834 protein-coding genes, 21 tRNA genes and 17 pseudogenes (2 of these 872 only partly in view) are annotated in these 901,786 nt (G+C 62.6%); 402 read left to right on the plus strand and 470 right to left on the minus strand.

The features are described from left to right. The 3 genes in view from D6Z43_RS06000 to glgB are tightly spaced (at most 16 nt apart) and all read left to right on the plus strand, a layout consistent with a single transcriptional unit that may run on beyond the window. Nucleotides 1-1,883, plus strand: partial view of an alpha-1,4-glucan--maltose-1-phosphate maltosyltransferase gene (locus D6Z43_RS06000; protein ID WP_120651078.1) — the 3' portion only. The gene continues 103 nt to the left of window position 1, outside the view; 1,883 of the gene's 1,986 nt are visible here — the last part of the coding sequence; its start codon lies off the left edge, out of view; it ends in the stop codon at nucleotides 1,881-1,883. 16 nt (nucleotides 1,884-1,899) lie between these two features. Next, on the plus strand, nucleotides 1,900-5,205 hold the full coding sequence (treS, locus tag D6Z43_RS06005) for a maltose alpha-D-glucosyltransferase (RefSeq protein WP_120651079.1): 3,306 nt from the start codon (nucleotides 1,900-1,902) through the stop codon (nucleotides 5,203-5,205). Next, on the plus strand, nucleotides 5,202-7,364 hold the full coding sequence (gene glgB, locus D6Z43_RS06010; protein WP_120651080.1) for a 1,4-alpha-glucan branching protein GlgB: 2,163 nt from the start codon (nucleotides 5,202-5,204) through the stop codon (nucleotides 7,362-7,364). Before treS ends, glgB begins: the two co-directional genes overlap by 4 nt. Nucleotides 7,365-7,395: 31 nt before the next feature. Here glgB and D6Z43_RS06015 read toward each other — a convergent pair whose 3' ends face one another. Next, nucleotides 7,396-7,809, minus strand: a complete 414-nt coding sequence (locus D6Z43_RS06015; RefSeq protein WP_120651081.1) for a CBS domain-containing protein — start codon at nucleotides 7,807-7,809, stop codon at nucleotides 7,396-7,398. A 195-nt stretch (nucleotides 7,810-8,004) separates the two neighbouring features. On the opposite strand from D6Z43_RS06015, the gene D6Z43_RS06020 reads away from it, so the two are divergent. Continuing rightward, nucleotides 8,005-8,454: a PA2169 family four-helix-bundle protein gene (locus tag D6Z43_RS06020; protein ID WP_120651082.1), complete on the plus strand. Its 450-nt coding sequence runs from the start codon at nucleotides 8,005-8,007 to the stop codon at nucleotides 8,452-8,454. A gap of 132 nt (nucleotides 8,455-8,586) precedes the next feature. Here D6Z43_RS06020 and D6Z43_RS06025 read toward each other — a convergent pair whose 3' ends face one another. Genes D6Z43_RS06025 through D6Z43_RS06035 form a run of 3 tightly spaced genes read right to left on the minus strand, consistent with a single transcriptional unit; the run spans nucleotide 8,587 to nucleotide 10,869 of the window. Continuing rightward, complete coding sequence (locus tag D6Z43_RS06025) at nucleotides 8,587-9,357, minus strand: S9 family peptidase (RefSeq protein WP_120651083.1); 771 nt, start codon at nucleotides 9,355-9,357, stop codon at nucleotides 8,587-8,589. After that, a complete protein-coding gene (locus D6Z43_RS06030; RefSeq protein WP_120651084.1) occupies nucleotides 9,344-10,441 on the minus strand; it encodes a DUF3182 family protein in 1,098 nt (365 codons plus the stop codon). The genes D6Z43_RS06025 and D6Z43_RS06030 overlap by 14 nt, the downstream gene beginning before the upstream one ends. Beyond that, nucleotides 10,441-10,869 carry a hypothetical protein gene (locus D6Z43_RS06035; RefSeq protein WP_120651085.1) on the minus strand — a complete coding sequence of 143 codons (429 nt, stop codon included), beginning with the start codon at nucleotides 10,867-10,869 and terminating at the stop codon, nucleotides 10,441-10,443. The genes D6Z43_RS06030 and D6Z43_RS06035 overlap by 1 nt, the downstream gene beginning before the upstream one ends. Before the next feature lie 165 nt (nucleotides 10,870-11,034). On the opposite strand from D6Z43_RS06035, the gene D6Z43_RS27800 reads away from it, so the two are divergent. Then, on the plus strand, nucleotides 11,035-11,364 hold the full coding sequence (locus D6Z43_RS27800; RefSeq protein WP_162945813.1) for a DUF2513 domain-containing protein: 330 nt from the start codon (nucleotides 11,035-11,037) through the stop codon (nucleotides 11,362-11,364). Nucleotides 11,365-11,392: 28 nt separating this feature from the next. Then, nucleotides 11,393-13,861 (plus strand): glycogen/starch/alpha-glucan phosphorylase, encoded by a 2,469-nt coding sequence (locus D6Z43_RS06045; protein WP_120651086.1) that lies wholly within the window; start codon nucleotides 11,393-11,395, stop codon nucleotides 13,859-13,861. 6 nt (nucleotides 13,862-13,867) lie between these two features. On the opposite strand, the gene D6Z43_RS06050 is transcribed toward D6Z43_RS06045, so the two are convergent. Next, the gene (locus D6Z43_RS06050) at nucleotides 13,868-14,503 is read right to left on the minus strand and encodes an NAD(P)H-binding protein (RefSeq protein ID WP_120651087.1); all 636 of its coding nucleotides are present in this window, start codon (nucleotides 14,501-14,503) and stop codon (nucleotides 13,868-13,870) included. Further along, nucleotides 14,500-14,724, minus strand: coding sequence for a hypothetical protein (locus D6Z43_RS06055; RefSeq protein WP_120651088.1), 225 nt, complete (start codon nucleotides 14,722-14,724; stop codon nucleotides 14,500-14,502). The genes D6Z43_RS06050 and D6Z43_RS06055 overlap by 4 nt, the downstream gene beginning before the upstream one ends. A 171-nt stretch (nucleotides 14,725-14,895) precedes the next feature. On the opposite strand from D6Z43_RS06055, the gene D6Z43_RS28545 reads away from it, so the two are divergent. Together D6Z43_RS28545 and D6Z43_RS06060 are read left to right on the plus strand one after the other, a co-directional pair. Beyond that, the gene (locus D6Z43_RS28545; RefSeq protein WP_305955705.1) at nucleotides 14,896-15,045 is read left to right on the plus strand and encodes a PSPA7_2676 family Cys-rich small protein; all 150 of its coding nucleotides are present in this window, start codon (nucleotides 14,896-14,898) and stop codon (nucleotides 15,043-15,045) included. A 75-nt stretch (nucleotides 15,046-15,120) separates the two neighbouring features. Further along, the gene (locus tag D6Z43_RS06060) at nucleotides 15,121-15,978 is read left to right on the plus strand and encodes a Ku protein (protein ID WP_120651089.1); all 858 of its coding nucleotides are present in this window, start codon (nucleotides 15,121-15,123) and stop codon (nucleotides 15,976-15,978) included. Nucleotides 15,979-16,007: 29 nt separating this feature from the next. On the opposite strand, the pseudogene D6Z43_RS06065 reads toward D6Z43_RS06060, so the two are convergent. The 11 genes and pseudogenes from D6Z43_RS06065 to glgA form a co-directional block, all read right to left on the minus strand. Further along, a pseudogene (locus tag D6Z43_RS06065) lies at nucleotides 16,008-16,999 on the minus strand (lysylphosphatidylglycerol synthase domain-containing protein). Then, nucleotides 16,999-18,201: a cardiolipin synthase ClsB gene (gene clsB, locus D6Z43_RS06070; RefSeq protein ID WP_120651090.1), complete on the minus strand. Its 1,203-nt coding sequence runs from the start codon at nucleotides 18,199-18,201 to the stop codon at nucleotides 16,999-17,001. Before clsB ends, D6Z43_RS06065 begins: the two are co-directional and overlap by 1 nt. Continuing rightward, on the minus strand, nucleotides 18,198-18,986 hold the full coding sequence (locus D6Z43_RS06075) for an endonuclease/exonuclease/phosphatase family protein (RefSeq protein ID WP_120651091.1): 789 nt from the start codon (nucleotides 18,984-18,986) through the stop codon (nucleotides 18,198-18,200). The genes clsB and D6Z43_RS06075 overlap by 4 nt, the downstream gene beginning before the upstream one ends. After that, nucleotides 18,983-19,900 carry a DUF72 domain-containing protein gene (locus tag D6Z43_RS06080; RefSeq protein ID WP_120651092.1) on the minus strand — a complete coding sequence of 306 codons (918 nt, stop codon included), beginning with the start codon at nucleotides 19,898-19,900 and terminating at the stop codon, nucleotides 18,983-18,985. The genes D6Z43_RS06075 and D6Z43_RS06080 overlap by 4 nt, the downstream gene beginning before the upstream one ends. 152 nt (nucleotides 19,901-20,052) lie before the next feature. Continuing rightward, nucleotides 20,053-21,318: pseudogene (locus D6Z43_RS06085) on the minus strand (zinc-dependent alcohol dehydrogenase); the annotation flags it as partial. A gap of 117 nt (nucleotides 21,319-21,435) precedes the next feature. Further along, a complete protein-coding gene (glgX, locus tag D6Z43_RS06090) occupies nucleotides 21,436-23,595 on the minus strand; it encodes a glycogen debranching protein GlgX (protein ID WP_120651094.1) in 2,160 nt (719 codons plus the stop codon). Between the two features lie 19 nt (nucleotides 23,596-23,614). Further along, nucleotides 23,615-23,875 carry a DUF2934 domain-containing protein gene (locus D6Z43_RS28685; RefSeq protein WP_120651095.1) on the minus strand — a complete coding sequence of 87 codons (261 nt, stop codon included), beginning with the start codon at nucleotides 23,873-23,875 and terminating at the stop codon, nucleotides 23,615-23,617. Next, nucleotides 23,872-26,670 (minus strand): malto-oligosyltrehalose synthase, encoded by a 2,799-nt coding sequence (locus D6Z43_RS06100; RefSeq protein WP_120651096.1) that lies wholly within the window; start codon nucleotides 26,668-26,670, stop codon nucleotides 23,872-23,874. The genes D6Z43_RS28685 and D6Z43_RS06100 overlap by 4 nt, the downstream gene beginning before the upstream one ends. Beyond that, nucleotides 26,663-28,735, minus strand: coding sequence for a 4-alpha-glucanotransferase (gene malQ / locus D6Z43_RS06105; protein WP_120651097.1), 2,073 nt, complete (start codon nucleotides 28,733-28,735; stop codon nucleotides 26,663-26,665). The genes D6Z43_RS06100 and malQ overlap by 8 nt, the downstream gene beginning before the upstream one ends. Beyond that, the gene (gene treZ / locus D6Z43_RS06110; protein ID WP_120651098.1) at nucleotides 28,735-30,495 is read right to left on the minus strand and encodes a malto-oligosyltrehalose trehalohydrolase; all 1,761 of its coding nucleotides are present in this window, start codon (nucleotides 30,493-30,495) and stop codon (nucleotides 28,735-28,737) included. Before treZ ends, malQ begins: the two co-directional genes overlap by 1 nt. Next, nucleotides 30,489-32,030: a glycogen synthase GlgA gene (gene glgA / locus D6Z43_RS06115; protein ID WP_120651099.1), complete on the minus strand. Its 1,542-nt coding sequence runs from the start codon at nucleotides 32,028-32,030 to the stop codon at nucleotides 30,489-30,491. Before glgA ends, treZ begins: the two co-directional genes overlap by 7 nt. A 409-nt stretch (nucleotides 32,031-32,439) precedes the next feature. On the opposite strand from glgA, the gene D6Z43_RS06120 reads away from it, so the two are divergent. Beyond that, nucleotides 32,440-32,772 carry a four-helix bundle copper-binding protein gene (locus D6Z43_RS06120; protein ID WP_120651100.1) on the plus strand — a complete coding sequence of 111 codons (333 nt, stop codon included), beginning with the start codon at nucleotides 32,440-32,442 and terminating at the stop codon, nucleotides 32,770-32,772. A 176-nt stretch (nucleotides 32,773-32,948) separates the two neighbouring features. On the opposite strand, the gene D6Z43_RS28085 is transcribed toward D6Z43_RS06120, so the two are convergent. Continuing rightward, nucleotides 32,949-33,221 carry a hypothetical protein gene (locus D6Z43_RS28085; RefSeq protein WP_178083599.1) on the minus strand — a complete coding sequence of 91 codons (273 nt, stop codon included), beginning with the start codon at nucleotides 33,219-33,221 and terminating at the stop codon, nucleotides 32,949-32,951. 383 nt (nucleotides 33,222-33,604) lie between these two features. Here D6Z43_RS28085 and D6Z43_RS06130 point away from each other — a divergent pair, with 383 nt between their 5' ends. Beyond that, entirely contained in the window at nucleotides 33,605-33,955 is a 351-nt protein-coding gene (locus tag D6Z43_RS06130) for a DUF3509 domain-containing protein (protein WP_120651101.1), read from the plus strand. A gap of 64 nt (nucleotides 33,956-34,019) precedes the next feature. Here the strand turns inward: D6Z43_RS06130 and D6Z43_RS06135 are convergent, their stop codons facing one another. From D6Z43_RS06135 to D6Z43_RS06145, 3 genes are read right to left on the minus strand one after another with little or no spacing between them, the layout of a single operon-like run. Further along, nucleotides 34,020-34,199 carry a hypothetical protein gene (locus D6Z43_RS06135; protein ID WP_120651102.1) on the minus strand — a complete coding sequence of 60 codons (180 nt, stop codon included), beginning with the start codon at nucleotides 34,197-34,199 and terminating at the stop codon, nucleotides 34,020-34,022. An 18-nt stretch (nucleotides 34,200-34,217) separates the two neighbouring features. Continuing rightward, nucleotides 34,218-34,574 carry a four-helix bundle copper-binding protein gene (locus D6Z43_RS06140; protein ID WP_120651103.1) on the minus strand — a complete coding sequence of 119 codons (357 nt, stop codon included), beginning with the start codon at nucleotides 34,572-34,574 and terminating at the stop codon, nucleotides 34,218-34,220. Nucleotides 34,575-34,617: 43 nt separating this feature from the next. Then, a complete protein-coding gene (locus D6Z43_RS06145; protein ID WP_120651104.1) occupies nucleotides 34,618-35,133 on the minus strand; it encodes a DUF4142 domain-containing protein in 516 nt (171 codons plus the stop codon). A gap of 318 nt (nucleotides 35,134-35,451) precedes the next feature. Here D6Z43_RS06145 and D6Z43_RS06150 point away from each other — a divergent pair. From D6Z43_RS06150 to D6Z43_RS06170, 5 genes and pseudogenes are all read left to right on the plus strand, one after another. Further along, nucleotides 35,452-35,562 (plus strand): annotated as a pseudogene (locus D6Z43_RS06150) (NAD(P)-dependent oxidoreductase); the annotation flags it as partial. Nucleotides 35,563-35,915: 353 nt separating this feature from the next. Then, a complete protein-coding gene (locus D6Z43_RS06155) occupies nucleotides 35,916-36,095 on the plus strand; it encodes a general stress protein (RefSeq protein WP_120651105.1) in 180 nt (59 codons plus the stop codon). A 211-nt stretch (nucleotides 36,096-36,306) separates the two neighbouring features. Beyond that, nucleotides 36,307-36,774, plus strand: a complete 468-nt coding sequence (locus tag D6Z43_RS06160) for a hemerythrin domain-containing protein (protein WP_120651106.1) — start codon at nucleotides 36,307-36,309, stop codon at nucleotides 36,772-36,774. A gap of 321 nt (nucleotides 36,775-37,095) precedes the next feature. Then, nucleotides 37,096-37,752 (plus strand): DsbA family oxidoreductase, encoded by a 657-nt coding sequence (locus D6Z43_RS06165; protein WP_120651107.1) that lies wholly within the window; start codon nucleotides 37,096-37,098, stop codon nucleotides 37,750-37,752. A 41-nt stretch (nucleotides 37,753-37,793) separates the two neighbouring features. Beyond that, on the plus strand, nucleotides 37,794-38,504 hold the full coding sequence (locus tag D6Z43_RS06170) for an SDR family NAD(P)-dependent oxidoreductase (RefSeq protein WP_120651108.1): 711 nt from the start codon (nucleotides 37,794-37,796) through the stop codon (nucleotides 38,502-38,504). Nucleotides 38,505-38,551: 47 nt separating this feature from the next. Here the strand turns inward: D6Z43_RS06170 and D6Z43_RS06175 are convergent, their stop codons facing one another. Continuing rightward, nucleotides 38,552-39,505 (minus strand): RnfABCDGE type electron transport complex subunit D, encoded by a 954-nt coding sequence (locus tag D6Z43_RS06175; protein ID WP_120651109.1) that lies wholly within the window; start codon nucleotides 39,503-39,505, stop codon nucleotides 38,552-38,554. Then, nucleotides 39,502-40,902, minus strand: coding sequence for an electron transport complex subunit RsxC (rsxC, locus tag D6Z43_RS06180; protein ID WP_120651110.1), 1,401 nt, complete (start codon nucleotides 40,900-40,902; stop codon nucleotides 39,502-39,504). Before rsxC ends, D6Z43_RS06175 begins: the two co-directional genes overlap by 4 nt. Before the next feature lie 486 nt (nucleotides 40,903-41,388). Here rsxC and D6Z43_RS06185 point away from each other — a divergent pair, with 486 nt between their 5' ends. Next, nucleotides 41,389-42,399 (plus strand): FAD:protein FMN transferase, encoded by a 1,011-nt coding sequence (locus D6Z43_RS06185; protein WP_120651111.1) that lies wholly within the window; start codon nucleotides 41,389-41,391, stop codon nucleotides 42,397-42,399. Nucleotides 42,400-42,531: 132 nt separating this feature from the next. On the opposite strand, the gene D6Z43_RS06190 is transcribed toward D6Z43_RS06185, so the two are convergent. Together D6Z43_RS06190 and D6Z43_RS06195 are read right to left on the minus strand one after the other, a co-directional pair. Next, on the minus strand, nucleotides 42,532-43,785 hold the full coding sequence (locus tag D6Z43_RS06190) for a HAMP domain-containing sensor histidine kinase (protein WP_120651112.1): 1,254 nt from the start codon (nucleotides 43,783-43,785) through the stop codon (nucleotides 42,532-42,534). Between the two features lie 229 nt (nucleotides 43,786-44,014). Beyond that, nucleotides 44,015-46,081 (minus strand): multicopper oxidase family protein, encoded by a 2,067-nt coding sequence (locus tag D6Z43_RS06195; RefSeq protein ID WP_120651113.1) that lies wholly within the window; start codon nucleotides 46,079-46,081, stop codon nucleotides 44,015-44,017. Between the two features lie 584 nt (nucleotides 46,082-46,665). Here D6Z43_RS06195 and D6Z43_RS06200 point away from each other — a divergent pair. The 3 genes from D6Z43_RS06200 to D6Z43_RS06210 all read left to right on the plus strand — a co-directional run bounded on the left by D6Z43_RS06200 (nucleotide 46,666) and on the right by D6Z43_RS06210 (nucleotide 48,355). Then, nucleotides 46,666-47,073: a hypothetical protein gene (locus D6Z43_RS06200; RefSeq protein WP_120651114.1), complete on the plus strand. Its 408-nt coding sequence runs from the start codon at nucleotides 46,666-46,668 to the stop codon at nucleotides 47,071-47,073. A gap of 83 nt (nucleotides 47,074-47,156) precedes the next feature. Beyond that, nucleotides 47,157-47,516 carry a hypothetical protein gene (locus D6Z43_RS06205; protein ID WP_120651115.1) on the plus strand — a complete coding sequence of 120 codons (360 nt, stop codon included), beginning with the start codon at nucleotides 47,157-47,159 and terminating at the stop codon, nucleotides 47,514-47,516. Further along, the gene (locus D6Z43_RS06210; protein WP_120651116.1) at nucleotides 47,513-48,355 is read left to right on the plus strand and encodes an oxidoreductase; all 843 of its coding nucleotides are present in this window, start codon (nucleotides 47,513-47,515) and stop codon (nucleotides 48,353-48,355) included. The genes D6Z43_RS06205 and D6Z43_RS06210 overlap by 4 nt, the downstream gene beginning before the upstream one ends. A 242-nt stretch (nucleotides 48,356-48,597) precedes the next feature. Here D6Z43_RS06210 and fnr read toward each other — a convergent pair whose 3' ends face one another. Beyond that, a complete protein-coding gene (gene fnr / locus D6Z43_RS06215; protein ID WP_120651117.1) occupies nucleotides 48,598-49,350 on the minus strand; it encodes a fumarate/nitrate reduction transcriptional regulator Fnr in 753 nt (250 codons plus the stop codon). 333 nt (nucleotides 49,351-49,683) lie between these two features. Here fnr and D6Z43_RS06220 point away from each other — a divergent pair, with 333 nt between their 5' ends. The 4 genes from D6Z43_RS06220 to D6Z43_RS06230 all read left to right on the plus strand — a co-directional run bounded on the left by D6Z43_RS06220 (nucleotide 49,684) and on the right by D6Z43_RS06230 (nucleotide 53,339). Continuing rightward, on the plus strand, nucleotides 49,684-50,601 hold the full coding sequence (locus tag D6Z43_RS06220; protein ID WP_120651118.1) for a universal stress protein: 918 nt from the start codon (nucleotides 49,684-49,686) through the stop codon (nucleotides 50,599-50,601). Nucleotides 50,602-50,725: 124 nt separating this feature from the next. Next, nucleotides 50,726-50,932 (plus strand): hypothetical protein, encoded by a 207-nt coding sequence (locus D6Z43_RS27805; protein ID WP_162945814.1) that lies wholly within the window; start codon nucleotides 50,726-50,728, stop codon nucleotides 50,930-50,932. Between the two features lie 34 nt (nucleotides 50,933-50,966). Continuing rightward, nucleotides 50,967-51,695: a phosphoribosyltransferase gene (locus D6Z43_RS06225; protein ID WP_120651119.1), complete on the plus strand. Its 729-nt coding sequence runs from the start codon at nucleotides 50,967-50,969 to the stop codon at nucleotides 51,693-51,695. 279 nt (nucleotides 51,696-51,974) lie between these two features. Continuing rightward, complete coding sequence (locus D6Z43_RS06230) at nucleotides 51,975-53,339, plus strand: MBL fold metallo-hydrolase RNA specificity domain-containing protein (protein WP_120651120.1); 1,365 nt, start codon at nucleotides 51,975-51,977, stop codon at nucleotides 53,337-53,339. Between the two features lie 333 nt (nucleotides 53,340-53,672). On the opposite strand, the gene D6Z43_RS06235 is transcribed toward D6Z43_RS06230, so the two are convergent. The 3 genes from D6Z43_RS06235 to D6Z43_RS06245 form a co-directional block, all read right to left on the minus strand. Beyond that, complete coding sequence (locus D6Z43_RS06235; protein WP_120651121.1) at nucleotides 53,673-54,098, minus strand: potassium channel family protein; 426 nt, start codon at nucleotides 54,096-54,098, stop codon at nucleotides 53,673-53,675. 514 nt (nucleotides 54,099-54,612) lie between these two features. Beyond that, nucleotides 54,613-55,542, minus strand: coding sequence for a MurR/RpiR family transcriptional regulator (locus tag D6Z43_RS06240; protein WP_120651122.1), 930 nt, complete (start codon nucleotides 55,540-55,542; stop codon nucleotides 54,613-54,615). A 158-nt stretch (nucleotides 55,543-55,700) separates the two neighbouring features. Then, nucleotides 55,701-56,474: an ABC transporter substrate-binding protein gene (locus D6Z43_RS06245; protein WP_120651123.1), complete on the minus strand. Its 774-nt coding sequence runs from the start codon at nucleotides 56,472-56,474 to the stop codon at nucleotides 55,701-55,703. A 382-nt stretch (nucleotides 56,475-56,856) separates the two neighbouring features. On the opposite strand from D6Z43_RS06245, the gene D6Z43_RS06250 reads away from it, so the two are divergent. The 7 genes from D6Z43_RS06250 to D6Z43_RS06280 all read left to right on the plus strand — a co-directional run bounded on the left by D6Z43_RS06250 (nucleotide 56,857) and on the right by D6Z43_RS06280 (nucleotide 62,531). Next, nucleotides 56,857-58,623, plus strand: a complete 1,767-nt coding sequence (locus tag D6Z43_RS06250) for a cyanophycinase (RefSeq protein WP_256660955.1) — start codon at nucleotides 56,857-56,859, stop codon at nucleotides 58,621-58,623. 82 nt (nucleotides 58,624-58,705) lie between these two features. Further along, nucleotides 58,706-59,035: a hypothetical protein gene (locus D6Z43_RS06255; RefSeq protein ID WP_162945815.1), complete on the plus strand. Its 330-nt coding sequence runs from the start codon at nucleotides 58,706-58,708 to the stop codon at nucleotides 59,033-59,035. A gap of 227 nt (nucleotides 59,036-59,262) precedes the next feature. Next, complete coding sequence (locus tag D6Z43_RS06260; RefSeq protein WP_174235601.1) at nucleotides 59,263-59,820, plus strand: chalcone isomerase family protein; 558 nt, start codon at nucleotides 59,263-59,265, stop codon at nucleotides 59,818-59,820. 47 nt (nucleotides 59,821-59,867) lie between these two features. After that, nucleotides 59,868-60,023, plus strand: coding sequence for a DUF3833 family protein (locus D6Z43_RS06265; RefSeq protein ID WP_256661023.1), 156 nt, complete (start codon nucleotides 59,868-59,870; stop codon nucleotides 60,021-60,023). Between the two features lie 3 nt (nucleotides 60,024-60,026). Continuing rightward, entirely contained in the window at nucleotides 60,027-60,728 is a 702-nt protein-coding gene (locus D6Z43_RS06270; RefSeq protein WP_120651127.1) for an SDR family oxidoreductase, read from the plus strand. A gap of 85 nt (nucleotides 60,729-60,813) precedes the next feature. Beyond that, a complete protein-coding gene (locus D6Z43_RS06275; RefSeq protein WP_120651128.1) occupies nucleotides 60,814-62,355 on the plus strand; it encodes a cryptochrome/photolyase family protein in 1,542 nt (513 codons plus the stop codon). Then, on the plus strand, nucleotides 62,352-62,531 hold the full coding sequence (locus D6Z43_RS06280; RefSeq protein WP_120651129.1) for a DUF2256 domain-containing protein: 180 nt from the start codon (nucleotides 62,352-62,354) through the stop codon (nucleotides 62,529-62,531). Before D6Z43_RS06275 ends, D6Z43_RS06280 begins: the two co-directional genes overlap by 4 nt. Here the strand turns inward: D6Z43_RS06280 and D6Z43_RS06285 are convergent. The 7 genes from D6Z43_RS06285 to D6Z43_RS06315 form a co-directional block, all read right to left on the minus strand. Further along, a complete protein-coding gene (locus tag D6Z43_RS06285) occupies nucleotides 62,472-62,960 on the minus strand; it encodes a DUF2878 domain-containing protein (protein WP_120651130.1) in 489 nt (162 codons plus the stop codon). The two genes, D6Z43_RS06280 and D6Z43_RS06285, sit on opposite strands and share 60 nt — an antisense overlap. 8 nt (nucleotides 62,961-62,968) lie before the next feature. Continuing rightward, complete coding sequence (locus D6Z43_RS06290; RefSeq protein WP_120651131.1) at nucleotides 62,969-64,231, minus strand: cyclopropane-fatty-acyl-phospholipid synthase family protein; 1,263 nt, start codon at nucleotides 64,229-64,231, stop codon at nucleotides 62,969-62,971. Next, the gene (locus D6Z43_RS06295; protein ID WP_120651132.1) at nucleotides 64,206-65,018 is read right to left on the minus strand and encodes a DUF1365 domain-containing protein; all 813 of its coding nucleotides are present in this window, start codon (nucleotides 65,016-65,018) and stop codon (nucleotides 64,206-64,208) included. Before D6Z43_RS06295 ends, D6Z43_RS06290 begins: the two co-directional genes overlap by 26 nt. Continuing rightward, complete coding sequence (locus D6Z43_RS06300; RefSeq protein WP_120651133.1) at nucleotides 65,015-66,262, minus strand: NAD(P)/FAD-dependent oxidoreductase; 1,248 nt, start codon at nucleotides 66,260-66,262, stop codon at nucleotides 65,015-65,017. Before D6Z43_RS06300 ends, D6Z43_RS06295 begins: the two co-directional genes overlap by 4 nt. A gap of 3 nt (nucleotides 66,263-66,265) precedes the next feature. After that, nucleotides 66,266-67,021 carry an SDR family oxidoreductase gene (locus tag D6Z43_RS06305; RefSeq protein ID WP_120651134.1) on the minus strand — a complete coding sequence of 252 codons (756 nt, stop codon included), beginning with the start codon at nucleotides 67,019-67,021 and terminating at the stop codon, nucleotides 66,266-66,268. After that, nucleotides 67,018-67,440 carry a nuclear transport factor 2 family protein gene (locus tag D6Z43_RS06310; RefSeq protein ID WP_120651135.1) on the minus strand — a complete coding sequence of 141 codons (423 nt, stop codon included), beginning with the start codon at nucleotides 67,438-67,440 and terminating at the stop codon, nucleotides 67,018-67,020. The genes D6Z43_RS06305 and D6Z43_RS06310 overlap by 4 nt, the downstream gene beginning before the upstream one ends. A 923-nt stretch (nucleotides 67,441-68,363) precedes the next feature. Further along, nucleotides 68,364-68,510, minus strand: coding sequence for a lmo0937 family membrane protein (locus tag D6Z43_RS06315; RefSeq protein WP_120651136.1), 147 nt, complete (start codon nucleotides 68,508-68,510; stop codon nucleotides 68,364-68,366). A 200-nt stretch (nucleotides 68,511-68,710) separates the two neighbouring features. Between D6Z43_RS06315 and D6Z43_RS06320 the strand changes: the two genes are divergently transcribed. Further along, nucleotides 68,711-69,052, plus strand: a complete 342-nt coding sequence (locus D6Z43_RS06320) for a hypothetical protein (protein WP_120651137.1) — start codon at nucleotides 68,711-68,713, stop codon at nucleotides 69,050-69,052. A gap of 139 nt (nucleotides 69,053-69,191) precedes the next feature. On the opposite strand, the gene D6Z43_RS06325 is transcribed toward D6Z43_RS06320, so the two are convergent. Next, complete coding sequence (locus D6Z43_RS06325; RefSeq protein ID WP_120655200.1) at nucleotides 69,192-69,512, minus strand: BON domain-containing protein; 321 nt, start codon at nucleotides 69,510-69,512, stop codon at nucleotides 69,192-69,194. 224 nt (nucleotides 69,513-69,736) lie between these two features. Further along, nucleotides 69,737-69,856, minus strand: a complete 120-nt coding sequence (locus tag D6Z43_RS06330) for a BON domain-containing protein (protein WP_256660956.1) — start codon at nucleotides 69,854-69,856, stop codon at nucleotides 69,737-69,739. Nucleotides 69,857-69,880: 24 nt separating this feature from the next. On the opposite strand from D6Z43_RS06330, the pseudogene D6Z43_RS28280 reads away from it, so the two are divergent. Then, nucleotides 69,881-70,207: pseudogene (locus D6Z43_RS28280) on the plus strand (alkyl sulfatase C-terminal domain-containing protein); the annotation flags it as partial. A gap of 84 nt (nucleotides 70,208-70,291) precedes the next feature. Here D6Z43_RS28280 and D6Z43_RS06345 read toward each other — a convergent pair. Both D6Z43_RS06345 and D6Z43_RS06350 read right to left on the minus strand, forming a co-directional pair. After that, the gene (locus D6Z43_RS06345) at nucleotides 70,292-70,966 is read right to left on the minus strand and encodes a nitroreductase (RefSeq protein WP_120651140.1); all 675 of its coding nucleotides are present in this window, start codon (nucleotides 70,964-70,966) and stop codon (nucleotides 70,292-70,294) included. Nucleotides 70,967-71,016: 50 nt separating this feature from the next. Further along, on the minus strand, nucleotides 71,017-71,715 hold the full coding sequence (locus D6Z43_RS06350; RefSeq protein ID WP_120651141.1) for a helix-turn-helix transcriptional regulator: 699 nt from the start codon (nucleotides 71,713-71,715) through the stop codon (nucleotides 71,017-71,019). Between the two features lie 74 nt (nucleotides 71,716-71,789). On the opposite strand from D6Z43_RS06350, the gene D6Z43_RS06355 reads away from it, so the two are divergent. The 5 genes from D6Z43_RS06355 (at nucleotide 71,790) to D6Z43_RS06375 (ending at nucleotide 78,429) form a co-directional block, all read left to right on the plus strand. Continuing rightward, entirely contained in the window at nucleotides 71,790-73,040 is a 1,251-nt protein-coding gene (locus tag D6Z43_RS06355) for an MFS transporter (RefSeq protein WP_120651142.1), read from the plus strand. 759 nt (nucleotides 73,041-73,799) lie between these two features. Next, nucleotides 73,800-75,056: an OprD family porin gene (locus D6Z43_RS06360; RefSeq protein WP_120651143.1), complete on the plus strand. Its 1,257-nt coding sequence runs from the start codon at nucleotides 73,800-73,802 to the stop codon at nucleotides 75,054-75,056. A gap of 225 nt (nucleotides 75,057-75,281) precedes the next feature. Then, nucleotides 75,282-75,845 carry a GNAT family N-acetyltransferase gene (locus D6Z43_RS06365; protein WP_120651144.1) on the plus strand — a complete coding sequence of 188 codons (564 nt, stop codon included), beginning with the start codon at nucleotides 75,282-75,284 and terminating at the stop codon, nucleotides 75,843-75,845. A gap of 175 nt (nucleotides 75,846-76,020) precedes the next feature. Further along, complete coding sequence (gene nhaA / locus D6Z43_RS06370; RefSeq protein ID WP_174235575.1) at nucleotides 76,021-77,370, plus strand: Na+/H+ antiporter NhaA; 1,350 nt, start codon at nucleotides 76,021-76,023, stop codon at nucleotides 77,368-77,370. Nucleotides 77,371-77,583: 213 nt separating this feature from the next. Further along, complete coding sequence (locus D6Z43_RS06375) at nucleotides 77,584-78,429, plus strand: alpha/beta fold hydrolase (RefSeq protein ID WP_120651145.1); 846 nt, start codon at nucleotides 77,584-77,586, stop codon at nucleotides 78,427-78,429. A 19-nt stretch (nucleotides 78,430-78,448) separates the two neighbouring features. Here D6Z43_RS06375 and D6Z43_RS06380 read toward each other — a convergent pair whose 3' ends face one another. Next, complete coding sequence (locus tag D6Z43_RS06380; protein WP_120651146.1) at nucleotides 78,449-78,925, minus strand: Lrp/AsnC family transcriptional regulator; 477 nt, start codon at nucleotides 78,923-78,925, stop codon at nucleotides 78,449-78,451. Nucleotides 78,926-79,067: 142 nt separating this feature from the next. Here D6Z43_RS06380 and D6Z43_RS06385 point away from each other — a divergent pair, with 142 nt between their 5' ends. Together D6Z43_RS06385 and D6Z43_RS06390 are read left to right on the plus strand one after the other, a co-directional pair. Beyond that, nucleotides 79,068-80,315, plus strand: coding sequence for a Zn-dependent hydrolase (locus D6Z43_RS06385; protein WP_120651147.1), 1,248 nt, complete (start codon nucleotides 79,068-79,070; stop codon nucleotides 80,313-80,315). Between the two features lie 34 nt (nucleotides 80,316-80,349). After that, complete coding sequence (locus tag D6Z43_RS06390) at nucleotides 80,350-81,570, plus strand: diaminopropionate ammonia-lyase (protein ID WP_120651148.1); 1,221 nt, start codon at nucleotides 80,350-80,352, stop codon at nucleotides 81,568-81,570. A 9-nt stretch (nucleotides 81,571-81,579) separates the two neighbouring features. On the opposite strand, the gene D6Z43_RS06395 is transcribed toward D6Z43_RS06390, so the two are convergent. Next, nucleotides 81,580-82,191, minus strand: coding sequence for a TetR/AcrR family transcriptional regulator (locus tag D6Z43_RS06395; protein WP_120651149.1), 612 nt, complete (start codon nucleotides 82,189-82,191; stop codon nucleotides 81,580-81,582). A gap of 108 nt (nucleotides 82,192-82,299) precedes the next feature. Between D6Z43_RS06395 and D6Z43_RS06400 the strand changes: the two genes are divergently transcribed. Further along, nucleotides 82,300-82,914, plus strand: coding sequence for an NAD(P)H-dependent oxidoreductase (locus D6Z43_RS06400; RefSeq protein ID WP_120651150.1), 615 nt, complete (start codon nucleotides 82,300-82,302; stop codon nucleotides 82,912-82,914). A gap of 13 nt (nucleotides 82,915-82,927) precedes the next feature. Here D6Z43_RS06400 and D6Z43_RS06405 read toward each other — a convergent pair whose 3' ends face one another. Then, on the minus strand, nucleotides 82,928-83,707 hold the full coding sequence (locus tag D6Z43_RS06405) for a CHAD domain-containing protein (protein ID WP_120651151.1): 780 nt from the start codon (nucleotides 83,705-83,707) through the stop codon (nucleotides 82,928-82,930). Nucleotides 83,708-83,858: 151 nt separating this feature from the next. On the opposite strand from D6Z43_RS06405, the gene D6Z43_RS06410 reads away from it, so the two are divergent. After that, nucleotides 83,859-84,275 (plus strand): PaaI family thioesterase, encoded by a 417-nt coding sequence (locus D6Z43_RS06410; RefSeq protein WP_120651152.1) that lies wholly within the window; start codon nucleotides 83,859-83,861, stop codon nucleotides 84,273-84,275. A 172-nt stretch (nucleotides 84,276-84,447) separates the two neighbouring features. Beyond that, nucleotides 84,448-86,451, plus strand: coding sequence for a U32 family peptidase (locus D6Z43_RS06415; RefSeq protein WP_120655202.1), 2,004 nt, complete (start codon nucleotides 84,448-84,450; stop codon nucleotides 86,449-86,451). Between the two features lie 165 nt (nucleotides 86,452-86,616). Here D6Z43_RS06415 and D6Z43_RS06420 read toward each other — a convergent pair whose 3' ends face one another. The 6 genes from D6Z43_RS06420 to D6Z43_RS06440 all read right to left on the minus strand — a co-directional run bounded on the left by D6Z43_RS06420 (nucleotide 86,617) and on the right by D6Z43_RS06440 (nucleotide 91,643). Further along, a complete protein-coding gene (locus D6Z43_RS06420; protein WP_120651153.1) occupies nucleotides 86,617-87,285 on the minus strand; it encodes a TIGR04211 family SH3 domain-containing protein in 669 nt (222 codons plus the stop codon). A 9-nt stretch (nucleotides 87,286-87,294) separates the two neighbouring features. Continuing rightward, entirely contained in the window at nucleotides 87,295-87,423 is a 129-nt protein-coding gene (locus D6Z43_RS28285; RefSeq protein ID WP_256660958.1) for a hypothetical protein, read from the minus strand. 177 nt (nucleotides 87,424-87,600) lie between these two features. After that, nucleotides 87,601-88,254, minus strand: a complete 654-nt coding sequence (gene nfsB / locus D6Z43_RS06425) for an oxygen-insensitive NAD(P)H nitroreductase (RefSeq protein WP_120651154.1) — start codon at nucleotides 88,252-88,254, stop codon at nucleotides 87,601-87,603. Nucleotides 88,255-88,419: 165 nt separating this feature from the next. Beyond that, nucleotides 88,420-89,172 (minus strand): hypothetical protein, encoded by a 753-nt coding sequence (locus tag D6Z43_RS06430; RefSeq protein ID WP_120651155.1) that lies wholly within the window; start codon nucleotides 89,170-89,172, stop codon nucleotides 88,420-88,422. Between the two features lie 138 nt (nucleotides 89,173-89,310). Then, a complete protein-coding gene (locus D6Z43_RS06435) occupies nucleotides 89,311-90,792 on the minus strand; it encodes a DUF5666 domain-containing protein (RefSeq protein WP_162945816.1) in 1,482 nt (493 codons plus the stop codon). Further along, on the minus strand, nucleotides 90,789-91,643 hold the full coding sequence (locus D6Z43_RS06440) for a DUF6502 family protein (RefSeq protein WP_120651156.1): 855 nt from the start codon (nucleotides 91,641-91,643) through the stop codon (nucleotides 90,789-90,791). The genes D6Z43_RS06435 and D6Z43_RS06440 overlap by 4 nt, the downstream gene beginning before the upstream one ends. 230 nt (nucleotides 91,644-91,873) lie before the next feature. Between D6Z43_RS06440 and D6Z43_RS28690 the strand changes: the two genes are divergently transcribed. The 4 genes from D6Z43_RS28690 to D6Z43_RS06460 all read left to right on the plus strand — a co-directional run bounded on the left by D6Z43_RS28690 (nucleotide 91,874) and on the right by D6Z43_RS06460 (nucleotide 93,591). Beyond that, entirely contained in the window at nucleotides 91,874-92,134 is a 261-nt protein-coding gene (locus D6Z43_RS28690) for a hypothetical protein (protein ID WP_120651157.1), read from the plus strand. A gap of 6 nt (nucleotides 92,135-92,140) precedes the next feature. Continuing rightward, entirely contained in the window at nucleotides 92,141-92,398 is a 258-nt protein-coding gene (locus D6Z43_RS28695; RefSeq protein WP_178083594.1) for a hypothetical protein, read from the plus strand. 485 nt (nucleotides 92,399-92,883) lie between these two features. Beyond that, the gene (locus D6Z43_RS28295; RefSeq protein WP_256660960.1) at nucleotides 92,884-93,012 is read left to right on the plus strand and encodes a hypothetical protein; all 129 of its coding nucleotides are present in this window, start codon (nucleotides 92,884-92,886) and stop codon (nucleotides 93,010-93,012) included. Nucleotides 93,013-93,147: 135 nt separating this feature from the next. Continuing rightward, nucleotides 93,148-93,591, plus strand: a complete 444-nt coding sequence (locus D6Z43_RS06460) for a hypothetical protein (RefSeq protein WP_120651158.1) — start codon at nucleotides 93,148-93,150, stop codon at nucleotides 93,589-93,591. Between the two features lie 99 nt (nucleotides 93,592-93,690). Here D6Z43_RS06460 and katG read toward each other — a convergent pair whose 3' ends face one another. Both katG and D6Z43_RS06470 read right to left on the minus strand, forming a co-directional pair. Beyond that, complete coding sequence (gene katG / locus D6Z43_RS06465; protein ID WP_120651159.1) at nucleotides 93,691-95,892, minus strand: catalase/peroxidase HPI; 2,202 nt, start codon at nucleotides 95,890-95,892, stop codon at nucleotides 93,691-93,693. Nucleotides 95,893-96,230: 338 nt separating this feature from the next. Then, nucleotides 96,231-97,565: an acetamidase/formamidase family protein gene (locus tag D6Z43_RS06470; RefSeq protein WP_120651160.1), complete on the minus strand. Its 1,335-nt coding sequence runs from the start codon at nucleotides 97,563-97,565 to the stop codon at nucleotides 96,231-96,233. A 318-nt stretch (nucleotides 97,566-97,883) separates the two neighbouring features. On the opposite strand from D6Z43_RS06470, the gene D6Z43_RS06475 reads away from it, so the two are divergent. Next, entirely contained in the window at nucleotides 97,884-98,300 is a 417-nt protein-coding gene (locus D6Z43_RS06475) for an organic hydroperoxide resistance protein (protein WP_120651161.1), read from the plus strand. 39 nt (nucleotides 98,301-98,339) lie between these two features. Here the strand turns inward: D6Z43_RS06475 and D6Z43_RS06480 are convergent, their stop codons facing one another. Next, nucleotides 98,340-99,260 carry a LysR family transcriptional regulator gene (locus D6Z43_RS06480; protein ID WP_120651162.1) on the minus strand — a complete coding sequence of 307 codons (921 nt, stop codon included), beginning with the start codon at nucleotides 99,258-99,260 and terminating at the stop codon, nucleotides 98,340-98,342. A 175-nt stretch (nucleotides 99,261-99,435) separates the two neighbouring features. Here D6Z43_RS06480 and D6Z43_RS06485 point away from each other — a divergent pair, with 175 nt between their 5' ends. Both D6Z43_RS06485 and D6Z43_RS06490 read left to right on the plus strand, forming a co-directional pair. Continuing rightward, the gene (locus D6Z43_RS06485) at nucleotides 99,436-99,642 is read left to right on the plus strand and encodes a 4-oxalocrotonate tautomerase family protein (RefSeq protein WP_077521251.1); all 207 of its coding nucleotides are present in this window, start codon (nucleotides 99,436-99,438) and stop codon (nucleotides 99,640-99,642) included. A gap of 94 nt (nucleotides 99,643-99,736) precedes the next feature. Further along, on the plus strand, nucleotides 99,737-100,765 hold the full coding sequence (locus tag D6Z43_RS06490) for a D-cysteine desulfhydrase family protein (RefSeq protein WP_120651163.1): 1,029 nt from the start codon (nucleotides 99,737-99,739) through the stop codon (nucleotides 100,763-100,765). Nucleotides 100,766-100,897: 132 nt separating this feature from the next. Here the strand turns inward: D6Z43_RS06490 and D6Z43_RS06495 are convergent, their stop codons facing one another. After that, nucleotides 100,898-101,110, minus strand: coding sequence for a hypothetical protein (locus tag D6Z43_RS06495; protein WP_120651164.1), 213 nt, complete (start codon nucleotides 101,108-101,110; stop codon nucleotides 100,898-100,900). A gap of 359 nt (nucleotides 101,111-101,469) precedes the next feature. Between D6Z43_RS06495 and D6Z43_RS06500 the strand changes: the two genes are divergently transcribed. Further along, entirely contained in the window at nucleotides 101,470-102,201 is a 732-nt protein-coding gene (locus tag D6Z43_RS06500) for an SDR family NAD(P)-dependent oxidoreductase (RefSeq protein WP_120651165.1), read from the plus strand. A gap of 202 nt (nucleotides 102,202-102,403) precedes the next feature. Here the strand turns inward: D6Z43_RS06500 and ampC are convergent, their stop codons facing one another. The 3 genes from ampC to D6Z43_RS06515 form a co-directional block, all read right to left on the minus strand. Further along, a complete protein-coding gene (gene ampC, locus D6Z43_RS06505; protein ID WP_120651166.1) occupies nucleotides 102,404-103,573 on the minus strand; it encodes a class C beta-lactamase in 1,170 nt (389 codons plus the stop codon). A 121-nt stretch (nucleotides 103,574-103,694) separates the two neighbouring features. Next, the gene (locus D6Z43_RS06510) at nucleotides 103,695-104,918 is read right to left on the minus strand and encodes a cytochrome c biogenesis protein DipZ (RefSeq protein ID WP_120651167.1); all 1,224 of its coding nucleotides are present in this window, start codon (nucleotides 104,916-104,918) and stop codon (nucleotides 103,695-103,697) included. An 82-nt stretch (nucleotides 104,919-105,000) separates the two neighbouring features. Then, on the minus strand, nucleotides 105,001-105,267 hold the full coding sequence (locus D6Z43_RS06515) for a DUF2790 domain-containing protein (protein WP_120651168.1): 267 nt from the start codon (nucleotides 105,265-105,267) through the stop codon (nucleotides 105,001-105,003). 277 nt (nucleotides 105,268-105,544) lie between these two features. Here D6Z43_RS06515 and D6Z43_RS06525 point away from each other — a divergent pair, with 277 nt between their 5' ends. The 3 genes from D6Z43_RS06525 to D6Z43_RS06535 all read left to right on the plus strand — a co-directional run bounded on the left by D6Z43_RS06525 (nucleotide 105,545) and on the right by D6Z43_RS06535 (nucleotide 108,220). Next, nucleotides 105,545-106,285 (plus strand): response regulator, encoded by a 741-nt coding sequence (locus D6Z43_RS06525; RefSeq protein WP_120651170.1) that lies wholly within the window; start codon nucleotides 105,545-105,547, stop codon nucleotides 106,283-106,285. Beyond that, nucleotides 106,285-107,592 carry a HAMP domain-containing sensor histidine kinase gene (locus D6Z43_RS06530; protein WP_120651171.1) on the plus strand — a complete coding sequence of 436 codons (1,308 nt, stop codon included), beginning with the start codon at nucleotides 106,285-106,287 and terminating at the stop codon, nucleotides 107,590-107,592. The genes D6Z43_RS06525 and D6Z43_RS06530 overlap by 1 nt, the downstream gene beginning before the upstream one ends. Nucleotides 107,593-107,719: 127 nt before the next feature. After that, complete coding sequence (locus D6Z43_RS06535) at nucleotides 107,720-108,220, plus strand: DoxX family protein (protein WP_120651172.1); 501 nt, start codon at nucleotides 107,720-107,722, stop codon at nucleotides 108,218-108,220. Between the two features lie 339 nt (nucleotides 108,221-108,559). Here D6Z43_RS06535 and D6Z43_RS06540 read toward each other — a convergent pair whose 3' ends face one another. The 5 genes from D6Z43_RS06540 to D6Z43_RS06560 all read right to left on the minus strand — a co-directional run bounded on the left by D6Z43_RS06540 (nucleotide 108,560) and on the right by D6Z43_RS06560 (nucleotide 111,855). Next, nucleotides 108,560-108,982, minus strand: a complete 423-nt coding sequence (locus D6Z43_RS06540; protein ID WP_120651173.1) for an organic hydroperoxide resistance protein — start codon at nucleotides 108,980-108,982, stop codon at nucleotides 108,560-108,562. A 60-nt stretch (nucleotides 108,983-109,042) separates the two neighbouring features. Next, entirely contained in the window at nucleotides 109,043-109,789 is a 747-nt protein-coding gene (locus tag D6Z43_RS06545) for a DUF2063 domain-containing protein (protein ID WP_120651174.1), read from the minus strand. Beyond that, nucleotides 109,782-110,630 carry a DUF692 domain-containing protein gene (locus tag D6Z43_RS06550; protein ID WP_120651175.1) on the minus strand — a complete coding sequence of 283 codons (849 nt, stop codon included), beginning with the start codon at nucleotides 110,628-110,630 and terminating at the stop codon, nucleotides 109,782-109,784. Before D6Z43_RS06550 ends, D6Z43_RS06545 begins: the two co-directional genes overlap by 8 nt. Before the next feature lie 68 nt (nucleotides 110,631-110,698). Beyond that, nucleotides 110,699-111,220 carry a hypothetical protein gene (locus tag D6Z43_RS06555; protein WP_120651176.1) on the minus strand — a complete coding sequence of 174 codons (522 nt, stop codon included), beginning with the start codon at nucleotides 111,218-111,220 and terminating at the stop codon, nucleotides 110,699-110,701. A gap of 218 nt (nucleotides 111,221-111,438) precedes the next feature. Continuing rightward, nucleotides 111,439-111,855: a MerR family transcriptional regulator gene (locus D6Z43_RS06560; protein WP_120651177.1), complete on the minus strand. Its 417-nt coding sequence runs from the start codon at nucleotides 111,853-111,855 to the stop codon at nucleotides 111,439-111,441. Between the two features lie 75 nt (nucleotides 111,856-111,930). On the opposite strand from D6Z43_RS06560, the gene D6Z43_RS06565 reads away from it, so the two are divergent. Continuing rightward, the gene (locus D6Z43_RS06565) at nucleotides 111,931-113,160 is read left to right on the plus strand and encodes an NADH:flavin oxidoreductase/NADH oxidase family protein (protein ID WP_120651178.1); all 1,230 of its coding nucleotides are present in this window, start codon (nucleotides 111,931-111,933) and stop codon (nucleotides 113,158-113,160) included. A 51-nt stretch (nucleotides 113,161-113,211) separates the two neighbouring features. Here D6Z43_RS06565 and D6Z43_RS06570 read toward each other — a convergent pair whose 3' ends face one another. From D6Z43_RS06570 to D6Z43_RS06585, 4 genes are all read right to left on the minus strand, one after another. Continuing rightward, entirely contained in the window at nucleotides 113,212-113,640 is a 429-nt protein-coding gene (locus tag D6Z43_RS06570) for a nuclear transport factor 2 family protein (RefSeq protein ID WP_120651179.1), read from the minus strand. Nucleotides 113,641-113,801: 161 nt separating this feature from the next. After that, nucleotides 113,802-114,302: a GNAT family N-acetyltransferase gene (locus tag D6Z43_RS06575; RefSeq protein ID WP_120651180.1), complete on the minus strand. Its 501-nt coding sequence runs from the start codon at nucleotides 114,300-114,302 to the stop codon at nucleotides 113,802-113,804. A 224-nt stretch (nucleotides 114,303-114,526) separates the two neighbouring features. Next, entirely contained in the window at nucleotides 114,527-114,943 is a 417-nt protein-coding gene (locus tag D6Z43_RS06580) for a cupin domain-containing protein (RefSeq protein WP_120651181.1), read from the minus strand. A gap of 176 nt (nucleotides 114,944-115,119) precedes the next feature. Continuing rightward, entirely contained in the window at nucleotides 115,120-115,941 is an 822-nt protein-coding gene (locus D6Z43_RS06585; RefSeq protein WP_174235576.1) for an AraC family transcriptional regulator, read from the minus strand. Nucleotides 115,942-116,072: 131 nt separating this feature from the next. Here D6Z43_RS06585 and grxC point away from each other — a divergent pair, with 131 nt between their 5' ends. After that, nucleotides 116,073-116,324, plus strand: coding sequence for a glutaredoxin 3 (grxC, locus tag D6Z43_RS06590; protein ID WP_120651183.1), 252 nt, complete (start codon nucleotides 116,073-116,075; stop codon nucleotides 116,322-116,324). Nucleotides 116,325-116,378: 54 nt separating this feature from the next. Here grxC and D6Z43_RS06595 read toward each other — a convergent pair whose 3' ends face one another. Continuing rightward, a complete protein-coding gene (locus tag D6Z43_RS06595; RefSeq protein ID WP_120651184.1) occupies nucleotides 116,379-116,720 on the minus strand; it encodes a hypothetical protein in 342 nt (113 codons plus the stop codon). 263 nt (nucleotides 116,721-116,983) lie between these two features. On the opposite strand from D6Z43_RS06595, the gene D6Z43_RS06600 reads away from it, so the two are divergent. Further along, the gene (locus D6Z43_RS06600; RefSeq protein ID WP_120651185.1) at nucleotides 116,984-117,538 is read left to right on the plus strand and encodes a magnesium transporter; all 555 of its coding nucleotides are present in this window, start codon (nucleotides 116,984-116,986) and stop codon (nucleotides 117,536-117,538) included. Between the two features lie 332 nt (nucleotides 117,539-117,870). Here D6Z43_RS06600 and D6Z43_RS06605 read toward each other — a convergent pair whose 3' ends face one another. From D6Z43_RS06605 to D6Z43_RS06625, 5 genes are read right to left on the minus strand one after another with little or no spacing between them, the layout of a single operon-like run. Then, nucleotides 117,871-118,188 carry a cytochrome C oxidase subunit IV family protein gene (locus tag D6Z43_RS06605; protein ID WP_120651186.1) on the minus strand — a complete coding sequence of 106 codons (318 nt, stop codon included), beginning with the start codon at nucleotides 118,186-118,188 and terminating at the stop codon, nucleotides 117,871-117,873. 17 nt (nucleotides 118,189-118,205) lie between these two features. Next, nucleotides 118,206-118,883: a heme-copper oxidase subunit III family protein gene (locus tag D6Z43_RS06610; protein WP_120651187.1), complete on the minus strand. Its 678-nt coding sequence runs from the start codon at nucleotides 118,881-118,883 to the stop codon at nucleotides 118,206-118,208. 4 nt (nucleotides 118,884-118,887) lie between these two features. Then, the gene (locus D6Z43_RS06615; protein ID WP_120651188.1) at nucleotides 118,888-119,574 is read right to left on the minus strand and encodes a cytochrome c oxidase subunit 3; all 687 of its coding nucleotides are present in this window, start codon (nucleotides 119,572-119,574) and stop codon (nucleotides 118,888-118,890) included. Continuing rightward, on the minus strand, nucleotides 119,571-121,346 hold the full coding sequence (gene ctaD, locus D6Z43_RS06620; protein ID WP_120651189.1) for a cytochrome c oxidase subunit I: 1,776 nt from the start codon (nucleotides 121,344-121,346) through the stop codon (nucleotides 119,571-119,573). Before ctaD ends, D6Z43_RS06615 begins: the two co-directional genes overlap by 4 nt. 36 nt (nucleotides 121,347-121,382) lie before the next feature. Then, the gene (locus tag D6Z43_RS06625) at nucleotides 121,383-122,837 is read right to left on the minus strand and encodes a cytochrome c oxidase subunit II (RefSeq protein ID WP_120651190.1); all 1,455 of its coding nucleotides are present in this window, start codon (nucleotides 122,835-122,837) and stop codon (nucleotides 121,383-121,385) included. Between the two features lie 322 nt (nucleotides 122,838-123,159). Between D6Z43_RS06625 and D6Z43_RS06630 the strand changes: the two genes are divergently transcribed. The 3 genes from D6Z43_RS06630 (at nucleotide 123,160) to D6Z43_RS06640 (ending at nucleotide 125,395) form a co-directional block, all read left to right on the plus strand. Further along, entirely contained in the window at nucleotides 123,160-123,723 is a 564-nt protein-coding gene (locus D6Z43_RS06630; protein WP_120655204.1) for a TetR/AcrR family transcriptional regulator, read from the plus strand. Between the two features lie 58 nt (nucleotides 123,724-123,781). Beyond that, nucleotides 123,782-124,261 carry a nuclear transport factor 2 family protein gene (locus D6Z43_RS06635; RefSeq protein ID WP_120651191.1) on the plus strand — a complete coding sequence of 160 codons (480 nt, stop codon included), beginning with the start codon at nucleotides 123,782-123,784 and terminating at the stop codon, nucleotides 124,259-124,261. Between the two features lie 234 nt (nucleotides 124,262-124,495). After that, nucleotides 124,496-125,395 carry a bestrophin family protein gene (locus D6Z43_RS06640; protein ID WP_120651192.1) on the plus strand — a complete coding sequence of 300 codons (900 nt, stop codon included), beginning with the start codon at nucleotides 124,496-124,498 and terminating at the stop codon, nucleotides 125,393-125,395. Between the two features lie 6 nt (nucleotides 125,396-125,401). On the opposite strand, the gene D6Z43_RS06645 is transcribed toward D6Z43_RS06640, so the two are convergent. Further along, a complete protein-coding gene (locus D6Z43_RS06645; RefSeq protein WP_120651193.1) occupies nucleotides 125,402-126,295 on the minus strand; it encodes a hypothetical protein in 894 nt (297 codons plus the stop codon). 226 nt (nucleotides 126,296-126,521) lie between these two features. On the opposite strand from D6Z43_RS06645, the gene D6Z43_RS06650 reads away from it, so the two are divergent. Beyond that, the gene (locus tag D6Z43_RS06650) at nucleotides 126,522-127,307 is read left to right on the plus strand and encodes an SDR family oxidoreductase (protein ID WP_120651194.1); all 786 of its coding nucleotides are present in this window, start codon (nucleotides 126,522-126,524) and stop codon (nucleotides 127,305-127,307) included. A 78-nt stretch (nucleotides 127,308-127,385) separates the two neighbouring features. Here D6Z43_RS06650 and D6Z43_RS06655 read toward each other — a convergent pair whose 3' ends face one another. From D6Z43_RS06655 to D6Z43_RS06665, 3 genes are all read right to left on the minus strand, one after another. Further along, on the minus strand, nucleotides 127,386-127,796 hold the full coding sequence (locus tag D6Z43_RS06655) for an SRPBCC family protein (RefSeq protein ID WP_120651195.1): 411 nt from the start codon (nucleotides 127,794-127,796) through the stop codon (nucleotides 127,386-127,388). An 87-nt stretch (nucleotides 127,797-127,883) separates the two neighbouring features. Continuing rightward, nucleotides 127,884-128,894, minus strand: coding sequence for an aldo/keto reductase (locus tag D6Z43_RS06660; RefSeq protein WP_120651196.1), 1,011 nt, complete (start codon nucleotides 128,892-128,894; stop codon nucleotides 127,884-127,886). 214 nt (nucleotides 128,895-129,108) lie between these two features. Further along, on the minus strand, nucleotides 129,109-130,413 hold the full coding sequence (locus tag D6Z43_RS06665) for an MFS transporter (RefSeq protein ID WP_120651197.1): 1,305 nt from the start codon (nucleotides 130,411-130,413) through the stop codon (nucleotides 129,109-129,111). 480 nt (nucleotides 130,414-130,893) lie between these two features. Here D6Z43_RS06665 and D6Z43_RS06670 point away from each other — a divergent pair, with 480 nt between their 5' ends. Further along, complete coding sequence (locus D6Z43_RS06670; RefSeq protein WP_120651198.1) at nucleotides 130,894-132,057, plus strand: iron-containing alcohol dehydrogenase; 1,164 nt, start codon at nucleotides 130,894-130,896, stop codon at nucleotides 132,055-132,057. Between the two features lie 36 nt (nucleotides 132,058-132,093). Beyond that, the gene (locus D6Z43_RS06675) at nucleotides 132,094-132,408 is read left to right on the plus strand and encodes an NIPSNAP family protein (RefSeq protein WP_120651199.1); all 315 of its coding nucleotides are present in this window, start codon (nucleotides 132,094-132,096) and stop codon (nucleotides 132,406-132,408) included. 42 nt (nucleotides 132,409-132,450) lie between these two features. Here the strand turns inward: D6Z43_RS06675 and D6Z43_RS06680 are convergent, their stop codons facing one another. Next, complete coding sequence (locus tag D6Z43_RS06680; RefSeq protein WP_120651200.1) at nucleotides 132,451-133,374, minus strand: LysR family transcriptional regulator; 924 nt, start codon at nucleotides 133,372-133,374, stop codon at nucleotides 132,451-132,453. A 372-nt stretch (nucleotides 133,375-133,746) separates the two neighbouring features. After that, the gene (locus tag D6Z43_RS06685) at nucleotides 133,747-134,643 is read right to left on the minus strand and encodes a LysR substrate-binding domain-containing protein (RefSeq protein ID WP_120651201.1); all 897 of its coding nucleotides are present in this window, start codon (nucleotides 134,641-134,643) and stop codon (nucleotides 133,747-133,749) included. A 131-nt stretch (nucleotides 134,644-134,774) separates the two neighbouring features. Between D6Z43_RS06685 and D6Z43_RS06690 the strand changes: the two genes are divergently transcribed. Both D6Z43_RS06690 and D6Z43_RS06695 read left to right on the plus strand, forming a co-directional pair. Further along, nucleotides 134,775-135,566 carry an SDR family NAD(P)-dependent oxidoreductase gene (locus D6Z43_RS06690; RefSeq protein ID WP_120651202.1) on the plus strand — a complete coding sequence of 264 codons (792 nt, stop codon included), beginning with the start codon at nucleotides 134,775-134,777 and terminating at the stop codon, nucleotides 135,564-135,566. 76 nt (nucleotides 135,567-135,642) lie between these two features. Next, nucleotides 135,643-136,332: an alpha/beta hydrolase gene (locus D6Z43_RS06695; protein ID WP_120651203.1), complete on the plus strand. Its 690-nt coding sequence runs from the start codon at nucleotides 135,643-135,645 to the stop codon at nucleotides 136,330-136,332. 7 nt (nucleotides 136,333-136,339) lie between these two features. On the opposite strand, the gene D6Z43_RS06700 is transcribed toward D6Z43_RS06695, so the two are convergent. Then, nucleotides 136,340-137,140 carry a lipase family protein gene (locus D6Z43_RS06700; protein ID WP_120651204.1) on the minus strand — a complete coding sequence of 267 codons (801 nt, stop codon included), beginning with the start codon at nucleotides 137,138-137,140 and terminating at the stop codon, nucleotides 136,340-136,342. Nucleotides 137,141-137,307: 167 nt separating this feature from the next. Here D6Z43_RS06700 and D6Z43_RS06705 point away from each other — a divergent pair, with 167 nt between their 5' ends. Continuing rightward, on the plus strand, nucleotides 137,308-138,207 hold the full coding sequence (locus tag D6Z43_RS06705) for a LysR family transcriptional regulator (RefSeq protein ID WP_120651205.1): 900 nt from the start codon (nucleotides 137,308-137,310) through the stop codon (nucleotides 138,205-138,207). A gap of 193 nt (nucleotides 138,208-138,400) precedes the next feature. Here the strand turns inward: D6Z43_RS06705 and D6Z43_RS06710 are convergent, their stop codons facing one another. After that, on the minus strand, nucleotides 138,401-139,747 hold the full coding sequence (locus D6Z43_RS06710; RefSeq protein WP_120651206.1) for an MFS transporter: 1,347 nt from the start codon (nucleotides 139,745-139,747) through the stop codon (nucleotides 138,401-138,403). Between the two features lie 318 nt (nucleotides 139,748-140,065). On the opposite strand from D6Z43_RS06710, the gene D6Z43_RS06715 reads away from it, so the two are divergent. Then, on the plus strand, nucleotides 140,066-141,502 hold the full coding sequence (locus tag D6Z43_RS06715) for an aldehyde dehydrogenase (protein WP_120651207.1): 1,437 nt from the start codon (nucleotides 140,066-140,068) through the stop codon (nucleotides 141,500-141,502). Between the two features lie 177 nt (nucleotides 141,503-141,679). Here the strand turns inward: D6Z43_RS06715 and D6Z43_RS06720 are convergent, their stop codons facing one another. Beyond that, nucleotides 141,680-142,960 carry an OprD family porin gene (locus D6Z43_RS06720; protein ID WP_120651208.1) on the minus strand — a complete coding sequence of 427 codons (1,281 nt, stop codon included), beginning with the start codon at nucleotides 142,958-142,960 and terminating at the stop codon, nucleotides 141,680-141,682. Nucleotides 142,961-143,124: 164 nt separating this feature from the next. On the opposite strand from D6Z43_RS06720, the gene gcvA reads away from it, so the two are divergent. Both gcvA and D6Z43_RS06730 read left to right on the plus strand, forming a co-directional pair. Further along, on the plus strand, nucleotides 143,125-144,030 hold the full coding sequence (gene gcvA / locus D6Z43_RS06725; protein ID WP_120651209.1) for a transcriptional regulator GcvA: 906 nt from the start codon (nucleotides 143,125-143,127) through the stop codon (nucleotides 144,028-144,030). A gap of 120 nt (nucleotides 144,031-144,150) precedes the next feature. Further along, nucleotides 144,151-145,056: an NAD(P)-dependent oxidoreductase gene (locus D6Z43_RS06730; RefSeq protein WP_120651210.1), complete on the plus strand. Its 906-nt coding sequence runs from the start codon at nucleotides 144,151-144,153 to the stop codon at nucleotides 145,054-145,056. Nucleotides 145,057-145,686: 630 nt separating this feature from the next. On the opposite strand, the gene D6Z43_RS06735 is transcribed toward D6Z43_RS06730, so the two are convergent. The 8 genes from D6Z43_RS06735 to D6Z43_RS06770 form a co-directional block, all read right to left on the minus strand. Continuing rightward, a complete protein-coding gene (locus D6Z43_RS06735) occupies nucleotides 145,687-146,883 on the minus strand; it encodes a CaiB/BaiF CoA-transferase family protein (protein WP_120651211.1) in 1,197 nt (398 codons plus the stop codon). Beyond that, entirely contained in the window at nucleotides 146,873-147,268 is a 396-nt protein-coding gene (locus D6Z43_RS06740; protein WP_120651212.1) for a PaaI family thioesterase, read from the minus strand. The genes D6Z43_RS06735 and D6Z43_RS06740 overlap by 11 nt, the downstream gene beginning before the upstream one ends. An 18-nt stretch (nucleotides 147,269-147,286) precedes the next feature. Then, nucleotides 147,287-148,093, minus strand: coding sequence for an enoyl-CoA hydratase/isomerase family protein (locus D6Z43_RS06745; RefSeq protein ID WP_120651213.1), 807 nt, complete (start codon nucleotides 148,091-148,093; stop codon nucleotides 147,287-147,289). Nucleotides 148,094-148,103: 10 nt separating this feature from the next. Continuing rightward, nucleotides 148,104-148,868 (minus strand): SDR family NAD(P)-dependent oxidoreductase, encoded by a 765-nt coding sequence (locus tag D6Z43_RS06750; protein ID WP_120651214.1) that lies wholly within the window; start codon nucleotides 148,866-148,868, stop codon nucleotides 148,104-148,106. Nucleotide 148,869: 1 nt separating this feature from the next. Then, on the minus strand, nucleotides 148,870-150,015 hold the full coding sequence (locus D6Z43_RS06755) for a thiolase family protein (RefSeq protein ID WP_120651215.1): 1,146 nt from the start codon (nucleotides 150,013-150,015) through the stop codon (nucleotides 148,870-148,872). Next, nucleotides 150,012-150,368 (minus strand): Zn-ribbon domain-containing OB-fold protein, encoded by a 357-nt coding sequence (locus D6Z43_RS06760; protein ID WP_120651216.1) that lies wholly within the window; start codon nucleotides 150,366-150,368, stop codon nucleotides 150,012-150,014. Before D6Z43_RS06760 ends, D6Z43_RS06755 begins: the two co-directional genes overlap by 4 nt. Before the next feature lie 245 nt (nucleotides 150,369-150,613). Beyond that, the gene (locus D6Z43_RS06765; RefSeq protein ID WP_120651217.1) at nucleotides 150,614-152,773 is read right to left on the minus strand and encodes a xanthine dehydrogenase family protein molybdopterin-binding subunit; all 2,160 of its coding nucleotides are present in this window, start codon (nucleotides 152,771-152,773) and stop codon (nucleotides 150,614-150,616) included. Next, a complete protein-coding gene (locus D6Z43_RS06770; RefSeq protein ID WP_120651218.1) occupies nucleotides 152,770-153,252 on the minus strand; it encodes a (2Fe-2S)-binding protein in 483 nt (160 codons plus the stop codon). Before D6Z43_RS06770 ends, D6Z43_RS06765 begins: the two co-directional genes overlap by 4 nt. A 401-nt stretch (nucleotides 153,253-153,653) precedes the next feature. Between D6Z43_RS06770 and D6Z43_RS06775 the strand changes: the two genes are divergently transcribed. From D6Z43_RS06775 to D6Z43_RS06795, 5 genes are all read left to right on the plus strand, one after another. After that, nucleotides 153,654-155,597 carry an alkaline phosphatase D family protein gene (locus D6Z43_RS06775; protein ID WP_120651219.1) on the plus strand — a complete coding sequence of 648 codons (1,944 nt, stop codon included), beginning with the start codon at nucleotides 153,654-153,656 and terminating at the stop codon, nucleotides 155,595-155,597. 32 nt (nucleotides 155,598-155,629) lie between these two features. Continuing rightward, nucleotides 155,630-156,049: a group II truncated hemoglobin gene (locus tag D6Z43_RS06780; RefSeq protein WP_120651220.1), complete on the plus strand. Its 420-nt coding sequence runs from the start codon at nucleotides 155,630-155,632 to the stop codon at nucleotides 156,047-156,049. Between the two features lie 196 nt (nucleotides 156,050-156,245). Continuing rightward, nucleotides 156,246-156,674 carry a MarR family winged helix-turn-helix transcriptional regulator gene (locus D6Z43_RS06785; protein WP_120651221.1) on the plus strand — a complete coding sequence of 143 codons (429 nt, stop codon included), beginning with the start codon at nucleotides 156,246-156,248 and terminating at the stop codon, nucleotides 156,672-156,674. Between the two features lie 22 nt (nucleotides 156,675-156,696). Continuing rightward, nucleotides 156,697-157,770 (plus strand): HlyD family secretion protein, encoded by a 1,074-nt coding sequence (locus D6Z43_RS06790; RefSeq protein WP_120651222.1) that lies wholly within the window; start codon nucleotides 156,697-156,699, stop codon nucleotides 157,768-157,770. 5 nt (nucleotides 157,771-157,775) lie between these two features. After that, nucleotides 157,776-159,317 carry a DHA2 family efflux MFS transporter permease subunit gene (locus D6Z43_RS06795; protein ID WP_120651223.1) on the plus strand — a complete coding sequence of 514 codons (1,542 nt, stop codon included), beginning with the start codon at nucleotides 157,776-157,778 and terminating at the stop codon, nucleotides 159,315-159,317. A gap of 4 nt (nucleotides 159,318-159,321) precedes the next feature. Here the strand turns inward: D6Z43_RS06795 and D6Z43_RS06800 are convergent, their stop codons facing one another. Next, nucleotides 159,322-160,293 (minus strand): AraC family transcriptional regulator, encoded by a 972-nt coding sequence (locus tag D6Z43_RS06800; RefSeq protein WP_120651224.1) that lies wholly within the window; start codon nucleotides 160,291-160,293, stop codon nucleotides 159,322-159,324. Nucleotides 160,294-160,517: 224 nt separating this feature from the next. Between D6Z43_RS06800 and D6Z43_RS06805 the strand changes: the two genes are divergently transcribed. After that, nucleotides 160,518-160,790 carry a DUF4242 domain-containing protein gene (locus D6Z43_RS06805; RefSeq protein ID WP_120651225.1) on the plus strand — a complete coding sequence of 91 codons (273 nt, stop codon included), beginning with the start codon at nucleotides 160,518-160,520 and terminating at the stop codon, nucleotides 160,788-160,790. 8 nt (nucleotides 160,791-160,798) lie between these two features. Then, a complete protein-coding gene (locus D6Z43_RS06810; RefSeq protein WP_120651226.1) occupies nucleotides 160,799-161,611 on the plus strand; it encodes a class I SAM-dependent methyltransferase in 813 nt (270 codons plus the stop codon). A 374-nt stretch (nucleotides 161,612-161,985) separates the two neighbouring features. On the opposite strand, the gene D6Z43_RS06820 is transcribed toward D6Z43_RS06810, so the two are convergent. Continuing rightward, the gene (locus tag D6Z43_RS06820; RefSeq protein ID WP_120655205.1) at nucleotides 161,986-162,786 is read right to left on the minus strand and encodes an aminoglycoside phosphotransferase family protein; all 801 of its coding nucleotides are present in this window, start codon (nucleotides 162,784-162,786) and stop codon (nucleotides 161,986-161,988) included. Nucleotides 162,787-162,980: 194 nt separating this feature from the next. Here D6Z43_RS06820 and aroQ point away from each other — a divergent pair, with 194 nt between their 5' ends. Both aroQ and D6Z43_RS06830 read left to right on the plus strand, forming a co-directional pair. Beyond that, nucleotides 162,981-163,424 carry a type II 3-dehydroquinate dehydratase gene (gene aroQ, locus D6Z43_RS06825; RefSeq protein ID WP_120651228.1) on the plus strand — a complete coding sequence of 148 codons (444 nt, stop codon included), beginning with the start codon at nucleotides 162,981-162,983 and terminating at the stop codon, nucleotides 163,422-163,424. Nucleotides 163,425-163,429: 5 nt separating this feature from the next. Continuing rightward, a complete protein-coding gene (locus tag D6Z43_RS06830) occupies nucleotides 163,430-164,287 on the plus strand; it encodes a shikimate dehydrogenase (protein ID WP_120651229.1) in 858 nt (285 codons plus the stop codon). A gap of 152 nt (nucleotides 164,288-164,439) precedes the next feature. On the opposite strand, the gene D6Z43_RS06835 is transcribed toward D6Z43_RS06830, so the two are convergent. Beyond that, entirely contained in the window at nucleotides 164,440-165,210 is a 771-nt protein-coding gene (locus tag D6Z43_RS06835; protein WP_120651230.1) for an IclR family transcriptional regulator C-terminal domain-containing protein, read from the minus strand. Nucleotides 165,211-165,451: 241 nt separating this feature from the next. On the opposite strand from D6Z43_RS06835, the gene D6Z43_RS06840 reads away from it, so the two are divergent. The 4 genes from D6Z43_RS06840 to D6Z43_RS06855 are packed head-to-tail and all read left to right on the plus strand — an operon-like array spanning nucleotide 165,452 to nucleotide 170,057. Then, a complete protein-coding gene (locus tag D6Z43_RS06840; protein WP_120651231.1) occupies nucleotides 165,452-166,261 on the plus strand; it encodes a shikimate dehydrogenase in 810 nt (269 codons plus the stop codon). 10 nt (nucleotides 166,262-166,271) lie between these two features. Further along, the gene (locus tag D6Z43_RS06845) at nucleotides 166,272-167,990 is read left to right on the plus strand and encodes an FAD-binding protein (protein WP_120651232.1); all 1,719 of its coding nucleotides are present in this window, start codon (nucleotides 166,272-166,274) and stop codon (nucleotides 167,988-167,990) included. Nucleotides 167,991-168,000: 10 nt separating this feature from the next. Continuing rightward, nucleotides 168,001-168,321 (plus strand): NIPSNAP family protein, encoded by a 321-nt coding sequence (locus D6Z43_RS06850; protein WP_120651233.1) that lies wholly within the window; start codon nucleotides 168,001-168,003, stop codon nucleotides 168,319-168,321. 5 nt (nucleotides 168,322-168,326) lie between these two features. Then, nucleotides 168,327-170,057: an FAD-dependent oxidoreductase gene (locus D6Z43_RS06855; protein ID WP_371924351.1), complete on the plus strand. Its 1,731-nt coding sequence runs from the start codon at nucleotides 168,327-168,329 to the stop codon at nucleotides 170,055-170,057. On the opposite strand, the gene D6Z43_RS06860 is transcribed toward D6Z43_RS06855, so the two are convergent. Then, the gene (locus D6Z43_RS06860) at nucleotides 169,999-170,667 is read right to left on the minus strand and encodes a TetR/AcrR family transcriptional regulator (protein WP_120651235.1); all 669 of its coding nucleotides are present in this window, start codon (nucleotides 170,665-170,667) and stop codon (nucleotides 169,999-170,001) included. The two genes, D6Z43_RS06855 and D6Z43_RS06860, sit on opposite strands and share 59 nt — an antisense overlap. 96 nt (nucleotides 170,668-170,763) lie before the next feature. Next, a complete protein-coding gene (quiC, locus tag D6Z43_RS06865; RefSeq protein WP_120651236.1) occupies nucleotides 170,764-172,674 on the minus strand; it encodes a 3-dehydroshikimate dehydratase QuiC in 1,911 nt (636 codons plus the stop codon). A 641-nt stretch (nucleotides 172,675-173,315) separates the two neighbouring features. On the opposite strand from quiC, the gene D6Z43_RS06870 reads away from it, so the two are divergent. From D6Z43_RS06870 to D6Z43_RS28305, 3 genes and pseudogenes are all read left to right on the plus strand, one after another. Next, a complete protein-coding gene (locus D6Z43_RS06870; RefSeq protein WP_120651237.1) occupies nucleotides 173,316-174,692 on the plus strand; it encodes an MFS transporter in 1,377 nt (458 codons plus the stop codon). Nucleotides 174,693-174,785: 93 nt separating this feature from the next. Continuing rightward, nucleotides 174,786-175,382: pseudogene (locus D6Z43_RS28300) on the plus strand (HAMP domain-containing protein); the annotation flags it as partial. Nucleotides 175,383-175,462: 80 nt separating this feature from the next. Next, nucleotides 175,463-175,651, plus strand: a complete 189-nt coding sequence (locus tag D6Z43_RS28305; RefSeq protein ID WP_120651238.1) for a hypothetical protein — start codon at nucleotides 175,463-175,465, stop codon at nucleotides 175,649-175,651. Between the two features lie 100 nt (nucleotides 175,652-175,751). On the opposite strand, the gene D6Z43_RS06885 is transcribed toward D6Z43_RS28305, so the two are convergent. The 3 genes from D6Z43_RS06885 to D6Z43_RS06895 form a co-directional block, all read right to left on the minus strand. Next, nucleotides 175,752-176,630 (minus strand): DMT family transporter, encoded by an 879-nt coding sequence (locus D6Z43_RS06885; RefSeq protein WP_120651239.1) that lies wholly within the window; start codon nucleotides 176,628-176,630, stop codon nucleotides 175,752-175,754. 53 nt (nucleotides 176,631-176,683) lie between these two features. Beyond that, a complete protein-coding gene (locus D6Z43_RS06890) occupies nucleotides 176,684-177,499 on the minus strand; it encodes a sugar phosphate isomerase/epimerase (protein WP_120655206.1) in 816 nt (271 codons plus the stop codon). Between the two features lie 238 nt (nucleotides 177,500-177,737). Continuing rightward, nucleotides 177,738-178,514 (minus strand): IclR family transcriptional regulator, encoded by a 777-nt coding sequence (locus tag D6Z43_RS06895; RefSeq protein WP_120651240.1) that lies wholly within the window; start codon nucleotides 178,512-178,514, stop codon nucleotides 177,738-177,740. Nucleotides 178,515-178,791: 277 nt separating this feature from the next. Between D6Z43_RS06895 and D6Z43_RS27810 the strand changes: the two genes are divergently transcribed. The 4 genes from D6Z43_RS27810 (at nucleotide 178,792) to D6Z43_RS06910 (ending at nucleotide 183,095) form a co-directional block, all read left to right on the plus strand. Then, nucleotides 178,792-178,962, plus strand: a complete 171-nt coding sequence (locus D6Z43_RS27810) for a hypothetical protein (protein WP_153922472.1) — start codon at nucleotides 178,792-178,794, stop codon at nucleotides 178,960-178,962. Between the two features lie 96 nt (nucleotides 178,963-179,058). Further along, complete coding sequence (locus D6Z43_RS06900) at nucleotides 179,059-180,327, plus strand: OprD family porin (RefSeq protein ID WP_120651241.1); 1,269 nt, start codon at nucleotides 179,059-179,061, stop codon at nucleotides 180,325-180,327. Between the two features lie 192 nt (nucleotides 180,328-180,519). Beyond that, the gene (locus D6Z43_RS06905) at nucleotides 180,520-182,238 is read left to right on the plus strand and encodes an FAD-dependent oxidoreductase (RefSeq protein WP_120651242.1); all 1,719 of its coding nucleotides are present in this window, start codon (nucleotides 180,520-180,522) and stop codon (nucleotides 182,236-182,238) included. A gap of 32 nt (nucleotides 182,239-182,270) precedes the next feature. After that, entirely contained in the window at nucleotides 182,271-183,095 is an 825-nt protein-coding gene (locus D6Z43_RS06910; RefSeq protein WP_120651243.1) for an aldo/keto reductase, read from the plus strand. Nucleotides 183,096-183,315: 220 nt separating this feature from the next. Here the strand turns inward: D6Z43_RS06910 and pcaC are convergent, their stop codons facing one another. From pcaC to D6Z43_RS06950, 8 genes are all read right to left on the minus strand, one after another. Beyond that, nucleotides 183,316-183,711 (minus strand): 4-carboxymuconolactone decarboxylase, encoded by a 396-nt coding sequence (pcaC, locus tag D6Z43_RS06915; protein ID WP_120651244.1) that lies wholly within the window; start codon nucleotides 183,709-183,711, stop codon nucleotides 183,316-183,318. Between the two features lie 86 nt (nucleotides 183,712-183,797). After that, complete coding sequence (gene pcaD, locus D6Z43_RS06920; protein WP_120651245.1) at nucleotides 183,798-184,586, minus strand: 3-oxoadipate enol-lactonase; 789 nt, start codon at nucleotides 184,584-184,586, stop codon at nucleotides 183,798-183,800. Nucleotides 184,587-184,595: 9 nt separating this feature from the next. Next, nucleotides 184,596-185,957: a 3-carboxy-cis,cis-muconate cycloisomerase gene (locus tag D6Z43_RS06925; protein WP_120651246.1), complete on the minus strand. Its 1,362-nt coding sequence runs from the start codon at nucleotides 185,955-185,957 to the stop codon at nucleotides 184,596-184,598. A gap of 223 nt (nucleotides 185,958-186,180) precedes the next feature. After that, nucleotides 186,181-187,386 carry a 3-oxoadipyl-CoA thiolase gene (gene pcaF / locus D6Z43_RS06930; protein WP_120651247.1) on the minus strand — a complete coding sequence of 402 codons (1,206 nt, stop codon included), beginning with the start codon at nucleotides 187,384-187,386 and terminating at the stop codon, nucleotides 186,181-186,183. Beyond that, a complete protein-coding gene (locus D6Z43_RS06935; protein ID WP_120651248.1) occupies nucleotides 187,383-188,165 on the minus strand; it encodes a CoA-transferase subunit beta in 783 nt (260 codons plus the stop codon). The genes pcaF (D6Z43_RS06930) and D6Z43_RS06935 overlap by 4 nt, the downstream gene beginning before the upstream one ends. Continuing rightward, nucleotides 188,165-189,013 (minus strand): CoA transferase subunit A, encoded by an 849-nt coding sequence (locus D6Z43_RS06940; RefSeq protein WP_120651249.1) that lies wholly within the window; start codon nucleotides 189,011-189,013, stop codon nucleotides 188,165-188,167. The genes D6Z43_RS06935 and D6Z43_RS06940 overlap by 1 nt, the downstream gene beginning before the upstream one ends. Nucleotides 189,014-189,168: 155 nt before the next feature. Then, the gene (locus D6Z43_RS06945; RefSeq protein WP_120651250.1) at nucleotides 189,169-189,669 is read right to left on the minus strand and encodes a VOC family protein; all 501 of its coding nucleotides are present in this window, start codon (nucleotides 189,667-189,669) and stop codon (nucleotides 189,169-189,171) included. Between the two features lie 119 nt (nucleotides 189,670-189,788). Next, nucleotides 189,789-190,838 carry a nitronate monooxygenase family protein gene (locus D6Z43_RS06950; RefSeq protein ID WP_120651251.1) on the minus strand — a complete coding sequence of 350 codons (1,050 nt, stop codon included), beginning with the start codon at nucleotides 190,836-190,838 and terminating at the stop codon, nucleotides 189,789-189,791. Between the two features lie 94 nt (nucleotides 190,839-190,932). Here D6Z43_RS06950 and D6Z43_RS06955 point away from each other — a divergent pair, with 94 nt between their 5' ends. Beyond that, the gene (locus tag D6Z43_RS06955) at nucleotides 190,933-191,796 is read left to right on the plus strand and encodes a LysR substrate-binding domain-containing protein (protein WP_120655207.1); all 864 of its coding nucleotides are present in this window, start codon (nucleotides 190,933-190,935) and stop codon (nucleotides 191,794-191,796) included. Between the two features lie 24 nt (nucleotides 191,797-191,820). On the opposite strand, the gene D6Z43_RS06960 is transcribed toward D6Z43_RS06955, so the two are convergent. The 6 genes from D6Z43_RS06960 to gorA form a co-directional block, all read right to left on the minus strand. Then, nucleotides 191,821-192,270: a GFA family protein gene (locus D6Z43_RS06960; protein WP_120651252.1), complete on the minus strand. Its 450-nt coding sequence runs from the start codon at nucleotides 192,268-192,270 to the stop codon at nucleotides 191,821-191,823. A 172-nt stretch (nucleotides 192,271-192,442) separates the two neighbouring features. Continuing rightward, nucleotides 192,443-193,612 carry an iron-containing alcohol dehydrogenase gene (locus D6Z43_RS06965; RefSeq protein WP_120651253.1) on the minus strand — a complete coding sequence of 390 codons (1,170 nt, stop codon included), beginning with the start codon at nucleotides 193,610-193,612 and terminating at the stop codon, nucleotides 192,443-192,445. 8 nt (nucleotides 193,613-193,620) lie between these two features. Beyond that, on the minus strand, nucleotides 193,621-195,012 hold the full coding sequence (locus D6Z43_RS06970; protein WP_120651254.1) for an aldehyde dehydrogenase family protein: 1,392 nt from the start codon (nucleotides 195,010-195,012) through the stop codon (nucleotides 193,621-193,623). A 45-nt stretch (nucleotides 195,013-195,057) separates the two neighbouring features. Then, nucleotides 195,058-195,864 carry a dienelactone hydrolase family protein gene (locus D6Z43_RS06975; RefSeq protein WP_120651255.1) on the minus strand — a complete coding sequence of 269 codons (807 nt, stop codon included), beginning with the start codon at nucleotides 195,862-195,864 and terminating at the stop codon, nucleotides 195,058-195,060. Nucleotides 195,865-196,081: 217 nt separating this feature from the next. Beyond that, nucleotides 196,082-196,705, minus strand: a complete 624-nt coding sequence (locus D6Z43_RS06980; RefSeq protein ID WP_120651256.1) for a trimeric intracellular cation channel family protein — start codon at nucleotides 196,703-196,705, stop codon at nucleotides 196,082-196,084. A 6-nt stretch (nucleotides 196,706-196,711) separates the two neighbouring features. Further along, the gene (gene gorA, locus D6Z43_RS06985) at nucleotides 196,712-198,070 is read right to left on the minus strand and encodes a glutathione-disulfide reductase (RefSeq protein WP_120651257.1); all 1,359 of its coding nucleotides are present in this window, start codon (nucleotides 198,068-198,070) and stop codon (nucleotides 196,712-196,714) included. 94 nt (nucleotides 198,071-198,164) lie between these two features. On the opposite strand from gorA, the gene D6Z43_RS06990 reads away from it, so the two are divergent. After that, on the plus strand, nucleotides 198,165-198,587 hold the full coding sequence (locus D6Z43_RS06990; protein ID WP_120651258.1) for a VOC family protein: 423 nt from the start codon (nucleotides 198,165-198,167) through the stop codon (nucleotides 198,585-198,587). A gap of 209 nt (nucleotides 198,588-198,796) precedes the next feature. Here the strand turns inward: D6Z43_RS06990 and galU are convergent, their stop codons facing one another. The 12 genes and pseudogenes from galU to D6Z43_RS07050 form a co-directional block, all read right to left on the minus strand. Next, nucleotides 198,797-199,636 carry a UTP--glucose-1-phosphate uridylyltransferase GalU gene (gene galU, locus D6Z43_RS06995; RefSeq protein ID WP_028628025.1) on the minus strand — a complete coding sequence of 280 codons (840 nt, stop codon included), beginning with the start codon at nucleotides 199,634-199,636 and terminating at the stop codon, nucleotides 198,797-198,799. Between the two features lie 47 nt (nucleotides 199,637-199,683). Beyond that, nucleotides 199,684-199,884: pseudogene (locus D6Z43_RS07000) on the minus strand (UDP binding domain-containing protein); the annotation flags it as partial. A gap of 1 nt (nucleotide 199,885) precedes the next feature. Next, the gene (locus D6Z43_RS28700) at nucleotides 199,886-200,014 is read right to left on the minus strand and encodes an NAD-binding protein (protein WP_120651259.1); all 129 of its coding nucleotides are present in this window, start codon (nucleotides 200,012-200,014) and stop codon (nucleotides 199,886-199,888) included. Between the two features lie 104 nt (nucleotides 200,015-200,118). Further along, nucleotides 200,119-200,403: a hypothetical protein gene (locus D6Z43_RS07010; protein ID WP_120651260.1), complete on the minus strand. Its 285-nt coding sequence runs from the start codon at nucleotides 200,401-200,403 to the stop codon at nucleotides 200,119-200,121. A gap of 604 nt (nucleotides 200,404-201,007) precedes the next feature. Next, a tRNA-Leu gene (locus D6Z43_RS07015) sits at nucleotides 201,008-201,093 on the minus strand. 188 nt (nucleotides 201,094-201,281) lie between these two features. Continuing rightward, nucleotides 201,282-201,355 (minus strand) — tRNA-Cys (locus D6Z43_RS07020). Between the two features lie 41 nt (nucleotides 201,356-201,396). After that, nucleotides 201,397-201,472 (minus strand) — tRNA-Gly (locus tag D6Z43_RS07025). Between the two features lie 69 nt (nucleotides 201,473-201,541). Further along, complete coding sequence (gene pgsA / locus D6Z43_RS07030; protein WP_120651261.1) at nucleotides 201,542-202,102, minus strand: CDP-diacylglycerol--glycerol-3-phosphate 3-phosphatidyltransferase; 561 nt, start codon at nucleotides 202,100-202,102, stop codon at nucleotides 201,542-201,544. A 32-nt stretch (nucleotides 202,103-202,134) separates the two neighbouring features. Continuing rightward, complete coding sequence (gene uvrC, locus D6Z43_RS07035) at nucleotides 202,135-203,958, minus strand: excinuclease ABC subunit UvrC (RefSeq protein WP_120651262.1); 1,824 nt, start codon at nucleotides 203,956-203,958, stop codon at nucleotides 202,135-202,137. 1 nt (nucleotide 203,959) lies between these two features. Further along, nucleotides 203,960-204,604, minus strand: a complete 645-nt coding sequence (gene uvrY / locus D6Z43_RS07040; RefSeq protein WP_120651263.1) for a UvrY/SirA/GacA family response regulator transcription factor — start codon at nucleotides 204,602-204,604, stop codon at nucleotides 203,960-203,962. Between the two features lie 290 nt (nucleotides 204,605-204,894). Next, complete coding sequence (locus tag D6Z43_RS07045) at nucleotides 204,895-205,521, minus strand: SCO family protein (protein ID WP_120651264.1); 627 nt, start codon at nucleotides 205,519-205,521, stop codon at nucleotides 204,895-204,897. 39 nt (nucleotides 205,522-205,560) lie between these two features. Next, the gene (locus D6Z43_RS07050) at nucleotides 205,561-207,354 is read right to left on the minus strand and encodes a multicopper oxidase family protein (protein ID WP_371924352.1); all 1,794 of its coding nucleotides are present in this window, start codon (nucleotides 207,352-207,354) and stop codon (nucleotides 205,561-205,563) included. Nucleotides 207,355-207,834: 480 nt separating this feature from the next. Between D6Z43_RS07050 and D6Z43_RS27815 the strand changes: the two genes are divergently transcribed. After that, complete coding sequence (locus tag D6Z43_RS27815; protein WP_153922494.1) at nucleotides 207,835-208,035, plus strand: hypothetical protein; 201 nt, start codon at nucleotides 207,835-207,837, stop codon at nucleotides 208,033-208,035. A gap of 172 nt (nucleotides 208,036-208,207) precedes the next feature. Here D6Z43_RS27815 and D6Z43_RS07060 read toward each other — a convergent pair whose 3' ends face one another. From D6Z43_RS07060 to D6Z43_RS07070, 3 genes are all read right to left on the minus strand, one after another. Continuing rightward, complete coding sequence (locus D6Z43_RS07060; RefSeq protein ID WP_120651266.1) at nucleotides 208,208-208,549, minus strand: YciI family protein; 342 nt, start codon at nucleotides 208,547-208,549, stop codon at nucleotides 208,208-208,210. 90 nt (nucleotides 208,550-208,639) lie between these two features. Then, nucleotides 208,640-209,569 (minus strand): malate dehydrogenase, encoded by a 930-nt coding sequence (locus tag D6Z43_RS07065; protein ID WP_120655209.1) that lies wholly within the window; start codon nucleotides 209,567-209,569, stop codon nucleotides 208,640-208,642. Nucleotides 209,570-210,039: 470 nt separating this feature from the next. Next, nucleotides 210,040-210,129, minus strand: a tRNA-Ser gene (locus tag D6Z43_RS07070). A gap of 126 nt (nucleotides 210,130-210,255) precedes the next feature. On the opposite strand from D6Z43_RS07070, the gene D6Z43_RS07075 reads away from it, so the two are divergent. The 7 genes from D6Z43_RS07075 (at nucleotide 210,256) to D6Z43_RS07105 (ending at nucleotide 214,502) form a co-directional block, all read left to right on the plus strand. After that, nucleotides 210,256-210,924 carry a Bax inhibitor-1/YccA family protein gene (locus D6Z43_RS07075; RefSeq protein WP_120651267.1) on the plus strand — a complete coding sequence of 223 codons (669 nt, stop codon included), beginning with the start codon at nucleotides 210,256-210,258 and terminating at the stop codon, nucleotides 210,922-210,924. 114 nt (nucleotides 210,925-211,038) lie between these two features. After that, nucleotides 211,039-211,431: a sulfurtransferase complex subunit TusD gene (gene tusD / locus D6Z43_RS07080; RefSeq protein ID WP_120651268.1), complete on the plus strand. Its 393-nt coding sequence runs from the start codon at nucleotides 211,039-211,041 to the stop codon at nucleotides 211,429-211,431. A gap of 1 nt (nucleotide 211,432) precedes the next feature. Further along, a complete protein-coding gene (gene tusC, locus D6Z43_RS07085; RefSeq protein ID WP_120651269.1) occupies nucleotides 211,433-211,789 on the plus strand; it encodes a sulfurtransferase complex subunit TusC in 357 nt (118 codons plus the stop codon). Beyond that, nucleotides 211,789-212,091, plus strand: coding sequence for a sulfurtransferase complex subunit TusB (tusB, locus tag D6Z43_RS07090; protein ID WP_120651270.1), 303 nt, complete (start codon nucleotides 211,789-211,791; stop codon nucleotides 212,089-212,091). The genes tusC and tusB overlap by 1 nt, the downstream gene beginning before the upstream one ends. Then, entirely contained in the window at nucleotides 212,088-212,423 is a 336-nt protein-coding gene (locus tag D6Z43_RS07095; protein WP_120651271.1) for a TusE/DsrC/DsvC family sulfur relay protein, read from the plus strand. Before tusB ends, D6Z43_RS07095 begins: the two co-directional genes overlap by 4 nt. Next, nucleotides 212,420-213,403, plus strand: a complete 984-nt coding sequence (locus D6Z43_RS07100; protein WP_120651272.1) for a glycosyl transferase family protein — start codon at nucleotides 212,420-212,422, stop codon at nucleotides 213,401-213,403. Before D6Z43_RS07095 ends, D6Z43_RS07100 begins: the two co-directional genes overlap by 4 nt. Nucleotides 213,404-213,488: 85 nt before the next feature. Then, entirely contained in the window at nucleotides 213,489-214,502 is a 1,014-nt protein-coding gene (locus tag D6Z43_RS07105) for a glutathione S-transferase family protein (RefSeq protein ID WP_120651273.1), read from the plus strand. Here the strand turns inward: D6Z43_RS07105 and cysG are convergent. From cysG to ftsK, 6 genes are all read right to left on the minus strand, one after another. Continuing rightward, the gene (cysG, locus tag D6Z43_RS07110) at nucleotides 214,487-215,881 is read right to left on the minus strand and encodes a siroheme synthase CysG (protein ID WP_120651274.1); all 1,395 of its coding nucleotides are present in this window, start codon (nucleotides 215,879-215,881) and stop codon (nucleotides 214,487-214,489) included. The two genes, D6Z43_RS07105 and cysG, sit on opposite strands and share 16 nt — an antisense overlap. 122 nt (nucleotides 215,882-216,003) lie before the next feature. Then, a complete protein-coding gene (gene serS, locus D6Z43_RS07115; RefSeq protein WP_120651275.1) occupies nucleotides 216,004-217,284 on the minus strand; it encodes a serine--tRNA ligase in 1,281 nt (426 codons plus the stop codon). 16 nt (nucleotides 217,285-217,300) lie between these two features. Further along, the gene (crcB, locus tag D6Z43_RS07120; protein ID WP_120651276.1) at nucleotides 217,301-217,675 is read right to left on the minus strand and encodes a fluoride efflux transporter CrcB; all 375 of its coding nucleotides are present in this window, start codon (nucleotides 217,673-217,675) and stop codon (nucleotides 217,301-217,303) included. Then, nucleotides 217,672-218,997 (minus strand): replication-associated recombination protein A, encoded by a 1,326-nt coding sequence (locus D6Z43_RS07125; protein WP_120651277.1) that lies wholly within the window; start codon nucleotides 218,995-218,997, stop codon nucleotides 217,672-217,674. Before D6Z43_RS07125 ends, crcB begins: the two co-directional genes overlap by 4 nt. Before the next feature lie 12 nt (nucleotides 218,998-219,009). Then, the gene (lolA, locus tag D6Z43_RS07130; protein WP_120651278.1) at nucleotides 219,010-219,636 is read right to left on the minus strand and encodes an outer membrane lipoprotein chaperone LolA; all 627 of its coding nucleotides are present in this window, start codon (nucleotides 219,634-219,636) and stop codon (nucleotides 219,010-219,012) included. Between the two features lie 29 nt (nucleotides 219,637-219,665). Then, entirely contained in the window at nucleotides 219,666-222,074 is a 2,409-nt protein-coding gene (gene ftsK / locus D6Z43_RS07135; protein WP_120651279.1) for a DNA translocase FtsK, read from the minus strand. 266 nt (nucleotides 222,075-222,340) lie between these two features. Between ftsK and trxB the strand changes: the two genes are divergently transcribed. The 4 genes from trxB (at nucleotide 222,341) to infA (ending at nucleotide 225,091) form a co-directional block, all read left to right on the plus strand. Continuing rightward, nucleotides 222,341-223,291 carry a thioredoxin-disulfide reductase gene (gene trxB / locus D6Z43_RS07140; protein ID WP_120651280.1) on the plus strand — a complete coding sequence of 317 codons (951 nt, stop codon included), beginning with the start codon at nucleotides 222,341-222,343 and terminating at the stop codon, nucleotides 223,289-223,291. A gap of 37 nt (nucleotides 223,292-223,328) precedes the next feature. After that, nucleotides 223,329-224,009 (plus strand): leucyl/phenylalanyl-tRNA--protein transferase, encoded by a 681-nt coding sequence (gene aat, locus D6Z43_RS07145; RefSeq protein ID WP_120651281.1) that lies wholly within the window; start codon nucleotides 223,329-223,331, stop codon nucleotides 224,007-224,009. 54 nt (nucleotides 224,010-224,063) lie between these two features. Then, nucleotides 224,064-224,771 carry an arginyltransferase gene (locus D6Z43_RS07150; protein ID WP_120655210.1) on the plus strand — a complete coding sequence of 236 codons (708 nt, stop codon included), beginning with the start codon at nucleotides 224,064-224,066 and terminating at the stop codon, nucleotides 224,769-224,771. 101 nt (nucleotides 224,772-224,872) lie between these two features. Then, nucleotides 224,873-225,091, plus strand: a complete 219-nt coding sequence (gene infA, locus D6Z43_RS07155; protein ID WP_016492441.1) for a translation initiation factor IF-1 — start codon at nucleotides 224,873-224,875, stop codon at nucleotides 225,089-225,091. A 53-nt stretch (nucleotides 225,092-225,144) separates the two neighbouring features. Here infA and clpA read toward each other — a convergent pair whose 3' ends face one another. Both clpA and clpS read right to left on the minus strand, forming a co-directional pair. Further along, nucleotides 225,145-227,415, minus strand: coding sequence for an ATP-dependent Clp protease ATP-binding subunit ClpA (gene clpA / locus D6Z43_RS07160; protein WP_120651282.1), 2,271 nt, complete (start codon nucleotides 227,413-227,415; stop codon nucleotides 225,145-225,147). Nucleotides 227,416-227,443: 28 nt separating this feature from the next. Further along, on the minus strand, nucleotides 227,444-227,806 hold the full coding sequence (gene clpS / locus D6Z43_RS07165) for an ATP-dependent Clp protease adapter ClpS (protein WP_120655211.1): 363 nt from the start codon (nucleotides 227,804-227,806) through the stop codon (nucleotides 227,444-227,446). 230 nt (nucleotides 227,807-228,036) lie between these two features. Between clpS and cspD the strand changes: the two genes are divergently transcribed. Next, nucleotides 228,037-228,300 (plus strand): cold shock domain-containing protein CspD, encoded by a 264-nt coding sequence (cspD, locus tag D6Z43_RS07170; RefSeq protein WP_120651283.1) that lies wholly within the window; start codon nucleotides 228,037-228,039, stop codon nucleotides 228,298-228,300. Nucleotides 228,301-228,367: 67 nt separating this feature from the next. On the opposite strand, the gene icd is transcribed toward cspD, so the two are convergent. Next, complete coding sequence (gene icd, locus D6Z43_RS07175; RefSeq protein WP_120651284.1) at nucleotides 228,368-229,624, minus strand: NADP-dependent isocitrate dehydrogenase; 1,257 nt, start codon at nucleotides 229,622-229,624, stop codon at nucleotides 228,368-228,370. 356 nt (nucleotides 229,625-229,980) lie between these two features. Here icd and D6Z43_RS07180 point away from each other — a divergent pair, with 356 nt between their 5' ends. From D6Z43_RS07180 to nuoN, 25 genes are all read left to right on the plus strand, one after another. Then, complete coding sequence (locus D6Z43_RS07180) at nucleotides 229,981-232,209, plus strand: NADP-dependent isocitrate dehydrogenase (protein ID WP_120651285.1); 2,229 nt, start codon at nucleotides 229,981-229,983, stop codon at nucleotides 232,207-232,209. Between the two features lie 100 nt (nucleotides 232,210-232,309). Further along, nucleotides 232,310-232,753 carry an NUDIX hydrolase gene (locus D6Z43_RS07185; RefSeq protein ID WP_120651286.1) on the plus strand — a complete coding sequence of 148 codons (444 nt, stop codon included), beginning with the start codon at nucleotides 232,310-232,312 and terminating at the stop codon, nucleotides 232,751-232,753. Nucleotides 232,754-232,890: 137 nt separating this feature from the next. After that, nucleotides 232,891-234,009, plus strand: coding sequence for a tRNA 2-thiouridine(34) synthase MnmA (gene mnmA / locus D6Z43_RS07190; protein ID WP_120651287.1), 1,119 nt, complete (start codon nucleotides 232,891-232,893; stop codon nucleotides 234,007-234,009). After that, entirely contained in the window at nucleotides 234,006-234,626 is a 621-nt protein-coding gene (hflD, locus tag D6Z43_RS07195) for a high frequency lysogenization protein HflD (protein ID WP_120651288.1), read from the plus strand. The genes mnmA and hflD overlap by 4 nt, the downstream gene beginning before the upstream one ends. 108 nt (nucleotides 234,627-234,734) lie before the next feature. Beyond that, nucleotides 234,735-236,105: an adenylosuccinate lyase gene (purB, locus tag D6Z43_RS07200; protein ID WP_120651289.1), complete on the plus strand. Its 1,371-nt coding sequence runs from the start codon at nucleotides 234,735-234,737 to the stop codon at nucleotides 236,103-236,105. A gap of 60 nt (nucleotides 236,106-236,165) precedes the next feature. Beyond that, entirely contained in the window at nucleotides 236,166-237,332 is a 1,167-nt protein-coding gene (locus D6Z43_RS07205; protein WP_120651290.1) for a cupin domain-containing protein, read from the plus strand. Then, on the plus strand, nucleotides 237,325-237,750 hold the full coding sequence (locus tag D6Z43_RS07210) for a GNAT family N-acetyltransferase (RefSeq protein ID WP_028628738.1): 426 nt from the start codon (nucleotides 237,325-237,327) through the stop codon (nucleotides 237,748-237,750). The genes D6Z43_RS07205 and D6Z43_RS07210 overlap by 8 nt, the downstream gene beginning before the upstream one ends. Nucleotides 237,751-237,758: 8 nt before the next feature. Continuing rightward, nucleotides 237,759-238,388, plus strand: a complete 630-nt coding sequence (locus D6Z43_RS07215) for a histone acetyltransferase HPA2 (RefSeq protein ID WP_120651291.1) — start codon at nucleotides 237,759-237,761, stop codon at nucleotides 238,386-238,388. After that, nucleotides 238,385-239,194 carry a secretin N-terminal domain-containing protein gene (locus D6Z43_RS07220; protein ID WP_120651292.1) on the plus strand — a complete coding sequence of 270 codons (810 nt, stop codon included), beginning with the start codon at nucleotides 238,385-238,387 and terminating at the stop codon, nucleotides 239,192-239,194. Before D6Z43_RS07215 ends, D6Z43_RS07220 begins: the two co-directional genes overlap by 4 nt. 511 nt (nucleotides 239,195-239,705) lie before the next feature. Next, complete coding sequence (locus D6Z43_RS07225; RefSeq protein ID WP_120651293.1) at nucleotides 239,706-241,301, plus strand: isocitrate lyase; 1,596 nt, start codon at nucleotides 239,706-239,708, stop codon at nucleotides 241,299-241,301. A 206-nt stretch (nucleotides 241,302-241,507) separates the two neighbouring features. Then, the gene (locus D6Z43_RS07230; protein WP_120651294.1) at nucleotides 241,508-242,107 is read left to right on the plus strand and encodes a murein L,D-transpeptidase catalytic domain-containing protein; all 600 of its coding nucleotides are present in this window, start codon (nucleotides 241,508-241,510) and stop codon (nucleotides 242,105-242,107) included. Nucleotides 242,108-242,217: 110 nt separating this feature from the next. Continuing rightward, nucleotides 242,218-244,212, plus strand: a complete 1,995-nt coding sequence (locus D6Z43_RS07235; RefSeq protein ID WP_120651295.1) for a PhoX family phosphatase — start codon at nucleotides 242,218-242,220, stop codon at nucleotides 244,210-244,212. Nucleotides 244,213-244,701: 489 nt separating this feature from the next. Then, nucleotides 244,702-245,115 carry an NADH-quinone oxidoreductase subunit A gene (locus D6Z43_RS07240; protein WP_077524433.1) on the plus strand — a complete coding sequence of 138 codons (414 nt, stop codon included), beginning with the start codon at nucleotides 244,702-244,704 and terminating at the stop codon, nucleotides 245,113-245,115. Between the two features lie 10 nt (nucleotides 245,116-245,125). Then, nucleotides 245,126-245,803 (plus strand): NADH-quinone oxidoreductase subunit B family protein, encoded by a 678-nt coding sequence (locus tag D6Z43_RS07245; RefSeq protein WP_077524434.1) that lies wholly within the window; start codon nucleotides 245,126-245,128, stop codon nucleotides 245,801-245,803. A gap of 62 nt (nucleotides 245,804-245,865) precedes the next feature. Beyond that, nucleotides 245,866-247,647 (plus strand): NADH-quinone oxidoreductase subunit C/D, encoded by a 1,782-nt coding sequence (gene nuoC / locus D6Z43_RS07250; RefSeq protein WP_120651296.1) that lies wholly within the window; start codon nucleotides 245,866-245,868, stop codon nucleotides 247,645-247,647. Next, nucleotides 247,644-248,144 (plus strand): NADH-quinone oxidoreductase subunit NuoE, encoded by a 501-nt coding sequence (gene nuoE, locus D6Z43_RS07255; protein WP_120651297.1) that lies wholly within the window; start codon nucleotides 247,644-247,646, stop codon nucleotides 248,142-248,144. The genes nuoC and nuoE overlap by 4 nt, the downstream gene beginning before the upstream one ends. Beyond that, nucleotides 248,141-249,487 carry an NADH-quinone oxidoreductase subunit NuoF gene (nuoF, locus tag D6Z43_RS07260; protein WP_120651298.1) on the plus strand — a complete coding sequence of 449 codons (1,347 nt, stop codon included), beginning with the start codon at nucleotides 248,141-248,143 and terminating at the stop codon, nucleotides 249,485-249,487. The genes nuoE and nuoF overlap by 4 nt, the downstream gene beginning before the upstream one ends. Nucleotides 249,488-249,587: 100 nt before the next feature. After that, nucleotides 249,588-252,296 (plus strand): NADH-quinone oxidoreductase subunit NuoG, encoded by a 2,709-nt coding sequence (gene nuoG, locus D6Z43_RS07265; protein WP_120651299.1) that lies wholly within the window; start codon nucleotides 249,588-249,590, stop codon nucleotides 252,294-252,296. Beyond that, on the plus strand, nucleotides 252,293-253,285 hold the full coding sequence (gene nuoH / locus D6Z43_RS07270; RefSeq protein WP_120651300.1) for an NADH-quinone oxidoreductase subunit NuoH: 993 nt from the start codon (nucleotides 252,293-252,295) through the stop codon (nucleotides 253,283-253,285). Before nuoG ends, nuoH begins: the two co-directional genes overlap by 4 nt. 11 nt (nucleotides 253,286-253,296) lie before the next feature. Continuing rightward, a complete protein-coding gene (gene nuoI, locus D6Z43_RS07275; protein WP_028628751.1) occupies nucleotides 253,297-253,845 on the plus strand; it encodes an NADH-quinone oxidoreductase subunit NuoI in 549 nt (182 codons plus the stop codon). Nucleotides 253,846-253,855: 10 nt separating this feature from the next. Further along, entirely contained in the window at nucleotides 253,856-254,356 is a 501-nt protein-coding gene (nuoJ, locus tag D6Z43_RS07280; protein ID WP_120651301.1) for an NADH-quinone oxidoreductase subunit J, read from the plus strand. Between the two features lie 3 nt (nucleotides 254,357-254,359). Next, entirely contained in the window at nucleotides 254,360-254,668 is a 309-nt protein-coding gene (gene nuoK, locus D6Z43_RS07285; protein ID WP_028628753.1) for an NADH-quinone oxidoreductase subunit NuoK, read from the plus strand. Next, nucleotides 254,665-256,512 carry an NADH-quinone oxidoreductase subunit L gene (gene nuoL / locus D6Z43_RS07290; RefSeq protein ID WP_120651302.1) on the plus strand — a complete coding sequence of 616 codons (1,848 nt, stop codon included), beginning with the start codon at nucleotides 254,665-254,667 and terminating at the stop codon, nucleotides 256,510-256,512. The genes nuoK and nuoL overlap by 4 nt, the downstream gene beginning before the upstream one ends. A gap of 25 nt (nucleotides 256,513-256,537) precedes the next feature. Continuing rightward, complete coding sequence (gene nuoM, locus D6Z43_RS07295) at nucleotides 256,538-258,064, plus strand: NADH-quinone oxidoreductase subunit M (RefSeq protein ID WP_120651303.1); 1,527 nt, start codon at nucleotides 256,538-256,540, stop codon at nucleotides 258,062-258,064. Nucleotides 258,065-258,071: 7 nt separating this feature from the next. Continuing rightward, entirely contained in the window at nucleotides 258,072-259,535 is a 1,464-nt protein-coding gene (gene nuoN, locus D6Z43_RS07300) for an NADH-quinone oxidoreductase subunit NuoN (RefSeq protein WP_120651304.1), read from the plus strand. A gap of 68 nt (nucleotides 259,536-259,603) precedes the next feature. Here nuoN and D6Z43_RS07305 read toward each other — a convergent pair whose 3' ends face one another. The 4 genes and pseudogenes from D6Z43_RS07305 to D6Z43_RS07315 form a co-directional block, all read right to left on the minus strand. Continuing rightward, nucleotides 259,604-260,650 carry an AI-2E family transporter gene (locus tag D6Z43_RS07305; RefSeq protein WP_120651305.1) on the minus strand — a complete coding sequence of 349 codons (1,047 nt, stop codon included), beginning with the start codon at nucleotides 260,648-260,650 and terminating at the stop codon, nucleotides 259,604-259,606. Between the two features lie 286 nt (nucleotides 260,651-260,936). Further along, complete coding sequence (locus D6Z43_RS28705; protein ID WP_371924406.1) at nucleotides 260,937-261,758, minus strand: methyl-accepting chemotaxis protein; 822 nt, start codon at nucleotides 261,756-261,758, stop codon at nucleotides 260,937-260,939. A 36-nt stretch (nucleotides 261,759-261,794) separates the two neighbouring features. Further along, nucleotides 261,795-262,619 (minus strand): annotated as a pseudogene (locus D6Z43_RS28710) (cache domain-containing protein); the annotation flags it as partial. Between the two features lie 124 nt (nucleotides 262,620-262,743). After that, nucleotides 262,744-264,063, minus strand: a complete 1,320-nt coding sequence (locus D6Z43_RS07315; RefSeq protein WP_120651307.1) for a Na+/H+ antiporter family protein — start codon at nucleotides 264,061-264,063, stop codon at nucleotides 262,744-262,746. 242 nt (nucleotides 264,064-264,305) lie between these two features. On the opposite strand from D6Z43_RS07315, the gene D6Z43_RS07320 reads away from it, so the two are divergent. From D6Z43_RS07320 to D6Z43_RS07325, 3 genes are all read left to right on the plus strand, one after another. Beyond that, entirely contained in the window at nucleotides 264,306-265,841 is a 1,536-nt protein-coding gene (locus tag D6Z43_RS07320; protein ID WP_371924353.1) for a methyl-accepting chemotaxis protein, read from the plus strand. Nucleotides 265,842-265,894: 53 nt separating this feature from the next. Continuing rightward, nucleotides 265,895-266,449: a methyl-accepting chemotaxis protein gene (locus D6Z43_RS28715; RefSeq protein WP_371924407.1), complete on the plus strand. Its 555-nt coding sequence runs from the start codon at nucleotides 265,895-265,897 to the stop codon at nucleotides 266,447-266,449. Between the two features lie 374 nt (nucleotides 266,450-266,823). After that, nucleotides 266,824-267,420: an NADPH-dependent FMN reductase gene (locus D6Z43_RS07325; protein ID WP_120651308.1), complete on the plus strand. Its 597-nt coding sequence runs from the start codon at nucleotides 266,824-266,826 to the stop codon at nucleotides 267,418-267,420. A gap of 93 nt (nucleotides 267,421-267,513) precedes the next feature. On the opposite strand, the gene D6Z43_RS07330 is transcribed toward D6Z43_RS07325, so the two are convergent. Continuing rightward, nucleotides 267,514-268,800: a sigma-54-dependent transcriptional regulator gene (locus tag D6Z43_RS07330; RefSeq protein ID WP_371924408.1), complete on the minus strand. Its 1,287-nt coding sequence runs from the start codon at nucleotides 268,798-268,800 to the stop codon at nucleotides 267,514-267,516. Nucleotides 268,801-269,023: 223 nt separating this feature from the next. Here D6Z43_RS07330 and D6Z43_RS07335 point away from each other — a divergent pair, with 223 nt between their 5' ends. The 9 genes and pseudogenes from D6Z43_RS07335 (at nucleotide 269,024) to D6Z43_RS07370 (ending at nucleotide 279,339) form a co-directional block, all read left to right on the plus strand. Beyond that, a complete protein-coding gene (locus D6Z43_RS07335; RefSeq protein WP_120651310.1) occupies nucleotides 269,024-270,127 on the plus strand; it encodes a GNAT family N-acetyltransferase/peptidase C39 family protein in 1,104 nt (367 codons plus the stop codon). 84 nt (nucleotides 270,128-270,211) lie between these two features. Beyond that, nucleotides 270,212-272,086, plus strand: coding sequence for a di-heme-cytochrome C peroxidase (locus tag D6Z43_RS07340; protein WP_120651311.1), 1,875 nt, complete (start codon nucleotides 270,212-270,214; stop codon nucleotides 272,084-272,086). 40 nt (nucleotides 272,087-272,126) lie between these two features. Next, on the plus strand, nucleotides 272,127-273,278 hold the full coding sequence (locus D6Z43_RS07345) for a catalase family protein (RefSeq protein ID WP_120651312.1): 1,152 nt from the start codon (nucleotides 272,127-272,129) through the stop codon (nucleotides 273,276-273,278). Nucleotides 273,279-273,560: 282 nt separating this feature from the next. Further along, nucleotides 273,561-274,520 carry a homocysteine S-methyltransferase family protein gene (locus D6Z43_RS07350; protein ID WP_120651313.1) on the plus strand — a complete coding sequence of 320 codons (960 nt, stop codon included), beginning with the start codon at nucleotides 273,561-273,563 and terminating at the stop codon, nucleotides 274,518-274,520. Nucleotides 274,521-274,740: 220 nt separating this feature from the next. Further along, a complete protein-coding gene (locus D6Z43_RS07355) occupies nucleotides 274,741-276,123 on the plus strand; it encodes a nodulation protein NfeD (protein ID WP_120651314.1) in 1,383 nt (460 codons plus the stop codon). 3 nt (nucleotides 276,124-276,126) lie between these two features. Further along, nucleotides 276,127-276,897, plus strand: coding sequence for a slipin family protein (locus D6Z43_RS07360; RefSeq protein WP_120651315.1), 771 nt, complete (start codon nucleotides 276,127-276,129; stop codon nucleotides 276,895-276,897). A 132-nt stretch (nucleotides 276,898-277,029) separates the two neighbouring features. Continuing rightward, nucleotides 277,030-278,151 (plus strand): alanine dehydrogenase, encoded by a 1,122-nt coding sequence (gene ald, locus D6Z43_RS07365; protein WP_120651316.1) that lies wholly within the window; start codon nucleotides 277,030-277,032, stop codon nucleotides 278,149-278,151. Nucleotides 278,152-278,251: 100 nt separating this feature from the next. Continuing rightward, nucleotides 278,252-278,344: pseudogene (locus tag D6Z43_RS28720) on the plus strand (hypothetical protein); the annotation flags it as partial. A gap of 149 nt (nucleotides 278,345-278,493) precedes the next feature. Beyond that, on the plus strand, nucleotides 278,494-279,339 hold the full coding sequence (locus D6Z43_RS07370) for an EamA family transporter (protein WP_120651317.1): 846 nt from the start codon (nucleotides 278,494-278,496) through the stop codon (nucleotides 279,337-279,339). Here D6Z43_RS07370 and D6Z43_RS07375 read toward each other — a convergent pair. Then, nucleotides 279,336-279,677, minus strand: coding sequence for an I78 family peptidase inhibitor (locus tag D6Z43_RS07375; protein WP_120651318.1), 342 nt, complete (start codon nucleotides 279,675-279,677; stop codon nucleotides 279,336-279,338). The two genes, D6Z43_RS07370 and D6Z43_RS07375, sit on opposite strands and share 4 nt — an antisense overlap. 171 nt (nucleotides 279,678-279,848) lie before the next feature. On the opposite strand from D6Z43_RS07375, the gene D6Z43_RS07380 reads away from it, so the two are divergent. The 3 genes from D6Z43_RS07380 to D6Z43_RS07390 all read left to right on the plus strand — a co-directional run bounded on the left by D6Z43_RS07380 (nucleotide 279,849) and on the right by D6Z43_RS07390 (nucleotide 283,802). After that, nucleotides 279,849-280,730, plus strand: a complete 882-nt coding sequence (locus D6Z43_RS07380; protein WP_120651319.1) for an RluA family pseudouridine synthase — start codon at nucleotides 279,849-279,851, stop codon at nucleotides 280,728-280,730. Nucleotides 280,731-280,878: 148 nt separating this feature from the next. Next, nucleotides 280,879-282,279, plus strand: a complete 1,401-nt coding sequence (gene lpdA / locus D6Z43_RS07385; protein ID WP_120651320.1) for a dihydrolipoyl dehydrogenase — start codon at nucleotides 280,879-280,881, stop codon at nucleotides 282,277-282,279. Nucleotides 282,280-282,581: 302 nt separating this feature from the next. Beyond that, complete coding sequence (locus D6Z43_RS07390; RefSeq protein WP_120651321.1) at nucleotides 282,582-283,802, plus strand: c-type cytochrome; 1,221 nt, start codon at nucleotides 282,582-282,584, stop codon at nucleotides 283,800-283,802. A 242-nt stretch (nucleotides 283,803-284,044) separates the two neighbouring features. Here D6Z43_RS07390 and D6Z43_RS07395 read toward each other — a convergent pair whose 3' ends face one another. Together D6Z43_RS07395 and D6Z43_RS07400 are read right to left on the minus strand one after the other, a co-directional pair. After that, complete coding sequence (locus D6Z43_RS07395; RefSeq protein WP_120651322.1) at nucleotides 284,045-284,788, minus strand: anti-sigma factor; 744 nt, start codon at nucleotides 284,786-284,788, stop codon at nucleotides 284,045-284,047. Next, nucleotides 284,785-285,291 carry a sigma-70 family RNA polymerase sigma factor gene (locus tag D6Z43_RS07400; RefSeq protein WP_120651323.1) on the minus strand — a complete coding sequence of 169 codons (507 nt, stop codon included), beginning with the start codon at nucleotides 285,289-285,291 and terminating at the stop codon, nucleotides 284,785-284,787. Before D6Z43_RS07400 ends, D6Z43_RS07395 begins: the two co-directional genes overlap by 4 nt. Before the next feature lie 139 nt (nucleotides 285,292-285,430). On the opposite strand from D6Z43_RS07400, the gene D6Z43_RS07405 reads away from it, so the two are divergent. The 4 genes from D6Z43_RS07405 to D6Z43_RS07420 all read left to right on the plus strand — a co-directional run bounded on the left by D6Z43_RS07405 (nucleotide 285,431) and on the right by D6Z43_RS07420 (nucleotide 287,807). Next, nucleotides 285,431-286,489: a catalase family peroxidase gene (locus D6Z43_RS07405; RefSeq protein ID WP_120651324.1), complete on the plus strand. Its 1,059-nt coding sequence runs from the start codon at nucleotides 285,431-285,433 to the stop codon at nucleotides 286,487-286,489. Continuing rightward, nucleotides 286,486-287,046, plus strand: a complete 561-nt coding sequence (locus D6Z43_RS07410) for a cytochrome b (RefSeq protein WP_120651325.1) — start codon at nucleotides 286,486-286,488, stop codon at nucleotides 287,044-287,046. The genes D6Z43_RS07405 and D6Z43_RS07410 overlap by 4 nt, the downstream gene beginning before the upstream one ends. 45 nt (nucleotides 287,047-287,091) lie before the next feature. Further along, nucleotides 287,092-287,349 (plus strand): DUF2790 domain-containing protein, encoded by a 258-nt coding sequence (locus D6Z43_RS07415; protein WP_120651326.1) that lies wholly within the window; start codon nucleotides 287,092-287,094, stop codon nucleotides 287,347-287,349. A gap of 137 nt (nucleotides 287,350-287,486) precedes the next feature. Then, entirely contained in the window at nucleotides 287,487-287,807 is a 321-nt protein-coding gene (locus tag D6Z43_RS07420; RefSeq protein ID WP_120651327.1) for a hypothetical protein, read from the plus strand. 1 nt (nucleotide 287,808) lies between these two features. Here the strand turns inward: D6Z43_RS07420 and D6Z43_RS07425 are convergent, their stop codons facing one another. Further along, nucleotides 287,809-288,795, minus strand: coding sequence for a magnesium transporter CorA family protein (locus D6Z43_RS07425; protein WP_120651328.1), 987 nt, complete (start codon nucleotides 288,793-288,795; stop codon nucleotides 287,809-287,811). A 128-nt stretch (nucleotides 288,796-288,923) separates the two neighbouring features. Here D6Z43_RS07425 and D6Z43_RS07430 point away from each other — a divergent pair, with 128 nt between their 5' ends. Then, nucleotides 288,924-290,024, plus strand: coding sequence for a 2OG-Fe(II) oxygenase (locus tag D6Z43_RS07430; RefSeq protein ID WP_120651329.1), 1,101 nt, complete (start codon nucleotides 288,924-288,926; stop codon nucleotides 290,022-290,024). A 57-nt stretch (nucleotides 290,025-290,081) separates the two neighbouring features. Then, the gene (locus tag D6Z43_RS07435; RefSeq protein ID WP_120651330.1) at nucleotides 290,082-290,411 is read left to right on the plus strand and encodes a DUF5629 family protein; all 330 of its coding nucleotides are present in this window, start codon (nucleotides 290,082-290,084) and stop codon (nucleotides 290,409-290,411) included. Between the two features lie 95 nt (nucleotides 290,412-290,506). On the opposite strand, the gene D6Z43_RS07440 is transcribed toward D6Z43_RS07435, so the two are convergent. Then, the gene (locus D6Z43_RS07440) at nucleotides 290,507-291,097 is read right to left on the minus strand and encodes a helix-turn-helix domain-containing protein (protein ID WP_256660967.1); all 591 of its coding nucleotides are present in this window, start codon (nucleotides 291,095-291,097) and stop codon (nucleotides 290,507-290,509) included. A 58-nt stretch (nucleotides 291,098-291,155) separates the two neighbouring features. Between D6Z43_RS07440 and rhtA the strand changes: the two genes are divergently transcribed. Both rhtA and epsC read left to right on the plus strand, forming a co-directional pair. Then, nucleotides 291,156-292,049, plus strand: a complete 894-nt coding sequence (rhtA, locus tag D6Z43_RS07445) for a threonine/homoserine exporter RhtA (protein ID WP_120651332.1) — start codon at nucleotides 291,156-291,158, stop codon at nucleotides 292,047-292,049. 91 nt (nucleotides 292,050-292,140) lie between these two features. Next, entirely contained in the window at nucleotides 292,141-293,082 is a 942-nt protein-coding gene (gene epsC, locus D6Z43_RS07450; RefSeq protein ID WP_120651333.1) for a serine O-acetyltransferase EpsC, read from the plus strand. A 173-nt stretch (nucleotides 293,083-293,255) separates the two neighbouring features. Here epsC and D6Z43_RS07455 read toward each other — a convergent pair whose 3' ends face one another. Together D6Z43_RS07455 and D6Z43_RS07460 are read right to left on the minus strand one after the other, a co-directional pair. Then, on the minus strand, nucleotides 293,256-294,386 hold the full coding sequence (locus D6Z43_RS07455) for a M14-type cytosolic carboxypeptidase (RefSeq protein ID WP_120651334.1): 1,131 nt from the start codon (nucleotides 294,384-294,386) through the stop codon (nucleotides 293,256-293,258). A 104-nt stretch (nucleotides 294,387-294,490) separates the two neighbouring features. Next, a complete protein-coding gene (locus D6Z43_RS07460) occupies nucleotides 294,491-295,150 on the minus strand; it encodes a YceH family protein (RefSeq protein WP_120651335.1) in 660 nt (219 codons plus the stop codon). 443 nt (nucleotides 295,151-295,593) lie between these two features. On the opposite strand from D6Z43_RS07460, the gene D6Z43_RS07465 reads away from it, so the two are divergent. Further along, the gene (locus tag D6Z43_RS07465; protein ID WP_120651336.1) at nucleotides 295,594-296,109 is read left to right on the plus strand and encodes a hypothetical protein; all 516 of its coding nucleotides are present in this window, start codon (nucleotides 295,594-295,596) and stop codon (nucleotides 296,107-296,109) included. Between the two features lie 178 nt (nucleotides 296,110-296,287). Here D6Z43_RS07465 and D6Z43_RS07470 read toward each other — a convergent pair whose 3' ends face one another. Both D6Z43_RS07470 and D6Z43_RS27825 read right to left on the minus strand, forming a co-directional pair. Then, complete coding sequence (locus tag D6Z43_RS07470) at nucleotides 296,288-296,578, minus strand: hypothetical protein (RefSeq protein ID WP_120651337.1); 291 nt, start codon at nucleotides 296,576-296,578, stop codon at nucleotides 296,288-296,290. A gap of 83 nt (nucleotides 296,579-296,661) precedes the next feature. Continuing rightward, nucleotides 296,662-297,171 (minus strand): hypothetical protein, encoded by a 510-nt coding sequence (locus tag D6Z43_RS27825; RefSeq protein ID WP_153922107.1) that lies wholly within the window; start codon nucleotides 297,169-297,171, stop codon nucleotides 296,662-296,664. Here D6Z43_RS27825 and D6Z43_RS07480 point away from each other — a divergent pair. Then, nucleotides 297,164-297,394, plus strand: coding sequence for a DUF2789 domain-containing protein (locus tag D6Z43_RS07480; RefSeq protein WP_120651339.1), 231 nt, complete (start codon nucleotides 297,164-297,166; stop codon nucleotides 297,392-297,394). The two genes, D6Z43_RS27825 and D6Z43_RS07480, sit on opposite strands and share 8 nt — an antisense overlap. A gap of 50 nt (nucleotides 297,395-297,444) precedes the next feature. Here the strand turns inward: D6Z43_RS07480 and D6Z43_RS07485 are convergent, their stop codons facing one another. After that, nucleotides 297,445-298,188: an SDR family oxidoreductase gene (locus D6Z43_RS07485; protein ID WP_120651340.1), complete on the minus strand. Its 744-nt coding sequence runs from the start codon at nucleotides 298,186-298,188 to the stop codon at nucleotides 297,445-297,447. Between the two features lie 127 nt (nucleotides 298,189-298,315). On the opposite strand from D6Z43_RS07485, the gene D6Z43_RS07490 reads away from it, so the two are divergent. Both D6Z43_RS07490 and ptrC read left to right on the plus strand, forming a co-directional pair. Beyond that, a complete protein-coding gene (locus tag D6Z43_RS07490; RefSeq protein WP_120651341.1) occupies nucleotides 298,316-299,227 on the plus strand; it encodes a LysR family transcriptional regulator in 912 nt (303 codons plus the stop codon). Between the two features lie 238 nt (nucleotides 299,228-299,465). Further along, a complete protein-coding gene (gene ptrC / locus D6Z43_RS07495) occupies nucleotides 299,466-299,660 on the plus strand; it encodes a type III secretion system co-regulatory protein PtrC (RefSeq protein WP_120651342.1) in 195 nt (64 codons plus the stop codon). A gap of 1 nt (nucleotide 299,661) precedes the next feature. Here the strand turns inward: ptrC and D6Z43_RS07500 are convergent, their stop codons facing one another. The 4 genes from D6Z43_RS07500 to D6Z43_RS07515 all read right to left on the minus strand — a co-directional run bounded on the left by D6Z43_RS07500 (nucleotide 299,662) and on the right by D6Z43_RS07515 (nucleotide 304,632). Further along, nucleotides 299,662-301,905 (minus strand): xanthine dehydrogenase family protein molybdopterin-binding subunit, encoded by a 2,244-nt coding sequence (locus D6Z43_RS07500; protein WP_120651343.1) that lies wholly within the window; start codon nucleotides 301,903-301,905, stop codon nucleotides 299,662-299,664. A gap of 11 nt (nucleotides 301,906-301,916) precedes the next feature. Further along, entirely contained in the window at nucleotides 301,917-302,375 is a 459-nt protein-coding gene (locus D6Z43_RS07505; RefSeq protein ID WP_120651344.1) for a (2Fe-2S)-binding protein, read from the minus strand. 106 nt (nucleotides 302,376-302,481) lie between these two features. After that, complete coding sequence (locus tag D6Z43_RS07510; RefSeq protein ID WP_120651345.1) at nucleotides 302,482-303,411, minus strand: AraC family transcriptional regulator; 930 nt, start codon at nucleotides 303,409-303,411, stop codon at nucleotides 302,482-302,484. 198 nt (nucleotides 303,412-303,609) lie between these two features. Beyond that, nucleotides 303,610-304,632: a zinc-dependent alcohol dehydrogenase family protein gene (locus D6Z43_RS07515; RefSeq protein WP_120651346.1), complete on the minus strand. Its 1,023-nt coding sequence runs from the start codon at nucleotides 304,630-304,632 to the stop codon at nucleotides 303,610-303,612. Nucleotides 304,633-304,794: 162 nt separating this feature from the next. Between D6Z43_RS07515 and D6Z43_RS07520 the strand changes: the two genes are divergently transcribed. The 6 genes from D6Z43_RS07520 to D6Z43_RS07545 all read left to right on the plus strand — a co-directional run bounded on the left by D6Z43_RS07520 (nucleotide 304,795) and on the right by D6Z43_RS07545 (nucleotide 312,978). After that, on the plus strand, nucleotides 304,795-305,712 hold the full coding sequence (locus tag D6Z43_RS07520) for a LysR substrate-binding domain-containing protein (protein WP_120651347.1): 918 nt from the start codon (nucleotides 304,795-304,797) through the stop codon (nucleotides 305,710-305,712). Nucleotides 305,713-306,107: 395 nt separating this feature from the next. Continuing rightward, nucleotides 306,108-307,349, plus strand: a complete 1,242-nt coding sequence (mexE, locus tag D6Z43_RS07525) for a multidrug efflux RND transporter periplasmic adaptor subunit MexE (protein ID WP_120651348.1) — start codon at nucleotides 306,108-306,110, stop codon at nucleotides 307,347-307,349. 11 nt (nucleotides 307,350-307,360) lie between these two features. Beyond that, on the plus strand, nucleotides 307,361-310,549 hold the full coding sequence (locus D6Z43_RS07530) for an efflux RND transporter permease subunit (protein ID WP_120651349.1): 3,189 nt from the start codon (nucleotides 307,361-307,363) through the stop codon (nucleotides 310,547-310,549). Further along, nucleotides 310,546-311,940 (plus strand): efflux transporter outer membrane subunit, encoded by a 1,395-nt coding sequence (locus D6Z43_RS07535; protein WP_120651350.1) that lies wholly within the window; start codon nucleotides 310,546-310,548, stop codon nucleotides 311,938-311,940. Before D6Z43_RS07530 ends, D6Z43_RS07535 begins: the two co-directional genes overlap by 4 nt. A gap of 208 nt (nucleotides 311,941-312,148) precedes the next feature. Further along, nucleotides 312,149-312,340, plus strand: a complete 192-nt coding sequence (locus tag D6Z43_RS07540) for a hypothetical protein (protein WP_120651351.1) — start codon at nucleotides 312,149-312,151, stop codon at nucleotides 312,338-312,340. A 182-nt stretch (nucleotides 312,341-312,522) separates the two neighbouring features. Continuing rightward, a complete protein-coding gene (locus D6Z43_RS07545) occupies nucleotides 312,523-312,978 on the plus strand; it encodes a hypothetical protein (protein ID WP_120651352.1) in 456 nt (151 codons plus the stop codon). Between the two features lie 22 nt (nucleotides 312,979-313,000). Here D6Z43_RS07545 and D6Z43_RS07550 read toward each other — a convergent pair whose 3' ends face one another. Beyond that, nucleotides 313,001-313,348 (minus strand): DUF3509 domain-containing protein, encoded by a 348-nt coding sequence (locus tag D6Z43_RS07550; RefSeq protein WP_120651353.1) that lies wholly within the window; start codon nucleotides 313,346-313,348, stop codon nucleotides 313,001-313,003. 293 nt (nucleotides 313,349-313,641) lie between these two features. On the opposite strand from D6Z43_RS07550, the gene D6Z43_RS07555 reads away from it, so the two are divergent. The 3 genes from D6Z43_RS07555 (at nucleotide 313,642) to D6Z43_RS07565 (ending at nucleotide 315,837) form a co-directional block, all read left to right on the plus strand. Next, complete coding sequence (locus D6Z43_RS07555) at nucleotides 313,642-313,983, plus strand: FKBP-type peptidyl-prolyl cis-trans isomerase (protein ID WP_120651354.1); 342 nt, start codon at nucleotides 313,642-313,644, stop codon at nucleotides 313,981-313,983. A 363-nt stretch (nucleotides 313,984-314,346) separates the two neighbouring features. Then, nucleotides 314,347-315,006: a glutathione S-transferase family protein gene (locus tag D6Z43_RS07560; protein WP_120651355.1), complete on the plus strand. Its 660-nt coding sequence runs from the start codon at nucleotides 314,347-314,349 to the stop codon at nucleotides 315,004-315,006. Nucleotides 315,007-315,132: 126 nt separating this feature from the next. Next, the gene (locus D6Z43_RS07565; protein WP_120651356.1) at nucleotides 315,133-315,837 is read left to right on the plus strand and encodes a glutathione S-transferase N-terminal domain-containing protein; all 705 of its coding nucleotides are present in this window, start codon (nucleotides 315,133-315,135) and stop codon (nucleotides 315,835-315,837) included. Between the two features lie 169 nt (nucleotides 315,838-316,006). Here D6Z43_RS07565 and D6Z43_RS07570 read toward each other — a convergent pair whose 3' ends face one another. After that, nucleotides 316,007-316,585, minus strand: coding sequence for a DUF4157 domain-containing protein (locus tag D6Z43_RS07570; protein WP_120651357.1), 579 nt, complete (start codon nucleotides 316,583-316,585; stop codon nucleotides 316,007-316,009). A 335-nt stretch (nucleotides 316,586-316,920) separates the two neighbouring features. On the opposite strand from D6Z43_RS07570, the gene D6Z43_RS07575 reads away from it, so the two are divergent. The 7 genes from D6Z43_RS07575 to D6Z43_RS07605 all read left to right on the plus strand — a co-directional run bounded on the left by D6Z43_RS07575 (nucleotide 316,921) and on the right by D6Z43_RS07605 (nucleotide 325,741). Beyond that, on the plus strand, nucleotides 316,921-318,351 hold the full coding sequence (locus D6Z43_RS07575) for a mechanosensitive ion channel family protein (protein ID WP_120651358.1): 1,431 nt from the start codon (nucleotides 316,921-316,923) through the stop codon (nucleotides 318,349-318,351). 94 nt (nucleotides 318,352-318,445) lie between these two features. After that, complete coding sequence (locus D6Z43_RS07580; protein ID WP_120651359.1) at nucleotides 318,446-319,078, plus strand: hypothetical protein; 633 nt, start codon at nucleotides 318,446-318,448, stop codon at nucleotides 319,076-319,078. A gap of 22 nt (nucleotides 319,079-319,100) precedes the next feature. After that, nucleotides 319,101-319,712 carry a metalloregulator ArsR/SmtB family transcription factor gene (locus D6Z43_RS07585; protein ID WP_120651360.1) on the plus strand — a complete coding sequence of 204 codons (612 nt, stop codon included), beginning with the start codon at nucleotides 319,101-319,103 and terminating at the stop codon, nucleotides 319,710-319,712. A gap of 202 nt (nucleotides 319,713-319,914) precedes the next feature. Continuing rightward, nucleotides 319,915-321,492: a malate:quinone oxidoreductase gene (locus D6Z43_RS07590; RefSeq protein WP_120651361.1), complete on the plus strand. Its 1,578-nt coding sequence runs from the start codon at nucleotides 319,915-319,917 to the stop codon at nucleotides 321,490-321,492. A 241-nt stretch (nucleotides 321,493-321,733) separates the two neighbouring features. Further along, the gene (locus D6Z43_RS07595; RefSeq protein WP_120651362.1) at nucleotides 321,734-323,377 is read left to right on the plus strand and encodes a phosphoethanolamine transferase; all 1,644 of its coding nucleotides are present in this window, start codon (nucleotides 321,734-321,736) and stop codon (nucleotides 323,375-323,377) included. Nucleotides 323,378-323,386: 9 nt separating this feature from the next. After that, nucleotides 323,387-324,661 (plus strand): HAMP domain-containing sensor histidine kinase, encoded by a 1,275-nt coding sequence (locus tag D6Z43_RS07600; protein ID WP_120651363.1) that lies wholly within the window; start codon nucleotides 323,387-323,389, stop codon nucleotides 324,659-324,661. Nucleotides 324,662-324,796: 135 nt separating this feature from the next. Then, nucleotides 324,797-325,741, plus strand: coding sequence for a hypothetical protein (locus tag D6Z43_RS07605; protein WP_120651364.1), 945 nt, complete (start codon nucleotides 324,797-324,799; stop codon nucleotides 325,739-325,741). Between the two features lie 151 nt (nucleotides 325,742-325,892). Here D6Z43_RS07605 and D6Z43_RS07610 read toward each other — a convergent pair whose 3' ends face one another. Beyond that, entirely contained in the window at nucleotides 325,893-326,624 is a 732-nt protein-coding gene (locus tag D6Z43_RS07610; protein WP_120651365.1) for a phosphatase PAP2 family protein, read from the minus strand. A 117-nt stretch (nucleotides 326,625-326,741) separates the two neighbouring features. Here D6Z43_RS07610 and D6Z43_RS07615 point away from each other — a divergent pair, with 117 nt between their 5' ends. From D6Z43_RS07615 to D6Z43_RS07645, 7 genes are all read left to right on the plus strand, one after another. Further along, on the plus strand, nucleotides 326,742-327,425 hold the full coding sequence (locus D6Z43_RS07615; protein ID WP_120651366.1) for a response regulator transcription factor: 684 nt from the start codon (nucleotides 326,742-326,744) through the stop codon (nucleotides 327,423-327,425). A gap of 101 nt (nucleotides 327,426-327,526) precedes the next feature. Then, nucleotides 327,527-328,705, plus strand: a complete 1,179-nt coding sequence (locus D6Z43_RS07620) for an MFS transporter (RefSeq protein ID WP_120651367.1) — start codon at nucleotides 327,527-327,529, stop codon at nucleotides 328,703-328,705. 106 nt (nucleotides 328,706-328,811) lie between these two features. Beyond that, nucleotides 328,812-329,321 carry a sterol desaturase family protein gene (locus tag D6Z43_RS07625; RefSeq protein WP_218569237.1) on the plus strand — a complete coding sequence of 170 codons (510 nt, stop codon included), beginning with the start codon at nucleotides 328,812-328,814 and terminating at the stop codon, nucleotides 329,319-329,321. A 506-nt stretch (nucleotides 329,322-329,827) separates the two neighbouring features. Next, entirely contained in the window at nucleotides 329,828-331,150 is a 1,323-nt protein-coding gene (locus tag D6Z43_RS07630; protein WP_120651368.1) for an amino acid permease, read from the plus strand. Then, nucleotides 331,143-332,423 (plus strand): aspartate aminotransferase family protein, encoded by a 1,281-nt coding sequence (locus D6Z43_RS07635; protein ID WP_120651369.1) that lies wholly within the window; start codon nucleotides 331,143-331,145, stop codon nucleotides 332,421-332,423. Before D6Z43_RS07630 ends, D6Z43_RS07635 begins: the two co-directional genes overlap by 8 nt. Nucleotides 332,424-332,433: 10 nt before the next feature. Then, entirely contained in the window at nucleotides 332,434-333,453 is a 1,020-nt protein-coding gene (locus D6Z43_RS07640) for a phosphotransferase enzyme family protein (RefSeq protein WP_120651370.1), read from the plus strand. 123 nt (nucleotides 333,454-333,576) lie between these two features. Further along, a complete protein-coding gene (locus D6Z43_RS07645) occupies nucleotides 333,577-334,530 on the plus strand; it encodes a helix-turn-helix domain-containing protein (protein ID WP_120651371.1) in 954 nt (317 codons plus the stop codon). Nucleotides 334,531-334,550: 20 nt separating this feature from the next. On the opposite strand, the gene D6Z43_RS07650 is transcribed toward D6Z43_RS07645, so the two are convergent. The 6 genes from D6Z43_RS07650 to D6Z43_RS07675 all read right to left on the minus strand — a co-directional run bounded on the left by D6Z43_RS07650 (nucleotide 334,551) and on the right by D6Z43_RS07675 (nucleotide 338,757). Then, nucleotides 334,551-334,766: a DUF3820 family protein gene (locus D6Z43_RS07650; protein WP_120655213.1), complete on the minus strand. Its 216-nt coding sequence runs from the start codon at nucleotides 334,764-334,766 to the stop codon at nucleotides 334,551-334,553. A 49-nt stretch (nucleotides 334,767-334,815) separates the two neighbouring features. Next, a complete protein-coding gene (locus tag D6Z43_RS07655; RefSeq protein ID WP_120651372.1) occupies nucleotides 334,816-335,142 on the minus strand; it encodes a DUF190 domain-containing protein in 327 nt (108 codons plus the stop codon). Nucleotides 335,143-335,298: 156 nt separating this feature from the next. Then, nucleotides 335,299-336,042 carry a glucose 1-dehydrogenase gene (locus tag D6Z43_RS07660; RefSeq protein WP_120651373.1) on the minus strand — a complete coding sequence of 248 codons (744 nt, stop codon included), beginning with the start codon at nucleotides 336,040-336,042 and terminating at the stop codon, nucleotides 335,299-335,301. A 389-nt stretch (nucleotides 336,043-336,431) separates the two neighbouring features. Beyond that, nucleotides 336,432-337,628, minus strand: coding sequence for a CynX/NimT family MFS transporter (locus tag D6Z43_RS07665; protein WP_120651374.1), 1,197 nt, complete (start codon nucleotides 337,626-337,628; stop codon nucleotides 336,432-336,434). Next, nucleotides 337,615-338,076, minus strand: a complete 462-nt coding sequence (locus D6Z43_RS07670) for a nucleoside deaminase (RefSeq protein WP_120651375.1) — start codon at nucleotides 338,074-338,076, stop codon at nucleotides 337,615-337,617. Before D6Z43_RS07670 ends, D6Z43_RS07665 begins: the two co-directional genes overlap by 14 nt. Before the next feature lie 15 nt (nucleotides 338,077-338,091). Beyond that, on the minus strand, nucleotides 338,092-338,757 hold the full coding sequence (locus D6Z43_RS07675; protein WP_120651376.1) for an ankyrin repeat domain-containing protein: 666 nt from the start codon (nucleotides 338,755-338,757) through the stop codon (nucleotides 338,092-338,094). Between the two features lie 104 nt (nucleotides 338,758-338,861). Here D6Z43_RS07675 and D6Z43_RS07680 point away from each other — a divergent pair, with 104 nt between their 5' ends. Continuing rightward, nucleotides 338,862-339,731, plus strand: coding sequence for a LysR substrate-binding domain-containing protein (locus tag D6Z43_RS07680; protein ID WP_120651377.1), 870 nt, complete (start codon nucleotides 338,862-338,864; stop codon nucleotides 339,729-339,731). 59 nt (nucleotides 339,732-339,790) lie between these two features. On the opposite strand, the gene D6Z43_RS07685 is transcribed toward D6Z43_RS07680, so the two are convergent. From D6Z43_RS07685 to D6Z43_RS07700, 4 genes are all read right to left on the minus strand, one after another. Further along, complete coding sequence (locus D6Z43_RS07685) at nucleotides 339,791-341,290, minus strand: efflux transporter outer membrane subunit (protein WP_120651378.1); 1,500 nt, start codon at nucleotides 341,288-341,290, stop codon at nucleotides 339,791-339,793. Further along, nucleotides 341,287-344,394, minus strand: coding sequence for a multidrug efflux RND transporter permease subunit (locus tag D6Z43_RS07690; protein ID WP_120651379.1), 3,108 nt, complete (start codon nucleotides 344,392-344,394; stop codon nucleotides 341,287-341,289). The genes D6Z43_RS07685 and D6Z43_RS07690 overlap by 4 nt, the downstream gene beginning before the upstream one ends. A gap of 73 nt (nucleotides 344,395-344,467) precedes the next feature. Next, the gene (locus D6Z43_RS07695; protein WP_120651380.1) at nucleotides 344,468-347,560 is read right to left on the minus strand and encodes an MdtB/MuxB family multidrug efflux RND transporter permease subunit; all 3,093 of its coding nucleotides are present in this window, start codon (nucleotides 347,558-347,560) and stop codon (nucleotides 344,468-344,470) included. Next, nucleotides 347,557-348,825 carry an MdtA/MuxA family multidrug efflux RND transporter periplasmic adaptor subunit gene (locus D6Z43_RS07700; protein WP_120651381.1) on the minus strand — a complete coding sequence of 423 codons (1,269 nt, stop codon included), beginning with the start codon at nucleotides 348,823-348,825 and terminating at the stop codon, nucleotides 347,557-347,559. Before D6Z43_RS07700 ends, D6Z43_RS07695 begins: the two co-directional genes overlap by 4 nt. Nucleotides 348,826-348,994: 169 nt before the next feature. Between D6Z43_RS07700 and D6Z43_RS07705 the strand changes: the two genes are divergently transcribed. Beyond that, nucleotides 348,995-350,428: a TldD/PmbA family protein gene (locus tag D6Z43_RS07705; protein ID WP_120651382.1), complete on the plus strand. Its 1,434-nt coding sequence runs from the start codon at nucleotides 348,995-348,997 to the stop codon at nucleotides 350,426-350,428. After that, on the plus strand, nucleotides 350,428-351,756 hold the full coding sequence (locus tag D6Z43_RS07710; protein WP_120651383.1) for a TldD/PmbA family protein: 1,329 nt from the start codon (nucleotides 350,428-350,430) through the stop codon (nucleotides 351,754-351,756). The genes D6Z43_RS07705 and D6Z43_RS07710 overlap by 1 nt, the downstream gene beginning before the upstream one ends. Nucleotides 351,757-351,876: 120 nt before the next feature. Here the strand turns inward: D6Z43_RS07710 and tpx are convergent, their stop codons facing one another. The 4 genes from tpx to D6Z43_RS07730 form a co-directional block, all read right to left on the minus strand. Further along, nucleotides 351,877-352,374, minus strand: a complete 498-nt coding sequence (gene tpx / locus D6Z43_RS07715) for a thiol peroxidase (protein WP_120651384.1) — start codon at nucleotides 352,372-352,374, stop codon at nucleotides 351,877-351,879. A 247-nt stretch (nucleotides 352,375-352,621) separates the two neighbouring features. Further along, nucleotides 352,622-356,269 carry a translocation/assembly module TamB domain-containing protein gene (locus D6Z43_RS07720; RefSeq protein ID WP_120651385.1) on the minus strand — a complete coding sequence of 1,216 codons (3,648 nt, stop codon included), beginning with the start codon at nucleotides 356,267-356,269 and terminating at the stop codon, nucleotides 352,622-352,624. Continuing rightward, nucleotides 356,266-357,996 (minus strand): autotransporter assembly complex family protein, encoded by a 1,731-nt coding sequence (locus D6Z43_RS07725; protein WP_120651386.1) that lies wholly within the window; start codon nucleotides 357,994-357,996, stop codon nucleotides 356,266-356,268. Before D6Z43_RS07725 ends, D6Z43_RS07720 begins: the two co-directional genes overlap by 4 nt. A gap of 49 nt (nucleotides 357,997-358,045) precedes the next feature. Then, entirely contained in the window at nucleotides 358,046-358,699 is a 654-nt protein-coding gene (locus D6Z43_RS07730; protein ID WP_120651387.1) for an N-acetyltransferase, read from the minus strand. Nucleotides 358,700-358,833: 134 nt separating this feature from the next. On the opposite strand from D6Z43_RS07730, the gene xthA reads away from it, so the two are divergent. Continuing rightward, nucleotides 358,834-359,646: an exodeoxyribonuclease III gene (xthA, locus tag D6Z43_RS07735; protein ID WP_120651388.1), complete on the plus strand. Its 813-nt coding sequence runs from the start codon at nucleotides 358,834-358,836 to the stop codon at nucleotides 359,644-359,646. Nucleotides 359,647-359,740: 94 nt separating this feature from the next. On the opposite strand, the gene D6Z43_RS07740 is transcribed toward xthA, so the two are convergent. Next, nucleotides 359,741-360,070: a DUF1508 domain-containing protein gene (locus D6Z43_RS07740; protein ID WP_120651389.1), complete on the minus strand. Its 330-nt coding sequence runs from the start codon at nucleotides 360,068-360,070 to the stop codon at nucleotides 359,741-359,743. 275 nt (nucleotides 360,071-360,345) lie between these two features. Here D6Z43_RS07740 and D6Z43_RS07745 point away from each other — a divergent pair, with 275 nt between their 5' ends. Beyond that, nucleotides 360,346-361,713: a substrate-binding domain-containing protein gene (locus tag D6Z43_RS07745; RefSeq protein ID WP_120651390.1), complete on the plus strand. Its 1,368-nt coding sequence runs from the start codon at nucleotides 360,346-360,348 to the stop codon at nucleotides 361,711-361,713. 126 nt (nucleotides 361,714-361,839) lie between these two features. Here the strand turns inward: D6Z43_RS07745 and D6Z43_RS07750 are convergent, their stop codons facing one another. After that, nucleotides 361,840-364,080 carry a TonB-dependent siderophore receptor gene (locus D6Z43_RS07750; RefSeq protein ID WP_256660969.1) on the minus strand — a complete coding sequence of 747 codons (2,241 nt, stop codon included), beginning with the start codon at nucleotides 364,078-364,080 and terminating at the stop codon, nucleotides 361,840-361,842. A 350-nt stretch (nucleotides 364,081-364,430) separates the two neighbouring features. Here D6Z43_RS07750 and D6Z43_RS07755 point away from each other — a divergent pair, with 350 nt between their 5' ends. Both D6Z43_RS07755 and D6Z43_RS27830 read left to right on the plus strand, forming a co-directional pair. Then, entirely contained in the window at nucleotides 364,431-365,441 is a 1,011-nt protein-coding gene (locus D6Z43_RS07755) for a TerC family protein (RefSeq protein ID WP_120651391.1), read from the plus strand. Then, entirely contained in the window at nucleotides 365,434-365,610 is a 177-nt protein-coding gene (locus D6Z43_RS27830; RefSeq protein ID WP_162945817.1) for a hypothetical protein, read from the plus strand. Before D6Z43_RS07755 ends, D6Z43_RS27830 begins: the two co-directional genes overlap by 8 nt. A 74-nt stretch (nucleotides 365,611-365,684) precedes the next feature. Here the strand turns inward: D6Z43_RS27830 and D6Z43_RS07760 are convergent, their stop codons facing one another. Continuing rightward, nucleotides 365,685-366,914, minus strand: a complete 1,230-nt coding sequence (locus tag D6Z43_RS07760; RefSeq protein WP_120651392.1) for an acyl-CoA dehydrogenase — start codon at nucleotides 366,912-366,914, stop codon at nucleotides 365,685-365,687. 152 nt (nucleotides 366,915-367,066) lie between these two features. Here D6Z43_RS07760 and D6Z43_RS07765 point away from each other — a divergent pair, with 152 nt between their 5' ends. Continuing rightward, nucleotides 367,067-367,990 carry a LysR family transcriptional regulator gene (locus D6Z43_RS07765; RefSeq protein ID WP_120651393.1) on the plus strand — a complete coding sequence of 308 codons (924 nt, stop codon included), beginning with the start codon at nucleotides 367,067-367,069 and terminating at the stop codon, nucleotides 367,988-367,990. 125 nt (nucleotides 367,991-368,115) lie between these two features. Here D6Z43_RS07765 and D6Z43_RS07770 read toward each other — a convergent pair whose 3' ends face one another. The 13 genes and pseudogenes from D6Z43_RS07770 to peaA form a co-directional block, all read right to left on the minus strand. Then, nucleotides 368,116-368,886: an enoyl-CoA hydratase-related protein gene (locus tag D6Z43_RS07770; RefSeq protein ID WP_120651394.1), complete on the minus strand. Its 771-nt coding sequence runs from the start codon at nucleotides 368,884-368,886 to the stop codon at nucleotides 368,116-368,118. A gap of 128 nt (nucleotides 368,887-369,014) precedes the next feature. Further along, a complete protein-coding gene (locus D6Z43_RS07775) occupies nucleotides 369,015-370,142 on the minus strand; it encodes an acyl-CoA dehydrogenase family protein (RefSeq protein ID WP_120651395.1) in 1,128 nt (375 codons plus the stop codon). Nucleotides 370,143-370,153: 11 nt separating this feature from the next. After that, nucleotides 370,154-371,341, minus strand: a complete 1,188-nt coding sequence (locus D6Z43_RS07780) for an acetyl-CoA C-acyltransferase (protein ID WP_120651396.1) — start codon at nucleotides 371,339-371,341, stop codon at nucleotides 370,154-370,156. Nucleotides 371,342-371,351: 10 nt separating this feature from the next. Then, a complete protein-coding gene (locus D6Z43_RS07785) occupies nucleotides 371,352-372,119 on the minus strand; it encodes a 3-hydroxyacyl-CoA dehydrogenase (RefSeq protein WP_120651397.1) in 768 nt (255 codons plus the stop codon). A 19-nt stretch (nucleotides 372,120-372,138) separates the two neighbouring features. Next, nucleotides 372,139-373,758 (minus strand): acyl-CoA synthetase, encoded by a 1,620-nt coding sequence (locus D6Z43_RS07790; RefSeq protein WP_120651398.1) that lies wholly within the window; start codon nucleotides 373,756-373,758, stop codon nucleotides 372,139-372,141. A 282-nt stretch (nucleotides 373,759-374,040) separates the two neighbouring features. Beyond that, a complete protein-coding gene (locus D6Z43_RS28725) occupies nucleotides 374,041-374,796 on the minus strand; it encodes a methyl-accepting chemotaxis protein (protein ID WP_371924409.1) in 756 nt (251 codons plus the stop codon). Between the two features lie 102 nt (nucleotides 374,797-374,898). Then, nucleotides 374,899-376,182, minus strand: a pseudogene (locus D6Z43_RS28730) (HAMP domain-containing protein); the annotation flags it as partial. Between the two features lie 79 nt (nucleotides 376,183-376,261). Further along, the gene (locus D6Z43_RS07800) at nucleotides 376,262-377,290 is read right to left on the minus strand and encodes an AraC family transcriptional regulator (RefSeq protein WP_120651400.1); all 1,029 of its coding nucleotides are present in this window, start codon (nucleotides 377,288-377,290) and stop codon (nucleotides 376,262-376,264) included. Between the two features lie 177 nt (nucleotides 377,291-377,467). Continuing rightward, nucleotides 377,468-379,168: an AMP-binding protein gene (locus tag D6Z43_RS07805; protein ID WP_120651401.1), complete on the minus strand. Its 1,701-nt coding sequence runs from the start codon at nucleotides 379,166-379,168 to the stop codon at nucleotides 377,468-377,470. Nucleotides 379,169-379,477: 309 nt separating this feature from the next. After that, nucleotides 379,478-380,602 carry a quinohemoprotein amine dehydrogenase subunit beta gene (gene peaD, locus D6Z43_RS07810; RefSeq protein WP_120655215.1) on the minus strand — a complete coding sequence of 375 codons (1,125 nt, stop codon included), beginning with the start codon at nucleotides 380,600-380,602 and terminating at the stop codon, nucleotides 379,478-379,480. A 29-nt stretch (nucleotides 380,603-380,631) separates the two neighbouring features. Continuing rightward, nucleotides 380,632-380,955, minus strand: coding sequence for a quinohemoprotein amine dehydrogenase subunit gamma (gene qhpC / locus D6Z43_RS07815; protein ID WP_028627367.1), 324 nt, complete (start codon nucleotides 380,953-380,955; stop codon nucleotides 380,632-380,634). A 1-nt stretch (nucleotide 380,956) separates the two neighbouring features. Beyond that, entirely contained in the window at nucleotides 380,957-382,387 is a 1,431-nt protein-coding gene (gene peaB / locus D6Z43_RS07820; RefSeq protein ID WP_120651402.1) for a quinohemoprotein amine dehydrogenase maturation protein, read from the minus strand. A gap of 73 nt (nucleotides 382,388-382,460) precedes the next feature. Then, nucleotides 382,461-384,026 carry a quinohemoprotein amine dehydrogenase subunit alpha gene (gene peaA / locus D6Z43_RS07825; protein WP_120651403.1) on the minus strand — a complete coding sequence of 522 codons (1,566 nt, stop codon included), beginning with the start codon at nucleotides 384,024-384,026 and terminating at the stop codon, nucleotides 382,461-382,463. A 409-nt stretch (nucleotides 384,027-384,435) separates the two neighbouring features. Here peaA and D6Z43_RS07830 point away from each other — a divergent pair, with 409 nt between their 5' ends. Further along, complete coding sequence (locus D6Z43_RS07830) at nucleotides 384,436-385,929, plus strand: aldehyde dehydrogenase (protein WP_120651404.1); 1,494 nt, start codon at nucleotides 384,436-384,438, stop codon at nucleotides 385,927-385,929. Nucleotides 385,930-386,204: 275 nt separating this feature from the next. Next, complete coding sequence (locus D6Z43_RS07835) at nucleotides 386,205-386,549, plus strand: hypothetical protein (protein WP_120651405.1); 345 nt, start codon at nucleotides 386,205-386,207, stop codon at nucleotides 386,547-386,549. A gap of 45 nt (nucleotides 386,550-386,594) precedes the next feature. Here D6Z43_RS07835 and D6Z43_RS07840 read toward each other — a convergent pair whose 3' ends face one another. The 8 genes from D6Z43_RS07840 to paaN form a co-directional block, all read right to left on the minus strand. Next, nucleotides 386,595-388,145: an amino acid permease gene (locus D6Z43_RS07840; RefSeq protein ID WP_120655216.1), complete on the minus strand. Its 1,551-nt coding sequence runs from the start codon at nucleotides 388,143-388,145 to the stop codon at nucleotides 386,595-386,597. A gap of 161 nt (nucleotides 388,146-388,306) precedes the next feature. Then, on the minus strand, nucleotides 388,307-389,680 hold the full coding sequence (locus D6Z43_RS07845; RefSeq protein WP_120651406.1) for a glutamine synthetase family protein: 1,374 nt from the start codon (nucleotides 389,678-389,680) through the stop codon (nucleotides 388,307-388,309). Between the two features lie 315 nt (nucleotides 389,681-389,995). Further along, the gene (locus tag D6Z43_RS07850) at nucleotides 389,996-391,486 is read right to left on the minus strand and encodes an aldehyde dehydrogenase (protein WP_120651407.1); all 1,491 of its coding nucleotides are present in this window, start codon (nucleotides 391,484-391,486) and stop codon (nucleotides 389,996-389,998) included. Between the two features lie 44 nt (nucleotides 391,487-391,530). Then, nucleotides 391,531-391,923, minus strand: a complete 393-nt coding sequence (locus D6Z43_RS07855; RefSeq protein ID WP_120651408.1) for a cytochrome c family protein — start codon at nucleotides 391,921-391,923, stop codon at nucleotides 391,531-391,533. Between the two features lie 447 nt (nucleotides 391,924-392,370). Beyond that, nucleotides 392,371-393,291 (minus strand): transcriptional regulator FeaR, encoded by a 921-nt coding sequence (gene feaR, locus D6Z43_RS07860; protein WP_120651409.1) that lies wholly within the window; start codon nucleotides 393,289-393,291, stop codon nucleotides 392,371-392,373. Nucleotides 393,292-393,386: 95 nt separating this feature from the next. Continuing rightward, nucleotides 393,387-394,310, minus strand: a complete 924-nt coding sequence (paaX, locus tag D6Z43_RS07865; RefSeq protein WP_120655217.1) for a phenylacetic acid degradation operon negative regulatory protein PaaX — start codon at nucleotides 394,308-394,310, stop codon at nucleotides 393,387-393,389. Between the two features lie 91 nt (nucleotides 394,311-394,401). Beyond that, nucleotides 394,402-395,001 carry a phenylacetic acid degradation protein PaaY gene (paaY, locus tag D6Z43_RS07870; RefSeq protein ID WP_120651410.1) on the minus strand — a complete coding sequence of 200 codons (600 nt, stop codon included), beginning with the start codon at nucleotides 394,999-395,001 and terminating at the stop codon, nucleotides 394,402-394,404. Between the two features lie 25 nt (nucleotides 395,002-395,026). Then, nucleotides 395,027-396,712 (minus strand): phenylacetic acid degradation protein PaaN, encoded by a 1,686-nt coding sequence (paaN, locus tag D6Z43_RS07875; RefSeq protein WP_120651411.1) that lies wholly within the window; start codon nucleotides 396,710-396,712, stop codon nucleotides 395,027-395,029. Between the two features lie 409 nt (nucleotides 396,713-397,121). Between paaN and paaF the strand changes: the two genes are divergently transcribed. The 7 genes from paaF to D6Z43_RS07910 all read left to right on the plus strand — a co-directional run bounded on the left by paaF (nucleotide 397,122) and on the right by D6Z43_RS07910 (nucleotide 403,915). After that, entirely contained in the window at nucleotides 397,122-397,895 is a 774-nt protein-coding gene (paaF, locus tag D6Z43_RS07880; protein WP_120651412.1) for a 2,3-dehydroadipyl-CoA hydratase PaaF, read from the plus strand. A 44-nt stretch (nucleotides 397,896-397,939) separates the two neighbouring features. Next, entirely contained in the window at nucleotides 397,940-398,731 is a 792-nt protein-coding gene (gene paaG, locus D6Z43_RS07885) for a 2-(1,2-epoxy-1,2-dihydrophenyl)acetyl-CoA isomerase PaaG (RefSeq protein WP_120651413.1), read from the plus strand. Nucleotides 398,732-398,735: 4 nt separating this feature from the next. After that, entirely contained in the window at nucleotides 398,736-400,253 is a 1,518-nt protein-coding gene (paaH, locus tag D6Z43_RS07890) for a 3-hydroxyacyl-CoA dehydrogenase PaaH (RefSeq protein WP_120651414.1), read from the plus strand. After that, nucleotides 400,246-400,695 (plus strand): hydroxyphenylacetyl-CoA thioesterase PaaI, encoded by a 450-nt coding sequence (gene paaI / locus D6Z43_RS07895; RefSeq protein ID WP_120651415.1) that lies wholly within the window; start codon nucleotides 400,246-400,248, stop codon nucleotides 400,693-400,695. Before paaH ends, paaI begins: the two co-directional genes overlap by 8 nt. After that, complete coding sequence (gene pcaF, locus D6Z43_RS07900; protein ID WP_120651416.1) at nucleotides 400,688-401,893, plus strand: 3-oxoadipyl-CoA thiolase; 1,206 nt, start codon at nucleotides 400,688-400,690, stop codon at nucleotides 401,891-401,893. Before paaI ends, pcaF (D6Z43_RS07900) begins: the two co-directional genes overlap by 8 nt. Nucleotides 401,894-401,991: 98 nt before the next feature. Next, nucleotides 401,992-403,302 carry a phenylacetate--CoA ligase PaaK gene (gene paaK, locus D6Z43_RS07905; protein ID WP_120651417.1) on the plus strand — a complete coding sequence of 437 codons (1,311 nt, stop codon included), beginning with the start codon at nucleotides 401,992-401,994 and terminating at the stop codon, nucleotides 403,300-403,302. Between the two features lie 259 nt (nucleotides 403,303-403,561). Continuing rightward, on the plus strand, nucleotides 403,562-403,915 hold the full coding sequence (locus tag D6Z43_RS07910) for a DUF1428 domain-containing protein (RefSeq protein WP_120651418.1): 354 nt from the start codon (nucleotides 403,562-403,564) through the stop codon (nucleotides 403,913-403,915). A gap of 207 nt (nucleotides 403,916-404,122) precedes the next feature. Here D6Z43_RS07910 and tssA read toward each other — a convergent pair whose 3' ends face one another. From tssA to D6Z43_RS07935, 5 genes are all read right to left on the minus strand, one after another. Then, entirely contained in the window at nucleotides 404,123-405,199 is a 1,077-nt protein-coding gene (tssA, locus tag D6Z43_RS07915) for a type VI secretion system protein TssA (RefSeq protein ID WP_120651419.1), read from the minus strand. Beyond that, the gene (locus D6Z43_RS07920) at nucleotides 405,196-409,017 is read right to left on the minus strand and encodes a type VI secretion protein IcmF/TssM N-terminal domain-containing protein (protein ID WP_120651420.1); all 3,822 of its coding nucleotides are present in this window, start codon (nucleotides 409,015-409,017) and stop codon (nucleotides 405,196-405,198) included. The genes tssA and D6Z43_RS07920 overlap by 4 nt, the downstream gene beginning before the upstream one ends. Then, nucleotides 409,014-409,784, minus strand: a complete 771-nt coding sequence (locus D6Z43_RS07925; protein ID WP_120651421.1) for a DotU family type IV/VI secretion system protein — start codon at nucleotides 409,782-409,784, stop codon at nucleotides 409,014-409,016. Before D6Z43_RS07925 ends, D6Z43_RS07920 begins: the two co-directional genes overlap by 4 nt. An 18-nt stretch (nucleotides 409,785-409,802) precedes the next feature. Next, nucleotides 409,803-411,137, minus strand: a complete 1,335-nt coding sequence (tssK, locus tag D6Z43_RS07930) for a type VI secretion system baseplate subunit TssK (RefSeq protein ID WP_120651422.1) — start codon at nucleotides 411,135-411,137, stop codon at nucleotides 409,803-409,805. A gap of 65 nt (nucleotides 411,138-411,202) precedes the next feature. Further along, on the minus strand, nucleotides 411,203-411,676 hold the full coding sequence (locus D6Z43_RS07935; protein WP_120651423.1) for a type VI secretion protein: 474 nt from the start codon (nucleotides 411,674-411,676) through the stop codon (nucleotides 411,203-411,205). Between the two features lie 206 nt (nucleotides 411,677-411,882). On the opposite strand from D6Z43_RS07935, the gene tssB reads away from it, so the two are divergent. From tssB to D6Z43_RS07995, 12 genes are all read left to right on the plus strand, one after another. After that, nucleotides 411,883-412,431 (plus strand): type VI secretion system contractile sheath small subunit, encoded by a 549-nt coding sequence (gene tssB / locus D6Z43_RS07940; protein WP_120655218.1) that lies wholly within the window; start codon nucleotides 411,883-411,885, stop codon nucleotides 412,429-412,431. 31 nt (nucleotides 412,432-412,462) lie between these two features. Next, nucleotides 412,463-413,941, plus strand: coding sequence for a type VI secretion system contractile sheath large subunit (gene tssC / locus D6Z43_RS07945; protein ID WP_120651424.1), 1,479 nt, complete (start codon nucleotides 412,463-412,465; stop codon nucleotides 413,939-413,941). A 79-nt stretch (nucleotides 413,942-414,020) separates the two neighbouring features. Next, complete coding sequence (locus D6Z43_RS07950; protein ID WP_120651425.1) at nucleotides 414,021-414,518, plus strand: Hcp family type VI secretion system effector; 498 nt, start codon at nucleotides 414,021-414,023, stop codon at nucleotides 414,516-414,518. Nucleotides 414,519-414,530: 12 nt separating this feature from the next. Next, nucleotides 414,531-414,971 (plus strand): type VI secretion system baseplate subunit TssE, encoded by a 441-nt coding sequence (gene tssE / locus D6Z43_RS07955; RefSeq protein WP_120651426.1) that lies wholly within the window; start codon nucleotides 414,531-414,533, stop codon nucleotides 414,969-414,971. Next, on the plus strand, nucleotides 414,955-416,754 hold the full coding sequence (gene tssF / locus D6Z43_RS07960) for a type VI secretion system baseplate subunit TssF (RefSeq protein ID WP_120651427.1): 1,800 nt from the start codon (nucleotides 414,955-414,957) through the stop codon (nucleotides 416,752-416,754). The genes tssE and tssF overlap by 17 nt, the downstream gene beginning before the upstream one ends. Next, complete coding sequence (tssG, locus tag D6Z43_RS07965; RefSeq protein WP_120651428.1) at nucleotides 416,718-417,734, plus strand: type VI secretion system baseplate subunit TssG; 1,017 nt, start codon at nucleotides 416,718-416,720, stop codon at nucleotides 417,732-417,734. Before tssF ends, tssG begins: the two co-directional genes overlap by 37 nt. 2 nt (nucleotides 417,735-417,736) lie before the next feature. After that, nucleotides 417,737-420,283, plus strand: coding sequence for a type VI secretion system ATPase TssH (tssH, locus tag D6Z43_RS07970; protein ID WP_120651429.1), 2,547 nt, complete (start codon nucleotides 417,737-417,739; stop codon nucleotides 420,281-420,283). A 329-nt stretch (nucleotides 420,284-420,612) separates the two neighbouring features. Then, nucleotides 420,613-420,795: a hypothetical protein gene (locus D6Z43_RS07975; protein WP_120651430.1), complete on the plus strand. Its 183-nt coding sequence runs from the start codon at nucleotides 420,613-420,615 to the stop codon at nucleotides 420,793-420,795. A gap of 68 nt (nucleotides 420,796-420,863) precedes the next feature. Beyond that, a complete protein-coding gene (locus D6Z43_RS07980) occupies nucleotides 420,864-421,325 on the plus strand; it encodes a hypothetical protein (RefSeq protein WP_120651431.1) in 462 nt (153 codons plus the stop codon). Nucleotides 421,326-421,360: 35 nt separating this feature from the next. Then, nucleotides 421,361-422,191, plus strand: coding sequence for an endonuclease/exonuclease/phosphatase family protein (locus D6Z43_RS07985; RefSeq protein WP_120651432.1), 831 nt, complete (start codon nucleotides 421,361-421,363; stop codon nucleotides 422,189-422,191). Between the two features lie 18 nt (nucleotides 422,192-422,209). Then, nucleotides 422,210-424,192 (plus strand): type VI secretion system tip protein VgrG, encoded by a 1,983-nt coding sequence (gene tssI / locus D6Z43_RS07990; RefSeq protein WP_120651433.1) that lies wholly within the window; start codon nucleotides 422,210-422,212, stop codon nucleotides 424,190-424,192. A 2-nt stretch (nucleotides 424,193-424,194) separates the two neighbouring features. Continuing rightward, nucleotides 424,195-424,740 carry a toxin-antitoxin system YwqK family antitoxin gene (locus D6Z43_RS07995; RefSeq protein ID WP_120651434.1) on the plus strand — a complete coding sequence of 182 codons (546 nt, stop codon included), beginning with the start codon at nucleotides 424,195-424,197 and terminating at the stop codon, nucleotides 424,738-424,740. Between the two features lie 430 nt (nucleotides 424,741-425,170). Here D6Z43_RS07995 and D6Z43_RS08000 read toward each other — a convergent pair whose 3' ends face one another. Continuing rightward, nucleotides 425,171-425,566, minus strand: coding sequence for a DUF4280 domain-containing protein (locus tag D6Z43_RS08000; RefSeq protein ID WP_120651435.1), 396 nt, complete (start codon nucleotides 425,564-425,566; stop codon nucleotides 425,171-425,173). 413 nt (nucleotides 425,567-425,979) lie between these two features. On the opposite strand from D6Z43_RS08000, the gene paaA reads away from it, so the two are divergent. The 13 genes and pseudogenes from paaA to D6Z43_RS08065 all read left to right on the plus strand — a co-directional run bounded on the left by paaA (nucleotide 425,980) and on the right by D6Z43_RS08065 (nucleotide 440,497). Further along, nucleotides 425,980-426,972: a 1,2-phenylacetyl-CoA epoxidase subunit PaaA gene (gene paaA / locus D6Z43_RS08005; protein WP_120651436.1), complete on the plus strand. Its 993-nt coding sequence runs from the start codon at nucleotides 425,980-425,982 to the stop codon at nucleotides 426,970-426,972. Nucleotides 426,973-426,994: 22 nt separating this feature from the next. Beyond that, nucleotides 426,995-427,276: a 1,2-phenylacetyl-CoA epoxidase subunit PaaB gene (gene paaB / locus D6Z43_RS08010; protein ID WP_016493150.1), complete on the plus strand. Its 282-nt coding sequence runs from the start codon at nucleotides 426,995-426,997 to the stop codon at nucleotides 427,274-427,276. A gap of 10 nt (nucleotides 427,277-427,286) precedes the next feature. Continuing rightward, a complete protein-coding gene (paaC, locus tag D6Z43_RS08015; protein WP_120651437.1) occupies nucleotides 427,287-428,048 on the plus strand; it encodes a 1,2-phenylacetyl-CoA epoxidase subunit PaaC in 762 nt (253 codons plus the stop codon). Then, nucleotides 428,035-428,568 (plus strand): 1,2-phenylacetyl-CoA epoxidase subunit PaaD, encoded by a 534-nt coding sequence (gene paaD, locus D6Z43_RS08020; RefSeq protein WP_120651438.1) that lies wholly within the window; start codon nucleotides 428,035-428,037, stop codon nucleotides 428,566-428,568. Before paaC ends, paaD begins: the two co-directional genes overlap by 14 nt. 26 nt (nucleotides 428,569-428,594) lie before the next feature. Next, the gene (gene paaE / locus D6Z43_RS08025; protein ID WP_120651439.1) at nucleotides 428,595-429,671 is read left to right on the plus strand and encodes a 1,2-phenylacetyl-CoA epoxidase subunit PaaE; all 1,077 of its coding nucleotides are present in this window, start codon (nucleotides 428,595-428,597) and stop codon (nucleotides 429,669-429,671) included. Nucleotides 429,672-429,849: 178 nt separating this feature from the next. Beyond that, nucleotides 429,850-430,158 carry a DUF485 domain-containing protein gene (locus D6Z43_RS08030; RefSeq protein WP_120651440.1) on the plus strand — a complete coding sequence of 103 codons (309 nt, stop codon included), beginning with the start codon at nucleotides 429,850-429,852 and terminating at the stop codon, nucleotides 430,156-430,158. Beyond that, nucleotides 430,155-431,801 (plus strand): cation acetate symporter, encoded by a 1,647-nt coding sequence (locus D6Z43_RS08035; protein ID WP_120651441.1) that lies wholly within the window; start codon nucleotides 430,155-430,157, stop codon nucleotides 431,799-431,801. Before D6Z43_RS08030 ends, D6Z43_RS08035 begins: the two co-directional genes overlap by 4 nt. A gap of 33 nt (nucleotides 431,802-431,834) precedes the next feature. Then, nucleotides 431,835-433,070 carry an OprD family porin gene (locus D6Z43_RS08040; RefSeq protein WP_120651442.1) on the plus strand — a complete coding sequence of 412 codons (1,236 nt, stop codon included), beginning with the start codon at nucleotides 431,835-431,837 and terminating at the stop codon, nucleotides 433,068-433,070. A 122-nt stretch (nucleotides 433,071-433,192) separates the two neighbouring features. Further along, nucleotides 433,193-435,253 carry a phenylacetic acid degradation bifunctional protein PaaZ gene (gene paaZ / locus D6Z43_RS08045; protein WP_120651443.1) on the plus strand — a complete coding sequence of 687 codons (2,061 nt, stop codon included), beginning with the start codon at nucleotides 433,193-433,195 and terminating at the stop codon, nucleotides 435,251-435,253. A 316-nt stretch (nucleotides 435,254-435,569) separates the two neighbouring features. Further along, complete coding sequence (locus D6Z43_RS08050; protein WP_120651444.1) at nucleotides 435,570-436,895, plus strand: hypothetical protein; 1,326 nt, start codon at nucleotides 435,570-435,572, stop codon at nucleotides 436,893-436,895. Nucleotides 436,896-437,086: 191 nt separating this feature from the next. Then, a pseudogene (locus tag D6Z43_RS28735) lies at nucleotides 437,087-438,229 on the plus strand (HAMP domain-containing protein); the annotation flags it as partial. Nucleotides 438,230-438,559: 330 nt separating this feature from the next. Beyond that, nucleotides 438,560-439,087, plus strand: a pseudogene (locus D6Z43_RS28740) (methyl-accepting chemotaxis protein); the annotation flags it as partial. A 180-nt stretch (nucleotides 439,088-439,267) separates the two neighbouring features. Continuing rightward, nucleotides 439,268-440,497 (plus strand): DUF3422 domain-containing protein, encoded by a 1,230-nt coding sequence (locus D6Z43_RS08065; RefSeq protein ID WP_120651447.1) that lies wholly within the window; start codon nucleotides 439,268-439,270, stop codon nucleotides 440,495-440,497. 464 nt (nucleotides 440,498-440,961) lie between these two features. Here D6Z43_RS08065 and D6Z43_RS08070 read toward each other — a convergent pair whose 3' ends face one another. Further along, on the minus strand, nucleotides 440,962-441,672 hold the full coding sequence (locus D6Z43_RS08070) for a lipoate--protein ligase family protein (RefSeq protein ID WP_120651448.1): 711 nt from the start codon (nucleotides 441,670-441,672) through the stop codon (nucleotides 440,962-440,964). A gap of 322 nt (nucleotides 441,673-441,994) precedes the next feature. Between D6Z43_RS08070 and D6Z43_RS08075 the strand changes: the two genes are divergently transcribed. After that, nucleotides 441,995-443,869, plus strand: a complete 1,875-nt coding sequence (locus tag D6Z43_RS08075; RefSeq protein ID WP_120651449.1) for a multicopper oxidase family protein — start codon at nucleotides 441,995-441,997, stop codon at nucleotides 443,867-443,869. 37 nt (nucleotides 443,870-443,906) lie between these two features. Further along, the gene (locus tag D6Z43_RS08080; RefSeq protein ID WP_120651450.1) at nucleotides 443,907-444,575 is read left to right on the plus strand and encodes an SCO family protein; all 669 of its coding nucleotides are present in this window, start codon (nucleotides 443,907-443,909) and stop codon (nucleotides 444,573-444,575) included. A gap of 140 nt (nucleotides 444,576-444,715) precedes the next feature. On the opposite strand, the gene D6Z43_RS08085 is transcribed toward D6Z43_RS08080, so the two are convergent. From D6Z43_RS08085 to D6Z43_RS08120, 8 genes are all read right to left on the minus strand, one after another. Continuing rightward, entirely contained in the window at nucleotides 444,716-445,465 is a 750-nt protein-coding gene (locus D6Z43_RS08085; protein WP_120651451.1) for a class I SAM-dependent methyltransferase, read from the minus strand. A gap of 188 nt (nucleotides 445,466-445,653) precedes the next feature. Next, the gene (locus D6Z43_RS08090; protein ID WP_120651452.1) at nucleotides 445,654-446,811 is read right to left on the minus strand and encodes a MalM family protein; all 1,158 of its coding nucleotides are present in this window, start codon (nucleotides 446,809-446,811) and stop codon (nucleotides 445,654-445,656) included. Beyond that, nucleotides 446,811-448,403, minus strand: coding sequence for an outer membrane protein transport protein (locus D6Z43_RS08095; protein ID WP_120651453.1), 1,593 nt, complete (start codon nucleotides 448,401-448,403; stop codon nucleotides 446,811-446,813). The genes D6Z43_RS08090 and D6Z43_RS08095 overlap by 1 nt, the downstream gene beginning before the upstream one ends. Before the next feature lie 18 nt (nucleotides 448,404-448,421). After that, nucleotides 448,422-449,426: a transporter gene (locus D6Z43_RS08100; protein WP_174235577.1), complete on the minus strand. Its 1,005-nt coding sequence runs from the start codon at nucleotides 449,424-449,426 to the stop codon at nucleotides 448,422-448,424. A gap of 37 nt (nucleotides 449,427-449,463) precedes the next feature. Beyond that, nucleotides 449,464-450,225 (minus strand): C39 family peptidase, encoded by a 762-nt coding sequence (locus tag D6Z43_RS08105; protein ID WP_077526270.1) that lies wholly within the window; start codon nucleotides 450,223-450,225, stop codon nucleotides 449,464-449,466. A gap of 89 nt (nucleotides 450,226-450,314) precedes the next feature. Further along, the gene (locus D6Z43_RS08110; protein WP_120651455.1) at nucleotides 450,315-450,767 is read right to left on the minus strand and encodes a DUF6160 family protein; all 453 of its coding nucleotides are present in this window, start codon (nucleotides 450,765-450,767) and stop codon (nucleotides 450,315-450,317) included. 231 nt (nucleotides 450,768-450,998) lie between these two features. After that, nucleotides 450,999-453,710, minus strand: coding sequence for a LuxR C-terminal-related transcriptional regulator (locus D6Z43_RS08115; protein ID WP_120651456.1), 2,712 nt, complete (start codon nucleotides 453,708-453,710; stop codon nucleotides 450,999-451,001). Next, nucleotides 453,707-456,421, minus strand: a complete 2,715-nt coding sequence (locus D6Z43_RS08120; protein WP_256660971.1) for a LuxR C-terminal-related transcriptional regulator — start codon at nucleotides 456,419-456,421, stop codon at nucleotides 453,707-453,709. Before D6Z43_RS08120 ends, D6Z43_RS08115 begins: the two co-directional genes overlap by 4 nt. 165 nt (nucleotides 456,422-456,586) lie before the next feature. Here D6Z43_RS08120 and pabB point away from each other — a divergent pair, with 165 nt between their 5' ends. Next, the gene (pabB, locus tag D6Z43_RS08125; RefSeq protein ID WP_120651458.1) at nucleotides 456,587-457,936 is read left to right on the plus strand and encodes an aminodeoxychorismate synthase component I; all 1,350 of its coding nucleotides are present in this window, start codon (nucleotides 456,587-456,589) and stop codon (nucleotides 457,934-457,936) included. 132 nt (nucleotides 457,937-458,068) lie between these two features. Here pabB and thrH read toward each other — a convergent pair whose 3' ends face one another. Continuing rightward, nucleotides 458,069-458,686: a bifunctional phosphoserine phosphatase/homoserine phosphotransferase ThrH gene (gene thrH / locus D6Z43_RS08130; RefSeq protein WP_120651459.1), complete on the minus strand. Its 618-nt coding sequence runs from the start codon at nucleotides 458,684-458,686 to the stop codon at nucleotides 458,069-458,071. A gap of 192 nt (nucleotides 458,687-458,878) precedes the next feature. Here thrH and D6Z43_RS08135 point away from each other — a divergent pair, with 192 nt between their 5' ends. Together D6Z43_RS08135 and D6Z43_RS08140 are read left to right on the plus strand one after the other, a co-directional pair. Further along, entirely contained in the window at nucleotides 458,879-459,613 is a 735-nt protein-coding gene (locus D6Z43_RS08135; protein WP_120651460.1) for a phosphoadenylyl-sulfate reductase, read from the plus strand. A gap of 3 nt (nucleotides 459,614-459,616) precedes the next feature. Continuing rightward, on the plus strand, nucleotides 459,617-459,907 hold the full coding sequence (locus D6Z43_RS08140; RefSeq protein WP_120651461.1) for a hypothetical protein: 291 nt from the start codon (nucleotides 459,617-459,619) through the stop codon (nucleotides 459,905-459,907). Nucleotides 459,908-460,077: 170 nt separating this feature from the next. On the opposite strand, the gene cysB is transcribed toward D6Z43_RS08140, so the two are convergent. The 5 genes from cysB to D6Z43_RS08165 form a co-directional block, all read right to left on the minus strand. Continuing rightward, on the minus strand, nucleotides 460,078-461,052 hold the full coding sequence (gene cysB / locus D6Z43_RS08145) for an HTH-type transcriptional regulator CysB (RefSeq protein WP_120651462.1): 975 nt from the start codon (nucleotides 461,050-461,052) through the stop codon (nucleotides 460,078-460,080). 119 nt (nucleotides 461,053-461,171) lie between these two features. Beyond that, nucleotides 461,172-461,672: a universal stress protein gene (locus D6Z43_RS08150; protein ID WP_120651463.1), complete on the minus strand. Its 501-nt coding sequence runs from the start codon at nucleotides 461,670-461,672 to the stop codon at nucleotides 461,172-461,174. 178 nt (nucleotides 461,673-461,850) lie between these two features. Continuing rightward, entirely contained in the window at nucleotides 461,851-462,756 is a 906-nt protein-coding gene (locus D6Z43_RS08155) for a 5'-nucleotidase (RefSeq protein WP_120651464.1), read from the minus strand. 14 nt (nucleotides 462,757-462,770) lie between these two features. Next, entirely contained in the window at nucleotides 462,771-463,724 is a 954-nt protein-coding gene (locus tag D6Z43_RS08160; protein WP_120651465.1) for a putative 2-dehydropantoate 2-reductase, read from the minus strand. Then, complete coding sequence (locus D6Z43_RS08165) at nucleotides 463,725-464,111, minus strand: co-chaperone YbbN (RefSeq protein ID WP_120651466.1); 387 nt, start codon at nucleotides 464,109-464,111, stop codon at nucleotides 463,725-463,727. Between D6Z43_RS08165 and D6Z43_RS08170 the strand changes: the two genes are divergently transcribed. Together D6Z43_RS08170 and D6Z43_RS08175 are read left to right on the plus strand one after the other, a co-directional pair. Beyond that, entirely contained in the window at nucleotides 464,110-464,520 is a 411-nt protein-coding gene (locus D6Z43_RS08170; RefSeq protein ID WP_120651467.1) for a PilZ domain-containing protein, read from the plus strand. The genes D6Z43_RS08165 and D6Z43_RS08170 overlap by 2 nt on opposite strands. Before the next feature lie 168 nt (nucleotides 464,521-464,688). Continuing rightward, nucleotides 464,689-465,762: a 3-deoxy-7-phosphoheptulonate synthase gene (locus tag D6Z43_RS08175; protein ID WP_120651468.1), complete on the plus strand. Its 1,074-nt coding sequence runs from the start codon at nucleotides 464,689-464,691 to the stop codon at nucleotides 465,760-465,762. Between the two features lie 59 nt (nucleotides 465,763-465,821). Here D6Z43_RS08175 and D6Z43_RS08180 read toward each other — a convergent pair whose 3' ends face one another. Both D6Z43_RS08180 and D6Z43_RS08185 read right to left on the minus strand, forming a co-directional pair. Further along, the gene (locus tag D6Z43_RS08180) at nucleotides 465,822-466,106 is read right to left on the minus strand and encodes a GNAT family N-acetyltransferase (RefSeq protein ID WP_120651469.1); all 285 of its coding nucleotides are present in this window, start codon (nucleotides 466,104-466,106) and stop codon (nucleotides 465,822-465,824) included. 18 nt (nucleotides 466,107-466,124) lie between these two features. Continuing rightward, on the minus strand, nucleotides 466,125-467,399 hold the full coding sequence (locus tag D6Z43_RS08185; protein WP_120651470.1) for a hypothetical protein: 1,275 nt from the start codon (nucleotides 467,397-467,399) through the stop codon (nucleotides 466,125-466,127). Nucleotides 467,400-467,852: 453 nt separating this feature from the next. On the opposite strand from D6Z43_RS08185, the gene oprI reads away from it, so the two are divergent. After that, the gene (oprI, locus tag D6Z43_RS08190; RefSeq protein ID WP_003448337.1) at nucleotides 467,853-468,104 is read left to right on the plus strand and encodes an outer membrane lipoprotei OprI; all 252 of its coding nucleotides are present in this window, start codon (nucleotides 467,853-467,855) and stop codon (nucleotides 468,102-468,104) included. A gap of 175 nt (nucleotides 468,105-468,279) precedes the next feature. On the opposite strand, the gene D6Z43_RS08195 is transcribed toward oprI, so the two are convergent. The 3 genes from D6Z43_RS08195 to D6Z43_RS08205 form a co-directional block, all read right to left on the minus strand. Beyond that, a complete protein-coding gene (locus tag D6Z43_RS08195) occupies nucleotides 468,280-469,242 on the minus strand; it encodes a L,D-transpeptidase family protein (RefSeq protein ID WP_120651471.1) in 963 nt (320 codons plus the stop codon). Between the two features lie 73 nt (nucleotides 469,243-469,315). Further along, a complete protein-coding gene (locus D6Z43_RS08200; RefSeq protein WP_120651472.1) occupies nucleotides 469,316-469,597 on the minus strand; it encodes a hypothetical protein in 282 nt (93 codons plus the stop codon). Between the two features lie 56 nt (nucleotides 469,598-469,653). Next, nucleotides 469,654-470,259 (minus strand): arylesterase, encoded by a 606-nt coding sequence (locus D6Z43_RS08205; protein ID WP_120651473.1) that lies wholly within the window; start codon nucleotides 470,257-470,259, stop codon nucleotides 469,654-469,656. A gap of 10 nt (nucleotides 470,260-470,269) precedes the next feature. Here D6Z43_RS08205 and D6Z43_RS08210 point away from each other — a divergent pair, with 10 nt between their 5' ends. Genes D6Z43_RS08210 through greB form a run of 3 tightly spaced genes read left to right on the plus strand, consistent with a single transcriptional unit; the run spans nucleotide 470,270 to nucleotide 473,989 of the window. Beyond that, on the plus strand, nucleotides 470,270-470,953 hold the full coding sequence (locus D6Z43_RS08210; RefSeq protein ID WP_120651474.1) for an ABC transporter ATP-binding protein: 684 nt from the start codon (nucleotides 470,270-470,272) through the stop codon (nucleotides 470,951-470,953). Then, nucleotides 470,953-473,457 (plus strand): ABC transporter permease, encoded by a 2,505-nt coding sequence (locus tag D6Z43_RS08215; protein WP_120651475.1) that lies wholly within the window; start codon nucleotides 470,953-470,955, stop codon nucleotides 473,455-473,457. Before D6Z43_RS08210 ends, D6Z43_RS08215 begins: the two co-directional genes overlap by 1 nt. 34 nt (nucleotides 473,458-473,491) lie before the next feature. Next, a complete protein-coding gene (gene greB, locus D6Z43_RS08220; RefSeq protein ID WP_120651476.1) occupies nucleotides 473,492-473,989 on the plus strand; it encodes a transcription elongation factor GreB in 498 nt (165 codons plus the stop codon). A gap of 29 nt (nucleotides 473,990-474,018) precedes the next feature. Here the strand turns inward: greB and D6Z43_RS08225 are convergent, their stop codons facing one another. After that, nucleotides 474,019-474,327: a class I SAM-dependent methyltransferase gene (locus D6Z43_RS08225; RefSeq protein ID WP_120651477.1), complete on the minus strand. Its 309-nt coding sequence runs from the start codon at nucleotides 474,325-474,327 to the stop codon at nucleotides 474,019-474,021. Between the two features lie 196 nt (nucleotides 474,328-474,523). On the opposite strand from D6Z43_RS08225, the gene thpR reads away from it, so the two are divergent. From thpR to D6Z43_RS08240, 3 genes are all read left to right on the plus strand, one after another. Further along, the gene (thpR, locus tag D6Z43_RS08230; RefSeq protein WP_120651478.1) at nucleotides 474,524-475,054 is read left to right on the plus strand and encodes an RNA 2',3'-cyclic phosphodiesterase; all 531 of its coding nucleotides are present in this window, start codon (nucleotides 474,524-474,526) and stop codon (nucleotides 475,052-475,054) included. A 210-nt stretch (nucleotides 475,055-475,264) separates the two neighbouring features. After that, the gene (locus D6Z43_RS08235) at nucleotides 475,265-476,209 is read left to right on the plus strand and encodes a triacylglycerol lipase (protein WP_120651479.1); all 945 of its coding nucleotides are present in this window, start codon (nucleotides 475,265-475,267) and stop codon (nucleotides 476,207-476,209) included. 55 nt (nucleotides 476,210-476,264) lie between these two features. Continuing rightward, nucleotides 476,265-477,296, plus strand: coding sequence for a lipase secretion chaperone (locus tag D6Z43_RS08240; RefSeq protein WP_120651480.1), 1,032 nt, complete (start codon nucleotides 476,265-476,267; stop codon nucleotides 477,294-477,296). A 53-nt stretch (nucleotides 477,297-477,349) separates the two neighbouring features. Here the strand turns inward: D6Z43_RS08240 and D6Z43_RS08245 are convergent, their stop codons facing one another. Together D6Z43_RS08245 and D6Z43_RS08250 are read right to left on the minus strand one after the other, a co-directional pair. Then, on the minus strand, nucleotides 477,350-477,784 hold the full coding sequence (locus D6Z43_RS08245; protein ID WP_120651481.1) for a DoxX family protein: 435 nt from the start codon (nucleotides 477,782-477,784) through the stop codon (nucleotides 477,350-477,352). A gap of 101 nt (nucleotides 477,785-477,885) precedes the next feature. Continuing rightward, nucleotides 477,886-479,304, minus strand: a complete 1,419-nt coding sequence (locus D6Z43_RS08250; protein ID WP_120651482.1) for a transglycosylase SLT domain-containing protein — start codon at nucleotides 479,302-479,304, stop codon at nucleotides 477,886-477,888. Nucleotides 479,305-479,536: 232 nt separating this feature from the next. Between D6Z43_RS08250 and D6Z43_RS08255 the strand changes: the two genes are divergently transcribed. The 3 genes from D6Z43_RS08255 to D6Z43_RS08265 all read left to right on the plus strand — a co-directional run bounded on the left by D6Z43_RS08255 (nucleotide 479,537) and on the right by D6Z43_RS08265 (nucleotide 482,387). Further along, nucleotides 479,537-480,343 carry a TatD family hydrolase gene (locus D6Z43_RS08255; protein ID WP_120651483.1) on the plus strand — a complete coding sequence of 269 codons (807 nt, stop codon included), beginning with the start codon at nucleotides 479,537-479,539 and terminating at the stop codon, nucleotides 480,341-480,343. A 106-nt stretch (nucleotides 480,344-480,449) separates the two neighbouring features. Then, nucleotides 480,450-481,931 (plus strand): methyl-accepting chemotaxis protein, encoded by a 1,482-nt coding sequence (locus D6Z43_RS08260; protein WP_120651484.1) that lies wholly within the window; start codon nucleotides 480,450-480,452, stop codon nucleotides 481,929-481,931. A 96-nt stretch (nucleotides 481,932-482,027) separates the two neighbouring features. Continuing rightward, nucleotides 482,028-482,387: an Mpo1-like protein gene (locus D6Z43_RS08265; protein ID WP_120651485.1), complete on the plus strand. Its 360-nt coding sequence runs from the start codon at nucleotides 482,028-482,030 to the stop codon at nucleotides 482,385-482,387. A 199-nt stretch (nucleotides 482,388-482,586) separates the two neighbouring features. Here D6Z43_RS08265 and D6Z43_RS08270 read toward each other — a convergent pair whose 3' ends face one another. From D6Z43_RS08270 to D6Z43_RS08295, 6 genes are all read right to left on the minus strand, one after another. After that, on the minus strand, nucleotides 482,587-483,387 hold the full coding sequence (locus D6Z43_RS08270) for an acyl-CoA thioesterase II (protein ID WP_120651486.1): 801 nt from the start codon (nucleotides 483,385-483,387) through the stop codon (nucleotides 482,587-482,589). A 117-nt stretch (nucleotides 483,388-483,504) separates the two neighbouring features. Beyond that, nucleotides 483,505-484,266, minus strand: a complete 762-nt coding sequence (locus D6Z43_RS08275) for a CHAD domain-containing protein (protein WP_120651487.1) — start codon at nucleotides 484,264-484,266, stop codon at nucleotides 483,505-483,507. A 56-nt stretch (nucleotides 484,267-484,322) separates the two neighbouring features. Further along, on the minus strand, nucleotides 484,323-486,311 hold the full coding sequence (locus tag D6Z43_RS08280) for a DUF3488 and DUF4129 domain-containing transglutaminase family protein (protein WP_120651488.1): 1,989 nt from the start codon (nucleotides 486,309-486,311) through the stop codon (nucleotides 484,323-484,325). Further along, a complete protein-coding gene (locus tag D6Z43_RS08285) occupies nucleotides 486,308-487,255 on the minus strand; it encodes a DUF58 domain-containing protein (protein ID WP_120651489.1) in 948 nt (315 codons plus the stop codon). Before D6Z43_RS08285 ends, D6Z43_RS08280 begins: the two co-directional genes overlap by 4 nt. After that, a complete protein-coding gene (locus D6Z43_RS08290; protein ID WP_120651490.1) occupies nucleotides 487,255-488,172 on the minus strand; it encodes a MoxR family ATPase in 918 nt (305 codons plus the stop codon). The genes D6Z43_RS08285 and D6Z43_RS08290 overlap by 1 nt, the downstream gene beginning before the upstream one ends. 87 nt (nucleotides 488,173-488,259) lie before the next feature. Beyond that, complete coding sequence (locus tag D6Z43_RS08295) at nucleotides 488,260-488,922, minus strand: transglutaminase family protein (protein ID WP_120651491.1); 663 nt, start codon at nucleotides 488,920-488,922, stop codon at nucleotides 488,260-488,262. A 152-nt stretch (nucleotides 488,923-489,074) separates the two neighbouring features. Between D6Z43_RS08295 and D6Z43_RS08300 the strand changes: the two genes are divergently transcribed. The 7 genes from D6Z43_RS08300 to D6Z43_RS27835 all read left to right on the plus strand — a co-directional run bounded on the left by D6Z43_RS08300 (nucleotide 489,075) and on the right by D6Z43_RS27835 (nucleotide 497,512). Further along, nucleotides 489,075-491,522 carry an acyl-CoA dehydrogenase gene (locus tag D6Z43_RS08300; protein ID WP_120651492.1) on the plus strand — a complete coding sequence of 816 codons (2,448 nt, stop codon included), beginning with the start codon at nucleotides 489,075-489,077 and terminating at the stop codon, nucleotides 491,520-491,522. 72 nt (nucleotides 491,523-491,594) lie between these two features. Then, nucleotides 491,595-492,005, plus strand: a complete 411-nt coding sequence (locus D6Z43_RS08305) for a PA2817 family protein (protein WP_120651493.1) — start codon at nucleotides 491,595-491,597, stop codon at nucleotides 492,003-492,005. A gap of 157 nt (nucleotides 492,006-492,162) precedes the next feature. After that, on the plus strand, nucleotides 492,163-492,681 hold the full coding sequence (locus tag D6Z43_RS08310; protein ID WP_120651494.1) for an RNA polymerase sigma factor: 519 nt from the start codon (nucleotides 492,163-492,165) through the stop codon (nucleotides 492,679-492,681). Beyond that, entirely contained in the window at nucleotides 492,678-493,637 is a 960-nt protein-coding gene (locus tag D6Z43_RS08315) for a FecR domain-containing protein (protein WP_120651495.1), read from the plus strand. Before D6Z43_RS08310 ends, D6Z43_RS08315 begins: the two co-directional genes overlap by 4 nt. Nucleotides 493,638-493,786: 149 nt before the next feature. Next, on the plus strand, nucleotides 493,787-496,165 hold the full coding sequence (locus tag D6Z43_RS08320) for a TonB-dependent siderophore receptor (protein WP_120651496.1): 2,379 nt from the start codon (nucleotides 493,787-493,789) through the stop codon (nucleotides 496,163-496,165). 46 nt (nucleotides 496,166-496,211) lie between these two features. Then, complete coding sequence (locus D6Z43_RS08325; RefSeq protein ID WP_120651497.1) at nucleotides 496,212-497,342, plus strand: PepSY domain-containing protein; 1,131 nt, start codon at nucleotides 496,212-496,214, stop codon at nucleotides 497,340-497,342. Further along, nucleotides 497,339-497,512 carry a hypothetical protein gene (locus tag D6Z43_RS27835; RefSeq protein WP_162945818.1) on the plus strand — a complete coding sequence of 58 codons (174 nt, stop codon included), beginning with the start codon at nucleotides 497,339-497,341 and terminating at the stop codon, nucleotides 497,510-497,512. The genes D6Z43_RS08325 and D6Z43_RS27835 overlap by 4 nt, the downstream gene beginning before the upstream one ends. Before the next feature lie 109 nt (nucleotides 497,513-497,621). Here the strand turns inward: D6Z43_RS27835 and D6Z43_RS08330 are convergent, their stop codons facing one another. Beyond that, entirely contained in the window at nucleotides 497,622-497,810 is a 189-nt protein-coding gene (locus D6Z43_RS08330; RefSeq protein ID WP_120651498.1) for a hypothetical protein, read from the minus strand. Between the two features lie 274 nt (nucleotides 497,811-498,084). Next, entirely contained in the window at nucleotides 498,085-499,008 is a 924-nt protein-coding gene (locus tag D6Z43_RS08335) for a LysR family transcriptional regulator (RefSeq protein ID WP_120651499.1), read from the minus strand. Nucleotides 499,009-499,096: 88 nt separating this feature from the next. Here D6Z43_RS08335 and D6Z43_RS08340 point away from each other — a divergent pair, with 88 nt between their 5' ends. Continuing rightward, nucleotides 499,097-500,236, plus strand: a complete 1,140-nt coding sequence (locus D6Z43_RS08340) for an SRPBCC family protein (RefSeq protein WP_120651500.1) — start codon at nucleotides 499,097-499,099, stop codon at nucleotides 500,234-500,236. Between the two features lie 54 nt (nucleotides 500,237-500,290). Here D6Z43_RS08340 and D6Z43_RS08345 read toward each other — a convergent pair. From D6Z43_RS08345 to D6Z43_RS08365, 5 genes are all read right to left on the minus strand, one after another. Next, a tRNA-Gly gene (locus tag D6Z43_RS08345) sits at nucleotides 500,291-500,366 on the minus strand. A 13-nt stretch (nucleotides 500,367-500,379) separates the two neighbouring features. Then, a tRNA-Glu gene (locus D6Z43_RS08350) sits at nucleotides 500,380-500,455 on the minus strand. 6 nt (nucleotides 500,456-500,461) lie between these two features. Further along, nucleotides 500,462-500,537, minus strand: a tRNA-Gly gene (locus tag D6Z43_RS08355). A gap of 88 nt (nucleotides 500,538-500,625) precedes the next feature. After that, nucleotides 500,626-500,701 (minus strand) — tRNA-Gly (locus tag D6Z43_RS08360). 5 nt (nucleotides 500,702-500,706) lie between these two features. After that, nucleotides 500,707-500,782 (minus strand) — tRNA-Glu (locus D6Z43_RS08365). A gap of 229 nt (nucleotides 500,783-501,011) precedes the next feature. Between D6Z43_RS08365 and D6Z43_RS08370 the strand changes: the two genes are divergently transcribed. Next, the gene (locus D6Z43_RS08370) at nucleotides 501,012-501,782 is read left to right on the plus strand and encodes a hypothetical protein (protein WP_120651501.1); all 771 of its coding nucleotides are present in this window, start codon (nucleotides 501,012-501,014) and stop codon (nucleotides 501,780-501,782) included. Between the two features lie 23 nt (nucleotides 501,783-501,805). After that, nucleotides 501,806-502,468 (plus strand): glutathione S-transferase family protein, encoded by a 663-nt coding sequence (locus D6Z43_RS08375; RefSeq protein WP_120651502.1) that lies wholly within the window; start codon nucleotides 501,806-501,808, stop codon nucleotides 502,466-502,468. Between the two features lie 64 nt (nucleotides 502,469-502,532). On the opposite strand, the gene D6Z43_RS08380 is transcribed toward D6Z43_RS08375, so the two are convergent. Next, nucleotides 502,533-503,015: a GAF domain-containing protein gene (locus D6Z43_RS08380; RefSeq protein WP_120651503.1), complete on the minus strand. Its 483-nt coding sequence runs from the start codon at nucleotides 503,013-503,015 to the stop codon at nucleotides 502,533-502,535. Then, a complete protein-coding gene (locus tag D6Z43_RS08385) occupies nucleotides 503,012-503,902 on the minus strand; it encodes an ATP-binding protein (RefSeq protein ID WP_120651504.1) in 891 nt (296 codons plus the stop codon). The genes D6Z43_RS08380 and D6Z43_RS08385 overlap by 4 nt, the downstream gene beginning before the upstream one ends. Nucleotides 503,903-503,958: 56 nt before the next feature. On the opposite strand from D6Z43_RS08385, the gene D6Z43_RS08390 reads away from it, so the two are divergent. After that, on the plus strand, nucleotides 503,959-506,328 hold the full coding sequence (locus D6Z43_RS08390; protein ID WP_256660972.1) for a response regulator: 2,370 nt from the start codon (nucleotides 503,959-503,961) through the stop codon (nucleotides 506,326-506,328). On the opposite strand, the gene D6Z43_RS08395 is transcribed toward D6Z43_RS08390, so the two are convergent. The 3 genes from D6Z43_RS08395 to msrB form a co-directional block, all read right to left on the minus strand. Further along, the gene (locus D6Z43_RS08395) at nucleotides 506,309-506,776 is read right to left on the minus strand and encodes a MarR family winged helix-turn-helix transcriptional regulator (protein ID WP_120651505.1); all 468 of its coding nucleotides are present in this window, start codon (nucleotides 506,774-506,776) and stop codon (nucleotides 506,309-506,311) included. The genes D6Z43_RS08390 and D6Z43_RS08395 overlap by 20 nt on opposite strands. Further along, entirely contained in the window at nucleotides 506,773-507,258 is a 486-nt protein-coding gene (locus D6Z43_RS08400) for a glutathione peroxidase (RefSeq protein ID WP_120651506.1), read from the minus strand. The genes D6Z43_RS08395 and D6Z43_RS08400 overlap by 4 nt, the downstream gene beginning before the upstream one ends. A gap of 115 nt (nucleotides 507,259-507,373) precedes the next feature. After that, nucleotides 507,374-507,766 carry a peptide-methionine (R)-S-oxide reductase MsrB gene (gene msrB / locus D6Z43_RS08405; RefSeq protein WP_120651507.1) on the minus strand — a complete coding sequence of 131 codons (393 nt, stop codon included), beginning with the start codon at nucleotides 507,764-507,766 and terminating at the stop codon, nucleotides 507,374-507,376. A 174-nt stretch (nucleotides 507,767-507,940) separates the two neighbouring features. Here msrB and D6Z43_RS08410 point away from each other — a divergent pair, with 174 nt between their 5' ends. From D6Z43_RS08410 to htpX, 3 genes are all read left to right on the plus strand, one after another. Further along, nucleotides 507,941-509,152: a pyridoxal phosphate-dependent aminotransferase gene (locus D6Z43_RS08410; RefSeq protein ID WP_120651508.1), complete on the plus strand. Its 1,212-nt coding sequence runs from the start codon at nucleotides 507,941-507,943 to the stop codon at nucleotides 509,150-509,152. A 6-nt stretch (nucleotides 509,153-509,158) separates the two neighbouring features. Further along, a complete protein-coding gene (locus D6Z43_RS08415; RefSeq protein ID WP_120651509.1) occupies nucleotides 509,159-509,611 on the plus strand; it encodes a hypothetical protein in 453 nt (150 codons plus the stop codon). Nucleotides 509,612-509,698: 87 nt separating this feature from the next. Then, the gene (gene htpX, locus D6Z43_RS08420) at nucleotides 509,699-510,571 is read left to right on the plus strand and encodes a protease HtpX (protein ID WP_120651510.1); all 873 of its coding nucleotides are present in this window, start codon (nucleotides 509,699-509,701) and stop codon (nucleotides 510,569-510,571) included. A 133-nt stretch (nucleotides 510,572-510,704) separates the two neighbouring features. On the opposite strand, the gene D6Z43_RS08425 is transcribed toward htpX, so the two are convergent. Beyond that, entirely contained in the window at nucleotides 510,705-511,361 is a 657-nt protein-coding gene (locus D6Z43_RS08425) for a thiopurine S-methyltransferase (RefSeq protein ID WP_120651511.1), read from the minus strand. 99 nt (nucleotides 511,362-511,460) lie between these two features. Between D6Z43_RS08425 and D6Z43_RS08430 the strand changes: the two genes are divergently transcribed. Beyond that, nucleotides 511,461-512,228 carry a class III extradiol ring-cleavage dioxygenase gene (locus tag D6Z43_RS08430; protein WP_120651512.1) on the plus strand — a complete coding sequence of 256 codons (768 nt, stop codon included), beginning with the start codon at nucleotides 511,461-511,463 and terminating at the stop codon, nucleotides 512,226-512,228. A gap of 116 nt (nucleotides 512,229-512,344) precedes the next feature. On the opposite strand, the gene D6Z43_RS08435 is transcribed toward D6Z43_RS08430, so the two are convergent. After that, nucleotides 512,345-514,021, minus strand: coding sequence for a DEAD/DEAH box helicase (locus D6Z43_RS08435; RefSeq protein ID WP_120651513.1), 1,677 nt, complete (start codon nucleotides 514,019-514,021; stop codon nucleotides 512,345-512,347). A 370-nt stretch (nucleotides 514,022-514,391) separates the two neighbouring features. On the opposite strand from D6Z43_RS08435, the gene D6Z43_RS08440 reads away from it, so the two are divergent. Next, a complete protein-coding gene (locus tag D6Z43_RS08440) occupies nucleotides 514,392-515,183 on the plus strand; it encodes a crotonase/enoyl-CoA hydratase family protein (protein ID WP_120651514.1) in 792 nt (263 codons plus the stop codon). 98 nt (nucleotides 515,184-515,281) lie between these two features. Here D6Z43_RS08440 and D6Z43_RS08445 read toward each other — a convergent pair whose 3' ends face one another. Next, nucleotides 515,282-516,028: a spermidine synthase gene (locus D6Z43_RS08445; protein ID WP_120651515.1), complete on the minus strand. Its 747-nt coding sequence runs from the start codon at nucleotides 516,026-516,028 to the stop codon at nucleotides 515,282-515,284. Nucleotides 516,029-516,194: 166 nt separating this feature from the next. On the opposite strand from D6Z43_RS08445, the gene D6Z43_RS08450 reads away from it, so the two are divergent. The 4 genes from D6Z43_RS08450 to D6Z43_RS08465 all read left to right on the plus strand — a co-directional run bounded on the left by D6Z43_RS08450 (nucleotide 516,195) and on the right by D6Z43_RS08465 (nucleotide 520,462). Next, entirely contained in the window at nucleotides 516,195-517,529 is a 1,335-nt protein-coding gene (locus tag D6Z43_RS08450) for an NAD(P)/FAD-dependent oxidoreductase (protein WP_120651516.1), read from the plus strand. Between the two features lie 14 nt (nucleotides 517,530-517,543). Then, on the plus strand, nucleotides 517,544-518,326 hold the full coding sequence (locus D6Z43_RS08455; RefSeq protein ID WP_120651517.1) for an SDR family oxidoreductase: 783 nt from the start codon (nucleotides 517,544-517,546) through the stop codon (nucleotides 518,324-518,326). Next, nucleotides 518,326-519,048, plus strand: coding sequence for a sulfite exporter TauE/SafE family protein (locus D6Z43_RS08460; RefSeq protein ID WP_120651518.1), 723 nt, complete (start codon nucleotides 518,326-518,328; stop codon nucleotides 519,046-519,048). The genes D6Z43_RS08455 and D6Z43_RS08460 overlap by 1 nt, the downstream gene beginning before the upstream one ends. 64 nt (nucleotides 519,049-519,112) lie before the next feature. Continuing rightward, nucleotides 519,113-520,462, plus strand: coding sequence for a class II 3-deoxy-7-phosphoheptulonate synthase (locus D6Z43_RS08465; protein WP_120651519.1), 1,350 nt, complete (start codon nucleotides 519,113-519,115; stop codon nucleotides 520,460-520,462). A 102-nt stretch (nucleotides 520,463-520,564) separates the two neighbouring features. Here the strand turns inward: D6Z43_RS08465 and D6Z43_RS08470 are convergent, their stop codons facing one another. The 3 genes from D6Z43_RS08470 to D6Z43_RS08480 form a co-directional block, all read right to left on the minus strand. Further along, on the minus strand, nucleotides 520,565-521,782 hold the full coding sequence (locus tag D6Z43_RS08470) for a winged helix-turn-helix domain-containing protein (RefSeq protein WP_120651520.1): 1,218 nt from the start codon (nucleotides 521,780-521,782) through the stop codon (nucleotides 520,565-520,567). A 41-nt stretch (nucleotides 521,783-521,823) separates the two neighbouring features. After that, a complete protein-coding gene (locus tag D6Z43_RS08475) occupies nucleotides 521,824-522,324 on the minus strand; it encodes a DUF3291 domain-containing protein (RefSeq protein ID WP_120651521.1) in 501 nt (166 codons plus the stop codon). A gap of 70 nt (nucleotides 522,325-522,394) precedes the next feature. Continuing rightward, complete coding sequence (locus D6Z43_RS08480; RefSeq protein ID WP_120651522.1) at nucleotides 522,395-522,628, minus strand: DUF1127 domain-containing protein; 234 nt, start codon at nucleotides 522,626-522,628, stop codon at nucleotides 522,395-522,397. Between the two features lie 97 nt (nucleotides 522,629-522,725). Between D6Z43_RS08480 and D6Z43_RS08485 the strand changes: the two genes are divergently transcribed. Beyond that, nucleotides 522,726-523,577, plus strand: a complete 852-nt coding sequence (locus tag D6Z43_RS08485) for a LysR substrate-binding domain-containing protein (protein ID WP_120651523.1) — start codon at nucleotides 522,726-522,728, stop codon at nucleotides 523,575-523,577. Nucleotides 523,578-523,583: 6 nt separating this feature from the next. On the opposite strand, the gene D6Z43_RS08490 is transcribed toward D6Z43_RS08485, so the two are convergent. Beyond that, on the minus strand, nucleotides 523,584-524,336 hold the full coding sequence (locus D6Z43_RS08490; RefSeq protein ID WP_120651524.1) for a sulfite exporter TauE/SafE family protein: 753 nt from the start codon (nucleotides 524,334-524,336) through the stop codon (nucleotides 523,584-523,586). A gap of 101 nt (nucleotides 524,337-524,437) precedes the next feature. On the opposite strand from D6Z43_RS08490, the gene D6Z43_RS08495 reads away from it, so the two are divergent. Beyond that, nucleotides 524,438-525,391 carry a LysR family transcriptional regulator gene (locus tag D6Z43_RS08495; protein WP_120651525.1) on the plus strand — a complete coding sequence of 318 codons (954 nt, stop codon included), beginning with the start codon at nucleotides 524,438-524,440 and terminating at the stop codon, nucleotides 525,389-525,391. Here D6Z43_RS08495 and D6Z43_RS08500 read toward each other — a convergent pair whose 3' ends face one another. Beyond that, on the minus strand, nucleotides 525,392-525,901 hold the full coding sequence (locus tag D6Z43_RS08500; protein WP_120651526.1) for an RDD family protein: 510 nt from the start codon (nucleotides 525,899-525,901) through the stop codon (nucleotides 525,392-525,394). 138 nt (nucleotides 525,902-526,039) lie between these two features. Between D6Z43_RS08500 and D6Z43_RS08505 the strand changes: the two genes are divergently transcribed. Both D6Z43_RS08505 and D6Z43_RS08510 read left to right on the plus strand, forming a co-directional pair. Then, the gene (locus D6Z43_RS08505; protein ID WP_120651527.1) at nucleotides 526,040-526,486 is read left to right on the plus strand and encodes a MarR family winged helix-turn-helix transcriptional regulator; all 447 of its coding nucleotides are present in this window, start codon (nucleotides 526,040-526,042) and stop codon (nucleotides 526,484-526,486) included. Between the two features lie 152 nt (nucleotides 526,487-526,638). Next, the gene (locus tag D6Z43_RS08510) at nucleotides 526,639-527,658 is read left to right on the plus strand and encodes an alpha/beta hydrolase (RefSeq protein ID WP_120651528.1); all 1,020 of its coding nucleotides are present in this window, start codon (nucleotides 526,639-526,641) and stop codon (nucleotides 527,656-527,658) included. A 60-nt stretch (nucleotides 527,659-527,718) separates the two neighbouring features. Here the strand turns inward: D6Z43_RS08510 and efp are convergent, their stop codons facing one another. From efp to D6Z43_RS08525, 3 genes are all read right to left on the minus strand, one after another. Further along, nucleotides 527,719-528,285: an elongation factor P gene (efp, locus tag D6Z43_RS08515; protein ID WP_120651529.1), complete on the minus strand. Its 567-nt coding sequence runs from the start codon at nucleotides 528,283-528,285 to the stop codon at nucleotides 527,719-527,721. Nucleotides 528,286-528,328: 43 nt separating this feature from the next. Beyond that, nucleotides 528,329-529,459 carry an elongation factor P maturation arginine rhamnosyltransferase EarP gene (gene earP / locus D6Z43_RS08520; protein WP_256661029.1) on the minus strand — a complete coding sequence of 377 codons (1,131 nt, stop codon included), beginning with the start codon at nucleotides 529,457-529,459 and terminating at the stop codon, nucleotides 528,329-528,331. A gap of 121 nt (nucleotides 529,460-529,580) precedes the next feature. Further along, nucleotides 529,581-529,790, minus strand: a complete 210-nt coding sequence (locus D6Z43_RS08525) for a hypothetical protein (RefSeq protein ID WP_120651531.1) — start codon at nucleotides 529,788-529,790, stop codon at nucleotides 529,581-529,583. 269 nt (nucleotides 529,791-530,059) lie between these two features. Here D6Z43_RS08525 and D6Z43_RS28745 point away from each other — a divergent pair. The 5 genes and pseudogenes from D6Z43_RS28745 to D6Z43_RS08540 form a co-directional block, all read left to right on the plus strand. Beyond that, a pseudogene (locus D6Z43_RS28745) lies at nucleotides 530,060-531,163 on the plus strand (methyl-accepting chemotaxis protein); the annotation flags it as partial. 144 nt (nucleotides 531,164-531,307) lie between these two features. Beyond that, nucleotides 531,308-532,024: a methyl-accepting chemotaxis protein gene (locus D6Z43_RS28750; protein WP_371924410.1), complete on the plus strand. Its 717-nt coding sequence runs from the start codon at nucleotides 531,308-531,310 to the stop codon at nucleotides 532,022-532,024. Between the two features lie 346 nt (nucleotides 532,025-532,370). Beyond that, on the plus strand, nucleotides 532,371-532,745 hold the full coding sequence (locus D6Z43_RS08535; protein WP_120651533.1) for a helix-turn-helix domain-containing protein: 375 nt from the start codon (nucleotides 532,371-532,373) through the stop codon (nucleotides 532,743-532,745). 73 nt (nucleotides 532,746-532,818) lie between these two features. After that, nucleotides 532,819-532,983, plus strand: a complete 165-nt coding sequence (locus D6Z43_RS27840; RefSeq protein ID WP_153920229.1) for a hypothetical protein — start codon at nucleotides 532,819-532,821, stop codon at nucleotides 532,981-532,983. 104 nt (nucleotides 532,984-533,087) lie between these two features. Then, entirely contained in the window at nucleotides 533,088-533,753 is a 666-nt protein-coding gene (locus D6Z43_RS08540) for a DUF882 domain-containing protein (RefSeq protein ID WP_120651534.1), read from the plus strand. 2 nt (nucleotides 533,754-533,755) lie between these two features. Here the strand turns inward: D6Z43_RS08540 and D6Z43_RS08545 are convergent, their stop codons facing one another. From D6Z43_RS08545 to D6Z43_RS08555, 3 genes are all read right to left on the minus strand, one after another. After that, complete coding sequence (locus D6Z43_RS08545) at nucleotides 533,756-533,959, minus strand: hypothetical protein (protein WP_120651535.1); 204 nt, start codon at nucleotides 533,957-533,959, stop codon at nucleotides 533,756-533,758. Nucleotides 533,960-534,058: 99 nt separating this feature from the next. Then, complete coding sequence (locus D6Z43_RS08550) at nucleotides 534,059-534,304, minus strand: hypothetical protein (RefSeq protein ID WP_120651536.1); 246 nt, start codon at nucleotides 534,302-534,304, stop codon at nucleotides 534,059-534,061. Nucleotides 534,305-534,457: 153 nt separating this feature from the next. After that, nucleotides 534,458-534,667: a cold-shock protein gene (locus tag D6Z43_RS08555; protein ID WP_120651537.1), complete on the minus strand. Its 210-nt coding sequence runs from the start codon at nucleotides 534,665-534,667 to the stop codon at nucleotides 534,458-534,460. Nucleotides 534,668-534,966: 299 nt separating this feature from the next. Here D6Z43_RS08555 and D6Z43_RS27845 point away from each other — a divergent pair, with 299 nt between their 5' ends. Next, nucleotides 534,967-535,137 carry a hypothetical protein gene (locus tag D6Z43_RS27845; protein WP_162945819.1) on the plus strand — a complete coding sequence of 57 codons (171 nt, stop codon included), beginning with the start codon at nucleotides 534,967-534,969 and terminating at the stop codon, nucleotides 535,135-535,137. Between the two features lie 75 nt (nucleotides 535,138-535,212). On the opposite strand, the gene D6Z43_RS08560 is transcribed toward D6Z43_RS27845, so the two are convergent. Continuing rightward, nucleotides 535,213-536,121 carry a LysR substrate-binding domain-containing protein gene (locus D6Z43_RS08560; RefSeq protein ID WP_120651538.1) on the minus strand — a complete coding sequence of 303 codons (909 nt, stop codon included), beginning with the start codon at nucleotides 536,119-536,121 and terminating at the stop codon, nucleotides 535,213-535,215. Between the two features lie 313 nt (nucleotides 536,122-536,434). Between D6Z43_RS08560 and D6Z43_RS08565 the strand changes: the two genes are divergently transcribed. The 7 genes from D6Z43_RS08565 to D6Z43_RS08595 all read left to right on the plus strand — a co-directional run bounded on the left by D6Z43_RS08565 (nucleotide 536,435) and on the right by D6Z43_RS08595 (nucleotide 544,386). Beyond that, nucleotides 536,435-536,872, plus strand: coding sequence for a MarR family winged helix-turn-helix transcriptional regulator (locus D6Z43_RS08565; protein WP_120655220.1), 438 nt, complete (start codon nucleotides 536,435-536,437; stop codon nucleotides 536,870-536,872). Beyond that, nucleotides 536,869-538,938: an FUSC family protein gene (locus tag D6Z43_RS08570; RefSeq protein ID WP_120655221.1), complete on the plus strand. Its 2,070-nt coding sequence runs from the start codon at nucleotides 536,869-536,871 to the stop codon at nucleotides 538,936-538,938. The genes D6Z43_RS08565 and D6Z43_RS08570 overlap by 4 nt, the downstream gene beginning before the upstream one ends. Continuing rightward, nucleotides 538,935-539,147 (plus strand): DUF1656 domain-containing protein, encoded by a 213-nt coding sequence (locus tag D6Z43_RS08575; protein WP_077523383.1) that lies wholly within the window; start codon nucleotides 538,935-538,937, stop codon nucleotides 539,145-539,147. The genes D6Z43_RS08570 and D6Z43_RS08575 overlap by 4 nt, the downstream gene beginning before the upstream one ends. Further along, nucleotides 539,144-540,022: an efflux RND transporter periplasmic adaptor subunit gene (locus tag D6Z43_RS08580; RefSeq protein ID WP_120651539.1), complete on the plus strand. Its 879-nt coding sequence runs from the start codon at nucleotides 539,144-539,146 to the stop codon at nucleotides 540,020-540,022. The genes D6Z43_RS08575 and D6Z43_RS08580 overlap by 4 nt, the downstream gene beginning before the upstream one ends. Beyond that, entirely contained in the window at nucleotides 540,019-541,464 is a 1,446-nt protein-coding gene (locus D6Z43_RS08585; RefSeq protein WP_120651540.1) for an efflux transporter outer membrane subunit, read from the plus strand. Before D6Z43_RS08580 ends, D6Z43_RS08585 begins: the two co-directional genes overlap by 4 nt. A 254-nt stretch (nucleotides 541,465-541,718) precedes the next feature. Continuing rightward, nucleotides 541,719-542,567 (plus strand): 3-hydroxybutyryl-CoA dehydrogenase, encoded by an 849-nt coding sequence (locus D6Z43_RS08590; RefSeq protein ID WP_120651541.1) that lies wholly within the window; start codon nucleotides 541,719-541,721, stop codon nucleotides 542,565-542,567. 22 nt (nucleotides 542,568-542,589) lie between these two features. Beyond that, nucleotides 542,590-544,386 carry an acyl-CoA dehydrogenase C-terminal domain-containing protein gene (locus D6Z43_RS08595; RefSeq protein ID WP_120651542.1) on the plus strand — a complete coding sequence of 599 codons (1,797 nt, stop codon included), beginning with the start codon at nucleotides 542,590-542,592 and terminating at the stop codon, nucleotides 544,384-544,386. Nucleotides 544,387-544,691: 305 nt separating this feature from the next. Here the strand turns inward: D6Z43_RS08595 and D6Z43_RS28310 are convergent, their stop codons facing one another. The 3 genes and pseudogenes from D6Z43_RS28310 to D6Z43_RS08605 form a co-directional block, all read right to left on the minus strand. Further along, complete coding sequence (locus D6Z43_RS28310; RefSeq protein ID WP_305955725.1) at nucleotides 544,692-545,330, minus strand: DUF1214 domain-containing protein; 639 nt, start codon at nucleotides 545,328-545,330, stop codon at nucleotides 544,692-544,694. A gap of 219 nt (nucleotides 545,331-545,549) precedes the next feature. Beyond that, nucleotides 545,550-545,681: pseudogene (locus tag D6Z43_RS28315) on the minus strand (DUF1254 domain-containing protein); the annotation flags it as partial. Between the two features lie 55 nt (nucleotides 545,682-545,736). Continuing rightward, nucleotides 545,737-546,390 (minus strand): annotated as a pseudogene (locus D6Z43_RS08605) (phage portal protein); the annotation flags it as partial. Between the two features lie 222 nt (nucleotides 546,391-546,612). Between D6Z43_RS08605 and D6Z43_RS08610 the strand changes: the two are divergent. From D6Z43_RS08610 to D6Z43_RS08620, 3 genes are all read left to right on the plus strand, one after another. Beyond that, a complete protein-coding gene (locus D6Z43_RS08610) occupies nucleotides 546,613-547,935 on the plus strand; it encodes a hypothetical protein (protein WP_162945820.1) in 1,323 nt (440 codons plus the stop codon). 159 nt (nucleotides 547,936-548,094) lie between these two features. Continuing rightward, the gene (locus tag D6Z43_RS08615) at nucleotides 548,095-548,391 is read left to right on the plus strand and encodes a type II toxin-antitoxin system MqsR family toxin (protein ID WP_120651544.1); all 297 of its coding nucleotides are present in this window, start codon (nucleotides 548,095-548,097) and stop codon (nucleotides 548,389-548,391) included. Nucleotides 548,392-548,393: 2 nt separating this feature from the next. Continuing rightward, nucleotides 548,394-548,798 (plus strand): type II TA system antitoxin MqsA family protein, encoded by a 405-nt coding sequence (locus tag D6Z43_RS08620; RefSeq protein WP_120651545.1) that lies wholly within the window; start codon nucleotides 548,394-548,396, stop codon nucleotides 548,796-548,798. A gap of 241 nt (nucleotides 548,799-549,039) precedes the next feature. On the opposite strand, the gene D6Z43_RS08625 is transcribed toward D6Z43_RS08620, so the two are convergent. Then, nucleotides 549,040-549,129 (minus strand) — tRNA-Ser (locus tag D6Z43_RS08625). 269 nt (nucleotides 549,130-549,398) lie between these two features. On the opposite strand from D6Z43_RS08625, the gene D6Z43_RS08630 reads away from it, so the two are divergent. Then, a complete protein-coding gene (locus tag D6Z43_RS08630; RefSeq protein WP_120651546.1) occupies nucleotides 549,399-550,088 on the plus strand; it encodes a crotonase/enoyl-CoA hydratase family protein in 690 nt (229 codons plus the stop codon). A 41-nt stretch (nucleotides 550,089-550,129) separates the two neighbouring features. Further along, nucleotides 550,130-550,543, plus strand: coding sequence for a hypothetical protein (locus tag D6Z43_RS28555; protein WP_162945821.1), 414 nt, complete (start codon nucleotides 550,130-550,132; stop codon nucleotides 550,541-550,543). 162 nt (nucleotides 550,544-550,705) lie between these two features. Here the strand turns inward: D6Z43_RS28555 and D6Z43_RS08635 are convergent, their stop codons facing one another. Continuing rightward, nucleotides 550,706-551,563 carry an alpha/beta fold hydrolase gene (locus tag D6Z43_RS08635; protein ID WP_120651547.1) on the minus strand — a complete coding sequence of 286 codons (858 nt, stop codon included), beginning with the start codon at nucleotides 551,561-551,563 and terminating at the stop codon, nucleotides 550,706-550,708. A 157-nt stretch (nucleotides 551,564-551,720) separates the two neighbouring features. Here D6Z43_RS08635 and D6Z43_RS08640 point away from each other — a divergent pair, with 157 nt between their 5' ends. Next, nucleotides 551,721-552,692, plus strand: a complete 972-nt coding sequence (locus D6Z43_RS08640) for a magnesium and cobalt transport protein CorA (protein WP_120651548.1) — start codon at nucleotides 551,721-551,723, stop codon at nucleotides 552,690-552,692. A 79-nt stretch (nucleotides 552,693-552,771) separates the two neighbouring features. Here the strand turns inward: D6Z43_RS08640 and D6Z43_RS08645 are convergent, their stop codons facing one another. Then, on the minus strand, nucleotides 552,772-553,491 hold the full coding sequence (locus D6Z43_RS08645; protein WP_120651549.1) for an amidotransferase: 720 nt from the start codon (nucleotides 553,489-553,491) through the stop codon (nucleotides 552,772-552,774). Between the two features lie 340 nt (nucleotides 553,492-553,831). Between D6Z43_RS08645 and D6Z43_RS08650 the strand changes: the two genes are divergently transcribed. The 3 genes from D6Z43_RS08650 to D6Z43_RS08660 all read left to right on the plus strand — a co-directional run bounded on the left by D6Z43_RS08650 (nucleotide 553,832) and on the right by D6Z43_RS08660 (nucleotide 554,778). Beyond that, nucleotides 553,832-554,056: a hypothetical protein gene (locus tag D6Z43_RS08650; RefSeq protein ID WP_120651550.1), complete on the plus strand. Its 225-nt coding sequence runs from the start codon at nucleotides 553,832-553,834 to the stop codon at nucleotides 554,054-554,056. 22 nt (nucleotides 554,057-554,078) lie between these two features. Beyond that, nucleotides 554,079-554,339, plus strand: coding sequence for a hypothetical protein (locus D6Z43_RS08655; RefSeq protein ID WP_120651551.1), 261 nt, complete (start codon nucleotides 554,079-554,081; stop codon nucleotides 554,337-554,339). 67 nt (nucleotides 554,340-554,406) lie between these two features. Continuing rightward, the gene (locus tag D6Z43_RS08660; RefSeq protein WP_120651552.1) at nucleotides 554,407-554,778 is read left to right on the plus strand and encodes a glutathione S-transferase N-terminal domain-containing protein; all 372 of its coding nucleotides are present in this window, start codon (nucleotides 554,407-554,409) and stop codon (nucleotides 554,776-554,778) included. A 63-nt stretch (nucleotides 554,779-554,841) separates the two neighbouring features. Here D6Z43_RS08660 and D6Z43_RS08665 read toward each other — a convergent pair whose 3' ends face one another. From D6Z43_RS08665 to D6Z43_RS08675, 3 genes are all read right to left on the minus strand, one after another. Beyond that, on the minus strand, nucleotides 554,842-556,986 hold the full coding sequence (locus D6Z43_RS08665) for a 3-hydroxyacyl-CoA dehydrogenase NAD-binding domain-containing protein (protein ID WP_120651553.1): 2,145 nt from the start codon (nucleotides 556,984-556,986) through the stop codon (nucleotides 554,842-554,844). 100 nt (nucleotides 556,987-557,086) lie between these two features. Beyond that, the gene (locus tag D6Z43_RS08670; protein ID WP_120651554.1) at nucleotides 557,087-558,292 is read right to left on the minus strand and encodes an acetyl-CoA C-acetyltransferase; all 1,206 of its coding nucleotides are present in this window, start codon (nucleotides 558,290-558,292) and stop codon (nucleotides 557,087-557,089) included. A 599-nt stretch (nucleotides 558,293-558,891) separates the two neighbouring features. Continuing rightward, the gene (locus D6Z43_RS08675) at nucleotides 558,892-559,779 is read right to left on the minus strand and encodes an AEC family transporter (RefSeq protein WP_120651555.1); all 888 of its coding nucleotides are present in this window, start codon (nucleotides 559,777-559,779) and stop codon (nucleotides 558,892-558,894) included. Between the two features lie 146 nt (nucleotides 559,780-559,925). Between D6Z43_RS08675 and D6Z43_RS08680 the strand changes: the two genes are divergently transcribed. After that, nucleotides 559,926-560,282, plus strand: a complete 357-nt coding sequence (locus D6Z43_RS08680; RefSeq protein ID WP_120651556.1) for a rhodanese-like domain-containing protein — start codon at nucleotides 559,926-559,928, stop codon at nucleotides 560,280-560,282. 3 nt (nucleotides 560,283-560,285) lie between these two features. Beyond that, on the plus strand, nucleotides 560,286-561,083 hold the full coding sequence (locus D6Z43_RS08685) for a cytochrome c (protein ID WP_120651557.1): 798 nt from the start codon (nucleotides 560,286-560,288) through the stop codon (nucleotides 561,081-561,083). A 209-nt stretch (nucleotides 561,084-561,292) separates the two neighbouring features. Here the strand turns inward: D6Z43_RS08685 and D6Z43_RS08690 are convergent, their stop codons facing one another. From D6Z43_RS08690 to D6Z43_RS08705, 4 genes are all read right to left on the minus strand, one after another. Beyond that, entirely contained in the window at nucleotides 561,293-562,024 is a 732-nt protein-coding gene (locus D6Z43_RS08690; RefSeq protein ID WP_120651558.1) for a proteasome-type protease, read from the minus strand. A 105-nt stretch (nucleotides 562,025-562,129) separates the two neighbouring features. Continuing rightward, entirely contained in the window at nucleotides 562,130-562,924 is a 795-nt protein-coding gene (locus D6Z43_RS08695; RefSeq protein WP_120651559.1) for a transglutaminase family protein, read from the minus strand. Beyond that, the gene (locus D6Z43_RS08700; RefSeq protein WP_120651560.1) at nucleotides 562,921-563,871 is read right to left on the minus strand and encodes an alpha-E domain-containing protein; all 951 of its coding nucleotides are present in this window, start codon (nucleotides 563,869-563,871) and stop codon (nucleotides 562,921-562,923) included. Before D6Z43_RS08700 ends, D6Z43_RS08695 begins: the two co-directional genes overlap by 4 nt. Before the next feature lie 2 nt (nucleotides 563,872-563,873). Continuing rightward, nucleotides 563,874-565,283 carry a circularly permuted type 2 ATP-grasp protein gene (locus tag D6Z43_RS08705; protein WP_120651561.1) on the minus strand — a complete coding sequence of 470 codons (1,410 nt, stop codon included), beginning with the start codon at nucleotides 565,281-565,283 and terminating at the stop codon, nucleotides 563,874-563,876. A 438-nt stretch (nucleotides 565,284-565,721) separates the two neighbouring features. Here D6Z43_RS08705 and D6Z43_RS08710 point away from each other — a divergent pair, with 438 nt between their 5' ends. The 6 genes from D6Z43_RS08710 (at nucleotide 565,722) to D6Z43_RS08735 (ending at nucleotide 572,191) form a co-directional block, all read left to right on the plus strand. Next, a complete protein-coding gene (locus tag D6Z43_RS08710; RefSeq protein WP_120651562.1) occupies nucleotides 565,722-566,273 on the plus strand; it encodes a peroxiredoxin in 552 nt (183 codons plus the stop codon). Nucleotides 566,274-566,540: 267 nt separating this feature from the next. Further along, nucleotides 566,541-567,692, plus strand: coding sequence for a putative ABC transporter substrate-binding protein YdcS (gene ydcS, locus D6Z43_RS08715; protein WP_120651563.1), 1,152 nt, complete (start codon nucleotides 566,541-566,543; stop codon nucleotides 567,690-567,692). 254 nt (nucleotides 567,693-567,946) lie between these two features. Next, entirely contained in the window at nucleotides 567,947-568,957 is a 1,011-nt protein-coding gene (locus tag D6Z43_RS08720) for an ABC transporter ATP-binding protein (protein WP_120651564.1), read from the plus strand. 3 nt (nucleotides 568,958-568,960) lie between these two features. Next, a complete protein-coding gene (locus D6Z43_RS08725; protein WP_120651565.1) occupies nucleotides 568,961-569,899 on the plus strand; it encodes an ABC transporter permease in 939 nt (312 codons plus the stop codon). Further along, nucleotides 569,889-570,695: an ABC transporter permease gene (locus tag D6Z43_RS08730; RefSeq protein WP_120651566.1), complete on the plus strand. Its 807-nt coding sequence runs from the start codon at nucleotides 569,889-569,891 to the stop codon at nucleotides 570,693-570,695. Before D6Z43_RS08725 ends, D6Z43_RS08730 begins: the two co-directional genes overlap by 11 nt. Nucleotides 570,696-570,766: 71 nt before the next feature. Then, on the plus strand, nucleotides 570,767-572,191 hold the full coding sequence (locus D6Z43_RS08735) for a gamma-aminobutyraldehyde dehydrogenase (RefSeq protein ID WP_120651567.1): 1,425 nt from the start codon (nucleotides 570,767-570,769) through the stop codon (nucleotides 572,189-572,191). Between the two features lie 126 nt (nucleotides 572,192-572,317). On the opposite strand, the gene D6Z43_RS08740 is transcribed toward D6Z43_RS08735, so the two are convergent. The 6 genes from D6Z43_RS08740 to D6Z43_RS08765 form a co-directional block, all read right to left on the minus strand. Then, a complete protein-coding gene (locus D6Z43_RS08740) occupies nucleotides 572,318-573,025 on the minus strand; it encodes a type 1 glutamine amidotransferase (protein ID WP_120651568.1) in 708 nt (235 codons plus the stop codon). 171 nt (nucleotides 573,026-573,196) lie between these two features. Beyond that, nucleotides 573,197-573,538: a ribonuclease E inhibitor RraB gene (locus D6Z43_RS08745; RefSeq protein WP_120651569.1), complete on the minus strand. Its 342-nt coding sequence runs from the start codon at nucleotides 573,536-573,538 to the stop codon at nucleotides 573,197-573,199. 486 nt (nucleotides 573,539-574,024) lie between these two features. Further along, nucleotides 574,025-574,786 carry an SDR family oxidoreductase gene (locus tag D6Z43_RS08750; protein WP_120651570.1) on the minus strand — a complete coding sequence of 254 codons (762 nt, stop codon included), beginning with the start codon at nucleotides 574,784-574,786 and terminating at the stop codon, nucleotides 574,025-574,027. A gap of 1 nt (nucleotide 574,787) precedes the next feature. After that, on the minus strand, nucleotides 574,788-575,726 hold the full coding sequence (locus tag D6Z43_RS08755) for an alpha/beta hydrolase (protein ID WP_120651571.1): 939 nt from the start codon (nucleotides 575,724-575,726) through the stop codon (nucleotides 574,788-574,790). Then, nucleotides 575,710-577,179, minus strand: coding sequence for an NAD(P)/FAD-dependent oxidoreductase (locus tag D6Z43_RS08760; protein ID WP_120651572.1), 1,470 nt, complete (start codon nucleotides 577,177-577,179; stop codon nucleotides 575,710-575,712). Before D6Z43_RS08760 ends, D6Z43_RS08755 begins: the two co-directional genes overlap by 17 nt. A 160-nt stretch (nucleotides 577,180-577,339) precedes the next feature. Further along, on the minus strand, nucleotides 577,340-577,618 hold the full coding sequence (locus tag D6Z43_RS08765; protein WP_120651573.1) for a hypothetical protein: 279 nt from the start codon (nucleotides 577,616-577,618) through the stop codon (nucleotides 577,340-577,342). A gap of 151 nt (nucleotides 577,619-577,769) precedes the next feature. On the opposite strand from D6Z43_RS08765, the gene D6Z43_RS08770 reads away from it, so the two are divergent. Further along, the gene (locus D6Z43_RS08770; RefSeq protein ID WP_120651574.1) at nucleotides 577,770-578,795 is read left to right on the plus strand and encodes a patatin-like phospholipase family protein; all 1,026 of its coding nucleotides are present in this window, start codon (nucleotides 577,770-577,772) and stop codon (nucleotides 578,793-578,795) included. A gap of 77 nt (nucleotides 578,796-578,872) precedes the next feature. Here D6Z43_RS08770 and glsB read toward each other — a convergent pair whose 3' ends face one another. The 7 genes from glsB to kdpF all read right to left on the minus strand — a co-directional run bounded on the left by glsB (nucleotide 578,873) and on the right by kdpF (nucleotide 587,870). After that, nucleotides 578,873-579,781 (minus strand): glutaminase B, encoded by a 909-nt coding sequence (gene glsB, locus D6Z43_RS08775; RefSeq protein WP_120651575.1) that lies wholly within the window; start codon nucleotides 579,779-579,781, stop codon nucleotides 578,873-578,875. An 87-nt stretch (nucleotides 579,782-579,868) separates the two neighbouring features. Beyond that, entirely contained in the window at nucleotides 579,869-580,561 is a 693-nt protein-coding gene (locus D6Z43_RS08780; RefSeq protein WP_120651576.1) for a response regulator, read from the minus strand. 163 nt (nucleotides 580,562-580,724) lie between these two features. Next, nucleotides 580,725-583,373, minus strand: a complete 2,649-nt coding sequence (locus D6Z43_RS08785) for a sensor histidine kinase KdpD (RefSeq protein WP_120651577.1) — start codon at nucleotides 583,371-583,373, stop codon at nucleotides 580,725-580,727. After that, the gene (gene kdpC / locus D6Z43_RS08790) at nucleotides 583,370-583,921 is read right to left on the minus strand and encodes a potassium-transporting ATPase subunit KdpC (RefSeq protein WP_120651578.1); all 552 of its coding nucleotides are present in this window, start codon (nucleotides 583,919-583,921) and stop codon (nucleotides 583,370-583,372) included. The genes D6Z43_RS08785 and kdpC overlap by 4 nt, the downstream gene beginning before the upstream one ends. Before the next feature lie 87 nt (nucleotides 583,922-584,008). Further along, nucleotides 584,009-586,060, minus strand: a complete 2,052-nt coding sequence (gene kdpB / locus D6Z43_RS08795; RefSeq protein ID WP_120651579.1) for a potassium-transporting ATPase subunit KdpB — start codon at nucleotides 586,058-586,060, stop codon at nucleotides 584,009-584,011. Nucleotides 586,061-586,071: 11 nt separating this feature from the next. Further along, nucleotides 586,072-587,772, minus strand: coding sequence for a potassium-transporting ATPase subunit KdpA (kdpA, locus tag D6Z43_RS08800; protein ID WP_120651580.1), 1,701 nt, complete (start codon nucleotides 587,770-587,772; stop codon nucleotides 586,072-586,074). 8 nt (nucleotides 587,773-587,780) lie between these two features. Then, entirely contained in the window at nucleotides 587,781-587,870 is a 90-nt protein-coding gene (gene kdpF, locus D6Z43_RS08805) for a K(+)-transporting ATPase subunit F (protein WP_036996920.1), read from the minus strand. 440 nt (nucleotides 587,871-588,310) lie between these two features. On the opposite strand from kdpF, the pseudogene D6Z43_RS28050 reads away from it, so the two are divergent. From D6Z43_RS28050 to D6Z43_RS08825, 3 genes and pseudogenes are all read left to right on the plus strand, one after another. Next, nucleotides 588,311-589,067 (plus strand): annotated as a pseudogene (locus D6Z43_RS28050) (ATP-binding protein). Between the two features lie 155 nt (nucleotides 589,068-589,222). Then, the gene (locus tag D6Z43_RS08820; RefSeq protein ID WP_120651582.1) at nucleotides 589,223-589,462 is read left to right on the plus strand and encodes a hypothetical protein; all 240 of its coding nucleotides are present in this window, start codon (nucleotides 589,223-589,225) and stop codon (nucleotides 589,460-589,462) included. A gap of 305 nt (nucleotides 589,463-589,767) precedes the next feature. Then, nucleotides 589,768-590,946, plus strand: a complete 1,179-nt coding sequence (locus D6Z43_RS08825; protein WP_120651583.1) for a GGDEF domain-containing protein — start codon at nucleotides 589,768-589,770, stop codon at nucleotides 590,944-590,946. Between the two features lie 42 nt (nucleotides 590,947-590,988). Here D6Z43_RS08825 and D6Z43_RS08830 read toward each other — a convergent pair whose 3' ends face one another. The 11 genes from D6Z43_RS08830 to D6Z43_RS08880 form a co-directional block, all read right to left on the minus strand. After that, the gene (locus tag D6Z43_RS08830) at nucleotides 590,989-592,074 is read right to left on the minus strand and encodes an AI-2E family transporter (RefSeq protein ID WP_120651584.1); all 1,086 of its coding nucleotides are present in this window, start codon (nucleotides 592,072-592,074) and stop codon (nucleotides 590,989-590,991) included. An 89-nt stretch (nucleotides 592,075-592,163) separates the two neighbouring features. Next, on the minus strand, nucleotides 592,164-592,973 hold the full coding sequence (locus D6Z43_RS08835) for a DUF4892 domain-containing protein (protein WP_120651585.1): 810 nt from the start codon (nucleotides 592,971-592,973) through the stop codon (nucleotides 592,164-592,166). A gap of 162 nt (nucleotides 592,974-593,135) precedes the next feature. Beyond that, nucleotides 593,136-593,999, minus strand: a complete 864-nt coding sequence (locus tag D6Z43_RS08840; protein ID WP_120651586.1) for an alpha/beta fold hydrolase — start codon at nucleotides 593,997-593,999, stop codon at nucleotides 593,136-593,138. Beyond that, on the minus strand, nucleotides 593,996-594,799 hold the full coding sequence (locus D6Z43_RS08845; protein WP_120651587.1) for an alpha/beta fold hydrolase: 804 nt from the start codon (nucleotides 594,797-594,799) through the stop codon (nucleotides 593,996-593,998). The genes D6Z43_RS08840 and D6Z43_RS08845 overlap by 4 nt, the downstream gene beginning before the upstream one ends. Before the next feature lie 84 nt (nucleotides 594,800-594,883). Next, nucleotides 594,884-595,531, minus strand: a complete 648-nt coding sequence (locus D6Z43_RS08850; protein WP_120651588.1) for a LysE family translocator — start codon at nucleotides 595,529-595,531, stop codon at nucleotides 594,884-594,886. Between the two features lie 45 nt (nucleotides 595,532-595,576). Then, entirely contained in the window at nucleotides 595,577-596,380 is an 804-nt protein-coding gene (locus D6Z43_RS08855; RefSeq protein WP_120651589.1) for an AraC family transcriptional regulator, read from the minus strand. A 272-nt stretch (nucleotides 596,381-596,652) separates the two neighbouring features. Further along, nucleotides 596,653-597,099 (minus strand): hotdog fold thioesterase, encoded by a 447-nt coding sequence (locus D6Z43_RS08860; protein WP_120651590.1) that lies wholly within the window; start codon nucleotides 597,097-597,099, stop codon nucleotides 596,653-596,655. A 49-nt stretch (nucleotides 597,100-597,148) separates the two neighbouring features. Then, nucleotides 597,149-598,816 carry an AMP-binding protein gene (locus D6Z43_RS08865; RefSeq protein ID WP_120651591.1) on the minus strand — a complete coding sequence of 556 codons (1,668 nt, stop codon included), beginning with the start codon at nucleotides 598,814-598,816 and terminating at the stop codon, nucleotides 597,149-597,151. Nucleotides 598,817-598,920: 104 nt separating this feature from the next. Then, nucleotides 598,921-599,385: a phosphohistidine phosphatase SixA gene (sixA, locus tag D6Z43_RS08870; RefSeq protein WP_120651592.1), complete on the minus strand. Its 465-nt coding sequence runs from the start codon at nucleotides 599,383-599,385 to the stop codon at nucleotides 598,921-598,923. After that, nucleotides 599,382-599,729, minus strand: a complete 348-nt coding sequence (locus D6Z43_RS08875) for a DUF4389 domain-containing protein (RefSeq protein WP_120651593.1) — start codon at nucleotides 599,727-599,729, stop codon at nucleotides 599,382-599,384. Before D6Z43_RS08875 ends, sixA begins: the two co-directional genes overlap by 4 nt. A 38-nt stretch (nucleotides 599,730-599,767) precedes the next feature. Beyond that, nucleotides 599,768-600,790, minus strand: a complete 1,023-nt coding sequence (locus D6Z43_RS08880; protein ID WP_120651594.1) for an NAD(P)H-dependent glycerol-3-phosphate dehydrogenase — start codon at nucleotides 600,788-600,790, stop codon at nucleotides 599,768-599,770. Nucleotides 600,791-601,115: 325 nt separating this feature from the next. On the opposite strand from D6Z43_RS08880, the gene D6Z43_RS08885 reads away from it, so the two are divergent. From D6Z43_RS08885 to D6Z43_RS27855, 4 genes are all read left to right on the plus strand, one after another. Next, a complete protein-coding gene (locus tag D6Z43_RS08885; protein WP_120651595.1) occupies nucleotides 601,116-603,023 on the plus strand; it encodes an ATP-binding protein in 1,908 nt (635 codons plus the stop codon). 259 nt (nucleotides 603,024-603,282) lie between these two features. Further along, complete coding sequence (gene fabA, locus D6Z43_RS08890) at nucleotides 603,283-603,798, plus strand: 3-hydroxyacyl-[acyl-carrier-protein] dehydratase FabA (protein ID WP_003456128.1); 516 nt, start codon at nucleotides 603,283-603,285, stop codon at nucleotides 603,796-603,798. An 11-nt stretch (nucleotides 603,799-603,809) separates the two neighbouring features. Next, on the plus strand, nucleotides 603,810-605,027 hold the full coding sequence (gene fabB, locus D6Z43_RS08895) for a beta-ketoacyl-ACP synthase I (RefSeq protein WP_120651596.1): 1,218 nt from the start codon (nucleotides 603,810-603,812) through the stop codon (nucleotides 605,025-605,027). 121 nt (nucleotides 605,028-605,148) lie between these two features. Then, nucleotides 605,149-605,322 carry a hypothetical protein gene (locus D6Z43_RS27855; RefSeq protein WP_153921144.1) on the plus strand — a complete coding sequence of 58 codons (174 nt, stop codon included), beginning with the start codon at nucleotides 605,149-605,151 and terminating at the stop codon, nucleotides 605,320-605,322. A 49-nt stretch (nucleotides 605,323-605,371) separates the two neighbouring features. Here D6Z43_RS27855 and mddA read toward each other — a convergent pair whose 3' ends face one another. The 6 genes and pseudogenes from mddA to D6Z43_RS08920 all read right to left on the minus strand — a co-directional run bounded on the left by mddA (nucleotide 605,372) and on the right by D6Z43_RS08920 (nucleotide 611,472). Further along, on the minus strand, nucleotides 605,372-606,145 hold the full coding sequence (mddA, locus tag D6Z43_RS08900) for a methanethiol S-methyltransferase (protein ID WP_120651597.1): 774 nt from the start codon (nucleotides 606,143-606,145) through the stop codon (nucleotides 605,372-605,374). 94 nt (nucleotides 606,146-606,239) lie between these two features. Then, a complete protein-coding gene (locus tag D6Z43_RS08905) occupies nucleotides 606,240-609,062 on the minus strand; it encodes a PAS domain S-box protein (RefSeq protein ID WP_120651598.1) in 2,823 nt (940 codons plus the stop codon). Between the two features lie 122 nt (nucleotides 609,063-609,184). Further along, nucleotides 609,185-609,484: a winged helix-turn-helix domain-containing protein gene (locus tag D6Z43_RS28755; protein WP_371924412.1), complete on the minus strand. Its 300-nt coding sequence runs from the start codon at nucleotides 609,482-609,484 to the stop codon at nucleotides 609,185-609,187. 87 nt (nucleotides 609,485-609,571) lie between these two features. Then, nucleotides 609,572-609,904: pseudogene (locus tag D6Z43_RS28760) on the minus strand (response regulator); the annotation flags it as partial. A 65-nt stretch (nucleotides 609,905-609,969) separates the two neighbouring features. Then, nucleotides 609,970-610,434 carry a DUF3859 domain-containing protein gene (locus D6Z43_RS08915; RefSeq protein ID WP_120651600.1) on the minus strand — a complete coding sequence of 155 codons (465 nt, stop codon included), beginning with the start codon at nucleotides 610,432-610,434 and terminating at the stop codon, nucleotides 609,970-609,972. 63 nt (nucleotides 610,435-610,497) lie between these two features. Next, nucleotides 610,498-611,472 carry an amidohydrolase family protein gene (locus D6Z43_RS08920; RefSeq protein ID WP_256661031.1) on the minus strand — a complete coding sequence of 325 codons (975 nt, stop codon included), beginning with the start codon at nucleotides 611,470-611,472 and terminating at the stop codon, nucleotides 610,498-610,500. A 188-nt stretch (nucleotides 611,473-611,660) separates the two neighbouring features. Here D6Z43_RS08920 and D6Z43_RS08925 point away from each other — a divergent pair, with 188 nt between their 5' ends. Both D6Z43_RS08925 and D6Z43_RS08930 read left to right on the plus strand, forming a co-directional pair. Beyond that, nucleotides 611,661-612,080 carry an OsmC family protein gene (locus tag D6Z43_RS08925; protein WP_120651602.1) on the plus strand — a complete coding sequence of 140 codons (420 nt, stop codon included), beginning with the start codon at nucleotides 611,661-611,663 and terminating at the stop codon, nucleotides 612,078-612,080. A gap of 20 nt (nucleotides 612,081-612,100) precedes the next feature. Next, entirely contained in the window at nucleotides 612,101-612,961 is an 861-nt protein-coding gene (locus tag D6Z43_RS08930) for a pirin family protein (RefSeq protein ID WP_174235578.1), read from the plus strand. Between the two features lie 33 nt (nucleotides 612,962-612,994). On the opposite strand, the gene D6Z43_RS08935 is transcribed toward D6Z43_RS08930, so the two are convergent. The 6 genes from D6Z43_RS08935 to D6Z43_RS08960 form a co-directional block, all read right to left on the minus strand. Beyond that, nucleotides 612,995-613,720, minus strand: coding sequence for a dienelactone hydrolase family protein (locus D6Z43_RS08935; RefSeq protein WP_120651603.1), 726 nt, complete (start codon nucleotides 613,718-613,720; stop codon nucleotides 612,995-612,997). 3 nt (nucleotides 613,721-613,723) lie between these two features. Continuing rightward, the gene (locus tag D6Z43_RS08940) at nucleotides 613,724-614,512 is read right to left on the minus strand and encodes a dienelactone hydrolase family protein (protein WP_120651604.1); all 789 of its coding nucleotides are present in this window, start codon (nucleotides 614,510-614,512) and stop codon (nucleotides 613,724-613,726) included. Nucleotides 614,513-614,772: 260 nt separating this feature from the next. Next, nucleotides 614,773-616,671: a molecular chaperone HtpG gene (gene htpG, locus D6Z43_RS08945; RefSeq protein WP_120651605.1), complete on the minus strand. Its 1,899-nt coding sequence runs from the start codon at nucleotides 616,669-616,671 to the stop codon at nucleotides 614,773-614,775. 207 nt (nucleotides 616,672-616,878) lie between these two features. Continuing rightward, nucleotides 616,879-618,126, minus strand: coding sequence for an MFS transporter (locus tag D6Z43_RS08950; protein WP_120651606.1), 1,248 nt, complete (start codon nucleotides 618,124-618,126; stop codon nucleotides 616,879-616,881). A 40-nt stretch (nucleotides 618,127-618,166) separates the two neighbouring features. Further along, a complete protein-coding gene (locus D6Z43_RS08955) occupies nucleotides 618,167-618,610 on the minus strand; it encodes a PaaI family thioesterase (RefSeq protein WP_120651607.1) in 444 nt (147 codons plus the stop codon). Further along, nucleotides 618,607-619,062 (minus strand): PaaI family thioesterase, encoded by a 456-nt coding sequence (locus tag D6Z43_RS08960; protein WP_120651608.1) that lies wholly within the window; start codon nucleotides 619,060-619,062, stop codon nucleotides 618,607-618,609. The genes D6Z43_RS08955 and D6Z43_RS08960 overlap by 4 nt, the downstream gene beginning before the upstream one ends. 171 nt (nucleotides 619,063-619,233) lie before the next feature. Here D6Z43_RS08960 and D6Z43_RS08965 point away from each other — a divergent pair, with 171 nt between their 5' ends. Then, nucleotides 619,234-619,461 carry a hypothetical protein gene (locus tag D6Z43_RS08965; RefSeq protein WP_120655224.1) on the plus strand — a complete coding sequence of 76 codons (228 nt, stop codon included), beginning with the start codon at nucleotides 619,234-619,236 and terminating at the stop codon, nucleotides 619,459-619,461. 61 nt (nucleotides 619,462-619,522) lie between these two features. Here the strand turns inward: D6Z43_RS08965 and D6Z43_RS08970 are convergent, their stop codons facing one another. The 12 genes from D6Z43_RS08970 to sdhC all read right to left on the minus strand — a co-directional run bounded on the left by D6Z43_RS08970 (nucleotide 619,523) and on the right by sdhC (nucleotide 633,891). After that, nucleotides 619,523-619,912, minus strand: coding sequence for an MAPEG family protein (locus D6Z43_RS08970; protein WP_120651609.1), 390 nt, complete (start codon nucleotides 619,910-619,912; stop codon nucleotides 619,523-619,525). Beyond that, nucleotides 619,909-620,643, minus strand: a complete 735-nt coding sequence (locus D6Z43_RS08975; protein ID WP_120651610.1) for a DUF599 domain-containing protein — start codon at nucleotides 620,641-620,643, stop codon at nucleotides 619,909-619,911. The genes D6Z43_RS08970 and D6Z43_RS08975 overlap by 4 nt, the downstream gene beginning before the upstream one ends. A gap of 271 nt (nucleotides 620,644-620,914) precedes the next feature. Continuing rightward, nucleotides 620,915-622,228, minus strand: coding sequence for a branched-chain amino acid transport system II carrier protein (gene brnQ, locus D6Z43_RS08980; protein WP_120651611.1), 1,314 nt, complete (start codon nucleotides 622,226-622,228; stop codon nucleotides 620,915-620,917). Nucleotides 622,229-622,533: 305 nt separating this feature from the next. Beyond that, complete coding sequence (gene sucD / locus D6Z43_RS08985; protein ID WP_028629428.1) at nucleotides 622,534-623,421, minus strand: succinate--CoA ligase subunit alpha; 888 nt, start codon at nucleotides 623,419-623,421, stop codon at nucleotides 622,534-622,536. Next, the gene (gene sucC, locus D6Z43_RS08990) at nucleotides 623,421-624,590 is read right to left on the minus strand and encodes an ADP-forming succinate--CoA ligase subunit beta (RefSeq protein ID WP_120651612.1); all 1,170 of its coding nucleotides are present in this window, start codon (nucleotides 624,588-624,590) and stop codon (nucleotides 623,421-623,423) included. Before sucC ends, sucD begins: the two co-directional genes overlap by 1 nt. Nucleotides 624,591-624,793: 203 nt before the next feature. Next, on the minus strand, nucleotides 624,794-626,230 hold the full coding sequence (gene lpdA, locus D6Z43_RS08995; RefSeq protein WP_120651613.1) for a dihydrolipoyl dehydrogenase: 1,437 nt from the start codon (nucleotides 626,228-626,230) through the stop codon (nucleotides 624,794-624,796). 69 nt (nucleotides 626,231-626,299) lie between these two features. After that, nucleotides 626,300-627,529, minus strand: coding sequence for a 2-oxoglutarate dehydrogenase complex dihydrolipoyllysine-residue succinyltransferase (odhB, locus tag D6Z43_RS09000; RefSeq protein WP_120651614.1), 1,230 nt, complete (start codon nucleotides 627,527-627,529; stop codon nucleotides 626,300-626,302). Nucleotides 627,530-627,573: 44 nt separating this feature from the next. Further along, entirely contained in the window at nucleotides 627,574-630,405 is a 2,832-nt protein-coding gene (locus D6Z43_RS09005) for a 2-oxoglutarate dehydrogenase E1 component (RefSeq protein WP_120651615.1), read from the minus strand. 245 nt (nucleotides 630,406-630,650) lie between these two features. Further along, the gene (locus D6Z43_RS09010; RefSeq protein WP_120651616.1) at nucleotides 630,651-631,367 is read right to left on the minus strand and encodes a succinate dehydrogenase iron-sulfur subunit; all 717 of its coding nucleotides are present in this window, start codon (nucleotides 631,365-631,367) and stop codon (nucleotides 630,651-630,653) included. An 11-nt stretch (nucleotides 631,368-631,378) separates the two neighbouring features. Next, the gene (gene sdhA, locus D6Z43_RS09015) at nucleotides 631,379-633,151 is read right to left on the minus strand and encodes a succinate dehydrogenase flavoprotein subunit (RefSeq protein ID WP_120651617.1); all 1,773 of its coding nucleotides are present in this window, start codon (nucleotides 633,149-633,151) and stop codon (nucleotides 631,379-631,381) included. 3 nt (nucleotides 633,152-633,154) lie between these two features. Then, nucleotides 633,155-633,523, minus strand: coding sequence for a succinate dehydrogenase, hydrophobic membrane anchor protein (gene sdhD, locus D6Z43_RS09020; protein ID WP_069083276.1), 369 nt, complete (start codon nucleotides 633,521-633,523; stop codon nucleotides 633,155-633,157). After that, nucleotides 633,517-633,891, minus strand: a complete 375-nt coding sequence (sdhC, locus tag D6Z43_RS09025; protein WP_120651618.1) for a succinate dehydrogenase, cytochrome b556 subunit — start codon at nucleotides 633,889-633,891, stop codon at nucleotides 633,517-633,519. The genes sdhD and sdhC overlap by 7 nt, the downstream gene beginning before the upstream one ends. Nucleotides 633,892-634,253: 362 nt before the next feature. Here sdhC and gltA point away from each other — a divergent pair, with 362 nt between their 5' ends. Continuing rightward, nucleotides 634,254-635,540 carry a citrate synthase gene (gene gltA, locus D6Z43_RS09030; RefSeq protein ID WP_120651619.1) on the plus strand — a complete coding sequence of 429 codons (1,287 nt, stop codon included), beginning with the start codon at nucleotides 634,254-634,256 and terminating at the stop codon, nucleotides 635,538-635,540. Nucleotides 635,541-635,606: 66 nt separating this feature from the next. Here the strand turns inward: gltA and D6Z43_RS09035 are convergent, their stop codons facing one another. The 3 genes from D6Z43_RS09035 to D6Z43_RS09045 are packed head-to-tail and all read right to left on the minus strand — an operon-like array spanning nucleotide 635,607 to nucleotide 637,393. Next, complete coding sequence (locus D6Z43_RS09035; RefSeq protein ID WP_120651620.1) at nucleotides 635,607-636,209, minus strand: START domain-containing protein; 603 nt, start codon at nucleotides 636,207-636,209, stop codon at nucleotides 635,607-635,609. A gap of 47 nt (nucleotides 636,210-636,256) precedes the next feature. Next, nucleotides 636,257-636,514, minus strand: a complete 258-nt coding sequence (locus tag D6Z43_RS09040; protein ID WP_120651621.1) for a YkgJ family cysteine cluster protein — start codon at nucleotides 636,512-636,514, stop codon at nucleotides 636,257-636,259. Nucleotides 636,515-636,559: 45 nt separating this feature from the next. Beyond that, complete coding sequence (locus D6Z43_RS09045; protein ID WP_120651622.1) at nucleotides 636,560-637,393, minus strand: hypothetical protein; 834 nt, start codon at nucleotides 637,391-637,393, stop codon at nucleotides 636,560-636,562. 71 nt (nucleotides 637,394-637,464) lie between these two features. Between D6Z43_RS09045 and D6Z43_RS09050 the strand changes: the two genes are divergently transcribed. Then, nucleotides 637,465-637,806: a DMT family protein gene (locus D6Z43_RS09050; RefSeq protein ID WP_077525320.1), complete on the plus strand. Its 342-nt coding sequence runs from the start codon at nucleotides 637,465-637,467 to the stop codon at nucleotides 637,804-637,806. Nucleotides 637,807-637,933: 127 nt separating this feature from the next. Here D6Z43_RS09050 and D6Z43_RS09055 read toward each other — a convergent pair whose 3' ends face one another. After that, on the minus strand, nucleotides 637,934-638,806 hold the full coding sequence (locus D6Z43_RS09055) for an NAD(P)-dependent oxidoreductase (protein WP_120651623.1): 873 nt from the start codon (nucleotides 638,804-638,806) through the stop codon (nucleotides 637,934-637,936). Nucleotides 638,807-638,922: 116 nt separating this feature from the next. Here D6Z43_RS09055 and D6Z43_RS09060 point away from each other — a divergent pair, with 116 nt between their 5' ends. Together D6Z43_RS09060 and D6Z43_RS09065 are read left to right on the plus strand one after the other, a co-directional pair. After that, a complete protein-coding gene (locus D6Z43_RS09060; RefSeq protein ID WP_120651624.1) occupies nucleotides 638,923-639,465 on the plus strand; it encodes an exonuclease domain-containing protein in 543 nt (180 codons plus the stop codon). A 78-nt stretch (nucleotides 639,466-639,543) separates the two neighbouring features. Next, entirely contained in the window at nucleotides 639,544-639,825 is a 282-nt protein-coding gene (locus D6Z43_RS09065) for a pyrimidine/purine nucleoside phosphorylase (protein WP_120651625.1), read from the plus strand. A 78-nt stretch (nucleotides 639,826-639,903) separates the two neighbouring features. Here D6Z43_RS09065 and murB read toward each other — a convergent pair whose 3' ends face one another. The 8 genes from murB to D6Z43_RS09105 form a co-directional block, all read right to left on the minus strand. Next, complete coding sequence (gene murB, locus D6Z43_RS09070) at nucleotides 639,904-640,923, minus strand: UDP-N-acetylmuramate dehydrogenase (protein ID WP_120651626.1); 1,020 nt, start codon at nucleotides 640,921-640,923, stop codon at nucleotides 639,904-639,906. Continuing rightward, nucleotides 640,920-641,384, minus strand: a complete 465-nt coding sequence (locus tag D6Z43_RS09075) for a low molecular weight protein-tyrosine-phosphatase (RefSeq protein ID WP_120651627.1) — start codon at nucleotides 641,382-641,384, stop codon at nucleotides 640,920-640,922. Before D6Z43_RS09075 ends, murB begins: the two co-directional genes overlap by 4 nt. Further along, nucleotides 641,384-642,148 carry a 3-deoxy-manno-octulosonate cytidylyltransferase gene (gene kdsB, locus D6Z43_RS09080; protein WP_120651628.1) on the minus strand — a complete coding sequence of 255 codons (765 nt, stop codon included), beginning with the start codon at nucleotides 642,146-642,148 and terminating at the stop codon, nucleotides 641,384-641,386. The genes D6Z43_RS09075 and kdsB overlap by 1 nt, the downstream gene beginning before the upstream one ends. After that, nucleotides 642,145-642,330 (minus strand): Trm112 family protein, encoded by a 186-nt coding sequence (locus D6Z43_RS09085; protein WP_077525327.1) that lies wholly within the window; start codon nucleotides 642,328-642,330, stop codon nucleotides 642,145-642,147. The genes kdsB and D6Z43_RS09085 overlap by 4 nt, the downstream gene beginning before the upstream one ends. Nucleotides 642,331-642,370: 40 nt before the next feature. Continuing rightward, the gene (gene lpxK, locus D6Z43_RS09090; protein ID WP_120651629.1) at nucleotides 642,371-643,375 is read right to left on the minus strand and encodes a tetraacyldisaccharide 4'-kinase; all 1,005 of its coding nucleotides are present in this window, start codon (nucleotides 643,373-643,375) and stop codon (nucleotides 642,371-642,373) included. Then, nucleotides 643,375-643,821: a biopolymer transporter ExbD gene (locus D6Z43_RS09095; RefSeq protein ID WP_120651630.1), complete on the minus strand. Its 447-nt coding sequence runs from the start codon at nucleotides 643,819-643,821 to the stop codon at nucleotides 643,375-643,377. The genes lpxK and D6Z43_RS09095 overlap by 1 nt, the downstream gene beginning before the upstream one ends. Further along, complete coding sequence (locus D6Z43_RS09100; protein WP_120651631.1) at nucleotides 643,818-644,453, minus strand: MotA/TolQ/ExbB proton channel family protein; 636 nt, start codon at nucleotides 644,451-644,453, stop codon at nucleotides 643,818-643,820. Before D6Z43_RS09100 ends, D6Z43_RS09095 begins: the two co-directional genes overlap by 4 nt. A gap of 72 nt (nucleotides 644,454-644,525) precedes the next feature. Beyond that, nucleotides 644,526-646,751, minus strand: coding sequence for a DNA internalization-related competence protein ComEC/Rec2 (locus D6Z43_RS09105; RefSeq protein ID WP_162945891.1), 2,226 nt, complete (start codon nucleotides 646,749-646,751; stop codon nucleotides 644,526-644,528). 173 nt (nucleotides 646,752-646,924) lie between these two features. On the opposite strand from D6Z43_RS09105, the gene D6Z43_RS09110 reads away from it, so the two are divergent. Continuing rightward, entirely contained in the window at nucleotides 646,925-647,452 is a 528-nt protein-coding gene (locus D6Z43_RS09110; RefSeq protein WP_120651633.1) for a DUF2062 domain-containing protein, read from the plus strand. 50 nt (nucleotides 647,453-647,502) lie between these two features. Here the strand turns inward: D6Z43_RS09110 and D6Z43_RS09115 are convergent, their stop codons facing one another. The 3 genes from D6Z43_RS09115 to D6Z43_RS09125 are packed head-to-tail and all read right to left on the minus strand — an operon-like array spanning nucleotide 647,503 to nucleotide 650,675. Beyond that, nucleotides 647,503-648,747 (minus strand): lipoprotein-releasing ABC transporter permease subunit, encoded by a 1,245-nt coding sequence (locus D6Z43_RS09115; protein WP_120651634.1) that lies wholly within the window; start codon nucleotides 648,745-648,747, stop codon nucleotides 647,503-647,505. A 1-nt stretch (nucleotide 648,748) separates the two neighbouring features. Further along, nucleotides 648,749-649,432 (minus strand): lipoprotein-releasing ABC transporter ATP-binding protein LolD, encoded by a 684-nt coding sequence (gene lolD / locus D6Z43_RS09120; RefSeq protein WP_120651635.1) that lies wholly within the window; start codon nucleotides 649,430-649,432, stop codon nucleotides 648,749-648,751. Next, the gene (locus D6Z43_RS09125; RefSeq protein WP_120651636.1) at nucleotides 649,425-650,675 is read right to left on the minus strand and encodes a lipoprotein-releasing ABC transporter permease subunit; all 1,251 of its coding nucleotides are present in this window, start codon (nucleotides 650,673-650,675) and stop codon (nucleotides 649,425-649,427) included. The genes lolD and D6Z43_RS09125 overlap by 8 nt, the downstream gene beginning before the upstream one ends. 166 nt (nucleotides 650,676-650,841) lie before the next feature. Here D6Z43_RS09125 and D6Z43_RS09130 point away from each other — a divergent pair, with 166 nt between their 5' ends. From D6Z43_RS09130 to D6Z43_RS09140, 3 genes are read left to right on the plus strand one after another with little or no spacing between them, the layout of a single operon-like run. After that, nucleotides 650,842-651,426: a PilZ domain-containing protein gene (locus tag D6Z43_RS09130; protein WP_120651637.1), complete on the plus strand. Its 585-nt coding sequence runs from the start codon at nucleotides 650,842-650,844 to the stop codon at nucleotides 651,424-651,426. Nucleotides 651,427-651,435: 9 nt separating this feature from the next. Next, nucleotides 651,436-651,726 (plus strand): phosphodiesterase, encoded by a 291-nt coding sequence (locus tag D6Z43_RS09135; RefSeq protein ID WP_120651638.1) that lies wholly within the window; start codon nucleotides 651,436-651,438, stop codon nucleotides 651,724-651,726. 2 nt (nucleotides 651,727-651,728) lie between these two features. Then, the gene (locus tag D6Z43_RS09140) at nucleotides 651,729-652,451 is read left to right on the plus strand and encodes a glycerophosphodiester phosphodiesterase (RefSeq protein ID WP_120651639.1); all 723 of its coding nucleotides are present in this window, start codon (nucleotides 651,729-651,731) and stop codon (nucleotides 652,449-652,451) included. A gap of 328 nt (nucleotides 652,452-652,779) precedes the next feature. Here the strand turns inward: D6Z43_RS09140 and sthA are convergent, their stop codons facing one another. From sthA to D6Z43_RS09195, 11 genes are all read right to left on the minus strand, one after another. Beyond that, on the minus strand, nucleotides 652,780-654,174 hold the full coding sequence (sthA, locus tag D6Z43_RS09145) for a Si-specific NAD(P)(+) transhydrogenase (RefSeq protein WP_120651640.1): 1,395 nt from the start codon (nucleotides 654,172-654,174) through the stop codon (nucleotides 652,780-652,782). Nucleotides 654,175-654,324: 150 nt separating this feature from the next. Further along, on the minus strand, nucleotides 654,325-654,552 hold the full coding sequence (nqrM, locus tag D6Z43_RS09150; protein WP_120651641.1) for a (Na+)-NQR maturation NqrM: 228 nt from the start codon (nucleotides 654,550-654,552) through the stop codon (nucleotides 654,325-654,327). Then, complete coding sequence (locus D6Z43_RS09155; RefSeq protein ID WP_256660975.1) at nucleotides 654,549-655,571, minus strand: FAD:protein FMN transferase; 1,023 nt, start codon at nucleotides 655,569-655,571, stop codon at nucleotides 654,549-654,551. Before D6Z43_RS09155 ends, nqrM begins: the two co-directional genes overlap by 4 nt. Beyond that, nucleotides 655,555-656,781, minus strand: coding sequence for an NADH:ubiquinone reductase (Na(+)-transporting) subunit F (gene nqrF / locus D6Z43_RS09160; RefSeq protein WP_120651642.1), 1,227 nt, complete (start codon nucleotides 656,779-656,781; stop codon nucleotides 655,555-655,557). Before nqrF ends, D6Z43_RS09155 begins: the two co-directional genes overlap by 17 nt. 9 nt (nucleotides 656,782-656,790) lie before the next feature. Further along, on the minus strand, nucleotides 656,791-657,399 hold the full coding sequence (gene nqrE / locus D6Z43_RS09165) for an NADH:ubiquinone reductase (Na(+)-transporting) subunit E (protein WP_069083249.1): 609 nt from the start codon (nucleotides 657,397-657,399) through the stop codon (nucleotides 656,791-656,793). After that, nucleotides 657,399-658,073 (minus strand): NADH:ubiquinone reductase (Na(+)-transporting) subunit D, encoded by a 675-nt coding sequence (locus D6Z43_RS09170; protein ID WP_174235579.1) that lies wholly within the window; start codon nucleotides 658,071-658,073, stop codon nucleotides 657,399-657,401. Before D6Z43_RS09170 ends, nqrE begins: the two co-directional genes overlap by 1 nt. Continuing rightward, nucleotides 658,070-658,858, minus strand: a complete 789-nt coding sequence (locus D6Z43_RS09175; RefSeq protein ID WP_120651644.1) for a Na(+)-translocating NADH-quinone reductase subunit C — start codon at nucleotides 658,856-658,858, stop codon at nucleotides 658,070-658,072. Before D6Z43_RS09175 ends, D6Z43_RS09170 begins: the two co-directional genes overlap by 4 nt. After that, on the minus strand, nucleotides 658,851-660,062 hold the full coding sequence (locus tag D6Z43_RS09180) for an NADH:ubiquinone reductase (Na(+)-transporting) subunit B (protein WP_120651645.1): 1,212 nt from the start codon (nucleotides 660,060-660,062) through the stop codon (nucleotides 658,851-658,853). The genes D6Z43_RS09175 and D6Z43_RS09180 overlap by 8 nt, the downstream gene beginning before the upstream one ends. A gap of 1 nt (nucleotide 660,063) precedes the next feature. After that, nucleotides 660,064-661,401, minus strand: coding sequence for a Na(+)-translocating NADH-quinone reductase subunit A (locus tag D6Z43_RS09185; protein ID WP_120651646.1), 1,338 nt, complete (start codon nucleotides 661,399-661,401; stop codon nucleotides 660,064-660,066). 323 nt (nucleotides 661,402-661,724) lie between these two features. Then, nucleotides 661,725-663,122, minus strand: a complete 1,398-nt coding sequence (locus tag D6Z43_RS09190) for an amino acid permease (RefSeq protein ID WP_120651647.1) — start codon at nucleotides 663,120-663,122, stop codon at nucleotides 661,725-661,727. A 93-nt stretch (nucleotides 663,123-663,215) separates the two neighbouring features. After that, entirely contained in the window at nucleotides 663,216-664,682 is a 1,467-nt protein-coding gene (locus tag D6Z43_RS09195; protein ID WP_120655226.1) for a glyceraldehyde-3-phosphate dehydrogenase, read from the minus strand. 135 nt (nucleotides 664,683-664,817) lie between these two features. Here D6Z43_RS09195 and mfd point away from each other — a divergent pair, with 135 nt between their 5' ends. Genes mfd through D6Z43_RS09210 form a run of 3 tightly spaced genes read left to right on the plus strand, consistent with a single transcriptional unit; the run spans nucleotide 664,818 to nucleotide 671,452 of the window. After that, nucleotides 664,818-668,258 (plus strand): transcription-repair coupling factor, encoded by a 3,441-nt coding sequence (gene mfd, locus D6Z43_RS09200; protein ID WP_120651648.1) that lies wholly within the window; start codon nucleotides 664,818-664,820, stop codon nucleotides 668,256-668,258. Between the two features lie 35 nt (nucleotides 668,259-668,293). Beyond that, nucleotides 668,294-668,815, plus strand: coding sequence for a CsiV family protein (locus D6Z43_RS09205; protein ID WP_120651649.1), 522 nt, complete (start codon nucleotides 668,294-668,296; stop codon nucleotides 668,813-668,815). Nucleotides 668,816-668,821: 6 nt separating this feature from the next. Further along, nucleotides 668,822-671,452 (plus strand): DEAD/DEAH box helicase, encoded by a 2,631-nt coding sequence (locus D6Z43_RS09210; protein ID WP_174235580.1) that lies wholly within the window; start codon nucleotides 668,822-668,824, stop codon nucleotides 671,450-671,452. Between the two features lie 55 nt (nucleotides 671,453-671,507). Here the strand turns inward: D6Z43_RS09210 and D6Z43_RS09215 are convergent, their stop codons facing one another. From D6Z43_RS09215 to D6Z43_RS09230, 4 genes are read right to left on the minus strand one after another with little or no spacing between them, the layout of a single operon-like run. After that, nucleotides 671,508-672,245 (minus strand): S-methyl-5'-thioinosine phosphorylase, encoded by a 738-nt coding sequence (locus D6Z43_RS09215; RefSeq protein ID WP_120651650.1) that lies wholly within the window; start codon nucleotides 672,243-672,245, stop codon nucleotides 671,508-671,510. A 9-nt stretch (nucleotides 672,246-672,254) separates the two neighbouring features. Further along, complete coding sequence (nagZ, locus tag D6Z43_RS09220; protein WP_120651651.1) at nucleotides 672,255-673,253, minus strand: beta-N-acetylhexosaminidase; 999 nt, start codon at nucleotides 673,251-673,253, stop codon at nucleotides 672,255-672,257. Nucleotides 673,254-673,262: 9 nt separating this feature from the next. Further along, entirely contained in the window at nucleotides 673,263-673,787 is a 525-nt protein-coding gene (locus tag D6Z43_RS09225; RefSeq protein WP_120651652.1) for a L,D-transpeptidase, read from the minus strand. Between the two features lie 44 nt (nucleotides 673,788-673,831). Further along, a complete protein-coding gene (locus D6Z43_RS09230) occupies nucleotides 673,832-674,539 on the minus strand; it encodes a TetR/AcrR family transcriptional regulator (protein ID WP_120651653.1) in 708 nt (235 codons plus the stop codon). 226 nt (nucleotides 674,540-674,765) lie between these two features. Here D6Z43_RS09230 and lexA point away from each other — a divergent pair, with 226 nt between their 5' ends. Both lexA and sulA read left to right on the plus strand, forming a co-directional pair. Beyond that, nucleotides 674,766-675,377: a transcriptional repressor LexA gene (gene lexA, locus D6Z43_RS09235; RefSeq protein WP_120651654.1), complete on the plus strand. Its 612-nt coding sequence runs from the start codon at nucleotides 674,766-674,768 to the stop codon at nucleotides 675,375-675,377. A gap of 10 nt (nucleotides 675,378-675,387) precedes the next feature. Beyond that, nucleotides 675,388-675,861 carry an SOS-induced cell division inhibitor SulA gene (gene sulA / locus D6Z43_RS09240; protein ID WP_120651655.1) on the plus strand — a complete coding sequence of 158 codons (474 nt, stop codon included), beginning with the start codon at nucleotides 675,388-675,390 and terminating at the stop codon, nucleotides 675,859-675,861. An 82-nt stretch (nucleotides 675,862-675,943) separates the two neighbouring features. On the opposite strand, the gene D6Z43_RS09245 is transcribed toward sulA, so the two are convergent. The 6 genes from D6Z43_RS09245 to fadB all read right to left on the minus strand — a co-directional run bounded on the left by D6Z43_RS09245 (nucleotide 675,944) and on the right by fadB (nucleotide 683,299). Beyond that, on the minus strand, nucleotides 675,944-676,177 hold the full coding sequence (locus D6Z43_RS09245) for a hypothetical protein (protein ID WP_077525348.1): 234 nt from the start codon (nucleotides 676,175-676,177) through the stop codon (nucleotides 675,944-675,946). Between the two features lie 71 nt (nucleotides 676,178-676,248). Then, the gene (locus D6Z43_RS09250; RefSeq protein WP_120651656.1) at nucleotides 676,249-676,767 is read right to left on the minus strand and encodes a DUF6586 family protein; all 519 of its coding nucleotides are present in this window, start codon (nucleotides 676,765-676,767) and stop codon (nucleotides 676,249-676,251) included. A gap of 66 nt (nucleotides 676,768-676,833) precedes the next feature. Then, nucleotides 676,834-679,440, minus strand: a complete 2,607-nt coding sequence (topA, locus tag D6Z43_RS09255; RefSeq protein WP_120651657.1) for a type I DNA topoisomerase — start codon at nucleotides 679,438-679,440, stop codon at nucleotides 676,834-676,836. A 117-nt stretch (nucleotides 679,441-679,557) separates the two neighbouring features. Next, the gene (locus D6Z43_RS09260) at nucleotides 679,558-679,794 is read right to left on the minus strand and encodes a DUF1653 domain-containing protein (protein WP_120651658.1); all 237 of its coding nucleotides are present in this window, start codon (nucleotides 679,792-679,794) and stop codon (nucleotides 679,558-679,560) included. A 162-nt stretch (nucleotides 679,795-679,956) separates the two neighbouring features. After that, nucleotides 679,957-681,132, minus strand: coding sequence for an acetyl-CoA C-acyltransferase FadA (gene fadA / locus D6Z43_RS09265; RefSeq protein ID WP_120651659.1), 1,176 nt, complete (start codon nucleotides 681,130-681,132; stop codon nucleotides 679,957-679,959). A 19-nt stretch (nucleotides 681,133-681,151) separates the two neighbouring features. Beyond that, the gene (gene fadB / locus D6Z43_RS09270; RefSeq protein ID WP_120651660.1) at nucleotides 681,152-683,299 is read right to left on the minus strand and encodes a fatty acid oxidation complex subunit alpha FadB; all 2,148 of its coding nucleotides are present in this window, start codon (nucleotides 683,297-683,299) and stop codon (nucleotides 681,152-681,154) included. A 470-nt stretch (nucleotides 683,300-683,769) separates the two neighbouring features. Here fadB and D6Z43_RS09275 point away from each other — a divergent pair, with 470 nt between their 5' ends. After that, nucleotides 683,770-684,576, plus strand: a complete 807-nt coding sequence (locus tag D6Z43_RS09275; protein ID WP_120651661.1) for a hypothetical protein — start codon at nucleotides 683,770-683,772, stop codon at nucleotides 684,574-684,576. Between the two features lie 42 nt (nucleotides 684,577-684,618). Here the strand turns inward: D6Z43_RS09275 and D6Z43_RS09280 are convergent, their stop codons facing one another. Next, nucleotides 684,619-685,053, minus strand: a complete 435-nt coding sequence (locus D6Z43_RS09280; protein ID WP_120651662.1) for a hypothetical protein — start codon at nucleotides 685,051-685,053, stop codon at nucleotides 684,619-684,621. A gap of 85 nt (nucleotides 685,054-685,138) precedes the next feature. Between D6Z43_RS09280 and D6Z43_RS09285 the strand changes: the two genes are divergently transcribed. Next, on the plus strand, nucleotides 685,139-685,579 hold the full coding sequence (locus D6Z43_RS09285; RefSeq protein WP_077525355.1) for a universal stress protein: 441 nt from the start codon (nucleotides 685,139-685,141) through the stop codon (nucleotides 685,577-685,579). A 27-nt stretch (nucleotides 685,580-685,606) separates the two neighbouring features. On the opposite strand, the gene D6Z43_RS09290 is transcribed toward D6Z43_RS09285, so the two are convergent. Both D6Z43_RS09290 and D6Z43_RS09295 read right to left on the minus strand, forming a co-directional pair. Next, on the minus strand, nucleotides 685,607-686,293 hold the full coding sequence (locus D6Z43_RS09290; protein WP_120651663.1) for a hypothetical protein: 687 nt from the start codon (nucleotides 686,291-686,293) through the stop codon (nucleotides 685,607-685,609). Nucleotides 686,294-686,313: 20 nt separating this feature from the next. Then, the gene (locus tag D6Z43_RS09295) at nucleotides 686,314-688,227 is read right to left on the minus strand and encodes an ATP-binding cassette domain-containing protein (RefSeq protein WP_120651664.1); all 1,914 of its coding nucleotides are present in this window, start codon (nucleotides 688,225-688,227) and stop codon (nucleotides 686,314-686,316) included. 184 nt (nucleotides 688,228-688,411) lie between these two features. Between D6Z43_RS09295 and D6Z43_RS09300 the strand changes: the two genes are divergently transcribed. Next, nucleotides 688,412-690,346 carry a transglycosylase SLT domain-containing protein gene (locus D6Z43_RS09300; RefSeq protein ID WP_120651665.1) on the plus strand — a complete coding sequence of 645 codons (1,935 nt, stop codon included), beginning with the start codon at nucleotides 688,412-688,414 and terminating at the stop codon, nucleotides 690,344-690,346. 52 nt (nucleotides 690,347-690,398) lie between these two features. Here the strand turns inward: D6Z43_RS09300 and D6Z43_RS09305 are convergent, their stop codons facing one another. The 3 genes from D6Z43_RS09305 to yegS all read right to left on the minus strand — a co-directional run bounded on the left by D6Z43_RS09305 (nucleotide 690,399) and on the right by yegS (nucleotide 693,230). Further along, nucleotides 690,399-691,202, minus strand: coding sequence for an MOSC domain-containing protein (locus D6Z43_RS09305; RefSeq protein ID WP_120651666.1), 804 nt, complete (start codon nucleotides 691,200-691,202; stop codon nucleotides 690,399-690,401). Between the two features lie 68 nt (nucleotides 691,203-691,270). Beyond that, a complete protein-coding gene (locus D6Z43_RS09310) occupies nucleotides 691,271-692,197 on the minus strand; it encodes a chemotaxis protein CheV (protein WP_120651667.1) in 927 nt (308 codons plus the stop codon). Between the two features lie 133 nt (nucleotides 692,198-692,330). Further along, entirely contained in the window at nucleotides 692,331-693,230 is a 900-nt protein-coding gene (gene yegS, locus D6Z43_RS09315; protein WP_120651668.1) for a lipid kinase YegS, read from the minus strand. Between the two features lie 207 nt (nucleotides 693,231-693,437). Here yegS and D6Z43_RS09320 point away from each other — a divergent pair, with 207 nt between their 5' ends. Next, nucleotides 693,438-694,136, plus strand: coding sequence for a pirin family protein (locus D6Z43_RS09320; RefSeq protein ID WP_120651669.1), 699 nt, complete (start codon nucleotides 693,438-693,440; stop codon nucleotides 694,134-694,136). A 119-nt stretch (nucleotides 694,137-694,255) separates the two neighbouring features. Here the strand turns inward: D6Z43_RS09320 and D6Z43_RS09325 are convergent, their stop codons facing one another. Genes D6Z43_RS09325 through D6Z43_RS09335 form a run of 3 tightly spaced genes read right to left on the minus strand, consistent with a single transcriptional unit; the run spans nucleotide 694,256 to nucleotide 699,006 of the window. Beyond that, a complete protein-coding gene (locus D6Z43_RS09325) occupies nucleotides 694,256-695,815 on the minus strand; it encodes an FGGY-family carbohydrate kinase (RefSeq protein ID WP_120651670.1) in 1,560 nt (519 codons plus the stop codon). An 18-nt stretch (nucleotides 695,816-695,833) separates the two neighbouring features. Beyond that, a complete protein-coding gene (locus D6Z43_RS09330; RefSeq protein ID WP_120651671.1) occupies nucleotides 695,834-697,408 on the minus strand; it encodes a glycerol-3-phosphate dehydrogenase/oxidase in 1,575 nt (524 codons plus the stop codon). Between the two features lie 2 nt (nucleotides 697,409-697,410). Further along, complete coding sequence (locus tag D6Z43_RS09335) at nucleotides 697,411-699,006, minus strand: FAD-binding oxidoreductase (RefSeq protein ID WP_120651672.1); 1,596 nt, start codon at nucleotides 699,004-699,006, stop codon at nucleotides 697,411-697,413. A gap of 126 nt (nucleotides 699,007-699,132) precedes the next feature. On the opposite strand from D6Z43_RS09335, the gene D6Z43_RS09340 reads away from it, so the two are divergent. Next, nucleotides 699,133-700,155, plus strand: coding sequence for an AraC family transcriptional regulator (locus D6Z43_RS09340; protein WP_120651673.1), 1,023 nt, complete (start codon nucleotides 699,133-699,135; stop codon nucleotides 700,153-700,155). Between the two features lie 48 nt (nucleotides 700,156-700,203). Here the strand turns inward: D6Z43_RS09340 and glp are convergent, their stop codons facing one another. Together glp and moaB are read right to left on the minus strand one after the other, a co-directional pair. After that, nucleotides 700,204-701,418, minus strand: coding sequence for a gephyrin-like molybdotransferase Glp (glp, locus tag D6Z43_RS09345; protein WP_120651674.1), 1,215 nt, complete (start codon nucleotides 701,416-701,418; stop codon nucleotides 700,204-700,206). After that, entirely contained in the window at nucleotides 701,415-701,954 is a 540-nt protein-coding gene (gene moaB, locus D6Z43_RS09350; RefSeq protein WP_120651675.1) for a molybdenum cofactor biosynthesis protein B, read from the minus strand. The genes glp and moaB overlap by 4 nt, the downstream gene beginning before the upstream one ends. A 67-nt stretch (nucleotides 701,955-702,021) precedes the next feature. On the opposite strand from moaB, the gene mobA reads away from it, so the two are divergent. From mobA to D6Z43_RS28325, 19 genes and pseudogenes are all read left to right on the plus strand, one after another. Beyond that, nucleotides 702,022-702,609 (plus strand): molybdenum cofactor guanylyltransferase MobA, encoded by a 588-nt coding sequence (gene mobA / locus D6Z43_RS09355; protein ID WP_120651676.1) that lies wholly within the window; start codon nucleotides 702,022-702,024, stop codon nucleotides 702,607-702,609. A gap of 78 nt (nucleotides 702,610-702,687) precedes the next feature. Beyond that, entirely contained in the window at nucleotides 702,688-702,909 is a 222-nt protein-coding gene (locus D6Z43_RS09360) for a YgdI/YgdR family lipoprotein (protein WP_120651677.1), read from the plus strand. A gap of 163 nt (nucleotides 702,910-703,072) precedes the next feature. Then, a tRNA-Pro gene (locus D6Z43_RS09365) sits at nucleotides 703,073-703,149 on the plus strand. Nucleotides 703,150-703,315: 166 nt separating this feature from the next. Then, nucleotides 703,316-704,548, plus strand: coding sequence for a tyrosine-type recombinase/integrase (locus tag D6Z43_RS09370; RefSeq protein WP_120651678.1), 1,233 nt, complete (start codon nucleotides 703,316-703,318; stop codon nucleotides 704,546-704,548). Between the two features lie 420 nt (nucleotides 704,549-704,968). Further along, nucleotides 704,969-706,177 carry an N-6 DNA methylase gene (locus D6Z43_RS09375; protein ID WP_120651679.1) on the plus strand — a complete coding sequence of 403 codons (1,209 nt, stop codon included), beginning with the start codon at nucleotides 704,969-704,971 and terminating at the stop codon, nucleotides 706,175-706,177. Nucleotides 706,178-706,360: 183 nt separating this feature from the next. Beyond that, nucleotides 706,361-707,902, plus strand: a complete 1,542-nt coding sequence (locus tag D6Z43_RS27860) for a zinc ribbon domain-containing protein (protein ID WP_162945822.1) — start codon at nucleotides 706,361-706,363, stop codon at nucleotides 707,900-707,902. Between the two features lie 59 nt (nucleotides 707,903-707,961). Further along, nucleotides 707,962-708,795, plus strand: a complete 834-nt coding sequence (locus D6Z43_RS09380) for a hypothetical protein (RefSeq protein ID WP_162945823.1) — start codon at nucleotides 707,962-707,964, stop codon at nucleotides 708,793-708,795. Between the two features lie 389 nt (nucleotides 708,796-709,184). After that, nucleotides 709,185-709,751 (plus strand): hypothetical protein, encoded by a 567-nt coding sequence (locus D6Z43_RS09385; RefSeq protein WP_120651681.1) that lies wholly within the window; start codon nucleotides 709,185-709,187, stop codon nucleotides 709,749-709,751. A gap of 373 nt (nucleotides 709,752-710,124) precedes the next feature. Next, on the plus strand, nucleotides 710,125-710,433 hold the full coding sequence (locus D6Z43_RS09390) for an ogr/Delta-like zinc finger family protein (protein WP_120651682.1): 309 nt from the start codon (nucleotides 710,125-710,127) through the stop codon (nucleotides 710,431-710,433). Then, nucleotides 710,426-710,674, plus strand: coding sequence for an AlpA family transcriptional regulator (locus D6Z43_RS09395; protein WP_120651683.1), 249 nt, complete (start codon nucleotides 710,426-710,428; stop codon nucleotides 710,672-710,674). Before D6Z43_RS09390 ends, D6Z43_RS09395 begins: the two co-directional genes overlap by 8 nt. Continuing rightward, nucleotides 710,671-710,961, plus strand: coding sequence for an AlpA family transcriptional regulator (locus D6Z43_RS09400; RefSeq protein WP_120651684.1), 291 nt, complete (start codon nucleotides 710,671-710,673; stop codon nucleotides 710,959-710,961). Before D6Z43_RS09395 ends, D6Z43_RS09400 begins: the two co-directional genes overlap by 4 nt. Continuing rightward, nucleotides 710,958-711,206 (plus strand): hypothetical protein, encoded by a 249-nt coding sequence (locus D6Z43_RS09405; protein WP_120651685.1) that lies wholly within the window; start codon nucleotides 710,958-710,960, stop codon nucleotides 711,204-711,206. Before D6Z43_RS09400 ends, D6Z43_RS09405 begins: the two co-directional genes overlap by 4 nt. A gap of 505 nt (nucleotides 711,207-711,711) precedes the next feature. Further along, entirely contained in the window at nucleotides 711,712-711,891 is a 180-nt protein-coding gene (locus D6Z43_RS09410; protein WP_120651686.1) for a hypothetical protein, read from the plus strand. Between the two features lie 71 nt (nucleotides 711,892-711,962). After that, nucleotides 711,963-712,214 carry a hypothetical protein gene (locus tag D6Z43_RS09415; protein WP_120651687.1) on the plus strand — a complete coding sequence of 84 codons (252 nt, stop codon included), beginning with the start codon at nucleotides 711,963-711,965 and terminating at the stop codon, nucleotides 712,212-712,214. Beyond that, nucleotides 712,207-712,482, plus strand: a complete 276-nt coding sequence (locus tag D6Z43_RS09420) for a hypothetical protein (protein ID WP_120651688.1) — start codon at nucleotides 712,207-712,209, stop codon at nucleotides 712,480-712,482. Before D6Z43_RS09415 ends, D6Z43_RS09420 begins: the two co-directional genes overlap by 8 nt. After that, the gene (locus D6Z43_RS09425) at nucleotides 712,479-713,480 is read left to right on the plus strand and encodes a toprim domain-containing protein (RefSeq protein ID WP_120651689.1); all 1,002 of its coding nucleotides are present in this window, start codon (nucleotides 712,479-712,481) and stop codon (nucleotides 713,478-713,480) included. The genes D6Z43_RS09420 and D6Z43_RS09425 overlap by 4 nt, the downstream gene beginning before the upstream one ends. A gap of 2 nt (nucleotides 713,481-713,482) precedes the next feature. Further along, on the plus strand, nucleotides 713,483-715,276 hold the full coding sequence (locus D6Z43_RS09430; RefSeq protein ID WP_120651690.1) for a DUF927 domain-containing protein: 1,794 nt from the start codon (nucleotides 713,483-713,485) through the stop codon (nucleotides 715,274-715,276). Nucleotides 715,277-715,700: 424 nt separating this feature from the next. Then, nucleotides 715,701-716,483, plus strand: a complete 783-nt coding sequence (locus tag D6Z43_RS09435; protein ID WP_120651691.1) for a hypothetical protein — start codon at nucleotides 715,701-715,703, stop codon at nucleotides 716,481-716,483. 501 nt (nucleotides 716,484-716,984) lie between these two features. Beyond that, nucleotides 716,985-717,316 (plus strand): annotated as a pseudogene (locus tag D6Z43_RS28325) (hypothetical protein). Nucleotides 717,317-717,319: 3 nt separating this feature from the next. On the opposite strand, the gene D6Z43_RS09445 reads toward D6Z43_RS28325, so the two are convergent. The 3 genes from D6Z43_RS09445 to D6Z43_RS09455 form a co-directional block, all read right to left on the minus strand. Further along, a complete protein-coding gene (locus D6Z43_RS09445) occupies nucleotides 717,320-717,556 on the minus strand; it encodes a glutaredoxin family protein (protein ID WP_120651692.1) in 237 nt (78 codons plus the stop codon). Between the two features lie 46 nt (nucleotides 717,557-717,602). Further along, nucleotides 717,603-718,754: a DUF5610 domain-containing protein gene (locus D6Z43_RS09450; RefSeq protein WP_120651693.1), complete on the minus strand. Its 1,152-nt coding sequence runs from the start codon at nucleotides 718,752-718,754 to the stop codon at nucleotides 717,603-717,605. A gap of 84 nt (nucleotides 718,755-718,838) precedes the next feature. Next, a complete protein-coding gene (locus tag D6Z43_RS09455; protein ID WP_120651694.1) occupies nucleotides 718,839-719,396 on the minus strand; it encodes a TetR/AcrR family transcriptional regulator in 558 nt (185 codons plus the stop codon). Between the two features lie 155 nt (nucleotides 719,397-719,551). Here D6Z43_RS09455 and D6Z43_RS09460 point away from each other — a divergent pair, with 155 nt between their 5' ends. From D6Z43_RS09460 to D6Z43_RS09470, 3 genes are all read left to right on the plus strand, one after another. Next, a complete protein-coding gene (locus tag D6Z43_RS09460; protein WP_120651695.1) occupies nucleotides 719,552-720,166 on the plus strand; it encodes a glutathione S-transferase family protein in 615 nt (204 codons plus the stop codon). Between the two features lie 90 nt (nucleotides 720,167-720,256). After that, nucleotides 720,257-721,123 carry an MBL fold metallo-hydrolase gene (locus D6Z43_RS09465; protein WP_120651696.1) on the plus strand — a complete coding sequence of 289 codons (867 nt, stop codon included), beginning with the start codon at nucleotides 720,257-720,259 and terminating at the stop codon, nucleotides 721,121-721,123. 107 nt (nucleotides 721,124-721,230) lie between these two features. Continuing rightward, nucleotides 721,231-722,499: an OprD family porin gene (locus D6Z43_RS09470; RefSeq protein WP_120651697.1), complete on the plus strand. Its 1,269-nt coding sequence runs from the start codon at nucleotides 721,231-721,233 to the stop codon at nucleotides 722,497-722,499. A 171-nt stretch (nucleotides 722,500-722,670) separates the two neighbouring features. Here the strand turns inward: D6Z43_RS09470 and D6Z43_RS09475 are convergent, their stop codons facing one another. Then, nucleotides 722,671-723,879: an ammonium transporter gene (locus D6Z43_RS09475; protein ID WP_120651698.1), complete on the minus strand. Its 1,209-nt coding sequence runs from the start codon at nucleotides 723,877-723,879 to the stop codon at nucleotides 722,671-722,673. Between the two features lie 356 nt (nucleotides 723,880-724,235). Here D6Z43_RS09475 and D6Z43_RS09480 point away from each other — a divergent pair, with 356 nt between their 5' ends. The 6 genes from D6Z43_RS09480 (at nucleotide 724,236) to D6Z43_RS09505 (ending at nucleotide 729,034) form a co-directional block, all read left to right on the plus strand. Next, on the plus strand, nucleotides 724,236-724,550 hold the full coding sequence (locus tag D6Z43_RS09480) for a YqjD family protein (RefSeq protein WP_120651699.1): 315 nt from the start codon (nucleotides 724,236-724,238) through the stop codon (nucleotides 724,548-724,550). Between the two features lie 2 nt (nucleotides 724,551-724,552). Beyond that, complete coding sequence (locus tag D6Z43_RS09485) at nucleotides 724,553-724,942, plus strand: phage holin family protein (protein WP_120651700.1); 390 nt, start codon at nucleotides 724,553-724,555, stop codon at nucleotides 724,940-724,942. Beyond that, nucleotides 724,939-725,256 (plus strand): hypothetical protein, encoded by a 318-nt coding sequence (locus D6Z43_RS09490; RefSeq protein ID WP_120651701.1) that lies wholly within the window; start codon nucleotides 724,939-724,941, stop codon nucleotides 725,254-725,256. Before D6Z43_RS09485 ends, D6Z43_RS09490 begins: the two co-directional genes overlap by 4 nt. 120 nt (nucleotides 725,257-725,376) lie before the next feature. Further along, a complete protein-coding gene (locus D6Z43_RS09495) occupies nucleotides 725,377-726,549 on the plus strand; it encodes an EAL domain-containing protein (RefSeq protein ID WP_120651702.1) in 1,173 nt (390 codons plus the stop codon). A 61-nt stretch (nucleotides 726,550-726,610) separates the two neighbouring features. Continuing rightward, nucleotides 726,611-727,942, plus strand: a complete 1,332-nt coding sequence (locus tag D6Z43_RS09500) for a deoxyguanosinetriphosphate triphosphohydrolase (protein WP_120651703.1) — start codon at nucleotides 726,611-726,613, stop codon at nucleotides 727,940-727,942. 24 nt (nucleotides 727,943-727,966) lie between these two features. Further along, nucleotides 727,967-729,034, plus strand: a complete 1,068-nt coding sequence (locus D6Z43_RS09505; RefSeq protein ID WP_120651704.1) for an FUSC family protein — start codon at nucleotides 727,967-727,969, stop codon at nucleotides 729,032-729,034. A gap of 9 nt (nucleotides 729,035-729,043) precedes the next feature. Here D6Z43_RS09505 and D6Z43_RS09510 read toward each other — a convergent pair whose 3' ends face one another. Together D6Z43_RS09510 and D6Z43_RS09515 are read right to left on the minus strand one after the other, a co-directional pair. Further along, nucleotides 729,044-732,661 carry a transporter substrate-binding domain-containing protein gene (locus D6Z43_RS09510; protein ID WP_120651705.1) on the minus strand — a complete coding sequence of 1,206 codons (3,618 nt, stop codon included), beginning with the start codon at nucleotides 732,659-732,661 and terminating at the stop codon, nucleotides 729,044-729,046. Between the two features lie 7 nt (nucleotides 732,662-732,668). Next, nucleotides 732,669-733,283, minus strand: a complete 615-nt coding sequence (locus tag D6Z43_RS09515) for a response regulator transcription factor (RefSeq protein ID WP_178123561.1) — start codon at nucleotides 733,281-733,283, stop codon at nucleotides 732,669-732,671. A 414-nt stretch (nucleotides 733,284-733,697) separates the two neighbouring features. Here D6Z43_RS09515 and D6Z43_RS09520 point away from each other — a divergent pair, with 414 nt between their 5' ends. Continuing rightward, complete coding sequence (locus tag D6Z43_RS09520; protein WP_120651706.1) at nucleotides 733,698-736,652, plus strand: HD domain-containing phosphohydrolase; 2,955 nt, start codon at nucleotides 733,698-733,700, stop codon at nucleotides 736,650-736,652. Nucleotides 736,653-736,819: 167 nt separating this feature from the next. Here the strand turns inward: D6Z43_RS09520 and D6Z43_RS09525 are convergent, their stop codons facing one another. After that, nucleotides 736,820-737,161 carry a YggL family protein gene (locus D6Z43_RS09525; protein WP_120651707.1) on the minus strand — a complete coding sequence of 114 codons (342 nt, stop codon included), beginning with the start codon at nucleotides 737,159-737,161 and terminating at the stop codon, nucleotides 736,820-736,822. 224 nt (nucleotides 737,162-737,385) lie between these two features. On the opposite strand from D6Z43_RS09525, the gene dacB reads away from it, so the two are divergent. Continuing rightward, nucleotides 737,386-738,843 carry a D-alanyl-D-alanine carboxypeptidase/D-alanyl-D-alanine-endopeptidase gene (gene dacB, locus D6Z43_RS09530; RefSeq protein WP_120651708.1) on the plus strand — a complete coding sequence of 486 codons (1,458 nt, stop codon included), beginning with the start codon at nucleotides 737,386-737,388 and terminating at the stop codon, nucleotides 738,841-738,843. A gap of 35 nt (nucleotides 738,844-738,878) precedes the next feature. On the opposite strand, the gene D6Z43_RS09535 is transcribed toward dacB, so the two are convergent. Both D6Z43_RS09535 and rlmKL read right to left on the minus strand, forming a co-directional pair. After that, nucleotides 738,879-741,656 (minus strand): diguanylate cyclase, encoded by a 2,778-nt coding sequence (locus D6Z43_RS09535; protein WP_120651709.1) that lies wholly within the window; start codon nucleotides 741,654-741,656, stop codon nucleotides 738,879-738,881. A 373-nt stretch (nucleotides 741,657-742,029) separates the two neighbouring features. Beyond that, entirely contained in the window at nucleotides 742,030-744,207 is a 2,178-nt protein-coding gene (rlmKL, locus tag D6Z43_RS09540) for a bifunctional 23S rRNA (guanine(2069)-N(7))-methyltransferase RlmK/23S rRNA (guanine(2445)-N(2))-methyltransferase RlmL (RefSeq protein ID WP_120651710.1), read from the minus strand. 435 nt (nucleotides 744,208-744,642) lie between these two features. Between rlmKL and rmf the strand changes: the two genes are divergently transcribed. Further along, nucleotides 744,643-744,858 carry a ribosome modulation factor gene (gene rmf / locus D6Z43_RS09545; protein ID WP_120651711.1) on the plus strand — a complete coding sequence of 72 codons (216 nt, stop codon included), beginning with the start codon at nucleotides 744,643-744,645 and terminating at the stop codon, nucleotides 744,856-744,858. A 92-nt stretch (nucleotides 744,859-744,950) separates the two neighbouring features. Here the strand turns inward: rmf and D6Z43_RS09550 are convergent, their stop codons facing one another. Together D6Z43_RS09550 and D6Z43_RS09555 are read right to left on the minus strand one after the other, a co-directional pair. Then, nucleotides 744,951-745,976, minus strand: a complete 1,026-nt coding sequence (locus D6Z43_RS09550) for a quinone-dependent dihydroorotate dehydrogenase (protein WP_120651712.1) — start codon at nucleotides 745,974-745,976, stop codon at nucleotides 744,951-744,953. Between the two features lie 57 nt (nucleotides 745,977-746,033). Beyond that, entirely contained in the window at nucleotides 746,034-746,255 is a 222-nt protein-coding gene (locus D6Z43_RS09555; RefSeq protein ID WP_120651713.1) for a DUF2835 domain-containing protein, read from the minus strand. Nucleotides 746,256-746,402: 147 nt separating this feature from the next. On the opposite strand from D6Z43_RS09555, the gene D6Z43_RS09560 reads away from it, so the two are divergent. Further along, on the plus strand, nucleotides 746,403-747,272 hold the full coding sequence (locus D6Z43_RS09560) for a DUF6685 family protein (protein WP_120651714.1): 870 nt from the start codon (nucleotides 746,403-746,405) through the stop codon (nucleotides 747,270-747,272). Nucleotides 747,273-747,623: 351 nt separating this feature from the next. On the opposite strand, the gene D6Z43_RS09565 is transcribed toward D6Z43_RS09560, so the two are convergent. Both D6Z43_RS09565 and D6Z43_RS09570 read right to left on the minus strand, forming a co-directional pair. Then, on the minus strand, nucleotides 747,624-747,938 hold the full coding sequence (locus tag D6Z43_RS09565; RefSeq protein WP_120651715.1) for a cupin domain-containing protein: 315 nt from the start codon (nucleotides 747,936-747,938) through the stop codon (nucleotides 747,624-747,626). A gap of 261 nt (nucleotides 747,939-748,199) precedes the next feature. Continuing rightward, nucleotides 748,200-753,062: an NAD-glutamate dehydrogenase gene (locus D6Z43_RS09570; protein WP_120651716.1), complete on the minus strand. Its 4,863-nt coding sequence runs from the start codon at nucleotides 753,060-753,062 to the stop codon at nucleotides 748,200-748,202. 408 nt (nucleotides 753,063-753,470) lie between these two features. On the opposite strand from D6Z43_RS09570, the gene D6Z43_RS09575 reads away from it, so the two are divergent. The 6 genes from D6Z43_RS09575 (at nucleotide 753,471) to D6Z43_RS09600 (ending at nucleotide 760,298) form a co-directional block, all read left to right on the plus strand. Continuing rightward, nucleotides 753,471-754,430 (plus strand): MoxR family ATPase, encoded by a 960-nt coding sequence (locus D6Z43_RS09575; protein WP_120651717.1) that lies wholly within the window; start codon nucleotides 753,471-753,473, stop codon nucleotides 754,428-754,430. Between the two features lie 122 nt (nucleotides 754,431-754,552). Further along, entirely contained in the window at nucleotides 754,553-755,431 is an 879-nt protein-coding gene (locus D6Z43_RS09580) for a DUF58 domain-containing protein (RefSeq protein ID WP_120655229.1), read from the plus strand. Then, nucleotides 755,428-755,919 (plus strand): DUF4381 domain-containing protein, encoded by a 492-nt coding sequence (locus D6Z43_RS09585; RefSeq protein WP_120651718.1) that lies wholly within the window; start codon nucleotides 755,428-755,430, stop codon nucleotides 755,917-755,919. Before D6Z43_RS09580 ends, D6Z43_RS09585 begins: the two co-directional genes overlap by 4 nt. After that, nucleotides 755,912-756,931, plus strand: coding sequence for a VWA domain-containing protein (locus D6Z43_RS09590; protein WP_120651719.1), 1,020 nt, complete (start codon nucleotides 755,912-755,914; stop codon nucleotides 756,929-756,931). Before D6Z43_RS09585 ends, D6Z43_RS09590 begins: the two co-directional genes overlap by 8 nt. Further along, a complete protein-coding gene (locus tag D6Z43_RS09595) occupies nucleotides 756,928-758,649 on the plus strand; it encodes a VWA domain-containing protein (protein WP_120651720.1) in 1,722 nt (573 codons plus the stop codon). The genes D6Z43_RS09590 and D6Z43_RS09595 overlap by 4 nt, the downstream gene beginning before the upstream one ends. Next, entirely contained in the window at nucleotides 758,649-760,298 is a 1,650-nt protein-coding gene (locus tag D6Z43_RS09600) for a BatD family protein (protein WP_120651721.1), read from the plus strand. Before D6Z43_RS09595 ends, D6Z43_RS09600 begins: the two co-directional genes overlap by 1 nt. A 382-nt stretch (nucleotides 760,299-760,680) precedes the next feature. Here D6Z43_RS09600 and D6Z43_RS09605 read toward each other — a convergent pair whose 3' ends face one another. From D6Z43_RS09605 to D6Z43_RS09650, 10 genes are all read right to left on the minus strand, one after another. After that, nucleotides 760,681-763,056, minus strand: a complete 2,376-nt coding sequence (locus D6Z43_RS09605) for an RND family transporter (RefSeq protein WP_120651722.1) — start codon at nucleotides 763,054-763,056, stop codon at nucleotides 760,681-760,683. 18 nt (nucleotides 763,057-763,074) lie between these two features. Next, complete coding sequence (locus D6Z43_RS09610; RefSeq protein ID WP_371924364.1) at nucleotides 763,075-764,163, minus strand: WD40/YVTN/BNR-like repeat-containing protein; 1,089 nt, start codon at nucleotides 764,161-764,163, stop codon at nucleotides 763,075-763,077. A gap of 361 nt (nucleotides 764,164-764,524) precedes the next feature. Next, nucleotides 764,525-765,892, minus strand: coding sequence for a DUF1329 domain-containing protein (locus D6Z43_RS09615; protein WP_120651723.1), 1,368 nt, complete (start codon nucleotides 765,890-765,892; stop codon nucleotides 764,525-764,527). A 63-nt stretch (nucleotides 765,893-765,955) separates the two neighbouring features. Further along, a complete protein-coding gene (locus tag D6Z43_RS09620; protein WP_120651724.1) occupies nucleotides 765,956-767,992 on the minus strand; it encodes a DUF1302 domain-containing protein in 2,037 nt (678 codons plus the stop codon). A 520-nt stretch (nucleotides 767,993-768,512) separates the two neighbouring features. Then, nucleotides 768,513-771,170 (minus strand): aminopeptidase N, encoded by a 2,658-nt coding sequence (gene pepN, locus D6Z43_RS09625; RefSeq protein WP_120651725.1) that lies wholly within the window; start codon nucleotides 771,168-771,170, stop codon nucleotides 768,513-768,515. Nucleotides 771,171-771,275: 105 nt separating this feature from the next. Beyond that, the gene (locus D6Z43_RS09630; protein WP_178083602.1) at nucleotides 771,276-772,106 is read right to left on the minus strand and encodes a DUF2797 domain-containing protein; all 831 of its coding nucleotides are present in this window, start codon (nucleotides 772,104-772,106) and stop codon (nucleotides 771,276-771,278) included. Continuing rightward, nucleotides 772,106-772,366 (minus strand): YeaC family protein, encoded by a 261-nt coding sequence (locus D6Z43_RS09635; RefSeq protein ID WP_120651726.1) that lies wholly within the window; start codon nucleotides 772,364-772,366, stop codon nucleotides 772,106-772,108. Before D6Z43_RS09635 ends, D6Z43_RS09630 begins: the two co-directional genes overlap by 1 nt. Before the next feature lie 36 nt (nucleotides 772,367-772,402). After that, nucleotides 772,403-773,269: a rhomboid family intramembrane serine protease gene (locus D6Z43_RS09640; RefSeq protein WP_120651727.1), complete on the minus strand. Its 867-nt coding sequence runs from the start codon at nucleotides 773,267-773,269 to the stop codon at nucleotides 772,403-772,405. Beyond that, on the minus strand, nucleotides 773,256-774,239 hold the full coding sequence (locus tag D6Z43_RS09645) for a metallophosphoesterase (RefSeq protein WP_120651728.1): 984 nt from the start codon (nucleotides 774,237-774,239) through the stop codon (nucleotides 773,256-773,258). The genes D6Z43_RS09640 and D6Z43_RS09645 overlap by 14 nt, the downstream gene beginning before the upstream one ends. Next, nucleotides 774,239-775,126 (minus strand): NAD(+) kinase, encoded by an 888-nt coding sequence (locus D6Z43_RS09650; protein ID WP_044875010.1) that lies wholly within the window; start codon nucleotides 775,124-775,126, stop codon nucleotides 774,239-774,241. The genes D6Z43_RS09645 and D6Z43_RS09650 overlap by 1 nt, the downstream gene beginning before the upstream one ends. A gap of 93 nt (nucleotides 775,127-775,219) precedes the next feature. Between D6Z43_RS09650 and D6Z43_RS09655 the strand changes: the two genes are divergently transcribed. Next, complete coding sequence (locus D6Z43_RS09655; protein ID WP_120655232.1) at nucleotides 775,220-776,161, plus strand: DUF1853 family protein; 942 nt, start codon at nucleotides 775,220-775,222, stop codon at nucleotides 776,159-776,161. Between the two features lie 89 nt (nucleotides 776,162-776,250). On the opposite strand, the gene D6Z43_RS09660 is transcribed toward D6Z43_RS09655, so the two are convergent. From D6Z43_RS09660 to D6Z43_RS09685, 6 genes are all read right to left on the minus strand, one after another. Next, a complete protein-coding gene (locus tag D6Z43_RS09660) occupies nucleotides 776,251-778,521 on the minus strand; it encodes an Ig-like domain-containing protein (RefSeq protein WP_120651729.1) in 2,271 nt (756 codons plus the stop codon). Nucleotides 778,522-778,552: 31 nt separating this feature from the next. Next, the gene (locus D6Z43_RS09665) at nucleotides 778,553-779,851 is read right to left on the minus strand and encodes a hypothetical protein (protein ID WP_120651730.1); all 1,299 of its coding nucleotides are present in this window, start codon (nucleotides 779,849-779,851) and stop codon (nucleotides 778,553-778,555) included. Between the two features lie 473 nt (nucleotides 779,852-780,324). Next, nucleotides 780,325-781,431, minus strand: a complete 1,107-nt coding sequence (locus D6Z43_RS09670) for a cyclic nucleotide-binding domain-containing protein (protein WP_120651731.1) — start codon at nucleotides 781,429-781,431, stop codon at nucleotides 780,325-780,327. 4 nt (nucleotides 781,432-781,435) lie between these two features. Then, nucleotides 781,436-782,401 (minus strand): 1-aminocyclopropane-1-carboxylate deaminase/D-cysteine desulfhydrase, encoded by a 966-nt coding sequence (locus tag D6Z43_RS09675; RefSeq protein ID WP_162945893.1) that lies wholly within the window; start codon nucleotides 782,399-782,401, stop codon nucleotides 781,436-781,438. Between the two features lie 69 nt (nucleotides 782,402-782,470). Further along, nucleotides 782,471-783,841 (minus strand): chromosome partitioning protein ParA, encoded by a 1,371-nt coding sequence (locus tag D6Z43_RS09680; protein WP_120651733.1) that lies wholly within the window; start codon nucleotides 783,839-783,841, stop codon nucleotides 782,471-782,473. 382 nt (nucleotides 783,842-784,223) lie between these two features. Next, nucleotides 784,224-786,260: an NADPH-dependent 2,4-dienoyl-CoA reductase gene (locus D6Z43_RS09685; protein WP_120651734.1), complete on the minus strand. Its 2,037-nt coding sequence runs from the start codon at nucleotides 786,258-786,260 to the stop codon at nucleotides 784,224-784,226. Nucleotides 786,261-786,463: 203 nt separating this feature from the next. Here D6Z43_RS09685 and D6Z43_RS09690 point away from each other — a divergent pair, with 203 nt between their 5' ends. After that, the gene (locus tag D6Z43_RS09690; RefSeq protein WP_120651735.1) at nucleotides 786,464-787,396 is read left to right on the plus strand and encodes a hydrolase; all 933 of its coding nucleotides are present in this window, start codon (nucleotides 786,464-786,466) and stop codon (nucleotides 787,394-787,396) included. Next, a complete protein-coding gene (locus D6Z43_RS09695) occupies nucleotides 787,393-788,430 on the plus strand; it encodes an AraC family transcriptional regulator (protein WP_120651736.1) in 1,038 nt (345 codons plus the stop codon). The genes D6Z43_RS09690 and D6Z43_RS09695 overlap by 4 nt, the downstream gene beginning before the upstream one ends. On the opposite strand, the gene D6Z43_RS28330 is transcribed toward D6Z43_RS09695, so the two are convergent. The 13 genes from D6Z43_RS28330 to gspE all read right to left on the minus strand — a co-directional run bounded on the left by D6Z43_RS28330 (nucleotide 788,431) and on the right by gspE (nucleotide 796,661). Then, entirely contained in the window at nucleotides 788,431-788,556 is a 126-nt protein-coding gene (locus D6Z43_RS28330; protein WP_256660978.1) for a hypothetical protein, read from the minus strand. 157 nt (nucleotides 788,557-788,713) lie between these two features. Further along, nucleotides 788,714-788,790: transfer RNA gene (locus D6Z43_RS09700), tRNA-Asp, on the minus strand. A 102-nt stretch (nucleotides 788,791-788,892) separates the two neighbouring features. After that, a tRNA-Asp gene (locus D6Z43_RS09705) sits at nucleotides 788,893-788,969 on the minus strand. Between the two features lie 35 nt (nucleotides 788,970-789,004). Next, nucleotides 789,005-789,080: transfer RNA gene (locus tag D6Z43_RS09710), tRNA-Val, on the minus strand. A gap of 149 nt (nucleotides 789,081-789,229) precedes the next feature. After that, nucleotides 789,230-789,748 carry a type II secretion system protein M gene (locus D6Z43_RS09715; RefSeq protein ID WP_120651737.1) on the minus strand — a complete coding sequence of 173 codons (519 nt, stop codon included), beginning with the start codon at nucleotides 789,746-789,748 and terminating at the stop codon, nucleotides 789,230-789,232. 2 nt (nucleotides 789,749-789,750) lie between these two features. After that, nucleotides 789,751-790,893, minus strand: a complete 1,143-nt coding sequence (gspL, locus tag D6Z43_RS09720; protein WP_120651738.1) for a type II secretion system protein GspL — start codon at nucleotides 790,891-790,893, stop codon at nucleotides 789,751-789,753. Beyond that, nucleotides 790,890-791,861 carry a type II secretion system minor pseudopilin GspK gene (gene gspK, locus D6Z43_RS09725; RefSeq protein ID WP_120651739.1) on the minus strand — a complete coding sequence of 324 codons (972 nt, stop codon included), beginning with the start codon at nucleotides 791,859-791,861 and terminating at the stop codon, nucleotides 790,890-790,892. The genes gspL and gspK overlap by 4 nt, the downstream gene beginning before the upstream one ends. Continuing rightward, nucleotides 791,858-792,562 (minus strand): type II secretion system minor pseudopilin GspJ, encoded by a 705-nt coding sequence (gene gspJ / locus D6Z43_RS09730; RefSeq protein ID WP_120651740.1) that lies wholly within the window; start codon nucleotides 792,560-792,562, stop codon nucleotides 791,858-791,860. The genes gspK and gspJ overlap by 4 nt, the downstream gene beginning before the upstream one ends. After that, the gene (gene gspI, locus D6Z43_RS09735) at nucleotides 792,559-792,948 is read right to left on the minus strand and encodes a type II secretion system minor pseudopilin GspI (RefSeq protein ID WP_120651741.1); all 390 of its coding nucleotides are present in this window, start codon (nucleotides 792,946-792,948) and stop codon (nucleotides 792,559-792,561) included. The genes gspJ and gspI overlap by 4 nt, the downstream gene beginning before the upstream one ends. Next, nucleotides 792,945-793,490 carry a type II secretion system minor pseudopilin GspH gene (gene gspH / locus D6Z43_RS09740; protein ID WP_162945825.1) on the minus strand — a complete coding sequence of 182 codons (546 nt, stop codon included), beginning with the start codon at nucleotides 793,488-793,490 and terminating at the stop codon, nucleotides 792,945-792,947. The genes gspI and gspH overlap by 4 nt, the downstream gene beginning before the upstream one ends. 32 nt (nucleotides 793,491-793,522) lie before the next feature. Further along, nucleotides 793,523-793,909 carry a type II secretion system major pseudopilin GspG gene (gene gspG, locus D6Z43_RS09745; RefSeq protein ID WP_256661032.1) on the minus strand — a complete coding sequence of 129 codons (387 nt, stop codon included), beginning with the start codon at nucleotides 793,907-793,909 and terminating at the stop codon, nucleotides 793,523-793,525. Nucleotides 793,910-793,958: 49 nt separating this feature from the next. Continuing rightward, nucleotides 793,959-795,173, minus strand: coding sequence for a GspF family T2SS innner membrane protein variant XcpS (gene xcpS, locus D6Z43_RS09750; RefSeq protein ID WP_120651744.1), 1,215 nt, complete (start codon nucleotides 795,171-795,173; stop codon nucleotides 793,959-793,961). Beyond that, on the minus strand, nucleotides 795,174-796,661 hold the full coding sequence (gene gspE / locus D6Z43_RS09755) for a type II secretion system ATPase GspE (protein ID WP_120651745.1): 1,488 nt from the start codon (nucleotides 796,659-796,661) through the stop codon (nucleotides 795,174-795,176). A 261-nt stretch (nucleotides 796,662-796,922) separates the two neighbouring features. Here gspE and D6Z43_RS09760 point away from each other — a divergent pair, with 261 nt between their 5' ends. Continuing rightward, nucleotides 796,923-797,567, plus strand: a complete 645-nt coding sequence (locus D6Z43_RS09760) for a type II secretion system protein N (protein ID WP_120651746.1) — start codon at nucleotides 796,923-796,925, stop codon at nucleotides 797,565-797,567. Between the two features lie 4 nt (nucleotides 797,568-797,571). After that, nucleotides 797,572-799,533 carry a type II secretion system secretin GspD gene (gspD, locus tag D6Z43_RS09765; RefSeq protein WP_120651747.1) on the plus strand — a complete coding sequence of 654 codons (1,962 nt, stop codon included), beginning with the start codon at nucleotides 797,572-797,574 and terminating at the stop codon, nucleotides 799,531-799,533. A 118-nt stretch (nucleotides 799,534-799,651) separates the two neighbouring features. On the opposite strand, the gene D6Z43_RS09770 is transcribed toward gspD, so the two are convergent. The 14 genes from D6Z43_RS09770 to D6Z43_RS09830 all read right to left on the minus strand — a co-directional run bounded on the left by D6Z43_RS09770 (nucleotide 799,652) and on the right by D6Z43_RS09830 (nucleotide 811,083). Beyond that, the gene (locus D6Z43_RS09770; protein WP_256660980.1) at nucleotides 799,652-800,416 is read right to left on the minus strand and encodes an SDR family oxidoreductase; all 765 of its coding nucleotides are present in this window, start codon (nucleotides 800,414-800,416) and stop codon (nucleotides 799,652-799,654) included. A gap of 11 nt (nucleotides 800,417-800,427) precedes the next feature. Beyond that, nucleotides 800,428-801,639 (minus strand): O-succinylhomoserine sulfhydrylase, encoded by a 1,212-nt coding sequence (locus D6Z43_RS09775; RefSeq protein WP_120651749.1) that lies wholly within the window; start codon nucleotides 801,637-801,639, stop codon nucleotides 800,428-800,430. Nucleotides 801,640-801,714: 75 nt separating this feature from the next. Continuing rightward, a complete protein-coding gene (gene purF, locus D6Z43_RS09780; RefSeq protein WP_120651750.1) occupies nucleotides 801,715-803,220 on the minus strand; it encodes an amidophosphoribosyltransferase in 1,506 nt (501 codons plus the stop codon). 89 nt (nucleotides 803,221-803,309) lie between these two features. Then, nucleotides 803,310-803,822 carry a CvpA family protein gene (locus D6Z43_RS09785; RefSeq protein WP_077525450.1) on the minus strand — a complete coding sequence of 171 codons (513 nt, stop codon included), beginning with the start codon at nucleotides 803,820-803,822 and terminating at the stop codon, nucleotides 803,310-803,312. Between the two features lie 95 nt (nucleotides 803,823-803,917). Then, complete coding sequence (locus tag D6Z43_RS09790; RefSeq protein WP_120651751.1) at nucleotides 803,918-804,592, minus strand: SPOR domain-containing protein; 675 nt, start codon at nucleotides 804,590-804,592, stop codon at nucleotides 803,918-803,920. A 5-nt stretch (nucleotides 804,593-804,597) separates the two neighbouring features. Next, nucleotides 804,598-805,884: a bifunctional tetrahydrofolate synthase/dihydrofolate synthase gene (folC, locus tag D6Z43_RS09795; RefSeq protein WP_120651752.1), complete on the minus strand. Its 1,287-nt coding sequence runs from the start codon at nucleotides 805,882-805,884 to the stop codon at nucleotides 804,598-804,600. Next, nucleotides 805,881-806,753 (minus strand): acetyl-CoA carboxylase, carboxyltransferase subunit beta, encoded by an 873-nt coding sequence (gene accD, locus D6Z43_RS09800; RefSeq protein WP_120651753.1) that lies wholly within the window; start codon nucleotides 806,751-806,753, stop codon nucleotides 805,881-805,883. Before accD ends, folC begins: the two co-directional genes overlap by 4 nt. A gap of 37 nt (nucleotides 806,754-806,790) precedes the next feature. Then, nucleotides 806,791-807,054: a hypothetical protein gene (locus D6Z43_RS09805; RefSeq protein WP_120651754.1), complete on the minus strand. Its 264-nt coding sequence runs from the start codon at nucleotides 807,052-807,054 to the stop codon at nucleotides 806,791-806,793. Nucleotide 807,055: 1 nt separating this feature from the next. Beyond that, a complete protein-coding gene (locus D6Z43_RS09810; protein ID WP_120651755.1) occupies nucleotides 807,056-807,673 on the minus strand; it encodes a phosphoribosylanthranilate isomerase in 618 nt (205 codons plus the stop codon). A gap of 56 nt (nucleotides 807,674-807,729) precedes the next feature. Beyond that, nucleotides 807,730-808,587 carry a tRNA pseudouridine(38-40) synthase TruA gene (truA, locus tag D6Z43_RS09815; protein WP_371924365.1) on the minus strand — a complete coding sequence of 286 codons (858 nt, stop codon included), beginning with the start codon at nucleotides 808,585-808,587 and terminating at the stop codon, nucleotides 807,730-807,732. Between the two features lie 782 nt (nucleotides 808,588-809,369). Beyond that, entirely contained in the window at nucleotides 809,370-809,498 is a 129-nt protein-coding gene (locus D6Z43_RS28335; protein ID WP_256660981.1) for a hypothetical protein, read from the minus strand. A 10-nt stretch (nucleotides 809,499-809,508) separates the two neighbouring features. Continuing rightward, nucleotides 809,509-809,790: a hypothetical protein gene (locus D6Z43_RS09820; protein ID WP_120651756.1), complete on the minus strand. Its 282-nt coding sequence runs from the start codon at nucleotides 809,788-809,790 to the stop codon at nucleotides 809,509-809,511. A 559-nt stretch (nucleotides 809,791-810,349) separates the two neighbouring features. Further along, a complete protein-coding gene (locus tag D6Z43_RS09825; protein ID WP_120651757.1) occupies nucleotides 810,350-810,760 on the minus strand; it encodes a DUF2514 family protein in 411 nt (136 codons plus the stop codon). 29 nt (nucleotides 810,761-810,789) lie between these two features. After that, a complete protein-coding gene (locus D6Z43_RS09830) occupies nucleotides 810,790-811,083 on the minus strand; it encodes a hypothetical protein (RefSeq protein WP_120651758.1) in 294 nt (97 codons plus the stop codon). Between the two features lie 177 nt (nucleotides 811,084-811,260). Between D6Z43_RS09830 and D6Z43_RS09835 the strand changes: the two genes are divergently transcribed. The 4 genes from D6Z43_RS09835 to D6Z43_RS09855 all read left to right on the plus strand — a co-directional run bounded on the left by D6Z43_RS09835 (nucleotide 811,261) and on the right by D6Z43_RS09855 (nucleotide 814,591). Further along, nucleotides 811,261-812,349, plus strand: coding sequence for a site-specific DNA-methyltransferase (locus tag D6Z43_RS09835; RefSeq protein WP_120651759.1), 1,089 nt, complete (start codon nucleotides 811,261-811,263; stop codon nucleotides 812,347-812,349). Nucleotides 812,350-812,643: 294 nt separating this feature from the next. Then, nucleotides 812,644-813,870 (plus strand): DNA cytosine methyltransferase, encoded by a 1,227-nt coding sequence (locus D6Z43_RS09845; RefSeq protein ID WP_305955714.1) that lies wholly within the window; start codon nucleotides 812,644-812,646, stop codon nucleotides 813,868-813,870. A 54-nt stretch (nucleotides 813,871-813,924) separates the two neighbouring features. Next, entirely contained in the window at nucleotides 813,925-814,212 is a 288-nt protein-coding gene (locus D6Z43_RS09850; protein ID WP_120651761.1) for a hypothetical protein, read from the plus strand. A gap of 127 nt (nucleotides 814,213-814,339) precedes the next feature. Continuing rightward, a complete protein-coding gene (locus tag D6Z43_RS09855) occupies nucleotides 814,340-814,591 on the plus strand; it encodes a hypothetical protein (protein ID WP_162945826.1) in 252 nt (83 codons plus the stop codon). Between the two features lie 17 nt (nucleotides 814,592-814,608). On the opposite strand, the gene D6Z43_RS09860 is transcribed toward D6Z43_RS09855, so the two are convergent. Both D6Z43_RS09860 and D6Z43_RS27865 read right to left on the minus strand, forming a co-directional pair. Continuing rightward, the gene (locus D6Z43_RS09860) at nucleotides 814,609-815,169 is read right to left on the minus strand and encodes a hypothetical protein (protein ID WP_162945827.1); all 561 of its coding nucleotides are present in this window, start codon (nucleotides 815,167-815,169) and stop codon (nucleotides 814,609-814,611) included. A gap of 57 nt (nucleotides 815,170-815,226) precedes the next feature. Next, nucleotides 815,227-815,742 carry a DUF2971 domain-containing protein gene (locus D6Z43_RS27865; RefSeq protein WP_162945828.1) on the minus strand — a complete coding sequence of 172 codons (516 nt, stop codon included), beginning with the start codon at nucleotides 815,740-815,742 and terminating at the stop codon, nucleotides 815,227-815,229. 393 nt (nucleotides 815,743-816,135) lie between these two features. On the opposite strand from D6Z43_RS27865, the gene D6Z43_RS09870 reads away from it, so the two are divergent. The 11 genes from D6Z43_RS09870 (at nucleotide 816,136) to D6Z43_RS09920 (ending at nucleotide 820,297) form a co-directional block, all read left to right on the plus strand. Then, nucleotides 816,136-816,330: a hypothetical protein gene (locus tag D6Z43_RS09870; RefSeq protein ID WP_120651765.1), complete on the plus strand. Its 195-nt coding sequence runs from the start codon at nucleotides 816,136-816,138 to the stop codon at nucleotides 816,328-816,330. A 136-nt stretch (nucleotides 816,331-816,466) separates the two neighbouring features. After that, nucleotides 816,467-816,826 (plus strand): DUF551 domain-containing protein, encoded by a 360-nt coding sequence (locus D6Z43_RS09875; protein ID WP_120651766.1) that lies wholly within the window; start codon nucleotides 816,467-816,469, stop codon nucleotides 816,824-816,826. Beyond that, complete coding sequence (locus D6Z43_RS09880; protein ID WP_120651767.1) at nucleotides 816,823-817,152, plus strand: DUF4406 domain-containing protein; 330 nt, start codon at nucleotides 816,823-816,825, stop codon at nucleotides 817,150-817,152. Before D6Z43_RS09875 ends, D6Z43_RS09880 begins: the two co-directional genes overlap by 4 nt. Then, nucleotides 817,149-817,511 (plus strand): DUF4031 domain-containing protein, encoded by a 363-nt coding sequence (locus D6Z43_RS09885; RefSeq protein ID WP_120651768.1) that lies wholly within the window; start codon nucleotides 817,149-817,151, stop codon nucleotides 817,509-817,511. Before D6Z43_RS09880 ends, D6Z43_RS09885 begins: the two co-directional genes overlap by 4 nt. Continuing rightward, on the plus strand, nucleotides 817,508-817,708 hold the full coding sequence (locus D6Z43_RS09890; protein WP_120651769.1) for a hypothetical protein: 201 nt from the start codon (nucleotides 817,508-817,510) through the stop codon (nucleotides 817,706-817,708). The genes D6Z43_RS09885 and D6Z43_RS09890 overlap by 4 nt, the downstream gene beginning before the upstream one ends. Next, nucleotides 817,701-818,117, plus strand: a complete 417-nt coding sequence (locus tag D6Z43_RS09895) for a hypothetical protein (protein ID WP_256660982.1) — start codon at nucleotides 817,701-817,703, stop codon at nucleotides 818,115-818,117. Before D6Z43_RS09890 ends, D6Z43_RS09895 begins: the two co-directional genes overlap by 8 nt. Beyond that, nucleotides 818,114-818,296 carry a hypothetical protein gene (locus tag D6Z43_RS09900; protein ID WP_120651771.1) on the plus strand — a complete coding sequence of 61 codons (183 nt, stop codon included), beginning with the start codon at nucleotides 818,114-818,116 and terminating at the stop codon, nucleotides 818,294-818,296. Before D6Z43_RS09895 ends, D6Z43_RS09900 begins: the two co-directional genes overlap by 4 nt. Continuing rightward, a complete protein-coding gene (locus D6Z43_RS28105; protein ID WP_178083603.1) occupies nucleotides 818,289-818,690 on the plus strand; it encodes a hypothetical protein in 402 nt (133 codons plus the stop codon). The genes D6Z43_RS09900 and D6Z43_RS28105 overlap by 8 nt, the downstream gene beginning before the upstream one ends. A gap of 57 nt (nucleotides 818,691-818,747) precedes the next feature. After that, complete coding sequence (locus D6Z43_RS09910; protein ID WP_120651772.1) at nucleotides 818,748-818,978, plus strand: hypothetical protein; 231 nt, start codon at nucleotides 818,748-818,750, stop codon at nucleotides 818,976-818,978. A 33-nt stretch (nucleotides 818,979-819,011) separates the two neighbouring features. Then, nucleotides 819,012-819,248 (plus strand): DUF4224 domain-containing protein, encoded by a 237-nt coding sequence (locus tag D6Z43_RS09915; protein ID WP_120651773.1) that lies wholly within the window; start codon nucleotides 819,012-819,014, stop codon nucleotides 819,246-819,248. 2 nt (nucleotides 819,249-819,250) lie between these two features. Then, on the plus strand, nucleotides 819,251-820,297 hold the full coding sequence (locus D6Z43_RS09920; RefSeq protein WP_120651774.1) for a tyrosine-type recombinase/integrase: 1,047 nt from the start codon (nucleotides 819,251-819,253) through the stop codon (nucleotides 820,295-820,297). A gap of 130 nt (nucleotides 820,298-820,427) precedes the next feature. Here D6Z43_RS09920 and D6Z43_RS09925 read toward each other — a convergent pair whose 3' ends face one another. The 7 genes from D6Z43_RS09925 to leuC form a co-directional block, all read right to left on the minus strand. After that, entirely contained in the window at nucleotides 820,428-823,412 is a 2,985-nt protein-coding gene (locus tag D6Z43_RS09925; RefSeq protein ID WP_120651775.1) for a FimV/HubP family polar landmark protein, read from the minus strand. 142 nt (nucleotides 823,413-823,554) lie between these two features. Continuing rightward, nucleotides 823,555-824,583 (minus strand): aspartate-semialdehyde dehydrogenase, encoded by a 1,029-nt coding sequence (locus D6Z43_RS09930; protein WP_120651776.1) that lies wholly within the window; start codon nucleotides 824,581-824,583, stop codon nucleotides 823,555-823,557. 110 nt (nucleotides 824,584-824,693) lie between these two features. Continuing rightward, a complete protein-coding gene (gene asd / locus D6Z43_RS09935) occupies nucleotides 824,694-825,806 on the minus strand; it encodes an aspartate-semialdehyde dehydrogenase (RefSeq protein WP_120651777.1) in 1,113 nt (370 codons plus the stop codon). A gap of 57 nt (nucleotides 825,807-825,863) precedes the next feature. After that, nucleotides 825,864-826,946, minus strand: coding sequence for a 3-isopropylmalate dehydrogenase (leuB, locus tag D6Z43_RS09940; protein WP_120651778.1), 1,083 nt, complete (start codon nucleotides 826,944-826,946; stop codon nucleotides 825,864-825,866). A 42-nt stretch (nucleotides 826,947-826,988) separates the two neighbouring features. Next, nucleotides 826,989-827,753 carry a class I SAM-dependent methyltransferase gene (locus tag D6Z43_RS09945; protein ID WP_120651779.1) on the minus strand — a complete coding sequence of 255 codons (765 nt, stop codon included), beginning with the start codon at nucleotides 827,751-827,753 and terminating at the stop codon, nucleotides 826,989-826,991. 16 nt (nucleotides 827,754-827,769) lie between these two features. Next, a complete protein-coding gene (gene leuD, locus D6Z43_RS09950) occupies nucleotides 827,770-828,414 on the minus strand; it encodes a 3-isopropylmalate dehydratase small subunit (RefSeq protein WP_120651780.1) in 645 nt (214 codons plus the stop codon). 15 nt (nucleotides 828,415-828,429) lie between these two features. Continuing rightward, on the minus strand, nucleotides 828,430-829,854 hold the full coding sequence (gene leuC / locus D6Z43_RS09955; protein ID WP_120651781.1) for a 3-isopropylmalate dehydratase large subunit: 1,425 nt from the start codon (nucleotides 829,852-829,854) through the stop codon (nucleotides 828,430-828,432). 171 nt (nucleotides 829,855-830,025) lie between these two features. Between leuC and D6Z43_RS09960 the strand changes: the two genes are divergently transcribed. Next, nucleotides 830,026-830,913, plus strand: coding sequence for a LysR family transcriptional regulator (locus D6Z43_RS09960; RefSeq protein WP_077525439.1), 888 nt, complete (start codon nucleotides 830,026-830,028; stop codon nucleotides 830,911-830,913). Between the two features lie 113 nt (nucleotides 830,914-831,026). Continuing rightward, the gene (locus tag D6Z43_RS09965; RefSeq protein ID WP_120651782.1) at nucleotides 831,027-834,707 is read left to right on the plus strand and encodes a PAS domain S-box protein; all 3,681 of its coding nucleotides are present in this window, start codon (nucleotides 831,027-831,029) and stop codon (nucleotides 834,705-834,707) included. A 61-nt stretch (nucleotides 834,708-834,768) separates the two neighbouring features. Here D6Z43_RS09965 and D6Z43_RS09970 read toward each other — a convergent pair whose 3' ends face one another. After that, nucleotides 834,769-835,215, minus strand: a complete 447-nt coding sequence (locus tag D6Z43_RS09970) for an Hsp20 family protein (protein ID WP_120651783.1) — start codon at nucleotides 835,213-835,215, stop codon at nucleotides 834,769-834,771. A gap of 112 nt (nucleotides 835,216-835,327) precedes the next feature. On the opposite strand from D6Z43_RS09970, the gene D6Z43_RS09975 reads away from it, so the two are divergent. Beyond that, nucleotides 835,328-836,074: an SDR family oxidoreductase gene (locus D6Z43_RS09975; protein WP_120651784.1), complete on the plus strand. Its 747-nt coding sequence runs from the start codon at nucleotides 835,328-835,330 to the stop codon at nucleotides 836,072-836,074. Between the two features lie 3 nt (nucleotides 836,075-836,077). On the opposite strand, the gene D6Z43_RS09980 is transcribed toward D6Z43_RS09975, so the two are convergent. Further along, on the minus strand, nucleotides 836,078-837,052 hold the full coding sequence (locus tag D6Z43_RS09980; protein WP_120651785.1) for a tRNA-dihydrouridine synthase: 975 nt from the start codon (nucleotides 837,050-837,052) through the stop codon (nucleotides 836,078-836,080). Between the two features lie 126 nt (nucleotides 837,053-837,178). On the opposite strand from D6Z43_RS09980, the gene D6Z43_RS09985 reads away from it, so the two are divergent. Beyond that, nucleotides 837,179-837,571 carry a hypothetical protein gene (locus D6Z43_RS09985; RefSeq protein ID WP_120651786.1) on the plus strand — a complete coding sequence of 131 codons (393 nt, stop codon included), beginning with the start codon at nucleotides 837,179-837,181 and terminating at the stop codon, nucleotides 837,569-837,571. Between the two features lie 3 nt (nucleotides 837,572-837,574). On the opposite strand, the gene D6Z43_RS09990 is transcribed toward D6Z43_RS09985, so the two are convergent. The 12 genes from D6Z43_RS09990 to D6Z43_RS10045 all read right to left on the minus strand — a co-directional run bounded on the left by D6Z43_RS09990 (nucleotide 837,575) and on the right by D6Z43_RS10045 (nucleotide 843,614). Beyond that, nucleotides 837,575-838,024 carry a thioesterase family protein gene (locus D6Z43_RS09990; RefSeq protein WP_120651787.1) on the minus strand — a complete coding sequence of 150 codons (450 nt, stop codon included), beginning with the start codon at nucleotides 838,022-838,024 and terminating at the stop codon, nucleotides 837,575-837,577. Next, nucleotides 838,021-838,671 carry a bifunctional 4-hydroxy-2-oxoglutarate aldolase/2-dehydro-3-deoxy-phosphogluconate aldolase gene (locus D6Z43_RS09995; protein ID WP_120651788.1) on the minus strand — a complete coding sequence of 217 codons (651 nt, stop codon included), beginning with the start codon at nucleotides 838,669-838,671 and terminating at the stop codon, nucleotides 838,021-838,023. The genes D6Z43_RS09990 and D6Z43_RS09995 overlap by 4 nt, the downstream gene beginning before the upstream one ends. A gap of 104 nt (nucleotides 838,672-838,775) precedes the next feature. Further along, nucleotides 838,776-839,618 (minus strand): alpha/beta hydrolase, encoded by an 843-nt coding sequence (locus D6Z43_RS10000; protein ID WP_120651789.1) that lies wholly within the window; start codon nucleotides 839,616-839,618, stop codon nucleotides 838,776-838,778. Between the two features lie 11 nt (nucleotides 839,619-839,629). After that, complete coding sequence (locus tag D6Z43_RS10005) at nucleotides 839,630-840,169, minus strand: TetR/AcrR family transcriptional regulator (RefSeq protein WP_120651790.1); 540 nt, start codon at nucleotides 840,167-840,169, stop codon at nucleotides 839,630-839,632. Nucleotides 840,170-840,334: 165 nt separating this feature from the next. Further along, nucleotides 840,335-840,410 (minus strand) — tRNA-Glu (locus tag D6Z43_RS10010). Nucleotides 840,411-840,473: 63 nt separating this feature from the next. Continuing rightward, nucleotides 840,474-840,549 (minus strand) — tRNA-Ala (locus D6Z43_RS10015). A gap of 42 nt (nucleotides 840,550-840,591) precedes the next feature. Next, nucleotides 840,592-840,667 (minus strand) — tRNA-Glu (locus D6Z43_RS10020). Between the two features lie 63 nt (nucleotides 840,668-840,730). Next, nucleotides 840,731-840,806 (minus strand) — tRNA-Ala (locus D6Z43_RS10025). Nucleotides 840,807-840,848: 42 nt separating this feature from the next. Then, nucleotides 840,849-840,924 (minus strand) — tRNA-Glu (locus D6Z43_RS10030). Nucleotides 840,925-840,963: 39 nt separating this feature from the next. After that, nucleotides 840,964-841,039 (minus strand) — tRNA-Ala (locus D6Z43_RS10035). Between the two features lie 146 nt (nucleotides 841,040-841,185). After that, complete coding sequence (gene gltX, locus D6Z43_RS10040) at nucleotides 841,186-842,667, minus strand: glutamate--tRNA ligase (protein WP_120651791.1); 1,482 nt, start codon at nucleotides 842,665-842,667, stop codon at nucleotides 841,186-841,188. Between the two features lie 26 nt (nucleotides 842,668-842,693). Continuing rightward, nucleotides 842,694-843,614, minus strand: a complete 921-nt coding sequence (locus tag D6Z43_RS10045; protein WP_120651792.1) for a LysR family transcriptional regulator — start codon at nucleotides 843,612-843,614, stop codon at nucleotides 842,694-842,696. A 107-nt stretch (nucleotides 843,615-843,721) separates the two neighbouring features. Here D6Z43_RS10045 and D6Z43_RS10050 point away from each other — a divergent pair, with 107 nt between their 5' ends. From D6Z43_RS10050 to D6Z43_RS10060, 3 genes are read left to right on the plus strand one after another with little or no spacing between them, the layout of a single operon-like run. After that, nucleotides 843,722-844,768, plus strand: coding sequence for an HlyD family secretion protein (locus D6Z43_RS10050; RefSeq protein ID WP_120651793.1), 1,047 nt, complete (start codon nucleotides 843,722-843,724; stop codon nucleotides 844,766-844,768). A gap of 49 nt (nucleotides 844,769-844,817) precedes the next feature. Beyond that, entirely contained in the window at nucleotides 844,818-846,317 is a 1,500-nt protein-coding gene (locus tag D6Z43_RS10055; RefSeq protein ID WP_162945894.1) for an MDR family MFS transporter, read from the plus strand. Between the two features lie 41 nt (nucleotides 846,318-846,358). Continuing rightward, on the plus strand, nucleotides 846,359-847,258 hold the full coding sequence (locus tag D6Z43_RS10060; protein ID WP_120651795.1) for an EamA family transporter: 900 nt from the start codon (nucleotides 846,359-846,361) through the stop codon (nucleotides 847,256-847,258). Nucleotides 847,259-847,297: 39 nt separating this feature from the next. Here the strand turns inward: D6Z43_RS10060 and uvrB are convergent, their stop codons facing one another. Beyond that, entirely contained in the window at nucleotides 847,298-849,313 is a 2,016-nt protein-coding gene (gene uvrB / locus D6Z43_RS10065) for an excinuclease ABC subunit UvrB (RefSeq protein ID WP_120651796.1), read from the minus strand. A gap of 183 nt (nucleotides 849,314-849,496) precedes the next feature. On the opposite strand from uvrB, the gene D6Z43_RS10070 reads away from it, so the two are divergent. Both D6Z43_RS10070 and D6Z43_RS10075 read left to right on the plus strand, forming a co-directional pair. Then, entirely contained in the window at nucleotides 849,497-850,693 is a 1,197-nt protein-coding gene (locus D6Z43_RS10070) for an amino acid aminotransferase (protein ID WP_120651797.1), read from the plus strand. A 69-nt stretch (nucleotides 850,694-850,762) separates the two neighbouring features. Further along, nucleotides 850,763-850,838: transfer RNA gene (locus D6Z43_RS10075), tRNA-Asn, on the plus strand. A gap of 229 nt (nucleotides 850,839-851,067) precedes the next feature. On the opposite strand, the gene D6Z43_RS10080 is transcribed toward D6Z43_RS10075, so the two are convergent. The 19 genes from D6Z43_RS10080 to D6Z43_RS10170 all read right to left on the minus strand — a co-directional run bounded on the left by D6Z43_RS10080 (nucleotide 851,068) and on the right by D6Z43_RS10170 (nucleotide 872,303). After that, on the minus strand, nucleotides 851,068-851,388 hold the full coding sequence (locus D6Z43_RS10080; protein ID WP_120651798.1) for a ComEA family DNA-binding protein: 321 nt from the start codon (nucleotides 851,386-851,388) through the stop codon (nucleotides 851,068-851,070). Nucleotides 851,389-851,451: 63 nt separating this feature from the next. Continuing rightward, entirely contained in the window at nucleotides 851,452-853,464 is a 2,013-nt protein-coding gene (locus tag D6Z43_RS10085; protein ID WP_120651799.1) for a nucleoside-diphosphate sugar epimerase/dehydratase, read from the minus strand. 175 nt (nucleotides 853,465-853,639) lie between these two features. Beyond that, a complete protein-coding gene (locus D6Z43_RS10090) occupies nucleotides 853,640-854,650 on the minus strand; it encodes a glycosyltransferase family 4 protein (protein WP_120651800.1) in 1,011 nt (336 codons plus the stop codon). Beyond that, nucleotides 854,647-855,609, minus strand: a complete 963-nt coding sequence (locus D6Z43_RS10095; protein ID WP_120651801.1) for an SDR family oxidoreductase — start codon at nucleotides 855,607-855,609, stop codon at nucleotides 854,647-854,649. Before D6Z43_RS10095 ends, D6Z43_RS10090 begins: the two co-directional genes overlap by 4 nt. Before the next feature lie 18 nt (nucleotides 855,610-855,627). After that, nucleotides 855,628-856,755, minus strand: a complete 1,128-nt coding sequence (gene wecB / locus D6Z43_RS10100; protein ID WP_120651802.1) for a non-hydrolyzing UDP-N-acetylglucosamine 2-epimerase — start codon at nucleotides 856,753-856,755, stop codon at nucleotides 855,628-855,630. Beyond that, nucleotides 856,748-857,758 carry a polysaccharide biosynthesis protein gene (locus D6Z43_RS10105; RefSeq protein WP_120651803.1) on the minus strand — a complete coding sequence of 337 codons (1,011 nt, stop codon included), beginning with the start codon at nucleotides 857,756-857,758 and terminating at the stop codon, nucleotides 856,748-856,750. Before D6Z43_RS10105 ends, wecB begins: the two co-directional genes overlap by 8 nt. A 15-nt stretch (nucleotides 857,759-857,773) precedes the next feature. After that, complete coding sequence (locus D6Z43_RS10110) at nucleotides 857,774-858,631, minus strand: SDR family oxidoreductase (RefSeq protein ID WP_120651804.1); 858 nt, start codon at nucleotides 858,629-858,631, stop codon at nucleotides 857,774-857,776. A 6-nt stretch (nucleotides 858,632-858,637) separates the two neighbouring features. Continuing rightward, complete coding sequence (locus D6Z43_RS10115; RefSeq protein WP_120651805.1) at nucleotides 858,638-859,867, minus strand: glycosyltransferase family 4 protein; 1,230 nt, start codon at nucleotides 859,865-859,867, stop codon at nucleotides 858,638-858,640. 150 nt (nucleotides 859,868-860,017) lie between these two features. Next, complete coding sequence (locus tag D6Z43_RS10120) at nucleotides 860,018-861,130, minus strand: glycosyltransferase (protein WP_256661033.1); 1,113 nt, start codon at nucleotides 861,128-861,130, stop codon at nucleotides 860,018-860,020. 14 nt (nucleotides 861,131-861,144) lie between these two features. Next, nucleotides 861,145-862,641, minus strand: a complete 1,497-nt coding sequence (locus tag D6Z43_RS10125; protein ID WP_120651807.1) for a hypothetical protein — start codon at nucleotides 862,639-862,641, stop codon at nucleotides 861,145-861,147. Next, nucleotides 862,638-863,831, minus strand: a complete 1,194-nt coding sequence (locus D6Z43_RS10130) for an O-antigen ligase (RefSeq protein WP_120651808.1) — start codon at nucleotides 863,829-863,831, stop codon at nucleotides 862,638-862,640. Before D6Z43_RS10130 ends, D6Z43_RS10125 begins: the two co-directional genes overlap by 4 nt. A gap of 8 nt (nucleotides 863,832-863,839) precedes the next feature. Continuing rightward, nucleotides 863,840-865,015, minus strand: coding sequence for a glycosyltransferase (locus tag D6Z43_RS10135; RefSeq protein WP_120651809.1), 1,176 nt, complete (start codon nucleotides 865,013-865,015; stop codon nucleotides 863,840-863,842). Beyond that, nucleotides 865,015-865,995 (minus strand): Wzz/FepE/Etk N-terminal domain-containing protein, encoded by a 981-nt coding sequence (locus D6Z43_RS10140; RefSeq protein WP_162945829.1) that lies wholly within the window; start codon nucleotides 865,993-865,995, stop codon nucleotides 865,015-865,017. The genes D6Z43_RS10135 and D6Z43_RS10140 overlap by 1 nt, the downstream gene beginning before the upstream one ends. Before the next feature lie 238 nt (nucleotides 865,996-866,233). Next, complete coding sequence (gene ihfB / locus D6Z43_RS10145) at nucleotides 866,234-866,518, minus strand: integration host factor subunit beta (RefSeq protein ID WP_120651811.1); 285 nt, start codon at nucleotides 866,516-866,518, stop codon at nucleotides 866,234-866,236. 149 nt (nucleotides 866,519-866,667) lie between these two features. Next, nucleotides 866,668-868,347, minus strand: coding sequence for a 30S ribosomal protein S1 (gene rpsA / locus D6Z43_RS10150; protein ID WP_077525291.1), 1,680 nt, complete (start codon nucleotides 868,345-868,347; stop codon nucleotides 866,668-866,670). Nucleotides 868,348-868,628: 281 nt separating this feature from the next. Further along, the gene (gene argE, locus D6Z43_RS10155) at nucleotides 868,629-869,801 is read right to left on the minus strand and encodes an acetylornithine deacetylase (protein ID WP_120651812.1); all 1,173 of its coding nucleotides are present in this window, start codon (nucleotides 869,799-869,801) and stop codon (nucleotides 868,629-868,631) included. Continuing rightward, nucleotides 869,794-870,471, minus strand: coding sequence for a DUF1028 domain-containing protein (locus D6Z43_RS10160; protein WP_120651813.1), 678 nt, complete (start codon nucleotides 870,469-870,471; stop codon nucleotides 869,794-869,796). Before D6Z43_RS10160 ends, argE begins: the two co-directional genes overlap by 8 nt. Nucleotides 870,472-870,482: 11 nt before the next feature. After that, the gene (locus tag D6Z43_RS10165) at nucleotides 870,483-870,914 is read right to left on the minus strand and encodes a RidA family protein (protein WP_077525271.1); all 432 of its coding nucleotides are present in this window, start codon (nucleotides 870,912-870,914) and stop codon (nucleotides 870,483-870,485) included. A gap of 72 nt (nucleotides 870,915-870,986) precedes the next feature. Then, nucleotides 870,987-872,303, minus strand: a complete 1,317-nt coding sequence (locus D6Z43_RS10170) for an NAD(P)/FAD-dependent oxidoreductase (RefSeq protein WP_120651814.1) — start codon at nucleotides 872,301-872,303, stop codon at nucleotides 870,987-870,989. A 364-nt stretch (nucleotides 872,304-872,667) separates the two neighbouring features. Between D6Z43_RS10170 and D6Z43_RS10175 the strand changes: the two genes are divergently transcribed. Both D6Z43_RS10175 and D6Z43_RS10180 read left to right on the plus strand, forming a co-directional pair. Further along, nucleotides 872,668-874,299: a VRR-NUC domain-containing protein gene (locus D6Z43_RS10175; RefSeq protein ID WP_120651815.1), complete on the plus strand. Its 1,632-nt coding sequence runs from the start codon at nucleotides 872,668-872,670 to the stop codon at nucleotides 874,297-874,299. A gap of 1 nt (nucleotide 874,300) precedes the next feature. Next, on the plus strand, nucleotides 874,301-876,553 hold the full coding sequence (locus tag D6Z43_RS10180) for an ATP-dependent DNA helicase (protein WP_120651816.1): 2,253 nt from the start codon (nucleotides 874,301-874,303) through the stop codon (nucleotides 876,551-876,553). Nucleotides 876,554-876,662: 109 nt separating this feature from the next. Here D6Z43_RS10180 and D6Z43_RS10185 read toward each other — a convergent pair whose 3' ends face one another. Continuing rightward, nucleotides 876,663-877,352 carry an endonuclease gene (locus tag D6Z43_RS10185; RefSeq protein WP_371924370.1) on the minus strand — a complete coding sequence of 230 codons (690 nt, stop codon included), beginning with the start codon at nucleotides 877,350-877,352 and terminating at the stop codon, nucleotides 876,663-876,665. A gap of 290 nt (nucleotides 877,353-877,642) precedes the next feature. Here D6Z43_RS10185 and D6Z43_RS10190 point away from each other — a divergent pair, with 290 nt between their 5' ends. Further along, nucleotides 877,643-877,954, plus strand: coding sequence for a transcriptional regulator (locus D6Z43_RS10190; RefSeq protein WP_120651817.1), 312 nt, complete (start codon nucleotides 877,643-877,645; stop codon nucleotides 877,952-877,954). 7 nt (nucleotides 877,955-877,961) lie between these two features. Here D6Z43_RS10190 and D6Z43_RS10195 read toward each other — a convergent pair whose 3' ends face one another. After that, complete coding sequence (locus D6Z43_RS10195) at nucleotides 877,962-878,843, minus strand: DMT family transporter (RefSeq protein WP_120651818.1); 882 nt, start codon at nucleotides 878,841-878,843, stop codon at nucleotides 877,962-877,964. A gap of 293 nt (nucleotides 878,844-879,136) precedes the next feature. On the opposite strand from D6Z43_RS10195, the gene D6Z43_RS10200 reads away from it, so the two are divergent. From D6Z43_RS10200 to putA, 10 genes are all read left to right on the plus strand, one after another. Then, nucleotides 879,137-880,270, plus strand: a complete 1,134-nt coding sequence (locus D6Z43_RS10200; protein WP_120651819.1) for a PAS domain-containing protein — start codon at nucleotides 879,137-879,139, stop codon at nucleotides 880,268-880,270. Further along, nucleotides 880,267-881,721 (plus strand): sigma-54-dependent Fis family transcriptional regulator, encoded by a 1,455-nt coding sequence (locus tag D6Z43_RS10205; protein ID WP_120651820.1) that lies wholly within the window; start codon nucleotides 880,267-880,269, stop codon nucleotides 881,719-881,721. Before D6Z43_RS10200 ends, D6Z43_RS10205 begins: the two co-directional genes overlap by 4 nt. A gap of 256 nt (nucleotides 881,722-881,977) precedes the next feature. Further along, nucleotides 881,978-882,580: a dimethylamine monooxygenase subunit DmmA family protein gene (locus D6Z43_RS10210; RefSeq protein ID WP_120651821.1), complete on the plus strand. Its 603-nt coding sequence runs from the start codon at nucleotides 881,978-881,980 to the stop codon at nucleotides 882,578-882,580. Further along, nucleotides 882,577-883,545, plus strand: coding sequence for a PDR/VanB family oxidoreductase (locus D6Z43_RS10215; RefSeq protein ID WP_120651822.1), 969 nt, complete (start codon nucleotides 882,577-882,579; stop codon nucleotides 883,543-883,545). Before D6Z43_RS10210 ends, D6Z43_RS10215 begins: the two co-directional genes overlap by 4 nt. A 13-nt stretch (nucleotides 883,546-883,558) precedes the next feature. Then, complete coding sequence (locus tag D6Z43_RS10220) at nucleotides 883,559-884,599, plus strand: DUF3445 domain-containing protein (RefSeq protein ID WP_120651823.1); 1,041 nt, start codon at nucleotides 883,559-883,561, stop codon at nucleotides 884,597-884,599. 108 nt (nucleotides 884,600-884,707) lie between these two features. Continuing rightward, on the plus strand, nucleotides 884,708-886,234 hold the full coding sequence (locus D6Z43_RS10225; RefSeq protein ID WP_120651824.1) for an APC family permease: 1,527 nt from the start codon (nucleotides 884,708-884,710) through the stop codon (nucleotides 886,232-886,234). A gap of 80 nt (nucleotides 886,235-886,314) precedes the next feature. Then, nucleotides 886,315-887,739 carry a gamma-aminobutyraldehyde dehydrogenase gene (locus D6Z43_RS10230; protein ID WP_120651825.1) on the plus strand — a complete coding sequence of 475 codons (1,425 nt, stop codon included), beginning with the start codon at nucleotides 886,315-886,317 and terminating at the stop codon, nucleotides 887,737-887,739. A gap of 534 nt (nucleotides 887,740-888,273) precedes the next feature. After that, on the plus strand, nucleotides 888,274-889,404 hold the full coding sequence (locus D6Z43_RS10235) for a thiolase family protein (protein ID WP_120651826.1): 1,131 nt from the start codon (nucleotides 888,274-888,276) through the stop codon (nucleotides 889,402-889,404). A 105-nt stretch (nucleotides 889,405-889,509) separates the two neighbouring features. Beyond that, nucleotides 889,510-890,079, plus strand: coding sequence for a TetR/AcrR family transcriptional regulator (locus tag D6Z43_RS10240; protein WP_120651827.1), 570 nt, complete (start codon nucleotides 889,510-889,512; stop codon nucleotides 890,077-890,079). Between the two features lie 309 nt (nucleotides 890,080-890,388). Further along, nucleotides 890,389-894,366 (plus strand): trifunctional transcriptional regulator/proline dehydrogenase/L-glutamate gamma-semialdehyde dehydrogenase, encoded by a 3,978-nt coding sequence (gene putA, locus D6Z43_RS10245; RefSeq protein WP_120651828.1) that lies wholly within the window; start codon nucleotides 890,389-890,391, stop codon nucleotides 894,364-894,366. Between the two features lie 260 nt (nucleotides 894,367-894,626). On the opposite strand, the gene D6Z43_RS10250 is transcribed toward putA, so the two are convergent. From D6Z43_RS10250 to dnaX, 5 genes are all read right to left on the minus strand, one after another. After that, on the minus strand, nucleotides 894,627-895,160 hold the full coding sequence (locus D6Z43_RS10250; RefSeq protein WP_120651829.1) for a PaaI family thioesterase: 534 nt from the start codon (nucleotides 895,158-895,160) through the stop codon (nucleotides 894,627-894,629). 98 nt (nucleotides 895,161-895,258) lie between these two features. Next, nucleotides 895,259-896,407 (minus strand): acyl-CoA dehydrogenase family protein, encoded by a 1,149-nt coding sequence (locus D6Z43_RS10255; RefSeq protein ID WP_120651830.1) that lies wholly within the window; start codon nucleotides 896,405-896,407, stop codon nucleotides 895,259-895,261. Nucleotides 896,408-896,515: 108 nt separating this feature from the next. Beyond that, nucleotides 896,516-897,115: a recombination mediator RecR gene (gene recR, locus D6Z43_RS10260; RefSeq protein WP_120651831.1), complete on the minus strand. Its 600-nt coding sequence runs from the start codon at nucleotides 897,113-897,115 to the stop codon at nucleotides 896,516-896,518. Nucleotides 897,116-897,299: 184 nt separating this feature from the next. Next, the gene (locus tag D6Z43_RS10265) at nucleotides 897,300-897,626 is read right to left on the minus strand and encodes a YbaB/EbfC family nucleoid-associated protein (RefSeq protein WP_009619439.1); all 327 of its coding nucleotides are present in this window, start codon (nucleotides 897,624-897,626) and stop codon (nucleotides 897,300-897,302) included. Nucleotides 897,627-897,637: 11 nt separating this feature from the next. Further along, complete coding sequence (gene dnaX / locus D6Z43_RS10270; RefSeq protein WP_120651832.1) at nucleotides 897,638-899,782, minus strand: DNA polymerase III subunit gamma/tau; 2,145 nt, start codon at nucleotides 899,780-899,782, stop codon at nucleotides 897,638-897,640. A 142-nt stretch (nucleotides 899,783-899,924) separates the two neighbouring features. Between dnaX and D6Z43_RS10275 the strand changes: the two genes are divergently transcribed. Together D6Z43_RS10275 and D6Z43_RS10280 are read left to right on the plus strand one after the other, a co-directional pair. Continuing rightward, nucleotides 899,925-900,653, plus strand: coding sequence for an ABC transporter substrate-binding protein (locus D6Z43_RS10275; protein ID WP_120651833.1), 729 nt, complete (start codon nucleotides 899,925-899,927; stop codon nucleotides 900,651-900,653). A gap of 274 nt (nucleotides 900,654-900,927) precedes the next feature. Beyond that, nucleotides 900,928-901,786, plus strand: partial view of a site-specific integrase gene (locus tag D6Z43_RS10280; protein WP_120651834.1) — the 5' portion only. The gene runs 542 nt beyond the window's last position; the window shows 859 of its 1,401 coding nt (coding positions 1-859); the start codon lies at nucleotides 900,928-900,930; the stop codon falls past the right edge of the window.

Genomic DNA, 901,786 nt, shown 5'->3' on the forward strand with positions numbered 1-901,786 from the left:
CAGCCAAATGCATTTGCGGCCAGACCCTGGAAGTCCGGGCGGTCATCTTCGCCGACGGCCATGACCAGTTGGCGGCGGACCTGCTCTGGAAAATGGCGGGACACTCCGACTGGCGACGCGTGTCGATGGAGCCTCTCGGCAACGATCATTGGGCCGCCCTGTTGATGCCCGAGGCGGAAGGACGCCTGGAGTTCGCCATCGAAGCGTGGCAGGACGTTTATGCGAGCTTTCGTTACGAATTGACGAAGAAGTATGGGGCTGGCGTCCCGGTGTCGCTGGAACTGGCCGAAGGTGCAGCGCTGGTCCGACGGATTGCCGGCGAGGCTCCAGCGCACATGACAAGGGAACTCGGCCAACTCCTGGCACGACTCGATGGCTGCCGGGGAATCCAGGACCAGGTGGCACTGTTCATCGAAACTGAGATAGGCGCGCTGATGCGACGCGCCGAGCACCGTCCTCATCTCCTGCGCAGCCCCACGTACCCCGTGGAAGTGGAACGGCGCCTCGCCCTGTTCGGCAGCTGGTATGAGCTCTTTCCCCGCTCTGAAAGCAATGACCCAACGCGTCACGGTACCTTCGCTGATGTCTGTCGGCGCCTGCCGGACATCGCCGGGATGGGTTTCGACGTGCTCTATTTCCCACCCATCCATCCCATTGGCCGGACCCATCGCAAAGGCCCCAACAACAGCCTGCATGCCGGGCCGGACGATCCCGGCAGCCCCTACGCCATCGGTAGCGAAGAGGGCGGCCATGATGCCGTCCATCCCAAACTGGGCAGCCTCGTGGATTTCCGCATGCTGGTTGATACGGCTCATGCGCACGGCCTGGAGGTGGCCCTGGACTTCGCCATCCAGTGCTCCCCCGACCACCCGTGGCTCCGGCAGCATCCGGGCTGGTTCAGCTGGCGACCGGACGGCACCATTCGCCACGCGGAGAATCCGCCGAAGAAGTACGAGGACATCGTCAATGTCGACTTCTACGCCGAGCCGGCCATCCCCGGCCTGTGGCTGGCGTTGCGGGACGTCGTGCTCGGTTGGGTGGAGCAGGGCGTCAGCCTGTTTCGCGTCGATAACCCGCACACCAAGCCACTGCCATTCTGGGAATGGCTGATCGCCGAAGTGCGGCAGCGGCATCCGCAGGTGATCTTCCTCTCCGAAGCCTTTACCCGGCCGGCCATGATGGCGCGGCTGGGAAAACTCGGCTTCAGCCAGAGCTACACCTATTTCACCTGGCGCAATACCAAGGCCGAATTGCAGAAGTACTTCACTGAGCTGAACCAGCCGCCCTGGCGGGATTGTTACCGTCCCAACTTTTTCGTGAATACGCCGGACATCAACCCGTTCTTCCTGCAGCACGCAGGCCGCGCCGGCTTTCTCATCCGCGCCGCCCTGGCGACCATGGGCTCCGGGCTCTGGGGTATGTACGCGGGCTTCGAGCTGTGCGAATCGGCGCCCGTGCCCGGCAAGGAGGAATACCTGAACTCAGAGAAGTACCAGCTGCGCGCGCGGGACTACGACGCTCCCGGCAACATTCGCGCGGAGATCACGCAACTGAACATGATCCGCCGCGACAATCCCGCCCTGCAGACCCATCTGGGCTTCAAGGCCTACAACGCGTGGAACGACCAGATCCTCTACTTCGGCAAGCGCACCGATGACTTGTCGAACTTCATCCTGATTGCCATCAGCCTCGATCCGCAGCAGCCACAGGAAGCGCATTTCGAGCTCCCCTTGTGGGAGTTCGGACTACCGGACGACGCCGACTTGGAAGGCGAGGACCTCATGAGCGGCCACCGCTGGACATGGCACGGCAAGGTGCAATGGATGCGCATCGACCCCTCGCACCTGCCATTCGGTATCTGGCGTGTCCGTCCGGTCCGTTGAGAACAGGAGTATGCCCATGGCCAAGCGCAGTGGAAGGTTCGTTTTCCTGAATGACCCGCACTGGTACAAGGACGCGATCATCTACCAAGTCCATGTGAAGTCTTTTTACGACGCCAACAACGACGGTGTCGGTGATTTCGCCGGGCTGATCGAGAAGCTGGATTACATCGCCGAACTCGGCGTCAACACCATCTGGTTGCTGCCGTTCTACCCCTCGCCTAGGCGCGACGACGGCTACGACATCGCCATGTACCGGGGGGTGCACGCGGACTACGGCACCCTTGCCGATGCCCGACGCTTCATCGACGAGGCCCATCGTCGGGGGCTGCGGGTGATTACCGAGCTGGTCATCAACCACACCTCGGACCAGCACCCTTGGTTCCAGCGGGCACGCCACGCCAGGAAGGGCTCCCGGGTACGGGACTATTACGTCTGGTCGGATACGGACGACAAGTACTCCGGCACCCGGATCATCTTCATCGACACCGAGAAATCGAACTGGAGCTGGGACCCGGTGGCCGGCCAATACTTCTGGCATCGTTTCTATTCCCACCAGCCCGATCTGAACTTCGACAATCCGCGCGTGCTGAGCGCGGTGCTGAAGGTCATGCGCTTCTGGCTGGACATGGGGGTGGACGGACTGCGCCTGGACGCGATCCCGTACCTGATCGAGCGCGACGGCACCAGCAGCGAGAACCTGTCGGAGACCCACGCCGTGCTCAAGCGCATCCGTGCCGAGCTGGATGCGCGCTACCAGGATCGGATGCTGCTGGCTGAAGCCAACCAGTGGCCGGAAGACACGCGTCCGTACTTCGGCGAGGACGACGAATGCCACATGGCCTTCCACTTTCCGCTGATGCCGCGCATGTACATGGCCATCGCCCAGGAGGACCGCTTCCCAATCACCGACATCCTGCGCCAGACGCCGGAGATTCCGCCGAACTGCCAGTGGGCGATATTCCTGCGTAATCACGATGAACTCACCCTGGAAATGGTCACCGATGACGAGCGCGACTACCTCTGGGACTACTACGCGGGAGACCGGCGGGCGCGACTTAACCTGGGTATCCGTCGTCGCCTGGCGCCACTGGTGGAGCGCGACCGTCGTCGCGTGGAATTGCTGAACAGTCTGCTGTTGTCCATGCCCGGGACACCGACGCTGTATTACGGCGACGAGATCGGAATGGGCGACAACATCTTCCTCGGAGACAGGGACGGCGTGCGCACGCCGATGCAGTGGTCGATCGACCGCAATGGCGGGTTCTCCCGTGCGAATCCCGCCAGCCTGGTCCTTCCGCCGATCATGGACCCGCTGTATGGCTACCAGACCATCAATGTCGAAGCGCAGGCCCATGATCCTCATTCGCTGCTCAACTGGATGCGCCGCATGCTCAATGTGCGCAAGCAGCAGAAGGCTTTCGGCCGGGGCAGCGTGAAAATGCTCTCGCCGAGCAACCGGCGCATCCTTGCCTACCTGCGCGAATATCGCGATGGCGACGGGCGCGACGAGAGCATCCTCTGCGTGGCCAACCTCTCCAGTGCCGCCCAGGCCGTCGAATTGGAGCTGGCCGACTATGACGGCCGCGTGCCGGTGGAAATGGTCGGCGGCGCCTCATTTCCACCCATCGGCCAGCTCACCTACCTCCTGACACTACCGCCCTACGGCTTCTACTGGTTCTACCTGGCCGATGCCTCGCAGATGCCCAGCTGGCACAAGAAGCCAGTCGAGCGGATGCCGGAACTGCAGACCCTGGTCCTGCTGCGGCAGATCGACGAAATCATCCAGATCAAGGCGCGCCAGACCCTGGAGTTCGAGGCACTTCCGCTTTACCTACCCAAGCGCCGCTGGTTCGGGGGAGGTAAAGTCGCGGCAGGCAGCGTGCACCTGCTCTATGCGATGCCGCTCGACGAGGGGCCGGACGCTCCGGTGATCGCGGAAATCGAGGTCCACGGCGCCCATGGTCCCGAGTGCTACCAGTTGCCGCTCGCCGTGGTACCTGAGCGCGCCAGCGGCAGCGACCTCCCGCAACAGCTCGCCCTGGCGCGGATACGTCGAGGACGCAAGGTCGAGCTGCTGACCGATGCATTCTCGCTGCCGGGCTTCAGCCTCGACATCCTGCGCCACCTGCGTGCTGGCTCGGTGCTGCGCGGTGCGGATGGCGAACTGCAGTTCCTCCCCGAAGACGCGTTGGCCGACTTCGATCCGGGCCCGCACCCCGAGGTGAAACTGATCACCGCGGAACAATCCAACAGTTCCGCGCTGATCGGTGGCCGGTTGTTGCTCAAACTGCTGCGTCGTGGCTTCCCCGGTGTGCACCCGGAAGTCGAGATGGGACGCTTCCTCACCCATCACGGCTTCAACCACGTCGCGCCTTTCCTGGGCGAGGTGTTGCGCGTGGACGAGGATGGCCAGCCGCATACGCTGATGGTCTTGCAGCGCTATCTGGACAACCAGGGCGATGCCTGGACCTGGACGCTGAACAACCTTGATCGGGCCATACGCGATTGCATGGCTGGTGGGGAGGCGGACAGCGACCAGGGTGCCCTGGCGGAGCTTCGGGTATTCGCCGGTACCCTGGGCAAGCGCATCGGCGAAATGCACGCGGTGTTGGCGCGGCCCACCGAGGATCCCGATTTCGGATACCAGCCGAGCGACGAAGGCGACAGCTCCACGTGGGCCACCCGCATCAGCGCACAGCTGCGCGAGGCTTTGAGCGCCCTGGCCCATGTCGAGGAACGGCTGGGTTCGGACGATGTCGGCTCTTTGCGGTGGCTGCGCGCCGAGGAAGAGCGCCTGCTGATGGTCATCGGCCGCCTGGCGACCCTGGCTGCCGGAGGCATCCGGATTCGCGTGCATGGCGATCTGCACCTGGGTCAGGTGCTGGTGGTGCAGGGTGATGCCTACATCATCGACTTCGAGGGTGAGCCCAACCGGCCCTTGGCTGAGCGACGCCAACGCCATAGCCCAATGAAGGATGTGGCCGGCATGCTCAGGTCGTTCGACTACGCGGCGGCAGTGGCCCGGCGCAAGGTCTGCGGTGCCGACAGCACCGTCGAAGCGCGGGATGCGTGCACCACGGTCATCGCCCGCTATCGGGCCAATGCGCGCACTGCCTTCCTCGATGCCTATCGGCTCGCTGCCCGGTGCTTGCCCCATGAATGGCACGGCCGGGAAGGCGAGGGCGCTGCCCTGGCGCTGTTCAGCCTGGAAAAGGTCGCCTATGAAATTCTCTACGAACGCGGTCACCGCCCGGACTGGATCGACGTGCCCCTGCACGGGCTGCTGGAACTGGCGCGCCACCTGCTGGGACACCGCACATGATCGATGAAGCGCTGCAACGCCTGCGCCGGGCGGAAGAAGGGGACCCCTTCAGCTATCTCGGCCCTCATATCGAGGCCGACGGCGTAGGGGTACGGGCATGGTTGCCGGGCGCAGAGTCGGTGGAGCTGCTGGATGCCGTCGACCAGAGCCCGCTCGGTACGATGGTCAGGGCCGACCCGGAGGGGCTGTTCGAGGGGTTGATGGCGGAGCCGCGCAAGTACCTGCTACGCATCCAGTGGCCCGATGCCGAGCAGATTACTGAAGACCCGTATGCGTTCGGCCCGCTGCTCGGAGACCTCGATCTCTACCTGTTTGCCCAGGGCAACCACCACGAACTCGGCAGTTGCCTTGGGGCGCAGGTCATGAAACAGGACGGGATACCCGGCGTGCGCTTCGCCGTGTGGGCGCCTAATGCGCGACGGGTTTCGGTGGTAGGTGATTTCAACGCCTGGGATGGTCGCCGGCACCCCATGCGCAGGCGCTATCCGGCCGGAATCTGGGAAATCTTCATTCCGCGCCTGGAGCCTGGTGAGCGCTACAAGTACGAACTCCTCGGTGCCGAAGGGCTTCTGCCCTTGAAGGCCGATCCGGTTGGGTTGGCCGGCGAGCCGCCGCCCGCGACCAGTTCCCGCGTGACTGGTGCGCTGGCATTCGAATGGCAGGACCAGGAATGGATGGACCGGCGCAAGGTCGCCCAGCAGCCAGGCCAGCCGTTGGCCATCTACGAACTGCATGCTGGTTCCTGGCAATGGATCGAAGAGCGTCCACCGAGCTGGGCGGAACTTGCCGATCGCCTGATTCCCTACATCCTGGAAGTGGGCTTCACCCATATCGAGTTGATGCCGATCATGGAGCACCCCTTCGGCGGCTCCTGGGGCTACCAGCCGCTCTCGCTATTCGCGCCCACCGCACGTCTGGGCAGCCCGGAGGATTTCGCCGCTTTCGTCGATGCCTGCCACCGTGGGGGAATAGGGGTGATCCTTGACTGGGTTCCGGCGCACTTTCCCGCCGATGAACATGGGCTGGCCCGGTTCGACGGGACGGCACTGTACGAATACCAGCACCCGTTCGAAGGCTTCCACCAGGATTGGGACACACTGATCTACAACCTCGGCCGCAGCGAGGTGCATGGCTTCATGCTGGCCTCGGCGCTGCACTGGCTACGTGTCTATCACGTCGACGGCCTGCGGGTGGACGCGGTAGCCTCGATGCTCTACCGGGACTACTCGCGCAAGGAAGGCGAGTGGATTCCCAACCGCCACGGAGGGCGTGAGAACCTCGAAGCCATCGAGTTCCTCCGTCATCTCAACGGGGTGGTGCGCAGCGAGGTGCCAGGCGCCCTGGTCATAGCCGAGGAGTCCACCGCCTGGCCGGGCGTCAGCCACCCCGCAGCGGAGGGCGGGCTGGGGTTCTCCTACAAATGGAACATGGGCTGGATGCACGACAGCCTGGCCTACATCCAGAAAGAGCCGGTCCACCGCAAGCACCATCACCATCAGGTGACGTTCGGCCTGCTCTACGCCTTCTCGGAGCACTTCATCCTGCCGATCTCCCACGACGAGGTGGTGCATGGCAAGGGATCGTTGCTGGGGCGGATGCCTGGGGACCGGTGGCAGCAGTTTGCCAACCTGCGCCTGTATCTCGCGTTCATGTGGACCCATCCAGGCAAGAAGTTGCTGTTCATGGGCTGCGAATTCGGCCAATGGCGGGAGTGGAACCATGACCAACAGTTGGACTGGTACCTGCTGCGTTACCCGGAGCATGCCGCCGTCCGCGACCTGGTGCAGACGCTCAACACCCTTTACCGGCAGGAGCCACCGCTCCATCAGCGCGACGGACGCGCCGACGGTTTCCAGTGGTTGATCGGCGACGACTCCCACAACAGCGTCTACGCCTGGTTGCGCCATGGCGAAAACGGTAAACCGCTGCTGGTGGTGCACAATTTCACCCCCGAGCCACGCAACGCCTACCGCATCGGCGTACCCAGGGCCGGACTCTGGCAATTGCTGTTGAACACCGATGAGGAACGCTTCAGCGGCTCGGGCGCGGGTACCTCGGGAGCCCTCGACAGTGAGCCGGTGATTGCCCATGGCGAGGCCCAGTCGCTGCTGCTGGACCTCCCGCCACTGGGTACGTTGATCTTCCGGCCTGCGCGCTGAAAAGAACCGTAGATCGGACTCGAGCGCCCCGTCAGTGAGCGCGAGCGACGCCTTGGAGTACCGTGGCGCTGGCGTGCTCACTGCGACTGGCGACGATATTGCCGAGTGACACCACACCCACAAGGCGCTTTTCGCGATTGAGCACGGGGAGCCGGCGCAGCTGGATCTGCGCCATGTTGGCGGCGACGTGCTGGACGTCTTCGTCTTCGAAGCAGTAGCGCACATCGCCGCTCATGATCTGACGCACCGGCGTTTCCCCGCCAAGCCCCGCTGCTACGCCGCGCAGGGCGATATCCCGATCGGTAACCATGCCGACCAGCCTATCGCCTTCGTGCACCAGGATCGCGCCGCTGTCGATGCTCTCCATGAGTGAAGCGACTTCCCGCAGGCTTCGCTCCGGCGTAGTGGTCTGAACGTTTCGCGTCATGACTTCGCTGATTTTCATCTCGGTTATTCCTTTCAATGCGAAGGCCCCGGCTGGGGCCCCTGAAACAGTCGACTGGCCTGGCTCGTGGTCGTTCAGGTTGTTTCATCGGTACCGGCCATCAGTGAACTCGAACGCCGCTTGGAGAGTGCCTGTCACCTGTAAGTGCGACACGAAGCCACGAGCGAGCCGGGACGTCCGGCATGGGAGGCAGTCATGATCGATCGACACGAAACGGCCAAGGTCCTCAACGGACTCGTACAGACCTGCAAGGATGGAGAAGAGGGTTTTCGCACCTGCGCCAAGGCGGTCCTGAGCCCACCGTTGCAGGAACTCTTCGAGGCCCGCGCCGAAGAATGCGCGGCGTCGGCAGAGAAACTGCAGAGTCTGGTTATGGAGCTGGGTGACACGCCCGAGGATGACACCAGCATTGGCGGCGACATGCACCGCCACTGGATCGATTTCAAGGCGCTCGTCACCGGGCAGAACGAGAAGGCCATCCTCGATGAGTGCGAGCGGGGCGAGGACGCCGCGATGGAAGACTATCAGAAGGCCCTGGATCAACCCTTGCCACCCGCGATACGCGAGATCGTCCAGGTGCAGTACGCCGGCGTGATACGCAATCATGGACAGATCCGTGCGTTGCGCGAAAGTGGGCGAATCTGAGCTGATCATCTGGACTCGGGAAACCATGCGGAGCGATACCCATGCGGAGATGCGGATGGGTATCGAAAACTTCACCTATCCTGCGTTGCTGTGGCCAGTTCCGTGGCCTGGCTCGACCCTATGCGTCCTGCGCTAGGAGTAGCGCGCCGAATGATGGGGATAGCTACCCACCCGCGCGCCGATGACCATCTCGCTGAACCAGTTGGTGAGGATTCCCGTGTAGGCCTGCTGGTCGCAGTCCTGGCTAAGGGCATGGTCCGCGCCATCCAGAATCCTGTGGGTCAGGGAGTGGGCTCGCTCGAACGCCGCGCGATAGCTCATCAGGGTGGTGTGCGGCACGAAGGTGTCGTGCTCGGACTCCACCAGCAGGACATCTCCGGTAAACCCCGCACAGGCCTTCAGCGCGAGGTTGTCCACCGGATTCCAGGGAATGTTGCGGTACCGCGCCAGACGCCCGGCGTCCAGCATATGCTTCGGTAAATCCCACTCATCGTCCCAGTACAGCGCGGGCACCCGCAGGGCCAACCATTTCACCGGCCGCAACGTGGAGAGAAAGGTCGCGAGGTAGCCGCCGTAGCTGCTGCCTATCACCGCGATGGCCTCGGCGTCGATCGCCGGATGGGTCGCCAGTCGGTCGTAGGCAGCCACGATGTCTTCGAGGTTGTGCCGCCGGGTGACGCTTTCCTTCGCGGCGATGGTCTTCTCGTGGCCGCGAAGGTCGAAGGTCAGGCATACGCAGCCCAGACCAGCAATGCCACGGGCGCGGGCCAGGTCCCGCTGTTGGCTGCCGCCCCAGCCATGCACGAAGAGAACGCCCGGGACTCTGGTCTCGGGCGCCAGGAGCGTTCCGGCTATGGCTTCGTTGTCCACAACGATTTCCACCTGTTCGCTATGTGCTGTCATGAGGTTCCACCTTGACGTACTTGGAGAGTTTGCCGAGGCCCGGCTCCATCCCCTGAAAGAGTGGAATCGAGCCGGAAGGAGCCGTTGCGTCGCCATAGATTTCATGCGTCGAGGCACAGATGCTCGTCAACGTCGGATCAGCGGCAAAAGCTTCCAGGGCGAACACTTCTGCCGCGCTCGCACCGCCTGCGCGCCAGGATTGCTCCAGGACGCCGGAGCGCTGTTGGCCGAGGGCGTCCAGCCCCCTTGCGATGTCGTAGTTGCGGCGTGAGGCGAACATCTCCGGATAGCTGTCGAAAGCAGCCTTCTCGTAGATGCGCGCCTGTTCGATGGCAAGGCGTGTCGTGGCCGGGATATCGAGTTTGATCAGGTCCGCGTAGTCGCCCCTCACCAACGTCAGCTGCGAGCCGCCGTACACGCTGTCACCATCGTTGTCGCGGGTCAGCTGCTGAGTGCCGAAGTAGCTGACGACCAGGCCGGCAGCCTGTACCTGGCCGACACTGAAAGTCTCCGGCTGGTCCAGATCCTCTTCCAGCACCAGTCCCCAGGTTCCGATCTCTTCCAGGTCCTGTTCGTCCAGCGCTTGGCCGAGGTCGTGCTGGTTCCAGATCACTTGCTGGCCCCGACCGGCTTTGCCCCGTACCGGTTTCAGGCGCAGCGGGCCATGTTCCAGCATGGCTTCACCGGCACGCCGGGCGTCGGCCAGGTCGAATACCGTGTAGCCGTGCAGGACTGCCTTGGCCGCTTGCTCGGCAAAGCGTTCCGACCAGCCTGGCGGTACTCGCGCCGGCAGTTTGAACAGCGGATGGGTGATGGCCTTTGTGGCTGTGAAGGGGTGTGGCACAAGACCGCCGAAGAAATCCTCCGGCCCGTTTATGCCTAGTCCTTTGCCGCTGCCGATCAGGGTTTCATCGGGAATCAGGTAGTAACGTCCACGGTCATGGCGCAGTGGATCGTAACGGCCGAGAAACGGGCATCCCAGCAGTTCCCCAAGTTTCTCTCCAAGCACCCGGTGTACCGCCAGTTCGTGTTCCAGGAAGCGTTCGCCGACCTGCAGCAACAGTACTCCGTCGTGATTCTTCATCACTGCTCCCGCCACGTGCCGCCGCTGTTTTCACAGTCGGCACGGGCCTGACCCAGATTGGCGACGCTGTAAAAGTTGGTGACCACCTTGGCGTCATTGGGAATGGCCGGTCGTGCCTGGCTTTCGGTCTCCGCTGTGGACCGGTAGTTTGCCAGCGATTCCTGGGTGAGGGCCGCCACGCATTGGCCCTGGGTATCGTCGGCGCACCTTTCCACCTTGCGCTTCTGGCTGCTGAGCATTTCCTTGCTTTCATTGCTGCAGGACCAGTCGATCGCCGATTCGGGCATGCCGGTGAACTCGTAGCAGGTTTCCATCTCGACTTCTGGCACTGCGGCACTGGAAGAACGGGTCATGACATGGCAGGCATCGGCCAGGGCCGGACCGGCGCCGAGGAGGCAAAGCAGCGGTATCAGGGGGGCGATGCGCATGGTCGATCTCCGGGGAGCTGTTCACTGGTTCTGAACGGGCGGGCTTGCGGAGAGTTCAGGGCGATTGATCAACGGGCGCCATCGGGGCGAGAAAGTCTGAACTCGTCGGCGCTCCCGTGGACTCATCTTGAAGGGGCCATCACCGGCGACGAGGAGCAACCAGCCATGAAGCGGAACTGGGATCTGATCAGGGAGTTGCTGCTGGAAATCGAGGCCATGGAGCCGGGCCATCTCGCTTCTCTCCACTGCACCGATGGGTGCAGCTTGGAGGAAGCCGACTATCACCTTCATCTCCTCGAACAGGCAGGCCTGGTGGAGTGCAAGGAGCAACACCAATGGAACGGCGAATCCGGGCGCGTAGCCAGTTCGCTGACCCTGCAGGGGCATGACCTGCTCGACAGCATTCGCGACCAGGATACCTGGAACGCGAAGAAAACCATGCTGCTGCAACGACTTGGCGCTATCTCCTACGAATCGCTACGCAAGGTCTTCTGAAACCCATTGCATCTGACGAGAGGCGGTCATGGCCGAGCAGCCTAACTCCGCCGATGCAGTCCAGGCGTTCAAGGACAGCATCCTGGCGAAACTCAAGTACGCGGTTGGCAAGTCCCCGGAAAACGCTTTCGACCATGACTGGTTCGAGGCGCTGGCCCTGGCCACGCGTGACAACTTGATCGACCAGTGGGAAGAGGCCTCCAGCCAGGTCGACCGGCAGGACCAGAAGCGAATCTATTACCTGTCTCTGGAGTTCCTCATCGGCCGTCTGCTGATGGATAACCTGAGCAATCTGGGGCTGCTGGAAGTGGCTCGCCAGGCGATGGCAGAGCTGAACGTCGATCTTGACCGCATCCGTGAAGTGGAACCTGACGCGGCGCTCGGCAATGGTGGCCTGGGCCGCCTTGCGGCGTGTTTCATGGAAAGCATGGCGACCCTGCAGCTGGCCGCGCACGGGTACGGCATTCGCTACGAGCACGGACTTTTTCGTCAAGCGATCATTGACGGCTGGCAGGCGGAACAGACGGAGACCTGGCTGGACTTCGGCAATCCCTGGGAGTTCGAGCGACCGGAGGTGGCCTATAGCATCGGCTTCGGCGGCAGTGTCTTCACCCATCTGGAGGAGGGCGGCAACAGCCGGCAGATCTGGCAACCCCACGAGACCATACGCGCCATTGCCTATGACACCCCGGTGATCGGCTGGCGCCGCTCTGCGGTCAACACCCTGCGCCTGTGGCGGGCGCGCGCCGAGGAAGACCTGCAACTGGAACGGTTCAATGCCGGTGACCATATCGGTGCGGTGGTTGACGTGGTGCGCGCCGAGGCCATCTCCCTCGTACTCTATCCCGCGGATATCACCGAAGCCGGCCAGGAATTGCGGCTGCGCCAGGAGTTCTTCTTCGTTTCGGCGTCGCTCCAGGATCTGCTGCGGCGGCATATGGACCAGTACGGCGATGTGCACAATCTGCCGGAGAAGGTAGCCATCCAGCTCAACGATACCCATCCGGCCATTGCCGTCGCCGAACTCATGCGCCAGTTGGTGGACCTGTACGCAGTGGAGTGGGGCAAGGCGTGGGAACTGACGGTGGCGACCTTGGCCTACACCAACCACACGTTATTGCCCGAGGCACTGGAATCGTGGCCGGTCGCCCTGATGGAGCGCCTGTTGCCCCGTCACCTGCAGATCATCTACCTGATCAATGCCTTGCATATCGACGCGTTGCGGGCGAAGGACATCCATGACTTCGAACTGCTGCGCTCGGTGTCGCTGATCGAAGAGGAACACGGACGGCGGGTACGCATGGGCAATCTGGCCTTCCTTGGCGCCCATAGCGTCAACGGTGTGTCGGCGCTGCACACCGGCCTGATGCAGGAGACTGTTTTCCGCCACCTGCACCGACTGTACCCCGATCGGGTGAACAACAAGACCAACGGGGTAACCTTCCGCCGCTGGCTCTTCCAGATCAATCCGCAGCTGACGCGGTTGCTGGTAGAGACCCTGGGGGAGGGCGTGCTGGATTCGCCGGAAACCATCCTGCAGAAGCTCGAACCCTTTGCCGAAAAGCAGGATTTTCGCAAGCAGTTCTGTCTCCGCCGCCAGCACAACAAGGAAGCACTCGCGCACCTGATCCGCCAGCGGCTGGGTATTGCCGTGGATACCCAGGCCATCTTCGATGTACAGGTCAAACGCATCCACGAGTACAAGCGCCAGCTCCTCAACCTGCTGCATACCGTCGCGCTCTATCAGGCGATCCGCAACGACCCGGCCACCGACTGGGCGCCACGCGTGAAGATTTTTGCGGGCAAGGCGGCCGCCAGTTACCAGCAAGCCAAGATGATCATTAAGCTGGCCAACGACATCAGTCGCACCATCAATGACGATCCCACGGTGCGCGGGCTGCTGAAGGTGGTGTTCATCCCCAACTACAACGTCAGTCTGGCCGAAGCGATCATTCCGGCGGCCGACCTTTCCGAGCAGATTTCCACTGCCGGCCTGGAAGCCTCCGGGACCAGCAACATGAAGTTCGCCCTCAACGGTGCGTTGACCATTGGCACCCTGGATGGTGCCAACGTCGAGATGTGCGAGCGGATCGGCGCGGAAAACATGTTCATCTTCGGGATGACTGCGCAGCAGGTCGAGCAGCGGCGCATGGGCGGCCTGGCCAGTGAACTGGCGGTAGGCCGTTCCGAACGCCTCCGCGCGTCGCTGGACGCCGTACGCTCAGGGGTGTTTTCACCGGAAGACAGAGGGCGTTACCAGGGCATGGTTGACGCGCTGATCCGCGAGGACCGTTTCATGGTCTGCGAGGATTTCGATGCCTACTGGAATGCCCAGAGACAGGTCGACAGATGCTGGCAGAACAGCTCCCGCTGGTGGCGCTCCGCTGTTCTCAACACGGCGCGCACGGGCTGGTTTTCCTCCGACCGCACCATCCGCGAATACGCCACCGATATCTGGGGCATACACGTTCCGTCATCGCGACCCGGTGAGCCCTGAGTCTGTTCAGTCACCGCCATCGACAGAGATGCGTTGATGCAGGTGGTTGCACAGCATCAGCTCGTCCAGCACCGCCATTGCGAAGCGTTGCAGGGCCAGCACCGATTGAGCCTTGTTCTCCGCCGGGACACGTATGAAGTCATCGAACTCGAGGTCGCAGTCGAAACCTTCCGGTGCTTCCACCAGGGTCCACTCCAGCCCGCTGTCCAGCAAGCGGCGTTGCAGGTACTCCGCCGCCGGCGCAGGGCAGGAAGGCGACTGTTCGAGCCATTTGAGCGGATCTATCACGATGAGCCGCTGCACCCCCGCGATACGCAGGCCATCGATCAGGGCGCTGACGGCGGAATAGACCTGCGGGAAATCATGGCCACTGCCGTCCTGCGCCGTGAGCGGCGGACCGGAAGCGCAAGGCATGCCGATCACCGCACTCTTGCCTACTACCGTCCGGCTCACGCTGAGGGCGTCATGGGCATTGCCCGTCAGAGTACGCAGACCAGGGCGTGCGCTAATCGCATTGAGATCGCTGATCACGGCGCCGACTTCATACTGGCGATGCAGTGCCTCCGCCATCAGCGCATAGCCCAGGGCGCTCTGTGCGCCGTAGAGGGCCAGCTTTACCGCCGGGGTTTCGAGGTTTTTCATGGCTGCAGGTTATGGGCAGGTGTAGGCCCACCCATCTTCGGATGGCTGATCCGGGTCACCTGTACGTCTGTGAAGGCCTCGGGCGAAGAGGAAGTATGGATGGAGCCCAGGTAATAACGGGCCTGGTCCGGAGTCATCGCTTCGGCGTCCGACTCAACCTCGACGCTGCGGGGTTGGTTGTCGAGGATGTAGCTGATGAGGAATAGCGTCTTCGTAGACATGTCCGTGGCGCTCTCTTTCGCTTGATGTATTGGAGGTAGACTCCCGGCGCGCCTGCAGGGGTTCCCCCTATCCGTCGGACGGTGACGCACCTGTCGATGACATGAGCCGACAAGCAACCCTGATTGTCCAAAGGTCAAGCACGACTCTCGCGAAATGCGAGGGAGGCTGTGATGACTTTCATCTGCTTCTTCCGAGGGTGTGCATGGATGCGGGAGACGCCGATCCGGCTCGGCAATGAGGACGTGGCACAGCAACGCTGCAGCCGCTGCGGCAGTAACCGCTACGTCAGGGCAACCGTCACCCCGGGGCCTGGCAGGTAGTCCGGCGGATTCCTGCAACTTTCGCGGGGTCGGGTCGGTCGCTCGAGTGTAGGCCACCGCGAAGGGGACACTTCAATGGCACGCGCAATCTGGAAAGGCGCCATCAGTTTCGGACTCGTGCACATCCCGGTTGCCCTGGTTTCCGCGAGCGAATCCAGCGGTATCGACTTCGACTGGCTCGACAAGCGCAGCATGGAGCCGGTCGGCTACAAGCGGGTGAACAAGGTCACTGGCCAGGAGATGAAGAGCCAGGACATCATCAAGGGCGTGGAGTATGGCGATGGCCACTATGTGATCCTGAGCGAGGACGAAATCCGCCAGGCGCATCCGGAGTCGACCCAGACCATCGACATATTCGCCTTCGTCGAGGCCGCGCAGATTCCCTTGCAGAACATCGAAGCGCCGTACTACCTCAGCCCCGACAAACGTGGCGGCAAGGTCTATGCCCTCCTGCGCGAAGCCCTTGAAGCTTCGGGCAAGGTCGCTCTCGCGGAGGTGGTGCTGCGCACACGCCAACATCTGGCAGCGCTGATGCCGGTGGAGAAAGCGCTGGTACTGGTGATGCTCCGTTGGCCCGCTGAAGTACGTGGTTTGGACGTGCTCGACCTGGGCACCGATGTAACCAGCCCGAAATTGTCCAAGGCCGAGATGCAAATGGCCAGCCGCCTTATCCAGGACATGACCGCAGACTGGGAGCCGGATTCCTACGTGGACAGTTTCAGCGCGAAGGTGATGGAGTTGGTGGAGCAGAAGGCCAAGGCGGGCAGGATCGAACGCGTCGAGCAGCCGGGCGAGGAAACCGCCGGCCGTAGCGCAGAGATCATCGACCTCACCGAACTGCTGCGTCGCAGCCTGGGTGGCAAGGCGACCCGGAGTGAAAGAAACGCCAAGGAAAGCGAAGAGGCCCCACGCCCGCGCAAGACCCGAAAATGAGCCGCGCCAGGAATACCGGCAGGGCGCATTCAACCCGTGGAAGATTTTTCTGGCCGGACCTTGTGCTTATGCTGCAGGCGGATGGTCTTGGCGCGCTTTTCCAGGACCAGATAGGTAACTGCCGCCACCAGCAGGGGTACCAGGAAATACAGGGTGCGATAGCCGAGCAGGGCCGCTACCAGCCCGCCCTGGCTGACCTGGTCATGCAGCAGGGCGAGGAAAACCGTTTCCAGTACCCCCGAGGCCGGCGGGAATATGGGTGATGACGCCGGCCACGCAGCTGATCAGCAGGATGCCGAGAATGGAGGGGTAATAGGTGCCGTGTCCGTGGGGCAGCAGCCAGAAGATCAGCGAAGCCATCAGTGTCCAGTTGGTCGCGCCAAGCCAGACCTGTATCAGCGCCAGACGCAGCGAGGGCAGGGTGATCTGGTGGTCCCGCCAGGACCAGGTACGTCGCTTGGGCATAGCCGCAGGCATACAGATAGAGGCCGACCAGCACCAATAGCAGCAGGCCGATCAATTGCAGGCCCGTCACACCCAGGCTCCAGTTGGCCGGGAGTTTCACCAGGCGCAGGGAGAAGATCACGCCCGCCAGGGCCATGTAGCCGATCCAGTTGGTAACGATGCCGAGGCTGATGATCCGCGTGACGGTGCCGGTATCCAGGCCGATGCGTTTGTAGAGTCGATAGCGCAGTGCCACGCCACCGACCCAGGTCGTGAAGTTGAGGTTGAACGCGTAGCAGACGAACGCTACCGGGAGCACCTGGCGCGCGGGCAGGTGGTGTTCGGTGTAGGCCCGCCCGATGAGGTCGAAAATGCTGAACACCATGTAGCTGGAGAAGGCCAGCGCGCCGCCTACCAGCAGCGTGGTCAAGCTGAAGGCTTGCAGCGATTGTTTCACTTCGTTCCAGTCGACGTTCCGCGCCACGAGGTAAAGCAGGACCGGCATCAACAGTATGAAGAACACGGTCAGCAGCCGCGTACCCCATTTCATCCACGGTTTCCTGGTGGACTCGCTCATCAGGTCTTGCCCTCGTCCAAATGGGGCTCTTCATCCTTGGCCGGATGCTGGGACTCGAGGTTGGGTCGGTGGGCGGGGAACCAGCCGGCGATGGCGGGGAAACGCCGGATGAAGTGGAAGCAGAGGAAAATCAACGGTGCCCGCCACCAGTAGCCACGGACCATGCGTTCCAGGCTGATGCTCTTGCAGTGCTCGGTAGCCAACTGTTCCAGGTGGCGGTGCAGGTACTGGTTGAACGCCCGGTCGCGCACGAACAGATTGGCTTCCAGGTTCAGCGCCAGGCTCAGAGGATCGAGATTGCTGGAGCCCACCGTCGACCATTCCTCGTCCACCAGGGCGACCTTGCCGTGCAATGGTCGCTTGCAGTATTCGTAGATGGTTACGCCTTCGCGCAGCAGGTACTTGTAGAGCAGTCGTGAGAAAACCTGGGCCCAAAGCATGTCCGGTTGCCCCTGCAGGATGAGCTGCACCTTGACGCCACGGCGGGCCGCATTGCGCAGTTCGCGCAGCAGGCGATAGCCGGGAAAGAAGTAGGCGTTGGCCACCACCACACGCGAGCGTGCGCCGCGGAAGGCCGCCAGGTACTGCTGCTCGATATCCGTGGTATGGCGATTGTTGTCGCGCTCGACCAACAGGATTCGCGCTTGGCCGGTAGTGCGAGCGGGAGTACGGATTTCACTGGGCTCGTCGAGTACCTGCGAGAGCAAGCGCAAGCTGGATCGGCGCAGGTCGGCGACCACCGGGCCGCTGACTTCCACGGCGTAGTCCTGCTTGGCCATGGGGCCGAAGTCCGCCAGGTGGTCGGCGGAGTAATTGATGCCGCCGACGAAGGCCATTTCTCCATCGATCACGACGATCTTGCGATGCAGCCGACGGAACAGGTTGGTGCGCATGCCTAACAGGCGGGGACTGGGGTCGAAGGCATGCACTCGGACGCCAGCGGAGGTCATGCTGGCGATGAACTCTTCGCCCAGGTCCGCCGTGCCGTAGCCGTCGAACGCCAGCTCGACCCTCACGCCACGCTGAGCCGCTTCGATAAGCACTTCCCGAAGCTCGTGGCCGACCTTGTCCTCGAAGATGATGAAGGTCTCGACCAGGACTTCCCGCGTCGCCGCGCGGATGCACTCGAAAACACGAGGGAAATACTCCTCGCCATTGATCAGCAGTTCGATGCGGTTTCCATCACGCCATTGCCGTTTCACAGGTGCACCTCCGTTGCCAGCGGTGCGTGGTCGGATAAGTGCGACCAGGGCCGGGTTGCGAGCACCATGGGCTCATGACACGTGGCATTGCGGACGTAGATTCGGTCCAGGCAGAGCAGCGGGAATCGCGCGGGAAAACTCTTGGCCGGAGCTCCATAGGCCCAACCGAAAGCTTCCACCAGGCCGTGCTCCGCCAACACCGCATCCGCCCGCAGCCGCCAGTCGTTGAAGTCCCCTGCGACTATGGTCGGGGCAGCAGGATTGAGGCTGCTTAAAAGTTCCGCGAGCAGCCTGATCTGTAGCTTGCGGTGGGATTCGCGCAACCCGAGGTGAACGCAGATGGCGTGCACTTCACGGTGTCCCGGCACGTCCAGGATGCAATGGAGCAGGCCGCGCTGCTCATTGCCATGCACCGTCACGTCGAGGTTCTCGCGCTCGATGATGGAGAACTTTGAAAGCAGGGCATTGCCGTGGTGGCCGTGCGGGTAGACCGAATTGCGCCCGTAGGCGAACTGCGGCCAGATGCTGTCGGCGAGGAACTCGTACTGCGACGTCGGCGGCCAGTCATGGTAGCGCCGGGCATGGCGATCATGGCTGCCGAGCACCTCCTGCAGGAACACCAGGTCGGCATCCGTGGCGCGTACGGCATCTCGCAACTCGGGGAGTATGAAGCGCCGATTGAAGGCATTGAACCCCTTGTGCATGTTGATTGTGAGCACCTTGAGGCGATGCACTGCGGTGATCCTGTCGATGACGATCTCAGGCATGGGAATGGTCGTGGTCACGGTGGGATTCCTTGCAATACACCAGGCTGGGTTTCCAGGTCCCTGGTCAGGTCCAGGCGTTCGAGCAGGCGGCGAGCATCGAAAGGCGCGCGCACCTTCTGGTCGTTATCGAAGTAGCAATAGATGTCCCGCGACTTGCGCAGCCGGGTTCCGTGCTCATCCACTACAAAGGCATCACCAGGTTGCAGACCAGCGCTCCAGGTGCGAATACGCGTCTCCCAGCGCGCCAGGGCCTGCTCGGTATAGCCGCTTGCGTAGAGCGCCTTGTCGCCGTGCAGACGCAGGTAGACGAAGTCGCTGGTCAGGTCCTCCAGATAAGGCCACTTGCCGGCGGTGTCTGCGATGACCAGGGCGACCTTGTGATCGCGCAACATTTGCACGAAGGCATCGCAGGCGAAGCTCTCGTTGCGAATCTCAACGGCATGGCGCAGCGTGCCGCGAGCGGATGCCTCCTGATAGCCGACCTTCTTCAGGCGATCACTGCAATGGCTGGCGCAATCCAGCGCGGCATGAGTGGTGCCGGGTAGCAGGTCGAGGAAGCGGCCGAACGTGCCGGCTTCGAACGCCATGCTGGGCGGGAATTGCCAGAGGATGGGCCCCAGTTTTTCTCCCAACTGCAGCAGCCCCGAGGCGAAAGAGTTGGCCAGGGGCTTCTCGACGTCCTTGAGCTTGAGGGTGTGGGTGATGTAGCGCGGCGCTTTGACCGCGAAGATGAAATCCTTCGGTGCGTCATCCCGCCAGTTGGCGTAGCGTGCCGGATTTTGCAGGGCGTAGAAGGACCCGTTGATCTCGAGGCTGTTCACCGCCCGCGAGGCGAAGGCCAGTTCGCGGTCCTGGGGCAGGCCATCGGGATAGAAAATCCCCCGCCAGGGCGCGTAGCGCCATCCGGAGATGCCAATGCGTATCTCGCCCACAGCCTTGTGCCTCAGCTACTGGTTTTCTTTGGCTTGGGACCTGCCGGCAGGGTGGCTGACTCGGTTTTTTCCTGCCGCTGGTCCGAGTCCTCGGCATCGTTGCGCTTGCTGGCCGGCGGCTTTGGCGCGCCGGGCAGGGTCGCCACCTTGTCCGGTTTGCCGGCAGCGCTCAATTCGTGAACGACTTGCTCGGTTCCTTCCCCAGCCTTGCTGACCGCAGCCTTCTGTGGCTGCAGCTCTACCTTGATCCAGCCGCTATCGCGGCGGTCGAACGCCTTGAAGGCTTCGATGGCGTCTCCCATCGGCTTGATCTGGGTAAGCACCTTGGCCGGATCGATACGGCCGGCCTGGATCATTTCGATCAGGATCGGGATATAGCGCCGGTGGTGACAGTTGCCCATGTTGATGGTCAGGTTCTTGTTCATAGCTCCTCCGATGGGAAAACGGCGTGCTTGTTGCGGATACACGCCAATGATGCCGAGGGTTCCGGCCTTGGCCAGGGCCTCCACCGCCCAGCGCAGGGACTGGCTGGGCGCAGTGCCCGGGTGCCAGTTGTCGCCATCGGGGTGTGAATGAGGGGTGACTTCGGCCATTTCCTGGTGGAACTCGGACACGGTCGTGGAATCGCAGTGGGCGGGGCATTCGGCATCCACGCCCACCGCATCGATGGCGCGGTCCACCCCGATGCCGTGGGTGAGGCGGCGCAGCGTCTTGACCGGGTCTTCCAGGTCGAAGTTGATGATCTCCGCGCCTTGCTGGCGCGCCATCCGCAGGCGATCGTCGTGTTTGTCGATGGCGAACACGCGAGAGGCACCGAGTAATTTGGCACTGGCGATGGCGAATTGACCTACCGGGCCGCAACCGAACACGGCCACGGTGTCGCCTGGCGTGACTTCCGCCAGCTCGGCACCGAAATACCCGGTGGGGAAAATGTCGGAAAGGAGGATCGCCTGATCATCGCTGATGCCGGTGGGCAGCTTGACCAGACCGATATTGGCGTGGGGGATGCGTGCCATCTCGGCCTGCAGGCCCTGGAAGGGGCCACTGCTGGCAGGGCCGCCGTAGAAGGCCGTGCCGGCTTCCTTGCCGTTAGGGTTGGCGTCGTCGCATTGGGCGTAGTAGCCCGCGCGGCAATAGGAACAGTTGCCGCAGGCGATGGTTGACGGGACGACAACGCGATCGCCGATTTCCAGGTTGCGGACGTCCGTGCCTAGCGCCTCGATGATCCCGACGCCTTCATGCCCGAGGATGGTGCCCTTGACCATGCCGCTCACGGTCCCACGAACGAAGTGCAGATCGGTACCGCAGATCGCCGAAGCTGTGAGCCGGATGATCGCGTCGGTCGGCTCCAGGAGCACCGGGTCCGGGACTTCGTCGAGGCGGATATCGCCCACGTCGTGAAAAACCACGGCTTTCATTGGTCGGCTCCTCCGGCTGTCGGATCGCTGGCGGATCGCCAGGCCATCCGAATCAGCCCTTTCTGTTCCGACTTGGCCTCACCCCGAGGGTTCAGGCTATTTATGGCGAGGTGCCGGTCAGCCCTGAGGAGTCAGCGGGACCAGCTCGAACAGCGCAAGCGAGCGCCCGGTGACCTCGAATGGCTCATCGAACGGGAGTTCGCCCTGGCTTCGCAGGGCGGGACTGTCGGTGTCCACAAGGCAGTGCCAGCCCGAACCACCGGTTACTTCGGGAAGCTTGAAGCTCACCGATTCGTGATGGGCGTTGACCACCAGCAGCACCGTGGCGTCAGCGCCGCTGCGACGTATGCCGGTCGGCTGGGCCCGACCATCCAGGAGCATGCCCATGCAACGGGTGTTCTCGTCGTGCCAGTGCTCTTCGGCCATTTCTCCACCATCGGGAGCCAACCAGGTGACGTCCTTCACACCTAGCGCCTCGTTGTAATGACCGACCAGGAAACGCCAGCGACGCATGATCGGATAGGCTCGCCGGAGGCTCGCCAGGCGGCGGGTGAACTCCAGCAGGTCGCGGCCTTCCTCATCCAGCGTCCAGTCGACCCAGCCAATCTCGTTGTCCTGGCAGTAGGCATTGTTGTTGCCGTGCTGCGTGCGGCTGAACTCGTCACCGGCGAGCAGCATGGGCGTGCCTTGGGAGAACATCAGGGTGGCGAGCAGGTTGCGCATCTGTCGCGTTCGCAGGGCGCGGATTTGCGGGTCATGGGTCGGGCCTTCGCAGCCGTGGTTCCAGGACAGATTGTGGTCGCTGCCATCCTGGTTGTCTTCGCCGTTGGCCTCGTTGTGCTTGTGGTCGTAGGACACCAGGTCGCGCAGGGTGAAGCCGTCATGGGCGGTGATGAAGTTCACCGAGGCGAAGGGGCGCCGACCACGCTGGTTGAACAGATCGCCGGAGGCCGTGAGACGCTTGGCCAGGGTGGCGGCCTCTCCGCCGTCGCCGCGCCAGAAAGCACGCACCGTGTCGCGGAATCGGTCGTTCCATTCGGCCCAACCGGGTGGGAAGCCGCCGACCTGGTATCCACCGGGGCCGCAATCCCATGGCTCGGCGATGAGTTTCAGGCGGCTCAGCACAGGGTCCTGGCGGCAAGCGACGAGAAAGCCGTGACGCTCCTCATAGCCATGGGAATGGCGGGCGAGGATGGTGGCGAGGTCGAATCGGAAGCCGTCGACGTGCATCTCGGTCGCCCAGTAGCGCAGTGAGTCGGTGACCATCTGCAGTACGCAGGGATGACTGAGGTCGAGGGTGTTCCCGGTTCCGGAATCATTGATGTAGTGACGCCGATCACCGGGCATCAGCCGATAGTAAGTGGCGTTGTCGATGCCGCGCATGGAAAGGGTCGGACCCAGCTCGTTGCCTTCGGCGGTGTGGTTGTAGACGACGTCGAGGATCAACTCCAGGCCGGCATCGTGGAGATGGGCCACCATCTCCTTGAACTCGTTGATCTTGCCGCTGGCGAGGTAGCCGGGATGGGGAGCGAAGAAGCCGATGCTGTTGTAGCCCCAGTAATTGCTCATGCCTTTTTCCAGCAGGTGCTTGTCGTCGAAGAAGGCATGCACCGGGAGGAGCTCCACGGCGGAAACGCCCAGGGAACGGATGTGCTGGATCAGCTCGGCATTCATCAATCCGGCAAAGCTGCCGCGAAGGTGATCGGGTACTGCCGGGTGGCGCATGCTGATTCCCCGCAGGTGCGTTTCGTAGATCAGCGTGCTGTCCCAGGGAATGCGCCGGTGCTGCTGATCGCCCCAGGTGAACGCGCGGTCAATGACTTTGCACTTCGGCACGAAGGCGGCACTGTCGCGGGTGTCGAAGCTGAGATCGGCGTCGGGCGAGCCGATCACATAACCGAACAGCGCCTCGGACCAGCACAGTCGTCCGACCAGCTGTTTGGCATAGGGATCGATCAGCAGTTTGTTCGGGTTGAACCTGTGCCCGACGTCCGGTTCGTAGGGACCGTGCACGCGAAAGCCATAGATCTGGCCGGGATGGGCGTCGGGCAAGTAGCCATGCCAGATTTCGTCCGTGTACTCGGGCAACTCGATGCGTTCCAGCTCGGTTTCGCCCTTGGCATCGAACAGGCAGAGCTCGACTCGCGTTGCGTGGGCCGAGAAAATCGAGAAATTGACGCCCAGTCCGTCCCAGTTCGCGCCCAATGGAAACGGGTGGCCTTCGCTGATACGCGAGCGCTGTTGGACTTCTGGGGCGCGTTGGCGCTGCCGGGTCATGTTGCCTACCTGGACGCTCTCAAGCGTTCGGCTCCGACGGTGTGCTCACTGGACTTGCCTTGGAAACCCTGGCTTTGCCCGGATGGGTCTCATCCAGTGGGACCGGACAGGGCCTGGTAATCCGTCGTGGGCCGGCGGTGGGTGCGGCGGAATGCGCTGCCACCGTTTCGGCCAGGATGCAGGCCAACTCCCAGTGACGCGTCGCCTGGCCTTGAGGGCAACCTTCGGACTCCCAGATCTGGTACGCAAGTTCACGGATACGTGCTTCATTTCTGCTCATGGCTCGGGCTCCCGATTCGATGGCGTGATCAGCAGGAGGTTGACGGGGAAGTCCGCCAACAGCTCGGCAACTTCCAGGCAGCCCTGCCGGGGAACGAGGTCACGGCTGGAGAAAGCGCCGCTCAGCCGCCCGGCACGAAGCACACGGGGCAACCTGACGCGGGTGTCTCCCCAGCGCGGTGGCGGCACCTGTGGCAAGGGACCATCCAGAAGAGGCGCTGCCAGGCGCGGCACCACGACCACCAACCCGTACAGGTCATGCCAGCGCGCAAAGGCCAGAACCCGTGCGGCCTGGGGGCCTTCGACCTGCAATGGCTCGTAGCTGCCCTGGCTGAACAGGCGCGGTTGTTTATGTCGCAGGTTAAGGACGGTCGCTACCAACCGCTGCTTGATGTGGCCGTCCTCCCAGCCGTGCAGCAGCTCTTGCGGAGCCTCCCGGCTGGCGAGAGCAGCCACGCGCGCAGCGAAGTCCACGTCCTGACGGTTGTCCGGGTCCACCAGGCTGAAGTCCCAGAATTCGGTGCCCTGATAGAGATCCGGCACCCCGGGAGTAGTCATCCGCAGCAGGCATTGAACCAGGCTGTTGAGTGCGCCGGCGGGCGCAAGCTCGGCAACCGCGGCGGCCAGTTCTTCGCGCAGTGGCTTTGCTTCGGGACTTTCCAGCACCCGGGCGAGAAAGATACGACAGGCCGCTTCGTAGGCTTGGTTCGGAGCGCTCCAGTTACTGCGCAGCCGGGCCTCGCGCAGGGATTTTTCCTGCCAGCGCTGCAAGCGCTCGAGGTACCTGCCGATACCGCCGACATCGTCCAGGGACAGGTCGGGAGGCCAACTGCCGAGCAGGCACTGATACAGCACCAGTTCGTCGGCCGGCGCGATGGTCTCGTCTAGGTCGGCGATCAGGCGCAGTGGATCGGCCAGACGCCGCCAGCGCTGTATCCCCTCGAGAAACCAGCTGGAACGTTCGCTCAGCACAGCCAAGCGAGCGCGGCAGTCCTCGCCGCGTTTGTGGTCATGGGTGGCGGTGGCCAGCAGGCTGGCAGGAAACAGGGCGGCGCGTTCCAGGCAATCGTCGTGGAACTCTGTCATGGGCGCGCTGAAGCGCTCGGAGTCGAACCCCACATCGTTGCGCGAGAGCAATACCGCGGAGCGGTAGCCGGCGGTGTCTTCCACGGCCTTGGCTGCGGTCGGCGAGGTCAATTGCTGGAAACGCTGCAACACCTGGCGCCGCAAACGACGTGCGGGGCCAGGTGGGAGATCGCGCAGGGGCTCGGCGCCGAGCCAGCGGTCGAGGGAATCGAGCAATGGCCATTCGGCCGCGGCCAGGTTCGCCCGGGCACCTTCCAGGGCTTGCTGGAATAGGGCCTGGTCCTGCTCCGAGCGCCCACAGGGACCGGCGTAGGTGCGGTAGACCGGAAAATGCACTAACAGCTCCAGCAGCGCACGACGAATGGCTCCCAGCGTCAGGTCACGGCTCACCAGGTTGCCTCGCGCTATCTGCACGAGTCCCTGAGCGACCGTCTCCACGTCGCCCGCCAGGGAGCTCGTGAGCAGAAGGCGCCGTGCCTCCTGCGCTTCCGCGAGGAAGTTTCCGCTGCGACCGCTGAGGGAGCTCCAGAGTGCTCCCAGGCGCGCTTCGCCGAGCGGGTCGTGCTGCAGTAGGGAAACCTGGTTCATGAAGTCGTAGCCGGTGGTCCCGTCCACGGCCCAGTCGCGGGGCAGGCGCTCGCCGTGGCCGAGGATCTTCTCCACGTAGATGGGGAACGGGGCGGTTCGGGGGCGGGCATCCAGCAGGCGGTTCACCCGTCGGCGCAGGCGTCGGCAATAGCCACGGGGATTGGCCAGGCCATCCACGTGGTCGATGCGCAGTCCGTCCACCAGTCCGCGTTCGATCAGCTCGAAGAGCTTGGCGTGGGTGGCTTCGAACACCTCGGCACGTTCCACCCGCAGGCCGCCAAGTTCATTGATGTCGAAGAAGCGCCGCCAGTTGATATCGTCGGCTGCGGTTCGCCAGCTTGCCAGTCGATAGGGCTGTCGTTCCAGCAACGCGTGTAGGCGCTGCATGGCGGCATCGTTGTCGCTGCTGTACCCAGTCATCCCGCGGGTCAGTGCTTCCTTGCGGGCAGGCTCGGCGAGCAGCCGCGCGAGTCCTTCTTTCAAAGCCAACGCAGGGGCGCGAGGGGAGGGAAGGTCGGCCAGGCGGTCGAACTCCTGCGCCAGGGCGGAAAGATCAGGGTCCCCGCTGCTGCGCAGCAGCTCGCCCCAGGTGGGCGGCGACAGGGGAAAGCGATGTTCGAAATGCCGGACCGTAAAACCGCCAAGGCTGCTGTCGTAGCCCAGGTGCAACTCGCCAGCGGCCAGCACCTCGCCGTAGTCGTTGGCCAGGAAGGGCGCGAGTAGCTGGCCATCCAGCAGCGGGTCCGTTGAATGCCAGTGGATATCGAAGAAGTTCGCATAGGGGCTCTCCTGACCCCACTCCAGAACATCCAGCCACCAGGGATTGCTGTCGCCGCCCACCGCCATGTGGTTCGGTACGAGATCGAGGATCAGTCCCATGCGTCGATGGCGCAGGGCATCCACCAGCCGCTCCAGGGCGACCTCGCCACCGAGTTCGGGGTTGATGGTCGTCGGGTCCACCACGTCGTAGCCATGACTGGACCCGGAACGGGCCGTGAACAGCGGTGAGCAATACAGATGACTGATGCCCAGTTCGGCAAAGTAGGGCACCAGGGGAACGGCGGCGTCGAGGGTGAAGCCGCGATGGAATTGCAAGCGCAGGGTGGCGCGCAGTTCATTCATCTGGCACCTCCCGCCGCATGTCGCGGCCTTCCGTGAGACAAGCCAGATGGCGGCGCGACGTCGGTAGCTCGATCAGTTCGGCCGCCGTCGTCGGCCAGCGGCGACGCCAGTTCGGATGCGCATCACCCGGTCCCGGCAGGTTGGCCTGTTCGGACTCTCCCAGCAGGTCCTCCAGCGGCAACAGGACTAGCGGCGCGGGCGTTTCGGCGACATAGCCGATGCAACCCTGCACGCAGCGCTCACGGCTGTCTTCATGAGGAGAGAGATGCCCCTCCAGTCGCAACGCCGCCGTCAGCGCCCGGCATTCTCGCTCGCGAATCTCCCGGCTATGGCGGGCCGTTTCGGCATCGCAATGGCCGGCTTTCAGGCGCCAATCGATGTCCTTGCCCTGGAACCAGCCGTTCAAGGTCGGCAGGTCATGGGTGCTGGTGGTCGCCAGGGCATCTTGCGGCCAGTCGCAGGGCGGAATGAACTCACCGTCACGCTGCTCGAACAACAGCACACGCATACCCAGCACGTTGCGGCGGGCGAGTTCTTCCCGCAGCCCGTCGGGAACGGTGCCGAGGTCTTCACCTATCACCAGGCCCTGGCTACGCCAGGCCTCCAGGCTGATGAGGCGCAGGAGGTCATGGAAGGGAAAGCGCAGGTAGGCCCCTTGCTCTGGGCGGGCGCCTTCGGGAATCACCCAGAGACGCTGCAGGCCCATGACATGGTCGATGCGGACACCACCGGAGCAGCCGAGGCTGGCACGGAGCATCTGGATGAACGCCTGGTAACCGTTTTCTTTCAGCCCCAGCGGTGAAAACGCCCAGACTCCCCAGTTCTGGCCGGAACGATTGAGGATGTCCGGCGGTGCGCCCACCCGGATGGTAGCCAGCAGTTGGTCCTGGCAGGCCCAGGCCTGGCTACCCGAGCAATCCGCGCCCACAGCGAGATCGGCGATCAACCCGATGCCCATGCCGGCGCCGACAGCGGCCATCTGTGCTCGTTCAAGACCGCGTACTACCAGCCATTGGGCGAAGGCGTGAAACTCCACTTCGCGGGCATGCTCGAGGGCGAAGCGCTGGACGGCGGCGTGGGCAGGATTGCGCAAATGCTCGGGCCAGCAGCGCCAGTCGCCGGGAGCGCCATTGGCGAGCATGTGTCCGTGCAGTGCTTCGAACCGGCAGTGCAGGAGCAAGGCGTCCCCACTCGTTTCACAGAAGCGCTCGAAGTCCTGGCGCAACACCCCCTGTTCTTCATCGAACTGCCGGTAGAGCTGGCGCAGGACTGCCATCCGTGCGGTGGAAAGCGCAGGCCAGTCAAGCAGGGGCAAGGCTTCCAGGCGGGCGTACTCGGCGCCAAGGCGGGTGGCCGCCAGCGCACGCTGCAGTTCGGCATCGCCAAGTACGTGGGCCGGGGCAGCATGCAACACATTGAAGTGCAGGCGACTAGAGGGAGAGTACGGGCTGTACTGGGCACCGTTCGCGCTGAACATCGCGTGCACGGGGCTGATGGCCAGCGCGTCGGCGCCATGGCGGGCAGCGCTGCGGGCCAGGTCCTCCACAGCGCTGGTATCGCCGAGGCCGCCGTCACCGGGCCGGCGCAGTGCATAAAATTGTGCGGCCAAGCCCCAGGCCTGCGCATGGCCCAGCAGCTCGCGGACGCTTGGGCAAGCTGGTGGAGCGACTGCGAGACAGAGCTCGCTGTCGCCGACGCGCAACTGGTGATATCCGCAGGCATCGGGAGCCAGCAGGCGGCAGTCCGCATCGAGACGTCCCTCGTACAGCCGTCCATCGTCCAGATGCAACTGGTAGGCATGGCCAGGGCGATGAGATCCGGCCAGGGACAGCAGATCGCCCTGGTCCAGCACGATCAGTGGGCCGAGGCGGGTGGCCTGCTCGTGTTCGCGTGCTTCGACCAGGCCGCCGGCGATCTGCTGGGGAGACTGAGCCGCATAACCCATGGCTTCCAGGAGCGCCCGCTGGACCTCAGGGCTGACTCGCTGAGGCTGGCCGTCAGCGTCCATCCAGTCGAGCTGCAAACCTACAGCGCTGGCCAGTGCCGCCAGTTGCACGTCGCTCATCACGCTGGTTCCAGCAACGCCAAGGCGCTGCGCGGCGGCATCCGGCACTCGGCCAGGTCCGCGCCTTCAATACGATGGGCAAAGAGAATCTCCGCGTTGCTGCCGGCAGGCTCCATGGGCGCGGGAGATTCCCCGAGGTTGATCAGGATATCCAGGCGAGCGCCGTCACCCATGCGCCATGCCGCGCTTACCGCGTGCGAGCCCAGGACGCCGGACTCCAGCGCATGGCTGCCAGGCAGGCGCGGAATGATGCGGGCATGTCGCAGGCTGATCAGGCTGCGGTATAACGCCAGGCATTCCCGGTGCCGCAGTTGGTTGACCAGATCGAGGTCCGGCAGGCAGCGGTTGAAGGTCCGTGCGGCATTGGGGTCGGGGATGTTCTCCCGCAATACCGCGTCGCTGAAGTGCGGGAACGTCGCGAACTCGTTGCGCCGGCCCTCGCGCACCGCCGCCCCCAGCGCTGGCGGATGGTCGGTGAAGTAGAGGAATGGTTGCGTCGAACCCCATTCCTCGCCCATGAACAGCAGCGGAATCATCGGTGAAAGCAGCAACAGCACAGTGGCCGCCTTCAGGGCATCCAGGTCTGCCAGCGCGGGCAAACGTTCGCCATAGGCGCGATTACCCACCTGGTCGTGGTTCTGCAGGAACAACACGAAGGCGCCGGGGCGTAGATGGACGCTGGGTTCGCCGCGGGGGAAACCATGGCGGTCTGACTGCCCCTGGTAGGCGAAGCCTTCCGCCAGACAGGTGGCCAACTTGAGGGCAGGGGCTTCGGCGAAGTCCTCGTAGTAGCCGTGATGTTCACCGGTGAGCAGGACGTGCAGCGCGTTGTGGGCATCGTCGTTCCACTGGGCGTCGTAGCCCCGTTCCAGCAGACTGGCCTCATTGGCTTCGTTCTCCAGCACGAGATGCAGGTGACGTTTTCTCGATGCGCTGGCGCGCACACGGTCAGCCAGTTCCAACATGAACGCGATGTCGCGGATGGCATGTACCGCATCGATGCGCAATCCATCCATGCGATAGTCCTGGAGCCACATCAACGCGTTCTCGATGAAGAATTCGCGAACCTCGCGCTTACGGAAGTCAATGGCGTCGCCCCAGGGCGTCTGACGGTCGCGGCGGAAAAAGTCCGCAGCGTAGTGCCCCAGGTAATTACCTTCCGGGCCGAAGTGGTTGTAGACCACGTCCACCAGCACCATCAGTCCCAGCTCGTGCGCCCGGTCCACCAAGCTGCGCAGCTCGTCCGGCGTTCCGTAGGAAGAGTCGGGGGCAAAAGGCAGTACGCCGTCGTAGCCCCAGTTGCGCTTTCCCGGAAATTCCCCCAGGGGCATTAGCTCCACCGCCGTGACGCCCAGCGCCAGCAGAGTCGGCAGGTAGGCTTCCACTTCGGCGAAGCCTCCCAGCAGCCCGACATGCAGCTCATAGATCACTGCTTCGTGCCAGGGGCGTCCGGGCCAATCTTTCACGCGCCACGAATAAGTCGCGGGATCAACCACCATGCTGAATCCGTGGACATCCCCGGCCTGGCGACGCGAAGCCGGGTCCGGCACACGGCGTTCACCGTCCACGATGTAGCGGTAGCTGGTTCCCGCAGAACACTCCACTTCGCCACCAAACCAGCCGCCTGGCTCTTCCGCCAGCGGGTGCAGGGCCCCGTCCATCAATTCCACGGCAACGCTGCGGCAATCCGGCGCCCAGAGCGAGAAGCGCGTGGTATGTGGGCCGATCAGCCTGGCGCCATGCAAAGGGGCTGTCAGCACTCTGCTTTCCCCGCGACGGCAGGGCCGTCGACCAGCCGCTGGTATAGCTCGTCATAGGCCCAGATCGTGCGTTCCCAGTAGAGGGGTGAATCCATGGCGTGGGTACGCATGGCATCCAGCAATTCGGGACGTTCGTATACCGCCAGGGCCCGGTCGATGGCATCCAGGTAGCTGTCCACCGAAGCGTCGTCGAAGTGGAACCCAGTGACACCGTCCTCGATGGTGTCCGCCAGCCCACCGGTTCGACGGGCGATGGGCAGGGAACCGAAGCATTGGGCATACATCTGACTCAGGCCGCAGGGCTCGAAGCGCGACGGCATGAGCAGGAAGTCGCTGCCGGCAAACATGCGCCGTGCCACGGTTTCATCGAAGCCGATGCTCACGCCGATGCGGCCGGGATGGCGTTCGCCCAGGTCCACCATCGCCTGTTCCAGCTCCGGTTCGCCCTGGCCGATCACGACAATGCTGCCACCGGCCTCGACTATGTGCCCGGCCACTTCGCGAGTCAGGTCGATGCCTTTCTGCTGCACCAGGCGGGAAATCACGGCGAACAGCGGCCCCTCGTGGATGTCCAAGTCGAAGCGTTCCCGGACATGGCGGGCATTGGCCTCCTTTCCTTGCCAGCGACCGGCGCTGAAGCCCTGTACGAGGTGCGGGTCACTGCGCGGCTCCCAGCTTTCATCGATGCCGTTGAGGATTCCGCTCAATCGGCCGTCATTGACCTTGGCCTGCAGCATGCCCTCCAGTCCGCAGCCGAATAGGGGTGTGGTGATTTCCTGGGCGTAGGTTTCGCTGACGGTGGTCACATGGCTCGAGTAGGCGATGCCGGCCTTGAGGAAGGACAGCTTGCCGTAGAACTCGAGAGCCTCGGAGGTGAGCGCCGCGGCCGGGATACCAAGCTCTGCGCTGCTGTGGAGGCCGCAAAGGCCCTGGTAGGCGAGGTTGTGGATGGTGAATACGCAGGGCGTACGCAAGCCGCGCCAGACCATGTAGGCGGGCGCAAGTGCGCCCGGCCAGTCATTGGCATGGACAAGTTCCGGACACCAGTTGATGCCGGCCGTCCCGGCGGCGATCTCTGCTGCCGCGAGGCCTAGGCGGGCGAAGCGGATGTGGTTGTCCGGCCAGTCGTTGCCGTGGCCATCGCCGTACGGCGTGCCCTCTCGCTCGTAGAGTTCGGGACAGATCAGCACATAGACGATGAGCCCGTCGGGCAGGTCCATCCGCCCAATGCCACATGGCGGCAGGGCGGCCAGCCCGTTCACTTGGCCGACGACGCGAATGGGATGGCCGCTTTCCAGCACCTGTCGATATCCCGGCAGCAGCACGCGGATGTCGTGATGGACCGAAAGTGCTTTCGGCAGCGCTGACGAGACATCTCCCAGACCGCCGACTTTTACCAGGTCGGCCAGTTCCGGCGTAACGAACAGGATGCGTTTCTTGGACGCTTTCAGACTTCCCAGGTGCAGCTCGGCCTTGGGCCTCGGTTCGATGGTAGTGGCTTCACCAACGTGGGCCGTGGCAACGGCAGTTCCCATAATGTGCTCCGAATCGTCATGGTCCATGGTTGGCGATCCCCTGGTTCGACAACCCTTCTGCCGAACCCGGTGGACGCGCACGTCTGCTTCCCTGTGCCCGGGCTTGAACCGTCTGTGGTTCGCGGTGGCCCCGTACTCGGGCCCCACACTTTTTCCTGACTGGCGGGATTCCCTTTAGGTTCGACTTATTTCTCAGCCGGGCTCCGTTCAGGGGAAAACCTGAACTTTGCCTGCCGGGGGTCTTCCATGGGTCATGGGTAAGCCTTTCAGAGGGAGGACGAAACCATGCGTGCGATTGGCGCGATGCTGCGCTTCGACGGCCAACCCCGCGACGTTCGCGATGCCGCCGTCCGAGAGACGTTGCTCAACCTGCCGTACTACTACGAACGGCTGCGCCGGAGCTGATGCCATGGACTCCCGTCGCGAAGCATGCAGCCGTTGCATCGTCGCCTGTTCCCTGTGCATTACCCGTTTCCTGCTCGTGGAGGACGGGGCCGGACGCGGGGCCATCCGGCGTTGCCGCGAGCTGTGCGGCGAATGCATGGAGACTTGTCGGCAGATGCTCGTGCTGATGGAACAGGAGAGCCGTTACGTGGCCAGTTACGGCACCTTCTGCGCCGCAATGTGCCGGCTCTGCGCGGGGGAGTGCGCGCGTCACGAAATGGCCGAATGCCAGGAATGTCGGAAAGCCTGTGAGGCTTTGGCGCGGATGGTCGACCGGCAATCGGTGGACGTGCATTGATCTCGGAACTCGCCAAGACGCATCCGCTGAGAGCTTTCCTTGAACCAGCAAGTTAAGTGGCAGTCAGCATTCCTGATCCCCCAACCAGGTACGGAGCTGACGTCCATGATCAAGATTCGCCGACGCATCCTCTGCCTTTTCCCGCCGGACATCCGGCGGGTAGAGGAGGGTACGCATCACTTCGGTCGTGGCGCTTGTAACCCGCGCCGTGGACAGGCGAGATTGCCCGCCCTGGCCTCGGCCGCGGTCCGCATGACTGCCTGGGCGACAATGCGTACTTCTTGTTGCAGGGCCAGATCGTTGTCCAGCTCTTCGTGGCTGGTCGCATAGGGTTTGAAGTAGCCAATGTAGGGCTCGAGCCGAGCGTGGATTCCCGCATCCACGAAGCCCATCCAGTCGAGCCAGTCGGAGAGTGCTCGACGCGCCTCCCTGGTAGCTCTCCCGGGCAATGGCTTCGATCCGTTGCAATGCGTCCCGTTCGGCAAAATACGCCAGTCGGCGAAGGATTCCTGGAAGCGCTGGCGGAAGATTTCTCGTGAAGCATTTCCCGTTGCCTGGCCCTTGCGTGGTTGAGTGCCCCGATCACCTCGTGGAATCCGGAGTGGCTCCTACTCCGAATCCCATCCGCAGCCCGGGGTTCAACCTTGCAAATGGCGAGACAGACGGCTCATGCAGGATGCAAGGAACTGTGGCGGCGATCATGCAAATCGCAATTGGCGAGAGGTCATCGGTGAGGGCGGGACTGCCGTTCCAGCGCGAATGTTTCCATTTGTGGGCCAGGCACGACTAATGCTGGATGAAGGAACCGCGCCACCAGACAGGGAGCTCCCAAATGAATTTTTTGAATCTATTCACCGAAGCCTTTTCACAGTTCCAGGTGGACCTCAAGTCCCGACCCGACGGAACGCTGCTGCTCGTGCTGACAGACGAAACCGGGCATCCCTTGCGCAAGGCCATCAGCGGCCGCGCGCTGCATGACGAGGACTGCGCGCGCGGGATAATTCGGGAGCTACAACGCGAGATGAAGCTTGCCAGCGGCGAGGCTATCTGGCACGCGCGCGGCATCGATTGGGTGTCTCGGGAACTGCCGACCTATTACGGCGGTGGGCTACACATGACCGCAGCGAAAACCCTGGTGGCCCGCCGCAAGCTGGAACACTCGCGGCATATCGCTACGAACTGATCACACTGATCCGCCCGTCTTGCTGCACGGCCAGCCGATCAACCCCACTCCGAATCCGCTGTGCTCAGCCGTGTGCGCGACGCTCCTTGTCGCTGTCCGGGATGCGCGGGTCGGGATCTTCGCGTGGGGGACTATCGGGTATCACCCCTGGAGGTTCTTCCCGCTCGATCTGGGAGCCGGGGTCTTCGTTTCCCGGATCGTCGATAAGGGGCTGTTCGGGAATCGGCCGTTCTTCGGTACCCATGGCGTTTCTCCTCGGGTGTCAGGGAAGCGGTGCGGCGCCGTGCCAGTCTGCCATGAGTTCGCATTCCTCGGCGCAGAGCTGGCAGGCCCTGGCGCACTCCTGGCAATGGTTGTTGCCATGAACCGCGCACTCCTCGCCGCAGTCGATGCAGACGACCAGGCACACGTGGCACATGGCCGATGCGTATTCGCTCTCGCGAATCATCAGTGAGGCACAGGAGTGACAGATATCGGCGCAATCACGGCACAGCTGAATACAGCGGGTGAGGGTGGCCGCACGTTCTTCGCTGAGACAGGCCGCCATGCAGCTTTCACATGCGGTGGCGCAGCTGCTGCAGGCGGCGATGCAACTCTGGAAGCGGTGCTCCTCGTTCATGGCTGGGCCTCCAATGGAAGCGTACTCGGACAAAGCGTCCGACCTACTCACGGGCACCCACGTCGACGGCGAGGCTCTGCACCATCTTCAGGTGCTCTTCCAGCTTGGGCAGCATCCTGGAGGCAAAGTCGCGGATGGTTTCGTCTTCGGAATTGGCTGCAGTGTGGAAGAGTTCAACGGCGGCCTTGTGCGCTTCGATCTGGTTGTTGGCATAGGCCTTGTCGAAGGATGCGTCACCGCGCATTTGCAGAATTTTCGCCTTGGCCTGTTCAGTCAGGCTGGGAGCTTCGGATATCTTCAGGTCCTGCTTGCTCGCCAGGGCCTGGAGTTGTTCGTTGGCTGCCGAGTGGTCGTCGACCATCATCCGCGCGAATGTCTTGACCTCCTCACTAGTGCCTTTTTGCAGCGCCAGCTTGCCGGACTCGACTTCGGCGAGGCTGGCGGCTGATGCCTGACCAACGAAGTCTTGTGGGCTGATCTCATCCTTGGCCTGCACCGAAGGAGCAAGCGCCAGCACTGCGCACAACACGACTATCAGGTGTTTGAGCGAATGAGTCATGGTGAGATCCTCAATTCGTGAAGGTCACGCTCGGTAGAAGAGGAGGGCACGAGGGAAGTTCAAGAAAGTTTGCGGGCCCTGCGCGCGAAGGCAGTTCGAACCTAAGCGCGCTGCCGTCCTCACAACCCCAGGCCCCCCCGGTGGCCGAGCCCTCCTGGGCGGTAAGCCGGTCCCGCCGAGGGCTCGCCAACCCGCGCTCTACCGGAGGTAACCTACCTGGCCTTAAAAAACCTTCCGCCGCAGCACCAGGACCGCCAACCGGGACTGGAGTCCGACATGCAGCCAGCCCCGCAGTACTTGTCGGCAGCCTATTGCGCCGGGCAGCCTTCCGCAGTAGCACCGGCCTATGTCTACCTGGCCAGCAGCGACTCCTCTTGCAAGAACGGACAGGTGCTGCGCGTGAATGGCGGCACGGTAGTCAATGGTTGAACAGGTAGAGGTCGCCCCCGCGCTCAGACCGTTTTCGCATGGCACAGGGATTCCTTTCATTAGCTCCCGCCATATGCTGGCCAATTGGTCAGAAATAGAAACGACCGTTTTGATTCTCCGGACGCCCTTGCGATGTCAAGGACTTGCGCGGGCTTCGGCACGAGCAAGGAAAGGAAAGCGAACATTCAACCCCGGCATTCTGATGGCGAACTGATGCTGGAATGCCCGGCGGGTCTGCAATGTCCTGCAGGGCCAGGAGCGAAATGAAACTGAACGTTTGAGCGACGGGTCGGTTCGGACTAGGGGAATGCCACGCGCATTCTCTTCACCCCAACCATCCGGAGATAACGACCATGAACGAACAAAAAGGCGGTAAAGGCAGCTTCACCGAGGATCGTGACCGCGCATCCGAAGCAGGAAGAAAAGGCGGCCAGCAAGATGGCGGCAACATCAAGAAAGAGCCGGAACGTACCCCTGCTGATACCGGTCGCAAAGGCGGCCAGCAAGGCGGTGGCGGCGGACGCAACAACTGATCACCGTCGCTTTGATCGAAGCGGCGGCCAATGCTGCCGCTTCAATGTTCCACCCTCGCGTCAATGCTCGTCCGGGATCAATCGTCAGCTCATTCCAAGGCACCCGCCTCAGCACCGCCTTTCGCCCATTAACTCGAACTCCCCGTCGGGGCACCGGTCAGCAACATATCTGCCCACTGGTGGATGACCGTCGAATAGCCAGGAGAAGGACATGAATGCGATCACACTGTTGAAACAGGACCATGCAGTGGTCAGGCAATTGCTGGAGAAGCTCAGCGCCACCACCGAACGCGGTGTGAAGACGCGGATGGAGCTGCTGAACCGGATCAGCGGCGAGCTTGCTGTGCACACCGAAATCGAGGAACGGATCTTCTATCCGGCTTATGTGAAAGCAGGTGGCAAGGAAGAACAGAAGATGTTCTACGAAGCCATGGAAGAACATCGCACCGTGGACAGCCTGGTGCTGCCCGACCTGCTGAAAACGCCGGCCGACTCCGTGCAATTCTCCGGCCGGATCAAGGTGCTCAAGGAATTGCTGGAGCACCACCTCCAGGAAGAAGAGCAGGACATGTTTCCCAACGCGGCAAAGTTGCTGAAGAAGTCCGAGCTGGAAGAGCTGGGCAAGCACATGGAAAACCGCAAGCGCGAGCTGAAGCAGTCCCTCGACCACGCGGCATGAGGCCATGGACCTGCTGCCATTGCGGCGGCAGGCTGCGCTGCGCACCGAACGGAAACCGCTGAAGTGCGAGGCACTGAACCGCCTAATCTGTTGGCACTTAGCGAGCTCAAATGAAGTTTCCCTCAGTCGAGAACCACACCGACTCGTTACATCACGTCACTAATGATGTTCAAAACCCCGTCTTTATCCCCCTGAGTCAGCGCCCTAAATTCGCCTCCAACACCTGCCCATCATGCCGATGGGAGGTCGCAGGAGAGCTGTCATGCCGTTTTTCAACGTGACCACCACTGAATACCGCAAAAAAACTGCGGAGGCTCAGTCATGACTCCGTACGTGAACATCGAGTTCGTTTCCGACGTGGTGTGCCCCTGGTGCGCTCTAGGCGCAGCGGCGCTAGACCAGGCCATCGAGAATCTGGCCGGCGAAGTGCTGGTCGAACTGACATTCAAGCCGTTCGAGTTGAATCCGGATATGCCGCCCGAAGGCGAGCCTGCGACCAGGCACATGATGCGCAAGTATGGGCGTAGCGCCGAAGAAGTTGCCGCAAGAAACGAAATGGTGATCGCCCGTGGCCAGGCCATCGGATTCCAGTTCGACCTGGAGAAGCGCAGCCACTTCTACAACACCTTCGATGCCCATCGGCTGTTGTTCTGGGCGTGGCAGGAAGGGCGGCAAATCGATCTCAAGAAAGTCCTGCTTCGCGCCTACTTCACCGACGGCCAGAACCCGAGTGATCAGGAGACATTGGTGCATCTGGCGGCCGAAGCGGGGCTCGATGCGGTGCGTGCGAGAGAGGTGCTGGCAACCGGGGCGTTTGCCAGCGAGGTGCGTGAGCTTGAAGCGTTCTGCCAAGTTCGTGGCATCAGTTCGGTACCGGCCTTGATCCTCAACGGCCGCCACCTGGTGTCCGGTTCGCAGTCCGTCGAGTACTACGAGCAAGTCCTGCGGCAAATGGCGCGGACCCCAGCCGAAGCCTGATCAACCGTTCTTCCCAACCCCCGTGTACCTGGAGGTTCATCATGAGCAATGCAAGAAAAGTCGTTGTTGTCACAGGCGCATCCCAAGGCATCGGTGCGGCTGTGGTCAAAGCCTTCCGCGATCTCGATTACCGGATTGTCGCCACGTCGCGTTCGATCAAGCCATCCAGCGACCCGGATATCCTCACCGTGGCGGGTGACATCGCCGACCCTGCGACCGCCGAGCGAGTGATCGGTGAAGGTATCGCGCGCTTTGGCCGTATCGACACCCTGGTGAACAACGCCGGAATCTTCGTCGCCAAACCCTTTACCGACTACTCCCGCGAAGACTACGCCGCTGTACTGGGGGTGAACCTCGGTGGTTTCTTCTACATTTCCCAGCTCGCGATCACCGAGATGGAGAAACAGGGCAGCGGCCACGTCGTCAGCATCACCACGAGCCTGGTCGACCACGCCATCGAAGGTGTGCCGTCGGTACTGGCGTCGTTGACCAAAGGAGGCATCAACGCGGCGACCAGGTCCCTGGCCATCGAATACGCCAAGCGCGGTATCCGTGTGAACGCGGTCTCTCCCGGCATCATCAAGACCCCGATGCACGGCGAGGAAACCCATGAGGCGCTGGGCCGGCTGCACCCGGTCGGACACATGGGCGAGACCAGCGATATCGTCCAGGCCGTCGTCTATCTGGACAACGCCGGTTTCGTCACCGGTGAAATCCTGCACGTCGATGGTGGTCAGAGCGCCGGACACTGATACTTGCGCGCAGCGCCGTCGAACGCTTCCGACGGCGCTGCGCGCATTCAGTTCCAGGTTTTCGCTGTGTACCAGGGGCGCTGTATGCGCAGCACCAACCGGTCGATCTGCGGCACCAGCAGGTTGGCGGCCAGCACAGCGAAGCAGAGACCATCGGCATAGAGCCCAAATTCGCGAATCAATTCAGTCAGGGCGCCAATGGCCAGGCCGAAGAGTATGCGACCACCACGTGTGTCGGGACTGGTGACCGGATCGGTCGCGATGAAAAAGGCGGTGAACAGATAGCCACCGAGGCTGAGGCTGTACAGGCTTTCCAGTGGACTATGACCCGCGGCCAGGCACAGCAATACCGTGCTGGTGAGCATCGCCAATGGAATCTCGATTCGGATCACCCGCAGGACAGCCAGTATCAAACCACCGGCAATATAGCCATAGCCCGACAGGTTGGGGGTGATCGGCGTGAACTGGTTCTTGGCCAACTGGGTGGCGCCGGCGAACGCATCGAGGTCAAGGCGTGGCACCAGCTGCAACTGTTGTAGAAGAACCGCCTTGGCATCCAGGGTGAGGGTCCAGGGGGCATAGTTCGATGGAGCGGGGTACAACTGCTGGTAGAAGCAGATCGCGATGATCCCCAAGCCGACCATGGCGGGGTTGAGTCGGTTGCGACCAAGGCCACCACTGCCGTGTTTACACAATGCGAGAGCGGCAAAACTGGCCAGGGCGATCATCCACAACGGCACCAGCAGCGGCAATGCCCGAGCCAGGATCAGACCTAGCACCAGCCAGCTCAGGTCGCTCAAACCCTCGCGTACATTGCGTCCGCGCAGGCGCAGCAGGCCGGCTTCGAAGACCATGGCGAGCAGTACGCACCAGAAGGTCTGCATCCACACCACGACGCCAAATTGCCAGGCGTACAAGGCGGAGCCCGGCAGGAGACACAAGCTGACCAGCAGCATCACCGTGCGGAGTCGGTACGGGGTGGGACCGCTGATCAGGCTCATGAACGCAGCTCCGTCTTGCTCTGGCGGAAACGTTCGCGCAGCGGCAGGTTGCTCGGACAGGTGCTGCTGCAGCTGCCGCATTCGATGCAGGCATACAAACGCAGTTCTTGCAGGCTGGCCTTGTCATGGCGTTCGGCGGCAGCGTAAAGATCCAGCGGTCTGAGGGACATCGGGCAGACATCCACACAGCGCGTACAGCGAATGCAGCTGCCTGCGGGTTGGGGGGCCGGAAGGTAGCGCTCGGCGCCGAATATCAGGCAGCTACTGGTCTTGCTGATGACGGCAGTAGGGTCCGGTAGCGGCTGTCCCATCATCGGCCCACCAACCTGTGTCAACTGGCCTTCGGGGGACGCACCAGCAATCGCGCGCAATGCGCTGACCGGGTAGCCCACCGGCACCATGACATTCCCGGTTCGCTCGCAGGCGCCGGTCAGCGTCAGCACGCGTGATATCAGTGGTTCGACGTGGAAGACGGCCTGTCCCAGGGCATAGAGCGTCGCGACATTCAGCGCCAGCACTCCGATATCGGCGGGCAGGGTCCCTGGCGCGAGGTTGCGGCCACTGAGGCTCTTGATCATCAACGGCTGCCCCCCGGCCGGATAACGCTCGGGCAGCGGGCATATTTCGATTCGGGTGCGCGCCTGGCGCGAGGCTGCGCGCAACGCGGCCATCGCCTCAGGTTTGTTGGTTTCGATACCGAAACGGGTGAGTGCTATTCCCAGCAGAGCGGCGAGATAGTCAGCGGCCTCGATCAGTGCCTCGGCACGTTCGCGCATGAGACGGTCATCGCAGGTCAGGAAGGGTTCGCATTCGGCACCGTTGATCAGCAGCAGGTCGGGGTGCTGAGCGCCGGCCAGCTTGAGGGCGGTCGGGAAACCCGCTCCACCAAGGCCAACAATGCCCATCTGCATTGCCCGTTCGACCAACGCCTCGGGGGTTTGTGGCAGCCCCAGCACTGGGCGTTCGATCCACTCATCCAGGCCATCAGCATTCAGAACGACAGCCATGACCGGTTCGGCCGAGTCGGCCGCGTACGCCAAACCAATCCGTTCCACGACGCCGGAGGTGCTGGCATGCACCCAAGGGGTGTTGTCATCGCCGATACCGATAACCTGGCCCTTGCGCACATGCTGTCCCGGCTGGACGCAAGGCTCTACACATCGACGACCCCGTTCAAGCGGGATCGCCAGTTGTATGTTTTCGATTGCGACCGGCGCAATCGGGTTGGCGTTGGATAATTGCTTGTAGCCTTTGAGCTTGATCCCACCATGCCAACTGCGCTGTGAGGGGTAGGCAATGGCCAACAGGCGGCGCCAGAAGGGCTTCTGTTGCGGCTGACGCTGAGCGCGGGCGTGGTTCTGCATGCGCTCGACGCCATGCGACGAAGGGTTAGACATTCACTGTCCTCCAATTTTTATTCGGCAAAAAACTCCCCTGCGCACTAATGCACAAAATGTTTTTTTGCTTCCTGGAAGTTGAGCGAAAAGCGAGGGCGACGCCTGATAACTCTCGGGACTCAGAGCGCCGAAAAAATGCTTTGTTCGGTTTTTGATCAAAATGACTGATGAACGGTAGGCCAATTGCCACACTTCGAGGCATCGCATCCAACGCCTGCGCAGTGCTCCCAGGCCCTGGCACGGGTAATCCGCACTGGTCAGAGCCTACCTTCGACCGTCATGCGCAAGACCCAGCGACTTGACCTAGCGCGGGCGCGTGGAAGCCATGTCGGGTCTTGAGTGAGCCGGATTGAGCCAACTTGTGGGACATGCTGGGGCCATTTCCGGCAATGCAGCTTTACTCTCTGGTAAGCCGTTAGTGCCGGCAGTTTGGGTAGGTTTCCACGCGCCCGCGAAGCGCGGCCGGGGTCGCAGAGGTATCGATAGATGCGCGCAAGCCTGCTGGTGATGCTTTTGACATTGCTGTTTGGCTGCGGTGAACGGATCGAGCGCGTCTCCGGACCGACCATGGGGAGCACCTATTCGATCCAGTACGTGCCCACCGAGCAGACACCCGACTTGCAGCGAATAAAGACCGAAGTCGAGGCGATACTCGGGGCGCTCGATCAGCAGTTCTCCATCTGGCGCGGCGACTCCGTGGTTTCCCGCTTCAACGATCTGCCGGCCGGTGCCTGTCAGGCGTTGCCCGAAGATATGCATCGCTTGCTGACTTACGGCGAGTTTCTGTTCCGCGAGAGTGGCGGGGCTTTTGACCTGACGGTGCTGCCTCTGATGAATCTCTGGGGCTTCGGCCCGCAGTCACGGGGGGTGACGGTACCGGATGCAACCGCGCTGGCACGGGAGCAGGCACGAGTGGGGCTCCAGCACTTGCGCCTGGATGGTGAAAAGCTGTGCAAGGAAGTAGCGGCGCAACTGGATTTCGACAGCATGGTCGCCGGCTATGCGGTGGATCGGGTCGGCGACAAGCTTTCGGCCCTGGGTGTCCAGGCGTACCTGGTCGAGATCACCGGCGAACTCAAGGCGATCGGCCGCAAGCCGAATGGCTCGTCCTGGCTCATCGCCCTGGAGGTGCCCAGCGGCGAGCACGAGCAACAAATGGAGCGCGTCATTGCGCTGGATGGCTACGCCGTTTCCACCTCCGGCGATTACCGCAACTATTTCGAGGAAGGTGGCCAGCGTTATTCGCATACCTTCGATCCACGCGTCGGCAGACCCGTGAAGCATGCGCTGGCGGCAGTGACGGTAGTCGACCCTTCGGCGCTGCATGCCGATGGCTTGTCTACCGTGCTGATGGTGCTCGGCCCGGAGGAGGGCTATGCCTTCGCCGAGCGACATGACCTCGCTGCCTATTTCATCATGCGCAAGGGGCAGGGCTTCGCTGCCCGAGCGACGCCTCGATTCGAGTCGTTGTTTCCAGGGCAAGTCAAGAAACAGTAGTTGAAGGAAAGCCAGCCTCCAGGTCGACCAAGCGCCAGGGTAGGGGAGTCCGGCTCTTCCCTGGACTGGGAGGTCATGGTCGACAGCGGCCCCTTGTGATGGATCAGAGTCGCCGGACGTGTGCCCGAGCTGTCAACCTGCGCACGCCATCGGCAACACTTGGCTGCGCTTAAGGTCGAACGCCAGGAAGTATCGGCTAACTTCCGCCGACGCGGATGTGTAGTGCACCGACCATCCCAGGTGGTCGGCCACGCGCTTGACGATAGACAAGCTCAAACCAGTCGCGTCGAGGTCAGGGGGAAGTCGATCGGCCGTATGTTTCTCAATGGCATCAGGGCCTCCCGTTCCACGGCCCTCAATCACGATGCCACTGGAATTCAGCCGGACCGTTATTACGCCTTTTCTAGTATGCAAGCTGGCATTACGTAGAAGGTGGCTTACCGCGATGGCAACCAGCTCCGGAATGGCGGGGACCATCACGTCTTCACTCGAGATAAACTCGATCGCCAAGGACTTTCCCTGCAGCAGTTGGCAGCGTTGCAGTTCCTGCTCAATCAGCGGACGCAAGGCTACACGGAATGGGTGAGCATTCTCCGGCACCCGCGCCAGCTCCAACAAGGCGCTCATCTGTTGGGAGATGTCCGCAGCGTTATGCCGAATACGCTCGGTCATGGTCAGCAGTTTGGGATAGTCCTTCAAACGCCGCGCCAAAACTTCTGCGGCGCCGAGCAAGATCGTCAGCGGATTGCGCAATTCATGACTGACGTCGGCTGTGAACCAACGCTCGCGCTGGAGGGCTCGGCTAAGTTGATTAGTACGATCCTCGATTGCACGGGCCAATACGCCGATCTCGTCGGCTGCATCGAGCCCGGGAAGCTTTTCCTCTCGCTGCTCATCCTGAACTGCAGAGGCCAGCTCGGTCAGGGGCAGAATCACCCGGCTTGCGCTGGCCCGTCCAACTAGTAGTGCCAATACGAGGCCGCCAAGAAACGCCAGGCTCAAGGCAATGTAGGTACGGTCTTCAATTGCTTCGAAGTCGCTTTGGTCATCCACTACGGCGTAGCGCTGGCCGTCCGCCTCGCCAATCAATACGTGCAACGTCCGACCACTCAGACGCAATTCATGCGTCCCAGGGCCCAATCCCTGCAATGTCTTAGGCAACTGCTGGCCGACGAAGAAACTCAGGTCGCTCGTCTGCAGCTGCGTTGTGCTGCTTAAGCCTGAAGTCCAGAGTTCGGATACACGAACCAGACGCTTATCGATCAGTTGCTTCTCGATCTCCTCGATCACGAAGAAAGCCGAGCCGGCGAACACTCCACCGATGATCGCCGCTAACAGCACAAAGGCGGCGACCATGCGGCCACGTATCGAATTATGGTTCTTCATCGGCTGCCACCAAGCAACGACCCGTTATGGTTGTGTTGGAAATTTTAGGCTGGGCGGCGGAGACACTGAGTGGCGAGCATGCGCCAAGCGACGCAGAGCTACCCCCGCAGGATCAACGGTCGCTGGCGAGACCGCTTGCTTCGATTGCTCCAGGTTCCCTGCGTCCGAAGGTCCATCGACAGTCGCAGGGATGGCTGGGGTCTGCGGGATCGTCCAGCTACCGACTCGTTCAACCCACCTGGAATATCCGCATCATCTCGTGGTCCTCATGCGAGAGGATGTGGCAGTGCCATACATATTGTCCCGACTTGTTGAAGTGGGCTTTTATCCTGACCATCTGGCCCGTGGGATTGCCGGACTCGGGCTCCGGGTTTCCCGGCAACGCCATGACCATGTCCCTGGGGGCCGCCTCGAAGTACTCCGTTCCGACGGGCGCGGGGGAGAAATTCCCGACGAAGGAAATTTCTGGGGCCTCGCCGGTCATGCCGTCGTGCTGATGGGTCATCTGCGAACCTGTGACCTGGTACTCGAATACCTGGCGGTCGAGGATCTCGAAGTTCACCAGATGCAGGTGGACCGGGTGGGCGTCGGCGGTGAAGTTGTAAATCTCCCATATCTCCGTGGTGTCGACGCCGGGCGTCTCGGTGGTCGGCTGGAACCACGCGTAAGCGGTGGCGACGTTTGTGGTGTTGAGGTTGCCATCCTTGACAGTGCCCAGCAGAGGCTGGAGTCGCCCGAATTGATCCATGCCCTCGAAGAGCGCGACCCTGCGGGTCGAGGCATCGCCGGATACGCCCGCATAGCTGGGAAGGCTTTCGGGGCTGAAGTTGTCGGGCACGGCGGACTTCGGCTTGACCACATCGAAGGCCATGATGCGGTCGGTTTGGCGATCGTCGAACAGGTCTTCCGGGGCAAGGTCTTCACCGAAAGCACCGCCAAACGGCGTATCACCCCCGAGGTTTTTCATGATGACGCGGCTACCGGCGGGGACTTGAGAGAAGTCGATGACGACGTCGTAGCGTCCGCCTGGCTCGAATACCAGGGTGTCAGTCTGGCGCGGCGTGCCAAGTCCCTGGTCGCTGCCGATGACCCAGAAGGGCAGCGGTGCGCCAGCGCTCGAGTGCTTGGGATCCGTGACGAGCGGAGCGACGGCCACGAACTGGAGCACCATGAACCGCGAGTCGCAGGCATTCACCAGGCGCACGCGATAGTGACGCGGCTCGACATTGGCCTTGGGCCAGATCTTGCCGTTGACGACGATGTGATCGCCGAAGAACTCGGCCAGCGCGGTCGGGCCACCGTTGGGGAAGAGGTCGGGAGGAAGGATCGCGCCTTCGCCGGTGATGAAGTCGGCGTAGGCGGGATCGCCAGGAAAGGCCGGATAGAACAACGCGCCCTTCTCGGTGAACATCCGGTCCTGGATGAGATAGGCCAGCTCGTAAGGATAGGCGGGTAAGTTCAGTGGGTTGCCCGCCAGCCCGGTATCGAACTCGTCGCGGACGAAGTACTGACCTGCGAGGCCGGCATAGACGTTGAGCCGGGTAATGCCCAGGGCGTGGTCGTGATACCAGAGGTGGTTGGCTGGCACACCGTTGTTGTAGCGGAAGCGGTCCGTGAAGCCGCCATCAACGAAGTCCCACTGAGGCCCCCTGACCTTGGCATAGGGGCTGTAGAAGAACTCGGGATTTCCGTCGAACTGGAAATCGCTGTTCCCGCCATGGAGGTGAGTGCTGATCGGTACCCCATTCTCCCTGATGCTGAAATTCCGGTAGTCCACGCCGTTGGCCGAGTGCTCACCGTGCAGCGAGTAGCACCAGTGCAAGTTGGTGTCGAGGGGAAGGAGGTGCTGCCTGCTCAACAGTTCGTTCCGCCAGCGCACGATGGTTTCGTCGGCTCCGCCGGCCGAACTGCTGACAACCTGGATGGTCTGGCCCGGCCAGCTCACGGTCTTGTTGCCGTAGCCCCAGACTCGGGTCCACAGCCTCTTCTGGTTCTTCGGGTTGATAAGCCCTGTCTGTTGCTCGGTTTCACTCAGGCGAATGTTGAAATTCGGGAGTTTGCTTGGATGGCCGTCGCTGTTGAGGTCCTTGAACAGGAAAGCCGGGTCCAGCGCGTTGGGTGCAAGCTCGACGAACTTCGGCTGCAGTGCCGGATCACTCAATGAACCGACATTCGAAAGGAGCGCGACCGCCTGGGCCTGGCGTAGAAAGGGATGGCTGGGAAGCAGGTAGGCGCCTGCGGCGAACGCACTGTACTGCAGGAGCTGGCGTCTCGTGAACATGTCGAATTCCCCCATGCAAGGGACGAGAGACTGGTAGGGCCCTTATCCGCAATCAGCTGGAGGAAGGGTTGATCTCTTGTGCGACCTGCACGGATGGTTCGAATTGATCTAAATCAATCGTCGAAGTTGCAGGATGCAATTGCGCGCATGAGCGGTGCTGCTAGGGGAACGACCGGTATCGGGAGACAGATATGTGCAGCGGCAGGGGGAGGCAGGCCAATACGGTGACTCGGACCTGATGGGAGCGGAGTAGCGAGTGCGGCAAGCCCTTGAGTGACGAACGCCAGACTGTTCAGCAGTTCGCTAAGTGGTATGTCAGTCAACTCGACCGGGGCGCTGTGACTGCAGGACCGTCCCAGTCAAGCGGCCGTTCCGAACCCCTTGTTTGATATGGATCAGTACAAGCAATGTTTTACGCGGCAACTTGAAAACGAACGCTTCAGCGCCAAGGCAACTCCAAGGCTCGGATAGCAACCACTTTCTACCGGTCAGGTCGCTGTTCACTTGAGCGACTAAACGGTAATTGGAGTTTCCAGCTGCCCTGTCCGGTTACGCCCTCACGGCGCGTCCGGGAAGTCCATCACTATTCGGAGATCGCCATGAATACGCATTCCAAGTCGCTGATCGCTGCGCTTCTTATCTGCACCCCACTGATCGTCCTGGCCGCTGAAGAGCCCGCCCCGCAGCAACCGCCTGGTGCACCTGCGCAAGCTGATAGTCCGTCACTGCCCATGCACGATCAGGCCATGGCCGACCAGATGCGAAAAATGCAGGCTGCCCACGACAAGATCGCCATTGCCAAAACCCCGGCCGAACGCCAGGTGGCCATGCAGGAAGGCATGGTGGCGATGAAAGAGGGCATGGCCATGATGCAGATGAACTGCAAAGGCAAGGGCATGCACATGGGTATGAACGGGAATAATGATGCGGGTATGGGAATGATGGACATGATGATGAAGATGATGGATCAGCAGTCGCACATGATGAAAATGCCGATGGGCCAGTGACGCAGGACTTGCAGGGCTCGAAACGCTCCGTGGGTTAGCCTCGGTCGGCGAGGCGCCCACTGGCAAGAGCGTAGGGAGGGGAGATGGGTACATTCAGGATGGAAAACCCCGAAGTACTGCGATCCCAGTTGGAAGATGGGCGGCAGCAATATGCGGCCAGTCTGGGCGAACTGGGCGAGGTGCGCTGGCAACAACTCGATGCGCAGGATAAGTGCGAGCGGGTCTGCGACTCCTACCTCGCCTGGGGCTTCCCGCTGGAAGCGGGTAGCCAGAGTCCCTGCCCCCCAAGTCGGCGAGTGCAGCACCTTTGGTTGCACAACTCCGGTAGCGACGTCAAAGCTCGATTTGATAGCGATGGGTGCGTCGGCCGCGTTCGCAGCAGTGAGCCAGAAGCGCGTGGCGTGGGCGCGCGACAGCTGTTGCGTCGGATCACCAGGCCATGAAAATCCCGGCACCCCGGACGCTGTGGCTATCCGGCTCCCAGTCGGATGGCGAAGGCGCGCGAGTATTCGATTTTGTCATCGAACAGCCAATGGATTGCGACCGGGATGTCATTCCCGGGCAATTTTTCATGCTCAGTGTTCCCGGGCTGGGGGAAGCGCCATTCAGTTACCTCGATTTGCCTGACGTGGCAGGCAATTTTCAAGCGCTGATTCATCGTCGCGGAATTCTGACGTCGGCACTTTTTGCGCAGGCGCCCGGGGCGATACTGGGTTATCGCGGGCCCTATGGGAAAGGCTGGCCACTGCTTATCGGCCGACACAAAGTGCTGGCCGTCGCCGCCGATTGTGGGCTCATTCACCTGACCACGTTCATCAAAGAGGCCCGTGACTGGCATCTTCCAGTCAATCTGAACCTGCTGCATGTCACCGACGGTCACCAATCCCGGACCCTGAGTGCTGCACAGGAAGGCTGGAAAGAGTACTTCCAGGTAATGGCAACCTCTGGCGAAGACGTATCGGCATTGCGGCTTCATGGGGCGCCGCTTCTGCAAATGGGGCGAGTGCTCGACAGCGAACGGCCAGACACGGTGCTTTGCTCCGGCCCCGAAGCGTTCATGCGAACACTGGCGCGAATGTGCACGACCAAGGGAATCCAACCAAACAATATCTGGCTGTTTGTCGAGCGTCGCATGCCATGCGGGATTGGCCTGTGCGGACACTGCCATTTCGGCACGTCCCACGTTTGCGTGGATGGCCCGGTCTACCGTTACGACCATTATCGACACCAGATTGAAATCTGCGAGCCACATGCATCCTCGTGGGGGTACTGGTACTCCTGAAGTGCATCCAGTGGCTGGAGCATCCGGTGGCGACGGCCAAAATCACACCACTGGAATGGCGGCTGCTGCGCGCTCGATGCCACTGCACCGGCTCAGCACGGGAGAGCTTCGGCTTCCACGCAAAGTGGCCTCAGTTGTGGATCTGTCGCGAACTGATGCAGGGAGCACTGCCCTGAGCGAACATATCGTTTCAGTCGCCGAGTACGCCCGCCTGTGGCTTGAGTCGGCGATCACTGCCGTCGCTAGAGGTGGCCTGCGTTGGGGGGTTGGTTCTGCTGGCACAGTGCCTGGATATCAAGCAGGCGCAGTTCGCGGCCGGAGGTATCAATCAGGTTCAGGTCACGAAAGCGGGTAAACAGGCGACTGACCGTCTCTGTGGTCATGCCCAGGTAGTTGCCGATTTCGCTGCGGCTCATGGGCAGGACGAAGTTCGATGCAGATAGCCCGCGTTTACTGTAACGGGCCGAGAGATTGAGCAGGAAGGCCGCCAGGCGCTGCTCTGCGCTTTCCCGCGTGTGGCACTGGCGTTCATGATCGGCCTGGATCTCCCGGCTCATGCTGTGAAGCAGCTGTTTGCGCAGCCCTGGAATCAGGCCGGACAGCTCTTCGAGCTGATGCAATGGAATGGCACACACCATCGAGGTGTCCAGGGCAACAGAATAACTGGGGTAACTGTCCTCACCGATGGCGTCGAGGCCAATCAGCTCGCCCGGTAAATGGAAGCCGGTGATCTGATCGACACCGTCCGGACTTAGCAGGTAAGTCTTGATCGCGCCGGAGCGCAAGGCGTACAGGTTCTGTACCGGGTCGCCTGCGCGAATCAAGTACTCGTGCTTACGTAGCGGTCGGCTGCGCTTGATAATTCCCTCAAGGCGGCTGATTTCCGCCTCGTGAAGGCTGTCCGGAAGGCACAAGTGGCTTAGCGAGCAATCATGGCAGGTAACGTGCGCTGGCCGCGGCGATGACACGGGCCTGCTGAGCGGATTGTCTGCCATCGGATATACCTTTCTGGTGCCAGACAATTAAGTCTAGGAGAGCGATTTCCTGTGGGATCGGCAGCTCGTCGGAATAGTTACATGTGGGCCGATGCAAGCATTTGCTCGCAGTAACGCCCTGTCAGCTTTGGTTTTTTCTGAATGATTGGCGCCTTCGTAAGCTTCGTCGCCAAAGGTTGTCGATGGGGACCTGCCGACGCCGACAAAATTGACGGACATCAATTCGCTCGTTCTTCCCTGTCGCAGGATGCACTTAGCCTTGGGTCTCGAGATGGCTGTAGACCAAGCAGGGAATCCAAACCAGATGAAGTATCGGTCAGGCGGAGGTGGGCCATGAGCCAAATGCGAAGAATTCTGCTGGTCGGCCATGCAGAGCAACGTCAATCCGCGGCGTTCCAGAGAGCGGTATCGCTCGCGATGGCTAGCGGTGCTGCGCTCCATATTTCGGTTCTGGTCGAGCCCTTCATGACCTTTCCATTATTGGCAATTGAACTCAGGGAGCAGATACGCCAAAGCGTGCTCAACGAGCAGCGTCGACGCTGGGGAAAGGAAATCGAAATCCTCAGAGATAAAGGCATCCACGCCACTTGCTCTGTGGTCTGGGCCGAGAACCTGCATGAGGAGATCATTCGCCACGTGCAAGAGATCCAGCCGGATATGCTGGTGAAGGACATTCAACGCGAGCCAGTGCTCAAACGTGCATTCGTAACGCCTCTGGACTGGCACCTGTTGCGCGAATGCCCTGTGCCGCTCCATCTGGTGAATGACGCCCGCCATCCGAGGCTACAGGTGGTCGTGGCAGCGGTCGACCCGACCGATCCCGAGGCCCAGTACTCCGGCCTCAACGATCAGATCATCACGGCCGGCGCCGGCCTGGCCACGCAATGCGGCGCCGAGTTCCAACTGCTGTATGTGTACAACAACATTCCGGCCTACATGACAGGTTCCGGCGAAACGGTTGCTGGCTGGGCGGACGTTGTCGAGGAGTTGCGTAGCGCGTTGCATCAGTCCTTCGTCGACCTGGCCGAACGGCATGGCGTCCCAGCGGAGCGACGTCACTTCATAGTTGGTCAACCGGTCACGGGAATCACCAAGTTCGCAGAAGAAACACAAGCCGATGTCGTGGTCATGGGGCGCATTCACCGAAAGGTCCTGGACAAGTTTATCGGCAGCACGACCGAAACCGTCCTCTATCGGCTTTCCGGGAGCGTCCTGGCCATCCGGCCCAAAGACAGCGACGCAGAAACCTGATTCGGGAATGCCGAGGCTTTCCCTGGCTGTAATGACTACAAGACAGTTCAGAGTGCGTCCCATCCCGAGAAGGAAGTCCGCACCAATTGAATATGAAGATGGAAACCACGAGGAGCCCAGCATTATGGCAATTTCAAACAAAAGTGCTTCCGCGCCCGATGACAAGCCAAATGAGATAAAGCGCTCTTCAACTGGTCGCTGGTTCAAAGCCCTGGCCGAACGCCTGAATCTGCTCTTCTTCCAACTGATTCGCACGCCTGACACGTCGGGCTCTGCGGCACTGGAAACCCAATCCGGCCGAAAAGCTACGAAGAAGCGCAGATCGATTTAGAACCAGCAACCAGGGACGTTTCGAAGGCAGCCAGATGAAATTCTCCGGTTCGATGCATATCCCAATTCACGACCGTCTGGCCGCTGGCCAGGCGCTCGTGCCAATGTTGATCCCATACAGGCATCGATCTGACGCCATTGTTCTCGCCCTTCCACGTGGCGGCGTTCCGGTGGCCTACGAGATCGCGACAGCCTTGGAATTGCGCCTGGATCTAATGCCGGTGCGCAAGCTGGGACTTCCTTTCCATGACGAACTGGCCATGGGTGCCATCGCCAGCGGAGGTGTGCGCGTTCTCAATCGTGATGTGGTGAAGATACACGGCGTAGATGAAGCCACGTTGGATGAAGTTGCGCAGCGAGAGCTACAAGAGTTGCAACGTCGGGAGCGGATCTATCGCGGCGATCATCCCTTGCCGGACCTGCGTAACCAGCAGGTGATTCTGGTGGATGACGGGCTGGCTACTGGCGCCACCATGCGGGCGGCTGTACGAGCAGTGCGCAGCCAAGGGGCGGCACGAATTGTCATCGCCGTACCCGTGGCGCCAAACGACACGATTGCCGAATTGCGAAACGAGGTGGACGAAGTGGTCTGCCCCTTCACGCCCGACTGGTTCACGGCGATTGGTCGCTGGTATGTGGATTTCGCGCAGATCACGGATCGAGAGGTGATCGATCTGCTGCAACGCGCGTGGCAACGCAAGCAGCAAGGGTCAACTGAGCCCTGGGAGGTGACCGAGGCTCCGACCTCAACATCTGGTCATTGACCCGCCGGATGTGCAGCTAGTCGGAGACTTCCTGCTACCGACGCGAGCAAAGGATCTTGTGGTGTTCGTGCATGACCTGTCTGTGCTCGGGCAAAACGCGTTGGCTAGCGAACTACAACTGGAAGTTATTCCCGCGGCTACGCACCTGTTCGAGGCGCACCTGAGTGAACCGATGCAATGGGGCGCCCAGTGCCGGACGTGTGCGCTGAAGCCGCAGGACTGCTAAACCCTTTGATCATGATCCATCGACTTTTGGGCCACGCCCGAGGGGAGAACTCGATGCGACTGACATTCCTGGGAGCTGCCGGCACCGTGACTGGCAGCAAATACCTCGTCGAGGACGAGCATAGGCGTGTGCTGATCGATTGCGGATTGTTTCAGGGGTACAAGCAACTGCGCCTGCGCAACTGGGACCCGTTCCCAGTGTCGTTCGAAGACCTGGGCGCAATTGTTCTCACCCACGCTCATCTCGACCACAGCGGTTACTTGCCGGTACTGGTGCGGGAGGGGTATCGGGGACCTGTTTATGCGACGCCAGCCACGTGCGAGCTCGCTCGTATCCTGCTCCTGGACAGCGGCCGGCTCCAGGAGGAGGAGGCCGAATACGCCAACCGGCGGGGCTATTCCAAACACCATCCGGCGAAACCGCTCTATACCGAGGCGGATGCCGAGCGCGCAATCAAGTTGTTTCACCCCATAGAACTGCACCATCCGCAGAGCATCATGCCCGGAATGCGCTTGTTGCTGCGTTCTGCCGGACACATTCTGGGAGCGGCGACCGTGGAGCTGGAGGTCGACGGCGTCAAGCTGGTGTGTTCCGGCGATCTGGGACGGTTGCATGACCCGCTCATGCCGGCACCTGAAACCATCGACCAGACTGACTACCTGCTCGTGGAGTCGACCTATGGTGATCGCAAGCACCCGCCAGAGTCTGTCGAGACGCGACTGGCAGATGTCATCAATCGAACCGCGATGCGCCAAGGAATCACGCTGGTCCCGTCCTTTGCAGTGGGTCGAGCACAGCTGCTGATGTACCACCTGTATAGGCTCAAGGAGCAGAAGCTCATCCCTGATTTGCCGATCTATCTCAACAGCCCAATGGCGACCGATGCCACCACGCTCTACCACCGATTCCGCAGCGAGCACCGGCTGACCGCTAGGGAGTGCGAGGAAACCTGCAAGGTGGCTCAAACCGTGCGGTCTGTGGAAGACTCCAAGGCGCTGGACGAATTGCGCAAGCCTGCGGTGATCATTGCCGCGAGCGGTATGGCGACCGGTGGGCGTGTGCTGTATCACCTCAAGTCCCTGGCACCCAATCCGCGTAACACTTTGCTGTTCTCAGGGTTCCAGGCCGGTGGCACGCGGGGCTCGCTGATTATCAGTGGTGCCGAGACCGTGCGCATACATGGTCAGGAGGTACCGATTCGGGCCGAAGTCGTGCAAATGGAAAATCTCTCCGCGCATGCTGACGCGGACGAAATCATGCAGTGGCTACGGGGATTCAAAGTTCCGCCCAAGCACACCTATGTGGTGCATGGTGAGCCCATGGCGGCAGACGTTTTACGACGACGGATCAGCGTTGAGCTGGGCTGGTCGGTCTCGGTGCCGGAACATCGGGACCAGGTAGTGCTCAAGAAAGAGTGAGGACCGGGGCTTGCGCCACCTGCATGGCCATCGATACGAGTCTTGCGTGGTATAGACATGCAGTAGTGTAAAGGCGGGAGTGGGCGTCTTTTTGCCAAGGGGAGGGCGCCAGGATCGGCCGCATGTGGGTACCTGACCGGTTTGCTCGCCAGGCTGAGCTTTCAAGACAAACAACAAACCTGGAGCAGCATGTGGAGCCGAGTGTGTAGGACCACCTATCCTCGGTCTATTCGTTCCTGGAGAACGAGGGCCAATCCGTGCAATTTATCAAGAAGCCTATACACGCTGACCCAAGGTATCTCCAGCCAGAAACCCTGCGGGATGATAGATCGCTTAATTGGATTTCCAGTATTTCTGCATTTCAATAAACAGGAAAGATGCTGTCCAAGTAATAAGAACAAGGCCAGTTAGCGCCTCAAGACCTGTCAGGTACCTCAGACTTCCAACAGGTTCGATGTCACCGAATCCTATGGTTGTGAATGTCGTGAACGAGAAATAAACACAATCCAGAAGGCTGCCGTCGAAACGCCCTGTCAAGGTGCCCCAGCCCTCGGCCCGAATCATCAGGAAATAGGAAATTGCGAATATCCATACTTCGACGGCATGCGCAACGAGGGCTCCTAGTACTCCAAATATTATCCTTGACCTATGCCATATCTTGAGTTTTGGCATGAGAAGATTCAGGCGGAGAAGGAACTCGTAATGAATTATCACAGCCATCAATACCACTAGAATATTAACCAATATTGCCAAGGTCATTATTGTTTACCGGCCACCAAGTTTGATGGCTTCTGATGACGTCTGGGGCCGGACGTCCGGCTAGCAAAAACATCAGCAGGTCAAGCCACTTCGCCATTGAAAATAACATTGCGAGGTATGGTCTGTCCCAGAACTGCTGAACTGGAAGTTAAGCGCTATTGCTCGAATAGCGCAGCTCAAATTCCAACGGGCTTAGATATCCCTGCGTCGAGTGGCGACATCGCCCAACCGACGACGGCGCGTGAATTGAGATTGAGGACGACGGCTGTAAACAACCAGCCTTGCACAGCCTGCACGTAGGCCATGTCAGAAATCCAGTGCCGATTGGCGCGATCCGAGACGAACTGGCGCTCAAAGTGATTCTGGGCAATGGGTAGATCGTGACGACTGCTGGATACCAGTCGCCAGCCTCGTTCGCGATCCCAAAGACTGAGAGTCTGACCATGAACAAGGCCGAGCCGGTAAAGGGCTTCGGCCCAGGCTCTTCATCCGCAACGCATCAGCAACGCCTGAATTAATTCTCCGATTTCCGACGCGCTTTGGAGTTGCGCGTCTGGTCACGTGGAACGTGCAGGTACGACATGACGCTTTCGGTAAGCTCAGCTGCCAACTTCACCGCTTCTTTGTTACGTGTCATCACGGCGGAGACCAGGCTTTCGATTACGGCCAGCGCGGCCGCGTTCGAGCTGATCAGGACGGGGTGCTCGGCGGGCGCGAACAGCACATGCTCGGCGAGTTGCACCAGTGGGGAGGCCGGAGAGTCGGTGATGGCCAACACGCCGGCTCCACGTTCGTTGGCGAAGCGCGCGAGTTGGATGGTATCGAGGGAGTAACGGGGAAGAGAGATCGCCAACAACACATCGTGCTGAGTGATGGCCGCCAGTCTGTAGGCGGCATTCTCGTTGCCGCCCTCCATGCTAATGGCTGTCGCATCGGGGCAATAGGGCATCAGGTTGGCCGCTGCAATACCGGCCATGTAAGCACTGTTGCCAAAACCCAGGATAAAGATGCGGCGGGCCTTGCTGAGTCGCTCGACGAAGGCGTCGAACGCCGCCGGGCTGTTGCTGCTGACGGCCGCACGTAGGTTGCCCTCCGCAGCCTGCATTTGCTCATGCAGGCCGAAGGAACCGTCTGGGCGCTGGGCCATTTCCTGGCGCAGCTTGTCCACCGGCGAAACCAGGTCTTGCAGTGTGCTGACCAGGGCTGTTTTGAGTGCGCTGTAGCCACTGAGCTTCAAGGCGCGAGCCAGCCGATTGACTGCTGCGGCCGAAGTCGACGTCTCCTGTGCGAGCTCTTCAATGGTAAGTGTCGCGGCCTTGAGCGGATGTCGCAGGATGAAGTCAGCGACCTTTCGCAACGAGGGCGGTAAATCGGGGGAGGCCGATGCCAGCTTGCGCATGACAGGTGAGGTATAGACAGACAGGTCTCGCGGCGCTCGGGTCATGACGTTGAGAGGGTCCTTATGGCCAGGAGCGCCAGTTTATGTGATCGCTGTGTGAGTGTGGAAACCGCTTTGACGCAATCGGCAGTGTCCACCGCGCTTCAACCAGAAGTCATGTAGCAGTGAGGTACCCGGGCTGAACGGGTACCCCGGGCCTGCATCTATTGACCGTAAATGTCGTAGCGGAAGTACTTGCTCTGGATTTCCTGATACTTGCCATTGGCGCGCAAGGTTGCGATTGCATTGCTGAATTTCTCGGCGGTAGCCGTATCTCCCTTGCGCACGGCGATGCCTGCGCCATTGCCGAAGTACTTGGGATCGTTGAAATCCGGACCGACCAATGCGAAACCCTTGCCGCTATCGGTCTTGAGGAAGCTCTCGCTGATGTTCACCACGTCCGCCAGGGTTGCGTCAATGCGGCCGGAGACCAGGTCAAGGAATGCCTCGTTCTGCGAGCCGTAACGCACCACCTCAATCCCGGCCGCAGCAAACTTGTCGCTGGCGTAGCGGTCGTAGGTCGATGCGCGCTGCACCCCGACGCGTTTGCCCTTTAAGTCCTTGAGTGGGTCACTTACATTCGCTCCCTCCTTCATCACCAACTTGCCAGGCGTGTGGTAGTACTTCTTGGTGAAATCGACCGACTTCAGGCGGTCTGGGGTGATCGACATCGACGACAGCACGGCATCGACCTTTCGAACCTTGAGAGAGGGAATCAGGCCATCGAAGGACTGCTCGATCCACTCGCATTTCACCTGCATCTCCGCACACAAGGCATTGCCAATGTCGTAATCGAAGCCGCTCAAACGTCCGTCCTCGGTCTTGTAGGCGAAGGGTGGGTACGCGGCTTCGATCCCTATCCGCAGGGAGTCCTGTGCCTGGGAGAGCGTGGCGCAAGCAGAAAGCGCCAAGGCGCCAAGTAGAGCGATCTTGTTCAATTTATTACTCCAGTTCATGTGGTGGTGACCTGGACGGAATCCCTTGTATGCCGGCCAGGAAGTGTTTGCGCGGCGTCCAGTTTTTCCGTCACAGAGATGCTGACGACAGGTCATGAGTGCAACGTGACGCTTCATCAAAGCTACTTGCTGATATTTTGTGTGTCAATTTTGCCGGAGGGTGATTGATCTTTTCTCATCCCTGGCGTGCACGCTGGGATGGCGCTATGCCTCGTCAAAGGTGGCAATACCGGAAGCATGTCGCTCAGCGCATTGACACAGATAATTTCATATGAGTGTTTACACGAAATTGAATGCGTCATAGAGTTTTCGGCGGGATGTGCTCCCAGGGTATCCATCAGAACAAGAGCAAGAAGAGATGAGAATGCGGACCAAACCTGGCGCCTTGATTGCTGCGCTTCTGTTAGCTGGACATTGCGCGTCGCCCCTTGCCGAGGGCCACTTGATAGCTGTGGGGGGCATGCTCAGGGCGAGCAACGTTCAGGTTTACGAGAAGTTCATCGAGCTGGCGGGGGCTCGCGACCAATCTCGGATTGTCATTTTTCCCACCGCCAGCGGCAGCTTGAGCTCAAGTAAGCGCTTTCAAAGCGAGTTGCAGGCGCTTGGCGTGCCAATCGAACGAATCAGCATCATCGGCATCGACAAGCAGAACTACCAGAGCACGATGAATGATCCGGCAGTGCTCGAGCCACTTTCGAAAGCCACTGCCGTCTGGTTCGTTGGCGGTGATCAGGCTCGAATCGCTAGGGCGTTGTACAACAGCGATGGCAGTGAATCGAAGACACTTCAGGCAGTGAGAGCCGTTTTCGACAGGGGAGGTGTGGTGGCTGGCACCAGTGCAGGCGCAAGTGTCCTGGGCGAGACCATGCCGACTGCTTATGGCGTTGTAATGGATACTCTGGATTTTGGCGTCGCGGAGCAGGCCGACCAGCGTGGCACCGCGTTACTGAAGGGTGCAGGGCTGTTCAAGTCCGGGATCATTGACCAGCACTTTGACCAGATTGAAGAGACCAGTTCCGGTCGTGCAGCACGCATGGCCAGCTACCTGATTGGCCAGAAGGTCACTCGAGGCTTTGGCATAGACACCAACACCGCTGTCTGGGTGCAGCCAGGTGGCCGATTGCAAGTGATCGGAGAAGGTTACTTGACGGTCATGGACGCCAGTCAGGCGCGCAAACAGTTCGGGATATACGGCACTCGTCTTTCTGGCGTGCAGTTGGCGATGCTGGGAGCCGGGGACAGCTACGACACCCGCAGCGGCAAAGTGATGCCGGCCGAAGGCAAATCGGAAATCGCAGCTGGCCAGGAGTACCTGAACGGCAATCAGCTCATTACTGACCTTTCCGCAGTTTCCGCCATCTCCCGCGCGGTGCTTTACGGGCTCGCGGATAACACCGCAACCCATCAGTTCGGGCTGATGACTCGCTATAACCCATCAGGTGGTTATCACTACGGCTATCGATTCAAATTCAGTGAAGGGGAAGGCTTCAAGGCACACAGCCGCATCCAGGACTCTTTGACCAGTTACACGGTACAGAATGTTGGTTTGGAGATCGAACCGGTAGATGCCAACCTTCGCGACCCGGCCTACAGCAGCCCGCGGGATGCAACGGCGAGTCGCTGGCCGAACGCAGTTCGTGCCGTCAACTTCCGTGGTCTGATGGTCAGCAACTCCGAGAATCGCTTTGAACCCAAGCGAGCCATGTCGCGCTTCGAGCTGGCCAATGCCTTGCAGATGACGCTGGCAGCGGAGCCGGCGCTGGAGAAGCTGCCAACATTTGAAGATGTGCCTTATGGCCATCCTTTGCGAGAGCCCATCGAGGTTGCCGTTTCCAATGGCTGGATGGCCGCCGACAAGCGTTTTGACGGTGAACGCGAAGTGACGCGTGCCGAGTGGGCCGTAGCCTGCAAGGCGCTGGTTGAAGGGTTCTCCAAGTCCCGCCTGCAGCAACGCGCCGATTTGAAGGACCTGGGCGGAATCGAACCTGATGCAGCAGAGGCTGCCTCGTTGCTGGTCGGTGAAGGCTGGATGACATCCAGCAACGGCTTGCTTCAGCCGCAGAAGCCTGTGTCTCGAGAAGAGGTTGCGCTCACCCTTGCCCGCCTGATCGGTCTCGAACAGGTTCTCTAACCCCCAAACTCATTAATCACCTCACCCTGCAGCGGCAGGGTGAGGCAAGTGTCATGCGCCTTTTGGAAAGTGAGTGGAGATCATGGCCATGCAACTGACGCCCCTCGAACTGTTTGCCCTGGACAAGCTTTTGGACGATCAAGAGTCGGTCGTGCTCGCGCTCCAATGTGCCCGGGTCAAGGTCCTGGAACGGGTTGAAACACCGGACGGCTTCTACTCCGTGATCGAGTTGGAGCAGCCACCGAGCGGCTTTGGTCGATTGGTAGAGCGGGAGTGGCGATTCCGCATCAGAAACAAGAGCGCCGGCGGCTACTTCGTTTGCTGGCCCGATGGCGAATCCAATCTGTGTCTGGAGGCCGTTCTCGGCAAGGGAATGCCGGTGGCGATGCTTACGCCGGAGCTTCTGGTCTAGAGCGCCGTGCATGCAGCTCAACGCTCGAATCCCAATGCCACCGTAGCCTGGGCTTCAGCCACGATAAGATCCTTGCGAGCGGTCCTTTCAATGGGCACGGCAATGTCTGGTGGTCCACGAGCTGAAAATCTATTGATTGTGAAGCCGGATAGTGAAATTAGTTGTACAAATCACTTTTATGTACAACTATTTCGACGTGTCGTAATTTCTGGCAGGGGAGTCGCAAGGTGGCACTCGGCTGGCTGCTCAAACGCGGGGGTCACAAGGTCAGTTCCCTGGCCTTGGTGCTTTTGCTGGACGCGACAGCGGTGCTGGCGGACTGGCGTGAAGACCTGCCTGGTGCGCGCGCTGTCGGCACGGGCCAGTTCAAGTGGTTCGGCTTTTCAATCTACGAAGCGAGACTCTGGAGCCCAAGCGCCAGGCCAACGCTGGACAACTCCTTCGCCCTGGAACTGACCTACCGGCGTGAGATCAAGCGTGGCGACCTGGTGGAGGTCAGTCTGGAAGAAATGCGCAGGTTAGGTGATGGAAGGTTCCATGAGGATCGCTTGGCGCATTGGGCGCGCGAAATGCACGAAGCCTTTGTCGATGTAGCCCCCGGCCAAAGCATCACGGGCCTGTACTTGCCGGGCCGGGGATGCCGCTTCTATGTGGATGGGCAATTGAGACGAGAGGTGGCCGATCCGGATTTCGCCCGTGCTTTTTTTGCAATCTGGCTGGACCCGCGCACTCGCAATCCCGAACTGCGACGCCAACTGCTGGGGCTTGAGGTCGCCGCCGAATGAGTCTCTTGCTCGATGCATGGCGAAGGCATTCCCGTCTGATTCCGCCGATGGACGTGCCGACGTTCGAGTTGAGCGTCGACGACTGGATGTACCTCGTTGACAAGGTCACCCCGATCAACCGCTCAAACGTATGCAGGCTCGGGATGGAACTGGGCCGAGTGACCTTGTTGCTCTGCCGACAGCCAGGCGGGCAGGGGGGATGAGAGATGCTCAGTCTTCAGTCGATGGATGATGGTTACCGGGCCCTCGTCATTGGTTCGAGCGGGGCACTCGGGACTGCCTTCTGTGAGCTGCTGCGAGACGACCCACGATGCAGCGCGGTCCACCAACTGGGGCGCGCAAGCACGCCCAAGCTCGATCTGGAAGACCCACCGAGTATCGCACGAGCTGCCGCCGAGCTTTCAGAAGAGGGACCGTACCAGTTGATCCTGCATTCAGCCGGCCTGCTGCACCGTCCGGGCTTGCGGCCGGAAAAATCCCTGGCCGCTCTTGAGGCCGACGCGTTGCAGGCCGTGTTCCAGGTCAATGCGCTCGGACCGGCGCTGGTGCTGCGCCACTTCCTGCCGTTGCTGCATGCGCGGGGAAAGATGGCGCTGCTTTCGGCGAAGGTGGGGAGCATCGGCGACAATCGCCTGGGCGGCTGGTACGCCTACCGTGCGTCAAAGGCTGCATTGAACATGCTGGTGAAGACTGCCGCCATCGAGTTGGTCCGCATCCAGCCCCAGGCGTGCCTGTTCAGTCTTCATCCGGGTACGGTGATTTCCAGACTGTCCGAGCCCTTTCGAGGCGCGGCGCTGGCACGCCCGGCGCAACAGGCGGCAGCTGATCTGCTCAGCCTTATCGACCGCCTTGGACCTGCCGAGAGCGGCGGGTTCTATGCCTACGACGGCGAGCGTCTGCCTTGGTAACCGTGGAAGACGCATGAATCTTAAAGCGCTAGAGGGGTGTGATGGCCGCCGGCTGAGACCTGGTCCTGCAGCAGGCGATCTGCGCATGCCGCTGTCTGCTCGCCGTATAGGCCTCGTGCTTGGTGACCAGCTGTCATTCGACCTGAGCCTGTTCGACGCCCTGGATCCCCGGCAGGACGCAGTGCTGATGGCCGAGGTAGACACCGAAGCGCGTTACGTAGCTCACCATCCACAGAAGATCGCGCTGATCTTCAGCGCCATGCGGCACTTCGCCGAAACGCTGTTCCAGCGTGGTTGGCGGGTGATTTACGTACGTCTGGACGATGACGGCAACAGCGGCAGCCTGCCCGGGGAATTGCATCGTTGGATGGAGATTCTGGGGGCCAAGGAGGCACATGTCACCGAGTGCGGTGAGTGGCGCCTGGAGCAGGCGCTCAAAGACTGCCGAGTGCCTTTGACTTGGCACCCTGACCGCCGTTTCCTGTGCTCCCGAGAGGCGTTCGCGCGCTGGGCAGGAGACCGTGAGCACTTGCGGATGGAGCATTTCTACCGCGGGATGCGCAAACGCACCGGCCTACTGCTTGAGCCAGACGGCAGTCCGCTGGGAGGAGCCTGGAATCTCGATGCGGAGAATCGCAAGGCGCTGCCGCGTGGCCTCCGTGGCCCGATCCCCATGCGCTTCCAACCCGATGCCATCACCGGAGAAGTGCTGACGCTGGTCCGTGCAAGATTCAGCGACCATTACGGCAGTCTGGAGCCCTTCGACTACCCTGTGACCCACGCCGACGCACATGTTCTGTGGCAGCACTTTCTCGACTTCTCCCTGGCCGCCTTCGGCGATTACCAGGACGCCATGGCCACCGGCGAGCCCTTTCTGTTCCACGCGAGAATCAGCGCTGCGCTGAACATCGGCTTGCTCGATGTACGCCAACTGTGTGCGGATGTGGAAAGCGCCTACCGACGAAAGCAAGTGCCGCTGAATGCCGCCGAGGGGTTCATCCGCCAACTGATTGGCTGGCGCGAGTACGTGCGTGGCATCTATTGGCTGCGCATGCCCGAATACGCCGCACTCAACGCATTCGGCAATCACCGCCCATTGCCGGAGTTCTACTGGACTGGCGCCACTGAGATGCGCTGCATGGCCCAGACGATTGGCCAAACCCTTGATCTGGGTTACGCCCATCACATCCAGCGGCTCATGGTGACCGGCAACTTTGCGCTGCTCGCTGGCATAGCCCCCAAGGCCATCTGCGAGTGGTACCTGGCGGTCTACCTGGATGCCTTCGACTGGGTTGAGCTACCGAACACCTTGGGCATGGTGATGCACGCCGACAACGGGTACCTTGGCTCCAAGCCATATTGCGCCAGCGGCCGCTACATCCAGCGAATGTCAGACTACTGCAAGGAATGCCGCTATCGGGTTGATGAGGCAACGGGGCCGCAAGCTTGTCCATTTAATGCGCTGTATTGGCATTTCCTGATGCGTCATCGCGATTCCCTGGGGGGAAATCCACGGTTGGCCATGGTTTATCGCAATCTGCTGAACATGACTGAAGCGCGCCGTGAGGCAATCTGGTCGCGCGGCGAGGAACTGCTGGCGCGGTTGGACGCCGGAGACTCCCTGTGAAGAAGACTGAGCTTCCCAGCAAGGTATGCCCGGTCTGCGATCGCCCGTTCTTATGGCGCAAGCGTTGGCGGCGATGTTGGGATGAAGTCCGCTACTGCTCGGAGCGCTGCCGTCGTTTAGCGCGTCCCCGACAGGCGAAATGCCAGAGGCATCCAGATCACCCAGAGCGGCGCTAGCACCAGTACCGTGCCAGCTACGCCCATGGGTAGTGAAACCTCAGCCAATGGCGCGCCTGCGCAGTAGGCCAGCGGACCACCGATCCCTCCGAGGAGCATTCCTCGCCAGGCGGGCCGCGATGCCCAGGCCAGGCTGTGTCTTAGGCCGCAGGCAAAAACCAGCCAGAGCATGACGAGCCAGATCGGAAGAGGGGAGTGGCCGAAGTCGAATACACCCACTACGCCAAGCACCGTGTCCATCGCGCAGCCACCCAGGGCGACCCGCAACAATGCACCGGCCTCCAACTGGGGGTGGGGGCACAGCGCCAAGTGCAAGAGCAGCCCGACGGCGACCGCGAACAGCAACCAGGATGCCTGGGCGCCGAGCACGCAGCCCCACCAGCCCAGCTGCAGCCAAAGCGCGTTGCCCATCAGCCAGGCCCGGCCCATGGCTCGGCCTACAGTCGCTCCAGCAGGGGAGCGCTGCGAGAGGCCGGGCCTGCCCAGAGCAACTGGGCAACGCCAATGGCGCGTTCTTCGAAACCACCTTCGCAGTAGCACAGGTAGAACTCCCAGAGGCGCTGGAAGGCCTCGTCATAGCCGAGCTCCAGCAAGGCGTGGCGCGACTGCCGGAGGTTGTCGTGCCAGAGTCTCAGAGTACGTGCGTAATGCGCTCCGAAGTCTTCCATGTGCAACAGGTTGAGCTGAGTTTCGGCGCTGGCCGTCTGCAGCATGCTGGTTAGCGAGGGCAGGGCGCCGCCAGGGAAGATGTAGCGCTGGATGAAGTCCACCGAACGACGGGCCAGTTCGTAGCGCTGGTCACGAATGGTGATGGCTTGCAGCAGCATCAGTCCGTCGTCCTTGAGCAACTCGGCACAACGACGGAAGTATTCAGGTAGGTAGCGGTGGCCGACCGCTTCGATCATCTCGATGGATACCAGTTTGTCATAGCGCCCTTCGATATCGCGGTAGTCCTTGCGCAACACGCAGATACGCTGTTGCAGACCCTGAGCCTCGACGCGCCGCATGGTGTGTGCAAACTGCTCCTCCGACAAGGTGGTGGTGGTCACCCGGCAGCCATGATGGCTGGCCGCATATAGTGCCAGGCTGCCCCAGCCAGTTCCGATCTCCAGCAAGTGGTCGCCTGGGCGCAGGTCGAGCTTGCGGCAAATGCGCTCGAGCTTGTTCAACTGAGCCTTTTCCAGGCTCTGCTCGGGGCTTTCGAACATGGCCGAGGAGTACATCATGGTGGGATCGAGCAAGTGTTCGAACAGCGCGTTGCCCAGGTCATAGTGCGCCATGATGTTGCGGCGTGAACCACTTCGACTGTTGCGATTGAGCCAGTGCATTAGGCGCAGCAACGGCCGGCCCAGCCGCGCCAAGCCACTCTCCATGGCGTCGAGCACGGCCAGGTTGGCGACGAACAGGCGGGTTACTGCTGCTAGATCGGGGCTTCGCCAGTAACCCAGGATGTAAGCCTCGCCGGCGCCGATCGAGCCGTTGCTGGCAACCAGGCCCCAGACCGCCTCATCCAGGACCTCTATCTGGGCTTGCAGCGAACTGGTTGGATCGCCGAAACCCAATTGCCCACCGCGAAACTGTATACGCAGGTGGCCATGGCGCAGGCGGCGCAGTTGGGCGAGGACGGCCTGCTTGAAGAGGCTGCCTGCGAATGGGCGCAGGTTGCCGGCTTTGCTAGCGCTCAGAGTCGGATCGGACATGCGTTAAGTCCTCATTAGCGGATTGGCCGACGCTCAGGTGGCGATCACTCGCTTGATGATCGTGCAAGGGGGTGCCTTTGAGCAGTAGTTGCAGGGCCTGCCAGTAGATGGCGGTCAGGGTGCGCAGAGACATCCAGGGAAAGGCCAGCACATGGCGGCGCAGCCCCTTGGAGTCCAGTGCCTGGCGCTCCAAGTTGAGGCACGCCTCAAACAGTTTTTTCCCATCACGCCAGTTCTCCATGTGCACGCGAAGGTGCGGGCCCTCGACCAGGAAACGCATGCGGTAATCCATGTCTCGCGGCAGGAAGGGCGAGACGTGGAAGGCCTTGGCAACCCTGAACTCGTGCGCCCCTTCGGCGTGAACTGGCAGCACGTAGTGGTGGCGTTCGCGCCAGGGCGTATTGCGTACCTCGCAGACGATCACCGCCAGGTAGCCGATGTCGTCGTGGCAGAAGTAGAAGCTCACCGGATTGAACGACAGGCCCCAGTTGCGCGGCTGCGTCAGTAAATGGATGGCGCCCCGAGGGGCTTCGCCCAGCGCGTCGCGCAGCAATGCCCGCACAGCGTCCGCCAGTGAAAGGCCCGTGCTAGTCCAGGCTGGGAGGTAGTCGCACTCGCGCCAGCAGAGTGGCGCCAGTAGCCGCGGGCGCAGTAGGCGAGACATGCTTAGCACCTGCTCTTGCTCTGCAAGATCCAGGTAGAGCATGCCGATGGGATAGCGAAAGCTGTGCAGGTAGGGCGCGAAGCGCCGATGGCTGACCCAACCATGATAGAGGCCACTGTTCACAACATTTCACCGAAGTGGGCGGCGACCTTGAGTGCGCTTACGACGCCATCTTCGTGGAAGCCACTGCCCCAGTACGCGCCGCAGTAATAGCTGTGCTGATGACCTTGCAGGTTTTGCTGGCAGGCTTGAGCGGTAATCGCGGCCTGGGTGTACTGGGGGTGCGCATACTCGAAGCGTGCGAGCACCTGGGACGGGTCGACTGCCGCGCCCTGGTTCAAGCTGACACAGAAGGTCACCGGGGCGTCGAGGCCTTGCAGGATATTCATGTTGTACGTCAGCGTCGCCGGCGAATCCGGTGGGCCACCTAGCCGATAGTTCCAACTGGCCCAAGCTTTGCGTCGCTGCGGCAACAGACTCTCGTCTGTGTGCAGGACCACCTCATTGCAGGCGTACGTCAAGGCGCCAAGCACCTTTCGCTCATACTGGGTTGGGGTCTCCAGTAGGGACAAGGCCTGATCGCTATGGCAGGCGAACACCACCTTGTCGAAGCGCTCCCATCCCACCGCACTCAGCAACCGCACACCATCGACGTCCCGGCCGACTCGTTTCACCGGACAGCTGACTCGCAGACGCGTTCGGAAACGGGCGCACAGCGGCTCGATGTAGCTGCGTGAACCGCCCTCGATCACTCGCCATTGCGGGCGTTCGCTAATCGAAAGCAAACCGTGGTTATGGAAGAAACGCACAAAGAACTGCAGCGGGAAATCAAGCATCTGTGTCCGTGACATCGACCAGATGGCCGAGCCCATGGGAATGATGTAGTGCTCGATGAAGCGATGTCCGTAGCCGCGTATGCGCAAGTACTCGCCAAGCGGGGTCTGAGGAGTGACGCGTCTTTCGTGCACACAGCCAGGAGCCTCGCGGTTGAAGCGCAGGATGTCATGAAGCATCTTCCAGAAGGCCGGCGATAACAGATTGCGTCGTTGCACGAACAAGCTGGCCAGATCGCGGCCGTTGTACTCAAGGTCACTGGCCGGATCATGCACCGAGAAACTCATCTCGGTAGGCCGTGAGGCCACTCGCAGTTGCTGTAGCAGACGGATGAAATTCGGGTATGTCCAGTCGTTGAACACAATGAAGCCGGTGTCCACCGAGTAGCTTCGGTCCTGCCATTGGACATCGACGGTATGAGTGTGGCCGCCAATCCAGTCGCTGGCCTCAAACACCGTTACTTCATGGCGGCGCGAAAGCAAGTGCGCGCAAGTGAGGCCGGATATGCCACTGCCAATGATCGCGATGCGCACGTTTCAGTCCATTCGTTGTGGACGTGCCAGACGTCGGCCCAGAGCCAGGCGCCAGCGCGCTGGAAGGCTGCCAAGCAGGCGAATGGCAAGAATGAAGGGGAGGGGAAAGGCGATCTCGAGGGGGCGTTTCCGCAGGTGAGTAGCAATGTGTCTGGCTGCTCGCTGTGCTGACCAGCACATGGGCATGGGAAAGTCGTTGCGGCGAGTGAGTGGGGTGTCGACGAAGCCAGGGCTGACCAGGGTCACGTCGATGCCTTCTGCGGCAAGGTCGATACGCAACGACTCGATCAGATAGCGCAGGGCCGCCTTGGACGCGCCATAGGCCTCTGCACGCGGAAGCGCCAGCCAGGTTACCGCGCTGCAAACGACAGCGAGATGAGGGCGCTCGCCACGGCGAAGCAGTGGCAATGCCACCTGTACGCAGTGGCTGGTTCCGAACAGGTTGGTGCGAACCACACGCTCCACCAGTTCAGCGTCGAAATACCCGGGCTCCAGATACTCGCAGGTGCCAGCATTGAGGATCACCAGGTCGAGGCCACCCCAGGAGTCCTTGATGTGCTGGCCCATGTCCATAACCTGTTGCCGCTCGTTGATATCGGCCGTTACGAGCAGAACCTGGTTGGGGAAACGTGCAGCCAGTGCCTGCAGGGGCTTAATCTGGCGGGCACTCAAGGCCAACTGATGGCCCTCTTCAAGCAGGATTTCCGCCAGTGCTGCGCCAATACCGCTGCTGGCCCCTGTTAGCCAGACACGACTCATGCCAGCCTCCCTTTGAGCCTGACAATCAGCCGTCCCAGCAATGGCAGATGTTCGTAGATCAGAGCCCCAGCGTCGAAAAAATCGTGGTGCAGATAAACCCGCTCGCGCCAATGCAGGTAGCTGCAGCCGTCCAGCTGGATGATTTCACCTCTGGCTAAACGTGGGTGACGAAAACACAGGGTCCAACGAAGGTAGCCTCGACCGGGACCGACTTCATCGAATCCGTGGAAATCGTAATGTAGGTCCTCGACACTGGCGTACATCTGCCCGAAGTAGCGTCGAAGCGCGGGAAGGCCGTTCAAGCGGTGTAGAGGATCACGGAACTGCACATCCGGGGCGTACAACTTATCCAGATTGCCCAGGCTATTGGAATCCAACGAAGAGAACGATTGGGCAAAGCCTCGCAGGAAGTCAGGCATTCTGGCGCCTCGAATATTTGTACAAAGCGATTTTTCGTACAACTTTCCAGGAGCCTAACGCGAAAACTGTACAAGTCAACGTGGCTTGTAGAAGTTTTGTGTTGCCGATTCTTCAGGAGCGAGCTGTGGACCACCAGGTAGCTCGAAGTAAAGCTGAAGGCGCCGAGGGGAAATCTGTCAGAAGCACTACCATCGCCTTCGGTCGCTTGGAGCGGTGCGTGCGTTCTGCAGGCTGGTAACGGTGGGATGATTTAACCGTGTAGCGGAGGTGTTGAATCTGGAGAAGACCAGCAACTCCGGCCAGACGCAGGGGTTGGAATCGTTGCTGGGTTTGAAGTCGCTGCACCGGGCCACGCGGCGCGTAATACCGATCACTAATGCTGCCACCAGCTTGATCTGGGCATAGAGGAAGCACGAGCACGGGTAGAGGTACGGCAGCACCGTCTTGGAAAAGCAGCGGGACTCGCTAGCCGGCGGCGAAACGGCGCTGAAATAGCTTCACGGAGAAGACCTCTTGCAGGGCATCGCCATGAGCAATCTTGGCGTGGTCCGTTTGCAGGGCTGGAAGCCGAAAGGGGATCTGTCGAATCAGAACCTTAACGCCGTCATGAACACTTATGGCATAACACGTGATTTACCATAATATAGATTATGCGAATCCTTAGGTAAGAACCACGACGGCGGTTGACGTGGTTGGTGAGGACAGTTTTGAACGAGCGCAGCTGGGTTCCAACAGGAATCCTGGCGTTCAGGATCTCTTGCGCCTCGCCTGACAGCACGCTTTCACTTTTCTGACACGAAGCTCACCAACATCCTATCCCTGGGCAGTTGCTAAAGAATGAGTTCAATTGCCATGGCGAACTGCTGGTGCTGATGTGCCGGCCTTAGGTATGTCTAGGCCCCTGGCGGTGGCGGACGCCTCGTCAGAATCGCCGGCCTTGTCGCATCAGGAACACCAGGCCAGCCAGCGCCCCAAGCAACAGGATGTGGATGAAACCTCCCAGCGTGTAGGAAGTGATTAGCCCTAGCGCCCACAGGGCTATCAGTAAAATCACAAATGCACCGACCATGAACGCACCTCCATGGGCTACCGGGTAGCCGTAGCGACAAGGTCCAGTCTGGCGGCACTGACCCCGGGTGGTCTGTGCGTCGACGTACGTATGCTGTCGCGATGGCTAAGTTGGCCAGCGCACCGACCCTTCGGGTGATGGCTGCCACCCTACTCTTCCCTGCCAATCCCGGCCGGGTATCAGCCCAAGGGGGCAGAGCCATGAGTACCTTGACCATCGAAGGCTGGTGCAAGACTAGCACTGGACAGCCGTCCACCCCGGTGGAGGACATCCAGTTCTACTTGACTGGAAACGACCATCTACGCCTGGAACAGGCCGAGGAATATCTGCAGAAGAGCCATCTGTCCGAAGTCATGGTCGATGTCGATATGGCGACCCTGGACCTCAGCATGCCGCAGGAATACAGTCCGCTTTCCGATTGCCAGCTGCGCGTCTATCTGGACTCGGACAGCAACCGCGGCCACTTCCATCTGGTCGGCCATCGGGCCAGCGACGGCAGCCTGATCTATACCAACTCCGTCCTGATTGCCCAGATGACCTAGTCGCGAATCCCGAGCGCTTCATTCATCCGCGCCGCCTACTACCAGCCTGCCAGGCCTGCGGGAGCCAACGGCTTGTGAGCTCCACGGAAGTTGCCGGCAAAAGGCCCTTCGATGGAAGGGCCTTTTTTTCATTCGGCACTTACTGAGCCGACTTGTGCTGTAGGTCGTTCTTCACCTGGCGGACACCATCTACGGCCGCGGCGACCTGCACCGCTTTGTCGATCTGCCACTGGGAGTCGACGAAGCCCGTCAATTGCACGGTGCCGTTGAACGTCTTGACCTTGATGTCGAACGAGTTCACGTCGTTTTCCATCAACAACGCGGATTTTACCCTAGTGGTGAGGGCAATGTCGGAGAGGACTTCGCTGCTGCTCTGCTCGTGTTCGGGAAGCGCGCATCCTCCAATGAAGGGGAGACCAGCGGCGACCGTTGCCGCGATCAACAGTGTTTTCAGGTCCATGGTGATTTCCTTGAGGCGGCTCTGCGCGAGGGTGCGTATCGCCAGCTTGATATCGGGGGGTGCGCGGGTCTGTGCGACTTCGCACTGAGCAGCGGGGGTGCCATCGCAACCGGAGCGAACGCACCCTGAGGAGTCGGCAATTGAAAGGACCACCGGCAGGCGCCACCTGCCGGCGAGAGGCGTCAGCGAGCCACTTCCCTGGGGGGCAGGCTGGCGACCGGTCATCAATAGCAAAGGTCGGTGGACTGGAAGCTCTTCACGCCTCGCACGTTCTGCGCCAGTTCGATCGCCAGGTCACGTTCAGCACCATTGTCGACGATGCCGCTCAGGGTAACGATGCCCATCGCCAGACGCCCGGCGATACTCTTGTGCGCCTGACTGCAGGCATTGTCGGCGGCTCGACTAAGTCCGACCTCGGCCGCTCGATGACGCCAAGCCAGTTCTTCGACTATCTCGCGGTTCGCCTGGACAGCGACAAGGCCCGGGGACGCGGCATGGTCCTCAACTGGGTTTTCGAGGACGTCGGGCAGTCCTAGGGACTAATCCAGCGTAATGGAGTGCTGACCCATCGCAACTCCAAACCGAATCCGCAGACCAACCTCACCGTGAAACTGACCAAGTCCACGCTGGACAGGATCAGCATGGGCCAACTGGATTTCCCCACCGCAATCAAGCAGGGGGACATCAAGCTGAAGGGGGACGCACAGCAGGAGTGCGCTTGCTTACAAGCGCACCACTCCCGCGTGACTACTCAGAGCACCTCGAAGCGCCTCCGTGATTCAGTCGAAGCCCCGCAACTGCACGAATTCCTCCACAGGCGCACGATCCGAGCGCAAGCCATTCACCGCCGCCGAGCGGTCCGCATGACCCAGCGCCATGCCGCAATAGACCAGCTCGTTCTCCGGCAGCTCGAAATGCCGATGCAGGCTCTCGCGCACCATCCCCCAGGCTTCCTGCATGCAGGTCGCCAGGCCGCGCTCTTCGGCCAGCAGTGCCAGTGACTGCATGAACATGCCCAGGTGCGCCCACTGGCCATGGCCCATCGAACGGTCAATGACGAAGAACACACCGACCGGCGCGCCGAAGAACTGGTAATTGCGTGAGAGATTGCGCAGCCGCGCGGACTTGTCTTCGCGGGGGATGCCGAGCAGCGCATACATGTCTTCGCCTACCTTGTAGCGTCGTGAGCGATACGGCTCGCTGAGTCTTTCCGGGTAGATGGGATGGTCACCCGCCTCGCCCTTCGGATTTTTCAGCAGGGTTTCCACGGCAAGTTTCTCCAGGGCGAGTTTTTCTTCGCCGCTGACAGCTATGACTTTCCATGGCTGCAAATTGCCTCCCGAGGGCGACCAGCGTGCGGCCTCGAGCAAGTCGAGCATCGTTTGCGCGTCGACCGGTTCTGCGGTGAAGGCGCGGACAGATATACGTTTCTTCAGCAACTCGGCAACCAACATGGGCGTACTTCTCCTGCATGGAATGGTGTTCGTTTCATGGAGCTGACGCGTCAGCGGCGGGCAAGCGCCATGCCGAAGCTCTTCGAGAGGCTGGAGACACCTTTGGGCGTTACGCTCAGGGCGCGGGAGTCCAGGTGACGGGTAACCCAGCCGCGCTTGAGCATCAGGTCAAGCAAGGCAGCTCCCAGCGCACCGCCGACATGCGGCGTACGCTCGCTCCAGTCCATGCACGGATAGGCCAGGCGTCTGCGCTGACGCTGCACTTCGGCCAGGTCAATCCCCAGTCGCCCAAGGGCCTGGGTGCCGGCGTCAGTGATGCGGTAATCCTTGTCTTGGCTTTCGATCCAGTTCGCTGCCAGCAAGGCATCGTGCAGTTGCACGGCGACCTCACCTGCGCAGTGGTCGTAGCAGGTACGCGCCTGACGCAGCACGGACGGCGTCGATGGCCGGAAGGCCGCTGCGGGCACTCCCGCCAGCGACAGTAAACTCTCCAGCGTCTGAGCGACCTGACGACTCGCCAGCTGGTAGTAGCGGTGCCGGCCCTGTACGTGAAGCACGACCAGTCCTTGCTCCAGCAGGCGGGTGAAATGGCCGCTGGCAGTGGAGGCACCTATGTCGGCGACAGCGGCCAGTTCGGTCGCCGTCCGCGCATGGCCGTCGAGGAGACTGCAAAGCATCCGTGAGCGGGCGGGGTCAGCGATGGCGCCGGCCAGCGCGGCGAGATGGTTGTCGGCGGTATCTGCATCCATGATTCGGCGCTCCCCGAAGTGTCGGTTGTCGACGTCATCATAATCGGGCTCGAACCCTATGGAGAGAGCTCGCCATGTCCTCACCCTTTTTTGGCAGAAAAGTCGTGTTAGCGGCCTTCATGACGGCCCTGTTCGGCTGGGGCGTAGGCTTTTATGGTCCCCCGGTTTTCCTCTATGCAGTGACCCAGCGCACGGGTTGGCCGGTACCGCTATGCTCCGCCGCCGTCACCCTGCACTTCCTCGCTGGCACCCTCGTAGTGGTCAACCTCCCCCACCTCTATAAACGCTTCGGTATCCCGCGTATCAGCCTGCTTGGGAGTTTCCTGCTCTGTGCCGGCGTCTGTGGCTGGGCTGTTGCCCGCGAGCCGTGGCAGCTGTTCATTGCGGCGATGCTCAGCGGTTTCGGTTGGGTGACCATGGGCGCTGCGGCGATCAACGCCATGATTGCGCCCTGGTTCATCAGCGGCAGGCCTTCGGCACTGTCGATGGCCTACAACGGCGCCAGCATTGGCGGTGTCGTGTTCTCATCCGGCTGGGTATTCCTGATCAATCACCTCGGCTTCCCCCAGGCTGCCCTGGTGGTGAGCGTGCTGACACTTACCCTGGTCGGTTTCCTTGCGTGGAAGGTCTACGGCGTACATCCGGAGCACCTCGGTCAGCATCCGGACGGTGCCAAAGTGGATCCGAGCGAAGCGACGCCAGCGCAAACCGCAGCCGAGCCATTGCTATGGCGCAATCGGCGCTTTCTCACACTGGCCTCAAGCATGGCCCTGGGACTGTTTGCGCAGATCGGCCTGATTGCCCACATGTTCCTGTTGCTGACACCACTGCTAAGCGACACGCAGGCGGGATTCGCCATGGGGCTTGCGACCTTGAGCGCCATCGCCGGGCGCGTTCTGGTGGGACGCCATATGTCGGCCAGCGCTGATCGGCGCATCGTCGCCTGCGCCAGTTACGGCAGTCAGTTGCTGGGGTGCCTGCTGTTGATGGCGATGCATGCCTGGCCGGGCTTCATCTGGATAGGGATCGTCCTGTTCGGGGCCGGCATCGGTAATGCCACTTCCCTGCCCCCTTTGATTGCCCAGGCCGAATTTCCGCGTCACCTGACCCAGCGCGTAGTTTCTCTGATCGTGGCCATATCCCAAGGAGCTTATGCGTTCGCCCCTGCCCTATTCGGCCTGATGAAATCGCTGACCTTGGGGTGGCTGCCCTTCGGCCTAGCCGCCGGGCTGCAGGTTGCGGCAATGCTGCTCCTGATGCTGGGCCGCAGGGCACCTGGTTCGATGCAGGACTCGTCCAGGCCGCCACGGCCAATATGCTGTTGACCTGCAACTTTCAAATATCAGGTGAATAAAAAAAGGCCGCCTGGATAAGGCGGCCATTAAATAAAACCAAAGGATTGATGAAGTGGAGGAGTCGATCGCAATTCCTGAGGGAAGACCGGAAAGTGCCATCGACCAAAATCTTCATCGGGGGCAAGTGTACGCATTTTGCCGTCCATCCCAAATCAAATACGTTGATAGAAACTATTGATATCGATTCATGGGCTTCACTTCCTCCAACTGCTAATCGGCCAGGCAATTATTGCACTTGACATCCTCATGAAATTGCCTGCCGATTCACGCGCAGGCGTCTAGTACGGCACGCGCCTGCCATTGTCAATAATCCATAGGTATCTTCATGAATTGCATGGAGTCATTCATATTCACTTCATGTAATTAATTTTATGCAACAAAAAAAGCCACCTCCGAAGAGGTGGCTGAATCAGAGAGTAAGTTGATGGAACCTCTGTTGATTCACGGGGCGAATCGACAGCTCCATGTTCCGTCCAGCACAGGATACTGACCGGTGAAATTGATAAATATTAATCCCATCAATATTCGAAATTGATGATTACAGTTTTTTGAATGATGCAAGACGTGATAACTCTCTGCGCGCATCGCGTCGGCAAAGCCGGCAATCACAACGATAACCAATGGATTTTCCTATCGGCACCGGCGGGCCTCGCTGCTCCCGGTCATCGGTAGTTTCTTGAATTCCTGCCTTTCCCAAGACCAACAAAACCACCATCAGGAGCACCCGTGATGCAACTCAATCCCCTGAGCGCTCTGGCGCTGGCGGTTTCCGCCGCCCTCGCCGTTCCCGCCATGGCCAGTGAGCAATCCGAATCCAAGGGATTCGTCGAAGACGCCAGCGCCACCCTGCTGCTGCGCAACGCGTACTTCAACCGGGACTACAAGGACCACACCAACGACGCCAAGACCTGGGGCCAAGGCTTCATTGGCACCTTCGAATCGGGCTTCACCCAGGGCACCATCGGCTTCGGTGTCGACGCCTACGGTCTGCTCGGCGTGAAACTGGACAGTGGTCGCGGCCGCAACTACAGCGCCTTCTTCGACACCGACAGCGATGGCCATCCGGTGGACGACCTCTCCGAAGCCGGTGCGGCGGTGAAACTGCGCTTCTCCAACACCGTGCTCAAGTACGGCAACCAGTTCCCGTCCCTGCCGGTTCTGGCCTATGACGACAGCCGCCTGCTGCCCCAGGCCTTCACCGGTACCCTGCTCACCAGCAAGGAGATCGAAGGCCTGGAACTGAATGTCGGCCGCTTCACCGGCGACAGCCCCATGGGCGACCCGGCGCGCGACCCCAACCGTCTGAAGAGCATCGACGTGTTTGGCGGCAGCTACACCGTCACCGACGACCTGAGCGTGAGCCTCTACCACTCCGACGTGGAGGACCAGTTCAAGAAGTACTACGCCAACGTGAACTACAACATCCCGTTCAACGAGCAGCAGGCGCTGAACTTCGACTTCAACATCTACCGCACCAAATACGACGACGGCTCCGATGCCGCGCTGGCCTTTGGTGGCGACGGCCAGGACGACAAGAACACCCTGTGGAGCCTCGCAGCCAAGTACAGCATCGGCGCCCATGCTTTCATCCTCGCTCATCAGCGCAACACTGGCGACACCGGCTATGCCTACGACTTCGGCGACGGTGGCAGCACCATCTACGTGGCCAACTCCTACTACTCGGACTTCAACCTGGAAGACGAGCAGTCCTGGCAGGTCAGCTACGAGCTGGACTTCGGCGGCTATGGCATCCCCGGCCTGACCTATAAGTTCGCTTACGTGCGCGGCACCGACATCGTTGCCGGTGGCGAAAACGACGGCACCGAGCGCGAGCTGTTCAACCAGTTCAAGTACGTGGTGCAGGACGGTCCGGCCAAGGACCTGTCGTTCAAGCTGCGCAACTCGATTTACCGCGCCGACAACCAAGTGGGCCCGGACCTCAACGAAGTCCGCGCATTCATCGAATACCCCATCAGCATCCTCTGATGCCCCGGTCGTGCCGGTTATCCGGCGCGACTCCCCTTCCCGAAAACGCTCCAAACCAGAGACGTCCTCCGCACTTCCCGTGCTCCCTGCAAAGCGCTACGAAGAATCGGAGTGTGCGTCTCGTCGATTGTTTCTTAACCATCCCGATTCGCTTGATCTCAATCAATCGCACACGGCCGATTCGGCGTAGAAAAAAGACAGGTTTTCAATACGGAGTACGTAGCCATGTCTCTGCAATCGTGCGCGCATTCTCACGCAGCCCATGCCGGCGACCTTGTCCAGGATCATTGGATCGAGACGCTGGAGGACGGCAGCCATGTCCTCATCCGCCCGTTGCGCCCGGAAGATCGCGAGCGCGAAGCCGAATTCATCCGCGACCTTTCCCCGGAAACACGCCACTTCCGTTTCCTGTGTGCGATCAGGGAAGCCAGCAGCGACCTGCTCGATCACCTGATGGAGGTCGATTACCAACGCAAGATGGCCTACGTCGCCCTGGTGCATCGGGCCGGCAAACTGATCGAAGTCGGAATCAGCCGTTATGCCGCTTCCAACGACCAAGCCCAATGCGAGTGCGTGGTGACCATCGCCGACGGCTGGCAAGACCTGGGCCTGGACAAGATCCTGATGCGCCACCTGATCGACGCCGCTCGCGACAACGGTTTCAAGCGAATGTATTCGATTGACGCCGCGACGAATGTCCGGATGCAACGTCTTGCCCGTGCAATGGGTTTCGCCTGCAAACGCGACCCGCAGGATGCCGCGCAGCTGATCCATAGCCTGGCGCTTTGAGCGAAGGGCTTCACGCCTTTCGGGATACCCCGAGCCTCATGCTCGGCTAAATGGGTGCTGGTCAAAACAAAAAAGGCACGGTAGTTTACGCGCCGGGTGTCTGGATGCGCTTCTGCGCCAGACAGGTTTCATGTGCTGGTCGGGCCGCCGCACAAGCTGCTGAGTATTAGCGACCATGAACCAAGCCCCTTCCCGAAAGGCGCTGCCGGCTGTGCAGCGTATTGCCGACAAGGCATTCTCCGCGTTCGAAAAATTCCTCCATATCGAAGCCGTCAGTGGCATCGTCCTGCTGATCGCCGCGGCGGCTGCGCTGACCTGGGCCAACTCCCCCTACGCCAGCAGCTACGAGCATTTGTGGCACATGCCGCTGTCCATTGGCATCGGTGACTTCGTTATCTCGAACTCGCTGCACTTCTGGATCAACGATGCGTTGATGACGGTCTTCTTCCTCGTCGTGGGCATGGAAATCCGCCGGGAAATCCATGAAGGCGCGCTGGCCAACTTCAAGCTCGCCACCCTGCCCATGGTCGCTGCGTTCGGTGGCGTCCTGGTCCCCGCCCTGGTGTACCTCGCATTCAACAGCGCCGATGGATTGCGCCAGGGCTGGGCAGTACCAACGGCCACGGACATCGCATTTGCAGTCGGCGTCCTGGCGCTTCTGGGACGTTCGGTGCCAGCTTCGGTGCGGGTCTTCCTGCTGGCGCTGGCGATCATCGACGACATCGTCGCCGTGCTGATCATCGCGCTGTTCTATTCGGGCGGACTCGACCCACTCGGCTTCGCCATTGCCGCTGCCGGTATCCTGCTGGTGCTTGGCCTGCAACGCATCGGCATTGGTTCGGCCTACGCTTATCTGCTGCCCGGCGCGCTGCTCTGGTTCGGCCTGCTGAAGACCGGCGCCCACCCGACGCTGGCGGGCGTCGTGCTCGGTCTGATGACCCCGGTTCGCCCGGTCAAGGTCATGGACCCGCCCCTGCAGTTGGCTTCGCGAGCCATCAATGAATTTGCCGCGCGCGAACAAGCGCCCAATGGTGGTGCCGAGCTGATGGAGTTCATCAAGCAGCTTCGTCAGGCGCAGCGGGAGCTCCTGCCTCCGGTAACGCGCGTGCAGATGGCCCTGCATCCCTGGGTCGCCTACCTGGTCATGCCACTGTTCGCCCTCGCCAACGCCGGCGTGAGTCTGGCGGGTGTGAACCTTGACCAGGGCGGTTCGCTGGCAGTGCTCTCAGGAGTCGCGCTGGCACTGGTGCTGGGCAAACCACTCGGCGTTCTGTGCAGCAGCTGGCTGATGGTGCGCATGGGCTGGTGCAGCTTGCCACCGGGTATGACCTGGTCGTGGATGGTGCTGATCGGCTGTCTGGCCGGCATTGGTTTCACCATGTCGATCTTCATTGCCAATCTTGCCTTCAACCAACCCGACCTGCTGAGCGCTGCCAAGCTGGGTGTACTGGTGGCCTCGGTTGTCGCCGGGGTGGTCGGACTGCTCTACGGGCGCTTGCTGGTAAAGCGTGCAAGGCGAGCCTGACTACCCTGCAAACTGCCATGGCCACCAATCCGATTGGCGGCCATGGCCTTGAACCGCCGCATCCATTCGCCTGAACTACCCTGCATGGATGCCATCATTGCTTCGCATGCACGGGGCCATGCCCCTCCTCCTTCGCGCTGCGGTTGCGGACCGCTATGACGGTATCAGTGTGATTCATCATCCTGCCGCCCAACGCCTCGAGGGAGCGACGCCATGCCGAACGTCCAATCCGCCAGCCAGGTACCCAACCAGTTCGTCGAATGCAGTGGCCGTCGCCTGGCCTACCGAGTGATCGGCGATGGCATGCCAATGGTGCTGTGCCTGCGTTTTCGCGGTGTGATGGACTCCTGGGACCCGGCATTCCTCGATGAGCTCACGGCACAGGGCTTCAAGGTGTATATCTTCGATTACAGCGGCCTGGGGCTGTCCGACGGTACACCCACCTATGACCCGGCATCGCTGGCACGTGACACCATCGAGCTGATCACCACACTGGGACTAGGCAAGGTCGTGCTCGGCGGCTGGTCGCTCGGCGGAATCGCCGCACAGGTGGCCATGCTGCAAGCACCACAGCTCGTCAGCCACCTCGTGCTGCTTGGCACCACACCGCCCGGTCAACTGGTGAAGACTGGCGAGCCGCTGTTCTATGAGCTGGCGCGCCGGGAGAACGACTTCGAGGATTTTGTTCACCTGTTCTTCGAACCGACCTCGCCTGCCAGTCGCGAAGAAGCCCTGCGCTCCGCCGAACGTATCGCCTCGCGCAAGGAGGGCCGATGCCCCGAGGTACCGCACGAATGGGCTGGCCAGCAACTGGGAGAGGGGCCGCGCAACCCGATGTTTCCGCTACAGCCCGCTCTGGATGCACTGCGTACCACCCGTATTCCGGTGATGCACCTCGGCGGCGACCACGACATCGTATTCCCGGTCGAGAATTGGCATGCACTGAGCCGCACCCTGCCAACCCTACATCTCGTCACCCTGCCGAGTACCGGCCACGGGCCGCACCTGCAGTATCCTAGGGCCAGCGCCAGGCACATTGCCGCCTTCGTTTTCGACTGAACGGCACTGCCAAGGGACGTCAGGAATCCGCGTCGATATCGACGGGAACCTCCAGCCCTACCTTCACATTGCTCATGGACACCAGCGTACGGAAGCGCTTGACGTTGTTGCTCTCGAAGAAGAGCTGCCGGGTCAGGTCGGTGTATTGCTCCATGCTCCTGACCGCGAGGACCAGCACGAAGTCGAACTCGCCTGCCACGTAGTAGCACTGCTGCACCTGCGGACAGGCGAGGAAGCTGCGTTTCATCGCATCCAGCAGGTCGAGCCGTTCGCTCTCGACTTCTACTTCCGTGATTACGGTCAGCTGGTGCCCCAATTGCTGCGGGTCCACCAGGGCCACCGTCCTGCGAATCACGCCTTCCTCGTTGAGGCGCTTGAGCCGACGATTGACAGCGGCAGCCGAGAGATTGACCCGGTCGCCCAGCTCCGCCTGGGACAATCCGGCGTCCTGCTGGACTTCCTTGAGCAGCTTGAGATCGAAGGCATCCAGATTCATGGGCAGGGCTCGATTGAGAGTTGATCGAAACGGGGCTTTCTCGAAATAGAAATGCGCAAAGTACCTGTAATCAGAGAAAAAAGTGCGTACCCGAGCAATATTATTACGCCATCGACTGATTTGCTTTCCCGGAGCCTGCCTGATGAGTCTTCCTTCCGATGCGCAACCGTTGCAGCTCGACGGTGAAACCCTGCTCAAGCAGATTCGTAGCCTGGGCGAGATCGGCATCGAGCCTGGCCGGGAGGGCCGCACCCGAATCGCGCTGACTGATGCCGATAAAGCCGGCCGTGACCGGTTGCGGCAATGGATGGACGCGCTGGGCCTGAACGTGCGGACAGACCGCATAGGCAACATCTTCGGTACCCTGGGCGCGGATGGCGATCAGCAAGCGCCGCTGATGATCGGCTCACACATCGACAGCGTGGCTGACGCCGGCGAACTGGATGGCTGTTACGGCGTGCTCGCCGGGCTGGCCGTGGTGCGGGCGTTTCGCGACGCCGCCACGACACCAACCCGCCCGATCACGGTTGCCGCCTTTACCAATGAAGAAGGTGTGCGCTACCAGCCGGACATGATGGGCTCGCTGGTACACGCAGGCGGTCTGGATATTGAAGTCGCGCTGGATACGCTGGGCACCGACGGCACCCGCCTGGGCGATGAACTGGATCGCATTGGTTACGCCGGCGACCTCTCGCCCGGCGCGCTGGCACCTCACGAGTACCTGGAACTGCATATAGAGCAGGGGCCGATTCTGGAAGCCGAAGGTATCCAGATTGGCGTGGTCGAGAACCTTCAGGGCATTTCCTGGCAGCAGATCACCATCAAGGGCAGCGCCAACCATGCCGGTACGACGCCCATGCACCTGCGCCGGGACGCGGGTTGGGTGGCCAGCAGCGTGATCAGCGAACTACGCGAGATAGCAGTCGACGGCACCCTGGCAACGGCCGGCTGCCTGCGCTTGGAACCGAACCTGATCAACGTCATTCCGCGCAAGGCGGTCTTCACGGTGGATCTGCGTCATCCCGATGAATCGCACCTTCGCGTTGCCGAACAGAAGCTGGCGGCTTTGCTGGCACGCATGGCTGACGAAGAAGGCGTCGAGGTCTGGAGCGAGCAATTAGTGCGATTCCAGCCGGTGACCTTCAATGCGGAGCTGGCCGCTGCCATCGAATCCTCGGCCAACCGTCTGGGACTCAGCCACAGGCGCATGACCTCCGGCGCAGGCCATGATGCGCAGATGATCGCGCGCATCGCGCCGGCGGCGATGATCTTCGTGCCCAGTCAGGGTGGCATCAGTCACAACCCTCGCGAGCACACCAGTGACGATCTGCTGCTGGCCGGCGCGCAGGTCCTGCTCGATGTGGTGCAACAGCGGCTTGCCCAGGCCTGACCACCCTTCCCTGTCTTAGTTTCCGGAGTCCACGATGCTGATCGCCAACCCCAAATGCACTCGCCGCGCCTATCCCGACGACTTGCGCGCCATCATGAGCGTGACCCAGGCCACCGAGAGCCGCACCTTGCTTTCCAGCTGGAGCCGCTTCGAGCGCGCGGTCACGCCCTTGTGGCAACTGCCTGACCTTGCGCGTGATCTGGGTGTCGGCCAGGTGCTGCTCAAGGACGAAGCGGTGCGTTCGGCGTTGGGCAGCTTCAAGGTCCTGGGAGCACCCGTTGCACTCGTGCGTCTCATCCTGCGGCGTTTCCCCGATATGGTTTTGGAGCCCCGGGCCTTGCTCGCGGGAAATTTTGCCGAGTCTCTGGCCGAGTTCACGGTGATCAGCGCCACCGACGGCAACCATGGCCGAGCCCTCGCGGCTGCGGCACAAAGCGTTGGTTGCCGCTGCGTGATCGTCCTCCACGCGCATGTCAATACTGAGCGGGAGCAGGCCATCGCAGCCTACGGCGCACGCATTATCCGCATTGACGGCAACTACGACGATTCGGTGCACGAAGCGGCCAGGCTGGCAGCCACAAATGGCTGGACCGTGGTGTCCGACACCTCCTACGAGGGCTACACAGAAATACCCCGCGATGTGATGCAGGGCTACGCGATCATTGCCGCGGAAGCGCTGGAAGCATTGGCGCCGCAGCAGGCCGGATGCCCGTTCAGCCATGTATTTCTACAAGGCGGTGTTGGCGGCCTCGCGGCCGGGATTGCCAGCTACCTCTGGGAGCGTTACGACGCCGCGCGACCAACCATGATCGTCGTCGAGCCAACACAAGCCGATTGCCTCTACCAGAGTGCCCTGACCGGAAAGGCAACCCGGGCCAGCGGCTCGGTGGACTCGGTGATGGCCGGGCTGGCTTGCGGTGAAACATCTCCTTTGGCCTGGCAGTTCCTGGAAGGCTGCATCGACCATTTCATGACTGTGGAAGACGCCGAGGCCGTAGCGGCGATGCGCGTCCTGGCCAAGGGAAGCGAACGTGACCTGCCGCTTGTGGCAGGCGAGTCTGCAGTGGCCGGGCTTGCTGGTCTCAGGCAGCTGATGGGCACTCCCCAGGCTGCTGAACTTGGGCTCGACCGCCAGTCACGCGTCCTGCTGATCAGCACCGAAGGGGCCACCGCGCCGGCGCTCTATGCCGAGCTGGTAGGCGAGCCCGCCAGCGCGGTTCTGGCGCGCCAGGAACAATGGTTGCAGGTGCAGTGACGCACTGTCTCAACTACGCCGGGCGTTGCGCTCGACCATGGCCACGATGGTTGCGCGGAGTTCATCCCGCGCCTCCTGCGGCGTGATCTCTCCGGTTGCAGCGGCATGGGACAGTGCCTCCGCCGCACCCAACATGACACGCAACCCGGCCGGGCTAATGCCCCCCTCGCCCGCGAAGGGCGCCAGCGCAGCCCGACACTTTTCCAGGAACACCGACTCGTACTCGCACTTGATGGACTCAAGCTCGGGTGAAGCAGCCAGGGACGCGATCACCCCCGGAATCTCACGCCCCTGGGACAGTACGCATTCGACATAGGACGAGGCGATCACCGCAGCCCTACCCTCCAGCGTCGTCTCGCTGGCCTCCAGCGCCGCATCCATCAGCGCCGTCTGGCGTGTATCGAACTCCACGTACAACGCCGCAAGCAGCCCTCCCCGAGTCTTGAAGTGGCCATAGACCACGGGCTTGGTGACGCCCGCCTGCTCGGCCAATCGGCCCAGGGAAAGCGCATCGGTGCCCTCCTCCCGGACCATCTGCCAAGCGACATCCAGCAGCTGCCGCTGCCGCTCTTCCCGGGATAAACGACGGCGCGGACGCGCCTCTTCATCGAGTGTTGACATGGCTAACCTACCAAACGTAAGTTACCAATCGTAACTTACCAAAAGTAACTTGGCGCACAGGATATCGGGCGCCAGTCTCAGCCGCAATCCACCCGCAGGAGCCCTGCCATGCACGCCCTGATTGTCGTCGCCCACCATGATCCCCGTTCGCTCACCCACAGCCTCGCTGCACAGGTTGCCGATGGACTGAAGCACTCCGGCCATGACTCGGAGATCGCCAACCTTGCCGCGGAGGGCTTCGATCCGCGGTTCAACTTCGCGGATCACGCCGTCCACCGCCACCAAGTGGCACCCCCAGCCGACGTCGCAGCCGAGCAGGCCCGTATCGACCGTTCAGATGCGCTGGTGCTTGTCTTCCCGGTTTACTGGTGGTCGATGCCCGGCGTGCTCAAGGGTTGGATCGATCGTGTCTTTGCCAACGGATGGGCCTTCGAGTACAGCCTGGATGGCGGGCTGAAGAAGAAGCTGCGCCACCTCAAGGTCCATCTGATCGGTGTGGCGGGTGCCGATGCGGGCACCTTCGAACGCCACGGCTATAGCGAAGCGATGAAAACGCAGATCGATCACGGCATCTTCGATTACTGCGGCGCGACGGTACTGACCTCTGCGGTGTATTTCGAGTCGGAATCCAATGACCCGGCGCCCTACCTGGAAGCGGCTCGATCCATCGGACTGAAACTGTTCGAGACCGCTGCCAGGCCCGAGTTGATTGAAGCAGTCTGAACCGGCGGACACCCTATGCAGCCGAATGGGATTCCTCTTCCAGGCATTCTGCCAGGATGGAAAGCTCAACTTCGGCTGCACTCAACTCGGCAGCTCCGGCGATTTCCCAACGATCCTTGAGTACCAGCAGGTCCGCCTCCTGATCGGCTTTCAGGCACCACTGGAAGTGGTCGTGCCAATCGCCCAAGGCGGACTGCACGGCCTTCAGCGCCGTAACCGCGTCATGCCCGATTGGGGAGAGTTTGGGGTAAGCCTCATGGGCATAACGCATGCGTTTGACCAGGAGGCGCAAGGCGTGGCGATCGAATGCCGGATCGGCAAGGGATTCGCGTAGACGTTGCAACTGCCGTTGCAGGCGAATCTTCACCCGTTCGCGAAGGTTGTCGAGCTCACCATTGAGCTCTGCCTCGCGCATCCGTGCTGGCCAGGCATCCAGCACCGCCATGAAACGCTGCAGCGTGGCGCTGCGTTCGATGATGGCGTAGTGGGACTCCAGCAGGTGCCTGCGACGCTCCGCCTGATCAACGAAGCCCTGCCGCTGGAGTTCAACGATCAGCACTTCGAGGTCGCGCACCGGAGTCGTCAGCCGGCCGACGTCAGCGGCTGCCGCATCCAACTCCTTGGGCGCTGCCAGACGACGCATGGGGCGCAGCAGGCTGCGCAATTTACGCAGATGGATTCGCAGGTCATGTAGCGCTTCTTCATCCGTCCGGCAGGCAAGTCGCGCATATGCGTGATGAAGCCCGACTTCCAGTCCCAATACATGAGCGATCACCGAATCGATGAATGACATCCTGGCTACTCTTCGAGACAAGGTCCGAGGAGCGAGCTGTCGAACATGAGAATGATGTTGCACCAGGTAAAATTTCGATTCTGGCCCGGCATGGACAGGGTCGGCGGGGATGTGGCAGCGTCCGGGCGATATGTAGCCAGGAGCGTTCGACATGATCGGCAAGACGGAAGCGATAGCGCGATTCATCCAGCAGGAATTCCCCCAGACCCGCGTCGTGGTCGACGAAGTGTGGGATCGCAGCGCGCGTGTTTCGCAGGAGGTCGATGAGTCCGACCTGCGGCCCGGCGGCACCGTTTCCGGCCCCACCCTGATGGCACTTGCCGATGTGGCGCTCTACGTCGCCCTACTGGGCGAGATCGGCATCGTTCCCCTGGCCGTCACCACCAGCCTCACCATCAACTTCCTGCGCAAGCCCGAAGCGCGCAAACGCATCATTGGCGAGTGCCGGTTGATGAAGGTCGGCAAGACCCTGGCAGTGGGCGAGGTTTCGCTCTTTTCGGAAGGTCTGGAGGAGCCGGTGGCCCATGTCGTGGGTACCTACTCCATCCCGCCAGCCTCGACGCGCTGAAGGCTCCGGCTACGGAACCGCCAGTTACAACCGTTAGCGCCCTTCTCCGGTGGCCCTGGGCATCCTGTTGTGCCGCCGGACGAAGCCGTCCACCATCCGGCACTCCATGGATGCTCAGGTGGCGCATGCCCGCTACAATGCGCCACCCGCACCCGTGCCGGACGTGATTGCCATGCCCTTACCCAAAAACCAATTAGAACTGCTCAGCCCCGCCCGTGATGTGAACATCGCCCGTGAGGCCATCCTGCATGGCGCCGACGCCGTGTACATCGGCGGCCCAAGCTTCGGCGCCCGCCATAACGCCTGCAACGAAGTGGCGGATATCGCCAAACTGGTGGAGTTCGCCCACCACTTCCATGTGCGCGTATTCGTCACCATCAACACCATCCTCCACGACGACGAGCTGGAGCCGGCGCGCAAGCTGATCCACGAGCTTTACGACGCGGGCGTCGATGCGCTGATCGTGCAGGACATGGGCGTGCTCGAACTGGACATCCCGCCCATCGAGCTGCACGCCAGCACCCAGACCGATATCCGCACCCTGGAGCGAGCGAAGTTCCTCGACCAGGCCGGTTTCTCCCAACTGGTGCTCGCCCGCGAACTGAACCTCAAGCAGATCCGTGCCATCGCCGATGAAACCGATGCAGCTATCGAGTTCTTCATCCATGGCGCGCTCTGCGTCGCCTTCTCCGGTCAGTGCAACATCTCCCACGCCCAGACCGGACGCAGCGCCAACCGGGGCGACTGCTCCCAGGCTTGCCGCCTGCCCTACACCCTGAAGGATGATCAGGGCCGCGTGGTGGCCTTCGAGAAGCACCTCCTGTCGATGAAAGACAATAACCAGAGCGCCAACCTGAGTGCCCTGGTGGACGCCGGAGTGCGCTCCTTCAAGATCGAAGGCCGCTACAAGGATGCGAGCTACGTCAAGAACATCACTGCGTACTACCGCCAGCGCCTCGACGGCATCCTCGCCGAGCGTCCCGATCTGGCCCGTGCCTCCAGCGGCCGTACTGATCACTTCTTCGTACCGGACCCGGACAAGACCTTCCACCGCGGCAGCACCGACTATTTTGTCACCGAGCGCAAGATCGACATCGGCGCCTTCGACACGCCGACCTTCACCGGTTTGCTGGTTGGCCAGGTGGAGAAAGTCGGCAAGCGCGACCTCATTGCCGTGACCCATGAGCCGCTGTCCAACGGCGACGGTCTCAATGTGCTGGTCAAACGTGAGGTCGTGGGCTTCCGGGCTAACATCGCCGAACTGAAGGGGGAGTTCGAGGAAGAAGGCGAAAAGCGCTGGCGCTACCGCGTCGAGCCCAATGAAATGCCGGCCGCCCTGTCCCGGCTGCGCCCCAATCACCCGCTCAGCCGCAACCTGGACCACAACTGGCAACAGGCGCTGCTGAAGACCTCGGCGGAACGCCGGGTTGGCGTCGACTGGAAGGCCAGTCTGCGCGAAGACGGCCTCGAGCTGACCGCCACCAGCGAGGAAGGCGTCAGCGCCCATGTCAGGCTGGACGGTCCGTTCGGGGCGGCTAACAAACCCGAGCAGGCCCTGGAGCAGCTGCATGACCTGCTGGGCCAGTTGGGTACCACCAGCTATCACGCCCAGCGCATCGAACTGGATGCGCCCCAGGCCTATTTCATCCCCGCGTCCCAGCTCAAGGCCCTGCGCCGCGAGGCGATCGAGGCACTGACCGAGGCCCGTGTAGCCGCCCACCCCCACGGCAGCCGCAAGGCCGTCAGCGTGCCGCCGCCGGTGTATCCAGAGGCGCACCTGTCGTTCCTGTACAACGTCTACAACCAGAAGGCGCGCGACTTCTACCATCGCTACGGTGTGCAGTTGATCGATGCGGCCTACGAGGCGCACGAAGAAGCTGGCGAAGTCCCGGTGATGATCACCAAGCACTGCTTGCGCTTCTCGTTCAACCTGTGCCCGAAACAGGCCAAGGGCGTGACCGGTGTACGCACCAAGGTGGCGCCGATGCAACTGGTCCACGGGGATGAAGTGCTGACCCTGAAATTCGACTGCAAGCCCTGCGAAATGCACGTGGTGGGCAAGATGAAGGGCCACATCCTCGACCTGCCGCAACCGGGTAGCGCAGCGAGCAATGTCGTGGGCCAGATCACCCCGGACGACCTGCTCAAGACCATCCGCCATCGCGGGCCGCACTGAGTTCTGGCACCCGCTTTCAGGGAGGGCCGCGCCATGGATAACACCACTGGCCGGCCTTACCGCCGACGTGGGCTAGCCGTGCATCTGCTGCGAAGCTGAATCTGGCGCCGCCCCGCTAGCCCCGACGCATTATGCAGACAGGGCCGCCGAGGCGGTTTCAGCTCATCACACCCACTGATCGTTGCGCTTGCGCCGCACGCGCAGGAAGGTCGGCAGGATCAGCCCGGCCAGGAGACCTGCACCGGCGATGCTGCCGCCGTAGACCATGTAGCGCATCAGCACTTGCTTGTTCTCGTCGCCCAACTGCGCCTGTGCATCACGCAGTTCAGAGCGGGCCTGGGTCAGCTCGGCATCCAGCGCCGAGCGCGCGGCCTGCAACTCGTCGATGAGCTTCTTGCGTGCATCCAGTGTCTCCTGCATGCCCTGTACACGGGACTTCCACGAATCATCGATGCCGGCGAGCTGCGCGCTGAGCTCGCTCACTTTCTGCTCAAGCTGCGGCAGACGCTCGACCTGGCCGGGCACTTCCTGCAGGTCGCGGCTGGGAATCCACACACTGCTGCCATTCTCACCACGAACCTGGCTGTAGTCGCCCTGGGTCGTGAGCAGCTCGACCTTCTGCCCGGAGGTCAGCGTACCCACGATGCGATATCCGTCAGTCGGACCACTACGAACATAGGTCGTCAGGCTATCGCTCACCCAGCGCGTGTTGCCAGCGGGCTCCTCGGCCTGGGCCGGTGCCCCGGACATCAGCAGGCCACCCAGCATGAGGGCGCCGAGGGCACGGGACTGGAGCGGGGAAACACGGGCGTGGAAATGACGGGACAGGGTCATGGGCAATCTTCACATGGCGATGGGACAAAACCCGGCAAAACGGGCACGTAAAAAGCCGGCCGGGCAGATTGCTCCAGAGAGGTAAGCGATCAGGATGGAACGGAAGGCAGCGCAGTCGCTCAGGTAGCGAAAGGCCATGCAATCCACCCCGTGGGCCGACAGCAGACAGACAGCGTGCGAACGGATTGAGTTCACTCGTGGGAAGGATGTGGGATGGACGGTCCGTCCATGCGCTCCGGCCCCTTGCCTGAATTGCGGGAACTCACGGAAGGTGCAGCGCCCCGGGAAACGGGGCACTGTGGGATATAAAGGGTTTCAGAGGGTGGTGATGACGCGTTCAGATGGCAGACGCGATTTGGGCAGTGCGGCGTTGAAGTCCTTCTCGCTGCGGTGACCCAGCGCCACCAGCACCACGCTGGTGTAACCCTGCTCGCGAAGGCCCAGCTCGGTATCCAGCGATTGCACATCGAAGCCTTCCATCGGCGTGGCATCCACGCCAACAGCGGCGGCGCCGAGCAGCAGCGTGCCCAGGGCCAGGTAGGCTTGCTTCTCCATCCAGTGCTGCAGGTCCTTGCGCTCGAAACGGTGCAGGTTCACGTAGGTCTGCCGCGTGCGTAGCTGGCCGGCACGAGCTTCGTCGTCACGGAAGCGGCCGTCGTCCTGCTCCTGCTGGAGTACCTGCGCCAGATGGGCATCGGTCATGTCTGTGCGGGCACAGATGAGGATCACGTGTGAAGCATCCAGCACCTTGGGCTGGTTGTACGCATAGGGTCCCTGGGTACCTTTGGCCATGCGGGCCTTGCCTTCCGCGCTGCCGGCGACGATGAAGTGCCAGGGCTGGGAGTTGACCGACGACGGCGCCTGGCGGAGCAGCGCCAGCAGCTCGTCGATGGTCGACTGGGTGATGCGCCGGGCCGGATCGTATGCCTTGGTGGTATAGCGCTGGCTGGCGAGGGAAGCGGGATTCATGGTTGCACTCCGGTTATCAGTGACGGTATGGGCACGGAGTGTGACGAGGATGTACAACCACAAACAGCCGCGGGAGGACGAAGGACTTTCAAAGGAAACACGAAAATGGCCAAATTCAGTGTGGTTATTTTCGCGTCATTAACGACTGCCAAACCGCGCGAGCAATCAGAACCTGTGACTCAACATCACCCCACCGCCGGAGTCCGGACTGGCATCGGAAAAGCCTGCCAGCGCGTACACCTGGACCTTCCATTGGGCGTCGAGTCTCTGGGTCAGGAACAGGGTGAACTCCTGGATTTCATCGCCATCGGAAGTCACTTTCTGTCGCCAGTCATAGGCAGCGCCAATGGAAGTCGCCGGCGCCACGCGCGTGACCAGGCCCAGCGAGGCGAAGATCGGGTCGCGAAAGTCGGTGTCCGACGGATCGCCGAACTTCTTCCAGCCCAGCGTGGCGAAGCCACTGAAACCGCCGAAACCCTGCGTCAGGTCCACCTGTGCCGAATAGTCGGTCTCGCCCGTGCCGAGGCAATGATCCTCATCGGCCGTCGGTAGCTTCACCTTGCCGATCAGGTCCAGCAGCAGGCTGCCCCCGTCACTGCCATCCAGCAACGCATAGTCGGCGCTGGCCACCGTGTCGCCGAGGCCACTTTCTTCGCTGCCGCAGTCGCCTGCCAAGGGTTCTCCATCCGGCCCCACGGCGGGATTGGTGATATGCAGGTAAGGGATGGTCAGCTTGTAGATCATCGGGCCGGTTTCATACTTGCCGACCACCGGGACATACCAGGTTTCACTGACGGTCGGGGTTCCGTACTTTCCTCGTGAGTAATCGAGCCCCGACGTAATCGTGAAATCATCCGCCAGGGCCGGCGCCGCGAGGAAGACCAACAGGATCGGGGAAATCACGCGCGTAGGTGCCATGCTTACCTCGTTGCGCTCAAGACGTCGGAATCCACACTTGGCACCCCAACTGACCGGGGAACACCTTCCCCAGATTAGCTTTCCTTTCGGATTCCGCTCTCGCGCACCGCCCGGCACCAGCAGCGCGGGACGACAGGGCTAGTGGGGACCGGACCGGTCCACTCGCTCCACCTCTTCCGGGCGCTCCACCGTCTCTGGACGTTCGACCTTCTCAACCCTTTCGGGCTTCTCAACGCGCTCCACACGTTCGATCTTTTCCACGCGCTCCGGTTTATCAACCTGCTCGGGGCGCTCGATCTTCTCGATCCGCTCGATTCGCTCGACGCGCACGCCATTCTCGAAAATCTCGATCCGCTCGCGGGTTTCCACGCGGTCAGCAGACTCGCGCGTTTCTATCCGTTCCCGGCGTTCCAGTTCGCCAGATGCCGACTCTACCTCCCGCTCTATCCTTTCTCGCGTCTCGCCTCCACCGTCGCGGCCGCTGGATTCAGTCCTCACCCGCTCCACCGAATCATGGCCGCCGCTTCCGGAGTTCCCGCTCTCGTGTCGTTCCGACTCCGCCGAGCCGGAACCCGACCCGCTGTGATCCGAGCCGCGGCGAATGGAGCCGTCGGGGTTGTCGCGGACGAATTCGACCCGCTCGGCATGGATGCTCCGCCCTGCCCTGATCACCCCGGCAACGCGTACGCGCTGGTCGACCGCCAGCTCATTTGAACGCCCGCCGGCGAATGAAGTGCCATGCCCCAGTTGCACAGTGAATCCGCCCAACTCGACACGGTCCCCCTGCTGCTTGTGCACCAGCCCTTCCACGAGGACATTGCGTACGCGTCCCTCGAACGGCAGCCCCGGATCGACCCGACTCTGGACGACATCCAGCTGGCGGCCGTTCCAGTTGCCTCGTACAAGCACCTCTGTTTTGGGTGCCAGCCGTTTGTTGCTCAGCGCCAGCCCCTGTAGTTCACCTGGCCGCTCGATGGCACCGATCGCGCTTGCCTGGGCGAGCTTCGGTGCCCGATCGATCCGGCTGGCCACGACTTCGCCAACGGAATTACGCAGTCCGCTGACCCGCACCGCATCGCCTACTCGCAGCCCTGCCGTCACACGCGCCCCGTCGGCAATGCGTACCGGCTGCCCCATCACCCGCAAGGGAATGCTGCCCGAGGCGACCTCGGTTACCGGACCCTCGTAGGCATGGAGGATGGCAATACTCCGGGCCACCAGCCCTCTTGCCGATCGGTGGGCTTCCACTGCAACCACCTGACCGATCGCCAGTTGCTTGCTGCTGGCCGGCAGCCCGTTTTCGCTGAGCGACACCTTGGCGTCGTAGTGGACTTCCACGCCATTGACGCAGATGGAGCCAAAGCCGGTGATGGTTCCCACGATGCCGGTCCCGCCGATGCCGCCGTCATCGACGGGGGCCCCTGTGCCACCGATCCCGCCATGCTCCGCGGGTGCGACTGGTGCCCCAGTGCCGCCTATTCCGCCGGTGGCAACAGCGCCTGTGCCGCCCATTCCCCCCGGATCGAGGCACACGGGTGCCGCCACCGCCACGGGAGCAACGAACAGCAGCGTCCCGCCCAGCAATGCCAGGGCGCACAGGAGACGTAAGGCGATTCTCATGATGAGCGGCCTGTTTTCGGCCTGGAGGCGTCCGGTGGATTGCCTTCAGTGTAGAAATAGAGGCCGATGGTGATTCGCTGCCGCGCCTCGGGCTCCGGCACGTCCCTTTCTTCCAGTTCCGAGGCCAGCTGGTTGAACCCGATCAGCACTTGCATGCCTTCAGTGCTGACCGCCTGGCGCAGCTGCTGGACCGCGGCGGACGACAAGCTGTCGTAGTGGACACTCCGCTCGAAGAAGGGCTCCCCCCCTTCGGTAAGGTTGTGCACGGCCGCGCAAGCATGGTCATGCAGGTTGTGACGGAAATAGACGGCCTTCTCATCGAACCCGCGCTGCGGAATGAAGGCCATGGTTTCCAGGTGCACACAGTCCTGCCCGTCTATCCGCACAATGCCCAGGCGCAGCCACTCGTCCAGCACAACGCGGGCGCGGATATCCTTGCTGACTGTCGCGACCAGTCCATCGAACGAGCATTCACCGCCGCTGCTGGCGAGTCGCGCCAAAGGCAATGGTCGGCCGCGCTGCTTGCAGAACGGTGCATTGTTCAGCCAGACGCTGACCAGGTGGGCACCGAGGGAGATATTCTCCGGTAGATGGTTTTTCTCCTCGGCCGCCCCGCTGCGCAAGCGTCTGACATCCTTGCGATGGACGCCGGTGAGCAGGCTGATCCTGCTGTCGCTAGGCGGTTTGTCATCCAGCCGGAATTCACGCTCGGCCACGTCGACGAAAATTTCCTTGAGCATTTCGGCGAAGCAGTTGTAGGTGACCCCTTTCCTCAGCATCAGCCTCACCAGCGGGCGCATCACGTGCTGTAGCGCCGGCAACAGCGAGGGCGGGAAAGCGGGTAATTGCATTCAAGGCGCTCCTGTCGAAATGAATACAAATGAACGCGCGGGCAGACGTCCCGGCAGCCTGCCCTGAACGTCTCCCGCTATTGTCGACGGCGTTGATCGTCGCCCCCGATCCTTCAGGCAATCACATCCGTCACCCTGGTCAGGCCGGCTACACAAGTCCCTATGCCACTCCGAGTCTTGTATAGCAGTGGCCTGGCCGCTCAGGCACCGCCGCGATCATCGCCGACGTCATGGTCAGGCCCATCGTCTGCGCCTTGGCCCACGCCATGTGCTTCGCCCAGATCGTGATCGGGACCGTCATCCGCCCCCCGTCCCACACCGTGCGCTTCGCCGACATCGTGATCAGCACCATCGTCGGCACCATGGCCTACGCCATGTGCTTCGCCAACATCGTGATTCGCACCATGGTCGTTGCCACGACCGCTGTGCGCACTGCCCGGTCCACTGTTGCCACCCTGACCACCGGCGTCGCCGTCGCCGCTGTGACCTGACCCGCTGTGACCACCGCCATCCCCGCCGTGGCCACTCCCACCACTTCCACCACCGCCGCCATGACCACCACCGCCGCCGCCATGACCACCACCGCCACCGCCGTGACCACCACCGCCACCGCCATGACCACCACCGCCACCGCCATGACCACCACCACCGCCGCCACTGCCACCGCCACCGCCACCACTGCCACCGCCACCACCGCCAGTTCCTCCATCTTTTGCATAAGCGCTGGAGAAGCCGCCGATGTAGTCAGGGACTAGAACGGTCGAAGCCGATAGAACGCCGCCAATGGCGAGCGCCAGCAAACACTTCTTGAGCAGCATGATGAACCTCCGAACGGAGTTGCGTAGTCATCTCCCTATCGAACGCAAGAAATGGAAATTGGGTTACCGCTTCCTTAGAGCCACTGACCAACCAGCTCGACCTCCGCATACGACCTTGTAGTCAATTTCAGAATTCGCATGAAGCGTGTCAGCCGGTTTGTATTTTGTTGTGGGATTTTTTCCCACACCTTGAGGCTAGTCCCGGTCGCCCGAGTGTCAACGACCGATCATCCGGAGTTCTGCTCATTGTCAAGGGCTGCATTTGTAGGAGCGAGCTTGCTCGCGAAACTCCCGAGCCTGCCCATTCGCAAGCAAGCTCGCTCCTACATATTCGGTCTGCGCAGAATCCATGCTTCCAGACTGCGCTAGCGGCCAGGCCCGCCATACTTGGCAGCAACGCCCTCCTCGCCTGGAAGCCGGACATGAAGCCTCGGTCCCTCATCAAGTTCGTTCTGGTCGTTGCCGTGTGTGTCTACGCGGCGGTCTTTTTCGCCTATTGGGCGGCGTTCAAGGGGCTGCCCCTTTCACAGCACCAGGACATCTGGGGGTAATTCGGCGGCTACATCGGCGGTCTGCTGACTCCAGCGCTGTCCTTCCTGGCACTGATCGCCCTGCTCTTCACCATCGTGCAGAACCAGACGGAGCGGGAGGGAACCCGCAAGGAAGCCGCTCGCAGTGCAAGCGCCTTGGCGCAGCAGGTCGAACACTTCGAGCGCAAGGAAAAGGTGGATGAGCTGGTACGGCTGTCAGAGCAGCTGCATGGGGACATTGGCAAAGTGATGTCGATCGAACTCACGGTGACCGTGCCCAAGGCGGGCGCTATAGAGCCTGTCGCAATCACTGAGAGCATCGGTCACCTGCTCTCGGGCCGTTCGACGAATGAGCTGCTGTTCATCCCCATGGTCATGCAGCAGGGCAGCTTCAGCCATTACTTCCATCTGATGGCGGGCTGGATAGATGCGCCGACCGAGTACATGCAGCAGTACACGAGTCTGACCCGCAGCAAAATCCTGCCGCGGTTCTATGCATTGAGATACACACCCTCGGCGCGATTCCTGGAGGGCTTTCATTACGTCCATGGCAGCGTGGTCGAATACCTGGAGAGCACCCTGCCGGAGAACGCCCGCTGAAGTAATGTGCCCCTGAAATGCCACGCCGCCGACAGGGATGCCCTGTCGGCGGCGTGGGTCAGGGAAGTGACGAGGCAGGCCTGTAAGGACCTGCCTTACTCACCCTTGCTTCAGGTCGTAGCGGTCCGCATTCATCACCTTGGTCCAGGCGGCGACGAAGTCGCGCACGAAAGCCTGTGGCGAGTCGGAACTGCCGTAGATTTCCGCGATCGCCCGGAGCTGGGCATTGGAGCCGAAGATGAGGTCCACCACAGTGGCGGTCCACTTGGGTGCGCCGCTGTTGCGGTCACGACCTTCCAGCACAGTCGGATCGGACGCGGACCTTTCCCATTTGGTACGCATGTCCAGCAGGTTCACGAAGAAATCGTTGGTCAACGTTTCCGGACGCTTGGTGAAAACACCGTGCTGGGACTTGCCGAAGTTGGCGCCCAGTACGCGCAGGCCGCCAACCAGCACAGTCATTTCCGGAGCGCTGAGCCTCAGCAGTTGGGCCTTATCCACGAGCATTTCCGCCGTCGAACCTTCGTAGCCTTTCTTGGCGTAATTGCGGAAGCCGTCGGCGAGCGGCTCCAAGGGCGCGAAGGACTCCACATCGGTCTGCTCCTGCGAGGCATCGGTGCGGCCGGGCGCGAAAGGCACGGTCACATCAACACCGGCTTTCTTCGCCGCGGTTTCGATACCCACGCCACCGGCCAGCACGATCAGGTCGGCGAGCGAGACTTTCTTACCGGAGGCATTGAAGTCCTTCTGGATACCTTCCAGGGCAGCAATTACCTTGGCCGCTTCAGCCGGCTGGTTGACCTCCCAGTCCTTCTGCGGAGCCAGGCGCAGGCGAGCACCATTGGCACCGCCGCGCTTGTCGCTGCCGCGGAAGCAGGATGCGGCAGCCCAGGCGGCGCCGACCAGTTCGGAAACCGATAGGCCGGTCCCAGCGATCTTCGCCTTCAGGGTGGCAATGTCCTGTTCATTCACCAGTGGATGGTCGACAGCTGGAACCGGGTCCTGCCAGATCAGCTCCTCCTGCGGCACCAGCGGACCGAGGTAACGGCTGCGTGGCCCCATGTCGCGGTGGGTCAGCTTGAACCAGGCGCGGGCGAAGGCATCTGCCAACTCCTGTGGGTTGTCCTTGTAGCGGCGAGAGATTTTTTCGTAGACAGGGTCCATGCGCATCGCCATGTCAGCGGTGGTCATCATGGGCGCATGGCGCTTGCTGGGATCGTGGGCATCCGGCACGAGGCCGTCTCCCGTTGTCCCTTGGGGTTTCCACTGGTAGGCGCCAGCCGGGCTCTTGGTCAGCTCCCATTCGAAACCGAACAGCGTTTCCAGATAACTGTTGTCCCATTGGGTCGGTGTCGGCGTCCAGGCGCCTTCCAGGCCACTGGTGATGGTGTCGCTACCCATGCCGGTTCCGAGGGCGTTCTTCCAGCCAAAGCCCATGTCGGTGATATCGCCGGCCTCCGGTTCAACACCGACGTTCGCTGCATCGCCAGCGCCGTGGCACTTACCGAATGTGTGACCACCGACGGTGAGGGCCACGGTTTCCTCGTCGTTCATTGCCATGCGGGCAAAGGTCTCACGGACGTCGCGGCCAGAGCCCAGCGGGTCCGGATTTCCGTCCGGACCTTGCGGGTTCACGTAGATCAGGCCCATCTGCACGGCAGCCAGCGGATTTTCGAGTTGCCTGTCCCCGGTGTAGCGACTGTTGGGTTTGTCGCTGGTCGCCAGCCACTCATGCTCGGCACCCCAGTAGACGTCGTCCTCGGGTTCCCAGACATCCACGCGCCCTCCGGCGAAGCCGAAGGTCTTGAATCCCATGGATTCCAGCGCAACGTTGCCGGTCAGGATCAACAGATCGCCCCATGACAGCTTGTTGCCGTACTTCTGCTTGATCGGCCACAACAGGCGGCGCGCCTTGTCGAGGTTGCCGTTGTCCGGCCAGCTGTTGAGCGGTGCGAAACGCTGGTTGCCTGTGCCCGCGCCGCCGCGGCCATCGGCGATGCGATAGGTGCCGGCAGCGTGCCAGGCCATGCGGATGAACAGCGGGCCGTAATGGCCGTAGTCAGCGGGCCACCAGTCCTGCGAGTCGGTCATCAGGGCGTGCAGGTCCTTGATGACGGCATCGAGGTCGAGGGTCTTGAATGCTTCGGCATAGTTGAATTCCGCCCCCAGGGGGTTGGACGCTGCCGAGTGCTGATGAAGGATCTTGAGATTAAGTTGGTTGGGCCACCACTGCGCATTCGATGGCATAACACCCGCGATCACATTTTTCCCTGAGAACGGGCACTTTGCTTCGCTAGACATGCTTATCTCCTCTCATTTTGTCTTCAGCCAACCACTCTATTCAGCTTGGAATCCAGGTACCGACCCAGCCAATAGGTTTTGGAAATGGCATTGATAGTAGACAAGGAATGTGAAACCCATATTGGAGGAGCCCGCTGGCGCAAGGCCCGCGGCGCTGGCGGTGAAGGGATATCCCACGGGATATCAAGGGTTTCCAGGGCTTAGCACGGGGAGTGCTGGGGGCGATCGGCAAGATAATGAAACGATCTTTCAGCCATAGTCGAATTCAATCGTCTGGCCCGTCAAAAGGCTCGCAGGAAAGGGGCAGCCAACCTGCGAGCCGCGACGCGGGTACAGGGTCAGTCGATCTGGTACTTCTCCCGCACCAGATGGCCGATGCCCATCCGGTCGAGCACGTCCATCGGGCACAGCAAGGTCACGCGAACCGTACCGGGCAAGCGACTGATCTCGATGGAGCCGGTAATGGTGGCGCGATTGAGCACCTCGTCGTAGGGCAACCCGGTGGCCGCTGCGGCGCGCTCCAAGCCGTTTTCGGTGGCGGCGTTCAGGTTCTTGCCACTGCCGATGAAGGTAATCGGGCCGTTGCGTTCGACTTCGTGCTGACCCCAACGCGCACCCAGATCCTGGACCTTGCGGCGCTGCTCGGCGGTCATCGGCCGAGCCATGGGTGGCAAGTCATCGAGGTTCTGCAGGAGAATCGGGCCTTCCAGCGTCAGGTTCTTGATCACCTCAACCGTCAGCTCGGTTTCCCCTGATACGTCCGTCGCGTGTCCGGCGATCTCGCCATTACCTTGCTGGGCATGCATGTCGCCCATGTAGACGCCGGCCCCCGGCACCTTTACCGGGCAGATCAGGATGCAGCCCTCGCGCACTGAATTGGTGTCCATGTGGCCATCGGTCTTGGCCGCATGCAGTTCTTCTTCGCTCAGGCCGTAACGATGAGGCGCCCCGACCAGGTACTGGCCGAAATCGGCGCAGTTGTGCGAGTCGGGAATGTCACGGGACGGCGTGGTGCCGATGTTTCCAAGGAACGGCCGCATGTGGGCCGCCACGCCGGGCATGTCAGCGCGGGCCAGCGAGAGGATCGAATGCTGCTCGGCGAGCGCCGGCAAGGCGGACATCTGCGAGGCATCGCCGGCCAGGCCGTTGGCCACCTCCTGGTTGACGGTCAGGCTGACCTGGTTCTCCTGGTCCAACACGATCACGTAGCCGTGGCCGAAGCGGAAGGCGCTGACCTCCGCACCGCAGTTATTGCAGCGGATCGCGTCCTCTCCTATGCCTTCGACATGGCTGGCCGGATGTTCGGTGCCGCACTTCGCGCAGAATTTCGAGACGAAGGGGTCGCCGTGGTAGCGGCCCTCGACGAACTTCATCACCCCGGACGAGGTGGCCAGCGAAGTCACCCGCATCCGGATGATCTTCAGCGCCACTGCATCGCCCACTTCGGCCCCCTCGATCGCAACGGGTTGCGTCACTTCATGGCCGCCCTGGAATGCCGGGGTGATCATAGGTCCCCAACAGCCTGGAGGCGTGCCGGTGATCAGGGTGCCGCCATTCGCCAGTGGCCCCAGCATGGGCAGGCTGGGCCCGACGATGCCGTTGGTGTAGGTGCGGACATTGAGTCGGTCGACGGCCGGCTGGTTGGATTTCGTATCAGGCAGGCTTCTGGTCATTGGGTACCCCATCGATGGTAATCAGCGTAGGTCCGGTGCCTCGTCAATCAGCAAGACGTTGGTGCGCCCGGGAACGATGAGTAGATCGCGCATCTGTGTCGGGGATGTATTGAACGGACCAGGGAATGACATGCGGATGTAACGCCGCGGCATCCATACACAGGCAGATACACAGGCCTGGGGCCACAGGGGAAACGCCACGACCACTAGGCCGGAAGTTCCCGGTCGGAGGTGCTGGCGGACTAGTCTTATCCCCGTCCGACCAGCTCGAACGTGATTGAAAAGCAGTCCCCAGCACACTTCGCGGAGGGCTCCATCATGACCAAGATCGAAAAAGTCCTGTACACGGCCAAGGTCCACACCACCGGTGGGCGCGACGGTGCATCCGTCAGCTCCGACAAGCGCCTGGACATCAAGCACTCTTCCCCTGGCGGCCCCGGAAATGGCACCAACCCGGAGCAATTGTTCGCCGCAGGCTGGTCGGCCTGCTTCATCGGAGCCATTGGCGTGGTGGCCAGCAGAATGAAGGTCGCCGTCCCGAAAGATGTGGCCGTCGATGCAGAAGTCGACCTTGGCACCGCCGGCAATGACTACTTCATCCAGGCGCGACTGAATGTCAGCCTGCCCGGAATGGATCGCGAGACCGCTCAGGCCGTGGTCGACGCCGCTCACCAGACATGCCCCTACTCCAAGGCCACGCGAGGCAACATACACGCCGAGGTCAAACTGGTCTGAACTCGCTTGCGCGCCCCTCCGGGAGGCGGGGCGCCCTGCTCACACCTTCCACTCCCGCTTGCACTCCATCAGGAAATCGACGAAGGCACGCAGACGCAGCGGTACATGCCTCCCATGGGGGTACAACAAGGTGTAGGGGCGGGAGCGTCCACCAAACTCCTGGAGCACCTCTACCAGCGAGCCCTCCTCCAGATCCTGTTCGACGATGAAGCGATAGGTCTGGAACAACCCGGCGCCGTGCCTGGCCAGGGTCACCCCGCCCAGCACGTCATCCGAGCAACAGTAATTGCCGCTGGCGAAGATCTCCCGCTCCTTCCCGTTCTCGGTAAACAGCCAGGAGATACGCCGCCCGCTACTCGGCAGTTCGAACTGAATGCAGTCATGCTGTTGGAGATCATCCAGGCTGGTAGGGGTTCCCACGCGGGCGAGATATTCCGGTGTAGCGATCACGACCAGTCGGGAATCTTCGAGATGTCGGGCGATCAACGTCGAGTCTGGCTGGGCGCGCACGCGGATCGCCAGGTCGTAGCCTTCCGCGACGAAATCGATATTGCGGTTGCTCAAGTGGATGTCGATCGTCACGCCGGGATGACGTTCGCGAAAGCGCGACAACAGCGGAAGGATGCGGTAGTGGCCATAAGTGGTGGGAATGCTGATGCGAAGTTCGCCGGTGGGCTCGAGCTGCTTGCCCATCACCTCGCGCTCGGCCTCAACCAGCTGGGTCAGGGCCTGCCGACACTGCTCGAAGTAGGTTCGACCGCTTTCCGTGAGACGGATGCTGCGCGTGGTGCGCACGAACAGACGCGTCCCCAGGCGCTCTTCGAGACGCGATATCGATCGGCTCACGGCGGCCGGAGTGACTCCCGCCGAGAGCGCCGCAGCCGTGAAACTCCCCGCCTCCGCGGCAAGACAAAAGAGCTCGATACTGCCCAGCTGGATGTCATCGAAATGGCGTTTCACGATTCATTACACCGCGTATCAAGTGAAGTATCCGAGCCTACATTTATCCGTCCAAGCGGCACAAATATAGTTCTGTCCATCAACCCCGCCGATGTGGAGCCAGGCCGATGAAAGCCGCTGTCTTCAACGTCCTGCTGCCTTGGTGTCACTGAAGCAAGCCTCAAAGGAGCTCAACATGCCATTCGTAAGCGTTCGTATCACCCGTGACGGCGTTACCCGGGAACAGAAGGCCCAGGTCATCGCCGAGATCACCGACACTCTGCAGCGCGTGCTTGGCAAGCGCCCGGACCTCACCCATATCGTCATTGAGGAAGTGGATACCGATAACTGGGGCTACGCCGGCATCACCACCACCGAGTACCGCAAGAATCAGCCTGGATGACCTTCCCGTTCCATCCCCACCCGGCATCCGCCGGGTGGGCATAAGTACCGTCGCCACACAGGCGGCGACATCCGACACGAAAGGAGCAGCCTGCATGTCGAACGATCTCAGCAATCTGGATGCGGCCCTTGCACGCTATCCCAGGGTGGCGCTGCTGGAAGGCAAGACGCCTATCCAGCGTCTTTCACGCCTTAGCGCCCTTCCAGAGCTGAACGGCTGCAACCTCTATGTGAAGCGCGATGACCTGACCGGCCTGGGCGGCGGCGGCAACAAGCTGCGCAAGCTGGAGTTCCTGCTTGGCGAAGCACTGGCCGAGGGTGCCGACACCCTGGTTACCTGGGGCGGTCTGCAATCCAACCATGCACGCCTCACCGCGGCGGTCGCGGCCCGCCAGGGTCTCGCCTGCGAATTGATCCTGGTCCCGTCCGCCGTGCGTACGGATGACGATTTCCGCCACAGCGGCAACCTCATCCTCGATGGATTGTTCGGTGCGAACATCCACCGTCTGCCAGATGGCGCCAATCCCGACGTTTACGCCGCCGAGCTGCAGGACCGGCTCAGGCAGCAAGGACGTAACCCCTTCTTCATGCCTCTGGGCGGCTCCAGCCCCAGAGGCAGTCTGGGCTATGCAGCCTGTGCGCTCGAGATCCTTCGCCAGGCGATGGACCTTGGGCTTGAGTTTGGGCAAATCATCGTTCCAAACGGCAGCAGCGGCACCCACTCCGGGCTGCTGGCGGGCACCACACTGACGCGTACCTCCACGCTGGTTACCGGCTACACCGTGCTCGGCACTGCGGAACAAGCGCTCGCAGCGACCGTCGACAAGACCCGTCAGGTCCTGCAGCTCCTCGCTCCATCGGCAGAACTGGATGAAGGCTCAGTCCGGGTCGATGGCAGCCAGCGCGGCGATGCCTACGGCGCACCTACCGACGCGATGCTGGAAGCCACTCGACTCCTGGCCTCCCACGAAGGATTGCTGGTCGACCCGGTGTATGGCGGCAAGGCATTTGCCGGACTGCTGGCCTCGGTCCGCCGGGGCGATTTCCCGGCGGGCAGCAACCTGCTTTTCGTCATGACCGGCGGCCTGCCGGGAATCTTCGCCTACCGCTCGGCCTACGCGTGATCGATTGCGGCCGGGGAAGCACCCCCGGTTTTCCTCCGGCTGCCCCCTCCCCGAGCGCAATGCTCGATACCATTCAGGCGAATCGGCACTCAGTCGTTTGGTGCTATCGGCGGCTACTCCCCCTGCCTGCCCTCAGCTCTGCGCGTGCAGAGCTGAGACTTCCAGCGGTTCGCTTGTCGAGTCATCCCGGCCCGACTCCGGCAATGCCTTCCGGCTGCCGAGCGGAGTCAGTTGAAAACAGACGCCGCTCGAATTGCGGTGGTTTTCGGTAGCGGCGTTGGTGTGTACGGCTACGCCGGCCAGGGAAAAGGCTATGGAAGTCAGGAAGCTTTTCAGGGTTTTCATCGATTTCATCCCGCAAAGGTCATAGACATCAGGCATGACCACCTGCAAGGCCCTCGCCCGCGATAGTCGGGCCCAGTCTCGATGTTGCCGATACCCCGCGTGTGTCGCCTGATGGTTGCTTTGCATCCTCATGTAGCCGCAAGGCGTCGGGATACAAGACCGTACAAATCGATCCGCTGATGTCATTCCCAGGTCGTGCCAAGCGCTCAATCACACCAGATTGATTACATCAGGTATCAACTGAAACAAGGCGAAGCTGATTTATCAACTTAAAGCGCATGAATATAGTCCTCCTCACCAGCGGCGAACCTCCCGGATCCGCTGCAACAAGCCCCAACTATTTCTGCGAGGAACACACCATGAGCAAGAAAACAGCAATCATCACCGGCGCATCCAGCGGCATCGGCCTGGGCCTGGCCAAGGCCTTCATCGACAACGGCTACAACGTCGTCGGTACTGCCCGTTCCATCGACCGCCTGCAGGAAGCCGCCGCCAGCCTGGGCAATCCGACCAGCTTCGTTGGTGTTGCCGGTGACGTTGCCGATCCGGCCACCGCCCGCAAGGCCTTCGCCGCGGCAATCGAAGCCTTCGGCAGCGTCGAAGTGCTGATCAACAATGCCGGCTTCTTCCTCCCGAAACCCTTTGTCGACTACACCCCGGAAGACCTGGAAAGCCTGCTGGATACCAACCTCAAGGGTGTGGTCTACACCTCGCAGGTAGCCGCTGCGCACATGCAGCAACAAGGCGGCGGACACATCGTGAATATCTCCGCGGCAGTTGCCCTGCAGCCGAACATCAACGTACCAGCGGCGCTGCCGGTGTTGATCAAGGGTGGCGTCAACCAACTGACCCGTGCCCTGGCCCTGGAACTGTCACCGCACAACATCCAGGTGAACGCCGTGGCCCCCGGCATCATCGATACCCCGATGCATGACCCGGCTGCCCGCGACTTCCTCAATAACCTGGCGCCTTCCGGTCGTGTCGGCACCGTTCAGGAAATCGCCGATGCCGTGCTCTACCTGGCCAAGGCCGATTTCACCACCGGCGTCGTGCTGGCCGTGGACGGCGGCATGAGCACTGGCAAGTGGTAATCGCTTGAAGGCATGAAAAAGGGAGGCTTCGGCCTCCCTTTTTCAATTGTGCGTGCTTGTTTGCTCTGGGGCGAATTGATTCGAAGGCAAAAAGCCATGCCCTTGGGGCGTGATCATGAGTCACCAGGCTATGGCCTGGGACGACCTCGCGAATAGGGTGCGGCACGCATCGATGCCATGCCGACGATGGCAATTCCACGGTCTACGGATGCGCCTCCAGCTCACCGAGAATGCGGTAGGCCAGCTTCACCCGCTCTTCGTTCGGATAATTCTTGTTGGCCAACAGCACGATGCCGAGCTTCTTCTCCGGCACGAAGGCCACATAGGCGCCGAAGCCATTGGTCGAGCCGGTCTTGTTGACCCAGACCGCCTGTTGCGGCGCCAGAGACGGCGTGATGGTCGTGACGGCATGACTTTCAAGGGCCATCCGGCTGGCATTGCCTTCCAGCAGCGTTTGCAAGGCAACCGGGTAGCTGTACTGCTCCCAGATCAGGTCCTGGGTCATGGCGCCCAGTTTGAAATAGCCGGTTCGGGTGGCGTCGATCGCCCGCTGCAAGGACGCATCCAACGCTGTCAGGCCCAGGTTGGCTTCGACGAAATGAAGCAGGTCCTTGCTGCTCGTCTTCACCCCATAGGCTTCCGCCGCCAACATCGCCGGATTCACACGCACCGGAGCATCTTCCTTGTCGTAGCCCTGGGCGTAGTTCGGCATCGCGCTGGCAGGAACGTCTATCCAGGTGTTGCCCATGCCGAGTTTCGGCAACAGGTCGCGCTCCATCGCCTGGACATAGGTCACACCCAGGCTCCTGGCGGCAACCACCCCCAACAGTCCGATGCTCGGGTTGGCGTAGGTTCGGTAGGTCCCCGGGGCGAACTGCGGCTGCCAGGCGTTGTAGTAGTCCATCAACTGGCTTTCATTGCGGACGTCGTCGGGCAGTTGCAGCGGAAAGCCGCCAGCGGTATGGGTGGCGAGATTGAGCAGCGTCACCTGGTCCAGCCGGCTGCCCTTGAGCTCCGGCAGGTAGCGGCTCGGACTGTCGGTGAGCGACAGCTTGCCTTGGGTTGCGGCATAGCTGGCGAGCGTCACGGTCAGGGTCTTGCTGATGGAACCGACCTCAAACAGCGTGTCGCCAGTGACGGCCTGCCGGGAGGCCTTCGATGCCACGCCGTAGTTGTAGAAGCGCCGCTCGCCCTGGGCGATGACGCCGATGGCCAGGCCTGGAATACCGTACTGCTGCATCACCTGGCGGGCGGCTTGCTCCACGTTGGCGGCGATAGCGTCCGGTCCGTCCGCTGCCATCGCCTGGCCGCCGAGCGAGGCCGCAAGGGCTAGCGTGAAAATCTGTGCGCGGCACATTCCTGTCAGGCGCATCGAAGTCGTCCTTCGGTCATGGAGGGGGGAAGAACCTACCATCTCGAGCAGATCCGTCCAAAAAACCTTCATCACCGGGTGTTGCGCGGCGCCTCCATGAGCCGCGCACGTCCGGAGGGGATCAGCTCGCGGCCTTGCCCGCTTCCGCCCGCTCCTGCAGGAGCTTCTGGATGATCGCTTCCTGCTCTTCGTAGTCACCCTCCCCGATGTGCAAGTGACGTACCCGTCCGTTGGCGTCGATGAAGTAATGCGCCGGCCAATACTGGTTGGTGAACGCGTTCCAGATGCGGTACTGGTTGTCGACGGCCACCGGGTGCTTGACGCCCAGGCGCTTGATTGCCTCGCGTACGTTGTCGATTTTTCGCTCGAAGGCGTATTCGGGTGTGTGCACACCAATCACCACCAGTCCTTTGTCGGCGTACCGCGCAGCCCACTGGTTCACATAGGGGAGGCTGTTCCGGCAGTTGATGCAGTCGAAGGTCCAGAAGTCCACCAGCACCACCTTGCCGAGCAGTTGTTCGTTGCCGAGCGGCGGGCCGTTGAGCCACTGGGTCGCGCCTTGCAGCGACGGCATAGCTCCCAGGTCCGGCAGTTGTTCAATGCTGTCGGCGCGGGCGCTGCCCACCAGGCTTTCCAGCAGGACTGGCACGCCATCGATCACCTTGCGCTCGAGCTCGGCCGCAAGCCGGGAGGACCCCGCTCCGGACAGTTGGTCGCTGGTGCCACTGGCAATGCCGACCACTGCCAGCAAAGCCACTGCACCGGCGCCGCGACGCAGCCACTCCACGGCGCCCAGCGACAGCTTCGCCCTTTGGAACACCCCACGCCCGAGGAAGATCAGCGCTCCCATCGCCAGGGCGCCGCCGAGGCCGTAGCTGAGCAGCAGCAGGCTGGTGGAGGCACTGGGGCCGTTGAGCATGGCACCGGACAGGATCAGGCCCAGGATAGGCCCGGCGCAGGGTGCCCAGAGCAGGCCTGCGGCAAAGCCCATCAGCCAGGCCGAAAGCGCCGGTGGCAGGCGACGGGCATCGCCTTGCAGCCGGTCACCCAACCAGAGCCAGGGGCGCGATAGCCAGGTGCCGACTCGCGAGGAAAGCAGGGCAGCCGCCGACGCCGCCAGCAACACCAGGGCGACGTAGCGTCCCCATTGGCTGGCGTCGATGACCCATTCACTGGAAACCACCGCCAGACTGGCCAGTACGGCAAAACCGGAGGCCAGGCCAGCCAGCGTCAGCAAGGGCGACCAGGCGGGACCGCCGGCGCGGGAAAACAGTAACGGCAGGACAGGAAGTACGCAGGGGCTGAACAGGGTCAGCACCCCGCCTAGAAAGGCAATGAGCAGCATAGGCACCTCAGTGGCATTGGCTCCCGGCAGTCACCGGGCTGGCGACCCGCGTCGTCTCCGGCGCAGGATCTGGAGTCATGTGTCAGTTTTCATTGCTGCAGGCATCGGAGTGCTTGCGGTACTCCAGGCTGTGCAGCCGACCCTTGGAGTCCAGGTAATCCATGCGTGCATCGACCACCTGGCAGAGAACGGATGGCGCCTCGCGCAGCGACACTACTTTGTTGATATCCAGATGCGTGCCGTAGCGATAAGGCTCCGGTGTGACACTCTCGGCGGCCTGCGCCGCAAGGCTGACGACGTTGAAAGTGGCTGCCAGCAAAAAGGCGGTGCCCAGGGATGCGAGTTTCATGCTGATCTCCCGACCAATTGAGAAAGGGGCGCAGATGCAAGGGGGCATCCGCTGGGTACCAATTTCATCGGTGGGAGGTATCGCCGATGTGTCCGGTGCGGACCGGGATTGCGCTGTCAGGTATCAGCGAGGGCTGCGGATACACGGTGATACGCAGGGCCATTGTGCAATCACAGGTATCAGCGCGGCGCTGGATACAGTGGAATACAAAGGCTTGCGGGCAATCGCCGGAAGGCCCGATACACTGGGCATCGAATAGCCATAGCGAGGTTTTTTCATGGACCATGTCGACCACATCCTGGTCGTTGACGACGACCGGGAAATCCGCGAGCTCGTCGGCAACTACCTGAAGAAGAACGGCCTGCGAGTCAGTCTGGCGGCCGATGGCCGGCAGATGCGCGCCTTCCTCGAGGCCAATACCGTCGACCTGATCGTCCTCGACATCATGATGCCCGGCGATGACGGCCTGCGCCTGTGCCGTGAGCTGCGCGTGGGCAAGCACAAGGCGACGCCGGTGTTGATGCTGACGGCGCGCAACGAGGAAACCGATCGCATCATCGGCCTGGAAATGGGCGCCGACGATTACCTGACCAAGCCCTTCTCGGCCCGTGAGCTGCTGGCACGGATCAATGCCGTGATCCGCCGCACGCGCATGCTGCCGCCGAACCTGCAGATCAGCGAGAGCAGCCGATTGATCGGCTTCGGCAAATGGCGCCTGGATACCACTGCGCGCCACCTGCTGGATGATGAGGGCACGCTTGTAGCCCTGAGCGGCGCCGAGTATCGGCTGCTGCGCGTCTTCCTCGATCATCCGCAGCGGGTGCTCAGCCGTGAGCAACTGCTCAACCTCACCCAGGGCCGCGAGGCGGACGTGTTCGACCGTTCCATCGACCTGCTGGTAAGCCGCCTGCGCCAACGCCTGCAGGACGACGCTCGCGAATCCGCCTATATCAAGACGGTACGCAGCGAAGGCTATGTCTTCTCGCTGCCCGTGCAACTGATCGAGCCGACGACGTGATGCCCCTGCCCCGCTGGCCAAGCACCCTGGCCGCACGCCTGGCGCTGATATTCCTCACCGGGCTGGTTCTGGCCTACGGGTTGTCTTTCGCCTCGCAGTTCTACGAGCGCTACCAGACCGGGCGCAACGTGATGCTCGGCAACCTGGAGCATGACGTGAGCACCGCCGTGGCACTGATCGACCGTTTGCCGGCGGAAGAGCGCGCCACCTGGTTGTCGCTTCTGGAGCGACGCAACTACCGCTATCGGCTCGACGAGGGTACGCCGGGCGTGCCCATGGACATGACCCAGGCCCACATGGCCGCAACCTCCATCGAACGGGCTATCGGCCAGCACTATCGGCTGCGCTTCGAGAACATTCCCGGTCCGGCCCCTCACTTCCAGGCGCACCTGACCTTGAGCGATGGACGCCCACTGACGGTGGATGTCACGCCCAGCCCCATTCCAGTGGCCCAGTGGTTGCCGGTGGTGCTGATCCTGCAACTGGCCGTGTTACTGCTCTGCACCTGGCTGGCGGTGCGCATGGCAATCCGCCCACTGGCTCGCCTCGCCCAGGCCGTCGACCATCTGGACCCGGACGCTCCCGGTCCGGAGCTCGACGAACGCGGTCCGCAGGAAGTGTCCTATGCCGCCCGCGCCTTCAATGCATTGCAGGGGCGCATCGGTGCATACCTGAAAGAACGCATGCAATTGCTAGCGGCCATTTCCCACGATCTGCAGACGCCCATCACACGGATGAAGCTGCGCGTGGAACAGATGGACCCTTCCCCGGAGCGGGAAAAACTATGGAGCGACCTGAACGAAATGCAGCACCTGGTGCGTGAAGGCGTTGCCTACGCACGCAGCATGGATGGGGCAAGCGAAGCGTTGTGCCGGGTCGACCTCGATGCCTTCCTCGACAGCCTCGTGTGCGACTACCAGGACAGCGGCCAGGCCGTCACCCTCGACGGTTCCAGCGGTCTTCTGCTGGAAACCCGCCCCCATGCCTTCCGCAGGGTGCTCAGCAACCTGATCGACAACGCCCTCAAGTTCGGCGGCAGTGCCCAGCTGGAAGTGCGACGAGATGCGCAAGGCAAGGTTCAGGTGCTGGTGAACGACAACGGACCGGGCATTGCCGAAGAGGAACTGCAAGAGGTCTTCAAACCGTTCTATCGCGTGGAAAGCTCGCGCAACCGCACGACGGGAGGAACTGGCCTCGGGCTAGCCATCGCCCAGCAACTGAGCCAGGCGCTGGGCGCACACCTGAGCCTGGCCAACCGTGACGGCGGTGGCCTCTGCGCCCGACTGGAGCTCGGCGCCGCCGATTGAGTCCACGTACAGAGCGATACACGACGGGCCACGGCTGACACATCCGGGACAATCACCTTCTTCAACATGGGCACACGAGCAGCGCCGGCACTCCCGCCGGCCCCGTGCAGGCCAACGGAGCCCACCCATGAGCAGCATTGCAACCTCCCCGTTCAAGTTCGTTTTCAACCAGCTCGACCGGGTCGGCGCCTGGAGCGCCGATCTGCCACTGCGCCTGTTCCTCGCCTGGGAGTTCTTCGAATCCGGCCTGGAAAAATGGAATGGGCAGAACTGGTTCGTGGATATCCAGTCCGCCTTCCCCTTCCCTTTCAACCTGCTGCCGCCCGAGGCGAGCTGGCAGATCTCGATGTGGGCCGAGTTGATCGCCCCTGTGCTCCTGCTGCTCGGTCTGGGCACACGCTTCGCCACCCTGGTGCTGATGGTGCTGACCGTGGTCGCCATTGCCGCGGTGCACTGGCCGGAACATTGGTCGAGCCTCTCGGAGCTCGCCCAGGGCTATTCCATCAGTAACAAGGGCTACGGCAACTACAAGCTGCCGCTTATCTATCTGATAGCGGCCATGCCGCTGCTGCTGAAAGGCTCTGGACGCTTCAGCCTCGATGCTTTGCTGTTCCGCCGACAGGCCTGAACCCCACTCGAAATGAAAAGCCCGCCTTATGTGCGGGCTTTTTCGTGTCTGCAACGCGATGGGATTCGTTGTTTTTGTGGGGAGCGAATTCATTCGCGAGCAGGACGCAGTGCCCGCTCGAACCCGGACCATCCCTCACCCCAGCCCTCTCCCGGAGGGAGAGGGAGCTGTCCGTGCCTTGGTTGAGCCCAACACCAACCCTGTAGGGGCGAATTCATTCGCCAAGCAGGACGCAGTCCTGCCGTAGGTTGGTCCGAGGAACGAGGCCCAACATCGCAACTGCAATAAAAAAGCCCGCGCACCTCTCGGGAACGCGGGCTTTGGCCTGGCCGTAATTGATCAGGGAATATCGAAGGTGACCTCGATATTGTCGCGAGTGGCCTTGGAGTACGGGCAGAGCTGGTGCGCCATCTCGACCAGTCGAGCCTTGTCTTCGCTCGCCAGGCCCGGCAGTTCCACCCGCAGCTTCGCCGCCAGGGCAAAGCCACCGTCAGCGGTATTGCCCAGGGCGATGTCGGCGACCACCGCCACGTCGTCCGGCAAGCGGATTTGCAGGCTCTGGCCGGCTCGGCGCAAGGCACCAATGAAGCAGGCCGACCAGCCAACGCCGAGAAGTTGCTCCGGATTGGTTCCCGGTCGCCCCGAGTTGGGCGCGCTCAGGCGCACGTTCAGTTCGCCGTCGGAGGATTCGCCGCGCCCATCGCGGCCACCGGTGGTGCGTGTCTGGGCGGTATAGAGAGTGCTTTCCAGTATTGCGGTCATCAGAGTGTTTCCTTGATGCAGGGAAGGATGTGCCGGCTGGCGCCGGCATTTGTCTGCGCCTCAGATGCGAGTGCCGGGCACTACGCCCTGGGCGCGCAGGTTTTCCAGCAAGGCAATGCCCTGCGGCAGGATGGCCTCGCTGTCCACGCCTATGGCTTCGGCCAGGGTCTGCAGATGCTCCCGGCCGGAGCAGTCACGCTGCTGCAGGGATACGAGCAGCGCGTGGGCCAGGGGCGCCAGGCGCGAGAAGTGGACTTTCTTGTCGACACCACGCCGCGCCAGCAACAGGGTCGGCTGACCGGGGATGTCTTGCGGCATGAAGTTGGGAGAGATCTCGCTCACGGGCCATTGATAGGCCAGCGGCCAGGCGAGGTTCGACAGCACGGGAACGCCGTCGAGCAGGTTTCCCGCCGGGTCGTGGTCCTGCTCACCGCTGCCGCTGAGGAGCAGCGCGGCCTCTACCCATTCGTAATGGGCCAGTTCCGGCAACCAGGCAGGCAGCTCGAGCTCATCGGCGCCGCCCTCCTCCAGAAAGCTGACGAACTCCCCGGAGATTTCAGTGAACAGGGGCGTCTGGCAGCGGTAATCGGCAAAGAAGGTTTCCACCAGGGTCTGCCAGCGCTGGGGGCCGAGGCTGGCGCGAATGACCGGAAAGCAACCCGCGAGCAGCGACTCCACATTGCCGAAGAACAACCGGCGGTACACGGCCAGGCGGCGCGGTTCGATCCCCGACGGCGGTGCGTTGTTCTGCGGGTCGCGTACATGGCGCGCCATGCTCATAAGCTGTTCATGCAGGACTTCATGCACGGCGCACCTCCGGCCACGAGATGACTGCCTGTTGGCGCGCCCGAATCTGCCCGACCTCACCCAACAGCTCCGCCAGCGGCGGGAAGTTGAAGTCACGCTCCAGCAAGGTCGGCAGCGCACCAAAGCGCTGGTAGGCCTGCTCCAGCAAGGACCAGACGCCTCTCTTCACGGTCGCGCCATGGGTGTCGATCTTCAGATCCGGCGCTTCGTCGTAGTGACCCGCCACATGCATGTAGACGACCCGCTCTGCCGGCAGAGCGGCCATGTACTCGGTGGCGTCGTAACCGTGGTTTATCGAGTTGACGAAGAGATTGTTGACGTCCAGAAGCAGGTCGCAGTCGGCCTCCTCCAGTACCGCGCGGAGGAAGTCGATCTCCTGCAATGCCTGGTAGGGCGCGGCGTAGTAGGAAATGTTCTCCACGGCGATGCGTCGCTCCAGGGAATCCTGGGCCTGACGGATGCGCGCGGCGACGTGGCGTACCGATTCGTCGGTAAAGGGCAGTGGCAGCAGGTCGTAGAGTTGACCGTCGTCCGAGCAGTAACTCAGGTGCTCACTGAAGAAGGCCACGTTGTGATCGTCGAGGAACTCGCGGATGCCTCGAAGCAGCTCGCGATCCAGTGGTGCCGGGCCGCCCAGGGACAATGAGAGGCCATGGCAGGCCAGCGGGAAGCGCTCGGCCAGCCGGGCCAGGGCGTCGCCATGCTGGCCGCCGACATTGATCCAGTTATCCGGCGTGCACTCGAGGAAATCCACGGCACCGGCATCCATCGCCAGTAGTTCCGGCAACAGGGCACGGCGCAAGCCCAGGCCTGCGCCCTGGGGGAAGGAAGCGATGTTCATGGGCGTTCTCCCGAAGTTGAGGAACCTCCCCGGCGTCAGGCGCCGGGAGGGTTAATCAAGGCAGAGGATCAGCTCTTGGCCTTGCTCATCTTGGTGAACAGTTCGGTGGGGACTTTCTTGCCGTTGGAGAGGTACTGGTTGCTGCGGAACTTGTAGACCTCGCCCTCGGACAGGAAACCGTCCTTGTTGGTGTCCATTGCGGCGAATTCGCCACTGCCGTTCGGTGCTACAGCCAGAAGCTCCTTCAGCGAAACGAGGCCGTCGTCGTCGGTGTCGGTGCGAGCGAAGGAGGCATCGCCACATTTGCCCTCGCCACATTTGCCTTCGGCAGCCTTGGCGGCGCCTGCTTCCGCGCCACCGCATTTGCCTTCACCGCACTTACCCTCGGCGGCCTTGCTTCCAGTGGTTTCAGCACCACCACACTTGCCTTCACCGCATTTACCTTCGGCGGCCTTGTCGGCGGCGGCGAGCATGTAGCCCTGGGGCAGTGCCTCAACGGCAAATGCTGACGAGGCCATGTTCATGCCACCGGCCAGGGCGACAGCGATCAGGCCAATACGGGTCTTGTTCGAGAACTGGGTACGGGACATGGAGTTTCTCCGGATACATTGGCGCGATCAGTCGCGCGGGGCGTGCCACAAGGGCATTGGAACCCTGGAGCGAGGCGCCGAGGCTGACCTCGTTCGGGTTTGGCTATTTCGCCTCAGCCATGTATCCGCGACGTATCCGGAGAAAAAGCATTTGTAAGCGACTCGTCGTGGAAGAGGCCCGGATACATTGAGATACGTCCGGACCCCGCTTCAGGCTTTCACGTCACCCGTTGCGGGTCGTTCCAGCCTTCGATGAACCGTCTGGCGTTGTCGACGCAACTCACGCCTTCGGGCTTTTCCCTGATGTGCCGGATAAGGTCCTGCAAGCTGGCCTTGCTCTGGGCCAGCCTGCGTTCCATCGCTTCGATATCCTCGATTTTCTTGTGCAGCGCTTCCACCAGTTCTCCCTGCTTCCAGTCGCCCAGATCGACCGGGATCAGCCCACGTATTTCATCCAGCGAGAATCCCGCCGCCTGAGCCCCAGTGATGATCTCCAGGATCAGCAACGCCTCGGGCGGGTATTCGCGATAGCCGTTGGCCTTGCGCGCCACAGTCGTGAGCAACCCCTTGGATTCGTAGAAACGAATCCGCGATGCGGCAAGACCGCTGTGCCTGGAAAGATCGCCGATTTTCATGGTTAGCTCCGACCCGCTTGACATTAAAGTTAACTTTAAACGTAGCATCCTGGCTCCGCAAAGGAGGAGCTATCGATGAGCCTGTTCGAACCGCTTGCACTGCCCAACGGCACCCGGATCCCCAACCGTCTGGCCAAGGCGGCCATGGAAGAAAACATGGCCGACGGCGACCATGCCCCCTCCGAAGCGCTGCTGCGCCTCTATCAGCATTGGGCCGATGGCGGCGCCGGGCTGATCATCACCGGCAATGTGATGGTGGATGGCCGCGCCATGACCGGACCGGGCGGCGTGGTGCTGGAAACCGACAACCACCTCGAGCGCTTCCAGCGCTGGGCCGAGGTCGCCCGCTCTCGCGGCGCACAGGTCTGGATGCAGATAAACCATCCGGGTCGACAGACACCGGCTGCCCTGGGCCAGCCGACCCTGGCTCCGTCCGCCGTGCCCCTGGATCTGGGCAAGTTTTCCAACCAGTTCCGTGTGCCTCGGGAAATGTCCGAAGCGGATATCGAGGAGGTGCGCCAGCGCTTCGTCAATGCCGCTCAACTGGCTGAACGCAGCGGCTTCAACGGCGTTCAGATTCACGCCGCGCATGGTTACCTGCTGAGCCAGTTCCTCTCGCCGATCAGCAACAAGCGTCAGGATCGCTGGGGCGGCGCCGTGGAGAATCGCGCGCGCCTGCTGGTCGAGATTGTCCGGGGCGTTCGTAGCGCGGTTTCGCCAGGCTTCGTGGTGTCGGTGAAACTGAATTCGGCGGACTTCCAGCGCGGAGGCTTCAGCCCGGAAGATGCGCGCAGTGTGGTCGCCATGCTCAACGAACTGCAGGTGGACCTTGTCGAGCTATCCGGTGGCAGCTACGAGGCCCCGGCCATGCAGGGGCAGGCCCGCGATGGTCGCACCCTCGCCCGAGAGGCCTACTTCCTGGAATTCGCCGAAAGCATCACCGCGGTTGCGCGAATGCCGCTGATGGTCACCGGCGGTATCCGGCGTCGCGCCGTGGCCGAGAAAGTCATCCAGAGCGGCATCGCACTGGCGGGGATGGCCACCGCACTGTCGATCAATCCGAATCTTCCGCGGGAATGGTCGAACGGTGGCGACGACGCCCCTGCCCTGCGCCCCATCACCTGGAAGAACAAGACCCTCGGCGCCATGGCGAACATGGCCGTGGTCAAGTACCAGTTGCAGCGGCTGAGCAAGGGTCGCGTCACGCGACCTGAGGTTTCTCCGCTACTCGCCTTGCTGGGGCAACAGGTTTCGACCTCGGCGCGGACGCGGCGCTATCGCCGCTGGATCGCCGGGCGGAACTGACCGAACGCGCGGGCCATGGGTATTCCATGGCCCATGCTACGCAGTGCGCTGTCAGGCCTTGGCTGCCGCAAGGTAGCCACCCAGGCGTCGGCCCATCTCTTCGCCAAGCGCTTGCAAGCCGCTCATGGGGCGGACCATCACCTCGAAATCGACGATCTTGCCCTGCTCGTCGAAGCGGATCATGTCGATGCCTTTCAGGTTACGGCCATCGACGTGCGCGCTGAACTCCAGCACCACATTGAGTCCATCGGCGGTGGCCAGTTGACGGTGGTAGGTGAAGTCGTTGAACACCTTGAGCACGGTATTGAGGATGGTCGAGACCACCATCGGCCCCGGATAAGGTGTGTGCGCCATGGGCGAGCGAAATACCACGTTCTCCGCCAGCAACTCCGGCAGCGCGGAGAGATCCTGCCGCTCGACCATCTCATGCCAGCGTTGCAGCGAGGCGGCGGCCTGGGGATGCAGGTTCAATTCGGACATCGTCACTTCCTCTCGATTGTTCTTCTTCTGGAAGCCCGGCAGGCGCGAGGCAATGCGTCTGGCAGGCAGGGCGAAGAAGGACGATACGGCCCGAAAATACCAGGTTCAATGATCGAAAATGACAGGATTATGATCCAGCCGAACAACCTGCAACGCGCGGTTCAGTGAGTCACCCGCGTCACCAGGTAGCTCAACAATTGCGGTTCGTCATCTGGAGCGATCTCGTGCACCGTTCGCGCAAGCTCGCCCAGCACGGTTCGCCAGAACGCCAGGGCGCTTTCGTCCTGCCGGTAGAAGCGCACCAGCCAGTCGTTAGTCCCGCTCGTCAGGACCTGCGTGGCCACGGCGCGGCCTACACCCAGGCGCCGGTACTTCTTGAGGATGAACAGGTCCGCCAATTCGAGGGCATCGATTCCGGGTAGTTCGCTCCGCTCGATCAGCAGGAATCCGGCGATGAATCCGTCAACCAGGATCAGGTGGGCGCTCCACAGGGGCTCCTGCCAGTACCGCGCCAGGTGTTCCTCATGGATGTAGAAGCGGCCGTCGACATCCACGTCTTCCTGTTCCCAGTCCGAGGACTCGTAGGCGTAAAACTGATACAGGTTTCGGATCAGCTCCATGTGCTCAACGGCGGTTTCGACCAGCTCGACGGCGCCGCTCATGGCCACTCACCGTGGCAGGGTTTCAGATGGGATAGAAAGGCTTGAATCGACGGCATGGACAGCTCGGTGCAAGGAAAAAAGCGGCGCGTATTCTTGCAGAAGTCGAGGTGTGTTTGTGTAGGAGCAAGCTTGCTCGCGAACAGTTCCGAGCACGACCCTTCGCGAGCAAGCTCGCTCCTACAAATGCAAGTGTGTTCAGCCATTCTTCCTTCTAGCCGCCCCAGTTACTCCTCCAGCTTCAGGAGCGGTTGGCCTTTCTTCACGATATAGGTCGCCAGTTCCGATGCCTTGTCCTTTCCGACGTTCGTCGCGACATGGGCCGTGCCGGCGGGAATGAACAGGGACTCGCCCGCCTTGAGGATGACGTTTGGACGGCCTTCCAGCTGGTACTCGAAGGTGCCGGAAATCACATGGGCAACTTCCGCGCCCGGATGGGAATGTCGAGGTGACGCGACGCCTGGCTCGAAGTCCACCAGAACCTGGATGGCTTCGTATCCGGGAACTTCCAGATCGTGGCGCGTGAGGTCCGTACGGTGGATGCCGTTCTGCCAACTGGCCTGGGGTTTTGCGTCATGTGCCTGGGCAAAACCAGCGATTGCCATCAGTGCCGCAGCGGTGGTGAGGGTTCGAATGTTCAGCATGGCAGTAGCCTCGGGGAGACAGGTTGGGGTGGCTTCACCCTATCCCCGGCATCTGCCGACGATGTGTCAGGACCCGGAGGGTTCTGCAAGCGCATGTATATGGCCGCGCGACTGACACACGCACATACAAAGCACCGACGGCTGCCAGGTCGAGATGGAAAATCGCCTGACTGCGCTCAAGCCAGCCGCTGTACCCACTCCCTCGGGCTGGCACCCACCTTGCGGCGGAAGGCCCTGGCCAGGGCGGATGGGCTCTCGTAGCCCACTTCATCGGCGATCAGCGCAATGGGCCGTCCTTCCCGGAGGCGCTTCTGGGCCAGACTCACACGCCAGCTCACCAGGTAATCCGCCGGGGTCATGCCCACCACCTCGCGGAACTGCGCGGCGAAGCTGGCACGGGACATGTTGGCGGCCAGCGCGAGATCGGCCACCGACCAGGGTTTGGCGGGAGCGTCGTGCATCAGGGTCATCGCCTTGGACAACCGAGGATTCGCCAGGCCCGCCAGCATGCCGCCGGAAAGCTGATTGCTGGCCATCAGGTGGCGCAGGAGCTGGATGACCATCAGTTCGAAGAGGCGGTCGAGCACGGCTTCACGCCCGCAATCGTCGCCAAAGGCCTCGCTGAACAGCCAGTCGATGGCACCAGCGATGCTCGGCACCGCGGACAGGGGCAACAACAGGTACTCCGGAAGCGCCCGCGATAACGGATTGTCGACCCCGCCATCGAACTCGATGGTGGCGCACACCAGTTCGGCGCCGTCTTCGTCGCTGGCGCTCACGCGGTGCGCCAGCGGGCGTCCCATCAGCATCAGGCTCGGCTCGTCGATCACCACACCTTCTCCATGGCTCGAACCCAGCGTCACCCGCCCGGCGCGCAGCAAGTGCACATAGCCGCGCGGCACGTCGCCCGGATAGGCCGCAACACCACAAAAGCCACCGCTGTAGAAGGTCGAGGCATGCAGGCTGAAGTTGCTCAGTAGGGACGACAGTCTGTCCACGTGTTTCACCCTCAGATTTAGACGATCTGCCGCATAAATTGGACTATTTGAACCCACTTTGACAGGCAGCTCCATAGCATTCATTGCAGGCTTGAACGCTGAGCCCTATCCCAATCCGATGGAGAACCACCATGAGCCAGGTGACCATGTACACCACCGGTTACTGCCCCTACTGCAGGAACGCCAAGGCCCTGCTGGCGCGCCGGGGCGTTACCGCGACCGAGATCGATGTCGAGTCCGACCCGCGTTTGCGGGCAGAGATGCTGGAAAGGACCGGACGTCGAACGGTGCCGCAGATCTTCATTGGCGAGCGCCATGTGGGCGGATTCGATGACCTGGCGGCGCTGGAGCGCCAGGGAGAACTGGCTGCCTTGCTCGCTTGAACGACAACCGCGCAGGTGGCTCGATGCCACCCGCGCGATCGGTCTTGCTGCTTGTCAGCCCAACTGATCGATCATCACCGTGTTGGTGTACACCAGGCTTCCGTCGCTCTCGCGGTGGCCCACGAGGTGGAACAAACCGCGGTCGTCGTCCTTGCTGAGAAAGACGCGGAACTGCAGATCCGAGAGCGAACCGCACTCGCTGGGCGTGACCAGTTCCATGTGCTCCATTTCAGCATCGATCATCACTTCGGGCTCATGGGTTTTCTGCAGGCGCTCTTCCGCTTCCTCAAGCAGCAGATGGTCAGCGTCGTTGACGTGAAAGTGCAGATCTCCCATCGGAATGGACCTTTCCACGCCCTGGGGTTTGCACCAGCTCTTGATGGTCAATGTATTCATCTAGCAACCCTCCTGACTTGTGCGTTGCCACGCCAGCTGTTCAATCAGCAGTTTAGACAAGCCCGATCGTCGAGAAGCGTCAGTCATCGCCCGATGCCGCGCGCCACAAGGGTTACAGGCGTTCGACAGGAAATCCGGATGCTATAATTTTCAAGTGAAAGAACCCTGAATTTTCAACCAGGGCTCATTGATAACCATCGGGAATAAATCCATCGATTGCGGGAGGCGAACGACCACTTCGAACCATAATCCGGAGGTGAGTCATGAACAGGCACTACTACATCAGCAACAACCTCGATGATCTGGAAACCCTCGAGTCCGAGCTCGAGGCCAATGGCATCAATACCGAACAGATCCATGTGCTGAGCGACAAGGATGCCGATGTCGAACAGCATCATCTCCATGATGTGAATTCCTTCATGAAGCAGGATGTCGTCCACTCCGGCGAGATTGGCGCTGCGATTGGCGTGCCTCTGGCAGCGCTGGTGTTGCTAGGTGCCTGGCTTGCGGGCTGGACTGATACGCCGGCGGGCTGGGTCCCCTTCGTATTCCTTGCGGTGGTCGTACTCGGTTTCTGCATCTGGGAAGGCGGTTTCTTCGGTATCCAGGTACCCAACGCTCACTTCCGCAATCTGAAGGAGAAGGTCCGGGAAGGTGAACATATCTTCTTCGTCGACGTGGACCCGGATCAGGAATCCGTACTCGACCGAGTCATCAATCACCATCCGCAGCTGCGCCTGGCCGGCACAGGTTCCGCATCGCCACACTGGATAGTTTCCTGGCTGCATCGCTGGCATCAGTTCAAACGGACCATCTAGGGCGCCCTCTCCCCCTCTCTCTCTGCGGGGAGAGGGGGGTATGCCGAAGGATTCATTCGCGGAACTGGGCCTCACCGCGAATCGTTGGGTTTCGCTTCGCTCTACCACAACCTACAAAGCAGGTCGTGCCGTTGTAGGGCGAATTCATTCGCCAAGCAGGACGTAGTCCTGCAGTAGGTTGGTACGAGGAACGAAGCCCAGCATTGCAGGGCTGGTGGATAGAAGCAGCGCTATCCAACCTGCGCGCCATAGAAAGGCTCGGCGTCGTAAGTATCCCCTCGGTGCGCATCGCGCACCCTGCTTCTGGGCCAGAGATTTCGGCTCAACGAGCACTACTGCCCCAGGAACGTTCCCCGCGTGAGGAACACGTAATCCGCCTCGGCAGCCATCAACCCCACCAGTACCAGCAGGCACAAGGGTGGCACCAGGATGGCGTAGACCAGCGCCAGGCGTTCCCATGCCATGTGCATGAAGATCGAGACGATCAGCCCCGCCTTCAACAGCATCAGGATGAGGATCATCGACCAACGGAAGACGCCGACGAAGTGGAAGTAGTCCACCAGGTAGGACAGGGTGCTGAGGATGAACAGCAGCCCCCATATCTTTAGGTACAGGCTGATCGGATGTTGTTGACCCTGTGCGTGCGCCATCTCATTTCTCCCCTGCTCTACCACAGGTAGAAGAACGCGAAGATGAAGACCCAGACCAGATCCACGAAGTGCCAGTAGAGGCCGGCGATCTCGACGATCTGGTAGTTCCCGCGTTGCTCGTAGTCCCCACGCAGCACCTTGAATGCCACGGTACAGAGATAGATGACACCCACCGACACGTGCAGCCCGTGGAAGCCGGTGATCATGAAGAAGCTGGCGCCGAACTGCGCCGCACCCATGGGGTTGCCCCAGGGCCGCACCCCTTCGGAAATGAGCTTGCTCCACTCGAACGCCTGCATGCCGACGAAGGTGGCGCCACAGGCAGCGGTGGCCAGCATCAAGGCAGCGCAACGTACCCGCTCGTGGCGATAGGCGAAGTTCACCGCCATTGCCATGGTGCCGCTGCTGCTGATCAGCACAAAGGTCATGATGGCGATAAGGATCAGGGGAATGCTCGCACCACCGATGGTCAGGGCGAAGACTTCGCTCGGATTGGGCCAGGTGGCGGTCGTGCTCATGCGCACCGACATGTAGCCAGTCAGGAAGCAGGTGAAGATGAAGGTGTCGCTGAGCAGGAAGATCCACATCATCGCCTTGCCCCAGGGCACCTGCTTGAAGGCATCGCGATCCGAGGACCAATCGCTGGCTATGGCGCGCCAGGTACTGGGGGCCGGGCTCTCCCTTGAACTGGCCATGGCTTCACCTCAGCCCGCAGAAGGCCGCTATGGCCTGGTAGATTTCCGGGGAACTGGTGAGCAACGCGAAAAGCACCAGCCACAACCCCAGCAGGTAGTGCCAGTAGAAGGCGCACAACGCCATGCCGGTCCGCAGCCGATCACTCGGACCTGCGCGCATGCGAACGCCAACCATCGCCCAGGCCACCAATCCGCCGGCCAGGTGCACGCCGTGCAGGCCGGTCAGGAGATAGAAGAAGCTGTTGGCCGGGTTGCCCGAGACCAGGTAACCCCAGGCAGTGAACTGCTGCCAGACCCAGAGCTGGCCAACGAGAAAGGCCACGGCAAAGACGCCCCCCAGCAGGAAGGCCAGGGCCGCAGTGCTTGCCTGGCTGCGCTCCCCCGCCACCTTGGCCCATTGCAGGCAACCGCTGCCGAGTGCCAGCAGAGCCGTATTCACCCAGAGCATCCAGGGATGGGCCAACGGCGCCAGTGGATAGGTCAGCGGGCGCCAGTCCGACACTTGGGAACGCGTGATGAAGGCCAACAGGAACAGCAGGAACAGCGCAGTCACCACGCCGAGGAACACCGCCAGGCCAACCTTTGCGGTCCGGTCACGATCCTGGATCGGCGCCTCGGGTCCGGGGCTGTCGCCTGGTCTCCAGCCGCCGGGTTCGCCATCTTCAGCGTGTTTCCAGAGCTGCGTACTCATGGCCGTTTCTCCACTGGTGCCGGATTGCCGTTCGCTTCGCGCATGCGCTGCAGCTCTTCTTCCGAAACGGTTTGCGGGACGAAGTCCTGCTCCACACCTGGAACGCTGTAGTCATAAGCCCAGCGGTGCACCACAGGGAGTTTCTCCCGCCAGTTGCCATGCACGGGCGGCGTATCCGGGGTCTGCCATTCGAGGCTCGCGGCCTTCCATGGATTACCACCCGCCGGCCGTCCCTTGAAGGTGCTCCAAGCCAGGTTGATCAGGAACAGCAACTGCGCCACGCCCACGATCAGCGCCGCCACGGTGATGAAGGCATTCAACTGCTGGGCCGAATGCGGGATGAACTCGTAGTTCGGGTATGCGTAGTAACGGCGCGGCATGCCGAGGAACCCGAGATAGTGCATGGGGAAATAGATGGCATAGGTACCGAGGAAAGTGATCCAGAAATGCAGCTTGCCGAGCGTGTCGTTGAGCATCCGCCCGGTGACTTTCGGGAACCAGTGGTAGATCGAACCAAACACCACAAGTATTGGTGCCACGCCCATGACCATGTGGAAGTGCGCCACCACGAAATAGGTGTCCGAGAGCGGGATGTCGACGATCACGTTGCCGAGGAACAGTCCGGTCAGGCCGCCCACCAGGAAGGTGACGATGAAGGCCAGGGCGAAGAGCATCGGCACCGTCAGGTGGATGTCCCCATGCCAGAGGGTCAGGGTCCAGTTGTAGACCTTGAGGGCGGTAGGCACGGCGATCACCAGGGTGGTGACGGCGAAGAAAAAGCCGAAGTACGGATTCATCCCGCTGACGTACATGTGGTGGGCCCAGACCACGAAGCTCAGCACGCCGATGGCAACGATGGCCCAGACCATCATGCGGTAGCCGAAGATGTTCTTCCGCGCGTGTGTGCTGATCAGGTCCGAAACCAGGCCGAAGGCCGGCAGCGCGACGATGTACACCTCTGGGTGGCCGAAGAACCAGAACAGGTGCTGGAAGAGGATCGGGCTGCCGCCCTGGTGGTCCAGTTGCTGCCCCATGGAAATCAGCGCCGGCATGAAGAAACTGGTACCCAGCAGACGGTCGAAGAGCATCATCACCGCGCTGACGAACAGCGCCGGGAAGGCCAGCAGCGCCAGGATCGACGCCATGAAGATGCCCCACACCGAGAGCGGCATGCGGAACAGTGTCATGCCGTGGGTACGTGCCTGCAGCACGGTGGTGACATAGTTCAGGCCGCCCATGGTGGCGGCAACGATGAAGATCGCCAGGGATACCAGCATCAGCACGATGCCCCACTCCATGCCCGGCGTACCCTGGGTTATGGCCTGGGGTGGATAGAGTGTCCAGCCCGCCCCGGTCGGGCCGCCCGGAACGAAGAAGCTGGCCAGCAGGACCAGTACCGAGAGCAGGTAGAACCAGTAGCTGAGCATGTTGACGTAGGGAAAGACCATGTCCCGCGCGCCCACCATCAGCGGGATGAGGTAATTGCCGAAGCCGCCGAGGAAGAGTGCCGTCAGCAGGTAGATCACCATGATCATCCCGTGCATGGTCATGGCCTGGTAGTAAGTGCTCGGGTCCATGAATTCCAGGCTGCCGGGGAAGCCGATCTGCATGCGCATGAGCCCAGACAGCACCAGGGCGATCAGGCCCACGAAAATCGCGGTCAGGGAATACTGGACGGCAATGACCTTGTGGTCCTGGCTCCAGATGTAGCGCGTGAAGAAGCTCGTCGGCTCGTGTAGCGCCTCGGCTTCGGCATGCTCGACGTGGGCCATTGCAAGCCCTCCGTAACGCAACGGGTCCGTCCGGTTCTACGGCGCCTGTTCCTGCTTCGCGGCGTCGGGATTGGCCCTGGACTTGATGAACGCGATGATCGCTTCCAGTTCAGGGTCGCTCGGGGTGAAGGCCGGCATCACCGGCGGATACCCCTTGACCACGGCCACCGCGGGCTGGAGCACCGACGCCTTGAGGTAGGCCTCATCCACTTTTACCTGGCTACCATCGGCCAGGGTTTCGGTCTTGCCGTAGAGCCCTTGCCATCCGGGTCCCACGCCCTGGCTGCCATCGATGGTATGGCAGGCCAGGCAACCGAGGGACTCGGCCAGTTGCCGGCCCTGCTCTGTTGCATCGCTTGCTGCTCCCGGAGCGTTCTGCTGCTGTTGACCGGCGGCGCTCAGCGACTGGATGAACGCGATCAGGGCGGCCAGCTCATCCTGGTTGAAAGTATAGGGCACCATCACTGGCGGATAGCCTTGCACCAGGCGGGCCTTGGGATCGAGGATGGACTCCTTCAGGTAGGCGTCGTCCACCTTCGCGCTGCTGCCGTCCACCAGTTTTTCGTCGCGGCCGTACAGATCCTTCCAACCCGGTCCGAGACTGGCACTGCCGTCCTGGCTGTGGCAGGCGCGGCAACCGTGGGATTCCGCCAACTGGCGGCCCTTCTCGATCAGGCTGCCTGGGCTTGGCTTGCTGGCAGTGGTCAGGGTCTGGGCGAAGGTGGGCTGGGCGGCCAGCCACTGGTCGAAGGCCGCGACCGGCTCGACGAACATCATCCCGCGCATGTTGAAGTGCCCTACCCCACAGAACTCCGCGCAGAGGATCTCGTACTTGCCGGCCACCGTAGGGGTGAACCAGAAGTGCGACACCATGCCGGGGACCATGTCCATCTTTCCGCGTATCTGCGGGATATAGAAATTGTGCAGCACGTCCTTCGAGCGCAGCAGGACCTTCACCGGACGGTCCAGTGGCAGGCGCACCTCGTTGTTCTTGATCAGCACGTCGTCCTGGCCAAGCGGGTCCTGCGGGTCCAGCCCCAGCGGGTTGCCGGCATTGACCCACTTCACGTCAGCGCGGCCGAGCTGGCCATCCTGGCCGGGAAAACGGAAAGCCCACTGCCATTGCTGGGCGATCACCTCGAGCGGGTAGGCATCCTTGGGCACCTGGACGAAGTCGCTGTACACCACCAGCCCCGGCGCGAGCATGCCCATGATGCCGATGGACGTGACGATGGTGAGCCACCACTCCAGCTTGCGGCTCTCTGGCTCGTACTTCGCACGCCGGCCTTCGCGGTGACGGAAGCGGATGATCGCCACCGCCATGAAGCCGACGATGGCGACGAAGAACACGCCGGTGATGAGCAGCGTGATGAGCAGCGTGGTGTCGATGGAACCCCAGTTGGAGGCAGCCGGGGTCAGGTGCCAGGGCGCCAGGAGGTGGAACAGCACGGACGCGACAACGATGATGATCAGGATGATTGCTATCGCCATGTTCCCGTCGCCTCGTTCCTGATGCTCGTGCGCGGTCGTGCGTGCGACGGTCATCGGCTGTACAGCAGAATCACATTCTGGCTTCCGGCATGACCGGATGCTCGGCCTCTGTTCCCCCAGTGGCAGATTTCGTGGCAAGTATAGTCGCTGGTTGCAGGCTGCCCTGCTCCCCACAAACGCCGATCCCGCGCGGCACGGAATTACACTTCGGCAGCGATGGATGAAGCCGAGAACTCATGGCTTTCATCCACCGGAAGACCGTTCATACCTTTTTTAGAAAAGAGGCTTGCTCGTGGAGAACGATCGTTCTACCATCTTTCACATGGACAGCAAATCAACTACCGATGTCAAAGATAAACTTCTCGAAACCGCCGAAGACCTGATTTACAGAAACGGTATCAATGCCACTGGCATGGACCTTCTGGTCAAGACTTCCGGGGTTGCGCGCAAGAGTATCTACAAATACTTCGGAACCAAGGACGAATTGGTAGCAGAGGTATTGAGGCAGCGTGACGAGCGCTGGATGAACTGGTTCAGAAACGAGGTCGAAAAGGCCGAGACGCCCGAAGCGCAGCTGCTGCAGATATTCAGCGTGCTCAAGGGCTGGTTCGAGTCGGACGGCTTCAGGGGCTGCGCCTTCATCAATACCGCAGGTGAAACGGGTGACCCTCAAGACCCCGTTCGCCTGGTTGCCAAAGAGCACAAAGAAAAGTTGCTCGGTTTCGTACTGGGGATTTGCCAGCAATATGGAGCCGTCGACGCGGACGCCCTGGCCAGGCAGTTTCTAGTCCTGATCGACGGCGCCATTACCGTTGCCCATGTACTCGGTGATAACAACTCGGCAGACAACGCACGGCAAGTTGCGCAAACGCTTCTGGGTAAATAGGAAGTCATCGTTCGGGCAACTTCAAACTTTGAACCTCTATTTGTATTGGAGACTTTCCATGTCCTCTAACGCTGAAGTTCGTCCGCCGCTTCCCCCTTTCACCCGCGAGTCGGCCATTCTCAAAGTCCGCCTGGCCGAGGATGGCTGGAACAGCCGCGATCCGGAGAAGGTCTCGCTGGCGTACACCCTGGATACCAAGTGGCGCAACCGCGCCGAATTCGCCTTCAACCGCGCCGACGCCAAGGCCTTCCTCACTCGCAAATGGGCCAAGGAACACGAGTACCGCCTGATCAAGGAACTCTGGGCCCACTCCGACACCCGCATTGCCGTGCGCTATGCCTACGAGTGGCATGACGATTCCGGAAACTGGTTCCGTTCCTACGGCAACGAGAACTGGGAGTTCGACGAGAACGGGCTGATGTTCAACCGCTACGCCTGCATCAACGACCTGCCGATCAAGGAGTCCGAGCGTAAGTTCCGCTGGCCCCTGGGCCGTCGCCCTGACGATCACCCGGGACTGTCCGAACTGGGGCTGTGACCGCAATCCCGGACTGGGATTTCCCGTTCGCAAGCCTATGTCCCCAATGCGTGGCGCCGAAGGTGCGCCACGTTCTTTCATCGACCCTATCTATGCAGCCCCCCACTCAAACAGCCACCCCACAGCAACATCGATAGACCGCACTGATTGATCGGTCATCATCAGCGATTGGACGTAAGGGCTGGCACCGCCTTAGCTTTCGCCACACGTACTTCACTGGTGCCCGGTACTCCGATGATCGTCCGCCCGAAACCCAACCTGCTCGACATCCTCACCACCCTCAAGGGCTCGATCGCGCGCCACATCGCGCTGCGCACAGTGATGATCACCCTGCTCGCCTGCCTCATCGTCGTAGTCGAAAACCTGCATCCCGACTGGTTCATCAAGGTCAACGCCATGCCCTTCACCCTGCTGGGGCTGTCGTTGTCGATCTTCATGAGCTTTCGCAACAACGCCTGTTATGACCGCTGGTGGGAGGCGCGCAAGGCATGGGGCCAGGTCATCATCGAAGTTCGCTCGTTCATCCGGCAGAGCGTGACCATTCCCGATGCAGCACTGCGCGAGACGCTGCTGCGCGAGCTTTGTGGTTTCGCCCATGCCCTCAACGCCCGGTTACGGGACGAGGACGAACGGCAGGCGGCACGTCCCTGGCTGAGCGGCCCCTCCGAAGCCTACGGCCTCAATCCAAGCGACGGCATCCTGCGGCATATCGGCAGCGAATGCGCCCGACTGGCCAGTCGCGGCGAGATCAACGAATGGCGCTACACCCTGCTTGAAGCCCGGCTGACTGGTCTTGGCACGGCGCAAGCCACCTGCGAACGGATCAAGGGCACGCCCCTGCCCTTCCCCTACACCCTCTTGCTGCACCGCACGAGCTACATCTTCTGCCTGCTGCTGCCCTTTGCCATGGCTGGGCCCCTGGGCTGGCTGGCACCCATCATCACCATCTTCGTTGCCTACACCTTCTTCGGCCTGGATGCCATCGGCGACCAGCTCGAAGACCCCTTCGGCCGTGACGAAAATGACCTGGCGACCGACGCCATGGTGCGCACCCTGGAGCGGGAGATTCTCGATGCCCTGGGCCAGCGTGAGCTGCCGCCGGCACCGACGCCGCAGGACTACGTCCTCACCTGACGACGGTCAGGGCGCCACATAGGGCTCGATGAACCGGCAACCGAGCAACTCATCCAGGCGCTTGCCATCGCTCAGGCGACGAAACAGCCCCGGCGTCATCCAGGGGGCATATCCATCCACATTGGGCGCACCGAGTCCGGCCTCCAGGTCCGGGATCAGCAGCGTGCGGGTCTCGAAGGAAATCCTCGTGAGTCCGCTGCTGTTGCCCACTCCGGCATGGGCATGGGCACCCGAGAAGGCAATCAGCTCCCCCGGCTCCAGCAAAACCGGCGCACCTTCTTCCGGCAGTTGTTCGAGCAGATGGGGAATCGCCTCATCCGCATCCACCGAATTGCGTCCGTTGCTATGGGAACGCTGAAGAATTGCCTGCATGTCGAACTCCGCACTGGTGTTGGGCAGCGACTGACGCCACAGACGCGGATAGATCGCAAAGGTTCGCTCGGCCGAAATCGGGTAGATCGGCGCCCACCAGTTGGTCTGGCCGTAGAGGTTCGAGCCCCAGGTGTCCCGGTGGAACGCGATCGTTGCCGTGGTGCGTGAGCGCGGAGCGACTTCACCGGGTTGCTGATGTGGCTGGAAGCGCAAATGCAGCCGATCGCAGGCAAGATGCTCGACCTCGAAGCCCAGCCCCTCCAGCAGATCGCGCCAGAGCGTTTGCACCTCCGTCGAACGGATGAACTCCTGCTGGCACTGCGCAAAGCATTGGGTTTGCCGAGCGTGGGAAAGATGCAGATGGATGTGCTCCGGGCGGTGGGGATACAGGCGCGCCTCCAGCAGGTCGCGAGAGAGGGCCACCAACTGCTCCATGGCGGCCTGCCCGCTGAAGCGGAGAATGTCTCCGGCGTAAATGCGCGACTGGAATCCGCGCGGCTCGAAAGGCGTCGCGAGCGAGCTGTACATGATCGAAGGATTTCCTGGGTGGCTGGAACCCGACTCTAGGAATCAGCCGCGCCCGGCAACAGCGGCAGAAGGCTGCACAAAATACAGATCAGCCCGGCGCGGCTGATTAAACTCCTCACGGCACCTTCACACCTGTAGCGTTGTCGCGGATTTCTGGCGGTACCGATGCCGCCATTGCGTTTACTGAACCTATGACTTCGCTGAATCCACTTCGAGGAGAGATGACATGGACCTGGGAATCACAGGGCGCTGGGCAATCGTCTGCGCCGCCAGCAAGGGGCTCGGCAAGGGTTGCGCGGCAGCCCTGGCTCGCGAAGGCGTCAACCTGGTAATCAACGCCCGTGGCCAGGACGCGCTGGAGGCCGCAGCCAAAGAACTGCGGACTCAAAATCCGGGGATCGAAGTACGCAGCGTAGCTGGCGACGTCGCCCTGCCCGAGGTGCGCCAGGCTCTGCTCGATGCCTGTCCGCAGGTGGACATACTGGTGAACAACGCGGGTGGACCACCCCCTGGCGACTTCCGTGACTGGAGCCGCGAAGACTGGCTGAAGGCGCTTGACGCCAACATGCTCGCCCCCATCGAGTTGATCAAGGCAACCGTGGACGACATGGCGGCGCGCGGCTTCGGTCGCGTGGTCAACATCACGTCCGGGGCGGTGAAGGCCCCAATCGATGTACTCGGCCTGTCCAATGGCGCTCGCAGCGGGCTGACCGGCTTCATCGCCGGCCTGGCGCGCCAACAGAGGTTGGCCGGGTGCAATGTGACGCTGAACAACCTGCTGCCCGGCGCCTTCGATACCGAGCGCCTGCAGAAGACCCTGAAGGCCTCAGCCAATGGCGCCAACAGCCTGGAGGAAGTCGCGGAGAGACGTCGCCGCGCCATTCCAGCCGGACGCTTCGGAAGCCCGGAAGAATTCGGCGCCTTCTGCGCGTTCATTTGCAGCGTTCATGGCGGCTACCTCACCGGCCAGAACCTGCTGCTCGACGGCGGTGCCTATCCGGGCACCTTCTAAGCGTTCCCGACCGACAATCGCCGACGACAAGAAAAGGCACCCTGTAGAGGGTGCCTGATAGCAGAACCTGGAAAGTGATCAACCTTCTAGGGTTTGCTTCAACGCTGCGAGTCCCCCCTTGTAGATCTCTTCGAACATCGCTTCGGCTTCCGCCTCACTGATGCCATCGGGCGTGAAGGAACCGAACCACTCGACTTTGCTGCCATGGCCATTGGCGAGTACACGCAAGGTGGCCTGGTAATCGCGAACCGGAGCTGGGCCCTGGAGGATGGTGTAGGTGTAGCTGCGTTCACTTTCGCTGAAAGCCAGCAGGCGTTCGATGATGGTCTTGCCTTCGATGCTCTGCAGCGTGCGGATGCGACCACCTTCGCTCAGAGCGCTCTTGGGAATGTACGGCAGCCAGTCAGGCAGTGAATCGAAGCCACCAATCAGTTGCCAGACCTGGTCGGCGCTGACGTGAAGGTCTATGGAGGCGTAGGCGTTGCTCATGGACTTATCTCCCGGGGCGCTGGCCCCTGAAATCGATCGAGAATTTTTGGAGCCAGGCCCGGCTGACCGCAGGGCCTGGCGAGGTGCTTAGTTGGCAGGTACCGGTGCCTGGGCCGCGATCAGGCCCTGCTCGCGCAGCGCTTGCCAGAAGGCCGCCGGAATCGAGGCCGACAGGGCGGCATGATCCTCATTGGCGTGCAGCACCCGGGTGGAACCAGGAATCACCGCCACCACAGCAGGGTTTGCCAAGGCAAATTGCAGGGCGGCTGCCTTGATGTCGACACCATGATGCTGCGCCACGTGGCGGATGCGTTCGAGCTTGGCCAGAACCGGAGCCTGCGCCTTCTGGTACTCGAAATGCTCACCACCGGCAGTCACGCCGGAGCTGTAAGGGCCACCGACCACGATCCCGACGCCTTGCGCAGCCGCCGCCGGCATCACCCGTTGCAGTGCACGCTCGTGATCCAGCAACGAATAGCGACCGGCAAGGAGGAAGCCATCGGGTTGCGGCTCTTCGAGGTCGAGAGTGAGTTCGATGGGTTCGACACGGTTAACACCCAGGCCCCAGGCTTTGATCACACCCTCTTCCCGCAATCGGGTCAGGACTCGGAAGGCACCTTTGCGCGCAGTCTCGAAGCGCTCGAGCCACTCATCGCCGTAGAAGTCCTGGGCGATGTCATGGATCCAGACGATATCCAGGCGGTCTGTCTGCAGGCGCTTGAGGCTTCCTTCGATGGCACGCAGGGTGCCATCGGCTGTGTAGTCGTTGACGATGCGGTTCTTGTTGCCGTGCTCGAACAGCCCGCTCTTTTCACCCAGTTCGCGGCTGGACGGGTCCTCCAGTTCGTCGAGGATGATGCGGCCAACCTTGCTGCTCAGCACATATTGATCACGCGGGCGACCGGCCAGGGCGGCGCCCAGGCGGGATTCGGAGAGGCCGGCGCCGTAAAACGGTGCCGTGTCGAAGTAGCGCACACCGTTGTTCCAGGCAGCATCGACGGTGGCCTTGACCTCTTCCTCGGTCACTGCGCGGAACATGTTGCCCAGCGGAGCAGTACCGAAGCCAAGGGGATGAGTGATCAGAGACTTGAGGTTCATGGGGCTTCTCCTGATTCAGTGGTTGAAGGAGTCGGTTCGTTCTCCTGTGGGCTCATCCTATGGGCAGCCACATGAGACCGTCCAAGTCATAATTCGACACAGCTGAGACCTGCGAGGTCTTTCGCCTTCAGAAAGCGACTGCGCGGCGCCGTTATCCGGACGGGCCGTGCAGCCAAGGCATGAAACGGAGTCAGGAACCCGGACGCGCGCCCGTTCAGGTGCGCTCCCGGTAGTCGATCAAGCTGGAGAAGAGCGCCAGCAGCGCCGCCATCACCACGAAGAAGATCAGGGCGAGGAAGTAGGAGCCACTGAACTCCACGATAAGACCGATCAGGATGGGCACTACAACACCGGCCATGTTTCCACAGAAGTTCATGGTGCCGGCCAGCACGCCGGTTTTCGCCGGGCCGCCGATGATCGCGGGCAGGCACCAGTACATGCCGCACCACCGGATGAAGAACATCGCCACACAGAGCAGACCGATCACCAGCGGCGCGCTCGAAACGTAAGCCGCCCCCAGGATGCAGGCAGCTGCCACCAGGGCCGAGCCGCTGAACATGCTGCGCATCACCAGGTTCGGCGAGGCACCAGCGGACTTCCAGCGATCGCCGATCCAGCCGCCGATCAGCTCACCCACGAAGCCGCACATGAAGATCAGGAACGTCGCGCCACCCATCGCCGAGATGTCCAGGCCGTGGGCCTTGTGCAGGTAGCTCGGCATCCAGGTCAGCAGCCCGTAGAAGACGCTGAGAACACAGCTGTATCCCGCGAACATGGCGAGAATGGAGCGATCCTTGAGCAACACGCGCAGGGGTGGGTTGTGTTCACGACGCCCACGCTGGGCATTGGCGTTGGCCGAAGTGATGTGCTCCAGCTCGGCCTCGTTGACGCCAGCATGCTCGCTCGGATGATTGCGGATGTACTTCCACGCCAGGACCCCGGCGAGGACGGTGCCGACGCCTGCCACCACAAAGGCCATCCGCCAGGAGCCCAGCCAGGCGATCAGTCCGGAAATGATGATGGCGCCCAGGGCGCTTCCCAACGGCGCGCCGCCATCCACCAGGACTGCACCTCGACCGCGCTCGTTCGGGGTTAGCCAGGCGCCATTGAGCTTGGCGCCCGCCGGCATGATCGGTGATTCGGCAACGCCCAGGCCGATACGCGTGGCCAGTAGCACCAGCCAGTTATGCGACGCCGCGCCCAGGGCCTGGAACAGCCCCCAGGCAACGGTAGCGACGCCGATGATCCCGCGGGTCTGGTAGCGGTCCAGCAGCAGGCCGCCGGGAATCTGCATCAACGCATAGGACCAGAAGAATGCGCTTAGCAGCAGACCTTCCATGGCCGGCGAGAGATTGAACTCAGGAGCAATCAGCGGCAGGGCCACCGACAACGACGCCCGGTCGATGTAGTTGATGGCAGTGAGCAGCAGCATGATCAGGAAGATGCGCCAGCGCACGTTGGTGGGCCGGAGTGCATCCACCGCTTGCACGGAAATCGCTTCAGGGGACGGTGTTTTCATGGTTCGTCTCATTCTTGTGATTGTCGGGTCGAGAAAGGTCACACCAGCCCACTGGAACGGAGTGGCTAGTCAGCGCGAAAGAGGAATGGAGGAGTGGGCGGAAGAACTTTTTAATTCACAAATCCGTCCCTGCCTAATGAGACTTCATGATTGGGAGATAACCGATCCTGATCATCTTCCAGAACAATCTGAATCCCCCGTAAAGCAACGAAGACAACTCACGGCGGATAACTTTCGGTTATCTGCAGATCAGCTCTTTTCATTTGGAAGTGCGGGCACGGATTTGTAGCTTCCATCTCGAAGTTGCCCTTCCCCAACCCACAACACTCAACCAACAAAAAAGGGAAAAACCATGAGTGCAGAGCGCCTTTCACCCGCCCTTCATCTGCTGCCGGTTTCGCTGGCCTGATCCGAACCTTTCGTACCTGACGTCGCCGGCACGGCTCACCCCTGCCCTGGCGGATTGCTCACGAGGCTGCCATGAACCATTTCCAGTTCTACTTCCCCACTATCCTGAAATCCGGCAACGGCCTGGCCCACAAGGCTGGCCAACTGCTCAAGCCCTACCTGCGCGAAAAGCTGCTGGTCATTACCGATGAAGGCCTGATCAAGTCAGGTGTTCTCGAAGGTTTCTTCCAATCCCTGGTCGACGCACAGATCCCCTACGAGGTGTTTTCCGGCGTCGAGCCCAACCCTAGTACCGAGGTGCTCGACCAGGCCGTGGCCTTCCTCCGGGAGAACGGTTGCGACGCAGTGATAGGTGTCGGCGGAGGCAGCAGCATCGACACCGCCAAGGGTGTTGCAGCCATGGCCACCAACAGCGGCAACATCCTGGACTACGAGGGCTATGACCGTCTCCCGAACGTCCCCCTGCCGATCTTCGCTATCCCGACCACGTCCGGTACCGGCAGCGAATGCACTGCATCCACGGTATTTACCAACAAGCAGACGCTGTTCAAGACGGTCATCATCAGCCCGCTGCTGTTTCCCAAGCTGGCGATACTCGACGCTGAACTGACCTGGAAGCTGCCGCCGGCCATTACCGCCGCAACCGGCATGGATGCGCTGACCCACGCCATCGAATCCTACGTCTCCAAGCAGGCCAACCCGGTCAGTCAGGCCCTGGCGATCCAGGCAATCCGCATGATCAGCAGCAGCCTGCGCAAGGCCTACTTCGTTGGCAACGACAGCGAGGCCCGGGAAAGCATGCTGCTGGGCTCCTTCCTCGCTGGCGTCGCCTTCGCCCAGTCGAAGCTGGGCAATGTGCATGCGATTTCCCACACCTTCGGCGGCGTCTTCAACATTCCCCATGGCATTGCCAACGCCACGCTGCTGCCCTACGTGATCGGCTTCAACCTGCCGGCCTGTCCGGAGAAGTTCCGCGACATCGCCATCGCCATGGGCCAGGACACCAGCGGCCTCGACGACCTGGCTGCCGCGCGCAAGGTGGTGGATTTCGTGGTGGAGCTGAATGCCGCCCTGGGTATACCGGACAACATCAAGGACCTGGGCGTAAACCTGGACTTCTTGCCGCAGATGATCAGCGACTCCATGCGCAGCGGCAACGTACTGGTCAACCCGCGCCTCACCACCGCCGCAGACATCGAATCCATCATCACCCGCGCCTACCACGGCACTCACTGAGTGCCGCGGACCGGCACAACCCGAGGACCCCTGATCATGTTTTATGAAATGCGTACCTACACCATCCAGATCGGCAAGATGAAGGAGTATCTGCAGCACTTCGAGGCCGAAGGCTTGCCGGTGATCTCCCGCTACACCCGGCTGGTGGGCTGGTGGTACACCGAGATCGGCGAGCTGAACCAGGTAGTGCACATCTGGGCCTACGAGAGCCTGGACGACCGCATCAAGAAGCGCGCCGCGCTATACGAAGACCAGGACTGGCTGACCCGATTCGTGCCCAAGGCCTTCCCGATGCTGATAAAGCAGGAGTCCAAGCTGCTGATGCCGGCGGCCTTCTCACCCATCCGCTAGTTTCTGGAGTGCGCCGGGCGCCGCGCGCTACGCGTGGCGCCCTCAGCGACAGGCCAGTAGCTCGTCCACCAGCAAACGCGCAGCCGGCGACAGCTCGGTTCCGGTGCGGCTGACCGCGCCGAAAGGCTCGACCAGTGCGCGCAGGCAAACCGGCAATTGCACGAGCATGCCGAAGCCTTTGGCAAACTCGGCCACCTCCCGCGGAATCACCGCTACGAGGTTCGGGTCTTCTTGCAGCAGCATCATGGTGGCGAAGGTCGACGAGGTTTCCAGCGGGTAACGCGGTACCTCGAGGCCCGCCTCACTGAGCTCACGTTCCAGGGCCTGGCGCATCGGCGTATTCACCGGGTAGACGATCCAGCGGTAGTTGCTGAGCTCCTTGATATCCAGTTGGCCAGCGCCCGCAAGTGGGTGATTGCGGGTGGCGACCACCGACAACGGTTCATCGCTGAGGGCCACGCTCTGGTAGGCACTGGCTCTCTGGCTGACGCCGGTGCGGCAGATCGCGATATCCAGGCGCCCCTCGTCGAGCAGCCCGAGCAGACTGGCACTGGTGTTTTCCACCACCTCCACCGACAGCGTCGGCTGCCTCTGTCGCAGTCGGCTCAGTGCCCGGCTCAGCAGGGGCACCGCCCCCATGATCACGCCCACGGAAAGCCGACCGCCCTCGCCTTGCATAATGCCCATCACCTCTTCCCGCAGATGTGACAGGTCGCTGTAGATCAGCCGCGCATAGCGCGTGATGCAACGCCCGACGTCGTTGGGCACCAGCCCCTTGGGTTGCCGCTCGAACAGCGGCATGCCGAGGATGGATTCGATCTCCCGCAGGACCTTGGTCGCCCCCGGCTGGGAAATCGCCATCTCTTCGGCCGCCTTGTGCAGCGAGCCATGGTTGTCCAGTTCAATTAGCAATCGCAGCTGTTTCAGGCGAAGCCGGGCGGCGATGTTTTCCAGGGACGGGAACATGGTGGATTTCTCGGGGGAAAGGCAAGAATTATAACTAACAGAGTCAGGCGATCTTTGCTTTCACTGAAATACATAATTGCCAAAAGATCACGAACCTGACAACTCGCAAGTCGACCTGGCTTGACCGATAACAAAGCATGATCAGGTAATCCAACTTTTTCATTAGGCGGCTGAAAAGCAACTCGCTAGAGTCGACACGCAACAACTCTTTTATGTACCGAAGATGAAGATGCTCCGCACCGAAGTTCCTTCAATGTCTTCTTCGTTTGAAAAGTGCCACCTGACAACTGACCGCTCCCTGATCGCCGATGAATTGGCGAGCCCAGGCCCGACGCACTAGGCTGATTCGGGATGAGGCCGCGCACGTCGGAATCAGGCGCGCGTACCTGCTAGCACCATTTCGCGGAAGTCGCCGACGATCGGCCGCAGATCGACTCGGTGCCAGGCAGCCCAGAGTTCGATGTCCTGGTTCAGCCAGGGCAGTTCACGCAGTACGACGTTCTCGTTGCCTTCACCTTTGATGCTCTGCTGTATCAGCGCCAGTCCCAGGCCCGCGGACACCAGCCCCAGGGCACTGAGTGGTTCGGCCGCTGCCAGCCTGATCTGCGGAGTGAAGCCGGCTTCTACGCAGCTGGCGAGGAAGCTCTCGCGTTTGTGCTGCAGCAGGTTGCTCTCGACCATGATCCAGTCCTGCCCGTGCAGGTCCGCGGGCTCAATGCTGGCCTTTCCCGCCAAGGGGTGCTGGGCCGGGAGTGCGAGATGCAGCGGGTCTCTGAACACCGACGCGGCGAGCAGTTCCGGGTCGTCGGCTGCTGGCGGCTCGCAAACCAGGGCGATATCCAGGCTACGTTGGCGCAGCCCTTCGAACTGCTCCTGCACAGAAAGGTTGTACAGCGCGATGTGGATGCCGGGACGCTGCTCACGCACCGTACGCAGCGCCTCAGGCAACACACCGCCGTGGATGGCATGGCTGACGTAACCAATGCACAGGCCGCCCTCCTCGCCTCGCCCCAGTCGTCGCCCGAGGGATTCCAGGCGCTCGGCGTGCTTGAGCAGCGCCTTGGTTTCATGGAGGAAAGTCCTGCCATCGCGGGTCAGGCGCAACCGCTGCTGGCTGCGTTCGAACAGTTGCAAGCCGAGGCGGTCCTCCAACTGCGCGATCTGGCGGCTCAAGGGGGACTGGGAAATATGCAGGTGTTCTGCCGCGCGGCCGACGTGTTCGACTTCGGCGACCGCGACGAAATAGCGAAGTTGTCTGAGATCCAGCACATGACCTCCGAGGACTTAAGTATGACGAATCAGGACGTGGACGGTCTTATACGCCGATTCTAGGATGCCGCCCAGACCCCATTGATCACCGGTAGCCAACAGCGCTGCCTACCCTTCAGAGGACCCGAAACATGAAAATCGACCTGAGCGGCAAGACTGCCATCATCAGCGGCTCCACCGGCGGCATCGGCCTGGGCATCGCCCGCGGCCTGGCAATGGCGAACGCCGACGTTGTAATCGTCGGCCGTACCGCGGCAGCGGTAGACGAGGCGGTTGCTGGCATCACGGCCAGCGGCGGCAAGGCACGCGGAGTGGTGGCCGACCTGGGAACCGCCGCAGGCGCCGAGGTGCTGTTCGCCGCCGAATCCAGCGCCGACATCCTGGTCAACAACCTGGGGATCTACAACGAAGTGGACTTCTTCGAGACCGATGACGAAGAGTGGACCCGCTTTTACGAGATCAACGTGCTCTCAGGGGTGCGCCTGGCGCGTCACTACATTCCCACGATGGTAGAGCGGAAATGGGGCCGGGTGATTTTCCTGTCGTCCGAGTCCGGAATCGCCATTCCCGCCAACATGATCAATTACGGCGTTACCAAGAGCGCCAACCTGGCCGTTTCCCACGGCCTGGCCAAGCGCCTTGCCGGCACCGGGGTCACGGTCAATGCGATCCTTCCCGGCCCTACCTTCACCGAGGGCGTGGCCACGATGGTCGCCGACGCCATGCGTGAATCCGGACGCAGCGCACGGGAAGAAGTGGACGCTTTCGTCCGCAGGGCGCGTCCCAGCTCCATCATCCAGCGCGCTGCCGAGGTAGAGGAAGTTGCCAACCTGGTGACATACGTGGCATCACCGCTGTCCTCGGCAACCACCGGCGCCGCCCTGCGTGTGGACGGCGGTGTAGTGGACAGCCTGGCAATCTGACGGCTGGAACAGGTGCCAGGGTGACCAGCGGCTAGGCTTTGCAGGTGCTGCACCCGCTGAGTCGATGGAGAAGGTCATGCCTGCCAAGCCCAATATCCTGCTGGTCCACGGCGCCTGGGGCGATGCCTCGCACTGGCGCTACCTCATTCCCCTGCTGCTGGATGCCGGGTACTCGGTCAGTGCGGTACAGAATCCCCTGACCGCCCTGGCTGACGACGTGGCGCGCACCCGCAAGCTCGCCGAGTCCCTTGGCGGGCCCACCTTGCTGGTCGGGCACTCCTACGGTGGAGCGGTCATCTCCGGCGCCGGCCATGCAGCCAATGTCGTGGGGCTGGTGTTCGTCGCCGCCTTCGCGCCGGATGAGGGCGACAGCCTGGGTGGCATCTTCGCCCGCGCCGAACCACCGCAAGGTGCCGGCGGCATCCGTCCGGATCAGGAAGGTTTTCTCTGGTTGGCGGGCGACAGCTTCCACGCCAATTTCTGCGCCGACCTTCCCGAGCGGGACGCCCAGGTCATGTCGGTCACGCAGAAACCCATTGCCGCGCGCTGCTTCGAAGACAAGGCCGGAGCGCCGGCCTGGCGTGGTAAACCCAGTTGGTATCAGGTGTCATCCGGCGATCAGATGATCCCGCCTGCCACCCAGGCCTGGATGGCCGAGCGCATCCAGGCCCGGAAGACCATCACCCTGGATGCCAGCCACGCATCGCTGGCATCGCGCCCCAGGGAGATATTCGGGTTGATCGAAGAAGCGGTGAAAGCGCTGTAGCCGCCCCTCACCCATTCATCGGCGCATCGGGATTGTTGATCGCATAGAGGTAACAGTCCGCCATGCTGTGGTCACCCGCGAAGCTGCTGTAGCTGGCGGTAAAGGTCACGGCCAGGCCGAGGTGCTGGTAGACCCAGGAGTCGGTCACGCCCGGCGGGACTTCCGGAACCAGATCGCTGTCGTTCACCACACGGTAGGTGGGGATGTTCAGGCCGTTGTAGTAGGCGGCGAAATTCGGGTCGACCACGCGCGGGCTGGCGAAGTTGTAGTGCTGCAGCGGCTGGTCCGGCCATTGGGTATGCAGGTCGAGCACCGCCAGGCTGGACAGCGCGCTTCCCAGGCTGTGGCCGCAAACCCAGAGGTCGCCACCCGGTTTCAGGCCGTCCAATGCTTGCAGGGCCTGATCGCGCAGGGAGGTGTATAGCTTGAGGAAGCCCGCATGCACCTGGCCTATGCCCGACTGCCAGGGGTATTCGCTCTGCGTGACGTCCAGGTCATCCACCCAGTCCTGGGCCGATTCGGTACCACGAAACACCAGGTACACCGCACCGCTGGGGTCACTGACGGCAAAGCCGAAGGGCTCGGACTCGTTGATGTACTTCAGTTCGCTGAGGATGCTCCAGACCGGCGCAGAAAAACTCCAGCCACTCATGCTCGGGGGCTGCCAATTGAAATCGGAAGGTTTGCGCGGCTTGTCCTGCTTCAGCCATTGCTCGTACTGGTCGTAGGCCGCTTCCACCAGGTTGGCGCATTGCAGCGCCTGGGTCAGGGAAAACGCAGCGGGAAAATACATGGGAAGACTGGGCATGGTGGCCTCCTTGCCAATGAGTTGTGGGGTTCCACTCTAGACCAAGGCTGCCTTGCGTACAGCGGTATCCGTCCGTATTTCGATTTCGCGTTGCGTTCACTTGTGGGCGGTTTTACTCCTGTGTGAATCCCAATAAGCTCGCTTGAGTTAATGAGCAGGACTCACCAATGAAACCCGTATCCGCCGCTGATCTGAACATCTTCCTGAGCATCGCCGCCCACCTCAGTTTCAGCCGCGCGGCCGTCGAACTCGGGCTCTCGCCTTCGGCCCTCAGCCATGCCCTGCGCGCCCTGGAAGAACGCCTCGGGGTGCGCCTGTTCAACCGCACTACTCGCAGCGTGGCGCTCACCGAAGCAGGCGAACGCCTGTACGCCCGCATCAAGCCGGCCTTTCGCGATATCGACGACGCCCTGGAAGACCTCAACCAGTTCCGCGACTCGCCTTCCGGCACCCTGCGCATCAATGCCGGCCGCGCCGCCGCACAGTTGGTGCTGCTGCCGCTGGCCAGCCGTTTTCTCGAGGCGTACCCGGATGTGAACCTGGAAATCTCCGCCGACGATGCGCTGGTGGATGTCGTATCCGCGGGGTACGACGCGGGCGTGCGCTTCGGCGAACGCCTGGAGGCCGATATGGTTTCCCTGCCCATCGGGCCCTATATGCGCTCGGTGGTGGTGGCGACACCCAGCTTCTTCGAGCGTCATCCCGTGCCACGGAAACCCCAGGACCTCCACGGGCTACCCTGCATCCGCCATCGCTTTCCCAGCGGCAACTTCTACCGCTGGGAGTTCGAACGCGGGGGCATGCAACTGGAAATCGAAGTGGACGGTCCCCTCACCCTGGGTGACGTGGGCCTCATGGTCGGTCCGGCACTGCAGGGCGTCGGGCTGGCTTACGTATTCGAGGAAATGGTGGCCGACCATGTCGCCGAAGGGCAGCTGGTGCAGGTACTGGAAGACTGGTGCCCCTTCTACCCCGGCCTGCACCTCTACTACCCCAGCCGGCGCCAGGTGCCGGCGGTGCTCAAGGCCTTCATCGAGTTCGCGCGGGCGGCAAGGCAGGAACCTTGACCCCAGGGCCGGTGCGCGTGGCGCACACCGAAAAGCAAAGGCCGAACCCATTGGGCCCGGCCTTCACCTTTATCCAGTTCGCATCGCTTCCGAAGCAGGTGCGCGTGGCGTACGCTACGTCCAGCACCCAGCCTCTCCGGTAGGGTGCGCCGTGCGAACCACGAACGTACCCACCAGGCTCAGCCTTCTATTATCAGCGCAGCGGCTGCCCCTTCATCTCCGGCATGCGGATGTAGACCACCAGGCTCACCAGGCTCACCGCTACCAGGTAGATCCAGAACAGGTGGCCGTAACCGGCGCCCGAGATGGCGGTCATGATGTACGGCGAGGTGCCACCGAACAGGGTGACCGACAGTGCGTAGGGCAAGGCGATGCCAGTGACCCGCACCTCAGCCGGGAACTGCTCGGCCATGGTCACGGCGGAAGCCGCGCCGAAACCGGTCATGATCACCATGGAAATGGTCTGCAACAGGGCAACTTCCGCCAGGCTGATGCCCTGGTAGAGCAGGCCAAAGCTCGGCCAGGCCCAGAGGATCGACGCGGCGGCGAAGGCGATCAGCATCGGCCGGCGACCAATGCGGTCTGCCAGCATCCCGGCCAGCGGCAGCAACAGCAGCGACACGCCCACGGCGATCACGCCGGCCAGTAGCGTCTCGCGGATCGGCATGCCGGTCACCAGATGGACCTGCGAGGGGTAGCTCACCATCCACACGTAATTGAGCAGGTTGCCCGCCATGGCCACGCCGATCACCCGCAGCACGTCCTTGCGGTGTTTGGTGAAGATGTCGCGGATCGGACGCTTCTCGACGGCAGCCTTGGCCACGCGGGACTTGAACACTTCGGTTTCCTTCACCGACAACCGAATCCACAGGGTCAGCACACCCATCAGTGCGGCAATGACGAACGCCACGCGCCAGCCCCAGTCTTCCAGGGCCGTGTCGCTACCCACCGAGGCCAGCACGACACCGAGCAGGAAGGAAACCAGCGTGCCGGCGTTGATCGCGAACCACTGCCAGGAGCCCGCAAAGGCGCGGCGATTGGACGGCGCGGATTCGATGAGGAATGCCGAAGCGGAACCGAATTCACCTCCGGCAGAGAAGCCCTGGGTCAGGCGTGCCAGCACCAGGATGATCGGCGCGGCGATGCCGATGCTTTCGTAGTTCGGGCAGACGCCGATTACCAGCGAGGCCACCGACATCAGCAGGATCGACAGGGTCAGGCCCTTCTTGCGGCCGTAGCGGTCGGCGAACACGCCGAGCACCGCGCCGCCAATGGGTCGCATGAGGAAACCTACGGCGAACACCGCCAGCACCGAGAGCAGCGCGGTCAGGCTGTTGCCGGCCGGGAAGAATTGCTTGGCGAGGATGGATGAGAAGGTGGCGTAGATCACCCAGTCGGTGTACTCGACTATGGTGCCCAGGGTTGCCGCCACGATGGCTTTCTTCTCGGTCCGGGTCAGTTTTCGGCCCTCGGAGGCCGTGGCAGTGGCTGGGCCGGTTTCAGGCATGAGACCACCAATCGCACTATTGTCGTTATTCATTGCATCGCTCCCGTGAGCACACTTTTTGTTGTTGATCGCCCGAAGGCGTTCTCTTCTGGTTAGCGAGCAAGATGCAGCGACACGCGGGGCTGGTGAAGCGAGATTTCCGCCCTGTTCGCTTGAGTTTAATTCAACTTAAGGAGTAGGCATGACGGCCAGTGCAGGCCATTGGACGCTTGATTTTTTTTCAAGCGACGGCAGCTGAAAATTCCTTTGAAGGCACAGCGTCGAATGCCCAACCTGCCCCCAACGCCCGGGTCGACGAACAAGAACTGCACCCACTCATGATCCGGGCCTTGAACTGAGGAGACTCGAAGCATGTTCCTGAAAGTTGAGAGCTACATCGGCGGACGCTGCCTGGCGCCGGCCGGTGGTCGCTACGTCGACAAGTTCGACCCGCGCACCGGCGAGAAGCTGGGCGAGGTCGCCAACAGCGGTCCCGAGGAAGTGGAACTCGCTATCCAATCCGCCCAGGAAGCGCTGCCCGCCTGGCGCGACATGCGCCCCTCCGAGCGCGGTCGCATCCTGGTGGAGCTGGCGCGCATCGTTCGCCGCAGCGAGGACCGCCTTGGCAAGCTGGAGAGCGCCGAAACCGGCAAGCCCGGTCGCGAAATGGCCACGCTGATGGACCTCACCGCGCAGTACTTCGAGTTCTATGCCGGCCTGGTCAATGTCATGGACGGCGAAGTGATCAACCAGGGCCCGAACTACCACGTCTATACCCGCCGCGATCCGTTCGGCGTGATCGGCGCCATCCTGCCCTGGAACGCCCCTCTGCATCAGGCCGCACGGGCCATCGCTCCGGCGCTGGCCACCGGCAACACCGTGGTCGCCAAACCCTCCGAGCACACCTCCGCGTCCCTGGTGGAACTGGCGCGCATCGCCGTGGAGGAAGCCGGCCTGCCTGCCGGCGTGTTCAACGTGATCGTCGGCAAGGGCAGCGTCATCGGCCCGGTGATGGCGCGCCATCCACTGATGCGCAAGATCTCCTTCACCGGCGGCATCACCGCAGGCCAGGAACTCGGCCGAATCGCCGCCGAACGCATCCTGCCGCTGACCCTGGAACTGGGTGGCAAGTCGGCCAATATCGTCTTCGATGACGCCGACCTCGACGCCGCCGCCAAGGGCGCCACCAGCGCTTTCACCTGGAACAGTGGCCAGTGGTGCTGCGCTGGTACCCGCCTGCTGGTGCAGGAAAACGTCCACGACCGCTTCGTCGAGAAGCTGGTGGCCGAGGTCGCGGCACTGCGTGTCGGCCCGGACTTCGACTCCACCTCCGGCCCCATCACCACCAAGGCGCAGTTCGAGAAGATCCAGAGCTACTTCGAGGTCGCCGCGCGTGAGGGCCTGAAGCCGGCCATCGGCGGCAAGGTGGCCAGCGGCGCGAACCTGGGCAATGGCTGGTACATCGAGCCCACCGTCTACACCGGCGTGACCAACGACATGACCCTGGCCAGGGAAGAAATCTTCGGCCCCATCCTCTGCGTCATTCCCTTCAAGGACGAGGCCGACGCCCTGCGCATCGCCAATGACAGCGAGTTCGGCCTGGGCGCCGGTATCTGGAGTCGCGATATCGGCCGCGTCCACCGCGTCGCCGCGGGTCTTGAGGCTGGCCGTATCGTGGTCAACGAATACAGCGGTGGTTTCGTCCAGACCCCCTGCGGCGGGTTCAAGCAAAGCGGCTATGGCCGCGAGCAAGGCATCGACGCCCTCTCCCACTACACCCAGTTGAAGTCGGTGATCATTCGGCTTTGAAGCCAACCCCACCGCAAAACAAAACCCCGCCTGGTGCGGGGTTTTGTTTGTGCTTGGGAACCGGGGTGCTTCTATGCCTCTCAAGGGGTGGATAGCGCTCTTCTCATCCACCACCGATGCCCAACTGAACCGCAAATGGCGGAAGTAAAGAGCGACTTCCACCCTTGCGATCTGTCCTCACCAGATCGGCAAGGTGTAGGTCACGATCAAGCGGTTCTCATCGATATCCGGCCCGAAGTTGCTGCGTACCGTCGCATTGCGCCACTTGAGGCCGAGGTTCTTCAGCGGTCCGCCCTGCACTACGTAGGCGATGTCGGTGTCCCGTTCCCATTCCTTGCCCTCGTCCACGCGGTTGGCAACGTCTACCCCATCGCCGGAAAGGTAGCGCGTCATGAAGGTCAGCCCAGGTACGCCCAGCGAGGTGAAGTCGAAGTCATAGCGGGCCTGCCAGGAGCGTTCGTCCTCGTTGCCGAAGTCGTTGACCTGCACCAGATTCACCAGGTAGCCGTCGGCACCGCTGACGTAGGCAAAGCCGGTGTCACCGGACATGCGCTGATAGCCGAGCCCAAGGGCATGGGGGCCACGCTTGTAGGTGAACATCGCCCCAAGCGCGCGGTTGTCGACGTTGCTGTCGCCGTCGTCCTGGCTCTGCGCCCAACGCAGGTCCGACTTGATGGAGCCGGCCCCGCCCAGGTCCAGCAGATGGCCAAGGGTGAAGTAGTGCTGGCGGTAGATGCCGTCCAGTGCGCCGTAGTGATAGGAAGTGGTCAGGGCTGGCGTCCATTTGTAAGTGGCACCAGCGAAGTCCAGTGCATCGCTGGTCTTGTGGCGGCCCAGGACAATGTTCCGCGCCCCGCCGTTGAACACCTGCATCTCCTCGTTATCGGACGAATTGCGCAGGTTCACCCGGTCGATACGGCCGAGGTCCAGGTTCAGATCCTGGACTTGCGCACTGCTCAACCACGCCCCCCGGAAGGTCTGTGGCAACAGACGGCTGTCATTGGAAAGGGCAATGGGCAGCTTGGGCTGCAGGGTGCCAACCTTCAGCAAGCTGCTGGAAACGCGCACCTTGGCGGTCAGCCCCAGTTCGCCGTACTCGTCCTGGGCACGATTGGGCTTTTCGCGATCGGATTGCAGCAGGCCGGTGCCAGTGCGGTCCGGGCTGGAATCGAGCTTCACCCCCAGCAAGCCGAGCGCATCGACGCCAACACCGACCGGGCCTTCAGTAAAGCCCGATTCATAACGCAGCAGGAATCCCTGGGCCCACTCCTCGGCCTTGCTTTGCGGGGCTCCGTCCTGGCGGAAATCACGGTTGAAGTAGAAGTTGCGCAATTCCAGGCTGGCCTTGGAATCCTTGATGAAATCGGCGCTGGCGGTGCCGTTGGCACCCAGGGTCAGGCCGAAGAGCGCGAACAGGGTCTGCGGACCAATGCGATTGGCCCGGTTGGGAGTGGTCATGGAGCGGCTCTCTTTTGTTGTTGTGGTACGTCCGGGGCCGATGCTAGGAACCTGCCGGAGGCCGCGACAAACGATTAAAACAGGCCTTTCGCTTGAGATTTACTCAATCAGAACTAGAGTAAGATTCCGCGCCTTTTCACCTGTCACACAAGAAGATCCGGAAGATGGACAGACTGCCGCCACTCAATGCCGTACGGGCCTTCGAGGCCGTCGCCCGGCACCTCAGCATTACCCTTGCCGCCGACGAACTGAACGTCACTCCCGGCGCCGTCTCACGGCAGATCCGCGCACTGGAGGAGTACATGGAGCAGCCGTTGTTCCTACGTGGGCATCGGCAGATCACCCTCACCCCGGCTGGCGAGCAGTACTTCAAGGCGGTAGCACGGATCATCGAAGAGCTGCGCAGCGCCACCCGCAAACTCAAGCGCCCGGCCAAGCGCCGGCAGATCAAGGTGCGCGCCTATACCACCTTCGCCATGCAATGGCTGATTCCAAGGCTCGCCAGCTTCCACCAGGAGAACCCCAAGATCGAGGTGCTGCTCACTGCCTCCCTGGACCCGGTGGACTTCCACAAGGAAGACCTGGATGCCGCCATCCGCCTCGGTAACGGCGACTGGCCCAACTGCAACTGCCATGTGCTCAGCGACAACATCCTCGCCCCGGTGTGCAGTCCCGCGCTGCTCGACATCGGCCCCGGCCTGGAGGAACCAGCCGACGTGGCCGAATACACCATGCTCCACTCCATCGCCCGCCCGGACGACTGGAGCCACTGGCTGCAAGCCACCGGCGTGGGCAGCGCGGTGGATGCGCGGGCCGGCATGACCTACCAGAGCTCATCGATGGCCTATGCAGCGGCCGCCGGCGGCCAGGGCATCGCCATCGCCCAGTTGTTCCTGGTGGAGAAGGAACTACGCGAAGGCACCCTGGTGCGACCGTTCCCGCAGACCGTGGACATGGGCGCGTACACCTATTACCTGCTCACCCCCAGACACCGGCCGGAAAGCGAGGACATGACCACCTTCCGCCTCTGGTTGCTGGAGCAGGCACGCCAGACCCGCCAGGCCGCTTGAGTTTTCCTCAACGCTTCCAGGCTCAAAAGTGCTTTGTCCGCGTCGCTTGCGGCTTCCTAGGATGGTTCCCCTTCACCCGAGCACGGCTGAAGACCCGTCCGTTGAACTGGAGCGACAATAATGAACGAGAGCATCGGTTTCATCGGCCTTGGCGCCATGGGCCAGAGAATGGCGCGACACCTGCTGGACCACGGCTTCGGCCTGGAAATCTGCGACAGCAACCCACAAGCCCTCGAGCCCCTGCTGCAACGCGGCGCACGTAGTCACGCCTCGCCTCGAGCCGTGGCCGATGCCGCGCAAGTGGTGCTGGTCTGCGTGCCGACGCCGGAGATAGTCGAGCAGGTGGTACTGGGTGAGAACGGTGTCATCCATGGCGAGACCGTACGCGTGCTGGTGGACCACTCAACCACCGGCCCGAGTGTCGCCCGCCGCCTCGACCAGGCGCTGAAGGCACGCGGTATAGCGACCCTGGACGCTCCTCTGGCCGGCGGCGTCGCCGGAGCCGAAGCCGGCACCCTGTCGGTGATGGTGGGAGGACCTGGGGAAGCCTACGGGCGTTGCCAACCGGTTTTCGCCGCGTTCGGCCGCAAGGTGGTTCACCTTGGCGACACGCCCGGCCTGGGCCAGAGCCTCAAGCTGGTGAACAACATGATCGTCGGCGCGACCCTGGTGGCTACCAGCGAGGCGCTGCTGTTCGGCATCAAGGCCGGCCTCGAGCCAGGACAGATGCTGGACATCCTCAATGCCAGCACGGCGCGCAGCTACACCAGCGAACAGATCCTCGCCGGTACCGTGCTCAAGCGCGAATTCGACTTCGGCTTCCGCCTCGACCTGATGCGCAAGGACATCCGCCTGTTCCTGGCCGAGGCCGAAGGCACCGGGACGCCGGCACTGACCTGCGCGGTGGTCAAGCAGCTCTTCGACCAGGCCATCAACAGCGGCGAGCCGACCCGTGACATGACCCACGTGGTGCGAGTGCTGGAAGACCTGGCCGGGGCAAGGATCGCATCCACGCCGCCCTTGTAGGAGCGAGCTTGCTCGCGAAGCTATTGAGCCAATCTTTCGCGAGCAAGCTCGCTCCTACACAAAGCCCGATGGCGACGAATCCCGGCGCATAGGCTGGGATTCCTTCACTGCACAACGTTGGGCGGGGCGTAGGAGCGAGCTCTGCTCGCGAAAAAGAAACCAGCACCGGAACCATCGCCTTGCGTACTCCATCGATCCACCAACGAGGGGTGGCTGGGGCGCCGGATGGTGGATGCGAAGAGCGGCATCCAGCCCACGCAAATGGAGCCCGGCTTTTCGCGAGCAAGCTCGCTCCTACACAAAGCCCGAAAACGACGAATCCCGGCGGGTTGGCCGGGATTCCTTCACTGCACAACGTGGGGCGGGCGTAGGAGCGAGCTCTGCTCGCGAAAAAGAAACCAGCACCGGAACCATCGCCTTGCGTACTCCATCGATCCACCAACGAGGGGTGGCTGGGGCGCCGGATGGTGGATGCGAAGAGCGGCATCCAGCCCACGCAAATGGAGCCCGGCCTTTCGCGAGTAAGCTCGCTCCTACACAAAGCCCGATTGCGACGAATCCCGGCGGGTTGGCCGGGATTCTTCTTTGCTCAGGCTTCGCCCTCTACCATTGCGACTGCATGAAGCTTTCCTACGCCGCGATCACTGCCCCGCTCGCAGTCACCTCCTCTACTTCCAGTTCGCTGAAGCCCATTTCCACCAGCAACTCGCGGGAATGCTCGCCCTTGTCTGGTGCCGGTCTGTATGGCTGCTGCGCCGCCTCGGCGCTGTTCACCGGGAAGCCTGGCACCCGCAGCTCGCCGTGCCTGGGGTGCTCGATGGTGGCGAGCATGCCGTTGCTGGCCAGTTGCGGGTGTTCCAGCAGATCGCTGTAGTCGGCCACCCTGGCGCAGAGGATGTCCGCCTCGCGCAGGCGCTCCAGCCAGTGGGCAGTGCTACGAGTACGGAAGACCCCATTGAGGGCCTCCTGCATCTCGGCCCGATGCACCACACGCTGGGCAGAGGTGACGAAGCGCGGATCACTCGACCATTGCGGGTTGCCGAGCACGGTGCACAGTCGCTCCCAGCGATTGCCGTTGTAGGCCGCCACCATCAGCCAGCCATCCTCGGTCTGGAATGCCTCGTTTGGCGCCGAATAGGGCGCGGCACTGCCAATGGGGGTCGGCAGTTCGCCGTCACGCAGGTAGCTGCTGATGGACGACTGCTGCAACGCCAGCGCCGAATTCATCAGGCTCACGTCCAGGTGGCCGCCCTGCCCGTCCCGATGCCGGGCCTGGAGTTTGGCGAGGATGGCCATGCACGCCATGTAACCAGTCACCACATCGACCACAGGTGCCTGCACCTTGCAGGGCGGCGCGCCGGGGGTGCCGATCAGGCTCATCAGGCCGGAGTCCGCCTGGAGGATGCCATCCACTCCGGCACGGTCCGCATAGGGGCCTTGCTGGCCATAGGCGGAAATGGAGCAGTAGACCAGGGCCGGATTGATCGCTTGCGCCGCTTCGAAACCCAGGCCAAGCCGGGCCATCACGCCGGGGCGCATGCTTTCGATCAGCACATCGGCTTCTTCCAGCAGGCGCTTGGCGACAGCCAAACCCTGTGGGTTCTTCAGGTCCAGGCAGAGCCCCTGCTTGCCCCGATTGAAGCCGTGGTACAGCGCGCTGGAATCACCAACCCAGGCAGGCCCGAGGGTGCGGCCAAGATCGCCTTCGGGCGGCTCGACCTTGATCACCCGTGCTCCCATGTCTGCCAGCAGCATGGTGCAGGTGGGACCGGCAGCGATCTGGGTGAAATCCAGCACCGTCAGCCCTTGCAAGGCATTACGCAACATGGCGGCGCTCTCCCTGCTTGAAGGTTCCCTGGGCGGTGGCCAGCAACTCGCCTTCCAGCGTCTCCAGCGACGCCTCGGCGAAGTAGAGGCTGCGGCCGCTGCGATTGACCTTGCCCCGCGCGATGACGGTTCCACTGCGGGCCGCCTTCAGGTAGGCGATGTTCAGCATCACCGTCACGCCGTGAATCTCTTCCTCGTCCTCGGCGGTGTGCAGCCCGGCGTAGCCGCAGGCGGCATCGAGCAAGGTGGCGACCAGCCCACCGTGCAGCATGCCCTGTCGGTTCAGGTGCCGCGCCTCGATGGGCATACGGAACTCGGCGGCGCCTGCGGCCCAATGGACCAGTTCGACGCCAAGACTCTGCAGGAACGGATTGCGCAATTGCATGGTGATCCTCCCCGGCGCCTAGCGCCCCTTGTACTGCGGCGGACGTTTCTCGGCGAACGCCGCGCGCCCTTCCAGGCGGTCTTCGGTGTCGCGCAAAACGCCCCAGTAGAGTTCGGTCAGGCGCTGGGCGTCGGCATCGGACAGATGCGCGGTCTGCCGCGCCAGTGACTGCAGGGCCTGGATCGCCAGCGGCGCCGCCACGGCGATCCGCTCACCCAGTTCCAGGGCACGCTGCAACAGTGCCTCAGGTGTTTGAACCAGCTCCGAGACCAGCCCGATATCCAGTGCCTTGGCCGCATCGATGCGCTGGCCGGTCAGGGCCATCTGCATGGCATGGGCCTGGGGGACCGCCTTGAGCAGACGATGCAGGCCGGACACCGCCGGTATGGAGCCCACCACCGCTTCCGGCAGGCCAAAGCTGGCATTGCCCGAAGCGATGCGCAGGTCGCATTGCAGCGCCAGCTCGAGGCCGCCACCGAGGCAGTGGCCGTTGATGGCGGCGATCAGTGGCTTGCGCAGGTCGAGGTCAGACAGATCCATCAGGCGGATGTACAGCCCGTCGTCGGCCGCCAATTCCTTGTCGAGGAACAGGGCCTCGGCATAGGACGCGTGGGATACGCGGGTGCTCTTCAGGTCAGCGCCGACGCAGAAGGCACGATCCCCCGCGCCGGTGATGATCGCGGCGCGGATATCGCGGTTGTCGCGGACGTCCACCAGGTGGCCACGCAGGGCGCGCAGGGAGTCGATGTCCAGGGCGTTGAGGGCTCCCGGGCGATCGAGGCGGATGACCGCGACAGCACCCTGGATTTCCATGTGTACGGGCATGGCGACCTCCTCAGACACTGGCCGACGACAGGCTGCGCCCGCCGCAGACGTAGAGCGTCTGGCCGGTGACGTAGGAACTGGCTGGGTCGAGGAAGAATTCCACCGCATTGGCGATGTCATCCGGCGAACCGATACGCTTCACCGGCACGGTATCTTTCAGGCGCGCCTGCACCTCCGGCTCGAAGGCCTGGAACAGCGGCGTGTCGACGATGCCGGGCGCAATGGTGTTGACGGTGATGCCCTTGGCGGCGAACTCGATGGCCAGGCTGCGGGTCAGGCTCACCACACCGCCCTTGGCGGCGGAATAGTTGGCCTGGCCGAAGCCACCCAGCCATGCCCGCGAAGACAGGTTGACGATGCGCCCGAAGCCCGCGTCCAGCATCAGCGGCAACGCCGCCCGGCAGCAGAGGAACTGCGCCCGCAGGTTGGTATCCACCACCAGGTCCCAGTCGTCCTCGGTCATCTTCAGGAAGCGCTTGTCGCGCACCACGCCGGCGTTGTTCACCAGGAAATCCAGGCGCCCGGATACTTCCCGGATCTGCGCGAAGGCGCCCTCGACGTCCGCTCCCTGGGTGAGGTCCAGCGCGATGCCGTGGGCGTCGCACCCTTCGTCCTGCAGCAGCTTGACGGCGTCCAGCAGGACAGGTGCATCGCGATCCAGCAGGTAGACGGTGACGCCCTGGCGCGCGAGGCGGGTGGCGATGCCGAGGCCAATGCCGCGAGCAGCGCCGGTTACGGCTGCCACCTGCCCTTCATGGAAACGTTGTGCAGTCATCTCACACCCCCAGTACGTGAACGGAGGACGCGGCATGGTCCACGCCAGCGATGCCGCCACCGGTGCACTGGGCAACGCCAATGCGCGGGTTATCGGCCTGGCGGCCGGTGGCACGGCCCTGCAACTGCCACATCAGCTCGACCATCTGCGCCACGCCGGTGGCACCCAACGGGTGCCCCTTGGCGAGCAGGCCGCCACTGGGGTTCACCGGCACCCGGCCGCCGAGCGCGGTAGCACCGGAATGCAGCAGCGCGACCGCTTCGCCGTGGGGCGCGAGCCCCAAGGCTTCGTAGTAGAGGAGCTCGGCGATGGTGAAGGCGTCGTGCAGCTCAACCACGCCCACGTCGCGCGGATCGACGCCAGCCTGCTCGTAGGCCTGGCGAGCAGCGCGAGCAGTGATTTCTGCGTCGAGGATGTCGTCACGAGCACCCTCGCGCAGGCCGGATACGACGATGGAGCCGAGCACGCGCACGTCCCTGGCATGGGGGCCCGGCTTGTTGCCGAGCACCAGGGCGGCGGCGCCGTCCACCTGGGACGGGCAGCACTGCAACAGCGTCAGCGGGTCGGCGATCATGCGCGAGCCCAGCACCTCCTCCAGGGTTACTCCGGTGCGCTGCTGGGCGTACTCATTGAGGGAGCCGTGATGGCGATTCTTCACCGCCACACGGGCGAGGTCGGCTGGGCTGGCGCCGCGCTCGTGGATGAAGCGGGTGGCGCGCATGGCGTAGACCGCCGGCAGCACCATGCCGGCCTTGGCATAGAGGTCGGTCTTCTCGTCGTTGCGCTGCAGCGGAATGGTGCCGCCACCCAACTGGGTCAGTTGTTCGATGCCAAACACCAGCACGCGCTCGTACTGCCCGGCCAGCAGCGCATGACGTGCCAGGTGCACGGCGGTGGCACCGCTGGCGCAGGCGTTCTCGACGTTGTAGACGGGGATGCCGTCCAGGCCGAGATCGCGCAGGATCACCTGGCCGAGGATCATGCCGCCAAGGACGTTGGCGCAGTAGATCGCCTGGATGTCTTTCAGCGCGAGGCCCGAATCAGCGACGGCCTTGATGATCGCCTGCTGGGCCAGCTCTGGCGCCATCACGCCCTGGTGGCGGCCGAAGCGGGTCATGGCACCGCCCATTACATGCATCTGGCTCATTGGCGGGCCTCCACGGATTCGAACACATAGCCATAGGTTTCATCGGGCAGGATGCGGTAGCTGGCACCGATCACCGGACGCTCGCCGCCGGTGATACGGCCGAACAGGCGCATCGGCCCTTCGAGGTCCAGGTAGCCCAGGGCGAATGGCTCCAGGCCGCTCTTGGGGCCCGGATGGATGATGGTGAAGCTGTACAGCTCACCTTCGCCGGCCAGCGTCTCGGTGCGGTACTGGTTGGCCAGCGGCGAATGGCCGGGCAGCGCAGGGAATACCAGTTCGCCAGTGGCGATGTGGCGGGAGCCAAGCAGGCGTGAGGGGCTGGCGTCTCCCCAGAGGGATGGCAGTGGGTTCATGTCGACCTCCTGTTGTTTTCAGCCGCGTGAACGGCTCTGGACTGAGGCTATGGTCGACATCGGGCGGGAGCCCGACAAACGATATAAAGACCGCGACTGGTTGAGTTTTTTGCAAGCCAGGAGACGAACTAACGAGAAGCACAGGCTGAGTGCTACGAAGCCCAACGACCCGATTTGGGGTTGTTGGGCTTCGTTACCTGCCAGATACCTTTACCTCTGCGGTGGGCTGACGCTTACCTGCCCCGTCAGGCCGGTTTCAACTGCGCCGGATCGACGGGCAGGGTGCGCAGGCGCTTACCGGTGGCGGCAAAGATGGCATTGACCACCGCCGGGGCGATGACCACGGTGGACACCTCACCCAGGCCACCCGGCGACTCGCCACTGTTGATGATGTGGGTCTCGATGGGCGGCACCTCGTTGAGGCGCAGCAGGCGGTAGCTGTCGAAGTTGCCTTGCTCCACCCGGCCGTCCTTGAAGGTGATGTTGCCGAACAGCACCGCCGTCAGGCCGAAGACCGTGCCGCCCTGGATCTGCGCGACCACGGTGTCCGGGTTGATGGGAATGCCGCAGTCCACCACGCAGATGACCTTGTTCACGGTCACCATTCCGTTGGCATCCACGCTGACTTCCGCAACCTGCGCGGCATAGGTGCCGAAGCAGTAGGTCAGCGCGACGCCACGGCCTTTGCCGGCCGGTAGCGGCGAATCCCAGGCGGATTTCTCCCTCAGGGTTTCCAGCACCTTCACCGCACGCGGATGTTTCTCCAGCAACGGGTAGCGGTACGTGAACGGATCGATCTTGCTCATTACCGCCAGCTCGTCGAGGAAGCCTTCCACCATGAAGCAGTTCTGGGTGTGGCCAACACCGCGCCAGAAAGCCGGGGTAATGCCCTTGGGTGGTTCGTGGCGCACGTAGTGCACCGCAAGGTTAGGGAAGCCGTAGGGGCCACAGGCATCGCGCGCGGCATCGCCATCTATACCGTTCTTGAATAGGCCCGGCGCCCAGCGCGCGATGATGGACCCGCCGGTGACCTTGTGGCTCCAGGCAATGGGATGCCCCTGCTCATCGAGGCCAGCGGACAGGTGGTTGTAGTGGAAAGGCCGCAGGCTACTGTGGCGAATGTCTTCCTCGCGGGAGTAGATGACCTTCACCGGGTAGTCCACCTGCTTGGCGACTTCCACCGCATGGCCGACGAAGTCCGTTTCCAGTCGCCGACCGAAACCGCCGCCCAGCAGCTGGTTATGTACCTGCACAGACTCTTCGGGCAGGCCGGTAAGCTGCGCCGCCAGCGTCTTGGCCCGCGCCGGCACCTGAATGCCCAGCCAGAGGTCGCAACCATCCTTGCGCACGTGTGCCGTGCAGTTGACCGGCTCCATGCAGGCATGGGCGAGGAACGGTACCTGGTAAACCACCTCGACCTTCTTCGTCGCCTTGGCCATGGCAGCCGGCACGTCTCCTTCGGCGCGCACTTTCACGCCTTCGGCCTTTGAGGCTTCGGCGATGTTCTTAAGCATATCGGCGCTGGAAACCTTGCCATTCTCGCCTTCATTCCACTTGATCTGCAGCGCCGCCAAGCCCTTGCGTGCCGCACCCGTGTGGTCGGCGATCACTGCCACCGCATCCTTGGTACGCACCACTTTGTGCACGCCCTTGACCGCCATGGCAGGGGCGTCGTCCACCTCGGCCAGGGTGCCGCCGATGATCGGGCAGATGGTGATCGCGGCAACCTTCACCCCCTCGGGGCGGGCATCGATGCCGAACATGGCCCTGCCCGTGACTTTGGCGGGACCATCTGTGCGTTTGGCAGGGGTACCAATCAGCTTGAACTGCGCCGGGTCCTTGAGCGGTACCTCACCAGGAACCGGCAGCTTGGCGGCAGCGTCTGCCAATTCCCCGTAGCCGAGCTTGCGACCGCTGTCCGGGTGGACCACGACGCCGTTCTCGACCTTGCAACTCCCTGCCGGCACCGACCACTGCTGCGCGGCTGCTGTCACCAGCAGGGTGCGCGCAGTGGCGCCGGCCTGGCGCAGGGGTATCCAGTTGGCGGGTATCGAAGTCGAGCCGCCGGTAACCTGGAAACCCAGCATGGGGTTGGCGTAGCGCTTGTCGTCGGCCGGAGCGTGTTCGATCACGACCTGATCGAGCGACACCTCCAGCTCCTCGGCAATCAGCGCGGGCATCGAGGTGTAGGTGCCCTGCCCCATTTCCACCGGCTGGATGATGAACGTCACCTTGCCGCTGCGATCGATGCGAATGTAGGCGTTGGGGCTGAAGTCTCCATCGGCGGCCTCGGCAAACCCCATCAACCCCGGCAGCGTGAAACTGATCAGCAGGCCACCACCTGCAGCGGCGCTGGCCTTGAGAAATCCCCGGCGGCTGAGGCCAGGCAGGAAGAGATCGTTCATGCTGCGCCCTCCCCTTTGGCAGGTTGTGCCTGGGCCGCAACCTTGATGGCTTCGCGGATGCGCAGATAGGTTCCGCAGCGACAGATGTTCCCGGACATCGCGCCATCGATTTCCGCGTCGCCGGGATTGGGGTTGGTCGCCAGCAGCGCGCTCGCCGACATGATCTGTCCCGACTGGCAGTAGCCGCACTGCACCACTTCCTTGGCCAGCCATGCCTCCTGTATACGCTTGCCGGCGTCGGTTGCGCCGATGCCTTCGATGGTGGTGATTTCCGCACCGACCATACTGCTGACCGGCATCACGCAGGAGCGTACTGCCGCACCATTCATGTGTACGGTGCACGCCCCACACAGGGCCATTCCGCAGCCGAACTTGGTTCCAGTCATGCCCAGCACGTCGCGCAGTACCCAGAGCAGCGGCGTATCGGGATCGACATCGACGCTGTGCTCAGCGCCATTGATCTTCAGGGTGAGGGCCATATCGCCTCCCGTTGGTTTTCATCAGGACAGGTGCCCGTCTGCGCGGGCATGCGCGGTTCGCCAGGGCGATACCGCGGCCCCGGAAGTAAAGGCAGGGAAAAGGGATGGATCAGGGCGCGCCTGAATGGGCTTCGGGGGGCGTGCCTGGGAAGACGAATGTCATTCGGCCAACAAGCGGTACCTGAAGCATGGTTGCCTCCGTGGGCAGGCCGTTCCATCAGGGCTGGGCGGCTGGCGGCTCCGTGACGCCAGCGGGAATGATTCGAGGATGCTAGAAGTCCTGGCAGAAACTGCCAATTGATTTAAACGCACTACTCGCCTGAGTTTTTTTCAAGCCGTTTCGGAGCCCGCCGTCACTCGCGGTATCCTGTTGCGCCCCCTCGTCCAGGCCCGTCAAACCGATGTCCGCAGTCTCCCTCCAGGCAAATCTCCCCATCGTCCTCGCCGGCCCCATGCTGCGCCGCATCGAAGCCCGTCGGCTGGTGTTCTGGCTGGTCGGTTCGCGCAGGCTCTCGCCGGTGCTGAGATTATCCGTGGACGGTGGCGTCGAGTATCCGCTGGGCGAAGACTGCTGCCGGGTGATTCCTTTCGGCCGTCATGCCTTCCTGCACCTGATCGACCTGCGACTGGAAATCTCCCTGCCCCTCGACCAGCAGATCGACTACGACCTTCTGATCGACGACGACGGCATCGGCCATTGGGCGCCGCACCTGGTCCATGAGCACGCAACAACGCCGAGCTTCGTCCTGCGATCGCGTATCGACCAGTTGCTTCACGGCTCTTGCCGCAAGCCGCACTTCCCGGCCAACGACGGCCTGCTCTGCGCCGACCGCCTGCTGGCAGCCGACCCGAAACCCGAGCAGCGCCCCGCCCTGCTGATGCTCAGCGGGGACCAGGTCTATACCGATGATGTGGCCGGTCCGATGCTGCGCGCCATCCATCAACTGATCGCGCGGCTTGGCCTGTTCGACGAGAGGCTGGAGGGGGCGATCGTCAGCGACAGCGCGGCGTTGTACGGCCATGCCGCCTGCTACTACCACCGGGCGGACCTGTTGCCCGCGCTGGAGAGCAACGAAACCCTGCGCGAACGTTTCTTCGGCGGCGCGCGCAAGCCCATCTTCACCAGCGCTAATGCGGAAAATCATCTGGTGACCCTGGCCGAAGTCATGGCCATGTACCTGCTGGTCTGGTCGCCGGTGCCCTGGGAACTTGTGGAACCGCAGATGCCCCCGCTGGACGCCGGGAAAATCGATCGCTATCGCCTGGAAGAAACCCGACTGGTCGATTTCCGCGCTGGGCTGCCGGGCGTCGCGAGGGTGTTTGCCCACCTGCCGACCCTGATGATCTTCGACGACCATGACATCACCGACGACTGGAACCTGTCTGCACAGTGGGAGCTGACCGCCTACGGCCACCCCTTCTCCAAGCGCATCATCGGCAATGCGCTGGTTGCCTACATGCTGTGTCAAGGCTGGGGCAACGACCCCAGGGCGTTCAGCGAGGTGCTGGACAAGGCCGAGGCACTGGCCGCCACCGCCGCCGACGACAATCATCTCGACAGCACGGCGTTGGACGGGCTGATCGACCGCCTGATCACCTTCAACCACTGGCAGTACGTGATGCCCACGACACCGGCGCTGGTGGTATTGGACACCCGGACCCGCCGCTGGCGCAGCGAGATCGACCTCCAGCGCCCATCCGGCCTGCTGGACTGGGAGGCCCTGTGCGAACTGCAACAGGAACTGCTGGATCATCCATCGGCGATCATCGTCTCCCCGGCGCCGGTCTTCGGGGTCAAGTTGATCGAGACGGTCCAGCGGGTCTTCAGCGCCTTCGGCCAACCACTGCTGGTGGATGCGGAAAACTGGATGGCCCACCGTGGCGCGGCCCAGGTGATCCTGAATATCTTCCGCCACTCGCGCACACCGGGGTCCTACGTGATCCTGTCCGGCGACGTGCATTACTCCTTCGTCTATGAAGTGCTGATCCGCCATCGCCAGCAAGGCCCGAAGATCTGGCAGATCACCAGCAGCGGCATCAAGAACGAGTTTCCAAGGCGCTTGCTGGATGTATTCGACCGCCTCAACCGCTGGCTCTACTCGCCGCGTTCTCCGTTGAACTGGTTCACCAAGCGGCGCCCGATGAAGGTGATGCCGCGCACGCCGGAACACAGCAAGGCCGGCGAACGGCTGTGGAACTCCGCAGGTCTCGGCCAGGTGTTCTTCGATACCGAGGGGCGGCCTTCGCGCATCTTCCAGCTCAACGCCAATGGCACCGAACCCACCGAGTTCCTCGAACAACGAGACGACCAACCGGACGGACTTCCCGTGGCGCGGCGGGTATGATGCCGACCCGGATTTCCTGACGGCTACCCACCATGAGCAACACTCCCCTCTTCGGCAACGGCGATGCTTCCTACCAGGCCGCTGGTGGCATCGACGGCCTGCGACGCCTGGTGGACGACTTCTACCGGCTGATGGACGAGCTGCCGGAAGCCGCCGACCTGCGTCGCCTGCACCCGGATAGTCTGGAGCAATCCCGCGACAAGCTGGCCTGTTTCCTCAGCGGCTGGCTGGGCGGCCCGAAGCTCTTCAGCGAGAAATACGGGTCCATTTCGATACCCTCCTTCCACGCCCAGTGGCCCATCGACGAATCCCTCAGCGGCGCCTGGCTGGGCTGCATGGAGCGGGCCATCGCCCAGCAGCCCTTCTCGCCCGAGTTCGCCGAGTACCTGCTTGCACAGCTGAAGGTGCCGGCCCACCGAGTGGTGCAGGCGAGCCGCGCAAGGCACGGCTGAATCCCGCCTCGAAATCTTCTTGAAAGCGAATTCATTCGCGATGCAGTCCGAAGGGCTGCCAGAGGGACCGGGTTGCTTCGCGTCCATTCGCGAATGAATTCGCTCACACAGTTCAATCGCAGCGCTCATCGCGATTTTGACGGCGCCTGGCTCGCACCCATATAGTAAGCACCGCTTATTATATGGACCCCACATCATGCCCCGCCTCGAAGAGAGCATCGGCTTCCTCCTGGCCGATGCTTCCCGCCTGATGCGCCGCTCCTTCGAGCAGCACATCACTGGCAGCAGCCTCACCCTTGCCCAAGCCCGCGCCCTGGCACATGTCGCGCGCAACGAAGGTTGTCGCCAGGTCGAGCTGGCCGACCAGTTGGAGGTCAAACCCATCACCCTTGCCCGCCTGCTGGATCAACTGGAGCAAGCCGAACTGGTGGAACGACGCCCCGACCCGGACGACCGCCGCGCCTATCGGTTGTATCTGCGCCCGCGGGCCGACAAGGCCCTGGACGACATCCGCACCGCGGGTGCGGCGATGCTCGCCGTGGCGCTGGATGGCTTCAGCGAAGCCGAAACGGCCGCGCTCTCCAGCGCCCTGCGCAAGATGCGCAGCAACCTTTCTTCCCGTTGATTTCCAAAGGAAGCGCAACGCCATGAACACCCACACGGTCATCGTTCCCGAACAGGACGCAGCGGCCGCCACCAACTCCCGCGGCAAACGCCTGTTGCTGATGGGCGTCGCCCCTGTTCTTGCCGTAGGCCTGGGACTGGCCGCCTATCTCCACGGTGGACGCTTTGTCGAAACCGACAACGCCTATGCCAAGGCTGACAAGGTGCCGATCAGCGCCGATGTATCCGGCACCATCACCGAGGTGCTGACCCGCGAGAACGATAGGGTGAGTGCCGGGCAGCTGCTATTCCGTATCGACCCGGCAAGCTTCCGCATCGCCGTTGCCCGGGCCGAGGCGCGCCTGGCACAGGTACGTACCGACCTCGCCGCGCTGAAAGCCAGCTACCAGGAAAAATCCTCCGAACTGGCCCTGGCCCGTACCCGTCACGCCTACGCCGAGAAAGACCTGCAGCGCCAGGCGAACCTCGCGCAGAAAGGCTATCTCTCCCCGGCAAGGCTCGACGAATCGCGCCAGGCCACCCAGATCGCCGCGCAAGAAATCGACGCCCGCGAGCACGATCTAAAGCGCATCGCCGAGAACCTCGGCGGCAGCCCGGCACTGCCGGTGGAGCAACACCCGAGCTACCTCAGCGCCCAGGCCGAGCTGGAACAGGCGCGCCTGGACCTGCAACGCTCCGAAGTGCGCGCGTCGCTCGCCGGGAGCATCAGCAAGGTGCCGCAACCTGGCCAGTACATCAGTGCCGGCAATACCGCCATGACCCTGGTGGTGGATGACAATCTCTGGGTGGAAGCCAACTTCCCCGAGAAGGACCTGACCTACGTGCGCCCCGGCCAACCGGTCGATGTGCGCTTCGACATCTACCCGGACGCCACCTGGCACGGCGAAGTGGAAAGCCTGAGTCCGGCCACCGGTTCGGAGTTCTCGGTACTGCCAGCGCAGAACGCCACCGGCAACTGGGTGAAGGTGGCGCAGCGGGTACCCGTGCGCATCCACCTGCGACCCGACGCCCAGCAGCCACCGCTACGCGCCGGCCTCAGTGCGGTGGTGGAGATCGATACCGGCCACCACCGCAGCCTCGCCAGCCTGCTGCCCTGATCACCATGAAGGCGACCCACTCCCGCGACGCCGGTTCGCACCGCTGGCTGATCACTCTCTCAGTGATGCTGGCCACCATCATGCAGGCGCTGGACACCACCATCGCCAACGTCGCCCTGCCGCATATGCAGGGCAGCATGGGCACGACCCAGGACCAGATCAGCTGGGTGCTGACGTCTTACATCGTTGCTGCTGCCATCTGCATGCCGCTGACCGGTTTCATCGCCGCACGCTTCGGCCGCAAGCGGCTGTTCATGTGGTCCATCGTCGGTTTCACCATTGCGTCGATGCTCTGTGGCGCGGCCCAGAGCCTGGAGCAGATCGTCCTGTTCCGTCTGCTCCAGGGCGTGTTCGGCGCCAGCCTGGTGCCGCTGTCCCAGGCCGTCCTGCTCGACACCTACCCGACCGAGCAACACGGTTCGGCCATGGCCATCTGGGGCGTGGGGGTGATGGTCGGTCCCATCCTCGGACCCAGCCTCGGCGGCTGGCTCACCGAGTACTACAACTGGCGCTGGGTGTTCTACATCAACCTGCCCTTCGGCCTGCTGGCCTGGTTCGGCCTGACCGCCTTTCTCAAGGAGACCCCGATCGAGCGGGAGCGCCGTTTCGACCTGCTCGGATTCGCGCTGCTCGCCCTGGCCATCGGCGCCCTGCAACTGATGCTGGACCGGGGGGAATCCCAGGACTGGTTCCACAGCCCTGAAATCCTCATCGAGGCGGTGCTGGCGGGACTTGGGCTCTATCTATTCGTCGTCCATGTACTGACCCACCGCGAACCATTCATCGACCCGGCGATGTTCCGCGATCGCAACCTCAGCATCGGCCTGATGTTCATCTTCATGGTGGGCATCATGCTGTTCGCCACCATGACCCTACTGCCGCCATTCATGCAGAACCTCATGGGCTATCCGGTGCTGGATGTCGGCAACCTGATCGCGCCGCGTGGCCTGGGTACCATGGCCGCGATGATGCTGGTGGGTCGGTTGATCAGCCGTTTCGACCCACGTGGAATGATCGGACTGGGCCTGTTGCTCACCGCCCTGTCACTGTGGGAAATGACCCAGTTCACCGCTGAAGTCAGCAGTTTCGCCATCGTCCGAAGCGGCCTGGTCCAGGGCTTCGGGTTGGGCCTGATCTTCGTGCCGCTGTCGACCCTGACCTTCTCCACCCTGGCGCCGCGCTACCGCAACGAGGGCACCGCGCTGTTCAGTCTGATGCGCAATGTCGGCAGCGGTATCGGCATCTCCCTGGTGATCAGCTATCTCGCCCAGCGCACGCAGATCAACCACGCCGCCTTCAGCGACTTCATGACGCCTTTCAACCAGGCCCTGACCCAGGCGACCGAAAGTGGCGCCATCGACCTGTCCAGCCCAGCCGGGTTGGTGGCGCTGAATATGGAAGTGACTCGCCAGGCATCCATCCTCGCGTACCTGCAGGACTTCCGCCTGATGATGTTCATCACCCTCGCCTCCTTGCCCTTGCTCCTGCTTCTGCGCAAGCCGCCGATAACATCCGGCCCGCCGGACACTCACGCGGTCATGGAGTGATCTCCTAACCCGTCGCCACGCCCCTGGCCCGGTTTCGCCGCCAGGCGGCCGGCGGCGCACCGAATTCCCGGCGAAAGGCACGGCTGAAGGCTGTGTCGGTCTGGTAGCCGACATCCTCGGCGATACGCGCCAGCGGGGCGTTGCTGCGGCTGAGGAGATTGGCGGCCAGGAGCATGCGCCACTGGGTCAGGTACTGCATGGGTGAGCTGCCCACCAATAGCTGGAAGCGTTCGGCAAGCACTGAGCGCGACGTGCCGGCGGTACGTGCCAGTTCCTCCAGGGTCCAGGCCTGGGCCGGGCATTGGTGCAAGGCCGTCAGTGCCGATCCGACTATCCGGTCCCCCAGTCCCGCCAGCCAGCCGGTACGTCCAGCGGCCTGCTCGTTCATGTACAGGCGCAGGACTTCGATGAACAGCACTTCGGCCAGCTTGGCCAGCACACCCTCGCCGCCTGGACGGGGCGATTTGGCTTCCGTCAGCGCGTAGCGTACCGACGCTTCCAGCCAGGGCCCGGCGCTGGAGTCACGCACGTTGACGCGCACCAACGAGGGCAGCCCGGCCAGCAGGATGTCCGCCAGCCTTGCATCGCAGGCCAGGTAGCCGCAGACCAGTCGCGTGATCGCCCCACCGCCGCCATAAGCCAATTGCCGAGGGCGACGCGCCAGCACTTCGTCCAGCCTTCCCCCCTTGGCCGGCGGCAAGCCGGGTTGGGAGGTCATGCGATGGGCATCGCCCTTGGGAAACAGCACCACGTCACCTGCCGAGAGACGGACAGGCTGTTCCTGGCCGATTTCGACAAAGCACTCACCTTCGGTGATCAGGTGGAAGATCACCACGCGTTCGGCGCCCGGTTCCAAAAGCGGAGCAACCGTATCGGCACGGGGTGACTGGTAGCACCAGGGCGCGCTGAACCGTGCATTGATGAAGATGGCGCCGACCAGATGGACGACGCGCAGCGTTTCCGACAGAGCGTCCATCAGCCCTCACCTCCAGCCGCAGTTCTGAAATTCTGGTCGGTCGCGGGAACACGCAGCGTTTCGTCGGATAAATGGCTCTGTGCGGACGATCAAGCAGACCTTGCCGACGCTCGGACAGGACTGTGTCCCATTTGAGGCGGATAGTTTTGCCAGCACGTCCTTGCTGCCCGTTGTACCCAAGGCGTGTCTGCAACACCCAAAAAACCAAGAAAACAGAGGTCCCCATGCCCAAGTTCCTCATAGAAAGAGAGATACCGGAAGCTGGAAAACTCACGGAACGAGACCTCAAAGCCATATCGCAGAAGTCCTGCCGGGTACTCAAAGAAATCGGACCAGAGGTGCAGTGGGTCCAGAGCTACGTCACCGACGACAAGCTGTACTGCGTCTACATCGCCAACGACGAGGGACTTATCCGCGAACACGCCCAGCGTGGCGGATTCCCCGTCAGCCGCATCTCCCGCATCAGCTCGACCATCGATCCGACCACAGCCGAATGAGCCCCGAAATGACTTCTGCAATTGATCTGAATGCACTGAAGAGCAAGCAAATGGCCTCATGGGCCAGCGGCGACTACGCCGTCATCGGAACCACCCTGCAGCTGGTCGGCGAACTGCTCGCCGAAGCCTGCGACCTGCGCCACGGCGAGACCGTACTGGACGTTGCGGCCGGCAATGGCAATGCCACTCTGGCAGCCGCGCGCCGAGGCGGCCGGGTGACCTCCACCGACTATGTGGCGGCCCTTCTGGAACGCGGCGAGGAGCGTGCCCGCGCCGAGCGGCTGGAGGTGAACTTCCAGGCCGCCGATGCCGAGAACCTGCCCTTTCCTGACGCCAGCTTCGACGTGGTGCTGTCCACCTTCGGGGTGATGTTCACCCCCGACCAGACCAAGGCGGCTTCCGAGTTGGCAAGGGTCTGTCGTCCCGGTGGGCGCATCGGTCTGGCCAACTGGACGCCGGACGGTTTCATCGGCCAGGTGTTCAAGACACTGGGGCGCCACCTGCCGCCTCCACCCGGTGTGCAGCCACCCTCGCTCTGGGGCGTGGAGAGCCACCTGCGTGAGCTGTTCGACCACAGCGCCCGCGAGATTTCGGTAGCGCGGCGGTTGTTCAACTTCCGCTACCAGTCGGCAGCCCATTTCCTGGAAGTCTTCCGGACCTGGTACGGCCCGGTGCACAAGGCCTTCGCCGCCCTCCCCGCCGATGGCGCCGAAGCTCTGGAGCGTGACCTGACCGAGCTGCTCGAGCGCTACAACCGCGCCGGGCCGGATTCGCTGATCGTGCCCAGCGAATACGTGGAGGTGGTGATCACTCGCCGTTGACGTGTAAGCCACTTGTAGCCCGGGTGAAATCCGGGCTACAAGCGTCGGCTTCCAGCTACGCCGCAACCTCAGTCTGAAGTCCGAGCTGACCCAGCTCGACATCCAAAGCCGGCTGTTTTCCACTCTGCCCCCCGGCCCGCTGCGCAAGTTGGACGATGGGTTGGACCGGCAAGCGCTGTTCCAGTCTCGGCCGGAGGCCAGCCGGCGGCTCCTGGCCATCAACGCAGCCCCGTCGTACCCGGGGCGCTGCCCAGGAAATCCAGGACATGCTGGAGCGGCGCCAAGGCTAGGGATGCTGCGCATCCTTTCGCAATTGAAATCGCGCCTACAGGAGGGCGTGCTTCTTGTGGGAGATTCATTCGCGAAGTACGCGTTCAACCGCCGAGCGCCTCGACAGCCAGCCGCGCCACACGCATGTCGGACTCTGCAGATTCGGCATCGCCGTCCTCCAGAAACCAGGCTGCTGAGAGCCCCGCATAGGCCAGCACCCAGCGCAACAGCCGCTGCCGGCCCAGGCTTGACGCCTCGGCGATTACCTCGATCTGGCGAGCGAAGCGTGCAGGCTGTACGACGGTGGCCAGCTCGGGGTTGCAGATCAGGTTCGCGTAGTCGTAGCCGCGATCACCGATGACCCGCTTCGGATCGATGGCCAGCCAACCACGCTCACCGAAATCGAGCACGTTCTCGTGATGGATATCGCCGTGCAGCACCACCACATCACGCTGTGAACCCAGCAGTTCACGGGCAACGCCGGCCGCTTCGCCGAACAGCCCGCCCTGTCGCCGCGCTGCCGGCCACAGTGAGCGGAACCACTCTTCCAAAGTGACCAGCTCCGGTGCGGAAGCGGGTCTTGGCGCATGTAGTCGCGCGATGGTCGCGCAAGCAATGCGACTGGCCTCGTCGTCACAACCGCCCAGGGCCATGCGCATCAACGATCCGGGGCCGGTGGCCCGCTCCATCAACAGGGCATCGCTCTCGAGCCGATATACCCGCGCCGCGCCGTCGCCATCCCACCAGCGCATCACCTGTGCGCCGACTTTTTCTTCGCTGTCCCGCGCGACTTTCAGCATCGCCGGCAATCCATCAAAGCGCACGGGTAACAGGTCGCTGCCGGGCGTATGGATGGGTTCGCCGTCGGGAGTCAGGTTCCATTCAGTCAGGTATGGCTCGAACACGGCCTTGTGCTCCTTGCAGGTGGTCGTAAGTTCCAGCGCTTCAGGCTGGGACAAAGAGAGTAGCCGTATTCCCGTCCGATAACCGCACGAAACACGCTACGGAAAATTGACGGAATTAACTGGTTAGTACATTTTCATTTGCATCTTTCCCCGGCTCGCTGCCGGGCCAGAACAACAATGGAGATACCGCTGTAATGACCCGCACTGTCCTGGTTCTCAACGGCCCGAACCTCAACATGCTCGGTACCCGTGAGCCCGCCACCTACGGCCATGAAACCCTCGCCGACATCGCCGCCCAGTGCAGCCGCACGGCAGCCGGGCTGGGTTTCGAGGTGGACTTCCGCCAGACCAACCACGAAGGCGAACTGATCGACTGGATCCACCAGTCTCGGGGCCGTTGCGCCGGCATCGTCATCAATCCCGCAGCCTGGACCCACACCTCGGTCGCCCTGCGCGATGCCCTGGTGGCCAGCGAACTGCCGGTGATCGAGGTACACCTCTCCAACGTGCACAAGCGCGAGGAGTTCCGTCACCACTCCTTCGTTTCCGCCATCGCCGTCGGTGTGATCTGCGGTCTCGGCAGCCAGGGATACTCCCTGGCACTCCAGCACTTCGGCCAACTGTTCTCCAAGGGTTGAGCATCATGTCCCAGCACAATCAATCGGTCCTCGCCGGCCTCATCGGCGCAGGTATCCAGGCCTCCCGCACCCCAGCCATGCACGAGCATGAAGGCGACGCCCAGGGCATCCGCTACCTGTATCGCCTGATCGACCTGGATCAGCTAAAACTGGACATCAGCGCCCTCCCCGACCTGCTCGATGCCGCCCAGCGCATGGGCTACACCGGCCTGAACATTACCTTCCCCTGCAAACAGGCGATCATCCCCCTGCTGGATGAGCTCTCTCCCGAGGCCGCGGGTATCGGCGCGGTGAACACCGTGGTCCTGAAGGATGGCAAGCGTGTCGGCCACAACACCGACTGCCTGGGATTCGGCGAAGGTTTCCGCCGTGGCCTGCCGGATGTGGCGCGCCGCCAAGTGGTACAGATGGGCGCGGGTGGTGCGGGTTCCGCGGTGGCTCATGCCCTGCTTGCCGAAGGTGTCGAACGCCTGACCCTGTTCGAGGTGGACGTCGTCCGTGGCCAGGCCCTGGTCGACAGCCTCAACCAGCATTTCGGCGCCGGCCGCGCGGCCCTCGGCACGGACCTGGCCAATGCCATGGCCGAGGCAGACGGCCTGGTCAACACCACCCCCATCGGCATGGCCAAGCTGCCGGGCACCCCGGTTCCGGCAGAACTGCTGCGCCCCGAGCTGTGGGTAGCGGAGATCATCTATTTCCCGCTGGAAACCGAATTGCTGCGCGATGCCCGCGCCATCGGTTGCCGCACCCTGGATGGCGGCACCATGGCGGTATTCCAGGCCGTAAAAGCCTTCGAGCTTATTAGCGGCCGTGGCGCGGATGCCGACCGGATGATGGCGCACTTCGCCAGCATGAACGCCTGATCCATCCTCCTGTAGGGTGCGCACGGTGCACCCTACGAACTCAACCCTCCACCGCCCTGGTGGTGGGCGTGAACAGCGATATCCATGTCGTCTGTTCTCTGTGGGAGCGAATTCACTCGCGAATGAACTCGCCCCCACAACGCCCGTAATCTTCAATCCAGCACTGGCTTCAGCAGTGCCTGCGCCTCGTACAGAGGTGTCAGATATCGCTGGCGCATCTCGTCGCCACTCATGCGTGACGCGTGGGTGGTAATGGTGAGGCTGGCCTTCAGCTCACCCTTGCGATTGGTCAGCGGCACCCCCAGCACGCACATACCCGCCTCGTACTCCTGGTCCACCACGGCGTAGCCCTGGGCAGCGACTTTGCTCAGCTCCGCCTTGAGCTCGTCCATACCGGTACGGGTGAAGGGCGTCAGTTGGCGCAGCGCGACTCGTGCGAAGTACGCCTCCAGTTCCCCTGCAGAAAACGATGCCAGCCAGATACGCCCGCTTGCCGTGCAGTACATGGGCATGCGCGATCCGGGACGAATCGACAGGGAGGCGATGTGGCTGTACCGGCTCCGGACGATATGCACGATATCGTCGCCATCGCGCAGCCCCACGGAAACGTGCTCCTGAGTAGTCCGTGCCACCTGTTCGACGATAGGCCGCAGCATGCGCGGCAGCTGCGCTGAATCCACATAGGCCTGGCCTACGCGCAGGGCCTTGGCGGTCAACCAATAATGGCGACCATCGGTTTCGGCGAAGCCGTCATGCACCAGAGTCAGCAGGAAACGCCGCGCGGCGCTGGAAGTCAGCCCGGACATTGCCGCCGCTTCCGGCACACTGAGACGCGGATGATCGGCACTGAACAGCTGCATCAGCGCCAGGCCCTTCTGCAGCCCGGCGATCAGGTCCCGCTGGTGTATGACCGGCACCTTCATGCCCACTCTCCTGTCCGCTTGATATGCCTTTGCGCAGGGTGCGCCGTGCGCACCGTAACCCCGCTTGGAAGCTGCAGTGCGCGCAGCGCACCCTGCAAGGAAACCAGTCAGCTGATTTCGCCTGTCGGCGCGATTATCGCAGCGTCACTGCGATAAACAACCGAAACGCCCTTCTGTTTCATTGGCCGCTCCCTGGGCGCTGGCAATACTGCCGGCACAACAACAAGCCCAGGAGATCAGCATGATTCGTGGTTCGACCGAACTGGTGGCCATCATCGGCAGCCCCATCGCTCAAGTGAAATCGCCGGAAAACTTCAACGCCTGGTTCACCGAGAACGACCAGGACCTGGCGATGATCGCCGTAGATATGACGGAGCAGAACCTGGCCGCTTTCATCCAGTCCCTGCGTGGCTGGAAGAACCTGCGAGGTTGCGTCGTCACCGTGCCTTATAAACAGGTCCTGGCCAGTCAACTCGACCAGCTCAGCCCTCGTGCGGCTGCCCTGGGCTCGGTAAACGTGATCCGTCGCGAAGCCGATGGGCGCCTGCTGGGCGACAACGTCGATGGCGAAGGCTTTCTCAAGGCCGCTCGCGCCCACGGTTTCCAGCCAGCCGGGCAACGCGTTCTGGTAGTGGGCTCCGGTGGTGTCGGCGCCGCCATCGCCTACTCGTTGTGCGAAGGAAGCGTGCGCCAACTGGTGATCGCCGACCTCGACCAACCCCGCGCTGAGGCGCTGGCAAAGCACTTGCGCGATGCGTTTCCGCAAATCGTGATCGGCAACCGCTACGACAACCTTGAAGCCTTCGACCTGGTGGCCAATGCCACGCCCGTGGGCATGGGCGGCACCGGCGAAATGCCCCTGCCCGGCATGTTGCTGGAAACCCTATCCCCTACCGCCCTGGTGGCGGATGTGGTGACCAGCCCGGTGGTTACACCGCTGCTGGAGCTGGCCCGCAGGCTCGGCTGCCGAATCCAGACCGGCCCGGAAATGGCGCGCGCGCAAATGGGCAACCTGGGCGCGCACATGGGCGTGATGCCCCAGGACGCCTGAGGAGGCCGCCATGAACACTGCCGTGAAAACTCCTCCCGCCGAGAATCTGGCGGGCACCTGGGACCTGGTGGTGCTGGGCAGCGGCGCAGCTGCCTTTGCAGCGGCAACGACTGCAGCCTGCAAGGGACTCAGCGTGCTGATGCTGGAAAAGACGCCCCAGTTCGGCGGCACCTCGGCCATTTCCGGTGGCGCCGTATGGATCTTCGACAGCGACCAGGCCCGCGCTGCGGGAGTGCAAGACAGCGCCGCGGCCATTCGGACCTACCTGAAGCAGACCATCGGAAGCGGCTATCGGCCGGAACTGGTGGACGCCTTCATCAGCCACGGCCGCGAAGCACTGCGTTTTCTTGAGCACAACACCGAACTGGCCTACGCCCTGCGCCCCTTCTCGCCGGACTACTACCCGCTGGAAGACGGCGCTACGGACCGTGGACGCGCCCTGGAAATGGTGGAGTACGACGGCCGCCGCCTGGGAGCGCACTTCAAGGACCTGCGTCGCCCGCCGGAAGGCATGTTGCTGTTCGGTGGCATGATGGTGAACCGCATCGATATCCAGCACTTCCTCAGTTTCCGCCGTTCGCCCCGATCCCTCTGGCATTGCCTGAAGTTGCTGGCCCGCTACGGCCTGGACAGACTCGGTCATGACCGTGGCACCCGCTTGACCGTAGGCAACGCGATGATCGCGCGGCTGGCCACCACGGCCTTCGAAAAGGGCGTGGAGCTCTGGCTGCGAAGCAGCGCCGAGTCGCTGGTGATCGAATCAGGCCGGGTGGTTGGCGTTCGTCTGCTCAAGGATGGCCGTCCGGTCGAAGTACGCTCCCGAGGCGGCGTGGTCTGCGCCATGGGAGGCTTCGCAGCCGGTGAACTGGCCGCCCGCTTTCGCCCGGCAACCGGCACCGAGCACCTGAGCATGTCCCCAGCCGGCAACGACGGCGCGGCGCTTCGTCTGGGAGAACAGGTGAATGCCGCTACCGGCGCGGACATGGCCTCCAGCTTCTTCTGGGCACCGGTATCGCGGTTGCGCCGGCCGAACGGTGAGCTGGAGCGGTTCCCACACCTGGTCACCGACCGCGCCAAGCCCGGGATCATCGCGGTGAACGACAAGGGGCAGCGCTTCACCAACGAAGCGGACTCCTACCACAGCTTCGTCCAGGCCATGCACCAGGAAGGCCTGGCGACCTGCTGGCTGATCTGCGATTCACAGGCCATGAGCCGCTACGGCATGGGCCTGGCCCGACCGAGTCCGGTGAACAACGGCGCCCTGGAGAAAGCCGGCTACCTGTTCCGGGCCGACTCGCCTGAAGCCCTTGCCCGCTCAATCGGCGTCGACCCGCAGGGCTTGGCCGCGACACTCGCGCGGTACAACGAGGACGCCCGCACCGGCCAGGATCGTCAGTTCGGCAAGGGTGCCAGCAGCTACAACCAGTCCCTCGGCGACCCGCACCACGCGCCCAACCCCTGCCTGGCGCCGCTGACCCGCGCGCCCTGGTACGCCGTGCGCGTGCATACCGGCGACCTCGGTTCGGCGCGCGGTCTGGTCACCGACGCCAACGCCAATGTGCTGAACCATCAGGGCAACCCCATCGCAGGCCTCTACGCCGCCGGTAACGACATGAACTCGATCATGGACGGCACCTACCCGGGCCCCGGCATCACCCTCGGCCCGGGCCTGACCTTCGGCTACCTCGCCGCCCGCCATATCGCCGAACACCTGAAATCCACAGTCTGAGGACAACGCCATGTACTACGAACTGCGTACCTACACCATCAAACCCACCAAGCTGGCCGACTGGCTGGCGCTCTACCGCAGCCATTGCCTGGAACTGCAGACCGAGCATCTGGGCAAATTGGTCGGCTTCTTCACCACCGAGTTCGGCGAAGCCAACCAGGTGGTGCACATCTGGGCCTACGAGAGCCTGGACGAGCGTATCGAGCGCCGGGCGAAGATGGCCGCCGACCCGCGCTGGGCCGAGTTCGGCAGACTGAACAAGGAGCTGGATGCCGTGGTGCATCTGGACTCGCGCCTGATGCGCCCCACCGGTTTTTCGCCGCTGCAATGAACACCATGACCGAACGCCACTGCGATGTGCTGGTGATCGGCTCCGGCGCCTCGGGACTCGCGGCGGCGGTTACCGCCGCCCATCATGGACTGGACGTGCTGGTGGCAGAGAAGACCCACCAGTTTGGGGGCACCAGCGCCTGGTCCGGGGGCTGGTTGTGGATTCCATGCAACCCATTGGCCAAGGCAGAAGGCGCGGACGACAGCGCGCAGGCCGTCGAAAGCTACCTGCGTGCGGAACTGGGCAGCGAAGAACTGGACGAACGCCAGCTGGCATTTCTCCAGCACGGCCCGGAGATGGTCGAGTTCTTCCAACGCAGTACCCAGGTCCAGTTCTATTCCGGCAGCCGCATGCCGGACATGCACGATTCCCCCGGCGCGGTGCGCGGTGGCCGCTCCCTCTGCGCCCTGCCCTATGACGGTCGCCTACTGGGCCCGTGGCTGGATGCACTGCGTCCACCACTGGACCTGATCAGCCCGGGCGGCATGGGCATCGCGGGCGGCGCGGACCTTGCGCACTTCCTCAACGCCGGCCGCTCTCCGCGTTCCGCCCTCTATGTCGCCGGTCGGCTATTCCGGCATTGGCGCGATTGCCTGCTGCACGGCCGGGGGCTGCATCTGGTCAATGGCAACGCCCTGGTGGCGCGCCTGCTACGCAGCGCCCTCGACCTGGGCGTCCACCTGGAAACAGGGGCTGCCGCCATGCGCCTGCTGTGGGCTGGGCAACGGGTCGCTGGAGCGGAGCTGGAACTGGAGGGGCGCCGGGTGAACGTGATGGCGCGTCGAGGCGTGGTACTGGCGTGCGGTGGTTTTCCTCACGACCGCCAGCGTATCGGCCGGCTGTTTGGCCACGAGCACCTGTCCGCCGCACCGGCAACCAATACCGGCGATGGCCTGCGTCTGGGTGAAAGCATGGGTGCCCGGGCCACAGACCAACTGGCCAGCCCGGCTGCCTGGACGCCAGTGTCGCGTGTACCACGCAAGGACGGCAGCATCAGTGGCTTCCCGCACCTGATGGAGCGGGCCAAACCGGGCTTCATCGCCGTTCGCAATGATGGCCGGCGCTTCACCAACGAAGCCGACTCCTACCACGACTTCATGAACGCTTTGTTCCGCGCAACGCCAGCCGGAGAAGAACCTGCGGCATGGTTGATTTGCGACCAGCGCGCGCAGCGCCGTTACGGTATCGGCTGCGCTCGGCCTTTCCCCTTCCCCATCGGCCACCATGTGCGCAGCGGCTACCTGAAGAAGGCCGCCAGCCTCATCGAACTGGCGAAGCTCTGCGGCATCGACGGGGAACAACTGCAAGCGACGGTGGCAGCATTCAATGCCAACGCCGCTCACGGGGTGGACCCGGAATTCCAACGCGGCGCCTCCGCCTACAACCAGGCCCAGGGTGAACCGCTGCATGGGCCCAACCCATCATTGGGCGCGCTGGAGAAAGGTCCGTTCCATGCCGTGAAGCTGGTGCCCGGTAGTCTCGGCACCTTCGCCGGCCTGCTCACCGATGCCTCGGCGCGGGCGCTGGACGACCAGGGATCGATCATCCCCGGTCTCTATGCGGTGGGTAACGACATGGCAAGCGTGATGGGCGGGCATTATCCCAGCGGTGGAATCACCCTGGGGCCGGGAATGACCTTCGGCTACCTGGCGGGACTTTCCCTCGCGGGAGAGCCGGTCACGCCTGCAGGTAGCGCAGAACCGACTCGCAGATCATCTCCTTGTGCCGCGCCTTGACCTCGTCGTCCGCCAGCTCGATCTGGAAGATCTGGCCGAAGGTGTTGCGGTTGGAGACCCGGTAGAAGCAGAAGGAACTGATCAGCAGATGCAGGTCCAGGGGCTGGATGCCAGGACGGAACAGCCCTTCGGCCTGGCCGCGCTGAAGGATTTCACCCATGGCGTCGAGGATGTTGGTGCTCATGGAGCGAATGGCGTTGGACTGTTTGACGTACTCGCCGTAGTGGATGTTCTCGATGGAAACGATGCGGACGAAATCGACATTGCGGTCGTGGTGGTCGAAGGTGAACTCCACCAGCCGGCGGATAGCCTCGCGCGGTTCGAGCTCGGCCAGGTGAAGCTTGCCTTCAGTGCGACGGATGTCGCCGTAGAGCTTCTCCAGTACCTCGACATAGAGCTGCTCCTTGCTGCCGAAGTAGTAGTAGATCATCCGTTTGGAGGTGTGCATGCGCTCGGCAATGGCGTCGACCCGAGCGCCGGAAAGGCCCTGTTGGACGAACTCGGCGATGGCCGCCTGGAGGATGTTCTCGCGGGTTTTCTCCGGGTTGTTCTTGCGCCCTTTGCGAGGGGCCTCTACGGGCAGTTCTGGGAGTTCGGCAGTTGTTGTCATCTTGGGCTCACGGCCAGCGGAAACTGGGTGGATTATGGGCTTGGCAGCTGCCGTAAGGAAGCCTGGTGCCTAGCTCGCACCAGGCTTGCGTGCGGTCTACAGCTTGGCCTTGGCGATGGCACCGCTGCGCGCCTTGGCCATCGCTGCCAGACGCACCGCAACGTTGGCCGCGCCGTAGCCGGCGTAGCCGTTCTTGCGCTGCAGGATCTCGAAGAAGAAACGCCCCTCGAACGGCTCGGTATAGACGTGGAACAACTCGCCACCCTGGGCATCACGGTCGTAGAGCACGTTGTAGTAGGCCAGTTCGCTGAGGAACTCGTCGTCGAAATCGAAACGCGCCGCCAGGTCGTCGTAGTAGTTCAGCGGGATGTCCAGCAGCGGCACCCCGGCATCCTTGGCACGGCTCACCTCGGCGAAGATGTCCTCGCAAGAGAAGGCGATGTGGTGGGCGCCCGAGCCGCCGTAGCTGGACAACGCGTGGGAGATCGCGGTGTTGCGGTTTTCCGAAATGTTCAGCGGCAGGCGCACACTGCTGCAGCGACTGCGGATGGCGCGGCTTTTCACCAGACCGTAGGGGTCCGGAAGCACCACTTCGTCGTCGGCTTCGAAGTCCAGCACGCTCTTGTAGAACAGTACCCAGCTGTCCAGGCCGTCGGCCGGCAGCGCCAGGGCCATATGGTCGATACGGTCGAGTTGGCCGGTCTGGCTGGCGCCCGCGTCGAGGACGAAGTCGCTGTCATAGATGGTCTGGCCGGCCTGGGCCTGTTCCACCAGGTAGATCAGGCTGCCGTCCGGCGCGCGCACGGCCGGAATCTCGCGCTCGTTCGGCCCTACCAGGCCACGGAATGGCTGCCCCTTGAACTCGCGGGCGCGTTCCAGCGCACTGCCGCTGTCCTTCACTCGCAGGGCAGTGGCGCACAACGATGGGCCGTGGGCCTCGAAGTAGCCGTGGGCAAAGGAATAGGGTTCGGCATTGAGCACGATGTTGATGTCGCCCTGGCGCAACAGGCTCACGGCCTTGGAGCGATGCTTGCCAGCGCGGGCAAAGCCCAGGCGCTCCAGCCAGTTGGCAAGCTTGGCGCCCTGGGACTCGTCAACGGCGAATTCGAGAAACTCCACGCCGTCGTAGCGGCTGGCCGGCGGCGGCGAGAAGAGGACATCCAGATTGGCGGCTGGAGTCGGATCCTTGGCCAGCAGCTTGCGGGTCTTCTCTTCGAGGTAAAGCAGGGAGCGCAGGCCATCGGCGGCATTGGCGCGCGGCGGCGCGGCGCGGAAGCCGTCGTTGAAGATTTCCAGCGACAGCGGGCCGGTGTAGCCGCTGCGAATGATGGGGGCGAGGAATCCCGCCAGGTCGAACTCGCCCTGGCCGGGGAAGCAGCGGAAGTGTCGGCTCCACTCCAGCACGTCCATGGCCAGCTGCGGTGCGTCAGCCATCTGCACGAAGAAGATCTTGTCGCCTGGAATTTCGGCGATACCACTCGGGTCGCCCTTGATCGACAGGGTGTGGAAGCTGTCCAGCAGCACGCCGAGGGCCGGATGATCAGCCTGGCGCACCAGGCTCCAGACTTGCTGCCAGCTGTTCACATGGCGGCCCCAGGCCAGTGCCTCGTAGCCGATACGCAGATTGCGTGCGCCGGCACGTTCAGCCAGCAGGCGCAGATCGTCGACGAGGATTTCCTCATCGGGCAGGGAGTCGGCCTGGACGTTGCTGCACACCAGCACCAGGTCAGTACCCAGCTCCTGCATCAGGTCGAACTTGCGTTCGGCACGGTCGAGGTTTTTCTGCAGACGGTCGCGGCGACAACCTTCGAAATCACGGAACGGCTGGAACAGGGTGATGGCGATGCCGAGATCAGCGCACATCTGGCGGATTTCGCGCGGGCTGCCGGCGTAGTACAGGAGGTCGTTTTCGAAGATCTCGACGCCGTCGAAACCGGCGGCGGCAATGGCCTCGAGTTTTTCCGGCAGGGTACCGCTCAGGGAGACGGTGGCAATGGAACGCTGCATGCTTCAGCTCCTTGTGGGTGGGCGCCGCAGTTAGCTGTACGAGCCAATTCATTCGCCAAGCAGGCCGGAGACCTGCCGCCGGTACCTGGGGTCGATTCGCGACCCTTTGGTGAATGAATTCGCCCCTACAAGGAAATGCAAAAACCCTTGTTTTCGTAGCTGGATTGATTATTCGCGCGTAAAGTCAGCCCAGCAATTCAATATGTACGAACCAGTTAGTTTTGTGTTCGATCATCGAACAAAAGGCCGGTTATCGAATTGACGCTTTTTCGATCACTGCGCAACATGAACCCCATGTTGCAGGCAACCCACCGGGTGGCATCACTGCCAGCCCAGCCACCCGGAAGACCCTGCGATTGCAACCAGGCACTACGACATAACAATTTCAAGAAACGGGTAACAGCTCATGCTTACTACCAGCTACCTGATCGAAATCCCCTCCTCCAGCCGGCTTGCCACGGCATCCAGATCGAGTGCGACATCCACGTCGCCACTCTGAACTGACTCCCTGACAGAACTCGGACGGCGATAACCGGCCCGCTCCCGACGAGCACCGAAACGCCTGCGTGCACGCGTTCCAGCCTGGCCCCGAGCCATAGGAACGTGAGTCCGGCTACCTAACAAAAACAACGGAGACATCGATGGCTACCACCTCCAGCTCCCAAGCCAAGAAAGCAACCGCCAGCGGATGGATAGGCTCCGCCCTGGAGTATTACGACTTCTTCATCTATGCCCAGGCGGCGGCACTGATCTTCCCCCAGATATTCTTCCCCAACACCGATCCGAAAATGGCCATCATCGCCTCGCTGGCCACCTACGGCGTCGGCTACCTGGCCCGTCCGGTAGGCGCCTTCGTGCTGGGGCACTGGGGTGACACCCGCGGCCGAAAGAACGTACTGCTGCTGTGCATGTTCCTGATGGGTATTTCCACCATGGCCGTCGGCCTGCTACCGACCTACCACGACATCGGCATGCTCGCGCCGGTGCTGCTGGTGGTGCTGCGCCTGATCCAGGGCTTCGCGGTGGCCGGTGAGATTTCCGGCGCCAGTTCGATGATCCTCGAACATGCGCCATTCGGACGACGCGGCTATTTCGCCAGCTTCACCCTGCAGGGCGTCCAGGCCGGCCAGGTGATGGCTGCCGCCGTATTCCTCCCGCTGGCCTACTTCATGCCGAGCGAAGCCTTCAACGAGTGGGGCTGGCGGATTCCGTTCCTGCTGAGCGCTTTCGTCCTGGTGGCCGGCTTCATCATCCGTCGCGAAGTCCACGAGACCCCGGCCTTCGTCAATGAAGAGAACCAGCAGAAAGTCGCCAAGTCGCCGGTTACCGAAGCCTTCCGCCACAGCTGGAAGTGCATGGTGCTGGTGATGTTCATGGCCCTGATGAACGTGATCCCGGTCGTGGCCACCATCTTCGGTGCGGCCTATGCGGTGCAGCCGGCCTATGGCATCGGCTTCGACAAGAGCGTCTACCTGTGGATTCCGGTGGTGGGCAACATCGTCGCCGTGCTGGTGATTCCCTTCGTTGGCAACCTCTCCGACAAGATCGGCCGTCGCCCGACCATGATCGCCGGCTGCCTGGGCTCGGGTGCGCTTGCCTTCGTCTACCTCTACGCCATCAGCATCCAGAGCGTGCCCCTGGCCTTCGCCACCTCGATCCTGATGTGGGGCATGGTCTACCAGGGCTACAACGCCGTGTTCCCGAGCTTCTTCCCTGAGCTGTTCCAGACCCGCTACCGCGTGTCGGCCATGGCCATCGCCCAGAACATCGGCACCATGCTCACCGCCATGCTCCCGGCCCTGTTCGCCGCCGTCGCCCCGCCCGGCTCGGACAACATTCCGGTAGTGGTTGGCACCCTCGCCTTCCTCATCACCTGCGTGTGCGCCCTGGCCGCCTACGTGGCACCGGAAACCCATCGCCTGGCCATGGAAGACCTCGGCAACCCGGATGCCAAGCCGATGGACAAGCGGCAATACGAGTCCAGCCGCGAAAGCAGCATGCGTGCCGTCAGCCACTGATAGCGCCAATCGCCAACACAATGAAGGCCCCTTTCGGGGCCTTCGTTCTTTCTACCGGCCCGATTCCGAAGGCTCATGACAATGGAGATGAGCATGGCATTCCTTCGCCTCAGCATCGCCCGCCGCGCACTGCTCAGCTTCGGTCTGATCGCCTTGCTGGTGCTTCTGCAGGGCCTGTTCGCCCTGCAGAAGGTCGCGCAGGTTCGCGCCACCGGCCAGCACACCGAGAATGTTTCGCTGCCACAGTGGCCGAGTACCGACAGGTACTGGATCAATACGAGCAACTCTCCGCCGCCAACCGCACCGACGATATAGGGTTGCTGCTCAACGGCCGGATACAGGCACTCACCACCCGTACAGGTGATCAATTCGCAGAACTAGCGCATTGCCGAGGGAGACCTCAGTCGCGCGGTGCCGATCCGTAACCAGGACGAAACCCGTCGTCTGTTGGCCGCCCTGGCGGGCATGCAGCAGGGGCTGCGCGACACGCTCGAGCTGATCGCCGGTTAATCGCGCCAGTTGGCCAGCGCCGCAGAGCGGATGAGCCACGGCACCGAGAAAAACACAGGCCGCCAGTTGCAGCAGCACGACGAAATCCAGCTGGCCGCCACCACCGTTACCGAAATGACGACCGCCGTCGAGGAAGTAGCGCGCAACGCGGTATCCACTTCCGACGCCACCCGCGAATCGGCCTCCGATCTCGCGCTACCGGCCCAGCCTGCGCAGCTACCCGAAGCAGTTGCCGGATATCGACTACGACCGGCGACCGAGTGCTCAAGGTTGGACGCGTCGGCCAGGTCTGCTTGCAGGGCCGCAGCCTGTTTGTCGGGGGTGGATTGGCGGGCGAGCGGGTGGCCCTCCGCCCGACGGCGACGGCGACGGCGACGGATGGCGTGTTCAAGGTGGTACTCATCCACAAGATCGTGCGCAAGATTGATCTCAGGCAGCGTATGCCATGACCATACAGCCGTTACCCATGTCTCCCGGCTGAACACACGGCACATCCTGCGGCTTGCGCCCCTCTCCCTTTGGGAGAGGGGCTGGGAACTTGCAGCGGACTCAACCCTTGCGCTGCATCCACGCCGCACCCAATCCGCTCAGACAGATGATGGCGATGCCCACCAGGCTGGTCGTATCGGGTGTATGGGAGAAGATCAGGAAGCCCAGCATGCCGGCGAAGACGATCTGGCAGTAACCGAACGGTGCCAGCAAGGCCGGTGCCGCTACGCGGAAAGCCTGGGTCAGCAACAGGTGCGCGGTCATCCCCGCGCCACCCAGCGCGAGCATCAGCAAGCCATGCCCCAGGCTCGGCACCTGCCAGAAGAACGGCACCAGCGCGCTCATTACCAGGGTGTTGCACAGGCCGGCGAAGAAGTTGCTGGTGGTCGGGCTATCGTGGGCGGCCACCTTGCGTGTGAGGACCTGGTAGAAGCAGAACCCCAGCGCCGAACAGAATGGAAACAGGATGGCCGGCGTGAACAGCTCGCCATCGGGATGCACCACCACCAGCACGCCGACGAATCCCATTACCACCGCCCCCCATTGGCCAACGGTAACCTTCTCCTTTAGCAGCGGCACCGACAGCGCGGTGACCAGCACCGGTGCAAGGAAGTTGACCGCCGTCGCCTCGGCCAGGGGTATGTATTGCAGCCCGGCAGTGAACAGCAGGCTGGTGCTGAGCAGGCTCAACGCGCGCAATACCTGCAACACCGGGCGCCTGGTCCGCAGCACGCGCAGGCCAGCCTGGGGCAGGAAGATTCCGGCCATCAGCAGCGTGTGCACCAGGTAGCGAGCCCAGACGACCATGACGACCGGATAAAGGCCACCGAGGAACTTGGACAGGGCGTCGTGCCCGGCAAAGAGGAAAGTGGCCAGCACCACCAGCAGGATGCCCCGCAGCGGTTGGTTGGCTCCGGATAGAGGGGCAATCGTGCTCATGGGTTGCTCAAGAAAAGAACGCGACCCAGCCCGGCCGCGCGAAGGGTTAAATCTCAAAGGTGTTCGTGTAGCGCCCGCGCCTTGTCCAACGCCATCTGTGCACGCGCCTGGGCGCTGACGCCCTGCTCCATCAGCTGGCGCGTGGGGATTTCCAGGCTGAGGGGAATATCCGCCGGCAAGGTCCGCAGCAAGCCGATCAGGTCACTGTCTCCATCGCCAGGGAAACGACGCTCGTTGCGCGCCTGGCGGAGGATCTCGTCCATGTCGTCCGGACGCGGACCCGCTACGTCGCAGAGCTGGGCATAGCGCAAACGTGCAGGCGCCACCCTGGCCAAGTCTTCAAGGCGTGAGGCCGAGCGGTTGAAGTGGAAGGCATCCACCAGCACCGCACCGTTGTCCCGGCCAGCCGCCTCGACGATACGCAGGGCCTGGGCGAGGTCGCGTGCGTCAGTCCAGGGCATGAACTCCAGGCTCGGATGAATCCCAAAGCGCGCAGCCAGGTCACAGAAGGCGGCGAAGTTGTCGGTCAGGCGCGCCTCGTCACCATCGTTCCCGGCTACCAGGACTTCTGTAGCGCCGAACTCAGCCCCCGCGGCGAGTACCGGTTCAAAGTCGGCCACGCGGGTTTCCGCCTTGAGCCGAAGGATCTCGATGTCCATCACTTGCACGCCTGCATCACGCAGGCGATCTCGGGTCTGACGGCGCAACCCCGCATCGGCCACTAGCGGGAAGTGGTACTCCTCGGGTGTGGCCGGCACCAGCCGCAGACCGACATGGCTGTAGCCGGTACGGGCGGCCACTTCCACCATTTCAGGCGGCGACAGTTCGAGGACGGTGAGTGCGGCGAGGGAGAAAACTCGGTCAGTCATGTTCTTCTCGGAATCCAGTTCCACAATTTGACTTGCGTTATTTAGAACCTCGTTCCAAATAATCTCAAGAAAAAATTCGACCGACTGACGAAAGCAGGATTCGCGAAGATTTTGGGGTGGTGCACGAAACTGGCAGGGGCGATTTCAATCGCCAAGCAGCCCAACGGGCTGCCCTGCTGAACGAGACAGGGCAGCTGCGCCGCCCCTGGCGAATGAATTCGCCCCTACAGTGATGCGATCAGACGAAAAATTCCGACGCCTGACTTGCTGCGGTGAGCTCTTCCACCGCTGCCAGGAGCAGCGGCGCGACCTCATGCATACGCGCTTCCGGCAGGCGCGCCGTGGGGCCGGCGACGCTGAGCACACCGATGGGCCTGGCGCTACGCGGATCGCGCACGACCGCAGCCAGGGCCGACATGCCCACCGAGGAGCTTTCCACCACCCAGGCATAACCATGCTCACGCGCCAGGCGCAGGCGCTCCAGCAACTCGATGTTGGAGCGCGGAGCATTGGGGCCGAAATCCTTTGCATCGGCCACGCCCTGGCGTTCCACCAGTACCAATGCTTCGGCATCGCTCAGGCTGGCCAGCCAGGCATGGCCGGAGGCTGTGTAGAACAGCGGCGCATCGCGGCCCATATCAGGGTCATAACGCAGGCCGGAACGCGCGCCCTGGGACTTGACGATCCAGGTCAGGCGGTCGCCATCGATCACCCCCAGGCGCACCAGCTCACCGGTTTCCTGGGCCAGGCGGTCGAGGATTGGCTGGACGATATCCGCACCGCTGCTGGCCAGGTAACGGAACGCCATGGCCACCAGCCGGGTGGACAGCTGATAGCGACTGTTCTCCTGGTTCTGACGCACATAACCGAGGCGGATCAGCTCGGCCAGCATGCGGTGGGTCGCACTCTTGGGAATCTGCAACTCGTCGGCAAGGGTCTGCATCGGCAGGCCGCGCGGGTCGCTGGTGAGGCGTTCGAGCAGGTTGAAGGCGCGTTCTATCTGGCTACCGGCCATGGGGCGTGGATCCTCAGGAATGTCCGCCGATTCTAGAAGACATCGCCTCATTTACGAAACCTGGAACCGCGGCACGGGATTCCCACATATCGACACCATAAATGTACGGAATGGTTAGTTTTCGTTCGATGATCGAACGAAAGCGCTTTCAGCCGATTGAACGCAAGGCTGGCGGATTTCACTATCGGTCCCATGTGCGAGGCGTTGCCGCAACCAGCCTGCGATCTCAGCGACGCCTCGCCTCTTACCGACATAAATACAAGAAAGGTCGACCACAATGCTCCAGCCGCATACCCAGAATGCCTCGTCGCCCATTTCCGGGCCGTCCTTCGATTGCGCTTCGCCTTTCGCCTCCGTTGCCCTGGTCCAGCTGGCCAGCGGTGAAGGTCTGGGCGATCGACTGCAACGCTGCTTCGCACGCCTGATCGAGCGCCGCAAAGCCCGCTGACGCCGCCGCAATGCCAACCCTGAGCTGTATTCGCGCAAGCGCCGCGAAGGGGCTTTTGCGCACCCGAAAACAACAATCACAGAGGCAAGAACGAGCATGAATTCCACCCGCCGCCAGGCCCAATCCTTTGTCCCATGCATCCTCGCCGCAGCCGTTACCCTGGCCGCGCTACCCGCCATGGCTGCCGATGAACATGGCTTCGTGGAGGACGCCACGGCCACGCTGAACCTGCGCAACTACTACATCAACCGCAATTTCGTGAACCCGACCTACCCGCAAGGCAAGGCCGAGGAATGGACGCAAAGCTTCATCCTCGATGCCAAGTCCGGGTTCACCGACGGGCCGGTGGGTTTCGGCGTCGACATGCTCGGCCTGCTTTCGGTAAAACTCGACGGCGGCAAGGGTACCCGCGGCACCCAACTGCTGCCGGTGCATGACGATGGTCGCCCCGCCGATGACTTCGGCCGCCTGGCGGTGGCCGGCAAGATGCGCGTGTCGAAGACCGAGCTGAAGGTCGGCGAGTGGATGCCGGTGCTGCCGATCCTGCGTTCCGACGACGGCCGATCCCTGCCGCAAACTTTCCAGGGTGGCCAGGTGACCTCCCAGGAGATCGACGGCCTGACCCTCTACGGCGGTCAGTTCCGCCAGAACAGCCCGCGCAACGACGCGAGCCTGGAAGACATGTCCATGAACGGCCGCGCCGCCTTCACCTCGGACCGCTTCAACTTCGCCGGCGGCGAATACACCTTCAACGAGAAACGCACCCTGGTCGGTCTGTGGTACGCCGAGCTGGAAGACATCTACCAGCAGCAGTACCTGCAGGTGCTGCACAGCCAGCCGGTGGGCGACTGGACCCTGGGCGCCAACCTCGGCTACTTCAACGGCAAGGAGAACGGCAATGCCCTGGCTGGCGACCTCGACAACCGCACCTGGTCCGCCCTGCTTTCTGCCAAGTACGGCGGCAACACCTTCTACGTCGGCCTGCAAAAAGTGAGCGGCGACGATGCCTGGATGCGCGTCAACGGCACCAGCGGTGGCACCCTCGCCAACGACAGCTACAACTCCAGCTATGACAACGCCAAGGAGAAATCCTGGCAGGTCCGCCACGACTACAACTTCGCCGCCGTCGGTATCCCCGGCCTGACCCTGATGAACCGCTACATCAGCGGCGACAACGTGCATGTCGGCACCGTCACAGACGGTAAGGAATGGGGGCGTGAGACCGAACTGGGCTACACCGTGCAGAGCGGTGCATTCAAGGCGCTCAACGTGCGCTGGCGCAACGCGAGCATCCGACGCGACTTCAGTAACAACGAGTTCGACGAGAACCGTCTGATCATCAGCTATCCGCTGTCGATTCTCTGATCCTTTGGTAAGCGTGCTTTGACTCCCTCAGCCCGCCATCTGGCGGGCTTTTTTATGGATTGCGATTCCCGCTCTAGTGGCACATCCGATTTCCGTTCGCTGACCGGCCACTTGCGTAGCCCCGGGCTTGGTCCCTGAAAAGAGCAATCTTAGAATACGGAACACAGTTCCAGTATTTGAGGTTAATTTGAAATGCGTGCCACAAGCCCTGCTCCAAACCGCCTCGATTGCGATCTGCTGGTCATTGGCTCAGGCGCCGCAGGCCTTGCCGCCGCCGTCACCGCCGCCCATCACGGCCAGAAAGTGATTCTCGTGGAGAAGGAACCTGTGTTCGGCGGCGCCACCGCGTGGTCCGGCGGCTGGATGTGGGTACCACGCAATCCGTTGGCCCGGCGCGCGGGAATCGAAGAGGACATCGAGCAGCCACGCACCTACCTGCGCAACGAACTGGGCGAGCACTTCCGACCGGAACTGGTGGACGCCTTCCTCGAAGCCTGCCCGGAAATGGTCGGTTTCTTCGAGCAGCACACCGCGCTGCAATTCGTCGACGGCAACGGGATTCCAGACATGCACGGGGATACTCCCGGAGCCGCCAGCGGAGGCCATCAGGTCATCGCCGCTCCCTATGACGCCCGAGAAGTCGGCAACCTGTTGCCACGCCTGCGCAGGACCATGCGCGAAACATCCTTCCTGGGCATGCCGATCATGGCGGGCACCGACCTGGCCGCATTCCTCGGGATGACCCGCTCGCTGCGCGCTTTCGCTCATGTGACGCGGCGCTTCCTCACTCACCTCTATCACCTGGCCCGTTACGGCCGAGCCATGCACCTGGTGAACGGCGTGGCGCTGGTTGCTCGCCTGGCCAGGTCCGCCAACGACCTTGGCGTGCAACTGATGGAGTCGGCACCTGCGCGCCGACTGATAGTTGAAGACGGCAGCGTTCGCGGTGCGGTGGTCGAACGCCATGGCCTCGAGGTCTTCATCCGCGCCGGGGCCGTGGTGCTGGCGGCGGGCGGCTTCCCCAACGACCCGGTACGCCGCAAGGCCATGTTCCCCCGCGATACCAGTGGCCATGACAACCTTGCCCTGCCCCCGCAATCCTGCTCCGGCGACGGCCTGCGTCTGGGTGAGTCCGCCGGTGGAGTGGTTGCCGACGACCTGCGCTCCCCCGTGGCCTGGGCGCCGGTATCCAGGGTGCCCTACCCCAACGGCACCTTCGGCCACTTTCCCCACATCATCGATCGCGGCAAACCCGGCATCATCGGCGTGCTCAAAAACGGCAAGCGGTTCGTCAACGAAGCTGGCGGCTACTACGACTATGTCGATGCCATGAACAAGGCTGTTGCGGAGGACGAGGAGAGCTGTTCCTGGCTGATCTGCGACCATCGGTTCCAGCGCCGCTACGGACTGGGCTTCGCCCGCCCCGCGCCACTGCCGCTCTGGCCGCACTTGCGCAATGGCTACCTCAAGCGCGGCAGGACCCTGGTCGAACTGGCGCAGACCTGTGGCATCGACCCGGCAGGACTGACCACCAGCGTGGCCGCTTTCAACCACCATGCCCGCCGAGGCGAGGACCCGGAGTTCGGGCGCGGCAGCACCGCCTTCAACCGTCGCAGCGGCGACGCCATGCACCAGGGCCCCAACCCCTGCGTGGCACCGATCGAGCACGGCCCTTTCTATGCAGTGAAGGTCCAGCCCGGCTGCTTTGGCACCTTCGCCGGCCTGCGCACCGATGGCCAGGCTCGGGTGCTGGATGAGAACGGTCAGACGATTCCAGGGCTCTATGCAGCAGGCACCGACATGGCCAGCGTGCTGGGCGGGCATTACCCGTCAGGCGGAATCAACCTGGGCCCGGCCATGACCTTCGGCTACATCGCTGGCCTTCATGCCGCGGGCGCCACCATTCAATGAGAAAGCCTCAACCCACGAACAAGGAGTCATCCATGCGGAACATCACCACTGCCCAAGGATTGAACATGCCCCAACTCGGCCTCGGTACCTGGCCCATGACGGGCGAGGAATGCACCCGTGCCGTGCGCCAGGCTCTGGAGCTGGGCTACCGCCACATCGACACCGCGCCCGCGTATGAGAACGAGGCAGCCGTCGGGGAGGCCCTGCGTCTGAGCGATGTACCCCGCGAGTCCATCCATCTGACCACCAAGGTCTGGTGGGACAAGTTGCAGCCGGCCGCCATGCGTCAGTCGCTGGAGGACAGCCTGCGTGCCCTGGGTACCGAGCAGGTGGACCTGTTCCTGATCCACTGGCCGGCCAAGGACTGGGATTTGCGGCGCAGCATCGAAACCCTGGTGGCCCTGCGCGATGAAGGCAAGGCACGCTGCATCGGCGTTGCCAACTTCCCCCTGGGCCTACTGCGCCAAGTGGTGGATGACCTTGGCGCACCGCTGTCAGCCATCCAGGTGGAGTACCACGTGATGCTCGACCAGCAGTGCCTGCTGGACTATGCCCGCAGCAAAGGCCTGGCATTGACCGCCTATACCCCGCTCGCGCGCGGCCTGGCGGCGGACCAGGCCTCGATTCGGCAGATCGCCGAAAAACACGGCGTCCTTCCCAGCCAGGTGGCACTGAAGTGGCTGCTGGAACAGGAAGGCGTCGCCGCCATTCCGAAGGCTTCCAGCATTGCGAATCAGCAGTCGAACCTGGATGCCCTCAAGGTGCAGCTCGACGATGAGGACCGCGCCCTGATCGCTGCCCTGCCGAAGGACACGCGCGTCGTAAGCCCTGACTTCGCGCCGGAGTGGGATACCTGATAGCGGGCCGCGTAGGGGCAACCGCATCGCCCTCGGCGAATGAATTCGCCCCTACAACGTAACGACCGGAGCGCTCTATTTGTGGGAGCGGTTTCAACCGCGATGCAGGCCGAAGGGCTGCCGTCAGTTCGCGAATGAATTCGCTCCCCAGACGCATTGATGCCCAATAAAAAACGCCGCCCGGATGCGTGGTCCGGGCGGCGTTTTCGTCTCGCGCAGATCAGCCTTGCAGCGATTCCACGCCCAGCTCATCCCACACGGCTTCAGCCAGGTGGAAGGTGGCATTGGCTGCGGGGATGCCGCAGTAGATGGCGCTCTGCATGATCACTTCCTTGATCTCGTCGCGGGTCACGCCATTGTTCTTCGCAGCGCGCAGGTGGAGCTTCAGCTCACCCTCGCGATTCATGCCGATGAGCATGGCGATAGTGACCAGACTGCGGGTGTGGCGCGGCAGGCCGGGGCGGGTCCAGATATCGCCCCAGGCATGGCGGGTGATCATTTCCTGGAACTCTTCGTTGAACGGCGTGAGGCTCTGCAGGCTGCGGTCCACGTGGGCGTCACCCAGCACCGCGCGGCGCACCTTCATGCCAGCTTCGTAACGTTCTTTCTCGTCCATCTTTACGTCCTCGAATGTGGACCGTAGGAGCGAGCTCTGCTCGCGAATAACGCTTTCGCGAGCAGAGCTCGCTCCTACATCAATTGTCAGGCAGCAAGGAAAGCCAGCACGCGCTGGCTGAACGCATCACCAGCCTGCACGTTCGACAGGTGGGCTGCATGGAACTCCACCAGCTCGGCGCCGGTGATGCGCTCTTGCATGAAGCGGCCGTGCTCGGTGGTGGTCACCGGGTCGCCACTGCCACAGACGATCAGAGTCGGCGCACTAATGCTGCCAAGCTGCTCGCGGTAGTCGGCATCACGTACGGCGGCGCAGTTGGCGGCGTAACCCTCAGGCGAGGTTTGCGCCAGCATGCCGACAATGGGTTCGACCTTGGCAGGCTGCGCCTCGGCGAAATCCGGGGTAAACCAGCGGGAAATCGAAGCATCGCGCAGATCACGCATGGCCTGGGCGCCGCCAGAAAGGACTGTGTCGATGCGCGGGTTCCAGACTTCCGGGCTGCCGATCTTGGCGGCCGTGTTGCACAGCACCAGGCGCTCGATGCGCTCGGGAGCATTGATAGCCAGCCACTGGCCGATCAGGCCGCCCATGGACAAGCCACAGAAATACGCTTTCTCGATATCCAGGGAATCCAGCAGGTCGAGCACATCACGGCCCAGTTGCTCGATGCTGTAGGGACCTTCGCTGACCAGGGACTTGCCGTGGCCACGGGTGTCGTAGCGCAGCACCTGGAAGTGCTCGGTGAAGGCCGGGATCTGGACATCCCACATGTGCAGGTCGGTGCCCAGGGAGTTGGACAGCACCAGCACCGGCGCACCGGCCGGGCCTTCGAGGAGGTAATTCAGGTCGCCATCGGCGAGACGTACGGCAGGCATGCAAATCTCCTAGCGCGAAAATGCGTTGTGTTCGGCCAGAGCGCGGTCCACCCAGCGGCGGGCCTGGCCAAGGTAATGGGCCGGGTCGAGCAGGCGGTCCAGCTCGGCGGCAGAAAGTTGTGCGCTGATTTCGGCATTGGCGCCGAGTACAGCACGTAGATGAGCGCCCTCCTTCACAGCCTGGCGGCAGCACTGCTCCACCAGGTGATGAGCAGCGTCGCGACCGATGCGCTGGGCCAGGGCAATGCTCACGGCTTCGGCCAGCACCAGGCCCTGCGTCAGGTCGAGGTTGCGGCGCATGCGTGCGGCATCCACTTCCAGGCCAGGCACCACCAGCAACGCTTGCTGCAGGGCACCGGAAACCAGGCAGCAGAGTTCGGGCAGTGTTTCCCATTCGGCATGCCACAGACCGAGACTGCGCTCGTGCTCCTGGGGCATGGCGGCGAACATTGTGGACACCAGGCCCGGTGCGCGCGTAGCGGCGCCGATCAGCACGGCGGCACTCACTGGATTGCGCTTGTGCGGCATGGTGGACGAACCGCCCTTGCCCGGCGCGGAGGGTTCGAAGACTTCGCCTGCTTCGGTCTGCATCAGCAGGCTGAGGTCACGGCCCAGCTTTCCCAGGCTGCCGGCGATCAGTCCGAGCAGGCTGGCGAACTCCACCAGGCGATCACGCTGGGTGTGCCAAGGCTGGTCGGGCAGGTTCAGGTCCAGCTCGCGGGCCAGGGCCTCGGCAACAGGCCAGGCCTGCTCGCCCAGGGCGGCGAGACTGCCGGACGCACCGCCGAACTGCAGGCAGAACAAACGCGGCTTGAGTTCAGCCAGGCGTTGACGATGACGGGTTACCGCACCCAGCACGCCAGCCAGCTTCATGCCGAGGGTGACGGGAGTGGCCTGCTGCAGCCATGTACGGCCGGCCAGCGGGGTGTCGGCGAAGCGTTCAGCCTGCACGGCCAGGGCCTGGGCCAGGCCGGCAAGGTCCTGCTCCAGCAGCTCGGCGGCGGCGCGCAATTGCAGCACCAGGCCGCTGTCCATGGCGTCCTGGCTGGTAGCCCCCAGGTGCACGAAGCGTTCGGCTTCCGTGCTTTGGGCGGCCACGCGCTTGCCCAGCGCCTTGACCAGAGGGATGGCGGAGTTGCCAGCCGTGGTGATAGCCAGGGCCAGTGCAGAGTAGTCGTAGAGTTCGGCGCTGCAGGCCGCCTCGATGGGCGCCACAGAGTCGCCGGGGATCAGGCCGACGCTCGCCTCGGCGCGCGCCAATGCGGCCTCGAAGTCCAGCATGCCCTGCACGCGTCCCCGGTCGGAGAACACCGCACGCATGGCGGGCTGGGTGAAATAGGCGTCGAAGAGTTGGTTGCTCGGGCTGTTCAAGCCGGTGCTCCGGAAATCGGGATGGTGTTTCGTTTTATAGCAGCCGGCCCCGAGAGGCCAGTGATTGCCGTGCGAGGTGGGCTGAAGCCCACCTTACAGGCATTCACAGGCGTAGCGAGCGCAGGCAGGTCGGGGGCGACCAGCGCGCAGCAACCGGAATGTACTTCTGTACATGAGGATTGCGAGCACTGCCCAACCCCGAGATGGCAAGCGCTGTAGCCTGTCAGACCCGCTCGATGGCCAGGGCGAGGCCTTGGCCCACCCCCACACACATGGTCGCCAGGCCCAGCTTGCCGCCGGATTTCTCCAGCTGGTGCAGGGCGGTCTGGACCAGACGCGCACCGCTGGCACCCAGAGGGTGGCCGAGGGCGATGGCGCCGCCGTTGGGGTTGACCTTCTCGCTGTCGTCGGCGATGCCGAGTTCACGCATGACGGCCAGGCCCTGTGCGGCGAAGGCTTCGTTCAGTTCGATCACATCGAAGTCGCCGATGGCCAGGTTAAGGCGCTCCATCAGCTTGCGCACGGCGGGAACCGGGCCGATGCCCATGACGCGCGGCGCTACGCCAGCGCTGGCCATGCCGAGCACTTTCGCGCGCGGGGTCAGGCCGTGCTTCTTCACCGCCTCAGCGGAAGCCAGGATCAGCGCCACGGCACCGTCGTTCACGCCCGAGGCGTTGCCGGCGGTGACAGTCTTGCCTTCGCCATTGACCGGCTTCAGCTTGGCCAGGGCTTCGAGGGTGGTGTCCGGACGCAGGTGCTCGTCCTGGTCGACTACCGTTTCGCTCTTCTTGCCCTTGATTACCACCGGGACGATCTCTTCGGCGAAGAAGCCTGCAGCCTGGGCGCGACCGGCGCGCTGCTGGCTACGTACAGAGAACAGGTCCTGGTCTTCACGGGAGACCTGGTAGTCATCGGCCACGTTGTCCGCGGTTTGCGGCATGGCATCGACGCCGTACTGGGCCTTCATCAGCGGGTTGATGAAGCGCCAGCCGATGGTGGTGTCTTCGATCTTCTGGGTGCGACCGAAGGCGCTGTCGGCCTTGCCCATCACATAAGGTGCACGGGACATGGATTCCACGCCGCCAGCGATGGCCAGTTCCATCTCACCCGAGGCGATGGCGCGGAAGGCGGTGCCCACGGCGTCCATGCCCGAGGCGCACAGGCGATTCAGGGTCACACCCGGCACGCTGTCCGGCAGGCCGGCCAGCAGAAGCGCCATGCGCGCCACGTTACGGTTGTCTTCGCCGGCCTGGTTGGCGCAGCCGAGGAACACCTCATCCAGCAGATCCCATTTCACTTGGGGGTTGCGCTCCACCAGGGCCTTGATCGGGATGGCAGCCAGATCGTCGGCGCGTACCGGCGCCAGCGAGCCGCCGAAGCGGCCGATGGGCGTGCGAATGGCGTCGCAGATGTAGACCTCGCGACTCATTCCTCACCGCCTTGCTGGCCGTGGGCAGCAGCGGTGCGAGCTTCCAGGGCGCGCAGTGCGGTCAGCTCGGTTTCGTTGGGGGCCAGGGTCTCGGAAACGTCGGCGGCGAAGCGAATGGCCCAGCCGGTGTTCTCGATGACCTGCTCGCGGGTCACGCCCGGGTGCAGCGAGGTGACGATGAATTCGTTGGTACCGGCTTCCGGCTCCATGATGCAGAGGTCGGTAATCAGCGCCACCGGACCTTTGCCGGGCAGGCCCAGCTGCTTGCGGTGGTCACCGCCTTCACCGTGGCCGACGGAGGTGATGAAGGCCAGCTTATCGACGAAAGTGCGGTGGGACTGCTTGAGGATGATCAGCACTTCCTTGGCGGAACCGGCAATCTCCGGAGCACCGCCGGCGCCCGGCAGACGCACTTTCGGGCTGTTGTAGTCGCCGATCACGGTGGTGTTGATGTTACCGAAGCGGTCGACCTGGGCGGCGCCGAGGAAACCGACGTCGATGCGGCCGCCTTGCAGCCAGTAACGGAAGATTTCACCGGTGGGCACTACGGTGTCAGCGGTTTCGGCCAGCTCGCCGTCACCGATGGACAGCGGCAGCACGGTCGGCTTGGCGCCGATGGGGCCGGACTCATAGATCAGCACCACGTCCGGGGACGAGGTCAGGCGCGCCAGGTTGGCGGCCTTGGACGGCAGGCCAATGCCAACAAAGCAGACGGCGCCATTCTTCAGGCGGCGGGCAGCCGCCACGGTCATCATTTCATTGGTGGTATAGGCGCTCATCACTTGGCCTCCGCAATCTTGGCTTGGAACTCGGCGAAATCGGCAGTGCCACGGATGTACTCATCGATCCAGGCAGTGAAGGTTTCGCGGTTGCGGGCGATCGGGTCCCAGGCCTGGTAGAAGCGGTTGTCGCGCTCGTAGTAACCGTGGGCGTAGGACGGATGGGCACCACCAGGCACATGGCAAACAGCGGTCAGGGCCCAGGTGGGCAGGACGCAGGCGTTCATCGGCGCGTTCAGGTCGTCGACAATTTCTTCGACGGTGACGATGCAACGCTTGGCTGCAAGGGCCGCCTCCTTCTGCACGCCGAGGATGCCCCAGAGCAGCACGTTGCCCTTGCGGTCGGCCTTCTGCGCATGGATCACAGTCACGTCCGGACGAACCGACGGGACCGCCGCCAGTTGCTCACCGGTGAACGGGCACTGGATGAACTTGATGTTCGGGTTGACCTTCGGCAGGTCGGAACCGGCATACGCACGCAGCACGGCGAACGGCAGGCCAGAGGCACCGGCCACATAGGAGTTGGCCAGGTCGGCGTGGCTGTGTTCGTCGATCTCCAGGGCATTCGGCCACTGCTTCTCTACGGCGTCACGCAGGCGGTGTAGCGAGCCCACGCCGGGGTTGCCGCCCCAGGAGAAGGTCAGCTTGCGGGTGCAGCCGGCGCCGATCAGCAGGTCATAGACCAGGTCAGGGGTCATGCGCACCACGTGCAGGTCTTTCTTGCCCTGGCGGATGATTTCGTGGGAAGCGGCAGTAGGAATCAGGTGGGTGAAGCCCTCGAGGGCTACCTTGTCGCCGTCGTTGATGAAACGCTCGACGGCTTCGCGGAGGGAAATGATTTCAGCCATGGTCGATCTCGTGTTGTTATCCAGGGCGTTTAGGGCGCCGGGTGAGGAAAAAGTACTCCCCGTCCCCACCCTGGACAATCCGATAATCGACTATTCGTGCGGTTATCGAACGGATGTGTATGTTGCTACCGAATCCGTTCCCGGCCGCAGCGACCTCAACCGTCGAAAGCCTTTTTCAATGCCGCGATATCCAGTTTCTTCATCTGCATCATCGCTGCGAAGGCACGCTGCGAAGGCGCCGACAGCGAGTCCTCGAGCATTTCAAGCATGGCGATGGGCACCACCTGCCAGGACAGACCGAAGCGGTCCTTGAGCCAGCCGCACTGCTGGGCATTCGGGTCACCACCGGCGGAAAGCCGGTCCCAGTAGTAGTCCAGTTCTTCCTGGTCATCGCAGTGGATCTGAAAGGACACAGCCTCATTGAAGGTGAATACCGGGCCGCCATTCAGAGCAGTGAAGCGCTGGCCGTCCAGTTCGAAGTCCACGGTGAGTACAGACCCCGGCTCCCTGCCATGGACATCCCTGCCCGCCTCGCCATAACGACTGATGGTCGCGATCTTCGAATTGGGAAAGATGCCGATGTAGAAGTTGGCGGCAGCCTCAGCCTGGTCGTCGAACCACAGGCACGGGACGATGGTGTGAATCCGCTTGCTCATGATGCACCTCCTGCTGGGGTGGGATGACGATAGACGATCATCCCCTGGTCGATCGGCGAGCTGTCGGATAGACAGACCCGCCCCGCAGCCGACCGACGGGTACCAGGACGAAGCCTGCCTCAGCCGTGCATCTCCTCAACCAACACCTTCACCAACTCCGCAGCCGGCATCTCCCGCGCCAGCGGTGCGCCCTGCCCGGCCCACTGAACGGCGAAATCGTTGCAGCCCCTGGTGCTGGCCGCGGCATGCAGGGCCTTGGCGGCATCGTAGGTATTCGGATAGTCCGGCAGGGCCGGAGCATCCGGGGTATCGAGGTCCGTCCAGAGACGATTGACCATGCCACGGGCCGGGCGACCGGAAATGGCGGCGGTAATGCGCGTCTGGCGGGCGCGATCACTCTTCAGCGCAGCGCGATACGCGGCGTTGGCTGCGGACTCGGGACATGGCACGAAGGCAGTGCCCAACTGCGCCCCCTGAGCCCCCAGTGCCATGACGGCGCGGATGCCCTGCCCGTCCATGATGCCGCCGGCGGCGATTACCGGCAGCCGGGAGTGGCGAGCAATGAGCCGCACAAGCGCCAGGGTGCCTATTCCGTCATCACCTTTTTCCGGCTCGAACACACCACGATGGCCGCCCGCCTCCACACCTTGGGCGACTATGGCATCGACCCCGGCCGCCTCTACCAGGCGCGCCTCTTCCAGGCTGGTGGCGCTGGCCAGCAAGCGGATGCCTGCACCCTTCAGCGCGTCGATCCAGTCCTGCGGCGGTAGTCCGAAGTGGAAGCTGACCACGGCCGGGCGCTCGTCGAGCAATAGCTGCGCCATCTCGGGGTCGCCAAGGAAGCTCTTGTAGATCTCGCGAATACCCGCCGGCGGTTCGGCGTCGAACTCGCTGAACAAAGGCCGCAGGTGTTCCAGCCAGGCTGCCTCACGCTGGGCATCGGATACGGCCGGACGGTGGCAGAACAGGTTGACGTTGAAGGGCCTGCTGGTCAGGGCACGGGTTTCCACGAACATGGCGCGGGCCTGGGCCGGGGTGCTGGCACCGATACCGATGGAGCCCAGTGCGCCGGCATTGGAAACGGCGGCGGCCAGGGCCGGGGTGGAAACGCCCACCATGGGGGCCTGGATGATGGGATGCTCGATGCCGAGCAGATGAGCAATGGACATGGCGCAGCGACTCCTTGGCATGTGAAAACCTGGCCAATCTATCTTAAATGGAGAATAATTTTAAGCATTCATTCTCGTATAGAGATCAATGGCCATGGATCTATCCAGCCTGGAGATATTCCGCGCGGTTGCCCTGGAATGCAGCGTCACCCGTGCCGCGCAGCGATTGCAGCGGGCGCAGTCCAACGTCACCACGCGAATCCGTCAGTTGGAGGAAGAGCTGGGCACCGCGCTGTTCCTCCGCGATGGCAAGCGCATGACCCTGACTGATCGGGGCCAGGCCTTCCTCGATTACAGCGAGCGGCTGCTGGCCCTGGCTGATGAAGCGCGCCAGGCCATGCACCCGCTGCAACCTGCCGGTCGCCTGCGCCTGGGCACCATGGAGAGCACTGCTGCCAGTCGCCTGCCCGTGCCACTCGCGGACTTCCACGGTCAATGCCCCGACGTGGAGCTGGAGGTGAGTACTGGCACCAGTCAGGCGCTGGTGGAAGGCGTTCAGGCACGCCGCCTCGATTGCGCCCTGGTGGCCTGGCCCAGGGAAGAGGAGGAAGTTGCCGCGATGGGGCTGGAAGCGCAGCCGGTTTTCCTGGAGGAGTTGCTGCTGGTCTTGCCAGCCGGCCACCCGCCGGTAGAAGGACCATCCGATGTGCGGGTGCGGGGGCTAGCGGGATTCGCCGAGGGCTGCACGTATCGGCAGATCGCCGAGAACTGGTTGTCCGGCGAAAGCCGCCCACTGCCAAAGGTGCAGCAGGTGGGCTCCTACCACGCCATCCTCGCCTGCGTGTCGGCTGGCTCCTGCGTCGGCATCCTGCCGCGCTCGGTGCTGGAGTTGCAGCGCGAACCTCCGCTACTACGACAATTTCCCCTCATGCAGGTAGAAACCCTGCTGGTCTGGCGCCAGGGCTATTCCACGGCCGCCTTCGAGGCATTTCGCCGGGTACTGTCCAGCATCGACTGAACGCGTGCTGCCGTGGCCCGAGAATCAGGACTCCACGGGGGCGCCACTGTCTCCCCAGCCCTGGTGGCGCGGCAGGCCATCGTCCGGCAGGGTCAGGAGCGGATGCTTGGAGCGCACGAACACGTAGCGGTCCGGTTTGCCGCCAGGGTCGGCGTCGCGGTCCAGCGTCGGTATGTGCACCAGTTCGAAGTCGGGAAAGCTGTCCACGTGCAGGTACATGTGGCAACCGCATTCGGAACAGAAGTAACGGTGGCAGGTGGACTTGGAGTGATAGCACTTCAGCTTGTCGGCATTGTCGGTAATCCGGAAGGCGCTGCGGTCCACAACCGCAATGATCGCCATGGCGCCACCGCAGATGTCGGTGCAGTCGGTGCACAGGCAGTAATGCACCTCCGCGGGCCTGGCGGTGTATTCGTAACGCACCGGGTTGTTGTCGCACCGGCAGCCACCGACCGCCCTGAATGACTCGGTCATGTCAGTTCTCCCATCGAGGTTGAATCCGCACGGCGCCGCACCGTGCCGGCGTGCACCGGCGAGGGTCTGGTTCGTGAACGTGGGGAGAACGCCGGAAGTGTGTCCCGGAGCGGGCCTGGGCCCGCGTGGGCACGGATCAGTTGGACCTCACCGCTGCATTGATCAGATTAGTTCAGAGCCGACCGTGCAGCGCCTTCTCGAAGATCCGACTGTACGCCTGGGCGTCGTACTGGACCGGATTGGTTCCGGCGGACGGATCGACCTCGGCCATGCGCCCGACCTGCTCCACTCGCTTATCGTCGATGCCGATTTCACTCAGGCTATGGGGGATGTCCAGTTCGCTGCGCAGATCCACCACCCAGTCGAGCACACCGGCAAAACCTGCCTTGGGCAGGCCGAGGTAACGCGCAAGCCTTGCCATGGCCCCTTCGATGTGGGTTCGGTTAGCCTGCAGCACGTAAGGCATCAGTACGGCATTGAGCAAGCCGTGATGGGCGTCGTACAGCGCGCCGAGGGGATGGGCCAGGGCATGCATGGCGCCAAGGCCGCGCTGGAATGCAGTGGCGCCCATGCTTGAAGCCACCAGCATCTGCAGCCGCGCCTCGACATCGCTCCCCCGCGAGGTCGCCCGTGGCAGATAGTCCTTGACCAGGCGCATGCCTTCCAGGGCGATACCGGCGGCCATTGGGTGATAGAGCGGTGAGCAGTAGGCTTCCAGGCTGTGGGACAGGGCATCCATGCCAGTCGCTGCAGTGATATGAGGCGGCAGTCCAACGGTGAGTTCGGGGTCGAGGATGACGATGGCCGGCAGCATCCGGGCATGGAAGATGATCCGCTTGATATGCGCCTGGTCGTCGGTGATGACCGCCGCACGGCCAACTTCGGAGCCGGTACCGGCCGTGGTCGGCACGGCAACCACCGGGGCCATGCCGGCCACGTTGACGCGCGAGGCGTTGTCGCCGATGTCCTCGTAGTCCCAGAGCGGGCGATCCTGCCCCACCATCAGGGCAATGGCCTTGCCCGCATCCAGCGCCGAGCCACCGCCGAACGCGATCACCCCGTCATGGCGCCCAGCCTTGAACGCAGCTACGCCATCCATCACGTTCGGCCCGGTAGGGTTGCCCTTGATCTGATGGAACAGCCCGGCCGTGAGGCCCGCATCGCGACATTGGCGCAAGGCCGAGTCGATCATCGGCAGCGCTGCAAGCCCCGGGTCGGTGACCAGCAGCGGCGCCTGCATACCGAGCTCCCGGCAAGCGGCGCTCAACTCCTTGATGCGACCGACACCGACTCGCACCGACGTCGGGTAGTTCCAGTTCATGCGGAAGTGGCTCGGGTCCATGGCGCGCCTCACAGGCTGTTCTTGAAATGGAAGGACTTCGGCCGGGTCAGGTGTTCGTAGCCCACCCGCGACAGGGTGCAGCCGCGCCCGGATTGCTTGACGCCGGTCCAGGCCAGGGCCGGGTCCAGGTAGTCGCAGCGGTTGAGGAAGACAGTCCCCGCCTCGACCCGGTCGGCCAGTTCCAGGGCAGCGGCTTCATCCTTGCTGAAGATTGCGGCGGTCAGGCCATAAGGGCTGTCGTTCATCAGCGCCAGTGCCTCGTCGTCGTCGCGCACTTTCTGGATGCCCACCACCGGACCGAAGGATTCCTCGTTCATCACCCGCATGCCATGGTGGACGTCAGTGAGCACCTGCGGTGCCAGGTAGGCGCTGCCGGGCTGGTCCAGGGCAAACGCGGCCGGATCGAGATGGGCTCTCGCACCCTGCCCCACTGCCTCGCGTATCTGGGCCCGGACGAACTCCGCCGCTTCGCTGCGCACCAGCGGCCCCAGGGTGGTTTCCGGGTCGTCGGAGCGGCCCAGCCGATATTGCCCCACCAGCTCAACGGCCTGCTCGACGAAGGCATCGTAGAGATCGGTATGCACGTAGATGCGCTCGATGCCACAGCAAGACTGCCCGGAATTGAAGAAAGCGCCGTCGATGGCGGTCTCCACGGCGTGGCCGAGATCTGCGTCCGCGCGCACGTAGGCTGGGTCCTTGCCACCCAATTCCAGACCGCAACTGATGAAGCGCCCGGCCGCCGCCCGTTCGACCATGGCACCGCCCTCCACCGAGCCGGTGAAGGCCACGTGGCGAACCGGCTCGGCCTGGATCAGTTGCTCCGTGTCACTGTGAGTCAGGTGAAGGTATTGCAGCACGCCCTCCGGCAGGCCAGCTTCGGCGAATGCCTCGGTCATGCGTTCGGCACAGAGCGGTGTTTGCGCGGAGTGCTTGAGCAGCACGCAATTGCCCGCCAGCAAGGCCGGGACCACTGCGTTCACGGCCGTCAGGTAGGGGTAATTCCAGGGCGCGATGACCAGCGCCAGCCCCAGCGGCTCGCGGCGGATCAACCGGGTGAAGCCAGGTTTGTCCGGCAGGCGGATATCGGCCAAAGCCTCTTCTGCGATATCAGCCATGTAGGCGGCGCGCTCAACGAAGCCACGGATTTCCCCCGGCGCGTAGCGGATTGGCCGCCCCATCATCCAGCAAAGCTCTTCGGCCAGCTGTGCCTCACGGGCAGCGAACGCAGCAATGGCACGGCGAGTGATCGCAACCCGTTCGGCCGCTGGCGTGCCCTTCCAGGTATCACGCGCGAACTCGGCCAGCTCCAGCGCCGCCGCGATCTCTGTCGATGAGGCCCAGGGGCGCTCGACGTAGATCGAACCATCAATGGGTGAGCGGGTCTGCAGCATCTTGCTCATGGGACAGCTCCCTTGGTTGCCTACCTTTCAATCCTAGCCAACGCACTACTGGCCAAGGGTTTCCTTGAACAACGCCTGCATGTCGGCCCAGGAGTTCTCGTCAGCCACCTCGTTGTAGCCGAGATCCGGACCTTTCTCGCTGCCATGCCCGGCATGGCTCAGGCGGTCGGCATCGGGATTGGTGAAGCTGTGCTTGGCCTTCGGCTGGATCACCACACGGTAGTCCGCCTTGGCGTTATCGAACTCTTCCTTGAACGTCGTGACCGAGGCCATGGGCACCAGGGTGTCATTCTCGCCATGCTCCACCAGCACCTTGGCCTTGACCGCGCCCGGTTTGGCGGCTGACGTGGCGGCCAGTACACCGTGAAAACTGACTACAGCGGCCAGCGGCACGCCTTCGCGTGCCATATCCAGCACCACCTTGCCGCCAAAGCAGTAGCCGATGGCGGCCAGCTTGTCGGGATCGGTCTGCGGCTGGGCCTTGAGCAGGTCGAGGCCTGTCAGGAAGCGTGCCTTGGCCGCCGGCGCACTGGCCAGGGCGGCCTGCATGAAGGCCTGGGCATCGGCCGGATGCTCTGTGTTCTTGCCATCGCCATACATATCAATGGCCAGGGCGCTGTAGCCGAGCGCAGCGAGATCACGGGCGCGGCGCTTGGCATAGTCGTTCAGCCCCCACCATTCGTGGACCACGATCACCCCGGGCCGTTTACCGACGACGGCATCGTCATAGGCGTAGTAGCCAACCAGGGACGTGCCATCCGGGCCCTTGTAGGGAATTTCACTGGTTTTGATTTCGGCCTGGACGAGGCTGGCGCCGAGGAGCAGCGCAAACAGGAGCGCAATTCTGGACATGCAGTTTTCCTCCAATCTGAAGTGGTGAGAAACAACTGCATCCAGTGTCGCGGGTTTGTCGGATTTCGCCAGCGTTCCCTGAAAGGATCCGTGTTGAATGCGAATTGTGGAAGGGTATCTCGAGTCGTGCCACGGGCTTGCAGGAGCGAGGGCGACGCCAAGTTCTTGCTCGCGAAAACTCCGGCACGATCTTCGCGAGCAAGCTCGCTCCTACACGTCAGTCTCGGTCGAGCAGATGGAAACGCGGCAACCGAAGCTTCCAGTGGATGGCCGCCAGACGAATCAGCAGAACCACCAGCATGGCCGCCGCGGTCACCAGCCACCCCGGCAGCGCCACCTCGCGCAGACCAAGGAAGACGAGGGAGCCGGCGATGCAGGCGATTGCATAGATCTCCTTCTGGAAGATCAGCGGCACCTCATTGCAGATGATGTCCCGCAGTACGCCACCGCCCACACCGGTAATCACCCCCATGATCACCGCCGTGCCTGGCTGCAGGTTGTGCTGCAGGGCGACCTCGGTGCCATACACGGTGAAAACCGCGAGGCCGAAGGCGTCTGCAATCAGCAATCCGGCTTCGTTGATCGGTTGCGTCAGGCGCACCCAGATAACCGTACCCAGCGCGGCCAGGGACGCCACCAGGATGTAGGTATCGTCACGAATCCAGCTCACCGGGTGGTTGCCGAGGATAACGTCCCGCAAGGTGCCGCCACCCAGAGCAGTGATGATGGCGATAACCAGCACACCGAAAAGGTCCATGGACTTGCGCCCCGCCATCAGGGCACCGGTAATGGCGAAGACCGCTACGCCGAACAGGTCGGACAGATAGAAGAGTTGCTCCATTCGGCGTCAGGCGCCGACCGGTGAACGCATGGTGACGAACTCTTCGGCGGCAGTCGGGTGCACACCGATGGTTTCGTCGAAGATGCGCTTGGTAGCGCCTGCCTTCAGCGCAACGGCCAGGCCTTGGACGATCTCGCCCGCCTCCGGACCGACCATGTGGCAACCGAGAACACGATCGGTCTCGGCATCCACCACCAACTTCATCAGCGTGCGCTCCTGGTTCTCCGTCAGGGTCAGCTTCATGGGCCGGAAGCGGCTCTCGAAGACCTTGACCTTGTGGCCCTTGGTGCGTGCCTGCTGCTCGGTCAGGCCGACAGTGCCGATATTGGGCAGGCTGAACACGGCGGTGGGAATGTGTTCGTAGTCCACCGGGCGGTATTCCTCGGGCCTGAACAGGCGACGGGCCACGGCCATGCCTTCGGCCAGCGCGACCGGAGTGAGCTGCACGCGGCCGATCACATCACCCAGGGCCAGAATGGAGGGCTCGGCGGTCTGGAACTCGTCATCCACCTTGATGAAGCCACGCGAGTCGAGTTCGACGCAGGTGTTCTCCAGGCCCAGGTTGTCGAGCATCGGGCGCCGGCCGGTGGCATAGAAGACACAATCGGTCTCCAGGTGGCGGCCGTCCTTCAGCGTCGCAAGCAGGCTGCCGTCAGGCTGCCGCTCGATGCGGGCGATGTCAGAATTGAATTGCAGGTTCATCCCCTTCCTGCCCAGCTCATCGCGCAGGTGGTTGCGCACGCTATCGTCGAAGCCACGCAGGAAGAGTTCGCCGCGATAGAGCAAGGATGTCTGCGCACCCATGCCGTGGAAAATCGATGCGAACTCGACGGCGATATAGCCACCGCCTACCACCAGTACGCGCTTGGGCAGTCGTTCGAGGAAGAAGGCTTCGTTGGAGCTGATGGCCAGTTCGCGGCCGGGAATGTCCGGGATCTGCGGCCAGCCGCCGGTTGCGACCAGAATGTTCTTTGCTGTGCATCGCTGGCCAGCCACCTCTACGGTGTGAGGGTCCACCAGCTTGGCGTGACCTTCCAGCAAGGTGACACCACTGTTGACCAGCAGGTTTCGATAGATGCCATTGAGGCGGTGGATCTCGCGATTCTTGTTGGTGATCAGGGTCTGCCAGTCGAAGTCGGCCTCATCGAGGTTCCAGCCGAATCCCTTGGCCTGCTCGAAGTCCTCGGCGAAATGTGCACCGTAGACCAGCAGCTTCTTCGGCACGCAGCCGACGTTGACGCAAGTGCCGCCGAGATAACGGCTCTCGGCTATGGCAACGCGGGCCCCGAAGCCTGCGGCGAAACGGGCGGCACGCACACCGCCGGAACCGGCACCTATGACGAAGAGGTCGAAGTCGTAAGCCATGGCAAATCTCCAGAAACAAGCCGCCAGCATACCGGAAGATCTGTCTCTGACCAGTTGCCGGGCCTATTCTTGAAGCATCAAAAAGGAGGTTTCCATGCGCCCCACTCTCACCCATGTGGCCCTGCATGTACCGGAGCTGGAAGCCTGCATTCGCTTCTATGCGGACTTCTGCGGAATGCGCGTGATCCACGAGCGCGCAGGCAAGGGTTCGAAGATCGTCTGGATGGCCGAACCCGGCAAGGAACACCAGTTCATCTTCGTGATAATGCCCGGCGGCCAGGACCGCCATCTCGCCGCTGACGACTACAGCCACTTCGGTTTCGCGGTAGACAGCCGGGAACGGGTCGACGCCATCGCCGTCCAGGCCGAAGCCGCCGGCTGCTTGATCTGGCCCCCTCGCGACGAGCCCTATCCCGTTGGCTACTACTGCGGCCTGCGCGACCCGGCGGGCAACTATGTGGAGTTCAGCTACGGCCAGCCATTGGGACCGGGATCGGAGGCCTTGCCGATTCCCTAGAGTGCGCTGTGGGCAACGTTCACGACCCTTGTGAGGGCGTTTTCAATCGCCATGCGGACTGCAGGTTCATCCTTCAACTGCCGAGGGGCAGCTGCGCTGCCCTAGGCGAGTGAATTCGCCCCCACAGGAAAACCGATCCCGGTATTGGCGTCCTGCGCCCGAAATGAAAAAGGCCGCCCGAAGGCGGCCTTTTCGTTGGCATGGCCCGATCAGTAGGCCTTGCCAGTCTTGTACAGATTCTCGAAGCAGTAGTTGGTAGCTTCGATGTAGCCTTCCGCACCACCGCAGTCGAAACGCTTGCCCTTGAACTTGTAGGCCAGCACGCAACCGTCCTGGGCCTGTTTCATCAGGGCGTCGGTGATCTGGATTTCACCACCCTTGCCCGGCTCGGTCTGCTCGATGAGATCGAAGATGTCCGGGGTCAGGATGTAGCGGCCAATGATTGCCAGGTTGGACGGGGCGTCTTCCGGCTTGGGCTTCTCCACCATGCTGTTCACACGGAAGATATCGTCACGGATCATCTCGCCGGCGATCACGCCGTACTTGGAGGTTTCCTCGCGCGGCACTTCCTGGATGGCGACGATGGAGCAGCGGAACTGGTTGTACAGCTTGACCATCTGCGTCAGTACGCCGTCACCTTCCAGGTTAAGGCAGAGGTCGTCGGCCAGGACCACGGCGAAGGGTTCGTCACCGATCAGCGGACGACCGCTGAGAATGGCGTGACCCAGGCCTTTCATTTCAACCTGGCGGGTGTAGGAGAAGCTGCATTCATCGATCAGGCGACGGATGCCGACCAGGTACTTCTCCTTGTCGGTGCCCTTGATCTGGTGTTCCAGCTCATAGCTGATGTCGAAATGGTCTTCGAGGGCGCGCTTGCCACGACCAGTCACGATGGAGATTTCGCTCAGGCCAGCGTCCAGGGCCTCTTCAACGCCGTACTGGATCAGCGGTTTGTTCACCACTGGCAGCATTTCCTTGGGCATCGCCTTGGTGGCCGGCAGGAATCGGGTACCGTAACCGGCGGCGGGGAACAGGCATTTCTTGATCATTTCGATCCTTTGGGGTGGGTGTTATGGCGAATTGCCGCGCAGTCTAATCAGGCGGCACTCGCCTTACAATGCCCGCTTGCGGGCCGTCCTATGCCGCGATAGAGGAACCCCGCTTCGACCAGTTGCGCCGGCTCGTAGAGATTGCGTCCATCAAAGATCACGGGCATGCGCATAAGACCACGAATTCGCTCGAAGTTCGCTTGGCGGAACTGCTTCCACTCGGTGACCAGCACCAACGCATCGACACCTTCAGCGGCAGGAAAGGCGCGCCAAGCGGAACGGGTCTCGCTCCACGCAACTGACCTGGTTGCCCATCTCGGCAAAACAGGTTGCCGTCACCAAGCCCACATAACCCGCACCCATCACGCATAGCCGCATGGATAGCCCTCCACCTGTGATAGGCGGATTCCATCCAAGGCCGATGGCAAGGCCGTGACGACGATGTGACAGAACGGAGAAACGGTCCTTATAGGACCGTCTGTTCAGGATTCCTGGGGAAGTTCGTTCAGTTCAAGTTCCACCAGGGTTTCATTGCCCTCATGGACCATCGGCACGCCACTGTAACTGGCCAGTGCCTCCCAATGCTGATCCAGCCCGGCACCGATGGCAGCAAGATGGTCGATCATGCGCCTTCCTGCGCTCTTTACCGCAGGGTCCTCGCTACGCATCATCTCGAACGACATTTCGCTCATTGCTGCCGTGAGATGGGTGAGGCTGCGGGTAGTCAGGCTGAGCAAACGCACAAGGTGCTGCTCTTTCGATTCCATTCGATTCCTCTCTTGCGCCTGATCCATTCAGGTTCGCCTAAAGCTAGCCGAATTTGCGCCACTGATTCGCCATGAAGGCGTTGCGCAGCTTCAGCCTTAGTCCGCTCGTGGGTTCAAAGGTTCTGCATTGCCGTAGATGAGCCCTCATCCACGGCATGTCAGGCGATCATAAACCAAGGAGTTGCGGTGCAGATATCGCCAGACACGAACAGGCCCGCACGTGGCGGGCCTGGAATTCGTAGTAGGTGGCCGGCGCTGGTTTCCGGCTTGCAAGGTTTATCAGGCATCCCACAGAAGCCAGTAGCTCTTCTGCTTCACACGGCGTAAGGGCTGGATCTCATCGGGGAGATCTTTCTAACCGTGTACCCTTCGGAACGCGCCCCACGTTTCCTCGCTATCCGCTTGCGCATCAGTCTGCGTATCCACCTACTGATATTGAATCTAGCAAAGCCCCTTGCTTCCGGCAGCGCCTTTTTAGACCGATTTCTTTCGGCACAAGAATGGTCTGGAACCGAACGGACTCAACATCCGATTCTCGCTCGCAGGAATATTCAGGCAAGCGCAGATTCCACTTGAATAAGACGGAGAAAGTGACTGATTTTATTGGTGCCCGGAGCGGGACTCGAACCCGCAAGCCCAAAGGGCGAAGCATTTTAAGTGCTCTGCGTATACCGATTTCGCCATCCGGGCAGGAGGGGGATTGGTGCAGGGCGCTGATTTAAGCCCAAATAAAATTTCGAATCAATCACTTAGGCGTCGAACGCCCGTCTTGGGGACGACTAATTCCCCGACCCCGGTGCCTGGCCCCGAAAATACCGCAACTTTTTTAAGCGCATGAAAAAAGCCCCGTAGACTTTTGATCTACGGGGCTTTTTAGATGGAGGCCGAAGTCGGAATCGAACCGGCGTACACGGATTTGCAATCCGCTGCATGACCACTCTGCCATCCGGCCTGAACGATGTCGCCGCTAGCGGCGGCGTCATCGCGTGAAACTGGAGCGGGAAACGAGACTCGAACTCGCGACCCCGACCTTGGCAAGGTCGTGCTCTACCAACTGAGCTATTCCCGCTTTGTCGTGTTGACGGGCGCCATTCTATAGATTCATTAACAGCCGTCAACCCCTTGATTCAAAAAACTTTTATTTTTCCTTCGGGTCGGTGCTGAGGTGCGGCAATGCGGCCAGCAGGTAGTGCAGCATGGACCAAAGCGTGAGTGCCGCAGCAAGGATCAGCAGGAAATACCCAACGCCCACCCAGAAGTTGAGCAGCGGCGGATTGGCCAGCAGGATGACCAGCGCCACCATCTGCGCCGCGGTCTTCCATTTGCCCAGATTGGATACCGCCACATGAGCGCGCGCGCCCAGTTCCGCCATCCATTCACGTAAGGCCGAAACCACGATCTCGCGACCGATAATGGTAGCCGCAGGCAGGGTCAACCAGAGGTTGTGGTGTTCTTCCACCAGCAACACCAGCGCCACTGCCACCATCAGCTTGTCCGCCACAGGATCGAGGAAGGCGCCAAAAGGCGTGCTTTGTTGCCAGCGACGGGCCAGGTAGCCGTCGAACCAGTCGGTGACCGCGGCAATGGCGAAGACTGCACTGGCTGCCAGATAGCTCCAGGAGAACGGCAGATAGAAAAGCAGGATGAAGACGGGGATGAGCAGTACGCGCAGAACGGTGAGGAGGTTAGGAATATTCATCGTTACGGCTGGTTCTGAAGGAAGGCCGCATTCTACTCGCTGTGCAGTGCGGCATAAATCGACTCAGCAAGCTTTTTGCTGATACCTGGCGCCTTGGCGATCTCCTCGATGCTTGCTCGACTGAGTTCCTGCAGCCCACCGAAGTGCTTGAGCAGCTCCCGGCGACGCTTGGGCCCTACCCCGGCCACATCTTCCAGGCTCGAGGTACGTCGCGCCTTGCCTCGCCGGGCGCGGTGACCGGTGATGGCGAAACGGTGCGCCTCGTCGCGAATCTGCTGGATCAGGTGCAATGCGGGAGAGTCCGCCGGCAGGGTGAACTCGTGCGCGGCATCGTTCAGGTAGAGCGTTTCAAACCCGGGCTTGCGGGTGACACCCTTGGCGACGCCAAGCAGGATCAGCTCCGGCACAGCCAGCTCCTTCAACACTTCCTGGGCCATGGCCAACTGCCCCTTGCCGCCATCCACCAGCAGGATATCGGGCAGCTTGCCCTCCCCGTCCTTGAGTTTGCCGAAGCGGCGCGAAAGGGCCTGATGCATAGCTGCGTAGTCGTCGCCAGCGGTGACACCCTCGATGTTGTAGCGTCGGTAGTCCGACTTCAGTGCGCCTTCGGGACCGAATACGACGCACGATGCAACAGTGGCCTCGCCGCTGGAATGGCTGATGTCGTAGCACTCCAGGCGCTGTGGCGCTTCGTCCAGTCCAAGGGCCTCGGCGAGAGCCTCGAAGCGTGCAGCCGTGTGTTGCCGGTTGGCCAGCCGCGCAGACAGTGCCTGCTCCGCATTGGTAACTGCAAGCTGCTGCCAGCGCGCACGCGTGCCACGCACCCGGTGACTGATATCCAGTTCCCGGCCACGCAACTCAGCCAGCGCTGCGACCAGTGTCGGGAAGTCTTCATGGGTCGTATTGACGATGAGCTCGCCTGGTAGATCCCGCTCCTGATTGCCGAGGTAGTACTGGGCGATGAAGGCCACCAGGACATCTGCAGACTCCTCCTCGATGCCCACCTGGGGGAAGAAATTCTTGCTGCCCAGCACACGACCACCTCGAACGCTGATCAAGTGGACACAAGCGCCACCTGGCGTGGCGATCGCGGCAACCACGTCGATGTCGCCCGTACCGCCTTCCATGCTCTGCTGATCTTGCACCCGACGCAGGATGGCTACCTGGTCGCGAAGCTCTGCCGCTCGTTCGAAGTCGAGCCGCTGCGCCGCCTCTTCCATTCCGGTAGATAGCTCCTGGGATAGCGCATTGCTACGTCCTTCCAGGAACATGATCGAGTGCCGCACGTCCTCGGCATACTCCGCCGGGTCCACCAGCGCCACGCAAGGCGCCTTGCAGCGTTTGATCTGGTACTGCAGGCAAGGTCGAGTGCGGTTCTTGTAGTAGCTGTCTTCGCACTGGCGAACCAGGAAAGCCTTCTGCAGGAGGTTGAGGCATTCGCGGATGGCACCGGCGCTGGGATAGGGGCCAAAGTAGCGGCCCTTCTTCTTTTTCGCTCCGCGGTGGATGCTCAGCCTCGGAAAATCGCCATCGCTCAGATGCACATACGGATAGGACTTATCGTCCCGCAGCAGGATGTTGTAGGGCGGCCGCCATTCCTTTATCAGCGTCTGTTCAAGCAACAGCGCCTCTGTCTCGTTGGCGGTAATGGTCGTCTCGACCTGAACGATCCGCGCCACCAAGGCCGCGGTCTTGGGCGCCAGCCCGGTCTTGCGGAAATAGCTGGCAAGGCGCTTCTTCAGGTTCTTCGCCTTGCCCACATAAAGCAGCTCGCCGCCAGCATCGAGCATCCGGTAAACACCCGGACGACCACTACAGGCGGCAAGGAAAGCACTTGCGTCGAAGGAATCGGACATCTTAGCTGACGGCGTCTACCATGCCGTGGCGAACAGCCAGCAACGCCAACTCCACATCGCTGGAAATTGAAAGCTTGTCGAAGATCCGATAACGGTAGGTATTCACCGTCTTCGGCGACAGGCAGAGCTTGTCCGAAATACTCTGCACCTTCTGGCAGTTGGCGATCATGAGAGCGATCTGAATCTCGCGCTCTGATAGCAGATCGAAAGGCGAACCACTGGCCTGGGGCTGGAAGGACTTGAGCGCCAATTGCTGCGCGATCTGCGGGCTGATGAACCGATGCCCTGCGAAGACCTGGCGAATCGCCTGGATCATTTCTTCCAAGGCTGCGCCCTTCGTCAGGTAACCGGCCGCCCCCGCCTGCAGCAAACGGGTCGGAAAGGGGTCTTCCTCACAGGCGGTCACCGCGACCACCTTTATATCCGTATGACTGCGCAGAAGCTTGCGAGTCGCTTCGAGACCGCCGATGCCTGGCATCTTGACGTCCATCAGGACGACATCGGGCTTGAGCTCCCGTGCTTTCTTGAGTGCTTCCTCGCCACTATCGGCCTGTCCTACCACTTGCAGGCCGTCAATATCGGCCAGCATGCGGGTAATCCCCATTCTCACTAGATCGTGGTCATCGACCACCAGCACCCTAATCAAGCGACACCTCGCAGTGCATCGCGCGCTGCCTGGGCAGCAAGCTTGTTCAAATGAGGCTCACATTAGCAAATGACCAGAGAATGACCTAGCGCCAGATGCAACGCACGTCAAAGGAGTAGCGCCAATTTCTCAACCGAGAAGAACCGGACAGAGGTCTAATCAAATACAGAAGGCGAGAAAAAACCATTTATTTACAATGGATTAGGTAACACTCATGAAGTAGATGACAAGGAAAAGCTTGCAACAAATGCGAGGGCGCCCCTGTAAAGCCAGGGACACCCTCGAACAAGTCAGTAGGTCGCACCCCATGCGCGATCAACGTGGTTCAGCGTGGCAAAGATGTGCTGCGGCCCGGTCAGGGCAGGCGCCATTGTCCAGCGCTCGTAACTGTCATTCCCCATACGGACAAGGCCAGTATGGCTGGTCAGATCGCGATCGACCTCCGGATCCACGTCATAGAAACCCAGACTGAAACGGATGGCCTCGATGTCTTCTGGATCCCCGGTAAGGAACTCCCAACCCTGACCGATGTGGTACTTCTCGACATAAGCCTTGAGCACATCGGGCGTATCCAGCAACGGCTGCAGGGTAATGGAGTGCATGAACACACTCCGCCCTGCGCGGTCGCCCAGCAGTTGCTGGAACTGGCGCAGGTTCGCCGTCATGGTCGGGCATTTGCCCGTGCACTGTGTGTACATCATGTTGAAAGTAACGACCTTCCCACGGATGAGGTCGTCGTAGAACCTCACCTTGCGGCCCTCATGCGTGTAAAGCGTGACATTGGGAAATGCAACGGCCCCGGCTCCCTTTGCGTAAGCGGTTTCGACCAATTCACCGCCTCCGCGAGTGGCAGCCCATCCGGCCAGCAAGGCAGCCGCACCACCCATTCCAGCCAGCATCTTTCTTCGCGTGTTCATGATGATTCCTCCCACCTCGAAGTTGCCCTGCAATCGGCTTCAGACGATGTCCCAGCGCAGCATCATGGCGTGATCTTCGTGGATCAGGTTGTGGCAATGCATCGGGAACTTGCCCTTGTAGTCGCGGAAGCGCAGGAACACGCGCAACGTGGTGAAAGGCTCGACCACAAAGACATCCTTGCGCCCTCGTTCGTGGGCCGGAATGGGCACACTGACGCCCTTGACGATCTTCTGCAGGATTCGTCCTTCTTCGAAGTGAATATGAATGGGATGGCTCCAGCCGTCGTTGACGTTGGAGAGTTCCCAGATCTCATAACCGCCCTTGGGTATCTGTGCCCGCGGACTGTTCACATCGACGAACTTGCCGTTGATTGCCCACATGCCCTTGTCGCGCTCGAAGATCCAGCGCCGCACCGGTGCTGAGCTGATCTCCGCCTGGGTGATCAGAGGCAGGGGTCGCAAGGAAGCTGGAACCCGACTCAAATCCTGGGCCGGCGGGTAACGGTCAACGATGATCTTGAGCACCCGGTCGCCAGGCTCCTTGATGTCCTTCGGTAGCCGGGTTTCTATCTGACGCATGCGGTTAACCAAATACAACTGGGTCCCGATCACGTACTTCGAGAAATCAACCACTATGTCCGCGCGCTCGGCCACGCCCAGGGTCACGTTGGTCTGATTCAGCAACGGAGCCGGGAACAAGTTGCCGTCATTGGAGATGTGAGTGAATTTCTGCATCACATTGGTCGGCGACACCAGGGCGAAGTTGTAGTAGCGACTCGGCCCAGTGTTAAGCAGACGGAAACGATACTTGCGCGCCGCTACTCGCAGTACAGGCTCGATTCGTCCATTCACCGCGACCTTGTCGCCCAGCACCCCTTCGGGGTTCACCTGGTCGTAGAACAGCCTTCCGCTCGCATCGAAACGCCGATCGTTAAAGTTCAGCGGGTAGTCGTACGGATGGCTCGGTAAACGTAGAGCATTGGGATTGGGATCGGCCTCATTTCCAGAATCCAACTCATCGAATATGTAGTAGAACCCCGCCAGCCCGAGGTAGAGGTTGGGAGCTGTGAAGTCCAGCGTGTGGTCGTGATAGAAGAGCGTGCCAAGCGCCTCGGTGGGGTCCCCAACCAGATCCTGTCGTGCCTCGAACCCCGCCTTCACGTTCGAGTACAGGTGATCCTTGAATCTGCCGTTGGCCGAAAGCGTCGGACCATGCTTGGTGGGGCTGTAGTAGTCACCCGGGAAACCATCGCTTTCCGACCCACAATGCAGATTGTGCAAGTGAGTTGAGATTTCCGGCGTACCGAAGCCCACATGATTCTGCGGCAACTTGTTATGGATACGGCAGATCAGGGGGCGCCCATAGCGCGCAAAGAAGGTAGCGCTGGGCATGGTCTTATCTGGATTACTGTTGGCCTGATAACCCCAGATCCGCTGGGGCGGATAGGAAGGGCTGTAGACCCAGTCATTTCGCTCCGTGGCACTGATCTCGTAGAGCAACGCACCCGGCCCGAACTGCGCCCAGCGCTGGTGGGGATTGCGCCCCGCTTCGCCCGCAGCAACGTTGGCAACCTCAGTTGGGGGCGGGCTCAGGGACGATACTGTGCCCACCGGGTTGACCTGCATGGGCAGTTCATGGGCCCAGGGAACGGTGGGCGGGCTTGGCGGGAACACGGGTGGCACGGTTTCAGCCCGCGCTTTCATACCTGTCATTAGCAGTGGCGCCGCCATCGTCGCTGCCGTCAGTTTCAGGAAATTCCTTCTCCCCTCGCCGTCGGGCTGTTCCTCAGACCGACCTGTTGCGTGCTCGCAGTCAGGGCGTTTCATGACCATCTCCAGTTGCTGGCCCTCGACACCGGACGGACGCCTTGTGGCGTCTCTAGAGGAACTGCACCAGTGAAGGTTTGGGCTGTTTGAGCTTTTGCTCGTTTCTGTTTAGCGCCGCAGAACGTCAATAACCTGACTAAAGTGCAAATGTTTCAAAATGTAAATGCTAGCGGTCATCAAATTGACGCGCCTGTCTGTAAGTGGCGAAAAGCCCGAGATAGAGCACCTGAACAGGGATTGAAGACGGAGGGGAATGCTGCCACTCAGGGATGAGCGGTCAAAGGCTTACGCTGAAGTGCTGTGATGTAACGAAATCGAGAAACCTGGCGGTGGGCAATGGGCCAGGAGATCGGCAAATGACGAATGCTTGGCGACATGAAAGCGACCTGGACCTCTGAAATGATCGGTATCGAGATCCAGGTTGCGAGTTCGATAAGGTCCAGCTATCAAAAATGCTCCACTTCTACCTACACAAGGAGTTCCACCATGAGTGCACGCTTCTCGGTGAAAAGGGTTCCAAATGTCCAGGCCAGAGGGATCAGAAATAGTGAAGCGCTCGGAGGAACAGCGCTGGATTGCTGCTGGTACCGGATTATCGACCGGGCCACCGGCGACTATGTCGGTGGCAAGCATCAGGAAGAGGCCATGGCGGTGGGCGAATGCCAGAGGCTGAACAGCAGGACTTGAAGTGCCTGAAACGACACTGGGGGCCCCTCTTTCGAGGCGACCCCCATTACCTTCTGTCTCCAGAATGCTCTCAAAACACTGAATCGCCCCTAGACGGACAGTAACGCCTGAGTTGAGCCGCGCCGCGAAGCGACGTCGGCCTGAATGATTTGTTAGGCCGCACCGACCACCGTCAGGACTCCGGGTCGAACCCGAAGACGCGCAACTCCTGATCGCAGCGGCAGGCCCTTGCAATACGCGCGGCCCATGCGACGGCTTCCTCGCGCGAGGGCAGTTCGAGCACGGTGAATCCGCCGTTAAGCGGGGGCGCCCACGGGTAGCCGCCATCGGTGACCGCGCCGTCAGCTGAGACGAGCGCGGGCGGCACGTCTTCGTCGATGCAGCCTCCGAAGACGTAGACGCCGGCAGCCTTCGCCTCGTCGATCACAGCGCGCGCGTGGCGGCCCACCACCTCCAACTCACTTTTGGGCACGACCATCGCCGCACTGGGGAAGGAGATCAGATATTTGGCCATGGTGTTCTTTCTGTTGGTAATGATGGCGGTCGTGATGCGTATGTGCGGCCTAACTATTAGTAGGCGACACGCCCTCCTCACATACGCTGCTCACAAAGCCTTCATCTCAGCGATATCACGCACCACCTGATCGGCAGAGTGGTCGAACATCGCCTGCTCCTGCGTATCCAGAGGTAACTCGATCACCCGCACAAGCCCCGCCTCTGCCAGCACACAGGGGACCCCCATGGCAATGCCTGTTCGCCCGTACTCGCCCTCGAGAATCGCGACCGCCGGCAAAATGCGGTTTCGCCCATTGGCGATAGCGTCCACCATCTGTGCAATTGCCACGCCCGGAGCATCGCAGGCGCTCCCCACCTTCTTCAACCCCAGAATCTCGCCGCCGCCCTGACGCGTGCGCTCCACAATCCGCTCTATTTGCTGACTGGTCAGGAAGTGAGACAGTGGCACCGAACCGACCGCACAGTATCGCATCAGCGGCACCATGCTATCGCCATGCCCTCCCAGCACCAGCGCCGTGATATCCCGAGCAGAAAACCCTGTCTCCTCGGCAATGAAACACTTCATGCGCGCTGTATCCAGCACCCCTGCCTGGCCAAACACCCTGTCGCGTCCCAGCCCACTGAGACTCCAAGCCCGATAGGTCAGCACATCGACCGGGTTCGACACCACCAACACCGTCGCCGCCGGAGCATGACGATTAATATCCAGCATGATGCCGTCGAGAATTGGCAGATTGATGCTCAATACATCCTGGCGCGACTGACCAGGCTTGCGGGGCACACCCGCCGTAATCACCACTAGGTCAGAGTCCTGCAGCAACTCGGCATTGGACCCGCCGTAAACCCGAGTATCGGAACCTGACTCAACTGCCGCCTGCCAGACGTCGAGCGCCTTGCCCTGTGCCAACTCACCCTGCACATCAATCAACATCAACTCACGACAGAACTCTTCCCGGGCGATGATCTGAGCGGCCGCCTCACCCACCATACCGACACCCACGATTGATAGCTTTTTCACCTCACACCTCCCGGCGGCGCGCTCCATCAGCAACACGCCCAGCCTTGCAGAGAAGTATTGCCCGCAGATGCCAAAAGACCACCCGAAGGTGGCCGAGGCCGTCGCTAATGGGTAGAAGCTGAATCGGGATCCTGGGGTGGGGTTCTACCCCGTCACCCAGTACGCCCTGGAAAAACGCAAGATCGATCAGAAGTACGCCGCCAACTGATCCGCACCAGCCTTGTTGATCGCCACCTCTCTTGCGAGGAATAACCTGGCAGCATCGACGAGGCACTTCAGGAAAGCCTGGAGAACCAAGCGGATTGGCGTAGTTGAAAGCGTGTGAAGCGCGGCCACGGTTCCGCTAGCTACAGATACAAAAAGGGGGCCTCTAGAGGCCCCCTTTTTTTGAGCTATATTCCCATTTTGTTCCCAAAATGTCCCTTTCAGGGATTTTTCAGGAAAAACTCTTTGAAAATCAGCTAATTAGATGGCGGAGGCGGTGAGATTCGAACTCACGGAAGAGTCTCCCCTTCGGCGGTTTTCAAGACCGCTGCCTTAAACCACTCGGCCACACCTCCACTTGCGCGGGGCGCCATACTACCGGAACGCAACACGCTGTCAAACTCTTGCAATCGGCGCCTTCCACGCCTCTGTTAATATCCAGCACTGACCAAGGTCACGGAAAACAAATCGGGAGTGTCGCGATGAACGAACAGAATTATGCCCTCAACCCTGCGCAGGCTGAGCAGCTTGAAGTCAGCCGCGTGCTGCGCAACACGTACGGGCTGCTGGCCCTGACGCTTGCGTTCAGCGGCCTGGTCGCCTACGCGGCGCAACAGATGCGCGTGCCTTACCCCAGCTTCTTTGTGGTACTGATTGGTTTCTACGGTCTTTTCTTCCTTACCGTGAAACTACGTAACTCCGCCTGGGGCCTGGTATCCACTTTCGCCTTGACCGGCTTCATGGGCTACACGCTGGGCCCCATCCTCAACATGTACCTCGGGATGCCCAACGGCGGTGAAGTGGTGAGTTCGGCCTTCGCCATGACCGCGCTGGTGTTCTTCGGTCTGTCCGCCTACGTGCTGACCACTCGCAAGGACATGAGCTTCCTCGGTGGCTTCATCACTGCCGGTTTCTTCGTCCTGATCGGCGCCATGCTGGCAAGCTTCTTCTTCAATATCAGCGGCCTGCAGTTGGCAATCAGCGCCGGCTTCGTGGTTTTCTCGTCGGTCTGCATCCTGTTCCAGACCAGCGCGATCATCCACGGCGGCGAACGCAACTACATCATGGCCACCATCAGCCTGTACGTGTCCATCTACAACCTGTTCATCAGCTTGCTGCAACTGGTTGGCGTACTTAGCAGCAACGATTGATCGCCAGCCATCTCCTCGGACTAGCCCGCTTCGGCGGGCTTTTTTCTGTCCGGGCGGGTAAAAGGGCGCGTCTGGCCGTATCATTCCAGCAGTTTTCCATTCGCCCGAGCGACCATGAAATTCGCCATCGCCCTGTTCGCCCCGCCCCATGCGCCCTCCTCCCGTCGCGCCCTCCGCTTCGCCGAGGCCTGCCTTGCCGGGGGCCATGAAATCGTCCGGTTGTTCTTCTACCAGGAAGGCGTGCACAGTGCCTCCGCCAACGCCATCGCCCCCCAGGATGAGCCGAACCTCGCCGCCGAGTGGAGCGCCTTCGTACACAAGCACCAGTTGGATGGCGTCGTCTGCATTGCTGCAGCGCTCCGTCGAGGCGTGCTGAACTCAGAAGAAGCGCAACGTTATGAACGCCCCGCAGCCAACCTGGCAGAAGGCTGGGAGCTTTCCGGACTGGGGCAGCTGCATGAAGCAGCGCAAATGGCCGATCGACTGGTCAGCTTCGGAGGCAACTGAGATGAAATCCATGCTCATCATCAGCCGCCAAGCCCCGTGGAGTGGTCCCGGAGCGCGCGAAGCCCTGGATATAGCTCTCGCCGGCGGCGCGTTCGACCTGCCACTTGGCCTGCTGTTCCTCGATGATGGGGTGTTCCAGCTTGCTCCTAATCAGCAGCCGACGACACTCCAACAGAAGGACCTTACTGCCAACCTCCAGGCCCTGCCGCTGTTCGGTGTCGAGTCGCTCTTCGTCTCCGCACGCAGCCTGCAGGAGCGCGGCCTGGACGGCACCGACCTGAACCTGGCAGTGGAAATCCTAGACGATAGCGCCCTGACTTCCCTTATCGACCGTTATGACCAGGTGCTCACACTCTGATGGCCACCCTGCACGTTCTCTCCCACTCTCCCTTTTCCGATAGCCGCCTCGGAAGCTGCCTGCACCTGCTGGGTCCCAATGATGGCCTGCTACTAAGTGGCGACGCCGTCTACGCACTGCAACCTGGCAGCCTGACCCGCCAGGCGCTGGATCTGATGCCTGACTCGATTGCCCTGCACGCTCTTGCGGAAGACCTGCAAGCCCGCGCCCTCGCCGCCCTTCCGGCGCGCCTGAACACCGTGGACTATCCGGCATTCGTCGAGCTCTGCTGCCGCTATGACAAGGTGAACAGCTGGCTATGAGCGAATTAGTGATAGACGGGCGCAGCATCCCGCTAGACAAAGACGGCTACCTTCAGGAGCTGAGCGACTGGAGCCCGGCCGTTGCCAATGCGCTGGCCGATCTAGAGGAGCTGGCCCTGCAACCGGAACACTGGGAGATTCTCGATTTGCTTCGCGGTTTCTATGCCGAGTTCCAGCTGTCACCAGCGAACCGCCCGCTGGTCAAGTACGTAGCTCAGAAACTGGGGCCGGAAAAGGGTAACAGCCTGCACCTGAATCGCCTGTTCAAAGGCGCTCCTGCCAAGCTTGCCGCCAAGCTGGCGGGACTTCCAAAGCCGACCAACTGCCTATGAATCTTGTCACCCCAACGGAACACCCATTTGCCCAGTTCGTGCGCATCCTCGGAAAAGGCAAGCGCGGCGCCCGCAACATGACTCGCGAGGAAGCCTGCGAAGCCATGGGTATGCTCCTCGACGGCAACGTGGAAGACACGCAGCTCGGTGCCTTCCTCATGCTCCTGCGGCACAAGGAAGAGAATGCCGAAGAACTGGCCGGCTTCACCGAAGCCTTCCGCCAACGCAATCAGGCACCACGGATCGAGGTGGACCTGGACTGGCCTAGCTACGCCGGCAAGAAACGTCATCTACCCTGGTACCTGCTGGCGGCCAAGGCGCTGGCCGATAGCGGCATACGCATCGTCCTGCACGGCGGTGGTGCTCATACCGCCGGCCGCATGTATAGCGAGCAATTGCTGGATCTTCTGGACATTCCGCTTTGCCGGGATTGGGATCAGGTCGCCGGAGCCCTCGATGAACGCCATCTGGCTTTCATTCCCCTGGGGGCATGGGCGCCGCAGTTGCAGCGAATGATCGATCTGCGCAACACCCTTGGCCTGCGGTCTCCCATCCACTCCCTGGCACGCATCCTCAACCCGCTCAATGCCCGCTGCGGTCTGCAGAGTATCTTCCATCCTGGCTACCAGGCGGAGCACCGCGAAGCGAGCCGTCTACTCAGCGATCACGCCATTGTGATCAAGGGAGAAGGCGGCGAGATCGAGGTCAACCCCGATACCGCTTGCCACCTCTATGGCACGCACGATGGCCAGTCCTGGGATGAGGAGTGGCCGGCGCTATCTCCCTTACGGCACGTGAAGCCAGAAAGCCTGGATCCCGGCCATCTGGTCGCGGTCTGGCACGGCAAGAGCGGTGATGACTACGGCCTTCTGGCAATACGCTCCACCATGGCCCTCGCCCTGCGCGGTATGGGCATGAAACGAGCAGAGGCCTTCGAAGAAGCAGATAGAATCTGGGCCGAGCGCAAGATATCAATTTAGTCGATATCAAATCCCATCATTTTGCGCTTTTCCATCGATCGCTTCTCGATAGACTGGAATCCGAACCCAAATTCGGAGACCATTCATGGGCCTGTTGATCGATGGAAAATGGCATGACAAGTGGTACGACACCGCCAAGGACGGACGATTTCAGCGCGAAAGCGCACGCAGGCGTAACTGGATCACTGCTGATGGATCGCCAGGTCCGTCAGGCCTAGGCGGGTTCCCTGCCGAATCCGGTCGCTATCACCTCTATGTATCCCTGGCCTGCCCCTGGGCGCATCGCACTCTGATCCTCCGCAAGCTCAAGGGCCTGGAATCGCTGATCGACGTATCAGTGGTCAGTTGGCTGATGCTAGAGCAGGGCTGGACGTTCGACCCGCGTTACGGCTCAACCGGTGACAAGCTGGACGGATTCGACTACCTGCATCAGCGCTACACACAGGACAGCTCCGACTACAGCGGCCGGGTCACAGTGCCGCTACTCTGGGACAAAAAGACCGGGCGCATCGTCAGCAACGAATCCTCCGAGATCATCCGGATGTTCAACAGCGCCTTCGACCATCTCACCGGCAATACTCTGGATTTCTATCCGCAAGCGCTGCGCAACGAGATCGACGCACTCAACGAGCGCATCTACCCAGCGATCAACAACGGTGTGTATCGCGCAGGCTTCGCCACGACACAAGCCGCCTATGAAGAAGCCTTCCACGCACTGTTCGATGAGCTGGACCAGTTGGATGCACTTCTGGAATCGCGACGTTATCTGGCAGGAGAGCGGATCACCGAAGCGGACTGGCGACTCTTCACCACTCTGGTCCGCTTCGACGCCGTTTACCACGGACACTTCAAGTGCAACCTGCGACGCCTTGAAGATTACCCCAACCTCTCAGGATGGCTGCGCGAGCTGTACCAGTGGCCGGCCGTTGCCGATACGGTGAACTTCACGCATATCAAGCACCACTATTACGCCAGCCATCGCACCATCAATCCCACGGGTGTAGTGCCGTTGGGCCCGACACAGGACTTCACGCGCCCACACGGACGGGGGCACCTGAAAGCGCTCCCTGTGGCGCACAAGGCTCAGACTCCGGCCTGAGCCCCTTCGAACCAGGCCAGTTTATCGCGCAGGGTCACTACTTCACCCACGATGACCAGGGTGGGCGCGTGGACCTCATGCTCAGCCACTAGCTGCGGCAGGTTGGCCAGGGTTCCAGTGAAAACACGCTGGCGGCTGGTGGTGCCTTGCTGCACCAGAGCTGCCGGAGTGTCGCCAGCGCGACCATGCGCAATGAGTTGCTCGCAAATCAGCGGAAGACCCACCAGCCCCATGTAGAACACCAGAGTCTGGCCCGGAGAGACCAGATCTGCCCATGGCAGATCGCAGCTTCCGTCTTTCAGGTGACCGGTAACGAAACGCACCGATTGTGCATAGTCGCGGTGGGTGAGTGGGATGCCTGCATAGGCGGCGCAGCCGGACGCAGCGGTTATGCCTGGAACGACCTGGAACGGAATCCCTTCGGCCGCCAGTTCTTCGATCTCCTCGCCTCCGCGACCAAAGATGAAGGGGTCACCACCTTTCAGGCGCAATACCCGCTTGCCCAGCTTGGCCTGCTCGATCAACAGGCGATTGATTTCGTCCTGAGGCAGCGCATGGTCGGCACGACGCTTGCCGACGTAGATGCGCTCCGCATCACGACGGCAGAGTTCGATGATCGGCGCGGCAACCAGGCGGTCGTAAAGTACAACGTCAGCCTGCTGCATCAGGCGCAAGGCACGGAAGGTCAGCAAGTCCGGATCGCCCGGCCCGGCACCTACCAGATAAACCTCACCCAAAGCCTTGGGTGCACCGCCAGCCACTCGCTCGGCCAGCAGACGCTCGGCTTCGGCGCCTTGCCCGGCCAGCATGCGCTCGGCCACTGGCCCCTGAAAGACCTCTTCCCAGAACACACGCCGCTGCTGCACATCAGGGAGAAGGGCTTTCACCTGGTCACGGAACTTCTTCGCCAGGCCAGCCAGTTGGCCATAGGCAGAAGGGATCCAGGTCTCGATCTTCGCCCGAATCAATCGCGCCAGGACGGGAGCGTCGCCAGCACTTGATACGGCAACGATCAGCGGAGAGCGATCGACTATAGCGGGAAAGATCACACTGCAAAGTTTGGGAGCGTCCACCACGTTGACCGGAATTCCACGTGCCTGGGCCTGGACCGATACTTCAGCGTTCAACGCCTTGTCATCGCTGGCAGCCACAACCAGGACACAAGCGTGCAAGTCAGCTTCCTGATAGCCGCGCAGATACGACTCGCCGGCGCTCTGGACCACCATCTCCAACAACTGTGCATCGACTTCCGGCGCAACTACTCGCAACCGGGCGCCCGCATCGGCGAGCAGACGCGCCTTGCGCAGGGCCACCTCACCCCCACCGACCACGAGCACATTGCGCCCTTGAAGATTGTGGAACAGCGGGAGGAAATCCATAGCAGTGCCTTTTAGCAGTAACGGTTGGAGGTAGCGCTTGAACGGTCACCGCCCGCATGCAGCCAGGCTACGACGCGGGCGGTGAGGCCTTGCATTTCCCCCGCTGATACAGGGGATGGCAATCAGCCGATGAATTCGATGCCGCCCATGTAAGGCTTCAGAACTTCGGGTACGCGGATGCTACCGTCGGCCTGCTGATAATTCTCGAGAACGGCAACAAGCGTGCGCCCCACGGCAAGGCCAGAGCCATTCAGGGTATGCACCAGCTCGGGTTTGCCAGTTTCCGAATTGCGGTAGCGTGCCTGCATGCGGCGAGCCTGGAAATCACCGCAGTTGGAGCAGGATGAAATCTCGCGGTACTTGTCCTGGCTAGGCACCCAGACTTCGAGGTCGTAAGTCTTGGTGGCGCTGAAGCCCATGTCGCCGGTGCACAGGGCCAGAACGCGGTAAGGCAGCTCGAGCAGCTGCAGTACACGCTCGGCGTTGGCGGTCATGCCTTCCAGGGCCTCGAAGGACTTGGATGGCTCGACGATCTGCACCATCTCGACCTTGTCGAACTGGTGCTGGCGGATCATGCCGCGCGTATCGCGACCCGAGGCACCGGCCTCGCTGCGGAAGCACGGAGTATGAGCAACGAACTTGATCGGCAGTTGCTTGGCGTCGACGATCTCACCCGCAACGATATTGGTCAGGGAAACTTCTGCGGTCGGAATCAGGTAGAAGTCAGCCTCGTTCTCGCGGGAGATCTTGAACAGGTCCTCCTCGAACTTGGGCAATTGGCCGGTGCCCTGCAAGGCCGGGGCCTGGACCAGATACGGCGTGTAAGCTTCTTCGTAGCCGTGGTCAGTTACATGCAGATTGATCATGAACTGCGCCAGGGCACGGTGCAGGCGGGCAATGGGACCACGCAGCAGGGCGAAACGGGCGCCGGAGAGCTTGGCGGCGGTTTCGAAATCCAGCCAGCCGTGCTGCTCGCCAAGGGCAACGTGGTCCTTGACGCCGAAGTCGAAGCTGCGCGGGGTGCCCCAGCGACGCACTTCAACGTTACCTTCTTCATCCTCGCCTACCGGTACGGACTCGTGGGGCAGGTTCGGAATGTTCAGCAGCAGGTTGTCGAGCTCGACCTGGATGCTTTCCAGCTCGCGCTTACCCTCTTCAAGCTCATTGCCCATCCGATCGACTTCGGCTAGTAGGGGCGTGATGTCTTCGCCGCGCTGCTTGGCCTGTCCAATGGATTTGGAACGGGCGTTACGCTCGGCCTGCAGCTGCTCAGTGCGGACCTGCACGGACTTGCGCTGGTTCTCCAGCGCTTCCAGGCGCGCTACGTCAAGTTCAAAACCGCGGGTGGCAAGGCGTTCCGCGATTTCCCGGGGCTGGGTGCGGACCAGTTTGGCGTCGAGCATGTCAGGTTCTCGTCTCTCAGATTTTCGTCAGTATCAGGCCGGCCCAAGTGGCGAGCAGGCCGCCCAACACGCTCAGCAGCCCATAGCCTAGGGCCAGTGGCAGCTGGCCGCTTTCAAGCAGGCGCAGCGTGTCGAGTGAAAAGGATGAAAAAGTCGTCAGGCCACCCAGGAATCCCACCATGAGCCCGGCGCGGATTTCCACCGGAATTTCGGGCCGCAGGAGGAACAGGCCATACAGATAGCCAATTAGCAGGCAACCAACGATGTTGACCGCAAGGGTACCGGCGTAGAAGTAGCGTGGCCAGTAGGCAGTAATCAGATTGCCTGTGGCGAATCGCAGCAAGGTACCCGCCACACCGCCAGCGGATACCGCCAGGATCAGTCCGATCATGACTTTCTCCGCTTCCAGGGGCTGTTGCGGTCGAGGCTCTTCAGGTGTTGCAGCTTGTCACGGATCTTCAGCTCAAGGCCACGCGGTACTGGTTGATAGTATGAGCGTGGCTCGAGTTGTTCGGGGAAGTAGTCCTCCCCAGCCGCATAAGCATCCGGCTCGTCATGGGCGTAACGGTACTCCTCGCCATAGCCCAACTGCTTCATCAGTTTGGTCGGCGCGTTACGCAGGTGGAGCGGCACCTCCAGAGAACCGTTCTCGGCGGCATCACGCATGGCGGCCTTGAAGGCCATGTAGACCGCATTGCTCTTCGGTGCACAGGCCAGATACGTAACTGCCTGTGCTACGGCCAGTTCACCTTCAGGGCTTCCCAGCCTTTCCTGCACATCCCAGGCTGACAGGCAAAGACTCAACGCGCGCGGGTCGGCATTGCCGATGTCCTCGCTGGCCATTCGCACGACACGACGAGCGAGATAAAGCGGATCGCAACCGCCATCAAGCATTCGCGCATACCAGTACAGCGCCGCATCCGGGTCGGACCCACGCACCGACTTGTGCAAGGCCGAAATCTGGTCGTAGAACGCCTCGCCGCCCTTGTCGAAGCGCCGACGACTATCCCCCAGGAGATTCTGCAACAGTTCGACGCCGATCTCGCCACCGTCCTCGGCAAGATCGGCAGCGTTCTCCAACAGGTTGAGCAGTCGGCGACCATCGCCATCGGCCGCAGACATCAGAATGGCGAAACTCTGGTCCGGCAAGCTCAGTTTGCGCTTGCCAAGCCCCTTCTCTTCGCTCAGCGCACGCGCTACCAGCTTGCGCAGGGCGGCTTCATCGAGACTCTTCAGCACATAAACGCGCGCACGCGAAAGCAATGCATTGTTGAGTTCAAAAGAAGGGTTCTCGGTGGTTGCACCGATGAAAATCAGGGTGCCGTCTTCCACATAAGGCAGGAAGGCGTCCTGTTGGGACTTGTTGAAGCGATGCACCTCATCCACGAAGAGAATGGTGCGGCGGCCATATTGCGCGGCCTGCTGCTTGGCCATTTCTACCGACTGGCGAATCTCCTTCACCCCTGAAAGCACAGCGGAGATGGTTTCGAAGTGAGCATCGGTAACTTGGGCCAGCAGTTTGGCAAGGGTCGTCTTGCCGACCCCCGGTGGGCCCCAGAAGATCATCGAGTGCAGCGCACCTTGCTCCAGAGCCTCACGCAGGGGTTTGCCGGGTGCCAACAGGTGCTCCTGGCCGACATATTCGTCCAGGTTGGCGGCACGCAAGCGCGCAGCCAGCGGTTGGGCGATGGGTTCGGAGCGGAAAAGGTCCATGGGCGTTGCAGCTTATTCCTGGATGACGTCGGCGCCTTCCGGGATATTGAAGTTGAACTGCGCGGTATCGATCGCCTGGTTCATCTTGACCCCGAGGAAGAGGATGTTGGTGCGCTGGCCGACGCTGTCGATCAGTTGCATGTCGTTGATCACACCGTTACGGAACGACAGGCGCAGGGTGTCGAACAGGGTGTCCTTGGCCTTGGGCTTGAGAATGAAGTCCACCACGTCGCCGCCTTCCTTGTGGGTGATCTCGAAGTTCTCGCTGATCTTCGATACGTCACCCGACAACAGCAGGGCCGGAGTGTGGGTCAGGCGTTGATCCAGGGTCTGGATGGTCACCTGTTGCAGATCCGGGTCGTAGAGCCAGACTTTCTCGCCGTTGGAGACCAGCAGTTGCTCCATTGGGGCATCGGTATGCCAGCGGAACAGGCCCGGACGCTTTAGCGAGAGCTCACCAGAGGTTTCTTGCAATTGAGTGCCGGAACCATCGAGGGTCAGCTGGGAAAATCGACCAGTAATGGTCTGCGCCTTGTTCAGCATTTCTGTCAGGCGGCTGATGGCCGCCTTGTCGTCAGCCTGGGCAGTCAGAGCAGACAGGCCGAGTACAGCAACCATGAGCATGCGGATCAGTCGCATGGAATTCCTCGTCAAAAATCCGTTTCGGATTAGTCTCGCACCGGTGACGGCGCGATAACTTCGCGCGAACCGTTGCCGTTCATGGGGCTCACAACCCCAGCCATTTCCATCGCCTCGATCATGCGCGCGGCGCGGTTGTAGCCAATCTTCAGCTTGCGCTGTACTGCGGAGATCGAAGCGCGGCGGCTTTCGGTCACAAAGCGTACCGCCTCGTCATAGAGCGGGTCGTCTTCGCTGCCCTCGCTACCGCCTTCACCTCCCTCGCCACCGGAGAAGCTGCCAGCGCCCTCTTCCGCGCCTGCAAGGATGTCTTCGATGTAGTCCGGTGCGCCGCGCAACTTCCAGGCTTCCACCACACGATGCACTTCGTCGTCAGAAACGAACGCGCCGTGGACGCGGATCGGCAAGCCAGTCCCTGGCGGTAGGTAAAGCATGTCGCCATGGCCAAGCAGTTGCTCCGCTCCGCCCTGATCGAGGATGGTGCGGGAGTCGATCTTGCTGGACACCTGGAAGGCCATGCGGGTCGGGATGTTGGCCTTGATCAGGCCTGTAATCACGTCAACCGAAGGACGCTGAGTCGCGAGTATCAGATGGATACCAGCCGCACGGGCCTTCTGGGCGATACGGGCAATCAGTTCTTCCACTTTCTTGCCGACGATCATCATCATGTCTGCGAATTCGTCGACGACCACCACGATGGTCGGCAGCGTCTTCAGCAGAGGCGCTTCGTCTTCCATGCTTTCGCGACGATAGAGCGGATCAGTCAGCGGGGTACCAGCTTCCTCGGCATCTTTAACCTTACGGTTGAAACCGGCGAGGTTCCGTACACCCATGGCCGCCATCAGCTTGTAGCGCCGCTCCATCTCGGCAACGCTCCAGCGCAGGGCGTTGGCCGCCTCCTTCATGTCAGTGACCACCGGACACAGCAGATGAGGAATACCTTCGTAGATGGAGAGTTCCAGCATCTTCGGGTCGATCATGATCATCCGCGCCTGCTCGGGCGTGGACTTGAACAGGATCGACAGGATCATGGCGTTCACACCGACCGACTTACCGGAACCGGTGGTACCGGCGACCAGCAGGTGGGGCATCTTGGCGAGATCGGTAATGATCGGCTTACCGCCAATGTCGTGCCCCAGGGCAAGGGTGACGGGCGACTTGGCCTCGTCGTACTCGGACGAGGAAAGCACTTCGGAGAAACGCACGATCTGGCGGTCTTCGTTGGGAATCTCGATACCGACGGTCGTCTTGCCGGGAATCACTTCCACCACGCGAACGCTGATTACTGCCAGGGAGCGGGCCAGGTCCTTCGCCAGGTTGGAAATCCGGCTGACTTTCACACCTGCGGCAGGTTGAATCTCGAAGCGAGTGATCACCGGGCCGGGGTGCACGGATTCCACGATCACTTCAACGCCGAATTCCTTCAGCTTGATCTCCAAAAGGCGCGACATGGCCTCCAGGGATTCCGGAGAGAAGCTCTTCTGCTTCTTCTCGGCAACATCGAGGATGGAAATAGGCGGCAAGGTGCCTTCGACAGCGGTATCGACAAACAACGGCGCCTGTTTTTCCTTCTGCACGCGCTTACTCGGTTCCGCGGGTTTGGGCGGCGGCGGCGGAGTAATGACCGGCGCCGGGCGCTTCTCGCGTTCAGTCATGTGCTTGGTCAAGGCCTCTTCGCGCTCGATCAGACGCTCCTTGACCTTGGCCTGTTCGCGACGGTCCGGCACTACCGGTGCAGCGACTTCGTTCACGCGCACATCCACTTCACGCAGCTTGGCTACAAGTTGCTTGCGCTCGAGGCGCGCACTCCACCAGCGATTCACGGCGTTCTGAATGAGTTCGAAGAGATCGAGGGTGATCTTGCCGGTCAGATCCATGACCTTGAACCAGGAAAGGTCGGTAAACACCGTCAGACCGAAGAGGAAGAGTGCAAAGAACAGCAAGGTGCTGCCCTGCACGTTGAGTGCATTGACTGCCAGATGGCTGAGGCTCTCGCCCAAGGCACCGCCGGCAGACGCTGGAAGCCCGGCATGGTCCTGGAAATGGATATCGGCCAGTGCTGCACCAGAAAGCACGAGGAAGACCAGGCCGATCAGGCGCCATGAAAACAGCCAGCCGCTCCAATCGATGGGTTCGTGGCGATGGCGGAAGACTTGCAGGGTCTTGATCGCCAGCAGCAGCGGGAAGACATAGGCAAAGTAGCCCAAGGCCATGAACAGGATGTCGGCGAACCAGGCACCCAGGCGGCCGGCCGCATTCTGCACTTGCTCGACGTTGCTGGTGTGGGTCCAGCCCGGATCAGAGGAGTCGTAGGTGAGCAATGCCATCCACAGATAGAGGCAGACCGCCCCCAGCGCGATCAACGCACCTTCCTTGAGGCGATAATGCAATTGCTGGCGCCAGACAGGAATCTGGGCTCTGGTCGTGGAATTCTTCAAAACGCGTCTTTTCCTGCGCCCATGGCGCGTTCAAGAGTCGGTCGAGGGTGAAAAACTGCAAGGCACAGTGCCATTACGAGCTCCAACCCATTCGGAACGCGGCCCATTGTACGGATTTGCCTGCGCGACGCCATGTGGGAACTGATTGTCGCCCCAGCGTTTTGGCGACGTCTCGCGCTTCGGTGTAGCATAGCCGCCAACAATTTGCGCAATGCTCAATTGGAGCATGCATTCTCTTTCGTGACAAAGACTTATGGAGCCTTTTTATGAGCGAAGTCAAGCATTCCCGATTGATCGTACTGGGCTCCGGCCCGGCGGGCTACACCGCGGCCGTCTATGCCGCTCGCGCCAACCTCAAGCCTGTTGTGATCACGGGCATCCAGCCCGGCGGCCAACTGACCACCACAACTGAAGTGGACAACTGGCCAGGCGACGTCGAAGGCCTCACCGGCCCGGCACTGATGGAGCGCATGCAGAAGCATGCCGAGCGCTTCGATACCGAGATTGTCTACGACCACATTCACACCGCCGAGTTGCAGAAGCGCCCCTTCATCCTCAAGGGCGACAGCGGCACCTACAGCTGCGACGCCTTGATCCTGGCGACTGGCGCCTCCGCCCAGTACCTCGGCTTGCCCTCTGAGGAAGCCTTCGCCGGCAAGGGCGTCTCCGCCTGCGCGACCTGCGACGGCTTTTTCTATCGCAACCAGGTGGTTTGCGTTATTGGCGGCGGCAATACCGCGGTCGAGGAAGCCCTATACCTGGCCAACATCGCCAAGGAAGTCCACCTGATCCACCGCCGCGACAAGCTGCGCTCGGAAAAGATTCTTCAGGACAAGCTGTTCGAGAAGGCTGCAAACGGCAACGTACGCCTGCACTGGAACCACACTCTGGACGAAGTCCTGGGTGACAATACCGGCGTAACCGGTGTGCGCCTGAAAAACACCGCCGACGGCACCACCAAGGAGCTTTCCCTGGCAGGTGTCTTCATCGCCATTGGTCACAAGCCGAACACCGACCTATTCAAGGGCCAGCTGGAAATGCGCGACGGCTACCTGATCGTCCAGGGCGGCCTCGAAGGCAATGCCACCGCCACCAGCATCCCTGGGGTGTTCGCTGCCGGCGACGTGGCTGACCACGTCTACCGCCAGGCCATCACTTCCGCCGGCTCGGGCTGCATGGCCGCGCTGGACGCCGAAAAGTTCCTCGACGACAACTGACAGGAAAGGCGGGCTCCGGCCCGCCCTCCCCTCCCCCATGCTTACCTGGCTACAACGCGACTCCCTCGAGTTCCCGCCGCTCGGCCGAGCGATGCGCGAACCAAATGGCCTGCTGGCAGCCGGCGGCGATCTCTCGCCAGAGCGCCTGATCCAGGCCTACCGCCATGGATGCTTCCCCTGGTACCAGGATGGCCAGCCCATCCTCTGGTGGTCTCCCGACCCACGCACAGTGCTGCAGCCGCAGGAAATCCACATTTCCCGCAGCCTATCGAAGCTGCTACGCCAGGGACGCTTTCGCGTGACGTTCGACCAGGCGTTTCAATCCGTCATAGAAGGCTGTGCCGGCCCACGGAATTACACCGACGGCACCTGGATCACCCCGGCAATGCAGGCGGCCTACACAGAACTGCACCGCCGCAACGTCGCGCACTCGGTGGAGGTCTGGAAAGACGATGAACTTGTCGGCGGCCTCTATGGCCTAGCGATCGGCAAGCTGTTTTTTGGCGAGTCCATGTTCAGTCGGACAGACAACGCGTCAAAAGTCGGTTTCGCCACACTGGTGCAGCATCTGAATCAATGGGGCTTTGTGCTGATCGACTGCCAGATGCCCACCCAACACCTGCAGAGCTTTGGCGCCCGCACGATCAGCCGCGAGAAGTTTACCCGCTACCTGCAGCTCTACCTCGACCAACCGAACGCCGCAGACTGGATCGCCTAGGCGAGCCCCGCAGCCTGACATACACTTGCTGAAGGGATTTCCCGGGGGTTGATCATGACCGAGCTGGCTCGTCTCAAGTTTTACGCCACTCAGCCGCATCCATGCAGCTACCTGCCCGAGGAGCAGGCCACCACCCTGTTCCTCGACCCCAGCCAGCCCATGGACGTGGACGTCTATGCCGACCTATCGGAAATGGGCTTCCGCCGCAGCGGCGACCACCTCTATCGCCCGCATTGCCAGCGCTGCAATGCCTGCGTACCCGCACGCATCCCCGCCGACCAGTTCATCCCCAGCCGCCAACAGAAGCGCATCCTCAAGCGTAACGGCGACCTGACCGTAACCGCAGTGCGCCCATCCTTCACCGAGGAGTACTACGCGCTTTACGTCCGGTACATCGAGCAGCGCCACTCCGATGGCGACATGTATCCACCCAGCCGGGACCAATTTTCCACCTTCCTGGTCCGCGACCTGCCCTTTTCACGCTTCTACGAATTCCGCCTCAAGGACGAGCTCAAGGCCGTGGCGGTGACGGACGTGCTGCCAAACGGACTTTCCGCGGTCTACACCTTCTACGATCCCGATGAGGAGAGACGCAGCCTTGGCCGCTACGCCATTCTCTGGCAGATAGGCGAAAGCGCTCGCCTTGGCCTACAGGCCGTGTATCTCGGCTACTGGATCAAGAACTGCAGGAAGATGAACTACAAGACCCAGTACCGCCCGATCGAACTCTTCGTCAATCAGCGCTGGGTGACGCTCAGCTGAAGCCCTTGGCGAGCAGTGCTATTTTCGGGCACAATGCACGCCGTTTTTGCCCGCCGCACTTTGTGGTCGGGCCCATCTCTGAATACCGAGGGCTTTACTGCATGTCGAAAGAAGACAGCTTCGAAATGGAAGGCACTGTCATCGACACCCTGCCCAACACCATGTTCCGTGTGGAGTTGGAAAATGGGCACGTCGTCACCGCGCACATTTCCGGCAAGATGCGCAAGAATTACATCCGCATCCTCACCGGCGATAAGGTTCGCGTCGAGCTGACGCCGTACGATCTGAGCAAAGGCCGCATCACCTACCGCGCCCGCTGATCAGAAAGTCATGAAAAAGCCCGGCAATTGCCGGGCTTTTTTGTGGATGACCGTCAGGCCATCTCTGCAGTTGTCTCGAACTCGAAGCTGAGCTCTTCGTCCTTGACGTCGACATGCACCAAACCGCCGTGCTCGGCCAGTTCACCAAAGAGGATCTCTTCGGCCAGAGGCCGCTTGATCTTGTCCTGGATCAAACGCGCCATGGGACGCGCGCCCATCTGGGCATCGTAGCCACGCTCGGCCAGCCAGCCACGCGCCTCGTCGCTGACCACCAACTGCACGCGCTTGTCTTCCAGTTGCGCCTGAAGTTCGGTGAGGAACTTGTCCACGACATTCTTGATGACTTCGTGGCTCAGGCGACCAAACTGGATGATAGTGTCCAGACGGTTGCGGAATTCCGGCGTGAAGCTCTTGCGAATGACCTCCATGGCGTCCGAGGAGTGATCCTGCAGGGTGAAGCCAATGGAGGCGCGTGCAGCAGTTTCGGCGCCGGCGTTGGTGGTCATGATCAGGATCACGTTGCGGAAATCCGCCTTGCGTCCGTTATTGTCAGTCAGGGTGCCGTGATCCATCACCTGCAGCAGCAGATTGAAGACTTCCGGATGGGCCTTCTCGATTTCGTCCAGCAGCAGTACGCAGTGCGGCATCTTGGTGATGGCCTCGGTCAGCAAGCCGCCCTGGTCGAAACCAACATAGCCCGGAGGCGCACCAATCAGACGCGAAACAGTGTGCCGCTCCATGTACTCGGACATGTCGAAGCGAAGCAACTCGATACCCATCGCCTTTGCCAGCTGCCGGGCAACTTCAGTCTTGCCGACCCCAGTGGGACCAGCAAAGAGGAAGGAGCCCACAGGCTTGTCCGGAGATTTGAGGCCGGCACGGGACAGCTTGATCGCAGTGGACAGGGAGTCGATGGCGGCGTCCTGACCAAACACGGTCAGCTTCAGGTCGCGCTCCAGATTACGCAGCAGTTCCTTGTCGGAACTGGTGACGTGTTTTGGAGGAATCCGTGCGATCTTGGCAACGATGTCTTCGACCTGCGCCACTTCAATGCGCTTGGCACGCTTCTCCTCCGGCTGTAGCCGCTGGTATGCACCCGCCTCATCGATCACATCGATCGCCTTGTCGGGCATATGCCGATCATTGATGTAACGCGCCGCCAGCTCAGCAGCAGCACGCAACGCCTCGTCGCTGTACTCGATATGGTGATGCTGCTCGAAACGCGCCTTGAGCCCCCTGAGGATGCCTACGGTGTCTTCGACGGAAGGCTCAGTCACATCGACTTTCTGGAAGCGCCGAGCGAGAGCCCGATCCTTCTCGAAGATGCCACGGAACTCCTGGAAGGTAGTGGAGCCGATGCAGCGGATCTCACCCGACGAAAGCAGGGGCTTGAGCAAGTTGGATGCATCCATCACACCACCCGAGGCAGCTCCAGCCCCAATGATGGTGTGGATCTCATCGATGAAAAGAATGGCATGGGGGCGCTTGCGCAGTTCGTTGAGCAGCGCCTTGAAGCGCTTCTCGAAGTCGCCGCGATACTTGGTTCCCGCCAGCAGTGCACCTAGATCCAGGGAGTAGACCACGCTGTCAGCCAGCAGATCAGGCACCTGATTGTCGACGATACGCTTCGCCAGCCCCTCGGCGATGGCGGTCTTGCCGACACCAGCCTCACCGACCAGCAGCGGGTTGTTCTTGCGACGACGCGCCAGAATCTGTGCGACGCGCTCGACTTCATTCTCACGCCCCACCAACGGATCGATACGCCCCATCCGCGCCAGTTCGTTCAGGTTGCTGGCATAGGCATCGAGGGGATGACCCGAGGCGGCGGCCTCACCACCCTCCTCGTCCTGCATTTCCTGGTCGTGATCGTGCTGCTCCCCGTGCCCTGGCACTTTAGAAATACCGTGGGCGATGTAGTTGACGACATCGATACGAGCCACACTCTGCTGTTTCAGCAGGAATACAGCCTGGCTCTCCTGCTCACTGAAGATCGCAACCAGCACGTTAGCACCGGTCACTTCGCGCTTGCCGGAACTTTGCACGTGGAACACCGCGCGCTGCAGAACGCGCTGGAAGCCGAGCGTTGGCTGGGTTTCACGATCTTCGTCGTGCTGAGGAATCAGCGGGGTGGTGGAGTCAATGAACTCCTGCAGGTCGTGCCGCAGCTTGTCCATATTCGCGCCGCATGCACGCAGTACTGTTGCAGCAGCTTCGTTGTCCAGCAGGGCGAGCAACAGGTGCTCGACCGTCATGAATTCGTGACGCTTGGCGCGGGCCTCCTTGAAGGCAAGATTGAGGGTGACTTCGAGCTCGCGGTTCAACATGGCTTCACCTCATACCCAAGGGGCGGCATTAACCGTCCTTCTCGATCTCACAGAGCAGCGGATGCTGGCTCTCTCTCGCATATTGATTGACCTGCATGGCCTTGGTTTCGGCTATGTCACGCGTAAACACGCCGCAAACCGCCCGACCTTCCGTATGCACGGTCAGCATGATCTTGGTGGCGAGTTCCCGGTTCATACCGAAGAACGTTTCGAGCACCTCGACCACGAAATCCATTGGGGTGTAGTCATCGTTAAACATGACCACCTTATACATAGGTGGCGCCTGCAGGGCTGGCTTGGCTTCCTGCACCGCCAGGCCCGTGGAGTCGTCCTCATGATGCTGCGGACTGTCCTGATTGAATGTTAGTCGAATCTGGCTGCTTGCATGCATGCTGGAATTAAAGGTCATAGGTGAGTGAAAAACGGCCGCTGGAAAGACTTTGATCCGTTTCTCAGGCGATGCCGGGAACGCCTTGACTAACGGCAAAACGGTGTTACAACCAGTGGATACCCGTCTTCGGGTATCAGGGGTTCCACGTGCGTGGCCAAGGCGGCCCTAAGGGCGTGGAGTCGAAGTGGATGATACTCCAGTGATGGAGTCCTTTGCAGAGGGATATCAGCATGCTTAGCGGTAAGGTCAAGTGGTTCAACAACGCCAAAGGCTATGGATTTATCCTTGCCGAAGGCCGAGATGAGGACCTGTTCGCCCACTATTCGGCCATCCAGATGGACGGCTACAAGACGCTAAAGGCTGGACAGCCGGTAAGCTTCGATATCATCCAGGGCCCGAAAGGCCTGCATGCCGTGAACATTCGTCCGGTCACGGCCACCACCGAAGCGCCTGCCGCAATCAGCCACCCCCAGGGCAGCACGGTAGAAGTTTAAGCCCTCGAAATATTTGGGCAAAAAAAGGCCGGTCAGTTGACCGGCCTTTTTGTTTCCGCCTTCAGGCTCACATGTGGGCGATGATGGCGTCACCGAACTCGGAGCAGGACAGCAACTTGGCGCCATCCATCAGGCGCTCGAAGTCGTAGGTAACGGTCTTCGCCGCGATGGCCCCATTGGTGCCTTCGATGATCAGGTCAGCCGCTTCGGTCCAGCCCATGTGGCGCAGCATCATCTCCGCAGAAAGGATGACCGAGCCCGGATTGACCTTGTCCTGACCAGCGTACTTCGGCGCAGTGCCGTGAGTGGCCTCGAACATGGCGACGGTGTCGGACAGGTTGGCGCCAGGGGCGATACCGATACCGCCCACCTCTGCGGCCAGCGCGTCCGAGAGGTAGTCACCGTTCAGGTTCAGGGTGGCGATGACGTCGTACTCGGCCGGACGCAGGAGGATCTGCTGAAGCATGGCATCAGCGATCACATCCTTGACCACCACGTTCTTGCCGGTGCGAGGATTCTTGAACTGCATCCACGGGCCGCCATCCAGCAACTCGGCACCGAACTCGTCACGCGCGACTTCGTAGCCCCATTCCTTGAAGGCACCTTCGGTGAACTTCATGATGTTGCCCTTGTGAACGATGGTCACGGAGCTGCGATCATTGTCCACGGCGTATTGCAGAGCCTTGCGTACCAGTCGCTTGGTGCCGTCCTGGGAAACCGGCTTGATGCCGATGCCGCAGTTCTCTGTGAAACGGATTTTCTTGACGCCCATTTCCTCGGTGAGGAACTTGATGACCTTCTCGGCTTCGGGACTACCGGCCTTCCATTCGACACCTGCGTAGATGTCTTCGGAGTTCTCACGGAAGATCACCATGTCAACGTCGCCGGGCTTCTTCACCGGACTGGGAACGCCCTCGAACCAGCGAACCGGGCGCTGGCAAACGTAGAGATCAAGCTCCTGGCGCAGAGCCACGTTGAGCGAGCGGATGCCACCACCGACAGGCGTGGTCAGCGGCCCCTTGATGGAGACGACGTAGTCGCGAACGGCTTCCAGGGTCTCTTTCGGCAGCCAGGTGTCCTGGTCGTATACCTGAGTGGCCTTCTCACCGGCATATACCTCCATCCACGAGATCTTGCGGGCGCCGCTGTAGGCCTTGGCGACCGCAGCATCCACCACCTTGATCATGACAGGACTGATATCAACGCCAATGCCGTCACCCTCGATGAAAGGAATGATCGGGTTGTTCGGTACATTCAGGGACATATCTGCATTGACGGTGATTTTGTCACCGACTGCCGGCACCTGGATCTTTTGGTATCCCATGCTGAGCTCCGTTTGTGGTTGAGAACGCTCTTGCAGCTCGTGAGCCTACTCCAGTTGGGCGGTCATCGACCATATCTTCCTTAGTCGAAAACAGCCCCTCGCGTCAGCCCGCCTAAAGGAGTGGTATACTGCGCGCCGTGACTTGACAGTCATCGAGGGCGAGCAGTCTGGGACCAGACTCACTGTCCTCGCAGCGGCCCAACCACCACCATGGCAAAGCCGTACAACGCTCTACTGGCGCTTCATTACCCCCGCGGCAAATCTCGACACAGCTCAACTTCGACATTGAGCGAATGTGCCTACCAATGCGCTTCGAGACTCTGTGCGCGCCCAGAAAAGAAGAGAGTTAAACGTTAATGTCCAACCGTCCGAAGATTACATACACCTTCACCGACGAAGCCCCTGCGCTCGCCACCTACTCGCTCCTCCCGATCGTCAAAGCCTTCGCCGCCTCGGCCGGCATCGACGTCGAAACCCGCGACATCTCTCTCGCGGGACGAATCCTGGCCTCCTTCGCTGACAAGCTTTCAGCCGACAAGCGCATCGAAGACGATCTGGCCTACCTGGCAGTCCTGGCCACTTCGCCGGACGCCAACATCGTAAAACTTCCGAACATCAGCGCCTCGGTGCCGCAGCTCAAAGGCGCGATCGCCGAACTGCAGGCGCTGGGCTACACCATCCCGGACTTCCCGGAAGATCCGCAGACCGACGACGAAAAAGACACACGCGCCCGCTATGCCAAAGTCCTGGGCAGCGCCGTGAACCCGGTCCTGCGCGAAGGCAACTCCGACCGCCGCGCTCCCGCCGCCGTCAAGGCATACGCCCGGAAGCACCCGCACTCCATGGGCAAATGGAGCATGGCCTCCCGCTCCCACGCCGACTACATGCGTGGCGGCGACTTCTTCTCCAGCGAGCAGTCCATCACCATGGCCAAGGCCGGTGACGTACGCATCGAATTCGTCGGCAAAGACGGCAAGGTCGAAGTCAAGAAGCAGCTCTCCCTGCAGGACGGCGAAGTCCTCGACAGCATGTTCATGAGCTGCAAGAAACTGCGCACCTTCTTCGAGCAGACCCTGCAGGACTGCAAGGAAAGCGGAGTAATGTGGTCCCTGCACGTCAAGGCGACCATGATGAAGGTCTCCCACCCGATCGTGTTCGGCCACGCAGTCAGCGTTTACTACAAGGACGTGTTCGACAAGTACGGCGAGCTGTTCAAGGAACTGGGCGTCAACCCGAACAACGGCATCAGCAGTGTCTACGACAAGATCAAGGCGCTGCCGGCTTCCCAGCAGGAAGAGATCCTCCACGACATCCACGAGGTGTACAGCCACCGCCCGGAAATGGCGATGGTCGACTCCGTGAAGGGCATCACCAACCTGCACATCCCGAGCGACGTGATCGTCGACGCCTCCATGCCTGCGATGATCCGCAACTCCGGCCAGATGTGGGGCAAGGATGGCAAGCAGAAGGACACCAAGGCGGTGATGCCGGAGAGCACTTACGCTCGCATCTACCAGGAAATGATCAACTTCTGCAAAACCAATGGCGCCTTCGACCCGACCACCATGGGCACCGTGCCCAACGTCGGCCTGATGGCCCAGAAAGCTGAAGAGTACGGCTCCCACGACAAGACCTTCGAGATGACCGCCGACGGCACCATGCGCGTCGTGACCGCCGAAGGTACCGTGCTGATGCAGCACGAAGTGGAAGCTGGCGACATCTGGCGCGCCTGCCAGACCAAGGACGCCCCGATCCGTGACTGGGTCAAGCTCGCCGTGACCCGCGCCCGCCAGTCCAGCACCCCGGCAATCTTCTGGCTGGACCCGGAGCGCGCCCACGACCGTGAACTGCGCAAGAAGGTCGAACTGTATCTGCAGGACCACGACCTGACCGGCCTGGACATCAGCATCAAGGGCTACAACGAAGCCATCCGTACCAGCATGGAGCGCCAATTGCGCGGCCAGGACACCATCTCGGTGACAGGCAACGTGCTGCGTGACTACCTGACCGACCTGTTCCCGATCATGGAACTGGGCACCTCGGCCAAGATGCTGTCCATCGTTCCGCTGATGGCGGGCGGCGGCATGTACGAGACCGGTGCCGGCGGTTCGGCTCCGAAGCACGTGCAGCAGCTGGTGGAAGAGAACTACCTGCGCTGGGATTCCCTGGGCGAGTTCCTGGCCCTGGCCGTCTCCCTGGAAGAAACCGGGATCAAGACCGGCAACGCCAAGGCCAAGCTCCTCGGCAAGGCACTGGACGAAGCCACAGGCAAGCTGCTGGACAACAACAAGTCGCCGTCGCGCAAGGTTGGCGAGATCGACAACCGCGGCAGCCACTTCTACCTGGCAATGTACTGGGCCCAAGCCCTGGCCGCCCAGGAGGAAGATGCCGAGCTGAAAGCCCACTTCGCACCGCTGGCGAAAGCCCTGACCGAGCAGGAAGCGACCATCGTCGCCGAACTGAATGGCGCCCAGGGCAAGGCCGTGGAAATCGGCGGCTACTACCGCTCGAACCCAGAGCTGACCAGCCAGGTCATGCGCCCCAGCAGCACCTTCAACGCTGCGATCGACGGTCTGCTGGCCTAATCGCCACCGCAGGACGAAGGAGACCCCGGGCCAAGCCCGGGGTTTCTTTTTTTCACGCCCGACGCCCTATCATGTCGCCCTTTTATCCGGAGCCATTCCGATGACCTGGCAACCCCATATCACCGTCGCAACCGTGGTCGAAGACCAGGGCCGCTTCCTGCTGGTAGAGGAACTGGCCGAAGGGCGCGCCGTGTTCAATCAACCCGCCGGCCATCTGGAGGCCGACGAGACCCTCCTGGAGGCAGCCATGCGAGAGACCTTCGAGGAAACCGGCTGGGAGGTCGAGCTGACTGCCGTAACCGGCATCTATCTCTACACCGCACCCAGCAACGGCGTGACCTACCAGCGCGTCTGCTTCGCCGCCAGGCCACTGCGCCACCACCCGGACCAATCACTGGACGACGGCATCATCGGCCCGCGCTGGTTGACCCGCGAACAACTCCTGGCCGAGAAGGATCGCTGGCGCAGCCATCTGGTCTTGCGCTGCATCGACGACTACCTGGCCGGCGAACGCTTCCCACTGAGCCTTATCCGCGCCGCCTGAACATTCCAGCCTAAAGAACCTGCTTACGATCTAATGAGCTAAAGCCTGCTTTCAACGCAGCAGGGCCTTTGCCCCGCTGATCGCGAACCGGTTCTGTTAGAATTCCGCTTTTGCTTACACAACCAGTGCAGATTCCCATGCGTGATCCAGCCAATACCCGCGTCATAGTCGGCATGTCCGGCGGCGTCGACTCCTCAGTTTCCGCCCTCCTCCTGCTTGAACAGGGCTATCAGGTCGAAGGCCTGTTCATGAAGAACTGGGACGAAGACGACGGCACCGAGTACTGCACCGCCAAGGTAGACCTGGCCGATGCCCAGGCCGTCTGTGACCGCATCGGCATCAAGCTGCATACCGCGAACTTCGCCGCCGAATACTGGGACAACGTGTTCGAGCACTTCCTGGCCGAGTACAAGGCCGGCCGTACGCCCAACCCGGACATCCTCTGCAACCGCGAGATCAAGTTCAAAGCGTTCCTCGATTACGCCCTTTCGCTGGGCGCCGACCTGATCGCCACCGGCCACTACGTACGCCGTCGCGACATCGACGGACGCACCGAACTGCTCAAGGGCCTGGACCCAAACAAGGACCAGAGCTACTTCCTCCACGCAGTTGGCGGCGAACAGATTGCCCGCACCCTGTTCCCGGTAGGCGAACTGGAAAAACCCGAAGTGCGCGCCATCGCCGAAAAATACGGCCTGGCCACCGCTCGCAAGAAGGACTCCACCGGGATCTGCTTCATTGGCGAGCGCCGCTTCACCGATTTCCTCAAGCAGTACCTGCCGGCACAACCCGGCGACATCGAAACCACCGACGGCGACGTCATCGGTCGCCACCACGGCCTGATGTACCACACCATCGGCCAACGCCAGGGCCTGGGCATCGGCGGCATGAAGGACGCTAGCGATGATCCCTGGTACGTCCTGGCAAAAGACCTGTCGCGTAACGTACTGATCGTCGGCCAGGGCAACGAAAACCCCTGGCTCTACTCGCGCTCGCTGAAAGTCTCGGAGATCTATTGGGTGAACCCAATCGACCTCAGCCAGCCCCGGCAACTCAAGGCCAAGGTGCGCTATCGCCAGAGCGACCAGCCCTGCACCCTGGAAAAAACCGCCGACGGCTACATTGCGGTGTTCGACGACGCCCAGCGAGCAGTCACCCCAGGACAATCGGTGGTCTTCTACGACGGCGAAATCTGCCTAGGTGGCGGCGTGATCGAAAGCGCCGAACCTTCGGATGCCGCGGTGATACGTCCATGAACCAGACCCGAGAACAACTGGTTGCACTCGGCGCCGTCTTCGAGGCGGCCGCTCTGGTGGACCGCATCGCAAAAACCGGCCAGATCAGCGAGCCGCCACTCGGCTGCATGCTCGGCAGCCTGCTTGTCCGCGACCCGAAGGACACGCTGGACGTATACGGCGGTGACGACATCAACCTGCGCGACGGCTACAAGGCCCTGGCCAGCGCCCTCGAGCGGGAGCCCTCGAGTCTGCAGCGAGAACCCCTGCGCTATGCCCTGGCTCTGCTGACCCTGGAGCGCCAGCTTGCCAAGCGCGGCGACATGCTGGAAGTCATCGGCAATCGCCTGGACCAGATCCAGCAGCAGGTACAGCACTTCGGCCTCGTGCATGACAACGTCATCGCCGCCTGCGCCAGCCTCTACCAGGACACGCTGAGCACTTTCCGCCAGCGCATCCAGGTACACGGCGACATGCGCCACCTGCAGCAGTCCAGCAACGCCGCGAAGATTCGCGCCCTCCTCCTCACAGGCATCCGCGCTGCCCGTCTCTGGCGCCAGCTCGGCGGCAACCGCTGGCAGCTGTTGTTCAGCCGCCGCAAGTTGCTCAACGAGCTTTACCCACTCCTGCGCGGCTGACTCGTCTGCGCCATGTGTCGTCGACCGTGGCGCTTGAGCAGCGAGCAGAGAGAAAACCATGTATGATGTGCGCCCCTTTTCGTTGACCGATTGTCCGAGAACGCACTCATGCAGCTTTCCTCGCTCACCGCGGTTTCCCCCGTAGACGGCCGCTACGCCGGCAAAACCAGCGCACTGCGCCCAATCTTCAGCGAATACGGCCTGATCCGTTTCCGCGTCCAGGTAGAGGTCCGCTGGCTGCAGCGACTCGCCGCCCACGCCGGGATTCCGGAAGTCGCGCCCTTCTCCGCTGAAGCCAACGCTCTGCTCGACAAACTGGCCGAAGACTTCCAGCTGGAGCACGCCGAGCGCATCAAGGAAATCGAGCGCACCACCAACCACGATGTGAAAGCCGTGGAATATCTGCTGAAGGAGCAGGCTGCCAAGCTGCCCGAACTGGCCAAGGTAAGCGAATTCATCCACTTCGCCTGCACCAGTGAGGACATCAACAACCTGTCCCACGCCCTGATGCTGCGTGAAGGCCGCGACCAGGTCGTACTGCCGCTGATGCGCCAGCTTGCCAACGCCATCCGTGACCTGGCCGTACGTTTCGCCGATGTACCGATGCTCTCCCGCACCCACGGCCAACCGGCCTCGCCGACCACCCTCGGCAAGGAAATGGCCAACGTCGTGTACCGCCTGGAGCGCCAGATCGCCCAGGTAGCCGCAGTACCGCTGCTGGGCAAGATCAACGGTGCGGTGGGCAACTACAACGCCCACCTGTCCGCCTACCCGGACGTCGACTGGGAAGCCAACGCCCGGGAATTCATCGAAGGCGACTTGGGACTGACCTTCAACCCCTACACCACCCAGATCGAGCCGCACGACTACATCGCCGAGTTGTTCGACGCTGTCGCGCGCTTCAACACCATCCTCATCGACTTCGACCGCGACGTCTGGGGTTACATCTCTCTCGGCTACTTCAAGCAGAAGACCATTGCCGGCGAGATTGGCTCTTCGACCATGCCGCACAAGGTCAACCCGATCGACTTCGAAAACTCCGAAGGCAATCTGGGTATCGCCAATGCGCTGCTCCAGCACCTGGCCAGCAAGCTGCCCATCTCCCGCTGGCAGCGTGACCTGACCGACTCCACCGTACTGCGTAACCTCGGTGTCGGTTTCGCTCACAGCGTCATTGCATACGAAGCAACCCTCAAGGGAATCAGTAAGTTGGAGCTTAATGCTCAACGTATTGCTGAAGATCTGGACGCCTGCTGGGAAGTCCTCGCCGAGCCGATCCAGACTGTGATGCGCCGCTACGCGATCGAGAACCCGTACGAAAAACTCAAGGAACTGACTCGCGGCAAAGGCATTAGCCCCGAAGCGCTGCAGACTTTCATCGACGGCCTGGATATTCCGGCCGAGGCCAAGACCGAACTGCGCAAAATGACTCCCGCCAGCTACATCGGTAACGCCGTAGCCCAGGCCAAGCGCATCTGATCGGTTTAGAACCAGTGCACGCCCGGCTGTGCCGGGCGTTTTTATTTCAAAGGCTTAGACATGAATCCTGATATTCCTCTTCAACTTTTGGGCGGACTTACCGCGCGTGAATTCCTGCGCGATTACTGGCAACAGAAGCCGCTCCTGATCCGTCAGGCGATTCCCGGATTCGAAAGCCCCATTTCCCCTGACGAGCTCGCCGGCCTTTCCCTGGAAGAGGAAGTGGAGTCGCGCCTGGTACTTGAACATGGCGAGCGCCCGTGGGAACTGCGCCGCGGCCCATTCGCCGAAGACACTTATCAGAAACTGCCCGAGCGCGACTGGACCCTGCTGGTCCAAGCCGTCGACCAATTTGTTCCGGAAGTCGCGGAATTGCTGGAACACTTCCGCTTCCTGCCAAGCTGGCGCATCGATGATGTGATGATCAGCTATGCCGCGCCGGGCGGCGGAGTGGGCCCGCACTTCGACAACTACGATGTGTTCCTGCTGCAAGGCCATGGCCGCCGCAACTGGAAGATCGGCCAGATGTGCGATGCCGAGAGCGCCCTACTGCCCCACGCAGACCTGCGCATCCTCGCCGACTTCCAGCAGAGCGAGGAATGGGTTCTGGAACCGGGCGACATGCTTTACCTGCCACCGCGCCTCGCGCATTTCGGCATTGCCGAAGACGACTGCATGACTTACTCCGTGGGCTTCCGCGCTCCCAGCGCCGCCGAAGTGCTGACCCACTTCACTGACTTCCTCGCCCAGTTCATGCCGGACGAAGAGCGCTACAGCGATGCAGGCGCGGCCCCCACGAGCGATCCGCACGAGATCCAGCGCGATGCACTTGATCGCCTCAAATCCCTGCTCAACGAGCACATGAGCGACGAGCGTCTGCTGCTCACCTGGTTCGGCCAGTTCATGACCGAGCCGCGCTACCCGGAACTCGTGGCCGGCGCTGAAGTGGAGGAAGAGGATTTCCTCAGCGCGATCGAAGATGGCGCGGTGCTGATCCGCAACCCCAGTGCGCGCCTGGCCTGGTCCGAAGTCGACGTTGGCCTGGTGCTTTTCGCCAGCGGCCAGAGCCGTCTCCTGCCGGGCAGCCTGCGCGAATTGCTGAAGCTGATTTGCGCCGCTGAAGCATTGCACCTGGAAAATCTCGGCCAATGGCTGGCCGATGACGAGGGGCGTAAGCTTCTTCTCGAACTGGTCAAGCAAGGAAGTCTGGAGTTTGCCGATGAGTGAGATACACGTCCGCGTTGCCGACTGGCAAAAGGACAATGCCGACTTGCGCCGCATCCGTGAGGCCGTATTCATCGCCGAGCAGTCCGTCGCACCGGAACTTGAGTGGGACACCGAAGATGCGGACGCAGTGCACTTTCTCGCCTTCGAGCGGGACTATGCTATCGGCACCGCCCGCCTGCTTCCCGATGGCCACATCGGCCGTGTTTCGGTGCTCAAGGATTGGCGCGGGCTGAAGGTTGGCGACCGCCTGCTGCAGGCGGCCATCGCCGAAGCCGAACGACGTGGCCTGAAGCGCCAGATGCTTTCCGCCCAGGTCCACGCCACCGCGTTCTATGAGCGCCACGGTTTCAAGATCGTCAGCAGCGAGTTCCTCGAAGCAGGCATCCCCCACGTGGACATGGTGCGCGAAAGCCAATAGAGGCCAAGATGAACGAAGACGCCCCGGAAAGCACTGAGAACGAAGTCGAACTGCCGGCCATTGAGTTCCAGTCGCCGGGGCGCTTCAGCGTTCACAACCCTTCTCCGCTGCAGGCTGAAGCGCCCGAATGGGAACCCGCCCCTTTCAGTCTCGGCACCCACGATCGCCTCGAACGCTTCAGCAATCCAGACGAGGCCCGCGCACACGCCCTAGCACTGATGCAACAGGCACGCCGCCGGCTCTGCCTATACAGCCCGGACCTCGAGCCCTGGCTTTACCACAACAGTGCCATCCAGCAGGCCTGCACCCGCCTGCTGGTCAGCGATCCGAAATGCCAGGTGCGCATTCTCGTGCGCGACTTGAGCCGCGCGGTGAAAGAGGGCCATCGCCTGCTCAGTCTCAGCCGGCGCATTTCCAGCAATTTCCAGATTCGCCGGATCAACCCCGACCACCCTTCAGAGGACCTGGCGTACCTGATAGCAGATGATCGCGGACTCCTCGTACGCCCTGAGCCCGAGCAGTATGCCGGCTACACCCTCTACAACGACCCCGGAAGGACCCGGCTGCAGCAGACCCGCTTCGACCAGGCCTGGGACCTGAGCATTACCGATCCCGATTTGCGGAGCTTCCTGATATGACGTCACGCGCGTTGCTTGCTGCCCTCTTGCTGCTCATGTGCCTGCCCCTGCAGGCAGCGACGGAACTCATCCAGTTGCGCTATCGCACGGCGGACGAGCTCCTTCCGATGGTGCAGTCGGTATTGGGCAACGAAGGCCGCGTCAGCGCTTATGGCAACCAACTCATAGTCAACGCTGAGCCGGCCAAGATCAGCGAACTGCGCAACCTCCTCGATCAACTCGACACCCGCCCCCGTCGCCTGCTGATCAGTGTCGACACCAGCGACAGCAACTTCCAGAGCGATCAGGGCTATGCGGTCAATGGTTCTGCCAGTGTTGGCGGCGTCGACGTGCAGGCTGGTCGTGGCGAAGTCCATGGGCGTGACCAGGTGCGCATCATTCGCCGCAGTACCGACAGCCGTGGCGGTGGCGTGCAACAAGTGCAGACCACCGAGGGCTACCCAGCGCTGATCCAGGTCGGCCAGAGCGTCCCCATCACCACCACCAGCAGCGGACCTTACGGTGAGGTCTACAGCAACACGGAATACCGCAACGTGACCCGCGGCTTTTACGTCACCGCCACCCTCACTGGTGAGCTGGTGCACGTCAGCATCAGCAGCAATCGCGACCGTCTGAACAACAGTCAGCCAGGTGCGATCGACGTGCAAAGCACAGACACCAAGGTCAGCGGTCGCCTCGGCGAGTGGATCACCATCGGCGCCGTGAACGAAGACAGCCAGTCTGACCAAAGCGGCTTCCTGCGCCGCCGCACCACCCAGGGCCGCGAAGACATGACCCTGCGACTCAAGGTCGACGCGGTCGACTGATCGCGCACTTTCAGACCGACCAGTCTCCACCTAAAGTATTATGTAGTAGTCGAAAAAAAACACTACAAAACGTTTGACGAACGACTGTTTGAAAGAGCATGATGGCCTCGCTCCCGCTAGCCAGGGGCCCTGAACAGGGCCTCCGGGTCGCGCTCCCAGCCAACCAGCCGAGCCGATCCGTGTTGTAACAGCCCATAAGGCAGTGCGACGAGGTTGCGACTGGAACGAGGTTGTCCTGAGGGACGGGGAAGCACCCGCAACAATCGCAAGATCGAAGGCAGTGCCCGGCAAATCGCCCAACGGTTACCACGAACCGGCAAGTGATGGACGAGCGCAAAACCACCCATCGATTTCGCGAGCGTCTGCAGTCAGTCACCCCTCCTCCAGCTACATCACTCTCCAGTCGGTCCTTCGACGCGCTGCGGTGAGCAACCCGCAATAACCTTCAGAACGCAGGTTTTTGAGTGGGAAAGTCGGTGCTCAACCACATACACACTTTGAAGGATTGACCATGTCCGCTTATCAAAACGACATCAAGGCCATTGCCGCTCTGAAAGAAGCGAACGGTAACAGCTGGAGCGCTATCAACCCCGAGTCGGTTGCCCGTATGCGCGCCCAGAACCGCTTCAAGACCGGTCTGGATATCGCCAAGTACACCGCGGCCATCATGCGCAAGGACATGGCCGAGTACGACGCCGACGCCTCCGTCTACACCCAGTCCCTGGGCTGCTGGCACGGCTTCATCGGTCAGCAGAAGCTGATCTCCATCAAGAAGCACCTGAAAACCACCAACAAGCGCTACCTCTACCTGTCCGGCTGGATGGTTGCCGCGCTGCGTTCCGATTTCGGCCCGCTGCCCGACCAGTCCATGCACGAGAAGACTGCCGTCTCCGGCCTGATCGAAGAGCTCTACACCTTCCTGCGCCAGGCTGACGCCCGTGAGCTGGACCTGCTCTTCACCGCCCTGGACGCTGCCCGCGCCGCTGGCGACAAGGTCAAACAGGACGAGATCCAGGCTCAGATCGACGGCTACGAAACTCACGTAGTGCCGATCATCGCCGACATCGACGCTGGTTTCGGTAACCCGGAAGCCACCTACCTGCTGGCCAAGAAAATGATCGAAGCCGGTGCCTGCTGCATCCAGATCGAGAACCAGGTTTCCGACGAGAAGCAGTGCGGCCACCAGGACGGCAAAGTGACCGTTCCGCACGAAGACTTCCTCGCCAAGATCAACGCTGTTCGCTACGCCTTCCTCGAGCTGGGCGTTGACGACGGTGTGATCGTAGCCCGTACCGACTCGCTGGGTGCCGGCCTGACCAAGCAGATCGCCGTGACCAAGCAACCGGGCGACCTGGGCGACCAGTACAACTCCTTCCTGGACTGCGACGAAATCAACGCATCCGACCTGCAGAACGGCGACGTGGTCATCAACCGCGGCGGCAAGCTGCTGCGTCCGAAGCGCCTGCCGAGCAACCTGTTCCAGTTCCGCAAAGGCACCGGCGAAGACCGCTGTGTCCTGGACTGCATCACCTCGCTGCAGAACGGCGCCGACCTGCTGTGGATCGAAACCGAGAAGCCCCACGTTGGCCAGATCAAAGGCATGGTTGACCGCATCCGCCAGGTCATCCCGAACGCCAAGCTGGTTTACAACAACAGCCCGTCCTTCAACTGGACCCTGAACTTCCGTCAGCAAGTGTTCGATGCATTCGTTGCTGAAGGCAAAGATGTTTCCGCCTACGACCGCGCCAAGCTGATGAGCGTCGAATACGACGAAACCGAGCTGGCCCAGGTTGCAGACGAGAAGATCCGTACCTTCCAGCGTGATGGTTCGGCCCACGCCGGCATCTTCCACCACCTGATCACCCTGCCGACCTACCACACTGCGGCCCTGTCCACCGACAACCTGGCCAAAGGCTACTTCGCCGACCAGGGCATGCTGGCCTACGTGAAGGGTGTTCAGCGTCAGGAACTGCGTCAGGGTATCGCCTGCGTCAAGCACCAGAACATGGCTGGCTCCGACATCGGCGACAACCACAAAGAGTACTTCGCCGGCGAAGCAGCTCTGAAAGCGAGCGGTAAAGACAACACCATGAACCAGTTCCACTAAGAGGAACTGCCACCGGTCGACCACGCATCGACCGGACATGGCAAGTCAGAAACCCCGGTGCATGCACCGGGGTTTTTCTTTGGCGCAACGAAACGATATGAACTTCAGCCGGACGGGCCAGCCCAAAATTAGGCTGAAGACTTAGAAGTTGCCTCCCTGGCGCACCCACTTAGAATTGGTCAAAACAATCCCTTGGAGACCTGGCCGTGCCGAGAGTCCTGCTCCTGATTCTGCTACTGATCTCCCCCGCTCTACGCGCAGGCGACCTGGAGACACTGATCTCCCAGCCATCGCTGGACGAAATCCTCGACGAATTGAAAAGCAGCCAGCACCCACACTTCGCCGTAGTCGACTACGGCCGCTCCTCCACGCTGCCTCGCTTCTACCTCTTCGACAGCCATAGCCACGCACTGCTCGGGAGTTTCCGCGTCGCCCACGGCAAGGGCTCGGACCCGGACCATGACGGCAAGGCCGACCACTTCTCCAACGACTCCGGTAGCCGCGCTACCTCCCTCGGCCTGTTCCGCACAGCCCAGGTGTTCGACAGCGAAGAACCGGGCCACGGACGCTCGATGCGCCTGGCGGGCCTTTCGCCAAGTAACAGCAACGCTGAAGAACGCGCCATTGTCATCCACGCCAACGCTTACATGGAGGAAGACTTCATTCGCCAACACGGCGTGCCGGGGCGGAGCTATGGTTGCCTGGTGCTGTCCAGCGCCGATCGCGACCGGGTAATCAAGCAACTTGAAGGCGGCGCGCTGATCTTCGCAATCCGGCAAGACGACCAAGCCCTGGTACGCAACTGAAAACGTGCGCCAAATCCCGCGCAACAGTATCTCCATCCCGCTGTAACCGTTCCGTCGCTTTCGACAATTAGCGTCAGGTCTCCGTCGATTTGCCTGTTTGGAGACTCGCCTTGAACGATTACAACGACAACGCCGTGCTCTTTGGTAACGGCGATGAGCCGCCCAGCAACACCACCAACAATCCCCACATCAACGATCTGATCGGGAGCCTCAATCGTCGCCAGGTACTGATCGGTGGCGCCACCATGAGCGCCCTGGCCTTCCTCGGCGCAGCCGTTCCAGGCGATGCGACGGCCGCCGAGCCCCAAACCAGCGATTTTCCTTTCAAGCCGCGCTCTCGCCTGCCATTCGAGGCCATCCCCACCGGCCGCGCCGATACCATCAGCGTGCCGCCGGGCTACAAAGCCACTGCGTTCATTCCATGGGGAACCCCAATCACCGGCCGCTATCCGGCCTTTGCCGAGGATGCCAGCAACAGCGCCCAGGACCAGGCCGAACAGGTCGGCATGCACCATGACGGCATGCACTTTTTCCCAATAGACGCCCGCCGCGGGCCAGGCATGCGCTCCGACCACGGCCTGCTGGTGCTCAATCACGAGTACATAGACGCCCCGCTGCTGCATCCCAACGGCCCGACCGTCGTCGACGGCAAGCGCACCATCGCCGACGAAGTACGCAAGGAGATCAATGCCCACGGAGTTTCGGTAGTGGAAATCCGTCGCAATGTACGTGGCGAATGGGAAGTGGTGCCGAGCCGTCGAAACCGCCGCATAACTGCCGCGACACCGATGCAAATCAGCGGCCCGGCACGCGGCCACAATCTACTGAAAACCCGCTACAGCCCCCAAGGCACCGCCACTCGGGGCACCCAGAACAACTGCTCCAACGGCTTTACGCCCTGGGGCACCTATCTGACCTGCGAAGAGAACTGGGCCGGCTACTTTGCCACTCGCGACACCGACCTGCCGCGCGAGCTAAAACGCTACGGCCTGCGCAGCAGCAGCCGCTTTGGCTGGGAAACCCTCGCGGGTGACGAGTTCGAGCGCTTCGATGCCACTCGCAAGACAGCCGACGCAAAAGACGACTATCGCAACGAGCCGAACCATTTCGGCTGGATAGTCGAGATCGATCCCTTCGACCCCGACTCCACCCCGGTCAAGCACACCGCACTGGGCCGTTTCGCCCATGAAGGCCTTATCTTCGCCCCGGTGAAGCCCGGACGCCCGGTAGTCTGCTATTCCGGCGACGACTCGCAGAACGAGTACATCTACAAGTACGTCAGCCGCGACAAATACCGCCCTGGCCAGGCCAACGGCCGCCTGCTCGACGATGGCACGCTCTATGTCGCCCGCTTCAATGCCGACGGCAGCGGCGACTGGCTGCCACTCGATATCAATGATCGCAACTTCCTCAAGGCGTGCCTGGCAGCGGGTGTCACCTTTGCCGACCAGGGCGAGGTGCTGATCAATACCCGTCAGGCCGCTGACGCTGTCGGCGCCACCCGCATGGACCGTCCTGAATGGGGTGCAGTCAACCCGGACAATGGCGAGGTCTATTTCACCCTCACCAACAACACGGCCCGTACCACGGCCGATGCCGCCAACCCGCGTCCGGCCAACGCCTTTGGTCACATCATCCGCTGGCGCGAAAACAGCCGCGACCACGCCGGGAGCCGTTTCGACTGGAACATCTTCCTACTCGCTGGCCCCGAGACAGACAGTCGCGGACCCAATGGCAAGCCGCTGGGCGCGCAGAACATCCTTGCCAGCCCGGACGGACTCTGGTTCGACGACGAGGGGCGGCTCTGGATCCAGACCGATATGAGTGGCAGCCAACTCAGCGCCGGCCCCTTCGGCAACAACCAAATGCTGGTGGCCGACCCTCGCAGCGGTGAGCTCAAGCGTTTCCTGGTTGGCCCCCTGGGTGCCGAGGTGACCGGCATAAGCGCAACGCCCGACTTCCGCACACTGTTCGTCAACATCCAGCACCCCGGCGAAGGGTCAACCGCCACCAACCTGCTCAGCACCTGGCCAGACGGCCCGGGCAAGCGGCCACGCTCCTCCACCGTGATCATTACCCGCGAAGACGGACGTCGACTGCTCTGAATCCCCTCAAGGATTTCGGCCGGCTCACCAGGGCCGGCCTCTTTTTCCTCTTTCGCAATTCGGCCTGAACAAAAATAAATGGAATTGTCGCAATTATGAAAACGGCTCGAAGAGCAACTTAGGAATGTTCTGCGCATATTTTCCGCGGTAATTTCCAAGTTCTACCGAGCAACTCACGTGTAGTGACTAATTAACCACCAATCAAATGCTAATGACTATCATTTGCTACTTTTCAGGGTCCTCACTGCGACATAAGGCCGCAATCCGACCATAGCCTAAGAAAACGCTGGAACACCGATGGTTGCTAGCTTGCAAAGGATCGACAGGTCGAAAATCCGGCTGCGCGGGCAATTTTTTGGCCTGAAAAATTTACTTGCACACCCGGTCGGGCATAAAATTGTCCGAATCGATTGCCGGGGTCTCAATGAGGCCCGGCATTAAACCTTTTAAACGCAAGTGAACGCCGTTCCTTGACTAAGGAGTTCCGGCATGTCGGAAGCTACTGCCATCATCTCCCACAACTGGGGTTTCGCTGTTTTCCTGTTGGGTGTCGTCGGCCTCTGCGCCTTCATGATCGGCGTCTCCAGCCTGCTCGGCAGCAAGGCCATCGGTCGTAGCAAGAACGACCCCTTCGAATCCGGCATGCTTCCCACCGGCACTGCCCGCCTCCGCCTCTCCGCAAAGTTCTATCTGGTCGCGATGCTTTTCGTGATCTTCGACGTCGAAGCCCTCTTTCTCTTCGCTTGGTCCGTTTCCGTCCGTGAAAGCGGTTGGGCCGGGTTTATCGAAGCAACCATTTTCATAGCAATTCTGTTGGCAGGTCTTGTCTACCTTTGGCGCATCGGGGCGCTCGATTGGGCTCCCGAAGGTCGTCGCAAGCGGCAGGCGAAGCTAAAACAATGAGGCTTTGGCAATGCAATACAAACTTACTCGGATCGATCCGGATGCCACTTACGAGCAGTATCCGATCGGCGAACGGGAGACCGTTTCCGACCCGCTGCTAGAAGATCAGGTGCACAAGAACATCTTCCTGGGCAAGCTCGAGGATGTTCTCAACGGAGCAGTCAACTGGGGTCGCAAGAACTCCCTGTGGCCGTATAACTTCGGCCTCTCCTGCTGCTACGTGGAGATGACCACTGCCTTCACCGCGCCGCACGACATCGCGCGATTCGGTGCAGAGGTCATTCGTGCATCACCGCGCCAGGCGGACTTCATGGTCATCGCCGGCACCTGCTTCATCAAGATGGCACCGGTCATCCAGCGCCTCTATGAGCAGATGCTGGAGCCCAAGTGGGTGATCTCCATGGGTTCGTGCGCGAACTCCGGCGGTATGTACGATATTTACTCGGTCGTTCAGGGCGTGGACAAGTTCCTTCCCGTGGACGTCTACATTCCCGGCTGCCCGCCCCGCCCAGAGGCATTCCTGCAAGGCCTGATGCTGCTGCAGGAATCCATCGGCCAGGAGCGCCGCCCACTATCCTGGGTCGTGGGGGACCAAGGCGTGTACCGCGCCGACATGCCCTCCGAGCGAGAAAAGCGCCGCGAACAGCGTATTCAGGTCACCAACCTGCGCAGCCCCGACGAAGTCTGAGCCTGCTCTTCTCCGGAAGACCCCAGGCTCATTCTTTACGTTGACCGATAGCGACCGAGACCATGACTGCAGACACCGTTCTGTCTATTCCGCCTTATAAGGCTGACGACCAAGACGTCGTCGTAGAGCTCAATTCCCGCTTTGGCGCCGAAAGCCTGACCATCCAGTCGACCCGAACCGGAATGCCGGTGATCTGGGTCGCCCGCGACAAGCTGATCGACGTCCTCACGTTTCTGCGCAATCTCCCGCGCCCCTACGTCATGCTGTACGACCTGCATGGCGTCGACGAGCGCCTGCGTACCCAGCGCCGCGGCTTGCCGAATGCCGACTTCACGGTGTTCTACCACCTGATGTCGCTGGAGCGTAATAGTGACGTGATGATCAAAGTCGCCTTGTCCGAGGGCGACCTCAACCTTCCAACCGTCACCGGTATCTGGCCCAACGCCAACTGGTACGAGCGGGAAGTCTGGGACATGTACGGCATCACCTTCGCCGGCCATCCGCACCTGTCGCGGATCATGATGCCCAACACCTGGGAAGGTCACCCGCTGCGCAAGGACTACCCGGCGCGCGCCACCGAATTCGATCCCTTCAGCCTGACCCTGGCCAAGCACCAGCTTGAAGAAGAAGCCGCGCGCTTCCGCCCGGAAGACTGGGGTATGAAGCGCCACGGCGAGAACGAGGACTACATGTTCCTCAACCTCGGCCCGAACCACCCCTCCGCCCACGGTGCCTTCCGCATCATCCTGCAGCTGGATGGCGAAGAAATCGTCGACTGCGTGCCGGAAGTCGGTTACCACCACCGCGGCGCCGAGAAGATGGCCGAGCGCCAGTCCTGGCACAGCTTCATTCCGTACACCGACCGTATCGACTACCTCGGCGGCGTGATGAACAACCTGCCGTACGTGCTTGCGGTCGAGAAGCTCGCCGGCATCAAGGTGCCGCAGCGCGTCGACTTCATCCGCGTGATGATGGCCGAGTTCTTCCGAATCACCAGCCACCTGCTGTTCCTGGGTACCTATATCCAGGACGTCGGCGCCATGACCCCGGTGTTCTTCACCTTCACCGACCGCCAGCGCGCCTACAAGGTCATCGAAGCCGTCACCGGCTTCCGCCTGCACCCGGCCTGGTACCGCATCGGCGGCGTCGCCCACGACCTGCCCCGCGGCTGGGATGGCCTGGTGAAAGAGTTCGTCGAATGGCTGCCCAAGCGCCTCGACGAGTACGAAAAGGCCGCCCTGCAAAACAGCATCCTGCGTGGCCGTACCATCGGCGTCGCGCAGTACAACACCAAGGAAGCCCTGGAGTGGGGCGTCACCGGTGCTGGCCTGCGCTCCACCGGTTGCGACTTCGACCTGCGCAAGGCACGCCCCTACTCCGGCTACGAGAACTTCGAGTTCGAAGTTCCGCTGGCCCATAACGGCGACGCCTACGATCGCTGCATGGTCCGTGTGGAAGAAATGCGCCAGAGCATCCGCATCATCGACCAGTGCCTCAAGAACATGCCGGAAGGCCCGTACAAGGCGGACCACCCGCTGACCACGCCGCCGCCGAAAGAGCGCACGCTGCAGCACATCGAAACCCTGATCACCCACTTCCTGCAGGTTTCCTGGGGCCCGGTCATGCCGGCCAACGAAGCCTTCCAGATGATCGAGGCGACCAAGGGCATCAATAGCTACTACCTGACCAGCGACGGCAGCACCATGAGCTACCGCACCCGGATCCGGACGCCCAGCTTCCCCCACCTGCAGCAGATTCCCTCGGTGATCCGCGGCAGCATGGTGGCAGACCTGATCGCCTACCTGGGCAGTATCGACTTCGTAATGGCTGACGTGGACCGCTGATCATGAGCACCCTTATCCAGACCGACCGTTTCGTACTCAGCGAAACCGAGCGCTCGGCCATCGAGCACGAAATGCATCACTACGAGGACCCGCGTGCGGCGTCCATCGAAGCCCTCAAGATCGTCCAGAAGGAACGTGGCTGGGTGCCGGACGGCGCCGCTGACGCCATTGGTGCGATCCTCGGCATCCCCGCCAGCGACGTCGAAGGCGTGGCGACCTTCTATAGCCAGATCTTCCGTCAGCCGGTCGGCCGCCACGTCATCCGCGTGTGCGACAGCATGACCTGCTACGTTGGCGGCCACGAGTCCGTCGTTGCCGAAATGCAGAAGCAGCTCGGCATCGGCCTCGGCCAGACCACCACCGACAGTCGGTTCACCCTGCTGCCGGTCTGCTGCCTGGGCAACTGCGACAAGGCTCCGGCCGTGATGATCGACGACGACACCTTCGGCGACGTACAACCTGACGGCGTTGCCATGCTGCTGGAGGCCTACCAATGAAGACCCTCACCTCCATTGGCCCGGCCAACCGAATCGCCCGCAGCGAAGAAACCCATCCGTTGACCTGGCGCCTGCGCGAAGACGCGCAGCCGGTGTGGCTCGACGAATACCAGCAGAAGAACGGCTACGCCGCCGCTCGCAAGGCCCTGACCGATATGGCCCAGGCCGACATCGTGCAGCAGGTAAAGGACTCCGGCCTCAAGGGCCGCGGCGGTGCGGGCTTCCCCACCGGTGTGAAGTGGGGCCTGATGCCGGCCGACGAATCCATGAACATCCGCTACCTGCTGTGCAACGCGGACGAAATGGAGCCCAACACCTGGAAGGACCGCATGCTGATGGAACAGCTGCCGCACCTGCTGGTGGAAGGCATGCTGATCAGCGCCCGCGCCCTCAAGGCCTATCGCGGCTACATCTTCCTGCGGGGTGAGTACGTCGACGCAGCGCGCAACCTCAACCGCGCCATCGATGAAGCCAAGGCCGCCGGCCTGCTGGGCAAGAACATCCTGGGCTCGGGCTTCGATTTCGAACTCTTCGTCCACACCGGCGCCGGCCGTTATATCTGTGGTGAAGAGACTGCCCTGATCAACTCCCTGGAAGGCCGCCGCGCCAACCCGCGCTCCAAGCCGCCCTTCCCTGCCGCCGTCGGCGTCTGGGGCAAGCCCACCTGCGTCAACAACGTCGAGACACTGTGCAACGTGCCGGCGATCGTCGCCAACGGCGTGGACTGGTACAAGACCCTCGCCCGCCCGGGCAGCGAAGACATGGGCACCAAGCTCATGGGCTTCTCCGGCAAGGTGAAGAACCCCGGTCTCTGGGAACTGCCCTTCGGCGTTCCTGCTCGCGAGCTGTTCGAAGACTACGCTGGTGGGATGCGTGATGGCTTCAAGCTGAAAGCCTGGCAGCCCGGCGGTGCCGGCACCGGCTTCCTGCTCCCGGAACACCTGGACGCTCCCATGTACGCCGCCGGCATCGCCAAGGTGGGCACTCGTATGGGTACCGGCCTCGCGCTGGCCGTGGACGACAGCATCAACATGGTCTCCCTGCTCCGCAATATGGAGGAGTTCTTCGCGCGCGAGTCGTGCGGCTGGTGCACACCATGCCGAGACGGCCTGCCCTGGAGCGTAAAGGTCCTCCGTGCCCTTGAACGCGGTGAAGGCCAGGCGGGCGACCTGGAGACACTGGAGCAGCTCGTCAGCTTCCTCGGCCCAGGTAAGACCTTCTGCGCCCACGCACCGGGTGCCGTCGAGCCGCTGGGCAGTGCGATGAAATATTTCCGTCCGGAGTTCGAGGCAGGCATCGCCAGCCAGACTCCGGCAGCGCGCCCGATTCCCGTCGGCGCCTGAGGCAAGAGAATAAGCGCAGCGGCGGCCGCAAGAACGGCCCCGCGCGCACGCAGATTCCATTAGCCAAAGCCCGGTCACACGGGCAGATGAAGACTGAACCATGGCCACTATCCACGTAGACGGCAAGACGCTCGAAGTCGATGGTGCAGACAACCTCCTGCAGGCCTGTCTGTCACTCGGACTCGACATCCCCTACTTCTGCTGGCACCCGGCGCTCGGTAGCGTCGGCGCCTGCCGCCAGTGCGCGGTCAAGCAGTACACCGACGAGAACGACAAGCGTGGTCGCCTCGTCATGTCCTGCATGACTCCCGCCACCGATAACAGCTGGATTTCCATCGACGACGAAGAGGCCAAGCAGTTCCGCGCCAGCGTCGTCGAATGGCTGATGACCAACCACCCGCACGACTGCCCGGTGTGCGAGGAAGGTGGTCACTGCCACCTGCAGGACATGACGGTAATGACCGGCCACAACGCCCGTCGCTATCGCTTCACCAAGCGTACCCACCAGAACCAGGAACTCGGTCCGTTCATCGCTCACGAGATGAACCGTTGCATCGCCTGCTATCGCTGCGTGCGTTACTACAAGGATTACGCTGGCGGCACCGACCTCGGCGTCTACGGCGCCCACGACAACGTGTACTTCGGCCGCGTCGAAGACGGCACCCTCGAGAGCGAGTTCTCGGGCAACCTGGTCGAGGTCTGCCCGACTGGCGTGTTCACCGACAAGACCCACTCCGAGCGCTACAACCGCAAGTGGGACATGCAGTTCGCCCCGAGCATCTGCCATGGCTGCTCCAGTGGCTGCAACATCAGCCCCGGCGAGCGTTACGGCGAAATCCGCCGCATCGAGAACCGCTTCAACGGCTCGGTTAACCAGTACTTCCTCTGCGACCGCGGTCGCTTCGGTTACGGGTACGTCAACCGCGACGACCGTCCGCGCCAGCCGCGACTGGGTAACCAGCAACTGGGCCTGGACGCCGCCTTGGACAAGGCCGCCGAGCTGCTGAAAGGCAAGCGCGTGATTGGTATTGGCTCGCCGCGCGCCAGCCTCGAAGGCAACTTCGCCCTGCGTGAGCTGGTCGGTGGAGAGAACTTCTACTCTGGCATCGCCGCAAACGAACTGGCTAACCTGCGCCTGATTCGCGACATCCTGCAGAACGGCCCGCTGCCGGTGCCCACCCTGCGAGACGTCGAGAAGCACGACGCGATCTTCGTCCTCGGCGAAGACTTGACCCAGACAGCAGCCCGCATGGCCCTGGCCCTGCGTCAGGCCGTCAAGGGCAAGGCCACTGAAATCGCCGCCTCGATGAAGATCCAGGATTGGCACATGGCCGCTGTGCAGAACGTCGCCCAGGACGCGCTGAACCCGCTGTTCATTGCCAGCGTTGCCGCCACCCGGCTGGACGACGTCGCCGCTGAAAGTGTCCACGCTGCCCCGGCCGACCTCGCCCGCATCGGTTTCGCTGTTGCCCACGCCATCGACCCGAGCGCACCGGCCGTGGAAGGCCTGGAAAGCGAAGCCGCCGAGCTGGTCAAGCGCATCGCCGACGCCCTGCTCGCTGCCAAACGTCCGCTGATCATCTCCGGCGCCTCCCTTGGCGAGAAAGCCCTGATCGAAGCCGCTGCCAACATCGCCAGCGCACTGAAGAACCGTGAAAAGAACGGTTCCCTCAGCCTGGTGGTACCAGAAGCGAACAGCATGGGCCTGGCTCTCTTCGGTGGTGAATCCGTCGACGCCGCTCTCGAAGCGCTGACCGCCGGCAAGGCCGATGCAGTCGTCATTCTCGAGAATGACCTGTACCGCCGCGCCGACGCCGGCAAGGTCGATGCCGCCCTCGCCGCTGCCAAGGTCGTCATCGTTGCCGACCATCAGCAGACTGCTACCGTCGAACGTGCCCATCTGGTGCTGCCGGCCGCCAGCTTCGCTGAAGGCGACGGCACCCTGGTCAGCCTTGAAGGGCGCGCCCAGCGCTTCTTCCAGGTCTTCGATCCGACCTACTACGACGCCAACATCCTCGTTCGCGAAGGCTGGCGCTGGCTGCATGCTCTGCACAGCACTCTGCAAGGCAAGGCCGTCGACTGGACCCAGCTGGACCAGGTCACCGCAGCTTGCGCCGACAGCAGCCCATTGTTGGCCTCTATCCGCGACGCCGCACCGAGCGCTACGTTCCGCATCAAGGGGATGAAACTCGCCCGCGAGCCGCACCGCTACAGCGGTCGTACTGCCATGCGCGCCAATATCAGCGTGCACGAGCCGCGTCAGCCCCAGGACAAGGACTCCGCCTTCGCCTTCTCCATGGAAGGCTATGCCGGTACCAAGGAAGACCGTCAGCAGATTCCGTTCGCCTGGTCTCCGGGCTGGAACTCCCCGCAAGCCTGGAACAAGTTCCAGGACGAAGTCGGTGGCCACCTGCGCGCTGGCGACCCGGGCGTTCGCCTGATCGAAGCCAAGGGCCAGGCATTGCCCTGGTTCTGCATCAATGCTGCGTTCAACCCGGCTCAGGGCACCTGGCAGGCCGTGCCTCTGCACCACCTGTTCGGCAGCGAGGAGAACAGTTCCCGCGCCGCTCCGGTGCAAGAACGCATCCCGCAGCCCTACGTGGCCATGGCCAAGGACGAAGCCGATCGCCTCGGCGTCAATGACGGCGCCCTTATCGCCCTGACCGTCAATGGCCAGACCCTGCGTCTGCCGCTTGCCGTCAAGGAAGAAATGGGCATCGGCCTGATCGGCCTGCCTGCCGGTCTGCCGGGTATCCCGGCGGTCTTCGCCGGTGCCGTCGTCACTGCCGTACAGGAGTCCGCGCAATGAGTTGGCTGACGCCCGAACTGATCGACATCGTCGTCACCGTCCTCAAAGCCATCGTCATCCTGCTCGGGGTGGTCGTGACCGGTGCGCTGCTCTCCTGGGTGGAACGCCGTCTGTTGGGTCTGTGGCAGGACCGATACGGCCCGAACCGCGTAGGCCCGTTCGGCGCCTTCCAGCTTGGCGCGGACATGATCAAGATGTTCTTCAAGGAAGACTGGACCCCGCCGTTCGCCGACAAGCTGATCTTCACCCTGGCGCCCATCATCGCGATGAGTGCCCTGTTGATCGCGTTTGCCGTGGTGCCGGTCACCCCCACATGGGGCGTGGCCGACCTGAACATCGGCGTGCTGTTCTTCTTCGCCATGGCCGGCATCGCGGTCTACGCGGTGCTCTTCGCCGGCTGGTCGAGCAACAACAAGTTCGCCCTGCTCGGCAGCCTGCGTGCCTCGGCCCAGACCATCTCCTACGAGGTGTTCCTGGCGCTGTCGCTGATGGGCATCGTGGCCCAGGTCGGCTCCTTCAACATGCGCGACATCGTTGAATACCAGGCCCAACACCTGTGGTTCATCATTCCGCAGTTCTTCGGCTTCTGTACCTTCTTCATCGCTGGCGTCGCCGTGACTCACCGTCACCCGTTCGACCAGCCGGAAGCGGAACAGGAACTGGCCGACGGCTACCACATCGAATACGCCGGCATGAAATGGGGCATGTTCTTCGTGGGTGAGTACATCGGCATTGTGCTGATCTCCGCCCTGCTCGTGACCCTGTTCTTCGGCGGCTGGCATGGCCCGTTCGGCATCCTGCCGCAGATCCCCTTCATCTGGTTCGCGCTCAAGACCGCCTTCTTCATCATGCTGTTCATCCTGCTGCGTGCGTCGATCCCGCGCCCGCGCTATGACCAGGTGATGGCCTTCAGCTGGAAGGTGTGCCTGCCGCTGACCCTGATCAACCTGCTGGTGACCGGCGCGCTCGTGCTGGCCGCGGCCCAGTAAGGAGAAACACCATGATCAAAGAAATCATCCACGTCGTGCATGGCACCTTCACCCAGCTTCGCAGCCTGGTGATGATCTTCGGCCATGCCTTCCGCAAGCGTGACACCCTGCAATACCCGGAAGAGCCCGTGTACCTGCCGCCGCGCTACCGCGGCCGCATCGTCCTCACCCGCGACCCCGATGGCGAAGAGCGTTGCGTAGCCTGCAACCTCTGCGCCGTGGCCTGCCCTGTCGGCTGCATTTCCCTGCAGAAGGCTGAGACCGAGGACGGACGCTGGTACCCCGAGTTCTTCCGCATCAACTTCTCCCGCTGCATCTTCTGCGGCCTGTGCGAAGAAGCCTGCCCCACCACCGCGATCCAGCTGACCCCGGATTTCGAGATGGGCGAGTTCAAGCGCCAGGACCTGGTGTACGAGAAGGAAGACCTGCTGATCTCCGGCCCGGGTAAGAACCCGGACTACAACTTCTATCGCGTGGCGGGTATGGCCATTGCCGGCAAGCCGAAAGGCGCCGCGCAGAACGAGGCCGAGCCGATCAACGTGAAGAGCCTGCTGCCCTAAGGAGACACGCGTGGAATTCGCCTTCTATTTCGCCGCTGGTGTGGCCGTTGTCTCCACCCTGCGGGTAATCACAAACACCAACCCGGTGCATGCCCTGCTGTACCTCATCGTCTCGCTGCTGGCGGTGTCGATGTGCTTCTTCGCCCTCGGCGCGCCGTTCGCCGGCGCCCTCGAAATCATCGTTTATGCCGGCGCCATCATGGTGCTGTTCGTCTTCGTGGTGATGATGCTGAACCTCGGACCTGCGATTGCAGAACAGGAGAAGAAGTGGCTCAAGCCCGGCATCTGGACCGGTCCGGCCCTACTCTCCCTCGTCCTGCTGGCCGAACTGCTCTACGTGCTGTTCGGCAATGCCACTGGTGCCACCATCGGTCACACCACCGTGGACGCCAAGGCAGTTGGCATCGCCCTCTTCGGCCCGTACCTGCTGGCCGTGGAGCTGGCTTCCATGCTGCTGCTGGCAGCCCTGGTCGCCGCCTTCCACCTCGGCCGCCACGAAGCTAAGGAATAAGCCATGAACGCAATCCCACTGGAACATGGCCTCGCGGTCGCCGGCATACTCTTCTGCCTGGGCCTCACGGGCCTCATGGTGCGCCGCAACATCCTCTTCGTGCTCATGAGCCTGGAAGTCATGATGAACGCTGCCGCGCTGGCCTTCGTGGTCGCCGGCGCCCGTTGGGCCCAGCCTGACGGCCAGATCATGTTCATTCTGGTGATCAGCCTTGCAGCCGCCGAAGCCAGTATCGGCCTGGCAATCCTGCTGCAGCTGTACCGCCGCTTCCATACCCTCGATATCGACGCTGCCAGCGAGATGCGCGGATGAACCTTCTATTCCTCACTTGCCTGTTCCCGCTGCTCGGCTGGTTCATCCTGGCCTTCTCCCGCGGGCGTTTCTCCGAAAACACATCCGCCGTCATCGGCGTCGGATCCGTGGGCCTCTCGGCCCTGATCGCCGCCTGGATCATCTGGCAGTTCAACGTGGCCCCGCCGGAAGGCGGTGTCTACACCCAGGTGCTCTGGCAGTGGATGAGCGTGGCGGGCTTCGCGCCCAGCTTCACCCTCTACCTGGACGGCCTGTCCCTGACCATGCTCGGCGTGGTCACCGGCGTCGGCTTCCTGATCCACCTGTTCGCTTCCTGGTACATGCGCGGTGAAGAGGGCTACTCCCGCTTCTTCGCCTACACCAACCTGTTCATCGCCAGCATGCTGTTCCTGGTGCTGGGCGATAACCTGCTGTTCCTCTACTTCGGTTGGGAAGGCGTGGGGTTGTGCTCGTACCTGCTGATCGGCTTCTACTTCAAGCACACGCCCAACGGTAACGCGGCACTCAAGGCCTTCATCGTCACCCGCGTGGGTGACGTGTTCATGGCCATCGGGCTGTTCATCCTGTTCTTCCACCTGGGTACCCTGAACATCCAGGAACTGATGAAGCTGGCCCCCGAGAAGTACGTGGCCGGTGACGCCTGGCTCTGGGTCGCGACCCTGATGCTGCTCGGCGGCGCAGTGGGCAAATCCGCCCAGCTGCCGCTTCAGACCTGGCTGGCGGACGCGATGGCGGGCCCGACTCCGGTTTCCGCGTTGATCCACGCGGCTACCATGGTGACCGCGGGCGTCTACCTGATCGCCCGTACCCACGGCCTGTTCCTGCTGACTCCGGAAATCCTCGAACTGGTCGGCATCGTGGGTGGCGTAACCCTGGTCCTGGCTGGCTTCGCCGCCCTGGTGCAGACCGACATCAAGCGAATCCTCGCCTACTCCACCATGAGCCAGATCGGCTACATGTTCCTCGCCCTCGGCGTTGGCGCATGGGATGCGGCGATTTTCCACCTGATGACCCACGCCTTCTTCAAGGCTCTGCTGTTCCTCGCTTCGGGTGCGGTGATCAACGCCTGCCACCACGAGCAGAACATCTTCAAGATGGGTGGCCTGTGGAAGAAACTGCCGCTGGCCTACGCGAGCTTCATCGTAGGTGGTGCGGCCCTGGCGGCCCTGCCGCTGGTCACCGCGGGCTTCTACTCCAAGGACGAGATCCTCTGGGAAGCCTTCGCCAGTGGCCACTCCGGTCTGCTCTACGCCGGTCTGGCGGGCGCCTTCCTGACCTCGATCTACACCTTCCGCCTGATATTCATCGCCTTCCACGGTGAAGCGAAGACCGAAGCTCACGCTGGTCACGGCGTCGCCCACTGGCTGCCGCTGAGCGTGCTGATCGTGCTCTCTACCTTCATTGGCGCACTGATCACCCCGCCGCTGGCCGGTGTACTGCCGGAAAGCGTCGGCCACGCCGGTGGCGAAGCCAAGCACAGCCTGGAAATCGCCTCGGGTGCCATCGCCCTGGCGGGCATCCTGCTGGCCGCCCTGCTCTTCCTTGGCAAGCGCCGTTTCGTCAGCGCACTCGCCCAGAGTGCGCCGGGCCGCTTCCTTGGTGCCTGGTGGTACGCCGCCTGGGGCTTCGACTGGCTCTACGACCTGCTGTTCGTCAAACCCTACCTGCTGGTCTGCCGCCTGCTCCGTCGCGATCCCATCGACGGCACCATCGGCCTGGTTCCACGCGTGGTAAGGGGCGGCAACTTTGCCCTCAGCCGTAGCCAGACCGGCCAGCTGCGCTGGTACGCCGTATCCATCGTCGGCGGAGCCGTGCTCGTGCTCGGCGCCGTGCTGCTGACCTGAATCTTCTTAAGGAATTGAGCCCGTCATGATTCTGCCCTGGCTAATCCTGATTCCCTTCATCGGCGGCCTGCTCTGCTGGCAGGGTGAGCGCTTCAGCGCCACCCTGCCACGCTGGATCGCCTTGCTGACCATGTCCCTGCTGTTCGTCCTCGGCCTTTGGCTGTGGGCGACCGGCGACTTCACTCTGGCCCCTGCTCCCGGCACCGATCCGGCGTGGGCGGAGGAGTTCAAGGTGCAGTGGATCGAGCGTTTCGGCGTCACCATCCACCTGGCCCTGGACGGCATCTCTATCCTGATGATCGTCCTCACCGGCCTGCTCGGTGTGCTGTCCGTGCTCTGCTCCTGGCGTGAAATCCAGAACCGCGTCGGCTTCTTCCACCTCAACCTGATGTGGATCCTCGGCGGCGTGGTCGGCGTGTTCCTCGCCATCGACCTGTTCCTGTTCTTCTTCTTCTGGGAAATGATGCTGGTGCCGATGTACTTCCTCATCGCGCTCTGGGGTCATAGCGGCAGCAAGGGCAAGACCCGGATCACCGCCGCCACCAAGTTCTTCATCTACACCCAGGCCAGCGGCCTGATCATGCTGGTGGCCATCCTCGGCCTGGTGCTGGTGAACTACAGCAATACCGGCGTGCTGACCTTCAACTACGCCGACCTGCTGAAAGCCCAGCTCGCCCCGGGTACCGAGTACCTGCTGATGCTCGGTTTCTTCATCGCCTTCGCGGTGAAGTTCCCGGTGGTGCCGTTCCACTCCTGGCTGCCCGATGCCCACGCCCAGGCCCCGACCGCTGGCTCCGTGGACCTCGCCGGCATCCTGCTCAAGACTGCCGCCTACGGCATGATCCGCTTCGCCCTGCCGCTGTTCCCCAACGCGTCGGCCGAGTTCGCGCCAATCGCCCAGTGGCTGGGTGTGTTCGCCATTGTCTACGGTGCCCTGCTGTCGTTCGCCCAGACCGACATCAAGCGCCTGGTGGCCTACTCCAGCGTTTCGCACATGGGCTTCGTGTTGATCGCCATTTACTCCAGCAGCCAGATCGCCCTGCAGGGCGCCATCGTGCAGATGATCGCCCACGGCCTCTCCGCTGCCGCGCTCTTTATCCTGTGCGGCCAGCTGTACGAACGCTTGCACACCCGTGACATGCGCGAGATGGGCGGTATCTGGAACCGTATGCCTTACCTGCCGGCCATCAGCCTGTTCTTCGCTGCCGCCGCACTGGGCCTGCCGGGTACCGGCAACTTCGTCGGCGAGTTCCTGATCCTGGTCGGTTCGTTCCAGCAAGTGCCGTGGATTGCCGTACTGGCTTCCACTGGCCTGGTGTTCGGATCGGTCTACTCGCTGATCATGATCCACCGCGCCTACTTCGGTCCGGCGAAGAACGAAAACGCCTACGAAGGCCTGCGCTATCGCGAGCTGACCATGGTCCTGGGCCTCGCCGCCCTGTTGATCCTGCTCGGCGTTTACCCGCAACCGGTACTGGATACCTCCGCTGCGACCATGCATGGCGTGCACCAGTGGCTGGATTCCGCCGTCAATCAACTCGTTGCCCGGTAAGTAGGTTATGGAATTCACGACTCAACACCTGATCGCCCTGCTACCGCTGCTGGTCACCTGCGCCACGATAGTTGTGGTCATGCTGGCCATCGCCTGGAAGCGGCACCACTCCTGGACCTTCGGCCTTTCGGTCATCGGTCTGAACCTCGCCCTGCTTTCCATCGTCCCGGCACTCAAGGTCGCTCCCCTGGAAGTGACCCCGCTGATGATGGTCGACAACTTCGGCGCCTATTACATGGCGCTGGTCCTGGCCGGCACCCTCGCCTGCGTCACACTGATCCACGCCTACCTGGGCGGTGAGTCGGGCAAGGGCTATCCGGGCAACCGCGAAGAGATGTACCTGCTGATCCTCCTGTCCGCCGCTGGCGGTCTGGTGCTGGTCACCGCGCAGCACCTCGCTGGCTTGTTCATCGGCCTGGAACTGCTTTCGGTACCGGTATACGGCCTGGTGGCGTACGCCTTCTTCAACAAGCGTTCCCTGGAAGCCGGCATCAAGTACATGGTGCTGTCCGCCGCAGGCTCCGCCTTCCTGCTGTTCGGCATGGCTCTGCTCTACGCCGATGCCGGCAGCCTGAGCTTCAGCCAGCTGACCGCTGCAGGCACCTCCAGCGTGCTGTCCCAGCTCGGCATCGGCATGATGCTCATCGGCCTGGCGTTCAAGCTCTCCCTGGTTCCATTCCACCTCTGGACCCCGGACGTGTACGAAGGCGCCCCGGCGCCGGTGGCGGCGTTCCTGGCCACCGCCAGCAAAGTCGCCGTGTTCGCTGTTCTGCTGCGTCTGTACCAACTGTCCCCGGCCACCGCCGGTGGCTGGCTGAACGACCTGCTGACCGTCATCGCCATCGCCTCCATCCTCTTCGGCAACCTGCTGGCCCTGGTGCAGAACAATATCAAGCGTCTGCTGGGTTACTCCTCGATCGCGCACTTCGGCTACCTGCTGGTGGCGCTGATCGCGAGCAAGGGCCTGGCGGTGGAAGCCATCGGTGTCTACCTGGCCACCTACGTGCTGACCAGCCTGGGCGCCTTCGGTGTGGTCACCCTGATGTCCACCCCGTACAGCGGCCGTGACTGCGACGCCCTGTACGAGTACCGCGGCCTGTTCTGGCGCCGTCCGTACCTGACCGCAGTGCTCACCGTGATGATGCTGTCCCTGGCCGGCATCCCGCTCACTGCCGGCTTCATCGGCAAGTTCTTCGTGATCGCCGCCGGTGTCGAGTCCGGCCTGTGGTGGCTGCTGGGCGCCATGGTCCTGGGTAGCGCCATCGGCGTGTTCTACTACCTGCGCGTCATGGTCACCCTGTTCCTGGTCGAGCCGAACCTGCGTCGCCACGACGCCGACCTGCACTGGGCCCAACGTGCCGGCGGCATCATGCTGCTGTTCGTCGCCCTGCTGGCGTTCTTCCTCGGCGTCTACCCGCAGCCGCTGCTGGACCTGGTCCAGCACTCAGGTCTGGTGGCCCTGGCCAACTAAGCGGAACCCGAGAAACGAAAACCCGGCCATGTGCCGGGTTTTTCGTTCCTGGCGGAAAGCACACCCGCCTATGGCAGCATCACTTTCTTGCCCGCCTCGGTGAACAGGTCCCAACTCGCAACGAACAATGCCGCGATCAGCGGGCCGATGACGAAGCCGTTGAGGCCGAACAGCGACAGCCCGCCCAAGGTGGAAATCAGCACCAGATAGTCCGGCATGCGCGTGTCCTTGCCCACCAGCATCGGCCGCAGAAAATTGTCCACCAGGCCGATCACGAGGATGCCGAACAGCGCCAGACCCACACCTTCCCAGAGCGCTCCATTAAGCACGAAGAACAGCGCCACGGGCCCCCAGATCAGGCCGGCACCCACCAGTGGCAGCAGGGACAGAAATGCCATCATGACGCCCCAGAACACCGGGCTCTGGATATCCATGAACCAGAACACCAGGCTGCCCAGCGCCCCCTGGACAATGGCGACCACTATGTTGCCTTTGACCGTGGCGCGTACCACGCGGGTGAATTTGATCTGCAATCGACGCTTGTGCTGCTCGCCGAGGGGTATGGCCATGCGCACGTTGCGCGCTACTTCGTAGCCATCGCGGAGAAAGAAGTACAACAGGTAGAGCATCACGAAGAAGCCCGCCACCGCCTCGAAGGTGTTCTGGCCGATGGCGAAAGCCTTGGTAGCGAGGAACTGGCTGCCCTGCAGCATCCCGCTGACGATGCGGTCACGCAGACCGTTGAAATTGCCAATGCCCAGGCGATCCAGCTGACGCTGGAGGAATCTCGGCAGCAACTCCCTGAATTGGTTCACGTACGCGCCAATATCCAGCTCTCCGGACTCGAGCCGGTGGTAGAAGTCCGCGCCTTCCTGCACCAACATCAGGCCGATGAGCAAAACCGGCAGCACCGCTACCACCAGGCAGAGGAACAGCGTGATCATCGCCGACAGATTGCCCCGTCCACCCAGACGCAGTGCAAGCTGGCGCTGCAAAGGGCTGAAGATCACCGCCAGCACCACTGCCCAGAAAACCGCTCCGTAGAAAGGCAGCAAAATCCAGCAGAAAGCTAGCGATACCACCACAAGAAGGAGGATCAGGGTACGGCTGTGCATTTGCCGCTGAGAAGCCATGGCAGTGCCGCAGGGTGAAGAGAACCTACAGCGTTAGTCCGCAGCGAGTCGGGAAAAGTGCTAAGTGTTTTTTTGGCGCCTGTCGGGGTCAGCCGCAGGGTCGCGGGTCAGAATGCCGACGTGCTTTGCCCCTATAAGGGGCATCTCGAAGCAGACGGGAAAATCGTAGCCCGGACTCACCGCCGCACGAGTAGGAGCGAGCTTGCTCGCGAAATAGCGCGCTCGGACTCTTCGCGAGCAAGCTCGCTCCTACCAAGGGATCTGCCGATCAGATACGGAACTGGCGAACCAGTCCGCCGAGGCTATCGCCCAGTTGCGACAGGCTACGAGCGGTCTCGGCGCCGTGGCGGGTTTCTTCCGCCACGCTGTCCACCGCAACAGCGATCTGGTGGACGCTGCGATTGATCTCTTCAGCTACCGCAGTCTGCTCTTCAGCCGCACTGGCGATTTGCGCGTTCATCGCATTGATAGTCCCGATCAGCCCGGCAATGGCATCCAGCGACGCACCGGCCTGGTTCGCTTGGCTGCTGGTGGTATCTCCCGCATCGCTGGAACGACGCATGGCCGTCACGGCGTCCTGGGTACCCTGTTGCAGACGGTCGATCATGCCCTGGATTTCCTGCGTGCTCTGCTGGGTGCGACTAGCCAGCGCACGCACCTCGTCCGCGACCACGGCAAATCCCCGCCCCGCCTCACCGGCACGGGCCGCTTCGATGGCAGCATTGAGCGCCAGCAAGTTGGTCTGCTCGGCGATGGAGCGAATCACGCCAAGCACGCTGACGATGGACTGGACATCCTGTTGCAGGCTGTCCAGAGACACGCCGCTGCTGCGGATATCGCCCACCAGAGCATGAATTCGAGTAATGCTGCCATCTACCACCTGCTTGGCGGCCTGGCCCTCCTGGTCGGTCTGCTGCGCGGCCTCGGCGGCCCCCTGGGCACTCCTGGCCACTTCATGGGCGGCGGCAGACATCTCGTTGATTGCCGTCGCCACCTGATCGGTTTCCTGGCGCTGGCGCTCCATGGCCTGCTCGGAACGCTGGGCCTGGGCTGCCACCTCGCCCACCAGGCTGGTGAGCTGGCCAGTCATGTCGACGATCTGACGCACCAGACCGTGAATCTTCTCGACGAAACGGTTGAAGGAGCCCGCCAGCTCACCCAGTTCGTCCTGGCTGTCCACTGCCAGACGGCGGGTCAGGTCGCCTTCGCCAGCAGCGATGTCATCCAGGTTGGCCTTGATGCGCTGCAACGGACGCACCAGGGCGTTGGCCAGGCCCAGGCCGACGAGGCCGAAGATCACCAGCAGCACTGCGGCGATTACTGCCACGCTGGTCACGATAGTGCTTACGCGCTCGTCGATTTCTCCTTCCACCTCGGCCACCTGCGCAGCCACGCCATCGAGGTTAACTGCGGTGCCCAGCGCAATGTCCCACTTGGGCAGGTAATAGCTGTAACCCAGCTTGGGAACCAGGACGCTCTCGTTCCCCGGCAATGACGAGCTGTACTCGACATAGTTGGAACCGTCCTTGGCCACTGCCACCAGACGGTCGTTCACCGCAACGCCGTTTGGGTCCTTGCGACCGGTGAAGCTCTTGCCTACGTCCACCGGGCTATCGCCGCGGAACAGGCGAACCACCTGCGAGTCGTAACCGAAGAAGTAGCCGTCCTTGCCGTACTTGATTTTCGACAGGATGGCGATTGCCTGGTCGCGGCTGGCGGTGTCGCCGGGCGCGGATGCGTCATAGAGCGCCTGCACCGATCCCAAGGCTATCTGCATGTAGTTCCTGAGCTCCAGGCGACTCTCCGCAATCAGGCGCTCGCGGGTGTTCTTGACCTCGTTTTCGGCCAGGCTGTGGATCACCTTGGTCACGGCGCCAGACAGCACGAGCGCGAAGAGGATCACCGGCACCAGGGCCAGCAGCAACAGTTTGGTCTTCAGAGTCAAACGCATCGAGCAATCCTCGGAAAGCAGGGCCAGAACGCACAGCGGGGTTGTCGATATATCGGCAACCCCGCTCGTACCTTAAGCGACCGCTGAGTCGAAATAACTAAACGAACACCAGCTGTGGCGCGCCCTACAGCACCATCGCCGCAACCCAGCCGAAGGCCAGCAACGGCAGGTTGTAGTGCAGGAAGGTCGGCACCACGGTGTCCCAGATATGGTTGTGCTGGCCATCCACATTCAGGCCGGCGGTAGGGCCCAGGGTCGAGTCGGAAGCCGGAGAACCGGCATCACCCAAGGCACCAGCAGTGCCGACAATGCTGACAATGGCCAGCGGGCTGAAACCCAATTGCACGCACAGCGGCACAAAGATGGCCGCGATGATGGGCACCGTGGAGAAGGATGAACCAATGCCCATGGTCACAAGCAGACCCACCAGCAGCATCAGCAGCGCACCGAGCGCCTTGCTGTGGCCGATCCAGCCTGCGGAGGCGTCCACGAGTGTCGCGACGTGACCGGTTTCACGCATCACCTCGGCAAAGCCCGAGGCGGCAATCATGATGAAGCCGATCATCGCCATCATCTTCATGCCTTCGGTGAACAGATCGTCCGTCTCTTTCCAGCGCACCACGCCGGACACCGAGAAAATCACGAAGCCCAGCAGCGCACCGATGATCATCGAATCCAGCAACAGCTGCACCACGAAGGCACTCACGATCGCCACGCCCGCCACACCCAGGCTCAATGGGTTGTATGCAACGCTGACCTGTTCGGCCTGGGCAATGCGTTCCAGGTCATAGATGCGCTTGCCGCGATAGCTGATGAACACCGCAATGAGAAGACCGGCGACCATGCCCAGTGCCGGTATCAACATAGCCTCGGTGACATTCACACCGGTAACGTCCACGCCACTTTTCACCACATTCGCCAGCAGAATCTCGTTCAGGAAGATGTTCCCGAACCCCACTGGCAAGAACATGTAAGGCGTGATCAGGCCGAAGGTGATCACACAGGCGATCAGGCGGCGGTCGATGGCCAGGCGCGTCAATACATATAGAAGTGGCGGTACCAGCAGCGGAATGAACGCGATATGGATTGGCAGGATGTTCTGCGAGGAGATCGCCACGCACAGCAGCAACGCCACCAGGCCCCATTTCAGTGCACCGCCCTCGTTGGCCTCCTGCTTGCCCACCAGCGCCAGGGCTTTGTCGGCCAACGCGTGGGCCAGGCCGGAACGAGCGATGGCCACGGCGAATGCGCCCAGCAACGCGTAGGACAGCGCCACGGTGGCACCGCCACCTAGACCTTTGTTGAAAGCCGCCAGGGCGCCGTCGACGCCCAGACCACCGACCATGCCGCCCGCCAGTGCACCAATGATCAGGGCCACCACCACATGTACCCGGCACAGGCTGAGGACCAGCATGATCCCCACCGCCGCCACTACCGCATTCATCGCCACTCCTCGGTTCTTCGAGCCTTGCCAGCCAAGGACTCTGCCGCAAAAAAAAGCGCGCACTCTGCCGAAAGCGGCCCCTCCTGTCAAAAGCGTTCGGAATATTGGTCGGAGTGTGCATAATTCTTGCCTGCAAATTGCGCCCTCGTGCATTCCGCACGGCTATTCGTCGTCTTTGCGTCAAGAAATCGCCAGCCGCGCCGACAACGAATGAAGTTCCGACGAGACAGAAGGAAGCCCCAATGCCGTTCAATCGCCTGTCCATCCAGTGGAAGATCACCCTGCTGGCCGGACTCTGCCTGCTGGCCATCGTGACCCTGCTGGTCGGTTCGTCCCTGTACCAGTCCAAGCGCAGCGCCAGCCTGGTGAAAGCCGACAGCAGCCAGATGCTCGACCAGAGCGCCCGACAGAGCCTGCAAGCTCGTTCGGAACTCCAGGCCATCCGCATCCAGCGCTACTTCATGGACAACTATCAGTACGGCAAAGGCTTCTCGCGTCAGGTCCTGTTCCTCAAGGAACAGGCTGAAAAACGCTTCCTCGACGCCTTTGACCTGCGCGAAGACCTGACCCGCCAGGTGCGCACCAGCCTGGAGGCGAATCCGGAGATCCTGGGGCTGTACCTGGTCTTCGAACCCAACGCCCTGGACGGCAAGGACGAACTCTTCGTCGACCAGGCCGAGCTCGGTAGCAACGACAAGGGTCGCTTCTCCCTGTACTGGTCCCAACCGACTCCCGGCAAGCTCGAATCCGAGTCGATGACCGAGGAACTGCTCGCCGACAGCAGCACCGGCCCCAGCGGCGCGCCCTATAACGCCTGGTACACCTGCCCGATGAAAACCGGCCAGGCCTGTGTGCTGGACCCCTACTTCGATAACGTGGGCGACCGCCAGGTACTGATGACCAGCATTGCCTTCCCGCTTCAACTGAACGGCAAGACCGTTGGCGTCATGGGCCTGGACATCAGCCTGGAGAGCCTGCAGCAACTGAGCATGGCCGGTAATCGCGAGCTCTATGACGGCAACGGCCACGTCAGCATCATCAGCCCAGCTGGCCTACTCGCCGGCCACAGCCGCGATGCCAGTCTGCTCAGCGCCAAACTGGACAAGGCCTTCGGTGACAAGGCAGCGGAACTTGCCAGCAATCTGCAGGCCGGCAAATCCGCGGAAATGGAGCACGACGGCATGCTGCGCGTGATGCAGCCGTTCAAGCCGATCCCCACCGCCGCGCCCTGGAGCGTATTGCTGGAAGTTCCCGAGAAGGTCCTGCTGGCACCGGCCCTGAAACTGGATGCCAAACTCGACCAGCAGAACGACACCGCCAACCTCACCGGCCTGCTGATCGGCCTCGTCGCCGGCGTCGCCGGCCTGCTGCTGGTATGGCTCACCGCCCGTGGCGTGACCCGGCCGATCCTCGGCGTGGCCAGTATGCTGAAGGACATCGCCAGTGGCGAAGGCGACCTGACCCGCCGCCTGGACTACGCCCGCCAGGACGAACTGGGTGAACTGGCCGGCTGGTTCAACCGCTTCCTCGACAAGCTGCAGCCGATCATTGCCGACGTGAAACGCTCGGTGCAGGACGCCCGCAGCACCGCCGACCAGTCCGCCGCCATCGCCAGCCAGACCAGCGCCGGCATGCAGCAGCAGTACCGCGAAGTGGACCAGGTGGCCACCGCCTCCAACGAGATGAGCGCCACCGCCCAGGACGTCGCCCGCAGCGCCGCCCAGGCCGCCGAAGCCGCGCGGGGGCCGACCACGCCACCCAGGAAGGCCTCGGCGTGATCGGCAAGACCACCAGCGCCATCGAGCAACTGGCCAGCGAAATGAGTGCGGCCATGGAAGAGGTGCAGGCGCTGGCCAACAGCAGCGAGCAGATCGGCTCGGTGCTGGAAGTGATCCGCGCCATCGCCGAGCAGACCAACCTGCTGGCGCTCAACGCGGCCATCGAGGCGGCGCGTGCCGGCGAGGCCGGCCGCGGTTTCGCGGTGGTGGCCGATGAAGTGCGCAACCTGGCCAAGCGCACCCAGGACTCGGTGGAGGAAATCCGCCAGGTGATCGAGGGCCTGCAGAACGGCACGCGCGAGGTGGTCGGTTCGATGCACAGCAGCCACCGCCAGGCCCAGGGCAGTGTCGAGCAGGTGGAACAGGCGGTGACTGCGCTGCAACGCATCGGCGAAGCGGTGACGGTGATCACCGACATGAACCTGCAGATCGCCAGCGCCGCCGAGGAACAGAGCGCGGTGGCCGAGGAGATCAACCGCAACGTGGCGGCGATCCGCGACGTCACCGAATCGCTCTCCGGCCAGGCCGAGGAGTCCGCCCAGGTCAGCCAGGCGCTGAACCGCCTGGCCAACCACCAACAGGGGCTGATGGCGCAGTTCCGCGCCTGACCTCCCTCACCCCCACCCCTCTCCCAGAAGGCGAGGGGTGACGCGCGCCGGCGACTTCATACTCGCCAGCAACGCTCCGCTCTTCTGTCGGGGCGATTTCAATCGCCAAGCAGGCCGCAGGTCTGCCCTGCGAACACCCAGCGACACCTGGCTTCCCTCACCCCCAGCCCTTCACCCTGAGGGCGAGGGAGCTGTCCGTGCGCACCGATATGTATGTGCTCGGATCCTGTAGGAGCGAATTCATTCGCGAAAGCAGGACGCACTCCTCCCTTTCCGAATCCTGTCACCATCGGCACATCAAACTGGCGTCAGATCGCTTGCCGCCGATCGGCACCCCGGCTAGCCTGCCTGCGGTCTAAACAAGGAACCCCCAGATGCTGAACATCGTCCTGATCGCCGGCTCCAGCCGTGCAAACAGCCAATCGGGCAAGGTCGCCCGCTTCGTCCGCCAGCGCCTGATCGACCTCGACAAGGTGAGCCCCACATCCTGCAACATCATCGACCTCGGCGAAGGTCCGCTGCCGCTGTGGCCGGCCGAGAACACCGGTCCCTGGAGCGAATACCAGCAGCAACTGCGCGACGCTGACGCGGTGGTAGTGATCGCCCCCGAGTGGAATGGCATGGCCTGCCCGGCCATCAAGAACTTCTTCATCTACGCCAGCAAGGCCGAACTGGCGCACAAGCCGGGCCTGCTGGTGGGCGTCTCCTCCGGGATCGGTGGTGGCTACCCCATCAGCGAGCTGCGCGCTTCCAGCTACAAGAACTGCCGTCTCTGCTACCTGCCGGAGCACCTGATCGTTCGTGGCGTGGAAAAAGTGCTGAACGACGTCGAGCCGGTGAGCGAAGACGACCAGCGCATCCGTGCCCGCATGGACTACGACCTGGACATCCTCGCGCGCTACGCGGTAGCCCTGAAGCCAGTGCGCGAAGCCATCGACATGAGCATTCCGGCCTTCGCCAACGGCATGTGATCACGCCGCCCTGGGTCGTGCGGCCCTTGTGGGAGTGAATTCATTTGCGAAGGGTGGCAAAGCCACCCCCCACCCGCTCGAGCATCGCGAAACCTACAACAACTGATGCTTGTGCAGCAGCCTGTAGAAGGTCGGCCGCGACACCCCCAGCACCTTGGCCGCGTGGCTGAGGTTGCTGCTGTAGTGAGCCAACGCATCACACAGCGCCTGGTACTCCGCCCGGCGTTTGTAGTCCTCCAGCGTCCCTAGCAGCGCGCCATCCATCGGGGCGCTCTGCAGTCCCAGGTCGGCCGCTTCGATAGGCCCGCTTTCCGCCAGTGCATAGCCGCGCCGGACTCGGCTGGCAAGCTCGCGCACATTACCAGGCCAGCGGTGGCGAACCATGGCAGCGAGCGCCTCTTCGCTGAAATGACTGGGTCGACGCCCCGCCTCCAGGCTGTAGAGATCGGCGAAGTAGCCTGCCAGTAGCGCAATGTCTCCCTGGCGCTTGCGCAGCGGGGTGATCATCAGGCGATTCTGATCCAACCACTGACGCAACCCCGGATGGAAATGCCCCTGCTCTACCAGTTCGCCCAGCTCCTCTCGCGCCGACGCCAGGACACGGATATCCAGGGGCATCACTTCTCCATCGGCGTGACGCAGGGTCCTGGAGCGCAGGCAAGTCAGCAAACGCTCCTGCTGGCCAGTGGGCAGCTCATGGATCGCATCGAGGAATAGCGTGCCGCCATTGGCCGACGCCACCTTGCCCTGATGGCCGAATAACAGGCTCGCGGTTTCCGGCTCAGGCAGTACGCCGCAGTTGAAACTGACAAAGGGGCCGGCCACCCGTCGCGACATGCGATGTAGGGTGCGGGCTACCAGCTCCTTGCCGCTACCGCTTTCACCGAGGATAAGCACTGGTTTCTCGCTCGGTCCCAGACGCGCCAGCTGCTTGCGCAAATCGCGTAGCGGACGGCTCTGGCCCAGCAGTTCGTGCTGGTCGCCTCGACGATTGCCGATGCCCCGCAGGCGGGCGATGCCGAACGCACGGCCCAGCAGACCCTGCAGACGCGGCAAGTCCACGGGAAGCGCCAGGGCATCGAAGAACCACTCACCTATGAACTCATCCAGACCGGGCACGGGTTCGCCCAACGGGTCGACCAGGGCAATCCATTCCGTGCCACTGCGACTGATCAGGTTCTTGACCCCTTCCGGGCGTGTCAGGTGGTCGCTGCGCAAGCGCAACAACCCGATGTCGTAGGTAGCTGCCAGGGCCTGGTCGAGGTTCTGACTGGACACCGACCAACCGGCTTCTTCCAGACGCGGCAACATTCGCCGGCAGTGATCGCATGGGTCGACCAGCAGTAGACGTCTCGGTGCAGAGGAGATCGCTTCCAAGATAAACCTTCCTTGACGCCAAAAAATTGCTTTATCAATAAAAACAACAGCTTGTGGACGCTACTTGTAACGCTAGCAAGAACTTTGACGCTCTATGGAACGTTTCTCTATAAGCGCAATTTCGCTGCGCGCTTAAGGTGGGATAGGCCCCTCTTAAGCGTCTCGACAGCGTGTCAATCAAGGCCAATACTCGGGCGATTCCTTCCCTGCCTTGCAGGACCCTGCCATGAACCTGCTTCTGCGTGAGGCCAGGCTCGACGACTTGTCGGCACTGGTGGAGCTCGAGAGTCGCTGCTTTGAGGTACCCCGCCTCAGCCGGCAGCAGTTCCGCTGGATGATCCTGGAAGCCAATGCCAGCCTGGTGGTGTCCGAGGGCGATGGCCATGCCCTCCTCGGCTATGCCCTTGCTCTCTTCCGTCGGGGTAGCAGCCTTGCCCGCCTGCACTCCATCGCCACCGACCCGCGTGCCCGTGGCAACGGCATCGGCCAGCGTCTGCTGGTCGCCGCGGAAGCCAGTGCCCGCGAACACGACTGCGCCTACCTGCGGCTGGAGGTATGTCCGGACGACCGCCAGGCAGTGAGCCTGTTCGAGCGCAACGGCTACAGCAACCTTGGGCTGCTCACTGACTTCTTCCCCGACCATCGCGAAGCACTGCGCATGGAGAAGCGTGTAGTCCAGCACCCGCAGGCGCTGCATCGGCCAGTCCCGTATTACGGCCAGACCACCGAGTTCACCTGCGGCCCGGCCTGTCTGTTGATGGCCATGGGCGCACTGGACGGGGGCGTGCCCGGCAACCATCAGGACGAACTGCGCCTGTGGCGCGAGGCCAGCAGCGTGCATATGCAAGGCGGCCACGGCGGCTGCAGCCCGCACGGCCTCGCGTTGGCCGCCTGGCGTCGGGGCTTCCGGGTCAGGCTGGAGCTGAGCGACCGGGGCCCGCTGTTTCTCGAAGAGGAGCGCAACGCCGGCAAGCGCGAGGTTATTCGCCAGGCCCATGAAGACTTCTGTAGCGCCCTGCAGGACACCGACATCGAGCAGCATCTGGGCGACGAGCTGGATCTGAAGCCGCTACTGGAGGCAGGGGGCCAGCCTTTGGTGCTGGTGGATGGTCATCGCCGCAGCCGCAGCCGGGCGCCACACTGGATCCTGGTTACCGATTGCGACCGCAATTTCATCTACCTGCACGACCCCAACGCTGAGCGCAGCCTGCAACGACACCCCCAGGACTGCCAGCATGTACCGGTGCCTCACCGCGAGTTCGAACGCATCAGCCGCTTCGGTCAGGGCAAGCGCCGCGCGGCGGTCGTGCTTTATCCACGCGGGACTTAGCACTATTGCGTAGTAGCACCTTGCCAATACCCCTACCGATTGGCATAAGGTAGGTAATTTCGTCAAGTTACAGGGAAGTATCTGATGCGCGTCCTACGCCGTGTCCTATGGTTGGTGCTTGTTCTCCTGCTCGCCGGCCTGGCGGTCATCCTCTACTACATCGCCAACCCCAACCTTCCGGCCTACCAGGTGCCCAGCCAGCTGCACTACCAGGCACAGTGGAGCGACCAGGAGCGCCAGACCTACTACTACACCCCTCAGGGCACTACGGTTAAAGGTCTGCGCTACGAGTGGTTCACAGCTTTGGAACTGCCCTTCTCCCAGGACAAGTTCGCCCGCCCTGAGTACCTGGCGCGTTTCGGTTTCCTGGTCGACCCACAACAGAAAGCCACGCCACTGAACCCCGGCAACCTGCCGGTGGGCATGGCACGCCACGAGGACGAGAAAACCGGCGCGCAGTATCTGGATATCAGTTGTGCCGCCTGCCATACCGGCGAGTTGCGCTACAAGGGTCAGGCCGTGCGTATCGACGGTGGCGCTGCACTGCACTCCCTGGCGTCCACCGTGCCGACCCTGCGCGGCGGCAGCTTCGGCCAGGCGCTTGGCATGAGCATGGCGTTCACCTACTACAACCCGCTGAAGTTCAGCCGCTTCGCCGAACAGGTACTGGGCGAGCGCTACCCGGAGGGCAAGAAGGAGCTGCGCAGCGAGTTCAAGCAAGTCCTTGACCGCCTGCTCGGCACCGCGTGGAACGATACCCATCGGGGGCTCTACCCCACCGAGGAAGGTTTCGGCCGCACTGATGCCTTCGGCCGTATCGCCAACAGCGTCTATGGCGACGCCATCAGCCCCGACAACTACCGCATTGCCGATGCCCCGGTGAGCTACCCGCACCTCTGGGACATCTGGAAGTTCGACTGGGTGCAGTGGAACGGCTCTGCCATGCAACCCATGGCCCGCAACATAGGCGAAGCGCTAGGCGTGGGTGCCAGCCTGCACCTTTTCCAGGCGGACGGTGGCCAGGTGCCGGAAGCCGACCGCTACGCCTCCAGCGTGCGCGTGCGTGATCTCCATACCCTCGAGGAAACCCTGAAGAAACTCGCCCCGCCCACCTGGCCGGAGGCCATCTTCGGCAAGGTAGACCTGGCCCGTGCGAGCCAGGGCCGCGCCCTCTTCGTCGAGAACTGCGCTTACTGCCATGCCCCCAACGTGGTGCCGCTCGAGCAACGCATGGCGCCCGGCCGCGACCCGGAATGGCACATGCGTATCGTGCCCGTCGACATTGTTGGCACCGACTCCACCACGGCCGACAACATCGCCGATCACCGCTTCGACATCAGCAAGCTGGGCTGGACCCGCGAACAACTGGCCAAGCTCGACGTGAAACTATTCGGCGCAAGTCTGGAGCAGGTGGACTTCAGCAAGGTTTCCAGCGCCAAGGGCCTGGCCTATATCACCTCCTTCGTAGAGGAGCAGGCCTACAAGCAGGCCGGCATCTCCGGCGAAGAGCGCGCGAACATGGACGGCTTCGGCCTGCCCATCGGCGTGCAGGAGAAGCGCGGCTACAAGGCTCGCCCCCTGGATGGCATCTGGGCGACACCACCATTCCTGCACAACGGCTCGGTTCCGACCCTGTTCCAATTGCTCTCTCCCATCACCGAGCGGGCCAGTCAGTTCCATGTCGGCAGCTTCGAGTACGACCCGAAGTTCGTCGGATTCCAGACCACGGCCTTCCCCGGAAGCTTCCTGCTGGATACCTCGATCAAGGGCAACGGCAACCACGGCCACGAGTTCCGTGATGGTTGCCGCAAGGACGGCGTGATCGGCCGCGCCCTGTCCCCGGACGAACGACTGGCGCTGATCGAGTACCTCAAGGTGCTGGGTGACCCGACGCAGGAAAGCCAGCTCACCCCCGTCCAGGCCAAGCCGTGGAATCCCGGCCCGGACTGCCAGGGCTGAGCCCTCGCCCCTACCACGCAGAACAAGGACCCAAGCTCCCATGCTCAAGCGTTTCTGGCTCTGGCTCGGCCGACTACTCGGCAAGCTCACTCTCTTCGTGCTGGTGGTCGGCCTGGTCGGCTGGCTGGCTGGCGAGGCCTATTACGGCTGGAAATTCTCCGGTCCGGTGCCAAGCGAGGAGGTCATCCCTGCCGATGAGGCGGCACAGACCCGCGCCATCATCGACGACGCCGTCCGCATCGTCGAACAGCACCGCGACAACACCCGCGTACTGCGCGACGCCCACGCCAAGGCCCATGGTTGCGTGAAGGCGCAGGTCAGCGTCGTGCCCGACCTCGATCAAGGCCTGCGCGCCGGCGTCTTCGCCGAACCGGGCAAGACCTGGGAAGCCTGGATTCGCCTGTCCAATGGCAACGCCTTCCCGCAGTTCGACAGCGCGCGGGACGCTCGCGGCATGGCCATCAAACTGCTCGACGTGCCCGGCGAGAAACTGATGAAGAGCCCGACGCACACCAACGAGCAGGACTTCGTGATGTTCAACCATCCGGTGTTCTTCGTTCGTGACGTGGCCGAGTACCGGCAGAACTTCAACGCCCAGGCCAACGGCGAGAAGGTCGGCGCCTTCTTCCCCAGCTGGGACCCGCGCACCTGGGAGATCCGCCACCTGGTCATCGCCCTTAAGACCCTGGCCCCGGCACCGGACAGCCCGGTCAGCGCGACCTACAGCTCCATCTCGCCGTACAAGCTGGGCGAGGCGAACATCAAGTACCGCGTCATTCCCGCCCCGCAAAGCTGCCCGCCGTATGAGCTGCCCGAACAGAACACCGCGCTCCCCAACTTCCTGCGCAACGCCCTGTACCAGCAACTGTCCCTTGACCGTGTGCCGGCCTGCTTCGCATTCCAGGTGCAGAAGCAGAATGCCCAGCACTACATGCCGATCGAAGACACCAGCGTCGAGTGGGACGAGTCCGTCTCTCCCTTCGTGACCGTCGCCACCATCAAGGTTCCGGCCCAGGATTTCGACAGCCGCGAACAGAACCTTGCCTGTGACAACCTTTCCTTCAACCCCTGGCACGGCCTGCCGGAGCATCGCCCCATCGGCGGCATCAACCGCCTGCGCAAGGCGGTGTACGAAGCCGTGAGCGCGTATCGCCATGAGCGCAATGGAGCGTCCGACGCGACCAGCCGTTGAGGACATACCTGTGGGAACGAATTCATGCGCGAATAAATTCGCTCCCACACTCAAAGACTGCACGCTCCGCCATCCCCACCCATCAGCCCAGCCAGGCCGCGTCTCGCGGCGGTGCTAGCCTTTTCTCTTACCTGCCGGGCGCCCACAGCCCGCCCGGTGCATTGCCTACGGGCCACCCCATCAATCGCGGAACCAGCCCGAGGCCAGCCCGGCTGCCCGCTCCGTCTTCGCCAAGAAGCCCGCTCCGGACAGCGAACATCTACCGGTCACGGAGTCCAGGCCATGGCCCAATATCGCGATGCCCTGCCACAACTGGAGGGTGAACTATTCCTGACCGATGGTGGCATCGAGACCACCCTGGTCTTCCACGAGGGGCTTGCCCTCCCCGACTTCGCAGCCTTCGTGCTGCTCAACTACCCGGATGGCCAGGAAGCCCTGCGCAAGTACTTCCGCACCTATTGCGCCATCGCCAGCCACTACGGCACCGGCCTGATCCTGGAAAGTCCGACCTGGCGCGCCAATCCCGACTGGGCCAGTCACCTCGGCTTCACCCCCCAGGGACTGGCCGAGGCTAACCGCCAGGCCATCGCCCTCCTGGACGAGCTACGTAGAGAAGTGGAAAGTGGTCGCACTCCCGTGGTTGTCAGCGGCTGTGTCGGTCCCCGGGGAGATGGGTATATCGCCGATGAGACCATGGATGAGTACGAGGCCCAGCAGTACCACAGCGAGCAGATCGGCGTGTTTGCCGAAACCTCCGCCGACATGATCACCGCCATGACCATGAACTATGTGGAGGAAGCGCTGGGTATCGCCCTTGCTGCACGCGCGGCACAGATGCCCGTGGCTATCGCCTTCACGGTGGAAACCGATGGCAGGCTGCCCACCGGCCAGGACCTGAAAGAAGCCCTCGAACAGGTCGACAGGGCCACGGCCTCCTACCCGGCCTACTACATGATCAACTGCGCCCACCCTGACCATTTCGAGGATGTGCTCGTTCCTGGAAGCCGCTGGGTGCAACGCATACGCGGACTGCGCGCCAATGCCTCGCGCAAGAGCCATGCCGAGTTGAACGAGGCCATCGCGCTTGACAGCGGCGACCCCGAGGAGCTTGGCGCACAATATGCCTGGCTGCGCCAGCGCCTGCCGCACATCAATGTCATGGGTGGTTGCTGCGGCACCGACCACCGCCATATCGAGCAGATGGCCAAGGCGTGCAAGCCGCTGTTCCGTGCAGCGTTGTAGGGTGGCGCGATCCTTGTGGGGGCGATTTCAATCGCTATGGGCCGCTCAGCGATCCTGGACATTGGCGGGCAGGACTTGGTCCTGCTCAGCAGCTGAAGTCACCCTCACAAGGCAGCCATCTCCTTTGCACGCATTCCCTTGCACCTGGCTTTCCCGTCGAAAATACCCGACTAAAGACGTCAACTATGCTTTAGGTGAACACGCACGGCGTGAGGTCACCATGATCCGCTGGCTACTAAGCAGGCTCCTGTGCCTGGCCCTGATCGCTCCCGGCACGCTGCTGGCCGCGGGAAGCATCAGCGTGCTCTCCATCGACGGCCCCATTGGGCCTGCCACCGCCGACTACCTGACCCGGGGAATCGAACGCGCCGAGGAAGACAAGGCGCAACTGGTGGTCATCCAGATCGACACCCCTGGCGGCCTCGACACCTCCATGCGCAGCATCATCAAGGCGATACTCGCCAGCCCCGTACCGGTGGCCAGCTTCGTCGCCCCCAGTGGCGCACGGGCCGCCAGTGCCGGCACCTACATCCTCTACGCCAGCCACATCGCGGCCATGGCACCAGGTACCAACCTGGGCGCAGCTACACCGGTGCAGATCGGCGGCATGCCCGGCCAACCTGAAGGCGACAAGCCTGCCGGCGGCAAGGACGAGAAGCCAAAAGACGACAAGACCGCGCCAGCGGGTAACGAGGAAACCCTGGCTCGCAAACAGGTCAATGATGCAGCGGCCTATATCCGCGGACTGGCGCAACTTCGCGGGCGCAACGCCGAGTGGGCCGAGCGCGCAGTGCGCGAGTCCGTCAGTCTCTCCGCCACCGATGCCCAGCGCCTGAAAGTAGTGGACCTGCTAGCCCGGGATGTACCGGACCTGCTCGCCAAACTGGACGGCAAGAACCTGGAAGTCGCCGGACAGAAAATCTCACTGGCCACCAATGGTGCGCGGCTGGTGCAGCACGAGCCGGACTGGCGCGCGCAGATCCTCGCGGTCATCACCAATCCCAGCGTGGCGCTGATCCTGATGATGATCGGCGTCTACGGCCTGATCTTCGAGTTCTCCAATCCCGGTAGTGGCGTTGGCGGCGTGATCGGCGGCATCTGCCTGATCCTCGCGCTCTATGCGCTGCAGCTGCTGCCGGTGAACTTCGCCGGCATCGCGCTGATCCTCCTGGGCATCCTGTTCATGGCGGCAGAAGCCTTCATGCCCAGCTTCGGCATTATCGGATTCGGCGGCATCGCCGCCTTCGTCGTCGGCGCAGTAATCCTGATCGACACCGAAGTTCCGGGCTACGGCATCCCGCTTTCGCTGATCATCACCGTGGCCCTGTCGAGCGCACTGGTGATCTTCGCCATCCTCGCCATGGCCGTTCGTTCCCGGCGGCGCGCACTGGTCAGCGGCGATGCCGGACTGGTGGGCAGCCAGACCACCCTGCTCGATCTCGGGGTGGACGACCCGCACATTGGCTGGGTCCAGTTGCAGGGCGAGCGCTGGCAGGTGCGCAGCGATGCCCCCTTGAGGAGCGGCCAGCGCGTGCGCGTGCTGGCACGCAATGGACTGCTGCTGGACGTGACGGCGGATGAGCGTCCGCCCAGAGGAGACTGAAACATGGCCTTTCCGCTGAGCTTTGCCACCCTCCTGTTCCTATTGATCGTCCTGGCGGTATCGGCCATCCGTGTCCTGCGCGAGTACGAGCGCGGCGTAGTGTTCCAACTCGGGCGATTCTGGAAGATCAAGGGTCCGGGGCTGGTTCTGATCATCCCGGCCATCCAGCAAATGGTTCGAGTCGACCTGCGAACCGTGGTCATGGACGTTCCGCCCCAGGACGTGATCTCCCGCGACAACGTCTCGGTGAAAGTCAACGCGGTGGTGTACTTCCGCGTGCTTGACCCGGAGCGCGCCATCATCCAGGTGGAGAACTTCCTCATGGCCACCAGCCAGCTCTCCCAGACCACACTGCGCGCGGTGCTCGGCAAGCATGAGCTGGACGAGATGCTGGCCGAACGCGAACGCCTGAACGTCGACATCCAGCAGGCGCTGGATGCTCAGACCGATGCCTGGGGGATCAAAGTCTCCAATGTCGAGATCAAGCACGTCGACCTCAATGAAACCATGGTTCGAGCCATCGCCCGCCAGGCCGAGGCCGAGCGTGAGCGGCGGGCCAAGGTGATCCATGCCGAAGGTGAGCTGCAAGCCTCCGAGAAGCTGATGCAGGCCGCCGAGATGCTTAGCCGCCAGGCCGGCGCCATGCAGTTGCGCTACATGCAGACGCTGAACGCCATCGCTGGCGACAAGACCAACACTATCGTCTTCCCGTTGCCAGTGGATTTGCTCGGTGGCATGAGCGATGACGGGAAGCAAAAGAACAGCAAGGATTGAGATATCGGCCCACACCCTGTTTTCCTCGCACTTTTCAGGGAGATTCCCTGAAAAGGCTCCCGTATTCGGCGGGGCCGCTATGCCGGGGTTTCTACACTTGTTCCAAGGACAACAAGAACCCTGGAGGTCGCCATGCGTATCGGAGTGCCGAAGGAGATCAAGAACCACGAGTATCGGGTCGGCCTGACCCCGCAATCTGTGGCCGAATTGACCCGCCTGGGGCATGAAGTCTGGGTAGAGACCAAGGCTGGAGCCGCCATTGGCTTCTCCGACGAGGACTACCAGGCCGCGGGTGCCAAGGTGGCCAGCAGCGCCGGCGAGGTCTTCGAGCAGGGCCAACTGATCGTCAAGGTCAAGGAGCCGCTCACCCAGGAGCGCGCCCGCCTGCGCCCCGAGCAGACCCTATTCACCTACCTGCACCTGGCACCGGACCGTCCCCAGACCGACGAACTGATCGCCTCCGGTGCCACCTGCATCGCCTACGAGACCGTCACCGACAGTCACGGCCGACTGCCGTTGCTCGCGCCCATGTCGGAAGTGGCCGGGCGCATGTCCATCCAGGCCGGCGCCAGCTGTCTGGAAAAAGCCAAAGGCGGCAGGGGCGTGCTGCTCGGCGGCGTACCCGGTGTAGCGCCGGCCAAGGTGGTGGTGCTGGGTGGCGGAGTCGTCGGCACCCATGCGCTGGCCATGGCGGTTGGTCTCGGGGCCAACGTCACCGTACTGGACAAGAGCGTTGATGCCCTGCGCCGGCTGGATTCCCTCTACGGCAATCGCATCACAACCCTCTATTCGACCCACAGTGCCTTGCGCGAACAGGTGTTGGCGGCGGACCTGGTGATTGGCGGGGTGCTCATTCCCGGCGCCGCGGCACCCAAACTGGTCACGGCCGAAATGGTGGCACGCATGCAGGATGGCGCGGTGATGGTGGACGTCGCCATCGACCAGGGCGGCTGCGCGGAAACCTCGCGGGCCACCACCCACGCCGAGCCCACCTACGTAGTGGATGGCGTCGTGCACTATTGCGTTGCCAACATGCCCGGCGCCGTGGCACGTACCTCCACCCTCGCCCTGAACAACGCCACCCTGCCCTTCGTCATCGCCCTGGCGCAGAAGGGAACACGCAAGGCCCTGGAAGACGACCTGCACCTGCGCCATGGCCTCAACGTTGCCAAGGGGCGACTCACCAATGGCAGCGTCGCCGCCGCGCATCATCTGGACTACGTGCATCTGGAGGAGATGCTCAAGCAGCTCTGACCCTTTTCGCGACTGAAGTCGCTCCCACAGGTGGTCCCTTGTGGGAGCGACTTCAGTCGCGATGCTCGCCACGTCCCGACTCAAAGCTGTACATCCGAGCGTGGAAAACCTCCAGGCCACCTTGCGCGCCTGCGCCGACCTCGACCAGCAGGCCGCGCGCCTGCAACAGCTGGCGGGTAGCTTCCGCATCTGACAGCAGTAGGAGCGAGCTCGCTCGCGAAAGATCGTGCTCGGACGCTTCGCGAGCAAGCTCGCCCCTACAAGTGAGGTGCCAGATTCCGCGCTCAGGGCGACCGCTGTGGCACTATCTCGCTCTCCCACAGCGCCCAAGGATCGCCCCGCGTGGATTCCTCCGTCTTCCTCATGGTCATTACTGCCGCCGCGCTGCATGCCGGCTGGAATGCACTGCTGAAGATCGGTCTCGACCGCTTCCTCACCGCCTCCCTGATCCAGATCGCCGCCGGCCTGGTCGCGCTTCTCGCACTGCCCTTCGTGGCTGTGCCCAGGCTGGAAGCCTGGCCCTGGATCGTGCTCTCCGCGATTTTCCACATTGGCTACAACGTCTACCTGGCCCGCGCCTACCAGCACGGCGACCTCGGGCAGGTTTACCCGCTGGCGCGCGGCAGCTCGCCGCTGATGGTGGCGGCGCTGTCGGTGTTGCTGCTGGGTGACCGAATCAGCCTGGGTGAGCTGACGGGGCTACTGGTGCTGGTGGGTGGGATCTTGTTGATGGCAGTGCGCGGCGGTCGCGGCAAGGAGCCCCTCCATGCATCGCTGGTCGGCAGCGCCCTGATGACAGCGCTGTTCATCGCCGGCTACACGCTGTCCGATGCCACCGGGGCACGGAGCAATGGCGATGCGCTCTCCTACTCGATGTGGTTGTTCTCGGTGAACGCCCTGGTGATGGTCGTGGTAATCGCTATCACCAGAGGGTCTCGAACTTTCCTGCAACTGGGGCCCCACTGGCGTGGCGGCCTGGCGGGAGGGGCGATGTCGCTGGCGGCCTACAGCATTGCCATCTGGGCCATGACCCGGGCGCCGGTGGCGCTGGTCTCCGCATTGAGGGAAACCAGCGTGCTGTTCGCGCTGCTGATCGGTGCATTACTGCTCAAGGAGCCGGCGCCACCGATCCGCCTGCTGGCCTGCGGGGTGATAGCAGCAGGCGTGGCGATACTCCGACTGCTTTAGCCGCAGCTGAACTGTTTGACGACGTCAGTCGCGTCCACGTCGATGTTCAGGCGACGGGAGTTGTAGTCCATGGTGATCGGCTGGTTGGGACGCAGCACGCGAGCGGTTTCGGCACCGGACTGACGCTTGGCCTGCTCGACCAGTGCGACATTGGCGGTCTTGCCCACCAGGGCGGAGACCGCCGAGCTGTCGCAAGTGCCAGAGAGCGAAGGCGCAGCAGCGCTGGTGCTTTCTTCGGCTGCAGGCGCGTCGGGGGTTTCTGGTTTGTCGGTCGAGCTGCAACCGGCCAGGAGCAGGCCGGCAAAGGCAAGACTGAGAGAAATCGACTTGAAGTGCATACAACGGTCCTCTTTTGAACGAATGTCCTGGCGTGCGCCTGCAATGGAACGGCAAATGCGGCGGGGCTCCTGCCCGCCGGCGCACGGCGGGTGCATTCTATCCTCTGCCTTTGACTCCGGTCAGTCATGTGCGGCCTAATGCCCGGCCCCTGAAACGCGCCGAAACACTACATGTCCCATAACCCGAGCATCCGCCCCAGCGTCCTCCACCTGCCCCCGGGCAACTGGAGCACCGTGCTGGACTGCCTTTGCGAGCGCTTTCCTGCTATCGCCCGCGAGACCTGGGTGGAGCGTATGCACAGCGGCAAGGTGACGGATGGCGACGGCAACCGGATTGGGCCGGCGCATCCCTACCAGCTGGCATTACGAGTGCACTACTACCGCGAAGTGAAGGACGAGAAGATCATCCCCTTCGAGGAATCGGTGCTGCACGTCGATGAGCATCTGGTGGTAGCCGACAAGCCGCACTTCCTGCCGGTGATGCCTGCCGGCGAGTACGTCGAGGAAACCCTCCAGGCGCGCCTGACACGGCGCCTGGGCAATCCCCACCTGGTTCCCCTGCACCGCATCGACCGCCATACCGCCGGCCTGGTGCTGTTCTCCGCGAACCCGGCCAGCCGCAACATCTACCACGCGCTATTCCGCGACCGCGAAATCCACAAGCGCTACGAAGCCATCGCCCCGGCCCTGCCAGGATTGGACTTTCCACTCCTGCGGGAAACCCGCCTCGGCAAGGGCGAGCCCTTCTTCCGCATGCAGGAAATGGAAGGCGAGCCGAACACCCGCACGCGCCTGGATGTGCTGGAGAAGAATGGCGACCTCTGGCGCTACGACCTCTCGCCCATCACCGGCAAACAGCACCAGCTGCGGGTGCACCTGGCCGCCCTCGGCGCGCCGATCTGCAATGACGGCTTCTACCCGGAGCTGACCGACAAGGGCGGCTCGGACGACTACCAGCGCCCCCTCAAGTTGCTGGCCCGCAGCCTGGCCTTCGACGACCCCATCAGCGGCGAGTCGCGCCACTTCGAGAGCCAACTACGCCTGGACTGGTGACCACCCCGATCCAACTGCGCTTGACGGCGAATACGCCACGAATAATATTACAACCATAATTCAAGCGAGATATTACCGGGCTGGAAGGCTGCCCGTTGTCCACTAGTCTTCTGCTTTCCCCCTACGAATTCCTGACCGAGGTGAATCCATGAGTGCGTACGACGTGGTGGTGATAGGCGGCGGCCCAGGCGGCTACAACGCGGCGATCAAGGCCGGGCAACTGGGCATGAAGGTGGCCTGCGTCGAGGGTCGGGACACCCTCGGCGGCACTTGCCTGAACGTCGGCTGCATGCCGTCCAAGGCCCTGCTCCACGCATCCGAACTCTATGAAGCGGCCTCCGGCAAGGAGTTCGCCATCCTTGGGATTCAGGTCGAACCCAAGCTGGACCTCGCACAGATGATGAAACAGAAGGCCGAGAGCGTCGCCGCGCTGACCAAGGGCATCGAGTTCCTGTTCCGCAAGAACAAGGTGGAATGGGTCAAGGGCTGGGGCCGCATCGACGGCGCCGGCAAAGTCGTGGTGACCTCGGCCGACGGCCAGCAGCAGACGCTGGAGGCCCGCAACATCGTCGTCGCCACCGGCTCGGTACCAAGTCCCCTGCCCGGCGTGACCATCGACAACGAGCGCATCCTCGATTCAACCGGAGCCCTGTCGCTGCCGGAGGTGCCCAAGCACCTTGTGGTGATCGGCGCTGGCGTCATCGGACTGGAGCTCGGTTCGGTCTGGCGTCGCCTAGGCGCCCAGGTGACCGTGGTCGAGTACCTGGGCCGCATCTGCCCTGGCCTGGACGAGGAAGCCGCGAAAACCCTGCAACGCTCCCTGACCAAACAGGGCATGACCTTCAAGCTCAGCTCCAAGGTCACCAGCGCCAAGTCGGACAAGACCGGCGTCGAGCTATCCATCGAGCCGGCCGCAGGCGGCCTTGCGGAGAATCTCAAAGCGGACTACGTGCTCGTCGCCATCGGCCGCAGGCCCTACACCGAAGGGCTGGGCCTGGAGACCGTGGGTCTGGCAACCGATAACCGCGGTGTGCTCACCAACGAACGCCACCAGACAACGGCTCCCGGTGTCTGGGTGATCGGAGACGTCACCTCCGGCGCAATGCTCGCGCACAAGGCCGAAGACGAAGGCATCGTCTGCATCGAGCGCATCGCCGGACAGGCTGCCGAGGTGAACTACAACCTAATCCCGAGCGTGATCTATACCCGCCCGGAAGTGGCCAGCGTAGGCAAGAGCGAAGAACAGTTGAAGGCTGAAGGCCGTCCCTACCGCGTCGGCAAGTTCCCCTTCACCGCCAACAGCCGGGCCAAGATCAACCATGAGACCGAAGGCTTCGTGAAGGTCCTGGCGGACGAGCGCACGGACGAAGTGCTGGGTGTGCACATGGTTGGTCCGAGCGTCAGCGAAATGATCGGCGAGTACTGCGTGGCCATGGAGTTCTCAGCTTCGGCCGAAGACATCGCCCTCACCTGCCACCCGCACCCGACCCGCTCCGAAGCCCTGCGCCAGGCCGCGATGGATGTGCACGGTGCGGCGATGCAGGCCTGATCCCACGTTCACCCTCGGAGGATGGGCCGAGCCCGCGCGCAGGGTTTTCGCGTCCCATCCTACGGGTCACCGCCTTCGGTGATACCCGCCTCCAGTGCTACTCCCCAAGTCGCAACGCAGTCTCCGCCCGAGGCGGTAGATGCTCGGTGCAGCAGCTCAGGAAAATGTCGAACTCATCCGCCAGGCCCTTATCCAACTAATGAAGCGCTTGCCACAAGGCACCGCTCCCCGACCGGAAGCAGATTGCGCCACATCGCCAGGGGCCGCCACGGCTATTGAGTGGCAGGCCCGGGAGGACACAGATGACGAAGTTTCTGTCTTGCTCATGCGTGTGGGCATTGCTTGCCCTGGTTGGCTGCGGCGCCGGCAGCGGCACGGATTCGGAGTCGGGGACCGCTGATAGCGAACCCGCTACGGCGGATACAGGGGTGAACGATCCCGCGACCATCGAAGCCGGCAAGCAGATCTTCCGCTTCGACACCTTCGGCAACGAGACGCACTGGACCCAGACGTTGCGACTCCACGAGATCGTCGACAGTGAGATCCAGCCAGTGGAAGCCTTGGCACTGGGGCTGAAGGTAGACCTCGACAAGCTGGATTTCACCAAGTTCGTGCTGAAAAACCCATTGTTCGCCAGCGGCACGCGCGAATTATTGCGGCAGGACGCCGTAGTCGGATTAAAGGCAACCTTCGACGAGAAAGGCCGCATCGCGACCCTTGGGGTGACCTGCGCGTTATGCCATTCCACCGTCGATAATGCCTTGCTCCCTGGCATCGGCCACCGGCTCGACGGCTGGCCTAACCGCGACCTCGATGTGGGCGCCATCATTGCAATGTCGGCAGCGCTGACCGCGGAGCAGAAAGCCGTCTACAAGTCGTGGGGCAAAGGCAAATACGATCCGCGCTACAACCTGGACGGCCGAAACGGGCCCGTGGTCATCCCCCCTGCCTATGGTCTGGCGGGCCTCAACCGGGTGACCTTCACCGGCGATGGCGACAACATTGCCTATTGGAACCGCTACGTCGGTGTCACTCAGATGGGCGGGCATGGCACGTTCACCGAACCACGCACGGGGGTCAGCGTCACCAATGGCAGCGACGATCTGATCAGCAGCAAGCTGCCGGCCCTGCAGGCGTACCAGTTGTCTCTGGAAGCGCCACGACCACCCGCACGCATCGATGCCGAGGCAGCGCAACACGGCAAGGTCCTGTTCGACGGCGCTGCCCGCTGCGCTACCTGCCACAGCGGGCCCAAGTTCACTGACGCCAATACCCGACTGCATGCCCTTGCTGAAGTGGTCAGCGAGCCCGAACCCGAAGGTGCTCCCAGCTATGCCTCGCGTGGCGCGACCAAGCAGTATCGGACCTCACCGCTACGAGGCGTCTGGCAACATCCGCCGTATTTTCACAACGGCACCGCTCCAACCCTGGAAGCCGTGGTAGCGACCTACAACACCAAAAAGTCGCTCGGTTTGAGCCAGGCGGATATCGCAGATATCGCGGAATACCTGAAGTCGCTGTGACGTCGCGAGAAGCTGCATTGCCCGTAGGAGCTGGCTTGCCAGCGAATAGCCCCTTATTCGCTAGCAAGTTAGCGCCTACAAGGCTCCTGTACCGACATAGCCAATGAGTTCCCCCCATAGGATCAGACCGTAGGGTGCGCTGTGCGCATCGACTTCAGGAACCGCTTCGACACCCCGTCACACCGCCGGTGCGCACGGCAAACCCTACCGGAGTGACCTCATCCCCCCAGAGACCCCTCCCATCAGAACGAAAGCGCCCTGCCCAGAACATCTCCGCGCGGGTCGCCTTCGCGGCTTACCAGCGCGTAGTTGTAGCCATCCCTCGACCAGTACCGCGCCTCCAGTTCGCCGTCGCGACGCTGGCCCCTCTTCATGCTCGGATAGAGCGAGCCCGGCGCTCGCAGGTACAGGCTGACCCGTTGCCCCTGGCCATCCTCGAACAGCAACAACGCCGCGGCCCCCTGCTCCGTCACCAGCCAGCGCCCACCCACCGGGTTGAAGCCATAGGGGCTGAGATCGGGAATCCGCGCCGCGTGGCTGAAGCGCTGGTCCAGCCAGGCCTGGAGTTCTCCGGGCCGGGTCACCTGGATATCGACCACAGGACTCGCCGAAAACAGCCGGTGGGCCTGCAGGGCGTCCTGCATGGGTGGATTCGCGGCCGCGAGGCTCATGTCCCGTGCCTGCCAACCACCGATGCCACCAGCACCCAATGCCAGCACGAAGGACGCGGCCAAGGCGAGGCGCCGCTGCTTGCGCGCGTGCATCGAGCGACGTATCGCCCGGGGGTCCAGGCGCGGGTTAGGTGCCAACCCCGGACTGGCGAGTGCCGCCCGTAGCGCCTGAGCGTCGCGGCGCCAGGCTTCCACTTGCGCCGCCGCCTCAGGGTTGGCTGCCAGATAAGCCTCCACCGCCTGGCGTTGCTCAGCATCCAGCTGGCCGTCGAGATAGGCGTGCAGGTCGTCTTCACCGGGATGGAATACGTTCATTTGAGTACCCGAAGCTGAGGGTTGGACATCTCGCCCTCGGCCAGTTCGCGCAGCGCCTTGCGCGCGCGGGACAGCCTGGACATCACGGTGCCGATGGGGATTGCCAGGGTTTCAGCGATCTCCTTGTAGCTGAGCCCTTCGACGCTCACCAGCAGCAACAGCGCACGCTGCTCCGCCGGCAGCCGGCCAAAGGCTTCCAGGGTGGCCTGGTTGACCACGAGGTCCTCGGTGGACGGCGCTTCCTCACTACGCGCGCCGAAGAACTCCAGCAGCCGCGCATGACGTCGGGCGCGGCGCTGACCATCGAGGAACTGCCGGTAGAGGATGGAAAACAACCAGGCGCGCAGGTTGCCGTCGCCCTTGCTGCTCCAGCGGGAAAGCGCTCGTTCCAGTGTCGCCTGGACCAGGTCGTCGGCACTGCTGGCATTGCGCGTCAGCCACAGAGCAAAACGCCGCAGTCGCTGTAACAACTCCCGCAGTTCCGCGTCTTCAATCATGTTCATAGCCAGTTCGTGTGCCGCTCTTGCCAAGGGTGCGACGGGTAGACGCGCGAAGCAGGATTTTATTCCCGGCCGGGAATAAAGGTCGCCCGCCTGCGTCATACCGGCTCATGGACAAGGGCATATCGCCCGGGAGTATCGCATGAGCAAGGCAACACCCAAGGGATTAGACCTGGCGGCACGGCTGGCCGTGATCAGCCTGACCATTGGCGGCCTGGCAGCAGGCTTCGCCTATGCCGCCGGCTGGATCGGCGGCGAACGTCTGACGCCACAACAAATCATCGACGCCTTCGAGGCCAACGCCGGGAAGTTTCCCGGCTACCGCAAGAACCACGCGAAAGGCATCTGCATTACCGGGCACTTCGAGAGCAGCGGCCAAGCGACAAGCCTGTCCCGCGCCAGCGTATTCGCGCCCGGCAAAGTGCCGGTGATCGGTCGCCTGGCCATTGGCGGGAGCAATCCGCACGTACCGGACGCCGGCGTTCCGGTCCGCAGCATGGCCCTGCTCTTCCAGCTACCCGGTGGAGAGCAGTGGCGCACTGGCATGAACTCTTTCCCAGTGTTGCCGGTAGCCACTCCGGAAGCGTTCTACGAACAGGTATTGGCCTCGCGTCCCGACCCCGCTACCGGCAAGCCGGACCCGGCAAAGATGCAGGCATTCTTCGCCGCCCACCCGGAAAGTACTGCCTTCCGCCAATGGGCCCAGACCGCGAAACCCAGCAACAGCTTCGCCAACGTCGCCTACAACGGCGTCAATGCCTTCCGCCTGGTGGATGCCGACGATAATGGCCACTACGTGCGCTGGTCGATGCAGCCCGAGACGCCCTTTGAACCAATTGGCGAAGCCGGTAACGACCCGGAGTTTCTCAGTCATGACCTGCAGCAGCGCCTCTCCCAGGGCCCCCTGCGCTGGCATCTGATACTGACTTTGGCCGACCTCGGGGACCCCACCCACGACGCAACTCGCCAATGGCCGGCCGATCGCAAGCAGGTGGACGCCGGCACCCTGGTGGTGGAAAGCGCAGAATCTCAGGACACCGGCGCCTGCCGCGACATCAACTACGACCCACTGGTGTTGCCCGGCGGCATCGAGGCCTCGGACGACCCGATTCTCGCCGCGCGCTCGGCCGCCTATGCCGTGTCCTACAACCGCCGCACCCGTGAAGGTGCGCCACACCCCGAGCAAGGAGCCCAGCCATGAGCGCACCGACCCATTTCAATCCGTTGCTGCGTGTACTGCACTGGCTGATGGCGATCCTCTTGCTGGCCATGCTGTTCATTGGCGTCAGCATGGTGGGCGACCTGTCCCCCCGCCACAGCTTACTGATTGCCGTGCACAAGCCTCTGGGCCTGGTGCTTCTGGTGCTGGTGCTGATTCGCCTGGCTGTGCGCCTGGCCCGCCCCGTGCCAGAGCTGCCCAGCGACATGCCCGGCTGGCAGCAGAGGATCGCCAAGCTTTCGCACCTGCTGCTCTATGCCCTGATGTTCGCCTTGCCGTTGGTGGGCTGGGCCATGCAATCGGCGGGCGGTTATCCGCTGGTGCTCCACGAGTCCCTGCTACTGCCGCCCATCGTCTCGCAGGACGCGCAGCTCTATGCCCTGTTGCGCCTGGCCCACACTGTACTGGCGTACCTGCTGTTCATCAGCATCCTGGCGCACCTGGCGGCGGCCCTCTACCACGCGCTCATCCGCAGGGATGACGTGCTCTCGAGCATGACCACCGGCAGCGGCATCCCTTCGATGCCCGATGGTCAGTAGACGCGGGACTACCCGCAAATTCCCTCTCCAGCAGGAGAATCCACCATGAAAACCCTTGTAGTCGCCTTGAGCCTCAGCCTTGTCTCCACCGTCGCCCTTGCCGCCAATACGGGCCAGAGCGCACCGCCGGTTACTCAATACGAGTACGGCGTGCACCTGGATATCGCCCGGGTCCTGGAAATGACCGACCTGTCGACTTTCTGCGGCATCGGGCCGGCACGCATGACCTACGAAGACAGCCAGATGCAGACTAAGACCCTGGAGTACCTGGTCTGGGGCACCGGCTGCAAGAACGACTACTGAGAAGCCGTAGGTTGGGCTGAGCGCAACGAAGCCCAACAGCCGATCGTTGGGCTTCGCAAGCTCAGCGCCAACCTACGAAACCCGGGCTCTCGCCAGCGGTCCATAGCAGATTGCCAACCGCGCCCGAGGTCTATCCCTTGAAAAACCCGTTCCCGCTACTGTTCGCCACACTTCTTGCCGCCCAGGCCCACGCCTCCAGCGACCAGGCCTGGAAGGAGCACGACGCCCGCCTGCTCAGTGCCTGCAAGGCCGTCAGTGGTCTGCAGGACGTCCATCCCGCCGGCCAGCCGGTGCTCTTCGATGACCGCCTCGGGCTGACCGCCCTGGTGCTCGAGGGTCGCTACCCCCAGCCCCATATGAAAGACCAGCGCGGCCGCGAGCTGTGCCTGTTCGAACGCAAGTCGCGCAAGGCGCATATCGCCGAGGCCGACACCCTGTTGGACACCCGCAAGCCCTGAGTCAGAACCAGCCTTTCCACTTGAACCAGGCATACGGCAGGATCGCCGATACCACCATCAGGCCCAGCGCCACCGGATAGCCGAACGCCCAATCCAGCTCCGGCATCGAGCGAAAGTTCATGCCGTACACCGTGCCCACCAGGGTCGGTGGCAGGAAGAGTACGGCGGCAATGGAAAACACCTTGATGATGCTGTTCTGCTCGATGTCGATCAGCCCCAGGGTGGCGCTAAGGAGGAAGGCGATCTCGTCGAACATCTTTGCCACGTAATCCACCAGGGAGCGGATGTCCCGCTCGATCGAACGCGAGCGATCCAGCCCCTGCTCGCTCAGCCAGAGCTCCGACCACGCATTCGAATAGTCCACTACCCGACCCATGCCGGTCAGGCTCTCGCGCAACTTCACCAGCGCCGAGTTGTGCCGGCCGAGGCGCTTGACCACCTGTTGCAGGTCGGTCCGGCTGCCCTTGCTTCTGGGCGCTGCGCCGCGCTCCTCGCTGAACACCGCGCCGGACATCTCATCCAGTTCACGCTGCATCAGCTCCAGCATGTCGGCAATGTGGTCCACCACACTGCCGCACAGGGAGAGGAATATCTGCTCGCTGGACGCGTGAGTCTCAGGCTCGCGAAGGAACTTGTCCTCCAGGTATTCGAAGAACGGCAGGTTGGCGTAGCGCACTGTCACCAGGTAATCGGGCGCCACCACGAACATCACGTCGCTGGAGATCGGCCGCTGCTCGCGCAGGCCGCTCACCAGGGTGGCATTCATGTAGAGGGTGCCGGCGTGCTGATAGAGGCGCGAGGTTTCCTCGATCTCGACAATGGCCTCGCGGCCTGGAATCTCCACGCCCAGGGCCTCGGCGATGAAAGCCGCTTCCCCCGGTTCGGGGTCCATCAGGTCGATCCACAAGGTGCCTGGCGGAATGGCCACGCCGGGCTGGCCTGCAGTGGCGTGCAGGACGCCGCCATCCTGCGCGTAGTAGTGGATCATCCATTGGCTCCTTGGGCGTCTGGGAATGAGTAAAGCACCGGTCATGCCCTGCGAAGACGCGTCTGGCGGACCGGGAGGCACGCGCCCGGCACCTGGGCTAGGTTGAGACCAAGGCAAAGGAGACAACCATGACCCAGCGCAGATCACCCGTGGAGCCGGGCGAAGCGGTGCCCTGGTTCACCAGCAGCACCCCTAGCCGCGAGCGTTTCACCTTCGACACCGCAGCCGGACGCTACATCGTCCTGAGCTTTCTCGGCTCGACGTCAGACCCGACGGCATCCCGCGTACTCACAGACCTGCTTGCGCGCCGCGAATATTTCAACGACGACCAGGCGAGTTTCTTCGGCGTCATCGTCGACCCGCGCGACCGCGACCAGCAGCGCATCCGCGATCTACTGCCAGGCGTTCGCTTCTTCTGGGACATCGACCGCACAATCTGCAACCTCTACGGCGTCCAGCGGGAAAATGGCGCGATTCGCCAGATGACCTATGTGCTCGACCCGCGGCTGCGGGTGATTGCGGTGCTGCCTATCGCCACGGGTGGCGAAGGCCATGTCGATAACGTCCTCGCCCTGCTCCAGGCGCAGGACCCCGTCCCTGCACCGGCTACCGCCCAGCCTCAGGCGCCGGTCCTGGTGATCCCGCGCATCTTCGAACCCGCCCTGTGCCAGAAACTGATCGATTACTACGAGCGTCAGGGCGGAAGCGAATCCGGCTATATGATCGAACGCGACGGCATGACGGTCGAAGTCCTCAAGCACGAACACAAGCGCCGCCGCGATTGCGCATTGGAGGACGAGCAATTGCGCCAGACCTGCATGCACCGCATCACCACGCGACTGATCCCCGAACTGCTGAAGGCCTTCCAATTCAACGCCACACGCATGGAGCGCTACCTGGTCGCCTGTTACGACGCCGCGGAAGGCGGCCACTTCCGCCCCCACCGCGACAACACCACCAAGGGCACCGCACACCGCCGCTTCGCCGTCTCCCTGTTCCTCAACAGCGGCGAGTACGAAGGCGGCCAACTGCGCTTCCCGGAATTCGGCCGCAGCCTCTACTGCGCCCCCACGGGCGGCGCCGTCGTGTTCTCCTGCTCGCTGCTGCACGAGGCCACGCCCGTCACGCAAGGCCGCCGTTACATGTTCCTGCCCTTCCTCTATGACGAAGAGGCCCGGCGCATTCGCGAAGAAAACCAGCAGTACCTGGCCAGTCAGGCCGAGCAGTGATCAGCCACCTGCTTTATCATTTCGCCCCCGCCGCAATTGATGATGGATGAACGCCTGATGACTCACGAAAACCTGCTGGATGCGCTGCTGGCCGCCGATATGCTGCTGATCGACGACCTGCACGCCTGGGAGTTCGATCTCGACGAAGTGCTGGTGGAAGCGCTGCAAGCAGGCCAGCCCGGCGAACCCGAGGCCCAGTTGCTGTGCATTGCGTGCATGGACGGACGCACCCGCCGCGAATGGCGCTTCACCCAGGCGGCCGTGCAATCTGCGCGCTTCGACAGCGCCACTGGTTGCTGGAAACTTGCAGGGGCCGAAGGCGACCACGCCCTGCTCTGCCTGGACGCTGTCGGCGGCGATGCAGAGGATGAAGACGAGCAGGAGTAACACTCCACCACCGGTGCGCGCAGCGCACCGAGTGCAGGATCGGTTCAGCCAAGCGATACCGCTGTACCTGTAAGTGACTGGTGTACCTCTGAGGTTCAGGTCAGCACATTGCGAATGAAGCGGACGAGCACGTCGCCTTCATTGGCATAGGTGTAAAGCTGGTCGCTGCCGAACACCAGGAAATCCCCGGCGCCCACCTGCTGCTTCTCCTCGCCGCGCAGCACACTGAGGCTGCCCTCGATCACGTAGATCATCTCTCGCCAGCCCTCGGCATCCGGTTCAGCCGTATAGCGCTCACCGGGCTCCAGCGACCAGCTCCAGAGTTCGACCTCGTGTCGCGTCGCGGAACTGGCCAGCAGGGTCGCGCGGCTACCCGGCTTGGAGCCGACCCAGGCGACAGCATTGATACGCGAGCGATCGGGACGATCCGGCCGTTGCACCAGGTCCGGGAAAAGCACGCCGAGGGCTGCGGCAATGCGATCCAGCGTGGCGAGGCTGACATTCACATCGCCGCCTTCGATACCCACCAGCATGCGTCGACTGACACCAGCGGCGCCGGCCAGGGCTTCCTGGCTCAGCCCCGCCGCGCGACGCAGGCGGCGAACGTTTTCAGAAACATGTTCGAGGACGTTGGGGCGCTCATCTGACTTGGGCAACATATTGCTCACACCCTGGCTTTTGCGCATTATGTTGCACATAACCAGTAAAACACGCCACCCCTACCGTCTTGCCGGATCTGCCTCCATGACCTCGCTGTCGCGTCGCCTTGCTTCCACCCTGCTACCCGTTGCCGTCCTCATGGTGGCCATGGCCTCGATCCAGAGTGGCGCCTCCCTGGCCAAGTCACTGTTCCCGGTTATCGGCGCCCAGGGCACCACAGCACTACGCCTGGTGTTCGCCGCCGTCATCCTTACGCTGATCCTGCGCCCGTGGCGCGCGCGCATCAGCAAGAATTCCCTGCTGCCGCTGATCATGTACGGCCTCGCACTGGGCGGCATGAACCTGCTCTTCTACATGTCACTGCGTACCATTCCGCTGGGCATCGCCGTCGCCCTGGAATTCACCGGCCCGTTGGCCGTGGCGCTGTTCGCATCGCGCCGGGCGATCGACTTCATCTGGATTGGCCTGGCGGTACTGGGCCTCTGGCTTCTCCTGCCGCTGGGCAAGAGCGAAGGCCACCTGGACCTGACCGGCATGGCCTACGCACTTGGCGCGGGCGTCTGCTGGGCTCTTTACATCCTCTACGGCGCGCGTGCCGGTAACGACCATGGCATGCAAGGCGCTGCCCTGGGGGTGCTGGTAGCAGCCCTGTTCGTCGCCCCGATTGGCATCGCCCATGCCGGCGCCGACTTGCTGCGCCCGGAACTGTTGCCCGTGGCGCTGGCCGTCGCCCTGCTTTCCACCGCCATTCCCTACACCCTGGAAATGGTCGCCCTCACCCGCCTGCCGGCGCAGACCTTCGGCACCCTGATGAGCATCGAACCAGCCTTTGGTGCTCTCTCGGGCCTGATCTTCCTTGGTGAACAGCTTTCGCTGCTGCAATGGTTGGCAATCCTCTGCATCATCCTTGCGTCCGTCGGTTGCACCGTCACCGCGACACCCCGCCAACAGACCCCGCCACTGGTACCCGCCGACTGAGCACGGGCATTTCCGTTGAACACCCTCTTGCGGAAGTCAGGTAATTCTCCGCACGCTATAGCGATCCGGACCGCGCCTTACAGGTACCTCAATGAACAGACTTCCCTATGTCGCCACCGGCTGCCAGCCGGTGAACTGGCAACTCGACCAGATCGTCAACGACCTGCGCGACGCCCGTGCCCAATGGCGCGCCCAACATGGCCGCCTGCAGGACCGTGGCGGTCGTGAACTGCCGTCGCGCGTTACCGTCGGGCAGATCATTGAAGCCCTGTCCGGCGCCCTCTTCCCCATGCGCCTCGGCCCGGCTGATCTGCGCGAGGAAAGCGAGGACTTCTACGTCGGCCATACCCTGGACGTGGTGCTCAACGCGCTGGCCGGCGAAGTGCGCCGTGAACTGTCCTATGCCGCGCGCCAGAACGGCGTCAGCGGCGACGATATCGCCTGCCAGGCGATCGAGATCGTCAAAGGGTTCGCCGCCACCCTGCCCAAGCTGCGGATACTGCTGGACACCGACGTGCTGGCCGCCTACCAGGGCGACCCGGCAGCCCGCAGCGTGGATGAGGTACTGATCTGCTATCCGGGTGTGCATGCAGTCATCCACCATCGCCTCGCCCACTACTTCTACACGGCCGGCCTGCCGCTGCTGGCGCGGATGATCGCCGAGATCGCCCACTCGGCCACGGGCATCGACATCCACCCCGGCGCCCAGATCGGCAAGAGCTTCTTCATCGATCATGGCACCGGCGTGGTCATCGGCGAGACGGCAATCATCGGTGAGCGGGTGCGCATCTATCAGGCCGTGACCCTGGGCGCCAAACGCTTTCCCGCAGACGAGGAAGGCAACCTGCAGAAGGGCCAGCCGCGCCACCCGATCGTCGAAGACGACGTAGTGATCTATGCCGGCGCCACCATCCTCGGCCGTATCACCATCGGCAAGGGCTCCACCATCGGCGGTAACGTCTGGCTGACCCGCAGCGTGCCGGAGCACAGCAACATCACCCAGGCGAACCTGCAGAACGAGTCGGGGGTGTAAGGCCGTTTGTGGCAGCCAATTATTGTGGGAGCGAACTCATTCGCGATTGAAATCGCTCCCACATTGGCCTGACAGGCGCTCGACAGAGCCCCCCTCTGCAAACCCTATCCGGCCAGCCCATGCAATAAACAAAACCGGCCCCATCAGGGGCCGGTTTTCATTGCGCGGTCGTCTCAGCGCAGCTTGTCGACCATCGCGGCGATCACCGACAGCACATCCTTGCCCAATCGCTTGGAACGATCACCGTTCCAGGCCGTACGCGGGTGCGGATTGTCGTCGTGGTCCTTGAACGGCATTTCGATGGTGAAGGACAGGCAATCGAAAGCCATGCCCACCGCATTGCAGGCCAGCGTGGTATTGGCCTGGCCGGGTTCGTCGCGGGGATAGCCGAACGTCGTCTGGAACTCTGCGCCCATGTCGACTAGACGCTGGCGGAACTCGGATTCCAGGGCTTCCAGGCGCGGCGTGTATCCGGGGTTGCCCTCACAGCCGGCGGTGAACACATGGGGAATTTCCTCGTCACCATGGATGTCGAGGAAAAGGTCCACACCCACCTTGCGCATCTCTTGCTGGACGAAGAACACCTCGGGCGTTTCCGTGTCGTTGGCCGACTGCCAGGCGCGGTTGAGGTCCTTGCCGGCGGCATTGGTGCGCAGGTGGCCACGGAAGGCTCCGTCCGGGTTCATGTTCGGCACCAGATAGAGGTCGGCCTTGGCCAGCAGCGCGTCCAGTTCGGAATCGCCCTGCTTCGACAGACGCTCGATCACGCCTTCCATGTACCACTCGGCCATGTGCTCGCCAGGGTGTTGCTGGGCAATGATCCAGACCTTGCGCTGGGCATTGGGGTTGCGGCTGACCCGAAGCAGCGGAATCTCGCGGCCTTCGATGCTCTTGCCAATTGCCACGATCTCAGCGCCCGCCTTGTCCAGGGCTTCACTGATCAACCATTCGTGGCGCGCGCGGCTGTACGGTTCGAAGTAGGCGAACCAGATCTGCTCGTGGGTGGGCTCCAGAGCGAAGTGCAGGCCCTTGTCGTCGAAGTTGCTGGGGACACGGAACCAGTGAACCTGATCATAGGAGGCGGCGGCGTTGTAGCCGGTCCAGGCATGACTGTAGGCGGACTGGCCGGCATTGGTAAGGCTGAAGCTGTGGCGCTGGCCGGGGGTCAGGCCGTCGACTTTGAAGTGGAACCACTGGAAGTGGTGGCTCTTCAGGTCCGGACGCATGGCCAGCAGCACCTGTTGCGGGTTGCTGGCGTCAATTACTTCGATATTGCCGCTGTCGAAGTCCGAGCTGATCTTCATGGATACCTCAGGGGCGGTGTTTCACGGTTGCGACAGCATCGCAGGTCGAATCGTGCGGGGAAATCGTCGGGGCGACATCGACGGACAGCCGGCGCCCCGCAGGGTCACTCGCCGCGATCTTCCAGACGAGCCAGGCGTGCTTCCAGGTCGGCGACCCGAGCTTCCAACTCTTCGATCCGCGCATCAGCGGCGGCGCGTGACTCGCCCCGCTCCGGCTGGCTGGCACGAGCCTCCAGCAGCGCCTCCAGATCGGCCGGTTCGCCCATCAGGTGCATGTAGCGATCTTCCCGCTGGCCGCCCTGGCGCGGCATCAATACCGCCAGCCCGCGGGCGATCAGGCGTTCGAGCTGGTGCCGGACGTCCTCGGTATCGTCGAAGTCGGTCAGGCGATTGCTACGGGTCAGCAGCTCACCGAGGGTCTGCGGGCCGCGCAGGAGTAGCAGGCCGATAAGGATCAACTGCGGCTGCACCACTTCCAGCGCCTTGTCAGCTCGCTGCTCCCAACGGTCTGCACGGCTGCCCATCACCAGCTTCACCAGGTTCAGCGCCTCGAGGTTGCGCAGCGACTGCCCAGCCTGCCCGGGCGTGACATTCATTACCGGCTCGCGGCTGGTCTTCTGGTTGCAGGCCAGCACCAGGGCGTTAAGGGTCAACGGGTAGGACTCGGGTGTTGTGGCCTGTTTTTCAATCAGGCTCCCGAGCAACCGAGCCTCGATTGCATTGAGTGGCGCGTCGGCAAATTGGGCATGGATCTCGGTGGACATAGCACTATCCGTTTGCTGAAAAGTGCCACTAGCCTAGTCCCCGCCGGCTGGCGAGAAAAGCATTCCTCCCTGCCGCCTTCCAATCAGTGTTTTCAGGGCAGGCAGCAGAAGTGTTCGACAACTGACGCAGCCGCTCTGGAATAGCCATCACAGATAGCTAACCGGGTTGGAATGAGTGGAGACTGATACTTCAGTGGTGATGTTTGAAGGGTGCCGCAGCCATATCCAATCGCATAATTCGATTATACCAATTTCAGGAAAAAGCCTTTCCACTTTGCGCAACCACTCCCTGAAAAATCTCTTAAGCCATTGTTTTTAATGATATCTCCACAACTATCATTAACGTCGATGGTAACCATTACACAGGATCACTTCTTCATCGAAATCACATCAGTAACATGGGCCCCGTAGACAAATTCCAACCCTCCACGAGGTGCCCGAAAATGAAAAAGCAAATCCTTGCCAGCCTGTTCATCGCCAGCCTGTCTGCCACTGCCTTTGCCCTGCCGAAAGGCGTCACCGTTACTGAAAGTGGTTCAGATCGCACCTCGATCCATCGCGTAGCTGAAGGTGGCGCCGACCGTACCGGTACCAACCGCATTGCCGAAAACGGCTCCGAGCGTTCGCAATCCCTGCGCGTTGCCGAAGGTGGCTCCGACCGCACCAAAGCCTTCGATGTTGCCGAAAACGGCTCCGAGCGTTCCCAGTCCCTGCGTGTTGCCGAAGGTGGTTCCGACCGCACCAAAGCCTTCGATGTCGCCGAAAACGGCTCCGAGCGTTCCCAGTCCCTGCGTGTTGCCGAAGGTGGTTCCGACCGCACCAAAGCCTTCGATGTCGCCGAAAACGGCTCCGAGCGCTCCCAGTCCCTGCGCGTTGCTGAAGGTGGCTCCGACCGTACCAATGCCTTCCGCGTAGCCGAAGGTGGTGCCGACCGCACTGGTGCCAACCGCATCAGCTGATCCCGGAGCAATCAAGAGGCAGGCAATTACGATGTATGCAGTTTCTCGAAAGGCAGAAGGCGCCACTTGTGGCGCCTTCTTTCATTTCGGGAGATCGGAAAAGATCACTTCAGGTTACGTGGCATAGCGCTTCGCGGGATGGGACTCACCCTTCCAGCCGCACAGTCACCCCTTCCCCTTACTTCACCAGGCTCAGTCGTTTGTCGGTGAACACGCAGATCACCCCGGCCTCGTTGTACATCACCTGGTAATTGAAGTCGCAGTAGGCCGCCGCCACGCTCAGCGGCAGGGACTGGTTGACGGCTTTGCCCGCCTTGAACCAGGACATCTGGCCGGATTTGCACAGCTTGGCCTCGGCATCGGTACTGTAGGTACACAGCACAGCCTGGTCGATGGGCTCTTCTTTCAGGCAACCAGCCAGCGGCAGGGCCACGAGACCGACGAGTGCGAGTTTCTTCAATGGGGACATGGAGAGCTCCGTGTTGGGTCGATCCGCCATATGCGGACCCGGGACCTTTGATCCATGGCCCCGCGCCGGGTTCCGCAACTGGATCAGGTATAGCCGGTATAAAGCAGCATTCCCCAGGACATCAGGAAAGTTGCCGCCAGCCCGACCAGGTAGTAGCCGCCCGCAAGCAACAGCTTGAAGGACAGCCGACGGGGTGAATCGTGGATCAGTGGAAGAGCGGAAATGGCCGGCACCAGAAACATACCGAACGTGCTCAAGCTGGAATTGAACAGCCAGTGGATCTGGAAGAACTCATGGAGAAACTGGGCAAGGAAAATGAACAGGACGGGTGACCAGACAGGGGCGACCAGCAGCGTAGCCTCCACCGGGTCCCGGAATGAATGTTTTTGCTCGCTCTGGATGCCCATTCCGCCCCCCATGCAGGTGGCCCGCGGCTCGATAGCCGCGCTTTTTGTGAGGCTAGACAAGACTGTCGGCAGCGCAAGCCATAGCCGACATGCTGCCATCCGACGGCCCTGGCCGGCACAGGGTCTATAGTCGATGGAAATCTTGTTTTCCGTCGAACGCCCCACCGGAGGCACGTAAATGGACACCAGCCATCACTCCCTCAGCGCCCTCTTCGATCAACTCGGCCTGCCCTCCGGAAAGTCCGAGATAGACAGCTTTGTCGCCGGGCATCGTCTGGCGGTGGGACAGGCCCTGCCTGACGCGCCATTCTGGAGCCAGTCCCAGTCCAGCTTCCTGCGCGACGCCCTGCTGGATGACTCCGACTGGGCCGAGGAAGCCGACGAACTGGCGGTACTCTTGAGCAAATAGACGAAACAAAGAAAGGCGGCCACTTGGGCCGCCTTTTTTGCTGGCTGGGATCAGAAATCCTGAACCGCGGGACGCAGCACCACCTCGTTGATGTCCACGTCGGCCGGTTGCTCAATGGCGTAGGCGATCGCCCGTGCCACGGAATCGGCCGGAATGGCCATCTTGTAGAACTCGCCGACAGCCTGGGTGCTTTCCTGGTGGGAGCTGCCGTGCTTCAGCTCGGAATCCACGGCCCCGGGAGAGATCACCGTCGTACGGATAGAACCATCGACTTCATGGCGCAGACCTTCACTGATAGCGCGTACCGCGAACTTGGTGGCGCTGTAGACGGTGCCGCCCGGACTGAACACCTTGATGCCGGCCACCGAAGCGACGTTGATGAAGTGACCGCCGCCCTGCTTGCGGAACAGAGGAAGCGCCGCAGCAATCCCGTGGAGTACGCCCATGACGTTGATATCGAACATGCGCGACCACTCGTCCACCTTGACCTCATCCATGGGTGCGATGGCCATCAGTCCCGCGTTGTTCACCAGCACGTCTACGCGACCGAAACGCTGTACCGCACCTTCGATCAGTGCGGCCACCTGCTCGGCCGAAGTCACGTCGGTGGCGATTGCCAGGGCTTCGCCGCCGTTGGCTTCGATCTCGGCGACCAGGCTTTGCAGGCGCTCGACCCGACGCGCACCGAGCACCACCTTGGCACCCTTGGATGCCAGGTGACGGGCGGTGGATTCGCCCAGACCGCTGCTGGCGCCAGTGATGACCACGACCTTGGAAGAAATGTTGTTGCTCATTGAGGGCACTCCAGAGAAGCCCGGAATCAGGATGAATCCGGTAACTGGACGCCAGTATCGGAAAGCTCTTACCGCCACGGAATGGAATAGTTAGGATTTTGAAATTCCAAAAAACGGAACACACACCATGTTCAATCGCATCGAACTTCTGCGCATTCTCTGCGTAGCCGCCGAATCGCCCAGCTTCCGCGAAGCTGCCACCCGCCTGGGTGCTTCGCCGCAGACCGTGACTCGCGCCATCAAGGACCTGGAAGACCAGTTCGGCGAGCCGCTGTTCCACCGCAGCACCCGCCATGTGCAGATCACCGCCTTTGGCGAACGGCTTGTCAGCCAGGCCCGTGAAGCCCTTGCCGGACTGGACCAGCTGTTCCAGCAACATGGCGGCAAACGCGAAGAAGAAATGGCCGGGCGCGTGGGTATCGCCGCGCCACGCTCGGTAGGTCGGCGTTTCCTGCTCCCGGTACTGGCGAAGATCGCCCGTGAGCATCCGCGCATCCATTTCGATATGCGCTTGTCCGACCAGCTCACGGACTCGGTCGAACAACAGATCGACCTCGGCGTGCGCATCGGCTTCATCCGCGACCGCCGCTACATTGCCCGGGCCGTAGCGCAGATTCCGCTACTGGTGGTCGGGGCTCCGGAACTGTTGCAGCGCCACGGCGCACCTGGGACGGTGGACGAGCTGCACCACACGCCCACCACCGCGCTGATCGACAACAACACCGGACGCGTCTGGCCCTGGATGTTTGCCGAGGGGAGGCAGATCCAGCCGGCCAGTGCCGCTTTCTGTACCGACGACCCAGAGAACGAACTGGAAGCCGTGCTGGCCGGATTCGGCTTCGGCCAGCTACCCAGTTACCTGGTCGACCCGCACATCCGCGCCGGCCACTTGAAAGTGGTGCTCCAGGAGCAGGCGCCACCGCCCTGGGAGATGTTCATCTACCGCCCGCAACAAGGCCCGGTATCACCGCGGGTTCGACTCGTCCACGACCTGCTGGTGGAGCATCTGTCCGATCCCACGCTCGTGCCGCAGCGGTAGGCAGCCTTGCGAATGCGTGAGCCTTTGCAGGAGCAAGCTTGCTCGCGAAAGACAGTGTGTGGACTGTTCGCGAGCAAGCTCGCTCCTACAAGTTCGGCAGCTAGCCAGGCGCTCGAGATCCGGTCATGCCATCGACAGAAGTGATGTTCACCATCACGCCCAATCAATTCCGCACTGGACACCTCGGCGGCACTATCACTCCATCGGCCTTGCGGCCAACCGGAACGAGACCAACGCCATGTCCGCCGACCCGCGCATCAGCGACAACCTGTATCAGGTCACCCACGTGACCCTCGATGAACTCCGCCTGCACTTCGAAACCGAAGTGGTAGTCGGCCTGGAAGACGGCAGCCTGGCCGTGCGCAAGGCCCCCACTCCGGTTGCCGAGCGCAAGGCCCTGCGCGAACTGATCTGCGCCGCCCAGGCCGCCTGAATCAGGCCTGCTGCACCTGCTTCGGCAGCGGCAGCTTGTAGATCCGCTGGCCCACCGCCGCGTACAGCGCATTGGCCACCGCCGGCGCAATCGGCGGTACGCCTGGCTCCCCAACCCCGCTAGGCGCTTGTGCCGATGGCATGATGTGCACCTCCACCACTGGCATCTCGTTGATCCGCAGTACCTGGAAGTCGTGGAAGTTGGACTGTTCCACCACCCCGTCCTTCAAGGTGATTGCGCCGTGCAGTGCGGCAGCCAGGCCGTAGCCTATGCCACCTTCCATCTGCGCCCGGATCACGTCTGGATTCACCGCCACCCCGCAATCCACCGCGCAGACCACTCGATCCACCCTGTAGCTGCCATCGGCCTTCACGGTCACTTCCGCCACCTGGGCAACGAAGGAGCCGAAGGATTCGTGCACGGCGATTCCACGTCCGCGCTTCTCGCCCTCTGCACCCGGCTTCAGTGGTTTGTCCCACTCCGCTTTCTGCGCTGCCAGCTCAAGTGCGCCGAGATGGCGTGGCTTCTTGCCGAGCAACCCTTGGCGGTACGCGTAAGGGTCCTTGCCGGCGGTCGTGGCCGCCTGATCGATCAGGGTTTCCACCGCGTAGGCCGTGTGGGTGTGACCCACGGAGCGCCACCACTGCACCGGCACGCCGATGTCATCCGGCGTGTGCAGCTCCACCTGGAGGTTGGGCACCGCGTAGGCCAGGTTGGACGCGCCCTCCACCGAGGTGTGATCAATGCCTTCCTTCACCATCGCCCCCTCGAAGGCCGTGCCCTTGAGGATGGACTGCCCCACCACTCGCTGGTGCCAGCCCTGCAACCGGCCCTCGCCATCCAGCGCCAGGCGCGCCCGGTGCAGATAAGCCGGACGGAAGAAGCCTGCATGGGTGTCATCTTCGCGGGTCCAGACCAGTTTCACCGGTACGTCCTGGCCTTTGGCCCGGGCCGCCTTGGCGATGGCCACCGCCTCCAGGAGGTAGTCCGACTGCGGGTTTGCACGACGACCGAAACTGCCACCCGCGTAGAGCTGGGTCAGGCTGACCTTCTCCACCGGGATGCCCAGGTACTTGGCGATGGCCAACTGATCCACCGTCTGGAATTGCTCGCCGTTCCAGACATCGCATTGTCCCGCGGATATCTTCACCAGGCAGTTCATCGGCTCCATGGCGGCATGGGCCAGATAGGGAAACTCGTAGTCGGCCTCGATCAGCTTGGCTGGCTGTGCCAGGGCCGCGGCGATATCCCCCTGTTTGCCGGCGATTCGGCCCTCCTTGCCGGCGGCCTCGCGGTAGCGGGAGAAGATTTCCTCACTGCCAAGCTTGAACGCCTTGCTTTCATCCCACTCCACGACGAGCGCATCGCGGCCCTGGCGCGCCGCCCAGGTGTTCTTCGCCAGAACCGCTACGCCGGATCGGCCGTGGGGAGCATCCTTGAACTCCACCACCTCGACGACGCCGGGCACAGCCTTGGCCTTGCTTGCATCCACCGTCTTGGGAACGCCGCCGAAGCGCGGCGGATAGGCAACCACAGCGACCAGCATGCCGGGCAACTTGAAGTCCTGGGTAAAGGTGGCACTGCCGTCGGTCTTGTCGGCGCTGTCCTTGCGGGAGAGCCGTTCCTTGCCAATCAGCGTGAAGTCCTGGGGCGACTTGAGTGACACCTCCGCCGGCACAGCCTGACGCGCCGCCGCGTCGGCCAACTCACCGAAACCGGCCTTCTTCCCAGAGGCAGCATGGCTGACCACGCCTTTGCTCACGGTGATCTCCGCCACTGGCACTTTCCACTGCTCGGCGGCGGCCGATACCAGCATGGCGCGTGCGATGGCACCGGCCTTGCGCATTTGCTCATAGGAATTGGCGATGGCTGAACTGCCGCCTGTTCCCTGCATCGGCCCGAAGGCCAGGTTGTTATAGAGCGCAGCGTTGGCCGGTGCGCCCTCGACCTGTACCTGGTTCCAGTCGGCATCCAGTTCTTCTGCCAGCAAGGTGGCAAGACCGGTGTAGCTGCCCTGCCCCATTTCGACGTGCTTGGCCAGAACGGTCACTCTGCCATCACCGGCAATACGCACGAAGGCATTGGGCATGAAAGGTTCGGCGCTTGCAGCCAGGGCGTCACCGCCTTTCAGCAAGGGGGCAAAGGCGATGCCCAGCGCCAGGCCGCCGCTGCCCTTGAGGAAGGTCCGCCGGCTGACATTGAGGATGCCGCTGGCGGCTCGGGTTTCGGTTTCGAACGTGCCCATGTCGACTCTCCTCAGGCCAGGGTGCCGGCCGCTTCATGGATGGCGGCGCGAATGCGCACGTAGGTGGCGCAGCGGCAAATGTTGCCGCTCATCGCTGCATCGATATCGGCGTCGCTGGGTTTGGGATTGACGCGCAACAGAGCCGTGGCGGACATGATCTGCCCGGACTGGCAGTAACCGCACTGCACCACGTCGAGATTGCGCCATGCGGTCTGCACGGCTTTGCCCACCGGGTCTTCAGCCACCGCTTCGACCGTGGTGACCTTCTTACCCACCACCATCGAGACCGGGGTGATGCAGGAGCGGGTCGCCTGGCCGTCGATGTGTACGGTGCAGGCACCGCACAGGGCCATGCCGCAGCCGTACTTGGTTCCGGTGAGGTTGGCGACATCGCGCAAGGCCCACAACAGCGGCATATCTGCAGGCACGTCGAGCTCAACGTCCTTGCCATTAAGGTTCAGGGTAATCATCAGGCGTACCACCTCGGACTGGATGGTTCAGGGAACCGGCCGGCAATGCCGAACCGGCATTCGGGAACAAGACAATGATGGTTCAGGCGCCCCGATCGGGGCGAATTCACGCCGACTGGCGCAAGCGCGCGATATCGCGCAGCGGCGGCGCGCCGAACAGCCGGCTGTATTCACGACTGAATTGCGATGGGCTCTCATAACCCACGCGGCCACCTGCGCTGGCGGCATCCAGGGCTTCCACCAGCATCAGCCGGCGGGCCTCCTGCAAGCGCAGCTGCTTCTGGAACTGCAGCGGGCTCATGGCCGTCATCGCTTTGAAGTGGTGATGCAGGGCCGAGGTGCTCATGTTCACCTCATTGGCCAGGCGTTCGATCTGCAGCGGCTGGTGGAAGTTCTGCCGCAACCAGTTCACGGCGCGGCCGATGCGATGGCCCTGGGTGCCACTGCTGGCAATCTGGCGCAACTGCCCGCCCAGTTCGCCGCGCAGCAGGCGGTAGAGAATCTCCCGGCGAATCATCGGCAATAGCACGGGAATATCTTCAGGTGCGTCCAGCAGGCGCAACAGACGCAGCACGGCATCCTGCAGGGACGCCGTCAGGCCATTGACCGCCAGGCAGCGCGGACAAGGACGCGGCTCCTGGGCAGGGATATCGAGCTCCATCAGCAGCGCGCTGATTTCCTTGGGGTCCAGGGAAAGGCGCAGACTGAGGAAAGGGACTTCCGGGCTGGCTTCGAGCACCTGGCCGATCACCGGGACGTCGACCGATACGATGAGGAACTGCGAGGGCCCGTAGTAATAGGTTTCCTCGCCCAGCAGCACTTTCTTGCGCCCCTGCACCACCAGGCCCAGGGCGGGTTCGTAAAGACAGTGCAGCGGCTCGCTGGGAAGGGAGGTGCGATATACCAGCAAGCCCGGAACATCCGTTTCATAGACGCCGTCTTGCCTGGCGAATCGTTCAATGAAGTGCACCAGCTCCTTCTGCTGGCGCGCAGCCGTATCCGATTCCTGCGCGGCAAGGAGCGCATGTGCATTCATGGTTTCGACCCTCGATGAAGATGGGCCAACTCTACCCATGAGATGCATGGGTAGTCTCGTACCTGGAAGCGGTTCAAGAGAATCAGGCAATAATCCAGCAGAAATCGGCTATCGATCCGGCCGCCTCGCGCGGCACACTGCCCAACATTCCACAACAAGACAGATTCGGGGCGGACCCTAGGGCCCGCCCCGCCTTCCTCAGTCGGCAACCTTCATCACCACACGCCCACCTGCCGGGCAGGTTTCCATGTGACGGTTGGCCTCGACGAAGTCCTCGAACGCGAAGACGCGATCAATCGGAGGCTTCAGCAGATGATCACGGGTCATCTGGTTGATATGGTCCAGCGCCCGCTTGACCGAAGCCTCATTGGTCTCGATGCCCAGCTCCGGCGAACCGGTGAAGTCGAGTACGCAATGACGATAGAACTGCAGATGTTTCTTGAACGCGGCGCAAGCCGGGAACGCTGTGTCGTTACCGCCGTTGCAGCCATAAACGACCAGCTTGCCGCGCTGCGCGGCGACGTCGCCCAGAAGCTTCATCTGCTGGCCGGCGCACTGGTCCAGGACCACTTCGACACCTTTGCCCTGGGTGAAGCGCTCGACCTCCAGGACCAGGTCCTGCTCTTCGGTGACGATGATCTTGTCGGCACCCAGTCCTTTGATAAAGGCACGGCTTTCCGGGTAGCTGGTCGATGCGATCACCTTGGCACCCAACGCCTTGGCCAGCTGCACCGTCTGCGGCGCCAGGCAATGCCCTGCCTCGGTGACCAGTACATGCTGGCCCGGCTTCAGGCCGCCCAGATCTACCAGGGCGAAATAGGCCATCAGCAGCGGCGTGTAGTGGATGGCGGCTTCCTCGGGCGTCAGCGCGTCGGGATAGGCCACCAGCCCATTGCGTGGCATCAGCACCAGATCGCCCCAGGCCGGATGATGGCTCGGCGTGCTGGCCGGGAAGCTGGCAACTGGCGTACCGGGGGTCAGGTCGTCAACGCCTTCGCCAACGGCCTCCACAATGCCGGCCATTTCGGAGCCAAGGCCGGAAGGTAGCTGGGCAGGTTGCTCGGCAGCCAGGTTCTGCCGCCAGAGCACGTCCCGCCAGCCCACACCCAGGGCCTGGGCACGAACCAGTACTTCACCCGGCCCCGGAATGGGGGTGGGCATCTCGTCCAGTTGAAGGACTTCTGGGCCTCCAAACTGGTGAAAACGGATCATGCGGGACATCACATACCTCGCCTGTTGACTCTTCATAGCCACGGACTCTATCCGGGCTTTATCTACAAAACCACCTGCAGCCATTGATAGTTGTCATAAACGGCGATGATGTGAGCCTTGACGACCGGTCATTGGAACTGCACCTTTCACACATTAATTACGGATGATTCCATGAACCGGAACGACCTGCGAAGAGTTGACCTCAACCTTCTTATCGTGTTCGAGACGCTCATGCATGAGCGCAGCGTAACGCGTGCGGCAGAAAAATTGTTCCTCGGGCAGCCGGCTATCAGTGCTGCGCTGGCCCGACTGCGGACCTTGTTCGACGACCCGCTGTTCGTCCGTACCGGCCGCAGCATGGAGCCGTCGGCCCGGGCCATGGAGATCTTCGCCCTGCTCTCCCCGGCCCTGGACTCCATCTCTACCGCCGTCAGCCGCGCCGCCGACTTCGACCCCGCCACCAGTAATGCGGTATTCCGGATCGGCCTGTCAGACGACGTGGAGTTCGCCCTGCTCCCCGCCCTGCTTCGCCGCCTGCGCGCCGAAGCGCCCGGTGTGGTGCTGGTGGTGCGACGCACCAACTATCTATTGATGCCCAACCTGCTGGCTTCCGGCGAGATATCCGTGGGCGTCGCCTACACCGAGGAGCTGCCGGCCAACGCCAAGCGCAAGACCCTGCGTCGCTCCAAACCCAAACTCCTTCGCGCCGACTCGGTCCCCGGCGCACTGAGCCTGGACGACTACGCCGACCGTCCGCATGCCCTGGTGTCCTTCGCCGGCGACTTGGGTGGCTTCGTCGACGAAGAACTGGCCAAGGTAGGGAAAACCCGCAAGGTGGTCCTCGCTGTACCCCAATTCAACGGCCTGGGCACCCTGCTCGCTGGTACCGACCTGGTAGCCATGGTCCCGGACTATACGGCCGCAGCCCTGACCGCCGCCGGGGGCCTGCGCGCCGAAGACCCACCTCTGCCGGTCCAGTCCTTCGAGCTGTCCATGGCCTGGCGCGGCGCCCAGGACAACGACCCCGCCGAGCGCTGGCTGCGTTCACGCATACAAATGTATTGCGGGGACCCGGACAGCCTGGAATAACGGCCTCGCGAAGCCCCTCATTTTGTAGGGGCGAATTCATTCGCCATGTCTGCGTTAGTTGTTGCGAGAGTTTTTCAAACTGGCCAATAGCCTTGTAGGAGCTGGCTTGCCAGCGAAGCGCGGCCATTCGCAGGCAAGCCAGCTCCTACGGGCAATGCAACTGCCAGCAACACGCAACGCAGACATCGCCATTTCACGAAGGCCTGCCCATCAGACTCTCAGGGGACGCTGCGCATCCCTCGGCGATTGAAATCGCCCCTACAGTTCCCGAATCCATAACCCCGCCCTGATCAATCACTTCCAGTAATAGTCATCTTCAGGGCGTTCGATTCGTCTGGTCGAAACGCCGCAATCAGACTCCGCCCATTCATAAAACCAATTGGCGGAGCTGTCCCATGGAAGCAATACAGAAGAATCTCTGGCGTTACCCTCTTACCCTCGCGGCGGCGGTGGTACTGGTAGCCTGCGGCAAGGCACCGGAAGCCACGCTCAACCAAGCGGCCCCCAAAGTCAGCGTCGCCGAAGTGATCGAACAGCCCCTCAACGAATGGGACGAATTCACCGGCCGCCTGGAAGCTCCGGAGTCCGTGGAAATTCGCCCGCGCGTCTCCGGCTACATCGACCGCGTAGCTTTCGATGAAGGCAGCCTGGTGAAGAAAGGCGACCTGCTGTTCCAGATCGACCCACGCCCCTTCGAGGCCGAGGTCAAGCGCCTGGAAGCCCAGCTGCAGCAAGCCCGCGCCAACCAGAACCGTGCCGCCAACGAAGCCCGCCGCGGTGAGCGCCTGCGCCAGAGCAATGCCATCTCCGCCGAACTGGCCGACGCTCGCGCCAGCGCTGCCACCGAAGCCCAGGCCGCGGTCGCCGCCACCCAGGCCGAACTGGACAACGCCAAGCTCAACCTCAGCTTCACCCGCGTGACCGCGCCCATCGACGGTCGCGTCAGCCGTGCCGAAATCACCGAAGGCAATCTGGTCAACGCCAGCCAATCGCTGCTGACCTCGGTGGTCTCCACTGACAAGGTCTACGCCTATTTCGACGCCGACGAGCGCGCCTTCCTCAAGTACGTGGAACTGGCCCGCAAGACCGGCTCCGACACCCGCGCCGCCAGCCCCGTCTACATGGGCCTGTCCAGCGAAACCGGCAACCCGCACCTGGGCCAGCTGGACTTCCTCGACAACCAGGTCAATCCGCGCACCGGCACCATCCGTGGCCGCGCCGTGTTCGACAACAAGGACGGCCGCTTCACCCCTGGCCTCTACGCCCGCATCAAGCTGGTTGGCAGCGAGACCTACCCCGCCGCGCTGATCAAGGACGAAGCCATCGGTACCGACCTGGGCAAGAAGTTCGTCCTGGTGCTCGGTGACGACAACAAGGTGAACTACCGCTCCATCGAACTGGGGCCGAAGCTGGAAGGCCTGCGCATCGTTCGCAGTGGCCTGGCCAAGGGCGAGACCATCGTCGTCAACGGTCTGCAACGCGCCATGCCTGGCGCCCCGGTGGAACCGCAGTCAGTCCCCATGGCTGACGAATCCACCCTCGCGCAACTGGCACGCCTGCGCCAATCGGTCGACAGCAGCAACGCCCCACGGGTGGCTGAGCAGAGCGCCAAAACTTCCGTCGGCCCGCGCGGCTGAGGTAGCACGTCATGAATTTCTCCCAGTTCTTCATCCTGCGGCCGATCTTCGCCGCCGTGCTGTCGCTGCTGATCCTGATCGGCGGTGCCATCTCGCTGTTCCAGCTGCCCATCAGCGAATACCCGGAAGTGGTACCGCCGACAGTGGTCGTGCGCGCCAACTTCCCCGGCGCCAACCCCAAGGTGATTGGTGAAACTGTCGCCTCGCCGCTGGAACAGGCCATCGTCGGTGTGGAAGGCATGCTCTACATGTCCTCCCAGGCCACCAACGACGGCAAGCTGACCCTGACCATCACCTTCGCCCTGGGTACCGACCTGGACAACGCGCAGGTGCAGGTGCAGAACCGCGTGACCCGAACCGAACCCAAGCTGCCGGAGGAAGTCACCCGTATCGGCATCACGGTCGACAAGGCCTCGCCCGACCTGACCATGGTCGTGCACCTGACCTCGCCGGATAACCGCTACGACATGCTCTACCTGTCCAACTATGCCGCGCTCAACGTCAAGGACGAGCTGGCGCGCCTGGACGGCGTAGGGGACGTGCAATTGTTCGGCATGGGCGACTATTCCCTGCGCGTGTGGCTGGACCCCAACAAGGTCGCCTCGCGCAACCTGACTGCCACTGATGTGGTCAATGCCATCCGCGAACAGAACCGTCAGGTGGCAGCCGGCGCCCTCGGTGCGCCGCCGTCCAACGCCGGCAACAGCTTCCAGCTCTCGATCAACACTCAGGGCCGCCTGGTTACCGAGGAGGAGTTCGAGAACATCATCATCCGCGCCGGCGAGGACGGCGAGATCACTCGCCTGAAAGACATCGCTCGTGTCGAGTTGGGCTCGAGCCAGTACGCCCTGCGCTCTCTGCTGAACAACCAGCCGGCCGTGGCCATCCCGGTATTCCAGCGTCCCGGTTCCAACGCCATCGAAATCTCCGATGCAGTCCGGGCACGCATGGCCGAGCTGAAGCAGAACTTCCCCCAGGGCATGGACTACGAAATCGTCTATGACCCGACGATCTTCGTGCGCGGTTCCATCGAGGCCGTGGTCCACACCCTGCTCGAAGCCATCGTGCTGGTGGTGCTGGTGGTGATCCTGTTCCTGCAGACCTGGCGCGCCTCGATCATCCCGCTGGCCGCCGTGCCGGTGTCGTTGATCGGCACCTTCGCGGTGATGCACCTGTTCGGCTTCTCGCTCAACGCCCTGTCGCTGTTCGGCCTGGTGCTGGCCATCGGCATCGTGGTGGACGATGCGATCGTCGTCGTGGAAAACGTGGAGCGGAACATCGGACTCGGCAAGTCGCCGATCGATGCGACCCGCCAAGCCATGAAGGAAGTGACCGGCCCGATCATCGCTACCGCCCTCGTGCTGTGCGCCGTGTTCGTGCCCACCGCCTTCATCTCCGGCCTCACCGGGCAGTTCTACCAGCAGTTCGCGCTGACCATCGCCATTTCCACGGTGATCTCGGCCTTCAACTCGCTGACGCTGTCGCCGGCCCTGGCCGCCGTGCTGCTGAAGGATCACCACGCGCCGAAAGACCGCTTCTCCCGCGTACTCGACAAGATGTTCGGTGGCTGGCTGTTCGGCCCGTTCAACCGCATGTTCGAACGCGCCGGAGGCGGTTACGTCCGTACCGTACGCCGCGTCCTGCGTGGCAGCAGCATTGCCATGCTGGTCTATGGCGGCCTGCTGGTGCTCGGCTACCTGGGCTTCTCCAGCACCCCGACCGGCTTCGTGCCGCAACAGGACAAGCAGTACCTGGTGGCCTTCGCTCAACTGCCGGACGCCGCCACCCTCGACCGTACCGAGGCTGTGATCAAGCGCATGTCCGAGATCGCCTCCAAGCATCCGGGCGTCGAAAACACCGTGGCCTTCCCGGGTCTGTCCATCAACGGTTTCACCAACAGCCCGAACAGCGGCATCGTGTTCACCCCGCTCAAGCCCTTCGATGAGCGCAAGGACCCGTCCATGTCCGCTGGCGCCATCGCGGCCGAGCTGAACAAGCAGTTCGCGGATATCCAGGACGCCTACATCGCGATCTTCCCGCCGCCCCCGGTACAGGGTCTCGGCACCATCGGCGGCTTCCGCCTGCAGGTCGAGGATCGCGGCAACCTGGGCTACGAGGAGCTGTACAAGCAAACCCAGAACATCATCGCCAAGGCCCGCCAGTTGCCTGAGCTGAACCCCATGTCGGTGTTCACCAGCTATCAGGTCAACGTGCCCCAGGTGGATGCCGCCATCGACCGCGAGAAGGCCAAGACCCACGGCGTGGCCATCAGCGACATCTTCGACACCATGCAGGTGTACCTGGGTTCGCTGTACGCCAACGACTTCAACCGCTTTGGCCGCACCTACCAGGTCAATGTCCAGGCAGAACAGCAATTCCGCCTGGAGCCCGAGCAGATTGGCCAGCTGAAGGTACGCAACAACCGTGGCGAGATGATTCCGCTGTCCACCTTCGTCAAGGTGGAGAACAGCTCGGGCCCTGATCGCGTGATGCACTACAACGGCTTCATCACCGCCGAGATAAACGGCGCTGCAGCCCCCGGCTACAGTTCCGGCCAGGCCGAGGCAGCGATCGAGAAACTGCTGAAGGAAGAGCTGCCCAACGGCATGACCTTTGAGTGGACCGACCTGACCTACCAGCAGATCCTCGCCGGTAATACCGCGGTGTTCATCTTCCCCCTCTGCGTGCTCCTGGCCTTCCTGGTACTGGCCGCCCAGTACGAGAGCTGGAGCCTGCCGCTGGCGGTGATCCTGATCGTGCCGACCGTACTGTTCTCCGCCATTACCGGGGTGATCCTGGCCGGTAGCGACAACAACATCTTCACCCAGATCGGCTTGATCGTCCTGGTGGGCCTGGCATGCAAGAACGCCATCCTCATCGTCGAGTTCGCCAAGGAGAAACAGGAAGAAGGTCTGGATCGCGTCGCCGCCGTCCTGGAAGCCTGCCGCCTGCGTCTGCGCCCGATCCTGATGACCTCCATCGCTTTCATCATGGGCGTGGTGCCGCTGGTGCTGTCCTCCGGTGCCGGCGCCGAAATGCGCCATGCCATGGGCGTTGCAGTGTTCAGCGGGATGATCGGCGTGACCTTCTTCGGCCTGCTGCTGACCCCGGTGTTCTATGTCCTGATCCGCGGATTCGTCGAGAAGCGCGAAGCGCGCAAGGGCGCCCGCGCCCAGCAACTGAAGGAAGCACACACATGATTCACAAGGCTTTTGCCCCCGCTCTGCTGGCCCTGGCGCTTGCCGCCTGTGCCGTAGGCCCGGACTACAAGGCCCCGGAGAGCGAGCCCGCGCGGCTCGCCTCTTCCGAAGGTGTGAAGGTTGATCGCACCCGCTTCGAGAGCCTCTGGTGGCAGCAGTTCGAAGACCCGACCCTGAACCAGTTGGTGCAAGAGTCGCTGAAGGAAAACCGCGAACTGCGCATCGCCTTCGCCCGCCTCAAGGCCGCCCGCGCCATCCGCGATGACGTCGGCAACGACCAGTTGCCTGTGGTCACCGCCGGAGCCAGTGCCGAAATTGGCAAAGGCCAGCAGCCTGGCGTAACAGAAGAGCGGGTCAACGCCGAACGCTACGACCTGGGTCTGAACATGGCCTGGGAGCTGGACCTGTTCGGTCGCATCCAACGGCAGATCGAGGCCAGCGAAGCGGAAACCGACGCCGCCCAGGCCGACCTGCAACAGTTGCAGGTGAGCCTGATCGCCGAGTTGGTAGACGCCTACGGCAACCTGCGTGGCGCACAGCTCAGGGAGCGGATTGCACGCGAAAACCTGGAGAACCAGCAGGAGTCCCGCGGCCTGACCGAACAACTGCGCGACGCGGGCGTCGGCAGCGAACTGGATGTGCTGCGCGCTGACGGTCGTCTGGCCGCCACCGAAGCCAGCCTGCCGCAACTGCAGGCCGAAGAAGCGCGTGCCCGCAACCGCATCGCCACACTGCTCGGCCAGCGTCCGGAACAATTGTCCGTGGACCTGTCTCCCAAGCCCCTGCCGGTGATTGCCAAGGCACTGCCCATCGGCGATCCGGCCGAGCTGCTGCGTCGTCGTCCGGACGTGCGTTCAGCGGAGCGGCAACTGGCCGCCGCCACCGCCGGTGTTGGCGTGGCCACGGCTGACCTGTTCCCGCGCGTGAGTCTGTCGGGCTTCCTCGGCTTCACGGCCGGACGCGGCTCGCAGATCGGCTCCTCCGCCGCACGAGCCTGGGCGGTGGCACCGACCATTTCCTGGGCAGCCTTCGACCTTGGCAGTGTTCGCGCCCGACTGCGTGGCGCCGAGGCCGACGCCGACGGTGCACTGGCCAACTACGAGCAACAAGTGCTGCTGGCCCTGGAAGAGTCGGAAAACGCTTTCAGCGACTACGGCAAACGCCAGGAACGACTGGTGTCGCTGGTGCGCCAGTCGGAAGCCACCCGCGCCGCCGCCGAACAGGCCGCGACCCGCTATCGCGAAGGTACCGTGGACTTCCTCGTGCTGCTGGACGCCGAACGCGAGCGCCTGGCTGCCGAAGACGCCCAGGCCCTGGCCGAAGTCGAGGTCTATCGCGGCATCGTCGCCATCTACAAGGCCCTTGGCGGCGGCTGGCAACCTCAGGCGTGATCATTTCCTCCCTTGTCCGGCCTGCCCCGGCCGGCAGCTTTACCCCGCGGGTCCGAGCTCCTCGCCGCGGGGACTTTTATTCAGCTCTCCGTGGGCGTCCGGGAAAAGCCGGCTCCCAGGAAGCCTGCTGACCGCGTCAAGGATGGCAGTACCGAATTCGGAGAAAGCTCTGGATACCCCAACCCTTGATCTCGATAGGAGAGATTCCATGAAAAAGCTCATCACTTCCGCAACCCTTCTGGCCGTCGCCCTTTCCGCGGGTTCCGCCATGGCATCCGGCGGTGGCGACCGCACCATCTCGCGCTATGAAAAGCGCCTGGCGCAGATCGAGAAGCAGCAACGCGAGGCAAACGAAGCCGTCGCCCAGAAGGAACTCGCAGAAAAAGCAAAACGTGGCTAAGCCACAGGGACGGGGCGGGATTACCTGCCCCATCCCGCCCACAGCGATAACCCGCCGGCCCTCAGTCGAGGTCTGGCGGTTTGTCCCGCCCCCATCACCTCGGGCGTGATCGCTGCAGGCGACGCACTTGCCTCGGCGACAATCGCCGGCTAGCGTCATGCCGACAGCCGACGAAGCCCTCCATGCCAACCGACGCCCAGATCCTCGCTGCCATAGATACCGCCTTCGGCGACTGCCGGCGCCCGGAGCACTTCACCAATTTCCAGCATTGCTGCGAATGTGCAGAGCACGACGCGCTGCTGTGCAGTCGTGACCGCGAAACACTGCAACACGCGGATGTTGGCAATGCCGGTTGGGACCCTATCTGTTTCTGCTCGCCCGAAGGCATCGCCTACTACTTCCCAACTCTGGCGCGCTTCGCGTTGGCCGAGCCGTCGCCGGAAATAGACTGGTATGGCTGGCAAATGGTCTTCCATCTCGGCTACGGCGGCGCGGAAAACGCTTTGCTCCAGCATTGCTCGACGGCTCAGCGCCAAGCCGTGGCCAGCTTGCTGGCGCACCTGCTCGATACCCGTACCGAGCTACTGGAAATGGACGCCGACGCTGCTCTGCACGCCCACGGAAACTGGTCGCGTTGAGCGGACTTCAGACCGCAGGGGATCAACGGGGCGGCTGGCCAGATGCCAGCTTGCGCCGCGCCACTAGTGTCTTGGCCGCCGTCATGTGAATGGGGCCGCCCTGGTAGGTGGGCAGCTCGCGCGATACCCAATCGATCCCCTTGTCACGCCAGTGAACCTCACCCGCCTCCAGTTTCATGTCCCTCTGCACTTCCCGGATCACCTGACGAACACGCTCGTCGCTATAGAAGGCTTCGTTGTCGATGGCTTTGCAGAAGGTCGCACCATCCTGGCTGATCAGCGTGAGCAGCAGCGACCCGTCGGGTCGCGGCTTCACGTCGACCTGATGCTGCGGGAAAGCGTCATAGAAGGCAGTGAATGGCAGCTTCATGCGGAACACTCCTGTCGGACCATGGGTCGTTCGGACCCTGTTTCTTGCACTCGGCATGCCCGTTCGCCGTTTCCACCAATTTCCTTGCTAATCAGGCATATGGCGCGAACGCACTGTGTCGCTTCCGGGTGACTTGCACGGTCCCTAGTCCAATCCCCGTGCAAGTTGCACGAAGTTCCGATGAAACCGGCTTCCTGTCACCTGGCCACTGGGCTTGACCAGTGCGCCCTATCCTGCGAAAAGGCTGCGCGCAAATGGCCGGGCCCGGTCGACGAACCAAGGAGCACATTCCCATGAGTGACGAACTGCAGATAACCGATATCCAGCTGGGCGACGGCAAGGAAGTGGTCAAGGGCGCCCTGATCACGACCCAGTACCGCGGCACCCTGGAAGACGACACCGAGTTCGATTCCTCCTACAGCCGTGGCAAACCCTTCCAGTGCGTGATCGGCACCGGTCGCGTTATCAAGGGCTGGGACATCGGCCTGATGGGCATGAAGGTCGGCGGCAAGCGCAAGCTCTTCGTCCCCGCGCACCTGGCCTATGGTGAGCGCCAGGTCGGTGCCCACATCAAGCCGAACTCCAATCTGTGCTTCGAAATCGAGTTGCTGGAAGTCCTGACCCGCGACGATTGAGCACACGCCCAAACCTGTAGGAGCGAGCTTGCTCGCGAATACAGATCGACCCCACTGATCGAGTGACGACAAGGCGGCCAGCCACAGGCTTGTGGCCTGGGCCGCCGCCGGCACCGCAGGGTATGGGAGTTGAAACGCCCGGCAATCGTGTCACCTGGCAGCGGCAGGATACCGGGCGAATCTGTCAGCTGGCTGTCAGCTGGCCGGGGGGCAAGCGCGTGTTGATGTCATCGCACACCACCGGCTCGGCTATGGTGTCGACCAGGTATTGCAGGCGTGAGCCTTCGAGCGTCAGCCCGATGTCGATCTCGCCTTACGCCAATCGACCAGTCAGCGAATCCACACCTATCCCAGGAGTCGCCCATGTCCCTGCAACTGTTCGCGCATCCCTTCTCGTCGTACTGCCAGAAGGTCCTGATCGCGCTCTACGAGAACGACACAGCGTTCCAGATGCGCCTGCTGTCGCCGGACGATCCGGCGACCGCCGAGCAGTTCCAGCGCCTCTGGCCGTTGCAGCGGTTTCCGCTGCTGCTGGACGGCGAGCGGCCGGTGATGGAGTCGAGCATCATCATCGAATACCTCCAGCAGCATCATGCCGGGCCGGTGAAGCTGATCCCCGAGCAGCCGGAAATGGCGTTGGAGGTGCGGATGCTGGATCGCTTCTTCGACCTGTACGTGATGACACCCATGCAGAAGCCGGTGCTCGATAGCCTGCGCTCGGAGGGCCAGCGCGATGCCTGTGGGGTGGCGGACGCCAAGGCTCTGCTGGAGCGCAGCTACGCCTGGCTCGAGGGGAAGCTCGCGAGGCGAACCTGGGCTGCCGGCGACGCCTTCAGCCTGGCGGACTGCGCGGCTGCGCCCTCGCTGTTCTACGCCGACTGGGTACACCCGATCGATGCGACCTTCAGCAACCTGCGCAACTATAGGCAACGCTTGCTTGCGCATCCTTCGATCGCCCGTGCAGTAGATGAGGCGCGCCCGTATCGGCCACTGTTCCCGCTGGGAGCGCCGGATCGCGACTGAAGCTCAAGGTTGGACGCCGTGAAGTTCGCGAGCGGAGCCCGCTCCTGCCTGCTTTCGGCCTTTCGCTACCCGGCAGCAGGCGAGTAAGGTTTCCCATCCGTTTATTTCGAACAGGGAGTCCACCTCATGAGTGATCTTTCGGCTTTCCCCATCAACCGCAAATGGCCCGCGACCCGGCCGGACGTCCTGCAGCTCTATTCCCTGCCGACGCCCAATGGCGTCAAAGTCTCCATCATGCTGGAGGAAACGGGTCTGCCTTACGAACCGCACCTGGTCAGCTTTGAACGCAATGACCAGATGTCGCCGGAGTTCCTCTCCCTCAACCCGAACAACAAGATCCCCGCCATCATCGACCCCAATGGACCAGACGGCCGTCCACTGCCCCTGTTCGAGTCCGGCGCGATCCTCATCTACCTGGCCGACAAGACCGGCCGGTTGATCCCGCAGGACGCGGCCGGCCGTTACGAATGCATCCAGTGGCTGATGTTCCAGATGGGCGGGATTGGCCCGATGTTCGGCCAGATCGGCTTCTTCAACAAATTCGCCGGCAAGGACTACGAGGACAAACGCCCCCTTGACCGCTATGTGCAGGAGTCGGCACGCCTGCTGGCGGTGCTCGACCAGCGCCTGGAAGGTCGGGACTGGATCATGGGCGAGCAGTTCAGCATCGCCGACATCGCCACCTTCCCCTGGATTCGCAACCTGGTGGGTTTCTACGAGGCGGGTGAGCTCGTCGGGTTCGAGCGCTTCGCCAACGTGAAGCGGGTGCTGGAAGCCTTCCTGGCACGCCCGGCAGTCGTACGCGGGCTGGGGATTCCGCAGCGGGATTGAATGCTGTCTGCCGGGGGCTGCTAGAACGTCCTGGGCCAGGCTGCTTGCCGAGTTCTGCGGATGTTTCTGGTTTTGCCCTCCCCGGCGAGTCACTTCTTTCAAACGTCGGGATGCCGAACCAAAAAGAAGTAACCAAGAATGCCTGCCCCTGCATCCGGCCCCGGTCAACTCACTTCCCCCGCAATGCCTTCGCCACCCGGAACTGCATCTCGTAGGCCGGTTGCTCCACGCTGTCGGCGTCCTCGGCATAGCGGCTGGCAAAACCTTCCACGCCCCACTCCCGGTACTGCTGCGCATGCACCAGTTCGTGGGCCCAGAGCGCCACATCGTCCAGCGCTCCTTCGCGATCGCGAAAGAGGATGACGTCTACAAGGGTCACTGCCTTGATATCCGGGTCATGCAGCATCGCACTGGCCGCGCCCAATTCACTGCTGTCGCCGATGCGATAGCGCGCGCCCTCCAGCAGCGCGGCGTCGAAGTAAGGCGTCAGCTTTTCGCGGATGGCTGGGGGCATCGGCTCGACCCCGCTGGCCAGGGCATCGGCCCTGGCCTGCACCAACCATTGCTGCAAGGCGCCGGACGCCACCCGACTCACCTCGCCCGGTAGCGGCCCGAGCACTCCGCGTACGTCGGGCAGGCAGACGCAATCCGTCACGCAGACTTCGTATTGCTCCGGCGGGCAGGCCGCAGCCGTCACGTCGAGACTGCAAGTGGCGAACAATGCGAGGCTCAAGGCGATCCTGGTCATGCGTCCTCCGGGACTGTTCCATTGGGCTTTGACCACGGCGAGCGACCAAGCGCACCGTCAGCGGTCGTGAGACGGCATCCGACGATTGACCCTGAGCGCCAGCAGGAGGAAGCAGCTCACAACAGGCGTGGCAATCCGATTCGGAGGGGCTGCCGAAGGAGTGGAGCTATCCCACGAACGACCCGCTGGTCTCCGTTTCCGAGGGCCGTAACCCCTTCGCTGAAGGCGGGCCCTGAGTGCCACCGCATGCATTTTGACGACCAGTGATGGAGGGGCTCACCGGTCGACACGGCGGTCTGCTAACGTGATGCAGGCCCTCTCGCGGAACGGAATTCATGCTCGCTTTCATTCAAAGCCACCCCCTGGCCTTCGGCGCCCTGCTGATCCTGATCGACCTTTCGACCTGGCGCATCATTCCCGCCGAACAGCAGACCTGGCGGGTGGTCTGCCGGTTGCTGCTGTTCGTGCTGTTCAGCGCCGTGATCATCGATGCCGGCATGAGCCCCCTGCAGCCGCCGACGTGGTCGGATCCAACGCTCAACCTGGTGGCCACCGCGATGGAAATCGGCTGGTGGCTGTTTGGTGCCCGCACCGCCACCGTGGTACTGGGCCTTCTGATGCCGCGCATCGGCCATGCCGGCCGACTGCTCCAGGACGTGCTGGGCGCGGTGATATTCCTGGTGGCGGTGGTAGCCGCCGCGGCCTATGTGATGCAGCTGCCGGTGAAGGGCCTGCTGGCCACCTCCGGGGTCATGGCGATCGTGATCGGCCTGGCCTTGCAGAGCACGTTGAGCGATGTGTTCTCCGGCATCGTCCTCAACACCACCAAGCCCTACCAACTGGATGACTGGATTTCCATCGACGGCACCGAAGGCAAGGTGGTGGAAATCGACTGGCGCGCCACCCACCTGCTGACCAACAAAGGCAGCACCGTCGTGGTTCCAAACTCGGTGGCGGCCAAGACCAAGGTGCACAACTTCAGCCGACCCTATGAGCTGACCAGCGTGTCGATCACCGTTCAGGTGTCTACCCAGGTGCGTCCACGCCGTGTACTGGAGGCCCTGGAAAGGGCGGTCCAGAGCATCAGTGCGCTGCTGACCAACCCCAAGCCCAAGGTCGCGATCAAGGGCTCGGACTTGGAGTCCATGGAGTACGAAATCAGTGGCTTCATCCGCACCGGAGAGAACAAGACCGAGGTGCGTAACCTGATGTACGACCTGGCGCACAGGCATCTGGAAGCGGCCGGCATTACCTTCACCGGAGAAGATGCACCGCAGCCCTCCTCGCGGCCACGCTTGCTGCTGGAAGAGGTGAAGATCTTCCGCGCGCTCAGCCATGGAGAGAAGGACGAACTCAGCGAAGCCATGGCGCCGCTCGCGTTTTCTGCCGGCCAGGTGGTAATGGCGGTAGGCGAAGTGGCCGAAGGGCTGCTGATCGTCGGTACGGGCGTGGTCTCCGCCGCAGTGCCGGACAGCACCGGGAAGCTGATAGAAGCTGGCCGCATGGGGCCGGGGGAAATCATCGGCGAGGAAGGCATCGGCTGCAACGCACCGTCCCAGGCACAGTTCACCGCCCTCACTGCTTGCGTGCTTTACCGCATCGAGCGTGATGCCATGAGCAAATTCCTGGATACGCGTGTGGAAGTCCGCGCCGCCCTCATCCATCTGCGCACCTTCCGCGAACAGGCCAGCCGCAACCTGTTAATGCAGAAACCCCAGGCCGTGAAAAAGACCGGTTTCCTCAACTGGCTACAGAAGAAGCACTGAGGGTTCCGATCAGCGAATACCTCAAAATCAATAATGACATTTTTTTATGCTTTAATTGATTTTGCAGGACAATCCGTAACACGAGGGGCCCGTCATGAAACTCAGGACACTGGCTTTACTGCTGCTTGTAGCACTCGTCCAACCCACCTGGAGCCTGGCCGCGCAACAAACGGCTGCCTCCGGCGCTGACAATGCCGCACTGACAACCCGACTGGCGCTACGCGACCTGTGGGTGGAACACATCTTCTGGGTCAGGAACTACGTCGTCGCCAATCAGGACGGCCAGCGCAAGCAGGCCGACGCAGCCGCCACGCAGGTGGTGGACAACGCCAAGGCAATCGCCAACAGCATCGCCCCGCTCTACGGCCAGCCAGCCGCGGATCAGTTGCTGGAACTGCTGGCCGGCCACTGGAGTGCCGTGAAGCACTACAGCGATGCGGCCGTGGCCAAGGATGATGCGGGCAAGAAAGCCGCGGTCACCGACCTCACCCGCAATGCCAAAGGCATCGCCAAGTTCCTCTCCAGTGCCAACCCGAACCTGCCTGAAGACGCCCTGATCAACATGCTCAGCGCCCATGGCGGACACCATGTGGCGCAAATCGACGAGCTGAGCACAGGGGACTTCGCAGGTGAGGCCAGGACCTGGACAGCCATGCGCCAGCACATGCAGGTACTGGCCGATACCTTGGCCGCTGCGCTGGTCAAGCAATTCCCTGACAAGTTCTGACTCCGGTCTGTCGAGGTAATCGATGCTTCAAGGAATGGGACGTACCCAACAGGACCTGCTCGGCGCCCTGCTCTATCAACCGGGCGGCATGAGCATCGACGAACTGGCCAACCACCTGGCGGTGACCCGCACGGCGATCCGCCAGCACCTGGCCGCGCTGGAGCGCGACGGGCTGATACTGCGGGGCGAAACGCGACCTACCGGCCGCCGCCCCGAGCAGCTCTACCGGCTCAGCCCGCGTGGCCGGGAGCTATTTCCCCGCCAGTACCAGTTACTGGCCGACCTGCTGATTGGCGAAGTGGCCAGCCTCATCGGCCACGACGCCCTGATCCAACTCATGCGTGGCCTCGGACGCCGTCTGGCCGGCGAGATCGAAACGAAGGTCGTGGATGAGCCCCGGATCGCCCAGCACATGCACGAAGCCGGCTACGAGGCCGAGGTCTTCTTCCGCTCCGGTGGCGAAGCCGAGATCGTCGCCCACAACTGCGTGTTCCATCACCTTGCGGCGCTGCATCCGGAGGTCTGCGAGCTGGACCTCGCGCTGATCGGTACCCTCGGCGGCGGCACGGTTGATCACCTCGAATGCATGGTGCGCCAGGGGCAGGTCTGCCGCTTCCGGATCGATCGCGGCTGAACCAGCAACTCACCCTGTGCCTGGCGGGTATCCGCCGCAAGCAGGGCGGGATTCCCACTCATCGGGCGGATATCCGCCACCTGCCCACCCCCGTGTAAGCCTTGAATCGCGCAAAGTGAATCGATTCATGGGGTTTTCGCCTATACGGCACGGCATTTGCCTACCCACCGCCCTTTTCGAGAAATAGCAAAGGGACGGTCCCATGAAAAAACTCCTCCTAGGACTCCTGTGCCTCACGGTGCTCGGCTGTGCCAAGCAACCGGAGGCGGAGAAGTCGGTAGACGTGCTGCTGATCGGCGCCGGCATCATGAGTGCCAGCCTCGGCACCTATCTCCACGAACTGGAGCCGGGCTGGAGCATCGACATCTACGAACGCCTCGACCAGGTCGCCGCGGAAAGCTCCAACCCCTGGAACAACGCCGGCACCGGCCACTCGGCCTTCTGCGAGCTGAACTACACACCGGAAACCGCAGACGGCGGCATCGACATCAGCAAGGCCGTGGCGATCAACGAATCCTTCGAGATCTCCAAACAGTTCTGGGCCTACCAGGTCGAGCGCAACGTGCTGGGAAATCCCAAGTCCTTCATCAACGGCGTGCCGCACATGAGCTTCGTCTGGGGCGACGACAACATCGAGTTCCTCAGGAAGCGCCACGCCGCCCTGCAGCACAGCTCGCTGTTCCGTGGCATGGAGTACTCCGAAGACCATGAGCAGATCAGCAAGTGGGTCCCGTTGGCGATGGAAGGACGTCCTGCCGAACAGAAAGTGGCCGCCACGCGCATGGCCATCGGCACTGACGTCAACTTCGGTGAAATCACCCGCCAGTTGATCGACTCGCTGACCAGGAGCGACAAGGTTTCGCTCAACCTCAAGCACGAAGTCCGCGACATCAAGCGCAACGACGACGGCACCTGGACTGTGGTCGTCGCCGACCTCGGAAACGACGAGGCCGTACGCAGCGTCAAGGCGAAATTCGTCTTCATCGGTGCTGGCGGTGGCGCCCTCAAGCTGCTGCAGAAATCCGGCATTCCAGAAGCCGAGGGCTATGCCGGCTTCCCGGTGGGCGGCCAGTTCCTGGTCACCCGCAATCCCGAGGTGGTGGCCCAGCATCAGGCCAAGCTCTACGGCAAGGCGTCGGTCGGCTCGCCGCCCATGTCGGTGCCGCACCTGGATACCCGTGTGATCGACGGCCAGAAAGTGCTGCTGTTCGGACCCTTCGCCACCTTCTCCACCAAGTTCCTGAAGAACGGCTCGCTGCTGGACATGTTCAGCGCCTTGACCACCGACAACATCGGCCCGATGACCAACGCCGGCCTGGACAACATTCCGCTGAGCACCTACCTGATGGGTCAACTGATGCTCAGCCAGGCCGACCGCATGCATGAACTGCGCGAGTACTTCCCCCAAGCCAGGGACGAGGACTGGGAGCTGTTGACCGCTGGCCAACGCGTGCAAGTGATCAAGAAGGACGCCGAAAAAGGCGGAATCCTGCAGTTCGGTACCGAAGTCGTCAGCTCCGCCGACGGCAGCATCGCCGCGCTGCTGGGCGCCTCGCCGGGTGCGTCCACTGCTGCGCCGATCATGCTCACCGTGCTGGAGAAGACCTTCAAGGACAAGGTCCAGACCCCGGAATGGCAAGCCCGCCTGAAGGAGATCATTCCTTCCTACGGGCGCAAGCTGAACAACGACCTGGAGCTGACCAACCAGGTCCGCGCCTGGAGCAGTGAGCGCCTGCAACTGGAGCACATTCCGGTGCTGCCGGAAGTTGCCGCGCAGTAAGGCCACGGCCCCAACTCGATCTGTGGGGGCGATTTCAATCGCCAAGCGGACCAAAGGTTCGCCTCAAGCCTGAATGAGGGCAGCTGCGCTGCCCATAGCGAATGAATTCGCCCCCACAACACCCCCGACATCGCCTTCACAACCTCGACATTTTCCCCAGATTTTTTTCACGAAGTTTTGATTCCGCCGTTCCTAATCTGCGCGCCGTATCCACGAGGGATACGTCCCAAGCGAGCGGCCCATGTTCAAACGCATTTCCATCCGCCCCGAAGCCCTGGCCTTCCTGGCCAGCCTCCTGCTGCTTTCGGTCTACAACTTCCCACTCTGGCGGCATGTCTTCGCCATAGTCCCGGCCGATGCCGACGGACTCGGCATGCGCATGGCCTTCGGCGTCATGGTGCTGGCCATCTTCAACTTCGTACTCGCCCTGCTCTCCTTCCGCCGGGTCTTCAAACCGGTGCTGATCTTCCTGTTCCTGGCCAGCTCCGGGGTCGCCTATTTCATGAGCCAGTACGGCGTGCTGATCGACGCCAACATGCTGCGCAACGTCGCGGAAACCGACGTCAACGAAGTTCGCGACCTGCTTTCCTTCAAGCTGCTGCTGTTCGTCCTCATCCTCGGTGTGTTGCCGAGCTGGCTGCTGTGGAAATTGCCGGTCCGCCACCAGCCCCTGCGCCGTGAACTGCTGGGCAAGCTAGCCCTGGCAGTCGGCTCGCTGACTGTGTTGGGAGTGGTCGCACTGGCCAACTACCAAGGCCTGGCGTCGCTGTTCCGTAACCACCACGAATTGCGTCTGCTGGTGGTGCCCAGCAACTACCTGAACGCCTCCTTTGGCTATGTGCGCGAACAACTGGTGGTGGCCAAGGAGCCATTGCGCCAGATCGGCACCGATGCGAAAAAGGCGCCGGCCTGGCAGACCCACCAGCGCAAGTCGCTGACAGTCCTGGTCGTGGGTGAAAGCGCGCGGGCGGAAAACTTCGGCATCCTCGGCTATGCACGCGACACCTCTCCGCTACTCCGGGGCCAGCAAGGCGTCACCGCCTTCAGCAACGTGCGTTCCTGCGGCACCGAGACTGCCGTCTCCGTGCCCTGCATGTTCTCCAACATGGGACGCGGCGACTACGACGCCGCCCGCGCCCGCAGCCAGGAAGGCCTGCTTGATGTGCTCAAGCATGCGGGCCTCGCAGTGACCTGGCGCGACAACCAGTCCGGCTGCAAGGGCACCTGCGACCGCGTTACCCAGGAAAACCTCAGCCACCTGAAGGACCCCGTCCTGTGCAGTGGCGGCGAGTGTCACGATGAAATCCTGCTCAAGGACCTGCAAGCCTACATCGACCAGCTCAAGGACGACTCGGTGCTGGTCCTGCATCAGATGGGTAGCCACGGCCCGGACTACGCCAAGCGCTATCCCAAGCGTTTCGAGAAGTTCACCCCGGTGTGCAACAGCAATGCCTTGAACGACTGCAGCCAGGAAAGCATCGTCAACGCCTACGACAACACCCTGGTCTATACCGACTACGTGCTGTCGAACCTGATCGATCTCCTGCGCAAGAACCAGGACAAGGTCGACACGGCCATGATCTACCTCGCCGACCACGGCGAATCGCTCGGCGAGTACAACCTTTTCCTGCATGGCACGCCCTATGTGCTGGCCCCCGACCAGCAGAAGCACGTGGCCATGCTCACCTGGTTCTCCGACAGCTACCGCAGGGAGTTCGCCCTGGACACCGGCTGCGTGTCCAGGGAGCGCGACAAGCCGCTGAGCCAGGACAACCTCTTCCACTCGATGCTGGGTCTGTTGCAGGTCCAGACCGGTGAATACCGGGAAGGCCTGGATCTGTTCGCCTCCTGCCGTACCAGCGGCCTCACCGTTGCAAGGAAATAGGTCGACGCCATGGGCGGGAAGCAGCCACTTGAGCGACGGATCATCTTCGCCTTCGTGTTGATGACGCTGATCGTTGGCGGCACCTTTTCCCTGGGAATCGTCGCCATCGTGCACTTCATCGAAGAGCTCCTGGTGTCAGAGGAGATGGGCCGGGAACTGGACTATGCGATAGACGAAGAGCTCAAGCTGGACACGGTTGCGCGTATCGATGCCAATACCCGCTTCTTCAGTTCCCACAGCGGACGTGATGCCTTGCCACCGCGTTTCACCGGTCTGCCGGAAGGCTTCTCCGAGGTGCTCGATGGCGACGCCGCCTACTACGTATTCAAGCGCAGCCACGGCAGCCATGAGGACGTGCTGGTGGAAGAACAGCACGAGTTCGAGGCCCGGGAGCAGGTCCTTTTCGACGTAGTCCTGGCCGGCTTCTTGCTCAGCGTGTTCGGCGCCTGGGGACTTGGACGCCTGCTCGCACGCCGGGTGATGGCCCCCGTTCGACGCCTGGCGCAACAGGTTCGCCATCGTGACCAGCTGCTGCCCATGGCACCCAGGCTGTCGCCCGACTACCCGGACGACGAGGTCGGTCGGCTCGCCGCCGCCTTCGACGAGACCCTCGGCCAGCTCCAACATTCACTGGAGCGCGAGCGGCTGTTCACCAGCGATGTCAGCCATGAACTGCGCACCCCGCTGATGGTCATCGCCACCTCCTGCGAGCTGCTGCTGGACGCCGCCGGACTTACCGCCAGCGAGCGCGCCCAGGTCGCCCGCATCGCTCGCGCCAGCGCTGACATGCACGATCTGGTGCAGACCTTCCTGCGCCTGGCGCGAGCCGGCCAGGAGGAAAGCGGCATCGCCGAGAAAGTTGCCCTGTCCGGACTCGCGGCCGAGCAGTACCGCCAGTGGATGCCCCAGTTCCAGGCCAAGGGCCTGGCGTTCGCCCTGATCGACGAAGGCTCCAGCGCGGACCGCTATGAAGCCCCGCAACTGCGCACGGTCATGTCCAACCTGCTGCGCAATGCCTTTCACTACACTGAACAGGGTGCGGTGCGGCTGATCCTCGCGGCAGACGGTTTCCGGGTCGAAGACAGTGGCCAGGGCATTCCGGAGGAAGAGCAGGAACGCATCTTCCAGAGTTTCGTACGCGGCCAGCAGGCCCGCGGCGAAGGTCTGGGCCTGGGGCTCTCGCTGGTCAGGCGCATTTGCCAGCAGCAGGGTTGGGAAGTCCGGGTGGAATCCCGTCCGGACTCGGGCAGTTGCTTCTCCGTACACCTTGGTTGCAGCCGTTGACGTTTTTTTCACGGGCTTTTGACCTCGCCAATACAGCCCGCCATCCAGACTTATCAGCTGTCCACATGGATTCGGTGCACTGGGCTTCGCCAAGTGGCGGGTCTGCATTCCGCGTCCTGAGCGAAGGAACTCCCCATGTCCGCCAATACCACCTCTCTGCCGCGTCGCCGCTCTCCCTTCCGCAAGCGCTCACGCGCCGGCGGCCAATGGCTGATCCTGCTTCTCGACCAGCGCACCATGCGCTGGTTGCTAGGGGCCTTCGCCCTGCTCCTGTTGTTGGGTGCAGGGATACCTGCCTGGCACCACCTGTACCCCGCCGTTGCCGCGCAGGGATGGAGCTATCAGGTGCACCTCGACGGTATCGAGCAAGTCAGCGCGCTAATACCCGATGACCGGGGAGGCCTTTTCCTCAGCCAGGAACTGCAAGACGGCAAGGGCCGTATCCTGCGTGTCGGATCGGGCGGCAGGAACAGCGAAGTTGAGACCGGCCTGTCCAAGCCCGACGGCATGGCCCGCTATCGCGGGGGCATCGCCTTCAGCCAGGAACAGGGCGAACACCCGGTGCTCTGGATGAACGACCTGGGCACCCGGCAACTGTTCAGCGCCGACAGCGTCGAAGGCCTGTCCACAGACGGCCACTACCTCTACGCAATCGAAGATCTCCACGGTAACGGCCGTTTGCTGCGTTACGACCCGGAAACCGATAGCGTCACCACGCTGCGCAGCGGCCTGGACGAAGCCGAAGCGGTCGCCTTCTGTCCCGATGGCCGCCTGTTCTACAGCGAGAAAACCAGTGGCCAGGTCCGCCTGCTGCAGGATGACGGGCAGGACCCGGTGGCGATCGATGGCCTGCGCGAACCCGGTTTCCTGCTCTGTAATCACGATGGATTGTGGGTCACCGAAGACGCCACGCACATGGCCCGCGTCCTGTTGCTCGATGCCAAGGGAGACCTGAACGTCGTGCTGTCCCACCTGCGTTCGCCGCAAACCATAGTCGAGATCGCTTCAGGCCGTTACCTGGTCGCCGAGCAAGGACGCAAACGGGTGCTGGAACTGCAACGAAACCCTGAGCATCGCTGATGGCCACTGCCTCCTCGCAACCGCCCGACAGCGAAAAGGAACCACCTCGAAATCCCGAAACATCAACACACAGCTTTCACCATTGTGTCGTTAGGTTAGTCCCATACCCGCGAGCGGTGCCGGTTTGACCGGCACCGGCAACTCTATCGTTTCAGGAAGAACTGACGTCCAGCGCTTCCTCCGCCCGGGCGGCCATTTCCAACGGCTCCGGGCGATAGAGCACGAGGCGGTAGCAGACCAGGCTGATCATCCAGTCGAACAGCAGCGTCCAGACGTTATGCGAGAGAAAGTGCGCGCCCTGCATCATCCGTCCGAGCGAGAACAGGCTACCGAGGACCAGCGCCCCCACCAGCGCGGCCCGCGCCAAGCGTGGACGGCGGTCGCGCAAGACGAAGAACAGGGCGAGCAGGCAAAAACCCGCCGAGGCATGGCCACCCGGCCAGCAGCGGCCAGGCTTGTCGACGTAGGGATGGTGACCGACCAATGGCGAATAGGGTTCGACACCGCCGAATTCCGCCAGGCTCCAGGGGCACTGCACGGCGGTAACCGCTTTGAGCGGCGTGACGATGGCCGTGGACAGGCCGAGGGCCAGCACCAGATAGCCCAGCTGACGACGCCACTGGCGCAGGCGGGTAGGAAGCAGGCTGACGAGAAAGCCGGCGATAGCGAGGACGCCGAGGAGGATCACGGCCTGCTTGGCGCGGTCGTGCAGTACATCCTCGAGGAACGCGCTGTGCCGACCGATGAAACCGTTTTGCGGGTCGTAGAACAGGTGCGCCAGGGCGAAATCGACGTGGGGCACGTCGATCAACAGCAGAAGTGCCATGGTGGCCAGCGGCAGGCCGCTCCAGAGCACGAAATTGAAGGGACGGGAATGGGGCATCGGAAGGTCCTTGGTCAAGTGGGACGACCGAAGTCTGCGCCGGCATGCGTGAGCAACTGGTAAAGGGCTTGTGAAAAAAACATCAACGGCGCCACGGCGCAGGATCGAGGGCACTAAGTGCGAGTACTGATCATCGAAGACAACCGCGACATCCTCGCCAACGTGCTGGACTACCTCCAGCTCAAGGGTTACGGCGTCGATTGCGCCCAGGACGGCCTGTCGGGCCTGCACCTGGCGACTACCCAGCACTACGACCTGATCGTGCTGGACATCATGCTGCCGGGCATCGACGGTTTGCAGCTCTGCAACCGCCTGCGCCAGGAAGCCCGGCGGGACACGCCGATCATCATGCTCACTGCCCGCGACACCTTGGAAGATCGACTGGCCGGCCTCAGGTCGGGCGCCGACGACTATCTGGTCAAACCCTTCGCGCTGTCCGAACTGGTGGCCCGCATCGAGGCGGTGGTGCGGCGTAGCCACGGCGGACGCAAGAGCAGACTGCAGGTGTCCGACCTAATCTATGACCTGGACACCCTCCAGGCCACCCGTGCCGACCAGCGCCTGAAACTCAACCCCATCGGCCACAAGCTGCTCACTACCCTGATGCGCAGGAGCCCGGCCGTGGTGCGCCGCGAAGTGCTGGAGGAAGCCCTCTGGGGCGACGACTGCCCGGACAGCGATAGCCTGCGCAGCCATATCCACCAACTGCGCCAGGTGCTCGACAAACCCTACGAGCGCCCCCTGCTGCACACCATCCATGGCGTGGGATATCGATTGGCGGAACTGGACGACAAGGATTGATCGTTGCGCATTCGATGGCCGGACCTGAGGCCCGGGTGGCGAATAAATTCGCCCCTACAGGTTCTTGCCTAACCTGAAGCAAGTGCCGACAGGACAGGGACATGCCCGCTTCCGCCACCGCTCACCGCATTCCACGCACCGTCTGGGTACTGGGCTTCGTCAGCCTGTTCATGGACCTTTCCTCCGAACTGGTGCACAGCCTGTTGCCGCTGTTCCTGGTGGGCAGCCTGGGCGCGAGCATGCTCGCGGTCGGATTGATCGAGGGCCTGGCCGAAGCCACCGCACTGATCGTCAAGGTCTTCTCCGGGGCACTCAGCGACTTCCTCGGCAAGCGCAAGGGACTGGTGCTGTTCGGCTACGGCCTGGCGGCGCTTACCAAACCGCTGTTTCCCCTTGCGGCCAGCGCCGACCAGGTGCTGTTCGCGCGCCTGCTGGACCGGATCGGCAAGGGCATTCGTGGCGCACCAAGGGATGCGCTGATGGCCGACGTCTCGCCTGTAGATATCCGTGGTGCCTGCTTCGGCCTGCGCCAGTCCATGGACACGGTCGGCGCCTTTCTCGGTCCGCTGCTGGCGATCCTGCTGATGATCCTGCTGGCCGGTGATATCGCACTGGTGCTCTGGTTCGCCGTGTTGCCAGCGCTGATTTCAGTGGCCTTGATCCTGTTCGGTGTAGAAGAACCCGACATCACCCATCCGTCCCGGCGTCTGCGCTCGCCCATTCGGTTTCGCGCATGGCGAAGCTTTTCTCCGGCGTACTGGTGGGTGGTCGGCCTGGGGGCGTTGTTCAGCCTGGCGCGATTCAGCGAGGCATTCCTCGTGTTGCGTGCGCGGGATGCGGGCCTCTCCACCATCTGGGTGCCGCTCGTCATGGTGGTGATGGCAGCCTTCTACATGCTCTCGGCCTACCCCGCCGGCAAGCTGTCCGATCGAATCGGCCCCACCGGGCTGCTGGTCTTCTCCCTGGCGTTGCTGATAGTCGCCGATCTGCTGTTGGCCGGAGCTGACAACCCGACCCTGCTGCTGGCCGGCGTCGCCTTCTGGGGTCTCCACATGGGGTTCAGCCAGGGCATCCTCGCGGCGCTGGTGGCCGAGACCACTCCAGCGGAGCTAAAGGGCACCGCGTACGGCCTGTTCAACCTGGCCAGCGGCGGCGCCCTGCTGGTGGCCAGCACGCTGGCAGGCTGGCTCTGGCAAAGCCAGGGTCCCGCCAGCACCTTCCTCGCCGGTGTGGCGTTCTGCGTGGCGGCGCTGGTAGTGCTGGCGCTGCGTCGACACTAATCGAAAGTCGGGCTGCCTCCATCATTCGCCGGCGCGAACCTTGTTTCGATGGCCCGGGGCGGGTGTCGGACTCCGGGCTGCATGGGACGACAACAAGGAGAAGAAAATGCCCTGGTACCTCGAAGCGTTGATCAGCATCCCCGCCGGCCTGCTGCTCGGCAATTTCACTGAATGGTGGTTCCACCGCGTCGTGCTCCACGGCCTGGGCCGCAAGCGCGGCACCTTCTGGAGCTTCCATTTCCACGAACACCACCGCAACGCCCGCCAGAACAACTTCTACGACCCCTGCTATCGCCGCCATCCGCTGGGCTGGCACGCCCAGGGCAAGGAAACCTGGGCCCTGGTGGTCGCCAGCCTGCTGGTGGCACCGTTGATTCTCTGGGCACCCTGGTTGTGCCTGACGCTCTGGTATTGCGCCGGCAACTACTACTTCACCCACAAGAAAGCCCACGACCACCCCGACTGGGCCCGCCAGCACCTGCCCTGGCACTACGACCACCACATGGGTCCCAACCCCCAGGCCAACTGGTGCGTAACCAAGCCCTGGTTCGACTGGGTGTTTGGCACGCGTGAGCATTTCGTGGGTAAACAGCAAGACGCCACCGCGCCGTCGTGATCCCTTCGCCCCTGCCCCCGGCTCACTGCCAGCGGGAACCAGAGGGACGGCCCCCCCTCTCCCTCAAGGGCGAGGGGTGACGCTCGACTCACCGCCGGAATGAACCTGTGGGAGCGAATTCATTCGCGAAATGCCGGGGACTCCAAGTCGCGGGTAACCCCCTCTCCCCCAGCCCCTCTCCCTCAAGGGCGAGCGGTGACGCTCCGCTCACCACCGGCATTTGCCTGTGGGAGCGAATTCATTCGCGAAATACCCAGGACTCCAAGTCACGGGTACCCGCCCTCTCCCCCAGCCCCTCTCCCTCAAGGGCGAGGGGTGACGCTCGACTCACCACCGGCATGAGCCTTTAGGGGCGAATACATTCGCCAAGCGGGCCGCAGGTCCGCCCCCGACCCACTTTGCGCATTCCTGATATCGCCGCCTCTCCCCTCGCCTTAACGTCACACCGGCAGGCACGGCCATCCCGCGCCTGCTCGACGGCACAACAACAAGAAGGAAGCACCGCCATGCTCAAGAAAGCTGTACTCGGGTGGCCCCAGATCGCGGGGCTCGGCATATCGCTGGTGATCGCCGGTCAATTCTCCGGCTGGAATTTCGGCCTCGCCGAAAACGGCTGGGCCAACATGCTCCTGGCCACCCTGCTGATGGCGGCACTGAGCTGCGGACTGGCGATGTGCATCAGCGAACTGTCCACCGCCATGCCCCATGCCGGTGGCGTGTTCGCCTACGCCCAGAGCGCATTCGGCCCGTTCGTCGGTTACCTGGTGGGGTCCGCCTGCGCACTGGCGCTGACTATCGGCACCGGCGCCGCAGCCACCTTCGTCGCCTCCTACATGGAGTCGGTATTCGGCTTCGGTGGCTGGCCGGTAAAGGTGGCTCTGTTCGCCCTGATCATCGGCATCCACATCCGCGGCGTCGGTGAAGCCCTTGGTGCCACCTTGCTGGCAGGTGCCATTGCCGCCGTGACCCTGCTGGTATTCGGCGGCGCCATGCTGCCCCAGCTCGATAGCAGCAACCTGCTCGGCACCGCGGGAAGCTTCAGCGAGTCCCTCAGTCTCCATGGCATTTTCGCCTGCGTGCCGTTCGCCATCTGGATGTTCATCTGCATCGAGCAGGTCAGCTCCGCCGCCGAAGAAGCTGCCGACCCCGGCCGCGCCATGTCCCGCGGGATCGCCGCAGCCGTCGCCACCCTGCTGTTGACGGCAGTCACCGTGCTGGTCTGTGCACCGGGCGCCGCCGGGGTCCAGGTGGTCGGCACAGCCGCCGACCCGCTGTATGCCGCCATGACCCACAGCGGTCGCTACGACGCCTCGAGCTGGCTGGCGCAACTGGTAGGCATTGGCGCCATCTGCGGCTTGCTGGCCACCTTCTTCTCGGTGGTCTATTCAGCCTCCCGCCAGCTCTTCGCCCTGTCCCGCGACGGCTACTTCCCAGCCGCACTGGCGCGGACCAACCGTCGCGGCTCACCCTATATCGCACTGCTGGCCCTGGCCGCAATCGGCCTGCCGCTGACCCTGGTCAGCCCGGAGAAACTGCTGCTGTGCGTGGTGCTGCTGCTCTGCACCTGCCACCTTTTCCTGTTCGCCGCCTACATCCGCATGCGCCGCACCCATGCCCATCTGGCGCGCCCGTTCCGACTGCGCGGCGGCCCCGTGATCGCCGGCCTCGGCATGTTGCTGACACTGACGGTGATTGCCGCCTGCTTCCAGCTCGAAGTCGAAGTGCTCATCGCCCTCGCCGTGCTGGCCGTCGTGCTGGTCATCAACTACCTGATGCGCGTCTCGCGCGTTGCCAAGCCCCTCGCCACGGAGAATCCCGACAATGTCTGAGCGCGATCTTCTGCAACGCCGCTACCGGGCCATGGGCGACCAGTCGCCGCTGTTCTATGACCAGCCCCTGAATCTGGTGAAGGGCCAGGGCGTATGGCTCTTCGATGAGAGCGGCAAACGCTACCTGGACGTCTACAACAACGTGCCCTGCGTGGGTCACTGCCACCCGCGCGTGGTGGAGGCGATGGCCAGCCAGGCGGCCACCCTGAACATCCACACCCGCTACCTGAACGAGCGGATCGTCGCCTACGCCGAACGCCTGACCCGCACCTTCGATGCGTCTCTGGACTGCGTGATGTTCACCTGTACCGGCAGCGAGGCCAACGAACTCGCGCTGCGCATGGCGCGTTCGGGCACCGGCGGCAAGGGCGTGATCGTCAGCAGCTACAACTACCACGGCAATACCACCAGCCTGGCCGAAGTGACCACCGCGCTGCCGAGTTCCGAGCCCTTCTCGCCGTTCGCCCGCGCGGTGCCGATTCCCTGCCTGTACCGGGCGCCGGTCGGCACCAGTGCGGCAGACCTGGCCGATCAGTACGTGGCTCGTGTGGCCGAAGCGATTGCCTCGCTCAAGGCCCAGGGCGTGCAACTGGCGGCGATGCTGATCGACACCCTGTTCGCCAACGAGGGCCTGCCCCGCATTCCGACAGGCTACGTCGAGCGCATCGCGGCGCTGGTCCACGAGGCCGGCGGCCTGCTGATCGTCGATGAGGTCCAGGCCGGATTCGGTCGCACTGGCGAGCACATGTGGGGCCACCAGGCCCATGGCGCGGTACCGGACATCGTCACCCTGGGCAAACCCATGGGCAACGGTTTCCCCCTGGCAGGCCTGGTGACCCGCCGCGAACGGGTCGAGTCCTTCGGTGGGCGCAACCTTTACTTCAACACCTTCGGCGGCTCGCCGGTGGCCGCCGCCGTGGGCAGCGCGGTGCTCGACGTCATTGAGGACGAACAGTTGCTGCACAACGCCCGCGCGGTTGGCGCGCACCTGGCGAACGGACTGGAGCGCCTGGCGGGCCAGCATTCGATCATCGGTGACGTGCGCGGCAAGGGCCTGTTCTTCGCCGTCGAGCTGGTGCGCGACCGCCAGCAGAAGACGCCGGCAGGTGCCGAGGCGCGCCGCGTAGTCAACCAGATGCGCGAGCGCGGCGTGCTGATCAGCAAGATTGGCCCCGACGACAACCTGCTGAAGATCCGCCCGCCGCTGGTGTTCAGCCGCGCCGACGCGGACCTGTTCATCGACACCCTCGACAGCGTCCTGCGCGAACTCTGAGAACCGTGCCATGAGCCAATTCCACACCTTCGACCACGACCAGCAGGTCGCCAGCCTGAAGCGCCTGGCGTTCACCGCCCTTGAGCAATGGGACGGCGATTTCGTCCGTCTGGACCTGATCAAGTACCGTGAAAACGCTGTGTTCTGCGCCACCCGCCGCGACGGCCAACGCAGCGCCCTGCGCGTCCATCGCGACGGCTACCACTCCGAGGAAGCCTTGCGCTCCGAGCTGCAATGGATGGAGGCACTGGCCGCCGACGGCATCCATGTACCGCAGATCATCCGCACCCGCCACGGTGAGCATCTGGCACGGGTTCACAGTGACGAGCTGGGCGAATCTCGCTACATCGACATGCTCGGCTGGCTGAACGGCACCAGCATCGGCTCGGCCGAACACGGACTCGCGGTGCAGACCGACGTTGCCGGCCTGTTCTTCGACACCGGTGCCGTCGCCGCGCGCATCCACCAGAGTTCGGCACGCTGGGAGCAGCCCAACGCTTTCAGCCGCCACGCCTGGGATGAAGAAGGCCTGATCGGCCAGCGCCCATTCTGGGGCCCCTACTGGGAGCTGGACCTGCTCCAACCAGCCCAGCGCGCGCTGTTGCAGGCCACACGTCAGGCGGCACGCGCGGACCTGCGACGTTATGGGCGCAACCTGGACAACTTCGGCATGATCCACGCCGACCTGGTGCCGGAAAACCTGCTGCTGGAGCAGGCCAGACTGCACCTGATCGACTTTGATGACGCCGGCTTCGGTTGGCACATGTTCGAGCTCGCCACGGCGTTGTACTTCTGCCTGGATGACCCGCGCTACACGGAGATCGAAGCGGCGCTGCTGGGTGGCTACCACTCGGTCAAACCGCTGACCGCGGCTGACCGCGCGACCTTGCCGCTGTTCCTGGCGCTACGCGGGATGACCTACCTGGGCTGGATTCACACCCGTCGGGAAATTCGCACAGCCGAGGAGCTGGCGCCCATGCTGATCGGGCGGGCCTGCCATCTGGCGCAGGCCTACCTCGACCAGCGATGATCCATCGCGGCAGCGCCTGGCAGGGATGCACAAGCGCCTGGCGCGCAGGGTAATGCCGGTTGCGCGGGACTCCGCCATGATGGCCCGGAGCGTCCGCCAACCGCGCTCGACAGGTAACCCGACATGACAGGCATTGCCCGACACCAGGCATCCGACTCCGACGAGCTCGCCGGCGCACTGGCCGGCTGGAACCAGGACTACACCCAACTGGGACGTGGCCGGCTGCATGCCGAATTGCTGCACATCCAGCTCGTCGAGGCGTCACTCATCTACGAGCACTCCAACCTGCACCTGCACGAGAACATGACGCCACCGCAAGACCAAGTGGTGTTCGGCATTCCGCTGAAGGTTTCCGCTGATTCGCTGTTCAATGGCGGAGCCCTGGCCGGCGACACTCTGCTGGTACTGGAAGTTGGCGAGGAAATGGAAATCTGTGCCCCCGGCGAAATCGGCATGCTCGGGCTGACAGTGGATCGCCGCCTGATCGCCCGGGTTCTCGGGGCCGAGGAGCAGGAACGCCTGGAGCAGGCACTCGGCCGGCGCCGCCTGGATATCTCACCGCTGGCTGCGCAGCGCCTGCGCGAGGACCTGTGCGCCTCCATCGGCGCCTTCGAGCGCGCGGAATACGACCCGCGCTCAGCCGAGCATGGCGTGCGTACCGTGATGTCCAGCCTCGACTGCGTGCTCCAGGGGCTGGACGAGGTGCTACTCGGTCCGAACCAGCGCGGTAGCGCCCTGCCCCGCACACTGGAACAACGTCGCCGCCTGGTGCTGGCGGCGGTGGAGATGATGCAGGCGAACCTCGACCTGCCGCTGTCCATGCTCGAACTCTGCCAGGCCCTGAACACCAGCCACCGCACCTTGCAGTACTGCTTCAAGCAGATCAGCCAGGCCACGCCGCAGCAGTTCTTCCTTTCCCTACGCCTGGCCGAGGCACGTCGCCGGCTAAAGCAAGACCCGCTGCAGAGCATCACCACCCTGGCGCTGGACCTGGGCTTTGCCAGCTCCAGCCATTTCTCTTCGCTCTACAAGCGCCTGTATGGCGAACAGCCCTCCCTGACCGGGCGCCGGGGTTAGGCCGCGCCCCCAAGGCCGACTCAGCGCCTCTTGCGCAGCGGCTCGAGAAGCGGTTTCAGGCCGTTGTGGTCGATCTCCTGCATCAGCATCAGCAACCGACCGATCTCACCCTTGGGAAAGCCCTCGCGGGCGAACCAGTTGAGGTAATGCCCAGGCAGGTCGGCGAGCAGACGGCCCTTGTACTTGCCGTAAGGCATTTCGCGGGTGACCAGGAGCAGCAGGTCTTCGGGGTTCATCGGGTGGCCTTGCAGGTAGAGAGAGCGGCGATTGTCGCAGAGCCACGGCTCAGGCATCCACAGCTGCGCCCAGTAGACCGAACTCCGCCGGCACCTTCACGTAGAACAGAGTCACGCCTTCTTCTTCCAGGCGCTTGAGCAAGGCGTCGCATTCGTCCTCGGAGAGCGCAAGGAGGATCAGCATCGGCTGGTCGGCCATCTCGAAGAAGTGGTGAGAATGAAATTGCCGACTGTGGCCAAAACCCTCGATCCCGGAAACCAGAGTGGCGCCGCGCAGGCCCATGTCCATGGCCTGGGCGACGATCCAGTCAGCCAGCATCTTGCCCTGATGACGGCGGTTCTGCTGGGTATACAGGGTGAGCTGGTAGCCTTTCATGCGACCTCCACATTAGAGCCTGCTCACGGTTGCGCGAGCTAGAGAGGAACAAGGCGCGAATAGCTTAGGGCGCAGAGTTTACGAGCTGTAAATGAACAAGCCCGAAGCCATTCGCAACGCAGTTAATCCGACGCGCAGCCGATCGTGGGCAGGCGCTCAGACGATGCCACCATTGACCCGCAGCGTCTGTCCGTTCACCCAGGCCCCTTCCGGACTGACGAGGAAAGCCACCAGATTGGCGATGTCTTCGGGATTGCCCAGCCGTTCCAGCGGCGCCTGCTTGGTCAGGCGCTCCACCAGTTCCGCCGGTTTACCTTCCAGGAACAGGTTGGTTGCGGTCGGCCCCGGCGCCACGCAGTTCACCGAGATGTTCCGCCCGCGCAGCTCGCGAGCGAAGATCGCGCTCATGGTTTCCACCGCCGCCTTGGACGCGGCATAGATGGCGTAGCCCGGCAGGCTCAGCCCAACCACGCTGCTGGACAGATTGACGATGCGACCGCCACGGCGCAGGCGCGACGCCGCCAGTTTGAGGGTGTTGAAGGTGCCTCGGGTATTGATGGCGAACAGCCGGTCGTAGAGCGCCATTTCGGTGTCGGCCAACGGCACCAGGCCGGGCTGGATCACTCCGGCATTGTTTACCAGGATGTCGATGGCGCCGTATTCCATCTCCGTCTGGTCGAAGAGGACGGCGACCGCCACCGGGTCGCTGACATCGGCCAGCACCGGGTAGGCCTTGCCACCCGCGCGCCGGATCTCCTCCACCACCTGTTCGGCGGCTTCCGGCCGCGAGGCGTAGTTGACCACCACCTGGATTCCTTCGGCGGCCAGGCGTCGCGCAATGGCGGCACCGATACCCCGGGACGCTCCGGTGACGATGGCTGTTCTGGCAGTTTCTGGCATGCGGCTCTCCCGGACAGGCCCTCGAAGCCACGGCTGCTGCCGTGTGTGGGGCCTTTTGAGTGGTATAGCCGCTGTTGGCGCGCCGTGCGGGACCGGTTATCCGGCGCCGCAATCGGCCCCGAAGGGGCTCATTCATTTGATCCCGGGAAACCACATCCTCAGGACGTGATCACGAATCATCGGCTCTGCCTGTGATAATTCGAAGTGCTCCCATTAGCGGGAGGGGTTTGAACTTTCTGCAGGAGCGAGCTTGCTCGCGAAAGATCGTGCTCGGCCTGTTCGCGAGCAAGGTCGCTCCTACAAGTTCCCTGGTGGGCGGACGCAGAGGCCATCCGCCCTACCGGTCACCAAGGGTAGAGCCGCAGTCCGCAAGGCGATTGAAATCGCCCCTAGAAGGTGCCGCCTACCGGCGCTGTGGTCGCCACCGGCCTGTAGCTCGCCGGGCTGAACAGCCGGGTCAGCCCGAGCATCAGCACCGCGCTGACCACCAGCACCAGCCAGGCGGCGGCGAAGCTGCCGGTGAGTTCCCGCAAAAAGCCGCTGAGCCAGGGCGACACGGCGTTGATCAGGAAGCCCACTCCCTGCACGAAAGCCGCCAGTTGACCAGCCTCGCGCGGGTCGCGGCGGTGGTCGAGGGTGAGGATCAGGCTGAGGGCGAAGCAGGCCCCGAGACCGAAGCCGATCAGCGCCACCCAGAGAGCGGACAGCTCCGTCGGCGCCCAGATCAGACCGCCGAATCCCACTGCCTGGGCGGCCAGGCTGACCGACAGCAATGGCCGACGGTCAATACTGCGCTGCGCCAGTGCGGGCATGCCCAGCGCGGCAATGACCTGGAAGAGGGTCATGAAGGCGAGCAGTGAGCCGCTGCGGGTTGGGCTCCAGCCGAGTTGCTGATAGTAGGCTGGCAGCCACGCCACCATGCTCATGTAGCCGCAGTTCACCAAGCCGAAGTACAGCGCCAGCAGCCAGGCCCGGCGATTGCCGGCGAAACGCGCGGACCTACCTGCGACGGTCGGCGCGGGCCCCGGCACGGGACGCGCCAGCCACAGCACCAGGGCCAGCAACGCCGGCACCAGCCAGAGGCCAAGGCCGGCCTGCCAATGCTCAAAACGGTGGGCGAGTAGCGGGCTGCACAGCGCGGCCAGACCTCCACCGGCCATCAGGGATGCGGAATAGACCCCCATGGCCAGCGCCACGCGGCCTTCGAAACGTCGCTTGATCACGGCCGGCAGCAACGCCTGGATGAGCGCCACCCCGGCGCCGCCCAGCAACGCGGTTGCAAGCAGTGGCCCGGCCTGGCCGAGGAGCAGCCGCGCCAGGCAAGCGCCGGCGATCAGTGCCAGACCGAGGCCGATGCCGCGCCGCTCGCCCAGGCCGTCCAGCCGGTTGCTCAGCAGCGCCACCAGGCCCATGCAGACGACCGGCAAGGTGGTCAGCAACGCGGCAGTTTGGAAGCCCATGCCGGTGGCGCCGCGGATATCAGCCAGCAGCGGACTGACCGAGGCGAGGATAGGTCGCAGGTTCAATCCAAGGGCGATGAGCAGTGCCCAGCCGGCGAATCTTTCAAGGCGTTCAGCGCGTTGCATGCAGGGCCTGCCAGCGCGCGTAGATTTCGCTCATGGCCGGTTGCGGCAGGTGCCGGATATCCAGCTTCTGGGCCTCCAGCGGCAGGGCCATCTGTTGGTAGACGGCAGCGGTGGAAAGGCCGAAGGGTTCGCCCACGGAATTGGCCGCGGCAAATACCACGCGGCTCACGCCACACAGATGCATGGCCGCCAGGCACATGGGGCAAGGTTGGCCGCTGGCATAGATGACGCAACCGTCCAGGCGCGGCCCTAGTTGCCTGCTGGCAGCGCGGATGGCCTGGAGTTCGGCATGGCAGGTCGGGTCCTGGGTCAGATGGATTTCATTCACGGCACGAGCAAGAACTTCACCATCGCGAACCAGCAGTGCACCAAATGGACGGCCGCCCTGCTCCACGTTCTGCCGCGCCAGTTCCACGGCCTGTTCCAGGTAATTGCGTTCTTCAGACATGGGTTGGTCCATCAATCAGCGGGCGCCGGCGGCGCGCAGCCTGGCGGCGATGGCCGACTGGCCGCGCTGCTCGGCATGTTGCAAGGGGGTAACGCCGTCCTTGTCGGGCAGGTCGAGATCGGCATCGGCGGCGATCAGCAGGTCGACGATGCGCTGGTGGGCCAGGCCGCCGTCGCCCAGCAGCACGGCTTCCAGCAGGCAGGTCCAGCCCAGCTTGTTGACATGGTCGAGGTCGACGCCAGCGGCGATCAGGGTGCGCACGGTTTCCACGTGGCCACGCTCGCAGGCGGGAATCAGTGCAGTGCCGCCGAAGCGATTGGTGCTGTGCAGATCGGCACCATGGGCGAGGGTCAGTTCCAGGATCTGCTGGTGACCGCTGGCGCCGGCCAGCAGGTAGGCGCTGTCCTGCATGCGGTTCTGCAGATTGACGTTGGCACCGGCTTCGATCAGGCGGCGCGCCACCTCGACCTGATTTCCGGCCGTGGCGACCAGCAAGGGGGTATTGCCCTCGGCATCGCGTACATCCACCGAAACGCCCTGTTCCAGCAGTTTGTCGACGGTGACCAGGTCACCCGTCCCGGCCGCCTGAAGCAGGCTTTGGCCGGCGTCATCGGCGTTCGCCTGGGCCGCCAGCAGCAGGCTGGTGGCGAGGAGCAGGCAGTGGGTGAGTCGGGCTTTCATGGTTCGCCTCCGCGCTTCGTCGAATGAGCGAAATTATGTCCACCTGGTCAGGTATTCTGAAATTAAATATATCCATGCCTATCAGTGTCAGTAGGAATAGTTAAATGTTCGATCCCCTCCTCCTGCGCAGCTTCGTGGCCGTAGCCGACTGCGGTAACTTCACCCGCGCCGCCGAGCGCCTGCACCTCACTCAATCCACCGTCAGCCAGCAGTTGCGAAGGCTGGAGGAAAGCCTCGGTTGCCGCCTGCTGGACCGCAGCCAGCGCCAGGTGGTGGCGACCGCCGAGGGGGAACAGCTGCTCGGCTATGCACGGCGCATCCTTGCCCTTCAGGACGAAGCCGCTGAAGTGCTGCGCCACCAGCCCGGCAGCGGCGTATTGCGCCTGGGGGTGCCTGAGGACTTCGCCGCTGAACGCCTGATGCCGGTGCTCGCAGAATTCTCCGCCGCCTGGCCCGGCGTGCGCCTTGAGGTGACCAGCGGCCTCAGCCCGGAACTGCTGCGGCTGTACCAGGGCGGTGAGTTCGACCTGCTGTTGGTCAAGCGTATGGGCGATGGCGGTGACAGCCTGGCGTCCTGGCCGGAGCCCCTGGGCTGGGTGGACAGCGCCAGCCAACCGGTCTTCGGACGTGAACCGCTGCCGCTGGTGGTGTTTCCGCCTGGCGGGCTCTACCGCAACGAAATGCTCCATGGCCTGGACGTGCAGGGCCGGCGCTGGCGCATCGCCTACTCCAGCGCCAGCCTGGCAAGCGTGCGTGCGGCAGTGGCTGCTGGCCTGGGCGTGAGCCTCTTGCCGCTGCGCGTGCTGGGGCCGGAGCACCGCTTGCTGGACGAAGGGCAAGGGTTGCCGGAGATCCGAGGGTTGAGGCTGGCGCTGTATGGGAGGACCGGATTGGGGCGTGCGGGGGATGAGTTGGTGGAGAGCCTGAAGGTGTTGTGTGAGGTGCCGGTTGTGGATGTGAGCGGCCAGACGTAACCCTGTGGGAGCGAATCATTCACTCCCACAATGGTGTCCCACTCCAAGTGTCGGGAGCGTCAGGGAGTCGCTTCCGAATCCGAATCCACCTGTTCCAACTGTCCCTGATCCCACCCGCCACCCAGCGCCGCGATGAGCTGGACGCTGGTGGTCAGGCGGGTACCCATCAGGGTCAGAACGGTGCGCTCGTTGCTCAGTGCGGTGGCCTGGTTGGTGACCACGCTGTTGAAGTCCACGGTACCGGCCCGGTACTGGTTGGTGATCAGGCGCAGGGCCTCGCGGGCAGCATCGAGGGCCTCCTGCTGCACCCCGCTCTCCTCTTCCAGGACGTCGAGCTGGACCATGTAGTCCTCGGCCTCGCGGAAGCTGTCCAGCACAGTCTGGCGGTAGGTCGCGACGGTCTGGTCGTAGCTGGCTTCGGCCTGCGCCACCTGGGAGCGGATCAGGCCACCATCGAACAGGGTCATGGCGAATTCCGGGCCGATGGACCAGAAGCGGTTCGGCGTGGTGATCCAGTCCTGCAGGCTGCCGCTGCGATAACCACCCGCAGCGGTCAGGCTGAGGCTGGGGAAGTAGGCCGACTTGGCGACACCGATCTGCGCGTTGGCGGCCATCATGTTGCGCTCGGCGGAAGCCACGTCAGGACGACGCTCCAGCAGTTGCGAAGGCAGCAGGGTGGGCACGCTCGGCAGGGCCGGCACGCTGTCCACTTCGGCCAGGCTGAACTCCGCCGGCGGTACGCCGATCAGCACGGCGATGGCGTTTTCCAGTTGCGCACGCTGGTACTTGAGGTCGATGGCCTGGGCCTGGGTGCTCTTCAGCTGGGTGGTGGCCTGGGCCACGTCGGCGCGGGTCACGATGCCAGCCTTGTACTGGTTCTGGGTCAGCGTCAGGGCGCGTTGGTAACCGGCGATGGTGGCTTCCAGCAAGCGTTTCTGCGCATCCAGAACGCGCAGTTGCAGATAGTTCTGCGCAAGTTCCGATTGCAGGCTGAGGCGCGCTGCGGCCAGGTCGGCAGCGCTGGCCTGCATGCTGGCAGTGTCGGACTCCAACTGGCGGCGTAGCTTGCCCCAGAGGTCGATCTCCCAGTTCACCCCGAGGCTGGCGTCGTAGCTCTTGGACACGCCACCGCCACCGGAGCTGGTGACGGTTGAACCGTCGGACAGGCGCACGGTGCTATCGCCGCCACCCTGGCCCGAGCGGGTCTTGCCAGCATTGCCGCTCACCGAGGGGAAGAACGAGGCACGGGCACCACGGGCCAGCGCCTGCGCCTGACGGTACTGGGCGACGGACTGCGCCAGGGTCTGGTTGGAGGTTTCCAGGCGCTGCTGCAAGTCGTTGAGGGTGGCGTCGCCGTAAAGCTCCCACCAACGGCCACGATGGTCCAGGTCGGCCGGGCTGGCCAGGGACCAGCCCTCTGCATGCTTGAATTGCACGGGCACGCTTTGTTCCGGACGCTTGTAGTCCGGGCCGATAGCACAGCCACCGAGCAACAGGCCGGCGAGCGCCAGGGCTATCGCGCGGCGCAGGGGGTTCAGGGAAATGGCGGCGGTGTTCATAGGGGTGTTTCCAGAGCGGCGTCAGTGCGCACGCCACGCCAGCGATTGAAGCGATGGCGCAGACGGTCGAGATAGAGGTAGACCACAGGGGTCGTGTAGAGAGTCAGCAACTGGCTCAGCACCAGGCCGCCGATGATGGCGACACCTAGGGGCTGGCGCATTTCCGCGCCTTCCGTGCCGCCGATGAGCAGCGGAACGGCGCCGAGGATGGCGGCGATGGTGGTCATCAGGATCGGCCGAAGTCGCAACAGGCAGGCCTGGCGAATGGATTCTTCAGGCTCCATGCCTTCCTGGCGTTCGAGCTGCAAGGCGAGGTCGATCATCATGATGGCGTTCTTCTTCACCACGCCGATCAGCAGGAACAGTCCCAGCAGCGAGATCAGGCTGAACTCCCCACCGGTAAGCAGGATCGCCAGCAGCGCGCCCACCCCGGCCGACGGCAGCGTCGAGAGGATGGTCAGCGGGTGGACATAGCTCTCGTAAAGGATGCCGAGCACCAGGTACACCAGCACCAGGGCGGCGAGGATCATCCACGGCTGGTTCTGCTGGGTGCTCTGGAAGGCATCGGCGCTACCGCCCATACGCGCGATCACCGAGCTGGGCAGGCCGATGGCGGCCACCGCCTTCTCGATGGCCACGGTGGCCTTGTCGAGACTGACGCCAGGCGCCAGGTCGAAGGCAATGCTCTCCGAGGCGAACTGGCCTTCGTGGTTGACGCGGTCTTCTTCGAGGCTGCGCTCGTAGCGGGCGAAGCTGGACAGCGGCACGCGCTGGCCATCGGCAGTGATCAACTGGACCTGCTTGAGGGTTTCCGGGGCCTGGGCGTATTTCGGGTTGACCTCCATCACCACCTGGTACTGGTTCAGGGTGTCGTAGATGGTGGAAATCTGCCGCTGGCTGTAGGCGTTGTTCAGCGCGGTGGTGACCATGGACATGTCGACCCCTAGTCGCTTGGCGGTGTCGCGGTCCACTTGCAGGGTGACCTGCTGGGCGCCCTCCCCTTCGTTAGCGTCGATGGCGGTGAGCTCCGGCAACGCCTTGAGTGCAGCGGTGACCTTCGGCCCCCAGGTGCGCAGGTCGGACAGTTCGCCACTCTGCAACACGTACTCGTACTGCGAACTGCGCTGCTCGCGGCCGCCACCGAATTGCAGGTCCTGGTCGGCCATCAGCATCAGCCGGCCACCGGGCACCTTGGGTAGATTGGCGCGCAGGCGTTCGATGACCTTCTGCGCCGACACATTGCGCTCGGCGATGGGCTTCAGGCGCACGATCATGAAGGCGTTGTTGATACCACCACTGCCGCCGATGAAGCCGGCCACGCTTTCCACGGCCGGGTCCTTGAGGACGGCGCGGCGGAAGATTTCCATCTTCGGCTGCATCACGGTGAAGGACAGACCATCGTCGCCACGGATGAAGCCGATCAACTGGCCGGTGTCCTGCTGTGGCAGGAAGGTCTTGGGCACCAGCACGTAGAGCGCGATATTGCAGCCGATGGTCAGCAACAGGCTCGCCAGGGTCAGACGCGGATGACGCAGGGCCACGCCCAGGGTCCGGTCGTAGACATTGACCATGCGCGTATGCAGCGCCTCGCTCCAGCGTTGCAGGCGGCTGTCTTCGTCCGGCACATGGGGTTTCAGCCAACGCGCACAGAGCATCGGCGTCAGGGTCAGGGACACCAGCAGCGAAACCAGGATAGCCACCGCCAGGGTCAGCGAGAACTCGCGGAACAACCGGTCGATGATGCCGCCCATGAACAGGATGGAGACGAATACCGCCACCAGCGAGAGGTTCATCGACAGCAAGGTGAAGCCGACTTCGCGGGTGCCCTGCAGCGCCGCCTTGAATGGCGCCATGCCGTCGTTGATGTGCCGCGAGATGTTCTCCAGCACCACGATGGCGTCGTCCACCACCAGGCCGGCGGCGAGGATCAGCGCCATCAGCGACAGCACGTTGAGCGAGAAGCCCATCAGGTACATCACCGCGAAGGTGCCCACCAGCGACACCGGCACCGCCAGTGCCGGAATCAGCGAGGCGCGCAGGTTACCGAGGAACAGGTAGACGACCAGGATCACCAGGCCGACGGCGATCAGCAGCGTGCGCTCGGCTTCGTGCAAGGTGGCGCGGATCACCGGCGAGCGGTCCATGGCCAGATCCAGCTTGACGCTGGCCGGCAACACCGCCTGCAGCGCGGGCAGTTGCTGCTTGATGCTTTCGATGGTCTCGATGATGTTGGCGCCGGCCTGGCGGTTGATCACCAGCAGCACCGCCGAGTCGTCGTTGAAGAAGCCGCTGTTGTAACGGTCTTCCACCGCATCGCGGACCTTGGCCACATCGCCCAGGCGCAGGGCGGCGCCGTCCTGGTAGCGGAGGATCAGCGGCGTGTAGTCGGCAGCCTTCTCCAGCTGGTCGTTGGCACCTACCTGCCAGTGGCGGCCGGCGTCTTCCACGGAGCCCTTGGGGCGACGCTGGTTGGCGGCGGCGATGGCGCTGCGCACATCGTCCAGGGCAATACCGTACTGAGTCAGCAGTTGCGGCTCCAGCTCCACCCGCACGGCCGGCAGCGAGCTGCCGCCGATCTGCACCTCACCCACGCCCTTAACCTGGGACAGGCTCTGGGCCAGGATGGTGGACGCCATGTCGTAGAGCTCACCTTTCTCCTTCACGTCGGAGGTCAGCGACAGCACCATGATCGGCGCCTGGGACGGGTTGACCTTCTTGTAGGTGGGCATGCTGCGCATGCCGCTGGGCAGCAGGTTGCGGGAGGCGTTGATGGCCGCCTGCACATCGCGGGCAGCGCCATTGATGTCGCGGTCCAGGTCGAACTGCACGATGATCCGCGTCGAGCCCTGGCTGGTGCGGCTGGTCATCTGATTGATGCCGGCGATAGTGCCCAGGGAGCGTTCCAGCGGCGTGGTCACGCTGGACGCCATGATCTCCGGACTGGCGCCGGGCAGGCTGGCCTGCACAGTGATCACCGGGAAGTCCATCTGCGGCAGCGGCGACACCGGCAGCAGGCCGAAACTGACGCTACCCAGCAGCAGGATCGCCAGGCTCAGCAGCATGGTGGCGACCGGGCGATGGATGAAGGGGGCGGAGAGGTTCAAAGACTAGCCTCCGCGCGGAGCACGACTGCCCTCACCCCCGCCCTCTCCCAGGGGGAGGGGGAGTAAAAGCGGCTCATACCGCCACCCCCGCCGCACTGCGGCCGGTGAAGCGACGGGCCAGGCGGTCGAAGGCCAGGTAGATCACCGGAGTGGTGAACAGGGTCAGCACCTGGGACAGCAGCAGGCCGCCCACCATAACCAGGCCCAGTGGCTGGCGCAGTTCGGCGCCGGAGCCGGTAGCCAACATCAGCGGGATGGCGCCGAACAGGGCCGCCAGGGTGGTCATCAGGATCGGTCGGAAGCGCAGCAGCGCCGCCTGGTAGATCGCATCCTCGGGCGACATGCCCTGGTGCCGCTCCGCGTCCAGGGCGAAGTCGATCATCATGATGGCGTTCTTCTTCACGATGCCGATCAGCAGGATGATGCCGATGATCGCGATCAGGCCCAGGTCATTGCCGGTCAGCAGCAGCGCAAGCAGGGCGCCGACGCCCGCCGAAGGCAACGTGGAGAGGATGGTCACCGGGTGGATATAGCTCTCGTAGAGCACCCCCAGCACGATGTACATGGTCACCACCGCCGCCAGGATCAGCAGCAGCGTGCTCGACAGCGACGCCTGGAAGGCCGCCGCCGCGCCCTGGAAGCGGGTCTGGATGCCTTCGGGCATGCCGATGTCCTGCTGCACCCGTTCGATCACCGCCACCGCTTCGCCCAGGGCGACGCCAGGCGCCAGGTTGAAGGACAGGGTCACGGCCGGGAACTGGCCGATATGGCTGACCGCCAGTTGCGTCTGGCGCTCTTCCACTGTGGCCAGTGCCGAGAGCGGCACCTGGGTGCCGGCACTGGTGACGACGTGAATCTGCTGCAGCGCCTGCGGGCCGATCACTTCGCCGGCGGCGGATTCCAGCACCACGCGGTACTGGCTGGACTGGGTGAAGATGGTAGAAATCTGCCGCTGGCCGAAGGCGTCATAGAGGGCGTCGGTGATGGCGGAAATCTCCACACCCAGGCGTCCGGCCATGTCGCGGTCGATGTTCAGGTACACCTGCAGGCCCTTGTCCTGAAGGTCACTGGCCACGTCCGATAGCTCCGGCTGCTGACGCAGGGCGTCCACCAGCTTGCCTGTCCACTCGTTGAGCAGGTCGGCGTCCGGGGATTCCATGCTGAACTGGAATTGGGTGCGGCTGACCCGGTCCTCGATGGTCAGGTCCTGCACCGGCTGCAGGTAAAGACGGATGTCGCTCTGTTTGTCGAGCTCGGGCTGCAGGCGCTGGATCACCTCGCTGGCGGTCACATCGCGGTCGCCGTGGGGCTTGAGGTTGATCAGCATGCGGCCGCTGTTAAGGGTGACGTTGTCGCCGTCGACGCCGATGTAGGACGTCAGGCTGGCCACCGCCGGGTCCTTGAGGATCAGCGCGGCGACCTTCTGCTGGCGTTCGCTCATGGAGCGGAAGGACACCGACTGCGGCGCCTCGGTGATGCCCTGGATGACGCCGGTGTCCTGCACCGGGAAGAAGCCCTTGGGTACCGCGAGGTAGAGCAGCACGGTCAACACCAGGGTGCCGATGGCCACCAGCAGGGTCAGGCCCTGGTGCCTGAGCACCCAGGTCAGGCCAAGGCCATAGCGTTGGATCATGCCGTCGATGAAATCACCGCTGGCCTTGTAGAAACCGCCCTCCTCTTCTTTCTTCTCCCGCTTGAGCAGGCGCGCGCACATCATGGGCGTCAGGGTCAGGGAGACCACCAGCGAGATCAGGATCGCCACCGCCAGCGTGATGGCGAACTCGCGGAACAGCCGGCCCACCACATCAGCCATGAACAGCAACGGGATCAATACGGCGATCAGCGAGAAGGTCAGGGAGATCAGGGTGAAACCGATCTGCTTCGCACCCTTGAGCGCGGCATTGAGCGGTGTCTCCCCCTCTTCCAGGTGACGGGAGATGTTTTCCAGCATGACGATGGCGTCGTCCACCACGAAGCCGGTGGCGATGGTCAGTGCCATCAGCGTCAGGTTGTTGATGGAGAAGCCGGCCAGGTACATCACCGCGAAAGTGCCCACCAGGGACAGCGGCACGGCGATGGACGGGATGATGGTGGCACTCATCCGGCGCAGGAACAGGAAGGTCACCATCACCACCAGGGCGATGGCGAGGAATAGCTCATGCTGCACATCGGTGATGGCCGCGCGGATGGTCTGGGTGCGGTCGGTGAGGACCACGACATCGATGCCCGCCGGCAGGTTGGCGGTGATCGACGGCATCAGGGCCTGGATGCGGTCCACCACCTCGATCACGTTGGCGCCGGGCTGGCGCTGGATGTTCAGCAGCACCGCCTCGTTCTGGTTGGCCCAGGCGGCGAGGCGCTCGTTCTCAGCACCGTCGACGATACTGGCGACATCCTTCAGTCGCAGGGCGGCGCCGTTGTTGTAGGCGAGGATGAGGTTGGCGTATTCCTCGGCGGACTTGAGCTGGTCATTGGCGTCCAGCATGGAAACGCGGGTCGGGCCGTCGAAGTTGCCCTTGGGCTGGTTGACGTTGGACGCGCTCACCAGGCTGCGCACGTCGGACAGGTTCAGGCCATTGGCCGCCAGGGCTTCGGGATTGACGCGAATGCGCACCGCCTGGCGCTGGCCGCCGGCGATGCTGACCATGCCCACGCCGCTGATCTGCGCCAGTTTCTGCGCCATGCGGGTGTCCACCAGGTTATGCAGCCTGGGCAGCGGCATGGTCTTCGAGCTGATGGCCAGGGTCAGCACCGGGGTATCGGCCGGATTGACCTTGTTGTAGACCGGCGGCGCCGGCAAGTCGTTGGGTAGCAGGTTGGTGGCCGCGTTGATGGCCGCCTGCACCTCCTGCTCGGCCACGTCCAGATTTATTTCCAGGCTGAAGCGCAGGGTGATGACCGAGGCACCGCCGGAACTGGTGGAAGACATCTGGGTCAGCCCTGGCATCTGCCCGAACTGGCGCTCCAGCGGCGCGGTAACGGCGCTGGTCATCACGTCCGGGCTGGCGCCCGGATAGAGGGTGAGGACGCGGATGGTCGGATAATCCACCTCGGGCAGCGCGGAAACCGGCAACAGTCGGTAGGCGATCAGGCCGGCGAGGAGGATCGCCAGCATGCTCAGAGTGGTGGCGACCGGCCGCAGGATGAACAGGCGAGAGAGGTTCATACGCCGCCTTTCGCGTCCTGGCCTTCAGGTTTGGCGCCCTGCAGTTGCTCGGTGGGCTGCACTGGAACCTCGTCGGCGTCATGCACCACTTCCACGTCGCTGCCGTCGCGCAGGCGGTCGGTACCTTCCAGCACGACGCGCTCGCCTGGCTGCAGACCGCTCTTGACCACCGTGCGCTCGCCGTCGTCCGGACCGGTTTCCAGCTTGCGGACCTTGACCTTCTTGTCGCCATCCATCACGTAGGCGAAGGTGCCCTGGCTGCCGAACTGCACGGCAGCCGAAGGAATCAGCACCGCCTGCGTCAGCAACTCGGCGCGCAGGCGGACATTGACGAACTGGTTGGGGAAGAGGATTTCGTCTTCGTTGGCGAAACGCGCCTTGAGTTTCAGGGTGCCGGTGGTGGTGTCGATCTGGTTGTCCAGGCTCTGCAGCACGCCTTCGGCCTGCTTGACCTTGTCGCCACGGTCCCACGCCTCGACCACCAGGGGCTGGCCGGCACGGAAGCGGCTGACCACCTGCGGCAACTGGCCCTCGGGGAGGGTGAAGGCGACGCTGATGGGCTTGGTCTGGGTGATGACCACCAGCGGCGTGGTGTCGCCGCTGCTGACCAGGTTGCCGAGGTCCACCTGGCGCAGGCCGAGGCGACCGGAAATGGGCGCGCGCACCTGGGTGAAACCGAGGTTCAGCCTGGCTGAAGCCACGGCCGCCTCGTCGGTCTTGATGGTCCCGCGGTACTGCGCCACCAGCGCTTCCTGGGTGTCCAGGGTCTGCTTGGCGATGCTGTCCTCGGCATAGAGGCCCTTGTAGCGGCCCAGGTCGATTTCGGCGTTCTTCAGTTGCGCGCGGTTTTGCGCCAGGGTGCCTTCGGCCTGTTGCAGGGCGACCTGGTAGGGACGCGGGTCGATCACCGCCAGCAGGTCGCCAGCCTTGACCTGTTGACCTTCCTCGAACTGCAGCTTGACCAGTTCACCATCGACACGACCGCGCACGTTCACGGTGTTCAGCGCAGTAACGGTGCCGAGAGCCTTGAGGTAAACCGGGAAGTCGCCCTGGCTGATGGTGGCGACACGCACCGGTACCGGTCCCGAGAAGGCACCGAATCCGGGGCGCCCGGCTCCCCCTCGGCCGTTCTGGTGGCCGGCTTTGGAGGCGGCTTCTGGCCAGAACCACCAGATCAGGACCAGCAGTGCCAACAGCGAGACGGCAATGACGAGCCAGTTACGGAGGGAACGGGAGTTCGGGGAAATCTCAGTGATCGGGGACATGATTCGAGTCGAGGTATGCGAGAGCGTGAACGATAAGCAGTTGAAAGCAGAAGGCAAAGTCTATTTACCGGCTATTTACCTAGGCCTGACGCAGCGAACTATCCTTACTGACCTGCGATTACCCTGCTTTTGCGGCCACAAGTGATTACACCGGGCCAGGGAGAGTTCCGTGTTCGAATGTTTCAGGCAGCGTTTTGCCGCCCTCAGGACAGGTGCCGAGGTCCATTCCTTGCGCATCGTCCGCCAGAGTTCCGAACAGGCCATGGTGCGCCGCGGCATCGCCGAGCCGCCGTCCCTGGGGCTGGACATGGGGGCGATGCTCAGCGTGCGCGTCGCTGGCGTGGAAGCCTATGCGGCCACTGCCGACCTCAGCCCCTCCGGGCTGCAACGGGCCCTGGACAAGGCCGAGGAGCTGGCCCGGCAGATCGCCCGCTACGCCCTGGTGGACCAGAGCCGACTCGAGTCGCCCCGAGGAAGTGCGGACTACCGTTCACCGGGACTGGAGCAGCCCTTCCCCAGCCTCGCCGAACGCTTCGAACTGCTGGCCGAGGAATCGGCGCGAATCCCCAATGACGCGCGCCTGGTCAACTGGAGCCTCTATCTCGACAGCCAGCGCCATGAGCAGCTCTACCTCAACAGTGCCGGCGCCGAGCAATGGCAGGACCTGCGCTTCACCTACCCCGGCATCAGCGTCACCGCTTTCGACGGCAGTGACAGCCAGACTCGCAGCTTCGGCGGCTACGGCAGTGGCCAGCAAGGCGGCACCGAAGTGCTGCAGCGCCTGGGTTTCGTCGGCGCCGCTGAGCGCGTGGCCGACGAGGCGCTGCAACTGCTGCTGGCGCCCAATACCCCCAGCGGGATCACCGACCTCTTGCTGATGCCGGACCAGATGATGCTGCAGATCCACGAGTCCATCGGCCACCCGCTGGAGCTTGACCGCATCCTCGGCGACGAACGCAACTATGCCGGCACCAGTTTCATCGGCCTGGAGGACTTCGGCCGCTATCAATACGGCTCGCCGCTGCTGAATGTCAGCTTCGATCCAGGCATCCCGGAAGAGTTGGCCAGTTACAGCCACGATGACGACGGCCGGCTGGCAAGCAAGGAAATGCTCATCCGGGATGGCGTGCTCCTGCGCCCGCTCGGCGGCGCCCTGTCCCAGCAACGCAGCGGCCTGCCGGGCGTGGCCAACAGCCGGGCGAGCAGCTGGAATCGCGCCCCCATCGACCGCATGGCCAATCTCAACCTGGAGCCGGGCGACCAGAGCCTGACCCAGCTCATCGGCGGCATCGAGCGCGGCGTCCTGATGAGCACCAATCGCTCCTGGTCCATCGATGACGCCCGTAACAAGTTCCAGTTCGGCTGCGAGTGGGGTCGGCTGATCGAGGATGGCGAACTCCGGGGCGTGGTAAAGAACCCCAACTATCGCGGGGTTTCCGCGCAGTTCTGGCGCAACCTCGCCGCAGTGGGCAATGCCAGCACCTTCGAGGTCCATGGCACGCCCTATTGCGGCAAGGGCGAGCCGAACCAGGTGGTGCGCGTGGGCCATGCCTCGCCCGCATGCGTCTTCAGACAAGTGGAAGTCTTTGGAGGAGCCCAGTGATGGCTGACGCAGAATCCCGCTTCACCGCCCTGGCCGAAAGCCTGAACGCCAACCTGCAGGCCGGCGAGGATTTCAGCCTCTGGTACAGCGGCGAGGAGTCCGAGTTCATTCGTTTCAACCGTGCCCAGGTGCGCCAGGCGGGGCACGTGACCCAGGGCACCGGCCGCCTGCGGCTGATCCGCGACGATCGCAGCGCGGAGATCGCCATCGCGTTATCCGGCGATCCGGAAAGCGACCGCCAGCATCTGGCCGAAGGCCTGGTGCAGCTGCGCCTGGTGATCTGCCAGTTGCAGCCGGACCCTTACCTGCAAGTGGAGCGCTCCGCCTGGCATCGTCGTTCGGTAGACGAAGCCACCCTTCCCGACTGCGCCAGCGTGCTGGCCGGGATCGACGAAGCGGCCAACGGCCTCGACCTGGTGGGTATCTACGCCGCCGGCCCGTTGTACCGGGGTTTCGCCAATAGCTTCGGCGCCCTCGGATGGCACGCAGCACACTGCTTCAACTTCGACTGGAGCCTGTTCCACGCCAATCACCAGGCGGTGAAGGCCGATTACGCCGGCGCACGCTGGGACGCCAATGAGTTTGCCAGTCGCTTCGACAATGCCCGCCGGCAACTGGAGTATCTGGGCAAGCCAGTGCGTCACCTGCACCCCGGCGACTACCGCGCCTACCTGGCCCCGGCCGCCCTGGACGAAGTGTTGGGCATGCTCTCCTGGACTGGTTTTTCAGCCCGCGCCCTGGCCAACAAGGAAAGCCCTCTGCAGCGCCTGCATGACGGCAGCGCCCACTTGAGTCCGCTACTCAACCTCGACGAACAGGTTGCCGGCGCCCTGGCCCCGGCCTTCGGCCCAGAGGGAGCCCCGCGCAGCGATGTGTCACTGGTGCGCGGCGGCAAGCTCACCGGGCAACTGGTCTATCCCCGCAGCGCGCGCGAATACGACCTGCAGGCCAACTGCGCCGACGCCAACGAAGCCACCCAGTCACTGGTGATGGGCGCTGGCACGCTTCCCCTGGAAAACGTGCTGGAGCGCCTTGGTAACGGTCTCTACATCGGCAATCTCTGGTACCTGAACTGGTCCGACCTGCCTGCCGCACGCATGACCGGCATGACCCGCTTCGCCACATTCTGGGTGGAAGACGGCCAGATCCAGGCGCCAGTGGACACCATGCGTTTCGATGACAGCCTGTTCAACCTGCTCGGCGACCAGTTGGAAGAGCTGACCCAGGAGCGACAGTTGCGCTTGTCCAACAGCACCTACGGCGAGCGCCAGACCTGGTCAGCACTGCTGCCGGGAGCACTGGTCAGAAACCTGAAACTGACGCTGTAGCCCTGCCCTGTGGGAGGGATTTCAATCGCGAATGAATTCGCTCCCACAGATCAGCCTCAACCCCACAGCGCGCAAGAAAAAAGGGAGGCCATAGGCCTCCCTTCTTCATTTCATCTTGCCTTACAGGGCAGCGATGGCAGCCGCGTAGTCAGGCTCGTCGGCGATTTCGCCTACCAGCTCGCTATGCAGCACCTTGTCGTTCTCGTCCAGAACCACTACGGCACGGGCGGCAATGCCAGCCAGCGGGCCGTTGGCGATGGCGACGCCGTAGTCCTTGAGGAAGCTGGCACCGCGCATGGTGGACAGGTTCACCACGTTCTCCAGGCCTTCGGCGCCGCAGAAGCGCTTCTGGGCGAACGGCAGGTCGGCGGAGATGCACAGCACCACGGTGTTCGCCAGTTTGCTGGCCTCGACGTTGAACTTGCGCACGGACGTGGCGCAGGTCGGAGTGTCAACGCTCGGGAAGATATTGAGCACCTTGCGCTTGCCGCTCAGGCTGGCCAGGGTCACGTCGGACAGGTCGCCGCCAACCAGACTGAAGGCCGGGGCTTGCTGGCCTTTCTGCGGCAGTTGGCCGTCAACGTTGATCGGATTGCCCTTGAGGGTTACTTGAGCCATTGCATGGGTCCTTGTTTCAGGTGGTGTTGTAGTAAAGCGCTGAGTTAATCACGGGTCAGGGAAAATGTCCTGACTTTTGAGTCAGCCCGGCGCGGGAGAATTCGACTGGATGCTAGCGCATCCCAACTACTGGATGAATGCAGGGTGGATGTCGTTTTTTGCATCCATCAATGGTTGCCAATTCAGGCTTCTATGGTGGATCGATGAAGCGTGATCCACCCTTGGATGCCCATCTCAAGGGCCGCGTTCAGAAATCCCGCTTGTAGAAGAGATCCAGTGAACTCGCCAAGCCACTGGCGGCCTCCAGGTAAAGACGCTTGGTCAGCTCGTAGCGCAGCGCCACCACGCTGGTGGAGTCCACCACCCCGAGTCCGTAACGGATGCTCAGGCGATCGGTAATCTGCCCCAGGGCGCCATCATCATCGAGTTGAAGGTCCTTGAGGCCGAGACTCTGGGCCAGTTCGCTGGTCAACGAAGCACTCCCGGAAAGGCCCATGGCCAATGCCGCGCGGCCCACGGCGTTGCCGTCACCTTCACTGGTGTTCATCGGCCGGCCGAGAATCAGATAGGACAGCGCCTGCTCCTGGCTCATGGCCGGATTGGAGAACACTTCGGTAGCGGGTTCGTCGGCACGACCATTCAGCCGCACGCCTGCAGTGACGTCGCCAATGACGCGGACGGCTTCCACATCCAGGTAGGGCTGATCCAGCGGGCCGGCGAACAGCAGACGCGCACGGCGCAGGTCGAGGCGCTGGCCATACGCCCGATAACGACCGTTCTTCAGTACCAGCTCACCGTTGCCAGTGAGGTTGTCGCCAACCTTGAGATGCCCCTGGAGGTCTGCGGTCAGGCCGAAGCCGGAAAACTGCAGGCGGTCCTGGCCGACTTCCACATCCACGTTCATGGCCATCTGCAGCGGCTGTTGCTCTGCCTCCTGCTCGCCGACCACACGGGCATCCGGGGAGACCTTGACCGCTTGCGGCGGCAGCTCGCGGACTTTGATCTTGCCTCGCGGCACCTGCACCTTGCCACTCACGGAGAGGCGATCACCGGACAGTCCGATGTTCAAGTCCGGCTCCACTTCCAGGTTGGCGTAAGGTTCCACCACCAGCGGCAGGCGAGTGCCACGCAACGCGAGATCGAGGTCCAGACCCTGAGCCCAGGCGAGACTGCCGGACAGGCTGCCCTGGCCTTGCTCGCCACTGCGCCATTGCCCGCTCAGTTCCATGTTCTCGCCGGCGATTCGTGCGTCCAGGCCCAGGTTCTCGAAGCTCATGGGCAGGTCGCCACCACCGATTCGACCATCCGCCAGTCGCAAGTTGCCCAGGACATAGGGAGCCTGCAGGGTACCGCTCAGGCTGCCGGCACCTTCAAGGCGGCCTTCAAGGCTTTCCACCTTGGGTACGAAGGGACGCAGCACCGCAAGGTCCAGTCCGTCCAGGCGGAACTGTCCGGACAGCGGTTTGTTCGCAGGACGCGGATCGATTCGCGCATCCAGCTGCAATTCGCCAAGGCCTTGACCCTGGAAGCTCAGCTGGTTGTCGATTCGCTGTGGACGCAGGGTGCTATCGAGCAGCAGGCGCTGGTAGGGGAAATCGACCCAGCGATCTTCTTCCTTCAGGCGCAGCACGCCGCTCCCGGCGTCCAGGGTGATCTGGCCGTTCGGGCCGCTGGCGGGCAGGTCGAGCTTGAGGTCGCCGTTGAGTTGGCCCTGCCAGGCGAAGTCCTCTGGTAACCAGCGCGCGAGGCTGGCCAGGGGGAAGTCGCGCAGGCGGTAATCCAGCTTTGGCTCAGGCATCAGGCGCTGTTCCCCGCCGCAGAGGCTCGCCGGGCCCGAGCGCCAGCAATGGGCGCCGAAGTTCAGCTTGCCGTCGGCCAGTCGCTCCAGTCGCGCAGGGGCTTCCAGGCGCCAGTCCTGGCCACCGGCCTGGACTTCCCCCCGGGCAAGGCGACCGCGCCAGTTGCCGCCGTCCAGCTTGCCATCCAGGGCCAACAGCAGATCGAGCATCGGCCCCTTGAGGTTCATTTCGAGTTGCTGGCGTATCCGGTCGCCAGAACCGTCAGCCGTGAGCGTGCCGAACTCGTTGTCACCGGAAGCGAGGCCATCCACCTGCAACTGCACGCGGCCACGTTGGGCGGCGTCGAGCTGGGCATCCAGCTTCAGCTTGTCGAGGCGGTTGTCGCCCTGCCCCATCCGTTCACCGGTCAGTGCCAGCTTGCCCTGCGGCGCTTTCAGCGTGCCAGCGAGGTCGAGGCGCCCCTGGACCTTGCCGAAGAGTTTCGGCCAGAGCTGCCCAAGACGATTCAGGGCTAGGTCGAGATGGCCGCTGAGCTTCTGGTCCAACTGCCCTCGCCCCTCGATCCGGTTGTCACCCAGGCGCGCCTGCAGTGCATTGAGCAGCCAGCGCTCGCCGGCACCTTCGGCTTTGGCCTGAAGCACAGCCGGCTGGCCGCGCAGCTGGCCATTGAGGTCGAGGTCGGCATTCAGCTCCAGTCGCTGGTCGCGCCAAGCCCCCCTTGATTGCAGCTTGCCAGCCAGTTTGCCGGGCAGTTCGGCCAGCCAGTAGGAAGGGTCCAGCTCGCTCAGGGCCAGTTGGCTGTCCCAGCCTACGCCGTTGGCGAAATCAACTTTCACCTGGCCCTGCGCCCGCCCCCGCCCGGCTTTAAGCAGCAGGTCGGGCAGGTTGACGCTGGCGAGGTCTCCAACCACCGGACTGCCAATGCTGAAGTCGCCCGCCGGCCCCTTGAGGCTGGCTTCGAACCTGCCCTCATAGCGCGACGCGGCATAGCGCGCCTCGGCATCGAGCTGATGCAGCTCCACTGGCGGAGGTTGCTCCTGGGGGAACAGCCGTTGCCAGGGGAAATCACGCCATTGCAGGCGGCTGTCGATGGCCAGCTCCTGCTGCCAGTCGACCCGCCCCTGCAGCGCCAGGGTCTGCTGGGCATCACCAGTGAGCAGTAGCTGCTGGATGTCCGCGCCGTTGGCATCGACTCGCCCAGCCAAGTCCAGCGCTACGGCGCCACCTTCACCCGGGAGGCTGGCCTTGCCCTGCACGGCGTAACCCGCCTGGAGATCGCCCTTGGCGTCCAGGACCACCTGGTTGAGGGTCAGGGTATCCGGCAGCTCTGTGCTGGCCTTGAAACCATCGGCCCGCAGGGTGGCGCTGGCCGGCAGGTTCTCCGCCAGGGGGCGCAGCTCGCCGTCGAGGCGGCCGTTGAGGTAGCCACTGCTATCGGCCTGGAGCCGGATCGCTGACTGCAGCTCGCCGTCCGCCTTCAGCATCAGCGTCCACGGTCCCTCTCCCGGCGCGGGTAGCTGCAGGCTGCCCTGCAGGGCCAGGGGCCAATTACCTTCGGGGTGCAGCCTGCCGTGGAGATCCAGGGCCAGATCATCGCGGCGCAGCTTGAGACGTTCGAGGTTCACGCCATCCGCTTGCCATCGCGCAACCAGCTCCAGCTGCTGCAGCTGGTCATTGCCGTCGAGCAGAAAGCGGCCAATTCGCGCTTGCCTGACTTCCAGCGCCAACGGTAAACGCAGCGCCGGCAGACTGATGGGGCCGCCGCTTTCTACATCCCGGGTGGGAGGCAGATCGAGGTGAATGCTGTCGCTGGACAGCTCGTTGATGCAGAGGGTGCGACGCAGCAGACAGGCGGGATTCCAGTCCAGCATTGGCGCTTCCAGTTTCAGGACGGTGCCATCCTGCTGCCACGACATTCGGGTGGCACTCCAGCGGCCACCCAGGGTGCCTCTGTAGTCGTCCACTTCCAGTCCCGGCAGTTGGCCCAGGGCCCAGCGGCCACCGGCTTCGGTGAACAGCAGTGCTGCCGGAATCGCCACCGCCGCCGCAAGAACAGCGGCCAGCCCCGCAAGGCCGTACTTCACACTGCGCCTCACAGCTCGGGCCCCATGGAAAAGTGGATACGGAAGCCGCCTGGATCATCCAGGGCCTTGGCCACGTCCAGGCGAATGGGCCCCACCGGAGAAACCCAGCGCACGCCAATGCCGGCGCCGGTCTTCATCGCCGCATTGAGGGAATCCATGGCATTGCCACGGTCGACGAAACCCGCCAGACGCCACTTCTCGGCGACCGGATACTGGTACTCGGCGCTGCCCACCAGCAGGTAGCGGCCGCCAACCTTGTTGCCGCTGCTGTCTTCCGGCGAAAGGGTCTGGTAGTCATAGCCGCGCACGCTCTGGTCGCCACCGGCGAAGAAGCGCAGGGACGGCGGGATGGCGTCGAAATCAGTGGTGGCGATGCCGCCCGCCTGCACCCGGCCCAGCACGCGATGGCCACCGGGCAAGGTGTAGAGCCCCTTGGCCATGGCGCTGGCATAGGTGAAGTCGGTGTCTGAGAGGATGCCCTCCTTGGCGCCACGCACGTCGAACTGCAGCGAATAGCCACGATTGGGGTCGAGCTTGTTGTCACCGCGGGTTACGCCGTAGCTGATACCGGGAATGAGGAAGCTGCTGCGCCCGTCGTCGCTGCCATCGCCGAAGTCGAAGGTTTCCTGCTCCCAGCGCAGCGAGACCACCCGTTGCCAGTCGCTGGGCAGCTTGGACTGCCACTGGCCCCCGATGGTGAAGCGCCGACTGTCCACGTCCACCAGGTTTTCCCGTTGCAGGCCGGTAGAGAAGCGCAGCGTGTCAGTGAGCGGCGGGTCCAGGGGAATCTCGTACCAGGTGCCGACGCTCTGTCGTACCGGCGACACTTCGGTCTCGGCGCCCAGGCGGTGGCCCTGCCGGTTGATCCAGTGGCGAGTCCAGTTGGCACGGGCACGCGGGCCCACGTCGGTGGAAAAACCGATGCCCAGGCCAACGGTACGCGGCTTCACCGTCGCCAGTTTCACCTTCACGGGAATCACCTGGCCGGCGCCCTTCACCGGGCTGGCATCCACCCGGACCTCGTCAAAGTAGCCGCTGGCCTGCAGATGTTGACTGAGCTTGGCGACCTGGTCGGAGTCGTAGGGCGTGTTGGCTGGAAATGGCACCAGACGTGCCAGCAGATCGGGATCGAATGGAGTATCGCCATCGAAACTGACAGCACCCAGGCTGTAGCGCGGACCGCTGTCATAGATGAGCTCGATATCCGCCACCCCGGCGCGCGGGTCGATATCCAGTCGCTGACGCTTGAAGCGTCCGTCGAAGAAGCCGTAGCGCAGTCCCTGATTCTGGATCAGTTTCTTGGCGTCCTCGTAGGCGCCGTGGTTGAGTTGCGCACCGGTTTTCAGCGCCTTGCTATCGGGAACGCGAAACGCCTTCAGCGCGCCGGCCTCGCCCTCGATCCGCACCACTACGTTGCGCAGCCGCACCGGCTCACCGGGAACCACCAGCAGGTGCAGGGCGGGGTCCTTGCCACCTTCGACGCGGCTGTCGATCTCGGCCTGGTAATAGCCGAGCGCCTGAGCGGCCTGGCGCGCCTGGTCCTCGGCTGAACGCCGGAAACGTCGCAGGTCTTCTTCCTTGCGGTCGCCAAGGGCGCCGATATAGGCCTCGATATTGGCCTTCAACGGCGCATTGGCAGGTTCGACTTTCACGTCCAGCCTGGCCTTGGCCAGCGCCAGAGTGCTTGTGCAGAGCAGGACCAACAGCAGCGGCCCGCGCAATCCTTGGCAGAAATTCATGGGGCGAAATCCTACCACGGCATTTCGCCCTTTCTGTCGGAAATGCGAATCAGCCGCTAGCCCGCATCACCGGCCGCGGATTGGGGTGGAAGAAGACATGCTCGACCACCGGACCCAAGGCGACCTCTCCCACCTCCTCGTACCCCTGACGCTTGTAAAACTCCAGGTAACGGACGTTGCCGGTGTCCAGCACGACCCCCTGGGAGCCATCGTCCTCGGCGCACCAGTTGTGCAAGGCCTCCAGCAGCTTTTCACCGAGATGCCGCCCCTGGAACTCCGGATGGATGCCGAGCAACGGCAGCACGTGATAAGGCCCCGGAGGCAGGCAGGCGAGCACAGCGTCGTGGTAATCGAGATAGCGGCGGGTGCAGCGGAATCCGGTGGTGAGCAGCATGCGTAGCCGCCAGCCCCAGCTTTCGGTGATGTCCAGGCGGCGCTGTGGAGGCGCGATCAGGGCTATGCCCACCAGGCGCTCCTCGATCAGCAGGCCGATGGCCGGCAGGTCCTCAAGGAAATGCTGTTGCACCAGTTCTCGTACCGTGGCACGTACCCGCTGGTCGTAGCCGGGACGCTCGGCCTCGAACAGATAGGCGAAGGTAGGTTCATGGCGGTAGGCGTGGTACAGCAGGGAACGTGCTTCGCGGGCGTAACCGCCGTCCAGCAGACGCACCTCGACCGGCGCGGTGGGGATGTAACCGGGCATTCACGGCACCTCTTTTGTTATGGGTTCTATCGGGCCAAGAAGGAAATTAGCACCAGATTCCGGGCCCAGCCATGCCTGCTGGCCGGGCGGCCAACCATCGGCTAGCATCGCGTTTTTGCCAGGATGCCTTCGCGATGAAGATCGTTTCTTTCAATATCAATGGCCTGCGGGCACGCCCCCACCAGCTCGAAGCGCTGATCGCCAAGCACCAGCCGGACGTGATCGGCCTGCAGGAAACCAAGGTCGCCGACGAGCAGTTCCCGGAAGCGGAAATCCGCCAACTCGGCTACCACGTGCACTACCACGGCCAGAAAGGGCACTACGGCGTCGCCCTGCTCTCCCGCCAGGAGCCGATTTCCCTGTTCAAGGGCTTCCCGAACGACGGCGAGGAAGCCCAGCGCCGCTTCATCTACGGCACCTTTGCCGATGCCCATGGCAACCCGGTGACCGTAATGAACGGCTACTTCCCGCAGGGCGAAAGCCGCGACCATCCGGTCAAGTTCCCCGCCAAGGAACGCTTCTACGCCGACCTGCAAGTGCTGCTGGAGCAGCAATTCCAACCGAGCCAGCAACTGGTGGTGATGGGCGACATCAACATCTCGCCGGAAGACTGCGACATCGGCATCGGCGAAGAGAACCGCAAGCGCTGGCTGAAGACCGGCAAATGCAGCTTCCTGCCGGAAGAGCGCGAATGGCTCGCGCGCCTGAAGAACTGGGGCCTGGTGGACAGCTTCCGCCACCTCAACCCCGAGGTGAATGACCGCTTCAGCTGGTTCGACTACCGCAGCCGCGGATTCGAAGATGAACCCAAGCGCGGCCTGCGTATCGACGTGATTCTCGCCACCAGCCCGCTGCAGGCACGCATCAAGGACGCCGGCATCGACTACGACCTGCGCGGCATGGAAAAACCGTCGGATCATGCGCCCATCTGGCTGGAACTGGCCTGACCCCGCAGGCTGTCGCCGCAGGGCGCCGGCCTTGAGCCCGCACACGAAAAAGGCCCATCGATGATGGGCCTTTCTTCTTTCAGCGCCTGTTTGCTCAGGCCTCTTTCACCATCCGGGTCGCACCTACCCGCATGATGATTTCGATGGCCCGTTGCAGGGCATGCTCCGAATCATAGAGGTGGCTCCGGACGATCACCTCCTTGTTGGCTGCGCGCAGCTTGAAGTAGTTCTTGCCGCTGGAATCGATGCGCCGTACGAAGCGCTCCTCATGCACGCAATTCTCGCGAAAACGGGCCATGGCCTCCTCTGCAGTGCCACGGTCTTCATGGATGCCGGTATCCACAAGGGTTTGCGCGTCGGCCGCCTTCAAACGCAGGCGCCAGGTGCCACCAGTGTTCTTTCGCAGCTCGAACCAACCACTCATCTCAAACACTCCTTGAACAAGTAAGGGATGCGCTTAATGCGCCAACTCGAAGCACCTCTCACGGGGCGTTTCGGGCAGCGGGATACCCTACCCCCTGGCAGATTTCCGGGTTGCAGGAACGGACTTATAGCGTTGTAGGAATACCCCTGGGCAGTCGAGGCGAAAGAGCCTCAAGGTTGGAAAAGGCCCAAGGCAGAGCGCCTTGTCATATCTCCGTCACCCGGCTGACTTAATCTCGCGGCTCCTTTCACTCCCTATGTACAAGGTGTCTGCCCATGCCGCGCGCCATGACCGCCAGCGACAAGGACATGTGGGGCCGTGCCCTCAGCATGTTGCTGCTCGGTTTCATCTGCTATGCCTTCCCCTGGTCGGTGTTCGCCGCCCAGCCCGAGACCGTCCTGCGCATCCAGGGCTCCAATACGATCGGTGCCAAACTGGGCCCGGCTCTGGTCAAGGGCATGCTGGAAGAGGAAGGACTGCGCGGCGTGCACCAGACGCCCGGCGACCGGGAAAACGAAGTGCATATCGTGGCTCATGATGCCCAGGGCAAGGAGATCCAGGTGGAGCTGGCCGCCCATGGCTCGTCCACCGGTTTCGTCGCACTCAAGGACAGCAGCGCCGACCTCGCCGCCTCTTCACGCCCTATCAAGGATGCCGAGGCCCAGGAACTGTCCACTTTCGGCGACCTGCGCAGCCAGTACGCCGAGCAAGTGATCGCCATCGACGGCCTCGCCATCATCCTGCATCCGGGCAATCCGCTGCGCGCCCTGACCACCGCCCAACTGGCCGCGGTATTCGCCGGCGAGGTGAAAACCTGGGAAGAGCTCGGCGGCAAGGGTGGCGCCATCCATCTTTATGCCCGCGATGACCAGTCGGGCACCTACGACACCTTCAAGGAACTGGTGCTGGCCCGCCAGGGCAAGACGCTGGCCAACACGGCCCAGCGCTTCGAATCCAATGACAAGCTTTCCGCCGCCGTCAGCACCGATCCGCAAGGTATCGGCTTCGTCGGCCTCGCCTCGATCAACCAGGCCCGCGCCCTGGCCATCGCCGACGGTGATTCCCAGGCGATGCCCCCCAGCGCCGAGCTGATCGCCACCGAAGACTATCCGCTGTCGCGTCGCCTGTTCCTTTATATGAGGCCAGGCGAACAGAACCGCTGGGCCAAGTCGCTGGTGCACTTCGCCCAGAGCGCTCGCGGCCAGGCGATCGTCGACCAGAGTGGCTTCGTCGCCCAACAGGTCCAGGCAATCAAGGTCCAGGCCCAAAAGGACATGCCGGAGAACTACCGCGAACTGGCCAGCAACGCCCAGCGGCTATCGGTGAATTTCCGCTTCCAGGAAGGCAGCGCCAACCTCGACAACAAGGCCCAGCGCGATGTGCAACGCGTGCTGGACTACCTGAAGCAGACCAGCAAACTGGAGCAGAAAGTCGTACTGGTAGGCTTCGGCGATCCCAAGGCCGACCCGCAACGGGCTGAGCTGCTGTCCAAGCTGCGAGCCATGGCCGTTCGCCGCGAACTGGTCAAGGGCGGCGTCGTCCTGAAGGATGTGACTGGGCTTGGCGACGAACTGCCGGTGGCGGCCAACACGGCCGAAGAGGGACGGATTCGCAACCGTCGAGTGGAAGTCTGGGTGTATTGACCGAGGCAGAAGGATCGTAGGAGCGAGCTTGCGCGCGAACAGTCCTAGCGCGATCTTTCGCGAGCAAGCTCGCTCCTGCAGGAAATCCGAGCCCCCTCTCCCAAACGGGAGGGGGGCCTCGCCGCATCAGAAGTCGAAGCGGGTGGTCAGCATGAAGTTACGCGGGTCGCCGTAGAAACCACCGTCATAGAAGCCCAGGTTGCTGAAGTACTTCTTGTCGGTGAGGTTGTTGCCGTTGAGGGTGACGGACAACTGTTCGGTGACCTGGTACTTCGCCATGGCATCCAGCACCCAGTAACTTTCCTGGGTGTACTCGTAGTCGCTGGCGTTGGTCGCCGGGTTCCAGATGTCCTTCCAGATCTTGCTCTGCCAGCTGGCCGAACCACCGATGGTCAGCTTGTTGAACTGGCCCGGCAGGCGGTAGCTGGTGGACACGCGGAACATGTCTTCCGGCTCGGTGGTGGAGATCTTGTCGTCATCCCCATCGCGCGTGATACGGTGGGTGTAGCCACCCTGCACGTTCCAGTCCGGCATCAACTCGCCGGCGACTTCGAGCTCGAAGCCCTTGGTCTTGGCGCCCTGCACCGCTCGGTAAATGGACTTGTTGGTTGCCAGGTCGAAGCCGATTTCTTCAGCCAGGTTGTCCTGCTTGACCTCGAAGATCGCCGCGCTGGCGTTAAGGCGCCCGTCGAAGAGTTCCGCCTTCAGGCCCAGTTCGTAGGCATCACCCTCTTCCGGCTCGATGGCCTTGCCGTTGGCATCCTGCTCACTCTCATGAGGCTTGAAGATGCTGGTGTAGCTGGCATAGACCGAGTAGGTGTCGTTGAGGTCGTAGACCACGCCGGCGTAAGGAACCACTACGCCGGTTTCACGCAGGCTCTGCAACTTGGCGCTCTGGCCCGAGGTCAGGTCGGTGCCAGTGCTGTCCATCTTCCAGTTGGAAACGCGGGTGCCAAGGATGATCGACAGATCGTCGGTCGGCTTGAAGCGGCTGGTCAGGTAGGCGGCAGACTCTTTCAGCTCGGTCTTGACCTTGGACTGCGGGTTGCCCCAGTCGGGCTCGGGGAAGTCGCCGTTCCAGCCAAAGACGCTCGGCGCGGCGTCGAAGAAGAACGGCCAGTTGGTTTCGTCCGACTCAATGTCGCGATGGGACAGGCCGACCACCAGCTCATGCTCACGTCCCAGTAGCTGGAACGGACCGCTGGCGTACAGGTCGTAGGCGTTCTGGCTGGTCTCGTAGTCGTACTTGCCGCGCCAGACGAACATGCCAGTGCCGTCTACCGGATTCGGGTTGCCGCTGGCGGCCGAACCCAGGGTGATGGGCGAATCAGTCTCGGTGCGACTGATCGAGGCCTTCACCATCCAGTCGTAGGCAAGGCGCTGCTCCAGGGTCACGAAGGCGTTGTCGGTGGTGTTGTCCCACTGACTCCACTTGGTGCCTGGATTGTGCGAACGGGACATGTTGATTTCGTTGCCATTGCTGTCGAGCAGCGGCACCGAGGAGCCCCAGGAGGAGCCATCCGGGCGGTTGGTCTGGCGGCTGACGCCGGCACTCAGGAGAGTGTCTTCGGTGATATCTGTTTCGAGAATGCCGTAGAACACCTGCTTCTTCTCGGACAGATGATCCATGAACGACTGACCATCCTCGTAAGCGGTGACGAAACGCCCACGCACGTTGCCTTGCGGGGTCAGCGAACCGCCGATGTCGAACTCACTGCGGTAGGTATCCCAGCTGCCAGCGCCGGCGGAGATGTAGCCGGAGAGTTCCTTGGTCGGACGCTTGCGCACCAGGTTGACGGTGGCCGAGGGGCTGCCGAAGCCACTGAGCAGGCCTGTGGAGCCCTTGAGGACTTCCACGCGGTCGTAGATCACCATGTCCGCCTGGTCGATGCCGTTGCCGAAGCGGAAAGCCGCCGGGATGCCATCGATCTGGAAGTTGTCGATCTCGAAGCCACGGGACTTGAAGCTGGCGCGGCTGCTGTCGAGCTTGTTGATGGTGATGCCGGGAGTCTTCGACAGCACATCGCCGATGCTGGTCAGGTTCTGGTCATCCATCTGTTGACGGGTGATGACGCTGATCGACTGCGGAGTCTCGCGAGGCGACAGCGACAACTTTGTGGCGGTACGCGTCGAGCCGGTGGTGTAGGAACCGGTACCCTCGGTGGTTTCCCCGAGGCGGTTATCGGTGATGGACGTAGCCACCAGTTCCAGCGATCCGTTGCCTTCCTGCTCTTCGGCCAGCACTGCAACTGCCTGCAACGCCAGGGCCACGCCCAGGATCGCCACGGACAACGGATGACGCTTGAGCCGCGCGACACCGGCATCCCCAGCCGTTTCCGTCACATTGAACGCATTTTGCTGTTGCACTCTCAAACCCCTTGGATGGTCTGTCTTGTTGGCTGGCTAACCAACGGTCTTCTTCTTTTTTCGTGCGGTGCACGTCACTCGCATTCGCACCGTCAACCGTGCAGGTGCGATCGCATCTGACGGCGGATGCGGAAATTACCATCAAATAGTAATTGTTTACACCTGCACTTATGATTCATTCGCATGCAATTCTTGGAGATTTCTCACAAGGGGCAAAGAATTGTTACAGCGGCTCCGTTCCTCCCATACCCGGCCACCGGTAGGCTTTCCCATGTGACGCCGGGCCCCTCTGACGGCTTGCCAGCCGCCATGTCGGAGTCACGTTTCATCAACGACATAAGGAGGGGCTCATGGCAGCTCTGCACGCGTTTCTCACAGCCGACTTCCTCGGCACCGCCACCTGGTTGTGGCTCGTCTTCCTCGCAATAGTCCTCGCCTTGCTGGTCTTCGACCTCGGGGTGCTGCACCGTGACCAGCACGAAATCGAGGTACGCGAAAGCCTGCTGCTCTATGGCGGCTATTTCAGCGTGGGTGTGCTGTTTGGCGTCTGGGTGTGGTTCGAGCTGGGCGCACAGAGCGCCCTTGAGTTCTACACCGGCTTCCTGGTCGAACAGTCCTTGTCCATGGACAACGTCTTCGTCATGGCCATGATCTTCGGCTTCTTCGCCATCCCTCGCCGTTATCAGCACCGCGTGCTGTTCTGGGGCATCCTCGGCGTGGTGGTGCTACGCGCCATCATGATCGGTCTGGGTAGCGCGCTGGTGAAGGAGTTCGACTGGATCCTCTACGTGTTCGGCGCCTTCCTGCTGTTCACCGGCGTGAAGATGCTTTTCACCAGGGAAGAGGCCCACCCGGACCTCGCCAACAACCCGGTGCTGAAATTCGTCCGCCGCCACATCCGCGTGACCGACGATCTGCATGGCTCGCACTTCTTCGTGCGTCTGAAGCAGGTTGGCGAGAGCAAGCCCATGCTCTACGCCACACCGTTGTTCCTGGCCCTGGTGCTGATCGAGCTGGCTGACCTGGTATTCGCGGTGGACAGCGTCCCGGCGATATTCGCCATCACCCAGGACCCGTTCATCGTCTACACCTCGAACATCTTCGCCATCCTCGGTCTGCGTGCCCTGTACTTCGCCCTTGCGGCACTGATGCACCGCTTCGTCTACCTGAAGTACGCCCTGGCCCTGGTACTGATCTTCATCGGCGGCAAGATTTTCCTGCACGGATTCATCGGCAAGATTCCCCCGCTGCTGTCCCTTGGCGTAACCTTCGGTCTACTTGCCGGCGGCGTGCTCCTGTCCCTGTTGAAAACACGCGACCGCCCGGCCAAAGCCTCGGGAGACCTGGAGAAACATGGATGAAGTGCGGATCGAACCCTTCGAGAAAAGCGGCCGTGTCTACTGGCGGGTGCGCCTTGGGCATCGCAGCCTGACCTTCCAGGAGGAACTGGCCGCCCGCGCATTCGCCGCCCAGTTGCACCTGCGGATGGGCTGGCTGAAGGCCAGGAACCCGGTGCCTGAGAAGGATTGATACGACCGGCGCATCAACGATGGATGTGAGAAACGAAAAGGCCCGCATAATGCGGGCCTTTTCATTTCAGGCGATCACTGACCGCTGCGCAGCATTTCCTTCGGCACGTACTTGCCGATCTCGAACTTGCCGATGGCTGCACGATGCACTTCGTCCGGGCCGTCGGCCAGGCGCAGCGTGCGCTGCATGGCGTACATGTAGGCCAGTGGGAAGTCATTGGAAACACCGGCGCCGCCGTGGATCTGGATGGCGCGGTCGATCACCCGCAGGGCGACGTTGGGCGCGACGACCTTGATCTGGGCTATCTCGCTCTTGGCCACCTTGTTGCCGACGGTGTCCATCATGTACGCCGCCTTCAGGGTCAGCAGGCGGGCCATGTCGATCTCCATCCGCGAGTCGGCGATCTTGTCGACGTTGCCACCCAGGCGGGCCAGCGGACGGCCGAAGGCGGTACGGCTGACGGCGCGCTTGCACATCAGTTCCAGGGCGCGCTCGGCCATGCCGATGGAGCGCATGCAGTGGTGGATACGACCCGGGCCGAGGCGGCCCTGGGCGATCTCGAAGCCACGGCCTTCTCCCAGCAATACGTTCTCGTAGGGCACTCGGACGTTCTCGAAGACCACTTCGGCATGGCCGTGCGGCGCGTCGTCATAGCCGAATACCGGCAGCGGGCGCAGGACCTTCACGCCGGGAGCGTCCAGGGGCACCAGGATCATCGAGTGCTGCTGGTGGCGCGGCGCATCCGGGTTGGACAGGCCCATGAAGATGAGGATCTTGCAGCGCGGATCGCAAGCACCCGAGGTCCACCATTTACGGCCATTGATGACCCACTCGTCACCTTGGCGCACAGCGCGCGCTTCCATGTTGGTGGCGTCGGAAGAAGCCACGCCCGGCTCGGTCATGGCGAACGCCGAGCGGATCTCGCCACGCAGCAGCGGTTCCAGCCACTGGCGCTTGTGTTCTTCGCTGCCGTATCGCACCAGCACTTCCATGTTGCCGGTGTCCGGCGCGGAGCAGTTGAACGGCTCCGGGCCCAGCAGCGAGCGGCCCATGATCTCAGCCAGCGGCGCGTACTCCATGTTGGTCAGGCCGGCGCCGTACTCGGACTCCGGCAGGAACAGGTTCCACAGCCCTTCCGCCTTCGCCTTGGCTTTCAGCTCTTCCATGATCGCAGTGGGCTGCCAGCGGTCGCCTTCGGCAACCTGCTGCTCGAATACCGGCTCGGCCGGATAGACATAGGCGTCCATGAATGCGGTGACGCGTTCACGCAGTTCCTGGACCTTCGGGGAATAGGCGAAATCCATGCGGGGCTACCTTTTTGCGGGTCTGTTTGTGAGGTCTGGTAAGGATGCTAGAACAGGGCGTAAGATTTCCCTAGTCTATTTTCGGCATCTATGAACATTCATCACCGATATATGATCCGCTGATAAAAACAACTTTCAGGAGCACGCCCGGCATGAATTTGAACAAGGTAGACCTCAACCTCTTCATCGTCTTCGACGCCATCTATACCGAGGCCAACCTGACCCGCGCCGGCCAGATCGTGGGCATCACCCAACCTGCCGTCTCCAACGCCCTCGCCCGCCTGCGCGAGACCTTCAACGACCCGCTGTTCGTGCGCACCGCCCAGGGTATGGTGCCCACGCCCATGGCGCAGAACATCATCGGTCCGGTGCGCAATGCCCTGCAGTTGTTGCGCGTCTCGGTACAGGAAAGCCGCACCTTCAACCCATTGCAGGCGAACAAGACCTACCGCATCAGCATGACCGACCTCACCGAGACGGTGATCCTGCCGCCGCTGTTCCAGCGCCTGCGCCGACTGGCGCCCACGGTGCAGATCGAAAGCTTCCTGGCCAAGCGCCGGGAAACCACCAAGGAACTGGCCGCAGGCCGCCTGGACTTCGCCGTGGACGCCCCGCTGAACACCGACCCGCAGGTGCGTCACGTCAAGCTCATGGAAGACCGCTACGTCTGCGCCATGCGCCGTGGCCACCCGCTGGCCAAGGACAAGATCAGCCTGGACGAGTACCTCTCGCTGTCACACATCCACATTTCCAGCCGCCGCAGCGGCCTGGGCTACGTGGACCTGTCACTGGGCAAGATGGGTATCCAACGCAAGGTGACCCTGCGCTCGCAGCACTACCTGATGGCTTCCACCGTGTTGCACGGTACCGACCTGGCGATCACTGTCCCGGAACGTTTCGCCCGCCGCCAGGATCTGCACTACGTGGACCTGCCGGTGCACGACGTGCCCGCGCTGGAAACTCACCTCTACTGGCATGAAAGCACCGACCAGGACCCGGCCAACCGCTGGATGCGCGAGCAGATCATCGAAATCTGCCAGCAGGTGACGGCGCAGGAGCAGAAGGAACGGGCCTGAAGAACCTGTAGGGGCTAATTCATTCGCCGAGGGCAGCGTAGCTGCCCCCTTCGGCATTGCAGGACAGGTCTTCGACCTGCGTGGCGATTGAAATCGCCCCTACAGAGACTGCGCCCTGATTGGACTCACCGCCCAAACTCCGGCTTGCGCTTCTCGATGAAGGCACCCATGCCTTCCTTCTGATCCGGCGTGGCAAATACCGCCTGGAACAGCCGCCGCTCGAAGCGCAATCCTTCCCCCAGCGAACCTTCGTCCACCCGGTTCACGCACTCCTTGAGCATCATCACCGCCGTGCGTGACTGCGCGGCGATGCGGTGGGCGCTGTCCAGGGCATGGTCCAGCAGTTCGGCGGACGGCACCACCCGCGCAACCACCCCGCAACGCTCGGCTTCGCTTGCCTCCATGCTGCGTCCGCTCAGCAGCATCTCCATGGCCTTGGCGCGGCCAACCAGGCGGGTCAGCCGCTGGACACCACCCGCCCCCGGAATCACCCCCAGCTTCACTTCAGGCAGGCCGAAGCGAGCCGTGTCCGCGGCGATGATGAAGTCGCACATCAGCGCCAGCTCGAAACCGCCACCCAGGGCGTGGCCGGCGACGGCGGCGATGATCGGCTTGCGACGCTGCGCCACGCGGTCCCAGCGGCCGAGGAAATCATCGAGGTAGGTACCGGGAAAGCACAGTTCGGCCATTTCCTTGACGTCCGCCCCTGCCGCGAAGGCCTTGGCGGAGCCAGTGATCAGTACGCAGCCGATGGCAGCGTCCCGCTCGAAGCCATCGAGTACCTGGTTCAGTTCGTCGATGAGCTGGGTGTTGATGGCGTTCAGCGCCTCGGGGCGATTGAGGGTGATCAGGCCGACAGCGCCGGCCTGCTCCACCAGCAGGGTCTGGTAGGTCATATCGAATTCCTGAAGAGAAAGGGAGGTCGGCGCTGCGGGCCGATTGCCGAATGAATTCGCCCCTACAGGAATGTGGAGTCTTGTAGGGGCGAATTCATTCGCCAAAGGCAGCGCAGCTGCCCCAAAGCTCAGAGGCTGCGGGCGATCACCATGCGCTGCACGTCGGAGGTGCCTTCGTATATCTGGCACACGCGCACATCGCGGTAGATACGCTCCACCGGGAAGTCCTTCAGGTAGCCGTAGCCACCCAGGGTCTGGATGGCCGCGGAGCAGACCTTCTCGGCCATCTCCGATGCGAACAGCTTGGCCATTGAGGCCTCGGTCAGGCAGGGCATGCCCGCTTCGCGCAGGCTGGCGGCGTGGTGAACCATCTGACGCGCCACGGCGATCTGGGTGGCCATGTCGGCCAAGCGGAAGGACACTGCCTGGTGCTCGATGATCGGCTTGCCGAAGGTCTTGCGTTCATGGGCGTAGTCGCGCGCCGCCTCGAAGGCCGCGCGGGCCATGCCGACGGACTGAGCAGCGATGCCGATACGCCCGCCCTCCAGGTTGGACAGGGCAATGCGGTAACCCTCGCCCTCCTCGCCCAGGCGCAGGGAGGCCGGAATCCGCACCTCATCAAGCTGGATCTGGCAGGTATCGGAAGCGTGCTGGCCGAGCTTGTCCTCCACCCGCACCACCTGGTAGCCGGGGGTATCGGTGGGCACGATGAAGGCGCTGATGCCCTTCTTGCCGGCCTGAGGATCGGTCACGGCGAAGACGATCACCATCCCCGCATGGTTGCCCGAGGTGATGAACTGCTTGGCGCCGTTCAGTACGTAATGGTCGCCATCGCGGCGGGCACGGGTGCGCAGGTCGCTGGCGTCGGAACCGGCCTGGGGCTCGGTGAGCGCGAAGGCACCGATCATCTCGCCCGAGGCCAGCGGACGCAGGAATCGCTCCTTCTGCTCCTGGCTGCCGTACTTGAGGATGGGCATGCAGCCCACCGAGTTGTGCACGCTCATGATGGTGGAGCAGGCGCCATCGCCAGCGGCGATTTCCTCCAGCGCCATGGCATACGCCAGGTGGCCGGTGGCCGCACCGCCCCACTCTTCCGGCACCAACATGCCGAGGAAGCCCAACTGGGCCATCTCGTGGATGGCCTCGGCGGGGAAGCGGTGCTCGCGGTCCCAATCAGCGGCGAACGGCTTCAGCCGCTCCTGGGCGAATTGACGGGCCATGTCGCGGATCTGGATTTCGTCTTCGGAGGGGATCATGGTCGCTTCCTTCAGCTGATTCGCTCGATGGCCACTGCAGTGGCTTCACCGCCACCGATGCACACCGAAGCCACGCCACGCTTGAGGTCGTATTGGGTCAGCGCATTGAGCAGGGTCACCAGCACCCGCGCCCCGGAGGCGCCAATGGGGTGGCCCAGGGCGCAGGCGCCGCCATGGACGTTGATCTTGTCGTGGGAGATATCGAGGTCGCGCATGGCGACCATGGGCACCACGGCGAAGGCTTCGTTCACTTCGAACAGGTCCACCTCGTTCAGGCTCCAGCCGGTGCGGGTCAGCAGACGCTGGATGGAGCCCACCGGTGCGGTGGTGAACAGGTTCGGCGCCTGGGCGAAGGACGCATGACCCGCGACATGGGCCAGCGGTGTCAGGCCGCGTTTTTCCGCTTCGGACAGGCGCATCAGCAGCAGCGACGCCGCGCCATCGGAAATGGAGCTGGAGTTGGCTGCGGTGACGGTGCCGCCCTCGCGGAATGCCGGCTTGAGGGTAGGAATCTTCTCCAGGCGCGCCTTCGGCGGTTGCTCGTCCTGGCTGATGGTCACCACATCACGGCCGGACTTCGCTTCCACCGGAACGATTTCGGCGGCAAAGCGGCCGTCGGCCATGGCTTTCTGCGCGCGGGTCAGCGAGGCGATGGCGAAGGCGTCCTGCTGCTCGCGGGTGAAGCCATAGGCTTTCGCGCAATCCTCGGCGAAGGTACCCATCAGGCGGCCCTTGTCGTAGGCGTCTTCCAGACCGTCGAGGAACATGTGGTCAAGCACCTTGCCGTGCCCCATGCGGTAGCCGGTGCGGGCACGTTCCAGCAGGTAGGGCGCATTGGACATGCTCTCCATGCCGCCGGCCAGCACCACGTCGGCACTGCCGGCACGCAGCAGGTCGTGGGCCAGCATCACGGTCTTCATGCCCGAGCCGCACATCTTGTTCACCGTGGAACAGACCACGCCCTGTGGCAGGCCCGCGCCAAGAGCGGACTGGCGCGCCGGGGCCTGGCCCTGGCCGGCCTGCAATACGCAGCCCATGATGACCTCGTCCACGGCTTCGCCCTGCACGCCGGCACGCTCCAGCGCGGCACGGTTGGTGGCGGCGCCCAGTTGCGCTGCAGTCATGTCCTTGAAGTCACCGAGGAAGCCGCCCATGGCGGTGCGGACGGCGCTGACGATAACGATGGAATCCCCGTTCATGGCGTTCTCCTTACTTGGCGGTCATGCGAATGGCGCCATCGAGGCGGATGACTTCGCCATTGAGCATGGCGTTCTCGACGATGTGGCGAACCAGCGCGGCGTATTCGGCCGGGCGACCCAGGCGCGGCGGGAACGGCACGGAAGCGCCGAGGGAATCACGCACTTCCTGGGGCATGCCGGCCATCATCGGAGTCTCGAAGATACCGGGAGCGATGCACATCACGCGGATGCCGTGGCGCGCCAGCTCGCGGGCGATTGGCAGGGTCATGCCGACCACGCCGCTCTTCGATGCGGAATAGGCCGCCTGGCCGATCTGCCCATCGAACGCCGCAACCGAGGCGGTGTTGATGATGACACCGCGCTCGCCTTCGGTGTTGGGTTCACCCTGTGCCATGGCCTCTGCGGCCAGACGCAGCATGTTGAAGCTGCCGACGAGGTTGATGCTGATGGTCCGGGCGAAGCTGTCCAGCCCGTGGGCGCCGTTGCGCCCAATGATCTTCTCGGCCGGCGCGACGCCAGCACAATTGACCAGCCCGTGCAGTCCGCCAAAGGCCTCTACAGCGACGGCCACTGCGGCGCGAGCGTCTTCTTCACGGGTGATGTCGGCCTTCACGAAACGGGCGTTGGCGCCCAGTTCTTCGGCGCGGGCGTTGCCGGCGTCGGCATTGATGTCCACCAGCACGACCTTGCCGCCCTGCCCCACCAGCTCACGGGCAGAGGCCAGGCCGAGACCGGAGCTGCCGCCGGTCACCAGGAAAACGGAATTCTCGATACGCACGATTGCTACTCCTCGGGGTTCAGTTGGCGGCGGCCGCCTGGGCCTTGGCGATCTCCTGGTTACGCAGGAGGAAACGCTGGATCTTGCCGCTCGGGGTCTTGGGCAATTCCGCGACGAACTCGATCTCGCGCGGATAGGAATGGGCGGACAGACGCTTTCGCACGTATTGCTGCAGAACGTCGGCCAGTTCGGCATCGGCGTTGTGGCCGGCATGCAGCACGACGAAGGCCTTGACGAGTTCGGTGCGCTCCGGATCGGGTTTGCCAATGACAGCAGCCTCGATCACCGCCGGGTGCTCGATCAGCGCACTTTCCACATCGAATGGACCGACCCGGTAGCCGGAGGTAGTGATCACATCATCAGCACGACCGACGAAGCTGATGCTGCCGTCGTCATTCAGCTCCACGGTGTCACCACTCAGATAGTAGTCACCGACGAACGCCTTGGTGGCCATGCCCTGGTAGCCGGGGAACCAGAACAGCGGCGAGCGCGGCATGTCGAGTGCCAGGACGCCGGGCTGGCCGGCAGGCAGTTCGCGATGTTGCTCATCCAGCACCACTACACGGTGGCCGGGCATGGCGAAGCCGGCAGCCCCCAGGCGCACCGGGTGTTCCAGGGCGTGATGGTTGCACAGCACCATGCCCAATTCAGTCTGGCCGTAATGGTCGTGGATGGTGCAGCCCAGGCCCTCGGCGAACCAGCGGATCACTTCCGGGGTCAGGGGCTCACCGGCGCTGCTGACGGCACGCAGGTTGCCTTTGATCGCGGCCTCCACCTCGTCGCGGGCAGCCAGCAGCAGGCGATAGGCCGTGGGCGAGCCGGCCAGGTTGGTTATGCCATGCTCGCGGATGATCCGGCAGGTGCTTTCAACGGTGAAGCCGCCTTCGTAGAAGGTGGTGGCGTGGCCCATGGCGAGAGGACCGGTCACGGCGTAGTAGAGGCCGTACGCCCAGCCCGGATCGGCCAGGTTCCAGAACTTGTCGTCCGGACGCAGATCGACCGCATCACGCATGTAGCTGACGAAGGCGACGATGGCCTTGAGCGGCACGGCTAGCGGTTTCGCCAGGCCGGTGGTGCCAGAGGTGAACATCAGCAAAAACGGATCGTATGCCTTGCGCAGGACCGGTTCGAAGCTGTCCGCCTGGCGTTCCAGCTCAGCCCAGAAGTCGTCGCCGACAGTCAGTACCTGCGGCAGGTCCGCCACCTCATCCAGTTTCGGACGGTTGGCAAGATCGGTGACGACCAGCTTCGAACCTGCCCCCTGCACCCGGTGCTCGATGGCCTTGGGGCCGAACGCGGTGAACAGCGGCTGGTAGACGGCGCCTGCACGCCAGGTACCGAGAATGGTGATCAACAGTTCCGGGGTACGCGGGAGCATGCCTGAAACGCAGTCGCCGGGGCGCACGCCACGGGCATGCAGGAGGTTCGCGAAGCGAGCCGCGGCCTCCTTGAGCTGGGCGAAGGTCCAGGTGGCCTGCTCACCGTTACGCCCCTCCCAGACCAGCGCGACGCGCCCCGGTTCGGCATGGCGGTCGCAGCACTCGACACAGGCATTCAGGGCGTCGAGATCGCCCGCCAGGGTGGCGGAGGCGGCGCTGGCGTAGTCGAACTCGTCGGCAGCGGTGAAGTAATCGCGCATCGGATGGGCTCCCAGGTTGTTTTTGTTGGAGTACCGGGATGGTCGCGCCGAGGACCGATTGCGGCAATGTCGAAAGGCATCAACCTGGATGAGCGGATTTGACAGGATCGCACCAGGTGAAGAAGCACCTTGTGGGAGCGAATTGATTCGCGAAGGGCAGGACTGCGGCCTGCTTGGCGATTGAAATCGCCCCGACAGAAGAGCGGAGCGTTGCTGGCTGGTATGAAGTCGCCGGCGCGCGTCACCCCTCGCCTTCTGGGAGAGGGGTGGGGGTGAGGGAGGTCAGGCGCGGAATTGCGCCATCAGCCCCTGTTGGTGGTTGGCCAGGCGGTTCAGCGCCTGGCTGACCTGGGCGGACTCCTCGGCCTGGCCGGAGAGCGATTCGGTGACGTCGCGGATCGCCGCCACGTTGCGGTTGATCTCCTCGGCCACCGCGCTCTGTTCCTCGGCGGCGCTGGCGATCTGCAGGTTCATGTCGGTGATCACCGTCACCGCTTCGCCGATGCGTTGCAGCGCAGTCACCGCCTGTTCCACCTGCTCGACGCTGCCCTGGGCCTGGCGGTGGCTGCTGTGCATCGAACCGACCACCTCGCGCGTGCCGTTCTGCAGGCCCTCGATCACCTGGCGGATTTCCTCCACCGAGTCCTGGGTGCGCTTGGCCAGGTTGCGCACTTCATCGGCCACCACCGCGAAGCCGCGGCCGGCCTCGCCGGCACGCGCCGCCTCGATGGCCGCGTTGAGCGCCAGCAGGTTGGTCTGCTCGGCGATGGCGCGGATCACTTCCAGCACCGAGCCGATCTGCTCGCTGCTGTTGGCCAGCGCCTGCACCTCTTCCATGGCCGCACTCATTTCGCTGGCCAGTTGCTCGATGGCGCTGGTGGTCTTGCCGATCACGCCGAGGCCTTCCTGGGTGGCGTGGTCGGCCCCCCGCGCGGCTTCGGCGGCCTGGGCGGCGCTGCGGGCGACGTCCTGGGCGGTGGCGCTCATCTCGTTGGAGGCGGTGGCCACCTGGTCCACTTCGCGGTACTGCTGCTGCATGCCGGCGCTGGTCTGGCTGGCGATGGCGGCGGACTGGTCGGCGGTGCTGCGGGCGTCCTGCACCGAGCGTTTCACGTCGGCAATGATCGGCTGCAGCTTGTCGAGGAAGCGGTTGAACCAGCCGGCCAGTTCACCCAGTTCGTCCTGGCGGGCGTAGTCCAAGCGGCGGGTCAGGTCGCCTTCGCCACTGGCGATGTCCTTCAGCATACTGGCCACGCCGAGGATCGGCCGGGTCACGCCACGGGCGGTGAGCCATACCAGCAGCAGGCCGGTGACGGCAGCGGCAATGCCGAACAGCAGTTCCAGCCAGGTGCCCTGGGCATTGCGAGCGTCCAGGTCATTCTGTAGCTCCAGGGCCGGCGCCAGGAGAGTCGGCAGGGGCACGTCCAGCAGTACCGCCCAGGCTTTGGATTCCGGAATCGGCTGCAGCGGCGCGAGTACTTGCAGGTGGTCATTCGCCTGTTGTTCGTGGGCCTTTCCCTCGCGCTGGAGGCCAAGCAGCACGGAGGCTTCGTTCGGGTAGGCCTTGGCCAGGCCCTGGCCGAGCAGGCCGGCGTCTGCGCTATGGCCTGCGAGCAGACCGGCGGGACTGAGGATGCTGATGGCACCCTGGCCCTCATACAAACCCTGGCTACCGGCACTGGCCAGCTGCTGCAGATTGCTCAGACTGATATCCATGCCGACCACCGCGAGCATCTTGCCGTCCTCGATCACCGGGAAGGTGAGCGTGGTGATCAAGGTCTTCTGGCCCGAGGCGTCGTCGAAGTACGGGTCCAGCAGGCAGGGTTTCAGGGTCTGCTTCGGGCAGTTGAACCAGGTATTGAACGGGCTGCCATCGAGCATCGGCGTGGCATCGCTGATCATCACCTCGGTCGGTGCGAGGCTGTTCAGGCTGCCGCCGCGCTGGGCCCAGTAAGTGGAGAAACGGCCCACCTCGTTGCTGCCGAGTTCGGCGCGGTTGGCGTAGAGCGCATCGTTGCCGTCAAGGGCATTCGGCTCGAACACCAGGTAGAGGCTGAGCAGTTGGGGATTGGCCTGCAGCGCTTCCTTCACTTGCTGATGCAGGTCCTCGCGCAGGGCCTGGCTGTCCAATTGCAGTTTCTGCGCCTGGCGCCGCTGCTGCAGTACCTGGCGGGAGAAATTGAGACCGTCCTGATAGGCCGACAGGAAGTATCGCTGGATGGTCAGCGCCTGCACCTTGCCCTCCCCCTCCATGCGCTCGCGGGCCGACGCTTCCAGCATCTGCGCGCTGTTCGCCTTGACCAGCGCGGTGCCCGCACCCATGCGATAGAGCGATATGCCTATCAGCACGGCAACGATGGCCAGCAGGCAGAGGCCGGCCAGCAGGGTGATCTTCCACTGGATGGAAAGTCGGTTGAGGGGCATGGGCAAGGGTCCTGTGTACTTCGAGTCGGCGATTGGGCGCGGACGTCGCGCGCCTTTGAAATAGAGGCAGATAACACCTTCAACTTGAGTCGGGATGGATCAATGAGCGGTACTGGCCCGGTGTCGAACCGGTCCATTTCTTGAAGGCTTTGTAGAAGGCGCTGGTATCGGCGAAACCCAGCTCGAAGGCCAGTTCAGTGAAGTTGCCTTCGCCGTTGTCCAGCCGCGCGATAGCGAGGTCGCGTCGTACCTGGTCCTTCAGCCCCTGGTAGGACTGACCCTCCAGCGAAAGTTTGCGGCGCAGCGTGGAAGGCGCCATATAGAAGTGGCTGGACAACGCCTCCACATCCGGCCAGCGCTCGGGCTTGATGCTGCGCAGGTAGGCGCGGATGCGCGCCGCCAGGCTCTGCGGGTCGCGGTAGCGCACCAGGATGTTCGCCGGCAAGCCACCGAGGAAGCGCTTGAGGTCGCGGCTGCTGCGGCGTACCGGCAGCTCCAGGCAGTCAGCGTTGAACAGCAGGCGACTCTGCTGGCGGGAGAAGCGCAGGTTGGTGCTGAACATCACCCGGTAGTCCTCGATGTAGTCCGGCACCGCGCAGCGCAGGTCGACACCGAGAATGGGAATGCGCCGCCCCGCCAGCCAGCACATCAGGCCGTGGATCATCAGCCACAAGGTGAAGTAGCTGAACGCACGGCATTGCTGGCCTTCGGGTTCCTCCAGGGTGATCTCCGCCAGGCCCCCGCGACATTCAAGATGAGGCGAGAGGCCGTCGAAGATGAGCTCGAACAGGCGCAGCGACAACTCCAATGCCGCGCCCACCGTGGGCTCCTTCACCGCCGCGCGGGTCATGTAGGCGAAGCTGCCGGACTTCATCCGCCGCGGATTCATGCCGAAGAATTCGTCGTCCATGGTCTGCGCGATCAGCAGCCAGAGCGCTCCATAGAGTTGCGAAGACACGCGTCCATAGGGCTTGGCCAGCAGCTCGGCGGGAATGCCGGCCTGGTGCAGCAGCCCCGAATCGTCGAAGCCCCGCTGGCGCAATTCCAGCAGGGCTTCGTGAACCAGGCGGACTGAGATGGTGCCTTTCTCGGCAGACGTGCCTGTCATGGTCTCCCTTGGTGCTGATTTCCGGCGATGCAGCATTGTAGGGGCTTTACCTGTGGGGGCGAATTCATTCGCCAAGGGCAGCGCAGCTGCCCCATGGGGTTCCGAATGGCAGGACTGTGTCCCGCTTGGCGAAAGAACTCGCACCTACAAAAGAGCGAAGAGTTCTGCCCAACGGCCCTACCGAATCGCCGTCACCTTGCCGTCCTTCGTCGGGGTCAGTTCCTCGATGCTGATCTCGCGCATGCGGAACTTCTGGATCTTGCCGGTCACTGTCATCGGGAAGGCATCCACGAAGCGGAAGAAGCGCGGCACCTTGAAGTGGGCGATACGCTCCTTGGCCCAGGCACGCAGCTCGTCTTCGGTGGCGGTGTGGCCGGGGTGGAACTTGATCCAGGCAACGATCTCCTCTCCGTACTTGCTGCAGGGAATGCCGATCACCTGCACGTCGGCCACCGACGGGTGGGTGAAGAAGAACTCCTCCAGCTCGCGGGGGTAAACGTTCTCGCCACCGCGAATGATCATGTCCTTGCTGCGGCCAACGATGCAGACGTAGCCATTCTCATCCATGGAGGCGAGGTCGCCGGTGTGCATCCAGCGACCCGGATCAATGGAATCGGTGGTGGCCTGCGGGTTGTTCCAGTAGCCCAGCATCACGCTGTAGCCACGGGTGCAGAGTTCGCCGATGGTGCCGCGCGGGACGATCCTGCCCTCGGCGTCGACGATCTTGCTCTCCAGGTGCGGTTGGGTGCGGCCGACGGTGGTCACCCGCAGTTCCAGCTCGTCATCCGGGCCGGTCTGCAAGGACACCGGGCTGGTCTCGGTCATGCCGTAGGCGATCTGCACTTCGCTCATGTGCATCTCGTTGATCACCCGGCGCATCACTTCGATCGGGCAGGTGGCGCCGGCCATGATGCCGGTACGCAAGCTGGAAAGGTCGAACTCGTCACGCTGCGGATGATCCAGTTCGGCGATGAACATGGTCGGCACGCCATAGAGCGCAGTGGCCTTCTCCTCTGCCACGGCACGCAGGGTGGTCAGCGGGTCGAAAGCGTCACCCGGGTAGATCATGGTGGAGCCGTGGGTCACGCAGCCCAGGTTGCCCATCACCATGCCGAAGCAGTGGTACAGCGGCACCGGGATCACCAGGCGATCCTGCTCGGTCAGGCCAAGGCTCTCGCCGACCATGTAGCCGTTATTGAGAATGTTGTAGTGACTGAGGGTGGCGCCTTTCGGGAATCCGGTGGTGCCGGAGGTGTACTGGATGTTGATCGGGTCATCGAACTGCAGGCTGGCCTGACGCTCGGCCAGGGTCTGGTCACTCACCTCGCCCGCCTTCTGCTGAAGTGCAGCCCAGGGCAGGAATGCAGACGGTGGGTTAGCGGCCAGGCTGACCACGCCGCGCAGTTCCGGAAGGCGCTCGCAATTCAGGCTGCCCGGCTCGGCAGCGGCCAGTTCCGGCACCAGGCCGAGGAACATGGCGTGGTAATCGGACGTCTTGAAGGCATCTGCGCAGATCACCCAGCGGCAGCCGGATTGCTTGAGCGCGTACTCCAGCTCGCTGCTGCGGTAGGCCGGGTTGATATTGACCAGGATGGCGCCGATCTTGGCGCTGGCGAACTGGGTGATGCACCACTCGGCGCAGTTGGGCGCCCAGATCCCTAAACGGTCGCCACTGTTCAGGCCCAGCGCGAGCAATGCGCGGGCGTGGCGATCCACTGCCTCGGCCAATTCCTTCCAGCTGTAGCGCAGGCCCTGATGCCTGACTACCAGCGCCTCGCGCTCGGGGAACTGGGCAACGGTGGCATCGAATGCCGCGCCTATGGTCATGGCGAGCAGGTCTTTGTCCTGCCTCCCCCGGGTGTAGCTCTGGTGATTCATGGCTTTCCCTTCTTGTCTTTGTGCTGGGATCGACTCAGATCAACTGGCCTCCAACTACGGCAGAGAGGCCGGGCACGTACTGGGCTTTATTTACCTTTACGTAAACGTAAAGGTAAATAAAGCCGGTTTTCCTGTCTAGTGACTCATTGGTCGGATATGGGTTCGGTCGTCGGGCACCGATGGTCAGGCCTTGACCATTCTGTGGGAGCGAATTAATTCGCGGAGCGGGTTGAAGTCCAGCCAGCCAATTTGCGCGGGGTAACTTCGCTGCCCTTTCGCGAATGAATTCGCTCCCACAAGGTCTGGCCCTTACCTCACGAATACCTGCGTCGTGGTGATCGCCATGTCGCCACCCGGCAGCTTGATGTTCTTGATCTTCTCCAGGCTATCCGGATCGAACACCGCGATGTCATTGAAGGTGCCCGCCAGGTAGAGCCTGGTGCCCTTGGTATTGAAGGCGACGCAGTAATAGGAGTGATCCAGGTTGGCAGCCTTGATCAGCTTCTGCTCCTTGATGTCGTACTTGGCCAGGCGGTTGAGCACGCCGAACATCTGGTTCGGGTCCTTCGGCGAACGCAGTCCGGTGAAGTACAGCTCGGTCAGCGGCGCGAAGTCCTGGACGGTGGCCTTGCCGGTCTTCAGGTCGATGCTGACGAAGCCATAGATGAAGTCGGCGGTGGCCAGGTCCTGTTTCTCGTCCTTGAACTTGGCCGTGGTGTAGAGCATCGAGAACTCGTGGAGCGGTGTCTGGTGCGGCCAGAAGTACAGGACGTCCGGCGCGCTGTAGAGCGGGCGCTGCCAGTTGCGGCCGGGTACCGCCACCTCGTACTTGCCGGTCTTCACATCCATCTTGTAGATGTCCGGCCCGGCGACGAACAGCGATCCATCATCGGCGGCGCGCATCAGGTAGACCTGGCGCGGCATCGGGAAGCTGCGCACGGGCTTGGCATCCAGGCCGTCGCTGGTGCGGAAGACCTCCAGGCGCGGCTGCTTGACCACGTAGTGGTCGCTCATCATCTGGGTCGGGTTGACCGTGGTGTAGAGCTCCTTGCCATCGGGGCTGAGCGCGAAGGAGAACATCGAGCGCACCTTCTCGCCCGGATTGCGCGACAGCTTGGCGTGGAACACGGTCTTGCAGCTGTCCAGGTCGATGCCGTACAGGTCACCGAAGTGGTTGTTGAGGATGAACGCGGTCTTTTTGTCCGGCGCCATCATCGCGGTGCCGGGGCCAAAGGCGTCGGGCAGGCGACAGGTCTTGTACAGGCTGTCGCTGGCCAGATCGACCACGTGCAGGTTGTTCGGGTAGTTGGTGGCGATCATGTATTCATGACCGGACTTCAGTGCCGGGCCTGCTTCATCCGCGGCCCAGGCACTGGTGCCCAGTGCGAGTCCGGCGACAGCGGTCGCCAGGCTGGCGATGGCTTTGAGTTTCATGTGGTTTCCCCTCTTGTTCTTGTCGCCGGTCATTTGTCTTTCGGGAATACGGTGCCGAGGTTGCGCCAGTCCTCTTGCGAGTTGGTCGCCTGGGCGTTCCAGTCCTGGTAGGTGCTCATCATGTCGGGCACCTGGGCCGGCCACCAGCAAGGGTCGGAGCAGCCGTAGAGGTCCGCTTCCATCGGCTGGCAGAGCGAGGCGACGCCGCCGAAGGCGTCCACTTCCCAACCCGGGTCAGTGGTGGCGGTACAACCGGCCACCGCACTCATGGCCATGACTTCTTCGATGCGATCTTCGGCTGCGGCTTTTTCGAGCATTTGCGCTTTGTTGTTGAGCGGCTTCAGATGTTTCATGTCAGTGCGCCTTCCGCGGGGAGATGTAGCTGCTGAGGAAGGCCGGATTGACGGCCATGATGCGGCTGTAGACTTCGATGCCGAAGTCCACCCAGTCGCGCATCAGCTCGCAGTAGTGATAGGTCGGATGAGTGGGGTCGCCGTAGCGGGCGTAGCTCTCGTGGTAGCAGCCGCCGGAGCACAGGTTGCGGATGCGGCAGGTGTCGCAGCCGGTACCGCTGCGGTCCAGGCGCTGGGAGAGGAAATCGTTCAGCTCGACCTGTTTCACGCCACTGTGCACGTTGCCGAAGGTCGGCAGGCTGGAACCGGTAAAGCGGTGGCAGAGGTTCAGCTCGCCCTTGTGGTCCACCGCCAGCATTTTCAGGCCAGCACCGCAAGGCAGCGCCTTCTTGTGGCCCTCGTGGATGTCGGTGATCAACTGGTGCAGGTTGGAGAAACCGATGTTGCGGTGCTCCAACGCTGCCTCCAGGTAGCGACGACCGAGGGCCTTCATGTTGGCGAAGACCTCCACCAGTTCTTCACTGGTCAGGTTGTAGTTCGCCATGTCGCCGGAGGTGACCGGAGCGAAACCGACTTCGGCGAAACCGAGTTCGTTGAACAGGTGGTTCCAGATGGTCTCGACGTCGGTAATGCCACGGGTCAGGGTCACCCGCGCGCCCACCGGGCGGCTGCGATAGCGCGACAACAGCAGATCCACCTTGCGCCGTACCACGTCATAGGTACCCTGCCCGCCCACGGTGATGCGATTGCGGTCGTGCACCGTCTTCGGCCCGTCGATGCTCACCGACAACCCGAAGCGATGCTTGTTGAGGTAGTCAATGATCTCTTCGGTGAGCAGCGTGGCGTTGGTGGTCATGATGAACTCCACCTGCTTGCCAGCCTCGGCGAATCGACGCTCGCAGTAGTCCACCATGTGCTCGATCAGCGGCCGGTTGGACAGCGGCTCACCGCCGAAGAAGACCACGCTGTAGCGCTCCTCGTCGGGCGACTCCTTGAGCAGCATTTCCACCGAAGCCTCGGCGGTTTCCGCGCCCATCTTCTTGCCGGCGGAAGGCTTGTCGAGGTCTTCCTTGTAGCAGTAGGTGCAGCTCAGGTTGCAGCCGGTGTTGACGTTCAGCACCACGGTGTTGAGCGCGGTGCGCTCCACCTTGCTGATGCCGATTTCCGGCGTCAGCGGCGAGCCGTCGCTAACCACTTCCAGCGCGATCAGCTCGCGCAGGGTTTCATCGATGTCCTGCCCGGCGAAACGCCCGGCCAGGCGTTGCACCAGATCCTCGGACGAACAGCTCTGCTGGCGCAGCGCGTCGATGATGCCGCCGGTGATTTCGTCGGCGGCGAACAGCGAGCTGCTCGGGATGTGGAACAGCATGCGGTCGGCATCCACCCGCACTTCGTGCAGGTTGCGTTCGACCAGATTCAAGATTGCGCCCATGGCGACCTCCCGGAAATTTGCCCAATCGTCGTTGCGAATCCGGGCGGGACGAACCCGCCCGAGCCACTGCCGGCTACGGCAGCGGCGGGTTGTTCCAGCGCTGTACGGTGACGATCAGGTGGCCTTCGCCCTTCTGGCCGCCTTCTTCCAGCTCGGCGATCACCTTCAGGTTGCCAGCGTTGTTGGTCATCATCTTGCGCTCCGGGTTCGGACCGGCGCCGCCAGGGATGAACACACCGTCCTTCTGCATTACGCCGGCGAACTTCACGTCCTCGTCTTCCTTGGCGCGCTCGTCGAAAGGCTCCACCGACCATTTCGCCGGCAGGTAACCGATGCGGTAGGGCTTGCCGTCGGCGCCCTTGCCCCAGGCCTCGGCCTCGAAACGGCCCTGAACCTTGGGCGTGGAGCCGCCGTTCTCACCCACGCGGGCGATGGAGAACTCGGGCACCACTTTCACTTCGGCGATGTCCTTGTAGACGGCCAACTCGACGCCATTGAGCTTGCCCAGTGCCACACTGCGCACGCCCGGTGCCGCATCGGCTGCGGCCTTGACCTTGACGCGAAGCTGTTTCGGGGTGACTTCCAGCACCTTCACCACTTCGACACCGGCACCCAGGTCCGGAGTACCGGAAAGGCCACTGCCCACCAAGGTCAGTTCCGCTTCGCTGCCAGCCTTGATGAAGGCGGGCTGCACGGCCAGCAGCTTGGCACTGCCTTCCTTGGCGGCGCTGAAGTCCAGGCCACGCTCATCATGCTCGGCCTCGAACATGCGACCTTTCATCTCGCCGTTCAGGGCAGCGAATACCTGGCGCAGGTTGGTCTCGCCAACCTTCACGTTGCCGCGCCACTCGTAGCCGTTGTAGAGAATGGCCGAGCCACTGCCGTTGAACGGCGTGCCGTCGGCGTACTGGCCTTTCACCTCGACCTTGAAGGTGTCGCCTTCATCGGCGGTCACGGTCATCACGCCGCGCACATCACCCTTGGTCAGCATATGGCCGCTGAAGCTCCACTGCCCCGGCAGGGCATCAGCCTTGGGCTTGGCCTTTTGCCAGTCGGCCCAGGCCTTGTCTTCAAGCGGGAATCGCTTGGCCAGTTCCGGCACCATTTCCTTGAGGGCGAGGTCCAGCCAGTCACGATCGCGGGACTGGGCCTGGTACTCGAGGGACGGCCATTGGCCGAGGTGGAAGTTGACCAGGTGTTCCCACTCCTTGGCCGGGCGGCGCTGCAAGGCGACGCGGGCACCCGAGTGGCAGCGACCGCAGGTCTGACTCAGCTGGTCGTCGAACTTTTCAACCGTGTTCAGCCGACGCTCCATGGCGTAGCGCACACCCTCGGTCTCGCTCGGCGCCAGGCCTTGCTTGTCGGCCAGGTACTTGACCAGGGTGCGGCGGTCATCGTCGCTGATCTTGAGGCCGTGCATCACCTGCATGCGCGCGATGCTCATCAGCCAGCCCTCTGGGGTCTTGCGCTGGTGGCTGATGCGACTGTAGGAATCGTTGCCTTCGGGGATATGGCAACCCATGCACTTGGACTTGAGGAGGGCAGGACCCTCCTCCGCTGCATGGGCCTGGGCGAACATCAGGGACGCCATGGCCAGTGCCAGGGTGCCCGCGTGCTGCCGGAGTCGAGTCGTCTTCAAGGTCAGACCTCCACGGTGTTGTTCTTATGATTTGCACCCCACGGCGGAGCGGGTGCAGTTGTCACGGCAAATACATAATGTGTGCCATGCCAATGAAAGTCTTTTTATAACAACGATTTAGCCTTAAAAATCAGGCTTGGCGGGAATGCTGACGGTGGACCCCGGCGTCTAATTTCGCGACAGACTGTTCCACGCTGAGACTGCACCACGCAGCATCCAGTAAAGGTAGACACTGCGACTGTTCCAGGCCCGTCTCAGCGAGTCTCAAAGTGCAACAGCGAGGCTTTCGACGACGATCGAATAACACCATTAAATTCTTTTTAAATCATAGTCTTATGTTTTATTAACGGCCTTGGCATGGGGGTTGCGAAAGCCGGGTACAACTTCAATGAACAGAGGCTTTCCCCCCATGCTCGCTGACCTGCCCGTCCTTCCCCAGACCCAAGCCTTCCTCAATCGCAAGCTGAAGATGCTGATCGGTGCCCAATGGCAGGACGCCGCCAGCGGCAACACCATGAGTTTCCGCAATCCGGCCACCGGCGAAATCCTCGGTGAGGTGCCCTCCGCCACCGCCGAGGATGTGGACCGCGCCGTGCAGGCCGCGCGCCAGGCCTTCGATGATTCCGCCTGGAGCCGCATGCGTCCGCGCGAGCGGCAGAACCTGCTGTGGCGCCTGGCCGACCTGATGGAGCGCGATGCCCAGGAACTGGCCGAACTGGAATGCCTGAACAACGGCAAGAGCGCCGCCGTGGCCCAGGTCATGGACGTGCAGTTGGCCATCGACTTCCTCCGCTACATGGCCGGCTGGGCCACCAAGATCGAAGGCACCACGGTCGACCCGTCCCTGCCGCTGATGCCGGGCGACCAGTTTCACGGCTACATCCGCCGCGAAGCGGTGGGCGTGGTCGGCGCCATCGTCGCCTGGAACTTCCCCCTGCTGCTGGCCTGCTGGAAGCTCGGCCCGGCGCTCGCCACCGGCTGCACCGTGATCCTCAAGCCCGCCGATGAAACCCCGCTGACCGCCCTCAAGCTGGCCGAACTGGTGCTGGAAGCCGGCTACCCGGCCGGGGTGTTCAACGTCATCACCGGCACCGGCCTGAATGCCGGCGTCGCCCTCACCCGCCATCCGGGCGTGGACAAGCTGACCTTCACCGGCTCCACCGAGGTGGGCAAGCAGATCGGCAAGGCGGCCATGGACAACATGACCCGCGTGACCCTGGAACTCGGCGGCAAGTCACCGACCATCGTCATGCCCGACGCCAACCTCGCCGAAGCCGCCGCCGGCGCCGCCAGCGCGATCTTCTTCAACCAGGGCCAGGTGTGCTGCGCCGGCTCGCGTCTCTATGTGCACCGCAAGCACTTCGACAACGTGGTCGCCGACATCGCCGGCATCGCCAACGGCATGAAGCTCGGCAACGGCCTGGACCCCAGCGTGCAGATGGGCCCGCTGGTCTCCGCCAAGCAGCAAGACCGCGTCACCGGCTACATCAACCTCGGCCGCGAACTGGGCGCCACCATCGCCTGCGGCGGCGAAGGTTTCGGCCCCGGCTACTTCGTCAAGCCGACCGTGATCGTCGACGTCGACCAGCAGCACCGCCTGGTGCAGGAAGAAATCTTCGGCCCGGTGCTGGTGGCCATGCCCTTCGACGATATCGACGAGGTGGTGCGCATGGCCAACGACAACCCCTATGGCCTGGGCGCCAGCATCTGGTCCAACGACCTGTCGGCGGTACACAAGATGATTCCGCGCATCAAGTCCGGCTCGGTCTGGGTCAACTGCCACAGCGCCCTGGACCCGGCCCTGCCCTTCGGCGGCTACAAGCTCTCCGGCGTCGGCCGCGAGATGGGCGCGGCGGCCATCGAGCACTACACCGAGCTGAAGTCGGTGCTGATCAAGCTCTGAGGGCTCCTGTGGGAGCGATTTCAATCGCGAATGAATTCGCTCCCACAAAGGTGCCAAACGACCATTCGGCACCCGGTCCGACACCGTTGTGTGGGTGAAAAAAGCGCCATCCACCCTACGAAAGCCGGCCCCAGTCAGAATGACAACGACTGCTGTCATTCGCACCCTGGTCAAAATGACACTTGAAAACCCAACCTACTGATTTGCATGGGTTTGATTACTGGCACGAAAAATGACCATTCCCCTTCGCCATCCACCATACGAAGGGAACCCCCATGAAAGTCCCCAGCATCACCCTGTGCCTTGCCCTGCTCTCCTCGCCCGTCACTTTTGCCGCAGAAGTGATATCCGAAGTCCCTGACACCACTGTCGGCAAAACGTCCGGCGGCATGACCGGGCTTATGCTCGGCGCCATTGGTGGCCCCATTGGCGCCGTGGCCGGCGCTGCCGCGGGCTACTTTGGCGGCAGCGCCGCGCAGCAATCCAGCGGTCTCGCCGAACCGGCTTACATGGTGAAGATGGATGACGGTTCGGTGCAGCGCTTCCGTTCCCCGGGCAAGCATTTCAAGCCCGGCGACGAGGTCGAGGTGCGCGGCATCCGTCTGGAAGCCGCTAAGTGACGGTGCAGCGCCCCTGACCCGCTGGGCCAGGGGCGCTGCCAAGAGCTACTTGTTCAATGCCGCTTCGGCCGCGGCGATTTCCGCCTGGCGCTTGGCGATCATGTCGCCGATGGGCGGCCCCTGGAAGCGCCGGGCCTCGAACGCGAACCAGACGATTCCCGTAAGGACCAGGAAGCCGATGGTGATGTAGAGCGCCCAGTCATTGGGCGGCTGGATGCCGATGGTGAAAATCAGCGCCATCGAGATGATCGACAGGATCGCCACCAGCGAAAACAGCCCACGCCCTAGATTCCATGGCCCCATGCGCGGCCATTTGGCAGTGCCGAAGGTAAAGAGCCCGAGCACGATGGGAATGACAAAGGAGAAGAACAGGAAGATCACAGTGCACGACACGACGATGGTGTAGACCGGCGTTTCGCCGATGGACACCAGCGACGAGCCCCAGACGAACAGAACCGCCAGGATGGCGCCGGTCCAGATCGCCGCTACCGGAGTGCGGTGGGTCGGCGAGACCGAAGCCAGTGCCTTGGATGCCGGCAGGCCACCGTCACGGGCGAAGGCGAAGATCATCCGAGAAACCGAGGTCACCGTGGCCAGGCCGCAGAGGATCTGCGAGATGAAGATGGCCAGGTAGAGCAGTTCCTTCACCGTCGAATTCACCTGGGTGTCCATGGCCCAGAAGAATACGTTCCAGCCCTGGGCCGCCGCCTGTTCCATGCTTGGCAGCATCAGCACGAAGGCGCTCAGCATCAGCCAGCCGAACAGCAGCGACCAGACCACCGACATCACCATCCCGCGCGGCACGGAATGGGCCGCCTGCATGGTTTCTTCCGAGGTGTGCGCGGAAGCGTCGTAGCCGGTGATGGTGTAGATCGGCAGCAACAGCCCGAGGAGGAAGATCCAGCTGTTGGACACTTCCGGCCAGACATTGCCACCGGCCGCGCCGGAGAAGTTGCCGAAGGTCCACAGACGAGAGAACTCGTAACTGGGCGCGGCGACCAGACAGACGATGGTCAGGGCGATGGCCGTGGCGAAGATCAGGTAGCCCGAGAAGTCCGTGAGCTTGGCCGTCAACCCGATGCCGAAGTGGTTACAAAGCGCCTGCCCGCCGGTAAGGATCGACAGGAAGATGATGCGTGTGGTGATGGTGTCTTCCATGCCCAGCATCGGCCCGAAGGCACCGAAGAAGAAGTAATAGGTGCCGACGTTGATCGCACCCAGTACCGTCACCAGCCCCAGCAGGTTGAACCAGGCGGTGAGCCAGCCCGTGAAGCGATTGCCGAGGATCGAACCCCAGTGGTACAGCCCGCCGGCGGTGGGATAGGCCGAGGCAATTTGGGCCATGGCCACGGCGAACACACCAGAGATCATGCAACCCAGGGGCCAGCCGATGCCGATGGCCGCGCCGCCGGCGCCGGATGTGCCCTGAGCCAGCGAGTTGATGCCGCCGGAAAGGATGCAAATGATGGAGAAGGAAATCGCGAAATTGGAGAAGCCGCCCATCCGTCGCGACAGCTCCTGGGCATAGCCCATGCTGTGCAACAGCTTGACGTCATCATCCTGATGCGTGGAGCCGTGTTGGCCTGCAGGATTCATCTTGGGTGCCCTTTGGTTTGGATTGGCAATGGATTGCTCCATGCGGCGGTTCGGGCACCTTCCCCGCCTGCACTGCGACAGCCTGTCGTATTGCTCCAGTCCCCTTTACAAACCGGTCAACCAGCGTGCCCGAACCCGCCGCTTGCCGGACAGCGAATCTGTCAGTAACGCTCGAATCCGCGCTGCAACTCCCAGTCGGTGATGCGTCGGTCGTACTCTTTCTGCTCCCATTCGGCGGTGTGCACGTAGTGGTCGACCACCTCGTCGCCGAAGGCCTTGCGCAGCATGTCCGAGCCCTTGAGGGCGGCAGTGGCTTCGCGCAGGGTCTTGTCGACCTCCGGGAGCTGGTCATTCACATAGGCATCCCCCTCGAATGGAGCACCCAGTTCAAGCTTTTCATCGATGCCTGCCAGGCCGGCGGCGATCAGCGCGGCAAAGGCGAGATAGGGATTGAGGTCGGCACCACCGATACGACACTCGATGCGCACCGACTTGCTGCCCTCGGCGCAAAGACGGAAACCGGCAGTGCGGTTGTCACGGCTCCACACCGCGCGCGTCGGTGCGAAGGTCCCGGCCTGGAAGCGCTTGTAGGAGTTGATGTAGGGCGCGAGGAAATAGGTCACCTCGCTGGCGTACTTGAGCTGCCCGGCTACCCAGCCGCGCATGAGTTTGGACATGCCGAACTCGTCCTTGGGATCGTAGAACAGCGGCTTCTTGCCCTTCTTGTCCCAAAGCGAACTGTGGATGTGGCAACTGGAGCCGGCCAGGTCGTAGCGCCACTTGGACATGAAGGTGATCGACTTGCCCTGCTGGTACGCGATTTCCTTGCAGGCGTGCTTGATGATCGCGTGGCGGTCGGCCATGGTCAGGGCGTCTGCATAGCGGACGTTGATCTCTTCCTGCCCCGGCCCCCATTCCCCTTTCGAGTTCTCGACCGGCACACCGCTGGCTTGCAGGTGCTTGCGAATCGCCCGCAGCACCGGCTCCTCACGGGTGGTCTGGAGGATGCTGTAGTCCTCGATGTAGTGCGCGGCCGTCTTCGGATGGCTGTAGTTGCGCTTGTGGATGGCGTCGTAGCTTTCATCGAAGAGATAGAACTCCAGCTCCGAGGCGAACATCCCGGTGTAACCGCGCTCGGCCAGCCGCGCCACCTGCTTCCTGAGGATGGCGCGCGGACTGTGGGGCAGGTCTTCGCGGTGGTGATGATCCAGTACGTCGCAGAGCACCAGCGCCGTACATTCCAGCCAGGGCACCCGACGCAGGGTGCTCATGTCGGGCTTCAGAACGAAGTCACCGTAGCCCTTGCTCCAACTCGCCGCCGCGTAGCCGGGCACCGGCTCCATGTCGATGTCGTCGGCCAGCAGGTAGTTGCAGCAGTGGGTTTCTTCGTATGCGCTGTCGACGAAGAACTCAGCCTGGAAGCGCTTGCCAACCAATCGTCCCTGCATGTCCACCATGCAGGCCAGCACCGTATCGATCTCGCCGCTGGCTACGGCTTTCTTGAGTTCGTCGAAGCTGAGGAGTGGTTCGCTCATCTGGCGGTCCTTCGATGGGGGGACTGCCGAAAGCTTAGTTCAGGAATGGAAAGTGCAAGGATTACCCGCACCAGGACGGTGCGAACGGTGCAGATCGGGGAACTTGCGGGGGTTTTAGCGGCCGTCTCGGACTCGTCACATCACTGTGGGAGCGAACTCATTCGCAAATGCGGACCGAAGGTCTGCCAATCGATTTTGCAGGGGGCGACCGCGTCGCTCTTCGCGAATGAATTCGCTCCTACAGGGGAACGGTTCGGCGCCACTCAAAAAAAACCGGCAGGCGTGAAGGCGCCAGCCGGAAATCGAGGGTTTGGATCAGTGGGAGATGCAGACCGACTTCAGCTCGGTGTACGCCTCGATCACTGCGCGGCCGAACTCGCGGCCCATGCCGGACTGCTTGACGCCGCCGAAGGGCATGTTCGGGTCCAGCAGCACGTGGGCGTTGACCCACACGGTGCCGGCTTCGATACGCGGTACCAGGTTCATCGCCTTGGACAGATCGTTGGTCCAAAGGCTGGCCGCCAGGCCGTAAACGCTGTCGTTGGCCAGTTCGATCATGGCGTCCTCATCGGTGAAGGGGATCACCGACAGCACCGGGCCGAAGACCTCTTCGCGAGACACGGTCATGTCGTGGTTCACGTCAGCCAGCACGGTGGGCTGGACGAAGAAACCCTCGCCTTCCAGGCGCTCGCCGCCGGCCACCACGCGGGCACCTTCCTGGCGGGCCAGGTCGATGTGCTTGAGCACGTTCTGCTGCTGCTTGAACGACACCAGCGGGTTGATCGCCGCTTCCTGGTCCATGCCCGGGCCGATGGAGAGACCTTTCACCGCAGCGGCCAGGCCCTGGACGAATTCCTCGTAGATGGACTGGTGCACGTAGAAGCGCGAGGCCGCGGCGCAAACCTGGCCGTTATTCAGCAGACCGCCGAGCAGCGCGCCCTGCACCGCCTTCTCCACGTCGGCATCGGCCAGCAGGATCATCGGGTTCTTGCCGCCCAGCTCCAGAGCGAAGCGGGTCATGTTCTCCATGCAGGCCACGCCAACGCTCTTGCCTACAGCGGTGGAACCGGTGAAGGACACCTTGCTGATCAGCGGGTGCGACGCCAGGGCGTTGCCCACGGTGCTGCCGCCGCCGGTGACGACGTTGAACACGCCCGCCGGGATGCCCGCCTCGAAGGCCAGTTCGGCCAGGCGCAAGGCGGTCAGCGGGGTTTCGCTGGCGGGCTTGATGACCACGGTGCAGCCGGTGGCGAGCGCCGGCATTGCCTTCCAGGTGGTGATCATCAGCGGGAAGTTCCACGGCACGATGCCGGCGACCACACCCACCGGCTCACGACGAGCGAAGGCCGTGAAGCGCGAGCCCGGTGGGATCGGGATCGACACGTCCATGGTCTGGCCTTCGATCTTGGTCGCCCAACCAGCCATGTAGCGCATGAACTCGACGGTAGCGCCGACATCCAGCATGCGTGACATGTTGATCGACTTGCCCTGGCTCAGGGTTTCCAGCTGGGCCAGCTCTTCTGCATTCTCTTCCACGAGGGCGGCGAAACGCAGCAGGATGCGCTCGCGATCGGCCGGACGCAGGCCGGACCAGACGCGAGACTTGAACGCCTTGTGGGCGGACTGCACGGCACGATCCAGGTACTCCAGCGGCACGTCCGGCACGTGGGAGATGGCTTCGCCGGTAGCAGGGTTCAGCACCGGGGTAGTCGGGCCTTCCGGCAGCACCCACTGGCCATCGATGAAGCAACCGTGGCGGCGCTCCAGGAATGCCGCCACCTGCGGCAGAATTTCAACCTTGCTCATGCTCGATCCTCTTTAACCGTGGGCCGGGCGCCTGCCCGGCACCATCATTTCTGTGCGCCCAGGAAGCAGCCGACCGCGCGACGATCGTCAGCGCTGGCCATACCGGCATAGGGCATGTAGGTACCGGCGACGAAGCCCTGGGGTTGGGCAATGAACTGCTCCAGGCTGTCCAGCTTCCATTCCACCGCTTTGGTCTTCATCGCCTGGGAGTAGCTGAAACCAGCCAGACTGCCGGACGTGCGTCCGTACAGGCCGTGAAGGTTCGGGCCCATCATGGTCGGGCCACCCTGCTTGGCCGAATGGCATACCGAGCAGTCGCTGCCGAACAGCGTCTCGCCCTTCTGCACCTGTTCCGGCGCGCAGTCCGCCGCCAGCACCGACTGGGCCATCAGCAGCGACAGCACGCCGAACAGTAGCCCCTCATTGCGTTTGTGCATCTACTCACCACCTCGATCATCTACAAGCCCGCCCGCGCTGCCACTACGGCACACGCGGAAACAGGGCCGATGTCCGGATTCTCGGCGCTGACGGGATTCGAGGTTTTTTTGTGTGTGCCAGACGTGTTGGCAGGGCTGCCAGGTGTTGGCGGCAGGGAAATCTGTAGATGGGGCGAATTCGTTCGCTATGTCTGCGTTAGCTGTTGCGAGAGATTTACCATCGAGCCAAGAGCGTTGTAGGAACTGGCTTGCCGGCGAAACGCGGCCATTCGCTGGCAAGCCAGCTCCTACGGGCAGTGCAGTTGCTTGCAACACGTCATGCAGACAGAGCCAATTCATTCGCCAGGTAGGACGCAGTCCTGCCCTGCAACCTCTCTGGGGGCAGCTGCGCCGCCCTTGGCGATTGAAATCGCCCCTACAGGGCCACTGCCTCCCCTACAACAACGTTCAAGCCTGGCTGTACTGCTTGCGGTACTCGCTGGGCGACACGCCGAAACGCGCCTTGAAGGCGGTGGAGAAGTAGCTGGAGTCAGTGAAACCCCAGGCGTAGCCAAGGGCGGAGAGTTTCTGCTCGCCACCAGAGTGGCGGAGGCTTTCGGCGCAGAAGTCCAGGCGACGGTTCTTGATGTACTGCGCCACCACCAGGCCCTTCTTGGCGAACATGCGGTAGAGGCCACGTACCGAAACCCCCACTTCGCGAGCGATGGTTTCCGGGCAAAGCTCTTCGGCGCAGATGTTCTCGTCGATGAAGCGCAGGGTCTTGCGGAACAGGCGCTCGTGGGCATCCTGCTCGGCTTCGGCTGAGCTCAGGGCCGGGCGCAGCAGACTGATCATTGCCTCCAGGGTGGCTTCGCTCTCGGGCAGGCTGAGGCTGTCCTGACGGGTCGATTCGATGATCAGCCGATTGGCCATCACCGCCACGGGCGAGCTGGCCGGAATGCGCTGGGCACAGCGCACGCCGGAGAAGCGCAGGCCCTGCTCCACGATGTGGCGCGGCACGATCAGCGACAACTGGCGAGAGTTCTCGTGATAGACGAAGTCACTCGGCAGCGTGGAGTCGATCAGGGTGATGTCGCCGGGTGCCAGCTCGATGCTGTTACCGGCCTGTTCCATACCGGCGCGGCCGGCGAGCTGGAAGGCCAGGTAGAAGTGCTTGCCTTCGCTCTGCGCCACTTCCTTGGGCGTGCGGAACAGGCGCGCTTGGGCCACGTCCACGAAGCTCAGCTTGATGGCGCCGGCCTTGTGCTCGCGGATCGCCCCGGAAAATTCCGAGCCAAGCAACTTGGCCCCGAAACGGCCGCAGACCTGGTTGATGCCTTGCAGCCACTCGTCGAAGCGGTCTGCCCTTACTGATTGTGCACTCATCATGGCTTTCTCAGCCTCACGCTAGGCGTTGTTCTTGTCGTTGTCCGGCAGTGCCGGGTTCACCTCGTCCGTGACTGCCGCCCTCCCGGGCGGCTGCTTTACCTCAATCCACCGAATCGCTGATAGAAGCTCTCCCCGGCGTCGGGCAACGGACCATCCGCGGTTTCCAGCGCCGCGTTCAGCCATTCCTCTGCCTTGGCAAAGATGAGTCGGTAGATATTGCGGCACAGCTGGCGCGCCGCGCGGCCTTCCCAATCGCCCGGAAGGAGTTCGTCGGGCAGTTGCGGGTCACGCAGCAGCAATTTGCGGTATTCGTGGATCAGCAAGGTTCGGGCCACAAAGCAGTCGGCCGGCTGCAGGTTCTCCTGCTCGCGCAGGGCCTGCCAGAGCGGGCGGAACAGCTGGATGAACTCGCTGTAGTGCGTGCCCAGCTCGTCGATGTTCCAGCTCTCGCGAACCTGCATGCGCAGGGCCTTGGAGGCCAGCACGTCCTGGGAGCGGGTTTCGAAAATGATGCTGTCTTCAACGGCATCCAGCTCCTGCAGGGTCGCGGTCAGGTCCACCCGGTCGCAGCGCGGGTTGGCCAGCACGCTGGGCGAAATCGCACCAAAACCTTGCCACTCCAGCTCTTCGCGCACCTGTTTGCGCTTGTCCTGGGGTAGTTGCGAAAGCACCACCAGGGACCACGCGCCGTCCCAGGCCGGCACATTGGAGCTGTAGACCCGCTTGAAGGCCTTCTCGAACCGCCGCCGACCGGTGCCGGTCAGGCTGTAGTAGCTGCGCCGACCAACCTTTTCGGCACTCAGCCAGCCTTCCTTGGTCAGGCGGAAGATCGAGGTACGGATCAGCCGTTCGTTGATACCCATGGGCTCCAGCAACTGGATCAGGCTGCCCAGCCAGACAGTACCGCCGTGGGGCTCGATGGCATCGCCGTAGAGGGTGATGATCAGCGAGCTGGCACGAATGGGCGTCTGCTGCTGGAAGCGGGTGACGAGTTGGTCCAAGGGCACGAGCGAAGTCATGGGCATACTGGAAACGGAAAAGATGCCGAATATACCCGCAGGCTCATCGGCATGACCATCGGGGAACACCCCCGGTGTGCGAAGACCGCACTCATTGCGACGAAGTACCTTTCGGACGCAGGCCACGATCGGTTATACGGGCGCGATCAGCCTCCACCTCGGACAACGGCTCGCAAGCCACCATATTCTCCAGGCAACGCCGGGCCAGCAGCTGGTACTCCCGGGTACCGGCCTGCTTCCAGGTCACTTCCTCGTCGCTGAGGCTGCGCTTGACCTGCGCCGGCGCGCCCATCACCAGCGACTGAGCCTCACAGCTGAAACCGGCCTTGACGAAGGCGGTGGCGGAAACGAAGGAGCGCGCACCAATCCGCGCGCCGTCCATCACTACCGCGTTCATCCCCACCAGGGCGTCTTCACCGATGCGGCAACCGTGCAGCACGGCGCCGTGGCCGATATGGCCATTGCGCTCGACCACCGTGTCGCTCTCGGGGAAGCCATGCATCACGCAGGTGTCCTGGATGTTGGCGCCCTCCTCCAGGATGATCCGGCCGAAATCGCCACGCAGGCTGGCCAGGGGCCCGACGTAGCAACCCGGGCCGATGATCACATCGCCGATCAGCACCGCGCTGGGATGCACGTAGGCGGTGGGATGCACCACCGGGGTCAATCCGTCGAGGCTGTAGCAAGTCATCGCAGGGCTCCTTCTTCCTATAGGCTCACGCCGCACCGTGGCGACGGCTCTGCACGGTAACGAAGCGACGGGAAACGAAAGCACCGTCGGTGATAGAGGCGTTGGCCGCCGGATTGCCACCGCTGGCATGGAAATCGCTGAAGGCCGCGGACTGGTTGACGAACACGCCGCCATCGAAGTTGACCGACAGGGCTACGGCAACCTCCTGGGACAGCTGCTCTGCCTGGTCCAGAACGTCCTCGTCGGTGGAGTACACACCCAGGGTCAGGGCGCCCTTCTCGGCGATCACCTCACCGGCCAGACGCAGACTGTGCGCGGTGTCGTCGGTGGCGATGACAAAGGCGATGGGGCCGAAACGCTCCTCGGAATAGGCTTCGCGGTCAGCGGCCTCCACCTTCAGCAGCAGCGGCGTGTGGATGCGCGCGCCAGGGAACTGCGGATGCTCGCGAGATTCGCTATCGAGCAGCACCTCGCCCAGTTGGCGGCAAGCCTGTATGCGCTGGGCGGTGGCTTGGGACTGGATGGCACCGATCACCGCGCAAGCACGCTCGTTGTCGGCGAGGAAGCTCTTCACAGCGCCGGCCAGTGCCTGGGCGACCTCATCGAAGCTCAGTTGCTCGTCACCGTTACGGATACCGTCCCGGGGTACATAGATAGCCTGGGTGGTGGTGCACATCTGCCCGGAATAGAGGCTGAGGGAGAAAGCCAGGTTGCGCGCCACGGCCTTGATGTCGCGCACGCTATCGATGATCACGCTGTTGATGCCGGCCTTCTCGGTGAACACCTGGGCCTGGCGGGCGTTATCTTCCAGCCAGTTGCCGAAAGTGCTGGAACCGGTGAAGTCCACCAGTTTCACGCGCGGGTCAAGGGCCAGTTTCTGACTGACCGGAGCGTCAGGCGTATCCACCACCAGGCTCACCAACGCGGGATCGAAGCCCAGTTCGGCCAGCACGTCCTGGGCGACCTTGACGCTCATGGCCACCGGCAGGATGGAACCGGGGTGTGCCTTCACCAGCACCGGATTGCCGGTGGCAAGGCTGGCGAACAGGCCGGGATAGGTGTTCCAGGTGGGGAATGTCGAGCAGGCGATCACCAGCGACAGGCCGCGCGGGACGATGTGCCAGCGCTTGTCGAGCACCAGCGGGTCCTGCTTGCCCTGAGGTTTGGTCCAACGCGCTGCTTCCGGCACCTCGGCCATGGCTCGCCAGGCGTAGGCCAGCACTTCCAGACCACGGTCCTGGGCGTGAGGGCCGCCAGCCTGGAAGGCCATCATGTAGGCCTGGCCGCTGGTGTGCATGACGGCATGGGCCAGTGTCGGGCTGAGGGCGTTCAGCCGCTGGAGGATTTCCAGGCAAGCGCCAACCCGCGCCTTCGGCCCGGTATCACGCCAAGCCGGCAGCGCCGCCTGCAGCCGCGACAGCAGCTCGTCCGCGTCGTACTGGTCGTAAGTCACACCCAGGTCGAAGCCATAGGGCGAACGCTCGGCGCCTGCTCGACCAACCGATTGCGGACCTGCCAGGACGAAATGCTGGCCAAGCAGTGACTCGAAGGCAGCCTGGGCATCTTTTACCGACTCTTCCGGGTACTGCTTGAGGCTTTCCGGGAAGGGCGACCAGTAGCCGCGCTCGCTGATGGCCTGGACGGCGCGCTCAAGGGTGCCGCGATGATGCTCGAACAGCTCGAGGGCGGCGGCGCGGGCGGTGGTCGACATGGAAAAACTCCTCAACTGGGCAGATGAAGCCACAAGGTGGCGCAAAGCGATTCGTTAGATACTGAATTTTGTATCACATCACTCTGCAACATAGAAGCTCAAGCACCTGTATCAGATGACGACCGGTAATCGGTACGTATCACGCGCCCTTTAACAATGATAAATCCGAGTAACCACGGCCTTTCCATGCACATGACCGGGCCTTTCAATCTGTTCTTTTGTAGTAAAGACAGAAGATATGAGACACATAAATCATATCTACCATTCTTGTTTTGTATCGCTTTGTGGTTATACTCCGGCCAAAGTCGCCCCGCCCTCAGCGCGGCAGACACAGGAAGGGACCCCACCCGAACCCACTAATAAGAGCGGCTCGCCAAAGGGCCGCGCGTGCACCTGAGGAAGAGTCGAAATGCCTCGTACCCTTGCTGTCCTGCCGCCTGAGCAGGGTGTCCGCCTGATCACCCTGCAGCGCCCGGAAGCGCTCAACGCGCTCAACACCGAGCTGTTGGGTGAGCTGGCCGCCGAACTGGATGCCGCCGAGCAGGACGCCGAGACCCGCGTCGTGGTCATCACCGGCAGCCGCAAGGCCTTTGCCGCCGGCGCCGATATCAAGGAAATGGCCGAGCGCGACCTGGTGGGCATCCTCAATGACCCGCGCCTGGCCTACTGGCAACGCATCACCCGTTTCAGCAAGCCGCTGATCGCCGCCATCAATGGCTTCTGCCTGGGCGGCGGCTGCGAACTGGCCATGCACGCAGACATCCTGATCGCCGGCGAAGACGCCCGCTTCGGCCAGCCGGAAATCAACCTGGGGATCATGCCCGGCGCCGGTGGCACCCAGCGCCTGCTGCGCGCGGTCGGCAAATCCCTGGCCATGCAGATGGTGCTCACCGGCGAAGCCATCGACGCCCGGCATGCCCAGCGCGCCGGCCTGGTCAGCGAAGTGACCCAACCCGAATTCACCGTCGAGCGCGCCATCGCCATCGGCCGCGTCATCGCTCAGAAGGCGCCTCTGGCGGTGCGTCTCGCCAAGGAAGCGCTGCTCAAGGCCGAAGACACCGACCTCGCCAGCGGCCTGCGCTTCGAGCGCCACGCCTTCACCCTGCTGGCCGGCACCCGCGACCGCGACGAAGGCATCCGTGCCTTCCAGGAAAAGCGCCGCCCCGAATTCACCGGCCAGTAAGCACTGACCGTCCGCCCCTTCGAACTCCGTAGAGCGCCAAAGCCATGAACTTCGAGCACATCCTGTTTTCCATCGAGGCTGGCGTCGCCACCCTCAGCCTCAACCGCCCGGAGCAACTGAACAGCTTCAACGCCAAGATGCATGGCGAAGTCCGCGAAGCCCTCAAGCAGGTGCGCCAGAACCCCGAGGTCCGCGTCCTCCTGCTGACTGGCGAAGGCCGCGGTTTCTGCGCCGGCCAGGACCTGGGCGACCGCAATGTGGCCCCCGGTGCTGCCGCACCGGACCTGGGCGAGTCCATCGAGAAGTTCTACAACCCGCTGATCCGCGCCCTGCGCGACCTGCCGCTGCCGGTAATCTGCGCCGTCAACGGCGTGGCCGCCGGTGCTGGCGCCAACATTCCGCTGGCCTGCGACCTGGTCCTGGCTGGCCGTTCCGCCAGCTTCATCCAGGCCTTCTGCAAGATCGGCCTGATTCCGGATTCCGGCGGTACCTGGACCCTCCCGCGCCTGGTCGGCATGGCCCGCGCCAAGGCCCTGACCCTGCTGGGCGACCGCCTGACCGCCGAGCAGGCCGAGCAGTGGGGCCTGATCTATCGCGTGGTGGACGATGCCGCCCTGCGCGAGGAAGCCCAGAAGCTCGCCCGTCACCTGGCCACCCAGCCGACCTACGGCCTGGCCCTGATCAAGCGCAGCCTCAACGCGAGCCTGAACAACAGCTTCGACGAGCAGCTGGACCTCGAACGCGACCTGCAACGCCTTGCCGGTCGCAGCGAGGACTACCGCGAAGGCGTCAGCGCCTTCATGGAAAAGCGCACCCCGGCCTTCAAAGGACGCTGAGCCCATGCCTGCCCTTCATACTTCCGCCACCGTCGCCGTGATCGGCGCCGGCGCCATGGGTGCCGGTATCGCCCAGGTCGCCGCCCAGGCTGGCCATCCGGTCAAGCTCTATGACAACCGCCCTGGCGCTTCCGCCCAGGCCATCGACGGCATCGACCGCCAGCTCGGCCGCCTGGTGGAGAAGAACAAGCTCTCTGCCGAAAATCGCGCCGCTATCGTCGCCCGCCTGCAACCGGTGGAAGCCATCGAGGCCCTGGCCGATTCCAGCCTGGTGATCGAGGCGATCGTAGAGAACCTGGAGGTCAAGCGTGGCCTGCTGCGCCAGCTCGAAGCGCTGTGCAGCAGCGACTGCATCCTCGCAAGCAACACCTCTTCCCTGTCCATCACCAGCCTGGCCGCCGGCCTCAAGCATCCGGGCCGGGTCGTCGGCATGCATTTCTTCAACCCGGCACCGCTGATGGCGCTGGTGGAGATCGTCTCTGGCCTGGCCAGCGACCGCGACCTCGCCGAAGGCCTGTACGAAACCGCCAGGGCCTGGGGCAAGCAGCCGGTACATACCCGCTCCACCCCCGGGTTCATCGTCAACCGCGTGGCGCGTCCCTTCTATGCCGAAAGCCTGCGCCTTTTGCAGGAAGGCGCCGCCGACTGCGCCACACTCGACGCATTGATGCGTGACGCGGGCGGCTTCCGCATGGGCGCCTTCGAACTGACCGACCTGATCGGCCATGACGTCAACTACGCCGTCACCTGCTCGGTGTTCGACGCCTACTACGGCGACTTCCGCTTCCAGCCCTCGCTGATCCAGAAGGAACTGGTGGACGCCGGCCGTCTGGGCCGCAAGAGCGGTCACGGTTTCTACAGCTATGCCGAAGGCGCCGAACGTCCGCAGCCGGCCGAGCTGACCAGCGACGCCAGCGTGGAGTCCTGCGTGGTGGAAGGCAGCCTGGGGGTTGCCGAACCCCTGGTACAGCGCCTGGTGGACGCCGGCGTGAAGGTGGTCCGCCGCGACGGCAAGGGCCTGCTGCGGGTAGGTGACGCAGTAATCGCCCTGTCCGACGGCCGTCTCGCCAGCCAGCGTTCCCGTGAAGACGGCCTCATCAACCTGGTGCTGATCGACCTCGCGCTGGATTACAGCAAGGCCAGCCGCCTTGGCATCGCCTGCGCCACGAGCACGTCCGGAGACGCTCGCGACCAGGCGGTCGCGCTGCTGCAGCGCGCCGGCCTGAAGGTCAGCCAACTCAACGACATTCCGGGCCTCGCCGTGCTGCGCACCGTGGCCATGCTCGCCAACGAAGGTGCCGATGCCGTGCTGCAGGGCGTGGGTTCGGCTGGCGACATCGACCTGGCCATGCGTGCCGGCGTGAACTATCCGCAAGGGCCGCTGGCCTGGGCCGATGCCATCGGCCTGACGGAAGTCCTGCGCACCCTGGAAAACCTCCAGACCGCCTATGGCGAAGAGCGCTACCGCCCTTCCCTGCTGCTGCGTCGCCAGGTTGCCGAAGGGAGGAACTTCCGTGACTAACCACGAAGCCCTTTCCCTTGCCGAAGCCTGCGGCAGCGCACTGTTCGAGCGCGATTCTGCCAGCCAGGCCATGGGCATGCGCCTGCTCTCGGTCGCACCGGGCCAGGCCCGCGTCGGCATGAGCGTGCGCGACGACATGGTCCAGGGCCACGGCACCTGCCACGGCGGCTACCTGTTTGCCCTGGCCGACTCGGCCTTCGCGTTCGCCTGCAACACCTATAACGAAGCCACCGTGGCCATCGGTTGCAGCATCGACTACGTAGCCCCGGCGCGTCTCGGCGACACCCTCACCGCCCAGGCCGTCGAGCAAAGCCGCAGCGGCCGCACCGGCAACTACGACGTACGCATCGAAAACCAGAACGGACAACTGATCGCCCTCTTCCACGGCAAGTCCTACAAAGTGCGCGGCTCGGTACTCGCGCAGGAGACCCCTGATGAATGACGCCCTGATTATCGACGCCGTACGTACGCCTATCGGCCGCTACGCCGGTGCCCTGTCCGCGGTGCGTGCCGATGACCTCGGCGCCGTGCCCATGCGCGCGCTGATGCAGCGCCATCCCGAACTGGACTGGAGCGCCATCGACGACGTGATCTACGGCTGCGCCAACCAGGCCGGCGAAGACAACCGCAACGTCGCACGCATGTCCGCCCTGCTCGCCGGCCTGCCGGTGACCGTACCCGGCACCACCCTGAACCGCCTCTGCGGCTCCGGCCTGGACGCCATCGGCAACGCCGCCCGTGCCCTGCGCTGTGGCGAAGCCGGCCTGATGATCGCAGGCGGCGTGGAATCCATGTCGCGCGCCCCGTTCGTGATGGGCAAGGCGGAAAGCGCCTTCTCCCGCCAGGCGGACATCTTCGACACCACCATCGGCTGGCGCTTCGTCAACCCGTTGATGAAGAGCCAGTTCGGCATCGACTCCATGCCGGAGACCGCCGAGAACGTGGCCGAGCAATTCAACGTTTCCCGCGAGGACCAGGACGCTTTCGCCCTGCGTAGCCAGCAGCGCGCCGCCGCCGCCCAGGCCAATGGTCGACTGGCGAAAGAGATCGTCCCGGTGGAAATTCCGCAGCGCAAAGGCCCGCCGAAAATTGTCGAGCAGGATGAACACCCGCGCGGTGACACCACCCTGGAACAGCTGGCCAAGTTGGGCACGCCGTTCCGTCAGGGCGGCAGCATTACTGCCGGCAACGCTTCGGGTGTGAACGACGGCGCCTGCGCCCTGCTGCTGGCCAGCAGTGCCGCGGCCGAACGCCACGGCCTCAAGGCCCGCGCCCGCGTGGTGGGCATGGCTACCGCCGGCGTCGAGCCGCGCATCATGGGCATCGGCCCGGTACCGGCGACCCGCAAGGTGCTGGAACTGACTGGCCTGTCGCTGGCCGAAATGGACGTGATCGAGCTCAACGAAGCCTTCGCAGCCCAGGGCCTCGCCGTTCTGCGTGAGCTGGGCCTGGCCGACAACGATCCGCGCGTGAACCCCAACGGCGGCGCCATCGCACTCGGCCACCCGCTGGGCATGAGCGGCGCACGCCTGGTGACCACCGCCCTGCACGAACTGGAAGAACGCCAGGGCCGCTACGCCCTCTGCACCATGTGCATCGGCGTGGGTCAGGGCATCGCCCTGATCATTGAAAGGCTCTGAAACGCAAGAACCGAGATCTGAAAAACGGGTGAGGAGTATCCTCTTCCTCAGCACTCAGAAGCCTACGGCTTCGCGCACAAAAATAATTCGAGTGAACCATGAACATGATTGCCAATACCGCCTTGCTTGACCCGATGGAAACCGCCAGCGTCGACCAGCTGCGCCAGCACCAGCTGGAACGCCTGCGCTGGAGCCTCAAGCACGCCTACGAAAACGTTCCGCTGTACCGCCAACGCTTCGATGAGAAAGGCGTACACCCGGACGACCTGAGATCCCTGGAAGACCTGGCGAAATTCCCCTTCACCGGCAAGAACGACCTGCGCGACAACTACCCCTACGGCATGTTCGCCGTGCCGCAGAGCGAGATCGTGCGCATCCACGCTTCCAGCGGCACCACTGGCAAGCCCACGGTGGTCGGCTACACCCAGAACGACATCGACACCTGGGCCAACGTGGTCGCGCGCTCGATCCGCGCGGCCGGCGGTCGCAAGGGTGACAAGGTGCATATTTCCTACGGCTACGGCCTGTTCACCGGCGGCCTGGGCGCCCACTACGGCGCCGAGCGCCTGGGCTGCACTGTGATCCCGATGTCCGGTGGCCAGACCGAGAAGCAAGTCCAGCTGATCCGTGACTTCCAACCGGACATCATCATGGTCACCCCGTCGTACATGCTGAACCTGGCCGACGAGATCGAGCGCCAGGGCATCGACCCGCACAAGCTGGCCCTGCGCCTCGGCATCTTCGGCGCCGAACCCTGGACCGCCGAACTGCGCCGCGCCATCGAAGAACGCATGGGCATTACCGCTCTGGACATCTACGGCCTGTCGGAAATCATGGGCCCCGGGGTCGCCATGGAATGCGCGGAAACCAAAGACGGCCCGACCATCTGGGAAGACCACTTCTACCCCGAGATCATCGACCCGGTGACCGGAGAAGTAGTGCCGGACGGCCAGATGGGCGAGCTGGTGTTCACCTCGCTGTCCAAGGAAGCGCTGCCGATGATCCGTTATCGCACCCGCGACCTGACCCGCCTGCTGCCGGGCACCGCCCGCCCCATGCGGCGCATGGACAAGATCACCGGCCGCAGCGACGACATGCTGATCATCCGCGGCGTGAACGTGTTCCCGACCCAGATCGAAGAACAGGTGCTGAAGGTCAAGCAACTCTCCGAGAACTACGAGATCCACCTGTTCCGCAACGGCAACCTGGACAGCATCGAGGTGCATGTCGAGCTCAAGCACGAGCACGAGAACCTCGGCGAGTCGCAACAGCAGGTGCTGTGCAACGAGCTCTCCAAGTACATCAAGACCTACATCGGCATCAGCTCGCGCATCGTCCTGCGCCCCTGCTATTCACTGAAACGCTCCGAAGGCAAGGCCTGCCACGTGTACGACAATCGCAACAAGTAACCCTCGCGAAATGAAAAAGCCCCGCTTCGGCGGGGCTTTTTCATGGGCAGGAACAATCGGCGAAAGACGCATTTCTTTCCGCCAGCCCAAAGACATCACAGCGCATTGACCGCTGGTCGGCGCAAGCACCACTCGATTGGCGAGTCTGTCGAACCGGCACTATCTAGATCGACTCATTAGTGAATCGGGCGCGTGATCCCTGCGTGTACCGGATGCGACAGACAACTTTTTTTCACACCATCCAGAAAGGAGAATGGATATGAGCTACGTAGATGGATTCCTGGTACCCGTTCCCACCGCCAGCCGTGAGGCCTACCGCAAGGTGGCCGAGATGGCTGCTGGCGTCTTCAAGGAATGCGGCGCCCTCAGCGTCGTCGAGTGCTGGGGTAACGACGTACCCGAGGGCAAGGTGACCTCCTTCCCCATGGCAGTGAAATTGAAGGAAGGTGAAACCGTGGTCTTCTCCTGGATCACCTGGCCGTCCAAGCAGGTCAGAGACGAAGGCATGAAGAAAGCGATGGAAGACCCGCGCATGAAACCCGACCCGAGCACCATGCCTTTCGATGGGCAGCGGATGATCTTTGGCGGTTTCGAGGTGTTGGTAAGCGCGTGATGAGCTGTTGGACGGGGGCAGCTGTGCTGCCCTTTCGCGAATGAATTCGCTCCCACAAAAGACAGCGGCGACGTGCTTGAACTGTGGGAGCGATTTCAATCGCGATGCAGGTCGAAGACCTGCCTGATAGCTCAGGCCAAACCCCGTGCACGAACCTTGTAGGGGCTATTTCAATCGCCAGGCGGACCGCAGGTACGCCACTCGCCCCTACTTGAGTACACCCAGGAGCTTCCACAGGCGGCGGGATTCGGCATCGGCCGTGATCAACTCATCCAGCAGAGTGCTCAGCGGCTGGTTGCCCCATTCCACCGCGCGGCGGATCACATAGGGCACCGGGCTGTGTGGCTCTGTGCGGGCGAGGTAGTCGGCGATCAGAGCCAATTGGCGGTAGGCCTCTTCGCGGCTACCCGGTGTGCCGCTGAAGCTGGGCGCGACCTCCGCGGCGGCGGCAATCGGAGCTGCCGAGGATTCGGAGGCTGGCTCCATGGCAGGCGGCGTCTGGGATTGCATGGGGGCGAACTCCTGCATGAGCGAGCGGATGGCGTTCAGGGTCTGGTGCAAAGGAGCGAAGCTGGGAGCCAGGTCACCCAGCCAGCCGTCGCTCCAGGCATCCAGGCGACCGAGTTCCGCCAGGCTCGCCTCCGCGCCCTGACGCACGCGCAGGAAACTCGCCGGTGACATCTGCCTGAGCGTTTCATCGAGCTTGCGCTGCTCCAGCCGTGCCGCCTCGGCGGCGACCTTATCCGCCTTGCTGTCGCTGGCCTGCACCTGCCGTTGCTGGAGTTGCTGCCAGCCGTGCAGAGTCAGGTGGGCGAGATCGGAATGCTCGGCACCGAACAGCGCGCATCGGGTCAGTACGATTTCGCTGTAGCGACGCACCATCCACTCCAGCGGCGCCACGCGCCAGGAACGGTCGCCGTCCTCCGGTTGCGGGTGCAGATCGTCGGGGTAGCGCTCACAGAGTCCGGCGAGCAACCCCAGCGCCGGCGCCAGGCCGTCGAGTCCGCTGCGCAGGAGCCAGGCCTCGCCCAACCAGGCAGCCAGCATCAGGTCCTTGCTGCGTTCACGGAGCAGCTCGCTGGCCAGGTGCTCCACAGCAGCCCAGTCACCTCGCTTGAGGTCCGCTTGCCAGACTCCCGCGGGCAGGCTGGCGTCGTCCTCCCGGCGCAGCTCTCGCAGACGGTCCCAGGCGGGGTCGTAGCGCAGGCTGGGACCGCAGGGTTCGGTATCGGAAATGGGGTCCAGCAGCTCGCTGGCCGGGCTATCGGTCATCGGCAGGTTCATGGCGTCGCCTCGGTGCTGACCAGGGAAGCGCTGTGGCTATTGATGAAGGGCGAGCGCGGAGCCTTCACCGGCAGGGGCTGAATTGACAGCGGCAGCTTGCCCCCCTGCGTCATCAGCGACAGGCGCATGAACATCAACGCCTGCTGGTTGCCGCTCGGAGTACCGCGCACCGGCACCTGAAGGGTCAGCGGAAAGTCGGTGTAATCCATGCTCGGCTGCCGTTGCAGCACCACATGGGAGCGCATCAGGCGCAACAGCGCCCACGGCCCGCGGTACTCCCAGCCCGCCTCCAGATCGGACACCGCCATGCTCGGCTGCAACGGGTCGATGCTCGGTCTCTGGCTGCCGTCCTTGGCCCAGCGCAGCAACAGCTGCACGGGATCGCCGACGTTCCAGTGCAGACGCTGCACTTCGCCGGGGAAGCCGATCTGCTTGTCGCCAGCATGCAGACCCCAGGCGATTACCTGGTCCGCTCCGCGCTCGTCATCGCGGTCGGTGCGCCAGCGCACGTCCAGCTCGACGCCCAGGGAGCCAGAAGGGTCGCGCAGGAACAGCGGGCCAAGCCAGCTACGCGCCTGTTTCAGACGGGCGAGGAAGTCCTCCGCTGCAGGGCGATCGCTGGCGTTGCTCCATTTCAGGCCTTCTTCAGCCTGCGCCAGCCGGCTGTCGATCAGTTCCACCAGGTGCTGCACCCGTGCCGGGTCGGCATCATCGGCCTGAAGGCTGTAGGCGAAGGGGAAGCGGTCAGCGAGGTACTGGTTGAAGTAGTCCGCCAGGTCATTCCAGGCCTGGGCGGCACGCTGCTGCTGCAACTGGCTGCAGCGCTGCGACGCCTGTTCGCGCAGGACATGGGTACGCCGGGACAGATCGCCGACACCGGCGGAAAGGGTGGCGGTGGCCAGCACCTGGGTGCAGGAACCCATGTCCATTTCGACGAAGTCGCGGCTGACCAGTTGCTCGAACAGCGCCGGTGAGCTGGCAGGGTTCTGGGCCTTGTACTTGATCATTTCCTCGCTCAGGGCAGCCAGGCGCGCCACCCGGTCCCGCTCGGAGGAAGACAACCCTGCCTGCTCCTGGAGCCACGTCAGCGCTGGCGCCGCGCCCTCACTGGTGGAAAGGATGACTGCGAACTGCTGGCCCAGGCTGTTCTTCAGGTCCTGCACATCGCTGGAGCGGAAGAGTTGCAGACCGAGATTGCGGCCACCGTCCCATTGGTAGATGTCGAAGCGCTGGGTAAATACCGGTAAGGCATCGATGCTGCCCAAAGCTGAATCGACATCGGCCATGGCCATGCGGGTCAGCTGGCTGCGCAATGCGCCAGCAAGGTCGGTCCGATCGAGCTCGACCAGTGCGTTCAGAACCTGGCCGGCCTGTTCCACCGGAACATCGAAGGCCTTGCTGGCCCCGCCTGGCGGGCGCGGATCGGAAGCGCTGAGGCTGGCCCAGATGGCTCGCGTCGCCGCTTCACCAGCCGCCTTGAGCATGCCTTCGCGATAATCCGGCGGAATCAGTGCCAGCTCCTGGCCGACGAAGGCGCGATAGCTGTCGACGAAGCCCTGCGCCTGGGCCAATGCCCGCGAATCGACGTAGCGCAGTGTCCGCGGATCGGGCTCGGCGGCGTCCCGACGCAGGGCAACCACGACGAAATCGCGCTTGAGCAGCCCTTTGATCGCCTTTGCCAGCGCGCTGATGTGCTCTTGCATCGTCAGCGTGCCGCCCGCCTGACGCTGCAACAGGTTGGAGCGAGTGCCGATGCTGGCGATCCACTGCCCGTGGAAGCCTTTGCGCAGGCGGGCCGCTTCGGCCTCGAGGTTTTGCTCCACCGCGGGGCCCAGCAAACTGTTCTGACGCACAGTTTCCATGTGATTGCGATAACCCGGAACCAGCTCCTCGCCATTGCTGTGGCTCCAGGCGGAGTTGGTCAGGGCGATCAGGTCTTCGAGGGTATCGATCAGGCTGTTGATCTCTTCCAGCTCGGGCAGTGTATTGCCCTGCCCGCCTTGCAGGCTCTCGAGGTGCACCTTGAGGTACCCGGCCGGACGAACGAAGTTGTCGGCCAGGAAGTACTGCGTCAGCCAGAGCTTCATCAGCGCCTGATATTGCTGGCTCAGGGCCTGGCGCTGGGGCTGCAGGTCGAGCGGCGCCAGTCCCGGGCCGCCCAGCCCTCGCAAAACGCGCTCGTAATAGGCGCGGCGGCGCAGGTCGGCCGTGTTCAAGTCCAGCCCGAGCGCGGTGTTGCCCAGTTGCGCCAATGGTTCCAGCACGCCCTTGTCACCGGACAGGACGTCGGCGAACAGCCGGTTCTGTTGCGCCAGGCTGGACACGCCGTAGGCCAGCTTGCGCGCCTTGACATAGTTCGGCCAATCCTCGGGCTGCTCGCCTTCGACGCTGGTGCGTCGATCACCCACGCGGATCGCCAACAGCTTGTCCAGCTCCACTCGCTGCAGCTGTCCCAGGGGGTGCATCGCCTCGCTGCGCGCCATGGACCGGAGGACGTTGTCCATGCGTCCATCGAGGGAGGAAAACCAGGAGGTGGGATAGACCAGCGAGGCGAAATGCCAGCGCGGAGCATCCTGCAGCAGGCGCCAGAAGCCCAGCAGGTTACGCCGCGCCTGCTCCGCGCTGCGCGCCGGGTCCTTCAGCGTCACATGATTGTTCTGCGCAACCTGCAGCACACGCGTCAGCTCGCGGGCGTCACGCTGGCCGTCATGCCACACCCAGAGCATCCCGAGGAGCCAGAAAGCGCCGATGACCGCCGCCGTACCGGCAACTACCTGCTGCCAGCGCTGACGCAGGCGCAAGATGCGCGGCACCGCCTGGGCCAGGCCCTGTTCAGCGAGGAATCGTTGGCGCCAGAGCGAGCGCGTGAACACGCCGCGCGCCGGAGCCAGTTCGCGGGCGGTCAGCTCCCACGATTCGGGATCGCTGGCGAACGCTTGAGCCGAGCTGAGATAGAGCCCCCGCAGCCGCGGTGCCTCGCCCTGGGCATTACCCTGGAATACCGGCTCGAGCAGCGCGCGCAGGTTGCCCCGCAAGCCATCCAGCTGACCCGGCAGACGGTAGAGGTCTTCTCCCAGCTCACCCTTGATAGCCGCTACTTCGAGGATCGCCGCCTGCACACCCTGGATCACCTGGTCGATGGCGTCATCCAGCCAGTAGCCCTGCCAGCCCGCCTCCAGGGCATAGGGTGATGCCCAACCCAGGGCGCGCTCACGGCCTTCTTCCGGCAATGCGGCTACCAATTCCTGAAACCCCTGCATTTCCTCGAGGCCAGTGACCAGCACATGTACCGGTAGGCTCAGGCCCAGACGCTGCAGCATTTCGCCGAAGCGGCGACGCGCGGCGATGGCATCGGCTGCCAACTGCGCATCGTCCAGCAGGCGCGCCAGCGGGATGGTCCAGATCACACCATCCAGGGGCCGCTGGCCACGCAAGCGCAGCAACATGCCGAGCAGTCGACGCCATGCGAAGGCCGGAACGGTTCCACCCTCCTCCGGCAGAAACAGGCCTTGGGGCACTACCAGCAGACAGCCGTCGGGGTCGAGCCACCAGCGACCAAACCAGGCAGCCCGCCCAGCCGGCGCCAATTGCCAGTCCAGGCACAACTGGCCGCCTTCACGCGGGTCGCCCACCAGCAATAGCCAGGGAGTCTGATAACGATCCTGGCTGCCCTGGTCGTGTTCCATCTTGCGCACGGCGGCATAGAAGCTGCGGATGGCCGCGCCGGACTGGGTGCGCAACCACCACCAAAGCACCGCGAGGGCGGCCAGCAGCAGGAGCAGCGCCAGGACTATCAGGGCAATGGCGAAGCCGCTCATTCCGACTGTTCCCCGTCATCCAGCGTGGCGGCCAGGTGCAGGACGGGTTCCAGTTCGGACTGGATGTCGCTCCACAGCCACTGCCCAAGGGCTGTCAGCAGCAGCGCAAAACCTGCAATCGCCAATCCCAGGCGCAGGCCATCCGGCAAAGCCCGACGCAGGGGCCGGCTCAGCGGCTCGGCGCGCAGTGGGCGCTCGAGGCTCTGCAGTGCGCCTTGAGCGACGGGCTCGCGCTGCCAGGCGAAGGTGAACAACGCCTGCCGCCAGCGTTCGTGCATGGCCTGACCACGCTCACCGCGCAGCTGGCCGTGGAAGCCCAGCACCAGGCATTGCAGGTAGACATTGGCCAGGTCGCGGGTGGCCGGAATACGCTCCTTGAGCAGGTTGCGAATGGCCGTGGGCACGCGCTCGCCGGCATTGCGCGACCCATAGAGCCGCGCCTCCAGCGGGCGTTCCTGCCAGGCGATCTGGCCAGCCCAACTGCCGAACAACAGGGTTTCATCCAGCAGCGCCACGAAGGCGTAGACCATCGCCTTGACCTGGGCCGCCGCCGGCTCGCCGACACTGGCAAACGCGCTGCGCCAGAGGCGGCGAACGATGCGCGTGGCAGTCTCGGCCGTGCGCTCCACCAGTTGGCCGTCGCTGTCGTCGGCATCTTCCAGCTCGTCCCAGGCATCACGCCATTCCAACCAGGCCTGGCGAAAAGCGAGGCTCAGGGGTGCCTCGCCGAACTCCGGCGGATACAGGGCCACACTCCTTTCCGGCATTTGCGCGTCCTTGGCTGGTCAGGCGAATTCGTGTGCGTTGGCGACGAACAGCACCACTTGCCAGGGCCCTACCAGCGCAGCCTGGCCGGGCACCACGATGCAGAGTTTCTGCTCGGGATCGAACCACTCTCCGGCAGCCTGGACCACGAACAGACGGGTGTCCTCACCCACACTGTAGGCAACCTGCTCGCCTCGGCTCATGGATTGGTGCGCCAGCCCACTCATGCGCTGGCGAGCAAGAGTCGGCACCTGACCCTGGGCGGCGATGATGGCCTGTCCCAGCCAGTAGGAAGCAGCCTGCTCCCCAGCGCCAGCCGGCATGCGCAGGCCGATTACCAGGCGCTGACGACGGGACTGGAGGTCCGGCAGTTGAATGGCGAAGCCCTGCTCCACCTGTTCGAAGACCAGGCAGCGATAACCGACCCGCACACGGGTCAGGGCGCTCTCCAGCCAGTCGAGTACTTCGTCGTAGCCGCGCTTTAGGTCGAGGTAATCCAGCGGCGCGAAGGCCGGAACGCCGGCCACCGGGTCCAGCGCGCACCAGGCGCCAGCCATGCCCACGAGCAGGCCATGCAAGCGGTCAGGGGCGGCGATCCGGCTGTTCAGCGCCGCCTCCACTTCCGGCAACCGCGCCCAGAGTGCGGCGAGCTGCCGGCGAATCTCCACCATGTCGTCATGGTTGCCCGCCTGCTCCGCCTGACGCAGGCGTCCGCCGAGGAACAGACACTTCTCCCGCGTGCGGGCACAGAGGGCGGCAACCGCACGACCGAGCACGGATTCGGGAAGGACTCGCGGGGTTGGCGCCACATAGGACTGGCGAACGAAACCACCACCCTCCTTGGCGATCCGCAGGAGCGGCAGGCAGACCGAATCGGCACGACCGATCTCAGTCACCAGTCGCGCAGCCGGACGCCAGACCAGGATGGGTTCGGGGTGTTCGCCGCTGGCCAGGTCAGGCACGGCCTCGCCCACCGCCGATTGCAGGCGCCCACGCAGCGGCAGCACCTGGCCGCCTCGCCCGAGCGGGTTGACGGCCAGGAACACGGTGACGGTTGAAGTCGCGGACTGGGCGATGGCGGTGCTGAGGTCCAGCTCCAGCACTACGCCCTCGCCGGGCTTGATGCTGACCGGCAAACCGTCGGGCAGGATGGCTTCGAGGGCGAGCACGCGCACCAGGCCTGCGCTCAATGCAGCGGGGTCGAGTTCGAGTTGGGAGATGCCCCAGAACCAGGGATTGCCGGCTTGGGCGAAATGGGCGGCAAGGACTTCCGCGCGCAACCCTTGCAGCTGGAAATGCTGGGGCAGCAACTGCATGCCCTCGTGCCAGCACACCGCGTCAGGCAGAACTTTCATACCACTCCCCTTCGACGTCCAACGTTGTCGCGAGCTCGACGCCCTGCTGCTTCAGGGGCCTTTCGTCACTGCTCGTTCTCGCTCAGCAAGCGCATTTCCCTGCTATCGAACCGGAGCCAGGCACGGCTCTGCTCATCCAGTCTCAGGCGGTGAGCACCGGGTGTGTTATAGCCGGCAAAGACCAAAAGTCCAGCCGCGCTATCACCCGCCAGAGGAAACTCGCGAGCCTCCATGAATTGCCCGGGAACCAGCTCCAGGCTCCAGACGGAAAACTGCTGACGGTAGTCGCGGCGAAACTGCTCGCGATCGGCGAACCACTGCCGTGCGGTGATGCCGGAAAGCACCTTGAGCAACTCGGGATCGCGCACCGCGATGAAGTCGACGGCGATGGGTGTGTCGTCGTTGGCGCGCTCGGCGACATCCAGGGTCAGTGCGTCGAGTTGGACCTTCGGACCGAGTAGATCGGAGCATCCTCCCAGCAAGATCGCAGCGGCCAGGAACAACAATTTTGAACTGGAAATGAAACGTCCTTGCTTCATGAAGGTCAGACTCTGGTTTGCATTTGCAAATTTATAGACCTGTTCTAGCGTGTGTGAGTAGTTCATCGGACCGATGAACTAGAGGGATCGCCAAGGACAGGCTTGCGTGTAGTTTCCCCCTGTCGCGTCGTGATCCAGCAAGGGAGTGCGATGACAGGACCAGTCCGATGCATTGCGCTCGTGGCAATGCACCGGAGCCCACCAAAATGGCCGAAAGCACGCAGCACAAACTGGATCGGGTACGCCCGCCCCGGGTTCAGATCACCTACGACGTCGAAATCGGCGACGCCATCGAGAAGAAAGAACTGCCGCTGGTCGTGGGCATCCTCGCCGACCTCTCGGGCAAGCCCGAGCAGCCCCTGCCGAAACTCATCGAGCGCCGCTTCACCGAGATCGACCGCGACAACTTCAACCAGGTCCTCTCCTCCATCGCACCGCGCGCCACCCTGCAGGTGGACAACACCATCACCGGTGACGGCAGCAAGCTCAATGTCGAGCTGCGCTTCAAGGACATGGACGACTTCGATCCGGTCAACATCGTCAAGCAGATCACCCCGCTGCGCCGTCTGTTCGAGGCTCGCCAACGCCTGCGCGACCTGCTCACCAAGCTCGACGGCAATGACGATCTCGACAAGCTCCTGCAGGAAGTGGTGAGCAACACCGAAGGCCTGCAAGAGATCAAGTCGGCGCGTCCCGAAGCCGAAACCGCCGCGCCCGAGGGCGAAGGCGAAGCACCGGCCGAACCCCAGGCCTGATCCATAGCCCGACTTCCAGGAGGAATCGCTCATGGCAACAGAAGCCGGTGCGAACAGCGAGAGCACCACGCAGACCCTGACTCTGCTCGACCGAATCGTCGCCGAGGGCCGCATGGCCCACGATGACAGCCAGCAGGATTACGCCCGCGACATGCTCGCGGAATTCGCCACCCAGGTTCTCGACGAAGGCATGGCCATCGACAAGGACACCGTGGCCATGATCAACGATCGCATCAGTCAGATCGACGAACTGATCAGCGCCCAGCTCAACGAAGTCCTGCACCACCCCGAGCTGCAGAAACTGGAAGCGTCCTGGCGTGGCCTGCACCTGCTGGTGCAGAACACCGAAACCAGCTCCCGCCTGAAACTGCGCCTGCTCAACGTCAGCCAGAAAGACCTGCAGACCGACCTGGAAAAGGCCGTCGAGTTCGACCAGAGCGCGCTGTTCAAGAAGATCTACGAAGAGGAATACGGCACCTTCGGCGGCCATCCCTTCAGCCTGCTGGTGGGCGATTACAGCTTCGGTCGGCATCCCCAGGACGTGGCCCTGCTGGAGAAGCTTTCCAATGTCGCCGCCGCCGCTCACGCGCCCTTCATCGCGGCTGCCAACCCGAAACTGTTCGACATGAACAGCTTCACCGAACTGGCCGTACCCCGTGATCTGGCGAAAATCTTCGAGAGCCAGGAGCTGATCAAGTGGCGCAGCTTCCGTGAGAGCGAGGACTCGCGCTACGTTTCCCTGGTGCTGCCGCACTTCCTCCTGCGCCTGCCCTATGGCCCGGACACCCTGCCGGTGGAAGGCATGAACTACGTCGAAGACGTCAACGGCACCGACCATTCCAGGTACCTGTGGGGCAACGCTGCCTGGGCCCTGGCCCAGCGCATCACCGAGGCGTTTGCCAAGTACGGCTGGTGCGCAGCGATCCGTGGCGCCGAAGGCGGCGGTGCGGTGGAAGGTCTACCGGCCCATACCTTCCGCACCAGCTCCGGCGATCTGTCGCTGAAGTGCCCGACCGAGGTGGCGATCACCGACCGCCGCGAGAAGGAACTCAACGACCTCGGCTTCATTGCCCTCTGCCACAAGAAGAACAGCGATCTCGCGGTGTTCTTCGGTGGCCAGACCACCAACAAGGCCAAGGCGTACAACACCAACGAAGCCAACGCCAACGCGCGCATCTCGGCGATGCTGCCGTACGTGCTCGCGGCCTCGCGTTTCGCCCATTACCTGAAGGTGATCATGCGCGACAAAGTGGGCAGCTTCATGACCCGCGACAACGTTCAGACCTACCTGAACAACTGGATCGCCGACTACGTACTGATCAACGACAACGCCCCCCAGGAGATCAAGGCCCAGTACCCGCTGCGCGAAGCACGGGTGGACGTTTCGGAAGTGGCCGGCAAGCCGGGCGCGTACCGGGCGACCGTATTCCTTCGCCCGCACTTCCAGCTGGAGGAACTGACCGCCTCGATCCGTCTTGTGGCCAGCCTGCCGCCGCCGGTAGCCGCCTGACCCGTGCCGCCCGCCGGCCAGTCCGGCGGGCGGGCACCACCCTTTCTTTCGGATTTTCCAGATTCAGGAGTTCCAATCGATGGATGCGATCATTCTCGACCTCGGCGACGACATCAAAGGCGACAGTCTGCTCGAGGGCTATTCCGACAAGATCGAACTGATGTCCTACAGCCACAACGTGGCCATGCAGGTCACCAACGACGTCAGCAACTCAGAACGCACTTCCGGCCGCCCGCACATTGGTGAGTTCACCGTCACCAAGTTCATCGACACCTCCACCCCGTCGCTGAACGAATACTGCTGCGCCGGAAAACCCATCACCACGGCGAAGATCACCATCGGCCGCAACGCCGCCGAAGGTGATGGCAAGGTCCTCCCCTTCATCGTCTACACCCTGGATAACGTGGTGCTGTCCAACGTCAGCGTGAGCGGTGGTGCCGGTGGCAAGCCGGTGGAAACCCTGTCGCTGAACTTCACCAAGATCAAATGGGAGCTCACTGCGCAGAAGGACGACGGCACCAAGGAAGGCACCGCCGCTTCCACCTGGGACCTGGCGGCCAACAAGGTGGTCAAGTAACGACGCCCGGCCATGTCGGAAGCCGGCCTGCTGCCGCCACTGTTCGAGCGTCTTGCCGCCCAGGCGGACGAGGCGCAGGCCTTCGACCGCGAGGCCATGGCGGAATCCGTCCGCCAGGAACTGGCGCGGCTGCTCAACACCCGCCGCGCCAGCGCCAGGAGCGCGCAACCACTGACCATCCTCGACTATGGCATCGGCGACTGGAGTGCACTCCAGGCACGCCGCAGCGATGACCGGCGGCAACTGGTACGGGAAATCCGTGCCGCCGTTCAGCACTTCGAACCGCGCCTGCAACTGACCGAAGTGGAAGCCGAACCGGTCCCCGGCCAACCCCAGCGCCTGCGTCTTCGCCTGGGTGGCAGTCTGCGCAGTGGTCAGCGCAGCTGGCCGGCGGTGTTTGTCATCGACAACAACGACGAGGGCCTCGAGGTAAGCCATGAGCGACTCGATTGACCCGGAGCTGCTGGACTACTACCAGCGCGAACTCACCTGGCTGCGCCACGCCGGCGCCAGTTTCGCCGCACGCTATCCCAAGGTTGCCCGCCGCCTCGAATTGTCTCCCGGCGAATGCCCGGACCCACATGTGGAACGGTTGCTGGAAGGCTTCTCGCTACTGACCGCGCGCCTGCAACGGCGCCTCGACGACGACTACGCAGAGTTCAGCGATGCCCTGCTGGAACAGCTCTACCCGTTGGCCCTGCGCCCCTTGCCCTCCTGCTCCATCGTCCAGTTCGAGCCGGACCCGACCCAGGGTAGCCTGGCCGAAGGCTTCCGGATGCCACGCGACACGCCGCTGTTCGTCACCACCAGCCAGGGCGCCAGCGTGCACCTGCGCACCACGGCAGAGGCGATGCTCTGGCCCGTGCGCATCGGCGGTGCGACGCTGCTGGATGGCGACGAGGCAGTTGCCCTGACCGGACGCCCCGAGGCACGCGCGGCACTGCGCCTGGAACTGCACTGCCTGGGCGAGTTCGATTGGGCGCAACTGCCCATCCGCCAATTGCGCCTGCATCTCGCCGCCTCGCCGGTGACCAACGCCGCGCTCTACGACCTGCTCGGCGCCCACACCCTCGGCATCCACTGCGGCGTACCGGGCGTGCCATTGCTGCCCTGCCCCGGCGAGCCTCAGCTGGTGGGCTTTGCCGACGACCAGGCGTTACTGCCCGAGGAAGATGGCCAGCATCCTGCCCTGCGCCTCCTGGCCGAGTACTTCACCTTCCCGGACAAGTTCGCGTTCTTCGATATCCCGATCCAGCCGCCCAGCACGGGCGGGCGCGATTGCGTGCTGGTGATCGCCTTCGACCGCGCTCCGGCGGGCCGCCTGCACCTGCAGCAGGACGACTTGCGCCTGGGTTGTGCGCCCGTCATCAACCTGTTCCCGCGCACCTCCGAGCCGCTCCGACCGGACGGCACCCGCAGCGAGTATCGCCTGATCGCCGATGCCCACCGCGAAAGCAGCGTGGAGATCCACAGCGTCCGCGCCATGCGGGCTGCATCGCCGCGCGGCGTGATTCCAGTACCGGCCTACTATGGCCATGCCCATGGTGCGAGCGTTCCCGGTGCCCGCCTCTATTGGCATGCCCGCCGGGTACAAGGCATGACCCCCAATCGCCTGGGCACCGACCTTTTGCTGAGCCTGGTGGACACCCGTTTCGATCCATTACAGGACGCCCCCGAGTACAGCCTGACCGCCGAGCTGCTCTGCACCAATCGGCACCTGGCGGAGAATCTGCCGGCTGGCACGCGCCTGGGCTTCGAGCGCCCCGGCCCGGTCGCCCGCGCCAGCCTGCGCAACCCGCCCACCCCGCAGAGCCTGCCGCGCCTGTCCGGCGAATCGCGCTGGCGAATGGTCTCGCAGCTCACGCTCAACCACCTGTCCCTGGTGGAAGGCCCGCAGGCCCTGGAAGCCCTGCAGGAGTTGCTCGACCTGCACAACCTGCGCGACGAAAGTGGCGTCCGCCGGCAGATCGAAGGCATCACCCGACTGACGTGCGAGCGGGTAGTCGCCAGGATCGGCGACGATGCCTGGCGCGGGTGGCGCAATGGGCTGGAAGTGCGCCTCAGCCTCGATCCCCAACACTTCGCCGGCGCCAGCGCCGTGCTCTTCTCCGCCGTACTCGCGCAATTCTTTTCCCTTTACGCGACCGCGAACCGCTTCGTGCGAACCGTGCTGGTCGATGGCGACAAGGAGGTCAGGACGTGGCAACCCCAGGCCGGCATGCCCCTCTCCCTCTGAGCCGGCGCCTGCGCGAAGCGCCGCAGGCGTTCGAGCTCCTGCAGGCACTCCTGCTGCTGGAGCGCGAACGGCCTGGTGCAGACCCCCTTGGCCAGGGCAGCGCCCCCCAGGGTGAAGCCTTGCGCCTGCGCGGCCCGCTGACCCCGACCTTCGCGGCCAGCCAGGTCGAGAAGCTGGAAGAACAGCCCGGCCAGCCACCGACCCTTACCACTCCCGTGTTCGGCCTCGGAGGCCCCGACGGCCCCCTGCCCTACGCCTACCAGGAGTGGTTGCAACAGCGCGCCAAAGAGAAGGATCACGCCCCGGCGGAATTCCTCGACCTGTTCCAGCATCGCCTGCTCAGCCTGTTGTACCGCGCGCTCGGCAAACATCGCCTGGCGCTGGGCTTTCGCGCGCCCGAAGACTCGCCAGCACAGGACCAGTTGCTGGCCCTCTGCGGCCTGCTACCCGGTGCCCTGCAGAATCGCCTGACCCTGCCGGACGCGGCCGTGACCGCACGTACCGCGTTGTTCGCTGGCGGCCGTCGCTCTCTGGCCGGTTTTGCCGCACTGGTGCGTCACCAGTTCAACGTCGCGGTGCGCTACGAGGCCTACCAAGGGGGCTGGCGCGAAATCCCACCGGCCAGCTGCAGCCGCTTGCAACGCGGCGCCCGCAACCTCCGCCTGGGCCGCGATGCCATCGCTGGCACCCGTGTATGGGATGAACACGCCGGTATCCGCCTGATCCTCGGCCCGCTGTCCAGCGACCGTGCACGCGACTTTCTTCCCGCCGGCGCCGACCACGTACAGCTTGCAAGCCTGGCCGCGCTCTACTTCGGCCCAGACCTGGACTGCAGCCTGCGCCTGCTGGTCCGTCCCGGTGCGCCGCTGTGCCTGGACCGCACCCAATCGCCCCGCCTGCGCTGGAGTGGAGGCCTGCAGTTGCACGGCGAAACGCTGCAACGGATCGACACTCGATTGCGCCACTCGGAGGTGACCTGACCATGGAACTCGGCAGCCTGATCGGACGCCTCAACGCGGAAAGTCGCCGGGCCCTGGAACGGGCTGCACAGCGCTGCCTGCAACGTACCCACCACTACGTGGAAATCGAGCACCTGCTGCTGGAGCTGCTGGATATCGAAGGTGGCGACCTGGCCTGCCTGCTGCCGCGTTTCGGCCTGGAGCGCGACACGCTCGCCTCGGAGATCAACCAGGCGCTGGAACTGTTCAAGGCCGGCAATACCCGCACCCCGGCGCTCTCCGCGCAGACCATCGGCGTGCTCGAGGATGCCGTGGTGCATGCCAGCGTGCTGGGCCAACAGAGCATCCGCTCCGGCCTGCTCCTGCTCGCCCTGCTCGACCGCGACGAACGCCGCACCCTGCTGCTCAACAGTGCCTCGTCACTGCTGCGCATTCCGCGCGAAGCCTTGCGCAGCAACCTGCTGGAATGGACCCAGCCCTCCCGCGAGCAACCCGCCGCCGCCCAGGCCGCCAAGGGAAAGCCCGCCCAGCCAGGCGCCCAGGACTCCATCCTCGACCAGTACACCCAGGACCTCACCGCCGATGCCCATGCCGGGCGCATCGATCCCATCGTCGGACGCGACAGCGAGATCCGCCAGAGCATCGACATTCTCCTGCGCCGCCGGCAGAACAACCCGATCCTCGTGGGCGCCCCCGGCGTGGGCAAAACGGCTGTCGTCGAAGGGCTGGCCCTGCGCATTGCCGCCGGCGACGTGCCGCCACCCTTGCAGGACGTCAGCCTGCGGGTGCTCGACCTCGGCCTGCTGCAAGCTGGCGCTGGCGTCAAAGGCGAGTTCGAACAGCGCCTGAAAGGCGTGATCGACGGGGTACGCAATGCTGACAAGCCAGTCATCCTGTTCATCGACGAGGCCCATACCCTGATTGGCGCCGGCGCCGCCGAAGGCCAGAGCGACGCCGCCAACCTGCTCAAGCCGGCCCTGGCCCGTGGGGAACTGCGCACCCTGGCCGCCACCACCTGGCTGGAGTACAAGAAGTACTTCGAGAAGGACCCGGCCCTGGCCCGACGCTTCCAATTGGTGCAAGTGGAAGAGCCGGACGAGACCACGGCCGTGGAAATGCTCCGGGGAGTCGCCGCCAAGCTGGAACAGCACCACGGCGTGCAGGTACTGGATGCCGCCATTCACGACGCAGTGAAGCTTTCCCATCGCTACATCTCGGGTCGACAGCTGCCGGACAAGGCCATCAGCGTGCTCGACACCGCCTGCGCCCGCGTCGCCCTCGGCCAGCACGATGTGCCTCCGCCGCTGGAAAGCCTGCGCCACCGTGAGCAATCCCTGGAAGAAGAGCTGCAACGCCTGCGTCGCGAACAGGCCACCGGCCTCGACCACCGCGAGCGCATTACCGCACTGGAAACTGAATCGCGCGGCAACCTCGTCGCCATCCGCGAGCTGGAAACCCGCTGGGGCGAGGAACGTGAAGCCGTGCGCGAATTGCTGGACGCCCGCCGGGAACTGCTCGCCCTCAGCGACAGCGTCGACACCAGCAAGCCCAACGAAGAATTGGATGACCGTATCGACCACCTGGCCGCCGAACTGGCGCGCCTGGAAGCTGGCCTCGATGCCATTCGCCAGGACGACCCGCTGGTGCCGGAGCAAGTCGATTCCAAGACCGTGGCTTCGGTCATCGCCGGCTGGACCGGCATCCCTATCGGCAAGATGCTCGCCGACGAAGCCCACGCCGTGCGTACCTTGGGCCAGCGCATGGCGCAACGGGTCATGGGCCAGGAAGCTGCCCTCGCCACCATTGCCCAACGCATCCAGGCCTACCGAGCCGGCCTTACCGACCCGGCCAAACCGGTGGGCGTGTTCCTGCTGGTGGGCCCCACCGGCGTCGGCAAGACCGAGACCGCCTACGCCCTGGCCGATGCCCTCTACGGCGGTGAGCGCAACCTCATCAGCATCAACCTCTCCGAGTATCAGGAAGCCCACACCGTCAGCCAGCTCAAGGGCGCCCCGCCCGGCTACGTCGGCTACGGCTCCGGCGGCGTACTGACCGAAGCCGTGCGCCGCCGACCTTACTCGGTGGTGTTGCTGGACGAGATCGAAAAGGCTCACCCGGATGTGCTGGAAGCCTTCTACAACGTCTTCGACAAGGGCGTGATGGAAGACGGAACCGGCCTGGTGGTGGACTTCAAGAACACCGTGATGCTCGCCACCAGCAACGTCGGTGCCGAACTGGTCCTCGACACCCCGCTCGACCAGCTCGCGGGCGACGCTTTCAACGAACGCCTGCGCAAGGTCCTGCTGCAAGCCTTCCGCCCCGCCTTCCTCGCCCGCATGACCGTGGTGCCGTACCGCCCGCTGGACGAGGCGACCCTGGAAGGCATCGTCGTTGCCAAGCTGGAGAAACTTCAGGGTCGCTACAAGGCCGCCACCGGCAAGCAGTTCGACTTCGACCCGGCCATCGTCAAGGCGGTACTCGCCAAGTGCAGCTCGGCGGGAGCGCGGGATATCGAGAACGTACTGATGGCGCAGGTGACGGGGAAATTGGCGGAGTGGGTGTTGGAATGACGGTCTGAATCAGGAGGTGATATATGCCAGTCGCACATGTAAGTGCCGCCGTGGGGACAGCCCATCGAGATATCGTCCGGGAACTTGCAACGGCCTGTATTCTGCAGTTCCAGAGCATCAGGGGACCGGGAAATGGCGTCGGAAACGGGTCCTGCTGCGCAAGCGTCAGATTGACCGCCCCGGGGCCGTGGGGCGCTCCCGATTACCGATTCGGGCAAAGTCAGGCACATCTCCTGGACGCGGACGCAATCAATGTCGGCGGTCTGTTCAATCCCCAACACCATGCAGAAAGACAGGCGCATGCCGCCGGGAATCTTGCTGGTGGATACGTGCCGCATCTGTTCGTCGAACTCCCTCCTTGTGGTGGCCACAACGGCTGTGCCAACTGGTGCGCGGCCAACATCACCAATGTGAACGTCTGGTACCTGTACGCCAATACGCAGGCCATGGTCGCTGCCCATAGCGCTGGCAACTTCGCGCAGTTCGCGGCCCTGAACCAGGCCCTGCCATAAGAAGCTGCGGCCGGAACGCCCCGAAGCCAAGCAAGTGGTGCGCACGACTACAAAGAAGGAACATTCAGATGGCGAACGCAGAAGTCTATGCAAAATGGAGTGGCCAGGCCGATGGCAATCGGCGCTCCGGAGGCTGGAGCGGGCCGCACGGCAGTGCCAGTGCTTCAGGCGCAGGTGGAATAGTTGCACTGAACCAACATGCTGAGCGCCTGGCATGGAAAGCCGCATGGCCCTCACGAATCCGTGCGCATATCCAACAAACCATCGGAAATTTTCCGAACCAGACATATCAGATAAAGATCTGGGTTGATCAACAGGTATGCCCAACCTGCCAGAAGTGGATGGTCATCGACGTCATCGGCCATCTGAAGCTTCTCCAGCAGTCATATCCCACCCTGAAAGTCGAGCTGTATGCCGAGGTGCTTTTCGCAGGCGTCACGAGAAAAGTACGCGTACAACGAACAACGGTCTGGCCAATCGAAATCGGCAATCAGAGCACCTACCAGAACCTGCCCGTTATTTATAACTGACAGAAAAAGCCGATGATCCGCCGGGGCTGACCTACATGAACATCATGAGTTGGAACATCAAGCAATTTAACTACAACCCCCAAAAGGACAAGTCCGAGCAACTGGCTCGCATGGTTCAGATAGCGGAAATCGTTTCGAGCCGGAACATCGACATCCTGACCGTCCTTGAAGTACGTCCGTCCGTAAAGAGCCCGATATTCGGCGAGTCCTATGACGATAGTCAGGGAGCGCTTGCGATTGCTCAGTTGAAGGAAATCCTGGGAGAGCAGTGGCAGTACAGCTTGTCTGGCGGGAATGCATACAAGGAAAGCAACAAGGGTGAACTGTATGCGTTTCTATGGCGTTCCGACCGGGCAGTGCCCTTGAGTGAGCCATCACTTACCAACACCAATGCACAGCAGAAGATCCTGCCGTTCAAGAACCGTGTGCCGGCCATGATGCTGTTCGGGGAGAACGGCACAGAGAACATCGTCGCCGTGATGGTCTACCACGCACCCAACCCGAGCGAAATGAGCGACAAGGAAATTGGCTACATAAAGCAACTTGCCCATGTTCAAGAGTTTCCGACGGTACTCTGCGGCGACTTCAACATGAACACCCACGATGTATTCACCATCTTGCAGCCGGAATTCAATCTGGCGGTCACCAATGAAACCAGCCTGAGGGTCAAGCCTACCGGCACTGACAATCCCTATGACGCCATTTTCTATCACGGCCTGACACTGCAGTCCGCTGGTGGGGATAACCTGCTGACGACGGTACAGAACGCTCTGGACATGACTATCAGTACGACCCAGGAGATAAAGTCCATCAAGCACTACACATCGGACCACGCGCCGGTATGGGCGCAGTTTTCCCTCACCTGACGAGAACACGGCCACTAAATGGATTTCACAATTACGGTCGGAGGGATCGACAATTTCACGGCTGATCTCTGTTCAGGCTCAGAGAATCTGCAGGACTTTTTCGGCCTGACACTGTTCGGTCACAGCGCCACCCCTGTAACCCTTTCCAGCACCATCGCCACCCACCTCACCACCACCCTCCACATCGACGCCAAGCAACGCCCCCTCGACGCCCTGGTGGCTGAAATCCACCAGCTCCCCGCCGACGCCACCGCCGAGCGATACCAACTGGTGCTGCGCCCCTGGCTCTGGTGGTTGACCCTGGCCAGCAATAATCGTGTGTTCCAGAACAAGACCACCAGCGACATCGTCACCGGCATCTTCACGGCCCACGGTTTCACCGATTTCAAGCTGTCCCTCAGCGGCAGTTACAGCCCGCGCGAGTATTGCGTGCAGTACGGCGAAACCGATTTCGCCTTCGTCTCGCGGCTACTGGAGGAGGAAGGCATCTTCTGGTTCTTCACCCACGAGGACGGCAAACACACCCTGGTGCTCGGTGACAGCAACGACGCCTTTGCGCAGATACCCAACGGGCCGACCGTGCCCTATCTGGGCCAGGGGATCGGCGTGCGCGAACTGCATGGAGTGCGCTCCGGGCAGCTATGCCTGCAAGCGGTGGCCGGGGTCTACAGCGCCACCGACTACGAGTTCACCACCCCCACGACTTCGCTCTATAGCCAGGCCGAAGCGGTGGCAGGACCGCGATCGATTTACGAACATCCGGGCGGCTATACCGCCAAGGCCCGAGGCGACGCGCTGTCCAAGCAGCGGGTGGATGAGCTGCGTAGCCAGGAGAAGCGCTTCATCGGCGAGAGCGACTGCCGCTGGCTGGTGCCGGGACACTGGTTCACCTTGAGCGGGCACGACGATACGTCGCTCAACATCGACTGGGTGGTGACTTCGGTGACCCACGAGGCCAGCCACGAGCATTACCGCAATCGCTTCGAAGCCATTCCCAAGGCAAACCACTACCGCCCCCCGCGTGCCACGCCCAAGCCGCGGATGCATACGCAGACGGCGGTGGTGGTGGGCAAGAGCGGCGAGGAAATCTGGACCGACCAGTATGGCCGCATCAAGATCCAGTTCCCCTGGGACCGCGATGGCAAGAATGATGAAACCTCTTCCTGCTGGGTGCGGGTGGTGCTGCCCTGGAGTGGCAAGGGCTTCGGCATGCAGTTCATCCCGCGTATCGGGCAGGAAGTGATCGTCACTTTCATCGATGGCGACCCGGACCGCCCACTGGTGACCGGCTGCGTCTACAACGGCGACAACACCCTTCCCTATGCCCTGCCGGACAACCAGACCCAGTCCGGCATCAAGACCAACTCCTCCAAGGGCGGCGGCGGTTTCAACGAATTGCGCTTCGAAGACAAGAAGGATGCCGAGGAGGTGTTCCTCCAGGCGCAGAAGGACATGAAGGTGAATGTGCTCAACGACAGCACAGCCACCATCGGCCATGACGAAACCCTCACGGTGCAGAACGCCCGCACCCGGACGGTGAAGGAAGGCGACGAGACCATCACCCTGGAGAAGGGCAAGCGCAGCGTCACCATCCAGACCGGTAGCGACACCCTGGATGTGAAGGACAGTCGCACTGTGAAGGTTGGTGCCGACCAGACCCACAGCACAGGCGGCAATTACAGCCACAAGGTGACGGGTAACTACGAACTGACGGTAGACGGCAACCTGACCATCAAGGCCAGCGGCACGCTCACCTTGCAGAGCGGCGGCAGCCTGACCATCAAGAGCGATGCCGACCTCGCCGCCCAGGCCGGGACCTCCATCACCCAGAAGGCCGGCACGTCCCTGACCAACCAGGCGGGCACGTCGTTGGACAACAAGGCCGGCACGACCTTGACCAACGACGCCGGCATCAGCCTGACCAACAAGGCCAGCGCCGAGCAGACGGTGGACGGCGGCGGCATGCTGACCATCAAAGGCGGTCTGGTGAAGGTGAACTGAGCATGGCGCAATCCGGCAAGCTCGACCTCATCCGTGGCGACAGCCGTATGCAGGGCAATCTGCAGGACGGTGGCCTGGAAGGGCCAGTGCGTATCGAGGAGGCCGGTCGCCCCCAGGCGCAGCTCGGCTACAGCCAGGGCGAGCTGAACGGCCCGAGCACCCTCTTCCACCCCAACGGCAGGGTTTCGGCGCAGATGCCCTACCTGCGCGGCAAGCTGCATGGCGTGGCGACCTTCCATGCGCCAGAAGGCTGGCTGCAACGCAAGGTGAGCTATCGCCACGGGCTGATGCATGGCGAAGCCACTAGCTATTACCCGGATGGCAGCGTTGCGGAGATCGAACAGTATCGCGATGGCGTACGCGACGGTCCTTACCAGCGCTTCCACGGTAATGGCCAAGTGGCCCTGCGTAGTCGCTACCTGAAAGGCCAGATGCTGGAACCGGGTCAATCCTTCGCCGAAGACGGCCGGCCGCTGGACGCCGATGGCAAGCCCATATCGCGGCTGCTCTGGTGGTGGAAGCGCTGGACCGAACCCGCCGAAGCCTGACGCCCATCCCTGTAAGAGCGAGCTTGCTCGCGAACCGGTCCAACCATTCGCCGGCAAGCCGGCTCCTACATGCACCTGCCACAGCCTGTAGGAGCGAGCTTGCTCGCGAACCAGACCAGCCATTCGCCGGCCAGCCGGCTCCTACATGCACCTGCCACAGCCTGTAGGAGCGAGCTTGCTCGCGAACCGGGCCGACCATTCGCCGGCAAGCCGGCTCCTACATGCACCTGCCACAGCCTGTAGGAGCGAGCTTGCTCGTGAACCGGTCCAGCCATTCGCCGGCCAGCCGGCTCCTACATGCACCTGCCACAGCCTGTAGGAGCGAGCTTGCTCGCGAACCGGGCCGACCATTCGCCGGCAAGCCGGCTCCTACATGCACCTGCCACAGCCTGTAGGAGCGAGCTTGCTCGCGAACCGGGCTCGCGCCGGCTTAGGGAATCAGCATCTGCACCTGGCCAGGCATCTGGATCTTGATCACCCCCGCCCAGCTACACATCAGCGTGCTGTTGGCATCCAGCGCCGGCATGTTGCCCAGCAGCACGGTCGGTGCGCCGCCCGGAATCCAGGGCGCCGCCGTGGCCGGTATGCAGGGCATCGGGGTCAATACGCCAAGAGCGGCGGCGGTGGCGGCGGCCACGGTGGGATTGGCCAGGCTCTGACACATACCGAAGGTAGGGATGTTCACCAGCGGGATGTGATCCATGATGTTCGCCGCCGGCATTCCGCCCGTCATAGTCCGGTTCACCGGCAGAACATTCAGCACCGTCGGCGCCACGCCAAAACTGCATTGCAGCGTCGCACCGCTGCACACCTGCGGACATCCCATGTTCCACCCTCCTCCGTTCGTCGCCTGAAACTCTAGACGACCCTCTCGATTGTCGCCCGGCGCAACAACCAATCACATTACAACCAACAGCTAGATCCTTCCTGTATCACATCACTTGATACAGGATCGCACCTCGTCCTTGTGGGAGCGAATTCTTTCGCGATTATCGGCCGCACGCGCTCTGGAATGGGACTCCAGCCCATTATCACTGACCTATCGCGAATGAATTCGCCCCAACAGATAACGCATCGCTGCCAGGCGGCTTATGCCTGAAGCCCACCCTTGTCCTTCCGCGAAGCGATACAAAAACCATATTCGATACACGTTTTAGTGTTTGATATTTGTTTTCGTATCATTTAAAAATAGCGCCATGGCCAAGCCACCCCACGAACCCTGCATGGCTGGAGAACGGCATGTACGCACAATTGGTTGAGACCGGCGTGAAGCGCGTGAAAGCGCTGGAGGAGATGTCCCCCGAAGAACGCGCCTTCCAGGAGAAGATCGACGCGGAGATCAAGATCGAGGCGAAGAACTGGATGCCGGACGCTTACCGGCAGACCCTGATCCGCCAGATTTCCCAGCACGCCCACTCCGAGATCGTCGGCATGCTGCCCGAAGGCAACTGGGTGACGCGCGCCCCGACCCTGAAGCGCAAGCTGCAACTGATGGCCAAGATCCAGGACGAAGCCGGTCACGGCCTCTACCTGTACAGCGCCATGGAAACCCTGGGTGCCGACCGCGACGCAGAGATCGCCAAGCTGCACAGCGGCAAGGCCAAGTACTCCAGCATCTTCAATTACCCGACCCTGAGCTGGGCCGATATGGGCGCCGTGGGCTGGCTGGTGGATGGCGCCGCCATCGTCAACCAGGTGGTGCTGCAGCGGACCTCTTACGGCCCCTACTCACGCGCCATGATCCGCATCTGCAAGGAAGAGTCCTTCCACCAGCGCCAGGGCTACGAAATCCTCCTGCACATGATGCGTCACGGCACCCAGGCCCAGAAGGACATGGTCCAGGACGCCATCAACCGCCTCTGGTGGCCGTCGCTGATGATGTTCGGCCCGAGCGACGCCGACTCCCCCAACAGCGCCCAGTCCATGGCCTGGAAGATCAAGCGCCAGAGCAACGACGAGCTGCGCCAGCGCTTCATCGACCAGACCGTGCCGCAACTGGAACTGCTCGGCTGCACCGCCCCGGACCCGCACCTGAAGTGGAACGAGGAACGCGGTCACTACGACTTTGGCGACATCCAGTGGGAAGAGTTCTACGAAGTGCTCAAGGGTAATGGCCCGTGCAACGTCGAACGCGTCGCCACCCGCCGCAAGGCCATAGAAGACGGCGCCTGGGTCCGCGAAGCCGCAGTTGCCCACGCCCGCAAACAACAACAGAAACGCGACGCAGCCTGAGTCGTCTCGAGGAGAAGAACAAATGTCCGAGTGGACCCTTTTTGAAGTCTTCGTGCGCAGCAAGCACGGCCTGAACCACAAACACGTCGGCAGCGTGCATGCCGCCGATGCGCGCATGGCCATCGAGAACGCCCGCGAGCTGTACACCCGCCGCAACGAAGGCGTGAGCCTCTGGGTGGTGCCGTCCGCGCTGATCACCGCCTCCTCGCCGGACGAGAAAGAGCCGCTGTTCGACCCGTCCCAGGACAAGGTCTACCGCCACGCCAGCTTCTACGAACTGCCAGCCGAAGTCGGCCACATGTGAGGCCGCTGCCATGACCGAACGCGAAGACCTCATCCAATACCTGCTGCGCCTCGGCGACAGCGCCCTGATCCAGGGCCAGCGCCTGTGCGAATGGTGCGGCCACGCCCCCGCACTGGAAGAAGAGCTGGCGCTGATGAATGTCGGCCTTGACCTGGTGGGCCAGGCTCGCAACTGGCTGGATTACGCTGCGGAGCTGCTGGACGACGGCCGTGACGCCGACCACCTGGCCTTCCGCCGCGACGAGCGCGCCTACCGCAACCTGCTGCTGGTGGAACAGCCAAACGGCGACTATGCCGTGACCATCACCAAGCAGTTCTTCTATGACGCCTGGCACTTCCAGGTCCTGCATGGCCTCTCGCAGTCCAGCGACGAGCGGGTCGCCGGCATCGCCGCCAAGGCACTGAAGGAAGTTACCTATCACCTGCGCCGCTCCAGCGAATGGGTCGAACGCCTGGGCGACGGAACCGAGGAAAGCCACGAGCGCATGCTGGCGGCCATCGGTGACATCTGGCGCTTCACCATCGAACTGGTGAACGGCGACGACGTGGAGCAGCGCCTGTTCGAGGCTGGTATCGCACCGAACCCGGCTGAGATCGCCGCAGCCTGGAAGTCCAAGGTTGCCGACATCTTCGCCAGCGCCACCCTGCCCCTGCCGGAGCCGGCCAGCTATTTCTACCTGTCCGGTCGCAAGGGCCTGCACACCGAGCACCTCGGCCTGCTGCTGGCAGAAATGCAAATACTCCAGCGGACCTACCCCGATGCGTCCTGGTGAGCTGATCGCCAGCGACCGTGGCGCCAGGGCCGGCGCGCCAGATGATCTGGCGCGCGCCTGGTCGGTACTGGGCGAGGTGATGGACCCGGAAGTGCCGGTGGTCAGCGTGGTCGACCTCGGCATCGTCCGCGGCCTCGACTGGCAGGACGGTCACCTGCATGTGGTCGTCACCCCGACCTACTCCGGCTGCCCTGCAACCGAGGTGATCGAGCAGGACATCGAGCAGGCTCTGGAAGGTGCCGGTTTTTCCGCACCGAAGCTGGAGCGTCGCCTAACGCCTGCCTGGACCACCGACTGGATCAGCACTGACGGCCGCGAGCGCCTGCGTGCCTATGGCATTGCGCCACCGGCCGGCAGCACCAGCAAGCGCAGCCTGATGGGCGACGCCGGTGATGTCTGCTGCCCGCAGTGCGGTAGCGCCCACACCGAGTTGCTCAGCCAGTTCGGCTCCACCGCGTGCAAGGCCTTGTATCGCTGCATCGATTGCCGCGAGCCCTTCGACTATTTCAAGTGCATCTGAGTGGCTTGCCACCGGAGACGACCAAGATGAGCAAGTTCCACAGCCTGACGATCAAAGAAGTCCGCCCGGAAACCCGCGATGCGGTCTCCATCGCCTTCGATATTCCCGCTGACCTGACCGAGGCGTTCCGCTTCACCCAGGGCCAGCATCTGGTGATGCGCACCCAGATGGACGGCGAGGAAGTGCGCCGTTCCTACTCCATTTGCACTGGCGTCAACGACGGCGAGCTGCGGGTGGCGATCAAGCGCGTGGCTGGCGGCCGTTTCTCCGCTTTTGCCAATGAAAGCCTGAAAGCCGGCCAGAGCCTTGAAGTGATGCCGCCCTCCGGCCACTTCTTCGTCGAGCTCGATGCCGCGCGCCACGGCAACTACCTGGCAGTGGCGGCCGGCAGCGGCATCACGCCGATCCTGTCGATTATCAAGACCACCCTGGAAAGCGAGCCGAACAGCCGCTTCACGCTGATCTACGGCAACCGTTCCAGCGCTTCCGCTCTGTTCCGCGAGCAGCTGGAAGACCTGAAGAACAGCTACCTGCAGCGCCTCAACCTGATCTTCGTGTTCAGCCGCGAGCAGCAGGACGTGGACCTCTACAACGGCAGGATCGACGCCGACAAATGCGGCCAGCTGTTCTCCCGCTGGATCGACGTCAAGGCCCTGGATGCTGCCTTCATCTGCGGCCCCCAGGCCATGACCGAGACGGTGCGTGACCAGCTCAAGGCCAACGGCATGCCCACCGAGCGCATCCACTTCGAGCTGTTCGCCGCTGCTGGCAGCAACGCCAAACGCGAAGCCCGTGAAGCCGCCCGCACCACCGACAGTGCTGTCAGCCAGGTCACCGTCATCGCCGATGGCCGTGAAATGACCTTCGAACTGTCGCGCAACAGCGTCAGCGTGCTCGACGCCGGCAACGCCCAGGGTATGGAACTGCCCTACTCCTGCAAGGCCGGCGTGTGCTCCACCTGCAAGTGCAAGGTGGTCGAGGGTGAGGTGGAGATGGACAGCAACTTCGCCCTGGAGGACTACGAAGTGGCCGCTGGTTACGTGTTGTCCTGCCAGACCTTCCCGATCAGCGAAAAAGTAGTCCTCGACTTCGACCAGCTGTAAGCAACACCCGTAGGAGCGAGCTTGCTCGCGAAGCTGTTTGGCAGAAACCGTTCGCCAGCAAGCTGGCTCCTACAAAAAAACTAGAAAGGCAGCACCCGCGTTACCCCGTTCAACACAAGCAGCCTTGCCGTCGGCCGTTGAATGGGCGCCTCGACAATCACAAAAAGAGAGAGCAACCATGACCCCGCAAGACCTCGATCGCATCCGGGAGAACCCGGACTTCATCCAGCTGGTCCGCCGCAAGCAGCGCCTGACCTGGTCCCTGACCGCTGCCATGCTGGTGATCTACTACGGCTTCGTGCTGCTGGTGGCCTTCGCACCCGGCGTGCTCGGCCAGTCCCTCAATGGCGGCGTTACCAGCGTGGGTATGCTGGTGGGCGTGGTCATCATTCTGCTTTCCTTCGCGCTCACAGGCATCTATGTGAAGCGCACCAACAGCGTCCTCGACCCGCTGAACGACAAGCTCAAGCAGGAGTGCGGCCAATGAAAGCGCTCGCCTCCCTGCTGCTCATTGCCGGCCTCGCGGCCTCCCAAGGCGCCTTTGCAGCCGATGCCGCAGCCCGCCCGCTGAACTGGAACGCCATCTACATGTTCCTGGCGTTCGTGCTCTTCACCCTCGGCATCACCCGCTGGGCCGCGCTGCGCACCCGCTCGGCCGCCGACTTCTACACTGCCGGAGGCGGCCTCACCGGTTTCCAGAACGGCCTGGCCATCGCTGGCGACATGATCAGCGCGGCATCGTTCCTCGGCATCTCCGCCATGATGTTCATGAACGGCTACGACGGCCTGTTGTACGCCCTGGGCGTGCTCGCCGGATGGCCGATCATCCTGTTCCTGATCGCCGAACGCCTGCGCAACCTCGGTGAGTACACCTTCGCCGACGTGGTGTCCTATCGCCTTGAGCAAAGCCCGATTCGCATCACCGCAGCCTTCGGCACCCTGACCGTGGCGCTGATGTACCTGGTGGCGCAGATGGTCGGCGCCGGCAAGCTGATCGAGTTGCTGTTCGGTCTTTCGTACTCCCAGGCAGTGATGCTGGTGGGCGTGCTGATGGTCTGCTACGTGACCTTCGGCGGCATGCTGGCCACCACCTGGGTTCAGATCATCAAGGCCGTGTTGCTGCTCTCCGGCACCACCTTCATGGCCTTCATGGTGCTCAAGCACTTCGGCTTCAGCACCGAAGCCATGTTCTCCGCCGCCGCCTCGGTCCATGCCAAGGGCACGGCCATCATGGCGCCGGGCGGGTTGCTGTCGAACCCCATCGACGCCATTTCCCTGGGGCTGGGCATGATGTTCGGCACCGCCGGCCTGCCGCACATCCTGATGCGCTTCTTCACAGTGAGCGACGCCAAGGAAGCCCGCAAATCGGTGTTCTACGCCACCGGTTTCATCGGCTACTTCTACCTGCTGCTGATCGTGGTCGGCTTCGGTTCCATCGTCATGGTCGGTACAAATCCCGAGTTCCGCGACGCAGCTGGCACCATAATCGGCGGCGGCAACATGGTAGCCGTGCACCTGTCCCACGCCGTCGGCGGCAGCCTGTTCCTCGGCTTCATCTCCGCCGTGGGCTTCGCCACCATCCTGGCGGTGGTTGCCGGACTGGCCCTTTCCGGCGCCTCGGCGGTTTCCCACGACCTGTACGCCTGCGTGATCCGCAAGGGCAAGGCCAGCGAGCGTGAAGAAATGCGCGTGTCGCGCATCGCCACCCTCTGCATTGGCGTTCTGGCGGTAATCCTCGGCCTGCTGTTCGAATCGCAGAACATCGCCTTCCTCTCCGGCCTGGTGCTGGCCATCGCCGCCTCGGTCAACTTCCCGGTGCTGTTCCTCTCCATGTTCTGGAAAGGCCTGACCACCCGTGGCGCCGTTGCCGGCAGCGTGGCTGGCCTGATGTCCGCCATCGTCCTGCTGGTGCTGAGCCCCGCTGTCTGGGTCAACGTGCTGCATCACGACAAGGCGTTGTTCCCGTATTCCAACCCGGCGCTGTTCTCCATGGGCCTGGCCTTCTTCAGTGCCTGGCTGCTCTCGGTGACCGATGCCTCCGAGCGCGCCAAGGAAGAACGTGGTCGTTACCTGGCCCAGTTCATCCGCTCCATGACCGGTATCGGCGCAGCCGCCGCCAGCCGCCACTGAGCCCTGAACAACCGGACGATGGATACAAGAACAATGACCCAAAGCCGTACCACTGCGCCGCTCCTTGCGGCGCTCACCCTGCCCTTTGCCACCTCGGCGCTGGCGGGTTTCATCGAAGACAGCAAGGGCAGCCTGGAGCTGCGCAACCACTACATCAATCGCGACTTCCGCCAGGACGGTGCCGCACAGTCCAAGGCCGAAGAATGGGGCCAGGGCTTTACCGCGCGCCTCGAATCCGGCTTCACCGAGGGCACGGTCGGCGTCGGCCTCGATGCCATCGGCGAACTGGGTGTGAAACTGGATTCCAGCCGCGACCGACGCGGCACTGGCTTGCTGCCGTTCGACCCGGTAACGAAAGAGCCGGTGGATGATTACAGCGAGCTGGGTCTGACCGCCAAGCTGCGCGCTTCGAAAAGCGTGTTGCGCCTGGGCACCCTGCAGCCGCTGCTGCCGGTGGCCACCCATAACGACACCCGCCTGCTTTCCTCCACCTTCCAGGGCGGCATGCTGACCAGCCAGGAGCTGGCCGGCCTGACCTTCAACAGCGGCCGCCTGACCCGTACCAACCTGCGCGACTCCTCCGGCCGCGACGACATCGGCTTTGGTGCCGCCACCAGCGACGCCTTCGACTTCGCCGGCGGCAGCTACGCCATCAACCCGCAACTGGCGCTCAGCTACTACTACGGCCTGCTGGACGATATCTATCGCCAGCAGTTCGTCGGCCTGGTGCACACCATGCCATTGCCAGGCGGCTTCAACCTGAAGAGCGACATCCGCTACTTCGACAGCCGCGGCGATGGCGTAGAGCGCGCCGGTGAAATCGACAACCGCAACTTCAATGGCATGTTCAGCCTGGGCAAGGGCGCCCACCGGATCAGTGCAGCCTTCCAGCGCATGTCCGGCGACAGCGCCTTCCCCTTCCTCAATGGCGGCGACCCGTATGTGGTCAACCTGGTGACCTTCAACACCTTCACCCGCGCCGAGGAAGATGCCTGGCAACTGCGTTACGACTACGACTTCGCCGCTCTCGGCATCCCGGGGCTGACGTTCATGACCCGCTATGTCGACGGCAGCAACGTCAAGACCGCGACCGGCGACGACGGTGAGGAATGGGAACGCGACAGCGACCTCGCCTACGTCATCCAGAGCGGCCCTGCGAAGGGCCTCAGCCTGCGCTGGCGCAATGTCACCTTCAGGTCCGGCAATGGCCTGACCACCGATATCGATGAAAACCGCCTGATCCTCGGCTACACCCTGGCCCTCTGGTAAGGCACCCGAAACCGTAGGAGCGAGCTTGCTCGCGGATAGCTGCGATTCGCGAGCAAGCTCGCTCCTGCAAACGAAACCCACATCGGAGCCCATCGCTCCGTCCCCCTCACGGAGAAATCCTCATGAGTAACGCCCCCACGCTGCAAAGCTTCATCGGCGGTCGCTGGATCGGCCAGCAAGGCGCCCAGGCACTGCGCAGTGCCATCGACGGCAGCACGATCGCCCGCGCCCACGAGGAATCCCTGGACTTCTCCGAAGCCATCGAACATGGCCGCAAACGCGGTATCGCCAGCCTCATGGCCCTCGATTTCCAACAGCGCGCGGCGCGCCTCAAGGCCCTGGCGCTGTACCTGACCGAGCACAAGGAACAGCTCTACGCGCTGTCGCGCCACAGCGGCGCTACCCGTGCCGACAGCTGGATCGACATCGAGGGTGGGGCCTCCACCCTGTTCAGCTACGCCGGTGTCGGCGCTCGCGAACTGCCGTCCGGCAACATCGTCCATGAAGGCCCGGCAATGCCGCTGGGCAAGCAGGGCACCTTCGCCGGCACCCACATCCTGGTGCCGCGCGGCGGCCTGGCCGTGCACATCAACGCATTCAACTTCCCGATCTGGGGAATGCTGGAGAAGTTCGCCCCGAGCTTCCTCGCCGGCATGCCCTGCATCGTCAAACCCGCTACCGCCACCAGCTACCTGACCGAAGCCGCCGTGCGCCTGATGAATGAATCCGGCTTGCTTCCCGAAGGCAGCCTGCAGCTGATCATTGGCAGCACCGGCGACTTGCTGGACCGCCTGCAAGGCCAGGACGTGGTGACCTTCACCGGCTCGGCCGACACCGCCGCCAAGCTGCGCGTGAATGCCAACCTAATTCGCAACTCCATCCCCTTCAATGCCGAAGCGGACTCGCTCAACTGCGCCATCCTCGCTCCGGAAATCACCCCTGACGATCCGGAGTTCGACCTCTTCGTCAAGGAAGTCGCCCGCGAGATGACGGTGAAGGCTGGCCAGAAGTGCACCGCCATTCGCCGTGCCATCGTCCCCGCCAAGCACATCGACGCCGTAGCCGAGCGTCTGCGCGAGCGTCTGTCCAAGGTCGTGATCGGCGACCCCGCCGTAGAGGGCGTGAAGATGGGCGCGCTGGCGTCCCATGCCCAGCAGGCCGACGTGGCCGAGCGCCTGGACGCCCTGCTGGCCAGCAGCGACTTGCTGTTCGGTGCCCGCGACGGCTTCGCCCCGCGCGGTGAAGGCGTGAACGAAGGCGCCTTCTTCGCGCCCACCCTGCTGCGCGCTCGTGATCCGCACGCCGAAGGCGGCGCCCACGACATCGAGGCGTTCGGCCCGGTGAGCACCCTGATGGCCTACGACGACATCGACGAAGCCATCGCCCTGGCCGCCCGTGGCAAGGGCAGCCTGGTGGCCAGCCTGGTCACCAAGGACCCACTCGTCGCTGCCCATGTGGTACCGCAAGCTGCCGCCTTGCACGGTCGCCTGCACATCCTCGACCGCGAATCCGCCGCCGAATCCACCGGCCACGGTTCGCCGCTGCCGGTGCTCAAGCACGGCGGCCCCGGCCGTGCCGGCGGCGGTGAGGAACTTGGCGGCCTGCGCGCAGTGAAGCACTACCTGCAACGCGCCGCCGTCCAGGGTTCGCCCACCATGCTGGCCGCCGTCACCGGCGAATACGTACGTGGCGCCAAGGTGGTCGAAACCGAAGTACACCCGTTCCGTCGCTACTTCGATGAACTGCAAATCGGCGAATCCCTGCTGACCCACCGTCGCACCGTCACCGAAGCCGACATCGTCAACTTCGGCTGCCTGTCGGGCGACCACTTCTACATGCACTTCGACGAGCTGGCCGCCAAGGAATCCCAGTTCGGCAAGCGCATCGCGCACGGCTATTTCGTGCTCTCCGCCGCCGCCGGCCTGTTCGTCTCCCCGGCCCCTGGCCCGGTGCTGGCCAACTACGGTTTGGACAGCCTGCGCTTCATCACCCCGGTGGGCATCGGCGACACCATCCAGGCGCGCCTGACCTGCAAGCGCAAGATCGACCAGGGCAAGAAGAGCCCCAAGGGCGAGCCGCAAGGCGTGGTGGCGTGGGATGTGGAAGTCACCAACCAGAACGGCGAGCTGGTGGCCAGCTACGACATCCTGACCCTGGTGCTGAAGCGCCCGGATGCTGCATGAACCGAGTCGCTGCGTGAGTTTACGACCGGCCTTAGGGCCGGTTTTTTTTGCCTGCTCGGACGATTCGCTTTCTGCAGGGGCGATTTCAATCGCCAAGCGGACCGCAGGTCCGCCAGTCCAAGCCAGCGGGGCAGCTGCGCCGCCCTTGGCGAATGAATTCGCCCCCACAACAAGCGCCACGCCGGCGGTCCACGCCGATTCTGGCACGCAGCCTCAAGCCCTTGGCAAGCAGGCACAAGGCCAGTGCACGGCAACTCCTTAGTATCCGGTCGCAGAAACGCTCCGCTGCCAATACCAAGAAGAAGGAAGCCTTGCCATGTCCCGGTCAAACCTGTTCCGACTTTCCACCCTGGCGCTGCTGGTGGGTGCCGCTACCCAGGCGGGTGCCTATGAGCTCTACGCCGACGAAGACACTCACCTGAACGCCACCCTGGAGGCCGTGTACGGCTTCTTCCACAGCCAGGAAAACTACGCCATCGCTGGCTCGAAGAGCGAGGGGTCGTCGTCCTGGCGCGAGGGCTATGCCAAGTACGGCATCAGCTTCGACCAGGGTCTGGCAGGGGCCGGCACCAGCTATGGTGCCTTCAACATGCTCAGCTCCGGCACCTGGGGTGACGGCGACGCGGCTGGCTTCACTGATGGCTCCGAGCGCACCACCAAGATCGAAGATGCCTACCTTGGCTGGCGCTCCGGCCAGTTGTTCGAGGCTCTGGGCGAAGACGGTGTGGACTTCTCCTTCGGCCGCCAGAACATCATGATCGGCGACGGTTTCCTCATCAATGGCGATGCCCTCAACCTCGGCAAGGGCCTTGCCGACGGCGAATTCAACCGTGGCGGCGCGTACTGGCTGGCGGCACGCAAGGCATTCGACCAGACCGCCATACTGCGTCTCGGCGGCAAGGATGGCCTGCGCGGCGACCTGATGTGGCTCAAGTCCGACAACCGCGCCCAGGCCAAGCCCGAACTGCTGGTGGGCAACCTGGAGCACGTATCCGAGGCCGGTACCCTGGGCCTGACCGCCATCGATATCCGCGATATCGATGAAGAGTTCGCCTCGCCCTTCCAGGCCGAACGCGACGGCATGAAGACCTACAGCGTGCGCGGCCAGGGCAATGCCGGCGTAGAGAACCTGTTCCTCTCCGGCGAGTACGCCTGGCAGGACAAGAAGAACGTCGACGACGAGGACGCCTGGTACCTGGAAGCCGGCTGGACCTTCTCCGATGTGGCCTGGAGCCCGAGCGTGAACTACCGCTACAGCCGCTTCTCGGAAGGTTACGACCCACTGTTCACCGGCTTCAGCCGTGGCTACGGCACCTGGTTCCAGGGCGAGGTGGCGGGTAACTATGCCGGCCCGTTCAACTCCAACACCCAGGTTCATCACGTTGCCTTCAAGGTGACGCCGCTGGAGAACCTGAGCCTTGGCGCGCTGTGGTTCGACTTCAACACCCTGGACCGCGACCTCGGCAACTTCGATGGCCGCGAGGTGGACCTCTACGCCGAATGGGCGGTGACTGAAAACCTGATCGTCATGCCGGTGGTCGGCCTCTACAAGCCTGACCGCAGCGCGGACGAAGGCGGCACTCAGCTCGGCGGCAACGACAGCAACCTCTACAGCCAACTGGTGTTTGTCACCATCTTCTGAACCAATCCGGGGCGGCAGCGCCCCGGTTTCCCCAGGCGACCGCGCCCATGACCAGCCCCAGCCTCAGCATCCAAAGCAAGATCACCCTGCTAGCGAGCCTCTGCCTGATCCTGGTGGTGGGGCTGCTGGTCGGCCTGTCGCTCTACCAGACTCGCGCCAGCACCGAGCGGGTCAAGGATTCCAGCGGGCGCATGTTGGCCAAGGCGGCACGCCTCAATCTGCAGGCCCAGGGCAAGGTCCAGGCCCTGCAGATCCAGCGCAGCTTCACCCGCACCCACGAATATGGCCTCGGCCTGGCGCGACACCTGCTTTACCTGCGCGAGCGTGCCACCCGTGGCGAGATCAGCGCAGAAACGCTGCGCGCCGAACTGGTCGGTGAACTGCGCAAGGCCGTCGAGCAACGCCCCGAGCTGCTCGGCCTGTTCCTGATTTTCCAGCCCGATGCACTGGATGGTCGCGACGCCGAATTCCACGGCCGCAATGAGCTGGGCAGCAACGATGCCGGTCGCTTCGCGTTGTACTGGCTGCAAGCGAAACCGGGCGAGCTGCAAGCCGTACCGGGCGATGAGAAACTGCTGGCGGATACCTCCCCCGGCCCCAGCGGCGCACCCTTCAACGCTTTCTTCACCTGCCCGCGCGACAGTGGGCAGCTGTGCTTGCTGGAGCCGTATTTCGACGAGTCCTCGGGCGCCCGCAAACTGGTCACCAGCATCGCTTTTCCGTTGCTGGAGAACGGCAAGGTGCTGGCCGTGATCGGCCTCGACATCAGCCTCGACAGCCTGCAACAGGATGCAGCGGCCAGCAGTCGCGAGCTCTACGAGGGCAACGGCCACATCAGCATCGTCAGCCCGTCGGGCGTGGTCGCCGGCCATAGCGAGGATGCAGGCCAACTCGGCAAGCGTCTGCAGGCAGTGCTGCCGGACCAGGCCACCGAAGTCCTGGATTTCCTCGGCCGCAGCAAGCCCCACGCGTTCATCGACAAGGGGCAGATCAGCGTGCTCGAGCCCCTCTCCCCCATCGCCGGCGCCAAGCCGTGGGGCGTGTTGCTGGGCGTGCCGCAGCGGGTGCTGCTGGCTCCCGCCGAAGCGCTGAAAGTGCAGATGGATGACGAGCGCCTGCAAAGCTCGGCGCTGGAGTTCATCCTCGGCTCAGTGGCAGCCCTGCTGGGGGTCGCCATGATCTGGCTGGCCGCCCGCGGCGTGACCCGCCCGCTGCTGCGCCTGGCTGGCATGCTGGAGGACATCGCTGAAGGTGAAGGTGACCTCACCCGCCGCCTGACCTACGCCCGGCGTGACGAATTGGGTCGCCTGGCGCTCGCCTTCAATCGCTTCCTCGACAAGCTGCAACCGGTGATCGCCAAGGTCCAGGGTTCGGTTCGCGACGCCCGCGACACCGCCGACCAGTCCGCACTTATCGCCCGCCAGACAAGCGAAGGCATGCAGCAGCAGTTCCGCGAGATCGACCAGGTGGCCACCGCCCTTCACGAGATGTCCGCCACGGCCAATGCATCGGCACAAAGCGCGGCCCAGGCCGCCGATGCCGCGCGCAACGCCGACCAGGCCAGCCGTGAGGGCCTGGAGGTGATCACCCGCACAACCAGCGCCATTCACGCCCAGGCGCGGGACATGAGCGAGGCCATGGCTCAGCTCCAGACGCTGGCCCAGAGCAGCGAGCAGATCGGCTCGGTGCTGGAGGTGATCCTCTCCATCGCCGGGCAGACCAACCTGCTCGCCTTGAATGCCGCCATCGAGGCGGCACGTGCCGGTGACGCCGGGCGCGGTTTCGCCGTGGTGGCCGATGAGGTGCGCAGCCTGGCGCGACGCACCCAGGACTCCGTGGAAGAGATCCGCCAGGTGATCGACAACCTGCAGAACGGCACCCGTGACGTAACCCAAGCGATGCAGGGCAGCCACGGCCTGGCCCAGGAGAACGTAAGCCAGGTGCAGCAGGCAGTGACCGCGTTGGAGCGCATCAGCGACGCCGTCAACCTGATCACCGAGATGAACCTGCAGATCGCCAGTGCCGCCGAAGAACAAAGCAGCGTCGCAGATGAGATCAATCGCAACGTCGAGGCCATCCGCGACGTGACCGAATCGCTGTCCGGCCAGGCCGAGCAGTCGGCCCAGGTCAGTCGCCAGCTCAACGAACTGGCCAACCATCAGCAGGGGCTGATGCAGCAGTTTCGCGCCTAGGGGTCCACAAGACTCAGGAGCGTCATCAGGCGGCTTCGCCGCCACTCCCCGTCGCCACCGGCCTGAAGGGTTACCCGCCCCGACTGGTCGGTGGCTCCTGTCACAACTTCTGCGCGGGTGTGACCGCGCCATAGCCGGGCCGCGTCATGGAAGAAAACCTCCCTGCACGCAGAAGTCTCCATGCACCCACTTCGCAAAGCCCTGCATAACGAGTTGCACTCGCGGCCGTCGATCTATTTTCGTGATCCGGCCAACGTCTATCACTTCGCCTTCGCCGACGCCGAGGACGTCTGCGACGCCCTGGTCGAGCACCTGAACCAGACTGCCGATGCTTCACTGGCCACCAATGGCTCCCAGGGTCTGCTGCGACTGGGCGAAGACACCCTGAAATGGGAACGCCATACCGAGTTCTTCACCCTCACCCTGGTGGTGCCACGCAAGGCGGGCGACGACTTCTGGCCGCCCCTGCCGGCAGCGCTGGAGAGCCTGGTGGCCGACTACCGCCATCTGCTGATCAACGCCGACCAGGTGCTGGTGGAGTCGGAGACGAACTGGACGGGCGACACCTCCGCCTATGGGTTCAAGGACCCATCAGGCTCCACCCTGGGCGGCGGCGATGCCATCGCCTGGTCGGACTTCCGCCTGAGCGAAGACGGCGTGAACCGCATCCTGCTGGTCAACCGCCGGCTCAACGCCTATCGCCTGGGCCGGATGATCCGCCGCCTGCTGGAAATCGAGACCTACCGAATGATGGCTTCGCTCACCCTGCCGGTGGCCCAGGCGGTGAGCGGGCAGTTGAAAGAATACGACAAGGAACTGGCCAGGCTTTCCGACCGTAACGCCGAGAGCAAGGGCAGCGCCAAGGAGCTGTCGACGGATATTGCCGCCCTCTCCGCCCGTATCGTGCGCAGCACCGCCCGGACCCGCCAGCGCTTCAGCGCCACGGAGGCCTACGCGCAGATCGTCTTCGAGCGCATCAACGAGCTCCGTGAATCCCATATCGATGATTGCCAGCGCCTGGGGGTGTTCATCGAACGACGCTTCCGCCCCACCGTGCGCTACTGCGCCGCCACCGACCAGCGCCTGGTACGCCTGGGCCAGAGCGTGGCCAACCTCGGCGACCTGCTGCAGGCACGCGTCCAGGTGGAAGTGGAAGAACAGAACTCGGAGATCCTGCGCAGCCTGAACGCCCGCGCCGATACCCAGATCAAGATCCAGAAAGCGGTGGAAGGCCTGTCGATCATCGCCATCAGCTACTACCTGCTGAGCCTGTTCAAGCTGTTCTACGGCGGCTTGCACACGCTCGGCCTGGATATGTCACCGAAGGCGGCGATCCTTGTGATGACACCGGTCGTGGCGTTGATACTCGGCGTGATAGTCCTGCGGATCAGGAAGGCGAAGGGGCATTGACCCCGTTGACGAAGGTCACCGCAGAGCTGTAGGGGCGATTTCAATCGCCAAGGGTGGCGAAGCTGCCCCCTGCAAGTCCGATGAGCAGACCTGCGGCCTGCTTGGCGAATGAATTCGTCCCTACAAATGTGTACCGACGCCTCGGTACATCCACCAGCGGACCTCGGAACGGGCACCTGTGGTGGATCGGTGAAGCGTGATCCACCCACACATCAAGGCCGATTTCGGCGGCCGCAGAAATCGCAGTCAAAAAAAGACCCGGCAAATTGCCGGGTCAATAACCGTGATTAGCCTGATGAGGAGATAATCTGATGAGTCCGAAACTGGGCTTGTCAGCTTATCCAGCTGGCCGCGAGGCCAGTGGTTGCAATAATAATGATTCTCATTTTTCAGTCAAGCGATAGTCGCTACCGAATGTGAATTACTTCTATTTGACGACAAGCGGCCTCCGCTCCCCTTTCTGCTCACTCCAGATCCAGGCCTGCCTCGGCCAGCGTTCGGCGATAGCAATCACGCAGTGAATCCAGGTGGCTCCATACCTGCCCCGCGCACTCGTCCAGGGCGATATGGCTTCCGGCGCGGCAGCGATTTTCCAGCTCGCAGCCCTGATAGAAGGCATTCACCACCTCGACCATGGGCTCGCGCTGGTTTTCCATAAGCACCGCGGCGTGCGCCAATACCACATGACGACCATCGTCGCGCCGGCGTCGCCAGCGCTGGGCGGTGCCGACCAGCTTGCGCGATTCCAGGGTGACGTTGTAACGGCCGTCACAGAAAGCGCCATCCACCTCACCCAGCCCGCCTTCGAGTCCCATGCCGGCCAGCCAGTCGAGCATCGGCTGGCAGAGCCGCAGGTAGGCGTTCTCGATCCTGGTCAGCTCGCTCTCACGGGGTGGCAAGGCATAGACAAGCGCCACATTGAGCACCGCCGGTGATTGCGGCACGGGCTCGCCACCGCTGTCGCGCAACGCGACCGGCCAGCCCAGCGCCTGGCAATCAGCCCCGGCGGCGGCGAATCCGGCCAGTCGGCTCATGCGCTGCGGCATCACCAACGCTGCCTCCCGTGGTCGCCACAGGAGCAACCCGCATTCCCCTTCCCCGTGCTGGATGCGTTCCAGCAGCCGGCGTTCCTCGTCCAACCCTTCGGCTACCGCGTAGCGTGGAACCTGGTGCATCTCTCCTCCCACAAGTGTCAACTTTCCACCAGCAACCAAGCGCCAAGGCTTTGCCGCTCTAAGTCACTAATACATTTGTACTTTTATACCGTTCGTATCCGTACTTCAGCCGCCAGTCCGCCAGAGACGGTTTTCACCCAGATGAATGATGGCACCGCGGAATTGCCTCCTCTAAGTTTGTTTCAACCTGTTTCATAAGCGCGATACAAGCTTCGACCGGCAATCACTACAGAGCCAACAAGGCCGACCGGTACGAGGTGCTTCTGAGGCGGACAGAGCGATCGAAAGTTCACCGTCAATCAAGCTGTGGAGGACCGCAGCCGTGAATATCTCTCGCTTGCTGTTCAGGGGCACTCCGCTTGTCGCCAGCAATGTCACAGGTGACAGCAACCAACAACCACTCGCCAACACCAACCGCCGTTCATTCCTCAAATGGTCCGCAGCCGCCAGCGCCCTGCCCTTGCTCCTCACCGAACGTGACAGTCACGCCAAGGACAGCGACACCTCCGATGTCGCCAGCCCGAAAACCACTCCGTGGAAGGAATTCCTGCCCAACCAGATGAGTCCGCTGAACCCGGTCAGCGTGCTGCATGGAGCGGACGGCGTGCAGGTGGTTCCGCCTTCCGTCACCGCCGACGCCGAGCACGGGGAATGTGGCCGCAAACCACACCAGCGCTATGACCAACTGGGCATCGATCCGACGATGTATGAAATCAACGTGGTGGAGCGCCCGTGGAAGGCGCACCCGGACCTGCCGGAAACCAAGGTCTGGAGCTACCGCGCCGCCGACTCCACCCCGGATAGCTTCAGCCCGATCATCTTCGCCCGCTATGGTCAGCCGGTACTCTGCCGCTTCCACTGCAAGTTGCCCAAGGACCATGTCGGCGTCGGCGTCCCGTACATCTCGGTGCACCTGCACAATCTGCACTGCCCTTCGGAAAGTGACGGTTTTCCCGGTGATTTCTTCAGTGCCCAGAAGCAGGGCCTGACCATGGACTTCAAGGGCGAGTACAAGGACCACTTCTACCCCAACGTATACGCCGGCCTGGACGAGATGCAGAACGGCATCGGCGACTACCGCGAAGCGCTCGGCACGTTGTGGTTCCACGACCACACCTGGCAAGCCACCTCGCAGAACGTGGTGCGCGGGATGTTCGGCTTCTACGTCATCTTCGACCACCTGGACTCCGGCAACGAGAAAGACCCGAGCCCGGAAGCGCTGCGCCTGCCCAGCTATCCGTACGACTACATGCTGAGCTTCAACGACATGCGCTTCGATTCGAAGGGTCAGCTCGTCTTCGACCGTTTCAGTCCGGACGGCACGCTGGGCGACAAGATCCTGGTCAACGGCAAGATCGAGCCAGTGCTGCGCGTCGCGCGGCGCAAGTACCGACTGCGCCTGCTCAACGCCGGCCCGTCGCGCTTCTACGAGTTCTACCTGAACGACAGCAAGGGCAAGGCGCAGACCTTCACCTACATCGCCAATGACGGCAACCTGCTGCCCGCGCCCATCCGCAACATGGGCAAGGTTCATCTGGGCGTCGCTGAGCGCGCGGACCTGGTGGTGGATTTCTCCAAGTACCCCGTCGGCACCGAGCTGTTCCTTACCAACCGCCTGATCCAGGACACCACCAAGGGACCGGACAAGGTAGACGGTTCCGGCACCAAGGTGCTCAAGCTGCTGGTGGACCGTGACCCGCCGGAGCAGGACCTGAGCCAGGTGCCTGATGTCCTGCGGCCGCTACGCCCACTGTGCGACGAGGAAATCGAACGGGCCAAGGTGCGCCGCTGGGTGTTCGACCGCAAGGGCGGCGAATGGGCGGTCAATGGCAAGCCGGAGAATATCCTCGACACCAGCGCCAAGATCGACAAGGGCGAGTGCGAGATCTGGGAGCTGGTCAACGAAAGTGGCGGCTGGCAGCACCCGGTGCATATTCACTTCGAGGAAGGTCGCATCCTCAGCAAGACGGTCAACGGTGTGCCGGTGGCCATTCCGGAACACGAGCGAGGACGCAAGGACGTCTATGTGCTCGGCAAGAACGAGGCGGTTCGGGTGTTCCTGCGCTTCCGCGACTTCACCGGCAAGTACGTCATGCACTGCCACAACGTGATCCACGAGGACCACGGCATGATGATGCGCTGGGACATCGAGGACGACACGCCGCCCGAACCGCCAGCCGGGTGCAACGTCAGCTGAGCCATAGCCAACCCTTGATCGTTACTGGAGATGCCAGATGAACACTCGCAGAAATCTGCTGTTCGGCGCCGGTGTGGCTGCCACAGGCCTGGCCGCGCTGGGCGCCGGCCTGGTAGATCGCAACTGGGCCGCCCCGGAACCCGAGTACGCCGAGGGCGACAGCTTCGGCGCCCGCTACTTCCCTAACCTCACCCTCTACACCCACCTCGGTAAGCGCGTGAAGCTCTATGACGATCTCATGCGCGACAAGGTGGTGACCTTCAACATGATGTACACGATGTGCGGCGGCCTCTGCCCCACCATGACCGCCAACCTGCGCGGCACCCAGAAGCTCCTGGGCGACCGGGCCGGGAAGAATGTCTTCATGTACTCCATCACCCTGCAGCCGGAGCTGGATACGCCGGAGATCCTCAGGGAATACGCCGAGTCCCACCATGTCGGTCCGGGCTGGCTATTCCTCACCGGCGACCCGGCGGACCTGGAGAAGCTGCGCCGCAAGCTCGGCTTCTTCGACCCGGACCCGGTAGTCGATGCCGACCGCACCACCCATATCCGCATGGTGCGCATCGGCAACGACCGCTTCGATCAATGGACCATGGCCTCGGCCCGCTCACAGCCTGAGCAGTTGGTGGCGGCGATCAACATGGTGGACCGGTCGGTGGATTTCACCTCGCACAATGGGAAGGATGCGAGCCTGCCGGCTTGAGGCCCGGGCCGGCCGAGGATTGACTTGTGGGAGCGATTTCAATCGCGATGCAGTACGCAGTACTGCCGGGAATACCAGGGCGGCTAAACCGCCCTATTCGCGAATGAATTCGCTCCCACAGGCGAGTAGCCGTGCACCGCTCAGCTCACCCGCCCCAGATTCACCACCAATGGCCAGCTCACCCGGCGGGTGCTCGCCGGGTCGCCCCAGGCCTGCGTGAATCGTTCGCGTAGCGGGTCGAGCGGGTTGTTGCCGTGGGCGTTCTGGTAGGTCGCCAGGGCCGACCAGCTTTCCAGGTAGCCCAGAAGCCGCGCCAGGTCCCATTGGGCATCCAGGTTGAAGGGCGGTACCTCGATGCGCTCGAAAGGGAACGGCAGGGTGCGATAACCCTGCTCCACGTGCTTGCGCTCCTCGGCCCAGTAACTGCCGAGGATGTCGCTGTAGAAGTGACTGACCAGCGCATCCACTTCGGGCGTGATCGTCGTGAGGTTGTAGGAAATCACCGCAAGCAACCCGCCCGGCCGGCTGACCCTGCGGACTTCGGCATAGAAGCGTTCCAGGTCGAACCAGTGCAGCGCTTGCGCCACCAGGGTCAGGGAAACGCTGGCGTTGGCCAGCGAAGTCTGCTCCGCCGGCTCGCAGCGGTAGTCGATATTGGCGGCCTGCTCGGCCTTGGTCAGTTGCTGCGCGCTCACATCGGTTCCCACAACCCGCTGAAAATGCCGCGCAAGGTCGACGGTCGCCTGACCGGAACCGCAGCCGCAATCCCAAGCCAGGGAAAGGTCCGGTGCCTGCTGGCTGAGCCAAGCGATCAGCGCGGGGTCGTAGGTGGGGCGACTGGCGCGGTAAGCGTCGGAATTTCTGGTGAAGAGTGCGCTTGTGTCGGACATGGCAGGAAATCCGCTTCGGGTCGCAGGGATTGCCAGCATAGCGCGGGTGGAGCCGTGAGGCTGGCGTTGTAGGGGTGAACTCATTGGCCAAGGGCAACGCAGTTGCCCCCGAGACTCCACTCGGCAGACCTTCGGCCTGCTTGGCGATTGAAATCGCCCCTACAGAGGGAGAGGGGGCAGTGCGTGCCTCATTTCACGATGGCCAATTCGAACGAACCCTGGTCACTGTGCTCATGCACCTGCATGCCCGCTTCGCTCAAGGCAAGGTCCTGCAGTGGGCGCTTGAAGGGTTTGTTGTCCAGGGTCTGCACGCTGCGGTCTTCGTCTGTGGTCAGCAGCAGTACGTAGCGTTCGCCCTGATTGGCGCGGACCTGCACCGTGCCTTCGATGAAGGCATAGCGGTACCAGGTCTCGCCGTGGAGCTGATAGACCGCATCGCTCACCAGCCGCGTCGGCCGCTTGGCTTCGTCGAGGAACAGCAGCGAGGGATAGACCACCTGGCGATTGGCGAAGCTGCGAATTCGCAGCCCGTAGCTGTGCTGGGAGCGCGGCAGCTTGAGAGCGCTGTAGTAGCTGCGCCCCATGGGAAAGTCGAAGCTGGGCGAGAGGTTGTTCAGCTCCTCGTAGCGCGGCTCTTCTACTGAAACCTCGGTGAAGGCGGCGTCCGCCAACTGACCGCAGCAGCGCTCCACCAGGCTCTGGTAAAGCGCCTCACCCTGCTCTTCGCTGCCCTCCAGCAAGGCCTTCATGGCGGCCGTGGGCTGGCCATCGAGGGATGGCAACAATGCGGCCTTGCGCTTGAATTCCATCTCGCGGGCTTCGGTATAGGCAATGGGGCCGGGAGGCGCGTCGTCCCCTTCAGTCTCCTTGCCCCGCGCAGGCACCGGCGAGTTATGTGTGCGGCCCTGCTCATCGACCCAGGTGAAGTACGCCGGGCCCTGTTCCGGCCGGGAGTATCCGCGACCTTCGAGGACCGCCGAGTCGACGTATTCCTCGGAGCGCTGGCCGTTGGGCAGCACGAAATCGCGCTGGCCCGAATCCACCTGCCCCGCCGCGTAGAAACTGTTCTGCAGATTGCCGCTGGCATCCACCCAGGTGAAATAGCGCCGCTTGCTCTCGCCTGCCTTGGCGCTGCCGGGCCACAGTGCGTCGTCGCCATCCTTCAGGCGTGCCTGGTCGCTCTGCACGACTCGCCTGGCCGCCTGGCGCTGCTGCTCGCTGTAGCGGCTGTCGACGAAGGTGTTGTGGACGCGGCCCTGATCGTCGATCCAGGTCAGGTAGCGGCCACTGCTGGCGTGAGCGGTGCCGGCGAGAGTCATGGCGATAAGCAGGATGGGCACTTTCATCAGAAGGTCGTCTGGTAGGTCAGGGCCAGGATGTACGCCTTCACTGAAGTCGAGACGTTTTGTCCGGCGTAAGGGTTGTAGACCAGGTTGTCGATACCGGTGCAGTTGAGGCTGCAGCTAGTGTCGGCCTTGGTGCTCTGCCTGGTGGTGAAGTAGTTGAAGCCGATGTCGATGTTGGTGTCCTTGTCCCAGCGATAACCCAGGCCCAGGCCATAGAGGTGGGCATCACCGATGGGTGCGAGCACGTCGGCCTTGTCGTCCGGAATGGCCGAGGGACGCCACTCATAGCCGGCGCGCACGGCTAGGCGATCGGTCCACTGGTACTGCACGCCGAGCGCCCAGCTCCAGGTATCGCGGTAGCCACGGTCGAGGATGATGCTGTGGCTGGTGGCATTGCCGCCGCCGAAGTTCTTGGCGATGCGCAGCAGGTCCAGCTCGCGGTCGAACTCGATCTCGAACTCGTTCCAGTCGCTGTAGCCGCTCCACTTAAGGTCGAAGTTGAACTGCCAGCGGTCGAATGGAACGATCTTGATGCCCGTGGAGAAGTTGTCCGGGTAGGTCATGTCCAATGACGCGTTGCCCATCTCTTCGTCGACGTTGCCGTAGGGGAACAGCGGGCTCAGCACCTGGCCGAACAGCGAGGACTGCATACCGGACCAGAAGCCCTGCCAGTCCTTGCTGTAGTCGACCCGGTACTTGCCCTGCAGGTGCATGCGCGCCTCGCTCTGGTAGGTGGCTCCCCAGGCGAACCAGTCGGTGGGCTCCCAGAGGAAGCCGATGTTCCAGGTCGGCGACAGCGACTGCTGCAGGTCCAGGTCCATGTTGGCCAGCGTGTCGAAGGGACCGATCTTGCCGCCGCAGACGTTGATGATTCCCGAGACGACTTCGCCCAGCCCGGGCAGGCAGAGGAACTCGTTGAACAGCCGGGTCAGTCCGGTCAGGAAGCCCGGGTTGCGAAAGTCCTGGTTGAGCGCCATGGCCTGGTGGGAGAAACCAATGGACAGGCCCACCGCCAGCTCGTCATTCACCTGGTAGCCCACCGAGGGCGAGAAGTAGGTAATGCGCTGCAAGGCGACCTCACGCCCCTGGTAGCGCGCCGGATCGCTGTCCGAGTCCCGCGAGTAGCCCAGGGCCATGGGTGCGTAGACGTTGGTGGCGAAGGTGAACTTGGAGCCCGGCGGGTTGATAGACAGACCCGCCAGCGGTGCGAACAGCACCGGCACTTCGGTCATGCCGCCCATGCCCGGCAGGTACATGGCTGGCGTCAGGGTGCGGCTACTGGAGTTCGCCACCGGGTCGTCGTCGTAGCCGAGGAAGCCGTAGTCCTCGGGGGCCTCGAACTTGGCGCGAATGTCCATCACCCCGGTGAGGAACTTCACCGTGGTCTGGCGGCCCTTGAGCTTGGTCAGTGCGGCCGGGTTGTAGTGCACCGCGTCGATCCCGGAGGAATCGGCGGTGATGGCGTTGGCCATGGCCATCGCCTTGGGGTTGCCGATGGTCAGGTCGTTGGCCAGTTGGGCCTGGGCCAGGCCCGCCCAGCAAAGGCCTACCCCGACGATCGCCCGCGCAAGCGGCGAAAGGTGCGTGCTCATGAGGTGATCTCTCGCCGGTTACTGGGCCTTGAGGCCTTTGATGTCGAGGGGTACGGAAAGCCCCAGGAGTACGTCCGGCGAGTCCTCGGTCATGCCGAAGCCGGCGTTGACGTTGATGATGTAGTCCGGCGACGTTCGCAGGCCAAGGGAGAAGTTCATGATCGAACTGGTCTGTTCGGTTCCCTCCAGGTTGGCGGTCTGGAACTTGTATGTCGGCTTGGTCGTGTAGGCCATCTGGTACGAGGTGGCCAGGGACACGTCGTAGGACAGCGCATAGGCGAAGCCCATGCTGAAGTTGAGGGTGTCACCCGGTTCCACGTCTTCCAGGATGCGCCCGCCGCGCATCTGGTGAATGTCATGCACCGGCATGTTGTAGGTGTATCCCACCGAGCCGAACAGCACGACCGGGTCGATCACGTAGGACATGTTGGCGCCTACGCCCAGGCTGTAGTAGCCGTTGCCGGTGGACAGGTCGTTTTCGGAGTTGATGTCGTAAGGGCTTTCCCCGGTGGGCAGGCCCAGGGTGGCGAAGAGCGTGGTGACCGGCCGGCCACGGGTCGAGGCCCAGGGCTGCCAGCGCAGGGAGGCAGAGATGTCACCGAGGCTGTAGACGTTCAGGTCGCGCTCAGTGTCGTACTTGGCGACGAAGGGCAGGCGCACGCTGAAGGTCAGGTTGTCCCACACCCCGTAGTCGAAGGTGAAGGAGTTGGTGAAGGTGTGTTGGGCCTCGCTCTGGCTGAGCACGCTGTAGACGTTGCTGCCGGTGCGGAAGGTTTCGATCTGGGTATCGCGCACCAGCGAGTAGTCGAAACCGTAGGTGAGCGTGCGCTCGCCTTTCTTCAACAGCGTGTAGCTTTTCTCGGAGGCCTGGAACACTTCTTCCAGCGCCTTGGCGCTGTCGGCGTCGTCGTCCTTCTTGCTCAGCGCGTCACGCGCCTCGTCCACCGAGCTCTCCTCGGCCTGCAGCGGCAGACTGGTACAGAGCACCAGCATGGCCAGCCATGCGTATTCCCTTGGTCCCATGGTGCTATCCCCAGGTCTTTCTTGTTATGAGCGGGTGTCACTTGCGGCGGATGTAGCGGATATCGCCCCCCGAACCCAGTTCGTCGATTTCGTTCTGGGTGAACTTGGTGATCTGCGGAAACTCCTTGAACGCCAATAGGCTGACGATGCGATCGTCCACCAGGCGCAGGTCGCGCTCGGTGAGGGCCATGGCGTTCTGCGGTTCGTTGCCCGAGGGGAAGATCACGAAGAGGACGTTCTGGTCCCAGATTTCCTCGAAACGGGCACGGGTGAAACTGATGTTGCCGAGTGCGGGGTCCGCGACGAATACGTGGTCGTTGTAGACGTCGCGCACCACCACGAAATGCTTGAAGCCGCCGTAGTGGATCGGAACGATGGCCGGATGCTCCAGGGCGTCGAGGTCGCCGAATTCGGCACGGAATCCGCCACTCTTGTAGCCCAGCGCGCCGACGAAGCGCTTCATGTCCAGCAGCGAAAAGCCACGGCGCTCGACGATCTTGTCGGCTTCGCCGTAGCGCAGCAGGCCTTCCATCACCTGGCGTTCTTCCAGGTTCCGGCCCAGGTAGTAGTCCAGCAGGCTGGTCAGTGCCGCGGAGCCGCAGCTGTAGTCGTAGGCCTGACGGATGACGTTGCGAAATTGCAGCTGGCTCATCGGCTCGACCACGGCCGTTTCACGGTACGGACCATTGGGCGAGAGCGGCTGGCTGATGTTTACCGCACCTTGCGGTTGCGGCTTGGTGTCCACCGTCTGGGTGAAGCCGAACAGACCGAGCAAACTGCCAATCAGGATTTCGATCATTGCCGTTCCGACTACTCGACTCTTTTCTTGGGGAAAGGCCCCGCCGACCAGGTCGGCGAGGCTTTCCGGATTACAGGATCAACGAGCTGTCAGTGACCCCAGACCTTGAGGGTGGAGCCGGACATGTTCATGTTGTTGATGGCCAGGGAACCGATGCTGGCGGCGCTGGAGTCGCCGACGCGGATGGCGCCGACCGAGAGCTGGCCGGTGATGGACGGCAGGCTGATCTGCAGCTTGTCGCTGCCACCGGCGCCACCGTCGATCACGTCGATCTTCAGCGGGTCGCTGTCGAGGATGTCGAAGCCGGTGAAGGACACGGTTTCCAGGCGCAGGGTACCGGCGGTGGTGGTGCTGCCGGAGGTTTCGGAGTCGGTGTAGACGATGCTGCCGATGGAGCCGTTGAAGCTACCGGAGATGCTGATGCCGTCCTGACCAGTCACACCGGACAGAGCGGAATCGTCCATGGCCTTGAGGTCGGCCTGGGCCATGAACGGAGCAGCGAGCACAGCAGCGGCCAGAGCCAGTTGTTTGAAGCTTTTCATTCTTTTTATCTCCAAAGTTCACAGGTGGGTTACCCCCGGGGCCTGCCGTCGACTCCTGTCATCGGCAGTTGGACCGGCTGACGCCGATCTCCTGGCCGGACGCTGCTTCCTTAATCGCATCCGGCGAGGGTTCGTGAAGCACCATGCTTCTCGACCTGGGAACAAAACTACTTAGCCCCTCCCCCGCTGCCAGCCCATCCAAGGGATGGAGGGGCTGTGGGGTTCCTCACCTCAGGCCTCGCTCAGGAGGCCCAGACTCTTGCCCTTCAACACGGCCTGGGTACGGCTGCGCACCCCGAGCTTGGCGAACAGGTTGTGCAGATGCCATTTGATGGTGGCCTCTGACAGGTGCACCGCCTGGGCAATGTCGCGGTTGGAAAGACCTGCCGCGACATACCGCAGGATTTCGCGCTCTCGATGGCTAACATCTTGATTTTCATCGAAAGTTTCCGGATCCACGGAGAGCCGGCGGCATTGCTCGCGCAGGCTTTCGGCCACACCTTGCCAGGCGCCGGCACGCTTGGGTTCGGCGGCGCGCCAGGCATCCCAGAGCGGCAACAGCCAGAGCGCATCATCCTGGAGCAACCGGCGGTAGCCACGATTCCAGGCCTCTTCCAAGGTGTTCTGGAACAGGACGAAGGCCTTCTCGCTGTTACCTTTGCGCCAGTACGCCACAGAAAGTAACAGCGACAGCCGCAGGCGACGATCGCGCTGGTGTTCGTCCTGTTGCCGCGCGAGGCAATTCTCCAGGCTCGATTGGGCACGCTCGGGGCGGCGCTCGGTGAGTGCCAGGCGTGCCTCGGTCAGGGCCAGCACCGTGTGCGCATCGGAGTAACGCGCCAGCGGCAGCACGGCCAGGTGTTGCTGCAGTTGCAGGCAGATGCGCTCGGCTTCGTTGGGCCGCCGCAGCCAGAGCAGGAACTGCACCTTGCAGGCCATTCCATGGGCGAAGACCCGCTCGTAGCCCGCACCCTGCAGGCCAGCCAACCATTCGTCGAGCTGGGCCAGCGCCTGCTCCGGTTCACCGGCAAAGAATCGCGCCCGCGCCATCACCAACTGACCACGGCTTATCAATTCCACCGGAGTCGCTACATCTCGCCAGGTAGTCGCCAGGGGCAGTTCGGCAAGGATTGCGGCCTGGCGGTCCTGTTCGTAAAGGAGGTCGGCGTAGGCCAGGGCCAGCGGCCCACCTACCCGGCTGCGTCGCCCGAACACCCGTTCCACACGGGCTCGGGCGGTTTCGGCGATGGCCCGGCCGCGTTCCAGTTCGCCGCTTTCCTTGCAGATCAGCGCCTCGATCAGGCTGGTCATGACATGCAGGTATTCGCTGTCCACCAGTTTCAGGTTGTCACGGGCTATCGCGATGGCCTTCGCGGCTTCGCCGAATTCGCCCATCAGCGCATAGGCCGCCGCCTGGACGCAGGCCAGGCTGGCACGGAACACCGGCTGGTTGTCCGGCACCATGGCGAGCCACTGGCGGGCGACCTTGAGGCAGGCTTCCAGCTTGTCCTGATAGAGCATGACCAGGGCCTTGAGCACCTGGGAGGCCGCCAGCAGTTCGCCAAGGCCGAAATGGATCACCTTGCCGCGCCCTTGCAGCAGTCGCGTGCTGACTTCCTCGATCAGCGCTTCGGACTCCGCGAATCGCTGCTCGAACGCCAACTGCCAGGCATAGAAGATCTGGAACACCGGGTGCTCGCGAATGACCTCGGCGGGCACGCCCTTGAGCATCGAAAGAATGCCGTAGACCCGGTTGCCGGCGATCAGCCGTGCGCCCTGGCGCTCCAGCATCGCGGCGGCGAAGGCGAAATCGCGGCCACGCAGGGCGTACTTGATGGCGCGGTCCGGCATGTCGTGGCCTTCGCACCAGCGCGCCGCCGCATGCAGCAGGGTTGCCGGATCCGTCTGGCGCGCCAGGCGACCCTGGAGGAACTCGGCAAACAGATGGTGATAGCGGAACCACTCGCCCTGCTCGTCCAGGGGAATGATGAAGAGCTGCTCGCGCTGCAGCCGCATCAGCATGTCGAGCCCATCGCGGCGGCCGGTCAGGGCATTGCACAGGTCGGCGCAGAAGTCGTCGAGCACCGAGGTCTGTTCGAGGAACTGCTGCAAGGGTTGCGGCAGGCTTTCGAGCACGTCCTCGGTCAGGTAGTCGGCGATGTTGCGCTCGGTGCCGCTGAGGCTGGCGAGGAAGGCAGCACGATCGGGATGCCGGGCCAGCGCCAGGCTCGCCAGGTGCAGCGCGGTGATCCAGCCCTCGGTGCGGGTGTGCAGCAGGCGCACTTCATCGCTGGCCAGCGTCAACTGGCGCACCTCGCGGAAGTAGGCCTCGGTTTCTTCGAGGGTCAGGCGCAGGTCTTCGGCTTTCAGCAACAGCGATTCCGCCTCGCTGAACAACAGCCGTGGTGTGAAGCGGGTGCTGCTGACCAGGTGGACATTGGCCGGCAGGTTCTCGATCAGGTAGCGCGCCCCCTGGTCGAGGGCTACGTGGCGGATGCGGTGGAAGTCATCGAGCATCAGGTAGAGGTCGCCCTCGATGCGTTTCAGATCGCCGACGAACGCGTCGATCACCGCCTCGATGGGCCAGTTCACATCACCCTGCAGAAGGCCAACGGTATTGCCACCAAAGCCGGGCAATGCGGCATCCACCGCGGCGACCAGGTACTGCAGCAGGCGTTGCGGCTCGCTGTCGGCCTCATCGCAGGACAGCCAGGCGACATGTGCGCCATCGATCTGGAGGTGCTGGCGGAACAGGCTGAGCACGGTGCTCTTGCCGAATCCGGCCGGCGCACTGAGCACCAGTACGCGGCGGCTGCGGGCGCCCTGCAGGCGCTGGATCAACGCTCGGCGCGGCAGTACCGGGCGGCCACCGGCATCGGCCGGGAACAGCTTGGTGCGCAGGAGGGGAATCTGGTGCGGGCGTGACAGGCAGAGGTCGGTCATGATTCGAGCAGCCCCAGCTCGCGGGCACGCCGGATCGCTTGGGTCCGGTTACGCACCTTGAGCTTTTCGTAGATGTTGTGCAGGTGCCATTTGACAGTCCCCAGCGCCAAGGCCAGCTGCTGTCCGATCTCCTCGTTGGACATGCCCTTGGCGGCCAGACAGACCACCTCGCGCTCACGGTCGGTGAGTCCTTCTTCCAGCACATCCAGGGATTTGCGTGCGTCGTTGCCGGGCCAGGACGCCAGCAGGTCGCGGATGAAACCTTGCAGCGCGGGGTGGCGTTCGGCCGCTTCCAGTTGCTGGAGCAGTTGGCGGATGGCCTCGCCCTCCTCTATGAACAGGCTGCGCACGCCCTCCCGCTCGGCACAGAGCAGGCACTGCACCAATAGGCTCTGGGCGCGCTCCTGATAACCCAGGCGCTGGTAACTGAGGGCGGCCAGCAGGTCCAGGCGCAGCCGTTGCAGGCCATGCCAGTTGGGCTGGAGCTTGCCGCGCAATTGGGTGATCTCGTGCAGGGCTTCGCTGAAGTGCCCACGGGCTTGCTGCAGGCGCACGCGGATCAGCCCCTGTACCCAGAGCGCCGAATTGGCGCCGTGCTGGGTACCGCCGCTGGCCAGCTTGTTCCAATCCACGCCCTTGAAGCGCTGTTCGGCCCGCTTGATGCGATCGGTGCCAGGCTCCTGGAGCGTCAGCGAGATTTCCTCGGCCACCGCTCGCGCATAGAAGCGCCAGGACTGGTTGCGTGCGGCCAGGTTCTGCATCAGCACCAGGGTCGCCTGGGCTTCCTTGGGCTTGTCCTGCATGCGCTGGATGCGCGCAAGGAAGAGCATGCCCTGGGCATAGATGTCGATCGGCCGGATGACGTCGATATGGGTCAGCGCGCTGCCGAGGCGTTCCTCGAGGCCGTCGAGGCGCCCCTGCTGGTAGGCGATCAGGGATTCGACTATGACCGGCAGCGCCATCGCACGGGACTTTTGCCCCAGGTGCGGCATGACTTGCGCATGCATCTGATCGAAGAGCATCTGCGCCTGCCGCACCTGGCCCTGTTCCAGGGCCAGGAGGATCTCGACGTTGGCCAGCTGCATGTCCAGGTAGCGGCCTTCGAGGAAGTGGTTGCGCTGCTGGGCCAGGGACAGCAGGCGGCGGGCCTGGTCCGGCTGGGCGAGGACCGCCAGGGCCATGGCGCCAATCACCAGGATGGCCACTTCGAGGAAGGCCTGGTTGCGCCCGAGTTGCGCCTCAACCCGGCGGGCGATGGTGACGCAGAGTTCGAGGTCGTCCTTCTGCAGGGCGAGGGCAGCCTTTACCGCCAGGGTCGCCAGGTACTTGTCGCTGATCTGCGCCTCGGCGCGGGTTCCGCCCCAGCGGGCCAGCAACTCGTCGAGCATCTGGATGGCTTCCGGCAGTGCCATCTCGGTCGCACGGTTCCAGACATCCGCCAGTACCAGGGTCGGGTAACGCGCGGCAATATCGTCCGGCACCTTCTGCCGCCAGCGGTAGATCTTGTTCAACTGGCCGCGGTTGATCAGTTCCAGGCCGCAGCCATCCACCAGCGCCGCGAGCATGTCCGGGTCTTCGGCTAGGCTCGCGTGCTCGATGGCGAGGTTCTGCATGTGATGGTTGGTGAACCAGAGACTGGCGTTGAAGTGCAGTTGCTTCAGGCGCTCCGGATCACGGGTCTTGAGACGGCTGCGCAGGAAGTCGGCGAACAGGTGGTGGAAGCGGTACCACTGCCGCTCACGATCCAGCGGCAGCAGGAACAGCTGCATGGTTTCCAGCCGTTCCAGCAACGCCTGGCCATCCTGGCGCCCGGTCAGTGCGTTGGCCAGGTCACCACTGAGCTGGCTGGCGACACCGAGGGCCAGCAAGGCGTCCTGCAGATCGGCAGACAGCTGCTCGAAAACGCTGGCCAGCAGGTATTGACCTACCGTGGCCTGGTCACTGCCCAGGCACTCCATCTGCTCAGTGGCTTGCGGTTGGTGGCGGAGCCACAGGCTCGCCAGCTGGACACCAATCGCCCACCCTTCGGTATGGCTGTGCAGCGCGGCCAGTACTGCATCATCCAGTTGCAGGCCGGTACGGGCCAGGTAGTCGCGGGTTTCCTCGACGGACAGGCGCAACTCGTCGAGACCGATCTCCAGCAGCCAGCCCTTGGCCCGCAAGGTGGCCAGACTCAGCGGCGGCAGGGAGCGGCTGCCGACGGCCAGGGAGAAGCTGGCAGGGGCCAGGCGCACCAGGCGGCCAAGTGCGGAAAAGAGTTCGGGGTCTTTCAACAGGTGCAGGTCATCCAGCACCAGCAGGAGCGGACCATTGTGGCGGGCGAGGTCCACCAGCAGGCTTTCGAGCACGGCGTTGACCGGGACCTGCATGGTGTTATGCAGGTAGCCGCGGGCGTAGTCGCCAACGCCGGGCACGGCTTCGCCGAGGGTCTTGATCAGTTGCTGGAAGAATCGCGCGGGATCGTCGTCCTCGGCCTCCAGGGAGAACCAGGCCACTGCGCTACCGGCGGTGCGGCGTTGCTCGGCCAGGGCCGCAAGGGCGGTGGTCTTGCCGAACCCGGCAGGTGCCGAGAACAGCAGGAGGCGAGCATGAGGATGGGCGGCCAGTGCCGCCTGAACCTGGGGTCTTGGCAGATAATCGGCAGATGCCTGAGGTGTCACGAGTTTGGAGCGCTGGCGGCTACCGGCTGCGGGGTTGAGAACTGCGTCCACTGCCTGAATCCCTGTGTCGTTATCGTTGTGGTTCGGAGGTACATCTCCGTGGGATTGGTACATAAGTATCAGAATGTTTTTCCTACGTAAACGTCAGAAAAGGCTCTAGGATCGACACTGCAGGCAGACTAGAATCCGCTCCTGCATTCAGCCCGCGCCGCCCCCATGCCTGACTGTCATTTACACGCTCTTCCCTATCAGGAATCTCCCTGCGAACGCTTCGCCCGAGTCCGCCAGGCGCCCGGCGCCGTGTTGCTGGACGCCGGCCGACCGGTCGCCGAGCGTGGACGCTATGACCTATTCAGCGCCTGGCCATTGGCAGCATTTGCAGCAGCGCCGGGCGAATCGGCCAACGACTTCGCCCATCGCCTGCGGAAGGCTCTGGCCAGCCTCGGCGAGGCGAGCCTGCCTGCGGGAATCGAACTGCCGTTCGTCGGCGGCCTGATCGGCTACCTGGCCTATGACTTCGGCCGCAGGGTGGAGCAACTGCCGGAAGCGGCCATCGATGACCTGCAATTGCCCGACGCCCAGTTGGGCCTCTATGCCTGGGCGCTGGTCAGCGATCATCAACTGCGCACCAGCCAACTGGTGTTCCACCCCAGCCTTGCGCAAGCCGAGCGCGCACGCCTGATCGCACTGTTCAGCGAGCCTGCCGAATCGGCATCCGCCCCATTTCGCCTGCACGCGCCCTTCCAGGCCAACCTCGACCAAGGCCAGTACCGCGACGCCATCGAACGGGTGCAGGCCTATATCCAGGCCGGCGACTGTTACCAGGTGAATTTCACCCAGCGCTTCCAGGCACCCTGTGAGGGCGATCCCTGGTCCGCCTACCAGGCATTGCGCGCGGCCTGCCCGACGCCGTTCGCCGGCTACCAGGCGCTGAACGATGGAGGCGCCATCCTCAGCCTGTCGCCGGAGCGTTTCATCAAGGTCAGCCAGGGCATGGTGGAAACCCGCCCGATCAAGGGCACCCGACCGCGCGGCCAGACACCGGAGGAAGACCGCATCCAGGCCGAGGAGCTACTGGCCAGCCGCAAGGACCGCGCGGAGAACCTGATGATCGTCGACCTGCTGCGTAATGACCTCGGACGCAGCTGTGCCATAGGTTCGGTACGGGTGCCTGAGCTGTTCGCCCTGGAGAGCTACCCCAACGTCCATCACCTGGTCAGCGCCATCACCGGCCGCCTGGCGGCAGACAAGGATGCACTGGACCTGATCACTGGCAGTTTTCCCGGCGGCTCGATCACCGGCGCCCCGAAGATTCGCGCCATGCAGATCATCGACGAGCTGGAGCCCACTCGCCGCTCGATCTATTGCGGGTCCCTGCTTTACTTGGACGTTCGCGGCGAACTGGACAGTTCCATCGCCATCCGCACCGTGCTGGTGAAAGACGGTCGGGCCAGTTGCTGGGGTGGCGGAGGCATCGTTGCCGACTCCGACTGGCAGGAGGAATACCGTGAGTCAATCACCAAGGTGAAGGTGTTGATGCAGACGCTGGAGAGGTTGGGAGATTAAAACCTGTGGGGGAAGAATTCATTCGCGAACCGAATTGGCACCGTGCCAGCAGACGGCCCCTCCCCCCAACCCTATTCCAGAGGGCGAGGGAATGAAAAAGCCCGCTTTCGCGGGCTTTTTCATAGGCAGGATTCAGAGGCTCAACTGACGGTTGGAGGCCTTGATGAACTCGCGCTTGAGGTCTTCGTAGGTGTGCACCGCCGGGAACTGCGGGAACTCGCGGATTACATTTTCCGGCGCATGGAACAGGATACCGGCATGAGCTTCGCTGAGCATGGTGGTGTCGTTGTAGGAGTCGCCAGCCGCGATCACACGGTAGTAGAGGCTCTTGAAGGCCAGCACGGACTGGCGCTTGGGGTCCTTCTGGCGCAGCTGGTAATCCACCACACGATCGGTCTCGTCGGTGATCAGGCGATGGCAGAGCAGGGTCGGGAAGCCCAGTTGACGCATCAGCGGCTGGGAGAACTCGTAGAAGGTGTCGGAGAGGATGACGACCTGGAAGCGCTCGCGCAGCCAGTCGACGAACTCGACGGCGCCTTCCAGCGGCTTCAGGGTAGCGATCACTTCCTGGATGTCGGCGAGCTTCAGGCCGTGCTCGTCGAGGATGCGCAGGCGCTGCTTCATCAGCACGTCGTAGTCCGGAATGTCCCGGGTAGTCGCCTTCAGCGCTTCGATTCCGGTTTTTTCCGCGAAAGCGATCCAGATTTCCGGAACCAGTACACCTTCAAGGTCGAGACAGGCGATTTCCACGAGCAATTTCCCCGCATGGCTTTTTGATTGGAGGCGGCACTCTAGCGACTCGACAGATACCGTGCAACGCAGCCCTTATATCCAAACGCAGCAGTGGTACTTCCTGATGGTTATTTAGGAGCATAACTCCCCTTTGTTAAGATGCCCGCCATAGAGCGCGCCCAGCGCCACCCCTAAAAGGAAGCCTGCCTGATGAGCCACCCCTTCGACGTCGTCGCACTGGCGACGGCTTACGCCAGCAAGTCCCCCCAGGACATCCTCAAGCTCGCCTTCGAGCATTTCGGCGACGACCTGTGGATTTCCTTCAGCGGCGCCGAGGACGTGGTCCTCGTGGACATGGCCTGGAAGCTGAACAAGAACGTCAAGGTATTCAGCCTGGATACCGGCCGTCTGCATCCGGAAACCTACCGCTTCATCGAGCAGGTGCGCGAACACTATGGCATCGCCATCGAGGTGCTATCGCCGGACCCGCGCCTGCTGGAACCCTTCGTCAAGGAAAAGGGCTTGTTCAGCTTCTTCAAGGACGGTCATGGCGAATGCTGCGGCATCCGCAAGATCGAACCGCTGCGCCGCAAGCTCTCCACCGTGACAGCCTGGGCCACCGGCCAGCGTCGCGATCAGAGCCCGGGCACCCGTTCCCAGGTGGCCGTACTGGAAGTGGACGGCGCCTTCTCAACCCCGGAAAAGCCGCTGTACAAGTTCAACCCGCTGGCGCAGATGAGCAGCGAAGAAGTCTGGGCCTACATCCGAATGCTGGAGATTCCCTACAACCCACTGCACGAGCGCGGTTTCATCAGCATCGGCTGCGAGCCCTGCACCCGCCCGGTACTGCCGAACCAGCACGAGCGCGAAGGGCGCTGGTGGTGGGAGGAAGCCACCCAGAAGGAATGCGGCCTGCATGCCGGCAACCTGATCAGCAAGGCCTGAGCCATGCGCATCACCCTGGTGAAGAAAGTCCTCGCCGATGGCCAGGACTGCCGCAAATGCCGGGATGTGATGGAGCACCTGGAACGCGGGGGCCATCTGGAGCGGATAGACCGCATCCTGGTGGCCGACGAGCGCAACCCGGGTAGTGCCGGCTGGATGGCAGCGCAGCATTACGGCGTGGACACTGCACCGTTCTTCGTGGTGCGCCACGACGATGGCCGGGAGCAGGTCTACACCGTATTCCTCGCCTTTCTGCGCGATGTGTTGCAGCCCTCCTCCAACCCATCCTCGTAGCCCAGCAGGGTGTTTGGCTTCGCGGAGCTCAGCCCAACCTACAGCCCTCTTGGCGTGCAGGTGGGTTGCGGTAGAGCAAAGAGAAACCCAACAGCATCCAGCGTCGTAACTCCTGTGTACCGCCCAGAAAAAAGCCCGGCAATAGCCGGGCTTTTTCCTTGCCCTGACCCTTAGTAGGTCGGCAGCTCCACGTCGTGGAACAGCTCGTCCAGCTCCGCCTTGTTATGACACTGCACGGCCCTGGCCTGGACATCGCGGGTCAGGTGCGGGGCGAACTTCTCGATGAAGTCACACATGAAGCCGCGCAGGAAGGTGCCGCGACGGAATCCGATCTTGGTCACGCTCGCTTCGAACAGTTCACTGGCGTCCAGCACCACCAGGTCGCTATCGAGCTTGGGATCCACCGCCATTTTCGCGACGATGCCCACGCCCAGCCCCAGGCGTACATAAGTCTTGATCACGTCAGCGTCGGCAGCGGTGAACACGACCTTGGGGGTCAGGCCACGATGGCTGAACGCTTCATCCAGCTTGGAGCGGCCGGTAAAGCCGAACACGTAGGTCACGATGGGATGTTCAGCAAGTGCTTCGAGGGTCAGCTTGGGCAGCTTGGCCAGCGGGTGGCCTTGGGGAACGATGACGCAGCGGTTCCAGCGGTAGCACGGCATCATCACCAGGTCACCGAAGAACTCCAGGGCTTCGGTGGCGATGGCGAAATCGACAGTGCCATCGGCAGCCATCTCTGCGATCTGCATGGGCGTCCCCTGGTGCATGTGCAGGGCAACGTCGGGGTACTGCTTGATGAATCCACCGATCACCGGCGGCAGTGCATAGCGCGCCTGGGTATGGGTGGTGGCAATGGACAAGGTGCCTTTCTTCTCGTTGGAGAACTCCTGGGCAATCTGCTTGATGCTCTCGACCTTGCGCAGGATTTCGCCGGCGGTGGTGATGATGCGCTCACCGGCCGGAGTGACTCGAGTGAGGTGCTTGCCGCTTCGCGCGAAAACCTCGACGCCCAGCTCGTCTTCCAGCAGACGGATCTGCTTGCTGATGCCCGGCTGCGAGGTGTAGAGGCTTTGGGCAGTAGCGGACACGTTAAGGTCGTGGTGCGCTACTTCCCAGATGTAGCGCAATTGCTGGAGCTTCATAGGCAATCCTCAAAGCGATTACGCCGCAGGATGTCGGCGGCGTTTATAACCATATTAATGGTTTGCTGAATAAAACTAGACGTTTTTTTGCGCTTTGCACAACCCGCGACCAGCGGTGATCAGAAGTCGTTGCGCCCGCGATGCTGGAGCATTGGCACCAGATACACCGGCACCTCTGAAAGTTGCACCAATCTGGCAGCGGTACGGCCCAGCGGTGTATCCAGCGAAGTCCCGTGGCTGTGGCTACCTACTACGAGCAGGTCCACCGAGAGCTTCTGCACTTCTTCGAGTATGACCAGCGGCGGATCCCCCTGAACCACCCGCACCGCGCGGATCATGTCCAGGTCCTGGACCGCCTCGCCCATTTCATCGCGAAACCCCTCCAGCACCCGCTGCTCGATACTCGACATCACGGTGCCCAGCCCCTTGGCCCGCAGCTCCTTGAGGGTGGCGTCGTCAAGGTAGGTCTGCAGAACCGATTCGGCGAACAGCCCAAGGGGCTCCACCGCATGAACTACATACAATTGGGCGTTGTAGGCGCGAGCGAGAGACAAGGCGTGCTGCAGAACATATGGGGCATAGAGACCGAGGTCCGTGGCATAGAGAATGGAGCGAATCATGAGGCCTCCTACTGCCATGCTTGGCTGGCCTCACCAGAGCTTAGGTTCTGTAGGAAAAGTCGTCGAGCGACCGGCCGGCGCGGCACAAAGACCATTGGACCGCGCTGAAGCGTGCTAGCCACAAATGGCTTTCCAGGCCGATTGCGGAGCCTGCTGGCAACTCTCGTAAGGAATCCGATCAGAACTGCGGTTCGTTGCTGACACCGTGGGGAACATGCCCGGTAGCCACTACATCGCGGGCCTTTTCGCAGTGTCCGGCCTGGTCGTCGAAGAACACATCTGCGCCAAAGGTTTCGAGGATGGCGGCCTTTTCCAACCCGCCGAGGAAGAAGGATTCATCCAGACGAATGTCCCAGTCGCGCAGGGTGCGGATGACCCGCTCATGCGCCGGCGCGGAGCGCGCGGTTACCAACGCCGTGCGAATCGGACAGGCTTCCGGCGGGAACTCCTGCTGCAACCGGTTCAGCGTCGAAAGGAAAGGCTTGAAGGGCCCTCCATCCAGAGGTTCGCGCGCCGAATCGCGCTCGTGGGCCTGGAAGGCTTCGAGGCCGCCACTCTGGTAGATACGCTCGGAATGGTCGGAAAACAGCACCGCATCTCCATCGAAGGCGATGCGCAGCTCATTGCTCGCGGCGCGGCGCGGACCGCCAGAGAGAATGGTGGCGGCGGCGTAGCCCGTCTGCAGGGCGCGACGCACATCTTCGGCATGGGTGGACAGGAACAGGTGGCAACCGAAGGCGCGCAGATACGGCTCGGGACTGCGCCCGCCGACAAAGGCAGCGCGGGAGATGCCAAGACCGTAGTGCTGGATGGAGTTGAAGGCCCTCAGCCCGGTGTCGGCGCTGTTGCGCGACACCAGGATGACCTCGACCCGCTGCTGGCCCAACTGTTCGTTCAGGCCAAGCAGTTTCTCCACCAGCGGATAGGCATCGCCAGGAGCCAGCACTTCGTCTTCATGGTCGATCTGGTACTGGCGGTAGGCTTCTATGCCTTCTGCCTCGTAGACCCGGTGGCTTTCGTCCAGGTCGAACAGTGCCCGCGAAGAGATCGCCAGTACCAGCTTGTCACCCAGCCCCTTGCCCATGAAGGTCCGTCCTCTCAACCCTGATTGCGTGCATCGATGAAGCGTAGCGCCTGATAGAGCGCACGGATACGCGGCATCTCGAACCCGACTGCAGCAGCCGCAGCAAGAGGAGCTTCATATATGGCGCCGAGTTCAAGCGGGCGTTTCTGCACGAAGTCGTGGTACATGCTGGGCAAGTAGTCGGGCATGCGATCGGTTGAAGCCAGCAGCTTGGCGGCGAAGTTGTCCGGGATGCGATGCCCGATGGCAGTAGCCGCATCCACCACTTCCTGCATGATCGCCTGGATCAGTTCACGCGTATCGGTGTTGCTCATGAGCGCCGTGGTGCCAGCATCCAGCAGTACCGACAAACCGTTGTAGGGCACGTTCCAGACCAGCTTTTGCCAACGCGCCTGGTCCAGGTTGGCGACTGCCGCCGAGTCGATTCCGGCAGCCTTGAACAGGCCGGAGCCCTCCTCCGTCAGCGCCTGGCGCTCCGCTTCGTCGACCGCCGGGCCAGAGTGATAGCCGAGGTTCACCGCCCCCAGAGACTGGTGCTCGATCACCCCTGGTGCCGAGCGGTGGACGCAGATGTAGCAGAGGCCGCCAAGCAAATGCAGCGAGCTTGGCAGCAGACGACGCAGTTCGTCCTCCACCGCCAGGCCGTTCTGCAGCAGCACCACCTTCGCGCCCGGCGCGGCAACCTGGGCGATGATCGGCGACAGCGCGGCATTGCTGGTGGTCTTGGCGCCTACCAGCAACCAGTCGCAGGCGGGCATTTCAGCCGCATCACGGTAAGCCTGGGCAGGGAACAGCGCCTGAGCGCCATGCACCGCGCTGTTCAGTTGCAGACCACGTGCGACGACGGCGTCGTATTCGCTGCGCAGCAGGAAGTGCACATCAAAGCCGGCACGGGCCAGCATCACACCATAAAAGCCGCCGATGGCGCCGGTACCGATAATGCCGATACGCGGTTTGCTTGTACTCATTTAAGGAAGCTCCTCTGCCGGCCGGGCCAATACCCGCTCCAGGGCTTTTGTCAGATCGTCGCGCCGCAGGCTGGAGTGCAGCGCGCCATGGAAGTTGCCATTTCGAACCACGAACAACGCAGGCAGGTGGAATACCTCATAGCGCTCGACCAGCCCACCATTATTGCCGGCATCGATCCAGCACAATCGGTCCACCGGCAGCCCGGTTCCCGGCAGATGCTCGCGAGCCCAGCGACAACTGGCGCAGCCGACACTGGTGAAAATGACCAGTGAAATGCCGGGGAGATCGAGCAGAGAGTGATCGGCATCGAAGTCGGTCAATTCCACCTCGGGCACTATAGTTTCTGGTGCGATGCCGGGTTCGAGGCTTCTGGAGTTCGCGGTCATGCGTCAATTCCTGCGTCACCCCACGGAAATGCCCGTGGAGCTGGTTCCACGCAAGGGCAGGCACATGCCCCTGCAGCGGCTGCACGATATCAGCCTGGGTGGGGTGGCATGCAACTCCGTACGGGCGTTCCGGCGCGGCACCTCTATCGAACTGTGCATCCCGTTGCTGGGCGACCAGGCACGCTTTTCCGGAACCGTTGTCTGGTGCCGCAAGCAGGTCGATGACTACATGATCGGCATCGCGTTCACCGATGAAGAGAACATGTTCCGCGCACGGATGGTCGAGCAGATCTGCCTGATAGAACAGTACCGCAGGCAGCGCGAGGAAACGGTTGGCCATGCCCTGGCACCAGAAGCGGTGGCGCAGGAATGGATCGCCCTGCACGCAGCCGACTTCGCCCCCGTCTGAATTCGTGCCAATTCCACGTTCGGCGCATGCATTCGCCATTGTCGAGGTTACGTGGAAAGCGTTAAGGTTCCCGTCCCCGCCGCGTTTTTACTGCTGTGCTCTCCGCCAAACGGGGATCGCTGGCGGCCGGCACCCGTGACCTGACGACCCTGAACGATGAAAAGCACGATGGCTGATTTACAGATCGACGACCTTAACGTTGCCTCCAACGAGACCCTGATCACGCCGGAGCAGTTGAAGCGCGAAATTCCCCTGACCGATGGAGCCCTGGATACCGTCGCCAACGGCCGCCAGGTGGTCCGCAATATCCTCGATGGCAAGGACCATCGCCTGTTCGTGGTCGTGGGCCCCTGCTCCATCCACGACATCAAGGCCGCTCACGAGTATGCCGACCGCCTCAAGGTCCTGGCCGCCGAAGTGTCCGATACCCTCTTCCTGGTGATGCGCGTGTACTTCGAGAAGCCGCGCACCACCGTCGGCTGGAAAGGTCTGATCAACGACCCCTACCTCGACGACTCCTTCAAGATCCAGGACGGCCTGCATATCGGCCGCCAACTGCTGCGAGACCTGGCCGAAAAAGGCCTGCCCACCGCCACCGAGGCCCTGGACCCGATCTCCCCGCAGTACCTGCAGGACCTGATCAGCTGGTCGGCTATCGGCGCCCGTACCACTGAATCCCAGACGCACCGCGAAATGGCTTCCGGCCTTTCGTCTGCGGTCGGATTCAAGAATGGCACCGACGGAAGCCTGACCGTAGCGATCAACGCTCTGCAATCGGTTTCCAGCCCGCACCGTTTCCTCGGCATTAACCAGGAAGGTGGCGTCTCCATCGTCACCACCAAGGGCAACGCCTATGGCCACGTAGTTCTGCGCGGCGGCAACGGCAAGCCGAACTACGACTCGGTCAGCGTCGCCATCTGCGAACAGGAACTGACCAAGGCCCGAATTCGCCCCAACATAATGGTCGACTGCAGCCACGCCAACTCCAACAAGGACCCGGCCCTGCAGCCTCTGGTCATGGACAACGTTGCCAACCAGATCCTGGAAGGCAACAACTCCATCGTCGGCCTGATGGTGGAAAGCCACCTGGGCTGGGGCAGCCAGTCGATCCCGAAAGACCTCGACCAGCTGAAGTACGGCGTTTCCATTACCGACGCCTGCATCGACTGGGAAACCACCGAGAAAGCCCTTCGCAGCATGCACGCCAAGCTCAAGGATGTGCTGCCCAAGCGCCAGCGCTGATTGGTAGCTGTAAACGAAAACGCCGGGCAATTGCCCGGCGTTTTTCATTGCGCTTCGACTCAGCCGTTGCGCTGGGACTGACGCTGGCGTCGCTCGATATAACGTTCGACGTAGGAGCAGGATGGGATCACGGTGTAGCCGTGGTCCTCGGCATATTCCAGGGCGGATTCAGTCAATGCCGCGGCAATCCCGCGACCGCGCAGGACGTTCGGCACGAAAGTGCGATAAATGTCCAACGTCTGTTTACCCAGGTCCATATAGGCCAGGTATGCACGATGACCGTCCACGGTGGTCTCGAACTGATGACCTGCCTGGTCATGGTGGATGGACAATGCCTCGCTCATCACTACTCCTCTGAGGATCTAAAACCTTACGCGTACCTTATCGATCTTTTCCAGCCGAAGGAACATCTCTGCCGTGCCAGAACCGAACTGTACGCTGAGGTACGCCTTCCCGTTCTCCACCTTGTGTAATACACCCTGGTAATAGGCGCCATCGAAGGTGATGAACTGCAACCGCTTGCCGGCATATCCCGGCAGGTCGGCAACATTGACGAACTCATACTGCTGCGCGGCACGTCCATCGCCATCGTTTTCCCGCTCCGCGTTGATCTTCTCCATTGCGACAGGCTCATTACGCGCTGCCGTCGGGTCGACCCAAGTGAATTCGACCGGCCGCACCAATTCCTGGTTCACCAACACTGCCGGACGCAGCATCGCCACTACATCCTTGGCCTCAAAGAACTGCAGGCCATCCCACGCCATGCCCTCGCTCGGCGTAAGTTCGACACGAAGCGACTGCGGGTCCTTCAGGTAACGACCGTAAGCATCCAGCATCGATTGCCCCAGGGCGACCTTCTGGCTCCGCAGTACGGTGTCGAACTGCTGGACCGCGGTCTTCAGATACGCATCAGGTGACTGACCGAGCTTACTTGCGCAGAATTCCTGGACCTTGCGCTGGTACTGGTTGTCATTCAACTCGAGGATCAGGCTGGAAAGTTGCGGCGGATTGACCCGCAGGTCGCCCGGCTCCTCCGACATGTTAGACAACGACAGGCTGAGACGCACTTCGCCCATGTCCCGGGTATCGGAAGTCAGGTTCAGGTTGAGTTTCTGCGCACCCGGCTGGAACAGATAGGAGAACTCGGCATCGGTTTCCAGGGTGCGATACCCCATCTCCAGCAGTTCGTCTGTGCCAATGTTGCGCACTGTGCCGCACGCAACCTCGCTCATTGCAGTGAATACACTGCGCTCAGCCGGAGTGTTGTACAGCTGCTGCATGAACGGCCCGTGCACTTCCAGTGCAATGCCCTTCAGGCTGAGCGCCATCTGTTCGGGGAACTTGCCCTCGGCAAGGCGCTCCTTGAAGCTGAGGAGTTCGCGCAAGCTCTTGAACTTCAGTTCGGCCTGCTGCACGTTCAGGCTGTCGCCCATAGCCGGAACGCGAAGTTGAAGGTTTTCGAGGCCAACCCGGCCATCGAAGGAAGAAGTAATGCCCCCATAGGTGATATCCATCACCGGCGACAACTTGCTGATTGCGTCATCCATGATCGATCTGACCGACCACCAGAGTGACAACTTGATGATCAACCCCACGGCCAGAACCGAGAGCACTCCCCACTTGAGAATCTTCGACATAGTGACGTCCTTGAAGTCTGCGCTTCGCTACGGATATCGGAAGCCGTGCAAGCTTATCAGCGGCCCACGGCCACTACTACGACCGCTCTTTGTATAGAAGGTGATAATTCACGGTCCTCTGAAAAAGTTCCATTTCCAATGCAGAATTCGAGCATGAGCACGCCCTCGACCCAGCCCAAGGTAACGCTTGTCAGATTATGGGAGGGAAGCTGCCCACAGCGCTGACCAAGGCCTACACTTGGAATTTCGACTGATCAAAGAACAATCAGCCTGACTGTTTTTTGATCAGCGACCTCGTTAGTTGCTCGTGAACTAGCCGGCAAGCTGAAAAAAATGTGCCTGCCTTGCACAAGGTCAGTTTACTTACTACAAGTTATGGGTAGTATGTACGCCGGCTAATTTCCCAAGCTCGGGGAATTGCTTTATGGAAATGTCCACCTTAAGGGGAACACGATGAACAACGTTCTGAAATTCTCTGCTCTGGCTCTGGCCGCAGTTCTGGCCACCGGTTGCAGCAGCGTATCCAAAGAAACCGAAGCTCGTCTGACTGCGACTGAAGACGCAGCTGCTCGCGCTCAAGCCCGTGCTGACGAAGCCTACCGCAAGGCTGACGAAGCTCTGGCCGCCGCTCAGAAAGCCCAGCAGACCGCTGACGAGGCTAACGAGCGCGCCCTGCGTATGCTGGAAAAAGCCAGCCGCAAGTAATAGCTTTCGGGCTATAGAGCCGATCCAGTTCGCTGGGTCGGCTTTTTTATTGCCCGCACTTTGTACCCCTTCTCTTTCCGGCTTACTTCCAATAGCCGATGCATCGCCAATTCACGGGCAAAAGAAAAGCCCGCTGGCGATTCGCTCAGCGGGCCTTCTTCAAACAACCGGTAGCTTAGAGCTCGGTATTCGGCGTACTCGCCGCAACCGCCGAGTTGGGTTCTGCAATTTCCACCGGCAGGCCGTCTTCGGCCGCAACCACTTCGCGCACGACATCCCAATCCAGGCGGATGGTATTGACCAGATCCTCGCGTTTCAGTAGCGCGTTGATCACAGCAGTGTGCTTGTCCACCACCGACGGATCGCCATGATCATCCAGAGGAGCATGGGCTTCCAGGTAGATCTTGCCGCCGCTGACACCGAACTTGTAGGGCTCGTTGATGATGCGCACCGGAGTGCCCACCGGCGCCATGGAGGCCAGCGCCAGGACGTTGTTGTTCAGCATGCGGAAGCAACCATGGCTGACGCGCATGCCAATGCCGAACTTCTTGTTCGAGCCGTGGATCAGGTAGCCCGGCACGCCCAGATTGAACTTGAACGGACCCAGGGGGTTGTCCGGACCTGGCGGCACCACGGTTGGAAGCGGATCGCCATCGGCTGCGTGCTCTTCGCGAATCGACTTCGGCGGATACCAGGCCGGATTGGAGGTCTTGGCGGTGATGGTGGTGTGCGCTATGGGCGAACCCCAGCCTTCACGACCAATACCCAGCGGGAAGGTATGCACCACATTCTGCCCTTTCGGGAAGTAGTACATCCGATACTCGGCAAGGTTGATCACGATACCTTCGCGCGGTCCCGCCGGCAGGATGTAGCGAGTCGGCAGGATGACCTCGGTGCCAGCACCGGGCAGCCAGGGATCGACACCAGGGTTGGCGGCGACCATCTCCAGATAACCCAAGTCATTGGCAACGCCGATATCGGCGAACGTGTCTTCGTACTTGGCCTTGATCACCTGGACCTGGCCGACGATATCTTCGCCGGGCGGCGGCAGGGGCAGCTCAAGGGCTGCGACAGGGCCCGCCACCAGCAGGGACGCTACTGACAGGGAGCGGGCGACGGCTGTAAAGCGCGGCAACATCCGGGAATCCTTGGCAAATTGACTGATTAAAAGACTCGGAATTCTACACCGACGCGAGGCGCGCCGGGAGCCCTCAGGCCTCCGACCAGACCGAGTGCTGCCCCTTTCGGTGAGCCTCGAGAGTGGAACGGCAGTTGGAGCACAGCCGCCGATCGCGCAGCAACTCTTGTTCCAGACTACTCCAACGCGGTTGCGCCGGCAGCAAACCGCCACAGAGAGTCCTATCAGCAAAACCGTCCAGTTCAAGCTGTCGCGCTACCAGGTGCAGGCGAACCTCGCGGCAAGCAAACAGGTCGAGCTGCTCGTCGGGCTCAATCACTTTGTAGCCAAACAGGGACCAGGCGGGGCGCGGCATGGAGGACTCCAGGGAGGGTGCGCAACATTAGCCGAAAGCGAGCCGCGGGAAAAGCGTCAAAGCATGGGTTCCAGGGTTGGCCAGAGGTTATCCAGCAACCTTGGCTGGGCCTGCGCGCGAGGATGAAGGCCATCGGCCTGCATCATCTCCGGCACGCCCCCAACCCCATCGAGGAAGAAGGGCACCAGCGGTACCTGCTTCTCCGTCGCCAGGCTGCTATAAACCTTGGCGAACGCATTCGTATAGCGCGCACCGTAGTTGGGCGGAAGGCGCATGCCGAGCAGCAGCACGGACGCGCCCTGCGCCTTGGCGCTGTCGATCATGGCAGCAAGATTCTGTTGCAATTGCGCAGGTGGCTGGCCACGTAGCCCATCGTTGCCACCAAGCTCGATGATCACCAGTTCCGGCTTATGTTCGGCCAGTAGTGCCGGAAGCCTGGACAGCCCGCCAGCACTGGTGTCGCCACTGATCGAAGCATTCACCACACGCTGTTCGTAACCCTTCTCGGCGAGGCGCTTTTCCAGCAGAGCGACCCAGCCTTGGCTGGATTCCAGCCCGAAAGCGGCGCTGATACTATCGCCGACGACCAGCAAGGTCCCCGCCATGGCCTCCTGCGCCAACAGCAACAGTGACAGGCAGCCGCCCAACAACCAGGCACGCATTGGATTCTCCATGAGCGCAAGCATTCTCGATGCGCGGAACCTTAGCAAAGTGGTTCCCAGCGCGGAAGGCGAGCTGATCATCCTTCACGACCTCTCGCTCGACCTCCGCAAGGGTGACAGCCTGGCCATAGTCGGCAGCTCCGGCTCCGGCAAATCCACCCTCCTCGGCCTGCTCGCCGGACTCGACCTGCCCAGCTCCGGCGAAGTGCACTTGGCTGGATGCGCCCTGTCGAGCCTCGACGAAGACCAGCGGGCGCGGGTTCGAGCTGAGCATGTTGGTTTCGTCTTCCAGTCGTTCCAGTTGCTGGACAACCTCAACGCCCTGGAAAACGTCATGCTGCCACTGGAGCTGGAAGGCCATCGGGATGCGCGCACCCGCGCCCGCCACCTGCTCGAACGGGTCGGCCTGGGCCAGCGTCTCAACCATTACCCACGCCAGCTTTCCGGCGGCGAACAGCAACGAGTTGCCATTGCTCGCGCCTTTGCCGCCGAACCCGATGTGCTGTTCGCCGACGAGCCCACTGGCAACCTAGATAGTCACACCGGCGAGCGCATCAGCGACCTGCTTTTCCAGCTCAACCAAGAGCGTGGCACAACCCTGGTACTGGTAACTCACGACGAACGCCTGGCCCATCGCTGCCGTCGCCTGATCCGCCTCGAAGGTGGGCGCCTGGTCGAACAGGTGGAACCCTGATGCGGCGTCTGCCACTCGTCCGCCTTATGGCGATGGCTGCCCGCCAGCTGTGGCGCGACGCCCACAGCGGCGAACTGCGGGTGTTGTTCTTCTCCTTGCTGGTGGCCGTTGCCGCCAGCAGTGCCATCGGCTACTTCAGCGCCCGCCTTAATGGCGCCATGCTCTTGCGTGCCACGGAGTTTCTCGGTGCCGACCTCCTGCTCAGCGGCTCATCACCAGCCAGCGCCGAGCAGGTCGAAAGAGGCATGCGGCTCGGTCTGAAACACGCCAGCGCAGTGGAGTTCTCCAGCGTTATCGCCACCGACAACGGCATCCAGCTTTCCAGCGTCAAGGCCGCCGACGCAGCCTATCCGCTGCGCGGTGAATTGAAGAGCGCCGCGCAGCCTTACGGGGAGGAAATCACTGGCAGCGGCCCGAAATCGGGCGAGGCCTGGGCCGAAGCAAGGCTCTTCGCAACGCTGGACCTCAAGCCCGGCGACAGCATCGATGTCGGACAGAAGACCCTGCGCCTGACGCGCGTACTCACCTACGAACCCGACCGTGCAGGCGATTTCTACAGCCTCACCCCACGGGTACTTATCAGCCTGGACGACCTTGGGGCCACCGGCATCGTTCAACCCGGCAGCCGGGTGCGCTACCGGGAACTGTGGAGCGGTCCAAATGAAGCGCTGGCACAGTACCGGGCGGAGATCGAGCCCGACCTGGAAGCGAACCAACGCCTGGAGGATGCCAGACAAGGCAATCGCCAGATCGGAGGGGCGCTCGGTCGCGCCGAACGCTATCTGAACCTGGCCAGCCTTGCCGCCGTGCTGCTCGCCGGCGTCGCGGTGGCGCTGTCCGCCGCCCGATTCGCCGCACGTCGTTACGACGCCAGCGCCCTGCTACGTTGCCTTGGCCTGTCCCGCCGCGAAGCCCTCCTTTTATTCGGCCTGCAACTGGCGCTGCTCGGGCTCGTTGCCAGCGCACTGGGCGCCCTGCTCGGTTGGTTGGCACAAGTTGCGCTGTTCGAATTGCTCGCTGGACTCCTGCCGGCTGTGATTCCGTCCGGCGGACTGGTACCAGCGCTCGCCGGGATCGCCACGGGCCTACTCGCCCTGGCCGGCTTCGCCCTGCCGCCGCTGGCTGCACTGGGCCGTGTGCCACCTTTGCGCGTCCTGCGCCGCGACCTGCTGCCACTCCCCCCGAGTGCCTGGCTTATATATGGAGCAGCATTGCTGGCCCTTGGTCTGATCATGTGGCGCCTGAGCCTGGACCTGAAATTGACGATCGCCCTGCTCGGTGGCGGCCTGATTGCGGCCCTGCTGCTGGGCGGTCTGCTGCTGGCTGGACTGAAGGGGCTGCGCAAGGCCCTGGCCAACGCAACCCTGCCCTGGCGCCTCGGTCTCGGCCAACTCCTGCGCTACCCGCTGGCCGCGGCCGGCCAATCACTGGCCTTCGGCCTGATTCTCCTGGCCATGGCACTGATCGCGCTGCTCCGGGGGGAACTGCTGGACACCTGGCAGAACCAGCTACCCGTGAACGCGCCCAACCATTTCGCCCTAAATGTGCTGCCCGCCGAGAAGGACGCCTTTGCCAGTCGCCTCGCCAGCCTGTCGCCGCACCCTTCGCCGCTTTACCCGGTGGTGCCCGGCCGACTCACAGCCATCAACGGAGAAGCGGTACGCCAGTTGGTGAGTAAGGACTCCCAAGGCGAACGCGCCGTGCAGCGAGACCTCAGCCTGACATGGTCTGCCGAGCTGCCGGGCGACAATCGCCTGGTAGCCGGACACTGGTGGGGCGACCTGGAAAAATCCGCACTGCCGGGGGTTTCGGTTGAATCCAAGCTTGCCGAAAGCCTTGGCGTGAAATTGGGTGACAAGCTCAGCTTCAGCGTCGGCGGCCTGCAGCGCGACGCCGAGGTGACCAGCCTGCGCGAAGTGGATTGGGACAGCTTCCAGCCGAACTTCTACATGATCTTCGCGCCGGACACCCTCTCAGATCTCCCGGTCACCTACCTCACCAGCTTCTATTTGCCGCCGCGGCATGACCGCGACCTGGTGGAGTTGTCCCGCGCGTTCCCGGCGGTGACCCTGCTGCAGGTGGAAGCCATACTCGTGCAACTGCGGAGCATCCTCGCCCAGGTCACCCTGGCAGTAGAGTTCGTATTGCTCTTCGTACTCGCAGCCGGCCTTGCCGTGCTATTCGCCGGGCTGCAATCGACCCTGGACGAGCGCATCCGCCAGGGCGCCCTGCTCCGCGCCCTGGGCGCCGAGCGCCAGTTGCTGCTGAAAGCACGACGCGCGGAATTCGCCCTGCTCGGCGCCTGCAGCGGCCTGCTCGCTGCACTCGGTTGCGAACTGGTCAGCGCCTTGCTCTATCGCTTTGCTTTCGACCTGCAATGGCACCCCCACCCCTGGCTGCTCCTGCTGCCATTGCTGGGCGCCCTACTTGTTGGCTCGGCAGGCGTAATGGGGACGCGTCGCGCGCTCAACGCCAGCCCACTGACGGTCCTGCGCGAAGCTTGATAGGCTTCGACTTCCGAAACCCCGCAGGACCGTCATGAGCCGTTACCGCCCGCCCCGCACCGCCGGAACACCCTTGATCACCCCGGAAGGTGAGGCCCGCCTGCGTGCCGAGCTTCACGAGCTTTGGCACGTACGCCGGCCCAAGGTCACGCAAGCCGTGAGCGAAGCGGCCGCCCAGGGCGACCGTTCCGAGAACGCCGAGTACACCTACGGCAAGAAGATGCTGCGGGAGATCGACAGTCGCGTTCGCTTCCTCACCAAGCGATTGGAAAACCTCAAGGTGGTGCGCGAACGTCCGACCGACCCCGACAAGGTCTACTTCGGTGCCTGGGTCACCCTGGAAGACGACGATGGCGAGCAGTCCCGCTACCGCATAGTCGGACCGGACGAATTCGATCTGAAGCAGAACCTGATCAGCATCGACTCTCCCCTGGCCCGTGCTCTGGTGGGAAAGCCGCTGGACGCCGAAGTCCGCGTCAGCACCCCAACAGGGGAAAAGACCTGGTACGTGGTTGAAATCGATTATCCGTAGCTCTGCAAAACGAGTCGGCCTGACACCAGTCAGCGCAGCGTGATCAGGCCTTGCCGCGCCACGCGCACCAACTGGCTGAGCACTTCCGGCAGCTCCTTCGCCGAAGGCGCCTGGATCACGGCCATGTCGAAGCTGTCGCTGGCAAAGCGAGCCAATGACTCGCCTTCGCGAGCGAACTGGATCAGGAAGTTGCGCGGTCGGTCCCAGCGCTTGGGCCAGCCTTCGAGATAGCGAAGGAGCGTTGGCTGGTGCGAGCCGCCAAGCAGGATTCGCGGATTGCGCAAAACCAGCCCGGTGGTGATCGGGGCTAGCCGGAGAAGGGGTTGGGGACAGGTCATGGTGCATGTCTCCGCCTCGTAAGGTCCCGCTGGGCAGCGGTGAGAGGCGACACCGAACCAGCGTTTTAGCGGTATTTGGAAGCCTCTGAAGACTTCTGCGCCCCGCAAGTAGCTGACTAAATCGGCGCATGGGGCGACATCCTAGAGAAGCCCGCGCAATACTGTCAAGGCGACCACAACGCCCCGCGAGACGCCCATGAGCACCCCGCCCCTGCGCCTGTTCTTCGCCCTTCCCTGCTGCCCGCAGTTGGCCCACGAAATCGCCGACTGGCGCGCCCGGAACCCCGTTGACGGCAAACCCGTTGCACCCGGCAACCTTCACCTCACCCTCGCCTTCCTCGGCTCGCACCCCCGTGGACAGGTGGAAGCCCTGGAAGCCCTGGCGGCCAGCCTGGAACCGAGGGCGTTCACCCTGCACCTGGATCGCCTGGCGCGGTGGAAAAACGGTCTGCTGTATATGGCACCCAGTCGGATACCGCCTGCACTGACCGAACTGGAGCGCAACCTGCGCGAGCATTTGCTGGGCGCTGGATTCAGTCTTGAGACCCGCCCCTTCAAGCCCCATCTGACGCTGGCTCGCCATTGCCCGCGTCTTCCAGCGGCAAGCACCCCAACCTTCGATTGGCCAGCCACCGAGTTTTCCCTCTTCGCCTCGGAAAACACAGCCAAAGGCACCCGCTATCGCTCACTCGGGCAATGGCCGTTGCGGCCTTCGACCCCAGCCTGACGTTTCGCTGAGTAACAGGAAACTGGTCGGCATCTTAGGGTGAACGGATGTAAACATCCGCGAAAAGCCTAACCCAGAGCATCTGCCAGAATTTTGTAGCGAATGGCATGGTTCCTGCGCTCCGCCCTGCCTGAAGTGCACGCCCAGGAGGGGCGTGGCCACGCCAGGGAATGCAGTCAGGCCCTCCCACGCACAACATCGAGAGCGCACATGAAGAACAACAAGACCCTGCTCGCCCTTTGTATTGCCACCGGACTCGCTGCCTCCGAGCAAGCACAGGCCCTCTGGTTCGGTTCCAGCGGCTATACCCAGACCCGTTACCCGATCGTACTGACCCACGGCATGCTCGGTTTCGACAGCATCCTTGGCGTCGACTACTGGTACGGCATTCCCTCTGCCTTGCGCCGTGATGGCGCTCGCGTCTATGTCACGGAAGTCAGCCAGCTGAACACCACCGAAGCGCGCGGCGAAGAACTGTTGGAGCAGGTGGAAGAAATCGTCGCCATCAGCGGCAGCCCCAAGGTCAACCTGATCGGCCATAGCCATGGCGGCCCGACCATTCGCTACGTGGCAGCGGTGCGCCCAGAACTGGTCGCTTCGGCTACCAGTGTCGGTGCGCCCCACAAGGGTTCCGCCACTGCCGACTTCATCCGCCAGGTGCCTCCGGGTTCCGCGGGTGAAGTAATGCTGGCGGGCATCGTCAATGGCCTGGGCACTCTGATTAACTTCCTCTCCGGCAGCGACAGTGACCTCCAGCAGAACGCCCTTGGTGCCCTGGAATCCCTCAACAGCCAGGGCGCAGCTGCGTTCAACGCACGCTTCCCGCAGGGCCTACCGACCACCGCATGCGGCGAGGGTGCCTACCAGGTCAACGGTGTGCGCTACTACTCCTGGAGCGGTACCAGCCCACTGACCAACGTGCTGGATGTCAGTGACACCCTGCTTGGCGCCAGTTCGCTCACATTCAATGGCCAAGCCAACGACGGCCTGGTAGGTCGCTGCAGCTCACACCTGGGCAAAGTCATTCGCGACGACTACCGGATGAACCACCTGGACGAAGTCAATCAGACCCTGGGGCTGACCAGCCTGTTCGAAACCGACCCGACCACCGTCTATCGTCAACAGGCCAACCGGCTGAAGAACGACGGGCTCTGAGCCCGCTTCGCGGGGCCTGCGGGCCCCGCACCTCTCCAGACTGCCGAGCGACCCCGTGAAAAAACTCCTGCTACTGTTCCCCATCGCCTTCGCCGGCGCCCTGGCCATCCTGTTGCAATGGGGCGGCAAACCGGCACCTGCTTCACCTAGCGTCTTACCAGCGCATGCAATGAGTGCAGCTCCAGCCAGTTCCCCCGTAACCACTTCGCAGGCGCTGCCAAGCCCTCTGGCCGGAGCGATCAGCACCACACCCCAGCTCGGATCACTGGCGGGGACGGAGGTGGACGGGCGCTTTCACCTCGACGCGGCTGGCAACCTGCTGATTACCGAGGACATCCGACGCATCTTCGATTACTTCCTCAGCACCCAGGGTGAAGAGTCGCTGGTCAGCAGCATTCAGCGCGTCAGAAGCCACATTACCGGGCAACTGGAAGCACCAGCGCGAGGTCAGGCCTTGGCATTGCTCGACCAATACCTGGATTACAAACGCCAACTCGTGCAACTGGAGCGCGACCTGCCGCTACTCGCCGACATCACCGCACTGCGTCATCGCGAAGCGGCAGTACAGGCTCTGCGCGCTCGCATCTTCAGCGTCGATGTCCATCAGGCCTTCTTCGCTACCGAGGAGACCTATAACGCCTTCACGCTGCAGCGCCTGGCCATCCAGCGAGACACAGGAATGGAACCAGCCGCCAAAGCTGCAGCCATCGACCAACTACGCGCAGCCTTGCCGGAAGAGATGCAAACATTGGCCGCGAGCCAACTGCAGGCCGAACTTCGGGCCCAGGTCGGGGCGCTCCAGGCGGCAGGCGGCAGCCCTGAGCAAGTTCGCCAGCTCCGCCAGCAACTGGTGGGCGCCGAAGCGACGGCACGGCTGGAAAACCTGGACCAACAGCGCCTGCAATGGCAGCAACGGTTACAGGCCTACCTGAAGGAGAAAGGGCGTATCGAGGCCAGTGAAGGGCTGAGCCAGAGTGACAAAACGGCCGCGATCAACCGCCTGGAGGAAGAAGGATTCAATCCGCAAGAGCGCCTGCGCCTTCAGGCCGCTGCGGAATTGGCTGCGGCCAGGAAGAAGCAGCCATGAGATGCAAAAAAGGCCCGCTCAAGCGGGCCTTTTTCAACTACCTGGTACCTGGCTCAGTTGGCCAGGTTGCGGTCCAGAGACATCTTGCCGGCGCCTTCGACCAGCAACGTGGCGCTGATCAGGGCGAGAATCATGGCGTACTCGAAACCGCCGTTGGTAATGAAGAAACCGCTCGCCCAGTGCACGCTGAAGATCGCCACGATCATCGCAACGATCAGCGCCGCAGCGGCCGGACGCACCAGCAAGCCGATCACCAGGGCGAGGCCGCCGAAGAACTCTGCGCTACCTGCCATCAGAGCCATGAGGTAACCGGGAGTCAGGCCGATGCTTTCCATCCACTGCCCGGTACCCGCCAGGCCGTAACCGCCAAACATGCCAAAGAGCTTCTGTGAGCCGTGAGCCATGAAAGTCAGGCCGGTGATGACCCGCAGCAGGGTGATGCCATAGCCAGCGTTGGTGGCGAGGATGGATTTGATCGGGTTACTCATCGAGGTGTTCCTTGTGTTGTGGGAGTCGATGAACAGAAGCTTAGTAGAATTATTTGATATTAAAACCGGAAAATTCTCACCGGCTTCATCGAGTAATTCGATTATCTTCGAGTCTTACCGGCCGCTTTCGAAGGCTCCAGTAGATAACGCTCGCGATCGAAGGCCAGGTAGTACTTGTTCACGCTGTTGACGTAGGTCACCACGCCCATCCCGGCCTGTTCGGCAGCAATGCGCTCCACCTGGAAGAACCACTGGTTGGGATTCAGTCCCCGCCGCCGGGCTTCGGCGCGCATCCCCTGGACCCGTTGCGGGCCAAGGTTGTAGGCCGCGAGAACAAAGGCCATTCGCTCGCGATCATCTAGCTGCGCGCTGGAGAAGAAACTGCGGCGCAGCTTGGCCAGGTACCTGGCTGAGGCCTGCACATTATTGTCGAGCTTGTGGATGTTCCCTACGCCAACGCTGCTCGCTGCCCCCGGCGTGATCTGCATCAGCCCGGTGGCTCCGCCTGCCCCCTTGGCGGCCGGATTCAGGCTGGACTCCTTGTAGGCGAGCGCCGCGAGGCTGAGCCAGTCGAAATCATGCTGGTCGGCGTAGCGCTGCAGCACCGGGCGCACGCGTTCGAGCCGCTGGCGCTCAGTGCGGGCAAGTGGGTTGTGGACCTTGTAGAGACGACGATAGACGCGCTGGAACGCCGCATCCTGGTCTTCAGGTGCGCGGTACCCATCGAGGAAACGGTCGACGCTGGCCCGCAACGTCGGCGCATCACGACGAACGAACCAGGTCATATCACCCTGCCGGTCGAGCACCAGGTGTTTGTCCAGGCGCAGCTTCGGCATCACCTTGGCCCAGCGCTCGGCAATCGGCTGCTCCACCGCCGTCAGCGGGAAAATGCCGGCCTGGACCATCTCCAGCACATCTTCCACCGCCAGGGTCGAGTCGACCCATTCGATGACGATGGGCGCAAGCTTGCGCGCCGCCAGCTTCTCGTTCACTGGGCGCAACGCCTCGCCCGCGGCGCTGCCGACCGGTAACGCGATGCTGCGACCGGACAACTGCTCCAGGCGCTGGTAACGACGCTGCCCTTGCCGGCTGACCAACACCAGCGGTACATCCTTGCGCAGTGGCGCACTGGCGCTGATGTTGGCGCCAATGCCCTGGTTGACCAGTTCACCTGGCGCCACCAGATCACCTTCGCCCCGCTGCAACGCAGCCAGCAACTGATCCTTGGCCTTTGGGATGATCTTCAGCTTGATTTCACGCCCATCACGGGCATTTCGATTGAGGTACTGCTCGAAGGCCCGGATACGGTGGTACTCGACTCCGACCGGTTCGCCCTTGACCTCGCCAGAGCTGTTACGGCTCTGGTTCACCAGCACCTTGAGCACGCCACTACGGCGGATCTGGGCCAAGTCGCGGGCTTCGGCCGGCTGCTGCCAGACTTCCGGCGGCCCAGCCAGGCGAGCGCTTGCCGTGAAAGGCAGCAACGCCAGCAGGCAGAGCAGCAGCAACGGTCGCGTCATCAATTCTCCAGGGACTGGCGGGACGTCAGCGCGCACCCGAACGTGTAGAGTTGCTGCGCCGCGAAACCTTGGCTGGCGAGCGAGGGGCGCGGAGATTGTCACAGCTACGCGCCTGACGCCAGTCAAAGCGTGGTATTGACTTCAACATAAGGCGCCAAGTTCCTGTATAGATTGGTTTTTTTAATTGTTTCGAGCATTGTTCCGCGGCTCTGCTCCAATCCGAGGTAGCACCATGCAACTCATCGACATCGGCGTCAATCTGACCCACCCCAGCCTAGCCCGCGACGTCCGCGCCCTGCTGGAACGTGCGCAGGCCGCCGGCGTTCACCAAATGGTGCTGACCGGCACCAGCCTGGATGACAGCGAAAAAGCCCTGCTTGTCGCTGAGCAACTGGATGAAAGCGGTCGCCTGCTGTTCAGTACGGCCGGTGTCCACCCTCATGAGGCCAGCAACTGGAACAGCGATAGCCAGCGGCAACTCCGGGCGCTACTGGGCGAAGCCCGAGTGCGGGCCGTGGGCGAATGTGGCCTGGATTTCAATCGCGATTTCTCGCCACGCCCGCAGCAGGAGAAGACCCTCGAAGAACAACTCGCCCTGGCCGCCGAACTGGGCAAGCCGGTGTTTCTCCACGAGCGAGACGCCGATGAACGCCTGCTGGCCATCGTGCGGGAGTTCCGCGATCAGCTCAGTGCCGCCGTGGTGCACTGTTTCACCGGCGAGAAGCGCGCCCTCTACGGCTATCTGGACCTCGACCTGCATATCGGCATCACCGGCTGGATCTGCGATGAGCGTCGCGGTACCCATCTGCATGCCCTGGTGCGCGACATTCCCCGTGGCCGGTTGATGCTGGAAAGCGATGCGCCGTACCTGCTGCCACGAAGCCTGCGCCCTAAACCCAAACACGGCCACAACGAACCGGCCTTCCTGACCGAAGTCCTGCGGGAAGTCGCCCTGCATCGTGGCGAAAGCCATGAAGAACTCGCCCAGCACACCACTGATTGCGCACGCGCCTTCTTCGGGCTCCCGGCCATCGACTGAGTCAGGCAATCAGGTTCCTTCTTGATTCGGATCAAATCTGGTAGGAATTTTCCGTCAGAAAATAATGGCACCTTGCCAATACTGTCCGAGCCATAAGAAGAACATCATGGGTACCTGGATTCGCGATATCTCCCTGAAATACAAGTTCTGGGCCGTCAATGCGGTGGCCTTCTGCACCACCCTCCTGCTGGTTCTGCACGCACTTTACCTAGAGCAGCAGGGCCGCGCGGAAGACGCTCGCAATGCTGCTGCGACCCAGGCCCAGCTGCTGAAATCCTGGCCAACCGCCGAGTCCCTGCCCTCATTGCCCGGCGTCATCGCCTTCAACGCAGGTAGCGCCCCGCAATTACCCGGTGGCCAGTCTCTGGCCCGCGCCAATGGCTGGGTGGAGCTGGAGCACGACGGTCTGTTCGGCAGCAACCCCGCCATCGGCGCCCAGGTGTTCGATCGCACTGACGGTCAGCGCGTCGCCGTGCTGGCCAGCAGCCCGAGCATGGCCCAGTTGCTGGGCGCCCGCGCTGGGGAATACGCAATCTCCGTGTTCCTGCTGATGGTCGCCCTGCTTGCAGCTTCACAGTTGCTGATCCGTTTCCTGCTGAGCCACCTCAACACCCTCAAGGACGTGATGCTCCACGTCGAACGCAGCGGCGATCTTTCCGCCCGCGTACCGCTGGACAGCCGAGATGAAGTGGGCCAGATGGCCAACGCCTTCAATGCCATGCAAGCCGGCTATGGACGCGTGGTCGGCACCGTTGCCCAGGCCGTGGCCCGCCTCGACGAAGGCGCCGCACGCCTTGCCGGCAGCATGGGCGAGGTGCGCCAGGGCATGCTCGGCCAGCAGAGCGAAACCGATCAGGCCGCCACCGCCATCAATGAAATGTCCACTACCGTGCACCACATCGCCCAGCATGCGGCGGACACCCGCGACCAATCGCAGAATGCCGATCAGCTTGCCGGTGCCGGCCAACTGGTGGTGGAACGGGTCGAACATTCCATCACTGGGCTTTCATCCGGCGTGCAACAAACCGCGGAGACGATTCAGCGCCTGGCCGAGGACAGCCAGAAGATCAGCGGCGTCGTCAACGTCATTCACGGCATCGCCGAGCAGACCAACCTGCTGGCGCTGAACGCTGCCATCGAAGCCGCGCGTGCCGGGGAAATGGGCCGCGGGTTCGCTGTCGTGGCAGACGAAGTGCGCAACCTGGCCAGGCGCGTGCAGGACTCAACCGACGAGATCACCAGCATGATCGGCGCTCTCCAGGCCGGTACTCGCGACGCCGTGGAGTTCATGCGCGAAAGCTCGATCAAGGCCAACGATTGCGTGCACGCCGCCCAAGAGGCTGGCGCCGCCCTGGCCGCCATCACCGGCGCGGTCGCCCAGATGCGCGAAAGCAATACCCAGATCGCGGTGGCTGCCGAGCAGCAGAGCCAGGTGGCCGAGGAAATGACCCGCGCCGTGGTAGGGATTCGCGACGTTACCGAACTCACCGTCAGTCAAACCGTGGAATCTGCCGCCACCAGCAATGAACTGGCGGAACTGGCTAGCGAGCTGTCCCAGGCGATTCGCCAGCTCAAGCTAAGCGCCTGAAAGTTCCGCCCCACGCTATCCGCTCCATAGGGAGAAGGCATTCGCCGGCCCATCAGGGCCGGTCTATGCTGCCGACATCCCCTCAAGGAGCCGGACATGGGCAAACGACTTCCCAACCTGCATGCATGGCAATGGCGGACGTATTCCGACAATCACCAGCATCCAGCCAACCTGATCCTGCATGTGATTGCCGTACCGCTGTTCATCGTCGCGGCCATTACCCTTGTCTACGGACTGTTCAGCCTGAGCTTTCGGCCGTTCGTGCTGGGAATCATCGGCATTGTCGCCTCCCTGGCACTGCAGGGACGCGGGCACAAGCTGGAAGCGGTAGCACCGGAACCCTTCAGCGACCGCAAGGACGCCGTTGGCCGACTGCTGGTGGAGCAGTTCCTCACGTTCCCTCGCTTCCTGCTCAGCGGCCAATGGTGGCGCAACTGGCGCAAGAAAAAGCACTGAGCCATCAGAGTCGACCCGGACTCCGGCTCGTGGACATCAAGAGGTCTACCCGAACTAAAAGGTCCTGTTTCGCCGCAGGGTGCGCCATACGCACCGGCTCGCGCTCGGAGGTAGGACAATCGCGGCCCAATCTCCGCTGGTGCGCGCGGCGCACCCTACAGATGACCCCCACCCTCCTTGCACGACCTGCACAGGGCGATCAGCCGAACACCACCACGGTCTGCCGACTCATCGCCACCAGGTCGCCGTCCGGCGTCCACAGGGCCGCCGCCGCATGGCCGTAACCATCGCTGGCGTGCTCGATGCGCGCGCGATACCTGCACCAGTCATGGGTATCCAGCTTCGGTAGCGGCTGCACGAACTCGATGGTCCAGGTCAAAGTGCTGCCCGGTGCGGGTGTTGGCAGGTGCGGTACGGTGGCCGGCGGCCACGCGTCCACCAAGGCCAGCAGATGTGCCTCGGTGACAGGCTCCCGCTCCACTTCGCCACGAAAACGTACCCAACCGCCCATGTCGCGTTCGCGGCTCCCGGAAAACGGCATGCCGCCGATGGCCCAGCGCATGGCCAGGTGACGGGTGAATTCCGGTGTAACACCAGGAATGAAGGGCAGTTCGAAGCAATCTGCCGCGGGCTTCATGTCGGGTGCTGGCTCAGCGGCCATCTGCACCACCGACTGACGCGAGCCGCCGAAGCTGCCCTGCACCAACGCCACTACCTGGCCCTTCTGCACCACACGGCAGAACACCTGGCTCACTGCCTTGCCTTCGCGCAGCAGCTCGGCCTCGAAGCTGGCAGGCACTTCGGGCTCCAAAGGGCCGACGAAAGTCGTGGCCAGGGATCGCACCGGCCGGCCCGGCTCGACCTTCGCGCGCATGGCTTCGAACGCCAGCGCCGCAACCACACCACCGAAGGCGGCCCGCCCCTGTCCCCAGGTGGCAGGCACCACGATCTCATTCGGATTGCTGCGCGCCGCCTGGATCAGTTCGGAGAATAATTTCATCTGGAGTCCCTGTAGTGAATCGCTCAGTCGGCGATCTTAGGGCATTGCCCCGCAGGCTCGAAAGGCGCGTCGCAAGGCTGCCGCGCCAACGCCGATGGGATACCCGCCATGGGCGAATCAGGCCAGTCGCCGCAGCAGCTTCTCCAGTACCCGGTCCGAACGGACTTCAGCGGCATGCAACGCCACCTGCCACCCACGAATTCGCGGGCGCAGGTCAGGCTCCTGGTCCGCACGGCCCAACCACTGCAGGTTGTCATGCCATTTGCCCAGCGCGGATTGCGCACCCACCAGCAGCCGCCGGGTCTTGGGCGACAACTCGATCAAGTCCGGGTAGGCGTCCACGCCGTAGCGCAGGCGCTTGATCAGCAGCCGCAGGCGATGACGGTCGTGGGCGGGATCCTGGAGCGCCTGTACGAGACGGCGGTGACTCTTGCCAAGGGATTTGGCCACTGTCCTGCACAACCCCTTCAGCAGCCCCTCGCGATCGTACACACGCATCAGATGGGGCCAGGCTTCGAGCACCAGGAACAGGCGAGCGAGCTCCGGGGCCAGCAGAAACTGTGCATAGCCAAGGTGCCGAGCGCGTTCCCGGCCCGGAGTCAGGCGATCCAGACCGTGACTGCGCAACTCGATGATCAGCACTTCCAGATCCCGCAATGGCCCGCTCAGACTTGCCAGATCGGCAGCCGCCTGGTTCAGCACGTCGACTGCTGGCAACCCGCGAAAAGGACGCAGCAAGCTACGCAGGCGCCTGGTTGCAACGCGCAGGTCATGCAGGGCCTCGTCATCCGTACCCGCGGCCAGCCGCTCGGCACAGGCATGCATGCGAACCTCCAGACCAATGACTTGGGCGATCAGGTCATCCAGCATTCCGGCCATCTTCTAGCTCTCCAGGGGTCAGGCGCGCAGGCGACTACGGCAGTACTCAGCATGGATCATCCGCGCGCACCGCGCAGGCGCCAGGGCAATGCCTTACGCAGGGCGCGCAGGTGCCTGGCCGGATCGGACGTCCACTGGCTGGCATATCGGCTAGCCTCGAAGGCTGCGAGGAAGGCGCGGATCTGCGCCGCCTGCCGGGGCAGCTCGCGGCTTGCACGCTCAGCGAAGGCGCGCGGCCCTTCGCCCTTGCCACGCACTACGCCATGGCGCGCCAGCAATTGCTCGAAAACCTGGAACTGACGCAACTGGGGGTCGCGCTCACGTCGCCATGGCGCGAACAGAAACAAGGCCAGCAGCGCCATCAGCACTGCTCCGGCACCGACCAGGCCCAGGCCGAGCGAGCGCCCATCCAGGGTGCCGAACCAGCGCCGCACAAGCTCCATCTGCGCCTCTCCCTGGTAGCCCAGTACCCAGCGCTGCCAGCCGTAGTTGAGATTGTCCCAGGCCAATCGCACCTCGTTCAGCCAGGCCAGCTGTCGAAAGCGCAGAGGTGAAAGGGGTGACCCCTCGAGGAAGCTCTGCTCGCTGGCCACTGCATCTTCAAGGCCACGCTCGATGCGGCTCGGCGCCACTTGGAAAGTTGGATCGACGCTGATCCAGCCGCGTCCCGGTAGCCAGTATTCCACCCAGGCGTGAGCGTCGAACTGATGCACCAGCACGTAGTTGCCGGCAGGATTGAGTTCGCCACCCTGATACCCGGCCACCACCCGCGCGGGAATGCCGGCGGCTCGCAGGACGAAGGTCATGGCGCCTGCATAATGGGCACAGAACCCCCTGCGGGTATCGAAGAGAAACGCATCAATATTGTCCTCACCCAGCGGCGAAGGCTTCAGGGTGTAGACGTAAGGCTCGCGATTGAAATGCGCGAGCAGTGCATCCACCAGCTGTTGCGGCTCAGCGTACTGCCGCTTGAGCTCCCCGGCCCAGGCCCGCGTTCGCGATTCACCTGCCTCTGGCAGCTGCAGGGCCCTGCGCAAGGCATCGGGGTTGCCATCAGGTTCGCGTACCGCCTTAGGCCAGGAGGTGACCTGGTAGAGCAGCGGGCGATCGACCGGCGTGCGGCGCTCGAGGCGGAAGTCCGCCCGCGGGCGCACACCCTCCTCGCCCGTCTCGGCCACATCCAGGCCAAACAGCCACGGCCTGCCGCTGGGCTGCATGACAATGCTGTAGCGCAGTGGCTCACCTTCCCGACGCCAGACCGCCTCCTGGCCGAACTGGGAAGTGAGAGATTGGGACCAGCGGCGCCCATCAAATCGCTCAAGGGTCAGCGCGCGCCAGTAGAGCTGGCTCATGGGCGGCACCGGACCTTCGAAGCTGGCGCGGAAAGCCAGGTCGCCGGAGCGGCTGAGTTCGGCGATATCCGCTGGACTCATCGCATCCGCCAGGCCGGTAACCCCCTTGTCACTCGGCAGGGGCAGCGACCACAGCGGCCCCAGGCGCGGAAAGAACATGAACAGCAACAGCATCAGCGGCACCGCCTGTAGCAACAGGCTGCCCGCCGCCTTCAACGGCACCAGCGGGCGTTCAGCGAAGCGGCTCTGCTGCAACCCCACCAGGGAGGCCAGCAATGCGCAAAGGGGCAGCAGGCTGTAGAGCCCGGCCAGCATGCCGTCGTTGAACAGATAGGCGGTGACCTGGGTGAAGAACCCGAGGAGCACCAGCACCAGGGCATCACGCTGGGTGCGCAGTTCCACCAGTTTGAGGATGAACACCGCCACCAGCAGCACGACCGCCGCCTCCAGCCCAACCAGCGTGCCCCTGGAGAAGAATACGCCCAGCGCGACCGCGAGGATCAGCGCGGCCTTGATCGTGCCGCTGGGGTACTGCGCACGCATGCGGAATATCCGGATGCGCCATCCAGCACAGCCCAACCACATTGCAATGATCCACAACGGCAGGTAGGGCAGATGCGGCAGGATCACCAGCACCTGCGCCACCAGCAGCCAGGTCAGGCCGATCCGGGTAATGGGCAGGCCGGCCTTCATCGCGCCCCCCCGAACAGGGCCAGGGCCCGCAGGCAGGCTTCGCGGTGGGCATCACCGGTGTCGGCGCCCAGCTCCTGGCCCCCCAGGCGCAGGCCGAAGGGTTGGCCACGGGAAGAAAACTGCAACACCCAGTAGCAGAGCAGACCCAACCGCTGCTCCAGATCGCCGTCCAGCCGATCGAGGTCGAGCCAGACATCACGCCCGGACAGGGCGGCGAAGTCCTTTACGAACAGCCCCTGGCCGCGAGAAAAGGCCTTCCAGTGCAAGCGGCGACGCGAATCGCCCGGCTGGTAGGCGCGCAGCCCCTGGTAGTCGTCCGCCCCGGCACCGAGCACATGCTGGCCTTCGTCGCCGTCATCATCGCCACGGCCAGGCATCAGCGGCAGATCGCCCTCCAGCGGGCGCGGATAGACCAACAGGGCCTGGTCCAGATCCACCCAGCTCCACGCCACCAGCAACCCGAGCGGATAACGGCTTTCGACGCGCAGGCGTCGGGGCCGCAGCCAGCCACGCCGTCCGGTAGGCAAGTGCAACTCCACCTCGCAGGCGCCATTGGCGGCTACGTCCTGCACCTGCAACGGCAAGGGCGGCCAACCCAGCGCGACGGCCTGGTGCTCCCGGCCGCTGCTTTCCAGCGTGACGTGGAAGTGCGCTTGCTCGCCGAGGAAAACGGGCGCACCACCCGCTGCCTTGAGGTTCAGCCCCGAAAGGTTGCGGAAGGTGTGCAGGATGGCCACCAGGAATACCGACAGCAACAGGAAAGTCAGCGCGTAGGCCAGGCTGTTCTGGTAGTTGATCGCCACCAGCAGCATTGGCACCAGGGCTAGCCCGAAAGCGGCTCCGGCGCGGGTTGGCAAGATGAAAATCCGTCGCTGATCGAGACGTACCTGGTTCGCTGGCGGGATGCGGCGCGCCAGCCAGCGATCGACCTGGACTTCCAGCATCAGAGAGCCGGCACTTCGCGCAGCAGCCACTGCACCAACGCGCCACCGCCATGTCCGGATGGATCGGCGCGCTCGCGCAGGCGATGGCCGACTACCGAAGGCAGAACCGCCTGGACATCTTCCGGTATCACATAATCGCGCCCTGCCAACAGGGCCCAGGCACGCGCAGCGGAGAGCAACGCCAAACTGGCGCGGGGCGACAGCCCCCAGGCGAACTGCGGTTGGCTGCGGGTGGCATCCACCAGGCGCAACACGTAATCCACCAGCGCGTCGCGAGCCACCACCTTGGGCACTTCGGCCTGGATAAGCCCCAGCTCGGCGTGGGTGAAAATGGGTTCCAGGCGCGGCAGCAGCTCACGCCGCGCCTCGCCTTGCAACAATGCCTTCTCCGCCGCCCTGGCCGGATAGCCGAGGGACAGGCGCATGAGGAAGCGGTCCAGTTGCGACTCCGGCAAGGCGAAGGTACCGCCTTGGCTGGCCGGGTTCTGCGTGGCGATGACGAAGAAGGGTTCCGGCAGCGGGCGCGTGGCCCCCTCGATGGTCACCTGCCCTTCCTCCATGGCTTCCAGCAACGCGCTCTGGCTCTTGGGAGTGGCGCGGTTGATCTCATCGGCCAGCACCAGCTCGGCGAACACCGGCCCCGGGTGGAAGACGAACTGGCTGCTGTCCTTGTCGAACACCGAGGTGCCAAGGATGTCACCGGGCAGGAGGTCCGAGGTGAACTGGATGCGCTGGAAGCTCAGCCCCAGCACCTTGGCCAGGGCATGGCCCAGGGTGGTCTTGCCCATACCGGGCAGGTCTTCGATCAACAGGTGTCCACGGGCCAGCAGGCAGGTCAGGGCCAGGCGTACCTGTGCTTCCTTGCCCAGCACTACCTGATTGACCGCGTGCAGACAGGCATCCAGTTTGGTTCGCATTCGTCGCTCCCTGTGCAATGCGACGATGCTACTGGCAGGGCGGGTAATGGCAAAGCGCCCGGCAAACTTTACTCATGAAACTGTGCGTCAGCTCGCTGCGCCAGCCTCGGCATGCAGGTCGCCGGTCAGGAAGGCCGCGCCCTCGCAGAACAGGTGCGGATAAACCTCGGCAAGGTGATCGAAGAACAGTTGCTCAGGCAGGTCAGCGAACTGGCCGTGGTCCGCCAGGTATTCCATGTAGCGCTCGCCCTGGCTGTTGAAGGGGTGGAAAACGCTGTCCTGGCGTCCGTCGAACTCCAGCGGAGGCACCTTGAACAGCCGGCACAGCGCCAGGTTGAAAGCCGGTGTGGCCTTGACCCAGCGGCCGTCGAGGTGCAGCTCGGTGTAACCGTGCATGGCGAACACCTCGCTGCGCAGGAGCTCCAGCAGTCGGGGCGTGGCCAGGTGGTTGCGCACGTCGGCGAGACCAATGCGTGCAGGGATGCCGCAATGCCGCGCGCATGCCGCCAGCAGGATCGCCTTGGGCACGCAGTAGGATTCGCCCGCCCCCAGAGCATGGCTGGCCTTCAGAGTCTGCGGGTCCCGGCTGAATACATAAGGGTTGTAGTGGATCTCGTCGCGCACCGCGCGGTACAGGCTGACAGCTTGATCGATTGGGTCGCGGCTTGCCCCACGGTGCATTTCCGCGAACTCGACCACCAGGGTGTGGTCACTATCAACAAAGCGGCCGGGCTCCAGGAAGTGCTGCATGGCGTGTTCTCCTGCGGGTAAGTCGCAAGTCTATCCAGCGCCCCGCCGCCCCGGGTACGACATACCGGCCAAGCTCGCCGTTCCTGTCGCCATGGCCATGGTTGGCGATTAGTCTCGTGACGGCCCCTCGCCGCCATCAAGGAGGATCGACCATGCTGTTGCTCTGGATACTTGCCCTGGGCCTGGGCGTCGCCTATCTCGCCCACCGCCGCATAGCCCCCCTGCCCGCGCTGGCCCTGGTGGCCGGTTATCTGGTGCTGATGGGGCTGTTCGGCCATTCACCCGGCTGGCTGCTGCTGGTGTTCTGGCTGCTCTGGCTGGCTGTCGCGCTGCCCCTGGCGTTGCCCGGGCCACGTCGGCAATGGCTCAGCTCACCGCTCTTTTCCTGGTTCCAGCGAGTGCTGCCGCCCATGTCCGAGACCGAGCGCGACGCCATCGAGGCCGGCACCGTCTGGTGGGACGGCGAGCTGTTCAGCGGACGTCCGGACTGGCGCAAGCTCCTGGACTCCCCTCGCCCGCAGTTGACCGAAGAGGAGCAGGCCTTCCTCGACGGTCCTACGGAAGATCTCTGCGCCATGGTTAGCGACTGGGAGATCGGCCAGAAGCTCGACCTCCCGCCTGAGGCCTGGGAGCACATCAAGAAGCACGGGTTCTTCGCCCTGATCATCCCGAAGGAGTACGGCGGCAAGGGCTTTTCCGCCTACGCCCACTCCCAGGTTGCAATGAAACTCGCGACGCGTAGCGGCGACCTGGCCTCGACCGTGATGGTGCCCAATTCTCTCGGCCCCGCCGAACTGCTGCTGCACTACGGCACTGACGAGCAGCGCCGGCACTACCTGCCACGTCTTGCGAGCGGCGAGGACATTCCCTGCTTCGCCCTTACCGGGCCACTCGCCGGCTCGGATGCCGGTGCCATGCCGGACGTCGGCATCGTCTGCAAGGGCCAGTGGCAGGGAGAGGACGTGATCGGACTGCGTCTGACCTGGGAAAAGCGCTACATCACGCTCGGTCCAATAGCCACTTTGCTGGGCCTGGCCTTCAAGGCCCACGATCCGGACCATCTGCTGGGCGATGAAGAAGATCTTGGCATCAGCCTCGCGCTCATCCCGACGGATACCTCCGGCGTGGAGATCGGCCGGCGCCACCTGCCTTTGGGCGCGGCCTTCATGAACGGGCCGAACTCTGGCAAGGACGTGTTCGTGCCCCTGGACTTCGTCATCGGTGGCCAGGCCATGCTCGGCAAAGGCTGGATGATGCTGATGAATTGCCTGTCGGTAGGCCGCTCCATTTCCCTCCCCGCCGCCTCAACCGGTGCCGCCAAGTTCACCAGCCTGGTAACGGGCCAGTACGCCCGCATACGCGAACAATTCAACGTACCCCTGGCGGCCTTCGAAGGCATTCAGGAAGCCTTGGCGCGTATTGCCGGCAACGCCTGGCTGATGGACAGCGCGCGCATCCTCACTGCCAGCGCGGTGGATCTGGGCGAGAAGCCTTCGGTGCTGTCGGCCATCCTGAAGTACCACCTGACCGAGCGCGGCCGCCAATGCATCGGCCACGCGATGGACGTACATGGCGGCAAGGGCATCATCCTCGGGCCGAACAACTACCTGGGGCGCGCCTGGCAGGGAGCGCCCATCTCCATCACGGTCGAAGGCGCCAACATCCTCTCGCGCAACCTGATGATATTTGGCCAGGGCGCGATCCGCTGCCATCCGTTCGTGCTCAAGGAAATGGCCCTGGCCGGCCGCCAAGATCGTGACCAGGCGCTGGAGGAGTTCGACCAACTGTTACTGCGGCACATCGGTTTCGCCGTGGGCAACGCAGCCAGCAGCCTGCTGCTCGGTCTCAGCCTTGGCCGTCTTGGCGACGCGCCCGGCGACAATCTCTGCCGTCCCTACTTCCGCGCCCTCGATCGGCTGGCAGCTGCCTTCGCCCTGCTCGCCGACTGCAGCATGCTATTGCTTGGCGGCGAGCTGAAACGTCGTGAGCGGCTTTCCGCGCGACTGGGCGACGCCCTGAGCTACCTCTACCTGGCATCGGCGGCTCTCAAGCGCTATCACGACCGCGACTACCCCGAACACCTGCAACCACTGGTGCGCTGGGCACTGGAGGAAAGCCTGGGCAAGGCCGAGCAGGCCCTGGACGGACTGCTCGACAACTTCCCAAATGCCTTCATGGGCGGCCTGCTGCGAGTACTGGTGTTCCCCCTCGGCCGTCGCCATCCCGGCCCCTCGGATGAGCTGGACGCCGAAGTCGCCGGAGTGATCGGCCGCGACCGGGGAGATCCGGCGCTGGAGGAGCTGCTCGCAGGCTGCTACCGCCCGCAATCCGCCGAAGACCCAGTAGGCGCGCTGCAGCAGGCTGTCGACCTGGCCGACAACTGCCAGCCCTTGCAGCGCAAGCTGCAACAAGCGGTCAAGGCGGGCAGCCTGAAACCCGCCACGGATGAGTCCCTGGTGGACGCAGCCTTGGCCGCGGGACTGATCGATGCCGCCGGAGCCACGCAGTTGCGTGCCCTCGAGGCGGCACAGCGGCGAGTCATAGACGTCGACGATTTCAGCAAGGACGAACTCGCGCCCAGCGCGGGCAAGATTCGCTGAGCCCGCAGGCAGGACAGCCGGCGCGGCGGGCCTTATACTCCCGCGCCCGATCCAGTTTCAGGAAAGTCCGCCATGTCCAATCCCTATCTCGACCACCATCTCGCCCTGCTCGCGCACCTGCGCGGCATCCTGGTCGCCCTGGGCGAGGCGGAGCAGGTTCCCGAGGAGAACCATGCGCTCTTCGTCGAGCGCTTCGACGACCTGATGGGCGAGCTCCCGCGCGACCCGGAAGGCAGCCTGTACCTTGGCCAGGACCTGATCAGCCAGGTCTTCCATCGCTACCCGCAGATCGCCCACCTGGTCCCACGCGATCTCCTCTGGTTCTTCGGCGGCGACTGCCTGCACTTCATGCCCGACGAAGAAATCGACCTGTTCCAGCGCCTCGATGAGCGCCGCTACGAAGCCGAACAGAACGGCGAGCCGTTCGACTGGAACCTGGAGAAGCGGTTGCTGGCCCTGCCGGAAGACAGCAACAAGCACTGACACCTGCCGGGGCGGCACTCTCTGCCGCCCCATCTTCGCGCCGAATTTCGCCACCCATCGCCCGCCTTCCCGACACAATTGCGGCAAGGTGCCAGCCTCTGCCATCATTGCGAATCATTCGTAAACACTCTTTCAAGTACTTCTCAATGAGGTCAGCGTGTCGGTCGGTAATTCCGCAAATCCGCAACTGGTAGGGCTGCTTTACCGAGACCATCGTGATTGGCTGTTCCACTGGCTTCGCAAGACGGTGCAATGCCCCCATCGCGCCGAAGACGTGAGCCAGGACACCTTCGTCCGCCTGCTCGCACGGACCGACCTGCAACCTCCCCGTGAACCCCGTGCCCTGCTGGCTACCATTGCCCGCGGGTTGCTGGTGGATCAATTCCGTCGCAATGACCTGGAACGCGCCTACCTGGACGAACTGGCCCAGGCTCCGCAGGACCTGCACCCAAGCCCCGAGGAACAGGCACTGATCCTGGAAAGCCTGCGTGAAATCGATCGTCTGCTTGGCCAGCTGTCCAGCAAGGCGCGTGCCGCGTTCCTCTACAACCGCCTCGACGGCCTGGGCCACGCCGAGATCGCCGAACGCCTGGACGTTTCCCCGTCACGGGTTCGCCAGTACCTGGCCCAGGGTATGCGCCAGTGCTACATCGCGCTTTACGGAGAGCCGGCATGAACCGGGTATCCGCGCGTGCGCTGGACGAGGCCATTGCCTGGCAGCTTTGTCTGGATTCCGGTGAGGCGACCGACCGCGAGCGGCATGAATTCCGCCGCTGGCTAGGTGCCCACCCGGAGCATGCCCAAGTGTGGCAACAACTTTCCGGCATCGATCAGCAACTGGCAGCAGCAGCCTCCGCCCACGCCCGTCGCGCGCTGTTGCGCGGCGGTGGCGTACGACGGCGCAGCCTGCATCGCCTCTCAGGCAACGCCCTGGCTCTCGTACTCGCAGTGGGCCTTGGACTCGGCCTTTTGGCCCAACAGCGCCCACTGGGCGATTACCTGGCCGATGAAATGACGGCCAACGGCGAGCACCGCGAACTGCGCCTGGCGGACAACAGCCTCGTGCAGCTCAACAGCCGTACCGCCCTGGATATCGACTTCGACGGACCACAGCGTCGCCTCTACCTGCGCAGGGGTGAGATCCTGGTGAAGACCGGTCACGACGACCCGCGCCCTTTCATCATCGAGACCAGCCAGGGCCGCCTGCAGCCTCTCGGCACTCGCTTCCTGGTGCGCCGGACGGGTGAGGCGACCCAACTGATCGTGCTGGAGTCCGCCGTGGCGGCAAGACCGCACAACGGCTCGGTCGAGCGCGTGGTCCGCTCTGGCGAACAGGTCTGGATCGATAGCGAGCACCTTGGGCCCACGCGCGCTGCTCCTGTGGGCGCCGAGGCCTGGAGCCGCGGACTGTTGGTAGCGGAGGACATGCCGCTGCCCCAGCTGATCGACACCCTGAGCGAGTACCACAACGGTTATCTGGGCCTGGACCCGGGCCTGGACAATCTGCGCATCAGCGGCGTCTTCCCGCTCAACGAAAGCGACAAGGCCCTGGCCGCCCTGCCCCCCAGCCTCCCCGTGAGCATCGAACGCATCGGTCGCTGGTGGACACGCGTGGTACCCGCGAAGGACTGAAGACCGCAAGGTGGGCAGAGCCGCGCTGCCCACCTCGAAAAATCACGCCCAGGGACGGGGAGAAAAGTTTTTGGCGTCCCCCTGTCACTTTTCGATTCTCGCTCGGCAAGAAGGCATTGAGACGATTTCTCACTTAGGAGATATTCGCAATGCAACTTGCTTCCGCGCCCTTCCGCCACACCCTGATGGCGCTGGCCATCACAGTCGGCAGCCTGGCCAGCCAGGCCCAGGCAGAAACGTATCAGCTGCCCTCCGCGCCGCTGGCGAGCACCCTGAACCGTATCGCGGCCGATGCCGGCATCGTTCTGAGCGTCGATCCCGCCCTGACCGCAGGCAAGACCGCCCCCTCCGTGCAAGGCGACCTGAGTCCGCTGCAGGCGTTGTCCGTGGCGCTGCAGGGCAGCAACCTGCGCCTGGTGCAGAACGGTTCCGATAGCTACAGCCTGGCGCCCGTGGCCGACGAGGCGATGAGCCTGCCGGATGTGAACATCGACGGTAACCGCAGTTACGAAACCGCCTGGGACCCCACCACCGGAATGGTGGCCACGCGCACCGCCGCTGGCACCAAGACCGACACGGCGATCAATGAAATTCCCCGCTCGATCTCGGTCATCACCCGTGAGCAGCTCGACTCGCGCCCCACCCTCAGCCTGAACGATTCGCTGCGCTACACCGCCGGCGTGATGAGCAGCGGTTACGGTTCCGACTCCCGCGCCGACTGGCTGAAGGTGCGTGGCTTCGTGCCGACCCAGTTCCTCGACGGCCTGCCCCTGCCGGTGGGTTCCTTCGCCAACCCGAAGATCGAGCCCTGGAACCTGGAGCGCATCGCTGTTCTGCGCGGCCCGGCATCCTCCGTTTACGGCCAGACCCCGCCCGGCGGCCTGCTGGACATGGTCAGCCGCCGCCCCCAGGCCGAGCAGGCCAACGAGGTTGAGCTGCAGGCTGGCAGCAACGAGCACAAGCAAATCAATTTCGACAGCACCGGCAAGATCGACGACGAGGGGCAGTTCCTCTATCGCGTGAGTGGCACCGTGCGCGACAGCAACTCGCCCGTCGACCATATCCCGGACAAGCGCTACAACATCGCGCCGAGCCTGACCTGGAACATCAACGACGACACCAGGCTGACGTTCCTCTCGCAGTACACCCGCGACGATACCGGTATCACTGGCCAGTTCCTGCCTCTGCAGGGCACCAAGATCGACTCGCCGTTCGGCAAGATCTCGCACCACAAGAACCTGGGCGAGCCGGACTGGGACTTCTACGACCGCACCTACTACGCGCTGGGCTACTCCTTCGAGCATCGCTTCAACGATGTCTGGCAGTTCCGCCAGAACCTGCGCTACACCAAGAGTGACCTGGAGTTCCAGGCAGTGAACGTCTCCACCTTCAACACGGTCGACGCCGACGGCAACGTCAGCCGTGAATCCGGCATCGTCGATGAGGACATCAGCCAGTTCGCCGTGGACAACAACTTCCAGGCCGACTTCAGCACTGGCGAACTGGACCACACGCTGCTGCTCGGACTCGACCACCAGCGTTCCAACAGCAACTACCGCTGGCTCTATGGCTTTGGCGTGCCGCCGATCAACGTCAACAACCCGATCTATGGCGCCGACCTGTCGAACGTCACCTACTTCACCCTCCAGGACTACAACCAGAAGACCTACCAGACCGGCCTCTACATTCAGGACCAGATCGCCCTCGATAACTGGCGCCTGACCCTGGGCGGCCGCGAAGACTGGGTACATACCGGTACCGAGTTCTTCAACCAGAACGACATCACCAATACCCAGCGCGATGTGGCCTTCAGCGGCAACGTGGGTCTGAGCTACCTGTTCGACAACGGCATCACCCCGTACATCTCCTACGCCGAGTCCTTCCAGCCCTCCATGGGCGCCACGGTCAGCACCACCCAGTCCTTCGAACCCACCGAGGGCAAGCAGTACGAAGTCGGCATCAAGTACCAGCCGCCCGGCACCGACGCCATGCTGACCGCCGCCGTATACGACCTGACCCAGACCAATGTCAGCGTCACCGAAGGCAGCGTGACACGCCAAATCGGTGAGCTGAAGCTTCGCGGCCTGGAGCTGGAAGCCACTGCCGACATCACCGAAAACCTCAAACTGGTGGCGTCCTACAGCTACACCGACAGCGAAATCCAGAAAGGCGTGGACAAGGGCAATCGCATGGCCCAGGTACCGCGCAACCAGGCCACCGCCTGGGCCGACTACACCTGGCACAGCGGCATCCTCGACGGCTTCGGCGTTGCCGGTGGCGTGCGCTATGTCGGCGACAGCTACGGCAACACCGCCAACACCTGGCTCGGCCACACCGGTTCCTACACTGTGTACGACGCCTCGGTGCACTACGACCTGGGCCGCCTGAACAGTTCGATGCGCGGCCTATCCGTGGCAGTGGACGCGAAGAACGTGCTCAACAAGGAATACCTGTCCACTTGCGACGGCTACTGGTGCTACTACGGTGACGAACGCACCGTGGTCGGCAGTGTGAATTACAAGTTCTGACGAAGCACGGCCGCCCTCCGGGGCGGCCCCTGATTCGGGAATCGCCATGCAAAGCCGCACCATCCGGCGCTGGTCCGTGATCCATACCTGGACCAGCCTGATCTGCACCGTCTTCCTACTGATGCTGGCCCTCACCGGCCTGCCGCTGATCTTCCACCACGAACTGGAGCACCTCCTGGGCGAAGCGCCCGAACTCCGCGAGATGGCTCCGGATACGCCGCATCTCGGGTTGCAGCAACTCGTGGAGGCTGCCCAGCGCCACCGCCCCGGTGAGGTGGTGCAGTACGTGGGCTATGAAAAAGACGAGCCCAACGGCGTGGTCGCCATTACCGCCGCCACCGCCGGCACCGAGCCCAACTCTTCTCACACCTTCATGCTCGACGCCCGCACCGGTGAGGCGCTTGCCATGCCGGCGGCCAACGGCGGCGTGCTGATGTTCATTCTGCGCCTGCACGTGGACATGTTCGCCGGGCTGCCGGGCAAGTTGCTGCTGGCGTTCATGGGCGTCCTCTTCGTCGTCGCCATTGTTTCCGGCGCGGTGCTGTACGCACCATTCATGCGCCGCCTCAAGTTCGCCGAGGTGCGCCACCACCGCTCAACCCGCACCCGCTGGCTGGACCTGCACAACCTGATTGGTATCGTCACCCTGACCTGGGCCCTGGTGGTGGGAGTCACCGGCGTCATCAGCGCCTGCGCCGACCTGCTGATCAGCGCCTGGCGGCAGGACGCACTGACCGCCCTGGTAGAGCCCTACCGCAATGCGCCTCCACTGACCGAACGCGCCCCGGTGAACAACGTCCTCACGATTGCCGCTAAAGCGCTGCCCGGCATGCAGGCGGATTTCATCGCCTTCCCCGGCACGCGTTTCTCTAGCGAGCATCACTACACGGTGTTCATGGTCGGCAGCGCTCACCTGACGGCCCATCTGTGGACGCCAGTGCTGATCGACGCACGAACCCTGGAGGTCACCGCCGTCGCGCAACGGCCCTGGTACATGGATGCCCTGGCGATGTCCCAACCCCTGCATTTTGGCGACTACGGCGGCCGCCCGATGCAAATGCTCTGGGCTGCGCTCGACGTTCTCACCATCCTCGTGCTGGGCAGCGGCCTGTATCTCTGGTGGGTACGCCAGCGGCGCAGTACCGGGGGACGAGCATCCGAGGAGGCCAGGGCATGAACTGGCGACAGTCCACCTTCACCCTGCCCCTGATCATCGGTCTGCTCGGCACCCTGGGGCTGTTCAGCGCCCTGCTGGGCGATGGTTGGTGGGACGCCCTGGCCTGGCTCGGCCTGGGGGTTCCCACGCTGCTTGGATGCTGGCCTCTATTGCGCCGCCCGCGCGAGTAGGCCTCTAGGCTCGACAGATTCGAGACGTAAAAAAGGCCCGCCCAGCATTGCCGGGCGGGCCTTCTTCATCGAGTGAGTAAATGCGCGGAGGCTTGGCCGCGGCTTCAGATCAACCCTGGCGGGCCTGCTCCGCGCGCTGTTTTGCAGCCACAGACTCTTGCTGCTTCTGCTCCAGCTGGACCTTGGCCAGACGCGCCTGCCAGCGTTGAGTCGTACGATCGCCGCCGCCGGCAGCCATGGCGGAAGTGGCCGAAAGGACGATGGTCAGGGCGGAAGCAAGGGCGATAACTTTTTTCATAATCAAACTCCGAACAACAAACAAGGCAAAGCGAAAAGCTCAAAGAAGGCCCGATCAAGGCGGCTGACTGCAGCACGCACGAGTACGCAAATGGCTACGGGCCAATGATCAATTCGGAAGATAGGACCAGCCCTAATCCCAATTCGTTCGCTAGCTAACTTGTTTTACGGGCAGCGGAGACCAGCCAGATCGCGCTGACGCCGGGAGCCTAGAGCACCCCGAACCGCCCGTCGGTCCACCTGCTGAAACCACTCCTTGCGAACCGCTGGACGGCTCAGGTAGCACCACTGGCGAGCGTCGCGCCGAGTTGCGCCAGTTGTTCGCGCAACCAGCCCAGCCCGGGCGCCAGTTCCTGCTGACGGTGCCAGATCAGACTCACCTGCACGGACGGCGTCTCCACCGGCAGCGGCGCTATTTCCAATGCGTAGATGGCGGCGAAGTGCTCGGCTAGCCGGCGTGGCACGGTGCCCAGCAGGTCAGAGCGCGCCACGATGGGCGGAATCGACAGGTAGTGGGGCACCTGCAGTCCCACCCGACGCTTGATCTTCGCCGAACCGAGCACTATCTCCAGCGGCGAGCCACGGCCTGCACGGGGCAGTATCAGCACATGCTGGCTGCCCAGATAGCCGTCGCGAGTGAGCCCACCTACGAAAGCCTTGTGCCCGGCCCGCCCTATCACCACCAGCTCCTCTTCCATCAGGGGTTGGTAACAGAGATCCGGGTTGTCGAAGTAGAGGTAGTCGATGGCCAGGTCCAGCTCACCGGTCGCCAGCCGTGTCAGCAGACTTTGGGCTTCATCGTCCTGCACCTCCAACACTACCCGCGGCGCTTCATGCCTCAGTTGCTCCAGCAACGCCGGCAACAGCATGGCCTGGGCGTAGTCGTTCATCGACAGCCGGAAGCAGTGCTCAGCCAAAGGATCGAAGACCTCCTGGGCACCCAGCCCGAGTTGCAGCAGGTTCAGCGCCTGGCGCACCGGCGCATAAAGAACCTGGGCATGGGCGGTAGGCGACATGCCGCGCGCAGTGCGCTTGAACAACGGCTCGCCCAGTTGGCTACGCAACCGCGCCAGGGCGTTGCTCACTGCAGGCTGACTCATATGCAAACGCGTGGCGGCCCGCGACAGGTTCTGTTCCTGCATCAGGGCGTCGAACACCAGCAGCAGGTTCAGGTCGATGCGGCGCAAATTCAGGATCATGAATAATGCTCATTTCGACTATCCATTATCGGAATAAAGCATTCACCACTATGCTCCCTGATATGTCAACAAGACTGCCGGAGCAGCCATGAGCCACGACACCCAGGCCTTTCGCGACCGCTATCGTGCGGGCATCCACCCCCTCTACAACGTCTGGCTGCATGGTGGTTTCGTGCTGCTTTACGGCGCGGCCTGCCTGGCCTTCTTCATCGGCAGCCTGAGCGACGTGAAGCCCTGGGAGTGGCTGGTCGTGCCGACCGCCCTGGTGTTCTTCAACTGGGGTGAGTACTCCATCCACAAAAACCTCGGGCACCACAAGACTCGCGCCGGCTCGATGTTCTACAAGCGCCACACCGGCGATCACCACAGCTTCTTCATTGCCGGAAAGATGACCTGGGAATCCGCCCGCGATTGGCGGGTAATCCTCTTTCCTGCCTGGCTTATCGTCTTCTACAGCATTGGCCTGTTTGCAGCCTGGTGGTTGCTGTCTTTCGTGAACACCAACGTCGCCGCACTCTTCGCCACCACGCTGCTGGCCGGATACCTGAGCTACGAGGTCTTCCACGCCTGCGAACACCTGCCCGCCAAACACCCCATCTCGCGCCTGCCATGGATCAGCCACATGCGCAGGCTGCACGAGCTTCACCACCGCCGCGACCTGATGCAGACCCACAACTTCAACCTCGTCTTCCCGCTGATGGACTGGCTCAAGGGCAGCCTGCACTGGGAACCACTGGAACAGGAGAACTCCATGACCCGAATGCAGCACGAAGTGGAAATCGCCCGAAGCCCGGAACTGGTCCTGGCCTACGCCAGTAGCGCCACTCGCTGGCCCGAGTGGCATCCCTCCTCCCTTCGCGTGGACGGGCCCGCCGGACCACTGCCAGCCGGCAGCCATTTCGAGGAAGACATCCACGCAGGCGGGCGCGCAGGACACCTGAGCTGGGATGTGACCGAGTACAGCCCCGGCCGGCTCTGGCGTGCCACCGCCAAAGGCACCCATGGGCTGGAACTGGTGCTGACCTACGAATGCGAAAGTAGCGGCAGCGGAACGCGGTTCGTCCGCACCCTGGAGTACGGTTTCTCCGGGCTGGCCATGCAGATCGCGAACTGGCTGGTGATGCGCAGCAAGATCGACCGAGAATCGGTCGAATCCATGAAGCAGCTGAAGGAGATGGCCGAACGCGCCATCGACAAGTCCTCGACTCGCCAGCACGACCTGGCCTGAATCGGAAACGCAAAAACGAAAACGCCGCTCGAATGAGCGGCGTTTTCGTTTAACTGGAGCGGGAAACGAGACTCGAACTCGCGACCCCGACCTTGGCAAGGTCGTGCTCTACCAACTGAGCTATTCCCGCATTTGACACAAAGTGGCGTCCCCTAGGGGACTCGAACCCCTGTTACCGCCGTGAAAGGGCGGTGTCCTAGGCCACTAGACGAAGGGGACTGAAATTGGAGCGGGAAACGAGACTCGAACTCGCGACCCCGACCTTGGCAAGGTCGTGCTCTACCAACTGAGCTATTCCCGCATGCAACTTTTACAGCCTGCACCTTTCGGTGCGTCCCTCAACCCTTATCGGGCTTGGGCAAGCAGGGCATTGGCTCTGCTTTTGAATCTGGAGCGGGAAACGAGACTCGAACTCGCGACCCCGACCTTGGCAAGGTCGTGCTCTACCAACTGAGCTATTCCCGCAAATATGGCGTCCCCTAGGGGACTCGAACCCCTGTTACCGCCGTGAAAGGGCGGTGTCCTAGGCCACTAGACGAAGGGGACGCGGCCCGGAACTTACAACAGCTTTCATGCTTCTTCCGGCTTCTCTGCGCTGCCTGGGCATCGCGTCGAAGTGGCGCGCATTCTATGGAGGCCATGAACACCCGTCAACCCCCTATCAAAAACTTTTTAAAATCAAAGACTTCTGCTCAAAATTTGATCCGCCTCTATGAGCGCCGGAGGCAAGCCTCTACACTCAGCCGCACCTTACAAGAACATCGGAGCCCTGCAGATGTCGCCACTCGTGATCACCCTGTTGATCGTTGTCGGTATCGTCATCCTCATCGTAATTGGCTACGTGAACCATATGGTGGAAAACAGCAAGCTGGAGAAGGCCCGCCTGAAAGCCGACCTCAGCGACCGTATCCGCCGCTGCGCAGACCTTTCCGAAACTCTCCCCGGCCAGATGGTCTCCCCTGACCTCAAACTGCTGCTGACTCGCCTGCAGTTACAACTCAGCGAGCGCCTGCTGCAAGTGGACAAGGGCGACAACGCCCTCAAGACGCGCTTGGAGCAGCTTCGCGCACTGGTCAGCCAGGGCGAGTCCATCCCGGTGAACAATCCGCCGCAAAAGATCCTCACCGAAGCCAAGGCCAAGGAAATCCGTTTCCAGCTGGAAAGCCTCCACGGCCAGATCACCCGTGCCGCCCAGGATGGCCAACTGCCCGCCAACGAAGCCAAGAGCCGGGTCCGGGATATCCGCGACATGCTCGTGCAGCTGCACGTGGAGTTCTTCACCAACCTAGGCCTCCAGGCCCTGCAGGAAAACCAGCCGCGCCAGGCTCGTCTCGCCTTCGAGCGAGGCGTCCAGTACCTGCAGAAGCAGCCAGACCCCGCCCGCTACCAGGATCGCCTGCAACAGATGAAGGCGCAGCTCGCCCGAGCCAACGCCCTTGTACTGGAGAACGCCCAACCCAGCGCCGACGAACCGAGCGAACTCACCGAAGGTCTGAAGTCACTGGATGACGAAGACACCTGGAAGAAGAAGAACATCTACGACTGATTCGCTCAGACGAGGACCTCCCGATGAGCCTGACCCTTTACGGCGCCCCGCTGTCCCCCTTCGTGCGCAAGGTTCGCCTTTATCTGTTGGAGAAAGGCCTGGATTACCAGTTGGAGGTAGTCTCGCCGTTCAGCCAGCCAAGCTGGTTCCGCGAACTGAGTCCGCTGGGCCGAATTCCCGCGCTGCGTGACGGCGACACCACCCTGGCCGACTCCAGCGTGATCTGCCAATACCTGGAAGAGAAGCACCCCGGCCTTGCACCTCTATATGGCCGTGACGCCGAAGAACGCGCCCGGGTGCGCTGGCTGGAAAAATATTCCGACTATGAACTGGCGCCCCTGGCCACCTTCGGTGTGTTCCGCAATCGCACGCTGAAACCGTCGATGGGCCAATCCTGTGACGAGGCCACGGTGCAAGCCGCACTCGTCGACAAGCTGCCGCCCCACTTCGACTACCTGGAAAGGTCCCTGGGCGACGCCGAATACTTCGTTGGCGAGCAACTGACCATGGCCGACCTCGCCTTCGCCACCCAATTGATCAACATGGAGCACGGCGGCGAACGCCTGGAAGCCGAACGCTGGCCGCGTCTGGCGGCGCACTATGAGCGCCTTGCCGCGCGCGAATCGGTCCAAGCGGTATTGCCGGGCGAACAGAAGATCCTCGCCAAGCTTGCTGGTCGCGCCTGATATCACGAGCACGACAAGCCGAAAAAAAGCCCGGACACGTCCGGGCTTCTTCATTGCACGGCAATCAGCAATCAGTCAGGCGCAGGAAAATCGCTGCCAACTGCTCGATACCGGCCTGGTCTTCTTCCTTGAAACGCGCCAGGTTCGGGCTATCCAGATCGAGCACGCCAATCAGGCGGCCATCCTTGACCAGCGGAATCACCAGCTCGCTGTTGGATGCGCTGTCGCAAGCAATGTGCCCCGGGAAGGCGTGTACATCCTCTACCCGCTGGGTTTCCCGAGTACGCGCCGCCGCGCCGCACACGCCCTTGCCGAAGGGAATGCGAACACAGGCGACCTTGCCCTGGAACGGGCCGAGCACCAGCTCTTCATTACGATTGAGGTAGAAGCCCGCCCAGTTCAGGTCCGGCAGTTCATTGAAGAGAAATGCGGAGAACTGCGAGCTGTTGGCGATGAAATCACGCTCGTCAGCCAACAGAGACTCCAGCTGTGCGGCCAGCAGCGCATAGCCGGAAAGGCCGCTTCCGGCCTGTTGCAGATCGATCATTTGGAAGACTCCAGCAAAACAAGCCCAACCCAGTGGCGGGCGAATTGATAGGCGCAGCGGCCGTTACGATTGCCGCGCCCAAGGGCCCAGCGAATCGCCAGTTTTTCCAGTTCCTCGCTCCATTCCCACTCCAGGGCCGCGGGTTCGGCCAGCACGTCGATCCAGTGACGGACTACGGCAAGGAAGTGGTCCTGGGTAAAGGGATAGAAGGACAACCAGAGGCCAAAACGGTCGGACAGTGCAATCTTGTCCTCAACCGCCTCGTTGGGATGCAACTCGCCATCGACCATCTGCCAATGTTCATTGTCGCTTTGCTTCTCCGGCACCAGGTGACGACGGTTGGACGTGGCGTAGAGCAGTACGTTGTCCGGGGCACGCTCCAGGGAGCCGTCCAGCACGCTCTTCAGCACGCGATAATCGCCCTCGCCCACCTCGAAGGACAGGTCGTCGCAGAACAGCACAAAGCGCTGCGGCAGGTTGGCCAGCTGTTCCACCACACGGGGCAGGTCAGCCAGGTGGTCACGTTCGATCTCGATCAGACGGAGGCCGGCACCGGCGTGCTCGGCCAGCAATGCGCGCACCAGCGAGGATTTTCCGGTTCCGCGGGCGCCCCACAGCAGCGCGTGGTTGGCCGGCAAGCCATCGACGAACTGACGGGTGTTACCGGCCAGTTGCTCGCGCTGCTTGTCGATACCGATCAGGTCGGCAAGAGACAGGTCCAGGCTCACGTCCAGCGGCTGCAGGTAGCCACTGCGACCATCGCGATGCCAGCGCGCAGCCAGGCTCTTCTGCCAGTCGATCACCGGGCGAGGCACCGGCAAAAGGGGTTCGAGGCGGGCCAGTACCGCATCGGCACGCTCGAGAATCTCAAACAGACGGGAATCCACGTTCAACTCCTTGTTCAGCCGCAGTCTTCAGGCGCTGCCGGCAGACCGGATAGGCTATGCTTGGCAAGCCCTCGGAACAAGGCCAAATCCCACGTCCCATGGATATTCCGCTGACACAACGGCTGTCGTTCAAGCAGGCCAGCCTGACGGTGCTGGTGGCGTTCCTACTGGGTACCGTTCTCAGCATCGTTCAGGTCGCCAGCGACTACTTCAACGAGAACGAGTCGATCGATCGCGAGATCAAAGCCCTGCTCGAAATCGCCCACAGCCCCGCCGCGCGCATCGCCTACAACATCGACGCCGAACTGGCCCAGGAACTGGTGCTCGGCCTGCTGCGCTCGCCCGCGGTGATCCGCGCCGAGATCGTCGACAACAACGGGGCGATGCTCGCCAGCGTGGGCCGGCCACGAGCCGAAAGCGATTTCCGCATTTTCAGTGACTACCTGTTCGGCGAACGTCGCGAGTTCGAGGACCCCCTCTACATCGTCCACGCGCCCAATGAGACCCTGGGCGTGCTCCGTCTGGAAGTGGACACCTTCGCCTTCGGCAACCACTTCCTGCGCCGCGCCATGATCACCTTGCTGAGCGGCTTCGTGCGCAGCTTGCTGCTGTCGCTGATCCTCCTGGTGCTCTTCTACAGCATGCTGACCAAGCCCCTGGTGGAGCTGATTCGCGGGCTCAGCGAGCGCGACCCGCGCGCCTCGCCGGACGCCAAGCTGCCCTACCCGCCCGGCCACGAGCACGACGAGATCGGCGTGCTCGTGGAAGTCATCAACCGCCAGTTGGCCAGCCTGGCGACCGAGATGCAGCAGCGGCGCGATGCGGACCAGCGCCTGAACCAGTACCTGGCCGAACTGGAAGACATCGTCTCGGCACGCACCGCCGAGCTGAAGGCTGCCAACAGCCGCCTCAGCCGCTACAACCAGGAGCTCGAGGTGGCGCGCAGCACCGCTCTGGAAATGGCCAAGGCCCGCGCCGCCTTCCTCGCCAACATGAGCCACGAGATCCGCACTCCGCTCAATGGCCTGCTGGGCATGCTCGACCTGGCCCTCGACGGTCCGCTGAACAACGAGCAACGCCGCCAGCTACAAATTGCCCACGATTCCGGCAGCGTGCTGGTGGAACTGCTCAACGACATCCTCGACCTCTCCAAGTTCGAAGCCGGCCAACTGGAGCTGGAACAGATTCCCTTCGACCTGGGCACGCTGCTGGAAGACACCGCCAACCTCCTGTCGCAGAACACTGCCCCCGGCGTCGAACTCACCTGTCTGATCGATCCGAAGCTCCCATCACTGGTGGTCGGCGACCCAACAAGGGTGCGCCAGGTGATCAGCAACCTTCTGTCCAACGCCCTCAAGTTCACCCGATTCGGCCGCGTCGACCTGCGCGCCGCCCCCAGTCCCGGCGGCGTTCTGATCACCGTGCGCGACACGGGCATCGGCATCTCCGCCGAAGCCCTGCCCAAGCTGTTCCAGCCCTTTTCACAAGGTAGCGCCGGCATTACCCGGCAATTCGGCGGCACGGGCCTGGGCCTGGCGCTGACCCGCCATCTCTGCGAAGCCATGCAAGGGCAACTGGACGTCAAATCACAAGAAGGCGTGGGTAGCATGTTCAGTGCCGAGCTGCCGCTGGTGGAGCACAGCCCGGCTGAGCCACGCTCGCCCATGCAAGGCAAAGTCGTCGCCCTGTGCGGCGCGAAGAGCGGCCTGGCGGAATTGCTGGGCATCTGGCTCCCGCTCTGGGGCCTGAAGTTCGAGCGGCGCGACAGAGATGCCGACCTTGCAGACGTGCAGGCGGACCTGCTGATCAGCGACGACCCAGATTGCCTGGAGCATGTACGCCGTAGCGCGCAGATTCCGATCCTGCTGGTAACCGGCTACGGCAGTTTCCTGCCACCGCCGCGGGCCGCGACCCTGACGCCGCTGCATCAACTGGCGCGCCCCTTGTCACGCGCGGCGTTGCACCAGGCGCTGCAACGGGTACTGCTGAAACTCCCGGAGGATGCGCCGGCCATTGCCGCACAAGCGGAAGAGCCGCAGCTTCGCCATGCACGCGTTCTGCTGGTGGAAGACAACGCGGTGAACCAGCTCGTGGCCAAGGGCATGCTGGCCAAACTGGGCTGCGAGGTATTGCTGGCGGGCCACGGAGCCGAGGCACTGAGCCGCCTGGAGCAAACGACCGTCGACCTGGTACTAATGGACTGCAACATGCCGGTGATGGATGGCTACGAAGCCACCCGGCGTATTCGCCAGAGCGGGCGCTGGCACGACCTGCCGATCATAGCCCTGACCGCCAACGCCCTGCCGGACGAGCGCGAACGCTGCCGCGCCGCCGGCATGGACGACTATCTGGCCAAGCCCTTCCGCCGCGAAGAGCTGGTTGCCCTGCTCGACACGTGGTTGCCGGCTACCCAGGCAACCCCATGAGCTGACCCAGCAACTCGCCGAGACGCGCACGCAATTCCGCCATCTCATTGAGATCCAGACCACTGGAGCAGATCAGCTCATCGCGCAGGGGCATCACCTTCTCCCGCAAGGCAATCCCCCCCTCCGTCAACGCCAGGTGCACTTCACGTTCGTCATGAGCCGCACGACGACGACGCACGAGACCGAGCTGCTCCAGGCGCTTGAGCAACGGCGTGAGGGTGCCCGAATCCAGCAACAAACGCTCGCCAAGAGCCTTGACCGTGGGCTGCTCGGGCGGACGTGCGTGCCACTCCCAAAGCACTAGCATGGCCAGGTACTGCGGGTAGGTCAGGCCAAGGGACTCCAGCAGCGGCCGGTATCCGCGGATCACCGCACGGGACGCTGCGTAGAGTTTGAAGCACAGCTGGTTGTCCAGCAGGAGCTCGGGCTCGATCGATGGTGCGTTCATTTCAGCAGGGCTTCGATCTCGGTGCTGATCTCTTCCGGCTTGGTGGTCGGCGCGAAGCGCTTGATCAGTTGGCCATCCTGGCTGATCAGGAACTTGGTGAAGTTCCATTTGATGCCCTGGCTACCCAGTAGGCCAGGCGCACGCTTCTTCAGTTGCACATAGAGCGGGTGGGCATTCGAGCCGTTCACGTCGATCTTCTTGAACAGCGGGAAGCTGACGCCGAAGTTCAGCTCGCAGAACTCACTGATGGCGCCTTCGTCACCCGGCTCCTGCTTACCGAACTGGTTGCAGGGGAAGCCCAGCACTACCAGCCCCCTGTCCTTGTACTGCTGCCAGAGGTTTTCCAGGCCTTTGTATTGCGGGGTGAAGCCGCACTTGCTTGCGGTATTGACCACCAGCAGCGCCTTGCCGCCGAAGTCCGAAAGGGTCTTCTGCTCGCCTTTGATGGTGGTAACGGGGATATCGAGAATCTTGTCGCTCATGGTTGGAACCTGCTCAGGAAGAAATCCAGCAAAAAGTAGCTCTCAATTAAATTGCGTGCAATTTATTTTTACTATGAAAAGGCCCGCTAGATGGCGAGCCTTTCCAGATGAGCGTTCAGCGTGGCTCGAGCTTCAGCGACACCGAATTGATGCAGTAACGCATGCCAGTGGGTCGCGGACCATCGGGAAAGACGTGTCCCAGATGGGAATCGCAGCGGGCACAGCGCACTTCGATGCGATGCATGCCGTGGCTGAAATCCTCGCGCTCGGTGATGACGTCCTTGCTCACCGGCTGGAAGTAACTCGGCCAACCGCTTCCGGAGTCGTACTTCGCATCGGAGTCGAACAGCGCCTCGCCGCAGCAGGAGCAGTGATAGATGCCCGGGGTCTTGGTGGCGTAGTACTCGCCAGTGAATGCACGCTCGGTGCCACCCAGGCGGCAAACGTGGAACTGGGTTTCGGAAAGCTCCTCGCGCCAGCTTTCCAGGGGTTTCTCAAGCTTGTCCATGACAGTCCTCGGCAGTGTTAAAAAAGCCCGGTCCCGACCTTTTCGGGTCAACGGGCCGCACGTATCATGCGCGATTCATCAGACGCCAGTCTGGCAGCGGCGTTACAGGCTGCCAAGGCGCATCGATCCCCGTCGCCTCGCGCGACTCTTTTCACCTCGGGACAGTTACGCATCATGCAGGTCAGCAAATCGAACAAGCTCGCCAACGTCTGCTACGACATTCGCGGACCGGTGCTCAAGCACGCCAAACGCCTGGAAGAGGAAGGCCACCGCATCCTCAAGCTGAACATCGGCAACCCGGCGCCGTTCGGTTTCGAAGCCCCGGAGGAAATCCTCCAGGACGTGATCCGCAACCTGCCGACCGCCCAGGGCTACAGCGACTCCAAGGGCCTGTTCAGTGCGCGCAAGGCCGTGATGCAGTACTACCAGCAGAAGCAGGTGGAAGGCATCGGCATCGAGGACATCTACCTCGGCAATGGCGTGTCCGAGCTGATTGTGATGTGTATGCAGGCACTGCTGAACAACGGTGACGAGGTCCTGATCCCGGCGCCCGACTATCCGCTCTGGACTGCCTCGGTGAGCCTCGCCGGTGGCAAGCCGGTGCATTACCTGTGCGACGAGCAGGCCAACTGGTGGCCGGACCTGGATGACATCAAGGCCAAGATCACCCCGAACACCAAGGCCATGGTGATCATCAACCCGAACAACCCCACTGGCGCCGTGTATTCGAAGGAAGTCCTCGAGGGCATGGTGGAACTGGCGCGCCAGCACAACCTGGTGGTCTTCTCCGACGAGATCTACGACAAGATCCTCTACGACGAAGCGGTTCATATCTCCACCGCCTCCCTGGCGCCGGACGTGCTCTGCCTGACCTTCAACGGCCTGTCCAAGTCCTACCGCGTGGCCGGCTTCCGTTCTGGTTGGGTGGCCATCTCTGGCCCGAAGCAGAAAGCCCAGAGCTACATCGAAGGAATCGACATCCTCGCCAACATGCGCCTGTGCGCCAATGTGCCGAGCCAGCACGCGATCCAGACCGCACTCGGCGGCTACCAGAGCATCAATGACCTGGTTTTGCCTAACGGCCGCCTGCTGGAACAGCGCAACCGTGCCTGGGAGCTGCTCAATGACATCCCCGGTGTCAGCTGCGTGAAACCCATGGGCGCGCTCTACGCCTTCCCGAAGATCGACCCCAAGGTCTGCCCGATCCACAACGACGAGAAGTTCGTTCTCGACCTGCTGCTCTCCGAGAAGCTGCTGATCGTCCAGGGCACTGCCTTCAACTGGCCGTGGCCCGACCACTTCCGCGTGGTCACCCTGCCCCGCGTCGACGACCTGGAGCAGGCGATCGGCCGTATCGGCAGCTTCCTCAAGTCCTACCGTCAGTAACGTCCCATGGACTTGCAGATCGACGACTTCTACAAGGACTGCGCCACCGGCCTGCTACAGCTGTATCAGGCCTTTCCAAGGCGGGTCGCGCTCTATGTGGAAGACCTGATCGGCCCATCCGAGCCGGATGAATTCGGCCTGCCCAGCAAGCGCCACGAAAGCTGCCTGGGCGCCCTCCTCTGGCTCGCGGATGAGGGTTACCTGCGCTTCGACAGCACCATTCACTTCGAAGCGCTGGACCAGGCGGTGCTCACCGAGAAAGGCTTTCTTCGGCTCTCCCGCGCCCTGCCCGACGCGCTGGACAATGCGGAAAACCTGCCGATCAGCATCCTGCGGGTCCGTGCCAGCCTTGCGCAGCAATTGCGCGAGGCACTCCGCAGTTCCGACAGCGAACGCCTCGTGCACCTGACTCGGCTAATCTTCGATAGCAGTGCGAAGGCTTCAGGCGACATAGTTTGAAATAGTCCCCGGTTGAATACGCCAGGGCCGCCCCTTATATACCCCGCATACCAAACCGCTTTCCGCCGTGAGGAGATTGTTCCAATCATGATGCGCATTCTGTTGTTCCTGGCCACAAACCTTGCAGTCCTGGTGATTGCCAGCATCACGCTGAAACTGCTGGGCGTAGACCGTTTCACCGGCCAGAACTACGGCAGCCTGCTGGTCTTCTGCGCCGTGTTCGGTTTCGCCGGCTCGCTGGTTTCGCTGTTCATCTCCAAGTGGATGGCGAAAATGAGCACCGGCACTGAAATCATCACCCAGCCGCGCACTCGCCACGAACAGTGGCTGCTGCAGACCGTCGAACAACTGTCCCGCGAAGCCGGCATCAAGATGCCGGAAGTCGGCATATTCCCCGCATACGAAGCGAACGCGTTCGCCACCGGCTGGAACAAGAACGACGCGCTGGTGGCCGTGAGCCAAGGCCTGCTGGAGCGATTCTCCCCCGACGAAGTGAAGGCCGTGCTGGCCCACGAGATCGGTCACGTCGCCAATGGCGACATGGTCACCCTGGCACTGATCCAAGGAGTGGTGAACACCTTCGTGATGTTCTTCGCGCGCATCTTCGGCAACTTCGTCGACAAGGTGATCCTGAAGAACGAGGAAGGTCCGGGCATCGGCTACTTCATCGCCACCATCTTCGCTGAACTGGTCCTGGGCATCCTCGCCAGCATCATCGTCATGTGGTTCTCGCGCCGCCGCGAATTCCGCGCCGATGAAGCCGGCGCCAACCTGGCCGGCACCAACGCGATGATCGGAGCCCTGCAGCGCCTGCGCGCCGAGCAAGGCGTGCCGGTACAAATGCCTGACAGCCTGACTGCCTTCGGCATCAACGGCGGCCTGAAGCATGGCCTCGCCGGCCTGCTGATGAGCCACCCGCCGCTGGAAGACCGCATCGAGGCCCTGCGCCGCCGCGGCTGAAACGAATCACACTGACTTGGGCGGCCAATTGGCCGCCCTTTTTTTGCCTGCGGGCTGGCTCCGAAACGAAGGTTGTGGCTGGGCTTAGCGAAGGCCAGCATTTCGTGCCCCAACGTGAACACGCAGCGAAAGGTTATCTGCGTCTCAGACGGAACACCGGTTCATGCAGGCTATCAAGCCCGCGAGAGGCGAACTTCCAGTTCTTCTCCAGCACGTCGTTGCGCTCCAGCATCTCCACCTCCCAGCTCGCCGCCAGATGCCTGCGCACTTCGGATTCGGGCACCGAGAACGGCGGACCCTCGAGGCGCGCCTGCTCGTAGTCCAGCGTCACCATCAGTCCGTCACAGCGCGCGGGCAGGATGCGATGCAGGTGCGCCATATAGTCATCACGCATCGAGGGCGGCAGCGCAATCAGCGCAGCGCGATCGTAGAGTGCCTGACAATCGGCGACATCAGCAGCGGTGACGGCGAAGAAGTCACCCTGGAGAATCTCGATGTCACCCATGCTATAGCGGCGCAGCGCGCCCTGTTGCGATACATCGGGGGTCAGCCCCTGCTCGGTAAAGAAATCCTCCACCGCACGCTCGGCCAGCTCGACACCCAGCACTTTGTGGCCCTGCCCTGCCAGCCAGACCAGGTCCAGGGTCTTACCACAAAGCGGCACCAGCACCTGGCAACCCTGCGCCAGACCCAGCTTCGGCCAGTAGCGCTCGAGATAGGGATTGATCTCGCGCAGGTGGAAACCGATCTGATTCTGCGCCCAGCGCGACTGCCAGAACTGCTCGTCCATGAAACCTCCATCAATTCGATCAAATCGCTCAAATATTTATGCTGGATATCGATATATCCAGCCCGGATGATGCCGGAATCCTACCGGAGGAATTCCGAAATGCTACCCAGCCTCTACATCTCCCACGGCTCCCCCATGCTCGCCCTGGAGCCCGGCGAAAGCGGCCCGGCACTCAAAGCCCTGGCTGACGCGCTGCCCCGCCCCAAGGCGATCCTGGTGGTTTCCGCCCACTGGGAAAGCAATCAGCTGCTGTTGAGCGGCGCTGCGCACCCGGAAACCTGGCACGACTTCTACGGCTTTCCACCGCCGCTCTACGCCGTGCAATACCCAGCGCCCGGAGCGCCCGAGCTGGCCGAAGAAATCGCCGGCCTGCTGACCGAGGCCGGTCTCCCTGCTGGCATCGACGCGGAACGCCCCTTCGACCATGGCACCTGGGTCCCACTGTCGTTGATGTATCCGGATGCCGCTATTCCGGTGGTCCAGCTGTCATTGCCGAGCCGTCTTGGCCCTGCCTTTCAGACTCGCGTCGGCCATGCCCTGGCAGACCTGCGCCAACGCGGAATCCTGCTGATTGGCTCAGGCAGCATCACCCACAACCTGGGCGAACTGGACTGGCATGCAGGCCCCGAAGCTATCAAGCCCTGGGCAAAGGAATTCCGCGACTGGATGGTGGCGCACCTCGCAGCCGACGATGAAGCAGCCTTGCATGACTACCGTAGACTGGCGCCCCATGCCGCACGCAACCACCCACGGGACGAGCACCTGCTGCCGCTCTATTTCGCCCGAGGCGCTGGCGACCGCTTCGGCCTGGTGCACAGCGGCTTCACGCTGGGAGCCCTAGGGATGGATATCTATCGGTTCGACTGAACGGCGATGCTCTGTTTAGGGGCGAATGAATTCGCCCCTAAATAGAATCGATAACTCAACAACGGACACAAAAAAGCCCCGCTAATGCGGGGCTTTCCTGTTTACGGCTATGCGAATCAATCTTCGCGATAGCGACGCAGCTTCAGCTGCTTGCCGGCGACTCGCGTGTCCTTCAGCTTGCCCAGAAGGCGATCGAGGCCTTCTTCCGGCAGTTCGATCAGACTGAAGGTTTCGCGGATCTGAATGCGACCGATGGCGTCGCGGGCAATGCCGCCCTCATTGAGGATGGCACCCAGCAGGTTCTTCGCGGCGATGCCGTCGCGAGTACCCAGGGCGGTACGGCAACGCACACGGCCTTCGGCCAGCGGCATGGGCGCACGGCGCTCGCGGTACTCACCACGCTCACTACGCTCGCCACCGTCACGCTCGCGACGCTCACGCGGCTGGGAGCTCGGCACCAGAGGTTGCTCACGCTCGACGTCGGCAAGGTTGAGCGCCTGGCCATTGGTGGCCTTGCGCAGCAGCGCCGAGGCCAGGGCTCGCGGGCTGCAACCGATATCGGCGATCAGGCGATCAAGCAGCTCGCCGTGGCTGGCTTCAGCATCGGCCACAAGCGGATTGAGGCTGGTGGTGAGCTTCTTGATGCGCGCGTCCAGAACCTGTTGGGCGTTGGGCAGGCGCACTTCAGCGACCTTCTGGCCAGTCACACGCTCGATCACTTGCAGCATGCGGCGCTCGCGCGGGGTCACCAGCAGCAGCGCGCGACCGTCACGGCCGGCTCGGCCGGTACGGCCGATACGGTGCACGTAGGATTCCGGATCGTAGGGCATGTCCACGTTGAACACGTGGGTGATGCGCGGCACGTCGATACCGCGAGCGGCAACGTCGGTGGCGACCACGATGTCCAGACGGCCATCCTTCAGCGACTCGATCACCCGCTCACGCTGGTTCTGAGCGATGTCACCGTTCAGCGCGGCGGCTTTGTAGCCCTTGGCTTCCAGCGCGCTGGCCAGGTCCAGGGTGGCCTGCTTGGTACGCACGAAGGCGATAAGCGCGTCGAACTCCTCGACTTCCAGCAGACGCAGGACGGCTGCGGTCTTCTGGTCCGCGTGGACCATCAGGTGAGCCTGCTCGATGCGCGCCACGGTCTGGGTCTTGGCGGCGATCTTGACGTGTTGCGGGTTCTGCAGGTGACGCTCGGCGATGGAACGGATCGACGGCGGCAGGGTCGCGGAGAACAGCACGCTCTGGCGGCTTTCCGGGAGTGCTTCGAAGATTACTTCGAGGTCGTCCATGAAGCCGAGCTTGAGCATTTCATCCGCTTCGTCCAGCACCAGTTGCTGCACGGTGGCGAGCATCTTGTCATCGCGACGCAGGTGGTCGCACAGACGGCCGGGGGTAGCCACGATTACCTGGGCACCCTGGCGCAGGGCCTTGAGTTGCGGCCCCATGGGCGCGCCGCCGTATACGGCGACCACGTTCAGGCCTGGCATCTGCTTGGCGTAGGTTTCGAAAGCGGTGGCAACTTGCAGTGCGAGCTCGCGGGTCGGTGCCAGGATCAGCGCCTGCGGCTCTCGTTTGGCCGGATCGATGCGCGACAGGATCGGCAGCGCGAAGGCTGCAGTCTTGCCGGTACCGGTCTGGGCCTGGCCAATCATGTCGTGACCGGCAAGGATTACCGGAATCGATTGGGCCTGGATGGGGGACGGCTCTTCATAGCCAACCGCGGCAATAGCAGCTAGTACGTTGGGATGAATGCCGAGCGCGGCGAAAGTGCCGATTTCCTGGGTCATGGGTCTGCCTCGTGTGCATCCGCAAAGACCCTTGTTCCATGGCTGCACATGCCGTGAAGGACCTTGTGGGTCACCCTGGCAGCCTGGTAGAGAATTTGCGTGATCGCTTTATTGGGAATGGATGAATCGTCAAGGGTAGTCCGCTGCGCGGACTTGCAGCCGAAGGCAAAGTGCCTCGGAAAAAAACGCAGTACTTGAACGGGGCCGTCAGTTGGCCGGCGCGCATCATACAGGAAATATCTCGCCAGCGTGCAGATTTTTCTACACCTCCGCAACTGCTCCGCCAGACGGTTCGGGCCAATGGACAAGCCCTTTACGCGGGTCTATATCCCACCTGCCCAGTTTCCACTCCCACAAAGGAAAGCCATCCATGTCCACCAGTTCCGCCGGCCGCGTCAGTCGTGAGAAGCGCGGCCACATCATGCTGATCGGCCTTGACCGCACGCCCAAGCGCAATGCCTTCGACCAGGCGATGCTGGATGATCTGGTACTGGCCCTGGGCGAGTACGAACGGGACGACGATGCTCGCTGCGCGCTGGTATTCGCCCATGGCGAGCATTTCACCGCCGGGCTGGACTTGGCCAGTGTCGGTGACACCTTCAGGCAGGGCTGGCAGCTACCGACAGGCGCCATCGACCCCTGGGGCACCTTCGGTGGCCCACGCCTGACCAAGCCACTGATGGTCGCGGTGCAAGGCTACTGCTACACCATCGGCATCGAACTGATGCTGGCGGCCGACATCAATCTCTGCGCCAGCAACACTCGCTTCGCCCAGATGGAAGTACAGCGCGGCATCTTTCCCTTCGCCGGCGCCACCTTGCGACTGCACCAGATAGCTGGCTGGGGCAACGCCATGCGCTGGCTGCTCACCGGCGACGAATTCGACGCCCACGAAGCCTATCGCCTGGGCCTTGTGCAGGAAGTTCTCGCCAGCGAAGACCTGCTGCCTCGCGCCATCTGGCTCGCCGAGCGCGTGGCGGCCCAGGCGCCACTGGGCATCCGTGCCACCCTGGCGTCGGCGCACCAGACTCTGGATGACGGCGAGAAATTAGCGGCCGCCGCTCTTCAGGCCACGGCACAACAACTCCTGGCCACCGAGGATGCCAAGGAAGGCCTGCGCGCGATGCTGGAAAAGCGGGAGGGGAAATTCAAGGGGAAATAACCAACATTCTGCAGGAGCGAGCTTGCTCGCGAAGGATCGTGCCTGGGCTGTTCGCGAGCAAGCTCGCTCCTACCTCATCACCCCATCCACCCGAGGTTTCAACTCGCCGGCCTCACCACATCCAGCAGCGATTGCAGTGAGTACCCCAGGCTCGGCGCCAAAGCCTCGGCTTTCGCCTGGAGCGCGTCACGATCCAGCACCTGATCCAGGTCGGCTGGCACGAACAGCACCACATTGCCTTCCTTCACCGGGCACTCCCAGTAGTGGCGATGAAAAAGCCCGCGCAGCAGAGCGGCACCCAGGGGTTTGCCGTCCTCCGCCGCCCATTGGTTGATCACCAGCCAGCCGCCGGGGCTGAGGCGTTTCTGACAGGCGCCGAGGAAGTTCCACGCCAGGTGGCCAACGCCCGGTCCGTGGTCGGTGTAGAGATCGACGAAGATCAGGTCCGCCGGCTCCGCGCTGTCGAGCAATTCAAGGGCGTCACCAATACGCACGTAAAGGCGGGGATCGTCGGTCAGGCCGAGATACTCCATGGCCAGCCTTGGCACATCCGCGCGCAGCTCGATCACTTCCACATCTTCCAGCGACAGGAACTTCAGGCAGGCCTGAGTCAGCGTCCCGGCCCCAAGGCCGAGGAACAATGCGTTTTCCGGTGCCGAATGACAGAGTGCGCCCAGCAGCATGGCGCGGGTGTAGTCGTACTCCAGCCAGGCCGGATCGGCCGTGAACACGCAGCTCTGCTCCACCGCTTCGCCGAATTCGAGGATGCGATAAGGGCCGACTTCGTAGACGCGGATCACGCCGAATTCATCATGCACTTCCGCGAGCAGGCGCTCCTCGGACATCAAGTCATCACTCCTTCAAGGCCGGCGCTGACAATTCGCACCAACCCGGCGCAACACCGGCGCCTATTGCCATTGAAGCCGGAGCAGGTGCTCCCGGCATAATCCGAACCGCACGCCCCAAGGGCGAAAACCGCACAAGAATAACAGCGCAGAGGTCGAACCCAGCATGTACGCCATCATCGGCGCGGGCCCAATGGGCCTGTGCAGCGCCCGCCAGTTACAGAAACACGGCATTCCCTTCATTGGCTTCGAACTGAACGGCGATGTCGGCGGCCTCTGGGACATCGACAACCCCCACAGCACCATGTACGACTCGGCGCACCTGATCTCCTCCAAGCGCACCACCGAGTTCACCGAGTTCCCAATGGATGCCGAGGTGGCGCCCTATCCGCACCACAGCGAGATGCGCCGCTACTTCCGTGATTACGCGAAAAACTTTGACCTCTACAAGCATTTCCGTTTCAACACCCGCGTGCTTCGCCTGGAACGCCAGGAACAGGGCTGGAAACTGGTCAGCGAAACGGATGGCCAGCGCCGTGAAGATCATTTCGACGGCGTGCTGATCGCCAACGGCACCTTGCACACACCCAATCGCCCCGCCCTGCCCGGCCAGTTCGACGGCGAACTGCTGCACTCGGCGGATTACCGCTCGCCGGCGATTTTCGACGGCAAGCGCGTGTTGCTGGTGGGTTGCGGAAACTCCGCCTGCGACATCGCGGTCGATGCCGTGCACCGCGCAACCTCGGTCGACCTCTCGGTGCGCCGCGGCTACTACTTCCTGCCCAAGTTCATCTTGGGCCGCCCGACCGATACGTTCGGCGGCGCCGTGAAGCTCCCCCGCCGGCTCAAGCAACTGGTCGATGGACTGCTCGTCCGCGCGCTGGTTGGCAAGCCGTCACAGTACGGTCTGCCCGACCCCGACTACCGGCTCTACGAATCCCACCCAGTCATGAACTCCCTGGTGCTCCACCACCTGGGCCATGGCGATATCAAGGCGCGCCCGGACATTTCCCGAATCGACGGCCGCAGCGTGACCTTCAGCGACGGTCGCCAAGCCGAGTACGACCTGATCCTGCAAGCCACCGGCTACAAGCTGGATTACCCCTTCATCGAGCGCGCCGAGCTGAACTGGCCTGAGCGCGCCGGTGCGCCGCAGCTCTACCTGAACATCTTCCACCCCGAGTACGACGACCTGTTCATGATGGGCATGGTCGAGGCCTCCGGCCTGGGTTGGCAGGGCCGCGCGGAGCAAGCCGAGCTGGTGGCCCTGTACATTCGCCAGTTGCAATCCGGCAGCCCGTCGGCCCGATCCTTCCAACAGTTCAAGCGCGAGCGCGCCGGACTGCGCCTGGACGGCGGATACCAGTACCTGGAACTCGAACGCATGGCCTACTACGTCCACAAGGACAGCTACCGCACCACCATCGCCATGCACACCGCAGAACTGCGCAAGGACCTGGCCACCAGCAGCCAGCCCATGACCGCCCAGAACCTGGCCTGACGCGGAGGCGAATAATGAGAGTCGTCCTGATCACCGGCGCCGCCAGCGGCCTCGGCTGGGAACTGGCGCGCGCCTGTCACGCGGCTGGCAACGCACTGCTGCTGACGGACCTCGATGCCGCCGGACTGGCTGCACGAGTCGCAGAACTGGGTGACGAGCGCGTCGTGGGTGTGGCCGGCGACATCACGGACAGCGACGTTCACGGGCAGCTTGTCGACATCTGCCGCCAACGCTTCGGCCGCCTTGACCTGCTCATCAACAATGCCGGCATCACCCATCGTTCGCCGACCATCCACACCGCACCACAGGTTCTGCGCCGAGTGATGGCGGTGGATTACCACGCGCCGCTGGAGCTGACGCTGGCCGCCCTTCCGCTGCTGCGCGCCAGCCGTGGTCAAGTGATTGCCATTGGCTCGATGGCAGGCTGGATGCCGGTGCTCGGCCGCGCCGGCTACTGCGCCGCCAAAAGCGCCCTGACCCAGGCGTTCGAAGTGCTGCGCGCAGAGATTGCCCGCGACGGCGTGGGCCTGCTGATGGTCTATCCCAGCTTTCTCGATACTCCCATCGAACGCAACGCACTCGGGGGCGATGGTCGTCCCGCGCAACACGCGCGCTCGACGGTGGGCAAGGTGCGCAGCGCCGACTGGATGGCCAGGGAGATACTCAAGAGCGCGAACACCCGCCAGCAGCGACTGTTCCCCGACCGCGGGAGCTGGCTCGCCAGCCTGCTCTGGAGGTTGGCGCCGGCCCTCTACTATCGGCAGATGAGTCAGCGTTTCGTCGGGGAACTGGATTGATGGAATTCGCCTGGCTGGTCCTTGGCGGTTTCATCCTGCTTGCTTACACCCTGGAAGCCATCACCGGCTTCGGCAGCACCATCGTCGCCTTATCCCTGGGCGCCCTGCTGCTGCCGATCCAGGAACTGCTTCCGGTGCTGGTACCGCTGAACATCCTCATGAGCGGGTTTCTCGCCTGGCGCCATCGACGCCTGGTGCAATGGCGGCTGCTGCTGATCACGGTGCTACCGGGCATGCTTGCCGGCACCCTCGTCGGCTACGGACTGCGACCCTGGCTTGACGACGGGGCGATGAAGCTGGGCTTCGGCGTATTGATACTCTGGTTCGCCCTGCGCGGGCTGCTCCAGGGTGCTCCCCAGGGCCGCACTCCGGCCTGGATGACGCGCCTGCAAACCGGCGCTGCCGGCATCAGCCACGGCCTGTTCGCTTCCGGCGGACCATTGCTGGTACATGCCCTGGCCGCTACCGCGCTGGACAAGGCCCGGCTGCGCGCCACCCTGCTCTGCGTCTGGTTCGGCCTCAACAGCCTGTTGACCCTGGCTTTCCTCATCGATGGCAGCCTGACGCCGGCGCTGCCTCGCGTCGTTTTCTATACACCGCTGCTGGTACTCGGGATGCTGGTCGGGGAGTACCTGCACAAGCGCCTGGCGGAAGCGCATTTCCGCACCATCATTCACCTGCTGCTGTGCCTCTGCGGCGTGCTCCTCTGCTGGCGTGCCTAGCGCCGCTTCGGGGCCTTTCGGGTACCATGGCTCATCTACCGCAAGCAGCCGTATCGAGACCCTGATGAGCAGCCAAGAATGGAGCCCCGAAAGCTGGAGGGAAAAACCCATCCAGCAGCAGCCCGAATACCCGGACGCCGCGAAACTGGCACATGTCGAGCAAACCCTGGCGAGCTACCCGCCGCTGGTGTTCGCCGGTGAAGCGCGCGAGTTGCGCCGCCAGTTTGCCGAGGTGACTGAGGGGCGTGCCTTCCTGCTACAGGGCGGTGACTGCGCGGAAAGCTTCGCCGAGTTCTCCGCCGCGAAGATCCGCGACACCTTCAAGGTGCTGCTGCAGATGGCCATCGTCATGACCTTCGCCGCCGGCTGCCCGGTGGTGAAAGTCGGTCGCATGGCCGGACAGTTCGCCAAGCCGCGCTCCTCCGGCAATGAGACGCAAGGCGACGTGACCCTACCCGCCTACCGTGGCGACATCGTCAATGGCATCGGCTTCGACGCCGCCAGTCGCGTGCCGGACCCGGAACGCCTGCTGCAGGCTTACCACCAGGCCACCGCCAGCCTCAACCTGCTGCGCGCCTTCGCCCAGGGCGGATTCGCCGACGTGCACCAGGTGCATCAGTGGAACCTCGATTTCATCGCCAACTCGGCGCTGACCGAGAAGTACAGCCAGTTGGCCGATCGCATCGACGAAACCCTGGCCTTCATGCGCGCCTGCGGCCTGGACAGCGCGCCGCAATTGCGCGAAGCGAGCTTCTTCACTGCCCACGAAGCACTCCTGCTGAACTACGAGCAGGCCTTTGTCCGCCGCGACAGCCTCACCGGCAATTGGTACGACTGCTCTGCGCACATGCTCTGGATCGGCGACCGAACCCGCCAGCCGGAAGGCGCCCACGTGGAATTTCTACGCGGCGTCGGCAACCCCATCGGGGTCAAGGTCGGACCGAGCATGGACAGCGACGACCTGATTCGCCTGATCGACATCCTCAACCCCGACAATGACCCCGGCCGTCTCAACCTGATCGTGCGCATGGGCGCGGAAAAGGTTGGCGATCACCTGCCACGCTTGATCCGCACTGTCGAAGGTGAAGGCCGCAAGGTGCTATGGAGTTCGGACCCCATGCACGGCAATACCATCAAGGCTTCAAGCGGCTACAAGACCCGCGACTTCGCCGCCATTCTCGGTGAGGTGAAGCAGTTCTTCGAGGTGCACCGCGCCGAAGGCACCTACGCCGGTGGCATCCATATCGAGATGACCGGACAGAATGTCACCGAATGCATCGGCGGCGCCCGTCCAATCACCGAAGACGGTCTCTCCGACCGCTACCACACCCATTGCGACCCACGCCTGAATGCCGACCAATCCCTGGAACTGGCCTTCCTGATCGCCGAGACGCTGAAGCAGATACGCCGTTAGGACTGCGCTCTTCCTGTGGGGGTGAATCCATTCGCCAAGGGCTGCAACGCAGCCCGTGCCACCTGCCTGGATAGCGAATGAATTCGCCCCCACAAAACACCATCAGCTCACCAGCCTGGACAGAGATGCCTGCAACCGCAGCGTCCCCGGCCGCCGGCAGGTGACTGCTACCTCGTTCAATCCCAGCCACAACGCCATGCCCTGCAGATTGTCGGCCAAGGCCTGCATGCCGGCTTCACTGAGACCGCGCTCCTCTTCGTGCAATGCATGCACCGCCAGGCGGCCCTGGGCGCGTTCGGCACGCAGATCGACGCGGGCAGCCAGGCGTTCGTCGTGCAGGAACGGCAGCACGTAGTAGCCGTACTGGCGCTTGTGCTGCGGCGTGTAGATTTCCAGGCGATAGCGGAAGTCGAACAGGCGCTCGGTACGTCCCCGCTCCCAGATCAGCGAATCGAAAGGTGACAGCAGTGCGCTGGCCTTCACCTTGCGCGGCACCTTGGGGTCACCCAGGCAATAGGCGGGCTGCTTCCAGCCGTCGACCTGAGACAGCTGCAACGCTCCGTCCTCCACCAGCTCAGCCAGGCGCGCCTGGCTGTCGCCGGTATCCAGACGGTAGTAATCCCGCAGATCACGCTCGGTGGCCACGCCAAGCGCCTGGGCCGCACGCAGCAGCAATTGTCGCTGCGCTTCAGCCTCGGGCATCTCGGCCTGGCTGAGAATGGCGGCGGGAATCACCCGCTCCGGCAAGTCGTAGATACGCTCGAAACCCCGGCGCCCGGCTACCGTCACCTCGCCAGCGGCGAACAGCCATTCCATCGCATGCTTTTCCGCGCTCCAGTCCCACCAGGGCCCAGCCCGCTCTTCGCGCGTGCTCAACGCCCCAGCGCCAAGAGCGCCCTGCTCGCGCACCGACTGCAGGACGCGCTGGATCACTTCCCGCTGTTCGAATCCGAAACGCGCCAGCTGCTGATAGATGCCCCGGCCATTGGCCGCCCTGCGCATGCGCCAGCGCATCAGCGGATAGAGTTCCAGCGGCAACAGCGACGCCTCATGGCCCCAATACTCGAACAACGCCCGGCGCCGAGGCTTGCCCCAGGCGAGGTCGTCCAGCAGTTCACGATCGTAGTGGCCGAGGCGGGAAAAGGCCGGCAGATAGTGCGAGCGCACCAAGGCGTTCACTGAATCGATCTGCACCACCCCCAGCGACTCCAGCTGCGCCTGCAATTGCCGATGTCGAATGGCGCCGCGTGGCGCACGGGCGAAACCCTGCGCAGCCAAGGCCAGGCGACGGGCTTCGGGAAGGGAAAGACTCAGCGTCATAGGGCTCCGTGCCGGCAAGGGGAAGACGCTTCACAGTAGCATCAGCCCGCCTGGCTTTCGCGCTCCAGTTCCGCGGGTACGAACGGTACGGATTCGTCCGGCGCGAGGAAGGTCTGGCGGAAGGTAAAGGCCTCCGGCGTGGGGCCGTGTTCGCGCAACCGGGCCAGACGCGCCGCCGCTTCCCGGACATCGGGGCGATGTCCCTTGGGAACCCACCAGAGTACTTGGTGCATACCGGAGGCACGCTCGAACCATTCCTTGCGGCGTCGCAGCATCTCGACGTGGGCCGAACGGTAAACGAAGTCGGTAAGGCTGGCGACATCGCGCCAGACCGACAGATTGACCAGCACCTCAGGACCGAAGGGGCGAATGGCAGTGGCATCACCTTCCTCGTCCTGCAGCCGCCAGACGAAGCCCGGTGAACGCTCGGCCAGGGCGTTGACCGGCGCCAGGTTAGCGACGAAATCGGCCATGCCAGGGGAGTCCAGGGGCGTCTTCATCAGGGCTATGTTCAGTTGGGCAAGTTCGTGAGTGTTCGACATGGGTTCCTTTCCCTATCAGCAAATGTGCGGCCCGCCCTTCGCTTCACCGTTGGCGGGCCGCATCGAGGCTTCACTTCTTCAGCGGGTCTTCCCAGAAATGACGCTCGCTTTCTTCCATGACGTCAGCGCGGGACAAACCAATGTCCTTGAGCATCTCGTCGCTCATCCTGGACAGTTGATCACGCTCATACGCCAGTTGCTCCCAGCGCCTGACCATGCGCCAGGCAGCGGCGAGCCAGCTTTCCCGATGAGGTTCGAAACCGGCGTGATGCGAAGTACCGATAAAACCGTGTTGACCTTTCATCTTGGTGTCCTCCCAGTGGGGATGGCGCCAGTTTCCAACCAGGACTAAGATCAATCCAACGAATGTTTCTTATGAAGCACATCTCAGGATTTGATGAATGAACTACCCAGCCATTGATACCGAACTGCTGCGTACCTTCGTCGCCATCGCCGACTATGGTGGATTCACCCGCGCAGCAGAGATGGTCAATCGCACCCAATCGGCCGTGAGCATGCAGATGAAGCGGCTGGAGGAAGATGTACTACAGCGTGCGGTGTTCGAGCGCGACGGCCGCCAGGTCAGGCTCACCGCCGAAGGGCAGATACTGCTGGGCTACGCGCGGCGCATTCTCAAGCTACACGGCGAGGTGATGAACACCCTGCGCCAGCCGCACATGGTGGGTTCGGTGCGCATCGGCACGCCGGACGACTATGTGATGCGCTTCCTGCCTGGAATTCTCTCGCGCTTCGCCCAGGCCTATCCGCTGGTGCAAGTGGAGGTGCACTGCGACTCCTCCGCCCAGTTGCTGCAGCGCCAGGACCTCGATCTGACCATCGTGACCCGCAAGCCGGGCGACGACATCGGCGAGTTCCTGCGCCAGGAGCGCATCGTCTGGGCCGAGGCCATAGGCTTCAACCCCCACGAGCAACCGGCTCTGCCGCTCGCCATGTTCAACTCCGAATGCTTCTGCCGCGCCTGGGCCTGTAACGCCCTGGACGCCATTGGGCGCGAGTACAGGGTGGCCTACACCAGCCCGAGCCTGTCGGCCATCATGGCCGTGGTCAGCGCTGGGTTGGCGATCACCGCCCAATTGCAGAGCCTGATCACCCCCGACATGCGCATTCTGGGTGAAGCCGAAGGTCTACCGCAGTTACCGGTGTGCAACATCATGCTGTTGCGCAATGAACGCCATCAATCACCGGTAACCGAGACCCTGGCAGAACATATCGTGGAAGGTTTCCGGAATTGATCGGCCTCACTTGAGGCCAAGCATCGCGGCACACACCAGCAAGAAGACGCAGAACAGCGAACGCAACACTCGTTCCGGCAAAGCATGAGCCAGGCGCACGCCCCAGCTGATGCTGAGCAAGCCGCCTATCGCCAGGGGCAAGCCCATCGCCCAGTTCACGTGATCGTGCAGGCCGTAAGTGGCAAGGGTAACCGCAGTGCCCGGCGCGGCCAGCGCCAGGGACAGGCCCTGGGCCATGATCTGGCTGGTGCCGAACACGCTGGTCAGCACCGGTGTCGCAATCACCGCACCGCCGACCCCGAACAGACCACCCGCAACGCCTGAAATACCGCCCAACACCCCGAGCCAGGGCCAGGGGTGGCGCAACTCTGAACTGGCCTGGGCCTTGGCCATGAACATCCGCGCGAAGTTGTATGCGGCAAGCGCCAGCAGGAAAGCCACGAACGCCAGGCGCATGCTTTCCGCATCAACTCGAACCGCGAACAGCGACGCCATCCAGGCGAAACCGAAACTGGCGGCAGCCAGCAGTGTCGCGTAGCGTGGGTCGATACGGTTGCGCTGGTGGTAACGCCACAGCGCCAACAGCACGTTGGGCACCACCATCACCAAGGCGGTGCCCTGGGCCAGTTGCTGATCAAGACCGAAGAGCACGCCCAGAGCGGGAATGGCGATCAGCCCACCGCCAATGCCGAAGAGCCCTCCCATGGTGCCGAGCACTGCCCCCAGTGCGACGTTCAGTACAAAAGCCAAAAAATCCATGACGCCTCCCAAACAGATGGGAAGATGCTACCGACCGCCGGTTGTCGCGGAAACGCACAGCAACGCACAATGGCTTTGCGTAATTCGCAAAGGCAAATCTGATGAACCCCGATGCCCTGACCGAACAACTGGCCCTCTTTCTCGACGTCCTGGAGGCTGGAAGCTTCTCCGCCGCCGCCCGCCGTCACCCACTCACACCCTCCGCCGTAGCGCGACGCATCGACGCCCTGGAGCGCGCCCTGGGCAGCAACCTGTTCGTCCGCAACACCCATGCGGTGAAAGCGACGCCCGCTGGCCTGGCCTTTGCCGAACGGGCAAAGCGGGTGCTTGCGGAACTGCGCCTGGCCCGCGCCGAAGCCGTATCCCTGAGCAGCGCACCGGAGGGGCTGATCCGTATCGATGCGCCAAGCCCATTCGGCCGCAGGCACCTGGCGCCGGCCATTGCGGAGTTCCTCACCCACTACCCCGGCCTCGATGTGCAGCTGCGACTGATCGACAGCTTCATCGACATGCACGGCGAGAGTCTCGGCCAGGTGGATCTGGTACTGCGCATTGGCCCGCTTGCCGATACCCGCCTGGTCGCGACTCCGCTGGCGCCACTGGTACGCATTCTCTGCGCCAGCCCGGACTATCTGCGCCGACGCGGCATTCCCCGGAACCCGCGCGAACTGCCCGACCACGACGGCCTCGACTGGGACGCCCTGGCACCGCCCTATGCCTGGCGCTTCGAGGTGGACGGCAAGTTGCAGCACATTCGCCCCGGACGCATGCGGATGACCGCGAACAATGCCGAGACCCTGCTCTTCAGTGCCGTCGCGGGGCACGGAATTGCCCACCTGCCGACCTGGTTGATCAGCGAACACCTGGTGCGCGGCGAACTGGTGCCGCTGTTCTGCGAGGACGGCTTGCCGCCGCCGGAGCCCAGCGGCATCTACGCCTTGCGCCTGGAAGGGGAAGCCAGCTCGCGCAGTCGGCTACTGCTGGAGTTCCTGAAGAGTCGATTTGGCCCGGTGCCGCCCTGGGACCTTGCCTTGGGCAGCCTTGGGCGGATCTGATCAACGCGGCAACTGCACCACCCGGGTACCGGCCAGCAAGTCATGCAGGCAACGACGATCGGCACGGAAGATGAACAGGTAATCCACCAGTACCAGCAACACGCCCACGACCGGGATATAGGCCAGCAACCACCAGAGCAGATACCGCTTGAGCAGCAGGTTGCCCAGTTCGGGGACCTGGCCGTCGAGATTGACGATGGCGATCTTCAGCAGGCGCTTGCCGAGCGTCTGGCCGAAGTTCTTGAGGAAATGCCCGTTGACCAGCAAGAACACCGCGATCCCGACTACAAGGCTCAGCAACTGCTGGCCCAGGCTGGGCTCGATGCCCTGCTGGGCGGCGGCGAAAGTGCCGGAGAAGTAGGCCACCGGCACGGTTACCAGACTCATGATCAGGCCATCTATCAACGCAGCCGCCAGGCGTGTCCAGCGTGAAGCAAGCAGCGGTTCGGCGGCACTGTTGACGGTGAGTTCCGCCTGGGGCACCTGATAAGGGTTTTGCAGGTTGTCCATGATGCAGTCCTTGCAGTGATCGACCGGGAAATTGTGGCCTACACAAGACCGTCTTGCAGGGTGATGGAAAGAGTGAATTTTGCCCACGAAAGGCTTGCGCGCTAAATTGGTCACCATCACTGCCTATGGAGACCGACCATGTCCACTCCCCCGTGCAAGGAGCTGATGCTCGACAACCAGCTCTGCTTCGCCCTCTATTCCACTTCGCTGATGATGACCAAGGTCTACAAGCCGCTGCTCCAGGAGCTGGGCCTTACCTACCCGCAATACCTCGCCATGATGGTGCTCTGGGAAGGCGACGGCATCACGGTCGGAGAAATCAGCAACCGGATGCTCACTGATCCGGGCTCCCTCACTCCGCTGCTCAAGCGCCTGGAAGCCGAAGGCTTCATCACCCGAACTCGCAGCAGCAAGGACGAGCGTGTGGTGGAACTGCGCCTCACCGAGCAAGGCCGTGCCCTGCAGGAGAAGGCCAAGAAGGTGCCCGCCTGTATTCTCGCGGCTACCGAGCGCACGACAGATCAGCTGGGTGTCCTCAAGGATGACCTCGTGTCCCTGCGCAACAGTCTGGGAAAGGCCGTCTGACGGCCTTATTCCCATTTCCTTCAGGCGTTATTCCAAAGTCTTCCAATGATTATCTTGCGCACTAAATAAATCAGGATTAATTTCTGCCTCACGCACTTGTTTAGCGCGCAAACTTTTAGACAGCAAACTTAATCCAGATAGAGGAATACGCCATGAAATCGATCAGCACCGTAGTTGCAGGCAGCCTTCTCGCCCTCTCCGTGAGCCACGCATTCGCCGCCGGTAGCCCGGGTGTCGAACATGACACCCAGGCTTTCCTCGAAGCCTTGGCAGCCGGTGGTGGCCAGCCCCTGGAAACTTTGGCACCCAAGGATGCCCGCGCGGTGCTGGTAGGTGCGCAGGCCAGTGTGAAACTGGAACTGCCGAAAGCCGATGTCAGCAAGAAGATCATCGAAGCCGAAGGCCAGAAGATCGACCTGACAATCGTCCGCCCTGAAGGCGCCAAGGGTGAACTGCCCGTGTTCATGTTCTTCCACGGGGGCGGCTGGGTACTGGGCGACTATCCGACCCATGAACGCCTGATCCGAGACCTGGTGGCCAACTCCGGCGCAGTTGCGGTCTACGTGAACTACACGCCCTCCCCCGAGGCGAAATACCCGACCGCCATCAACCAGGCCTACGCTGCCACCAAATGGGTGGCCGAGCACGGCAAGGAGATCGGTGTGGACGGCAAACGCCTTGCGGTGGCCGGCAACAGTGTCGGTGGCAACATGGCCGCCGTGGTCAGCCTGATGGCCAAGGACAAGGGCACGCCGAAGATCCGCTTCCAGGCCCTGCTGTGGCCCGTAACCGACTCGAACTTCAACAACGCCTCGTACAACCAGTTCGAGAACGGCCACTTCCTCACTCGCAACATGATGAAGTGGTTCTGGGACAGCTACACCACTGACCCGAAACAGCGGGCCGAAATCTACGCCTCGCCGCTTCAGGCTTCGACCGAACAACTGAAAGGCCTGCCGCCGGCACTGGTGCAGACCGCCGAATTCGATGTGCTGCGCGATGAAGGCGAAGCCTATGCCCGCAAGCTCGACGCCGCTGGAGTCGAGGTCACCTCGGTGCGCTACAACGGCATGATCCACGACTTCGGCCTGCTCAACGTGCTGGCCAAGGTCCCGGGCACCCGCGCAGCAATGCAGCAAGCCGGCGAGGCGATCAAGGAGCACCTGAAGTAAGAACTACATAAACGAAAAAGCCCGGCGTATGCCGGGCTTTTTCTTGTCTCGCTAAAAGGCTCAGGCCTTGACGCGGGACTTGTACTCGCCGGTGCGGGTATCGATCTCGATGGAGTCACCGATTTCGCAGAAGGCGGATACTTGCAGCTCGGCACCGTTGTTCAGGCGAGCAGTCTTCATGACCTTGCCGGAAGTGTCGCCACGGACGGACGGCTCGGTGTAGGCGATCTGGCGAACGATGGTGGTCGGCAGTTCAACCGAGATCACGCGATCGTTGTAGAACACGGCTTCGCAGACGTCGGTCATGCCGTCTTCGATGAAGGTCAGCACGCCTTCCAGGTCGGCTTTCTCGATCTCGTACTGGTTGAACTCGGTGTCCATGAACACGTACAGCGGATCGGCGAAGTAGGAGTAGGTCACTTCCTTGCGTTCAAGGATGACCGGCTCCAGCTTGTCGTCGGCCTTGAACACGGTCTCGGTGCCGGCGCCGGTCAGCAGGTTCTTCAGCTTCATCTTGACGACAGCACTGTTACGGCCGGATTTGTTGAACTCGGCCTTCTGGATGACCCAGGGAGCGCCATTGATGTTGGCAACTTGGCCGGCGCGGAACTCTTGAGCGGTTTTCATACGAATATCCGATGTGGATGGGTGACAAAAAACTGGCCGCGTATCATAGCGGTTTTGTACAAATCTGCACCAGACCCGTCGCGAGGTCCGCACGCGATGCCTGCAGCAGGCACCACTGCTCGGCTTTCAGGCTGATTTCCGACCATTGCGCCAACAGCTCATTCCAGGCCTCGCCCATCCCCTCTCCCTTGTTCCAGGCCCGCCAGCTTTGGGCCAGCGCAGCAGCTGCGGCCGGCGACAGGTCGCGGCAATAGAGGGTAAGAAACGCCTCCAGCTTGTCCCAGTGGGCGCCCTCCTCTTGCTGGTAGATGTGCCAGAGCAGCGGCTTCCCCGCCCATTGGGCGCGGATGAAGGAGTCTTCGCCGCGTACCGCATTGAAATCGCAGCACCAAAGGATTTTGTCGTAGTCGTCCTGGCTGACGAAAGGCAGCACCTGGATCGCCAGTTTCCCGCGACGGAATCCGGTGCCCGCCGTCAGCTGTTCCTCGCCAAGCCAGTCAGCCAGATCGGCCAGTACCCGACCAACGGGCACCAGCAGTTGCACCGGCTGATCACCCGCCGCCAGGATGTCCAGCCAGCCGGCCAGGGCTGCGTTCTCATAGGCAAACAGCGAAATCAGCAGCGCGCCTTCCTCGTGCGCAACACCCAGTTCTTCCAGGAAGGTCCGCCGCGCGTCGGGATCGACCAGGAATGCCTGGCGTCGTTCAACCAGCCCGGACTCCCTCAGCAGGCCGCCGGTGCCCTCGATGAAACCTGGAAAGTAGAAAGCCTTCTGCAGGCCATTGGCCTGGAAGGACGGCAGGCCATGGCATCCGGCCACCCAGTCCTCGGCACTGAGGTATTCCAGATTCAACCAGTGGGGCTTGTCCGCCCTCGCGGCCATGGCCGTCAGGTACGGGTCGGGAAGCTGGCAGGCGAAGGCTTCGATCACCACGTCCGCCGCCTCCACCGGCTGCCAATCCTGGCGCCAGTGACGGATTTCCACGCCGTGTTGCCATTGGCTCTCCGCCTCTGGATCGGCTTGAGGACAAAGCGGCGCGAAGGCGGCAGGTTCATCCACCCAGAGGCGCACCGACTGGCCGTGCTCGGCCACCAGTTGGCGAGCCAGGCGCCAGGTCACGCCGATGTCGCCAAAGTTATCGACGACGTTGCAGAAGATGTCCCACTTCACGATGCGTGATTCCCAGGAAAAACTGCAGTTTAACCAAGACGCGAGACACAAGAACAAAATGCCCGCCATGAAGGCGGGCCAAGGGGAGCATGGTGCCGAAAAGGGTTTGCGTGGAGCGAGTGGCTCAAGCCGCCAATCGATAGGGACTGCTTTCGCGACGGGCCAGTTCCAGTTGCCAGATCGCCTGATTGGCGCCGGCCGCGTCACGGGAGGTGAAGGGACCGGAACGCATCACGCCGTCCACTACCACAAACCAGCAGGCCATATGGCCAGCGGCCCTGAGAGTTTCCGGAACCGCAGTACCGACCAGGGACATGACATCAACGTGGGACATCGCCTCACCTCCATCGCTTTTGCATGGTGTAAAGACTATGGCGATGGCTCGACCAACAGAAATCAGTTGCCTCAATAGTGGCTATCCACAAGAGCAATTGGCCCTCCGACTGGACAGCACCGAAATGGGGCGTCTAGATTGGTGGCTCATAGCCATTAGCCGTGGATGGCGCCCCCCCTGACAGGAAGTCAAGCGATGTTCTCCCCCGCCTGCAGTGCCTTCGCTCGCCCCCTGCCTCCCCTTCGCCCACTCGATACGAGGCGTCTGCCATGAACAGTTCGATCAAACGCTTCTTCAACGACCTCAGCGTCCGCCAGAAGCTGCTCACCGGATTCGGCCTGGTCCTCGCCATCACCCTGCTGGTGGCCTGGACCAGCTGGCGCGCACTGGAAGGTGCACTGCACCGATTCGACATCCTGCTCCGGGTCAACGACATCGATACCAAGCTCTACCAGGTCCGGCAGCACGAGAAGGACTTCATCATCCGCAGCGACGAACAGGCCATCGGCAACGCGCTGCAGATCATCGGAGAGATCCAGGGCATCGCCGACAACACCCTGAAGGTGATGACCATTCCCCGCACCATCGATCTGATGAAGCAGATCCAGACGGATCTCGGCCAGTACCAGCAGAACCTGACGGGACTGGCGGAAATGGAGAAGAACAAACGCAGTGCCCAACAGAATATGGAGCAGGCTGCCCGCGAGGCGCTGAAGCAGTTCGATGAACTGGAGCAGCACCTGACCCAGGAAGCCCTGCAGCAGATCCGGCAGAGCGGCGACGAGGACGGCATTCGCGCGCTGGAAACCGCGACCCATGCGTCGGGCATGGCCAAGGACGTCCTTAGCGCACGGCGCCACGAAAAAGACTTCGTCATGCGCGGCGATGCGCAGTACGCCGACAAGCTCAACGCCTTGTTCGACGGCCTCGAGAGCCGCACCAGCGACCTCGCCTCACGCATCAGCGAACCCTCAGCCCAGGAAAACCTGGACTCAGCGCGCAAACAGATCGCACGCTACCGCAGCGAATTCGCCAACCTGCGCCAAAGCATCCAGCTCCATGCCGACTCCGAGTCCGCGCTGACGAAACGCGCCTCGGGTATTTCCGGTTCCTCCACCGACGCACTGAGCATCCAGATGCAATTGCTCGAAGCCGACGCGCGCCAGGCCAAGACCATCCTGGTCACGGCGGCCGCCATCGGGTTCGTGGTCGGATTGGTGTCCGCCCTGATCATTGCCCAGTTGATCGTGGCCCCCCTTCGCCAGGCCGTTCAGCAAGCCCGCAAGGTGGCTGCCGGTGACCTGACCTCGGATATCCGCAGCGATCGCAAGGATGAGCTTGGTCAACTGATGCAGGCCATGCAGGACATGACCGAGAGCCTGCGCAGCCTACTCAGGCGCCTCGGCAGCGGCATCGAACAACTGGCCACGGCCGCCGAGGAAATGTCCGCCGTGACCGAGCAGACCAGCGCCGGCGTGACCCAGCAGAAAATGGAAACCGAGCAGGTGGCCACCGCCATGAATGAGATGGTCGCCACCGTCCAGGACGTCGCCCGTAACGCTGAATCCGCGGCCGATTCCGCCAGCCACGCCGATCGCCAGGCACAGCACGGCACCGCCGTCGTGCAGCAGGCCATCGAGCGCATCGAACACCTGGCCCAGGCAATCGAGCAGTCCGCCGGAGCCATCGAGCGACTCAAGCACGACAGCACCAACATCGGTACCGTGCTCGACGTGATCAAAAGCATCGCCGAGCAGACCAACCTGCTCGCCCTCAATGCCGCCATCGAAGCAGCCCGGGCGGGAGATGCCGGGCGCGGGTTCGCGGTCGTCGCAGACGAGGTGCGCGCCCTCGCCCGCCGGACCCAGGAATCCACCACGCAGATCGAGCAGCTGGTCAGCACCTTGCAGGACGGCGCCCAGGGCGCGGTGGACATGATGGGCAGAAGCCGCACCCAGGCCGGCCATACGGTGGACGCTGCCAAAGAGGCCGGAACTGCGCTGGAGGCCATCAATGACTCGGTCTCCAATATCCAGCAGCTCAACCAGCAGATCGCCACCGCCGCCGAGCAGCAAAGCGCCGTGGCCGAAGAAATCAACCGCAGCGTCACCAGCATTCGCGACGTGGCCGAGCAATCCGCAGCGGCCACAGAGGAAACCTCGGCCGCCAGTGTCGATCTCGCCCGCCTCGGCGGCGAACTGCAGACAGAGGTCAACCGCTTCCGCCTAGGCTGAACGCAAAAGCCCCCTGCCCGCTCGCACGGACAGGGGGCAACCAGAGACAGTAAGGCGCCGTCACGCAGGCGGCCCTGTGGCCCAGAACCAGCAACAAACTCTCGACCGGTCCCGCCACGCCGCATCACGACCTGCGGCACCAGGCCCGTCGCGTCCCGAGCAGCCTGCGCTACCGGGCGCTGGTATCCCTGGTGGTGAACCGGTCCCGCCCCTGCGGGTTTTCCCCATCATCCCTGAGCGCCCTTGGCAATCCGTTGATTGCGGACTACCATAATCACGTTTTGCACACCATGCAAACACGATAAGTGAGCCAAGGACGATTCATTCCGTCATTAAGATTCGCGGCATGAACACGCTTGGATCGCGCATCGCGCACTACAGAAAGCTGAAAGGACTCTCTCAGCAGGCCCTGGCCAACGAGTGCGGCTGGGAATCACAATCCCGTATCGGCAACTACGAGCGGGATACCCGCGAGCCCTCGTTCGAAGACCTCAAACGCATCGCCAAGGCGCTGGAGGTATCGCTCAACGACCTGCTCAATCCCGTCATGCAGATTGCCGAATCGAAAGACGGCCATTACGGCCCGGAACAGACACTGAGTCCACGCTCCCGCCAGGTGCTCGACCGCCTCACCCGTGCAGCCAGCGAAGGCCGCCTGGTCGAACAGGACCTGGTTCTGCTGGAGCAGATCGCCCGGCGACTGGAAAAACCGGGCGATTGATCGACCCTTTTCTCCAGCTACCTGTCTCAAGGACATGGGGAATCCGATCCCTCATGCCCGAGAGGTAACGCGCATGATTGCCAAAGTCGTGAAGATTGCCTTGCTGGCCGTCGTACTCGCCAGCAACAGCGGCTGCATCATCCATCACTACGATGACGACGATCACCGTGGTGGCTGGGACGGCCACCGGGACCACGATGACCGAGACCGGGACGGGCACAGGAAAGGCCACCGTTGAATAACGAAAAAGCCCCGCGATGCGGGGCTTTTTCCGCGATCTTCTGCAGTTTTCGCAACCGGGTGTATAGTCGATCACCCTGATCTCCCAGCGAGCGGTCGCCCATGGCTGCCTCCTCTCCCGGAATCTCCAGACGCCAGGTACTCAAGGCCTTCGCAGCATTCGGCGCGGCCCTTATCGCGGGCGACGCCCTGGCCAGCCGGATCGAGGTGACGCTGCGCCCCCGCAACCTCCACGCACGCATGCTCAATCGTGATCGCCACCTGCGCCTGGAACGCCCGGCCGCAGGAGAAGTCGCCACCTTCTGCTACTTCCGCAAGGGCAAGGGCTGGGACCTGGAAGGCTATCGTCAGGGCTGCCGCATCCTGCGAGACGTGAAGTACAAGAGCACGGTGAAGATCAACGTCAAATTGCTCGACCTGCTTTTCCTCATCCAGGCCTGGCTTCGCATCAACAAGCTCCCCACCCGCATCCTGGTGAGCAGCGGTTATCGCACCCCGCAGCACAACGCCACCCTGGAAGGCGCCGCCCGGCAGTCCCTGCACATCCGTGGCATGGCCGCCGACATCCGTATTCCCGGCGTCAGCGTCGAACGTCTGGGCAGGCTGGTCCGCGCCCTCGGCGCCGGTGGCGTGGGCTTCTATCCATCCAAGGGGTTCATCCACGTAGACGTTGGCCGCGTCAGGACCTGGCGAGTCGCCGCGCTGGTGGAGCCAGGGCAGGAAGAATGGGCTCTGGCCGTGTTGGACCAGGGCGAGCATTTCGCCTGACTTCAATCGAAGTCAGCGCAGTCCCCGCAAACGAACTGGCCACGCCGATCCGTGCGTTCGGTCAGTTCGCCGCAGTAATCGCACTCCCCTTCCACGGCGTCGAGCGGATCGTCGTCTTCATCGTCGAAGCACTCGTCATCCAGGTCATCGTCGTTGTCGAGCAGATGATCGTGCTCGGGTTCGTGGAGGTCGAGATCGTCGTCCATAGCACCGCACCAGATGTGGAAATCGAAAGGTCGCGGACTATAGCGCCGAGGCTGCGCTCCCGCCAATGTGGCTTAGCCCGGCGGTACCGACGTCGGTGCTCAGCATTCCGCCGAGCTGAAAACCGGACGATGGTGCTCGTCGATGCGCAGGAGCTTGCTCAATGCATCCCTGGCGGCCTCGAGGGCGTCGCACTGGCGCGCAAAGTAAGCGCCGTCGTAGACGCGATAGAAGAAGGGTTCGTCGTCGCTGCCGTTCCGCGCAATGGCGATGAAGGCCAGCACATGGTCGCCATTGATGAGCGTTTCGGGCCAGGCGGCGTGTTCCGGGAAGTCTCGTCTGTACATGGTGACCTCCGGCGGATCGAGTCTCAGTTGCGGAAAGTCCACTATCTACCTGCAGAACCCGAATAGCTTCCTTTCGATCCAATATCGGACCGAAGGTCTCCGTCCGCCCAAAAAAAACCCCGCACGGCGCGGGGCTTTTTTTCGACGCGGCTGTTACAGCGGGCGAACCTGCTCAGCCTGAGGGCCTTTGGCCCCGTCGGTGACGAGGAAGCTTACGCGCTGACCTTCGTCCAGGGATTTGTAGCCATCACCTTCGATCTGGCGGAAGTGAACGAACACGTCCGGACCTTGCTCGGGGGTGATGAAGCCGAAGCCTTTTTCAGAGTTGAACCACTTAACGGTACCGTTCTGGCGAGTTGCCATGATGTTGTCTCCAAGGTGTAGGAATAGCGGTCAGGCGAAAGCCCAGCCATGACTGTATGCGTAGTGAAGGGTGCCGAGGAGATGGAACATCGAAAGGACAGAACATCAAGCCGGTGCCGCAAGACTGAGCAGGCAGTGGGCGAAGAATACAGGGTTCGGCGAGATTGGAAAGTTTTTTCTGGCGGCTCGGCACCCGGCGCGTTGGCCAACCGGCCGAAATAGCGGGTTGGCCGGAGGGCGAGCCTGTATAGTCACGGGTAGGCCTCGCTTTCGAGCGCTCACAAATCAAAGGTGCTCTCATGTCTGATAACCCAACAAACCGTGCCAGGTCCGAGCTGGACGAGCAGACCAGGGCCTTTCTGTCGAAGGGCGGCGAGATCACAGAGGTCCCCACCGGCAAGACCGGATGGAATACGGGACGTCAGAAGTCGCAGTGGTCCAAGCCCCAGGCGAAGAAACCCGAAGAATGATGACAAGGCGAGCCAATGGCTCGCCTTGTCATTATCGGCGCCGGCAACCGCCCGCGCCCGCTCCCGGGACGGCCTTCAGTCGCCCTCCCCCATCAAGTCCTGCAAGCGCTGGCGCAGCCAGCTTTCCGCCGGATCACTGTCCAGCATGCTGAGCCAGACCATATCCAGGTCCAGCTCGGGTGTTTCGAAGGGCAGCGACTCGTAACGCAGCTGGCCGGAAGCGGCCATCGCTTCGGCGATGTAATCAGGCAGGCTGACCAGCAGATCGGTGTCCGCCAGCAAGGCCGGCAAGGCACTGAACTGCGGAACCGACAACACCACCCGGCGCGTGCGTCCGATCGACTGCAACCAGTCGTCCGCCAAACCGTGGGTACTGGCCGTGTGGGATACCTGGACATGGGGCCTGGCGCAGTACTCATCCAGGGTCAGGAGCGCGTCGCCCGGGTCCGCACGCAGCACTTTCGGGTAGACGCGGCGCAGGCGCTTGCACCTGGCATTGGCCGGCAAGTCGCGGGTCTGGGCGATGCCGACGGTAATCTCGCCATTGGCCAGCAGCTCAGGAATCCGCCAATAGTTGGCATGTTGCACCACGATCACGATGTTCGGCGCTTCATTACGCAACGCCCGCAGCACTGGCGGCAACAGTGCGAACTCGACGTCATCCGACAGCCCGATGCGGAAAGTCATGTTGCTGGTGGACGGGTCGAACTCGTGAGTCAGGCTGAGCGCCACGGACAGGGCATCCAGCGCCGGTGACAAGTGCCGGGAGATCATCTCGGCCCGGGCAGTTGGCTCCATGCGGTGGCCGACGCGGACGAACAAGGGGTCGTTGAACAGCGCACGCAGGCGATTCAGGGCCGCGCTGATGGTGGGCTGGACCAGAAAGAGCTTCTCCGCGGCCTTGGTGACATTGCGCTCCTGCATCAACGTCTCGAACACCACCATCAGGTTGATGTCGGCCTTGCGCAGTTCGTTGCGATTCATACCCCGCTCCTCCCGTGATTCGCGGTCACCCCGCCCGACATGGCACGAGAAGCTTTCCAGGCGTCAATCCGTGCAAGCACGCGGAACTGCTGAACTGAATATAGGGAAGTTGGCATGGCGGTATCTGTCTGCAAATTACTGGTTCACCAGGGAAAGGCCCGTGGCAGAGCGTTCGGCCGCCGCCCCTATGGGTAGCAATGAGCGTTCGCGCAAGCATCGGAAGCAAAACACACTGTTGCGTGATTTCACCCTTGAAGCGCATTCGACCGAATGATTAGATAGCATCCTAATAGATAGCTAGCACTCTTTATATATGTCTGTCGGAGCCCTTCAACTGCAAGTCAGCAGCCGCATGGTCATCAGTGGCCGCAACTGGCGCCGCATCTGCCAGGCCAACCTGTCGAAGTTCGGTATCAGCGAGGCCTGTTGCGGGCCCTTGCTGATGATTGGCCGGCTGGGCGGTGGCGTGCGCCAGGTGCAACTGGCCCAGGCCATCGGTATCGAAGGTCCGTCCCTGGTGCGCCTGCTCGATCAGCTGTGCAACGCAGGCCTGATCGAACGCCAGGAAGATGCCAGCGACCGCCGTGCGAAGACCCTCAGTGTCACCAGCGCCGGACGCGAGCTCAGCGAGAGGCTGGAGAACGAACTGATCCTCCTGCGCCGCCAGGCACTGGCGCAATTGTCGCCTGCCGACTTGCAGGCCGCCCTGCGCGTGTTCGACGCCTTCGACCAGTTCAGCCAGGCCCACTGATCGTGTTCAACCTGCCTAACGCCCGCGACTGGTTCTACTCGATCAAGGTCTTCGCCGCTTCGATGCTGGCGCTGTACATCGCGCTGTACATGCAACTGCCCCGCCCCTACTGGGCCATGGCTACGGTGTACATCGTCGCCAACCCCTTCGTCGGCCCCACCAGCGCTAAAGCCCTGTACCGCGCGCTCGGCACCTTGCTCGGCGCCAGCGCCGCCGTGTTCATCGTGCCGCTGCTGTCCCAGCAACCCCTGTTGCTGAGCCTCGTGGTGGCGTTCTGGACCGGCGGCATGCTGTTCCTCTCGATGCATGTACGCACCGCCGACAACTACGCGCTGATGCTGGCCGGCTACACCATGCCGATGATTGCCCTGCCAGTGGTGGACAACCCACAGGCGGTCTTCGACCTCGCCTACTCGCGATTTCTCGAGATTCTCCTGGGCATCATCTGCGCCAGCGTGGTCGGCAGCCTGTTCTGGCCCAGCCGGCTGGCTCCGGTGCTCGCCGCCAACTCCAGCCGCTGGTTCGGCGACGCCCGCGACTATTGCGCCCTGCAGTTGCAACACCCGCGTGACTTGAAGCGGCTGGTGCAATTGCGCTCAGCCATGGTCACTACCTTCAATGGCCTGGAGCTGATGATCGGCCAGCTGCCGCACGAGGGAGCGCACCCTCGCGTCGTGCGTAACGCCCGTGAGCTTCGTGAACGCATGGCCCTGTTGTTGCCCGCGGCGGATACCCTGCACGACAGCCTGATCGCCCTACAGGAAAAGGCACCACGGCTGGCCGCGAGACTTGCCCCAAGCCTGCGGGCCTGCCTCGATTGGCTACAAGGCGACGCGGATGACGAGACGCGCACGCGACTCCGCCGGCAGCTCGATGCCTTGCAGCCGCATGCCAGCAGCTTGGGAGATGCCGGCCAGTCGTTGCTTAGCAGCAGCCTCTATCGCCTGCGGCAATGGCTCGACCTCTGGCAGGACTGCCGCGACCTGCATCAGCGCCTGGACAGCGACGACCATGCTCCCTGGACGTCGGTCTACCGACACTGGCACCTGGGCAGTGGCGCGCGCTTCTTCGACCGCGGCCTGATGCTGTATTCCGTCGCCTACATCATCCTCGGCATCTTCGTCGCGACACAGCTGTGGATCTGGCTGCAATGGACCGACGGTGCCAGCGCCGTGGTCCTGGCCGCTGTGGCCTGCTGCTTCTTCGCCACCCTCGACGAACCGGCGGTGCAGATCAGGCGCTTCTTCATCTGGACCAGCTTCAGCGTGGTGCTGGCCAGCCTCTACCTGTTCCTCGTGCTGCCCAACGTCCACGACTTCCCACTGCTGGTGCTGGCCTTCGCCGGCCCCTTCATCTGCGTCGGCACCCTGACCGTGCAGCCTCGTTTCTACCTGCCGACACTCCTGATCGCGGTGAACACCGCAACCTTCATCAGCATCCAGGGTGCCTACGAAGCCAACGTACAGGTATTCCTCAACAGCAACCTGGCCGGTCCCATCGGCCTGCTGTTCGCCTTCCTCTGGACCCTGGTTTTCCGCCCCTTCGGCGCCGAACTGCTGGCCCGGCGCATGACCCGTTCCAGCTGGCAGGACCTCGCGGACATGAGCCGCGCCGACACCCTGGCAGCCCAACGCAGGCTCGCCGGACGCCTGCTCGACCGTTTCGCCCAGCACCTGCCGCGCCTGAACCTGAGCGGCCAGGACAGCAGCGGCGCCGAGCGTGAACTCCGCATCGCCTACAACCTGCTGGACATCAAGGCCCACCAGGGCCGGCTGCCATTGGACCTGCAACGGCCGCTGCAACTGGTGGTGCGCGGCGTCGGCCGTCACTTCCGGCGCAACCTGCGTAGCACAGTCGCCCGGGACGTAGCGCCCTCGCTGCTGAACCTGATCGAACACGCCCGCCAGGCCGTGGCCGCCGCCGCGCCGCAGCATGAAGAGACCGCACTGGCAGTCCTGCATGCCCTGGCCGGGCTGGAAACCGCCTTGCGCCCGGCACTTGCCACGCCACCGGTGCAAGGCGCGGAACAACCCATCCCCGCAGGCCTGGACGGAGCAGCGCTGTGATTGGCGACATCAATATCTTCGGAGTCTTCCTGCCCACCGCCCTGGTGCTGATGCTTCTGGCCTACCTGGTCTACCTGCCGCTGCAGAAGCTCCTGAATGCCCTGCATGTCTATCGCCTGGTCTGGCACCGCGCGCTGTTCAACATCGCGTTGTACGCAGCCCTGCTGGGCACCCTCGAACATTTCAGCCGAATCCTGATGCAATCATGAAACGACTCGCGTTTTCCTCCGCCCGCCTGCTGGTCACCCTGCTCGCCGTTGCCGTCGCCGCCGTACTGATCTGGCAGATGCTGAGCTATTACCTGTTCGCACCCTGGACCCGCGATGGCCATATCCGCGTGGACGTGGTCCAGGTGGCGCCCGATGTCTCGGGCCTGATCGACAAGGTGGAGGTCCATGACAACCAGCCGGTCAGCAAAGGCCAGGTGCTCTTCGTGATTGACCAGGAGCGATTCAAGGTCGCCTTGCAACAGGCACAGGCCATGCGCGACGACCGCCGCGAAACCCTTGCCCAGGCCCGCCGCGAGCAGGCACGCAACCGTGCCCTGGGCCGGCTCGTCGCTCAGGAAATCGTCGAGGCAAGTGACTCTTCGGTGCTGCGCGCCAGCGCTGCGCTGTCCGAAGCCGAAGCCACGGTGGAAGGCGCCCGGCTCAACCTCGCCCGCACCGTCATCACCAGTCCGGTGGACGGCTACCTGAACGACCGGGCGCCCCGAGCAGGAGAGTTCGTCAGCGCCGGGCACAACGTGCTGTCGGTGGTGGACAAGGGCTCTTTCCACCTGGACGGTTACTTCGAAGAAACCAAGCTCGGCCAGATCCACATCGGCCAGGCCGTGGACATCCGCGTGATGGGTGATGGCCGCCGCCTGACCGGCCGCGTGCACAGCATTGCCGCCGCCATCGAAGACCGTGACCGCACCAGCGGCGCCAACCTGCTGCCCAATGTCAACCCGGCCTTCAGCTGGGTGCGCCTGGCCCAGCGTGTTCCGGTGCGCATCCTGTTCGATGAGGTACCGGAGGACTTCCGCATGGTGGCGGGGCGAACCGCCACCGTCTCCATCCTCGAAGCACCGGTGAAACCATGAGACTCCGCCCGCTCGCAGCCAGTCTCAGCCTGGCCCTGAGCCTCTCCGCCTGCCAGGTGGTCGGCCCCGACTACGCACTGCCTGGAGACGCCGCGATCAAACGGGTCGAAGCCCAGGGGGAACTCGCCACCGCCGATGCATCGGTCGTCTCCACACCGGTACCGGCAGACTGGTGGCGCCTGTACCACGCGCCGGAACTCGAGCGCCTGGTAGAGCAGGCACTGGCCGCCAACACCGACCTGCGCGTGGCCGCCGCCAACCTCGGCCGCGCCGCCGCCCAGGTGCATGAAGCGGAAGATCGTGGCGGCTTCGAGGCGTCACTGAGTGCCGACCTGCAGCGCACCCAGGTTGCCGGCCAGCAGTTCCTGTTGATGGAAAAAGTGCCGGTGGTGAACTTCGCCAACCTCAACGCCAGCCTGTCCTATCAGTTCGACCTGTTCGGCAAGCTCCAGCGTGGCGTCGAGGCTTCCCGCGCCGACGCCGACGCCGCGCAGGCCGCTGCCGACCTGCTCCGTATCAACGTCGTGGCACGGGTTGTGAGCGCTTATGCGCAGGTCTGCTCGGCCAACGAGGAACGCGAAGTCGCCCAGCACTCGCTGGATCTGCAGCGCCAGAGCCTGGAGCTCACCCAACAACTTCACGCTGCAGGGCGCGGTAACGAAACCGAAGTGACGCGCTCGGCCACCCAGTTCAAATCGCTGCGCGCCGCGCTTCCGCGCTACACGGCCGCTCAGCAGGCAGGCATTTATCAGCTGGCCATGCTCACGGCCCAGCCGGTAGCGGCGCTGCCGCGTGGTGTCACCGAATGCCGTCATCTGCCTGAACTCACCCAGCCGCTGCCAGTGGGCGATGGCGCCGAACTGCTCAAGCGCCGGCCGGACATTCGCCAGGCGGAACGCCAGCTCGCCGCGTCCACGGCGCGCATAGGCGTCGCCACCGGCGAGCTGTACCCGGACATCAGCATCGGCGCCTCGACCGGCCTGATCGGCATCCTCGACGACATGGGCGACCCGTCGACCCAGCACTGGGGTTTCGGCCCGCTCATCCACTGGAACATTCCCACCACCGGCGCCCGTGCCCGCGTGCAGCAGGCCGAGGCCGCCACCCAGGCGTCGCTCGCCCATTTCGACGGTGTGGTGCTCAATGCCTTTCGCGAAACCCAGACGGCCCTCGCCCAATACACCGCCGCCCTGCAGCAACGTGCTGCACTGGACGAAACCGCACGTTCAGCTCAGCTGAGCGCCGAGCAGACACATGCGTTCTACCAGGCCGGCCGCGAGTCCTTCCTGGCCGAACTGGAAGCCCAGCGCACCCAGGCGCAAGTCGCCGAACAACTGGCCGCCAGCCAGAGCCAGGTCGTCCAGGCGCAGATCGGCCTGTTCATGGCCCTGGGCGGTGGCTGGCAACAGGTAACGGCCAAGGACGAGAGCAACGTGCACTGACTTTCGAGCGCAGCCCCTTCAATGCGCCAGCCTGAAACAACCCTATCCCCCCCCCTCTCCCAGAGGACGAGGGGTGACTCGCGCCTGCGAGGCCTGGGCAGTCCTGAAGCAGCCAGCCGTCTGAATCCGAGACAACTCAGCCCCCTCACCAAACCCGCAGCTTCCCGACCCACCTACCCCTCCGGGGTGGGCCATTCATGCCGACCTTCTGTTGAACTCTGCGCGATTGATTTCGCAAACCTCCGGAGTTCTCCATGAGCCTCAACAGAATCGGCGTGATCGGGGCCGGCACCATGGGCAGCGGCATTGCCCAGGTCTGTGCCTCCGCTGGCCTGAGCGTCATCCTGATCGATGTCACCGAACCTGCCCTGGCCCGAGGCGTGGCCGCCGTGAACGAGGGCCTGCAACGCCAGGTTCGCAAAGCGAGGATCTGCGAGAGCGAGCGCGAAGCGACTCTGGCACGGGTGCAGGCCACCACTGACTACAGCAGCCTGGCCGAAGCCGACCTGGTAATCGAAGCCGCTACGGAGAATCTCGAGCTCAAGCTGCGCATCCTGCGTCAGATCGAAGCAGTGGTTTCATCCGACACAGTGATCGCCACCAACACTTCGTCCATCTCCATCACCCAGCTGGCTGCCGTATTGGAGCGCCCCGAGCGCTTCATCGGAGTGCACTTCTTCAATCCCGTACCGGCCATGCAACTGCTGGAGCTGATTCGCGGCTTGCAGACCTCCAGCCAGACCCACGCCGCAGTGGAGTCCTTCGCCAAGGCGGTCGGCAAGACACCCATCAACGTCGACAACGCTCCGGGATTCGTCGTCAACCGCATCCTGATCCCGATGATCAACGAAGCCGTTTTCGTGCTCCAGGAAGGCCTCGCCAGTGCCCGGGACATCGATACCGGAATGCAGCTGGGTTGCAACCACCCCATCGGACCACTGGCCCTGGCCGACATGATCGGCCTCGACACCCTGCTCGCCATCATGCAGGTCCTGCACGACGGCTTCGGTGATCCCAAGTACCGCCCCGCCCGGCTGCTCAAGGACCTGGTTGCGGCCGGCCATCTCGGCCGCAAGAGCGGCCGCGGCTTCCACAGCTATTGAATCACCCATTGAGGCCTCAGCCATGAGCGAATACGCAGCTCCCCTGCGCGACATGCAGTTCGTCCTGAACGAACTGGGATACCTGGAACAAGTGAGTGAACTGCCCGGCTGCGAAGACCTGGGCGCCGACCTCGTCGATGCCATCCTGGGTGAGGCCGGCAAGTTCGCCCAGGGCGTGCTCTCGCCCCTGAACATCATCGGCGACCGTGAGGGTGCGTGCTGGCACGAAGGCGAAGTGACCACCGCAAAAGGCTGGCACGAGGCCTACGGGCAATTCGTCGAAGGCGGTTGGAACGCCCTCTCCTGCCACCCGGAATTCGGCGGCCAGGGCCTGCCGCGACTGATCTCGGCACTGGTGGAAGAGATGTGGAACGGCGCCAACGTTTCATTCGGCCTGTGCCCCATGCTCACCCGGGGCGCCATCGAGGCTATCGAGCTCTGCGGGTCTTCCCATCTGAAGGAAACCTACCTGCCGAAAATGATCAGCGGCGAATGGACCGGCACCATGAACCTGACCGAACCCCAGGCCGGTTCGGACCTCGCCGCCGTGCGCAGCCGCGCAGAGCCCCAGGACGACGGCACGTACCGTTTGTTCGGCCAGAAGATCTTCATCACCTATGGCGAGCACGACTTGACCGACAACATCGTGCACCTGGTACTGGCCCGCGTCCCAGGCGCGCCTGAGGGTGTGAAAGGCATCTCGCTGTTCGTGGTGCCGAAGCTCCTGGTGGAAGCCGACGGCAGCCTGGGGGCGCGCAACGATGTGCGCTGCGCCTCCATCGAGCACAAGCTGGGCATCCATGGCAGCCCGACCGCCGTACTGGCCTTCGGCGACAACGAGGGTGCCCTGGGCTGGCTGGTGGGCGAAGAGAATCGCGGGCTGGAATACATGTTCATCATGATGAACGCCGCGCGCTTCTCCGTAGGTATCGAAGGGGTCGGCTTGTCCGAACGTGCCTACCAGCGTGCACTCGGCTACGCCCGCGAGCGTGTTCAGGGCACCGAGGCCGGCGCGAAGAGTCGTGACAAGGTGGCGATCATTCGCCACCCGGATGTCCGCCGCATGCTGTTGTCGATGAAATCCCGCACCGAGGCGATGCGCGCCATCGCCTGCGAAGTCGCCGCCGCAATGGACTGTGCCGAACGCCATCCCGACCCGGCACGCCGCGAGGAATGGCAAGCCTTCGTCGACCTGATGATCCCCGTGGTCAAGGGTTGCGGCACCGAGAATGCAGTGGACATCGCCTCCCTCGGCGTGCAGATCCACGGTGGCATGGGCTTCATCGAGGAAACCGGCGCCGCCCAGCATCTGCGCGATGCACGCATCACCACCATCTACGAAGGCACCACCGGCATCCAGGCGTCCGACCTCGTCGGCCGCAAGATAGCCCGTGATGGCGGCAAGGCCATCGGGCAGGTGACAAAACGGATGCGCTACGTCATGGAGCGTCTTGTCTGGGCAGATGACCCGCAGCTGCAGGATATTGCCAGCGCCCTCGCCAGCGCCGTGGTAGCGCTGAACGCAGCGGTGGAGTTCATCGTGGCGAACTTCAACGGCCAGGCGTCTCGCGTTCTGGCCGGGGCGGTGCCATTCCTGGAGCTGTTCGGCACCGTGGCCGGTGGCTGGCAGATGGCCCGCTCGGCGCTTGCCGCCCATGGCCAGCTCAAGGCGGGAACCACCGACCAGGACTTCTATCGCGGCAAGCTGCAGACCGCACGCTTCTACGCCGAGCATCTGCTGCCACGTGCCGAGGGGTTGTCGCGGATCGTGATCCAGGGCGGCGACGTGGTTCTGGAGATGGAAGATTCGTTGCTCTGAGATTCCGCCGCCCGCCCCAAGCGGGCGGCGGAAAGGGGCCGGCGGGTGTCGACCGCCGGAACGGAGCTTTGGGCCGTCCTTGTGACGGCCTTTTTTTCTGACCCAAGCCCGGCACCTTATTCACCCACCGCACCTGTAGGAGCGGGCTTGCCCGCGAACAGCCCGAGCGCAAACTTTCGCGAGCAAAGCTCGCTCCTACAAAGGCCTGGCCCACGCGTCGCACCAAAAAACGGGCCTCTCCCCATCAGGGAGAAGCCCGCGGCCTTAGAGGATTTCGCGCGGCTTGGTCAGGCGAACCCTGTAGCTCAGTCGACGCGCTGGATCTTCGGTGCCTTCCAACGGCCATCGAGGGCTTCGGGCTTCGGCCAATACAGACGGCCGGCGATATAGAACGGGCCGTCCGGCGCGGGTAGCCAGTTGGCCTCATCGGCCTTGCCCGGCGACTGGTGCTGGATGTACAGGGTCAGGCCGCCATCGGCATCGCGCTTCAGTTGCGGCAACATCGGCGAATTGATCAGGTAGCGCTGCAGTGGGTTGGCCACCAGCAGTCGCGAAGCGTCGTATAGGGTCAGCGACCAGAAGGCGTTGACCGGGGGTAGCTGTCCAGGGGCGAAACGCAAGGTATACCGATGGCGCGACGCATCCAGTTTCTGCCCTTGGGCGTCGAGGTAGAACGGCGGATAGATGGTCTCTTCCTTGTCGTTGCCATAGAGGCCGGTGACCGCCGCGCGCATCCGGTACAAGTAGTTGTTGCCGAGGAATTCGCGGCTACCGAGGAAACGCGTCGTGGAGACTTCGCCTCGCGCGACCCGCTGGCCAAGGGCCTCGAAGTCCCGCCAGGCGTCAGCAATGCCAGCCGCGATGGCTTCGCGTATATCCGCAGGCAGGGACTGCCCGTCAAAGGTCAGGCCGGGGCCGATGCCCAGCCGGGCAAAGCGCTCCATCAGGCTCCGTTCGGAAGGATGGATCGGGCAGTAACCGAGAACGAAGTTCAACTGGTTGAAGATCTCCAGGCTGCTGCGCTCTTCTTCGGCGCTTAGCGGCACGCGGAAGTCGACGGCAGCTACCGCGGCCGGAGCCGACTGGCCGAGGAATGCGGACAGCGGCTGTACCTTGTAACCGGCCTGCACCCTTTTCACGTTTTCCAGGTCGTCCGGGCCCTTCAGCTGGGTGCGGTAAAACACGAAGGCAAACTGGGTCTCGGAACGGAACACATGGTCGATACCGGGCGGGACCGTGCCCTGCCAGTCCGGCCCGGCGAGCAGGAAGGTGCCGCCGCCGTTACCGGTGGTCCGGCTGCCGACGTAACCGAAATTATGGGTGTACGCGTCGACGAACTGCGCCGAGTAATAGGGCCGCGAGCATGTCGTCGCGGCTGATGTTCTTGATCGAGCCGAACTCGTCCTTGGCCGCCACCTCGCTCACCGGGATGAGCTGGATGCCGTCCTTCTTACCGCTGGGTGAGTAAACGAACAGGTTGCGGAAGTTGCCCGGGCCCTTGGCGCTCTTCAGTGCCGTGCGCAGATCGGCAATGTCCTGTTCGTTCTGCGCAGCGTCGGTCATGTAGAGGATGAAGCCGGCGTGGCTGTCGTTGTTGTAGTAGCGCCGACGGAGCAGCGTGGCCGACTCGTTCAGCAGCGCGCTCTGCAGCGCCACGAACCACTCCGGCAGGCCGTACACCTCCTGGTTGATGTCCGCCTCGCGCAGGTGGCAGATGCTACCCCTCTCGAAGGCGTGTTCCTCCTGCCAGCCACGGATCATGTAGAAGCGGTCCAGGTCCGTGCCCCGGCGCATGTAGCGGGCCAGAGCCGGCTGCAGGCCGAGCGGCCCCTTCAGCCGATTGCGGCGCATCTCTAGGTACGCATTGCCGAAGGTCAGCCAGTCCAGGGCGAATTGCTCGAAGGCCTGGCGCGACAGCAGCCGGTGCGGGATGAACGTCTTCGCCAGCATGTTGCGCTTGAAGTTCAGGCCCGACTGCAGGAACACCCCGGCCCGCACCGACTTGGGCTGCGCGTAACACACCGGCTAGGCAGTGACGGCATGACTAGCCAGTTGGAGCTGGAAGGAAGGTCGCCCAAGGGTTGAGGTCCGAGACTCTGAAAGCTACATCAACTTGCGTGCCTATGACTGGCGGCTACGATGCCAGAGTGACATCATTCTGGCATCTACGATCCACGAACTCCTACCCAAGTTAAAGTGACGTATTGAACACAGGCAGGGAATCCAATGAAAAACAACAGGACACTGTTATCACTCGCTATATTTGTTCTTATCACCGGATGCGCGTCATCCGAGTCAATTGTCAAATCAGTACGAGCCAAAAATAGCACCATAGGCGAAGGTGTTGCGTATTCGCTACCAAAGCAATTGGTCAAGATCACCTATACCAGAAATGTACTTGACTCCACAAAAACGGCAGAAGCTGAAAAGCAGGCAAAGGACGCTGTTGATACGACAAAGAAAGCAATAAAAGAAATTGCAAAAGAACAAAGTTCGCTAGAAGGCACAATCAAGAGCCTTGATCCAAACCTACCAGAAAAAGCTGCAGCCGAAGCAAAGCTCAACACAGAACTCACAATAACAATGGCAAAAAAACTTGAGCTCACCAACAAGCTCAAGGAGCAAGAAGAAGCACTCAAGATAGCTAAAATTGAACATGCCCAATCTTTACAAGATGGTTCGTCGTTCAGTGAGAAAGTCGAGATATCAGCGGAATCAACAGTAACTGACAGTGACAATACGTTCTACGCACAGACAAATCACACCGGAACTTATTCCGATACCTTAGAAATCAAAACCAAGAATGGTCTACTCGACGGTGCCCTAGGTCACAGCGAAGACAAAACAGGTGAAATTACTGCCACGCTGGCTGGAGTTCTGGCCACTGCATTCAAAGGCCCAGGGCTTCAGCCATTCAAGCGGCGCTTTTTGAAACGCCAGCCTGAAGATGTCTACAACTGTGAAAAGAAATTAGTTTCAAATATCACTCAAGTTGTCGACCCTTTCAGCCCCCATGACATGCAAGCCCTGAACAAACGCCTTCAAGACTCTGGATGCCTCAGAATTGATTTAATGACTCCCACCCCACCACAGAACGCTGCCATTCTTGGAAAACAAGATGCCAATGGTTTGATCTATCGCCAACCGGGAATCGTTAAGTTTGAGATCTACGACACCACGACCGTCTCGGCGGGCGTCCACATCCAAACAATTTCCCTTGCACTGGCCCAAGGGGGTCATATTGGTATTCTCCCGATGCCTAAGGGTAAATTCTCCAAGAATGAATACGACGTCGCCTTTAGCAATGGCGCTCTGACAAAGAGCCGGATTGTTCAACCGAGTGAAGTGCTTGGCGCTGCAATGATCGTACCCAACACTATTAAAGGGATCTTCGCCCTCCCGACCGAGCTAATCCAACTAAAAGTTGATTACTCGAGCAGCGAAAAATCCCTTCTCGAACTCAAGAAAGCGATGATTGAAGCGCAGGTCGAGATTGAGAAAAAGCAAATTGAATTAGACGCCATAAAAACCACGGGCACAGCCGAATAAAAGAATGGGAAAAGAATGGGGACGGATTTTCTTGCCGAAAGTAGATCTGTCCCGGTCACTGGCAATCCCTCCCCTTTTCTCCCTGCAACGCATGCAGCGCACCATGCGCGTCAACCACACAGGTTGACTAAAATTAACCTATTTGGTTATTTTTACCCCATGGAGAAGCGCACACCACACTTCAAGCTGGTATTGGTCAAGCAAGCCGCTGCGGAGCAGCGATACCGCTTCACACGAGTGGCCCTGGAAGGTGGCGCGGAACTGGGTCTGGACATCGACGGCATGCTCGCCATCATCCAGGCCCTCACCGCTCGCGACTTCTACAAGAGCATGACCACCTACGCCGACCACACCCTCTGGCAGGACGTTTACCGCCCCACCACCGACGTCGGCCAGCTTTACCTCAAGTTCACCCTGGTGGAGGACCTTCTCATCGTGTCCTTCAAGGAGCTCTGACCATGAAATGCCCGGTATGCGGCCAGGCCTACCTGGTCCACGACGTTCGCGACATTCCGTACATCTACAAGGGCGAAAGCACCCTCATCCCCAACGTAGAAGCGGACTGGTGCAACGCCTGCGGAGAGTCCCTCACAGGTCCGGCGGAATCCAAGCGAGTCATGCTGGCAATGAACCTTGCCCGGCAGCAGGTCAACGCACGCGCCGGGCACCTAGAGCTGATCAAGGCCGTACGCAAGCAGCTCAAGCTCACCCAGAAGCAAGCGGGCGAGCTGTTCGGTGGCGGCCCTAATGCATTCAGTCGCTACGAGAAAGGCGACGTGGATGCGCCCACAGCGCTGGTGAAGCTGTTCCAGCTGCTCCAGAAGCATCCCGAGCTGGGGGATGAGGTAAAGCGCGCTGGCTGAAGGCAGCAATCAGCCGAATACAACAGGATGATCAGCGACCTTTGAAGCCCTGATACAGGAAGCATTCAAAGGGGAGAAGTGGATCAACGAGGACGGCCCAGACCTAATTGCCATCCTGGAACACGCCCTGGATCTTTGAGCTCTGTTCCCAGATTGTTCCCATCTGGCCACTTTTTTGTCCCTAAAAAGACAAAGCCCCTGATTTTCTCTAAGAAAATCAGGGGCTTATCTATACGGAAAGTGGCGGTGAGGGTGGGATTCGAACCCACGATACGGTTTCCCGTATACACACTTTCCAGGCGTGCTCCTTCAACCGCTCGGACACCTCACCGGAATCTCTTCGAGGCGTTGGCCCCGTCGAGGTGCGCTAATTTAGTGGAGTGTTTTCCGGAATGCAAACACTTTTTTCATAAATTTCATGCGTTTATGAAAATAGCTTTCGCATGCCAATTTCCATTTCTGCTGTCAAGAGGCTAACGGGTGGATTGGAACGCGTTCGCGCGCGGCTGAAGCACAGGGTGACTCGCCGGTCAGTCTCAGTCCTTTACCTCCACAGTGGCGCTGAGTAACGTCGATCCACTTCTTAACAAGGAACCCGCCATGAGTGAGCTGATCTCCTACCAACTCGAAGACGGCATCGCCACCCTGACTCTCAGTAACGGCAAGGTGAATGCCATCTCCCCGGATGTGATCGCCGCCTTCAATGCCGCGCTGGATCGCGCCGAACAGGATCGCGCCATCGTGATCGTCACCGGCCAGCCGGGGATTCTGTCCGGCGGCTACGACCTGAAGGTAATGACTTCCGGTCCGCAGAACGCTGTTGCCCTGGTCGCTGCCGGTTCCACCCTGGCGCGTCGCATGCTGGCGCACCCCTACCCTGTCATCGTCGCCTGCCCGGGTCATGCCGTTGCCAAAGGTGCGTTCATCCTGCTGTCGGCGGACTACCGCATTGGCGTCGAAGGCCCGTTCAGCATCGGTCTGAATGAAGTACAGATCGGCATGACCATGCACCACGTCGGCATCGAGCTGGCCCGTGATCGCCTGCGCAAGTCCGCGTTCCACCGCTCGGTGATCAACGGTGAGATGTTCGACCCGCAAGGCGCTCTGGATGCCGGTTTCCTCGACAAGGTCGTGCCCGTCGAGCAACTGCAGGAGACCGCGCGAGCCGCCGCTCTGCAGCTGAAGAAGATCAACATGACCGCTCACCGCAATACCAAGCTCAAGGTACGCAAGGCACTTCTGGAGACCCTGGACGCCGCTATCGTGCTGGACCAGCAGCACCTGGCCTGACGCCCGGTCACAAAAATGCCCCGCATCGCGGGGCTTTTTCATTGGGTCTGTCAAAGGTTGCCGCCGTTGTCGTCTCCCGGCTCGCCACCGGCATGTTGGCCATGGTCGTCGCCGACGTCATGGCCAGCCCCGTCATCTGCACCATGACCAACGCCATGGGCTTCACCGACATCGTGGTCAGCTCCGTCGTCCGCGCCATGTCCAACGCCATGGGGGCCGCCATCGTCAGCACCACGGTCGCTGTGGGAGCTGCCCTGGCCGCTATTTCCGGAATGGCCGCCACCGTCTCCGCTGTGGCCGCTGCCGCCGTGACCACTGCCACTGCCACTGCCACCATGGCCACCACCGCTGCCGCCTCCGTGTCCACCACCGCCGCCACTACCGCCGCCACCGCCACCTCCTCCGCCGCCTCCCCCACCACCGCCGCCTCCATCCTTGGCGCAGGCAACCGATGAGCTGGAAAGATCGCCCGGCACGAAGGTAAACGACAGGCTCAGTACCGAGCAGATCGCTACCGCCAACACGCACTTCTTCAGCCCCATGACGCGCCTCCGCTTTTTGTTCTCGACTACGTCCTGAACACTAGCCGCGAACACCGGAGAACGTAACAGGATATTTCAGGCGAGCTGACCGGCGGTGATTTTGCTTGAAAACTGCGCCATACCGCCGATTACTTCCTCGATTACCGTCGCCGGTGATCGCAACCAGGCACTGTGCGGATTTTCAGAAGCGGGCCGCGGGGAGCGCAGCATTCGGATCTCGGGCCGCTCCTGGAGCAAGGCCGCGAGACCGCGGGTCGAGGCTTCCGGTGCGAAGGGGTCGCCGTGAATGCCGATGAACAGAGACGGTATCGGGTTACTGCGTGGATGAGCCAGGCCCAGGCCGAGGTGATCGAAGCTGCCAGTCCACGCTACCCGCCCCCAATCGCGCATCAGGCTGCGCGCTTCGTGGCCGCCAAAGCCGATGGTCTTTCCGGGCAGGTAGCCGAACAGGGCCGTCAGCAGGTTGAAGCACAGGGCCACCGACGGGGTCAGCAAGCGTTGCCGCCCTTCCCAGTTGCGGTAGTGGATATTCCCGCAAGCCACGCCCACCACCGCCACATCGGAATGTGGATTTGCCGCAGCGAACAAGGTAGCGACATGCCCGCCCAGGCTGTGGCCCAGAAGCACCAATCGCCCATCGGGAAAGTGCTCCCTTGCGGCGTCCAGCAAGCTCGGCACGAACTCGTCAATCAGGTCGCGGTAGCCATAGTCGAGCCGACGGTTCGGTCGCGGGCCGCTTTCCCCCTGGCCCGGCCAATCCACCACCAGCACCTGGTTGCCGGCTGCGACGAGGCCCAGGGCAAAGTTTTCGTACTTGCGCGCCGCAACGCCCATGGCTGGCAGCAGGATCAGCACGGGGCCAGGCACGGCGGAGCGATATACGCGATAGGGGCAGTGGAATCGCCCCGCGGAAAAGCGAAAGGCCTCGGTCACTTTGTTCTCCTTGTTCTGGTCGAGAGGCGTGAACAATCTAGAGCAATCGCTCTAGTCATGCCATTGCAGAACCTCGGCGTTCGGCAAGACTCAGAAGATCAGGCGCGATAATCTCCGCCACAGATTTCCTACCAACGGATGAAGGAACCGCTGAACCATGGGTCGAGTCGTTGCCGCCGCTGTATATGCCAAAGGCCGGAAAGTCACCGACATAACCCTCGACGAAGGCTTGCAGTGGGCCAGCAAACCGGGGCATTTCGTCTGGATCGGCCTGCACGATCCCGGTGCAGAGGAGTTGAGCAACCTGCAACGGCAGTTCGACCTGCACGAACTGGCCCTTGAAGACGCCCTCACCCGCCACACCCGGCCCAAGCTGGAAACCTTCGGAGATGCGCTGTTCCTGGTGGTCTATTCGCCCATCGAAGTGGAAGGCGAGCTGCAGTTCATCGAAACCCAGCTGTTCGCCGGCAAGGGCTACATCATCAGTGCCCGTTATGGCGAATCCGCGCCCTACTCCCGCGTTCGCCAACGCTGTGAGGCACGCCCATTGCTGCTCGAACATGGCGAGGACTTTGTTCTCTACGCCCTGCTCAGCTTCGTAATGGAGAACTACCGCCCCCTGATGGACAGCTTCCACTCGGAGCTGGAGGAAATCGAGCAGGCCGTCCTGGAACGGCCGCTGGGCAAGGCCGACGTCGAGCGCATCCATTGCCTGCGCCGCGACTTGCTGCGCCTGCGTCGTTACATCGGCCCCATGGGGGAAATCTGCGAAGAGCTGCAGCGCCTGGACTTTCCCTTCATCGACAAGCAGATGCGTCCGTACTTCCGCGACATCGCAATCCATGTCAATCGGCTGCTGGAAGACCTGACCGGCCTGCGCGAAATGGCCGACCACGCCATCGAAATAGGCCTGCTGCTGGAGTCGTCGCGGCAAAGCGTGGTGCAGCGCAAGTTCGCCGCCTGGGCCGCCATCCTTGCATTCCCGACGGCGATTGCCGGTATCTACGGGATGAACTTCCAGTACATGCCAGAACTGAACTGGCATTACGGCTATTTCGGTGTGTTGGGCGTTGTGGCAACCGGGTGTACCGGGCTGTACGCCAGCTTCAAGTACTACGGATGGTTGTAGAAGCCGACCTGCGCGACACCTGACTCCACTCCATGAAAAAGCCCGCCATTGGCGGGCTTATCTTGCTGCCGAGCGGCTATCAGGCTGCGCGGTCGCGAGCGACGAATCGCATCATCCACTCGGCGACAGCGGCGCCCTGATGGTTGCGATCCAGGCTGCTCACGCCCTGCTTGTAGACCTCATCGCCCAGGAAGTCCTGGCGTAGGTCCAGAATGGCGCGGGAATAGTCTGCGACGAACTCCGGATGCCCCTGGAAGCACAGCACCTGATCCCCAACGGAGTAAGCCGCATTCGGGCAGAAATCACTGGAGGCCAGCAGCGTGGCATTCTCGGGCAGTTGGGTGACCTGATCCTGATGGCTGATCAGCAACGTCAAATCGTCCAGCGCAGGGGTCATCCATTCCGGCTTCTGTTTCAGCTGGTAGCTATGGGTGCCCACACCCCAGCCCTGGGTGGCACGCTCGGTACGGCCGCCCAGCAACAGCGCCAGCAACTGGTGACCGAAGCAGACGCCCAGTAGCTTGTCGCCGGCGTCGTAGCGCGCCAACAGGAACTCCTTGAGCTTCAGAATCCACGGGTCGGTTCCGAAGGAGTCTGCCTTGCTGCCGGTTACCAGGTACGCGTCGAACTTCTCGCCCTCGGGTGGGTAATGCCCCTGCACAACGTTGTAGACACTGAACTCCGCGGGAATCGGCTGCTTGGAAAATAGCTGCTCGAACATCAGGCCGTAGCCTTTGTACTGGTCGATCAGCTCGGGGCGGAGAATGTCAGTTTCGAGAATGCAGATGCGAAGTGGCATTAGCTCATGGTTCCTGAAATGCAGAGAGGCTCTATGTGGGGGAAATGTGCGTTTTATTTAACACAGAGAAGATGTGATTGAAATACCGCTTGATCCGCCCAGCGATAGCCAGCGCCTAACGGGGCGATAGGCTGCTGCAGACGCCCCGCTTCTCCCACCGCGGCCGCAACACGGCGCCGCTCTAATTCGGGGGCTCGCAGGACACGTCAAGTAAAATTTACGCCGCCCTCGGGAACTATTGGTCCCGTCGATACTTACCATGCTTGAAGGTCGTTTTTTCATCGAAAGGATTTTCGCGACTCTACGCACCACCCAGTCCCCCCGGTCGCGGAGTCCAGTCATGAGCAACCTCACCATCAAATACGCACGCAATGGCGCCCTCGCCAGCCTCGGCCTGTATTTCGTCGTGGTGATGGTGGTCCTTGCTGTCAGCTTCGGTTACGAGCGCGGCCGCATCGGGGTGAGCCCGACAGACGGCTCCATGAGCTTCTACCAGCAACTCAGCCAGAGCATTCCCGTGCTGCTGGCGAGCCAGAAGAAGCCCAGCGGCAAGACCCAAGGCTGATACCAGGAACAGGCCGACGACGATGAAGCAGCACAAGAACCGACTCTATTTCCTTGCCGCCCTGGCATTCATGACCAATGGCTTTTCCTTGATCGGCTGCGCGCACGGTTCGGTGGGTGCTGTCGCCAAGAACATCGAGGCCAACCACAACATCGCCCGCGCCATTGCCAACGAACGCGCCTTGGGTGTGCAATCCGGCAATCCGCCGACCGAGCGTGAACTGCAGCTGCCGGCCGCGTTCGACGTCAACTCCCTGAAGTGCTACAGCAGCCTTCTGGCGTGAATGTCGGCTGAACCCGGCAAGTTCCGGTAAACTGCCGCCCCGTTTTTCCACTCAAGGGTGCGCCACCGTGTTCATCAAGGCATTACGAGTCGGCCTGGGCCAACTGATCATCTTCCTCGACTTCATCACCCGTCCGCGCAAGCAGCGCCGCAGCCCGGAATCGCAATCCCGGGTCGCTGAAGAGGCCGCCAGCCTCGCGCTGTATCAGTTCAACGCCTGCCCCTTCTGCGTGAAAACCCGCCGCGCCATGCATCGGCTGAACGTGCCGATCACCCTTCGCGACGCGAAGAATGATGAAACCCATCGCGCTGCCCTGCTGGCCGGTGGCGGCAAGGTCAAGGTGCCCTGCCTGCGGATTGAAGAGAACGGCGAGAGCCGCTGGATGTACGAGTCCAACGACATCATCCGTTATCTGGAAAGCCGCTTCGCCAAGGTGTGAATCCACACCGCGAACAAAAAAACCGGCTCTTATCGAGCCGGTTTTTTTATACGAAGCTGGAAACTAGAAGTGCTCGCCCCGGGCCGCCTTGTCCAGCAACAGCGCTGGCGGCTCGAACCGCTCGCCGTATTGCTCGGCCAGATAGCGGGCGCGGGCGACGAAGTCGCGCGGGCCGTACTGGTTGATGAACTGCAGCACGCCCCCGGTCCAAGCGGCGAAGCCGATGCCGAAGATGGAGCCGATGTTGGCATCCGCCGTCGACAGCAATACGCCCTCCTCTACGCAACGCACGGTCTCGATGGCCTGGATGAACAGGATGCGATCACGCACGTCTTCCTGCGGGATCTGCTTGTCGGCCTTCTCGAAGCGTGTCTTCAACTCCGGCCAGAGCTGCTTCCTGCCGCCCACTGGATAATCGTAGAAACCACCACCCGCTGCCTTGCCCGGCCGCTTGTACTCGTTGACCATCAGGTCGATCACGGCGAAGGCCGGATGCTGCGGCATCGCCTTGCCCTCGGTCTTGAGGTCTTCAGCGGTCTGGTTGCGGATGTGGGTCATCAGACTCATGGAGACTTCATCGGAAATCGCCAGAGGCCCTACCGGCATGCCGGCCTTGCGCGTCTCGTTCTCGATCATCGCGGCGGAAACGCCTTCGCCCAGCATGGCGATCCCTTCATTGGTGAAGGTGCCGAACACGCGTGAGGTGAAGAAGCCACGGCTGTCGTTGACAACGATGGGGGTCTTCTTGATCTGCAGGACGTAGTCGAAGCCGCGCGCAAGGGTTTCATCCGAGGTTTTCTCGCCACGAATGATCTCCACCAACGGCATGCGATCCACCGGGCTGAAGAAGTGCAGGCCGATGAATTTCTCGGGCCTGGACACCGCCTGGGCCAGGCCGGTGATGGGCAGGGTCGAGGTGTTGGAGGCGATCACCGCATCCGGCAACGCCGCGGCTTCGGCAGCGACGCTGACCTTGGCCTTCAGCTCACGGTTCTCGAATACGGCCTCGATGATCAGGTCGCAACCGTCAAAATCCGCATCGCTGTCAGTGGCCTTGATTCGGGCGAGGATGACATCACGCTTCTCCGCCGCCATATGGCCGCGGCTGACGAGTTGATCGAGCAGGCCCTGGGAATAGGCCTTGCCCTTCTCCGCAGATTCCAGCGATACGTCCTTCAGTACCACCTCGATACCGGCGATAGCGGAGACGTAGGCAATGCCCGCCCCCATCATGCCGGCGCCGAGCACACCCACTTTCTTCGTCACATAGGGCGCCGGGCCTTTGGGCCGCGAGCTGCCAGCGTTGATTTCGTTCAGCTGGAACCAGAAGGTGCCGATCATGTTCTTCGCCACCTGGCCGGTGGTCAGCTCGGTGAAATAGCGAGCCTCGATCAGTTGGGCGGTATCGAAGTCCACCTGGGCGCCTTCGACTGCCGCGCACATGATCTTCTCCGGCGCCGGGAAGCAGCCCTTGGTCTTGTCCCGCAGGACAGAAGGAGCGATGGCGAGCATCTGCGCCACATTGGGGCTGGACGGCGTGCCGCCGGGAATCTTATAGCCGGCGGTGTCCCAGGGTTGCGCCGCCTTGGGATTGGCGGCAATCCAGGCGCGGGCCTTGGCCAGCATCTCATCCGGGGTCTGTGCCAGGTCGTGGATCAGGCCGGCCTTGAGCGCCTGCTCCGGGCGTACCTTGCGGCCCTCGGCGAGGTACGGCAGCGCCTTCTCGATCCCCAACAGGCGCACCATACGCACCACGCCGCCGCCGCCCGGCAGCAGGCCGAGGGTCACTTCAGGCAGGCCGAGTTGCACGCTGTTGTCGTTGACGGCGATGCGATGATGGCAGGCCAGGCAGATTTCCCAGCCGCCGCCCAGGGCAGCGCCGTTGATGGCAGCCACCACCGGTTTGCCGAGGGTTTCTAGGCGGCGCAGTTGGCCCTTGAGGCCCAGCACCATCTGATAGAAGGCGTTGGCGTCGGCCTTGGTGACCTTGATCAGCTCATTGAGGTCGCCGCCAGCGAAGAAGGTCTTCTTGGCCGACGTGATGATCACACCGGCAATCGCGTCCTTCTCGGCTTCCAGTCGTTCGACTGCCTTGGCCATGGCTTCGCGGTACACCGCGTTCATGGTGTTGGCGCTCTGGCCCGGCATGTCCATGGTCAGGACGACGATGTTGTCCTGGCCTTTTTCGTAACGGATGGCGTCAGTCATTTCTTATGTCCCATTCGCAGTCGCCGTAGGAGCGAGCTCCGCTTGCGAACACCCCTCACAGGGGCACTATTCGCGAGCAGAGCTCGCTCCTACAGTCGGATCAGATTCGCTCGATAATCGTTGCGATACCCATGCCGCCGCCGACGCACAGCGTCGCCAGGCCGTAGCGCAGGTTGCGCGCTTCCAGTTCGTCCAGCAGGGTGCCGAGGATGGCGCAGCCGGTGGCGCCAAGCGGGTGGCCCATGGCGATGGAGCCGCCGTTGACATTGACCTTCTCGTCCGGCACGCCCATGTCCTTCATGAACTTCATCACCACCGAGGCGAAGGCTTCGTTGACCTCGAACAGGTCGATGTCGGCCACACTCAGGCCGGCCTTGGCCAGCGCCTTGCGAGTGGCCGGCGCGGGGCCGGTGAGCATGATGGTCGGGTCGGTGCTGGTGACCGCGGTGGCGACGATGCGCGCGCGGGGTTTCAGGCCCAGCTCCTTGCCCTTGGCTGCTGAGCCGATGAGCATGGCGGCGGCGCCGTCGACGATGCCGGAGCTGTTGCCCGGCGTGTGCACGTGCTCGATGCGCTCGACCTGGCTGTACTTGCGCAGGGCGGTTGCGTCGAAGCCCATCTGCCCCATCATTTCGAAGCTTGGCTTGAGCGCCCCCAGGCCTTCCAGGGTGGAGTCGCCGCGAATGAACTCGTCATGGTCGAGCAGGACGACGCCGTTCTGGTCGGTGACCGGTACCAGGGATTTCCTGAACGCACCTTCGGCGCGGGCACGCGCGGCTTTCTGTTGGGAGCGCAGGGCGAATGCATCGACATCCGTGCGGCTGAAGCCTTCGAGGGTGGCGATCAGGTCGGCACCAATGCCTTGGGGCACGAAACTGGTGTGAAGGTTGGTTTCCGGGTCCATGGCCCAGGCACCACCGTCGGACCCCATGGGCACACGGGACATGGATTCCACGCCGCCGGCCACCACCAGATCCTCGAAGCCGGAACGCACCTTCATCGCAGCCAGATTCACCGCTTCCAGGCCCGAAGCGCAGAAACGGTTGATCTGTTGGCCGGAAACGGTCTCGTCCCAGTCGGCAACCAGCGCTGCGGTCTTGGCGATATCGGCGCCCTGGTCGCCCACCGGCGTCACGCAGCCGAGGACGATGTCGTCAACCTGGCTGGTATCCAGGTCGTTGCGCTCGGCCAGGGCGCGCAGCAGCCCGGCGATCAGGTTGACCGGCTTGACGCTGTGCAGAGCGCCGTCCTTCTTGCCCTTGCCGCGGGGTGTACGCACCGCGTCGTAAATGAATGCTTCGGTCATGGCGTCCTCTTGAGGCAGTTAGGCGGCACCGCTGGTGCCCGTTGTTCTTGTGTGTCGACCACCGGTGTCCTGGCAGGCTGTGGCTACCTTATCGCTATAGGCCATTGGCTCAATGACGGAAAAGCTCAGCCACATTGACCGCTGCGCTCAGACGAACGGTCGGCTGATGGCCAGTTGCTGGCGAAGGCGAAAGGGAAGTGTCTGGCTTCGGGGCTGGTCGATAGCGATCAGCCACCCTCAATAGCCGCGCATTACTAGCAGCAACGCACTAGTTACCAACCGGTATAAGCGGAATGTGATGCCGGCCCTAGAGTTTGAAATGCAAGCAGCCGCTGCCGGGTTTTGCCGGAGTGGTGATTTGTCAAAAGCCACGGAGGAAGGTGAGGTTACGGGCCGGCCGTAGGGAGCCCAGACCGACGCACCTCCAACAACAAAAAAGGCAGTTGGCCATGTTCAAGCAGCCGAAAATGCGGCAGGCGAGCCTTATCGTCTTTGCCACCACCGTCATTCTCATCCTTCCCAACCTGACCCGGCTGGTCAGCTGATCGTCAATTGTTACCCATCAACTGGTAGTCCTGTGCTGCGTACCGCCCCTGCGGTCAACGCAGCGCGGGTAACCACCACGCCAGCAGCAACGGAATCAGCACGAAGGACAGCAGCGTCGAGCACATCACCAGACTCGCCACCGCTTCAGGCGATCTCCCTGCGCGCACCGCGAACAGGTAGTTGAAAACCGCTACTGGCATCGCCGACTGCATCACCAGTACCCCCTGAGCGAGCGGCGTCAGCCCGAGCATCCAGCCCACCAGCCACCCTGCGGCTGCTCCGCACAGAATGCGCAAGGCACCTAGAAGCATGCCGTTGCCCAGGTGATGAACGCGAATACTCGCCAGGGACACGCCGAGGGTCAGCAGCATCAAGGGAATGGTCATGCCACCCAGCAAGCCGATGGTGTTGGCCAGCCAGAGTGGCAACTGGATGTCCCAGATCACCAACGGCAGGGCCAGGGCAAGGCTGATGATGATCGGGTTGACCAGGAGCTTTTTCGGCGAACGCTCGGTACCGGAGAGCAGCAAGCCCAGGCTGAAATGCCCCACCGAGAGGACGAGGAAGAACGCCACCGCCAGCGCCAGCCCCTTCTCACCGAAGGCATAGAGGGCAATCGGCAGGCCCATGTTGCCGGAGTTGGGGAACAGGTAAGCCGGCACCAGGATGCGCCAGTCCTGGCGGAACACCCGGCTCAACAGGCTGCCGATCAACCCCATGACGAGCATCACCAGCACACAGGCGATAGCCAGCTGACCGAAGGCGTGGCGGTCGATCTCGGTGCGACTGAGCGTGGATAGCACCAGACTCGGCGTGCCGATATTCAGCACCAGGCGAGCGATGAACTCCGTGGGATAAGGCTGCCCCGACCGGGCCCAACCGTAACCGAGACCGGCAGCGATCAGCACCGGCGCCATGACCGCGAACAACTCGGCCAGCATGGCCACTCCTTAAAAGCTGCCGACTGCCGAACAGCGCGTCGAACTAAGCTCTGGTTATGACGGAAAACCGCGATCCTACTGGCCTGCGCCCCCTCCGATCAATTGTGCTAGGTTCGGGGGACACGCCTTATTCAGGAGCCGCCATCATGCGTACCCTGCTTGCTGCTCTCTCCCTTGCCCTGAGCCTGCCGGCCGTCGCCGGTGATACTGATCAGGCCGCCGCCGTCGAAGCGATGCGCCAACCCAATGCCGTGTTGATCGACGTGCGAACCCCCGAAGAAGTGGCCGAAGGCACCATTCCCGGCGCGCGCAACATCGGCTACGAAGCTATCAGCCAGCGAATTGCCGAGGTCGCCCCGGACAAGGACACCCCGATAGTGCTCTACTGCCGCAGCGGCCGCCGCTCCGGTATCGCCCAGGACAGCCTGAAGGACCTGGGCTACAGCCGGGTGATCAATGGCGGCGGCTACCTGGACCTGAAAACCGCCCTGCACAAGGACTGATCGATGCGCCATGCGCTTCTCGCCCTGCTGTTCTGCTTCACCCCGCTCCACGCCGCCGAGCTGACCCTGGAAATGCCCGGCGGCACACGCACCTGGGATACCGCCGCCCTGCTCGCCCATCCGCAAGCGCAGGAGGTGACCATTGTCGATGACGTCTCCTACAAGAAGTCCATGCGCTACCGCGCCGTGCCTTTATCGGCATTGCTGGAAGGCGTGAAGCCGGACGAACACCTGCAGGCCGTGGCGCTGGATGGCTTCGCCGCCGAACTGGCTGCAGCTCCGCTGTTGAACAGCAAGGGCGCCCGCGCCTGGCTGGCCATCGAAGACCCGGCCAAACCATGGCCGCCGCTGGCTGCCGGCAAGCCCAGCGCCGGGCCCTTCTATCTGGTCTGGACCAACCCCAAGGCCGCTCGCATCGGCCCGGAGCAATGGCCCTTCCAGGTAGCACGCATCCGCTACCTGCCCTCCGTGGCCGAGCGCTTCCCGGCCCTGCTCCCGGCCGACAACGCCGACGCCGGAGTACAGGCCGGCTTCGACCAGTTCCAGAAAAACTGCCTGGCTTGCCATCGCCTCAACGGCGCGGGTGATGCCCAGTTCGGCCCGGACCTGAACATCCCTCATAACCCCACCGAATACCTCGCCGGCGACTTCCTCCCCCGCTACATCCGCGACCCACAGAGCCTGCGTCGCTGGCCCCAGGGCAGAATGCCGGGCTTCTCTAAAGAAGCCATCACCGATGAAGAGCTCGGGCAGCTGATCGGCTACCTGAAGCACATGGCGGGGAGAAAGGTGGCGCCGTAGGTTTCCTGTAGCGCTGGCTGCTTCTGGGGGGATTGCTATCGCGAATGAATTCGCTCCTACAGGTGAAGGTTGGGTGCCTGCATTGCCCAACCGCCCTCACGCCAGCCCTCTCCCAGCGGGAGAAGGGGTAGATATCGTGCCGCAGGTGAGTTCGGCGCAGTCCCCGTAGGGGCGAACTCATTCGCCAAGGAGGCCGAAGGTCTCCCCGATCACACGTTGTATTCCACCGGTGGCGGTGGCAACTCGCTGATCAGGGCTTGCAGTCCTTCCGCCCATTGGCGGCGGATGTCGACGAAGTATTTGTCTTCCTCGGTCACCCGGTAGCCGGCGGGAAGAATCAGGCTGTCGCGGTGATACACCAGCAGGTCCAGTGGCATGCCTACGGATAGGTTGCTGCGGATGGTGGAATCAAACGACACCAGGGCACAGCGCAGGCCCTCTTCCAGGCTGGTGTCGAATTCCAGGTTGCGGTCGAGGATCGGCTTGCCGTACTTGCTCTCCCCCAGTTGCAGGAAGGGGGTGTCCACAGTGGCCTGGATGAAATTGCCTTGCGGATAGATGCTGTAGAGGTCCGGCGGGGTGCCGGCGATTTGCCCACCCACCAGGAACGAACAGGTCAGGTCGGTATTGCCCGCCAGCGGAGCACCATCGCGGGCGATGACTTCACGAATGGTTTCGGCCACCAGCGCAGTGGCGTCGTAGAGGGTGGGCACGGTGTTCAGATTCGGTCCCGGACCGCCTATGCGTTGCTTGAGCAGGTTGACCACGGACTGCGATGTAGCCAGGTTGCCGGCGCTCTGCAGGACGATCAGCCGCTCGCCGGTAACGCCGAAGGTATAGAGCTTGCGGAAGGTAGCGATGTGATCGATGCCCGCATTGGTTCGCGAGTCCGATACGAACACCAGGCCGTCGGCCAGGTGCATGGCGACGCAATAGGTCATGCCGGTTCTCCTTGTTGAGACTCTCCGCGTCGAATGTCCGGCCGCCGGCCCTGGCGGGCTGGCAGAAAGGGGCGGCCGGTCTCGCGGAACGCCGGGAAGCTCGCGTTACTGCACCTGCACCAGCAACGGCGGCGCGTCCACCTTGGCGTGCATCTGCTCGCCGCCACCGCCGCGACGCATGCCGCGCACCGGACAGGCATCCAGGTAGTCCAGTCCCACCGCCAGTTTCAGGTGACGCTCGGGGCGGGCCAGGTTGTTGGTCACGTCGAAGCTGTACCAGGCATCGCCCAGCCAAGCTTCGGCCCAGGCGTGGCTGGCGAGGTTCTGGTCATTGCCCTGGTACAGGTAACCGGAAACGAAGCGCGCCGGAATGCCCAGGCTGCGGGCACAGGCCAGGAATGCGTGGGTATGGTCCTGGCAGACTCCGGCACGACCGGCGAAGGCTTCGGCGGCGGTGCTGTCGACGCGGGTCACACCTTTCTTGAAGGGCATCTGCGCATGCAGCGCTTCCATCAGGTCGATCAGTCCACCCCGATCACGACGGTTCCCGCACTCAAGCGCGGCGAACTCCCGCAGGGCGTCGTCTGCCGTGGTCAGGCGGGTGAAACGCAGAAATGGCAAGGCCGAGTGTTTGTCGTGCTCGGCCTCACGTTTCTCGTCGATCTCCACCTGGCCACGGGCGCTGATGACGATGGAGTCATGGGGCTCGTCCAGGGTCAGTACATGAAAGATGTTGCCGAAGGGGTCGACCTGCGCACGCACCGGGCGCGGCAGGGTCAACTGCCAACTGAGCACGTGCTGGCGTTCGTTTTCCTGGGGAGTCAGGCGCAGGTACTGGATGCTCGCGCGGACCTGGTCGTCGTAGCGGTAAGTGGTGTCGTGGCGGATGGACAGTTTCATACAGCCTCCAGATACGAGCTATGGATGGCCCGAGCCAGTTGGCGGACCAGCAGGATGAAGTCGGTGAGCCACGTGTGCAGGCCCTCATCGAGGATTTCGTCGATGGCGGTGTAACGCAGCCGCGCGTCCAATTCCGCGGCCAGGCGCTGGGCCGGGCGACCGTTGTCTCCTGGCAGGTGGGCGAGGATGTCGTTCAGTTCTTCCATGCACGCGCGCAGCGAACGCGGTACGTCGGCGCGAAGCAGAAGCAGCTCGGAAACCTGACGGGCATCGGGCGAGCCCCGATACACCTCGGTGTAGGCCTCGAACGACGACAAGGCGCGGAGCAACGCGCTCCACTGGTAGTAGCCGCGTGCGGAACTGTCGCTGACCTCCTCTGACTCTTCGCCAAACATTTCGTAGCGCGAGTCCAGTAGGCGCAGGGTGTTGTCCGCGCGCTCGATGAAGGTGCCCAGGCGAATGAAGCAGTAGGCCTCGCCACGCATGATGGTGCCGTAGCTGGCGCCGCGGAACAGGTGCGAGCGCTCCTTTACCCACTCGCAGAAACGGCTGATTCCGTAGCGGCCAAGACCCTCGTTGGAGATGTTCAGCATCTCCAGCCAGGTGGCGTTGATGTTCTCCCAGATGTCGGCGGTGATCCGCCCGCGCACGGCATGGGCATTGATCCGGGCCGCGCGCAGACAGCTGAAGATGCTCGCCTGGTTGTCTGCGTCAAGGGCGAAGAAGTGCAGCATGCGCCCGGCGTTCAACTCACCATGTCGCTCCTGATAAAGCTCCAGGGTGCCGGTGCTTAGCAGCGACATGGCCAGTTCGTCCAGGCCATCGCCACGGCCGTCCTGGGGCATCAGCGACAGCGAATAACTGACTTCCAGCATGCGTGCCAGGTTTTCCGCGCGCTCCAGGTAGCGCGACATCCAGTAAAGCTCGGAGGCAGTTCTGCTCAGCATGATCAGTCCTCCACGATCCAGGTGTCCTTGGTACCGCCACCCTGGGATGAGTTCACCACCAGGGAGCCTTCACGCAGCGCCACGCGGGTCAGGCCGCCGGGCACCAGTCGGGTTTCCCGCCCGGAGAGCACGAAGGGCCGCAGGTCGATGTGGCGCGGGGCGATGCCCTTCTCGACGAAGGTCGGGCAGGTGGACAGACACAGCGTGGGCTGGGCGATGTAGGCCTCGGGGCGGGCCTTGAGGCGCTCGCGGAAGGCTTCGATTTCCTTGGCACTGGCGGCCGGCCCCACCAGCATGCCGTAGCCGCCGGAGCCCTGGGTTTCCTTGACTACCAGTTCGGGCAGATGGGCCAGCACATGGGACAGTTCTTCAGGCTTGCGGCATTGCCAAGTGGGCACGTTCTTCAGGATGGGCTCCTCATCCAGGTAGAAGCGGATCATGTCGCCGACGTAGGGATAGATGGATTTGTCGTCCGCCACGCCGGTGCCGATGGCGTTGGCCAGCACCACGTTGCCGGAGCGGTAGGCGGCCAGCAGGCCGGGCACGCCAAGCATGGATTCGGGGTTGAACGCCAACGGATCGAGGAAGGCATCGTCCAGCCGGCGGTAGATCACGTCGACCGGTTGCGGGCCGGCGGTGGTCCGCATGAACACCCGGTCGTCGCGGACGAACAGGTCAGCCCCTTCCACCAACTCCACGCCCATCTCGCGAGCGAGGAAGGCATGCTCGAAGTAGGCGCTGTTGAAGCGCCCCGGCGTCAGCACCACCACGCTGGGGTTGTCCAGCGGGCTGGAGCTCTTCAGCGTGTCCAGCAGCATGTTCGGGTAGTGATCGATAGGGGCGACGCGCTGGGCGGCGAAGAGCTCAGGAAACAGCCGCATCATCATCTTGCGGTCTTCGAGCATGTAGCTGACACCGCTCGGGGTGCGCAGGTTGTCTTCCAGCACGTAGTAGGTGCCATCACCATCGCGCACCAGGTCGACCCCGGCGATATGGGCGTAGATATCGCGGTGCAGATCCAGGTCCTGCATGGCGATCTGGTAGCCCTCGTTGGCCAGCACCTGCTCGGCAGGAATGATCCCGGCCTTGATGATCCGCTGGTTGTGATAGAGGTCGGCGAGGAACATGTTCAGCGCCTTCACACGCTGAATGCAGCCTTTCTCAACCACCCGCCATTCGCTCATGGGAATGGCACGGGGAATGGTGTCGAAGGGGATCAGGCGCTCGGTACCCTGTTCATCGCCGTAAAGAGTGAACGTGATACCGGCTCGGTGGAATAACAGGTCAGCCTCACGGCGTCGCTGGGCCAGAAGCTCCTCGGGGGTGTCGGCCAGCCAGCGGGCGAATTCCCGATAATGCGGACGGCACTCGCCACTCGCGTCATACATCTCGTCATAAAAAGTGCGGGACATGCCTAACTCCTTGTCACCACGGGCGAATACGCAGTCGCAAGCCCCGTGCCATCGCAACAACCGCTTGCCTTTCAATAACTTGCAGCACACGCGCAGTCGTAGCGCCCCAGACTGGTGCAGCTCGCGGAACCGAACTGACCATGTCGCCCTATTTGGCGGCGGTACAGGGTTGGACGGAATGCGACGGCGAGGTGTTCCCCCGGTTGTCCCGAAGGAACCGCCATCCCTGGAACGAACAGTCTAGCCCGGCCTCGTGCGGCCCTTGGGATCGATTGTTCTATGTATATGTTGCGATTTGGAATTTGTCCTATAACCCTCCGACCTAAGGTCATAGCCAGCTTCCTATGGTCGCCATTGCCCGGACGCATTTTCCAAGGTCGCGGGAGCCTTCCATACTTGCTCCATTCCAGTGCCCCCTCCTGCCCGGAGCAACCTGCCATGCTCACCATCGGAGACAAACTGCCGGCGTTCAACCTGCTGGCGGTAGACCACGACTCGGAACACGCCGCCACCCCGGAGAGCGCTTTCAAGCGCGTCAATCAGGACAGCCTCCTCGGCAAATGGAAGGTGCTGTTCTTCTGGCCCAAGGATTTCACCTTCGTCTGTCCTACCGAGATCAAGGCGTTCGCGGACCTGCTGGAGCAATTCAATGACCGCGACACCCAGCTGATCGGGGCCTCCACCGACAGCGAGTTCGTCCACCTCGCCTGGCGCCGCGACCACAAGGACCTCAAAGGGCTGAGCTTTCCCTGGTTGGCGGACATCCGGCACGAACTGACCAACGCCCTGGGCATCATCGACCGGCGCGAAGGCGTGGCCCTGCGCGCGACCTTCATCATCGACCCGGACAATGTCATCCGCCATGTCTCGGTGAACGATCTGCTGGTAGGTCGTAACCCGCAGGAAACCCTGCGCCTGCTCGACGCGCTGCTGACAGAAGAGCTGTGCCCCTGCAATTGGCACAAGGGTGAAGCGACCATCCATTTCTGAGGGTGCAACCGCACGAATTCATTCGCGAAGCAGATCGAAGATCTGCCTTGTTCACGCGGGGAAGCTGCGCTCCCCCTTTCGCGAATGAATTCGCTCCCACACCTCTCGCACCACTCCCAAGCCCCTTTCCTTGTCAGCCCCAAAGCCCCGAACTACGCTGCTCAATGCGAGTAGCGGCCGTATTTTTCGGCGCGCTTTCATCGCATCGCCAACGGCATGTAGTTCCGCCGAACAGGCTCCGCACGTCATGTACAACAGGAGTCGACAATGCCTTCGTTCAAACCAGCCTTCCTTTCATTCGCCGTCAGTTGCGCCTGCCTCATCGCCTCTGCCCAGGCTGCCGAACCGCTGAAGCAGCTCGGCAAGGGTGAAGGCCAGCTCGACATCATCGCCTGGCCCGGCTACATCGAACGCGGCGAGTCGGACAAGAACTACGACTGGGTCACTCAGTTCGAGAAAGACAGCGGCTGCAAGGTCAACGTGAAGACCGCCGCCACGTCCGACGAGATGGTCAGCCTGATGGCCAAGGGCGGCTACGACCTTGTCACCGCTTCCGGCGACGCCTCGCTGCGCCTGGTGTTCGGCAAACGGGTACAGCCGATCAACCCGGATCTGATCCCCAACTGGAAGACCCTCGACGAGCGTCTCCAGGACGCGCCCTGGCACACGGTGAAAGGCGTGCACTATGGCACCCCGTACCAATGGGGGCCGAACCTGCTGATGTACAACACCAAGCTGTTCAAGCAGGCGCCGGATAGCTGGGCCGTGGTCTTCGAGCCCCAGCAGTTGGCCGATGGCAAGGCCAACAAGGGGCGCGTGCAGGCCTATGACGGCCCGATCTACATCGCCGACGCCGCCCTCTACCTGAAATCCGCCAGGCCGGAACTGGGCATCCAGGACCCCTACCAGCTCACCGAAGAGCAGTACGCCGCGGCGCTCGACCTGCTGCGCAAGCAGCACAGCCTGGTGCACCGCTACTGGCATGACGCGACCGTACAGATGAGCGATTTCAAGAATGAAGGCGTGGCCGCCTCCAGCACCTGGGGCTACATGGCCAATACCTTGAAGGCCGAGAAGCAACCGGTGGAAACGGTGTTCCCGAAAGAGGGGGTCACCGGCTGGGCCGACACCACCATGCTGCACGTGGACGCCAAGCACCCGAACTGCGCCTACAAGTGGATGGACTGGTCGTTGCAACCCAAGGTCCAGGGTGACCTGGCCGCCTGGTTCGGCTCGCTGCCCGTGGTTGCCAAGGGCTGCACCAGCAGCGAACTCCTCGGCCCCGGTGGCTGCGCCACCAACGGTTATGACCAGTTCGACAAGATCGCCTTCTGGAAAACCCCGGAAGCCCAGGGTGGGAAGTTCGTGCCGTACAGCCGGTGGACGCAGGACTATATCGCGATCATGGGCGGGCGCTGAACTGGCTGCGCGACCTGATGGCTGCGTTGCGTCCTCGCTCGGCGCGTCGCCTGCCAGAAGATATGTCTCGCGCCTCGCTGCGGGGCGCCTTGCCTTCAGGCCGCTCGCTCAGTCCAGTCCGTAGCACGATGAAAGCTCCCCTCTCGCTCTGGGAGAGGGGCCGGGGGTGAGGGTAGCCAGGCACCGCGCGGTGTTGCCCTCTCCCCAGCCCTCTCCCGGAGGGAGAGGGAGTAAAGCTCACTGGAGCCCTATCCATGACCACAGCCGTCCAGTTCACCGATGTCTGCCGCCACTACGGTGATGTGAAGGCAGTCGACCGGGTGTCCATTGAGATCCGCGACGGCGAGTTCTTCTCCATGCTCGGCCCCTCGGGCTCGGGCAAGACCACCTGCCTGCGCCTGATCGCCGGCTTCGAGCAACCCACCTCGGGTTCCATTCGCATCCACGGTGAAGAGGCCGCCGGCCTGCCGCCCTACGAGCGCGACGTGAACACCGTGTTCCAGGACTACGCCCTGTTCCCCCACATGAACGTGCGCGACAACGTCGCCTATGGCCTCAAGGTGAAAGGCGTAGCGAAGACCGAGCGCCTGGCCCGTGCCGAAGAAGCGCTCGCCATGGTCGCCCTGCCCGGCTACGGCGACCGCAAGCCGGCGCAGCTTTCCGGCGGCCAGCGCCAGCGCGTGGCCCTTGCCCGCGCGCTGATCAATCGCCCGCGCGTGCTGCTGCTGGACGAACCCCTCGGTGCACTGGACCTCAAGCTGCGCGAGCAGATGCAGGTGGAACTGAAGAAGCTGCAGCGCCAGCTCGGCATCACCTTCATCTTCGTAACCCACGACCAGGGCGAGGCGCTGTCCATGTCCGACCGCGTGGCGGTGTTCAACAAGGGCCGCATCGAGCAGGTGGACAGCCCGCAGAACCTTTATCGCAAACCACTCACCCGCTTCGTCGCCGAGTTCGTCGGCACCGCCAATGTGCTCCATGGCGACCTGGCGCAACGCCTGACCGGCGATGCCGGTGCCTTCTCCCTGCGGCCCGAGCATGTGCGCTTCGGCAATGCCAGCAATGGCGAGCTGCAAGTCAGCGGTACCGTGCATGACGTGCAATACCTCGGTGCCAGCAGCCGTTACGAACTCAACCTGGACGGCGGTGGACGCCTGGCCGTCAGTCTGCCCAACGGCGAGGAGTCGGACATCAACCGCCCTCAGCCCGGCCAGCAAGTGCAGGCCTGCTGGCCCCGCAGCGCGATGGTCGCGCTCAGCGAGTAGGCCATGAGCGCTGTCATCGCCAACCATCGAAGCGGACCGTTGCGGGGCATCTCCAACCTGCTCTACCGCCGCTCCACACTGTACCTGCTGCTACTCCTGACCCCGCCCCTGCTGTGGTTCGGCGTGATCTACATTGGCTCGCTGTTCGCGCTGCTCTGGCAGAGCTTCTACACCTTCGACGACTTCACCATGGCGGTGACGCCGGACCTGACGCTGGCCAACTACGTAGCCCTGTTCAATCCGGCGAACTACGACATCATCCTGCGTACCCTGACCATGGCCATCGCCGTGAGCCTGGCCAGCGCGGTACTCGCGTTTCCCATCGCCTACTACATGGCACGCTTCGCCTCGCCGAAAGAGAAAGCCTTCTTCTACATCGCCGTGATGCTGCCCATGTGGGCCAGCTACATCGTCAAGGCGTACGCCTGGACTGTGATCCTGGCCAAGGGCGGCATCTTCTACTGGCTGATCCAGCAACTCCATCTGGAAACCTTGCTGGGCAGCCTGCTCACCGTGCCCGGAGTGGGTGGCAACACGCTGTCCACTTCGCACCTGGGGCGCTTCCTGGTGTTCACCTACATCTGGCTGCCGTTCATGATCCTGCCGATCCAGGCGTCCCTGGAGCGCCTGCCGCCATCATTGTTGCAGGCCTCGGCGGATCTCGGTGCCAGGCCCCGGCAAACCTTCGCCCAGGTGATCCTGCCGCTGGCCTTCCCCGGCGTGGTGGCCGGTTCGATCTTCACCTTCAGCCTGACCCTGGGCGACTTCATCATTCCGCAGCTGGTAGGGCCGAGCGGCCTGTTCATCGGCACCATGGTCTACGTGCAACAGGGCTCGGTGGGCAATATCCCGCTGGCGGCGGCCTTCACCCTGGTGCCGATCGTGCTGATCGCCATCTACCTTTCCATCGCCAAACGGCTGGGAGCCTTCGATGCACTCTGAAAAAGCGTCCTGGGGCTTGCGCCTGGCCGCTTGGGGCGGGCTGGTATTCCTGCATTTCCCGATCCTGGTGATCCTGCTCTACGCCTTCAACACCGAGGAGTCGTCCTACAGCTTCCCGTTGCAGGGCTTCACCCTGGAATGGTTTGCCGTGGTGGGCGGTCGCGAGGATGTGCTGCAGGCCATCGTCCTGTCCCTGAAGGTCGCCTGCCTGGCCACCGCCCTGGCCATGATTCTCGGCACCCTGGCCGCCGCTGCGCTCTATCGCCGCGACTTCTTCGGCAAGGAGAGCATCACCCTGATGCTCATCCTGCCCATCGCCCTGCCCGGCATCATCACCGGCATCGCGCTGCTTTCGGCCTTCAAGACCCTTGGCATCGAACCTGGCATCTTCACCATCGTCGTCGGCCACGCCACCTTCTGCGTGGTAATCGTCTACAACAACGTAATCGCGCGTTTCCGCCGCACCTCCCACAGCCTGATCGAGGCTTCTATGGACCTGGGCGCCGACGGCTGGCAGACCTTCCGCTACATCATCCTGCCAAACATCGCTACCGCCTTGCTGGCCGGCGGCATGCTGGCCTTTGCGCTGTCCTTCGACGAGATCATCGTCACCACCTTCACCGCCGGTCACGAACAGACCCTGCCCCTCTGGCTGCTCAGCCAGCTCAGCCGCCCCCGCGATGTTCCGGTCACCAACGCGGTCGCCCTGCTGGTGATGCTCGCCACCATGCTGCCCATCCTCGGTGCCTATTACCTGACACGGGGAACCGAGGCGGTGGCCGGGGGTGGAAAGTGATACGACTTTTTCTCCCCTCTTCCCACCTCCTCTTCCAGAGGGAGAGGGGTTAGACCGAACGAGGCCCCACCATGCAAACCAAACTGCTGATCAACGGCCAGTTCGCCGCCGGCGAAGGCGAAGCGCTGGATGTCCTGAATCCCGCCACGGGTGCCGTACTGGTGAAGATTCCCGAGGCCAGCGAAGCCCAGGTCGATGCGGCCGTCCGTGCCGCCGACGCGGCTTTCGAAGGCTGGGCGCGGACCTCGCCGCGCGACCGCGCCACCCTTCTGTTGAAGCTGGCAGACAAGATCGAGGGCCATGCCGAAGAGCTGGCGAAGCTGGAGTCGGACAACTGTGGCAAACCCTACACCGCCGCGCTGAACGACGAGATCCCGGCGGTAGCCGATGTGTTCCGCTTCTTCGCCGGCGCCAGCCGCTGCCTGACCGGATCGGCGGCGGGCGAGTACCTGCCGGGCTTCACCTCGATGATCCGACGCGACCCGGTGGGCGTGATCGCCTCCATCGCGCCCTGGAACTACCCGTTGATGATGGCCGCCTGGAAATTGGGACCGGCGCTGGCAGCCGGCAACACCGTGGTGCTCAAACCCTCGGAACAGACGCCTCTGACCGCCATGCGCCTGGCCGAATTCATCGCTGAACTGCTGCCCGCGGGCGTGGTGAACATCGTCCTCGGCCGCGGCCCCAGTGTGGGCAGCCCGCTGGTGTCGCACCCACTGGTACGCATGGTGTCGCTGACCGGTTCGGTGGGCACTGGCAAGGCGATCATCAAGAGCGCCGCCGATAGCGTGAAGCGCACCCATATGGAACTGGGTGGCAAGGCACCGGTGATCGTCTTCGACGACGCGGACATCGCCGATGTGGTCGAGGGCATCCGTACCTTCGGCTTCTACAATGCCGGCCAGGACTGCACCGCGGCCTGTCGCATCTACGCCGGCAGGAAGATCTACGACAACTTCGTGGCCGACCTGGCCAACGCCGTCTCCAGCCTGAAGACCGGCCTGCAGAACGACCCGGCAACCGAACTCGGCCCGCTGATCACCCAGAGCCAGCGCGAGCGCGTGGCCGGCTTCGTCGAGCGTGCCAGCACCCTGCCCCACATCCAGATCGCCACGGGTGGCAAACCGGTCGCCGGCAGCGGCTTTTTCTACGAACCCACGGTGGTCGCCCACGCGAAGCAGGATGACGAGATTGTCCGGCGTGAGGTGTTCGGCCCGGTGGTGACGGTCACGCCCTTCAGCGACGTGGACGAGGCGGTGCGCTGGGCAAACGACTCCGATTACGGGCTGGCTTCATCGATCTGGACCCGCGACGTGGGCCGCGCCGCCGCCGTCGCTTCGCGGCTGCAGTACGGCTGCACCTGGATCAACACGCACTTCATGCTCACCAACGAAATGCCCCACGGAGGCTTCAAGCAGTCCGGCTATGGCAAGGATCTGTCCATGTACGGACTGGAGGACTACACCGTGGTGCGGCATGTGATGATTCGGCACTGATCGAATGCAGGAACACCCTGTGGGGGCGAACTCATTCGCGAAAGGCAGCGAAGCTGCCCCTATCAAATTTGAGCCTACGGCTCGGATCGCGAATGTATTCGCTCGCACCAAAGCAAACACGGCGTCCTAGCCGAACGCCAGGTTCAACCAGCGGCGATAGAACCCTTCGGCTACCTGATTGAGCGTCGCCACCTTGGTTGGAAGGTCATCGAGCATGCGCGTCCTGGGTTGCTGGCTGGCCTGGGTTTCGTCGAGCAGATGCGCCCAGTCGGTCAACCAGCCCCGCACCAGGTCCTCGGTCATCTCCGGATGGCCTTGCAACGCCAGGACCTTGTTACCCCAAGAGAAGCCCTGATTCGGGCACCAGGGGCTGTCCATCAGCCACTGAGCACCTTCGGGCAGGTCGAACGTGTCGCTGTGCCACTGGTAGATCGAAAACTCCCGCGGCAAATGCTCCAGCCAGGGGCTTTCGCTGGCCAGGGTGCGTTTTTCCAGCGGTTGCCAGCCGATCTCGGTGTACGGCATGCGATGGACCGATGCGCCCAGGGCACGAGCCAGCAACTGGCCACCCAGGCAATGGCCGATCATGGGCACATCGCGGGCAATGAAGTGCTGCAAGGCTGCGATTTCCGCCCCGATCCAGGGCAGCGGGTCGTTGACGCTCATGGGCCCGCCCATGATCGCGACCGCCTTGGGTCGATCAAGGTCGTAGCCATCCAATTCGCCCAGGTCCGTGCGCAATACGGTGAAGTCGCGTTGCTCACGGTCCAGGACAGTGGCCAGGTGGCCGGGTGGGCAAAAATCCGCGTGGGTAAGAATCAGGATGTCGGTCATGGGGTCCCCTCCGTTGACGGAGTCTGAGGCAAAGGCCATGCCGCGGTCGAGTAAAGGAAGTCTATGTTTTTGCTGGAAATACCCGAGCCAGAGGGGGGAAGTAAAACCAGCCGGAAAATTGTCCGGAATGCCCGGTTCGCAGCAGGCGCGCCGCCACGAACCGGGTTGGTTTCAAGGTTGGTTGACGTTGACTTCCTGAGTCACGCCCCAACCATCGAGCACACCTCCAAGTGGGACCACCAGGGCCTCCAGGTCGTGCTCGAAATCGCCAATTCCCGCGTGGGTGGCGTACATCACCTTGCTCACCTGCAGGTGCCAGGCGCCATCGGCGCGCACAGTTACCTGGGCATTCAAGGACTCACCACGGAAATTCTTCGCTGCCGTTCGCGCCCGGTCCTCGTCGGGGAAAATGGCGTAGAACTCAATCGGATGAACACGGGCGAAGTCGAATCCGCCCTCTTTCATGCGGCGCAACAGACTGGTGCTGACATCATCGTGGAAGGCTGTGCTCATGAAACGACCTCCTCTTAGCGATGGATGAGTGTTCCGCTCTTACCGCTTTTTTCGAGAAGCCGCTGGAATGGGCTTCGCGACACCATGCGGTGCCGCCCCCGGGTCGACTCTGCAGACACAGCGCCAAGCCCTGACCAGGCCCCGCGCGGACCCGGCCACTGACTCACTCGTGGAGTGATCTTTTCAGCTTTCATTTTGCAGGGTAGCGCCACCGCGCCCGGTCTGCCGGAAAGCTGGACAAATTGTCACAAAAGTGGCGACAGGCGGCGTTCAGGCCTTATCCGCCAACAAATTGGCCATTCGCTCTGCAAGACTGCCCAATGCCCGGATTGCAATGAAGTGCTCGCCCAGCCGGCAAAGACGGGGGTGATGACGTGCATCCTCGATTCGGGGTGGCAATGAGACTGTAGGAGCGAGCTCTGCTCGCGAAACATCGCGCTAGAGCTATTCGCGAGCGGAGCTCGCTCCCACGGCCACTCCGCTCGCTCAAGCCCCGCTCAGCAGCTTCATGATCCCCCGGTTCACCCAGGCCGGCGAAACCTGTCCCGCGCCGTACATCAGGCGGAACAGCAAGCTCACCGGCCGATGCACCGTCGCGCCCTGGGCTTGCTGCCAGGCGGCCTGGGCGATGTCCTCGGCATTCAGGTTCACCCCCAGGCGACGCAGCACCGGCGGTTCGAAGCGCTGGCTGCTGACCATGGGCGTGCGCACGAAAGGCGGCATGAGGTCGCCGACCCGAATGCCATGGCGGCGCCATTCGAGCTCCAGCGCTTCGGTGAAGCCGCGTACCGCGAACTTGGAGGCCGAGTAACTGGCCATGTGCGGCGTGCCGTACACCCCGGAGGCAGAGCCCATGCTGATCACCTGCGCACCACGGGTTGCCTTGAGGTAGGGAAAGGCCGCGTGGGTGACTTGCACCAGCCCCAGCACGTTGATGTCGAGGATGCGCGCGTGCTCAGCCATGTCGATCTCCTCGAAATGCCCGAAGCGCAGTACGCCCGCGCAGTTGAAGAGCAGGCGCAACTGGCCGTCGTGGCGGCCGCAGAAGTCAGCCAGGGCACTCTTCACAGCAACCAGGTCGGTCACGTCCAGGGTCTGGTGCCAGACGCCGCCCAATGCCGCCGCCTGGGTGGCCAGGGCATCGGCATCGCGGTCGATCAGACCGACCTGCCAGCCGCGCTCGTGAAACAGACGGGCGGTCGCCGCGCCGATACCGGAGGCGGCGCCGGTAATCAGGATGTTGTCCATCTCAGGCCTCCTCTTCCACATGCTTGCAGATGAAGTCGGCGGCACTGGCCAGCGCCTGGTCGGCGGTACGCAGCACCCCGGTATGGGCCTGGAACACATGCCAGAGCCCCGGATAGCGCTCCAGCCGCACCCAGCCACCCGCCGCCCGTACCCGTTCGGCCAGCCGCAGGCTGTCATCGCGCAGGACTTCGTCCTCGGCCACTTGCACCAGCATCGGTGGCAGCCCGGCTAGATCGGCGAACAGTGGCGACAGGGCCGGATCACGGCGATCCAGCCCCGGCGGGCAATAGAGGTCCATCGCCTGCTCCACCCAGGCCGGGTGGATCAGGGGATCGCCCGCCGGCGGATTGTGCTGGGCCGTACCGCTGAGGTCGGTGACCGGAGAAAAGCAGATCAACCCCGCCGGTCGAGGCAAGCCCTGGCGACGAATTTCCAATGCGGTGAGCAGGGTCAGGTTACCGCCTGCCGAATCGCCGCCGATGATGATGCGCGAAGCCGGATAGCCGGCTTCCAGCAGCTCGCGGTAAGCAGCCACGGCGTCTTCCCTGGCGGCAGGAAACGGATGCTCCGGCGCCAGTCGGTAATCCTGCGCGCACACAGCAACACCCGCGCGCCTGGCGAGGCTCGCGGTGATGGCGCGATGGGTCGCGGGCGAACCGGTAATGAACGCACCGCCATGCAGGTAGAGCAGCACCACATGGCTGCCGCCCTTGGGCCGGTGCCATTCGCAGGGCCGCCCCCCCAACAGCCCGGCCTCGCGCAGTACCCCCCGCGGCGCCAGGGTGCTCGCGGTGAGCAGGCGCAGCACCAGCCGCTGCATCTGTACGGGCAACGGCGGCCGCATCAGACCACGGAACAGCAGGCGCAGAGCACCGCGCAAGGTCGCGCGCAGCAGCGGCTGGCCAGGCTTGGGGGCGGTGAATTCAACGGGTGCATTCATAGAGATCCAACTCCAGGCGACGGGTCTGTTGGCGGTAGCTGAAGGTGAAGCCCGGCCAGTTGTTGGTATTGCGGCCGTCAGCGGTCTTGTACCAGCTGTTGCAGCCCTGCTCCCAGACGGTGTGGCGCACGTCCTGTTGCAGGCGCTGATTGAAATGGCGCTGCACCTCGGGCTTGAGGTCCAGGTAGCGGAGATCGCCCAGCGCCCGTATGCCGTCCAGCACATAGGGGAACTGGCTTTCCAGCATGTAGATGATGGAGTTGTGGCCCAGGTTGGTATTGGGTCCGTAGAGAATGAACAAGTTCGGGAAGCCGCTGACGCTGACGCCGAGATAGGCCTCCGCGCCCTTCCGCCACGCCTCGTTCAGGTCACGTCCGCCCAGCCCGCGAATGCTCATCGGCGCAAGGAAGTCGGTCGCGGTGAAACCGGTGCCGAGGATGATGGCGTCCACCTCATGGCGCTGGCCATCGCTGCTCACCACGGCGTCTGCCGTCACTTCGCGGATGCCGCAATCGATCACGTCCACGTTCGGCCGTGCCAGGGTCGGGTAGAAGTCGTTGGAAATCAGAATGCGCTTGCAGCCCAGCGGATAGTCCGGCACCAGTCGCTGGCGCAAGGCCGGGTCAGCGATACCGCGTTCCAGATGCTGGCGGAAGCGAAATTGCATCAGTTTCATCAGCGGCGGGAACACCGAGAACGCCAGCACCCGCGATTCGTGCTGGATGTACTTGAGCATCCGGTCGAACTTCTGCAGCCATGGCAAGCGTCGCATCAGTGCCAGTTCCCAGGAACGGTAGGCACGGTCCGGCTTGGGTATCACATAGGCCGCCGAGCGCTGGAACAGCGACAGGCGCGCCACCTTGGGAGCGATCTGCGGGATGAACTGGATGGCACTGGCGCCCGTACCGATCACCGCTACCCGCTTACCCTCCAGCGGGTAGTCATGGTTCCAGCGGGCGGAATGGAACAACTCGCCCTTGAAGCCATCCAGCCCTGCGATGCGTGGCCATGCCGGCCGGTTCAACTGGCCACAGGCACTGACCAGCGCCCTGGCACGAAAGCTTTCGCCATTGCGGGTCCGTACCTGCCAGGTGCCGCTGGACACATCGAACTCGGCGCCTTCCACCTCGCAATCGAAGCGGATGTGCTGGCGCAGGCCGTACTTGTCGGCGCAATGGCGCTGATAGGCGAAGATTTCCGCCTGCGGGGCGAACTTGCGCGACCAGTCGGACTTGGGCTCGAAAGAAAAGGAATAGAGGTGCGAAGGCACATCGCAGGCCGCGCCGGGGTAGCTGTTGTCACGCCAGGTGCCGCCAACCTCGCTGCCCTTCTCCAGGATCAGGAAGTCGTTGAAGCCTGCCTTCTGCAACTGGATAGCCAGGCCCAGGCCACCAAAACCGGCGCCGATGATCAGCACATGCAAGGGTGCCGACCGCTGGGAATTGTTGTGCATTGTTATCTCCCGTTTCGTGCCGGGAGATGCTAGTCCGCCTTTGCCCGTACGGGAATGGCATCACGAGCCGTGGAAGTGGGAAATTGGGACAGATGTACCATTGCCGATCGCAATCGTCCGGTCGGCAATGACTTTTCGGCGGGGTGGAGTCCAGACCGACTCAGCGGCCGGCGCGCGACTCCTGGATGTAGAAGCGTGCCTTCTCGGCCTTGTTGGTGCAGCCCTCGAACGCCTCGAACTGCTGCTGGGTCTTGGCGGCGGTAAGCAGGCTCAGCGCCTTGGAGTAACTCACGGTGCCGGAGAACCCTTCGGCCTTGGCCAGGTCCAGTTCCTTCCAGGCCGCGTCGAGCTCCGATGCACAACTGCTGCGATGGGCCGTCTTACCGGCACAACCGACGAGCAACAAAGCGATCAAAGGCACGCTGATCCAAGCTTTCATGGATAAAACTCCAATGGTGAAGATCGACAAATTCTAGTGGGTCGAAAGGCAGTTAGGTACCCGGAAGATTCAACTCCGTGGACTGATCGGCAGGTGGCGACGGCCTTGCCACCGGCGTATCGTCAAAGCACTGTTGTCGGGGGAGTTATGCATGAGCAAGCGCGTGGCATTGGTGCTGGGTTCGGGGGGTGCGCGCGGCTATGCGCACATCGGCGTGATCGAGGAGATAGAGGCACGCGGCTACGAGATCGCCTGCATCGCCGGTTGCTCCATGGGCGCCGTGGTGGGTGGCATATATGCCGCCGGCAAGTTGCATCACTATCGTGACTGGACCGAAAGCCTCGATTACCTGGACGTGCTGCGTCTGCTCGATGTGAGTTTCCGTCTGGGCGCCATTCGCGGCGAAAAGGTCTTCGGCCGTATTCGCGAGATCGTCGGCGAGATCAACATCGAAGACCTGTCGATTCCCTACACGGCAGTCGCCACCGACCTCACCAACCAGCAGGAAATCTGGTTCCAGGAAGGCTGCCTTCACCAGGCCATGCGTGCCTCGGCGGCCATTCCCAGCCTGTTCACCCCGGTAGTCCAGGGTAGTCGCATGCTGGTGGACGGCGGGCTGCTCAATCCCCTGCCGATCGTTCCGGTGGTGTCCAGTCACTGCGACCTGATCATCGCCGTCAACCTCAACGCCACCACCCAGCGCGAGTACCAACTGCCGGTAATCGAGCGCCCCCCGGCGATCAAGGGCCGCATCGACCTGCTGATGGAATCCGTCAGCTCACGCCTGTCCTTCTTCAAGCGCACCGGTCCTGAGGCACACGGCGTGCTCGACCCGGAGAGCCTGCCCGGCGGTAATCCCTGGCTGGAGAGCGCCGCACCGCAAATGCAGCAGCCAGCGGCCGCACCGGAGGCCGAAGGCGCCCCCAGATCCGCCAGCGGCTCACATGTGATCGCCAGCGTCGGCCCCGCCTCCCTGCTGGACCTGGTGAACCAGAGCTTCGAGGTGATGCAGACGTCGCTCGCGCAATACAAGATCGCCGGCTACCCGCCGGACATCCTGATCAACGTGCCCAAGCGGGTGTGCCGTTTCTTCGAGTTCTACAAGGCGCCGGAGCTGATCCAGCTAGGCAGGCAGATCGCCCGAGAAACACTGGAACGGTACGAGCAGGGGAATTGATCGGGAAGCTCGATCTGCTCTTCTGCAGGGGCGAATTCATTCGCCCCTGCAGATATCTACCCGCCCCCTCCGCCCCGCTAGAAAATCGACCAGCCGATTCGCTCGGACAGTTTCTCCAGCGCCGCCATACCCACCAGGGAGTTGCCGGCTTCGTTCAGTTCCGGCGACCAGACGCAGACGGTGAAGCGCCCCGGCACCACCGCGACGATCCCGCCCCCTACTCCGCTCTTGCCCGGCAGGCCAACGCGATAGGCGAAGTTGCCGGCTTCGTCGTAGAGACCGCTGGTGGCCATGATGGCGTTCAACTGCTTGGCCTGGCGCGGACTGACCACCTGCTCGCCGCTGTGGGGGCTGACGCCGTTATTGGCAAGAAAGCTGAAGGCCAGTGCCAGGTCGGCGCAGCTCATGCGAATGGCGCAATGGTGGAAGTAGCTGTGCAACACAGCCTCCACGTCATTGTGGAAGTTGCCAAAGGACTGCATCAGGTAGGCCATCGCGGCGTTGCGCGCGCGGTGCTGGTACTCGGATCGCGCCACCACTTCGTCTGACACCACGCGGGGGTTGCCGGACAGCCGCCGGACGAAATCGCGCATCGACAACGACGGCGCCGCGAAGCGCGATTCATTGATATCGCAGATCACCAGGGCACCGGCGTTGATGAAAGGGTTGCGCGGTACGCCGCGTTCGAATTCCAGCTGTACCAGGGAATTGAATGGTTGCCCGGAAGGTTCATGTCCAAGGCGCTGCCAGATGCCCTCCCCGGAATGCTGGATCGCCTGCACCAGGCTGAAGACCTTGGAGATGCTCTGGATGGAAAACGGTGTCAGGCCATCACCGGCGTAGAACAGCTCGCCTTCGTTACTGTAGACGGCGATGCCGAGCTGGTCCGCGCTGACGCAGGAAAGCGCAGGGATGTAACTGGCGACCTTGCCCTGGCCGATCAGGGGACGGACTTCGTCGAGGATTTCGTTCAACAGCTGCTGCATTCCGATCCTTCCAATGGGGGAGCGCCAGCGCGCTCATGCAGCTCTGGACGCACGCCGTGGCCAGGACGACACAGTGAAGGAGGCTGTTCAGGCTTCCCTCAAGCGATAGCCGACACCGGCTTCGGTGACGATGAATCTCGGGTTGGCCGGGTCATCGCCGAGCTTCTGCCGCAGATGGCCGACGACCACCCGCAGGTAATGGGTGTCCTCCACGTGAGTCGGGCCCCAGATGTCCTTGAGCAGTTGCTGCTGGGTGACCACCCGACCGAGGTGGCGTGCCAGCTGCGCGAGCACCGCGTACTCCTTGCGCGTCAGCCCCACCTCTTCGCCTTCGAGGGTCACCCGGCGATAGGCGAAGTCCAGCTGCAACGGGCCGCTGGCAACGCTGGCCTCCGGTTGTTCGCCCGGCCCTGCCTGGCGCAGGAGCACGCGCACGCGGGCAAGAAACTCCTGAATACCGAAGGGCTTGGTTACGTAGTCATTGGCGCCGCCGTCCAGGGCCAGCACCTTTTCCCCCTCGCTGGCGCGCACCGAAAGCACCAGCACCGGCACCTGGGACCATTCGCGCAGCTCACGCAGCACGTCCTGGCCGTCCATATCCGGCAGGCCCAGGTCGAGCACCACCAGGTCCGGCCTGGCCAGCGCCGCCTGCTCCAATCCTGCGCGGCCATTGGCGCCTTCCAGCACCCGGTAGCCCTGCGCGGCCAGGCTGATGCGCAGGAACTTGCGGATCTGCGCTTCGTCATCGATGACCAGAATGGTCGGCAGGTTGGTTGTCATGACGCGTTCGTAGTTTCCATTGCAATTGCGGACTGCTTTTCCGTGGGAGCAAATTCATTCGCGAAGCACAGCACCGCTGTCCGTGATTCCCAGCCCCGCAAGATGGTCCTGCGGCCCGCTTCGCGAATGAATTCGCTCCTACGGGATTGGTATCGAGCGGGGATCATTCTTCCTCCAACTGCGGCTGCGGATGCAGCGGCAGGTGCAGGGTCAGGGTCGCGCCGCGGCCGTCCAGGCCTTCGCCTACGCTCACACGGCCGCCGTGGGCGCCGACCATGCCCTGGCAGATCGCCAGGCCGAGGCCTGTGCCCTGTCCGCCCCGGTCACCTCGGGCAGCGGTATAGAACATATCGAAGATCCTGTCGCGTTCGTCCGGCGGAATGCCCGGCCCCTGGTCGCTGACGGAGAAGCGCAACTCGGCGTCGTCGGCCTCGACGGCTATCCGCAGCTGCCCCTGACTGGGCGAGAAACGCGCAGCGTTCTCCAACACGTTGACCAGCGCCTGCTCGATCAGGGCCGCATGTATATACAGCAACGGCAACTGCTCCGGCACCCGGGTCTCCACCTGCAACGGTGCCAGAACCGGGCGCAGACGCTGCAACGCGCTGGCGACAATGTCCACCGGAGCCACCCAGTCGCGTGCGAGCTTGAGACCACCGTGCCCCAGGCGGGTCATGTCCAGCAGGTTCTGGATGTAGCGATCGAGGCGCTCGGCTTCGTCGCGGGTACCCTCCAGCAACTCCCGGCGATCGGCCATGGGAATGGCTTCACCCAGGGCCAGCAGGCTGTCGATGGAACCACGCATGGCCGTGAGCGGTGTGCGCAGGTCATGGGAAACCGACGCCAGCAAGGCACTACGCAACTGTTCGGTTTCGCCGTGCAGGCGCGCGGCCTCCAACTCTTCGGCCAGCTGTGCACGGGCCAGGGCCTGGGCCAGGGGCTGGCCGAGGGCGGCGATCAGCCGACGCCTGCCCGCCGGCAGCGGCACTTCGTCGCGCGGGCTGATACCAAGCAGCACCAGCGGCCCTTCCTCTCCCGACAGCGGCAGCCACCACCAGCGCCCGCCGGGCAGGGTGTCAGTACCGGGGCCTGCCGGCTGGTCGTGCTGCCAGGACCACTCGGCTGCGGCACGCTCCTGGTCGCCCAGCAGGCGGTGGGCGCCGGCCTCCACCTTCCAGACACCATCGCGGCCCCGCGACAGCAGGCAGACCTCTACGTCGGTCCAGGCACCGAATTGCTGCACGGCTACGTTCAGCACGGCCTGGCGATCAGTGGCGGCGGTGAGTTTGCGTGAGAGGTCGAGCAGCGCAGTGGTTTCCGACTGGGTATCGCGCAGTGCATCGAGCTGGCGGCGCTGGCGCGAGGCCAGGTTGCCCGTCACCCCGGCCATCAGCAGGAAAAACAGTAAGGTCAGGACGTCTTCCTGGCGGGCGATGGTCAACGAAAAGGTCGGCGGAATGAACAGGAAGTCATAGGCCAGGAAGGACAGCCCGGCACATACCAACGCAGGCCCCAGGCTGCTGCGCACCGCCACCAGCAGTACGGCGGCAAGGAACACCAGGGAAATGTTCGGCAGCTCAAGGGTATGGGACACCGCCCAGGCCAACGCGCTGGCTGTGGCTGCAGCCAGCACCGCCAGGCCGTAGTCCAGCAGGCGGGAGGGATGACTGGCACGCGGACTGGACGGACGGCGGTCGGCCTCGGTGTCCAGCACGCTGACTTCCAGCCCCTCGGCGAGACTCAGCAGGCGTTCCGCCAGACCGCGACCGAGCAGGCGACGGCGCAGGCGCCGACGGCTGCGCGCTACCAGCAGCAGGCTGGCACGACGCTCGTCAGCGTGTTGCACCAAGGCCTTGGCAACAGACTCGGCGCGCAAGGTCACCACTTCGCCACCCAGGCGCTCGGCCAGTTGCTGGGCACCCTGCAGGCGCGCCCGCACCTCTTCGGAACGGGCGCCGCCGGTATCCACATACACCACCGACCAGGGCAGGTGACGCCGCTCGGCAACCCGGCTGGCGTGGCGCACCAGGCGTTCGGCCTGGTGGTCGCCGTCGATACCCACCAGCAAGCGGCCGCGCACGGCGGGCGCTTCCAGGCCGCGCTGGCGGTAACGCCGGTTGAGGTCGGCATCCACCCGTGCGGCGGCGGTCTGCATGGCCAGTTCGCGCAGCGCGGTGAGGTTGGTCTGGGAGAAGAAGGCGTCAATGGCGGCTCGGGCCTGCTCAGGCACGTAGACCTTGCCTTCGCGCAGGCGCTCCAGCAGCTCGCGCGGCGGCAGGTCGATCAGGAGTATTTCGTCGGCCTCTTGCAATACCCAGTCCGGCAATGTCTCGCGGACATGCACGCCAGTGATGTCATGCACCTGGTCGTTGAGGGCCTCCAGATGCTGGACGTTGACCGTGGTGTAGACGTCGATGCCGGCGTCGAGCAGCTCTTGCACATCCTGCCAGCGCTTGGCGTGGCGGCTGCCAGGCGCGTTGGTGTGGGCCAGTTCGTCCACCAGAACCAGACGCGGTGGTTGCGCGAGGATGCCATCGAGGTCCATCTCGGTGAGCGTCACGCCGCGATAGTCGAAGTGCCGCAGCGGTTGTTGCGGCAGCCCGGCGAGCATGGCTTCGGTTTCCGCGCGGCCGTGGGTTTCCACCACGCCCGCGCGCAGGTCGACGCCCTGGCGCAATTGCGCCTGGGCGGCCTGGAGCATCGCGTATGTTTTGCCCACGCCGGGTGCTGCGCCGAGGAAAACCTTCAGGCGACCACGCCCGCCACGGGGCATTTCGGCCAGAAGCGCGTCGGCGCGCTGGGCATCACTCATCGAGTCATCTCATTCAACGCAGTGTTCAGGGCCAGCACGTTGACCACTTCAGGGCCCACGAGGGACCGTTCGGTGTTCTGTTCCACCAGGCGTTCCAGCATATCTGTCGGCAGGCCGCGTTCGGCAGCGATGCGCGGAATCTGGAAGCGCGCGGCATTCGGCGGAAGGTGCGGGTCCAGGCCGCTGCCGGAGGTGGTCACCAGGGCCATGGGCACCTTGCCATGGCCCTCGGTGGCCAGGCGGTGCGCCTCCTTGTTGATGCGCTCGGCCAGGGCCGGGTTGCTCGGTGCCAGGTTGCTGGCGCCGCTGGCCACGGTGGCGAAGCCGGCGGCCGAGGGTCGCGGCTGGAACCACTGCGGGCCTTCGAAGTTCTGCGCCAGCAGGCTGCTGCCGCGTACCTCGCCCTTGGCATCGCGCACCAGGCTGCCATTGGCCTGCTCGGGGAAGGCCAACTGGGCAATACCGGTGACAGTCAGGGGATAGGCGACGCCAGTAATCAGGGTCATCAGGGCCAGAAGGCTCAGGGCGGGGCGGAGTTGGCTAAGCATATTCAGTTCCTCGCAGGAAATCTAAGTCTTGCTGGGGGGCGAGAAGTCCTCACCCCCGGCCCCTCTCCCGGAGGGAGAGGGGGATGTTCAAACCAGTCCTACTGCATTGAGCAGGACGTCGATCACCTTGATGCCGACGAAGGGTGCGACGATGCCACCCAGGCCATAGATCAGCAGGTTGCGGCGCAACAGGCTGGCAGCATCGCTGGCCTGCACCCGAACCCCACGCAGGGCCAGGGGGATGAGGCCGATGATGATCAGCGCGTTGAACACGATGGCCGAGAGGATCGCACTCTGCGGACTGGCCAACTGCATCACGTTGAGCACCCCGAGCTGCGGGTAGATTCCGGCGAACAGCGCGGGAAGGATGGCGAAGTACTTGGCCACGTCGTTGGCCACCGAGAAGGTGGTCAGGGCGCCACGGGTGACCAGCAGTTCCTTGCCCACCTGCACCACGTCGAGCAGCTTGGTCGGGTCGGAATCCAGGTCCACCAGGTTGGCGGCCTCGCGGGCGGCCTGGGTGCCATCGTTCATGGCCAGGCCAACGTCGGCCTGGGCCAGTGCTGGCGCGTCGTTGGCGCCGTCGCCGCACATGGCGACCATCTTGCCCTCGCCCTGCTCCTGGCGAATGCGCGCCAGCTTCTTCTCCGGCGTCGCTTCGGCGATCACGTCGTCCACACCGGCTTCCGCGGCGATGGCAGCGGCGGTCAGCGGGTTGTCGCCGGTCACCATCACGGTGCGGATGCCCATCTGCCGCAACTCGGCGAAGCGATCGCGGATGCCAGGCTTGACCACGTCCTTGAGGTGAATGGCGCCCAGCAGCTTGCCGTCGGCCGCCACCAGCAGAGGCGTACCGCCGCTCTGGGCGATCTTCTCGATCTCGCGAGCCAACGGGGCCGGCACCTCTTCACGGCCGATGCCTACCCAGGCGAGCACCGCATCCACCGCGCCCTTGCGGTAGCTGCGGCCGGCCCAGTCGGCACCAGAGAGTCGGGTCTCGGCGGTGAATGGGATGACCTGGATTTCCTCGCGGGCCGGCTCCTGCATGGAGTGCAGCGCGCGCAGGTATTCCACGATGGACTTGCCTTCCGGGGTTTCGTCAGCCAGGGAAGCCAGCAGCGCGGCATCGGAGAGTTCCTTGCCGCCGACGCCCGGGGCCTTGATCATCGCGCTGCAACGGCGGTTGCCGAAGGTGATGGTGCCGGTCTTGTCCAGCAGCAGCACATGCACGTCGCCGGCGGCTTCCACCGCACGGCCGGACTTGGCGATCACGTTCAGGCGCACCAGGCGGTCCATGCCGGCAATGCCGATAGCCGACAGCAGGCCACCAATGGTGGTGGGGATCAGCGTCACTAGCAGCGCCACCAGGTAGACCAGCGGCAGGTCGCCACCGGCGAATCGGGCAAACGGCTGCAGGGTGGCCACCACCAGCAGGAAGATCAGGGTCAGGCCGATAAGCAGGATGTCCAGAGCCACTTCGTTAGGGGTCTTCTGGCGCTTGGCGCCCTCTACCAGGGCGATCATCCGGTCCAGGGTCGACTCGCCCGGGTTAGCGGTAATTTTCACCAACAGCCAGTCGGAAACGATGCGGGTGTTGCCGGTGACGGCGGAACGGTCGCCGCCAGACTCACGGATCACTGGAGCCGATTCGCCAGTGATGGCCGCTTCGTTGACCGCGGCAATCCCCTCGATCACCTCGCCATCGCCCGGAATCAGCTCACCGGCTTCAACGCGCACGATATCACCACGACGCAGGCTGGCCGCCGACACGGTCTCGAGCTGGCCATTGCTTTTCCGGCGGCGCGCGGTCAGGCCCTGGCTGCCGGCGCGCAGACTGTCGGCACGGGCCTTGCCACGGCCCTCCGCCAGCGCTTCGGCGAAGTTGGCGAAGAGCACGGTGAACCACAGCCAGAGCGCGATCTGTACAGCCAGGCCAGTGCTCACCGCCGGAGTGGGGATCAGGCACAGGATGGTGGTCAGCACAGCGGTGAGCTCGACCACCAGGATCACCGGGGAACGCACCAGCTGGCGCGGATCGAGCTTGACGAAGGCCTGGCGCAGCGCGGGTTTCCACAGCGCGGCGAAGGAAGTCCTGGGTTGCTGCTTGGCGCCTTTGAGCGCCTGGATGGGGGCATTCATGATTTTCTCCGTTAGAAGCCCTGGATCAGCGCAAGGTGTTCAGCGATCGGCCCGAGGGCCAGAGCCGGCAGGAAGGTCAGGCCACCCACCAGCAGGATGGTCAGAGTCAGCAGGGTGACGAACAGCGGACCATGGGTGGGGAAGCTGTTGGCTCCCAGCGGTGCGCGTCTCTTCATCGCCAGGCTGCCGGCGATGGCCAGTACCGGGAGGATGTAGCCGAAGCGACCGAGGATCATCGCCAGGCCGATCAGCACATTGTGGAACGGCGTGTTGGCACCGAAACCGGCGAAGGCCGAACCGTTGTTGGCGGTACCCGAGGTGTAGGCATATAGGGCCTGGCTGAAGCCATGGGCGCCCGGGTTGGTGATGGACGCCGCCGGGCCGGCGAGGCTGATGGCCAGGCCGCAGAACACCAGCACGCCCACCGGCATCACCAGCAGGGTTGCCACCAGCAGGCGCACTTCGCGGGCTTCCAGCTTCTTGCCGAGGTATTCGGGCGTGCGGCCGATCATCAGGCCGGCGAGGAACACGGCGATCAATACGAACAGCAGCATGCCGTAGAGGCCTGCACCGACACCGCCGAAGACGATCTCGCCTAGCATCATGTTGAACATCGGGACCATCCCGCCCAGCGCGCTGAAGCTGTCATGCATCGCGTTCACCGAACCGTTGGACGCAGCCGTGGTGGTGACCGCCCAGAGCGCCGACGCGGCAATGCCGAAGCGGCTTTCCTTGCCTTCCAGGGAACCGGTCTGCTCAATGGGCAGCGCGGCCAGGGCCGGGTTCGGTTGGTATTCGCTGTAGAGGGTCACGCCCAGGCCGATGACGAACAGCACCAGCATGCTGGCCAGCAGCGCACGGCTCTGACGCAGGTCTTTCACGTAGTAGCCGAAGGTGAACACCAGGGCCGCCGGGATCAGGATGATGGAAGCCATCTCCAGCAGGTTGCTCCAGGCGGTGGGGTTCTCGAACGGGTGCGCCGAATTGACGCCGAAGAAGCCGCCGCCATTGGTACCCAATTGCTTGATTGCGATCTGGCTGGCCGCCGGGCCCAGCGGGATGGTCTGGTCGGCGCCCTGCAGGGTCACCGCATGGGCATAGTCGAGGAAAGTCTGCGGAACACCCTGCCAGACCAGGAACAGCGCCAGCACCAGGCACAGCGGCAACAAGCCGTAGAGGGCGCCGCGGGTCAGATCCACCCAGAAGTTGCCCAGGCGATCGGTGCTGCGGCGGCTGATGCCACGGGCGAACACCACCAGCACGCAGAGCCCCACGGCGGCACTGACGAAGTTCTGCACGCCCAGGCCGACCATCTGGCTGAAGTAGCTCAGTGCCGCCTCGCCACTGTAGGCCTGCCAGTTGGTATTGGTGACGAAGCTCACTGCCGTGTTGAACGCCAGGCTCCACTCCAGGCCGGGAAGCTTCTGCGGGTTGAGCGGCAGCGCGCCTTGCAGCATGAGGATGGCGAACAGCAGCACGAACCCCGCCAGATTGAAGGCCAGCAGGGCCACGCAGTAGCCCTTCCAGTCCTGTTCACGCTCGGCGTCGACGCCGGCAATGCGGTAGCAGAAACGCTCCACGGGCGCGAACACCGGAGTCAGGAAGGTACGCTGCCCTTCCATCACCCGGTAGTAGAAGCGCCCAAGGAAAGGTGCCGGTACCAGCACCAGCATGAAGAAGGCCAGGATGAGGCCGATGTCCTGAAGTTGCATGTGGCCTCCTAGCCGCGCTCGGCGCGCAGCAGCGCCACCAGCAGATAGATGAAAAGTCCCATGGCCAAGACCAGGGACACCCCGTCGAGAATGCTCATTGCCTGTACTCCTAGATGCGGTCTTTGCCGCCGTGGAGCCATTGTCGGAAGGGGGGGCGTAAAGGAACGAGTCCGGGGAGGACTGCGGGGCATCAAGAATGCGTAAAGAAGTTCTGTTGAGAACCGTGCATGAGATCGGCAGGCCTCGCCCCCGGCCCCGGCCCCTCTCCCGAAGGGCGAGGGGTGACGCCAGGCCAACCACCTGCACGAACAACCCCTCTCCCACTGGGAGAGGATGGGGTGAGGGAAGCCGCATCTCGCTGGATGTGAGGGGTCTGCATACCACTTTGTATCCACCCCGATACAAACCCGACACGCCCCCGATACCCTGCTGCGCCACCTTGCCCAACGATGGCTAGCGTGCCCCGCTCGCGTTAGCAGCCTCCCTTGTGATTCCCGGGCTGGCACTTGCCCACCCTCTCCTCGCCATGAGCTTCACCATGCAATCGACTTCCGCCTCGGGCACACCCTTCACCCGGAACCGCTGGAGCGTCCGCGCGGTGATCGTGGACGATGACGCGCCCATTCGTGAGCTGCTCTGTGGCTACCTGGCGCGCTTCAACATCGAGGCGATAGGCGTGGACGATGGCCAGGGCATGCGCCAGGCCCTGGCCGAGGAACGCTTCGACGTGGACCTGATGCAGCCCGGCGAGGACGGCCTCTCGTTTTGCCGTTGGCTATGGGCGGAGTCGGACATTTCGATCCTGATGCTCACCGCCCGCTGCGAACCGGCGGATCGAATCATCGGGCTGGAAATGGGTGCCGCCGACTACATGGCCAAACCGTTCGAACCGCGCGAACTGGTGGCGCGCATCCAGACCATCCTTCGCCGTGTGCGCGACGATCGCGACGCGCCGCGCGCCGCGCACCGAAAGCCGCAATAGCATCCGCTTCGACGCCTGGCGCCTGGACAACGCGCTGCGCTTCGCAGGCCACGCCCATCTCCCGCTGGAGGATGGCCAGAAACAGGTACGTATCGACGTGTGCGACCACGGCCCGGGTATTTCCGCCGAGCTGCGCGAAGCGGTGTTCGAGCCCTTCTACCGCGTGGAAGGCTCGCGCAATCGCAATTCCGGAGGCATCGGCCTGGGCCTGACCATCGCCCGCGATGCTGCACGGCGCCAGGGTGGCGACCTGGAGTTGCTGGCGCCTGAAGCCGGCGGACTGCTGGCGAGATTGACCTTGCCCCTCCGCTGACCGGCAGGAACACCATGCGCACCAGAGCGCAGCGCACCCATGTGCCTTTGTCAGTCTCCGATACAACACGCACATCGCCTGGACAACTGGCCCGCCGAGACAGCCAGAACCGGAAGACCCCTTCCGGTTCCGCCAACCTGCACAGGAGTAACCCCATGATCAGTGGAGTCGGCAGTTACTCGAACTACGGCAGCTACAACTACGCCACCAGTTCGACCTCATCCTCGGCGCGCTCGCAAGACTGCGGCGCTTCGGGACAGAACAAGGCCCAGGAAAAACTCTCCAGCCTGCTGGACGCCAACGGTGACGGCAGCCTCAGCCAGGAGGAAACCGCCTTCCTCGCACCGTCGCCTCGACCGCAGGGCCGGGGATCGGAGGGCATGCAGTTCGATTAGTCGGAGGAGTCGACGGCAAGCACTGACGACCCGGACTACGGCCGCCTGGTGGCGGCACTGCTCAAGCAGTACGAAGCCGGCTCCGGCTACAGCAGTAGCCGCGTCGGCAGCCAGTTAAGTCTGTCGGCCTGAAAGGTGCCGGCCACCTTCAGGGTGGCCGGCTCACCCGCCCCATCCGACGGGAACCCCGGGCTAATGATTGACCCGACCTCATCCTCGTCCGGAAAAGCCGGGAGGACGCTGCGAAAGGTCGCACCGAGCGCTTACAATCGTGGGCTTCAACCGCCATACAGCCCACTTCGGATATGCCGCTCGATCCGCCCACGATGCTGACCCTTTCAATCGCCCTTGCAGCTGCCGCCGCCCTGTACCTGGCGGTCGAATGGGGCAGCGTTCGTGAACCCACTCTGTTGTTCTGGAGCGCCGGCTTCGCCACCATCACCATTGGCTCGACACTGGCCCTGCTGCGCGGGAACGGTCTCCTGCTCATCGGCATCTGGTTCGCCAACGGTCTGCTGGTGATCGCCCACTGGCTGTTCCTGCTGGGGGTTGCGCGCTTCACCGGGACGCGGCTGTCCCGGGCCTGGTACCTGATCTTCGTCACCTGGGCGGCCCTATTGCTGCTGCCGGATGGGCCGCTGTGGTCGAAGATCATGTTCCTGGCCAACTCGCTGCTGGTCGCCCTGCTGGCGCTCAGGGCCAGCGCACTCCTGCGTCCCCACGGCAAGTCGCTGAGCGTAGGCGCGGTGCAGCTGCGCTACGTGTTGCTGGCCCATGGCATTTTCTACCTGGCCAAGTCTCTGACGGCCGTGGTTCCTGGCACGCTGGTGGATCTCGCCGCCTTCCGTGGCGAGATCATCCAGATCTCGCTGGTCGAAGGCGCGATGGCGATCATGCTGATCGCCCTGTCGATGACCGGCACCGAACGTCATCGGCGAGAGAAACGGATAGCACGGCTGGCCGCACGCGACCCGCTGACCGCCCTCTACAACCGCCGCGCCCTCGAAGCGCGCGCACCGCGCCTGCTTGAAGAGGTCAGCGGCACTCAGCCGGGTGCATTGCTACTGATCGATATCGACAATTTCAAACTGGTCAACGACCTGTACGGCCATGGTGCGGGAGACCGGTTGCTGGTGGCGCTCAGCGAGATAATCCGCTCGCTACTGCCCGAACGAGCGCTTGCCGCGCGGCTGGGCGGCGACGAATTCGTCGTCCTGCTGAGCCGTGCCTCACGTGAACGCATCGTCGAGCTGGGCAACCGACTGCGGGAGCAGTTCCACGCGACAGCCTCGCGGAACTTCGACACACCCGAGGCAGTAACCCTGAGCATCGGCGCCAGCCTGTTCGACCAGCCACCGACCAGCCTGGCGGCATTGATCGAGCAAGGCGATGCCGCGCTCTACGAATCCAAACGCGGCGGACGAGACAGCATTCGCCTGGTGGATCGATCCTTCATGGGCGGCGAAGGGCTGCGGACAGACTGACTCACCGCGGATTGCTCAACGCGCAGCGAGCCGCCCCGCTCCTCAGGAGGGCCGGTTTTCCTTTTCCTGGGCCTCTGCGGAAACCACCACCTGCGGTTGCGCATCGCCGATCCAGTCGGAGATCAGGCTGTAGGCCACCGCCAGCAGCGTTGGGCCGAGGAACAGCCCCATGAAGCCGAAGGCCAGGATTCCGCCGAACACGCCCAGCAACACCACCACCAACGGCAGGTTGCCACCACGGCTGATGAGGTAGGGTTTCAGCACGTTGTCCACGCCGCTGATGACGAACATGCCCCAGATGCCGAGGAACACCGCATAGCCATAGTCACCGTGCCAGGCCAGCCAGGCCGTTGCGGGTACCCAGACAAGCGGCGGGCCCATGGGGATCAGGCTGAGGGCGAAGGTGACGATGCCCAGCACCAGCGCACCGGGTACACCAGCGATCCAGAAACCGATCAGCGCCAGCACAGCCTGGGCGGCGGCGGTACCGATCACGCCGTTGACCACGCGTTGCACGGTGCCGGCCACCAGTGCGAGATAGTGTTCAGCGCGATCACCAATCAATCGCTCCAGGCCCCGCTCGACGAACAGCGCCATGCGCGGGCCATCGCGGTAGAAGAAGAACACCAGCACCAGACTCAGTACCAGTTCCACCATGCCGCCGCCGATCTGAGCAGTGCGCGCGAGAATCCAGTTGCCGGCCTGCCCCATGTAAGGCCTGAGGCTGGCAAAGAAGGCCGCGCCCTGGGCGTCGATGGAGCGCCAGGCCCGAACCAGGCGCTCACCCACCAACGGCACCTGTTGCAACCAGTCCGGTGGCGGCGGCAAGCCTTCCACCTGGACGTTCTTCACCAGCTCCGTAGCATCGCGCACATGTTCGGCCAGGTTGCCCACCAGCCACGCCAGCGGCAGCGCCACCAACAGCACCCAACCTGCGGTGAGTAAGGCGGCAGCCGCGGACTCGCGTCCTTTCAGCAGGTTGCTCAAGAGGCGCATCAGCGGCCAGCTGGCAAAGGCCAGCACGGCGGCCCAGAACAGCGCAGAAACAAAGGGGGCAAGCACCCAGAGGCTGGCACCAAGCAAAGCGAGCAGGAGGATCTGCACCAATAGGCGATCGTTGTTCAACATCCCTGAATCACTCCGGCGAACAGAAAGGAAAGGCCGTGCCTGCCGTCACGCATCTCGCGGCCGGCAGGAACAAGCATAGAGACAGATACTCAGCGCAGGAGATTCAGATGCAGACCGGGTCCCTTGCCCTCGCCCAGCTCCAGGCGCGCGGCGCGTACACCCTGCCCCACCAACGCCTCGCGCCAGGCCTCGGCACCCGCACCAGCCAAACTGATGCGAAGGGTGCTATCAAGGTTCAGGCAGCGCGAAAGCAGGGTCGCCCAGGCATCCGAGGGTTGCTCAGGCAGACGCGCAAGGTGCAGCTCACCGCTGCTTTTCAGTTCACGCATCAGGGTATCGGGGGTTGGCAGCAACTCACCCAAGGGGGCGTTGGCGTCCAGCTGCTCGGCGTGCAGGTAGGCCCGGCGATTGCCCCGGGTGATGCCGTAGAGAGCAAGCAGGCTGTCCTGATGCGGCTCAGCCAGGCGCAGCAACAGGTAGGCCTGCTGCTCGTCCGGGCCATACAGCTTGGAGTTGCCGAAGATGGCGTTGGCCCAGAGGCTGCTGGAGCCACAATCGCGACCCTGGCACCAATAGAGCAACTCGGCACCGCCAGCGAGCAGGTCGCGGCGGGCGCGGTCGAAAGCATCGAAGGAGCTGTGGTCAGTGGGCAGGCGGTAGGTTACAGAAGTCTGGCGGCCCTCCGCATCGATCTTGCGCTCCATGCGCAATTGGTTGCTGATGCGGCGGATGGAGCTCTGCGGATAGGTTCGCTCCTGGTCCGGGTTCTCGCGGAAGTCGGTGATCTCGGCATGGGGGAAACGCGGCAATGCCGCCAGGTCGTGGCTTTCAGGCAGGTCGGCTGCCTGCACGGATGCTGCCAGTAGAAGACCGGCAATTAGGGTGAGGCGCATGCGCATCCTTATCGATATGTCCCGGAGTGAGCAGTCTGGACCAGCTTCCCGACCTTTTCCTGCCGCTCGCCACGGATCATGCCGCGCCGCACTGTGGTTCCAGGCCGATCGACCATCCCACTGCTCCCTGACCAAAAGCGGCCAGCCTTCCCGCTTGGCCGGTGCAAGTCAAGGAATGGCGAAGAAGGGATTGAAACAGTCTGCTACGGCCTGGGCGCCAGCCTCGTCATCCAAGTGCAGGTGATGCTTGCCGGGTAGGCAATGCACCGCAAAGGGCAGTTGCTCCAGAAGGCTGGCGAACTTCGGCTCCACATGCAGCAGGCCCTGCTCTGCCAGCACCAGCATGGTTGGACACTTCACCGCCTGGGCGAAGGCCAATGCATGGGCACGGGTCAGGCGCAGCGGAGACGGCAGGGTCAGGCGGCTGTCGGTGCGCCAGGTGTAGCCGCCTGGTACCGGCATCAGGCCCCGCTCAGCAAGCAGTTCGGCGGCCTCGCGGCTGACACCGCCCGTACCGCGCATGCGCGCCTCGACGGCACGGTCTATCGCGGCGTAGACCGGTTTGCGCTTGCCTACCAGCGCCAGTTGCGCGCGTAGCGCCTCGCCCAGCTTGGCCGGCGCCTGTTCGGCTTCGCCCGTGTAGGGCATCAGGCCATCGATCAGGGCCAGGTGCTTGATCCGCTCGGGAATGGCGCCGGCCAGCATCACCGAAACGATGGCGCCCATGGAGTGCCCGAGCAGAGAAAATTTCTCCCAACCCAGCTGCTCGGCCACCAGCAGCACGTCAGCGGCGTAATCCCACAACAGGTAGCTCGCCCCCGGCCCCCGGTGGGCCGACAGCCCGTGACCGGCAAAATCGAGCGCGACTATGCGCAGCCCCTGCAGACGCGGCGCCAGTCGGGCGAAGGTGTTGGCGTTGTCCAACCAGCCATGCAGCGCGATCACCGGCTGGCCGTCCTCCGGGCCATAGAGGTGAGCGGCCAGCTCGATATGGGGCAGGTTGAGGCGGATTTCTTCGACCTGGGCAGTCATGCACTGGCCTCCTGGCGACGACCGTCCCAGCGGCCGAATACGGATTTGAGAAGGTCGGCGGTTTCCTGGGGTCGCTCCAGCGGGAACATGTGCCCGCCGGGCAGCGACAGGTATTCGCCTTGCGGCACCCGCTTCACCAGTCGCGCATGGTGCGGCATCACCACCTTGCTGTGACGCCCACGTACCAGTGCCACGGGCACCTTGAGCTGTTGCGGACGGCCGGGCGTGCGGTGAGGCACGCTGCGGTAAATGCTGATCTCGGTGGCGGCGTCGAACTTCAGCCGCAGCGACTCGCCCTGCCGAGCCAGGCCATGCTGGACGTAGGCATCCAGGCAATCCGGATCGAAGCGGCGGAACAGGGTCTTGCCGGCGAAGTAGTCGCGCGCCTCGCTGAAGTCGCCGAACTCCTCGCGGCGACCAAGGGTGCGGCCCGCCGGGGTGATGCGGTCGATGAAGCCGAAGCGCTTGGCCGCGCGGATGACGATGCGGTCAGCCAGGGTCAGCACTGGGGAATCGAGCATCACCACGCCGCGGTAGAGCTCCGGCCGACGCAGGGCCGCGTGAAAGTGCAACACGCCGCCCAGGGAATGCCCCAGGCCCCAAACCGGCTCGCCGCGCGCTTCCAGGTGATGGATGAGTTCGTCCACCAGGTTTTCCCAGTTGTCGTTCACCGGGAATCGTGGGTCATGGCCGTGTTGTTCCAGGTGTTCAACGCGGAAGTCCGGCGCCAGGGCGGCGAAGAGCTTGCCGTAGGTGGCCGAAGGAAAGCCGTTGGCATGGGCGAAGAAGATGGTGTGCATGGCATCCGGCTCGTCGGAGAATGCCGGGATTTTCCGGCAGCCCCGCTCGCTCGGCAATGACTGTAACCGCCAGTGATGATGGCGCTATTGCCAAAGACCCGGTGCCAACAGCCTGCCCGCCAACCCCAGGGCCACCAGCAGGAATACCAGGCCACAGGCCAGATCGATGGCGGGCGCTGCGCGCAGCAGCAGTTGCTGGTTGCTACCGCGGGTGAGTGCCAGGCCAAGGCCACTGAACCAGGCCAGCCCCATGCCGAAGAGAATCGCGGCCGCCCCGACCTTGCCGGCGAAGGACAGATCCGCCGGAATAAGCCCGGACAGCATTGCCAGGAAAAACACCAGCGCCTTGGGGTTGAACAGGTTGGTGGCCAGCCCGCGCAACCAGGGGCCCAGAGCCGAAGGTGACAACGCGCCCTCGAAGCTCCCGCCGCCCTGTCCGCGTCGGAACCAGGCGCGCACTGCCCCGATGCCAAGCCAGCCGAGATAGCTCGCGCCGATCAGCTGCAGCAGGTCGAAGAGCATCGGCGAGCGGCTCACCAGCAGGGCAACGCCAGTCAGCACCAACATGCCGTGGACGAGGATGCCGCAGGCCAGGCCCAGGGCGCTCAGGAGGCCGGCGCGACGCCCCTCATGCATGGCGGTACGCACCACCAGGGCCACATCGGGGCCGGGGCTGACCAGGGCGACGGCGAACACGGCCGCCAGCGACAGCAAGACGGAAGTCTCCTGCATGGATGATTCTCCAGGATATTGGGGGAATTCAGCGGGGGCGGTGGATCAGCGGCTGCGCAGCTTCGCCGGTGGTACGCCGTAGTTGCGGCGGAACAATCGCGAGAAATGCGCCTGGTCGTAGAAACCCAGATCCAGGGCCACCTCGCTCAGGCTCTCGCCACGCAGGACCCGAGGCAGCGCACGTTCCAGGCGCAATTGGGTCAACCACTGGTGAGGCGGCAGGCCGCACTGGCGATTGAAGCGGCGCAATGCCTGCCAGGGGCTGAGTCCACAGAACAGGGCCAGCTCTTCCAGAGAGGGCGGTGAATCGAGGCGCGACTCCAGCCACTCCCTCAAGCGCGACCAGGTGCGGGTATCAAAGCCATGTTCCGGCTCACGGACTCGCAGGGTGGAGCCCTGTCCCAGCAGGTTGGCCAAGGCTGGCCAGAGGTGGCCTTCCTGCTCCAGTCGTGACCCTTGCAGCAACGCGCCGTGCAGGTCCTGCAACTGGCCACGCAAGTTGGCGTCCCGGAGGATGCTGGTGGTCAGGCGCGGCGCACCCTGGCGCTCATCGCTGAGACTGCGGCTGGCGTCGTCCAGCCATTGCGGATCGAAAGCCAGCACACGGATCTGATAGCTCTGGCCATCGACGCCGGCGCCATCGTGGATCTGCTCCGGCGCCATCAACAACACGTCCCCGGTGTCGGCCTGATGGCTTTCACCCTGGTGCAGGTAGCGTTGCCGACCGCGCACGACCAGTCCCAGGTGGTACTCCAGATGGAAGTGCCGGGGAAAGGCGAAGTGCTGGTACTGGGCGTCGATCAGTCGGACGCCCGGCAGGCAGCTGGGGATGTGGTTGGTCTGGTCCATGGGCGCCACTTTACTCCGTGGCGCCGTGAGCTTCTTGGACAAAATTGCGGAAGTATTGGCCCGAAATGCCATAGGGTAGAAATCGCTTTTCATTTCCACCGTCCGATGCCCGCCCATGCTCCGATGGTGGATGAATAGAGCGTCATCCACCCTTGTAGCAGTGACGATTGAAATGCACCGACTAGCTGCATGAAGCCGGACTTTCTTTAGGAGCGAGCTTGCTCGCGAACAGCCCGAGCACGAACTTTCGCGAGCAAGCTCGCTCCTACATGTCAGCCGCGCCGCGGCGGCTCGGAGCCGAGGGGAACGATGGCCATTGTCAGGCGGGAAATGCAGCTGGGCTTGCCGTCCTCGCCAGCCAGTCGGATATCCCAGACATGGGTAGTACGACCGAGATGCACCGGCCGGGCCACCGCGGTGACCCGGCCGCTGCGCAGGCCACGCAAGTGGTTGGCGTTGACCTCCAGGCCGACGCAGTAGTAGCGGCTGGCATCGATGCACAGGAAGCTGGCAGTGGAACCGAGGGTTTCCGCCAGCACCACCGACGCGCCGCCATGCAGCAGGCCATATGGCTGGTGGGTGCGCTGATCGACCACCATGCTGGCGGTCAAGGATTCGTCGTCGAAGGACTCAAAACGGATGTCCAGGCCTTCGCCAATGGTGTTCTTCAGGGATTCGTTGAGGTGTGCAAGATCGGGGGATTGTCGCCACAGGCCCATTGGGTCGCTCCTTGTGGAGGGCCGGGAGCGGTGTCCCGGCCATACTTGATCATTCGTGCCAGACCACCGTTTCCTGGCGTTCCAGCCATTCCGGGAAGCGCTTGCCATAAGCGTCTTCAACGATATTGCGCTTGATCTTCAGCGTCGGAGTCAGGAAACCGTTGTCTACCGCCCAGATGTCCTTGACCAGCACCAGCCCATGCAGGCGCTCATGCTTGTCGAGATCGCCGTTGACCTCTTCCAGCAGGCTGCGCAGGCTGAGCTCCAGTTCTGAGCGGGCGCTGTTGGCCGCCTCCTGCCGCCCTACTTCGGACAGTACGCAGAGCGCCATGGGTTGGGGCAACCCATCGCCCACCACACAGACCTGCTCGATACGCGGATGCACCGCCAGGCGGTTCTCGATGGGTGCCGGGGCCACGTACTTGCCCTTGCTGGTCTTGAAGATTTCCTTGATGCGGCCAGTCAGGCGCAGGTTGCCCTTGGCGTCCTGCTCACCCTTGTCTCCGGTGCGCAGGTAGCCGTCCTCGGTAATGGTTTCGGCAGTTTTCGCGGGGTCCTTGAAATAGCCCTGCATCGTGGCACCGCTGCGCACCTGCACTTCACCGTCTTCGCTGATGCGCACTTCCACGCCGGGACTGTTGCGGCCAATCCAACCGGGCATCACCTCACCTTTGCGGCACAGGTGGGAGTAACCGCAGTTCTCGGTCATGCCGTAGACCTCCAGCACTTCCAGGCCTAGGCGCTGGTACCAGTTCAGCAGCGCACCGGGCACCGGTGCGGCTCCGCACAGGGCGTTTCGCACGGCATCAAGACCGAGGCCAGTGAGGACCTTGCGTCCGACGATACGACCAATGACGGGGAGCCTGAGCAAGCGATCGAGTTTTTGTGCCGACATCTTCGAATAGACACCCATCTGGAACTTGGTCCAGATCCGCGGCACGCCGAAAATGGCCGTAGGCCGTGCGCGACGCAGGTCCTCAAGGAAGGTTTCCAGACTTTCGGCGAAGAATACCGTCTGCCCGGCGTAGAGCGACCCCATCTCGACGAACATGCGCTCTGCCACATGGCATAGCGGCAGGTAGGACAGCAATCGGTCTTCCTCGCCGGTCTGAAACAGGTTCATTCCATGGTTGGCGGCGAAAGCGAAGTTGCTGAAATTGTGCATCACCCCCTTGGGCGTACCCGTGGTGCCGGAGGTATAGATGATGGTGGCGAGTTGGTCTGCAGAACCCTTGGGGCTGTCCTGGATCGGGTTGACGGCCTGCAGGTCGGCCCAGCTGAAATCGAAGGTGCCTTCGGGGTGGATCGGCAATGCAACGGTCGGCACGCCTTCGGGCACACCACCGGCCATGGCTGGCCAATCGTCGAGCTTGCCGATGAAGGCCAGCGCAGACTCGGAATGCTCCAGCACCTGGTGGACCGATTCGGCTGTGAGGTTGGGATATAGAGGAACGGATACGTGGCCAGCCATCCAGATGGCGAAGTCGGCGACGATCCAGTGAGCGCAATTCTTGGAGATGATCGCAATGCGGCTGCCCTGGGGCAGGTCGCGACCGCGGAGCCAACTGGCGGCCCGGCGGGCTTGTTCGCCCACTTCGGCCCAGGTCAGCTCCTCGATCCTGCCGCCACCAAGTGGCTGGACCAGATAGCGTTTGTTCGGATGACGAGCTTCACGCTCAAAAAAAACTTCAAGCGGCAAACGGACTGCATCAGCCACAGGGCCTCCTCCTTTGTTCTTTTTGTGGGGGACAACCAAGCACTTGCTTGGGCGACTATTCCACGCACCCGGAGGAGGCGCAAGTTAAGAAATGTTGCGAATCGTCAGTGATGGCGAACGTGATGGATGGTGCGCAGTGACATCAGTCCGGGGATGAGGAGATCACCCTCCAGCTCGGCAAGGCTGGCCGTTCCCATGGGCAAGGGCTCCTGGCGATGGCCGTGGATCAGCAAGCCCGCCAGGTCGCTGACAAAGGGATTGTGGGTGACCAGCAGGAGATCCTGCTCGCTGCGTTCAGCGAGGAAATTCAGCGCCTCGCGCGGATCGCTATCGGGTGTGAGCCAGGGTGCGGTGCCAACGGCACCGCTGAATCCCAGCGCATCACGAACCAGTTCGGCGGTTTGCTGCGCCCTCACATAAGGGCTGGCGAGAATCGCGCTCAGCGGTCGCCCGGCAAGCTGGGCGGCGCTGTGCAGCACGTCCTTGCGGCCGTGGCGTGTGAGTTCGCGCTCCGCATCGGTTCGGGCACGGGGTTCGGCCTCGCCATGACGCAGGAGCCAGAGCCTCATAGCCTGGGCTCTTCGTCACGTACCGGATGGGCCGCGGGCGGTACCGCGTGCGGCGTCTCGCCCTCGGGAGCACGAGCCGCGGGCCAGTCGCCGAAGGGCCAGGGCTTTTCTTCGGTATTGAAAGTGCCGAAGCGGCCAATCTGCGCCAGGTACTGGCTCAGGCTATCGCCAAAGGACAGCAGCCCCGCATTGGGCGCCCCGTAGAAGGCACGGTAGCCAAGTTGCAGCAGAACCACGGCGCCCAGCACGATCTCGGCCAGTTGCCAGACGATGACGAAGATCAGCATCCACAGAACGCGCAGCAGGATGTGCTCGCGTTGCAGGTCTTCGCGCTCTTCACTCATGGGGAATCTCCTTGTCCGAAGCGGTGATGGTCCTGGGCCTAGAAGCCCGAGGTTGGGATGAAATCTACGTCCGTCTTGGGCTCGCCGCGCATCAGCAACTCAATCACCTGAGCCAGCGTACGCCCCTCGAAAAGGATGGCATGCAGGCCAGCGACCAGCGGCATGTAGACCTGCAGCTCCTCTGCACGGGTCTTGAGTACCTTGAGCGTGTTGACGCCTTCGGCGACCTCGCCAAGGCGCGCGACAGCGTCTTCCAGGGAAAGGCCCTCGCCCAGCGCATAGCCGACCTGGTAGTTGCGGCTCTTGGGCGAGGAGCAGGTGACGATCAGGTCGCCGACGCCGGCAAGGCCGAGGAAGGTCATGGGATTGGCACCCAGCTTGACGGCGAAGCGGGTCATCTCCGCCAGGGCGCGGGTGATCAGCATGCTCTTGGTGTTCTCACCCATATCCAACGCGGCGGCCATGCCGGCAATGATGGCGTAGACGTTCTTCAGCGCACCGCCCAGCTCGACGCCGAAGCGATCCTGGCTGGCGTAGACGCGGAAAGTACGGCCATGCAACGCGGACTGCACCCGCTTGCACAGCTCGGTGTCCTCACTGGCGACCACGGTGGCGGTCAGCGCATGGTCGGCGATTTCCTTGGCCAGGTTGGGACCCGAGATCACGCCGATGCGTGCATCCGGGGCCACCTCTTCGAGAATCTGGCTCATCAGCTTGAAGCTCTGCGCCTCGATGCCCTTGGTGGTGCTGACCAGCAGCTTGCCGGCCAGTTGGCCGGCCACCGGCTCCAGAGCCTTGCGCAGCGCGCTGGACGGTAAGGCAACGAAGACCAGCTCGCAGTCGGCGAGGACCGCGGACAGGTCCGTATCCGGCTCAACGCCGGGGAGGATTTTCACGCCCTTGAGATAGCGCGGGTTTTCGCGCTGTGTACGGATCGCCTCGGCCTGATCCGGGTCGCGCATCCAGTGGCGCACGCGCTGGCCATTTTCGGCCAGCAGATTGGCAATGGCGGTGCCGAAGCTGCCGCCGCCTAGCACCGCGACGGGTTGCTGTTCAGTCATAACGGATCCATGTAGGCCATTGGAGTGGCGAATTCACGCATTATACGGAGGCGCCGCCGCCCAGCCAGCCTCTATCCAGAGCCATTGCACTGGCAAAGCAATCGTCCTCGGTTAAGATGCCGCAGTTTTTTTGGCGTCAAGAGAACCCTATTCGTTCCCTGGCATCCTCCGGATATCTAAATTTCCCCCAGCATTGGGGCATATCGGGACTAAAGTTCCTGCATAGTTCCGCTTCATGGACGACCCCGCATCGAGGCAAAAGGAAGATGTGCCGACCCTCCCCCAGACTCCCGAACTCTCCTGCCGCCGACGGAGAGTCGCGCCTATGACCTTGCGGCGCCGCTGGGACATCCATACCCGCACCCAGTTGATCAGCCTCGGACCGGCCCTGCTGCTGACCCTGCTGCTCACCGGCTTCTTCACCTTCGCTCGCCTCCAGGACCTGCGCCAGGAGCTGAACCACACCGGCCAACTAATCGCCAGCCAGCTCGCCCCGGCGGCGGAGTACGGCGTTGTCACAGGGAACCTGGAGGTCCTGGAAGGCCTTCTCCAGGCCAGCCTGGGTACGCCCCATGTGCGCTTCCTCGAAGTGCGCGACCGCGCCGACAACATCCTGGTGTACCTGGAACAACAGGACAGCTTGGAAAAGACCGGCTCCCAGGTGGAAGTGTTCCACGCGCCCATCCTCCAGCAGCAGATGCACCTTCAGGCCCGGCGCACCCTGGCCAATGGAGACGGCCGTAGCAATGACGGCAATTACCTGGGCCGTGTCGTCGTCGGTATGTCCAACGACGCCTTCAGCAGTCGCCAGCAGGAAATCCTCCTCAAAGCGACGGTGCTGGCCCTGATCGCTCTCCTGCTCACCTTCCTTCTAGCGCGCCGACTGGCCACACGCCTGTCGCAGCCCATCAGTGCGATGGGGGACGCGGTCAAGGCCATTCAGGAGGGTAACTACAACGCCAGCCTGCCCGTAGTGGATGACAGCGAACTGGGCGACCTCAGCCGGCATATCAACAATCTGGCCAGCGGCCTTGAAAAGGCCAGCCAGGAACAGCAACAGGCCATGGGCCAACTGATCAAGGCGCACGAAGAGGCGGAGATGGCGAACCGCGCCAAATCCGACTTTCTGGCGATGATGAGCCACGAACTGCGCACTCCCATGAATGGTGTCCTGGGCATGCTGCAGTTGCTGGAAACCACCGAGATGACCGAGGAGCAGGCCGAGTACGCGGCATTGGCCACGGAGTCCACGGAGCACCTGTTGAAGGTGATCAACGACATCCTCGACTTCTCTCGCATAGAACGCGGCGCACTTGAACTGGAGCGCATCCCGTTCAACCTGCTGGATCTGATCCTGGGATCAGTACAGGTGTTCCAACACAGTGCGCAGCAGCGCGGGCTGACCCTGACCCTCGACACCCAGGACGGTCTGGAGCGTGTCGAAGCCCACGGCGACCCGACGCGATTGCGGCAGATTCTCGTCAACCTGGTAGGTAATGCCCTCAAGTTCACGGAAGAAGGCGGCATCAGGGTGGAAACACGCTGGCAGGCACTGGACAGCGAAGTGCTCTGGCTCACCTGCGCGGTGCACGACAGCGGTATCGGCATCCCGCCGGATCGCCTGGAGCATATGTTCGACGCCTTCCAACAAGCCGATCACTCGATTTCCCGTCGCTATGGCGGCACGGGGCTCGGCCTGCCCATCGCACGTACCCTTGCCGAGCGCATGGGCGGCACCTTGAGGGCCGAAAGCCACGAAGGTTCAGGGTCGACCTTCACCCTGGAAATTCCCCTGCCATTCCGCCCCCAGGGCGCGGAAGCCCTGACCAATCAGACGCAGGAGCATGGCGAAGGCACTGGTCAGCACGTCCTGCTGGTGGAAGACAACCCGGTGAACCAAACGGTGATCGAGGCCATGCTGCGCAGCCTGGGCTATCAGGTCAGCCTGGTTGGCGATGGCGCCCAGGCAGTGCACCAGGCGTCACGTCACCACTATTCGGCGATTCTCATGGACTGCCGCCTACCTGTGCTCGACGGCTACGAAGCTACACGCCAGATTCGCCAGATGAATGGTGGCGCAACGCTGCCAATTATCGCCCTGACAGCCAACGCCCTACAGGGCGACCGCGAAGCCTGCCTGGCGGCGGGCATGAACGACTACCTGGCCAAGCCCTTCAAGCGCGCTGATCTGTTGCGAGTAATGCAGCGCTGGCTGAGCAGGCCGTCGGACTAAAACGGTTGGTGCCGTTTCCAGACATTCGTCGAGTGTTCCGGGATGTTAAAGTGCTCCACGATTTGCGAGCGGGATGTCCCTGGCACGCCCTTGCGGCAGGCCTTTGTCACTCAGGTGCACGACTGTGCTCGCCACTCTGTGACTTTCACCGCAACGCAACAGTCTATGACTAGTCTGTCGTCCGACGCCCCCAACAAAGGCCACGGCAGAAGGATGAATGCAAAGCCCTGTGCCAGACGGGGACCATTGAGGAGCTCGCATGACCAAACAAAACGCCTATACCCGGGAAGACCTCCTGCGCTGCAGTCGCGGCGAGCTGTTCGGCCCTGGTAATGCGCAACTGCCCGCCCCCAACATGCTGATGATCGATCGCATCGTGCATATCAGCGAAACCGGCGGGAAGTACGGCAAAGGCGAGATCGTCGCCGAGCTCGATATCAACCCGGACCTGTGGTTCTTCGCCTGCCATTTCGAAGGCGACCCGGTCATGCCCGGTTGCCTCGGCCTCGACGCCATGTGGCAGCTGGTTGGTTTCTACCTCGGCTGGCAGGGTAACCCCGGCCGTGGCCGTGCCCTGGGCTCCGGCGAAGTCAAGTTCTTCGGCCAGGTGCTGCCGTCCGCGAAAAAGATCACCTACAACATTCACATCAAGCGCACTATTAATCGTTCGCTGATCCTCGGCATCGCCGATGGCACCGTTGCCGTCGACGGCCGCGAGATCTACAGCGCCGAAGGCCTGCGCGTTGGCCTGTTCACCTCTACCGACAGCTTCTGAAGGACATCCGCATGCGTCGCGTCGTGATCACTGGCCTGGGCATCGTTTCCTGCCTGGGTAATGACAAAGCCACTGTTTCCGCCAACCTGCGCGCCGGCAAGGCCGGTATTCGCCACAACCCGTCCTATGCCGAGATGGGACTGCGCAGCCAGGTGTCCGGCTCAGTCAACCTGAACCTGGAAGAGCTGATCGATCGCAAGCTCTTCCGTTTCATGGGTGATGCCGCTGCCTATGCCTACCTGGCCATGCAGCAGGCCATCGAAGACGCCGGCCTGACCGCCGAGCAGATCTCCAATCCGCGCGTGGGCCTGATCGCCGGCTCCGGCGGCGCTTCCACCGTCAACCAGATGGAAGCCATCGACACCCTGCGCGAAAAGGGCGTCAAGCGCATCGGCCCATACCGTGTGACCCGCACCATGGGCAGCACTGTTTCGGCGTGCCTGGCCACTCCCTTCCAGATCAAGGGCGTGAACTTCTCCATCTCCTCGGCTTGCGCCACCAGCGCACACTGCATCGGCCAGGCCATGGAGCAGATCCAGCTGGGCAAGCAGGACATGGTCTTCGCCGGCGGCGGTGAAGAAGAACATTGGAGCCAGAGCTGCCTGTTCGACGCCATGGGCGCCCTGTCCACCCAGTACAACGAGACTCCCGAGAAGGCCTCCCGCGCCTACGACGCCAAGCGTGACGGTTTCGTCATCGCCGGCGGCGGCGGCATGGTGGTGGTCGAGGAGCTGGAACACGCCCTCAAGCGTGGCGCCAAGATCTACGCGGAAATCGTCGGCTACGGCGCGACTTCCGACGGCTACGACATGGTTGCCCCGAGTGGCGAAGGCGCCATCCGCTGCATGCAGCTGGCGCTGTCCACCGTCGACACGCCGATCGACTACCTGAACACCCACGGCACTTCCACTCCGGTGGGCGACGTTGCCGAAATCCGCGGCGTACGCGCTGTGTTCGGTGACAAGGCCCCTGCCATCAGCTCCACCAAGAGCCTCTCCGGCCACTCCCTGGGCGCAGCAGGCGTACAGGAAGCGATCTACTGCCTGCTGATGATGGAAGGCAAGTTCATGGCCGGTTCCGCCAACATCGACGAGCTCGACCCGGAAGTGGCCGATCTGCCGATCCTGCGTGAGACCCGCGAGAACGTTCAGATCGACACCGTCATGTCCAACAGCTTCGGCTTCGGCGGCACCAACGCCACCCTGGTGCTGCGCCGCTTCAACGGCTGACGGCTCCTGCGGTACCGAAAAGGCCCGTATCCCACCGGATACGGGCCTTTTCCTTTCTGTCCGCCCCACCGTTGAACAGCACCATCGCCTACACACTCGCGTAGCTAAGTTCGACGATGCCGTGCTCAATGCCGGGATGGTGGCCTGTGGGGACCTTACAGGCGACATTGACACCCGTGGTCGCGAGGAGTCCGCCCAACTGATGCAGGCGCTGCAGCAGACTTCCGCGGCCAGCCAGGAGCTCTCTCGCCTGGCGCTGGACTTCAACGGCATGATCGGGAAATTCGTAGTCTGAGCCGGACACGACAAGGGCGCCCGAAGGCGCCCTTTTCATTTCCCTGTGATCAGGCCGCCTCGCGGCCGTCGCTCGCTTTGTCACGGCTACCGACGCGCGGCAGCAACATGGGCACCTTCTGCCGGTAGTCGGCGTACTCGGGATGCTCGCGCAGCAGGTCGCGCTCTTCCAGTTGGATGGCGGCCAGTATGTAGATGCTGGTCACTACCGCGAACAGCAGATGGGTCGCAGTCATGGTCGGCGTCGCCCAGAAGCACAGGAACCATCCCAGGTACAGCGGATGCCGCACCAGCTTGTAGGCACCAGGCATCTTGAACTCCAGCGCCGTGTAGGGCTTGCCCAGCAGGTTCAGCCAGACCTGGCGCAGTCCGAACAGATCGAAGTGGTTGATCAGCAAGGTAGCGTAGAACACCAACGCCCAGCCGAAACCGAAGGTGGCGCCCAGCACCAGACGACCGGAGCGGTTCTCGATGTTCCAGATCTCGCCACCCAGGGGCTGCCAATAGCTGTACAGCATGATCAGCGCCAGGCTGGAAAACAGTACGTAGGTGCTGCGCTCGGCTGCAGGCGGAATCCACTGGGTCCACCAGGCCTTGAAGGCCGGGCGGGCCATCAGACTGTGTTGGACGGCGAAGATGGCCAGCAGCAGTACGTCGATTCCAAGGGCGGCCCAGAACGGCAAGCGCGGATCACCATCCAGGGTGCGCGGCGCAAATGGCAAGTTGGCAACGAAGCCGATGGAGTAGACGAAGGTGGCGAAGAAGATCAGGTAACTGATCAGGCCGTAGAAGAAAATCGAAACGCGCTTGAAGTAGGTGAACATGATGCGCTCCTGCCTGGGGTTCTGGTCGGCGACAACTCTCCGCCTTGGAAACCAGCTTGGGCCCGGCCTGTATCAGCCCTATGGCTGACAGCGCTCAGTTTGTTTCCGCTTTGTATCCGCTCCCCGGGTTTCCCAGCCAGGCATGCAACAGTTGATGCAAGCGCTGCTGGTTCAGGGGCTTGGTCAGCAATGCCTTGACCCCTTGCTGCTGCACCTCGCTCTCCAGCAACGAGTCGCTGAACCCCGTATAGAGCACGATGGGCAGGTCCGCGCGGGACGCCAGCAGGCGCCTTGCGAGCTGCAGGCCGGAAAGGCGCGGCATGCTCTGGTCGAGGATGGCGAAGTCCCAGGCGTAGGGGTCGGCGCAGAGCAGCTGGCTGGCTTGCTCGGCGTCACAGAAGATACTTGTCTCCAGCCCCCAGCCCTCCAGCAGCTCTCCCATGAACTCGGCCACCGTGGCGTCGTCGTCTACCACCGCCACGCGTCCGCTCAGAGCCGACCGCAACAGCGGGCGCTCAGTTGTCGGCGCGCTCGTCGTGTCCGCGGCGACGGCTGGGCCGTGGGCTGGCATCAGCACCCTGAAGGTGGCGCCCTGCCCAGGTGCGCTGTCCAGATGGATATGGCCACCGTACTCATGGACGATGCCATGCACCATGGACAGCCCCATGCCGCTACCCTGCCCACTGGCCTTGGTCGAGAAGAACGGCTCGAAGATCTGCGCCCGCAACGCCGGATCGATTCCCGGCCCGCTGTCGCTCACGGTGAGCGCAACGTAGGGACCCTTGATTCGTTGCTGACAGGAAGCGCAGGTGCCCTCCAGCTCCTGCTGGCACAGGCTCACCCGCAATTGGCCGACACTGCCCATGGCATCCCGGGCGTTGATGCAGAGATTCATCAGCACCTGCTCCAGCTGCACCGGGTCCGCCAACACCTGCGGCAGGTCGTGGTCCAGTTTCACCTCCAGCTCTACGGTCGCCGGCAAGGTCGACTCCACCAGACGAATGAAATTCCCCAGCAGGAGGTCCAACGCCACCACCTGCGGCTTGCCGCGGCTGCCACGGCTGAAAGTGAGCATCTGCTGAATCAGGTCGCGAGCCTTTTCCGCCGAGCGCTGCACCCGCGACAGGTATTTGCCGAGTCGCTCGTCGCCGCCCTGCTCCGCCAACTCCTGGGCCATCACGGTATAGCCGAGCATGCTGGTCAGCAGATTGTTGAAGTCGTGGGCAATACCTCCCGTGAGGTGCCCAATGGCCTCCATGCGCTGGGCCTGGCGCAACTGCTGTTCCAGCCGGGCGCGCTCTTCTTCGGCCTGGGTGCGTTCAGTGATGTCGCGCAGATAGCAGATGAAACGTGGTCCCTCATCTCCTGGCACCTGGGTCAGAGCCAGTTCAGCGGCGAACTCACGGCCATCGGCACGCTGGGCCATCACTTCCATACGTTTGCCGAGGAAGGCACCGTGCCCGGTCTGCAGGTAGTGTTCCAGAGCGTGCTCGTAGGCTTCGCGGAAACGTGGCGGGATGATCAGTTTCAGCAGCGAGTGGCCCAGCGCCTGTTCGCGGCTGATGCCGAAGCACTGCTCGGCCGCCGGGTTGAAGGCCAGCACCCGACCGGCCTCGTCCATGCTGATGAAGCAGTCCAGGGCGGTATTGGTAATGGCCCGATACTGAATTTCGCTGGCCCGCAAGGCCTGCTCGGCCTCCTTGCGCTGGGTGATTTCGCGGGTGATGCCAAGGATGCGGTCTATGCCGCCGATGGCCACGCGCTTGAGCAGCACTTCATCCCAGTGCAGGCTGCCGTCGCGATTGCGCCGGTGCCATTCGAAACGCTGCATCTGGCCGGCAGCGGCACGGGCCAGGTAGCCGGCCGCTTCCTTGCCGGTATAGGGCGAATAGCCGGCGCTGAACGCGTCGATCTCCAGCTTGAGCATTTCCTCGTAGCTGTAGCCATAGGCACGGCATGCCTTGGGGTTTACGTCCACCAGGCCGCCACTCTCGATATCGTGGACGAAGATGGCGTCCTCCGAGGTATCGAAGATCGCCCGGTAGCTGGCCTCGGCCTCCAGGCGCTCTATCTCTGCCGCAGCCCGTACCGAGAAGATGCGCAGCACCGACTCCACCTTGTCGCGGTCGCTCATCGGTCCCGTGCGCCCCGCGGCAATCAACCCCAGCGGGCGGCCATCACTGGCAAAAAGCGGGAAGCCGGCGTAGCTGTCGACGCCGAAAGAGGCCAGTACTTCATCGCCGGGGTAGGAGCTGCGCAAGTCGCGGGGCACGAAATGGAAACTGCGGCCGAATACCTCGGCGCAGGGCGTGCTCTTCAAGTCATAGGTCGCGTTCTGGTGCAGCTTGCCCTCGTAGTAGAGCGCGAGCGTGGTAAGGCGATGCGGTCCCTCGTCGCTGATGCGGCTGACGAAGGCGAAGTCGGCATTCAGCGAGCGCACCATGTAGCGCGCGATCGCCTCGAACACCTCATTACCGGTCGCGGCGGACACACCCAGGGCAACGAAGCGCAGGACTTCCTCCAGGCTCTTGCGCGAGCTGATGTCGGTGGAAATGCCGCAGATGGCGCTGACCCGCCCCTCGCTATCGAACAGCGGGAACTTGTTCGACAGGTAAGTACGAATGCTGCCGCCCATTGGCACTTGCTCTTCGAACTCGAGCTCATGGCCAAGCTGGATCACCCGCAGGTCGTTGGCCCGTAGAACGTCGGCAATTTCCTTGGGGAAGAATTCGTGATCGGTGTGCCCCAGCACGCGTTCGGCACGCACCTTGAACAGGCGCTCGAACGACCGGTTGACCAGCACCAGACGGCCGTCCAGGTCCTTTACATAGATCACCGCGCTGCTGTTATCGACGATCTGCCGCAGGTGATGCTCTTCGGCACTGATGGTGAAGTGACGGGTCAATGGCTGGCTCACCGGTGGGCCCTCCGGGGGAAGCGGACTGCCTGAGTATAGAGACAGCCTGCCCCTCTCCGGAGGGCATCCGAGACCATTGAAACAATTGAAACAAAGCGCTGACGTGGGGGCGAATTGTGGTTTCAGCCCGGCACGAACATGTACCCCACGCCACGTACGGTGCGGATGATCTGCGGCTTGTCCGGGTCCGCTTCCAGCTTACGGCGAAGGCGCGCAATGCGAATATCGATGGAGCGGTCAAAGGGGTTCCAGTCGCGATGCTGAGTCAGATTCAGCAACTGGTCGCGGGAAAGCGGACGGTTGGGCCGCTGGGCGAAGGCCTGGAGCAGGTCGAACTCCATGGCGGTCAGGGGAATTTCCTCGCCCGCCGCATTGAACAGCTGACGGCTCTGCAGGTCGAGACGGCAGAGGCCGAGTTGCAGGCAGGGATTGTCGCTTTCCGTGGCGGGCATGGCCGCAGGTGCAGGGGCACGGCGATAGCGCCGTAGCACGGTCTTGAGCCGTGCCAGCAGCTCCCTCGGGTCGAAGGGTTTGGCCACGTAGTCGTCAGCGCCCACTTCCAGGCCGACGATGCGATCCAGCGGCGTGCCTGCACCGGACACCATGATCACCGGTAAGTCGTGATGCTCGCGCAGGTAGCGCGCTAGGCTGAGGCCATCCTCGCCGGGCAGCCCGACATCCAGTAGCACCAGGTCGGGTAGCGCCTCGGCCAGCCGCGCACGCATCTGGCGGCTGTCGGCCACGGCGTGGACCTGGTAGCCCTGGCCGCCGAGGTAATCCAGCAACAACTCGCGGATCGCCTCGTCGTCATCCACCACCAGAATGCTGATCTGTTCGGCCATGGGCCCGCGCCTCGCGCCTGCTTCAGACCCAGCGACTATAGCGCGCCACGGCGACGCACGCGGAATCAGCGGACGGTGAAGCTCTGTTCGGCCAGCAGGCGGTCCGCCTGGAAGACCATGAAGCGCCACTCACCCGGCACCACTTCATAATGCTCGGTGAACTCGAAGGCCATCACGTCAGTGGGTGCGCCAGGTGCCATCTTCTGCTCCACCACGAACTTGTCGTGGCGCTTGCCATCCGGCGTGACCACGCCGGGGGTGAGGTAGAGCAGGGTCAGCGGTGCGTCCTTTTCCTGCTTGCCAAGCAGTGTGTAGCGCATGCCGAACTTGGTACCGAGCTTGGCCGGGATTTCGTCGGTCTGCTCGATGGTCTGGTTGCTGCGAGTCAGCACGCGCTCGCCCGGCTGGTAGTCCTGGTACTGGGATTCGAAGATGCCGTACTCCACCGGGCCATCCACTCGCACATCAGCCAGGGCAACGCCGGACGCCAGGCCGAGGGCCACGAGTGCTGTCATTCGAAAGGGGATCATGTCGCGCTCCTTGTTTGCGGTGGCGCGAGGTTATGACGTGCCCATGACATCCTTGTGACAGGCTCACTGCGTGCGATCGCTCCGGTGCCTGGCTGGTAGTACGGCGAGGAAATTGTCCCGCGCCACCTTGCGCGCCGCCGCCTCTGGCAAGGCGTCGAGAAAGACATCGTAGGCCGTCAGGTAGTCACCCAGCCCGTCGAAACGCCCCACCACGTCCGAGCCCAGCATGAAGCGGTCCGGATACCGTTCCACCAGCTTTAGCCAACGGCGAACCGGCTTGCCGTCGGTGTCCAGCAGATAGGGTTTCAGCACGCTCCACGACAAGTCGATGTAGAGGTTTGGATAGGCCCCGAGAAGCCGGTCCAGAGTGGGCAGGAGGAACTCCATCTTCGTCTGGTGACGGTGTATTTCCATGCTGGAGCCTGCATGGGCCCAGATGAAGCGCACATGGGGATGATTGCGCAGTGGCTCCTCCACTTCCTGCAAGTAGAGCGGGTTGCGCTCGCGCTTGGAGGTGATATTCGAGTGCAGCAGCACCGGCAGGTCGTACTCGGCCGCCAGATGATAGATGCGGGTCATGGCCTCATTGTTGGCGCGTGGCGTGTCGCCATCGATCAGGGCCGTGAGGTCGTCGTGTCGGGTGAACACTTCACCGATGCCCTGCCAGAGCCCTGGGTCCAGCTCCAGCATTCGGCGAATGTGCGCATCGGAATTCTTGTCGTTGGGGTTGAAGCCACTCAGGAAAGGGTGGAAGCGCTTGCGCTGCTCGGCGGGCAGTTGCTTCACCGCAGCGGCCACTTGCACATCCGTGGCGCTGTACCAGTAGGCACCGGCATCGTCCCCGGCGTAGTAACGCGGCCGCTTGGGCTCGTCCTCGTGCCACTTCTTGGCCACCGGAATGCCGGAAATCATCACATGGTCGATGTTTGCCTTGTCCATCGCCTTCACCAATGACTTCATTCCATCGCTTTCCTGGAAGAAATCCACGTAATGGAGATGGGCATCGCTGAAGCGATACTCACGCGCTTCGCCCGGCATGGTGACCGCCAGCAGCAGCGCGGCAAGACTGGTCCTCAGTCGGTACAAGACACTTCCTCCGGAAAAGCTGAGCGACTGTAGACCGGCTTCGGTGCGCGTGCGTTCAACGCGCGTGCCCTGCTGCCGGCCGTCACCCTTTGCGTTAGCCTAGCCGGGACTCGATCCGTCCATCGGCCAGGAGGCCCTCCATGACTATCCGTCTCACCCGTGATTCCGCCATCGGCACCCGCCAGCGCATCGAACTGGACGGCAAGGCACCTCTGTTCACCGACCTGCCGACCGAGCTGGGTGGCGCAGGTGCAGACCCTGAGCCGCATGACTACTTCGATGCAGCCCTGGGCAGCTGCAAGGCGCTGACCGTGACCTACTACGCCCAGAAGAACGGCATCCCGCTGACGGGGGTGGACGTCGACGTTACCCGCGACGACAGCGAAGAACGCAAGGGCCACTATCGGCTGGATGTGAAGTTGACCCTGCGCGGCGCCCTCACCGATGAGCAGCGCGCCACCCTGCTGCGTATCGCTGACAAGTGCCCGGTACACAAGCTGATGACCCAGGTGGAAGTAAGCATCGCAACGCGCCTTGCCGAAGGCGACTTCAGTCAGTAAACCCTGTAGGAATCCTGAGCATGAGCATCCTCATCATCCGACCCCGCGCCGAAGAAGTCGCCGGGCAACCCATCCTCCGTCCGTTACCTTCGGCCCAGTGCCGTAGCGTCGGACCCTTCGTGTTCTTCGATCACATGCTGGAGGCCGACTATGCGCCGGGGACGGGTATGGATGTGCGCCAGCATCCGCATATCGGCCTGTCCACCCTCACCTACCTGTTCGAAGGCGAACTACAACACAAGGACAGCCTGGGGTCTGACCAGTTGGTGAAACCGGGCGATGTCAGCTGGATGACGGCCGGCCGCGGCGTCGCCCATGTCGAGCGCACGCCGGCGAACCTGCTGGCCAGCGGCTCCCGTGCCCATGGCCTTCAAGTATGGCTGGCCCTGCCCAAGGCCTTCGAGGACTGCGAACCCAGCTACAGCCATCACCCGGCATCCAGCCTGCCTCAACAGGAAGCACTCGGCGCGCGTATACGCCTGATCGCCGGAACGGGCTTCTGCCTGGAATCACCCGTACCGGTGCTCTCCCCTACCCTCTACGCCGATCTGCAACTGGAAGCCGGCGCCACGCTGACCATCCCTTGCGAACATCCCCAGCGCGCGCTGTACCTGCTGGAGGGTGAAGCCTTGCTGGACGAGCAGACGCTGGAGCCACGCAGCCTGGTGGTTTTGCCCGAAGGCGAGGAGTTTGTGCTTGCCGCATGTAGCAGCTGCCAACTGGTGATGATCGGTGGTGCTCCGTTGGATGGTCCGAGGAGGATGAACTGGAACTTCGTATCCAGCAGCCCCGAGCTGATCGAAAACGCGCGCAGCCGTTGGGCAGCCGGCGACTGGCCGACCGTGCCGGGCGAGACCAGCCGCATCGAACTGCCGCGCTGATCGGCTCGCCCTGCACCTGTTTGGGCCTCGCCCCTAAACGAAGACCTCGTCCAGCAGCGCATACATTGCGGTGAATGCGCGCCGCGATACCTTTTCGTTGTACTGCGCGGTTCCCGGGTTGTTGGCGGCAGGATCGGTGAACGAATGCACCGCGCCGCCAAAGCTCAGTAATTGCCAATCCACGCCCGCCTCCCCCATCTCCCTGGCAAACGCCGGCAGTTGCTCACGGGGTACCAGCGGGTCTTGGGCGCCATCCAGCACCAGCACGGCGCCCTGGATATTGCGGGCATCATCGGGGTTCGGGGTATCCAGTGCGCCATGAAATGACACGGCAGCCTTGAGCGGCGCTCCAGCCCGGGCCAGCTCCAGCGCACAGGTGCCGCCAAAGCAGAAACCGAAAGCCGCCAGCCGTGTGCCATCCGCCGGCGCCAATTCCTGGCTGCGCAAAGCGTCAAGGGCCACTAGCAGGCGTCGACGCAGCAACGCGCGATCCTGCTTGAGCGGCAGCATGGCGGCGCTGGCCTCCGCGGTACTCGCCGGCCTCACCGTCGCCCCATAAATATCGACCAGCAACACGCGAAAACCCCGGCCGGCCACCTGGCTGGCCAGCTCGCGCGCACCATCGCTGACACCGAACCAATTGGGCGCCATCAACAGCCCGGGACGCGGGGCCATGTCAGCCGCGTCGAACAATAGGCAGCCTTCGAATGCCAGGCCATCGACGGTATAGCCAAGGGACCGGGACTGGATTTGCGTCATGGATTACCTTGCTCCGGTAAAGACTTCATCGAACAGGTCGTTCATGGCCTGGTAGGCCCGTGCGGCGACCTTGGGATTGTATTCATTGCGACCCGGCACATTGGCCTCGCGATCGGTAAAGGAATGCACCGCACCGCCGTAGCTGACCAATTGCCAGTCTGCCTTCGCGGCCGTCATTTCGGCGCTGAAGGCATCCACCTGATCCTTGGATACCGCTGGATCGTCGGCGCCATGCAGCACCAGCACCGGTGCGCGAATATTGCGGGCATCGGCCGGATTGGGGGTATCGAGGTTGCCATGGAAGGATACGAAGCCCTTCAGCGGAGCCCCTGAACGCGCCAGTTCAAGCACGCTGCCACCACCGAAGCAGAACCCGATCGCACCGAGGCTCGCCACGTCCAGCGGCACTTTCTCGCCCTGCTTGCGGAGTACCTCCACACCGGCCTGGGCGCGCTTGCGCATCAATGGACGATCGCCACGCACGGCAGCAGCCGCAGCCTTTGCCTCTTCCGGATTGCTCGGTCGGATGCCCTTGCCGTACATGTCGGCGATGAAGATCACATAGCGTTGTCCGGCAATCTCCTTGGCCTGTTCAGCTGCAGCCGGCGTCACTCCAAGCCAGTTGGGCACCATCATCAAGCCGGGTCGCGGTGTCTTCACGGTATCGTCGTAGACCAGCGTGCCCTCGAAGGCCTTGCCATCGATCTCATAGGGAACCGCCTGGGTGACCATAGCCGCCCAGGCGAGGCCGGTGAATGCGAACAACAGCGAAGAAAGCAGCAAACGGTTCATGGAGTGCTCTCCTTTCCTGGGGAAATGACCAAGGTTAGACAGTCCTGTGGCGCAAACCGTCCTACCGCTTTCATTGCCTGGAATTTCAGCCTGGCCCGATGTGTGGCATTCATTCGCCAAGGGCGACGCAGCTACACGAAGACGCTGCTTGTCGTACCTGCGATCCGGTTGGCGAGTGAACTCGACCCAAGAAGAGCCGGCGTTAATCCCGGACAAAGAAAAGGCCCGCATTTGCGGGCCTTTTCCTTACCTTCCAACAGTCAGGCGGAGAGCTCCACCAGCAGCTTGTTCAGGCGACGCACGTAGGCAGCCGGGTCCTTCAGGCTGTCGCCTGCGGCCAGGGCAGCCTGGTCGAAGAGGATGTGCGACAGCTCGCCGAAGCGGTCCTCGTCCTGCTCGCCATCGAGCTTCTCGATAAGCGGGTGGGCCGGGTTGATCTCGAATATCGGCTTGGAGTCCGGTACTTTCTGGCCGCTGGCTTCGAGGATCTGGCGCATCTGCAGGCCCAGGTCCTGTTCGCCGATGGCGAGGATCGCCGGAGAGTCGGTCAGGCGGTGCGACACGCGCACTTCCGAGACTTCTTCACCCAGCGCGGTCTTGAGACGCTCGATGAGCCCCTCCTTGGTCTTGGCGACTTCTTCCTGGGCCTTCTTGTCCTCTTCCGAGTCCAGCTTGCCGAGGTCGAGATCGCCACGTGCGACGTCAACGAAGCCCTTGCCGTCGAAGTCGGAGAGGTAGCTCATCAGCCATTCGTCGATGCGGTCGGTGAGCAGCAGCACTTCGATGCCTTTCTTACGGAAGACTTCCAGGTGCGGGCTGTTCTTCACCTGCGAATAGCTCTCGCCAGTGAGGTAGTAGATCTTGTCCTGGCCTTCCTTCATGCGACCGATATAGTCGGCCAGGGAAACGCTCTGCTCGCCCGAATCGTCGCTGGTGGCAGCGAAACGCAGCAGGCCGGCGATCTTCTCCTTGTTGGCGAAATCCTCCGCCGGACCTTCCTTCAGCACCTGGCCGAAGTTCTTCCAGAAGCCCTTGTATTGCTCGGGTTCGTTCTTCGCCAGCTTCTCCAGCATGTCCAGCACACGCTTGGTCAGCGCCGACTTCATGGAGTCGATCACCGGACCGGACTGCAGGATTTCGCGGGAAACGTTCAGCGACAGGTCGTTGGAGTCCACCACGCCCTTGATGAAGCGCAGGTAGAGCGGCAGGAACTGGTCAGCCTGGTCCATGATGAACACGCGTTGCACGTAGAGCTTCAGACCACGCGGCGCCTCGCGGTGATAGAGGTCGAACGGTGCACGGGCCGGGACGTAGAGCAGCGAAGTGTATTCCAGCTTGCCCTCAACCTTGTTGTGGCTCCAGGACAGCGGATTCTCGAAGTCGTGGGCGACGTGCTTGTAGAACTCCTGGTACTCCTCGTCCTTCACGTCGGTGCGCGGACGGGTCCAGAGCGCACTGGCGCGGTTGACGGTTTCCCACTCCTGCTCGGCCGGCGCATCCTCACCGTGATGCTCCTTCGGCAACTCGATGGGCAGGGCGATGTGGTCCGAGTATTTCTTGATGACGTTGCGCAGGCGCCAGCCGTCGGCAAACTCTTCTTCGCCGCTCTTCAGGTGCAGGACGATACGGGTGCCGCGTTCGGCCTTGTCGATGGTGGCGATGTCGAACTCGCCTTCGCCTTGAGACGACCAGTGAACACCTTCGGTGGCAGCCAGGCCGGCGCGACGGGTGAACACGTCGACCTTGTCGGCAACGATGAACGCGGAATAGAAGCCCACGCCGAACTGGCCGATAAGGTGGGAATCCTTCTTCTGGTCGCCGGAGAGGTTCTTCAGGAAGTCGGCAGTCCCGGACTTGGCGATGGTGCCCAGGTGCGCGATCACCTCGTCACGGCTCATGCCGATGCCGTTGTCCTCTAGGGTGACGGTGCGAGCCTCCTTGTCGAAGCTGACTCGGATCTTCAGCTCGGCGCCCCCTTCCAGCAGCGCGGGCGTTGCCAGCGCTTCGAAGCGCAGCTTGTCGGCTGCGTCGGAGGCGTTGGAAATCAACTCGCGGAGGAAGATTTCCTTGTTGGAATACAGGGAATGGATCATCAGGTGAAGCAGTTGCTTCACCTCGGTCTGGAAGCCCAGGGTTTCTTTTTGAGTTTCCACACTCATGGTCGTCTTACTCCACGTGGATGGCTAGAGCCGCTTACAGCGGCGGATCACATCCAGATGGGGCCTTAGACAAGGATTTCAAGTGCTTAGCGAAAGCGGAAGGAACCTCGCTCTCGATACATCACAGGCTGGGTGTCACTCGGCATGCCCGCAAGCGGTGCCCAGCCTGGCCAGCGATGCTCGCCAGAGCGGCGCTTCCGTCCGGACTCAGGGTTCGAGCAGCTCGACGTGGGATACCTCGTCGAGATCGAAGCTGAAGCTGGCAGCCCCTGCCCCACCGAGGTTGCGACGAATCAGGACGCGGCCGTCACGATCCAGGCCGGCGAAGCGGCCTTCGGCGGTGCTACCGCGTACCGTGTACACGCGCATGCTGAGCTCCTGGTACTCGCCGGGGTCGCTCAGCAAGCGTTGCAGGGAGAAGCGCAGGCGGCGATCCAACGGACCCGCGCTGTCCGCCTGTGGCGCAGGCTCCTGCGCCTCGCCCGACGCCTGGGCGTCTGCGCTGGACACTGCCAACGGCGGGAAACTGTCACGACCCACGCGCCAGCCCCGGCTCTCGCTCTTTACCAGCTGAAGTGACAGGTGCTGGCTCTGGCCGTCGACACGAGCTTCCACCTCGACGTCCAACTCACGTGCCGGCAGGCTGACGGATGGCAGCTGGGCCAGTTCGACATCGCGGGTGACGAATCGACGTTGCAAGTAATCGCGGATCACATAGGCCAGCGTATCGCGCGAGTCGAAGGTCGTATCCACCAGGCCGTCGCGGTAGCGCAGGCGGTCGGTGAAGACTTCAAGGTGGCCGGAAAGCGTGGTCGCGAATTTCGGTGGTAGCACCAGGTGGAAGTCACCCGCCAAGCGATTCGGTGCGACCGGCTGAAGATCGAGGTGCAGCGTGTAGCCGCGGGGGATGCGCCGGGCTTCGGGCAGTTCCTGCTCTGGCAGCAGCCAACTGATTTCCACTTCCGGCTGCGGGCCGGCATCTTTGGGCAGCACATCCAGGCGCAGAGCCCCCTGCGGCTGGTTGCCCACACGGATGGTGAGCTCGCGACGGGCGTAGAAGTCCTGGCCCTCACGCAGGCTGAGAACTCCATCCACCAGTTCGGCTTGAAGCGGAGCGAAGCGCTGCCCGTTGAGTTCGCCTTTGATGCGGATATCCAGCTCGGAAACCGTCTGCTGCTCGTCAGCCAGCCAGCGCAAGCTGAAGATCGCCTGCAGTCGCTCCGGGTCCTGCGCGGCGAGCATGGTCAGGCCCACCACAAACGGTATGAAGCCCATGGCCCCGAAGGCCACGGCCTTTCGCGCGGTTCGCCAATGGTAGAGCACGTAGGCCACCGTCACCGGCGGCAGCAGGCTACCGAAGCCCCAGAAGAGGCTGGTACCGAACGCGAGCATCACCAGCCAGACGAGGCCGATGATGATCAGCAGCAGGCCACCAAGTATGAGTAACGCAACCATCGGGCTTTCCTTGTAAGCGACCGGACGCGCCTGGCACGCCTCAGGATTCGTCGACCTTGAAGTGGGCGCGCGCGGTGGCGATGGGTTCGGTCTGGGTGGTTTGCCAGGCAGTAATGGCGACGTTGGCGACACGGCGGCCTTGTCGCCAGACCTGGCATTGGACGTAGGTGTCACGATAGTGCCCGGCGCGTAGGTAATCTATCGAGAAGTCGATGATTTTGGGCATATGTGGCGTGCCCATGAACATCAGCAGATGGAGCATCGCGGCGTGCTCCATGAAGCCGGCGATCACACCGCCATGGATAGCTGGCAGGGTCGGATTGCCGATGTTGTCCTTGTTCGCCGGCAGGCGGAACACCATGTCATCCCCCAGGCGCAGGCATTCCATGCCGATCAGCTTGGCGTAGGGAATAAGGCACACCAGCGAGTCGTAATCGTTCTTCTCGTGGGCTTCGCGCACCAGGGCATTCAGATCGAGGCTCATGCCGCACCTCCCTGCTTCAGCTGTCCGGGCTTACCCATCCGCATGAATGCGCCCACCACGTGGGCGATGGGCTGGGTCGGGTCGTCCTGGTAGGCATAGCCTCGGGTGAAGATGATGTTGGGAGTAACCCGGTAGCACTCGGCAAAGCCAAAGACATCTTTGTGCGGCTCGGCCGGATGCATGTAGTCGATGCGCAAGTCCAGGGTCGGACAGATCTCGAACTCCGGCAGCACGCAAACGGTCGAAATGCCGCAGGTGGTGTCCATAAGAGTGGTAATAGCGCCACCATGGATCACGCCCGTTTCCGGATTGCCTATGATCTGCGCGCTGTAGGGTAGGCGCAGGGTCAGGCCCTGGGGAGTGGCTTCGTGCACGCTGAGACCGAGCACCTGGCAATGGCGCAGCACGGCAAGAAAGCGCTGCGCCCGTTCGATGAGGGTGTTGTCCGTCATGACTGCAACCTTGGCGGAATATGAGCAAAGAGGCGAATCATACCCTGCCCCACCTGCTTCCGCCGTGGGAGACCGCCCAGTCATGCTTTTTGCAATTAGTGCGGAACTTAGAAACCGGTCATAAACTCCAACGGCTATCGATGAGGAAAAGCCACACATGGAGGCTCAATGATGAAGAAAACCCTGTCTCTCGCCCTGCTCCTGGCTGCAAGCCTTGGTCTCGCCGCCTGCGACAAGAAGGAAGAGGCTCAGGCACCGGCTGCCCCGGCAACCGAATCCCAGCCGAGCGCACCGGCAACCGCGCCGACTCCGGCACCGGCTCCCGAGGCCGCACCGGCTCCCAGCGAACCTGCTCCGGCCGCTCCGGACACCGCGCCGACCGAGGAAAAGAGCCAGTAAGCTCCCGGCAGCAGAAACCACAAGGCCCGCATTTGTGCGGGCCTTGTCGTATCCAAGGGTATCAAAGCGCGGGGCTGAGCATCAGCAACAGGCAGCAAATCAGGCCGACGGCCCAGACCAGGCTGCGCGGGCTGGCATTGTCATTCCAGTAGAGGAACAGGTACAGGACCCGCGAGACGATGAAGATGATCGCCAGCAGGTCGACGAACCAACCGTGGGTCTGGGTGACGTGCGCCATGAGCACACCCGCGGCGAACAGCGGGAACATCTCGATGCTGTTCTGATGCGCCGCCACCGCTCGTGCGCCAAAACCCGTAAGCCGTGCCTGCTGCGCGCGCGGGTGATGATTGTCGTAGCCCCTGCCCTCCTCCCGCATGGCTTTGGCCACAGGAATCTTCGCCAGGTAGATGAGCAAGGCGGCAAAGAACAGGCACCAGAACGGAATACTCATTCGACTTTCTCCTTGGGCGCTTCCAGCGCCTGGGTCGGCGTATAGACCATCACATCCAGCACGTCGGAATGGAATTCGCGCCGGTACAGCACCAGTACAACACCCGTGGTCGCAATGATGAAAAACCAGGGGTTGATGAACCAGGCCAGCATGGCCAAGCCGAAATAGTAGCTGCGCAAACCGAAGTTGAACTGGTTGGCCGCCAGGGAAATCACCCGCGCGGTACGCTCGGCGAAGGCCTTCCTCTCCTGCTCGCTGACGTGTTTCTCTCCGATCATCGGCGCCGATCCCACGAGGATGGCGGCAAAGTTGTACTGACGCATGCACCAACTGAAGGTGAAGAAGGCATAGACGAAGACGACGGCGAGGCCCAACAGCTTCAACTCGGAAATACTGCGGCTGGCAGCCTGCACGAACGGCAGGTCAGCCAGCACCGACACCGCGCGATCAGTGGATCCGAACACCGTGAGAATGCCGGCCAGGATGATCAGAGTACTGGAGGCGAAGAACGAGGCATTGCGCTCAAGGTTGCCGATCACACTGGCGTCGGCGATACGGTTGTCGCGCAGCAACAGGCGACGCATCCAGTCCTCGCGGTAGAGATGCAGGACCGAAGCCAGGCAAGCAGTGTCCTTGCCCTTCCAGATGGCGTAGCGGGTGTACCCCACCCAGCAGGTAATGAACCAGAGAATGGCCACCAGATGAGGCCAGTTGCGCAGAATGGTCGACATGCAAATTCCTTGTAAGAACGCAGCGAATTATAGCGATCCATGGCCATGACAACACGACACGTGCAATGCACTACCAAGGGGAAACGCGCTGGTCATTCGACCGGTATCCGGGCCGGCAAGCTGCGCCGGGAGACCTGAGCGGACGGAGTCCTGAAGTGGGATTCCGGCGCACTTTACGAGACCCGATGGCAAAGCAAGTGCCTCTCCTCCCCGTTAACCCAGCGCCACGAAAAAGGCCGCCCTTCGGCGGCCTTCCTTGATCCAGCAACGGTCAGACCGGGCTGGCTACAGCGCGTCCCATAAGACGGTCGGCCACCATCGAGATCCCCAGAACAACCAGCACCGGCACCAGCCAGCCGAGGCTCTGGTGGGCCAGTGGCATCTGGCCAAACAGCGCAGGAACAACGTCTTTGAACCCTGCAGCTGCAAAGCCATCGGCCACGCCGAAGACCAGTGCGATGGACATTGTAGGGACGAAGACACGACGCGGGTCGACCCAGAGCGCATCCAGCAGGCTGAGGGCAATGAGGACGATGGCCAGCGGGTAAAGCCCCACGAGCACCGGCACCGACAGACTGATGAGTTGGGTCAGGCCCTGGTTGGCCACCAGCAGGCTGAACAGACCAAACGCCAGGACCACCGTGCGATAGGAGAATGGCAGCAACTTGCTGAAGAACTCGCCACAGGCGGTGAGCAAGCCAACCGCGGTGGTCAGGCAGGCCAGGGTGATGACCACGGCCAACAGCAGACTGCCCGCAGTGCCGAAGGTGTGTTGCACATAGGCAGTGAGGATCTGCACACCGTTCTGCGCTTCGCCGGCAATACCCTGGCTGGTTGCGCCAAGGTAAAACAGCGCCAGGTAAACCAGCGACAGGCCAAGAGCGGCGATGGCGCCAGCTATCACGGAGTAGCGGGTCACCAGTCGCGGGTCCTGGACGCCGCGGTCGCGAATCGCGGTGGCAATCACGATACCGAAGACCAGCGCGCCAAGCGTGTCCATGGTCAGGTAGCCCTGCAGGAAGCCCTGAACGAAGGGAGCGGCCTGATAGTCGGCAGCTGAAGTGCCGATCGTCCCGGCGGGGGCGAACAGCGCGGCGCCGCCCAGCACCAACAGTGCCGAAAGCAGAACCGGCGTGATGAACTTACCGATGCTATCCACCAGTTTGCCAGGGTTCAGGGCAAGGAAGAGCACCGCAGCGAAATAGGCAGCGCTGTAGAGGAAAAGGGCAACGCCGCTATCGCCGGTGAAGGGGGCAACGCCCATTTCAAAGGACACCACAGCGGTTCGCGGAGTCGCGAACAGCGGGCCGATGGCCAGATACACGGCAACTGCCAGGAGTAGGCCGGCACGCTTACCGAGCGGCGCAGTCAAGCGATCCATGCCACCCCCTACGCGAGCCAGGGCGACGACGGTCAGCAGAGGCAAGCCAACACCCGTCAGGAGGAAGCCCGACGCAGCGCGCCAGACGTTATCACCCGCAGCCATGCCAGCGCTGGGTGGGAAGATGATGTTTCCTGCGCCAAGGAAAAGCGCAAAGGTCATAAAACCAAGGGCAACGAGGTCCGAGCCTTTCAATCGAATCATGAGGGGAAGTACCACAGGCAGAATTTCATACGTTCCGAAGGGTTTCCCTTGGGGTTTGGGGAAACGTCATCCATCCGTTTGGGATTGATCGCTGTTGCCCGCCCCGGCTCTTTTGAAGCTTGGAAAGCGGGATAGGTGCAACCCTACCGATTTTACTGTGCCAGGCGCCTGACGTGGATCAGGCTGTCGGAGTAGCAACCATTTCTGTCGCTTAACCGACAAGCGGTTACACCACACACAAAAAGGTTGCACCAGAAACAAGAAAGGCCACCCCGAGGGGTGGCCTTTGCTTGCGTCAAGATGCCTTAGGCGTTCTTGACTTCCCAACCGGTCAGCTCAGCCAGGGCTTTGCCGATATCAGCCAGGGAACGCACGGTTTTCACACCAGCGTCCTGCAGAGCAGCGAACTTCTCGTCCGCAGTGCCCTTGCCGCCGGAGATGATGGCGCCAGCGTGGCCCATGCGCTTGCCCGGAGGGGCAGTCACACCAGCGATGTAGGACACCACCGGCTTGGTCACGTTTGCCTTGATGAAGGCAGCAGCTTCTTCTTCAGCGGAACCGCCGATCTCGCCGATCATGACGATGGCTTCGGTCTGCGGGTCTTCCTGGAACAGCTTCAGGATGTCGATGAAGTTGGAGCCCGGGATCGGGTCACCGCCGATGCCCACGCAAGTGGACTGGCCGAAGCCGGCGTCGGTGGTCTGCTTCACGGCTTCATAGGTAAGGGTGCCAGAACGCGACACGATGCCTACTTTGCCCGGCAGGTGGATGTGACCCGGCATGATGCCGATCTTGCACTCGCCGGGAGTGATCACGCCCGGGCAGTTCGGGCCGATCAGGCGCACGCCCAGCTCGTCACACTTGACCTTGGCGTCCAGCATGTCGAGGGTCGGGATACCTTCGGTGATGCAAACGATCAGCTTGATGCCGCCGTTGGCCGCTTCCAGGATCGAGTCTTTGCAGAAGGGAGCCGGAACGTAGATGACCGAAGCTTCGGCGCCAGTGGCTTCAACGGCTTCCTTGACGGTGTTGAACACCGGCAGGCCCAGGTGGGTGGTGCCGCCCTTGCCGGGAGTCACGCCGCCAACCATCTTGGTGCCGTAGGCGATGGCTTGTTCGGAGTGGAAAGTACCCTGGCTACCGGTGAAGCCTTGGCAGATGACTTTGGTGTCTTTGTTGATCAGGACGCTCATTACTTGCCCTCCGCCGCGGCCTTGACGACTTGCTGTGCAGCGTCGGTCAGGCTGGTCGCCGCGATGATGTTCAGACCGCTCTCGGCCAGTACCTTGGCACCGAGGTCAGCATTGTTGCCTTCCAGACGAACCACGACCGGAACCTTCACGCCGACTTCCTTCACGGCACCGATGATGCCTTCAGCGATCATGTCGCAGCGGACGATGCCGCCGAAGATGTTCACCAGAACGGCTTGAACGTTGCTGTCGGAGAGGATGATCTTGAACGCTTCGGTCACGCGCTCCTTGGTTGCACCGCCGCCAACGTCAAGGAAGTTGGCCGGCTTGCCGCCGTGGAGGTTGACGATGTCCATGGTACCCATGGCCAGGCCGGCACCGTTGACCATGCAGCCAATGTTGCCTTCCAGGGCCACGTAGTTCAGCTCCCACTTCTGCGCATGGGCTTCACGAGCGTCGTCCTGGGACGGGTCGTGCATGGCGCGCAGCTTGGGCTGACGGTACATGGCGTTGCTGTCGATGTTGATCTTGGCGTCCAGGCAATGCAGGTTGCCGTCAGCCTTGATTACCAGCGGGTTCACTTCCAGCAGGGCCAGGTCGTAGTCCTGGAACAGCTTGGCCAGGCCAACGAAGATGTGGGTGAACTGCTTGATCTGGTCGCCTTCCAGGCCCAGCTGGAATGCCAGCTCACGGCCCTGGTAGGGCTGAGCGCCCACCAGCGGGTCGATGGTGGCCTTGAGGATCTTCTCGGGGGTTTCGTGAGCTACTTTCTCGATGTCCACGCCACCTTCGGTGGAAGCCATGAACACGATACGGCGGCTGGAACGATCTACCACGGCGCCCAGGTACAGTTCCTTGGCGATGTCGGTGCAGGATTCAACCAGGATTTTGCTGACCGGCTGACCATTGGCGTCAGTCTGATAGGTCACCAGGCGCTTGCCCAGCCAGTTGGCGGCGAAGGCCTTGGCATCTTCCTTGCTCTTGACCAGCTTCACGCCGCCCGCTTTACCGCGGCCGCCAGCGTGGACCTGAGCTTTGACAACCCATTCGCTGCCACCGATTTTTTCGCAGGCTTCTGCGGCTTCTTCCGGGGTGTCTACGGCAAAGCCCTTGGATACGGGCAGGCCGTATTCAGCGAACAGCTGCTTACCCTGATACTCGTGGAGATTCATGCTTGTCTACCGTCTTCGTTTAGGTATTGCGCATTTCGGCGCTGCATTCGTGGTGCCGCGCCACCTGTGACTGCAGTTGAAGGCAGTCCGGCGGGCTTTCCGCGGTGAGCTGCTGCCTTGTCGGCCGCAACTCACGACGGGCAACCCGCCGTGGTTCCGGATCCTGCACTGGCCACTTGCGCGGTCTGTGCAGGAGGTCTTGCTCAGCGCTTCTTGCGGTTGGCGATGTGGATGGCGTGGCCATTCACAGCGAGGGCCGCTTCGTGCAGCGCTTCGGACAGGGTCGGGTGCGAGAAGACCATCATGCCCAGGTCTTCGGCACTGGTGCCGAATTCCATGCCGATGGCACCTTGCTGGACCAGTTCGGCAGCGCTCGGGCCAATTACGTGGACGCCCAGCACACGGTCGGTCTTGGCATCGGCGATCACCTTGACGAAACCAGCGGTGTCGTTGGCAGCCATGGCACGACCGCTGGCGGCGAACGGGAAGGTGCCGACATTGATTTCAACGCCTTCGGCCTTCAGGGTCTGCTCGGTCTTGCCGACCCACGCGATTTCCGGGTGGGTGTAGATAACCGACGGGATCAGGTCGTAGTTCATCTGGGCTTTATGGCCGGCGATGCGCTCGGCAACCATGATGCCCTCTTCCGAGGCCTTGTGGGCCAGCATGGCGCCACGCACCACGTCGCCGATGGCGTAAACGCCCGGAACGCTGGTCTTGCAATGGTCATCGACGAAGATGAAGCCGCGCTCGTCCAGGGTAACGCCGCTGTCGGCAGCCAGCAGATCGGTGGTTACCGGGCGACGGCCCACGGCCACGATCAGCTTGTCGAAGGTTTCCTTCTGCTCGCCGTTGGCGTCGGTGAAGTTCACAGTGACCTGCTTCTTCTTCACTTCGGAACCGGTCACGCGGGCACCCAGACGAATCTTCAGGCCTTGCTTGGTGAGGACCTTCAGGGCTTCCTTGGAAACCTGCTCGTCAGCGGCCGGGAGGAACTTGTCCAGTGCTTCGATGACGGTCACTTCAGCACCCAGGCGAGCCCAGACGGAACCCAGCTCAAGGCCGATGACGCCGGCGCCGATAACGCCCAGCTTCTTCGGAACGGCCTGGAAGTCCAGCGCACCGGTGGAGTCGACGATCACGTCCTGGTCAACCGGGGCCGGCGGGATGTCTACCGGCTTGGAGCCGGAAGCGAGGATCACGTTCTCGGCTTCGACGATCTGCACCTTGCCGTCGGAACCAGTGACTTCGACCTGCTTGTTGGCCAGCAGCTTGCCGTGGCCTTCCAGCAGGGTGACGCCGTTGGCCTTGAACAGGGTAGCGACGCCGCCGGTCAGGTTCTTAACGATGGTGTTCTTGCGACCGACCATGGCAGGAACGTCGATGGTGACGCCCTTGGCTTCGATGCCATGGATTTTGAAGCCCTCGTGGGCCTCATGGTACTTGTAGGAGCTGTCCAGCAGCGCCTTCGACGGAATGCAGCCGACGTTCAGGCAGGTGCCGCCCAGTGCGGTCTTGCCTTCCTTGTCCTGGTACTTCTCGATGCAGGCGGTTTTCAGGCCGAGCTGAGCTGCCTTGATAGCGGCAACGTAGCCGCCGGGGCCCGCACCAATCACTACCACGTCGAATTTCTGGGTCATAACTCATTCCTTCTCATATGAAACCGGACGGCCCCTGTAAGGGGGGCCGCCGTAAAGAGAGACTGCCGATCAGATGTCCAGCAGCAGACGAGCCGGGTCTTCCAGCAGGTTTTTGATGGTCACCAGGAAGCTTACAGCTTCCTTGCCATCGATCAGGCGGTGGTCGTAGGACAGAGCCAGGTACATCATCGGGCGGATAACAACCTGACCGTTGATGGCCATCGGGCGCTGGATGATGTTGTGCATGCCAAGGATGGCGGCCTGCGGCGGGTTGACGATCGGGGTCGACATCATCGAGCCGAAGGTGCCGCCGTTGGTGATGGTGAAGGTGCCACCAGTCATCTCGTCGATGGACAGCTTGCCCTCACGAGCCTTCTTGCCGAAGGTCGCGATGCCATTCTCGACTTCGGCCAGGCTCATCAGCTCAGCATTGCGCAGGACCGGAACCACCAGGCCACGGTCGCTGGAAACGGCTACGCCGATGTCCTGATAGCCGTGGTAGACGATGTCGTTGCCGTCGATGGAAGCGTTGACCGCCGGGAAGCGCTTCAGCGCCTCGACGGAGGCCTTGACGAAGAAGGACATGAAGCCCAGGCGCACGCCGTTGTGGGTCTTCTCGAACAGGTCCTTGTACTTCGAACGCAGCGCCATGACTTCGGTCATGTCGACTTCGTTGAAGGTGGTCAGCATGGCCATGGTGGACTGGGCTTCGACCAGACGCTCGGCGACCTTGGCACGCAGGCGGGTCATCGGTACGCGCTTCTCGACGCGGTCGCCAGCGGCGAAGACCGGAGCCTCGGCAGCCGGGGCTGCGGGCTTGGCGGCCGGGGCAGCGGCAGGAGCGGATTTCTTGGCTTCGACAGCGGCAACCACGTCTTCCTTGGTCACGCGACCGCCTTTGCCAGTGCCGGCGATGCTGTTCGGGTCGATGCCGTTCTCTTCAGCCAGCTTGCGGGCGGCCGGGGAAAGGATGGCGTCGTCGGCAGCAGCGGCTGCCGGAGCAGCAGCCTGGGCCGCGGGAGCGGCTGCCGGAGCAGCAGCGGCCGGGGCGGCGGCAGCGGCGCCGGCGTTCAGCTTGCCGAGCAGCTCGCCGCTGAGCACAGTGTCGCCCTCGTTCTTGACGATTTCAGCCAGGACGCCATCGGTTTCAGCGAGGACTTCCATGACCACCTTGTCAGTTTCGATGTCGACGATCAGTTCGTCACGCTTGACCGCATCGCCCGGCTTCTTGTGCCAGGTAGCCACGGTGCCGTCGGCAACCGATTCCGGGAAAGTGGGGGCTTTGATCTCGATAGCCATTATTCAGGGTTCCTATCTAATTCGGTTTCTTCAGCGCGAAGGCGTTAAACAGTAAAGGCATCTTGCAGCAGTTTTTCCTGCTGCTCAGCGTGCATGGAGGCGTAGCCGCAAGCCGGAGCTGCAGAACCTTCACGACCCGCGTACTCGAGGAACAGCCCTTTCTTGTGGGCTGCCGCGACGCGACGCATGTGGTGCTGGCTGCAGTACCAGGCGCCCTGGTTCATCGGCTCTTCCTGGCACCAGACGATGTGCTTGAGGTTCTTGTACGGAGCCAGAACCTCGGCCAGATCGTCCTCGGGGAACGGATACAGCTGCTCGATACGCACGATGGCGATATCTTCGCGGCCTTCGGCGCGACGCTTCTCCAGCAGGTCGTAGTAGACCTTGCCGCTGCACAGGATCAGGCGGTCGACCTTCTTCGGCTCGATCGCATCAATCTCGCCAATGACGGTCTGGAACGAGCCTTCCGCCAGATCTTCCAGGGTCGAGATGGCCAGCTTGTGGCGCAGCAGGGACTTCGGAGTAAGGGCAACCAGCGGCTTGCGCAGCGGGCGGATCACCTGGCGACGCAGCATGTGGTAGACCTGCGCCGGGGTAGTCGGTACGCAAACCTGGATGTTGTGCTCGGCGCACAGTTGCAGGTAGCGCTCCAGACGCGCGGAGGAGTGCTCCGGTCCCTGGCCTTCGTAGCCGTGCGGCAGCAGCATGGTCAGGCCGCACAGACGACCCCACTTGTGCTCGCCGCTGGTGATGAACTGGTCAACCACAACCTGGGCGCCGTTGGCGAAGTCACCGAACTGGGCTTCCCAGATCACCAGCGCGTTCGGCGTGGTGGTGGAGTAACCGTATTCGAATGCCAGCACGGCCTCTTCCGACAGGTAGGAGTCGTACAGATCGAACTTCGGCTGGTCAGCGAACAGGTGCTGCAGCGGCAGGTAGGTACTGGCGTCCTTCTGGCTGTGCAGCGCCGCATGGCGGTGCGAGAAGGTGCCGCGACCGACGTCCTGGCCGGTGATACGGACCGGATGGCCTTCGAACAGCAAGGTCGCGTAGGCCATGGTCTCGGCGTAGCCCCAGTTGATCGGCATCGCACCGGCGCCCATCTTCTGGCGGTCTTCGAGGATCTTGGCGACCTGGCGCTGGACCACGAAACCTTCCGGAATCTCCAGCAGCTTGGCGGAGAGTTCCTGAAGGGTCTTCAGCTCGAAGCTGGTGTCGTGGCGCGCGGTCCAGGCGTGCCCCAGGTACGGACGCCAGTCGACGAAGAGCTCCTTGTTGGGCTCCTTGACCAGACTCTTGACCACGTGCTGGCCGTTGTCCAAGGCAGTGCGGTACTCGTCGACCTTGGCCTGGATGGCGGCGGTGTCGAGCACACGGGACGAACTCAGGGCGTCGGCGTACAGCTCACGGGTGGTGCGCTGCTTGCTGATCTGCTGGTACATCAGCGGCTGGGTACCGTTCGGTTCGTCGGCTTCGTTGTGACCACGACGGCGATAGCAGACCAGGTCGATGACCACGTCACGCTTGAACTGCATGCGGTAATCGACAGCCAACTGGGTAACGAACAGTACGGCTTCCGGATCGTCGCCGTTTACGTGCAGGATCGGCGCCTGGATCATCTTGGCGACGTCGGTGCAGTACTCGGTGGAGCGCGAGTCTTCCGGACGGCTGGTGGTGAAACCAACCTGGTTGTTGATCACCAGATGGATGGTGCCGCCCGTCTTGTAGCCACGGGTCTGCGACATCTGGAAGGTTTCCATGACCACGCCCTGACCAGCGAAAGCGGCGTCGCCGTGGATGGAAATCGGCAGAACCTTGTCACCGCCCTTGTCCTGGCGACGGTCCTGGCGGGCACGAACGGAACCCTCGACCACCGGGGAAACGATTTCCAGGTGGGACGGGTTGAACGCTAGCGCCAGGTGAACTTCGCCGCCCGGGGTCATGACGTTGGAGGAGAAGCCCTGGTGGTACTTCACGTCACCGGAGGACAAGCCTTCGGTCTTCTTGCCTTCGAACTCGTCGAACAGGTCGCGCGGGTTCTTGCCGAAGGTGTTGACCAATACGTTCAGACGGCCGCGGTGAGCCATGCCGATGACGATTTCTTTCAGGCCGTAGGAGCCGGAGCGTTGGATGATCTCGTCCAGCAGAGGGATCAGGCTTTCGCCACCCTCCAGGCCGAAACGCTTGGTGCCCGGGTACTTGGTGCCCAGGTACTTCTCCAGCCCCTCGGCAGCGGTCAGACGCTCGAGCAGATGGCTCTGGACTTCCGGCGAGAACGCCGGACGGCCGCGCACGCTCTCCAGACGCTGCTGGAACCACTTGCGTTGCTCGGAATCGACGATGTGGGTGAACTCGGCACCGATGGTGCGGCAATACGTCTCGTTGAGGGTCTGCTGAATCTCACGCAGAGTAGCCTCTTCTTTGCCGATGTAGAGCTCACCAGTACGGAAGGTGGTATCGAGGTCGGCATCGGTCAGTCCGTAGTGACGGATCGACAGGTCAGCCGGAACCGGACGCTGCCACAGACCAAGCGGATCGAGCTTGGATGCCTGGTGGCCGCGCATGCGGAAAGCCTGGATCAAGCGCAGGACTTCTACCTGCTTCTTCTCGTGCTCACTGCTTACAGCGCCAGCGGAAACCGGCTGAGCGCGGCGCTGGTTCTTGGCGAGCAGGACGAAATGATCGCGGATGGTGGAGTGCGAAACGTCGGTGGCAAGATTGCCGTCGGTCGGCAGCTTCTGGAAGTAGGTGCGCCACTCTTCGGGCACAGCGTTGGGATCGTGCAGGTAGAGCTCATAGAGCTCCTCCACATATGCAGCGTTACCACCGGATAGGTGGGCACTGTTCCACATGCGCTGCATTTCGCTTTCTTGCATGCTTTGTCACCCTCGATAAGGGGACACCATCGGCATGGACACCACTAGGGCTTAAAAGTCCTGGCACAGCGACTTCGGTAAAGCCACCAAGGATCCCGCAGATAGTCCGGGCACCAGCCCGGTTGCCCCTGCTGGTCATCTATATATTTTTCAAATAAGGAACACGGCTTTGTGAGCTGCGTTCCTGGTTTTACTGCGACACCGGCCAGGCCGGTGTCGCAGGTGTTGCGGGTACAGCAATCGAATCAGGTACCGCTTTGCAGCAGCATGTTACGCACGTGACCGATCGCCTTGGTCGGGTTCAGTCCCTTCGGGCAAACGTTCACGCAGTTCATGATGCCGCGGCAACGGAACACGCTGAACGGATCGTCCAGCGCAGCCAGTCGCTCTTCGGTCTTGTTGTCGCGGCTGTCAGCCAGGAAGCGATAGGCTTGCAGCAGTGCGGCGGGACCGAGGAACTTGTCAGGGTTCCACCAGAAGGACGGGCAAGAGGTCGAGCAGCAAGCGCAGAGAATGCACTCGTACAGACCGTCGAGCTTCTCGCGCTCTTCCGGGGACTGCAGACGCTCGATGGCCGGAGCCGGAGTGTCGTTCTGCAGGAAGGGTTTCACCTTCTCGTACTGCTTGTAGAAGATGCTCATATCGACGACCAGGTCACGTATGACCGGCAGGCCCGGCAGCGGGCGAATCACCAGCTTGCCGCCCTTCAGTCCAGCGGCGGACAGGGGAGTGATGCACGCCAGGCCGTTCTTGCCGTTGATGTTCATGCCGTCGGAACCGCAGACGCCTTCACGGCAGGAACGACGGTAGGAGAAACCCTCGTCCTGCTCTTTGATCAGCGCCAGTACGTCGAGGACCATTACGTCCTTGCCGTCGGTGTCGACCTGGAAATCCTGCATGGTCGGAGCGCTATCGCGCTCCGGGTTGTAGCGATAGACGCTGACAGTAAGAGTCTTGGACATGTCGGCCACCCTTAATAAGTACGTACTTTGGGTTCGAACGCCGGAACGGTCTTCGGCGCGAAGTTGACGGCGCGCTTGGTAACGCGCTTATCACCCGGGAAGTACAGGGTGTGGCACAGCCAGTTCTCGTCGTCGCGGTCTTCGAAGTCTTCGCGGGCATGGGCGCCACGGGACTCTTTACGGACTTCCGCAGCGATCGCGGTCGCTTCGGCGACTTCCAGCAGGTTCTGCAGCTCCAGAGCTTCGATACGCGCGGTATTGAAGGCCTGAGACTTGTCGTTGATCTTGACGTTTGCGATGCGCTCACGCAGCTCAGCCAGCTGAGCAATACCCTTCTGCATGTATTCGCCGGTACGGAATACACCGAAGTAGTTTTGCATGCACTGCTGCAGCTCGCGCCTCAGCGGGGCAACTTCTTCGCCGCTGGTACGCTCGTTGACGCCGGACAGGCGCTTGAGCGACTGCTCGATGTCGGTCTCGCTGGCGCCGCGCGCCTCGATACCTTCCTTGAGCGCCTTTTCCAGGTGCAGACCAGCAGCACGGCCGAATACAACCAGGTCGAGCAGGGAGTTACCGCCCAGACGGTTGGCACCGTGTACCGATACGCAAGCCACTTCGCCCACTGCAAACAGGCCTTCGACGATGGTGTCGTTGCCGTTGGCGTCCTGAGTGATGGCCTGGCCATGAATATTGGTGGCAACGCCGCCCATCATGTAGTGGCAGGTCGGGATAACCGGAATCGGTGCGACGACCGGATCGACATGCGCGAAGGTCTTGGAAAGCTCGCAGATGCCGGGCAGGCGACTGTGCAGAACTTCCTCACCCAGGTGGTCGAGCTTCAGCAGTACGTGGTCCTTGTTCGGGCCCACACCATTGCCGGCGATCACTTCCTTCACCATGGAGCGGGCGACCACGTCGCGGCCAGCCAGGTCCTTGGCGTTCGGAGCATAACGCTCCATGAAGCGCTCGCCATGGGCGTTGATCAGGTAACCACCCTCGCCGCGGCAACCTTCGGTCACGAGCACGCCTGCACCGGCGATACCGGTCGGGTGGAACTGCCACATCTCGATGTCCTGGACCGGCACACCAGCACGCAGGGCCATGCCCACGCCGTCGCCAGTATTGATCAGGGCGTTGGTGGTGGAGGCGTAGATACGACCTGCACCGCCAGTGGCCAGAACAACGGCCTTGGAACGGATGTAAACGGTTTCGCCGGTCTCGATGCAGATGGCGATGATGCCAACCACTGCGCCGTCCTGGTTCTTCACCAGATCAACCGCGTACCACTCGTTGAGGAACGAGGTACCGCTCTTCAGGTTCGCCTGGTACAGGGTGTGCAGCAGGGCGTGACCGGTACGGTCGGCTGCGGCGCAGGTACGGGCAGCCTGGCCACCCTTGCCGAAGTCCTTGGACTGGCCACCGAACGGACGCTGGTAGATGCGGCCTTGCTCGGTACGGGAGAACGGCAGGCCCATGTGCTCCAGCTCGAACACGGCTTCCGGACCCACGGAGCACATGTACTCGATAGCGTCCTGGTCACCGATGTAGTCGGAACCCTTGACGGTGTCGTACATGTGCCAGCGCCAATCGTCGTTCGGGTCGGCCGAAGCGATGGCGCAGGTGATGCCGCCCTGGGCGGACACGGTATGGGAACGGGTCGGGAAGACCTTGGTCACCACGGCGGTCTTGTGACCACCTTGGGCCAGTTGCAGCGCAGCACGCATGCCGGCGCCGCCGCCACCTACGATGATGGCGTCGAAAGAAAGAGTACGAATGCTAGACATGGATCACACACCCCAGAGAATCTGCACGCCCCAGACGAAGAACGCGAACATCGCAATGCCGCATACCGCCTGGAACAGGAAACGCACGACAGTCGCCGCCTTGCCCAGCGCCATCGGCGTCAGGTAGTCGGTGGAGATGGTCCACATGCCGACCCAGGCGTGGACGCTCAAGGCGACCAGGGCAAGCAAGCTGAAGATGCGCATCGCGGTGTGGGAGAACAGACCGTGCCACTCGGCATAGGTCAGACCCGGATTGAACAGCAGGTAGCCCAGCAGGAAAAGGAAATAAGCCGCGAGAACGACCGCAGAAACACGCTGGGCCATCCAGTCATAAAGACCCGAACGCGAGAAGTTCGTAACGTTGGTTACCATATCCACACCCCCAGCAGCACGATCAGCACCGCAGAAACTACGATGACGATTTTCGAGCCCAGCTTACCGCCCTCGAGCGTCTCGCCGACGCCCACATCCATTACCAGATGGCGCACACCGGCGACCAAGTGGTAAAGCAACGCGGACAGGAGGCCCCAAACCACCAGCTTGGCCAGCGGACTGGTCAGGCACGCCTTGACCTGCTCGAAGCCTTCCTCGGAGCTCAGCGACTTGTCGAGTGCGAACAGCAGCACGGCAATGCCGAAGAAGAGGATGACGCCAGAGATACGATGCAGGATGGACGTGTAAGCAGTGATGGGGAGTTTGATGGTCCTGAGATCTAGGTTTACAGGTCGTTGGCTATTCACGGCTTTTTTTTCACACTGAGGCCCCTAACAAACAGGGCAAGTTGTCGGGAAGTGCACTGATCAGGTACCCCTCACCAAAGGGAGTGCCGACCTCCAGAATATGGGCCCAGGGCCCCTGGCGATCGGGCGCTGAGTATAGACAGTTAGCTGACTAATGACAATGCAAACGCCTGCCCCTAAAAGCGGATTGCGCTGCCTATATAAAAGGCGTAAATAGCCCCACTTTTTGCGCCGAAAAACCCACGCAAACCCCACTGGCGCATGGGTTTCTTCAAATTGACATTCGAATTTATACCTCTATAGTGTCCCGGGCCCTGCGTGGGGGGCTGTCTGATGATTTCAAGCATAACTAGGAGGCCGCTATGGCTGACAAAAAAGCGCAGTTGATCATCGAGGGCGCAGCCCCCGTAGAGCTGCCCGTTCTGTCCGGAACCATGGGACCCGATGTAGTCGATGTGCGGGGCCTGACCTCCACGGGCTGCTTCACCTTTGATCCTGGCTTTATGTCGACCGCCTCTTGCGAGTCGAAGATCACCTACATCGACGGCGACAAGGGCGTACTGCTGCACCGTGGCTATCCGATCGAGCAGTTGGCAGAGAAGTCCGACTACCTGGAAACCTGCTACCTGCTGCTGAACGGCGAACTGCCGAACGCTGAAGAGAAGGCCAAGTTCGTTGGCACCATCAAGAACCACACCATGGTTCATGAGCAGTTGAAGAGCTTCTTCAACGGCTTCCGCCGTGATGCCCACCCCATGGCAATCATGTGCGGCGTAGTCGGTGCCCTCTCCGCCTTCTACCACGACTCCCTGGACATCAATAACCCGCAGCACCGCGAAGTTTCGGCCATGCGCCTGGTGGCCAAGATGCCGACCATCGCGGCAATGGCCTACAAGTACTCCATGGGCCAGCCCATGATGTACCCGCGTAACGACCTGAACTACGCGGAAAACTTCCTGCACATGATGTTCAACACCCCGGCCGAGATCAAACCGATCAGCCCGGTACTGGCCAAGGCAATGGACCGCATTTTCATCCTGCATGCGGACCACGAGCAGAACGCCTCCACCTCTACCGTACGCCTGGCTGGATCCTCCGGCGCCAACCCCTTCGCCTGTATCGCTGCCGGTATCGCCGCCCTCTGGGGCCCGGCGCACGGCGGCGCCAACGAAGCGGTGCTGAGCATGCTGGACGAGATCGGCGACGTCTCGAACATCGACAAGTTCATCGCCAAGGCGAAGGACAAGAACGACCCGTTCAAACTGATGGGCTTCGGCCACCGCGTCTACAAGAACTTCGACCCGCGCGCCAAGGTCATGAAACAGACCTGCGACGAGGTTCTGGCCGAGCTGGGCATCAACGACCCGCAGCTGGAGCTGGCAATGAAGCTCGACGAGATTGCGCGCAACGATCCTTACTTCAAGGAGCGCAACCTCTACCCGAACGTCGACTTCTACTCAGGCATCATCCTGAAGGCCATCGGCATCCCGACCAGCATGTTCACCGTGATCTTCGCCCTGGCTCGCACCGTCGGCTGGATCTCGCACTGGAAGGAAATGCTCTCCGGCCCGTACAAGATCGGCCGTCCGCGCCAGCTGTACACCGGTTACGAAAAGCGCGACTTCGTCTCGCTGGATGGCCGCAAGTAAGGCCGACCGCATAATAAAAAAGGCTGCCGATGGGCAGCCTTTTTTATTTCGACTTCGTCTAGCCTTTCAGCGCTTTTCCGCCCGCTGGCGCATCGCTTTGAGGGTATTGAACGGTGCATCGACCACAAAGCTGTTGGCCAACCAGGAAGGTACGCTGCCACCCGGTTCGGTATGCACCTGGTAAGTCACCTCCACCTCCCCCGCTTCTTTAGGCACAAGCTTCCATAAACCATCCACCTGGGTCACCCGGACATAACCATCTGTCTCAGGCAGGTACTTGGGCACGCCTTCCAGTAAGCGCGTGACACTACCGTCTGCCCCAAACTCAGAAGTGACGTGCAACACCGAATCCCGCGGAGTTACCGGCCAGGGCGTATTGAATCGGGTGTAAGTCCAGCTCTGCGCCCCGTCACTCTTGAGCAGCTTCTGGTCCTTGCACTCATGAATCCAGGCGCAGGATCCAGAGACATCCTCCTGCAAGGCACGCAAGGTTGCGATATCCGTCTTCATGGTCACGACGCCGCGATAGGCCTTGTACCTGGATCCCGGCACCTCGCTGAGGAAAACCTTTATGCCCTCCTCGTCCTTAGCCAGCTTCCAGTCCTCGGCACGAGCACCTGAGACCGCCAGAAGCCCCAAGGCGCAGAACGCCACAAACTTGAATCTCATGATTTCTCCTTGTTCGGACAGTACCGGCGATGGGCCGGCCGAATAAATCAAGCGGCCGAGGTTGCCTCTTCCAGCCAGCCGAGCAGGCGAATCGCCTCATCGCGGCTATCACCGCAAACTTCCGGATCTGCATCAAAAGCACCACAGACAGCCGGACGGCGAGGATCGCCGAACAACTGGCAGAGATTCTCGACGGACAAATGCAGACAACGCTCTCCGGCTGGCTTTCCCGAAGGCATGCCAGGAATCGGGGAACTGATGGATGGTGCAATGCAACAAGCACCGCAGCCTGGGCGGCAGAGCATGGCGAACGACCTCGGACGGCAGGAATGCTGGAACAAACGCGCATTTTACTTGGACGGAGCCGGTGTGGACATGACCCCAACCACCGACGCCTGGTGCGCACGAAGCTCTTGTGGAGTTTCGCCCTTGTAGATACGTGCGCTCAGTTGCCCTTCGTGCACTTCAAGTCCTATGCGTTGGGGATCTCGCAAGTCGAACACCTGATAGGCCACAGATTGGCTATGAAAAGCCCGCAAGCCTGACGTCAGGTAAAACGCCTGGGTCGCAATGATGCTCCGACCACCCTCCCCTACATCTGAATCACCACTCAACAGCACCACCAGGCGTCGACCGGACATGTCGTACGCACCGGAGAGTTCGCCAAAGCCATAAACGCGCTCCCCCAAGTCCCGCCGCCAGCTCAGGTAAAGCCGGTTCAGCTTCGGCTCGCCCAGCGTCACCTTCAGCAGCAACCCGCGCTCGCCATCATCCTCGAGGGACAACGTGTATCCGCTCAGGCTGCCATCTGCACAGCGCAGATGCCCCTTCAGCAGCAGCCTGTCACCCAAGCGCTCTACTGACTCCAGACTCTGGTCGCGACACAGTAGCTCTTGCTGCAGCAGGGACGGTGCCTTTCTCCCCACACCAGCCGCTAGAAAACCACCCTCAGCAGCCCAGAGCGTTTTTTCCGGCCGTTTTTGCGCGTAGACCCCGAACCCCGAACCACTCCAGGAAAGCCTGTAGCGACCGAAATCGAAGTCGCGCGCCACCATGAAGGCCGGCGGCAGATGCAGCTCCGCAATCACCGGCTTCGTGCGCCAGGCATCGAGACCACGCAAAACTGTAATTGCCACCGCGAGCAGCAGCAGTGCGAAGAAACCCAGCCCACGCCAAAACCCCATGGCCCGCCCCTTTCCTTGAATAACAACACCCATTAGGCTTGCACGCTTCCAACGACACAGAGCCCCAGATCATGCCGGTATGGATGCAGACCGCCGCCCTACTCACCCTATCCAACGTTTTCATGACCTTCGCCTGGTATGGCCATCTAAAGACCCTTAATACCAAGCCCTGGATCATTGCCGCGTTGATCAGCTGGGGTATCGCGCTGTTCGAGTACCTGATCATGGTGCCGGCCAATCGCATCGGCTATACCGAGCTCTCGGTCGGCCAACTGAAGATCATGCAGGAAGTGATTACCCTGGCGATCTTCGTCCCCTTCAGCGTGCTCTACATGCAGCAGCCGCTGAAGCTGGACTATCTCTGGGCGGGGCTGTGCCTACTAGGCGCGGTCTACTTCATTTTCCGCAGCTAGGCTCGCCTGCGCTTCGACCATGCGTCGCCAAAAATCGACTCAGACTGCTCATTAACAGTCGTTAACTCCACGTCCTCGCCGATTTTTTCCTAGGCAGACCTTTTCTCGGCGTCCTAGCGTTCGAGCACTACGCGGGTTTCTTCAATCGGGCGATCAGGCTGGAAGTATCCCAGCGCCCACCGCCCATGGCCTGGACCTCAGCGTAGAACTGGTCGACGAGTGCCGTAATAGGCAATTGCGCGCCGTTGCGAGCCGCCTCGTCGAGGACGATGGACAGGTCCTTGCGCATCCAGTCCACGGCGAAGCCGAAATCGAATTTGCCATCCAGCATGGTCTGGTGTCGGTGTTCCAGCTGCCAGGACTGCGCAGCCCCCTTGCTGACCACTTCCATGGCGCCCTGTGCATCCAGCCCGGCGCACTGGGCGAAGTGCAGCGCCTCGGCCAACCCTTGCAGCAGACCGCCGACGCAAATCTGATTAACCATTTTGGTCAGTTGTCCGCTGCCCACGGGCCCCATGCGTCGAATCAGTTTGGCGTAGCTGTCGATCACCGGCGCGGCACGGTCGTAGAACACCTGCTCGCCACCCACCATCACCGAGAGCATGCCCGCTTCAGCGCCAGCCTGACCGCCAGAAACGGGGGCATCGAGGAAACCCAGTTCCCGCTCAGCCGCCAGGGTGGCCATTTCACGCGCGACATCCGCCGAAGCCGTGGTGTGATCCACCAGGATAGAGCCGGGTGCCATGCCGGCGAAAGCGCCATCCGCCCCAAGCAGGACAGCGCGCAAATCATCGTCATTGCCAACACAGACCATCACGAACTCCGCGCCCTCTGCCGCCTCACGAGGCGTGGCGAAGGCATCGCCGCCGAACTCATCGCACCACAGCGTGGTCCTGCCCGGCGACCGGTTGTAGACCCGTACCGAATGCCCTTCGCAGGCCAGGTGTCCGGCCATGTTGAAACCCATGACCCCCAAACCGATGAACGCTACTTCAGCCATTGTTCTTCTCCTTCGTCGACCTGCGGAAAAGCCTAACACGCAGTTTGCCGCCCCGCGAAAGCGCCACCATACTCGCTCCAGGCTGGCCCCGACCGCCCCTTGCCAAGGAGAACCCCATGCCGCACTGGCTGGTAATCGATCTGGAAGCCACTACCGAAGAAGGCGGGTGGCCCCTGGAAGAAATGGAGATCATCGAGATCGGAGCGACCGTCGTCCGCGCCGACGGACATGAGGTCGACCACTTTCAACGTTTCGTACGACCTGCACGCCGCCCCTGCCTGACTGGGTTCTGCCGCCAACTCACCCACATCAGCCAGGCCGACGTGGATGGAGCCGCCAGCCTGCCGCAGGTATGGGAGACCTTCGAGCGCTGGCTCAGCCATCACAGCCCGCGCCTGGTGGGTTGGGTGAGTTGGGGCGACTATGACCGCCGCCAGCTGGAGAAAGAATGGCAACGGCATGGACTCGACAGCCTGCTGGCCGTGGCTCCTCACGTGAATCTCAAGCAGCGCTTTGCGGAAGCGCGCCAGCTCAAACACGCAGTTGGCCTGCACACGGCCCTGCAGTTGGCAGGGCTGCACTTCCAGGGTCAGCAGCACCGCGCCCTCGAAGACGCCCGTAATACCGCCCGCCTGCTTCCGCTCGTGCTACCCGCCTGAATGCGCCGGAGCTAGTGACGCTGAAATTCTCGTTGGGCATACTGTCGGGCCCTTTCAGACCCCATCCAGGAGCCCAGCATGTTCAAGGTCAACGAATACTTCGACGGCACCGTCAAATCCATCGCTTTCGGCATGACCGAAGGCCCGGCCACCATCGGAGTGATGGCCGCAGGCGAGTACGAATTCGGCACCAGCCAGCTGGAAGTGATGCATGTCATCGCCGGCGCACTGACCGTGAAACTGCCGGGCAGCGACAACTGGGAAACCTTCGCCGCCGGCAGTCAGTTCACCGTGCCGGCCAACAGCAAGTTCCAGCTGAAAGTGGCTCAGGACACCGCCTATCTCTGCGAGTATCGCTAAGGCGGAGCCTCGCTCCCGAGGCCCAGAATGAAAAAACCGGCCAGTTGGCCGGTTTTTTTTATTTGTGCGAGCAGAACTTCATATCAGATTCGGCTCCATCTCCAGCGCTACGCCAAACTTCGCCACGATATCCGCCTGGATGCGCTGGGCCAGCCCATGGAGCTGATGACCGGTGGCGGCGCCGTAGTTCACCAGCACCAACGCCTGAAGACGGTGCACACCGGCATCGCCGTCGCGGAAACCCTTCCAGCCGGCACGCTCGATAAGCCAGCCAGCGGCCAGCTTCACCTGCCCATCCGCCTGCGGATAAGCGACCAGATCGGGATACTCGCCACGCAGGCGCTGAGCCAGCTCGGCATCAACCAACGGATTCTTGAAGAAGCTGCCGGCGTTGCCCAACAGGGCGGGATCGGGCAGTTTTTCGCTACGAATTGCGCAAATGGCGCGGCTGACATCGCTGGGCGATGGCGAGCCGATGCCTTCATCCTGCAGGCGCTGACGTACCGGGCCGTAATCCAGATGCAGCAGAGGCGAGCGACTGAGTTTGAAACGGACCCGCAAGATCAACCATCGGCCCGCTTCGCGCTTGAACAGGCTGTCGCGATAGGCGAACTGACACTCATCCAGATCGAACTCTCGCAACTCGCCAGTTTGCCGATCCAGGGCGGTGAGCCCGGCGAAGACGTCTTTCAGCTCGACGCCATAGGCACCGATGTTCTGCATGGGCGCAGCGCCAACAGTGCCAGGAATCAGACTGAGATTTTCCAACCCGCCCAAGCCTTGCTCCAGGCTCCAGAGCACTAGCGGATGCCACGGCTCGCCCGCCTCTGCTTCCAGCAGTACAGTCACACCGTCATCGGCCAGGATACGAATACCTCGGCTGGCCATACGCAGCACCAGCGCCTCCACGTCACGGGTCAGCAGCAGATTGCTGCCGCCACCGATCACCAGCAGAGGCAGGCCGCGTTGAGCCGCCAGATCGATGGCCTCACGCACGCCAGCATCGTCGCGCGCCTCGGCGAAAAGCCGTGCCTTCACGTCGACGCCGAAGGTGTTGTACGGCTTCAAGGACAGATTTTCGTGCAGGACCAGACTCACAGGCGCCCCTTGATTTCAACGATCAGCGCATCGCAGGCCCGCTCCACCAGGTCAAGCACCTGCTCGAAGCCCTCCTCTCCGCCGTAATACGGATCAGGCACCTCATCCAGCTCCAGCTGGTAACGGCGGAGGAACAGGTCCAACTTGGCCGTAGAATCGCCGGGACACAGTCGGCGCAGATTGGCCAGGTTGTTCTCGTCCATTGCCAGGATCAGGTCGAAGTCGCCGAAATCCCCCCGGCCAACCTGACGTGCGCGCTGCTGGGAAAGGTCGTAGCCACGGCGTTGGGCGGCCACGCGGGTACGGGCGTCCGGCGCCTTGCCCACATGCCAGTCACCAGTGCCGGCGGAGTCCACCCACACCCGCTCGGCGAGACCAGCCTCACGCAGTTTGTGGCGCAGCACGCCTTCGGCAGTGGGAGACCGGCAAATATTACCGAGGCAAACGAAGAGAACGCGCATCAGCCCCCCAGCAAGCGCCGAACGCGCTCGAGGTCTTCCGGCGTGTCGACGCCGGCAGGCGGCGCTTCCAGGGCATCAGCGACATGGATACGCACCCCGTGCCAGAGCGCGCGCAACTGCTCCAGGCATTCGGTATTTTCCAGCCAGCACGGGCCCCAGGCGACAAAGTCATGGAGAAAGCCCGCGCGGTAGGCATAAATGCCGATATGGCGGCGATACGGCACCCCGGCCGGCAACTGGTCGCGACTGACAGCGAAAGAGTCCCGGGCCCAAGGCAGCGGCGCGCGACTGAAAGTCAGGGCCAGGCCGTTGAGATCGGAGGAAACCTTCACCACATTGGGATTGAACAGTGCCTGCACATCCTGGATGGGTTCGGCCAGTGTGGCGATGCCGGCTTCCGGATGAGCGGCCAGGTTGGCAGCCACCTGGTCGATGATGGCTGGCGGGATCAGCGGCTCGTCACCCTGCACATTCACCACGATGGCATCACTGGCCAGACCGAGCTGGCTAGCCACTTCGGCCAGGCGGTCCGTGCCGGAATTGTGGTCCGCACGGGTCAGTAGCACTTCGGCACCGAAGGCCTGACAGGCTTCGACGATCCGCGCGTCGTCAGTGGCTACCACCACGCGCTGCGCTGCGCTGCGCCGAGCCTGCTCCCAGACGTGCTGGATCATCGGCTTGCCGGCGATGTCCTGCAGCGGTTTTCCGGGCAGGCGTGTCGAAGCGAAGCGGGCGGGAATGACGACGGTGAAGGCCTGGGTCATTTGTCCAGACGCTCATCGACATTGAGAGTGCGGGCTTCACCTTCCAGCATCACCGGAATGCCATCCCGTACCGGGAAGGCCAGAGCGTCGGCCTTGCAGATGAGCTCGCTCTTGTCGTCGGCCAACTTCAGCGGGCCCTTGCACAGGGGGCAGGCGAGGATATCGAGGAGTTTCGGGTCCATGAGTGAATCCTTGAAGCGGCAGCCGAAGGGCTACCTTGGGTTAGAAGCGGCTTGGCAGAAGGCGGGCCAGCTGCCCGTCGAACCAGGCGACGAATGCCGGCGAAGGCGCGGCATTGACCGCCAGATACCACCAGTCGGCGGAGGCAAAGGCCCGGCACTTCACAGCATCCTTCTCGGTCATCAGCAGCGGCAGCGACGGTGTGAAAGCCAGGGCTTGCGCGCTATAGACAGCATGATCGGCGAATGGGTGCGGGATCGGGCGCCAGTTTAGCGCCTCCAGGGTTCTGAAGAAACGCTGCGGGTTGCCTATGCCGGCCACCGCATGTATGGCCTGCCCAGGCGCGAAATGGTCCAGTCCGACACGCTTTCCAGTCTGCAGATTGACCAGTTCGCTCGGTTGCAGCTTGAAGGAGAAACCTTCGGCGGAGTCGCTTTCGGCGCCATTGCGCAGCACCGCATCCACCGAATCCAGACGCTCCGGCGGCTCGCGCAGGGGGCCGGCTGGCAGGCAGCGGCGATTGCCGAGCCCACGGGCTGCGTCAATCAGCACCAACTCCAGATCGCGCGCCAAGCGGTAGTGCTGCAGGCCATCGTCGCTGAGGATCAGGTCGAGGGTTTCCTGCTCCAGCAGGGCCTGCACGGCGCGGGAACGGTCCGGGTCGATTACCAGTGGCACACCACTGCGCTGGACGATCAGCAGCGGTTCGTCGCCGGCCTGCTCGGCCCCCTGCTCCGCCCGCACCCGCCAAGGCATTTGCGGCGGCTTGGCCCCATAGCCGCGGCTGACCACACCGACGCGCAATCCGCGCGCCCGGCAGTGCTCGATCAGCCAGAGAATCATCGGGGTCTTGCCGGTGCCGCCAACGGTGATGTTACCGACGACGATCAACGGAACAGGCGGGCGATAGCTGTTGCCCTGCCCCGCCATGAAGGATGCGCGCTTGCGCTCGGCGACTCGACGATAGAGCCACTCCAGCGGGCTCAGCAAGCCAAGTGCCGGATGACCTCGATACCAGGCGTCTAGCAGGCGCTCAGAGAAGGCCATCAGGGCTTCTTGGCCGCGTCGGCCTCGATGGTGGTCATGCGCAACTGGCTGAATCCCAGCTTGCCGGCGGCATCCATGGCGGTGACTACTGACTGGTGAGTAGTGCGCGCATCAGCGGTGATCACCAGCGGCAGGCTGTTGTCGCCTTCCGACTCGCGTCCCAGGGCAGCGATCAGGGTCGCCAGGTCGCTCTTCACCAGGTTCTGGCCGTTGAGCGAGTACTGGCCGTCCGCAGCGATGCTCAGCTCCAGCGTCTTGAGCTCGGTTTCCTCGGGAGGCGTGCCGCTTACGGCCTCGGGCAGTTCGATTTTCAGCTGATTGGGTTTGCTGAAGGTGGTGGTCACCACGAAGAACAGCAGCAGCACGAAGATCACGTCGATCAACGAAGTGAGGTTGAGGAACACCTCTTCGCGGGCGACATTGCCCGCCCTGCGGCGGAATTTCACGCTTTGGCTTCCTCTGCGAAATCCACTTCGCGATCGCCTTGGACCACTTCCACCAGCTTGATCGCTTCCTGCTCCATGGCCACTACCAGCTCGTCAACACGACGCAGCAGGTAACGGTGGAAGAACACAGCCGGAATGGCGACGATCAGGCCTGCGGCAGTGGTCACCAGCGCCTTGGCGATACCGCCGGCCAGCACGGGCGCGTTGGCCATGCCGTTCTCCATGAAGCCGCCGAATATATCGATCATGCCGAAGACGGTACCCAGCAGGCCGAGTAGCGGCGCCATGGCAGCGATGGTGCCAAGGGCATTGAGGTAGCGCTCCAGCTCATGGATGACCCGACTGGCAGCTTCCTCGATGCACTCCTTCATGATTTCGCGGCCATGTTTGGAGTTGGCCAGGCCCGCAGCCAGCACCTCACCCAGCGGCGAAGAGGCGCGCAGCTCCTTGAGCTTCTGGCTGTTCAGCTGCTTGTCCTTGATCTGGCGCCAGACCTGGCCCAGCAGGTGCGGCGGAGACACGCGGCTGATGCGCAGGGTCCACAGGCGTTCGGCAACGATCGCGGTGGCGGCGATGGAACACAGAATGATCGGCAGCATCATCCAGCCGCCGGCTTTGACCAACTCCCACACGGTAGGAAATCCCCTTCGGAAAAGTGGCGCCACTCTAGCATAGGGGCGGGCCTCCGCCGACCGTCGCCGTTCTCATTTTTCCCTCCAGAATACGGACTTTTCTCGCTCGCTCTCCGGCTCGACGCCAGCGCCCAGACGCAGCAGCAAATGACCCTGCTTCGCCGTGTCATGGATCTCGGCGGGCAGCGCGCCGATTCGCGAAACGACCAACGGATGGGGATGGCCGTAGGGGTTCAGGTGGCCTCGGGAAATCAGCACTTTCTCAGGCGCCACGGCATGCAGGAACGCGCCACTGGAGGACGTTCGGCTGCCATGGTGGCCCGCCACCAGCCAGCGCGCCGCAAGTGGCTGGCCACTGGCGACCCAGGCGGCTTCACCGCGAGCGCCGAGATCGCCACTCAACAGGATGCGCTCACCAGCGGCCTCGACCGACAACACACATGAACCATCATTGCTATCGCCTGTCAGTGGCGACTGCCAGATTCGGAATCTCACGCCATCCCAAGTCCAGGCCAGATCAGCCGGACAGGCCTCGGCGCCCAGTTCGGATGGCAGCCGCTCCAGCTCACCAGTCAGCACCCGCGCCACCGCCAACCCCCGACTTACGGCCAGGGCGCCGCCGGAATGATCGGAATCCGCATGACTGAGCAGTAACAGATCCAGCCGAGACAACCCCAGGCCGCGCAGGGTCGGAACTACCACACGCTCGCCGATATCGAAGTCGCCCCGGCGCGGACCGGCGTCGTAGAGCATCGCATGCTCGTGAGTGCGGACCAGCACCGAAAGGCCCTGCCCCACATCCAGCACCCGAACCTCGGCCTGACCACGTGCCGGGCGCTCCTGCGGCGGGAACAGCATGGGCAATAGCAGCGCCAGCCCCAGCGCACGCAGCGGCACGCCAGCCGGGGCAATCAGCAGCAGTACACCCAGCGTTCCGAGGATCCAACCCCAGAACGGAACTTGCGTAGGAATCCAGGCGGGAACCTGCGTCGCCGTCCAGGCCAGTATCTGGAACAGCAACTCCAGGGCACCACCGGCCAACCAGAGCAATGCATCCCCCAGTAGGGGAATGCCAAGTAGCAATGTGCCTAGCAACGCCAGCGGCAGCACCACCAGGCTGATCCAGGGCACCGCCAGCAGGTTCGCCAGAGGGCCACTGAGGCTGATGGGCAAGGCCAGGGCCAGCAGCAGAGGCGCCAACCCCACACCCATGACCCACTGAGCTCGCCACCAGGTCGCCCACCAGCGCCATGCCCCCAGCCGCCCGGCAAAGGCCAGCACCAGCAGGACCACAGCACCAAAGGAAAGCCAGAATCCCGGTTGCAGCACTACCAATGGTTCAGCCAGCAATACGGCACACAGCGCCACCAGCAAAGGCGTGAGGAATCCCAGGTGGCGAAAGCGCAAACGCCAGAGCAAGACGACGCCAAGCATCACGCAAGCTCGCTGCACCGGCACATCGAATCCTGCCAGCACGCCATATCCGAGCCCACCGGCGAGAGCCATGGCACAAGCCCAGGGTAGCCAGGGCAGCGACCGAGGCCAGAGTCCGTTTCGAGCGAGCACCACCACCAGGCCGTAAAGGACACCCGCGAATAGCGTGATGTGCTGACCGGAAATCACCATCAGGTGCGTGGTCCCCGTGTCTTGTAACAGGCGCCAGTCCCGATCCTGCAAGCCGGAGCCGTCGCCCAGCACCAAGGCGGCGAGCCCACCGGCCCGTCCCCAGGCATCCACCTGCAGCAAACGATGACGCAAGGAGTCCCGCCAGGCGACAGGGCCGCTTGCCGCTTCCAGTCGCTCCCCGGCCTTGACCGAGCCGGTTGCCCCTATGCGCCGTGCCAGCAGCCACGCCTCGTAGTCAAAGGTCGCGGGATTCACGAGACCACGCGGTCGTTTAAGGCGAACAGCCAGCCGCCAGCGTTCGCCGGCAAACACACGCGGGCCGCCATGCCAGGACAGCCGCAACCTGCCAGGCAATTGTGCCCGGGAGGAATGGAGCGCCGCCAGCTCGAAGCGCACCACCCCATCAGCCGTGCTGGGGAGGCCAACCACGGTTCCTTCCAACCAGCGCACCTGGCCGTCCAACCGCGATTCCAACCGGTCGTCCAACGCCCATTGGGCACTCATGCAAGCCCAACCGAGACCAAGCAGGAACAGCCCGCTGCGCCAGGCACGCGACGCCAGCAGCGCGAATCCGAGAATCAACTGGAGCAGGAGCCACCAGACAGGCGGCAAGACAGGCATCCAGCGCAATAAAAGAAGGCCTACGGCAAGCGTGGCCAACCCCGAAACCATGGGCATCCGACTTCCCTTCCCTGGGACGGAGACTGCGGCGACGTCCCCTACAGCCCTGCACGTCGCGATCCAGGCGGCGCAGTTCCGTTTAAACTTGCCGACACAAACTGACCCGGCGATGTCATTTCCGGGTGTGCATAATACCCGGCGCTTTCGTCGGCCAGAGACCGCCCATGCCGCGTCGTATATTCAAACGCTACATGCCGAACCCGGACACCATCAGGGAACACAAGTCCCTGCGTTTTCTCGGCACCCTGATTCACGACCCGAACCTCTGGCACCTCAATCGCCATTCGGTCGCCCGCGCCATGGCCATGGGCCTGTTCGCCGCGTTCATCCCCATTCCCATGCAGATGCTGCTGGCAGCCGGCCTGGCCATCATGGTCCGTGCGAACCTGCCGATCTCGGTGGGTCTCGTGTGGTTGACCAATCCCATCACAATGCCGCCGGTTTTCTACTGCACCTACAAGATGGGGGCGTGGATCATGCAGATCTCTCCGCGCGCCCTACCCGAGGAACTGACCTGGGAATGGATCACGCAGGAGCTTTCCTCGGTCTGGCAACCATTCCTCCTAGGATCGGTGGTCTGCGGCATCCTGATCGGCGCACTGGCCTACATGCTGACCATGCTTTATTGGCGCTGGTGGGTCGGGCACAGTTGGCGCAAACGCCAGAAGGCCCGGCGCGAAAACAGCCGCTAAAACGAAAACGCCGCATTGAATGCGGCGTTTTCTATTGCGGGGAGCGCCCCCTACTCGTAGCGCAAGGCCTCGGCTGGCTGGGTCTGGGCGGCACGCCAGGCGGGATAGAGGGTGGCCAGGAAGCTCAGGATCAGGGCCGCGCCACAGATCAGCAGAACATCCCCCAATTGCAGCTCAGACGGCAGGTAACTGACGAAGTAGACGTCTGAACTGAATATCTGCCGGCCACTGGCGCGCTCCAGCGCAGCGATCCACTGGCTGACGTTGAGCGCCGTAATGATGCCCAACACGGTGCCGATCAGCGTGCCGATGAAGCCGATCACGCTGCCCTGAACCATGAACACCGCCATGATCTGGCGCGGCGTCGCTCCCAGCGTGCGAAGGATGGCGATATCCGCACGCTTGTCGGCGACCACCATGATCAAGGTGGCGATGATGTTGAACGCAGCCACGGCCACAATCAGCAAAAGGAGCAGGCCGATCATGGTCTTCTCCATCTTCATGGCGCTGAACAGACTGCCCTGCGTATGGGTCCAGTCATCGGCGCGATAACCCTGCCCCAGCTCGGCGGCAATCTGTTTCGACACTTCAGGTGCGAGGAACAGGTCCTTCAGGGCAAGGCGCACACTTTGCACCTGCCCTTCCGGCAGACGCTGGATGGTGGAGGCATCGGCGATGTTGATCAGCGCCAGGGAGCTGTCCAGCTCGGCACCGACCTTGAATACACCCACCACATTGAGGCGCTGCATCCGCGGCGTAATACCGCCTGGTGCATTGCTGACTTCAGGGACGATCAGGGTCAGCTTGTCGCCGACATTGAGGCGGAAACGCCGCGCAGTAATTTCGCCGACCACGATGCCGGACTCGCCCGGCTTCAGGGCATCGAGATTCCCTTGCACCATGTGCTTGCCGATGATGGAAACCTTGGTCTCTTCCTGCGGGTCAACACCATTGATCTGCACCGGCTGCATCATTCCCTTGTAGGAAAGCATGCCCTCCAGCTCAGCGAAGGGCACCGCGCCCACGACCTCCGGGTGCTTCATTGCGGCGTCGGACACGCGGCGCCAGTCGGCCAGGGGCTGATCGGCACTCAGGGTAGCGTGTGACACCATGCCGAGGATGCGCGAGCGCATTTCCTTCTGGAATCCGTTCATCACCGAGAGCACTACGATCATGGCCAGCACGCCCAGTGCCAGACCGATCATCGACGTGAGCGAGATGAAGGAAATGAAGTGGTTACGGCGCTTGGCGCGCGTATAGCGCGTGCCGATAAAGATCGGGAGAGGTCTGAACATCTCAGGCAGCCACCAGTCGGCCTTCTTCAAGGCGCAGCACCCGATCCATCTGGCGGGCAAGCTGCAGGTCGTGGGTCACCACCAGGAAGGCGGTCTGCGAGGAGCGGCTCAGTTCCAGCATCAGCTCCTGGATGCCATGCGCAGTGTGCTGGTCGAGGTTGCCGGTGGGCTCGTCGAGCAGCACCAGACCTGGGTTGTTGACCAGGGCGCGGGCAATGGCCACCCGCTGGCGCTCACCACCGGAAAGCTCGGCCGGCTTGTGCGACAGGCGATGGCCCAGTCCAACGCGCTCCAGCAGCGCGGTGGCACGCTGGCGCGCCTCGGCGATTGCAGTACGACCGATCAGCAACGGCATGCAGACGTTCTCCAGCGCAGTGAACTCTGGCAGCAGATGGTGGAACTGGTAGACGAACCCCAGAGCGCGATTGCGCAGCAGGCCGCGGGCAGTTTCACTGAGCGCGGACAATTCCTCGCCGGCCAACCAGACGCTGCCCTTGCTCGGGGTATCCAGTCCACCCAGCATGTTCAGCAGCGTGCTCTTGCCGGAGCCGGAGCTACCCACGATGGCCACCCGCTCTCCCGGATGCAGTTCCAGCTGGACGCCAGACAGCACCTCGACGGACTGCGGGCCCTCGTCGTAGCTCTTGCCCAGGTTGCGGCAACTCAGGACAGCCTTGTTACTCATAGCGCAAAGCCTCTGCTGGCTGGGTGCGCGCGGCACGCCAGGCGGGATAAAGGGTGGCGAGGAAACTCAGGACCAGCGCAGCCGAGCAGACCAGCACCACGTCCTCGGCCATCAGTTGGGATGGCAGATAATCGATGAAATAGACATCGGCACTGAGGAACTTGTGTCCCAGCAGGCGCTCCAGCAGGCCGATGGCATCGCTCACGTTCAATGCCGCGAGAATGCCCAGCACGCCGCCAATAAGCGTGCCGACAACACCGATCACGGTGCCCTGGACCATGAAGATGCCCATGATCTGCCTGGGTGTGGCACCCAATGTCCGGAGAATGGCAATGTCACCGCGCTTGTCAGTCACCACCATCACCAGGGTTGAAATGATATTGAAGGCAGCGACAGCCACAATCAGCAGCAACAGCAGGCCGATCATGGCCTTTTCCATCTTGATCGCCTGGTAGAGGTTGCCGTGCGTACGGGTCCAGTCACGGGCATAGAAATCTTCGCCCTTCAATTCGCCCGCGATCTGCCACGCCACTTGCGGCGCCTGGAACAGGTCATCGAGTTTCAGGCGCAGCCCCTGAACCTGGTCCGGCTGCCAACGCTTGAGGCGGGCGACATCGGACAGGTTGGCAATGGCCAGGAAGCCATCCAGCTCACCCGCGCCAACGTGGAAGATGCCGACCACGGTGAAGCGCTTCATCCGCGGGAAGACCCCCGCCGGGGTCACGGCAACTTCCGGGAGCACGAAAGTGACCTTGTCGCCCATACCGACGCCAAGCTTGCTGGCCGCACGATCGCCAATGACGATGCCGAACTCGCCCGGTTTCAGGGCACCGAGGCTGCCCTCCCGGAAGAAGTTGCCGATGATGGAAACCTTGGGTTCTTCCTGCGGGTCCACGGCGTTGACCAGCACCTTCTGTACCTTGCCGTCGGCAGTCAGCAGGCCCTGGACCTGGGTGTAAGGCGCAACGGCCTTCACTTCGGAATGCCGGGCCACGCCTTCTGCCAGCTTGCGCCAATCATTGATCGGCACCGCGGACTCCACGGTGGCGTGGGGCACCATGCCCAGCACACGGGTTCGCATTTCATAGTCGAAGCCGTTCATGACCGACAGCACCAGGATCATTACCAGCACACCGAGTGCCAGGCCGATCATGGAGGTCAGGGAAATGAAGGAGACGAAGTAGTTGCGGCGCTTGGCGCGCGTGTAGCGTGCGCCTATGTACAGGGACAGCGGTCTGAACATGGAAGTGGAGTTCGCTGGCGAAAGAAGGGACGTCCTTGTGGCGGGGCTTGGCGAGCAGCGTTTACACTCAAATTCTGTTCGTGGTCTGTCGCGGCGCTCCGGGCGACGCAAACGGACTTGCAAAACGGAACAGCTCTTCGACCACCACCGCTGCCATGGGTTCGCCATGTCGACACGAGACGCGGATGACCGCCGCGAATACTACCGCATCGAAGATTCGATCGCACTGGAATTTCGCCCGCTGAAACAGGGCGAAACAGCTGATGAAAGCGGCGCGGACAGCGGCTCTCAACTGTTCGGACTGCTTAGCGAATTGCATCTGATGGACTTCGAATCGCAGCACTTGCTGCGGCATATCCATGAGCGCGATCGAACCCTGGCGAATTACCTCAAGGTCATCAACAAGCGAATTGACCTGCTTGGCCAGGCCCTTGCGCAGAGCCTGTTGCGCGACATCGGCCCAGCACGCCAGGTGACCCTGTCAGAAGGCGGCCTTGGCTTCACCAGCGACCAGCCCATCGAAACCGGCACCCACCTGGCGATCAAGATGGTGCTGATGCCCCAGGCCCTTGGCCTCTTGCTGAATGCCACGGTCATCCACAACCAGCCCCGCGATGACGGCCAGTTCGATATCGGCACCGAGTTCGATGACCTTACCGACGCCCAGCGCCAGCTGCTGGCGCGCCACATACTTCAGAAACAGGCCCAGCAGCGACGCCAGGCCCGCGAACGTTCCTCTCCTTCCACCTGAGACCCGCGCATGAAGCGTACCGGACTGCTGCTGACCTGCCTCCTCCTCGCACTGCCCGTTAGCGCGGAAACCATCGAGATTCCTGTCGGAGAGCAAGGCGACCTGGGCCTCTCGCTGCCTGTGCGCGGTGAGAGCCAGGGCGCGGTACTGGAGAGCTTCGGCCTTCCTGACGAAGAACACCCCGCAGTAGGCAAGCCACCGATCAGTCGCTGGGACTACCGCGAATTCTCGGTTTATTTCGAAAGCGGACGAGTCATCGACAGCGTTCGACACCATCAACCCAGAGCACCAAGGGAATAAACGTGACCCTGATCTACGGCCATCGAGGCGCAAAGGGCGAATGCCCGGAAAACACCCTGGCCAGCTTCAAGCAATGCCTGTCACACGGCGTGAAGCGTTGCGAGCTGGACCTGCACCTGTCCCGAGACGGCGAGCTGATGGTGATCCACGACCCCAGCCTGAAGCGCACCACCGGCCGTCGGGGCAAAGTGGCGGAGCATGACGCCGAAGAGCTGGAAGGTTATGACGCCCGCCTGGGCGGACCAGGCTGGCACCAGCCCTGCCCCATCCCGCGCCTGGCGAGCCTGTTCGAGCACTGTGATTTCGATCATTGGCAACTGGAAGTGAAGAGCGCTTCGCGGGTTCGCGCCGCGCGGACCGTGCTGGCAATCCAGGAGCTGGCTGAGCGTCACGGACTGGTGGACAAGGTGACGGTCACTTCCAGCTCCCGCGAGGTTCTGCGCGCCCTCAACCGACTGACGCCAAAGCTGTCTCGCGGGCTCGTGGCGGAGTACGCCTGGCTCGACCCGCTGAAGGTGGCCAAGCACCACGGCTGCAACCTGCTGGCCCTGAACTGGACGCTTTGTACCCCGGAGCGTCTGCTGAAAGCCCAGAAGGAAGGTCTGCACGTTTCGGTCTGGACCGTGAACGAACCAGCGCTGATGCGCCGCCTCGCCGACTTCGGCGTGGACAGCATCATCACCGACTTCCCAGGCCTGGCAAGCACCTCCATTGGGATACGCTGAAGCCGCCCGGCTGCAGCGAGTTCATTCGCGATTGAAATGACTATGCCGACAAGTTTGTCGGGTACGCCGCGCGCACCAGCGGCACCTGGACCACGACTGTCGCTCCACTGAGGCCGAACCGGTGCGCATGGCGCACCCTACAGCAGGCGTGCTACGGTTGAATGGTTCTTCAAGCTCAGGCAGTCCCCCATGAAAAAACCGGCCATAAAGGCCGGTTTTTTCGTTTAGGCGTCACCTGATCAGAAGCTCTCCCGGTTCGGCCAGCGCCATAGGTGCGTATCGCCGAGAGGGTCCTCCCCGGCCGGCTCAGGCGCCCGGCCGGTGCCGCTCAAAAAAGCCGGTTAAGGCCGTCGAACGCAGCCACCCGATAGGCTTCGGCCATGGTCGGGTAGTTGAAGGTAGTGTTGATGAAGTACTTGATGGAGTTGGCTTCACCCTTCTGGTTCATGATCGCCTGGCCAATGTGGACGATCTCGGAGGCCTGGTAGCCGAAGCAGTGGACGCCGAGGATTTCCAGGGTCTCGCGGTGGAACAGGATTTTCAGCATGCCCACCGGCTCGTGGGAAATCTGCGCACGCGCCATGCCCTTGAAGAAAGCCTTGCCCACTTCGTAGGGGATCTTCGCCTGGGTGAGTTCGCGCTCGTTCTTGCCGATCGAGCTGATCTCCGGAATGGTGTAGATGCCGGTCGGTACGTCATCGACGAAGCGCCAGCTGTCATTTTCAACGGCGCTGCCGGCGGCCGAGCGGCCCTGATCCGCGGCAGCACTTGCCAGGCTTGGCCAGCCGATCACATCACCGGCAGCGAAGATGTTGCTGACTTCAGTACGGTAGTACTGGTCAACGTTGATCTGGCCACGACTATTGACCTTGATCCCGATGTTCTCCAGGCCCAGCTTGTCGGTGTTGCCGGTACGACCGTTGCACCACAGCAGGCAGTCGGCCTTGATCTTCTTGCCGGACTTGAGGTGCAGGATCACCCCGTTCTCCAATCCTTCGATGCGCTCGTACTCTTCATTGTGGCGAATCAGCACATTGTTGTTGCGCAGGTGGTAGCTGAGGGCGTCGGAGATTTCGTCGTCAAGGAAGCTGAGCAACTGGTCGCGGTTGTCGATCAGGTCCACCAGCACACCCAGGCCGCTGAAGATCGAGGCGTACTCGGAACCGATCACGCCGGCTCCGTAGATGATGATTCGACGCGGCGTGTGGGTCAGGCTGAGGATGGTATCGCTGTCGTAGATGCGCGGGTGGTTGAAGTCGACATCCGCCGGACGATAAGGGCGCGAGCCGGTGGCGATGATGACCTGCTTGGCCACCAGCTTTTCCACCACACCACTGGCGCAGACCACTTCCACGGTCTGCTCGTCATGGAAGCTGGCAGTGCCGAAGAATACGTCGACGCGGTTGCGCGCATAGAAGCCGGTGCGCGAGGCGACCTGCTTGGAAATAACCCGCTCGGCACTCTTCAGCACGTCGGGGAAGGAGAACCAGCGCGGCTCACCAATCTGGCGGAACAGCGGGTTGGTGTTGTACTGCATGATCTGCCGAACGGAATGACGTAGTGCCTTGGACGGAATCGTGCCCAAGTGGGTGCAGTTGCCGCCAACCAGCGGGCGGTTGTCTACCACCGCCACCTTGCGCCCTGCCTTGGCGGCGTTCATCGCCGCACCTTCCCCCGCCGGGCCCGAACCCAGCACCACTACGTCGTAGTTGTAGACAGCCATGCTTACTCCTCATAACGGGCCGGGGCGCCCTTTGGCGCCCCCGGCAAGGTCCGCGGCAGTCGCCACCGCGGAAATCGGAACCTGTTTCGGCGATCCTGGAAGGGACCCTGAACTGGCGTGCAGCTTAGTCCAGGCGCCTGGCGCTGCACATTAGCGCTTGGTCGCGTCGTAGGCGAGGTTTGAATCCACTACATCGCCCTCGCGGCGCACTTCCTCACATTTCTCGCGATTGCCGCCACAGATCGAGCACTCCTTCTCGATGCCCAGGTTGGCGATTCCACCACAGGAACCGGCGATGGGCTTGCGACCCATGATCACGCCGACGGCCATGCCCAGCACCACCAGCAGCATGATCAGGAACACCAGCACGAAGGTCATCTTAACTTCTCCTCTTGCTCGAGCAGCTCGCGGAAGCGGCTGCTGCCATGGCTGACGAAGCCCTGTCCTTCACGGATCACGAAGAAGGCGGCGATGCCATGGCGTTCAGCATAGGCCTCCCCCGCCTTCGGCCCCAGTACCAGCAGCAAGGTGGACAACCCGTCCGCCCTCAGAGCCGACTCATCCACCACGGTTACCGCCGCCAGGTTGTGGCTGATCGGCGCCCCCGTTGCCGGATCCAGAGTGTGGGAGTAACGCTTGCCGCCCTTCTCAAAATAGTTGCGATAGTCGCCCGAGGTGGAAACGCCGACCCCATCGAGCTGGATGATCTTCTGCGCTACCTGCCGATCATCCCGCGGTGCTTCGATGGCGATGCGCCAGGGCGAGCCATCGGGTTTGCGGCCGAAGGCCTTCAACTCGCCCGTGATTTCCACCAGCGCACTGCCGACACCCAGCTCACCCAAATGTGTCACCACGCGATCAACCGCATAGCCAGCGGCGATGCTGTTGAAGTCCAGTTGCACCGGTGCGTCCTTGCACAGCTCCTGACCACGAATCGACAGGTGCTGATGACCGACATTGGCCTTCGCGGCAGCAATGGCTACGGCACTGGGTACCTGCTCGCCACGTGACTGAGGGCCGAACCCCCAGAGGTTGAGCAGCGGCTCCACCGTCATGTCGAAGGCGCCATTGCTGTCCTTTGACAGGTCGCCGGCGAAAGACACCAGCTCCAGCATCGGGGCAGGCAGTGCCATGCAGCTGCCTGCCGGCAAGGCGTTGAAACGCTCCACTTCGGAGTCGGCGCGGTAGGTGGACATCTGCAGGTCGATTTCCTTCAGGATGCCTTCCACCTCGTGGCGGACCCGCTCGACCGAAGGGCCGGAAGCGTTGCGCACGTACTTCACCGAGTAGCTGCTGCCCATGGTGGGGCCGCTGAACTGCTCCAGGCTATCGCCACACCCGGCCAGCAGGAGACTGGCCGAGAACATCAGCGCGATCGGCCTAGCCACCGAAATCATCCAGCAGGATATTGTCCCGCTCCACGCCGAGGTCGGTGAGCATCTTGATCACCGCAGCGTTCATCATCGGCGGGCCACACATGTAGAACTCGCAATCCTCGGGGGCCGGGTGGTCCTTGAGGTAGTTCTCATAAAGGACGTTGTGGATGAAGCCCTTCAGCCCACTCCAGTTGTCCTCCGGCTGCGGGTCGGACAGCGCCAGGTGCCACTGGAAGTTCGGATTCTCGGCGGCCAATTGGTCGTATTCCTCGGTATAGAAGGCTTCGCGCAGGGAACGCGCGCCATACCAGAAGCTGATCTTGCGCTTTGAACCCAGGCGTTTGAGCTGGTCGAAAATGTGCGAGCGCATGGGCGCCATGCCCGCACCACCACCGATGAAGACCATTTCCGCTTCGCTGTCCTTGGCGAAGAACTCGCCGAAGGGGCCATAAACGGTAACCTTGTCGCCTGGCTTGAGACTGAAGACCCAGGAAGACATCTGCCCAGGCGGCAAGTGATCCTTGCCTGGCGGGGGCGAGGCGATACGGATGTTGAATTTGACGATGCCCTTCTCATCCGGGTAGTTGGCCATGGAGTAGGCGCGGATCACCGTCTCCTCGACTCTGGATACGTACTTCCACTGGTTGAACTTGTCCCAGTCGCCCCGGTATTCGGGCTGAATATCGAAGTCCTTGTAGGCCACCTGGTGTGGCGGGCATTCCAGCTGTACGTAACCACCAGCGCGGAAGTCCACGCTCTCGCCTTCCGGCAGGCGCAGCGTCAGCTCCTTGATGAAGGTAGCCACGTTGGGGTTGGACTCCACCGTGCACTCCCACTTCTTCACACCGAAGACTTCTTCCGGCACCTCGATATGCATGTCCTGTTTCACCGGGGTCTGGCAGGACAGGCGCCAGCCTTCCTTTGCTTGGCGGCGGGTGAAGTGGGACTCCTCGGTGGGCAGCATTTCCCCACCGCCGCTCTCGACGACGCACTTGCACTGGGCACAAGTACCGCCGCCGCCACACGCGGAAGACAAAAAGACGTTATGGGATGCCAGGGTCTGCAGCAGCTTGCCGCCGGCGGGCACAGTGATGGTCCGCTCGCCGTTGATCACGATATTCACGTCGCCGCTGGACACCAGCTTGGCGCGGGCCGCCAGGATGATCACCACCAGCCCGAGGACGATGGCGGTGAACATGCCGATGGCGAGGAAGATTTCGAAACTCAGCATGTCCGTTCCTTAGAGCTGCACACCGGAAAACGACATGAAGCCGAGCGACATCAGGCCGATGGTGATGAAGGTGATGCCGAGGCCCTGCAGGCCCTCGGGGACATCACTGTATTTCAGCTTCTCGCGGATACCCGCCAGCAAGGCGATAGCCAAGGCCCAGGAGAAGCCGGAGCCGACGCCGTAGACCACGCTCTCGCCCAGGTTGTAATCACGCTCCACCATGAACAGCGAGCCGGCCATGATGGCGCAGTTCACCGTGATCAGCGGCAGGAACACACCGAGGGCGTTGTAGAGCGAGGGCACATATTTGTCGAGCAGCATCTCGAGGATCTGCACGATGGCGGCGATCACGCCGATGTAGCTGAGCAGGCCAAGGAATGACAGGTCCACGTCCGGTAGACCTGCCCAGGCCAGGGCACCATCCTTGAGCAGCAGACTGTAAAGCAGGTTGTTGGCCGGCACGGTGATGGCCTGCACCACGATCACCGCGATACCCAGGCCAATAGCGGTTTCCACTTTCTTCGAAATGGCGATGAAAGTGCACATGCCAAGGAAGAAGGCCAGCGCCATGTTCTCGACGAACACGGCCTTCACGAACAGGCTGAGGTAGTGCTCCATCAGTAGGCCTCCTTGTTGGATACCTGGGGCGCGATCCTGTAGGACGGAGCCTCCTTCTGCTCGGTCTTCCAGCTACGCAGCGCCCAGATGATCAAGCCGATCAGGAAGAAGGCTGAGGGTGGCAACAGCAGCAGGCCATTGGGCTGGTACCAACCACCGTCGTTGATCACCGGCAGGACCTCGTAGCCCAGCAGCTTGCCGGCGCCAAGCAATTCGCGAATGACACCGAGGACGATCAGCATGGCGCTGTAGCCCAGGCCGTTGCCAATGCCATCGAAGAAGGACAGCAGTGGCGGATTGGCCATGGCAAACGCTTCCGCGCGGCCCATCACGATGCAGTTGGTGATGATCAGGCCGACGAACACCGACAGCTGCTTGGAGAGGCTGAAGGCGTAGGCCTTGAGCACCTGGTCGACCACGATCACCAGCGAGGCGATGATCACCATCTGCACGATCATGCGGATCGAGCTGGGGATCTGGCTGCGGATCATCGAGATGAACAGGTTGGAGAAGCCGGTCACCAGGGTCAGGGCGATGGACATCACCAGCGCGGTCTTCAGGTTGGAAGTGACCGCCAGCGCCGAGCAGATCCCCAGTATCTGCAAGCCGATGGGGTTGTTGTGCAGGATCGGGTCCAGCAGGACCGACCGGATAGTGGGTTGCGCCATGCTCATGCCTCCCCGTCGCTCAGCCTGGCCAGGAACGGACCAAAGCCGTTCTTGCCAAGCCAGAAATGCAGCAGATTGTTGACGCCCTTGCTGGTCAGCGTGGCGCCGGCCAGGCCGTCGACCTGATGTCGGGCGTTCGGCGACTGCGCGTCGACACTGCCCTTGATGATCTGGACAGCCAGCTGGCCCTGTTCGTCGAACAGGCTCTTGCCATTCCACAGCGCCTTCCATTTCGGGTTGTCCACTTCGCCACCCAGACCCGGGGTCTCGCCATGCTGGTAGAAACCCAGGCCGACCACGGTATCGAGGTCACCCTTGAGCGCCAGGAAGCCGTACAGGGTCGACCAGAGGCCGTAGCCACGCACGGGCAGGATCAGGGTCTGCAACTTGCCATCCTGCTCCACCAGGTAAACGGTGGAGAAACGCTCGCGACGCTTGATAGAGGCGGTGTCCTGCTCAGCCGACAGTGCATCGGACAGCTTCGGATCCTTGGCGGCCTTCAGCGGGTCGAACCCGGCGGCCTGGATATCGGCGGCATAGTCACCACTGTTCAAGTCAACAACCTTGGCGGAGATGCGCTCGGCGTAGAGCTTCTTGACCTCATCGGCAGACATGCCCGGCTGCGCCAGACCCGCGATGGTCAGAATGCTGCGCTGTTTGTCCAACTCGCGGTTTTCCACCTGGATGGGCTTAAGCGCGATGGCGCCACCTGCCACGAACACGGAACACACCAGGCAGACCACCAGGGCCACCATCAGGGTGCGGACAGTGGATTCCTTCTGGTTAGCCATTGCGTGCCAGCCTCCGCTTGATATTGGCCTGGACCACGAAGTGGTCGATCAGGGGCGCGAACAGGTTGGCGAAGAGAATCGCCAGCATCATGCCCTCCGGGAAGGCCGGGTTGACCACACGGATCAGCACCACCATCAGGCCGATCAGTGCACCGAACAGCCATTTGCCGGTGTTGGTCATGGAGGCAGACACCGGGTCGGTGGCCATGAACATCATGCCGAAGGCGAATCCACCCAGAACCAGATGCCAGTACCAGGGCATGGCGAACATTGGATTGGTGTCCGAGCCGATGGCGTTGAACAGCCAACTGGTGGCGATCATGCCCAGCATCACACCAGCAACGATTCGCCAGGCCGCGATGCGGGTCACCAGCAACACGCCGCCACCGATCAGGATGGCCAGGGTGCTGGTTTCACCGATGGAGCCCTGGATGGTGCCGAGGAAGGCGTCCATCCAGCTGATGCCATGGCCGACGATATTGTCGACGCCGCCCGCGGCACCGAGGCTCAGCGAAGTGGCGCCGGCGAATCCGTCCACAGCGGTCCAGACCGCGTCACCGGAAATCTGTGCCGGGTAGGCGAAGAACAGGAAGGCGCGGCCTGCCAGAGCCGGGTTTAGGAAGTTCTTTCCGGTACCGCCGAAGACCTCCTTGCCCAGCACGACGCCGAAGCTGATACCCAGCGCGACCTGCCAAAGTGGAATGCTTGGCGGCAGGGTCAGGGCAAAGAGCACGGAGGTGACGAAGAAACCTTCGTTCACCTCATGGCGACGGATCGAGGCGAACAGGACTTCCCAGAAGCCGCCGACAATGAAGGTCACGGCGTAGATGGGCAGGAACCAGGCGGCCCCCTGGACGAAGTTGTCCCACAGGCTGTTCGGGTCGAACCCGGCCAGGGCTCCGATCAACGCGAAGCGCAAGCCCTCCTGGGCCGCCAGTAGGTCTGGGCTTTGCGCGAACACCAGGTTGGCCTGGTAGCCGACGTTCCACATGCCGAAGAACATCGCCGGGAAGGTGCAGAGCCAGACGGTGATCATCATGCGTTTCAGGTCGATGCCGTCGCGCACATGGGCGGTGGTTCGGGTCACATTGGCGGGGCGATAGAAGAAGGTGTCTACCGCCTCGTACAGTGCGTACCACTTTTCATAGCGACCACCCTGCTCAAAGTTGTGCTCGATCCGATCGAGGAATTTACGCAGGCCCATGTCAGCCCTCCTTCTCAATACGGCTGAGGTTGTCCCGCAGGATGGGGCCGTATTCATACTTGCCGGCGCAGACGTAGCTGCATAGGGCCAGGTCTTCTTCATCCAACTCCAGGCAACCGAGTTTCTGCGCCATTTCGGTGTCACCGACGATCAGGTAGCGCAGAAGCTGCGTGGGCAGGATGTCCAGGGGCATCACCGCCTCGTAGTTGCCCACCGGCACCATGGCGCGCGGACTGCCGTTGGTAGAGGTGCTGAATGCGAACTTGCGACTGCCCAGCAGTCTGGAAACGAAGATGTTCAGCACCGAATGCTTGTTCACCCCGGCACGCAGGTAGTGCAATAGCTCGCGGTCGTTACCTTCGCGCAGACAGGAAACTTGCAGGTGGTAACGACCGAGATAGGCGCAAGCACCACGGGATGTGCGGCCACCCAGCAGGGAGCCGGAAACCACGCGGTTAGCACCGGATTGCAGCTCGCCAGCGGTGAGCTCGTCCAGGCTGGCCCCCAGACGTGTTCGCACCAGACGCGGTTTCTCCACCACAGGGCCGGCGAGCGAAATCACGCGCTCAACCCAGAGGCGGCCGGTGGTGAACAGTTTGCCGATCGCAATCACGTCCTGATAACCGATGTGCCAGACGCTCTTGCTCACACTGACCGGATCGAGGAAGTGGATATGGGTTCCTGGCAGCCCGGCGGGGTGCGGGCCGGCAAACGACTCGCGATGAACCTTGGCCAGGCCTTCACCCGGCAGTGCAGCGCCTTCTGCCTTGCAGAGAAAGATGCGGGCCAACCTGGAGAGGACTTTCAGGCCGTGCTCGAAGTCCGCGGCATGTCCGACGATCACGACAGCAGGATCGGCGGCCAAGGGATGGGTATCCATGGCGGTGACGAAGATGGAACTGGGCGTGGCATCGATAGCTGGCACGCGGCTGAAGGGCCGAGTACGAAAGGCGGTCCAGAGACCGGAGGTAACCAGGTTATGACGCACTTGCTGTGGGTCGAGCTGGTCGAGCCTTTCGGCGGAATAATGCTCGAAACGAACCTCGTCATCGCCGTCGAGATCGATCACCACCGATTGCAGCACGCGCTGTTCGCCCCGGTGGATGGCGCTCACTAGGCCGGCACCTGGCGCGGTATAGGTCACGCCGGGTGTTTTCTTGTCGGAGAACAGCGGCTGGCCGAGCTTGACCCGGTCCCCCACCTGAACATCCATGGTCGGCTTCATGCCGTGGTAATCGAAGCCGATGACGGCAACGCTCCGAACCGGGCGCCCAGCCTCGATTCGTTGAGCCGGCTCACCCGCCACTGGCAGGTCCAGCCCTCGCTTGATTCTGATCATAGGTTTCGCCTGAAACAGGAATTCTGCTCGAAATGCCTTGGCTCGATAGCCCGATAGAACACCGTTGCACCTGCCTGAGCAGGTACGGACGCACTACATCCCGAACGATTAAGCAGCGGATTATAGAGAGCCAGCCCTACCGTCGCCACTTGAGCCCTTTCATTTCATAGACTTAGGAAACAACGAGCAACAGGTCGTCCACTACTGAATCGTGGGTCATCTCATTCGCACTGGACATTGCCGTAACGCACGCCCCCCATCGGCGCGTGGATACAATGAAAAACGGGAGCCGTTGGCTCCCGTTCTTCGTTCCGCATTCCGCATCAGTGGGCGACAGCACGCTCGGCGGTGCGCTTGAAGTAGTAGCAAACGCCGATCAGCGCCAGCCAGAACGGAATGGCGTAGACCGAGACATTGATACCCGGAATCATCAGCATCACACCGAGGATCAGCGCCACGAAGGCCAGGCACATGTAGTTGCCTACCGGATACCAGAGTGCCTTGAAGAACGGCTGAATACCCTGCGACTGCAGAGACTTGCGGAACTTCAGGTGCGACAGGCTGATCATCGCCCAGTTGATCACCAGCGCCGCCACTACCAGAGCCATCAGCAGCTCCAGCGCCTTTTGCGGCGCCAGGTAGTTGACCACTACACAAAGAAGCGTGATCAAGGCGGAAACCCCGATGGCCAGCACCGGCACCCCACGGTCGTCCACCTTCATCAGCGCCTTGGGCGCATCGCCTTGCTCCGCCAGGCCGTAGAGCATCCGGCTGTTGCAGTAGACGCCACTGTTATAGACCGAGAGCGCAGCGGTCAGTACCACGAAGTTGAGGATGTGTGCCGCAGTATCGCTGCCGATCAACGAGAAGATCTGCACGAAGGGGCTACCGCTATACGGATCGCCAGCGGCGCCCAGGGTTTCCAGCAGCTTGTCCCACGGATAGAGCATCAACAGCACGCTGAGCGCGCCGATGTAGAAGATCAGGATGCGATAGATCACCTGATTGATGGCCTTGGGAATCACCTTCTTCGGCTCGCTGGCCTCGGCGGCGGTAATACCCACCAGCTCCAGGCCGCCAAAGGAGAACATGATGATGGCCAACACCATCACCAGACCTTCGATTCCGTTGGGGAAGAAACCGCCATGGCTCCAGAGATTGTCCACCGCGGCCTGGGGCCCGCCTTCTCCGCTGACCAGCAGGTAGATACCCAGGATGATCATGCCGATGATGGCCACCACCTTGATCAGGGCGAACCAGAACTCCGCCTCGCCGAACACCTTCACGTTGGCGAGGTTGATCAGGTTGATCAGTACGAAGAACACCGCGGCCGACACCCAGGTCGGTACTTCCGGCCACCAGAACTGGATGTACTTGCCCACTGCCGTTAGTTCGGCCATGCCCACCAGGACATAGAGCACCCAGTAGTTCCAGCCGGCGAGAAACCCCGCGTACCCCCCCCAGTACTTGTGGGCGAAGTGACTGAAGGAACCCGCAACCGGCTCCTCGACGATCATCTCGCCCAGCTGGCGCATGATCAGGAAAGCGAAGAATCCGGCAATGGCATAGCCGAGAATCATCGACGGCCCCGCCGACTTGAGCACCCCGGCCGACCCCAGGAACAGGCCGGTTCCGATAGCTCCGCCCAGCGCGATAAGCTGGATGTGGCGGTTTTTCAGGCCCCTTTTGAGCGGCCCTTGGTGAAGGTGGTGTCCTTCCATCTGGGTAATCCCCAAGCGATTCTTGTTATCCGATTACAGACCCAATAATGAAAAACGGGAGCCCGAGAGCTCCCGTTTTTCATTTTCAAACGCTTAGCGCGGGAAAGACGGCGGGTTGACTCCGGCCATGTCTTCCATCACGCGAACCACCTGGCAGCTGTAACCGAATTCGTTGTCGTACCAGACGTACAGGACAACGCGGTTGTCATTGCAGATGGTGGCCTCGGCGTCTACCACACCGGCGTGGCGGGAGCCGACGAAGTCGGTGGAGACCACTTCCTGGGAAGCGACGAAGTCGATCTGCTTCTGCAGGTCCGAGTGCATGGCCATCTGGCGCAGGTACTCGTTGATCTCTTCGCGGTTGGTGGCCTTTTCCAGGTTCAGGTTCAGGATGGCCATGGAGACGTTCGGCGTCGGGACGCGGATCGCGTTACCGGTCAGCTTGCCCTTCAGAACCGGCAGAGCCTTGGCGGCAGCGGTAGCGGCGCCGGTCTCGGTGATCACCATGTTCAGCGGCGCGGCACGGCCACGACGGCTGCCCTTGTGGAAGTTGTCGATCAGGTTCTGGTCGTTGGTGAACGAGTGAACGGTTTCGACGTGGCCGTTGACGATGCCGTACTGGTCGTTCACTGCCTTCAGCACCGGCACGATGGCGTTGGTGGTGCAGGAAGCGGCCGAAACGATCTTGTCGTCAGCGGCGATGTCGCCATGGTTGATGCCGTGGACGATGTTCTTCAGCGCACCCTTGCCCGGAGCGGTCAGGATCACGCGGTCGACGCCGGGGCACTTCAGGTGCTGGCCCAGGCCTTCGGCGTCGCGCCACTTGCCGGTGTTGTCGACCAGCAGGGCGTTCTTGATGCCGTACTGGGTGTAGTCGATCGACGCCGGGTCGTTGGAGTAGATCACCTGGATCAGGTTGCCGTTGGCGGTGATGGTGTTGTTGGCCTCATCGATGGTGATGGTGCCGTCGAACGGGCCATGCACGGAGTCGCGGCGCAGCAGGCTGGCACGCTTTACCAGGTCGTTCTCGGCGCCCTTGCGGACAACGATGGCGCGCAGGCGCAGGCCGTCGCCACCACCGGTCTTCTCGATCAGGATGCGGGCCAGCAGGCGACCAATGCGGCCGAAGCCGTACAGGACAACGTCGGTGCCTTCGCGGGCGCCGCCATTCTGCTTGCCAACCACATCGGCCAGCTCGTCCTTGGTGAACTGCTCGATACTGCGGCCTTTGCCTTCAGCCTTGAACTTGGCAACCATCTTGCCCAGGTCCACGGAAGCGCTGCCCAGCTTGAGCTCGCTCATGGCCTTGAGGATCGGGAAGGTTTCGTGAACCGACAGCTCAGCTTCCCCCGCCAGGCGGTGACGGGCAAAGCGGTGAGCCTTGAGAATGGCAATCACGGAGCGGTTGATCAGGCCACGGCCATAGATCGAAGTCACAACATTGTTGTTGCGATACAGCTGGCCAATCATCGGAATCATGGCTTCCGCGAGGGCTTCACGATCGATCCATTCACCGAGACACTGGTCGGGCTTCTGAGTCACGGGCAGTACCTTCCACATGTAGGGGATGAAAAAAGGGGCTACATTATGACGGCGCACGCAGGCGCCGGCAATCAGCAGCGGCCCCAACACTGACATCCGCTAGTCGGGATAGTTACAATCCGCCGATCTTTTTCCGACCGGAGCCTCTTGCCCGTGTCCGTATTGCGCCTCCCGCCCCTCCCCTCCGCCGCTGGCAAGCAGCACTGGGGCAATCTGCCCGGTGCCGCACTGAGCCTGGCCATCGCCGAAGCCGCCAGCGCCGGTAAGCGATTCACCCTGCTGCTGACCGCTGACAGCCAAACGGCCGAGCGACTTGAGCAGGAACTGGGTTTTTTCGCCCCGGACCTCGATGTCCTGCATTTCCCCGATTGGGAAACGCTGCCCTACGACCTTTTCTCGCCGCACCAGGACATCATTTCCCAGCGTGTCGATACGCTTTATCGGCTGCCCGGGGTCAAGCGCGGCGTACTGGTGGTCCCCATCACCACGGCCCTGCACCGTCTGGCGCCAACTCGTTTCCTGCTCGGCTCCAGCCTGGTACTGGATGTCGGCCAGAAACTGGATGTGGAACAGATGCGTCTGCGCCTGGAAGCGGCCGGCTATCGCTGCGTGGACACAGTCTACGAGCATGGCGAGTTCGCCGTGCGTGGCGCGCTGATCGACCTGTTCCCCATGGGCAGCGACCTGCCCTACCGGATCGACCTGTTCGATGACGAGATCGAAACCCTGCGCACTTTCGATCCGGAAACCCAGCGTTCGGTGGACAAGGTGGAGTCCATCCGCCTACTGCCGGCGCGCGAGTTCCCGCTGGACAAGAAGGCGGTCACTGACTTCCGCGGCCGCTTCCGCGAGCGTTTCGACGTCGACTTCCGCCGTTGCCCGATCTATCAGGATCTGGCCAGCGGTATTACCCCCGCGGGGATCGAGTACTACCTGCCGCTGTTTTTCGAAGAGACCGCAACCCTCTTCGATTACCTGCCAGCGGACACTCAGGTGTTCTCCCTGCCAGGTATCGAGCAGGCGGCCGAGCAGTTCTGGAGCGACGTACGCAACCGCTACGAAGAACGCCGTGTCGACCCGGAACGCCCTCTGGTACCGCCCGCCGAAGTGTTTCTGCCGGTGGAAGACTGCTTCGCCCGCCTGAAGGGTTCGCCCCGCCTGATCCTGAGCCAGGAGGACGTCGAGCCCGGCGTCGGCCGCGAGCGCTTCTCCGCTCGCGCCTTGCCCGACCTGGCGATCCAGGCCAAGGCCACCGAACCCCTGGCAGCCTTGCGCCGCTTCATCGACGAATTCCCCGGCAGAGTGCTGTTCAGTGCTGAATCTGCTGGTCGCCGCGAAGTACTGCTGGAGATGCTCGCACGCCTGAAACTGCGCCCGCTGGAAGTCGAGGGGTGGCCGGAATTCGTCGCCAGCTCCGAGCGCTTGGCCATCACCATCGCACCACTGGATGAAGGTCTGCTGCTGGACGACCCGGGCCTTGCACTGATCGCCGAGAGCCCGCTGTTTGGCCAGCGCGTGATGCAGCGCCGCCGTCGCGAACGTCGCGGCGATGCCGGCGACAACGTGATCAAGAACCTGGCCGAGCTGCGCGAAGGCGCTCCCGTCGTGCATATCGATCACGGCGTGGGCCGCTACCTGGGGCTGATCACCCTCGAGATCGACGGCCAGGTTGCCGAGTTCCTCGCCCTGCAATACGCCGAGGAAGCCAAGCTCTACGTCCCGGTCGCCAGCCTGCACCTGATCGCCCGCTACACCGGCAGCGACGATGCCCTTGCGCCCCTGCACAGACTAGGCTCCGAAGCCTGGCAGAAGGCCAAGCGCAAGGCCGCCGAGCAGGTGCGCGACGTTGCCGCCGAACTGCTGGACATCTACGCACGTCGCGCCGCCCGCGAAGGCTATGCGTTCAAGGACCCGACGGTGGACTACGCCACCTTCTCCGCCGGCTTCCCCTTCGAAGAAACCCCGGACCAGCAGTCCGCCATCGAGGCCGTGCTGGCCGACATGCTGGCTCCCAAGCCCATGGACCGCCTGGTTTGCGGCGACGTCGGCTTCGGCAAGACCGAAGTGGCCATGCGCGCGGCCTTCGTCGCCGTCCACAGCGGCAAGCAGGTTGCGGTGCTGGTGCCCACTACCCTTCTCGCCCAGCAGCACTACAACAGCTTCCGCGACCGCTTCGCCGACTGGCCGGTGACCGTGGAAGTGATGAGCCGCTTCAAGTCCGCCAAGGAAGTGGACGGCGCGGCGCAGCAGCTGGCCGAAGGCAAGATCGACATCATCATCGGCACCCACAAGCTGCTGCAGGACGATGTGCGCTTCAAGAACCTGGGCCTGGCGATCATCGACGAGGAACACCGCTTCGGCGTGCGCCAGAAGGAACAGCTGAAGTCCCTGCGTAGCGAAGTCGACATTCTCACCCTCACCGCCACGCCCATCCCGCGTACCCTGAACATGGCTGTCGCGGGCATGCGCGACCTGTCGATCATCGCCACGCCGCCGGCACGCCGCTTGTCGGTACGCACCTTCGTCATGGAGCGACAGAACACCGCCATCAAGGAAGCCCTGCTTCGCGAGCTGCTACGCGGTGGTCAGGTCTACTATCTGCACAACGAGGTGGCGACCATCGAAAAATGCGCCGCCGAGCTGGCTGAACTGGTACCGGAGGCTCGCATTGCAGTCGGTCACGGCCAGATGCGCGAGCGCGAGCTCGAGCAGGTGATGAGCGACTTCTACCACAAGCGTTTCAACGTACTGGTGGCCTCCACCATCATCGAAACCGGTATCGACGTACCCAGTGCCAATACCATCGTCATCGAGCGCGCCGACAAGTTCGGCCTGGCCCAGCTGCACCAGCTGCGCGGGCGGGTCGGCCGTAGCCACCACCAGGCATACGCCTACCTGCTGACGCCGCCGCGCAAGCAGATGACGCCGGACGCCGAGAAGCGCCTGGAGGCCATCTCGAACGCCCAGGACCTGGGTGCCGGTTTCGTCCTCGCGACTCACGACCTGGAAATCCGTGGCGCCGGCGAACTCCTTGGCGACGGCCAGAGCGGACAGATCCAGGCGGTCGGTTTCACCCTCTACATGGAAATGCTCGAACGTGCGGTGAAGGCGATCCGCAAGGGTGAGCAGCCGAACCTGGAGCAACCTCTGGGCGGCGGACCGGAAATCAACCTGCGCGTGCCGGCGCTTATCCCCGAGGATTACCTGCCGGACGTGCATGCTCGTCTGATTCTCTACAAGCGCATCGCCTCGGCGGCCGACGAAGATGGCCTGAAGGAGTTGCAGGTGGAGATGATCGACCGCTTCGGCCTGCTGCCTGAACCGACCAAGCACCTGGTGCGCCTGACCCTACTCAAGCTGCAGGCGGAAAAGCTCGGCATCAAGAAAGTCGATGCAGGCCCGCAAGGTGGCCGCATCGAGTTCGACGCCACCACCAGCGTCGACCCGCTGGTGCTGATCAAGCTGATCCAGGGCCACCCCAAGCGCTACAAGTTCGAAGGCGCCACCCTGTTCAAGTTCCAGGTGCCAATGGAGCGCCCGGAAGAACGCTTCAACACCCTTGAAGCCCTGTTCGAACGCCTGACCCCGCAGTAGTCTGCGGAATGATTGCCCCCTATAAGGAACAACCCATGCGTGCCATCCGTAACTTCGCCCTGCTGCTCGCCCTTCTGGCCCCGGCAGCCTTCGCTGACGGCCTCTATTCGGTGGAGATGATCATCTTCCGCCAGGCCGGCGACCCCATCCCCGCCAGCCAGTCGGCTCCGGACGATTGGGCGACAGGCAGCCAGTCCATCGCCGGCAGCGAGCGCGGCACCGCACTGGATGGTGAAGCAGCCAAGCTGAACCCCAACGCTGGCTACGAGGTCCTGCTGCACAAGGCATGGTCACAGAACCTGTCGGCCATGGAGAACAAGGTCTCGGTCACTTCCGGCGAGCAACAGCTGGGGCATTTCCCAGTCGAAGGCACGCTGGCCCTAACCCTCGATCGCAGCGTCGATGCTCAGGCCGACTTCTGGATCAACCAGTTCGACAGTAGCGGCCTCATCAGCAGCAGCGAGCGCCTGCGCCAGGGCACCCGCCTGAAGAATGGTGAGCTCACCTACCTCGACCACGGCAACCTGGGCATCCTGATCCGCATCAGCCCCCTCTAAGGCGCCATGAGTGCCCTGCTCGACCAACTGAGGCAACTGGACTGGCGCCTGGATTTCGATCCAGGCGCTCTTTCCCGTGGCCTCAGATACGCAACGGAAAACCGCATCCGTCTGCTCAGCCTCAGCGACAAGGCCATCGAAACCAGCTGCGAAGGGTCCGAAGGTCACTTCTATACCCAACTGATCCGCCTAGCCCCCCAGGGACTGGGCATCGTCGGCCGTTGCAGCTGTCCAGTGGGCTTCAACTGCAAGCACTGCGTTGCCGCCATAAGCCATCTGCTCACCCAGCCCGCGTCCGGCTGGCAAGCCAATACTCCGCCCAGCGAACGCCTGATCGATGACCTCCAACCCGTTCCGCACCTGATCCTCGGGAGCCATGCGCAGAGCCAGTACGACCTGCGCAGCGGGCGCATGGTCGGCAGCCAGCAGCACCGCGCCGGACTGGTGTTCGATTACGGCGGCGCCCACACCCATGGCAAGACGGCGAAACCGGAGCGCTTGCATCACCGCACCAATGGCGAACGCCTTTCCATCTCACGCCACCCGAAAGCCGAGCAGGCCTTGCGGGATGTTCTACGCCAGCACGGTTTCAAGGAAGCCCTGCGGCAGAGCCTGGCGCTGCCCGCCAACAGCGCCGAGATGTTCGAGCTACCCAGCGATGAGCAATGGCTGCATTTCATGCGCGAGCAATTGCCGGCTCTTCGCGAGCAGGGCTGGCTTATCGATATTCGTCCCGGCTTCCAGTTCGACCTGTCCCAGGTCGAGGGCTGGTACGCCGAAGTGGAAGAAGCGCCCAGCCGTGAATGGTTCGACCTGGAACTGGGCATCGTCGTCGAAGGCCGCAGAATCAGCCTGCTTCCGGTACTGCTGCGCCTGATTCAGCGCAATCCCGAGCTGCTCGACCCGCAGAACCTCCAGCGCCGCAAGGACGACGAACAACTACGCCTGCAACTGGATGCCACCCGCGCGGCGGATGGGCGCCCCTTGCAGGTTATGCTGCCTTTCTCTCGACTAAAGCCCGTTCTGACAACGCTGGGCGAGCTCTACCAACGCGACCAGGACCCGTCCCAGACCCTGCGCCTGGCACGCCCCGACGCTGCGCGCCTGAGCCAGCTCGAAGAGCTGGACCTGCACTGGCAGGGCGGTGAAGAACTTCGAGATCTGGCGCGCAAACTACGCGACAGCAGCAAGGCCGCCTGCAGCCCGTCAAAGGGCCTGAATGCCGAACTGCGCCACTACCAACTCGAAGGTCTGGCCTGGCTGCAAACCCTGCGAGAAGTCGGAGCCGGCGGCATCCTCGGTGACGACATGGGTCTGGGCAAGACTCTGCAGACCCTCGCCCATCTTCTGTTGGAAAAGGAAGCCGGCCGCCTCGACCGCCCGGCCCTGGTGGTAATGCCCACCAGCCTGATCCCCAACTGGCTGGACGAGGCTGCACGCTTTGCGCCGGACCTGCGCGTCCTCGCCTTGCATGGCCCCAGTCGAAAGAAAGCCTTCGCGCGGATGGCCGAGCATGACTTGTTGCTGACCACTTACGCCCTTCTCCCGCGGGATCTGGAACAGTTCGCTGAACTGCAGTTGCACGCCCTGATCCTCGACGAAGCGCAGTACATCAAGAACCACGCCAGCAAAGCAGCCCAAGCGGCACGCCAACTGCAAGCCCACCAGCGCCTGTGCCTTACCGGCACGCCACTGGAAAATCACCTGGGCGAACTCTGGTCGCTGTTCCACTTCCTGATGCCCGGCTGGCTGGGCGACAGCCAGGGCTTCCTACGCAACTACCGGACGCCCATCGAGAAACACGGCGACGCCACCCGTCTGGCACACCTCAATGCCCGCCTCAAGCCTTTCCTGTTGCGCCGCAGCAAGGAAGCCGTGGCCACCGAACTGCCGGCCAAGAGCGAGATCACCCAGTGGGTCGAACTCAGCGACCGCCAACGCGACCTCTATGAAACAGTGCGCCTGGCCATGGATCACAAGGTCCGCGACGAGATCGACCGCAAGGGCCTGGCCCGCAGCCAGATCGTTATCCTCGAGGCCCTGCTGAAGCTGCGCCAGGTGTGCTGCGACGCGCGACTGATTGAGGAAAGTGGCACTCGCTCGCGAGGCAGCAGCTCGGGCAAGCTGGATAGCCTGATGGAAATGCTCGAAGAACTGATCGCCGAAGGCCGCAAGGTGCTGCTGTTCTCGCAGTTCACCAGCATGCTGTCGCTGATCGAGGATGAGTTGCGCAAACGCGCGATCGAGTATGTGCAGATCACCGGCGACACCCGTGATCGCCGGACGCCCGTACAACGCTTCCAGAACGGTGAAGTGCCGCTGTTCCTGATCAGTCTGAAAGCTGGCGGAACTGGCCTTAACCTCACTGCCGCCGACACGGTTATCCACTACGATCCGTGGTGGAACCCGGCGGTGGAGCGCCAGGCGACAGACCGCGCCTATCGCATTGGCCAGGACAAGCCGGTGTTTGTCTATCGGATGATTTCGCGCGGGACCGTGGAGGAGAAGATCCAGCAACTGCAAGCGCAGAAGGCAGCGCTCGCAAGAGGGATTCTCGACGGCCGCGAGAAGGAAGGCTGGCGATTGGCGGAAGAGGACATCGACGCCCTCTTCGCCCCCCTGCCCCGAATTGTCTGAACCGGAGCACCGCAGCAGGCATCACACCGAGATGCCTGCTGCGGGACAGGACACGTCAGGCTTTCAGCACGTGGGCCAGGACGCTGCGAACCTTGCCGATACCCGCGGCCAGAGCGGCTTCGATCTCGGCCATGGTGATAATGCCTTCGGACTTTCCGGCAGCCGGATTGACCACCAGAGACAGGCACGCATAGGGCAGGTTCAACTCACGAGCCAGCGCAGCTTCGGGCATGCCGGTCATGCCGACAATGTCGCAGCCATCGCGCTCAAGGCGGGTGATTTCGGCAACGGTCTCCAGGCGTGGCCCCTGGGTGCAGCCGTAGACGCCGAAATCGCTATGCGGGAAATCGCAGGCATTCAGTGCGGAAAGCAACTGGCCGCGTAGCACTTCGTCATACGGGTGGCTGAAATCGATATGGGTGACGTGGTCCAGGTCACCCTCGAAAAAAGTACCGACGCGACCGTGGGTGTAGTCGATCACCTGATGCGGCACCACAAGGTGGCCGCTGCCCATGGCCGGATGAATGCCGCCCACCGCGTTCACCGCGATCACCGCCTGGGCGCCCGCATGCTTGAGGGCCCAGAGGTTCGCCCGGTAGTTCACCTGGTGCGGCGGAATGCGATGCGGGTGGCCATGGCGAGCGAGGAACAACACATCGTGCCCGGCGTACTCACCACGAACGATACCGGCCGAGGGTGCACCGTAAGGCGTGTCAGGATGCAGCAGCGCTTTCATGCTCAGGCCTTCGAGCTGGGTCAGGCCTGTACCACCAATGATGGCGTAGACGGTCATGTCGGTTCCTCAATCGATCAACTGGGCTTCACGCAATGCTGCAGTCGCCTGCAGCCAGCGGGGGTCCTGGCGGTATTCGGTACCGGGGAAAGCGCGGCGGCGCATGCGCGCGAGGCTGGCCGGCGGCGTCGCTCCCAAGCGCTGCAGGCGCTCCAGGGCCAACTCGGCGGCTGCGCGATCGTTGCACACCAACCCCATGTCGCAACCCGCGGTCAGGGCTGCCTCGATGCGCTCGGCGGCGTCGCCCACCACATGGGCACCGGCCATGGACAGGTCATCGCTGAAGATGACGCCGGAGAACTTCAGTTCCCCACGCAGGATTTCCTGCAGCCAACGCCGGGAGAAACCAGCCGGCTGGTTATCCACCTTCGGGTAGATGACGTGGGCGGGCATCATGCCGTCCAGCTCGGACGCAAGGCGGGCGAAGGGGATCAGGTCGCTCGCTCGAATCTGCTCAAGGCTGCGCTCGTCCGTGGGAATCGCCACATGAGAATCGGCCTCCGCCCAGCCGTGTCCAGGGAAGTGCTTGCCGGTAGCAGCCATGCCGGCCTCACGCAGCCCACGGATGAACGAACCAGCCAGATGCGCAGCGCGTTCGGGGTCGCCTTCGAACGCACGACTCCCCACCACAGCGCTGCGCTGGTGGTCGAGATCCAGCACCGGGGCAAAGCTGATGTCCAAGCCTACCGCCAGTACTTCGGTCGCCATCAACCAGCCGCACTGTTCAGCCAGTTGCTCCGCGTTGTCGTTGTCGGCCAGGGCCCGCATCGCGGGAAGGCGCAGGAAACCCTGTCGCAGGCGCTGTACGCGGCCGCCTTCCTGATCGACGGCAAGAATCAGGTCCGGACGAACGGCACGGATGGACGCACAAAGCTCGCGTACCTGACGCGGGCTTTCGATATTGCGGGCGAAGATGATCAGACCGGCAACTTCTGGCTGTCGGAGGATCTGCCGATCCTCAGCGGTCAACCAGGTGCCGCCGATATCCAGCATCAGGGAACCTTGCATTAATAATCCTTAAGAGAGTTGCGCCGCCGCCCAGTCCGGGCAGGGCGCTTCGTCAATGCGTACCGCACAGTGGACGGGCACTCGATCGAAGAGTTCCAGCACATCCGTATTGCGCAGACGAATGCACCCATGGGAACGAGGCACGCCCATTGGCTCGGTATCTGGCGTGCCATGCAGGTAGATATAGCGGCGGAAGCTGTCGACACTACCAAGGCGGTTGCGACCTGGCTCTCGACCGCTGAGCCACATAATGCGACTCAGTATCCAATCCCTTCCCGGAAAACGCCCGTGCAGCTCGACATTCCAGACCTCACCAGTCCAGCGCCGACCACGCAGCACCGCCCCCAAGGGCAGACCGCCGCCAATCTTCGCGCGAACCTGGTGAAGTCCACGGGGCGTGCAATTGGAGCCATTGGTCTCACCCGCACCGTTGAGCGCGGTAGAGACAGACATGCGCAGCACCAACTGCCCGTCGGCAAAGCCGTAGAGCTGCTGGTCAGCGATGGAGATATGCAGGAGATCAAGGTATTGCATGGGCCGCAAGCTTAGCCGATCAGCCCGCTCGCGCCCATATGGTTTTAAGCCTTGGCGGGGGCTGCCGGGGCCTTGCTCCGTGGTTTCAGCATTGCGCTCGCCAGCACCTCGTCGGTAACGCCGGTCTCGGCACGCATGCCGGCCGCCAGGAAGGGCACCATCAGTCGCATGACTTGTTCGATCGAGGTATTCACGCCAAAGTCGTTTTCCGCCATGGCACGCAACGCCTTGATCCCAGACATGCTGAATGCCGCGGCGCCAAGCATGAAGTGCACCCGCCAGAACAGCTCCAACGGGGGAACCCTTGGTGCAGACTCATTTACCAGCAGCATGTAACGACGGAAGACCTTGCCGTAAACCTCTTCCAGATACTTGCGCAAGTGCCCCTGGCTCTGACTGAATGCGAGACCGAGCAAGCGCATGAAGATAGAAAGGTCATTTCCGCTACGAGGCTTTACCGCAAGGGCCTGCTCGACGAGCATTTCCAGCAACTCCTCGAGGCTGGCCTTGTTTTCGGCCTTGGCCTGGCGACGATCCAGCTCTCGCTCCAGGCTCTGACAGAAGGGGCCAAGGAAACGCGAGAAGACCGCCTGAATCAACGCCTTCTTCGAACCGAAGTGATAGTTCACCGCCGCCAGATTGACCCCAGCTTTGCTGGTGATCAGGCGCAACGAAGTCTCGGCGAAGCCCTTCTCCGCGAACAGCTGTTCCGCAGCATCCAGAATGCGTTCTACGGTTTCCGACTGGGCCATGGCTCCTCCGCCTGACAAACACTTGTTTGAAACATACGTTTCATCCGGTCAGATTGTCAAGTCGACCTCACCACTATCTGACGCAACGGTCATTCTCCCGGGCAGTGCGCCAAAGGGGTGTCTCGATTATTCCTCCCTCTTCTTCCTTCGCCAAAAAAAGAAGCATTGCCAAGCCCAAATCACTGTATATAATCCCAGCAACTGTATAAAAAAACAGAGCGCCTCCATGCTGAAACTGACGCCCCGCCAAGCTGAGATTCTCGCATTCATCAAGCGCTGCCTTGAAGACAATGGCTTCCCTCCGACTCGAGCGGAGATAGCTCAGGAACTTGGCTTCAAGTCACCCAACGCCGCCGAAGAGCATCTCAAGGCGCTGGCACGAAAAGGTGCGATTGAGATGACCCCGGGTGCTTCCCGCGGCATTCGCATCCCCGGCTTCGAGCCCGGCAACAGCGAAGATGATGGACTGCCGGTGATTGGCCGCGTCGCTGCAGGCGCGCCAATCCTCGCGCAGCAGAACATCGAGGAATCTTGCCGCATCAATCCCGACTTCTTCCATCCCCGAGCCGACTACCTGCTGCGCGTTCGCGGCATGTCGATGAAAGATATCGGCATCTACGACGGAGACCTGCTCGCCGTCCATAGTACCCGCGAAGCCCGAAATGGCCAGGTTGTCGTAGCTCGCCTGGGCGAAGAAGTCACGGTCAAGCGCTTCAAGCGTGAAGGCGAAAAGGTCTGGCTGATTGCCGAGAACCCGGAGTTCGCCCCAATCGAAGTCAACCTGGATGAACAGGATCTGGTGATCGAAGGTTTGAGTGTCGGCGTGATCCGCCGTTAAAGGAGGCCCTATGCAGTTCCCGCAGTCGCTTGGTCGGTCACAGCTCCCTCTGTTCCACGAGGCCATCCTGGCCAATCCCGTGGCGCCGCTGCTGACCGATGTGGTCGAAGAAACCAGCAAGGAAGAACCAGACGCGTTCAGTGAACTGTCGCTGCGCGGCGCTGCCGGGCATTGCCGCAGCCTGCTCGCCTCGATATTGCGGGAACTAAGTGAAGAGAAAGACGCACGCTGGCTGACACTGATCGGCGCCCCCGCTGGCCTCTCCCGGGATTGGCTGCGCGAGTCCGGCCTCAACCGCGAACGCATCCTGATCCTGCAACCACGCGGAGAGCAAAGTGCTCTTGAGCTGGCTTGCGAAGCCCTGCGCCTAGGCCGCAGCCATACGGTTGTGAGCTGGCTTCAGTTGGGACAACGGGCCAAACGCCAACTGGCCCAAGCTGCACGCCAAGGCGACGCGCAAAGCCTGAACGTTCTACTGGGATGAAAGGTTTCTGGGCCCCTGATGATCGCAGCGCCCCTCTGACACGAGACGGTAACCGGATCAGCGGAAGATCTGGCCCCAGAGATCAATGCAGGACGCGCGGACCATCCTGGTGGTCCATCTCTCCTTCAGCCAGTCGGCCAGCCATCTGAACACCGACATTCAGCATGGCTTTGGCGACTTCCAGGTGATGCCCCTGAAGGAAAGCCTTGGCATCGGCGGAGAAGTCCAGCGTAACCAACGCCTCCTCGTCCTCAGCCCGGCGCAGAATGATGCGCCCGTCAGGCAGTTCGACTATTTCCAGAAAGGACGTAGGCATAAGTTCATATCTCCACGAAAGGCGGCCATTGTAGCAGCCAGCCGCCAGCACGCCCTAGCCCGTCGATCAAATCAGCACTCGCTGAGTGTTTCCCGGAAGCGCAACGCAAGCGATTTCAGATTTTGCCGCCATGATTCCAGGACTTCACGCGACAACGGCTTTTCTTCCTCACCTATGCTGACTGCGGTGATCAACGGTAGAGTCGGGTCGATCTTTGCCTGCTTCGGCGCCTGAGGTGGCTGGAATAATGCGCGATAAGCAACGAGCAGCTCAGCCAGCCATGTTTCACGCTGCTGGGCCAACTCCACCAACTCAGCCAGCTCAGGACTAGGCGCAGCAGCCAGGACTTCCGGCGTCAGTAGCAACTCGACTCGCGGCGCACCTGCTTCTGGAAGGCGATAGTAACCGGCAATTTCGTGGCACAGGCCAAGAAGCGCACCGTAGAGGTGGAACAGTACCGCCTCGCGCTCGGATTGCACCAACGCCTGGGCATTCATGGCCTTGCCCTCTTCCGCCTTGCTCCAGGACTCCAGCGACAGGCCAGCGAAGAAGATTTTCTGGTTGGTGCGGGTATAAAGCTCATGGGCCATGACGGCGCCCTCCACAGGTGACCCCGGCAGTATATGCGCGCCCGTAAACGGACGCGCTAGGGGCGGTCAGCGCTTGTCTTCGACCTTCCACTTGCCGCCATCGAAGAAGGCGCGCCAACCGGTTGGTTTGCCTTCGACCTCGGTCTGCACATATTGCTCCTTGGTCTTGCGGCTGAAACGGATCACCGCCGGGCGCCCCTCCGGGTCTTTCTTCGGCGCATCCAGCAGGTAGTGATACTTGGCATCCAGCTCGTCCTTGTGCGGAATCAGCTCCTGAACCAAGGGGGCGCGCGTTTCGCGATTCTTCGGGAACTGGCTGGCTGCCAGGAACAGGCCGGAAGCACCATCACGCAGCACGTAGATGTCATCGACCTTCTCGCATTTCAATTCCGGCATACGGATCGGATCGATCTTCGGCGGCGCTGCTTCACCGCTCTTCAGCAACTTGCGGGTGTTCTTGCAGCTCGCGTTGGTGCAACCGAAGAACTTGCCAAACCGACCCGTCTTGAGCTGCATCTCGCTACCGCACTTGTCACACTCCAGGCTCGGACCTTCATACCCCTTGATGCGGTACTGGCCCTGCTCGATCTCATAGCCTGAGCAATCCGGGTTGTTGCCACAGATATGCAGCTTGCGGGTTTCATCCAGCAGATAAGCGTCCATCGCAGTGGCGCAGATCGGGCAACGATGCTTGCCGCGTAATACGCGGGACTCCGACTCACCTTCGTCGTCCGCGGCAATCTCATCGCCCGGCACCAGGTTGATGGTGGCCTTGCAACGCTCTTTCGGCGGCAGGCTATAGCCCGAGCAACCAAGGAACACGCCGGTAGAAGCGGTACGGATCATCATTGGGCGACCGCAGTCACGGCAGGAAATATCGGTCGGGGTTGGCTGGTTGGCACGCATGCCCTTGTCAGCGCCTTCCGCCAGCTCGAGCTTCTTCCTGAAGTCGCCATAGAACTCGTCCAGCAGATGCTTCCAGTCACGCTCGCCCTGGGCTACGTCATCCAGATGCTCTTCCATGCCGGCGGTAAAGCCATAGTCCATCAGGTTGGCGAAGCTTTCGTTCAGCCGCTCCGTGACGATGTCGCCCATCTTTTCCGCGTAGAAACGACGGTTGTGCACCGTTACGTAGCCGCGCTCCTGAATGGTGGAGATGATTGCCGCGTAGGTGGACGGACGACCAATGCCCCGCTTTTCCAGTTCCTTCACCAGGCTGGCCTCGGAGTACCGCGCCGGCGGCTTGGTGAAGTGCTGGCTGGGCTCGAGGTTGAGTAGCTTGAGCAGTTCGCCCTCGCTCATTTCCGGGAGTACGTCATCCTCGCCAGGCTTGCTCTGCTGTGGCAGGACGCGAGTGTAACCATCGAACTTGAGAATGCGCCCCTTTGCACGCAGCTCAAACTTGCTGGCAGTGACGCTGACGCTGGTGGACAGGTATTCCGCCGGCGGCATCTGGCAGGCCACGAACTGGCGCCAGATCAGGTCATACAGGCGCTCGGCATCACGCTCCATACCAGACAACTGAGTGGGACGCAGATTGACGTCGGACGGGCGAATGGCCTCGTGCGCTTCCTGAGCGCCTTCCTTGCTGGAATAGACGTTTGGCTTGGACGGTAGGTACTTCTGGCCGAATTCCCCCTCGATGAAGCCACGCACCATGGTGATGGCATCGGCCGAGAGGTTGGTCGAGTCGGTACGCATATAGGTGATGTAGCCGGCCTCGTAGAGGCGCTGGGCCATCATCATGGTTTTCTTCACCCCGAAACCCAGGCGATTGCTCGCGGCCTGTTGCAAGGTGGATGTAATAAACGGCGCGGAGGGGCGACTGGAGGTTGGCTTGTCTTCGCGCTTGGCAACGGAGTAACTGGAAGCCTTGAGCTTCTCCAGCGCCGCCATGGCCTGGGATTCGTTCAGCGGCTTGAAGGCCTCGCCGTTCTCACGCGCCACTTCGAAACGCACCTTCGCGCCCTTGGCGGTGCCAAGGTCAGCGTGCACTTCCCAGTACTCTTCCGGAACGAATGCGCGGATCTCGCGTTCGCGCTCCACCACCAGCTTCACCGCTACTGATTGCACGCGACCGGCAGACAGGCCACGAGCAATCTTCTGCCAGAGCAACGGCGAGACCATGTAGCCCACGACGCGGTCGAGGAAGCGACGGGCCTGCTGGGCGTTCACGCGGTTGATATCGAGGTCGCCGGGCTGGGAGAAGGCTTCCTGAATGGCCTTCTTGGTGATCTCGTTGAACACAACGCGCTTGTAGCGGCTGTCATCACCACCGATGGATTCCCGCAGGTGCCAGGCAATGGCCTCCCCTTCGCGGTCCAAGTCGGTTGCGAGATAGATGGTGTCGGCATCCTTGGCCAGGCGGCGCAACTCGTCGATCACCTTCTCCTTGCCGGGCAGGATCTCGTACTTGGCTTTCCAACCGTGCTCTGGGTCGACGCCCATGCGAGCAACCAACTGGCGCTTGGCTTTCTCCTTGGCGGACAGGGCCGGCGCTTCGCCAGCAGTCTTGCCGCGCTTGGCCGGCTCCTTGGCGGTACTGGCTGAACCGCTGGTAGGGAGGTCACGGATATGGCCGATGCTCGACTTCACCACGTACTGGTTGCCCAGGTACTTGTTGATGGTCTTGGCCTTGGCCGGGGATTCCACGATGACCAGCGATTTGCCCATGGATCGGTGTGTTCCTGATTGAAGAATGTAAAAGGCGGGTGCCGCCCGTCGCGGCACCGCTATATATAGTGGCCAGTGCGAAGCGGTCAAGCGCGCCCCGGCTGTCCTCGCCGCCCCTCAGGGCTGAGGAAATAGGTCCGGCTCCGCACTCACCAAGGCGAAGCGCGCAATCTGCTCGCCGTCCACCTGAACCGTTTCGGTGAACATGCTGAGCGGTCGCACCCAAAGGCCGAATTCGCCATAGAGGGCCTGGTAGACCACCAGTTCTTCCTCCGTCTCGGAATGTCGTGCAATACCGATGACACGGTACTGCTGACCCTTGTAGTGACGATAGAGACCCGGTTGCAGGCTCATGGTTGCCTCACAGTGATGAATGCAGGCTAGCCCGCAAAGGTTGCGCATGGTGCCGCGTGATGCGACTCGAAGCCAGCCCTTACACGAAAATTCCTGCGAAGTATCTCCACATGAAAGCAAAAACCGGGGCACTGGGCCCCGGTTTTCTCATCCTGCGTGCGCTTATACGCGCTCGAAGATGGTGGTGATGCCCTGGCCGAGACCCACGCACATGGTGGACACGCCCAGAGTACCGCCGTTCTGCTTCATCACGTTCAGCAGGGTACCGGAGATACGGGCACCAGAGCAGCCGAACGGGTGACCCAGGGCAATTGCACCGCCGTGCAGGTTGACCTTCTGCTCCATCTTGTCGAGGAGCTTGAGGTCTTTCAGCACCGGCAGGGCCTGGGCAGCGAAGGCTTCGTTGAGTTCGACGAAGTCGATGTCGTCCATGGTCAGGCCAGCGCGTTTCAGCGCCTTCTGGGTGGACGGCACGGGGCCGTAACCCATGATCGCCGGATCTACGCCGGCAACCGCCATGGCACGTACTACGGCCATCGGCTGAATACCCAGGTCCTGGGCACGCTGGGCGCTCATCACGATCATGCAGGAAGCGCCGTCAGTGATCTGCGAGGAAGTACCCGCAGTCACGGTGCCGCCTTTCGGGTTGAACGCTGGCTTCAGGCTGGCCAGGCTTTCCAGGGTGGTCTCCGGACGAATGGTCTCGTCAAAGTCGAACACCTTCAGGAAGCCGTTCTCGTCGTAGCCTTGCATCGGGATGATTTCATCCTTGAACTTGCCTTCGACGGTGGCCTTGTGGGCCAGTTGGTGCGAACGCACACCGAACTGATCCTGGGCTTCACGGCTGATGCCATGCATCTTGCCGAGCATTTCGGCGGTCAGGCCCATCATGCCGGACGCTTTGGCGGCATACAGGGACATATGCGGGTTCGGATCAACGCCGTGCATCATGCCGACGTGGCCCATGTGCTCCACACCGCCGACCACGAATACGTCGCCGTTGCCGGTCTGGATGGCCTGCACGGCGGTGTGCAGGGCGCTCATGGAGGAACCGCACAGACGACTGACGGTCTGGCCGGCGCTGGTGTGAGGGATCTGGGTCATCAGCGACGCCATGCGTGCGATGTTCCAGCCCTGCTCCAGCGTCTGGTTAACGCAGCCCCAGATCACATCCTCGACTTCCGCCGGGTCGACCTTGGTGTTGCGCTCCAGCAGCTTGCTGATCAGGTGCGCCGACATATCTTCGGCGCGGGTGTTGCGGTGCATGCCACCCTTGGAGCGACCCATCGGGGTGCGGCCGAAGTCGACAATGACTGCATCTCTAGGATTCAGGCTCATATTCTTCACTCTCGCTCAATTAGCCGAAAAACTTCTGGCCGTTCTTGGCCATTTCGCGAAGCTTGGCGGTCGGGTGGTACAGCGCGCCCAGGTCGGCGTACTTGTCGGCCAGGGCCACGAACTCGGCCACACCGATGCTGTCGATGTAGCGCAGCGCACCACCACGGAAGGGCGGGAAGCCGATGCCGTAGATCAGGCCCATGTCGGCCTCGGCAGCGGTCGATACGATGCCATCTTCCAGGCAGCGCACGGTTTCCAGGCACAGCGGGATCATCATGAAGTTGATGATGTCTTCGTCGGTCAGCTCACGCTGCTCCTTGACGATCGACTTCAGCACTTCGTAGGCAACCGGATCGGTAACCTTCTTCGGCTTGCCGCGCTTGTCGGTTTCGTAGGCGTAGAAGCCCTTGCCATTCTTCTGACCCAGGCGCTTGGCTTCGTACATGACGTCAACGGCGGTCTTGCCTTCAACGGCCATACGATCCGGGAAGCCTTCGGCCATCACATCGCGGCCGTGGTGGCCGGTGTCGATGCCGACCACGTCGGACAAGTAGGCCGGGCCCATGGGCCAGCCGAACTTCTCCATGATCTTGTCGATGCGTACGAAGTCGACGCCGAATTCCAGCAGCTTGGCGAAACCGCCGAAATACGGGAACAGCACACGGTTGACCAGGAAGCCGGGGCAGTCGTTGACCACGATCGGGTTCTTGCCCATTTTCTTGGCGTAGGCAACGGTAGTGGCAACAGCCACTTCGCTGGACTTCTCGCCACGAATCACTTCAACCAGCGGCATCATGTGCACCGGGTTGAAGAAGTGCATGCCGACGAAGTTCTCCGGACGCTTCAGGGCCTGGGCCAGGTAGCTGATGGAGATGGTGGAGGTGTTGGAAGCGATGATCGCGTCTTCGCGAACATGACCTTCCACCTCGGCCAGCACGGCGTGCTTGACCTTCGGGTTCTCGACGACAGCTTCGACCACGATATCGACGTTGCCGAAGTCGCCGTAGGACATGGTCGGACGAATCGCATTCAGCGCTTCAGCCATCTTTTCAGGCTTCATGCGGCCTTTCTCGACGCGCTTGCCGAGCAGCTTGGACGCTTCGTTCAGGCCCATCTGGATACCCTCTTCGCGGATATCCTTCATCAGGATCGGAGTGCCCTTGGAAGCGGACTGGTAGGCGATGCCGCCACCCATGATGCCAGCGCCGAGTACGGCAGCCAGTTTCACGTCCTTGGCAGCTTCGTCGTACTGTTTGCCCTTTTTCTTCAGTTCCTGGTCATTCAGGAACAGGCCGATCAGGCTAGTGGCGACCGAAGTCTTGGCCAGCTTCACGAAGCCGGCGGCTTCCACTTCCAGAGCTTTGTCGCGGCCGAAGTTGGCAGCTTTCTGGATGGTTTTGATGGCTTCGACCGGAGCTGGGTAATTCGGGCCGGCCTGGCCAGCAACGAAGCCCTTGGCGGTTTCGAAGGCCATCATCTGTTCGATGGCATTGAGCTTCAGCTTTTCAAGCTTGGGTTGACGCTTGGCCTTGAAATCCAGCTCGCCGGAGATGGCACGCTTGACCAGGTCCAGAGCGCCAGCCTGCAGCAGGGCGGGAGCGACAACAGCATCGACGGCACCAACTTTCAGGGCGTCCTCGGCACGGTTCTCCTTGCCGGAAGCGATCCACTCGATCGCGTTGTCGGTACCGATGAGGCGCGGCAGGCGCACAGTGCCGCCGAAGCCCGGATAGATGCCGAGTTTGACTTCCGGCAGGCCGATCTTGGCAACGGTGCTCATCACGCGATAGTCGGCTGCCAGGCACATTTCCAGGCCGCCACCCAAGGCGATGCCGTTGATCGCGGCAACGGTGGGAACTTCGAGGTCTTCGAACGCGCTGAAGATCTTGTTGGCTTCGAGGTTGCCGGCCACCAACTCTTCGTCGGGCAGCTGGAAGTTCTCGACGAACTCGGTGATATCGGCGCCGACGATGAACACGTCCTTGCCGCTGCTAACGATCACGCCCTTGACCGAAGCGTCGGCCTTGATGGCTGCAACTGCATCACGCAGTTCGTTCAGGGTGAGGCGGTTGAACTTGTTGACGGACTCACCCTTGAGGTCGAATTTCAGTTCGACGATACCGCCCTCAAGAGCCTTAACCGTGATGGCTTTACCTTCGTAAATCATCAACTGATCTCCACGGTTTGGGAAACTGGACTGTACGCATCGGAGCCGACCGGCGGACTTGCCTCCGGCGCTGCCGGAGCATAGTCCTGATCGATCCGGCACACCCACCGACGCGATATTCGGGCTTCATCGGAAGCGTCAGACAAGACAAACGCTTGATTCATACGCCCGTTTGATTTGGGTGAGCGCAGATTCAGGGAAAAGTCTGCGCTTGTCAATCGCGCAGCGTGACCGGTCGGCCACGATAAAACAGCTCTGTCACCTGCCTTGCCGCAAGTCGGGCAAGACAAATGACACAGATTCACTCAATTGATTGCGTCTCATCACGACCACTGCTGCTTGGCGGAAAAGCTGCCAGAAGGCCGCTGGCAAATTGCCTGCCTCACAGGTACATTCGTGCCACTCGATCCGCCAGGATTCGAACGCCAAAACAACAACAATCGAGGCCAATGGCCCACGGAGTAGTACCAATGACGAGCCGTCTGCTTGCCATTCTGCTGGGTACCCTGCTCACCCTTCCCGCTTTCGCTTCTGCTCAAGCGTCCCCGGCGGACAGCCTGCTCAAGCTCCATCAGATGCGCCTCGCCGCCCAGCGCAGCCTTGGCGACTTCTATATGTACAACGGCATGGAAGGTGATCAGCGCTACGCGCGACTGATCGACGAGTCGGTGCAGAAGGCGGATACGCACCTGAAGGAACTGGGCGAAATGCCCGGGGAAGCATCGAAGGCCCTGCGCGCCCAGCTGGCCCAGGAATGGCAGAGCTACCACAGCGAGCTGACCGGTCTGGTCACCTCACTCAAGCAGCAAGGTTATACCGACCTGCAACCGGTGGCCGACCTGACCGAGCGGAACAAGCGCCTGATGGACCTCTCGAACGAGCTCTACGCCAGGATCCAGCAGGAGGGTTCGACCCAGGTTCCGCCCCTGACCCAGCGCAGCCGAGATCAGAGCCTGCTGATGCAGACCATCGCAGTGGACTACGCCTCCCGTAGCGCGTCCATCGGTGGCAGCTTCATTGGCAGCAATGGCGGCAAGGGCATCGACGAGCTGGCCGGTCAGTTTGCCAACCAGCTGATCAGCCTGGAGCAGGCGCCGCAGAACACTCCGGAAATTCGCCAGGCGCTGGATGGCATCAGCACCAAATGGCGCTACATCGAGAAATCGCTGAAGAACTACAACGAAAACAGCGTGCCGTTCCTCATCAACAAGTACTCGGACCGCATCATCGACGGCCTCGAAGACATCTCCGCCCGCTACTCCGCCGCCCAGAGCTGAGACCGGCAACCTGCGCGACGGCAACACCGTCGCGCCCTGACCTCAGGCCAGCGCCTTCAGCGTTTCGGCGATGCGCTGCAGGTCTTCCGCAGTTCCCCGCTCCCCCCAGTAGAGGGCAATCATCTGCGAGCTCGCTTCGACCTTGTAGACATCCTTCGGCAAACCAGCCAGATGTGTCAGCACCGCCGCGTCCTCGCACGGCTCGCGCCACTGGTTCACCCAGGTGCCCGGCTCGTTCTGCCAATAGCACCAGGCCTCGCGCCCGCGCAGACGCGGCCGATGGTACTGGGCGCAGGAATGCGGCGGCTCCTGGACCAACCAGTGCGGCCACTCCTGGCGCGACAACTGCATGGACAACCCCATCCGCCGTGCCTGCAGGCGCAGCTCCATACGCCCGCGCTGCCCTTTGGAAGGCACCAGCCAGACCAGCGGGCTGAGCATCGCCAGTAGGAGCAACAGGACGATCCAGATGGTCATAAAGGTTATCCCGCTCAAAAGCCTGTGTTAAACGTTCCGGAAAGCCATACTTGTGATCATGCGCAACCTTAAGGAGGAGTCACCCATGACCTACCAGCACATTCTGGTCGCCGTAGACCTGACCGATGAATGCCATCCGGTGGTGCGTCGCGCCCAAGCGCTGGCCCAAGCCAGCAATGCCAAGCTGTCGCTGGTGCATATCGTCGAACCGATGGCCATGGCCTTCGGTGGTGACGTACCCATGGACCTGTCCATGCTCCAGCAACAGCAGTTCGAACAGGCTCGGGAGCGCTTGCAGGGCTTCGCCGGCATTTATTCCGAGCTGAGCGCCGACCAGCGCCACCTGGCCTACGGCCAGCCACGCCAGGAAATCCACCGCCTCGCCGAGGAGCAGGGCTGCGACCTGATCGTTGTCGGCAGCCATGGCCGCCACGGCCTTGCTCTGCTGCTCGGCTCCACCGCGAACGATGTGCTCCACGGCGCACCTTGCGACGTACTGGCGGTCCGCCTGAAGAAGCCTGAATAAAACGACTCGACCCAGCGGGCGCGGGCGTCAGTCAAAGCCCTCGCCCGCGCTCATCACCAGCGGCCGGATCTTCTGCAACTGGGTTTCCAGCGAGTAGGTCATGCTGGAGGCCATGGAGAAGAAGGTCAGGAAGGCCTTGAGATTGGAGTCCCCTTCGCAAGTATCGTGGATACGTTGCCAGAAGGCCTGGTTCACCAGCTGTAGCTGCTGGAACAGACGCACCAGCCCCTTCAACTCCCAGTCTGCATGGCGCCCTTCCCGAAGGTTGAAATACTGACGTGCCAGATAGAGCGAAACGGCCCGTAGGATGAACTCCTGATTACTGGCAAATGGCAGGTGCTGATGCGCCATCGGCTTGAGCTTGCCCAGCACCGGGCAGGCGCTGGTAGCCATGATGACCCCCAGCAGGGCGCGAAGCCCCTCCTCCAACCCAACCACCTTGGCGTATTCACGCTCTGGCGTACGCACCCAGACCTGCACCTTCTTGAACGCCGGCAAGCCCTGAAAGTCCTCGATCACCCGGTGCAGGTCCACCGCTGCCGGGCAATGGCTGTGGGTTTCCTGACGCAACGGGCAGTTGCTGCACTGCTGGTGCTCCAGACGCGTCCACTTCGGCGCGCCAGCAGCGCGTTCCGGGTCGTACTCACGATCCAGCTCAATGCGATAGCTGAACTCATGAAGGTCATCCAGGCTGATGCGGTATTCGATGGCCATGGGCTCTCCGGCTCACTTCCTCAACTGTCTTCCAGCTCCGCCCAACGCTCGATCAGGCGGTCCAGTTCCTTCTGCAAGCCATCCAGGCGTTCCAGCACCACGCGGGTCTGCTCCGCCGGGCGCTGATAGAATACCGGGTCGGAAATTTCCTCCTGCAGCTTCGCCTGCTCAGCCTCCAGGGCTTCGATCTGCCCGGGAATCGCTTCCAGTTCGCGCTGGAGCTTATAGCTCAGCTTCTGCTTCGGAGCCTCAGCGACGGTCGCCTTGACCACGGGTGCGGGTTCTGCGGCCTTGGGAGCCTCGGCCTTGGCCTCTCGCCCCTCCCCAACGCCCAGCAGGCGCGGCGAACCGCCCTGGCGCAACCAATCCTGATAACCGCCCACATACTCGCGAACCCGACCCTCGCCCTCGAACACCAAAGTGCTGGTGACCACGTTGTCGAGGAAGGCCCGGTCGTGGCTGACCATCAACACGGTGCCAGGGAAGCTCAGCAGCACTTCTTCAAGCAATTCCAGGGTTTCCACGTCCAGGTCGTTGGTTGGTTCGTCCAATACCAACAGGTTCGCCGGCTTGCTGAACAACTTTGCCAGCAACAGACGTGCCCGTTCGCCTCCGGACAGCGCCTTCACGGGTGTGCGAGCGCGCTGCGGGCTGAACAGGAAGTCTCCGAGATAGCTCAGCACATGACGGTTCTGGCCCTCGATGGTTATGAACTCGCGACCTTCGGCGAGGTTGTCGATTACGGTCTTTTCCAGATCGAGCTGGTGACGCAACTGGTCGAAATACGCCACTTCGAGGCGAGTGCCGACCTCGATGCTGCCGCTGGTGGGTTGCAGATCCCCGAGCAGCAGCTTGAGCAGCGTGGTCTTGCCGGTTCCGTTGGCGCCAAGGAGGCCGATACGGTCGGAGCGCTGCAGCACCAGGTTGAAATCGCGAATCAGCGGTTCGCCGCCCGGATGTGCAAATCCGACGCTCTCGGCCACCATGACCTGCTTGCCGGACTTCTCGGCGGTTTCCAGCTGGAAACTGGCCTTGCCCTGACGCTCGCGACGATCGGCACGTTCGGCACGCATCGCCTTGAGCGCGCGTACGCGACCTTCATTACGCGTACGACGCGCCTTGATGCCTTGGCGAATCCATACTTCTTCCTGCGCTAGTCGCTTGTCGAACAGCGCGTTGGCCGTCTCTTCCGCCGCCAGTTGCTGCTCCTTGTGGACCAGGAAGCTGGCGTAGTCGCCGTTCCAGTCGATCAGGTGGCCGCGATCCAGTTCCAGGATGCGCGTGGCCAAGTTCTGCAGGAAGGAACGGTCGTGGGTGATGAACAGTACTGCACCGTTGAAGCCCAGCAGGGCCTCTTCCAGCCAGGCAATGGCGCCGATATCCAGATGGTTGGTGGGCTCGTCGAGCAGCAGCAGGTCAGGCTCGGCCACCAGCGCCTGTGCCAACAGCACGCGGCGGCGCCAGCCACCGGAAAGCTCGGCCAGGGTTTTGTCCGCCGGCAGCTGCAGGCGGCTCAGGGTGCTATCTACCAGTTGCTGCAGGCGCCAGCCGTCGCGAGCTTCGAGTTCCTGCTGGACGTGGGCCAGCTTGGTCAGGTCCGCCTCGGACTGGATGTGCTGGCTGAGGTGATGGTATTCGGCCAACAGCGCGCCGACACCGGCCAGACCCTCGGCGACCACGTCGAAAACGGTACGATCGTCAGCAAGCGGCAACTCTTGCGGCAATTCGCCGATCTTCAGCGCCGGTGCGCGCCAGATTTCACCGTCATCGGCGAACTGATCGCCCTTGACCAGGCGCAGCAGGCTCGACTTGCCTGTGCCGTTGCGGCCAATGATGCAAACGCGCTCGCCACGGGCGATCTGCCAGGACACCTTATCCAGCAGCGGCATGGCGCCGTAGGCAAGAGATACGTCGGTGAACTTGAGCAGCGTCATGTGGGGCCTCCGGGATAAGGGCGCGCATTCTACCCGACTTGCCACACCGTCTCTCGGGCATTTTTTACCGCCGGTTTCCCTTGCTGGTGCAATGCTTTAACCGGCCCGCCTCAGAAGCTAAGCTAGGCGCTATTCGATGCCCCGAAATGGGCATTCACAACGATATATCTGCCTCGGAAGTGTCATGCGCGGTCGTCTGCTCAGCCTGTTTTCCTGTCTGCTCCTTTCTACGGTCGGCCTGCAAGTCGCTCAGGCCTCCTCGGTTCCCCTCGCGCAGCAGCGGCTGATGTACGACGAGGCCAAGCGCGCACTGGCCAAGGGTGATTCCGGCCCCTACCAGCGCTACGCCAATGCCCTGCGCGACTACCCGCTGGAGCCCTACCTGGCATACGACGAGCTGACCGCCCGTCTGAAATGGGCGAGCAACGAAGAAATAGAGAAATTCCTCGCCGAGCATGGCGACCTTCCCCAAGCCGGGTGGATGAAGCTGCGCTGGTTGCGCTGGCTGGCCGAGCGGGGCGAGTGGCAGACGTTCGTCAATTACTACGACCCCAAGCTCAATTTCACTGAACTCGACTGCCTTTTCGGCCAGTACCAGCTCAAGCACGGAATGAAGAAAGAAGGCTATGCCTCGGCCAAGAAGCTCTGGCTGGTGGGCAAGTCCCAGCCCGAAGCCTGCGATGTGCTGTTCGGCATGTGGAGCGCCGAGGGCCAACTGACCGAGGAGCTGCGCTGGAAGCGCGCCAAGCTGGCCGCTGAAGCCCGCAACTATGGCCTGGCCAACCACTTGGTGAAAACCATGCCGCGCCTGGGCACCCAGGGCAAGCTGATGGTGGAAGTGGCGCAGAAGCCGCAGATATTGAGCCAGACTGCCCGTTTCGCACCCGCCGATCGCCACACGGCCGATGCCGCAGGTCTCGGCTTGCGCCGCCTGGCACGCCAGGACCCGGAGAAGGCTCTGAGCCTGCTGGATGTCTATGCAGCGCGCCTGCCCTTCTCCAAGGAAGAGAAAGTGGCCATCGCCCGCGAAATCGGCCTGACCCTGGCCAAGCGCTTCGACTCCCGCGCACTAAAGGTCATGACTCATTACGACCCCGAACTGCGCGACAACACCGTCAGCGAATGGCGCGCGCGCCTGCTACTGCGACTAGGTCGCTGGGACGACGCCTACCAGTTGACCCGGCAGATGCCCGAAGACCTGGCCAAGACCAACCGCTGGCGCTACTGGCAGGCCCGCAGCCTGCAACTGGCGCAGCCCCAGAGCCAGCAACCGGTCCCGCTGTTCCAACCGGTTGCCCGAGAGCGTGACTTCTACGGCTTCATGGCCGCCGACCGTATCCAGGCACCCTATCAGTTGAACAACAAGCCTCTGGCCATCGACCCGAAGGTGATGCAGAAGGTGCGCAACACCGCAGGCATCCGCCGTGCGCTGGAGTTCCATGACCGCGGCGAGATCGTCAACGGCCGCCGCGAGTGGTACCACGTCAGCCGCCTGTTCAACCGCGACGAGATGGTGGCCCAGGCCAAGATCGCCTATGACCTGCAATGGTACTTCCCGGCCATCCGCACCATCAGCCAGGCCCAGTACTGGGATGACCTGGATATCCGCTTCCCGATGGCCCACCGCTCGGCACTGACCCAGCAAGCGAAGATTCGCGGTCTGCATTCCAGCTGGGTGTTCGCCATCACCCGCCAGGAAAGCGCCTTCATGGCCGACGCGCGCTCCGGCGTCGGCGCAATGGGGCTGATGCAACTGATGCCGGGCACCGCCAAGGAAACCGCGCGCAAGTTCGGCATTCCGCTGGGCTCGCCGAAGCAGGCGTTCAACCCCGACGTCAACATCCAGCTCGGCGCCGCCTACCTGAGTCAGGTCCACGGCCAGTTCAACGGCAACCGAGTGCTCGCCTCGGCCGCCTACAACGCCGGCCCCGGCCGGGTTCGCCAGTGGCTGCGGGGCGCCGACCACTTGTCCTACGATGTCTGGGTGGAAACCATTCCCTTCGACGAAACCCGCCAGTATGTGCAGAACGTGCTGTCCTACTCGGTGATCTACGGGCACAAGCTGAACGCTCCGCAGCCTCTGGTGGATTGGCACGAGCGATATTTCGACGACCAGTAAGACATGAGAAAGGGCGCCAATCGGCGCCCTTTCTCATTGGCTCGAAATCAGATTACTCGAGGACTTCGATCTCCATCCCCACTTCCAGCACCCCGGTAGCGCGGTTGATCAGATTCTGTCCAAAGTAGACCTCGCCCTCGCGCTCGCGATAGGTCTTCAGGGTCGTCAGTGGCTCACGGTCGGCGTTGCGTTCTCCGGTCGCCGGATCGATGGTGGTCAGGATGCAGCGGCTGCAGCCCTTGGCGACACTGAACTCGATGCCACCGATGCGAATGCGCTTCCAGCCGTCCTCGGCATAGGCCGCGCTGCCCTCCACCACCAGATTCGGGCGAAAACGCAGCATCTCCAAGGGCCGCCCTACCCGTTCGCTCAAGTCTTCCAGCGAGGCCTGACCGATCAGCAGCAGCGGGAAACCGTCGGCAAAACCCACCTTTTCTTCCGGCAACAGACTGCCTGGAATGTCCCGCGCACGGTGTTCTGGTACATGGACCAGGCGGCACGCCTTGCCGAGGAAATCGCTGAGCCATTGCGCCGCTTCATCGCCGGCGTCCGGCACATGCATCGGAGCACCCCAGACAAAGGTACCGCGCAGATTGCCGTCGGGATCGGGCAACAGCACTTCCAGGGTCGGCTGCCCCGCGGTGCTCAGGGTCAAGCCGCCGGCATCGTTCCACCGTGCCGAAAGCTGGGACATCCGGGGAAAGGCGCGCTGGGTCAGGAAGCGGCCATTTTCGGCATCCACCAGCATCCAGCGCCGGTCGCCTGCCAAGCCCAAGGCGTCCACCTGGACCTTCTGCAGGGGTTCGCCAATGGCGGATTTCATGGGGTATCGATAGAGGGAGGAGAGACGCAACATGGCCGGCTTCCTGATCAGCGTTCGAGCGAAACCCACCTTATACGCAGCGAACCCCGCTCACCTCAAGCTCATTGATCGCGCTTGAGCCGGTCCATCACCACATCCACCAGCCTGTCGGGCTGGAACTTGGAGAGGAAGTTGTCGCAGCCGACCTTCTTCACCATCGCATCGTTGAAACTGCCGGACAGCGACGTGTGCATGACCACATAGAGGTCGCGCAGGCGCGGATCGTTGCGAATCTCGGTGGTCAGGCGGTAGCCATCCATCTCTGGCATTTCCGCGTCGGTGAAGATCATCAGCAACTTCTCGGTCATGTCTTCGCCACTGTCGGCCCAGGCTTTGAGCATCTTCAATGCTTTCAGGCCATCGCTGGCCATGTGCATGCGCATGCCAAGCTGCGAAAGGGTCTCCCGCAGTTGCGTCAGAGCTACGCTGGAATCGTCCACCAGAAGCACCTCACGCCCCACAGCCATCTGCAACAGCGGGTTGCCCAGGCGATCAGCGGATACGCGTGTGCTCATGGGCACGATCTCGGCCAGCACCTTTTCCACGTCGATGACTTCGACGATCTGCTCATCCACCTTGGTGATCGCCGTCAGATAGTGCTGGCGACCCGCGCCTCCGGGCGGCGGCATGATGGATTCCCAGTTGAGGTTGAGGATGCGGTCCACGCCACCCACCAGGAACGCCTGTACCGAGCGGTTGTACTCGGTGACGATGATGGTGCTGCGCTCATCCGGTACCAGTGGTCGCATGCCAATGGCCTGGGATAGGTCGATCACCGGCAGTGTCTGGCCTCGGAGGTTGACTACACCGCACACAAAGGGATGTCGCTGCGGGATCAGCGTCATCTTCGGCAACTGCAGGACTTCCTGCACCTTGAACACGTTGATGGCGAACAGCTGGCGGCCACTGAGGCGGAACATCAGGATTTCCAGCCGGTTTTCACCCACCAGTTGGGTGCGTTGATCGACGGTGTCGAGAATGCCGGCCATGGAACTTCCTCTGCTACGAATGCGGTGTGGGCAGGACTGCCATGGCAGCGTTTCGGCAAATTGCCGAAAAACTGAAGGCATGGCACCGCGCCATCATGCCGCAGCCAATCCCCTGGCGCCAGTGCTCCGGCGCCTAGCCTGTCAGTAGCAGCGGAGAACTCTCCGGCAGATGCACCCGCAGCGCCCCAACTCGCGCGGAAACGCGCAGACGCGAGCTTTCCAGCGGTTCGCCATCAAGGTTCAGGTCCAGCCCTTCCGTGGCTTCCACCTCCACCCACGGCAGACGTGCGCTCACGGAAACCGCCTCCAGGCCGAGGATGCCGCCGGAGAGCAGAGTTGTCAGGGTGCCCACCACGTCCTGGGGCGCCGGGATGATGCAGAGATCCAGCAGTCCATCGTCCACCACAGCTTGCGGACACAAAGGGTGGCCACCGCCGGCCTGACGCCCGTTACCGATTCCGAGAGCCAGGAACTCGCCCTCCCAAGAGAAATCCGGGCCGCGAAAACTGCCCAGAGCCGAGTGCACCTCGGAGAAGTGGGTAAGGCCCGTGAGAAAATAAGCCGCTCCACCGAGCACCTTCTTCAGGTCTTCAGAGGTGTTGGCAGTGATTTTCGAGCCAAATCCCCCTGTCACCATGTTGAGGAACAGATGCCCGTCGGCATCGCCCAGGTCTATGGCTCGTGGCGCGACGTCCAGCAGCGCCAGCGCATCGCCGGGCTCAAGAGGTATGCCGGCGGCGCGAGCGAAATCATTGGCCGTGCCCAGGGGCAGCAGCGCCAGGCTGGCATCGCTACCAGCCTGGACGATGGCTTCGGCCACTTCGCGCAGGGTGCCGTCACCGCCTCCTGCGATCAGGGTCCGATAGCCCGCTGCCAACGCTTCCCCGACCAGACGCCGGGCATCACCGCCTTCCCAGGTGACACGCACCGCCAACTCCCACCCGTCATTCCGACGGGCTTCGACGGCAGACCTCACGTCGTCGTTCGTTGCTTGCTTGCCATGCAGGATCAGCAAGGCTTTGCGCTCGCCCATGATCACCTCCGTCGATCAGGAATGGCCGGAGTATAGGACCGCAAGGCTTCCGCAGTGACGTCACTGGCGATTGACCCAATGCCAATTAAATCGAATTAATAGATACGAAAGGCGAACAAATTGCGCTTTTACACAGTTATATGATGATTGATCATGCCACCCATTCCTCCCGGAGAACTCCCTCCGCGAGCAGACAGGAGACCGAACATGATCGAAGTACGCCCCTTCGCTGAACTGGGTGGAGCTCACCACGGCTGGCTAAACGCTCGTCATCACTTTTCCTTCGCCAGCTACTACGACAGCCAGCGGATGAACTGGGGCCAACTGCGGGTGTGGAACGACGACGAGATCGCACCTCAGAGCGGCTTCCCGCCGCACCCGCACCAGGACATGGAAATCATCACCTACGTCCGCGAGGGTGCCATCACCCACCAGGACAACCTGGGCAACAAGGGCCGTACCGAAGCCGGCGACGTGCAAGTGATGAGCGCAGGTACCGGTATCGCCCACAGCGAGTACAACCTCGAGGACGAAACCACCAAGATCTTTCAGATCTGGATCATGCCCACCGAGTACGGCGCCGCGCCGTCCTGGGGTGCCCGTCCCTTCCCCAAGGGCGAGCGCGCAGGTAGCTTCGTCACCCTGGCTAGCGGCATTGACGAAGGTAATGACGCCCTGCATATCCGCGCCAATGCCCGACTCGCCGCCGCGACCCTGAAAGCCGGCCAGACCGCCGAGTACCGCCTGGAGAAAGGCCGCAAGGCCTACCTGGTGGCAGCCAAGGGCCGATACGAAGTGAATGGCGTTGCCGCTGAAGCCCGTGATGGCGTGGCAGTACACGATGTGGAAGTGCTCAGCTTTACCGCCAGCGAGGACAGCGAAATCGTCCTGGTGGATGTGGCCTGACACTCCCCATCGCCATCAATGGGTACACAGCACTTTGTGTAGGTTAATTCATTGGCGAGGGAGCTAGCCGGGGGCCGCGATGCGGCCCTTTCACGAATGAATTCGCTACTGCGGCTGCCCTACGCCGGGTAGCCGGTGATGTCGCGAATCTTCCGGTACAGCGGCCGCAGCTGCTTGTACATCCCCCGGTAGACCTCCCGGTACAGCCGCTCGTAGGTGCGTTGTGCCTGCGGCTCCGGCTGGAACACCTGGCCCACACGCGTCATGGCACGGATGGCCGCCGGGAAATCCGGGTGCAAACCCAGGCCCACCGCGCAATCGATGGCCGCACCGAGCCCCGAGGTTTCGTATACGTGCGGCCGCTCGGCCGGCAGGCCGAAGATGTCGGCGGTCAGTTGCATAGCCGCATCACTCTGGGAACCTCCACCTGATACCCGCAGACGCGTGATGGCCGTGCCGGAGCGTTTCTCTATCTGTTCCTTGCCTTGGCGAAGTGCATAGGCCAGGCCTTCGAGGATGGCCCTATAGATGTGCGCGCGGGTATGGACATCGCCGAAGCCGATGATCGATCCCTTCGCTTCCAGACCCGGCTCGCGGATGCCCGGCGACCAATACGGCTGCAACATCAGCCCCATGGAGCCAGGCGGCACGCTGTTGACCAACTCGTCGAACAACGCCTCGGGCTCTACCCCCAGCTCCTTCGCCCGCTGCATTTCGCGCAGGCCGAACTCCTGCTTGAACCAGCTGACCATCCAGAATCCCCGATAGATCATCACTTCGGTGTTGAAGTGATCGGGAATCGCCGCCGGATATGGAGGGATCAGTGGAATGGTTTCCAGGTACTTGCGCCGCGTGGTGTTGATGGTCGCAGTCGTACCGTAGGACAGGCAGGCCACGCTCGGCTCCACCCCGCCAGCGCCAATTACTTCGCAGGCCTTGTCAGCCCCAGCGGCAATCAGCGGCAGACCTTCCGGAATACCGGTATGGCGGCTGGCCTCGGCAGTGATGCTACCCAGGCGCTCGCCGGGCTTGAAGAGTTCCGGCAACTGCTCGCGGCGCACGGGCATGGACTGCCATTTCCAGTCACGCGACGGCGCCCACTGCAAGCGCTTGTAGTCGAACGGCAGGTAGGCGACCTGACATGCCACGGAATCGACGAAGCGACCGCACAAACGGTGACTGAGAAAGCCAGACAGCAGCAGGACCTTGTGGGTCCTGGACCAGAGCTCCGGTTGGTTCTGCGCAACCCAATTGGCTTCCGCCTGGGCGCGGAAGTAGTCCACCGTACCTTCCAGCCCGATCGCCTTGAACAACCAGCCCCATGGTCCCTTGATTCTTCCCTTCACCTCGGCCTGGCGCTGGTCGAGCCAGAGAATGGCCGGACGCAACGGCCGGCCCTCGTCGTCGACGTTGATGACTGTCCCGCGCTGGGTGGTCAGGGAGACACCACGGATCAGGCTGCGGTCGATATCCACTGATTCCCACAACAGTCGGCAGGCTTCACCCAGGCTGTCCCAGTAGTAGTCCGGGTCCTGTTCGGCCCAGCCGGGCTGGCTGGAGTAATAGGCCTCCAGCGGTACCTTGCCCTTGCCCACCAGATTGCCTTGCAGGTCGAACAGCAGGGCGCGCACGCTCTGGGTGCCGTTGTCGATGGCCAGCAGATAGCTCTTTTCGCTCACGATGCGTCCTTGTTCTTGTTATTCGGGCAGGCTGTAGCAGTGACGCCAGAGCGCCAGGTAAGCCGCCTCTTCGTCTGCCCAGCGGAAATCGTCCCAGCCCAGCAGCGGCTGACACAGCGAGCGGATGCGCGGCAACTCCGCGCGGGCACCTTCAGGCAGCAACAGACCGAGGCGCGTGCGGCGCAGCAACAGGTCATCCAGGTGCAGGACCAATTCACCCTCCGCCGCCCAGGCCAGTTCGGCCCAGAGCGTATTCGTGGTTCCGACGCGCCCATTGCCGATCTTCGCGACCCAGCGAGCCAGCTCGGCGGCACTTCGTCCATGCCGGCCTGCCAGACGCAGACGCTGGGCTGGCGACAGGCTCGCAGCGTCCGGAGCTGCACAAGGCATGAAGACCGGGCCATCGCCCTCCTCCAGCGTCCGGCCGACGAAGCCCGCGCAGGCATGCAGCACCTCCAGCGCCAACAAACGGAAGGTGGTCAACTTGCCGCCGGCCAGGGTGACGCAGCCGGGCTCCATCCAGAGGACATGCTCGCGTTTCTCATCCGACGGTCTCAGCCGTGCCTCGCCATCGCTCACCACCGGCCGAACACCCGCCCAGGTGGACAGCACATCGTCACGGCCGATCCGCACAGCGGGGAACTGCAAGGCGCAGGCCTCCAGCAGGTAGTCGACTTCCGCCTCAGTGATGCGTGCGTCCCGGTCCAGCTCTTCCCGGTGATCGAGATCGGTGGTGCCAATCACAGTCGCCCCTTCCCAAGGGAAGACGAATACCGGCCGACCGTCCGTGGGGTGCATGAAGCTGATCGCATGGGCCAGCGGCAGACGCCACCCCGCAATCAGTAGGTGACTGCCGCGCAAGGGACGGATGTGCTCCGTGCCCTGCACAGTACGCAGACGATCAGCCCAGGCACCCGTGGCCTGGGCCACCGCACGGCTGCGGAAGGTGAATCGTTGACCACTTTCCAGGTCCTCGGCCTCCAGGCCGGTCACGCTGCCTTCTTCCCGTCGCAAGTTCACCACACGCATGCCGTTCAGGGCCTCGCCGCCTTCAGCACGGGCCTCTCCCAGCACCCGCATTACCAACCGGGCGTCGTCGGTTACCGCATCGAAGAAACGGGTGCCGCCCTGAAGGCCGCCTTCGTCCAGGCCGGGCACCAGATAGCGCAGCTGCTGCAGCGGGTAGTACAGGTGGTTGCGGCGCCCGGCCAGGGCGTCATAGACCGCCAGCAGACCGCCGAATACGCGCGGCCCCGGAAAGCTGCCGCGGTGCGGCATGACGAAACTCAACGGCTCCACCAGTCCCGGCGCTTCAGCCAGCAGACGCTGGCGTTCTCGCACCGAGGCGCGGGTAAGGCCGAACTGGCCCTTGGCGATGTAGCGCAAGCCGCCGTGGACCATCTTCGAGGAGCGACTCGACGTCCCCCAGGCGAAATCCCGCTGCTCCAGCAGCAGGCATTTCCAACCGCGCCTCGCCGCTTCCCGCAGGATTCCGGCGCCGCATATGCCGCCGCCGACCACGATCAGGTCCCATTCCCTGCTGGCCAGTTCCGGCAAGGCTGCGGCGCGCCAACCGGCGTTCCAGGCGGCCATGTTCAATCCTCGAACAGCACGCCGGGGGCGAGACGGCCCTCGGGGTCGAAGTGCTGCGCCAGGCTGCGCAGGGCGGACATGCCCAGAGGCCCTTTCTCCGCCGGCAGCCAGGGCGCGTGATCGCGGCCAACGCCGTGCTGATGGCTGATGGTGCCGCGATTCTGCGCGATCACCTCACTGGCGACGCGCTTGAGTTTGCTCCAGCGCGCCAGGGCGTCAGCGTAACTCGCACCAGGACGATAGACATAGGTGGTGTAGATGCTCGAACCCTCGCCATAAACGTGGGACAGGTGCGTGAACACATGGACCCGCTCGCCCTCATCCGTCAGGCCATTGCGCAGACTGGCCTCGATCTTGCCGAGCAGACTGTCGACGTTAACCCAGTCGGTGGCCGTTTCCAGGGTGTCCACCACATAGCCTGCACCCCACAGCGCGTGGCGCAGGTAGGGGAAACGGAAGCGGTTGTGCTCCCACTTCTTGCCCAGCAAGGTGCCGGTGAATACACCACCGAAGGCCTTCAACAGGCGCCTGGCCTGCTTCAGCGATGTGGCGTTCTGCAAGCGGTTGCCAGTCACGCCGAAAGTCAGCATGCATTTGCCGGCGCCCGCCCCGCGCAGCGCCAGGTACCTTTCCAGCAGTGCAATCTGCCCCGGATGGCCAGCCAGGGCCAACTGGGTTTCCGTCTCGATAGCATTCGACAGACGCAGCATGGACAGCGGCACCCGCGCCTGGGCAAGGCGGCGAATACCCTTGAGGGCCTGGCTCCAGCTGGGGAGGAAAACCGCGTAGAAGGACTCCTGATCTGCCAGCGGAGTGACCCGCACCCGCACTTCGGAAATCACCCCGAAGCGCCCTTCTGAGCCGAGCACCATCTCGCGCAGATCCGGGCCCGCAGCCGACGCCGGGAAGGTGGGCAGTTCCATGGGGCCGGCAAAGGTCTCCAGCGTGCCTCCGGCAAACAGCTGCTCGATGCGCCCGTAACGCAGGGATTGCTGGCCACTTGAACGGCTCGCCACCCAGCCGCCAAGGGTGGACAGCTCCCAGGACTGCGGGAAATGACCAAGGGTGTAGCCACGGGCACGAAGCTGGCTTTCCACTTGCGGTCCGTTGGCGCCGGGGCCGAAGGTGGCTATCTGGCTTTCCTCGTCCAGCTCCAGCATGCGGTTCATGCGCGCCAGGGAGAGCGTCAGCACCGGCCGCTCGCTGGCTTGAGGATTGATATGGCCCGCCACCGACGTGCCGCCGCCATAGGGAATCAGTATCAGGTCGCGTTCGGCCGCCAAGGCCAGCAGCTCGCGGATCTGCTCCGGGGTTTCTGGGAAGGCCACACCATCTGGGAACTGGCCGAAGTCTCCCTCGCGCATTGCCAGCCAGTCCGGCAGGCTTTGGCCACGGGCGTGGCGCACGCGAGTCTCGGCATCCAGGCTGATCAGCGGATGTGCCACAAGGCGCGAAGCCGGTACACGAGCCAGCACCTGCTGCAGACTTGCGTCAGCCAGAGGCTGGCCCGCGCTGATGCGCTCGGCCAGGAAGGCCGCTCCATTGGCCGGCAGCTCCACCACCGTCGCCTCATCGCCCCAGCCGTTCCAGCGTCGCATGCCGTTCTCCTTGTTCGGGTTATTTCGTAGGTCTTCGATGGCTGCCTATACTAGCCAGCCGCCCAAAGGCGTCACTGTCGGATCGGGACAGTGGCCATCGCCAATCAGGACATAACAAGAAAACGCATGCACGCCCTCGGCTATACCTCCGTTCCCGCCCTTCTCAAGTACCTGCGCCACGCGGAACAGCTTGGCCTGGAACAGGCCTCCGTCCTCGCTGCCGCCGGGCTCAGCCCGGAGGACCTCGCGGACAACGGCCGACGCCTGCCCAGTGAAGCCCACGAACGTCTGCTGGACCATCTGATCCGGGAATCCGGTGACCCACTCTTCGGCCTGCACTCAGCGCGCTACGTGCAACCCGGTTCCTGGAGCGTGCTGGGCTACATCACCATGAACTGCGCCACCCTGGGCGAGGCCATGAGCCGCATCGCGCCTTACGAGAAGCTGGTGGGCGACATGGGCGTGAGCCGCATCGAGGCCGAGGACGACCTGGTGCGGATGATCTGGAACTGCCGCCACCAGGACCCGGCCATTCGCCGCCACATGGTGGAAAACGTGCTCGCCTCCTGGCTGCTCTACGCCCGCTGGATCGCCGACATGCAGCGCTCGCCGAGGGAAGTGTGGTTCGAACACGCCCAACCCGAGGCGACCCGCATCGAAGACTATGAAGAGGTATTCGGCTGCCCGGTGCGTTTCGAACAGCCCTGCAATGCCCTGCTGGTACCCCTTGAATACCTCGCCGTGCCACTACGTCAGGCCGATGCCAACCTGCTGCGTACCCTGGAAGAACATGCACTGGCACTGATGGCGGGGCTGGATGACGACGAGCCGCTTCCGCAGCGAGTCAAGAATGCGCTGCGCCTACTGCTCAAGGATGGCCTGCCGCGTAAGGAACGGGTGGCGGAAAAATTCCACATGACGGTCCGCACCCTGCAGCGCCACTTGCAGCAAGCAGGCACCAGCTACCAGCAGATACTCGATGAACTACGCCGCGAACTGGCCGAACATTACCTGCTGCGCAGCGACCTGCCGATCCAGGACATCGCCTGCTACCTGGGTTTCACCGAATCCCGCTCCTTCCATCGCAGCTTCAAAACCTGGACCGGGCAGACGCCAGGGGAGTATCGGGAGGCGAAGAGGCAGGCGTGAACAGCCTATAGGGGATCAATCCTGTAGGGACTTGACCAACCAGAGCAGTCAGGCCTGCAACTCACTCAACGGAATAAAGCGCAAGGTATCGCCCTCGGCCAAAGTGGTGCCTTCCAGCACTTCCACCAGCCCCTCTGCCCAAGCGGCACTGCGCAACACACCCGAACTCTGGTTCGGGTAGATCACCGCGCGGCCGTTCTCCAGCCGTGCTCGCAGGTACTCGCGACGATTACCCGGCTTCTTCCAGGTAAAGCCGGCAGGCACCACGAACCCGAGCGGCTCCACCTCTTCGACGCCTAGACGACGCAGCAAGTAGGGCCGCGCCAAAAGGCCGAAAGTCACCAGCGTCGATGCCGGGTTACCCGGCAAGCCGATTACCGGTACGCCGCGGAAGTGCCCGAAAGTCAGGGGCTTCCCTGGTTTGATCGCCAGTTTCCACAGTGCTAGTTCGCCCGCTTCGCGCAGCGCCTCACCCAGGAAATCCGCCTCGCCCACGGAAACGCCGCCGGTGGAGAGAATCAGGTCCACCTGCCCCAACTCGGCCAGCGCCTTGCGGGTCAGCTCCAGATCGTCTGCGAGGATGCCGGCGTCCACGACCGAACACCCCAAACGCTTGAGCCAGGCGATCAGCAGACTGCGGTTGCTGTTGTAGATCTGCCCCGGTCCCAGCGGCTGGCCGGGCGGTACCAGTTCGTCGCCGGTGGAGATCACCGCCACGAGGGGACGACGGCGCACCAGCAACTCTGCAGCACCCAGGGAAGCGCACAGCCCCATTTCGATAGGGCCAAGTCGCGTACCGGCGGGCAATACGCTATCGCCAGTGCGGGTTTCCTGGCCGCGTGGACGGACGTTCTGCCCTGCTCTAAGCGGCTCGAGAAAACGCACCCTGCCATCGGGCAGGACTTCGGCGTTCTCCTGCATTTCCACCAGGTCCGCGCCTTCGGGCAGCGGCGCACCGGTGAAGATGCGCGCGCAAGTGCCAGGTTTCAGCGGCTCCGGTGCACTGCCGGCAAGAATGCGCTGGCTCACTATGAGAGGCTCGCCCTGCCAGTCGGCCAAACGCAGGGCAAAACCGTCCATTGCGCTGTTGTCCCACGGTGGAAGGTCGAGACCGGCCACCAGCGGTTCGGCCAGTACGCGGCCGTCGGCCTCAGCCAGGGCCACGGTTTCACACGCATCGATCGGCGCAGCCACCGCCAACGCCAGCAAGCGCGCCAGGGCGTCCTCGACCGGCATCAGGCCGGGATGGTCGCATCCACTCATCCGCGGCTCTCGCAAGCATTGGCCTGAGTCAGGTGCGGTACGAAGTTGCACGGACGATGGCGGTTATCCAGTTGCTCGGCGAGGATGCCGTCCCAGGCCGTTCGGCAGGCATTGGTCGAGCCCGGCAGGCAGCATACGAGCGTGCCGTTGGCCAGTCCGGCCAGCGCGCGGGACTGCATGGTCGAGGTGCCGATATCTGCCACGGAAATCTGCCGGAAGTATTCGCCGAAGCCGTCCACCTGCTTGTCCAGCAAGCAGGCCACCGCTTCGGGAGTGCTGTCACGGCTGGTGAAACCGGTACCGCCGGTGATGAGCACCACCTGCACTTGATCGTCGGCGATCCAGGTGGCGACCTGGGCGCGGATCTTGTACAGGTCATCCTTCAGCAGCACGCGCGCGGCCAGGTTGTGCCCGGCGGCGGTCAGGCGGTCGACGAAGAGCTGGCCGGAGGTATCGGTCTCCAGGCTGCGGGTATCACTGACGGTTAGAACGGCGATATTGAGCGGCACGAACACCGCCTCGGCCTTGTGACTCATGGCAGGCTTCCAGTTGTAGGTGTGAATGCCCGGTGTTATATCACAGCGCCGCACCGGAGACCTTTCGATGACCGACCAACCCTTGCCGCACTGCTCCGTCCTGCTGCTTTCCGGCGGTCGCGGCCAGCGTCTGGGCGGCCGCGACAAGGGCCTGGTCGAGTGGTGCGGTCGCCCCCTGATCGCCTGGCTGCACGAGCGGGTCCGCCCCCTTACCGACGACCTGATCATTTCCTGCAATCGCAACGCCGAGCAATACGCAGCCTGGGCCGACCAACTGGTACAAGACGACAGCCCGGACTATCCGGGACCGCTGGCCGGCATCCGTGCGGGTCTGGCGGTGGCCCATCACGATCAGGTGCTGATACTCCCCTGCGACGCCCCTCAGGTGGACGACACGCTGATTGCCAGCCTTCTCGCCGCCGCCTGCGAGCGTCCGGTGATGGTCCGCCAGGGTGAACTCTGGGAGCCGCTGTTCTGCGTGCTACCCCGTAGGGTACTGCCGATACTGGAAGCCGGCTGGCAGGCCGGAGAGCGCAGCCCACAGCGCATTCTCAGGCAACTGGACCCGGTCGCAGTGGTCTGCCCGGAAGGCGATCCACGGCTAGCCAACCTGAATACACCCGATCTGCTAGGCCCCTCGTGCCCCGGAAACTGAGTCAGATTTCTGGAACTTTGCCAGGAAGTTCTTCGTCAGAAGCTCCGTACAACCAGCGTAATCATCAAGGAGATGACGATGAACCAGCGGATAGTCCCCGCTTTCCTGCTCGCAATGGGTCTTTTCACTCTGGCCGGCTGTTCTTCGCCGACAGTGATCACCCTGAATGACGGGCGTGAAATCCAGGCCGTGGACAAACCCGAATTTGACGACGACTCGGGTTTCTACGAGTTCGAACAATTGGACGGCAAGCGTGCCAAGGTGAACAAGGATCAGGTCCGCACCATCAAGGAACTCTGATTCCCACGGCCCGCTCGCGCACTGCCAGCGAAGCGGGCCTTCACCCTCCCGCAGCAACCCCGCGTCATTCTTAGCCTCCCGCGCCGCGATGCAGAGAAAATAAAAAATTTCTCGCTAACCCCTTGTAGGCCAAAAGTTTTTCTGTAGAATGCGCGCCACACAACGGAGCGTAGCGCAGCTTGGTAGCGCGTCTCGTTCGGGACGAGAAGGTCGCTGGTTCGAATCCAGTCGCTCCGACCAATACGATGTTTCTGGTTGTCCCAAGTAGTACCAGAAACACCCTGAAAAGCCCGCCCAGTGCGGGCTTTCTTGTTTCTAGCTGTACCATGTGGTCTCAGGTCAATTCACCCCGCCGTGTATGCCAGACGTGTATGCCCGGGAAAATTCGAACCGGAGGCATACAAGGATGAAAAGGCAGCAAATCAAGCGCCGCCCACTGGCCGATACCACCCTCTCAACCCTCGAACCAGAAGCCACCGTCTACCGCGAACACGACGGCAACGGTCTCTACTTCCGCGTGAAGCCCAACGGGCAAAAATCCTGGGAACTCCGCTACAAGAAGCCGGACGGCAAATGGTCCTGGCTTGGCCTCGGCGCCTACCCCGAGGTGAGCGGCGCTCTCGCCCGCAAGAAGGCCGCCGAGCTGCGAGCCGAAGCCGCCAACGGTAACAACCCCCTCGTCACCAAACACGCCCGCAAGGCAGCCGCCATTGCTGCCGCCACCAACACCTTCGAGAAGCTCGCCCGCGAGTGGTATGAGGCTCGCCGCCCGGGCTGGGAAGAAGGCACCGCCCGGCGCATCATCGGCGCCCTCCAGCTCCACGTGTTCCCGGTATTCGGCGCACGCCCCTTCACGGAGATCTCTCCGATGGAATGGATGGAGTTTTTGCGGGACATGGAGCGCAAGGGAATCGTCGACCAGACAGGCAACGTGCGGCGCTTCTGCAAGGAGATCTACGACCTTGCCCGCGTCACCGGCCGAGCGCTCTACAACCCCCTGGAAGGGCTGCACAAATTCCTCCAGACCAGGGCTGCCGAGAACTACGCCCACGTCTCGCACGAAGAGCTTCCTGCCCTCCTGCGCGCCATCAGCGCCTACCCACACGCCAACGACATTCGTCTCGGCCTACGCCTGCTGATGCTCACGGCAGTTCGCCCCAGCGAACTGCGTGAGGCGCCCTGGTCGGAGTTCGACCTCAAGAAAGCGCTCTGGAACATTCCCGCCGCGCGTATGAAGAAGCGCCGCGATCATGTCGTGCCGCTTTCGAAGCAAGCCCTAGAGATTCTTCGCAAGCTCCAGGAATTGAATGGGCGCTATCCCCTGCTCTTCCCAGGCCGTAACGACCGCACCAAGCCACGCAGCAACATGGCCTTCAACATGGCCCTGCGGCGTATGGGCTACGAAGGCCGCCAGACTGGCCATGGCTTCCGGCATATCGCCTCCACCCTACTGCGCGAGAACGGGTTTCCCCGCGAGCACGTCGAGGCACAGCTGGCGCACGTGGAAGAAGGCGTATCAGGGGTCTACAACAAGGCGATTTACCTGGAACAACGGCGGGAGATGATGCAGTGGTACGCCGAGCACCTGGACATGCTCGAGCACGGTAATGTTGTTCAGGTGGATTTCAAAAGGCAGTGATGCAAGTAGCGGTACCAAGTGAGCAAATGTCTCACCCATCTCCGCGTCGGCTTTGCACTGACCGGCGCGGTTCCAGTACCAAATTGTATTGAGCGTAACTGGTCGATGCCGCCCTCAATGACCAGCCGGATTCGCCCCATTGAGACCATTGATAGCCAGAAACAGCCGTTCGAGCGTACCGAATGAACCTAGGGCAAGGTCACGACGACCCAGCTCGATCTTGATCCACTGACAGTTAGCTTGGTGGCTTACCGGATGGGCAAGGATTGACATTCTTCACAGGACACCTTCGGTTTTGGGCTACCGAAAACTACTCCCCTCCATCAGTCGCAGGAGGAATCAAAAGCCATCCAGAGTACTTTCTCAGCCACCGTCAAACCCTGTAAAGTCGCGCCCTGAGCGCCCAACAAAGCAGTAAAAATGGAATCTAGAACCTCAGACCATCTCGGACGGTACTACACGCGAGAGACGGTCGCCTCACTTCTGATCAGCTCGATGAAGCTGGCTACGCCTGGGACTGTCATTGACTTAGGTGCCGGTGATGGCGCGCTAGTAACTGAAGCTGCGAACCAGTGGGCTGCAGAGCGCTACCTCACTGTAGATATCGACGAACAAGCAAATAGCGGTCATCTTCCGAAGCTTCGCGGACCTTCTTTTGTTCATTTCACAGGTGATGCACTCGACCTGAAGTTGGGCGATCGAATAGGACTTGGTTGGTCACGAGCCTGTGCGGCCGTGTGTAATCCACCATATATTCGCCCTATCTGGCAGGAACATTTCGGCAATATTCTTGAAGAGGTCGGCCTTAGTCATGTCCTCCCAGAAGCAAAAAGTGCCCCTGCCGGACTGTTATTTGTAGCACAGAACCTGCGCCTCCTTAAAAACGGGGGCAAGCTAGGACTAATTCTTCCAGACGGGTTGATTACTGGCGAAAGATTTGAGCCTTTTCGGCGCGCGCTTATTGAAAACCACTCAATAGAGCAAGTTATTGAGTTGCCACGAAACATTTTCCGAAAGACAGAAGCTCAGGCTCACATTGTCATACTTTCAAAAAACGAGACGCAAAGACCAACCATAACTAGTAGAAAACTAGAATTGACTGGTGCTCTTTCTGAAGCCTTAAGCATCCCATCCGATGAGGCCATTTCCAGGATCGACTTTAGTCATCACGCAAAATGCAAAAGAAATTATTCAAGTAAGAAATCAAAGCGGAAATTGGGTGATTTAATTTCTTCAATCACCCGAGGCAGTCATAACTCCAGCTCAAGGAAATCTGCAGTCCTGCCGATCCTTCATACAACAGACCTGGCAGATTATGAGACTGATATTCCTCCTGGTTTTTTGGTGTCGCAGCCTGAAGCGGAAGCACTAGGTGGCAGTTATGCTCGCAAGGGCGATATATTAGTCGCGCGCGTAGGGCGAAACCTAAGCAGAAAGATAGTTCTCGTAAAAAAAGGCCCAATCCTTATTACGGACTGCTTTTTTTCCCTAACTCCTAAGGCAGCTCCTGAAGAGGTCTTTCGGTTATTGACAAGCGAGTCAGGGCGCTCTCAGCTTGATAGAATTTCTCAGGGAGTAGGCGCCCGATTCATTACTGCCGCCCGACTTCTAGAATTGGAAATGGATTGAAGATTACGGATGACTACGAATAATCTCGAAAGTGTTTTGCAGCAACGGGCAGACTACATTCCCATCGAGGATTTGCTCAAGGAGACTTCCCAAACAGGCGATCTTTTCCAGTCCGTGCATAGGGAGCTCATCAATCGCGCGCTTCGTACGATTGTTGGCCCAAGAGGATGTGGAAAAACGCACATGATGCGTTACGCCTGGCTTAGCTGCCGAGACAGTAGTCATAACCCTTTTGCCATCTATGTCACATTCAATAGATACTTTAGGCTGGAACCGTTACTTTCTACAAACTCCAATGCTCTACATCAGTTTCACTCTTGGGTTCTGGCCAGAATTGTTCTGGCCCTGTTTGACAGCTTAGCTGAGTGGAAGGATTCAAAGAATGCCTTCTCCACATTAGTAAGCGAAGTCCCACTCGATGCAATAAAAGTTTACGTCAATCGAGTGGAGCGAAATTTACCTCTGGACCCGAAGAGCTCTGAAGTTGCCGCAAGCTTGACCATAGAGACAGTGCAAAACTTGATCTCTAGTGCCCGACGCCTTCTTGGAAGGAAATATACGATCCTGCTGATGGATGATGCGGCCCTTACCTTGGCGCCAGATTTTTTAATTGAGTTCCTTGACATTGTAAGATCGCTTAAATCTATTGACATCGCACCCAAAGCGTCCGTATATCCAGGAACAACTGAAGTCAGCTATAAATTCCATGAAGGTCAAGATTCAATATCTATACCGGTTTGGCTCTGTGTTGAGGACCCAAACTATAATGAGATAATGGATGACATTGCTCAGGCTCGGGTCTCTGACTTCCAGAATATCAATGCCTCTCACAGAGAAATGCTTCGCTTTGCAGCGTTCGGCATTCCCCGCGCCTATCTGACAATGCTAGAAGAATATCGACGCGGAGGATTTCGCTCCAGTCAACAAGCGATCAATCAGATTATCCAGGACCACCTTGACGCGCGAAACGCTGAATTCAGGTCACTGGGCAAAAAAGTACCGAAAATCGAATCTCTCGTGATCGCTGGCGAGCAAGTCTTAAACGGGATTGTAGCGGAACTTAAATCATTCAACGGAACCATAGCAGCCAAAAAACTTAAACAGCTTACATACGGCGTCTCTGAGTTAGAAATGACCGCAATTGTAGAGCGAATGTTCAACCTCTTGGTTGAAGCAGGGCTGATTTTTGAAAATGGCACGGTAAAACATGGTACACCAACTAGGATTTACCATCGCTTTATTCCCCACACAGCACATCTATTAACGGTGCGAGCACTAGGTGGTAGTGGTGCGGGAGGGACTATCAACCAAACGGTTGAAGCCATCGCGTTTAAATCCGCAAAACACCCTGTACGAAAAAGTTTAAAGAAAGTCGCGCACACCGTTGACCTCGACGGGCTAACACTATCCCTTCCGAAGTGCAGTTCTTGCGATACTCGTCGCCTAACCGACAATCAACGCTTCTGCCATGTTTGCGGGCAGCAACTAGTTGATGCCTCGACATTCTCACTATGCCTTGAAACCTTTATCTCAGATGTTCCAGGGCTGACCGCCTGGCAGAAAGATCAAATCTCCCAACACTTACCGTTACTAAAAACTCTTCGTGACTTTCTAGCAAAGCAAGACCCAGCAGCAGATTTGCTCACGGTAAGAGGCTTCGGTCGACGCAGAACAGCAAAAATTGTAGACGTTCTTAATGGCTTTGCGGACGACTTTCTCTCCTAATTATGAATATTAAAGTTACGGAAAACGATTTCGCAAACATGGTGGCTGTAAGACCATTAATGAGCCCCATTCAAACGGGCACACTTTTTGATGCAGCACATGACGACTCTGACGTATCGCCGATAGATCAGTTCATAGAAAACACCTTAAGACTGAATCGGATGTGGGCGGCCCGACAAGCAGACGAGGTGATTGAGACAGAACTGGGGATCCTTTTAATACTTGGGTATGTTTCGGCCGTAGAGAGCTTCATGCGTGCACTTCTGCGTAGAGTCGTATTTATAGACCCTTATTGCCAAAAGGCTTGCGAGAAAGCCGTTTTATCCTACGGCGCAGCGAAACACCAAAATCAAGAAATGCTTCCTGAAGCGCTGCTTGAAGAGTCAGTGTTCTCTGGAAAGAAGGGCATCATAGACGGCCTTAAGAAATTCTTGACCTTTGAATTAAAAGATAAATCCCTAATTGACCTGCTAAATAACTACAACTCCGTCTGCGAAATTCGTCATTGCTGCGTGCACAGATTCGGCAAGTTGGGAACAAAAAACGCGATCGAACTCGGCCTTTCAAACCATAAGCAGTTTATTGAAAAACCTCTTAAGCTAAAGGTAAGTGACGCTGCCAGCATCGCAGACCTGCTAACTATTCTAGTTAAATCTCTAAACAACGAGATATTCAGGTTCATCCTGGAGCGTACTGCCACCGGAGCCGATCTAAATGCAGGTGGAGGCAAAGGCATAGGCTGGACGTGGAACAAGGCAAAAGATAGAAGACTGTATAACTCCTACTATAAGATTTTTGCTTCTAGCCTCGATGCCAAACCGACTATAGAGGCTGGCGAACTATACGATAGGTTTCGTAGTATCTTCTCAAAGATTAAAGCAAAGAAAGCTTAGGTAGCCCTCCGCATTTTCGCTGAGATGCGAAGGATGGGAGGGAGGGTGAGAAGCAGCAGGTACCAACAGGCCAGCAGGGGAGATTAGATTAGGTAAAGTAGATCTTTCTCCTTTCCACTCCCTGCTTAAATTGCTATTGCCAATCATCTACCTCCGCCTAGATCGGCGTCGAGACGGGCATCGATCGCCTCGACCACCAACTTCAAACTTACTCTTAATATCCCCTGCAAAACCATACATACAATCAGATTTTAAAATTATTTGAGAATAAAAATATGTGGTACGAATCCCTCCCAACGAACAAGAGCTGGACGTCATTGATCGGTGACTACGTTACTTGCAGGTGTGGGGGCATCCGTATCATCTCGGAGTGCTGTCCCGCATGCGGAATGGAGCCCTTTGACCTCAGCCCACAAATTCACGAGGACGCCAAGGGGCGGCGTATTGAAGTGTTTCCAGCTTTCTGTGGTGCCGACGGCCGCTACGAGGACTACCAGCTCTTGGCCTTGATGGAGCGTGAATGGCAACGCCCGCAATCTGTAGACAGCAACTGGCTCACGAGTGGAATGTCCGAGCGAGCAACAGTCGTAATACTCTTTTGGACCTACTTCGAGAGTCGCATGCACCGGCTGGTCAGCTTGGGACTAACACAGCTGCCAGCGAATGTGCGTAAAGATCTGGAGGGCCGATATGACAGCGTTAGTTCTCACATGAGGCAGCTCTACCAGATTCTGTTCGGCGTGAAGTACCTTGACGACCTAAAAGCTGTTGGTGCGGAAGCGATCGGCGGCCACCTCGCTAGAGTGCAAGACGCTCGAAATCAATTTGTGCACGGCGATCCAGGAGCGCTCACTGATGCTCTTGTGGAATCAGTGGTACGCCACATGAAAGCCGAGCACGACGCATGGATTGCTGTCTACAACCGCCGCATCTCGATCTCGGCTGCACATCCATAACTGCTCTCCCTGTTGCAGCCCTAAAGATGGGGTTAGGGCCTGTCGAGCGACCTCATTGTGGCAGAAGCACGAAAGGAAGCGATCTCCCGGTTGTTGTCGCTCGCAACTGCCACCTCTAGCTCCTGTTTATCGGCGAAACCGATCGATAGCGAATTTAGCAAGCCTTCCCATCCACACGATTTAGTAAGCCCACGCACAAGTTACTGGTCAAATGAAAACCATTTGATGGCTAGGTCGTTGCAATCCAGTACTCGTCCCTAACCTACCCCGCTCTACAACCACTTGTAGCTAATCACCCTACAAGTCCCCCTCATACCCTTCTTCCCCAGTCCTGAGCATGCTTGGGGCGTCCAGACATGGAGGCCCATTCGACATGAACGAAACACCCCGTCCACCCGAGACGACCAGGAGCAACATCCGACGTTGCTGCCCGGACTGCGGGGCGCCGTTGCTCAAGCGCAGCTCCGATTGCAAGCACGTGCTGCTGTCGACCACCTACCTGGTGTGCCGCAACGTGGTGTGCGGTGCGACTTTTGCGGGGGTGGACGAGATCACGCATCGACTCAGCCCGCCGAGCTTTCCCAATCCCGAGATCCAGCTTCCCTATGCGCCCAGCGTCGTTCGCAAGGGCGTGCTCAAGGCGCTTGGCCTGCCAGCTCAGCAGGAGCGCGGCCATGACTGACCTCAGCTTCAGCCGGCCAAAAGGTGCCGTCGAAGTGCGTCTGGTGCGCATGCAGGAGCTGCTTGATTTGACCGGCCTCTCGCGCAGTTCGGCGCATCGCCTGATGAAGAGCGATGCCACCTTTCCGAAGCCCGTAAAGATCAGCGACAGCAAAGCTCGCAACGCGCCGGTGGCCTTCGTCCTGGGCGAGGTGCAAGCGTGGATTCAGAGCCGCATCGAGGCGCGGGGAGAAGGCCGATGAGCCGGGGCAGAACAACAACCTTTCAGCCGCACCAGGGCCTGCAATTGGGCAACCGTCTGCTGCGCCGGCGTGAGGTGGAATTGAAGACGGGCAAGAGCCGCGCAGCGATCTATGCAGAGATCCGTGCCGGCACCTTCCCGGAGCCGGTGCCCATTGGGCGTAACAGCGTGGCCTGGCTGGAGGCGGAGGTCGATCAGTGGATCTCCGACCGCCTGGCAGAACGCAACCGAGCAAGCGCGATGCGGGGGGCTCGCACTTCTCGAATCACTCAGGAGATCCAGCCATGAACCACTACACCCTCAACATCAACGGCCAGTCGATCCGCTTCACCCTGGAAGACTTCGCCGCCCTGGAGGCCGTCATACTCGAGGCCGCTCGCAAGCCTGGGAAAGAAGCTTTCCGCGACTCCAGCTCAGGGCGTATCTCGGCCACCCTGGAGCTGGGCGCCACGCCCGGTCGCTTGAAGTCACCTACCCCACCGCCCGGCCGCCAGTTCCTGAGCCAGCAAGGCCAGATCCTCACCGACTGCTAACCCGCCCACTTCATGCCTAACCGCTGCCCGGCCTCGCGCCGGGCGGCCAGGGGATTCTCATGCCTCAGAAAAGACAAAGCCCCGGCAAGCGCGCCAACGCTGCCAGGGCCAATTACCGCAGAACTCACGGGTCGCAACCTATCACGACGACCAGGTCTTTCGCCCCTGTTGGCGCGCGTCACCCGCTGGCATCGGAATGTTCTGACAACAGCCAGCAGACCCCTAAAGCCTTGCCAAGCTCGGGCCAGCAGACCTATAGTCCGCCCGTCACGGTCAATCCTGTGACCGACCTTGGCCGGTCGAACAACTCTAGGCGCACAGGCGCCCCAACCACCATTGCAGGCGCTTTTTTTGTGCCCGCAGTGTCGTGTTATGGCAGCTGTGCGCGGGACACCTTCGGGTGTGCCGGGTGCCTAGAGTCCCGGTCGGCCAACCCGCGTACAGCTGTCACCCTCATTCGTTTGGCCGCGAACGGTGGCAGCTCCCCAACTCTAGGAGCTTCACCATGCACACCCTCAATCCGTCCCCACGATTCATCCGCGCACTTGCACACCGGGCCATGGCCTTCGCTGCACTCCGCGCAAACTCCAGCCTTTCCACCCGACTCGCACGCTACAACCACCACATGCATCTCGCCCGCCTCGCTGCCGCCGAGCAGGTTGCCGAGGAGGTGCGTCATGACTAGCCCTCACTCAGCCCGCCGTCTCGACTCCCGCCCCCTTGTCTCAAACCACTCGCTGGCCAGGGAGGTGAGTCATGTCTGACGTCATTCCTGCCCTCGCCCACCTGATCGCCGCCTTCCAAAACTGGGCACCCGGTGAAGGTGCGCCCCGCCCTGCCCTTGAGCGCGTCAGGGACGCCATCGAGATCCTCAACGACAACCCCGAAGCCAAGGCCGAGCTTCGTGCCGCCGTGGCCGAAGCTCACCAACGCGGTGCACTGCATGTCGATGGTGTGCCCCTGATCGTCCTGCGCTGCCTGCTGCTGGAGGAAGAACGCCATGACTAAGCTCGTGCCCCTCACCACCAATGCCACTGATGCGCCGGTTTTGCTCATCGACAGCAGCCGCCCTTACCTCGAGCTCCAGGAGGCCGCTGAACAACGTCTGAGCACCGTTCGGGATCTGCTCTGGAGCCTGTCGTCCATGGTCATCACACATGCTGATGGCAAGGACGTTAACCGCGTGGCCGACGCCGCCTACGTGCTGCTGGAAGACGCCAGTGATCTGTTCCAGGCCGCTCGCCGAGCTGCATTGCGCGACGGGGGTGAGCCATGACGAAGCCGAGCATCCCCCAGTTGATTCGCCGGGTGGCCGAGCATGCCCTGCGCAGCGCCGACACCCTGTTGCCCGAGTGGCTGCCGGAAGGCACTCGCCAGGGCCGCGAATGGGTCGCGCGCAACATCGTTCGGGGGGACCGGCGCGCCGGTTCCTTCGGCGTGTCCCTGGACAGTGGCCGCTGGAACGATTTCGCCGATGACAGCGCCCACGGCGGAGACCTGGTCTCGCTGCTGGCCTACCTGCAGGGCAGTGGCCAGCTGGAGGCAGCGCAAGCCATCGATCAGCGCCTTGCCCTGGACGTGTTCGGTACGACTGGCGGCGCCACTGCCCTGCCCCGCGAAAACGAAGCCGAGCGGTTGGCCCGCGAGGCCTATCAGCGCGAACAGCGCGAGCGTCTGGAGCAGCGTCACCGGGCTGTTGCAGCAGAGGCCTCGCGGCTCTGGGAGATGGCACGGCCAGCTGACCCTCACCATCCCTACCTACAAGCCAAAGACGTGGTGCCCTACAACCTGCGCCAACTGCGTGGGGGCCGTCTGCTGGTTCCGCTGTGCTTGGATGGCCACCTGTTGAACTTGCAGTTCATCGACAGCCAAGGGGCGAAGCGTTTCCTCAGTGGTGGCCGCGTGAAGGGCGCCTATTCGCCGCTGGGCCGAGTCGAAGGGAGCGGTCGTTTGTTTGTCTGCGAAGGCTGGGCCACGGGCGCCACGCTGCACGCCCATACCGGCTGCCCGGTGGTGTGTGCCATGAACGCCGGCAACCTCAAGGCGGTGGCCATCGCCATGCGGGCACGCCACGGCGAAGCGGTGGAGCTGGTGATTGCCGGCGACGACGACCGCTTGAGCATGGGCAACCCGGGGCGCTCTGCCGCGAACCGCGCGGCGCTCGCCGCTGATGGGCTGGTGGTTTATCCGGAGTGGCCGACCAGCGCCCCGCTCGAGCTTTCCGACTTCAACGACCTGCACCTCTGGCAGACGCGCAAGTACAAGGAGCACTGACCATGAAGGACCAGGACCACAAGCCTCATCTGAGTCTGGTGGGCGAGCCCTCCGCACCAACTCCCGAGAAAATCGAGCGGCCCTGCTTCGCCGTGTACGACCAGGACACTCACCGCGAAGGTAAGCACTACCGCGCCGGCACCTGGTACCACGGCGCGCGGCAGAGCGGCCCCGATGACAAGACGATTCCGGTGGATCACTGGATCTGCGCTCCGCTGCACATCGAGGCGGAGACGGTGAACAGCGAGGACGGCAGCATCGGCCGACTGCTGAGCTTCCACTACCGCGGCCGACGCATTGAATGGGCCATGCCCATGGAAGCGCTGGCCGGCAAGGCGGATGAAGTGCTCAAGGCGCTCATGCGCCAAGGCCTGACCATCGAGTACCAACAGCGGCGCTACGTGGCGCCCTATCTGGCGAGCCAGCATTCGCCGGCTCTGGTGATCGCCACCACCACCCGCCCGGGCTGGCATGAATCAGGGGCGTTCGTGCTCCCGTCGCGAGTGATCGGTGGCGACAACGTGCGCTTCCAGGACTCTGGCCGTGCGGTGAACCTCTTCACCACTCGCGGCACCCTGGACGGCTGGCGCGCCGAGGTGGGTCGCTACTGCCTCGGCAACCCGGTGCTGATCCTCGCCGTGTGCTGCGCCTTGGCCGGGCCACTGCTGGCCAAAGTGGGCGTGAATGGCGGCGGCGTGCACCTGGTGGGCGACTCCTCCAGCGGCAAATCCCTAGCGCAGTTGGTGGCCGCTTCGGTGTGGGGCAACCCGGGCACCTTCGCCGCGTCCTGGGACGTGTCCAAGGGTGGCGTGGAGATCGAGGCCGCGTCCCGCAACGACACGGTGTTGATCCTGGACGAGATCAAGCGCGCCGACCCGAAGCGGGTCCAGGAGATGGCCTATGCCATCGCCAACGGCATGGGCAAAGGCACCATGACCCGCGAGCGCGAAGGCCGCGCCAAGCTCACCTGGCGCGTGCTGGCTCTGTCCAGTGGCGAGCGCTCGCTATCGGAACACGCCGCCATCAGCGGCAACAGCGCCCACGCCGGCGCCGAGCTGCGCCTGGTGGACGTGAACGCCGGCACCCGCCCTTTCCGCGCCTTCGATGAGGTGCACGGCATGACCGGCCAGGAGTTCCACCGCGTGCTCAGCGACACAGTGGTTCAGCACTACGGCCACCTCGGCCCGAGCTTCGTCGAGCAGTTGGTGGAGCAGCCAGAACGAGACGCCCTGTTGACTGCCTTCCAACAGGTGCGCGAGCGCTTCCACACCGAGAGCTCGCAGGCCGGTCGCGTGGCCGACCGCTTCGCCATCATGGCGCTCGCCGGGGAGATGGCCATCTCGCAACAGCTCCTGGACTGGCCCGCCGGCACGGCCGAGCAGGCGTGCCGCCAGCTGTTCAACGAATGGCTCGCCAGGATGGGCGATGGCAACGCGGAGGATCGGCAGATTCTGCGTGGTATCGCCGACTTCATCGCCCTGCACGGCGACAGCCGCTTCTCCAACATCCACGCCCAGGTTGCCGATACCACCGTGCGCGAGCGGGCCGGCTACTTCGAGGTGGAGTTCGACCGACGCCTGTACCTGTTCAACTCGCCAGCACTGGCGGCAGCAGCGCCGGGCTTTGGTGCGGAGCGAGTTGTGCGCGCACTGATGACAGCAAAGGCGCTGGCCAAGAAAGACGAAGAATCCGGTCGCACCCGGTGGATGAAGCGCTACCGCATTCCAGGCGGAGGCAGCCTGCGCTTCTACGTGATCGACCCGGAGCACTTAGAGCATCTGGGAGAAAGTCAATGAAAACCTTCAAGCCTCCCTATGCACTCCAACGGTTTTTCATGGGGAACGGGGGAACAGGGGAACAAGCCAGCAACCATGCGGGTTTGAGCTGTTCCCCCATTAAAGAGAGGAGTGGGAACGGGGGAACACAACTCTGTTCATTAAATAACCAACCCCTTCTGTTTGTTCCCCTTAAAAAAACTGTGGGAACAAAATGCACCTCTGAAAGCCGCGTTCTAGAGCGGTTTTCCCCTCAATCCCCCGTTCCCCACGATTTCGAAATCAGACGCGGGAACAAGGGGGGGTGTGAGTGATTTTTGTTGACACATCTGTTGACTCTCGTTCCACGCCACCTCTGGCAAGCCTTCTGCTCGGGGGGCATTTTCGCCTCCTCGAGCACCTTTCCCTGGCCGGCAACCTCGGCCATTTACCCTGGAGATCAGAAATGACCGACCACACCTCTGCACTACCTGAAGCCACCCGTGACGCCCTGGAACAGCACCAGGAAGCAATGGCGCGTTACCAAGCCCTGCGCGAGCGTTTGGTGATCCTTGGCCAGCGCCTGGAGAAACACCGCAACACCACCGCCGCTGCCACAGCGCAATCCGATCTGGCCGGTACGACCTGGCGCGCCAAGTTCCACGCCGCTGATGGCGAGCTGACGAAGGAAATCCGCGACCTCAAACGGGAAGAGCTGGACGCCCGCGAACTGGCCGAGGAGTACGGACACCTGGTGGAGGCGCTCGAGCCGGAGTTCGGGCTGATGCAGCTGGATACGGCAGAGGCATTCCTGGACGCCGAGCGGCGCCGCGAGGCCGCACACGACCTGTACGCGCTCCACTTCCTGGAGAGCACCGCCGCAGCCGTGTTTGCCCTGCCGGAAGGTCAGGCACTCGTCGCAGCCCTGGCCCGCTACCAGCCCACCCTGGGGCGCGAGCTGGCCAAGCACCCGGCCTTCGAGCCTGACGCCCGCGCACCAACCCAGCAGCGGATCAGCGAAGCCCTCGAACAGCGCCAGGGCCAAGTACTCAACGCTTTGGTGCAGAAAGCCACGGCCGACCCGGTGGAGCACCAGGACGACCCGATCTGGCAGCAGTTGGAGCCGGTAGCCCAGGGTGACCTCGAAATACCCAAGGGGCAGATCGGCAGCGTCGCGCACCGCAAGCGCCGCAGACAGGAACTGGAGGCGCTCAGCAACCCGCAGAAGCAACCCGCTAGCGCTGAGTAACTCGCCCCCTACCCTTCCCCGCTAAGCCGCCCTCGGGCGGCTTTCTTGTGCGCCCTGGAGCGACCTGCTGCTCCCCTGGCGAGCAGCCACCCCGGCCACCGCCGCCATCTCCTGGCGCGCGCTGTCGTCCCCCCACCACGCCTGCGGGCTAGATAGGGTGATTTTTCTGCATACCTGCAACGGCCTCTGATCCGGCCTTGGTAGGCCTCTTGGCCATGGATCTACGAAGCGTCCTTTCCTGCAAATCCCTGCATGGGGGCATGAGAAAAGGCCTCTTCGGAGATGGCGTGTATGCCAGCTTGTATGCCTAAAAAATTGAAAATCGTATTTTTGCTTATAAAACAGCTACTTATAAAACCACTTCGAATCCAGTCGCTCGACCAAACCCCGAAAAACCCGCCTTGAAGGCGGGTTTTTTATTGCCTGCGATTTTTCTTTGGCAGCTTTCCCAGTGCAGATGCCAAATCGCCAGCACCGCCCTATCATCAGCCGGTTTCTCCCATCGCCAGGGAAGCGGTCGTGCGCATTGCACTCCTCTCCATCGTCCTGCTATCTGCCTCCGCCCTGAACGTCAGTGCCGCCAATACGCCATGTCCGGCAGTAAAGGCGGTATCGCCCGTTGCGATGGCGAACTCTTCGTCTGCAATGATGGTTCCATCAGCGGTTCGAAAAAGAACTGCGGCGCGATGCTTGGCCAGCCGGCAGCCGGGAGCGCCACGCGGATGGTGGAGGATGGGCAGTGTCTGTGTGGAAGCGGAACGATCTGCATCGGTCCGCGTGGCGGGCACTACTGCCTGACACCAAGCGGCCGGAAGAGCTATGTCAGGAAATAGCCGTCAGGACAGGAAGGCCGCTACGGCAGTCGCATCGAAGGGCCACCCCAGCTCTCCGCCGGTATCGCAACGGCGCAGAACCGGAATGCGCAGACCATAGATTTCGACCCACTCTTCGCGGTCAGCTATGTCCACCAACTCCACCATCAGGCCGCGTTCGACGAAAGGCATGAGCACGCCTTCGGCTACCTCGCAGAGGTGGCAACCGAGGGTGCCGAAGAGTTGGCATTCAGGAAGCATGGCGATGCGCCTCGAAGATTATCGAGGCGCGAAGTCTATCACGCGTTCAGGCGTCGGTGGACTTGCCCTGGCCCTTGTCTAGCAAGGGTTGCAGACCATCCAGCAGACGATTGTTCAGGGCCTCGGCCTTGGCCAGTTGAGTTGAATCGAAGCGCTCGTCCAGGGCGAAACCACCCTTGAGCAGCTGTTTCAGGGTGTCGCGGCCGTTTTCGGCCAGTTCCCCGGCGCTGCGCAAGGCGTCCAGCAGGCTGTTGGCGTAGTCCTTGAGGTTGCCATTGACCGCGCTGGCCGCCTGGCCACCCTGCTGGGCGACTGCGCCGTATGCGTCAGCGGCCTGCATGACCTTGGTCTGGGTGAGGTGCAGGGACATGGACGCCAGTTGTTCACCATCCATATCCAGCGCCATGGCCCGGTCGAAAGCGCCGGCCAGATCGCCGGAGTAGAACTTGCTGGAGATGTCCTGGACCTGGCCGAGCAGGTCGCTCAGCGCGGCCTTTTCCTCGTCATCCAGATCTCCCTCTATCTCGATCTGCCAGGCTCCGATCTGCAGGCTGGAGGAATGGCTGCTGCCAACCAGAAGCGACGTCTTGCCATCGCTGGCTGCGGCCAGAGTGCTGCGGGAGTAGCTGGCCGACGCCTGGGCAATCGAGATGCGCAGCTTGTCCCCATCACGGGTCTTCACTTCCAGGTCGAAGGTTTCCGCCTGTGCCTGGAATCGCTCGCTATAGCCGGCGACTGCCACCGCGCCGCCCGGCTCGGTCGTAGTCGCTGGCTGCAGGTAGGTCTTCTGCAATTGATCCAGGCCGTCCTGGATGCGGTCGAAAGTGTCGTCGATATCCTCGGCCACCTTGCCGCCGAGCACACCCAGGCCATCGAGAATCTTGCGCGCGTCATCGAAGCCTTTCTGAATCCCGGCGCGAGCCTGGTCGAGCAGCCCCTGCAGCTTGGCTGTGTCGGCGCCATTGGCCGACTCACTGCGCAGGCGCTGGTCGATGAAACCGAGCACGCGGTCCGCGACTTTCTCGGGGGTGTATTTGGATGCTTTGTCGCTCAGAGCGCCCGGTTCCAGCCCCAATTGCTCGCCGAGGCGGCGAGCCAGCGTTTCCTGCGCATTCACCTGCTTTCGCGCCAGGGCAGCGGGCATACCGGAAACAGTAGAACGTTGAGTGGACGAAGCGAAAGGAGCCAGGGCATTCATATCGGGGAGTCCGGAGTCGGCGGCGTCCCCTCTTTGGCGGCCGCAGGCGGAAGAACTTGAGCGGCTGTCGACGAGCGGATTGAGTCAGATGCCAGCGGCGCGCATCAACTGATCAGCTGCGTCCTTCGCCTCCAGCGCCTGCTCGCTCGGCCCCTCGATGTGGGCCATGCTGATCGCCCCTTCCATCAGATACTGGAGTTGGCGGGCCAGACGCTCCGGCTGGGCAACCTCCAGTCGTGCCAGCGCATCTCGGAAGTAGCGCTGGGTAGCGAGCTTGTAGGACGCCGCCAGACGATGCACCGGATGGTCCCGATCATGGAATTCGCCCGCCGCATTGATGAAGGCGCAGCCGCAGAACGGTTCCTGTCTCAGCCACTCGGCCAGGCCATCGAAAACCCGCAGGATCGCCTCCCGCGGCGGCAAATGCTCAAACGCCGATGCCATGCGCTCGGCTGCCGGCGCGAAGCGCGATTCCAGGGCCGCGATGATCAGCTCGTCCTTGGATCTGAAATGCTTGTAGAGGGTCATCTTGGCCACGCCGGACTCGGCCAGGATGCGGTCGATACCCGTGGCGTGGAAACCTTCGCGATAGAAAAGCGCGATGGCGGTGTTGACCAGTTGATCGCGTTTGCTCGATGCCATTGCAGCCTCCTGAACCGGCGCATTATGCGCATCCCGTTGGATTGGCTCAAATGACGTGGGACGTGAAGCCAGGGATGTCGCATGCTTCGCCCTTGAAATATACAGACAGGTCTGTCTACCATCCAGCGCATTCCAACCAACGCGAGGGACTCGCCATGCAACTTCACGACTTCTACCTCTCCGGCAATTGCTACAAGGTCCGCCTGTTTCTCGGCCTGATCGGTCAACCGGCTGAACTGTTGACCGTGGACCTGCCCCACGGCGCGCAGAAGCACCCGGAGTTCCTCGCGCTGAATCCACGAGGCCAGGTCCCGGTGCTGGTGGACAACGGTCAGCCGCTGGTCGACTCCCAAGCGATACTTGTCTACTTGGCGCGACGCTATGCAGATGCGCACTGGTACCCGCTGGACGCCGTCGCCCAGGCGCAGATCGCTGGCTGGCTGAGCCTCACCGCCAACGAAATCCATAACGGTGTGGCACGTGCACGAATCGGCCTGAAGTTCGGCCGGCAGGTGGATCTGGAGGACGCCCAGGCGCGTGGCCGACAGGTCCTGGAACTCGTGAACGCGCACCTGGCCAATCGCACCTGGCTGGTCGGTGAGCAGCCCACCATCGCCGACGTGGCGGTTTACCCCTACCTGGCCATGGCCGAAGAAGGCGGGCTGGAGCTCGCGCCTTTTCCGTACCTGAATAGCTGGCTCGCGCGGATCCGAGCCTTGCCCGGTTACCTCGACCTACCTCATTTCCAAGGGGCTCGGAGGACAGAATGAACAGCTCATTCCAACTCGGCCGCAATCGCCTGCCATTGGCTTCAGAAGCTGCGCCCCCCTCTCCTTTCCTGCCCCAAGGACACTGATCAAATGCGCTTGCGTTCGTATTTCCTGCTCATTCTGCTTGGCACCTTCAGCGCGATTGCCCAGGCCGATGGCCTGCGTTTTGCCCTAGTGAAGACTTCGGAAACCGAAACCCTGGACGCCTTCACCGTGGCCGACGGCAAATGGACCGAGAAGGTGAAGGCGAACCACGTGGCGGTGCTGATCCAGCATCACGCCGCTACCCTGCTGTTCGACACAGGCCTAGGCCGCCAGGTAGACAGCCAGTTCACCAGCGAAATGCCCTGGTGGGACAAGCCCCTGATGCAGTATGGCGCCGTGACCCCGGCCCGCGACCAGTTGGATCGCGATGGTATCCAGGTGGACCGCATCATCCTCAGTCACGCCCACTGGGACCACGCCTCGGCACTGGTGGACTTCCCCGATGTGCCAGTCTGGGCGCCTTACGAAGAGATCGAGTTCACCGAAATCGCAACACCGCCGGCAATACTGCCCAGTCAGTTCACCCACGGCGTCAAATGGCACCCCTTCACCTTCCTGCCCATTCCCTTCATGGGCTTCGAGGAAAGCCTCGACCTCTTCGGTGATCGCAGTCTGGTACTGGTGCCGCTGAGCGGCCACTCACCGGGTTCGGTGGGCCTATTCCTGACCCTTGAAGATGGACGGCGTTTCTTCTTCACCGGTGACGCCAGTTGGCGCCTGGAAGGTTTTACCGGGCCGAAGGAGAAATTCTGGGTCAGCCGCAGGATGGTCGATAACGACCGCGAAGCCACGCGCGCCCAATTGCAGAAGGTTCACGAACTGCTCCAGAGCGAACCTGGGCTCACTGTGATTCCTGCTCACGACGCCAAGGTGCAGGACGTGCTCGGTTACTACCCGCAGTGGGTGCAGTGAGCTGCAGACCATCGTCTAACAGACAGGAAATGTAACGAAATGCTTTAGTCAAATTGTTGTAACAGGACGACCCGACCGACCTGCAATCCAACGAGGAGACAATAACAATGAGCAATACCTCGCTTGCACGAGCCGTGGCCCTGGCCACGCTCGGCGCCAGTGTCACCCTGCCGGGCATCGCCCAGGCCGAGTTCATCAAGGACAGCAAGGCCAGCCTGGAGCTGCGCAACTTCTACTTCAACCGCGACTTTCGCCAGGACAACGCTCCCCAGTCCAAGGCTGAAGAATGGGCCCAGGGTTTTCTGCTTCGCTATGAATCCGGCTACACCGAGGGCACTGTGGGCGTTGGCGTCGATGCCCTTGGCCTGCTCGGCGTCAAGCTCGACTCCAGCCCGGACCGCAGCAATACCGGCCTGCTCAAGCGCGACCGGGAAACCGGACTCGCCCAGGACGAATATGGCGAGCTCGGCCTGACCGCCAAATTGCGCGCCTCCAAGAGCGTTCTCAAGGTCGGTACCCTGCTGCCCAAGTTGCCAGTCGTCCAGTACAACGATTCGCGGCTGCTGCCACAAACCTTCAAGGGCGGCCATCTGAACTCGATGGAGCTCGACGGCCTCACCTTCGATGGCGGCCAGCTCAAGCAGGTCAACCAGCGTGACTCCTCAAACTACGAGGACATGACAGTTGCCAGCGGCGCCGCCCGCGCCATCACCTTCCGCAGGGGCACCACCAGCGACGAGTTCAATTTTGGCGGCGCCACATACAAGTGGACCGACAATCTCGCCACCGGCTACCACTACGGCGAACTCGACGAGTTCTACAAGCAGCACTATTTCACTGCCCTGCATTTACTGCCGCTGGGCGACAAGCAGTCGCTGAAGAGCGATATCCGCTATGCCCGCTCCACCGATGAAGGCACCAGCAACGTCGACAACAAGGCCTTCGGCGCCATGTTCACCTATGCCCTCGGCGGCCACGCCTTCGGTCTCGGCTACCAGAGCATGAGTGGCGATACCGGCTTCGCCTACATCAACGGCACCGACCCCTTCCTGGTCAACTACGTGCAGATCGGCGACTTCGCCAACAAGGATGAAAAATCCTGGCAAGCCCGCTACGACTACAACTTCGCCAGCATCGGCATCCCCGGGCTGACCTTCATGACCCGCTACCTCTCCGGCGACAACATCGACCTGGGCGCAGGCCGCGAGGAAGGCAAGGAATGGGAGCGCAACATGGACATCGCCTATGTGTTCCAGGAAGGCGCTCTGAAGAACTTCGGCGTGAAATGGCGCAACGCGACCGTGCGTTCGACCAACTTCGGCAGTGACATCGACGAGAATCGCCTGATCCTCAGCTACGTGCTGCCGCTCTGGTAATTCCGCTCCAACAGAAAAGCCCGCCAATCGGCGGGCTTTTTCATGTTCCGGCATTGAGCTCCCGTAGGTTGGCAGCGTGCAAGTCATGGCTGGGACTGCACGTCTGGCTTCACGTACCTCGGCGGAGTGCCGCCTGGGCCAACCTGCAAGGACTCGCAGGTGAAGCGGACATCAGTCCTGCGAAGTCGCACCGATCTTGTGTATCGACAGGTCTGCGCCGTAGTACTCCTCTTCCTGGCTCAGACGGATACCCCAGGTAGCCTTGAGCAGACCGTAGACCGCGAAGCCCCCCACCAGCGCCACCAGCACGCCAAGGCCCGTGCCGATCAGTTGACTCACGAGGCTGACGCCGCCAAGGCCACCCAGAGCCTCCTGACCGAAGATGCCGCAGGCGATGCCGCCCCAGACGCCGCAAAGGCCATGCAGCGGCCAGACACCGAGCACATCATCGATCTTCCATTTCACCTGGGTAGCGGTGAACGCCCATACGAACAGGCCGCCGGCGATGGCGCCAGTCACCAGCGCACCGACTGGATGCATCAGGTCGGAGCCGGCACAGACCGCTACGAGACCGGCAAGCGGACCGTTGTGCAGGAAGCCGGGGTCGTTGCGCCCCACCAGCAACGCTGCGACGGTGCCGCCGACCATGGCCATCAGTGAGTTCACTGCCACCAGGCCGCTGACGCCCTGCAAGGTTTGTGCGCTCATCACGTTGAAACCGAACCAGCCAACAATGAGGATCCACGACCCGAGCGCCAGGAACGGGATGTTCGAGGGTGCGAATGCCACCAGGCGGCCTTCGCGATAGCGCCCGTTACGGTGCCCCAGCAGTACTACGGCACCGAAAGCCAGCCAACCGCCCACGGCATGCACCACCACCGAGCCGGCGAAGTCGTGGAAGCTCGCGCCAAAGCTGCCCTTCAGCCAGTCCTGAAGACCGAAGTTACCGTTCCAGATCAGCCCCTCGAAGAAGGGATAGACGAAGGCAACGATCAGCAACGTGGCGCAGAGCTGCGGACAAAAGCGTGCACGCTCGGCAATGCCGCCGGAAATGATGGCCGGAATCGCCGCGGCGAACGTGAGCAAGAAGAAAAACTTCACCAGGGCATAGCCGTGGTCGGCGGCGAGTACGCTGGCCGGCTCCAGGAAAGTCACTCCATAGGCGATCCAGTAGCCGATGAAGAAATAAGCCAGGGTCGAGACGGCAAAATCGGAGAGGATCTTCGACAGCGCGTTGACCTGGTTTTTCTGGCGCACGGTGCCGACCTCGAGGAAGGCAAAACCCGCGTGCATAGCCAGCACCATGACGGCGCCCATAAGGATGAACAAGGTGTTAGAGCCGTGGATGAGAGTCTCCACGGCACTGTTGAGGTTTTCCATTGGCGAAGACGACTCCGGCAGCGAGGAAAAAAGCACCAAAGCAGTTCAAGCAGGGATTTCTGCGCACCATCCTGAAGCCGTGCTGCACCGCCACGGATCCAACCACGATCCAGACTTGGTGCAGGCAGGCCAGCGCAGGAATTCTTCCTGACTGCGTTTCTCTTTGATTTTCATGAGGTTGTGCGCTTGCTCCGCGTATCGACGAGCCTTCCAGGCCGCCCCGATGCGGAGCATTTCGCCACAACCGCGCACCAGCCCGATGCAAGCGCTATACCAGCAATCCGATTGGAAATTCCGGATGAACCTTGGCCGAAGGCACCTACTCTTAGGCATTGAGTCCTACAAGGAGAATCGACATGCCCCGTAAGACCGCCACAACTACCCAGGACGAATTGCTGGCCGACTTCCAGACCCTTGTCAGCGATACTGAGAAGCTGCTGCAGGACACCGCCAGCCTGGCAGGCGAACAAGCAGATGAGCTTCGCCTGCAGATCCACGAAAGCCTCAAACGCGCCCGCGAAACCCTCCGCGATACCGAGAAAAACCTGCGCGAACGCAGCGAAGCCGCCGTCCAGGCCACCGAAGACTACGTACAGGAACATCCCTGGCAGAGCGTCGGCCTCGCCGCCGGCATCGGCTTTCTGCTCGGCCTGCTGGCTGCAAGGCGCTGACCATGAGCGACGAAAACCCTTCCGCCCAGGAGGCGGAACGCGGTCCCTCGCCAAGACGCCTGAGCGCCTCCATGCTCAACCTGTTGCACAGCCATGTGGAGCTGTTCGGGATAGAACTGCAGGAACAAAAGGCCAGCAGCCTCCACCTGCTGCTGCTCGGGGGGTTGACGCTGATTTTCGCCTTGCTGCTGCTGATCGGGCTTTCGGGCCTGTTGATCGTGCTGCTTTGGGAAAACTGGCGCCTGGAAGCGCTCGGAGGACTCTGCCTCTTCTACCTGCTCGCCACGCTTTACTGTGGCGTGCGCCTGCGGACAGCGATAGACGACGAAGAATCGCCCTTCAGCGCAACGCTCGAAGAATTGGCCCGTGACCGGGAGCGCCTGTTGCCATGAGCCTGCCGGAACTGCCCCGCAATGCATCCCGTCGTGACATGCGCAAGGCATTGGTACGCCTACGCCTTGAAATGCAGCGCCAGGAACTGCGCCACGAATCCCTGCTGCTGACTCAGCCATTGCGCCAGGCACGTGAGTTCACCCGCCAGCTGGACATCCCTCACGCCCCGCTTTGGGGCATGGCGGCGGTGGCTGTCCTGGGTTTTTTCGCCGCCCGCAAAGGCAGCCTGAGGCGCGGCCTGCGCCTGGGCAGCGCGCTATACCCGTTGTTGCTGGCCCTGTTGAAGAACCCGCCGCGAAGCGGGCCGGGGTAATACACCAGCCGGGGAAGGCAACTGGCCACATTCTTGCTACGGGTGAGCGGCCCGTCGCACCTGAAATGGGCAACACCCTGCGCACCGCGCCGCCCCCTGGCCGTCCACTAAGGAGTCACCGTGATCGATGGGCAACCGCTCGCCTGCTTCCAGCCCTTCATCGATACTGCTACAGGGCTAATCGCCGGCGTCGAGGCCCTGGGGCGATTGCGCCAGCCGGACGGCAGCCTGCAGTCGGTCGGACCGCTGTTCGTTGATACCAGAATCTCGCCGGCTGCTCTGCGCCGGCTCGACCGGCAGCTGCGGGAAGACGCTTTGCGGCGCCTGCATGAGGCCCCGCCAGACTGGTTCCTCAGTTTGAACATCTCGCCGCGCTGGATTAGCCGTCTGCGTCCGGGCCAACCCTTGCCCAGCCTCAAGCAACTGCAGCGCTTCGGCGTCCCGGCCGAACGCATCGTTTTCGAGATCACCGAGTTTGGCGGCGCCAGCCAGCGCCTGGCGGACGTGGTGGCACGCTATCGCGAGGCCGGCGCGCGAATTGCCATCGACGATTTCGGCGCCGGATATTCCCAGCTTGATCGGGTGTTGGCGTTGCAACCGGACATTCTCAAACTCGACATGCGTCTGTTCCAGGCCGCCGCCCGTGGCGGGCCCAGCGGTGAAGTGGTGAAGGCACTTGCGCAAATGGCCGAAAAGACCGGCTGCTGGATCATCGCCGAAGGCGTGGAGACGGAAGCCGAACTGGACTTCGCCCTGGAGTGCGGCGCCCGCTACGTGCAGGGCTACTTGTTTGCCGCGCCGCACCTGGAGTTCTTCGAGGAAGATGCCTTCGTCCAGCGCTTCGCCCTGCTCCGCGACCGCTACGTACAGAGCAAGCTGGCCGAACGCGCACGTCTCATGAGGCTGCGCCGCAGCCTCAACCAACTGATGGCACGGCTACGTGACTGGGCCGAAAGCGGAGCGCCGGCGTCGAGCCTGGCCAGCCCGGAGGGTTACCCCTGGTTGCTGCGCATCTACCAATGCGATCGTAATGGCACACAGATCACTCCCAATCTGCATTGGGAGCCTGGTGGTTGGCAGGAGGACGCGAGCTACCGGGGTCACAACTGGTCCTGGCGGCCCTACTTCTATCAACTTCTGGCCGAAGGCTGGGAAGAGCGCCGTCTGACCCTGTCCACGACCTACCGTGACGCCACCACCAACCAGTACTGCCTGACGGCCGGACAGTTCATCGACAACGGCCGCCGTCTCCTGCTGGTGGATGTGGATGCCGCCGGCCTGGCAATGGACTGAGTCGCCGGTAATCGCTTGGGGTAGAGTAGGATCTTCGGCCACAGAACGGCGAGGACAGGCCTTGGACTGGCAGACCCTGCTCACCCGCGAACGCCTTGGTAAACCGGTGCACAGCACCGATGAGCTGGGCCGTAGCCCCTTCCACAAAGACCACGACCGCATCGTCTTTTCCGGCGCCTTCCGCCGCCTCGGACGCAAGACCCAGGTGCATCCGGTCTCCAGCAACGATCATATCCACACACGCCTTACCCATTCGCTGGAAGTAAGTTGCGTGGGGCGCTCCCTGGGCATGCGCGTCGGCGAGACCCTGCGAGATTCACTGCCGACATGGTGCGAGCCGTCGGACCTCGGCGTCATCGTCCAGTCGGCCTGCCTGGCCCATGACATCGGCAACCCGCCTTTTGGCCATTCCGGAGAAGACGCCATTCGCCACTGGTTCGAACAGGCGGCGGCGCGGGGCTGGCTGGACGCCATGAGCGAAGCCGAGCGAGCTGATTTCCTCAGCTTCGAGGGCAACGCCCAGGGCATGCGCGTGCTGACCCAGCTGGAGTATCACCAATTCGACGGCGGCATGCGCCTGACCTACGCCACTCTCGGCACCTACATCAAGTACCCCTGGACTTCGCGCCACGCCGAGGCACTGGGCTACAAGAAGCACAAGTTCGGCTGCTACCAAAGTGAGCTGCCGCTGCTGGAGCAGATCGCAGCCAAGCTGGAGTTGCCGCGCCTCGACCAACATCGCTGGGCTCGCCATCCACTGGTTTACCTGATGGAGGCTGCGGACGACATCTGCTACGGCCTGATCGACCTGGAAGACGGTCTTGAGATGGAGCTGCTGGACTATGCGGAAGTCGAATCCCTGCTGCTGGGCCTGGTGGGCGACGACTTGCCGGAGACCTATCGTCAGCTCGGACCAAAGGATTCCCGTCGGCGCAAACTGGCCATCCTGCGCGGCAAGGCGATCGAACACCTGACCAATGCCGCCGCGCGCGCCTTCGTCGAACAGCAGGACGCCTTGCTCGCCGGCACCTTGCAAGGCGACCTGGTGGAACACATGCACGGCGCGGCCAAGCGTTGCGTGCTCCGCGCCAAGGCCATCGCCCGCGAGAAAATCTTCCAGGACAAGCGCAAGACACTCCACGAAATCGGCGCCTATACGACGCTGGAAATCCTCCTCAACGCGTTCTGTGGCGCCGCGCTGGAGCAACATGGCGGGCGCACGCCGTCATTCAAGAATCAACGCATCCTCGACCTGCTCGGCAACAATGCACCTGACCCCTCCTGGCCGCTGTATCAGGCCTTCATCCGAATGATCGACTTCATTGCCGGGATGACCGACAGCTACGCAACCGAAATGGCCCGAGAAATGACCGGCCGATCCAGTCCGACCTGACCCAGCGCCCTCAGGAGACGCTTGATGCGTACGTTGCTCAAACAGAGCCTGCACTGGCACGCTGGCGCACCAGCGTGGGGACCCGCCCTGATGGCGGGACTGGGCTGTGGATTGCCTCTGGTGCTGGGCCTGTTCACCAGTCACACAGGATTTCTCTGGGCTGCCACTGGAGCCTTCCAGGCTTCGCTGGCCAACCCCTTGCACCGTTTGGGCATGCTGCGCATGACGCTGCTTACCGGATTGGGAGCGCTCGCCGCGGGGATGGGTTTCTGGGTGGCCAGCCATCCGCTGCTGAGTCTGTTCAGCTTCGCCCTGATGGGGCTCCTGATGGCCGCTCTGCAACGTTTCGGCAACGAGCTTGGCAAGCTGGGAGCCGGGCTCGCTGTGTGCCTCTGCCTCGGCCAGGGCCAGGCGGGTCTCGGCAACCTGAACAATGGCATGGCAGTGGGCGCGCTGTTCGCCATAGGGGGATTGTGGGTAATGTTGCTGGCGTTCGCGCTGCGGGCCTATCACGGGCTGCGACTGTGGCCACTGCTACCCAGCCCAGGCAACCTCGCCAAGGTGGCGCGTCGCCTTGCGCAACGCATGTCCCATCGCCTCTGGTTCATACACGCCCTGGCCTGCAGCCTTGCCGGCGCACTTGCCGGGCTAGCGGTGAACCTGAGCGGATTGCCGCGTGGCTACTGGTTGACGTTGACGGTGCTGACTACGATCCAGATGGACCTCAACGGTAGCCTGCAACGTGGCATCCAACGTTGCGTGGGAAGCCTCGTGGGCGCATTGATCCTGATCGGGGTGGGGAGCTGGTTGCAGAGCCCTGCCCTGCTGGTAGCCTGCCTGCTGCCATTGATATTTTTCAGCCGGGCGTTCATCGCCCAGCATTACGGACTGTTCGTGGTGCAGACTACCGTGTGCTTCGTGCTGCTGGCGGAGAGCCTGTCCCGCGACTGGCATCTCCCCGAACTGCGCCTGTACAACTCCCTGCTGGGTGCCGGGCTTGCGATGCTGGTCGCCTACCTCGCCTTTCGTGCTCGTCTGCACTGGGGAACCGCACCAGCACCTTCAATGGAAATGGCACGTCAGGGCGAGTAGCCCCGGTCGTCACTCCTGCAGGAGACACTCCAACTCGCCCTGGACGCGGCCCAGGTTCTTGCACACCGCACGGGCCAGGTGCAGCAGCTCGGCGTGCTCGGCGCCGTTGTCATGGGCTCGGCTGTAGGCCATGCAAAGGGCCAATAGCGGTTCGGCACCGATCAACTCCACTGCGCCCTTGACCCTGTGCACCAGGCGCTCCAGCTCGTTCCAGCGCTCAGCCTGCAGAAGGTTCTCCATCTCCTCGACGTCAGCCTCGTTGGCGCGGTGCAACTCCTGCAGCAGCATGCGGGTCACTTCCGGCGAGCCGCCCGCTGCGCGCTCCAGCAGACCAAGGTCCAGGCGGACGGGCTGATCATCGCTACATGGTTCGCCCTTGGGTAGCAGACTCTGGAGATAGCGCTGCAGACCTTCCAGGCCAATGGGCTTGAACAGGCAATCGTCCATGCCAGCTTCGCGGCAACGCGCCAGTTCTTCCGGCTGGGCGTTGGCAGTGAGACCGATGATCAGTCCGGGATGCACGCCTCGCGCGCGCTCCCTTTCGCGAATGCATCGAGTCAGTTCATAGCCATCCGTTACCGGCATATTGCAGTCGGTAATGACGAGGTCGAAATCCGAAGCACTCCAGGCAGCCAGGGCCTTTTCGCCATCCTCGGCCTGTTCGGCAAACTGCCCCAGGAGCTCCAGTTGCTGTACCAGCATCATTCGGTTGACCGGGTGATCGTCCACCACCAGCACGCGAAAAGCCCCCGGAGGCAGTTCCCGGACACCATCCAGCTCCGCCACTGGTGGCAGCGGGGTCAGACGTGGCAGACAGAAACTCATGGAAACACACGTGCCAACACCCAGCTGGCTGCGTAGTTCGATGCTTCCCTCCATCAACTTCACCAGTCGCCGGCAGATGCTCAAGCCCAAGCCAGTGCCGCCTTGCCCCGCACCCACGCCGCCGGCCAGTTGGGTAAACGGTTGGAACAGGCGCTGCTGGTCCTCTTCGGCGATACCGATGCCACTATCTTCCACTATCACGGTCAGTTGCAGATGCTCATCAGCTTTGCAGCAGGCCTGCAGACGAACGCGAACCGTGCCCTTGTCGGTGAACTTGATCGCATTGCTGATCAGATTCGACAAGATCTGCTTGAAGCAGGAAGCATCCACCATCACATCGTCCCGGGACTGGAGGTCCAGCGCCAATGACAGTCGCAGGCCCTTCTGCCGTGCCAATCCATCAAACACGCGGACCACGGATTCGATCAGTGCGCGGGGGGACTCGCGACGTGGCTCCAGAGTCATGCGCCCGGACTCGATCTTGGCTATGTCGAGAATGTCGCCGATCAGCGCCAGCAGGGAATCAGCCGACTCTCGCGCCACCAGAATCGCCTCCCGATCGAGACGTTCACGCTTCAAGGCAAGCTCGAGCATGCCGATGATGGCATTCAACGGGGTGCGGATTTCGTGGCTCATGGTGGCGAGGAAGCGACTCTTCGCAACGTTGGCGGATTCAGCCTGCTCCTTGGCCTGGCGCAGTTCATCCATGAGGCGATTGCGCTCGGTGATATCCACCCAGCCGCAGATCAGGCCGCGAATCCTCTGCAGGGCATCGCGATAGGGAATGGCCCAGTACGAAACTTCCAGGGGAATGCCGCCCAAGTGCAGCTGATAGTCGCGGAACAGCGCCTCGCCATTTTCCAACGCGAGCCGACTCAGCCCTTCCAGCACCTCGAGCTCTTTTACGGCGTCTGCCTCGAGGCCAGGCACTTCCGTCAGACGCAGACCAATCAGTGCCGCGCGTGGTAAACCAATGGCGTCGATGAAACTGCGGTTGCAGGTGATGGTACAGCCGTCGAGACCGCGCACTGATAGGGGAAAGGGAATCCCATCGATAAGTGATCGCTTGAATGCCAACTGGTCGTTGAGGCGACGTTCCTCCCGCTCACGCCGCCACACCTGACGACGCAGATACAGCGCCCATGAAGCGAACACTATCGCCACCAGCAGAAAAGCGAAGCCGATCTGGTAGAGCCGCGCCCGGTACTCGATCCAGCTGCTCGCAGGCTCTTCGGCCTTGGTATACCAGCGGTTGATGATGCTGCCCAGCTCATCTGGAGATACGGACAACAACGCCTTCTCGAGGATGCTTTGCAGTTCGGGCGCATCACGAGATACCGAAAAGGCGAAGCGGCCCGGATCACGGCCGATGGTGTCGGCGATCCGGAGTTGCCCGGGATAGTATCGATTGATAAGGAAGGTGGACGACGCCATAGCATGCACCGCTGCATCGGCCTTGCCCTCCGCGACGTTCGCGAGACCCTCGATGCCGGTTTCGACTTCTCGCAGCTCTAGCTTGGGGTAGTTCTCGCGAATGTACGGGATCAGCGAATGCCCGGCAGGAACCACCAGGGTGCGCCCATTTAGCTCCCCAAGCCCTTGCGGAGCGCTATCCGAAGCCCTTACCACCAGAACGCTGCTGGTGCTGTAGTACGGTCGGGTGAAGCCAAGGAACTGGCTGCGCTCGGGTGTGGAGAACAGCGTGGCGGCCATGTCGACGCGCCCTTCCCGCAAGTCCGCGAGCATATCCCTGGCGGTGGACCTGGCGCTGACTTCGAACTCCAGGCCGGTCCTCTGCCGGATCAACTCCAGGAGATCCGGCACGATCCCACGGAAGCGGCCCTGCCGGCTGAAGAAGGTCAGCGGCTCGAAGGTTTCATCGACCACCAGCCGTGCGGGATTATGCTGCGCCATCCAGCGCAACTCGCGTTCGGTAAGTTGGGGACGAAGGTTGTCCAGGAACATCCCCGCACCGCCGCCCCAACGCTTCGCAATACCTACGCGAGCGGCATCCGGGATCCCGGCGATGGCGCTGTCGAAAATTCGCTGCAGCCGCTCGTTACCCTTGGCCATGGAGAAGCAGACGCCAACACCGTCGAATCCGGCAAAGTTCGTCATGCGCAGGTTGATGAGGTAGCCCTGCCTGATCAGGTAGTTGGCAGCGACGGCGTCGCCGATGAAAACATCGCTCTGATCGAATGCGACTGACTGCAAGGCTCTGCGCACCGAGCTGTGCTGGATAAGACGCGCATCGGGGTAGAGCTGGCGGAGCATTTCCAGGCTCGGCCCCTCCGCTGAATAGGCGAGGCGCAAGTCGCGAAGATTGCCGCTGGCCGCACGACGATCATCTATGCGCGTCACCATCACCGGCTGATGATGCATGTAAGGGATGCTCTGGATCAGGCCAGGACTGGCAGCGTCACCTTCCATGCTGTTGCCCAGGAGGTCGACCTTCCCGTTGCGCAGCGCCTCGCGAGCCGCCTCGCGGTCAGGGAAACGCAATACCTCGGCCTTGACCCCGAGGGCCTGGGTGATCAGCCGCAAGAAGTCCGCAGTCACCCCTTCGTAGTCCTGGCCGCTCGCCGTGATATCGAAGGGAGGAAAATCGGGTTCGTTGGTGCCGATCCGCAACACGCGCTTTTCCTTCAACCAGCGCTGGTCATCCTCTGTCATGGACACTACCAGGCTGCTGGATTCGGACCGCCCCAACAGTTCCAGGGAAAGATTATCGTCGCCAAGGCTGATCGAGGGCAGGAGCGAGCCTCCGAGCAGGAGGCCTGCCAGCAGGTAGATTAAGCGCATGAATGCGTCAGATCAGGGTGTTGCGGTTGGCGAACTCCACCAGCTCAATCAACGTCCGGGCGTTGAGCTTGAGCAACAGGCGCGTCTTGTAGGTACTGACGGTCTTGTTGCTGATGAACATCTCCTCGGCAATCTCCTTGTTGCTGAGACCATTGGCGAGAAACTTGAGCACCACCAACTCCCGATCGGAAAGGCGGCCGATCATCTCGACTTCATCGGGCAACCCGATCTGCCGTTTGCCGGACTTGATCACATCGCTCGGGAAGTAGCTGTAGCCGGAAAGGACCGCCCGAACCGCCGCGGTGACCTCGGCGAGATCGCCCTCCTTGCAGACGAAACCCGCCGCACCTGCCTGCATGCATCGCGTGGCGTAGTGATTGGGGTTCTGTCCGGTCAGTACCAGCACCCTCAAGGGCAGGTCCAAGGCGTGGAGCCGGGCAATGACGTCCAGACCGCCGAGCTTTGGAATGCCGATATCGAGTATCACCATGTCTGGCTGGTGCTCCCGCGCGAGCGCGATTGCATCAACGCCGTTGTCCGTTTCTGCCACTACCGCGTAGCCTTCGCGGTCCAGTAAAAGCCTGACGGCGAGGCGGATCACCGGGTGATCGTCGACGATCATTACCTTGTAGGCGGACTCGCTTCCCGGCTCGAGGAAATCGTCCAGATTGACCAGTTTGCTCACAGCATCGCCCCCTTGGCGCGGTTTGGTGGCTGCCAAGATAGAGAAGCTCGTTGCACTGTCGACCCCTGAACGGCACCGGTCGCGCCATTCAGGACAGGACCTACCTTAGCTTGCGTCCTGTCCTACAGCTGCGGGCCAATTTCGATAGGAAAGACAGTTCGGTTCCCGCCCGGTGATCGCCAAATCCATGGCCCCGGGTGCAATCGGGAGCGCCGGGCTTTCGCAGTTTCCCGGCACCTCCCCTTCTGTAGCTGACAATTTTGCCCTTCATGGCAGTTTGCACGACGCGCGCAACGAGCCTCATCTATGCTGCTGTAGGCCACCAGGGACAGGGCTCGAGGAGCTTCCGCAATGCCGCAAAAGTTCGCTGAGCGTCGCTTTCCGTTGCACGTCCACATCAGTGCGCTCTTTACCCTGCTGCTGCTTATCACCGGAGTGGTCCTTGGCCTGTTCAATTACCGCCAGACCAGCCAGATCATTCTGTCCAGCAGCGATGAGCTTTTCGACCGCATCAGCGCGGAGGTGGAAACCGATCTGCAGCACACCTACCAGCCGATCCACCATCTGCTCAACCTGCTGGCCCTGAGCGACACAGACCAGTCTCTGGACAGCACAGATCGCCTCAATGCCCTGCTCAAACCCCTGACCCAGGCATTGAAGGACAACCCCAAACTCGCATCGCTGTATCTCGGCTATGACGATGGCGACTTCTTCATGGTCCGCCACCTGCGCAGCGAAACCCTGAAGAAAGCGTTCAAAGCACCGCCGACTGCAGCCTTCCAGGTGTGGAGCATCGAGCGAGACAACCAGTCCACGGCGCGCTCGCTGACTTTCTTCTTCGACGACCAGCTCAACCAGATCACCAGCCGCGAGGAGCTCAACGAACGCTATGACCCTCGTGGCCGGCCCTGGTACTACCGTGCCCTGGAACAGGATGGTGCGATCACCACGGCACCCTACGTGTTTTTCTCCAGCGGTGCTGTCGGCACTACGTTGGCCCGCCCCAGCGGCGGCGACGCGGTGATAGGTGCCGACCTGACCCTAGAAGACCTGTCCGCCACCCTGGCCAATCACCGAGTCACCCCCTCCACCGAGGTGGTGCTTTACCAGCCTGACGGCCGCGCCGTGGCCTATCCCGACACCAGCAAACTGGTCAGGCGTCTCAACGGCGCGCCCGAGCTGGGTGAAGTGAAGGATTTCAGTCCCCCGCTCGCGGCGCTGATCGGCCTTTCCGGCCAGGATGCCCTGCGCACCAGCCTGGAGATCGGTGACCGACGCTGGGTCCTCGCCCGCCAGCACCTCAAGGAGGGCGGTCCGAAAGGCCTTCAGCTGGCAGTTCTCGCTCCTGAGGACGAACTGCTGGATGATGCCTATCGCATCCGCTGGCAGAGCGCGATGCTGACCCTGGCCATCCTGCTGCTGTGCATCCCGCTCGGTATCCTGCTCTCGCGCGTTGTGGTCGAACCGTTGCGAGCCCTGGTCACCCAGGCCGAAGCCATTCGCAGCTTCAACTTCAGCCTGCCCGCCATGGGCCGCTCGCCGATCCTGGAAGTCGACCAATTGGCGGTCGCCACGGCGCGAATGAAAGAAACCATTTCCAGTTTCCTGGAAATCGCCTCCAGCCTATCGGCCGAAACCCGCTTCGACAATTTGCTGCGACGCGTCCTCGACGAAACTGTCGACATCAGCGAAGCCTCCGGCGGGCTGATCTATCTGATCGACAACCAGAAGGGCCGCCTGGAGCCTCACGGTCTGTTCCTCAACGATCAGGAGCAGGATCTGGAATCACACGGTATTCGTGGCTTCGGCCTTGAGAGCCCGGCCCTGCCGCACTGGCTGGACCTTCCATCCCACGGCGGCCCGAGCCAGGTTTGCTCCTTCGGCTATGACCAGGCCGGCGCCTACCGTGACCTGCTGAAAACCTTGGAAAGCCCTCGCGTACATCTGGTCAGCACCGGCCTGCACAACCGCCAGGGTGTCACCATCGGCGTGTTGGTCCTGCTGCACCGCGACACGGGCAAGGAGTCGCGCCCCGCCATCCTCAGGCCGGAGCGCATCGCCTTCGTCGAAGCCATCTCCGGTGTCGCCGCGCTGTGCATTGAAAGCCAGCGGCTGCTGGAGAAGCAGAAGCAGTTGCTGGATGCATTCATCCAACTGATGGCCGGCGCCATTGACGCCAAGAGCCCTTACACCGGCGGACACTGTCAGCGAGTGCCTGAAATCACGCTTATGCTGGCGCGCGCCGCCGCCGCCAGCAACGAGACACCATTCCGCGGGTTCAACCCCACGGATGAAGAATGGGAAGCGCTGCATATTGCCGCCTGGCTGCATGACTGCGGCAAAGTCACGACCCCGGAATACGTCGTGGACAAGGCCACCAAGCTGGAAACCCTGAACGATCGCATCCATGAGATCCGCACCCGCTTCGAGGTGCTCAAGCGTGACGCCTGGGTGCGCTACTGGCAGGCGATCGCCCAAGGCGCCGAGGAGGCCGGGCAAGTACGGCTACGCGATGACGAACTGGTCGCGCTGGACGATGACTTCGCCTTCATCGCCCGCTGCAACCTGGGCGGCGAAGCCATGGCGGATGCGGACCAGGCACGCTTGAAGAACATCGCCGCACGCACCTGGACGCGCACTCTGGACAATCGTCTGGGCGTGTCCTGGGAGGAGGCCCAGCGCCTGGCCCGAACCCCGCCGCAGCCGCTGCCGGTGGAAGAGAATCTCCTGGCCGACCGCCCCGACCACGTGATCGAGCGCCCTGCCAGTGAGCTGCTTCCCCCTGACAATCCCTGGGGTTTCAAGCTGCAGGTGCCTGCACACAAATTCAATCGTGGCGAGCTGCACAACCTTTCCGTTGGACGTGGCACGCTGACCGAGGAGGAGCGCTACATCATCAATCACCACATCGTGCAAACCATCCTGATGCTCAATCACCTGCCCTTCCCTGCCCATCTCGCGAACGTCGCGGAGATCGCTGGCGGGCACCACGAGAAGATGGATGGGACTGGCTATCCGAAACGCCTGACCCGCGAAGAGATGAGCCTGCCGGCACGTATGATGGCGATCGCCGATATCTTCGAGGCGCTGACGGCCGTAGACCGCCCCTACAAGAAGGGCAAGACTCTCTCCGAAGCGCTGGGCATCATGATCGGCATGTGCCGCAATGCCCACATCGACCCCGACCTGTTCGGCCTGTTCATCCGCTCCGGGGTCTACATGGACTATGCGCAGCGCTTCCTGAAGCCGGAACAGATCGACCAAGTGGACGAGACGGACGTGTTGACGAAAGCAGGGCTGGCTTGATCGGGCGGCACACGCCGCGAGTTCATTCGACAAGGCAGCGAAGCTGCCCCCAGATGAAGCCCCTGCAGATCGGTGGTCTGCCTGGTGATTGAAATCGCCCGTGCAGCAATTCGCAGAAAACAAAAAAAGGGCGCCACCAGGCGCCCTTTTTCCATCCTTCAACCCAATCAGGCGTTGACGGGATTTTCCGGGTACCACACGTCGATCAGCGGGCTGACAGTGGAGCCGGCCAGCTCAGCGTGGCCCTTCTTCAGCCAGGCTTCGACCAGGTCACGCTGCTCGGCGGTTACCGAACCACGCTTGCCAAGGCAAACGAAACCGTAGTCTTCGGAACCGATGAAGCCCAGACCATTGCCCTCGACCGCTTCGTCGATGAAACGCTCGAAGAATGCCGAAACCGCTTCCAGATCCAGGCCCTCCTTGTAGTTGAAGGTGAGTTCGAAACCCAGTTCCTGGAATTCATCGACGCAAAGCTTCTTGCGCAGGCGGCGGGAGCGATTGGTGGCCATAAGGCAGATCCTCGGCATAAATGACGGGCGGCACTCTAGCAGCTTCCGTCGCAACTTGCCCGCCCGCTGCGCGTATGTGATTGCACTGGCTGACGAAATGAGTAGCGAACTCGCACAGTCGGGACAGGGTTACGGCATAATGCGCCGATTTCCCGCCCCCTCATGGGAACAGTTGCCATGTCATCCATTTTTGTTACCCGCCCTCGCCAGGAGGGCAATCTTTAATGTTCAAATCCATTCGTACCCTTGCATTTGCTGCCCTGATCCTGCCCTGTGCGCTACCTGCCTCCGCCGCACAGGTGAACACCAGCCTGCCTGCCAAGGTGCAGAAGGCGCTGACCGCCAACAAGATCTCCTCCAACTCGCTGTCCCTGGTGACCCTGCCGCTTACCGGCCCGGGCGCGCAGACTCTGGTCAACGCCGATGTGTCGGTGAATCCGGCCTCCACCATGAAGCTGATTACCACCTATGCCGCCCTGGAGCTGCTCGGCCCCACCTATCAGTGGAAGACCGAATTCTTCACCGACGGAACGCTGAAGGATGGCGTGCTGAACGGCAACCTCTACCTCAAGGGTGGCGGCGATCCCAAGCTGAACATGGAAAAGCTCTGGCTGATGATGCGCGACTTGCGCGCCAACGGCGTGCGCCAGGTCACCGGCGACCTGGTGCTGGATCGCGGCTACTTCATCCACCCGCAGCTACCCGCCTTCAATGATGATGGCGGTGACGACAACAAGCCCTTCCTGGTCGGCCCCGACTCGCTGCTGGTCAACCTCAAGGCGGTGCGCCTGATCGCCCGCGCCGAGGGCGGCAAGGTCAACCTGGCCATGGAGCCTCCGATCGAGAGCATCCGCATCGAGAACAAACTGCAGGTGACCAAGGCCGCCAAGTGCCCCTCCTGGCCCGATGTGCGTTACAACCCGGTGACCCAGTTCGATGGCACCACCCTGATCGCCAGCGGCAAGCTGCCGGAAGGCTGCAGCGCGCAGACGTACATGTCCCTGCTCGACCATCCGGGCTACGCGGCAGGCGCCGTACGTGCGTTCTGGAAGGAGCTGGGCGGCAGCATCAACGGCAAGGATCGCCAAGGCGACGTTCCCAAGGACGCCAAGCTGCTGGCACGCTCCTTCTCTCCGGACCTCGTTGAGATCATTCGTGACATCAACAAGTACAGCAACAACACCATGGCCCAGCAGCTGTTCCTCAGCATCGGCGCGCGCTATCGCACCGACGCCGATGGCGACGATGCCAAGGCCGCGCAGCGGGTGGTCCGCAACTGGCTGGCGAAAAAGGGCATCACCGCCCCCCACCTGGTAATGGAGAACGGCTCCGGCCTGTCCCGCCATGAGCGGGTCAGTGCGCGCGAAATGGCCACTATCCTCCAGGCCGCCTGGCAGAGCCCCTATGCCGCCGAGTTCATCTCGTCGCTGCCGCTGGTAGCGATGGACGGCACCATGCGCAAGCGCCTGCGCCGCACGGCCCTGGAAGGTGAAGCTCATATCAAGACGGGCACGCTGAACACCGTGCGTGCAATCGCCGGCTTCAGCCGAGACAGCAACGGCCATACCTGGGCAGTGGTCGCCATCCTCAACGATGCGCGCCCGTGGGGCGCCTCGGCGATCCTCGATCAGGTGCTGGTGGACCTCTATCGCCAGCCCAAGAGCGTCGCTGGCGCCAACTGAACTCCGAATGGCCGCCCACTCGGGCGGCCAACTCGTCAGTCGGCTATCTGGATCCGATTGCGCCCTGCCTCCTTGGCCGCGTACACCGCAGCATCAACCCGCCGCAGCAAGTCATCCGCAGTCTCCCCTTCACGCCAGCCGGCGCACCCGAAACTGGCCGTTACCGGCCCCACGCCCGCTACGTTCTCCCGTGACAGCGCCTGCCACAGTGCCTGGGCCACCTGGAAGGCCTGGTCGACATTCGTATCCGGGCAGAGCACGACGAACTCCTCGCCACCCAGCCGGCAGAGCACGTCGATGCGTCGCAGACGCTCGCCAACCCGCATGCACAGGGTCTTGAGTACCCGGTCACCGGCCTCGTGCCCATGGCAATCGTTGATCTGCTTGAAGTGGTCGACATCGAGCATCACAAGCGCCAGCGGACCTTCGCGGCGTTCGGCCCTGGCGATTTCCAGGTCCAGCCGCTCCTGGAAGTAACGCCGGTTATAGACACCCGTCAGGGCGTCGGTGACCGAGAGCGCGCGCAACTCCTGCTCCACCAGCTTGAGGCCAGTGATGTCGGTGATGTAGCCGTGCCACAGGAAAACACCATCCTCGCCACGCTCGGGTACCGATTCCCCCCGCAGCCAACGCAGGCCCTTGCGCGGCAACAACACCCGGAAGTCTTCGCGCCATGGTGCGAGGGCTGCCGCTGAACGCCGGATCGAACCCTGGACCCGTTCAAGGTCATCAGGATGAATGCGCTCCAACAGCCACATCGCATCGTCCCGTACCCTTTCCGATTCGACTTCGAAGACTTCGAGGATTCCAGCGCTGGTGTAGGGAAAGCTGAAATGCTCGCCCGGCTCCATGCGGAACTGATAGAGCACACCGGGTACGCGTGCGCTGAGTTTCTCCAGCAGACGATCGCGCGCCTCCAGCGCCTGCTGTACATGCTTGCGTTCGGTCACATCGATTGCCACGCCGAGGTAGCCCACCAGCACATCGCGTTCGTCACGTACGCCGGTCAGGATCAGGCTACAAGTCAGCCGGCTGCCATCGCGGCGCTGGAATGTCCACTCGTGCTCGTCGTAGCGGTCGCCAGCAGTCACCTCTTCCACATAGGCCTGGTAGTCGGGAACCGGCTTGCCGAGTTGTCGTCCCAGCTCGCGGCAGCGCGCTTCCACTTCGCTTTCGACATGCAGCACCACCGGATGCCGGCCAATCATCTCCAGCGCGCGATAACCGAACATGCGCTCGGCGCCGACGTTGAACTGGAGGATGGAACCGCGCATGTCGGTACTGATGATGGCCACCTGCGTCGCGGCATTGAGCAGGCTGCGCAACTGCCCGTGAGCCATGGCCAGCTGGAGTTCCACCGCCTTGCTGGAACTGATGTCGGTCTGGGTGCCGATCATCCGCAGGGGCATGCCGGCGGCGTCCCGATCGACCACCTTGCCCCGATCCAGTATCCAGAGCCAGCGACCGTCCTTGTGCAGCATGCGATGTTGGCTCTGGTAGACGGTGCTGGCACCTCGCAGGTGCCGTTCCAGCTCTGCCCGCGCCTGAGGCTGGTCCTGGGGGTGGATCAGGCGAGCTCGCGCCTCCAGGCTGTCGCCTACATCCTCCTCGGCATAACCGAGCATGCTCTTCCAGCCGCGAGAGAGAAATATTCGCCCACTCTGCGGCTCCCAATCCCAGACTCCGTGCCCGGCGCCATCCAGGGCGAAGCTCCAGCGTTCTTCGCTTAGCTGCAGCTCGATCTCCCGGTCGCGTAGCTCCATCGTGCGCTGTGCCACAAGGGCCAGGGCGTTCTGCCGCTGGTTGACCATCAGCAGGAGATAGCCCGCCAGCAGCAGGGTGAACGCCAGGCCGCTGATCGCTACCAGCTTGGCGGTAGAGAGCGGCGGCCCGGCCAGGAAGGCAGCACTCGGCACCACTTCCAACAGATACCGGCGGTCGCCAAACGGCACCACGCGGCGCAGGTACAAGTCGCTCTCGGGCACCTCGGCGCTCTGGTAGATCAGCTGTTCACGGCCATCCTCACTAACGTCGCTCACCCGCATCGCCAGGTTCGCCAGGTTGTCCGGCGCGATAGCCGCTTCCATCTCCAGGTTGAGGCTGACCACCGATGCCACGAAGCCGCGCAGGCCGGAGTCCTTCGGCAGATTGCCGTCATACACCGGCGCCAGCATGACCACGCCGCTGGCTTCGCGCTCCACGACACCCATCACCCGCAACCGCTCAGTGACGGTCACGCTGTGCGTCTTACGCGCCTTGGCGATGGCGGCTCGTCGCTGTGGACTGGAATTCAGGTCCATCCCCAGCGGCACCTGGTCGATGCGCGACGTCACGCTGTAATATACCGGGAAGTATTCGTCGCGTGTCGGGCTGGGTACGAGGCCGTCGCCCTTCAGGTCACGTATGGCGAAACCGGTCATACCTTCCGCCCGCCCCTTGGATTCGAAGCTCTCGCGCTCGCCCCCGACAATTCGAGGTACCCAGGAGTAGGCAAGCGTGTCGCCCAACAGCGGACCGACGAAGCCCTGGAATTCGCTGAGGGTGACTTCATCGGAATTGCCGAAGAAACGCTGGACAGCATCCAACTCCTTGAGTTGACCGTCCAGACGCTCTTGAATGCGGCTGATTCGCTCGGTGGCAGCGAGGCTGAAGCGCTCTCGCAGCTGTTCCTCTTCGGCGCTGCGCACTGCCTGACTGAGCAGGAGGGTGAGCGCAGCACCGCCGAATACGGCCAGCAGGCAAACCAGCCACACCAGGGGGCGGCCGGACAGCAAAGCCGACAGGTTCAGTTTTTCCGTCGCAAGCGACTGCATGCTCACTTCTCGAATCTGGGTGTGGAAATACCGTCCCTGTGAGGATGAACATAGCTAGGTAGTGGCACTTTGCCTAGGCGCAAGCGGGGGCAGGCCGACCGCCCACGACAAACGCCGGACAGCCGGAGCTGGCTGGAAGCAACGACGGAGAGCGTTTCGGAGGACTGCCAGGAGGGCGTTGTAGTGGGAGCGGCACGGCGGTAAAGAAATTTCCCGTTGCACCCGAGCCAGGTCCAACGGGATTTACCGGGCCGTCATGCACCATGCCGGATCGGTATAGGCCCCCTTGACCCGACAGGTACTGCCGCGCCGCGAGGGCCACTCAAGGTGAAAGTCCGATCCCGGAACTCAGTCCCTGGCGACCCGAGCTGAATCAACGGGTGGTCAGGCGCCAGGCGCGGTGGATCTTTGCATTGCGGGCGAAATCCGGGTCCAGGGTTTCGGCGCTGATCTCGCTGACCGCGTAGCGGGACACAAGGCCCTCATCCAGTTGGAACTTGCGGAAGTTATTGGAGAAATACAGAACGCCACCTGGCGCCAGCCGCGCCATGGCCAGGTCCAGCAACTGGACATGGTCACGTTGAACGTCGAACACCCCTTCCATGCGCTTGGAGTTGGAGAAGGTCGGCGGGTCAATGAAGATCATGTCGTACTCCCCGCGATCTTCTGCCAGCCAGGCCATCACGTCGCCCTGCTGCAACCGGTGCTTGTCGGAGAAACCATTCAACGACAGGTTGCGCCGCGCCCAGTCGAGGTAGGTCTTCGACAAGTCCACGCTGGTGGTGCTACGCGCGCCACCCTTGGCCGCATGAACGCTTGCCGTGGCGGTGTAGCAGAAGAGGTTGAGGAAACGTTTACCGTCGGCCTCGCGCTGGATGCGCATGCGCATCGGGCGATGGTCGAGGAACAGGCCGGTGTCCAGGTAGTCGGTGAGGTTCACAAGTAGCTTCACGCCACCTTCACTCACCTCCATGAAGCGCCCTTCGCTGCCCTGGCGCTCGTACTGGCGGGTTCCACTCTGGCGCTCGCGCCGCTTGACCACCACGCGGGAGGGGTCCACGTCCAGCGCTTGGGGAATCGCCGCCAGCGCATCGAGCAGGCGCGCCTGAGCCTTCTCAGGGTCGATGGAACGAGGCGGTGCGTACTCCTGCACGTGCACCCAATCACCATAGAGGTCGACCGCCAGGGCATACTCGGGCATATCCGCGTCATACAGGCGATAACACTGGATACCCTCCTTGCGCGCCCACTTGCCCAGTTGCTTGAGGTTCTTCTGCAATCGATTGGCGAACATCTGGCCGCCTTCGGAGAGGCGCGCGGGCTCCGCGCGCACGGAGGTACGCTCGCCCTCCGCGGCCGCCCGACGATCACCGGTCACGAACTGTTCCGGCAACACCTTGAGCAGCAGGAGCTTGCACGCCAGGGCGCCGTTCCAGAACGCGTACTGCTTGTGGCTACGGATGCCCATGCGCTTGCCCAGCTCCGGCGCACCGGTGAATACCGCCGCTTCCCACCCCAGGCACGACTGGCGCAGGCGCTCACCGAGGTTCTGATAGAGATAGAGCAGGCTGGCTTCGTCGCCAAGACGCTCGCCGTAGGGCGGATTGCTGACGACCAGGCCCTTCTGGTTCTGGTCCGGGCGCGGCTCGAAGGTGGCCAGTTCGCCTTGATAAATCTTCACCCAGTTGCTGAGGCCGGCGCGTTCGATGTTGTTGCGCCCAGGCTGGATCAGGCGGGGGTCCGCCTCGTACCCACGAATCCACAGCGGCGGTTTGGCCAGGCCGGCGTCAGCGCGGTCACGCGCCTCTTCGTGAAGCTTCTTCCACAGCGCCGGGACATGGCCCAACCAGTTGGTGAACCCCCAGCGCTCGCGCTTGAGGTTGGGCGCAATATCGGCCGCCATCATCGCCGCCTCGACCAGGAAGGTGCCAACACCACACATGGGGTCGGCCAGCGCCCCACCTTCAGCAGCGATCCTTGGCCAGCCTGAGCGGATCAGAATGGCAGCCGCCAGGTTTTCCTTGAGCGGTGCGGCCCCCTGCTGCAGGCGATAGCCACGCTGGTGCAGGCTATGGCCGGCCAGGTCGACGGACAGGATCGCCTCGCCCTTCTCCAGGCGCAGGTGGATGCGCAGGTCGGGGTTCACCTTGTCCACGGAAGGGCGCACTCCATCGGCATTGCGCAGCTTGTCCACCACAGCGTCCTTGACCTTGAGCGCACCGAAATGCGTGTTGTCGATGCCCGAACCGTGGCCACTGAACTCCACCGCCAGGCTACCGCTGGGCATCAGATGATCGTGCCAGTCCACCGCCAGCACGCCGTGATAGAGATCTTCAGCGTTCTGTACCGGGAAGCGCTTGAGCACCAGCAGCACTCGGTTGGCCAAGCGCGACCAGAGGCACAGGCGGTAGGCGGTTTCCAGGTCAGCCTTGCCGCGCACTGCAGCAACCTGCTCGCGTACCTCCTGCAAGCCGAGTTGTGTAGCCTCTTCGACCAGCAGGCCTTCCAGGCTCTTCGGGCAGGTGAGAAAAAGTTCGTAGCGATCCGACATTGTGGAATCCAGGGCCTTTGCAGGCCATCAGCGGCACAGAACCTGATCTGTGCGGTAAGAAAATGTGTGACCAAAGGTCGCGGAACGGCCCTTCGTCGGAATGAAAAATTGTCTGACTCGCGCGCCAAACCAAATGGCACTACGACATCACTGCTCTGGCCAGCCCCGAAGCCACGGGGCTTAGACCGAAAAGTGGCAAAAAACGTTTCCGTCAGCTTATGGCCATTGCCACCTTCAAGTTACGTGCTTATGACAAAACGATCATTCACAGGCCAGAGGGCATTGGTTAGAACTCAGCTTAACCCGCCGCCGCAATGGCGGCGGGATGAAGGCGCGTCACGCCGGCAACGCGTCGTCGAAGGCAGAGCATTTTCTGCCGCGGTTCCGCCATTGGAACCAATGGACATAACAGTCAACAAATGAGGGCTACACCCTATGAGAAGACTTAAGCGTGATCCGATGGAACGAGCATTTTTGCGCGGCTATCAGCACGGCATCAACGGCAAATCCCGCGATCTTTGTCCTTTCACCCATCCCACCACACGGCAAGCCTGGATCAATGGTTGGCGCGAAGGCCGTGGCGATAACTGGGATGGCCTCACCGGCGCAGCCGGCATTCATCGACTGAACGAACTCCACGCCGTCGGCTGACACAGGATCACACCGACTTCACCAAGCACGCCCCATCCGGGCGGCGGGCGCAAGCCCAGGGGCTCCCAAGCGGGAGCCCTTTTTATTTGTGCTCAGTTCCTTGGCAGACCAGCGATGGCATCCACCGCCTCGCGAATCAGTGCCGGCCCCTTGTAGATGAAGCCCGAGTAAATCTGTACCAGGCTTGCACCGGCAGCGATTTTCTCCGCCGCATGACGCCCCTCGGTGATACCGCCGACAGCAATGATCGGCAGGCGACCGCCCAGTTCACCGGCCAGCACTTTCACCGTCTGGGTACTCTTGTCACGCACAGGAGCACCGGACAGGCCACCCGCCTCGTCGCCGAACGGCAGCCCTTCGACGCCTTCGCGGCCGAGGGTGGTGTTGGTGGCGATCACTGCATCCATGCCGGACTCCAACAGCGCCTTGGCCACCATTGCGGTTTCCTCGTCGCTCATGTCCGGGGCGATCTTGATGGCCAGCGGCACGTGTTTGCCGTACTGGGCAGCCAGGGCCTCCTGGCGGTTGCGCAGGGCCTCCAGCAATTGCTTCAGCGAGTCACCGAACTGCAGGCTGCGCAGGCCGGGGGTGTTCGGCGAGCTGACGTTGACCGTCACATAACTCGCGTGGTCGTAAACCTTGTCCAGGCAGATCAGGTAGTCGTCCACCGCCCGCTCTACCGGGGTGTCGAAGTTCTTGCCGATATTGATGCCCAGTACGCCGTCATACCGGGAGGCATGCACCCGCGCCAGCAGATGGTCGACGCCCAGGTTGTTGAAGCCCATGCGGTTGATGATGGCTTCGGCCTGGGGCAGACGGAATAACCGCGGTTTGGGATTGCCCGGCTGCGGGCGCGGCGTCACGGTACCGATCTCGACGAAGCCGAAGCCAAGCTGGGCGAAGCCGTCGATGGCGTCACCGTTCTTGTCCAGGCCGGCGGCCAGGCCAACCGGGTTGGGGAACTCCAGCCCCATCACCTTCACTGGCAGGCTTGCCGGTGCCTTGGTCAGCAGTCGGTTGAGGCCGAGTCGGCCACCGGCTCCGATCAGGTCGATGGAGAGTTCGTGGGAGGTTTCCGGGGACAGGGAAAAGAGCAGCTCGCGGGCCAGTTTGTACATGGTCGGTCGGGCATCGATCGGCGATATGGGCCGGCGATTATAGCTGCGCCGCCCCCTTCAGGCGAGGCGACGCAGGCTCATGAGCTTGCCATCTGCCGAGAATTCAAGCTCGAAGGTGCCACGAACCCCGGCGTGACCCAGATGTGGGCGCAGATGATGGGCAGGCAGGCTGACCTTCCGGCCATCGCGACTACGTAGCAACACACGGTTGGCCCGACCTTGATAGACTGCGACGAATTCGTCCGCAGTCAGGGAAATATCCAGCACCACGCTGGGCATGGAGGCGTCCTCGACAATGAAGAGCAGAATTCTGCCACACCGTCCGTTCGCCCTGATTCCCCGCCAAGCGGAATTGTCCGACACCCGGTTCGCGCGGCCGGCAAGCCTCTGCCACACTGCCAGCCGTGACCGAGGAGTATTCAGGCCATGAGTCAGATGCAGCCACCACCACTGAGCGCCCGCCTGGCTGCAATCGCCCAGCGCTTTGGCCTTGGCAAAGCGTCGCGCCGAGTGTTCGAACGCGCCAGTCAATTGCATCTGCCATTCCAGCAACTGCCGCCCCCCCAGGAAACCATCTGGTGGCAGGCAAGCCCGCCCCTGCAACGCCTGGTGGAACTGCCGCGCAGCGCGCTGTCAGGCCCCGTCCAGGAAGACAAGGCCGAAGCCCATGCCGTGCTGGTGGGCGTGATCAAGCGCAGCGAGCAGCACCTCTCCAGCTTCGACCTGCGCCAGGTCGATGGTTTCTGCGGCCACGACAACGAACCGCTCCCCACTGCCAGCTTCGAGGACTACCTGAGCGGCCTGCACAGCCGCAAGGTGCGCATCATTAGCTACAAGGACTTCATCAAGGCCATCAGCCTGCCGTTGCCACGCTTCCTCGCCGGCTCACCCATCAGCCTCTTCCGGGCCAACTGGTGCGGCAAGCGAGTGTTCTGGAACGGCGACCAGCATTCCGAAGCGTTTGCCGCCTCCATCGCCTACGCACGCCTGCGCGAGCTGGAAGCCACGCTCCCCGCCGAGATCATCGACTACCGCATTGACGACGGCGGCCTTGATCTGCTGGACGACCGTTACCATGTCCTGGCCATGCCGGTGCAGGCCTGGAGCGACCCCTCGTTCATGGGCCTGCTGCTGGATGGCGGCATCCCCTATTCCCGCCTGACCATCCTGCGTCATGCCGGAGCCCCGGAATTCATCCTGCTACCCAAGAAACACGCCGATGCTACCGCCCTCGGCGAAGGCCTTCGCCTGGCCGGCGCAGCGGATGTCGTGAAATACCTGCGGGCATTGGCCTGAGGGTCGCCCGTCCAAGAAACCTCCTCCGCCACCTAGAGGCCAGGGCAGGAGGAGAAAAGTTCAGGCAAGACGAAACTGAAGCGGAAAGAAGAACAGCCGGACGGCTGGCAAAAACCGAACGCCCCCAATGATCCGGACTATGACCGACCACGCAGGCCATACGAAGGTGACCCGCTCAACGCGTCGGAATGAATGATCCAACCTCACCTGAAACCTGGCTGAATATTGGGCTACCCAATACCCGAATGACCAGAAATGTTCTGGATCGCGGGGCAGGAACTGTGCCGCAGAGTATTGCCTCGTGGCAGATGAAAGGGACAGGAATTCAGCCTGCCCCCTTCTACTGCCCCCTCATTCCTTGATGATTGCGCCGCCAAGGTGAGCGAGGAAGAACAGTGAGTCCTCCAGGGCCTCAGCGTCATGCTCCTCGTCCGGGCCAATCCGCATGTAGTCACCCGCCGCGAGAGCCAGGTCGCCAAAGCGGATGCGGCCGGACAGCACGAGGATTTCCTCCGGGCCTTCGTGGTCATGGCACGGGAAGACGGCGCCAGCCTTGAATTCAATGAAGTCCGAACCGTTGCCATTTTCACCCCAGATGGAGGCAACACGGATTCCGGGGATGCCGGACTCGACGAACTGACGGGCTGCGTTGGGGAAATGGATCATGGCGATTTCCTCGCTAGATATTTGCCTGAGACTTTAATCGCACTCGATGCAATCGTGTGCGATTTCGAAGTATTGCTCCCACCGATTGGGAGTGTCAACAGGTGAATTCCGTCGTTTGTCAGCCACGAAAGCACACCGGCGTGGATGCCATGGGGGGAACGCAGAACCGGCGTTAATCGCTAGGCCTCGCGATTCTCCGGGCGAAAAAAAGCCCCGCATGAGCGGGGCTGAGAGCACAAAGAGTCTACGGAGCCACGGTCATCACGGGATGCAGATGCCGTGCTGACCGCTTTGGGCCAGGTCCATGAGCTCGCGGTTGGCCACTGCGTACATGGCGTAGTCGGTAGCTGTGGCGGCGCGCAGTTCGATCAGCATGGCCTTCCAACGCTCCACCAGGGCGCGGTGCTGATCCAGCCACAGAGCCACACGCTCCTCGATGTCCGCCGGACCTTCGTTCATCTGCAAGACGGAGATGGTGATGGCCCGCTGCTGCCAGTCCAGGTCGTCGCGGAAAGCTTCCCGCGCCAACGCTTGCCAGTTGTTTTCCACCGGCAGGCTGGTGATCTGCTGCAGGTACCAGGACAGATCCAGCGCGCCACCCACCGCGAAGTAGGCGGTAGCCACTTCGGCGGTGTCCTTGCCGGTGACATCCGATGCCTCGATGATCGGCAGCAGCGTGTAGAGGTGGCTGGTACCAGCCACGACACGGGCCAGGTCCTCGGGTGCGCCGGCTTCCACGTAGGACTGGAAGCGTGCGAGCCACTGCTCGCGGGACGGGCCTTCGAGAAGCTCGTCCAGGCGGCCGGCCAGGGCCTCCACGCGCGGAGCAAAGTGGTTCACGTCGCGCGCTGCGTTCTGGTCTTCACGACGGCTGCGCAGGAACCAACGGGTGGCACGGCGTCCCAGGCGCATCAGCTCATCCATCAGGGTCAGCTGCAGCTCGGCCGGCACCTTGTAGTCCAGCGCCTCGATCTGCTGCCACCAATGCGGCAGGCGGAACACATCGCGCACCACGACATAGGCGCCAGCCACGTTGGCCGCGCTCATGCCAGTGGACTCCTTCAGACGCTGCACGAAGGTGATGCCCATGTGGTTGACCAGGTCGTTGGCGATCTGGGTGCTGATGATTTCGCGCTTCAGACGATGGCGGCGCATGGACTCGCCGAAGGTCTCGGCCAGGCGCGCCGGAAATGCAGTCTCCATCTCCTGAGCCAGGTAGTCATCATCCGGCACCAGCGATTTCAACAGCGATTCCTTGAGGTCGATCTTGCTGTAGGAGATCAGCACCGACAGCTCGGGACGGGTCAGCCCCTGGCCATTGGCGATACGCTCGTTCAGCTCGTCGTCCGAAGGCAGGAACTCCAGGCCGCGATCCAGCTTGCCGGCGGATTCCAGGGCGGCGACCAGGCGCTTGTACTCGCCAATCTTCTCGCGGGCACGGCGTTGTGCCAGGGACAGCGCCTGGGTCTGCTTGTAGTTGTTGCCCAGTACCAGGCTGCCCACGTCGTCGGTCATCTCGGCCAGCAGCTTGTTGCGCTGTTTGCCGGTCATGTCGCCGTTGGCCACGATCTCGTTGAGCAGGATCTTGATGTTGACCTCATGGTCCGAGCAGTCCACGCCGCCGGCATTGTCGATGAAGTCGGTGTTGCTGGCGCCGCCATTGAGGCCGTACTCGACGCGACCCAGTTGGGTCATGCCGAGGTTGCCGCCCTCGCCCACCACCTTGGCGCGCAGTTCGCGGCCGTCCACGCGCAGCGCGTCGTTGGCCTTGTCGCCCACGTCGGCATGGCTCTCGCTGCTGGCCTTGACGTAGGTGCCGATGCCGCCGTTCCAGAGCAGGTCGACCGGAGCTTTGAGCAGAGCATTGAGCAGTTCGGTCGGGGTCAGTTTGTCGGCCTCGATCTCGAAGCGCTGCTGCATCTGCGGACTGATGGCGATGCTCTTGGCGCTGCGCAGGAAAATGCCACCGCCCTCGGAGATCAGCTTGGTGTCGTAGTCGGCCCAGGACGAGCGCGGCAGATCGAACATGCGCTTGCGCTCGATGAAGCTGGACGCCGCGTCCGGATTCGGGTCGATGAAGATGTGCATGTGGTTGAAGGCGGCCACCAGCTGCAGCTTGTCTGACAGCAGCAGGCCGTTGCCGAATACGTCACCGGCCATGTCACCGATGCCGATCACGGTGAAGTGATCCTTCTGAACATCGATGCCGCGTTCGCGGAAGTGACGCTGCACCGACACCCAGCCACCCTTGGCAGTGATGCCCATGCCCTTGTGGTCGTAGCCAGCCGAACCGCCGGAGGCGAAGGCGTCACCCAGCCAGAAGCCATAGTCCTGGGCAATGCCGTTGGCGATGTCGGAGAAGGTCGCGGTGCCCTTGTCGGCGGCGACTACCAGATAGGGGTCGTCGGCGTCGTGGCGCACCACGTTGGCCGGTGGCACCACCTTGCCTTCCTTCAGGTTGTCAGTGACGTCCAGCAGACCGGAGATGAAGATGCGGTAGCAGGCGATGGCTTCGTTCTGGATGTCGTCACGGGTGCCGCCAACCGGCAGGCGACGCGGGATGAAGCCGCCCTTGGCGCCCATGGGCACGATCACCGCGTTCTTAACCTGCTGTGCCTTCACCAGGCCCAGCACCTCGGTACGGAAGTCTTCCTCGCGATCGGACCAGCGCAGGCCGCCACGGGCCACATCGCCGAAGCGCAGGTGCACGCCCTCGACACGCGGGCAATAGACGAAGATTTCGAACTTGGGCACCGGACGCGGGATTTCCGGAATCAGGCGCGGGCTCAGCTTGAAGCTGAAGTAGGACTTGTTCTGGCCGGCCGCGTCGGGCTGGTAGAAGTTGGTGCGCAGGGTCGCCTTGATGAGGTCCAGGTAGCGACGCAGGATGCGGTCTTCGTTGAGCACCGCAACGTTGTCCAGCTCACTGAGGATGGCGTGCTCCAGTTTCTGCTGCTTGTCCTCCAGATCGTCTGCCGCCAGCTTGCGCGCCAGGTAGAAGCGGGTCTTGAACAGACGCACCAGCTCCTTGGCGATGTTGGCGTGGTTCAGCAGGGTGCTGGCGATGTAGGACAGGTCGAAGCCCAGGCGAATCTGCTTCAGGTAGCGCGCATAGGCACGCAGCAGGGCAACGTCGCGCCACGGCATGGCGGCAGTCAGCACCAGCCGGTTGAAGGCATCGTTCTCGGCGTGGCCGCCAACGATATGGACGAAGGCGTCCTGCAGGGTGTCGTTCAGCTCCTGGAGGTCCACCTCATCACCCAGGGCGCTGGTGAAGGCGAAATCGTGAATCCAGTACTGGCGGCCGTCCTGGCGCGCAAGGCGGTAGGGGAACTCACCCAGCACGCGCAGGCCGAGGTTCTCCAGGATCGGCAGCACATCGGACAGCGCCAGCGGCGTGTCGGCGTGGTAGAGCTTGCAGTGCAGCTGCTGCTCGCCCTGGACCAGCGGCTGGTAGAAGCTCATCACCAGCGGGCGCTCGTCGGACAGGCTATGCAGGTGCTGCATGTCCACCACCGCCGAGTGCGGGGCGAAGCGCTCGCGATAGCCGGCCGGGAAGCCTTTCGGGAAGTCGGCCAGGACACGGGTGCCCTGTCCTTCACCGAAGCTTTCGTTGACCAGGCTGGCGTAATCGTCCTTCCAGGAGCGACAAGCCTGGATGACTTCCTTCTCCAGTAGCGCGATATCGACGTTCAGCTTGATCTTCGGGTCCAGGCGCAGGATGAATTGCACGCGCGCCAGCACGGATTCGGAGAAGAAGGTCCAGAACTCGCAGTCGGTGGCCTGCAGGCGATCCATCAGGATCTGCTGGATCTTCAGGCGCGTCTCGGTGGAGTACACATCGCGCGGCACATAGGCCAGCGCATAGGCGAAGCGGCCATAGGGGTCACGGCGCAGGAACAGGCGGATCTTGTTGCGTTCCTGCATCTGCACGATGGACATGGCGGTGGTGAACAGATCGGCCACCGGGGTCTGGAACAGGTCGTCACGCGGCAGTACTTCCAGGACCTGGGCCAGTTCCTTGCCCAGGTGAGCCTTGGCATCGAAGCCGGAACGGCGCTGGATTTCCGCCACTTTGCGGCGGATGTAGGGAATATGCTCGACGCTTTCGGCGTACACCGAGGAGGTGTAGAGGCCCATGAAGCGGCACTCCTTTACCACCTTGCCCTTGGCATCCAGCTCACGGATGGAGACGAAGTCCGGATAAGCCGGGCGGTGCACGCGACTCGGTTCGGCTGCCTTGGCAAAGGACAGCAGATTGGGCTCGCGCAGGTACTCCAGCGCCTCGGCCTCGATGTGCACGTCGTCCTTTTTCAGGCCCGCACGGCGCAGCCTGGAAACCCCCAGCAGGGATTTCTCGTCATAAACCAGGTGACCGCCGTTCTTGTCGTCGGCCACGGTGAATTCTTCATAGCCGAGGAAGGTGAAATGGTCGTCCAGGATCCAGTCCATGAACACCTTCACTTCCTTCAGCTCTTCGCCATCGACCTTCAGCTTGGCCTTGTCCAGCCAGGCCAGCAGCTCCTGGGCCTTGGCCTTCATCGGCTTGAAGTCCGCCACGGCCACGCGAACCTCGCCAAGCACTTCCAACAGAGCCTTTTCCAGGGTCTTCATGGCACCGTTGTTGGCACAGCGGTCGATTTCCAGGTACATCAGCGCTTCCTGGCGCACATCCTTGCCCTGGGTACCCTTGGGCAGGACTTCCTGCAGTTCGCCCTTGGCATTGCGACGCACGCTGAGCACGTTGTTCTGCAGGGTATGGATGCTATAGCCGCGACGGTTAAGCTCCATGCGCACCGAGTCCACCAGGAAGGGGATGTCGGGGTGCAGCACTTCCACGGCGGTATGGGTGGACTGCCAGCCGTGTTTCTCGTAGTCGGGGTTGAATACCCGCACTTCAGGGCTGGCGGGGTCGAAGCGCTCCAGCAGGCGCCAGGACGACAGGGTGCAGCCGGCCAGGTCGGACATGCGGCGCTGGGTCAGCTCGTCGAGCGCGATGATGCCGAAGAATTGTTCGGCGAACAGGGAAACTTGTGGCAATGCCTGTTCGCTGACGTGCTGCGCCAGGGCCGCTTGCAGTTGGTGCTGGAAGTCGGCTTTGCTGGCCGCCGTGAAGAACGCCATGGTTGTGCTCCGCTAGGCTCGTTTTGTTGGGGTTAAGCGTAGAACGCTTAAGAGGCGGAGAAAGGGCCACAGGTCGATCCGGGCAGTGCGACCCTGCTCCGGGCAAGCGCCGGGAAACAACTGCGACCCGGCGGTCACCATTGCCGCGAAAGCTTAACGAGGGAGCAATGCAGCGCGCTTACGGTGCTGCGACATATTCGTTCAATCAGCGTCCGCCTATACCAATGTACAAGTGCCCATCCAGAGGCACTGGAGCGAACCAGCGAAGAGACCAAATATCCGGCCCTGTCACGGAACCAACGCCTGAATTCAGGCTCTTCTAGGCCGCCTCCCCTGGTCTGGATTAAAGTTATGCATCAACACCGGAGGGCTTACAGCTCTCTTTTCCCCAGCTCAACGAGTCCATCGATGGAACACCGTGAAGCGCTAGTCACCCTTCGAAACTTCCTTTCCACGCAAATCCTCGGTCAGGAAAAACTCATCGATCGCCTGCTGGTCGCTTTGCTTGCCGACGGCCACCTGCTGGTGGAAGGCGCGCCCGGCCTGGCCAAGACCAAGGCCATCAAGGATCTGGCCGACGGCGTGGAAGCAGAGTTCCATCGCATCCAGTTCACCCCGGACCTGTTGCCGGCTGACATCACCGGCACCGAGATCTACCGCCCTGAGAACGGAAGTTTCGTCTTCCAGCAGGGGCCGATCTTCCACAACCTGGTGCTGGCGGACGAGATCAACCGTGCACCGGCCAAGGTGCAGTCGGCCCTACTGGAAGCCATGGCCGAACGCCAGGTATCCATCGGCCGCTCCACCTACGCCCTGCCTCCGCTGTTCCTGGTTATGGCAACCCAGAACCCGATCGAGCAGGAAGGTACCTATCCCCTCCCTGAAGCCCAGCTTGACCGTTTCCTGATGCACGTACGGATCGGCTTCCCGGACGCGTCGGTGGAACGCAAGATTCTCCAGCAGGCCCGCGGCGAGGCGCTGCATGGCGAGACGCGTGCCGAACACCAGGTCAGCCAGCAGGCGATCTTCGCCGCGCGCAAGGAAATCCTCGGGCTCTACATGGCCGACGCGGTGGAGGAATACCTGGTGCACCTGGTCATGGCCACCCGCACCCCAGCCAAATTCGACAGCGAGCTTGCCGAGTGGCTGGCCTGGGGCGCGAGCCCACGAGGCTCCATCGCACTGGACCGCTGCGCCCGCGCCCATGCCTGGATGGCAGGCCGCGACTTCGTCAGCCCGGAGGACATCCAAGCGGTGCTCTTCGACGTGTTGAGGCATCGCCTGATTCTCTCTTTCGAAGCAGAAGCTGCCGGTATCGACCAGGACCGGGTGATCCAGCGCATCCTGGATGTGGTAGCGGTGGCTTGATGCGCCTGAAAGCGGCGGCCTGGAGATTCCGGATCAGGAAGCGCCGTCCGGCGACTGCTGGCTTCGCCCCACCGGCTGCCAGCGCGGAAGGCGTGCACGTAGACCTGGCCGAACTGATCGACATGCGCCATCGGGTCCGGGAAGTGCAGCTGTTCTCCAGCCCCGCCCGGCGCAGTCCACTGATCGGCCTGCACCACTCCAAGCTGCGTGGCCGTGGCGTGGACTTCGACCAGGTGCGCATCTACCAGGCAGGCGACGACGTTCGCACCATCGACTGGCGCGTCACCGCACGCACCCAGGAACCCCACACCAAGCTGTTCCACGAAGAGCGCGAACGGCCGGTGTTCATCATGGTCGAGCAAAGCCAGCGGCTGTTCTTCGGCACCGGGCTGGTGTTCAAGTCGGTGCTCGCCGCGCAGGCCGCCAGCCTCATCGGCTGGGCCGCCCTGGCCCACAACGACCGGGTCGGAGGCCTGGTGTTCAGTGACCAGGACCACCACGAAATCAAACCTCGGCGCAGCAAGCAGAGCCTCCTGCAATTGCTGAACCGCCTGGCCCGTGCCAACCAGGCCCTCGGCAGTCCAGGCGGTGCCCAGCGCGAAGGTTTCAGCCTGGCCCTGCGCCGCGCCCGCGAGGTACTGCGCCCGGGCAGCCTGGTGGTGATTCTCTGCGACGAGCGCACCCTTTCCGATACCGCCGAGCAGCAGATCAGTCTCCTCTCTCGTCACACCGACCTGATCCTGATGCCGGTTTCCGATCCGCTGGACCATGCGCTGCCGGCTGCCGGCCTGCTGCGTTTCGCCGAACACGGTGCACAGCTGGAACTGGACACCCACGCCAGCGACCTGCGCCAGGCCTATCGCGAGATGGGTGAGGCCCGAGTGGCACGCTGGGAGCGCCTCGCCCAGCGACTCGGCGTTCTGCTGCTGCCGCTGTCCACCCAGGAAGGCATGATCGATCAACTGCGCGACTACTTGCAGCACCGAGGCGGCAAGCAATGAACCCACTGGACGGACTGGAACCCCTTATCGAGCCAACGCCCATTCCCTGGTGGCCGCCGGCACCCGGCTGGTGGTGCCTGCCGCCCTTGCTCGCGCTGCTGGCATGGGCTATCTGGCGCTGGTGGCGACTCCGGACACGCCCAGCTGCGGAAGAAGCCGAACAACCCCTGGACCCTCTGCGCCAGGCCGCCCTGGATGAACTGGCGCGCCTGCCAAAACCCTACGACGGCGCACCTGCCGGCCCCTGGCTGCAGGAACTCAACGGTCTGCTCAAACGTCTGTGCCGCATGCACTACCCCGGAGACCAGAGCCACACCCTCAGCGGTCGCGCCTGGCTGGCCTATCTCGACAACCGCTGCCCGGCCGCTGGCCTGACACGCTGGATGCTGTTGGTCGAAGGCGCCTATCGCCCGCAGTGCAAACTGGACGACAAGGCCATCGCCGGCCTCTACCAGTCCGTCGAGACCTGGATCCGCAAGCATGTTTGAGTTCGCCTGGCCCTGGATCTTTCTCCTCGCCCCGCTGCCCTGGGTGCTGCGCCTGCTACTGCCGCCGGCAGACAGCGGTGAAGCGGCGCTCAAGGTGAGCTTCCTCGCCGACCTCGAAGGCCTGGTGGGCCGGCGCGCCCGCGCCAACCTGCCGGCCTGGCGTCAACAGGCGCCCTTCGCCCTGCTCTGGCTGTTGCTGCTCTGCGCCGCCGCTCGCCCGGAGTGGGTCGGCGAGCCGCAACCATTGCCCACCAGCGGACGCGACCTGCTACTGGCGGTGGATGTGTCCGGGTCCATGGATTACGCCGACATGCAATGGGAAGAGGAAGAAGTCAGCCGACTCACCCTGGTGAAACACCTGATGGGCGAGTTCATCGACGGCCGCCGCGGCGATCGCATCGGCCTAATCCTGTTCGGCAGCCAGGCGTACCTGCAGGCGCCCCTGACGTTCGACCGACAAACCGTGCACACCTGGCTGGACGAGGCCCTGATCGGCATCGCTGGCAAGAACACTGCCGTCGGCGACGCCATTGGCCTGGCGGTTAAACGCCTGCGCCAGCGGCCAGCTGACAGCCGCGTGCTGGTGCTGATCACCGATGGCGCCAACACCGGTGGCGAGATTGACCCGCTGACGGCCGCGCGCCTGGCTGCCGAAGAGAAGGTGAAGATCTACACCATCGGCATCGGCGCCGATCCGGAGCAAAGTGATGTACTGGGAATCCTCGGCCTCAATCCAAGCATGGATCTGGACGAGCCGACCCTGACCGCGATCGCCGAACAGACTGGCGGTCAGTATTTCCGCGCACGCAATAGCAAGGAACTGGAAGAAATCGAAGTAAGCCTGGATCGCCTGGAGCCGGTGACCCAGCGAGCCAGCCAGGCTCGTCCGGCATTTTCCCTGTATAGCTGGCCCCTGGCCGGGGCCTTGCTGCTGAGCGTCTTACTGGTCTGCCGAGTACTCTGGCCCCACGCCCTGCAGCAGCGACCCCAATGGCTACGGAGGCGCCCATGATGGAGCTCTGGCCCCACTGGCTGCGCCCTATATGGCTGCTTCTGCTACCGCTGCTGGGCTGGCTGCTCTGGCAGCTCTGGCACCGCGAGCGGCGCAGCGGCCGCTGGGAACAACTGCTGCCACGTGCCTTCCAGCCCTGGCTACTGAGCGGCGGCAGCCAACGCAATAACCGCCTGCCCTGGCTTGCCCTTGGTCTGGCCTGGCTGCTGTGCCTGCTGGCCCTTCTCGGTCCCACCTGGCAACAGATGGAGCAGAGCACGCAGAAGCGCGCCGACCCACTGGTGGTAATGCTGGAACTGACGCCGTCCATGCTCGCCAGCGACATCGCGCCGAGCCGTCTGGAGCAGGCGAAACGCAAGCTGCGTGACCTGCTGGACGCGCGCCGCGACGCGCAGACGGCGATCGTCGTCTATGCCGGCAGTGCCCACAGCCTGGTTCCGCTCTCCGACGACCTGATGACCAGCCTCAACCTGATCGACTCCCTGAAGCCCTCGATCATGCCGCAGCAGGGGCACCGTGCCGACCTTGCCGTCGCCAAGGCCCTGACGCTGCTGGAACAGGGCGCACAGGGCCAGGGACGCCTTCTGCTGATTACCAGCGGACTCGACGACGAGGAGCAGGCAGGTATCCGCAAGGCCCTCGGATCCCGCGCAGAGCGCCTGGTCATTCTGGGTATCGGCACGGCAGCCGGCGCCCCCATCGCTCAGGAGGGAGGCGGCTTCCTAAAGGATGATCAGGGCGCCATCCTTCTGCCCAAGCTCGACGGTTCCCAACTGCGCCGTTTCGCCGCAAACCTGGGCGGCCGCTACGCTGAGGTCCGACTTGATGAAGGTGATCTGCGTAGCCTGGAACTGCTCGATGGCCCCAGTAGCCTGCGCGAGAGCGGCGAGATCGCCCGCCTTGCGGCCTGGGCTGATCAGGGCCACTGGTTGCTGCTGCCGCTGCTGCTCATCGCTGCCTGCGCGGGCCGCCGTGGCTGGCTGTTCTGCCTTCCATTGCTGCTGGTGCTTCCCCGCCCAAGCCTCGCCATGGATTTCGAAGACCTCTGGCTGCGTCCGGACCAACAAGGCCAACGTCTGCTGGAAGCCCAGCAACCAGCCGAGGCGGCCAGGCGCTTCAGCGATCCACGCTGGCAGGGTATTGCCCTCTATCAGGCTGGCGACTACACCGAGGCCGCAACACGATTCGCCCAGGGCGATACGGCGGCCGACCACTACAACCGCGGCAATTCCCTGGCCCAAGCCGGCGAACTTGAAGCGGCGGTAGATGCCTACGATTCGGCCTTGCAACGCCAGCCGGACCTGGCGGCAGCAACAAAGAACAAGACGCTGGTGGAAGACCTGCTGCGTCAGCGCGAGGCCGAGAGCAGAGCTGGCGACCAGGAAGCGCAGAACAGTGAAAAGCAGCAGACTGGCCAGGGCCGCGAGGCAAATGCTGCGAAACAACAGGAGGGCGAACAAAGTGCCGAGCAGAACGCCCAGCAGCAGGCTGGCGGTGAAGCCCAACCAGGTGGGTCGACGCGGCCGGGCCAGGGCGGCACCGCCGAACAGGCGCTCTCCCAGAACACCACACAAAGCCAATCCGCCAGCAACGAGCCTTTGGGCGACGAACGTCGCCAGGCCCTCGAACAATGGCTTCGGCAGATTCCGGACGACCCGGCCGAGCTGCTGCGCCGCAAGTTCTGGTACGAACAGCAACAGCGCCAGGAAGAACAGTGATGACGCGCCTGCTATGCACCCTACTTCTCAGCCTGATGGCGCTGACGGCCCTGGCCGCCGGCTTCACCGCCACCGTCGATCGCACGCGGTTGAGCGAAGGTGAAACCGTCGAGCTGACCCTTGAGTCTTCCGACCCGACCCTGTTCGGCAAACCGGACCTGACGCCCCTGAACGACACCTTCGAAGTTCTCGCCACCCGTCAGATCAACCAGCTCGGCACCTTCAACGGCAAGAACGACCGCGCCACCCGTTGGATCATCACCCTGCAGCCGAAGCAGACCGGCTTCGTCACCATCCCGGCTTTGAAGCTGGGCGATGTTCACAGTGCCCCGATCACCCTGCACGTGCAAAAAGCCGAGAAAAGCGAGAAATCCGGCAGCAGCAATCTGGCCCCGGTCTTCATCGACGCCAGCCTCGACCAGGAAAGTGTCTATGTACAGGCGCAGGCCATCCTCACCCTGCGCATCTACCATTCGGTGTCCCTCTACGATGACAGCAGCCTCAGCCCGCTGCAGATGAACGACGCCCGTGTCGAGCAGCTGGGTGATCCGCGCACATATGAGAAGGAGATCAACGGCGTTCGCCATGGTGTGATCGAAGTGCGCTACGCCGTCTTTCCGCAGAAGAGCGGTGTTCTGAACATTCCCCCGCAGGTGTTCAGCGCGACCTTGGTCGATCCGGGCAGCGATACCGGCTACCAACCCTTTGGCCCGCGCCCCGGCAAGCTGACGCGGGTGAACTCGCCGCGCATACCCCTCACCGTCATGCCCAAGCCCTCCGAGTATCCTGCCGACGCACCCTGGCTGCCGGCACGCAATCTGACCCTGACCGAATCCTGGAGCCCCGATCCGACCAGCGCGCAGACCGGTGATTCGCTGACTCGCAGCCTGCTACTCAATGTAGAGGGCCTCTCCAGCGCCCAGATCCCGCCATTGCCGGCGACACAGGCCCAAGGCTTGCGCCGCTATCCCGACCAGCCGCAGATGGGCAACAAGATCGACGACCGCGGAATCATCGGTAGCCGCGAAGAGCGCGAAGCGCTGGTGCCCACCACCAGCGGCCGCCTGGACCTGCCGGCAGTGACCGTGACCTGGTGGAATACCCGCGACAACCGCCTGGAGCGCAGCGAAATTCCTGCACGCACCCTGGAGGTCGCCAGCAATCCCGAACTCGAAACAGCGCCTGCGCTATCGGTTGGGACGCAGGTCGGCAATGCGATCGGCCAGGCGCTCGTCTGGCCCTGGCAGCTCGCCTGCGCGCTGCTCGCCTGCACTACCCTTCTGGGCTTTGGCCTGTGGTGGCGCGCGCGTCGCCAACCAGCAATCCTGCCCACGATCCAGGCCGGTCCCAGCCCACGCACCCTGCTGGACGAACTGCGCCGTGCCTGCCAATCCAACGATCCCCACGCGACACGCCAGGCCCTGGACAACTGGGCTCGCCAGCAGCCGGAAACCCTCGCTGACATGGCCGCCCGCTTCGTACCGTTGTCCGATGCCATGGACGGACTCAACGGCGCGCTCTACAGCGAAGCCGGCCTGCACTGGCAGGGCGAAGACCTCTGGAAAGCCATTCGCGCCCTGCCTGCCGCCCAGCTGGAACAACTGGCCACTGGCGAACCGAGCCAACTGCCGCCGCTGTATCCGCGCTGACGCCTGGAGCCTCGCGCTTACCTTGTTGGGACGAATTCGTTCCGTAGGTTGGTACGAGCCCGCGAGGCCCAACGTGGGGACTCGACCGCGATCGTTGGGCTTCGCCGCGCTCTGCCGCAACCTACGGATTGCCTAGACCCCCTCTGCAGCCTCGAACTTCCCTTGTAGGGGCGAACTCACTCGCCACCCAGGTAGGGTGCGCCGCGTGCACCAGCGATCAGACCGGCGCGAGAGCTGAATCCGCAATCGGTGCGCATGGTGCACCCTACGACGGCAGCTCTGCGCATACCCTGTGCGAGCGCACTCATTCGCCGACTCGTTACGTTCGAAAGCCCATAAAAAACCGCGGCCAGGGCCGCGGTTTTTTATTCAACGATCAGGCTCAGTGGGCCAGCAGCGAACCACCGACCTTGCCCGCCAGCTTCTCGGGCTTGATCAGGAAGCGCGCCAGGGCCGGCAGCAGCCACAGGGCACCGAACATGTTCCAGAGGAGCATGAAGGTGAGCATCAGACCCATGTCAGCCTGGAACTTGATGGCCGAGAAGATCCAGGTGGCGACACCGATGGCCAGGCAAAGGCCCGTGAAGAGCACGGCCTTGCCGGTGGACTTCAGGGTCTCGTAGTAGGCCTCCTGCAGCGGCAGGCCAGCACGCAGGAAGCTTTCCAGGCGGCTGTAGATATAGATGCCGTAGTCGACGCCGATACCCACGCCCAGCGCGATCACCGGCAGGGTTGCCACTTTCACGCCAATACCCAGCCAGGCCATCAACGCGTTGCCCAGCACCGAGGTGAGGATCAGCGGCAGTACGATGCACAGGGTGGCAGCGATGGAGCGGAAGGTGATCAGGCACATCACGGCAACGCAGATGTACACCAGGATCAGGATGGTCAGTTCGGCCTGGGCGATCACCTCGTTGGTGGCTGCTTCGATACCGGCGTTACCGGCGGCGAGGAGGAACTGCAGACCATCCTTGTTGTGATCCTTGGCGAACTCTTCCACGGTCTTCACGGCACGGGAGAGCGTCTCGGCCTTGTGGTCGTTGAGGAACACCAGTACCGGGGCCAGCGAGCAATCGGAGTTGTACAGGCCTTCGGCGCGGCTGATGGAGTTGTTCAGCACGTCCTGGTTGCGGGAAAGGGTTTCCCACTTCAGGTTGCCTTCGTTCATCCCTTTGATCACCTGCTTGGAGACGGTGACCATGGAGATGGCGGACTGCACGCCCGGAGTGTTCTCCATCTTCCACATCAACTCGTCCACCGGCGCCAGGGTTTCATGGGTGGAGCAGCCTTCCGGGCCGGTCTTGACCATGACTACCAGTACGTCAGAGCTGGTGGAGTAGTTGTTGATGATGAAGTTGTTGTCCTGGTTGTAGCGCGAATCCGGACGCAGCTCCGGCGCACCCTGGTCGAGGTCGCCGATCTTCAGGTTCTGGCCGTACCACAGGCCGCCGCCGAAGGCGATCAAAGCGATGACCACGGAAATCGGAGCCACCACCGGATGGGCGAAGTTGGACAGCAGGCGCCAGAACGGATGGTCGCGCACCGCGTCCTTCTTGCTGCGCTCGATGGCCTTCTTGCTGATGCCGACGTAGGAGATCGCAACCGGCAACAGGATCAGGTTAGTGAAGACGATCACCGCAACACCGATGGAAGCGCCGATGGCCAACTCGCGGATCACGCCGATGTCGATGATCAGCAGGGTGATGAAGCCCACTGCGTCAGCGAGGATGGCGATCATGCCCGGCAGGAACAGCTGGCGGAACGTGCGCCGCGCGGCGGTCAGGGCGTTGTCGGCGTCACTGGATTGCAGGGCGATACCGTTGATCTTCTGCACGCCGTGGGAAATACCGATGGCGAAGATCAGGAAGGGCACAAGCATCGAGTACGGGTCGAGACCAAAGCCCACGGTGTGCATCAGACCCAGCTGCCAGATCACCGCCACCAGCGTGGTGGAAAGTACGGCGATGGTGCTGCGGATACACCAGGTGAACCAGTAGAGCAGCACCAGGGTGATGAAGAAGGCGATGCCGAAGAACATCACCACCATGATCAGGCCGTCGATCAGGTCACCCACCTTCTTGGCGAAGCCCACTACGTGGACCTTCACATTGGGGTTCTGGGCCTGGTACTTGTCACGGATCTTTTCTTCCAGCTCATGGGAGAACTGGCGGTAGTCGAGCTTCATCAGCTTGCCCTGGTCGTTCGGGTCCGGATAGGACTCGAGCAGCGGCACATCGACGATGCTGGACTTGAAGTTGTTGGCCACCAGACGGCCAATCTGGCCGGACTTGAGCACGTTGTTTCGCAGCTCTTCCAGGCTGGCCGGCGAGCCGTCGTAGGTCTGCGGAATGACTTCGCCACCGGCGAAGCCTTCTTCGGTCACTTCGGTCCAGCGAACGCTCGGACTCCACAGGGACTTCAGACCGGAACGGTCCACGCCGGAGATGTAGAAGACCTCGTCATGGATCTGACGCAGGGTTTCCATGTACTCCTTGGTGAAGATGTCGCCGTCGACCGCTTCCACCGAGATACGCACGGTGTTACCCAGGTTGGCCAGGTCATTGCGGTGTTCCAGCATCTTCTGGATGTACGGATGATGCAGCGGGATCATCTTCTCGAAGCTGGTGGAGGGCCGTACGTGCATGGCCTGCCAGAAGAGGAAGATGCTGACCAGCAGGCAGATGATGATCACCGCCGGCCGGTTGTTGAAGATCAGGCGCTCCAGAAAGGTCGCCTTGTCCTGGTGATGGGTACTCATCGAAATTCTCCGCCTTTCTTATAGTTGGCCCAGCTCGGCGCCGGTCGGCGACGCTACGCGTACACCGCCCTGTCCCACCAGGATCAGGTTGCCTTTCTCGTCGGCGATGACACTGGCCAGCGACATGCGATCGCTGCGGTTCACCACGGCGAAGCTGCGGCCATTGTCGGTGCTCTTCAGCACGCTGCCGCCATGACCGACCACCACCAGGCTACCGTCAGGCAGCAGTGCGCCACCGGACAGACCGAACTCCAGTTCGCCGTTGCCGGCTTTCAGCGGCACGGTTTCCCAGGTGCTGCCGAAGTCCGCAGAACGGAACAGGTGGCCACGCAGGCCGTAGGCGATCACCACGCCCGGCTCGGAAGTGCCGAGTGCACCGAATAGCGAGCCCTCGTACGGGCCTTCGAGGCGTTCCCAGGTCTCACCCCAGTCGGCGGAGCGGAACATGCTGCCCGCCTCCCCTACCACGAACAGGCCGGAGTCTTTCACCGCGGTGATGGCGTTGAGGTGGTACTGGTCTTCGTTATCGAGGCGGTCGCTGACGTCTTCCCAGTTCTTGCCGCCGTCACGGGTGGTCAGCAGGGCGCCATAGGAGCCCACTGCAAAGCCGGTGCTGGCGTCCTTGAACCAGACATCCAGCAGAGGCGCTTCGCGTTGCAGGTCTTCGAACTGAAGGGTCCAGGTTGCGCCACCGTCCACACTGGCGAGGATCTGCGCGTCGTGGCCAACGGCCCAGCCTTGCTTGTCGTCGACGAAATAGACAGCGGTAAGCATCTGGCGGGTAGGCACCTTGGCCTGGGTCCAGGACTTGCCGTTGTCGTCGGAATAGAGAATGTGGCCGCGGTCGCCAACGGCAACCAGGCGCTTGCCGGCATGGGCGACGTCGAGCAGCAGGCTGCTCACGGCTTTGGGCGATTCGATGGAGAGGACCGGCGCATCAGCGGCCAGCGCGGATGCGGTGATGGGCGCAGCGGCTACAGCAAGGACGGAGAGCACACTGAACAGCGAGAGCGCTTTGGCCAGCGGCGAATGAAAGCGGAACGTCGGCTTGTGGAGATTTTCCACTGCAAGGCCTGACGGGGTGCGCCGCATGACGGGCTCACTCATACACCTTTCCCCTTTTTGTTATAGGTGGATGCTGCCCAGGGCAGGCAGCGCACTAATCCTAGCCAGCTTTGGAAAGCCTGCACAATCGGCGGGACGTTATGTTTTGTTAAGCGCAGGTGCCGCTGTGTAACCGAGGCGCGAACTGCTCTGGCGCGGCGATCATTGACGGAACATCGAATCGACGCAGCGCTGACAGAACCGTCCGTTTGCAATTGGTTGGCAATGCCCAGGCGGACACCTCCCGGCGACCTGCGCCTGAGGCAATGGGCAATTCTGATGCAGGCTTATCGCCTGCAAAATCGCCGACGAGAATGAAAAAGGCCGCTACAAGTAGCGGCCTTCTTCCTGGAGCTCTAAGCGATCAACGAGTACCACGGCGACGCAGGGCGGATGGCTTGAAGTAGCCATCGTCCGGAGTGGCCTGGGTGAAGTCGATGGTGGTCGGCTCTTCGTTGTCCAGGTTCTGCACGTGGTAACGACGGGCCTGCAGGTCGTGGAACACGTCGAGTGCGGACCAGGTGGTCGGCAGATCGTAGTAGTTCTTCAGGTAGGCAACCGATACGCGCCACAGCTCGCCACGGCCGTCGTACTGGTCAACCACCGCGGCTTGCCAGCTGTCCTCGTCGAGGAACAGGGTGCGCTTGGAGTAGATGTGGCGGGCGCCCGCCTTCAGGGTGCCTTCCACGACCCACACGCGGTGCAGTTCGTTGCGGGTAAGGGCCGGATTCAGGTGGCCGGGCTGCAGCAGGTCCTTGTACTTAACCTCAGGGCTGGAAACCTTGTAGTTGTTGTACGGGATGTAGATTTCCTTCTTGCCTACCAGCTTCCAGTCGTATCGGTCCGGAGCCCCGTTGAACATGTCGGTGTCGTCGGCGGTGCGCAGGCCGTCGGCAGCAGCGATCGGGGTGTCGTAGGCAAGGTTCGGTGCGCGGCGCACGCGACGCTGGCCGGCGTTGTAGCCCCAGGCCTGACGCGGCTCCTTCACCTGGTCGAGGGTTTCGTGGACCAGCGTGGCACCACCAGCCAGGCGAGCCGGGCTCTTGGTGAAGGACAGGTAGTAGAACAGGATGTTGTTCAGGTCGGCGTAAGTACCTTGCGGGTTGTAGTACTTGAACCGGGCTTCCTGCTGCGAGGTCACCAGGGAGTAGTCGCCATTACGCTGCACGGCCACTTCCGAAGCGCGGCGCACGATGTAGGAGCCGCGATAACGGGTGATGTGGTTCCACAGGGCCTCGACGCCATTCTGCGGGATCGGGAACGGGATGCCGCCATAGGCATCGGAGAAGCCATTGCCGCCGTCCAGCAGTTTGGCGGTGGTGGCGTTCTTGACGGTGTTGTCATACACCCACTGCGGCGCAGAGCCGGAGCGGCGGGTCTGGTACACCGGCATCTGGAAGCTGTTCGGGTAGGCATTGAACAGGGCGATCTGACCGGGGGTCAGATTGGCCTTGTACTGGTCCAGGTTCGCCTTGGTGATGGTGAACAGCGGTTTGTCTTCAGGGAACGGATCCGGGTGGTGCTGACCGGACTTGTAGCCAGCCGGAGCCTGGGTAATACCACCGGTCCAGGCCGGGATGGTGCCGGCAGCGTTGCCGGCCTTCTCGGCACCGAAGGGGGTCAGGCTGGCGCCGAGTTTGGTGGCGTCCTGGGCCGAAACCGAGGCCAGGGCGCTGCTGGCGGAGAGCGCCAGGGCAACCGCGGCGCTAATCAGCGAAAGCTTTTTCAGCATGTGGGTTCTCCGTGATGAGTCTGTATCGGGCGCCCCGGGGCGCCCGTATTGTTCTTGTTGGGATTAGAACGAGTACTTGACGTTGACGCCGATGTTGTCGCGGTCGCGTACCGAGTTGTTCTGGCCGCCGCCGTAGAACTCGGTGTACTGGAGTTCGGCTTCCAGGCTGTTCAGGTAGGTTGCCTTGACGCCCAGGGTGTAAGCCTTGCGACCTTCGATGAAGCTGCCGGTCTGGTAGGAGTTGCCCTCGAAGTCGTCCTTGTAGACGACGTACGGGGAGATGTTCACGCCGGCGTAGACGTCGTTCCAGGTACCGGATACCAGCAGGGTGTAGCCGTAGGCGTTCTTGTTGACCTGATCGTCACGCTCGCCGCCGGAGACGTAGGAGTTGTTGCCACGGCCGGAGTAGTAGCGCTTCTGGCCGTTGAACGCGGTGTACTGCAGGTCGCTGCCGCGCAGATGCTCGGAAGCCAGCTCCGCCACGCCGATCAGGGAGTCGAAGGACAACGACGGGCCGAAGTTGTAGATGGTGCCCAGGGAGGTGTTGAAGGCCTCTACGCGCTCGGAGTTGTGAATCGAATCACCCAGCTGCACGTCCTGGCCGCCGATGTTGACGGTACGTCCGGAAGCCAGTTGCGGCGCCTGGAGCAGCAGATCACCCAGCAGGTCGTTGGTGGTGGCGATACCAATCGGCAGGTTCGGGCGGTAGGCCAACTCACCGAAGACCGAAGCGTCGCCTACGGTGGTGTTGAAGCTGAAGCCGTACATGCGGATGTCTTCGGCGTATTCACGCTGTGCTTGCACGGCGTTCGCCACATCCATGGTCGCCAGGCCGCCGGCTGCGGTAGTAGCGGCGGTAGTCAGCGCGTTGGAGTAAGCACGCGCCAGGGCCGGGTTGAGGGCCGGGTTGGCCAGCACTGCGCGCAATTGAGCGACCGAGATACCCGCCTGGGCTGCAACTGCCTGCTGAACCTGCGGAGCGATCGCGGTAGAAGCAGCGCCAGCGATCTGGGCAAGGTTCAGGCCCGCGTAATCACCCAGGTTGGCCGCGATGGTCGGCTCTTTGGCGTGATAGTTGACAAAGTAGAAGCCGAACTCGGTGGAGTTCAGTTCTTCAGCGATATAGCGGAGAGCCACGCCGAATTGACCGTCGTTCTTGGCGTTGATGTCCGGGCCGATCGAGGCCACCTTGATCACGCCATTGGCGTCCACGTTACGGCCGCCTTGAAGACCACCGATACCCGCAGCGCTCAGGCCGCTGTAGAGGGGAGCGAGCGGTTGCAGGGCACGCTGGGTGGAGTACGCGGTATTGCCGCCATCAGCGAACAGGTCGGTCTCGGAGTAGAAGGTGCCTACCGGGTCGATGGCCGACTCTTTCCAGTTCCACTGGTAGAAGGTTTCCATCGACAGGTTTTCAGTCAGGCCGACGTTGAAGCTCAGGGCCTCCACCGGCACCAGCACTTCCTTCAGTTCGGAGCCCGGCAGACGGAACTTGGCCGCGTCCACCGGGTTGGTGGTGTTCACGCCGCCGCGGTAGAAGATGCCCTCACCCCAGTTGAATACCTGCTTGCCAACACGGCCGGTGACCGGCATGTCGGCCACGTCCCAGTTGCCATAGAGGTAGGCGTCGAGAATCTGCGCGTCACGGCCGGCCTTGTGACGGGTTTCGTAAGTGAAGCTGTCGTCCTTCGGGAAGTTCTGGCTCGGCTGGACCGGGTTGTTGTTGTCCAGGTAGTCGTTGCGCTTGTCCATGATCTGGGTGTCATAGAAAGCGGTGCCACGCACGAACATGCCGTAGTTCTTGTAGGTCGCTTCCAGGTCGGAAGTGATCTTGTAGACCTCGGAGACCAGGCCGGTATCGAAGTTGCGGTTACCGTCGTTGGTGTTGATGTCGTTGTTGGTCTTGTCCTGGCCCTGTACGCGCCACAGCTGGCCGTAGGAAACAGTGGTATCCAGGGAACCGGAAATTTCGTCGTTGGCGAAGCTGAACTCCACCGCCTGGGCCTGGGCGGCTACCAGGAGCGGCAGGATACCGGCGAAGGCGAAACCTGCCTTGGCCGGTGCGAAACGCAACGTGGGCTTGCGGGACTTGAGCTCCATCGAGTCTTACTCCGTGGACTGATCACTTTGTTATTGGCAGCCCGTCATGCGGGCTTGTTTGTCCAGCCGCTTGGCGGCTTTGTTTGGCTTCGGCAGGAAATCCCCAGCGCAGAGCGCACCCCGCTTCGATTGCACCGAAACGGGGCCAAATCGTCAGCGGCGTTGCAACCATGGTGCCAATTCGCAATTGAGCGTCAGAAAAGTTCCACGAGTCTCGCGACAAATTTCAGTCAAACAAGTGACTGATCATCCACTGATCAAATTTGAATTTTCTGTCCGATCTTGTCGGACGATCTGGCTCGATTTGTCACTCAAGATCACACTTGAAGGGCATGTACGTTCATACCAAAAGCTGTCTGGTCAAGCCATTTATGGGCTTTTAAGACTGCTTGCGCATAACAGCGGCCCGATTCATTTCCTTGAGTAACAAAAAAGTGTTACCGGAGCTAACCGGTAACACTTCTTGAGGAAGAGACTTCAGAGGGATGACAGCCCGCTTTCGCAGGCTGTCAGCGGAGCGTCAGGCGAGGCTCTTGCTAACCACTTCGAAGACATCGCTGGACAGTTCGCCAGAGGCGAGGATGCGCTCCAGCTCGGCCTTCATCAGCTGCTGGCGAGCGGCGTCGTACTTGCGCCAGCGGGTGAGCGGCGCCAGCTGGCGGGAAGCGATCTGCGGGTTGAGGGCGTTCAGCGTGATCACATGGTCAGCGAGGAAACGGTAGCCGGCACCATCGGCCCGGTGGAAGTTCACCAGGTTCTGGTTGGCGAAGGCGCCGATCAGGGCACGCACCTTGTTCGGGTTCTTCAGGGTGAAGGCCGGGTGCTCCATCAACGCCTTGACCCGTTCCAGGCCACCTGGAAGACCACAGCCGGCTTGCACACTGAACCACTGGTCCATCACCAGCGGATCATCCTTGAAGTATTCGGCGAAGCGTTCGAGCGCCTCTGCCTTCTCTTTTTCGAAGCCCGAGTTGACCAGCACGGCCAGGGCCGACAGGCGCTCGGTCATGTTGTCGCAATCGCTGAACTGCTCCTGGCAGGCCTCCAGCACTTCCGCCTTGCCGCTCTGCATCAAGTAGGAAAGCGCAATGTTCTGCAGGGTGCGACGGGCGATATGCGCCGCCTCAGCCACGTAGCCGGTTTCGCGGGACAGCGCGCGATTGGCCTGGAAGCGGGCCAGCAGCGGTTGGAACAAGGCTCCGCCGATGGACTGGCGCGCGAACTCTCGAGCGGCGTGAATGGCATCCACATCAGCCACTTCGCTGATCTCGGTGAGATAGGCCTCGCTCGGGAGGGAAAGCATTTCTGCAACCATCGCCTGATCGAGCGACTCATCCTCAAGCAGGGTGCGGAAGGCAGTTATCAGGCGCGGATCCAGTACCAGCTTGTCGCCGCGCTGATGCTGGCCGATCAGCTCCTGCAGCACCTGCACCGAGAGTTGCTGGCCGGCTTCCCAACGGTTGAATCCGTCGGAGTCGTGCTGCATGAGGAACATCAACTGGTCGCGGCTGTAGGGGAAGCTGAGCTTCACCGGCGCGGAGAAGCCTCGCAGCAGCGAAGGCAGTGGGCGCTCGGGAACGTCGACGAAGGTAAAGGTCTGCTCCGCCTCGCCCAGGGCCAGCACGCGGCTGCACCCTTGGGCCGAGTCTTCTCCCTGCAGGCGCAGGGGCAGCTCGCGGCCCTGGCCGTCCAGCAGCCCCAGCTCCACGGGAATGACGAAGGGTTGCTTATCCTTCTGCCCCGGGGTGGCCGGGCAGCTCTGACGGAAGGTCAGGCTGTAGGTCTTCGTGGCGGCATCGTAGCGGTCTTCCACCTGCAGGCGCGGCGTACCGGACTGGCTATACCAGCGCTTGAACTGGGAAAGGTCGACACCGTTGGCATCTTCCATCGCCTTGACGAAATCGTCGCAGGTCACTGCCTGGCCGTCATGGCGCTCGAAGTACAAGTCGGTGCCCTTGCGGAAGCCTTCGGCCCCCAGGAGGGTATGGATCATGCGTACCACTTCCGAACCCTTCTCGTAGACGGTCAGGGTGTAGAAGTTGGAGATTTCGATGAAGGAGTCCGGGCGCACCGGGTGGGCCATCGGGCCGGCATCTTCGGCGAACTGATTGGTACGCAGGAACGCAACGTCCTCGATGCGCTTGACGGTGCGCGAGTTCATATCGGCGGAGAACTCGGCATCACGGAACACGGTGAAGCCTTCTTTCAGCGACAGCTGAAACCAGTCGCGGCAGGTCACGCGATTGCCCGACCAGTTGTGGAAGTACTCGTGGGCCACTACGGCCTCGACACGCTGGTGGGCTGCATCGGTGGCGGTTTCCGCCTTGGCCAGCACGCAGCTGGAGTTGAAGATGTTGAGCCCCTTGTTCTCCATGGCGCCCATGTTGAAGTCGTTAACCGCAACGATCATGAAGATGTCCAGATCGTATTCGCGGCCATACACCTCTTCGTCCCAGCGCATGGACTTCTTCAGGCTGTCCATGGCGTGCTGCACCTTGTCGATGTTCTCCGGCTCGACATAGATGCGCAGGGTCACGTCGCGCTTGCTCATGGTGTTGAAGACGTCTTCCACGCACCAGAGGTCGCCCGCCACCAGAGCGAACAGATAAGCCGGTTTCTTGAACGGGTCTTCCCAGGTCGACCAGTGACGACCGCCCTCCTCCGCCCCACTGGCCACCGGGTTACCGTTGGACAGCAGCACCGGATAGCGGTGCTGCTCGGCGCTCACGGTGGTGGTGAACTTGCTCATCACGTCCGGGCGGTCGAGGTAGTAGGTGATCTTGCGGAAGCCTTCGGCCTCGCACTGGGTGCAGAACATCTTGCCGGACTTGTACAGGCCTTCCAGCGCCGTATTGGTTTCCGGGTGAATGCGCACGGTGCTATCGAGGGTGAAGCTCGTTGTCACGGGCTGAAGGGTCAGATGGCTGTCATCCACCTGGTAATCGGCGGCGCCCAGCTCGCGGTCGTCCATGGAAAGCGACAGCAGCTCCAGTTGCTGGCCGTCCAGCACCAGCGGCGGCAGACCTGAGCCGGATTCGGGGTTGCGGCGCATCACCAGCTGGGCGTGAACCAGGGTGTGATCCTCGTACAGCTCGAAGGTCAGGTTGGTCTCGTCGATCAGGTAGTCGGGCGCCTGATAGTCCTTGAGGTAGATGACTTTCGGTTGCTCGGTGCGCATGGTCGTCTCTTCGCGTGCGGGGCGGCCCCGAAACCCTGGGCCGCGCATGATGAAAGGGTCAAGGTCGGAGTATGGACTATTCCCCCTCCGACCTCATGGCGGGAGCTATGCGGCGCTGATGGCCAATTGGTAGGCCGTGTACTTGCGCAGATTGATCACGCCGGTATCGAGGATCAGGTACTGGCCCTTGATGCCCCGCAGCGTACCTTCCACCACCGGCGTCTTGTCCAGATCGAAGCTGACGACCTTGGTCGGGTAGGCATCCACGGGATAGCTGATCTCGATGGGCAGGATATCCCTGACTGGCTGGATGGCCTGCAAGCCGAAGCGGTCCTGCAAGGCGCGAATACCATCGGCAAGCTGGTCGAGCAGCTCATCGCGAATAGCCGGCAAGTCCAGCGAAGGTGCCTCGCCCTTGAGCATCGCCCGCCAGTTGGTACGGTCGGCCACCTTGCTGCGCAGCAGGTCCTCGACGAAGCCCGACTGCTGGCGGGTGGCCACGCGAACGATCGGTAGCGCCTGGCTGGCGCCCTGGTCGATCCAGCGGGTCGGCACCTGACCGGCGCGGGTGATGCCCACTTTGATGCCCGAGGAGTTGGCCAGATAGACCACGTGGTCGGTCATGCAGAAGCGTTCGCCCCACTCGGGCTCACGGCAGGTGCCCTCGTCGAAGTGGCACTTTTCCGGGCTGACGATGCAGCTGTCGCACTGCGCCAGCTTGGTGAAACAGGGGTAGCAGTAGCCCTGACTGAAGCTCTTCTTCGTCTTGCGTCCACAGTGGGTGCAGTGGATGGCGCCGAGGAACTCCAGGCGCAACTGCCTGCCGATCAGGGGATTCACCGCGATATCGGCTTCGCCAAGGCGGAAGCCGTATTGCACCGGGGCCTCAAGGCGCACCGACATCTTGCTGAGTGCGCCGCGTCCTAGTTCCAGCATCAGTGAACCGAATTCGACTTGAACAGGATGTTGGGGATGGGATCGGACTTGGAGCTGCACTCCTGCGGACCCATGTAGCCGGTACGTTCTTCTTCCGGCAGGTGCTTCAGCTCCCAGGCGATTACCGCCTGAAGCGACAGTTCTTTCTGTTCCTGGGTCAGCTTGCGGCCGTCCGGCCACTTGCCGATCTCCACGGCCAGCTTGAGGCTTTCGTAGACATCCTGGGTGATGTTGCTGATCAGATGGGCAAACGACGACATGGGCCACTCACGGGGAAATGGGACAGGCTGCGCATTCTACCGGCGCAGGCGAGCCAGGGCACCACCCATCAGTCCAGTGGCGCAACCGACGACGAGGCCGCCCACATGGGCGCCGTTGGCGATGGCTCCGAACCCCAGGGCAGTGATCAATCCGGACAAGCACACCAGCAGCCAGATCAGCATCATCGCCATCACGCCTGGCGGCAGCCGGTAAGCCGGACACGGCGCCAGGCGCTGGAACACCCAGCAATGCCCCAGCAGGCCGTAGAGCACACCGGACAGCCCACCGAACAGCGACGGGCCGCTGACGAGATATTGGGTGTAGTCCGACACCAGGCTGAAGCCCAATGTCAGCACCAGCAGCACCGGACCGCCCTGGCGCGCTTCGATGCGGCGCCCCAGCTCCCAGAACCACATGCCGTTCATGGCCAGGTGCAGAATGCCGAAGTGGATCAGCATCGGCGTCACCAGCCGCCACCACTGCCCTGCCGCCAGGCCCTCATCCAGGGACGAAAAATAGATGTAATCGCCCTGGACCTCGAAGTCCTGGAAGCTCAGCCAGCGAATGACCGAGAAGTTGTCACCCAGGTTGGTGAGCGCTGCGACCACCAGGGTGACCAGTAGCACCAGGCTGGTAATGGGGCTGGCCATGATCTGGGCGACGAAGCCCGCGCGGGGGGCATCCTGCGGCGTTTCATGCTGAAGCTGGAAGTGCGGGTCGCCGTCGGGAAAGCGCGCATAGAGCCCACGCACCTGTTCCGCCAGTTGCTGGCCCGGCACCCAGAGCACCTGCTCGCCGGATTCCTCGCTGACGCGATAAGGCACATTAAGGCGCTGCAACAAGGCAATGAAACCGGAAAGATCCACGGTCAGGGGCAATCGCAAGACTTCAATCGCGCTCATTGGGAGCCTCGGGGCGTTCCACTTCGACCCAGACGAACTTGTCCGGATCCAACCGGCTTTCCTGGTCGAGCCGATAGGCCACCAGCTTGCCGTACATCACCGCGCTGTAATCCAGACAGGCAAGGTTGCCGCGAATCGGCGCCGGCCGACCGCGCCGCCAGTAGTGGCCGACGAACAGCAAGGGCTCCTGCGGACCATAACTGAGCAGGCGCGACTTGTGCGCCTTGGACAGTGGTTGGCTGGCCACCTGTTCGGGCAGCGCGTCAGGCTGGAACACCACGTCACCATAGGTTTGCGGGTCTTCAGCCCAGAACTTGGTGCGGAACACCGAGCGGGTGAAGCCGTCGCTGCCGGTCAGGGTCATGCCACCGGGCAGCGGCAGGTCGGTGCCACGCAACAGGCGGTCGAATACGCGGCTGGCGAAACTGGCGGGGTCGGCCGCAGCCTTGATGAAGGCTTCGTTGACCCGCCCGTTCGGATGCATTTCGCGCAGGGCGGCGATCAGCTCGCTGTCCCAGCACGCATGGACCATGCGGAAGTGACCGCCGTCCAGGAACAGCGGCAGTTCGTAGAACCAGCCGAGGAAGTCCCGCCAGTCCGCCGGATGGCCTTCGAATTGCTCCAGGGTTTCCTTGATCAGCCGGGTATGACGCGGCGTGTGCTCACGGACAAAATGCCGACCGCTACCGGGCGACGCGGGGGTGCTCCAGCCGAGCGCGTTGTACTCATGGTTGCCCATGATGCACAGGGCCTGCCTGGCCTCCACCATGGCGTGGACGATGTGCAACGCTTCGCGGATGCGTGGGCCGCGATCGATGATATCGCCGAGAAACAATGCCATTCGCTTCGGGTGCTGCCAGACATCGCCATGCTTGCGATAGCCCAGGCGGTCAAGCAGACGCTCCAGGGTGTGGGCGCAACCATGGACGTCACCGATCAGATCGTAGCCACGGCCGGGATCGAGGCTCATCAGTCGCCTCCACCTAGTCGGCTGCCCCAGCCCAGCTTGGTCCGGCAGACCTCGTAGTAGTTGTGGTCCAGCGGGTGGATCAGGCGCAGTTTCTGCGGCTTCTTGGCGACGGTAATGGTGTCGCCGGGCGCGCAGGTGAAGTGGTTCTGGCCGTCGCAGGACACCAGCGGGTAGATCTGCAGGTTGGGCGAGACCACGATTTTAAGCTCGCTGGTGCTGTCCACCACGATGGGCCGGCTGGACAGGGTGTGCGGGTACATGGGCACCACGACTATGGCATCGAGTTTGGGATGCATGATCGGGCCGCCCGCGGATAGCGCATAGGCGGTGGAGCCGGTGGGCGTGGCGATGATCAGGCCGTCGGCCTTCTGGCTGCAGACGAACTGGCCGTCGATGTGAAGTTCGAACTCGATCATCCGCGTCGACTTGCCGGGGTGCAGCACGACATCGTTCAGCGCGTCGCCCTGGCCAATGGCCTCGCCGTGGCGGCGTACCTCGGCCTCAAGCAGGAAGCGCGTCTCGACGCTGTAGCGGCCGTCCAGCACCTCGGCCACCTTCACCTCGAGCTCGTCAGGGCGTATGTCGGTCAGGAAGCCCAGGCTGCCACGGTTGATCCCCAGTACCGGCACGTTGTGGCGCGCGAGGGCCCGTGCGGCGCCGAGCATGCTGCCGTCTCCGCCGACGACGATCACCAGGTCGCAGACCTCACCAAGGATTTTTCGTGAAGACGTCTGCAGGCCGTGGCCCGGCAGCACTTCGGCGATGGTGTCTTCGAGGATGACGTGGAGATGGCGGTCCAGCAGGAATTTTTTCAGCCGGCGAATGGTGTCGAGCACATGGGAACTGCCCAGGCGACCGATGATGCCGATATTGCGGAATTGCTCCATGGGGCTCCAGGGCGGCATTGGCGGGTGAGGAATGGCGAAATTATGGGGGATAGCAGCGGACAGCGGCAAACCGCCTTCGGCTATGCTCGCAGCATGCACGCCTTCGAATCGCTGACCGACCTGCCCCGTCAACTGCGCCACGCCGGTGTACGCGACCTGGCGTGGGTTCTGGTTTCCCCGCCGCTGCTGGCGCAAACGCCCTGGCGCCAGCGCCATCCCCTCAGCGCGAGCGGCTGGGCCAGTCGTCCTGAATGCCTCGCTGACTGGCTCCGTGCACTGGACCGCCAGCCCGAGTCTCTCGACCAATGGCTGGCACATGCCGCCAGCCGGCGCCTCGGCCTCTACTACGAACGCCTGTGGCAATTCGCCCTGACCCAGGCGCCGGATGTGGAGCTGCTGGCCGCCAACCTGCCAATCCGCATCGCTGGCCAGACCCTGGGCGAGCTCGACCTGCTGCTGCGGGACGACGAAGGCGTGCATCACCTCGAGCTGGCGATCAAGCTCTACCTTGGGCCGCGCCACGGCGATGGCGGCAAGCCATCCGAATGGCTGGGGCCAGGCAGCCACGACCGTCTCGACCTCAAACTGGAACACCTCAGCCAGCACCAGCTGCCCCTGTCGTCGAGCCCCGAAAGCCGCCAGGTTCTCGATCAGTTGAACGCGCAGCCGGCCAGCGCTGAGCTCTGGCTGGGTGGTTATTTCTTCTACCCCTGGCCGGGCAACTGCACCGCACCGCAAGGCGCCAATCCGGGCCATTTGCGCGGGCACTGGCTGCGCCACAGCGACCTCGAGGACTTTCTCGGACAGGCCGAGGGACCCTGGCAGCCCCTGCCTCGGCAATCCTGGCTGTCCCCGGCGATCAGCGAAGCCGACGAATGCTGGACGACGGAACGCTTCGGACAGTGGCGCGAAGAGCTCCAGTCGGATAGCCCGGCTCGCCTGCTGGTACGCCTGGCTGCGGATGGCGACGGTCGCTGGAAAGAAGCCGATCGCGCCTTCCTGGTCAGTGATCGCTGGCCGCTCGAACCGCTGTAATCCGGCAAGGCGCAACCTGTCCTGCAAGAACGCCAGCAAAGCACAACGCCCGCAGACCTGATGGCCTGCGGGCGCTTGCCAGCTCCTGGTTACTGCACGACCACCGGGCTGGTCCGCACGGTGCCCAAGGCCGATCGCGCAGTGGCGCTGGGGCTGTTGCCAGGGGCGATGCTGGAATTGCTCACCGTCACCCGCCAGGTGCTGTTGGCCGCCGGTACCGCGGTGCCCAGCAAGGTCACGCCGCCGCTGCTGGTCACTTCTACCCGGATGCTGTTGCCAGCAGGGCGGGAGGTGGTGCCACTGATATCCCAGTCATAGCGCCGTACCGACGGTACCAGGATGCCTAGGACTCCCGAGACCAGACCGCCCAGTCCTCCGGTGGCGCGCACCGTGGCCGAGGTTATGCCCAGGGTTTCCGCTGGCACCTGTACCGGTGCGACCAACACACTGACGGTCGCGACCCCAGAGAGGTTGCCCAGGCTGTCCCGTGCGCGATAGGTGAAGCTGGTGCTGAGCGGATTCGCCAGGGCCGACGGCGGCGTGTAGGTGACGCTGGTGCCATTGCTGGTGACGCTGCCCTGCCCGGACGGCGGCTGAGTCAGGTTGGCAATGGCCAGAGGCACATTGCCCTCCGGGTCACTATCGTTGGCCAGCACGTTGATGGTCACCGGGTTCGGCGCCGTTGTGCTCGCCGAGTCATTGCCCGCCACCGGCGGTTGGTTGCCGGCCACGTTCACGGTCACGGTCGTCGGGGCGGAAAGCGCGCCCAGGCTGTCCCGAGCCTGATAACTGAAGGTGGTGGTCAGCGGGCCGGCAAGGCCAGCCGGCGGCGTATAGGTCACCACGGCTCCGTTGGCGGTCACGCTACCTGTGCCGGATGCCGGCTGGGTCAGGTTGGCAATGGCCAGCGGCACGTTGCCCTCCGGATCGCTGTCATTGGCCAGAACGTTGATACTGACCGGCGTACCCAGCGCGGTGCCCGCGGAATCGGCAACCGCTACCGGCGGCTGGTTGGCCGGACCGCCCTGAGCACCGACCACAAGGACCGGTTCGGTATCGGCACCACCGGCGGCAGACTTCACCGTCACATAGGCTGGCGGTTGCGCTACCTCTCCAGCGATCAGGCGCTGCTGGCTGCCGGCAATCCGGGTCAGGGCACCGAAACCCTCCGCGGCCAGCACCGGCACCTGCACTTCGTCGCTGGATCGCGCTTCGATGGTCAGCGTGCGATCGACCGCCGAGTAACGCGCATTGCTGATTTCCACCTGGTCCGTCAGCGGCTGGCTCAGGGTAGTCGGTGCCGTGATGCCACTGCTGTCGGTTGCCGTCACCACCACCTGCGGAGGCAGGCTCGCAGGACTGGTGTCCTGGCCGAAGAACGTACCGCTGCCACTGCCGGTCATCTGGAACTGGCAAGGTGACGGCGGATCGCCAACCAGGTCGATGGATTCACGGAAGCAAAGGCTGGCGCCCGCGGTGGAATTGCCGAACACCGAAATCCAGGTGCGACCGGCACTGCGGGTGTAGCTGGCACGGGAAACCTCCAGCGACGTGCCTGCACGGCTGCTCAGGACCTTGCCCGACAAACTGAACAGGTTGGTCTGCGCCACCCGCCCACCGGGCCCTTCGATGCGCACGAAGTTGGTGCCGAAGGGACTGCCGGTAACCTGCTCGGCGAGGTTGGGGTCGCCAATGAAGGTCTCCACCAGCCCGGTCTGAGGGTCGGTTTCCCGGTACGGACCATTACGGCTGACCAGATAGGGACCGACATTGCCAGCCAGGGCACCGCGGAAATCGCCCGGAGCGCCGATGCCGATATCGCGGGTCAGGTTGATGGCCCGGCGGCCGGGTGCAGTGACATTGAAGGTATCCACGCCATAAGGGTGGATGACCCGGTAGGTGCCGGCCACCGGCACGTTCACCCGGATGCGGATACGCGCGAAGCTCTGCTGGTCGCCCTGGCGTGGCACCTCGCTGGCAAAGGCTGCCTCGATGCCGGCAACGTAGGCCTCCATCTCGATGCCATTGCCTGGATCTTCGATTTCGGCTTCCGCGAGCATCCAGAAGCTTTCATCCGGGAAGTTGCCAGGGAAAGCGATCGGTTTGGTTTCGTCGAAGATGCCGGGATTGGGCAGCAGGGTACACATGAAATTGCCCGGCGCACGCGAACTTTGAACCTTGGACAGGCACAGCTCGAGCTTCAGTTTCGCCGCGTCCGAATCCGTGCGGTCCTGGTACCAGAGGGGAAAGCCGCCGGTCGCCGCGGTATAGGGACCGGGGTCGACAGCCGCGAGCTGGGCCTGGGCGCCAGCGGCGCCAACCCCCACAACCATCGCAAGAACTACTGGCCACTTATGCATGACAGTCTCCATAGCAATCTGGGATTGGCGCTCAGGGAAGGATTCGCACGTCTTCGGTGTCGCGGCCGCCGTTGGCGGACACCACCGTGACCCGCGCGGGGGGAATGGGCGTGACGACCTGCTGCAGACGCCCGCCCACCAGCCCGCCGACGCCCTCGACCGTCAGGCCCGGCTGGCCGGTGCGATCGCTGGAAACGGCTTCAACCGTCAGGGTGTTGTTGCCCAGGCTGTACTCGGCGCGGCTGATGCTCACCACATCAACCAGTGCACTGTTCTTGCTGGTAGGCAGACTGCCCGGCACCACGGCCGAGTTGTCGGCAGTGATGCTCACGCTGCTTGCGCCCCCCGGATCACGCGGCGACTGGCCATACCAGGCGCCCAGGGCGGTGCCCTGCATGGCCGCGGCAGTGCCGCCGGCGTCGGTGAAACTGGCACTGGCGCCGGGTGGCGGTGCCTGGACGAAGACGTCCTGCTGTGCCTGCCCCGCCCCGTTCTCACCGCGCGAATAGGTGCTGCGGGAAACCTGCAGGGGCGTCGGCAGCTGGACGCTGGAGAGCTTGCCGGAAACCGAGAACAGTCGTGATTCGAGCCTCAGGCCGTTTGGCCCTTCGATGCGTACGAAGTTGGTGCCGAAGGGGCTGCCTGTAACCGCCTCGGTCAGGTTGGGATCACCGATGAAGGTTTCCAGCAGGCCGGTATCCGGATTGGCCTCCTGATAGGGTCCATTGACGCTGCGCAGGAATGGGCCGACATCGCCCTTGAGCGCCCCCTTGAAATCGCCCGGAGCGCCGATGCCGATATCACGAGTCATGTTGATGGCGCGGGTGCCGGGCGCATCCACCTGGAATACCTCAACCCCGTAAGGGTGAGTCACGGTATAAGTGCCGGCGGTGGGTACCGTCACACGGATGCGGATACGGGCGAAACTGACCTGGTCGTCGTTCGCCGGCACTTCGCCGTTGAAGGCTGCCTCGACCGCTGAGACGTACAGCAGGTCAACCCCGCTGGCGGCGTCAGCAACACTGGTCTCCCCTGTGAACCAGAAGGCTTCATCGGGGAAGTTACTCGGAAAGTTGATCGGCCGGGTGTCATCGAACACTCCGGGGCTGGGCAGCAGCGTACACATGTAGTTGCCCGGCACCCTGGAGCTTTGCGCCCTGGACAGGCAGAGGTCCAGGGCGCGTCCGTGGGTGTCCTGGTACCACGCGGCGAAGAAGCCGTTGGCGTGGATGGGAGCGTTCTGATCGACCGCGTAAAGCGCTGCCCGGGCCGGCTGCAGGCCAGCGCCCAGGATCAGCGAAACTGCGACTGTTGTGGCTGTTTTGCGCATGACATTGCCCTTCTATGCTGGTGAAGTTTCAGCCGTAGAAATGCCTGGGAGCTGGTCACGAGGAGGCACCCTCGGGAAGTTGCCCAAGTGCAAACGAGTAATGGGAAAGCGGCGGCAACAGTTCGGATTGCAGTGCCCGAACCGTGTCCGAAAAACCCCCGGATGATTCAGGCGATGGCGCCGCACCTGCGGAAGCGGCTCGCTCCAGGGGAACGGGGCATCCGCGACCTCAGCGTTGTTGAGGGGGCGGGGCGGCGCAACAGTATCAAGTCGATAGTCGGAAAGTTAAACCGAGTGTGGTGACCCGAAAGTGGGTGGGAAACTGATACCTCCAATTTCCGCCAGAGTTTCGAAGTTATGCGATAGGGCAAGGCCGGCGACAACTTTCTCGAACTACAAAGTTACTCGTCGCAACTTTTCCAGCGAAGTTTGAAGACCCAGTTTTGGGGTTGGAAACTTGTGTGCGCGACCGATCAACGGCTGCGTTCGACCCGCCCTCCCGAGCGCGCCAGGTAGCCTGCCCCGGTCTCGCTGATCAGCGCATCGCGCTGCAATGCCGGCAAGGCATCCAGGCCATCGCGCAGGGCATAGGCGCGAATACCCAGCTGGGAAAGCGTGAACACTGCACTGGCGCTGCGTTTGCCGCTGTCGCAATAGCAGAGGTAAGTGCCACCGCCATCCAGCAACCGCGCCTTCAGGCGCAACAGGTGCAGTGGCATGTTCAGCGCCTTGGGCGCATGGGCGCGCTCGTACTCTTCCTGCAGACGCACATCCAGCCATTGGCCGCCGCCGCCCAGCAGGCGGACCGCTTCGCCCAGGCTGACCTCATCCACCACCGGCGCCTTCAGGAGTTCGAGGAAGTCGGCCTGGTCCAGCCGCTGCAGGATGCTGTCTTCCAGCAGCGTGACACTGGCGTTGCGCGGGCAATCCCCCAGCAGGGCTTCCTCGCCGAAGCACGCTCCCACGTCCAGTTCAGCCAACAGTTGCCGGTCGCCGCCCTCTCCACGGATGACCTCCGCCCGGCCGGACTGCAGGAAGTAGCAACAGTCGCCCTCCTCCCCCTCACTCATCACACGGCTTCCCGCCGGCAGCTCCACTCGCCGCAGACGCTCCAGCATGCTGCGCACGTTGGCCGGTGGAACCTTGGCCAGCAACGGGCTTGCGAGCAAGGTTTCGAGCCACTCGCCTTCGCCTTCCGGACTGAGGTCCAGCAGCAGATCCAGGTGGGTCGAGCTCCAGGTCAACTGGCGCGCCAGGGTGGCGCTGTCGATGCCCAGCAGCGAGCAGTCTCGCGAGGCGAGCGCTTCGTGCAGGCGTGGCAAGGTGGGGGAAATGGGATGGCAGCTGGCTTCGCTGCCCGCCTCCAGACGCGTCTCTGCACCTTCGGCATCTCGCAGGAGCAGCTCGCCGGACAACAGGTACCAGGTCAGGCGGGCCTGGTCGCCCCGTCGGAACAGCAACTGTCCCGCGAGCAGGGGTTGGGGTACCAGTTGCGGACGCAGCTCACGCCACTGCTGGTCACTCAGTGCATTGAGCGGGACCAGGCTGCGCAGCTGTTGGGGATTCAGGGGTTCGCTCATGGAGTCATCCTTGTGCTTCCACTGCCAGATCAGTGTAGCCGGCCAGTCGCAACAAATCGGAATGCAGGGCGCGGCGGCCCTGCAGACCACCAGTGTGGAGCAGCACCAGGCGGCTGCCGCGAGGAATCCGGCCAGCCTGTGCTTCATCGTGGATTGCCAGCAGAGCCTTGGCGGTATAGAGGGGCTCAAGTTCCAGGCCGCCATCCCTTTCGCTGTCCAGCAGGAAGCGGGCGAGCACCGCATCCAGCCGCGCAAATCCCCCCTGGCTGGCATCGATCAGGCGGTAGCCCCCGTCGGCGCACCCGGCCTCGGTAAGGATGGCGCTCACTTGCTCTGCCACGCCGTGGTCGGACGGTACCGCGAGGGCACCGATTACCGGGTGCTCGCCTGCCTCGCCCAGCACCAGCCCGGCGAGAGTCGTGCCGGTGCCTGCGGCCGTCCAGAGGCTGTGGTAGTCGCTCCATCCCAGGTCGGCCAGTTGCTGGCGAATCATCCCCACCAGCCCCAAGCATCCTTGGGCCCCCATCAGCCCTCCACCGCCCTCGGGCACCGGTTGGTAGCGCGGATAACGCCCCAGCCACGGGTCCCAGAATCCTGGCCGGTGGCGCGCCCGGTAGCCGCCATACCCCAGCCAGTGCAGCTGCATTCCGAATTGCTGAAGGTCGCGCACGGTTGGCGTGTCCTGGGGTTCGCCACGAAGCAGACCGACCGAGGGAAACCCGAACCGGGCACCGGCCGCCGCCAGGGCATGGAGGTGGTTGGAGTGCGCGCCCCCCAGACTGATCACACCTTCAGCACCCTCGCGCCCGGCCTTGGCCAGGTAGGGCGCCAGCTTGAACCACTTGTTGCCAGACACCAGTGGGTCTACTGCATCCAGGCGTAGCACGGCCAGTTGCAACTCGGCTGCGGTCAACCAAGGCAGGCACAGAGGCTCAAGAGTGGCGCGGGGATTCCAGTCAGGCAGGGTCAGGGGCAAGGTCGGGTCCGTCGGCGGCCATTCGGGGGCGCTAGGGTAAAGCAGGCTCGCGTACGGTTTCGCTCAACCTGCGGTCCGCAGTCGCCCACCCGCACGGTGACGGGGGCAGCAATTGGATTCGCCGGAAACGAAGCGACTGGGTGCCTCGATGCGATCGATGGGCATGCTGCAACGCTCGCCGTTTGGCAGGCTGGCTTCGCAGGTGGGCTGCTGGTAATGAGCCAACCACTGGCGGTACTGGTTCTCGGACACGAAGCACTTGGCCGCGGCGTAGGCCTGGGGATTTTCCTGGTAGCGGGCGATGTCGGTCAGCGGAATGGTCAGGTGCCCAGCGCCCGGATGGTAGACCACAAAGACCACGCCCAACTGGGCCAGACGTTCCAGCATCAGTTGCCCGGACTGTCCTTCGAGCGCATCGCACTCCTGGCGCAGGCGATTGACCTCGGCCTGCAGCTGTGCGTCCAACTGGTCGCGATAGGCCAGTTCGACATCACGAATCGCCAACTGCTCGCGGTACTCGGCCACGGCGGCGGCGACTCGCGCCTGCAGCTCGCCTTCGAATTGCGCGCGGAGGATGTCCGCTTCGGTACGGCCGTGGCGCTCCAGTGCACGCAATTGCACGTTCATTTCCTCACGGCTGGCCTGGAAGCGCTCCAGCTCGCCATCAAGCCTGGCTTGCAGGCCCGCGTTGACCTCTTCCTGCTGGCGCAGGGCGTGCTGCAGGGTGCGAATCTGATCCTGCAGGGCCGAGCTGCTCTGGTCGGCCGCATGGCGCATTCGCGCAATGGCCTCTTCGTTCTGCTGGCTGAGGGAGCTAAGGCGCAGGCGCTGCTGGCGGACCAACTGGGCAGTCTTCAGGCGATGCTCCTTCTCCATCTTCTCCGCCAGTTGCTCGGCCATCTCCTTGGTGATTTCCGGCGGGGCGTACCAGCTGTCTTCCGATGCCACCTGGAGCTTCTCGGCATCCAGGACCGTGGGCAGTTCCTCCTCCACCAGCAGGCCTAGGCTGTTGCCCTTGACGGCGTCACGCAGCAGGGCGAGGTCATTGCGGTCGGAATTGAGGCTGGGGTCCCAGAGATGCATCTGCTGCCAGGACACCGGACACTGACTGCGGCACGCCAGGCGAATAGGACCGGCGCCGAGGTCGGGACCACGCCCTGCGCGCTCGGCCAGCTGCCGCAACGGCAGGTTCCAGCCGGTATCGGCTCGGCCATCTTCATCGAAGTCGAGGTAGAAGAACACCACCGCGCGCACTTGCATGCGCGGGTTGATCATCACGTAAGCCAGTTGCATCTGGCGGTCGGCGAACTCAGGCAAACCGACCACACCGTCGAGGATGGCTTCAAACTCCGAGTGAAGCATCTGCTTGCAGATGCCACGGTCGTTGAAGAACACGACGGCTTCCACCAGTTGCGGCTTCTTCAGCATGCTCATCGCTCTACCTCTGGCTCTGCGCGGTGACTCACTGCGGGCATTGTTGGGGGTGTTCGGTTTTCGTCCGCACACACTAATCCGGACTTTAGAAAAGTCTAGGGGATATTAGGCGCCGAGCAATGTGACTGGGTTGGCAGAGCCCGGTCGCCGGGGCCTGTCGGACCGGCGGCAAGGCTAAAGTGTGACGTGGTTGGAGCTGCAGGGAAGTGCCGCCCGGCGCGAACCGGGCGGCGAGGCGGACGAAGCCCGGACAGGATCTCGCGAGCTAGCAGGTCGCAAGGCGAAAACCGCCTAGGAAGCGCAGTTTACGAATGGTAAATAAGCATTCCGAGGCGGTTTTCAACACAGCAGAGCCGACGCGCAGCAAACCCTGTTCTGGCTTTTAGAGTTCGGCAGCGAGGCGCGAGCCTTGATTGATGGCACGCTTGGCGTCCAGTTCGGCAGCCACATCGGCACCGCCGATCAGGTGCACGCTCTGGCCGGCGGCGACAAGGCCATCCTGCAGTTCGCGCAGCGGGTCCTGGCCGGCGCAGACGATCACGGTATCCACCGGCAGCACCTGGGGCTCGCCCTCGGCCACGCGAATGTGCAGGCCAGCATCGTCAACCTTGAGGTACTCCACCGAGTTGAGCATCTGCACCTGCTTGTTCTTCAGGCCGGTACGGTGGATCCAGCCGGTGGTTTTGCCGAGACCATCACCCACCTTGGATTTCTTGCGTTGCAGCAGGAAGACCTGGCGCGCCGGCGCATGAGGCTGCGCCTTGATCCCGGCGATACCACCACGGGCCTCCAGGGCGCCATCGATGCCCCACTCTTTCCAGAAGGCGGCACGATCGAGGCTGGTGGACTCACCCTGATGGGTGATGTACTCGGAAACGTCGAAGCCGATACCGCCAGCGCCGATGACGGCAACCTTCTGGCCCACCGGCTTGCGCTCGAGAATGGCGTCCAGGTAGCTGATCACCTTCGAATGCTCGATACCGGGAATTTCCGGGGTGCGCGGGCTGATGCCGGTGGCGAGGATGATTTCATCGAAGCCGCCCTTGGCCAGGTCCTCGACCGAGACACGAGTATTCAGGCGCAGGTCGACCCCGGTGGTTTCAAGCTTGCGCTTGAAGTAGCGCAGGGTCTCGAAGAACTCTTCCTTGCCCGGCACACGCTTGGCCACGTTGAACTGCCCACCGATCTCGGCGGCGGAGTCGAACAGGGTCACGCTGTGGCCACGCTCGGCGGCAACGGTGGCGGCCGAGAGGCCGGCAGGACCGGCGCCAACCACGGCGATCTTCTTGGCCTGGGCAACCGGGATGTAGTTCAGCTCGGTTTCGTGGCAGGCACGCGGGTTCACCAGGCAACTGGTCAGTTTGCCGCCGAAGGTGTGGTCCAGGCAGGCCTGGTTGCAGCCGATGCAAGTATTGATCTCGTCGGCGCGGCCTTCGGCGGCCTTGTTGACGAAATCCGGATCGGCGAGGAAGGGACGAGCCATGGACACCATGTCGGCGTCGCCTTCAGCCAGTACCTGCTCGGCCACTTCCGGTGTGTTGATGCGGTTGGTGGTGATCAGCGGGATCTTCACCTCACCCTTGAGCTTGGCGGTGACTTTGGTGAAGGCCGCGCGCGGTACCTTGGTGGCGATGGTCGGGATACGAGCCTCGTGCCAGCCGATACCGGTATTGATGATGGTCGCGCCAGCGGCTTCGATGGCCTTGGCCAGGGTGACGATCTCGTCCCAGGTGCTGCCACCTTCCACCAGGTCGAGCATGGACAGGCGGAAAATGATGATGAAGTTCGGGCCTACGGCCTCGCGAACGCGACGGACGATCTCCACCGCCAGGCGCATGCGGTTCTCGTAGCTGCCACCCCAGCGGTCGGTACGCTGGTTGGTGTGGGCGGCGAGGAACTGGTTAATGAAGTACCCCTCGGAACCCATGATCTCGACGCCGTCGTACTCGGCCTGCTGGGCCAGCATCGAGCAGGTGACGAAGTCCTGGATCTGCTTCTCGATGCCCTCTTCATCCAACTCGTTGGGCTTGAAGGGGTTGATCGGCGCCTGGATGGCCGACGGTGCTACCTGCTTGGGGTTATAGGCGTAGCGGCCGGCATGGAGGATCTGCATGCAGATCTTGCCGCCCGCTTCATGCACCGCGCGGGTAACGATCTTGTGCTTTTCGGCCTCTTCCACGGTAGTCAGCTTGGCCGCACCGGCATAGACGCCACCTTCGGCATTAGGGCCGATGCCGCCGGTGACCATCAGGCCGACACCACCACGGGCGCGCTCGGCGAAGTAGGCCGCCATGCGCTCGAAGCCATGGGGTTTCTCTTCCAGGCCGGTGTGCATCGAGCCCATCAAGGTGCGGTTGCGCAGCGTGGTGAAGCCCAGGTCGAGCGGGGCAAGCAGGTGCGGGTAACGGGTGGCGGTCATGGTTCCTCCACAACAGGCGGTTCTATTCACGGAATGCCTCGGCTTCAGGGGGCCGGGGTCGGTTATGGGGCAGAAGATAAAGAGCCGACATGGCCCGCTCAATGATCAGAACTGACAAGTTACTGATCCAAACTGACAGCCACCCTTGGCAAGCGGCAGTGCGTCCCCTACCCTGATCGGCATTCCCCTGACTCGGATTTTCCATGCGCAAGCTGCTGACGCCCTTGATCGCCGCCATCCTGGTGAGCTGCCTGACTGCCTATGCGGTATGGACCGGCGAACGGCCGCACGCCCACTATCTTTCCGATCTGCGCGCCACGCTCACCAGCAATGTGGGAACGGCCGGTGCAAGCGGCAACCTGCTGGCGATCCGTCCGGCGCTGTACCCCAGCGACTACCGCGACCCTGATCTCCTGCGCATGAAGCTCGTCGCTGCCTTTGACCAGGCCCGTGCCCTGGGCCTGCTGAACGAGAAAACCGTAGTCGCCCTGCCCGACCACATTGGTACCTGGATGCTGTTGCGGGACGAAAAGCACAGCCTCTACCAGGCTCGAACCTTCGCCGAAGGTGGCCGATTGCTCACCCTCAGCCACCCGACGCTCCTGGGACGCCTGTTCCTCCAGGGGCAGGACCTGGAAGAGGCACTGCTGCGGGCCAAGGCCCGTCGCATGGCGCGGGACTACCAGAAGATGTTCGGCCGTCTGGCTGGCCAGTACCAGGTCACCATTCTCGCCGGCTCCATCCTCCTGCCCTCCCCTTACCTCAAGGACGGCAAGCTGCGCAGCGGCCACGGCGCGCTCTACAACGTCGCATTGGCCTTCTCCCCCGACGGCCTGCTGCTTGGCGAGCCTTTCAGCCAGCCCTGGCCACAAAGCGCCAGGGGCGAATCCAGCCAGAAGCTGCAAACCGCAGGCGGCCAGGTGACCATTGCCCGCAGCTGGAGCCAGGGGTATCCGCAGAATCTGGTGACACTGAGCGACGGCCAGACCAGCGCCAGCGAGGCGCTGTTCCTGCGCGGTCGTCTATGGCGGCTGCATAACGCACCAGCGGGCAGCGAACTGACACCCGCCCAGGTCTCGCAAGCCAGCGAATCGCCGGGCAGCCACCTGCTGAATGCCTGGTTGAGCCCGCGATGAAAACGCAACGCGTCAAACTGGGCGATCTCTCCGTGAGCTCCGTACTCAGCATGGCAGCGGCGCTGGAGCAGGCCGGTCACTGCGCGACGGACCTGCTGGAACGCTTCGGCCTGGACGCCACGCGTTTCGCCGAACCCCATGGGCGACTGTCGATCCCGCGCTTCATGCGGCTCGGCCACGCCGCCATCCAGCTCAGCGGCAATCCCGCCCTGGGCCTGGCCATGGGCCGTCTCAGCCGACTCAGCCAGCTCGGGCTCGCGGGTGTCTGCGCCGAACAGGCACCCAACCTGCGCGAAGCGGCCCGTGCCCTGACCCGATTCGAACTGCTCTACGCCAGTAACTATCGCGGACAGTCGAGCTTCCACGAGGACGCCAAGGGTGCCTGGCTGCGCTTCTATTCCATCAGCCCCTACAACGCCTACAACCGCTTCGTCGTGGATTCGGTACTGGCCGGCTGGCAGAGCCACCTGAGCCAACTGGCTGGAATGGGCATCCGAGTAGAGAAGGTGGAGATCGAGTTTCCGGCACCGGAATATGCCGAGCGCTACACCGAGCATTTCGGTTGCACGGTGGAGTTCGAGGCCAGCGCCAACCAGCTTCGACTGTCTCAGGACACCCTGGCACTGCGCGGCAGCGAACACTGCCCGAGCACCTGGCGACAATTACTGGATATCTGTGAGAGGGAGCTGCAGCAGCTGACACGAACCCGCAGCCTGCGCGAGCGTATTACCCAACTGCTGGGACCACTGCTGCACGGGCGCGAGCCGGACCTCGAAGAAGTGGCGGCGCGGCTGCAGATGCCGAGCTGGACGCTACGCCGCAAGTTGGCCGAAGAAGGCACCCAATTCCGCGCCATCCTCAACGAAACGCGCCGCGACCTGGCCATGGCCTATATCCGCGATACGGAACTGGCCTTTGGTGAGATCGCCTACCTGCTGGGGTTTGCCTCGGCCGAAGCCTTCCAGCGCGCCTTCAAGCGCTGGAGTGGCAGCACACCGGGCGAGTTCCGCCGCGCCCAGCGCCAGGCAGGTTGATCACATTTCGGTAGCGTCTTCAGCCGGCTCGACCGAGTCCTGCTCGCTGGCGTGAAAGTCGAGAATCTCTTCCTGGTAATCGTCCATTGGCTGTTCCTCCTGGTGGCGATATGAGTCAGGAAACAAAGTCCATGCCAATAAGGTAACGAGCGCAGGTGACCGGAAAATTACCCCTGCCTTCGTCATGGGAACCAAGGAGGGCCGAGAGGGTGGCCATGGGGAGAGATAAACGAACAGGCAAAGAAAAAGCCCCCAGGTATCGCTACCTGAGGGCTTCTCTATATGGCGCAGCGGACGGGACTCGAACCCGCGACCCCCGGCGTGACAGGCCGGTATTCTAACCGACTGAACTACCGCTGCGTGTCGGTTGGACTTGCGTCCGGTGGAACCTTTGCATCGTCTGGCAGATAGGCCCAACGGGACTTTCTGCCTCACGCCCGAGCAACTCGAACATGGGAAATATGGCGCAGCGGACGGGACTCGAACCCGCGACCCCCGGCGTGACAGGCCGGTATTCTAACCGACTGAACTACCGCTGCGCGTCGGCCGGACTTACGTCCGAAATTCGCAAGATTGGTGGGTGATGACGGGATCGAACCGCCGACCCTCTGCTTGTAAGGCAGATGCTCTCCCGGCTGAGCTAATCACCCATCGGCCTTGCGAGGCGCGCAATTTACGCAGAGGCCTCCGCTAAGTCAACACCCTGTATGGATTTTTTCTTCGAATGGCATTTCCCGCCCCGCCTGCCATCGCCTCGATGCGCACCAGAGCAGGGCAAGCGCACCGGACTGGCGCAGGATCAGCTCCCGGCCTTCAGCGATACCCGCGCCGTCACCCGGCCATCTTCGGTGCGATCCAGCCCGGCCTCTTCGATGCGAACGCCCTGCCCTTCCAGAACCCCCAGCCAACGCAACAGGCTGGGGAAGGCCGCCGGTTGAAGGTTCACCTGCACCGCCCCTGGGGCGTCGCTGTCGATTCGCTCGACAGCCAGTCCCTGCTCGGCAGCAGTGGCGGTCACCAGTCCCTGCAGGCGCTCCGGATCAACCTTGCTTTGCGGCTGACTCTGTATCGCACGCGCTTCGGGCGCATGGAGTTGTAGATAGGCGTGCATCCCGCGCTGGGTTTCGAAGTACTCGCGAGCGCTGGCCAGGCGACGTTCCGCTGGCAGCCAGAGCAGCAGGTAGAGCAGGACCATGCCGAGGAATATGCCCAGCCACAGCAATGCCATGCGATCCCGTGCCGGCAAGGCGCGCCAGCGCGGGGCCAGGGAGGAAGCCTGCCACTGCGAGCGGAGCGGCGCCTTGATTGCATCGAGCATCTTCATCCTCCTATCACCAGGCGCGCGCTGACGCCGCTCTGGTCACGGCTGGCCGACCCCATTTGCACGGAAAGCCCGCTTCCGATCAGGCGCTCGCGCAGACGCTCCAGGGCGTCGAAGCCCGGAGCCTGCACCTGCAGAGCCAGATCACCCCGTATCTCACTGAAATCCAGTTGCTGCACCCGCACCTGAGCACCTTCGGCAATCAGTGCCTCGGCCGCCTTGCCAAGTAATGCAAGCAAGCGGCTCTGACCTGCACCAGAGCCTTCGACCAGGTGTTGATCGAACTGCGCCCGCAGATTCACCAGCTTGGTGTCCTGGGGGAACAGTTCGCGATAGAGCGCTTCGTTGGCATCGGCGTAGGTGTCACCCTGGCGCTGCAGCTGCCAGGCCTGGACCAGGTTGAAGCCCCATTGCAGTACCAGCCACAGACCGACCAGTCCGAGCAGCGGCTTCCAGCGCGACCAGCGTTTCCGCTCTTCCTTCAGGGTGAACTCACCCTGGGCCAGATCGCTGCCCTTCTGCTCCGCCAACCAGCCATAGGCATCCATCTCATCGCGCCAGTCATCCACGCCCTCGAGGGATTGGCGCTCGACGGGAGCGCGGCCATTGCGCGGTGCCGGGCAGACATCCCGCAGATGCGGCCAGTCCTGTTCCAGGAAGCCAAGTCGGGCACTCCCCTCGCCCCCCAGCAGCCAGCGCTGGTCCAGCCAGAGCAGCTGGGTGCCCTGCTCCGGCAACATGTCGGCGTCTATCTGGATGGATGCGGGCATCGTCCCGAGTTTGCCAGCCAGATCGAGCCATCCCGCCAGCCAGCTGCGGCGCACCGCAAATACCCGATGCCGACCATCGACCAGAGCACCACCGAGCCCCAGATGGAAGCTCTCGACCTCCTCGGCAAGCATCTCCTCCACCGCGAATGGCAGCGCCTGACGCAGCCAGCGCCCCTTCTGCGTAGGCAGCCGGACCGCGCAGCAGGTCACGGCCTCCACCGGCAGAATCAGGCGCCAGGGCGAAAGCACTTCTTCCAACGCCCTGGCAAACGGCAGGCGACGGCCCGTGCCTCCTTGCCAGAGCAGCACCTCCAGTTCGGCATCCAGCTGCGTGCAGGCGGCCACCGGGAGGAAGATGCAAGCCTGTGTCATGACTGCGGCTCCTTGACGGGCGCCGGCGGCAAACCGCCTTGCCCGAGATCACGAGAAAGAATCCGTACCTTGCCGTCACTGCCGCGCTGCAGGGTACTGACCAGAACCTGGCGGCGACCGGCGAGGCGTACCTCGCTGATCACCTGGAAATACTGACTGCCCACCGCCAGTCCCTGCGCCTCCAACCCCATCCCGGCGAGGGCCGGCTGGCCGAGGAAGGCATCCATGCTGCGGAAGCCCGTGGCGCCTCGAGCCGCCATCAGCAGCCCGCCGCTGTCAGCGTCGAGGTTGTCGGCCAGGGTGGATAGCACGAGGGCACTGGCCGTGTTGACGTTGAGAGTGGAATCAGACGGCAGCACGGCCACGAAAGGCAGCAGCTTGCGGTAGTCCAACTCCGTCATGCCTAACACTAGGCGCAACTCGGAAACATCGCTCATGGCGTGATTGGCCGCGCGGTAAGGCGGCTGCAATAGCAGGTACTGGTTATCTTCCGCACCATTTGGCCCGAAGGGCTCCTCGTCACGGTCGAGCCAGTCCACCAGCCGCTCGGTATAGGGCGCCTCGATTCCCAGGCGCAGCAGAAGACGCCGGAACTGGCGAATACCCTGTTCGTTGAGCTGGCCATCGCGCACCAGGCTGTTGAGGTTGAAGCGCCCGCTCGGATCCTCGATGCGCACGCTGAGCGAGCCGCCGTCGTCCAGTTGGAAAGTGCTCAGGGGACGCGCCCAGGCCTCGCCGAGGTGATCCACCGGCGTACGCGGATCGCCCTGGCGCAGGTCACGAACCAGGATGGCTTCTGCCAGCGCCTCGCCGCCAAGCGCGTACTGGGCCACCTGACGGGTATGGAGCTCGTTGCCGCTGGAGCGGATGGAAAGCTGGGTCCTGGCGATCAGGCCAGCGCAGACGACAGTGACCACCGCCACAACCAGCAGCACAGTAAGCAGCGCAACGCCTGTCTGGCGCTTCATTGCGTCCGCTCCTGTCCGTCATCTTGCTGGTTGTCCTGCTCTCCCTGAGGACTCTGCTGCTCGCCGCCTGCCTGGGGCACCTGGCGCGGCGGGGTTTCCACCAGCCGCAAGACCCTGCGCAATTCGCCGTAGCGGCGATGCTGCAAAGTGATCTCCAGCGCGCGCGGCAGGCGATCCAGACGCTCATCGTCGGACAGCCCGGCAGGCGGCCAGCTGTCTTGCCAGTCGCCACTGTCGTCCATGTAGCGCAGCTTCATGGAGGTCACACCATCCAGGGCGTTCTGAACCCGCGGCAGGCTGTCCTGCGCCTGGTCTAGGACCGTCCAGTAACGCCGTTCCAGGCGCTCACCGGAAAGCTGCCAGCGCACCCGCTGCAAGCGCGAGCGCTGCGTGCCGGTAGGATTGCGCCAACCGCTCCGGGTGAGTTCCAGGCTGTCGCCGTCGCCGGACTGTTCCCCCAGCAGCGCGGCCCGTGATTCGCCGTAGGCATCGCGTATCGGCCGTGAGATCACTTGGCGAACATCGCGTTCGAAGGCGGAAATGCCCCGCACCAGCTCCCGCAATTGCTGCTCCTGTAAACGGGTCGCCTCATCGCTGTCGAGGACCGCACCGAGCATGCGCCAGGTACCGATCGCCAACAGCGCAAAAATGGCGATGGCGATCAGCAGCTCCAGCAGGGTGAAGCCTGCGGAGCGCTTCATGGTGTACTCCCGAGGAAGCCCACCAGGCGTACAGCGGCGCGGTCTTCCAGTTTGCCGCCGATACCTCTAAGGGGCTTGGGTGCGACCCACAGCGTGACTCTCCGCAGTGCCGGGTCGCTGGTCCCCTCGACCTGGCTCAACCACTCCCAGCGCCGCCCACCGTAGTCCAGTTCACCCTGGTCGCGGCCATTGCCCGGCGGCGTCTGGCGCAACTGCAACTCCGTCAGGCGGTTGTCGGCGATCCACATCGCCAGGGTCTTGTCTTCCAGGCGCGAAGCGATCTGCAGGCTGCGGGCGCTGGCAGTGAGCACGCTGGCGGCTACCACTGCGAAGATGGCCAGGGCCACCAACACCTCGATCAGGGTGAAGGCGCGACTGTGCTTCATCCAGCGCGCCCTTTGCCACTCAGGCTCTCCACGCGGGGCAGGCGAAAGCCGTCGCTGGAAAGCTGCAGGCGCCGCCCATCCTTGCGCCGCTCGGCCATTACCAGGCGGAATGGACTGAGCTCGCCACTGGAGAGAATGATCAATTGCGGTACCGGCCGGGCATCCTTCGCCTTCTTCTCGTCCTTGGCAGGCGCCGGCAGCACCAAGGGCTCGCCGTCCAGTTCGAAGGTCAGCTCGGCCCACTCGGGCAACTGGCGGGCGCCATCGGACATGGGCTGCCAGCGCGAACTGGATTCGTCGTAGTAGTAGACCTGGTAACGGTCGCGCTCGAGTCGCAGGCCGTACTCGCGGTTGTCCAGCACGGCCTCGTCGGCGAGCACGCCGATCAGGCCCGCCAGGCGCTCCGCTTCGTTGTTGAGTTCACGAGCGGGGCCGGCGACACCAGAGCTGATTACCGCCAGACCCGCGAGGCAGGCAATGACGACCATCACTACCAGGACTTCTATCAGGGTGAAACCCGCGGACGCCAAGGTACCGGACATCCGACCAGCGCCACCCTGCCGCCCGCTTCTCATCAATTGTCCCAGTTGGTGATGTCGGCGTCGTTGTCGCTACCGCCTTCCTTGCCATCGGCCCCCAGGGAATAGAGATCGTAGGTACCCTTGCTACCGGGCGACAGGTACTGATAGGGGTTGCCCCAAGGGTCGATTGGCAGCTTCTTCAGGTAGCCGTCCTTATTCCAGTTCTTCGGCGGCGGGTTGCCGGAAGGCCGGCTCACCAAGGCCTCGAGACCCTGCTGGGTGCTGGGATAGGCGAAGTTGTCCAGCTTGTACATGTCCAGGGCGGCGCCAATGGCCTTGATATCGCCCTTGGCCACGGTGACCTTGGCCTGGTCGGGACGGTTCATCACCTGCGGCACCACCAGCGCGGCAAGAATGCCGAGGATGACCACCACCACCATGATTTCGATGAGCGTAAAGCCCGACTGACTACGGCGCAGATTCACGCGATTACCCCACGAGTTGGTTGAGAGAAAGGATAGGCAGCAGGATGGCGAGCACGATCATCAGCACCACTGCCCCCATCACCACCAGCATGAATGGTTCGAAAAGCCCGACCAGCAGGGCGATGCTCGCGGCCAGGTCGTTTTCCTGGTTGCGCGCTGTGCGGGCAAGCATCTGGTCGAGCTCACCAGAGCGTTCGCCACTGGCGATCATGTGCAGCATCATCGGCGGGAACTGGCCGCTGCCTTCCAGGGCGCGGGTCAGGCTGCCGCCTTCGCGGACCTTCTGTGCAGCCAGCACGACATGGGCCCGGATCACACGGTTGGCGATCACTTCGGCACCGATGCCAAGGGCCTCCACCAGCGGCACACCGCTACGGGTCAGGATCGCCAGGGTGGACGCGAAGCGCGCCGTATCGGTGGCGCGCACTAGCCGCCCCACCAGCGGGATGCGCAGCACCATGGCATGCCAGCGGTGGCGGATGTTGGGGTCACGCAAGGCCCAACGTGCACCGACGATGGCCGCGACCAACACCAGCAACATCAGCCAGCCCCAATGCTTGACCAGATCGCTCAACGCGATGAGCCCTCGGGTGAGCAAAGGCAAGGTCTGTCCGGAATCGATGAACACCTTGACCACGTCCGGCACCACGAAGCCCAGCAAGAAGGCGACGATCGCCAGCGACGCACACATCAGGATCACCGGATAGAGCAACGCCAGCTGGATCTTCTGCCGCGACTGCTGGCGTTGCTCGGTGTAGTCGGCCAACTGCTCCAGCACCGGGCCCAGGTGACCTGCATGCTCCCCAGCCGCCACCGTGGCGCGATAGAGATCAGGGAAGGCCGATGGAAACTCCCGCAGGCTGCTGGCCAGGCTGTGCCCCTCCAGCACCCGCGCGCGCACCGCCAGCAACATCGACTGGATGCGCGAACTGCTGGACTGCGCGGCTGCCGCCCGCAAGGCTTCCTCGATGGGCAGCGCCGCCTGCACCAAGGTCGCGAGCTGTCGCGTCACCAGGGCGAGATCACGCGCGGAAAGGCCACGCGAGAGGCTGAAGCGGCCACGCTCGGCCTGCTCGCGGACACGGGTCGCGCGCACTTCCAACGGGGCCAGCTGGCGCTCCCGCAGCAGCTGGCGCACCTGGCGAGCGCTGTCCGCCTCGAGCACGCCCTTCTGCTGGCGGCCCTTGGCGTCGAGCGCGAGGTATTCGAATGCGGCCATTTACTCTTCCTGGGTGACCCGCAGAACTTCTTCCACCGTGGTGACCCCGAGCAAAACCTTGCGTCGGCCGTCCTCGCGAATGCTTGGGCTGGACAGCCGGGCGTGGCGGATCATTTCCTGCTCTGAAGCAACGCTGTGAATCAGGCTGCGCATGTGATCGTCGAACACCACCAGCTCGTATATACCGGTGCGCCCGCGATAACCCTGCTGGTGGCACTCCGTGCAACCACGGGCGCGATACAGGGTCGGCGCGCTACCCGGGTCCACACCGAGTAACTTGCACTCGGCGGAGTCAGCCTGATAGGACTCCTTGCAATGCGGGCACAACACCCGCACCAGGCGCTGGGCCAGCACACCAAGCAAGGACGATGACAACAGGAAGGGTTCGACCCCCATGTCCACCAGGCGGGTGATGGCACCGATCGCGCTGTTGGTGTGCAGGGTCGAAAGCACCAGGTGACCGGTGAGCGATGCCTGTACGGCGATCTCGGCAGTCTCCTGGTCGCGGATCTCACCCACCATCACCACGTCCGGGTCCTGGCGCAGGATGGCACGTAGACCACGGGCGAAGGTCATGTCCACTTTGGGGTTGACCTGAGTCTGGCCGATACCCTCGATGTGGTACTCGATGGGGTCTTCGACGGTAAGGATATTGCGGGTGCGGTCGTTCAGCGTGACCAGGCTGGCGTAGAGAGTGGTCGTCTTGCCCGAACCGGTGGGGCCGGTGACCAGCAGGATGCCATGAGGGCGGCGCACAGTGTCTTCCAGCTGGTGGCGATCGCGATCGCTCATGCCCAGATGCTGCAGGGTCAGGCGGCCGGCCTGCTTGTCCAGCAGACGCAACACCACCCGCTCGCCATTGGCCGACGGCAATGTGGAAACACGGATGTCGACTTCGCGTCCGGCAACCCGCAGGGAAATGCGGCCGTCCTGGGGAATGCGCTTCTCGGCGATATCCAGGCGCGCCATGACCTTGATCCGCGACACCAACAGGGCCGCCAGCTCACGCTTGGGCTCCAGCACTTCACGAAGTATGCCGTCGACGCGGAAGCGCACCACCAGGCGTTTCTCGAAGGTTTCCAGATGGATGTCGGAGGCGTTTTCCTTGATCGCCTCGCCGAGGATGGCGTTGATCAAGCGAATGATCGGCGCGTCGTCCTCCTGCTCCAGCAAGTCCTCGGTTTCCGGAATCTGCTCGGCCAGGGCCGCAAGGTCGAGGCTTCCGCCAAGGTCTTCGGCGAGTTGCATGGCGGCGGAGGAATCATGCTGATAGGTCTGCGCCAAGGCCTGCTCGAAGGCCTCACCGGTGAGCGGTTTCATCGGCAGGCTGCGCCCGGCGAAGCGACGCGCCTCGGCCAGCGCTACCAGTTCGACGCCCGGGCGGTGTGCCAGGCAGGGCTCCACACCATCGAGCAACAACACACCATGCCGCTTGGCGAATCCGAACGGTAGCCGTCGCAGAGGGGCTTCAACGAGTGGAGGGTTCATCCGTGGGCGCCTATTTCAGGTGGGTCCAGAAAGAAGTATTGCAGGGCAATCTGACGAATGTGCAGAGCCGCTGTCCGATTCTTATGATGCTTGTGAACAAAACCACCTAAAGCCGTAAAAATTCACATATATCTTTAGCACAGCGACCGTGTCGCAACATCACCCGAACGGCCGACCATCGCCGGCAAAGTCGCTGCTATGATCAAAGCAGATTTGCCAAAAACAAAACCAGAAAAAAGCCCCATTAGGAGTTGGACCCACTTGCAAGCCTCGGATTCCGTGCATTGGCTGCAACGCCACGCGCCTGCACTTGTCGGTGCGCTGTTGGTGCTTGTCATGGGGGCCAGCTTCGCCTGGCAGACCCGTGAGTGGTTGCGCCTGGTGGATGCTCCAGCCGAGGCGCCCGAACAGCAGGGAAAACCGCGTGCCACCAGCCAGCCGCTGCAGAACCTGGAGCCCCTCTTCGGCCCGGCGCCGAAGGTCCAGCCAAGCGGCCCGCCCCCCACTACCAATCTGCGCCTGACCTTGCTCGGCAGTTTCGTCCATGCTGGGCCGGACAAGTCCATTGCCATCATCCAGTACGAAGGTGGCAAGCCGCGTCGCTTTACCGCCGGTGACGAGATCACCAGCGGGGTGAAAGTACACGCGGTGTATCGCAATCGCGTCGAGATCGAACGCAACGGTCGCCTGGAAAGTCTCAGTTTCCCGGAACCGCGCTCACGCTTCACCCCTGTCGGTGGCGTCCCTGACGAGCCCTCTGCCGCAGTGATCGACGAACTCAACGGCCTGCAGGAAGACAACGCCGCGGAATTGCGCGAGCGCATGGAAAAGCTGCGCCAACAGATGGAAGACCCGGAAAACACCGTCTCCGATCCTTCCGCCGAACAGTCCCAGGAAAGCGAATGACACGATGCCCCTGACCTTCTCGCGCCTCACGCTCGCCCTGATCGCCGCCGGGATGCTGACCGCGCCCCTGTCCCTGCTCGCCGCACAGCCGGCCGCCGCTCCTGGCAGTGCACAACAGCAGCAGCAGGACGGCTGGACCATCAACCTCAAGGACGCCGATATCCGCGAGTTCATCGACCAGATCGCCGACATCACCGGCGAGACCTTCATCGTCGACCCGAGAGTGAAGGGCCAGGTCAGCGTTGTGTCAAAGGCACCACTCGGGCTCAACGAGGTGTATCAGCTGTTCCTTTCAGTGATGGCAACCCACGGCTTCACCGTCGTCGCCCAGGGCGACCAGGCACGCATCATCCCCAACGCCGAAGCCAAGGCGGAGGCCGCCAGCAGCCGTGCTGGCGCGGAAAGCCTGGAGACCCGGGTGATCCAGGTGCAGCACACCCCGGTGACCGAACTCATCCCACTGATTCGACCGCTCGTTCCCCAGTACGGCCACCTGGCGGCTGTGACCTCGGCCAACGCCCTGATCATCAGCGACCGCGCGGCCAATATCGCGCGTATCGAAGACCTGATGCGCCAACTCGACCAGAAGGGTGACCGTGACTACACGGTGCTCAACCTCCGGCACGCCTGGGTCATGGACGCCGCCGAAGTGCTCAACGCGTCCCTCAACCGTGGTCAATCCAAGGGGACGTCGGGCACCCAGGTGATAGCCGATGCCCGCACCAACCGACTCATCATCCTCGGCCCACCGTCTGCCCGGGCGAAGCTGGCTGCCCTGGCGCAGTCCCTCGACACGCCTACCTCGCGTTCTGCCAATACACGGGTGATCCGTCTACGCCACAACGACGCCAAGGCGCTCGCGGAAACCCTCGGCGAAATATCCGAAGGCCTGAAGAGCGAAGAAGGGGGCGGTGAAGGGGGCGGCGCCGCTTCAGGCGGCAAGCCACAGAACATTTTGATCCGCGCTGACGAGAGCCTGAACGCGCTGGTCATGCTGGCCGAGCCGGATGTGGTAACGGCCATGGAAGATATCGTCCGCCAGCTCGACGTACCCCGCGCCCAGGTGATGGTCGAAGCGGCCATCGTCGAAATATCCGGCGACATCACCGACGCGCTGGGCGTGCAGTGGGCGGTGGATGCACGCGGCAGCACCGGCGGCCTGGGGGGCGTGAATTTCGGCAACACCGGCCTCTCGGTGGGCACCGTGCTCAACGCCATCCGCGACGACGAGATTCCCGACACCCTGCCCGATGGCGCCATCATCGGCATTGGTACCGACAACTTCGCCGCCCTGATCACCGCCCTCTCGGCCAACAGCAAGAGCAACCTGCTGTCGACGCCCAGCCTGCTGACGCTCGACAACCAGAAGGCGGAGATCCTCGTAGGCCAGAACGTGCCCTTCCAGACCGGCACCTTCACCACTGACGCATCAGGCGCCAACAACCCCTTCACCACCATTGAGCGCCAGGACATCGGCGTGACCCTCAAGGTGACCCCGCACATCAATGAAGGCGCCACTCTGCGCCTGGAGATCGAGCAGGAAATCTCCTCCATCGCTCCCTCCGCCACCCTGACCGCACAAGCGGTGGATCTGATCACCAACAAGCGCTCGATCAAGAGCACCATCCTCGCCGAAGACGGTCAGGTGATTGTGCTGGGCGGCCTGATCCAGGACGACATTACCCAGACCGATTCCAAGGTGCCGCTGCTGGGCGACATCCCCATCCTTGGCCGACTGTTCCGCTCGACCAAGGACACACATGTGAAGCGCAACCTGATGGTGTTCCTGCGCCCGACCGTGGTCCGCGACCGCGCCGGCATCGCGGCCCTGTCCGGGAAGAAATACAACGATATCCGCATCGTCGGCGAACACGACAAGGAAGGCCGGCCTTCCATCCTGCCGCGAGAGCCGGTGCAACTGTTCGACAACCCGCAGACTCCGGCGGTCGACCTGCGCAAACCGTGATGCTCAGGGGCTCGTGACTCAGCCCCGACGCGAGTCCTTCTTTCAGGCAGCCAGGCACAAAAATGGGCGGCCCACCTTCGAGGTGTAGCCGCCCTCTTCTTTCCAGCCCGATTGCCTATCAGCCGAGATAGATCATCTTGCGCGTCATGCCGCCATCGACCATGAACTCCTGACCGGTAACGAAACTGGCGTTCTCCGACAGCAGCCAAGCCACCTGGGCAGCAACGTCTTCCACCAGACCGACACGGCCCACCGGGTGCTGCTCGTGGTCCGACTGGGAGAGGGGTGCTTCTTCGCGGGCGGACAGGTCGCGGGCGTCGATCCAGCCGGGCGTCACGGCGTTGACCCGGATGTCGGGCGCCAGGCTCATGGCCAGCGCATGGGTCAGCGCCAACAGGCCGCCCTTGCTGGCGGCATAGGCCTCACTGTCGGGCTCCGATTGATGCGCACGAGTAGAGGCGATCGTGACAATGGCGCCCTTATGTCCTCGCAGGTATGGCGCACAATGCTTGGCGAGCAACATGGTCCCCGTCAGATTGACCGCCAGCAGGCGGTTCCAGCGGGCCAGTTCTAGGCTCTCCAGCGGCGGATTGTGGGGGTCGGTAATAGCAGCGTTGCTGACCAGGGCATCGAGGCGGCCGAACTGCCCGAGCACTTCAGCCACGCCCACCGCCACCTGACTTTCATGGGCGACATCCATGCCGACGAACCAGGCATTCTCACCCAATGCCTTGGCTACCCGAGCACCACGGGCGCGGTCGATGTCGGCAAGCACCACTTGCCAGCCTTCAGCGATCAGCCAGGCGGATACACCCAAACCGATCCCGCGCGCCGCGCCGGTAACCAGGGCGACCTTGCCGTTATTTGGCGCAGTCGCCTGCAAGGCCCAATCGATCACAGGGCGGCGAGCCCACGCTCCAGATCGGCCTTGAGGTCCGCCACATCTTCCAGGCCAATGGCCAAGCGGACCAGGCTGTCACTGATACCCGCATTGGCCCGCTCCTGAGGCGAAAGGCGCCCGTGGGAAGTGGTGGCCGGATGGGCGATGGTGGTCTTGGTGTCGCCCAGGTTGGTAGTGATGGAAATCATCCGGGTGGCGTCGATGAAACGCCAGGCCGCTTCCTTCCCGCCCTTGACCTCGAAGCTGACTACCGCGCCGAAGCCTTTCTGCTGACGCTTGGCCAACTCGTGCTGCGGATGACTTTCCAGCCCTGAGTAGTAGACGCGCTCGACACCGGATTGCTGCTCCAGCCACCGGGCGATATCGAGAGCGCTGGCGCAATGGGCCTGCATGCGCACGCGCAGGGTTTCCAGACCTTTCATCATCACCCAGGCATTGAAGGGGCTCAGGGTCGGGCCCGCGGTACGCAGGAAACCCACCACTTCCTTCATATGCTCGGCGCGACCGGCGACCACACCGCCCATTGTGCGTCCCTGGCCGTCGATGTACTTGGTGGCCGAGTGCATGACGATGTCGGCCCCCAGCTTCAGAGGCTGTTGCAGGGCTGGGGTACAGAAGCAGTTGTCTACCACCAGCAGAGCGCCTTTGGCGTGGGCAATCTCGGCCAGGGCGGGGATATCCACCAGTTCGGCCAGAGGATTGGAAGGAGACTCGACGAACAGCAGCTTGGTGTTCGGTTTAATCGCGGACTTCCAGCCATCCAGGTCGGACAGCGCCGGATAGTCGACTTCAATGCCGAAGCGCTTGAGGTACTTTTCGAACAGGCTGATGGTGGAGCCAAACACGCTACGGGAGACCAGTACGTGATCGCCGCTGCTGCACAGACTCATGGCAATGGCGAGGATCGCCGACATGCCAGAGGCGGTAGCCACAGCCTGTTCGGCACCTTCAAGGGCAGCGATTCGCTCTTCGAAGGTCCGAACGGTCGGGTTGGTGTAGCGCGAATAGACGTTGCCCGGGACTTCGCCGGCGAAACGCGCAGCAGCGTCGGCGGCAGTGCGGAACACGTAGCTGGAGGTCAGGAACATGGCCTCGCCGTGCTCACCTTCCGGCGAACGGCGCTGGCCAGCTCGCACGGCCAGGGTTTCGAAGGCGGCGCCTTCCAGGTCACTGTCCAGCCTTCCGGCTTCCCATTCCTGCGTCATATCCCTACCTCTTCAGAAACGAAGCCCGGATGCGATCCGGGCTACAGACTTACGACTCGCCGCCAGACGCGCGACTCAGTTGTTGTACAGATCGATAATGGCGCTGACCGCGTGGGCCTTGGCCTTGCTGGCGTCGTTACGGGCCTGCTCGATCTTGTTCAGATAGTGCTCATCCACGTCGCCGGTGATGTACTGGCCGTCGAAGACCGCACAGTCGAAGTGGTCGATCTTCACTTTACCGCCACCCACTGCGTCGATCAGGTCCGGCAGGTCCTGGTATACCAGCCAGTCAGCACCGATCAGTTCGGCCACTTCCTCGGTGGAACGGTTGTGGGCGATCAGCTCGTGGGCGCTGGGCATGTCGATGCCGTACACGTTCGGATAGCGCACCGCCGGAGCGGCGGAGCAGAAGTAAACGTTCTTGGCGCCAGCTTCGCGGGCCATCTGGATGATCTGCTTGCAGGTGGTGCCGCGAACGATGGAGTCATCCACCAGCATCACGTTCTTGCCGCGGAATTCCAGTTCGATCGCGTTCAGCTTCTGGCGCACGGATTTCTTGCGCGCGGCCTGGCCCGGCATGATGAAGGTACGGCCGATATAGCGGTTCTTCACGAAGCCTTCGCGGAACTTCACACCCAGGTGATTGGCCAGCTCCAGGGCAGCGGTGCGGCTGGTATCCGGAATCGGAATCACCACGTCGATGTCGTGCTCGGGACGTTCGCGCTGGATCTTCTCGGCAAGCTTCTCGCCCATGCGCAGACGCGCCTTGTAGACGGAGATGCCATCCATGATGGAGTCCGGGCGGGCCAGGTATACATGCTCGAAGATGCAGGGGGAATACTGCGGATCAGCCGCGCACTGGCGGGTGAACAGCTTGCCTTCCTCGGTGATGTAAACCGCTTCGCCCGGGGCCAGGTCGCGAATCAGGGTGAAGCCCAGCACATCAAGGGCCACGCTCTCGGAAGCGATCATGTACTCGACGCCTTCGTCGGTGTGGCGCTGACCGAAGACGATCGGGCGAATCGCATGGGGATCACGGAAGCCGACGATGCCGTACCCGGTAATCATCGCAACCACGGCGTAGCCACCCTTGCAGCGCGCGTGCACGCCGGAAACCGCGGCGAATACATCTTCCTCGGTAGGCTGCAGCTTGCCGCGGTGAGCCAGCTCGTGGGCGAACACGTTGAGCAGCACTTCCGAGTCGGAATTGGTGTTCACGTGGCGCAGGTCGGATTCGTAGATTTCCTTGGCCAGTTGCTCGACGTTGGTCAGGTTGCCGTTGTGCGCCAGAGTGATGCCATAAGGCGAGTTGACGTAGAACGGCTGGGCCTCTGCGGAGCTGGAGGAGCCGGCAGTGGGATAGCGCACGTGGCCGATGCCCATGCTGCCGACCAGGCGCTGCATGTGGCGCTGCTGGAAGACGTCACGGACGAGACCGTTGTCCTTGCGAAGGAAGAGCCGGCCATCATGGCTGGTCACAATACCGGCAGCGTCCTGGCCGCGATGCTGAAGCACGGTAAGCGCGTCATACAGCGCCTGATTGACGTTCGACTTACCGACGATACCGACGATGCCACACATGTGACGCAACCCCTGCTAGTAGTTCAGGCTAATCAAGTACCCGTCCAGGCCGTTTGGGCATGGACGAGCATGCTTCCAGTTGCGACGCATCAGCTGGGTGAGCTGATGCCGCTCGCGAGCCACTGACTGGTGAAGCCCAGAATAAGGTTCTTCGACCAGTCAGCGACCATTAGAAAATGCGGTAACAGCGTAGATTGCTGCCACCAGGGATCCTGTTGCACCGGTGCCAGGCTAAGCAGGCCGACCAGCAGCACAACCAGCAGCGCACCACGGGCGGCGCCAAAGGCCATGCCCAGCACGCGGTCAGTGCCGTCCATACCGGTAACCCTGACCAGTTCGCCGATCAGGAAATTGATCAAGGCACCCACCAGCAAGGTGGCGATGAAGAGAATGGCGCATGCGGCGATGATGCGCGCCGAAGGCATTTCGATGAATTCAGTGAGGTGCAGCGACAAGGCGCCGCCGAAGGTCCAGGCAACAACACCTGCGACTATCCAGGTCAGGAGCGAGAGGGCTTCCTTGACGAAGCCCCGACTCAAACTGACCAGACTGGAAACGGCGATGATGGCGATTATCGTCCAATCGACCCAGGTGAATGCCACGATGCGGCCCACAAACAGAAAAGGCGCTGCATTTTAGCAGAGCCCTTCCACTCCGGTAACCCGCGGAGCAGAAAGGGCTCGATTAACCTGCTCTATCAGGTCTTTTCCGGCTGGAAACGGACGATGAAGCCGTTCAGCTTCTGCTGACGGGAGAGCTGGTCGCGCAGGCGATTGGCCTCGGCACGCTCGATTACCGGGCCGACGAACACTCGGTTCATGCCCTCCACGCTGCGGATGTAGGCGTTATAGCCCTGGGTACGCAGGTTCTTCTGCAGGTTCTCGGCACTGGCGCGACTGGACAGGCTGGCGAGCTGGATCGACCAACTGACCGGCAAGCCATTGAGATCCAGACGCTTCTCTTCGGCCTTGACCGCCGCAATGGGAGCAGCCGGCACGGGCACCGGTGTCTTAGCCTGAGCTGGTGCCGCAGGTTGCGGCTGCGCAGGAACCGGAACGGCAGGTGCGGTCGGTTGGGCGGGCGCTGTCGGTGCGGCCTCCTCGGCCGGAGGCATAGCCGAAGCGAGTGCGTCGTCGACAGGCTCCAGCGGCGGCACAGGCTCCTGAGGCAGAGCTTGCGGCTCCGGCACCTGGACCTGCTCGAGCTCCACCGGCGGCATTTCCGGCGCCTTCGGCATGGGCGGAGCCTCGACCACCACCTGGCGCATCTCGTCCTCGCGACTGAACAGCATGGGCAGGAAGATCACCGCCAGCGCCACCAGCACCAGAGCGCCGACGATACGTTGCTTGAGTCCCTTGTCCATTACAGCCATTTCCCCTACTCCCCCGCTGCTTGGTTATCCAGCCAGCTCAGCGCCTCAGCCACACTGTAGAACGAACCGAACACCAGAATCTCGTCGTCCGGTGACGCCCGCTCACACTGCGCCTCGAGAGCTGCGGCGATATTTTCGTGGACACTGACGCTTGCGTGAAGGTTCGTCAATGCCGCCTGCAGTTCCGATGCGGGACGGCTACGCGGGGTGGGCAATGGCGCCACAGCCCAGTGGGCCAGTCGCGCGCTCAGGGGGCCAAGAACGCCGGGAAGATCCTTGTCGGAAAGCAGACCGAAAACAGCCAGGTGGTTGCCGGCAACCGGGCGGGCAGCGAGGCGTGCCGCCAAGTACTCGGCCGCATGGGGGTTATGACCGACATCCAGCAGCAGGGAAACCCTCTTGCCGTGCCAGTCGAGGTTGCGGCGATCCAGTCTTCCGGTGACCCGCGTACCGATCAGCGCGGCCTGGAGGGCTTCCGGCTGCCAGGGCATGCCCAGCAGCGCATAGGCCTGAAGTGCCAGAGCGGCGTTTTCCATAGGCAAGTCGAGCAGAGGCAGATCATGCAGTTCCAGCACCTGCCCGGAAGCGCAGGTACCACGCCAGTGCCAACCGCCATCGCCCTGCGCCAGGTCGAATTCTCTTCCGCGCAAGAACAGCGGCGCGGCAAGCGCATGCGCCTGGTCCAACAGCGGTTGAGGCGGGTCCAGATCGCCACACAGGGCCGGCTTGCCCGCGCGGAAAATGCCTGCTTTCTCGAAGGCCACGCTTTCCCGTGTGTCGCCGAGCCAGTCCGCGTGATCCAGGCCGATGCTGGTCACCAGAGCGAGATCGGCATCCACCAGATTCACTGCGTCCAGGCGACCGCCAAGGCCAACTTCCAACACCACGGCATCGAGGCTTGCATGCTGGAACAACCAAAAGGCTGCCAGGGTGCCCATTTCGAAATAAGTAAGAGAGATTTCGCCGCGCGCGGCTTCTACCGCGGCGAACGCATTGCAGAGCGCCTGATCGGTAGCCTCCTGGCCGTTCAACTGGACGCGCTCGTTGTAACGCAGCAAGTGCGGCGAGCTGTACACACCAACCCTGAGCCCTTGAGCGCGCAATAGCGCGGCCAGGAAAGCGCAAGTGGAACCCTTGCCGTTAGTGCCGGTGACCGTGATCACTTTCGGAGCCGGCCGGGTCAGGCCCAGCCGTTCGGCAACTTCGCGGCTACGCTCCAACCCCATGTCAATGGCTGTGGGGTGGAGCTGTTCAAGATAGGAAAGCCAGTCGGCAAGGGTTTTCTGGGTCATGCGATAGCCGGGGAAGGTAGACGCAGCATCTGCGCCAGCAGCCGACCAAGGCGCTCTCGCAGCTCTGCGCGTGGGATGATCATGTCGATGGCGCCGTGCTCCAGCAGGAACTCGCTGCGCTGGAAGCCTTCCGGCAGCTTCTCGCGCACGGTCTGCTCGATCACGCGCGGACCGGCAAAGCCGATCAGGGCGCGCGGCTCGCCGACGATCACGTCGCCAAGCATCGCCAGACTGGCCGAAACGCCACCGTAGACCGGGTCGGTCAGTACGGAAATGAAGGGGATGCCCTCTTCACGCAGGCGGGCCAGGACTGCGGAGGTCTTGGCCATCTGCATCAGAGAAATCAGGGCTTCCTGCATCCGCGCACCACCGGAGGCGGAGAAGCAGACCAGCGGGCAACGCTTTTCCAGGGCAACGTTGGCGGCGCGAACAAAGCGCTCACCGACGACGGCCCCCATCGAGCCCCCCATGAAGGAAAACTCGAAGGCGCAAGCCACGATCGGCATCTTGTGCAGGGTGCCGCTCATCGCAATCAGCGCATCTTTCTCGCCGGTATCTTTCTGGGCGGCTACCAGGCGGTCCTTGTACTTCTTGCTGTCACGGAACTTCAGGCGATCTACCGGTTCCAGGTCAGCCCCGATCTCTTCGCGACCTTCCGGGTCCAGGAAGATGTTCAGGCGAGTGCGCGCGTCGATGCGCATGTGGTGGTTGCACTTAGGGCAGACGTCCAGCGTCTTTTCCAGCTCGGGCTTGTAAAGCACCGCCTCGCAGGACGGGCACTTGTGCCAGAGGCCTTCCGGAACGGAGCTCTTCTTCACCTCAGAACGCATGATCGAAGGGATCAGCTTGTCTACCAGCCAGTTGCTCATGCTCTAGTTCTCCACAGCTTTCAGGCCCGAACACGCGCTAGCGGTTCATAGCCCCGCGCATGTCCTTGAGCGAATTCATGGTTGCGACCCCGGCACTCAGCATGTAACCGGGGATCACCCTGGTGATGGCCTCACCACCACCCTCTAAAAAAACAGGCCCGATCGACGCAGCCTTGCCGCGTGACCCGACAGGCTTCGCCTGACTGGGCAACTCGGTTATGGACGGCAGCGACGCGCTGTCCGTCACATATGCAGGAGACGCGCCAGCAAGCAAATACGCGAAATCTTCCGCGATCTGCATGTCAGGCACGTGCCCGTTGGATGAAGGCTTGAATCTTTGCTGCGTCCTTGATGCCCTTGCTGGCCTCGACGCCACCGCTGACATCCACGGCATAAGGGCAAACCTGGCGCACCGCTTCGCCGATATTCTCGGGGGTCAGACCGCCAGCGAGAATCACCGGCTTTGCCGCATTCCGGGGCACCAGGCTCCAGTCAAAGGCTTCGCCGGTGCCACCAGGGATGCCCGCGACATAGGTGTCGAGCAGAACACCGGATGCGTCGGGGTAGCGTGCGATCGCCGCCGCAACATCATCACCCGGCTTGACCCGCAGCGCCTTGATGTAGGGGCGACCGTAGCCCGCGCAGTCCGCCGGGCTTTCATCTCCGTGGAACTGCAACAGGTCAAGGGACACCACTTCCAGCAACTGCTTCAGCTCAGCCCGCGGCATGTCGACGAAGAGCCCGACAGTAGTCACGAATGGCGGCAGCGCAGCGATGATGGCACCCGCCTGGGCAGAAGTTACGGCGCGCGGACTCTTGGCGTAGAACACAAAACCTATGGCATCCGCCCCGGCAGCAACCGCAGCCAGGGCGTCCTCGATTCGGGTAATACCGCAGATTTTGATGCGAACGGCTGACAAGATGCGGGCACCTGAAGGCTAAAGACCACGGATGTTAGCAAAGGCCTGACGCAGCGTCAGCCCGCGCAATCCGGCAAACCGGAAAGAAAGTGCGGCCCCAGGTAACGCTGGGGGAGCTCGAACTCTTCGGGGTACTCGACACGCACCAGATAGAGCCCATAGGGATGCGCTGTCACGCCGCCCTCCCGACGGATCCGCCCCTCCAGCACCTGCTCCGCCCACTCCGCCGGCTGCTCGCCGGCACCGATGGTCATCAGCACCCCGGCGATATTGCGCACCATGTGGTGGAGGAATGCATTGGCGCGGATATCGAGCACGATCAGGCGTCCGTGCTCAATCAGCTCAAGGTGATGCACCGTCTTGATCGGCGATTTCGCCTGGCACTGTCTGGCGCGAAACGCACTGAAGTCATGGGTTCCCACCAGGCAGCGCGAAGCCTCGCGCATACGCTGGACATCCAGGGGGCGGTGGTTCCAGGTCACTTCCTCAGCCATGTGCGCCGGACGAATCTCGTCGTTGTAGATCACATAGCGATAGCGCCGGGCCATGGCGCTGAAGCGGGCATCGAAATTCTTCGGCATCTCCCGCGCCCAGGTAACACTGATATCCGGCGGCAGGTTCGCGTTAGCCCCCATCACCCAGGAGAGCGCAGACCTCGAGACGGGTGTATCGAAGTGCACGACCTGGCCACTGGCATGAACCATGGCGTCGGTACGTCCGGCGCAGGAGAGTGTCACCGGGGCACCACCCGCCACACGGCAAAGGGCTTTCTCCAGCGCGCCCTGGATAGAAGGAACCCCGTCGATCTGGCGCTGGAAGCCGCGATATCGCGAACCCTTGTATTCAACGCCAAGGGCAATTCTGTAAATGCCAGCGGCAGCCGAATTGGCTGCCGGAGAATCTTTATCAATCAAGGACTTATAGCCTTTTCGTTTCCACAACGGCGCAAATTATACCGGGCTGGAGGCTTAGTGCCACGCGGGGCCCGGTTTTAGTTGCGGAAACGATTTTGAGGGCATTTCTGCCACAGCCCGCAGCCTTTCCTATATATAAAGGAAGGGCCCGCTGACTTCCAGTAATGCAGCAGTAGCGTAACGACGACGCTGCAGCGCCCGCCCTGCCTAACTTCGAGATCGAAACTGTCTAAAACGAAATGCCGAGATAGCGCCCCGGAGAGCCAGTATTTCCGGGATCAGTCGAGTTAGTTTTAGACAGCCTTTCCCGTCCGTTCTGGGCACTGACCTCCCCCCTACGCTACTCTATTCGTCCACGGAACACAGACCATGTGCGGGCCATTGAAGTGCTCTGGCACATCGGCGGCCGCCAGGAGCTAGACCAGAGATGCGTACAAAAACGCGGCATGGAGCCCCTGTTGGCCCCGTCCCAAGCAGGACACTAGTCAAGCACCTCCAAAGTTGGCTCGCGGCTCTTGAAGGCGAGCATGAAGACGAGGCATGCAGCAGCTCAAAAGCTCATATAACGAAGCAACTGAAAAGACTTAAGTGCCCCCACGATCCAACTGCTGACTTCAAAACACTGCTAAGAATGCTAATTGATCGACTGTATGAGGAAAGGGCTAGGTGGGGGATAGACGAGGCCGAAGAGGACGCTCGCGAGGCTGCGGAATACGCGGCCAATCCAGACCTATTGTAGAGATTGATGGCCCTGATCTGAGACCTTCGCGTCAGCAGGACAGTTATTGGCACGCCTGCTGCGCCGCCACCAGCTCCCGCTCGTAGCCGAGCCGTTGCCGCCCAACCACCAGCAGCGATTTCACCTTCACCTGCCGGCTGTCATTCTTCTTCGGGCCGGATCGAGCGGGCATTTCCCTTCGTCTACTTTAGGGCGCTGCTCTCCTCCACTGCGAGCAGCAGCGGGACCTCCTCTCCCCTTAAAGCGCGAATCTCGACCAGGAGCTGGTCGACTGTCTCCTCGAGCGGCTCTTTCCCCGTTAACGATTGCTTTGCGATCCCGGTGATCCACCAGCTCTCCCCCGTTGCCGGGTTGTCTATCGCTGCGCCTACTACTCCGTCCGACGCAAATGAGCACTTGACGATGTGTCCAGGCAGAAGCGCGGAAAGCCTTCCTTGCAACCGGCTGTCCAGTTTGGTTCTCATGGGATCACTCCAAGGCAGGGCCGGTCAGTTCCATGACCATTCGAGAGATTGATTTAACTCCGCACGCCCTGGAACGTCCGTTCGATACCGTACCTATCGACGCTTTTCTAGGTCTTCCAGCTGGCATCAACAACGCCGGAACGACTCTCCGGAGCTACTGGATCCAGTGGACGTGGTGCTGACTGAATAGCCCCAGCCATCCACCTGTCACCTACAAACGTGCAGGTATACATACAGACCTATGCTCCCCTTGTGCCCTTGCTCATGAGGGCACTGAGCCAGTCAGCTTTGAATCGGCCCAGCCCGAACCTGGCTGGCTCTTTTCGCTGGAACACTTCTGCCGCGGTACCTGCTCGCTATCGCGGCAATTTCTTGCATCTCATCGCGCACCCGAGCCGTACCGCTGGCCTGCCTTGAATCGGAGTATGCTGAAGGCGTCCCCTTAGAGGGACGAAGGCTGCGCATCTTCTGGGGAAGCCCCCTGACGCAGCCGCCCCATAAAGAACAAAAACACGACTGCCGCCATGCCCCTTCCCCATCGACATGGCGGCTTTTCTGTTCACCTTCCTCTCAATCGACCATAGGCAACTTCACAGGCCTTCCCCGCTGTTCCTCGCTCGTCGGCTTCGGCAGCATAGAATCCAGCAGCCTCTCCAATCCGGCCGAGCAGGTCGGCTCGCATTCGGGCCTCGACTTCGGCTGCCTGGCTGAGTTGGGCAGTAAAGGAATTGCCGCAGGCGCGACTCCTTCGCTCAGCCTCGTCGAATCGCTGCTGCAGCCGCTGGAGAGCATCGCCAGCCCGAGCAGCATCGACCCGAGCCACTTCCAATTTCCCTTCTGCTTCATTCCCCACCTCATCCACCGCCTTCTGGCGACGCTGTTCTTCAGTTCTGGACTGGGCATCGGCGCGCCGATCGCGCTCCGAGACCTCCAGCCGGTAAGCCGAAGGCGCCCGCCGGGCCGCCAGCATGGACCGGGAAGAAGCCTAGTGCGCAGACATCAATCGTCCTCGCACTTCACCTCTTTCTTGTACTCATCACGCTTGGCTTCGACCTTGACCCGGCAGGGGCCGTCCCAGTACTCGTCCTTCCACTCTCCACGAGGCCAGGTTCGACCACGCCCATCCGGGCACTTGACCTCCAGCTTGTAATCGCCCTTGTCCGAGACCTCTTTGACGCGACACGGGCCATCTCGGTACTCGTCCTCCCACTTATCGCCGGCAATGACCTGACCAGGCTGGCTGGCAACGGAGGAGAACAACAAGAACGCGACCAGGAATGGCAGTACGCGCATCACGCAACCTCAGCATAGGGAAAGGAACAAGCCCCCGCCGAAGTCGCGGGAGCGCCAGATGCTCGTAAGACACTGGCGCAAGCGCTTTTGCTCAGCGCAGGTCAGTCAAGACGCCAAACAAACTATCCCACCCGCCAGCCGCACCAGCGGCACGGCATCGCTCGACCTGGAGAAAGCATGACGCCATCCCACCAGATTCTGGTCGGGGATTGTCTGGAGCTGCTGCGCCAGATGCCCGATCAGTCCGTGCACTGCTGCGTCACCAGCCCGCCCTACTTCGGCCTGCGCGACTACGGCGTGGATGGCCAGATCGGGCTGGAGGAAACCCCTGCCGAGTTCATCACCAGGCTGGTTGAGGTGTTCCGCGAGGTGCGCCGGGTGCTGCGCGACGACGGCACCTGCTGGGTGAACATGGGAGACAGCTACGCCACTGGTGGCCGAGGTGGTGGCGGTTCGTACATGGCCGAGCGCGGGGACGGCGCTTGGAAGGGTCGGAGCAAGGCCTCCGGATGGCGATCAGCGCCAGCCGGGCTGAAGCACAAGGACCTGATGGGCATGCCCTGGCGCCTTGCCTTCGCCCTGCAGGATGACGGCTGGTACCTGCGCCAGGACATCATCTGGCACAAGCCGAACCCCATGCCCGAGAGCATTCGGGACCGCTGCACCAAGGCTCATGAGTACCTGTTCCTGCTCAGCAAGTCGCGCCGCTACTACTTCGACCAAGCCGCGATATCCGAACCCCTGGCGCCAGCCTCGGTGGAGCGTCTGGCCCAGGAAGGCTGGGACGATCAGGAAGGCAGGGATCGGGTGCCGGGGAAAACCAACGGCGCCATGAAGGCCGTCGGCGGCAAGCGCAGCAAGCGATACAGCTTCGCCCGGGAAACGAAAGCCACGGCCGGCGAGCACGGCCAGAAGGGTCAGCACCGCCCCGACCGCCCCGACATCGACTACAGCGACAAGCGCAACAAGCGCAGCGTCTGGTCGGTGGCCACCGTCGGATTTAAGGGAGCTCACTTCGCCACCTTCCCGCCCGACCTGATCCGCCCCTGCATCCTGGCCGGCGCTCCGCGCGGAGGCCTCGTGCTTGATCCATTCGGCGGTGCCGGCACTACCGGCCTGGTGGCCATGCAGGAAGGCCGGCTCTCGGTCCTCTGCGAACTCAACCCCGGCTATGCCGAAATCGCGCGGGCGCGCCTGGCTACTGCCTGGATCGAGGGCGCCGCCCAGCTCGACATCTTCAACGACTCCAAGAAGATCGCTAGATGAGCCTTGCAGCCCGGTCAGCCGTTATGACCGCTATTTCGCCGGTCCCTTGATAGCTGGCGATCCACCTCCTTGATTCATCAACGTTGAACGACCAGCCGTTCTTCGACAGCAGCTCAAGGGCTGACCTGGTGACCTTGTATTCACCACAGGCAGGGCAAGCCAGCCATTCGTAGTCACCAGTAGATGCCCCCTGGCTCGCTTCTGAACCACAGATAAAGCACTTCATCACGCCCCACCTCCTCTGCTGCAGGCCAATGAACTGTAGCCAATCCAAGCCAACAAGGAATAAGCAGCATGACGGCATTCCAGCCCCTGCCGCTCCCACTGGAATGGGAGCTGTACGTCGACCTGTTTGCCGGCATCGGCGGCGCCAGCGATGGCGGTGCGAGCGTCTACAGGCATCCGGACATCGCGATCAACCACAACCCCACGGCGATTGCGATTCACCGCGCCAACCACCCGAACACCAAGCACTTCATCACCGACGTGTTCGAGGTGGACCCGGTCGAAGCCACCGGCGGCCAGCCGGTGGGCATCCTCTGGGCCTCGCCGGACTGCCGGCACTTCAGCAAGGCCAAGGGCGGGAAGCCGGTCAACCGGAAGATCCGCAGCCTTGCATGGGTGGTGATCCAGTGGGCCCAGGCCACCCGGCCGCGCATGATCTTCCTGGAGAACGTCGAGGAGTTTCAGGACTGGGGCCCGCTGGGTGAAGACCACAAACCGATCAAGAGCGAGCGTGGGCGCACCTTCAAGGCCTTCATTGCTGCCCTGGGCGAAGGCCTGCCGGCCGATCACCCGGACTTCGACGACATCCTGCAGGCCATCGGCAAGCACGTGACCGCCGCCGACCTGATGCGCGGCATGGGGTACAAAGTGGAGTGGCAGGTGCGGGTCGCGGCCAACGCCGGTACCCCCACCATCCGCAAGCGCCTGTTCCTGATCGCGCGCCGCGATGGCGAGCCCATCCTCTGGACCAAGCCGAAGTTTCACCAGAACCCGGGCAAGGGCCAGCAGGGCTGGAGGCCAGTCTGGGAGTGCATCGACTTTTCCAACCTGGGCAAGTCGATCATCGACGATCGCCTGGTCGCCAACTCCAACCGGCGCGTGGCCAAGGGCTTCTGGAAGCATGTGGTCGAGACGGACAAGCCTTTCATCGTACCGCTGGAGGATGGCTCCCTGGCGCCGTACCTGACGGAGTTCGCCAACACATCGAGCCAGCGAACCGGTCGACCTGGTGCTGATCGGCGACTACGTGCTAGTGGACTTCACCCTGCGGATGCTGAAAGCCCGCGAGCTGAAGATATCGATGGGGTTCCGCGAGGATTACATCATCGACCGCGGCCTGTTCGAAGACCCGGTGACCGGCGAGCTGCAGTGGAAAGGAATCTCGGAGGCCGACCAGATCAAGGGCATCGGCAATGCCGTCTGCCCCCAGGACCCGGCCGACCTGATCGAGTTGAACGCCGGCAAGCTGATCAGGCTTTACCGCGCCCAGGCAGCCTGAGCCGAGAAATAACCTGACCGTCTCCTGTGGCCGGGTGTCTACCCAATAGGCGCCCACCACCGGAGACGGTCATGAACAAGCCCACTCAACAGCACGCAGCCGGCCTAGAAATGGCCAAAGAGATCGTCACCACCGAAGGCATGTGCCTCGGAGACATCCCAGCCATGCTCGACACCCTCATCGCCGATTCCAGAGTTTCACCGCTGGGACGCCCGGCCTTGGACGAACTCCTCGACCTGGCAACCGAATTGAGGAAGGCGGGTGCCAGCAGTTCACAAGAACTGTATAGGACGGACTATTCCACGGGTCTGGGGCGCGCCTTGACCATGATCCTGGAGCGCATCAAGACACTCCAGTGAGCTATCCCGGGCTCGCTGATCGGGGAGGCCTGGACGGCCGATCAGGTGCATGCGCAGAATACTGTTCATTTATCCAGTATTCGCCATGCACTTCGAAATCCAACGAATGCGCCACAAGGGCCGCGCCATGAAGAGGCGCCAAGACGTCAACGCCACCCCTATCCGAGGTGACGTCAGGATCGGATTGGCCAAGAACACCCCGATGGAGCGGCCAGCCCTGGCGGCATCGATCCAGGCTGAAGGTCGACTCCAGCCAGAGCTACCACCCCTCTACGACGTACAGGTGCACAGCCTCATCGGTGATTCCCTGGTGATCACCGGAACGGAGATCATCGACGGGGTGGCCTATGCGCAGTCGTGGCATTGCAGGGTGGTGTGATAAGTCAACAAGATGACTTAAGTTGATCTCCAGTTTGGCCACATTTCAGCCACTTTTTCCCACAAAGGAAGCTCGGCGTGAACATAGATTCGCGCCCAGGCCTCAAGGGCTGCTGTGTAAACGTCGAAATCAACGTATTCATTTACGCCATCAATGATCTTTACCTTGTATTTTTTATCTTCACTTCGAACTACTTGGGTTGATACTTCTGGACGATTGTAATCAACAGAAACATGCTTAACAGCAGTTCCAATCTGCCTGCACAATGCTATGGCAGGGCATACCCTCTGCACGGCCAGGCAAAATTTCTTTTTGTCATTGATGCTCTCGTCACCTAAGCACATAGCTAGCTTTAGCTTCATGGCCGGATCGCTAAACTGCCAAATCCAATCACTCATATGCCATGCCGTAATAGCGCAGTTCATTGACTTGAAAATCCTTGCAGCGGGATTTTTATCTATGCACTGTATAACTTCCGCTATTTCCCAGCTAAGTTTTGAAAGCCAAGCAATCGAATGGCCGGATTGCATCATCTTTTCAAGATCAATCTGCCCGTGGGTACTGGACTTCCGCTCCACATCATTACTCCTAACTAACAATTCCCCGAACCTACCCCACTCCATGCCATAGCGCCACTACGGCGAAGGGTGATGGGCTGATCTGCAGTCACACTCAGAGATCGGGCAGGCGCTCACCACCGGGCGCGGCCGATGAAAGTCTCTAATATTCAGTTGGTACTTTTTGGAATCTAATTGAGCCCTATAAATTTTGATCGCGTCTGACCGCCCCCTGTTTGCTTCCTGCACTGCCGATCTGAGTCTCTGGAAGTCATCATCAGAGATCCGGCAGCCTGCAATGACACTTTTGATCAGAGACGGCTCAAACGCGAATACGCCAGCACCACCCTGATATCGAACAACTCGCTCCTCTTCCTCGTATCGCCACTCATCACTCTTGTATACAAAGAGCCTATCTATACTTTCTGGAGAAGCCCGCTCCCAAACATCAATGACTGGACGCTCCTTCACATATTCAACCGGAAACGTGACCAGCCACTTAGGATCTGTGCCATCTTGACCTACCTGAAAGACTTCAGGCTCCTGAAACTCGACAACAAACCCCGTGTGATGTGCTGCGTAATGCGACCACATCAAAGTACTCCATGGAGTTCGAGTGAGAGAAAGTATTCCGACAGCGCTTAGAGTTTGCTCCTGAATACGCCCATCTCGAAATGCAAAGTTAACCCGATTTATGGCTTTTTGATTAGCCTGAAGTCTTTTTGCGGGCGGTAAACCAGCCCACTCTACCCGCCGAAAAAAATCTGGCCGGGCCTTTGTCGGTGACTTTGTTTCCCTGTACACGGGATTACAGTCAAAAGGATCATTAAATCTTGAAGGCTCAGAAAACTTGATTTTGTTCTTTGTGTTGATATCCAAAACCAAGTAACCGGAATCAAAGGAAACATACTTGTAGAGAAATCTGCCTGACATCCTGAACCCTCATAACGGATGAAATAGTCAAATATAACCCAGGGAGGAATTTATATGCCCAGTTACTATCCCAAGGGCGGCCGCTGTTCTGCCTGCGCCAAGGCCCACGACGACTGCTCAGCCCTGCCCTTTCACGCCATGCCGGTTCACCGACGAGACGGAGCGGACGTGGTGGTCATCTGCAGCGAGTTCCGCCAGGCCAACCACGACGCCTCGCTGAAGGCTGGCGGAGGAAGAAACAGACGATGACCCCACCGATCTACTGCCGAGTCACCGGCAAGCGCACCAACGACTGCGACTGCTTCCGCTGCATCCCCGTTCCACCCAAGTCCTGATCCATCCCCTACCTACTCAGCTTGGCGATACACGCCAGGGAGGCCCCGTCATGTCTGCAGAAAAAGCGATCCACCCGAACGACCAGGAACTGATGGAGCGAATCCACAGCCAGCACTGCGAGGTGATCCAGCGCCTGAGCGACGACGCCATCAAGTTTCAGGACGCCTCCTATGCACTGGGACGCCTGCGCGGAAAGCAGGAAGCAGCGCCGCAGTGGGTGCCGGTAACCGAGCGGATGCCTGAAATCGGCGAGCCTCTTCTGGTTGCAGGGCTTCGCTCTGACGGTGAAGGGTACTGGCGGCAAACCGGAACAAGGCGAGAGGACGGCCTCTACAACGGGTACGGGAGCTATCTGTACAGCGTCACCCACTGGATGCCGCTGCCGGCGGCGCCGGAGGTGCAGGCATGAAGCGCATCTACCTCGCCGGCCCCATGACCGGCCTGCCCGAGTTCAACTACCCGGCCTTCAATGCCGAAGCCGCCCGCCTCCGCGCCCTGGGTTACCAGGTGGAGAACCCCGCCGAGAACCCGCCCCAGGACGGCTGGGAGGACTACATGAAGCAGGCCATCCCGCAGCTCCTGACCTGCGACCTGATGGCCCTGCTGCCCGGCTGGGAAAAATCCAAGGGTGCCATGCTTGAGCACCACATTGCCTGCAACCTGGGAATCCTCCGGGTGATGGCGGCGGACATCGGGCGCAGGGCACTGGCCACGCCGGGAGGGCTGCCAGCATGACCGTCTACGTCGACAACATGCATGAGTCCAAGCTCGGCAACTTCGGGCGCATGAAGATGAGCCACATGATCGCCGACACCACCGAAGAGCTGTTGGCCATGGCCGACAGGATTGGCGTGCAGCGCAGGTGGCTCCAGTATCCGGGCACTCACAAGGAACACTTCGACATTGCCCTCAGCAAGCGCGCCCTGGCCATTGCGGCTGGAGCCGTCGAGATCGACATGGAGCAGACCAGCGCAATGTGTCGGCGCCGGCGAGATACCGGCGAACTTGGCCAGGCAGATGAAGCCGTCGAGTGGCTGACTGCTCAGGTTCGTGAAGCCATCCAGGCGCGCAATGCGCAGCAGGTGGCGCCATGACCACCAGCATGCAGCCCTCCGCCTTCCAGCAGAAGACCGACGCCCTGCTTACCGACCATCCCCTGGCCCAGGCCATCGCCCTTCTCAAGCGCGCCAAGAACCACCTCAACCACTCCAGCGTCCTGGCGCAGGACCTGAGCACCGAAATTTCCGAGTTCACCGCCGCCTATGAGCGGAAGGAGCAGGACCGTGCGTGAAGTAACCGAGCGCGACTTCCGGATGCCGGAGTTTCGCGATGCTAAGCCCGAAGACTACGAGTTCCGCGACGACGGGAAGGTGGTGCGGAAGGATCGCTGGGAGACTGGCATCCGCCAGATCGTGAGCCTCCTCGGCAACTCGAGGGCTAAGTTCGAGATTCCCAATGTCGTGGAAGCCGTCCGAAAGCTCGTCATCGACTGGTACTCGCCCGACCCGGATGAGTTTCCGGAGTGCGACCAGATTGCCATCCAACTCTCGTGCGGCAGCGTTCTGCGCCACTTGGAACGAAACGGTGACGGCTACCGCTGGCCGTTCAGTGGCCAGCAGTTCGACCGCAAAGACTGGGGCGCAGACGTCGTCGGCTGGATAGATGAGCGAGACATGGCAGCGAAGGAGCAACAACCATGAGCACCTTCCGCCGAAAACGTGATGGCGCCCTCTATCGGACCGATCTGGTGGAGCGCGAATGGCCAGGCTGGAAGACGCGTGGCCCCTGCTACGTCCTCCGCCCGGTATGGGATGGGCGCACTCACTACAAGACCGTCGCAGCCTTCGTGCGCGAATTCGAGGAGGTCAGCAATGGATAGAGCCCAACGCCACAGCGCCATGGTCGATTTCATGCAGTACAGCAAGCGGGAGACCGTTGTGCTGGAAGAGGATCACCTGAAGGTGGAGAAGGAGAACGCCAGGCTTCGGGAAGAGTTGGAGGCGCTGCGCAAGGACAAGGACCGGCTCGACGCCATCGCCGCGAACTGCTGGGACGTTCGCTACGACAGCAGCCCAAACGCGGACGCCGGCGACAGCACCATCAGCATTGAGGTCGTCGGCCACTTCATGGGAGCGCCGCATGAGCGGGTCGTGGGAGAGAACTACGACGAGAACCTGCGCGCAGCCATCGACCAGGCCATGACCGCCGATGCCTACCCTCCGGCTCGGCCCGAGTACGACGACCACGGCAGGCCGCTGTCCGGTCGCAAGTAACCCCTTCCCCACCTACCCCACCAGCTGCCGGCGAGAGTCGGCGGAGAGGTATCGCTCATGCGCAAGAAAGCCACATCGGCCTACGGGACGATCAACGAACACGTCATCGATATCAGCCGGGAGAGCGAGGACGAGGACTGGTACATCGTCGTCACGGCGCCATGCGGCATGCGCGACTACGACGGCTGGTGGACGGACTCGGCAGATAAAACGATCGAGCAAGCCCTGGCGGAGGCCGTACACGGCAGCTGCCTATTTGAAGTCCCCGATGAAGACGAAGAAGAATAGCCCAGCCCAGCGCTGACCAGCGAGGTATCCAGCATGGACATCCAGACCGAAACCCTTAGCGACGAAGAGCTGGTCGCCATCACCGGCTACCGTCTACCTTCACTGCAGATCAAGTGGCTCGCCAAGAACGGGTGGCAGTACGCCCTCACCGGGGCGCGCCGCCCCGTCGTCGGCCGCGTGTACGCCCGGCTCAAGCTGGCCGGCGTAAAACCTTCATCCTCCAATGCCGTGGCCGAACCCTGGTCACTGGACCTTTCTCGCGTGGGGTAAGCATGCGCCCGAAGAAACCAGCCAACCGAGACCTGCCGCCAAGGATGATCCGCCGGGTGCGCACGCTGAAATCGGGCCAGGAATGGGTCGGCTACTACTACGCCGGCCGCGATGAGCAAGGGAACAGGAAGGAGATTCCGCTGGGGACGGACCCCGACGAGGCGCGGGTGAAGTGGGCGCAGCTGGAGCGGAAGAAGGTGCCGGTCACGGCCAGGACGGTGGGTGACCTGCTGCGCCGTTACGACCGGGACGTGATCCCCGGCAAGGGCGCGAAGACCCAGAAGGACAACCGCAAGTGCCTGGTGCACCTGGTTCGGGCCTTTGAATCGGCGCCGCTGGAAGCGATCACTCCGCAGATCATCGCGCAGTACCGGGACGCCAGGACGGCACCGGTGCGCGCCAACCGCGAGATTGCCCTGCTCTCGCACGCGTTCAACATGGCCAGGGAGTGGGGGATTTTCAGCAAGGAGAACCCGACGCGCGGCGTCAGGCGCAACAAGGAGGCGCCACGCGACGTGTATGTCACGGACGAGGTGTGGCAGGCGGTGTATGTGGAGGCGCCGCGGGAGCTGCAGGTGGCGATGGACATTGCCTACCTGACCGGCCAGCGGCCCTCCGATGTGCGCAAGATGCGCTGGGCGGAGGTGACGGACGACTTCCTGCTGGTCGACCAGGGCAAGACGGCGCAGAAGTTGCGCATCCGCCTGCACATCGACGGCCTGCGCACCGGCCTCGGTCGGCTGCTGGACGAGCTGGACAAGTCCAGGCCGCACCTGGTCACCACCCCGGAGGGCAAGCAGCTCACCGAGCCGATGCTGCGCCAGCGCTTCGAACCGGCGCGCAAGCGGGCCGCCGACAAGGCGAGCGAGAACGGTGACCCGGATCTGGCCGAGGCCATCATGACCTTCCAGTTCCGCGACATCCGCCCGAAAGCCGCCTCGGAAATCGTCAGCCTGGAGGACGCATCCGATCTCCTGGGGCACACCAAGCAGGAGATGACCAAACGGGTTTACCGGCGCGTCGGCAAGGTGGTGAACCCCGTGAAATAGCCATGGGGTTGCGGAAATGGCGGGAAGAGTTGCGGAAACTGGCGGGCGGGAAGTGGCGGAATTAACGCCTTTCTGAAACGCCAGCGGCAGCCGAATTGGCTGCCGCTGCGGGTACTACATCTGTCATCTATCAGCTGAGTCGTGCGATCAGTTCGCGCGCTTCCTGTTGCTGGGTGTCACTACCCTCGGACAGCACCTCGTCGAGGATGTCGCGAGCGCCTTCAGTGTCACCCATGTCGATATAGGCACGAGCCAAATCCAGTTTGGTCGCGGTTTCGTCGGTACCGGAGAGGAAATCGAAGTCGTCCTCCTCGCCCAGCCCCAGGCCGAGGTCTGCCGTCTCATCTTCCAGTACGGCAACCGGCTCGGGTTCCGGCGCCTTCTGCAGACTGTCGGAGAGCTGATCCAGCTCGGCGGTCACTTCGTCCAGTTGCGCGGCAAAGCTGTCATTGTCAGCCAGCGGCTCGGCAATCGGCTCGTCGGGCAACGAGAGGTCGAAATCAGCCGGCAGACCGAGCAGACCTTCGCTTTCCTTTTCTGCTAACGGAGCGGGTGCTTCGGCAGTCAGCGGCGTGTCGAGGTCACTGTCCAAACTCAGCAGGAAATCTTCCTCATCGGCCGTCGCCGGCTGGGTAGTCGGCTCCAGATCCAGGCTGAAGTCAGCCAAGTCGTCGCTGAGTTCCAGACTCTCGTCGCCAGTCAGCAGTTCGTCGCTACCACCGATATCCAGATCGAAATCCAGATCGCTTTCGGCCTTGACCGGCGCGGCTGGGAGGTCGAGCTCCAGATCGTCCAGCCCCAGATCATCGACCGGAGCTGCAGCCGGCTGGATGACGGTCGGTTTTTCGTCTGCAAGCTCCAGATCGAGGTCGGAATCCAGATCATCCAGACTGAGGTCGAATGCGTCGTCCAGATCAGCGCTGCCAGCTGTCGGCGCGTTTGCCGGAACATCGTCGAGGGTCAGGTCATCGAGACTGAAGCTATCGAGATCGTCTGCCGCAGCCAGCCCCGCAGCCGCACTGGCTGCTACGGCGGCAACGGCCATGGCTGGGTACTTGCCTTTCAGTTGCTCGATTTCGCCGTTCGCGCCGCCAATTTCGCGGAGCTCGCTTTCCTGGCGCGCAAAACCTTCGCGATCTCCCAGTTCGGCATAGACCTCCATCAGCTTGAGGCGAAGATCGCTGCGATGCGGCTCATCATTGATGGCGTTCTGCAACAGCTCGCCAGCCTGGTTGAAGCGGCCGTAGGCGATGTAAATGTCGGCCTCGCTGATCACGTCGCCAGTCTGCGCGGTGACACGCTCGTCGGCCTTGGCGGGAGCAGCATCCGGCGCGTCGGCAACCGCGGCGTCCAGATCCGGACTATCGAGGCCAGAGAAACCGTCGTCCTTCAGATCGAGATCACCGTCGAAACTGTTCTCGTCGTCCTGCGCGGCAAGACCGTTCTGCAGCTCGGCCTCTTTCAAGGCATTGCGGCGCGACAGCACCATCAGCAGAACCAGCAAGGCCACGAGCGCACTGCCACCCGCCAGGAGCAGCAGCATGGGGTTGGCAAGCACATCGTCGATGATGCTGGACTGCGGCGGTTCGACCACAGGCGCAGCCGGTGCGGTCTGCACAGGCTTGACTGGCGCGGCCGGCTTGGCGGGTTCCGCCGGTTTGGGCGGCTGCGCTGCGGCGGGTGCTGCAGGCTGGGCAGGTGCAGTCGGCTGGGTCGGTGCGATGGGCTGTGCCGGAGCGGCAGCTGCCGGTTGGGCCGGAGCAGCGGCTGCTGGAGCAGCAGGCTGGGCCGGGGCTGGCGTCGGATTCGCTGCCGCCGGTTGAGCAGGCTGTGCCGGCGCAGCGGCAGCCGGCTGGGCCGGAGTTGCGGCAGGCTGGGCCGGGGCTGCGGCTACCGCGGCGGGCGCGGCAGTTGCGGAGGCAGCAGGAGCCTGCTTGCCTTGGTTGGCCATGTTGGACTGCAGCTTCGCGAGCTGATCATCCTTGAGCTGAATCAGACGCTGCAGCTTGTCCATCTGGCTCTGCAGATCGGTCATGCGGCTCTTCAGCTCATCATTCTCGCGGCGAGTCGAATCCAGGCTCTCCTGGGTAACGGCCAGTTTGTCGCTGAGCGCCTTGCTTTCGCCGTTGGCGCCCTTGTCGCTGCCGCTGGAAGCCTTACCGCTCGCAGCGGAAACCAGGCGCAGACTGTCCTGGGTCTCAACTTTCTCCGGAGCGACGTCCGCGCTGCTGCGCTTGGTGGCGTCAAGCTGGCGCTTGCCCTCCCCGGCCAGACTGCGACCTTCGCTCCAGGCGGTGTTCTGCGCCTGTACCTGGGAAATAGCCTCGGCCTGGGTGCGGCTGGCAATCTGCTTTTCATCGGGCAGACGCAGTACCTGGCCGCTCTTCAGGCGGTTGATGTTGCCATCGACGAAGGCATCGGGGTTCAGATCCTGGATGGCCAGCATGGCCTGGTGCACCGAGCCACTGGCACGTGTGCGCTCAGCGATCTCCCAGAGGGTATCGCGGGATGTGGTGCGGTACTGGTCGGTTGGCGCCTTGGCCGCCGGCGCAGGAGCGGGGACAGGAGCCGGCGCTGGAGCACTGGGACGCGGCGCGACGCTGGAAGTTGCCGGGGCACTGCGAACTGGCGCTGGGGACGGGGCTACCGCGGGACGCGGAGCCGGAGCGGCAACCGGGATCTTCGGCGCGGCAGCGGCGGCAGCCTGCGGCGAGTAAAGCGGCGGATCGAGGAGCAGCGTGTACTCACGCAGGAGGCGGCCATTGGGCCAAAGCACCTCGACCAGGAAGTTCAGATAGGGTTCGCGGACCGGCTTGCTCGAAGTCACGCGGATAACGCTGCGACCGTTGGGCTTGACCACCGGGGTGAACTTGAGGTCCTGCAGGAAATACTGACGGTCGACACCCGCCTTGGAGAACTCCTCGGCCGATGCCAGGATCGGTTTGACCTCGGCCGACGCCAGGTCACGCACTTCCAGCAGCTCGATTTCCGCATCCAGTGGCTGGTTCAAGGAAGAACGCAGGGTGACTTCCCCGAGTCCCAGGGCGTTGGCCACACCCGAAGTCAGCGCGGATGCAGCCGCGATTGCCAGCACAAGTTTGCGAACCCGAACCATAGAGTGATTCCCTTGTTTTATCTTTTTTCTCGCTGCGCGAGAGGAGGGTCTTAAGTCGCTGCCTGCGCACGCCGAAACGGCGGCTCCCCATCAACGATAAGGCCAAGCCAGTATTGTCAAGCTAGAATATTTCTACAAATTTTCAGGTAAGTATCTTTGACAGATAGTGTTTTATCAACAACTCGGCCGACTGCACAGCATTGAGCGCAGCGCCTTTTCTTGCATTATCTGAAGCAATCCACAAATTGAGTTCGCACGGGTCATCCAACCCACCTCGAACCCGGCCTACATATACCGAATCCTGTCCTACGGCGTCGCCGACAGCGGTCGGATAATCACCTTCTTCTTCCACAAACTCGACGCTCGGCGCAATCCCGAGCCGCTCGCGCACCTTGGCGACATCCACCGGCTGCTCTGCCACGACCGATACTGCCAGGCTGTCTCCAAAGAAGACTGGTGCCAGGGCGCATGTGGCGGACACACGCAAATCCGGCTCGCCGAGCAACTGTTTGATCTCGCTCGCCAGGCGACGCTCCAGGGAGGCATGCCCTTCGGCATCCGGTGCACCGGCCTGAGCCAGGACGTTGAAGGCAATCTGGCGATCGAAAAAGCGCGGTTCCAGTGGTCGCGCATTGAGCAGCTCGGCTGTCTGGCGCGCCAACTCGGTTACGCCCTCACGGCCACGACAGGAAACCGCCAGGCTGGCCATCACGCTGATGCGCTTTGGCTTGAGCAGGTCCTTGAGCGGCGCCAGCACGCAGGCAAGCGCCACTGACGAGGCACTGGGGCTGCTCAACTGATAGGGCGCCGAGAGCGTATCGAGCAACTGCGGATTGGCTTCCGGAACCAGGCCAGGGGCCTTGACCGGATCGAGGGCCCCGGACAGATCGATCAGCGAGCATCCCGCGGACGTCGCGCGCGCAGCAAAGCTGCGGGTCACTGCCTCACCAGCCGCGAAGAAAGCCAGGCGCACCTGGGAGAAGTCGAAATCGGCCACATCCCGCACCCGCAGGTTGCGCCCTTTGAAAGGCAGCGATGAGCCGGCGGATTCGCCACTGGCAAGCAGATGAAGGTTTCCGACCGGAAAATCCCGCTCTTCGAGGAGCTGGACGAGGGTTTCGCCAACGGTGCCGGTGGCGCCGATCACGGCGATATCGAGGGTCTGGCTCATGGGGGGGATACTTCTGGCGATGCGAGGAGCGGCACTTTAACCGTCACCCCGCACGCAGGCAATCGAGGGTCAGAGGGTGCCGACGAGCCTCATCGGCACCCTGCGATCCATCAACGCTCCAGCAGGATGCGCAGCATGCGGCGCAGCGGCTCGGCTGCGCCCCACAGCAGCTGGTCACCGACGGTGAAGGCGCCTAGGTACTGCGAGCCCATGTTGAGCTTGCGCAGACGGCCGACCGGAACGGTCAGGGTACCGGTCACAGCGGTCGGAGTGAGTTCGCGCATGCTGATTTCGCGCTGGTTCGGCACCAGTTTCACCCAGGGATTGTGCTGGCTGATCATGCCTTCGATATCGGCGATCGGCACATCCTTGTTCAGCTTGATGGTCAGTGCCTGGCTGTGGCAGCGCATAGCGCCGATGCGCACGCAGATGCCATCCACCGGGATCGGGCTCTTGAAGCGACCGAGGATCTTGTTGGTCTCGGCCTGGCCTTTCCACTCTTCGCGGCTCTGGCCGTTAGGCAGTTCCTTGTCGATCCACGGGATCAGGCTGCCGGACAGGGGCACACCGAAGTTCTCGGTAGGGAAATCTTCGCCGCGCATGGCTTCAGCCACTTTGCGATCGATGTCGAGGATGGCACTGGCCGGGTTGGCCAGATCGTCGGCCACCGCCGCATGGGTCGCGCCCATCTGCTTGATCAGTTCGCGCATGTTCTGCGCGCCGGCGCCGGAGGCAGCCTGGTAGGTCATGGCGCTCATCCACTCGACCAGGCCGGCTTCGAACAGGCCACCCAGAGCCATCAGCATCAGGCTGACGGTGCAGTTGCCGCCGATGTAGTTCTTGGTACCGGCGTCCAGTTGCTGGTCGATGACCCGGCGGTTTACCGGATCGAGCACAATCACCGCGTCATCCTGCATGCGCAGGCTGGAAGCAGCGTCGATCCAGTAGCCCTGCCAACCTGCTTCGCGCAGCTTGGGGAACACCTCATTGGTGTAGTCGCCACCCTGGCAGGTCAGGATCACATCGAGGGTCTTCAGCTCGTCGATGCTGTAGGCGTCCTTCAGCGGGGCAATGTCCTTGCCGACCGCAGGGCCCTGGCCACCGACATTGGAAGTAGTGAAGAACACCGGCTCGATCAGGTCGAAATCCCGCTCTTCCAGCATTCGCTGCATGAGCACGGAACCCACCATGCCGCGCCAACCGATCAGACCTACACGCTTCATGACAACTACACCTTTCGTGAAAAAGTGGGCCGCTGGTATTCCAGCGGGCCCGACAGATTACAGATTCCGCAGTGCCGCGACCACAGCATCGCCCATTTCGCGGGTACCGACCTTGGTCGCACCAGCGGAGTAGATATCGCCCGTCCGCAGCCCCTGGTCCAGCACCAGGCTGACGGCCTTCTCGATGGCGTCGGCAGCAGCAGTCTGGTTGAAGCTGTAGCGGAGCATCATCGATACGGAAAGTATGGTCGCCAACGGGTTGGCGATGCCCTGGCCGGCGATATCCGGTGCCGACCCATGACAGGGTTCGTACATGCCCTTGTTGTTCGAGTCCAGCGAGGCGGAGGGCAGCATGCCGATGGACCCGGTGAGCATGGAAGCCTCATCCGACAGGATGTCGCCGAACATGTTGTCGGTGACCATGACGTCGAACTGCTTGGGTGCACGCACAAGTTGCATGGCGGCGTTGTCGACGTACATGTGGCTGAGCTCAACGTCCGGATAGTCCTTGGCCACCTCTTCGACGACTTCGCGCCACAGCTGGCTGGAAGCCAGGACGTTGGCCTTGTCCACCGAGCACAGCTTCTTGCCCCGCACGCGGGCCATGTCGAAGCCGACGCGCGCGATACGGCGAATTTCGCTTTCGCTATACGGCAGGGTGTCATAGGCCTGACGCTCGCCGTTTTCCAGAACACGCTGCTCGCGGGGCTGGCCGAAATAGATGCCGCCGGTCAGCTCGCGAACGATGAGGATATCCAGGCCGGCAACCACTTCCGGCTTGAGGCTGGAGGCCTCGGCCAGTTGCGGATAGAGGATGGCCGGACGCAGGTTGGCGAACAGGCCCAACTGCGAACGGATCTTCAGCAGACCGCGCTCCGGACGGATGTCGCGCTCGATCTTGTCCCATTTCGGGCCGCCCACGGCACCCAGCAGGACGGCATCGGCCTTGCGCGCACGCTCCAGTGTCTCGTCGGCCAGGGGTACGCCGTGCTTGTCGATGGCTGCGCCGCCGATGACATCCTCGGTCAGCTCGAAGCCCAGCTGGAACTTGTCATTGGCGACTTCCAGTACCTTAACCGCTTCGGCCATGATCTCCGGGCCAATACCGTCGCCAGGAAGAATCAGAATCTGCTTGCTCATGCTTTCCTCTCGTTAGGCGCACTCCGCGCCATGCAATTCGTTCTAGCGTTCGGCCCAGAGCACCACGACATCGGTGCTGAAGGAGCCGTCTGCCGCAATCTCGAAATACTCGCGAACCTCATCACCCACTGCTTTCTGCAGCGCCAGGATCGCCTCGCGGAACACCATCGGCGTGCGCATGCGCTCGACCCAGGAAGTGAACTCCAGTCGCAGCCGCTGGCGGGTATGGCTACGAGTCGCCAGGCCGGCCTCGGACACCTGGCGCAACCACTCTGCGGGCGAATAGTTGCGCACATGGCTGGTATCGCGCAGCACTTCCACGGCCTGCAGGTGGGTATCCAGCAGTGGGCGCCCCGGCGAAGCGACGTCGATGAAGGCAGCTACGCCGCCCGGCGTCAGGACACGGCGCACCTCGCGCAGGGCTACACCGACATCGCTCCAGTGGTGCGCCGAATAACGGCTGAAGACGAAATCGAAACTGGCGTCAGCGAAGGGCAGCATTTCGGCCGCCCCTTGCTGGGTAACCACATTACCGAACCCGCGTTGGGCAGCGGCACTCGCCACTACGTCAAGCATCTGCCCGGAGAGGTCGTACGCAACGACTTCACCGACCAGCGGCGCTACATGAAAGGCCACATGGCCAGCACCGCAGCCGAGGTCCAGCACCCGCGCATCGCTTCGCCCATCCACTTCAGCCTGCAGCAGGGCGAACTCGGTGCCCTGGGCATGTACGGCACTGCTCAGGTAGGCAGCGGCCTGCTCACCGAACTGACTCTGGACGACCTGCGCATGGGCCTTATCGTTCACTTCGTGCTCCTGGATATCAGGCGTCGCGGAACAACCAGGGGTTGCCCTGGCGGTAATTGCCTTCGAAGGCCTTGATCGCTTCGGCGTCCTGCAGGGTCAGGCCGATATCGTCCAGGCCATTGAGCAGGCAGTGCTTGCGGAAGGCGTCCACTTCGAAGCTGTACTGCTTGCCATCCGGGCGGGTGACTGTCTGCGCGGCAAGGTCAACGGTGAGCTGGTAGCCCTCGGCGGCCTCGCACTGTTGGAAGAGTTCATCGACTTCCTCGTCCTTCAGGATGATCGGCAGCAGACCGTTCTTGAAGCTGTTGTTGAAGAAGATGTCGGCGTAGCTCGGCGCGATGATCGCGCGGAATCCGTACTCGTCGAGCGCCCAGGGTGCGTGCTCGCGAGAGGAGCCGCAGCCGAAGTTCTCACGGGCCAGGAGCACGCTGGCGCCCTGGTAACGCGGGAAGTTCAGCACGAAGTCGTGGTTCAACGGACGCTTGGAGTTGTCCTGGTTCGGCTGCCCCACATCCAGGTAGCGCCACTCATCGAACAGGTTGGGGCCGAAGCCGGTGCGCTTGATCGACTTGAGGAACTGCTTGGGAATGATCTGATCGGTGTCGACGTTGGCGCGATCCAGCGGAGCGACGAGACCGGTGTGTTGGGTAAAGGCTTTCATCTCGACTCTCCTTCCTTACTTGAGCAACTCGCGAACATCGACGAAACGGCCGGTCACCGCGGCAGCGGCTGCCATGGCGGGGCTGACCAGGTGGGTACGGCCACCAGCGCCCTGACGCCCCTCGAAGTTGCGGTTGGAGGTGGATGCGCAATGCTCGCCACTCTCCAGGCGATCCGGGTTCATCGCCAGGCACATGGAGCAGCCCGGCTCGCGCCACTCGAACCCCGCCTCAAGGAAGATCTTGTCCAGGCCTTCCTGTTCGGCCTGCTGCTTGACCAGGCCGGAGCCCGGCACCACCAGCGCCTGTTTGACGGTGGCAGCGACCTTGCGGCCCTTGGCCACTTCAGCGGCGGCGCGCAGGTCTTCGATACGCGAGTTGGTGCAGGAACCGATAAATACGCGGTCCAGCTGGATATCGGTGATCGCCTGGTTGGCGGCGAGCCCCATGTATTTCAGGGCGCGCTCAATGGAACCGCGCTTGACCGGATCAGCTTCAGCGGCTGGATCCGGCACGCGCTGATCGACCGGCAGCACCATTTCTGGCGAAGTGCCCCAGCTCACCTGCGGCTTTATGTCTTCGGCGCGCAGCTCGACCACGGTGTCGAAATGCGCATCAGCGTCGGAAACCAGGTCACGCCAGGCAGCCACGGCATTGTCCCAATTAACACCTTTCGGCGCGAACGGGCGACCTTCGACATAAGCGATGGTCTTTTCGTCCACGGCCACCAGGCCGACGCGGGCACCGGCCTCGATGGACATGTTGCAGATGGTCATGCGGCCTTCGACGGACAGGTCACGGATGGCGCTGCCGGCGAACTCCAGGGCATGGCCGTTGCCGCCAGCGGTGCCAATCTTGCCGATCACGGCGAGCACGATGTCCTTGGCAGTGACGCCGGCGGGCAGCTTGCCCTCCACGCGTACCTGCATGTTCTTCATCTTTTTCGCCACCAGGCACTGGGTGGCCAGCACGTGCTCGACCTCTGAGGTGCCGATGCCGTGGGCCAGCGCGCCGAAAGCGCCGTGGGTGGAGGTGTGCGAGTCGCCGCAGACCACGGTCATGCCCGGCAGAGTGGCGCCTTGCTCCGGGCCTACCACGTGGACGATGCCTTGGCGCACGTCGTTCATCTTGAACTCGAGGATGCCGAAGTCATCGCAGTTCTCGTCCAGGGTCTTGACCTGGATGCGCGACACTTCGTCGGCAATGGCTTCGAGGCCACCCTGGCGCTCGGCGCGGGTGGTCGGCACGTTATGGTCGGGAGTCGCGATGTTGGCGTCGATGCGCCACGGCTTGCGGCCCGCCAGACGCAGCCCTTCGAAGGCCTGCGGCGAGGTCACTTCGTGAAGGATGTGACGATCGATGTAGATCAGCGACGAACCATCGTCGCGGCGCTTCACCTCGTGTGCATCCCAGAGCTTGTCGTAGAGCGTCTTGCCGGCCATCGTCAGGTCCTCGTCAGCTTGTTTCTGTGCGCAGGGGTCGAAAAGCCCCTTTTGCTTGTGGGGACGATCGTAGGGGCTTGCATCGAATAACTCAAATTCATATTTTTTATTTAAAGCATTCCATCAAGGAATGCGGATACTACCGGCGCCAGCAACCCACGGAGTCCAGATATGGATTTGGCCAGCCTCAATGCTTTCATCGCCATCGCCGAGACCGGCAGCTTCTCTGAAGCGGGTGAGCGCCTGCACCTGACCCAGCCTGCGGTGAGCAAGCGCATCGCCTCGCTGGAACAGCAACTCAGCGTGCGTCTGTTCGACCGCCTGGGTCGCGAAGTGAGCCTGACCGAGGCCGGGCGCGCCCTACTCCCGCGTGCCTACCAGATCCTCAACGTGCTGGACGACACTCGCCGCGCGCTGAGCAACCTTTCCGGTGACATCAGCGGCCGCCTGACGCTGGCCACCAGCCACCACATCGGCCTGCACCGACTGCCGCCTTTGCTACGCGCCTTTACCCGCGCCTATCCGCAAGTCGCCCTGGACATCCAGTTCCTCGACTCGGAAGTGGCCTATGAGGAAATCCTCCACGGCCGAGTGGAGCTGGCCGTGATCACCCTCGCACCTGAAACCGCATTGCCCGTGCAGGCGGTGCCGGTCTGGAACGACCCGCTGGATTTCGTCGCAGCGCCGGAACATCCGCTGGCCCGCGACAAGACCATCTTCCTTCCGGACGTAGCACGACATCCGGCGGTATTCCCGGGCGGCAACACCTTCACTCACCACATCGTCCGCCGCATGTTCGAGGCCGAAGGCCTGATGCCGAACATCGCCATGAGCACCAACTACATGGAAACCATCAAGATGATGGTTTCCATCGGCATCGCCTGGAGCGTGCTGCCGCGTACCATGCTTGACGACTCCGTGGTACGTCTGCCCCTGCAGGACATCCAGCTTTCACGCCAGCTCGGCTACATCCTGCACACCGAGCGCACGCTCTCCAACGCCGCCAAAGCCTTCATGGCGCTGCTGGATGCGCAACGCGACGACCTTGCGTATCTGTGAAGGCAAAGGATAAGTTGACGCGCACAGCATAAGAAAAGGGTCGGGAAAGCGTCAGGGGCGTCCCTGCAGTTCACCGACCCGAACATCTGCCCTATCGCCGGAAAGGGGCGCGCATGCGCAAAGCCAGTGAGCCGAATCCTCCATTCCCCCATATTCCTGCCCTTGACCCTGTCGCATTCGAGCAATCCTGGCAGGACGCCACCAGCCTGCTCGCAGCGCTGAACGGCGCCCGACTTGGCGCCTGGTCGTGGGATATCGATACCGGCCAGGTCAGCTGGTCACGAGGTGCCCAGGCACTATTCGGGCTGGACCCGCGCCAGCCGCTCAGCGAACCCGTTGATTACATACAACTGATTCCCGAAGACGATCGCGTCGAAGTGCTGCGCCTGTTCCAGGAAGCTCTCGCCGGGCGCCAGGCGGAACGCGCCATGCGCCACCGCATCCGTTGGCCCGACGGCAGCCTGCACTGGCTGGAAATCAATGGCAGTCTGCAACCCCAAGGCAACGGGAAACGTCGCATGGTTGGCGTCATCAGGGACGTCACACAACAGCAGCAACGCGCCCAGGAACTGGTCAACTCGAGACAACGCTACTCGAGCCTCTTTCACCTGAGTCCGGACGTGGTGCTACTGGTTCGCCTCAGCGACAGCCGGATTGTCGAAGCCAACCAGCATTTCGAGGACGTGCTGGGTTGGCCGGTGAGCGAAACCATTGGCCGTACCACCCTGGACCTGGGCATCTGGGAGGATCTCAGCCAGCGCGAATGGTTGCATTGCAATGCCCGTGGCAGCAGCTCGCCGGTTGCACAGGAAGTGAAGCTGCGCACCCGCAGCGGCCGCATCCTCGATGGCCTGCTCTCGAGCCAATACGTCGAGCTGGAAGGCGAGCCGTACCTCATCAGCACCTTCCTCGACACCACCGAACGCAAGCGCGCGGAGAATGCGCTGCGCATCAGCGAAGAGAAGTTCGCCAAGGCCTTCCGCAGCACGCCAGAAGCCGTGGTGATAACCGATCGCGCCAGTGGCCTGTTCCTGGAGATCAATGTCGGCTTCGAGCGTCAGTTCGGCTGGAGCCAGGAAGAAACCATCGGCCACAGCTCCCTGGAACTGGGTATCTGGGAAGACCCGGCGCAACGTCATGCAATGCTCGAAACCCTGCAGCGCGACGGCCGCCTCGATGAACTGGAAGTGAATCTCAGGCGACGGGATGGCAGCCATGCCATCTGCCTGCTTTACGGCGAGGAGATCGAACTGAATGGCCGCACCTGCCTGGTGCTGACCGTCCGCGACGTCACCCGCCAGCGTACCCAGGAACAGGCCCTCAAGGACAGCCAGGAGCGCCTCAACCTGGCGCTCGAATCCGCCGACCTGGGCACCTGGGACTGGCACATCACCAACGGCACCCTGTACGGCTCGGCCCGCGCATCGGCCCTGCACGGCCTGGCCAAGGAACCCTTCGAAGGCGAGTTTCGTGACTTCTTCGTATGCGTACCGGAAGAAGACCGCCAGAGCATGCGCCGTGCCTACCAGGGACTTCTGGAGGGTCACGAGAACGACTACCAGGTGACCTATCGCACACGTTTCGCCGACGGCGAAGTGCATTACCTGGAGAGCACCGCCAAGCTTTATCGCGACGAGCTGGGCCGGCCACAGCGGATGACCGGCATCCTCATGGACATCAGCGAACGGGTCCGCCGCGAGCAACGCCTGGCGGCCTCGGAAGAGAAGTTCGTCACCCTGTTCCAGGTCAGCCCCGACCCCATTTGCGTTTCGCGAATCCGCGACGGGTTGTTCATCGAGATCAACCCGAGCTTCAGCGAGGTGTTCGGCTGGCAGCCTGAGCAGATCGTCGGCCGCAGCGCTCCGGACATTCAATTCTGGGCAGACCCGGAGCAGCGCTCGAGCCTGTTCGGCCAGTTGCTGCGCGACCAGGGCCTGGACAACGTGGAAGCGCGCTTCCTGACCCGCGATGGCCGCCTGTTGACGTGCGTGGTCTCCAGCCGCTTCATACGCGTCGAACGCCAGCTTTGCATCACCACGACCTTCCGGGACATCACCGCGCGCCAACAGGCTGAGGCCGCACTCAAGGCCAGCCAGGAGAAGTTCGCCAAGGCATTCCACTCCAGCCCCGACGCCATCACCATCACCGAGCGCGAATCCGGCCGCTACATCGAGGTCAACGAAGGTTTCAGCCGCCTGACCGGCTACCGTGCCGACGAGGTGTTGGGCCGCACCGTCAGCGAAATGAACATCTGGGCCGATCCAGCAGAACGCGAGCACCTGATTGAACTGATCACACGCAATGGCCGCGTCCACCACCTGGAGATGCTGGGCCAGCACCGCGATGGCAGCCAGAAGGTGGTGGAAGTCTCGGTGGAGCAGATCGAGCTGGACGGCACGCCCTGCCTGCTGCTGACTGCACGGGACATCAGTGCGCTCAAGGACGCCCAGGCACAGATCCAGCACCTGGCCTACCACGATCCGCTGACCAACCTGCCCAACCGTGCCCTGCTAACCGATCGCCTGACCCAGCAGATCGCCTTGCTGCAGCGCCACCACATGCGTGGCGCCCTGCTCTTCCTCGACCTCGACCACTTCAAGCACATCAACGACTCGCTCGGCCACCCCGTCGGCGATGCCGTACTGATGATGGTCACGGCCCGCCTGGAAGCCAGTGTGCGACTGGAAGACACCGTAGCGCGCCTGGGCGGCGACGAGTTCGTGGTGCTGCTCACCGGACTCGAAGGCAAGCGGTCGGAAGTCACCCGGCAGGTTCGCGAGATCGCCGACAAGCTGCGCAAGCTGCTGGCTGAACCCATGCTGCTCGACGGACACCGTCTCCAGGTCACTCCCAGTATCGGCATCGCCCTGATCCCGGACCACGGGGCCAGCCCGGCGGATCTGCTCAAACGTGCCGACATCGCTCTCTATCGCGCCAAGGATTCCGGACGGAACGCCATCCAGATTTTCCGCAGCACCATGCAGGAAGCAGCCAGCGAACGTTTGCGCCTGGAGAACGACCTGCGCCAGGCCTTGGCCCGCGGGGAGTTCGAGTTGCATTTCCAGCCCCAGGTGGATGCCCGCAACAACCGCGTGGTAGGGGCAGAAGCCTTGCTCCGCTGGCAGCATCCGACATTGGGCCAGCAGTCGCCCGGCCAGTTCATCCAGGTACTGGAGGAAAGCGGCCTGATCCTCGAAGTGGGTGCCTGGGTACTGGATGAAGCGTGCAACGCCTGCGAGCAGCTGACGGCCGAGGGCCTGGTCGAAGCCGGTGAATTCAGCCTGTGCGTGAATATCAGCCCACGGCAGTTCCGCCAGAGCGATTTCGTCGAGCGGGTCGAACGCAGCCTGCAACGGAGCCAGTTACCTGCCCAGCTACTGAAACTGGAGGTCACCGAGGGCATCGTCATCCAGAACATCGAGGACACCATTGGCAAGATGCGACGCCTGAAGAAGCTCGGTACCAGCTTCGCGATGGATGACTTCGGCACCGGGTACTCGTCCCTGACCTACCTGAAGCGGTTACCGGTCGACGCGCTCAAAATCGATCAGTCATTCGTTCGCGACGCCACCCAGGACCCCAACGACGCCGAAATCATCCGTGCGATTGTCGCCATGGCACGCAGCCTGGGGCTGGAAATTATCGCCGAGGGGGTGGAACGCGACGAACAATTGGCATTCCTCGAGCAACAGGGCTGTCACCTGTACCAGGGCTACCTGTACAGCAAGCCGGTGCCGCTGTCGGAGTTCCGCGCGCTACTGGCCCACAGCCAGCAACGACCTCCGCCCGCCTGAAACCAGGCATGAAAAAGGGCGCCCGTAGGCGCCCTCTTCCTTTCAGGGTGATGCCAGGAGATCAGTTCTCCAGCACTGCGTGCTGCCCGTTGATCGGAATGCGCTTGGCCTTGGCCTCTTCTGGCACCACGCGCACCAGGTCGATGTTCAGCAAGCCATTCTGCAGGCCAGCATTCCTGACTTCGATGTGGTCGGCCAGGCGGAAGGACAGCTTGAAGGCACGCTGGGCGATGCCATGGTGCAGATAGGTGACGGATTCGTCGCTCTTCTCACGCTTGCCGCCACCCACTGTCAGCACGCCGCGCTCGACCTGGAGCTCCAGGTCTTCTTCCTGGAAGCCGGCCACGGCGATGACGATACGGTACTGGTCGTCACCGTGCTTTTCGACGTTGTAGGGCGGATAGGTGCTGCCACTTTCATTGCGCAGGGCGGATTCGAACAGGTCATTGAAACGGTCGAAGCCCACGGAATGACGGAACAGAGGGGCGAGGGAAAATGCAGTGCTCATGAAAATCTCCTGAATAATCAGCAAGTGGTTGAAGTGCGGGACCCGACTTCGGCGTCCCGCAGTACCCTAGATAAGGACAGCCGAAAGCATTTCAAGCCCCCAAGGAAATCCCATGCAGAAAGTCATGCTGATCACTGGTGCTGGCCGTGGCATCGGTGCCGCCACGGCCCGCCTCGCCGCACAACGCGGCTACGCCCTGGGCATCAACTATCGACAGCAGCGGGAAGCGGCTGAAACCCTGGCACGCGAAATCGAATCCGCTGGCGGCCGTGCGCTCCCCCTGTGCGCGGATGTCGGTGATGAATCCCAGGTACTGGAAATGTTCGACCGCCTGGACCGAGAGTTCGGGCGGCTGGATGTGCTGGTCAACAACGCCGGTATGCTGGAGCGCCAGATGCGCTTGGAGGATATGGACGTGGCTCGCTTCGAGCGGGTGCTGCGGGCCAATGTAGTGGGCAGCTTTCTCTGCGCCCGGGAAGCCATCAAGCGCATGTCGACCCGGCATGGCGGCCAGGGCGGCGCCATCGTCAACCTGTCGTCCATCGCCGCGCGCATTGGTGCTCCCAACGAGTACATCGACTACGCCGCCGCCAAGGGGGCCATCGACAGCATGACCCTGGGGCTGGCCAAGGAACTGGCGGGAGAAGGGATTCGCGTCAACGCAGTGCGCCCTGGAGTGATCCACACCGAGATCCATGCCAGCGGCGGCGAACCGGACCGTGTCGAGCGCGTGCGCCAGTCGGTGCCCATGGGGAGAGGCGGTGAAGCGGAGGAAGTGGCTACAGCGATCCTCTGGCTGGCCAGCGAGGAAGCGTCCTATACCAGCGGCAGCTTCCTCGATGTCTCGGGCGGCCGCTGAGGCTCAGACGGCTTCAGCCCACTCTCTCTGCAGGTCCGGAACTCCGAGCAAGGCGTCGATTTGGGCGCAGTCATTCTCCCGGCGAACCTCTGCGAACAACGCGACCGCCTCGGGATAGCTGCGGGTGAGCATGCCCAGCCACTGCTTCAGGCGCCCCGGCGCATAGCGCGGAGCCAGCTTGCGCCTGGCCTGGCGCCAGAAGTCCTGGAGCATCGGCTGAAGCTCCGCCCAGGTCATTTCCACCACCGGCTCTCCGGCGCGCACTGCCGCAATCTGTCGAGCCAGGTCGGGTCGCGACACAAGACCTCGGCCAAGCATGATGTCTTCCACCCCGCTCACTTCGCGACAGCGGCGCCAGTCAGCCAGGGTCCAGACCTCGCCATTGGCGAAGACCGGCACCTTGACCGCATCCTGCACCCGCGCCACCCACTCCCAGTGCGCTGGAGGCTTGTAGCCTTCGACCTTGGTTCGCGCGTGCACCACGATCTGCTGGGCACCGCCATCGGCCAGAGCGCGCGCGCAATCCAGGGCGCCGTCGGGGCTGTCGAAACCGAGACGCATCTTCGCTGTCACCGGGATATCCGTGGGCACGGCGCGGCGCACTTCGCAAACGATGGCATGGAGCAGTTCGGGCTCCTTGAGCAGGACCGCACCGCCCCGCGATTTGTTCACGGTTTTGGCCGGGCAGCCGAAATTGAGGTCGATCACCGGTGCCCCAAGCTCGCAGGCAAAGGCTGCGTTATCCGCCAGGCAGACCGGATCGGAACCCAGCAATTGCACGCGCATGGGCGTACCGGCGCGGGTGCGCGCGCCATCGGCCAGCTCGGGGGCCAACTTTTCGAAGGTACTGGCCGCCAACAGACGGTCGCAAACCCGGATGAATTCGGTCACGCACCAGTCGATGCCACCGACACGGGTCAGCACATCGCGAAGGATTTCGTCGACCAGCCCTTCCATCGGGGCCAGGGCGATTTGCATGGATTACAGGCTCACAGGAAAAAGGCGCGTAGTTTACGCAGCATGACGGACGGCGAATATCCCGGGGAGCATCCGGCTGGACTGGTGGTCGAACTTTCACCGATTCAGCGCAGGAGAAACGCCACGATGAATTCGCTCGTACCCGTCCTTGCCGCACTCACGCTGGCCGCCACGGCAGTTTTCGCCGCCAGCGAGGCGATTATGTCACCTGCGCTGCAACCGGCGCCGGACGCCATCGGCGAGCTTCTGGTCAGTCGTGACGAGAACACCCCGAACGCATGCGACATCGACCTTTACGTACAGAACGAACTCGTGGCGAAAATAGCGCCGGGCCAGTCGGTGAGTATCCCGGTACCTGCAGGCGAGGTCGCGCTGAGAGTGGCGCAGAACGGGGCCGGCTACTGCTCCGGGCTGCTTGCCGGCGACCCGCAGTCGGCCATCTTCCAGCCTGGCGAAGTCCGTCATTTTCGTATCGTGCAGAACCAGCACGAGGTGCTCCTCGCTCCGGCGGCGGACTGAGCTTCAGAGTTCCAGCGGAAAAGGCGGCTGCAGCGCCTGGCCATAGCCCTCGACGAACTCGGTCGGCATGCGTTTCGGCCTGCCCGAGGAAAGTTCGATGCAGACGAAGGTGGTTTTCGCCCGCAACAGGGTGGCGCCATCTTCCGGCCGCATCAGTTGAAAGCGCCGATCCATCTTCAGGCGTTGGTCCGACTCCACGATCCATGTCGCCATCTGCAGCTCCTGGCCCTCATAGGCTGCAGCAAGGTAATCGATCTCATGCCGCAACACCGCCATGGCGCGGTCGAGTCTGCGGTATTCGGCCAGGTCCAGCCCAAGATTCTGGGAATGCCGCCAGGCACAACGCTCCAACCAACTGACATACACGGCGTTGTTGGCGTGACCAAGGCCATCGATGTCTTCGGCAGCCACCTTGATATCGATGACGAAGGGAGTGGGCATGTCCCAGTTCATGAATGCTGCTCCAGGTTGCAGGCCAGTTCGCGGGCCTCTGTGGCGAGTTGAGTGATCTGGTCCCAGGCGCGGGCACGGATCAGGCTGGAAGGCGCGATCCAGGTGCCGCCCACGCAGGCCACATTGGGCAGGCGCAGGAAACTGGGCAGATTGTCCGGGGTGACGCCGCCGGTCGGGCAGAAACGGATGCCGGTAAACGGCCCCTTGAGGCTTTTCAGCATCTTCACACTGCCATTGCCATTGGCCGGGAATAGCTTCAGGGAGCGATAGCCGTACTCGAGCGCCAGCAGAACCTCGGAGGGCGTCATCACGCCAGGCAGGTACGGCAGGCCGGAGTCTTCGGCGGCAGCCGCGAGGCGCTCGGTACATCCAGGACTGACGGCAAAATGCGCTCCGGCGTCGCGAGCCTCGAGGAATTGCTCGGTATGGATCAAGGTACCGGCGCCCACCAGCAGGTCCGGGAATTCCTTGCGGATCGCCGCCAGCGCGTCCAGCGCCCGCGGCGTACGCAGGGTCACCTCCAGCACTTCGACCCCCCCCGCGCTCAGCGCCCCGGCGAGGTCCAGGGCCAACCCGGTATCTTCGATCACCAGTACGGGCAGAACCGGTCGCGCCCGCTGCAGCACCACATCCATCGTCAGGCTCATGTCAGCTCTCCACATTGCAAAGTCCCCAGCTCATTCTCGCAAGCGAACAGAACGGGTCGGTGAACGTTGGAAGTAGAGCACTGTCGGCAGGTCACCTGCCAGCCTCAACGCAGAGCTTCTGCTCCGAGGCGGGCGTCCCGAACCTGGGCCAGTAGAGTTAGCACGGCTTGGATCACGCGGGTATCGGCGAGCAAACGCTGGTGGCCTCCTTGCTCCAGTCGGAGCAATTGGCTGTCGAACCAGGCATCGTGGATGGCCTGGCTATCCGCGGCCGGCACCAGCGGATCGTCCTCGGCGTGCACTACCAGACCGGGTATATCCATCTGGTAACGCTCCACGTCGAGGTGGGCAACGGAGATGCCCGCGTGCCGTTCCACCTGATTGACGAAATGAGCTCGTGCTTTTGGCGGCAGCCCCATGAAACGGGCGAAGCTACGTAATGGCCCAAGGATTCGGCTGGGAGCGGAGATGCTCACCAGAGCCTTGGCACGCAAGCCCATCTGGCTGGCCAGCAGGACACTCGCACCGCCCATGGAGTGCCCGATAACCGCATGCAGCGGCGGCAACTCCCCTGCGGCCTCCAGCAATGCCCGGGCGAAAAGCACCACATTCGCTTCGTGTCCGGGCGAGCGCCCATGGGCAGGACCATCCAGCGCCACCACTCCATAGCCGGCCGCTACCAACGCCTCGATCAGACTGGCGAACTGGGTCGGACGCCCCTCCCAGCCATGCATCAGCAAGACCGTTGGACCGCTTCCCCAGCGCAGCGCGGAAAGACCAAAGCGCAAGGTGATCCGCTCTGAGGTGCCGAGCAACTGCATCTCCCATTCCCGCGGGGCCAGGTTGCGGGGAGTCATGAACTGGCGACGCATGCGGCGGGCTACGACCCGCGGCGCCAGACGGCCAAGGGTAGCGTTTACGCCGCGAATGAGGCTCAGGCTATTCATCATCAGACTCCTCAAATGACCGCCGACTTGGCGGCACGCAGTACTCGATCGGATAGATCACCCTCACCCAGGGCCCGCGCCAAAGCCAATCCGCCCACCATGAGCGCGATATCAGCGAGCGCCATGTCGACCTCCTCAGGGCTGTCGCACATCCTGGCACTGAGTACTTCCAGGTGCCCCACCAGCAACTCCCGGTACGCACCCGGCAGCTGCGCCATCGCACTCAAGGAACTGGGAAGTGGGCAACCTGAGCGCGTGGCATCCCGGTGCTTGCGCGACAAATAGAAGCCGGCGGCGAGAGCACGCCTTTCCGCGCCAGGAAGGGATTGATCGATCAAAGCCATGAGATCGCGACGCTTACGCAACAGCTGCTCGAACACTTCCAGCATCAGGGCATCCTTGCTGGCGAAATGAGCGTAGAAACCGCCCACCGTCAATCCGGCAGCACCCATTACATCAGCTACACCCGGCTCCTGCGGACCGTGCTGCAGCATGGCCGAAGCGGCGGCCTGCAAGATGCGTTCACGGGTCTGGGCTTTCTTCTCGCTCATGTCAGCCTCCAGTTGAATTACACTCATAATATTATTTGTGTAATACAAAAACGCAAGACGACCGCGAAACCATTCGTCGGTACTGAAAAAACAGGGCAGAAAAACAAAAGGGCCATCCCAAGCTGGAATGACCCTTGAAAAGCCCGCAAAGCGGGAAATTGAAAGTGGCGTCCCCTAGGGGACTCGAACCCCTGTTACCGCCGTGAAAGGGCGGTGTCCTAGGCCACTAGACGAAGGGGACAGAACCTTCGAACAGCAGGGCCAGCGCTTAGGCTGGCCCTGAGTGATGCGCATGGCATCGATTTGGTGGAGCTAGACGGGATCGAACCGTCGACCTCTTGCATGCCATGCAAGCGCTCTCCCAGCTGAGCTATAGCCCCGAATTACTTCGGCTGCACCGGCTGACCGATGCTGCTGGAAAATGGCGTCCCCTAGGGGACTCGAACCCCTGTTACCGCCGTGAAAGGGCGGTGTCCTAGGCCACTAGACGAAGGGGACGAAACCTTCGAACAACAGGGCCAACCCTCGGACTGACCCTTGCGATGCGTGGCGCATCGTATTTGGTGGAGCTAGACGGGATCGAACCGTCGACCTCTTGCATGCCATGCAAGCGCTCTCCCAGCTGAGCTATAGCCCCGAATTGCTTCGGCTGCACCGACTGACCGATGCTGCTGGAAAATGGCGTCCCCTAGGGGACTCGAACCCCTGTTACCGCCGTGAAAGGGCGGTGTCCTAGGCCACTAGACGAAGGGGACGAAACCTTCATGCCTTTTCGCGACCCACTCCGAAAAGAGTGGTGGAGCTAGACGGGATCGAACCGTCGACCTCTTGCATGCCATGCAAGCGCTCTCCCAGCTGAGCTATAGCCCCGTCGCGAGGACGGGGCGCATATTAGGGGCGCCCCCTCCTGCTGTCAACAATATTTTTTCTACGAACCGAACTTTTTTATCTGGAAGAACAAACACTTACCCGACCTCGGTCAGCACAGGACCTTCCCCGCACCGACCGAAGGGCCATCAGGAGATGGCCGCGAGAAGCTTCTCCCACTCCTTGGTTTCCTTCTTCGACACACCGCCGAGAAGCTCGATGGCCTGACGCAAACGGAAGCGGCTGAGGTCAGCCCCCAGGATTTCCATGGCGTCCAGCACCGAAACCGAACTGGCCTGCCCCGTGATGGCAGGGAACATCAGCGGCATCACATCTCGCAACTTGAGTTCCAGGCTTTCGGCAACGGCCTGAATGCAGCCGGTGATGCGGTCTTTTTCCCACTGACGCAAGGATTCCAGCTTCCACAAAACCAGTTGCATGACCTGGCGCACCTGGTCAGGGCTCAGCTTTTTGTGCTCGAACAATTTGGCGTCCAGCGGCACCGCACCGGAGAAGAAGAATCCGGCCAAAGGCGCAATCTGGCTGAAAGTCTCCACCCTGCCCTGCACGTGCGGCGCGATACGCATGAGGTACTCGGGATTGAGCGCCCATTTCTGTATCTCGGCGGCAAAACGCTCCACCGGCAGCTCCCGGATCCACTGGCCGTTCAGCCAGGAGAGTTTCTCCAGGTCGAAGATCGGACCACCGAGCGAAATACGCGACAGATCGAAGTGCTCGACCATCTCAGCCAGCGAGAACTTCTCGCGCTCGTCCGGCATCGACCAGCCCATTCGACCCAGGTAGTTGAGCATCGCTTCGGGCAGGAACCCCATACGCTCGTAGAAGGTGATGGAGGTGGGGTTCTTGCGCTTGGACAGCTTGCTCTTGTCCGGATTGCGCAGCAGCGGCATGTAGCAGAGCTTGGGCTGCTCCCAACCAAAGTACTCATAGAGCTTGATCAGCTTGGGCGCCGAGGGCAGCCACTCTTCGCCACGGAGCACATGGGTGATGCCCATCAGGTGGTCATCCACCACGTTGGCGAGGAAGTAGGTCGGAAGGCCATCGGTCTTCATCAGGACCTGCATGTCCATGCGATCCCACGGGATTTCAACATCACCACGAAGCATGTCCGGGACCACGCAGACACCCTCGCTCGGCACCTTCATGCGCACGACGTGGGGTTCACCGTCGGCAATGCGCTTTTCTGCCTCATCTTTGGCGAGATGCATGCAATGGCCGTCGTAGCGCGGGGTTTCCTTGCGTTCGGTCTGCTCGGCGCGCAGTTTGTCCAGCCGCTCGGCAGTGCAGAAGCAAGGGAACGCGTGGCCCTTATCCACCAGCTCCTGGGAGTACTTCTTGTAGATTTCGCCACGCTCACTCTGGCGATACGGACCATGTGGGCCGCCAACGTCCGGACCTTCATCCCATTCGATACCGAGCCAACGCAGAGCGTCATAGATCTGCTGCTCGGACTCGCGGGTGGAACGCAGCTGGTCGGTGTCCTCGATACGCAGGATGAACTGACCGCCGTGCTGGCGCGCGAAACACAGATTGAACAGGGCGATGTAGGCGGTGCCCACGTGCGGGTCACCGGTGGGCGACGGCGCGATACGGGTACGGACGGTGGTCATGGAATGGTCTCGAAACTCAAGGTGGATCAAAGGCGCGATCTTATCAGGCTGGCCGCCGTCGGCTCCAGCAAGTGTCCTTCCTGTACCGGCAGGCTGCGCATCAGGAAGTCGAGAAACGCCTTGACCTTCATCGCCTGGAAGCGCCGCGACGGATAGACGGCATATATCTCACCGCTTGGCAGTCGCGCCTCGGGTAGCAGCTCGATCAGCTCGCCACGCTGCACAGCGGACTCGGTGAACATCAACGGCAACCCTGCAATGCCAGCGCCTGCCAATACTGCCTCGCGGGCGAAAGTGATGTTGTTGCAATAAAGGACGCGCTGGCAGGGCACGCTTTCACCCTGCAACATCCAGTAGCGCTGGGAGTCCTGAGGCAGCAGGACGGCACGATGGCCGGCCAGTGCCTCTACCGTGCGCGGCGTGCCATGGGCAGCGAGGTAGGCCGGGCTGGCGCAAAGCCGACGACCGCTTTCGAACAGCTTGCGAGCGATCAGTGTGGAGTCCTGCGGCTGGCCGATCATGATCGCAATGTCCACGCCCTCTTCCAGTGGATCGACATTGCGCGACGTGATCTCGACCTCAGCAGTGATCTGTGGGTACTGGCGCATGAAACTGCCCAGCACCTTGCCGAGGAACAGCTGGCCAAATTCGATAGGGGCAGTAACGCGCAAAAGGCCGGAGGGCTCCTGCTGCAATTGCATGACCGCCTGCTCGGCCTCAGCGAAATCCAGCATGATCTGGCGGCACCGCTCGTAATAAGCCAGCCCGACCTCGGTCAGGCGCAGCTTGCGAGTCGTACGATTGAGCAGACGCACGCCGAGCCGCTCTTCCAGAAGCGCAATACGGCGACTGACGGTCGATTTCTGCATACCCAGGCTATGCGCAGCCTGGGTGAAGCTGTGGCACTCGACTACGCGAGTGAAGATCAGCGCATCATCCAGCCCCATTATTGTTCCCTATAAGCAACAAAGTTTCTGAATTGTACTGGCTATTGGCGAGCACGGAACACTGCTAGATTCGCAACATTCTGCAAAGACTTCGAGTCACACTTTCCATGCCTGCCAAACTGCAACGCCGCCTATTCATCTTCATTGCTCTGGTGGTCCTGGTCGCCGCTGGCCTCTTCGCCCATTGGCTGCTGATCGGCCGATTCGTCGAATCCACTGACAACGCCTACGTTCAGGGCGAGATCACCCGCGTCTCCAGCCAACTGGGTGCGCGCATCGACGAAGTGCTGGTCAGCGATAACCAGCAAGTAAAGAAAGGCGATGTCCTGGTGCGACTCGACGCTGACGACTTCAAGCTCGCGCTGGAGCGGGCCCGGGCCCAGCTCGATACGCGCGAAGCCGAACTGGCCCAGGCGCAGAGCAAACTGGTCCAGCAGTCCAGCCTGATCGCCGCCAGCCAGGCTGACGTCGCAGCCACCCAGGCCACCCTTGGCCGCACCCAGATCGACCTATCCCGCGCCCAGACCCTGCGCAAGCCTGGTTACGTCTCCGAGGAGCGCGTTACCACCCTGTCCGCCGACTCCCGCGTCGCCCGCTCCCAGGTTGCCAAGGCAGAGGCCGACCTCAAGGCACAGCGCCAGCAAGTGGATGCATTGAACGCCGAGATCAAGCGCCTGCAGGCGCAGATCGCCACCGCGCGTGCCGAGGTCGCCCAGGCAGAGTTGAATCTCAGCCGTACTGAAATCCATTCCCCCATCGACGGCCGCGTTGGCCAACGCGCTGCGCGTAATGGCCAGTACGTACAGGTGGGCGCTCATTTGCTGTCCCTGGTACCGGACGAAGACATCTGGGTCCAGGCCAACTTCAAGGAAACCCAGATCGAACGCATGGTGCCGGGCCAGACCGCGGAACTGGTGTTCGACAGCTTCCCGGACACCCCCATCGAAGGCCGCGTGGATAGCCTCTTCGCCGCTTCTGGCGCACAGTTCAGCCTGCTTCCGCCGGATAACGCCACGGGCAACTTCACCAAAGTGGTCCAGCGTATTCCGGTGAAGCTGATTTTCGCCGCTGACAACCCGCTCAAAGGCCGCATCCGGCCCGGCATGTCCGTTCTGGTCAAAGTACGCCTGAAGGCCGAGAACCATGGCGGGTGACGTACTGGTTCGCCCCACTGGCGAACCGACTCGACGCGATTGGATAGCCGTGATGAGCGCCATGCTTGGCGCTTTCATGGCGGTACTGGACATCCAGATCACCAACTCCTCGCTCAAGGACATCCAGGGCGCGCTCTCCGCCACCCTCGAAGAAGGTTCATGGATTTCCACCTCCTACCTGGTGGCCGAAATCATCATGATTCCGCTCACCGCGTGGCTGGTGCAGCTGCTCTCTGCGCGGCGCCTGGCGGTCTGGGTCTCCATCGGCTTCCTGATTTCGTCGCTGCTCTGCTCACTGGCCTGGAGCCTGGAAAGCATGATCGCTTTCCGGGCGCTGCAGGGCTTCACCGGTGGTGCGCTGATCCCGCTGGCATTCACCCTGACCCTGATCAAGCTGCCGGAGCATCACCGCGCCAAAGGCATGGCGCTGTTCGCCATCACGGCGACATTCGCCCCTTCCATCGGCCCAACCCTGGGTGGGTGGCTGACGGAAAACTTCGGGTGGGAGTACATCTTCTATATCAACGTTCCACCGGGTCTGCTGATGATTGCTGGCCTGCTCTACGGTCTGGAGAAGAAAGCACCGCACTGGGAACTGCTGAAGCGTACCGACTACGCCGGCATCGTGACGCTCGGTGTCGGCCTCGGTTGCCTGCAGGTGTTTCTCGAAGAGGGGCACCGCAAGGACTGGCTGGAATCGGACCTGATTGTCGGCCTGGGCAGCATTGCGCTGGTTAGCCTGATCCTGTTCGTCATCCTCCAGGTCTCGCGCCCCAATCCGCTGATCAACCTCGGCATCCTGAAGAACCGCAACTTCGGCTTGTCGAGTATTTCGAGCGTCGGCCTCGGCATGGGTCTGTACGGCTCGATCTATGTATTGCCGCTGTATCTGGCTCAGATACAGGGTTACAACGCATTGCAGATCGGTGAAGTGATCATGTGGATGGGCGTCCCGCAGCTGTTTCTGATTCCGCTGGTCCCCAAGCTGATGAAGGTGATCCCGCCCAAATTCCTCTGCGCCCTGGGTTTTGGCCTCTTTGGCTATGCCAGCTTCGCCTCTGGCGTGCTCAACCCGGACTTCGCAGGGCCGCAGTTCAACCAGATCCAGATCATTCGCGCCCTCGGCCAACCACTGGTGATGGTAACGGTGTCGTTGATTGCCACCGCCTATATCCAGCCGCAGGACGCCGGCTCTGCCTCCAGCCTGTTCAACATCCTGCGCAACCTGGGCGGGGCCATCGGTATAGCCCTGCTCGCCACGTTGCTGGACGCTCGCGCCAAAGTCTACTTCGACTACCTGCGTGAATCCCTGGTGCCGAGCAACCCACAGGTCGCCGAGCGCCTGGCGCTGCTGACGGAAAAACTTGGCAGCGAGCAAGCGGCTCTCGGCAAGCTCAGCGAGATCGCACACCAGCAGGCCGCCATCATGGCCTACAATGACGCCTTCCACTTCATCGGCATCGCCCTCGGCATCAGCATGCTCGCTGTGCTGCTCACCCGCGCCCTGCCCGTCGGCGCTACCGGCGGCGCCAGCGCCGCCGCCCACTAATCCCGCGCCGGACAATCGGCGCGCTTCGCTTCAGGCTGTACATGTCTTCCCACGCTTCATCCCGCCGCACCCTTCTCCTGATCGGTGCCTTCGCCATGATTTATATCGGCTGGGGCACCACCTATCTGGCCAACCACTTCCTCCTCCGCGAGCTTCCGCCCTTCGTCATCGCCACCTTGCGCTTCCTGTTCGCGGGCTCCCTGGCCCTGGGCTGGGTGATGGCCAGCGGCAAGGCGCAAATCCAGCGCAGCGACTTCGGCGGCGCCCTGGTCGGAGGGGTCCTGCTGATTGCCGTTGGCCAGGGGGCGCTGATCTATGCCAACCAGTTTCTGCCCACCGGCATGCTGGCGATGCTCTACACCACCCTCCCCCTCTGGAGCGTGGCCCTGGAGTGGCTGCTCGACCGTCGCCCGCCGCTGTGGGTCCTGTGCGGCCTGGCACTCGCCAGCGGCGGCATCGTGATGCTGATGGGCAAGGGCCTGGGAGGTGGAGCGGGCTTCGATCAATGGTTCGCCGGCGGACTGGTAGTGATGGCCACCCTCCTCTGGGCGGTCGGCGCTTGGCTGTTGCGCCAACGCCCGCCCTTCCGCTCGAGCTGGATGGGCCTAAGCCTGCAGATGCTGACAGGCACTCTGATCCTCGCGATGTTTGGCCTCTGGCGCGGGGACTGGCACGAGGTGAACCTGTCCAGCGTGAGCCTGGATGCCTGGTTCTGGATGGCCTATCTGGTGGTGCCGGTCAGCCTGGGGGTCTATCCCGCTTACTTCTGGCTGCTGAGGGAAGTGAAACCGAGCCTGGTTTCGACCTTCGCCTTCGTCAATCCGGTAGTGGCACTCCTGCTCGGATTCGTGATCCTCGGAGAACGACTTGAGGCCGCTGCGCTGCTCGCCTGCCTGGCGACTTTGGCTGGCGTCGTGATGATCATTTTCGGTAGACGCTGAAGACAAAGAGCAAGGGCGCAATGCGGCGCCCTTGTCCATTCAGAGCTTGAGAAGGCGCTCCCGCAGCTTCTGGATTTCGTCGCGCATTTGGGCCGCCGCCTCGAACTCAAGGTCGCGGGCCAACTGGAACATCTTCTCTTCCATCTGGCGAATGCGCTTGGTGATCTCACTGGGCGAACGCAGTTCGGCCTCATAGCGGGCGCTCTCCTCCGCCGCCTTGGCCATGGCCTTGCGCTTGTTGCTGCGCGAGCCCGGCACGGTCGCACCTTCGAGGATGTCCTGAATGTCCTTCTTCACGCCCTTCGGCACGATGCCGTGGGCTTCGTTGAAGGCCACTTGCTTGCTCCGGCGTCGATCAGTCTCGTCCAGTGCACGCTGCATGGACCCGGTGACGTTGTCCGCATACAGGATCGCCCTGCCGTTCAGGTTGCGCGCCGCACGGCCGATGGTCTGGATGAGCGAACGCTCGGATCGCAGGAAGCCTTCCTTGTCGGCATCCAGGATGGCCACCAACGAGACCTCCGGCATATCCAGGCCTTCGCGCAGCAGGTTGATCCCCACCAATACGTCGAACGCACCGACACGCAGGTCCCGGATGATTTCCACCCGCTCCACGGTGTCGATATCCGAGTGCAAGTAACGCACCTTTACGTCATGGTCAGCGAGATAGTCGGTAAGGTCCTCCGCCATTCGCTTGGTAAGGGTGGTAACCAGCACGCGCTCTTCTACTGCCACGCGTTTGTGAATTTCGGAGAGCAGGTCATCCACCTGGGTGGTTGCGGGACGTACTTCCACCTCAGGGTCCACCAGCCCTGTCGGCCGCACCACCTGCTCAACCACCCGACCGGCATGCTCACCCTCGTAAGGGCCCGGCGTGGCAGAAACGAAAATGGTCTGCGGACTGATTGCTTCCCATTCATCGAAACGCAGTGGGCGGTTGTCCAGCGCAGACGGCAGCCGGAAGCCGTACTCCACCAGGGTTTCCTTACGCGATCGGTCGCCCTTGAACATCGCGCCGACCTGGGGAACCGTAACGTGGGATTCGTCGATCACCAGCAGCGCATTCGCTGGCAGGTAGTCATAGAGCGTCGGCGGCGCCTCACCCGGAGCACGGCCAGAGAGATAGCGCGAGTAGTTCTCGATGCCATTGCAGTAGCCCAGCTCGAGAATCATCTCCAGATCGAAACGGGTCCGTTGCTCCAGTCGCTGCGCCTCCACCAATTTATTGGCTGAGCGCAACTGTTCCAGACGCTCCTGGAGCTCTTCCTTGATCTTGTCCACCGCTTCGAGAAGCACCTCGCGAGGCGTCACGTAGTGGCTTTTGGGATAGAAGGTGAAGCGCGGAAGCTTGCGAATAACCTCACCGGTCAGTGGATCGAACGCCGCAAGGTTTTCAACCTCATCATCGAACAGCTCGACACGGATGGCTTCGAGATCGGATTCCGCCGGGAAAATATCAATGACATCGCCACGAACACGAAAGGTTGCTCGGGCAAAGTCCATGTCATTGCGGGTGTATTGCAACTCAGCCAGGCGGCGCAGCAAGGTCCGTTGATCGAGACGGTCGCCACGATCGATGTGCAGCACCATTTTCAGGTAGGACGCCGGATCACCCAGACCGTAGATGGACGAGACGGTGGCGACGATGATCGCATCCGAGCGCTCCAGCAGGGCCTTGGTCGCGGACAGACGCATCTGCTCGATATGGTCGTTGATCGAGGCGTCCTTCTCGATATAGGTATCGGAGGACGGAACGTAGGCTTCCGGCTGGTAATAGTCGTAGTACGAAACGAAGTACTCGACGGAGTTGTTCGGAAAAAAGGCGCGGAACTCGCCATACAGCTGCGCAGCCAATGTCTTATTGGGCGCCAACACCAGTGTGGGGCGCTGTACCTGGGAAATGACGTTGGCGATGCTGAAGGTCTTTCCTGACCCGGTAACCCCCAGTAGCGTCTGGTGCGAAAGACCCGCTTCCAGCCCTTCCACCATCTGGCGAATGGCCTCCGGCTGGTCGCCGGCAGGCTTGAAACGGGTTACAAGCTGGAACTCCGACATGCTGACCTCGACTTTGGATGTGACACCTGGGCAGAACGGGCGTCATACCTGGCGGAAAGCTTGCGCGCGATGTCGCCGCAAACTGTCTGGGCCGCTATAATACCGGCCCGATTGCGCAACCCCTAGCGCACATCGTTCGGGGTTGCATCCCATCCTCACCTTCCTCCTCCGAGCTGCCGCATCATGAGTCTGTTTTCTGCCGTCGAAATGGCTCCGCGCGATCCTATCCTGGGTCTCAACGAAGCGTTCAACGCCGACACCCGTGCCGACAAAGTCAACCTGGGCGTGGGCGTCTACTACAACGAGCAAGGCCGTATCCCGCTCCTGCGCGCTGTAGCTGAAGCGGAAAAGGCCCGCATCGAAGCGCACGCCCCGCGCGGCTACCTGCCGATCGAGGGTATCGCGTCCTACGACCAGGCCGTGCAAAAGCTGCTGTTCGGCGCTGATTCCGAACTACTGGCCCAAGGCCGCGTTGTGACCACCCAAGCCGTAGGTGGTACCGGCGCGCTGAAGACCGGCGCCGACTTCCTCAAGCGCCTATTACCCAATGCCGTTGTCGCCATCAGCGATCCGAGCTGGGAAAACCACCGCGCACTGTTCGAATCCGCCGGTTTCCCGGTGCAGAACTACCGTTACTACGACGCAGCCACCAACGGCGTGAATCGTGCCGGCCTGCTGGAAGACCTCAAGGCCCTGCCCGCTCGCTCCATCGTGGTACTGCACGCCTGCTGTCACAACCCGACCGGCGTGGACCTCGAACTGGAAGACTGGAAAGCCGTTCTGGAAGTCCTGCGCGAGCGCGAGCATGTGCCGTTCCTCGACATCGCTTACCAGGGCTTCGGCGCCGGCATCGAGGAAGACGCCTTCGCGGTACGCCTGTTCGCCAAATCCGGCCTGCAGTTCTTCGTCTCCAGCTCCTTCTCCAAGTCCTTCTCGCTTTACGGCGAGCGCGTAGGCGCCCTGTCCGTGGTAACCGGCTCGAAGGAAGAGGCTGGCCGCGTCCTGTCCCAGGTCAAGCGCGTGATCCGTACCAACTACTCCAACCCGCCCACCCATGGCGCTACCGTGGTTGCCTCCGTGCTGAACAGCCCGGAACTACGTGCCATGTGGGAAGCTGAACTGGCTGAAATGCGTACCCGCATCCACAGCATGCGGCTTGCCATGGTTGAGCAACTGGCTGCACAGGGTGCCAAGCGCGACTTCAGCTTCGTGGCTCGCCAGCGCGGCATGTTCTCCTACTCCGGCCTCACCGCCGAGCAGGTGGAACGCCTGAAAAACGAGTTCGGCATCTACGCCGTCAGCACCGGCCGCATCTGCGTTGCCGCGCTGAACAACAGCAACCTGGAAAGCATCACCCGCGCGATTACCCAGGTACTCTGAGACGGAAATGGAGAAGCTCAAGCAGCTGCTTGACTTCTCCTTTCTAATCAGTAAGATACGCGCATCCGATCCGCGATAGCTCAGTCGGTAGAGCAAATGACTGTTAATCATTGGGTCCCTGGTTCGAGTCCAGGTCGCGGAGCCAAATTAAAAGCCCTCGGCACATGCCGAGGGCTTTTTCTTTTGGGCGATGAACTCTCACCAGGAACTGCGCCCCAGGTGACTCGAGCCTTCGGCCCTCTACCCTTCCGGGCCATGTTGAAGCGCGCTGAGCTCCCCCCCACATACCCGCCGCCACCTGACGCCACCTGACACCACCTGACGCCAACAAAAAAGCCGGCCTCGAAAGGCCGGCTCTTGATGTCGATTGATCGTTACTCGACGGTCAGCTTGTCACGACTCTTCTCCAGAGTCTTGACGCCTATACCTTTAACCTCGAGAAGGTCATCCACCGAGGAAAAAGGACCGTTCTCCTCTCGATACTTCACGATCGCCTTGGCCTTCGCTGCGCCGATTCCGATCATATAGTCCTGCAACGCCAACTCATCCGCAGAGTTGATGTTCAGCTTGGCCTGGCTAGAAGAACTTTCAGCTATCACTGCAGGCGCAGCCTTCGCTGCTGCCGCAACCTGGGTATAGCCGAGACAAAGCGAACAGAGAACAAGAAATAGCGAGGCAATACGAACACGAAACATCGTTAACACTCCTTGTCATCAGTAAGGGGAAGGGCGGTACATCCATAAACCGCCCGACACAAACTAATGCCTGGAGTTAGAAGGCTCAATTCGCCGCTGCTGATGGATCCAGTCAACGATTTCCTCTTCAGGGGTGTAACCGTTGACAGTTTCGCGTAGGAGTTGGCGTACACGAACGTAGTCATCGGCCTCAACGGCAGCGAAGAGCTCAGTGAGCACACGCTTGAAGGCCTCCCAGGGAAGATGCTCCTCATTCGCTCGCATGATCATCGGGTGATCGGTCGGGCTGACGTTGTCTCCAATGAGCAACTCTTCGTAAAGCTTCTCGCCAGGTCTAAGACCAGTAAACTCGATTGCGATATCGCCGCTGGGGCTTCTGTCGGACCGAACCGTCAGGCCGGACAGATGAATCATTTTCTCCGCGAGCTCAGCAATCTTTACGGGCTGCCCCATATCCAACACGAAGACATCCCCCCCCTGCCCCATTGATCCCGCCTGGATCACCAGCTGGGCAGCTTCCGGGATGGTCATGAAATAGCGCGTGATATTGGGATGCGTAACAGTAACCGGCCCGCCGCGCTTGATCTGCTCGCGAAACAGCGGAATTACCGAACCGGAAGACCCCAGCACATTGCCGAAGCGCACCATGGTGAACCGAGTCTTGTTAACCCGGTGAACCGCGCCGCTGTCACCAAAGAGCACGGGCGCCGACTCGCCGCTGAGCGCCTGCAGGACCATTTCGGAGAGACGCTTGGTGCTACCCATTACATTGGTCGGCCGGACTGCCTTGTCCGTCGAGATCAACACAAAATTTTCCACTCCAGCCTGAACTGCGGCCTGAGCGGTGTACAGCGTACCCATTACGTTGTTGAGCACACCTTCGGCCACGTTGTGCTCAACCATGGGGACATGCTTATAGGCAGCCGCATGGTAGACCGTATCTACCTTCCACGTCCGCATGACATCGACAAGACGCCCCAGATTACGGACCGATCCTAAGATCGGGACCAGCTTGATATTCAGCGACTCGCGCAGGAGACGTCTCTCGAGCTCGATCTGGATGTTGTAGAGGTTGAATTCGCTATGCTCGAACAGCAGAAGCGTTCTGGGGCCAGAACCGAGGATCTGCCGGCAGAGCTCGGATCCAATGGATCCACCGGCACCGGTGACCATCACGACATTCCCGCGAATGCAGCGCTCAAGCAGCTCCTGCCGCGGCGGTACCGCATCTCGCCCAAGCAGGTCGGCAATGTCCACTTCCTGAATGTCGTCGACTTTCACCCGCCCACTGGCCAGGTCCATGAAGCCGGGAATACTGCGCACATGGAGGGGAAAACCTTCCAGTGTACTGAGGATTTCCCGGCGCCTGGCGCGCGAGACCGACGGAATCGCCAGCAGAACCTCTTCAGCCCCGGTCTGGTCGATCATCTGGCGGATGTGTTTCGGTTTGAAGACCTGCAACCCCGCGATTACCCGAGTCGCGATGCTGTCGTCATCGTCGATGAATGCCACGGGGCGCATGACCCGCCCCAACCGCAACGCGGCGACAAGTTGATTGCCCGCAGCACCCGCACCATAGATGGCGACCTTCGGCAGGCCTCCGACCTTGCTGACGAACGGGATCTGCTGCGCCGCGACGTACCAGTCCCCCATGAAGTAATGACGCATGCCCAAACGCAGACCGCCGATCAGCACCAGGCTCAGCCACCAGTAATTGAACACGATAGAACGCGGCACCACCGCCGTAGCGTCGCGATACCAGTAGACGATCAGGGCCAGCACCAGGGCCGAGAGCGTTACCGCCTTGAAAATGGCAATCAGGGCATCGTTGCCGAAATATCGCATGACCGCTCGGTACATACCGAACTTGACGAATATCGGAATCGCGATAATCGGGGCAACCAGGAACAGCCACGTATGTCGAATGACGGGCTCTATAAGTTCGTCGACGCCCAGCCTGACGATAAAAGCCAGCCACAGAGCGCCGTATACCAGAACGATGTCGGTAGCCACCTGCAGCAACCGCTTATATCGGCGCGGCAAACCTAACAACCATACACGCAGCTTATCTGTCATCCCTTCCAGTACTCCGGCTCTATCAGAGCGCTTGACCAAACAAACCCTCGACCCAACTCTCATGCTCCACAGGCATCAGCTTGGCGAAGCACCCGCAGTGAATTGCCCGCCACGAGCTCCTACGCCACGGAAGAAATCGTCACCGATCGAGAGCCCTGACGCATCGCTACGAATCTCATTCCTGTTTCCCCGCCTTGAATCGGATGGCCAGTGCGAGGATCGGCAGGTACGCCAGCACCACCGCCACGAGACCCTCCCCTCCTCCGACTGCGACCCACAATGCCAGGGGCAGCAGCCAGAACAGATTGATTGCCGCCACCGCCAGGGTCACGGGGAGGTGCCTGCCGAACTTGCGTGCCGCGTACTGATAGGCATGGCTCCGATGAGCTTCATAAACCCTATCCCCACGCAGCAAACGACGCAGCAAAGTCCAGGTGGAGTCCACCACGAAAACACCGAGCAGGACAATCCAGCTCCACAGCAACTCGGGAGAAACCCAGGCCGCATGAATGGAGAGTAGACCCAAGGAAATCCCCAGGAATCCGCTACCAGCGTCGCCCATGAAGATTCGCGCCGGCGGGAAATTCCAGTACAGGAAACCGGCCGTCGCCAAGCCGAGCATCAGCGGCACCACGACGAGCGCCTCCTGTCCCTTCAACCAATAGAGCAACGCCCCCCCCAGGCAGATGCAGATGGCCTCGACGGCAGCGATACCATCGATTCCATCCATGAAGTTGTAGAGATTCAGGAGCCATACGAGATAGATCGCCGCCAGGATGTTCCCGAACCAACCCAAATCGACCAAGGCGCCAAAGACAACAACCTTTGGAAGCCCTCCGAACCACCACAACGCCCAGGCGGCGGCGGAAAAATGCCCCAACAACCGCCAGCGAGCAGGAATGTGCCCATGGTCATCGAGAAATCCCACCATCGCTACCAGCGCCCCCGCGCCCAGCAGCGCGAACACCACCGGCCAGGACAGGACAGCCATGACCCCGAGGAGTGGCAGTGTCGCCAGGAAGGCGAGCACAATGGACACCCCTCCTCCACGGGGAGTGGGCACCGCATGCGAGCTGCGGGCGTTAGGGATGTCCAGCAGGCTGCGGGAAAGGGCATACCGACGCAGAACGCCGGTCATGAAGAGCGCTACGCCAGCAACTACTGGCAACAACCACCAGGCGGTCATTTGACTTGATTATCCAGAAAATACTTGGCGGTTTTATCCAGTGCCTGATCGACGCTGACCGGCGGGGACCAGTTAAGCAGCTCGCGAGTCTTGCTGATATCGACCTGCAGCGACCCGCATAGCCTTTGCGATAGCGCCTTGCGACCTAGTACGCGAGCAGCGACATCCAACAGACGTTCCGGTACGGGCAGCAAACGGGCTGGAGTCCCCAGTGCATTGCCCATACGCCGAAGCAACTGCGTGGTGGAGAGATCTTCCCCGTCGCTGACCAGGAACGTCTGGTTTGCGGCAGCAGGATGCTCGGCACAGGTCAGGATCAGATCCGTGAGGTTGTCCAGGGCGACGAGGCTACGCCGGTTGTTGATGGCCCCGAGCGGCAGGGGCACGCCCTTGTACAACCAGCGCATCATATTCAGGAAATTGGCGCGCACCCCCGGGCCATACACCAGCGGCGGACGAATGATGACAACCTCCATACCACTCTCCGCGGCGAGCGACCGCAAGGCCTGCTCCGCTTCCATCTTGGAAACCCCGTAGGGGTCGGCAGGCGCCGGCGTTGCATCGACCAAGAAAGGAGCACTCGTGGAGGTCATCTCGCCGTTCACCTTGATCGAACTCACGAAGATGAATCGCCGAACGCCAGCTGCAGCTGCTTGAGAAGCCAGGCGCAAGGTTCCTTCCACATTCGTCTTGCGGAACTCGGACAGGGGATCGTCCGAACACTCGTTCATGACATGGACGCGAGCAGCCGTGTGGATGACGACATCAACGCCGCTCAAGGCCGCGCGCCAATCTGCCTCGGCATCCAGGGACGATACCAGCTCCGACTTTACGTCGGGCGACAACCCTGGAAGAGCCCGTCGCGTCGCGACTGTCAGCTGGAAGTTGCCGGCTTTGCAGATGCGCGCCAACAGCGCAGAACCGATGAAGCCGGAGGCTCCAGTCAATAAGATACGCATATTACTGCCCAAGCTCCGTCAGGGTTTCGCCCAAACGGTTCTATTGATGTAGTCGGTGTAACTCAGGACTATCCGCAGAACCTGCTTTGAAACCGCCCCGCCCTGATAATCGCGGACGACGGGAACTTTCCATTGCCCTTGGGCCTGCTGCCGGGTCACGACACGCACCGCATCCAGCACGCGCTCGGTCTTCAGTCCGCTCATGATCAGCGTACCCTCGTCCATGCCTTCAGGCCGTTCATGGGCATTGCGGATGGTTATGGCAGGCAAACCCAGCAGCGACGCTTCCTCGGTAATGGTCCCGCTATCGGACAGGACACAAAGCGCGGACATCTGAAGCTTGATGTAGTCGAGGAATCCGTAAGGCTTGACGAAGCGGACCAGCGGGTGATCGAAGCCGTCCTCCAGAGCCTCCAGGCGTTTCCGAGTACGCGGGTGCGTGGAAACCACCACTGGAAACTGATAGGTCTCGGCGAGCGCTCTCAACGTACTCAACAGGTCCTGCAAGTTCTCGATGGAATCGACATTTTCCTCGCGATGAGTACTAACGAGAAAGAACTTGCCTTCTTCCAGCCCCTCGCGGGCCAACACATCGGAGGCAACGATGCGCGGCATGTAATGATCGAGCACTTCCTCCATGTGCGACCCAGTCTTGATAATGGTCTCGGGACGAATTCCTTCTGCGATCAGATAGCGGCGTGCATGTTCGGTAAGAACCATGTTGATGTCGCTAAGGTGGTCCAGCACCTTGCGATTCAACTCTTCCGGAACACGTTGGTCGAAGCAGCGATTTCCCGCTTCCATATGAAAAACGGGAATCTTTCTACGCTTGGCCGCAATTACCGCCAGGCAGGTATTGGTGTCGCCATACAGCAGAAGGGCATCCGGCTTTTCCAATTGCAGGACGTCATCCGCCTTGGAAATAACGTCACCAATTGCCTTGGCTGCAGTCTCGCCCGTCACGCCGAGAAAATGATCGGGGCGTCGGATCGACAAGTCGTCGAAGAACACCTGGTTCAATTCATAATCATAATTCTGGCCGGAATGCACAAGAACATGATTGACGTGTTGATCGAGTTCCGCAATGACCCTGCTGACCTTAATCAGTTCGGGCCGTGTGCCAACCAGGGTCATTACTTTAAGCATTCAACTCATCCTGGATATAATCGAGCTTGAGAAGAACCTCGCAGATTTCTTCGACAGTCAGACGCTCGGTATTGTGAGAGGTATAGTCATCGAGCGCAGATATCTCGGCCTCACCTTCCACGAAGTACTTCTTGTAGTTGAGATCCCTGTTATCGGCAGGAATTCGATAGTAGCGCCCCATGTCCTCCGCCTTTGCCATTTCTTCGCGGGAGATCAGCGACTCATAAAGCTTCTCTCCATGGCGCGTGCCAATGACCTTGATCGCCGAGTCGCTGGAGAAAAGCTTCTTGAGGGCGGTCGCAAGGTCGGCAACCGTTGCAGCTGGCGCCTTCTGGACGAAGATGTCGCCTTGCAGCGCGTGCTCGAAAGCGTGCAGGACGAGATCGACGGAGTCCTCCAGGGACATCAGGAAACGCGTCATGTTCGGGTCCGTCACAGTTAGCGGCTCCGAGTTCCTGATCTGCGAAACGAAAAGGGGAATGACAGAACCACGCGACGCCATGACGTTGCCATAACGAGTCGAACAAATGACTGGCCCGCCACCGGGAATCATCCGGGACTTTGCAACGACCAGTTTTTCGGCCATTGCCTTGGAGATCCCCATCGCATTGATCGGGTATACGGCCTTGTCCGTGCTCAACACGACGACGCGCTTCACGCCGGAAGCAATTGCGGCGTTCAACACATTTTCGGTACCAAGCACATTGGTTCTAACCGCTTCCATCGGGTAGAACTCACAGGAAGGAACTTGCTTGAGTGCCGCTGCGTGGAATATATAATCGACACCAATCATAGCCTGGGCGAGGCTATCGCAGTCCCGCACATCACCGATATAAAACTTGACCTTGTCATTGGCAAGGGCAATGCGCATGTCTTCTTGTTTCTTTTCGTCGCGGCTGAATACCCGAATCTCTTTTACGTTGGTATCCAGAAAACGCCGCAGCACTGTATTGCCGAAGGAACCAGTGCCGCCAGTGATAAGTAGGATCTTGTCATCAAACATTATTAAATTTCCCAGTCAGTACTGTTCGAACATCGTACGAATAAGCTCACGCCAAGCCGGCGGTTCGAACCCCGTGGCTGCCCGAAAGCGAGAAGAGTCCAAGGAGCGATCTATCTTCAGCTTTTCATCTGGAATGATGGCAATTTGCTTGCCGTAGACCTCTGAAATAAAAGTCAACAAAGTATACTTGTCAATCGGCTCAGCCGACACATGATAGAGCCCACTCAAGCTCGAGTCAGGCAACACGTAACGCTGGATCACGTCAGCCAAGACCACGGTCGGAAGCCCGGAAAAGACCGCCTGTCGAAAACCCTTTACACTTCCTTCCTGACTAAGGAACCAATCCACCAGCGAGTAGTTGGAGTTCAGTTCATGGCCGATGATTGACGTCCTGAGGGTAATAACATTAGGCCGGTCGTGTACTTCGCCAATATATTTGGACTTGCCATATAGATCTTCCGCATCAGAAACATCAGACTCGAGATACATTCCCTTCGTTCCCGAGAAGACGCAATCAGTACTGATATGCACTAGCCGTGCGTCGATGAGCGCGCACAGGTTCGCCAGGCGATGCGGAAGCATTGCATTGATAGGCAATGCAGACAGGGGATCTTTGGCATCTGACAGTTGCTTGATCAGCCCGACGCAATTGATCACCACCTCCGGCCTTACGAAGGCAAGCACCCGGGCAAGAGCATCCTGATCCAGAACATCCACGCCCTCGATCAGATGCTGATGAAAGTTTTCATCGAAGTTTCTCTTGCCTGCGGCCGAGCGAAGCGTGCCATATACATCGTGCTGACCACTCTTGGACAGCACCTTGAACGTGGCACTACCGAGCATACCGGTGACACCCAGAATCAGTATCTTCATTAGAAATCAGCCCTTGCCGGCACGAGAGGCCAGGATATTGATGAGATTCTTGGCCTGGTGGGCCATTTCGAAGTTTTCAAGGAAATAGTGACGCCCGTTTCTGCCCATCTCGGCCAAAAACTCGGCTGGCATGGTGTAGAGCTTTTCAATTGTTTCAGCCAATTGATTGGGGTCCTCTGCAGCGCAGGCCAAACCGGCCCCAGACTCGAGAACAACCCGCGCACCCTCACCATTCATACAGGCAATGATTGGCTTGCCTGATGCCAGATAGGCTTGCACTTTTCCTGGAATCGTATAAGAGAGAATTTCTTCATAGCGCAATGAGACGATCAGCGCGGAAGCCCGCGAATAGATGTGCTCCATCTGCGAGATTGGAAATCGCCCGGCAACCACCACATTGGTTAATCCCAAACGCGCGACTTCTTCCACCACGAAAGCGGACATACTGCCACTGCCGACCAGCACCAGTTTGAATTTCTCCAAGTGCTGAAGGCGCCCTGCGGCGGCGATTAGAGTCTCGATGGATTGCGCCTTGCCGATATTCCCAGCGAAAACAACGCAGAAATTTCCCTCCAAGTCCCTGACCAGCTCAGCGGGCAGTTCGTCAGTGGCCGAAGAATGGATCTCCCCATCATCGATCGAGTTGGGATAGTAGACAATCTTGGATGCCTTGGAGTACTTGGCGACAGGCGCGATAAATGCCTTTGACTGAACCAGCAGGGTGTCCGCCCTGGAATATATCCAGCGCACACCCAGAGAGGCCAATGCTAGAATGAACTTGTTCTTTATGAAACCAGTAGCCGAAAGACTTTCTGGCCAAAGGTCCTGGACCCAGATTGCCAAATGCGACTTCGTACGAGACTTAAGAAAAATAGCAGGAACAGCTGAGGTCAATGGCGACGGCGCAAACACTATGGTGACATCGAATTGACGCCCACTCAGTAAACCTGGCAAATGCCTGATGCCGGAAATCATAAACGAGCAGTAGTTCAGGAAAAGATTCAGGCCGCCGCCCGCACGCCTTGTACGCAACGGCACCCTGATGATCTCGAGGCCTTTCCAGTCCTCCCGCTGCACCCCTTCTTCCGTGTACCCGGAAAATACCTGGCCATCCGGGTAATTGGGTTTTCCAGTTGCGACGGTGACTTCGCAACCTTGCTCAGCGAGCTTCAGGCTCAATGCATTTATTATAAAAAACTCAGGCCAAAAGTACTGAGTCACGATGAGTATTTTCATTAAGAAGCCCTGAGCTACAATCCTTGTCGACACACACCAGACAGGCGCAAATAATAATCAGACACGACCAATCGAATTCTTATTAAAGCAAGGATCCAAATACAAATATGCCCCTTTACACTAGGGGCAATTTGCTTCATATCAGGACCGTCAAATATCAATGAAATCTGGAGTTTTACCTTGCCCCGTCACCCACTCATAGGCGTCCAGATATTTTCGGCCTATATTTTTCCATGAGTACTGTGCCAAAGCAAACTGACTGGCAGCCTCTCCCATCTCCCGTTTGCGTGCCTCGGGCAGCTCCATCGCCCAGGACAGCGTGTCGGCCAACCGAGCGCTGTCATTCTTGACTATCCAGCCATATCCCCGCTCCTGCAGATGCCCCCAAGGAGTCGCATCCGTGGTGATCACCGGAAGGCCAGAGAGCATTGCCTCCGCAACTACAATGCCGAAATTCTCGCTATATGACGGCAAAACGAAAATGTCGGCAGATCGATAGACTTGCCACTTGCTCTCGCCGTAGACCGGCCCCATCACCCGCACACTGGATTCCAGGGATAGCTGACGAATACAGGCCCGTACTTTCGCCTCGTATCCTGGCTCGGCATTGCCGTACAGATGCAATTGAAATCCATTCTTATTAACTATTCGCGACCACGCTGTCAGTAGATCATTGATCCCCTTCACAGGCGCAAGACGGGAGAGGAACAGCACGATCTTTTCGCGAGCACCATCGACCCTGCTGAAATCAATGTTTGCCGGCACATCAACCCCGTTTTCTATGACCGCCACGGGATTGGACACACCTAATCGTCGAATACTCCCCAGCTCGCGCTCGGAGTTGACCACCAGCAGCTTGCACCGGGACAAGATGCGCCGCTGGTAGAGATGCCAGGCAGCCATCTTCTTCAGCTTCTTGTGAGCCATTGCCCAGGGCTCCAGCATTCCGTGGGGACTGATGATCAAGGGAACGGATCGATCAAGAAAGAACTTGCTCGCGCGCCACTCGAATGGCGTCCATAAGCCATGAACATGGGCAATGCTATCCGCTGCAGGGCCAGCAACCCCTTGCCGCAGCAACTCCGCGCGCGCACCAATACTTATGGTGTTTTCTGGCGGGTTCTCCGGTGGAACCCCTACAAGCAAAAGCGAATTTACACGACTGCGTAGCAACTCGCGGTGCAATGGCAATACCGCTTGCGTGATTCCTCCTCCAGTTTGCCGAGCATCTCTGATCAAATTGATAACCCGAGCACCAACCACTTCACATGGATTATTCAATTGAAACCCGCCAAGGACTTTCTGAAGATGAAAAACTGAGAAAACATCAGGAGTACCGCCGCAGTAAATAGAACCAGAAGCGATTCGACATCAGATAGCATCGATGAAAACTGAGCGTAGGCCAAGTCAAACAGAAAGAAGGCCAGCAAGCAACTTAGCACAGCCAGACACATGACACGTGCCGCAGATTTAATGTACTTCAATCGGGACAGCACATAGATATTGGTCGCCAGGAAAGATAGGACATTATAACCAAACCAAACCCAAGCAGCCCCAACCAGACCGTAACGATCAACCAGATAGATCAGCGACGCGAACATGACAGGAGCAAGTGCAAGATTCAATTTCAACGAAAACCAGGTCCAGCCATGAGCCAATTGAAGCGAAAATGGAACTATCAATAATGACTGAATTGCAGTACCGAGGAACAACTGCGGTAGCAAGGGAGTGACATGAGAAACCACCTCCACAGCGAAAAACACCTCCAGGAGGACTGAAGAGTGATACCAGATAAACATGGAGGCCAGCTGAAGGGTTATTACCAACACACAAGAGCTAGCAGTATAGATTTTGAGAATACGAGAATGCTCGCCACTGCTCACCAACGCAGAAAACCTCGGATAGATCACTGGATACATAGCCGAGGAAACAATGTAGGGAAGACTTGCAAGACTGGTGGCAAGCGTATAGTACCCATAGCCAGTCAGATCAATCATCTTACTCAAATAAAGCTTATCAACCTGAATAACCGCAATGGACGAAATTGAAACAAGAAAAACCCCCAGGGAGAATCGGCCATCACGGAATACCGATAAAAATGAAGGCTTGAGTAGAAACTCTCCCTTGCTGAATCGTGCACAAACAATGACCAGCGCAAAAACATAAACGAGGCAGACCATAAATTGAGCCCCGAAAAACAGGTCCAACTTCGCCGAAGTCACCTCAAACACATAAATGTACAAGACGATTCCAAGTGTTCTTGAGATTGAGTACAGGGAAAACAAGACGCTATGTACAACGAGCATCTCGCGTGCTACTAAATATGCTTGCAGTATCAGAGAGACGAAACCTAGGAATATCAATATCCCCATCCACTCGACACAGGCGACAACCAGACCAAACTCAAGCCCATGAACAATCAACCACTTTTCTGATATCTCCGTAGCAAAAAGGTAGACGCCGCCACCAAAAAGAATGCCAATGGAGGCAAAGATCACGAAGTGGGCCGCGAGAGAAGAACTCAGCAATACAAGGTAACGGAAGGGAGCATGCTCACGAAATCTCTTCATGCTCGACAGCCTTCTGGTGAATGCACTTGTCATTCCGCCATCCAGCGCCATGAATATCATTTGCAGCATGACGAAGAAGCCGATGAGACCAACTGACTCCATCCCCAGGATTTTTGTATAGATAGGGAAAGCCAGGAAGTTCGAGACGGCGTAGATGATTTTCCCAGCGAGACTTGCGAGCAGAGACAGTCTCATCTGACTCATAATGAGTCCCTATTCACTACTCCCGGCTTCAGATCGAGGCGCTGCAAGCTAAGAAGAACACAAATTGAAAACGCAAAGAGCGCTTCGTAGGAGGATATGCCAACAACGTTCTCAAACAGACCAAACAGCAAGGTTATGGCAATACCAAGCTTGATCCTTTTGCCAAGTACTCGTTCCTTGACTGGCGCTTGCAGAAAAAACATAGAGATCATGAAGAGGTACAGCAAGAATCCGGTTACGCCGTATTCCACCCAGACAGACAGGATCCAGTTGTGACTCCCCCACTCCTGCCTAGGCCACGCGATTGAGTCCAGATGGGTTGTAAACCCTCCTGGCCCAGCTCCAAGAACCGGAGAAACCTGGACTAGGTTTTTACCTTGCTCCCACAACTCGGCCCTCGCGAGAAGAGAAGGGAAATATCCTTCTCTCAAAAGCGCAAGCGCTTCGCCTATATTCAACATGATCAATAGAAAAACAGAAAAACAGACCAGGGCCAGGGGCCATAGCACTGCCGACACAGTAAAGCGGCCGGCAGCACAGGCGAGCAGTATTGTGAAAATGGAAAACATCGTCCCAAACCGGGACATCGTCATGAAGACTGCAAGCAAAATAAACAGCGAACTCCAAACCTGGCCTTTTCCTACGGTGAAAGCCAAGAAGAACAGGAGATAGACTGCAAGAAAATTGGAATTTCCCAAGGGTAGGCTCAAATGAGATTTCAGCTCATAAAACCCGCCGTCTGTCATATAGACATAGAGAGCGCCATAGAAAAACTTGCACCACACCAAGAAACCAAGGAGCAGGCCCGCGTTTCGAATAGATGCCTCCAGTTTCCGATTATAGGCTACATCCTTGAAACACAGTAGCACTGCACCACCGGTAAAGACTGGAATCAAGCTCGCCAGATGCCGCCCCCAGGAACTCTGGGGGTTATAAGCCGAAGAAAGCAGCCCCAGGAAGAAAAGGAAACCATATATCAACAGAAACAGAATTGACCGGGAATCTCCTCCCCTGAGAAACGAAAGCATCATCAATGGCAGTACAGCAATCAGTGCAAACGGCACCGTTAGTGAACTGGTACCGAACCATATCTGGATATTCCCAAGAACGAGAATATAAGGGAAGAATACGAACAGAGACTCTCTAGATAAAATCTTCGCTTTTTGATCCTGGGCCACCGTCTCAAGCACGAGGACACCTATCTCTTGAACATTGGGTCATCGCCCAATAACTGTTCAAGCATATGCTTTGCATACCGAACATTTTCATACGGGCCGTGGGCCTCCATGCCATTGTTAGGTAACGGATGCAGCATTCGCTTGGCCCTTCCCACCAAGCGCTCGAAGAAAAATTTTAATCGAGCCTGCTTTACCGCCCCTGGAGAGTACCTCCGTCCTGTGACACTGGAGAGATACGCTTCAGCCGCCCCTATTGCTTCTCGATAATCCGAGTGCCGGGATTTGCATACCGCGAAAAACCTGTTCAGGTTAAAGTCAGCCAACAACTCGGGGGCGCGCAACTTCAAGGTTTCCCAAGCAGAATGCCCCCAAACGGTTTCAACACTGAAAAAGAACGGAAGCTCCTTTGGCCAATCAAGGTTCTTGAAAGGCTGCATATGCGGGTCGCTCTTGATATCGCCTTTGTGCTTGTTAACTGCACTGCGCCCAGTGTTACTCCCCCCGGAAGCACCTGGAATGGTGAAGGGAAAGTCAACCACATAAAAATGAGAACTTAAAAGAGCCAACCCTAATGACACGGAAATATCTGGGCTCGTCCCATAGAAGACCAACCCCGTAGATTCCCTGAGCTTATCCAGGAGCGCTCGTCTAACCAGTCCATGATAGAGCTTGGGCAACCCGTCGGTCCCTTGGCATGCATTATCCAGAGACATCCTCAGGGCTTGCGCCGAGTCCTTCTTCAATAATTGCCGGCTGATCTTTCCGAGATAAAGCTTGCCTGCATGAGCACTGCCATAGAAGCTAGTTTTGAAGTCAGGCCACGAATACATCGCTTTGATTTCAGGAGTGAGAATATCAATCCCCATTCCATCTGCGAACTTGGCCGCTGCGATGATCTGGCTCGACACGCTATCGTCATCGCCTATCAGGCAGACATACTCACCGCACGCCAGTGCAATAGCGTGCTCATGATTCTGAGTCATCGACAGGGGTTCGCCCCAATGAACATACCGAAGTCGATCATCAGGAACGCCGGCCGCCCAGGCCCTTAACTCGCAGCCATCATTGCTCGTATCATGAATAACCACCTCAAACTCATCGGAGTCGATCTCGAGTATGCTTTTTACGCACTCCACTGCATATCTGGATCGATTGTGAGTGGGTATAACGATACTCAAAAGGCGGCTTTTGTGCATCACAGGCGCCCACGCTTAATTAGGAACTGAGCAAGTGCGAGAAAAACACCGAGACCCAGTCCAAAGATCAAACCAATTGCCACTTTTACAACTTTGCGCGGACCAACGGAAACCTCTGAAGAAACTATCCGTCCATCTTGATTGAAGGCGGTTACATCTTCAGGTCTTACGTCCCGCACACTAAGAACCTCAAGCTTTTCCTGCAAGGTTCTGAGCATGGGTATGAAGGCATCGTCAGAAGACCTGTTCTCCAAGACTCGCAATTCGGCCTTCAAGACCTCTGTACCTTTCAGATACATCAGGCTATCGGAGATGGCAGCCACTGCATCTCGCCCAGCAAGCGAAGCATCCATCTTCACCAACTTGATTGATTCGGCAACACTGAGGGCTTCCTGCAGCCTATGAATTTGATCGGCCCTTCTCAGCTTCGCGATTTTACGCAATGCTGCCATCTCGAGCTTTATGCTTTTTCTCTTGACAGCAAATTCCTCATTGGAACTTTCAGTGATTTCCTTCCGCGCCAAGCGATCAACTACAACCAGAAACCCCTTCGCATGCTGAACTACCGACTCGGATGTTTCGCCAGTAGCCACAAGAACCAAGCGTTCGGGCGATGGCTCCACGGAGAACGTAACCATGGGCGCCGCTGTTTGAGAAATCTGCTTGAAATACTCCTGGCGCGCCTGAGCGGAGACCAGGTTCTTTTTAAGCAAGGCAAACACCCTGTCGCTCGAATAGGCGGCAAACTCGGTCCCCGCTCCTCGCCCAACATTCAGCGTGGAAACCTGAAGTTCTGTAGGAGGTGTCAAATAGACCTGAGCCTGATAGATCGGTTTCCCCTTGGATAAATAGAGGACTGAAATCAGGGTGCAAGCAGCAGCAATAATGGCCACCCAAAGCTTACGCTCCCACAGCGCAAGAAGTAGAGTCGAAAGGCCAATTTCATCCCGAGCCATCTGTCCGTGGTAGTCGTTACTCAAAGGAACCCCTAAGCAGCCATTAAATAAAAATCAGATTGACGATTCTAAACCAATATAAAAATACATAAAGCAACTGTTACAAGCTATCAAAACAGCTTGCAAAATAGAACGAAAGGAATCGAATCGGTATCCTTCCTGAAAAACAGCGTCTTGCTCAGCACATGATTTTTGGGCCATCGAACGCTAGGTACTACTTAATCCACCCCAAGCCACAGAAAGGAATCTCGTAGAGTCTTCGTTATTCTGGCTCGTTCACTCTGTCTCGCAACTCTTTCCCCGGCTTAAAGTGTGGAACAAATTTTCCGTCGAGCCTGACGGACTCGCCCGTCTTGGGGTTCCGCCCAACTCGCGGCGCACGAAAGTGAAGTGAAAAGCTACCAAATCCACGAATCTCGATCCGGTCCCCCGTCGCCAACGCCTGGGACATCTGCTCGAGCATGGTCTTGATGGCAAGCTCTACATCCTTGGATGAAAGCTGTCCCTGATGCGTTACGATTCGTTCGATCAACTCCGACTTGGTCATGGTTTTCCCTTCTAATTCAAGCGGCTAGATCAGCTCAATGAGTTTTTAGCACGCCAGAGGGGCTTTGAACAGCCTTAGCGCAGGAAGGTAAATCACAGGCAACAAAAAGGGCGGCCTAGGCCGCCCTTTTTGCTAATGGAGCAGGGTGATTAGCCCTGGTTCTCCATCTGAGCACGGATCAGGTCACCAATAGTGGTCGGGCCGGTGGACTCGACTTCCTGCTTGCGCAGTTCCTTCATGGCGTCCTTCTCGTCATCAACGTCCTTGGACTTGATGGAGAGGCTGATTACGCGGCTCTTACGGTCGATGCTGATGATCTTGGCTTCGACTTCTTCGCCTTCCTTCAGCACGTTGCGAGCGTCTTCAACACGGTCACGGCTGATTTCGGAAGCCTTCAGAACACCTTCGATCTCGCCGCCGAGGCTGATTACAGCACCCTTGGCGTCAACTTCTTTCACGGTGCCGCGAACGATGCTGCCCTTCTCGTGCATGGAGGCGTAGCTGGAGAACGGATCGTCTTCCAGTTGCTTGATGCCCAGGGAGATGCGCTCACGCTCCGGATCAACGGAGAGGATGACGGTTTCCAGCTCGTCGCCCTTCTTGAAACGGCGTACGGCTTCTTCGCCAACTTCGTTCCAGGAGATGTCGGACAGGTGAACCAGACCGTCGATACCACCTTCCAGGCCGATGAAGATACCGAAATCGGTGATCGACTTGATGGTGCCGGAGATCTTGTCGCCCTTGTTGAAGCGGCTGGAGAAGTCTTCCCACGGGTTGGACTTGCACTGCTTGATGCCCAGGGAGATACGACGACGCTCTTCGTCGATGTCCAGAACCTGAACTTCCACTTCGTCGCCAACCTGAACGACTTTCGACGGGTGGATGTTTTTGTTGGTCCAGTCCATTTCGGAAACGTGTACCAGGCCTTCCACACCCTCTTCCAGCTCGGCGAAGCAGCCGTAGTCGGTGAGGTTGGTTACGCGGGCGGTCACACGAGTGCCTTCCGGGTAACGAGCCTTGATGGCAACCCATGGGTCTTCGCCCAGTTGCTTCAGACCCAGGGAGACGCGGTTGCGCTCGCGGTCGAACTTCAGGACCTTCACGTCGATCTCGTCGCCAACGTTGACGATCTCGGACGGGTGCTTGATGCGCTTCCAAGCCATGTCGGTGATGTGCAGCAGGCCGTCTACGCCGCCCAGGTCAACAAACGCACCGTAGTCGGTGAGGTTCTTGACGATACCTTTGACTTGCTGGCCTTCCTGCAGGGATTCCAGCAGAGCTTCGCGCTCGGCGCTGTTCTCGGCTTCCAGGACGCTGCGACGGGAAACGACAACGTTGTTGCGCTTCTGATCCAGCTTGATGACCTTGAACTCGAGTTCCTTGCCTTCCAGGTGGGTGGTGTCGCGTACGGGACGCACGTCGACCAGGGAGCCCGGCAGGAACGCGCGGATGCCGCTGACGTCGACGGTGAAACCGCCCTTGACCTTGCCATTGATAACGCCCTTGACCACTTCTTCGGCGTTGAAGGCGGCTTCCAGAACCAGCCAGGACTCGGCGCGCTTGGCTTTTTCGCGGGACAGCTTGGTTTCACCGAAGCCGTCTTCCACCGCGTCAAGCGCAACGTGGACCTCGTCACCCACTTTGATGGTCAGTTCGCCTTGTTCGTTATAGAACTGCTCGACCGGGATGACGCCCTCGGATTTCAGGCCAGCATGGACGGTGACCCAGTCACCATCAATGTCGACCACGATGCCGGTGATGATGGCACCCGGCTGCATGTCGAGGGATTTCAGGCTTTCTTCAAAAAGTTCTGCAAAGCTTTCGCTCATGTTCATACCTGTAGTCAAAGGCCAGGAAAGGCCCTATTCCGCACTCCAGCCAATGCGGTCAAGTCATCAATAGAAGCGACGGGGATCGAAGCTGGTATCCCGCGCCGCCCCGGTGGCGCCGTCTTCCGCGAATGCGGAAACCGACGCAAAACTCGGGGTTGACATTGGCTTTTTCAACCTCCGGACGGAGGAATCGAGCCAACATAAGGGCTGGAATGGTAGCAATGGGGTTGACGCCCGTCAATCACGCAGCCCAGCCATATAGATAGGGGTGCGGCAGTCTACAGCAGGCGGTCTTCGCCCCGCAGATAAAGCGCCAGGCGGCGCAGCATCAAGTCGCACTCCGCCAGCTGTTCCAAGCTGACGTATTCGTCGGGCTTATGGCCTTGATCCATGCTGCCCGGGCCACAGACGACAGTTGGAATGCCGGCCTGGTCGAACAACCCGCCCTCGGTGCCAAATGCCACTGTGCCGAACTCCGCCGAACCACAGATAAGTGCCAACAGACGAGCTGCTTCACTGTCGGGCGGAGTGGCCAGCCCCGGATAGGCACTCAATGGCCTCAGGCTGATGCCCGTGTTCGCTTGTACCCTGCGCATCTGCGGTGCCAGCTCGGCCTCGGCATAAACCTGCAGCTCATCGGCCACCTGCTGCGCATCGAATCCCGGCAGAGCACGCACCTCGAAGTCGAACTCGCATTCCGCCGGGACGATATTCAACGCCCGTCCGCCTTTGATGGTGCCAGTCTGCACCGTGGAAAAAGGTGGATCGAAACGCTCGTCATGGCGTTCCGGCCGGGCCAGGTCCGCGCCAATCTCGCCCAGCTTGCCAATCAGCCGCGCCGCGTACTCGATGGCATTCACGCCATAGGGCGCGTAGGCGGAATGGCAGGCGGCACCTTGAATCTGACAGCGCATGGCCAGCTTGCCCTTATGGCCTAGCACCGGCTTCAACTCCGTGGGTTCGCCGATCAGGCACAAGCGCGGCTTATGTGGACGCTTCTCCAACTCCGCCAGCATGGGTCGCACACCCAGGCAGCCCACCTCCTCGTCATAAGAGAAGGCCAGATGTACCGGAAGCGTCAGCGGCTGCTCCAGAAAGGCTGGTACTGCGGCCAGGACGGAGGCGATGAAGCCTTTCATATCCGCCGTACCGCGCCCATACAAGCGCCCTTCCCTCTCCGTCAGCCTGAACGGCTCGACCGTCCAGGCCTGCCCCTCCACAGGCACTACGTCGGTATGACCTGAAAGCACAACACCACCTCGGTCGCGAGGACCGATGGTGGCGAACAGGTTGGCCTTGGTGCGCTCCAGGTTGTAGGAGAGCTCGCTTTCCACGCCGAGCCCCGCCAGGTAATCGCGGATGAAGGCGATCAACTCCAGGTTGGAATCCCGACTGACGGTAGCGAAACCGATCAGTCGTTCGAGCAGATCGCGACTGGACACTTCACTCATCACCCGGCACCCCATAGCTGGGAGCCGCCGTCGGATTCAGCGCACGGGTGACATAGTCCTGCATCTGCGGCCGATAGGCCCGCCAGAGCGTCTCCAGCTGGCCGATGGGATCCTCATCCGCCCAGTCGACCCGCAGATCGACGAGCGGCCAAGTGAGATCACCCATCACCTTTAGTGCTGCAGAGTGAACCGGACCCGCTTCGCCACCTGCGGCCATCGCGGCATGCATGGCTGCCAGCAGACGGTCCGCGAGAAGCCCGGGTGCAGACTCGAATGCCTGCACCATGGCTTCAATTACTTGGGTTGCAGACAATAGATTCCCTGCTGCGACGCACTGCTCGCCAGCAACCGCGTTGTGAACGCCCAGAGCCTCGCTACCACTGAACAGCGCGGTGCGGCCCTGGCTATCGATCACCGTGACCTGGCGATATTGGCTCCAGCCGTTGGTGCTGAGCGCCCGATCAAGGGCTGCCGCAGGCTCCAGTTGCTGCGCGTCGAGCAGATCGAGAATCTGCGGCCCCAGGGCCGGCAGGGTGACGTTCTGGGTCGCCACCGCACCAACCCCGGCCCGCACCCAGGGGCAACGGGCGCCGACCGCGATACTCGACGAGCTGATGGCGATGCCGAGCTGACCCGTTTCAGGGCAGCGTCCGATGATAGAGAACGTCATGGTCCTGCTCCTTATGCCTGTGCCGACTGCCAGTCGTCCGGAATTACCGCGATCACATCAATCTCCATCAGCCACTGGGGCTGGCCCAGGGCCGAAACCACCAACCCGGTAGAGATCGGGAATACGCCTTTGAGCCATTTGCCGACTTCCTGGTAGACCGGCTCGCGGTAGCGTGGATCGATCAGGTAGGTGGTGGTCTTGACGATGTGGGACAGGTCGCTGCCCGCCTCTTCCAGCAACTGCTTGACGTTTTTCATCGCCTGCTCGGTCTGGGCGCGCGGATCGCCGAGGCCGACCAGTCGACCTTCGAAATCCGTACCGACCTGGCCGCGCACATAGACGGTGTTGCCGGCACGCACGGCCTGGCACAGGTCGTTGTCCAGCGACTGGTTCGGATAGGTGTCCTTGGTATTGAACATGCGAATGCGAGTATGGGTAGGCATCGAATCACTTCCAGAAATCTGATTGTTTGAACACACGAATAGCGGCAGTCGCCTGCACGGAAACGTTTTCGCTCAGTCTTTCGCCTGGCGCTGAGAGGCATCGCGGTAGGCGAGATACTTGTGCTGGGTAGCAATGTGGTCGGCGATATGCTTGGCGTCGTGCCAAACACCCCAGATAAAGGTGGAGCCACGACGGGAAAGCCACGGCAGGCCGAGGAAATAAACGCCCGGCTCGGCCGACACACCGCGCTGGTGTTGCGGCTTGCCCTTGGCGTCGAAGGCATTGACCTTCAGCCAGCTGTAATCGACCGCGTAACCGGTTGCCCAGATGATCGAGGTAACCCCTGCCTTCGCCAGGTCCAGCTCGAGAATCGGATTGCTCATGCATTCCGGGTCCGGGTAAGTAGCGCGGGCTTCGGGCTCCTCCGGGAGGTCGAGTCCATTGCGCTCGATGTAAGCGTCCGCTGCATCCAGCAGGGACAGGTAGTTCTCATCACCGCGGGCGATGTTCTCCACAAGGTCTGCCTGGAAGGTGACCGCGTCGCCATCGAACGACTTGGTGAGCCCAACCAACGTCACTCCCTGATGGGCCAGTCCACGGAAGTCGACCGTATGGCCACCACGGGCCCCGCTCACGGCGATGGTCACGTGTTCCTTGCCAGGTTGGGCGGCCTCCGCGTCCCACAGACCGAGCACGCCAAGCCACCAGCAGAAATCACGGTTGCGATAGGCGCGCGGCGGACGATCATGCGGCCCGACCGAAAGGTAGACCTGCTTGCCGGCACGCTGCAGCTCATCGGCAATCTGCACGCCCGAAGACCCGGCCCCAACCACCAGCACGCCGCCTTCAGGCAGTTGCTGCGGATTGCGGTACTGGGCCGAGTGAATCTGCGTGACCCTTGCATTGGTCGGCGCAATCGGCGGAATGATCGGGCGCTGGAAAGGCCCGGTAGCGGCCACCACTCGGTTTGCCTGGATCACACCCTCGGAGGTTTCGATGGTGAACCCCGGACGGTCGGTATTGCGCACCACTGATTTCACTTCCACGCCGGTGCGGATCGGGGCATCGAACTGCTTGGCGTAGGCTTCGAAGTAAGCTGCAACCTGCTCTTTGGGAGCGAAGGCGTCGGGATCGAGGTCGAATTCCAACCCGGGGAAGCGGTCGTGCCAGGCCGGCCCATTGGCCACCAGCGAATCCCAGCGCCCGGTGCGCCAGGCTTCCGCGATTCGATTGCGCTCCAGTACCAGATGCGGTACCCCGAGCTTGGTCAGGTGCTCACTCATGGCCACGCCGGCCTGACCGGCACCAACAACCAGCGTATCGATCTCTATTCTTTCAACTGCCTTGTCCGCGTACTTCTGAAACGCGGTCTGGTTCAGGTCGGTCATCGCTTGCCTCCTCTGACTCTGATCATTCTTGTTCTGCTGATGCGGCTATCTGTGGGGGTGTTGGCCGCATTCTGTTCAGAGCGAGGCAATCGCGAAATTATGATTTTTGTAGTCGCTGGCTAGGAAAAAGCTGCCAGCACGAAAAGCGCCCGGCCCGCGCGCCAGAAGGCTTTGGATATAGGTTTTTTAGCTTCAGGCGCGACAAAATAAATAGTGTCGTTTCGCTCAAAGGGCGCAGCATTTCAGAACTGGGAGACTGGCTGCCGCCAGCTGGGACCCACTGATCGAAATGCATTTGCCGCGCCCCTGTCGCGCCTGATATCTGTATATATCCACAGTAAAAGTCCAGTCTGCCTCCCTCACCATGCCCGCCACCCTCGACGATCCGTTCTACTACCTGCTCAACTTCCACACCCTGCTGGACTGGATCAGCGAGCGTTATCACGACCTCCTCGACGGAGACGAGCAGACGTTCATCGAGAATTTCCGCGCCCTGCCCCGCGCCTCCCAGGCGCTACTGGTTCGCATGGTGATGCGCAAGGGCACACTGTTCCGAGCCAGTAAGTTGAACTACGCAGAGATAGGCGATACCCGTGCGGCGGCCCTGCCGCTACTGGCGCTTGGCTGGCTGGATGCGGCGCCGGAACTGGACCTGGCGCAGCTATTCGGACTGCTTACGCTGGGCGAAGTGGATGCCTGCTTCGGCAAAGCGCCGGGGCGCAAGGCGGAGCGCCTGGAAAACCTGCTAACTCAATACAATGAAGGCCGTACCTTTGCGCTCTGGTGCCCGGCCAGCAGCGATTGCGTCTACGCCCTCGGACTGATGGATATCTGCGACCGCCTGAGGCTAATGTTCTTCGGCAACCTCTACCAGGACTGGTCCGAGTTCGTCCTCGCTGATCTGGGCATCTACCAGTACGAGAAGGTGGAGATCGACACCTCGGCGAGAGGTTTTCGCGAACGCGCAGACCTCGACTACTACCTTTACCTGCACCGTTTGCGGGAACGCTTCGAAGACGGCGAGGCAATCGAGCAATTGCTGCCTGAACTGCCCGCCGAGCCCCACGCCAACCCCTGGCTGGATGCACGTCGACGCAAGCTGCTGTTCCAGGTCGGCCAGCATTGCGAGCGCTGCGCGCTACTTGAAGCGGCGCTGGGCCTGTACGGCCTTTGCGACTATCCAGGGGCGCGGGTGCGGCGCATCCGCGTGCTCGAACGCCTGGAGGCCCATGACGATGCGTTCAGTCTCGCGCAATTCGCCAGTGGGGCGCCCGAGAGCGAGGAGGAGCAGCAGCACCTGACCCGCATTCTGCCGCGCTTGCGCCGGAAACTCGCGCTGCCAAAAGAGCCATCTGTCGGCCGCACAACGGTGCAGCGCATCGACCTCGTGTTGCCGCAGCCCCCTGAACCGCTCTCGGTGGAGCATGCCGTGCTGCTGCATTTCAACGACGACGGCGCGCCCGTGCACTACGTGGAGAACACCTTGCTGAACTCGCTGTTCGGCCTGCTGTGCTGGGACGCCATCTTCGCCGCGCTGCCCGGCGCTTTCTTTCATCCCTTCCACAATGGTCCGGCGGACCTGCTCAGCCCTGATTTCCGTGCGCGCCGGGCGGAAATGTTCGATGCCTGCCTGGCGCAACTGGACAGCGATGCCTACCAGACAAGCATTCGCCGGACCTTCGCCGCCAAACAGGGGGTACTGTCGCCCTTCGTCTACTGGGGCAACCTGGACAAAGACCTGCTCGACCAGGCCCTGGCCTGCCTGCCGGCCGTGCAGCTCAAAGCCTGCTTCCAGCGCATCCTCGCCGACATCAAGTCCAACCGCGCTGGCCTGCCGGATCTGATCCAGTTCTGGCCGGCCGAACGCCGCTATCGTCTGATAGAGGTGAAAGGCCCCGGCGACCGCCTGCAGGACAACCAGCTGCGCTGGCTGGAGTTCTGCGCCCAGCACGGGATTCCGGTGGAAGTCTGCTACGTGCAATGGGCGGACGCCTGACGTGAGCTACAGCGTCGCCGTACGCGCGCTCTGCGAGTTCACCGCCAAGACAGGCGACCTCGACCTGCGCTTCACCCCGGCGCCCACGGCCCAGGAAGGCATCGCGGGTCACGCGCTGGTGGCCAGCCGTCGTGGCGAGGGTTACCAGACGGAAGTGGCCTTGAGTGGTGAATTCGGCCCGCTGCGAGTGCGCGGTCGCGCTGACGGTTACGACCCGGCTCTGAATCGCCTGGAAGAAGTGAAGACCTATCGCGGTGATCTCCAGCGCATGCCGGATAACCACCGGCACTTGCACTGGGCCCAGGTCAAGGTCTACGGCTGGCTGCTCTGCCAGCAGCAGTCGCTGACGGAGATCGAACTGGCGCTGGTCTATTTCGATATCGGCAGCCAGAAGGAAACTCTGCTCACCGAACACCACACGGCCGAGGACCTGCGACTGTTCTTCGAATCCCAATGCCAACGCTTCATCGCCTGGGGGGAACAGGAACTCTCCCATGCAAAGGCGCGCAACACCGATCTCGAAGCACTGACCTTTCCCCATTCCGGATTCCGCCAGGGCCAGCGCCAGCTCGCCGAGGCCGTGTACAAGGCGGCAAGCACCGGCTGTTGCCTGATGGCTCAGGCACCCACCGGAATCGGCAAGACCCTCGGCACCCTGTTCCCCCTTCTCAAGGCGGTTCCGCGCCAAGGGCTGGACAAGGTGTTCTTCCTCGCGGCGAAAACTCCCGGTCGCCAACTGGCCCTCGATGCCCTGCGCCAGATCGATGCCGAGCCCCTTCGAGTGCTGGAACTGGTCGCCCGCGACAAGGCTTGCGAACACCCGGAGAATGCCTGCCACGGCGAGTCCTGCCCCCTTGCCAGCGGCTTCTACGAACGCCTCCCAGGCGCTCGCAAGGCTGCAGCCGAGCGCCGTTGGCTCAACCGCGAAGCCATTCGCGAAGTGGCGCTTGCCCATCAGGTCTGCCCCTACTACCTGGCCCAGGAGATGGCGCGCTGGAGCGACGTGGTCGTGGGCGACTACAACTACTACTTCGACTCAAGCGCCCTTCTCCATGGGCTGGCCAACGCCAACCAATGGCGTGTCGCGGTGCTGGTGGACGAAGCGCACAATCTCGTGGAGCGGGCGCGCAAGATGTACTCGGCCGAGCTCGACCAGCTCAGCCTCAAGGTCTTGCGCAAGAACTCCCCGGCCGTGCTGAAAAAACCCCTGGAACGAGTGGGCCGCACCTGGAGTGAACTCAACAGGGAACAGGCCGGGGACTACCGCGCCTATGACTCGCCTCCGACAAAGCTGCTGAACGCACTTCAGGGCGCGGTCACTGCGATAACCGACTACCTCACCGAAAACCCCACCGCCATGGATGCCGCCCTGCAGGACTTCTACTTCGAAGCCATGCAGTTCGGGCGCATGGCCGAGCAATTCGGCAGCCATTCACTGTTCGACCTCAGCAAGCGACCTGGCAAGGGCGGGGCCAGCCTGTCACGCCTGTGCCTGCGCAATCTGATACCCGCGCCGTTCGTTGGTCCGCGGTTCGCCGCCAGCCACTCCACCGTGCTGTTCTCGGCCACCCTCAACCCGCGCCACTATTACGGCGACTTGCTCGGGCTGGCGCCCAACACACCCTGGCTGGAAGTGGACTCCCCCTTCAGCGCCGAACAGCTCCAGGTTCGGATTGCCGCCGACGTATCCACGCGCTACCAACACCGCAGCGCGTCGCTCGCACCCATCACACGACTGATGGCCCGGCAGTTTGCGGAACGCCCCGGCAACTACCTGGCCTTCTTCAGCAGCTACGACTACCTGCAGCAGGTCGCCAGCCTGTTCGCCCGCGAACATCCGCAGGCTCCCATCTGGCTGCAGGCACGGCAGATGGACGAAGCAGCGCGCCAGGCATTCATCGAGCGTTTCGAGGCCGGCGGCCAGGGCATCGGTTTCGCCGTGCTAGGCGGTGCATTTGGTGAAGGTATCGACCTGCCCGGCGAGCGACTGATCGGCGCCTTCGTCGCCACCCTTGGCCTGCCACAGCTGAACCCTATCAATGAGCAGTTGAAGTTGCGCATGGCCGCGCAGTTCGGCGCCGGTTACGACTACGCCTATCTCTACCCAGGCTTGCAGAAAGTGGTACAGGCGGCCGGGCGCGTCATCCGCACGACCGAGGACAGGGGCGTAGTGCACCTGATCGACGACCGCTTTGCGCGACCGGAGGTGCAGCGTCTGCTGCCCAGCTGGTGGGAGCTAGAGCCACGAACGTGAGGTGCCCCGCGCGCACCGCTGGCCCTTATGCCGGCTCAGTGGTGCGCATGGCGCACACCACGAATTCTCTGGGTGTGCACAAGGTCGCCCTGGGCGCCGAGTCGCTTAGCTATCGCCGGCAAACACCCATATCCACCTTGCCCACGAACGGATTGCCGTAGCCCATCACGCAGGCCACGCGCTGGTTGCGGTTGCGCTCCCAGGCTTCCACCGGGTACTGGCGGTTCCAGGCGTTGTAGAGCTTGCGATCCTGGCTGGAGAGGCGCAGGCCATAGCGGTCGCTCATATAGAAGTAGGTCCGCGCAATCATGCCGCGGATCTGCTGGCGCGGCATCGCCTTGCGCGCCTTGAAGTCCACCACCATGGGGCAAGCGCCATACTGGCTCGGTTTCTGCGGCAGCCAGGCGAAGCTGTAGTTGCTGCGATCGCCATTCACCTCGCCGATGCTCGGCACCAGGTTGTGCAGGTCGGCCTCGGCACGCTGATAGGTCGGATCATTCTCCGCGCAGTTCTTGCGCCCGCCCTTCTGCCAGCACTGGCGCTGATGGCCGATCACCCAGGCCGGCACGATGTGCTCCCACTCGATGCGTTGGGCCCGCTGCGGTGTCTTCCTCGGCACGTAACCGCAGCTTTTCAGATCCACGCGATTGCCCTGGTAACGGCAGCCGCAATAGAACTCCACCGGGTGCGTGGCGTAGAGCTTCCAGGCGGCCTTCTTGGCTTCGTTGAACGTGCGCGGTGCGGCGGCTTCGGTGGCTGCGGAAAACAACAGGCAAAACAGCAGGATAGAGCGAATCATCAGGCTTCTTCTTCCCGGGTACTGCGTCAGGGGGAAATGACTGACAACAGATTTTTCCTTTGGTTTGGTTGCCATCAGACGGCGGCAACTGATATCTGTATAAATATACAGTAATCCAGGAAAAGTCCTATGCCTGTATCAGCCCCGATCCGATTGCCCATACCCGAGCAACCTGTTCCATCAAACGTTCCGCTGCCCTACCAGCTGCCGCTGCCCTTCCCACCCCGTGGCCAGGTGCAGCCCTTGTTCGCCAGCCGGCGGCTGCACTGAATCCGTCCGAGGAAGACCCGATGCTGGACGTACGCCAGTTGAAATACACCGTGAGCCGCATGGCCCCGGAAGAAATCCGCGAAGCGGTGGAAGAATTACGCCTGGAAGGTCTGGTGACCGATGGCAAGACGCCCTTCGGTCGACTGCACTTCAACACCTGCCTGGCGGAGATAGAGGCTCTGTTCCAGCGTGCCGGCTATCACCGGCAACTGGATGTCGTGGGTTACCAGGGCCAGGCCTACGCCCTGTTCGACCCGGCCCGCTGGGAGCCGGTGCAAGTGCTGCGGTGGCTGAAGGATTATGTGGACTCGCGCCAGACGGAAAGCGCCTAGCCAGTTGCTAGCGCTTCTGCGCGTAGGCCATGAACAGACCGCTGCCGACGATGATGGCGATGCCGAGCAGGCCGATCTGATCCGGCGCGTGGTTGAACAGCAGCAACCCCAGCAGGCCGGCGAAAACGATCTGTCCATAACCGAAGGGCGCCAGCAGCGGCGGCGACGCGTGGCGGAACGCCTGGGTCAGCAGCATGTGCCCGCCCATGCCACAGGTGCCCAGGGCCAGCATCAACAAACCATGGCTGAGGTTGTCCGGCAGATGCCAGAAGAACGGCACCAGAGCACTCATGATCAGCGTGTTGGTCAGGCCGGTGATGAAGTTGCTGGTGGCTGAGCTGTCGGTGCGGGTGAGAATGCGCGTCAGCAATTGGTAGAAGGCAAAGCACACGGCCGCAGCCAACGGAAACAGAACGGCCGGGGTGAACAGCGAACCGCCTGGGCGCACGATCAGCAGCACTCCAGCGAATCCCACCAGCACCGCCCCCCACTGCCCGCGAGAAACCCGCTCGCGCAGCAGGGGTACCGAAAGCATGGTGACCAATAGTGGCGCGAGGAAGATTACTGAGGTCGCCTCGGCCAGCGGGATATAGCGCAGTCCGGTCGTGAACAGCAGGCTCACCCCTATCAGACAGAGCGCTCGTGCTATCTGCAGCATCGGGCGCTTGGTGCGAAGTACCCGGGTGCCTTCGCGCGGCAGCAGGAAGCCCGCCATCAGCAGCGTGTGCACCAGATAGCGCACCCAGACCACCATCACGATGGGGTAGAAGGCCGACAGGTACTTGGAAATCGCGTCGTGGCTGGAGAACAGGAAAGTAGCCAGGCAGACCAGCACGATGCCTTTCAGCGGCTGGTCGATGCGTTGCGACAAGGGGCTATGGGAGCTCATCAGGGGTCCGGGGCGTCTGCCGGGGAAGGGCTTGGTAGCAGACTAATGATTAGGCGACTCAAGATATCGGCTAAGCGTGCGTGACTCAAGAGCCGGCCGGCATGCATGCCGAACCGGGATGGCAAGCCTTCCATCAGCCGACCGGAGGTGCTGTGGTCATGCGATGAGGCGCTGTAAAAATGCAGCACTCGCACCTCGCATTCAGCTGCAGGCCCCGCGCCAACTGTCCATGGCGGCTGGCACGCAATGTGCGGGCGTAAGTCCGAATCCCGCACAGCACATCTGGAATCGACATGGACCCATTACACCTGCTGGCCGAACGCGGCCTGCTGCTTTCCACCACCCTCTCGGTCAGCGGCCAATTGCTGCATATCTCTCCCAGCCTGAGCGATCAGCTCGGCTACGCGCCGGATGAACTCCCGGGGCTGGGCATCGAGCAAATCTACACCGCCGAATCGGTACGTGCCCTGCACCAGCTTTTCGCCAATCCGCCCGCCGACGAGCGCATCCAGGACCTGGAACTCAACCTGATACGCCACAGCGGTGGGCTCCTGCCGGTGCTGGCCAGCGGCATCCTGGAATGGCGCACGGTGCCAGCGCCGCGCTTGCACCTGATCAAGATGCCGCTCGGCGCCCTCACCCGCCGCGTGAACGAATTGCAGAACGCCAACGAAGTCATGAGCCAGATGCTCTACAGCGCCAAGGTGGCGTACTGGTGCATCGAGTTCGCCGAGGCGGTGGACATCAACCAGACACCCGACGAGATCGTCCGTCAGGTGTTCGAGAACCGTTCCTACTGGCGCATGTGCAACCGCGCCATGGCAGACGTCTACGAGATGCCGGCGGACGTCGACTTCAACCAGCAGCCGGTCCGCCTCTACTGGCCACGCAGCCCCGCCAACGAAGAGTTCGTGCGGCGCCTGGTAGAAACCGGCTTCTGCGTCGATGGTGCCCTGTCGGTGGACCGCCGACACGATGGCTCCCCCGCCTATGTGGAGAACGATGTGCGCGCCGCCATCCACAACGGCCGCCTGCTGCGTATGTGGGGCAGCATCCGCGACGTCAGCCAGGAGCTGCGCATGCAGCACGACGCCGAGCAACGCATCGACGCGCTGCGCCGGGTCTTCGACGCGGTGCCCGACGCGGTGGTGGTGATCGACGAAGCGCTCCAGCCGCAATGGCGCAACGCCGCCTTCGAGAACACCTTCGGCATCACCCAAGGCACCAACATCGCCCACGCCCTGCTGGACCAGTCGCTGCCGGAACGCACCTGGCACAGCCTGCAGCTGCCCGACCTGAGCGGCCGGCCGCAACTGTTCAACGTCCATTGCTCGCGCGTACTCATGCAAGAGGGCGTGGCCTGGAAAGTAGCGGTACTGCGTGCAGCCGAGCGTGGCCTTCGGCATAGCGACGAGTTGCATCCATGATCGACAAGAATCTCCTGCCGTCCCTGAAAATGGGCATGCGCTCTTCGGTGAGCGTCAGCAGCGAAGTGCTTTCGGCACTCCTGGAAACACCGGCCCTGCACGCACTGCTCGACAGTTTCAGCGAGGCCATCATCCTTTGCGACGGTGAATCGCGGGTACGTTTCCTCAACCTTGCAGCCGAACGGGTCAACCGCCTGTCCCGCCAGGACGCGCTGGGCCTGCCCAACGCCGAGTTCTTCCAACGCTCGGCACTCGGTTTCGACGACTTCCAGCAGGCCATCGGCCGTGGCGCCACCAGTGCCCTGACCCGCTCCCGAGACGGCCGGATGTTCCTCACCAGTACCCAGGCGGTACCCACCGGCGCCTACGAGAAGCCCTACACGCTGTTGGTTCAACGCGACTTCGAAGGCCGCGAGAGCCAGCGTCGCACATCCCCGCAATCCTTTGCTCCAGCAGAGAACAACGGTCTTGGCGACCCGCAGGACAACGCCCTGCACCTTTCACCATTGCTTTCCAGCATTGCCGATACCGGCGTGCGCGCTTTCCGCCGCCGCGCCAGACTGCTCCTGCTGGGCGAACCCGGCGTCGGCAAGACCGCCATCGCCCGGCACATTCACCGCGCCGCCGGGTGGGGCGACCGCCCGTTCATACACGTCAACTGCGGCAGCATTCCTGAAAGCCTGTTCGAGTCCGAGATGTTCGGCTACGAGCGCGGCGCCTTCACCGGCGCCCTGCAGGGCGGTAAGCGCGGCTACATCGAGAGCGCCTCAGGCGGCACGCTGTTCCTCGACGAGATAGGCGAAATCCCGCTGCATGTGCAGGCCAAGCTGCTCAAGTTCCTCGAGGACGGCAGCATCCAGTCGGTGGGCTCGCCGCTCTCCAAGACGGTCCAGGTACAGGTGATCGCCGCCACCAACAAGGACCTGCGACGCCTGGTGGAAACCGGCGAATTCCGCGCCGACCTCTATTACCGCCTGGCGGTGCTCCCGGTGGAAATCCCGCCGCTGCGCCAGCACCTGGAAGACCTTCCGGTGCTCATGGACATCCTCCTGATGCGTATCAACCGCGACCGCCAGCCAACCTTGCGAATCTCAGGTGGCTGCCGCCAGCGACTGATGAACTACGACTACCCCGGCAACATCCGCGAACTGGTGAACGTCTTCGAACGTCTGGCCGTGCTGGCGGACGACGAGGCCCAGGAACATCATCTGCCGCCTGAGTTGCTGGGTCTCATCGCCCCGGTATTCGTCCGCCCCGCAGCGGCGCGGGTAGACGCGGAGAGCATTGCGCCGCCCGGCGAGGAAGCAAGCGGCAATCTCAAGGCCCAGGTGCAACGCTTCGAGCGCCAGCTCATTCTGCAGGCTGTCCAGAACCAGGGCAGCAAGCGCAAGGCCGCCCAGCAGCTCGGCATCGACATCGGCACCCTGATCCGCAAGCTGCAACGCGACTGATCCCGCAGGCACAGGGATGTGCCCAATGCTGCCGTTTCGCCATCCCGGCGTTTCCGCGCAGCGCTGCAAGAATGCCAACAAGGCATTTCATTTCTGCCTACACCAGGCAACACGCAAAAAGTAAAATTTCTTTATTTTCAACATGTTACTAAGTTGGCACGGCGCGTGCTCCAGCTAGCGGCACCCATCCACCTGAGTGGGTCATCGCATAGAAGCCGGGTCCGAGAGACCCGGCAGCTCTGGAGGCAAAACAACAATGCTAATCACAGGTATCAAGAGCCGGCCGGTATACGACCAACTCCGTCCTCTTCCCGGCGGAACCCATCACCTGGTCGCCGGCCAGGGCAGTGGCGGCCGCGCCCTGCTGCGCCTGCTGGACGACATGGCCGGACAGGGCCTCAACATCACCCTGCTCTACTCGCAGGAATCCTTCTCCGGCCAGGACTTCCTCGCCGAGCTGGAACAACGTGACGTCGCCGAACTGCGCGTCTATTCCAGCAACCAGGCGCTGGTGGACGAACTCGAACACATCCTCGGCGATGCCCGCATGGGCACCCGCCTCTACCTCTCCGGTTCGGAAAGCTTTATCGGCACCGCCATGCAGGTCGCCACCCGCTACGACATGAACGGCGACGAAGTGCTCCGCGAACACGCCGGCAGCTTCGTCCGCCGAGTCTGGTGCGTGCACTGCGACAGCTACACCGAGAACGTCACCCAGCGCGTATTCCAGTGCCCCAGTTGCAACCGGATGCTGGTGGTACGTGACCACTACTCCCGCCGCCTCGCCGCCTTCCAGGCCGTGAAGGCCGATGCCGAAGTCCCCGGCGAACTGCCGGCCGCCGAGGAGCTCGACACATGAGCCTAAGCAACGGAACCCTGAACGTGCGGGTGGCCCGCATCGAAGCCGTCACCCCCGAGATCAAGCGATTCACCCTGGTTTCCACCGATGGTGCGCACCTGCCGCCCTTCTCTGGCGGCAGCAACGTGGTGGTACTGATCCCACACGAGACAGGCGCCTACCGCAATGCTTACTCGCTGATGAGCTCGCCGTACGACTCCAGCGCCTACCAGATCGCCGTACGCCGGGTCGAGGAAGGCCGTGGCGGCTCGTTGCGGATGCACGAAGCGGTGAACGAGGGCGATGTGCTGGAAATCCTGCGCCCAGTGAATCTGTTCCCGCTGAGCAAGCACGCCCGTCTGCACCTGTTCATCGCCGGCGGCGTGGGCATAACCCCGGTCTGCTCTCAGCTGGCCGAATTGCGCCTGCGCGGAACGCCCTTCGAGGTGCATCTGGCAGTGCGCGGCGCAGAACACGCGCGCCTGGGCGAAGAACTGGTGCGCGAATACGGTGACGCGGTGCGCCTGTACCGCAATGACATCGATCAGCGCCTGGATATCGCCGCCGTGGTCGCGGACCGTCCGTTGGGTAGCCACCTCTATGTCTGCGGTCCGGAATCCATGATCCAGGACGCCATCGACAGCGCCCGCGCCCAAGGCTGGACCGACAGCCACATCCACTACGAGCGGTTCCTGGAGCAGGGCAGCATCGGCGAGAGCTTCAGCGTCACCCTGGCGCGCAGTGGCGCCACCCTCACAGTCTCTCCCGACCAGAGCCTGCTGGAGGCCGCCGAGGCCGCCGGCCACGAGATCCCCTACCTGTGCCGCGGCGGCGCCTGCGGCATGTGTGAAACCAATGTGCTGGAGCTGGACGGCGAAATCCTCCACACCGACGACTGGCTGTCCGACGAGGACAAGGCCGCGAACAAGAAAATCATGCCCTGCGTGTCGCGCGCCAAGTGCTCGCGGCTGGTCATCGACTGCTGAACGGAGAACGACCATGACCATCCAGTTCCGACCCGACGAAACCTACCGCGACGACTACACCTACGCGAACAGCCCCGAGTGCATTGCCCGCGCGCCCTTCCCCTTCCCGGACGACGAGTACATGTACTCGATGAATCTGGAGCCCCACGTATCGGTGGGCGAGGCAGCGCTCAAGGCCGTCTTCGACATCGACGAGCACTACATCAGCGAATGCCGCGACCGAGCCTTCACCCTGGAAAAAGACCCGGGCATGCACTACGTATCGGCGCCGCACATGATGGAAGCCCAGTGGGACCTGCTCGAGCTGATCATGGAGTCCTACGCCAGCGACTACCCCGAATACTTCACGCTGGAGAAGGACGGCACTCGCTGGCACTGGACCAACAAGCTCCTGAACATTGACGACACCTTCACCTTCGGCGACCCGGCCACCCTGCCCTATGAGCCGATGGAGTACATCACCCGCCAGGCCCAGGGCGACTGGGTATTGCAGGAAGAGCGCGACGGGACCCTGTACTGGGGCGCAGGCATCGCCACCCAGCGGGCCGACTATTCGCTGCGCTTCAACCTCGGCATGGCCTGGCACGAGTTCCACGGCCCGGTGCCACTGGTGAAAGAGACCGGCATGCTCGACCGCGCACTGAAGTTCCTTCTGCGCCTGCGCTGCGGCCATCCGGTGCGCCGCCTGAACTGGTCGCTGACCGTCAACCCGCGCCTGGACGTATCCGCCGAAAGCCTGCCGGACTGGGCACCGGACCGCACCACGGTGACCGCAGAGAACGCCGGCAAGCTGGTTTACCTGCGCATCGAACTACAACCCTTGCACCGCTTGCCGCGCAGCAACGCCATCGTGTTCCCGATCCGCACTTACCTGCTGAACCTGGAAGACATCGCCACCAACCCGGCCTGGGCCAAGCGCATGCACCGCGTGCTCAAGTCCCTCAATCAGGAACTCGTGGACTACAAGGGATTCACCCGTTACCGCGACGCCGCCGTCGAGTGGCTATCGCAGTTCGACGACGGCCGCGACGAGCAGGCGGCCAAATCCGCCTGAACCCGCTTCACGCTTCACCCATAACAACAAAGGCTCTTCCATGAGCACCAGCGGGCACTGCCCCGCTGGCCATGCAAACGACTGCCATTCAAATGAGGAAAAAACAATATGAGTGGGTCTTCTGCGACGCGTGCAACCGCTTCGATCGATCAGGACGCCGAGCAACTGCGTGCGCTCGGCTACAGCTCCAACTTCAACCGCAGCATGAGCCTGTGGGAGAACTTCTCCCTCGGCTTCACATATCTGTCGCCGGTGGTCGGCGTCTACACCCTGTTCGGCCTCTGCCTCGCGGCAGGTGGCCCGCCGATGTTCTGGTCCTACCTGCTGATCGGCCTCGGCCAGTTACTGGTGTGCCTGGTGTTCGGTGAGGTGGTTTCGCAGTTCCCGATTTCCGGGGGCGTCTACCCCTGGGCACGTCGCCTGGTGGGTAAGCGCTGGGCGTGGATGGTGGGCTGGGTCTACGCCTGGGCACTGTGCGCCACCATCGCCGGCGTGGCCGTCGGTGCTGGTCCTTACCTGGCCGCGATGCTCGGCTTCGAGTCCAGCGCAAACGCCAGCATCTACATCGCCCTGGTGCTGATCCTGCTCTCGACCGGTCTCAACCTGGTAGGCACCAAGCTGCTGGCGCGCGTGGCCATGTTCGGTTTCCTCTGCGAACTGGTGGGCGCCATCCTGGTGGGCGGCTACCTGCTGATCTTCGAACGCCACCAGCCGTTCAGCGTGCTGTTCAATACCTTCGAGATCAACGTCAACGGTTCCTACCTGCCGGCCTTCCTCGCAGCATCCCTGGCGGGTCTGTTCCAGTACTACGGCTTCGAGGCCTGCGGTGACGTGGCCGAGGAAACGCCCAACCCCGGCAAGCGCATCCCCAAGGCCATGCGCATGACCATCTACATCGGCGGCGCCGCGGCCATGTTCGCCTGCCTGGCACTGATCCTCGCGGTACCGGACATGCAGAAGGTCATCGCCGGCGAAGACACCGACCCGGTTTCCACCATCCTCTCCAATGCTTTCGGTCCGGTGGGTTCGAAGCTGGTAATGGCTGTCGTGATGGTGTCCTTCATTTCCTGCGTGCTCAGCCTGCAAGCCGCCGCCAGCCGCCTGCTGTTCGCCTATGCCCGTGACGAGATGATCGTCGGCAGCAACCTGCTCAAGCGCCTTTCCGCCAACCAGGTGCCGTCCTTCGCACTGGTGGTGAGCGGTGTCGTTCCGGCGGCCATCGTCTGCCTCGGCCTGTTCATGGCTGACGCCGTGGCCACCATCGTCGGCTTCGCTGCCATCGGCATCTACGTCGCCTTCCAGTTGATCGTGATTGCCGCCCTGATCGCTCGAGCCAAAGGCTGGCGCCCGAGCGGCCAGTTCAGCCTTGGCGGCTGGGGCCTGCTGGTGAACGTTGCCGCGCTGATCTACGGCCTTGGCGCCATCGTCAACATGATCTGGCCGCGCAGCCCGGATGCCGCCTGGTACATCAACTACTCGATGATCCTGACCACTGTCGTGGTGATGGGCGCGGGCTTCCTCTACATGCTGCTGGCCAAGCCCTACGACAAGGGCACCGCCCCAGCCGGCGACGCCTGGAAGTTTTCCAATCCCGTCCCAAAGGCCGCTGACGTAGCTGGCGTTCCGGCGCAGTAAGCCAACCCGTCGCCCCTCCTCCCTCGCTTTCCTCCCCTCTCCCTCCGGGAGAGGGGCTAGAACCGAACAAGGATCACCCCATGCAAACCAAACTCCTGATCAACGGCCAGCTCGTCGCCGGCGAAGGCCCCAGCCTCGCCGTGCTCAACCCGTCCCTGGGCACCGCCCTGGTGGAAATCGCCGAGGCCAGCCCGGCCCAGGTCGATGCCGCCGTGCGCGCCGCCGACGCCGCCTTCCCGGCCTGGTCGCAGACCTCGCCGAAAGACCGCTCCACCCTCCTGCTCAAGCTCGCCGACCGCATCGACGCCCACGCCGAAGAACTGGCCCGCCTGGAATCGCAGAACTGCGGCAAGCCCTACGCCGCCGCGCTGAACGACGAACTGCCGGCCATCGCCGACGTGTTCCGCTTCTTCGCCGGCGCCAGCCGCTGCATGAGCGGTTCCGCCGCCGGTGAGTACCTGCCCGGCCATACCTCGATGATCCGCCGCGACCCGGTCGGCGTGGTCGCTTCCATCGCGCCGTGGAACTACCCGCTGATGATGGCCGCCTGGAAACTCGGCCCGGCCCTGGCCGCCGGCAACACCGTGGTACTGAAACCCTCCGAGCAGACCCCGCTGACCGCCCTGAAGCTCGCCGAGTACATCGCCGAGATCTTCCCCGCCGGCGTGGTGAACATGGTCTTCGGCCGCGGCCCGAGCGTCGGTGAACCGCTGACCACCCACCCGAAGGTGCGCATGGTCTCCCTCACCGGCTCGGTCGCCACCGGCTCGCGCATCATCGCCGGCACCGCCGACAGCGTGAAACGCATGCACATGGAACTGGGCGGCAAGGCCCCGGTGATCATCTTCGACGACGCCGACATCGACGCCGCCGTGGAAGGCATCCGCACCTTCGGCTTCTACAACGCCGGCCAGGACTGCACCGCCGCCTGCCGCATCTACGCGCAGAAAGGCATCTACGAGAAGTTCGTCGCCAAGCTCGGCGAAGCCGTCGGCAGCATCCGGACCGGCCTGCAGGACGACCCGAATACCGAACTCGGCCCGCTGATCACCGAGCAGCACCTGGAGCGCGTCGAGGGCTTCGTCCAGCGCGCTGCCGCCGTGCCGCACATCCAGGTGGTCACCGGCGGCAAGCGTGTCGACGGCCCGGGTTTCTTCTTCCAGCCCACCGTGCTCGCCGGCGCCCGCCAGGACGACGAGATCGTCCGCCGCGAAGTGTTCGGCCCGGTGGTCTCGGTCACCGAGTTCGATAGCGAGGAGCAGGTGCTGGAGTGGGCCAACGATTCCGACTACGGCCTGGCCTCTTCCCTCTGGACCGCCGACGTCGGCCGCGCCCACCGCCTGTCCGCACGCCTGCAGTACGGCTGCACCTGGGTCAACACTCATTTCATGCTGGTCAGCGAAATGCCCCACGGTGGCGTCAAGCACTCCGGCTACGGCAAGGACATGTCCATGTATGGGTTGGAGGACTACACCGCCATTCGCCACGTGATGTTCAAGCATTAATGGGCTGGCTTCGGCCAGCGCCTTGTGGGAGCGAATTCATTCGCGATTGGGGCGCCAGACCCAACCGGAAATAACCGGGGGCAGCTGCGCTGTCCTTCGGGACTGAAGTCGCTCCTACGGTTGAGACCGAGATCCTGTGGGGGCCACTCAAGTCGCTGAGCAGGCCTGCCCAGAGAAACCCTGGCGCAGCTACGCTGCCCTTAGCGATTGAAATCGCCCCCACAGGAATTAACCCACGCTGCAAACCACCAGGAGCCTCCCATGTTCGACATGCTTGACGGTTTCCGTGTCATCCTCACTGGCGTACTGGCCGACCTGGCCCTGGCGTCAGCCTGAAAAAGCCCCGGCGATTGCCGGGGCGAATCCCTCCGCCATGCAAGCCTTCATCAATGCGGTGAAAACCGAGCAAGCCCTGGCTTCTGGTTGACCGATCGTCGTCATAGCAAATTTGTATTACGACCATCATGTACGTCTTTTTGAATTACGCATATCATTTAACGCATCGAGGCCAACGCCCTCTCACAGGAGCCCTCCATGCAATCCATCGTCATTGCCGGTTACGCCCGCTCGCCTTTCCACTTCGCCAAGAAAGGCGGACTGATCAACCTCCGCCCGGACGACCTCGCGGCCCAGGTGGTGAAGGGCCTGGTGGATCGCCTGGATATCGATCCCCGGCAAATCGAGGACCTGATCCTAGGTTGCGCTTACCCCGAAGCCGAGCAAGGCATGAACCTGGCGCGTATCACCGGCTTCCTCGCCGGTCTGCCGGAAACCGTCGCCGGTGCCACGGTGAATCGCTTCTGCGGTTCCTCCATGAGCGCAATCCACTTCGCTGCCGGACAGATCATGCTGGGTGCGGGCGAGGCCTTTATCTGTGGCGGCGTGGAGTCGATGACCCGCGTGCCCATGGGCGGATTCAACATTTCACCGAATCCCAAGCTGGTGGACGGCTACCCACAGGCGTACATGGCCATGGGTCACACCGCTGAAGTGGTCGCCGGGCGCTACGGCATTTCCCGAATCGAACAGGAGGCCATGGCTGTGGAGTCCCACCGCAAGGCTACCCAGGCACGGGAACAAGGCCGCTTGCAGGACGAGCTCATCGCCATCGAAACGCCCGACGGTCTGGTAAACGAAGACGGTTGCATCCGTCCGGCGACCACCCCGGAAGCACTGGCGCAACTTAAGCCGGCCTTCGGCGGTAGCGTAACCGCCGGCACCGCTTCGCCCCTGACCGATGGCGCAGCGGCGGTATTCGTCTGCACCGAGGATTTCGCAAAGCGCTGGAGCCTGGACGTCATGGCGCGGATCAAGGCCGTTGCCGTGGTTGGCTGCCCGCCGGAAATCATGGGCATGGGACCGCTCTATGCCACCCGCAAACTGCTGCAACGCACCGGCCTTGTGATCGGTGACATCGACCTGTTCGAAATCAACGAAGCCTTCGCCAGTCAGGCCCTGGCCTGCATACGCGAGCTGGATCTCGATCCGGCCAAGGTCAACCTGGACGGCGGCGCCATGGCCATCGGCCATCCGCTGGGCGCCACCGGCGCGCGCATCACCGGCAAGGCTGCGAGCCTGCTCAAACGCACCGGTGGCCGATACGCCGTCGCCACCCAGTGCATTGGCGGCGGCCAAGGCGTGGCAACCCTTCTGGAGCGCGTCTGATCGATCGACCACGGCACCTCGTCCGTGCCGTGGTCGATTACCGCTAGCGCGACAAGGGATGTGAATTACAATCGCCATATCAATCTTGCGAACGAGGCGACCGACATGCGCTACCCCGAAGATCACAAAGCCGAAACCCACAAACGCATCGTCGCCGAGGCGTCCCGTCGCTTTCGCTCCGAAGGCATCGACGCCACCGGCCTGCAACCGCTGATGAAGGCCCTCGGCCTGACCCATGGCGGCTTCTATGCACACTTCAAATCCAAGGATGCCCTGGTGGAAGAGGCCCTCCAGGCAGCAGCGAACGACGCCAACGCCCAATGGGTCAAGGCATTCGCCAAGGACCAGCCGCTGAAGACCTTCTTCGAGCGCTACCTCTCCCCGCAGCATCGTGCCCACCCCGAACAAGGTTGCCCGCTGCCCACCATGTCGGCGGAACTGGGACAGCGCGGCAATGCCAGCGCCATCACCGACAGTGTGCTGAACAACCTGCTGGAACTGGTGACTAAGGAAACCGGCAGTGCTGAGCAGAGCCTGACCATGCTGTCCACCTTGGTGGGCGCTCTGACACTGGCCCGCAGCGTGGCCAGCGAGGAACTGTCAGACCGCATACTCGAAAGTGCCCGCGCCACCCTCCTCTCCCAGGTAGAGGCTGCCCAGGCCACCAGGGCCTGACGACCCTGCCATCCGTCGCCGCCCTCGGCATCCACCGAGGGCAGCCTATGCTTTCCAGGTAGGACCGTAACCGGCTGCACCTGGGTTGCACCCTTCCCTCTACAGCCGCTCATACCCTGCTGAACGCCAGTACTTCTGTGCCTCGGCAGCGATCAGGTGCAACTTTTCCGAGTCATCAATGTGACCTTTCATCAGGAGAATACCGCCAGTCTTACGACCTTTGGTTGCACCAGGTTGCACCCCTTGTAGGACATCGCTACTCTTTGCGCCGCTAATGCCGTGCGACCACGGCCGAGAAGAGGACAAGAAATGGCTACGAGCACCACCCTTGGCGTGAAACTGGACGAAGCTACCCGCGATCGTCTCAAGGAAGCTGCGCGCAGGATCGAGCGCACCCCGCATTGGCTGATCAAGCAAGCGATCTTCAGCTACCTCGAGGCACTGGAAAGCGGCATGACCCTGCCGGAACTCCAAGGCATCGCCCAGCGTCTGGCCGAAGGTGACCACGACGCCCTCGAAGCCCTGCCCGAATCCACGCATCAGCCGTTCCTCGAATTCGCCGAAAGCATCCTGCCGCAGTCCGTGCTGCGCGCGGCCATTACTGCCGCCTACCGCCGCCCCGAGCAGGAAGCCGTGCCCATGCTGCTGGAGCAGGCGCGCCTGCCCGCCGAGATGTCCGACGCCGCCTACAAGCTGGCCTACGGTATCGCCGAGAAGCTGCGCAACCAGAAGAGCGCCGGCGGTCGTGCCGGTATCGTCCAGGGCCTGCTGCAGGAGTTCTCCCTGTCTTCCCAGGAAGGCGTGGCGCTGATGTGCCTGGCCGAAGCCCTGCTGCGAATCCCGGACAAAGGCACCCGCGACGCCCTGATTCGCGACAAGATCAGCACCGGCAACTGGCAGCAGCACCTGGGCCAGAGCCCGTCGATGTTCGTCAACGCCGCTTCCTGGGGTCTGCTGATCACCGGCAAGCTGGTGTCCACCCACAACGAAGCCGGCCTGTCGTCCTCGCTGAACCGCATCATCGGCAAGAGTGGTGAGCCGGTGATCCGCAAGGGCGTGGACATGGCCATGCGCTTGATGGGTGAGCAATTCGTCACCGGCGAAACCATCGCCGAGGCGCTGGCCAACGCCACCAACTTCGAAGCCAAGGGCTTCCGCTACTCCTACGACATGCTCGGCGAAGCCGCGCTGACCGAGGAAGACGCCCAGCGCTACTACGCCTCCTATGAGCAGGCCATCCATGCCATCGGCAAGGCCTCCCACGGCCGCGGTATCTATGAAGGCCCGGGCATCTCCATCAAGCTGTCGGCCCTGCACCCGCGCTACAGCCGCGCCCAGTACGAGCGCATGATGGGCGAGCTTTACCCGCGCCTGCTGTCCCTGACCCTCCTGGCCAAGCAGTACGACATCGGCCTGAACATCGACGCCGAAGAAGCCGACCGCCTGGAAATCTCCCTCGACCTGCTCGAGCGCCTCTGCTTCGAGCCAAGCCTGAAGGGTTGGAACGGCATCGGCTTCGTCATCCAGGCCTACCAGAAGCGCTGCCCATACGTGATCGACTACGTGATCGATCTCGCCCGCCGCAGCCAGCATCGCCTGATGATCCGCCTGGTGAAAGGCGCCTATTGGGACAGCGAGATCAAGCGCGCCCAGGTTGATGGCCTGGAAGGCTTCCCGGTCTACAGCCGCAAGGTGTACACCGACATTTCCTACATCGCTTGCGCCCGCAAGCTGCTGGGCGTTCCGGACGCGATCTACCCGCAGTTCGCCACCCACAACGCCCACACCCTGTCGGCCATCTACCAGATCGCCGGCCAGAACTACTACCCGGGCCAGTATGAATTCCAGTGCCTGCACGGCATGGGCGAACCCCTTTACGAACAAGTGGTGGGCAAGGTCGCCGACGGCAAGTTGAACCGCCCGTGCCGTATCTACGCACCGGTCGGCACCCATGAAACCCTGCTGGCCTACCTGGTTCGCCGCCTGCTGGAAAACGGCGCCAACACCAGCTTCGTCAACCGTATCGCCGACCACAGCATCTCCATCAAGGATCTGGTGGAAGACCCGGTGACCAGTGCCGAATCCATGGCCAGCGTAGAAGGCGCCCTTGGCCTGCCGCATCCGCGCATCCCGCAGCCCAAGGCCCTGTACGGCGAAGCCCGCGTCAACTCCAGCGGCATCGACATGGCCAACGAACATCGCCTGGCCTCGCTATCCAGCGCCCTGCTGAGCTCCGGCCATGCCGACTGGCGCGCCCAGCCCATGCTCGGCTGCCCGACCAGCGAAGGCGTGGCTGAACCCGTGCTGAACCCGGCGGATCACCGCGATGTGGTTGGCCACGTGCAGAACGCCACCACTGCAGACGTCGGAAATGCCGTACTGGCCTCCATCACCGCTGCGCCGATCTGGCAATCCACCCCGCCAGTGGAGCGCGCCGCCGCCCTGGATCGCGCCGCCGACCTGATGGAAAGCGAAATGCAGTCGCTGATGGGCATCCTTGTCCGCGAAGCCGGCAAGACCTTCGCCAACGCGATCGCCGAAGTGCGCGAAGCCGTTGACTTCCTGCGCTATTACGCCGCCCAGGCCCGCCACGACTTCGCCAACGATACCCACCGCCCATTGGGCCCGGTGGTGTGCATCAGCCCGTGGAACTTCCCTCTGGCGATCTTCGCCGGCCAGGTAGCCGCCGCGCTGGCCGCCGGCAACACCGTGCTTGCCAAACCTGCCGAACAGACCCCGCTGATCGCCGCCCAGGCCGTGCGCATCATGCTCCAGGCCGGCATTCCAGAAGGCGTGGTGCAGCTGCTGCCGGGCCTCGGCCACACCGTAGGCGCCGCCCTGGTGAGCGATGAGCGTGTGAAGGGCGTGATGTTCACCGGCTCCACCGAAGTGGCCGGCATCCTGGCTCGCAACGTTGCCGGCCGCCTGGACGCGCAGGGTCGCCCGATTCCGCTGATCGCCGAAACCGGCGGCCAGAACGCCATGATCGTGGACTCCTCCGCCCTTGCCGAGCAGGTGGTGACGGACGTGATCGCCTCCGCCTTCGACAGTGCCGGCCAGCGCTGCTCCGCACTGCGCGTGCTATGCGTCCAGGAAGACGTGGCTGACCGCGTCGTGGAAATGCTCAAGGGCGCCATGGCCGAGTGCCGCATCGGCAACCCCGAACACCTGAACGTGGATATCGGCCCGGTCATCGACGCCGAGGCCAAGGCCAACATCGATAAGCACATCCAGGCCATGCGCAGCAAAGGCCGCAGCGTGTTCCAGATCGCCCGCACCGAGGGTGATGTGATGCAGCGCGGCACCTTCGTGATGCCGACCCTGATCGAACTGGACAGCCTCGCCGACCTGGAGCGTGAAATCTTCGGCCCGGTATTGCACCTGCTGCGCTACAAGCGCGAGGACATGGACGCCCTGCTCGACGAGATCAATGCCACCGGCTACGGCCTGACCCTCGGCGTGCACACCCGCATCGACGAAACCATCGCCAAGGTGGTGGACAAGGCCCACGCAGGCAACCTCTACGTCAACCGCAACATGGTTGGCGCCGTGGTCGGCGTGCAGCCCTTTGGCGGTGAAGGCTTGTCCGGCACTGGTCCGAAAGCCGGCGGCCCGTTGTACATGTACCGCCTGCTCGCCACTCGTCCGGCAGATGGCGTGAGCCGCACCTTCCAGCGCCTGGATGGCCAGAATGTCGCCGACACCCAGCAGCGCAACACCCTGCAGGATCGTCAGGGCAACCCCCTGGAAGCCCTCAAGGCCTGGGCCGCGAAGAACGGCAAGGATGGTCTGGCCAATGTCTGTGACAGCTTCGCCGAGCAGTCCCAGAGTGGCCTGAGCCGCGTGCTTCCCGGCCCGACCGGCGAGCGCAACACCTACGTGCTGCTGCCGCGCGAGGCTGTGCTCTGCCTGGCTGATGACGAAACCGACCTGCTTACCCAGCTGGCCGCGACACTGGCCGTTGGTAGCAGCGCACTCTGGGCCACCAGCGAGCTGACCGGCAAACTGCGCGCCGCCCTACCGAAGGCCGTGCAGGCCCGCATCCAGCTGGTAGCCGACTGGACACAGTCGGAAGTGGTGTTCGATGCGGTTCTCCACCATGGCGACTCGGACCAACTGGGTACCGTTTGCCGGCAAGTCGCTTCCCGCAAGGGCCCGATCATCGGCGTCCAGGGCCTGTCCCGCGGCGAGACCGCGGTACCGCTGGAGCGCCTGCTGATCGAACGCGCCATCAGCGTCAACACTGCCGCTGCTGGCGGCAACGCCAGCTTGATGACCATCGGCTGACACACCGCCGCGCCCTCGGGCGCGGCCCGGCTTCACCCGTCGCGCGCTCACAAGGCGGGCGGCGGTCGCAACACCGGAGGCCTGACCTCCAGGCGAACCGCCTTACCGGGCGACTTCGCCCATCTCACTTCGACGGTTGGCTGTCATCGCTGACGGCAACAGGGGGCACGCCACAAGCGTGCCCCCTTCTTTTTTGCCCGCCAGGGCAGGCCTTCGGCCTGCTTGGCGAATGAATTCGCCCCTACAGGTCATCGCAGGAGCTACTTGCCACCCAGGATCAAGCAGGTCGTGGAGCCAGTCGCATAGAGCTTGCCATCCACGTCATAGATACGCCCTTCGGCCAACGCGGTAGAGCGACCGACATGGATGATCCGCCCCTCGGCACGCACCGGACCAGTCTTTGTGGTCAAGGCACGGACATAGCTGATACGCAAGTCGGTGGTCGTATAGCCCTGCCCTTTCTCCAGGTTGGCGTGAATGGCGCAACCCATGCACGAATCCAGCAAGGTCGCGGCGTAGCCACCATGCACCGACCCGATCGGGTTGTAGTGCTGCATCTGCGGCACTCCCTGGAAGACGAAGCGCTCCTTCGACCACTCGACAGGCACGAACCCCATCAGCTCGCCGATGGGCGGCGCTGGCAAGTCTCCACGGCCGATACCATCGAAGAACTCCAGAGGACTGAGCATCGCCACCTCCGCAATGCTCATGGTGCCGGGTTTCAAACGGGCACGAATCTCAGCCTCTGCTGCCAGCCAGACTTGAAGTTTCTCTTCTCGGGACAGATCGCTCATAGGGTCATCTCCTGGATCGCACGAATATATTGAATGTCGCTCGTAATATATCTCAGCCAAAGAAAACCGGAACGCCCTTTCGGAAGTTCCGGTTCGGATCAGAGGTTCATCTGCTTGGCGATGATCTCGTTCATGATCTCCCGCGTACCGCCGCCTATGGAAAGGATCCGGTTGTCGCGATAAAGCCGCTCCACCAGGCTTTCGCGCATATAGCCCATGCCGCCCAGGATCTGCACAGCGTCATAGGTGAGACGGTCGGCGATGTCGGTGGCGAAGTTTTTCGCCATGGAGATTTCCTTGATCACACTCTTTCCCGCCGCCATCTTCGCCGCCTGGCGGTAAGTGAACTCGCGGGATACCTCAAGCTGCGTGGCCATTTCCGCCATTCGATGGCGAAGCACCTGAAAGCGGCCAATGGGCTTACCAAAGGCTTCGCGTTCGCGCGCCCAGCCGAGCGACTCCTCCAATGCGAGTTGCGCAGTCATATTGGCCATGATGGCCAGCGCCAGGCGTTCGCTCTGGAAGTTGGCCATGATGCAGGCGAAGCCCATGTTTTCCATGCCAATCAGGTTCTCCACCGGGACCTTGCAATCGTCGAAGAACAGCTCGGCAGTGTCTGAGGCCCACCAGCCCATCTTCTTCAGCTTGCGGCCGACGGTGAAGCCCGGAGCGTCCTTCTCCACCAGCAACAGACTCACCCCACCAAAACCTTCGCCACCGGTACGCACTGCCACCGTGTAGTAGTCGGCGCGCACACCGCTGGTGATAAAGGTCTTGCTGCCGGAGACGCGATAGAAATCGCCATCGCGCACAGCACGTGTCTTGAGATTGGCCACATCCGAACCGCCGGAAGGCTCAGTCACTGCCAGCGCCATGATCTTCTCGCCGGCCAGTACCTCAGGCACGACACGCTCGCGGAGCTCGGCGCGCCCCCACTTGATCACCGGCGGCAGGCCGATATCCAGCGAACCCAGCCCAGCCACCAGCCCGCCGGAACCGCAACGCATCAACTCTTCACTGGCCGCCACCTTGGCGAACACGTCACCTTCATGGCTGCCGCCGAACTCTTCCGGGTAACCGATACCGAGGATGCCGGCGGTGCCGGCCTTGAGGTAGAGCTCGCGGGGAAACTCCTCAGCCTCTTCCCACTCGGCGATATGGGGCAGGATTTCCCGCTCGACGAAACGACGCACCGAATCCCGGACCAGTTGATGGGATTCGTCGAAGTATTCCTGGTAGGCAGACATGGCAAGACTCCCCGGTAAGATCGAACGAACTTACCGAGCGCTTGCTTGGTTTTCAAGGCGAGACTTGTGCCATCGACGCGGCCGTATCAGCCGCGCCCCCCCCCAAACTCAAAGCCCGATAGGACGACGCCCTGCGAGCGCATGGGCCAGGGTGCCGCCGTCCACCAACTCCAGCTCGCCGCCCAGCGGTACGCCATGGGCGATACGGGAGACCATGATGGATTTGGGTGCCAGCAGCTGGGCGATGTAGTGGGCGGTGGCTTCGCCCTCCACCGTAGGGTTGGTGGCGAGGATCACCTCGACGAACTGGCCCGCTTCGATGCGCGCCATCAGCTCCGGGATGCCAATCGCCTCTGGTCCCAGACCATCCAGGGGCGACAAATGCCCCTTGAGTACGAAGAAGCGACCGCGATAGCCGGTCTGCTCCACGGCGAAGACATCCAGAGGACCTTCCACCACACAGAGCAGGGAATCGTCGCGACGTGGATCAGCGCACTGCGGGCAGAGCGCTTCCTCGCTCAAGGTGCGGCATTGCGTGCAATGCCCAACACCCTCCATCGCAGCCGTCAGCGCTTGAGCCAGGCGCAAGCCGCCAGTGCGGTCACGCTCCAGCATCTGCAGCGCCATGCGCTGGGCCGTCTTCTGGCCCACGCCGGGCAGAATGCGCAGGGCATCGATCAGTTGGCGGATCAGCGGGCTGAAGCTCATTGGCGTCTCGAGGTGCGGATAAATTGGAGAAACTCCAGTGCCGCCCGGCAGCATCGACCGGGGCGACCAGATGATATGCGGCACAAGGCGCGAGCGGCCTCAGGCACCGGAGTCTACGTCTGTTAACGAGGATGCCCGGCGCCTAGCGCAACGCAGTAACGCGTGCCGGCTGGGCGTCACTCACTCAGAAAGGCATCTTGAAGCCGGGGGGCAACTGCATCCCCGCAGTCATGCCTGCCATCTTCTCCTGGTTGTTCTGCTCGATCTTGCGCACGGCGTCGTTCACCGCAGCAGCGATCAGGTCTTCCAGGATTTCCTTGTCTTCCTGCATCAGACTGTCATCCAGGGAGACGCGCTTGACGTCATGACGGCCAGTCATCACCACGCTCACCAGGCCGGCGCCGGACTGGCCGGTAACCTCGGCATTGGCCAGCTCTTCCTGCATCTTCTGCATCTTTTCTTGCATCTGTTGGGCCTGTTTCATCAGGCCTGCCATACCACCCTTCATCATGGTGATTGTCCTCAGCGGTCAAGGGGTTCAATGGTGTCGGCGCGCACCTGGGCACCGAACAGTTCGATCATTTTCAGCACCAGCGGATCGCTTGCAATGGCCTCTTCGGCCTGCCGCTGACGAGCGGCGCGCTTGCGTGCGGCAGCCTGGGCCGGGGTTTCCTGCTCAGGACGACGCACTTCAACTTCGAGTTTCAGGGTACGGCCGTGGTACTGGTTCAGCGCATCGTTCAGGCGGCGCTGCTGGTTCGCGTTGAACAGCGCGCTCTGCGCCGGGTCCAGGTGCAGGCGCCAGACATCGTCCTCCACTGCCACCAAGGTGCAGTTGGCGCCGATATTGCCGGTCATGCCCGACAGCCCCAGGCGCGGGAACAAGTCCAGCCATTCGGCCGCCAGGCCGGTGGCCGGCTGCGCCGCGGGCAGCACCTCGACTGCTGCGACGGGTTCTTCCGCCGGCCCGAAGTCTTCCATGTAGGCAATGCTGTCAGCGTCGCCTTCGTAGTAGTCGTCGTAGTCGCCGGGCGGCGGCTCGTCGTCAGATTCGTCAGTAGGCGCAGCAGCCTGGGCTTCAGCCACTGGCTGGACAACGGCAGCGTCAACAATCGGAACGGTCTCGACCACAGGCGCCGGCTCGGGATCAGCCGGGGGCTCGACCACTGCCGCGAAAGCGACCGGGACCGCAGATTCCTCCCACGGCAGGTCAACCACCTCAGCAGGTTTCTCGACTACAGCTACCGGTTCTTCCACCACGGGCTCTGCAACCGGCTCGGGAGCGGGTTCGACAACATTCGCAGGAACAACTTCCTCGACCGCAGCCGCAGCAGGCGTTTCGACTGCCGGAACAGGCGCAGGCGCCTCAACGACCGGGGCCGGGGCCGGGGCCGCAACAGGCTGGATTGATGCTGGAGCAGGGGCAACCACTGGTGCGGAAACCTGAACGGGAACAGGCTGCGGCGCGGCAATGGCTACCGAAGCCGGCGAGGCGGCTCCGGCCACTGGGTTCGTCTGGGGATCAACCGTGGCCTGGCTGATCCCCGGGTCCTTTAGCTGGACCCGGGGTGCACCATCGGCATCTGCCGGACGGAAGGCCAACATACGCAGCAGCACCATCTCGAAGCCGCTACGGGGATCGGGTGCCAACGGCAAGTCGCGACGGCCGATCAGCCCCATCTGGTAATAGAACTGCACATCTTCGCCAGGAAGAGCCTGTGCCAGCGCCAGTACGCGCTCTCGGTCGCCCTGGCCGTTGTCGACAGCGTCCGGCAACACCTGGGCAATAGCCACTCGGTGCAGCACATTGAGCATTTCGGAAAGCACGCCATTCCAGTCCGGCCCTTGTTCGGCCAACTGACGCACGGCCTCCAGCAGCGCACGGGCATCACCCTGCAGTAGCGCATGGAGTACGCCATAGACCTGGCCATGATCGAGGGTACCGAGCATGGCGCGCACATCGGCGGCCAGCACCTTGCCTTCACCGAAGGCGATGGCCTGGTCGGTGAGGCTCATGGCATCACGCATCGAGCCATCGGCGGCGCGGCCCAGCAACCAGAGCGCATCAGCCTCGAAGGGTACGTTTTCGGCCCCGAGTACGTGGGTCAGATGCTCGACCACGCGCTCCGGCGGCATGTTCTTCAGTGAAAACTGCAAGCAGCGCGAAAGAATGGTAACGGGCAGCTTCTGCGGGTCGGTGGTGGCCAGCAGGAACTTGACGTGGGGTGGCGGCTCTTCAAGGGTCTTCAGCAGCGCGTTGAACGAGTGCGTGGAGAGCATGTGCACTTCGTCGATCAGGTAGACCTTGTAACGACCGCGGCTAGGCGCGTACTGCACGTTATCGAGCAGCTCGCGGGTGTCCTCCACCTTGGTGCGGCTTGCGGCGTCCACTTCGATCAGATCGACGAAACGCCCCTCATCGATCTCCCGGCACACCGAACATTGGCCGCAGGGCGTGGAGCTGATACCGGTCTCGCAGTTCAGGCACTTGGCGAGAATTCGCGCGATGGTGGTCTTGCCCACGCCGCGCGTACCGGTAAACAGGTACGCGTGATGCAGGCGCTGATTGTCCAGGGCGTTGATCAAAGCCTTCAGCACATGGGTCTGGCCGACCATTTCGCGGAACGAGCGCGGACGCCATTTACGTGCAAGGACCTGATAACTCATTGAAAACCATCGCGTCTGGAGAGCAGAAGGAGCTAATGCTAGCGGAGCGATGCGCAAATTGCATCCGATGCGAACGGCGCCCTGTTCAATCCGCTCGGCAACAGGCATTGTGAGGCACCGCCCACCCAGACGAGGGAGCCTGATGCGCTCATTTGTCCTCGCCCTTCTGCTCTGCTGGAGCTCCTTCGGCAACGCTGTGCCGGCCGTCCTGCGCTTCTCGGCGGTTGACAGCTGGGCCATGCCGCTGGCCGAGTTCAAGGACAACCATCTGACCGGCGGCATTCTCCACGACCTGATCAATCGTCTGGCGCAACGCCTCGATATCCCCGCACAGATCCAGGTCCTTCCCCGCAACCGCGTGGAACTGGCCTTGAAACAGGGAGAGATCGACGTGCGCTGCTACGTCAGCCCGAAGTGGATCACCAACAGCACCGAATTCCTCTGGAGCGTGCCCCTCCTCTACCAGCGCGACCTGATCGTGTCGCGCCAGGGAAGCGAACACCTGGCCAGCCCCGACGCCATTTCGGGGGAGAGCGTCGGCACCGTGCTGGGCTACGCCTATCCGCGCCTGCAGCATTTGTTCGATCGCGGCTCCCTGCTGCGCGATGAGGCACGCAACCAGGAGTTGGTGCTACAGAAGCTTCTGGCCGGCCGCTACAAGTACGCAGTAAGCAATGAGATGGCACTGGGCTGGTTCAATCGCGACCTACCAGACTCGGACCGTCTGGTGAGCGTCGGCACTTTGGACGAAGAACCGGTGGGCTGCCTGATCCGAAATGACCCTGCGATTCCGGCGCAACGCATCCTCCGCACGCTGGTGCAGATGAAGGAATCAGGGGAGATCGATGAGATTCTGGCGCGCTACCAATGAAAATTGGTAACTGGGGAGATTGGAGGTGACCCCACCAGCCACACCCCGGCACACGATTTCACCGCTGCGGCTGCTCCCTTCCGGGCCTGACCGGGGTGGAGTGCAAGCACTCTTCGCAGTTTGCTGGAAGCCGCACTGCGTCTGGGCTGATCAGGGGTTGATGGGGATTTACCGACGTTCATTTCGGGCGGAAAAACCCGTCTGATTCGATGCTAAAAATTCTGGGGGTGTGGCTAGAACTGTACAACTTAGCTGTACCACACAGGTGTACAACATGGCCTTCATCACCCGTCGCGGAGCCGTCTACTACCTGAATCTCCGGCTACCGAAGCACCTATACCCAAGGTGTAATACATTGCAATTGAGTCTGGGTATTCGGGACCGCAGAACCGCCCTCTTCCTCGCCAGTTCGCTCGCAGAACGAGTTCACCAGCACATAGCGATTCAGCCACTCACAGAGCCCAACAAACTGCGTTCGCTGTGTGCGGAATGGCGAGATAACACCCCAACACCAACGTCCATCCCAACGCCGACCAGAGGCCGTATAAGCAGTTTGGAAAGCACCCGCCTCGATGGCCCCACCTTGGGTAGCCTGTCGAAGCTCTACATAGAGGAAGGGAAACGGAGCGGTGCTTGGCGAACCGTCAGCACGCTGGATGTTGAACGTGCCTTGCGGGATTTCTTTGACCTGATGGGCGATATGCCCGCCTCTGCCTTCGGGGTCGAGCAGGCTCGCACCCTCAAGGAACTATTGGCTCGATGCCCGCAGTACTTCGCCCAGCGTCCTGAGTTCAAAGGAATGACGCTCCGCCAGGTTGTCGACTCGACGATGACCTATCAGACCATCACAGCAGTGACGATCAACAATCGACTTCGAAAGTTGACTGCGTTTTTCAGCTGGTGCAAAGCCAACGGCTATATCGAGCAAAACCCGCTGACAGGGATAAAGGTCATGGCTGGCGCTGCAAAGGATGCTCGCCTCTCCTTCGAACCCAGCGACCTACGCACACTGCTCAACCACGAAGCACTTTGGCAAGAAGCAAGCAACTATCCGTGGCGATACTGGCTCCCCCTCCTCGCCCGGTTCACTGGTGCACGAATGGAAGAGCTTTGCCAACTGCACGTTGATGACC

This window comes from Pseudomonas sp. DY-1 (genome assembly GCF_003626975.1).
Classification (GTDB): Bacteria; Pseudomonadota; Gammaproteobacteria; order Pseudomonadales; family Pseudomonadaceae; genus Metapseudomonas.

Bases quoted from the DNA above. Each gene is read 5' to 3' on its own strand.
- D6Z43_RS08960 (WP_120651608.1), bottom strand. From the start codon at position 619,062: ATGACGGACAACACCCTCATCGAACGGGCGCAGCGCTTTCTTGCCGTG.
- malQ (WP_120651097.1), bottom strand. From the start codon at position 28,735: ATGAGCGACGTGCAACTGGCGGCACTGGCCAGCGCTGTAGGTTTGCAG.
- D6Z43_RS09190 (WP_120651647.1), bottom strand. From the start codon at position 663,122: ATGGAAGGACACCACCTTCACCAAGGGCCGCTCAAAAGGGGCCTGAAA.
- D6Z43_RS06950 (WP_120651251.1), bottom strand. From the start codon at position 190,838: ATGTCCATTGCTCATCTGCTCGGCATCGAGCATCCCATCATCCAGGCC.
- D6Z43_RS09580 (WP_120655229.1), top strand. From the start codon at position 754,553: ATGCGCCATCGGGTCCGGGAAGTGCAGCTGTTCTCCAGCCCCGCCCGG.
- D6Z43_RS07205 (WP_120651290.1), top strand. From the start codon at position 236,166: ATGAATCCTGATATTCCTCTTCAACTTTTGGGCGGACTTACCGCGCGT.
- D6Z43_RS08225 (WP_120651477.1), bottom strand. From the start codon at position 474,327: ATGACCTGTCCCCAACCCCTTCTCCGGCTAGCCCCGATCACCACCGGG.
- D6Z43_RS09635 (WP_120651726.1), bottom strand. From the start codon at position 772,366: ATGTCGTCGTTTGCCCATCTGATCAGCAACATCACCCAGGATGTCTAC.
- D6Z43_RS08455 (WP_120651517.1), top strand. From the start codon at position 517,544: ATGAGAGTCGTCCTGATCACCGGCGCCGCCAGCGGCCTCGGCTGGGAA.
- D6Z43_RS07830 (WP_120651404.1), top strand. From the start codon at position 384,436: ATGCTCGCTGACCTGCCCGTCCTTCCCCAGACCCAAGCCTTCCTCAAT.
- sixA (WP_120651592.1), bottom strand. From the start codon at position 599,385: ATGAGGCTCTGGCTCCTGCGTCATGGCGAGGCCGAACCCCGTGCCCGA.
- D6Z43_RS07630 (WP_120651368.1), top strand. From the start codon at position 329,828: ATGCTCAAGAAAGCTGTACTCGGGTGGCCCCAGATCGCGGGGCTCGGC.
- D6Z43_RS09180 (WP_120651645.1), bottom strand. From the start codon at position 660,062: ATGGGCCTGCGTAAATTCCTCGATCGGATCGAGCACAACTTTGAGCAG.
- D6Z43_RS06665 (WP_120651197.1), bottom strand. From the start codon at position 130,413: ATGAAAACACCGTCCCCTGAAGCGATTTCCGTGCAAGCGGTGGATGCA.
- D6Z43_RS08260 (WP_120651484.1), top strand. From the start codon at position 480,450: ATGGGTACCTGGATTCGCGATATCTCCCTGAAATACAAGTTCTGGGCC.
- D6Z43_RS08725 (WP_120651565.1), top strand. From the start codon at position 568,961: ATGAGCGCTGTCATCGCCAACCATCGAAGCGGACCGTTGCGGGGCATC.
- D6Z43_RS06720 (WP_120651208.1), bottom strand. From the start codon at position 142,960: ATGACCACTCCCAACCGGGCCAATCGCATTGGTCCGCAGACCCTGTTC.
- D6Z43_RS06045 (WP_120651086.1), top strand. From the start codon at position 11,393: ATGGCCGAGCAGCCTAACTCCGCCGATGCAGTCCAGGCGTTCAAGGAC.
- gorA (WP_120651257.1), bottom strand. From the start codon at position 198,070: ATGGCTTACGACTTCGACCTCTTCGTCATAGGTGCCGGTTCCGGCGGT.
- D6Z43_RS09565 (WP_120651715.1), bottom strand. From the start codon at position 747,938: ATGATCCATTTCCCCAACGCAGCCCGTCAGTTCGTCGAGTCCGGCATC.
- D6Z43_RS09790 (WP_120651751.1), bottom strand. From the start codon at position 804,592: ATGGCTGTAATGGACAAGGGACTCAAGCAACGTATCGTCGGCGCTCTG.
- D6Z43_RS08665 (WP_120651553.1), bottom strand. From the start codon at position 556,986: ATGACTGACGCCATCCGTTACGAAAAAGGCCAGGACAACATCGTCGTC.
- D6Z43_RS07645 (WP_120651371.1), top strand. From the start codon at position 333,577: ATGACAGGCATTGCCCGACACCAGGCATCCGACTCCGACGAGCTCGCC.
- D6Z43_RS09360 (WP_120651677.1), top strand. From the start codon at position 702,688: ATGAACCAGCGGATAGTCCCCGCTTTCCTGCTCGCAATGGGTCTTTTC.
- D6Z43_RS09555 (WP_120651713.1), bottom strand. From the start codon at position 746,255: ATGCCCAGCGTGGTGCTGGATATTTCCCTGACTGCGGACGAATTCGTC.
- D6Z43_RS06130 (WP_120651101.1), top strand. From the start codon at position 33,605: ATGAATTTTTTGAATCTATTCACCGAAGCCTTTTCACAGTTCCAGGTG.
- purF (WP_120651750.1), bottom strand. From the start codon at position 803,220: ATGTGTGGCATCGTCGGTATCGTCGGTAAGTCGAACGTCAATCAGGCG.
- gspK (WP_120651739.1), bottom strand. From the start codon at position 791,861: ATGAAGCGCCAGACAGGCGTTGCGCTGCTTACTGTGCTGCTGGTTGTG.
- D6Z43_RS06250 (WP_256660955.1), top strand. From the start codon at position 56,857: ATGCGGACCAAACCTGGCGCCTTGATTGCTGCGCTTCTGTTAGCTGGA.
- pcaF (WP_120651416.1), top strand. From the start codon at position 400,688: ATGAATGACGCCCTGATTATCGACGCCGTACGTACGCCTATCGGCCGC.
- D6Z43_RS08750 (WP_120651570.1), bottom strand. From the start codon at position 574,786: ATGGACAACATCCTGATTACCGGCGCCGCCTCCGGTATCGGCGCGGCG.
- D6Z43_RS09285 (WP_077525355.1), top strand. From the start codon at position 685,139: ATGACCTACCAGCACATTCTGGTCGCCGTAGACCTGACCGATGAATGC.
- D6Z43_RS08885 (WP_120651595.1), top strand. From the start codon at position 601,116: ATGACCTTGCGGCGCCGCTGGGACATCCATACCCGCACCCAGTTGATC.
- D6Z43_RS08080 (WP_120651450.1), top strand. From the start codon at position 443,907: ATGAACACTCGCAGAAATCTGCTGTTCGGCGCCGGTGTGGCTGCCACA.
- mexE (WP_120651348.1), top strand. From the start codon at position 306,108: ATGGAAGCAATACAGAAGAATCTCTGGCGTTACCCTCTTACCCTCGCG.
- D6Z43_RS08095 (WP_120651453.1), bottom strand. From the start codon at position 448,403: ATGAGCACGCACCTTTCGCCGCTTGCGCGGGCGATCGTCGGGGTAGGC.
- D6Z43_RS07565 (WP_120651356.1), top strand. From the start codon at position 315,133: ATGAGTGATCTTTCGGCTTTCCCCATCAACCGCAAATGGCCCGCGACC.
- topA (WP_120651657.1), bottom strand. From the start codon at position 679,440: ATGGGCAAATCGCTGGTCATCGTGGAATCCCCGGCCAAGGCCAAGACC.
- D6Z43_RS06805 (WP_120651225.1), top strand. From the start codon at position 160,518: ATGCCCAAGTTCCTCATAGAAAGAGAGATACCGGAAGCTGGAAAACTC.
- D6Z43_RS08845 (WP_120651587.1), bottom strand. From the start codon at position 594,799: ATGCACACCATCTTCTTCGCCCATGCCAACGGCTTTCCTTCGGCCACC.
- D6Z43_RS08480 (WP_120651522.1), bottom strand. From the start codon at position 522,628: ATGAAAGGTCAACACGGTTTTATCGGTACTTCGCATCACGCCGGTTTC.
- D6Z43_RS06645 (WP_120651193.1), bottom strand. From the start codon at position 126,295: ATGTACAGCTCGCTCGCGACGCCTTTCGAGCCGCGCGGATTCCAGTCG.
- D6Z43_RS10200 (WP_120651819.1), top strand. From the start codon at position 879,137: ATGGACCCATTACACCTGCTGGCCGAACGCGGCCTGCTGCTTTCCACC.
- D6Z43_RS09525 (WP_120651707.1), bottom strand. From the start codon at position 737,161: ATGGCCACCAATCGCTCCCGCCGCCTGCGCAAGAAGCTTTGCGTCGAT.
- D6Z43_RS09985 (WP_120651786.1), top strand. From the start codon at position 837,179: ATGAATTCGCTCGTACCCGTCCTTGCCGCACTCACGCTGGCCGCCACG.
- paaN (WP_120651411.1), bottom strand. From the start codon at position 396,712: ATGTCGACCACCGCCCGCGCCGCCGCCCTCGAGCTGTTCGAGCATCAT.
- D6Z43_RS09050 (WP_077525320.1), top strand. From the start codon at position 637,465: ATGCCGGTATGGATGCAGACCGCCGCCCTACTCACCCTATCCAACGTT.
- D6Z43_RS06470 (WP_120651160.1), bottom strand. From the start codon at position 97,565: ATGACCAGAAGCCTGCCTGATACGAAATCCAACCAGCCGGCCGTCGAC.
- D6Z43_RS07460 (WP_120651335.1), bottom strand. From the start codon at position 295,150: ATGTCCACCGAGATCCATGCCCAATTTGCCGACGCGCCACTCAATGCA.
- D6Z43_RS07510 (WP_120651345.1), bottom strand. From the start codon at position 303,411: ATGAATGCACATGCGCTCCTTGCCGCGCAGGAATCGGATACGGCTGCG.
- D6Z43_RS10080 (WP_120651798.1), bottom strand. From the start codon at position 851,388: ATGTTTCGTGTTCGTATTGCCTCGCTATTTCTTGTTCTCTGTTCGCTT.
- D6Z43_RS06230 (WP_120651120.1), top strand. From the start codon at position 51,975: ATGCGACTGACATTCCTGGGAGCTGCCGGCACCGTGACTGGCAGCAAA.
- tusB (WP_120651270.1), top strand. From the start codon at position 211,789: ATGGCCACCCTGCACGTTCTCTCCCACTCTCCCTTTTCCGATAGCCGC.
- D6Z43_RS09380 (WP_162945823.1), top strand. From the start codon at position 707,962: ATGAGCCCCATTCAAACGGGCACACTTTTTGATGCAGCACATGACGAC.
- putA (WP_120651828.1), top strand. From the start codon at position 890,389: ATGGCTACGAGCACCACCCTTGGCGTGAAACTGGACGAAGCTACCCGC.
- D6Z43_RS07640 (WP_120651370.1), top strand. From the start codon at position 332,434: ATGAGCCAATTCCACACCTTCGACCACGACCAGCAGGTCGCCAGCCTG.
- D6Z43_RS07320 (WP_371924353.1), top strand. From the start codon at position 264,306: ATGCCGTTCAATCGCCTGTCCATCCAGTGGAAGATCACCCTGCTGGCC.
- D6Z43_RS07600 (WP_120651363.1), top strand. From the start codon at position 323,387: ATGGGCGGGAAGCAGCCACTTGAGCGACGGATCATCTTCGCCTTCGTG.
- D6Z43_RS06560 (WP_120651177.1), bottom strand. From the start codon at position 111,855: ATGAAAATCGGCGATCTTTCCAGGCACAGCGGTCTTGCCGCATCGCGG.
- mddA (WP_120651597.1), bottom strand. From the start codon at position 606,145: ATGTTCACCTACTTCAAGCGCGTTTCGATTTTCTTCTACGGCCTGATC.
- D6Z43_RS06745 (WP_120651213.1), bottom strand. From the start codon at position 148,093: ATGCCCGTACACATGGAAATCCAGGGTGCTGTCGCGGTCATCCGCCTC.
- D6Z43_RS27865 (WP_162945828.1), bottom strand. From the start codon at position 815,742: ATGTGGTCGCATTACGCAGCACATCACACGGGGTTTGTTGTCGAGTTT.
- D6Z43_RS09570 (WP_120651716.1), bottom strand. From the start codon at position 753,062: ATGGCGTTCTTCACGGCGGCCAGCAAAGCCGACTTCCAGCACCAACTG.
- D6Z43_RS06495 (WP_120651164.1), bottom strand. From the start codon at position 101,110: ATGAAAACCCTGAAAAGCTTCCTGACTTCCATAGCCTTTTCCCTGGCC.
- tusD (WP_120651268.1), top strand. From the start codon at position 211,039: ATGAAATTCGCCATCGCCCTGTTCGCCCCGCCCCATGCGCCCTCCTCC.
- D6Z43_RS06650 (WP_120651194.1), top strand. From the start codon at position 126,522: ATGGACCTGGGAATCACAGGGCGCTGGGCAATCGTCTGCGCCGCCAGC.
- tusC (WP_120651269.1), top strand. From the start codon at position 211,433: ATGAAATCCATGCTCATCATCAGCCGCCAAGCCCCGTGGAGTGGTCCC.
- D6Z43_RS07770 (WP_120651394.1), bottom strand. From the start codon at position 368,886: ATGACCTACCAGACCCTGCTGGTGGAGCAGGCCGGCGCTGTCGGCCTG.
- D6Z43_RS06710 (WP_120651206.1), bottom strand. From the start codon at position 139,747: ATGAATAACGACAATAGTGCGATTGGTGGTCTCATGCCTGAAACCGGC.
- D6Z43_RS09110 (WP_120651633.1), top strand. From the start codon at position 646,925: ATGCCGCGTCGTATATTCAAACGCTACATGCCGAACCCGGACACCATC.
- D6Z43_RS08490 (WP_120651524.1), bottom strand. From the start codon at position 524,336: ATGGATTTTTTGGCTTTTGTACTGAACGTCGCACTGGGGGCAGTGCTC.
- D6Z43_RS09910 (WP_120651772.1), top strand. From the start codon at position 818,748: ATGCGCAAGAAAGCCACATCGGCCTACGGGACGATCAACGAACACGTC.
- D6Z43_RS07590 (WP_120651361.1), top strand. From the start codon at position 319,915: ATGAAAAAACTCCTCCTAGGACTCCTGTGCCTCACGGTGCTCGGCTGT.
- D6Z43_RS08040 (WP_120651442.1), top strand. From the start codon at position 431,835: ATGACCCAAAGCCGTACCACTGCGCCGCTCCTTGCGGCGCTCACCCTG.
- D6Z43_RS08735 (WP_120651567.1), top strand. From the start codon at position 570,767: ATGCAAACCAAACTGCTGATCAACGGCCAGTTCGCCGCCGGCGAAGGC.
- tssC (WP_120651424.1), top strand. From the start codon at position 412,463: ATGGCAACAGAAGCCGGTGCGAACAGCGAGAGCACCACGCAGACCCTG.
- D6Z43_RS07425 (WP_120651328.1), bottom strand. From the start codon at position 288,795: ATGATCCACTACTACGCGCAGGATGGCGGCGTCCTGCACGCCACTGCA.
- pepN (WP_120651725.1), bottom strand. From the start codon at position 771,170: ATGCGCACCGAGCAACCGAAAGTCATCTACCTCAAGGACTATCAGGCG.
- D6Z43_RS06100 (WP_120651096.1), bottom strand. From the start codon at position 26,670: ATGAATGAACTGCGCGCCACCCTGCGCTTGCAATTCCATCGCGGCTTC.
- D6Z43_RS06170 (WP_120651108.1), top strand. From the start codon at position 37,794: ATGAGCAATGCAAGAAAAGTCGTTGTTGTCACAGGCGCATCCCAAGGC.
- D6Z43_RS09215 (WP_120651650.1), bottom strand. From the start codon at position 672,245: ATGACCGTCTACGCCATCATTGGTGGTACAGGCCTGACCCAGCTCGAA.
- D6Z43_RS07455 (WP_120651334.1), bottom strand. From the start codon at position 294,386: ATGAAGATCAGCTCGGACTTCGACAGCGGCAATATCGAAGTAATTGAC.
- D6Z43_RS07430 (WP_120651329.1), top strand. From the start codon at position 288,924: ATGACCCAGCGCAGATCACCCGTGGAGCCGGGCGAAGCGGTGCCCTGG.
- D6Z43_RS07560 (WP_120651355.1), top strand. From the start codon at position 314,347: ATGTCCCTGCAACTGTTCGCGCATCCCTTCTCGTCGTACTGCCAGAAG.
- nuoH (WP_120651300.1), top strand. From the start codon at position 252,293: ATGAGTTGGCTGACGCCCGAACTGATCGACATCGTCGTCACCGTCCTC.
- D6Z43_RS06310 (WP_120651135.1), bottom strand. From the start codon at position 67,440: ATGCCTGACTTCCTGCGAGGCTTTGCCCAATCGTTCTCTTCGTTGGAT.
- D6Z43_RS06965 (WP_120651253.1), bottom strand. From the start codon at position 193,612: ATGGACCCGAGCCACTTCCGCATGAACTGGAACTACCCGACGTCGGTG.
- D6Z43_RS06940 (WP_120651249.1), bottom strand. From the start codon at position 189,013: ATGGCTGAAATCATTTCCCTCCGCGAAGCCGTCGAGCGTTTCATCAAC.
- D6Z43_RS06395 (WP_120651149.1), bottom strand. From the start codon at position 82,191: ATGTCAACACTCGATGAAGAGGCGCGTCCGCGCCGTCGTTTATCCCGG.
- D6Z43_RS08275 (WP_120651487.1), bottom strand. From the start codon at position 484,266: ATGGCCGGAATGCTGGATGACCTGATCGCCCAAGTCATTGGTCTGGAG.
- D6Z43_RS07345 (WP_120651312.1), top strand. From the start codon at position 272,127: ATGCTCAAGCGTTTCTGGCTCTGGCTCGGCCGACTACTCGGCAAGCTC.
- D6Z43_RS07340 (WP_120651311.1), top strand. From the start codon at position 270,212: ATGCGCGTCCTACGCCGTGTCCTATGGTTGGTGCTTGTTCTCCTGCTC.
- D6Z43_RS08690 (WP_120651558.1), bottom strand. From the start codon at position 562,024: ATGACCTATTGCGTCGCCATGCACCTGGCCGACGGCCTGGTGTTCGTA.
- D6Z43_RS28545 (WP_305955705.1), top strand. From the start codon at position 14,896: ATGACTTTCATCTGCTTCTTCCGAGGGTGTGCATGGATGCGGGAGACG.
- htpX (WP_120651510.1), top strand. From the start codon at position 509,699: ATGATGCGCATTCTGTTGTTCCTGGCCACAAACCTTGCAGTCCTGGTG.
- D6Z43_RS08070 (WP_120651448.1), bottom strand. From the start codon at position 441,672: ATGCACCAGGTTCCACGCTACGCGGTAGCCGAAGGGTTGGACGAGGAA.
- D6Z43_RS07995 (WP_120651434.1), top strand. From the start codon at position 424,195: ATGGCGCAATCCGGCAAGCTCGACCTCATCCGTGGCGACAGCCGTATG.
- D6Z43_RS06675 (WP_120651199.1), top strand. From the start codon at position 132,094: ATGTTTTATGAAATGCGTACCTACACCATCCAGATCGGCAAGATGAAG.
- D6Z43_RS09630 (WP_178083602.1), bottom strand. From the start codon at position 772,106: ATGCTGGAACTAGGACGCGGCGCACTCAGCAAGATGTCGGTGCGCCTT.
- D6Z43_RS07790 (WP_120651398.1), bottom strand. From the start codon at position 373,758: ATGCGCGATTACTTCACCGCTGCCGACGAGTTCGACTACGCCAGCGCC.
- nfsB (WP_120651154.1), bottom strand. From the start codon at position 88,254: ATGAATCCCGCTTCCCTCGCCAGCCAGCGCTATACCACCAAGGCATAC.
- D6Z43_RS07780 (WP_120651396.1), bottom strand. From the start codon at position 371,341: ATGAACGGGGATTCCATCGTTATCGTCAGCGCCGTCCGCACCGCCATG.
- D6Z43_RS09665 (WP_120651730.1), bottom strand. From the start codon at position 779,851: ATGCGCAAAACAGCCACAACAGTCGCAGTTTCGCTGATCCTGGGCGCT.
- D6Z43_RS08535 (WP_120651533.1), top strand. From the start codon at position 532,371: ATGAACACGCTTGGATCGCGCATCGCGCACTACAGAAAGCTGAAAGGA.
- D6Z43_RS07335 (WP_120651310.1), top strand. From the start codon at position 269,024: ATGAACCTGCTTCTGCGTGAGGCCAGGCTCGACGACTTGTCGGCACTG.
- nagZ (WP_120651651.1), bottom strand. From the start codon at position 673,253: ATGCAAGGTTCCCTGATGCTGGATATCGGCGGCACCTGGTTGACCGCT.
- leuD (WP_120651780.1), bottom strand. From the start codon at position 828,414: ATGAAAGCCTTTACCCAACACACCGGTCTCGTCGCTCCGCTGGATCGC.
- paaZ (WP_120651443.1), top strand. From the start codon at position 433,193: ATGAGTAACGCCCCCACGCTGCAAAGCTTCATCGGCGGTCGCTGGATC.
- D6Z43_RS09460 (WP_120651695.1), top strand. From the start codon at position 719,552: ATGCAACTTCACGACTTCTACCTCTCCGGCAATTGCTACAAGGTCCGC.
- D6Z43_RS08655 (WP_120651551.1), top strand. From the start codon at position 554,079: ATGAAGCAGCACAAGAACCGACTCTATTTCCTTGCCGCCCTGGCATTC.
- D6Z43_RS09650 (WP_044875010.1), bottom strand. From the start codon at position 775,126: ATGGAGCAATTCCGCAATATCGGCATCATCGGTCGCCTGGGCAGTTCC.
- D6Z43_RS09130 (WP_120651637.1), top strand. From the start codon at position 650,842: ATGTCGACACGAGACGCGGATGACCGCCGCGAATACTACCGCATCGAA.
- D6Z43_RS09850 (WP_120651761.1), top strand. From the start codon at position 813,925: ATGAACAAGCCCACTCAACAGCACGCAGCCGGCCTAGAAATGGCCAAA.
- D6Z43_RS06060 (WP_120651089.1), top strand. From the start codon at position 15,121: ATGGCACGCGCAATCTGGAAAGGCGCCATCAGTTTCGGACTCGTGCAC.
- D6Z43_RS10185 (WP_371924370.1), bottom strand. From the start codon at position 877,352: ATGATTCGCTCTATCCTGCTGTTTTGCCTGTTGTTTTCCGCAGCCACC.
- D6Z43_RS08465 (WP_120651519.1), top strand. From the start codon at position 519,113: ATGAGCAGCCAAGAATGGAGCCCCGAAAGCTGGAGGGAAAAACCCATC.
- gspG (WP_256661032.1), bottom strand. From the start codon at position 793,909: ATGGTGGTGGTGGTCATCCTCGGCATTCTTGCCGCGCTGGTGGTGCCG.
- D6Z43_RS07675 (WP_120651376.1), bottom strand. From the start codon at position 338,757: ATGAAAGCCCGACTCACCCACTGCCTGCTCCTCGCCACCAGCCTGCTG.
- D6Z43_RS28105 (WP_178083603.1), top strand. From the start codon at position 818,289: ATGGATAGAGCCCAACGCCACAGCGCCATGGTCGATTTCATGCAGTAC.
- D6Z43_RS07840 (WP_120655216.1), bottom strand. From the start codon at position 388,145: ATGAATCCTGCAGGCCAACACGGCTCCACGCATCAGGATGATGACGTC.
- rmf (WP_120651711.1), top strand. From the start codon at position 744,643: ATGAGAAGACTTAAGCGTGATCCGATGGAACGAGCATTTTTGCGCGGC.
- D6Z43_RS06970 (WP_120651254.1), bottom strand. From the start codon at position 195,012: ATGAGCAAGATGCTGCAGACCCGCTCACCCATTGATGGTTCGATCTAC.
- rpsA (WP_077525291.1), bottom strand. From the start codon at position 868,347: ATGAGCGAAAGCTTTGCAGAACTTTTTGAAGAAAGCCTGAAATCCCTC.
- D6Z43_RS06695 (WP_120651203.1), top strand. From the start codon at position 135,643: ATGCCTGCCAAGCCCAATATCCTGCTGGTCCACGGCGCCTGGGGCGAT.
- D6Z43_RS07405 (WP_120651324.1), top strand. From the start codon at position 285,431: ATGAGCAAGGCAACACCCAAGGGATTAGACCTGGCGGCACGGCTGGCC.
- D6Z43_RS06775 (WP_120651219.1), top strand. From the start codon at position 153,654: ATGTCCGCAGTCTCCCTCCAGGCAAATCTCCCCATCGTCCTCGCCGGC.
- tssI (WP_120651433.1), top strand. From the start codon at position 422,210: ATGGATTTCACAATTACGGTCGGAGGGATCGACAATTTCACGGCTGAT.
- D6Z43_RS08525 (WP_120651531.1), bottom strand. From the start codon at position 529,790: ATGTCCCACGTTGATGTCATGTCCCTGGTCGGTACTGCGGTTCCGGAA.
- D6Z43_RS09970 (WP_120651783.1), bottom strand. From the start codon at position 835,215: ATGAGCACTGCATTTTCCCTCGCCCCTCTGTTCCGTCATTCCGTGGGC.
- D6Z43_RS08550 (WP_120651536.1), bottom strand. From the start codon at position 534,304: ATGTACAGACGAGACTTCCCGGAACACGCCGCCTGGCCCGAAACGCTC.
- D6Z43_RS06325 (WP_120655200.1), bottom strand. From the start codon at position 69,512: ATGGACCTGAAAACACTGTTGATCGCGGCAACGGTCGCCGCTGGTCTC.
- D6Z43_RS06515 (WP_120651168.1), bottom strand. From the start codon at position 105,267: ATGAAACTCGCATCCCTGGGCACCGCCTTTTTGCTGGCAGCCACTTTC.
- D6Z43_RS10110 (WP_120651804.1), bottom strand. From the start codon at position 858,631: ATGAAGATACTGATTCTGGGTGTCACCGGTATGCTCGGTAGTGCCACG.
- D6Z43_RS09645 (WP_120651728.1), bottom strand. From the start codon at position 774,239: ATGAGCCTCGATCCCGGCCGTGGCTACGATCTGATCGGTGACGTCCAT.
- mnmA (WP_120651287.1), top strand. From the start codon at position 232,891: ATGCGTGATCCAGCCAATACCCGCGTCATAGTCGGCATGTCCGGCGGC.
- D6Z43_RS07395 (WP_120651322.1), bottom strand. From the start codon at position 284,788: ATGAACGTATTCCATCCCGGTGAAGACGACCTGCACGCCTATCTCGAC.
- dnaX (WP_120651832.1), bottom strand. From the start codon at position 899,782: ATGAGTTATCAGGTCCTTGCACGTAAATGGCGTCCGCGCTCGTTCCGC.
- D6Z43_RS08770 (WP_120651574.1), top strand. From the start codon at position 577,770: ATGAGCAAGCGCGTGGCATTGGTGCTGGGTTCGGGGGGTGCGCGCGGC.
- D6Z43_RS06415 (WP_120655202.1), top strand. From the start codon at position 84,448: ATGCCCTTACCCAAAAACCAATTAGAACTGCTCAGCCCCGCCCGTGAT.
- ptrC (WP_120651342.1), top strand. From the start codon at position 299,466: ATGTCCGCCGACCCGCGCATCAGCGACAACCTGTATCAGGTCACCCAC.
- D6Z43_RS09685 (WP_120651734.1), bottom strand. From the start codon at position 786,260: ATGACCGCCACCCGTTACCCGCACCTGCTTGCCCCGCTCGACCTGGGC.
- D6Z43_RS09300 (WP_120651665.1), top strand. From the start codon at position 688,412: ATGCGCGGTCGTCTGCTCAGCCTGTTTTCCTGTCTGCTCCTTTCTACG.
- leuB (WP_120651778.1), bottom strand. From the start codon at position 826,946: ATGAGCAAGCAGATTCTGATTCTTCCTGGCGACGGTATTGGCCCGGAG.
- D6Z43_RS10165 (WP_077525271.1), bottom strand. From the start codon at position 870,914: ATGCCTACCCATACTCGCATTCGCATGTTCAATACCAAGGACACCTAT.
- D6Z43_RS08280 (WP_120651488.1), bottom strand. From the start codon at position 486,311: ATGAAGGCCGGCCTGCCCATTACCCGGATCGGCCTGACCTGGCTGCTG.
- D6Z43_RS10230 (WP_120651825.1), top strand. From the start codon at position 886,315: ATGCAAACCAAACTCCTGATCAACGGCCAGCTCGTCGCCGGCGAAGGC.
- tssA (WP_120651419.1), bottom strand. From the start codon at position 405,199: ATGAACCTGCCGATGACCGATAGCCCGGCCAGCGAGCTGCTGGACCCC.
- D6Z43_RS06380 (WP_120651146.1), bottom strand. From the start codon at position 78,925: ATGAATCTGGATGCCTTCGATCTCAAGCTGCTCAAGGAAGTCCAGCAG.
- nuoG (WP_120651299.1), top strand. From the start codon at position 249,588: ATGGCCACTATCCACGTAGACGGCAAGACGCTCGAAGTCGATGGTGCA.
- D6Z43_RS07710 (WP_120651383.1), top strand. From the start codon at position 350,428: ATGGCTGACGCAGAATCCCGCTTCACCGCCCTGGCCGAAAGCCTGAAC.
- D6Z43_RS09820 (WP_120651756.1), bottom strand. From the start codon at position 809,790: ATGAGAACCAAACTGGACAGCCGGTTGCAAGGAAGGCTTTCCGCGCTT.
- D6Z43_RS10275 (WP_120651833.1), top strand. From the start codon at position 899,925: ATGCGCTCATTTGTCCTCGCCCTTCTGCTCTGCTGGAGCTCCTTCGGC.
- D6Z43_RS07185 (WP_120651286.1), top strand. From the start codon at position 232,310: ATGACCTGGCAACCCCATATCACCGTCGCAACCGTGGTCGAAGACCAG.
- D6Z43_RS06135 (WP_120651102.1), bottom strand. From the start codon at position 34,199: ATGGGTACCGAAGAACGGCCGATTCCCGAACAGCCCCTTATCGACGAT.
- D6Z43_RS07650 (WP_120655213.1), bottom strand. From the start codon at position 334,766: ATGAACCCCGAAGACCTGCTGCTCCTGGTCACCCGCGAAATGCCTTAC.
- kdpC (WP_120651578.1), bottom strand. From the start codon at position 583,921: ATGCTTAGCCAACTCCGCCCCGCCCTGAGCCTTCTGGCCCTGATGACC.
- D6Z43_RS09060 (WP_120651624.1), top strand. From the start codon at position 638,923: ATGCCGCACTGGCTGGTAATCGATCTGGAAGCCACTACCGAAGAAGGC.
- D6Z43_RS06860 (WP_120651235.1), bottom strand. From the start codon at position 170,667: ATGACAACAACTGCCGAACTCCCAGAACTGCCCGTAGAGGCCCCTCGC.
- grxC (WP_120651183.1), top strand. From the start codon at position 116,073: ATGAGCCAGGTGACCATGTACACCACCGGTTACTGCCCCTACTGCAGG.
- D6Z43_RS06510 (WP_120651167.1), bottom strand. From the start codon at position 104,918: ATGCTGCTCATTGCCTTTCTAGGCGGGGTGCTGACCCTGTTCAGCCCC.
- D6Z43_RS08325 (WP_120651497.1), top strand. From the start codon at position 496,212: ATGCAAAGCCGCACCATCCGGCGCTGGTCCGTGATCCATACCTGGACC.
- leuC (WP_120651781.1), bottom strand. From the start codon at position 829,854: ATGGCCGGCAAGACGCTCTACGACAAGCTCTGGGATGCACACGAGGTG.
- D6Z43_RS07400 (WP_120651323.1), bottom strand. From the start codon at position 285,291: ATGAACATGATTGAAGACGCGGAACTGCGGGAGTTGTTACAGCGACTG.
- D6Z43_RS09805 (WP_120651754.1), bottom strand. From the start codon at position 807,054: ATGCAGATCGCGGAAGATTTCGCGTATTTGCTTGCTGGCGCGTCTCCT.
- D6Z43_RS08245 (WP_120651481.1), bottom strand. From the start codon at position 477,784: ATGAGTAACCCGATCAAATCCATCCTCGCCACCAACGCTGGCTATGGC.
- uvrC (WP_120651262.1), bottom strand. From the start codon at position 203,958: ATGTCCGATTCCTTCGACGCAAGTGCTTTCCTTGCCGCCTGTAGTGGT.
- D6Z43_RS06760 (WP_120651216.1), bottom strand. From the start codon at position 150,368: ATGAACCCACTGCCATCCCTCTGGGGAGACGCCAGCCCCTCACGCCTG.
- htpG (WP_120651605.1), bottom strand. From the start codon at position 616,671: ATGAGTGTGGAAACTCAAAAAGAAACCCTGGGCTTCCAGACCGAGGTG.
- D6Z43_RS06490 (WP_120651163.1), top strand. From the start codon at position 99,737: ATGTCGAACGATCTCAGCAATCTGGATGCGGCCCTTGCACGCTATCCC.
- D6Z43_RS09210 (WP_174235580.1), top strand. From the start codon at position 668,822: ATGAGTGCCCTGCTCGACCAACTGAGGCAACTGGACTGGCGCCTGGAT.
- D6Z43_RS08175 (WP_120651468.1), top strand. From the start codon at position 464,689: ATGGCTGATTTACAGATCGACGACCTTAACGTTGCCTCCAACGAGACC.
- D6Z43_RS09465 (WP_120651696.1), top strand. From the start codon at position 720,257: ATGCGCTTGCGTTCGTATTTCCTGCTCATTCTGCTTGGCACCTTCAGC.
- gcvA (WP_120651209.1), top strand. From the start codon at position 143,125: ATGGACAGACTGCCGCCACTCAATGCCGTACGGGCCTTCGAGGCCGTC.
- D6Z43_RS27840 (WP_153920229.1), top strand. From the start codon at position 532,819: ATGATTGCCAAAGTCGTGAAGATTGCCTTGCTGGCCGTCGTACTCGCC.
- nuoC (WP_120651296.1), top strand. From the start codon at position 245,866: ATGACTGCAGACACCGTTCTGTCTATTCCGCCTTATAAGGCTGACGAC.
- D6Z43_RS09310 (WP_120651667.1), bottom strand. From the start codon at position 692,197: ATGGCCGGCATTCTCGACACCGTCGATCAACGCACCCAACTGGTGGGT.
- icd (WP_120651284.1), bottom strand. From the start codon at position 229,624: ATGGGATACCAAAAGATCCAGGTGCCGGCAGTCGGTGACAAAATCACC.
- D6Z43_RS08470 (WP_120651520.1), bottom strand. From the start codon at position 521,782: ATGACGCTGAGTCTTTCCCTTCCCGAAGCCCGTCGCCTGGCCTTGGCT.
- D6Z43_RS07105 (WP_120651273.1), top strand. From the start codon at position 213,489: ATGGGCCTGTTGATCGATGGAAAATGGCATGACAAGTGGTACGACACC.
- treS (WP_120651079.1), top strand. From the start codon at position 1,900: ATGGCCAAGCGCAGTGGAAGGTTCGTTTTCCTGAATGACCCGCACTGG.
- gspH (WP_162945825.1), bottom strand. From the start codon at position 793,490: ATGTCCGGTACCTTGGCGTCCGCGGGTTTCACCCTGATAGAAGTCCTG.
- D6Z43_RS08935 (WP_120651603.1), bottom strand. From the start codon at position 613,720: ATGACGCAAATCCAGTCCCGGTCCCTTGGCTATACCGTCGATGGCCTG.
- D6Z43_RS09520 (WP_120651706.1), top strand. From the start codon at position 733,698: ATGCCGCAAAAGTTCGCTGAGCGTCGCTTTCCGTTGCACGTCCACATC.
- D6Z43_RS10190 (WP_120651817.1), top strand. From the start codon at position 877,643: ATGCTGGACGTACGCCAGTTGAAATACACCGTGAGCCGCATGGCCCCG.
- D6Z43_RS06420 (WP_120651153.1), bottom strand. From the start codon at position 87,285: ATGACCCTGTCCCGTCATTTCCACGCCCGTGTTTCCCCGCTCCAGTCC.
- D6Z43_RS09305 (WP_120651666.1), bottom strand. From the start codon at position 691,202: ATGTTGCGTCTCTCCTCCCTCTATCGATACCCCATGAAATCCGCCATT.
- D6Z43_RS08755 (WP_120651571.1), bottom strand. From the start codon at position 575,726: ATGAATGCACCCGTTGAATTCACCGCCCCCAAGCCTGGCCAGCCGCTG.
- D6Z43_RS08050 (WP_120651444.1), top strand. From the start codon at position 435,570: ATGTCCCGGTCAAACCTGTTCCGACTTTCCACCCTGGCGCTGCTGGTG.
- D6Z43_RS08720 (WP_120651564.1), top strand. From the start codon at position 567,947: ATGACCACAGCCGTCCAGTTCACCGATGTCTGCCGCCACTACGGTGAT.
- D6Z43_RS06780 (WP_120651220.1), top strand. From the start codon at position 155,630: ATGAGCAACACTCCCCTCTTCGGCAACGGCGATGCTTCCTACCAGGCC.
- D6Z43_RS09420 (WP_120651688.1), top strand. From the start codon at position 712,207: ATGACTAAGCTCGTGCCCCTCACCACCAATGCCACTGATGCGCCGGTT.
- nqrM (WP_120651641.1), bottom strand. From the start codon at position 654,552: ATGACCTTCGTGCTGGTGTTCCTGATCATGCTGCTGGTGGTGCTGGGC.
- kdpF (WP_036996920.1), bottom strand. From the start codon at position 587,870: ATGAGCATTCTCGACGGGGTGTCCCTGGTCTTGGCCATGGGACTTTTC.
- D6Z43_RS06905 (WP_120651242.1), top strand. From the start codon at position 180,520: ATGCGTGCCACAAGCCCTGCTCCAAACCGCCTCGATTGCGATCTGCTG.
- D6Z43_RS08085 (WP_120651451.1), bottom strand. From the start codon at position 445,465: ATGTCCGACACAAGCGCACTCTTCACCAGAAATTCCGACGCTTACCGC.
- D6Z43_RS06580 (WP_120651181.1), bottom strand. From the start codon at position 114,943: ATGCTGAACATTCGAACCCTCACCACCGCTGCGGCACTGATGGCAATC.
- D6Z43_RS07855 (WP_120651408.1), bottom strand. From the start codon at position 391,923: ATGCACAAACGCAATGAGGGGCTACTGTTCGGCGTGCTGTCGCTGCTG.
- D6Z43_RS07485 (WP_120651340.1), bottom strand. From the start codon at position 298,188: ATGAGCAACAACATTTCTTCCAAGGTCGTGGTCATCACTGGCGCCAGC.
- paaA (WP_120651436.1), top strand. From the start codon at position 425,980: ATGTACGCACAATTGGTTGAGACCGGCGTGAAGCGCGTGAAAGCGCTG.
- D6Z43_RS10175 (WP_120651815.1), top strand. From the start codon at position 872,668: ATGCCCGCCACCCTCGACGATCCGTTCTACTACCTGCTCAACTTCCAC.
- D6Z43_RS10220 (WP_120651823.1), top strand. From the start codon at position 883,559: ATGACCATCCAGTTCCGACCCGACGAAACCTACCGCGACGACTACACC.
- D6Z43_RS08390 (WP_256660972.1), top strand. From the start codon at position 503,959: ATGCTTGGCAAGCCCTCGGAACAAGGCCAAATCCCACGTCCCATGGAT.
- D6Z43_RS08590 (WP_120651541.1), top strand. From the start codon at position 541,719: ATGAGCCTCAACAGAATCGGCGTGATCGGGGCCGGCACCATGGGCAGC.
- D6Z43_RS08435 (WP_120651513.1), bottom strand. From the start codon at position 514,021: ATGACCCAGGAAATCGGCACTTTCGCCGCGCTCGGCATTCATCCCAAC.
- D6Z43_RS08485 (WP_120651523.1), top strand. From the start codon at position 522,726: ATGAACTACCCAGCCATTGATACCGAACTGCTGCGTACCTTCGTCGCC.
- D6Z43_RS08560 (WP_120651538.1), bottom strand. From the start codon at position 536,121: ATGAATCGCAACGAACTGCGCAAGGCCGACATCAACCTGATGGTGGTG.
- infA (WP_016492441.1), top strand. From the start codon at position 224,873: ATGTCGAAAGAAGACAGCTTCGAAATGGAAGGCACTGTCATCGACACC.
- D6Z43_RS09330 (WP_120651671.1), bottom strand. From the start codon at position 697,408: ATGGCCGCCTGGAACGCCGGTTGGCGCGCCGCAGCCTTGCCGGAACTG.
- tpx (WP_120651384.1), bottom strand. From the start codon at position 352,374: ATGGCTCAAGTAACCCTCAAGGGCAATCCGATCAACGTTGACGGCCAA.
- D6Z43_RS10105 (WP_120651803.1), bottom strand. From the start codon at position 857,758: ATGTTTGATGACAAGATCCTACTTATCACTGGCGGCACTGGTTCCTTC.
- yegS (WP_120651668.1), bottom strand. From the start codon at position 693,230: ATGGGCGAGCGCAAAGCCTTGCTGATCCTGCATGGCAAGCAAGCAACG.
- D6Z43_RS06205 (WP_120651115.1), top strand. From the start codon at position 47,157: ATGGGTACATTCAGGATGGAAAACCCCGAAGTACTGCGATCCCAGTTG.
- D6Z43_RS07985 (WP_120651432.1), top strand. From the start codon at position 421,361: ATGAACATCATGAGTTGGAACATCAAGCAATTTAACTACAACCCCCAA.
- D6Z43_RS06265 (WP_256661023.1), top strand. From the start codon at position 59,868: ATGGACGTGCCGACGTTCGAGTTGAGCGTCGACGACTGGATGTACCTC.
- D6Z43_RS08430 (WP_120651512.1), top strand. From the start codon at position 511,461: ATGCTACCCAGCCTCTACATCTCCCACGGCTCCCCCATGCTCGCCCTG.
- D6Z43_RS07725 (WP_120651386.1), bottom strand. From the start codon at position 357,996: ATGAATTTCTGCCAAGGATTGCGCGGGCCGCTGCTGTTGGTCCTGCTC.
- D6Z43_RS10215 (WP_120651822.1), top strand. From the start codon at position 882,577: ATGAGCCTAAGCAACGGAACCCTGAACGTGCGGGTGGCCCGCATCGAA.
- D6Z43_RS10050 (WP_120651793.1), top strand. From the start codon at position 843,722: ATGCCTGCCAAACTGCAACGCCGCCTATTCATCTTCATTGCTCTGGTG.
- D6Z43_RS08330 (WP_120651498.1), bottom strand. From the start codon at position 497,810: ATGAAAAAAGTTATCGCCCTTGCTTCCGCCCTGACCATCGTCCTTTCG.
- D6Z43_RS10135 (WP_120651809.1), bottom strand. From the start codon at position 865,015: ATGCACAAAAGCCGCCTTTTGAGTATCGTTATACCCACTCACAATCGA.
- D6Z43_RS06890 (WP_120655206.1), bottom strand. From the start codon at position 177,499: ATGACTGACCGAGTTTTCTCCCTCGCCGCACTCACCGTCCTCGAACTG.
- D6Z43_RS28285 (WP_256660958.1), bottom strand. From the start codon at position 87,423: ATGGCCTTTCGCTACCTGAGCGACTGCGCTGCCTTCCGTTCCATCCTG.
- lpdA (WP_120651320.1), top strand. From the start codon at position 280,879: ATGAGTGCGTACGACGTGGTGGTGATAGGCGGCGGCCCAGGCGGCTAC.
- gltX (WP_120651791.1), bottom strand. From the start codon at position 842,667: ATGACCACCGTCCGTACCCGTATCGCGCCGTCGCCCACCGGTGACCCG.
- pcaC (WP_120651244.1), bottom strand. From the start codon at position 183,711: ATGGACGAGAAAGAACGTTACGAAGCTGGCATGAAGGTGCGCCGCGCG.
- D6Z43_RS07060 (WP_120651266.1), bottom strand. From the start codon at position 208,549: ATGGCCAAATATCTGATCTCCTTCCCCAGTGCGGCGATGGTCGTGCCC.
- D6Z43_RS07760 (WP_120651392.1), bottom strand. From the start codon at position 366,914: ATGGATTTCGCCTATTCCCCGAAGGTCCAGGAACTGCGTGAACGCGTC.
- D6Z43_RS08820 (WP_120651582.1), top strand. From the start codon at position 589,223: ATGATCAGTGGAGTCGGCAGTTACTCGAACTACGGCAGCTACAACTAC.
- D6Z43_RS08670 (WP_120651554.1), bottom strand. From the start codon at position 558,292: ATGACCGAAGCATTCATTTACGACGCGGTGCGTACACCCCGCGGCAAG.
- D6Z43_RS06605 (WP_120651186.1), bottom strand. From the start codon at position 118,188: ATGGCGCACGCACAGGGTCAACAACATCCGATCAGCCTGTACCTAAAG.
- D6Z43_RS09415 (WP_120651687.1), top strand. From the start codon at position 711,963: ATGTCTGACGTCATTCCTGCCCTCGCCCACCTGATCGCCGCCTTCCAA.
- D6Z43_RS09335 (WP_120651672.1), bottom strand. From the start codon at position 699,006: ATGCGACGCTGGAACGGCTGGGGCGATGAGGCGACGGTGGTGGAGCTG.
- D6Z43_RS08940 (WP_120651604.1), bottom strand. From the start codon at position 614,512: ATGAACCGTTTGCTGCTTTCTTCGCTGTTGTTCGCATTCACCGGCCTC.
- D6Z43_RS07515 (WP_120651346.1), bottom strand. From the start codon at position 304,632: ATGTCCCGCATGATCCGTTTTCACCAGTTTGGAGGCCCAGAAGTCCTT.
- D6Z43_RS09600 (WP_120651721.1), top strand. From the start codon at position 758,649: ATGACGCGCCTGCTATGCACCCTACTTCTCAGCCTGATGGCGCTGACG.
- odhB (WP_120651614.1), bottom strand. From the start codon at position 627,529: ATGGCTATCGAGATCAAAGCCCCCACTTTCCCGGAATCGGTTGCCGAC.
- D6Z43_RS27835 (WP_162945818.1), top strand. From the start codon at position 497,339: ATGAACTGGCGACAGTCCACCTTCACCCTGCCCCTGATCATCGGTCTG.
- pabB (WP_120651458.1), top strand. From the start codon at position 456,587: ATGCCTGACTGTCATTTACACGCTCTTCCCTATCAGGAATCTCCCTGC.
- D6Z43_RS08295 (WP_120651491.1), bottom strand. From the start codon at position 488,922: ATGCAGCACTTCCTGGAGCCCGGCCGCTTTGTTGATAGTGACCACACC.
- D6Z43_RS09280 (WP_120651662.1), bottom strand. From the start codon at position 685,053: ATGACCATCTGGATCGTCCTGTTGCTCCTACTGGCGATGCTCAGCCCG.
- D6Z43_RS08140 (WP_120651461.1), top strand. From the start codon at position 459,617: ATGCGCATCACCCTGGTGAAGAAAGTCCTCGCCGATGGCCAGGACTGC.
- brnQ (WP_120651611.1), bottom strand. From the start codon at position 622,228: ATGATTCGATTGAAAGGCTCGGACCTCGTTGCCCTTGGTTTTATGACC.
- D6Z43_RS08925 (WP_120651602.1), top strand. From the start codon at position 611,661: ATGACTATCCGTCTCACCCGTGATTCCGCCATCGGCACCCGCCAGCGC.
- D6Z43_RS06945 (WP_120651250.1), bottom strand. From the start codon at position 189,669: ATGAGCAAGCGGATTCACACCATCGTCCCGTGCCTGTGGTTCGACGAC.
- D6Z43_RS07240 (WP_077524433.1), top strand. From the start codon at position 244,702: ATGTCGGAAGCTACTGCCATCATCTCCCACAACTGGGGTTTCGCTGTT.
- D6Z43_RS07075 (WP_120651267.1), top strand. From the start codon at position 210,256: ATGAACGAACAGAATTATGCCCTCAACCCTGCGCAGGCTGAGCAGCTT.
- D6Z43_RS06210 (WP_120651116.1), top strand. From the start codon at position 47,513: ATGAAAATCCCGGCACCCCGGACGCTGTGGCTATCCGGCTCCCAGTCG.
- D6Z43_RS07950 (WP_120651425.1), top strand. From the start codon at position 414,021: ATGGATGCGATCATTCTCGACCTCGGCGACGACATCAAAGGCGACAGT.
- mobA (WP_120651676.1), top strand. From the start codon at position 702,022: ATGACCGACCAACCCTTGCCGCACTGCTCCGTCCTGCTGCTTTCCGGC.
- D6Z43_RS07935 (WP_120651423.1), bottom strand. From the start codon at position 411,676: ATGAAGCAAGGACGTTTCATTTCCAGTTCAAAATTGTTGTTCCTGGCC.
- D6Z43_RS07700 (WP_120651381.1), bottom strand. From the start codon at position 348,825: ATGTCCCCGATCACTGAGATTTCCCCGAACTCCCGTTCCCTCCGTAAC.
- D6Z43_RS08090 (WP_120651452.1), bottom strand. From the start codon at position 446,811: ATGAAAGTGCCCATCCTGCTTATCGCCATGACTCTCGCCGGCACCGCT.
- D6Z43_RS08150 (WP_120651463.1), bottom strand. From the start codon at position 461,672: ATGATTCGCTCCATTCTCTATGCCACGGACCTCGGTCTCTATGCCCCA.
- recR (WP_120651831.1), bottom strand. From the start codon at position 897,115: ATGAGCTTCAGCCCGCTGATCCGCCAACTGATCGATGCCCTGCGCATT.
- D6Z43_RS06485 (WP_077521251.1), top strand. From the start codon at position 99,436: ATGCCATTCGTAAGCGTTCGTATCACCCGTGACGGCGTTACCCGGGAA.
- sdhD (WP_069083276.1), bottom strand. From the start codon at position 633,523: ATGGTAACCAACGTTACGAACTTCTCGCGTTCGGGTCTTTATGACTGG.
- D6Z43_RS06935 (WP_120651248.1), bottom strand. From the start codon at position 188,165: ATGAGCGCCTATACCACCAATGAAATGATGACCGTGGCGGCTGCCCGC.
- D6Z43_RS09610 (WP_371924364.1), bottom strand. From the start codon at position 764,163: ATGAGTGAGCCCGTCATGCGGCGCACCCCGTCAGGCCTTGCAGTGGAA.
- paaG (WP_120651413.1), top strand. From the start codon at position 397,940: ATGAACTTCGAGCACATCCTGTTTTCCATCGAGGCTGGCGTCGCCACC.
- D6Z43_RS09425 (WP_120651689.1), top strand. From the start codon at position 712,479: ATGACGAAGCCGAGCATCCCCCAGTTGATTCGCCGGGTGGCCGAGCAT.
- D6Z43_RS09510 (WP_120651705.1), bottom strand. From the start codon at position 732,661: ATGCGCTTAATCTACCTGCTGGCAGGCCTCCTGCTCGGAGGCTCGCTC.
- D6Z43_RS09775 (WP_120651749.1), bottom strand. From the start codon at position 801,639: ATGACGCAGGAATGGGAAGCCGGAAGGCTGGACAGTGACCTGGAAGGC.
- D6Z43_RS09920 (WP_120651774.1), top strand. From the start codon at position 819,251: ATGCGCCCGAAGAAACCAGCCAACCGAGACCTGCCGCCAAGGATGATC.
- D6Z43_RS28295 (WP_256660960.1), top strand. From the start codon at position 92,884: ATGAAGCCTCGGTCCCTCATCAAGTTCGTTCTGGTCGTTGCCGTGTGT.
- D6Z43_RS10225 (WP_120651824.1), top strand. From the start codon at position 884,708: ATGAGTGGGTCTTCTGCGACGCGTGCAACCGCTTCGATCGATCAGGAC.
- purB (WP_120651289.1), top strand. From the start codon at position 234,735: ATGCAGCTTTCCTCGCTCACCGCGGTTTCCCCCGTAGACGGCCGCTAC.
- D6Z43_RS09010 (WP_120651616.1), bottom strand. From the start codon at position 631,367: ATGTCCAAGACTCTTACTGTCAGCGTCTATCGCTACAACCCGGAGCGC.
- fabA (WP_003456128.1), top strand. From the start codon at position 603,283: ATGACCAAACAAAACGCCTATACCCGGGAAGACCTCCTGCGCTGCAGT.
- D6Z43_RS06850 (WP_120651233.1), top strand. From the start codon at position 168,001: ATGTACTACGAACTGCGTACCTACACCATCAAACCCACCAAGCTGGCC.
- moaB (WP_120651675.1), bottom strand. From the start codon at position 701,954: ATGAGTCACAAGGCCGAGGCGGTGTTCGTGCCGCTCAATATCGCCGTT.
- D6Z43_RS08320 (WP_120651496.1), top strand. From the start codon at position 493,787: ATGCAACTTGCTTCCGCGCCCTTCCGCCACACCCTGATGGCGCTGGCC.
- D6Z43_RS08265 (WP_120651485.1), top strand. From the start codon at position 482,028: ATGGGCAAACGACTTCCCAACCTGCATGCATGGCAATGGCGGACGTAT.
- cspD (WP_120651283.1), top strand. From the start codon at position 228,037: ATGCTTAGCGGTAAGGTCAAGTGGTTCAACAACGCCAAAGGCTATGGA.
- D6Z43_RS07845 (WP_120651406.1), bottom strand. From the start codon at position 389,680: ATGAGCGAACCACTCCTCAGCTTCGACGAACTCAAGAAAGCCGTAGCC.
- D6Z43_RS09980 (WP_120651785.1), bottom strand. From the start codon at position 837,052: ATGCAAATCGCCCTGGCCCCGATGGAAGGGCTGGTCGACGAAATCCTT.
- D6Z43_RS09880 (WP_120651767.1), top strand. From the start codon at position 816,823: ATGAAGCGCATCTACCTCGCCGGCCCCATGACCGGCCTGCCCGAGTTC.
- paaX (WP_120655217.1), bottom strand. From the start codon at position 394,310: ATGACTTCGCTCGTGCCCTTGGACCAACTCGTCACCCGCTTCCAGCAG.
- D6Z43_RS06735 (WP_120651211.1), bottom strand. From the start codon at position 146,883: ATGTTGCGTAATGCCTTGCAAGGGCTGACGGTGCTGGATTTCACCCAG.
- D6Z43_RS08410 (WP_120651508.1), top strand. From the start codon at position 507,941: ATGCAGGTCAGCAAATCGAACAAGCTCGCCAACGTCTGCTACGACATT.
- wecB (WP_120651802.1), bottom strand. From the start codon at position 856,755: ATGCTTAAAGTAATGACCCTGGTTGGCACACGGCCCGAACTGATTAAG.
- glp (WP_120651674.1), bottom strand. From the start codon at position 701,418: ATGAGTGGATGCGACCATCCCGGCCTGATGCCGGTCGAGGACGCCCTG.
- D6Z43_RS08630 (WP_120651546.1), top strand. From the start codon at position 549,399: ATGAGTGAGCTGATCTCCTACCAACTCGAAGACGGCATCGCCACCCTG.
- D6Z43_RS07610 (WP_120651365.1), bottom strand. From the start codon at position 326,624: ATGCCCCATTCCCGTCCCTTCAATTTCGTGCTCTGGAGCGGCCTGCCG.
- D6Z43_RS06275 (WP_120651128.1), top strand. From the start codon at position 60,814: ATGCCGCTGTCTGCTCGCCGTATAGGCCTCGTGCTTGGTGACCAGCTG.
- D6Z43_RS08505 (WP_120651527.1), top strand. From the start codon at position 526,040: ATGTCCACTCCCCCGTGCAAGGAGCTGATGCTCGACAACCAGCTCTGC.
- lpxK (WP_120651629.1), bottom strand. From the start codon at position 643,375: ATGGCCTTCTCTGAGCGCCTGCTAGACGCCTGGTATCGAGGTCATCCG.
- D6Z43_RS08180 (WP_120651469.1), bottom strand. From the start codon at position 466,106: ATGAGCGAGGCATTGTCCATCCACCATGACCAGGCAGGTCATCAGTTC.
- feaR (WP_120651409.1), bottom strand. From the start codon at position 393,291: ATGATGAGTGCACAATCAGTAAGGGCAGACCGCTTCGACGAGTGGCTG.
- D6Z43_RS06730 (WP_120651210.1), top strand. From the start codon at position 144,151: ATGAACGAGAGCATCGGTTTCATCGGCCTTGGCGCCATGGGCCAGAGA.
- D6Z43_RS09390 (WP_120651682.1), top strand. From the start codon at position 710,125: ATGAACGAAACACCCCGTCCACCCGAGACGACCAGGAGCAACATCCGA.
- D6Z43_RS09075 (WP_120651627.1), bottom strand. From the start codon at position 641,384: ATGCGCGTTCTCTTCGTTTGCCTCGGTAATATTTGCCGGTCTCCCACT.
- D6Z43_RS06670 (WP_120651198.1), top strand. From the start codon at position 130,894: ATGAACCATTTCCAGTTCTACTTCCCCACTATCCTGAAATCCGGCAAC.
- D6Z43_RS06405 (WP_120651151.1), bottom strand. From the start codon at position 83,707: ATGTCATTCATCGATTCGGTGATCGCTCATGTATTGGGACTGGAAGTC.
- D6Z43_RS08915 (WP_120651600.1), bottom strand. From the start codon at position 610,434: ATGATCCCCTTTCGAATGACAGCACTCGTGGCCCTCGGCCTGGCGTCC.
- D6Z43_RS06870 (WP_120651237.1), top strand. From the start codon at position 173,316: ATGGCTACCACCTCCAGCTCCCAAGCCAAGAAAGCAACCGCCAGCGGA.
- D6Z43_RS06440 (WP_120651156.1), bottom strand. From the start codon at position 91,643: ATGCAATTACCCGCTTTCCCGCCCTCGCTGTTGCCGGCGCTACAGCAC.
- D6Z43_RS06500 (WP_120651165.1), top strand. From the start codon at position 101,470: ATGAGCAAGAAAACAGCAATCATCACCGGCGCATCCAGCGGCATCGGC.
- kdsB (WP_120651628.1), bottom strand. From the start codon at position 642,148: ATGACCCAGGCCTTCACCGTCGTCATTCCCGCCCGCTTCGCTTCGACA.
- D6Z43_RS09430 (WP_120651690.1), top strand. From the start codon at position 713,483: ATGAAGGACCAGGACCACAAGCCTCATCTGAGTCTGGTGGGCGAGCCC.
- fadA (WP_120651659.1), bottom strand. From the start codon at position 681,132: ATGAGCCTGAATCCTAGAGATGCAGTCATTGTCGACTTCGGCCGCACC.
- D6Z43_RS07925 (WP_120651421.1), bottom strand. From the start codon at position 409,784: ATGCCGGAAAGGAGTGTGGCCCTGTATCCGCCGGAGTTCGGCGAGGCA.
- lolD (WP_120651635.1), bottom strand. From the start codon at position 649,432: ATGAGTAACAAGGCTGTCCTGAGTTGCCGCAACCTGGGCAAGAGCTAC.
- D6Z43_RS10045 (WP_120651792.1), bottom strand. From the start codon at position 843,614: ATGGGGCTGGATGATGCGCTGATCTTCACTCGCGTAGTCGAGTGCCAC.
- D6Z43_RS06050 (WP_120651087.1), bottom strand. From the start codon at position 14,503: ATGAAAAACCTCGAAACCCCGGCGGTAAAGCTGGCCCTCTACGGCGCA.
- D6Z43_RS07660 (WP_120651373.1), bottom strand. From the start codon at position 336,042: ATGCCAGAAACTGCCAGAACAGCCATCGTCACCGGAGCGTCCCGGGGT.
- epsC (WP_120651333.1), top strand. From the start codon at position 292,141: ATGAACAGACTTCCCTATGTCGCCACCGGCTGCCAGCCGGTGAACTGG.
- D6Z43_RS10255 (WP_120651830.1), bottom strand. From the start codon at position 896,407: ATGTCTGCCTACCAGGAATACTTCGACGAATCCCATCAACTGGTCCGG.
- D6Z43_RS08315 (WP_120651495.1), top strand. From the start codon at position 492,678: ATGAACCGGGTATCCGCGCGTGCGCTGGACGAGGCCATTGCCTGGCAG.
- D6Z43_RS10000 (WP_120651789.1), bottom strand. From the start codon at position 839,618: ATGAATAGCCTGAGCCTCATTCGCGGCGTAAACGCTACCCTTGGCCGT.
- D6Z43_RS07800 (WP_120651400.1), bottom strand. From the start codon at position 377,290: ATGACAGGCACGTCTGCCGAGAAAGGCACCATCTCAGTCCGCCTGGTT.
- D6Z43_RS09005 (WP_120651615.1), bottom strand. From the start codon at position 630,405: ATGCAAGAAAGCGAAATGCAGCGCATGTGGAACAGTGCCCACCTATCC.
- lpdA (WP_120651613.1), bottom strand. From the start codon at position 626,230: ATGACCCAGAAATTCGACGTGGTAGTGATTGGTGCGGGCCCCGGCGGC.
- D6Z43_RS09885 (WP_120651768.1), top strand. From the start codon at position 817,149: ATGACCGTCTACGTCGACAACATGCATGAGTCCAAGCTCGGCAACTTC.
- sthA (WP_120651640.1), bottom strand. From the start codon at position 654,174: ATGGCTGTCTACAACTACGACGTAGTGGTGCTGGGTTCGGGCCCGGCG.
- D6Z43_RS06475 (WP_120651161.1), top strand. From the start codon at position 97,884: ATGACCAAGATCGAAAAAGTCCTGTACACGGCCAAGGTCCACACCACC.
- D6Z43_RS09435 (WP_120651691.1), top strand. From the start codon at position 715,701: ATGACCGACCACACCTCTGCACTACCTGAAGCCACCCGTGACGCCCTG.
- D6Z43_RS06750 (WP_120651214.1), bottom strand. From the start codon at position 148,868: ATGACTGCACAACGTTTCCATGAAGGGCAGGTGGCAGCCGTAACCGGC.
- D6Z43_RS06785 (WP_120651221.1), top strand. From the start codon at position 156,246: ATGCCCCGCCTCGAAGAGAGCATCGGCTTCCTCCTGGCCGATGCTTCC.
- D6Z43_RS06740 (WP_120651212.1), bottom strand. From the start codon at position 147,268: ATGCAATTGCGCAATCCGTTCCTGCAGAGTCTTGGCGTCGAACTGGTC.
- D6Z43_RS09695 (WP_120651736.1), top strand. From the start codon at position 787,393: ATGAAAACGCAACGCGTCAAACTGGGCGATCTCTCCGTGAGCTCCGTA.
- D6Z43_RS09975 (WP_120651784.1), top strand. From the start codon at position 835,328: ATGCAGAAAGTCATGCTGATCACTGGTGCTGGCCGTGGCATCGGTGCC.
- D6Z43_RS07520 (WP_120651347.1), top strand. From the start codon at position 304,795: ATGAACCGGAACGACCTGCGAAGAGTTGACCTCAACCTTCTTATCGTG.
- D6Z43_RS06225 (WP_120651119.1), top strand. From the start codon at position 50,967: ATGAAATTCTCCGGTTCGATGCATATCCCAATTCACGACCGTCTGGCC.
- D6Z43_RS08730 (WP_120651566.1), top strand. From the start codon at position 569,889: ATGCACTCTGAAAAAGCGTCCTGGGGCTTGCGCCTGGCCGCTTGGGGC.
- D6Z43_RS06910 (WP_120651243.1), top strand. From the start codon at position 182,271: ATGCGGAACATCACCACTGCCCAAGGATTGAACATGCCCCAACTCGGC.
- hflD (WP_120651288.1), top strand. From the start codon at position 234,006: ATGAACCAGACCCGAGAACAACTGGTTGCACTCGGCGCCGTCTTCGAG.
- D6Z43_RS27845 (WP_162945819.1), top strand. From the start codon at position 534,967: ATGTCTGATAACCCAACAAACCGTGCCAGGTCCGAGCTGGACGAGCAG.
- D6Z43_RS28335 (WP_256660981.1), bottom strand. From the start codon at position 809,498: ATGCCCGCTCGATCCGGCCCGAAGAAGAATGACAGCCGGCAGGTGAAG.
- D6Z43_RS27805 (WP_162945814.1), top strand. From the start codon at position 50,726: ATGGCAATTTCAAACAAAAGTGCTTCCGCGCCCGATGACAAGCCAAAT.
- D6Z43_RS08705 (WP_120651561.1), bottom strand. From the start codon at position 565,283: ATGTCCCGCACTTTTTATGACGAGATGTATGACGCGAGTGGCGAGTGC.
- D6Z43_RS06410 (WP_120651152.1), top strand. From the start codon at position 83,859: ATGATCGGCAAGACGGAAGCGATAGCGCGATTCATCCAGCAGGAATTC.
- gltA (WP_120651619.1), top strand. From the start codon at position 634,254: ATGGCTGACAAAAAAGCGCAGTTGATCATCGAGGGCGCAGCCCCCGTA.
- D6Z43_RS09455 (WP_120651694.1), bottom strand. From the start codon at position 719,396: ATGGCATCGAGCAAACGCGATCAACTGGTCAACACCGCCATCGCGCTT.
- D6Z43_RS09065 (WP_120651625.1), top strand. From the start codon at position 639,544: ATGTTCAAGGTCAACGAATACTTCGACGGCACCGTCAAATCCATCGCT.
- D6Z43_RS06900 (WP_120651241.1), top strand. From the start codon at position 179,059: ATGAATTCCACCCGCCGCCAGGCCCAATCCTTTGTCCCATGCATCCTC.
- D6Z43_RS09490 (WP_120651701.1), top strand. From the start codon at position 724,939: ATGAGCCTGCCGGAACTGCCCCGCAATGCATCCCGTCGTGACATGCGC.
- D6Z43_RS28310 (WP_305955725.1), bottom strand. From the start codon at position 545,330: ATGGAGCGCTTTGCCCGGCTGGGCATCGGCCCCGGCCTGACCTTTGAC.
- D6Z43_RS06160 (WP_120651106.1), top strand. From the start codon at position 36,307: ATGAATGCGATCACACTGTTGAAACAGGACCATGCAGTGGTCAGGCAA.
- D6Z43_RS07390 (WP_120651321.1), top strand. From the start codon at position 282,582: ATGACGAAGTTTCTGTCTTGCTCATGCGTGTGGGCATTGCTTGCCCTG.
- pcaF (WP_120651247.1), bottom strand. From the start codon at position 187,386: ATGAGTCGCGAGGTCTACATCTGCGACGCCATTCGCACGCCCATCGGC.
- D6Z43_RS06955 (WP_120655207.1), top strand. From the start codon at position 190,933: ATGGATCTATCCAGCCTGGAGATATTCCGCGCGGTTGCCCTGGAATGC.
- D6Z43_RS09385 (WP_120651681.1), top strand. From the start codon at position 709,185: ATGGAGCCCTTTGACCTCAGCCCACAAATTCACGAGGACGCCAAGGGG.
- folC (WP_120651752.1), bottom strand. From the start codon at position 805,884: ATGACCCAGAAAACCCTTGCCGACTGGCTTTCCTATCTTGAACAGCTC.
- D6Z43_RS08510 (WP_120651528.1), top strand. From the start codon at position 526,639: ATGAAATCGATCAGCACCGTAGTTGCAGGCAGCCTTCTCGCCCTCTCC.
- D6Z43_RS08475 (WP_120651521.1), bottom strand. From the start codon at position 522,324: ATGTCGAACACTCACGAACTTGCCCAACTGAACATAGCCCTGATGAAG.
- D6Z43_RS08170 (WP_120651467.1), top strand. From the start codon at position 464,110: ATGCGTCAATTCCTGCGTCACCCCACGGAAATGCCCGTGGAGCTGGTT.
- D6Z43_RS08610 (WP_162945820.1), top strand. From the start codon at position 546,613: ATGAAAAACAACAGGACACTGTTATCACTCGCTATATTTGTTCTTATC.
- D6Z43_RS09960 (WP_077525439.1), top strand. From the start codon at position 830,026: ATGGATTTGGCCAGCCTCAATGCTTTCATCGCCATCGCCGAGACCGGC.
- D6Z43_RS09620 (WP_120651724.1), bottom strand. From the start codon at position 767,992: ATGGAGCTCAAGTCCCGCAAGCCCACGTTGCGTTTCGCACCGGCCAAG.
- D6Z43_RS07470 (WP_120651337.1), bottom strand. From the start codon at position 296,578: ATGTCCCCATTGAAGAAACTCGCACTCGTCGGTCTCGTGGCCCTGCCG.
- D6Z43_RS10210 (WP_120651821.1), top strand. From the start codon at position 881,978: ATGCTAATCACAGGTATCAAGAGCCGGCCGGTATACGACCAACTCCGT.
- D6Z43_RS09245 (WP_077525348.1), bottom strand. From the start codon at position 676,177: ATGCCTACGTCCTTTCTGGAAATAGTCGAACTGCCTGACGGGCGCATC.
- clpA (WP_120651282.1), bottom strand. From the start codon at position 227,415: ATGTTGAACCGCGAGCTCGAAGTCACCCTCAATCTTGCCTTCAAGGAG.
- pgsA (WP_120651261.1), bottom strand. From the start codon at position 202,102: ATGAATATTCCTAACCTCCTCACCGTTCTGCGCGTACTGCTCATCCCC.
- D6Z43_RS06435 (WP_162945816.1), bottom strand. From the start codon at position 90,792: ATGAGAATCGCCTTACGTCTCCTGTGCGCCCTGGCATTGCTGGGCGGG.
- clpS (WP_120655211.1), bottom strand. From the start codon at position 227,806: ATGCATGCAAGCAGCCAGATTCGACTAACATTCAATCAGGACAGTCCG.
- D6Z43_RS08380 (WP_120651503.1), bottom strand. From the start codon at position 503,015: ATGATCGATCTGCAACAGGCCGGAAGCGGCCTTTCCGGCTATGCGCTG.
- nhaA (WP_174235575.1), top strand. From the start codon at position 76,021: ATGAACCAAGCCCCTTCCCGAAAGGCGCTGCCGGCTGTGCAGCGTATT.
- D6Z43_RS08640 (WP_120651548.1), top strand. From the start codon at position 551,721: ATGGGTCGAGTCGTTGCCGCCGCTGTATATGCCAAAGGCCGGAAAGTC.
- D6Z43_RS06615 (WP_120651188.1), bottom strand. From the start codon at position 119,574: ATGAGTACGCAGCTCTGGAAACACGCTGAAGATGGCGAACCCGGCGGC.
- D6Z43_RS09585 (WP_120651718.1), top strand. From the start codon at position 755,428: ATGAACCCACTGGACGGACTGGAACCCCTTATCGAGCCAACGCCCATT.
- D6Z43_RS10125 (WP_120651807.1), bottom strand. From the start codon at position 862,641: ATGAGTCAGATGAGACTGTCTCTGCTCGCAAGTCTCGCTGGGAAAATC.
- D6Z43_RS06575 (WP_120651180.1), bottom strand. From the start codon at position 114,302: ATGAGCGGCGCCGTCGAGCTGGTCGAAACCGCCGTTGAGCACATGGAG.
- D6Z43_RS07655 (WP_120651372.1), bottom strand. From the start codon at position 335,142: ATGAAAGGCTACCAGCTCACCCTGTATACCCAGCAGAACCGCCGTCAT.
- D6Z43_RS06140 (WP_120651103.1), bottom strand. From the start codon at position 34,574: ATGAACGAGGAGCACCGCTTCCAGAGTTGCATCGCCGCCTGCAGCAGC.
- D6Z43_RS09965 (WP_120651782.1), top strand. From the start codon at position 831,027: ATGCGCAAAGCCAGTGAGCCGAATCCTCCATTCCCCCATATTCCTGCC.
- D6Z43_RS07010 (WP_120651260.1), bottom strand. From the start codon at position 200,403: ATGGAATCGAAAGAGCAGCACCTTGTGCGTTTGCTCAGCCTGACTACC.
- D6Z43_RS08595 (WP_120651542.1), top strand. From the start codon at position 542,590: ATGAGCGAATACGCAGCTCCCCTGCGCGACATGCAGTTCGTCCTGAAC.
- D6Z43_RS08840 (WP_120651586.1), bottom strand. From the start codon at position 593,999: ATGACTGCCCAGGTCGAAGAAATCCGCCTCAACCTGCCCCATATCGAG.
- D6Z43_RS28750 (WP_371924410.1), top strand. From the start codon at position 531,308: ATGAATGAGATGGTCGCCACCGTCCAGGACGTCGCCCGTAACGCTGAA.
- paaK (WP_120651417.1), top strand. From the start codon at position 401,992: ATGAACATGATTGCCAATACCGCCTTGCTTGACCCGATGGAAACCGCC.
- D6Z43_RS07580 (WP_120651359.1), top strand. From the start codon at position 318,446: ATGAAACTCAGGACACTGGCTTTACTGCTGCTTGTAGCACTCGTCCAA.
- kdpB (WP_120651579.1), bottom strand. From the start codon at position 586,060: ATGAATGCCCCCATCCAGGCGCTCAAAGGCGCCAAGCAGCAACCCAGG.
- D6Z43_RS07575 (WP_120651358.1), top strand. From the start codon at position 316,921: ATGCTCGCTTTCATTCAAAGCCACCCCCTGGCCTTCGGCGCCCTGCTG.
- D6Z43_RS10070 (WP_120651797.1), top strand. From the start codon at position 849,497: ATGAGTCTGTTTTCTGCCGTCGAAATGGCTCCGCGCGATCCTATCCTG.
- D6Z43_RS08975 (WP_120651610.1), bottom strand. From the start codon at position 620,643: ATGTCGACCATTCTGCGCAACTGGCCTCATCTGGTGGCCATTCTCTGG.
- D6Z43_RS08210 (WP_120651474.1), top strand. From the start codon at position 470,270: ATGAGCGCAAGCATTCTCGATGCGCGGAACCTTAGCAAAGTGGTTCCC.
- D6Z43_RS08620 (WP_120651545.1), top strand. From the start codon at position 548,394: ATGAAATGCCCGGTATGCGGCCAGGCCTACCTGGTCCACGACGTTCGC.
- D6Z43_RS10170 (WP_120651814.1), bottom strand. From the start codon at position 872,303: ATGACCGACCTGAACCAGACCGCGTTTCAGAAGTACGCGGACAAGGCA.
- D6Z43_RS06770 (WP_120651218.1), bottom strand. From the start codon at position 153,252: ATGGCCCTCACCCTGAAGATCAATGGCGCTGAGCACAGCGTCGATGTC.
- lexA (WP_120651654.1), top strand. From the start codon at position 674,766: ATGCTGAAACTGACGCCCCGCCAAGCTGAGATTCTCGCATTCATCAAG.
- D6Z43_RS06365 (WP_120651144.1), top strand. From the start codon at position 75,282: ATGTCTCTGCAATCGTGCGCGCATTCTCACGCAGCCCATGCCGGCGAC.
- D6Z43_RS07465 (WP_120651336.1), top strand. From the start codon at position 295,594: ATGAAAAAGCAAATCCTTGCCAGCCTGTTCATCGCCAGCCTGTCTGCC.
- D6Z43_RS09260 (WP_120651658.1), bottom strand. From the start codon at position 679,794: ATGAGCCTGCAACCGGGTCTCTATCGTCACTACAAGGGTCAGCAGTAC.
- peaB (WP_120651402.1), bottom strand. From the start codon at position 382,387: ATGGGCGCAATCTTGAATCTGGTCGAACGCAACCTGCACGAAGTGCGG.
- katG (WP_120651159.1), bottom strand. From the start codon at position 95,892: ATGTCTAGCGAAGCAAAGTGCCCGTTCTCAGGGAAAAATGTGATCGCG.
- D6Z43_RS09515 (WP_178123561.1), bottom strand. From the start codon at position 733,283: ATGATCGTCGACGATCACCCGGTGATCCGCCTCGCCGTCAGGCTTTTA.
- D6Z43_RS06555 (WP_120651176.1), bottom strand. From the start codon at position 111,220: ATGTCCCGTACCCAGTTCTCGAACAAGACCCGTATTGGCCTGATCGCT.
- D6Z43_RS06845 (WP_120651232.1), top strand. From the start codon at position 166,272: ATGAACACTGCCGTGAAAACTCCTCCCGCCGAGAATCTGGCGGGCACC.
- D6Z43_RS07490 (WP_120651341.1), top strand. From the start codon at position 298,316: ATGTTCAATCGCATCGAACTTCTGCGCATTCTCTGCGTAGCCGCCGAA.
- dacB (WP_120651708.1), top strand. From the start codon at position 737,386: ATGTTCAAATCCATTCGTACCCTTGCATTTGCTGCCCTGATCCTGCCC.
- D6Z43_RS10160 (WP_120651813.1), bottom strand. From the start codon at position 870,471: ATGACGTTCTCTATCATCGGACGCTGCCCTGAAACGGGTCAGCTCGGC.
- D6Z43_RS09400 (WP_120651684.1), top strand. From the start codon at position 710,671: ATGAGCCGGGGCAGAACAACAACCTTTCAGCCGCACCAGGGCCTGCAA.
- D6Z43_RS06015 (WP_120651081.1), bottom strand. From the start codon at position 7,809: ATGAAAATCAGCGAAGTCATGACGCGAAACGTTCAGACCACTACGCCG.
- D6Z43_RS06885 (WP_120651239.1), bottom strand. From the start codon at position 176,630: ATGAGCACGATTGCCCCTCTATCCGGAGCCAACCAACCGCTGCGGGGC.
- D6Z43_RS07920 (WP_120651420.1), bottom strand. From the start codon at position 409,017: ATGAGCGGCTTCGCCATTGCCCTGATAGTCCTGGCGCTGCTCCTGCTG.
- cysB (WP_120651462.1), bottom strand. From the start codon at position 461,052: ATGAAGCTCCAGCAATTGCGCTACATCTGGGAAGTAGCGCACCACGAC.
- D6Z43_RS08185 (WP_120651470.1), bottom strand. From the start codon at position 467,399: ATGTCGAAGATTCTCAAGTGGGGAGTGCTCTCGGTTCTGGCCGTGGGG.
- D6Z43_RS08830 (WP_120651584.1), bottom strand. From the start codon at position 592,074: ATGTTGAACAACGATCGCCTATTGGTGCAGATCCTCCTGCTCGCTTTG.
- D6Z43_RS07125 (WP_120651277.1), bottom strand. From the start codon at position 218,997: ATGGACCTTTTCCGCTCCGAACCCATCGCCCAACCGCTGGCTGCGCGC.
- D6Z43_RS08205 (WP_120651473.1), bottom strand. From the start codon at position 470,259: ATGCGTGCCTGGTTGTTGGGCGGCTGCCTGTCACTGTTGCTGTTGGCG.
- D6Z43_RS08300 (WP_120651492.1), top strand. From the start codon at position 489,075: ATGCTGTTGCTCTGGATACTTGCCCTGGGCCTGGGCGTCGCCTATCTC.
- D6Z43_RS06715 (WP_120651207.1), top strand. From the start codon at position 140,066: ATGTTCCTGAAAGTTGAGAGCTACATCGGCGGACGCTGCCTGGCGCCG.
- D6Z43_RS06960 (WP_120651252.1), bottom strand. From the start codon at position 192,270: ATGACCGAGTCATTCAGGGCGGTCGGTGGCTGCCGGTGCGACAACAAC.
- D6Z43_RS08460 (WP_120651518.1), top strand. From the start codon at position 518,326: ATGGAATTCGCCTGGCTGGTCCTTGGCGGTTTCATCCTGCTTGCTTAC.
- D6Z43_RS08880 (WP_120651594.1), bottom strand. From the start codon at position 600,790: ATGACTGAACAGCAACCCGTCGCGGTGCTAGGCGGCGGCAGCTTCGGC.
- D6Z43_RS28715 (WP_371924407.1), top strand. From the start codon at position 265,895: ATGGAAGAGGTGCAGGCGCTGGCCAACAGCAGCGAGCAGATCGGCTCG.
- D6Z43_RS06630 (WP_120655204.1), top strand. From the start codon at position 123,160: ATGGACAGCAAATCAACTACCGATGTCAAAGATAAACTTCTCGAAACC.
- D6Z43_RS08745 (WP_120651569.1), bottom strand. From the start codon at position 573,538: ATGAGCACAGCCTTCCACGATGATGTCAGCACCAGTCTGTTGCGCCGC.
- D6Z43_RS08200 (WP_120651472.1), bottom strand. From the start codon at position 469,597: ATGCCGCGCCCCGCCTGGTCCCTGTTTGGCTACAAAGTGATTGAGCCC.
- D6Z43_RS08685 (WP_120651557.1), top strand. From the start codon at position 560,286: ATGCGCCATGCGCTTCTCGCCCTGCTGTTCTGCTTCACCCCGCTCCAC.
- gspJ (WP_120651740.1), bottom strand. From the start codon at position 792,562: ATGAAGCGCTCCGCAGGCTTCACCCTGCTGGAGCTGCTGATCGCCATC.
- D6Z43_RS28700 (WP_120651259.1), bottom strand. From the start codon at position 200,014: ATGCGGCTATGCGTGATGGGTGCGGGTTATGTGGGCTTGGTGACGGCA.
- D6Z43_RS09125 (WP_120651636.1), bottom strand. From the start codon at position 650,675: ATGTTCAGACCGCTGTCCCTGTACATAGGCGCACGCTACACGCGCGCC.
- D6Z43_RS07555 (WP_120651354.1), top strand. From the start codon at position 313,642: ATGAGTGACGAACTGCAGATAACCGATATCCAGCTGGGCGACGGCAAG.
- D6Z43_RS09990 (WP_120651787.1), bottom strand. From the start codon at position 838,024: ATGAACTGGGACATGCCCACTCCCTTCGTCATCGATATCAAGGTGGCT.
- thpR (WP_120651478.1), top strand. From the start codon at position 474,524: ATGAGCACCCCGCCCCTGCGCCTGTTCTTCGCCCTTCCCTGCTGCCCG.
- D6Z43_RS06355 (WP_120651142.1), top strand. From the start codon at position 71,790: ATGTCCTCACCCTTTTTTGGCAGAAAAGTCGTGTTAGCGGCCTTCATG.
- D6Z43_RS09155 (WP_256660975.1), bottom strand. From the start codon at position 655,571: ATGATTTCGGTGGCTAGGCCGATCGCGCTGATGTTCTCGGCCAGTCTC.
- D6Z43_RS09410 (WP_120651686.1), top strand. From the start codon at position 711,712: ATGCACACCCTCAATCCGTCCCCACGATTCATCCGCGCACTTGCACAC.
- D6Z43_RS08565 (WP_120655220.1), top strand. From the start codon at position 536,435: ATGTCTGTCGGAGCCCTTCAACTGCAAGTCAGCAGCCGCATGGTCATC.
- D6Z43_RS09290 (WP_120651663.1), bottom strand. From the start codon at position 686,293: ATGGCCATCGAATACCGCATCAGCCTGGATGACCTTCATGAGTTCAGC.
- D6Z43_RS09825 (WP_120651757.1), bottom strand. From the start codon at position 810,760: ATGCTGGCGGCCCGGCGGGCGCCTTCGGCTTACCGGCTGGAGGTCTCG.
- D6Z43_RS06530 (WP_120651171.1), top strand. From the start codon at position 106,285: ATGCCCCTGCCCCGCTGGCCAAGCACCCTGGCCGCACGCCTGGCGCTG.
- D6Z43_RS07805 (WP_120651401.1), bottom strand. From the start codon at position 379,168: ATGAATCACCAGAGCTACACCCGGGGGAGGCAGGACAAAGACCTGCTC.
- D6Z43_RS10085 (WP_120651799.1), bottom strand. From the start codon at position 853,464: ATGACAGATAAGCTGCGTGTATGGTTGTTAGGTTTGCCGCGCCGATAT.
- D6Z43_RS09205 (WP_120651649.1), top strand. From the start codon at position 668,294: ATGCGTGCCATCCGTAACTTCGCCCTGCTGCTCGCCCTTCTGGCCCCG.
- D6Z43_RS06535 (WP_120651172.1), top strand. From the start codon at position 107,720: ATGAGCAGCATTGCAACCTCCCCGTTCAAGTTCGTTTTCAACCAGCTC.
- D6Z43_RS09115 (WP_120651634.1), bottom strand. From the start codon at position 648,747: ATGTTCAGACCTCTCCCGATCTTTATCGGCACGCGCTATACGCGCGCC.
- D6Z43_RS06635 (WP_120651191.1), top strand. From the start codon at position 123,782: ATGTCCTCTAACGCTGAAGTTCGTCCGCCGCTTCCCCCTTTCACCCGC.
- D6Z43_RS07670 (WP_120651375.1), bottom strand. From the start codon at position 338,076: ATGTCTGAAGAACGCAATTACCTGGAACAGGCCGTGGAACTGGCGCGG.
- D6Z43_RS06030 (WP_120651084.1), bottom strand. From the start codon at position 10,441: ATGAAGAATCACGACGGAGTACTGTTGCTGCAGGTCGGCGAACGCTTC.
- D6Z43_RS06895 (WP_120651240.1), bottom strand. From the start codon at position 178,514: ATGGCCGGTAGCCAGATAGAACGCGCCTTCAACCTGCTCGAACGCCTC.
- D6Z43_RS06640 (WP_120651192.1), top strand. From the start codon at position 124,496: ATGATCGTCCGCCCGAAACCCAACCTGCTCGACATCCTCACCACCCTC.
- serS (WP_120651275.1), bottom strand. From the start codon at position 217,284: ATGCTCGACGCCAAACTGGTCCGCACCCAGCCCCGGGAAATCGCGGAA.
- D6Z43_RS06800 (WP_120651224.1), bottom strand. From the start codon at position 160,293: ATGGACGCTCTGTCGGAAACGCTGCGCGTCGTCCATCTGGTCGGCGCC.
- D6Z43_RS06175 (WP_120651109.1), bottom strand. From the start codon at position 39,505: ATGAGCCTGATCAGCGGTCCCACCCCGTACCGACTCCGCACGGTGATG.
- D6Z43_RS10090 (WP_120651800.1), bottom strand. From the start codon at position 854,650: ATGACCGCCTGGTGGTTGTTGCCAGTAGTTGCTGGCGTAGCGCTCTTC.
- ald (WP_120651316.1), top strand. From the start codon at position 277,030: ATGCGTATCGGAGTGCCGAAGGAGATCAAGAACCACGAGTATCGGGTC.
- D6Z43_RS07835 (WP_120651405.1), top strand. From the start codon at position 386,205: ATGAAAGTCCCCAGCATCACCCTGTGCCTTGCCCTGCTCTCCTCGCCC.
- accD (WP_120651753.1), bottom strand. From the start codon at position 806,753: ATGAGCAACTGGCTGGTAGACAAGCTGATCCCTTCGATCATGCGTTCT.
- fnr (WP_120651117.1), bottom strand. From the start codon at position 49,350: ATGGCAGACAATCCGCTCAGCAGGCCCGTGTCATCGCCGCGGCCAGCG.
- D6Z43_RS08160 (WP_120651465.1), bottom strand. From the start codon at position 463,724: ATGAGTACAAGCAAACCGCGTATCGGCATTATCGGTACCGGCGCCATC.
- paaY (WP_120651410.1), bottom strand. From the start codon at position 395,001: ATGACTTGCTACAGCCTCGACGGATTGACCCCGGTGGTGCATCCCACC.
- D6Z43_RS09445 (WP_120651692.1), bottom strand. From the start codon at position 717,556: ATGCTTCCTGAATGCCAACTCTTCGGCACCCTCGGTTGCCACCTCTGC.
- paaC (WP_120651437.1), top strand. From the start codon at position 427,287: ATGACCGAACGCGAAGACCTCATCCAATACCTGCTGCGCCTCGGCGAC.
- D6Z43_RS07215 (WP_120651291.1), top strand. From the start codon at position 237,759: ATGAACGAAGACGCCCCGGAAAGCACTGAGAACGAAGTCGAACTGCCG.
- D6Z43_RS09660 (WP_120651729.1), bottom strand. From the start codon at position 778,521: ATGCATAAGTGGCCAGTAGTTCTTGCGATGGTTGTGGGGGTTGGCGCC.
- D6Z43_RS07765 (WP_120651393.1), top strand. From the start codon at position 367,067: ATGAATTTGAACAAGGTAGACCTCAACCTCTTCATCGTCTTCGACGCC.
- aat (WP_120651281.1), top strand. From the start codon at position 223,329: ATGCTTACCTGGCTACAACGCGACTCCCTCGAGTTCCCGCCGCTCGGC.
- nuoM (WP_120651303.1), top strand. From the start codon at position 256,538: ATGATTCTGCCCTGGCTAATCCTGATTCCCTTCATCGGCGGCCTGCTC.
- D6Z43_RS09195 (WP_120655226.1), bottom strand. From the start codon at position 664,682: ATGTGGAAGGTACTGCCCGTGACTCAGAAGCCCGACCAGTGTCTCGGT.
- D6Z43_RS07050 (WP_371924352.1), bottom strand. From the start codon at position 207,354: ATGGTCATGAAACGCCCTGACTGCGAGCACGCAACAGGTCGGTCTGAG.
- D6Z43_RS06120 (WP_120651100.1), top strand. From the start codon at position 32,440: ATGGACTCCCGTCGCGAAGCATGCAGCCGTTGCATCGTCGCCTGTTCC.
- D6Z43_RS06200 (WP_120651114.1), top strand. From the start codon at position 46,666: ATGAATACGCATTCCAAGTCGCTGATCGCTGCGCTTCTTATCTGCACC.
- D6Z43_RS10250 (WP_120651829.1), bottom strand. From the start codon at position 895,160: ATGAGCGATCTGTCCCGAGAAGAGAAACTTCAAGTCTGGCTGGCAGCA.
- D6Z43_RS06330 (WP_256660956.1), bottom strand. From the start codon at position 69,856: ATGGGCATCGTTACCCTGAGCGGCATCGTCGACAATGGTGCTGAACGT.
- D6Z43_RS09105 (WP_162945891.1), bottom strand. From the start codon at position 646,751: ATGGTTTCGGGGTTGGCCACGCTTGCCGTAGGCCTTCTTTTATTGCGC.
- D6Z43_RS08105 (WP_077526270.1), bottom strand. From the start codon at position 450,225: ATGATCGAAATCCTGATTGGCAGTTTGCTCGGTCTGTTCGGCTTCACC.
- D6Z43_RS09870 (WP_120651765.1), top strand. From the start codon at position 816,136: ATGCCCAGTTACTATCCCAAGGGCGGCCGCTGTTCTGCCTGCGCCAAG.
- D6Z43_RS08555 (WP_120651537.1), bottom strand. From the start codon at position 534,667: ATGGCAACTCGCCAGAACGGTACCGTTAAGTGGTTCAACTCTGAAAAA.
- D6Z43_RS09560 (WP_120651714.1), top strand. From the start codon at position 746,403: ATGAGTCAGATGCAGCCACCACCACTGAGCGCCCGCCTGGCTGCAATC.
- D6Z43_RS07980 (WP_120651431.1), top strand. From the start codon at position 420,864: ATGGCGAACGCAGAAGTCTATGCAAAATGGAGTGGCCAGGCCGATGGC.
- D6Z43_RS09475 (WP_120651698.1), bottom strand. From the start codon at position 723,879: ATGGAAAACCTCAACAGTGCCGTGGAGACTCTCATCCACGGCTCTAAC.
- D6Z43_RS06020 (WP_120651082.1), top strand. From the start codon at position 8,005: ATGATCGATCGACACGAAACGGCCAAGGTCCTCAACGGACTCGTACAG.
- D6Z43_RS06055 (WP_120651088.1), bottom strand. From the start codon at position 14,724: ATGTCTACGAAGACGCTATTCCTCATCAGCTACATCCTCGACAACCAA.
- D6Z43_RS06145 (WP_120651104.1), bottom strand. From the start codon at position 35,133: ATGACTCATTCGCTCAAACACCTGATAGTCGTGTTGTGCGCAGTGCTG.
- D6Z43_RS08255 (WP_120651483.1), top strand. From the start codon at position 479,537: ATGCAACTCATCGACATCGGCGTCAATCTGACCCACCCCAGCCTAGCC.
- xthA (WP_120651388.1), top strand. From the start codon at position 358,834: ATGAAGATCGTTTCTTTCAATATCAATGGCCTGCGGGCACGCCCCCAC.
- D6Z43_RS08165 (WP_120651466.1), bottom strand. From the start codon at position 464,111: ATGACCGCGAACTCCAGAAGCCTCGAACCCGGCATCGCACCAGAAACT.
- D6Z43_RS08235 (WP_120651479.1), top strand. From the start codon at position 475,265: ATGAAGAACAACAAGACCCTGCTCGCCCTTTGTATTGCCACCGGACTC.
- fadB (WP_120651660.1), bottom strand. From the start codon at position 683,299: ATGATTTACGAAGGTAAAGCCATCACGGTTAAGGCTCTTGAGGGCGGT.
- D6Z43_RS08615 (WP_120651544.1), top strand. From the start codon at position 548,095: ATGGAGAAGCGCACACCACACTTCAAGCTGGTATTGGTCAAGCAAGCC.
- pcaD (WP_120651245.1), bottom strand. From the start codon at position 184,586: ATGCCTGCCGTACGTCTCGCCGATGGCGACCTGAATTACCTCCTCGAA.
- D6Z43_RS08710 (WP_120651562.1), top strand. From the start codon at position 565,722: ATGCTCACCATCGGAGACAAACTGCCGGCGTTCAACCTGCTGGCGGTA.
- D6Z43_RS06320 (WP_120651137.1), top strand. From the start codon at position 68,711: ATGAGTACCTTGACCATCGAAGGCTGGTGCAAGACTAGCACTGGACAG.
- D6Z43_RS09225 (WP_120651652.1), bottom strand. From the start codon at position 673,787: ATGCAATACCTTGATCTCCTGCATATCTCCATCGCTGACCAGCAGCTC.
- D6Z43_RS07685 (WP_120651378.1), bottom strand. From the start codon at position 341,290: ATGAACACCGCCGCCATTTCCCTGAACCCCCTGCGCCGCGCGATAGCC.
- D6Z43_RS09715 (WP_120651737.1), bottom strand. From the start codon at position 789,748: ATGCTCGATGCAATCAAGGCGCCGCTCCGCTCGCAGTGGCAGGCTTCC.
- D6Z43_RS08860 (WP_120651590.1), bottom strand. From the start codon at position 597,099: ATGGGCCTGTGGCGACAATCCCCCGATCTTGCACACCTCAACGAATCC.
- D6Z43_RS08680 (WP_120651556.1), top strand. From the start codon at position 559,926: ATGCGTACCCTGCTTGCTGCTCTCTCCCTTGCCCTGAGCCTGCCGGCC.
- D6Z43_RS06165 (WP_120651107.1), top strand. From the start codon at position 37,096: ATGACTCCGTACGTGAACATCGAGTTCGTTTCCGACGTGGTGTGCCCC.
- D6Z43_RS08695 (WP_120651559.1), bottom strand. From the start codon at position 562,924: ATGAAACTGTCCATCCGCCACGACACCACTTACCGCTACGACGACCAG.
- D6Z43_RS07545 (WP_120651352.1), top strand. From the start codon at position 312,523: ATGCCAACCGACGCCCAGATCCTCGCTGCCATAGATACCGCCTTCGGC.
- D6Z43_RS27830 (WP_162945817.1), top strand. From the start codon at position 365,434: ATGGATGAAGTGCGGATCGAACCCTTCGAGAAAAGCGGCCGTGTCTAC.
- D6Z43_RS08970 (WP_120651609.1), bottom strand. From the start codon at position 619,912: ATGAGTATTCCGTTCTGGTGCCTGTTCTTTGCCGCCTTGCTCATCTAC.
- glgA (WP_120651099.1), bottom strand. From the start codon at position 32,030: ATGGGAACTGCCGTTGCCACGGCCCACGTTGGTGAAGCCACTACCATC.
- paaH (WP_120651414.1), top strand. From the start codon at position 398,736: ATGCCTGCCCTTCATACTTCCGCCACCGTCGCCGTGATCGGCGCCGGC.
- D6Z43_RS09670 (WP_120651731.1), bottom strand. From the start codon at position 781,431: ATGAGCGAACCCCTGAATCCCCAACAGCTGCGCAGCCTGGTCCCGCTC.
- D6Z43_RS07480 (WP_120651339.1), top strand. From the start codon at position 297,164: ATGGACACCAGCCATCACTCCCTCAGCGCCCTCTTCGATCAACTCGGC.
- glsB (WP_120651575.1), bottom strand. From the start codon at position 579,781: ATGCAGCAGCTGTTGAACGAAATCCTCGACGAAGTCCGTCCCCTGATC.
- oprI (WP_003448337.1), top strand. From the start codon at position 467,853: ATGAACAACGTTCTGAAATTCTCTGCTCTGGCTCTGGCCGCAGTTCTG.
- D6Z43_RS08450 (WP_120651516.1), top strand. From the start codon at position 516,195: ATGTACGCCATCATCGGCGCGGGCCCAATGGGCCTGTGCAGCGCCCGC.
- D6Z43_RS08850 (WP_120651588.1), bottom strand. From the start codon at position 595,531: ATGCAGGAGACTTCCGTCTTGCTGTCGCTGGCGGCCGTGTTCGCCGTC.
- D6Z43_RS06190 (WP_120651112.1), bottom strand. From the start codon at position 43,785: ATGAAGAACCATAATTCGATACGTGGCCGCATGGTCGCCGCCTTTGTG.
- D6Z43_RS09855 (WP_162945826.1), top strand. From the start codon at position 814,340: ATGAAGAGGCGCCAAGACGTCAACGCCACCCCTATCCGAGGTGACGTC.
- D6Z43_RS07225 (WP_120651293.1), top strand. From the start codon at position 239,706: ATGTCCGCTTATCAAAACGACATCAAGGCCATTGCCGCTCTGAAAGAA.
- D6Z43_RS06400 (WP_120651150.1), top strand. From the start codon at position 82,300: ATGCACGCCCTGATTGTCGTCGCCCACCATGATCCCCGTTCGCTCACC.
- D6Z43_RS08785 (WP_120651577.1), bottom strand. From the start codon at position 583,373: ATGAGTGATGCCCAGCGCGCCGACGCGCTTCTGGCCGAAATGCCCCGT.
- D6Z43_RS07850 (WP_120651407.1), bottom strand. From the start codon at position 391,486: ATGAGCAAGGTTGAAATTCTGCCGCAGGTGGCGGCATTCCTGGAGCGC.
- D6Z43_RS09485 (WP_120651700.1), top strand. From the start codon at position 724,553: ATGAGCGACGAAAACCCTTCCGCCCAGGAGGCGGAACGCGGTCCCTCG.
- tssB (WP_120655218.1), top strand. From the start codon at position 411,883: ATGGCCGAAAGCACGCAGCACAAACTGGATCGGGTACGCCCGCCCCGG.
- D6Z43_RS08440 (WP_120651514.1), top strand. From the start codon at position 514,392: ATGTCCACCAGTTCCGCCGGCCGCGTCAGTCGTGAGAAGCGCGGCCAC.
- D6Z43_RS07245 (WP_077524434.1), top strand. From the start codon at position 245,126: ATGCAATACAAACTTACTCGGATCGATCCGGATGCCACTTACGAGCAG.
- D6Z43_RS10095 (WP_120651801.1), bottom strand. From the start codon at position 855,609: ATGCGTATCTTATTGACTGGAGCCTCCGGCTTCATCGGTTCTGCGCTG.
- D6Z43_RS09470 (WP_120651697.1), top strand. From the start codon at position 721,231: ATGAGCAATACCTCGCTTGCACGAGCCGTGGCCCTGGCCACGCTCGGC.
- D6Z43_RS08500 (WP_120651526.1), bottom strand. From the start codon at position 525,901: ATGGACAACCTGCAAAACCCTTATCAGGTGCCCCAGGCGGAACTCACC.
- D6Z43_RS09170 (WP_174235579.1), bottom strand. From the start codon at position 658,073: ATGAGCATGGCGCAACCCACTATCCGGTCGGTCCTGCTGGACCCGATC.
- D6Z43_RS07530 (WP_120651349.1), top strand. From the start codon at position 307,361: ATGAATTTCTCCCAGTTCTTCATCCTGCGGCCGATCTTCGCCGCCGTG.
- D6Z43_RS07325 (WP_120651308.1), top strand. From the start codon at position 266,824: ATGCTGAACATCGTCCTGATCGCCGGCTCCAGCCGTGCAAACAGCCAA.
- D6Z43_RS09900 (WP_120651771.1), top strand. From the start codon at position 818,114: ATGAGCACCTTCCGCCGAAAACGTGATGGCGCCCTCTATCGGACCGAT.
- peaD (WP_120655215.1), bottom strand. From the start codon at position 380,602: ATGAAACTCAAAGCCATCGCCAGCCTGGCGACCGCTGTCGCCGGACTC.
- D6Z43_RS07695 (WP_120651380.1), bottom strand. From the start codon at position 347,560: ATGAACCTCTCTCGCCTGTTCATCCTGCGGCCGGTCGCCACCACTCTG.
- D6Z43_RS08395 (WP_120651505.1), bottom strand. From the start codon at position 506,776: ATGAACGCACCATCGATCGAGCCCGAGCTCCTGCTGGACAACCAGCTG.
- D6Z43_RS08335 (WP_120651499.1), bottom strand. From the start codon at position 499,008: ATGATCCTGAATTTGCGCCGCATCGACCTGAACCTGCTGCTGGTGTTC.
- D6Z43_RS06790 (WP_120651222.1), top strand. From the start codon at position 156,697: ATGAACACCCACACGGTCATCGTTCCCGAACAGGACGCAGCGGCCGCC.
- argE (WP_120651812.1), bottom strand. From the start codon at position 869,801: ATGAGTGAAGTGTCCAGTCGCGATCTGCTCGAACGACTGATCGGTTTC.
- D6Z43_RS06570 (WP_120651179.1), bottom strand. From the start codon at position 113,640: ATGTCCGAATTGAACCTGCATCCCCAGGCCGCCGCCTCGCTGCAACGC.
- D6Z43_RS08585 (WP_120651540.1), top strand. From the start codon at position 540,019: ATGAGACTCCGCCCGCTCGCAGCCAGTCTCAGCCTGGCCCTGAGCCTC.
- greB (WP_120651476.1), top strand. From the start codon at position 473,492: ATGAGCCGTTACCGCCCGCCCCGCACCGCCGGAACACCCTTGATCACC.
- D6Z43_RS09590 (WP_120651719.1), top strand. From the start codon at position 755,912: ATGTTTGAGTTCGCCTGGCCCTGGATCTTTCTCCTCGCCCCGCTGCCC.
- D6Z43_RS09505 (WP_120651704.1), top strand. From the start codon at position 727,967: ATGCGTACGTTGCTCAAACAGAGCCTGCACTGGCACGCTGGCGCACCA.
- D6Z43_RS06290 (WP_120651131.1), bottom strand. From the start codon at position 64,231: ATGTCCGATCCGACTCTGAGCGCTAGCAAAGCCGGCAACCTGCGCCCA.
- ctaD (WP_120651189.1), bottom strand. From the start codon at position 121,346: ATGGCCCACGTCGAGCATGCCGAAGCCGAGGCGCTACACGAGCCGACG.
- galU (WP_028628025.1), bottom strand. From the start codon at position 199,636: ATGATCAAGAAATGCCTGTTCCCCGCCGCCGGTTACGGTACCCGATTC.
- uvrB (WP_120651796.1), bottom strand. From the start codon at position 849,313: ATGTCGGAGTTCCAGCTTGTAACCCGTTTCAAGCCTGCCGGCGACCAG.
- cysG (WP_120651274.1), bottom strand. From the start codon at position 215,881: ATGGATTTCCTCCCGCTGTTCCACAATCTTCAAGGGCGCAATGTGCTC.
- D6Z43_RS09890 (WP_120651769.1), top strand. From the start codon at position 817,508: ATGACCACCAGCATGCAGCCCTCCGCCTTCCAGCAGAAGACCGACGCC.
- D6Z43_RS06625 (WP_120651190.1), bottom strand. From the start codon at position 122,837: ATGGCGATAGCAATCATCCTGATCATCATCGTTGTCGCGTCCGTGCTG.
- xcpS (WP_120651744.1), bottom strand. From the start codon at position 795,173: ATGGCCGCATTCGAATACCTCGCGCTCGACGCCAAGGGCCGCCAGCAG.
- D6Z43_RS06220 (WP_120651118.1), top strand. From the start codon at position 49,684: ATGAGCCAAATGCGAAGAATTCTGCTGGTCGGCCATGCAGAGCAACGT.
- D6Z43_RS08955 (WP_120651607.1), bottom strand. From the start codon at position 618,610: ATGAGCCTCGATCTGAATGCCCTGGTGCGCGAAGCCCACGAGAAGAAC.
- D6Z43_RS10060 (WP_120651795.1), top strand. From the start codon at position 846,359: ATGTCTTCCCACGCTTCATCCCGCCGCACCCTTCTCCTGATCGGTGCC.
- D6Z43_RS08375 (WP_120651502.1), top strand. From the start codon at position 501,806: ATGAGCCTGACCCTTTACGGCGCCCCGCTGTCCCCCTTCGTGCGCAAG.
- D6Z43_RS10240 (WP_120651827.1), top strand. From the start codon at position 889,510: ATGCGCTACCCCGAAGATCACAAAGCCGAAACCCACAAACGCATCGTC.
- rhtA (WP_120651332.1), top strand. From the start codon at position 291,156: ATGACCTCGCTGTCGCGTCGCCTTGCTTCCACCCTGCTACCCGTTGCC.
- D6Z43_RS07380 (WP_120651319.1), top strand. From the start codon at position 279,849: ATGTCCCATAACCCGAGCATCCGCCCCAGCGTCCTCCACCTGCCCCCG.
- D6Z43_RS27860 (WP_162945822.1), top strand. From the start codon at position 706,361: ATGATGCGTTACGCCTGGCTTAGCTGCCGAGACAGTAGTCATAACCCT.
- D6Z43_RS07570 (WP_120651357.1), bottom strand. From the start codon at position 316,585: ATGACCAGGATCGCCTTGAGCCTCGCATTGTTCGCCACTTGCAGTCTC.
- D6Z43_RS27815 (WP_153922494.1), top strand. From the start codon at position 207,835: ATGAGTGCACGCTTCTCGGTGAAAAGGGTTCCAAATGTCCAGGCCAGA.
- D6Z43_RS08270 (WP_120651486.1), bottom strand. From the start codon at position 483,387: ATGAAATTATTCTCCGAACTGATCCAGGCGGCGCGCAGCAATCCGAAT.
- D6Z43_RS09830 (WP_120651758.1), bottom strand. From the start codon at position 811,083: ATGCGCGTACTGCCATTCCTGGTCGCGTTCTTGTTGTTCTCCTCCGTT.
- kdpA (WP_120651580.1), bottom strand. From the start codon at position 587,772: ATGCAACTTCAGGACATCGGCCTCATCCTGGCCTTCTTCATGCTGGTG.
- D6Z43_RS28725 (WP_371924409.1), bottom strand. From the start codon at position 374,796: ATGCAGCAGCAGTACCGCGAAGTGGACCAGGTGGCCACCGCCTCCAAC.
- D6Z43_RS08030 (WP_120651440.1), top strand. From the start codon at position 429,850: ATGACCCCGCAAGACCTCGATCGCATCCGGGAGAACCCGGACTTCATC.
- D6Z43_RS07410 (WP_120651325.1), top strand. From the start codon at position 286,486: ATGAGCGCACCGACCCATTTCAATCCGTTGCTGCGTGTACTGCACTGG.
- D6Z43_RS09995 (WP_120651788.1), bottom strand. From the start codon at position 838,671: ATGAGCCTGACGATGGATGTGGTGCTGCAGCGGGCGCGACCGGTTCTG.
- D6Z43_RS07540 (WP_120651351.1), top strand. From the start codon at position 312,149: ATGAAAAAGCTCATCACTTCCGCAACCCTTCTGGCCGTCGCCCTTTCC.
- D6Z43_RS06540 (WP_120651173.1), bottom strand. From the start codon at position 108,982: ATGACCGCAATACTGGAAAGCACTCTCTATACCGCCCAGACACGCACC.
- D6Z43_RS09085 (WP_077525327.1), bottom strand. From the start codon at position 642,330: ATGGACCCGAAACTCCTCGATATCCTCGCCTGCCCCCTGTGCAAGGGC.
- paaF (WP_120651412.1), top strand. From the start codon at position 397,122: ATGCCTCGTACCCTTGCTGTCCTGCCGCCTGAGCAGGGTGTCCGCCTG.
- D6Z43_RS08340 (WP_120651500.1), top strand. From the start codon at position 499,097: ATGAGCCACGACACCCAGGCCTTTCGCGACCGCTATCGTGCGGGCATC.
- paaE (WP_120651439.1), top strand. From the start codon at position 428,595: ATGAGCAAGTTCCACAGCCTGACGATCAAAGAAGTCCGCCCGGAAACC.
- D6Z43_RS08495 (WP_120651525.1), top strand. From the start codon at position 524,438: ATGAACCCCGATGCCCTGACCGAACAACTGGCCCTCTTTCTCGACGTC.
- D6Z43_RS06315 (WP_120651136.1), bottom strand. From the start codon at position 68,510: ATGGTCGGTGCATTTGTGATTTTACTGATAGCCCTGTGGGCGCTAGGG.
- D6Z43_RS07305 (WP_120651305.1), bottom strand. From the start codon at position 260,650: ATGCACAGCCGTACCCTGATCCTCCTTCTTGTGGTGGTATCGCTAGCT.
- D6Z43_RS09535 (WP_120651709.1), bottom strand. From the start codon at position 741,656: ATGCAGTCGCTTGCGACGGAAAAACTGAACCTGTCGGCTTTGCTGTCC.
- D6Z43_RS08285 (WP_120651489.1), bottom strand. From the start codon at position 487,255: ATGCTGGAAGTCCAGGTCGATCGCTGGCTGGCGCGCCGCATCCCGCCA.
- D6Z43_RS09185 (WP_120651646.1), bottom strand. From the start codon at position 661,401: ATGATCAGAATCAAGCGAGGGCTGGACCTGCCAGTGGCGGGTGAGCCG.
- D6Z43_RS09835 (WP_120651759.1), top strand. From the start codon at position 811,261: ATGACGCCATCCCACCAGATTCTGGTCGGGGATTGTCTGGAGCTGCTG.
- nqrF (WP_120651642.1), bottom strand. From the start codon at position 656,781: ATGCTGAGTTTCGAAATCTTCCTCGCCATCGGCATGTTCACCGCCATC.
- quiC (WP_120651236.1), bottom strand. From the start codon at position 172,674: ATGCAGCGTTCCATTGCCACCGTCTCCCTGAGCGGTACCCTGCCGGAA.
- D6Z43_RS10005 (WP_120651790.1), bottom strand. From the start codon at position 840,169: ATGAGCGAGAAGAAAGCCCAGACCCGTGAACGCATCTTGCAGGCCGCC.
- D6Z43_RS08110 (WP_120651455.1), bottom strand. From the start codon at position 450,767: ATGAAAAGCTTCAAACAACTGGCTCTGGCCGCTGCTGTGCTCGCTGCT.
- D6Z43_RS08215 (WP_120651475.1), top strand. From the start codon at position 470,953: ATGCGGCGTCTGCCACTCGTCCGCCTTATGGCGATGGCTGCCCGCCAG.
- D6Z43_RS09135 (WP_120651638.1), top strand. From the start codon at position 651,436: ATGAAGCGTACCGGACTGCTGCTGACCTGCCTCCTCCTCGCACTGCCC.
- aroQ (WP_120651228.1), top strand. From the start codon at position 162,981: ATGACCCGCACTGTCCTGGTTCTCAACGGCCCGAACCTCAACATGCTC.
- D6Z43_RS07500 (WP_120651343.1), bottom strand. From the start codon at position 301,905: ATGGGCACGTTCGAAACCGAAACCCGAGCCGCCAGCGGCATCCTCAAT.
- D6Z43_RS07315 (WP_120651307.1), bottom strand. From the start codon at position 264,063: ATGAATGCGGTAGTGGCGGCGGTGGGGATCATGCTGGTCCTCAGCCTG.
- tssK (WP_120651422.1), bottom strand. From the start codon at position 411,137: ATGAAAGTTCTGCCTGACGCGGTGTGCTGGCACGAGGGCATGCAGTTG.
- D6Z43_RS06660 (WP_120651196.1), bottom strand. From the start codon at position 128,894: ATGAACCTCAAGTCTCTGATCACTCATCCCCTTGGCTTCGGTACTGCT.
- D6Z43_RS09605 (WP_120651722.1), bottom strand. From the start codon at position 763,056: ATGAGTACCCATCACCAGGACAAGGCGACCTTTCTGGAGCGCCTGATC.
- D6Z43_RS27810 (WP_153922472.1), top strand. From the start codon at position 178,792: ATGCTCCAGCCGCATACCCAGAATGCCTCGTCGCCCATTTCCGGGCCG.
- D6Z43_RS07605 (WP_120651364.1), top strand. From the start codon at position 324,797: ATGTCCGCCAATACCACCTCTCTGCCGCGTCGCCGCTCTCCCTTCCGC.
- sucD (WP_028629428.1), bottom strand. From the start codon at position 623,421: ATGAGCGTCCTGATCAACAAAGACACCAAAGTCATCTGCCAAGGCTTC.
- D6Z43_RS09370 (WP_120651678.1), top strand. From the start codon at position 703,316: ATGAAAAGGCAGCAAATCAAGCGCCGCCCACTGGCCGATACCACCCTC.
- D6Z43_RS08855 (WP_120651589.1), bottom strand. From the start codon at position 596,380: ATGGACCAGACCAACCACATCCCCAGCTGCCTGCCGGGCGTCCGACTG.
- D6Z43_RS08545 (WP_120651535.1), bottom strand. From the start codon at position 533,959: ATGGACGACGATCTCGACCTCCACGAACCCGAGCACGATCATCTGCTC.
- tssE (WP_120651426.1), top strand. From the start codon at position 414,531: ATGTCGGAAGCCGGCCTGCTGCCGCCACTGTTCGAGCGTCTTGCCGCC.
- D6Z43_RS07095 (WP_120651271.1), top strand. From the start codon at position 212,088: ATGAGCGAATTAGTGATAGACGGGCGCAGCATCCCGCTAGACAAAGAC.
- sdhA (WP_120651617.1), bottom strand. From the start codon at position 633,151: ATGTCTAGCATTCGTACTCTTTCTTTCGACGCCATCATCGTAGGTGGC.
- D6Z43_RS09250 (WP_120651656.1), bottom strand. From the start codon at position 676,767: ATGGCCCATGAGCTTTATACCCGCACCAACCAGAAAATCTTCTTCGCT.
- D6Z43_RS07045 (WP_120651264.1), bottom strand. From the start codon at position 205,521: ATGAACACGCGAAGAAAGATGCTGGCTGGAATGGGTGGTGCGGCTGCC.
- D6Z43_RS09930 (WP_120651776.1), bottom strand. From the start codon at position 824,583: ATGAGCCAGACCCTCGATATCGCCGTGATCGGCGCCACCGGCACCGTT.
- D6Z43_RS08780 (WP_120651576.1), bottom strand. From the start codon at position 580,561: ATGACAACCAACCTGCCGACCATTCTGGTCATCGATGACGAAGCGCAG.
- crcB (WP_120651276.1), bottom strand. From the start codon at position 217,675: ATGATCGGACTGATCCTGGCGGTATCCGCTGGCGGTGTGGCGGGTACC.
- ihfB (WP_120651811.1), bottom strand. From the start codon at position 866,518: ATGACCAAGTCGGAGTTGATCGAACGAATCGTAACGCATCAGGGACAG.
- gspL (WP_120651738.1), bottom strand. From the start codon at position 790,893: ATGACACAGGCTTGCATCTTCCTCCCGGTGGCCGCCTGCACGCAGCTG.
- nuoI (WP_028628751.1), top strand. From the start codon at position 253,297: ATGATCAAAGAAATCATCCACGTCGTGCATGGCACCTTCACCCAGCTT.
- D6Z43_RS06270 (WP_120651127.1), top strand. From the start codon at position 60,027: ATGCTCAGTCTTCAGTCGATGGATGATGGTTACCGGGCCCTCGTCATT.
- gspI (WP_120651741.1), bottom strand. From the start codon at position 792,948: ATGAAGCACAGTCGCGCCTTCACCCTGATCGAGGTGTTGGTGGCCCTG.
- D6Z43_RS06525 (WP_120651170.1), top strand. From the start codon at position 105,545: ATGGACCATGTCGACCACATCCTGGTCGTTGACGACGACCGGGAAATC.
- D6Z43_RS08305 (WP_120651493.1), top strand. From the start codon at position 491,595: ATGTCCAATCCCTATCTCGACCACCATCTCGCCCTGCTCGCGCACCTG.
- D6Z43_RS06835 (WP_120651230.1), bottom strand. From the start codon at position 165,210: ATGAAGGTGCCGGTCATACACCAGCGGGACCTGATCGCCGGGCTGCAG.
- D6Z43_RS08930 (WP_174235578.1), top strand. From the start codon at position 612,101: ATGAGCATCCTCATCATCCGACCCCGCGCCGAAGAAGTCGCCGGGCAA.
- D6Z43_RS06700 (WP_120651204.1), bottom strand. From the start codon at position 137,140: ATGCCCAGTCTTCCCATGTATTTTCCCGCTGCGTTTTCCCTGACCCAG.
- D6Z43_RS08645 (WP_120651549.1), bottom strand. From the start codon at position 553,491: ATGCCACTTCGCATCTGCATTCTCGAAACTGACATTCTCCGCCCCGAG.
- D6Z43_RS06610 (WP_120651187.1), bottom strand. From the start codon at position 118,883: ATGGCCAGTTCAAGGGAGAGCCCGGCCCCCAGTACCTGGCGCGCCATA.
- ampC (WP_120651166.1), bottom strand. From the start codon at position 103,573: ATGCGCCTGACAGGAATGTGCCGCGCACAGATTTTCACGCTAGCCCTT.
- D6Z43_RS06795 (WP_120651223.1), top strand. From the start codon at position 157,776: ATGAAGGCGACCCACTCCCGCGACGCCGGTTCGCACCGCTGGCTGATC.
- D6Z43_RS08195 (WP_120651471.1), bottom strand. From the start codon at position 469,242: ATGTTGCCGCGCTTTACAGCCGTCGCCCGCTCCCTGTCAGTAGCGTCC.
- D6Z43_RS06430 (WP_120651155.1), bottom strand. From the start codon at position 89,172: ATGGCACCTACGCGCGTGATTTCCCCGATCCTGTTGGTCTTCCTCGCG.
- D6Z43_RS06840 (WP_120651231.1), top strand. From the start codon at position 165,452: ATGATTCGTGGTTCGACCGAACTGGTGGCCATCATCGGCAGCCCCATC.
- D6Z43_RS09320 (WP_120651669.1), top strand. From the start codon at position 693,438: ATGATCGAAGTACGCCCCTTCGCTGAACTGGGTGGAGCTCACCACGGC.
- D6Z43_RS08765 (WP_120651573.1), bottom strand. From the start codon at position 577,618: ATGAAAGCTTGGATCAGCGTGCCTTTGATCGCTTTGTTGCTCGTCGGT.
- D6Z43_RS09680 (WP_120651733.1), bottom strand. From the start codon at position 783,841: ATGAGCATGCTGAAGAAGCCGCAACTGGTGGAAGCCGTCGTGTTCTTC.
- D6Z43_RS07910 (WP_120651418.1), top strand. From the start codon at position 403,562: ATGAGCTACGTAGATGGATTCCTGGTACCCGTTCCCACCGCCAGCCGT.
- D6Z43_RS07730 (WP_120651387.1), bottom strand. From the start codon at position 358,699: ATGCCCGGTTACATCCCCACCGCGCCGGTCGAGGTGCGTCTGCTGGAC.
- D6Z43_RS07625 (WP_218569237.1), top strand. From the start codon at position 328,812: ATGCCCTGGTACCTCGAAGCGTTGATCAGCATCCCCGCCGGCCTGCTG.
- D6Z43_RS07415 (WP_120651326.1), top strand. From the start codon at position 287,092: ATGAAAACCCTTGTAGTCGCCTTGAGCCTCAGCCTTGTCTCCACCGTC.
- D6Z43_RS07180 (WP_120651285.1), top strand. From the start codon at position 229,981: ATGTCCAACCGTCCGAAGATTACATACACCTTCACCGACGAAGCCCCT.
- D6Z43_RS06600 (WP_120651185.1), top strand. From the start codon at position 116,984: ATGAACAGGCACTACTACATCAGCAACAACCTCGATGATCTGGAAACC.
- D6Z43_RS06305 (WP_120651134.1), bottom strand. From the start codon at position 67,021: ATGAGTCGTGTCTGGCTAACAGGGGCCAGCAGCGGTATTGGCGCAGCA.
- D6Z43_RS06255 (WP_162945815.1), top strand. From the start codon at position 58,706: ATGGCCATGCAACTGACGCCCCTCGAACTGTTTGCCCTGGACAAGCTT.
- D6Z43_RS08115 (WP_120651456.1), bottom strand. From the start codon at position 453,710: ATGACCGACCTCTGCCTGTCACGCCCGCACCAGATTCCCCTCCTGCGC.
- D6Z43_RS06830 (WP_120651229.1), top strand. From the start codon at position 163,430: ATGTCCCAGCACAATCAATCGGTCCTCGCCGGCCTCATCGGCGCAGGT.
- D6Z43_RS27800 (WP_162945813.1), top strand. From the start codon at position 11,035: ATGAAGCGGAACTGGGATCTGATCAGGGAGTTGCTGCTGGAAATCGAG.
- D6Z43_RS09450 (WP_120651693.1), bottom strand. From the start codon at position 718,754: ATGAATGCCCTGGCTCCTTTCGCTTCGTCCACTCAACGTTCTACTGTT.
- nuoL (WP_120651302.1), top strand. From the start codon at position 254,665: ATGAACCTTCTATTCCTCACTTGCCTGTTCCCGCTGCTCGGCTGGTTC.
- D6Z43_RS09035 (WP_120651620.1), bottom strand. From the start codon at position 636,209: ATGAGATTCAAGTTTGTGGCGTTCTGCGCCTTGGGGCTTCTGGCGGTC.
- D6Z43_RS08740 (WP_120651568.1), bottom strand. From the start codon at position 573,025: ATGACCGACATCCTGATTCTTACCCACGCGGATTTTTGCCCACCCGGC.
- D6Z43_RS08370 (WP_120651501.1), top strand. From the start codon at position 501,012: ATGTCGCCACTCGTGATCACCCTGTTGATCGTTGTCGGTATCGTCATC.
- trxB (WP_120651280.1), top strand. From the start codon at position 222,341: ATGAGCGAAGTCAAGCATTCCCGATTGATCGTACTGGGCTCCGGCCCG.
- tssF (WP_120651427.1), top strand. From the start codon at position 414,955: ATGAGCGACTCGATTGACCCGGAGCTGCTGGACTACTACCAGCGCGAA.
- D6Z43_RS08415 (WP_120651509.1), top strand. From the start codon at position 509,159: ATGGACTTGCAGATCGACGACTTCTACAAGGACTGCGCCACCGGCCTG.
- D6Z43_RS06350 (WP_120651141.1), bottom strand. From the start codon at position 71,715: ATGGATGCAGATACCGCCGACAACCATCTCGCCGCGCTGGCCGGCGCC.
- D6Z43_RS07505 (WP_120651344.1), bottom strand. From the start codon at position 302,375: ATGATTACCCTGAACCTTAATGGCAAGGACGTTGAGCTCGACGTGCCT.
- glgX (WP_120651094.1), bottom strand. From the start codon at position 23,595: ATGACCCGGCAGCGCCAACGCGCCCCAGAAGTCCAACAGCGCTCGCGT.
- efp (WP_120651529.1), bottom strand. From the start codon at position 528,285: ATGAAAACCGCTCAAGAGTTCCGCGCCGGCCAAGTTGCCAACATCAAT.
- D6Z43_RS08875 (WP_120651593.1), bottom strand. From the start codon at position 599,729: ATGAGTGAAGAGCGCGAAGACCTGCAACGCGAGCACATCCTGCTGCGC.
- D6Z43_RS06025 (WP_120651083.1), bottom strand. From the start codon at position 9,357: ATGACAGCACATAGCGAACAGGTGGAAATCGTTGTGGACAACGAAGCC.
- gspE (WP_120651745.1), bottom strand. From the start codon at position 796,661: ATGAACCCTCCACTCGTTGAAGCCCCTCTGCGACGGCTACCGTTCGGA.
- D6Z43_RS06375 (WP_120651145.1), top strand. From the start codon at position 77,584: ATGCCGAACGTCCAATCCGCCAGCCAGGTACCCAACCAGTTCGTCGAA.
- D6Z43_RS08540 (WP_120651534.1), top strand. From the start codon at position 533,088: ATGGCTGCCTCCTCTCCCGGAATCTCCAGACGCCAGGTACTCAAGGCC.
- D6Z43_RS08000 (WP_120651435.1), bottom strand. From the start codon at position 425,566: ATGGGATGTCCGCAGGTGTGCAGCGGTGCGACGCTGCAATGCAGTTTT.
- D6Z43_RS06240 (WP_120651122.1), bottom strand. From the start codon at position 55,542: ATGACCCGAGCGCCGCGAGACCTGTCTGTCTATACCTCACCTGTCATG.
- D6Z43_RS09875 (WP_120651766.1), top strand. From the start codon at position 816,467: ATGTCTGCAGAAAAAGCGATCCACCCGAACGACCAGGAACTGATGGAG.
- glgB (WP_120651080.1), top strand. From the start codon at position 5,202: ATGATCGATGAAGCGCTGCAACGCCTGCGCCGGGCGGAAGAAGGGGAC.
- D6Z43_RS10265 (WP_009619439.1), bottom strand. From the start codon at position 897,626: ATGATGAAGGGTGGTATGGCAGGCCTGATGAAACAGGCCCAACAGATG.
- D6Z43_RS08580 (WP_120651539.1), top strand. From the start codon at position 539,144: ATGAAACGACTCGCGTTTTCCTCCGCCCGCCTGCTGGTCACCCTGCTC.
- D6Z43_RS08445 (WP_120651515.1), bottom strand. From the start codon at position 516,028: ATGTCCGAGGAGCGCCTGCTCGCGGAAGTGCATGATGAATTCGGCGTG.
- D6Z43_RS09480 (WP_120651699.1), top strand. From the start codon at position 724,236: ATGCCCCGTAAGACCGCCACAACTACCCAGGACGAATTGCTGGCCGAC.
- D6Z43_RS08100 (WP_174235577.1), bottom strand. From the start codon at position 449,426: ATGGGACCAAGGGAATACGCATGGCTGGCCATGCTGGTGCTCTGTACC.
- D6Z43_RS07360 (WP_120651315.1), top strand. From the start codon at position 276,127: ATGGCCTTTCCGCTGAGCTTTGCCACCCTCCTGTTCCTATTGATCGTC.
- D6Z43_RS08835 (WP_120651585.1), bottom strand. From the start codon at position 592,973: ATGCGCATGCGCCTCACCCTAATTGCCGGTCTTCTACTGGCAGCATCC.
- D6Z43_RS09690 (WP_120651735.1), top strand. From the start codon at position 786,464: ATGCGCAAGCTGCTGACGCCCTTGATCGCCGCCATCCTGGTGAGCTGC.
- paaD (WP_120651438.1), top strand. From the start codon at position 428,035: ATGCGTCCTGGTGAGCTGATCGCCAGCGACCGTGGCGCCAGGGCCGGC.
- D6Z43_RS09295 (WP_120651664.1), bottom strand. From the start codon at position 688,227: ATGACGCTGCTCAAGTTCACCGACGTATCTCTTGCCTACGGCGCCATG.
- D6Z43_RS06195 (WP_120651113.1), bottom strand. From the start codon at position 46,081: ATGGGGGAATTCGACATGTTCACGAGACGCCAGCTCCTGCAGTACAGT.
- paaB (WP_016493150.1), top strand. From the start codon at position 426,995: ATGTCCGAGTGGACCCTTTTTGAAGTCTTCGTGCGCAGCAAGCACGGC.
- D6Z43_RS09405 (WP_120651685.1), top strand. From the start codon at position 710,958: ATGAACCACTACACCCTCAACATCAACGGCCAGTCGATCCGCTTCACC.
- asd (WP_120651777.1), bottom strand. From the start codon at position 825,806: ATGAAGCGTGTAGGTCTGATCGGTTGGCGCGGCATGGTGGGTTCCGTG.
- D6Z43_RS06235 (WP_120651121.1), bottom strand. From the start codon at position 54,098: ATGACCTTGGCAATATTGGTTAATATTCTAGTGGTATTGATGGCTGTG.
- D6Z43_RS09055 (WP_120651623.1), bottom strand. From the start codon at position 638,806: ATGGCTGAAGTAGCGTTCATCGGTTTGGGGGTCATGGGTTTCAACATG.
- D6Z43_RS08920 (WP_256661031.1), bottom strand. From the start codon at position 611,472: ATGCCGGGCGAAGCGCGTGAGTATCGCTTCAGCGATGCCCATCTCCAT.
- D6Z43_RS06765 (WP_120651217.1), bottom strand. From the start codon at position 152,773: ATGAACGATCTCTTCCTGCCTGGCCTCAGCCGCCGGGGATTTCTCAAG.
- D6Z43_RS09230 (WP_120651653.1), bottom strand. From the start codon at position 674,539: ATGGCCCAGTCGGAAACCGTAGAACGCATTCTGGATGCTGCGGAACAG.
- D6Z43_RS09175 (WP_120651644.1), bottom strand. From the start codon at position 658,858: ATGGCTAACCAGAAGGAATCCACTGTCCGCACCCTGATGGTGGCCCTG.
- D6Z43_RS09640 (WP_120651727.1), bottom strand. From the start codon at position 773,269: ATGAGCGCGATTGAAGTCTTGCGATTGCCCCTGACCGTGGATCTTTCC.
- D6Z43_RS08250 (WP_120651482.1), bottom strand. From the start codon at position 479,304: ATGACGCGACCGTTGCTGCTGCTCTGCCTGCTGGCGTTGCTGCCTTTC.
- D6Z43_RS10235 (WP_120651826.1), top strand. From the start codon at position 888,274: ATGCAATCCATCGTCATTGCCGGTTACGCCCGCTCGCCTTTCCACTTC.
- nuoF (WP_120651298.1), top strand. From the start codon at position 248,141: ATGAAGACCCTCACCTCCATTGGCCCGGCCAACCGAATCGCCCGCAGC.
- D6Z43_RS06755 (WP_120651215.1), bottom strand. From the start codon at position 150,015: ATGAGCCAGATGCATGTAATGGGCGGTGCCATGACCCGCTTCGGCCGC.
- D6Z43_RS09045 (WP_120651622.1), bottom strand. From the start codon at position 637,393: ATGGGGTTTTGGCGTGGGCTGGGTTTCTTCGCACTGCTGCTGCTCGCG.
- D6Z43_RS08155 (WP_120651464.1), bottom strand. From the start codon at position 462,756: ATGGGCAAGGGGCTGGGTGACAAGCTGGTACTGGCGATCTCTTCGCGG.
- D6Z43_RS09375 (WP_120651679.1), top strand. From the start codon at position 704,969: ATGGAATCTAGAACCTCAGACCATCTCGGACGGTACTACACGCGAGAG.
- gspD (WP_120651747.1), top strand. From the start codon at position 797,572: ATGCCCCTGACCTTCTCGCGCCTCACGCTCGCCCTGATCGCCGCCGGG.
- D6Z43_RS08965 (WP_120655224.1), top strand. From the start codon at position 619,234: ATGAAGAAAACCCTGTCTCTCGCCCTGCTCCTGGCTGCAAGCCTTGGT.
- D6Z43_RS06655 (WP_120651195.1), bottom strand. From the start codon at position 127,796: ATGAGCAACGCCTACGCCTCCATAGACCTTCACGTCAGCGCCGACCAG.
- D6Z43_RS08950 (WP_120651606.1), bottom strand. From the start codon at position 618,126: ATGGTTGCGTTACTCATACTTGGTGGCCTGCTGCTGATCATCATCGGC.
- D6Z43_RS10195 (WP_120651818.1), bottom strand. From the start codon at position 878,843: ATGAGCTCCCATAGCCCCTTGTCGCAACGCATCGACCAGCCGCTGAAA.
- D6Z43_RS06595 (WP_120651184.1), bottom strand. From the start codon at position 116,720: ATGAATACATTGACCATCAAGAGCTGGTGCAAACCCCAGGGCGTGGAA.
- D6Z43_RS07680 (WP_120651377.1), top strand. From the start codon at position 338,862: ATGTTCGATCCCCTCCTCCTGCGCAGCTTCGTGGCCGTAGCCGACTGC.
- D6Z43_RS09915 (WP_120651773.1), top strand. From the start codon at position 819,012: ATGGACATCCAGACCGAAACCCTTAGCGACGAAGAGCTGGTCGCCATC.
- D6Z43_RS07350 (WP_120651313.1), top strand. From the start codon at position 273,561: ATGGCCCAATATCGCGATGCCCTGCCACAACTGGAGGGTGAACTATTC.
- D6Z43_RS10115 (WP_120651805.1), bottom strand. From the start codon at position 859,867: ATGAAAATACTCATCGTGACTCAGTACTTTTGGCCTGAGTTTTTTATA.
- D6Z43_RS07635 (WP_120651369.1), top strand. From the start codon at position 331,143: ATGTCTGAGCGCGATCTTCTGCAACGCCGCTACCGGGCCATGGGCGAC.
- D6Z43_RS07665 (WP_120651374.1), bottom strand. From the start codon at position 337,628: ATGCAACGCGCTGAACGCCTTGAAAGATTCGCCGGCTGGGCACTGCTC.
- D6Z43_RS08425 (WP_120651511.1), bottom strand. From the start codon at position 511,361: ATGGACGAGCAGTTCTGGCAGTCGCGCTGGGCGCAGAATCAGATCGGT.
- D6Z43_RS09655 (WP_120655232.1), top strand. From the start codon at position 775,220: ATGCACGCCTTCGAATCGCTGACCGACCTGCCCCGTCAACTGCGCCAC.
- D6Z43_RS08760 (WP_120651572.1), bottom strand. From the start codon at position 577,179: ATGCACAACAATTCCCAGCGGTCGGCACCCTTGCATGTGCTGATCATC.
- D6Z43_RS07220 (WP_120651292.1), top strand. From the start codon at position 238,385: ATGACGTCACGCGCGTTGCTTGCTGCCCTCTTGCTGCTCATGTGCCTG.
- nuoN (WP_120651304.1), top strand. From the start codon at position 258,072: ATGGAATTCACGACTCAACACCTGATCGCCCTGCTACCGCTGCTGGTC.
- fabB (WP_120651596.1), top strand. From the start codon at position 603,810: ATGCGTCGCGTCGTGATCACTGGCCTGGGCATCGTTTCCTGCCTGGGT.
- D6Z43_RS06035 (WP_120651085.1), bottom strand. From the start codon at position 10,869: ATGCGCATCGCCCCCCTGATACCGCTGCTTTGCCTCCTCGGCGCCGGT.
- D6Z43_RS28705 (WP_371924406.1), bottom strand. From the start codon at position 261,758: ATGACTGGCCAGCTCACCAGCCTGGTGGGCGAGGTGGCAGCCCAGGCC.
- D6Z43_RS07375 (WP_120651318.1), bottom strand. From the start codon at position 279,677: ATGCACTTCAAGTCGATTTCTCTCAGTCTTGCCTTTGCCGGCCTGCTC.
- D6Z43_RS09845 (WP_305955714.1), top strand. From the start codon at position 812,644: ATGACGGCATTCCAGCCCCTGCCGCTCCCACTGGAATGGGAGCTGTAC.
- sucC (WP_120651612.1), bottom strand. From the start codon at position 624,590: ATGAATCTCCACGAGTATCAGGGTAAGCAGCTGTTCGCTGAATACGGC.
- D6Z43_RS07440 (WP_256660967.1), bottom strand. From the start codon at position 291,097: ATGCGCAAAAGCCAGGGTGTGAGCAATATGTTGCCCAAGTCAGATGAG.
- D6Z43_RS07595 (WP_120651362.1), top strand. From the start codon at position 321,734: ATGTTCAAACGCATTTCCATCCGCCCCGAAGCCCTGGCCTTCCTGGCC.
- msrB (WP_120651507.1), bottom strand. From the start codon at position 507,766: ATGGACAAGCTTGAGAAACCCCTGGAAAGCTGGCGCGAGGAGCTTTCC.
- D6Z43_RS09575 (WP_120651717.1), top strand. From the start codon at position 753,471: ATGGAACACCGTGAAGCGCTAGTCACCCTTCGAAACTTCCTTTCCACG.
- D6Z43_RS07775 (WP_120651395.1), bottom strand. From the start codon at position 370,142: ATGATCCCCTCCGAAGACGAAATCCAGATCCGCGACATGGCCCGTCAA.
- D6Z43_RS07550 (WP_120651353.1), bottom strand. From the start codon at position 313,348: ATGAAGCTGCCATTCACTGCCTTCTATGACGCTTTCCCGCAGCATCAG.
- D6Z43_RS06550 (WP_120651175.1), bottom strand. From the start codon at position 110,630: ATGAACATCGCTTCCTTCCCCCAGGGCGCAGGCCTGGGCTTGCGCCGT.
- D6Z43_RS06705 (WP_120651205.1), top strand. From the start codon at position 137,308: ATGAAACCCGTATCCGCCGCTGATCTGAACATCTTCCTGAGCATCGCC.
- D6Z43_RS28685 (WP_120651095.1), bottom strand. From the start codon at position 23,875: ATGAGCAGAAATGAAGCACGTATCCGTGAACTTGCGTACCAGATCTGG.
- D6Z43_RS06810 (WP_120651226.1), top strand. From the start codon at position 160,799: ATGACTTCTGCAATTGATCTGAATGCACTGAAGAGCAAGCAAATGGCC.
- D6Z43_RS28690 (WP_120651157.1), top strand. From the start codon at position 91,874: ATGGTCAGGCCCATCGTCTGCGCCTTGGCCCACGCCATGTGCTTCGCC.
- rlmKL (WP_120651710.1), bottom strand. From the start codon at position 744,207: ATGTCGGATCGCTACGAACTTTTTCTCACCTGCCCGAAGAGCCTGGAA.
- nuoK (WP_028628753.1), top strand. From the start codon at position 254,360: ATGAACGCAATCCCACTGGAACATGGCCTCGCGGTCGCCGGCATACTC.
- D6Z43_RS06855 (WP_371924351.1), top strand. From the start codon at position 168,327: ATGACCGAACGCCACTGCGATGTGCTGGTGATCGGCTCCGGCGCCTCG.
- D6Z43_RS07150 (WP_120655210.1), top strand. From the start codon at position 224,064: ATGACCGAGCTGGCTCGTCTCAAGTTTTACGCCACTCAGCCGCATCCA.
- D6Z43_RS07755 (WP_120651391.1), top strand. From the start codon at position 364,431: ATGGCAGCTCTGCACGCGTTTCTCACAGCCGACTTCCTCGGCACCGCC.
- D6Z43_RS10205 (WP_120651820.1), top strand. From the start codon at position 880,267: ATGATCGACAAGAATCTCCTGCCGTCCCTGAAAATGGGCATGCGCTCT.
- D6Z43_RS07355 (WP_120651314.1), top strand. From the start codon at position 274,741: ATGATCCGCTGGCTACTAAGCAGGCTCCTGTGCCTGGCCCTGATCGCT.
- D6Z43_RS07210 (WP_028628738.1), top strand. From the start codon at position 237,325: ATGAGTGAGATACACGTCCGCGTTGCCGACTGGCAAAAGGACAATGCC.
- D6Z43_RS07620 (WP_120651367.1), top strand. From the start codon at position 327,527: ATGCCCGCTTCCGCCACCGCTCACCGCATTCCACGCACCGTCTGGGTA.
- D6Z43_RS07745 (WP_120651390.1), top strand. From the start codon at position 360,346: ATGCCGCGCGCCATGACCGCCAGCGACAAGGACATGTGGGGCCGTGCC.
- D6Z43_RS09595 (WP_120651720.1), top strand. From the start codon at position 756,928: ATGATGGAGCTCTGGCCCCACTGGCTGCGCCCTATATGGCTGCTTCTG.
- D6Z43_RS06360 (WP_120651143.1), top strand. From the start codon at position 73,800: ATGCAACTCAATCCCCTGAGCGCTCTGGCGCTGGCGGTTTCCGCCGCC.
- D6Z43_RS07740 (WP_120651389.1), bottom strand. From the start codon at position 360,070: ATGAGTGGTTGGTTCGAGCTGCGAAAGAACACTGGTGGCACCTGGCGC.
- ydcS (WP_120651563.1), top strand. From the start codon at position 566,541: ATGCCTTCGTTCAAACCAGCCTTCCTTTCATTCGCCGTCAGTTGCGCC.
- D6Z43_RS06345 (WP_120651140.1), bottom strand. From the start codon at position 70,966: ATGTTGGTTGCCGAGTTGCTGAAGAAACGTATATCTGTCCGCGCCTTC.
- D6Z43_RS06155 (WP_120651105.1), top strand. From the start codon at position 35,916: ATGAACGAACAAAAAGGCGGTAAAGGCAGCTTCACCGAGGATCGTGAC.
- nqrE (WP_069083249.1), bottom strand. From the start codon at position 657,399: ATGGAGCACTACCTCAGCCTGTTCGTGAAGGCCGTGTTCGTCGAGAAC.
- D6Z43_RS08135 (WP_120651460.1), top strand. From the start codon at position 458,879: ATGAGCCACCCCTTCGACGTCGTCGCACTGGCGACGGCTTACGCCAGC.
- lolA (WP_120651278.1), bottom strand. From the start codon at position 219,636: ATGCGACTGATCCGCATGCTCATGGTTGCTGTACTCGGCCTGTCTGCT.
- D6Z43_RS07585 (WP_120651360.1), top strand. From the start codon at position 319,101: ATGCTTCAAGGAATGGGACGTACCCAACAGGACCTGCTCGGCGCCCTG.
- qhpC (WP_028627367.1), bottom strand. From the start codon at position 380,955: ATGAAACATCTGAAGCCGCTCAACAACAAAGCGCAAATGCTCGAAAAA.
- sulA (WP_120651655.1), top strand. From the start codon at position 675,388: ATGCAGTTCCCGCAGTCGCTTGGTCGGTCACAGCTCCCTCTGTTCCAC.
- D6Z43_RS08700 (WP_120651560.1), bottom strand. From the start codon at position 563,871: ATGCTGAGCAGAACTGCCTCCGAGCTTTACTGGATGTCGCGCTACCTG.
- D6Z43_RS09925 (WP_120651775.1), bottom strand. From the start codon at position 823,412: ATGGTTCGGGTTCGCAAACTTGTGCTGGCAATCGCGGCTGCATCCGCG.
- D6Z43_RS06390 (WP_120651148.1), top strand. From the start codon at position 80,350: ATGCTGATCGCCAACCCCAAATGCACTCGCCGCGCCTATCCCGACGAC.
- D6Z43_RS08825 (WP_120651583.1), top strand. From the start codon at position 589,768: ATGCCGCTCGATCCGCCCACGATGCTGACCCTTTCAATCGCCCTTGCA.
- D6Z43_RS08290 (WP_120651490.1), bottom strand. From the start codon at position 488,172: ATGCGAACCAAACTGGATGCCTGTCTGCACGCGGTCAATCAGGTAGTG.
- D6Z43_RS08675 (WP_120651555.1), bottom strand. From the start codon at position 559,779: ATGCTGGCCGAGTTGTTCGCGGTCATGGCGCCGGTGCTGATCGCTGCC.
- D6Z43_RS09275 (WP_120651661.1), top strand. From the start codon at position 683,770: ATGACGAGCCGTCTGCTTGCCATTCTGCTGGGTACCCTGCTCACCCTT.
- D6Z43_RS06285 (WP_120651130.1), bottom strand. From the start codon at position 62,960: ATGGGCCGGGCCTGGCTGATGGGCAACGCGCTTTGGCTGCAGCTGGGC.
- D6Z43_RS06680 (WP_120651200.1), bottom strand. From the start codon at position 133,374: ATGTTCCCGTCCCTGGAAAACATCGCCGCCCGGCTTCGCCTGAAACAG.
- D6Z43_RS08065 (WP_120651447.1), top strand. From the start codon at position 439,268: ATGCACCCACTTCGCAAAGCCCTGCATAACGAGTTGCACTCGCGGCCG.
- D6Z43_RS08650 (WP_120651550.1), top strand. From the start codon at position 553,832: ATGAGCAACCTCACCATCAAATACGCACGCAATGGCGCCCTCGCCAGC.
- D6Z43_RS06565 (WP_120651178.1), top strand. From the start codon at position 111,931: ATGAGCCTGTTCGAACCGCTTGCACTGCCCAACGGCACCCGGATCCCC.
- D6Z43_RS08035 (WP_120651441.1), top strand. From the start codon at position 430,155: ATGAAAGCGCTCGCCTCCCTGCTGCTCATTGCCGGCCTCGCGGCCTCC.
- D6Z43_RS09040 (WP_120651621.1), bottom strand. From the start codon at position 636,514: ATGCTCTGCCGCCCAGGCTGCGGTGCTTGTTGCATTGCACCATCCATC.
- D6Z43_RS06980 (WP_120651256.1), bottom strand. From the start codon at position 196,705: ATGGAGCAACTCTTCTATCTGTCCGACCTGTTCGGCGTAGCGGTCTTC.
- D6Z43_RS06385 (WP_120651147.1), top strand. From the start codon at position 79,068: ATGAGTCTTCCTTCCGATGCGCAACCGTTGCAGCTCGACGGTGAAACC.
- D6Z43_RS09395 (WP_120651683.1), top strand. From the start codon at position 710,426: ATGACTGACCTCAGCTTCAGCCGGCCAAAAGGTGCCGTCGAAGTGCGT.
- D6Z43_RS07435 (WP_120651330.1), top strand. From the start codon at position 290,082: ATGACTCACGAAAACCTGCTGGATGCGCTGCTGGCCGCCGATATGCTG.
- D6Z43_RS08400 (WP_120651506.1), bottom strand. From the start codon at position 507,258: ATGAGCGACAAGATTCTCGATATCCCCGTTACCACCATCAAAGGCGAG.
- D6Z43_RS07535 (WP_120651350.1), top strand. From the start codon at position 310,546: ATGATTCACAAGGCTTTTGCCCCCGCTCTGCTGGCCCTGGCGCTTGCC.
- D6Z43_RS06690 (WP_120651202.1), top strand. From the start codon at position 134,775: ATGAAAATCGACCTGAGCGGCAAGACTGCCATCATCAGCGGCTCCACC.
- D6Z43_RS06975 (WP_120651255.1), bottom strand. From the start codon at position 195,864: ATGTCCAGAATTGCGCTCCTGTTTGCGCTGCTCCTCGGCGCCAGCCTC.
- D6Z43_RS06990 (WP_120651258.1), top strand. From the start codon at position 198,165: ATGCGCCCCACTCTCACCCATGTGGCCCTGCATGTACCGGAGCTGGAA.
- D6Z43_RS06185 (WP_120651111.1), top strand. From the start codon at position 41,389: ATGCGCGCAAGCCTGCTGGTGATGCTTTTGACATTGCTGTTTGGCTGC.
- rsxC (WP_120651110.1), bottom strand. From the start codon at position 40,902: ATGTCTAACCCTTCGTCGCATGGCGTCGAGCGCATGCAGAACCACGCC.
- D6Z43_RS07100 (WP_120651272.1), top strand. From the start codon at position 212,420: ATGAATCTTGTCACCCCAACGGAACACCCATTTGCCCAGTTCGTGCGC.
- D6Z43_RS09550 (WP_120651712.1), bottom strand. From the start codon at position 745,976: ATGTACAAACTGGCCCGCGAGCTGCTCTTTTCCCTGTCCCCGGAAACC.
- D6Z43_RS09340 (WP_120651673.1), top strand. From the start codon at position 699,133: ATGCACGCCCTCGGCTATACCTCCGTTCCCGCCCTTCTCAAGTACCTG.
- D6Z43_RS09615 (WP_120651723.1), bottom strand. From the start codon at position 765,892: ATGCTGAAAAAGCTTTCGCTGATTAGCGCCGCGGTTGCCCTGGCGCTC.
- tssH (WP_120651429.1), top strand. From the start codon at position 417,737: ATGGAACTCGGCAGCCTGATCGGACGCCTCAACGCGGAAAGTCGCCGG.